The 922,746-nt window shown below is 53.1% G+C and carries 810 protein-coding genes, 9 tRNA genes, 1 pseudogene and 1 riboswitch (2 of these 821 cut by a window edge); of the genes and pseudogenes, 380 read left to right on the top strand and 440 right to left on the bottom strand.

The window, feature by feature from the left end:
- A protein-coding gene (locus tag J0A68_RS05575) for an AAA family ATPase (protein ID WP_206577177.1) crosses the window boundary here: on the top strand, positions 1 to 180 show its final stretch. 2,853 nt of this gene lie to the left of the window's left edge; only the last 180 of its 3,033 coding nucleotides appear in the window; its start codon lies beyond the left edge, outside the window; the stop codon is at positions 178 to 180.
- Positions 181 to 541: 361 nt separating this feature from the next.
- On the opposite strand, the gene J0A68_RS05570 is transcribed toward J0A68_RS05575, so the two are convergent.
- The 14 genes from J0A68_RS05570 to J0A68_RS05505 form a co-directional block, all read right to left on the bottom strand.
- A complete protein-coding gene (locus J0A68_RS05570; RefSeq protein WP_206577176.1) occupies positions 542 to 1,738 on the bottom strand; it encodes an ATP-binding protein in 1,197 nt (398 codons plus the stop codon).
- Positions 1,739 to 1,936: 198 nt separating this feature from the next.
- Entirely contained in the window at positions 1,937 to 2,548 is a 612-nt protein-coding gene (locus tag J0A68_RS05565; protein ID WP_206577175.1) for an alpha/beta hydrolase, read from the bottom strand.
- Positions 2,541 to 3,491 carry a ring-cleaving dioxygenase gene (locus J0A68_RS05560; RefSeq protein WP_206577174.1) on the bottom strand — a complete coding sequence of 317 codons (951 nt, stop codon included), beginning with the start codon at positions 3,489 to 3,491 and terminating at the stop codon, positions 2,541 to 2,543. Before J0A68_RS05560 ends, J0A68_RS05565 begins: the two co-directional genes overlap by 8 nt.
- A gap of 55 nt (positions 3,492 to 3,546) precedes the next feature.
- Positions 3,547 to 4,101: a YceI family protein gene (locus J0A68_RS05555; protein ID WP_206577173.1), complete on the bottom strand. Its 555-nt coding sequence runs from the start codon at positions 4,099 to 4,101 to the stop codon at positions 3,547 to 3,549.
- A 78-nt stretch (positions 4,102 to 4,179) separates the two neighbouring features.
- A complete protein-coding gene (locus J0A68_RS05550) occupies positions 4,180 to 4,632 on the bottom strand; it encodes a MarR family winged helix-turn-helix transcriptional regulator (protein WP_206577172.1) in 453 nt (150 codons plus the stop codon).
- A 157-nt stretch (positions 4,633 to 4,789) separates the two neighbouring features.
- On the bottom strand, positions 4,790 to 6,376 hold the full coding sequence (locus J0A68_RS05545) for an amidohydrolase family protein (RefSeq protein ID WP_206577171.1): 1,587 nt from the start codon (positions 6,374 to 6,376) through the stop codon (positions 4,790 to 4,792).
- 282 nt (positions 6,377 to 6,658) lie between these two features.
- Positions 6,659 to 7,474: an enoyl-ACP reductase FabI gene (locus J0A68_RS05540; protein WP_206577170.1), complete on the bottom strand. Its 816-nt coding sequence runs from the start codon at positions 7,472 to 7,474 to the stop codon at positions 6,659 to 6,661.
- A gap of 62 nt (positions 7,475 to 7,536) precedes the next feature.
- A complete protein-coding gene (recN, locus tag J0A68_RS05535) occupies positions 7,537 to 9,189 on the bottom strand; it encodes a DNA repair protein RecN (RefSeq protein WP_206577169.1) in 1,653 nt (550 codons plus the stop codon).
- Between the two features lie 39 nt (positions 9,190 to 9,228).
- Entirely contained in the window at positions 9,229 to 10,131 is a 903-nt protein-coding gene (porD, locus tag J0A68_RS05530) for a type IX secretion system protein PorD (protein WP_206577168.1), read from the bottom strand.
- A gap of 28 nt (positions 10,132 to 10,159) precedes the next feature.
- Entirely contained in the window at positions 10,160 to 11,368 is a 1,209-nt protein-coding gene (gene coaBC / locus J0A68_RS05525; protein WP_206577167.1) for a bifunctional phosphopantothenoylcysteine decarboxylase/phosphopantothenate--cysteine ligase CoaBC, read from the bottom strand.
- Positions 11,369 to 11,373: 5 nt separating this feature from the next.
- Complete coding sequence (locus tag J0A68_RS05520) at positions 11,374 to 11,688, bottom strand: DNA-directed RNA polymerase subunit omega (protein ID WP_206577166.1); 315 nt, start codon at positions 11,686 to 11,688, stop codon at positions 11,374 to 11,376.
- Between the two features lie 26 nt (positions 11,689 to 11,714).
- A complete protein-coding gene (locus J0A68_RS05515) occupies positions 11,715 to 12,620 on the bottom strand; it encodes an outer membrane protein assembly factor BamD (protein WP_438839564.1) in 906 nt (301 codons plus the stop codon).
- A gap of 62 nt (positions 12,621 to 12,682) precedes the next feature.
- Positions 12,683 to 13,393 carry a T9SS type A sorting domain-containing protein gene (locus J0A68_RS05510; RefSeq protein ID WP_206577164.1) on the bottom strand — a complete coding sequence of 237 codons (711 nt, stop codon included), beginning with the start codon at positions 13,391 to 13,393 and terminating at the stop codon, positions 12,683 to 12,685.
- A 134-nt stretch (positions 13,394 to 13,527) separates the two neighbouring features.
- Positions 13,528 to 15,195 carry an OstA-like protein gene (locus J0A68_RS05505; protein ID WP_206577163.1) on the bottom strand — a complete coding sequence of 556 codons (1,668 nt, stop codon included), beginning with the start codon at positions 15,193 to 15,195 and terminating at the stop codon, positions 13,528 to 13,530.
- Between the two features lie 133 nt (positions 15,196 to 15,328).
- On the opposite strand from J0A68_RS05505, the gene tilS reads away from it, so the two are divergent.
- From tilS to J0A68_RS05480, 5 genes are all read left to right on the top strand, one after another.
- Entirely contained in the window at positions 15,329 to 16,642 is a 1,314-nt protein-coding gene (tilS, locus tag J0A68_RS05500) for a tRNA lysidine(34) synthetase TilS (RefSeq protein WP_206577162.1), read from the top strand.
- A gap of 3 nt (positions 16,643 to 16,645) precedes the next feature.
- The gene (locus tag J0A68_RS05495; protein WP_206577161.1) at positions 16,646 to 17,161 is read left to right on the top strand and encodes a Crp/Fnr family transcriptional regulator; all 516 of its coding nucleotides are present in this window, start codon (positions 16,646 to 16,648) and stop codon (positions 17,159 to 17,161) included.
- Positions 17,162 to 17,303: 142 nt separating this feature from the next.
- Positions 17,304 to 18,239: a malate dehydrogenase gene (gene mdh / locus J0A68_RS05490; RefSeq protein ID WP_206577160.1), complete on the top strand. Its 936-nt coding sequence runs from the start codon at positions 17,304 to 17,306 to the stop codon at positions 18,237 to 18,239.
- A 103-nt stretch (positions 18,240 to 18,342) separates the two neighbouring features.
- On the top strand, positions 18,343 to 21,048 hold the full coding sequence (locus tag J0A68_RS05485; protein WP_206577159.1) for a hypothetical protein: 2,706 nt from the start codon (positions 18,343 to 18,345) through the stop codon (positions 21,046 to 21,048).
- A 68-nt stretch (positions 21,049 to 21,116) separates the two neighbouring features.
- A complete protein-coding gene (locus J0A68_RS05480; RefSeq protein WP_206577158.1) occupies positions 21,117 to 22,772 on the top strand; it encodes a mechanosensitive ion channel family protein in 1,656 nt (551 codons plus the stop codon).
- On the opposite strand, the gene J0A68_RS05475 is transcribed toward J0A68_RS05480, so the two are convergent.
- The 4 genes from J0A68_RS05475 to J0A68_RS05460 all read right to left on the bottom strand — a co-directional run bounded on the left by J0A68_RS05475 (position 22,769) and on the right by J0A68_RS05460 (position 29,081).
- The gene (locus J0A68_RS05475) at positions 22,769 to 24,388 is read right to left on the bottom strand and encodes a hypothetical protein (RefSeq protein ID WP_206577157.1); all 1,620 of its coding nucleotides are present in this window, start codon (positions 24,386 to 24,388) and stop codon (positions 22,769 to 22,771) included. The two genes, J0A68_RS05480 and J0A68_RS05475, sit on opposite strands and share 4 nt — an antisense overlap.
- Positions 24,381 to 25,535 (bottom strand): DUF4249 domain-containing protein, encoded by a 1,155-nt coding sequence (locus J0A68_RS05470; protein ID WP_206577156.1) that lies wholly within the window; start codon positions 25,533 to 25,535, stop codon positions 24,381 to 24,383. The genes J0A68_RS05475 and J0A68_RS05470 overlap by 8 nt, the downstream gene beginning before the upstream one ends.
- The gene (locus tag J0A68_RS05465) at positions 25,535 to 28,255 is read right to left on the bottom strand and encodes a TonB-dependent receptor (protein ID WP_206577155.1); all 2,721 of its coding nucleotides are present in this window, start codon (positions 28,253 to 28,255) and stop codon (positions 25,535 to 25,537) included. Before J0A68_RS05465 ends, J0A68_RS05470 begins: the two co-directional genes overlap by 1 nt.
- Before the next feature lie 124 nt (positions 28,256 to 28,379).
- Positions 28,380 to 29,081 (bottom strand): hypothetical protein, encoded by a 702-nt coding sequence (locus J0A68_RS05460; protein ID WP_206577154.1) that lies wholly within the window; start codon positions 29,079 to 29,081, stop codon positions 28,380 to 28,382.
- 104 nt (positions 29,082 to 29,185) lie between these two features.
- On the opposite strand from J0A68_RS05460, the gene J0A68_RS05455 reads away from it, so the two are divergent.
- A complete protein-coding gene (locus J0A68_RS05455) occupies positions 29,186 to 30,097 on the top strand; it encodes a sugar phosphate isomerase/epimerase family protein (protein WP_206577153.1) in 912 nt (303 codons plus the stop codon).
- 34 nt (positions 30,098 to 30,131) lie between these two features.
- On the opposite strand, the gene cysM is transcribed toward J0A68_RS05455, so the two are convergent.
- The 54 genes from cysM to J0A68_RS05185 form a co-directional block, all read right to left on the bottom strand.
- On the bottom strand, positions 30,132 to 31,010 hold the full coding sequence (gene cysM / locus J0A68_RS05450; RefSeq protein WP_206577152.1) for a cysteine synthase CysM: 879 nt from the start codon (positions 31,008 to 31,010) through the stop codon (positions 30,132 to 30,134).
- Positions 31,011 to 31,086: 76 nt separating this feature from the next.
- Positions 31,087 to 31,935, bottom strand: coding sequence for a serine O-acetyltransferase (locus J0A68_RS05445; protein WP_206577151.1), 849 nt, complete (start codon positions 31,933 to 31,935; stop codon positions 31,087 to 31,089).
- Positions 31,936 to 31,954: 19 nt separating this feature from the next.
- Positions 31,955 to 32,503 carry a hypothetical protein gene (locus tag J0A68_RS05440; RefSeq protein WP_206577150.1) on the bottom strand — a complete coding sequence of 183 codons (549 nt, stop codon included), beginning with the start codon at positions 32,501 to 32,503 and terminating at the stop codon, positions 31,955 to 31,957.
- Positions 32,484 to 32,771, bottom strand: a complete 288-nt coding sequence (locus J0A68_RS05435; protein WP_206577149.1) for an FtsB family cell division protein — start codon at positions 32,769 to 32,771, stop codon at positions 32,484 to 32,486. The genes J0A68_RS05440 and J0A68_RS05435 overlap by 20 nt, the downstream gene beginning before the upstream one ends.
- 95 nt (positions 32,772 to 32,866) lie before the next feature.
- Positions 32,867 to 34,150 carry a phosphopyruvate hydratase gene (gene eno, locus J0A68_RS05430; protein ID WP_206577148.1) on the bottom strand — a complete coding sequence of 428 codons (1,284 nt, stop codon included), beginning with the start codon at positions 34,148 to 34,150 and terminating at the stop codon, positions 32,867 to 32,869.
- 22 nt (positions 34,151 to 34,172) lie between these two features.
- Entirely contained in the window at positions 34,173 to 35,270 is a 1,098-nt protein-coding gene (carA, locus tag J0A68_RS05425; protein WP_206577147.1) for a glutamine-hydrolyzing carbamoyl-phosphate synthase small subunit, read from the bottom strand.
- Between the two features lie 116 nt (positions 35,271 to 35,386).
- Positions 35,387 to 35,920 carry a 50S ribosomal protein L17 gene (rplQ, locus tag J0A68_RS05420; RefSeq protein WP_206577146.1) on the bottom strand — a complete coding sequence of 178 codons (534 nt, stop codon included), beginning with the start codon at positions 35,918 to 35,920 and terminating at the stop codon, positions 35,387 to 35,389.
- A 6-nt stretch (positions 35,921 to 35,926) separates the two neighbouring features.
- Positions 35,927 to 36,916 (bottom strand): DNA-directed RNA polymerase subunit alpha, encoded by a 990-nt coding sequence (locus J0A68_RS05415; protein WP_206577145.1) that lies wholly within the window; start codon positions 36,914 to 36,916, stop codon positions 35,927 to 35,929.
- Positions 36,917 to 36,952: 36 nt separating this feature from the next.
- Positions 36,953 to 37,558, bottom strand: coding sequence for a 30S ribosomal protein S4 (gene rpsD, locus J0A68_RS05410; RefSeq protein WP_206577144.1), 606 nt, complete (start codon positions 37,556 to 37,558; stop codon positions 36,953 to 36,955).
- A gap of 18 nt (positions 37,559 to 37,576) precedes the next feature.
- Positions 37,577 to 37,975: a 30S ribosomal protein S11 gene (rpsK, locus tag J0A68_RS05405; protein WP_026953287.1), complete on the bottom strand. Its 399-nt coding sequence runs from the start codon at positions 37,973 to 37,975 to the stop codon at positions 37,577 to 37,579.
- A gap of 15 nt (positions 37,976 to 37,990) precedes the next feature.
- Positions 37,991 to 38,368, bottom strand: a complete 378-nt coding sequence (gene rpsM, locus J0A68_RS05400; RefSeq protein WP_206577143.1) for a 30S ribosomal protein S13 — start codon at positions 38,366 to 38,368, stop codon at positions 37,991 to 37,993.
- A gap of 2 nt (positions 38,369 to 38,370) precedes the next feature.
- Complete coding sequence (gene rpmJ / locus J0A68_RS05395) at positions 38,371 to 38,487, bottom strand: 50S ribosomal protein L36 (protein WP_013927415.1); 117 nt, start codon at positions 38,485 to 38,487, stop codon at positions 38,371 to 38,373.
- A gap of 6 nt (positions 38,488 to 38,493) precedes the next feature.
- Positions 38,494 to 38,712, bottom strand: coding sequence for a translation initiation factor IF-1 (infA, locus tag J0A68_RS05390; protein WP_026956468.1), 219 nt, complete (start codon positions 38,710 to 38,712; stop codon positions 38,494 to 38,496).
- Between the two features lies 1 nt (position 38,713).
- Entirely contained in the window at positions 38,714 to 39,487 is a 774-nt protein-coding gene (map, locus tag J0A68_RS05385) for a type I methionyl aminopeptidase (protein WP_206577142.1), read from the bottom strand.
- Between the two features lies 1 nt (position 39,488).
- On the bottom strand, positions 39,489 to 40,808 hold the full coding sequence (gene secY, locus J0A68_RS05380; protein ID WP_206577141.1) for a preprotein translocase subunit SecY: 1,320 nt from the start codon (positions 40,806 to 40,808) through the stop codon (positions 39,489 to 39,491).
- A 4-nt stretch (positions 40,809 to 40,812) separates the two neighbouring features.
- Complete coding sequence (rplO, locus tag J0A68_RS05375; protein WP_206577140.1) at positions 40,813 to 41,259, bottom strand: 50S ribosomal protein L15; 447 nt, start codon at positions 41,257 to 41,259, stop codon at positions 40,813 to 40,815.
- Positions 41,260 to 41,261: 2 nt separating this feature from the next.
- The gene (rpmD, locus tag J0A68_RS05370) at positions 41,262 to 41,441 is read right to left on the bottom strand and encodes a 50S ribosomal protein L30 (RefSeq protein ID WP_111392761.1); all 180 of its coding nucleotides are present in this window, start codon (positions 41,439 to 41,441) and stop codon (positions 41,262 to 41,264) included.
- A 6-nt stretch (positions 41,442 to 41,447) separates the two neighbouring features.
- The gene (rpsE, locus tag J0A68_RS05365; protein WP_206570971.1) at positions 41,448 to 41,966 is read right to left on the bottom strand and encodes a 30S ribosomal protein S5; all 519 of its coding nucleotides are present in this window, start codon (positions 41,964 to 41,966) and stop codon (positions 41,448 to 41,450) included.
- A gap of 5 nt (positions 41,967 to 41,971) precedes the next feature.
- Positions 41,972 to 42,322 (bottom strand): 50S ribosomal protein L18, encoded by a 351-nt coding sequence (rplR, locus tag J0A68_RS05360; RefSeq protein ID WP_206577139.1) that lies wholly within the window; start codon positions 42,320 to 42,322, stop codon positions 41,972 to 41,974.
- Positions 42,323 to 42,328: 6 nt separating this feature from the next.
- Positions 42,329 to 42,886 (bottom strand): 50S ribosomal protein L6, encoded by a 558-nt coding sequence (rplF, locus tag J0A68_RS05355; protein WP_206577138.1) that lies wholly within the window; start codon positions 42,884 to 42,886, stop codon positions 42,329 to 42,331.
- 9 nt (positions 42,887 to 42,895) lie between these two features.
- Entirely contained in the window at positions 42,896 to 43,291 is a 396-nt protein-coding gene (gene rpsH, locus J0A68_RS05350) for a 30S ribosomal protein S8 (RefSeq protein WP_206577137.1), read from the bottom strand.
- Positions 43,292 to 43,372: 81 nt separating this feature from the next.
- Positions 43,373 to 43,642, bottom strand: a complete 270-nt coding sequence (gene rpsN / locus J0A68_RS05345; protein WP_206570968.1) for a 30S ribosomal protein S14 — start codon at positions 43,640 to 43,642, stop codon at positions 43,373 to 43,375.
- Positions 43,643 to 43,644: 2 nt separating this feature from the next.
- Positions 43,645 to 44,205 carry a 50S ribosomal protein L5 gene (gene rplE, locus J0A68_RS05340; protein ID WP_206577136.1) on the bottom strand — a complete coding sequence of 187 codons (561 nt, stop codon included), beginning with the start codon at positions 44,203 to 44,205 and terminating at the stop codon, positions 43,645 to 43,647.
- The gene (gene rplX / locus J0A68_RS05335) at positions 44,198 to 44,539 is read right to left on the bottom strand and encodes a 50S ribosomal protein L24 (RefSeq protein ID WP_236021340.1); all 342 of its coding nucleotides are present in this window, start codon (positions 44,537 to 44,539) and stop codon (positions 44,198 to 44,200) included. The genes rplE and rplX overlap by 8 nt, the downstream gene beginning before the upstream one ends.
- A gap of 2 nt (positions 44,540 to 44,541) precedes the next feature.
- Positions 44,542 to 44,910 (bottom strand): 50S ribosomal protein L14, encoded by a 369-nt coding sequence (gene rplN, locus J0A68_RS05330; protein ID WP_026966248.1) that lies wholly within the window; start codon positions 44,908 to 44,910, stop codon positions 44,542 to 44,544.
- A 2-nt stretch (positions 44,911 to 44,912) separates the two neighbouring features.
- Positions 44,913 to 45,176: a 30S ribosomal protein S17 gene (gene rpsQ / locus J0A68_RS05325; protein WP_206577135.1), complete on the bottom strand. Its 264-nt coding sequence runs from the start codon at positions 45,174 to 45,176 to the stop codon at positions 44,913 to 44,915.
- 19 nt (positions 45,177 to 45,195) lie between these two features.
- Positions 45,196 to 45,378, bottom strand: a complete 183-nt coding sequence (gene rpmC, locus J0A68_RS05320; RefSeq protein WP_206577134.1) for a 50S ribosomal protein L29 — start codon at positions 45,376 to 45,378, stop codon at positions 45,196 to 45,198.
- A 9-nt stretch (positions 45,379 to 45,387) separates the two neighbouring features.
- Positions 45,388 to 45,807 (bottom strand): 50S ribosomal protein L16, encoded by a 420-nt coding sequence (gene rplP / locus J0A68_RS05315; RefSeq protein WP_206577133.1) that lies wholly within the window; start codon positions 45,805 to 45,807, stop codon positions 45,388 to 45,390.
- A 27-nt stretch (positions 45,808 to 45,834) separates the two neighbouring features.
- Positions 45,835 to 46,578, bottom strand: a complete 744-nt coding sequence (gene rpsC, locus J0A68_RS05310; RefSeq protein ID WP_206577132.1) for a 30S ribosomal protein S3 — start codon at positions 46,576 to 46,578, stop codon at positions 45,835 to 45,837.
- Between the two features lie 8 nt (positions 46,579 to 46,586).
- Positions 46,587 to 46,976: a 50S ribosomal protein L22 gene (gene rplV, locus J0A68_RS05305; protein WP_206577131.1), complete on the bottom strand. Its 390-nt coding sequence runs from the start codon at positions 46,974 to 46,976 to the stop codon at positions 46,587 to 46,589.
- A gap of 2 nt (positions 46,977 to 46,978) precedes the next feature.
- On the bottom strand, positions 46,979 to 47,257 hold the full coding sequence (gene rpsS, locus J0A68_RS05300) for a 30S ribosomal protein S19 (RefSeq protein WP_026966254.1): 279 nt from the start codon (positions 47,255 to 47,257) through the stop codon (positions 46,979 to 46,981).
- 2 nt (positions 47,258 to 47,259) lie between these two features.
- Positions 47,260 to 48,084, bottom strand: a complete 825-nt coding sequence (rplB, locus tag J0A68_RS05295) for a 50S ribosomal protein L2 (RefSeq protein ID WP_206577130.1) — start codon at positions 48,082 to 48,084, stop codon at positions 47,260 to 47,262.
- A gap of 13 nt (positions 48,085 to 48,097) precedes the next feature.
- Complete coding sequence (gene rplW, locus J0A68_RS05290; RefSeq protein WP_206577129.1) at positions 48,098 to 48,385, bottom strand: 50S ribosomal protein L23; 288 nt, start codon at positions 48,383 to 48,385, stop codon at positions 48,098 to 48,100.
- Between the two features lie 4 nt (positions 48,386 to 48,389).
- A complete protein-coding gene (gene rplD, locus J0A68_RS05285) occupies positions 48,390 to 49,019 on the bottom strand; it encodes a 50S ribosomal protein L4 (RefSeq protein ID WP_206577128.1) in 630 nt (209 codons plus the stop codon).
- 3 nt (positions 49,020 to 49,022) lie between these two features.
- Positions 49,023 to 49,655, bottom strand: a complete 633-nt coding sequence (gene rplC, locus J0A68_RS05280; protein ID WP_206577228.1) for a 50S ribosomal protein L3 — start codon at positions 49,653 to 49,655, stop codon at positions 49,023 to 49,025.
- 246 nt (positions 49,656 to 49,901) lie between these two features.
- On the bottom strand, positions 49,902 to 50,207 hold the full coding sequence (gene rpsJ, locus J0A68_RS05275; protein WP_024284766.1) for a 30S ribosomal protein S10: 306 nt from the start codon (positions 50,205 to 50,207) through the stop codon (positions 49,902 to 49,904).
- 11 nt (positions 50,208 to 50,218) lie between these two features.
- Positions 50,219 to 52,339 (bottom strand): elongation factor G, encoded by a 2,121-nt coding sequence (gene fusA, locus J0A68_RS05270; protein WP_206577127.1) that lies wholly within the window; start codon positions 52,337 to 52,339, stop codon positions 50,219 to 50,221.
- 5 nt (positions 52,340 to 52,344) lie between these two features.
- Positions 52,345 to 52,812 (bottom strand): 30S ribosomal protein S7, encoded by a 468-nt coding sequence (rpsG, locus tag J0A68_RS05265; RefSeq protein WP_133557823.1) that lies wholly within the window; start codon positions 52,810 to 52,812, stop codon positions 52,345 to 52,347.
- A gap of 18 nt (positions 52,813 to 52,830) precedes the next feature.
- Positions 52,831 to 53,244, bottom strand: a complete 414-nt coding sequence (gene rpsL, locus J0A68_RS05260; RefSeq protein ID WP_026953260.1) for a 30S ribosomal protein S12 — start codon at positions 53,242 to 53,244, stop codon at positions 52,831 to 52,833.
- Positions 53,245 to 53,342: 98 nt separating this feature from the next.
- Entirely contained in the window at positions 53,343 to 53,657 is a 315-nt protein-coding gene (locus tag J0A68_RS05255) for a DUF3467 domain-containing protein (protein ID WP_206577126.1), read from the bottom strand.
- Between the two features lie 63 nt (positions 53,658 to 53,720).
- The gene (rpoC, locus tag J0A68_RS05250) at positions 53,721 to 58,034 is read right to left on the bottom strand and encodes a DNA-directed RNA polymerase subunit beta' (RefSeq protein ID WP_206577125.1); all 4,314 of its coding nucleotides are present in this window, start codon (positions 58,032 to 58,034) and stop codon (positions 53,721 to 53,723) included.
- A 47-nt stretch (positions 58,035 to 58,081) separates the two neighbouring features.
- Positions 58,082 to 61,957, bottom strand: coding sequence for a DNA-directed RNA polymerase subunit beta (gene rpoB / locus J0A68_RS05245; RefSeq protein ID WP_206577124.1), 3,876 nt, complete (start codon positions 61,955 to 61,957; stop codon positions 58,082 to 58,084).
- 156 nt (positions 61,958 to 62,113) lie between these two features.
- Positions 62,114 to 62,497 (bottom strand): 50S ribosomal protein L7/L12, encoded by a 384-nt coding sequence (rplL, locus tag J0A68_RS05240; RefSeq protein WP_206577123.1) that lies wholly within the window; start codon positions 62,495 to 62,497, stop codon positions 62,114 to 62,116.
- 42 nt (positions 62,498 to 62,539) lie between these two features.
- A complete protein-coding gene (gene rplJ, locus J0A68_RS05235; RefSeq protein ID WP_206577122.1) occupies positions 62,540 to 63,082 on the bottom strand; it encodes a 50S ribosomal protein L10 in 543 nt (180 codons plus the stop codon).
- A gap of 2 nt (positions 63,083 to 63,084) precedes the next feature.
- Positions 63,085 to 63,783 (bottom strand): 50S ribosomal protein L1, encoded by a 699-nt coding sequence (rplA, locus tag J0A68_RS05230; protein WP_206577121.1) that lies wholly within the window; start codon positions 63,781 to 63,783, stop codon positions 63,085 to 63,087.
- 10 nt (positions 63,784 to 63,793) lie between these two features.
- Positions 63,794 to 64,237 (bottom strand): 50S ribosomal protein L11, encoded by a 444-nt coding sequence (gene rplK / locus J0A68_RS05225; protein WP_206577120.1) that lies wholly within the window; start codon positions 64,235 to 64,237, stop codon positions 63,794 to 63,796.
- 3 nt (positions 64,238 to 64,240) lie between these two features.
- Positions 64,241 to 64,798, bottom strand: a complete 558-nt coding sequence (gene nusG, locus J0A68_RS05220) for a transcription termination/antitermination protein NusG (protein WP_206577119.1) — start codon at positions 64,796 to 64,798, stop codon at positions 64,241 to 64,243.
- A 13-nt stretch (positions 64,799 to 64,811) separates the two neighbouring features.
- The gene (gene secE, locus J0A68_RS05215) at positions 64,812 to 65,000 is read right to left on the bottom strand and encodes a preprotein translocase subunit SecE (protein WP_206570947.1); all 189 of its coding nucleotides are present in this window, start codon (positions 64,998 to 65,000) and stop codon (positions 64,812 to 64,814) included.
- A 17-nt stretch (positions 65,001 to 65,017) separates the two neighbouring features.
- A tRNA-Trp gene (locus tag J0A68_RS05210) sits at positions 65,018 to 65,088 on the bottom strand.
- A 110-nt stretch (positions 65,089 to 65,198) separates the two neighbouring features.
- The gene (gene tuf, locus J0A68_RS05205) at positions 65,199 to 66,386 is read right to left on the bottom strand and encodes an elongation factor Tu (RefSeq protein WP_206577118.1); all 1,188 of its coding nucleotides are present in this window, start codon (positions 66,384 to 66,386) and stop codon (positions 65,199 to 65,201) included.
- A 58-nt stretch (positions 66,387 to 66,444) separates the two neighbouring features.
- Positions 66,445 to 66,516 (bottom strand) — tRNA-Thr (locus tag J0A68_RS05200).
- 30 nt (positions 66,517 to 66,546) lie between these two features.
- A tRNA-Gly gene (locus J0A68_RS05195) sits at positions 66,547 to 66,619 on the bottom strand.
- A gap of 72 nt (positions 66,620 to 66,691) precedes the next feature.
- Positions 66,692 to 66,774: transfer RNA gene (locus J0A68_RS05190), tRNA-Tyr, on the bottom strand.
- Positions 66,775 to 66,919: 145 nt separating this feature from the next.
- Positions 66,920 to 69,544, bottom strand: a complete 2,625-nt coding sequence (locus J0A68_RS05185; protein WP_206577117.1) for a M1 family metallopeptidase — start codon at positions 69,542 to 69,544, stop codon at positions 66,920 to 66,922.
- A gap of 73 nt (positions 69,545 to 69,617) precedes the next feature.
- On the opposite strand from J0A68_RS05185, the gene J0A68_RS05180 reads away from it, so the two are divergent.
- The 3 genes from J0A68_RS05180 to frr all read left to right on the top strand — a co-directional run bounded on the left by J0A68_RS05180 (position 69,618) and on the right by frr (position 71,688).
- Positions 69,618 to 70,112, top strand: a complete 495-nt coding sequence (locus J0A68_RS05180; protein ID WP_206577116.1) for an acyl-CoA carboxylase biotin carboxyl carrier protein subunit — start codon at positions 69,618 to 69,620, stop codon at positions 70,110 to 70,112.
- 293 nt (positions 70,113 to 70,405) lie between these two features.
- The gene (gene pyrH / locus J0A68_RS05175; RefSeq protein ID WP_206577115.1) at positions 70,406 to 71,113 is read left to right on the top strand and encodes a UMP kinase; all 708 of its coding nucleotides are present in this window, start codon (positions 70,406 to 70,408) and stop codon (positions 71,111 to 71,113) included.
- 14 nt (positions 71,114 to 71,127) lie between these two features.
- Positions 71,128 to 71,688 (top strand): ribosome recycling factor, encoded by a 561-nt coding sequence (frr, locus tag J0A68_RS05170; protein ID WP_206577114.1) that lies wholly within the window; start codon positions 71,128 to 71,130, stop codon positions 71,686 to 71,688.
- A 223-nt stretch (positions 71,689 to 71,911) separates the two neighbouring features.
- Here frr and J0A68_RS05165 read toward each other — a convergent pair whose 3' ends face one another.
- Complete coding sequence (locus J0A68_RS05165; protein ID WP_206577113.1) at positions 71,912 to 74,575, bottom strand: DUF5686 and carboxypeptidase regulatory-like domain-containing protein; 2,664 nt, start codon at positions 74,573 to 74,575, stop codon at positions 71,912 to 71,914.
- 512 nt (positions 74,576 to 75,087) lie between these two features.
- On the opposite strand from J0A68_RS05165, the gene J0A68_RS05160 reads away from it, so the two are divergent.
- The 7 genes from J0A68_RS05160 (at position 75,088) to J0A68_RS05130 (ending at position 91,553) form a co-directional block, all read left to right on the top strand.
- A complete protein-coding gene (locus J0A68_RS05160; RefSeq protein ID WP_206577112.1) occupies positions 75,088 to 78,081 on the top strand; it encodes a SusC/RagA family TonB-linked outer membrane protein in 2,994 nt (997 codons plus the stop codon).
- A gap of 19 nt (positions 78,082 to 78,100) precedes the next feature.
- Complete coding sequence (locus J0A68_RS05155) at positions 78,101 to 79,591, top strand: RagB/SusD family nutrient uptake outer membrane protein (RefSeq protein ID WP_206577111.1); 1,491 nt, start codon at positions 78,101 to 78,103, stop codon at positions 79,589 to 79,591.
- Between the two features lie 66 nt (positions 79,592 to 79,657).
- Positions 79,658 to 82,942, top strand: a complete 3,285-nt coding sequence (locus J0A68_RS05150) for a VCBS repeat-containing protein (RefSeq protein ID WP_206577110.1) — start codon at positions 79,658 to 79,660, stop codon at positions 82,940 to 82,942.
- Positions 82,929 to 83,495, top strand: coding sequence for a DUF4265 domain-containing protein (locus J0A68_RS05145; protein WP_236021339.1), 567 nt, complete (start codon positions 82,929 to 82,931; stop codon positions 83,493 to 83,495). The genes J0A68_RS05150 and J0A68_RS05145 overlap by 14 nt, the downstream gene beginning before the upstream one ends.
- Positions 83,492 to 86,791, top strand: a complete 3,300-nt coding sequence (locus J0A68_RS05140; RefSeq protein ID WP_206577108.1) for a VCBS repeat-containing protein — start codon at positions 83,492 to 83,494, stop codon at positions 86,789 to 86,791. Before J0A68_RS05145 ends, J0A68_RS05140 begins: the two co-directional genes overlap by 4 nt.
- Entirely contained in the window at positions 86,779 to 90,075 is a 3,297-nt protein-coding gene (locus tag J0A68_RS05135; protein WP_206577107.1) for a VCBS repeat-containing protein, read from the top strand. Before J0A68_RS05140 ends, J0A68_RS05135 begins: the two co-directional genes overlap by 13 nt.
- 128 nt (positions 90,076 to 90,203) lie before the next feature.
- A complete protein-coding gene (locus tag J0A68_RS05130; protein ID WP_206577106.1) occupies positions 90,204 to 91,553 on the top strand; it encodes a vanadium-dependent haloperoxidase in 1,350 nt (449 codons plus the stop codon).
- Positions 91,554 to 91,617: 64 nt separating this feature from the next.
- Here the strand turns inward: J0A68_RS05130 and J0A68_RS05125 are convergent, their stop codons facing one another.
- The 6 genes from J0A68_RS05125 to J0A68_RS05100 form a co-directional block, all read right to left on the bottom strand.
- Positions 91,618 to 92,151 carry a thioredoxin domain-containing protein gene (locus tag J0A68_RS05125; protein WP_206577105.1) on the bottom strand — a complete coding sequence of 178 codons (534 nt, stop codon included), beginning with the start codon at positions 92,149 to 92,151 and terminating at the stop codon, positions 91,618 to 91,620.
- Entirely contained in the window at positions 92,151 to 93,272 is a 1,122-nt protein-coding gene (locus J0A68_RS05120) for a DUF4934 domain-containing protein (protein ID WP_206577104.1), read from the bottom strand. The genes J0A68_RS05125 and J0A68_RS05120 overlap by 1 nt, the downstream gene beginning before the upstream one ends.
- 428 nt (positions 93,273 to 93,700) lie before the next feature.
- Positions 93,701 to 94,267, bottom strand: coding sequence for a nicotinate (nicotinamide) nucleotide adenylyltransferase (gene nadD, locus J0A68_RS05115; protein WP_206577103.1), 567 nt, complete (start codon positions 94,265 to 94,267; stop codon positions 93,701 to 93,703).
- A 1-nt stretch (position 94,268) separates the two neighbouring features.
- A complete protein-coding gene (gmk, locus tag J0A68_RS05110; protein ID WP_206577102.1) occupies positions 94,269 to 94,847 on the bottom strand; it encodes a guanylate kinase in 579 nt (192 codons plus the stop codon).
- Positions 94,844 to 95,116 carry a mycothiol system anti-sigma-R factor gene (locus J0A68_RS05105; protein ID WP_206577101.1) on the bottom strand — a complete coding sequence of 91 codons (273 nt, stop codon included), beginning with the start codon at positions 95,114 to 95,116 and terminating at the stop codon, positions 94,844 to 94,846. The genes gmk and J0A68_RS05105 overlap by 4 nt, the downstream gene beginning before the upstream one ends.
- An 11-nt stretch (positions 95,117 to 95,127) precedes the next feature.
- A complete protein-coding gene (locus tag J0A68_RS05100; RefSeq protein WP_026966288.1) occupies positions 95,128 to 95,727 on the bottom strand; it encodes a sigma-70 family RNA polymerase sigma factor in 600 nt (199 codons plus the stop codon).
- Positions 95,728 to 95,857: 130 nt separating this feature from the next.
- Here J0A68_RS05100 and J0A68_RS05095 point away from each other — a divergent pair, with 130 nt between their 5' ends.
- The 11 genes from J0A68_RS05095 (at position 95,858) to J0A68_RS05045 (ending at position 108,119) form a co-directional block, all read left to right on the top strand.
- Positions 95,858 to 96,694, top strand: a complete 837-nt coding sequence (locus tag J0A68_RS05095) for a lysophospholipid acyltransferase family protein (protein WP_206577100.1) — start codon at positions 95,858 to 95,860, stop codon at positions 96,692 to 96,694.
- A gap of 169 nt (positions 96,695 to 96,863) precedes the next feature.
- Positions 96,864 to 99,134 (top strand): ATP-dependent helicase, encoded by a 2,271-nt coding sequence (locus J0A68_RS05090; protein ID WP_206577099.1) that lies wholly within the window; start codon positions 96,864 to 96,866, stop codon positions 99,132 to 99,134.
- 65 nt (positions 99,135 to 99,199) lie between these two features.
- Entirely contained in the window at positions 99,200 to 99,868 is a 669-nt protein-coding gene (locus tag J0A68_RS05085) for a DUF4290 domain-containing protein (protein WP_206577098.1), read from the top strand.
- On the top strand, positions 99,868 to 101,175 hold the full coding sequence (gene murA, locus J0A68_RS05080) for a UDP-N-acetylglucosamine 1-carboxyvinyltransferase (RefSeq protein ID WP_206577097.1): 1,308 nt from the start codon (positions 99,868 to 99,870) through the stop codon (positions 101,173 to 101,175). Before J0A68_RS05085 ends, murA begins: the two co-directional genes overlap by 1 nt.
- A gap of 178 nt (positions 101,176 to 101,353) precedes the next feature.
- The gene (locus J0A68_RS05075) at positions 101,354 to 102,343 is read left to right on the top strand and encodes a glycosyltransferase family 61 protein (protein ID WP_206577096.1); all 990 of its coding nucleotides are present in this window, start codon (positions 101,354 to 101,356) and stop codon (positions 102,341 to 102,343) included.
- Positions 102,344 to 102,445: 102 nt separating this feature from the next.
- A complete protein-coding gene (locus J0A68_RS05070; protein ID WP_206577095.1) occupies positions 102,446 to 104,164 on the top strand; it encodes an IlvD/Edd family dehydratase in 1,719 nt (572 codons plus the stop codon).
- Between the two features lie 132 nt (positions 104,165 to 104,296).
- Complete coding sequence (locus J0A68_RS05065; protein WP_206577094.1) at positions 104,297 to 105,058, top strand: SDR family NAD(P)-dependent oxidoreductase; 762 nt, start codon at positions 104,297 to 104,299, stop codon at positions 105,056 to 105,058.
- Positions 105,051 to 105,731, top strand: coding sequence for a hypothetical protein (locus J0A68_RS05060; RefSeq protein WP_206577093.1), 681 nt, complete (start codon positions 105,051 to 105,053; stop codon positions 105,729 to 105,731). Before J0A68_RS05065 ends, J0A68_RS05060 begins: the two co-directional genes overlap by 8 nt.
- A 166-nt stretch (positions 105,732 to 105,897) precedes the next feature.
- The gene (locus tag J0A68_RS05055) at positions 105,898 to 106,557 is read left to right on the top strand and encodes a hypothetical protein (RefSeq protein WP_206577092.1); all 660 of its coding nucleotides are present in this window, start codon (positions 105,898 to 105,900) and stop codon (positions 106,555 to 106,557) included.
- Between the two features lie 40 nt (positions 106,558 to 106,597).
- Positions 106,598 to 107,200 carry a DUF998 domain-containing protein gene (locus tag J0A68_RS05050; protein ID WP_206577091.1) on the top strand — a complete coding sequence of 201 codons (603 nt, stop codon included), beginning with the start codon at positions 106,598 to 106,600 and terminating at the stop codon, positions 107,198 to 107,200.
- 25 nt (positions 107,201 to 107,225) lie between these two features.
- On the top strand, positions 107,226 to 108,119 hold the full coding sequence (locus J0A68_RS05045) for a Nif3-like dinuclear metal center hexameric protein (protein ID WP_206577090.1): 894 nt from the start codon (positions 107,226 to 107,228) through the stop codon (positions 108,117 to 108,119).
- Between the two features lie 85 nt (positions 108,120 to 108,204).
- On the opposite strand, the gene J0A68_RS05040 is transcribed toward J0A68_RS05045, so the two are convergent.
- The 4 genes from J0A68_RS05040 to J0A68_RS05025 form a co-directional block, all read right to left on the bottom strand.
- Positions 108,205 to 108,702 (bottom strand): Dps family protein, encoded by a 498-nt coding sequence (locus J0A68_RS05040; RefSeq protein WP_206577089.1) that lies wholly within the window; start codon positions 108,700 to 108,702, stop codon positions 108,205 to 108,207.
- A gap of 235 nt (positions 108,703 to 108,937) precedes the next feature.
- Positions 108,938 to 109,846, bottom strand: a complete 909-nt coding sequence (locus tag J0A68_RS05035) for a YihY/virulence factor BrkB family protein (RefSeq protein WP_206577088.1) — start codon at positions 109,844 to 109,846, stop codon at positions 108,938 to 108,940.
- 92 nt (positions 109,847 to 109,938) lie between these two features.
- Positions 109,939 to 110,382, bottom strand: coding sequence for a hypothetical protein (locus J0A68_RS05030; protein ID WP_206577087.1), 444 nt, complete (start codon positions 110,380 to 110,382; stop codon positions 109,939 to 109,941).
- A 39-nt stretch (positions 110,383 to 110,421) separates the two neighbouring features.
- Complete coding sequence (locus J0A68_RS05025; RefSeq protein WP_206577086.1) at positions 110,422 to 110,616, bottom strand: CsbD family protein; 195 nt, start codon at positions 110,614 to 110,616, stop codon at positions 110,422 to 110,424.
- Positions 110,617 to 110,840: 224 nt separating this feature from the next.
- Here J0A68_RS05025 and J0A68_RS05020 point away from each other — a divergent pair, with 224 nt between their 5' ends.
- The gene (locus J0A68_RS05020; protein ID WP_438839563.1) at positions 110,841 to 111,038 is read left to right on the top strand and encodes a DUF1328 family protein; all 198 of its coding nucleotides are present in this window, start codon (positions 110,841 to 110,843) and stop codon (positions 111,036 to 111,038) included.
- 168 nt (positions 111,039 to 111,206) lie between these two features.
- On the opposite strand, the gene J0A68_RS05015 is transcribed toward J0A68_RS05020, so the two are convergent.
- Genes J0A68_RS05015 through J0A68_RS04995 form a run of 5 tightly spaced genes read right to left on the bottom strand, consistent with a single transcriptional unit; the run spans position 111,207 to position 116,760 of the window.
- A complete protein-coding gene (locus tag J0A68_RS05015) occupies positions 111,207 to 112,658 on the bottom strand; it encodes an ATP-binding response regulator (RefSeq protein WP_206577085.1) in 1,452 nt (483 codons plus the stop codon).
- 3 nt (positions 112,659 to 112,661) lie between these two features.
- Entirely contained in the window at positions 112,662 to 113,108 is a 447-nt protein-coding gene (locus J0A68_RS05010) for a response regulator (RefSeq protein ID WP_206577084.1), read from the bottom strand.
- Between the two features lie 21 nt (positions 113,109 to 113,129).
- Positions 113,130 to 114,950, bottom strand: coding sequence for a sensor histidine kinase (locus J0A68_RS05005; protein WP_206577083.1), 1,821 nt, complete (start codon positions 114,948 to 114,950; stop codon positions 113,130 to 113,132).
- 45 nt (positions 114,951 to 114,995) lie between these two features.
- Positions 114,996 to 116,393 carry a sigma-54-dependent transcriptional regulator gene (locus J0A68_RS05000; RefSeq protein ID WP_206577082.1) on the bottom strand — a complete coding sequence of 466 codons (1,398 nt, stop codon included), beginning with the start codon at positions 116,391 to 116,393 and terminating at the stop codon, positions 114,996 to 114,998.
- A 22-nt stretch (positions 116,394 to 116,415) separates the two neighbouring features.
- A complete protein-coding gene (locus J0A68_RS04995; RefSeq protein WP_206577081.1) occupies positions 116,416 to 116,760 on the bottom strand; it encodes a response regulator in 345 nt (114 codons plus the stop codon).
- A 196-nt stretch (positions 116,761 to 116,956) separates the two neighbouring features.
- Between J0A68_RS04995 and J0A68_RS04990 the strand changes: the two genes are divergently transcribed.
- Positions 116,957 to 117,400, top strand: coding sequence for a DUF2059 domain-containing protein (locus tag J0A68_RS04990; RefSeq protein ID WP_206577080.1), 444 nt, complete (start codon positions 116,957 to 116,959; stop codon positions 117,398 to 117,400).
- A 69-nt stretch (positions 117,401 to 117,469) separates the two neighbouring features.
- Here the strand turns inward: J0A68_RS04990 and J0A68_RS04985 are convergent, their stop codons facing one another.
- The 4 genes from J0A68_RS04985 to J0A68_RS04970 form a co-directional block, all read right to left on the bottom strand.
- Positions 117,470 to 118,912, bottom strand: coding sequence for a sulfatase (locus J0A68_RS04985; RefSeq protein WP_206577079.1), 1,443 nt, complete (start codon positions 118,910 to 118,912; stop codon positions 117,470 to 117,472).
- 56 nt (positions 118,913 to 118,968) lie between these two features.
- Complete coding sequence (locus tag J0A68_RS04980) at positions 118,969 to 119,562, bottom strand: gluconate 2-dehydrogenase subunit 3 family protein (protein WP_206577078.1); 594 nt, start codon at positions 119,560 to 119,562, stop codon at positions 118,969 to 118,971.
- Between the two features lie 3 nt (positions 119,563 to 119,565).
- The gene (locus tag J0A68_RS04975) at positions 119,566 to 121,272 is read right to left on the bottom strand and encodes a GMC oxidoreductase (protein WP_206577077.1); all 1,707 of its coding nucleotides are present in this window, start codon (positions 121,270 to 121,272) and stop codon (positions 119,566 to 119,568) included.
- A 133-nt stretch (positions 121,273 to 121,405) separates the two neighbouring features.
- Positions 121,406 to 123,211 (bottom strand): hypothetical protein, encoded by a 1,806-nt coding sequence (locus tag J0A68_RS04970; protein WP_206577076.1) that lies wholly within the window; start codon positions 123,209 to 123,211, stop codon positions 121,406 to 121,408.
- Positions 123,212 to 123,547: 336 nt separating this feature from the next.
- On the opposite strand from J0A68_RS04970, the gene J0A68_RS04965 reads away from it, so the two are divergent.
- From J0A68_RS04965 to J0A68_RS04935, 7 genes are all read left to right on the top strand, one after another.
- Positions 123,548 to 124,603: a glycoside hydrolase family protein gene (locus tag J0A68_RS04965; RefSeq protein WP_236021338.1), complete on the top strand. Its 1,056-nt coding sequence runs from the start codon at positions 123,548 to 123,550 to the stop codon at positions 124,601 to 124,603.
- Positions 124,604 to 124,715: 112 nt separating this feature from the next.
- Positions 124,716 to 125,081, top strand: coding sequence for a DUF805 domain-containing protein (locus J0A68_RS04960; RefSeq protein ID WP_206577075.1), 366 nt, complete (start codon positions 124,716 to 124,718; stop codon positions 125,079 to 125,081).
- 178 nt (positions 125,082 to 125,259) lie between these two features.
- Positions 125,260 to 126,549, top strand: a complete 1,290-nt coding sequence (locus J0A68_RS04955) for a M20/M25/M40 family metallo-hydrolase (RefSeq protein WP_206577074.1) — start codon at positions 125,260 to 125,262, stop codon at positions 126,547 to 126,549.
- A gap of 65 nt (positions 126,550 to 126,614) precedes the next feature.
- Entirely contained in the window at positions 126,615 to 128,396 is a 1,782-nt protein-coding gene (locus J0A68_RS04950; RefSeq protein WP_206577073.1) for an alpha-amylase family glycosyl hydrolase, read from the top strand.
- A 115-nt stretch (positions 128,397 to 128,511) separates the two neighbouring features.
- Positions 128,512 to 128,706: a type II toxin-antitoxin system HicA family toxin gene (locus J0A68_RS04945; RefSeq protein WP_206577072.1), complete on the top strand. Its 195-nt coding sequence runs from the start codon at positions 128,512 to 128,514 to the stop codon at positions 128,704 to 128,706.
- Between the two features lie 26 nt (positions 128,707 to 128,732).
- Entirely contained in the window at positions 128,733 to 129,131 is a 399-nt protein-coding gene (locus J0A68_RS04940; protein WP_206577071.1) for a type II toxin-antitoxin system HicB family antitoxin, read from the top strand.
- A gap of 35 nt (positions 129,132 to 129,166) precedes the next feature.
- The gene (locus tag J0A68_RS04935; RefSeq protein ID WP_206577070.1) at positions 129,167 to 129,745 is read left to right on the top strand and encodes an HNH endonuclease; all 579 of its coding nucleotides are present in this window, start codon (positions 129,167 to 129,169) and stop codon (positions 129,743 to 129,745) included.
- Positions 129,746 to 129,752: 7 nt separating this feature from the next.
- Here the strand turns inward: J0A68_RS04935 and J0A68_RS04930 are convergent, their stop codons facing one another.
- Together J0A68_RS04930 and J0A68_RS04925 are read right to left on the bottom strand one after the other, a co-directional pair.
- The gene (locus tag J0A68_RS04930; RefSeq protein ID WP_206577069.1) at positions 129,753 to 130,880 is read right to left on the bottom strand and encodes a Fic family protein; all 1,128 of its coding nucleotides are present in this window, start codon (positions 130,878 to 130,880) and stop codon (positions 129,753 to 129,755) included.
- 164 nt (positions 130,881 to 131,044) lie between these two features.
- Positions 131,045 to 132,142, bottom strand: coding sequence for a hypothetical protein (locus tag J0A68_RS04925; RefSeq protein ID WP_206577068.1), 1,098 nt, complete (start codon positions 132,140 to 132,142; stop codon positions 131,045 to 131,047).
- A gap of 138 nt (positions 132,143 to 132,280) precedes the next feature.
- Here J0A68_RS04925 and J0A68_RS04920 point away from each other — a divergent pair, with 138 nt between their 5' ends.
- Positions 132,281 to 133,087: a glycoside hydrolase family 25 protein gene (locus J0A68_RS04920; protein WP_206577067.1), complete on the top strand. Its 807-nt coding sequence runs from the start codon at positions 132,281 to 132,283 to the stop codon at positions 133,085 to 133,087.
- Between the two features lie 102 nt (positions 133,088 to 133,189).
- Here the strand turns inward: J0A68_RS04920 and J0A68_RS04915 are convergent, their stop codons facing one another.
- Positions 133,190 to 133,720 (bottom strand): REP-associated tyrosine transposase, encoded by a 531-nt coding sequence (locus J0A68_RS04915; RefSeq protein ID WP_206577066.1) that lies wholly within the window; start codon positions 133,718 to 133,720, stop codon positions 133,190 to 133,192.
- A 262-nt stretch (positions 133,721 to 133,982) separates the two neighbouring features.
- Here J0A68_RS04915 and J0A68_RS04910 point away from each other — a divergent pair, with 262 nt between their 5' ends.
- The 3 genes from J0A68_RS04910 (at position 133,983) to J0A68_RS04900 (ending at position 137,156) form a co-directional block, all read left to right on the top strand.
- A complete protein-coding gene (locus tag J0A68_RS04910; RefSeq protein ID WP_206577065.1) occupies positions 133,983 to 135,500 on the top strand; it encodes a sulfatase family protein in 1,518 nt (505 codons plus the stop codon).
- 66 nt (positions 135,501 to 135,566) lie between these two features.
- The gene (locus J0A68_RS04905; protein ID WP_206577064.1) at positions 135,567 to 136,187 is read left to right on the top strand and encodes a hypothetical protein; all 621 of its coding nucleotides are present in this window, start codon (positions 135,567 to 135,569) and stop codon (positions 136,185 to 136,187) included.
- 30 nt (positions 136,188 to 136,217) lie between these two features.
- Positions 136,218 to 137,156 carry an alpha/beta hydrolase gene (locus tag J0A68_RS04900; RefSeq protein WP_206577063.1) on the top strand — a complete coding sequence of 313 codons (939 nt, stop codon included), beginning with the start codon at positions 136,218 to 136,220 and terminating at the stop codon, positions 137,154 to 137,156.
- A 246-nt stretch (positions 137,157 to 137,402) separates the two neighbouring features.
- Here J0A68_RS04900 and J0A68_RS04895 read toward each other — a convergent pair whose 3' ends face one another.
- From J0A68_RS04895 to J0A68_RS04880, 4 genes are all read right to left on the bottom strand, one after another.
- The gene (locus tag J0A68_RS04895; protein WP_206577062.1) at positions 137,403 to 139,670 is read right to left on the bottom strand and encodes a ligand-binding sensor domain-containing protein; all 2,268 of its coding nucleotides are present in this window, start codon (positions 139,668 to 139,670) and stop codon (positions 137,403 to 137,405) included.
- Positions 139,671 to 139,823: 153 nt separating this feature from the next.
- Positions 139,824 to 140,786: a metallophosphoesterase family protein gene (locus J0A68_RS04890; protein WP_206577061.1), complete on the bottom strand. Its 963-nt coding sequence runs from the start codon at positions 140,784 to 140,786 to the stop codon at positions 139,824 to 139,826.
- 31 nt (positions 140,787 to 140,817) lie between these two features.
- Positions 140,818 to 141,996 carry an alpha/beta hydrolase family protein gene (locus tag J0A68_RS04885; RefSeq protein WP_206577060.1) on the bottom strand — a complete coding sequence of 393 codons (1,179 nt, stop codon included), beginning with the start codon at positions 141,994 to 141,996 and terminating at the stop codon, positions 140,818 to 140,820.
- A 228-nt stretch (positions 141,997 to 142,224) separates the two neighbouring features.
- Entirely contained in the window at positions 142,225 to 143,856 is a 1,632-nt protein-coding gene (locus tag J0A68_RS04880; RefSeq protein WP_206577059.1) for a sulfatase family protein, read from the bottom strand.
- Positions 143,857 to 144,173: 317 nt separating this feature from the next.
- On the opposite strand from J0A68_RS04880, the gene J0A68_RS04875 reads away from it, so the two are divergent.
- Positions 144,174 to 145,688, top strand: coding sequence for a Gfo/Idh/MocA family protein (locus J0A68_RS04875; protein WP_206577058.1), 1,515 nt, complete (start codon positions 144,174 to 144,176; stop codon positions 145,686 to 145,688).
- 94 nt (positions 145,689 to 145,782) lie between these two features.
- On the top strand, positions 145,783 to 146,724 hold the full coding sequence (locus J0A68_RS04870) for a TIM barrel protein (protein ID WP_206577057.1): 942 nt from the start codon (positions 145,783 to 145,785) through the stop codon (positions 146,722 to 146,724).
- A 72-nt stretch (positions 146,725 to 146,796) separates the two neighbouring features.
- Here the strand turns inward: J0A68_RS04870 and J0A68_RS04865 are convergent, their stop codons facing one another.
- Complete coding sequence (locus J0A68_RS04865) at positions 146,797 to 153,240, bottom strand: polyketide synthase (RefSeq protein WP_206577056.1); 6,444 nt, start codon at positions 153,238 to 153,240, stop codon at positions 146,797 to 146,799.
- Positions 153,241 to 153,976: 736 nt separating this feature from the next.
- Here J0A68_RS04865 and J0A68_RS04860 point away from each other — a divergent pair.
- Positions 153,977 to 154,840 carry a class I SAM-dependent methyltransferase gene (locus J0A68_RS04860; protein WP_206577055.1) on the top strand — a complete coding sequence of 288 codons (864 nt, stop codon included), beginning with the start codon at positions 153,977 to 153,979 and terminating at the stop codon, positions 154,838 to 154,840.
- 27 nt (positions 154,841 to 154,867) lie between these two features.
- Here J0A68_RS04860 and J0A68_RS04855 read toward each other — a convergent pair whose 3' ends face one another.
- Positions 154,868 to 156,016, bottom strand: coding sequence for a DUF4221 family protein (locus J0A68_RS04855; protein ID WP_206577054.1), 1,149 nt, complete (start codon positions 156,014 to 156,016; stop codon positions 154,868 to 154,870).
- Positions 156,017 to 156,082: 66 nt separating this feature from the next.
- Between J0A68_RS04855 and J0A68_RS04850 the strand changes: the two genes are divergently transcribed.
- Both J0A68_RS04850 and J0A68_RS04845 read left to right on the top strand, forming a co-directional pair.
- Positions 156,083 to 156,472 carry a VOC family protein gene (locus tag J0A68_RS04850; RefSeq protein WP_206577053.1) on the top strand — a complete coding sequence of 130 codons (390 nt, stop codon included), beginning with the start codon at positions 156,083 to 156,085 and terminating at the stop codon, positions 156,470 to 156,472.
- A 121-nt stretch (positions 156,473 to 156,593) separates the two neighbouring features.
- Positions 156,594 to 156,833 carry a VF530 family protein gene (locus tag J0A68_RS04845; protein ID WP_206577052.1) on the top strand — a complete coding sequence of 80 codons (240 nt, stop codon included), beginning with the start codon at positions 156,594 to 156,596 and terminating at the stop codon, positions 156,831 to 156,833.
- 78 nt (positions 156,834 to 156,911) lie between these two features.
- Here the strand turns inward: J0A68_RS04845 and J0A68_RS04840 are convergent, their stop codons facing one another.
- The 5 genes from J0A68_RS04840 to J0A68_RS04820 all read right to left on the bottom strand — a co-directional run bounded on the left by J0A68_RS04840 (position 156,912) and on the right by J0A68_RS04820 (position 160,957).
- Positions 156,912 to 157,574 (bottom strand): phosphatidylserine decarboxylase family protein, encoded by a 663-nt coding sequence (locus J0A68_RS04840; RefSeq protein WP_206577225.1) that lies wholly within the window; start codon positions 157,572 to 157,574, stop codon positions 156,912 to 156,914.
- A gap of 75 nt (positions 157,575 to 157,649) precedes the next feature.
- Positions 157,650 to 158,927, bottom strand: coding sequence for a Glu/Leu/Phe/Val family dehydrogenase (locus J0A68_RS04835; RefSeq protein WP_206577051.1), 1,278 nt, complete (start codon positions 158,925 to 158,927; stop codon positions 157,650 to 157,652).
- 72 nt (positions 158,928 to 158,999) lie between these two features.
- Entirely contained in the window at positions 159,000 to 159,839 is an 840-nt protein-coding gene (locus J0A68_RS04830) for a phosphatidate cytidylyltransferase (protein ID WP_206577050.1), read from the bottom strand.
- Positions 159,817 to 160,029 carry a putative signal transducing protein gene (locus J0A68_RS04825; protein WP_206577049.1) on the bottom strand — a complete coding sequence of 71 codons (213 nt, stop codon included), beginning with the start codon at positions 160,027 to 160,029 and terminating at the stop codon, positions 159,817 to 159,819. Before J0A68_RS04825 ends, J0A68_RS04830 begins: the two co-directional genes overlap by 23 nt.
- Positions 160,004 to 160,957 (bottom strand): CPBP family intramembrane glutamic endopeptidase, encoded by a 954-nt coding sequence (locus J0A68_RS04820; RefSeq protein ID WP_206577048.1) that lies wholly within the window; start codon positions 160,955 to 160,957, stop codon positions 160,004 to 160,006. Before J0A68_RS04820 ends, J0A68_RS04825 begins: the two co-directional genes overlap by 26 nt.
- Before the next feature lie 38 nt (positions 160,958 to 160,995).
- Here J0A68_RS04820 and dusB point away from each other — a divergent pair, with 38 nt between their 5' ends.
- On the top strand, positions 160,996 to 161,991 hold the full coding sequence (gene dusB, locus J0A68_RS04815; protein WP_206577047.1) for a tRNA dihydrouridine synthase DusB: 996 nt from the start codon (positions 160,996 to 160,998) through the stop codon (positions 161,989 to 161,991).
- 117 nt (positions 161,992 to 162,108) lie between these two features.
- Positions 162,109 to 163,011, top strand: coding sequence for a DMT family transporter (locus tag J0A68_RS04810; RefSeq protein ID WP_206577046.1), 903 nt, complete (start codon positions 162,109 to 162,111; stop codon positions 163,009 to 163,011).
- A 117-nt stretch (positions 163,012 to 163,128) separates the two neighbouring features.
- Here J0A68_RS04810 and J0A68_RS04805 read toward each other — a convergent pair whose 3' ends face one another.
- The 3 genes from J0A68_RS04805 to J0A68_RS04795 all read right to left on the bottom strand — a co-directional run bounded on the left by J0A68_RS04805 (position 163,129) and on the right by J0A68_RS04795 (position 165,620).
- A complete protein-coding gene (locus J0A68_RS04805) occupies positions 163,129 to 164,205 on the bottom strand; it encodes a DUF3810 domain-containing protein (protein WP_206577045.1) in 1,077 nt (358 codons plus the stop codon).
- Positions 164,206 to 164,218: 13 nt separating this feature from the next.
- Complete coding sequence (locus J0A68_RS04800; protein WP_206577044.1) at positions 164,219 to 164,800, bottom strand: NifU family protein; 582 nt, start codon at positions 164,798 to 164,800, stop codon at positions 164,219 to 164,221.
- An 85-nt stretch (positions 164,801 to 164,885) separates the two neighbouring features.
- Positions 164,886 to 165,620 (bottom strand): ThuA domain-containing protein, encoded by a 735-nt coding sequence (locus J0A68_RS04795; RefSeq protein WP_206577043.1) that lies wholly within the window; start codon positions 165,618 to 165,620, stop codon positions 164,886 to 164,888.
- Between the two features lie 284 nt (positions 165,621 to 165,904).
- Here J0A68_RS04795 and J0A68_RS04790 point away from each other — a divergent pair, with 284 nt between their 5' ends.
- Complete coding sequence (locus J0A68_RS04790; protein WP_206577042.1) at positions 165,905 to 168,292, top strand: TonB-dependent receptor; 2,388 nt, start codon at positions 165,905 to 165,907, stop codon at positions 168,290 to 168,292.
- A 73-nt stretch (positions 168,293 to 168,365) separates the two neighbouring features.
- Here the strand turns inward: J0A68_RS04790 and J0A68_RS04785 are convergent, their stop codons facing one another.
- The 3 genes from J0A68_RS04785 to J0A68_RS04775 form a co-directional block, all read right to left on the bottom strand.
- Complete coding sequence (locus J0A68_RS04785; protein ID WP_206577041.1) at positions 168,366 to 169,115, bottom strand: M15 family metallopeptidase; 750 nt, start codon at positions 169,113 to 169,115, stop codon at positions 168,366 to 168,368.
- Positions 169,112 to 169,876 carry an SDR family NAD(P)-dependent oxidoreductase gene (locus J0A68_RS04780; protein ID WP_206577040.1) on the bottom strand — a complete coding sequence of 255 codons (765 nt, stop codon included), beginning with the start codon at positions 169,874 to 169,876 and terminating at the stop codon, positions 169,112 to 169,114. Before J0A68_RS04780 ends, J0A68_RS04785 begins: the two co-directional genes overlap by 4 nt.
- Positions 169,877 to 170,064: 188 nt before the next feature.
- Complete coding sequence (locus J0A68_RS04775; protein WP_206577039.1) at positions 170,065 to 170,730, bottom strand: heme exporter protein CcmB; 666 nt, start codon at positions 170,728 to 170,730, stop codon at positions 170,065 to 170,067.
- A gap of 687 nt (positions 170,731 to 171,417) precedes the next feature.
- On the opposite strand from J0A68_RS04775, the gene J0A68_RS04770 reads away from it, so the two are divergent.
- The 5 genes from J0A68_RS04770 to J0A68_RS04750 all read left to right on the top strand — a co-directional run bounded on the left by J0A68_RS04770 (position 171,418) and on the right by J0A68_RS04750 (position 176,868).
- Positions 171,418 to 171,624 (top strand): DUF2191 domain-containing protein, encoded by a 207-nt coding sequence (locus J0A68_RS04770; protein ID WP_206577038.1) that lies wholly within the window; start codon positions 171,418 to 171,420, stop codon positions 171,622 to 171,624.
- Entirely contained in the window at positions 171,621 to 171,995 is a 375-nt protein-coding gene (locus J0A68_RS04765; protein ID WP_206577037.1) for a PIN domain-containing protein, read from the top strand. The genes J0A68_RS04770 and J0A68_RS04765 overlap by 4 nt, the downstream gene beginning before the upstream one ends.
- 604 nt (positions 171,996 to 172,599) lie before the next feature.
- Positions 172,600 to 174,714, top strand: a complete 2,115-nt coding sequence (locus tag J0A68_RS04760; RefSeq protein ID WP_206577036.1) for an outer membrane protein assembly factor BamB family protein — start codon at positions 172,600 to 172,602, stop codon at positions 174,712 to 174,714.
- An 18-nt stretch (positions 174,715 to 174,732) separates the two neighbouring features.
- Positions 174,733 to 175,608: a glycoside hydrolase family 16 protein gene (locus J0A68_RS04755; RefSeq protein WP_206577035.1), complete on the top strand. Its 876-nt coding sequence runs from the start codon at positions 174,733 to 174,735 to the stop codon at positions 175,606 to 175,608.
- A gap of 117 nt (positions 175,609 to 175,725) precedes the next feature.
- On the top strand, positions 175,726 to 176,868 hold the full coding sequence (locus J0A68_RS04750; RefSeq protein WP_206577034.1) for an acyl-CoA dehydrogenase family protein: 1,143 nt from the start codon (positions 175,726 to 175,728) through the stop codon (positions 176,866 to 176,868).
- Positions 176,869 to 176,915: 47 nt separating this feature from the next.
- Here J0A68_RS04750 and J0A68_RS04745 read toward each other — a convergent pair whose 3' ends face one another.
- The 11 genes from J0A68_RS04745 to ubiE form a co-directional block, all read right to left on the bottom strand.
- A complete protein-coding gene (locus J0A68_RS04745) occupies positions 176,916 to 177,707 on the bottom strand; it encodes a 5'-methylthioadenosine/adenosylhomocysteine nucleosidase (protein ID WP_206577033.1) in 792 nt (263 codons plus the stop codon).
- On the bottom strand, positions 177,704 to 179,008 hold the full coding sequence (locus tag J0A68_RS04740; RefSeq protein ID WP_206577032.1) for an NCS2 family permease: 1,305 nt from the start codon (positions 179,006 to 179,008) through the stop codon (positions 177,704 to 177,706). The genes J0A68_RS04745 and J0A68_RS04740 overlap by 4 nt, the downstream gene beginning before the upstream one ends.
- Positions 179,009 to 179,031: 23 nt before the next feature.
- Entirely contained in the window at positions 179,032 to 179,424 is a 393-nt protein-coding gene (locus tag J0A68_RS23120) for a PIN domain-containing protein (RefSeq protein ID WP_206577031.1), read from the bottom strand.
- A gap of 48 nt (positions 179,425 to 179,472) precedes the next feature.
- Entirely contained in the window at positions 179,473 to 179,676 is a 204-nt protein-coding gene (locus J0A68_RS04730; RefSeq protein WP_206577030.1) for a hypothetical protein, read from the bottom strand.
- A gap of 61 nt (positions 179,677 to 179,737) precedes the next feature.
- Positions 179,738 to 180,508 (bottom strand): 3-ketoacyl-ACP reductase, encoded by a 771-nt coding sequence (locus tag J0A68_RS04725; RefSeq protein WP_206577029.1) that lies wholly within the window; start codon positions 180,506 to 180,508, stop codon positions 179,738 to 179,740.
- A complete protein-coding gene (locus tag J0A68_RS04720; protein WP_206577028.1) occupies positions 180,505 to 181,947 on the bottom strand; it encodes an oxidoreductase in 1,443 nt (480 codons plus the stop codon). The genes J0A68_RS04725 and J0A68_RS04720 overlap by 4 nt, the downstream gene beginning before the upstream one ends.
- Entirely contained in the window at positions 181,944 to 183,323 is a 1,380-nt protein-coding gene (locus tag J0A68_RS04715) for a glycoside hydrolase family 88 protein (RefSeq protein ID WP_206577027.1), read from the bottom strand. The genes J0A68_RS04720 and J0A68_RS04715 overlap by 4 nt, the downstream gene beginning before the upstream one ends.
- Positions 183,313 to 184,725: a sodium:solute symporter family protein gene (locus J0A68_RS04710; RefSeq protein ID WP_206577026.1), complete on the bottom strand. Its 1,413-nt coding sequence runs from the start codon at positions 184,723 to 184,725 to the stop codon at positions 183,313 to 183,315. Before J0A68_RS04710 ends, J0A68_RS04715 begins: the two co-directional genes overlap by 11 nt.
- Positions 184,722 to 184,934, bottom strand: coding sequence for a hypothetical protein (locus tag J0A68_RS04705; protein WP_206577025.1), 213 nt, complete (start codon positions 184,932 to 184,934; stop codon positions 184,722 to 184,724). The genes J0A68_RS04710 and J0A68_RS04705 overlap by 4 nt, the downstream gene beginning before the upstream one ends.
- A gap of 167 nt (positions 184,935 to 185,101) precedes the next feature.
- Positions 185,102 to 185,902 (bottom strand): type IX secretion/gliding motility protein PorT/SprT, encoded by an 801-nt coding sequence (porT, locus tag J0A68_RS04700; protein WP_206577024.1) that lies wholly within the window; start codon positions 185,900 to 185,902, stop codon positions 185,102 to 185,104.
- Positions 185,851 to 186,573 (bottom strand): bifunctional demethylmenaquinone methyltransferase/2-methoxy-6-polyprenyl-1,4-benzoquinol methylase UbiE, encoded by a 723-nt coding sequence (gene ubiE / locus J0A68_RS04695; protein ID WP_206577023.1) that lies wholly within the window; start codon positions 186,571 to 186,573, stop codon positions 185,851 to 185,853. The genes porT and ubiE overlap by 52 nt, the downstream gene beginning before the upstream one ends.
- 122 nt (positions 186,574 to 186,695) lie before the next feature.
- On the opposite strand from ubiE, the gene yihA reads away from it, so the two are divergent.
- From yihA to J0A68_RS04680, 3 genes are read left to right on the top strand one after another with little or no spacing between them, the layout of a single operon-like run.
- Positions 186,696 to 187,307 carry a ribosome biogenesis GTP-binding protein YihA/YsxC gene (gene yihA / locus J0A68_RS04690; protein ID WP_206577022.1) on the top strand — a complete coding sequence of 204 codons (612 nt, stop codon included), beginning with the start codon at positions 186,696 to 186,698 and terminating at the stop codon, positions 187,305 to 187,307.
- Between the two features lie 41 nt (positions 187,308 to 187,348).
- The gene (locus J0A68_RS04685) at positions 187,349 to 187,771 is read left to right on the top strand and encodes a DUF5606 family protein (RefSeq protein WP_206577021.1); all 423 of its coding nucleotides are present in this window, start codon (positions 187,349 to 187,351) and stop codon (positions 187,769 to 187,771) included.
- Positions 187,772 to 187,816: 45 nt separating this feature from the next.
- Positions 187,817 to 188,122 carry a hypothetical protein gene (locus J0A68_RS04680; RefSeq protein ID WP_206577020.1) on the top strand — a complete coding sequence of 102 codons (306 nt, stop codon included), beginning with the start codon at positions 187,817 to 187,819 and terminating at the stop codon, positions 188,120 to 188,122.
- Between the two features lie 68 nt (positions 188,123 to 188,190).
- Here the strand turns inward: J0A68_RS04680 and J0A68_RS04675 are convergent, their stop codons facing one another.
- Positions 188,191 to 188,505, bottom strand: coding sequence for a GIY-YIG nuclease family protein (locus J0A68_RS04675; protein ID WP_317195089.1), 315 nt, complete (start codon positions 188,503 to 188,505; stop codon positions 188,191 to 188,193).
- 242 nt (positions 188,506 to 188,747) lie between these two features.
- Between J0A68_RS04675 and J0A68_RS04670 the strand changes: the two genes are divergently transcribed.
- Both J0A68_RS04670 and J0A68_RS04665 read left to right on the top strand, forming a co-directional pair.
- On the top strand, positions 188,748 to 189,872 hold the full coding sequence (locus J0A68_RS04670) for a sugar phosphate isomerase/epimerase family protein (protein ID WP_206577019.1): 1,125 nt from the start codon (positions 188,748 to 188,750) through the stop codon (positions 189,870 to 189,872).
- 124 nt (positions 189,873 to 189,996) lie between these two features.
- Positions 189,997 to 191,220, top strand: a complete 1,224-nt coding sequence (locus J0A68_RS04665) for an ATP-binding protein (protein WP_206577018.1) — start codon at positions 189,997 to 189,999, stop codon at positions 191,218 to 191,220.
- Between the two features lie 8 nt (positions 191,221 to 191,228).
- Here J0A68_RS04665 and rnhA read toward each other — a convergent pair whose 3' ends face one another.
- The 6 genes from rnhA to ccsA (J0A68_RS04635) form a co-directional block, all read right to left on the bottom strand.
- Positions 191,229 to 191,681 carry a ribonuclease HI gene (gene rnhA / locus J0A68_RS04660; protein ID WP_206577017.1) on the bottom strand — a complete coding sequence of 151 codons (453 nt, stop codon included), beginning with the start codon at positions 191,679 to 191,681 and terminating at the stop codon, positions 191,229 to 191,231.
- A gap of 84 nt (positions 191,682 to 191,765) precedes the next feature.
- The gene (locus J0A68_RS04655; RefSeq protein ID WP_206577016.1) at positions 191,766 to 192,347 is read right to left on the bottom strand and encodes a MarC family protein; all 582 of its coding nucleotides are present in this window, start codon (positions 192,345 to 192,347) and stop codon (positions 191,766 to 191,768) included.
- Positions 192,348 to 192,423: 76 nt separating this feature from the next.
- Entirely contained in the window at positions 192,424 to 194,943 is a 2,520-nt protein-coding gene (gene ccsA / locus J0A68_RS04650) for a cytochrome c biogenesis protein CcsA (RefSeq protein WP_206577015.1), read from the bottom strand.
- A 28-nt stretch (positions 194,944 to 194,971) separates the two neighbouring features.
- A complete protein-coding gene (locus tag J0A68_RS04645) occupies positions 194,972 to 195,388 on the bottom strand; it encodes a cytochrome c maturation protein CcmE domain-containing protein (protein ID WP_206577014.1) in 417 nt (138 codons plus the stop codon).
- 11 nt (positions 195,389 to 195,399) lie between these two features.
- The gene (locus J0A68_RS04640; RefSeq protein WP_206577013.1) at positions 195,400 to 195,642 is read right to left on the bottom strand and encodes a CcmD family protein; all 243 of its coding nucleotides are present in this window, start codon (positions 195,640 to 195,642) and stop codon (positions 195,400 to 195,402) included.
- A 93-nt stretch (positions 195,643 to 195,735) separates the two neighbouring features.
- Positions 195,736 to 196,410 carry a cytochrome c biogenesis protein CcsA gene (gene ccsA / locus J0A68_RS04635; protein WP_206577012.1) on the bottom strand — a complete coding sequence of 225 codons (675 nt, stop codon included), beginning with the start codon at positions 196,408 to 196,410 and terminating at the stop codon, positions 195,736 to 195,738.
- Between the two features lie 298 nt (positions 196,411 to 196,708).
- Between ccsA (J0A68_RS04635) and rlmN the strand changes: the two genes are divergently transcribed.
- On the top strand, positions 196,709 to 197,770 hold the full coding sequence (rlmN, locus tag J0A68_RS04630) for a dual-specificity RNA methyltransferase RlmN (RefSeq protein ID WP_206577011.1): 1,062 nt from the start codon (positions 196,709 to 196,711) through the stop codon (positions 197,768 to 197,770).
- A gap of 84 nt (positions 197,771 to 197,854) precedes the next feature.
- Positions 197,855 to 198,325 (top strand): outer membrane beta-barrel protein, encoded by a 471-nt coding sequence (locus J0A68_RS04625; RefSeq protein ID WP_206577010.1) that lies wholly within the window; start codon positions 197,855 to 197,857, stop codon positions 198,323 to 198,325.
- Between the two features lie 4 nt (positions 198,326 to 198,329).
- Here J0A68_RS04625 and J0A68_RS04620 read toward each other — a convergent pair whose 3' ends face one another.
- Genes J0A68_RS04620 through J0A68_RS04605 form a run of 4 tightly spaced genes read right to left on the bottom strand, consistent with a single transcriptional unit; the run spans position 198,330 to position 202,304 of the window.
- Positions 198,330 to 199,265, bottom strand: coding sequence for a rhomboid family intramembrane serine protease (locus J0A68_RS04620; RefSeq protein ID WP_206577009.1), 936 nt, complete (start codon positions 199,263 to 199,265; stop codon positions 198,330 to 198,332).
- A gap of 1 nt (position 199,266) precedes the next feature.
- Positions 199,267 to 200,058, bottom strand: a complete 792-nt coding sequence (locus J0A68_RS04615) for a rhomboid family intramembrane serine protease (RefSeq protein WP_206577008.1) — start codon at positions 200,056 to 200,058, stop codon at positions 199,267 to 199,269.
- Position 200,059: 1 nt separating this feature from the next.
- Complete coding sequence (gene mutL, locus J0A68_RS04610; RefSeq protein WP_206577007.1) at positions 200,060 to 201,901, bottom strand: DNA mismatch repair endonuclease MutL; 1,842 nt, start codon at positions 201,899 to 201,901, stop codon at positions 200,060 to 200,062.
- A complete protein-coding gene (locus J0A68_RS04605) occupies positions 201,894 to 202,304 on the bottom strand; it encodes a hypothetical protein (protein WP_206577006.1) in 411 nt (136 codons plus the stop codon). The genes mutL and J0A68_RS04605 overlap by 8 nt, the downstream gene beginning before the upstream one ends.
- 258 nt (positions 202,305 to 202,562) lie before the next feature.
- Between J0A68_RS04605 and J0A68_RS04600 the strand changes: the two genes are divergently transcribed.
- Positions 202,563 to 205,505, top strand: coding sequence for a serine hydrolase domain-containing protein (locus J0A68_RS04600; RefSeq protein ID WP_206577005.1), 2,943 nt, complete (start codon positions 202,563 to 202,565; stop codon positions 205,503 to 205,505).
- A gap of 163 nt (positions 205,506 to 205,668) precedes the next feature.
- On the opposite strand, the gene panB is transcribed toward J0A68_RS04600, so the two are convergent.
- Genes panB through J0A68_RS04580 form a run of 4 tightly spaced genes read right to left on the bottom strand, consistent with a single transcriptional unit; the run spans position 205,669 to position 209,208 of the window.
- Positions 205,669 to 206,490 carry a 3-methyl-2-oxobutanoate hydroxymethyltransferase gene (panB, locus tag J0A68_RS04595; protein WP_206577004.1) on the bottom strand — a complete coding sequence of 274 codons (822 nt, stop codon included), beginning with the start codon at positions 206,488 to 206,490 and terminating at the stop codon, positions 205,669 to 205,671.
- 4 nt (positions 206,491 to 206,494) lie between these two features.
- Positions 206,495 to 206,986, bottom strand: a complete 492-nt coding sequence (locus J0A68_RS04590; RefSeq protein ID WP_206577003.1) for a phosphoribosyltransferase family protein — start codon at positions 206,984 to 206,986, stop codon at positions 206,495 to 206,497.
- A gap of 54 nt (positions 206,987 to 207,040) precedes the next feature.
- A complete protein-coding gene (gene rsgA / locus J0A68_RS04585) occupies positions 207,041 to 207,964 on the bottom strand; it encodes a ribosome small subunit-dependent GTPase A (protein ID WP_206577002.1) in 924 nt (307 codons plus the stop codon).
- Positions 207,961 to 209,208, bottom strand: a complete 1,248-nt coding sequence (locus J0A68_RS04580; RefSeq protein WP_206577001.1) for a 3-deoxy-D-manno-octulosonic acid transferase — start codon at positions 209,206 to 209,208, stop codon at positions 207,961 to 207,963. The genes rsgA and J0A68_RS04580 overlap by 4 nt, the downstream gene beginning before the upstream one ends.
- A gap of 189 nt (positions 209,209 to 209,397) precedes the next feature.
- Here J0A68_RS04580 and J0A68_RS04575 point away from each other — a divergent pair, with 189 nt between their 5' ends.
- The 3 genes from J0A68_RS04575 to J0A68_RS04565 are packed head-to-tail and all read left to right on the top strand — an operon-like array spanning position 209,398 to position 211,284.
- A complete protein-coding gene (locus J0A68_RS04575) occupies positions 209,398 to 209,883 on the top strand; it encodes a low molecular weight protein-tyrosine-phosphatase (protein ID WP_206577000.1) in 486 nt (161 codons plus the stop codon).
- The gene (locus tag J0A68_RS04570; protein ID WP_206576999.1) at positions 209,876 to 210,751 is read left to right on the top strand and encodes a fructosamine kinase family protein; all 876 of its coding nucleotides are present in this window, start codon (positions 209,876 to 209,878) and stop codon (positions 210,749 to 210,751) included. The genes J0A68_RS04575 and J0A68_RS04570 overlap by 8 nt, the downstream gene beginning before the upstream one ends.
- Complete coding sequence (locus J0A68_RS04565) at positions 210,748 to 211,284, top strand: GNAT family N-acetyltransferase (protein ID WP_206576998.1); 537 nt, start codon at positions 210,748 to 210,750, stop codon at positions 211,282 to 211,284. Before J0A68_RS04570 ends, J0A68_RS04565 begins: the two co-directional genes overlap by 4 nt.
- On the opposite strand, the gene J0A68_RS04560 is transcribed toward J0A68_RS04565, so the two are convergent.
- Both J0A68_RS04560 and J0A68_RS04555 read right to left on the bottom strand, forming a co-directional pair.
- Positions 211,271 to 212,374 carry a Gfo/Idh/MocA family protein gene (locus tag J0A68_RS04560; RefSeq protein WP_206576997.1) on the bottom strand — a complete coding sequence of 368 codons (1,104 nt, stop codon included), beginning with the start codon at positions 212,372 to 212,374 and terminating at the stop codon, positions 211,271 to 211,273. The two genes, J0A68_RS04565 and J0A68_RS04560, sit on opposite strands and share 14 nt — an antisense overlap.
- Before the next feature lie 853 nt (positions 212,375 to 213,227).
- A complete protein-coding gene (locus J0A68_RS04555; protein ID WP_206576996.1) occupies positions 213,228 to 214,496 on the bottom strand; it encodes an aspartate kinase in 1,269 nt (422 codons plus the stop codon).
- 55 nt (positions 214,497 to 214,551) lie between these two features.
- Here J0A68_RS04555 and fbp point away from each other — a divergent pair, with 55 nt between their 5' ends.
- A complete protein-coding gene (gene fbp / locus J0A68_RS04550; protein ID WP_206576995.1) occupies positions 214,552 to 215,598 on the top strand; it encodes a class 1 fructose-bisphosphatase in 1,047 nt (348 codons plus the stop codon).
- A 63-nt stretch (positions 215,599 to 215,661) separates the two neighbouring features.
- Positions 215,662 to 216,822: a PQQ-dependent sugar dehydrogenase gene (locus tag J0A68_RS04545; RefSeq protein ID WP_206576994.1), complete on the top strand. Its 1,161-nt coding sequence runs from the start codon at positions 215,662 to 215,664 to the stop codon at positions 216,820 to 216,822.
- A gap of 327 nt (positions 216,823 to 217,149) precedes the next feature.
- Here J0A68_RS04545 and J0A68_RS04540 read toward each other — a convergent pair whose 3' ends face one another.
- The 3 genes from J0A68_RS04540 to J0A68_RS04530 form a co-directional block, all read right to left on the bottom strand.
- Positions 217,150 to 218,208, bottom strand: a complete 1,059-nt coding sequence (locus tag J0A68_RS04540; RefSeq protein WP_206576993.1) for an NAD(P)H-dependent glycerol-3-phosphate dehydrogenase — start codon at positions 218,206 to 218,208, stop codon at positions 217,150 to 217,152.
- Complete coding sequence (locus J0A68_RS04535) at positions 218,186 to 219,883, bottom strand: 1-acyl-sn-glycerol-3-phosphate acyltransferase (RefSeq protein ID WP_206576992.1); 1,698 nt, start codon at positions 219,881 to 219,883, stop codon at positions 218,186 to 218,188. The genes J0A68_RS04540 and J0A68_RS04535 overlap by 23 nt, the downstream gene beginning before the upstream one ends.
- Before the next feature lie 81 nt (positions 219,884 to 219,964).
- A complete protein-coding gene (locus J0A68_RS04530) occupies positions 219,965 to 220,444 on the bottom strand; it encodes a DUF4199 domain-containing protein (RefSeq protein WP_206576991.1) in 480 nt (159 codons plus the stop codon).
- Positions 220,445 to 220,603: 159 nt separating this feature from the next.
- On the opposite strand from J0A68_RS04530, the gene J0A68_RS04525 reads away from it, so the two are divergent.
- The 5 genes from J0A68_RS04525 (at position 220,604) to J0A68_RS04505 (ending at position 224,358) form a co-directional block, all read left to right on the top strand.
- Positions 220,604 to 221,578: a polyprenyl synthetase family protein gene (locus tag J0A68_RS04525; RefSeq protein WP_206576990.1), complete on the top strand. Its 975-nt coding sequence runs from the start codon at positions 220,604 to 220,606 to the stop codon at positions 221,576 to 221,578.
- 79 nt (positions 221,579 to 221,657) lie between these two features.
- Positions 221,658 to 222,590, top strand: coding sequence for an SGNH/GDSL hydrolase family protein (locus tag J0A68_RS04520; RefSeq protein WP_206576989.1), 933 nt, complete (start codon positions 221,658 to 221,660; stop codon positions 222,588 to 222,590).
- Positions 222,591 to 222,666: 76 nt separating this feature from the next.
- Positions 222,667 to 222,918 carry a DUF6364 family protein gene (locus tag J0A68_RS04515; protein WP_206576988.1) on the top strand — a complete coding sequence of 84 codons (252 nt, stop codon included), beginning with the start codon at positions 222,667 to 222,669 and terminating at the stop codon, positions 222,916 to 222,918.
- Positions 222,915 to 223,319, top strand: coding sequence for a type II toxin-antitoxin system VapC family toxin (locus J0A68_RS04510; RefSeq protein ID WP_236021336.1), 405 nt, complete (start codon positions 222,915 to 222,917; stop codon positions 223,317 to 223,319). The genes J0A68_RS04515 and J0A68_RS04510 overlap by 4 nt, the downstream gene beginning before the upstream one ends.
- A gap of 124 nt (positions 223,320 to 223,443) precedes the next feature.
- Positions 223,444 to 224,358, top strand: coding sequence for a Fic family protein (locus tag J0A68_RS04505; RefSeq protein WP_317195088.1), 915 nt, complete (start codon positions 223,444 to 223,446; stop codon positions 224,356 to 224,358).
- A gap of 18 nt (positions 224,359 to 224,376) precedes the next feature.
- Here the strand turns inward: J0A68_RS04505 and thrC are convergent, their stop codons facing one another.
- The 3 genes from thrC to thrA are packed head-to-tail and all read right to left on the bottom strand — an operon-like array spanning position 224,377 to position 229,119.
- Entirely contained in the window at positions 224,377 to 225,678 is a 1,302-nt protein-coding gene (gene thrC / locus J0A68_RS04500) for a threonine synthase (protein ID WP_206576985.1), read from the bottom strand.
- 55 nt (positions 225,679 to 225,733) lie between these two features.
- On the bottom strand, positions 225,734 to 226,669 hold the full coding sequence (locus J0A68_RS04495; protein WP_206576984.1) for a homoserine kinase: 936 nt from the start codon (positions 226,667 to 226,669) through the stop codon (positions 225,734 to 225,736).
- On the bottom strand, positions 226,669 to 229,119 hold the full coding sequence (gene thrA / locus J0A68_RS04490; protein ID WP_206576983.1) for a bifunctional aspartate kinase/homoserine dehydrogenase I: 2,451 nt from the start codon (positions 229,117 to 229,119) through the stop codon (positions 226,669 to 226,671). The genes J0A68_RS04495 and thrA overlap by 1 nt, the downstream gene beginning before the upstream one ends.
- A gap of 410 nt (positions 229,120 to 229,529) precedes the next feature.
- On the opposite strand from thrA, the gene J0A68_RS04485 reads away from it, so the two are divergent.
- On the top strand, positions 229,530 to 229,958 hold the full coding sequence (locus J0A68_RS04485; protein ID WP_206576982.1) for an META domain-containing protein: 429 nt from the start codon (positions 229,530 to 229,532) through the stop codon (positions 229,956 to 229,958).
- Between the two features lie 2 nt (positions 229,959 to 229,960).
- On the opposite strand, the gene J0A68_RS04480 is transcribed toward J0A68_RS04485, so the two are convergent.
- Genes J0A68_RS04480 through J0A68_RS04470 form a run of 3 tightly spaced genes read right to left on the bottom strand, consistent with a single transcriptional unit; the run spans position 229,961 to position 231,564 of the window.
- Positions 229,961 to 230,416, bottom strand: a complete 456-nt coding sequence (locus tag J0A68_RS04480; RefSeq protein ID WP_206576981.1) for a GreA/GreB family elongation factor — start codon at positions 230,414 to 230,416, stop codon at positions 229,961 to 229,963.
- 5 nt (positions 230,417 to 230,421) lie between these two features.
- Positions 230,422 to 230,883, bottom strand: coding sequence for a nuclear transport factor 2 family protein (locus J0A68_RS04475; protein ID WP_206576980.1), 462 nt, complete (start codon positions 230,881 to 230,883; stop codon positions 230,422 to 230,424).
- Between the two features lie 3 nt (positions 230,884 to 230,886).
- Entirely contained in the window at positions 230,887 to 231,564 is a 678-nt protein-coding gene (locus J0A68_RS04470) for an SDR family NAD(P)-dependent oxidoreductase (RefSeq protein WP_206576979.1), read from the bottom strand.
- Positions 231,565 to 231,621: 57 nt separating this feature from the next.
- Here J0A68_RS04470 and J0A68_RS04465 point away from each other — a divergent pair, with 57 nt between their 5' ends.
- Both J0A68_RS04465 and J0A68_RS04460 read left to right on the top strand, forming a co-directional pair.
- On the top strand, positions 231,622 to 232,524 hold the full coding sequence (locus J0A68_RS04465) for a mechanosensitive ion channel family protein (RefSeq protein WP_206576978.1): 903 nt from the start codon (positions 231,622 to 231,624) through the stop codon (positions 232,522 to 232,524).
- Positions 232,496 to 232,834, top strand: a complete 339-nt coding sequence (locus J0A68_RS04460) for an MGMT family protein (protein ID WP_206576977.1) — start codon at positions 232,496 to 232,498, stop codon at positions 232,832 to 232,834. Before J0A68_RS04465 ends, J0A68_RS04460 begins: the two co-directional genes overlap by 29 nt.
- On the opposite strand, the gene J0A68_RS04455 is transcribed toward J0A68_RS04460, so the two are convergent.
- Complete coding sequence (locus J0A68_RS04455) at positions 232,831 to 234,276, bottom strand: sodium:solute symporter (protein ID WP_206576976.1); 1,446 nt, start codon at positions 234,274 to 234,276, stop codon at positions 232,831 to 232,833. The two genes, J0A68_RS04460 and J0A68_RS04455, sit on opposite strands and share 4 nt — an antisense overlap.
- A gap of 51 nt (positions 234,277 to 234,327) precedes the next feature.
- Here J0A68_RS04455 and J0A68_RS04450 point away from each other — a divergent pair, with 51 nt between their 5' ends.
- From J0A68_RS04450 to J0A68_RS04425, 6 genes are all read left to right on the top strand, one after another.
- A complete protein-coding gene (locus tag J0A68_RS04450; protein WP_206576975.1) occupies positions 234,328 to 234,621 on the top strand; it encodes an ATP-dependent Clp protease adaptor ClpS in 294 nt (97 codons plus the stop codon).
- Between the two features lie 10 nt (positions 234,622 to 234,631).
- On the top strand, positions 234,632 to 235,240 hold the full coding sequence (recR, locus tag J0A68_RS04445; RefSeq protein WP_206576974.1) for a recombination mediator RecR: 609 nt from the start codon (positions 234,632 to 234,634) through the stop codon (positions 235,238 to 235,240).
- A gap of 227 nt (positions 235,241 to 235,467) precedes the next feature.
- Positions 235,468 to 235,541: transfer RNA gene (locus J0A68_RS04440), tRNA-Ala, on the top strand.
- Positions 235,542 to 235,682: 141 nt separating this feature from the next.
- The gene (locus tag J0A68_RS04435) at positions 235,683 to 236,102 is read left to right on the top strand and encodes a hypothetical protein (protein WP_206576973.1); all 420 of its coding nucleotides are present in this window, start codon (positions 235,683 to 235,685) and stop codon (positions 236,100 to 236,102) included.
- Positions 236,103 to 236,119: 17 nt separating this feature from the next.
- On the top strand, positions 236,120 to 236,392 hold the full coding sequence (locus J0A68_RS04430; RefSeq protein ID WP_206576972.1) for a hypothetical protein: 273 nt from the start codon (positions 236,120 to 236,122) through the stop codon (positions 236,390 to 236,392).
- On the top strand, positions 236,392 to 237,207 hold the full coding sequence (locus J0A68_RS04425; protein ID WP_206576971.1) for a Cof-type HAD-IIB family hydrolase: 816 nt from the start codon (positions 236,392 to 236,394) through the stop codon (positions 237,205 to 237,207). Before J0A68_RS04430 ends, J0A68_RS04425 begins: the two co-directional genes overlap by 1 nt.
- A 44-nt stretch (positions 237,208 to 237,251) precedes the next feature.
- On the opposite strand, the gene J0A68_RS04420 is transcribed toward J0A68_RS04425, so the two are convergent.
- Positions 237,252 to 237,929 (bottom strand): DUF2461 domain-containing protein, encoded by a 678-nt coding sequence (locus J0A68_RS04420; protein WP_206576970.1) that lies wholly within the window; start codon positions 237,927 to 237,929, stop codon positions 237,252 to 237,254.
- A gap of 132 nt (positions 237,930 to 238,061) precedes the next feature.
- Between J0A68_RS04420 and J0A68_RS04415 the strand changes: the two genes are divergently transcribed.
- On the top strand, positions 238,062 to 238,367 hold the full coding sequence (locus J0A68_RS04415; RefSeq protein ID WP_206576969.1) for a DUF6364 family protein: 306 nt from the start codon (positions 238,062 to 238,064) through the stop codon (positions 238,365 to 238,367).
- On the top strand, positions 238,357 to 238,776 hold the full coding sequence (locus tag J0A68_RS04410; protein ID WP_206576968.1) for a type II toxin-antitoxin system VapC family toxin: 420 nt from the start codon (positions 238,357 to 238,359) through the stop codon (positions 238,774 to 238,776). The genes J0A68_RS04415 and J0A68_RS04410 overlap by 11 nt, the downstream gene beginning before the upstream one ends.
- Here the strand turns inward: J0A68_RS04410 and J0A68_RS04405 are convergent.
- Positions 238,769 to 240,064: a UDP-N-acetylmuramoyl-tripeptide--D-alanyl-D-alanine ligase gene (locus J0A68_RS04405; protein ID WP_206576967.1), complete on the bottom strand. Its 1,296-nt coding sequence runs from the start codon at positions 240,062 to 240,064 to the stop codon at positions 238,769 to 238,771. The two genes, J0A68_RS04410 and J0A68_RS04405, sit on opposite strands and share 8 nt — an antisense overlap.
- Before the next feature lie 93 nt (positions 240,065 to 240,157).
- Here J0A68_RS04405 and J0A68_RS04400 point away from each other — a divergent pair, with 93 nt between their 5' ends.
- The 11 genes from J0A68_RS04400 (at position 240,158) to J0A68_RS04350 (ending at position 257,732) form a co-directional block, all read left to right on the top strand.
- A complete protein-coding gene (locus J0A68_RS04400) occupies positions 240,158 to 242,242 on the top strand; it encodes a T9SS type A sorting domain-containing protein (protein WP_206576966.1) in 2,085 nt (694 codons plus the stop codon).
- A gap of 324 nt (positions 242,243 to 242,566) precedes the next feature.
- Positions 242,567 to 243,463 (top strand): Abi family protein, encoded by an 897-nt coding sequence (locus J0A68_RS04395; protein ID WP_206576965.1) that lies wholly within the window; start codon positions 242,567 to 242,569, stop codon positions 243,461 to 243,463.
- A 140-nt stretch (positions 243,464 to 243,603) separates the two neighbouring features.
- On the top strand, positions 243,604 to 245,307 hold the full coding sequence (locus J0A68_RS04390) for an amidohydrolase (protein WP_206576964.1): 1,704 nt from the start codon (positions 243,604 to 243,606) through the stop codon (positions 245,305 to 245,307).
- 308 nt (positions 245,308 to 245,615) lie between these two features.
- The gene (locus J0A68_RS04385) at positions 245,616 to 246,257 is read left to right on the top strand and encodes an abortive infection system antitoxin AbiGi family protein (protein WP_206576963.1); all 642 of its coding nucleotides are present in this window, start codon (positions 245,616 to 245,618) and stop codon (positions 246,255 to 246,257) included.
- A 78-nt stretch (positions 246,258 to 246,335) separates the two neighbouring features.
- The gene (locus tag J0A68_RS04380) at positions 246,336 to 246,866 is read left to right on the top strand and encodes a hypothetical protein (protein ID WP_206576962.1); all 531 of its coding nucleotides are present in this window, start codon (positions 246,336 to 246,338) and stop codon (positions 246,864 to 246,866) included.
- The gene (locus tag J0A68_RS04375; RefSeq protein ID WP_206576961.1) at positions 246,848 to 247,978 is read left to right on the top strand and encodes a hypothetical protein; all 1,131 of its coding nucleotides are present in this window, start codon (positions 246,848 to 246,850) and stop codon (positions 247,976 to 247,978) included. The genes J0A68_RS04380 and J0A68_RS04375 overlap by 19 nt, the downstream gene beginning before the upstream one ends.
- Positions 247,979 to 248,252: 274 nt before the next feature.
- Entirely contained in the window at positions 248,253 to 251,177 is a 2,925-nt protein-coding gene (locus J0A68_RS04370; protein WP_206576960.1) for a S9 family peptidase, read from the top strand.
- A gap of 820 nt (positions 251,178 to 251,997) precedes the next feature.
- Positions 251,998 to 252,564, top strand: coding sequence for an NfeD family protein (locus J0A68_RS04365; RefSeq protein ID WP_206576959.1), 567 nt, complete (start codon positions 251,998 to 252,000; stop codon positions 252,562 to 252,564).
- Between the two features lie 16 nt (positions 252,565 to 252,580).
- A complete protein-coding gene (locus tag J0A68_RS04360; protein WP_206576958.1) occupies positions 252,581 to 254,089 on the top strand; it encodes a flotillin family protein in 1,509 nt (502 codons plus the stop codon).
- A 193-nt stretch (positions 254,090 to 254,282) separates the two neighbouring features.
- On the top strand, positions 254,283 to 255,239 hold the full coding sequence (locus J0A68_RS04355; RefSeq protein ID WP_206576957.1) for a calcium/sodium antiporter: 957 nt from the start codon (positions 254,283 to 254,285) through the stop codon (positions 255,237 to 255,239).
- A gap of 345 nt (positions 255,240 to 255,584) precedes the next feature.
- Complete coding sequence (locus J0A68_RS04350) at positions 255,585 to 257,732, top strand: cation:proton antiporter (protein ID WP_206576956.1); 2,148 nt, start codon at positions 255,585 to 255,587, stop codon at positions 257,730 to 257,732.
- A gap of 7 nt (positions 257,733 to 257,739) precedes the next feature.
- Here J0A68_RS04350 and J0A68_RS04345 read toward each other — a convergent pair whose 3' ends face one another.
- Positions 257,740 to 258,531, bottom strand: a complete 792-nt coding sequence (locus J0A68_RS04345) for a hypothetical protein (RefSeq protein WP_206576955.1) — start codon at positions 258,529 to 258,531, stop codon at positions 257,740 to 257,742.
- A gap of 313 nt (positions 258,532 to 258,844) precedes the next feature.
- Between J0A68_RS04345 and J0A68_RS04340 the strand changes: the two genes are divergently transcribed.
- Together J0A68_RS04340 and J0A68_RS04335 are read left to right on the top strand one after the other, a co-directional pair.
- Complete coding sequence (locus J0A68_RS04340) at positions 258,845 to 261,238, top strand: TonB-dependent receptor (protein WP_206576954.1); 2,394 nt, start codon at positions 258,845 to 258,847, stop codon at positions 261,236 to 261,238.
- A 51-nt stretch (positions 261,239 to 261,289) separates the two neighbouring features.
- Positions 261,290 to 263,476, top strand: a complete 2,187-nt coding sequence (locus J0A68_RS04335; RefSeq protein WP_438839562.1) for a DUF5916 domain-containing protein — start codon at positions 261,290 to 261,292, stop codon at positions 263,474 to 263,476.
- A gap of 26 nt (positions 263,477 to 263,502) precedes the next feature.
- Here J0A68_RS04335 and J0A68_RS04330 read toward each other — a convergent pair whose 3' ends face one another.
- From J0A68_RS04330 to J0A68_RS04320, 3 genes are all read right to left on the bottom strand, one after another.
- Positions 263,503 to 264,756: a DUF418 domain-containing protein gene (locus tag J0A68_RS04330; RefSeq protein ID WP_206576953.1), complete on the bottom strand. Its 1,254-nt coding sequence runs from the start codon at positions 264,754 to 264,756 to the stop codon at positions 263,503 to 263,505.
- Between the two features lie 248 nt (positions 264,757 to 265,004).
- Positions 265,005 to 266,744, bottom strand: a complete 1,740-nt coding sequence (locus J0A68_RS04325; protein WP_206577223.1) for a M14 family metallopeptidase — start codon at positions 266,742 to 266,744, stop codon at positions 265,005 to 265,007.
- A gap of 12 nt (positions 266,745 to 266,756) precedes the next feature.
- Positions 266,757 to 268,343, bottom strand: a complete 1,587-nt coding sequence (locus tag J0A68_RS04320; RefSeq protein ID WP_206576952.1) for a M14 family metallopeptidase — start codon at positions 268,341 to 268,343, stop codon at positions 266,757 to 266,759.
- 209 nt (positions 268,344 to 268,552) lie between these two features.
- On the opposite strand from J0A68_RS04320, the gene J0A68_RS04315 reads away from it, so the two are divergent.
- The 8 genes from J0A68_RS04315 (at position 268,553) to J0A68_RS04280 (ending at position 278,082) form a co-directional block, all read left to right on the top strand.
- Entirely contained in the window at positions 268,553 to 269,386 is an 834-nt protein-coding gene (locus tag J0A68_RS04315) for a universal stress protein (RefSeq protein ID WP_206576951.1), read from the top strand.
- Between the two features lie 7 nt (positions 269,387 to 269,393).
- Positions 269,394 to 270,629, top strand: a complete 1,236-nt coding sequence (locus J0A68_RS04310) for a cation:proton antiporter (protein ID WP_206576950.1) — start codon at positions 269,394 to 269,396, stop codon at positions 270,627 to 270,629.
- A gap of 100 nt (positions 270,630 to 270,729) precedes the next feature.
- A complete protein-coding gene (gene hemH / locus J0A68_RS04305; RefSeq protein WP_206576949.1) occupies positions 270,730 to 271,761 on the top strand; it encodes a ferrochelatase in 1,032 nt (343 codons plus the stop codon).
- Positions 271,762 to 271,888: 127 nt separating this feature from the next.
- Positions 271,889 to 273,052, top strand: a complete 1,164-nt coding sequence (locus tag J0A68_RS04300; protein WP_206576948.1) for a CynX/NimT family MFS transporter — start codon at positions 271,889 to 271,891, stop codon at positions 273,050 to 273,052.
- A gap of 62 nt (positions 273,053 to 273,114) precedes the next feature.
- On the top strand, positions 273,115 to 273,717 hold the full coding sequence (locus tag J0A68_RS04295; protein WP_206576947.1) for a DUF2179 domain-containing protein: 603 nt from the start codon (positions 273,115 to 273,117) through the stop codon (positions 273,715 to 273,717).
- Positions 273,717 to 274,424 carry a tRNA1(Val) (adenine(37)-N6)-methyltransferase gene (locus tag J0A68_RS04290; protein ID WP_206576946.1) on the top strand — a complete coding sequence of 236 codons (708 nt, stop codon included), beginning with the start codon at positions 273,717 to 273,719 and terminating at the stop codon, positions 274,422 to 274,424. Before J0A68_RS04295 ends, J0A68_RS04290 begins: the two co-directional genes overlap by 1 nt.
- Positions 274,425 to 274,616: 192 nt before the next feature.
- Positions 274,617 to 277,016 (top strand): TonB-dependent receptor, encoded by a 2,400-nt coding sequence (locus J0A68_RS04285; protein ID WP_206576945.1) that lies wholly within the window; start codon positions 274,617 to 274,619, stop codon positions 277,014 to 277,016.
- 4 nt (positions 277,017 to 277,020) lie between these two features.
- Positions 277,021 to 278,082 (top strand): DUF4249 domain-containing protein, encoded by a 1,062-nt coding sequence (locus J0A68_RS04280; protein ID WP_206576944.1) that lies wholly within the window; start codon positions 277,021 to 277,023, stop codon positions 278,080 to 278,082.
- A 12-nt stretch (positions 278,083 to 278,094) separates the two neighbouring features.
- On the opposite strand, the gene J0A68_RS04275 is transcribed toward J0A68_RS04280, so the two are convergent.
- Entirely contained in the window at positions 278,095 to 279,420 is a 1,326-nt protein-coding gene (locus J0A68_RS04275; protein ID WP_206576943.1) for a saccharopine dehydrogenase C-terminal domain-containing protein, read from the bottom strand.
- 120 nt (positions 279,421 to 279,540) lie between these two features.
- Here J0A68_RS04275 and J0A68_RS04270 point away from each other — a divergent pair, with 120 nt between their 5' ends.
- The 7 genes from J0A68_RS04270 to J0A68_RS04240 all read left to right on the top strand — a co-directional run bounded on the left by J0A68_RS04270 (position 279,541) and on the right by J0A68_RS04240 (position 285,693).
- On the top strand, positions 279,541 to 280,023 hold the full coding sequence (locus J0A68_RS04270) for a cytidine deaminase (protein ID WP_206576942.1): 483 nt from the start codon (positions 279,541 to 279,543) through the stop codon (positions 280,021 to 280,023).
- 122 nt (positions 280,024 to 280,145) lie between these two features.
- Entirely contained in the window at positions 280,146 to 280,445 is a 300-nt protein-coding gene (locus J0A68_RS04265; RefSeq protein WP_206576941.1) for a DUF3784 domain-containing protein, read from the top strand.
- 36 nt (positions 280,446 to 280,481) lie between these two features.
- Positions 280,482 to 281,129, top strand: coding sequence for an alpha/beta hydrolase (locus J0A68_RS04260; protein ID WP_206576940.1), 648 nt, complete (start codon positions 280,482 to 280,484; stop codon positions 281,127 to 281,129).
- Between the two features lie 91 nt (positions 281,130 to 281,220).
- Positions 281,221 to 281,658, top strand: coding sequence for a UPF0158 family protein (locus J0A68_RS04255; protein ID WP_206576939.1), 438 nt, complete (start codon positions 281,221 to 281,223; stop codon positions 281,656 to 281,658).
- A gap of 3 nt (positions 281,659 to 281,661) precedes the next feature.
- Positions 281,662 to 282,204, top strand: coding sequence for a GNAT family N-acetyltransferase (locus tag J0A68_RS04250; RefSeq protein ID WP_236021335.1), 543 nt, complete (start codon positions 281,662 to 281,664; stop codon positions 282,202 to 282,204).
- A gap of 9 nt (positions 282,205 to 282,213) precedes the next feature.
- Entirely contained in the window at positions 282,214 to 283,788 is a 1,575-nt protein-coding gene (locus J0A68_RS04245; RefSeq protein WP_206576938.1) for a M1 family metallopeptidase, read from the top strand.
- Positions 283,789 to 283,911: 123 nt separating this feature from the next.
- Complete coding sequence (locus tag J0A68_RS04240; RefSeq protein ID WP_206576937.1) at positions 283,912 to 285,693, top strand: glycoside hydrolase family 15 protein; 1,782 nt, start codon at positions 283,912 to 283,914, stop codon at positions 285,691 to 285,693.
- Positions 285,694 to 285,817: 124 nt separating this feature from the next.
- On the opposite strand, the gene J0A68_RS04235 is transcribed toward J0A68_RS04240, so the two are convergent.
- The 3 genes from J0A68_RS04235 to J0A68_RS04225 form a co-directional block, all read right to left on the bottom strand.
- A complete protein-coding gene (locus J0A68_RS04235; protein ID WP_206576936.1) occupies positions 285,818 to 287,992 on the bottom strand; it encodes a bifunctional alpha,alpha-trehalose-phosphate synthase (UDP-forming)/trehalose-phosphatase in 2,175 nt (724 codons plus the stop codon).
- 181 nt (positions 287,993 to 288,173) lie between these two features.
- The gene (metK, locus tag J0A68_RS04230; RefSeq protein WP_206576935.1) at positions 288,174 to 289,427 is read right to left on the bottom strand and encodes a methionine adenosyltransferase; all 1,254 of its coding nucleotides are present in this window, start codon (positions 289,425 to 289,427) and stop codon (positions 288,174 to 288,176) included.
- A 90-nt stretch (positions 289,428 to 289,517) separates the two neighbouring features.
- Positions 289,518 to 291,584, bottom strand: coding sequence for a helix-turn-helix domain-containing protein (locus tag J0A68_RS04225; RefSeq protein ID WP_206576934.1), 2,067 nt, complete (start codon positions 291,582 to 291,584; stop codon positions 289,518 to 289,520).
- A gap of 397 nt (positions 291,585 to 291,981) precedes the next feature.
- Here J0A68_RS04225 and J0A68_RS04220 point away from each other — a divergent pair, with 397 nt between their 5' ends.
- Positions 291,982 to 292,524, top strand: a complete 543-nt coding sequence (locus J0A68_RS04220) for an ankyrin repeat domain-containing protein (protein ID WP_236021334.1) — start codon at positions 291,982 to 291,984, stop codon at positions 292,522 to 292,524.
- A gap of 118 nt (positions 292,525 to 292,642) precedes the next feature.
- On the top strand, positions 292,643 to 293,743 hold the full coding sequence (locus tag J0A68_RS04215) for an acyltransferase family protein (protein ID WP_236021333.1): 1,101 nt from the start codon (positions 292,643 to 292,645) through the stop codon (positions 293,741 to 293,743).
- A gap of 144 nt (positions 293,744 to 293,887) precedes the next feature.
- On the opposite strand, the gene J0A68_RS04210 is transcribed toward J0A68_RS04215, so the two are convergent.
- The 9 genes from J0A68_RS04210 to J0A68_RS04170 all read right to left on the bottom strand — a co-directional run bounded on the left by J0A68_RS04210 (position 293,888) and on the right by J0A68_RS04170 (position 302,433).
- Positions 293,888 to 294,463 carry a precorrin-2 dehydrogenase/sirohydrochlorin ferrochelatase family protein gene (locus tag J0A68_RS04210; protein WP_206576932.1) on the bottom strand — a complete coding sequence of 192 codons (576 nt, stop codon included), beginning with the start codon at positions 294,461 to 294,463 and terminating at the stop codon, positions 293,888 to 293,890.
- A 266-nt stretch (positions 294,464 to 294,729) separates the two neighbouring features.
- Positions 294,730 to 295,500, bottom strand: coding sequence for a uroporphyrinogen-III C-methyltransferase (gene cobA / locus J0A68_RS04205; protein WP_206576931.1), 771 nt, complete (start codon positions 295,498 to 295,500; stop codon positions 294,730 to 294,732).
- Positions 295,497 to 297,596, bottom strand: a complete 2,100-nt coding sequence (locus J0A68_RS04200; RefSeq protein WP_206576930.1) for a ferredoxin-like domain-containing protein — start codon at positions 297,594 to 297,596, stop codon at positions 295,497 to 295,499. Before J0A68_RS04200 ends, cobA begins: the two co-directional genes overlap by 4 nt.
- A gap of 131 nt (positions 297,597 to 297,727) precedes the next feature.
- A complete protein-coding gene (locus J0A68_RS04195) occupies positions 297,728 to 298,987 on the bottom strand; it encodes a sulfate adenylyltransferase subunit 1 (RefSeq protein WP_206576929.1) in 1,260 nt (419 codons plus the stop codon).
- Between the two features lie 124 nt (positions 298,988 to 299,111).
- Positions 299,112 to 300,011, bottom strand: coding sequence for a sulfate adenylyltransferase subunit CysD (gene cysD, locus J0A68_RS04190; RefSeq protein ID WP_206576928.1), 900 nt, complete (start codon positions 300,009 to 300,011; stop codon positions 299,112 to 299,114).
- A 110-nt stretch (positions 300,012 to 300,121) separates the two neighbouring features.
- Positions 300,122 to 300,826 carry a phosphoadenylyl-sulfate reductase gene (locus tag J0A68_RS04185; protein ID WP_206576927.1) on the bottom strand — a complete coding sequence of 235 codons (705 nt, stop codon included), beginning with the start codon at positions 300,824 to 300,826 and terminating at the stop codon, positions 300,122 to 300,124.
- Positions 300,795 to 301,073 (bottom strand): DUF2061 domain-containing protein, encoded by a 279-nt coding sequence (locus J0A68_RS04180; protein WP_206576926.1) that lies wholly within the window; start codon positions 301,071 to 301,073, stop codon positions 300,795 to 300,797. Before J0A68_RS04180 ends, J0A68_RS04185 begins: the two co-directional genes overlap by 32 nt.
- Before the next feature lie 74 nt (positions 301,074 to 301,147).
- Positions 301,148 to 301,564, bottom strand: a complete 417-nt coding sequence (locus J0A68_RS04175; RefSeq protein WP_206576925.1) for an RrF2 family transcriptional regulator — start codon at positions 301,562 to 301,564, stop codon at positions 301,148 to 301,150.
- Between the two features lie 71 nt (positions 301,565 to 301,635).
- The gene (locus tag J0A68_RS04170; protein ID WP_206576924.1) at positions 301,636 to 302,433 is read right to left on the bottom strand and encodes a LytR/AlgR family response regulator transcription factor; all 798 of its coding nucleotides are present in this window, start codon (positions 302,431 to 302,433) and stop codon (positions 301,636 to 301,638) included.
- Between the two features lie 290 nt (positions 302,434 to 302,723).
- Here J0A68_RS04170 and J0A68_RS04165 point away from each other — a divergent pair, with 290 nt between their 5' ends.
- The gene (locus J0A68_RS04165) at positions 302,724 to 303,179 is read left to right on the top strand and encodes a hypothetical protein (RefSeq protein WP_206576923.1); all 456 of its coding nucleotides are present in this window, start codon (positions 302,724 to 302,726) and stop codon (positions 303,177 to 303,179) included.
- Between the two features lie 66 nt (positions 303,180 to 303,245).
- Here J0A68_RS04165 and htpG read toward each other — a convergent pair whose 3' ends face one another.
- The 4 genes from htpG to bshA form a co-directional block, all read right to left on the bottom strand.
- Positions 303,246 to 305,132 carry a molecular chaperone HtpG gene (gene htpG / locus J0A68_RS04160; protein WP_206576922.1) on the bottom strand — a complete coding sequence of 629 codons (1,887 nt, stop codon included), beginning with the start codon at positions 305,130 to 305,132 and terminating at the stop codon, positions 303,246 to 303,248.
- Between the two features lie 378 nt (positions 305,133 to 305,510).
- Entirely contained in the window at positions 305,511 to 306,353 is an 843-nt protein-coding gene (locus tag J0A68_RS04155; RefSeq protein ID WP_206576921.1) for a Rossmann-fold NAD(P)-binding domain-containing protein, read from the bottom strand.
- Between the two features lie 115 nt (positions 306,354 to 306,468).
- The gene (locus J0A68_RS04150) at positions 306,469 to 307,095 is read right to left on the bottom strand and encodes a sterol desaturase family protein (protein ID WP_206576920.1); all 627 of its coding nucleotides are present in this window, start codon (positions 307,093 to 307,095) and stop codon (positions 306,469 to 306,471) included.
- A 101-nt stretch (positions 307,096 to 307,196) separates the two neighbouring features.
- Entirely contained in the window at positions 307,197 to 308,333 is a 1,137-nt protein-coding gene (gene bshA, locus J0A68_RS04145; protein WP_206576919.1) for an N-acetyl-alpha-D-glucosaminyl L-malate synthase BshA, read from the bottom strand.
- 172 nt (positions 308,334 to 308,505) lie between these two features.
- Here bshA and J0A68_RS04140 point away from each other — a divergent pair, with 172 nt between their 5' ends.
- On the top strand, positions 308,506 to 309,840 hold the full coding sequence (locus J0A68_RS04140; protein WP_206576918.1) for a M24 family metallopeptidase: 1,335 nt from the start codon (positions 308,506 to 308,508) through the stop codon (positions 309,838 to 309,840).
- A gap of 221 nt (positions 309,841 to 310,061) precedes the next feature.
- Here J0A68_RS04140 and J0A68_RS04135 read toward each other — a convergent pair whose 3' ends face one another.
- A complete protein-coding gene (locus tag J0A68_RS04135; RefSeq protein WP_206576917.1) occupies positions 310,062 to 311,414 on the bottom strand; it encodes a DUF4403 family protein in 1,353 nt (450 codons plus the stop codon).
- A gap of 120 nt (positions 311,415 to 311,534) precedes the next feature.
- On the opposite strand from J0A68_RS04135, the gene ytxJ reads away from it, so the two are divergent.
- Together ytxJ and J0A68_RS04125 are read left to right on the top strand one after the other, a co-directional pair.
- Positions 311,535 to 311,870: a bacillithiol system redox-active protein YtxJ gene (gene ytxJ, locus J0A68_RS04130; protein ID WP_206576916.1), complete on the top strand. Its 336-nt coding sequence runs from the start codon at positions 311,535 to 311,537 to the stop codon at positions 311,868 to 311,870.
- Positions 311,871 to 311,996: 126 nt separating this feature from the next.
- Positions 311,997 to 314,873 (top strand): TonB-dependent receptor, encoded by a 2,877-nt coding sequence (locus tag J0A68_RS04125; RefSeq protein ID WP_206576915.1) that lies wholly within the window; start codon positions 311,997 to 311,999, stop codon positions 314,871 to 314,873.
- Positions 314,874 to 314,939: 66 nt separating this feature from the next.
- Here the strand turns inward: J0A68_RS04125 and J0A68_RS04120 are convergent, their stop codons facing one another.
- Positions 314,940 to 315,500 carry a fasciclin domain-containing protein gene (locus J0A68_RS04120; RefSeq protein ID WP_206576914.1) on the bottom strand — a complete coding sequence of 187 codons (561 nt, stop codon included), beginning with the start codon at positions 315,498 to 315,500 and terminating at the stop codon, positions 314,940 to 314,942.
- A gap of 182 nt (positions 315,501 to 315,682) precedes the next feature.
- Here J0A68_RS04120 and J0A68_RS04115 point away from each other — a divergent pair, with 182 nt between their 5' ends.
- Complete coding sequence (locus J0A68_RS04115) at positions 315,683 to 316,711, top strand: phenylalanine--tRNA ligase subunit alpha (RefSeq protein ID WP_206576913.1); 1,029 nt, start codon at positions 315,683 to 315,685, stop codon at positions 316,709 to 316,711.
- Between the two features lie 148 nt (positions 316,712 to 316,859).
- Here the strand turns inward: J0A68_RS04115 and J0A68_RS04110 are convergent, their stop codons facing one another.
- The 8 genes from J0A68_RS04110 to J0A68_RS04075 all read right to left on the bottom strand — a co-directional run bounded on the left by J0A68_RS04110 (position 316,860) and on the right by J0A68_RS04075 (position 324,777).
- Positions 316,860 to 317,738 carry an SMP-30/gluconolactonase/LRE family protein gene (locus J0A68_RS04110; RefSeq protein WP_206576912.1) on the bottom strand — a complete coding sequence of 293 codons (879 nt, stop codon included), beginning with the start codon at positions 317,736 to 317,738 and terminating at the stop codon, positions 316,860 to 316,862.
- A 120-nt stretch (positions 317,739 to 317,858) separates the two neighbouring features.
- Entirely contained in the window at positions 317,859 to 318,746 is an 888-nt protein-coding gene (locus J0A68_RS04105) for a sugar phosphate isomerase/epimerase family protein (protein ID WP_206576911.1), read from the bottom strand.
- 24 nt (positions 318,747 to 318,770) lie between these two features.
- Positions 318,771 to 319,562 (bottom strand): SDR family NAD(P)-dependent oxidoreductase, encoded by a 792-nt coding sequence (locus J0A68_RS04100; RefSeq protein WP_206576910.1) that lies wholly within the window; start codon positions 319,560 to 319,562, stop codon positions 318,771 to 318,773.
- A 1-nt stretch (position 319,563) separates the two neighbouring features.
- On the bottom strand, positions 319,564 to 320,607 hold the full coding sequence (locus tag J0A68_RS04095; RefSeq protein WP_206576909.1) for a zinc-binding dehydrogenase: 1,044 nt from the start codon (positions 320,605 to 320,607) through the stop codon (positions 319,564 to 319,566).
- A 5-nt stretch (positions 320,608 to 320,612) separates the two neighbouring features.
- The gene (locus J0A68_RS04090) at positions 320,613 to 321,320 is read right to left on the bottom strand and encodes an orotidine 5'-phosphate decarboxylase / HUMPS family protein (RefSeq protein WP_206576908.1); all 708 of its coding nucleotides are present in this window, start codon (positions 321,318 to 321,320) and stop codon (positions 320,613 to 320,615) included.
- 248 nt (positions 321,321 to 321,568) lie between these two features.
- Complete coding sequence (locus J0A68_RS04085; protein WP_206576907.1) at positions 321,569 to 322,900, bottom strand: hypothetical protein; 1,332 nt, start codon at positions 322,898 to 322,900, stop codon at positions 321,569 to 321,571.
- 92 nt (positions 322,901 to 322,992) lie between these two features.
- Positions 322,993 to 324,063 (bottom strand): dipeptidase, encoded by a 1,071-nt coding sequence (locus J0A68_RS04080; protein WP_206576906.1) that lies wholly within the window; start codon positions 324,061 to 324,063, stop codon positions 322,993 to 322,995.
- A 3-nt stretch (positions 324,064 to 324,066) separates the two neighbouring features.
- Positions 324,067 to 324,777: an SAM-dependent methyltransferase gene (locus tag J0A68_RS04075; protein ID WP_206576905.1), complete on the bottom strand. Its 711-nt coding sequence runs from the start codon at positions 324,775 to 324,777 to the stop codon at positions 324,067 to 324,069.
- Positions 324,778 to 324,964: 187 nt separating this feature from the next.
- On the opposite strand from J0A68_RS04075, the gene J0A68_RS04070 reads away from it, so the two are divergent.
- A complete protein-coding gene (locus tag J0A68_RS04070) occupies positions 324,965 to 325,957 on the top strand; it encodes a hypothetical protein (RefSeq protein ID WP_206576904.1) in 993 nt (330 codons plus the stop codon).
- A 3-nt stretch (positions 325,958 to 325,960) separates the two neighbouring features.
- Positions 325,961 to 326,701: a hypothetical protein gene (locus J0A68_RS04065; protein WP_206576903.1), complete on the top strand. Its 741-nt coding sequence runs from the start codon at positions 325,961 to 325,963 to the stop codon at positions 326,699 to 326,701.
- Positions 326,702 to 326,740: 39 nt separating this feature from the next.
- Here the strand turns inward: J0A68_RS04065 and J0A68_RS04060 are convergent, their stop codons facing one another.
- The 3 genes from J0A68_RS04060 to J0A68_RS04050 all read right to left on the bottom strand — a co-directional run bounded on the left by J0A68_RS04060 (position 326,741) and on the right by J0A68_RS04050 (position 328,731).
- Positions 326,741 to 327,499 carry an alpha/beta fold hydrolase gene (locus J0A68_RS04060; protein ID WP_206576902.1) on the bottom strand — a complete coding sequence of 253 codons (759 nt, stop codon included), beginning with the start codon at positions 327,497 to 327,499 and terminating at the stop codon, positions 326,741 to 326,743.
- Positions 327,500 to 327,569: 70 nt separating this feature from the next.
- Positions 327,570 to 327,920, bottom strand: coding sequence for a four helix bundle protein (locus J0A68_RS04055; RefSeq protein ID WP_206576901.1), 351 nt, complete (start codon positions 327,918 to 327,920; stop codon positions 327,570 to 327,572).
- A gap of 94 nt (positions 327,921 to 328,014) precedes the next feature.
- Positions 328,015 to 328,731, bottom strand: a complete 717-nt coding sequence (locus J0A68_RS04050) for a pyridoxine 5'-phosphate synthase (RefSeq protein ID WP_206576900.1) — start codon at positions 328,729 to 328,731, stop codon at positions 328,015 to 328,017.
- Positions 328,732 to 328,789: 58 nt separating this feature from the next.
- Between J0A68_RS04050 and J0A68_RS04045 the strand changes: the two genes are divergently transcribed.
- Genes J0A68_RS04045 through J0A68_RS04035 form a run of 3 tightly spaced genes read left to right on the top strand, consistent with a single transcriptional unit; the run spans position 328,790 to position 330,360 of the window.
- Positions 328,790 to 329,239: a GatB/YqeY domain-containing protein gene (locus tag J0A68_RS04045; RefSeq protein WP_206576899.1), complete on the top strand. Its 450-nt coding sequence runs from the start codon at positions 328,790 to 328,792 to the stop codon at positions 329,237 to 329,239.
- A 1-nt stretch (position 329,240) separates the two neighbouring features.
- Positions 329,241 to 329,786: a CvpA family protein gene (locus tag J0A68_RS04040; protein ID WP_206576898.1), complete on the top strand. Its 546-nt coding sequence runs from the start codon at positions 329,241 to 329,243 to the stop codon at positions 329,784 to 329,786.
- The gene (locus J0A68_RS04035; protein WP_206576897.1) at positions 329,770 to 330,360 is read left to right on the top strand and encodes an anthranilate synthase component II; all 591 of its coding nucleotides are present in this window, start codon (positions 329,770 to 329,772) and stop codon (positions 330,358 to 330,360) included. The genes J0A68_RS04040 and J0A68_RS04035 overlap by 17 nt, the downstream gene beginning before the upstream one ends.
- A gap of 98 nt (positions 330,361 to 330,458) precedes the next feature.
- On the opposite strand, the gene lolA1 is transcribed toward J0A68_RS04035, so the two are convergent.
- The 4 genes from lolA1 to J0A68_RS04015 all read right to left on the bottom strand — a co-directional run bounded on the left by lolA1 (position 330,459) and on the right by J0A68_RS04015 (position 335,645).
- Positions 330,459 to 331,109 carry an outer membrane lipoprotein periplasmic chaperone LolA1 gene (gene lolA1 / locus J0A68_RS04030; protein ID WP_206576896.1) on the bottom strand — a complete coding sequence of 217 codons (651 nt, stop codon included), beginning with the start codon at positions 331,107 to 331,109 and terminating at the stop codon, positions 330,459 to 330,461.
- 33 nt (positions 331,110 to 331,142) lie between these two features.
- A complete protein-coding gene (locus J0A68_RS04025; RefSeq protein ID WP_206576895.1) occupies positions 331,143 to 333,689 on the bottom strand; it encodes an FtsK/SpoIIIE family DNA translocase in 2,547 nt (848 codons plus the stop codon).
- A gap of 54 nt (positions 333,690 to 333,743) precedes the next feature.
- Complete coding sequence (locus J0A68_RS04020) at positions 333,744 to 334,784, bottom strand: quinone-dependent dihydroorotate dehydrogenase (RefSeq protein ID WP_206576894.1); 1,041 nt, start codon at positions 334,782 to 334,784, stop codon at positions 333,744 to 333,746.
- Positions 334,785 to 334,874: 90 nt separating this feature from the next.
- Positions 334,875 to 335,645: a type III pantothenate kinase gene (locus tag J0A68_RS04015; protein WP_206576893.1), complete on the bottom strand. Its 771-nt coding sequence runs from the start codon at positions 335,643 to 335,645 to the stop codon at positions 334,875 to 334,877.
- Positions 335,646 to 335,715: 70 nt separating this feature from the next.
- Here J0A68_RS04015 and J0A68_RS04010 point away from each other — a divergent pair, with 70 nt between their 5' ends.
- From J0A68_RS04010 to J0A68_RS23115, 9 genes are all read left to right on the top strand, one after another.
- Positions 335,716 to 336,195, top strand: coding sequence for a GNAT family N-acetyltransferase (locus tag J0A68_RS04010; RefSeq protein WP_206576892.1), 480 nt, complete (start codon positions 335,716 to 335,718; stop codon positions 336,193 to 336,195).
- A 70-nt stretch (positions 336,196 to 336,265) separates the two neighbouring features.
- Positions 336,266 to 337,000, top strand: a complete 735-nt coding sequence (locus J0A68_RS04005) for an RluA family pseudouridine synthase (RefSeq protein WP_206576891.1) — start codon at positions 336,266 to 336,268, stop codon at positions 336,998 to 337,000.
- 92 nt (positions 337,001 to 337,092) lie between these two features.
- Complete coding sequence (locus J0A68_RS04000; protein ID WP_206576890.1) at positions 337,093 to 337,290, top strand: hypothetical protein; 198 nt, start codon at positions 337,093 to 337,095, stop codon at positions 337,288 to 337,290.
- Between the two features lie 9 nt (positions 337,291 to 337,299).
- On the top strand, positions 337,300 to 337,797 hold the full coding sequence (locus tag J0A68_RS03995; protein WP_206576889.1) for a SixA phosphatase family protein: 498 nt from the start codon (positions 337,300 to 337,302) through the stop codon (positions 337,795 to 337,797).
- A gap of 58 nt (positions 337,798 to 337,855) precedes the next feature.
- Complete coding sequence (locus tag J0A68_RS03990) at positions 337,856 to 339,424, top strand: glycerol-3-phosphate dehydrogenase/oxidase (protein ID WP_206577220.1); 1,569 nt, start codon at positions 337,856 to 337,858, stop codon at positions 339,422 to 339,424.
- Between the two features lie 56 nt (positions 339,425 to 339,480).
- On the top strand, positions 339,481 to 340,980 hold the full coding sequence (gene glpK, locus J0A68_RS03985) for a glycerol kinase GlpK (RefSeq protein ID WP_206576888.1): 1,500 nt from the start codon (positions 339,481 to 339,483) through the stop codon (positions 340,978 to 340,980).
- A gap of 48 nt (positions 340,981 to 341,028) precedes the next feature.
- A complete protein-coding gene (locus J0A68_RS03980; RefSeq protein ID WP_206576887.1) occupies positions 341,029 to 341,763 on the top strand; it encodes an MIP/aquaporin family protein in 735 nt (244 codons plus the stop codon).
- A 26-nt stretch (positions 341,764 to 341,789) separates the two neighbouring features.
- Positions 341,790 to 342,002 (top strand): hypothetical protein, encoded by a 213-nt coding sequence (locus J0A68_RS03975; RefSeq protein WP_206576886.1) that lies wholly within the window; start codon positions 341,790 to 341,792, stop codon positions 342,000 to 342,002.
- The gene (locus J0A68_RS23115; protein WP_206576885.1) at positions 341,999 to 342,322 is read left to right on the top strand and encodes a type II toxin-antitoxin system RelE/ParE family toxin; all 324 of its coding nucleotides are present in this window, start codon (positions 341,999 to 342,001) and stop codon (positions 342,320 to 342,322) included. The genes J0A68_RS03975 and J0A68_RS23115 overlap by 4 nt, the downstream gene beginning before the upstream one ends.
- Positions 342,323 to 342,371: 49 nt before the next feature.
- Here the strand turns inward: J0A68_RS23115 and J0A68_RS03965 are convergent, their stop codons facing one another.
- A complete protein-coding gene (locus tag J0A68_RS03965) occupies positions 342,372 to 343,364 on the bottom strand; it encodes a D-alanine--D-alanine ligase (RefSeq protein ID WP_206576884.1) in 993 nt (330 codons plus the stop codon).
- A 164-nt stretch (positions 343,365 to 343,528) separates the two neighbouring features.
- Here J0A68_RS03965 and J0A68_RS03960 point away from each other — a divergent pair, with 164 nt between their 5' ends.
- The 3 genes from J0A68_RS03960 to J0A68_RS03950 all read left to right on the top strand — a co-directional run bounded on the left by J0A68_RS03960 (position 343,529) and on the right by J0A68_RS03950 (position 346,507).
- Positions 343,529 to 345,715 carry a S9 family peptidase gene (locus J0A68_RS03960; protein ID WP_206576883.1) on the top strand — a complete coding sequence of 729 codons (2,187 nt, stop codon included), beginning with the start codon at positions 343,529 to 343,531 and terminating at the stop codon, positions 345,713 to 345,715.
- A 125-nt stretch (positions 345,716 to 345,840) separates the two neighbouring features.
- Positions 345,841 to 346,065, top strand: coding sequence for a UPF0175 family protein (locus tag J0A68_RS03955; RefSeq protein WP_206576882.1), 225 nt, complete (start codon positions 345,841 to 345,843; stop codon positions 346,063 to 346,065).
- On the top strand, positions 346,004 to 346,507 hold the full coding sequence (locus J0A68_RS03950; RefSeq protein ID WP_498371313.1) for a PIN domain-containing protein: 504 nt from the start codon (positions 346,004 to 346,006) through the stop codon (positions 346,505 to 346,507). The genes J0A68_RS03955 and J0A68_RS03950 overlap by 62 nt, the downstream gene beginning before the upstream one ends.
- On the opposite strand, the gene J0A68_RS03945 is transcribed toward J0A68_RS03950, so the two are convergent.
- Positions 346,504 to 346,743: a hypothetical protein gene (locus J0A68_RS03945; RefSeq protein WP_206576880.1), complete on the bottom strand. Its 240-nt coding sequence runs from the start codon at positions 346,741 to 346,743 to the stop codon at positions 346,504 to 346,506. The genes J0A68_RS03950 and J0A68_RS03945 overlap by 4 nt on opposite strands.
- Positions 346,744 to 346,923: 180 nt before the next feature.
- Between J0A68_RS03945 and J0A68_RS03940 the strand changes: the two genes are divergently transcribed.
- Complete coding sequence (locus J0A68_RS03940; RefSeq protein ID WP_206576879.1) at positions 346,924 to 347,403, top strand: C40 family peptidase; 480 nt, start codon at positions 346,924 to 346,926, stop codon at positions 347,401 to 347,403.
- Positions 347,404 to 347,548: 145 nt separating this feature from the next.
- On the opposite strand, the gene J0A68_RS03935 is transcribed toward J0A68_RS03940, so the two are convergent.
- From J0A68_RS03935 to J0A68_RS03910, 6 genes are all read right to left on the bottom strand, one after another.
- Positions 347,549 to 348,610 carry an HmuY family protein gene (locus tag J0A68_RS03935; protein WP_206576878.1) on the bottom strand — a complete coding sequence of 354 codons (1,062 nt, stop codon included), beginning with the start codon at positions 348,608 to 348,610 and terminating at the stop codon, positions 347,549 to 347,551.
- A gap of 22 nt (positions 348,611 to 348,632) precedes the next feature.
- Positions 348,633 to 350,837, bottom strand: a complete 2,205-nt coding sequence (locus J0A68_RS03930) for a TonB-dependent receptor (protein ID WP_206576877.1) — start codon at positions 350,835 to 350,837, stop codon at positions 348,633 to 348,635.
- A gap of 216 nt (positions 350,838 to 351,053) precedes the next feature.
- Entirely contained in the window at positions 351,054 to 352,100 is a 1,047-nt protein-coding gene (locus J0A68_RS03925; protein WP_206576876.1) for a hemin-degrading factor, read from the bottom strand.
- A 1-nt stretch (position 352,101) separates the two neighbouring features.
- On the bottom strand, positions 352,102 to 352,905 hold the full coding sequence (locus J0A68_RS03920) for a heme ABC transporter ATP-binding protein (RefSeq protein WP_206576875.1): 804 nt from the start codon (positions 352,903 to 352,905) through the stop codon (positions 352,102 to 352,104).
- The gene (locus J0A68_RS03915; protein ID WP_206576874.1) at positions 352,905 to 353,963 is read right to left on the bottom strand and encodes a FecCD family ABC transporter permease; all 1,059 of its coding nucleotides are present in this window, start codon (positions 353,961 to 353,963) and stop codon (positions 352,905 to 352,907) included. The genes J0A68_RS03920 and J0A68_RS03915 overlap by 1 nt, the downstream gene beginning before the upstream one ends.
- A 26-nt stretch (positions 353,964 to 353,989) precedes the next feature.
- On the bottom strand, positions 353,990 to 354,841 hold the full coding sequence (locus J0A68_RS03910) for a heme/hemin ABC transporter substrate-binding protein (RefSeq protein WP_206576873.1): 852 nt from the start codon (positions 354,839 to 354,841) through the stop codon (positions 353,990 to 353,992).
- Between the two features lie 587 nt (positions 354,842 to 355,428).
- On the opposite strand from J0A68_RS03910, the gene atpD reads away from it, so the two are divergent.
- Together atpD and atpC are read left to right on the top strand one after the other, a co-directional pair.
- Positions 355,429 to 356,931, top strand: a complete 1,503-nt coding sequence (gene atpD, locus J0A68_RS03905; RefSeq protein ID WP_206576872.1) for a F0F1 ATP synthase subunit beta — start codon at positions 355,429 to 355,431, stop codon at positions 356,929 to 356,931.
- Between the two features lie 87 nt (positions 356,932 to 357,018).
- Positions 357,019 to 357,267 carry an ATP synthase F1 subunit epsilon gene (gene atpC / locus J0A68_RS03900; protein ID WP_206570086.1) on the top strand — a complete coding sequence of 83 codons (249 nt, stop codon included), beginning with the start codon at positions 357,019 to 357,021 and terminating at the stop codon, positions 357,265 to 357,267.
- A gap of 123 nt (positions 357,268 to 357,390) precedes the next feature.
- Here atpC and J0A68_RS03895 read toward each other — a convergent pair whose 3' ends face one another.
- The 5 genes from J0A68_RS03895 to mazG all read right to left on the bottom strand — a co-directional run bounded on the left by J0A68_RS03895 (position 357,391) and on the right by mazG (position 362,312).
- Positions 357,391 to 358,518 carry a hypothetical protein gene (locus J0A68_RS03895; RefSeq protein ID WP_206576871.1) on the bottom strand — a complete coding sequence of 376 codons (1,128 nt, stop codon included), beginning with the start codon at positions 358,516 to 358,518 and terminating at the stop codon, positions 357,391 to 357,393.
- A 258-nt stretch (positions 358,519 to 358,776) separates the two neighbouring features.
- Positions 358,777 to 360,177 carry a class II fumarate hydratase gene (fumC, locus tag J0A68_RS03890; protein WP_206576870.1) on the bottom strand — a complete coding sequence of 467 codons (1,401 nt, stop codon included), beginning with the start codon at positions 360,175 to 360,177 and terminating at the stop codon, positions 358,777 to 358,779.
- Positions 360,178 to 360,448: 271 nt separating this feature from the next.
- On the bottom strand, positions 360,449 to 360,946 hold the full coding sequence (locus J0A68_RS03885) for a hypothetical protein (protein ID WP_206576869.1): 498 nt from the start codon (positions 360,944 to 360,946) through the stop codon (positions 360,449 to 360,451).
- 6 nt (positions 360,947 to 360,952) lie between these two features.
- Positions 360,953 to 361,333 carry a RidA family protein gene (locus J0A68_RS03880; RefSeq protein WP_206576868.1) on the bottom strand — a complete coding sequence of 127 codons (381 nt, stop codon included), beginning with the start codon at positions 361,331 to 361,333 and terminating at the stop codon, positions 360,953 to 360,955.
- 178 nt (positions 361,334 to 361,511) lie between these two features.
- Positions 361,512 to 362,312: a nucleoside triphosphate pyrophosphohydrolase gene (gene mazG, locus J0A68_RS03875; RefSeq protein WP_206576867.1), complete on the bottom strand. Its 801-nt coding sequence runs from the start codon at positions 362,310 to 362,312 to the stop codon at positions 361,512 to 361,514.
- 72 nt (positions 362,313 to 362,384) lie between these two features.
- Between mazG and J0A68_RS03870 the strand changes: the two genes are divergently transcribed.
- From J0A68_RS03870 to J0A68_RS03860, 3 genes are all read left to right on the top strand, one after another.
- A complete protein-coding gene (locus tag J0A68_RS03870; RefSeq protein ID WP_206576866.1) occupies positions 362,385 to 362,615 on the top strand; it encodes a hypothetical protein in 231 nt (76 codons plus the stop codon).
- Between the two features lie 52 nt (positions 362,616 to 362,667).
- Positions 362,668 to 364,062, top strand: coding sequence for a phosphoglucosamine mutase (gene glmM / locus J0A68_RS03865; RefSeq protein WP_206576865.1), 1,395 nt, complete (start codon positions 362,668 to 362,670; stop codon positions 364,060 to 364,062).
- Between the two features lie 143 nt (positions 364,063 to 364,205).
- Complete coding sequence (locus tag J0A68_RS03860; RefSeq protein WP_206576864.1) at positions 364,206 to 365,348, top strand: cysteine desulfurase family protein; 1,143 nt, start codon at positions 364,206 to 364,208, stop codon at positions 365,346 to 365,348.
- Positions 365,349 to 365,403: 55 nt separating this feature from the next.
- On the opposite strand, the gene J0A68_RS03855 is transcribed toward J0A68_RS03860, so the two are convergent.
- Positions 365,404 to 366,147 carry a DUF4488 domain-containing protein gene (locus J0A68_RS03855; RefSeq protein WP_206576863.1) on the bottom strand — a complete coding sequence of 248 codons (744 nt, stop codon included), beginning with the start codon at positions 366,145 to 366,147 and terminating at the stop codon, positions 365,404 to 365,406.
- A gap of 104 nt (positions 366,148 to 366,251) precedes the next feature.
- Here J0A68_RS03855 and J0A68_RS03850 point away from each other — a divergent pair, with 104 nt between their 5' ends.
- The gene (locus J0A68_RS03850) at positions 366,252 to 366,575 is read left to right on the top strand and encodes a Rieske (2Fe-2S) protein (RefSeq protein WP_206576862.1); all 324 of its coding nucleotides are present in this window, start codon (positions 366,252 to 366,254) and stop codon (positions 366,573 to 366,575) included.
- Here J0A68_RS03850 and J0A68_RS03845 read toward each other — a convergent pair.
- Positions 366,572 to 366,910: a tRNA-binding protein gene (locus J0A68_RS03845; protein WP_206576861.1), complete on the bottom strand. Its 339-nt coding sequence runs from the start codon at positions 366,908 to 366,910 to the stop codon at positions 366,572 to 366,574. The two genes, J0A68_RS03850 and J0A68_RS03845, sit on opposite strands and share 4 nt — an antisense overlap.
- A gap of 75 nt (positions 366,911 to 366,985) precedes the next feature.
- Between J0A68_RS03845 and J0A68_RS03840 the strand changes: the two genes are divergently transcribed.
- Complete coding sequence (locus tag J0A68_RS03840; protein ID WP_206576860.1) at positions 366,986 to 367,354, top strand: hypothetical protein; 369 nt, start codon at positions 366,986 to 366,988, stop codon at positions 367,352 to 367,354.
- Between the two features lie 50 nt (positions 367,355 to 367,404).
- On the opposite strand, the gene J0A68_RS03835 is transcribed toward J0A68_RS03840, so the two are convergent.
- The 9 genes from J0A68_RS03835 to J0A68_RS03795 all read right to left on the bottom strand — a co-directional run bounded on the left by J0A68_RS03835 (position 367,405) and on the right by J0A68_RS03795 (position 381,937).
- Complete coding sequence (locus J0A68_RS03835; RefSeq protein WP_206576859.1) at positions 367,405 to 368,139, bottom strand: 1-(5-phosphoribosyl)-5-[(5-phosphoribosylamino)methylideneamino]imidazole-4-carboxamide isomerase; 735 nt, start codon at positions 368,137 to 368,139, stop codon at positions 367,405 to 367,407.
- Between the two features lie 169 nt (positions 368,140 to 368,308).
- Complete coding sequence (locus J0A68_RS03830) at positions 368,309 to 369,313, bottom strand: WD40/YVTN/BNR-like repeat-containing protein (protein ID WP_206576858.1); 1,005 nt, start codon at positions 369,311 to 369,313, stop codon at positions 368,309 to 368,311.
- The gene (locus tag J0A68_RS03825; RefSeq protein WP_206576857.1) at positions 369,310 to 370,233 is read right to left on the bottom strand and encodes a hydroxypyruvate isomerase family protein; all 924 of its coding nucleotides are present in this window, start codon (positions 370,231 to 370,233) and stop codon (positions 369,310 to 369,312) included. Before J0A68_RS03825 ends, J0A68_RS03830 begins: the two co-directional genes overlap by 4 nt.
- Positions 370,234 to 370,236: 3 nt before the next feature.
- The gene (locus tag J0A68_RS03820) at positions 370,237 to 371,550 is read right to left on the bottom strand and encodes a Gfo/Idh/MocA family protein (RefSeq protein ID WP_438839561.1); all 1,314 of its coding nucleotides are present in this window, start codon (positions 371,548 to 371,550) and stop codon (positions 370,237 to 370,239) included.
- 20 nt (positions 371,551 to 371,570) lie between these two features.
- On the bottom strand, positions 371,571 to 372,527 hold the full coding sequence (locus tag J0A68_RS03815) for a formylglycine-generating enzyme family protein (protein WP_206576855.1): 957 nt from the start codon (positions 372,525 to 372,527) through the stop codon (positions 371,571 to 371,573).
- 44 nt (positions 372,528 to 372,571) lie between these two features.
- Positions 372,572 to 375,781, bottom strand: coding sequence for a VCBS repeat-containing protein (locus J0A68_RS03810; protein ID WP_317195087.1), 3,210 nt, complete (start codon positions 375,779 to 375,781; stop codon positions 372,572 to 372,574).
- A gap of 201 nt (positions 375,782 to 375,982) precedes the next feature.
- On the bottom strand, positions 375,983 to 377,836 hold the full coding sequence (locus J0A68_RS03805; RefSeq protein ID WP_206576853.1) for a RagB/SusD family nutrient uptake outer membrane protein: 1,854 nt from the start codon (positions 377,834 to 377,836) through the stop codon (positions 375,983 to 375,985).
- A gap of 12 nt (positions 377,837 to 377,848) precedes the next feature.
- On the bottom strand, positions 377,849 to 381,019 hold the full coding sequence (locus J0A68_RS03800; protein ID WP_206576852.1) for a SusC/RagA family TonB-linked outer membrane protein: 3,171 nt from the start codon (positions 381,017 to 381,019) through the stop codon (positions 377,849 to 377,851).
- A gap of 267 nt (positions 381,020 to 381,286) precedes the next feature.
- A complete protein-coding gene (locus tag J0A68_RS03795) occupies positions 381,287 to 381,937 on the bottom strand; it encodes a Tll0287-like domain-containing protein (protein WP_206576851.1) in 651 nt (216 codons plus the stop codon).
- Positions 381,938 to 382,083: 146 nt separating this feature from the next.
- Between J0A68_RS03795 and J0A68_RS03790 the strand changes: the two genes are divergently transcribed.
- A complete protein-coding gene (locus J0A68_RS03790) occupies positions 382,084 to 384,897 on the top strand; it encodes a YCF48-related protein (protein ID WP_206576850.1) in 2,814 nt (937 codons plus the stop codon).
- Positions 384,898 to 384,981: 84 nt separating this feature from the next.
- Here the strand turns inward: J0A68_RS03790 and J0A68_RS03785 are convergent, their stop codons facing one another.
- Positions 384,982 to 385,506, bottom strand: coding sequence for a GNAT family N-acetyltransferase (locus J0A68_RS03785; protein ID WP_206576849.1), 525 nt, complete (start codon positions 385,504 to 385,506; stop codon positions 384,982 to 384,984).
- Between the two features lie 84 nt (positions 385,507 to 385,590).
- Positions 385,591 to 386,664 (bottom strand): peptide chain release factor 1, encoded by a 1,074-nt coding sequence (prfA, locus tag J0A68_RS03780; RefSeq protein WP_206576848.1) that lies wholly within the window; start codon positions 386,662 to 386,664, stop codon positions 385,591 to 385,593.
- Positions 386,665 to 386,777: 113 nt separating this feature from the next.
- Between prfA and J0A68_RS03775 the strand changes: the two genes are divergently transcribed.
- Positions 386,778 to 387,002 (top strand): Kazal-type serine protease inhibitor domain-containing protein, encoded by a 225-nt coding sequence (locus tag J0A68_RS03775; protein WP_206576847.1) that lies wholly within the window; start codon positions 386,778 to 386,780, stop codon positions 387,000 to 387,002.
- 34 nt (positions 387,003 to 387,036) lie between these two features.
- On the opposite strand, the gene glmS is transcribed toward J0A68_RS03775, so the two are convergent.
- The 3 genes from glmS to J0A68_RS03760 all read right to left on the bottom strand — a co-directional run bounded on the left by glmS (position 387,037) and on the right by J0A68_RS03760 (position 391,137).
- Positions 387,037 to 388,878 (bottom strand): glutamine--fructose-6-phosphate transaminase (isomerizing), encoded by a 1,842-nt coding sequence (gene glmS, locus J0A68_RS03770; RefSeq protein ID WP_206576846.1) that lies wholly within the window; start codon positions 388,876 to 388,878, stop codon positions 387,037 to 387,039.
- A 122-nt stretch (positions 388,879 to 389,000) separates the two neighbouring features.
- Positions 389,001 to 390,314: a DUF4270 family protein gene (locus J0A68_RS03765; RefSeq protein WP_206576845.1), complete on the bottom strand. Its 1,314-nt coding sequence runs from the start codon at positions 390,312 to 390,314 to the stop codon at positions 389,001 to 389,003.
- Positions 390,315 to 390,324: 10 nt separating this feature from the next.
- The gene (locus J0A68_RS03760; RefSeq protein ID WP_206570115.1) at positions 390,325 to 391,137 is read right to left on the bottom strand and encodes a glycogen/starch synthase; all 813 of its coding nucleotides are present in this window, start codon (positions 391,135 to 391,137) and stop codon (positions 390,325 to 390,327) included.
- A gap of 125 nt (positions 391,138 to 391,262) precedes the next feature.
- Between J0A68_RS03760 and panC the strand changes: the two genes are divergently transcribed.
- The 6 genes from panC (at position 391,263) to J0A68_RS03730 (ending at position 396,546) form a co-directional block, all read left to right on the top strand.
- Positions 391,263 to 392,111, top strand: a complete 849-nt coding sequence (panC, locus tag J0A68_RS03755) for a pantoate--beta-alanine ligase (protein WP_206576844.1) — start codon at positions 391,263 to 391,265, stop codon at positions 392,109 to 392,111.
- 52 nt (positions 392,112 to 392,163) lie between these two features.
- Complete coding sequence (gene panD / locus J0A68_RS03750; RefSeq protein WP_206576843.1) at positions 392,164 to 392,511, top strand: aspartate 1-decarboxylase; 348 nt, start codon at positions 392,164 to 392,166, stop codon at positions 392,509 to 392,511.
- Positions 392,511 to 393,515 carry a lysylphosphatidylglycerol synthase transmembrane domain-containing protein gene (locus tag J0A68_RS03745; protein ID WP_206576842.1) on the top strand — a complete coding sequence of 335 codons (1,005 nt, stop codon included), beginning with the start codon at positions 392,511 to 392,513 and terminating at the stop codon, positions 393,513 to 393,515. Before panD ends, J0A68_RS03745 begins: the two co-directional genes overlap by 1 nt.
- Positions 393,516 to 393,549: 34 nt before the next feature.
- Positions 393,550 to 394,236 carry a zinc metallopeptidase gene (locus J0A68_RS03740; protein ID WP_206576841.1) on the top strand — a complete coding sequence of 229 codons (687 nt, stop codon included), beginning with the start codon at positions 393,550 to 393,552 and terminating at the stop codon, positions 394,234 to 394,236.
- Between the two features lie 101 nt (positions 394,237 to 394,337).
- Positions 394,338 to 395,477 carry an acyl-CoA dehydrogenase gene (locus J0A68_RS03735; RefSeq protein WP_206576840.1) on the top strand — a complete coding sequence of 380 codons (1,140 nt, stop codon included), beginning with the start codon at positions 394,338 to 394,340 and terminating at the stop codon, positions 395,475 to 395,477.
- A gap of 139 nt (positions 395,478 to 395,616) precedes the next feature.
- Positions 395,617 to 396,546, top strand: coding sequence for an AraC family transcriptional regulator (locus tag J0A68_RS03730; protein ID WP_206576839.1), 930 nt, complete (start codon positions 395,617 to 395,619; stop codon positions 396,544 to 396,546).
- Here the strand turns inward: J0A68_RS03730 and J0A68_RS03725 are convergent.
- From J0A68_RS03725 to J0A68_RS03710, 4 genes are all read right to left on the bottom strand, one after another.
- Positions 396,533 to 397,282 carry a phosphoglycerol geranylgeranyltransferase gene (locus J0A68_RS03725; protein WP_206576838.1) on the bottom strand — a complete coding sequence of 250 codons (750 nt, stop codon included), beginning with the start codon at positions 397,280 to 397,282 and terminating at the stop codon, positions 396,533 to 396,535. The genes J0A68_RS03730 and J0A68_RS03725 overlap by 14 nt on opposite strands.
- Entirely contained in the window at positions 397,266 to 397,646 is a 381-nt protein-coding gene (locus tag J0A68_RS03720; RefSeq protein WP_206576837.1) for a hypothetical protein, read from the bottom strand. Before J0A68_RS03720 ends, J0A68_RS03725 begins: the two co-directional genes overlap by 17 nt.
- Positions 397,627 to 398,004 carry a phage holin family protein gene (locus tag J0A68_RS03715; protein WP_206576836.1) on the bottom strand — a complete coding sequence of 126 codons (378 nt, stop codon included), beginning with the start codon at positions 398,002 to 398,004 and terminating at the stop codon, positions 397,627 to 397,629. Before J0A68_RS03715 ends, J0A68_RS03720 begins: the two co-directional genes overlap by 20 nt.
- 84 nt (positions 398,005 to 398,088) lie before the next feature.
- Entirely contained in the window at positions 398,089 to 398,673 is a 585-nt protein-coding gene (locus tag J0A68_RS03710; protein ID WP_206576835.1) for a YkgJ family cysteine cluster protein, read from the bottom strand.
- Between the two features lie 162 nt (positions 398,674 to 398,835).
- Between J0A68_RS03710 and J0A68_RS03705 the strand changes: the two genes are divergently transcribed.
- The gene (locus tag J0A68_RS03705; protein ID WP_206576834.1) at positions 398,836 to 399,561 is read left to right on the top strand and encodes an LOG family protein; all 726 of its coding nucleotides are present in this window, start codon (positions 398,836 to 398,838) and stop codon (positions 399,559 to 399,561) included.
- 51 nt (positions 399,562 to 399,612) lie between these two features.
- Here the strand turns inward: J0A68_RS03705 and J0A68_RS03700 are convergent, their stop codons facing one another.
- Both J0A68_RS03700 and J0A68_RS03695 read right to left on the bottom strand, forming a co-directional pair.
- The gene (locus J0A68_RS03700; protein ID WP_206576833.1) at positions 399,613 to 400,116 is read right to left on the bottom strand and encodes a hypothetical protein; all 504 of its coding nucleotides are present in this window, start codon (positions 400,114 to 400,116) and stop codon (positions 399,613 to 399,615) included.
- A 118-nt stretch (positions 400,117 to 400,234) separates the two neighbouring features.
- The gene (locus J0A68_RS03695; RefSeq protein ID WP_206576832.1) at positions 400,235 to 400,798 is read right to left on the bottom strand and encodes an LOG family protein; all 564 of its coding nucleotides are present in this window, start codon (positions 400,796 to 400,798) and stop codon (positions 400,235 to 400,237) included.
- A gap of 131 nt (positions 400,799 to 400,929) precedes the next feature.
- Between J0A68_RS03695 and J0A68_RS03690 the strand changes: the two genes are divergently transcribed.
- The 16 genes from J0A68_RS03690 (at position 400,930) to J0A68_RS03615 (ending at position 413,993) form a co-directional block, all read left to right on the top strand.
- The gene (locus J0A68_RS03690; RefSeq protein WP_206576831.1) at positions 400,930 to 401,508 is read left to right on the top strand and encodes a non-canonical purine NTP diphosphatase; all 579 of its coding nucleotides are present in this window, start codon (positions 400,930 to 400,932) and stop codon (positions 401,506 to 401,508) included.
- A 16-nt stretch (positions 401,509 to 401,524) separates the two neighbouring features.
- Complete coding sequence (gene udk, locus J0A68_RS03685; RefSeq protein WP_206576830.1) at positions 401,525 to 402,145, top strand: uridine kinase; 621 nt, start codon at positions 401,525 to 401,527, stop codon at positions 402,143 to 402,145.
- Positions 402,146 to 402,203: 58 nt separating this feature from the next.
- Positions 402,204 to 402,548, top strand: a complete 345-nt coding sequence (locus tag J0A68_RS03680) for a hypothetical protein (protein ID WP_206576829.1) — start codon at positions 402,204 to 402,206, stop codon at positions 402,546 to 402,548.
- 91 nt (positions 402,549 to 402,639) lie between these two features.
- Positions 402,640 to 405,603, top strand: coding sequence for a protein translocase subunit SecDF (gene secDF, locus J0A68_RS03675; RefSeq protein WP_206576828.1), 2,964 nt, complete (start codon positions 402,640 to 402,642; stop codon positions 405,601 to 405,603).
- Positions 405,604 to 405,736: 133 nt separating this feature from the next.
- The gene (locus J0A68_RS03670) at positions 405,737 to 406,117 is read left to right on the top strand and encodes a molecular chaperone DnaK (RefSeq protein ID WP_206576827.1); all 381 of its coding nucleotides are present in this window, start codon (positions 405,737 to 405,739) and stop codon (positions 406,115 to 406,117) included.
- Positions 406,114 to 406,812 carry a hypothetical protein gene (locus J0A68_RS03665; RefSeq protein ID WP_206576826.1) on the top strand — a complete coding sequence of 233 codons (699 nt, stop codon included), beginning with the start codon at positions 406,114 to 406,116 and terminating at the stop codon, positions 406,810 to 406,812. Before J0A68_RS03670 ends, J0A68_RS03665 begins: the two co-directional genes overlap by 4 nt.
- The gene (locus tag J0A68_RS03660) at positions 406,805 to 407,560 is read left to right on the top strand and encodes a sensor histidine kinase (protein ID WP_206576825.1); all 756 of its coding nucleotides are present in this window, start codon (positions 406,805 to 406,807) and stop codon (positions 407,558 to 407,560) included. Before J0A68_RS03665 ends, J0A68_RS03660 begins: the two co-directional genes overlap by 8 nt.
- 160 nt (positions 407,561 to 407,720) lie before the next feature.
- Positions 407,721 to 408,125 carry a molecular chaperone DnaK gene (locus J0A68_RS03655; RefSeq protein ID WP_206576824.1) on the top strand — a complete coding sequence of 135 codons (405 nt, stop codon included), beginning with the start codon at positions 407,721 to 407,723 and terminating at the stop codon, positions 408,123 to 408,125.
- A gap of 137 nt (positions 408,126 to 408,262) precedes the next feature.
- Positions 408,263 to 408,886, top strand: a complete 624-nt coding sequence (locus tag J0A68_RS03650) for a histidine kinase (RefSeq protein ID WP_236021332.1) — start codon at positions 408,263 to 408,265, stop codon at positions 408,884 to 408,886.
- On the top strand, positions 408,855 to 409,634 hold the full coding sequence (locus J0A68_RS03645; RefSeq protein ID WP_236021331.1) for a sensor histidine kinase: 780 nt from the start codon (positions 408,855 to 408,857) through the stop codon (positions 409,632 to 409,634). The genes J0A68_RS03650 and J0A68_RS03645 overlap by 32 nt, the downstream gene beginning before the upstream one ends.
- Positions 409,635 to 409,699: 65 nt before the next feature.
- On the top strand, positions 409,700 to 410,326 hold the full coding sequence (locus J0A68_RS03640) for a response regulator (RefSeq protein ID WP_206576822.1): 627 nt from the start codon (positions 409,700 to 409,702) through the stop codon (positions 410,324 to 410,326).
- A 15-nt stretch (positions 410,327 to 410,341) separates the two neighbouring features.
- The gene (locus tag J0A68_RS03635) at positions 410,342 to 411,388 is read left to right on the top strand and encodes an oxidoreductase (protein WP_206576821.1); all 1,047 of its coding nucleotides are present in this window, start codon (positions 410,342 to 410,344) and stop codon (positions 411,386 to 411,388) included.
- 51 nt (positions 411,389 to 411,439) lie between these two features.
- On the top strand, positions 411,440 to 411,883 hold the full coding sequence (locus J0A68_RS03630) for an outer membrane insertion C- signal (RefSeq protein ID WP_206576820.1): 444 nt from the start codon (positions 411,440 to 411,442) through the stop codon (positions 411,881 to 411,883).
- Positions 411,884 to 412,081: 198 nt separating this feature from the next.
- Complete coding sequence (locus J0A68_RS03625) at positions 412,082 to 412,483, top strand: molecular chaperone DnaK (protein WP_206576819.1); 402 nt, start codon at positions 412,082 to 412,084, stop codon at positions 412,481 to 412,483.
- Between the two features lie 3 nt (positions 412,484 to 412,486).
- Positions 412,487 to 413,242 (top strand): hypothetical protein, encoded by a 756-nt coding sequence (locus J0A68_RS03620; protein WP_206576818.1) that lies wholly within the window; start codon positions 412,487 to 412,489, stop codon positions 413,240 to 413,242.
- A complete protein-coding gene (locus J0A68_RS03615; RefSeq protein ID WP_206576817.1) occupies positions 413,235 to 413,993 on the top strand; it encodes a sensor histidine kinase in 759 nt (252 codons plus the stop codon). The genes J0A68_RS03620 and J0A68_RS03615 overlap by 8 nt, the downstream gene beginning before the upstream one ends.
- A gap of 56 nt (positions 413,994 to 414,049) precedes the next feature.
- Here J0A68_RS03615 and J0A68_RS03610 read toward each other — a convergent pair whose 3' ends face one another.
- Both J0A68_RS03610 and J0A68_RS03605 read right to left on the bottom strand, forming a co-directional pair.
- On the bottom strand, positions 414,050 to 414,643 hold the full coding sequence (locus J0A68_RS03610) for a hypothetical protein (RefSeq protein ID WP_206576816.1): 594 nt from the start codon (positions 414,641 to 414,643) through the stop codon (positions 414,050 to 414,052).
- A gap of 59 nt (positions 414,644 to 414,702) precedes the next feature.
- On the bottom strand, positions 414,703 to 415,377 hold the full coding sequence (locus J0A68_RS03605; protein ID WP_206576815.1) for an outer membrane protein: 675 nt from the start codon (positions 415,375 to 415,377) through the stop codon (positions 414,703 to 414,705).
- 209 nt (positions 415,378 to 415,586) lie between these two features.
- On the opposite strand from J0A68_RS03605, the gene J0A68_RS03600 reads away from it, so the two are divergent.
- Positions 415,587 to 417,053, top strand: a complete 1,467-nt coding sequence (locus tag J0A68_RS03600; RefSeq protein WP_206576814.1) for a glycine--tRNA ligase — start codon at positions 415,587 to 415,589, stop codon at positions 417,051 to 417,053.
- A gap of 135 nt (positions 417,054 to 417,188) precedes the next feature.
- Here J0A68_RS03600 and J0A68_RS03595 read toward each other — a convergent pair whose 3' ends face one another.
- The gene (locus tag J0A68_RS03595; RefSeq protein ID WP_206576813.1) at positions 417,189 to 417,680 is read right to left on the bottom strand and encodes a DUF6702 family protein; all 492 of its coding nucleotides are present in this window, start codon (positions 417,678 to 417,680) and stop codon (positions 417,189 to 417,191) included.
- A gap of 84 nt (positions 417,681 to 417,764) precedes the next feature.
- On the opposite strand from J0A68_RS03595, the gene J0A68_RS03590 reads away from it, so the two are divergent.
- The 3 genes from J0A68_RS03590 to J0A68_RS03580 all read left to right on the top strand — a co-directional run bounded on the left by J0A68_RS03590 (position 417,765) and on the right by J0A68_RS03580 (position 421,676).
- Entirely contained in the window at positions 417,765 to 418,343 is a 579-nt protein-coding gene (locus tag J0A68_RS03590; protein ID WP_206576812.1) for a HupE/UreJ family protein, read from the top strand.
- 82 nt (positions 418,344 to 418,425) lie between these two features.
- Complete coding sequence (locus J0A68_RS03585; RefSeq protein ID WP_206577218.1) at positions 418,426 to 420,753, top strand: M1 family metallopeptidase; 2,328 nt, start codon at positions 418,426 to 418,428, stop codon at positions 420,751 to 420,753.
- A gap of 152 nt (positions 420,754 to 420,905) precedes the next feature.
- A complete protein-coding gene (locus J0A68_RS03580; RefSeq protein WP_206576811.1) occupies positions 420,906 to 421,676 on the top strand; it encodes an NIPSNAP family protein in 771 nt (256 codons plus the stop codon).
- Positions 421,677 to 421,706: 30 nt separating this feature from the next.
- Here J0A68_RS03580 and J0A68_RS03575 read toward each other — a convergent pair whose 3' ends face one another.
- The 7 genes from J0A68_RS03575 to J0A68_RS03545 form a co-directional block, all read right to left on the bottom strand.
- Complete coding sequence (locus tag J0A68_RS03575; protein ID WP_206576810.1) at positions 421,707 to 422,831, bottom strand: amidohydrolase; 1,125 nt, start codon at positions 422,829 to 422,831, stop codon at positions 421,707 to 421,709.
- A gap of 61 nt (positions 422,832 to 422,892) precedes the next feature.
- Entirely contained in the window at positions 422,893 to 424,002 is a 1,110-nt protein-coding gene (locus J0A68_RS03570; protein WP_206576809.1) for a Fic family protein, read from the bottom strand.
- A gap of 135 nt (positions 424,003 to 424,137) precedes the next feature.
- Positions 424,138 to 424,278: a hypothetical protein gene (locus J0A68_RS03565; RefSeq protein WP_206576808.1), complete on the bottom strand. Its 141-nt coding sequence runs from the start codon at positions 424,276 to 424,278 to the stop codon at positions 424,138 to 424,140.
- 74 nt (positions 424,279 to 424,352) lie between these two features.
- Positions 424,353 to 424,868 carry a 5-(carboxyamino)imidazole ribonucleotide mutase gene (gene purE / locus J0A68_RS03560; RefSeq protein ID WP_206576807.1) on the bottom strand — a complete coding sequence of 172 codons (516 nt, stop codon included), beginning with the start codon at positions 424,866 to 424,868 and terminating at the stop codon, positions 424,353 to 424,355.
- Positions 424,865 to 426,010: a 5-(carboxyamino)imidazole ribonucleotide synthase gene (locus J0A68_RS03555; RefSeq protein WP_206576806.1), complete on the bottom strand. Its 1,146-nt coding sequence runs from the start codon at positions 426,008 to 426,010 to the stop codon at positions 424,865 to 424,867. Before J0A68_RS03555 ends, purE begins: the two co-directional genes overlap by 4 nt.
- Positions 426,011 to 426,082: 72 nt before the next feature.
- On the bottom strand, positions 426,083 to 426,238 hold the full coding sequence (locus J0A68_RS03550) for a lmo0937 family membrane protein (protein ID WP_157373283.1): 156 nt from the start codon (positions 426,236 to 426,238) through the stop codon (positions 426,083 to 426,085).
- 67 nt (positions 426,239 to 426,305) lie between these two features.
- A complete protein-coding gene (locus J0A68_RS03545; protein WP_206576805.1) occupies positions 426,306 to 428,072 on the bottom strand; it encodes a MutS-related protein in 1,767 nt (588 codons plus the stop codon).
- A gap of 106 nt (positions 428,073 to 428,178) precedes the next feature.
- Between J0A68_RS03545 and J0A68_RS03540 the strand changes: the two genes are divergently transcribed.
- From J0A68_RS03540 to J0A68_RS03530, 3 genes are read left to right on the top strand one after another with little or no spacing between them, the layout of a single operon-like run.
- Positions 428,179 to 428,334, top strand: coding sequence for a hypothetical protein (locus J0A68_RS03540; protein ID WP_206576804.1), 156 nt, complete (start codon positions 428,179 to 428,181; stop codon positions 428,332 to 428,334).
- Between the two features lie 18 nt (positions 428,335 to 428,352).
- A complete protein-coding gene (locus J0A68_RS03535) occupies positions 428,353 to 429,180 on the top strand; it encodes a hypothetical protein (RefSeq protein ID WP_206576803.1) in 828 nt (275 codons plus the stop codon).
- A gap of 54 nt (positions 429,181 to 429,234) precedes the next feature.
- Complete coding sequence (locus tag J0A68_RS03530; protein ID WP_206576802.1) at positions 429,235 to 429,912, top strand: nitroreductase family protein; 678 nt, start codon at positions 429,235 to 429,237, stop codon at positions 429,910 to 429,912.
- A 56-nt stretch (positions 429,913 to 429,968) separates the two neighbouring features.
- Here the strand turns inward: J0A68_RS03530 and J0A68_RS03525 are convergent, their stop codons facing one another.
- Positions 429,969 to 430,796: a mechanosensitive ion channel family protein gene (locus J0A68_RS03525; protein ID WP_206576801.1), complete on the bottom strand. Its 828-nt coding sequence runs from the start codon at positions 430,794 to 430,796 to the stop codon at positions 429,969 to 429,971.
- A 418-nt stretch (positions 430,797 to 431,214) separates the two neighbouring features.
- Here J0A68_RS03525 and J0A68_RS03520 point away from each other — a divergent pair, with 418 nt between their 5' ends.
- Both J0A68_RS03520 and J0A68_RS03515 read left to right on the top strand, forming a co-directional pair.
- Positions 431,215 to 433,749 carry a zinc-dependent metalloprotease gene (locus tag J0A68_RS03520; protein WP_206576800.1) on the top strand — a complete coding sequence of 845 codons (2,535 nt, stop codon included), beginning with the start codon at positions 431,215 to 431,217 and terminating at the stop codon, positions 433,747 to 433,749.
- Between the two features lie 77 nt (positions 433,750 to 433,826).
- Positions 433,827 to 434,240 (top strand): Fur family transcriptional regulator, encoded by a 414-nt coding sequence (locus J0A68_RS03515; protein ID WP_206576799.1) that lies wholly within the window; start codon positions 433,827 to 433,829, stop codon positions 434,238 to 434,240.
- On the opposite strand, the gene J0A68_RS03510 is transcribed toward J0A68_RS03515, so the two are convergent.
- Entirely contained in the window at positions 434,237 to 434,467 is a 231-nt protein-coding gene (locus tag J0A68_RS03510) for a hypothetical protein (RefSeq protein WP_206576798.1), read from the bottom strand. The two genes, J0A68_RS03515 and J0A68_RS03510, sit on opposite strands and share 4 nt — an antisense overlap.
- A 151-nt stretch (positions 434,468 to 434,618) precedes the next feature.
- Between J0A68_RS03510 and J0A68_RS03505 the strand changes: the two genes are divergently transcribed.
- Positions 434,619 to 435,092 carry a YcxB family protein gene (locus J0A68_RS03505; RefSeq protein ID WP_206576797.1) on the top strand — a complete coding sequence of 158 codons (474 nt, stop codon included), beginning with the start codon at positions 434,619 to 434,621 and terminating at the stop codon, positions 435,090 to 435,092.
- An 89-nt stretch (positions 435,093 to 435,181) separates the two neighbouring features.
- On the opposite strand, the gene J0A68_RS03500 is transcribed toward J0A68_RS03505, so the two are convergent.
- Both J0A68_RS03500 and J0A68_RS03495 read right to left on the bottom strand, forming a co-directional pair.
- A complete protein-coding gene (locus J0A68_RS03500; RefSeq protein ID WP_206576796.1) occupies positions 435,182 to 436,366 on the bottom strand; it encodes a PDDEXK nuclease domain-containing protein in 1,185 nt (394 codons plus the stop codon).
- 62 nt (positions 436,367 to 436,428) lie between these two features.
- Complete coding sequence (locus J0A68_RS03495) at positions 436,429 to 439,566, bottom strand: S41 family peptidase (protein WP_206576795.1); 3,138 nt, start codon at positions 439,564 to 439,566, stop codon at positions 436,429 to 436,431.
- Positions 439,567 to 439,808: 242 nt separating this feature from the next.
- Between J0A68_RS03495 and rlmH the strand changes: the two genes are divergently transcribed.
- Together rlmH and J0A68_RS03485 are read left to right on the top strand one after the other, a co-directional pair.
- Entirely contained in the window at positions 439,809 to 440,282 is a 474-nt protein-coding gene (gene rlmH, locus J0A68_RS03490) for a 23S rRNA (pseudouridine(1915)-N(3))-methyltransferase RlmH (protein WP_206576794.1), read from the top strand.
- 248 nt (positions 440,283 to 440,530) lie between these two features.
- Positions 440,531 to 441,361 carry a hypothetical protein gene (locus J0A68_RS03485; protein WP_206576793.1) on the top strand — a complete coding sequence of 277 codons (831 nt, stop codon included), beginning with the start codon at positions 440,531 to 440,533 and terminating at the stop codon, positions 441,359 to 441,361.
- A 117-nt stretch (positions 441,362 to 441,478) separates the two neighbouring features.
- On the opposite strand, the gene J0A68_RS03480 is transcribed toward J0A68_RS03485, so the two are convergent.
- Positions 441,479 to 441,994: an FKBP-type peptidyl-prolyl cis-trans isomerase gene (locus J0A68_RS03480; RefSeq protein ID WP_206576792.1), complete on the bottom strand. Its 516-nt coding sequence runs from the start codon at positions 441,992 to 441,994 to the stop codon at positions 441,479 to 441,481.
- Between the two features lie 139 nt (positions 441,995 to 442,133).
- Here J0A68_RS03480 and J0A68_RS03475 point away from each other — a divergent pair, with 139 nt between their 5' ends.
- The gene (locus J0A68_RS03475; protein WP_206576791.1) at positions 442,134 to 442,976 is read left to right on the top strand and encodes a glycosyltransferase family 2 protein; all 843 of its coding nucleotides are present in this window, start codon (positions 442,134 to 442,136) and stop codon (positions 442,974 to 442,976) included.
- Here J0A68_RS03475 and J0A68_RS03470 read toward each other — a convergent pair.
- Both J0A68_RS03470 and J0A68_RS03465 read right to left on the bottom strand, forming a co-directional pair.
- Entirely contained in the window at positions 442,965 to 444,662 is a 1,698-nt protein-coding gene (locus J0A68_RS03470) for a capsule assembly Wzi family protein (protein WP_206576790.1), read from the bottom strand. The genes J0A68_RS03475 and J0A68_RS03470 overlap by 12 nt on opposite strands.
- A 3-nt stretch (positions 444,663 to 444,665) precedes the next feature.
- The gene (locus tag J0A68_RS03465; RefSeq protein WP_206576789.1) at positions 444,666 to 445,334 is read right to left on the bottom strand and encodes a hypothetical protein; all 669 of its coding nucleotides are present in this window, start codon (positions 445,332 to 445,334) and stop codon (positions 444,666 to 444,668) included.
- Between the two features lie 130 nt (positions 445,335 to 445,464).
- Between J0A68_RS03465 and wecB the strand changes: the two genes are divergently transcribed.
- Complete coding sequence (gene wecB / locus J0A68_RS03460; RefSeq protein ID WP_206576788.1) at positions 445,465 to 446,559, top strand: non-hydrolyzing UDP-N-acetylglucosamine 2-epimerase; 1,095 nt, start codon at positions 445,465 to 445,467, stop codon at positions 446,557 to 446,559.
- Positions 446,556 to 447,038, top strand: coding sequence for a cupin domain-containing protein (locus J0A68_RS03455; RefSeq protein WP_206576787.1), 483 nt, complete (start codon positions 446,556 to 446,558; stop codon positions 447,036 to 447,038). The genes wecB and J0A68_RS03455 overlap by 4 nt, the downstream gene beginning before the upstream one ends.
- A gap of 118 nt (positions 447,039 to 447,156) precedes the next feature.
- Here J0A68_RS03455 and J0A68_RS03450 read toward each other — a convergent pair whose 3' ends face one another.
- From J0A68_RS03450 to J0A68_RS03415, 8 genes are all read right to left on the bottom strand, one after another.
- A complete protein-coding gene (locus J0A68_RS03450) occupies positions 447,157 to 450,033 on the bottom strand; it encodes a TonB-dependent receptor (RefSeq protein WP_206576786.1) in 2,877 nt (958 codons plus the stop codon).
- 114 nt (positions 450,034 to 450,147) lie between these two features.
- The gene (locus J0A68_RS03445) at positions 450,148 to 451,383 is read right to left on the bottom strand and encodes a beta-helix domain-containing protein (protein ID WP_236021330.1); all 1,236 of its coding nucleotides are present in this window, start codon (positions 451,381 to 451,383) and stop codon (positions 450,148 to 450,150) included.
- 184 nt (positions 451,384 to 451,567) lie between these two features.
- Complete coding sequence (locus J0A68_RS03440; RefSeq protein WP_206576785.1) at positions 451,568 to 452,539, bottom strand: AAA family ATPase; 972 nt, start codon at positions 452,537 to 452,539, stop codon at positions 451,568 to 451,570.
- Between the two features lie 119 nt (positions 452,540 to 452,658).
- Positions 452,659 to 453,291: a pseudouridine synthase gene (locus J0A68_RS03435; RefSeq protein WP_206576784.1), complete on the bottom strand. Its 633-nt coding sequence runs from the start codon at positions 453,289 to 453,291 to the stop codon at positions 452,659 to 452,661.
- Between the two features lie 11 nt (positions 453,292 to 453,302).
- Positions 453,303 to 453,479: a hypothetical protein gene (locus J0A68_RS03430; protein WP_206576783.1), complete on the bottom strand. Its 177-nt coding sequence runs from the start codon at positions 453,477 to 453,479 to the stop codon at positions 453,303 to 453,305.
- A gap of 139 nt (positions 453,480 to 453,618) precedes the next feature.
- Positions 453,619 to 454,251: a low molecular weight phosphatase family protein gene (locus J0A68_RS03425; protein WP_206576782.1), complete on the bottom strand. Its 633-nt coding sequence runs from the start codon at positions 454,249 to 454,251 to the stop codon at positions 453,619 to 453,621.
- An 80-nt stretch (positions 454,252 to 454,331) separates the two neighbouring features.
- Positions 454,332 to 454,802, bottom strand: a complete 471-nt coding sequence (locus J0A68_RS03420; RefSeq protein WP_206576781.1) for a DUF6428 family protein — start codon at positions 454,800 to 454,802, stop codon at positions 454,332 to 454,334.
- 38 nt (positions 454,803 to 454,840) lie between these two features.
- Positions 454,841 to 455,173: an ArsR/SmtB family transcription factor gene (locus J0A68_RS03415; protein ID WP_206576780.1), complete on the bottom strand. Its 333-nt coding sequence runs from the start codon at positions 455,171 to 455,173 to the stop codon at positions 454,841 to 454,843.
- A 178-nt stretch (positions 455,174 to 455,351) separates the two neighbouring features.
- On the opposite strand from J0A68_RS03415, the gene J0A68_RS03410 reads away from it, so the two are divergent.
- Positions 455,352 to 456,407: a hypothetical protein gene (locus J0A68_RS03410; protein ID WP_206576779.1), complete on the top strand. Its 1,056-nt coding sequence runs from the start codon at positions 455,352 to 455,354 to the stop codon at positions 456,405 to 456,407.
- On the opposite strand, the gene J0A68_RS03405 is transcribed toward J0A68_RS03410, so the two are convergent.
- On the bottom strand, positions 456,404 to 457,033 hold the full coding sequence (locus J0A68_RS03405; RefSeq protein WP_206576778.1) for a response regulator: 630 nt from the start codon (positions 457,031 to 457,033) through the stop codon (positions 456,404 to 456,406). The genes J0A68_RS03410 and J0A68_RS03405 overlap by 4 nt on opposite strands.
- A gap of 15 nt (positions 457,034 to 457,048) precedes the next feature.
- A complete protein-coding gene (locus J0A68_RS03400; RefSeq protein ID WP_206576777.1) occupies positions 457,049 to 459,049 on the bottom strand; it encodes a tetratricopeptide repeat-containing sensor histidine kinase in 2,001 nt (666 codons plus the stop codon).
- A gap of 169 nt (positions 459,050 to 459,218) precedes the next feature.
- Between J0A68_RS03400 and J0A68_RS03395 the strand changes: the two genes are divergently transcribed.
- The 8 genes from J0A68_RS03395 (at position 459,219) to J0A68_RS03360 (ending at position 470,984) form a co-directional block, all read left to right on the top strand.
- Positions 459,219 to 459,662 carry a DUF6252 domain-containing protein gene (locus tag J0A68_RS03395; RefSeq protein ID WP_206576776.1) on the top strand — a complete coding sequence of 148 codons (444 nt, stop codon included), beginning with the start codon at positions 459,219 to 459,221 and terminating at the stop codon, positions 459,660 to 459,662.
- A 236-nt stretch (positions 459,663 to 459,898) separates the two neighbouring features.
- A complete protein-coding gene (ileS, locus tag J0A68_RS03390) occupies positions 459,899 to 463,270 on the top strand; it encodes an isoleucine--tRNA ligase (protein ID WP_206576775.1) in 3,372 nt (1,123 codons plus the stop codon).
- Between the two features lie 11 nt (positions 463,271 to 463,281).
- The gene (locus J0A68_RS03385) at positions 463,282 to 463,902 is read left to right on the top strand and encodes a lipoprotein signal peptidase (RefSeq protein ID WP_206576774.1); all 621 of its coding nucleotides are present in this window, start codon (positions 463,282 to 463,284) and stop codon (positions 463,900 to 463,902) included.
- A 201-nt stretch (positions 463,903 to 464,103) separates the two neighbouring features.
- Positions 464,104 to 467,040 (top strand): DEAD/DEAH box helicase, encoded by a 2,937-nt coding sequence (locus J0A68_RS03380; protein WP_206576773.1) that lies wholly within the window; start codon positions 464,104 to 464,106, stop codon positions 467,038 to 467,040.
- Between the two features lie 229 nt (positions 467,041 to 467,269).
- A complete protein-coding gene (locus J0A68_RS03375) occupies positions 467,270 to 468,619 on the top strand; it encodes a PhoH family protein (protein WP_206576772.1) in 1,350 nt (449 codons plus the stop codon).
- Between the two features lie 109 nt (positions 468,620 to 468,728).
- Positions 468,729 to 469,640: a helix-turn-helix domain-containing protein gene (locus tag J0A68_RS03370; protein WP_206576771.1), complete on the top strand. Its 912-nt coding sequence runs from the start codon at positions 468,729 to 468,731 to the stop codon at positions 469,638 to 469,640.
- Between the two features lie 83 nt (positions 469,641 to 469,723).
- Positions 469,724 to 470,482, top strand: a complete 759-nt coding sequence (locus J0A68_RS03365) for an SDR family NAD(P)-dependent oxidoreductase (protein ID WP_206576770.1) — start codon at positions 469,724 to 469,726, stop codon at positions 470,480 to 470,482.
- A gap of 325 nt (positions 470,483 to 470,807) precedes the next feature.
- Positions 470,808 to 470,984: a hypothetical protein gene (locus J0A68_RS03360; RefSeq protein ID WP_206576769.1), complete on the top strand. Its 177-nt coding sequence runs from the start codon at positions 470,808 to 470,810 to the stop codon at positions 470,982 to 470,984.
- 108 nt (positions 470,985 to 471,092) lie between these two features.
- Here J0A68_RS03360 and J0A68_RS03355 read toward each other — a convergent pair whose 3' ends face one another.
- From J0A68_RS03355 to tpiA, 13 genes are all read right to left on the bottom strand, one after another.
- Positions 471,093 to 471,848, bottom strand: coding sequence for a LytR/AlgR family response regulator transcription factor (locus J0A68_RS03355; RefSeq protein WP_206576768.1), 756 nt, complete (start codon positions 471,846 to 471,848; stop codon positions 471,093 to 471,095).
- 124 nt (positions 471,849 to 471,972) lie between these two features.
- Positions 471,973 to 472,704 (bottom strand): LytR/AlgR family response regulator transcription factor, encoded by a 732-nt coding sequence (locus J0A68_RS03350; protein ID WP_206576767.1) that lies wholly within the window; start codon positions 472,702 to 472,704, stop codon positions 471,973 to 471,975.
- A gap of 2 nt (positions 472,705 to 472,706) precedes the next feature.
- Complete coding sequence (locus tag J0A68_RS03345) at positions 472,707 to 473,771, bottom strand: sensor histidine kinase (RefSeq protein ID WP_206576766.1); 1,065 nt, start codon at positions 473,769 to 473,771, stop codon at positions 472,707 to 472,709.
- An 83-nt stretch (positions 473,772 to 473,854) separates the two neighbouring features.
- A complete protein-coding gene (gene uvrA / locus J0A68_RS03340; protein WP_206576765.1) occupies positions 473,855 to 476,686 on the bottom strand; it encodes an excinuclease ABC subunit UvrA in 2,832 nt (943 codons plus the stop codon).
- Positions 476,687 to 476,790: 104 nt separating this feature from the next.
- On the bottom strand, positions 476,791 to 477,933 hold the full coding sequence (locus J0A68_RS03335; protein ID WP_206576764.1) for a nitric oxide synthase oxygenase: 1,143 nt from the start codon (positions 477,931 to 477,933) through the stop codon (positions 476,791 to 476,793).
- A 164-nt stretch (positions 477,934 to 478,097) separates the two neighbouring features.
- Positions 478,098 to 479,384: a M24 family metallopeptidase gene (locus J0A68_RS03330; protein ID WP_206576763.1), complete on the bottom strand. Its 1,287-nt coding sequence runs from the start codon at positions 479,382 to 479,384 to the stop codon at positions 478,098 to 478,100.
- 114 nt (positions 479,385 to 479,498) lie between these two features.
- Positions 479,499 to 480,437 carry a lytic transglycosylase domain-containing protein gene (locus J0A68_RS03325; protein WP_206576762.1) on the bottom strand — a complete coding sequence of 313 codons (939 nt, stop codon included), beginning with the start codon at positions 480,435 to 480,437 and terminating at the stop codon, positions 479,499 to 479,501.
- Positions 480,438 to 480,569: 132 nt separating this feature from the next.
- A complete protein-coding gene (locus J0A68_RS03320) occupies positions 480,570 to 482,090 on the bottom strand; it encodes a GH3 auxin-responsive promoter family protein (protein WP_206576761.1) in 1,521 nt (506 codons plus the stop codon).
- Positions 482,090 to 482,827 carry an LPS export ABC transporter ATP-binding protein gene (lptB, locus tag J0A68_RS03315; protein WP_206576760.1) on the bottom strand — a complete coding sequence of 246 codons (738 nt, stop codon included), beginning with the start codon at positions 482,825 to 482,827 and terminating at the stop codon, positions 482,090 to 482,092. Before lptB ends, J0A68_RS03320 begins: the two co-directional genes overlap by 1 nt.
- 1 nt (position 482,828) lies before the next feature.
- Positions 482,829 to 484,553, bottom strand: coding sequence for a single-stranded-DNA-specific exonuclease RecJ (gene recJ / locus J0A68_RS03310; RefSeq protein WP_206576759.1), 1,725 nt, complete (start codon positions 484,551 to 484,553; stop codon positions 482,829 to 482,831).
- A gap of 94 nt (positions 484,554 to 484,647) precedes the next feature.
- Positions 484,648 to 484,854, bottom strand: coding sequence for a hypothetical protein (locus tag J0A68_RS03305; protein ID WP_206576758.1), 207 nt, complete (start codon positions 484,852 to 484,854; stop codon positions 484,648 to 484,650).
- A 1-nt stretch (position 484,855) separates the two neighbouring features.
- Positions 484,856 to 485,683, bottom strand: a complete 828-nt coding sequence (prmA, locus tag J0A68_RS03300) for a 50S ribosomal protein L11 methyltransferase (RefSeq protein ID WP_206576757.1) — start codon at positions 485,681 to 485,683, stop codon at positions 484,856 to 484,858.
- Positions 485,684 to 485,803: 120 nt separating this feature from the next.
- Positions 485,804 to 486,565, bottom strand: coding sequence for a triose-phosphate isomerase (gene tpiA / locus J0A68_RS03295; RefSeq protein ID WP_206576756.1), 762 nt, complete (start codon positions 486,563 to 486,565; stop codon positions 485,804 to 485,806).
- 70 nt (positions 486,566 to 486,635) lie between these two features.
- Here tpiA and J0A68_RS03290 point away from each other — a divergent pair, with 70 nt between their 5' ends.
- Positions 486,636 to 487,151, top strand: coding sequence for a regulatory protein RecX (locus J0A68_RS03290; protein WP_206576755.1), 516 nt, complete (start codon positions 486,636 to 486,638; stop codon positions 487,149 to 487,151).
- A 219-nt stretch (positions 487,152 to 487,370) separates the two neighbouring features.
- On the opposite strand, the gene crtD is transcribed toward J0A68_RS03290, so the two are convergent.
- On the bottom strand, positions 487,371 to 488,843 hold the full coding sequence (gene crtD, locus J0A68_RS03285; RefSeq protein WP_206576754.1) for a 1-hydroxycarotenoid 3,4-desaturase CrtD: 1,473 nt from the start codon (positions 488,841 to 488,843) through the stop codon (positions 487,371 to 487,373).
- Positions 488,844 to 489,164: 321 nt separating this feature from the next.
- Between crtD and J0A68_RS03280 the strand changes: the two genes are divergently transcribed.
- The 8 genes from J0A68_RS03280 to J0A68_RS03245 all read left to right on the top strand — a co-directional run bounded on the left by J0A68_RS03280 (position 489,165) and on the right by J0A68_RS03245 (position 503,966).
- Positions 489,165 to 490,358, top strand: a complete 1,194-nt coding sequence (locus tag J0A68_RS03280) for a hypothetical protein (protein ID WP_206576753.1) — start codon at positions 489,165 to 489,167, stop codon at positions 490,356 to 490,358.
- Positions 490,359 to 490,650: 292 nt separating this feature from the next.
- Positions 490,651 to 491,289, top strand: coding sequence for an RNA polymerase sigma factor (locus J0A68_RS03275; protein WP_206576752.1), 639 nt, complete (start codon positions 490,651 to 490,653; stop codon positions 491,287 to 491,289).
- A gap of 4 nt (positions 491,290 to 491,293) precedes the next feature.
- The gene (locus J0A68_RS03270) at positions 491,294 to 492,352 is read left to right on the top strand and encodes a FecR family protein (protein WP_206576751.1); all 1,059 of its coding nucleotides are present in this window, start codon (positions 491,294 to 491,296) and stop codon (positions 492,350 to 492,352) included.
- A gap of 351 nt (positions 492,353 to 492,703) precedes the next feature.
- Positions 492,704 to 496,060 carry a SusC/RagA family TonB-linked outer membrane protein gene (locus tag J0A68_RS03265; protein WP_206576750.1) on the top strand — a complete coding sequence of 1,119 codons (3,357 nt, stop codon included), beginning with the start codon at positions 492,704 to 492,706 and terminating at the stop codon, positions 496,058 to 496,060.
- A gap of 23 nt (positions 496,061 to 496,083) precedes the next feature.
- Positions 496,084 to 497,715, top strand: a complete 1,632-nt coding sequence (locus J0A68_RS03260) for a RagB/SusD family nutrient uptake outer membrane protein (protein ID WP_206576749.1) — start codon at positions 496,084 to 496,086, stop codon at positions 497,713 to 497,715.
- Between the two features lie 97 nt (positions 497,716 to 497,812).
- Complete coding sequence (locus tag J0A68_RS03255; RefSeq protein WP_206576748.1) at positions 497,813 to 500,425, top strand: alkaline phosphatase D family protein; 2,613 nt, start codon at positions 497,813 to 497,815, stop codon at positions 500,423 to 500,425.
- A gap of 26 nt (positions 500,426 to 500,451) precedes the next feature.
- On the top strand, positions 500,452 to 502,002 hold the full coding sequence (locus J0A68_RS03250) for a sulfatase family protein (protein WP_206576747.1): 1,551 nt from the start codon (positions 500,452 to 500,454) through the stop codon (positions 502,000 to 502,002).
- Between the two features lie 386 nt (positions 502,003 to 502,388).
- Positions 502,389 to 503,966, top strand: coding sequence for an arylsulfatase (locus tag J0A68_RS03245; protein ID WP_206576746.1), 1,578 nt, complete (start codon positions 502,389 to 502,391; stop codon positions 503,964 to 503,966).
- Between the two features lie 58 nt (positions 503,967 to 504,024).
- On the opposite strand, the gene J0A68_RS03240 is transcribed toward J0A68_RS03245, so the two are convergent.
- The 9 genes from J0A68_RS03240 to J0A68_RS03200 form a co-directional block, all read right to left on the bottom strand.
- Positions 504,025 to 504,666: a TetR/AcrR family transcriptional regulator gene (locus J0A68_RS03240; RefSeq protein WP_206576745.1), complete on the bottom strand. Its 642-nt coding sequence runs from the start codon at positions 504,664 to 504,666 to the stop codon at positions 504,025 to 504,027.
- A 109-nt stretch (positions 504,667 to 504,775) separates the two neighbouring features.
- A complete protein-coding gene (locus J0A68_RS03235) occupies positions 504,776 to 506,419 on the bottom strand; it encodes a RagB/SusD family nutrient uptake outer membrane protein (RefSeq protein WP_206576744.1) in 1,644 nt (547 codons plus the stop codon).
- A gap of 18 nt (positions 506,420 to 506,437) precedes the next feature.
- Entirely contained in the window at positions 506,438 to 509,701 is a 3,264-nt protein-coding gene (locus J0A68_RS03230) for a SusC/RagA family TonB-linked outer membrane protein (RefSeq protein ID WP_206576743.1), read from the bottom strand.
- Between the two features lie 277 nt (positions 509,702 to 509,978).
- Entirely contained in the window at positions 509,979 to 512,609 is a 2,631-nt protein-coding gene (locus J0A68_RS03225) for a glycoside hydrolase family 95 protein (protein WP_206576742.1), read from the bottom strand.
- 99 nt (positions 512,610 to 512,708) lie between these two features.
- Positions 512,709 to 513,941 (bottom strand): enolase C-terminal domain-like protein, encoded by a 1,233-nt coding sequence (locus J0A68_RS03220; protein WP_206576741.1) that lies wholly within the window; start codon positions 513,939 to 513,941, stop codon positions 512,709 to 512,711.
- A gap of 53 nt (positions 513,942 to 513,994) precedes the next feature.
- Positions 513,995 to 515,221, bottom strand: coding sequence for a glycoside hydrolase family protein (locus J0A68_RS03215; RefSeq protein WP_206576740.1), 1,227 nt, complete (start codon positions 515,219 to 515,221; stop codon positions 513,995 to 513,997).
- Positions 515,218 to 516,675: a sulfatase gene (locus tag J0A68_RS03210; protein ID WP_206576739.1), complete on the bottom strand. Its 1,458-nt coding sequence runs from the start codon at positions 516,673 to 516,675 to the stop codon at positions 515,218 to 515,220. Before J0A68_RS03210 ends, J0A68_RS03215 begins: the two co-directional genes overlap by 4 nt.
- A gap of 3 nt (positions 516,676 to 516,678) precedes the next feature.
- Entirely contained in the window at positions 516,679 to 517,725 is a 1,047-nt protein-coding gene (locus J0A68_RS03205; RefSeq protein ID WP_206576738.1) for a Gfo/Idh/MocA family protein, read from the bottom strand.
- An 18-nt stretch (positions 517,726 to 517,743) separates the two neighbouring features.
- On the bottom strand, positions 517,744 to 519,339 hold the full coding sequence (locus J0A68_RS03200; RefSeq protein ID WP_206576737.1) for a sodium:solute symporter family transporter: 1,596 nt from the start codon (positions 519,337 to 519,339) through the stop codon (positions 517,744 to 517,746).
- 196 nt (positions 519,340 to 519,535) lie between these two features.
- On the opposite strand from J0A68_RS03200, the gene J0A68_RS03195 reads away from it, so the two are divergent.
- The gene (locus tag J0A68_RS03195) at positions 519,536 to 521,215 is read left to right on the top strand and encodes a sulfatase family protein (RefSeq protein WP_206576736.1); all 1,680 of its coding nucleotides are present in this window, start codon (positions 519,536 to 519,538) and stop codon (positions 521,213 to 521,215) included.
- A gap of 125 nt (positions 521,216 to 521,340) precedes the next feature.
- On the opposite strand, the gene J0A68_RS03190 is transcribed toward J0A68_RS03195, so the two are convergent.
- The 4 genes from J0A68_RS03190 to J0A68_RS03175 form a co-directional block, all read right to left on the bottom strand.
- Entirely contained in the window at positions 521,341 to 522,141 is an 801-nt protein-coding gene (locus J0A68_RS03190; RefSeq protein ID WP_206576735.1) for a universal stress protein, read from the bottom strand.
- A 179-nt stretch (positions 522,142 to 522,320) separates the two neighbouring features.
- On the bottom strand, positions 522,321 to 523,853 hold the full coding sequence (locus J0A68_RS03185) for a RagB/SusD family nutrient uptake outer membrane protein (protein ID WP_206576734.1): 1,533 nt from the start codon (positions 523,851 to 523,853) through the stop codon (positions 522,321 to 522,323).
- A 27-nt stretch (positions 523,854 to 523,880) separates the two neighbouring features.
- Positions 523,881 to 526,973, bottom strand: coding sequence for a SusC/RagA family TonB-linked outer membrane protein (locus tag J0A68_RS03180; RefSeq protein ID WP_206576733.1), 3,093 nt, complete (start codon positions 526,971 to 526,973; stop codon positions 523,881 to 523,883).
- 496 nt (positions 526,974 to 527,469) lie between these two features.
- A complete protein-coding gene (locus tag J0A68_RS03175) occupies positions 527,470 to 528,018 on the bottom strand; it encodes a 2'-5' RNA ligase family protein (protein WP_206576732.1) in 549 nt (182 codons plus the stop codon).
- 208 nt (positions 528,019 to 528,226) lie between these two features.
- Between J0A68_RS03175 and J0A68_RS03170 the strand changes: the two genes are divergently transcribed.
- Both J0A68_RS03170 and J0A68_RS03165 read left to right on the top strand, forming a co-directional pair.
- Positions 528,227 to 529,141 carry a universal stress protein gene (locus J0A68_RS03170; RefSeq protein ID WP_206576731.1) on the top strand — a complete coding sequence of 305 codons (915 nt, stop codon included), beginning with the start codon at positions 528,227 to 528,229 and terminating at the stop codon, positions 529,139 to 529,141.
- Between the two features lie 313 nt (positions 529,142 to 529,454).
- Complete coding sequence (locus tag J0A68_RS03165) at positions 529,455 to 530,126, top strand: methyltransferase domain-containing protein (RefSeq protein WP_206576730.1); 672 nt, start codon at positions 529,455 to 529,457, stop codon at positions 530,124 to 530,126.
- Here J0A68_RS03165 and J0A68_RS03160 read toward each other — a convergent pair.
- From J0A68_RS03160 to J0A68_RS03150, 3 genes are all read right to left on the bottom strand, one after another.
- Positions 530,123 to 531,910, bottom strand: coding sequence for an ABC transporter ATP-binding protein (locus J0A68_RS03160; protein ID WP_206576729.1), 1,788 nt, complete (start codon positions 531,908 to 531,910; stop codon positions 530,123 to 530,125). The two genes, J0A68_RS03165 and J0A68_RS03160, sit on opposite strands and share 4 nt — an antisense overlap.
- Positions 531,911 to 531,985: 75 nt before the next feature.
- Complete coding sequence (gene solA, locus J0A68_RS03155; protein ID WP_206576728.1) at positions 531,986 to 533,116, bottom strand: N-methyl-L-tryptophan oxidase; 1,131 nt, start codon at positions 533,114 to 533,116, stop codon at positions 531,986 to 531,988.
- A gap of 197 nt (positions 533,117 to 533,313) precedes the next feature.
- Positions 533,314 to 533,901, bottom strand: a complete 588-nt coding sequence (locus J0A68_RS03150; RefSeq protein WP_206576727.1) for a hypothetical protein — start codon at positions 533,899 to 533,901, stop codon at positions 533,314 to 533,316.
- Positions 533,902 to 534,177: 276 nt separating this feature from the next.
- On the opposite strand from J0A68_RS03150, the gene J0A68_RS03145 reads away from it, so the two are divergent.
- Both J0A68_RS03145 and J0A68_RS03140 read left to right on the top strand, forming a co-directional pair.
- Positions 534,178 to 537,675 carry a hypothetical protein gene (locus tag J0A68_RS03145; RefSeq protein ID WP_206576726.1) on the top strand — a complete coding sequence of 1,166 codons (3,498 nt, stop codon included), beginning with the start codon at positions 534,178 to 534,180 and terminating at the stop codon, positions 537,673 to 537,675.
- Between the two features lie 86 nt (positions 537,676 to 537,761).
- The gene (locus J0A68_RS03140) at positions 537,762 to 538,958 is read left to right on the top strand and encodes a tetratricopeptide repeat protein (RefSeq protein ID WP_206576725.1); all 1,197 of its coding nucleotides are present in this window, start codon (positions 537,762 to 537,764) and stop codon (positions 538,956 to 538,958) included.
- Here J0A68_RS03140 and J0A68_RS03135 read toward each other — a convergent pair.
- A complete protein-coding gene (locus J0A68_RS03135; protein ID WP_236021328.1) occupies positions 538,955 to 540,181 on the bottom strand; it encodes an FtsX-like permease family protein in 1,227 nt (408 codons plus the stop codon). The genes J0A68_RS03140 and J0A68_RS03135 overlap by 4 nt on opposite strands.
- 13 nt (positions 540,182 to 540,194) lie before the next feature.
- Positions 540,195 to 540,575: a 30S ribosome-binding factor RbfA gene (gene rbfA, locus J0A68_RS03130; RefSeq protein WP_206576724.1), complete on the bottom strand. Its 381-nt coding sequence runs from the start codon at positions 540,573 to 540,575 to the stop codon at positions 540,195 to 540,197.
- Positions 540,576 to 540,658: 83 nt separating this feature from the next.
- On the opposite strand from rbfA, the gene J0A68_RS03125 reads away from it, so the two are divergent.
- The 21 genes from J0A68_RS03125 to J0A68_RS03025 all read left to right on the top strand — a co-directional run bounded on the left by J0A68_RS03125 (position 540,659) and on the right by J0A68_RS03025 (position 573,162).
- Complete coding sequence (locus J0A68_RS03125) at positions 540,659 to 542,050, top strand: hypothetical protein (RefSeq protein WP_206576723.1); 1,392 nt, start codon at positions 540,659 to 540,661, stop codon at positions 542,048 to 542,050.
- A gap of 95 nt (positions 542,051 to 542,145) precedes the next feature.
- Positions 542,146 to 543,519 carry a hypothetical protein gene (locus J0A68_RS03120; protein ID WP_206576722.1) on the top strand — a complete coding sequence of 458 codons (1,374 nt, stop codon included), beginning with the start codon at positions 542,146 to 542,148 and terminating at the stop codon, positions 543,517 to 543,519.
- 255 nt (positions 543,520 to 543,774) lie between these two features.
- Positions 543,775 to 544,383: a Pvc16 family protein gene (locus J0A68_RS03115; RefSeq protein ID WP_206576721.1), complete on the top strand. Its 609-nt coding sequence runs from the start codon at positions 543,775 to 543,777 to the stop codon at positions 544,381 to 544,383.
- Positions 544,380 to 545,510: a hypothetical protein gene (locus J0A68_RS03110; RefSeq protein ID WP_206576720.1), complete on the top strand. Its 1,131-nt coding sequence runs from the start codon at positions 544,380 to 544,382 to the stop codon at positions 545,508 to 545,510. The genes J0A68_RS03115 and J0A68_RS03110 overlap by 4 nt, the downstream gene beginning before the upstream one ends.
- Positions 545,511 to 545,521: 11 nt before the next feature.
- Positions 545,522 to 547,237: a phage tail sheath family protein gene (locus J0A68_RS03105; RefSeq protein WP_206576719.1), complete on the top strand. Its 1,716-nt coding sequence runs from the start codon at positions 545,522 to 545,524 to the stop codon at positions 547,235 to 547,237.
- 188 nt (positions 547,238 to 547,425) lie between these two features.
- A complete protein-coding gene (locus J0A68_RS03100) occupies positions 547,426 to 548,877 on the top strand; it encodes a phage tail sheath family protein (RefSeq protein ID WP_206576718.1) in 1,452 nt (483 codons plus the stop codon).
- A gap of 35 nt (positions 548,878 to 548,912) precedes the next feature.
- Positions 548,913 to 549,347: a phage tail protein gene (locus tag J0A68_RS03095; protein ID WP_206576717.1), complete on the top strand. Its 435-nt coding sequence runs from the start codon at positions 548,913 to 548,915 to the stop codon at positions 549,345 to 549,347.
- Positions 549,348 to 549,350: 3 nt separating this feature from the next.
- Positions 549,351 to 549,824: a phage tail protein gene (locus tag J0A68_RS03090; RefSeq protein ID WP_206576716.1), complete on the top strand. Its 474-nt coding sequence runs from the start codon at positions 549,351 to 549,353 to the stop codon at positions 549,822 to 549,824.
- 2 nt (positions 549,825 to 549,826) lie between these two features.
- Positions 549,827 to 549,982 (top strand): DUF5908 family protein, encoded by a 156-nt coding sequence (locus J0A68_RS03085; RefSeq protein WP_206576715.1) that lies wholly within the window; start codon positions 549,827 to 549,829, stop codon positions 549,980 to 549,982.
- 10 nt (positions 549,983 to 549,992) lie between these two features.
- Positions 549,993 to 550,784, top strand: coding sequence for a CIS tube protein (locus J0A68_RS03080; RefSeq protein WP_206576714.1), 792 nt, complete (start codon positions 549,993 to 549,995; stop codon positions 550,782 to 550,784).
- A gap of 3 nt (positions 550,785 to 550,787) precedes the next feature.
- Positions 550,788 to 552,545 carry a type VI secretion system tip protein VgrG gene (vgrG, locus tag J0A68_RS03075; RefSeq protein ID WP_206576713.1) on the top strand — a complete coding sequence of 586 codons (1,758 nt, stop codon included), beginning with the start codon at positions 550,788 to 550,790 and terminating at the stop codon, positions 552,543 to 552,545.
- A gap of 24 nt (positions 552,546 to 552,569) precedes the next feature.
- Complete coding sequence (locus tag J0A68_RS03070; RefSeq protein WP_206576712.1) at positions 552,570 to 552,983, top strand: GPW/gp25 family protein; 414 nt, start codon at positions 552,570 to 552,572, stop codon at positions 552,981 to 552,983.
- Positions 552,980 to 556,366, top strand: coding sequence for a baseplate J/gp47 family protein (locus J0A68_RS03065; protein WP_206576711.1), 3,387 nt, complete (start codon positions 552,980 to 552,982; stop codon positions 556,364 to 556,366). Before J0A68_RS03070 ends, J0A68_RS03065 begins: the two co-directional genes overlap by 4 nt.
- Positions 556,367 to 556,369: 3 nt before the next feature.
- Positions 556,370 to 560,566 (top strand): baseplate wedge protein, encoded by a 4,197-nt coding sequence (locus J0A68_RS03060; RefSeq protein ID WP_206576710.1) that lies wholly within the window; start codon positions 556,370 to 556,372, stop codon positions 560,564 to 560,566.
- A 12-nt stretch (positions 560,567 to 560,578) separates the two neighbouring features.
- On the top strand, positions 560,579 to 563,944 hold the full coding sequence (locus J0A68_RS03055) for a carboxypeptidase-like regulatory domain-containing protein (protein ID WP_206576709.1): 3,366 nt from the start codon (positions 560,579 to 560,581) through the stop codon (positions 563,942 to 563,944).
- The gene (locus J0A68_RS03050; protein WP_206576708.1) at positions 563,944 to 565,515 is read left to right on the top strand and encodes a contractile injection system tape measure protein; all 1,572 of its coding nucleotides are present in this window, start codon (positions 563,944 to 563,946) and stop codon (positions 565,513 to 565,515) included. Before J0A68_RS03055 ends, J0A68_RS03050 begins: the two co-directional genes overlap by 1 nt.
- The gene (locus tag J0A68_RS03045) at positions 565,509 to 566,858 is read left to right on the top strand and encodes an ATP-binding protein (RefSeq protein WP_206576707.1); all 1,350 of its coding nucleotides are present in this window, start codon (positions 565,509 to 565,511) and stop codon (positions 566,856 to 566,858) included. Before J0A68_RS03050 ends, J0A68_RS03045 begins: the two co-directional genes overlap by 7 nt.
- A gap of 10 nt (positions 566,859 to 566,868) precedes the next feature.
- Entirely contained in the window at positions 566,869 to 567,054 is a 186-nt protein-coding gene (locus J0A68_RS03040; protein WP_206576706.1) for a hypothetical protein, read from the top strand.
- 8 nt (positions 567,055 to 567,062) lie between these two features.
- On the top strand, positions 567,063 to 571,061 hold the full coding sequence (locus J0A68_RS22990; RefSeq protein ID WP_206576705.1) for an eCIS core domain-containing protein: 3,999 nt from the start codon (positions 567,063 to 567,065) through the stop codon (positions 571,059 to 571,061).
- A 68-nt stretch (positions 571,062 to 571,129) separates the two neighbouring features.
- The gene (locus J0A68_RS03030; protein ID WP_206576704.1) at positions 571,130 to 572,764 is read left to right on the top strand and encodes a S8 family peptidase; all 1,635 of its coding nucleotides are present in this window, start codon (positions 571,130 to 571,132) and stop codon (positions 572,762 to 572,764) included.
- A gap of 65 nt (positions 572,765 to 572,829) precedes the next feature.
- On the top strand, positions 572,830 to 573,162 hold the full coding sequence (locus tag J0A68_RS03025; RefSeq protein ID WP_206576703.1) for a hypothetical protein: 333 nt from the start codon (positions 572,830 to 572,832) through the stop codon (positions 573,160 to 573,162).
- 111 nt (positions 573,163 to 573,273) lie between these two features.
- On the opposite strand, the gene J0A68_RS03020 is transcribed toward J0A68_RS03025, so the two are convergent.
- The 5 genes from J0A68_RS03020 to glyA all read right to left on the bottom strand — a co-directional run bounded on the left by J0A68_RS03020 (position 573,274) and on the right by glyA (position 578,274).
- Positions 573,274 to 574,335: an AI-2E family transporter gene (locus J0A68_RS03020; RefSeq protein WP_206576702.1), complete on the bottom strand. Its 1,062-nt coding sequence runs from the start codon at positions 574,333 to 574,335 to the stop codon at positions 573,274 to 573,276.
- Between the two features lie 150 nt (positions 574,336 to 574,485).
- Positions 574,486 to 575,577: a serine hydrolase domain-containing protein gene (locus tag J0A68_RS03015; RefSeq protein WP_206576701.1), complete on the bottom strand. Its 1,092-nt coding sequence runs from the start codon at positions 575,575 to 575,577 to the stop codon at positions 574,486 to 574,488.
- Between the two features lie 97 nt (positions 575,578 to 575,674).
- Positions 575,675 to 576,112 (bottom strand): ribose 5-phosphate isomerase B, encoded by a 438-nt coding sequence (gene rpiB, locus J0A68_RS03010; protein ID WP_206576700.1) that lies wholly within the window; start codon positions 576,110 to 576,112, stop codon positions 575,675 to 575,677.
- A gap of 4 nt (positions 576,113 to 576,116) precedes the next feature.
- A complete protein-coding gene (gene tatC, locus J0A68_RS03005; RefSeq protein ID WP_206576699.1) occupies positions 576,117 to 576,989 on the bottom strand; it encodes a twin-arginine translocase subunit TatC in 873 nt (290 codons plus the stop codon).
- Between the two features lie 16 nt (positions 576,990 to 577,005).
- Positions 577,006 to 578,274, bottom strand: a complete 1,269-nt coding sequence (gene glyA / locus J0A68_RS03000; protein WP_206576698.1) for a serine hydroxymethyltransferase — start codon at positions 578,272 to 578,274, stop codon at positions 577,006 to 577,008.
- A gap of 325 nt (positions 578,275 to 578,599) precedes the next feature.
- Here glyA and J0A68_RS02995 point away from each other — a divergent pair, with 325 nt between their 5' ends.
- Positions 578,600 to 578,974, top strand: a complete 375-nt coding sequence (locus tag J0A68_RS02995) for a UDP-glucuronosyltransferase (protein WP_206576697.1) — start codon at positions 578,600 to 578,602, stop codon at positions 578,972 to 578,974.
- Here J0A68_RS02995 and J0A68_RS02990 read toward each other — a convergent pair.
- Complete coding sequence (locus J0A68_RS02990) at positions 578,971 to 579,198, bottom strand: hypothetical protein (protein ID WP_206576696.1); 228 nt, start codon at positions 579,196 to 579,198, stop codon at positions 578,971 to 578,973. The two genes, J0A68_RS02995 and J0A68_RS02990, sit on opposite strands and share 4 nt — an antisense overlap.
- A 105-nt stretch (positions 579,199 to 579,303) precedes the next feature.
- On the opposite strand from J0A68_RS02990, the gene J0A68_RS02985 reads away from it, so the two are divergent.
- Positions 579,304 to 580,212, top strand: a complete 909-nt coding sequence (locus J0A68_RS02985) for an AEC family transporter (protein ID WP_206576695.1) — start codon at positions 579,304 to 579,306, stop codon at positions 580,210 to 580,212.
- Here J0A68_RS02985 and J0A68_RS02980 read toward each other — a convergent pair whose 3' ends face one another.
- The 11 genes from J0A68_RS02980 to J0A68_RS02930 all read right to left on the bottom strand — a co-directional run bounded on the left by J0A68_RS02980 (position 580,213) and on the right by J0A68_RS02930 (position 590,327).
- Positions 580,213 to 581,016 (bottom strand): inositol monophosphatase family protein, encoded by an 804-nt coding sequence (locus J0A68_RS02980; protein ID WP_206576694.1) that lies wholly within the window; start codon positions 581,014 to 581,016, stop codon positions 580,213 to 580,215.
- 114 nt (positions 581,017 to 581,130) lie between these two features.
- Complete coding sequence (rsmI, locus tag J0A68_RS02975; protein WP_206576693.1) at positions 581,131 to 581,877, bottom strand: 16S rRNA (cytidine(1402)-2'-O)-methyltransferase; 747 nt, start codon at positions 581,875 to 581,877, stop codon at positions 581,131 to 581,133.
- Positions 581,874 to 582,107 carry a 4a-hydroxytetrahydrobiopterin dehydratase gene (locus J0A68_RS02970; RefSeq protein ID WP_206576692.1) on the bottom strand — a complete coding sequence of 78 codons (234 nt, stop codon included), beginning with the start codon at positions 582,105 to 582,107 and terminating at the stop codon, positions 581,874 to 581,876. Before J0A68_RS02970 ends, rsmI begins: the two co-directional genes overlap by 4 nt.
- A 164-nt stretch (positions 582,108 to 582,271) precedes the next feature.
- A complete protein-coding gene (locus tag J0A68_RS02965) occupies positions 582,272 to 582,538 on the bottom strand; it encodes a DUF493 family protein (RefSeq protein ID WP_206576691.1) in 267 nt (88 codons plus the stop codon).
- A gap of 88 nt (positions 582,539 to 582,626) precedes the next feature.
- A complete protein-coding gene (locus tag J0A68_RS02960; protein ID WP_206576690.1) occupies positions 582,627 to 584,735 on the bottom strand; it encodes a peptidylprolyl isomerase in 2,109 nt (702 codons plus the stop codon).
- Between the two features lie 85 nt (positions 584,736 to 584,820).
- Positions 584,821 to 586,104 carry a hemolysin family protein gene (locus J0A68_RS02955; protein ID WP_206576689.1) on the bottom strand — a complete coding sequence of 428 codons (1,284 nt, stop codon included), beginning with the start codon at positions 586,102 to 586,104 and terminating at the stop codon, positions 584,821 to 584,823.
- Between the two features lie 2 nt (positions 586,105 to 586,106).
- A complete protein-coding gene (locus tag J0A68_RS02950) occupies positions 586,107 to 586,322 on the bottom strand; it encodes a hypothetical protein (protein WP_206576688.1) in 216 nt (71 codons plus the stop codon).
- Positions 586,319 to 586,858 (bottom strand): LPS export ABC transporter periplasmic protein LptC, encoded by a 540-nt coding sequence (lptC, locus tag J0A68_RS02945; protein ID WP_206576687.1) that lies wholly within the window; start codon positions 586,856 to 586,858, stop codon positions 586,319 to 586,321. Before lptC ends, J0A68_RS02950 begins: the two co-directional genes overlap by 4 nt.
- 87 nt (positions 586,859 to 586,945) lie before the next feature.
- Entirely contained in the window at positions 586,946 to 588,247 is a 1,302-nt protein-coding gene (locus J0A68_RS02940; protein WP_206576686.1) for a tetratricopeptide repeat protein, read from the bottom strand.
- Positions 588,248 to 588,337: 90 nt separating this feature from the next.
- Positions 588,338 to 589,594 carry a BamG family beta-barrel-assembly machinery protein gene (gene bamG, locus J0A68_RS02935; protein WP_317195086.1) on the bottom strand — a complete coding sequence of 419 codons (1,257 nt, stop codon included), beginning with the start codon at positions 589,592 to 589,594 and terminating at the stop codon, positions 588,338 to 588,340.
- Between the two features lie 16 nt (positions 589,595 to 589,610).
- Positions 589,611 to 590,327, bottom strand: coding sequence for a type III pantothenate kinase (locus tag J0A68_RS02930; RefSeq protein ID WP_206576684.1), 717 nt, complete (start codon positions 590,325 to 590,327; stop codon positions 589,611 to 589,613).
- A gap of 91 nt (positions 590,328 to 590,418) precedes the next feature.
- Between J0A68_RS02930 and J0A68_RS02925 the strand changes: the two genes are divergently transcribed.
- The 3 genes from J0A68_RS02925 (at position 590,419) to J0A68_RS02915 (ending at position 594,485) form a co-directional block, all read left to right on the top strand.
- Entirely contained in the window at positions 590,419 to 591,492 is a 1,074-nt protein-coding gene (locus J0A68_RS02925) for an anhydro-N-acetylmuramic acid kinase (protein WP_206576683.1), read from the top strand.
- 71 nt (positions 591,493 to 591,563) lie between these two features.
- Positions 591,564 to 592,790, top strand: a complete 1,227-nt coding sequence (locus J0A68_RS02920) for a Glu/Leu/Phe/Val dehydrogenase dimerization domain-containing protein (RefSeq protein WP_206576682.1) — start codon at positions 591,564 to 591,566, stop codon at positions 592,788 to 592,790.
- Between the two features lie 180 nt (positions 592,791 to 592,970).
- On the top strand, positions 592,971 to 594,485 hold the full coding sequence (locus J0A68_RS02915) for a sodium:proton antiporter (protein WP_206576681.1): 1,515 nt from the start codon (positions 592,971 to 592,973) through the stop codon (positions 594,483 to 594,485).
- On the opposite strand, the gene J0A68_RS02910 is transcribed toward J0A68_RS02915, so the two are convergent.
- Entirely contained in the window at positions 594,482 to 595,063 is a 582-nt protein-coding gene (locus J0A68_RS02910; RefSeq protein ID WP_206576680.1) for a DNA-3-methyladenine glycosylase I, read from the bottom strand. The genes J0A68_RS02915 and J0A68_RS02910 overlap by 4 nt on opposite strands.
- 58 nt (positions 595,064 to 595,121) lie before the next feature.
- Between J0A68_RS02910 and alr the strand changes: the two genes are divergently transcribed.
- Positions 595,122 to 596,294 (top strand): alanine racemase, encoded by a 1,173-nt coding sequence (gene alr, locus J0A68_RS02905; RefSeq protein ID WP_317195085.1) that lies wholly within the window; start codon positions 595,122 to 595,124, stop codon positions 596,292 to 596,294.
- Here the strand turns inward: alr and purU are convergent.
- The 8 genes from purU to J0A68_RS02865 form a co-directional block, all read right to left on the bottom strand.
- Complete coding sequence (gene purU, locus J0A68_RS02900) at positions 596,291 to 597,145, bottom strand: formyltetrahydrofolate deformylase (RefSeq protein WP_206576679.1); 855 nt, start codon at positions 597,143 to 597,145, stop codon at positions 596,291 to 596,293. The two genes, alr and purU, sit on opposite strands and share 4 nt — an antisense overlap.
- Before the next feature lie 9 nt (positions 597,146 to 597,154).
- Complete coding sequence (locus tag J0A68_RS02895; protein WP_206576678.1) at positions 597,155 to 597,892, bottom strand: shikimate dehydrogenase family protein; 738 nt, start codon at positions 597,890 to 597,892, stop codon at positions 597,155 to 597,157.
- Complete coding sequence (locus J0A68_RS02890) at positions 597,892 to 598,824, bottom strand: DUF368 domain-containing protein (protein ID WP_206576677.1); 933 nt, start codon at positions 598,822 to 598,824, stop codon at positions 597,892 to 597,894. Before J0A68_RS02890 ends, J0A68_RS02895 begins: the two co-directional genes overlap by 1 nt.
- A gap of 122 nt (positions 598,825 to 598,946) precedes the next feature.
- Complete coding sequence (locus J0A68_RS02885) at positions 598,947 to 599,717, bottom strand: phosphosulfolactate synthase (protein ID WP_206576676.1); 771 nt, start codon at positions 599,715 to 599,717, stop codon at positions 598,947 to 598,949.
- A 109-nt stretch (positions 599,718 to 599,826) separates the two neighbouring features.
- Positions 599,827 to 601,242: a tetratricopeptide repeat protein gene (locus tag J0A68_RS02880; RefSeq protein ID WP_206576675.1), complete on the bottom strand. Its 1,416-nt coding sequence runs from the start codon at positions 601,240 to 601,242 to the stop codon at positions 599,827 to 599,829.
- A gap of 161 nt (positions 601,243 to 601,403) precedes the next feature.
- Positions 601,404 to 602,363, bottom strand: coding sequence for an NAD-dependent epimerase/dehydratase family protein (locus J0A68_RS02875; RefSeq protein ID WP_206576674.1), 960 nt, complete (start codon positions 602,361 to 602,363; stop codon positions 601,404 to 601,406).
- 10 nt (positions 602,364 to 602,373) lie between these two features.
- Positions 602,374 to 603,123, bottom strand: coding sequence for a tyrosine-protein phosphatase (locus J0A68_RS02870; RefSeq protein WP_206576673.1), 750 nt, complete (start codon positions 603,121 to 603,123; stop codon positions 602,374 to 602,376).
- Positions 603,123 to 603,314: a cupin domain-containing protein gene (locus J0A68_RS02865; protein ID WP_206576672.1), complete on the bottom strand. Its 192-nt coding sequence runs from the start codon at positions 603,312 to 603,314 to the stop codon at positions 603,123 to 603,125. Before J0A68_RS02865 ends, J0A68_RS02870 begins: the two co-directional genes overlap by 1 nt.
- A 203-nt stretch (positions 603,315 to 603,517) precedes the next feature.
- Here J0A68_RS02865 and hflX point away from each other — a divergent pair, with 203 nt between their 5' ends.
- Together hflX and J0A68_RS02855 are read left to right on the top strand one after the other, a co-directional pair.
- Positions 603,518 to 604,783, top strand: coding sequence for a GTPase HflX (hflX, locus tag J0A68_RS02860; protein WP_206576671.1), 1,266 nt, complete (start codon positions 603,518 to 603,520; stop codon positions 604,781 to 604,783).
- 141 nt (positions 604,784 to 604,924) lie between these two features.
- The gene (locus J0A68_RS02855; RefSeq protein WP_206577229.1) at positions 604,925 to 605,128 is read left to right on the top strand and encodes a hypothetical protein; all 204 of its coding nucleotides are present in this window, start codon (positions 604,925 to 604,927) and stop codon (positions 605,126 to 605,128) included.
- 87 nt (positions 605,129 to 605,215) lie between these two features.
- Here the strand turns inward: J0A68_RS02855 and dgt are convergent, their stop codons facing one another.
- Positions 605,216 to 606,562 (bottom strand): dGTP triphosphohydrolase, encoded by a 1,347-nt coding sequence (gene dgt, locus J0A68_RS02850; RefSeq protein ID WP_438839560.1) that lies wholly within the window; start codon positions 606,560 to 606,562, stop codon positions 605,216 to 605,218.
- Positions 606,563 to 606,668: 106 nt separating this feature from the next.
- On the opposite strand from dgt, the gene J0A68_RS02845 reads away from it, so the two are divergent.
- The 6 genes from J0A68_RS02845 to J0A68_RS23110 all read left to right on the top strand — a co-directional run bounded on the left by J0A68_RS02845 (position 606,669) and on the right by J0A68_RS23110 (position 610,500).
- A complete protein-coding gene (locus J0A68_RS02845) occupies positions 606,669 to 607,481 on the top strand; it encodes a DUF4382 domain-containing protein (protein ID WP_206576669.1) in 813 nt (270 codons plus the stop codon).
- Positions 607,482 to 607,568: 87 nt separating this feature from the next.
- Positions 607,569 to 608,357 (top strand): DUF4382 domain-containing protein, encoded by a 789-nt coding sequence (locus J0A68_RS02840; RefSeq protein WP_206576668.1) that lies wholly within the window; start codon positions 607,569 to 607,571, stop codon positions 608,355 to 608,357.
- Positions 608,354 to 609,382 (top strand): bifunctional diaminohydroxyphosphoribosylaminopyrimidine deaminase/5-amino-6-(5-phosphoribosylamino)uracil reductase RibD, encoded by a 1,029-nt coding sequence (ribD, locus tag J0A68_RS02835; protein ID WP_236021327.1) that lies wholly within the window; start codon positions 608,354 to 608,356, stop codon positions 609,380 to 609,382. The genes J0A68_RS02840 and ribD overlap by 4 nt, the downstream gene beginning before the upstream one ends.
- Positions 609,375 to 609,857, top strand: a complete 483-nt coding sequence (locus J0A68_RS02830; protein WP_206576667.1) for a free L-methionine (R)-S-oxide reductase MsrC — start codon at positions 609,375 to 609,377, stop codon at positions 609,855 to 609,857. Before ribD ends, J0A68_RS02830 begins: the two co-directional genes overlap by 8 nt.
- Before the next feature lie 32 nt (positions 609,858 to 609,889).
- The gene (locus J0A68_RS02825; RefSeq protein WP_206576666.1) at positions 609,890 to 610,207 is read left to right on the top strand and encodes a nucleotidyltransferase domain-containing protein; all 318 of its coding nucleotides are present in this window, start codon (positions 609,890 to 609,892) and stop codon (positions 610,205 to 610,207) included.
- A complete protein-coding gene (locus tag J0A68_RS23110; protein ID WP_206576665.1) occupies positions 610,204 to 610,500 on the top strand; it encodes a HEPN domain-containing protein in 297 nt (98 codons plus the stop codon). The genes J0A68_RS02825 and J0A68_RS23110 overlap by 4 nt, the downstream gene beginning before the upstream one ends.
- Positions 610,501 to 610,583: 83 nt before the next feature.
- On the opposite strand, the gene J0A68_RS02815 is transcribed toward J0A68_RS23110, so the two are convergent.
- Together J0A68_RS02815 and dxs are read right to left on the bottom strand one after the other, a co-directional pair.
- On the bottom strand, positions 610,584 to 611,351 hold the full coding sequence (locus J0A68_RS02815; protein WP_206576664.1) for an alpha/beta fold hydrolase: 768 nt from the start codon (positions 611,349 to 611,351) through the stop codon (positions 610,584 to 610,586).
- 10 nt (positions 611,352 to 611,361) lie between these two features.
- Positions 611,362 to 613,275, bottom strand: coding sequence for a 1-deoxy-D-xylulose-5-phosphate synthase (gene dxs, locus J0A68_RS02810; protein WP_206576663.1), 1,914 nt, complete (start codon positions 613,273 to 613,275; stop codon positions 611,362 to 611,364).
- A gap of 176 nt (positions 613,276 to 613,451) precedes the next feature.
- Between dxs and J0A68_RS02805 the strand changes: the two genes are divergently transcribed.
- From J0A68_RS02805 to J0A68_RS02790, 4 genes are read left to right on the top strand one after another with little or no spacing between them, the layout of a single operon-like run.
- Positions 613,452 to 614,198: a segregation and condensation protein A gene (locus J0A68_RS02805; protein WP_206576662.1), complete on the top strand. Its 747-nt coding sequence runs from the start codon at positions 613,452 to 613,454 to the stop codon at positions 614,196 to 614,198.
- 2 nt (positions 614,199 to 614,200) lie between these two features.
- Positions 614,201 to 615,265 (top strand): lysylphosphatidylglycerol synthase transmembrane domain-containing protein, encoded by a 1,065-nt coding sequence (locus tag J0A68_RS02800; RefSeq protein ID WP_206577214.1) that lies wholly within the window; start codon positions 614,201 to 614,203, stop codon positions 615,263 to 615,265.
- Position 615,266: 1 nt separating this feature from the next.
- Positions 615,267 to 617,735: a bifunctional UDP-N-acetylmuramoyl-tripeptide:D-alanyl-D-alanine ligase/alanine racemase gene (locus J0A68_RS02795; RefSeq protein ID WP_206576661.1), complete on the top strand. Its 2,469-nt coding sequence runs from the start codon at positions 615,267 to 615,269 to the stop codon at positions 617,733 to 617,735.
- 23 nt (positions 617,736 to 617,758) lie between these two features.
- A complete protein-coding gene (locus J0A68_RS02790; protein WP_206576660.1) occupies positions 617,759 to 618,568 on the top strand; it encodes an ion transporter in 810 nt (269 codons plus the stop codon).
- Here J0A68_RS02790 and J0A68_RS02785 read toward each other — a convergent pair.
- The 3 genes from J0A68_RS02785 to J0A68_RS02775 all read right to left on the bottom strand — a co-directional run bounded on the left by J0A68_RS02785 (position 618,565) and on the right by J0A68_RS02775 (position 622,365).
- Entirely contained in the window at positions 618,565 to 619,254 is a 690-nt protein-coding gene (locus J0A68_RS02785) for a potassium channel family protein (RefSeq protein ID WP_206576659.1), read from the bottom strand. The two genes, J0A68_RS02790 and J0A68_RS02785, sit on opposite strands and share 4 nt — an antisense overlap.
- A gap of 12 nt (positions 619,255 to 619,266) precedes the next feature.
- A complete protein-coding gene (locus J0A68_RS02780; RefSeq protein ID WP_206576658.1) occupies positions 619,267 to 621,078 on the bottom strand; it encodes a TrkH family potassium uptake protein in 1,812 nt (603 codons plus the stop codon).
- A 69-nt stretch (positions 621,079 to 621,147) separates the two neighbouring features.
- Positions 621,148 to 622,365, bottom strand: coding sequence for a voltage-gated chloride channel family protein (locus tag J0A68_RS02775; protein ID WP_317195084.1), 1,218 nt, complete (start codon positions 622,363 to 622,365; stop codon positions 621,148 to 621,150).
- Positions 622,366 to 622,516: 151 nt separating this feature from the next.
- Here J0A68_RS02775 and J0A68_RS02770 point away from each other — a divergent pair, with 151 nt between their 5' ends.
- On the top strand, positions 622,517 to 623,410 hold the full coding sequence (locus tag J0A68_RS02770) for a TIGR01777 family oxidoreductase (RefSeq protein ID WP_206576656.1): 894 nt from the start codon (positions 622,517 to 622,519) through the stop codon (positions 623,408 to 623,410).
- Here J0A68_RS02770 and J0A68_RS02765 read toward each other — a convergent pair whose 3' ends face one another.
- Positions 623,411 to 623,578, bottom strand: a complete 168-nt coding sequence (locus tag J0A68_RS02765; protein WP_206576655.1) for a PLD nuclease N-terminal domain-containing protein — start codon at positions 623,576 to 623,578, stop codon at positions 623,411 to 623,413.
- 391 nt (positions 623,579 to 623,969) lie between these two features.
- On the opposite strand from J0A68_RS02765, the gene J0A68_RS02760 reads away from it, so the two are divergent.
- The 8 genes from J0A68_RS02760 (at position 623,970) to J0A68_RS02725 (ending at position 632,649) form a co-directional block, all read left to right on the top strand.
- A complete protein-coding gene (locus tag J0A68_RS02760) occupies positions 623,970 to 626,522 on the top strand; it encodes a M14 metallopeptidase family protein (protein ID WP_206576654.1) in 2,553 nt (850 codons plus the stop codon).
- A gap of 92 nt (positions 626,523 to 626,614) precedes the next feature.
- Positions 626,615 to 627,739 (top strand): amidohydrolase family protein, encoded by a 1,125-nt coding sequence (locus tag J0A68_RS02755; RefSeq protein WP_206576653.1) that lies wholly within the window; start codon positions 626,615 to 626,617, stop codon positions 627,737 to 627,739.
- A gap of 284 nt (positions 627,740 to 628,023) precedes the next feature.
- The gene (locus tag J0A68_RS02750; protein WP_206576652.1) at positions 628,024 to 629,091 is read left to right on the top strand and encodes a Fic family protein; all 1,068 of its coding nucleotides are present in this window, start codon (positions 628,024 to 628,026) and stop codon (positions 629,089 to 629,091) included.
- A 101-nt stretch (positions 629,092 to 629,192) separates the two neighbouring features.
- Positions 629,193 to 630,020 (top strand): LytTR family DNA-binding domain-containing protein, encoded by an 828-nt coding sequence (locus J0A68_RS02745; RefSeq protein ID WP_206576651.1) that lies wholly within the window; start codon positions 629,193 to 629,195, stop codon positions 630,018 to 630,020.
- A gap of 79 nt (positions 630,021 to 630,099) precedes the next feature.
- Positions 630,100 to 630,726 (top strand): dioxygenase family protein, encoded by a 627-nt coding sequence (locus J0A68_RS02740; protein WP_206576650.1) that lies wholly within the window; start codon positions 630,100 to 630,102, stop codon positions 630,724 to 630,726.
- The gene (locus J0A68_RS02735; RefSeq protein WP_206576649.1) at positions 630,719 to 631,354 is read left to right on the top strand and encodes a YceI family protein; all 636 of its coding nucleotides are present in this window, start codon (positions 630,719 to 630,721) and stop codon (positions 631,352 to 631,354) included. The genes J0A68_RS02740 and J0A68_RS02735 overlap by 8 nt, the downstream gene beginning before the upstream one ends.
- Before the next feature lie 263 nt (positions 631,355 to 631,617).
- Positions 631,618 to 632,100 carry a hypothetical protein gene (locus J0A68_RS02730; RefSeq protein WP_206576648.1) on the top strand — a complete coding sequence of 161 codons (483 nt, stop codon included), beginning with the start codon at positions 631,618 to 631,620 and terminating at the stop codon, positions 632,098 to 632,100.
- Between the two features lie 30 nt (positions 632,101 to 632,130).
- On the top strand, positions 632,131 to 632,649 hold the full coding sequence (locus J0A68_RS02725) for a hypothetical protein (protein ID WP_206576647.1): 519 nt from the start codon (positions 632,131 to 632,133) through the stop codon (positions 632,647 to 632,649).
- Between the two features lie 41 nt (positions 632,650 to 632,690).
- Here J0A68_RS02725 and J0A68_RS02720 read toward each other — a convergent pair whose 3' ends face one another.
- Positions 632,691 to 635,084 (bottom strand): TonB-dependent receptor, encoded by a 2,394-nt coding sequence (locus J0A68_RS02720; protein WP_206576646.1) that lies wholly within the window; start codon positions 635,082 to 635,084, stop codon positions 632,691 to 632,693.
- Positions 635,085 to 635,226: 142 nt separating this feature from the next.
- Positions 635,227 to 635,323, bottom strand: a riboswitch (TPP riboswitch).
- Positions 635,324 to 635,543: 220 nt separating this feature from the next.
- Here J0A68_RS02720 and J0A68_RS02715 point away from each other — a divergent pair.
- The 5 genes from J0A68_RS02715 to J0A68_RS02695 all read left to right on the top strand — a co-directional run bounded on the left by J0A68_RS02715 (position 635,544) and on the right by J0A68_RS02695 (position 640,414).
- Positions 635,544 to 636,389: a fumarylacetoacetate hydrolase family protein gene (locus tag J0A68_RS02715; RefSeq protein ID WP_206576645.1), complete on the top strand. Its 846-nt coding sequence runs from the start codon at positions 635,544 to 635,546 to the stop codon at positions 636,387 to 636,389.
- Between the two features lie 56 nt (positions 636,390 to 636,445).
- Positions 636,446 to 636,874 carry a hypothetical protein gene (locus tag J0A68_RS02710; protein ID WP_206576644.1) on the top strand — a complete coding sequence of 143 codons (429 nt, stop codon included), beginning with the start codon at positions 636,446 to 636,448 and terminating at the stop codon, positions 636,872 to 636,874.
- Positions 636,875 to 636,909: 35 nt separating this feature from the next.
- The gene (locus tag J0A68_RS02705; protein ID WP_206576643.1) at positions 636,910 to 637,338 is read left to right on the top strand and encodes a secondary thiamine-phosphate synthase enzyme YjbQ; all 429 of its coding nucleotides are present in this window, start codon (positions 636,910 to 636,912) and stop codon (positions 637,336 to 637,338) included.
- Positions 637,339 to 637,423: 85 nt separating this feature from the next.
- Positions 637,424 to 639,637 carry a carbohydrate binding family 9 domain-containing protein gene (locus J0A68_RS02700; RefSeq protein ID WP_236021326.1) on the top strand — a complete coding sequence of 738 codons (2,214 nt, stop codon included), beginning with the start codon at positions 637,424 to 637,426 and terminating at the stop codon, positions 639,635 to 639,637.
- A 30-nt stretch (positions 639,638 to 639,667) separates the two neighbouring features.
- Positions 639,668 to 640,414, top strand: a complete 747-nt coding sequence (locus tag J0A68_RS02695) for a TdeIII family type II restriction endonuclease (RefSeq protein ID WP_317195083.1) — start codon at positions 639,668 to 639,670, stop codon at positions 640,412 to 640,414.
- On the opposite strand, the gene J0A68_RS02690 is transcribed toward J0A68_RS02695, so the two are convergent.
- From J0A68_RS02690 to J0A68_RS02675, 4 genes are all read right to left on the bottom strand, one after another.
- Positions 640,403 to 641,806, bottom strand: a complete 1,404-nt coding sequence (locus J0A68_RS02690; RefSeq protein ID WP_206576641.1) for a DNA cytosine methyltransferase — start codon at positions 641,804 to 641,806, stop codon at positions 640,403 to 640,405. The two genes, J0A68_RS02695 and J0A68_RS02690, sit on opposite strands and share 12 nt — an antisense overlap.
- Before the next feature lie 102 nt (positions 641,807 to 641,908).
- Positions 641,909 to 643,141, bottom strand: coding sequence for a serine hydrolase (locus J0A68_RS02685; protein ID WP_236021325.1), 1,233 nt, complete (start codon positions 643,139 to 643,141; stop codon positions 641,909 to 641,911).
- Entirely contained in the window at positions 643,138 to 644,196 is a 1,059-nt protein-coding gene (locus J0A68_RS02680) for an aminotransferase class I/II-fold pyridoxal phosphate-dependent enzyme (protein ID WP_206576640.1), read from the bottom strand. The genes J0A68_RS02685 and J0A68_RS02680 overlap by 4 nt, the downstream gene beginning before the upstream one ends.
- Before the next feature lie 11 nt (positions 644,197 to 644,207).
- Positions 644,208 to 644,630: a VOC family protein gene (locus J0A68_RS02675; RefSeq protein ID WP_206576639.1), complete on the bottom strand. Its 423-nt coding sequence runs from the start codon at positions 644,628 to 644,630 to the stop codon at positions 644,208 to 644,210.
- Positions 644,631 to 644,688: 58 nt separating this feature from the next.
- Between J0A68_RS02675 and J0A68_RS02670 the strand changes: the two genes are divergently transcribed.
- The 5 genes from J0A68_RS02670 (at position 644,689) to J0A68_RS02650 (ending at position 648,425) form a co-directional block, all read left to right on the top strand.
- On the top strand, positions 644,689 to 645,591 hold the full coding sequence (locus J0A68_RS02670; RefSeq protein ID WP_206576638.1) for a patatin-like phospholipase family protein: 903 nt from the start codon (positions 644,689 to 644,691) through the stop codon (positions 645,589 to 645,591).
- Positions 645,578 to 646,192 (top strand): class I SAM-dependent methyltransferase, encoded by a 615-nt coding sequence (locus J0A68_RS02665; protein WP_206576637.1) that lies wholly within the window; start codon positions 645,578 to 645,580, stop codon positions 646,190 to 646,192. The genes J0A68_RS02670 and J0A68_RS02665 overlap by 14 nt, the downstream gene beginning before the upstream one ends.
- A gap of 10 nt (positions 646,193 to 646,202) precedes the next feature.
- A complete protein-coding gene (locus tag J0A68_RS02660; RefSeq protein WP_206576636.1) occupies positions 646,203 to 646,805 on the top strand; it encodes a trimeric intracellular cation channel family protein in 603 nt (200 codons plus the stop codon).
- A 142-nt stretch (positions 646,806 to 646,947) separates the two neighbouring features.
- A complete protein-coding gene (locus tag J0A68_RS02655; protein ID WP_206576635.1) occupies positions 646,948 to 647,844 on the top strand; it encodes a YitT family protein in 897 nt (298 codons plus the stop codon).
- Complete coding sequence (locus J0A68_RS02650) at positions 647,844 to 648,425, top strand: HD domain-containing protein (RefSeq protein ID WP_206576634.1); 582 nt, start codon at positions 647,844 to 647,846, stop codon at positions 648,423 to 648,425. Before J0A68_RS02655 ends, J0A68_RS02650 begins: the two co-directional genes overlap by 1 nt.
- On the opposite strand, the gene J0A68_RS02645 is transcribed toward J0A68_RS02650, so the two are convergent.
- The 11 genes from J0A68_RS02645 to J0A68_RS02595 all read right to left on the bottom strand — a co-directional run bounded on the left by J0A68_RS02645 (position 648,422) and on the right by J0A68_RS02595 (position 661,437).
- Entirely contained in the window at positions 648,422 to 649,573 is a 1,152-nt protein-coding gene (locus J0A68_RS02645; protein WP_206576633.1) for a DUF4221 family protein, read from the bottom strand. The two genes, J0A68_RS02650 and J0A68_RS02645, sit on opposite strands and share 4 nt — an antisense overlap.
- Before the next feature lie 13 nt (positions 649,574 to 649,586).
- The gene (locus J0A68_RS02640) at positions 649,587 to 650,708 is read right to left on the bottom strand and encodes a DUF4221 family protein (RefSeq protein WP_206576632.1); all 1,122 of its coding nucleotides are present in this window, start codon (positions 650,706 to 650,708) and stop codon (positions 649,587 to 649,589) included.
- 6 nt (positions 650,709 to 650,714) lie between these two features.
- Positions 650,715 to 651,857: a DUF4221 family protein gene (locus tag J0A68_RS02635; RefSeq protein ID WP_206576631.1), complete on the bottom strand. Its 1,143-nt coding sequence runs from the start codon at positions 651,855 to 651,857 to the stop codon at positions 650,715 to 650,717.
- A gap of 16 nt (positions 651,858 to 651,873) precedes the next feature.
- On the bottom strand, positions 651,874 to 653,007 hold the full coding sequence (locus J0A68_RS02630) for a DUF4221 family protein (RefSeq protein ID WP_206576630.1): 1,134 nt from the start codon (positions 653,005 to 653,007) through the stop codon (positions 651,874 to 651,876).
- Between the two features lie 11 nt (positions 653,008 to 653,018).
- Positions 653,019 to 654,140, bottom strand: a complete 1,122-nt coding sequence (locus J0A68_RS02625; protein WP_206576629.1) for a DUF4221 family protein — start codon at positions 654,138 to 654,140, stop codon at positions 653,019 to 653,021.
- A 63-nt stretch (positions 654,141 to 654,203) separates the two neighbouring features.
- Positions 654,204 to 655,574 (bottom strand): alkaline phosphatase family protein, encoded by a 1,371-nt coding sequence (locus J0A68_RS02620; RefSeq protein ID WP_206576628.1) that lies wholly within the window; start codon positions 655,572 to 655,574, stop codon positions 654,204 to 654,206.
- Positions 655,575 to 656,190: 616 nt separating this feature from the next.
- Entirely contained in the window at positions 656,191 to 657,402 is a 1,212-nt protein-coding gene (gene eboE / locus J0A68_RS02615) for a metabolite traffic protein EboE (RefSeq protein WP_206576627.1), read from the bottom strand.
- A 17-nt stretch (positions 657,403 to 657,419) separates the two neighbouring features.
- Positions 657,420 to 658,574, bottom strand: a complete 1,155-nt coding sequence (locus tag J0A68_RS02610; protein WP_206576626.1) for a 3-dehydroquinate synthase — start codon at positions 658,572 to 658,574, stop codon at positions 657,420 to 657,422.
- Positions 658,575 to 658,649: 75 nt separating this feature from the next.
- Positions 658,650 to 659,564, bottom strand: a complete 915-nt coding sequence (eboC, locus tag J0A68_RS02605; protein ID WP_206576625.1) for a UbiA-like protein EboC — start codon at positions 659,562 to 659,564, stop codon at positions 658,650 to 658,652.
- 3 nt (positions 659,565 to 659,567) lie between these two features.
- Positions 659,568 to 660,479, bottom strand: a complete 912-nt coding sequence (locus tag J0A68_RS02600; protein ID WP_206576624.1) for a TatD family hydrolase — start codon at positions 660,477 to 660,479, stop codon at positions 659,568 to 659,570.
- 70 nt (positions 660,480 to 660,549) lie between these two features.
- Positions 660,550 to 661,437 (bottom strand): EboA domain-containing protein, encoded by an 888-nt coding sequence (locus J0A68_RS02595; RefSeq protein ID WP_206576623.1) that lies wholly within the window; start codon positions 661,435 to 661,437, stop codon positions 660,550 to 660,552.
- A 185-nt stretch (positions 661,438 to 661,622) separates the two neighbouring features.
- Here J0A68_RS02595 and J0A68_RS02590 point away from each other — a divergent pair, with 185 nt between their 5' ends.
- From J0A68_RS02590 to J0A68_RS23100, 5 genes are all read left to right on the top strand, one after another.
- The gene (locus tag J0A68_RS02590; protein ID WP_206576622.1) at positions 661,623 to 661,817 is read left to right on the top strand and encodes a type II toxin-antitoxin system VapB family antitoxin; all 195 of its coding nucleotides are present in this window, start codon (positions 661,623 to 661,625) and stop codon (positions 661,815 to 661,817) included.
- 49 nt (positions 661,818 to 661,866) lie between these two features.
- Positions 661,867 to 662,442, top strand: a complete 576-nt coding sequence (locus J0A68_RS02585; protein ID WP_206576621.1) for a sugar O-acetyltransferase — start codon at positions 661,867 to 661,869, stop codon at positions 662,440 to 662,442.
- 82 nt (positions 662,443 to 662,524) lie between these two features.
- Positions 662,525 to 664,069, top strand: a complete 1,545-nt coding sequence (locus tag J0A68_RS02580) for a M20/M25/M40 family metallo-hydrolase (protein WP_206576620.1) — start codon at positions 662,525 to 662,527, stop codon at positions 664,067 to 664,069.
- A 79-nt stretch (positions 664,070 to 664,148) separates the two neighbouring features.
- On the top strand, positions 664,149 to 664,430 hold the full coding sequence (locus J0A68_RS23105) for a nucleotidyltransferase family protein (protein WP_206576619.1): 282 nt from the start codon (positions 664,149 to 664,151) through the stop codon (positions 664,428 to 664,430).
- Positions 664,430 to 664,780, top strand: a complete 351-nt coding sequence (locus tag J0A68_RS23100) for a HepT-like ribonuclease domain-containing protein (RefSeq protein WP_206576618.1) — start codon at positions 664,430 to 664,432, stop codon at positions 664,778 to 664,780. Before J0A68_RS23105 ends, J0A68_RS23100 begins: the two co-directional genes overlap by 1 nt.
- A gap of 36 nt (positions 664,781 to 664,816) precedes the next feature.
- Here the strand turns inward: J0A68_RS23100 and J0A68_RS02565 are convergent, their stop codons facing one another.
- The 4 genes from J0A68_RS02565 to J0A68_RS02550 form a co-directional block, all read right to left on the bottom strand.
- Positions 664,817 to 666,142 carry a glucuronyl esterase domain-containing protein gene (locus tag J0A68_RS02565; RefSeq protein ID WP_206576617.1) on the bottom strand — a complete coding sequence of 442 codons (1,326 nt, stop codon included), beginning with the start codon at positions 666,140 to 666,142 and terminating at the stop codon, positions 664,817 to 664,819.
- 175 nt (positions 666,143 to 666,317) lie between these two features.
- Positions 666,318 to 667,442: an aldose epimerase family protein gene (locus J0A68_RS02560; protein WP_206576616.1), complete on the bottom strand. Its 1,125-nt coding sequence runs from the start codon at positions 667,440 to 667,442 to the stop codon at positions 666,318 to 666,320.
- A gap of 646 nt (positions 667,443 to 668,088) precedes the next feature.
- Complete coding sequence (locus tag J0A68_RS02555; protein ID WP_206576615.1) at positions 668,089 to 669,615, bottom strand: glycoside hydrolase family 43 protein; 1,527 nt, start codon at positions 669,613 to 669,615, stop codon at positions 668,089 to 668,091.
- A gap of 30 nt (positions 669,616 to 669,645) precedes the next feature.
- Positions 669,646 to 670,623 carry a family 43 glycosylhydrolase gene (locus J0A68_RS02550; protein ID WP_317195082.1) on the bottom strand — a complete coding sequence of 326 codons (978 nt, stop codon included), beginning with the start codon at positions 670,621 to 670,623 and terminating at the stop codon, positions 669,646 to 669,648.
- 194 nt (positions 670,624 to 670,817) lie between these two features.
- On the opposite strand from J0A68_RS02550, the gene J0A68_RS02545 reads away from it, so the two are divergent.
- Positions 670,818 to 671,906 carry a serine hydrolase domain-containing protein gene (locus tag J0A68_RS02545; RefSeq protein WP_206576613.1) on the top strand — a complete coding sequence of 363 codons (1,089 nt, stop codon included), beginning with the start codon at positions 670,818 to 670,820 and terminating at the stop codon, positions 671,904 to 671,906.
- Between the two features lie 25 nt (positions 671,907 to 671,931).
- Entirely contained in the window at positions 671,932 to 672,510 is a 579-nt protein-coding gene (locus tag J0A68_RS02540) for a hypothetical protein (protein ID WP_206576612.1), read from the top strand.
- Positions 672,511 to 672,518: 8 nt separating this feature from the next.
- Here the strand turns inward: J0A68_RS02540 and J0A68_RS02535 are convergent, their stop codons facing one another.
- Complete coding sequence (locus J0A68_RS02535; protein WP_206576611.1) at positions 672,519 to 673,040, bottom strand: AAA family ATPase; 522 nt, start codon at positions 673,038 to 673,040, stop codon at positions 672,519 to 672,521.
- Positions 673,027 to 673,644: a nicotinamide riboside transporter PnuC gene (gene pnuC, locus J0A68_RS02530; RefSeq protein ID WP_206576610.1), complete on the bottom strand. Its 618-nt coding sequence runs from the start codon at positions 673,642 to 673,644 to the stop codon at positions 673,027 to 673,029. The genes J0A68_RS02535 and pnuC overlap by 14 nt, the downstream gene beginning before the upstream one ends.
- A 185-nt stretch (positions 673,645 to 673,829) precedes the next feature.
- On the opposite strand from pnuC, the gene uvrA (J0A68_RS02525) reads away from it, so the two are divergent.
- From uvrA (J0A68_RS02525) to J0A68_RS02515, 3 genes are all read left to right on the top strand, one after another.
- Positions 673,830 to 676,646, top strand: a complete 2,817-nt coding sequence (gene uvrA, locus J0A68_RS02525) for an excinuclease ABC subunit UvrA (RefSeq protein WP_206576609.1) — start codon at positions 673,830 to 673,832, stop codon at positions 676,644 to 676,646.
- Positions 676,647 to 676,785: 139 nt separating this feature from the next.
- Positions 676,786 to 677,196 (top strand): nucleotidyltransferase substrate binding protein, encoded by a 411-nt coding sequence (locus tag J0A68_RS02520; protein WP_206576608.1) that lies wholly within the window; start codon positions 676,786 to 676,788, stop codon positions 677,194 to 677,196.
- On the top strand, positions 677,162 to 677,515 hold the full coding sequence (locus tag J0A68_RS02515; protein ID WP_317195081.1) for a nucleotidyltransferase domain-containing protein: 354 nt from the start codon (positions 677,162 to 677,164) through the stop codon (positions 677,513 to 677,515). Before J0A68_RS02520 ends, J0A68_RS02515 begins: the two co-directional genes overlap by 35 nt.
- Before the next feature lie 90 nt (positions 677,516 to 677,605).
- On the opposite strand, the gene J0A68_RS23095 is transcribed toward J0A68_RS02515, so the two are convergent.
- Positions 677,606 to 677,881 (bottom strand): type II toxin-antitoxin system RelE/ParE family toxin, encoded by a 276-nt coding sequence (locus J0A68_RS23095; RefSeq protein ID WP_206576606.1) that lies wholly within the window; start codon positions 677,879 to 677,881, stop codon positions 677,606 to 677,608.
- Entirely contained in the window at positions 677,878 to 678,114 is a 237-nt protein-coding gene (locus J0A68_RS02505) for a ribbon-helix-helix domain-containing protein (RefSeq protein WP_206576605.1), read from the bottom strand. Before J0A68_RS02505 ends, J0A68_RS23095 begins: the two co-directional genes overlap by 4 nt.
- A 218-nt stretch (positions 678,115 to 678,332) precedes the next feature.
- On the opposite strand from J0A68_RS02505, the gene J0A68_RS02500 reads away from it, so the two are divergent.
- Positions 678,333 to 678,407: transfer RNA gene (locus J0A68_RS02500), tRNA-Val, on the top strand.
- A gap of 76 nt (positions 678,408 to 678,483) precedes the next feature.
- A tRNA-Gly gene (locus J0A68_RS02495) sits at positions 678,484 to 678,559 on the top strand.
- Between the two features lie 40 nt (positions 678,560 to 678,599).
- Here the strand turns inward: J0A68_RS02495 and J0A68_RS02490 are convergent.
- Positions 678,600 to 679,745 carry an ATP-binding protein gene (locus J0A68_RS02490; protein WP_206576604.1) on the bottom strand — a complete coding sequence of 382 codons (1,146 nt, stop codon included), beginning with the start codon at positions 679,743 to 679,745 and terminating at the stop codon, positions 678,600 to 678,602.
- A 136-nt stretch (positions 679,746 to 679,881) separates the two neighbouring features.
- Positions 679,882 to 680,856: an NADPH:quinone oxidoreductase family protein gene (locus J0A68_RS02485; protein ID WP_206576603.1), complete on the bottom strand. Its 975-nt coding sequence runs from the start codon at positions 680,854 to 680,856 to the stop codon at positions 679,882 to 679,884.
- A 77-nt stretch (positions 680,857 to 680,933) separates the two neighbouring features.
- Here J0A68_RS02485 and J0A68_RS02480 point away from each other — a divergent pair.
- From J0A68_RS02480 to J0A68_RS02470, 3 genes and pseudogenes are all read left to right on the top strand, one after another.
- Positions 680,934 to 681,329, top strand: a pseudogene (locus tag J0A68_RS02480) (GxxExxY protein).
- A 119-nt stretch (positions 681,330 to 681,448) separates the two neighbouring features.
- Positions 681,449 to 682,837: a dipeptidase gene (locus J0A68_RS02475; RefSeq protein WP_206576602.1), complete on the top strand. Its 1,389-nt coding sequence runs from the start codon at positions 681,449 to 681,451 to the stop codon at positions 682,835 to 682,837.
- Between the two features lie 63 nt (positions 682,838 to 682,900).
- Positions 682,901 to 685,054: a protein-disulfide reductase DsbD family protein gene (locus J0A68_RS02470; RefSeq protein WP_438839565.1), complete on the top strand. Its 2,154-nt coding sequence runs from the start codon at positions 682,901 to 682,903 to the stop codon at positions 685,052 to 685,054.
- Between the two features lie 75 nt (positions 685,055 to 685,129).
- Here J0A68_RS02470 and J0A68_RS02465 read toward each other — a convergent pair whose 3' ends face one another.
- From J0A68_RS02465 to dapF, 7 genes are all read right to left on the bottom strand, one after another.
- Positions 685,130 to 685,591 (bottom strand): RES family NAD+ phosphorylase, encoded by a 462-nt coding sequence (locus J0A68_RS02465; RefSeq protein ID WP_206576601.1) that lies wholly within the window; start codon positions 685,589 to 685,591, stop codon positions 685,130 to 685,132.
- Complete coding sequence (locus J0A68_RS02460; RefSeq protein ID WP_206576600.1) at positions 685,591 to 686,091, bottom strand: Xre family toxin-antitoxin system antitoxin; 501 nt, start codon at positions 686,089 to 686,091, stop codon at positions 685,591 to 685,593. Before J0A68_RS02460 ends, J0A68_RS02465 begins: the two co-directional genes overlap by 1 nt.
- Positions 686,092 to 686,171: 80 nt before the next feature.
- Positions 686,172 to 686,945, bottom strand: coding sequence for a S1/P1 nuclease (locus J0A68_RS02455; protein WP_206576599.1), 774 nt, complete (start codon positions 686,943 to 686,945; stop codon positions 686,172 to 686,174).
- A 58-nt stretch (positions 686,946 to 687,003) separates the two neighbouring features.
- Positions 687,004 to 688,194, bottom strand: a complete 1,191-nt coding sequence (locus tag J0A68_RS02450; RefSeq protein WP_206576598.1) for a M20 metallopeptidase family protein — start codon at positions 688,192 to 688,194, stop codon at positions 687,004 to 687,006.
- Positions 688,175 to 688,720, bottom strand: a complete 546-nt coding sequence (locus tag J0A68_RS02445; protein WP_206576597.1) for a hypothetical protein — start codon at positions 688,718 to 688,720, stop codon at positions 688,175 to 688,177. The genes J0A68_RS02450 and J0A68_RS02445 overlap by 20 nt, the downstream gene beginning before the upstream one ends.
- A gap of 6 nt (positions 688,721 to 688,726) precedes the next feature.
- The gene (secA, locus tag J0A68_RS02440; RefSeq protein WP_206576596.1) at positions 688,727 to 692,107 is read right to left on the bottom strand and encodes a preprotein translocase subunit SecA; all 3,381 of its coding nucleotides are present in this window, start codon (positions 692,105 to 692,107) and stop codon (positions 688,727 to 688,729) included.
- A gap of 100 nt (positions 692,108 to 692,207) precedes the next feature.
- The gene (dapF, locus tag J0A68_RS02435; RefSeq protein ID WP_206576595.1) at positions 692,208 to 692,981 is read right to left on the bottom strand and encodes a diaminopimelate epimerase; all 774 of its coding nucleotides are present in this window, start codon (positions 692,979 to 692,981) and stop codon (positions 692,208 to 692,210) included.
- Positions 692,982 to 693,153: 172 nt separating this feature from the next.
- Here dapF and J0A68_RS02430 point away from each other — a divergent pair, with 172 nt between their 5' ends.
- Complete coding sequence (locus J0A68_RS02430; protein ID WP_206576594.1) at positions 693,154 to 693,912, top strand: superoxide dismutase; 759 nt, start codon at positions 693,154 to 693,156, stop codon at positions 693,910 to 693,912.
- An 85-nt stretch (positions 693,913 to 693,997) separates the two neighbouring features.
- Positions 693,998 to 694,465 (top strand): pyrophosphohydrolase domain-containing protein, encoded by a 468-nt coding sequence (locus J0A68_RS02425; protein ID WP_206576592.1) that lies wholly within the window; start codon positions 693,998 to 694,000, stop codon positions 694,463 to 694,465.
- A gap of 288 nt (positions 694,466 to 694,753) precedes the next feature.
- Here the strand turns inward: J0A68_RS02425 and J0A68_RS02420 are convergent.
- The 4 genes from J0A68_RS02420 to mutS form a co-directional block, all read right to left on the bottom strand.
- A tRNA-Leu gene (locus tag J0A68_RS02420) sits at positions 694,754 to 694,837 on the bottom strand.
- Positions 694,838 to 694,916: 79 nt separating this feature from the next.
- Positions 694,917 to 694,992 (bottom strand) — tRNA-Gly (locus tag J0A68_RS02415).
- A gap of 140 nt (positions 694,993 to 695,132) precedes the next feature.
- Positions 695,133 to 695,930 (bottom strand): LuxR C-terminal-related transcriptional regulator, encoded by a 798-nt coding sequence (locus J0A68_RS02410; protein WP_206576591.1) that lies wholly within the window; start codon positions 695,928 to 695,930, stop codon positions 695,133 to 695,135.
- A 57-nt stretch (positions 695,931 to 695,987) separates the two neighbouring features.
- Complete coding sequence (mutS, locus tag J0A68_RS02405) at positions 695,988 to 698,591, bottom strand: DNA mismatch repair protein MutS (RefSeq protein ID WP_206576590.1); 2,604 nt, start codon at positions 698,589 to 698,591, stop codon at positions 695,988 to 695,990.
- An 82-nt stretch (positions 698,592 to 698,673) separates the two neighbouring features.
- Between mutS and J0A68_RS02400 the strand changes: the two genes are divergently transcribed.
- Positions 698,674 to 699,207 carry an RNA methyltransferase gene (locus tag J0A68_RS02400; protein WP_236021322.1) on the top strand — a complete coding sequence of 178 codons (534 nt, stop codon included), beginning with the start codon at positions 698,674 to 698,676 and terminating at the stop codon, positions 699,205 to 699,207.
- Here J0A68_RS02400 and J0A68_RS02395 read toward each other — a convergent pair.
- The 6 genes from J0A68_RS02395 to J0A68_RS02370 form a co-directional block, all read right to left on the bottom strand.
- The gene (locus J0A68_RS02395; RefSeq protein WP_206576589.1) at positions 699,204 to 699,611 is read right to left on the bottom strand and encodes a hypothetical protein; all 408 of its coding nucleotides are present in this window, start codon (positions 699,609 to 699,611) and stop codon (positions 699,204 to 699,206) included. The genes J0A68_RS02400 and J0A68_RS02395 overlap by 4 nt on opposite strands.
- A 23-nt stretch (positions 699,612 to 699,634) precedes the next feature.
- Complete coding sequence (locus J0A68_RS02390) at positions 699,635 to 700,093, bottom strand: PaaI family thioesterase (RefSeq protein WP_206576588.1); 459 nt, start codon at positions 700,091 to 700,093, stop codon at positions 699,635 to 699,637.
- Between the two features lies 1 nt (position 700,094).
- Positions 700,095 to 700,679, bottom strand: a complete 585-nt coding sequence (locus tag J0A68_RS02385) for a hypothetical protein (RefSeq protein ID WP_206576587.1) — start codon at positions 700,677 to 700,679, stop codon at positions 700,095 to 700,097.
- A 25-nt stretch (positions 700,680 to 700,704) separates the two neighbouring features.
- Complete coding sequence (locus J0A68_RS02380) at positions 700,705 to 701,463, bottom strand: SDR family NAD(P)-dependent oxidoreductase (RefSeq protein WP_206576586.1); 759 nt, start codon at positions 701,461 to 701,463, stop codon at positions 700,705 to 700,707.
- A gap of 16 nt (positions 701,464 to 701,479) precedes the next feature.
- Complete coding sequence (locus tag J0A68_RS02375) at positions 701,480 to 702,016, bottom strand: YfiT family bacillithiol transferase (protein ID WP_206576585.1); 537 nt, start codon at positions 702,014 to 702,016, stop codon at positions 701,480 to 701,482.
- A 187-nt stretch (positions 702,017 to 702,203) separates the two neighbouring features.
- Positions 702,204 to 702,899 carry a ComF family protein gene (locus tag J0A68_RS02370; RefSeq protein ID WP_206576584.1) on the bottom strand — a complete coding sequence of 232 codons (696 nt, stop codon included), beginning with the start codon at positions 702,897 to 702,899 and terminating at the stop codon, positions 702,204 to 702,206.
- An 80-nt stretch (positions 702,900 to 702,979) separates the two neighbouring features.
- Between J0A68_RS02370 and J0A68_RS02365 the strand changes: the two genes are divergently transcribed.
- The 28 genes from J0A68_RS02365 (at position 702,980) to J0A68_RS02230 (ending at position 739,137) form a co-directional block, all read left to right on the top strand.
- The gene (locus J0A68_RS02365) at positions 702,980 to 703,321 is read left to right on the top strand and encodes a carboxymuconolactone decarboxylase family protein (protein WP_206576583.1); all 342 of its coding nucleotides are present in this window, start codon (positions 702,980 to 702,982) and stop codon (positions 703,319 to 703,321) included.
- Between the two features lie 8 nt (positions 703,322 to 703,329).
- On the top strand, positions 703,330 to 703,689 hold the full coding sequence (locus tag J0A68_RS02360) for a hypothetical protein (RefSeq protein WP_206576582.1): 360 nt from the start codon (positions 703,330 to 703,332) through the stop codon (positions 703,687 to 703,689).
- On the top strand, positions 703,690 to 704,451 hold the full coding sequence (locus J0A68_RS02355; protein ID WP_206576581.1) for an exodeoxyribonuclease III: 762 nt from the start codon (positions 703,690 to 703,692) through the stop codon (positions 704,449 to 704,451).
- A gap of 39 nt (positions 704,452 to 704,490) precedes the next feature.
- Positions 704,491 to 704,892, top strand: coding sequence for an ATP-binding protein (locus J0A68_RS02350; protein WP_206576580.1), 402 nt, complete (start codon positions 704,491 to 704,493; stop codon positions 704,890 to 704,892).
- A 2-nt stretch (positions 704,893 to 704,894) separates the two neighbouring features.
- On the top strand, positions 704,895 to 705,320 hold the full coding sequence (gene ybeY / locus J0A68_RS02345; protein WP_206576579.1) for an rRNA maturation RNase YbeY: 426 nt from the start codon (positions 704,895 to 704,897) through the stop codon (positions 705,318 to 705,320).
- A gap of 78 nt (positions 705,321 to 705,398) precedes the next feature.
- Positions 705,399 to 707,264 (top strand): tRNA uridine-5-carboxymethylaminomethyl(34) synthesis enzyme MnmG, encoded by a 1,866-nt coding sequence (gene mnmG / locus J0A68_RS02340; RefSeq protein WP_206576578.1) that lies wholly within the window; start codon positions 705,399 to 705,401, stop codon positions 707,262 to 707,264.
- A gap of 1 nt (position 707,265) precedes the next feature.
- Positions 707,266 to 708,159, top strand: coding sequence for a class I SAM-dependent methyltransferase (locus J0A68_RS02335; RefSeq protein ID WP_206576577.1), 894 nt, complete (start codon positions 707,266 to 707,268; stop codon positions 708,157 to 708,159).
- Positions 708,156 to 709,844, top strand: coding sequence for an Ig-like domain-containing domain (locus tag J0A68_RS02330; protein ID WP_206576576.1), 1,689 nt, complete (start codon positions 708,156 to 708,158; stop codon positions 709,842 to 709,844). The genes J0A68_RS02335 and J0A68_RS02330 overlap by 4 nt, the downstream gene beginning before the upstream one ends.
- Positions 709,845 to 710,291: 447 nt before the next feature.
- Entirely contained in the window at positions 710,292 to 712,040 is a 1,749-nt protein-coding gene (locus J0A68_RS02325; RefSeq protein WP_206576575.1) for an AMP-dependent synthetase/ligase, read from the top strand.
- Positions 712,041 to 712,292: 252 nt separating this feature from the next.
- The gene (locus J0A68_RS02320) at positions 712,293 to 712,754 is read left to right on the top strand and encodes a MarR family winged helix-turn-helix transcriptional regulator (RefSeq protein ID WP_206576574.1); all 462 of its coding nucleotides are present in this window, start codon (positions 712,293 to 712,295) and stop codon (positions 712,752 to 712,754) included.
- Between the two features lie 218 nt (positions 712,755 to 712,972).
- Entirely contained in the window at positions 712,973 to 715,378 is a 2,406-nt protein-coding gene (locus J0A68_RS02315; RefSeq protein ID WP_206576573.1) for a 3-hydroxyacyl-CoA dehydrogenase/enoyl-CoA hydratase family protein, read from the top strand.
- Positions 715,379 to 715,444: 66 nt separating this feature from the next.
- Positions 715,445 to 715,804 carry a four helix bundle protein gene (locus tag J0A68_RS02310; RefSeq protein ID WP_206576572.1) on the top strand — a complete coding sequence of 120 codons (360 nt, stop codon included), beginning with the start codon at positions 715,445 to 715,447 and terminating at the stop codon, positions 715,802 to 715,804.
- 42 nt (positions 715,805 to 715,846) lie between these two features.
- Positions 715,847 to 717,022, top strand: a complete 1,176-nt coding sequence (locus J0A68_RS02305) for a thiolase family protein (RefSeq protein WP_206576571.1) — start codon at positions 715,847 to 715,849, stop codon at positions 717,020 to 717,022.
- A 59-nt stretch (positions 717,023 to 717,081) separates the two neighbouring features.
- Entirely contained in the window at positions 717,082 to 717,444 is a 363-nt protein-coding gene (locus J0A68_RS02300; RefSeq protein WP_206576570.1) for a four helix bundle protein, read from the top strand.
- 67 nt (positions 717,445 to 717,511) lie between these two features.
- Positions 717,512 to 719,305 carry an acyl-CoA dehydrogenase FadE gene (locus J0A68_RS02295; protein WP_206576569.1) on the top strand — a complete coding sequence of 598 codons (1,794 nt, stop codon included), beginning with the start codon at positions 717,512 to 717,514 and terminating at the stop codon, positions 719,303 to 719,305.
- Positions 719,306 to 719,439: 134 nt separating this feature from the next.
- The gene (locus J0A68_RS02290; protein ID WP_206576568.1) at positions 719,440 to 720,576 is read left to right on the top strand and encodes a BamA/TamA family outer membrane protein; all 1,137 of its coding nucleotides are present in this window, start codon (positions 719,440 to 719,442) and stop codon (positions 720,574 to 720,576) included.
- Positions 720,577 to 720,813: 237 nt separating this feature from the next.
- Positions 720,814 to 721,809: a sugar kinase gene (locus tag J0A68_RS02285; protein WP_206576567.1), complete on the top strand. Its 996-nt coding sequence runs from the start codon at positions 720,814 to 720,816 to the stop codon at positions 721,807 to 721,809.
- 11 nt (positions 721,810 to 721,820) lie between these two features.
- The gene (locus J0A68_RS02280) at positions 721,821 to 722,483 is read left to right on the top strand and encodes a beta/alpha barrel domain-containing protein (protein ID WP_206576566.1); all 663 of its coding nucleotides are present in this window, start codon (positions 721,821 to 721,823) and stop codon (positions 722,481 to 722,483) included.
- A gap of 138 nt (positions 722,484 to 722,621) precedes the next feature.
- Positions 722,622 to 723,317 carry a FadR/GntR family transcriptional regulator gene (locus J0A68_RS02275; protein WP_206576565.1) on the top strand — a complete coding sequence of 232 codons (696 nt, stop codon included), beginning with the start codon at positions 722,622 to 722,624 and terminating at the stop codon, positions 723,315 to 723,317.
- Positions 723,318 to 723,521: 204 nt separating this feature from the next.
- Positions 723,522 to 726,674 carry a SusC/RagA family TonB-linked outer membrane protein gene (locus J0A68_RS02270; protein ID WP_206576564.1) on the top strand — a complete coding sequence of 1,051 codons (3,153 nt, stop codon included), beginning with the start codon at positions 723,522 to 723,524 and terminating at the stop codon, positions 726,672 to 726,674.
- An 11-nt stretch (positions 726,675 to 726,685) separates the two neighbouring features.
- The gene (locus J0A68_RS02265; RefSeq protein ID WP_206576563.1) at positions 726,686 to 728,134 is read left to right on the top strand and encodes a RagB/SusD family nutrient uptake outer membrane protein; all 1,449 of its coding nucleotides are present in this window, start codon (positions 726,686 to 726,688) and stop codon (positions 728,132 to 728,134) included.
- Between the two features lie 145 nt (positions 728,135 to 728,279).
- The gene (locus tag J0A68_RS02260; RefSeq protein ID WP_206576562.1) at positions 728,280 to 730,550 is read left to right on the top strand and encodes a heparinase II/III family protein; all 2,271 of its coding nucleotides are present in this window, start codon (positions 728,280 to 728,282) and stop codon (positions 730,548 to 730,550) included.
- A complete protein-coding gene (locus J0A68_RS02255) occupies positions 730,540 to 732,753 on the top strand; it encodes a polysaccharide lyase 6 family protein (RefSeq protein WP_206576561.1) in 2,214 nt (737 codons plus the stop codon). Before J0A68_RS02260 ends, J0A68_RS02255 begins: the two co-directional genes overlap by 11 nt.
- On the top strand, positions 732,750 to 734,855 hold the full coding sequence (locus tag J0A68_RS02250; RefSeq protein WP_206576560.1) for an alginate lyase family protein: 2,106 nt from the start codon (positions 732,750 to 732,752) through the stop codon (positions 734,853 to 734,855). The genes J0A68_RS02255 and J0A68_RS02250 overlap by 4 nt, the downstream gene beginning before the upstream one ends.
- Positions 734,856 to 734,884: 29 nt before the next feature.
- Positions 734,885 to 735,238, top strand: coding sequence for a cupin domain-containing protein (locus J0A68_RS02245; protein ID WP_206576559.1), 354 nt, complete (start codon positions 734,885 to 734,887; stop codon positions 735,236 to 735,238).
- A gap of 2 nt (positions 735,239 to 735,240) precedes the next feature.
- Complete coding sequence (locus J0A68_RS02240; RefSeq protein ID WP_206576558.1) at positions 735,241 to 736,527, top strand: MFS transporter; 1,287 nt, start codon at positions 735,241 to 735,243, stop codon at positions 736,525 to 736,527.
- Between the two features lie 18 nt (positions 736,528 to 736,545).
- Entirely contained in the window at positions 736,546 to 737,298 is a 753-nt protein-coding gene (locus tag J0A68_RS02235) for an SDR family NAD(P)-dependent oxidoreductase (protein ID WP_206576557.1), read from the top strand.
- A gap of 288 nt (positions 737,299 to 737,586) precedes the next feature.
- Positions 737,587 to 739,137, top strand: coding sequence for a PQQ-dependent sugar dehydrogenase (locus J0A68_RS02230; RefSeq protein WP_236021321.1), 1,551 nt, complete (start codon positions 737,587 to 737,589; stop codon positions 739,135 to 739,137).
- An 88-nt stretch (positions 739,138 to 739,225) separates the two neighbouring features.
- Here J0A68_RS02230 and glgP read toward each other — a convergent pair whose 3' ends face one another.
- From glgP to J0A68_RS02200, 6 genes are all read right to left on the bottom strand, one after another.
- Positions 739,226 to 740,881, bottom strand: a complete 1,656-nt coding sequence (gene glgP / locus J0A68_RS02225) for an alpha-glucan family phosphorylase (protein ID WP_206576555.1) — start codon at positions 740,879 to 740,881, stop codon at positions 739,226 to 739,228.
- 213 nt (positions 740,882 to 741,094) lie between these two features.
- On the bottom strand, positions 741,095 to 742,759 hold the full coding sequence (locus tag J0A68_RS02220; protein ID WP_206576554.1) for a carboxylesterase/lipase family protein: 1,665 nt from the start codon (positions 742,757 to 742,759) through the stop codon (positions 741,095 to 741,097).
- A gap of 180 nt (positions 742,760 to 742,939) precedes the next feature.
- Positions 742,940 to 743,947 (bottom strand): c-type cytochrome, encoded by a 1,008-nt coding sequence (locus tag J0A68_RS02215; protein ID WP_206576553.1) that lies wholly within the window; start codon positions 743,945 to 743,947, stop codon positions 742,940 to 742,942.
- Between the two features lie 159 nt (positions 743,948 to 744,106).
- Positions 744,107 to 744,535: a nuclear transport factor 2 family protein gene (locus tag J0A68_RS02210; RefSeq protein WP_206576552.1), complete on the bottom strand. Its 429-nt coding sequence runs from the start codon at positions 744,533 to 744,535 to the stop codon at positions 744,107 to 744,109.
- 389 nt (positions 744,536 to 744,924) lie between these two features.
- On the bottom strand, positions 744,925 to 747,063 hold the full coding sequence (locus J0A68_RS02205; protein WP_206576551.1) for a tetratricopeptide repeat protein: 2,139 nt from the start codon (positions 747,061 to 747,063) through the stop codon (positions 744,925 to 744,927).
- Between the two features lie 86 nt (positions 747,064 to 747,149).
- The gene (locus tag J0A68_RS02200; protein ID WP_206576550.1) at positions 747,150 to 753,326 is read right to left on the bottom strand and encodes a S8 family serine peptidase; all 6,177 of its coding nucleotides are present in this window, start codon (positions 753,324 to 753,326) and stop codon (positions 747,150 to 747,152) included.
- A 438-nt stretch (positions 753,327 to 753,764) separates the two neighbouring features.
- Between J0A68_RS02200 and J0A68_RS02195 the strand changes: the two genes are divergently transcribed.
- A complete protein-coding gene (locus J0A68_RS02195; protein WP_206576549.1) occupies positions 753,765 to 753,956 on the top strand; it encodes a hypothetical protein in 192 nt (63 codons plus the stop codon).
- A gap of 127 nt (positions 753,957 to 754,083) precedes the next feature.
- Here the strand turns inward: J0A68_RS02195 and ggt are convergent, their stop codons facing one another.
- From ggt to J0A68_RS02180, 3 genes are all read right to left on the bottom strand, one after another.
- Positions 754,084 to 755,772: a gamma-glutamyltransferase gene (gene ggt, locus J0A68_RS02190; protein ID WP_206576548.1), complete on the bottom strand. Its 1,689-nt coding sequence runs from the start codon at positions 755,770 to 755,772 to the stop codon at positions 754,084 to 754,086.
- A 150-nt stretch (positions 755,773 to 755,922) separates the two neighbouring features.
- A complete protein-coding gene (locus J0A68_RS02185) occupies positions 755,923 to 756,987 on the bottom strand; it encodes a DUF3500 domain-containing protein (RefSeq protein ID WP_206576547.1) in 1,065 nt (354 codons plus the stop codon).
- Positions 756,988 to 757,379: 392 nt separating this feature from the next.
- Positions 757,380 to 757,682, bottom strand: a complete 303-nt coding sequence (locus J0A68_RS02180; RefSeq protein WP_206576546.1) for a DUF4286 family protein — start codon at positions 757,680 to 757,682, stop codon at positions 757,380 to 757,382.
- 141 nt (positions 757,683 to 757,823) lie between these two features.
- Between J0A68_RS02180 and J0A68_RS02175 the strand changes: the two genes are divergently transcribed.
- From J0A68_RS02175 to J0A68_RS02165, 3 genes are all read left to right on the top strand, one after another.
- A complete protein-coding gene (locus tag J0A68_RS02175) occupies positions 757,824 to 758,444 on the top strand; it encodes a carotenoid biosynthesis protein (RefSeq protein ID WP_236021320.1) in 621 nt (206 codons plus the stop codon).
- 112 nt (positions 758,445 to 758,556) lie between these two features.
- Entirely contained in the window at positions 758,557 to 759,003 is a 447-nt protein-coding gene (locus J0A68_RS02170; protein ID WP_206576544.1) for a sterol desaturase family protein, read from the top strand.
- Entirely contained in the window at positions 759,000 to 759,896 is an 897-nt protein-coding gene (locus J0A68_RS02165; protein ID WP_206576543.1) for a MerR family transcriptional regulator, read from the top strand. Before J0A68_RS02170 ends, J0A68_RS02165 begins: the two co-directional genes overlap by 4 nt.
- Before the next feature lie 7 nt (positions 759,897 to 759,903).
- Here J0A68_RS02165 and J0A68_RS02160 read toward each other — a convergent pair whose 3' ends face one another.
- A complete protein-coding gene (locus J0A68_RS02160; RefSeq protein WP_206576542.1) occupies positions 759,904 to 760,488 on the bottom strand; it encodes an ABC transporter permease in 585 nt (194 codons plus the stop codon).
- Positions 760,489 to 760,818: 330 nt separating this feature from the next.
- Between J0A68_RS02160 and J0A68_RS02155 the strand changes: the two genes are divergently transcribed.
- From J0A68_RS02155 to J0A68_RS02125, 7 genes are all read left to right on the top strand, one after another.
- Positions 760,819 to 761,331: an RNA polymerase sigma factor gene (locus tag J0A68_RS02155; protein ID WP_206576541.1), complete on the top strand. Its 513-nt coding sequence runs from the start codon at positions 760,819 to 760,821 to the stop codon at positions 761,329 to 761,331.
- A gap of 4 nt (positions 761,332 to 761,335) precedes the next feature.
- On the top strand, positions 761,336 to 762,820 hold the full coding sequence (crtID, locus tag J0A68_RS02150) for a bifunctional phytoene desaturase/3,4-desaturase (protein WP_206576540.1): 1,485 nt from the start codon (positions 761,336 to 761,338) through the stop codon (positions 762,818 to 762,820).
- Between the two features lie 21 nt (positions 762,821 to 762,841).
- Positions 762,842 to 763,684, top strand: a complete 843-nt coding sequence (locus J0A68_RS02145) for a phytoene/squalene synthase family protein (protein ID WP_206576539.1) — start codon at positions 762,842 to 762,844, stop codon at positions 763,682 to 763,684.
- Positions 763,684 to 764,394, top strand: a complete 711-nt coding sequence (locus J0A68_RS02140) for a lycopene cyclase domain-containing protein (RefSeq protein WP_206576538.1) — start codon at positions 763,684 to 763,686, stop codon at positions 764,392 to 764,394. Before J0A68_RS02145 ends, J0A68_RS02140 begins: the two co-directional genes overlap by 1 nt.
- Positions 764,395 to 764,397: 3 nt before the next feature.
- Complete coding sequence (locus J0A68_RS02135) at positions 764,398 to 765,243, top strand: 4-hydroxy-3-methylbut-2-enyl diphosphate reductase (RefSeq protein WP_206576537.1); 846 nt, start codon at positions 764,398 to 764,400, stop codon at positions 765,241 to 765,243.
- A 5-nt stretch (positions 765,244 to 765,248) separates the two neighbouring features.
- Positions 765,249 to 765,950 carry a fatty acid desaturase gene (locus J0A68_RS02130; RefSeq protein ID WP_206576536.1) on the top strand — a complete coding sequence of 234 codons (702 nt, stop codon included), beginning with the start codon at positions 765,249 to 765,251 and terminating at the stop codon, positions 765,948 to 765,950.
- Between the two features lie 88 nt (positions 765,951 to 766,038).
- Positions 766,039 to 768,441 (top strand): TonB-dependent receptor, encoded by a 2,403-nt coding sequence (locus tag J0A68_RS02125; protein WP_206576535.1) that lies wholly within the window; start codon positions 766,039 to 766,041, stop codon positions 768,439 to 768,441.
- Here J0A68_RS02125 and J0A68_RS02120 read toward each other — a convergent pair.
- From J0A68_RS02120 to J0A68_RS02085, 8 genes are all read right to left on the bottom strand, one after another.
- Positions 768,438 to 768,899, bottom strand: coding sequence for a DUF1905 domain-containing protein (locus tag J0A68_RS02120; RefSeq protein ID WP_206576534.1), 462 nt, complete (start codon positions 768,897 to 768,899; stop codon positions 768,438 to 768,440). The genes J0A68_RS02125 and J0A68_RS02120 overlap by 4 nt on opposite strands.
- A 50-nt stretch (positions 768,900 to 768,949) precedes the next feature.
- Entirely contained in the window at positions 768,950 to 769,396 is a 447-nt protein-coding gene (locus J0A68_RS02115; RefSeq protein WP_206576533.1) for an outer membrane insertion C- signal, read from the bottom strand.
- Positions 769,397 to 769,445: 49 nt separating this feature from the next.
- Positions 769,446 to 770,129, bottom strand: a complete 684-nt coding sequence (aqpZ, locus tag J0A68_RS02110) for an aquaporin Z (RefSeq protein WP_206576532.1) — start codon at positions 770,127 to 770,129, stop codon at positions 769,446 to 769,448.
- Between the two features lie 72 nt (positions 770,130 to 770,201).
- Positions 770,202 to 771,173: a TolB family protein gene (locus J0A68_RS02105; RefSeq protein ID WP_206576531.1), complete on the bottom strand. Its 972-nt coding sequence runs from the start codon at positions 771,171 to 771,173 to the stop codon at positions 770,202 to 770,204.
- Between the two features lie 115 nt (positions 771,174 to 771,288).
- Positions 771,289 to 771,657: a DMT family protein gene (locus J0A68_RS02100; protein ID WP_206576530.1), complete on the bottom strand. Its 369-nt coding sequence runs from the start codon at positions 771,655 to 771,657 to the stop codon at positions 771,289 to 771,291.
- 67 nt (positions 771,658 to 771,724) lie between these two features.
- Positions 771,725 to 772,660, bottom strand: coding sequence for a glycosyltransferase family 2 protein (locus J0A68_RS02095; RefSeq protein ID WP_206576529.1), 936 nt, complete (start codon positions 772,658 to 772,660; stop codon positions 771,725 to 771,727).
- Positions 772,661 to 772,667: 7 nt separating this feature from the next.
- The gene (locus J0A68_RS02090; protein ID WP_206576528.1) at positions 772,668 to 773,897 is read right to left on the bottom strand and encodes an FAD-dependent oxidoreductase; all 1,230 of its coding nucleotides are present in this window, start codon (positions 773,895 to 773,897) and stop codon (positions 772,668 to 772,670) included.
- A 123-nt stretch (positions 773,898 to 774,020) separates the two neighbouring features.
- A complete protein-coding gene (locus tag J0A68_RS02085) occupies positions 774,021 to 775,352 on the bottom strand; it encodes a rhamnogalacturonidase (protein ID WP_206576527.1) in 1,332 nt (443 codons plus the stop codon).
- Between the two features lie 619 nt (positions 775,353 to 775,971).
- On the opposite strand from J0A68_RS02085, the gene J0A68_RS02080 reads away from it, so the two are divergent.
- The 5 genes from J0A68_RS02080 to J0A68_RS02060 all read left to right on the top strand — a co-directional run bounded on the left by J0A68_RS02080 (position 775,972) and on the right by J0A68_RS02060 (position 784,827).
- Complete coding sequence (locus tag J0A68_RS02080; protein ID WP_206576526.1) at positions 775,972 to 776,562, top strand: RNA polymerase sigma factor; 591 nt, start codon at positions 775,972 to 775,974, stop codon at positions 776,560 to 776,562.
- A gap of 179 nt (positions 776,563 to 776,741) precedes the next feature.
- On the top strand, positions 776,742 to 777,695 hold the full coding sequence (locus J0A68_RS02075; RefSeq protein WP_206576525.1) for a FecR family protein: 954 nt from the start codon (positions 776,742 to 776,744) through the stop codon (positions 777,693 to 777,695).
- Between the two features lie 85 nt (positions 777,696 to 777,780).
- The gene (locus tag J0A68_RS02070; protein ID WP_206576524.1) at positions 777,781 to 781,263 is read left to right on the top strand and encodes a TonB-dependent receptor; all 3,483 of its coding nucleotides are present in this window, start codon (positions 777,781 to 777,783) and stop codon (positions 781,261 to 781,263) included.
- Between the two features lie 26 nt (positions 781,264 to 781,289).
- Entirely contained in the window at positions 781,290 to 783,047 is a 1,758-nt protein-coding gene (locus tag J0A68_RS02065) for a RagB/SusD family nutrient uptake outer membrane protein (RefSeq protein WP_206576523.1), read from the top strand.
- Between the two features lie 232 nt (positions 783,048 to 783,279).
- Positions 783,280 to 784,827 carry a sulfatase family protein gene (locus J0A68_RS02060; RefSeq protein WP_206576522.1) on the top strand — a complete coding sequence of 516 codons (1,548 nt, stop codon included), beginning with the start codon at positions 783,280 to 783,282 and terminating at the stop codon, positions 784,825 to 784,827.
- A 250-nt stretch (positions 784,828 to 785,077) separates the two neighbouring features.
- On the opposite strand, the gene J0A68_RS02055 is transcribed toward J0A68_RS02060, so the two are convergent.
- The 3 genes from J0A68_RS02055 to polA all read right to left on the bottom strand — a co-directional run bounded on the left by J0A68_RS02055 (position 785,078) and on the right by polA (position 790,947).
- Positions 785,078 to 786,001 carry a type I restriction enzyme HsdR N-terminal domain-containing protein gene (locus J0A68_RS02055; RefSeq protein ID WP_206576521.1) on the bottom strand — a complete coding sequence of 308 codons (924 nt, stop codon included), beginning with the start codon at positions 785,999 to 786,001 and terminating at the stop codon, positions 785,078 to 785,080.
- 71 nt (positions 786,002 to 786,072) lie between these two features.
- Positions 786,073 to 787,446 (bottom strand): DNA repair protein RadA, encoded by a 1,374-nt coding sequence (radA, locus tag J0A68_RS02050; protein ID WP_206576520.1) that lies wholly within the window; start codon positions 787,444 to 787,446, stop codon positions 786,073 to 786,075.
- A 663-nt stretch (positions 787,447 to 788,109) separates the two neighbouring features.
- A complete protein-coding gene (gene polA, locus J0A68_RS02045) occupies positions 788,110 to 790,947 on the bottom strand; it encodes a DNA polymerase I (protein WP_206576519.1) in 2,838 nt (945 codons plus the stop codon).
- 157 nt (positions 790,948 to 791,104) lie between these two features.
- On the opposite strand from polA, the gene J0A68_RS02040 reads away from it, so the two are divergent.
- Positions 791,105 to 791,404, top strand: a complete 300-nt coding sequence (locus tag J0A68_RS02040) for a hypothetical protein (protein WP_206576518.1) — start codon at positions 791,105 to 791,107, stop codon at positions 791,402 to 791,404.
- A 10-nt stretch (positions 791,405 to 791,414) separates the two neighbouring features.
- Here the strand turns inward: J0A68_RS02040 and J0A68_RS02035 are convergent, their stop codons facing one another.
- Complete coding sequence (locus J0A68_RS02035) at positions 791,415 to 791,858, bottom strand: hypothetical protein (protein WP_206576517.1); 444 nt, start codon at positions 791,856 to 791,858, stop codon at positions 791,415 to 791,417.
- A gap of 73 nt (positions 791,859 to 791,931) precedes the next feature.
- On the opposite strand from J0A68_RS02035, the gene J0A68_RS02030 reads away from it, so the two are divergent.
- Positions 791,932 to 793,611 (top strand): amidase, encoded by a 1,680-nt coding sequence (locus J0A68_RS02030; protein ID WP_236021319.1) that lies wholly within the window; start codon positions 791,932 to 791,934, stop codon positions 793,609 to 793,611.
- 98 nt (positions 793,612 to 793,709) lie between these two features.
- On the opposite strand, the gene J0A68_RS02025 is transcribed toward J0A68_RS02030, so the two are convergent.
- On the bottom strand, positions 793,710 to 794,270 hold the full coding sequence (locus J0A68_RS02025; protein ID WP_206576516.1) for a hypothetical protein: 561 nt from the start codon (positions 794,268 to 794,270) through the stop codon (positions 793,710 to 793,712).
- Positions 794,267 to 795,790, bottom strand: coding sequence for a 2,3-bisphosphoglycerate-independent phosphoglycerate mutase (gpmI, locus tag J0A68_RS02020; protein WP_206576515.1), 1,524 nt, complete (start codon positions 795,788 to 795,790; stop codon positions 794,267 to 794,269). The genes J0A68_RS02025 and gpmI overlap by 4 nt, the downstream gene beginning before the upstream one ends.
- A 136-nt stretch (positions 795,791 to 795,926) precedes the next feature.
- On the opposite strand from gpmI, the gene J0A68_RS02015 reads away from it, so the two are divergent.
- Both J0A68_RS02015 and nadC read left to right on the top strand, forming a co-directional pair.
- Complete coding sequence (locus tag J0A68_RS02015) at positions 795,927 to 796,322, top strand: DUF4783 domain-containing protein (protein ID WP_206576514.1); 396 nt, start codon at positions 795,927 to 795,929, stop codon at positions 796,320 to 796,322.
- A 41-nt stretch (positions 796,323 to 796,363) separates the two neighbouring features.
- Entirely contained in the window at positions 796,364 to 797,221 is an 858-nt protein-coding gene (gene nadC, locus J0A68_RS02010) for a carboxylating nicotinate-nucleotide diphosphorylase (protein ID WP_206576513.1), read from the top strand.
- Positions 797,222 to 797,389: 168 nt separating this feature from the next.
- On the opposite strand, the gene J0A68_RS02005 is transcribed toward nadC, so the two are convergent.
- Positions 797,390 to 798,631, bottom strand: coding sequence for a M20/M25/M40 family metallo-hydrolase (locus tag J0A68_RS02005; RefSeq protein WP_206576512.1), 1,242 nt, complete (start codon positions 798,629 to 798,631; stop codon positions 797,390 to 797,392).
- 76 nt (positions 798,632 to 798,707) lie between these two features.
- Between J0A68_RS02005 and J0A68_RS02000 the strand changes: the two genes are divergently transcribed.
- From J0A68_RS02000 to J0A68_RS01985, 4 genes are all read left to right on the top strand, one after another.
- Positions 798,708 to 799,817 carry a TolB family protein gene (locus J0A68_RS02000; RefSeq protein WP_206576511.1) on the top strand — a complete coding sequence of 370 codons (1,110 nt, stop codon included), beginning with the start codon at positions 798,708 to 798,710 and terminating at the stop codon, positions 799,815 to 799,817.
- An 87-nt stretch (positions 799,818 to 799,904) separates the two neighbouring features.
- Positions 799,905 to 800,390, top strand: a complete 486-nt coding sequence (locus tag J0A68_RS01995) for a hypothetical protein (RefSeq protein WP_206576510.1) — start codon at positions 799,905 to 799,907, stop codon at positions 800,388 to 800,390.
- 91 nt (positions 800,391 to 800,481) lie between these two features.
- Positions 800,482 to 801,408 carry a mechanosensitive ion channel family protein gene (locus J0A68_RS01990; protein WP_206576509.1) on the top strand — a complete coding sequence of 309 codons (927 nt, stop codon included), beginning with the start codon at positions 800,482 to 800,484 and terminating at the stop codon, positions 801,406 to 801,408.
- 3 nt (positions 801,409 to 801,411) lie between these two features.
- The gene (locus tag J0A68_RS01985; RefSeq protein WP_206576508.1) at positions 801,412 to 802,488 is read left to right on the top strand and encodes a porin; all 1,077 of its coding nucleotides are present in this window, start codon (positions 801,412 to 801,414) and stop codon (positions 802,486 to 802,488) included.
- Positions 802,489 to 802,693: 205 nt separating this feature from the next.
- On the opposite strand, the gene J0A68_RS01980 is transcribed toward J0A68_RS01985, so the two are convergent.
- The 3 genes from J0A68_RS01980 to lysA form a co-directional block, all read right to left on the bottom strand.
- Positions 802,694 to 803,455 carry a T9SS type B sorting domain-containing protein gene (locus J0A68_RS01980; protein WP_206576507.1) on the bottom strand — a complete coding sequence of 254 codons (762 nt, stop codon included), beginning with the start codon at positions 803,453 to 803,455 and terminating at the stop codon, positions 802,694 to 802,696.
- Positions 803,456 to 803,820: 365 nt separating this feature from the next.
- Positions 803,821 to 804,861 carry a PorP/SprF family type IX secretion system membrane protein gene (locus J0A68_RS01975; RefSeq protein ID WP_206576506.1) on the bottom strand — a complete coding sequence of 347 codons (1,041 nt, stop codon included), beginning with the start codon at positions 804,859 to 804,861 and terminating at the stop codon, positions 803,821 to 803,823.
- 216 nt (positions 804,862 to 805,077) lie between these two features.
- Entirely contained in the window at positions 805,078 to 806,301 is a 1,224-nt protein-coding gene (lysA, locus tag J0A68_RS01970) for a diaminopimelate decarboxylase (protein WP_206576505.1), read from the bottom strand.
- Positions 806,302 to 806,520: 219 nt separating this feature from the next.
- Between lysA and J0A68_RS01965 the strand changes: the two genes are divergently transcribed.
- Entirely contained in the window at positions 806,521 to 808,230 is a 1,710-nt protein-coding gene (locus J0A68_RS01965) for a sensor histidine kinase (protein ID WP_206576504.1), read from the top strand.
- Positions 808,227 to 808,922, top strand: coding sequence for a response regulator transcription factor (locus tag J0A68_RS01960; RefSeq protein WP_206576503.1), 696 nt, complete (start codon positions 808,227 to 808,229; stop codon positions 808,920 to 808,922). The genes J0A68_RS01965 and J0A68_RS01960 overlap by 4 nt, the downstream gene beginning before the upstream one ends.
- 92 nt (positions 808,923 to 809,014) lie before the next feature.
- Here the strand turns inward: J0A68_RS01960 and J0A68_RS01955 are convergent, their stop codons facing one another.
- Positions 809,015 to 810,025 carry a dipeptide epimerase gene (locus J0A68_RS01955; RefSeq protein ID WP_206577208.1) on the bottom strand — a complete coding sequence of 337 codons (1,011 nt, stop codon included), beginning with the start codon at positions 810,023 to 810,025 and terminating at the stop codon, positions 809,015 to 809,017.
- 86 nt (positions 810,026 to 810,111) lie between these two features.
- Here J0A68_RS01955 and J0A68_RS01950 point away from each other — a divergent pair, with 86 nt between their 5' ends.
- The 5 genes from J0A68_RS01950 to rlmF are packed head-to-tail and all read left to right on the top strand — an operon-like array spanning position 810,112 to position 813,948.
- Positions 810,112 to 811,593, top strand: a complete 1,482-nt coding sequence (locus tag J0A68_RS01950; RefSeq protein WP_206576502.1) for a M14 family zinc carboxypeptidase — start codon at positions 810,112 to 810,114, stop codon at positions 811,591 to 811,593.
- Positions 811,594 to 811,649: 56 nt separating this feature from the next.
- A complete protein-coding gene (locus J0A68_RS01945; RefSeq protein WP_206576501.1) occupies positions 811,650 to 811,838 on the top strand; it encodes a type II toxin-antitoxin system HicA family toxin in 189 nt (62 codons plus the stop codon).
- Positions 811,839 to 811,844: 6 nt separating this feature from the next.
- Positions 811,845 to 812,228, top strand: coding sequence for a type II toxin-antitoxin system HicB family antitoxin (locus J0A68_RS01940; RefSeq protein ID WP_206576500.1), 384 nt, complete (start codon positions 811,845 to 811,847; stop codon positions 812,226 to 812,228).
- A gap of 25 nt (positions 812,229 to 812,253) precedes the next feature.
- The gene (locus J0A68_RS01935) at positions 812,254 to 812,985 is read left to right on the top strand and encodes an SIMPL domain-containing protein (protein WP_206576499.1); all 732 of its coding nucleotides are present in this window, start codon (positions 812,254 to 812,256) and stop codon (positions 812,983 to 812,985) included.
- A gap of 15 nt (positions 812,986 to 813,000) precedes the next feature.
- Positions 813,001 to 813,948 (top strand): 23S rRNA (adenine(1618)-N(6))-methyltransferase RlmF, encoded by a 948-nt coding sequence (gene rlmF / locus J0A68_RS01930; RefSeq protein ID WP_206576498.1) that lies wholly within the window; start codon positions 813,001 to 813,003, stop codon positions 813,946 to 813,948.
- Between the two features lie 80 nt (positions 813,949 to 814,028).
- Here the strand turns inward: rlmF and J0A68_RS01925 are convergent, their stop codons facing one another.
- The 13 genes from J0A68_RS01925 to J0A68_RS01865 all read right to left on the bottom strand — a co-directional run bounded on the left by J0A68_RS01925 (position 814,029) and on the right by J0A68_RS01865 (position 829,266).
- The gene (locus J0A68_RS01925) at positions 814,029 to 814,442 is read right to left on the bottom strand and encodes an OsmC family protein (RefSeq protein ID WP_206576497.1); all 414 of its coding nucleotides are present in this window, start codon (positions 814,440 to 814,442) and stop codon (positions 814,029 to 814,031) included.
- Positions 814,443 to 814,666: 224 nt separating this feature from the next.
- On the bottom strand, positions 814,667 to 815,842 hold the full coding sequence (locus J0A68_RS01920) for a DUF1972 domain-containing protein (protein WP_206576496.1): 1,176 nt from the start codon (positions 815,840 to 815,842) through the stop codon (positions 814,667 to 814,669).
- A complete protein-coding gene (locus J0A68_RS01915) occupies positions 815,829 to 816,977 on the bottom strand; it encodes a glycosyltransferase family 4 protein (RefSeq protein WP_206576495.1) in 1,149 nt (382 codons plus the stop codon). Before J0A68_RS01915 ends, J0A68_RS01920 begins: the two co-directional genes overlap by 14 nt.
- Complete coding sequence (locus J0A68_RS01910) at positions 816,970 to 817,866, bottom strand: class I SAM-dependent methyltransferase (RefSeq protein WP_206576494.1); 897 nt, start codon at positions 817,864 to 817,866, stop codon at positions 816,970 to 816,972. Before J0A68_RS01910 ends, J0A68_RS01915 begins: the two co-directional genes overlap by 8 nt.
- The gene (locus tag J0A68_RS01905; protein ID WP_206576493.1) at positions 817,863 to 818,993 is read right to left on the bottom strand and encodes a glycosyltransferase family 4 protein; all 1,131 of its coding nucleotides are present in this window, start codon (positions 818,991 to 818,993) and stop codon (positions 817,863 to 817,865) included. The genes J0A68_RS01910 and J0A68_RS01905 overlap by 4 nt, the downstream gene beginning before the upstream one ends.
- A 127-nt stretch (positions 818,994 to 819,120) precedes the next feature.
- Positions 819,121 to 819,927 (bottom strand): class I SAM-dependent methyltransferase, encoded by an 807-nt coding sequence (locus J0A68_RS01900; RefSeq protein ID WP_236021318.1) that lies wholly within the window; start codon positions 819,925 to 819,927, stop codon positions 819,121 to 819,123.
- Between the two features lie 76 nt (positions 819,928 to 820,003).
- Complete coding sequence (locus J0A68_RS01895) at positions 820,004 to 820,879, bottom strand: class I SAM-dependent methyltransferase (RefSeq protein ID WP_206576491.1); 876 nt, start codon at positions 820,877 to 820,879, stop codon at positions 820,004 to 820,006.
- Complete coding sequence (locus tag J0A68_RS01890) at positions 820,866 to 822,275, bottom strand: O-antigen ligase family protein (RefSeq protein WP_206576490.1); 1,410 nt, start codon at positions 822,273 to 822,275, stop codon at positions 820,866 to 820,868. The genes J0A68_RS01895 and J0A68_RS01890 overlap by 14 nt, the downstream gene beginning before the upstream one ends.
- On the bottom strand, positions 822,266 to 823,198 hold the full coding sequence (locus J0A68_RS01885) for a glycosyltransferase family 2 protein (RefSeq protein ID WP_206576489.1): 933 nt from the start codon (positions 823,196 to 823,198) through the stop codon (positions 822,266 to 822,268). The genes J0A68_RS01890 and J0A68_RS01885 overlap by 10 nt, the downstream gene beginning before the upstream one ends.
- Entirely contained in the window at positions 823,182 to 824,474 is a 1,293-nt protein-coding gene (locus tag J0A68_RS01880; protein WP_206576488.1) for an oligosaccharide flippase family protein, read from the bottom strand. Before J0A68_RS01880 ends, J0A68_RS01885 begins: the two co-directional genes overlap by 17 nt.
- A gap of 13 nt (positions 824,475 to 824,487) precedes the next feature.
- Positions 824,488 to 825,555: an exopolysaccharide biosynthesis protein gene (locus J0A68_RS01875; RefSeq protein ID WP_206576487.1), complete on the bottom strand. Its 1,068-nt coding sequence runs from the start codon at positions 825,553 to 825,555 to the stop codon at positions 824,488 to 824,490.
- Positions 825,555 to 828,143, bottom strand: a complete 2,589-nt coding sequence (locus J0A68_RS01870; RefSeq protein ID WP_206576486.1) for an SLBB domain-containing protein — start codon at positions 828,141 to 828,143, stop codon at positions 825,555 to 825,557. The genes J0A68_RS01875 and J0A68_RS01870 overlap by 1 nt, the downstream gene beginning before the upstream one ends.
- A gap of 118 nt (positions 828,144 to 828,261) precedes the next feature.
- Complete coding sequence (locus tag J0A68_RS01865; RefSeq protein WP_317195080.1) at positions 828,262 to 829,266, bottom strand: radical SAM/SPASM domain-containing protein; 1,005 nt, start codon at positions 829,264 to 829,266, stop codon at positions 828,262 to 828,264.
- Between the two features lie 129 nt (positions 829,267 to 829,395).
- Between J0A68_RS01865 and gldB the strand changes: the two genes are divergently transcribed.
- Complete coding sequence (gene gldB / locus J0A68_RS01860; RefSeq protein WP_206576485.1) at positions 829,396 to 830,400, top strand: gliding motility lipoprotein GldB; 1,005 nt, start codon at positions 829,396 to 829,398, stop codon at positions 830,398 to 830,400.
- Here gldB and J0A68_RS01855 read toward each other — a convergent pair.
- From J0A68_RS01855 to nth, 3 genes are read right to left on the bottom strand one after another with little or no spacing between them, the layout of a single operon-like run.
- Positions 830,363 to 831,583: a glycosyltransferase family 4 protein gene (locus tag J0A68_RS01855; RefSeq protein WP_206576484.1), complete on the bottom strand. Its 1,221-nt coding sequence runs from the start codon at positions 831,581 to 831,583 to the stop codon at positions 830,363 to 830,365. The two genes, gldB and J0A68_RS01855, sit on opposite strands and share 38 nt — an antisense overlap.
- Complete coding sequence (gene asnB / locus J0A68_RS01850; protein ID WP_206576483.1) at positions 831,580 to 833,355, bottom strand: asparagine synthase (glutamine-hydrolyzing); 1,776 nt, start codon at positions 833,353 to 833,355, stop codon at positions 831,580 to 831,582. The genes J0A68_RS01855 and asnB overlap by 4 nt, the downstream gene beginning before the upstream one ends.
- Positions 833,355 to 834,026: an endonuclease III gene (gene nth, locus J0A68_RS01845; RefSeq protein ID WP_206576482.1), complete on the bottom strand. Its 672-nt coding sequence runs from the start codon at positions 834,024 to 834,026 to the stop codon at positions 833,355 to 833,357. Before nth ends, asnB begins: the two co-directional genes overlap by 1 nt.
- Before the next feature lie 131 nt (positions 834,027 to 834,157).
- Here nth and J0A68_RS01840 point away from each other — a divergent pair, with 131 nt between their 5' ends.
- A complete protein-coding gene (locus tag J0A68_RS01840; RefSeq protein ID WP_206576481.1) occupies positions 834,158 to 834,409 on the top strand; it encodes a CBU_0592 family membrane protein in 252 nt (83 codons plus the stop codon).
- On the opposite strand, the gene J0A68_RS01835 is transcribed toward J0A68_RS01840, so the two are convergent.
- Positions 834,370 to 834,972 (bottom strand): TetR/AcrR family transcriptional regulator, encoded by a 603-nt coding sequence (locus J0A68_RS01835; RefSeq protein WP_206576480.1) that lies wholly within the window; start codon positions 834,970 to 834,972, stop codon positions 834,370 to 834,372. The two genes, J0A68_RS01840 and J0A68_RS01835, sit on opposite strands and share 40 nt — an antisense overlap.
- A 226-nt stretch (positions 834,973 to 835,198) precedes the next feature.
- Here J0A68_RS01835 and J0A68_RS01830 point away from each other — a divergent pair, with 226 nt between their 5' ends.
- The 7 genes from J0A68_RS01830 (at position 835,199) to J0A68_RS01800 (ending at position 847,697) form a co-directional block, all read left to right on the top strand.
- On the top strand, positions 835,199 to 836,086 hold the full coding sequence (locus tag J0A68_RS01830; protein WP_206576479.1) for a metallophosphoesterase family protein: 888 nt from the start codon (positions 835,199 to 835,201) through the stop codon (positions 836,084 to 836,086).
- A 62-nt stretch (positions 836,087 to 836,148) separates the two neighbouring features.
- On the top strand, positions 836,149 to 838,440 hold the full coding sequence (locus J0A68_RS01825) for a hypothetical protein (RefSeq protein WP_206576478.1): 2,292 nt from the start codon (positions 836,149 to 836,151) through the stop codon (positions 838,438 to 838,440).
- Positions 838,441 to 838,820: 380 nt separating this feature from the next.
- Complete coding sequence (locus tag J0A68_RS01820; RefSeq protein ID WP_206576477.1) at positions 838,821 to 842,054, top strand: SusC/RagA family TonB-linked outer membrane protein; 3,234 nt, start codon at positions 838,821 to 838,823, stop codon at positions 842,052 to 842,054.
- A gap of 18 nt (positions 842,055 to 842,072) precedes the next feature.
- Entirely contained in the window at positions 842,073 to 843,863 is a 1,791-nt protein-coding gene (locus J0A68_RS01815) for a RagB/SusD family nutrient uptake outer membrane protein (protein WP_206576476.1), read from the top strand.
- A gap of 121 nt (positions 843,864 to 843,984) precedes the next feature.
- A complete protein-coding gene (locus J0A68_RS01810; protein WP_206576475.1) occupies positions 843,985 to 845,211 on the top strand; it encodes an alkaline phosphatase family protein in 1,227 nt (408 codons plus the stop codon).
- Between the two features lie 127 nt (positions 845,212 to 845,338).
- Positions 845,339 to 846,484 carry a DmpA family aminopeptidase gene (locus J0A68_RS01805; protein ID WP_206576474.1) on the top strand — a complete coding sequence of 382 codons (1,146 nt, stop codon included), beginning with the start codon at positions 845,339 to 845,341 and terminating at the stop codon, positions 846,482 to 846,484.
- A 10-nt stretch (positions 846,485 to 846,494) separates the two neighbouring features.
- On the top strand, positions 846,495 to 847,697 hold the full coding sequence (locus tag J0A68_RS01800) for a hypothetical protein (protein ID WP_206576473.1): 1,203 nt from the start codon (positions 846,495 to 846,497) through the stop codon (positions 847,695 to 847,697).
- 201 nt (positions 847,698 to 847,898) lie between these two features.
- Here the strand turns inward: J0A68_RS01800 and J0A68_RS01795 are convergent, their stop codons facing one another.
- A complete protein-coding gene (locus J0A68_RS01795) occupies positions 847,899 to 849,275 on the bottom strand; it encodes a methyltransferase RsmF C-terminal domain-like protein (protein WP_206576472.1) in 1,377 nt (458 codons plus the stop codon).
- Between the two features lie 125 nt (positions 849,276 to 849,400).
- Between J0A68_RS01795 and J0A68_RS01790 the strand changes: the two genes are divergently transcribed.
- Both J0A68_RS01790 and J0A68_RS01785 read left to right on the top strand, forming a co-directional pair.
- Complete coding sequence (locus tag J0A68_RS01790; RefSeq protein ID WP_206576471.1) at positions 849,401 to 849,763, top strand: DUF1304 domain-containing protein; 363 nt, start codon at positions 849,401 to 849,403, stop codon at positions 849,761 to 849,763.
- Positions 849,764 to 849,858: 95 nt separating this feature from the next.
- Positions 849,859 to 851,445, top strand: coding sequence for a M61 family metallopeptidase (locus J0A68_RS01785; protein ID WP_206576470.1), 1,587 nt, complete (start codon positions 849,859 to 849,861; stop codon positions 851,443 to 851,445).
- A gap of 4 nt (positions 851,446 to 851,449) precedes the next feature.
- On the opposite strand, the gene J0A68_RS23090 is transcribed toward J0A68_RS01785, so the two are convergent.
- The 4 genes from J0A68_RS23090 to J0A68_RS01765 all read right to left on the bottom strand — a co-directional run bounded on the left by J0A68_RS23090 (position 851,450) and on the right by J0A68_RS01765 (position 854,922).
- Positions 851,450 to 851,752 (bottom strand): type II toxin-antitoxin system RelE/ParE family toxin, encoded by a 303-nt coding sequence (locus J0A68_RS23090; protein ID WP_206576469.1) that lies wholly within the window; start codon positions 851,750 to 851,752, stop codon positions 851,450 to 851,452.
- Entirely contained in the window at positions 851,749 to 851,997 is a 249-nt protein-coding gene (locus tag J0A68_RS01775; RefSeq protein WP_206576468.1) for a hypothetical protein, read from the bottom strand. Before J0A68_RS01775 ends, J0A68_RS23090 begins: the two co-directional genes overlap by 4 nt.
- A gap of 301 nt (positions 851,998 to 852,298) precedes the next feature.
- Entirely contained in the window at positions 852,299 to 853,816 is a 1,518-nt protein-coding gene (locus J0A68_RS01770) for a magnesium chelatase (protein WP_206576467.1), read from the bottom strand.
- Positions 853,817 to 853,821: 5 nt separating this feature from the next.
- Positions 853,822 to 854,922, bottom strand: a complete 1,101-nt coding sequence (locus J0A68_RS01765; RefSeq protein WP_206576466.1) for a vWA domain-containing protein — start codon at positions 854,920 to 854,922, stop codon at positions 853,822 to 853,824.
- A 151-nt stretch (positions 854,923 to 855,073) separates the two neighbouring features.
- On the opposite strand from J0A68_RS01765, the gene J0A68_RS01760 reads away from it, so the two are divergent.
- Positions 855,074 to 855,301 (top strand): hypothetical protein, encoded by a 228-nt coding sequence (locus J0A68_RS01760; protein WP_206576465.1) that lies wholly within the window; start codon positions 855,074 to 855,076, stop codon positions 855,299 to 855,301.
- 6 nt (positions 855,302 to 855,307) lie between these two features.
- On the opposite strand, the gene J0A68_RS01755 is transcribed toward J0A68_RS01760, so the two are convergent.
- Together J0A68_RS01755 and J0A68_RS01750 are read right to left on the bottom strand one after the other, a co-directional pair.
- Positions 855,308 to 855,718: a type II toxin-antitoxin system VapC family toxin gene (locus tag J0A68_RS01755; protein ID WP_206576464.1), complete on the bottom strand. Its 411-nt coding sequence runs from the start codon at positions 855,716 to 855,718 to the stop codon at positions 855,308 to 855,310.
- Entirely contained in the window at positions 855,711 to 855,968 is a 258-nt protein-coding gene (locus tag J0A68_RS01750) for a DUF6364 family protein (protein WP_206576463.1), read from the bottom strand. The genes J0A68_RS01755 and J0A68_RS01750 overlap by 8 nt, the downstream gene beginning before the upstream one ends.
- A gap of 253 nt (positions 855,969 to 856,221) precedes the next feature.
- Between J0A68_RS01750 and J0A68_RS01745 the strand changes: the two genes are divergently transcribed.
- Entirely contained in the window at positions 856,222 to 858,915 is a 2,694-nt protein-coding gene (locus J0A68_RS01745) for a DUF7133 domain-containing protein (RefSeq protein WP_206576462.1), read from the top strand.
- A 188-nt stretch (positions 858,916 to 859,103) separates the two neighbouring features.
- Here J0A68_RS01745 and J0A68_RS01740 read toward each other — a convergent pair whose 3' ends face one another.
- From J0A68_RS01740 to J0A68_RS01725, 4 genes are all read right to left on the bottom strand, one after another.
- A complete protein-coding gene (locus J0A68_RS01740; protein WP_206576461.1) occupies positions 859,104 to 859,568 on the bottom strand; it encodes a hypothetical protein in 465 nt (154 codons plus the stop codon).
- Between the two features lie 126 nt (positions 859,569 to 859,694).
- A complete protein-coding gene (locus J0A68_RS01735; RefSeq protein ID WP_206576460.1) occupies positions 859,695 to 860,186 on the bottom strand; it encodes a hypothetical protein in 492 nt (163 codons plus the stop codon).
- Positions 860,187 to 860,326: 140 nt separating this feature from the next.
- Positions 860,327 to 860,788: a hypothetical protein gene (locus J0A68_RS01730; protein ID WP_206576459.1), complete on the bottom strand. Its 462-nt coding sequence runs from the start codon at positions 860,786 to 860,788 to the stop codon at positions 860,327 to 860,329.
- 1 nt (position 860,789) lies between these two features.
- Positions 860,790 to 862,070, bottom strand: a complete 1,281-nt coding sequence (locus J0A68_RS01725; RefSeq protein ID WP_206576458.1) for a hypothetical protein — start codon at positions 862,068 to 862,070, stop codon at positions 860,790 to 860,792.
- Positions 862,071 to 862,215: 145 nt separating this feature from the next.
- Between J0A68_RS01725 and queG the strand changes: the two genes are divergently transcribed.
- Together queG and J0A68_RS01715 are read left to right on the top strand one after the other, a co-directional pair.
- A complete protein-coding gene (gene queG, locus J0A68_RS01720; protein WP_206576457.1) occupies positions 862,216 to 863,148 on the top strand; it encodes a tRNA epoxyqueuosine(34) reductase QueG in 933 nt (310 codons plus the stop codon).
- Positions 863,149 to 863,408: 260 nt separating this feature from the next.
- Positions 863,409 to 863,897 carry a hypothetical protein gene (locus J0A68_RS01715; RefSeq protein WP_206576456.1) on the top strand — a complete coding sequence of 163 codons (489 nt, stop codon included), beginning with the start codon at positions 863,409 to 863,411 and terminating at the stop codon, positions 863,895 to 863,897.
- A 195-nt stretch (positions 863,898 to 864,092) separates the two neighbouring features.
- On the opposite strand, the gene J0A68_RS01710 is transcribed toward J0A68_RS01715, so the two are convergent.
- Positions 864,093 to 865,115 carry a glycoside hydrolase family 43 protein gene (locus J0A68_RS01710; protein WP_206576455.1) on the bottom strand — a complete coding sequence of 341 codons (1,023 nt, stop codon included), beginning with the start codon at positions 865,113 to 865,115 and terminating at the stop codon, positions 864,093 to 864,095.
- 276 nt (positions 865,116 to 865,391) lie between these two features.
- Between J0A68_RS01710 and J0A68_RS01705 the strand changes: the two genes are divergently transcribed.
- Positions 865,392 to 867,098 carry a hypothetical protein gene (locus tag J0A68_RS01705; protein WP_206576454.1) on the top strand — a complete coding sequence of 569 codons (1,707 nt, stop codon included), beginning with the start codon at positions 865,392 to 865,394 and terminating at the stop codon, positions 867,096 to 867,098.
- Positions 867,099 to 867,128: 30 nt separating this feature from the next.
- The gene (locus tag J0A68_RS01700; RefSeq protein WP_206576453.1) at positions 867,129 to 869,102 is read left to right on the top strand and encodes an ATP-binding protein; all 1,974 of its coding nucleotides are present in this window, start codon (positions 867,129 to 867,131) and stop codon (positions 869,100 to 869,102) included.
- A 9-nt stretch (positions 869,103 to 869,111) separates the two neighbouring features.
- Here the strand turns inward: J0A68_RS01700 and J0A68_RS01695 are convergent, their stop codons facing one another.
- Complete coding sequence (locus J0A68_RS01695) at positions 869,112 to 871,631, bottom strand: hypothetical protein (RefSeq protein WP_206576452.1); 2,520 nt, start codon at positions 871,629 to 871,631, stop codon at positions 869,112 to 869,114.
- A gap of 405 nt (positions 871,632 to 872,036) precedes the next feature.
- Between J0A68_RS01695 and J0A68_RS01690 the strand changes: the two genes are divergently transcribed.
- The 6 genes from J0A68_RS01690 (at position 872,037) to J0A68_RS01665 (ending at position 878,770) form a co-directional block, all read left to right on the top strand.
- Positions 872,037 to 874,196 carry a TonB-dependent receptor gene (locus tag J0A68_RS01690; RefSeq protein ID WP_206576451.1) on the top strand — a complete coding sequence of 720 codons (2,160 nt, stop codon included), beginning with the start codon at positions 872,037 to 872,039 and terminating at the stop codon, positions 874,194 to 874,196.
- Positions 874,197 to 874,206: 10 nt separating this feature from the next.
- Entirely contained in the window at positions 874,207 to 874,851 is a 645-nt protein-coding gene (locus tag J0A68_RS01685) for a hypothetical protein (RefSeq protein WP_206576450.1), read from the top strand.
- 127 nt (positions 874,852 to 874,978) lie between these two features.
- On the top strand, positions 874,979 to 876,055 hold the full coding sequence (locus J0A68_RS01680) for a sensor histidine kinase (protein ID WP_206576449.1): 1,077 nt from the start codon (positions 874,979 to 874,981) through the stop codon (positions 876,053 to 876,055).
- A complete protein-coding gene (locus tag J0A68_RS01675; protein WP_206576448.1) occupies positions 876,052 to 876,804 on the top strand; it encodes a LytR/AlgR family response regulator transcription factor in 753 nt (250 codons plus the stop codon). Before J0A68_RS01680 ends, J0A68_RS01675 begins: the two co-directional genes overlap by 4 nt.
- Before the next feature lie 72 nt (positions 876,805 to 876,876).
- Entirely contained in the window at positions 876,877 to 877,689 is an 813-nt protein-coding gene (locus J0A68_RS01670) for a DUF4349 domain-containing protein (RefSeq protein WP_206576447.1), read from the top strand.
- A 172-nt stretch (positions 877,690 to 877,861) separates the two neighbouring features.
- A complete protein-coding gene (locus J0A68_RS01665; RefSeq protein ID WP_206576446.1) occupies positions 877,862 to 878,770 on the top strand; it encodes a cation diffusion facilitator family transporter in 909 nt (302 codons plus the stop codon).
- A gap of 11 nt (positions 878,771 to 878,781) precedes the next feature.
- Here J0A68_RS01665 and J0A68_RS01660 read toward each other — a convergent pair whose 3' ends face one another.
- Positions 878,782 to 879,240 carry a DUF4251 domain-containing protein gene (locus tag J0A68_RS01660; RefSeq protein WP_206576445.1) on the bottom strand — a complete coding sequence of 153 codons (459 nt, stop codon included), beginning with the start codon at positions 879,238 to 879,240 and terminating at the stop codon, positions 878,782 to 878,784.
- Between the two features lie 219 nt (positions 879,241 to 879,459).
- On the opposite strand from J0A68_RS01660, the gene J0A68_RS01655 reads away from it, so the two are divergent.
- Complete coding sequence (locus J0A68_RS01655) at positions 879,460 to 880,581, top strand: hypothetical protein (RefSeq protein WP_206576444.1); 1,122 nt, start codon at positions 879,460 to 879,462, stop codon at positions 880,579 to 880,581.
- 95 nt (positions 880,582 to 880,676) lie between these two features.
- On the opposite strand, the gene J0A68_RS01650 is transcribed toward J0A68_RS01655, so the two are convergent.
- The 7 genes from J0A68_RS01650 to J0A68_RS01620 all read right to left on the bottom strand — a co-directional run bounded on the left by J0A68_RS01650 (position 880,677) and on the right by J0A68_RS01620 (position 890,640).
- Entirely contained in the window at positions 880,677 to 884,306 is a 3,630-nt protein-coding gene (locus J0A68_RS01650; RefSeq protein WP_206576443.1) for an amidohydrolase family protein, read from the bottom strand.
- A gap of 217 nt (positions 884,307 to 884,523) precedes the next feature.
- Complete coding sequence (locus J0A68_RS01645) at positions 884,524 to 885,564, bottom strand: adenylate/guanylate cyclase domain-containing protein (protein ID WP_206576442.1); 1,041 nt, start codon at positions 885,562 to 885,564, stop codon at positions 884,524 to 884,526.
- A 1-nt stretch (position 885,565) separates the two neighbouring features.
- A complete protein-coding gene (locus J0A68_RS01640; RefSeq protein WP_206576441.1) occupies positions 885,566 to 885,946 on the bottom strand; it encodes a response regulator in 381 nt (126 codons plus the stop codon).
- A gap of 244 nt (positions 885,947 to 886,190) precedes the next feature.
- Positions 886,191 to 886,574, bottom strand: a complete 384-nt coding sequence (locus J0A68_RS01635; RefSeq protein WP_206576440.1) for a response regulator — start codon at positions 886,572 to 886,574, stop codon at positions 886,191 to 886,193.
- A 60-nt stretch (positions 886,575 to 886,634) separates the two neighbouring features.
- Positions 886,635 to 887,993 carry a sensor histidine kinase gene (locus tag J0A68_RS01630; protein ID WP_206576439.1) on the bottom strand — a complete coding sequence of 453 codons (1,359 nt, stop codon included), beginning with the start codon at positions 887,991 to 887,993 and terminating at the stop codon, positions 886,635 to 886,637.
- 69 nt (positions 887,994 to 888,062) lie between these two features.
- Positions 888,063 to 888,440, bottom strand: a complete 378-nt coding sequence (locus J0A68_RS01625; RefSeq protein ID WP_206576438.1) for a response regulator — start codon at positions 888,438 to 888,440, stop codon at positions 888,063 to 888,065.
- 19 nt (positions 888,441 to 888,459) lie between these two features.
- Complete coding sequence (locus J0A68_RS01620; protein ID WP_206576437.1) at positions 888,460 to 890,640, bottom strand: tetratricopeptide repeat-containing sensor histidine kinase; 2,181 nt, start codon at positions 890,638 to 890,640, stop codon at positions 888,460 to 888,462.
- Positions 890,641 to 890,757: 117 nt separating this feature from the next.
- Between J0A68_RS01620 and J0A68_RS01615 the strand changes: the two genes are divergently transcribed.
- From J0A68_RS01615 to J0A68_RS01600, 4 genes are all read left to right on the top strand, one after another.
- Complete coding sequence (locus J0A68_RS01615; protein WP_206576436.1) at positions 890,758 to 891,030, top strand: hypothetical protein; 273 nt, start codon at positions 890,758 to 890,760, stop codon at positions 891,028 to 891,030.
- A gap of 319 nt (positions 891,031 to 891,349) precedes the next feature.
- Positions 891,350 to 893,152 (top strand): FAD-dependent oxidoreductase, encoded by a 1,803-nt coding sequence (locus J0A68_RS01610; RefSeq protein WP_206576435.1) that lies wholly within the window; start codon positions 891,350 to 891,352, stop codon positions 893,150 to 893,152.
- A complete protein-coding gene (locus J0A68_RS01605; protein ID WP_206576434.1) occupies positions 893,149 to 894,984 on the top strand; it encodes a 2-oxoacid:acceptor oxidoreductase subunit alpha in 1,836 nt (611 codons plus the stop codon). The genes J0A68_RS01610 and J0A68_RS01605 overlap by 4 nt, the downstream gene beginning before the upstream one ends.
- On the top strand, positions 894,959 to 896,011 hold the full coding sequence (locus tag J0A68_RS01600; protein ID WP_206576433.1) for a 2-oxoacid:ferredoxin oxidoreductase subunit beta: 1,053 nt from the start codon (positions 894,959 to 894,961) through the stop codon (positions 896,009 to 896,011). The genes J0A68_RS01605 and J0A68_RS01600 overlap by 26 nt, the downstream gene beginning before the upstream one ends.
- A 228-nt stretch (positions 896,012 to 896,239) precedes the next feature.
- Here the strand turns inward: J0A68_RS01600 and J0A68_RS01595 are convergent, their stop codons facing one another.
- The 4 genes from J0A68_RS01595 to J0A68_RS01580 form a co-directional block, all read right to left on the bottom strand.
- Entirely contained in the window at positions 896,240 to 898,774 is a 2,535-nt protein-coding gene (locus tag J0A68_RS01595) for a M14 family metallopeptidase (RefSeq protein ID WP_206576432.1), read from the bottom strand.
- Positions 898,775 to 898,868: 94 nt separating this feature from the next.
- Complete coding sequence (locus J0A68_RS01590; RefSeq protein ID WP_206576431.1) at positions 898,869 to 899,306, bottom strand: MarR family winged helix-turn-helix transcriptional regulator; 438 nt, start codon at positions 899,304 to 899,306, stop codon at positions 898,869 to 898,871.
- Positions 899,307 to 899,369: 63 nt separating this feature from the next.
- Positions 899,370 to 900,581, bottom strand: a complete 1,212-nt coding sequence (locus J0A68_RS01585) for a redoxin domain-containing protein (protein ID WP_206576430.1) — start codon at positions 900,579 to 900,581, stop codon at positions 899,370 to 899,372.
- Positions 900,582 to 900,605: 24 nt separating this feature from the next.
- The gene (locus J0A68_RS01580) at positions 900,606 to 901,913 is read right to left on the bottom strand and encodes a Gfo/Idh/MocA family protein (protein ID WP_206576429.1); all 1,308 of its coding nucleotides are present in this window, start codon (positions 901,911 to 901,913) and stop codon (positions 900,606 to 900,608) included.
- Positions 901,914 to 902,101: 188 nt separating this feature from the next.
- On the opposite strand from J0A68_RS01580, the gene J0A68_RS01575 reads away from it, so the two are divergent.
- Positions 902,102 to 903,031 (top strand): hydrogen peroxide-inducible genes activator, encoded by a 930-nt coding sequence (locus tag J0A68_RS01575; protein ID WP_206576428.1) that lies wholly within the window; start codon positions 902,102 to 902,104, stop codon positions 903,029 to 903,031.
- Positions 903,032 to 903,267: 236 nt separating this feature from the next.
- Here J0A68_RS01575 and J0A68_RS01570 read toward each other — a convergent pair whose 3' ends face one another.
- The 4 genes from J0A68_RS01570 to J0A68_RS01555 form a co-directional block, all read right to left on the bottom strand.
- Positions 903,268 to 903,744: a copper resistance protein NlpE gene (locus J0A68_RS01570; protein WP_206576427.1), complete on the bottom strand. Its 477-nt coding sequence runs from the start codon at positions 903,742 to 903,744 to the stop codon at positions 903,268 to 903,270.
- 54 nt (positions 903,745 to 903,798) lie between these two features.
- The gene (locus J0A68_RS01565) at positions 903,799 to 904,452 is read right to left on the bottom strand and encodes an energy transducer TonB (RefSeq protein WP_206576426.1); all 654 of its coding nucleotides are present in this window, start codon (positions 904,450 to 904,452) and stop codon (positions 903,799 to 903,801) included.
- A 172-nt stretch (positions 904,453 to 904,624) separates the two neighbouring features.
- Positions 904,625 to 905,005 (bottom strand): VOC family protein, encoded by a 381-nt coding sequence (locus J0A68_RS01560; RefSeq protein ID WP_206576425.1) that lies wholly within the window; start codon positions 905,003 to 905,005, stop codon positions 904,625 to 904,627.
- Positions 905,002 to 905,454 (bottom strand): hypothetical protein, encoded by a 453-nt coding sequence (locus tag J0A68_RS01555; RefSeq protein ID WP_206576424.1) that lies wholly within the window; start codon positions 905,452 to 905,454, stop codon positions 905,002 to 905,004. The genes J0A68_RS01560 and J0A68_RS01555 overlap by 4 nt, the downstream gene beginning before the upstream one ends.
- Before the next feature lie 130 nt (positions 905,455 to 905,584).
- Between J0A68_RS01555 and J0A68_RS01550 the strand changes: the two genes are divergently transcribed.
- Genes J0A68_RS01550 through J0A68_RS01540 form a run of 3 tightly spaced genes read left to right on the top strand, consistent with a single transcriptional unit; the run spans position 905,585 to position 907,002 of the window.
- Positions 905,585 to 906,169, top strand: a complete 585-nt coding sequence (locus tag J0A68_RS01550) for a hypothetical protein (protein WP_206576423.1) — start codon at positions 905,585 to 905,587, stop codon at positions 906,167 to 906,169.
- Complete coding sequence (locus tag J0A68_RS01545) at positions 906,153 to 906,434, top strand: winged helix-turn-helix domain-containing protein (RefSeq protein WP_317195078.1); 282 nt, start codon at positions 906,153 to 906,155, stop codon at positions 906,432 to 906,434. The genes J0A68_RS01550 and J0A68_RS01545 overlap by 17 nt, the downstream gene beginning before the upstream one ends.
- A 43-nt stretch (positions 906,435 to 906,477) precedes the next feature.
- The gene (locus tag J0A68_RS01540; RefSeq protein WP_206576421.1) at positions 906,478 to 907,002 is read left to right on the top strand and encodes a hypothetical protein; all 525 of its coding nucleotides are present in this window, start codon (positions 906,478 to 906,480) and stop codon (positions 907,000 to 907,002) included.
- A 232-nt stretch (positions 907,003 to 907,234) separates the two neighbouring features.
- Here J0A68_RS01540 and J0A68_RS01535 read toward each other — a convergent pair whose 3' ends face one another.
- Positions 907,235 to 909,136 (bottom strand): mucoidy inhibitor MuiA family protein, encoded by a 1,902-nt coding sequence (locus J0A68_RS01535; RefSeq protein WP_206576420.1) that lies wholly within the window; start codon positions 909,134 to 909,136, stop codon positions 907,235 to 907,237.
- Positions 909,137 to 909,275: 139 nt separating this feature from the next.
- On the opposite strand from J0A68_RS01535, the gene J0A68_RS01530 reads away from it, so the two are divergent.
- Together J0A68_RS01530 and J0A68_RS01525 are read left to right on the top strand one after the other, a co-directional pair.
- Positions 909,276 to 910,058 carry an undecaprenyl-diphosphate phosphatase gene (locus tag J0A68_RS01530; protein WP_206576419.1) on the top strand — a complete coding sequence of 261 codons (783 nt, stop codon included), beginning with the start codon at positions 909,276 to 909,278 and terminating at the stop codon, positions 910,056 to 910,058.
- Between the two features lie 86 nt (positions 910,059 to 910,144).
- The gene (locus tag J0A68_RS01525) at positions 910,145 to 911,338 is read left to right on the top strand and encodes an ATP-binding protein (protein WP_206576418.1); all 1,194 of its coding nucleotides are present in this window, start codon (positions 910,145 to 910,147) and stop codon (positions 911,336 to 911,338) included.
- 43 nt (positions 911,339 to 911,381) lie between these two features.
- On the opposite strand, the gene J0A68_RS01520 is transcribed toward J0A68_RS01525, so the two are convergent.
- The 3 genes from J0A68_RS01520 to mfd form a co-directional block, all read right to left on the bottom strand.
- Positions 911,382 to 913,799 (bottom strand): prolyl oligopeptidase family serine peptidase, encoded by a 2,418-nt coding sequence (locus J0A68_RS01520; protein ID WP_206576417.1) that lies wholly within the window; start codon positions 913,797 to 913,799, stop codon positions 911,382 to 911,384.
- Positions 913,800 to 913,994: 195 nt separating this feature from the next.
- The gene (gldJ, locus tag J0A68_RS01515; RefSeq protein ID WP_206576416.1) at positions 913,995 to 915,218 is read right to left on the bottom strand and encodes a gliding motility lipoprotein GldJ; all 1,224 of its coding nucleotides are present in this window, start codon (positions 915,216 to 915,218) and stop codon (positions 913,995 to 913,997) included.
- A 176-nt stretch (positions 915,219 to 915,394) separates the two neighbouring features.
- Complete coding sequence (mfd, locus tag J0A68_RS01510; RefSeq protein ID WP_206576415.1) at positions 915,395 to 918,745, bottom strand: transcription-repair coupling factor; 3,351 nt, start codon at positions 918,743 to 918,745, stop codon at positions 915,395 to 915,397.
- Between the two features lie 120 nt (positions 918,746 to 918,865).
- On the opposite strand from mfd, the gene J0A68_RS01505 reads away from it, so the two are divergent.
- Both J0A68_RS01505 and J0A68_RS01500 read left to right on the top strand, forming a co-directional pair.
- Positions 918,866 to 919,480: a cytochrome c oxidase subunit 3 gene (locus tag J0A68_RS01505; RefSeq protein WP_206576414.1), complete on the top strand. Its 615-nt coding sequence runs from the start codon at positions 918,866 to 918,868 to the stop codon at positions 919,478 to 919,480.
- Positions 919,480 to 919,929 (top strand): SRPBCC family protein, encoded by a 450-nt coding sequence (locus J0A68_RS01500; RefSeq protein ID WP_206576413.1) that lies wholly within the window; start codon positions 919,480 to 919,482, stop codon positions 919,927 to 919,929. Before J0A68_RS01505 ends, J0A68_RS01500 begins: the two co-directional genes overlap by 1 nt.
- Here the strand turns inward: J0A68_RS01500 and J0A68_RS01495 are convergent.
- Complete coding sequence (locus J0A68_RS01495; protein WP_206576412.1) at positions 919,907 to 920,386, bottom strand: Fur family transcriptional regulator; 480 nt, start codon at positions 920,384 to 920,386, stop codon at positions 919,907 to 919,909. The genes J0A68_RS01500 and J0A68_RS01495 overlap by 23 nt on opposite strands.
- Before the next feature lie 206 nt (positions 920,387 to 920,592).
- Between J0A68_RS01495 and J0A68_RS01490 the strand changes: the two genes are divergently transcribed.
- The 3 genes from J0A68_RS01490 to J0A68_RS01480 form a co-directional block, all read left to right on the top strand.
- Positions 920,593 to 921,849, top strand: coding sequence for a pepsin/retropepsin-like aspartic protease family protein (locus J0A68_RS01490; RefSeq protein ID WP_206576411.1), 1,257 nt, complete (start codon positions 920,593 to 920,595; stop codon positions 921,847 to 921,849).
- Between the two features lie 174 nt (positions 921,850 to 922,023).
- On the top strand, positions 922,024 to 922,614 hold the full coding sequence (locus J0A68_RS01485) for a LemA family protein (protein ID WP_206576410.1): 591 nt from the start codon (positions 922,024 to 922,026) through the stop codon (positions 922,612 to 922,614).
- 2 nt (positions 922,615 to 922,616) lie between these two features.
- Positions 922,617 to 922,746, top strand: the start of a protein-coding gene (locus J0A68_RS01480; protein ID WP_206576409.1) for a TPM domain-containing protein. Its footprint extends 305 nt past the window's final position; the window shows 130 of its 435 coding nt (coding positions 1-130); its start codon is at positions 922,617 to 922,619; its stop codon lies beyond the right edge, outside the window.

Here is a 922,746-nt window from a genome sequence, read left to right as displayed (position 1 = left end):
TTTGGAGCCTTGGATCGAAGTGCGCTGCGGGTGGTCTTTGAGACGCTCAAAGCACTGCGCCACGAAAACCGCATCGTTGGCATCATCAGCCACGTGGAAGAGCTCCAGCAGGAGATCGGCGTCTTTGCCCAAATCGAACTCGACCCTGATCTCGGTTCCCAAGTCAGCTACTCGTTTTGAGGAATGGAATTTTACTCAATGTCTTGAGTAATTTTACTCAGCACATTGAGTAAAATTCCAAAACAATGCATTATCAACTGATATACTGATAGTTACAGAAATATTTTTAGGCTGAAAATCAGGAGATTTCGGGATAATTGAGTTTTTGGATATTCGCTACTTTGCCAGTGATGGCCTTAGACCAGTATTAGGAGCGGGAAACAATGTCGAAAACGCTACATCGGTCTTCGGTCATCGCCTGCCCGACGTGTCGGGGTCTTCCTGCCCAATTGAAGAAGCAAATTGGATTACTGGCAAGATTGCGGATAATCATGATTGAGTTTATTTTGGCAAAAAAAAGACAGCCGAAAACGACTGTCTTTTACGCATACAAATCCAAAATATCCATCTGCAAGAAGTCCTGCCAGGGGATCCCGTCAGTGCCGATGACGAGCGACTTCTCCGGCCGATATTGTGCGGCGAACGCATTCAAGCCTGACAGCGTCCCCACTTTGGAGGTCTTCACCTCCAGCGCGATGATCCGCTTCTTGTACTCGACTACAAAATCCACCTCGTCATTCCCCTCCCGCCAGTAGTAGATGGTTAGTTTTTTCTCCTTGAACGCCTGATTGACCAGGTGCGCTCCCACCGCAGATTCCACCCAGCGGCCCCAGGCTCGGTGATCGGCTTGGAGGGTCTCTTGGGTCTCATTGCTGATCCCGGACATGACGGCGGTATTGTGCACCATGAACTTGGGACTGGAGGAGCGTTTTCGCACGAGATTGGGGCTATACTTTTCCAAACCGGCCAACAGGCCCGCCTCGTTGAGCAGCTCCAGGTAATTGGCGAGCGTGGTGGTATTGCCCGCGTCCGAGAGCTGCCCCATCACCTTGGTATAGCTGAGCACCTGCCCGGAATAGGCCGAGCCGATCTCGAACAGCCGTCTCATCAGGGCAGGCTTGTCCACTCGGGTCAGCATGAGGATGTCCTTGGAAATACTGGTCTCCAGCAGAGCGTCGCGCACGTAGTTTTTCCAGCGATCCTCGTCGTCTCTGAGCATGATCGCACCTGGGTAGCCTCCGTGCCAGACGTACTCCTCGGCGGTCAAGCCGAAGGCGTCCTTCATCTCACGGTAAGACCAATGCCCCAAGTACATGGCCTCGAACCTTCCCGCCAGAGACTCGGTCAGTCCCTGCTGGAGCATCAGCCGAGAGGATCCGAGCAAAATCACCCGGATATCCCGTTCGTCGGCGGTGTCCCGATCCCACTCCGCCTTGACCTGCTCGCTCCAGTTGTCGATCTTCTGCACCTCGTCTATCACCAGCAAATAGGGGATTTCCGGGCTTTGGGCTTGCTTGGCCCGGGCGATCTCCCACTGTTGGGCAATCCAAACCCGATCCGTAGCGGGCACGGCATCCGCCGCCACCAGAGTATTGGGTGCGGCCATGTCCTTGATCACCTGTCGGATCAGGGTCGTCTTCCCTACTTGGCGAGGACCATAGATCACCTGTATGAACCTGCGCGGCTCATCCTGCAGGCGCTTTTGGATGACGGCTTTCTCCGCCCTTTGATAGCTCATGATTTTTTACGCGTTTTATTGAGTAAATTTACTCAATCTATTGAGTAAATTCCGAAAAACACCCCTATTTTATTTATTATCAATCCATTACAAAAATATTTTTAAGGTTTTTCGACCTCGATTTTATCGGAAAATAGCTTCAAAAAGACAAAAAAATACCCCGACAACTTGCCGGGGACTTTTTAAACTAAATAGACCTTACAAGAAAATCTTTTGGTTTACCCAGTTTATCTCTTCTGCGCGGATCGTATGATCCGGATCGTCATATAGCTGAACGGTCACGTCTGCTCCCATGGTACGGAGCAACTCAGCCGATTCGTTTATCCTTTTTGCCGGAACGTGAAAATCCCGGTCACTGCTACCGATGAAAATCGGTGTATCCCGGAAATCTCCGGAGTACTTCTCCGGCTGGAGCTTTTCCCCAACCAGCCCACCTGTGAAAGCTACTACTCCGCCGAAGCGAGTGGCATGCCTAGCGGCAAACTCCAGGCTCAGGCAAGCTCCTTGTGAAAATCCCAAAAAGAAAATCCTCTCATCCGGGATCCCCGCAGCGAGGAGCTCTTCCCTTGCCGCGGCAATCACCCCTAAAGAACGTTCCAAGGTGGTTTTATTGCCTTCGTCGGAAGCCATAAACCCAAACGGATACCAGGAATTTCCGTTTGCCTGCGGAGCGAGAATTGCATAGTCGGTCAAATTCAGATATGAACTAAGCGATAAGATACTCTCAGCGGTAGCTCCCCGACCGTGGATCAGGATGATTGCCTTTTTCGCCTGCTCCAGAGGCAATCCGCTTTTTCTTAGCTCAGACATAGCTCGAGACGTCTAGTTTGACAGGGGTAAGGCCTTTCTCTATCCGCTCCCGACTCGGCTCCGCCCACTCCGGCAGCTTGACCAACTCACCCAAATGGGCTTCGTCTTCGTCAATCGCAAAGCCGGGCTCGTCGGTAGCAACCTCGAACAGTACTCCTCCGGGCTCGCGAAAGTAGATAGATTTGAAGTAATTCCTGTCCTTCACCTCGGTGACCATATAGCCATTTTGCATCAATATTTCTTGAACGGCCAATTGCGTGGTCTCATTGGCGGTACGGAATGCTATGTGGTGGACGGTTCCGGCGCTTTGCACGCCCCGACGCCCGGCCTCGTTGACGACAATATCCACGATATCACCGGCTTTGCCCTCCGTGCCGTAGCGGAAGCGATCCCCTTCCTGCCCGATAAAGCTATAGTCCATGTGACGAGTGAGCAGCTGCTCAGTCAGCTCCTTGGACTGCAGCTGGAGCGTCGCACCAAAGAATCCGCGAATCGAATGCTCGGCGGGAATATGACCATACGTCCAGCCTGGCCTGTCGTCTTCGCCGCTTGCCACCAGCTCGATGCCCATGCCATCGTGGTCCTCAAAGCGTATCAACTCATTTCCAAAACGCTTTTGAAGATCGGACACCGGGATCCCAAACTTGCGCAGACGCTCTGTCCAGTATGCCAGCGAATCTTTGCCTACGGAAAATGCCGTGTAGGTCAATTCGCCGGTTCCTTTTGTCCCCTTCCTTGCTCCGGTAAACGGGAAGGTGGTAAAGACGGTGCCTGGCCGGCCTAGTTCATCCCCGAAATAGAAGTGGTAAACATCTGGTGCATCGAAGTTGATGGTCTTTTTGACCAAGCGAAGTCCTAGGACTCCGGTGTAGAAATCGATGTTTTGCTGGGGATTTCCGGCGATCGCTGTGATATGGTGGATGCCGGTGATCAATGGTTTCATGGTTATTCCTTTCTTTTGGGAGTTAAAAAAAGCTGCCCGAGGGCAGCTTCTTGAATTATGCTGTTGCTTCGGAAGATGCTTCCACCTGCTGTTTGACCAGCTGCACACTCAGGTGCAATCTCACCTGGTCGCTGACGACCACACTGCCCGCCTCAGTCACGGCAGACCAAGTCAATCCAAATTCTTTTCGGGAGATCTTGCCCTCGATCTCAAAACCGGCCTTGGTCTGTCCCCAAGGGTCAGCCACCACACCGCCAAAGTCCACGTCGAGCTCGACTTCTCTCTTGTTGCCGCGAATCTCGAGATCCCCGACCAGCTTGTAGTCACCGCCGACTTTTGCTACTTGTCCGGCGAAAGTCAATTTAGGATAATTCTCCGCGTCAAAGAAATCCGCAGACTTCAAGTGGGCGTCTCTGTCTTTTTGGTTGGTGTCAATGCTATCCACAGTGGCCGCGAAAGTCACCTTTGCGCCCTCAAAAGAATCGCTGTCAGACTCGGCTGCTCCTTCAAACTCCTTGAAAAAGCCCGTGACGGTAGAGATTACCAAGTGCTTCACTTTGAAAGATACCTCTGAGTGGGTAGGGTCGATACTCCATTTTGTCGTGTTCATAATCGTTTGTTTTTAAATGAATGGTTAATTAATTTGTTTTTACATTTGATGTCTATACATCTATTTGGTTAAAATTTTTTATCCTCTCAATTTGTCCAAAAGCTCATTGAGCTGCACCGCTTCTTCCTGGCTCAGGTTGACCACTCTCACGTTGCTCTCTTCCACCAGCCTTTCCAAAGTCTGGAGCAGCTCCAGCCCCTCATCGGTGATCAGGACATCTACCTGTCTTCGGTCGGAGGTACACTCTGTCCTTTTCACCCAGCCTTTTAATTTCAGCTTTTCTACCAGCCTGGAAGCATTCGACATCTTGTTGAGCATTCGGTCTTGGATAGACGACACGGTGGTCGGGTTGCCATTTTGCCCGCGGAGAATCCTCAGTACATTATATTGCTCTGGGGAAATATCGTAAGGCTTAAACAGGCCGTTTTGCGCTGTCACCAAGTAGCTATGGGTGTAAAGCAAGTTTACCACAGCCTTGTTAAACGGATCCTTGAATTCCTTCTGCTGTATGGCTTCTTCTATCTTTCCCATTTTATCTACATCTGATTTTAATGTATATACATGTAAATTTAAGGAAAGGTTTCACATTGAGCGAAAAAATTTCATTTTCTTTTTCGTCCGACCAGAAACAGCGCCAACGAAAAAGGGGAAAGCCTCAGCCTTCCCCTTTGATTTAGAACCGTATCTTTTACCAATCCAGCCCCGGCTGCTTTAGTTGGACGTTTTCGGTGGCTTTGGCCTCATCCACCATGGCCTTCACATCCTGCAGCATCTTTTTGGCATCGTACACGATTCCGTCTTTCACGGTGTATTTGACCCCACCGACCCTGACCGGCGTATTTGTATCGTCGATTCGGATCGAGCCGGTGCCATAGAGCACCTTCAGGTTTTGGAGGGGATTTTCTTCCAAAATGACAAAGTCGGCGAGCTTGCCCACTTCTACAGAACCAATCTCCTTTTCCATGCCGAGCGCCTGCGCACCATACAAGGTGGCGCTTCGAATCACTTCGAGAGGATGAAAACCCGCCTCCCGCAGCAGCTCCAGCTCGCGGATGTAGGCAAAACCGTAAAGCTGGTAGATGAACCCGGAGTCCGAGCCGGCAGTCACACGTCCGCCTCGGTTTTTGTATTCATTGATGAAGGCCATCCAAAGCCTATAATTCTCCTTCCACTGCACCTCCTCCTCGGTGGTCCAGTCAAACCAATACGATCCATGGGACTGCCGGCTCGGCGCATAAAATCTCCAAAGCGAGGGCAGCGTATACACGGCATGCCACTCCTGGGTGCGGGCGCGCATCAGATCCCGATTGGCTTCGTAGATATTGAAAGTCGGGTCGAGGGTAAAATCCAGCGCCAACAACTCGTCCATCACCTTGTTCCAATGCTCGGAATAAGGCGCTGCGGCCTGCTTCCAAAGCTTCCCGGCCTCACCGAAGCGATGTTGCTCGTTTTGGTAATTGTAGTCTAGTCTAAAATCTTGGATGGTGCGATTCTCAAACAGCGCCTCAGGCAGGCCATACCAGTGCTCCATCGAGGTCAGCCCTGCTCGGGCAGAATGCAGCACATTCCACCTGGCCACGTCCATCTGCTGATGGTGCATGATGGACCGAAGTCCGATCCGCTTGTTTTCGGCGATCGCGGCTTCCATGACCTCAGGCTTTGCTCCGAAAAACTTGATCCCGTCCGCGCCTTTGGCCTTGTTGGTATTCACCCAAGCCTTGGCCTGCTCCGCGTTGGAGATGGATCCACCGGATCCTTGGCCAAATGACGTGTAGGCAAAAATCCTCGGCGCTGTAATTTCGTTGGCCAGCGACTTTTTCTTTTGGTCCAGCACCCAGTCTATCCCATTTCCAGCGGATGGATCTTTTATAGTCGTGATGCCGTGGGCCATCCAAAGCTTGTACACATATTCCGCGGGAGTGCCTTGGCCCGTACCTCCGATATGGCCGTGGCTATCCACAAAGCCCGGCAGCAGATAGTGTCCCTCCAAGTCCAAGACCTTTGTGTTTTCATCGGCTTTGGGGCGACGGTTTTCGCTGATCGGCAATCCAGGATATCCGACGGTTTGGATCTGGGCGATGCGTTTTTTTTCCACCACGATATCGACCGGTCCGATAGGGGGCGCGCCGGTACCGTCGACGAGGATGACTCCCCGGATGATCAGTTTGGTATAGGGACCTTCCCCCTCTGCCCGAGCGGGAGCAGACGCGATCTGGCAAAAAGCCTGTACGGCCAAGGCCATGCCCATCAGGGCAGTCAGTAGCATTTTTCTCATAGGTTGGTGGCTTGTATGGATTAAAAGATAGTAAACTCTATATATACGTTTTTCTGCTGGCAACCGAATTTTCATCAACAATCGGGCAGGAAGACCGATGACCGAAGACCGATGTAGCGTCTTTCAACATGGTTTCCCGCTCCGAATACTAGTCTAAGGCTATTATTGTCAAAGTAGCGTATATCCAAATAGGATAAAATGGACAAGGAAAAAAACGAGACGAACGGATTGGCCAAAAAAAAGCCCGACTGTTTCCAATCGGGCTTGAAAGGGCAAGCGGCTTTACAAATCTTTGAAGCGCTCCATGATATCCTCGGAGATTCCGGTGAAGGAATAGCCTCCGTCGTGGAAGAGGTTTTGCATGGTGACCATTCTGGTCAGATCCGAAAACATCGTCACGATGTAGTCAGCGCAGGCTTCGGCGGAAGCATTCCCAAGCGGGGACAGCGCCTCGGCAAAGTTGTAGAAGGAATCAAAGCCGCCGATTCCGGATCCCGCGGTCGTCTTGGTCGGGGACTGGGAGATGGTGTTGACGCGAACTTTTTTCAGCTTGCCATAGCGATAGCCATATCCTCTGGCGATGCTTTCAAGCAGGGCTTTGGCATCCGCCATGTCGGTGTAGAAAGGAAACACCCGCTGGGCCGCAATGTAGGACAGCCCGACGATGGAACCCCACTCGTTCATGGCGTCGGTCTTCTCTGCCACCTGCATCATCTTGTGAAAAGAGATCGCAGACACGTCGTAGGACTTCATCGCCCAGTCGTAGTTCAGATCGCCGTATGCTTTTCCCTTGCGGATGTTGGGAGACATGCCGATGGAATGCAGGAGGAAGTCAAAGTTACCCCCCAAAAACTCCTTGGCCTCGGCATAGAGCTTCTCGATGTCCTCGACCACGGTCGCGTCAGCAGGGATGACGATGGTATCGCATGCTTCGGCAAGTTCCTTGATCGCGCCCATGCGCATCGCGATGGGGGCATTGGTGAGCACAAAGCGCCCGCCCTGTTCTTTGACCTTCAGGGCAGTTTTCCAGGCAATTGAGTTTTCATCCAGCGCACCGGTGATGATCCCCACTTTTCCTTTTAGCAAATTTTCTGGCATATAGCTTTTGGATTGATTTCAAAAATTCTGCGTAAAAATAGGGAAAATTCGCGATTCTGCCCTCAATTGAGCAAGAGCTCACGGGCACTCTCCACAGCCGAAGCGGAAGGATTGGCGCCCGCGATCATCTTGGCCAGCTCCGCAACACGGTCTTCTTCAGCCAGAAGGCGGATTTTGCTGACGGTCTTTTCGGAGGAATTGTCCTTATATACAAAGTAATGCTGCTCTCCCTTGGCTGCCACCTGCGGCAGGTGCGTGATGCAGATCACCTGGTGCCTACCGGCGATCTCCTTCATCATGCGTACCATCTGCAGGGCCACTTCTCCGGAGATCCCCGTATCGATCTCGTCAAAAATCAAGGTCGGCAGGGCCATCTTGTCGGCCATGAGGTATTTGATAGCGAAGAGAAGACGGGAAAACTCACCCCCAGAGGCCACTTTTTTCAGCGCCTGAGGCGTGCCGCCCTTGTTTGCGGAGAAAAGCAACTCCACCTCATCCAATCCGGACTGGCTAGGCGCCACGGCCTTGAGCTCGATGAGAATCCGGGCATTTTCCATACCCAGCCCGGCGAGCAAACTTTGAAGTTCCTTTTCGAAAGGAGCAAAGCAAGACTTCCGCCTTTCGGTCAGCTTGTTGCCAGCGTCCAGCATTTCGGCTTGAGTCTCTTTCAATACCTTCTCAGCAGCCAACAGACTTTCATCCAAGTTTTGGAACTGGAAGACTTTGTCTGCCAACTCGCTTTCGATTTTCATCAGCTCTTCCACGGAAGTGACCCCGTGCTTTTTCTGCAATTGGTAGATCTTGCTGAGCCGGTCTCGGATCTGGTCTAGCTTCTCAAAGTCGATCTCCACCAAGCTTTCTTCCGTGGCCAGCGAATCCACCAAGTCCTTCATCTCGATCAGGGCACTCTGGAAGCGCTCCTTCAGTTCGGAAAATTTATGTGCCAGGCGCTCCAAGCCTTGCATGCCGTGCTGGATCTGGGCCATCCCCTGCAAGACCCCGTATTGCTCTTCCTGAAAGAGCGCGAGCATTTCGTTGATCTTGAGCTTGATCTCCTCGGCGTTTTCCAACACCTCCTGCGTGGATTCCAGCTCAGGCTGCTCGCCGGCAACCAAGGCCAGTGCGCTTAGTTCATCCAATTGAAACTGGTTGAAATCCGCTTCCTTTTGCAGCTCGATGGCCTTTTGCCGTAGTTCTTCGTAAGTGGTTTTGGCTTTTCTAAACGCTCGATAGGCACGCTGATAGGCGCTGAGTTCCTTCGCCGTTTGCGCATAGGCATCGACCAGGGCGAGCTGATAGGCGCCCTCACCGAGCTGAAGGGTGTCATGCTGGGAATGTACGTCCATGAGTTTTGCTCCGAGCACTTTCAGAAAGTCCAGCAAAACCGGGGTATCGTTTACAAAGGAGCGGGATTTGCCCCCGGGGCTGATCTCCCTGCGGATGATGCAGGTATCCTCGTAGTCCAGCTCCTGCTGCTCGAATAGTCCCTTGAGGCCATACTCCCCAATCTCAAAAATCCCCTCCACCACACACTTCTTGTCTTCGTGGAGCAGGACTTTGGTATCGGATCGGTTACCCAAAAGCAGCCCCACAGCGCCCAGCATGATGGATTTACCGGCGCCGGTCTCTCCGGTGATCATGCTCAGCCCCTTGGCGGGCTGCATGTGCAATTGGTCTATCAGGGCGTAATTGGAGATGCTAAGCGATTTGAGCATGGACTGGAATGGCTTTGGGCAAAGCTAAAAAAATCAGGCTTAGCTTCTGAGCAGCTCGTTGTACTTTCTGGCGTTATTTGGGTCGACCTCCAGAAGCAGCTTTACCGCCTCGTCCCGAATTTCAAAAGGGGCTTCCTTGAGGATTTGGGAAATCTCGTCCGACTTGGCATCGACAAAGGAAATGGTAAAGATCCCGTTTGGCTGGAGTTTGTTCGCCTCTGCCACCATCCGAATGGCCTCCAGGATGTTTTTGTAAGCGGTATCCGGGTCGGTCAGTACCATGTCCATGCCTTGCCTGTGGTAGAGATAATAGGCGTCGCGGATCTGGGAATAGATTGGCGAGACAAAGATGTCATTGATCAGCCAGTAGCGGCTTCTGCGGTCGGACTGGCTTTGGGTCCAGCCCGCGCGTCCTGATTGCTGGGCATTGTTGACGATGTCGTTGGCTACCGCAAAGTGCTCATTGCCTCCACGACTCGCGAAAGAGTCATAGTCTATGCCCAGCGCGATGTGCGCATAGAATGCCAGAAGGGAACTGATGTTGTTTAGGAAAGTGAAGCGATTGAACTCCAAGGGCTGGGATTCGATGTACTCGAAGCTCCAGTTTCTGTCCGCGTAGTTGAAGACCAGCGACTCATAGTTGGTACCGTAGACCGGGCGAACCACCTGAATCTGCACGGTGGCATTGTACACGCCCACCTGGGGTACCTCGTTGATGGTGATGAGCAAGTTTCCCTTGATCCGCTCCTCCGGCCTAAACTCGTCATTGGTCCACGATCGCCCGTTGAGAAACTGCTCGAAGCTGGTCTTCATCTGGCTAAACACGTCGGTGTTCTGAATCCTAGACCGGTCACTGTTGATCGTCACCGTGAAGTTTAGCTCCTGGGCTTGCATACCCTGGACAAAAAAGAAGAACAGCAGCAGCAGCCCGAATCTAGTCATGAACCTAAAATAGCTAAATTTCCAGAGCTCAAACCCAGACTGCGGCCTTTTTGAGCTCTTCCAGAATCATCTCGGCAACTTCGGATTTCAATTTCAAGCCAGAGTCAACGATCCTTCCATCCCGATGGATCAGCTTGACCCGATTGGTGTCGTGCTGGAATCCGGCCCCCTCATCCCTTGCCGAATTCAAAACGATCAGATCGAAGTTTTTCTTGTCCAGCTTTGCCTTTGCGTGCACTTCCTCCTTCTCGGTCTCCAGCGCAAAGCCGACGTGCACCTGCCCTGGCCTCTTGGATTTGCCCAGCTCCAGGGCGATATCCACGTTCTTTTTGAGCAAAATACTCATCTCCGGATCGCTCTTCTTGATTTTTTCGGAAGCTACCTGCGCGGGAGCGTAGTCGGCTACGGCCGCTGCAAAGACACAATAGTCCATCTGCGCATGAATGCCTTTTGCCGCCTCGTACATCTCCTGGGCGGACTTCACCGAATAGACCCGGTAGCTTTGTGGATCAATGCTCAAAGCAATCGGGCCGCAGACCAGATGGACTTCTGCCCCGCGGCTGCGGAATGCTTTAGCTATGGCCAAACCCATTTTGCCGCTGGAATGATTGCTGATGAAGCGTACCGGGTCGATGGCTTCCTGGGTAGGGCCGAGTGTGATCATTACTTTTTTCCCCGAAAAATCCCCACTGATGCTAAAAAAATTTTCCACCTCGGACAGGATGTGCTCCGGCTCCATCATCCTCCCCTGTCCAGAAAGCCCGCTGGCAAGCTCCCCGCTCTCGGCATCCAAAAGCAGATTGCCAAAAGAGCCCACGCGCTGGAGATTGGCGCGAACGGAGGGATGCTGGTACATGTCCAGGTCCATGGCGGGAGCCAGCATCACTGGACAGCGGGCCGATAGATAAGTGGCTGTGAGCAGATTGTCGCAGAGCCCGTTGGCAAATTTGCCAAGCGTATTGGCGCTGAGCGGTGCGACTAGGAAAAGGTCAGCCCAAAGACCAAGCTCCACGTGGTTGTTCCATTCCCCGGTCTTTTTGTCGGAAAAATCCGAATAAACCGGCCGCTTGGAAAGCGTGGCCAAAGTCAATGGGGTAATAAAGTCAAGAGCTGAAGTGCTCATGATGATTTGCACTTCAGCTCCGGATTTGATAAGCAAGCGTGTCAGGTGGGCCGACTTGTAGGCAGCAATGCTGCCTGTCACTCCAAGTAGAATCCGCTTACCCTGCAGCTTCATGGGGACTATTCTGTGACCTCCTGCTCAGGGGATCTGAAATATACTTTCCCCTCCATAAATTCTTCCATGGCAATGGTAGAAGGCTTTGGCATACGCTCGTAAAACTTGGAGATCTCGATTTGCTCCTTGTTTTCAAAAACCTCCTCCAGGTTGTCAACGGTAGAGGCAAACTCGGAAAGCTTGTTGTTCAGCTCCTCCTTGAGGTTGGTGGAAATTTGTTTTGCACGCTGCCCCACTACATGAAGCGACTCGTAGATGTTGCCTGTTTTGTCAGCAACTTTGTCAAGATCACGCGTTACGATGGACGGATTGATAGCCATATTGGTATTGGTTATGAATTTCTAGATTATTTGTTTTCTTCGTTGGAGGCGGATTCCGCCACCACTTTGGCCTCTGCGGCCGCCAGCCTTTCGGCTTGCTCTTTTTTCAGCTTGAGGTGCGAGTCGAGCTCTTTTCTAGTCTCCTCTTCAAACTTCTTCACCTCATCCATGTACTGGCTGTTGGGATACTTTCTGTAAAATGTCCCCGCAAAGCCAATGGCATCGTTGAGTCTTTCCTCCTTTTTGGCGAAAGCCGAATTCTCGGCATAGCCATAGCCGACTTCTACCAACTTGTAAGCCAACTCCTCGTTGTGCTTGCTCTCGGGATAGTCTTTGGCGAAGTTCTGGAAATTGATGATGCAGGCCCGATAGAAATCACCCGGGAAAAGGCCGTCTTTCAGGCGATAGTACATCTGCGACTCGCTGTAGGCCTTTTGCTCAAACCTGCTCTCCAAATCCGTCAGCATCTCCATGGCGCGCTCATAGCTCGCAGAGGCTGGGAATCGGGTCACAAACTGCTGGATCGCAGCTACCGCCTCCCTACTGCTCTGCTGATCCAGATTGTAGTCCGGCGCATCGAGATAGAGCGAGTAGGCGTTCATGAACAACGCCTCTTCTGCCAAAGGGCTTCGATTGTACGTGCGATAGAAGGTGCTGAAATAGCCAGCGGCCTCGATGTACCTTTTGGTTTTGAAGTGGCAGTTGGCGTAGTTGTACTCCGCCAGTTCGGCTTTTTCGGAACCCTTGATCACCGGAAGCACCTTTTCGTAAAGGATGATGGCCTTTCCGTATTCCCCTTCTTGATAGTATTTGTTTGCGCCGTTGTAGAGCTCTTCCCAGTTGGTGCTCTTTTCGAGTTTGGAAAAGGGCCCGCAGGACATGGTCAAAAACAGAAGCGAAAGGAAAAGAAGGGTTTTGGACTGCATACTCATTTTCAAGACCGCAAATATACGGGTAAATTGTTCGTATTCAAATGTCTGAATTGGCTGGGGCTTTACTTCTTGACTTGTAGCTTTTTGGTCACTACGTTCTTGTTGTCAATGAATAGGGTGTAGAAATAGACGCCCGGCTGGAAATCCGTCACGTTGATCACCAAGGAACTCCTCTCGGGATCCAAGCTGTACTCGGCGATGGGATTGCCTATGAAGCTGTTGATCGAAATCTTGGCCTTCGCTTTGGGATTGACCAGCTCGTAGTCCAGCTGGGCCACGCGATTGCTCGGGTTGGGGTAGATTTCGCTCAGGGTGATATCCTTGTGGAGAAAGTCCGCTCCTGCTCCCGAGGCGACTTCATACCTAGCCTCAACGACGAAGTTTTCCCGGATATTTTCCGCGTTCACAAAAAACAGGTCAAAACTTCCCCGCGTCTCGGCGATTCCCATTTCAAACTCGAGGTACAAGTCAGTGACGATCTCACCGGGAGCGAGCTTTAGGGAGATCTTCGCAAGGTCTTTCTTGGGATCAAAGCACTGGTCGTTCAGACACACTTTGACTTTCTGGGAGGAGCCTACGCTACCTCTCACATTTTTGAGGAAATAGGTTTTGGTCTGGTTAGACTCGTTTTGTAGGATGACTGTCTTGCGCTGCGAGGAGCCTATGTCACCGGAAAACTCGACTACCTCACTCAACACACGCACCTGCTGAGCACCAGCCAAAAGGGGCGCAAAAAGCAACAGCCATGTCAAAAATCTGAATAAGGACTTCATGTAAAACTTCAATCAATAGAGGCCGTAAATTGGTTTGTAAGGAATTTAATATACGGACAAAATTACTTTTTTGATTACCCACACAATAAAAATGCGGGTTAATTGTTGTTAACCTCCCGAAAAAATCGAGGCACTCAAAAATCAAGCTGCCCCTTAGTGGGGACAAGCGTCTTTTTTACCGGTTTCAAGCCCGGATTTCCGAGTTTTTCCCGTATCTGCTCCTCCGTGGGCATCTCCAGCTTGACATCCGGCTCGTTGAACAAATTTTCGGCCTCAGGATCAATTTCCACGGGTTTTCGCCAGGCGTCGACCATCTCTCGATTGGGTTTTTCGTCGATCCGCCACTGGAATCCCTCCAGTCTGGACACCTTCTCGTCGATCTTCTGCACCGGGGTAAACTGCCCGTCTGGCCGAATACCGAAGTTGGCTTTCCGGATTGCGCCATCCTGAAAAGTCAGCTTGATATTCGCACTCAAAATCCGGTTGACCCCCTGCGTGAGGGTATCCGCCTCGAGCGCAAAGTAGAGGGACTCTCCGTTGCCGTCTATATCCAGGGTCTCGATTTGGCCCTCTTTGAAGTAGCCGGTCATCGTCCTGCCCTTCATCTGGTTGTGGTTCAGCAGCGTGTCGGTCATTATCGCAAAGGCCTTGTCCTTCATGTACACGCGATCCAGTTCCTCGTTTGCAATAAAGAAAACCATGGAGTCAGCCGAAATCTGGCTTTTTTGGTTCCACATCACGGGATCCTGAAAAAGCTGGATGGACGAATCCGAATAGTTGTACACGAGGGAATCCGCAATCCCGGCCAGGTCCGTCTTGGTAAGTTTGATCGACCGAAAAGCCAACAAGTACTTGGCCGTGTCGGCTTCACTGTCGTGGGAAATCAGCGTATCGGCAGTCATGAAAAGCGTATCCGTCTCAAAGTACTTCCTTACCAAAGCATTGCCGTACACCAAGCTGTACTTGCGGTCCTCCCAATATTTCCCATTGTCGCCAAAGACCTCCACCTGCCGCTCTTTGTTGAGCACCCGCACGTCCTCTTTGCCCTCGTAGTAGGCCTCGCCCTCGTCATAAAACAGCTCCATGGCCTTCACCCGGCTCTCTTCGGTCTCCACGATGCCGTCGTAAAACCGGAACTGTTTCAGCTGGGTATCATAGAAGCTCCCCTTCTGAGCGTCCAGCGTGTAGCCTTCTTTGGAAATAATATTGGTAAGCCCCTTGGTTTCGGAGGTTTTGGGCACGGTGAGATAGACCAGATTGCCGGTCTTCATGGTGTAGTCAGGGTTGACCAGCACGACGTCTTTGCGAAAGGTGATCCGCTCGAGATTCACCTCATAGACTCCCCGCTCACTGGTGAGCACGTTCGTAGAGTCCACGACTCTCCCGTCGTTGAAATAGGTAGCGATGTTGGTTTCCCGGTTATAGTCGAGGTAGTCGGTGTAGAGGGTCGTCTCCTGGTTGGTAAAGACCACGTTCCGCCTGAGCTTGGCCAGCTTGGTATTGCCGTCGTACTCGGCGTAGGAGCTGGTCGTGGTGATGGGGTCTTCGACATCCTGGATTCTGACGTTGCCAAAAAGCCTGGCCCGGTTTTCCTCCCGATAAAAATAGGCCGAGTCGCAAAAAATCAACGAACTCTGGTGCTCCATCTCCACATCTCCGAGCAAGCGCTGAAATCCCCGTCCACCTTGGAGGAGATCTGCTTTGTTGATCTTCAGCACGGAGTTGTCCTGCCCGTAGCTATTCCCAAAACCTGAAATCAGCAGCGACAAGAAGAGGAATATGCGGAAAAGACGGGTGTTCATAGATCTTCGAATGGGGGCAAAATTAGCAGAAAGCCCCGTAAAGCTAAATTCCTAAGTAAATTCCGGAAGAAACTCAGTCTCCCCTGCCGATCGACGCTGGGACAAATCCCGCGGAAAAGCCTATTTTTGGTCAATGCTTGACGTTTTCCAGACTCAAACCCAGTCTCTTTTTACCCCTGGCTCCACCTACCTTTTGGCTTGCAGCGGGGGCATGGACAGCATGTGCCTAGCCACGCTGCTGTCCCAATCCGGCATCGCCATCGAAGTCGCCCATGTCAACTTTCAGCTCCGCGGGAGCGAAAGCGACGGAGACAGCGACTTTGTCCGACACTGGGCTGAGAGCCGACAGCTCCCTTTTCACCTGCACCTCGCCGATACGGAAACCCACGCGGAGGACAAGGGAATCTCCATCCAAATGGCCGCCCGGGAGATCCGATACGGGTTTTTCGAAGAAGTGAGGGCCAGTCGGGGCCTGGCCGGCATCCTCCTAGCCCATCATCAGGACGACCAGCTGGAGACCATCTTTCTCAACCTGCTCCGCGGCACGGGCATAGAGGGTGTTTACGGAATGGCCGAGCGAAAAGGTTGGCTGATTCGGCCGATGCTTGCCTTTTCCCGTGGGGAAATCCATGCCTACATGGAGGAAAATGGGCTTCCCTGGCGAGAAGACCACAGCAACGCGAAAACAGACTACAAGCGAAACAAGCTGCGAATCGACGGGCTGCCAGCCATCTATGCGCTGGAGCCAGATGCGAGAAAAAACCTCCTCACGAGCTTTGAGCGGCTGAAGGATACCGGAAGGGCTTTCCAGGGACTGTTTGAAGATTGGAAAAAAGAAAACATCCGCGAAGCAGACGGCTGCCAAATGCTCCCCTATTCCGCCATCCTAAACCAGCCCGGTGCCGCCTCCCTGCTTTACTTCTGGCTGCGGCCCTACGGCTTCAATTCCGACCAAGCCCAATCGGTCTCGGAGGCTATCAGCCAACCCCGGACTGGAAGCGTGTTTAAAAGCCCTGGGTTTCTGCTCCATTTTGACCGGAATGAGCTGCTATTGGCCCCAGAACCCAAACCCTTTGATCCTTTGGCGCTGGAGATCGGCGACGCCAAATTCACCCTGCCGGAAGCCGAGTACCAGATCATCTGCCTGCCCTCCCCAGTCGAACTGGACCGCAACCCCATCCATGCGCAGCTAGACGCCACCAGACTCGCTTTCCCGCTGGAAATCCGAACCTGGCAGGAGGGCGACCGCTTTGTACCGCTGGGAATGGACTCTTCCAAAAAAGTCTCTGACTTCCTGATCGACATAAAAATGCCCCTGGCAAAAAAACAAAGCGTAAAAGTCTTAGTTTCAGGAGGGGAAATCGCCTGGCTCGTGGGCCTGAGAATAGCCGACTGGGCCAAGTGCACCCCCGCTACCCAACGAATCCTTTACTTCAAAAGACGCTGATCCATGCTGAACCCCTTTTCCAAGACCTACGACGAAAACCAGCTCCGGACCTTTGATTTCATGCAGGGGATCAACTTCTTTGAGCGGCTGCGCCAAAAGGAGCTGTCGAGGTTTCTCCCGGCGATGCACCACCGCAAATACGTGCGGGATGAAGTGGTCTTCTTCAGCAAGGACCCAGCGCAGGCCCTGTACCTCATCAAGAGTGGCAAGGTCAACCTGACCATCGACATCAAGGACAACTTCGAAACCATCATGGAGGTCAACCGCGGAGAGGCCTTCGGGGAAAACTCCCTGCTGGAAAATGCCAAGCGTACCTACACCGCGCTGATCGTGTCGGATGAGGCCGAGCTGATCGTCATCCCCCACTTTGCCATCCAGGAGATCTTCGAGAGCAACCCCAAGATCAAAGCCAAGATGATGACCTCCCTGGCGGAGTTTTTCAACGCCAACAACCAGCGGCTTTTCAGGTCCTACCGCGAATCCTTCGGGTTTTTCAGCCTCCGACAGATGTTTGAATAGCCCGGGCGAGTCTTTTTTTCGTTTGTCAAAAAACCTCCACCCCTCGCCAAACAATTCCCCGACGGGCTTCTATTCCTAGTTGTTGTTTAATATCTTAGCGCCGCTTTTTAACGAAGTAAACCTTATAAAAACAGATAAAATCATGAGCAAAGTAACCGTAGTCGGTGCAGGCAACGTGGGCGCGACCTGTGCCGATGTGTTGGCGTATCGCGAAGTAGCCGAAGAAATCGTACTCATCGACATCAAAGAAGGCATCGCCGAAGGCAAAGCCCTCGATATCTGGCAGAAAGCCCCTATCAACCAGTACGACAGCCGCACTGTGGGCAGCACCAATGATTACAGCAAGACTGCCAATTCAGACGTAGTCGTGATCACTTCCGGCCTGCCACGCAAGCCAGGCATGACCCGCGATGACCTGATCGAAACCAACGCCGGCATCGTGAAGTCTGTGACCGAAAACGTCGTAAAATACTCTCCAAACGCCATCATCATCGTGGTATCCAACCCACTGGACGTGATGACCTACCAAGCCCACCTCACTTCTGGCCTGAACAGAAACAAAGTGATCGGCATGGCCGGCATCCTGGACACCGCCCGATACAGAGCTTTCCTCGCAGAGGAACTGAATGTGTCCGGCAAAGAAATCCAGGCCATCCTCATGGGCGGACACGGCGACACCATGGTGCCACTGCCTCGCTACACCACCGTAGCCGGTATCCCGGTGACTGAGCTGATCGCCCAAGACAAGCTGGATGCCATCATCGAAAGAACCAAGTTCGGTGGCGGTGAGCTGGTGAAGCTGATGGGTACCTCCGCATGGTATGCCCCAGGCTCGGCTGCAGCACAGATGGTAGAGGCCATCCTGAAAAACCAGAGAAGAGTATTCCCTGTGTGCATCAAGCTGGAAGGCGAATACGGCATCGAAGACTGCTACCTCGGCGTACCGGTCATCTTGGGCAAAAACGGCGTGGAAAAAGTCATCGAACTTGACCTCAACGCAGACGAAAAAGCCCTGCTGGAGACTTCCCGCGGACACGTGAAAGAGGTGATGAACGTACTGGACAAGCTGTCCAAATAATACGTCTCCCCCAGCGTTTAGACCTAAGATTCTCCCGGCAAAAAGGGAGTTTCTTAGGTCTATTTTTTATATTAACCCGATCGAATCACCCCCTCCTAGCTCAGTGAAAATCTGGAAAAGCCTGTTAGTCCTTGTTGCGATTGTCCTATGTGTGTGGGGAGGCTATTGGGTATTCCAAAACTTTTTTTCCTCCAAAAACATCAACAGCCTGGAGCTGATCCGTACCGATGCGGTCTTCGTATTTGAGACCGAGCAGGCCGACCAAACCTGGAACGAACTGGTCAATCAGCCGGTCTGGGACATCCTCTCGCAGCTCCCGGCCTTTGCCGAGACTGCCGGGCAACTGGTCCATATCGACAGTCTCAGCGGAGGCAATGGAGAAATCTCCCGAGCCGTCCGGGGAAAGCAAGTCACCATCAGCTGCCACCCCAGTGGCGCGGACAGTTTTGACTTGCTTTTCACGGTCAATTTCGGGGCAAACTCTCCCGAGGCTTTCCTATCCGGCATCAAAAGCCGAATCCCCAAAACGATCCGGCTGCAATCCCGGCGCTACAGCGACGTGGAAATCCTCGAATTCCTCGGCACGGAGACTTCCCGAAAATGGTCTGCGACCGTGCTTGGCAATGTCCTTCTTGCTTCCTCCTCTTCCTTCATCATCGAGGAGGCCATCCGCCTGCATATCAGCGAAGACCAGATCTCCATGGCCTCGAAGCTGGACAAGCAGCTTCCCGCCAATGCGGGACTGGGCAGGCTGATCCTCTCCGCCCACGGGATCTCCAGACTCCTGGCAGGGATCAGCGCCAAGCGGGAAAACCCCATGTCTTCCGAACTGGCATTGAGAGATGCCGTGGTCGCTATGGACATGACCCTGGAGGAGGGGCGGCTGGTCTTCCAAGGCCCCCTCATCCTACAGGAAGAGATCGACTTCACCCCCTCCGTCAGAGCCAACTTTCCCGAGATCCAAAAGCTCATCTCCAACCGTACCCAGTCGCTGGCACAGATCAACCTGGACGGCATATTCGAAGCCCAGAAACTGCAAAACCGAGCCTTCACCCCCAAGTCTACGACCAGTGGCGAGATCCAAACCCGCATGACCGACAGGGGATTTCTGGACAACTTCTCCGGCGAGCTGTACTTTCTGGAGCTTGAAAACATCGGAAACCAGGCCCAAAACCAAGTTTTGCTGCTCCGCACACTCGAGCCAGCCCAGACTTTTGCCTTTCTGAAGGAATTCCGAAGCGGAAGCGATTCAGACCAGTCGGATTTTTACAGGGACTCGGAGATCCTCTTTTTCCCCGAGGAGGAGTTTCCTGCACACCTTTTCGGAGGAAAGTTTTCCGGCTTTCCCCAGACCCACATCAGCCTCTCGGGTGAGGTGCTGATCTTGGCCAACTCTGCCCAGGGAATGAAGATGGTCCTCGACGATGTCGCCATCGGCAACACCTGGGCCAAAGCCCCCGAATCGGCGGTGGAGCCCAAATCCATCAACCCCGCCTCAGGCTACTCGAAAAACTTCTACCTGAAAAAGGTCTGGGAAAAATGGGAGGGAAACAGCAACCCTTCCTGGAGCGCCTTCCTGCAAAAGTACGAGGCCGTATTCAAGGCCTTCCCCTACCTCAGCCTCAAGGTCAACCAGATCAGCGGCAAGCCCATAGCCACGCTGACGCTACCCTATGAAGGAGGCAAAAAAGCCACGGTAACAGACCAAACCGGCCTAAGCCTGAGTCCATCCGCCATCGTAGCGCTGCCCGAACGGATCACCTACGGGCCCAAAACAATCCGAAACTTCAACGACAATACGGACGACCTCGTGGTGCAGGACGCGGCGGACCAGCTCTACCTCATCAATTCGGCCGGGGAAGTCGTGTACTCCCAGCAGCTCTCCGGACCGATCGTGTCGGAAGCCTTTCAGATCGACCATTTGAAAAACGGCAAACTCCAGCTTCTCGTCGCCACGGCCGACCGAGTTTACGGCATCGACAGGCTGGGAAATCCGCTACCGGGCTTTCCCGTAGCGGTCAAAAACGAGAAATTCACGCATCTCAGCCTGGCGGATTATGACAATACCCGCGACTATCGCTACTTCCTCGCTACCCGCTCCGGCAACCTCTGGCTGCTAGACCGAGACGGCAAGGAGCTCGAAGGCTGGAATCCCCTGAAGCTGGGGGAAAAATCCATCCTTGCCCCCTGCCACATCCGCGTGCCGGGAAGGGGAGACTTCATGGTCGCCCAGTCCGACAAGGGCAAGGTCTACCTCTTCAACCGTCGGGGCGAAAAACAGTCCGGATCTCCCCTCAGTCTCGGCAGGGACTTTAGCACGCCGATCCAGATCACGGCAGGGGCGGGAGGAAACTCGCTGAAGATTTCCGCGATCTCCGACACCGGGGAACTGATCCAGGCCAGCTTCGGCGGGGAGATCACCTACAGAAACCAGCTGGTCAAAACCGACCGCGACACCAAATTCCAGCTTCTGGCGGATCCGGGTGGGCTTTCCCAGATCATTCTCTCCCGCCAATACTCCAAAACCCAAGTGATGGACGAAAGGGAGCGGACGCTCTTCACCCTGCCTCTTGCGGGAGACGACCTTTGGTTTGGCTACTTCGACTTCGGCTCGGACAGGCAGATCCTGGCAGTGTCGGATCCGGAGCAGGGATTTGGCTACCTCTACGACCTCGCGGGAAACATGCTCACCACCACACCCCTGGAGAGCGAAGGCAGCATGCAGATCAGCCATCAACCCACCAAAAACCAATACCTGATCCGTACCTTCAGCGGAAAGCGGGTTTTGGAGTACCGCATGCCGGACTGAGCAGCCTCTTGCTTGGCGCTGCCCAGCGGAATGAGTAACTTGCGGGCTTCGAGCCAACTTGATCCCAGATGCAGAAAACGCTCCTACTTCTAGTACTTTCTTTTTTCACTTTCACCCGACTTGCCTACTCCCAGCTGATCTCCGATGCGCATGAACTTTCGCAACTGGAGGAAGGCGTAAACCTGAGTTCGCCCTACCACGCCACCCTCTCCTTCTTCCACAATCTCGACCGAGACCACTACTATCCCGAGCGGGCCGCCCGCACGCTGGACAGAAAGGGAGTGGACGGAGATCCCAAAGACCTGGCTGTCAAGCTCCAGCAGATTTTCGAAGGGAAAGGCGCGATCATCCGCACCAGCGAAATCCCCAACGATCCGGAATTCGCCGATTCCGCCAGCGGCGGGGAGAAAAAATTCTACTTTGACCGCAACAAGCTGCCGGGGATCTTTCTGGAGAAGATCGGCAACCAATGGAAATTCTCCTCTTTCTCCGTTGCCCAGATCGAAGACCTCCACGAGGAAACCTATCCTTTTGGCACGGATAGGCTGCTGAATATCCTCCCGAAGATCGGCACCTCCGAGTACTTGGGGCTGCAGCTGTGGCAGCTGGTCGGCCTGGGCATCCTGATCGTGCTGACCTTCCTGGCGCACCTGGTCTTTACCTTCCTGGTCGACAAGGGGCTGATCTACCTCACCAGGCGTCTGGGATATGGCTATATCGGAGAAAACTACCTCCTGCCCATCGCCAAGATTACCAGCTTCTACCTTATCGTCGTGGTACTTTCCCTGCTCATGCGCGTCTTGCAGCTTCCGGCGGAGATCTGGTCTTGGGTGGTGATGGTGTTCAACACGCTGAAGCCCTTCTTGATCACGGTGATTTTCTACAAAATCGTCGACATCGTCGCGGCCTACTTTGGCAGTCTGGCAGCCCGCACCGAATCAAGCCTGGACGACCAGCTCGTGCCGCTGGTCCGAAAAAGCCTTAAGGCCCTAGTGATCCTTGTGGGCACGCTGTTTATCCTCCGGGACGGGCTGAACTTCGACATCATCCCCTTCCTCACCGGCCTGTCCATCGGTGGTGTAGCCATCGCCCTTGCCGCCCAGGATACGATCAAAAACTTCTTTGGCTCCATCATGATCTTCATCGACAAGCCCTTCCAGGTGGGAGACTGGGTAACCTCGGGAGACATAGACGGAACCGTCGAGGAGGTGGGGTTTCGCTCCACGCGAATCAGGACCTTCCGCAACTCGGTCATGTACGTACCCAACGGAAAGATCGCCGACTCGGTGGTGGACAACCACGGACTGAGGAAGTACAGGAGGTTTTACACCACCCTGACGGTGACCTACGACACCCCACCGGCGCTTATCGAAGAGTTTGTGAAGGGACTCCGTGCCATCGTCTTGGCCCACCCCGACACCCGAAAAGACTATTTCAACATCTATTTCAACAACCTCTCTGCTTACAGCCAAGACATTATGTTCTACGTGTTCTTTGAGGTGCCGGGATGGCCGGAGGAGCTAAACGCCCGCCATGAGCTGCTGATCCAGATCGTCAAGCTCGCCAATAGCCTGGGGGTACGCTTTGCCTTCCCGACCCAGACGCTGCACATGGAGAGTTTTCCCGAGAAAAAAGGCCTCGTCCCCGAGTACCCCGGACAGCCCTCCTATGAGGAAGGCCTGAAAAAATTCCTCGCCACGGAGCTGAATCGGAAAGCCGACTAGGGCTTTACGACAAAATAGCTCCTGCTGACCTGGGTGCGTCCAGAAGCATCCACCGACCTGATCCACACCACAAAGAGCCCGTCCAAGGCCGGAGCTTGGATCTCAGGGAGAGAGCTTCCTTTGTCCCAAAACAATATCGTCCTCCAGTCCGGATACCTTCCGTTTTCGCTTGGCTTGGCAAACTGGCTCCTGTCCATTTCGACCATGGGCTGCAAGCCGTAGTAGTCAAAAAACCTTGCGCTCGGGGCCAGGGGAAAAAGCCCAAAATTGTTTTCATAGCTGCTCCAGCTCAGCACCCCGGCATACGTTCGCTGGTTCAGGTAAAACTCCCGGTTGAGCACTTCCAGCTTCTGCATAAACTTGGGGTTGAAGGAAGCCAGTAGGTCCGAGTCGAAGACCGGCATGGCATCGACCAAAATCAGGGGATTGCTGTCAAACATTCCCTTGACCGCTTCATTGACCAGTCGAAACTCTTTTTTTCGGTCCCTGGTGCGTACCATCACGCTTGGCACATACTCCCGGAGCACCGTCTCCACGTCATCGAAGCGCGTGTAGTCGTCCAGCCCATAGCTATGGTCCGCCACAAAGCCCACGACAACCTCCATCGAATCACGCAGGTATTCCTCGGCGTAGTATCCCTCCACACGGGAGGCCTTGAGCAATCGCTCCAGCCTCGGAAGGTCAGACTCGCCGAGCTGCAGCTCGGGAAAGTGAAAATCCGCCCGAAAGCGCGTCTCGATGAGCGGCGGCACCACGGCGATCCCCGGCATCTCCGCCCCGTCCTCCAGCTGTATGATCAGGCGATCCCAGTGCTTGAGTCCTCCGATATCCACCAGTACCCGCCCATCTGCGTTGGGAATGTCGGTAAACAAGGCGCTTTTCGTCCCGTGCACCGAGAGGAAATAGGTGGCTTCAGCCTTGGGATTGGGGACATGCACTTCCACCACATGGCCAAACAGCTCTGGGATCAGGTCCTTTTTCTCCAGGTGCTCATAGGCCTGGGAGGAAGTGATCTGCTCTTGTTCATTGGGTAAAAAAGGATTGGCGATCGCTATCCCCATGGCCTGTCGCCCGGAGACGGAGGACGACGGTAGGGCTATCGGTCCGGAAGGGGCAAAAGATGGCACATCCGTAGAGATCGGGCTTTCGTTTCCCGCATCGGCAGATTGTTTTGCCGGGGGAATGGTGGGATTAATGATCGTGACAAACTGCTGGGCGATGCCGAGCTCCCTGTCCAAGTAGGGGCTGATCCGGGTATAGACGCGGAGCAGGTATTGGTCGGAGGGAATGGCGGATCCGATCAGAAAATAGTTGAACGCCTTGCCTTGGATCAAGGGAAGCTTGACGTAGGCCATGGATTTGGAGTCCCGACTGACGAGCTCCGCGTAGAGCACCTGGGAGCTCGTGGGGCTTTCCCCTAGCCAGACCTCTGCGTCGATCCAGATTTTCTCTCCGGAGAAATAGAGGGTTTTGGGGATGGAAAAGCTGACGGACTCCCTTTCGGCCGCTGCTTGCCGAGCGGTAGCGCCGCTAGCCCACAGCAGTCCCAGCATCACCATCCAGCACAGCCTCGACATTCGTCTTTTCCCTGATTTTACGTTAATACTCTTATTCATCTTCCCAAAAGTCAGGTTTGATAGGCGAGGCATATAGGGTGCAGTCCCCGCAACGCCGCGAAGTGGGAAAATATCCGATCACCATTGTCCCCCCTTCCGGGATATGGGCTCGGGCGGGAAGCACTCCACCGCTCACGAAGACCGGGTCATAAAACCGGCTCAAAACCGGCTCCTGCTCTACCACGCAGTCGTTGAATTCGGGATCCAGGTAATTCCACGGACTCACGTCCACCAAGTCTATGTAGAGGCGCTTTTGGCGCACCACTCCCAGGCTCACCTGCCCTACCACCGGCCTGTCGAGCCCGTCCACCGAGAAGATGTTGCCGCCGATCAGGGAAGGGAGGGGACTGAAGATAGAGCCTATGTCCTCGGTGTTCTTTTTGAGGATCTCCCAAAACTTCACCGCATCCTCTTCGAGGGCCTTTTGGGAGATCAGGATGCTGTAGCGCTCCATGATGCGCTCGTCTCCGCGGGGGATTTCGGTAATAGTCTGGCGAAAGACCACCTGCTCCTCAAACCTCGAACTGGTCTCCAGCAGGATGTCTGGGCTTTCCTCGTTTTTGAAACAAAGGTCGATATGCTCGCCTTCTCGCCTGTCCCTGACATTCCCAATCGCCGCATCGTAGATATAAGGCACCCGGATGCGCGGACGGTAGATCCATGTCTCGTCATAAGTCCACAGAAAATCATCCGCAAATTGGTCGCCCTGGGTAGTGATGAAGACCTCCACCCCCTCCTCATCCAAGAGGAAGTCGGCATCGATGATATCCGGCGTGACGATGGGCCGCATCTCAGTCGAGCGGTATCGCTCTCCATTTCGCAATACGATCTCCAGGTAGTAGCTCTGCTCTTCGGAGACATTCGCCTCAAAAAGATAGCTCCCGTCTTCCACTTCGTCCAAAAGATAGCTTTCCCCGGAGGCGGAGTTCAGCGTCACCGTCGCTCCGGTCTCCGCGACGAAAGGCCCCTCTGCATCCAGCGGCGCCGAACGGCTCAGTTTGAGTTTGCTGGCTTTTCCCTCCGAATCCAAATATCCCTCCACCACCAAAAAATCGCTGGCTTGCGAAGCTACCTCCGGATCAAACGGCGTCCGACAGGCCTGCAGCAGGCCTACGAGAAAGAAAACGGTCCAAAATGCTTTGCTCATCAAAATCTGAAGTTATAGCTGACAAAAGGAATAGGCTCCGCAAAAATGGACAGCTGGTACCCGCTCAGCTTGCCGCCTTCGGGAATGTAGTACACCGAGTAGGCATTGTCCCTCCCGAGGATATTATAGACCCCCAAAGACCAAGAGCCATGCGCGATCTTGTTCACTTTATGGTTGCCTTCGAGATTTACCGAGAGGTCGAGGCGGAAATAGTCCGGGATGCGGAAGGAATTCCTGTCCGCAAAATACACCCGCTCTGATCCGCCGTATTCAAACTTGGCCACCGGCAAGGTCACCGGCCTACCCGTGCTGTATTTGCCCGCCAACGTAGTGTTGACCCGGCGGCTCAGCTCATAATTAAGGACAAGATTTGCGGTATGTGGCTGGTCAAAATTGCTCGGGTACCAGTCCGAGCGGTTTACCTGCTCCTTCCTTTCGCTCGGGTCGGTCAGCATAAGGGATCGGCTATAGGTATAGGCCAGAGAGCCGTTGAGCTTTCCGGTGACTTTCTTCAGGTAGAGTTCCAGCCCGTAGGCTTTGCCCTTGGTCACCAGCACATCCTGCTCGATGCGGTCATTGAGCACCAGGGTCGCTCCGGAGCGGTAGTCCAGGAGGTTTTGCATGGAGCGGTAGTACAGCTCTGCGGAAAACTCGATGGCGTTGTTTTCCAGGTTTCGGAAGTAGCCCAGTGCGTATTGGACGCCTGTCTGGGGGCGGATGAAGGCATCGCTCAGCTTCCAGGTGTCTGTAGGGGTGATGACCGAGGAATTGCTCAGGAGATGGATACTTTGGCGCATGGTATTGACGCCGGCCTTGATGGAGGACCAGTTGTTCAGCGCATATCGTCCCGATAGGCGCAGCTCTGGCCCGAGGTAGGATTTGATCAAGTCCCCTTTCCCATAGGAAGTATCGCCGATGATGTTTTCGGGAAAGTAGGGCTCGCCGGACGCATATTCCGGCAGGGTCTGTGGACCAAAGAAACCAAACCAGTTGAGCCGGACTCCACCGCTCAGGGTGAGCTTCTCGCTGACCTCAAATTCATCTCCCAAAAAGACGGAAGCCTCCAGTCCCTTTTCCCTAGCCACTTCGTCCGGGATCACGATGCTCTCCGCGCCGTATGGATCGATTTTGCCTGGGTTCAGGTCATAGCCTATCCCGTGGATCCCATAGCTCAGCAGGTGCCGGTCTCCCTTTTCCTGACGAAATACGGCCTTGGCAAAAGTCTGGGAAATGTCAAATCCATAGAGATAGGAATTGAGTGGGTTGTCCTCGCCCCTTACGGCAAAGTCATACTTGTCCTGCCCCAGGGAAAAATCCGCCTCCAGCTCATCATTGAAATAGTGGGTCCAGGTCAGGGCATAGTTGAGGTTGGAATAGCTGTAAACCGTGTCGGGGTCAAACTGGAACTTGTCCATGCTGTAGTAGGCCGAGGCTCGGAGCTTGTCCTTTTCGCCGAGCTGCTGCTGGATGCTGGCATTGAAGTCCCCAAACTGCGCTCGCGAAGCCCCGAGGTCCGCCCTTTCCTCCAGGTAGTCCAGCAGCCAGTCCGAATACGTCAGCCTCGCGCCGACCACGAAAGTGGTGTTTTCGCCTAGGGGGCCATCCAGGCTAAGCCTGCTGGTCAACGGCCCGATCCCTCCGGATCCACCGATTTTGTCCTGCCTTCCCGTCTTCGGCGTCACCTGAAGTACCGAGGAAAGCCTGCCTCCATAGCTGGCGGGGATGCCGGCCTTGTACAGCTCCACGCCCTGTACCATGTCGGAGTTGACAGCCGAGAAGAAGCCAAAGAGGTGGGAGGGATTGTAGAGGGTATTTTGGTCGAGGAGGATCAGGTTTTGGTCGGCGGCGCCGCCGCGCACGTTGAAGCCTACGCTGGCCTCACCCGCCGTATTCACCCCCGGCATGGTGAGGATGCCCCGGATGATGTCCACCTCGCCCATCACGGCGGGAAGCTTCCGCAGCTGCTGCACGCTCAGGGACTGCACGCCCATCTCGGGACGGCTCACGTTGGTCAATGCACCGGAGCGGACCACGACCTCGCTCAGGGAAAAGATCCCCTCGCCTATCGTGATGTCCAGCGCTGCATCGCCCTGGATATCCAGCAGCCGCTGCTCGGTGTAGCCTCCGATGTTTTGGATCAGCAGGGTTTGGTTGCCTTTGGGCAGGGTGAGCTGATACCTGCCCTCCTTGTTGGTGATGGTCTGGCGCTGGCTTTCCCGCTCATAGACCACCGCTCCTTCTATGGGTTTCTGGCTTTCCAGACTGGTGATCACCCCAGACAGCGTGGCCTCCGCACCGTGGCCCGGCGTACCTACCGTATATCTCCTATTGCGCACAAACTCGTCCTGCACCAGGGAGGAAGTGCCGACGGTATTTTGCCGAAAATAATCCGGGGCAAAGGCTACCAGCATCTTTTCTCCCCGGCTGATGAAGACCTCCTGCTCGCCTGAAATGGAAAACTTGAGGTCGGTCTTGTCAAAAATCACGGCCAACACCTCCTCCAGCCTGTGCTGTCTCGCCTCCAGGTTTACCGTCAGGTCTTTGACATCCGACTCCTTCAGGTAAAAGCGGTAGGAAGTCTCCTCCTCCACCAAATCCACGAATCTCAAAAAGCTTATCCCGGGAAAAAATCCCGTGATCCGGTCTGCCTGCTGGGAAAATGCCGCATGAACGGAAAGCAGAAAAAAGAGAATCGGAAAAAACAGTACTGGTTTCCTCATTCTATTTTGGGTTCACTGTAAGTAATCTGCACGGTCCCCACCGGAATGGAGACCGCCCATCGGCTCGGGCCTAAGCCATCTCTCGCGATGTGGAAGGGGTCGAAACGCCGTTCCCAGCCTGATGCTAGCCCGGAGCCAAGGTAATGATGTACTGGAGGTAAGGTTCCGGATTGCGCTTGAAGTTCAGCCCCTTGGCCTTCAGCTGCTTCCTCACCTCTCTCTTCTCCAGCCCCAAGACGTCCAAGACCTTCCCTTCCTTGGCTACCAAGAAAAAGTCCCCCTCCTTCCACAGGAAATACTCGGTCTTTTCCACGTAGATTTCATCGTATTTGGAAAGCTCCCGCTTGGACTTGGTGGTCTTGTAGCGCTTGGCCAGCGCATAGAAGCCACTTTCGCCCAAGACCTGATAGATCCCGTTGCCTACGCGCGCATGCCCCCCATTTCCGGGGAAATAAGTGAATCGAGCGCCGTTTGCCAAGGCAAAGCCGTCTATCTTCTCGGGCTTGATGAGGATTTTCTGGTTGAATACGGGATGAAAGGTGATGACCTGGTCACGGTACACGTCGTACAAAAGCGGCACCTCGGGATAGGTGATCCCGTTGATGGTCAGGCTTCCTTTTTCGAATTGTCGGGAATAATAATAGGGATCTCCCTCGATCAGACGGGAGGGCTCTTGGTACTGTCCGCCCGTGATCAGCTCCTGGAAGTAAGGCAGCCGCTCCTTGTATTCGGGCAAAAAGGCCAGATTGCTCCCGACTACCTGTGCAAAAAGTCCTTTCCCAACAAAAAAGGAAAGCAGGAAAAAGAAAAATATTATTTTTCGCATGACTTAAATTACGATTGAAAATCCCAAGACAACGGATTTATACGGAATATGTATAAACGGCAAAATTCCAGTTTGAAAGGAATGCCAACCCAAACCTACAGCCCATGACTAGCCGAAGAAACCTGCTGAAAACCCTGGCTCTCACGCCCCTAGCCCTGACTGGCGCGCCCCTTTTGGCGCAAGCCGAAGCCAAGAAGGAAAGCACCTTCCAATTTTCGCTCAACACCAGCACCATCCGGGGGCAAAAACTCTCCCTTCCCCAGACCATCGAGCTTGCGGCCAAGGCTGGCTACGACGGATTTGAGCCCTGGATGATGGAGATCCAGGCCTACGTGGAAAGCGGCAAGACCCTGGCCTCCCTGAAAAAACTGGCTTCGGATGCAGGATTGGCCTTTTTTGACTGCATAGGTTTCCCTACCTGGATGGCTCAGGACGAGGCCAAGAGCAAAGCCGGTTTTGCCCAGATGGAAAAAGAGATGGGTATCCTCGCCGAGCTGGGCTGCCCGCGGGTCGCCGCTCCGGCCATAGGCTCGGAGGCTCCGCTGGACCTGCTACGGACTGGGGAAAAATACAAGCAGCTGCTGGAGCTGGGACGGAAAACGGGCGTCATGCCCCAGCTGGAGTTTTGGGGGGCCTTTCCCTCCTTCTACCACCTGGGCCAGGCCATGGCCGTAGCCGCAGCGGCGGACGACAAAGACGCCAAGATCCTGGCGGACATCTACCACCTCTTCCGGGGCGGATCGGGCTTCGAAGGCATGAAGATGCTGGACGGGCATGCGATCGACATCTTCCATATGAACGACTTCCCGGCCAGCATTCCCCGCACCGAGCAGCAGGACAAGGATCGCGTGATGCCCGGCGACGGCGCCGCCCCCATGCAGGAAATCGCCGACACGCTCAAGTCCAAAGGCGGACAGATCATCCTTTCCCTGGAGCTCTTCAACCCCACCTACTACGCCATGGATGCCGAAGTGGTAGTGAAGGAGGGTCTGGGGAAGATGAAAAGGTTTTTTTGATGAATTGCCGTGGGCTTAAGCCCACGGCAATTCATCACCCAAACAAATCCGAGCTGAGATATCGATCGCCTCGGTCGCAGGTGATGCAGACGATGACTCCTTCGCTCAGCTCTTTGGACAGCTCGATGGCGGCATGAAGGGCTCCCCCGCTGCTCATGCCCGCGAGTATGCCTTCTTCCTTGGCCATGCGCCGCGTCATCTGCGTCGCTTGGTCTTGGCTCACGTCGATCACGCGATCCACCCTGGAGGACTCAAAGATCTCCGGCAAAAACTCCGGCGACCAACGGCGGATCCCAGGAATACTGGAGCCATCCGTAGGCTGTGTCCCCACGATCTGGATATCCGAATTCACTTGCTTCAGGAATCTGGACACGCCCATGATGGTACCGGTGGTGCCCATGGCGGAGACGAAGTGGGTGATCGTTCCGTTGGTTTCCTTCCAGATTTCCGGGCCGGTCGTGTAGTAGTGGGCGAGGTAGTTGTCGGGGTTGGCAAACTGGTTGAGCATGTAGTAGCCCTCCTCGTCCCGCATCTTGTCCGCCAAGACGCGGGAATACTCGATGGTCTGGGCCGCGGGGGTCAGAATAACCTTGGCACCGTAGGCCTCCATGGACAGCACACGCTCTTTGGTGGAGTTGTCCGGCATGATCAGCGTCATATCCAGACCGAGGACTTTGGCCACCATGGCCAGGGCAATGCCGGTGTTGCCAGAGGTGGCCTCCACGAGCTTGTCACCGGGCTTGATATCCCCGCGGTCCAGGGCCGAGCGGATCATGTTGTAGGCCGCGCGATCCTTGACGCTTCCGCCGGGGTTTTGTCCCTCCATCTTGCAGAAGATTTTCACCTTGGGATTTTGGGGGATATGCTCGAGCTCCACGAGCGGCGTATTGCCTATCAGTTCAAAGAGTTTCATGGGTCAGGGGGAAAGTGGAAATTGACAGGAGCGGTCTGCCAGGACATGATGACCTGGCGGGAAAAGGGAACAGCCCTTATTCGCCCATTTCGTCAAAGTCGTTTTTGAAAATATAAAGATCCGTCGCTGCACCAGCCTCATGGTGCATCTGGGTTTGGTAATACACTTTGGAATTTGGCGCCACGGACTTGGTCAGCCAGACGTTGCCGCCGATGACGCTGTTTTTGCCGATGACGGTCTTTCCGCCTAGGATAGTCGCCCCGGAGTAGATCACCACATGGTCTTCGATGGTGGGATGGCGCTTGATGTCCGCGTCGGATTTCTCCACACTCAAGGCCCCCAGGGTCACGCCCTGGTAAACCTTCACCTGGTCGCCGATGACCGTGGTCTCCCCGATCACCACTCCCGTGCCGTGGTCTATGCAGAAGTGCTGGCCGATGGTGGCTCCGGGATGGATGTCCACGCCGGTCTTGCTGTGCGCATGCTCGGTGATCATCCTGGGCACTATCGCCACGCCCAGGCGATGAAGGACGTTGGCAATGCGATAGGCTGATATGGCATAGAAGCCTGGATAGCTCCTGATGATCTCGGTGCGGGACTTGGCGGCAGGGTCTCCCGCATACATCGCGTCCACGTCTTGATTGATCCAGTCAAATACGCGCTCCAAGCTGTCAAAAAAATACTGGGCAAGCTGCTCCCCGTCTCCGTCATGCAGGTGGGAGTTTCTGGAAAGTATGTGGGAAAGATTGGCCTGCAGCATCTCCAGGCTGGATTTGACATCCTCTTCCTCCCGGATCGTGTGGGCAGAAAACTCCGGAAACATCAATCCCAAGAGGTCTTCTAGAAACTGATGGATCACCTTGGGTGCCGGAAAATCGAAAGAGTGCTGGTGTGCCTGGTGAATCTTCTTGATCAAGGAATCCATGCTGCTGAATTTGGGATGCTCACATGACAAAACCGACACGAATCACATATGGTTCGGCGTAGTAGGAATTATGGTTGTCATGCAGCACGTTGTACAGAAAGGTAAAGTTGGCCCCGCCCCTGTTTCCAAAGGGGGCAAAGTAGCCCGCTCCCACGAAAAGAGCGTTGGACCAGATCCTACGGTAATCCTCGACGAAATAGTCATAGGCCTCCCAGTTGATGGACTCGTACTCTACCTGGCCAAAGATGTTGGGAAGCACATTGTATCTGCCGAATACGCGTCCGCCATAGGACGTGCCTTCGGCTCCATAAAACCTGCTGTCGTCATAGTACTGAAAGGTCGCGCCGACTCCCCCAGAGAGCCTAGGGGTGATCATGACACCCACCAGCGGAGACACGTCCACAAGCGTCACGGTGCCAAACTGGAGGCCAAGATTTCCTCCAAAATACAGGCGATCCTTGAAGGGGATAGAATCGGAATAGATCTCGCGCTGGGCCTGAGCCTGGCCTGAAAGCAAAAAAGCCCCTACAAAGGCTAGCAGGAGCAGGTTATTTTTCAACAATGACATATAGATCTTCAGTTGGCTTTTTCATCAAGTATCTCTCACGGGCAAACTTCTCCAGAAGTTGGGGGTTGCTCATCAACTCTTCCCGCTCGGCCTTGATTTTTTCCTTTTTCTCCAGGTAAAATTCCTTCTGGTCTTCCAGCTGGTTCAGCTTCTGGCTGAGGCGAAAGTGGTTCACCACATTGTTGGAGTCAATAAACAGCATCCAAAACATAAAAAACAGGATCGCCAATGCGTAAAAATTGCTGCCGTACTTCCAAAGCTTCTTCATCTCAAAATTCTATTGCCTGCTTAAGGTACAAAAATGGTGCAAAAAAAAGACAGCCTACCAAAGGCAGGCTGTCCATTTATGGGAAAGAACCCGATTTATTTCAATCGGCCCTTGAATACTGCAGATTCGCCCAATTGCTCTTCGATTCTGAGGAGCTGGTTGTACTTCGCCATACGGTCGGATCTGGATGCAGAACCGGTCTTGATCTGTCCGCAGTTGGTAGCCACAGCCAGGTCAGCGATGGTGGAGTCCTCAGTCTCGCCGGATCTGTGGGACATCACCGCGGTGAAGCCTGCCTTGTGGGCCAAGTTTACGGCGTTCAAGGTCTCGGTAAGGGTTCCGATTTGGTTTACTTTTACCAAGATGGAGTTGGCTGACTTCTCTTCGATGCCACGCTTCAGGAACTTCACATTGGTCACGAAAAGGTCATCTCCTACCAGCTGGACTTTGTCGCCGATTTTCGCCGTCAACATTGCCCATCCAGCCCAGTCTTCCTCAGCACATCCGTCTTCGATGGAGTCGATCGGGTATTTCTCGGTCAACTCGGCCAAGTAAGCCACTTGCTCTTCGCGGGATCTCACCTTGCCGCTTGGACCCTCAAACTTGGAGTAGTCGTAGTTGCCGTCCTTGTAAAACTCAGAGGATGCGCAGTCCAGCGCGATGGTCACGTCGTCACCTGGCTTGTAGCCAGCCTTGGCGATGGCATCAAGGATGCAGGCCAGTGCTTCTTCAGTGCCTCCGGAGAAGTTGGGAGCAAAACCGCCTTCGTCACCTACCGCTGTGCTGAGGTTCTTGTCATGAAGGATTTTCTTGAGGTTGTGGAAGATCTCAGCACCCATACGGATCGCTTCGGAGAAGCTGGGAGCGCCCACAGGACGAACCATGAATTCCTGGAATGCGATAGGGGCATCTGAGTGGGAGCCACCGTTGATGATGTTCAGCATCGGCACAGGAAGCGTGTTGGCGTTCACCCCGCCGATGTAGCGGTAGAGCGGCTGACCGGCTTCCATGGCTGCTGCTTTGGCTACTGCCAAAGACACGCCGAGGATGGCGTTAGCACCCAGCTTGCTTTTGGTGGAAGTACCGTCGAGATCGATCATGATCTGGTCGATGGTGTTTTGCTCGAACACATCCATGCCCACGAGCTCGGGAGCGATGATGTCATTCACGTTGGAAACGGCCTTCAACACGCCTTTCCCCAAATATTTGCTTTTGTCTCCATCACGGAGTTCGACTGCTTCATTTACCCCGGTAGAGGCACCGCTTGGTACGGCTGCGCGTCCAAAGGCACCGTTGTCGGTGAACACGTCTACTTCTACGGTCGGGTTACCTCGGGAATCAAGGATTTGTCTTGCATGAATTGATTGAATCAACGTCATAGTTTTAAAAGGTTTATGAAAATTAGTTTTGGTTAATCAGTGCGATAAACTCGTCAAAAAGGTAACGGGAATCGTGCGGGCCCGGAGAAGACTCGGGGTGATACTGTACGGAAAAGGCCGGCTTGTCTTTCAGGCGGATTCCGGCTACGGTATTGTCGTTGAGATGGACGTGGGTGATCTCTACCGCTGGGTTTTTCTCGGTATCCTCACGCACGACGTTGAACCCGTGGTTTTGGGAGGTGATTTCGCTTTTCCCGGTCAGGAGGTTTTTGATCGGGTGGTTTAGTCCACGGTGTCCATGGTGCATTTTGTAAGTCTTGATGCCTACCGCTTCTGCCAGCAGCTGGTGCCCCAGGCAGATTCCAAACACCGGCTTGCCGGTCTCAAGGATGTCTTTTACCGTATCCACCGCATACTCCATGACCGCGGGGTCACCGGGGCCGTTGGAAAGGAAGTAGGCATCCGGCGCCCAAGCCTGCATGTCGGCCAGCTTGGTCTTGGCAGGGAACACCTTGCAATAGGCGCCTCTGGAGGCCAGATTTCTGAGGATATTCTTCTTGATGCCAAAGTCCAGGCAGGCGACTTTGATCGCGGCAGCCTCGTCACCCACGAAATAGGGCTCTTGGGTACAGACGGTGGAGGAAAGTTCCAGCCCGTTCATATCCGGCACTTTGGCCAATTCGGCTTTCAAGCCTTCCAGGTTTCCTTCATACTCCGAGCTGATGATGGCGTTCATGGCGCCTTTGGATCGGAGATGCCTCACCAACATCCGGGTATCGATGTCGGCGATGCCGGTGATCCCGTAGTTTACCAAGTATTCCTGCAGTGTGCTGGAGGCGTCAAACCTGGAGTGGACATCTGAGAAGGCATTGACCACGATACCTGCTACACAAGGATGATCAGACTCGATCTCTTCCGCATGCACCCCGTAGTTGCCGATGTGTGGCGTACTGGTCACCACGATCTGGCCGGTATAGGAGGGATCGGTGTAGATCTCCTGATAGCCAGTCATACCGGTGTTGAAGCAGATTTCTCCGCCGTTAGTACCAGGTTTGCCAATGAGGGAGCCGTGGAACGCTGTTCCATCAGCCAGTAGAAGTGTTGCTTTCTGTTTAATCATTTTCTTGAAAGTTGCCCAAAGTTAACCAATTCTTGGGAAGGAGGATAAGGCAATTGGGTATAAAAAAAGGATTGAACGGGCGTCCAATCCTTTTGATATTTAAAGTGATTTTCAATTTACTTTTCTTCGTTTTCGCTTTCGGTAGAAGCCTCTGGAGCGCTAGGCTCTTCGGCTTTTGCTTCAGCGGCAGGAGCCGCAGCGACAGGCGCTTCAGTAGCCTTGGCAGCACCAGCTCCTCTACGGGATCTTCTGGTGGTCTTCTTGGCAGGCTGAGCGTCTTTCAGCATCAGTTCATTGAAATCTACCAGCTCGATGATACACATTTCAGCGTTGTCACCCAGACGGAATCCAGTCTTGATGATTCTGGTGTATCCTCCTGGACGGGTGCCTACTTTCTCGATCACCTCGCCAAAGAGAGCCTTGATGGCTTCTTTGCTCTTCAGGTAGGAGAAAGCTACACGTCTGTTGTGAGTAGTATCTTCTTTAGCTCTGGTCACCAGAGGCTCAACAAACTTCTTCAATTCTTTTGCCTTGGCAAGCGTCGTGGAGATACGCTTGTGAAGAATCAGAGAAGTTGCCATGTTAGAAAGCATCGCCTTCCTGTGCGGAGCGGTCCTTCCTAGGTGGTTAATTTTCTTACCGTGTCTCATTGTATATTATTCTTCGTCAAGTTTGTACTTAGAAATATCCATCCCAAAGGTCAGACCTTTCTCTTGGATCAGCTGCTCGAGTTCGGCCAGGGACTTCTTACCGAAGTTTCTGAACTTCATCATGTCAGAGATCTCGAGTCTGGCGAGGTCGCCGAGAGTCCTCACGTCGGCGGCCTTCAGACAGTTGAACGCGCGGACGGAAAGGTCCAGGTCGCTCAGGGAAGTCTTGAGAAGCTTGCGCATGTGGAGGAATTCCTCGTCGATAGGCTCTGGCTCGGCCACACCGGTAGAGTCAAGGACCATAGTCTGGTCAGAGAACAGCATGAAGTGCTGGATGAGGATCTTGGCTGACTCCTGAAGTGCCTTCTCAGGGTGGATAGAACCATCCGTAGATACTTCCAGGATCAGTTTTTCGAAGTCAGTCTTCTGCTCTACACGGGTGTTTTCCACGCTGTACTTCACGTTCTTGATGGGCGTGAAGATGGCGTCGATGGCGATCTGGCCAAACACCTGCTCTTTGGGCTTGGATTCTTCAGCTGGGAGATAGCCTCTGCCTTTTTCGATGGTGATCTCGATCTCGAAGTTTTTGGTCTCGTCGATGTGACAGATGACCAGGTCCGGATTGAGGATCTCAAAGGAAGAAGTGAACTTAGCAATGTCCCCTGCGGTGAAAACAGACTGGTTTTTGATCTCCACGGTGATCTTTCCGTCAAATGCTTCGTGCACTTTCTTGAATCTCACCTGCTTCAGGTTCAAAATGATATCAGTCACGTCTTCCACTACGCCTTCGATGGTTGAGAATTCGTGTACCACTCCTGGGATTTTGATAGAAGTGATGGCGTATCCTTCCAAAGAAGAAAGCAAGATTCTTCTCAGGGCGTTACCGATGGTAACTCCATAGCCTTTTTCGAGCGGTTTGAAAGTGAACAAGCCATGAAAGTCATCGGCTTTTTCCATCACCACTTTTTCGGGCATTTGAAATGCTAGTATGGACATATATCTCGTTCTGGTTTTTAGCTGAAAATAGTAAAATTACTTAGAGTAAAGTTCGACAATGAGCTGCTCCTTGATATTCTCAGGAATATCATCTCTACCAGGGACACTGACGAATTTGCCTGCCAAAGAAGCATTATCCCACTCTAACCAAGGATATCTGTTTGCTGCTTTGCCTGCAAGGCTGCTGGTGATGGCTTCCAGAGACTTAGAACGCTCTCTTACGGAAACCACATCACCTGGCTTCAAAGTATAGGAAGGAATGTTGACCACTTCTCCGTTGACCAGGACGTGCTTGTGCGATACAAGCTGTCTTGCGCCACGACGGGTAGGGGCGATTCCGAGTCTGTACACGGTGTTGTCCAGACGAGCTTCGAGAAGCTGCAGGAGGTTTTCACCGGTGATACCGGACTTTCTGGAAGCGATGTCAAACATCTTGGCAAATTGTCTTTCCAACACGCCGTAGATGTATTTTGCCTTTTGCTTCTCAGCCAGCTGAACTGCATATTCGGACTGCTTCTTTCTTCTACCGCGGCCGTGCTGGCCTGGAGGGTAGTTTTTCTTTTGAAGCGCCTTGCTATGCCCTTCGATTGCCTCTCCGAATTTACGGGAGATCTTAGCTTTAGGACCTGTATATCTTGCCATTCTTTTAGCTTTTTAAAATTAAACTCTTCTACGCTTAGGTGGACGACAACCGTTGTGCGGCATTGGAGTCACGTCGATGATCGTGGTCACATCCAATCCTACGTTTTGCAATGTTCTGATCGCAGATTCACGACCAGCACCCGGACCTTTTACGAATACTTCGATTTTTCTCAAACCCAAGTCGTATGCTACCTGACCGCAGTTTTGGGCGGCCATCTGAGCAGCGTAAGGAGTATTTTTCTTAGAACCTCTGAAGCCCATTTTACCGGCAGAAGCCCAAGAGATCACTTGACCTGCATTATTGGTAATAGAGATGATGATATTGTTGAAGGAGGCTCTGATGTGTGCCTGACCTACAGCTTCTACCTTTACTACTCTTTTTTTACCTTTTGCTTTATCGTTTCTTTTCTGAGCCATAATCTAAATCAGGTTTTATTTAGTTGCCTTCTTCTTGTTAGCAACAGTTTTACGCTTACCCTTCCTCGTTCTGGCGTTGTTTTTTGTGCCTTGACCACGTACAGGAAGTCCTTTTCTGTGTCTCAAACCTCTGTAGCATCCGATGTCCATCAGACGCTTGATGTTCAATTGGATCTCTGACTTCAATACACCCTCGGTTCTATACTCCTCGGCGATGATGTTACGGATGGTGGTAGACTCGTCGTCGTCCCACTCCCCTGCTTTTTTGTCAAAAGAGATACCGGCCTTGCTCAGGATCGCTTTGGCGGCGCTTCTTCCTATCCCGAAGATATAGGTGAGTCCGATTTCGCCGCGCTTATTGTCTGGTATGTCTACACCTGCAATTCTAGCCATGATTAACCTTGTCTTTGTTTATACTTAGGATTCTTTTTGTTGATGACGTAAAGTTTTCCTTTTCTTCTGATCACCTTACAGTCAGCACTTCTCTTCTTAATAGATGCCTTTACTTTCATGTCAGTCTATTTATATCGATATACTATTCTGCCTTTTGTCAAATCATAGGGAGACAATTCCAATTTGACTCTATCCCCAGGAAGGATCTTGATGTAGTTCATCCTCATCTTACCGGAAATGTGAGCAATCAACTGATGTCCGTTTTCCAGTTCCACTTTAAACATTGCGTTGGACAACGCTTCGATGATGGTTCCGTCTTGCTCGATTGATGTCTGTTTGGCCATTTTAGAATTTAAAATTCTCCTCTATGTATTTATGGGTCGTCAAGACCTCCGTTTTATTCTCCAATATTGCAACCGTGTGCTCGTAGTGCGCTGAAGGTTTCCGATCTGCAGTTCGGATAGTCCAGCCATCTCGCTCCTGTACGATGTTTCGCGTACCCAGATTGATCATCGGCTCTATTGCAATCACCATCCCTGCCTTCAGCAGGGGACCACTTCCCTTTTTGCCGTAGTTGGGTACTTCCGGTGCCTCGTGCAGCTTCCTTCCCAAACCATGCCCTACCAGCTCTCGGACTACGGTGTAGCCCTTGGCTTCGACAAACTTTTGGATGGAATGCCCGATATCACCGATACGATTCCCGGCTACAGCCTGCTCGATGCCTAAGTACAACGAATCTCGGGTGGCTTTTAATAATGCAATGACAGAAGGGGAAACCTCACCTACAGGGTATGTATAAGCGGAATCGCTATGAAAACCTTGGTGAAAGACTCCACAATCCACTGAGATTATATCGCCATCTTTCAATTCATAATCACTCGGAAATCCGTGTACCACTACTTCGTTCACGGAGATGCAGAGTGAGGAAGGGAAACCATTGTAGCCTTTGAAGGAAGGCACAGCCTGGTGGTCCCTAATGTACTCTTCAGCAATCTTGTCAAGAAAAGAGGTCTTTACCCCTTCTTTGACATACTTGGCGATCTCACCATGGGCGCGACCGAGTATGTCAGCACTAGTTTTAATCAACTGAACTTCTTCCGAAGTCTTGTATTGAATCATATTAGGCTACTTGGTAATTAGAAGGATTGTTCTTCATATTACCGCTTTTCATCATTCCTTCGTAGTGTCTCATCAGCAGATAGCTCTCGATCTGTCTCAAGGTATCCATGATCACACCTACCATGATCAGCAGGGAAGTACCGCCATAGAACTGGGCAAACTCACCACCCACGCCGGCGATGATCGCCAAAGCAGGAAGGATAGCTACCGCTGCCAACAGGACTGAACCTGGAAGCGTGATCTTGGAGATGATCCCATCGATAAACTCTGAAGTAGGCGCACCAGGCTTGATACCGGGAACGAAGCCACCGTTGCGCTTCATGTCTTCCGCTATCTGCTCGGGGTTAACCGTGATGGCAGTGTAGAAGAAGGTGAAGATGATGATCAGCGATGCAAACAGCAAGTTGTACTGCCAAGACGTGAAGTCAGAGAAGGTAGTACCGATGTAGTTTGCGATATCGCTCTCACCTGCCCATATCTGGGCAATCAGTGCTGGCACAAACATCAAGGACTGGGCAAAGATGATCGGCATGACACCGGAAGCGTTCACTTTGATAGGGATGTACTGGCGCTGACCGCCATATACTTTCCCGCCTACCACTTGCTTGGCATACTGTACGGGGATTCTTCTCGTAGCTTCGGTCAACGCAATCACACCCACCACTACAAAGAACAATACCACCGCTTCGATGATCAGCAGCAACATGCCGGAGGAACCTTTCTCAAGGCCTTCCGCGATGAGTGCGCCTGGAAATCTGGAGATGATACCGATCATGATCAGCATGGAAATACCGTTGCCGATTCCTTTTTCGGTGATCTTTTCCCCCAGCCACATGCAGAACATGGTACCGGCTGAAAGCAACACCAAGGAACTGAACATGAAAAGAGAGGTACTAACCATCACTGCACCGGTAGGCAGGATCGTGGCACTGACGTACCCGATACCCTGGGCCACGGTGATCGCGATGGTTAATACGCGAGTGATCTGGTTGATTCGTTTTCTACCGGACTCACCCTCCTTCTGCATTTTCTGAAAATAAGGTACTCCGACAGTCAACAGCTGCAGCACGATGGATGCTGAGATGTAGGGCATGATCCCAAGACCGAAGATGGAGGCATTGCTAAACGCGCCCCCAAGGAAGGTATCAATCAACCCAAAGATCCCCTCAGGCGTACCACCCAGCTTGGAAGGATCCACCCCCGGGAGCACGATGAATGAACCTAATCTGAAGATGATGAGAAATCCGATCGTATTGAGGATTCTGATTCTCAGATCTTCGATTGAGAAGATGTTCTTTACTGTCGAAATAAACTTTTTCATTTACTTAAATCTTGTTTACAGTACCGCCAAGTTTCTCGATGGCTTCAACTGCTGAAGCGGAAAACTGGTGGGCAGTCACGTCTAATTTGGCTTTCAGTTCACCACCTCCGAGGATTTTGATCTTGTCGTTCTTAGAAGCGATACCGTGGGAAACCAAAGCTTCCAAATTGATCGCAGAAAGACTGTGCTGCTCGGATAGGGCCTGCAATGTATCCAAATTTACCGGTTTGAACTCAACCTTGTTCAGGGATTTGAAGCCAAATTTAGGAACTCTTCTTTGAAGTGGCATCTGACCGCCTTCAAATCCGATCTTGGACTTGTATCCAGAGCGGGATTTGGCCCCTTTGTGACCTCTTGTGGAAGTCCCTCCTCTACCGGAACCGGTACCACGACCGATTCTCTTGCGGTTTTTGGTTGAGCCTTCGTTTGGAGTTAATGTATATAGTTTCATAATTAAGCTTCCTCCACTTTTACAAGGTGATTCACTTTATTTACCATTCCAGCAATCTGCGGGGTGTTTTCCACTACCACAGACTTGCTGATACGACCCAAACCCAGAGCAGTGATAGTTGCCTTCTGATCTTTTGGTCTGTCGATCGTACTTTTTACCTGTGTGATCTTGATCTTCGCCATGATTGATTATCCGTTAAAGACTTTAGCCATTTTCACACCACGTTGCTGTGACACAGCGATCGCATCTCTCAGCTGAACCAGCGCATCGATGGTAGCTTTCACCACGTTGTGTGGGTTGGAAGATCCTTTGGATTTTGCCAATACGTCTGTGACGCCGGCAGACTCCAACACCGCACGCATCGCACCACCGGCGATTACACCGGTACCCGCTGCAGCTGGCTTGATCAACACGAAACCTCCACCAAATTTGCCGATTTGCTCGTGGGGGATGGTGCCTTTCAAAACCGGTACTTTTACCAGGTTCTTCTTTGCATCCTCGATGCCCTTGGTGATCGCGTCGGTTACTTCGTTGGCTTTGCCCAATCCGTATCCTACGACACCCTGGCCATCACCTACTACTACGATTGCTGAGAAGGAGAATCTTCTACCACCTTTTACCACTTTGGCTACTCGGTTGATAGCTACTACTTTCTCTTTCAATTCTGTATCTGTAGCCCTAATGGGTTTTCTTCTTACTTGAGACATAACGATTAGAATTTAAGGCCTCCTTCTCTGGCGCCGTCGGCCAAAGCTTTTACATTACCATGATACAAGTAGCCGTTTCTGTCGAAAACTACTTCTGATACGCCATTTGCGATGGCTCTTTCAGCAAGCTTTTTGCCTACTTCTTTGGAAACGCCTACGTTGGTATTGGCTTTGGCGCCAAGCTCTTTGGAAGAGGCCTGTGCCACGGTCTGACCCTTAAGGTCGTCCACCAATTGCGCATAGATGCCAGTATTGCTCTTGAATACGGACAAACGTGGTCTGGAATCGGTACCGGAGATCTTTCTTCTGATACCCTGCTTGATTCTAAGTCTTCTGGAATTCTTATTAAATGCCATAACCTATTATTTTTTACCGGCAGTTTTACCAGCCTTACGTCTAACTTGCTCACCAACGAAGCGCACACCTTTACCTTTGTAAGGCTCAACCTTACGAAGAGATTTGATTTTAGCGGCTACTTGTCCGATCAATTCTTTATTGATTCCTTCCAGGGTAATGATTGGGTTTTTACCTTTTGGAGTTTCTGTTGTCAAAGAAATCTCCTGAGGCAAAGCCATGAAAATACTGTGAGAATAACCTAAGCTCAACTCCAGCACCTGGCCCTGATTGGAAGCCTTGTAACCTACCCCTACAAGCTCAAGATCTTTCTTGTACCCTTCAGAAACACCGATCACCATGTTGTTGATCAATGCTCTGTAAAGTCCGTGCATAGACTTGTGTCTTTTGGAATCAGTAGGTCTTGAGACAACGAGCTCGTTGCCTTCCACTTTCACCTGAATATCGGGATTCACATCCTGAGTCAGTGTACCCTTTGGACCTTTAACAGTGACAGTTCCGTGAGCTGACACGTCTACAGTAACACCGCTGGGTAGATTTATTGGTTTTTTACCTATTCTAGACATGATAGTAAATTAATATACGTAGCAAAGTACTTCGCCACCGATACCTTCGGTACGGGCTTCTTTGTCAGTCATCACACCTTTGGAGGTGGATACGATTGCGATGCCCAGACCATTGATGACTCGGGGGAGTTCATCATGCTTGGCATACTTTCTCAAACCTGGCGTACTAACTCGCTCAAGGCTCACGATCGCGTTCTGCTTGGTAACGGGGTTGAACTTCAACGCGATCTTGATGGTGCCCTGAGGACCATTCTGTTCGAATTTGTAGTTCTGGATGTACCCTTTGTCATGCAGTACTTTGGTGATTTCCTTCTTGATGTTAGAAGCAGGTATCTCAACGATTCGGTGAGAGGCCTTGATGGCGTTTCTCAACCTGGTCAGATAATCAGCTATTGGATCAGTCATGGTATATATAGTCTAGCTCCACCCGTTTTGGGCGTGCAAAGTTACGAATTGATTTCTATAATAAAAACTACTGTCGTTTTTTTACCAGCTAGACTTGGTGACTCCAGGAATCTTGCCTGCGGAGGCCATTTCCCTGAAGGTTACCCTGTTGATACCAAACTTTCTCATGTAGCCCTTGGGTCTACCGGTCAGCTTGCAACGGTTGTGAAGTCTTACGGGAGAAGCGTTCTTTGGCAATTTGTCAAGTGCTTCGTAGTCGCCGGCAGCTTTCAGCTCGGCTCTCTTCTTGGCATACTTGGCTACCAGACGCTCTCTTTTTCTCTCACGAGCTTTGATGGATTCTTTTGCCATGGTTATTCTTCTTTGTTTTTGTTTACGAAAGGCATACCGAAAGCCTTCAGCAGGGTGAAGCTCTCTTCGTCGGTTTTGGCAGAAGTCACGAAAGTGATATCCATACCGGAGATTCTGTTCACCTTCTCGATGGAGATCTCAGGGAAGATAATCTGCTCGGTCACACCCAGGGTGTAGTTGCCTCTTCCGTCAAAGCCTTTGTCGGAGATTCCTTTGAAGTCACGTACACGTGGCAGGGCCACTGTCATGAGACGATCCAGGAACTCATACATTTTCTCGCCTCTGAGGGTCACTTTGGCACCGATAGGCATGCCTTCTCTCAGCTTAAAGTTGGAGACGGCGATCTTGGACTTGGTAGCCACGGCCTTCTGGCCGGTGATCAGGGACAGTTCTTCCACACCTTGGTCTACCAACTTCTTGTCAGCTACCGCAGCTCCGATCCCCTTGTTGAGGACGATCTTGGTCAATACAGGAACCTGCATGACGGAAGAATACTGGAATTTCTCTTTCAAAGCCGGAACGATATCGTTCAGGTACTTTTCTTTCATTCTTGGATTAGCCATTGATCACCTCCCCGGTTTTCTTTGAATATCTCACTAGTTTGCCGTTTTCGCCTGCTTTGCGGCCGGTACGGGTAGCTTCGCCGGTTTTGGGATCTACCAGCATCAGGTTGCTGATGTGCAGTGCAGCTTCTTTCTTTTCGATGCCGCCTTGTGGCTTGGCAGCAGTAGGCTTCACGTGTTTGGTGATCATATTGATCCCCTCTACATAAGCTCTGCTTTTCTCGGTGTCGACAGAAAGGACTTTCCCTGTTTTTCCTTTGTCATCTCCTGAGATCACCTTCACGGTGTCTCCGGTCTTGATGTGCAGCTTTTGCTTTTTGGTCTTTCTTTCCATGATTACAGTACTTCAGGGGCCAAGGAAATGATTTTCATAAACTGCTTCTCTCTGAGCTCTCGGGCCACTGGGCCGAAGATACGGGTACCTCTTGGCTCATCGTTGTTGTTCAACAACACGGCAGCGTTATCTTCAAATCGGATGTAAGAGCCGTCCTTGCGGCGGATCTCTTTTTTGGTCCGAACGATTACCGCTTTGGAAACGGTACCTTTTTTCATGTTGCTGGAAGACAGGGCCGACTTTACAGTCACGACTACCTTATCACCGATCGAAGCGTAACGCTTCCCAGTTCCTCCCAATACGCGGATCACAAGTACTTCTTTAGCACCTGAGTTGTCTGCAACGCCTAGTCTGGATTCTTGCTGTATCATGATTACTTAGCCCTTTCAATAATTTCAACCAATCTCCAACGCTTGTTTTTGCTCAGCGGACGAGTTTCGCTGATTTTCACAATGTCGCCTGGCTGGCACTCATTGTTCTCGTCATGAACCATAAATTTGGTAGTCTTGGCAACAAACTTTCCGTAAATGGCATGCTTCACTCTACGTTCCACAGCGACGGTGACGGATTTGTCCATTTTGTTGCTTACGACCTTACCAATTCTCTCTTTGCGAAGATTTCTCTCAATCGTAGCCATTTTCTTTTCTGTTAGCTAGTTATTTGGAAGCTAATGCAGTCTTCAATCTTGCGACCAGACGCTTGGCTTCTCTGATTCTGTTAGGATTCTCAATGGGAGAAATCGAGTGGGCAAACTTCAGTTTGCTCAGATTCTCCTGCTCAGCGACAATTCGCTCGGCGATCTCACTTGCGGAAAGTGATCTGATTTCAGTATTTTTCATAGTTTCTGATTATTCTGCGTAATCTCTACGAACAACAAATCTGGTACTCACGGGTAGCTTCTGCTGCGCAAGTCTCAACGCCTCTTGAGCGGTCTCCAGGCTCACGCCTGTAGCTTCGAAAAGGATAGTACCTGGTTTGATAACGGCCACCCAGTATTCTGGAGCACCTTTACCCTTACCCATACGAACCTCTGCGGGCTTCTTGGTGATCGGCTTGTCAGGGAAAATCCTGATCCAAACCTGACCTTCTCTCTTCATAGCTCTTGTCATGGCAATACGTGCTGCCTCGATCTGGCGAGAAGTAATCCATCCTGGCTCAAGGGATTTGATGCCAAAGTTGCCAAAAGAGAGCTCAGCGCCTCTGGTAGCAAGGCCTTTGACACGGCCCTTGTGCATTTTCCTAAATTTCGTTCTTTTCGGCTGTAACATGATTTCTCACTTATTCGGTGAAAATAGTTATTTCTTATTTCTGCGTCTTGGACCGTTTTCTCTGTCACCGCGACCGCCCTTAGGGCCTGCGGAGCGCTGGCCTTTCGGCTCGTTGGCTGCTCCTTGGTTTGGAGAAAGGTCTCTCTTTCCGTACACTTCACCTTTGAAGATCCAGACTTTGATTCCGATGATTCCGTACACGGTAAGTGCTTCGGAAAGTGCGTAATCGATGTCTGCTCTCAGGGTGTGAAGGGGAATTCTTCCTTCTTTGTACATCTCGGAACGTGCCATCTCGGCTCCGCCCAGTCGACCAGAAAGTTTTACTTTGATCCCTTCCGCTCCCACTCTCATGGATGCCGCGATGGCTTGCTTCATCGCTCTTCTGAAGGAAATCCTAGCCTGAAGCTGCTGTGCGATAGACTCACCGACCAGCTTGGCATCCAGCTCCGGACGCTTGATCTCGAAGATGTTGATTTGGATGTCCTTGTTGGTGATCTTCTTAAGCTCTTCTTTCAGCTTGTCTACTTCGGCTCCGCCTTTACCAATCACTACTCCCGGACGGGCTGTGTGGATCGTCAGGGTGATTCTCTTGAGCGTACGCTCGATGATCACTTTGGCGATACCTCCCTTGGGGATTCTGGCAAGGACATATTTACGGATTTGCTGATCTTCGGCGAGCTTCTCGGCAAAGTCCTTCCCACCATACCAGTTGGAGTCCCAGCCTTTGACCACACCAAGTCTAAATCCTATTGGGTTAATCTTTTGTCCCATAGTCTCTCTTAATTTGCCTTTTCGTTTGTAACTACATCAGCGGTAACGTCTCCCGCTACGAACGCGTCGACTACGAGGGTTACATGATTGGATCTTTTACGGATTCGGTGACCACGTCCCTGGGGAGCGGGTCTCAGTCTCTTGAGGGATCTGCCTTCGTCGACCATGATGGTCTTCACGTAGAGGTCAGCATCCTCAAGCTTCGCGTCAGGATTTTTCGCCTGCCAGTTGGCTACCGCTGAAAGGAGAAGTTTCTCCAATTTGATCGCTCCGTGGTTGGGAGTGAATTTCAGGATACTCAATGCCAATCCTACTCGCTTGCCTCTCACGAGGTCAGCCACAAGGCGCATCTTGCGCGGGGATGTAGGAACGTTTTTTAATCTTGCTACTGCTTCCATGATTATCTCTTTCCTTTATCTTTTTTAGCAATGTGGCCACGGAAGTTTCTGGTAGGAGCAAATTCACCCAGCTTGTGACCTACCATGTTGTCAGTGACAAACACCGGGATAAACTTGTTGCCGTTATGCACTGCGAAGGTATGGCCTACGAAATCCGGAGAAATCATAGATTTTCTTGACCAAGTCTTGATGACAGATTTCTTGCCTGACTCGTTCATGACATCTACTTTCTTCACCAGATGGTGCTCGATATAAGGACCTTTTTTTAATGAACGTGCCATAATTATTTAGATCTTTTGCTGATGATGAACTTGTTTGAATACTTCTTAGGTGATCTGGTTTTCTTGCCTTTGGAAAGAAGACCTTTGCGAGATCGAGGATGTCCACCTGAAGAACGGCCTTCACCACCACCCATCGGGTGATCTACTGGGTTCATCGCCACACCTCTGGTACGAGGTCTTACTCCAAGCCATCTCTTACGACCTGCCTTACCTAGTACCACGTTCATGTGGTCAGCGTTGGATACGGTACCGATGGTAGCCATACATGCGCCGAGTACCAGTCTCATTTCGCCAGAAGGAAGCTTTACGGTGACATATCTAGGGTCACGGGCTACGATCTGTGCATATCCACCGGCACTTCTGGCCATGGCTCCACCCTTACCTGGCTTCAGCTCCACGTTGTGTACAATGGTACCCATCGGGATGTTGGCCATCGGCATGGCGTTGCCCACTTCTGGAGCAACCTGCTCGCCGGAAATCACTGTCTGTCCTACCGACAGACCTTCCGGGGCGATAATATAGGCCTTAGCTCCGTCAGCGTAGTATAGTAGGGCTAGACGTGCCGTTCTGTTTGGATCGTACTCGATAGCTTTCACTGTCGCAGGCACGCCAAACTTGTTTCTTTTGAAGTCTACGATTCTGAGTCTTCTCTTGTGACCACCACCGATGTAGCGTGCGGTCATCTTGCCTGTATTATTTCGTCCGCCTGACTTCTTGAGGGGTGCAAGGAGGGATTTTTCCGGCTTTGACTTGGTAATCTCGTCAAAAGCGGGAGCCACTCTGAATCTTGTCCCTGGAGTTACAGGCTTCAACTTTTTAATTGCCATGATATTGATTCAATTAAATTTCTCCGTAAAAATCAATTACCTCACCATCGGCCACTTGCACGATTGCTTTCTTGAAAGCATTGGTGAAGCCTGATACGATTTTGTTCTTGGTGTAGCGGGTCTTATGCTTCGCAGCATAGCGGATGGTACGTACTGATACCACCTTCACGCCATAGGTTTTTTCCACCGCATTTCTGATCTGGAGCTTGTCGGCGGTCTTTTCCACGATGAAACCGTAGACCCCCTTCTCGTTGCCAGCAGAAATCTTCTCTGTGATCAAAGGCTGCTTTAGAATATCCATTGTCTTATTTCGCTAAAATGGTTTCCAACTTACTTACAGATCCTTCGCACAGCACCAGATGGTCAGCATTGAGGAGTTGGTAAGTATTTACATCATTTACAGTCACCACTTTCGCCTTGGGCAGGTTTCTGCTGGACAGGAACACGTTCTTGTTGTCTTCAGGAAGCACCAGGAGGGTCTTCTTGTCAGACAGGGAAAGTCCGTTCAACAAAGCGATGTAGTTTTTGGTCTTTGGAGCGTCGAATGCGAGGTCTTCCAATACCACCAGGCTGTTTTCGATCACTTTGTAAGAAAGTGCCGACTTACGGGCCAACTGCTTTACTTTTTTATTGAGCTTGAAAGAGTAGTCTCTTGGCTTAGGGCCGAATACTCTACCACCTCCACGGAAGTTGGGAGCCTTCAAAGATCCCGCACGGGCACCACCGGTACCTTTTTGCTTCTTGATCTTCTTGGTAGATCCCGCTACTTCGTTTCTCTCTTTTGATTTGTGGGTTCCCTGTCTTTGGTTAGCCAGGTACTGCTTCACATCCAGGTAGATTGCGTTATCGTTTGGCTCGATCGCGAAGATTTCGTCAGAAAGAGTCACCTTTCTACCTGTATCTTGTCCTTTTTGATTGATTACTGCTAATTCCATGGCTTATTTCTCAAGAATTACGAAAGAGTTTTTAGGACCAGGCACTGAACCAGAAACCAACAGGAGGTTTTGCTCAGGATAGACTTTCAACACTCTCAGGTTGATCACTTTTACTCTGTCACCACCAGTTCTTCCGGCCATTCTCATGCCTTTGAATACTCTTGATGGCCAAGAACACGCACCGATGGAACCTGGGTGTCTCTGTCTGTTGTGCTGACCGTGAGTTTGTCCACCCACACCACCAAAACCGTGACGCTTCACTACACCCTGGAAGCCTTTACCTTTTGACGTACCGATCGCATCGACGAAGTCACCTTCGACGAAAACCTCACCGGCAGCCACCGTTTTTCCGAGAGCAACCTGGCCTTCAAACTCGACCCGGAAGTCACGGAACTCAACAACCTTCTGCTTTGGCGTCGTACCGGCCTTTTTAAAATGACCGATCAGAGGCTTAGGAGTGTTTTTCTCCTTGCGCTCACCGAATGCCAACTGCACTGCGTTGTACCCGTCTGTTTCAACGTTTTTTACTTGCGTCACTACGCAAGGACCAGCTTCTATTAGCGTGCATGCGACGTTACGCCCATCGGCACTGAAAATGCTAGTCATTCCTACTTTTTTACCTATAATACCAGACATCTTTGATAAGATAATTTGATAATCCACAAGGCGTTACGCACTTGGGCCCTTTTTAAGGACTGCAAAGTTACTGAAATAAAATTCGGCAACAAATCCCAACTCTAATATTTTCAAACAATTAGAAAAAATTTCATTCGGCTGAAGGCGCCTTCCCGAGCCGATTTCCAACGGAATTTTCACCCATTGCCACAAAAACAAAAGACCTGCAGTGATTGCAGGCCTTTCGATAGGGAGTCTCAGGTACCGTCAGACTTTGATTTCTACGTCCACTCCGCTTGGAAGCTCGATCTTCATCAGGGCATCCACAGTCTTGGAAGAGTTGGAGTAGATGTCTACAAGTCTCTTGTAGGTACAGAGCTGGTATTGGTCTCTGGCTTTCTTGTTTACGTGCGGGGACTTCAACACGGTAAACTTCTCCTTTTTGGTAGGCAATGGAATAGGACCAACTACTACCGCGCCAGTGGCTTTGACAGCCTTCACGATCTTCTCTGATGACTTATCCACCAGGCTATGATCGTATGATTTTAGTTTTATTCTGATTTTCTGGTTCATTTTCTTGAAGATTAGGCTTTTTCACCTTTTACTTTAGCAATTACACCTTCGGCGATGTTGCTTGGAACAGGCTCATAGTGAGAGAAGGTCAAAGACGCTGTCGCTCTACCGGAAGAGATTGTTCTCAAGTCAGTCACATAACCAAACAACTCGGACAAAGGAACTGCGGCCTTGATCACGGAGGAAGTACCCTTGGTATCCATACCTCTCATCAAACCTCTTCTTCTGTTCAAGTCACCAGTGATTGGACCTGTGTATTCGTCTGGAGTCACCACGTCTACGGACATGATCGGCTCGAGCAGCTGTGGCTTACACTTCTTGGCGGCCTCCTTGAAGCCGATACGGGCTGCCAATTCGAAGGAAAGGGCATCGGAATCGACGTCGTGGTAGGATCCGTGGAACAATCTTACTTTCATGGCCTCGATAGGATATCCTGCCAAAGGACCGTTTTTCATCGCTTCCTGGAAACCTTTCTGGATTGGGGCGATGAATTCCTTTGGAATCACACCACCGACAATTCCGTTCACAAACTCCAGTCCTGGCTTGATCTCGCCAGTCTCAGGATCAGCGTCTTTTGGCCCAAGTTCGAACACGATATCCGCGAACTTACCTTTACCACCAGTCTGCTTTTTGTAAACTTCCTTGTGCTCCACGTTGCCAAACAAGGCCTCTTTGTAAGCTACCTGAGGAGCGCCTTGGTTGATCTCAACCTTGAATTCTCTCTTCAGACGGTCGATGATGATTTCCAGGTGAAGTTCACCCATCCCTCTAAGGATAGTCTGGCCAGTTTCCTGATCCGTATTTACCTGAAGGGTTGGATCTTCTTCCACCAGTTTGGCAATCGCCATACCCAGCTTATCCACGTCGGCCTGAGTCTTAGGCTCGATCGCGTATCCGATCACTGGCTCAGGGAAGATCATGGACTCGAGCACTACCTTGCGCTTCTCGTCGCAAAGGGTATCTCCGGTCTTGATGTCCTTGAAGCCTACTACCGCTCCGATGTCGCCGGCTACCAGTCTTTCGATTTGGTTTTGCTTGTTGGCGTGCATCTGGAATACTCGGGAGATACGCTCCTTGTTGCCAGATCGGCTGTTGAAGATGTAAGATCCTGACTCAAGCACACCTGAGTAAGCTCTTACGAAGCAAAGACGACCTACGAATGGGTCAGTAGCGATCTTGAAGGCAAGGCCAGTGAATGGCTCAGTCTCATCAGGGGCGATTCTGACTTCTTTCTCTTCATCTTCACGGTCATGGGCGATGATATCGTCCTTGTCCAGTGGAGACGGAAGCAATTCCATCACCAGGTCAAGCATGGTCTGAACGCCTTTGTTTTTGAAGGAAGATCCGCAGACCATAGGCACTACCTTCATACCGATAGTGGCCTGTCTCAAAGCAGCCAAAATCTCGGCTTCAGTGATAGAGTCTGGATCTTCGAAATATTTCTCCATCAAGGTCTCGTCGAATTCGGCCACGGACTCGAGCAGGTGCTCTCTCCACTGCGCCACTTCGTCAAGCATGTCTTCAGGAATCGGAATAACCTCGTAAGTCATTCCCATGTCGTGCTCGTTCCAAGTGATCGCACGGTTGTTGATCAAATCAACTACCCCTTTGAACTTGTCTTCGGCACCGATAGGCAATTGCAAAGGAACGGCGTGGGAACCGAGCATTTCCTTCACTTGCTTGCAAACCTCTAGGAAGTTTGCACCAGCACGGTCCATTTTGTTTACGAAACCGATACGGGCTACTTTATATCCATCAGCCAATCTCCAGTTGGTCTCTGACTGCGGCTCTACGCCGTCAACAGCACTAAACAGGAAAACTAGACCATCCAGGATTCTCAGGGAACGGTTAACCTCAACAGTAAAGTCAACGTGTCCCGGAGTATCGATGATATTGACGTTGTATTTTTGATCTTTGTAGTTCCAGAATACGGTAGTCGCGGCAGAAGTGATGGTAATCCCTCTCTCCTGCTCCTGGGCCATCCAGTCCATGGTGGCTGCACCATCGTGCACCTCACCGATCTTGTGGCTCACGCCGGAATAAAAAAGGATACGCTCGGTGGTGGTGGTCTTTCCGGCATCGATGTGGGCAGCGATACCGATGTTTCTGGTGAATCTTAAATCTCTTGCCATCCTAATTAAAATCTAAAGTGAGAGAATGCTTTGTTGGCCTCAGCCATTCTGTGCGTATCATCTTTTTTCTTCACTGCGGCACCTTCGCCTTTTGCAGCTGCGATGATTTCACCGGCTAGACGGTCCATCATGGTCTTCTCACCTCTTTTTCGAGCGTAGTTGATCATCCACTTGATTCCAAGGGCCATCTTTCTTTCTGGTCTGACTTCCATTGGAACTTGGAATGTAGCACCACCAACTCTACGACTCTTCACCTCGACGGATGGAGCAATATTGTTAAGCGCTTTTTTCCAAACCTCAAGACCATTCTCGCCTACTTTGGATTCCACTTTCTCGACTGCGTCATAGAAAATGTTGTAAGCAATACTCTTCTTCCCGTCGAACATCAGACAGTTTACAAACTTGGTGACCAAAGTATCATTGAACTTTGGGTCAGGAAGAATATATCTCTTCTTTGGTTTCGCTTTTCTCATTTCTTTTGAATGTTTTTATTATTTCTTTTTGCCTGGAGCTGCTGCAGGGGCACCCTTGCCAGCCTTAGGTCTCTTAGCACCGTACTTGGAGCGACCTTGCTTACGGTCTTTTACTCCGGCAGTATCGAGTGCACCTCGGATGATGTGGTATCTCACACCTGGAAGATCCTTCACACGACCACCTCTGATCAGGACGATCGAGTGCTCTTGTAGATTGTGACCTTCACCCGGAATGTAAGCGTTCACTTCTTTTCCGTTCGTCAATCTCACCCTGGCTACCTTTCTCATAGCTGAGTTAGGCTTCTTAGGGGTCGTAGTGTATACTCTGGTACAAACTCCTCTTCGCTGTGGACAAGCGTCCAGTGCACGAGATTTCGATTTGATTTCCAGTGTATTTCTACCTTTTCTTACTAACTGTTGAATAGTAGGCATTAACTGATAAAATTTAGTTTTCCTGTAAACTGTTAAATTTTGGACTGCAAAGGTAAAGAAAGTAATAAGAGTAACAAAATTAAGCAGTTATATTTTTGTTACGCTTCCCCGGGCTTACCGAAAGAAATCGGATACGAGGGTGCGCCGCCCCCTTGGTGGATCTTTCCAAAGGCAGCCTCGTACTTTTCGATGTTGTCCTTCAGCGCAGACAGCAGTCGCTTGGCGTGGTCGGGAGTCACGATGATGCGGGACTTTACTTTTGCCTTGGGCACACCGGGCATCAGGCGGATGAAATCAATCACAAACTCCGAATTGGAGTGCGCGATCATGGCCAAGTTGGAATAGACGCCCTCTGCCACTTCCTCGGAGAGCTCGACGTTGATCTGTTGGTCTTGCTTGTTGTTGTCTTCCATGTTTTTGGATTAAAAAAGGCCTGTACATGACATACAGGCCTTTTATGTTCAAATCATAATTGATTATAGGATCGCTTCGCTGGATCTTTTGGAGGATGTCTTCTCCATATTTTCAGAAAGCTTCTCGTACTCCTCCTGGGAGCCGACGATCAGATTTTGCAGTCTTCGCTGTCCGGTACCCGCCGGGATCAGGTGTCCAACGATTACGTTTTCCTTCAGACCCAAGAGCTCGTCGCGCTTGCCTCGGATGGCAGCTTCGGAGAGTACTTTGGTAGTCTCCTGGAAGGAAGCCGCGGAGATGAAGGACTCGGTACCCAAGGATGCCGCGGTGATACCCTGCAGCGTAGGTGCGGAAACAGCCGTCTCAGCGTCTCTTACCTGTACCAGCTTCAGATCCTTACGCTTCAGGCTGGAGTTTTCGTCTCTCAGTCTTCGGGCAGAGATGATCATGCCTGGCTTCAAAGTAGAGGAGTCCCCTGCGTCCATGACCACTTTCTTGTCAAGGATGTTGTCGTTTTCCTCACGGAAAGCCCACTTGTCCACGACTTGGTTTTGGAGGAATCCGGTGTCACCAGCATCCAGGATCTCAACCTTCTGCATCATCTGGGATACGATCACCTCGATGTGCTTGTCGTTGATTTTCACACCCTGAAGTCGGTAAACTTCCTGGATCTCATTCACGAGGTATTCCTGTACCGCGGTTGGCCCTTTGATGGACAGGATGTCGTTTGGAGTGATGGCTCCGTCAGACAACGGCTCACCTGCACGGATGAAGTCGTTTTCCTGTACCAAGATGTGCTTGGATAGGGATACCATGTACTTCTTGATCACACCGTCCTTGGACTCGATGATGATCTCCCTGTTACCACGCTTGATACCACCATAGGTCACCACACCGTCGATCTCGGATACCACAGCCGGGTTAGATGGGTTACGAGCTTCGAAAAGTTCGGTTACCCGTGGAAGACCACCGGTAATATCACGGGTTTTGCCTACGGATCTTGGGATCTTCACGAGGATCTGTCCAGCTTTCACTTTCTCACCCACTTCTACAGCCAAGTGAGCGCCCACAGGAATGTTGTATCCTTTGGAGTCTTCGCCGTAGTTGATGACGATTGCCGGGTTCTTGGTTCTATCCTTGGTTTCGATGATGACTTTCTCACGGAAACCAGTCTGGTCATCAGCCACTTCTTTGTAAGTCACGCCCTCTACGATTGCTTCGAAGTCGACTTGACCGTCAAACTCGGAAAGGATGACCGCATTGTACGGATCCCAAGTACACAGGGACTGGCCTTTGGCGATCTTCTGTCCGTCTTTCACATTCAGCAAGGCACCGTAGGGCACGTGGTTGGACACCAAAGTCTTTCCGGTCTTCGCGTCGTTGATTTTGATCTCACCGGAGCGGCCCATGACGATGGTGATTGCCTCGCCATCCTTGTTGGTCGTCTCAATGAATCTCAGTTCCTCTTCGAACTCGATCACCCCGTCAAACTTCGCAGGGATGGAAGCGTCTACCGCCATGTTGGAGGCAGTACCACCGACGTGGAAGGTTCTCAGGGTAAGCTGGGTACCTGGTTCACCGATAGACTGTGCGGCGATGACACCTACAGATTCACCGGCTTGTACCATTTTGCCTGTAGCAAGGTTTCTGCCGTAGCACTTCGCGCACACTCCCCTTCGAGTCTCGCAGGTCAATACGGAGCGGATTTCCACCTCTTCGATAGCAGACTCATCTACCATCTTGGCGACTTCGTCATTGATCTCGATGCCAGCCGGCACGATCAATTCGTCAGTGACTGGATCGTACACATCGTGTACAGAAACCCGTCCGACGATACGCTCGGAAAGCGGCTCGACGATTTCGTCGTTGTCTTTCAAAGGCTGAACTACCAGGCCTCTCAAGGTACCGCAGTCTTCCTCCGTGATGATCATATCCTGTGCTACGTCCACGAGACGACGGGTCAGGTACCCCGCATCCGCAGTCTTCAATGCCGTATCGGCTAGACCTTTACGTGCACCGTGGGTAGAGATGAAGTACTCCAATACGTCCAGACCTTCTTTGAAGTTGGAAAGGATTGGGTTTTCGATGATCTCCCCTACAGAGCCTTGGAGGTTTTTCTGAGGCTTGGCCATCAGACCTCTCATACCACCCAGCTGACGGATCTGCTCTCTGGAACCACGAGCTCCGGAGTGCATCATCATGTAGATGGCGTTGAAGCCCTGCTTGTCCTCCTCCATCTTCTTCATCAGATTGTTGGTCAGATGCGAGTTGGTACGAGTCCAGATATCGATGACTTGGTTGTATCGTTCGTTGTCGGTGATCAGACCCATGAGGTAGTTGTTCCATACTTGGTCCACTTCCTCTTTCGCTTTCGCGATCATCGGCTCTTTCTCCTCAGGGATGATTACGTCGTTCAATCCCATGGAAAGACCACCTTGGTATGCCATCTGGAATCCGAGATGCTTGATGTCATCCAAGAATTGCGCAGTACGGGCGATACCGCAGACTTTCACTACCTCAGCGATGATCTGCTGAAGTTTCTTTTTGGTCAAAAGCTCGTTTACATAACCAACTTCCTCAGGCACGAACTGGTTGAAGATCAATCGACCTGCAACGGTCTCGATGATTTGCTCTTTGATCTCGCCTTCGGCAGTTCTGACATTGACCTTGCACTTGATATTGGCATGCTTGGAGATCTTGCCTTCGTTGAGGGCGATGATCACCTCTTCTTGGCTGTAGAAAGTCATTCCTTCGCCCGCTACCGGGAACTCAGGGGTCGACTTTCTGCCTTTGGTCACGTAGTACAGACCCAATACCATGTCTTGGGAAGGTACGGTGATCGGAGCGCCGTTGGCAGGGTTCAGGATGTTGTGCGCAGAAAGCATCAAGGTAGAAGCTTCCAAGATCGCCTCGTGTCCAAGTGGCACGTGTACCGCCATCTGGTCACCGTCAAAGTCGGCGTTGAATGCAGTACATACCAATGGGTGGAGCTGGATTGCCTTTCCTTCGATCAGTTTTGGCTGGAAAGCCTGGATACCCAATCGGTGAAGCGTTGGGGCACGGTTGAGGAGGACAGGGTGTCCTTTCAGCACGTTTTCCAAAATATCCCAAACCACAGGATCTTTGCGATCCACGATTTTCTTGGCAGATTTTACGGTCTTGACAATGCCCCTTTCGATCAGTTTTCTGATGATAAACGGCTTGAAAAGTTCCGCTGCCATATTTTTGGGAAGACCACACTCGTGAAGCTTCAGTTCTGGACCTACGACGATTACGGAACGGCCGGAGTAATCCACACGCTTACCGAGCAAGTTTTGACGGAATCGGCCCTGCTTACCTTTCAACATGTCGGAAAGGGATTTCAAAGCACGGTTACCATCAGATCTTACCGCATTTACTTTTCTGGAGTTGTCAAAAAGTGAATCCACAGCTTCCTGCAGCATTCGCTTCTCGTTTCTCAAGATCACCTCTGGAGCTTTAATGTCGATGAGGCGCTTCAGACGGTTGTTTCGGATGATCACCCTTCTATACAGGTCGTTCAAGTCAGAAGTAGCGAATCTACCGCCATCCAAAGGAACCAACGGACGCAATTCCGGTGGAATCACTGGAACCATGCGAACGACCATCCACTCAGGACGGTTTTCGATGCGGGTTCTCGCGTCACGGAATGCTTCGACTACTTTCAGACGCTTCAAGGCCTCGGCCTTACGCTGCTGGGAAGTATCGGTCGCAGCCTGGTGACGGAGTGCGTAAGACAGGTCGTCGAGATCCAGTCTTGCCAGCAACATCTCCAAAGCCTCCGCACCCATCTTGGCGATGAACTTGGCAGGATCTTCGTCATCCAGCATGTGGTTTTCCTTAGGCAGCTTGTCCATGATGTCCAAGTACTCGTCTTCTGTGAGGAAGTCGAGGTACTGCACACCTTCTTCGGCTTTCACCCCAGCCTGCACTACGACATAGCGCTCGTAGTACACGATCTGGTCCAACTTCTTGGTAGGAAGGCCCAGCAGGTAACCGATTTTGTTAGGAAGGGACTTGAAGTACCAGATGTGCGCTACTGGCACGACCAGCTCGATGTGTCCCATACGCTCACGACGAACTTTCTTCTCAGTCACTTCGACGCCGCAACGGTCGCAGATGATGCCTTTGTAGCGAATGCGCTTGTATTTACCACAATGACACTCCCAGTCTTTGACCGGACCAAAGATCCGCTCGCAGAACAGACCGCCCATCTCAGGCTTGTACGTTCTGTAGTTGATGGTCTCTGGCTGGGTCACCTCACCGTTGGAGCTATCCAGAATGGATTCTGGAGAGGCCAAGCTGATGGTCACTCGGGAGAAATCGTTGTTGAGTTTTTTATTTTTTCTAAACGACATAGTTTTTTGAGATATGTTCAGGGCGGTCGCCCGCCCCTTGAGCCAAATTAATCCAGGGTAATTTCAAGAGCCAAGCCTCTCAACTCGTGAACCAATACATTGAATGATTCAGGGATGTTTGGCTTAGGAAGGTTTTCACCCTTCACGATTGCTTCGTAAGCTTTCGCTCTACCGATTACGTCATCAGACTTGACAGTGAGGATCTCTTGGAGTACGTGGGATGCACCGAAAGCTTCCAGTGCCCACACTTCCATCTCTCCGAAACGCTGACCACCGAACTGTGCCTTACCACCAAGCGGCTGCTGGGTGATGAGGGAGTATGGTCCGATGGAACGGGCGTGCATCTTGTCGTCGACCAAGTGGCCCAGCTTCAGCATGTAGGCGACACCTACAGTCACAGGCTGGTCAAACTTGTTGCCGGAAAGACCATCGTAGAGGTAGGTACGTCCGTAGGCAGGTACTCCAGCCGCCTCCAGTTCGGCAGACACTTCCTCCAGGGAAGCTCCGTCGAAGATCGGAGTGGCGAATTTCTTGCCGGTCTTCTGTCCAGCCCAAGCCAACACGGTCTCGAAGATCTGTCCGATGTTCATTCGGGAAGGTACACCCAGTGGGTTCAACACGATGTCCATCGGCGTGCCGTCTTCCAAGAATGGCATGTCCTCGTCACGTACGATTCGGGCCACGATACCTTTGTTACCGTGACGACCCGCCATCTTGTCACCCACCTTCAGCTTGCGCTTCTTGGCGATGTAGACTTTGGCCAGCTTCACGATACCCGCAGGCAGCTCGTCCCCTACTTCGAGGGTGAAGCGGTCGCGCTTGAAGAGGCCGGAGATCTCGTTTCTGGAATTGGTATAGTTTTTCACCAGTTTCACGATGAGTGAGTTGGTGTGTGCGTCGTCAGTCCAGTCGTCCAGGATGATGTCGGATACCAGGTTTGCTTCCTCAGGCACATTGTAGTTAGACTCGTCTCTGTAAGGGTTCTTAGCAGGGAAGAGGTTGTTCTCAATGTTCTTTTGGCCAAACTTCACGCCTTTGCTGATGATTTCATCACCAAACTTGTGTCTCACGCCCTGAGAGGTTTTGCCATCCAGGATAGTCACCAGCTTGTTGATCATCTTGGCTCTGATGCCCAGGAGATCCTTGGAGTATTTGGCCTTCAGTTTTTCGACCTCAGCCTTGGACTTCGCTCTGTTGTCCTTGTCCTTTTTAGGTCTGGAGAAAAGCTTGGTCTCGATCACGACACCGTTCAGGGATGGGGAAGCTTTCAAAGAAGCATCCTTCACGTCACCAGCCTTGTCACCGAAGATCGCTCGGAGGAGCTTCTCTTCCGGAGTCGGATCAGTCTCGCCTTTAGGGGTGATCTTACCGATGATGATATCGCCTTCCTTCACTTCGGCACCGATACGGATGATGCCGTTTTCGTCGAGGTGCTTCACAGCCTCTTCGGATACGTTCGGGATTTCAGAAGTCAGTTCTTCTTCACCACGCTTGGTATCTCGCACTTCCAGCTGGAACTCCTCTACGTGGATGGAGGTGAAAATATCCTCACGAACGACGCGCTCGGAGATTACGATCGCATCCTCGAAGTTGTACCCTTGCCAAGGCATGTAGGCTACTTTCAGGTTTTTACCCAAAGCCAGCTCGCCTTTGTTGGTAGAGTATCCTTCTACGAGCACCTGTCCTTTTTCGATCTTCTGGCCTTTGAGTACCAAAGGAGTCAAGTTGATCGTCGTATCCTGGTTGGTTCTTCTGAACTTGATCAGGTCGTAGGTTTTGTATTCGTTGGTGAAGTTCACCAGCAGTTCGTCTGAAGTCAGATCGTACTTGATCGTGATCTTCTTGGCGTCTACAAACTCAACCACACCATTTGCCTCCGCAATGATCAGCGCTCGGGAGTCGATCGCCGCTTTGCCTTCCAGACCGGTACCCACGATTGGAGCTTCCGCCTTCAGCAATGGAACGGCCTGGCGCTGCATGTTGGATCCCATCAGGGCACGGTTGGCATCGTCATGCTCCAAGAAAGGAATCAAGGATGCCGCCACGGACACGATCTGGTTTGGTGCAACGTCCATGTAGGAAATTTCGCTAGGCTCCAACACAGGGAAGTCACCCTCAAATCTTGCTTTCACTTTCTCGTTGACAAAAGTTCCAGCTTCATCCAGCGGCGCATTTGCCTGTGCGATGTTGTGGTTGTCTTCCTCTTCGGCGGTGAGGAATACGATTTCCTCAGGCTTCATGCCCACTTTGCCGTCCTTCACTTTTCTATAAGGCGTCTCCAGGAAGCCCATAGAGTTCACTTTGGCGTGAACGCAAAGAGAGGAGATCAGACCGATGTTTGGACCTTCGGGAGTCTCGATGGTACACAGACGACCGTAATGCGTGTAGTGAACGTCTCGAACCTCGAAGCCCGCTCTTTCTCTGGAAAGACCACCTGGACCGAGGGCTGAAAGTCTTCTCTTGTGAGTCAACTCCGCCAGCGGGTTGGTCTGGTCCATGAACTGGGAAAGTTGGTTGGTACCAAAGAAGGAGTTGATCACGGAAGAAAGCGTACGGGCATTGATCAAGTCGACTGGTTTGAAGTCTTCGTTGTCACGCACGTTCATTCTTTCGCGGATGGTTCTGGCCATTCTCGCCAGACCTACTCCAAATTGGCTGTACAGCTGCTCGCCCACAGTACGCACACGTCTGTTGGACAAGTGGTCAATGTCATCGACTACCGCCTTGGAGTTGATCAGACCGATGAGGTATTTCACGATGGAAATGATGTCCTCTTTGGTCAACACAATCTTCTCGGCTTCGATGTTCAGCCCCAGTTTTTTGTTGATTCTGTATCGTCCTACTTCCCCGAGGTCATAGCGCTTGTCAGAGAAGAACAAGCTCTGGATCACCTCACGAGCGGTAGCTTCGTCAGGCGCCTCGGTATTTCGGAGTTGGCGATAGATCACCTCCACAGCTTCCTTCTCGGAGTTGGAGTTGTCTTTCTGCAGTGTATTGTAGATGATCGAGAAGTCGGCCACGTTCACATCTTCTCTGTGGAGAATGATGGACTTGGAGCCGGAGTCCAAGATCATTTCGATGTCTTCTTCTGTAAGAACCGTGTCGCGCTCAAGCAACACTTCGTTTCGGTCGATGGAGACTACCTCGCCGGTATCCTCATCCACGAAATCTTCTACCCAAGTTCTCAAAACCCTCGCGGCCAGCTTGCGTCCACCTGCCTTCTTCAGCGCAGCCTTGGTCGCAGCCACTTCCTCGGACAAACCGAACAGGTCAAGGATATCCTTATCCGAACCGTAGCCGATAGCCCTCAGCAGTGTCGTTACCGGGAATTTCTTCTTACGGTCGATGTAAGCGTACATGACATTGTTGATGTCCGTCGCAAACTCGATCCAAGAACCTTTGAAAGGAATAATTCTGGCGGAATACAGCTTCGTTCCGTTGGTGTGCTTGCTTTGGGCAAAGAACACCCCAGGAGAACGGTGCAATTGGGAGACAATCACACGCTCAGCTCCGTTGATCACAAAGGAGCCCTTCTCGGTCATGTAAGGCAAGTTGCCTAGGAACACCTCCTGCTCGATGGTCTCGAAATCCTCGTTGTCTTCATCGTGGCAAAGCAATCTCAACTTTGCTTTGAGCGGAACAGAATAAGTCAACCCTCGGTCGATGCATTCTTCCACGCTGTACTTGGGCGGGTCTACTGCATAGTCGATGAATTCCAGGGTGAAGTTCTCTCTGGAATCACTGATCGGGAAGTTTTCAGCGAAAACTTTGAACAACCCATCTGCCCGGCGCTTCTCTGCTGGGGTATCCAGCTGGAAAAAGTCCTTGAAGGACTGCAGCTGGATATCGAGAAAATCGGGATAGTCTTTGACCACCTTAATGGAGGAGAAACTTTTCCTTTCGGTTTGATTCTTGATAGCCAAGGTAGTGTATAGTTTATAGTGAAATTTAATATCGGAAAGTGACAATTATCACTCAAAATAATGCAATTTTTGTCCTGTGCATAAACAGGAAAAGACCTGACTAATTTAGTCAGGTCTCCGGGCTGATTCCGAACCTAGAGGATCGAAATTGCCAAATTACTTGATCTCTACTTCAGCACCAGCCTCTTCCAGAGACTTCTTCAAAGCTTCAGCTTCGTCCTTAGCGATACCTTCTTTCAAGGCCTTAGGAGCGCCGTCAACAAGATCTTTTGCTTCTTTCAATCCGAGACCGGTCAATTCTTTCACCAGTTTCACTACTGCAAGCTTAGAAGCACCAGCAGCTTTAAGGATTACGTCGAAAGAAGTTTTCTCCTCTTCAGCAGCGGCTTCGCCACCACCAGCAGCACCACCAGCTACCATTACAGCGCCAGCAGCAGCAGGCTCGATGCCGTACTGATCCTTAAGGATGTCTGTCAATTCTTTTACTTCTTTTACAGTCAAGTTCACCAACTGTTCTGCAAGTTGTGTAAGATCTGCCATTGTATTGATTATTTAATTTGTTTTTTGAATGATTTGATAAGATTATTTCGCTTCCCGATCAGCAAGAGTCTTAAGAACGCCAGTGATGTTGTTCTGTCCAGACTGCAATGCGGCAACGAGATTTTTGGCTGGAGACTGAAGCAATCCGATGAGATCGCCCAGCAATTCTGCCTTAGACTTGAGATTAGACAGCATTTCGAGGTTGCTCTCGCCCAGAATCACGTCTGAGTCGATACCTGCACCTTTGAATACCGGTCTGGTCTCTTTTTTACCTTGTTTCTTTCTGAAATCCAGCAATACTTTTGCCGGAAGGTTACTAGTCTCTTTTGAGAAAATAATTCCAGAGAACCCTTTCAATGCACTACCCGACAATTTGGAGTAGTCCGCGTCCAGATTTTCGAGAGCCTTGGCGATCAGGGTGTTTTTGTACACTTTGTACTCCACACCTTTCTCAAAGCAAGTTCTTCTGAATGCGTTCACCTGCGCCACAGAGAATCCGGAGGCATCAGTGATGTAGAAGAAAGGGTTTTCCTTCAGCTTCTCAGTCAGACTGTCGATTATAACTTTCTTTTCGTCTCTAGTCATGATTAAATTCCTTGAATGCTACCCTTGTCTACAGCAATACCCGGGGACATTGTGCTTGACAAATGAATACTTTTGAAATATGTACCTTTTGAAGAAGACGGCTTCAGCTTGGAGATGGTAGAGATCAACTCTTTCACGTTTTCCTGAATCTGCTCAGGAGAGAAAGACACTTTACCTACACCGGCGTGGATGATTCCAAACTTGTCGACTTTGAAGTCGATCTTACCGGCTTTCACCTCTCTTACCGCCTTGCCTACTTCCAGAGTAACGGTTCCTGATTTAGGGTTTGGCATCAAGCCGCGAGGCCCCAATACTCTACCTAACCTACCTACCTTTGCCATCACGTTAGGCATGGTGATGATGACGTCCACGTCAGTCCATCCGCCTTCGATCTTGGCAATGTAATCGTCCAAACCTACGTAGTCTGCACCTGCTTCAGTCGCTTCAGCTGCCTTGTCAGGAGTACAAAGCACCAATACCTTGATGTCTTTGCCAGTACCGTGGGGAAGTGCTACTACCCCTCTCACCATTTGATCAGCCTTACGAGGGTCGACGCCCAAACGGACATCCACGTCTACAGAAGCGTCAAACTTGGTGGTGGTGATTTCCTTAACCAGTGAAGAAGCTGCCTCCAGGGAGTACATTTGGCTTGCGTCGTACTTAGAAAGAGCTTCTTTTTGCTTTTTTGTTAACTTAGCCATTGTTTTTTATTTATACTTCCCAAGGGGCTTTACCAGATACAGTGATACCCATGCTTCGTGCAGTACCAGCTACCATTTTCATGGCAGATTCTACTTTGAAGGCATTCAGGTCAGGCATCTTCGTCTCAGCGATCACTCTTACCTGATCCCAGGTAACAGATCCCACTTTCTTTCTGTTTGGCTCAGAGGAGCCACCTTTCACTTTCGCAGCTTCCAACAGCATGTTTGCAGCTGGAGGAGTCTTCACTACGAATTCGAAAGACTTGTCAGAAAAAACCGTAATCAGCACAGGGAGCACGGTACCCATTTTGTCTTGGGTACGGGCATTGAACTGCTTACAGAACTCCATGATGTTCAAACCCTTGGAACCAAGAGCTGGACCTACTGGAGGCGACGGGTTAGCCTGGCCACCTTTCACCTGTAGTTTTACATAACCAGTGATTTCCTTAGCCATTGCTTAGTCTTGTTTTTCTACTTGTATAAAGTTTAACTCTACCGGAGTATTTCGGCCGAAGATCTTAACCATAACATTAAGCTTCTTCTTCTCCTCAAATATCTCCTCAATTGTCCCGGTAAATCCACTGAATGGGCCGTCCATTACTTTTACGGCTTCTCCGACTATAAATGGCGTGTCCTGCTTCTCGGCAAACTCGTCAATCTCCTCAACCTTACCTAAGATACGGTTGATCTCTGACTGTCGTAATGGTTCAGGGGTTTTGGAAGCTCCCCCCTGGTTTGATCCAAGAAACCCGATGACACCCGGGATACTCGTTATTACGTGATTGGCTTCCCCGTTGGAGAGATCCGCATTTACAAGGACATAGCCAGGAAAGAAGTTTCTTTCTCTGACTCGTTTTTTTCCGTTGCGCATCTCATATACCTTCTCAGAAGGGATCAGGACCTCAGGAATGTATTCACCAATCTTCTCACGCTGGATCTCATTGTCCAGGTAAGCCTTGGTCTTTTTTTCCTGCCCTGCCACTACTCTGAGTACGTACCACTTATGTTCAGCCATTCTGTAATGTCAATTAGAATAAATCATAAAACCATGTCATGATGTTCTCAAACCCCAAATCCACTGCACCGATAAACAAGGCGAAGATAAGGGAAGCGACCAACACCAATACGGCACTGTTTTGAAGAAACGAAAACTTAGGCCAAGTGACCTTATTTTTCATCTCGTCATAAGATTCCAGGACAAAGTTTTTAAGATTCATAGTCTACTTACTTGCTGCACGGGCAGAGAGATTCGAACTCCCATCAACGGTTTTGGAGACCGCTATTCTGCCATTGAACTATGCCCGTGTAAATGAACGCCCCGCAAATGGGAACGCAAAATTAGTGATAATGTCTTTAGAAACAAATGCGATCCCAAAATAATTTGGGATCGCATCGTTTTCTTATACTAAGCTTGATTAGTCAAGGATCTCGGTCACCTGTCCGGCGCCTACAGTACGGCCACCTTCACGGATCGCAAATCTCAAACCTTTCTCCAAAGCTACTGCTGACAACAGGTTCACCTCGATGGTTACGTTGTCACCTGGCATTACCATTTCCACGTTAGCTGGAAGTTTGATTTCGCCGGTTACGTCAGTAGTTCTCAGGTAGAACTGAGGTCTGTACTTGTTGAAGAATGGAGTGTGACGTCCACCTTCTTCTTTGGAAAGTACGTAAACTTCAGCTTTGAAGTGAGCGTGAGGCTTCACAGAACCTGGCTTACAGATGATCATACCACGCTTGATTTGCGCTTTTTCGATACCTCTAAGCAACAGACCTACGTTGTCACCAGCTTCACCTCTGTCGAGGATCTTACGGAACATTTCCACACCAGTAACGGTAGACTTCAAGCCTTCAGCACCCATACCGATGATCTCTACTGGATCACCAGAGTTGATCACACCTCTTTCGATACGACCAGTGGCTACAGTACCACGACCGGTGATAGAGAATACGTCTTCTACAGGCATCAAGAAGTCTTTGTCAACCAGACGCTCTGGAAGCGGGATGTAAGAGTCAACTGCTTCCATCAATTGCATCACAGTCTCAACCCACTTCTCTTCGCCGTTCAGTGCACCGAGTGCAGAACCAGCGATTACTGGGATGTTGTCACCGTCGAATTCGTAGAAAGAAAGCAATTCTCTAACTTCCATCTCTACAAGCTCAAGCAATTCTGGATCGTCAACCATGTCGACTTTGTTCAAGAAAACAACCAGCTGAGGTACACCTACCTGACGAGCCAAAAGGATGTGCTCTCTGGTTTGTGGCATAGGTCCGTCAGTCGCAGCTACTACAAGGATAGCACCGTCCATCTGGGCAGCACCAGTTACCATGTTTTTAACGTAGTCAGCGTGACCTGGACAGTCTACGTGAGCGTAGTGTCTCTTTTCAGTTTGATATTCTACGTGGGAAGTATTGATAGTGATACCTCTTTCCTTCTCTTCAGGAGCGTTGTCGATAGAAGAGAAATCTCTCAATTCAGAAAGACCTTTTTTAGCCAAAACGGTAGTGATGGCGGCAGTCAAGGTTGTTTTGCCATGGTCTACGTGTCCAATCGTACCGATGTTAACGTGCGGCTTGGAACGGTCGAAGGTTGCTTTTGCCATGCGTGAAAATCCTCAGTTTAAGTTTAAAGATATGTTTAGATAATAATTCTCTGTGTTGAGCCAACGGCGGGATTTGAACCCGCGACCCCTTCCTTACCAAGGAAGTACTCTACCCCTGAGCTACGTCGGCTTGACCATTGTGCCCTGCTTTAAAGCACAGAGCGGGAGACGAGGCTCGAACCCGCGACCTGCAGCTTGGAAGGCTGCCGCTCTACCAACTGAGCTACTCCCGCTTTTGACCGGCGTACCGGATTTTTCAAAGTCCTGCAAAATTAGAAAAAAATTTCGCATTCGGACAACTGGTGTGGGGGAAACAGGATTCGAACCTGTGAAGACATAAGTCAACGGATTTACAGTCCGTCCCAGTTGGCCGCTTTGGTATTCCCCCAACTGCGTTAAAATCTGTGAGTTTTGGGCCCTTGTGACCTTAACGGATGGCAAAATTATAGCCTTTTGTCAAAGTATCAAAGGTTGTACACCAAAATCGAAAACTTTTTCCACCTAAGCAGTTCAATCTTTTCAAAATCAACCGATTAATTTTCGCCCCGCAGCGCCTCCAGGAAGTATTCGTAGTAGTTTTTCAGCTCAAGGTCGCCCTCCTCAGAAGCTATTTGGCCTATTTTGGCCACCACGGCCTCCTCGTCAGCAAAACCCAACAAAGCCTGAAAAGCCCCCAAACGGATGAAATTCTTGGAATCCCCCTTCATCAACGCCATCAGCCGGGCCACAGCCTCCTCTTCCCCCTCTTCTGGATATCGAGAAAAGTACTCGCTGAAATAGCCCATGAAATAATACAGTCCCTCTCCTGACAAGCCCTGAAGCTGTGACAAAAACCAGCCCCCTTTGCCTGACACATTCTGCTGGATGTAGTATTCCGCCACGGGGATGACTATCCTGAAATTCCCCTCCCCCGCGAAGCGCTCGATCACGGCGGGATCGGCAGGGCTTTCCAGCCCGCCAACCAACCCCATCAAGGCTGAGCTTGCCACCAGATAGGAGGGCTCATTGGCCAACCTCAGGAATGTGGGACGGTACTTGTCAGCATCCCAAGCCGCCAGTAAGTCCAAGGCTGCCGCACGGACTGAGTTTCTGGGATCTTTCTCCGCCAAACCATAAACCTGCTCCTCCAGGCCGGCGATGCGCTCTCTCCAGGCTGGGTCGCCCTGCAGGTGTCCTAGGGCACTCTCCCGTATCGACCAAAAGGGATCCGTCAACGCCGCCGGCAATACCTCCATCAGCTGGTCAACCGACTCTCTGGCGGCCAGGCTATCCAGCGCCTCATATCGCGCCACGCCGAGTTTGGATTCCTTGAATTGCCGGGCAAACTGCTCCGCACTGAGCTCTTGGGATCTTCGGGCCAGAAGGTTTTTGCCCTCGTCGATATAGACCTGCGACAGGGGGGTACCATTTTCCAAAGCAAACTGCTGAAATCCCCGAGTCATCTGAAACGTCCTGCTCCTTCGCTCTCCTGCTTCATACCAGCTGACCTCCAAGGGCAGCTGAAACAAGGGGGAAGTTTTCAGATCCTGGATTTGGTAGGCTGATATCAGGATGTTTTCCGGCTGGGAGTAGTCCACGTCTACCAAAAGCTCCGGATGGCCTTTGTCCAAAAACCACTGGTTGAAAAACCAGTTAAGGTCCTGGCCGCTTACTTCTTCGAAAGCGATTCTCAGGTCGTGTACCTCGACCGACTGAAAAGCGTGACGCTTGAGGTAGCGGTTCAGTGCTTGGAAAAACGCCGCATCACCCACCTGCCTCCTCAGCATATGAAGGACCACACCGCCTTTGTTGTAGCTATGCGCATCAAACATGTCCTCCGAATCTGCATAGCGGAAGCGGATCAAATCTTCCTGTTTGCTTTCTGCTTCCGCAAAGTAGCCTTCCATCTCGGCGACCAACTTGAGTCCGGCCTGGTCCGCTCCATATTTATGCTCGTTCCAGAGGTATTCGCTGTAGTTGGCAAAGGCCTCGTTCAGCGTCAGGTTGGCCCAGGACTCGGTAGTCACCAAGTCGCCAAACCACTGGTGAAACAGCTCGTGGGCGATGATGTAATCCCAGTCCGAGTCGATTGCTTCCCGCTCATCCAGCCGCAGCTCCTCCATGAATATGGATGCCGTCGTATTTTCCATCGCGCCGGACACGAAGTCCCTCACGACGATCTGATCGTATTTTGGCCAAGGGAACTCCACCCCGAGCTTTTCCCCGAAAAAGCCCATCATCTCCGGCGTGTTCTGAAACACTTTCTCCGCTCCTTTTTCAAAGCCCTTTTCCACATAGTAGCCCAACGGAACATCCTCCCACTGCGCCTCCACTTTGCCGAAGTTCCCCACCGCGATAGCCGCCAAATACGGCGCCGAGGGCAGGTTGAGCTCCCAGTGGTCTTTTCGCAGTCCTCCGCCAAGAGATTCCTGCTTCACCAGCACGCCATTGCTGATGCTGACCATACTATCCGGCACGGTCAGCCGGAAGCGCTGCGTCGCCCGCTCGTTGGGCTTGTCGATCGTGGGAAACCACTTGCTGTTGTGCTCCGTCTCGCCCTGCGTCCAGATCATGGTCGGCTTGCCCGGAATGGTGTCCAGCGGATCGATAAAGTACAGCCCTTTGGTATCGGTGATGGCTTTGCTTCCATTTCCGGCGTTGCGCTCTGGAAAAGCCGTGTAGTTGATCTCGACCTCAAAAGTGTCTTTGGCAGACAGTAGGCCAGGCAAATAAATGCCCAGCTGCTTTTCATCGTATCGGTAGGAAAGCTTCGTCAACTCATCGCCCTCGACCAAATAGACCGCTCCCACTTCAAAGTCCTTCGCATCCAGTACCACTTCTTTTTGGGGATAGAAAAAGGGCTTCAGCCTCAGCCTGGCCTTCCCCAGCACCGCCTGTCGCTCCCAATCAAAAGCAAGGTCCAAATCCGTATGCAACAGGTCAAAATCACGGCGGGCGCTAGGCTTGTAGGATTCGATCTCAGCTTCCTTTTCCCTCATCAGCCTCAACAGCGCCAGACTGTCCACCCGCTCCACGGTATCCGCTTCGGCCACCGCCGTGGATTCAGGCTCGGGCTGCAGCACCTGCTTTTCGGACTTGCAGCCTGCTGAGAAAAACAAAAGGGCGGCGCTCCCCAGTGACAAGACGGTATTCGAAATTTTCTTTGGACTCGAATGCATTTGTTTGATATTTTGGAAAGCTTAAACGGGCAACCTGCCCGGTCAGCGTATATTCACAGCCAAAATAGCAGGAATGTTTTCAGTTATCCTTCAAAACAACACCCATACGGTCGAAAAAACCGACGACTCCCTCCAAGTCAACCAAAAGCCGATCGCCTGGGATCTGAAGTGGGTAGAAGACCGAAAAATCCACCTGATTCGAGGCCAAGAGTCCATAGAAGCGGAGCTGCTGTCCATCGACCGGTCGACCAAAACCCTCCAGATTCGGATCGGACACCAGACTGCCAGCCTAAAGCTCAAAGACCGCTTTGATCTCCTGCTCGAAAAAATGGGAATGAGCGCCAACGGCAACGGCAGCCTCAAAGACATCAAAGCCCCCATGCCGGGCCTGATCCTGGATCTGATGGTAAAGCCCGGGGACGAGGTCAAAAAAGGCGATGTGCTCCTCATCCTCGAAGCCATGAAAATGGAAAACATCATCAAATCCCCAGGCGATGGGGTGGTCAGAGAAGTGAAGATTTCGCTCAGGCAAAGCGTGGAAAAAAACCAGGTCTTGGTGCTGTTCTAGCCCCGCTGCTTTTGGGAAGGGAATGAAAGCCCTCCGGCTCGAAGCCAACGGGTGCCACGGTTGCGACGCTCCTTTTTCACCGCCAAACCGCCAAGCTATCAGCGCATTGACTATACCGAGGAAGCGTCCCCACTTCCATTTTTGGATTTTGGCCTAGCATTGTGAGTTGAAGAAATTATATTTGTCGGATTGTTTAGACTTTTCAGGGTCGATTCGATCAGATTTTGACCAATAAATCCAGATATCTACCGGGCTCTTGCCGACCTCAACTTTAGACATCAACAATCCAATAGATGAAATACAAACGAATTCTGCTCAAACTCAGTGGGGAAGCCTTGATGGGCGAAAAAAACTACGGCATCGACCCTACCCGCCTTCAGCAATACGCCGATGAGATCAAGAAGGTCAAAGACATGGGAGTGGAGATAGCGATAGTGATCGGAGGGGGCAACATTTTTAGAGGGGTACAGGCAGAGAAATCCGGCATCGACCGCGTACAGGGCGACTACATGGGTATGCTCGCCACCCTGATCAACGCCATGGCCCTGCAGAGTGCCCTGGAGCAAAACGGCATGTACACCCGCCTGATGTCCGGCATCAAGATCGAGAGTGTGTGTGAGCCCTTCATCCGCAGAAGAGCCATCCGCCACCTCGAAAAAGGCAGAATCGTCATCTTCGGCGCCGGGATCGGCAACCCGTACTTTACCACCGACTCCACCGCAGCGCTGCGTGCCATCGAGGTAGAATCTGACGTGGTGCTCAAGGGAACCCGCGTGGACGGGGTCTACACCGCCGATCCGGAAAAGGACAGCTCCGCGACCAAATACAACACCATCTCCTTCTCAGAAGTATATGAGAAAAACCTGAGCGTGATGGACATGACAGCCTTCACCCTCTGCCAGGAAAACAACCTGCCGATCATCGTCTTTGACATGAACAAGGCCGGCAACCTGAGCAAACTCGTCTTGGGAGACGAAATCGGAACATTGATCACTGCTTAATCCTGAACGAAATCATGGAAGAAATCGAGTTATTCTTAGACGAAGCGAAAGAGCTGATGCAAAAAGCGGTAGACCACACCGCTGCAGAACTGGTAAAGATCCGCGCCGGAAAAGCCATGCCCAACCTACTGGACGGCATCATGGTACAGTACTACGGCGCAGCCACTCCTCTCCAGCAGGTCTCCTCCGTCAACACCCCGGATGCCAGAACACTTGCCATCAAACCATTCGAGAGAAGCCTGATCTCGGAGATCGAAAAGGCCATCATCAACTCTGACTTGGGACTGGCTCCGCAAAATAACGGCGAGATCATCATCCTGACCATCCCCGCCCTGACCGAAGAGCGCCGGGTCAATCTGGTCAAGCAGGCCAAGCAGGAATGTGAAGGCGGCAAGATCTCCATCCGCAGCGTGCGCAAAGACACCAACGAGTCTTTGAGAAAGCTTCAAAAAGATGGCGCTCCAGAAGATGCCGTCAAGCGTGCAGAGGAGCAGGTACAAAAGCTCACTGACCAGTATTCCGCCAAGCTCGACGAGCTCCTGGCAAAAAAGGAAACCGATATCATGAAGGTCTGAGCGGCCTCCTTTCATCAAAAAGCCCGACAACGCGTTCGCTATGTCGGGCTTTTTGCTTTTCCCCACGACCCGTCATCTACGATTTTTGATATACGGTTTACAAGCGCTCCGGCGGAGTCCCGCTCCTTGCCACTTTCCAACCTTCCCCCCTTTACCTTTTACTACTTACTACTCAGGACTTACAAGACTCCCTCCCCCGACAAGCTCAGGAGCCACGAGCTCCCTACTCTTCAAAGTTCACATTGATAAAGGTCGCAATCCCAAACAGCGGTCCGCTCCTCAGGTATTTCCCGTTTTCAAAGGCCACTCCCAGTTCCAGCCTGAATATCCTGAACAGATTATCCAGGGAATACCCCACCTCGGTGTAATGGGGAGAGTTTTCGGTTTTCAGATAGTTGACAAAGATGTTTTCCCTCACCCCAGAGTAGCGCAGCATGGGCAGCTGGGTGAGCAGAAACTTCCTAAACTGATAATGCGCGATCCCGGAGATATACTTGGAGGTCGTGCTGTATTTGTAATAGTCCATAAAGCGGAAGTTGGACGCGGGGCCGAAGTTGGAAAAGATCGTCCTGTTACCGCCAAAGTGTTTGAAATCCTGGAAATAGACCTGTTCATTGTTCAGGAAAGTCCCCGCTACCACGTTGAAGTCCAGCTTGCCGCTCACGCCAAAGCTCACGTCATGCTTCAGCCCCAGCTCCACTTGGTCAAACTTGGAGGCCTGCGCGGAGCCTACCAGTCCCGGCATGGCTTTCTGATAGGTAAAGGTGATCAGCGGCGAGCGCTCAAAATTCGGATACTTCCGCCCATCTCGGATCGAGTAAGTGAGGCCGGGCCTCCATTCCACCGAAGCATGTAGCTTGGCAATCTGGTTGTCTTGGAAGACGGCATCGGCCGCTTCCACATTTTCCGGGCGGTTGGGTGTGTATTCCCTTTCAGGCTTGTTATAAAAGGAGTAGTTGGAATTGTTGAAAAGCTCCCGCCTTTCGGCCCAGGTGAAGTTGACGCGGTAGGTCAGGCCGTAGTCCACCCGATGGGACCAATAGACTCTGGCATAGTCCTGCTCGTAGAGCTTCATGTAGTTTCGGCGCGCCAGCAGCGAATAGACCGCATTGATCTGCTCCTGGATGGGTTCCTCGGTATTAAACTGATAGATATAGCGACCACCTTCCAGCCCCCAAGTCTGGCCAGACACGGGCTGTGTCCGAGACCAGCGGAAATTCACCTTGCCATAGAAGCGGTCGCTGGAGAAGCCATAGCGCAGCTCCGGCTCGATATTGAAGCTCTTCCTGTTTCTGTTGACGCTATCCGCCAATTTTTCCTCGGAGTACTTTCTATAGAAAAAACCCATTCCCACTTTCCAGCCTTCCACCGTGTTGAAGGAGACCTTGGTGAGGTTGGACTTGAAGCCCATCGACACTCCTTTGCCAAAAGAATAGGATCCGCCCATCAGCACGTCCACCGGCTTGAAGCCCTTTCTGGCTTTCTTTGCCACGGAGTCCACTTCGCTCATCTTGGCCACCTCGACCGTGGCCAGGCTGTCGTCACGCCGATAGCCCTCCACCTCCTTCACCGTCAGGGGCACCGGACGGATGCTGTCCCAGTAGGCCAGGTCCCGCTTTCTCGCCAAAGAGTCCACACTATAGTAGCGCTCCGAGGTCACAGGCTGTTTCTCCTCCTTCTGCTCCTCCTTCAGAGATTCCTTCTCGTAGGCATTGAGCAGCTTGCGGTATTCCTTGCGGGTCATCGGCTCCTCTGTGGCCAGCTGCTCCAGCGCGGAGATGGACTTGTCCACTTTTTGCACATCCTCCGGGACTTCCTGCACCTTTTCGTCGATGATCTCGGGGACAACGGCCAAGTCCGGATTGAGCGTCACCTCATACTCCCGAGTAGAAGCCAAATACTTAAACTCGCCCGCAAAGCCGAAAATCTTTCCCCCGAAGGTGTAGCTATGGGTGAGCGGCATCCACACATGCTCGGCCACCGGCGCATATTGCTGCTTGGCGGTGATCTGGAAGCCCAGCAGCGAGGTCTTCAGGTCTAGGCTGTGGATGGCCCAGAGGTCTTCGATGATATAGATGTATCCCTCAAATACCTTCTCCCCCCTAGATCTAGGCGTCACCCGGATCTTGCTCACCATCACTTCCTGATCAAAGAAGCTGCCCTCGTATCTGAACTGATAATACTGGAAGGCATAGCGGGAGAGCGGGGACACGATCCCGTTGATCTGGTCTTGGTAGAAGGAGGTCTGGATGTAGGGCGCAGGGGAAGTGCCCTGGTTGTCGCCGTTGGTGCGGATGGAGATGACTTTCTCCTCCACCTTGTCGGGCAACGTGAAAGTGATGCGCGACACCGACTCGGAGGTATAGGCCTCATTGAGCTTCAAGCCTTCTTCCTCCAGGGTCTTTTTCATAAAAAAGGGCGCGTCGGTGAGTTGCCCCGTTCCCTTTAGGTACACCGTGGTCGAATAGCTCTGGAGCTGTAGGCGGTGATACTTGGCTTTGGAAATGGCCTTTCGCATGATGGTCAAGGCAGGGTCTTCGGCTCCCGCGCGCACCTCCACCTCGCTGAGGTTGTACACTTGGGGTTCGAGGGAAAAGTCCATTTCCACCCATCCATCCCGCACCTCTACCGTCTCCAGCTGGGACTTGTAGCCGAGGAACTGGACGATGACATCGTAGTAGCCGGGCTTGAGCCTAAACTCGTACTGTCCGTTTTCATTGGTCGGGACACCGTCCTCCAGATTGCGGATGTACACCGAAGCAAAGGGCAAGGGCTCCCCGTCGGAGGAGCTTACCTTTCCCCTGATCCCCTGGGCAGCTGTAAAAAACTGGATTCCAAAAAGCAACACCGCCGCCAAACGCATCGAGAGCTTCACCTCCTGTGTCATAAATTTGGTTTTTCTTTAGTATAAAGATATAGATGTAAAAACCCGCCCGGAGGTTGTATCGCCAGGTTTAAGATGATTTAGGAATTACGGGAACGGAAGCATGGGTAAGCCAGTGGAAAAAGACAGCCCGAAGCCTGACATGTAAGCTATATAAGAGGCTCTTTTATTACTAAAAAGTTTATGCTTATAGATACACTTATTTAATTTTTTTCAAGAAGGTTTTTTAGCGCTTAGATACACCATTACCCGATTTCCAAAATTTTGATTTCTGTAAAAAAAAATGACTTTTTTGATTTCGTTTAAATGGAAAACGTTTTCCGTTAGCTCATTTTCAACAAAACTCAGCTTTCTCTATTTTTTATACAAGCAATACAATCTTCTGTTAAGGATCGGTTTTTTGGGGACGAAAGCAGGCAATTGTTAAAAATTGCAAAACCGAAATTTAACCATCACTTTAGGTTCGGAATAAGAGTACTCATGCCTATTTCGATTTTTATCAAACAAAAAACCCTATGACAAATTATTTACCCAATCTCAAGTCGTTGGCGTTGGTTTTTGCACTCACCCTAGGTGCAATGCTGGCAGTCAACGCCCAAACACGCTCCATCTCGGGAACCGTCCTGGATGCGAGCTTTGGAGACCCTGTCCCCGGAGCCACGGTTCTGGTCAAAGGTACCACGCGTGGTACTGCCACTGACGTGGATGGAAAGTTTACCCTCCCGCTTCAAGTCGGAGACCAAGTCCTGGTCGTTTCTTTTGTCGGCTACCTGACCCAAGAGGTAGAGATCGGCAACCAGAGCACCATCACCATCAGCCTGGAAGAAGACATCCAGAGCCTGGAGGAAGCGGTAGTCATCGGCTACGGATCTCAGGACAAAAAGGAAATCACCTCGGCAGTAGTCGGTGTGAAGCCTGAGGATTTCAACCGTGGCAACGTGACCAACCCAGCCCAGTTGCTGCAAGGAAAAGTCGCTGGTCTATCCATCACCAGACCTGGAGGCAACCCAAACAACGGCTTCAATGTAAGACTTAGAGGTCTATCGACCTTCGGAGCCAACTCTTCCCCACTGATCGTATTGGACGGCGTGATCGGCGCTTCCCTGGACAACGTCGACCCGAATGACATCCAGTCCATCGACGTACTGAAGGATGGATCCGCAGCGGCGATCTACGGTGCCCGAGGCTCATCCGGTGTGATCCTGATCACCACCACCAAGCAAGGCAAGAAAGACGGAACCACCAACGTGACTGTCAACTCCTTTGCCACCCTGGACCAAGCTACCAATTTGATCCCTATCCTTTCGGCAGACGAGTTTGTAGCCAGAGGGGGCACGGACTTCGGCAGCGACACCGACTGGAGAAATGAGCTCATCGACGATGCCATGTCTTTCACTACCAACGCTTCCATCTCCGGCAGCTTTGGCAACTCCAACTACATGGCGGCGGTGAACTATCGTGACAACAACGGCATAGTCAACGGTGTAGGCAACGAAAGATTGAACACCAGACTGAACCTCTCCCAAGGCGCCCTGAACAACAGGCTGCGATTCAATGTCAATCTCTCCTTCACCAACGTGGCCAGAGAGTCTATCAACGATGCGGCATTCCGATACGCCACCATCTACAACCCAACCGCTCCGATCTACGAAAACACCGAAGACGCTATCCAGCGCTTTGGAGGCTATTTCCAGCGGGACCTCTTTGACTTTTACAATCCTGTGGCACTCGCTAACCAGCAGAAATTCGTCGGCGAGGTCAAATCAAACCTGCTTTCCTACAGAGCGGAATTTGACATCCTCACCAATCTGACCGTCACGGCACAGTATTCCCAGGATAGAAGAAACGAACTGGAAGGCAACTTCTGGTCCATGCAGGACTATCAAGTAGGTCTCGGTGCTACCGGATCTGCCCAGAGAATCACCAGAGATAGATCTCAGCGAATCTTCGAATCTACCCTCCGCTACGAAACCGACCTGACTGATAAACTTAACATGACATTGTTGGGTGGTGCAGGCATGCAGTTCACCAAAAACCAAGGATTCAACGCAAGGGTACGCCAGTACCTCTTCGACTTGGGCTGGGACAACCTGGGTGCCGGCGCAATCCGCGTGGGCAACAACACCGAAGTATCCTCCTACGCCAATGAAGACCAGCTCAACTCCCTCTTCGGCAGAGCCAACTTCAACTGGGACAATACCTTCTTTGTCTCCGCATCCGTGAGAGCTGAGACCTACTCCGGATTTGGCGAAAACAACCAAACCGGTGTCTTCCCTGCTTTCTCCGTGGGCTCCGACTTCACGCAGATCTTCGACATGGGCGTGTTCTCCCAGTTCAAACCCAGAGTTTCCTACGGTGTGACCGGAAACCTGCCCCCATCCCCTACCTTGGCTTTGGGTGTGTATGGCAACGGCAACAGAATCGACTTGGATGGTGACCCGCTGACCCAGAATGACATCTTTGTGGGGATTGTGCAAAACTCCAACCCCAACAAAGACCTGAAGTGGGAGACCAAAAAGGAATTCAACGTCGGGGTGGATTTTGGAATGCTCAACAACAAAATCACCGGTAGCGTAGACTACTACACCAGAAACATCTCCGACCTGCTCTTCAACGTGCCGGTGGCGACTGGAGCTCCAAACCCATTTGATCCGGGAAGATTCAACACCGCATCCTCCACCTGGATCAACCTCGCAGACTTGAGAGCAGCTGGTTTCGAATTTGCCGCTTCCGTCAACGAAATCGGCAAAGGAATGCTAAAATGGACTCCTACCCTCAACTTCACCATCTATGACAAGACCACCATCGAAAGCTTGTCTGCCGGTGACTTGGGTTTTGAGGAACTCAGATTTGCGACCCCAGGATCTCCGGGACAAAACAACAACCCAATCATCTACAACAGAGTAGGCGAAAACCTGGGCGACATCTACGGACCAAGGCTGCTTGGCTATACCGAAGACGGGCAATATATCCTGTCCACCACGAGCCCGGATGAATATGAAAAACTGGGCAACGGTCTTCCAAAAGGGGAATTCGGCTTCACCAACAGCTTCAGATGGAACCAATGGAGCCTAAACTTCTTCCTGAGAGGAGCTTGGGGACATGACCTTTACAACTCCTACAGAGGCTTCTATGAAAACGCCGACCCTGCATCCAACACCTGGAACTCCGTCATCACGGACAATACCCCCACCAATCCACTGGTGGTGTCCACTCCGACATTCAACAGCTCCTACGTCGAAGACGCAGCCTTCATCCGCTTGGACAATGCCGAGCTGGGCTACAACGTGAAGACCAACTCTCCAAATCTCAGCTCCCTGAGAGTCTACTTTGCGGCGCAAAACCTCTTCACCATCACCAATTACACCGGTGTGGACCCAGAGGTAAGGACCAACGACTCGGAAAACAACGATGCGTTCACCTCCGCGCTTTCTCCAGGTATCGAGCGTAGAAACACCTACTTCCAGACCCGTTCATTCACCTTGGGAGTAACCGTAAACTTTAAATAACCGATCAAATCCTACAGACATGTCAAAATCACTAAGAAAAATCTGTTTAATGCTCCCCTTGGCCTTCGGCTTGGGCGCATGCTGGGAGTTGGATCAAGAAGTATTGGATGGGGTGACTGCCGATGACATCACAAACAGCACCAACCCCAATTTGATAAACGTCCTCAAAGCTTCGGCCTACTCCCGAATCGTCGGATCCTGGGGTGGACACAACAGCATCTGGTCTATCCACGAAGTCTCTTCCGACGAGATGGCGATCCCGCAAAAAGGCGCCGACTGGGAAGATGGTGGACAGTGGATCCGCATGCACCGCCATCAGTGGGACGCCAAAGAGGAATCGTTCAACAACACTTGGAACTATTGCTTCACCGCCATCGGTGAGATCAACAACCTCCTCATCCAATATCCGGATGTGGAAGCGCTGACAGCCGAGCTCAGGGTATTGAGAGCCTTGTCCTACCTCTGGCTGATCGACACCTTCGGCAATGTGCCGATCGTAGACGAAAATACCACTGGAGGCAACCCTTCCAACAAGTCAAGAGCCGAAGTGTTTGCTTTCATCGAAAGCTCCATCAAAGACAACATGGATCTGCTGGTAAAGGAAAACACCAAGACTACGATCAACTACTACACGGCTCAAGCCATGCTCGCCAAGCTCTACATCAATGCCCAGATCTATACAGGTACGGCACGATGGGCTGAGGCAGAAGCTGCAGCCGAAGAGGTGATCAACAGCGGCAAGTATTCCCTGTCCTCCAATTTCTTCGCAAACTTTTCGGAGCGAAACGGCGGATCCACGGAAAACATCCTGACGCTACCATACGACCAGAACAACGCCCAAGGCTTCAACTTGCCTCAGATGACTTTGCACTACCTGAGCCAAAACACCTACAACCTGCAGGAGCAGCCTTGGAATGGATACGCCTCTTTGGAGGAGTTTTACAACAACTTCGAGGACGATGATGTGAGAAAAAACTCCTTCCTCGAAGGCCCCCAGTTTTCCTCCGATGGAACTAGACTCAACGATATCTCTGCCGAAGCGGGCGATCCCGACGGCCAGCCGTTGACCTTTACTCCCAACATCAACATGCTAACGCCGAATGCCTTCAGACAGGCTGGTGTACGTGTGGGCAAGTTTGAATTTGCCTCCGGAGCTGCTTCCAGCTTGAACAATGACTACCCGCTGATCCGTCTCGGGGACATCATTCTGATCAAGGCTGAGGCGGAGTTTCGTCAAGGAAAAACAGGCGACGCCCTCACTTCCGTCAACATGATCCGTGAAAGAGCCGGTGTCGATCCCCATGCGGCACTCACGCTGGACCTGATCTTCGAAGAGCGCGGATTTGAGATGTTTGCCGAGGCTAGCCGTCGTACCGACATGATCCGCTTTGGCAAGTGGAATCAGCCTTGGTGGGAAAAACCACAGTCTGAAGCCTTCAGAGGCCTGTTCCCTATCCCTCAGCAAGCCATCAATGCCAACCCGAACCTGACCCAAAACCCAGGTTACTGATCAACCCAGAATTAATCTTGAAGGGAAGTGTACTCCGGTACACTTCCTTTTTTTTACCGGAATCCCATGAAGTGCAAGAACCTTCTTGTCCTCCTGTTTCTCGCCCTGTTTTCCTGCAAAAAGGAAACCCAATCTGAAGCCCTTTTCCGCCTCCTATCCGCATCGGAGTCCGGCATCGATTTCAGAAACGACCTCACCTACACCGAAAAAATCAACCCCTACACCTTCCGCAATTTCTACAACGGAGCAGGGGTAGCCCTAGGAGACCTTGACAACGACGGTCTGGTGGACATTTTCCTAGCCGGAAACCAAACTTCCAACAAGCTCTACCTCAACCAGGGCCAGCTTAATTTCAAAGACATTACCGAAGCCGCCGGACTCGACTCCGAGGGCTACTGGACCACTGGCGTGAGCATGGCGGATGTCAACGGAGACGGACTGCTTGACATCTACGTCTGCAAGTCCGGGCCTCCAGGCGGCGAGCGACGCCACAACGAACTCTTCATCAACCAAGGAAACCTGACTTTTTCCGAAAAAGCCAAGGAATACGGCATCGCCGAAGAAGGCCTGAGCCAGCATGCCGTTTTCTTTGACATGGACAAAGACGGAGACCTCGACCTGTATCTGCTCAGCAACTCAGGCAGATCCGTAGGCATATTTGACCTGCGCCAAGGCCAGCGTGAAATCCGCGACCCGGAAGGAGGCAACAAGCTTTTCAGAAATGACGGAGACCGTTTTACCGACGTGTCTGAGGCTGCCGGCATCTACGGAAGCGCAATTGGCTATGGCCTCGGAGTCACCGTCGCCGACCTCAACGGCGACCACTGGCCTGACCTCTACGTCTCCAACGACTTTTTTGAACGGGACTACCTCTACCTAAACAACCAAGACGGGACCTTCACCGAATCCCTCCCCACGCTACTCCCAGAGATCAGCATGGGCAGCATGGGAGCAGACATCGCCGACCTTGACAACGACTCCCGCCCCGACATCTTTGTGACCGAGATGCTTCCCCGGGAGCTGGCAAGGGTAAAAACCAAAACCCCCTTTGAGGACTGGGACAAGCATCAGGCTAGTGCCAAGGCAGGCTATCACCACCAGTTTACGCGAAACACCCTGCAGCGCAATCTCGGATTCCAACCCGGAAGTGACCGCCCACTGTTTGCGGAAGTCGGCCGCATGGCTGGCGTGGAAGCCACGGACTGGAGCTGGGGAGCACTCATCTTCGACATGGACAACGACGGCCTGAAGGACATCTTTGTCGCCAACGGCATCGTCAAGGACCTGACCGACTTTGACTTTGTCGACTTCTATGTCAACAACCAAGAGAAAGTCAAAGGCTATCGCGAGGACTCCGTCCTGCTGACCAAAATGATCGATGCATTCCCCTCTACTCCCCAAGCCAACTTTGTTTTCAAAAACAAGGGGAATTGGGTCTTTGAAAACCAGGCCGAGCAAATGGGAATGCCGCAGGCCACCTTTAGCAGCGGCTCCGCATACGGAGACCTGGACAATGACGGCGATCTGGACCTCGTCGTCAACAACCTGAACGAGCGGGCTTTTGTATTCCAAAATACCAGCTCCGAAACCAACCAAGGCCACTACCTCAACCTAGACCTAGGCAACGCCTTCGGGGCAAAAGTCACTGCCTACTCCGCAGGCAGACAATTCTACCAAGAGTATCAGCCGGTCAAAGGCTACCTCTCCTCGGTCGATCCCCGCCTACACTTTGGGCTTGGTGCCTTGGAAAAAATCGACTCGCTCCGCGTCCTTTGGCCGGGCGGGCAAGTCACTCGATTGGTAGATCTGCCAAGCAACCAGTTCCTGCAGCTTTCCCCGGAGACAGAGATTATCCCGGCGCTTTCCTCCAAGAGCCATTTTCCGACGGTCTTTTCACCTAGCCTATCAAACATCCCCTTTCGGCATCAGGAGAGCGATTTTATCGACTTTGACCGGGACAGGCTTCGGTTTTGGATGATCAGCAACGAAGGCCCGAAGGCTGCCAAAGCCGATGTCAACGGTGACGGTCGGGAGGATATTTTTATCCCCGGGGCGAAAGGAAAAAGTTCCGCGCTGCTGCTGCAGAGTTCACCGGGGGAATTTACCCCAAGCCAGACAGCGCTCTTCGCAGGGGATTCTCTGGCAGAGGATGTGACGGCCCACTTCTTTGACGCCAACGGTGACGGCCATACCGACCTGATCGTCGGCAGCGGAGGGATAGAGTTTGGCGACTTTTCCGCAGCCTATGCCGACCGTCTCTACCTCAACGATGGGCAGGGAAAGCTCCAAAGATCCGCGCAAAGCTTCTCCTCCAGTCCTACGGCATTCATCCTGTCCCATGATCTGGACGGCGATGGCGATGAGGACCTCTTGGTAGGTACCCGCGCAGTTCCTTTTTCCTACGGCATTCCCGCAGGACTTCAAGTGTGGGAAAACGACGGCAAGGGAAGCTTTTCCGAGATTAGCCAGCGCCTCAATCCCGCTCTCGCCAAGCTCGGCATGCTCACCGCCGGAGCCCTCGCAGATCTGGATGGGGACGGCATCACGGAGCTCATCCTAGCTGGAGAGTGGATGCCCATCCGGATTTTTGCTTTCTCCGGAGGAAAACTCGAGGAAGTCAGCGACAGATTTGGGATGGCCGATACCGAGGGGCTCTGGAACTGCCTCTTGGTACAGGATCTCAACGGAGACGGCAAGCCGGACATCTTGGCGGGTAACCACGGACTCAACTCACGGCTCCGGACCTCGGCGGAGTCCCAGCTTCGCATGGTCGTCAACGACTTCGACCAAAATGGCGCCCTCGACCAGATCCTCTCCCAATACGAGGACCAGAAGACCATCCCCTGGGTACTCAAGCCCTCGCTGCTTCGCCAGATCCCCTCGCTCCGCAAGCAGCTGCTGACCTACGAATCCTATCAAAACAAGACGCTGGAGGAGCTTTTCCCCGAAGCGGTCTGGGCTAAATCCCTAACTTTACATGCACGGATTTTGGAGACGACACTTTGGCTCAATACGGACTCGGGAGTGATGGCTCCGACGGCTTTGCCACGCGAGATCCAGTCCGCCCCAGTCTTTGCCTTGGCCGCGATCGCTTCTGACCAGCCAATGCCCTACCTGGTCTTTGGCGGCAACCAGCGTGCGGTAAAGCCCGAACTGGGCTCCCAAATGGGGAGCTATGGCTGGGTGCTGAAGCCACTGGAAAAAAACGAATGGCAAGCCCTACTCCCGGAGCAGAGCGGCTTGTATGTACCGGGGGAAATCCGCCACTTGCTCCAAGTCAACATCGAAAACAAACCAAACCTTCTCGTACTGCGCAACAATGACACACCGCTGCTTTTTGACATACGCTAGAGTCCTGGCCCTCTGCCTCCTGCTCTTTTCCTGCAAATCAGAGTACCAAAAGCTGGAGGAAAAAGAGCTGGCCTCGGGCAAAGAGGTAAACGAGCTGTTTCTCGGCCTGGAGCTGGGGATGCCCAAGCGCGACTTCTTCGAGGCTTGCTGGCAGCTCAACAAGCAAGGCAAACTGACCAATGGCCCAACCGAGCTTTCGGTCGAATACAGTGCGTCTATGCCGTCCGGCTTTCCGGCCAAAATGCGCTTTTATCCCCAGTTTGACCAGGAGAAAATATACCTCATGCCCATCGAGTTTACCTACGAAGGCTGGGCCCCGTGGAATGAGGAACTCAGTGCCGAAAAGCTCCGCGAAGACGTGGTGAAGCTTTTCGAGTCCTGGTACGGACCGGGATTCATCGAGGTCCGAAGTGAAGACAAGTCCCAGGTCGTCTATGTCAAGATGGACGGCAACCGCAGGATCAGGATCTTCAAAAAACACATCTCGGCAGTGAGGGCGGAGATTTCCGACCTTCCCGTGGAGAAAAAACTGAAAGGAAATACCAATTCATGAGAGTAGCAATTCCGAGTCTTCTTATCGCATCCCTATTGTTTTCTTGCAGGCAAGAAGCGGAAAAACAGCCGACCCTTTTCCAGGAGGTTTCCGCCGAATCCTCGGGGGTGGGCTTTCGCAACGACCTGCATTTCGACGAGGAGTTCAACGTCTTCACCTATCGAAACTACTACAACGGAGGTGGGGTGGCCATAGGCGACGTGAACAACGACGGACTCGCCGACCTGTACTTCACCGCCAACCTGGGTCCAAACAAACTCTACCTCAACAAGGGGGACTTCAAGTTTGAGGACGTGACCGAAAAATCCGGTACAGCCGGCACCCGCGCCTGGAGCACCGGCGTGGCCATGGCCGACGTCAACGGCGACGGCTGGCTGGACATCTACGTCTGCAACTCCGGCGACATCTCCGGCGACAACAAGCAAAACGAGCTTTTCATCAACCAGGGCGACGGGACGTTTTTGGAGCAGGCTGAGGCCTATGGCCTTGCTGACCAAGGCTTCTCTACCCACGCCGTTTTTTTCGACTACGATAAGGACGGAGACCTGGACGTCTATCTGCTCAACAACTCCTACCAAGCGATCGGAAGCTTCAACAAGATGCAAAACGAGCGGATCAAACGGGACGCCGTGGGAGGAGACAAACTCTTCAGAAACGACGACGGGAAGTTTGTCGATGTGAGCGAGGCCGCGGGAATCTACGGTTCCATCATCGGATTTGGCCTGGGCATCACCATCGGCGACGTCAACCAGGACACCTGGCCGGATATCTTCATCTCCAACGACTTTTTTGAAAAAGACTACCTCTACATCAACAACCAGGACGGCACCTTCACCGAATCGCTGGAGACCTCCATGCGCTCCATCAGCGCCGCTTCCATGGGAGCCGACATTGCAGACATCAACGGGGATGGCCTTCTGGACATCTTTGTGACCGACATGCTGCCGGAGCCTCTATCAAGGCTGAAGCAGGTGACGACGTTTGAAAACTGGGACAAATTCCAGTTTAACAAGACCCACAGCTACCACTACCAGTTTTCCAGAAACATGCTGCATGTCAACAACGGCGACGGCACCTTCAGCGAAATGGGCCGCTTGGCCAACATGGAAGCGACAGACTGGAGCTGGGGCGCGCTGATCTTTGACATGGACAATGACGGCATGCGCGACCTCTTCGTCGCAAACGGCATCTATCAGGACATCACGGATCTGGACTACCTGAATTTCATCGACGACGAGGAGACCAAAATCAAGATCATCTCCCAAGAAGGTGTGGACTACAAGGCCCTGATCGACCCTATCCCCATCAATCCAGTCTCGAACTACGCATTCAGAAATCTAGGCGATCTGAAGTTTGAAAATGTCGCAGCAGACTGGGGCTTGGGCACTCCTATCCATTCCAACGGGGCAGCATACGGCGACTTGGACAATGACGGCACCCTGGATCTGGTCGTGAGCAACGTCAACAAGCCGGCACAGATTTTCAAAAACCAGGGAAAATCCCTCCATCCAGAAAATCATTCGCTTCAGCTCAACCTGATCGGAAAAGGCAAAAACACCCAGGCGATTGGCGCCCAGATCCGCGTAAAAGCCGGCGACCAGCTCTTCTACGTCGAGCAAATGCCCAATCGAGGCTTCCAGTCCTCCGTCGACCCCAAGATCACCGTCGGCTTGGGGGGCATCTCCAAAGTGGACAAGATCGAGGTCTATTGGCCGGATGGGAAGTACAGCGCAGTGGAAAACCAAGCCGCCGACCAACTGGTCTCGCTGAAATGGGAAGAAGCCGGTGACATCCCCACTGGTGTTTTCTTCTTTCCGGAAACCAAAGTCCGTCCATATTCAAAAGACCCAAATCCGGGTTTGGACTTCGTCCATACCGAAAATCCCTTCGTGGATTTCGACCGGGATCGACTGACGTACTTCATGTACTCCACCGAGGGCCCGGCCTTTGCCAAGGCCGATGTGAACGGCGACGGGCTGGACGACCTCTTCTTTGGCGGAGCAAAGACCTTCCCCGGCAAGCTGTATTTGGCGCAATCCTCGGGAAAATACCGGGAAACACCACAACAAGCCTTTGCCGATGACGCCCTTTCCGAAGACACGGATGCCCTGTTTTTTGACGCGGACGGGGATGGAGACCTGGATCTTTTCGTCACCTCCGGGGGAAATGAGTCCGGCATCGCCATGCCTGACCTCGCAGACCGGCTGTATCTCAACGACGGCAAGGGAAACTTCACCCGAAATCCGCAAGCCGGATTCTCAGCCGTCCTGGGCAGCAGTGGCACGGTAAGCGCCCTCGACATCAATGGGGACGGGGCGACGGACCTGTTCGTAGGGGGAAGGCTGGTGCCCTTCACCTACGGAGCTCCAGCCAGCAGCCAGCTGTGGATCAACGACGGCAAGGGAAACTTCAGCGAGGAGTCCGCCTCCCTCGCCCCATCCCTGAAAAACCTCGGGATGGTCACAGCCTCCCAGGCGCTCGACTGGGATGGGGATGGAAGCATCGACCTCGTGCTCGCGGGCGAATGGATGGCGCCGACGTTTTTCAAAAATACCGGCGGCAAGCTCGAAAAAACCGAAACACCTGGCTTGGAGGGACTCAAAGGCTGGTATCGCAGCCTGGAGGTAGGCGACTTTGACGGCAACGGCCTGCCGGATTTGGCTCTCGGAAACCACGGTCTAAACACCCGATTCAAAGCTTCTGCCGCCTCCCCGATCAGCCTTTTTCTGAATGATTTTGACCAAAACGGCTCCATCGAGCAGATCTATACCCAAAAATCGGGAGAGCTGCAGATCCCCTACACCCTCAAGCATGAGCTGGAGCGCCAAGTCCCGGGGATCAAGAAAAAATACATCCGCTACTCCGACTACAACAACAAGGCGCTGGGAGACATTTTTTCCCAGGAAATTGTCGACAAGTCCATCATCCAGGAAGTCAACCACCTGGAGTCGGGAGTTTTGCTAAACCAAGGCAACGGCAACTTTGAGTGGAAAGCCTTCCCCAGGATGGCGCAGCGCTCTTGGGTTTTTGCCATCCAAGTCCTAGACCTCAACGATGACGGCAACCTCGACCTCATCCTCGGCGGCAATCTGGCCCAGATCAAGCCGGAAGTCGGCAAGATCGATGCGAGCTATGGGGAAGTCCTGATCGGCAACGGCGACGGCACCTTCTCCTACCTGCCCAACAGAAGCAGCGGGCTACGGCTGGAGGGCGATATCCGGGCTTTTTCCCTGTTGGGAGACAAAAACCTTTTGGTAGTGAAAAACAGCGCAGCCGCTGAGATATGGACGCATTGATGGGCAGGGGAGCAGCAAGACATACCTGGCTTTTGGCGGCGGGCTTGGCCTTTTTCTCCTGCAAAAAAGAGGAAGTCCAGACCGAGACCAATGGCTTCGCCCTCCTTTCCGCGGAGCGGACCGGCATCACTTTCCAAAACCAGCTGAATGACAGCCTCGGGATCGACATCCTGGAATACCTGTACTACTACAACGGCGGCGGAGTAGCTGCCGGCGACATCGACGGAGATGGGCTGGTGGACCTCTATTTCACCGGAAACCAAGTCCCCAACAGGCTCTACCGCAACCGCGGCGACTTCAGCTTTGAGGACATCACCGAGTCCGCCGGAGTGGACGGAGACGGGGCCTGGTCTACCGGCGCCACCATGGCCGACGTGAACGGGGACGGCCTGCTGGACATCTACGTCTCCCAAGTCGCCGGACTGCCGGGCCTGAGTGGGCAAAACAAACTTTACCTGAATCTGGGCGGGGGAAAGTTTCGAGAGGCGGCCGCGGAATTTGGGATTGACTTTCGGGGCTTTGGCACCCATGCAGTATTCTTCGACTACGACCGCGACGGCGACCTGGACCTCTACCTGCTCAACCACAACATCAAGTCTCCCGAGGTATTTGTGAAGTCTGAGGCGCGCGGCAAAGCGAGCCCGCTCGGGGACCGCCTGCTCAAAAATCTGGCAATGGAAGGCCAGGACCGATTTCTGGACGTGACGGAGGCGGCGGGAATCTATTCCAGCATTCTGGGCTTTGGACTCGGAGTGAGTGTGGAGGACTTTGACGGGGATGGCTGGCTGGACCTCTACGTGTCCAATGACTTTACCGAAAACGACTACCTCTACCTCAACCAGCAAGACGGGACGTTTAGGGAAGCCTTGGGAGAACTTATCCCTTCCACCAGCCGCTACAGCATGGGCAATGACGCCTCGGATCTCAACGGAGACGGCATGCCCGATATCTTCACCACGGACATGCTGCCCGAAGACCCCTCGATCTGGATGAAGTCCGTGGGGGAGGACAAGGCAGAAGTCTATCAGATCAAGGAGCAGTTTGGCTACCAGGACCAATATGTGCGAAACCACCTCCTTCTCAACCAAGGCGGAAAGGGCTTTGCCGAGATCGCGCTCGCTGCGGGGGTATCCGCCTCCGACTGGAGCTGGTCGCCGCTGATCTTTGACATGGACAACGACGGCCTCCCCGACATCCACGTCACCAACGGCATCGTCAAGCGTCCCAATAACTTGGATTTCATCCAATACAGCCAGTCTCCCGAACCGGGCCTTTCGCCCGAGGAGCTGCGCAAAAAGCAAATCGACATGCTCCCCAGCGTGAAGCTTTCCAACTTCGCCTGGAAAAACCAAGGCGATCTCAGCTTCAAAAACGAGGCGAGCCTCCTCGGTCTGGACCAAGAAAGCTACTCCAACGGCTCCACCTACGCCGACCTGGACAACGACGGAGACCTCGACCTGATCGTCAACAATCTCAACCAGCCGGCTTTCGTCTATCAAAACCACGCCGAAAAGACGGGAAACCAATACTTGCGCATCGACCTACAGACCGGAAATAAGAACCCTCAGGGTATCGGAGCCCAGGTACGGCTCTTCTCTGGGCAGCAAAGCTGGGCTCAGCGGCTGAGTACCAGCCGGGGCTTTCAGTCCGGCCCATCCACGACTTTGGTCTTTGGCTTGGGAAAAACCAGTTCTCTGGACTCCATCCTGGTCAGCTGGCCAGATGGGCAGGCTGAAATTTTCCCCAAAACCGAAGCAAACCAAAGCTTGCAGCTGATCCAAGGAACAGGAAATCCCTACTACCCAGCGCCGAAAGGGGACGTTGCCGACCTCCCTTCCTTTCCCATCAGCTGGAGCCATCACGAAAGGAACGCCACCGACTTTGTGAAGCGGGAGTACCTCGCCCCAAGGAGCTTTTCCAGGATGGGGCCCGCGATGGCAGTCGCCGATGTCAACGGGGACGGGCTGGACGACATATATCTGGGGGGAGCGATGGATCAGCCAGGGGCTTTTTTCCTTCAGAAAGAAAACGGGGACTTCGAGCAAATTCCCAATCCCATGTTTGAGCTATTGGCCAAAGCCGAGGACGTCGTGGCCCAGTTTGCCGACCTCAACGGAGATGGACATCTGGACCTGTTTGTAGGCAGCGGGGGAAACGAACACGCTTCGGGCGAGCTGTACAACTTTGACCGGGTGTTTTTCGGGAATGGCAGGGGGCAGTTTGCCTTTGCCATGAGGGCCTTGCCACCCATTGGTGAAAACACCTCCTGTGTCGCGATCTACGACCTGGACGGAGACGGGGATTTGGACCTCTTCGTCGGCTCCTCGGTGACCACGGGGGACTACGGAGCCAGCCCGAAAAGCAGCATTCTGATCAATGGGGGCAAAGGACAGTTTGCAGACGAAACCACCGCCTGGCTTCAGCCCGAGACAGCGCTGGGAATGGTCAACACCGCAAAATGGGCCGACCTGGACGGGGACGGAACCAAAGAGCTCCTGCTCAGCGGAGACTGGCAGGGGCTGCGGGTTTTCGGGATTTCTCCGGAGAAAAAGCTGGTGGAGCGCCGACCAAAAGGACTGGAGTTTTCCGCAGGATGGATTCAATCCCTCGAAGTGGCCGACCTCGACGGCAACGGCAAGCCGGACATCCTAGTCGGAAACCTGGGAACGAACAGCAAGCTCAAAGCCTCGACGCAAAAGCCTGTCTGGCTGTACCACCATGATTTTGACGGCAACGGACAGGCGGATCCGCTGATCTTCCACTACCTTGGCGACAAGCTGGTGCCCTTTGCCACTCGGGACGACCTGATCCGGCAGCTCCCGGGGATCAAGCGAAAGCACAGCTCCTATGCGGACTACTCGCAAATCTCCCGACCGGAGGATTTGTTTTCCCCGGAGGAGCTTGAGGGCGTGCGCAAGCTCCCGGCGTATGAGTTTCGGTCGGGCGCGTACCTCCAGCAGGAGGATGGCTCGTTTGCCTTTGTCCCTTTTCCGGAAGAAGCGCAGCGAAGCCCGATTTTCGCCATCGCCGTGGATGAAGAGACGGGGACACTCTACCTCGGCGGCAACTCCTCTGACTTCCGCGTCGACCTGGGAAAATCCAGGAACCTGGGAGTCCAAGCCTACCGCTGGAGCCAAGGCTCCTGGCAGTCGATGGACGGCTCGGCGCATGTCCTCCCGGGGCTCTTCGGCGCGGAGATCCGAGGCCTCAAAATCCTCCGGACTGCGAAAGGAAATTCTGTCTTGGGTGCCCAAAACAACGGCCCACTGCGCCAAATACGCTGAAAAACTTGAAGAAAATCATTTGGGATTGAGTCCCATATACTTAGCTTTGAGGTCTCATGTAAGTTGATAAAACCCAATCGACCCCGTCAGGGGAAATCCATCGTCAACTTAAAAATGAAAAACCCACTATGAGTACCTCTCGATTTACCCTAGTAGTTCTGGTCTTGATCAGTGCCTTGACGGCTTGTCAAAAACCGGCAGATTATTCCCAGGTCATCAGCGATGGACACTACTTCCATCGGGCCCAGACCCGCATCACCGAGGTGATCATCCACGACATCTTCTCGCCACCGGTAGCGGCCAGGATCTACTCCTACGCCTCCCTTGCGGCCTATGAGGTGGCGGCGGCGAGCGATCCCGCAAACTATTCCCCGCTATTGGGCCAGCTGAACGGCTCGGAACCTTTGAACCTTGCCGTACCCGAAAACGTCTACCCTCCCCTGGCAGCCCTGGCAGCCTACTATCACATGGGGACGGCGCTGATCTTTTCGGAGGACATGATGCACACCCAGCGCGACAAGGACTTTGCCGAGCTGATGGACAGAGGCATCCCGGAGGACGTGTTTGAGGCTTCGGTGAAGTTTGGCCAGGAGGTGGCCGAAAAGGTGAAAGACTACTCCAAAAAGGACAACTACCACCAAAGCCGCTCCTTTCCGAAGTACACCGTGGTCAATGAGCCCAACACCTGGCAGCCCACGCCTCCCGCTTACATGGAGGCCGTAGAGCCACACTGGAACAAAATCCGGACGTTCGTCCTGGACTCCGCAGCGCAGTTTAAGGCGGGTGTGCCACCGGTGTTTTCCTCAGAACCAACCTCTGAATTCTACAAAGTCGCCAAGGAGGTCTATGACGCCAAAAACAACATCACCGACGCCCAGAAGGACATCGCCATGTTTTGGGACTGCAATCCCTACAAGATGAATGTGAAGGGCCATGTGATGTTTGCCGAGAAAAAGATCACTCCCGGAGGGCACTGGATGAGCATCGCCTCCATCGCCAGCAAAGCTGCCGATCGCGACTGGAAAGGCACTGTCGAGGCCTATGCGCTTACGGCCGTGTCGCTCAACGAGGCCTTTATCTCCTGCTGGGACGAGAAATACCGCTCCAAGCTCATCCGTCCGGAGACCTATATCAACCAGTACATCGACGAAGAGTGGGTTCCGATCCTGCAGACCCCGCCCTTCCCAGAGCATACCAGCGGACACAGCGTGGCCTCCACCGCTGCGGCCTATACCCTCACCCAACTTTTCGGAGACGAGATGCACATCGTTGACAGCTCCGAGGTGGCTTATGGATTGCCAATCCGGGAGTTTGACGGCTTTACCAAGATGTATGAGGAGGCTGCGATCAGCAGATTCTACGGAGGCATCCACTACATGCCCGCGATCACAGAGGGGATCGTGCAGGGCAAGCAGGTAGGCGAACTGATCTGGAAAAAGATCTCGACCAAGCCCAAGCAGGTCGCGATGAAAGACTAACAAAAAAATCCCCGAGACAAGTCTCGGGGATTTTTTTGTTAGTCTCACTTACGTTGACACATGGTCAGTTCGATCCAAAATGTTCGTTTATATTTTGGGCAAACAGTTCGGGAATCCCAAACTCGGACCTTCCTAAAACCTTTCCATCCAGTACCATATAGCTCTGGATTGCCTTCCACTTGTAGGGTATCTTCTCAAGCTCATTTAGCTCATAAAACTCATTCTCCTTGTCGTAGTAAACTTGATAGGGAAAGGATATTTCATGCAGATAGCTTTCTATAGATTCCTTAGTCCTTCCCTTTTCCTTATTTTCTCCATACGAATACAAAATCACTGAAATTTCAGGATGCTCCTCAGCCAAGTCAATCCAAAGCTCTTGGCTCATTTTCAGAAAATAAAACGACGATAAAGTCATGTCGTGATAGAGTACTATCTTCTTCTCGCAACTATGACATATTTCCTTTGTGCCTTGTCTTTGGTTTATCAATTCCAAGCCCTCAGGTAATTGAAGAGTTTGTGGATGCTCTTTTGAATTACATGCGCTAGCCGCCAAAAGCAGAGAAAAAATTAAAAACCTATTTAAATGTCTTGAATTCATCAAAAGGAAACCTTGGTTTTGATCAGCACAGGATAGTCAAATTCCTGTTCCCCCATTTTCTCCATCAGAGTATCCGGAATCTGTTCCTTGGACTTCTTTTTGATAACAGAGTGATAGGTTAGAAATAGTAGATAGTCATTTTCAAAACCTATGGGACTGTCAAAGAGACCTTCCTCGTAGCCCACAGTATCGAAGAACGCAGATCGGCCATCTTGCATGTTCACAAGCAGAACCTTCTTTTCTGAGCCATTCTTACTTTGAAGGTGAATTTTGGCTACATAGTGTTTTTCATTGCGAAAGACAGATTGAAATGTCGCAAAGCCATTTTCCTGCAACAATTCAAAACCTTGCATCAAATCCAGCTCCCAGAATTCCTTTGGAATGGCATACTTCCCAAAATCTATTTTTACTTTTGGACTAAGCCTATCGTCCGAAAACTCGTAGATTTGGTGATTAAACACCTCTGTGACTAACGTCCCTTGCCCATACTCAAAGAAATTCCTTTCTGTCATTGGCAACATCTCGTTGGTATAGTCATTGGGAAGAAAAGACGCCAATTGATTCCCGGCAGAATCCGTTTTGATCATGCGGTTTTTGACAAAAGGCATATTGTATCCACCGTAGAAAAGATAGTCACCGCCTTCCAGAACTGTAAACGAACTAGCTAAATATTGCGGGGAAAAGCGCTTTTGAACCGTTCCGGAATCTGACACCACCAATAAATTACTTTCATCTCCCAGAGTCGAAAGAATTTTAAGCTCTCCACCTAAACCAGGCTGAAAGTCCTGTAGACCCCTAACTTGATTTGGCCCTTCCCCAACAGTGACTGCTTCTCCTTGATACTTGCCATTTTTTCTAAATAAATGAACGGCATCTCTCGTCGCGATGTCCATCACATAGTACCCAATCGAGTTCCATCTCACTCGAAGATCATTTCCCATCAAATTCTGAGAGTTGGTCTCTAAAGCAAGCAAATCGACAATCTCGATATTTGACCTTTCCAATTGGCCTGCATCTTTCACCCTAACCTCTAAGACGCTCTTCAACCCTTCTCTTTCCCGAGGGTTATGACAGGCAAGACACAAAATCGAGAGCGCAAAAAAAACACTTTTGTGATCCATTTCTTTTTTTGTCTAAAAACAAATGGGCTGTTAATAGACAGCCCCCAAATACACATTTCAGTCGCATGCCAAACACGCTTCGTAAGCCTTGGAACATGCGGTTCCATTCTGGTATGTTTCACAATTATATGCTTCTACCCTGTCCCCGCACCAGTACATTCTTTGGTAGCAGGGTATATTCCCTACTGCGTCATTAATTGGACTGACCCCGAGAAATACGTAGTCTAACACTCCGATGGCTACAAATAATGTTTTCAAAGAATTAAAGATTTCTAAAAAATCTTCGGCCAAAAACTGCTTCGCTCTGAAGCCATGACTAATCTATTCTGGTAGTTTCATTGCGCCCAGTCAAAAAGTGCGGGACGCGCTATACCTTGTCAAGCGGAAGTTTTTTTTTTGTGAACGGAAAAAAGGGCTTTTGATTTGGCCTAATGGTAGAGCTTCCTGTCCAAAATATACTCCTCCACTTTGTCGGGAAGCAGGTATTTCACAGAAAAACCTTCTTGGATGGACTTGCGGATAAAAGTCGCTGAGATATCTAGCAGGGGCGCGTCGATTGTTTTGACTCGGGGATGCTCAAAGACTTTGGCCTCTCCCGGTCGGGGATAGACAAAGATCTCGTAGTTGTCCAGGATAGCCTGGTGGTTTTTCCACTTATGGAAATGGGCCAGATTGTCCGAACCCAAAAAAAGACAAAACTGGTGCTGGGGATATTGCTCACCCAGGTAGGTGAGCGTATCAATGGTGTAGCTAGGCTTGGGCATGCGAAACTCCACGTCGCTCGCCCGAAAGTGGAAATGGTCTCCGATCGCCAGCTCCACCATTCGCAGCCGATCAAACTCATGGACCAAGGACTGCTGTTTTTTGAAGGGGTTTTGGGGACTGACCACAAACCATACCTCATCCAGATCAGTCCTGTCGTAGAGGGTATTGGCGATGATCAGATGCCCGACATGGATGGGATTGAAGCTCCCAAAGTACAGCCCGACCTTCATGCTACACGGCCAAAAACTCGGCAACGCGGCTGACGGCCTCGGCGGAAGCTCGCCCAAAGTCGTCATTAAGGATGCTCACGTCAAACTGGGGCTCGAAGGTCATCTCAAACTTTGCCTTGTAGATTCTACGGGAGAGTGATTCGGGAGTCTCGGTGCCCCGGTCGTGCAGTCTGGACTCGAGTACTTCCATGGAGGGCACTTTGACAAAAATCGCCAAAGCCTGCGGTCCGAAATATTTTTTGAGGGCTAGTCCGCCCTTGACGTCCACGTCAAAAATGACCGCTTTGCCATTGTCCCAGATGCGCTGGACTTCTTCCTTCAAGGTGCCGTAAAAATTCCCCTCATAGACCTCTTCCCACTCCACAAAGGCATTCTCGTCGATTTTCCGCTTAAACTCATCTATGCTCAAAAAGTAATAATCCCTGCCGTGGACTTCATGCCGTCCTCTCTTGTCCCGGGTACAGGCCGAGATGGAGAATCCCAAGTTGGGGACATGCTGGATGAGGTGCTTGACCAGGGAAGTCTTCCCTGAGCCGGAGGGCGCGGAGAAGATAATGGCTTTTCCTTGGGTTTGGCTCATTTGCTTTCCTTTATCATCTGGCGGATGGAGTCGGCCAGTTCGTTGGGGACGGGCTGCTTGGTGCACTTGGTTTTCAGCACATCGCGGATGGCCTGCTCGAGGTGATAGTGCTCAAAGCAAGGCTGGCATTTGGCCAGTTTTTCCTTCAGGACTTCCTTGCCAGTCTCGCCCAGCTCTCCGTCCAGGATGCTCTCCAGCAATTGAAAGCACCTGTTCACATCATCGCATTGCAGCTTGCGCTCCCCAGATGCTTGATCGTTAATTTCCATGGGTAATGTTTTTAGTCCTCCTCTTCTTCATCAGTGTTGTAGCCCATAGACTGGGCATATCCTTTCAATTGGTCTTTCAAAAGATTCCGGGCTCGGTGAAGCCTGGATCTCACAGTCCCGATAGGGATATCGAGAATCTTCGCCATCTCTTCGTAGGTAAAGCCCTCCAGGTCGGCCAGAATGATCACCGTACGGAAATCCACCGCCAGTGCATTCAGCGCGTTGGAGATCTCGTCGCCCAGCATATCCTTGACGGACTCGGCACGGAGATCGGTAGTACTTTGGTAGTCAACATCATCAGAGTTGTAGAAAGTTTCAACTTCCTGGTAATCTACCTTGGCAGGCTGCTTGCTCTTCTTGCGATACTCGTTGATAAAGCTGTTTTTCAGGATCCGAAAAAGCCAGGCCTTCGCGTTGGTCCCCTGCTCAAAGGAGTTGATAAAGCGGAAGGCCTTCATGTAGGTATCCTGCACGAGGTCTTTGGCATCGTCCTCGTCAAAGGTGAGCCTAAAGGCAAAATTGTACATGGAATCTATGTGCGGCATAAATTCCCCATCGAAGATGGCCGTCTTCTCTTCCTGAGAATATTTCCTGCGCTGTACTTCAGACATAAGGTTCAAAAGTAGCAATTGGCTCAATTTATAACCAGCAATTGGCCCGAAAGTCCGCTTAATTAATTTATTTTGTTGCTGATATGGCTCCGTATACGGGGCAAAGCTCCCCCAACTACAGGTAATTGCTATGTTTTTCTTTAGGCTCTTGTCCTATCTGCCCCTGCCGGTTTTGTATCTCCTGTCCGACCTGCTCTACCTGGTCGCGCGGTATGGGATCGGCTACCGCAAAAAGGTCATCGACGAAAACCTGAAGTTTGCCTTCCCGGACAAAAGCCCCGAGGAACGCAAGAAAATCAGAAACCGTTTCTACAGAAACTTCACCGATGCCTTCTTTGCCGAGACCATCAAGATGCTGACCATTTCGGAAAAAGAGCTCCGCAAAAGGTTTCATGTGGTCAATCAGGAGCTCATCGACCGGGAAGTGCTCCAGGGCAAGACGGCCATCATGATGGCAGGACACGTCTTCAACTGGGAGATGGCCATCCTCGGCGTGGCGCTCAATACCCAGGTGGAAGCCGAGACCGTGTACCTCAAACTGAACAATGGCTTTTTCAACAGCCTGATGTATCAGATGAGGACGCACTTTGGTGGCACCATGACCGAGATCAGCGAGTTTCGCCGAAGCATGATCACCCTGCGCAGTCGTCCCCGCATCCTGCACCTGGCAGCAGACCAGCGGCCTACGGGCAAGGACAAGTACCAGCGGGAGTTTCTCCATCGCCCGGCCAACTTCTACGAGGGCGGCGAGATGTTTGCCAAAAAGATGGAGCTTCCGGTGTTCTTTGGCACCATTACCAAGCTGAAGCGCGGACATTACCGCTTTGAGTACGAAAAGATGGCCGAGCCGCCCTACGAGGGACACCCGCCGCACAGCGTGACGGATGAGTTTTGCCGCAGGCTGGAAAACAACATCCGCAACCAACCGGACCTCTACCTTTGGAGCCACAAGCGGTGGAAGATTTGAAATTCGAGATTTGAAATTTGAAATTCGAATCTCAAATCTCAAATCTCGAATTCCCTCTTCTTGATACTTGATACTAGCTACTTAATACTAAAATCTTGATTCTTGGCTCTTGATTCTTGACTCTAGTATCCCAATTCTTGATACTGGCTACTAATTACTAGACACCAACATGGATTACCTCAAGGAACTGAATCCCCCACAGCTACAGGCCGTACAGCATACCGACGGCCCGGTGATGATCATTGCCGGTGCAGGTTCGGGCAAAACCCGCGTGCTGACCTATAGAATCGCGCACTTGATCTACGCCAAGGGCATCGATCCTTTCAACATCCTCTCGCTGACCTTTACCAACAAGGCCGCCGCGGAGATGAAGCACCGGATCGAAAGCCTGGTGGGTCTGGAAGCGAGAAACACCTGGATGGGGACATTCCACTCCATTTTTGCAAAAATCCTGCGGGTAGAGTCCGAGCGAATCGGCTACCCGTCCAACTTCACCATCTACGACAACGACGACTCCAAGTCCCTCATCCGCACCCTGGTCAAGGAAATGCGCCTCGACGACAAAGTCTACAAACCCGGTGTCGTCCTGTCCAGAATCTCCGGGGCCAAAAACCGCCTGATCTCCTGGCAGGCCTATCAAGCGGATCCTTACGTGAAAGCAGACGACGAGTCCGCAATGAAACCCCGAATGGGCGAATTGTATCAAAAGTATCAGGATCGCTTGTTCAAAGCTGGTGCGATGGACTTTGACGACCTGCTATTCAATACCAACGTGCTCTTCCGAGACCATCTCGACGTGCTCAACAAGTACCAGCAGCGCTTCAAGTACGTGATGGTGGACGAGTTTCAGGACACCAACATTTCCCAATACCTCATCACCAAAAAGCTCTCCGCCGTCCACCAAAACATCTGCGTGGTAGGTGACGACGCCCAGAGTATCTATGCCTTTCGCGGAGCGGACATCCAAAACATCCTCAACTTCGAAAAGGACTATCCCGACCTCTTTGTGGTGAAGCTGGAGCAAAACTACCGCTCTACCAAGACCATCGTGGAGGCTGCCAACTCCATCATCGACAAGAACAAAGCCCAGCTGAAAAAGCTCGTCTGGACCTCCAATCCCGACGGGGAGCTGATCGAGCTGGTCAAGGCCGCCTCGGACAACGAGGAAGGACGCATCGTGGCCAACATCATCTTTGAAGAAAAGAACAACAAGAAGCTCAACAACGCCGACTTTGCCATCCTCTACCGCACCAACTCCCAATCCCGGGCGATGGAAGAGGCCCTGCGCAAGATGAGCCTTACGTACAAAATCGTCGGTGGTCTTTCCTTCTACCAACGGAAGGAAATCAAGGACCTCATGGCCTACCTCCGCTTCACGGTCAATCCCGTGGACGAGGAGGCCTTCAAGCGTGTGATCAACTACCCCAAGCGGGGCATCGGGGATACTTCCGTGGAAAAAATCCTCGTCTCCGCCTACGAGCACGACATGCCACTCTGGGAAGTAGTCCAAAACGCCCACAGCTTCCTCTCCGGCAGGGCTGGGGGTGCAGTCGATGACTTTGCCACCACGATCAAAGCCTTCCAGATCGAGGCCGAGCGAAAAGACGCCTACGAGGCCGCCAACTTCATCGCCAAGCAAAGCGGACTGCTTCGCGAGCTCTACGAGGACAAAACCATCGAGGGACTCAACCGCTACGAAAACGTCCAGGAATTGCTCAACGCGATCAAGGAATACGTGGACAATCCCGAAAACGAGGACAAAAGCCTCGGGTCTTTTCTCCAAGAAATCGCCCTTCTCACGGACAACGACCAGGACAAGGACAAAACCGACGCGATCACGCTGATGACCATCCACGCTTCCAAAGGCTTGGAGTTTAAACAAGTCTTCGTCGTGGGGATGGAAGAGGACCTTTTTCCCTCCCAGATGATGATGCAGAGCCGGGATGACCTGGAGGAAGAGCGAAGGCTATTCTACGTCGCAGCGACACGAGCCATGGAAAAACTATATTTGAGCTACGCCTTGTCGCGTTATCGTTTTGGCCGGTTGCTGAATTGTGAGCCGAGCCGCTTCCTCGAGGAAGTGGATCCCATGCGGATCAAGGTCAACAAGCGCGTCGCCTCGAAGGAAATGCCTGGAGCGCTTCGCAGGGAAGGTCTGCCGGGCAGCACCGGTGCCAGCAAGGGATTTGTGGGACTGAAGCGCCAGCCCGAGTCCCGCCAGCCCATCCAGCTGAAGATCCACACGCCTTCGCCGGACTTTAAGCCCAGCAACACCAACAATCTCCAACCGGAGCAGCTGGTAGAGCATCCGAAATTCGGCTATGGAAAAGTACAAAAAATTGAAACCGAAGGACTTAACAAAAAGGCAACCATCCAATTTGAGCATTTTGGCGAGAAAACATTATTGCTTAGCTTTGCCAAGCTCAGAATCATAGACTAATCACCTGCTTCCCTGCCCTTTGGTGATTTTTTGTTACCTTATCCTGGCAATAAACGGGAAGCAACATGGAGCACACCGAACCTGAAAAACAACAGCTTATCTTGAAAGAATACGGCAAAAACATTCAACGCCTGGTCGCGCACGTCACCGGCATTGAAGACCGTGACAAGCGCACCCAGAGTGCCTACACCGTCATTGAAATCATCAAACAGCTCAATCCCCAACTCAAGCAGGAAAACGACCAGAAGCTCTGGGACGACATCTACATCATGTCCGACTTCCAGCTCGACGTGGACGGGCCTTTTCCCATGCCGGAAAAAGAGCTACTTGGCAAAAAACCCCTAGCGGTGGGCTACCCCAAAGGCGAAGTGAAGTTTAAGCACTACGGCCGAAACATCGAAAAGCTGATCGAAAAGGCCATCGAAATCGAAAACGACGAAGAGCAGGAAGCGGCCATCATCTACATCGGTCAGCTCATGCGCAGCTTCCACTCCACCTGGAACAGGGACAATTTCGACGACGGCATCATCCTGGACGACATCAAGACCCTCTCCAAAGGCAAGCTTCACATCGACCTGGAGAAAGTGCGCGAAAATGCCCTTTTCGAATCCAACACCCGCAGGGACTTCAAAATCCCCCACGCAGAGGAAGAGCACGGCCAAAAAAACAAGCGCCAAAACCAACACAAAAAAAATCACCGGAACAACGGCCACAATAAAAAACGCAGAAATTAATGGCATCTTTTCGTGTCACCGGGGGCACCCAACTCAAAGGCGAAATCATCCCTCAGGGAGCAAAAAACGAAGCACTCCAAATCCTCTGCGCGGTGCTTCTCACGCCTGAAAAGGTTGACATCCACAAAATCCCCAACATCCGCGACGTCAACAAGCTCATCGAGTTGTTAGCCGATATGGGGGTAAAAACGCAAAAACTCGGCCCCGAGTCCTACTCTTTCCAGGCGGATGAGGTAAACATGGACTACCTCGAGACGGAAGACTTTCTCCAGAAAGCCTCCGCACTGAGAGGGTCCGTGATGATCTTGGGCCCGCTTTTGGCCAGGTTTGGCAAGGGCAAACTCTCCAAGCCGGGCGGGGATAAGATCGGCCGCCGCCGCATGGATACGCACTTTTTTGGCTTCCAAAAGCTGGGGGCGGAGTTCCACTACGACGCGAAAAACGAGATCTTCCACATCGACGGCAAAAACCTCAAGGGCACCTACATGCTCCTCGACGAGGCCTCGGTGACCGGCACCGCCAACATCGTCATGGCGGCAGTTTTGGCAGAAGGCACCACCACCATCTACAACGCTGCCTGCGAGCCCTATCTCCAGCAGCTCTGTGACATGCTCAACCGAATGGGGGCCAAGATCACGGGAGTGGGCTCCAACCTACTGACCATCGAAGGAGTCAAACACCTCGGGGGCACAGCGCACACCATGCTGCCCGACATGATCGAGATCGGCTCCTTCATCGGCATGGCGGCCATGACAGGCTCTGAGATCACGATCAAAGACTGCCAGATCCACCGATTGGGCATCATCCCGGAGACTTTCCGCAGGATGGGCATCAAGCTGGAGTTTCGTGGCGACGACATCCACATCCCCGCGCAAAAACACTATGAGATCGAGACCTTCATCGACGGATCGATCCTCACCGTGGCCGACCAGATCTGGCCCGGCTTTACGCCGGACCTGCTTTCCATCATCCTGGTAACCGCCACTCAAGCCAAAGGCACTGTTTTGGTACACCAGAAGATGTTTGAATCCCGACTGTTCTTCGTGGACAAGCTGATCGACATGGGCGCTCAGATCATCCTCTGCGATCCGCACCGCGCGACAGTGATCGGACTGGACAGAAAGTATCCACTCCGCGGCATCAAAATGACTTCTCCTGACATCCGTGCGGGGGTCGCTCTTTTGATCGCAGCGATGTCGGCCACCGGGACTTCCGTCATCGACAATATCGAGCAGATCGACCGCGGCTACCAAAACATCGACGAGAGACTCAATGCCTTGGGGGCCAAGATTGAGCGTCTGCCATAGTTCAAAGAAGCTGCCCCAAAAGGACGCGATTTGTCAGCCTGAGCGCTGTCGAAGGCTTAATGAAGCGAAATAATCGACATGCCACCTTCCTATCTACCATGCAGGAAGGTGCTCCGTGTGACAACGTGCAATTCTGAGGCAGCTTCTTTCTTTTTTACCCAACCAACCTTTTTCCACTTTGCGACAAGAGATCACCGTCAAGCGGACTTTGCCTGTCAACCTCGCAACTGAGGATTTGCCTCTTTTTGAGCGGTCGCTCCAAGTCACCTTTGAGCGGCAGCACCCCGTGCACCTAAAAAATGCCTGGGTGCTCCAGGATGCCGTTTTTTCGCCGGGGGAAATCAAATTTTACTCCTCCCACACCCACATCGCCGACCTCGGCCCCCTGCAGTTTGCCAAGCGGGCGGTGTACTGTGCGCCCAAGTCCTGGAAAAAAATCCCACTGGGCATGTGGATTCTGGACGAATGGAGCGCCAACTACTTCCACTGGATGACCGACTGCCTGCCCCGCCTTTGGGAAGGAATGGAGCGGGAGCCCGGCTGCCCGGTGATTTTGCCGGATTCGTTCAGAAGCCTGCCCTATGTCATGCAGTCCCTGGAGCTAGCGGGAGCACGTGCTGTCTTTTTCAGGGCCAGCCAAAACCTGCACGTCGGCAAGCTCATCCTGACGGCGAGGACGGCCACTTTTCCCAATTTTCTCCCCGACTTGGCAAAAAAAACAAGAGGCAAACTCAGCCTGAAGCCTCAGGCCAAGCCTTGGCGAAAAGTGTACATCAGTCGCAAGCTTGCCCCAAAACGCAAGGCCCACAACGAAGCCGATGTCGAGCTTCTGTTGCAGAAAAAGGGCTTTGAGATCGTGTATGCCGAAAAACTGAGCCTCGGCCAGCAGATCCAGCTCATGTCGGAGACCGCTCTTTTGGTCGCCCTGCACGGCGCCGCCCTAACCAACATGCTCTTTTTGCCTGCGGGGGCAAAGGTGCTCGAGTTTAGAAACCTGGGGGACTCGGTGACCCAGTGCTATTTTAACCTGGCCTCGGCACTCGAGCTGCCCTACTACTACACGCTCAACCAAGGCGACGGCAAGGAGTCCATCATCACGGACTTCACCATCGATCTGGCCGCGCTGGAGCGGGCGCTCGTGCAAATCGAGCAAGACGGCTTGGTCTAGGTGCTTTTCTGAGGGAATGGGGAGGCCTTTCTCCCTTTTGGCTTTGAGCTAGTTCGCGTTTTTTGCTATCTTTTTAGCCAATTAGCTCAACCCATTATACCCATGACCAAGAAAAAACTCCGTAGCCAAGAATGGTACGGACGAACCGGAAAAGACGGATTCATCTACCGATCCTGGATGAAAAACCAGGGACTTCCCCACCACCTTTTTGAGGGCGAAAAGCCCGTGATCGGAATCTGCAACACCTGGTCAGAACTCACCCCCTGCAATGCCCACTTCCGCGATCTGGCAGAAGCCCTAAAGAAGGGCATCTGGGAAGCCGGCGGTTTTCCGCTGGAATTCCCCGTGATGTCCCTCGGCGAGTGCTCCATCAAGCCTACTGCGATGCTCTTCCGCAACCTGGCCTCCATGGACGTGGAGGAGAGCATCCGCGCCAACCCTATGGACGGCGTGGTGCTGATGTGCGGCTGTGACAAGACCACCCCTTCCCTTGTAATGGGCGCGGCTTCGGTAGACTTACCCGCTTTGGTGCTGTCGGGAGGACCGATGCTCGTAGGTAGGTTCAAGGGGAAACGGATCGGCACCTCGGACATTTGGAGATTTGCGGAAGACTTCAAGATGGGAAGGCTTTCCCAGGAGGAATTCATCGAGGCCGAAGCCGCCATGTCCCGCTCGGCTGGACACTGCGCACCCATGGGGACTGCCTCCACCATGGCGGCCATGGTCGAAGCGCTCGGCCTTGCCCTGCCTGACAATGCGACCATCCCTGCCGTGGACTCCAGGAGAAAAGTGCTGGCCCACCTCACCGGCATGCGCATCGTGGAGATGGTGCGGGAAGACATGAAGATGAGCACCATCCTCACCCGCAAAGCTTTCGAAAATGCAATCATGGTCAATGCCGCAGTGGGCGGATCCACCAACTTCATCCTCCACCTGACGGCCATCGCCAAGCGTATAGGAGCCGAGCTGGACTTGACTGACTTCGACTATTTCTCCTCAAAAATCCCCCTCATCGCCAACGTACAGCCATCCGGAGAGCACTGGGTAGAGGACCTCTTCTACGCCGGAGGACTGCCGGCCGTGATGCGGGAGATCGAAAAACACCTCCACACCGACGCCCTCACCGTCAATGGAAAAACCATAGGCGAAAACATCTCCAAAGCGGAATGCTGGGACAGAAACCTCATCGGCACGCTCGAAAAACCCATCAAACCCGACTCTGGCATCGCCGTGCTCAAGGGGAATCTTTGCCCCAACGGAGCTGTGCTCAAGCCCTCCGCGGCGAGCCCCGAGCTGCTTGTACACACAGGTAGGGCGGTGGTGTTCGAAAATATCGACGACTACAAGGCCAAGGTGGACGATCCCAACCTTGACATCGACGAGACCTGCGTGATGGTGATGAAAAACGTAGGGCCCAAAGGCTACCCCGGCATGCCTGAGGTCGGCAATATGGGCTTGCCGAAAAAAGTACTCGAAAAGGGCTTCAAAGACATGATCCGCATCTCCGACGGTAGAATGAGCGGGACTGGTTTTGGTACCGTAGTGCTCCACGTCTCGCCTGAGTCGGCCATCGGAGGCCCCTTGGCTTTTGTGCAAAATGGAGACATGATCGCCCTCGACGTACCCAATCGCAGCCTGAATCTCCTGATCTCCGACGAGGAGTTTGAAAGGAGAAGAAAAGAGTTTGTACCCACCCAGCTCCCCTATGAGCGGGGCTATGTCAACCTTTTTCTCGACAAGGTCAACCAAGCCCACGAAGGGGTGGACTTCGACTTCCTACAGGGGAGCTCGGGGTCTGAGGTAAAGCGGGATTCGCATTGATCGATAAACTGTCAGACTAAACCCTCCAAGGGTCATGACCGCAAACCTTCATGGGTCTTGAGCGCAAACCCTCCAAGGGTTCCGAACCCTTGGAGGGTTAGGTGAGGTGAGGCTAGGTTAAACTACGAATTTATGAAAAATCAAAAAGTCGCCCTGATCACCGGAGCAGGGCAGGGAATAGGACTCGAAATCGCCCGTAAACTAGTCGATTCTGGCTCGCACGTCATTCTAAACGACCTGGAAAAAGGCCTGACGGAAGAAGCCGTGGCGTCGCTCAGCCAAAGCGGAAAAGCCTCCGTCTTGGGTTGCTCTGGCGACTCTTCCTCCGAGGAGGTCATTTCCGAAATGGTGGAGCTGGCCATGCACCACTTTGGCCATATCGACCAGGTAGTGGCCAATGCGGGAATCACGCTTTTCGGCAGCTTCCTCGACTATTCTAGGGATGACTTTTTCGAAGTCGCGCGGATCAACCAGGCCGGGACCTTCTTTCTGACCCAAGCCGCAGCACGAGTCATGAAAAGCCAACCCGATGGCGGAGCCATTTTGCTCACCTCCTCAGTGACCGCCCATCAGAGCCACGAAAACCTCGCTGCCTACGCCATGAGCAAGGCTGCGGTGGAAATGCTTGCCAGAAACCTGGTCATCGAGCTGGCGCCCTTTGGGATAAGAATCAACACCATTGCACCGGGTGCCACCATGACCGAGCGCACGGTGGCCGACCCGGACTACGTCAACACTTGGTCCAAGCTGACCCCCCTGGGACGGCCAGCCAACACCACCGACATCGCGGCAGCAGCTTCCTTTTTGCTCTCCGATGCCGCACGCCACATCACCGGCCAGACCCTCATCATAGATGGGGGATGGACCTCCATCAGCCCCTCGCCCTATGCTTGAACCCCGATCCCTGCTGCTGGACAAGAAGTTTGTGCTGAAAAGCCCAGCCCCTTGGAAACTCGAGGGGGATGGCATCATGCTGATCTTTAAGTTCAAAAAGGATTGGGTAGAGCGCGATGCCCTGCTGCCGAAACCGCTGAGGGGAAAATTCGGCGGCGGGCTGGGAATGCTCCTGCTCACAACCCACCCAGAAAGTCCCGTAGGCGCCTTTCGACAGTTGCTTTTTGTCCCGGGGAGGTTTCGCAAAAAGCGCAAACAAGCCGCCAGCCACTGCTTTGCCGATACGGAGGCCAGCGTCCAAAACCTACGTGCGAATTGGGGATTTCCGGCAAAGCCCACTCCTATCGCCTGGAAAAGCTCGCCAAAACGTGATTGGGTAAGCATCAGCCAAAACGATGAAACCATCTTCTCGGCGGAATTTGAAACCAGAGGCTTTTCCTTTCCTTTTTCCACGGCTCTATTCCCGCTGAGGCTCTGTCAAACCTGGAACAAGCTGAAATTCTTTACCCGGCTTTCGGGCTCGGGATGGGGAAAATTGGCCACGGTCAACAAGCTGGATCTCAACCCGAAGTTTTTCCCGGACATCCGAGGCATAGCGCCACTGCTGGCGATCAGGCTATCCGGATTTCGACTTGCGCTGCCGGAAAGCACCTTCAGGGATGAATTTGTGTAGCCCCCCATTTTTCTGTACCTCGATGCCTGTGGGATTGGACAGGGCAACGCTCCGCATTCCTCTTCCCAGCCTGATTTCCAGCAAAGTATTTCCTATATTTATTTGAGACCAAAAATCCAGCGACCCTAAAAATCGCCAACCTCAGCTCAGCTAAACATCCCAATCCATGAAAAACTTTCTTTTTCTCCTCGCCTTTGTCGGATGCTGCGTCGCCTGCCAGCAAAAGGAAACCATGCCCGACACACTGCCCTTCCAAGTCGCCAAGGCCTATGGCTTCGAAAATTTTGACCAGGTGAAGTCCATCGCCTACACCTGGAACGTGCAGCGCGACTCCGTCAACGTGCTCTCCAGAAAATGGAAATGGAACATCCAAGACAGCACCGTAGCCTATTCCGGACCGGACACCACCTTCACCTACAGCCTCACCGCGGACTCCCTGCCCAAGCAGGACGGCGGATTCATCAACGACAAATACTGGGCAATGATGCCTTTCCAGCTGGCCTGGGACAAAGGCTACACCTTTGAGACCGCAGAAAACGTGACCTCCCCGATCAAAGGCACCCCAGCTACCAAACTGACCATCCTCTACCAGTCCGGCGAACCCAAATCCCCTGGGATGGGCTACACCCCTGGCGACGCCTATGACCTGTACCTGGACGAAAATCTCATGATCGTAGAGTGGGTATTCAGAAGAGGAAATGGCCCCGAGGGCCGTCCCGTGACTTGGGAAACCGTCGAGAGCCATGGGCCATTGAAATTCGCCACCGAGCACTACAACGCCGAAGGAAAGCGTACACTCTGGATCTCCGACATCAAAGTGGACTAGATCGTGCAACCGATGTGTAAAGCAGCTAAAAGTCCGACTGATGAGCATCGACAGTAGGACTGCCGCTGGCGTCCTGGGCTTGCTCGCCGTCGCCATTTTCTTGGCCGCACTGCTGGTCTATGGCTTTGCCAACCCTGATTTTAACCTTTGGGATGACTTTGTCAGCAGCCTCGGTGCCAAGGGAGCTCCCCATGCCTTGGCTTGGAACCTCATAGGATTTGCGCTAGTAGGTGTTCTCCTGTTTGCCTTCGGGCTCTCCTACGGCCTGCTTTTGGGAGACCGACCGCTGGCAATATTCCTGTCTCTTTTCGGTTTGGGCTTTGCCTTTATCGCGAGTCCCATGGACTTTGCTGATGCGGAGGTTTCCAAAGCGCATATCCTCGCCGTCTGCCTAGGCTTGGCCTGTTGGATGTTTGGGCTGTCGCGCATGGGCTCCAATCGGACGCTCGCCCAAAAGGTGAGAACCCGGGCAAACATCACGGCATGCCTGATTCTCGGATCCATGCTGGGCTTTGTGCTGGGAATTTGGTCCATGCCGCTCACCCATCGGTTGGTTTTCGGGATCGTGTTTGGATGGACGGCGATCACCTCGCTGGAGCTACTCCTCTCCACTCCCAGCCCAGAACAAAAAAGACCACAATAAAAACAACACCGAACCCCTATGACCTATGAAGACACCCAATCCCCGACGGGAATTCCTCCTCAAATCGGCCACACTGGCTGGAGCCGGACTGGTCTATAATCCTTTTTCCTCCCTCGCCCAGCCGAGGCAAAGAGCCTGGACGGTAGGCCAAATCATCGATGCCTTCGTCGCTGAGGTGCCCAATGCGCCTTTTGCCCAGACAGTAGACACCATCAAAGTAGGCTCGCGGGACACGGTAGTGACTGGGGTGGTGACGACCATGTTCACTACCATGGAGATCATCCATCGGGCGATCGAGCTCAAGGCAAACCTGATCATTCCCCATGAACCTACCTTTTTCTCAGGCCAAGATGAGACGGACTACCTGCAGGAAGACCCTGTCTTCCGCGCCAAGTATGACCTGATGGAAAAACATGGCATCACGCTCTGGCGAAACCACGACTACGTACACCGAATGCAGGACGATGGCGTAAGGATAGGCGTGGTGGGCGATTTGGGATGGGACGCGTACTATGTCCCAAAGAGCCCGATCCTCAACCTTCCCAAAACACGCCTTCGCGACCTGATCAACCACATCAAGTCCCGATTGGGTGTGCCGGCTATGCGCTACGTGGGAGACTTGGACCAGCATTGTTCCAAAGTACTCCTGCTCCCGGGAGCGGTGGGCGGCCGCATGCAGATCACGCGAATCATGGAACACCGCCCGGACGTGCTGGTCTGCGGGGAATCCAACGAGTGGGAAACCCCCGAGTACGTCCGTGTGGCAAACGAGATCGGAATGAAGCTGTCGATGATCGAGATTGGCCACTCCGCCAGCGAGGAAGGCGGCTCTGAATTCGTCAAAAACTGGCTCATCGAGCACATGCCCGGACTGCCGGTGCATCACATCCCTTCGGGAAATTCGCTTCAGGTATTCTAGCTGTCCAAGCGCTAAGGCGCCGGGCAAAACTCCACCAACAAAAAATGGCGACCCGAGGGTCGCCATTTTCGCTTGGTCGTGGCAGTTATTTTCTATACATCGTAAACATCCACATGCGTTTCTCCAGATCGCCGACAAACTTGGTCAGCAAATCTGCCGTGGCGATGTCTCCGGCCTCTTCGGCGGTCTCCGCGGTCTTGCGATGGGAGGACACCAGAATACCCAGACCGTTGATGACGTGGTTGACGCATTCGTCACCGTCTTTCACGTCCGTGATTTCTTTATGGATGGTATTTTTCAGGTAGTCCGAATACACGTGGGCAGGTCGGTAGCCGATCATCAGGATGCGCTCGGCCAGCTCGTCGATTGACTGATACAGCTGCGTGTACAGTTCTTCGAATTTCTCATGGAGAATGAAAAAGTCGTTTCCCTTTACGTTCCAGTGAAAGCCTCTGACGTTTTGGTAAAAGACATGGTAATCCGCCAAAAGGTCATTGAGTTGTCCGTTCAGCTTTTTCATCTGTTTTTCGTCCAAGTTCAGATGGTTGGACAAAGTTGCTTTTTGATTGGTTGCGGTTGTCATAGCTAATTTATTTTGGTTTCCTCATATCATTCAATATCAAGACCATTTGGAGATTTTTGTCTTCTATTCTCATTCCTCCTGTTTTTTGGAAATTAAATTCCGCAAGACTGCGGCAAAGCAAAAAAATCTTCCAAAGTGTAGAGGTACCCTCGCAAAATGAAGTCTGTCAAAGTCCACAAAGTGGGTAAAAACAGAGCTGCCTGCCTAGACAATGTCTGGTTTTTTCTCCCAAACGCTATTCGGACGGCGTCTCGATCTTGACGTTTTGCACTTCCACGGCGGTGTCGTAGGTATCTATCCCCTCCCCATGGCGCTTGGTGTAGATGTAGGTGATCTTTGCCCCAAAGAGGAAAATGAATGAGGCGTAATAGGTCCACACCAGCATGACTACCAAGGAGCCGCTCGCTCCATAGGCATCCGTAAAGGAACTTGCGCCCAGATACACGCCGATCAATAGCTTTCCTCCTATGAAGAGCGCGGCCGTGATCAATCCCCCCACCCAAACGTCCTTCCATTTGAGTTTGGCATCAGGGAGGATCTTATACATCATCGAAAAGATCACCATGATGATCCCAAAGGAGACCACCTCCGAGCCGACTTTCATCAAGATGACCGACAGCTCCTCTTGGAATCCCTGCACAAACTTCTTGAACAGCGCCAGGAGTGCTTCCACCACGAGGGAAACCATCAGGATAAAGCCTATCCCGATGACCATGGCCAAGGAAAGCAGCCGGTTGAGCAGGTATTTGACAAAGCCTTTCTCCGGCTTGGCTTCGATGTTCCAGATTTTGTTGATCGCCGTCTGTAGGGAGAAAAAGACCGTCGTGGAGCTGAATACCAGCGTGCCTATGCCCACCGTGCGGGCGAGCAGGGTGCTTTGCTGCTCGATGGAAGCTTTGGCAAGAATCTGCTCGATCTGACCCGCCGTGGATGGGCCGATGAGCCTGGAGATCTGGTCGATCAGCTCCTGCTGTATCCTATTTTCCTCATACAGCGTGGCTCCGATCGACACCACGATCAGCAGCACCGCCGGCAAGGAAAGCATGGTGTAAAATGAAATCGCCGCCGAATAGGTAAAGGCGTCTTCTTCCATAAAGGAAGTGACCGACTTCTTGAGAATTTGCCAGGCTTGCAGCAGCTTCATTGATATTGTTCTGTTTAAATTCTTTTAGGCTTAGTCAAAACAAAAGGGCTGATTAAAAACCAGCCCCTTTTCCTACTCCATCACCCATTTACTTACTTATTGTCTTTTTCGAAGGTATCCTTGACATCGGATTTGAACTCTTTCCAAGTATCCTCGATGTCGCGGGTCGTGTTGTTGACCGAAGTCTTCACGTCTTCCCAAGTGTTTTCGGTGGCTCTTTCGAGGTCATCGATGGCTTGGCCCACTTCGGTTTTCTCCCGCTTGAGCTCCACTTCCATCTCTTCGATTTCGGCTTTCATTTTCGCATCGGCTTTCTCCTTTTTCGCCTCGAGCTCCATCATCTTCTTGTCGATGTCGGTTTCGAGTTCTCTAAGGTCTTCACGCAGCTCGGCGCGCTCTTTTTCGAAGTCCTTTTGGGCCCCCATCATCTCTTGGTTGGCTTTTTCTGCCTGCCTTTCGGCTCTATTTTCTCCACAGGACATGGCAGTGAATCCCAATGCCGCAAGTCCCAGTATTGCTATTGCTTTCGATTTCATGATTTTCTTGGTTTAGTTGTGTGAACAATCCAAGGCGATTTACAGCCCGTTGATCTCTTCTTTCACTTCTTCCATAGTCATACCCAGCTTGCGCTGAAGTCTCCCGATCAGCTCTTCGTCTTTGCCCTCTTCATAGAGCAAATCATCGTCGGTCAGATCTGCATACTTTTGTTTGAGTTTTCCTTTGAGTTCTTTCCAAGAACCCTGGATCTTGAATTTGGTGTCCGTTTTCATTGTGATTGTGGTTTAGTGTACAAAATGTTTGTACTCCCAGATAGTCAAGCCTGGTGCCAAGCGCAAAAAATGGCTCAAAAGCCCAAAAAAGGCCTTTTTGAAAAATCAGAATGGGGAATTTGTTGTGGCGGTGGGGAAAGGCTTCCCCATCCCCCGACCCCAAAACCGGAAAAACCGGCCTTTGGAGCGCCCAATTGGGCTTGGCATCCATTTTTCTCTAAGGGATGGAAAAAAACATTCACCAAAATCACACGACTATGTTACGTTGGGCTTTAGGATTCTTTATTGTTGCGATCATCGCGGCAATATTCGGATTTGGTGGAATCGCAGCGGGAGCTGCTTCCATCGCAAAGGTATTGTTCTTCCTTTTTATCGTCTTGTTTCTACTCACGCTCATCTTTGGAGCCCGTGTATTCAAGTAGGATCGATAAGCTGGAACGAACAAGGGCAGTCTCACTCACCAGAGACTGCCTTTTTTTGTGGCCAAAGAATTCCAAGTGGGTAAAAAATCAAGCTCTTCCCAACAATTGCCAGCTGCGGCTTGCGATTTTTTCTTCTAAACAAGCCCGGAAAGTGTCAAAGGCAGGCTGTCAATGTCCGGGAAGGGGAAACTCGATCTCGAAGCGGGTGCCCACTCCCACGGTACTGTTGACCTGGATGCCGGCATTGTGGCTGGAAAGGATATTGAGCGTGGAGGTGAGGCCAAGGCCGGTGCCTTCGGACTTGCTGGTATAGAAGGGGTCGAAGATTTTTTTGAGGTCCTCTTTGGCAATCCCCTGCCCGTTGTCTTCGATGATCAGGAAGATGGAATTGCCACGAAGCTCGGTCTGCACCGTAAGCACCCCTTCTGCATGCTCGATCGCCTCGATGCCGTTGAGCAGGATGTTTACCAGGGCGATGGAGAGCTTCTCCCGATCCACAAAGATCCTCGGCAGCTCCTCCTCCAGCTCCTCGGCAATCCGGATTCCCCTCAGCTTGGCGCGGTCTCTGACCAGCTCCAGGACGTCGTCCAGGATGCGGTGCAGGGAGCTGAGCTCGAGCTGCAGTTCTTTGGGTTTGGAGGAGTTGAGCAAGTCGCCGATGAGGGTTTCGATACGGTTGGAGCTGCGCTGGATGATCTCCGTGTACAGGATGGAGCCTTCCTCCCCTTCGGAGATTTCCTCCTTGAGGTTGTCCAGGGCGAGGTTTAGGTTGGTGAGGGGATTGCGTATCTCGTGTGCGATGGTGCGGGCGAGCTTGCCCGTCATGGAGAGCTTTTCGGCGACCATCATTTCGCGTTCGGCTTTTTTCCAGAACGTGAGATCCCGGATGATTCCCTGATAGCAACAGAAGTCATCCGCTTGGTCGGGGATAAAGACGCAGTTGAACAGGCAGACCTTGGGCTCGCGATCCTTTGTCAACAGCACCACTTCGAAGTCCTTGACGACCTCTTGGGTCTTGAGCTGCTCCACACAGAACTCGAAATCCTCCTCGTTTGCAAAGATTTCCCTCAGGTGGAGATTGGCGTTTTCCAAGGGCTCGTATCCAAAAAAGTCCAGAAAGGAATCGTTGAGCTCGAGCATCGCGTACTCGCTGTTGGCGAGGAAAATACAGTCCAGCGAGCGCTCAAACAGGGATCTGTACTTCTTTTCCTTCTCGTCCAGCTCACGGATGATGCGGCCCTGCTTGATGGAGTAGCGGATGGAGCGCTCCAGGATGTCTGGGCGCAGATCCCCTTTGACCAAATAGTCAAAGGCTCCGGCCATGCTGGCATCCACATCGATCTGGGCGTCGTTTCGCCCGGTGAGCAGGATGGCAGGTGTGAGGATCCGGTTTTTGTGGATAAAGTCTATGATCGACAGCCCGGTGGACTTGCCCAGGTAGAAGTCGATCAGAAACAGGTCATACTTACCGTTTAGAATTTTGCTTTTGCCGCGCTCAGGATTGGGTTCCCAGTCCAGCACGCAGCTGAAGTTTTTCACATCGGATAGGTACTCCCTTACCAAGAAAGCATCATCCTCATCATCTTCAATCAGAAGGATTTTGATTTCCTCTATTACCATGTTTTATTTTGATTCGGGCAGGGTCACGGTGCCCAGCCAGTAGTTGCTGATTTCCCGGGTGACTTCGACCAGTTCGGCAAAGTTTACCGGTTTGCTGATGAAGGAGTTGACTCCCAAGTCATAGCATTCCAGGATATCCGAGTCCGCTCGTGAGGTAGTCAGGACTACGATGGGGATTTTTTTCAGTATGCTGTCAGCCTTGAGCAGCTTGAGTGCCTGTCTGCCGTCCATTTTGGGCATATTCAGATCCAGTAGGATCAGTCCGGGAGTACAGTCCACCCCTTCAAACTTTCCCCTTTTGTTCAGAAAATCGATCAGCTCTTCACCGTTTTCGACAAAATGAATGGAGTTGGGGATGTTGTTTTCCTTCAGGGCTTCCTGAAGGAGCAGCTGGTCATCGGCATCGTCGTCCGCCATGAGGATCGTGACCTTATTATTGAGCTTATTCATAGGGACAATTGACATATTAGATTAGTTTAATGAAGGTAATATAACAATAAAATCAGAGCCCGTTCCTTCTATACTTTTGGCGGCGATAATCCCCCCATGATGGGTCACAATCTTCTTACAGATGGCGAGGCCGATCCCTGTACCTTCAAATTCGTTTTTCCCGTGCAGGCGCTGAAATACGTTGAAGATCTGCTCTGCGTACTTTTCGTCAAAGCCGATCCCATTGTCAGAAACGGTGATCTTCACGTAATTCTTGTACCGCGGGGTAAATGAAAAATCCTTTGTCACGTCCAGTGCACTCAGTTTTTCTCCCGAAATCTTGATCAGCGGGCGTTCCTCCGCCTTTCTGAACTTCATCGCATTGCTGATCAGATTCTGGAAAAGCCGCTGAATCTGTCCCTTCACGCCCAACACGGGCGGCACTTTATGAAATTCCAGCACGGCATCTTCCCGGTTGACCTGGTCGGAAAGGTCCTCTGAAATCTCCTCAAACAATTTTTTCATGTCCACCTTGCCGGGGAGCTCACTGCTGCGGGTGATCCGGGAAAAGGCCAGCAAATCCTCGATCAGGTTTTGCATACGCCCCGAGGCCACCTGCATGCGCTCGATGTAGTCTTTGCCCATGTCGTCCAGCTTGTCGTGGTACTTGGTGACCAGCCTGTCGCCAAAGGAGCGGATCTTGCGCAGCGGCTCCTGCAAGTCATGGGAGGCCACGTAGGCAAACTGCTCCAAATCCTCGTTGGAGCGCATGAGCTCCTGGGTATAGTTGCGGAGCTGAAGCTCGACTTCCTTTTCCTTGGTGATATCGGAGAAAGTAAACACCAAGCCGTCGTTGAACTTAGCCGCCAGGATCTTGACCCAGACCGTGTTTCCGCCGAGTTCTACCTCTATTTCCCTTCGGAAATCCACTCCCGAATCCACTACCGCGGCGTACTCGGCGAGCAGTTGCTCGTGGTTTTTGGGAAAAACCTCCGAGAAGGTCTTGGCCATCATCTTAGTCTGGTTTTGGTTCCCCATCTCCGCAGCAGCATCATTTACCAGCAAAAACTCAAAATCTATGATTTGCCCGGATTCGTCCCTCAGTGCGGTGGCAGCCATGATTCCGTCCCGGGAATTGTCGAGGACACTTCTGAGCAGGTTACTGGCATGCATCCGCTTTTGCGTTTCCTCTTTCAGATCCAGGAGCGCCTTTTCGAGGTTTTGGGATTTTTTGTCACGCTCCTCCAGCAGCATCACCGCGCGGGTAAACAGCAACAGAATGCCTCCGAAAGCGATCAGGGCGATTACCAGCAAATTGATCGGCGTGAGGGTCTTGAAGCCCCCCTCGTCTTCCAAGGCTTCGAGAACTATCTTACGCGTGGTCTGCGTGATCGTGTCCGCTACCCGGCGGATTTCGTCCATGTTTTTTTTCCCCTCACCCAGCAGCCTCACTTCCTCCTCCTGCAGGGTGGAATTCTTCCAATTGGTAGCCTGTAGAATCTGCTCAATGATGGCCAACTGCCTGTCCACCAAGATTCTCAGCTCATCGGCTGGAACCTTGATCTCCGGGGTAAACTCCGAGAGGCTGTCCAGCTTGGCCAGCTCTGCGGGGATGTCAATCTTGGCCCGATAGTACGGCTTCAGGTATTCCTCGTCCTCGGTCAGCTGGTAGCCGCGGTGGCCGGTCTCGGCATCCTTGATCAGCGACATGACCATGGTGGTCGTCTGGGTGGTGATGTTCACCGTTCGGATATCTCCGACCGTCCGCACATAGCTACTGAGGTTCCAGTAGGTCCATATACACAACAGGATCAACAGCCCCATGACAAGAGAGAAGAGCAGACGTAGTCTTTTATGGTTCATGGGGAGTAATTTTCTTCCAAAAATCCAGCAGGTTTCAGTGATGGTTTAATAGTCCTGGATTTTGTAAAGTTTAAGCTTGTTGTAGAGGGTTTTTCTGTCTATTCGCAGCAGGTCAGCTGCCTTGGACTTGTTGTAGCGACTGGCTTCCAGCGCATTGATGATAGCCTGTTTTTCGGCCTCTCCGGACACGGAGCGCAGGGTGTGGCTGTCTTCCTCCGGCTCGGCATTGTCCTTGGCGGCAAATGCCCTAGGCCGGGAAATCTCGTCAGGAAGGGCATCAGGCTGCACTTTTTCCCCTTTGGTCAGGAGGACGGCCCGCTTCACCACGTTGTTGAGCTCACGGAGATTGCCATACCACTGGTAGTTCATGAAGTGCTGGATGACCTCTTCCGAAAAGCCCTTGACCTCCTTGTTGAGCGACTGGTTGGCATGTTTCAAAAACAGCTCCGCAAAAGTGAGTATGTCTTCCTTGCGCTCACGGAGCGGGAGGAGATCGATTTTGAATTCGTTGATTCGGTGATACAGATCCTCGCGGAACCTGCCGTCGCGGATCGCTTGGGTCAGATTTTCGTTGGTCGCGGCGATGATGCGAACGTCGATGCTGATGTCTTTTTGGCCTCCAATTCGTCGGATTTTCCGCTCCTGGATCACCCTGAGGAGCTTCACTTGGTTTTCGTAGCTCAGGTTTCCTATCTCGTCGAGAAATACCGTCCCCCCGTTGGCCGTCTCGAAGCTGCCGGGCTTGTCGGCAATGGCGCCGGTGAAGGATCCCTTCATGTGGCCAAAAAGCTCGCTTCCGGCCAGTTCTTTGGGCAAGGCACCGCAGTCTATGGCAACGAAGGGCTTGTCCGAGCGATTGCTTTGCTTATGGATGGAATTGGAGACAAACTCCTTTCCGGTGCCTGTTTCCCCGATGATCAGCACGGACATATCCGTGGGACCGATCAGGTCCACATACTGCTGCACGGACTTGGAAGCCTCACTGCGCCCAAAGATGAATTTGGGCTGGCTTTCGGAGCCCTTTTCTTCCTTCTTTGGCTTTGGAGCCGGCTTGCCGCTTCGGGCCTCGTTTCGCTCCTGGTTCTTCTGGATGGTTTCCTTCACGGTCACCAGCAACTCGTCCGGATAGAGAGGCTTGGTGACGTAGTCATTGGCGCCGTAGCGGAAAGTCTCCACCGCCGTGCGCACATCGCTGTAGCCGGTGATGATGATCACGGCCACGTCTGGACTGAGTACTTTGATCTTTTGCAAAGCCTCCACCCCGGTCATGTCGGGCAGCTTGTAATCGCACAAAACGAGATCGTAGGACTTGGAGCGCAGATACTCTAGGGCCTCTCCAGCCTTGTAGGCCACGTCCACCTCATAGTTTGATTTTTTCAAAAAGTTGGACAGAACCCTGCACAGGTCCTGATCATCGTCTATTACTAAGATTTGGTTGCTCATGGGGGATGATTGGTATTTAAAGTTAGATCGAGTCGATGATTTGTGCTACCTTTTTCTTGGTAAACGGTTTGGGCAGAAAAAAGTCCGCCCCGTGATCCAGCGCCTTGTTGCGCTCATTGTCATAGGCGCTGATGACGATGACCCGCTGGCGCTTCGGAAAACCGCTGATAAACTCCAACATGTCATAGCCGGTACCGTCCTTTAGGTTCAAGTCGAGAAACACGATTCCAAAGCGATTGTTTTTAAACTTCTCCTTCGCCTCGGTGATGGAATTGACGTATTCATTGGCAATACCCAAGGATCTCAACTGCATCGAGAGGAGCATACACAAATCAACTTCGTCGTCGATTATCAAAGCTTTTTTCATGTATGGGTCTTCTTGCATTGCCCAGTGCTGGGACAATTTCGTGCCACAAAAAAACCGCCCCAAAGACAGCCGAATCCGCTCCGTTGCGGAATAATTTCCACAAAAAAATGTAGAAATTATTCCACAACACTACTTGGCCCCACCTCCTTTGTGAGGGAATTAGACTATATATTTACGCAACTTAAATCCATATTTTATGAAACGCGTACTTCTCGCCTTCGCACTCTGCCTATTTGCCTTTTTGTCCCAAGCCCAGCAAACCCAGAAAGAACCGGCCTACCGACTGATGGAGGCCATGCAGCTCAATGAGTCCATTTCCAAAATGATCGACGTCATGGCCCAAATGCCCGGTATAGCCTCCGCCAATGTTCCCTCGGAGGTCTGGGAGGAGTTTAAGAAAGAATTCACCTCCGAAAGCATGATGGACGAGATCGCTCCGATCTACGCCAAGTACTACACGGAAGCGGAACTATTGGCGCTGATAGACTTTTACAATTCTCCCATCGGAAAGAAAACCCTGGAGGTCACCCCTGCGATCACCCAGGAATCCATGGTCGTCGGGCAGAAAAAAGGCCAGGAAGTCATGGGAAGAATCATCGAAAAGCTCCAAAAAATGGGTTACACCCAGTCTTCGCTCTGAGTCAAGAAAAGTGGCAACGCCAGCGTCACAACCGCGAGAAAGCTCCTCAAGACTGGGGAGCTTTCTTTTTTAATGGCCCTCCATGGACCGCTTGCTTAGTCTTTGCACTTCCGCGGGATCATAGCTCGGATTTAGCTCGGTCGGCACGGGGGCTCGGGTAGATCGCCGCCAAGCGTCGAGCTTTTTGATCAGCTCTTGCGCTTTTTCGGGATGGGAGTCCAACAGATTGCTCCGCTCGCCCAGATCCTCCGCCAGATGGTATAGCTCGTACTCGTCCTCCTCAAAGTAATGGTGCAGCTTCCAGTCTCCAGAGCGGATCACCGAGCCTGGACGGGTCCGGAACAAGGGGTCCCGTGATTGATCTTCCCTAGGATCGTAGGCCTCGAGGTAGATGGGAAAGTGCCAAAAAAGCTCCCTGGGCTCGGGCTCTTCCCCATCCAAAAGACCCAGGATGGATATTCCGTCGACCTCAAGCTCCGTTTCGGCTTTCAAGAGCTGGCGAATGGTCGGAAAAAAGTCCATCTGCAGCACCGGACTCCCCACTCGATCCGCTTGGAATCTTCCCGGCCAGCGCACAAACAAGGGAACCCGGATACCGCCTTCGTAGTAGCTCCCTTTTCCCGCCCTCAGCGGATCCTGATGGCTGGTCGCACGGACGCCCCCGTTGTCAGAGGTGAAGATCAGGATGGTATTTTCATCCAAACCGAGGGAATCGATCGCCGCCATCAGCCTCCCCACATTCTCGTCCATGGAGTAGATCATCGCCGCATAGGTGGCATTGTCACGACCGGGCTCTCCCGGCTTTCGGTCAAACTTGGCCTTTAGCTCTTCCTTCGCCATCAGGGGCGAGTGGACGGTGTAGAAGGGCAGGTATAGAAAAAAGGGGTTGTCCCGATTTTCCTCCGCGAAACTGATCGCCTCCGCCGTCAACCGATCCGTCAAGTATTCCCCCGCTCCGGAGGATGGGATGCCCACCTTGTAGGGGCTGAAATAGCCCTTTTGGCCGGGATTGCCCTGCGGCCCACCGCCCACGTTCACATCAAACCCAAAGTCCCTGGGGTCTCGCGACACATGCCACTTTCCAAATATCCCCGTGACATAGCCCTGGTCTTTGAAGAGCTGGGCAAGGGTATAGCTATCGGCGGGAATGTGGTCGGAATTGGGAGTGGGGATCAGCTTTCGAGTTGCGGCATTGCCCCGATCCGAGGGGCTGACGGTGTACACTCCGTGGGTCATCGGATACCTGCCTGTGAGCATCGTCGCCCTGCTCGGCGCGCAGTTGGAGGCACCGGCGTAGGCTTGGGTGAACACTACGCTCTGGGAAGCCAGCCTGTCGAGGTTTGGCGTCTCGTAGTAGCTACCGCCCATGAAGCCCACATCCCTCCAGCCTAGGTCATCGACATTGACCAGGATGACGTTGGGTTTGCCAGTATCTTGCGCATGGAGCGTGCTGCCATTCGTGCAAACAAGAATGGCAAAAATGAGAAGGAAAAGCGATGTTTTGATTTTCATGGCATAAAAAAACTCTCCCCTCGGACATCGAAGGGAGAGTCAATATTAAATCAAAATCACAAACTCCAGGTATTTCCCACATCCGAAAGTGGAATGCATCCCTGATAGGGGCCTGGAATAGGGTCGTAGGTCAGGACATTTTTACCAATCTCCTCCGAGCTGAAATAGGCCCAGAGCGCCATGGATTTCAAGCCCCGGTAAAAGCCCACCGGCTGGCTTGGCCCCACGGAGGTTCCCCAGACGTTTTTGGCGAATTTGGGGGAATTGGCTTCGTGCTCACGGAAACAGGCCGCTTTGTCCTCAGCGCTCAGCTCCGCAAAGACGGCTCCGTAGGTTGCCTTGCAGTCTTCATTGAACTTGGCGATCTCCTCGACGGTGTTTTTCTGTCCGCCTTCGTCGTAGGCCTTGGCATACATCAAGTCCATGAAGATGTCCGCCTTCACGTCCAGGCCGCCCGGTGTATCGGTCTTTGGCAGCAGGAAATCCACAAAAGAGGAAATAAACCTCGCCTGATCCTCGGCCAGAAACTGCGGTGTCCAAGTCAGTCTATCCTGCTGGGCGCAGGCTTGCAGCAAGCTCAGTAAAGTAGGAGTGCCCACCGCAGCGCCGAGCCCGAGGGCTGATTTTCTAAGTGCTTCTCGTCTATTCATGGCTTAGAGGTTTTGCTTTTTGAGTTCGGAAATCGCGTGGCTGGCGGCTCTCGCGGTGAGTGCCATATAGGTCAGGGAAGGATTCACACAGGAGGAGGAGGTCATGCAGGCCCCGTCGGTGACGAATACGTTTTCGCAGCCATGCACTTGGTTGGTAGCATTGAGCACGGAGGTTTTGGGGTCTTTGCCCATGCGGGCAGTGCCCATCTCGTGGATGCCATAGCCCATCTCGTGCTCTTTGTCAAAGTCCATGATGTCCTTGACCCCCGCGCGCTCCAGCATCTCGCGCGCATCGATGCGGATCTGCTTGTTGAGCTCCAGCTCATTGGCACCCCACTGGGCATCGATGCTGAGCGTAGGCTGGCCCCACTTGTCGAGGACGTCGGTGTTGAGCGACACCTTGTTTTCATGATACGGCAGGCACTCCGCAAAGCCTGTGATGAAAAACTCCCAAGGCCCGGGCTTCATCAGTCCGTCCTTGAAGCTGCCGCCAAAATCCTCTTGGTTGCTGCCCGCTCCCCATCCGGCGCGTCCGCCACCGCCTTGGAATCCATAGCCTCGGACAAACTTGTCACTTTGAGGTCCATCTTTCAAGTTGACATAGCGGGGAATGTAGATGCCGTTTGGACGTCGGCCTTTGTAGTATTGGTCTTCGAACCCCTCCACGGTGCCCATCGCGCCGATGCGGTAGGTGTGGTCCATGAGATTGTGACCGAGTTCGCCGGAGTCATTTCCCAGCCCGTTTGGAAAGCGGCTGGAGGTAGAGTTGAGCAGGATCTGGGTCGTGCTCAGGGCAGAGGCATTGACAAAGACGATCTTGGCTTTGTACACGATGTCTTCGCCGGTCTCCGCATCGATGATGCGCACGCCGCTGGCTTTGCCTTTTTGCTCGTCATACACCACCGACTGCACGATGGAGTAAGGGCGGATGGTCAAGTTGCCGGTCGCGTTTGCCGCGGGCAGGGTCACGGCATTGGAACTAAAGTAAGCGCCGTAGGGACAGCCGCGATCGCAGCGATTGCGGGACTGGCACTGCCCGCGTCCGTTGTGCGGCTGGGTCAGGTGCGCCACGCGGCCGATGATCATGTTTCGGCCCTTGAATTCCTTTTCGATGCGCTCTTTGATCTGCTTTTCCACACAGTTGAGCTCCATGGGCGGGAGAAAGTGCGAGTCCGGCAGCTGAGGCAAGCCCAAAGCTTCCCCGCTGATCCCGGCGAATTTCTCTACATGCGTGTACCAAGGCTCGATGTCCTTGTATCGGATCGGCCAGTCGACTCCATGGCCGTCCTTGGCATTGGCCTCAAAGTCCAGGTCCGACCAGCGGTAGGTCTGTTTGCCCCAGAGCAGGGAGCGGCCTCCCATCTGGTGGGCACGCACCCACAGGAAAGGCTTGACCTCGGTGTAGGGATTTTCCACGTCGTTGGCATGGAAGTGCTCGTTCATCGAGCCGATGAATCCCGACCTGCCGCCCTTGGGATGTCGGGCTTTTTGCTCCGGTGTGAGGCTGCCTCGGAGCTCCACTTCCCAAGGGTCGTAGTTCATGGTCGGATAGTCCACCACGTGCTCCACTATTCTTCCCCGCTCCAGGACGAGGGTTTTGAGACCGGCTTCGCAAAGTTCTTTTGCCGCCCAGCCTCCGCTGATCCCCGAGCCGATGACGATGGCATCGTAGGTCAGATTCTTGTCTGCGTCTATGTTAAAGTTGGCCATATTTTGAGTTTACTTGGGGGCATAAGTTAGCCAAATCCCCGAAATCCGCTTGGGTATAAAATCGAAACAAATGGGGGATCATTTGTTTCGAACACAGCGCCTTCCAGGGAGCGAGGAGGGAAAAACCGCCTTTTTACGACTTGGAGTAGGAAACGCTGAGCTTGTTGCCAGACAGGGTGAAGTGCGGAGAGGCCCCATCCAGATCATTGGCTGCAAACTGGCCCACATTGAAGCAGGAGAGATTTGGCGCGGTCAAGACCTCGTAGTCCTGACCAAAATCAAACCCCGAGGACTCGCTCCCAAAAAACCGGAAACTCAACGTCCCCGAGTGGAGGATCAGCTGACTGCCGAGCTCCAGCCCAAAGCCTTTTGAACCCAATGCCATCGCGACTATGCCTCCGGCTGTTTCCAGCAGGCCTATGCTCAGCTTTTGGCTCATCCAGCCGAGATCCAGCTCCCCGTTGCCATAGAGGCAAACATGGCAAGTGCCACCGCTGGCCCAGTCTGCAAAGACCACTTTGCCACCCTGCCCCCCATTCATTCCTCCGTGGGCGACCAGGCGGGAATTACCCGCAGAAGACACGCCGGAGAAGGAGGTAAAGCCTCCGGCAGCACCCGGCACGCTCCCACCTTCGTTGATCACCAAGGCCTCCCCGGCAGTCGGCACCTGATCTTTGGGCTGGCTTTGCAGGGGATCCGTGCCGGATGGTGGAGGGGAAGGATTTGTCGAATTCTTCTCCGAGTCCGCATACATCGCAAAGGAAGTATTACCAGGTGCTGCGTCGGCATTCAGTGCGGGCAGGTTTCTGATCACCGCATTTCCCGCCGTGGGAAAGTGCTGGGTGGGAAGGCTGATCGAAAAGATGGTGTGACCCGCGGTGGACTTGCCGGGAATCGCGCTCCCGTAGTTGATGATCGTGGCCTTTGCGGCGGTGGGACAGCCGTATTTTGCGGTGAACTCCGTATGGCCTCCACCTCCCCGATGGGCGCCCGTTGCGCCGTAGTTATGGTAAGTGGCCTCCCCGGCCGAAGCTCCCTCCGTGCCCATGTCGGGCCAGTTGTTGTTGAAGCTGGTGACGCCGCCATTTCCCCCATCCACCGTGGCCGGATAGTTCAGAAAGTGCCCATGCGCTCCACTGGCCGTCCCGTCAAACGCCACATCTCCGCCGTTTGCCTTGTAAAATGTCCCTCCAAGGTTGATGAAAACCCCGTGTGCGGCAGTCGAGGAATCGTAAAATTGGGTGTTGCCTCCGTCTCCGCCCGCGACCGTCCCGCCAATGTTGGTAAATCTGCCATGAGCAGCCGTAGCATGGTCATGGAAGACGGTATTGCCAAAGGTATCCCCGTCTATCCCCAGGCTGCCGTAGATCGTAAACTCCGCCCGCTCGGCTGTGGAATAATCACAAAAGGCCACTTCTCCGCCGACCGTGCTTCGTTCCGTCTTGGGAGGCGCCAGCTTTCCTGTCCTCACCACGAAGCGGGCCGTACCGGCAGTCGCCTGGTCAAAAAAAGAGATGATGCCGCCTCCGTAGCCATCCTCCAGGGACTCCGGCCCCGAGTAATAGGACATCTCCTCCCCTCCGGCCGTGGCCTTATTGGAAAAGCGAAGCTGGGGCGTGCGGAAATTAGCCGCCGTCGCAGCCACCACAAAACTCTGGCTATGCCCCGACTTGTTCCGGATACCAACGCCGTGGATATCCAGCGCCGGTTTGTTTGGGCTGGAGCCAAAGCGAAAGGAAAAGGATGGTGCCCCTGGCTCAAAATCCAGCTGTCCCACCCTGGCACAGTCCAAGGTGGAAAAAGTAATCACGGTCTTGTCGGATTGGGAAAAGACCGCAGACTCGTCGGGCATTTCACCATCTTCCCAGTTTCGGGCGTCATTCCATTCCTCGTTTTCGGGATGGGCTTTCCAGGTGGCTTTTTTGGTTTTTTCTTCCATGGGTTTAGGAGTTTGGCTGTCAAAAAAAAGAAGAGAGCCACCGTTTGCGCTATCCCCATCCTTGCCGGCAGGAAGCTTTTTCTCCCCAAAAAGCGGGAATCGAGGTAGTCCAAATTTTGGTGAGGGACGTTTTCGATTTAGCTTTTGCTAGCTACCAACAACAACGGACACAGACAGCAGCTCTGTTTTAGTGTATTTAATATACAAAGTATTGTATAGCAAACACTTCCAAACGAGTCTTTATGCTGTTGCAAATCTGGCCCGCTGCCCAAAGTCGGCTTCGAACCGTTGTTTGTCGGCGGCAAGGCCCATATCTTCATCTTTTCGCTTTTTTCCATGAAAATCCACTTCCTATTCCTTTTCATCGGCCTCGCATCCTGCACTCCCCAAGCCAAAAAGCTTCCCCAAAACGTCTCCCAAGAGGCCATGGAGGAAGTGTATGGGGAGATTAAGACCCCTTTCAAATATGGGATCGTGTTTCAACACCCGGACAGCACCAAGATGATCGACTCCCCGACGATCTTCCGTGAGGGAGGGCTTTGGCACATGACTTACATCGTCTTTGACGGGCAGGGATACGAGACCTGGCTTGCGCAAAGTGAGGATCTGCTCCACTGGGAGTCCCAGGGGAAGATTCTCTCCTTCACCGAAGGCACCTGGGACGCCAACCAAAAGGCCGGCTATCCCGCGCTGGTGGACACGGAGTGGGGAGGAGACTATGGTGTGGAAAAATTCCAAGACCGCTACTGGATGACCTACCTGGGCGGAAGCAGCAGCGGTTACGAAGCGGGAACCCTCAAAGTGGGAATGGCAAGTTCAAGCGCACTTACCGAAATCAGGGCATGGGAAACCTCTCGCGAGCCACTTTTGTCCCCGGAGGACGAGGGGGCGCGCTGGTTTGAGGACAAAACGATCTACAAAAGCCATGTAATCCGGGATACGGAGCTGCATACCGGCTATCCTTTTGTGATGTACTACAATGCTAAAGGGGACACCGCGGACTACGAAAGCATTGGCATGGCCGTATCGGAAGACCTGAAGACCTGGAAGCGTTTTGGGGAAAACCCCGTTATCACGAGGCATCAGGGAATTTGCGGGGATGCGCAGATCGTCAAGATGGGCGATCTCTACGTCATGTTCTATTTTGGCGCCTTCTGGAGGCCGGGTGCGTTTGAGCGCTTTGCCGCTTCCTATGATCTTGTCCACTGGACAGATTGGGAAGGAGCTGACCTGATCGCCCCCTCGGACCCCTATGACCGGCAATACGCCCACAAACCTTGGGTAATCAAGTGGAATGGCGTGGTGTACCACTTTTACAATGCCGTAGGCGACCAAGGTAGGGTGATCGCCTTGGCTACTTCTGAGGAGCTGGCTCGCAAAGAAAACGACTAAAAATACCCTGTACAGGGTATTTTTAGGTATGATGAAATCCAACATATTGCTCCGCGATGACCACAGGTCTCTTCGCAAAACAAATTCCATCACCCTAACCCCAATTACCCTTATGGATTGGTATCTCAAAGTATGGCAGCAGTATGCGGATTTCGACGGCAGAGCGAGACGCAAAGAATACTGGATGTTTCACCTGTTTCACGTTTTGGCCCTCATTGCGGCCGTCCTCTTGGACAATTTACTCGACATGGCCTTCTTCGATGGCTTTTTTGGCCCCATCTACCTGGTTTATGTTCTTGCATCGGTGATCCCCAGTTTGGCGGTCACGGTGCGTAGGCTTCATGATGTGGACAAAAGCGGCGGAATGATCTTTATTTCCATGATTCCGATAGTTGGACCGATCTGGCTGCTTGTTCTCCAATGTACCAAAGGAGACCAAGGGAGAAACCGATACGGCAGGGATCCCAAGGAAGCTTAAGCCAAGCGCCGACCCGAAATCGCTCGGGTCGGCTCTTTTTTATAGCTCCTAGTCTTAAAAAAGACCGTGGAGAACACCCTTATTTGCCTGGGCTCGATCGAGCGCCATCCCACAGGCCAAGATACCGCCGTGGGAAGATCCTCTTGCCAGCCTAGCATTTTTCGGTTAGCTTCCTCCTATGAAAAAGACCTTGCAGCTCTTGGCCTTGTGCCTGATGCCTTCCTTGCTTTTTGCGCAGCAAAACCTTACCGAGGATGAGCAAAAACTCACCAGACTGATCGACCAAAACTACCAGGAAACCCTCGCCCTACTCGAGGAGGTCATCAACATCAATTCCGGTTCGCTCAATTCAGAGGGGGTGCGGCAGGTCAGCAGGGTCTTTGAGCGGGAGTTTCAAAAAATCGGCTTCGAGACCGAATGGCTGGAGCTCCCTGCCGAAGTCAAGCGCTCGGGCCACTTCATCGCCACCCGCAAGGGCAGCAAGGGCAAAAAGCTCTTTCTGATCGGACATCTCGACACCGTCTTCGAAAAGGACATGCCCTTCACACCCTTCACCTGGCTCAACGACAGCACCGCCACCGGCCAGGGTGCCAATGACATGAAAGGCGGCGATGTCCTGATTTTGGCCAGCCTCAAAGCCCTCGATGAGCTGGGCATGCTGGTGGACAGGACGATTACCGTCTATTTTACCGGAGACGAGGAGAGTTCTGGTAATGTGACTGTCTCCCGGAGGGACTTCATCGAGCGGGCCCGGCAGCATGAGATCGCACTGGCTTATGAGACGGCGCAGGGCTTTGGCAGCGTGACCGTCGCTAGAAGGGGCGCGAGCACCTGGACGCTGAAGACCGGCGGGAAGCAAAGCCACTCCAGCGGTGTATTCCGGGAGTCTGTGGGCTACGGGGCCATCTATGAAGCCGCAAGGATTCTCACCGAGTTTCAGGAGACATTGGCCGGAGAGCAATATCTGACTTTTAATCCAGGCCAATTTGTCGGCGGTTCGGATGTCAGTCTCGATCCGGTGACGGGAAAGGGCGAAGCGTTGGGCAAGACCAACATCGTAGCCCGAGAGGCCCTAGTCACGGGAGATTTGAGGTTTTTGGGCGAAGCCCAAAAGGAATCCGCCAGAGCCAAGATGACCGAAATCGTGGCCCAACACCTCCATCTGACCGATGCGGAGATTGCGTTCAAAGACGGGCTGCCCTCCATGGAGCCAAGCGAGGGCAACTATGCTTTGGCAAAAATCCTCAACCAAGTGAGCCTCGATATGGGTTTTGGAGAGGTGAAACCCGGCGATCCCGGCAGCCGAGGCGCTGGGGACATCTCCTTCGTGGCGGAATTCATGGACTGTCTGGATGGATTGGGCGCCTCAGGAAGCGGAGCCCACGCTCCGGGCGAGACGATAAACATGAAGCAATATCCCGATTTGATCAAAAGAAATACGATCTTACTGTACCGATTGACCCGATAACCTGATGAACTCGTGTTTGGCCGCCGAGCCTTCCGCCGCGGCAGCTTTTTCCAAAACCATCAGCAATGAAGCCCCCGAAGATTGTCCTCTATCACGTTTTCACCCGTCTTTTTGGCAACAAAAACACCCGCAACAAGCCCTGGGGAACCCGGGAGGAAAATGGGGTGGGAAAGTTTGCCGACTTCACGGACCTGGCTCTGGAGGAGATCAGAAAGCTGGGGGTGACCCACATCTGGTACACGGGGGTGCTGCACCATGCCATGGTCGGCGACTTCCCGGAGATAGGGCTCCAGTCTGACCATCCTGCGGTCGTGAAGGGCCGGGCAGGCTCGCCCTACGCCATCCGGGACTATTATCAGGTCAATCCCGACTTGGTGACGAATCCAAGCCGTCGCCTGGAGGAGTTTGAGGAGCTCATCGCCCGCACGCACCGGCATGGTATGAAGGTCATCATAGACCTCGTGCCCAACCACGTCTCCCGCCACTATGAGGGCCGAAACAATCCCGCTGGCACCAGTGACTTCGGTGCCGAAGACGACACTTCGGTAGCATACGCCCGGGACAACAACTTCTACTACATCCCTGGAAAGGCTTTCGAGATCCCCGATCCCAAAAACGGCTACCAGCCCCTGGGAGGCGAGGCCCATTCCCTGCTGGGGGAAGCTTATCGCGAATTTCCCGCCAAATGGACAGGCAACGGCTCGAGGAACGCAAAGCCCGACTTCTACGACTGGTACGAGACAGCCAAGATCAACTATGGCCTGCGCCCAGATGGAAGCAAAGATTTTCCAGAACTACCAATCGAAGCAATCAAGTGGGATTGGACAAAGCATTTGGCTTTTTGGAAGGAAAAAGAAGTGCCCGATACTTGGAGGAAATTCCGGGACATCGCCTTCTTTTGGCTGGAAAAAAACGTGGACGGCTTTCGCTACGACATGGCCGAGATGGTGCCGGTGGAGTTTTGGTCCTACCTCAATTCGCACATCAAGTCCCGTAAAGAGGATGCTTTTCTCGTAGCCGAAGTCTACAATCCCGGCTTGTACCGGGACTTTATCTTCAAGGGAAAAGTGGACTACCTCTACGACAAAGTCGGCCTCTACGACGCGCTGAAGGAAATCGTCCAAGGCCATGGCTCCACGGACAAACTCGTCCATATCCAGCAAGGGCTGAAAGACATCGAGCATCACATGCTCCATTTTCTGGAAAATCACGACGAAGTGCGCATTGCCAGTCCCGAGTTTGCGGTAAACCCATGGAAAGCCATGCCTGCGATGGTCGTTTCGGCCTTGATCGGCACTTCACCAACGATGATCTATTTCGGCCAGGAGGTAGGCGAGCCAGCGAGGGAATGGGCCGGTTTTGGGCATCCCAACCGCACCTCCATCTTTGACTACATCGGCGTACCCCAGCACCAGAAGTGGATGAACGGGGGCAAGTTTGACGGGGGACAGCTCACGGACAATGAAAAAGCCCTGCGCAACTACCACTCGGAAGTACTGAATTTCTCAGTTCAGAGTCCTGCACTAAGAGGGGAATACCGAGAACTTCACACCCTAAATCGGCACCACCACTCGGGTTATGGATCAAAGCAATTTGCTTTCGCCCGCTGGGGCGGCGGCCAACAACTGCTCGTCGTCTGCAACTTTGACGAGCACCATGGCTTCATGGCCCGGCTGAAAATCCCGAAAGAGCTCGTTGCGCTATGGCATCTCGCTCCGGGAACAAGGGAGGTTTCGGAAGTGATGTTTGGCAAAAAGAAAACCCTGCTTCGCGTCCACGAGCAGGAGGCATTCTTGGAACTGGACTTCGGCCCACTGGAATCGGCGGTGTTTGAAGTGGGGAGGTAGGGAAGTCGGGAGGTTCGGAGGCGGGATGGTGGACAGAATTTACCAAAATCGAACCCTAGCCGCAGATAGAAACGTAGTATTAATACTATATTTGAAAAATCTATTCTGAAACTATGTGGAGAAATTCAAAGTAAAGGATGTCCTTAGGCTACTTTCCGAGGACGGCTGGTATCTGCGGGAGCAAAGAGGAAGTCATCGACAGTTTAAGCATCCCGTAAAAAAAGGCCGAGTCACCCTAAACGGTAAACCTTCGGACACCCTAAGCCAAGAACTTCTCAACAGTATCTGGAAGCAGGCAGGATGGAAATGAAAGCCCCCGAAAAAATTCAATTGCCCATGCCCACTATCATCGTCGACATCACTTGGGAAGACAACTACGGAGCCCTTGCCGACATAGTCCCAGGATGTGTAGCTACACACAAAACGCTCAACGGGGTGAAGGAAGCGTATGCCACTGCCCTGCAAATGCACCTCACAGGAATGGCTGAAGACGGAGAGCCTATTCCCCCAGCACTCCGGTCGGAGTATGAATTGGAATATCGCCTGAGCACCCAAGCCATTCTCAAGTCCCTAGACGGGAAAATCTCCCGTGCGGCTATTGCCCGTGCCTCTGGCATCAACGAGCGTCAACTCGGGCACTACATCACCGGGAGGGTTTCGCCTAGGTCTGTCAACCGCAAAAAAGTCGTGGAGGGCCTTCACCAAATCGCGCAGGATCTCCTGAAGGTCGTCTGAGACATTACAGTTTGAGTTTGTAGCTACTTCCATCTATGCCCAAAAAGCCTCTAGAAACCGTCCAAGAAAAGATTTTCTATTCCTACGCCAACTTGGCAATGGCGCATTCCGCTGTAGAAAAGGGACATGCCAACTATGGGACTTTCAACTACGTCATCAGAGCCAAATTATTCAAAGGGTTGATGACTGGCTCCATGAACATGAGGTCGATTTTTGATGATGAAAAAATAAAACTGCAGTCTGGTCAGGTATGCAACTATTGCGGATCCAACGAGCGACTTGCCTTAGACCACATTTTCCCCCAAAAGTATGGGGGACTAGACGATGCCGAAAATCTCATTTTCGCCTGTAAAAGCTGCAATAGCTCGAAAGGAAAAAAGGATTTGATGGAGTGGATGGCCTATCGAGGAACGTTCCTACCATTGATGATAATCCGCAGGTATCTGAAATTAACTTTTCAATACTGTAAAAAGCATGATCTCCTTGACAGGAAAATTGAGGAACTGAGCTCCATGGAGCTGCCCTTTAAGGTTGATCTTCTCCCTACGTCTTTTCCCAAGCCCGACGTTCTTGTGCTGGTAGTATCTGCCAAAGAGAAGCCAGATCAAAGTTAAACACATCTCAACTCCCCAAAATCCTATACAGCTCCAAGTTCAGGTAATAGTGGTTACCGCTGATTTTGCGCTTTTCGCAGATGCCCAGCTCCACGAGCTGGTTTAGGTAGAGGCGGGCGGTGTTTTCGGCATAGAGCTTTTTGTCCACCAGGTGTTTGACTTTGGTAAAGGGCTGGGTAAAAATCGCCTCCAACAGGGACTCCGGCCGGGCTATGCGGGTCTCCTTTTCCAACAGCCTGAGCATGGCATCCTTGGCGCTGAGGATGTCGGTGATCTTTTGGAACGTATCCTCGGAAGTCAGTTCGATCCCCCGGAAAATGAAAAGGAGCCAGTCCTTCCAAGCCCCACGCTGGGTGACTCCGGCCAGGTGGGCATAGTAGTCTTCCTTGTGCTGTAGGATGTACTTGCTGAGAAAAAGGATGGGCAGATCCAGTAGGCCGCTGTTTACGAGATAGTGGATGTTGAAGATCCGGCCCGTGCGGCCATTGCCGTCCCGGAAAGGGTGGATCGCCTCAAACTGCAGGTGGGCGATTGCGATCTTGATCAATGGATCGAGGGGAGGATTTTCCGCCTCATTGACAAACTGGATCAGGTTGTCCATCAAGTCCTCCAGCAGGCCTTCTCCCCGAGGCGGGGTGTAGATCGGCTTACCGGCATTCGGTCCCGATCCCCCTTGCCGGATGTAGGTCTGTGCGAAAGGTTTTCGCAGCCCATCGGCATACTCCGTGGTGGTACGATATACCGTCTCAAAGTACTCCAGGTCAAACTTTCCTTTTATCTCCAGATATTCATGCCCCGCCCAGATCGACTCGCGGTAGCGCAGCACTTCCTTGGCAGGGCCATTGACCGGCGGCTCATCATCGCTAAAGGCCCGATACAGCTCATCGTCCGTGGTGAAGATGTGCTCGATTTCGCTAGAAGCTTTGGCCTCCTGCAAGCTGATCGTATTGACCAAGATGCCCTGGTTGGGAATGGCGATACTGCGGCCTTGGAGTTTTCCGAGAGCGGCCTTGGCCTTGCCCAATCCTTCGTATACATCCAGATCCCGGTAGATCGCCGGATCTATAGGCAACTTGGGCAGTCCGTTCCAAGGAACAGTTCGGTCGGGGTTGATTCTGTACAGCTGATCTCGCATCAAAATACCTATTTTTTGATGTAAGGTAAGAAAGCTGGCCTTAAATGCAATGGACTCAACCCCATCTGACATCAATTTTTCTAATTTTTAATGTTAGGATAAAATCCAACCTCAACAGAAAGGGGAGAACAAGCAACTGACATCAAATACTGACAATTTTGATGTTAGCCCGATTCTTTGACCTTAAGGAGAAAGATAAAATACGACTCGTCGTAAGTATCCGACAGCCTATGCTTGAAAGATTCCGGGAGTCTATCGATGTTTTCTTGGATCTGCTCGCCGGAAAGCCCAAAATACAGGATTCCGTCTTTGGAGAATTGAGGTATACCAAGATCCACCCCGGACACGGAATTGTCTACAATGCCCGGATAGATGGTTAACTCTCGGCTGGAAAAATCCATCATTGCCAGCTTTCGCCGAGATTCATCTTGCAGCTGAATCATGATCCTCTGGCTGTCCAATCCAAAGACCTCTCCATACAAATAGCTGTATTCAGGTGAGTTGATCACTTTTGCGAAATCGGGAGGATAGGTGACTCCATAGAGCTTCTCTCGGGGAAAGGCCCGACCTCCTAGATCAATATGAAGCAATGGACGAAACTCACCGCCCTCCCAGAGATAGATGGTATCATTGAAGGCTCGGGAAAACAGCACCCCTTCTCTCCATTGGGAAAACTGGGAATAGGTGAGGTTGTAAAAACCATAAGCTTCCCGGTCCACAGGCAAAGCGCGTGAGCGCACGACAGAATCATAGGTCAAAATCTCCCAGTCACCGTCCGCAATCCGATTGGTGAATGCGATGTTGCCAACTTCTCCCTGAAAATGGAACTTGGCCTTTACGGGTAAGAACTCTTCACCGACTTCTTCGAGAGTCTCGCTGAGCCAAGTCACCCGGTCGCCGGAAAGAATGATCCCGATCTGATCGCCCCTCAGCATCACTTGGGTAATGTATCCAGCGGGTAGCCTGCCGTCCTCTTCAAATTCCAGACTACGCAGCACCTTACCCCGCAGGTCCAGCTGGTATAAGGTCGTGACCATGTCGGTCTCAAAGAGGTAGAGATGCCGCTCGGATCTCAGTATCGTGGGCGTCCCAGAGATGGGATAGCGAGTCTGTACTTCCAGCACCTCCAGACTTTCGCCCAAATCAGTCACACGCAGCGACTTGTCCGAACGAACAGGCTGGTAAGAAAAAGTCTGGTCACCGGGATTTTGGCAGGAAAACAGTGCGAAGAGCAAACAGAAAAATAGGCGTCCAAAAGTCATTCGCTGAGTTGGAGAAAAAGAAAAAAACGTCCGAAACTATTCCAATTTATAGAAAACCAAATGATTACAAAAACATAGTTTGAAATCCGGCGCTTTGCTTGGCTGTGCATTTGTATTTTATCCAACTTTACCGTTTCTATGCCCCGCAAGAAAAAAAACGTCTCCACCTGGCTTCCTGTATTTCTCGTCCTTTTTTTGGCTACGCTGGGATCGGTGGTTTTGGTCTTTGTCTTTCGGGCAGAGTTGAAAGACAGCCTTCGCTTTTTCACCCAAAACTCCCCTCCCCGTAACGAGGAACTCAAGATCGAGCATATCTTCCGCAACTATCCCGAAGGAAGCCTCGGCATAGACGTGTCCGAATACCAGGGCAAAATCGACTTTCCGGAACTCCAACTCCAGCTGGAAAACCACCCGATCGAATTTGTCTTCGTCCGCGCTACCATGGGCGACGATGGGGTGGACAAGCAGTTCCGCAGAAACTGGGAAGGCTTTGGCAACATGCCCGTACTCCTCGGAGCCTACCACTACTACCGGCCCAATGAAAACAGCTCCAAACAGGCGGAAAACTTCATCAAAACAGCAAAACTGAAACCTGGCAACCTGATCCCGGTCCTCGACATAGAAAAGCACAGCACCATCCAGTCCCGGGAAAAGCTTCGCGAAGGGCTGAAAAACTGGTTGCGGATCGTGGAGGAGCACTACGGCGTCAAACCCATGATCTACACTGGCGACCGCTTTTTTTGGGACGTGCTCCATGGACACGGCTTTGACGGATATCCAATCTGGGTGGCCAACTATAACCTCATCGTCGAGCCGGAGACCGAGGACTGGGAGATCTGGCAGTTTTCCGAAAAGGGCCGTCTTCCCGGCATCCGCGAACGCATAGACCTGAATGTGTTTCAAGATGGGAGCGAATACCTGCAGTCGCTGGTGATTCCCGGGTGAGTCTCCGCTTGCGCAGAAGTGGGATTCGGCTTACTTTAAGGAATCCGCTTCTCGAGGTTTGTAACCTCGAGAACTTATCAAAGGATTTGCAATCCAGCATACTTACCCAAAAAAAACCAAGTCCAGGGCTCCTGCCCTAACTCCGAAAAAGTCCCCTGCACTGCTTAATAGATACTCTTCAGGTTTTTCCACAATACCCGCTCGAACTGGATTTTCATGGATGTAATTGACTTTCGTTTCAAAAAAAGACCTTGAATAAATCTCCTCTCCGTGGTATCCTTTTTCCCAAAACCAAATTTGATTCTCAAAAGTAAGAGTCATTTCCAGCCACTTTTTTCGGCTTTCTTGTGGGTTTTCTTGAATAGCTTTGAAGATTTTTTTAGCGGTGAATTTCCTGAAATCGCGAATAACATCTGGTAGATTTTCATCTTTTGCCCTGAGGATCAAATGGCAGTGGTTACTCATGATTACCCAAGCAAAGATTTCCAACCCCTTGTTTTTTTGACAATAGCGGAGGCTTTCCAAAAATACTTCAACATACGCTTTTCGGGTAAATACATCTACCCACTGATGAACCGTGAAGGTAACAAAGTGAACCGCCCCCCGGTCTTTGGCTGCATATTCCTTCCCCATAAAAAAACCGTCTAAAAAATCAGATTAAAGATCTAGTGATATGTCCTCGAAATTGCAAATTTCGAGGAGCCACAGACCCAAGACTGGGAGATTTGGCAGTTTTCCGAAAAGGGCCGTCTTCCCGGCATACGCGAACGCATAGACTTGAATGTGTTTCAAGATGGGAGCGAATACCTGCAGTCGCTGGTGATTCCTGGATAGTTCCTTCCTTGCGCAGAAGTCGGATTCCCCTTACTTTAAGGGACATTGACAAAAACCCGCTATGATCCTCACACCTTTTTTGTTACTGCTTTTTAGCCTTTTCAGCACAACTCCCTCCGAATCTCCCCAAGAAACCCCGCCCAACATCCTCTTTCTGATCGCCGACGACTGGTCTTATTCCCATGCTGGCGTGTACGGCGACCCTGTGGTGAGGACTCCGACGTTTGACCGTCTGGCGCGGGAAGGGGCGCTTTTCCACAAGGCCTTCACCTCCTCCCCGTCCTGCTCCCCCTCGCGGGCATCCATCCTCACCGGTCGCTACCCGCATGAGATCGAGAGCGGCGGCAACCTCTGGCCCGAGTGGCCCTCCCAATACCCAACCTACGTCAGCCTCCTCGGCGAAGCGGGCTACTTCACCGGCTCCTCCCGCAAAGGCTGGGGGCCGGGCGACTTCAAAGTCTCCGGCCTAGAGCATAATCCCGCTGGAAAAAGCTATCCCGACTTCAAGGCTTTTCTGGCCGAAAGGCCCGAGGGAAAGCCCTTTGTCTTTTGGTTTGGCAGCACCGATCCGCACCGGGACTATGTGCCCAATACCGGAATCCACACGGGCATGAAGCTGGAAGACGTGCCGGTTCCTGGATTTTTCCCCGACAATGACTGCGTGAGAAACGACATCCTGGACTACTACTTCGAGGTGGAGCGCTTTGACCGGGAAAGCGGGCAGCTGATCCGCATGCTGGAGGAAATGGGCGAACTGGACAACACCATCATTGTCATGACCAGCGACAACGGCATGCCTTTCCCCCGCGCCAAGGCAAACCTCTACGACTTCGGAGCAAGGCTCCCACTGGCTATCCGCTGGCCAAAAAAGGTCAAAGCCGGAACGGTGGTCGAGGACTTTGTCAACTTCGCAGACTTCGCCCCGAGCTTCCTCGAAGCTGCCAACCTAACCCCGCAGGGGATGAGCGGACAGTCGCTTTGGAAGCTCCTTGCTGGGGAAAAGCAGGATAGAAAACAGGTTTATCTCGAGCGGGAGCGCCATGCAAATGTGCGAAAGGGCGACCTGAGCTATCCCATGCGTGCGGTGAGAAACGAGCGCTTCCTCTACATCTGGAATACCATGCCGGAGCGAAATCCCGCAGGTGACCCCAGCGTCCACCAGTCCGTCGGACAGTACGGGGACGTCGACCACTCCATCACGAAGTTTCTGATCATGGAGCTGGAGGGAAAAGCAGCCGCCAACCAACCGGATTACTTTTCGTTGGCCTTTGGCACCCGACCCGAGGAAGAACTCTACGACGTGGTCGCCGACCCTTACCAGCTCAAAAACCTAGCGGGCAACCCGGCTTTCGCAGAGACAAAAAGCCAGCTCAGGCAGCAGCTGCTCGCCTGGATGGAAAAAACCGGCGACCGACGTTTTGAGGATCCCCGCTCTACCTACTGGGACGAGTTGCGCTACACGCCGGACTATCAGATGAAAGACGCTGACGTTGAAAAGGCGATTGAGGAATATCGGATCAAGCCGCATTTTGGGCCAGATGCGAGGGAAGGAATCCCTTGCTTGCCTGAGGAGCATTGAGTTTCAGAAATCATTTTAGTGAACATAAAAAAACACCCTCAATTGCGGCTATAGCACGATTCCAAAATGAAAACAGTTCTTTTTATACTATTGAGCTTCATATCGACTACTTCGTTTGGTCAACTGAGTGAACGAGATAGCGAAAAAGCCGATTTTCTCATCGAAAACTTTCGAAATCACACAGACTCTAGCCGTCAATTAACCAATAGCGCTTCGATTGATTATATCAGCGACTCATTGTTTAAAGCTATAATTTTGACTTTAGGGAATGGTGATAAAATTGTACTTGACATAAGATATAAAGACAATTCACAAGGTTATACCGAACTGGGAGCTGATTTCGTCAACTACGTTCTTATAAAACATCGCGGCCAAGGATCAGAAAACCCTGAACAGCTTCGAGTAATCAACAAAAAAAATGGAGACGATAAATGGCTCGGAGATTATCCTTTTTATCTCGACACAAAGAATGAAATAGGTGTTTATGAAACACTCATAAATTCATTCTCAAAAATTGTGATTCACAATTTTTCTACAGATAAAACAGAATTTTATCCAACTCCAGACACCATATGCTCGTGCTGTGATTGTTTTGAAATTATAGAATTTAACGATAAGTTTTTTACAGTAAGATATTCTGATCTCGAGAACAATACGACGGAACAGAGAATAGAAAGAAAAGAATAGAAATTCACCATTTAACGAGATCACTACATAGTGAAGGCCCTTAACGCCCTTTTATTCCTGCTGTTACTTTGCGCCACCTCTTTCGCCCAGCAAGCCATCCACACCAAGGACGGAGCGGCCATCGGCGGGATCAACCAGTATATCGAGGTAGACACCAAAGACTCCTCCAAGCCGATTTTGTTGTTTCTGCACGGTGGGCCGGGGTTTAGTTCCAGGCCTTACCTGAAATCTGTCGTAAGCAAACTTCAGGATGACTTCCTCGTCGTGCAATGGGATCAGCGGGAAACCGGAAATACGTTGGCTTGGAATCCCTCGCCTGTACCGTTGACACCTGAATTGTTTCATCGGGACACGGAAGAGGTCGTAGACTACTTGCTTGAAAAGTTTGGACGAAAGAAACTCCTGCTCGTTGGGTTTTCCTGGGGTGGGTATTTGGGCCTGGAATATGCCAAAAACCATCCGGAAAAGCTCTTGGCCTATGTCCACGTTTCAGGAATCGTAGCCCCGGCACTTTCGGAAAGACTCACGTTGGACACGATCCGGGAACTGGCCGAGAAGGAGCAAAATACCCTCGCCATCCAAGAGCTCGCCGACATAGAAATTCCTTTTCGCAATTGGAAAGAACTCTACTACCAACGGAAATGGACGGCACATTTCAGCGGGGTCAAAGTCACTCCGAAGACCTATCCCATGCACCTTTTCGAAACTTGGGACAAAACCTGGTTTGACCTCTTCATGAAAGCCTCCGAGGTGAACTTCATCGAAAGCGCCCCGGAACTGAAGTGCCCAGCCTATTTTTTTATAGCCAGAAAGGACCTCGTTTCAAATTCCAAGGTGACGGGCATCTACTACGAGCAGCTGAAAGCTCCGGTGAAGGAGCTGGTCTGGTTTGACAAATCAACCCACGAGATACCCAGCCAAGAACCCAAGGAGTTTGCCTGGGAACTGCTACAAATCCCCATTCGCTGAAGGCTCAACGCCAAAAGACTGGCAATCAATTTCCGACCGGAATCGAAGGCGAAACTAGTTACGTAGAGTGTTATCTGTGGTATGAAGAAGGTCTCGACTCCGCTCGACCTGACAATCCGGTGTCACTTTGGACACCCTGAATGACGGGCGTCACGAAGTTGAGAGGTCATTTAGGAGATAACATAACGCTAGAGTTCAAAACTTCAGAGACGTATCAGCTATGGACCATAGACTATCTACTATGGACTACTCAATCATCTCCAGATACCTCGCCATCCAGTAGGGCCAAAGCCAGAAAACAGGTTCCCGCACCTGCGTGGGATTACCCTGGATGGCCGCCCAGGGATTTTTGTCCCAGCGGACGGTAGCGCGGATCGCGGGAGGCGGCAGCTCGGAGATCTGCATTTCTTCCAAAATAGGCGCATGGACCAGCTGCACGTCCTCGCGCTTGCTGTGGTCGATCCGCCAATCCACCAAGTCCAGCGGGGTCTCCCTCAGGAAAGAAACGGTCTGGGGCACGTTGACCTTCTTTCCGGTAGCTAGGGAATAGCTCAGGTTGTTGATCAGGTTTTCGCCCTCAGTCTGGATGCCGATCCATTCGTCCGCGAGGTGCCGATAGACTTTGCGGATCTCCGCATCCTGCTCGTATTTCAGGAGGATGGGAAATAAGTACCCCTCCATGGTCAGGTCAAAGTAGATCTTCCAAGCGGGATTCTTGTGGTTGAGCTGAGCCGCATTTTCCAAGTACCCTTCTTCTTCGATCAGCCTGCGGTATTCTTTTTCATATTTTTCATCGCCCGTGATCGCCGCTGCAAACTTCAGGTAAGCCAGCATTTCGAAGGAATTGATCGCCTTTTCGGAAGCCCAATCCGGATCACCGTTCAGTTGATCCGGCGACCACACGGCCCAGCGGGTGTGCTTGCCATCCGTATCGATCAGGTTGTAGTTGTTGCGGATCACCGCGTCCATGAGCTTGGAGACATGGGCGCGAATCGCTTCCTTGTCCTCTTCCGTCGCGGCAAACTCATAGAAATAAAAGTAGCTCATGAAATGCCCAGTCATCTCGTCGCTGCTGGTATCGCCTTTCCACAGCCACTTTTTGTCCGCAGAGACTCTCCATCGCTCCTCCACGGGCTTGTAGCGTGGATCTTCGACTAGCCGCTCGGCCAATTCCCTTTCTGTGTAGGTCCGGTTAGGATCGTGGAGATAAGTCCAATCGGTCGGCACGATGGTTCTGGCGAAAAGCCCATCCGTACCGGTCACCTCGTAGAGCAGCCTCAGAAATCCGAAAGCCTTTCGGGCTTTGTCCAGCGCATCGGGGTCTTGGGTGACCGCATAGCGAAAACTTTCCATCGCCAGGTAGCCGCCGGTATATTCCCCGTCGTTGTCGTCATCGGAGTGTTCCCAAGTAGAGGTATCGCCAGGCACTTCCAGGCGCAGCACTCCGCAGATCCAGGGATCGCGCATGTGTTTGGCCATGAGTTCGGAGTAAAAATGACGCTGCTTCTCGGCCAAGGTCATGGAATACTTTCGGATGTGGCTGACTCCATTTTGCGTCGCAACCCAAGCATCACCAGCCTGGTCAAAGGCCACCTGATTCACCTGATCGTCCGTCAGCCAGCGACGGCTGAAAAGCAAAGAATGGCTCCCATCCGGAAAATACCGGACTACTCCTTCCTCCGTGCCTACCCACATCACGCCCTCGGGAGATCGGGATACGGACCGGACATGAATCGAGGGCAAGCCCTCCTTGCTGGTCAGGTTATGGCTCAATTTATTCGACTCCCTCACCGACACGCCCCCCATCGCTCCCACCCATAGCTCGTCTTCCGACCCAAAAGCAAGTGCCTTGGCGTAACAGCTGATCAGTTCCTCGGTGTTTTGGAAAAGTGTGGCGGAGTCTTCGGAGCAGAGGTACAACCCCGCATCTGTCGCCACCCATAGATTACCCTTTTCGTCGGCAAGGGCATCCCGTACCGATCGGGCGATTGCGTAAGACTGCTTTTCCCAAGCCTCTCCTTTCCTCTGCCAAATGCCCATAGGTCCCAGCGCATAGAGCACGGAACCAGCCACGGCCAACTGGGAGATCGGCCCTTCCAAGCCCTCGGCTTTTGCCGTCTTTCCGCTTGTAAAACTATAGAGCCCATCCCAAGTCCCCAGCCAAAGCCTACCGTCTGAATCCTGCTCCACGGCGTAGGCTGGCCCGCGGCTTTCCCCTTCAAGGACGGGTTTCCATTCTGCGGAGCCTTTCGCCTTGACAAAAATCCCTCCCGCCGTCGCGATCCAAACCTGGTCGTCTGTATCCACAAAGATGTCCCTGACCTCATTGTCTTCGGGGTTTTCGCCGATAGAGAAGGCCTCGTGGACTTCTTGGACAAAGGCTTCGTCTGGGACTTTTTCGGCAACAGAAAGTACCGTGGCTTCGGAGGACTCCCGCTTGCAGGATAGAAAAAGGGAGGCAGTAAAAAGACCCAAGACTAAGCTAAGGGCTACAAATTCGGGTCTGAGGTTCATTTTTCCGGATTTGGAGGTGATGAAATCGAAAGAAATGGAGCGACCATCTCCACATGGAAAACCCATGAGCCGACGGAACGGACTATCCCCTCCGTAGTATTTTGCCTCCAAAGCTTTTGGCCTGAGCTATCCATAGCCCTACGCCAAAGCGGCTCAAAACCTTAGTTTCTTCTTTTTGATCTCCGGATGTACATAGGGCTTGAGGTTTTCCGGGAAACCCAATTCAAAGGGAGAGGGGCCCACCCACTCGGTCTTCTTTCCTGCGATCTTGATCCTGCCCTTGGAGGAGACGGTCACCGTGGTGAAAAGCGGCTCCTTGAAAGGTGCCGTGTACTTGATCCAGCGGTAGTTTTTGTCCACTTCCTCGCTGTACCGCAGGTGCTCGTAGTCCTCTCCCAGCCAGTGATAGGCCATGGAAGTGGTGGAGATGTACCAGATCCCGTCGATGTTTTCGGCGTAGTCGGTATGCGTATGGCCATTGAAGGAGGCGATGACTTTCCGCTCCGGATGGAGTCGGTTGTGCGCCTGTAGCAAAGCCTGGACTTCGGCGTAGTTTTCCACTCCGTAGGTTTCCTGATGGCTTTGGTAGATGGAGAGCCCTTGGTGGGAAAAAAGGATCACAGGGTATTGGGATTTTTCCAGATCCGCTTTGAGCCAGGCCAATTGAGCCGGGCCGATCAGTTGTTGGTATCCTTTTCTGTCGGGATCGATTTTGTCATTGCCATCGAGGACGACGAAGTGAAAGCCGTTTTTGTCAAAGGAATAGTAGCCGGCATCCATGCCCCGATACGCCAAGGCCTGCGCATGGGAAGTGCCCCCATCCATCTCATGGTTGCCGATCACATGGTGTTTTTCCCCGGGAAAGGAATTCCAGATGTCATAAGCCTTCTGGTACTCGGGTTTTGGAATGCTAAAATCGCCCAGCTCGATGATGAAGTCCGGGTTTTGCTTTTTCATGGCCTCGATAAACACCGTCATGCGCTCCTCCGAGTCGTGCATGGTGGGGATGTGTACGTCGGTGCAGAGGCCAAAGGTGACGGTGTTGTTTTTTTGGGCAAAAGCGGAACCGGCGACCAACAGGGCGGATGTCAGCAGCGCACAATGGGGGAATCTCATCGATTGGAAAAGGAAAGGGGTTTAGCGTAGATCAGGGTTTTAGTCCAAGAAAGTCAACGACCGCCTGGTCACCTTTCAACGCATTGGCAGGAACGGGATTTTTTTCATTGAAAACCATCAAGTCCTCTTTGGGCAAAAGCGTGACAAAGCCCTCGTCAAACTGGTTTTTCACCAAGATCTTCCCAGCGCTCAGCCCGAGGTAGTTTGCCAGGAAGTTGTACGCGGCAAAACGCTTGCTGGGTCCATAGTCGTGGCGCTCGGCAGGCAGGTGGACGTTGTCTATCTTGCTTTCCGCATCGTAGAGCGAATAGACTTTCTGGACGTAGGGCATCTCGACCCTCGGGGTATTTTGGGTCCAGTCGCCGCCATCCGAGATCAGCAGCATGGGACGGGGAACCGCCAGCGCGGCGATTTCCACATTGTTGGTTTGGTGATGGGCGCTCTTGTGGATCGGCATGCCGCTTTCGCAGGTGCAGCCTCCAAAGAAATAGGCCGAGACCATCACCACCGGCACGGAGACTTTGATCCGAGGGTCAAGGGCCGTGATCAGGATCGTCTGTGTGCCGCCTCCTGACTCGCCCGTCACGCCAATCCGATCGGGATCCACATCGGGCCTGGAGACGAGGTAGTCGATCACCCGTTGGGAATTGTAGGTTTGGATCGTCAGCGCGATGGGCATCTTGTGCTCCACCTGCTTGGAATCCCCATAGCCGATCATGTCATAGGCGAAGACGACGGCGCCCATCCTGGCAAAGGCCGCGCTGCGTTTTTGCACGCTCTCACCAAAGCGCGGATCGGTGCCGTGTCCGTGCACGGAGAGGATGGCGGGGCTTTTTTGAAAAGGCTCCTTGGACAAAGGGCGATATAGATTTCCCGTGATGTAGAAGCCCGGAAAACTTTCGATGGCGATGTTTTCGACGATGTAGCCGTCCATCTCCCGAGTGCTGTGGATGATTGTGTTGAAGGGACTATCCCGCTTGGGCATCTGGTCCAGCATCATGCCCTTGACGAGTCCCTCGCGGATGGTTTGGCTTCGCTTTTCCCAGTCAGCCTGGGTCGTCCATTCGGTTGCCCACTGCTTCATGTGGACGTTGGCTTCGTCCTCGGTCCAGTAGGCACCTTGGCAAAGCATGTTTTCCTGTGCCTGGGCGAAGTGGACTTGGAGAAGGAGTGCTAGCGCAAAGGCAAAGATTCCGGTTTGGGTTTTCATGGATTAAGGTGTTGTATGTAAAACTTTTGAATGCTGGAAAAGGACTAGTTTTGTCCACAGTCGACGGACGACAGTCCACCGATACTGGAGCCCAGCTTCTGAAGAAGCGGGACAACGACAGGTATAGTCCTTTGCGTCTTCGCGGCTCTCACGAGAAAGTGAACTGCTCGCGAATGCGCTGACGCGCTATATTTTCTCCCTTTTCTCAGTGGCCTCTGTGGTAAATCCCTACTTCAAAACCACCGCCACCCCACTCGGCTCAAAGCCGATCCGATGCGCATTGACGTAGAGCGAGTCCCCTTCCGCAGCGTCGAAGTGCTTAGAATACAGATTCCAACCGGCACTGCTCGACTTTCGGTAGGAAAGGATCGCTGACGGAGTCGCCGAGCTCAGACTTACTTTTCCGGCTTGAAAATCTACTTCAGGTGTTTCCGTCACTGGCGGTGAATCCTGCCCGTTCCACCAGGCCCTGACCATCTCCATCTCATCCAGCGCGCCGAGGTCACCATAGGCCAAGAGCCATTCTTCATGAGCCATCCGCATCTCCGCGAGTTTGTCGGCGTGCATGGGATCCTCCGCCAGGTTGACAAACTCCCAAGGGTCGCTCTGGGTATCGTAGAGCTCTTCCTGCGGCTTGGATTGGGCAAACCAGCGATCCTGGTTTTCGTCCAAAACACCCTTTTGGTGCAAGTCCAACAGGTGTCCCATCAGAGGATTTTGGAGGCGATAGCGGATATTCTGATAGTTGGGTTTCTCGGGCATGTAGTTGCGGATGTATTTGTAGCGCCCATCCGAGACCGCGCGAACGCGGTCGTGTTCGGAGTCCATGCGATCCCGCGCGGCATAGATGTATTTTCTTGGCTCGGCTTTTTGCTTTCCGAGGAAGGCTTGCCCCTGCATGTTCTCAGGAATCTGCACCCCCGCCAGCGAAAGCAGTGTCGGCCCGAAATCCACAAAGCTGACCAGTTCATCTGTCCGCGTGCCTCCCTCCAAAAACGGAGCTTTCACCAAAAGCGGCACTTTCAGCCCCCGGTCATAGAGCTCCCGCTTGAAGTAAGGCATCCCGTCGCCATGATCGGAGTAAAAGAAGATGATGGTATTGTCGTACAGTCCGTCCTCCTTGAGCTGCGCGATGACCTCGCCCACCTGCTCGTCCATGCGCATCACGTTGGTGATGAAGCGGGCCAAAGTCCTACGGGAGATCGAGTCGTCGGGGTAAAGAGGCGGAACTTTGACATCCTTGGGATCCACCCGCAGGCTGTCTTTGCCCTCCCTCGCCCAAACCTGTGACTCATGTGTCGTCGTGAAATTGAAGATGGAGAAAAAAGGCTGCGTTGCATCTTTGCGGCTTCTCCAGTGCGCTTGGGGACTGTTTTCGTCCCACATCCCTACCGGGCTGCGAAACTGGTAGTCTTCCTTGGAATTGTTGGTCACGTAGTATCCCGCCTGACGCAGGTAGATCGGATAGGGCAGCATGCCCTCCGGCAAAAGTGTGGAGTAGCCCTTGAATCCGGGCGGATAGGCATCTCCAGCAGCAGCCGAAGGCGCCAAGGTTCGCATGTGCATCGCGCCGATGGAGGTCTGGTAAGCCCCCGTGATCAGGGCCGCGCGGCTGGGCGCACAGACTCCCGCGGTGGAATAGGCATTGCTGTACTGAAGAGACTCTGCTGCCAAGGCGTTCAGATGGGGAGTCTTACCGCCTGTCCCGCCGTAGCTCTCCAGATGCTCGGGCGACATGTCCTCGCAGACGATCCAGACGATGTTGGGCCGCTCGGGGTAGGTGATTCGGTCGGAAAGTTTTTCTTGTCTCTGGCAGGAAAAAGTGGCTGCCAGACACAACAACAGGGTAAAATATTTCATTTTCAGATCAGGTTGGCTCAAAAGGAAAAATCAGCAATTCCGCTTTTCTTGTCGAATCGGAAAGGGATTCCATAGTCTGTATATACGCTTTTCTGGCATTAAACGAATTTTCGTTGCCAATTGGGCAGGAAGACCCCGACACGTCGGGCAGGCGATGACCCAAGACCGATGTAGCGTTTTCGACATCTTTTCCCGCTCCGAACACTAGTCTAAGGTTGTTTCTGGCAAAGTAGCGTGTATCCAAATCCCTTAAATTAACAAAGATTGTTTTACTCCCCCATCCTGCCTAACTTCCTATTTGGACAGAAACTTCCGATATGCCCCGCTCAGAGAAACTCAACCGCAGGGAATTCATCTCCTCTGCAGCCACGATCGCCGCCTCCATCTCCATCGTCCCCTCCCACGTCATTGCCGGCACGGGACATGTTCCTCCCTCCGACCAGCTGGCTGTCGCCAACATCGGCTGCGGGACGCAGGGACTCCGCGAGATGGGGGAAATGCTCAAAAACCCCAAGGTGCGCGTCGTGGCCGTCTGTGATGTCAACAAGTCCTCCACCGACTACATCGACTGGTCTCCCAACGGCATCCGCGACGACATCCGCGAGACACTCGGCGACCCGAGCTGGTGGGAAGGCAAGCCCGGCATCCCCGGCGGACGGGAGATAGGCCAAGCGTATGTGGAGCAATACTACGCGAAAAACAAGCCCTCTGGCAAATACCGGGGCTGCGCCAGCTACGAGGACTTTCGGGAGCTTTTTGCAAAAGAAAAAGGAATCGATGCGGTCAAGATCATGACCCCGGACCATACCCACGCGTCCATCGCACTTGCTGCCATGGACAAAAAGATGCACGTGGTGACCCACAAGCCCATTTCCAACCGGCTTTTGGAAGGCAGAAAAGTCATCGAGAAAGCCCAATCCAGCGGGGCGATCACGCATCTCCTGGCTTGGTCGGACCGACCGGAATACCGGCAGATCAAGGCTTGGATGGATGCGGGCCTCATCGGCGAGCTGAAGGAAATCCACAACTGGTCCTACCGCCCGGTCTGGCAGCAGTGGACCAAAAGACCCGAACCGCCTATGCCCGTCCCCAACGATTTCAACTGGGAGCTCTGGCTCGGCCCGGTGCCGGACATGCCCTATCACAAAAACTACACGCACAACGTCTTCCGGGGCTGGTACGAGTTCGGCGGGGGATCGGTCGCGGACATGGGACACTACAGCCTGTTTCCGCTGTTTGAGACGCTTGGGATCAGCAAGAGTCCGACCTCTGCCAGAGCCTTTGGCACCACGACCCGCGAGGAAGTGAACCAAGTCTATCAATGGGTGAAAAACGACGTCGCCTTTCCCGCCAGCTGCACCATCAAGTGGAAGTTTCCGGCTCAGGAGAAACTTCCCGCTTTTGACCTCTTTTGGTACGACGGAGGCATGAAGCCTTTTGCCCCCGAGGAGCTCGAGATGGATGGGAAAGACACGCCGGAAGAAGGGCTCATGATCGTTGGGGCCAAAGGAAAGATACTCGGTGGCTTCCGGGGGGAAAACCCGGTCTTGCTACCCGAAAGCACGGCAATGACAGGTCGGGATACCGAGCGGATCAACTCCCGGGAAGTGGAGCGCATGACCGACTCCTGGGTGGAGGCCATGCTGGCAGGCGAGCAGACTCCCGGCAGCTTCATTCGCGCGCAGTGCATCACCGACACGATCAATCTGGGAGCAATCGCGCTCCGCTCCGGCAAAAAGGTGGACTTTGACGCAAATCTGCTCAAGATCACCAACGACGAATCCGCCAACCAGCTCCTGACCCGGACTTATCGAAAGGGTTGGGAGGTTTGATCTCTAGCCGGAAGAAACCTAGCCGAAAACCAAAGCCCTTTGAACGGGTAACTAGCAACCAGTAACTTTTAACCCATAACCTCTTTCCCTCCCCATGACAAACAGAAGAAATTTCCTCAAGACAGCCAGCCTGGCCTCCGCGGCGATAGGCCTCGGCTTGCCCCAGTTTTCCTTGGCCCGGCCAAAGGATGAACTGTTCAAGATCTCCCTGGCCGAATGGTCACTCAACAAGATGCTTTTCGGAAAAAAACTCGACCATTTGGACTTCGCCGTCGAAGCCAAAAAACACAAAATCGACGCGGTGGAGTATGTCAACCAGTTTTTCAAAGACAAGGCCCAAGACAAAGCCTACCTCCAGGAGATGAAGACCCGTGCCGATGGCGAAGGAGTGACTTCTGTCCTGATCATGATCGATGGGGAAGGACAGCTCGGTGCCGCCAGGCCTGAGGATAGACAGCAAACCGTCGAAAACCACAAAAAATGGGTGGAAGCGGCGAAGTTTCTCGGCTGCCACGCCATTCGGGTCAATGCCTATACCGCCGTCCCCTACAGCACCGATCCCAAGCTGGCCAAGGAAGCCATCGATGTGTGCAGCTCCACGCTGCGAAGGATCTGCGAATTTGCCGAGGACTTTGACATCGACGTGATCATCGAAAACCACGGAGGCTACTCCTCCAACGGCAAGTGGCTGGCCGAGCTGATCAAGGAGACCGCGCACCGCCGGGCGGGGACGCTGCCTGACTTTGGCAACTTTCGCATCCATACCGAAAACGGCGTGGTCAGCAGCTACGACTCCTATCGTGGCGTAGACGAGCTTATGCCCAAGGCAAAGGGCGTCAGCCTCAAGCCAGTCGTCTGGGACGACCATGGCAAGGAGCATCCCCTGGACTATGAGCGCATGATGAAGATCGTCCTGGCGCATGACTTCCACGGCTACGTGGGCATCGAGCATGGAGCCGAAGGGCGTGAATGGGAAAGCATCGAGGAAATCCGTGTCAATTTGGACACGATCCGCAGGACGTTGACCAACGCCTAAAATGAAGCAAGGCTGCCTCACCGGCAGCCTTGCTTCATTTTATCCACTTATTTCCGTTTAGATGCCAGACATCTATTCCCCTGACTGGAAGATCGAGGGCTTGGACTTCTCGTATTCCTCAGCAGTCACCCAGATTGGCTGGCCATTCTTGTCTAGGGAAATTTTCGCTCCTGCAAAAGGCGGCTTGTCCAGACTCATGAAGGTCTCTTCCGTCTCCTGAAGGTCTCCCGCCGCTATTTCATTTTCCACCAAGAGAATGATAGCCTCTTCCACCTGTTTCAAGGTGAAATCCACGTCGCTCTCTGTGTGGGCGTCTGTGACGTAGCAGGGGAAATTTTCCCAAATGTGAATCCCCCTTTCCCGAAGCAGTGTAAACAGCAGTTCGGAATAGGGAAAATCATCCTTGACTTGAATCTTCCACAGCGAACTGAAGCTCACGGCATAGTAGCCGACCTTGTAGCGCTCAAATATCGTATTCAAGCCTCTCACCATCTTGATGGCCAGGCCGTCAAGCCGCTTTTGGAAAGAATCCCCCTTCTCGATCAAAAAGTCCAGGACCGCATTGGTCGCCGCGAGCATCAGGGGATGCCTCACAAATGTCCCCGCGAAATAGGTCACTCCGACCTCGGGCATGGAATCGTCTCCATAGCTCCAAAAACCGCCATCAAGGGCGTCCATCCATTCAGATTTGCCGGCAATCACTCCCACGGAAAACCCTCCGCCGATGACTTTGCCATAGGTAGTGAGGTCAGCCTTGATGGAGTGCAGGGCTTGAAATCCTCCGATATGGCTTCGAAAGCCGGTAATCACTTCGTCGAAGATCAGGCAAATCCCTTTCTCAAGGGTAACCTCCCTCAGCGAGCGCAAGAATTCCAGCGGCACAAAATCAGGCCTTCTGCTCTGTACAGGCTCGACCAAGACGCCGGCGATTTCATCTGCCCGCTCGGCAATGATGCGCAAGCTCTCCTCTGACCCATATTCCAAAACCAGCGTCTGCTGCACGTTTTCTTTCAAAATCCCCGCAGCTGCCGGATGGCTTGCACCGGATTTGGTGCTGCGGACGATGACTTCGTCATTGATTCCGTGATAGCTGTTGGCAAACATCACGATCAGGTTTTTGTGCGAAATGGCCCGGGCGATACGCATCGCTCCCAAGACCGCTTCCGAACCGGTATTGCACAGCCCGACGCGATCATTGCCAGTGAGACGGCAGATCTTTTCGGACACCATCCCTGCCAGCGCTGTTTGGGGGCCGATCTCCATGCCTTTGTTGACCTGCTCCAGGATCGCGCGATTGATAAACTCGGGCTGATAGCCAAACATATTGCACCCGAAACCGCTCAGCCAGTCCAAGTAGGTATTCCCGTCCAAATCGGTCAGCTGGGACCCTTTGGAAAAATCAGTCACGATGGGGTAGGTCAGCTCTTTGGTAAACGGCTTGAAGCCGCTGACGACCCTTGGGTCCGCCGTGTGCTTCCGATTTTCCTGGACATGCTCCTTGCTGCGGGCGGTTTTGGCATTGTAGCTTCGGATCAATTTTCCGACAAAGCGCTGGGCCTTTTCCGACAACTCCACAGACTGGGTTTCTATCCTGGCCATCGCCCCAAAGGGCTTGGCGAGCGCGCTGCGTTCTTCATCATCGATCCCATAGTCTACCGGGGCAGCGACGGTCGAGACATCTTTTTTCGGCATAGCTGCTTCAGATCTGGCGGCCTTGGCAGCCAAGGCTTGTTTAGCCTTGATATGGTCGGAGTTGGCGAGGAGGTATTCGAGGAGTTTTTGTGGACTGTTCAACTCCCGATAGAGCTGGCGGAAGGAAACGTCCACTTTGAATTCCTTTTTGAGGGAAGACGCGACCTGCGTCAAGCTAAGGGAGTCCAAGCCGATCTCAAAGTAGGTCAGTTCGAATGCATCCTCCGCCACCTTTTCCCCGCAGGCTTCTTCCAAAATCGTCACGATGCTTTTTGCCAACTCCTGCTCTATCGCGGCTGCGGGCGAAATACCGTCGGCCAGCGGCAGGGATATCGCAGCGCTTTCCTCGGATCTCTCAGCGTCCTCTTTCCTGGGACTGGAGATCTTCACATCCAGCCAGCATCTTTTCTTATCAAATGCATAGGCTGGCAGCAGCATTTTCACCTGGGCTTCGGCAGGATAGACCTCATCCCAGTCGATTATCAGGCCCTTGCCTACCAAGGAATGAAGCTGCTCTTCGAAATGTCGAGGTTCTGAAAGCTCTGTCACCCTGCTAAGGCTGTTTACGACCGCAAAATCCTTGGCATCGGAGTGCTGCATCAGCAGTGTACCAAGACCATTGCCTGGCCCTACCTCCACAAATGCCGCTTCGGGCAACTCTTGAAGCAGGTTTTTCACGGCGACATTGTATCGCACCGGAAGGCGCATGTGCTGCGTCCAGTACTCTGTGGAAGTCGCCTCGGCATCTTTCATCCAATCTCCCGTCACAGTGGACATGATCGGGATTTTCGGATTGCCCAGTTTCACACTTTCCAGAAGCTGTTGGAACGGCTCCAATGCCGGCTCCATCATCTCTGAGTGGAATGCATGACTCGTGCGAAGTACTTTGGATGGAATGCCCTGCGCCTCCAAGGTCTCTGAGAAGGCTTCGATCAGTGCTGTAGGACCGGATGCTACGCATAGATTAGGCGCATTGTCTGCGGCCAACGCCAGTCCGGCAGGAAGCAGCGCTTGGATCTTTTCAGCAGAAGAACGGATCGAAAGCATCGTGCCGGGATCTAGCTCGCTAATGAGCTCTCCGCGTTTGGCCACGACCCTCACCGCATCCTCCAAGCTCATCACGCCAGAAATGCAGGCAGCGACAAACTCGCCAATGCTATGCCCAGCCAGTGCGGAGGGCTTGATGCCTTTGCTTTCCCAAAGCTTGGCCAGGGAATAGGAAATGGCAAAAATCGCCGGCTGGGTATAGCGGGTGTTGTCCAACCGGCTTTCTTCCGCCTGGCTGGTCTCTTCCGGATACAGCAGCTCCTGTATGGAGGTGCCGGTATATTTTTGGAAAAGCGCGCCACACTCGTCCAGTGTAGCCCGAAAGACCGGCTCCGTTTCGTAAAGCTCCCGACCCATGCCCACATACTGCGCCCCCTGTCCGGGAAAGAGGAACACGGGAAAACGGAAGTCTCGCTTGCGCGCCACCGGGGTTTGGCCACCTGCCGAGATGGTCTCCAGACCTGCAAGCAGCTCCTGCTTGGTGGTAAACGAGACAGATGCCCCTAATTTATACTTGGCGTTTTTCTTATTTAGGTTGTAGCCAAACTGGGCCAGGTTGATTGCCGGAGTCTCCAGCACAAACTGCCTGAGTCGCTTGGCATACTCCACGAGGCTTTTTTCGCTGTTGGCTGAAAAATAGACCGTCTGCTCCAGCGGGGAAGTTTCCGTCACCGCCTCTGAGTCAGCGATGTATTCCTCCAACACGACATGGCAGTTGGTCCCGCCAATCCCAAAGGAACTGACGCCTGCCTTTCTGGCTTTCTCGGTCTTCCATTCGCCTGTACTAGTCTGGACAAAAAACGGGGAAGACTCGAAGTTGATCGCGGGGTTGGGCTTGGAGTAGCCGACGGAGACCGGCAGCGTTTTTTCCTTGAGTGCATACACCGCCTTGATCAGTCCGGCGATGCCGGCAGCAGAGTTCAGGTGCCCCACATTTCCCTTCACGGAGCCCAGGGAGCAATATTGCTTTCCCACCTCCGGTCCAAAGGCCAATTTCAAACCTTCGATCTCAATGGGGTCTCCTATCGGCGTCGCCGTGCCATGTGCCTCCACATAGCCTATTTCCGACGGATCCACCTCTCCGTCTAGCAAGGCACTGCGGATGGCTCCGGCTTGCCCCTCTACACTTGGTGCGGAAAAACTGCTCTTGTTTGCCCCGTCATTGTTGATGCCTACCCCCTTGATCACCGCCAAAATGGGATCACCGTCCTTGACGGCCTGCTCGTAGTCCTTCAGGAGCACGACACCGGCCCCATCACTGAACATCGTCCCCGTCGCATCCGCATCGAATGGCTTGCAATGGCCGTCTCGCGTCATGATAGAGCCTTCTTCGTAGTGATGGCCGCTATTGACTGGATAGGCCACGGAGCTGGCTCCCGCGATTGCGGCAGTACACTCCCCGCTTCTGATGCTTTTCACGGCATTGGCCACCGCGACCAGCGCAGTGGAGCAAGCGGTATTGACGCTGACCGCAGGGCCTTTCAAGTCAAACAAAAATGCGACACGGGTGGCCAAATAGTCTTTTTCGTTGACAGAATTGATCTGGATGTTGCCCATAGACTCCATCAGATCCTGGTCAAAGACCAGATTGCGGCTAAAGTAATAATTGTTGCTGCAGCCAGCGAAGACGCCTACCTCATAGTCCGGTGCATTGGCGATGTAGCCTACCGAATCCAAGGCCTCATAGGCGACCTCCAAGAAAAGGCGCTGCTGGGGATCCATCACCGAGGCAAGCTTGGGGTTGAATCCAAAAAAATCGTAGTCAAAGTCCTTGACATCGTCGATGATCCCCCGAGCTGCCACATAGTTTTTGTCCTCACGGGCCTTTACCTGCTCACTGGGATCGAGCTCCTCGATGTCAAAAAACCGGATCGTCTCCTCCCCGTTTTTGACCATATTCCAAAACTCCTCACTGTTTCTCGCTCCCGGGAATCTGCTGGCAGTGGAGATGATCGCCACGTCACGGTTGCCGGCATCCTTTCCTCTCCGCTTCGCCACACGGTCTTTCAGCCCTTTTTCGGCCTCGGCCACGAAGGCCGCTTGGGCCCTTAGCTTGGGATACTGGTAGATTTTGGTCACGGTGAAGTCTTTTCCAAAGGCAGCGTTGATTTCAATGGCCATCCGCTGGGCCAAAAATGAGGTACCGCCCAATTCGAAGAAATGGTCTTCCCTCCCGACTTGGTCCAGGTTGAGGATCGTCTCCCAGATTTTGGCGAGTTTCTTTTCGGTTTCGTTTCGTGGCTTCACATAGGCCTCCTTGAAGGGGTTTTCCGAAACTACATTTTCGGAGAGGGCTTTTCGATCTATCTTGCCGTTGGACGTCTTGGAAAAGCTGTCCTTTCTGAAGCATTTTGCGGGGATCATGTAGGCAGGGAATCTGGACTTCAGAAATGCGAGCATTTCCGCTTCCTTGACCGCCGCACCAGGGCTCACATAGAAAAGCGACAGGTACTTTTGTCCATCCGTGTATTCCCCCACGATGATCGCGGCCTGCTCCACCCCCGGCAATTCGGTCGCTACGGCTTCGATTTCTCCGGTCTCGATGCGGAATCCGCTGATCTTGACTTGGTCGTCTATCCGACCGAGGAAAAAGATCTCCCCCGTCTCAGTGTAGTAGCCCAGGTCTCCCGTCTTGTACACCATCTTGCTCGTCCCGTCTTTCAGGCTGAGTGGGAAAAAGGATTTCGCCGTCAGTTCGGGCTTGTTCAGATAGCCATCTGCGAGGCAAATTCCAGAGAAGTAGATTTCACCGGACACATTGGGCTCAGTGACTGCATTCAGGTTTTCGTCCAGGATGAGGCTTTCCACGTCGGATATCGCCTTTCCGATGGTCGGCAGGTCATCCCATACGGCCGGATCTTTATCGAGTTCCAGCTGGGTGACGATACAGGTACATTCGGTGGGACCGTACTGGTTGTACAGCGTGGTGGCATCCATTTTCTTAAACAGCGCCCTGACCGCCTTGGTGGACTTCAGCTGCTCTCCGCAGGTCATGACCTCCCTCAGATGCAAGGGATATACTCCCGAACTCTCCGCTTCATTGGCGATGCCTTGGAGCGCCACAAAGGGAAGGAAAAGCCGCTGCACCTGCTGCTCGTTCATCGCCTGGATCAATGCACGGTTGTCCCGGATCACCTCGGCATCTACCACCTGCAGGGTACCTCCTGAGCATAGGGTACTGAAAATCTCCTGGACGGATATATCAAAGGTAAGCCTGGTAAACTGTAGGGTTTTCAGCCCTGGACCAGACACCGAGTTTTCGACTTGCCACTGGATCAGGTTCACCACACTCACATGGGGGACACAGACTCCCTTGGGCTTACCGGTAGATCCGGAGGTGTAGAGAATGTACGCCAGCCGCGAATAGCGGCTCGGTTCGGCTCCCTTGGTCCCTAGCGAACGGTTCAGCTCGATCTGCTGGAGATCCAAGCGGTCGTTTTCGTTGCTTTTCAGATAGAACTTGACGCCGCAATCGTCCACAATCTGCTTGATCCTCGCCTCGGGGAAGTTTGCATCGATAGGCAGGTAGGTTTTGCCTGCATGGAGGATCGCGAGAATATTGACGATGAGCTGTATTCCCCGGCTCGTCGTCAACGCGACGATCTCCTCCTCAGGCGCCACGGACAAAATCACCGCACTCAGGGCAGTCACCCTTTCTTTCAACTCACGATAAGTGACTTTTTCGACCCCGTCGTCAATCGCCACCTCATCGGGATGTTTCTCCCAGGCAAGCTTGACCAAATCGATGATGGAATTATAGGTCGGATAGGCATTCATTTCCACTTCTGTTTAATAGATTTCTTAAGAATAAACTTCTGAAAAATCCGAGATTTAGACTCTCAGCTGGGTCTCTTGTTAAAATTTTTGATATCAATAGGTCATTTCCTAAAAAACTGCGGGCGGCTACTCAGCCGCCGGAAGATTCCCAAATCCCAAAAGCTTGTCTTTTGCATTATCACGCCAAACTTCAAAAGCTTGGCTCGCTTGGGGGGAAAGTGATTATTTGGGTTTTGGACTAGGATCTATTTCAGCCTAGAAGAAAGACTTCAGGTCATCCCGAGCCCCAACTTGCCTCTCACTAATCGAAGCCCAAATCCCTCAGTACCTGAAAATATAAAATTGTTGTATTTAAAAACACCTTTCATGACCCGCTTTTTTAGGATTAAATACTCTTGCAAAATGTCCACGGGTCGACTCGGCTCATTTTGAACCAAAAAGTACGGGCAAAAAAACCGAAAAAACAATTATGAAATACGTTTTTTGATATTCGTAAACCATTTTTAATACATCATTAATATAACAGCCTTTTTTTGCCAATTTTGCTACGCTACGCCAGAGCTTATTTTTGACGAGCGGCAAGTACTGAGGATATAAATCGGACTTTCATTCATGGAGAAAGCAGCAGTCCGCGGGAAAATTCCGTTTTCCCCGCTTGGCAGCTTGCCTAGAATCGATAGGTTTGAGAAAGAAGAACCAGTTTGGCAATGCCCTTACCTGTAAACAGACTACTCCAATGCAGCCCAAAACTACGAATGAGTGGAACTTTCCGATCGTGATTCCCAGCCATCCGCTCAAACGGCAGCTTAAGAAACTGGTGGGAAGACTGGCGCTCCTGTCCAGCCCAGCCACCAAAGAGGCGCTACTGGCAGGAAAGCCCCCCGAGAACAGCAGAGAGCGCGCCGCACTCGCCGCTATCGTCATGCAGCTAAAAGAGCGCAACGAGGTCGAGAAACTCGCAGAACTCCACAGGAAGGTCTGGGCCTCAAATGCGACCCAAGGCTACTACCAGCTGACCGCCAGTAGGGTCAGGAGCATGTACGCCCTACTCAGGGAGGACATCTACCAGTCCCTTTCCAGCCTCATGCAGCGAAATGGCTACGACGCCCTGATCGAGTTGGGCTGCGGGGAAGGGGTCGTTCTGGACGACCTTTCCACCAAGTTTGGAAAGGACATTGGGCGCTTTGTGGGGATAGACATCAACAAAGCCCAAATAGAAACCAACCAGTCGGTGTATGCATCAAACCCAAAGCTGGAATTTATCGCCGGTGATCTTACTTCCGTGATCGCAAGCGTCAAGGGATCCGGCAAAATCTTCCTGACTTTTGGCGGAGTGTTGGAGTACCTGACCGAAAGAGAACTGCTTTCACTCCTGGAAGACATCGGCGCCGAGAAAAACTGCGCCCTTTTGCTCTACGAACCGATCACCGCAGGTTTTGACCCCAGGATAGCGCAGCATTCCATACTCTACGGAAGCGAGTCCAGCTTCTCACACCCCTATCATATCTTCTTGAAAAAAACCGGATTCCAAATCGAATCGGAACGCCTGGTGGAGTCTGGAGATACCAACTGGTTGTTTCTATCAGCCACTAACAGCTGAAAACCGCAGTATAAGGGAGACCTCCGATCAATTGCCCTCCAACTTAATCAGCTCAAAGGCTAGGCTGTCCTCCATGTTCCCCGGATTGTCGGGGTGGTTGATGGAGAGGTGGAGCCCCTTTTCCCCTACAAAGAAATTGCTGGGAAGGTAAGTACTTCCGTCAAACCTCCGCTCCGTCAGCACGCGCAGCTCCTCATCCAGCACCATCACCACGAAAGCATCGGGCGCTGAACGCAGCGCCATCAGCTGCTCATCGGACTCCACCTCCACCGTGGGGAAGGCAAAACGATAGTACACCTTTCGGAAAGGGTCGTAAACCAACGACTCATAGCGGGACTTGGCAAAGAAGTACTGGTTGAAGCCCCGGCCGTCCACATCCTTAGCAATGGTCGGCATAGACGCATCCAAGAAGCCGCTCGCCGCGTCCTTTGTCTCCCAATCTGGCGAGCCAGGCGAAGTGGTGAAAACCCTATGGTCCCCCATAAAGGAAGCCACTACGCTACCTTGCCGGTAGACCAGGCTGTACTCCAGCTGCTTCAGACCTTCAGAGAGGTAGTCCTTCGGAAAGCCATACGGCAACAACCTACTTGCCCCGGTCTCCAAATCGACCGCGACGAGCAGAGCGATCGTATCCAGCTTTTCCTGGGTGAAATCAGTGACCCTGCCATCGGCCCGGACTTTGACGAACAGCTCATTTCCGACGACTGCTGGGCTCGACACATAGTAGCTGTTGTGGGGAAAGATCATGGGATAGCCTTGCGGAAGCTCGATCCGAAGCCGCTTTTTGATCGTCGCCGAAGTATCGCTCAGAATGACAAAGGGACTCATCTCCGGAAAAACAAAAATGCTATCCAGGCTTTGCACGTGGAAATACCCCAGCTTCACCCCTTGATCTCCTTCGGGCTCAAATCGGATCTCCTTTTCAAGCTTTTGGTCCTTCAGGTCAAAAATCTGAAGTGAATTGGCGTTTGGGTTGACGTTAAAAAGCAAAGGTCTGTCTGCCTCAACATATTGCAGTCCGACGCTGACATTGGAAGTCTGCACGTCAATGGGAAGAACGATCCGCTCGCCTGATGGCTCCAGACTCCAGGAAGGGGAAGTCGTTGTTTCTGACTGTTTGCAGGAAAAGGCCAGCGTCAGCGCAAAAAAGATAAAGAGAGGGTTAATTTTGGACATCGTAAAAGGTTTAGCCCTAAAACTAAACCGTCCAGAACAATTGACAATACTCTTATTAGTTTATTTATGAAACAACAGCTTGGACAACTTACCCTTTTGGTCAAAGACTATGACGAGGCTATAGGATACTACACGCAGACTCTGGGCTTTGAGCTCCTCGAAGACACCAAAATGAGCGAAACCAAGCGCTGGGTGCGGGTATCGCCTCCCGGCTCCAGCTGCCACCTGCTCTTGGCAAAGGCGGCCAGCGAAGCCCAAGAAAAGCAGATCGGCCTGCAAGCGGGAGGACGCGTCTTTCTTTTTCTCTACACAGACGACTTCTACAGGGATTATAAAAACTATCGGGCAAAAGGCGTGGAATTCATGCGGGAGCCTTCCGAGGAATCCTACGGCATCGTGTCCGTCTTCAAAGATCTCTATGGAAACCTCTGGGATCTCATCCAGCCTGTTCAGTAGGCAGTGTTCAGTCTCAGTAAGCAGAATTCGTCTCTTGGTTCATGGCTCTAGGCTCAAGCTCTTGTGTCTTGATACTTGAGTCTAGATACTTTACTTTTATCATCCACAATTCGACCATCTCTTGGAATCCCAACCCAACAATCCCCTTCACGGCATCCGGCTGGACACCATTTTAAACCACCTTGTGGACACCTACGGATGGGCGGAATTGGGCGAGCGCATCCCCATCCGCTGCTTCACCCACAACCCCTCGATCAAGTCCAGCCTGACTTTTCTGAGAAAAACCCCCTGGGCCAGGGAGCGGGTCGAAGGGCTCTATCTCAAGTCGCTGCGGGATGCAAAAAAAGAAGGGAAAGACTAACTGCTCTTCAAAAGCAGAAAAGCCAGATGAATCGTTGATCCACCTGGCTTTTTTGTTCGGTTACTAACCGCTACTTGATCAGGACTTCAATCGAGCAATCGGTGTTCGAGCTCCCTTGGTCACCTGATCCATGGTACAGAGGATCTCCGCATCGAGAGGCAAAAACATATCGACTCTGGAGCCGAATTTGATAAAACCGAATTCCCCTCCCTGATCGAGTTTGGAACCGGCCTTTACATACCACTTGATCCTGCGGGCCAGGGCTCCGGCGATCTGTCTGACCATGATCTTGGTGCCTTTGGTGTCGCGGATCACCATGGAGGTACGCTCGTTTTCCGTACTGGACTTGGGGTGCCAAGCGACGAGGTATTTGCCGGGATGGTATTGGAAGTACTCTACCTCGCCCTTCACCGGGGAGCGGTTCACGTGCACGTTGATCGGAGACATGAAGATGGAAACCTGCTTGCGCTTTTCCTTGAGATACTCGTCCTCAAAAGCCTCCTCGATGACCACTACTTTGCCATCGGCTGGCGCATAGACCACCCCCTCTTCATTGGGAAGGGGAAAAATGGGATTTCTGAAAAACTGCAAGACGATCAGGTAAAGCACCACACTGGCGATCAGCGAGAGATTGATCAGCAGTCTTTGCTCGGGGAGGTAGTAGTATAGCAGGTAGTTGAGCGCCACGAGGATGATCATCATCCAAAACAACAGGGCCCTTCCTTCTTTATGAATTGTCATCATGTCGGTAAAATTCAAAAGGCGCGAGATCGATGTCCCGCGCCCCAAATGTAAAACTTTTAGCTTAATCCAGCCTTAGAAGCCTCCACGGAAGCTGTAGGTCTTGGCCACTTTGTCGATCGCCACGATGTAGGCGGCGATTCTCATTGGCACATTGTATTTGACGGAAGCCTGGTACACATTGTCAAAGGCATCCTTCATGATACGGTCTGAGCGACGGTTTACCCGGTCGGCTGTCCACTTGTAGCCCAGGCGGTTTTGCACCCACTCGAAATAGGAAACGGTCACGCCGCCCGCATTCGCGAGGATATCCGGCACGGCCATGATGCCTTTTTCGTTGATGATGGCGTCGGCTTTTGCGGACGTCGGGCCATTGGCTCCCTCCACGATCAGCTTGGCCTTGATCTTGTCCACGTTGGCAATCGTGATCACATCCTCCATGGCAGCCGGCACCAGCACATCCACCTCGAGGGTCATCAGGTCGCCTGGATTGTCCATTTTGTCGCCGCCTTTGAAGCCTTCCAAGGTGCCGTTGTTGCTGTCCTTGTGCTTGATCGCTTCCTGTATGTTGATGCCGGAGGCGTTGTAGAAGGCTCCTGTATGGTCGGAGATGGCCACGATTTTCAGGCCTCTTTCTTCCAACAGCTGGGCAGCCCATCCACCCACGTTGCCAAAGCCCTGCACGGCGCAGGTAGCAGAGAATGGATTGATTTTCAGTTTTTGCATTGCTGCCAAAGCAGACACCATGACACCACGGCCAGTGGCCTCGGTTCGGCCCAGCGAGCCACCCAGTACCAGTGGCTTGCCTGTGACGACGGCGGGGACGGTCATCCCGTGGGCTTTGGAGTATTCGTCCATCAGCCAGGCCATCTCGCGGGGGCCAGTGCCCATATCGGGAGCGGGGATATCTTTGTCGGGGCCAAAGACGTCGATCATGGCCATGGTGTAGGCTCTTACCAGACGTTCGATTTCACCCTTGGACATTTCTCGGGGATTGCAGCGCACGCCGCCCTTTCCACCTCCGTAGGGGATGTCCACCACGGCACATTTCCAGGTCATCCAGGCAGCCAAGGCACGAACTTCATCCAAGTGTACGTCGGGCGCAAAGCGGATACCTCCCTTTGCCGGGCCCAGAATGTTGGAATGGATGACCCGTATCCCTTCGAAAACCTGGATGGTACCGTTGTCCATCGTGATCGGCAGGGAGACGATTACTTGTTTGGCGGGATTCTTCAACACGTTGTAAACTTCATCGGAGAGTCCGAGTTTCTCGGCAGCGATGTTGAATCTTTCCATCATTGACTCCAAAGGATTCTCTTTATCCTTGATCGGAGCCGGTTCAATGTAAGCCATATTTGGGTTCTTAAATTGGTTTGTGAAATGCTGCACAAACTTACTTAGATTTTCAGACCGCCCGTGCTTGTATTAAAAGATTTTCAAAAAAGCGGTGATAAAGGGGGCCGAAAGTAACAATCCGTCAAAACGATCCATAAATCCCCCATGTCCAGGCAGATGGTTGCCCGAGTCCTTGATCTCGATGGAGCGCTTGAAAAGCGACTCGATCAGGTCGCCGTAGGTACCCGCGATGATGATGATCCCGGCAATCACCAGCCACTTCCAGTCCTCGATCACATGGAAATATTGGGACAGGATGAAAGCCACGGCAATGGCCGCAAACGCTCCGCCGAGGAATCCCTCCCAGGACTTTTTGGGAGACACCCGCTCAAAAAGCTTGGTCTTGCCAAACTTCGTCCCTGCGAAATAAGCGCCCGTGTCACTCGCCCAGAGTATCAGGAGGCAGCCGATCAATATTTCGTAGTGGTAGATCTTGTCCACAGAGAACACGGCCAAGTTAAGCAGGGAAAAAGGCAGTGCGACGTAGAAAATCCCCAAATAGGTATAGGCGACGCCCGTGAAGGGCTTCTTGTCGGTCTTCTTGTAGAGCTTGATGAAAAACGTCAGGGAGACGATCGGAAAGATCAAGTAGAGGTATTCATTGGGCAGGCGCTCCTTCTCGATCATGAAAGTCAGCGTGAAGATCATGACCCCGAGAAAAGTCCCGAAGCTCCTGAGCGGAAGCATGCCGTCCAGGCCCGTCAGCTTGTAAAACTCCATCTGCGCAAAGCCCAGAATCGCGGCAAAAACCACAAAATAGGTCCAGTCGGAATAGACGGCGGCAGAGACTACGATGACAGCACCCACAGCCGCAGTGATCGCACGCTGGCCTAGGTTGCTGTAGTTATTAATGTTGAAACGTGATTTCATTTTGAATCAATTGCAATGCAGCCAGCGAGTCGCTCTGGACTACCAGCACCTCGTATGTACCAAACACATGATAGACGGTTTCCTTTTTGCTCATCACCACCGCGGGGATGTTGTTTTCCTCCAAGACGGCCTTCACGATCTCCGCGCGTATCTGGTTTTGGTTCTCATATACCTTGATCCAATTCTGCATCTTTGGGTTGATTGATTTTCTTAAAATAAAAAAATCCAACCATAAGAACCAACAGACCCGTAATCGCCGCCGGGTAGGATACGGTATCGGTGGACTCCAAATCAAAGTCCACCATGCCTTGGTTGGCCATGTAGATGACCAGTACGGTCAGGGCATTGTTAAAGACGTGGGCCAGAATCGGGTAAAGCAAGCTGCCCGAATAGTGATAGAGGTAGCCAAAAAGCGCCCCGAGAAAAACCCTGGGCACAAAGCCATAAAACTGCACGTGGATGGCGGAAAAGATGATCGCGGTGAGCCAAATCCCCCAATGGGCGGAGTTGGTGTAGCTTTTCATCTTAGGCTGGAGCACGCCGCGGAAAAACATCTCCTCCCCGATACCGGCAAATACGCCGATTACCAGGATTCCGGTGAGCAGCTCCGGGATGGTCTGAAAGTCCGTCAGAAACTTCGTCAAGTCCATCAGCTGGGTCTCCATCTCCTTCATCCAGCTTTCCAGACCGGCCATGGATTCAGGCAGGTCCAACTGCGCGTTCCAATAGACCAGGAGTCCGTTGAAAAACATCGCCCCCAGCGTAATCGCCAGCGCGACCCCAAAACTTTGAGGGTTGAATCGGGAGCGCTGCACGTCCCAGTGGAGCTCGGCCTTGTCTATAAACCGGGTGATCACCCAAGCCGCGACCCAAAAGCCGATGCCGGACCCGATTCCCTGCACAAAAAGCATCGCCATCCGTCCGTTGGGCACGTCATAATTGCCCGTCATGAGGCTCAAAAGATCTTCGATGCTGATATTATAGAGGCTAGGAATCAGTGCGAGAGCAAAACCCTGGAGAAGAATCAGAACGCCAAAAGTGACTAAAACGATGACTATCAAGGACAAGAGCCAATTCTTTCGGCTCCCTATTTCGGTTCGGGTTTCGTATATCTCCATAATTTGGGGTAAATTTACGCCAAAATTAGAATTGAGAAGTGGTTAAGATTGGAAAGTTGGAGCTGGGGGACTTTCCCCTGTTGCTCGCCCCGATGGAAGATGTAAGCGATCCACCCTTTCGCGCAGTCTGCAAACAAAACGGGGCAGACCTCATGTACACCGAGTTTATCAGCTCAGAAGGCCTCATCCGCGATGCCGCCAAAAGCGTGCAGAAGCTGGATGTCTATGACTACGAGCGCCCAGTCGGGATCCAGATTTTCGGCAACGAAATCGAATCCATGCGCGAGGCCGCAGCCATCGCCGAAGCCGCCGGGCCGGATATCCTAGACATCAACTATGGCTGCCCGGTGCACAAAGTAGCCTGCAAAGGTGCCGGTGCGGGCATTCTCCTGGACATTGACAAGATGGTCTCCATGACTGCCGAGATCGTGAAGCGGGTGAATATCCCCGTCACGGTCAAAACCCGATTGGGCTGGGATCACAAGACCATCCGAATCGTGGAAGTAGCCGAGCGCCTACAGGATGTAGGCATCCATGCCATCTCCATCCATGCTCGTACCCGCCAGCAGATGTACAAGGGCGAGGCAGACTGGAGCTACCTCAATCTGGTCAAAGACAATCCCAGACTGCACATCCCAGTCTTCGGAAATGGCGACATCGACACCCCGGAGAAGGCCGCCGAGTACCGCTCCAAATACAATGTGGACGGCATGATGATCGGCCGTGCGTCCATCGGCTACCCTTGGATTTTCAACGAAATCAAGCATTACTTCGCCACAGGCGAAAAGCTGGCTGGGCCGGATCTGGCCGAGCGGCTGGCAGTGACCAAAAAACACCTGGACTTCTCCATCGAGTGGAAAGGTGAAAAGCAGGGCATCCTGGAGATGCGCCGCCACTACACCAACTATTTCCGCGGTATGCCAAACTTCAAGCCTTTCCGCACGGAGATGGTCACCGCCGACACCTACGAACAGGTCTCTGCGATCCTGGATCAAGTGGCAGAAGTGTACGCCGACTATGAGTTTCAATGCTAAAGCACGCTTTCTTTGGCAAACGGAAGACCTCAGAATTTTCATCGCTGAGGTCTTTTTTTTGATCTTTTTTACAGCCGAATTAGTTCCTTTGCTGACGCCAATCTTTTTCCCGACTAAATGAGTACCCCCACTCCGGAAAACAGCCTGAAAAACTGGGCTTTGCTCATCGTGCTCACCCTGATTTGGGGCACCTCATTTATCCTGATCAAACGTGGGCTGGAGGTCTTCAGTCCGGGCGAGGTCGGAGCCTACCGCATGGTGGCCGCCGCGACCTTGCTTTTGCCCCTCTCCATCCCAAAAATCAAAAACCTGAGCAAAACCCAGGTAAAAAACCTGATCCTGGCCGGCTTGCTCGGCAGCTTTTTTCCGGCGTTTCTTTTTCCTCTGGCGCAAACACAAATCAGCAGCTCGCTCACCGGGGTGCTGAATGCACTCACCCCCCTGTTTGTGGTCTTGGTCGGAGCCCTGTTTTTTGACACGCAGATCACCCGGAGAAATGCGCTCGGGCTGGTCATCGCCTTCGTAGGCGTGGTCATTTTGGTCGCCTACAAAGAAGGAGGAGGTTGGGCATCGTTCGCGGGGATCAATGCCTACGCGCTGTTTGTCATCGCCGCGTGCATCTGCTACAGTTTTAACCTGCACGTGATCAAAACCCGGTTTACCAAGCTGAAGTCCATCGAGATTTCCTCGATTTCACTCCTGATGATCCTGCCTTTGGCACTGATTTACCTCTTTGCCGGCACGCAGTTTTCCTACAAGCTTGTCACCCACCCCGGCGCTTGGCAGGCTTTGGGCTACATCACCGTGCTGGGCATGGTGGGCACGGCTATCGCCTTGATTTTGTTCAATATCATGGTGAAAAGCGCCAGTCCTTTTTTCGCAAGTTTGGTCACCTACACCATTCCCATCGTAGCGATCATGTGGGGGGTGCTGGATGGAGAGGTGCTGCTCATCGGGCACTACATCGGCATCGCAGGAGTGATCTTGGGCGTTTGGATCGGGAACAGACGGAAGGCATGACTTCTAAGCGTAGCGGTTTTCCTGCTAAAGTATTCCCCTTACAGAAATGAGGGGAGTTAGCCCAAAACTTGGAATTGACGAACTTTTCGGGCTTCGGTCTCCCGTCTTCCAGCTTGTTTAATTAAAAAAATTCATCCTTTGCCTCCAGGCATAAGCCAACATCGGCAGCTGCTGGTAGGAGTTGACTCCGGCTTTCACGCCTTGGCTTTTCAGGAAAATATCGTTGGACTTGCGGCTGAGCTCCAGGGAAAAGGGCTTGATCGCATCACTGACCTCCCGGATGGAATTGAGGTCGTTTTTGATGCCGACGGAGAGGTTTTTTACCCAGTCTTTGTATTCGTCCGGCGCCATGCGGTAGTAGTCCCGCATCTGGTACTGCAGGAGCCGCAGGTGGCCGGAGTAGCGCAGGAGTGGGTCTTCCGAATTGGTACAGATCACCCAGGCGATGAAGTTGGCCTCGCCCTCGTTGGTCACCCCGTAGCTGTGTGCCATCTCGTGGGCGACGGTGAAAGGCTGCTCAAGCGGGTGCAGGGAAGGGTCGATGTAGCTCTCTCCGGTGAAGGGAAAATAAATCCCGAGTATGCCCATCCTCCTCATAAAACCCGACGGAGGAAACTGCTTGGTCCTCGGCCTTCCGGTAAAGTTCAGTCCCAGGATATCCAGGTTGTCATGCATGTTTTGCCTCACCATACGCTCCAGATCGGGATAGTCCATGATCGAATGGATGGCCGAGCTGTCCAGGGTGATCCGGCTGCGATACTGGACTGCCAGCCTCCGCGTGATTTCCACCTCGGACTTGAGCTGTTCGAGATTGAGGGACTTGGGCTTGAGGGCAAGCTGCTGGAAGATCGGCGTGCGCTGGTAGTTGAATCCCCAGAGCACCAGGAAGAAAAACACCAAAGCACCCAAGCCGTTCGCCAAGGCCTTGAAGGTATAGAACGTCTTGGATTTCCAGCCACTCCGATTTTTGAAGCGGAGGGCAAAAAGCAGCAAAACCAGCAGGACGCTGGCCACAAAAAGGTAAACGCTGGGAAAAGGGAGGTTTCCCAGCGTCAGATCGATCACATTTCGGATTCCCGGAAAAAACAGCCGCGAGTAGACCTCATCGGTCGCTTCTGGATGTCTGACGGCAAAATAGCGGAGCACCAGAGCCAAAATTCCCAATAAAGCCCAGGACCAGTCCCTTTTTGCCATGAATCTGTTGCTGTTAGACGCCTTCGGCCTGCACTTCGTTCACCTCGGGAAACATCCGGGTGAGGAGATTTTGGATTCCAGCCTTGAGTGTGACGGTGCTCGAAGGACAGCCAGAGCAGGAGCCCTGCAGCAATACCTTGACCACTCCATCGTGAAAAGAGTGAAAAACAATCGCTCCACCATCCTGCTCTACCGCGGGGCGGATGTACTCGTCGAGCACTCCTTTGATTTTCTTGACGATCTCGGAGTCGTTTTCGTCGAAAAGCGGATCCTTGTCGAAACTGGCCTGCACGGCCGTCTTTCCAGACTCCAGGTATTGCTTGATGTGGTCGCGGATGATGTTTTGGATTTCCGGCCACTCTACGTCCTCGGTCTTGGTCACTGTGACAAAGTTCGCCGCAACGAACACCCTTTCCACCGCCTGAAAATTAAAAAGCTCCTTGGCCAACTGGCTGTTTTCGGCGCTTTCGGCACTGGGATAGTCGAAGCTTACCCCATCCTCCACCAACATGAAGTTGGCGACAAACTTGAGTGAATTCGGGTTGGGATTAGCCTCCATGTAGAGGTGGACCGGACGGGACTGGGCTTTAAGCATGGCAATCTGGATTTGGTTGTAAAGAAAAACCAAAAAAGGCTTCGGAAGTTCCGAAGCCTCAAATTTTTACGCTTGATCGTGGGAATTACTTGGGAAGCTTGCCCTTTGCCGCATACCAGATGCCCCCATGGACATGCTGCAGGAAAGCCTCATTTTTCCAGGCAGATTCCACGTGGCCCAAGGCGGTGTAGAATACCCGACCGCCGTCAAACTCATGGTACCAAGCCATGGGATGGTTTGGGCCATTGCCTTTTGCCGGCTCGTAGGTAGACTCGTCGGCGTTGATCAGGACTTTGATGTCGGGATTGATGTCGCGAAACTCATAGAGCTCGTCATACCACAGCCAGTTGTCCGGCAGGTGCCAAGTGGCCGGGTGGTTTTTGTCCTTCACTTCCAGTCTCAGCGTCTGCTGACGGGGATGGGTGAGAAAGTAGGCCCCGATCATCTTATTGTACCAAGGCCACTCATATTCTGTGTCGGTCGCGGAGTGGATGCCCACTACGCCTTTGCCGCTTTGGACAAACTTCTGGAAAGCGGCCTTTTGAGCCTCGTCGAAGATCGTTCCGGTGGTACTCAGCAGCACGACCACATCGTATTTGGCGAGGTTTTCGTCGGTAAACTGTCCCGCATCCTCCGTCACATAGACGCCAAAGCCCTGCTCCTGCCCGAGCTTTTTGACTGCTGCTACCCCTTCAGGGATGGACTGGTGGCGAAACCCGGCTGTTTTGGAAAGTACCAAGACCCGAAACTGCTGTGCGGAAACTTGACTGGACAGCCCGACCAGCAGGATCAGCGCCACCAAGGTAGATTTTAGGTTCATAGAAGTTCTCTTGTTAGAATTTTGAAAGCTAAGCAGGCAAGATAAGCCGCAAGGGCAAATAATCGCTGCATTCGCCCCCACTTTTTGACACTCGGCTGGTTTGCCGTACCACCTACCCCGATTTTGCAATCCGGCATACCACACCCCAGCGTATCTGGCGACTCTGCCTTGAATTAATTTGGACAAATTCTAAATAGAGCTTTGCATTGTCCGATTGCAGTCCCATCTTTGTTCCCGATTCTATCTATCTGTAATCAATCTAAATAAATATTTCTGTTTCAAGTATGAGAAAATTTTACTCCTTGATCTTGGTATTGCTCTTGGCCTCGCAGGCGCTGCTGGCCCAGAACAAAGGGAAATTGCAGGGAAACGTGCAGTCCGCGGACGGCGCCCCTGTCGAATTTGTAAGCATTTTGTTGAAAGGGACCTTTAAGGGCACCATCACCAACGCGGCGGGAAACTTTGAAATCGGGGGCTTGAATCCCGGCTCCTACACCGTCGTCGCTTCCTTCGTCGGGCTCAACACCAACGAGCAGGAAATCCTGGTCGAGGCCGGAAAAACCCAGACCCTGGACTTTGTCCTGACCGAAAACTCCGGCGACCTCCAGGAAATCCTCGTCTCCTCCTCTCGGGAAAGCTACAACGAGAGCCGCGTCTCTTCTTCCCTCAGAATCAACGCTCCCCTGATCGAAATCCCACAAAACATCCAGGTGGTCAACCGTGACATTCTCAATGACCAGCAGGTCATCAGCATGAGCGACGGGCTAGTCCGCAACGTATCTGGAGCAGTGCGCCTGGAGCACTGGGGAGATCTCTACACCAACATCAGCGCGAGAGGCTCGCAGGTGCAGGCGCTGAGAAATGGCTTCAATGTGGTCAACTCCTATTGGGGGCCACTGACCGAAGACATGAGCTTTGTGGAGCGGGTGGAATTCGTGAAAGGCCCTGCCGGATTCATGATCTCTTCCGGAGACGGCAACGGCCTGTACAACGTGGTCACCAAAAAACCCACTGGACAGACGCAGGGTGAAGTTTCTTTCACCGTGGGCAGCTTTGACCTCTACCGCACCGCTCTCGATCTGGACGGCAAGCTGAGCAAAGACGGCCGCCTGCTCTACCGGTTTAACGTGGCAGGGCAGCAGAAAAAATCCCACAGACCCAATGAGTACAACAACCGCTACAGCATCGCCCCCGTCATCTCCTACCGGGTGCAGCCAAGCACGCTGGTGACTTTTGAATACACCTACCAGCGCGCCAACATGAGCGACGTGGGTTCCTTCTATGTGTTTTCCACAGATGGCTTTGCCTCCCTCCCCAGGGACTTCACTTCCCTACCCGCCGGCATGCCTGGCACGGAGATCGACGACCACTCCTTCCTGGTCAACCTACAGCATGACATCTCCCCCAACTGGAAACTGACCGCCCAGGCCTCCCACATGATCTACCAGCAGCAAGGTTCGTCTATGTGGCCGGGAGCGGTAAACGCTGACGGTACCTGGACCCGCGCGGTGTCCAGCTGGGATGCACTGAGCAAGATGTCTATGGCGCAGGTTTTTCTCAACGGGGAATTCCACACAGGCGGAGTCCGCCACAAAATCCTCTCCGGCATCGACATGTCCAACAAGGCCTATTGGGCTGACTGGGGACAATACCATGTCTTGGATGCGGAAGACAGTCCTTTTGACTCCAGCAATCCCAGCTTGGGCTATCCCTCCAATGGCTACCCGGAGTTTGACTACAGCACCCCCATCGAAGGCAGGGCTGTGGCAGCCGGAGGCACGATCGACCAGACCTTCAGCGCATTTTATCTCCAAGACGAGCTGGCTTTCCTCCAGGACAAGCTGAGGCTGACCCTCGCGGGACGCTATACCGACCTCTCCCAAGCGGCTTGGGGCGGTGCTCCGGACCAAGACAGCAAGTTCACGCCCAGAGTCGGCGTCAGTGCCTCGCTCACCAGCAGCACTTCTGTGTACGGTCTCTACGACCAGGCTTTCACTCCCCAGTCAGGGCAGCTTTCCAATGGAGAAAAAGTACAACCAATCACGGGCAACAGCATGGAGCTGGGCTTGAAAAAGGACTTCGCCAACGGGAAGTGGAGCACTACGCTTGCCGCGTACCGAAACATCAAGAGAAACGAGCTGACCGCCGACCCGAACAGCCCTCCCAGCTCCAACCTGAGCATCGAGCTGGGCGAGAAGACCGCCGAAGGCATCGAGTTTGACTTGAAAGGCAACATCCTTCCCGGCCTCAACACCATCTTCAACTATGCCTACACCGACTCTCGGGTCACCCAAGTCACCGAGGGAATCACCGACATCGAGGAGGGCGACATCATTCCCGGCTACGCAAAGCACGTGTTCAACACCTGGCTGGGCTACACCATCCAGGAGGGCAGCCTCGAAGGACTTGGCTTCTCCGCAGGCCTGACCATCCAGGGCGGAAGGGAAACCTACTGGGATCCTTCTCCAAACCCGAATGAAGTCCTTCCTACCTACACCAAGCTGGACGCAGGCGTATTCTGGGGCAGGGGCAATTTCAAAGTCAACCTGAACGTCTTCAACCTGCTGGACGACTACCTCTACAGCGGCTCCTACTACACTTGGCTGAATGCCTACTACTGGCAAAGCGAAGCTCCGAGAAATGCGAGACTCAGCGTTTCCTATAAATTCTGACAAACTACCCCCACAATGAAAAAGGCCGACCGGAGTGATCCAGTCGGCCTTGATTTTTTATTGGGAGAAAAGACTACTCCACGATTTTAAACTTTTCCCCTGCCTCTTTTCTCGTGAACGCATTGAAATGCCACCACTCACTTCCCACGCCGTGAAAACCCGCTTCCTTCATCACCTTGCGTAGGATTTCCCGGTTGGCGACCTGGGCTGAAGTGATCTTCTTCTCTGCCAGCATCTGCTTTTCCCGATCCGGATAGGCAGGGTAGCCAAAGTAGTCGTAGCCCGTGCCCATATCCAAAGTGGAATCCGCCGCGGTATCGAAGATCGTCAGGTCCACGGCTACGCCAAAATTGTGCAGACCGCCCACCTTGGGATCGGCCACGTAGAGCGGCTTGATACTGTCGGGCTTGTCCAAGCTGTCCCATAGGATCTGCTGCACGCTGCGCGGACGCACGCCGTCGTAGATCAGCAGGGTAAGATTGGGGTGGTCTTTTTGCAAAAGTGCTTGCGCTTTTCCCACCATCTCTGCCACCTCAGGCTGGAGGTAGCAGCGCACATGCTCACCATACACATCCTTGCCGAAAAAATTGTCCGTCGTCGAGTATTTCAGCTCGATAAGAACTCCCGGCACCACCGTCTCCACGTCCACCAGGCCTTGCTCGACGAGCTTTTGCTCCAGCTCAGGCAAAGACGCCTCCAATTCCACCTCCTTCACCGGATCGAGCACTTTGCGTTGCTGCTCGGAGAAAATCTCCTGGTCGCTCTTGACCGGAGAGGAGCAAGCGGCCGCCATGACCAACAGACTTAAAAAGGAATGCTTCATTTCGTCGGATTTTTGTTGACCAAAGTAGCCGAAGCTTGTGCAGTCGGCAAGACGACGATATCCGCCAGCACCACATGGGCTGGGCGACTGACGACAAACTCCACGATCTCGGCGATATCCTGCGCGACAAGAGGCTCAAAACCCTGGTAAACCGTCTCGGCCCGCTTATCATCTCCCTTAAACCGAACCAAGGAAAACTCCGTCTCCACCAAACCGGGATGGATGCCGATCACCTTGATCCCAAAAGGATTCAGGTCAATCCGCATCCCCTTGGTGATCGCGTCCACGGCATGCTTGGAGCCGCAATAGACGTTGCCATTGGGATAAACCTCTTTGCCAGCGATGGAGCCGATATTGATGATGGTGCCGGACTTACGGGCAGTCATGCCCGGAATGATGGCCTTGGACACATAGAGCAGCCCTTTCACATTGATATCCATCATGGCATCCCAGTCGTCCAGGCTGCCCGTCTGGATGGGATCCATGCCATGGGCGTTGCCGGCATTGTTGATCAAGACATCGACGGCCGACCAGTCAGCAGGAAGATTCCCGAGGATCTCGGCGACTTTTTCCCTATCCCTGACGTCAAACACGAGGGGTAAAAAACGAGCTCCTGCTTCGAGTTCCTTTCCCAGTTCGTCCAAACGATCCGACCTTCTTCCGGTGGCGATGATGTCGAACCCCATCTTGGCCAGGGTCAACGCGCAGGCTTTTCCGATCCCGGAAGTAGCTCCGGTGATCAGGGCGATTTTGTTTTCCATGGTTTAAAGATAGAAGGATTGGAAAAAATGTCACCCTGAGCGAAGTCGAAGGGTTAAAAGATTGGGAAACTAGAGTTGGAAAGTTGTAAGGTTAGAAAGTGGCAAAGTTGCCGGCGGTCGTCATCGCATTTCCACCAAAAAGTACTTTCAGCCCTCGTATCTCGTACTTCTAAAATCGCACCTCCAAATCAGCTTTTCCACAAATACGGAAACAGAATGTAGCCCGTCGCGCCGACGATGGCGTTGATCGCCAAGAGGCTCAGTAGTTTGTCCGCACTGACGCACCAATCCAGTCCGTCCAGGGCGTTTTTGGAGATACGGATCGCCATCAAGAGAATGGGAATGATCACCGGAAAGCTCAGGATCGCCATCAGGGTAGCGTTGTTTCCGGCTTTGGAAGCGATGCCGCTCACCATGGTGAGGCTGGCGGAAAAACCGACGGCTCCGAGGACCAGGTTGAGCAGAAAAAGTGGCTGATCCTGCACGGGATTGCCCAAGATCACGGAAAAGACCGAGTACCCGAGCAAGGCCAAGATCAGGGTGAGGCCTGTGTTGTAGATGATTTTGGAAAGGATAATGGCCTCGGGCGAGGCGATCATGTAGTAGTAGAGTTGGCGGCCCTGATGCTCCTGCACGAAACTCTTGGCGACGGCATTGACCGAGGAAAAGAGGATGATTATCCAATAGATCGCGTTCCAGGTCGGGATGGACAGCGTGCCGGACTTGGCTCCCACGCTCAGGTAAGTGATGAAGACCGCCGAGACTACGTAGAGCAGGATGCCGTTGAGCGCATACTTCTGTCGCCACTCCAGGGTGACTTCCTTTCGGATCAGCACGGCGATTTCTTTCCACATGTGGCAAAGGTAAGTGACATGGCCACAAAGTCACAAAAATGGAGGCGTAAGAAAAGCTCAGAAACGAATCCCTACCTGCCCATTTTTTTTACCACGGAGTTCACAGAGGAATGGGAGAAAAACTTTGCGCCTCAGCGACTTCGCGTGATTTCTTTTCTCGCAGAGACGGAAAGCCGCAAAGTACAAAACCCAAACCCTTTCCTCTTTTTTCTCTGTGGTGAGAAATCCAATTTCCGGAGGAGCGGGCGAAGCCTCTTTGTGACCTTGAAAAGGCAGATTGAACCAAGAGGATTGCGGTCACGCAGCGGAGCCAATCCTGTCAAAATCCTTCTTCGTGAATCTTTGTGGTAGATGAAGCGCGAAGCGCATAAAATCCAGCCCAATCCTCAACCGGTTTTGGCGAGACCTCCACGACTCCATTGGCCTCTTCTCGGCCAAAACTCTCCATACTAAACCCCAAACCAGTATCCTTGGGTTTGAAAACCCAATGCTATGCACCGGCCGCCCTGATAGGGCTTTGAATCCGTTCTTTTACCATGTCGAGAAACAAAACGACTTTCGTCCCAAGCCTTGATCCCTCCTATTTCTCCCTCCCCCTGTGGTGAAAAAAAGTTGGGCAGCAGAAAATGTCCTTCAGAAACAAATTTAGATACGACAACCTATCGTATATTTGAAAAAAACAGTGAAATGAAAGTAACCGCCTTATTACCAGACCAAATGATCCGCGACGCGATGGAGCTTTCGGACACTTCTACCGTGACGGACGCACTCAAAGTGGCGCTCACACACTACATCTCCATCGAGAAGATCAAGCGGGCCTCGATGAGCATAGCCGCCGAGCCTCTTTCCTTCTACTACACCGCCGATGAGCTCCGATCCAAGAATCAATCATGAGGAATGTAATCTTCGACACCTCGATCTGGATCGAGTATTTCAAGCGAAATCCGGAGTATTTCCAGCCATGCCAAGAGCTGCTGGACTCCGGGTCGGTGTATACGCTGGAGGTGATCTTTGCCGAGCTGATGCAGGGAGCTCGCGGCCAACGGGAGCTGGAAATGATTCGGCTTTACTACGAAAACCTGCCCAAATTGGACGCTAGCAACCAGATCTTTGAGGCCGGTGTGTTTTCACAAGAAAACCAGCTGATCCACAAAGGAATCGGGCTGATCGACACCATCATCATCTTTGCGGCCATCCAAAACCGCATGAAAGTCTGGACATTGGACAAGAAAGTCCGTTCATTTTTGGCTTATCAGATTTTTTAGAAGGTTTTTGCGACAAGACGCGAAGGCACTAGAAGCTTGCTGTCACTTTCTTTTAACCACAGAGAAAAAGTAGGCAGAAACTGCCCGTCCATTTTGCACCCTTGCGCCTCCGGTGAATCCAGCGCGAAGCGCATAAAATCCAACCCAATCCTCAACCGGTTTTGGCGAGACCTCCACGACTCCATTGGCCTCTTCTCGGCCAAAACTCTCCATCCTAAACCCCAAACCAGTATACTCGGGTTGAAACCCAAGGCTATGCACCGGCCGACCCGATGGGGCTTTGAATCCGTTCTTTTACCATGTCGAGAAACAAAACGACTTTCGTCCCAAGCCTTGATCCCTCCTATTTCTCCCTCCCTCTGTGGTGAAAAAATAGTTGCCGAAGGCGCAGGCGAAGCCCCTTTGTGACCTTGAAAAAGACCAATCGAGAAAAAGAGGACAGTAGTCCCAGACAATGCCAATCCTTTCAAAACCCTTCTCCGTAGCCTTCGCGGTCACTAGCCCTGCCTCTGGAGAAGCAGGGCATCCAGAAATAGCAGAGAAGCATCTGTCTTTGCCGCCTAACAAAAAAACACCGATCTTCTGGCACCAAAACCAACCCAAAATGATCCGCAAATTCCTGTTGGCCTCCTCCTTTGCCCTGCTCCTCCTATCCTGCGAAGAAAAGAAACCCGACATCGACTACACCAACTGGTCGCACTATGGAGGCCCGGAGGACGGTTCGCGCTATACGTCCCTCTCGCAGATCAATCGGGAAAATGTCGCCCAGCTCCAAGTCGCCTGGACCTACCGTACCGGCGACGCCGCCGAGCGCAGCCAGATCCAGTGCCAGCCCATCGTGGCCAACGGCCTGCTCTACGCCACTACGCCTAAGCTGAATGTATTTGCCCTGGATGCTGCCACGGGCGCGGAAATTTGGCGCTTCGACCCATTTCAAGTCTTGGGTGGGGAAAACTCCTGGGCGGGCACCAACCGCGGTGTGAGCTATTGGGAGAGTGCAGAGGAAAAGCGTATCCTCTTCACCGCCGGCAACTGGCTGATGGCCCTGGACGCAATGACGGGGGAGCCGATTCTGGATTTTGGGGATGGGGGAAAAGTTGACCTTCGCAAAGAGCTCGACACGAACCTGGAGGACTTCCTGATCGTCTCCAACGCACCTGGGGCTATTTTCGAAGACAAAATCATCCTCGGCATGCGGCTTTCCGAAGGCCTGGATGCCGCCCCTGGACATGTTCGCGCGTACAATGTGAAAACCGGAAAAAGGGAATGGATCTTCCACGCCATTCCGCAGGAAGGCGAACCCGGGTACGAAACCTGGGATCCCAAGCACATCCGCCAAATCGGCGGGGCAAACAACTGGGCGGGCATGACCGTGGATCAGGCGCGGGGCATCGTCTATGTCCCGACCGGCTCGGCGACTTATGACTTTTGGGGCGGCTATCGGACTGGGGACAACCTCTACGCCAATTCGCTTCTGGCCTTGGATGCCAAAACAGGCCAGCGAATCTGGCACTTTCAGGCCGTACACCACGACGTTTGGGATCGAGACTTCCCCGCCAACCCCAACCTGATCCGCATCCAAAAGGACGGAAAATGGATAGACGCTGTCGCGCAGATCTCCAAGCAAGGCATGACCTATGTCTTTGACCGGGAGAGTGGCGAGCCGATTTGGCCGATCGAGGAGAAAGAAGTCTCACAATCCATCATGCCCGGGGAGATCAGTTCCAAGACCCAGCCTATTCCAAGTCTACCCGAGCCGTTTATGAACATGGTTTTCGAAGAAAAGGACATCTTAAATCTCAAACCCCAATGGAAAGCCGACATCCAATCCCAACTTTCCAACGCTATCATCGGCGATACTTGGGCGCCCCCACATCCCGAAAAGCCCATCGTGCTCTTTCCCGGTATGGACGGAGGGGGAGAATGGGGCGGGGCTTCCTTTGACCCGGAAACCCAGACACTGTACGTGAACGCCAACCAAATCCCCTGGCTGATCGAGATGACGCCAAACGCCGGCTTTGGCAACGTCGGCCTCTCCATCTACACCAACTATTGCGGCAACTGCCACGGGATGGAGCGGAAGGGCGTGACGGGTTCGGTTCCTTCCTTGCTTGGCTTGGAGAAAAAATACAGCGCCGACTCCCTCGCCAAGCTCCTGCAAACTGGGCGCGGAGCGATGCCGGCTTTTTCCCACATCTCCGCAGAGGAAAAAGGCGTGCTAATCGACTACCTCCTCGGAAAAGCCGAAACGGGCGACAAAGTGGAGCTAGAGGCCGAAAGCGCAAAGCTCTATCCACGCTACTACATGAAAGGCTACAAGAAGCTCCTGACCCAAGACGGCATCTACGGCTCCAATCCGCCCTGGGGCCTGCTCACGGCCTTGGACATGAATACTGGAAGAAAAAAATGGCAAATTCCGCTGGGCTCCATTGACTCGCTCGCAGCCCAGGGTTTTGAAAACACCGGGATAGAAAACTATGGTGGGCCAGTCGCGACGGCTGGAGGGCTGCTTTTCATCGCTGCGACCAAGGATGAAAAGATCCGCGCGTTTGACAAAGAAACGGGGGAATTGCTCTGGGAGGCCAAGCTACCGGCCGCGGGCCATGCCACGCCTGCCGTGTATGAGAAGAACGGAAAGCAATATCTGGTCATCGCCTGCGGAGGCGGCAAGGGCACCAAAAGTGGGGATGCCTATGTGGCTTTCGCGCTTCCTGAGTAGATTTGCCGGGAGTCTCTCATGAAAATCACCTTACTGTACACCCTCTTCTTAGCTCTTTTGCTCCAAAGCGACCAAAAACACCAAGAATTCCACTCCGCCTTCCGGGAGGATTTTTCCTCCGCCCAGCTGGAAAACTTCCGCTACGGCTCCACGGGCAGAAAGGCGGCTTTCAAATGGAAATCTGGCAAAAAGTCGAAATCCGAGCCCGGCACACGCGTGCTTTCTTTCAAGCTTCACCCCAAGGAAAACCCCGGGCCGGGTAAAGGGCCGGAGATCATTTCCAATAAGCTCACCCATTTTGGCAGCTATTCTACCCGTCTCAAAGTCCCGTCGGCGAAAACCCAACCTGATGTAGGTGCGGTGGTGGGCTTTTTTACCTACGAAAACGACACCGGCCAGGGCCTGAGCGAAGTGGACATGGAGTGGCTCATCGCCGATCCGCAGATTCTCTATATCGGCACCTGGACCGGAGAATCCGGGCAACTGAAGCGCGTCGGACGTACCATCAACCTATCCACCGGAGAAATCCACACCACCGAGTACCGGGAAGATCACCGCGAATTGCAAGAAAAACTCACCGGTGATCTAGCCCTACCTACGGAAATCGCCCCGATACCCGGATTTGACGCCTCGGAGGGGTTTCACACCTATGGCTTTGACTGGCATCCGGACCACATCCGCTGGTGGATGATCCATCCGGTGACTGCCGACACCGTGGTACTCTGGGACTATCGGGGAGAAAGAGGAATTCCCCAGCATCCCTCCCGCTATCGCATGAACTTCTGGCATACGGACAACTGGGCAGTGGAGACCAATCCCCATTCCCTCGAAAAACCGGAAAGCAGGGTTGAACTGGAAGTGGACTGGATGGAGTACAAGCCGCTCGAACGATAGCATCGCCTCTTCCGCCTCCAGATTTTTCTGCCTCCTCCGCTCCTATCCGCTCTTGCAGATACCAAACCAAATGTCCATTTTGGAGTTGAACCAGTATAAACCCAAATTGACATTACCATGCATTTTAACCCGAGTGAAAACCAGCGGATGATCGCCCAGATGATCCGGGATTTCGGAGCCAAAGAGATCACGCCCTTCCGCAAGGAATGGGATGATCAACAGATTTTCCCCAAATCACTTTTCAAAAAACTGGGCGAGCTCGGCCTGATGGGCGTCTTGATCCCAACCGAATACGGAGGTGCTGGCTTTGGCTACGAGGAATACGTCACCGCCATTGCCGAGCTTTCCAAGCTCGATCCCTCCGTGGGGCTTTCCATGGCTGCGCACAATTCGCTGTGCTCTGGTCACATTTTGCTTTTTGGCACAGCGGAGCAAAAGCAAAAATACCTGCCCAAGCTCGCCTCCTGCGAATGGCTGGGAGCCTGGGGACTTACCGAGCCAAATACCGGTTCCGATGCCGGCAACATGCGTACCGTCGCCCAAAAAGACGGAGACCACTACATCCTCAACGGTGCCAAAAACTTCATCACCCATGGCGTCTCCGGCGATGTCGCCGTGGTGATCGCCCGCACGGGAGCACCCGGTGAGCGGCGCGGAGCCAGCGCCTTCATCGTCGAAAAAGGCACGCCGGGATTCAAAGGCGGCAGGAAAGAGGACAAGCTCGGCATGCGGGCCTCTGAGACGGCCGAGATGATCTTCGAGGACTGCCGCGTGCACGAAAGCCAAGTCCTCGGCACCGTCGGGGAGGGATTTGTCCAGGCGATGAAAGTGCTCGATGGCGGCCGGATTTCCATTGCCGCGCTTTCGCTGGGCATCGCCGAGGGGGCATACGAGGCCTCGGTGCAGTACTCCAAAGAACGCCAGCAGTTTGGCAAGCCCATCTCCAGTTTTCAGGGTATTTCCTTCAAACTCGCGGACATGGCCACCCGGATCGAAGCCGCCCGACTCTTGATAGCCAAGGCGGCAGCTCTCAAAAACAGCGGAAAAAAAGTTACGCTCGAAGGGGCTCAGGCCAAATATTACGCATCCGAAGTGTCCGTATGGGCGGCAAACGAGGCCGTGCAGATCTTTGGGGGCTATGGCTTCACCAAGGATTATCCTGTGGAAAAATACTACCGTGATGCCAAGCTCTGCACGATAGGCGAAGGCACCTCGGAGATCCAGAAAATCGTCATTGCCAGGGAAGTGCTGAAGCAGTAGGCAGTTTTGCAGTGGGCAGTGAGCAGTCAACTGCCAACTGAGACTGATCACTGCATACTTTCCAAGATCCCCAACACGATCCGCGCGGAGTTGACCGAGGCAGGGCCAACAAACTGGTTGAAGTTGACTCGCGCGTGGTTGTTGGCATTGTCGCTGCAGCTACGGATGATGACAAAGGGAATGTCGAGACTGCGGCAAATATGGGCGATCGCGGCTCCTTCCATTTCAGTCGCGAGCGCATCAAATTCCCCAAACAGCCATTTTGCCTTTTCGTCACTGCTCACAAACACATCCCCTGTCGCAATCACTCCGGAGAAAATCCTCGGCTCCCTTCCCGAGATAGGCTCCAGCTTGGCTTCGTTGGCGGCCTGCAGGCTGCTCTCCACCAAGGCTGCGTCGGAGGAAACAAAGAGCTCCTGATGTCTTCCCCCATCCAGCTTTCGAAAAGGCCAAACCGAAAAACCCGTGGAGTCGATCTGGCCAAAATCAAACTGCACCAACTTTTCCCCTATCACAATATCCCCCGGCATAGCCTCAGGATGCAGACCGCCTGCGACTCCGGTAAAAATCAGCAGCTCGGGGCGAAAGTTTTCCGCCAAAACCGCCGTACTGTACGCGGCGTTGACCTTGCCTACTCCCGCCTTGAGCAGCACGATTTTTTGGCCTTTGAGCTTCCCCTTATAGAAGGCTATTCCGCCTCTTTCCACCTTCTTCACCGACTTCATCGAGTCGATCAACAGGGCGATTTCCTGATCCATTGCCCCCATGATGGCGATGCGTTGGGCATGGCTTTGGGAAAAAATCAAAACGGCGACAAATAGGAAAAGGGCTTTTTTCATATCCATAAAAAGAAAAGCGAAAGTACGCTGATGACGACCAGGATGGGATTGAGCTGGGCGCTTTTTCCCGTGATCAGCTTCAAAACCGTCCAGCTGATAAAGCCGAAAGAAATGCCCACAGAGAGGCTGTAGGTAAAGGGAATCAGGACAATCGTGAGAAAAGAAGGCAAAGCCTCCGCAGGGTCTTGCCAGTTGATCTTGGTCAGCGGCACCACCATGAAGGAGCCCACCAGCACCAAAGCGATGGAACTGGCTACCGAGGGGATGACCGAAAGCAGCGGCGAAAAGAACATAAAAGGCAAAAACAGCAGACCCGCGGTCACGGCCGTGAGTCCTGTTCTTCCCCCTTCCTCTATTCCCACCGCCGACTCGATGAATGCCGTGCCCGAGCTGCTCCCCACCAGCCCGGCAAAGAGCGTCGCGAGGGAGTCGGTCAGCAGGGATTTGCGCATGTTTTGGGGAGAGCCGTCGGGGTCCTTGAGTCCCGAGGCCTCGGCTAGTCCCACGAAGGTGGAAATCCCGTCAAACAGGATCGTGAACGTGAACACAAAGATGATCGGGATATGGATCAGGCGCAGGGAACCCAGAATGTCGGCTTTGCCCACCAAGCTGAAGTCCGGCCAGGCGAAGAATCCGGTGTAGTTGACCAAAGTCGGCACCCCCAGGTTGAATGCCGAGGCATCACCCCAAAAACGTCCAATGGGCCAAGCCAAAGCGGTCGTAAACAAAATCCCAAAGATCATCGCACCCGGCACCTTGCGGATCAAAAGCCCTCCGGTAAAGAGCAATCCCGCCAAAAAAGTAAGCGTCACCGGATCTTGGAAAGAAAACATCCCGACCAAAGTTGCCGGATTGTCGACGATGAAGTGGGCGTTTTGGAAGCCGATAAAACAGATGAACAGCCCGATCCCCGCCGATACGGCATGGCGGATGGCGGGAGGGATCGCACGGATGATTTTCTCCCGAGTCTGAAAAACCGACAACAGCAGAAAAATCACCCCCGACCAAAACACCGCACCCAGCGCCTCCTCAAAGCTCAGCCCGAAGCCCATCACGGCGGTGTAGGCGAAAAAGGCGTTGATGCCCATGCCGGGAGCGACCACAATGGGGTTTTTGGCATAAAGCCCCATCATCAAGCTGCCAAACACCGACACGAGAACAGTAGCGGTCAGGACTGCCGAAAAGGGCATTCCCGCTTGGGAAAGAATGGCGGGATTGACGACGATGATGTAGAAGCAGGCGAGAAAGGTGCTGATACCTGCAAGGATTTCGGTTTTGGTGGAGGAGGGCTTGGGGGTCATTAAAACAGTCGGCTTAAGCCAATTTACTCCAGACTTTGTCTAAACTCCAAAAGTTGATCTGTGTCTATGACCCATTCCTGGCTTTTTCTCAATAGCCCAGACTTCAATTTTTTATCCCCAGTCCACAAAAATCCATTCAAATGAAGGGAAAGTGCGACAAAGGGCGCGTCAAATTCGTCGACATCCTTCACTAAGTCAATTGCTTGTTTCCAAATCTCGGGTTTCAGTTCAGAAAGGTCGACAAGCTTGACTTGGCCAAGGACGGTCTTCTGGAGAAAAGCCATTTCGGAGGACTCGATTCCCGAAAGACGCAACAACTTTTGGAGATGTTTGGCCAACTCCTCCACTATAAAACCAGGAGAGTAAAAAGTGATTTTTGGAAGTAGAGTTAAAAAGTAGGTCGCTGATTTTCCCAATCGGGTTTAGCAAGGAGCTAAACACGATGTTGGTATCAACCACGACCTTCACTTCACAAAGCGCTTTTTGTTTTCCTCCCACCAAGTTGACTTGGACTCTTGCGCCAGCTCGTCAATTTCGCTATCAGAAGCGGCGCTTTTCGAGGCGATCGCTCGAAATTTAATATAGTCCAAAATCTTATCCAGCTCCGCGATATCCACGTCGGCGGGGATTCTGATGATGATTTCCTTGTCGGTTCGTTCGATTCGCATATTCCAAGATAAGGGTTTTGGCCCAATAGCCCTGTAATGCAAGCCGCTGATTTTTAGTTCCTCACAGCCTTCCCACCGTCAGTCCCCCATCCACGGCAATGACTTGGCCGGTAGTGTAGGGCAAGTCCCCCCGGAGAAGTGCCCCGACAAGCTTGCCGATATCGGCTGGATTTCCGAGTCTCGGCTCCAGCGTCAGCCCCTTAGCGATCCGCTCCTGGTAGATTTCCTTTACCTTTTCGGTCATGTCCGTCTCGATGATACCTGGTTGGATTTCAAAAACCGGAATATCGAACTCCGCCAAGCGCACCGCCAGAACCTTGGACATCATCGAGAGCCCCGCCTTGGCCATGCAGTAGGCCACGCGATTGGCCGAAGCAAGAACAGCCGATACCGAGGTGATGTTGACTATCGAAAGGGGAGTTTCCGAATCCGATTTTCGGATCTCTGTCATCCAGTTTGCGATGGATTGGGTGAGAAAAAAAGTCCCCCGGAGGTTGATGTCCATCAGATGGTCAAAGTCCTCCTCAGCCACTTCCAGCACATCGGCTCGCACTCGTGGTGCCACGCCAGCGTTGTTGACCAGGAAATTCAGGGTGCCAAACGTCTCTCTTACCCCTGAGAGGATGGACTCCCGATCGGTTTTCTCAGCGATGTTTCCGGGAAAATAGACCACCCGAACCCCGCTTTTGCGAAGCTCCTCCAAGACCTCGACTACGTCCCTTTCCGGCCGGACTCCGTTCAGGGCCAAGTCGATTCCTTCCTGCGCCAGCTTTTTGGCTATGCCCAGCCCGATCCCGCGGGTACCGCCGGTGATGAGTGCTACGCTTTTCATTCTCCTTTCAAAACTTTCAGTTGATCATACTCCGGCATGGCCTTGTACAGGGGATCGAGTGGAAAACAGCCGGAAATCATGCCGTTTCTCGGGGCTGTCGTGCAGTCGGAAAAGGTGCGGCAGATCTTTGCCCGCTTCAATCCTGTTCCCGAAATGATGTCCGCTGGCATATCCGGATAGCTGAGTACCATTCGGCCAAAGCCAATCGAATCTGCTTTTCCTGTATTTAGCACATTCTGACCCACATTGGGAAGCCACTCCTGTAGGTAGGAATAGGCCGAGCCGATCACATAAAGGCCTGGGAAAGCCTCCTTGATCTCCGCGGTCGCCTGTATCTGCCGGGCGACTCCATGCAGCGGATCTTCCGGTGGCAGGTAGCCGTCCGATGGAGGGAAAAGCGCCGGACGCTGGATATGGGGGTTGTAGTAGGGACTACCGGCCGTGGTGCAAAAAAGCTCAATTCCCAGTTTTTCCAGTTCCTGGAGAAAAAGAAAGGACTCAGCCATATCCGCTTGCGTCCCGCTTTCCTTCCCTCCAAACGCGTGGCGATAGGGAGCTTCATGGGCTGGAATGCCGGTTTCCTCCGAGCCTTTCTGAAAAGGGACCCAGTCAAACATACTCATCCGCACACCGATCTCCAACCCGGGAGCCGCGGCCCGGATTCCAGCTACGATGTCTCGGAGAAAGCGCGTTCTGTTTTCAAAACTCCCCCCGTACTTTCCTTCGCGGTCGTAGGCGCTGAGAAACTCGTGTCCCAGATAGCCATGACAGTGCTTGATATCGACGAAGTGGAAGCCCGCCTTTTGCGCCAGCACCGCTGCCCGCACATAGTCTTCTATGATCGAGTCGATCTCCCCGTCCGTCATCAGCGGATAGTCATCGGCCAGACCGAATTTTTTATTCAAGACCGGATGCGGATACAGAATCCTCGGCTCCATTTTCTTCTTATCCCGGGGCTTGCAGAAGCGCCCGGAATGCGTGAGCTGCAATCCCACCAGCAGATCAGAGGTGTCTCCAAACTGCTCCTGATGGGTATCCTGAACGAGCTGGAAAAGGCCTACAAAGTCCTGAAAGGTCTCTTCGTTCAGCATCAGCTGGTTGGGGTTGGCGCGGCCCTCGGGGCGCACGGCCACCGCCTCGCAGCCCCAGAGGAGCTTGGCACCGCTGAGCGCAAAGTGCTTCCAGCGCCGCTTAGTCAGCTCCGTCGGCCTTCCGTCCTCCGTCCCATCCCAGCCCTCCATGGGCAGGATGCACATCGCATTGCCGATCTTCTGGCCAGAGCGCAGGGTATGCGGCTTAGCAAAAGGGGAACTTTCCCCAGAAACCAACTCCGCGTCAAAGTCCAGGTTTATCCCCTCTTTTTCCAGATGCTGGCGCAAAAGCTCCGCGGTCTTCAGCTGCGCCACTCGGGGAAAAGCCGGTTTGTATTTTCCACTCATGCCGGTACACAGTTTAGGAAGGAATAATAGGGTTCGTCATTGGCAATGCGCTGGAGCAGCAATGCCAGCTCGCGGGCGTGGTAGTCGCCCCACATGCTGGACTCGCCGTGAGCGACTTTGCCCTGCTGCGGCACATAATCCCAGCCATTGGGCTGATGGTAGATCGAGTGCAGGATCAAGCCTTGGTGATCCGAAGCGGTGGACAGGTAAGGCTCGGAGAAAAGCGCCCCCGCGAGCTGGATTCCTGCCCGTCGGTATTTCTGGCCACGATCCGGATCAGATTGGCTCAGCCAGTTTCCGATGCGGATCAGACCTTGGGCGGTGATGCAAGCCGCCGAGCTGTCCACCGGCTCGTACTCGTTGTAGGGATCGGAGGGCCGAGCGAGGTAGTCGCCCAGCTTGTGGAGATTGGGTGCGCCCGTGTCCCAGTAGGGAATCCCGTCGGTCGGGGTATTGGCTAGATAAAACTCAGAGGTAGCGATTGCCGCCTCTGACAGTTCCTTGATCAAGTCGGCCTTGGAGATGATGTCGGCATAGTCGCCCTCCGGAATTTGATCCAAAATCTCCAAAGTCTCGCCCAAGCCACAAATCGCCCAAGCCAAGCCTCGCGTCCAAGTGCTGAAACCGGTGTAGCCCTGCTGGGAATTGGGACAGCGGTAAGCGCCGTCGTTGGTGTTGAAGATGATCTCGTGGGCGGTACGGCCCGGAATATCGTAGCTGTCCCGGCCTTTTCCGTAGAAAATCGAATAACGAACCGTACTCAAAATATGCTGGATCGCTCGCTGGATGAGGGAAATGCGTTTGTCATTTTCCCCCTGCAGCACATGGCCGAGCTGATGCGACACCACCAAAGCCCGACAGCTGCGGATCGTATCGACGAAGAGCGAGTGCGGGCCATTGAAGGAGTAAATGAAACCTCCACCAGGAATGCTCGTCCAGCGCGTAGCCTGCACGGCACCGGTGACTTTCAACGCCAGTTTGTAAAACTCGCGCTCCCAGTCGGAGCCTTCGATTTTGCCCTCGTTGATCAGGCGGAGCAGATTGCCGTAGGTACTCACGTTGTTGAACCCATGGTCGTGAACGCCGATATGGGTCAGGTGCGGAGCCATTTTTCCCACGGTGTTTCTTCGGCCTATCTCCAGAAACTCGGTTTCCCCTGTGGCATCAAACTGCAACACTGCGGAGCCAAACTGGAAGCCCTGCGTCCACTCCGTCCAGCCGCGGGTGACATAGATTCCTTTTTCGGTAAAAACAGGCGCCCCCTTTTGGGTGTCAAACGACTGTTCTATCATCCGGATTTTCTCTCCGGAAAGGGCCCAAAAGCGCTCCAATGGTTTTTTTAAATCGTCAATCGAATAAGTTGAATCAAGCTTCATGGGTATTTTTTTGGTTAAAATAGTGCGCCAACATGATGATAGCGGACAGGGGAATCAAAACAGCATACATGGCTGAATCCGTCGGCAAGCCGGCAAAACCAGCTGGCACAAGCTCCAGCAGAGAAAGGACAAAATAGCCCAAGGCCAGTCCAGAAACGAGCAATAAGGACTTTGGGGGATTTTTGAAAATCACCGCCGCCAGCACCACCGGCGCGATCATGGACGTCCCGGCAAAACTCACTCGGGCTAGCATCACCAGCTCGTCGCTCATGATGGTGGAAAAGCCCAGCACGATCACCGAAAACACCAAAATGGCCAGTTGGGTGATGCGCATGTTGCGCTTGTCCGAGCCGGAAAGCAGGGATCGGAGCTCTGTGCCCAGGGCGAAAATCTGCGCGTTGGTCGTGGAGAGGCAAGCCGCGAAGAGGCCGACTACAGCCAAAGCCGCCACTGGGCTCGCCTGGTCAAAGAGCAGAGCCTGGGAAAGGAAATCGGCGGTCTCCCGATCCGGATATTTCACCGCACCGTACAAGCCGATAAAGGCCGTCGGCAAGATCACGAGAATGGCGAAAATACCCACGGCATAGGCCATTTTGTGAACCGACTTGAGGCTTTTCAGCACGACCAAGCGGGTAGTAAACTGCGGTTGGGACACGGGAATAAGCACGATGGCTACCGCCGAGGCGATCAGAAAAGGGCTCGAAAACAGTCCCTTTGGCCCGGGAAGCGAGAGCAGCGCGGCATTGCTTTCTTCGACTTTGGCCAGGCCAGCTTCCAGTCCTCCCGCCATGCTCAGGCAGGTGAGCCCGATGATCCAGATCACCGCCAGCATGATCACTCCCTGGATCGCGTCACTGTACATGATGGCTTTCAGCCCCCCGATCTCCGAGTACACGAGCATGAGGACGACCAGCATCGCAGCCCAGCCCCAGTCCGGCATCAACGCCGGAAAGGCCGCACTCAGGAAGATCGAAATCCCACGGATCTGGATCGCCACGTAGGGGATCAGAAAAAGAAAGGAACTGACGAACACCAGATAGCCCGCCCCTTTGTTTCGAAAGCAGCTTTGGACAAAACCTGCGACGCCTTTGTAGCCGACTTGGGTCGCCTTTTTGCGCAGCGCATAGCCAAACCAGATCAGCATAAACACCATCAGCGCATCCGAAACCGCCAGGAAGATCCAGGCCCCCACACCATGCGTCCGGAAAAAATCCGGCATGCCCATGAAGGTAAAGGCACTGAACAAGGCTGCCGAAAAGGTCAGGAATCCGAGGATCGAGCCGATGTTTGACCCTGCGAGCATAAACTCATCCGAGCTGCGATGCTTGCTGTAAGACTTGTAGGAAGCAAAGCCCAGAGAGATCAAAAACAGGGTGAAGAAGAAAATCAGCCAGCCCGTCATGCTTTCTTGGATTCTTCATGGGGAAAAAAGAGGGAACCAAGGTAGGTGAGCACCACCAACACGATGGCCACGAGCAACCCGCTCCAGAAGACAAAGGGAACGCCGCCGAGCCTAGGTTCGACTTTGTGTTCTACAAAAAGGAAAAGAAAGGAGCCGACCGAAACAAGCAATACGGCCAAGACGATGATCGTCCAGATTTTGGATTTCATGGGTTAAGCTAGAGGTTATATGGGTAAAAATCAGTCAGCAGGGACTAAAAGCTCCCTGCCGCGTCAAAATAGCAATAAACTTCTGCTTTGCTACCCTTGCATGCCCCGTTCGGCTGGGGAAACGACTGCTTTCTACGAAATCAATTTCGTAGCCATGAAACCTTGTGTTACTGGAAGTTGAGGTAGATCGTGATCCCTTTGCGCTTGACCGAAGAGATCACGTCGCGAATCTCGGCGGGAGTCTTCTCGGCGTAGTAGATATTGTTGAGTCCATGTGAAAAACGGATCTCCGGCGCAAACTTGAAATACTTGAAATAGATCTCAAAACCCATCCCCGCCTCGATGGCGAAGTCCTGGCCCGTGGTCACGATGGGGTCGAGATTGGCCTCGTCCTGGCTTTTGGTGCGAAACTGGTAGCTCGCCCCTCCGATGAAGTACATCCGGGTATTGTTGAAGCGCTGGGAGCGATACTTGAAGAGCAGGGGGATTTCCACCATGGTCGCCTCGTTCACGACTTCCTCTGTGCGATAGCCCAGGGAATTGGACGAACTGTTGTCGTTTCCGGGCACATTGTCGGTCAGCGGCACATAGTAGTTGATGTCCGTTCGGTATTCGTAAAAGGCGATTTTCGGGGTCAGCAGTAGATTGACCTGGTCATGCAGCCTCAAAATCCCCGTAAACCCCAAAGCAAACCCGGGAGTGTATTTGGGGTAGATGGAATAGACCTGGTTGTTGGCGACGTTGGTAGGGTCTAAAAAAGCCTCCGAATACTTGATCTGGTAGGTAGCCGTGTGCCCAGCGAGAAAAAAACCGTAGGAGAGCGTCTTATTGTCCGATCCTGCGGTGCTGGTAAGGCCAAAAAGGCCCTGGGAAAAGCCCGCAACACTAAACCCAAAAAAGGCCAAAGAAAGGAGGCCTATTTTTGCCCTACATAGATGGAGCTGATTCCGAAAGTGAGAGGTTTGCATACGGTGCTGTGAAATCCGACTTTTTTCAAAACTGCCAGAAAATCCTGTCCATCCGGAAAGGCCTGGACTGACTCGGGGAGATAAGTATAAGCAGAATTGTCCTTGGATACAATCTTGCCCACTTGCGGAAGGATCGTGTTGGAATAAAAGGCGTAAGCCTGCTTCATGGGAAAGGCCCGCGGCTTGCTGAATTCCAAAATGACCGTCTTTCCTCCGGGCTTCAGCACGCGGTACATATCTGCGAGGCCCTTTTCCAGGTTTTCGAAGTTTCTGACTCCAAAGGAAACGATGACGGCATCAAACTTATTATCCTCAAAAAGCAATCCTTCCGAATCGCCAAGGTGCATTTCGATCTTGTCCTGCAGGCCGCGCTTGAGCATCTTTTTTCTTCCTTCGGCCAGCATACCTTCGGAGATATCCACGCCGATGATCTTGTCCGGATTCAGCGCAAGCGCCTCGATGGCAAAGTCCCCCGTGCCGGTGGCGATGTCCAGGATCAGCTTGGGCTGGTCTTTTTGGAGTATCTTGACGGCCTTTTTTCTCCAGATGATGTCGATCCCCATGCTCAGCACATGGTTGAGCAGATCGTACTTGCCACTGATGTTGTTAAACATCTCGGCGACTTGTTCTTTTTTGGAGTCTTGCTTGTCTTTGTAGGGTACTACAGCCATCACGGTTCTTCTTTGGTGTCGCAATATTACTACAGAAACCCGAGGAATCGAAAAATGTTGCCTTTTAAGCCTTTCGGAGCCTTCCAAAATAAAAGCGTATTTTTGCCGGGAACAAAAAAGCCATGATCCGAAAAGCACAATTTGTCGTCAGCAACACCGATCCAGCCAAATGCCCCAAGCCCGACCGGGCCGAGATCGCCTTCATCGGCCGATCCAACGTAGGCAAAAGCTCCCTGATCAACATGCTCACCGGAGTCAAAGAGCTCGCCAAGACTTCCCAAAGACCCGGAAAGACGCAGCTGATCAACCACTTCCTGATCGATGACCGTTGGTTTTTGGTCGATTTGCCAGGCTACGGCTTCGCCAAAGTCAGCAGGGACACCAAGGACAAGTGGGAGAAGATGATCAGCTCCTACCTCACCGGGAGGCCCAATCTCTGCGGGGTCTTTGTCCTGATCGACAGCCGACTGGAGCCTCAGCGGATCGACTTGGAGTTTGTGAACTGGTGCGGGGAGGAAGGCGTGCCCTTTGTGATCGTCTTTACCAAAGCCGACAAACAGTCCAAGACCCAAACCGACAAAAACGTGAAGGCTTTTCTCAAAAAAATGGAAGATATCTTCGGCGATCTCCCCGACTACTTCGTCACCTCCGCCGAAAAAGGGAGCGGGAAGGAAGAGGTCTCCGCCTTCCTCGACGAGCTGGTCTCAGAATACGAGTCCGAGCAGACAAATTGAGCGATAATTCTATATTTGCAGCCTGAAAAACAAATCAACGCATGAATTTCAAAGACATAGCCACCGTAGCCGGCAAGCCGGGTTTGTATAAAGTACTGAAGCCAACCCGCTCCGGCGTCGTGCTGGAATCCATGGATGACAAGAAGACCAAGCTCGTGGCCGGAATGGCGCAGCGTGTGTCCATCCTCAGCGACATCTCCATCTACACCCTGACCGAGGAAGGCGCTGAGCCTCTGGAGTCCGTGATGAAAAAAATCGAAGCCGAATACCAAGGCGACACCGGAGTAGACAGTAGTTCCTCTGACAGCGAGCTTCGCGCTTTCCTGAAGTCCGTCCTTCCTGACTTCGACGATGCGAGGGTTTATACCTCCGACATCAAGAAGCTGGTGGCTTGGTACAAGATCATCCGCACGGCCATCCCAGAAGTACTGGAAGAAAGTGCAGGAGAAGAAAAAGAAGCCTAATTTCACAGCCCCGACCGCAAGTCGGGGCTTTTGCTTGCCACTCCCATGTCCCAGAGCCTTCCCGAAGAAACGTATCAATTGGTCTCCAAAGACTTCCTCCTGCCTGAGGCGAAAGAAGAGTTTTCGGAGGAAAAAGCGATTCTGGCGCTCACCAAAGCCGTCAGCCAACTCATGGACCGAAATCTCGAAAAGCTCCTGCAGATCTGCTACCGCATTGACCTCTCCGAAAACCGCCTCAAGCAAATCCTCCACGAGTCCGAGCCCGAACTCGTCGCTTCCGACTTGGCCAAGGCCCTTTGGGATAGACAAAAGCTGAAAGTGGAGATCCGGAGGAGGTATTCGGGCAAGTAGCAACCCTGACTGTTGTCGTTGTCACCTTGAGCGAAGTCGAAGGGTGGAAATCAGAAATTCAATAAAAATCACATTTTTTTAGTGGAGTCGATGTCAGATTGAGCCGTGTCGGTATCAGGCTGAGCGGAGACGAAGCCTTTTTCGAAATTTTTATGTGAAGTTCCATTTCTGCACTCAGCCAGCGACTTGAGTTGGTTCCAGTCGCCATTTATCATCGCCTCCTTCTTCTTTCTACTCCAACCTTTTACCTGCTTTTCAAAAGCGATTGCTTCTTTCACTTCTCTAAAATCTTGCAGGAAAACCAATTCCAAAGGTCTACGCTTGAAAGTATAGCAAAACGGATCAGTGCCTTCGTTGTGCTCCTCTAGTCTCCTTGTCAACACTATTCGTCACACCAGTGTAATAGCTGCTATCTGAGCACTTCAATAGGTAGACGAAGTAAGTTTTCACATCGACTAGGAAAGCCATTCAACTTACAAAAAAAAGTCCTCGACTCCGCTCGGACTGACACGTCAAGCGCAAATACCAATAGTCTCGCTGGCTGAGCACTGGAGCGACCATTGCAGCGTATATCGAAGCCCAATATTTTTTCCCTATTTTCCACTTCCCAAAAACCAATTCCCCAATGGCAAATCCCATCTGGATCATGACTTCGGCATTTGACCAGCTCAGCTTGGATCAAACGGTCGAGAAAGCGATAGAAATCGGCGTGCAGGGCCTCGACCTTTGTGTGTTCAGAAAAGACGGCACCCGAGACGACTTTGTGGCCACGCATCTAGACTACGAAAACTTTGGCTCCGAAGAAGCCAAAAAGCTCATCGCCCAATTCAACGACGCCCAGCTGCGCCTCTCCATTGGCGCTTTCGAAAACCTCATCGGAGGCGATCCCGTCCACCGCATCAAAAACCAAAACCACCTCCTTCGCCTGATCCGCATCGCATATCTACTTGGCGGAGACGAAAACGACGTCAAAGTCGGCACCTTCGTTGGCTACAAACACGAACTCGGAAATCAGGAAGGCGGCTTTGAAAAGAACCTGCTGGAATACCAAAAGGTCTTTGTCCCCATCATCCGCTACGCCAACAGCCTCGGTGTCACGGTGCTCTACGAAAACTGCCCCATGGAAGGCTGGAGAAGCTCCGGGCACTTTGGCACCTTCAACAACCTGACCGGAGTGCTCGCCGCCCGCAAGCTGATGTACGAGCTCGTACCGGAGAAAAACCACGGGGAAATCTACGATCCTTCCCACGATGTGTGGCAGCATACCGACCCGGTCGAGGTGATCCGCAACACGGACATGAGCCGACTCAAGCGCATCCACGTCAAGTCCACCCGAAACAATCCCGATCCCTTCTGGGGCAACATGTATCCCATGCAGGAAATCCGGCCAGAATGGGCAGAAAAAGTGGGAATTCCCTCCAGCAAAAACCCTTGGGATCGACACCACTACGAGGCCACGCTTCCCGGATTCGGCTTGGGCGATTCCATGGACTGGAGAGCTTTTGTGAATGTGTTGAAGGAAAAAGGCTTCTCAGGCCCCTTTGAGATCGAAAACGAAGCCGTCCTCTCCAAGCAGACCGGCAAGCTGGGAGCTATCGTCCAAGGCTGCAAAGCGGCTGTGCAAAACCTAGCTCCGCTCCTCTATGAACTCGGTGAGGATGGTTGGCAGTATCCCGCCTCGGCGTACCAACCGCTGAAAGAATTAAATCGTCAGGACATCCCGCTGGTGACAATGGATTCAATCACTTAAGTCGACGGATAATCAATCTTACAATCTTTTACTTTTATAACGTAAACTATCACACTTTAATAACATAAACTTTTACACTTTTGCAAAATAAACCTTACCTTTAGGTATCTAAACACTTTAGATCATGATACTTAGGGAGGAAATAGCCGCAGCAGTCGAAAGACAGAGAAACGTAGTAGCCAAAGGCTTCGCACTCACCAAGCGCGAAGCTTCGAGCAAAATGAAGCCTTCCAGTACCCACATCGAGGTGATCACTGGGATACGCCGCTGCGGGAAAAGCACCCTGATGCGCCAGCTTATCGCTGAGACGAGCCCCTCCTTTTCCTACCTCAATTTTGAAGATCCAAGGATATTCGGCTTTGAAATAAGCGATTTCCCAAAGCTCGATGAGGTTTTTGGGGAGGAGGCTTCCGTTTATTTCTTCGATGAAATACAAAACGTCCCCGGCTGGGAAGTGTATGTCCGACAGCTGCACGACCGGGGTGAAAAGGTCTATGTCACCGGCTCCAACGCTTCCCTTCTCAGCAGCGAGCTGGGCACGAGACTGACTGGACGACACCTTTCCCACGAGATATTCCCGTTTTCCTACACAGAATTCCTAGATTACAGTCAGCTACCGGACAGCCCGGAGAGCTTCCAGGAATACCTGCTCTCAGGGGGATTTCCGGAATACCTTCGTGACCGGAATCCCGAAGTCCTACAAAACCTCCTCAAGGACATCGTCTTCCGCGACATCGCCATACGCTACGGGATCAAAAACACCAAGACGCTGATGGATATCACGCTTTTCCTGATATCCAACGTCGGCAAAACGACCAGCTTCAACAGTCTGAGAAAGACTTTTGAGGTCGGCTCCCCCACCACGGTATCGGACTACCTGTCCTGGCTGGAGGATGCCTACCTGCTCTTTTTCCTGCCTCGGTTTAGCTGGTCGGCAAAAAGCATATCCAAAAACCCCAAGAAAGTCTATTGCATAGACACCGGTTTTGCCCGGGCAAATTCCCTCAGTTTCAGCGACGATCGAGGAAGACTCTTGGAAAATCTCGTGTACATCCTACTGCGAAAAACTAAGCTCGATCTCTATTACTTCAAGGAGAGGAAAGAGTGCGATTTTGTGGTTTTCGAAGGAAACCGCTGCAAGTGGCTGATACAAGTCACGGAAAGACTCCACTCAGACAACCAAAAGCGGGAGATGGATGGACTGCTGGAAGCGATGGATTTCTTCGAAAAATCGGAAGGCTTTATCCTGACGTTAGGCCAAAGAGACCGCTTGGATCTGGGCGAAAAAACCGTCCACATCCTGCCCGTGCAGGATTTCTTGGCTAGCTATATCGTCGGGAATTTCTAAAATCCCCGCTACAAACTCGCCTCATACCCTGTATCCGGCGGCAGGTTGCTGCCTAGGGCAGCGGCGACGGCAAGCTGGTCGCAGCGCTCGTTTTCGGGATTACCCGCGTGGCCTTTGACCCAGATAAACTTCGGCTTGTACTTGAGGTGAAGGGGAATGTAGCGCAGCCAGAGGTCGGGGTTTTTCTTGTCCTTGAAGCCCTTTTTCTGCCAGCCCCAAAGCCATCCCTTCTCGATTGCGTCCACGACGTACTTGCTGTCGGAGTAGACCTGTACGGGATATTCGTCGGTGGTGAGCGCCTGCAGGCCGCGGATCACGGCGAGCAGCTCCATGCGGTTGTTGGTGGTGAGGCGAAATCCCTCGGAGAGTTCCTTGCGATGCTGCCCAAACTTCAACACTACCCCATAGCCTCCCGGGCCGGGGTTTCCTTTGGCCGCGCCATCGGTGAAAATAATTACCATGCTGCAAAGAAATGAAAAAAGACCGGCAACTGCCTTCCATTCGCCACGGTCTGTGTCTCCACAGACCGAAAAACCAAAATCGATTTAGCCAATGTTGATTGGAAAGGCATTTGACTTGAAGATCTTCACCGCAATCGAAAGCAATATGATCCCAAAAATCCTTCTCAGCACATCCAAGCCAGTTTTGCCGAGCTTGCTCTCCAGCCAGGTGGTGCTCTTCAGCACGGCATAGACAAAGATCAGGTTGAGTAGGATGCCGATCGCGATGTTGAGTTGCTGAAACTCTGCTTTCAAAGTCAAAATAGTCGTCAGCGTCCCCGCTCCGGCGATCAAAGGGAAGGCAATCGGCACGATGGACGCTCCCGAACCGGCTTCCGGGTCGGGCTTAAACAGCTCGATTCCCAGGATCATCTCAGCGCCTACCGCAAAAATGATCAGCGCCCCCGCAATGGCGAAGTCCTCCACTCCGATTCCAAACAGGTTGAGGATGGACTTTCCAGCCAGCAAAAAGGCAATCATCAATAGTCCCGCTGCAAGCGTAGCCTTTTCCGACTGGATGTGGCCGACTTTTTTGCGGAGGTTGATGATGATCGGGATAGAACCGAGGATATCGATCACCGAGAAGAGAATCAGGGAAACGGAGAGGACTTCTTTGATATCAAGCATGCCGCAAAAGTAAGGGGTTTGGAATCTCCTTTCGGCCTAGACCACAAATTTCGAATCCCAAATCTCAAATCCCGAATCACTCCATCCCTTTGTCCCGCATCTTGGCAAATTCGTCGAAGCGTCTGTAGATCGCCACGGTAAAGCCCAGCAGCATGATCAGCGTCCCGATCCAAAGGATGTTGATGTAAGGCTTCACGATCGCCTTCATCACGACGTAGTCTTTTTGATACTGGTTGACCTTGAAGACAAACTTGTTTTGCTCGGGCAGGATATTTTCGAGGCTCACTTTCAGCCCCAGCTCCGTATCGATCACCGGCAGCTTGCCAACTTGGCTGTTGCGGATGATAAAGGTAGGTTCGAGCTGCTTTTCCACGTCGTAGTCCAGCACACGAAGCTTCGCCTTCACGGCCACGTCTCCCTCTTGAAGGGTGTAGCCTTCGAGCTCCTTCAGCACCTCGGCTCCGTCGAAGTAAGTCACGAAGTCGGAAATGTGGAATTGCTCGCCCGGAGCCACTTCGTAGATTTCGTCTTCCTTCCATTCCGGATCGGCGTAGTCGTTCATCGCGGCCACGTAGGTGTAGAGATCCTTGTCCAGAAAAATTTTGGAATCTGGAGAAGAGATGAGACCACCCATTCCTTCATTAAACTGCGACATAGGGCTGAGGGAAAACTGCAGCGCCTCATTTTTCATGTAGTCGATCTTAAAATAATCGTTTTCCTCCAGAACGATACTGACTAGGTCTCCTTTTTTGAAATAGTCCTTGTAGTCCTCCAGCGCCAGGGCTTCGTTGACGTTGCCGGTGGATTCGAGGATTTTCGCGGGAACGTATTCCGGTACGCCCACCACTTTCTTCTGACGACCGCGGTAGATCACCGTGTAGTCTTTCATCTGGGTCGGCTTGTTGATCCACAGGAGCACGTGTTCCTTGTTCATCTCGTCCTCCCAGCTGTTGCTGTAGGTGAGGCCGGACATGTTGATGGAGATCACGTCGGAGTAGCCGGAGCTGAACATGATGCCGATCAGGATCATGCCCACGCCGATGTGTGCCAAAGAGCCTCCGGCAAGCTTGAAGGTGGATTTCTTGAGCAGGTTGGACAAAATAACCGCATTGGCCACGATGGTGAAGGTACCTGCCAGCACGATGACGATGTATTTCCAGTCGTACACTTTGGCCAAGACGATGATCCCGGCGGACAGTAAGACGGAAATGATGTATGGGGTGATCAGGGCATCCTTGAGCGCCTTTTTGTCCATCTTTTGCCACCAGAAAAACTGTCCCACCGCCGTCAGCAGGGCAATCACCACGGCAAACCACAGCTGGAACTTGGTGTAAAACTCGATCTGGTCAGCCGGAGGAGCCATGTTGGACATGCCACCGAAGCTCTCTACCAAAGCATTCCAGGCCGGAATGGAAGTCGGCAATATCACCTGAAAGGACATCAGCCCCAGCGTAGTCGCCCCGATGAAAATCCAGAACTCCCGGGAGTAAACCGAGGCCTCCTTTTCCGAAGTCGGGATATGCTTCCAGGCCCGTGCAGCCAAAAACACCGCTATCACCAGGAAGAACAACATGTAGATGAGCAGCTGTCCGGAAAGACCCAGATCGGTAAAGGAGTGCACCGAGGCATCACCCAGCACGCCGGATCTCACGAGGAAAGTCGCATAGAGCACGAGGATAAAGCTCAGGATCACCAAGACGATGGAGGTCTTGAGCGCAGTCGCGCTTTTCTTGAAAGTGATCATGGTGTGTATCGCCGCGACGAGGATCAGCCAAGGGACATAGACGGCGTTTTCCACCGGATCCCAGTTCCAATAGCCGCCAAAGTTCAGCGTCACATAGGCCCAGTAGGCTCCCATGATGATGCCCATCCCGAGGATCATGGCAGAGAAAATCGCCCAAGGCAAAGCTGGACGAATCCACTCGGAGTATCTTTTGGTCACCAAGCCCCCTATCAGAAAGGCGAACGGAACCAAGGTAGAGGCATAGCCCAAGAAGAGGGTTGGCGGATGGATTACCATCCAGATGTTTTGCAACAGCGGGTTCAGTCCCGTGCCGTCCTCTGGGACGAAATCGGGATTCATCTCGAAAATAGGAGCTTGAGTCGCGTCACGCAGGAGGATGAAAGGAGAGCTGCCGATCTTCAGGTCGCCGATCACCACGCCCAAAATCATGGATACCAAGAAGGCCTGCACCAGCGAGAAGACGATCATCACCGGCCCTTCCCAAAACTTGTTTGTATGGATCAAGATCACTCCCAGCACCACATTCCAAAAGGCCCAAAGGATAAAAGCCCCCTCCTGCCCTTCCCAGAAGCTGGAGATCATGTAGTGCACCGGCAGTGCCTTGGAGCTGTGGGAGTAGGCGTAGAAGTACTCGTAGCGGTGGTTGTAGATGATCTCGAAAAGCGAAAACGCAATCATCGCCACCGAGCCGGTATGGATGTAAAAGCTGACGCGGCTGAAGGTCCTCCAGCTTGCTTTTTCCAGCTCGTTTGCCTTGAAATATTGGAAGTAGGAGTAGGCCGTCACCAGTGAACTGACAAAAGCCACGATGGCCATCAAGTGGCCGAGATTACCCATGAAGGTATTGATCATGATTGTTTACTTGGGGGATTACTCAACCTCACATGCCGGCGGCCTGCACATCGGTTTCCTGGTATTTGGAAGGGCACTTCATCAGGATCTTGTCGGCTACGAAGATTTCCTTTTCGCGATAGGAACCTATGACGACCACGGACTCCGAACGCTGAAAGTCAGCCGGTACGGGTTCGTTGTAAAACACTTTCTGCTCGGTGCCCTCATTGTCCACCAGGAGAAAAGTAAAGGAAGTCTTGTCCTGCCCCACTTCCAGTCCGGTCACTTCTCCGGTGGCGTCTTTTTTCAGCTGTCCCACCACGTGGATGGCCTTGTCGTCGCCGTCTTCCTTCATCTCCCAGGCAGTGCCAAAGCTCTCGTAGGAGCTGGCATCTCCGATGGAGCTCATGATGATGACGATCGCCACCGCGATGATTCCGAGTCCGATGATATGTCCTTTTTTCATGTCAGTATGGGTTAGGAGGGGAGGCTCTTTTCGAGTTTGGAGATCCTCCGGTCAGTATTCACTACATAGACGACGATCCCTACAAAGATGATGGCAATGATGCCCACCAGCACGTAGATCTTGCCGTCTGCGCGCATTTGGTCGGCCATTTCCACGGAGGAGTTGCTGTAGTCCGCCTCGGTCACTTCGATTTTTTCCTGTGCCAGCACGTTGAGGGAAAAGAGCAGCAGGGCTATGGTCAATAATTTTTTCATGTGTTTTTGATTGATTCTATTTGGCCAAATGGAATCTCGCATGGTCTATCATCATACCCGTGACAGGTTTTTGAACATGCTCGATTTCATCAATCAGGAGTTAAGCATTCTATCTTCCAAAACCCGCTCTACCCTACGGATTCTCACCCGTACGGTTGCGATCCAGGCACCCAAAAGCGTCCATCCTATGATGGCCGGATAAAATACCATACGAAGCTTGGAATCCAAGTCGTAGGCATTGAAGCCGGGATTGCCGCCGTTGCCGGGATGAAGGCTGTCGGTGAGCCGGGGAAGCACGAAGATCAGGGGGATAAAAGCCGCAAAAGCGAAGATGTTGTACACCGCGCCGATTCGGCCGCGCTGCAGGGGGTCGGTGAGGCTGCCTCTCAAGATCAAGTAGGCAAAATACATCAGCAGGCCGATGGCCGCCGCGTTTTGCTTGGGATCCCCACTCCAATAGTCGCCCCAGGTAAACTTCGCCCACAGCATCCCGGTCACGATGCCCAAGACGCCAAAGAGGATGGCGGCATTGGTAAACTCCAGTGCAAGGTCGTCGTACTCGAGTTTGTTAGTACGCAGGAATTTGACGCTGTAGAATACTGAGGCTACCAGCATCAGAATCATTCCAAACCACATCGTCACGTGGAAATGCAGGGCACGGATAGTCTCATTGAGGATGGGAAGCCGAGGGGCATCCATCAGCAGACCGGCGACGAGGGTGTACAGCAGCAGGGCTATCGCCAGGATTTTCCACCAGGATTGGCGCATAGGAGGATTTGGGTTTTTCCGGCACAAAAGTAAGGCATAAGTTCCTAAATCCCTTCTTTTTCTGACAAAAGGCAATGGGATGCACGATTTTGGAAATACGTCCCGATAGCTATCGGGATACGAGGCATCTTGAACGGTGGACGCTTTCCCATCTTTAACCTCCAAACGTCCTTCCTCCCGACTTCCTACCTTTAGACACCCCTGGATCTTACCACTTTCCAACTTTGCCACCTGAGAACTCTTGCCCCAATTTTCCAATCTTACAATTTTTCAATTTTCCAATCCGTACCTTTGTCCCGTGGAAAATCAAAAGAAAGACGTCCGAAAACTAAGTCTGGCCCAGCTGGAAGAGTTTTTTTTGGCACATGGGGAGAAAAAATTCCGGGCCAAGCAGGTCTATGAATGGCTTTGGAACAAGTCCCTGAAAAACTTCGACGACATGAGCAACATCTCGCTTTCCACCCGCGAGCTGCTCAAAAGCCACTTTACCATCAACCACATCCAGGTTGACCTCATGCAGCACAGCAGCGACGGCACGATCAAAAACGCCGTCAAGCTCTTTGACAGCAAGATCGTGGAGTCCGTGCTCATCCCCACCACCAAGCGCATCACCGCCTGCGTCTCCTCCCAAGTGGGCTGCAGCCTGGACTGCAACTTCTGCGCGACTGCGCGTCTGAAGCGCATGCGAAACCTCAACCCCGACGAGATCTACGACCAAGTGGTCGCCATCAAGGACGAGGCCGAAACCTACTTCCAGCGCCCGCTCACCAACATCGTCTTCATGGGCATGGGCGAGCCCCTGCTCAACTACGCCAACGTGGTCGAGGCCATCGACAAGATCACCTCGCCCGAGGGACTCGGCATGGCTCCGCGTCGGATCACCCTCTCCACAGTGGGCATTCCGAAGATGATCCGAAAAATGGCCGACGACGAGGTGAAGTTTAACCTCGCGATCTCCCTCCACTCCGCGATCAACGAGACCCGCTCCCTGCTCATGCCGATCAACGACTCCAATCCCCTGGAGGACTTGGCCGACGCGCTGAAGTATTGGTACCAAAAGACCAAGCGCAAAGTCACTTACGAATATGTGATCTGGGATGGGATCAACGACGACGAGCGCCATGCCCGAGCCTTGGCCAAATTTTGCAAACACATCCCTTCCAAGGTCAACATTATCCAATACAATCCCATCGACGAGGGGGAATTTCGCCAGGCCAAGCAAGAGGCCGTGGACATGTACGTCCGCATCCTGGAGAGCCAAGGCATCATCGCCAAAGTCCGCAAGTCCCGAGGCCAGGACATCGACGCGGCCTGCGGACAGCTGGCCAACAAAAACGAGGTGACCCATCTCGCCGAGTAAGACATTTTCTAGGAGGCTGATGGCTTTGGCCAAGTTGCAAAACCGCACAAAGGCTCCTATCTTTTTCTCACCAAAGAATATCCGATGAGAAAATCCCTGTTGTTGTTTGCCATGCTGTTTGTTTTTGCGATCCAGTCCCATGGACAAGAAAAGGGAGACGCCCGCATCCATACTTTGGGGCTTTACGGGCTGGAATACAAGGATTTTGGAATCGGAGGAGGTGTGGAATATTTTTTCGCAGACCGCTTTGCGCTGATGCCTAGTTTCGCCAAGATCTACCCGGAGGTGGGCAACCTGAGCAACTTCAGTTTTGACCTGCGGTACTACGTCACTGGGGGCCCTTCACAGCTCTACTTCATGGCGGGCTACAGCCAAAACTTCCAAAATACCGCTCCCGGCCAAGCTGGAACGAGGGAGAGCTATGTGGGTGCAAACGCCGGTGTCGGAGCCTACGTCGGACTGACCGACTGGGTCGGCTTGAGCACCGAGTTCCGGATCCAAACCCAGTACCGACAAGAAGCCTCCTTCCGGATCGGCCTGGCCTTCCCGCTCTAGTTTTTTACTTTTTACTGAATTCAAACAGCTTGCGCTTTTCCTCTTTGGAGAGGGCATCGTAGCCTTTGGCGGCGATTTTGTCGAGGATTTGGTCGATTTCCTCCTGGGAAGTCTCCTTGGGCTTGGCAGCCGGAGAGGAGCTGGCCTTGGATGAAAAGCTCCCAAAACCTCCCGTGCTGGTCGTTTTGGCCTTGCGATAGCTGACTTTCACTTTGCTGCGGTTGCGGCTGAAGAGGTTTTCAAAAAACATTCCCACCTTCTGTACGGGTACGCCCCAGTCGTTCCCTTTGCGCAGCTGCATGATGTAGAGGTAGCCCAGCAGGGCTCCACCCAAGTGGGCGATCTCCCCACCCGCATTGGCACCGATGGAGTTGGCAAAAGAAAGGATCACGTAGAAAGCGGCAATGTAAACGATCTTGACCGGGCCAATCAGAATGAGGAAAAAAGTGGTGTTTGGAGTCAAAGTCGCCGCTCCCACGACTACCGCAAAAACGCCCGCGCTGGCCCCCAACATCATGGAGCTGTCCACCGAAGCGTTAAAGTACGGAGCCACATTGTAGATCAGCGCGTAAAATGCCGCTCCAAAGAGCCCACCAAGAATGTAGAGGTTTGCCAGCTTTCGGCTACCGAGATACTGGTGGATCAGCAGACCAAACCAATACAGGAAAAGCATGTTGAACAGAACATGGAATATTCCCTCGTGGAGAAACATGTAGGTGAAGACCGTCCAAGGCTGCGTCGCGAGCTTAGGCAGGGAGGCCGGCATCATCAGGTAGCTCAATCCCTCGCGGTACAGCCCTTCCAGTCCGCTGACCGTCAGCAGCACGCGGACGATCAGAAGCACAAAAAAGACCAGCACATTGATCGCAATCAGCTTGTATAGGCTGTTGTCGCTGCGCCGAAAGGCATTTCTCAGATTATCCCAAAAACTACCGTACATATCAATAGAAGCTATTTCTGTCCTTTTTCCAATTATACACCAAGATGGCCCCAATGATCAAACCGCTGAGGTGGGCAAAATGGGCTACGTTGTCCGTCGGATTGTTTAGCAAAACGTTGTAAATCGTGTAAAGTGCATAGGCCCCCACCAGATACTTGGCTTTCACCGGCATGGGCGGAAAGAGCAGGAATAGCTGGGTATTGGGGAATAGCATGGCAAAGGCCACCAAAATCCCAAACAAAGCGCCTGACGCACCGACCATGGGCTGATTGGCGTGAAGTCTCAGGATCGCATCCAAGGTCTTCTCAGCCCGCTCAATATAAACGGGATCCTGTGGATTTCTGCTGTATTGGTCTACAAAATCAAAAACTTCGGGGGAGAAATAGCCTCTGTTTTCCAAAACCAACTTGTTGAAATATTCCGGATCGGGACTGGCCTCAAAGGTCATCACCTTAGTCTCGAGGCTTTTGTACTCATACATAGTATAGCCGGAATACAGCACACCGGCACCGATCCCGCACGCCATCCAAAGCGTCAGCAGCTTTTTAGGCCCCAGAAACTGCTCCAGCAGCGGCCCAAAGATCAAGAGTCCAAACATGTTGCTGAACAAATGCCAGAAATCGGCATGCATAAACATGTAGGTCAGAAATTGGAAAGGCTTGAAATAAGGACTCTGGATGTAGTAGAGCGCAAACCATTCGTTGAGAACAGGGAAAACAAAACTGGCCACGACAAACACCGCGATGTTGATCAGCAGGAGGTTTTGTACGACTGGGGTTATATTTCTAAACATGCTATTTTCCGAAGAAGGAGTGAATGCTACTTAAATCCAATTTCACAAAAGTTTTGTTCCCCGCGGGGGAATAGTTTGGGTTTTGGCAGGCAAAAAGCTGTCCCACGAGGGTCTCCATCTCCTGGGAGTTGAGTTTTTGTTCCTTTTTGATCGATGACCTGCGGGAAAGCGAGCGGGCGAGGTTTTCCCTCTTGTCCAGGGAGAGTTCGTTTCGGAAGTTTTTAAACTGCTCCACCAAGCCCTCGAAGAGCTCCTTTTCGTTTTTCACCTGCACGTCCGCCGGCACGCCCTGGATCAGCACCGTGTCCTTGCCAAACTCCTCCACCACAAAACCCAGGCTCTGCAGCTCGGGCAGCATGTCCATCACCAGCGCAAAATCCGAGGCCCCCAGCTGCACCGTGGGCGGAAACAAACACTGCTGCGAAGCACCCTGGGCAGACTGGATCTGCCGGGAATAGCGCTCATACAAAATCCGCTCATGCGCTGCCTGCTGGTCGATAATGAGCAGGCCGGTGGACATCTGAGCCACAATATAGCTCAACTCCACCTGAAAGGTCGCACCCGTGGCGCCTTCTTCCTGTGGACGGATCATAAACCTCGTCTCGTCCACCGAGGCGCGGCTCGGGAAGGTCAGCACCTCCTGGTCTTCTTCCGGCTTGGGCAACGACTGCGATACAGGAGTCTCGTTCCCTTCAAAAAGCCGCTCCCAACCGGAAACGGACGACTTTTTAAACTCCGGCGTATTGTAGGTCTTGTAGCTGTACTCGCGGTCCACCTGCACTTTGGTCTCGGGGTTGTTGGTCCAGTTTTGCTGAAAATTCACATCCAGGGAAAAATCCAAGGAAGGGGTGACGTGGTGCGCCCCCAAGGCCTGCTTCACCGCAGACCGGATCACGGCATAGACCGTCCGCTCATCCTCAAACTTGATCTCCGTCTTGGTGGGATGCACGTTGATATCGATCTGCGCGGGGTCTATCTCCAGAAACAGGACATAAAAGGGATGCTGGTCGCTGGCGATCAGTCCTTCGAAGGCCGAATTGACGGCATGATGGAGGTAGGAGCTTTTGATGAATCGGTTGTTCACAAAGAAATACTGCTCCCCTCGGGTTTTCTTCGCGTTTTCGGGCTTGCCGATATATCCCTTCACGTTGACATGGGGGGTCACTTCCTCGCAGGGCACGAGCTGGCCTTGGTAGCTTTTGCCAAAAAGCCCCACGATGCGCTGGCTCAACTTCCCAACCGGAAGATTGAAGACCTCCATGTCCTGCTGGAAAAGCGTAAAGGCCACTTCCGGATAGGAAAGAGCCACCCGCTGGAATTCATCCACGATATGGCGCATCTCCACGGGATTGGATTTGAGGAAGTTTCTTCGGGCCGGGACGTTGAAAAAAAGGTTTTTCATCGCCACCGAGGTGCCTACGGGCAAGGCTGCTGGCTCCTGCTTTTTCACTTCCGAGCCGTCGATCTGGATCAGGGTACCCAGCTCCGCGTCGGGCTGTCGGGTCTTCAGCTCCACCTGGGCTACCGCAGCGATAGAGGCCAATGCCTCTCCCCTGAAGCCAAAAGTGCGGATGGCGAAAAGGTCTTGGGAACTTCGGATCTTGGAGGTCGCATGCCGCTCAAAACTCATCCTGGCGTCCGTGGCGGACATGCCTTTTCCGTTGTCGATGACTTGGATGAGCTGCTTGCCGGCGTCTTTCACCACCACTTGGACATGGGTGGCACCCGCGTCCACGGCATTTTCCAATAGTTCCTTGAGCGCCGAAGCGGGGCGCTGTACTACCTCTCCCGCCGCGATCTGGTTGGCAATCGCATCCGGCAGAAGCTGGATGATGTCAGTCATCTTTCCTCCCCCGCTTTAAGAATCTGGACAAATAGTAGAATCCTCCCAGCACCAAAGCCGCATAGAGCAGGTATTCGAGGATCTGGGGGCCAATATAGATGTAGCCAAAAGCGGCGATGATCATCCCAAAAAACAAAAGGGTACGGATCATGGCCGTGGAGCTGAACATGCTTTGGTTTTTGGGCTTGATCCCGCGGTATTGGGAGAAGGCGCCGCGTATGCCACCGCCATAGGAGCGGGCCTGTGCTTCGTTGCCGTCAGGGTCCAGCACCCCTTCCTCTTCCAGCTCCTTTTTGATACGGGCAGTGCGTTCCGCTATCTCTTCTTTGATGGGATCGTAGTATCTCGGCTTGATATCAAAACGCATCGGCGCGGCCGTGCGAAAGATGGAGGGGAATTTCATGAGCTGTTGTTTTGCGGCGCTTGGGTAGTTGAACGGCAAAAGGAAAATAACGGATCAGGGAAAAAGGGAAATACCGAAAATCACTTTTCTCCGTTTTTTAACCTTAAAGTCTGTTCTATGTTGCCCAATCTTTACTATATTCATTTAGTCGTCCCTTTCTCCAATGCGCTGAAGCGGCCAGGGACATCTGGAAGCGTGTACTTCCGTCGCAATCACAAATATATTTTGAAAGTTAAGGATTAAAAATTGAACTCAGTAATGAATAGAAGGCATTGGAACTGGATTTCTCTTTTGGTTTTGTTGGGATTGTTCACTTCCGGCAAGATAGACCCCTTTGTGGCAAACGAAGATCCACTCCTCGCCAAAGACCGCAGCACCCAGCAATATTGGGTCGACAGCGTCTTCAATTCCCTCAATTTTGACGAAAGACTCGGACAGCTATTCATGGTAGCTGCCTACTCCAACAAAGACCAGCGTCACGTAGATGAAATCAGCAACCTGGTCAAAACCGAAAATCTTGGAGGCTTGATTTTCTTCCAGGGAGGGCCCGACCGGCAAGCCCGCCTCACCAACTACTACCAGGCCCAAGCCAAAACGCCGCTTTTTATCGCCATGGACGCCGAGTGGGGCGTGGGCATGCGCTTGGATTCGGTGCCAAATTTCCCCAAGGCCATGACCCTGGGCGCCATCCAAAATCCTGACCTGATCTACGAAATGGGCACCGAGATCGCCCGCCAGTTTAAGGAACTCGGCATGCACATCAACTTTGCGCCCGTCGTGGATGTGAACTCCAACCCGAACAATCCGGTGATCGGCTACCGCGCCTTTGGCGAGGACAAAGAAATCGTGACCCGTCGTGCCGTCGCCTACATGAAGGGACTGCAGGACCATGGCGTCATCGCCAACGCCAAGCATTTTCCCGGACACGGCGACACCGAAACCGACAGCCACTACGCCCTTCCCGTGATCAACCATCCCGAAAAACGCATTTGGGATGTGGATCTCTATCCCTATCAGGAGCTTTTCCGCGAGGATCTCATGTCCGTCATGGTCGCCCACCTAAACGTGCCCAGTCTGGACAAAGGCTCCAATATCCCCACCAGCCTTTCCCGGCCCGTCGTCACCGACCTGCTCCAAAAGCGCATGAACTTCCAGGGCCTGGTATTCACCGACGCGCTCAACATGAAGGGCGTCGCAAACTCAAACAAACCCGGAGACGTGGACCTCCGGGCGCTCCTCGCGGGAAACGACGTACTGCTCTACTCCCAGGATGTGCCCAAAGCGAAAGCCCTGATCAAGGAGGCGGTGGCACAGGGCTCCATCGCCGAGGCCGAGATCAACCGTCGGGTCAAAAAGATACTGAAGGCAAAATACTGGGCTGGACTCAACCGCTACCGCCCCATCGACACCTACCAAATCGCCAAGCGCCTCAGTACTCCTGAGACCGAGGCAGTCATTGAGAAGCTCTACGCCGAAGCCATCACCGTCGCATCCAACAAGGGGGACTTGCTCCCCTTCAAGCAGCTGGACATGACCCGCTTTGCCAGCTTGAGCATTGGAGACGAGGGAACGGTCTTTAGCCAATACCTCAAGCGCTACACCGCCGTAGACCACTACACCGTCCAAAAGGCAGCCGGAGAATCCGCCCACTACAATCTGATGAAGCAGCTGGAAGACTACGATGTGGTCGTGGTCGGCCTGATGGGCGTAACCAACAGTCCCCAACGTGCATTTGGGATCGCACCCGGCGACGTCAAGCTGATCCGGGAGCTGGAAAAGCGACAGAAAGTCGTCACCGTGCTCTTTGGCAATGCCTATGGAGCCAAGGCTTTGGAGGGATTTGGCAATGTGGTCTTGGCCTATGAAAACTCCGATGAAACCCAAAAACTTGCCCCTCAGGTGCTCTTCGGAGGGAGGCCCGGGATGGGAATCCTTCCGGTGACGGTCAGCGGACAATACTCCCATGGCGTGGGAGGCTATCTGCCGGCTTCGCAGCGCTTGTCTTACGGCGCCCCCGAAAGCGTGGGCTTGGACAGCAAGACCTTGGAAAAGATCGACGAGGTAGCCAAGAAGATGATCCTCATCCAAGCCGCTCCGGGAGCAAATGTCTTGGTGATGAAGGATGGAAAGGTGGTTTTCGAAAAGTCCTACGGCTACTTGGACTACAAAAAGACCAAGCCGGTCACTGCCGAGACCGTCTATGACTTGGCTTCCATCACCAAAGTGCTGGCCACCACACAAGCGGCTATGTTCCTCCACAGCCGAGGCGAACTGGACCTCAACAAGACCCTAGGCGACTACCTGCCGGAGCTGAAAGGCACCAACAAAGCAAACTTGGTACTCAAAGACGTGCTCACCCACGAGGCGGGTTTGAAGGCTTTCATCCCCCACTATGTCAACACGGTGCAGTCTGGACAATGGAGGGGAGACTACTACAAGCCTACCTCCCAGCCGGGCTTTACCCGTCCCGTATCCAACGATATGTTTGCGAGGGATGGGCTCCGCGACTCGATCTGGAACTGGACCGTGAAATCCGACCTACTGCCCAGGCCTAAAAAGTATGTTTATTCCGATCTGACCATGTACTTCATGCAGGCGGTGATCGAGCGGGTGGTCAACCAGCCTCTGGACCAGTTTCTGGACCAAAACTTCTACGCTCCTTTGGGGCTCAAAACACTGACCTTCAACCCTTGGCAAAAAATGGCCTTAACCAACATAGCCCCAACGGAAGAGGACGTAGCTTTCAGAAAACGTCAAATCCAAGGCTATGTCCATGATCCGGGCGCGGCGATGTACGGCGGAGTAGCTGGACATGCGGGACTTTTTGGCACTGCCAATGATCTTGCGGTAATGATGCAGCTCATGCTCAACAAAGGCAGCTACGGCGACATCACACTGATGAAACCTGAGACGGTGGACTCCTTTACCAAGCGCCAGTCCAACATGAGCCGCCGAGGATGGGGATGGGACAAACCCGAGCCGGAATTTGGAAAAGGCGGATCAGCGAGCAAATTTGCTCCAAAAAGCACCTTTGGCCACACAGGCTTCACAGGCACCTGCGTGTGGGCTGACCCGGAGAATCAACTGGTCTATGTGTTTCTTTCCAACCGTGTCTATCCCGCGGCGGACAACAACAAACTGCTAAGCGAAGGGACTCGAACCAAAATCCACGACATCGTCTACGAAGCGCTGGAAAAGTGAGAAACAAGTTGGTAGTCGATGGTCAATAGTCCATAGTCCAAAACAGCATTTTCTAGGAATTTCATGAATTAAGGGGCGCTAAGAAAACGAGAAAGGGAAAATAAGACCCCAATGCTCCTGAATTCCCGCACCCTAACTTCCTTACCTCCAGACCTCCTACTTCCTAGTAACTCTCCGACTCGTTGGGAAAATCCTTTGCCTTCACGTCGGCCACGTAGTTTTTGACAGCGTCCTTCATCACGGACTGGAGGTCTGCATACTGGCGTAAAAATCGAGGTTTAAACTCCTGCGTGATGCCCAGCATGTCATGGACCACCAAAACCTGGCCGTCTACGCCTCCACCGGCTCCGATTCCGATGATGGGAATGGACACCGACTCAGCCACCTTCTTTGCCAAAGCGGCGGGGATTTTCTCCAGCACGATCGCATAGCAGCCACATTCCTCCAGCACCTTGGCATCTTCGAGCAGCTTTTGTGCCTCGGCTTCTTCTTTGGCCCGCACCGTGTAGGTGCCAAACTTGTAGATCGACTGCGGCGTCAAACCCAAGTGTCCCATCACGGGAACTCCCGCGCTGAGGATTCGGGTGACCGATTCTTTGATCTCGGAGCCTCCCTCGACTTTCACGGAGTGGGCGCCGGACTCCTTCATGATGCGGATCGCGGATCGCAGCGCCTCCGAGCTGTTGCCCTGATAGTTTCCAAAAGGAATGTCCACCACGACAAAAGCCCGCTTCACCGCACGGACTACAGAAGAAGCGTGATAGATCATTTGATCCAAAGTAATCGGAAGCGTGGTCTCATGCCCCGCCATCACGTTGGACGCAGAATCTCCCACGAGGATGATGTCTATGCCCGCCTCGTCGACGATCTTCGCCATGGAGTAGTCGTAGGAGGTGAGCATGGAGATTTTTTCCCCCCGATGCTTCATCTCCTGAAGCGTATGGGTGGTGACGCGCTTGATATTGGCGGAAGAGTGTACTGACATGGGCTTAGTGCAATTGCACGGAATGTTGGGAACCGGCGACATCCACACGGATGTGCTCATTGAATGTGGTGGAAAGCTCAAAGCCGGTGTAGTCCGGCCGGAGCGGAAACAGGCCATGGCTACGGTTGACCAGCACAGCGATTTCCATTTTCTGTATTTCCAGCTCCAGAAAGGGCTTCATGGCATAGACCAGCGTCCTCCCCGTATTGAGCACATCGTCCACGAGGATGATGTTTTTGTTGGTCAGATCCAGGTTTTTCGAAAGCTCGACTTCCGACTTGGACACGTCCGACTTGTCCAAAATCACCTCCAGCTCCTCGATGGAAATGGGTGAGATCCGCTTCAGTTCGTCCGCCAAAAGCTTGGCCAAGGTCGCGCCCATTCCGGTGATCCCGGCAAACACGACTCCGGTCGAATTGACATTGCGCTCGTAGATTTCGAAAGCCATGCGGGTAAGCTTCTGCCCGACCTGCTTATGATTGAGTACTTCGCTCATAGGATGATTTTGAAAAAGGAAAATTAGGCCAATTTGCCATGGATTCAAAACCGCTCAGCGGTGGCTGTCCTCGTCTTCGAGAATATTGAGGTAGCTCTGATAGCGATAGGGATGGATAAATCCCTCCTCCAGCTTCTTCAGCACCACGCATCCGGGCTCGTTGACATGCGTGCAGTTGTTGTACTTGCACTGTCCCAGATACTTTCTCATCTCGGGAAAATAATGCGAGAGCTCGTTTTCCTCGATATCCAGAATGCCAAACTCCTTGATCCCCGGCGTGTCGATGAGATCCCCGCCCTCGGGCAGGGGAAACAGCTCCGCAAAGGTCGTCGTGTGCACGCCCTTGGCACTGAAGCCGGATATCTCTTTGGTTTCTTGTCTGGCCTCGGGTATGAGGGCGTTCAGCAGCGTGGACTTGCCCACTCCCGAGTGCCCCGCGATCAGGTTGGACTTACCCTGGATGAGCGGCAAAAACTTTTCCATGAGCCCGGTTTCGGTCAAAGCCGAAATCTCCACCACCGGATAGCCCAGCGGCTCGTAGATCTCGTGGATGTCCTGCAGCCACTCCTCCTCCACTTCGCCGTCGAGCTGGTCCATCTTGTTTACCACCAAAACAGCCGGAATCCGAAAGCTCTCCGTGCTGACCAAAAAGCGGTCGATAAAACCCAGAGAAGTCCGTGGCTTCTTCATGGTAATGACCAGAATCGCCTGATCCAGGTTGCTGGCGATGATGTGGGAAAAATGCTGCTTCCGCGTGGACTTGCGGATCACGTAGTTTTCACGGGGAAGAATTTCGGAAATCACGGCCGTCGCCTGCCCCGCCTCCGTCTCCAGCTCTACCCAGTCGCCCACGGCTATGGGATTGGTCAGCTTGAGCTCGTCTTGTTTGAACTTGCCCTTGAGCCTCGCGGAAACCACTTGATCTTCGACCTGCACGATGTACCAGCTTCCGGTGGATTTGATGACTCTGCCTTTCATGATTGGGAGGTTAGTTGGGTGACTTTCGCTGTGATCCGATCCGCCGCCCCGAGGTTTGATGATACCCAATTTTGCGCAGATTTGACCGACTTATCGTAAAAATCCTCTTTTTCTAGTTTTTCGAAAGTGGCAAAAAGCTCACCTTCGTCCGACACCGAAAAGCCGCAGCCCTCCTGTTGGCTTTGCTCCGCCTCGGGGAATTTAGAGGCTTTTCTCACTTCCCCAAAAATCACCGGACAGCCAAAACCCAGCGGCTCTAGGATATTGTGCAGCCCTTTGCCGAAGGCTCCGCCTACATAGGCAATCTTGGCAAACTGATAGAGCGAGGAAAGCATGCCGATGTTATCGATAAACAAAACGGAATTCGTTTCGCCTGCATTCCAGTTGGAAAACCGGGCTGTCGGGAGCTCGATCCGCTCCGACCAGCGATCCATCGGCTCGGGACTCAGGTCATGCGGGGCGATGATCCAGCGATACTCCGGCCGGGAATTGATCAGCGGAATCAGCAGCTCCATGTCCTCATCCCAGGCGGAGCCCACGACTACCGTCGGCAGATCCCCTATCCATGTCTTGACAGCTGGCAATTCTTTTGGAGCAGAGGCGGTAGCCGCGACCCGGTCAAAGCGCGTGTCTCCTGCCAGGGAGGACCGGGTGTAGCCGATCCGCTTGAGCAGCTCAATGCTCTTTTGGTTTTGGGTGAAAATCCAATCCATGGCAAAGAGGTTTCGGCGAAAGAACGAGCCCAAAACCCCAAAGAAGGACTGGTCTTCGCGCAGGCTGGCCGCCACCAAAAAGGTGGGCACGTCCCGTTTTTTCAAAGCTTGAATATGGTGAAACCAAAGGTCGTACTTGACGAAAAAGGCAAGTTCCGGCTGGACTATCCCCACAAATTCCTCTGCCCAGCGCTTCCGGTCGAGGGGAATGTAGCTGATAAAATCCACGTGGGGCTGGGGCTTTTTGCTCACGTGGTCATAGCCAGAGGGGCTAAAAAAGCTCACCAAAACACCCAAATCGGGTCTTTTCCCTTTGAGCGAAGCGATGATCGGACGGGCCTGCTCGTACTCCCCGAGTGAGGCTACATGAAACCAAGCCAGGCTTCCGGGCTGAGAATCGCGAAATTTTCGCAACTTTGACACGCCAAACTTCCTGCCTTCCAAAAAATGCCTGAGCTTGCCTGAGAAGGGCTTAAGCAAAAACAAAATACCCGGAACCAAGAAGAAAAACAGGCGGTAGAGTAGTTTCATCCCCAAAAGTAGCCAATCGATCCCAATTCCCCTTTTTTTCTCAAAACAGGGGGACAAAAAATCCGACGGTGCAAAAAAAGTGGATAAAATTAGGATTATCGCCCGTGCAAAAAACCTGAAAAATAACTACTTTCAAAGCTATCCTTTTCTAGCAGCCAGCGTAAAAACAGCCTTTGTAGAATTCTCATCATGATTAAAGTCCTATTTGTTTGTTTGGGCAATATCTGTCGATCACCGCTTGCGGAAGCCATTTTCAACCATAAAATCCAGGCTTTGGGACTGTCGCGCAGCTTCAAATCAGACAGTGCCGGCACCTCGGACTACCACATCGGCGAGCTGCCCGACGAGCGTTCCATCCAATGCGCCCAAAGAAAAGGACTGGAGATCAACCATCGTGGCCGCCAGGTCAACCGCACCGACTTCCGGGACTTTGACTACATCATCGCCATGGACGAGAGCAACCTCCGCAATCTCCAGACAATGAAATCCAAGTACAACTACGACGACAAGGAAATCTTCCTGATGCGGGATTTTGTCACCGGCTGGGAAGGACTCCCCGTGCCGGATCCCTACTATGGGGGCGAGGAGGGATTTGACGAAATCTACCAGATCCTCGAGGTGTCGATAGACAGCTTTCTGACCAAAATCAAAGCCGAGCACCAGCTCTATGCATGAGCAACACGAGCTTTTCGCACAGGTAGTCAACCTAAGTCTGGGGCCGGTGGCCCGACTAAAATCCGCCAACCTCATCGCCGCAGGCAACCACAACCGGGGAATCCGGCTGGAAACCTCCGAAGGCATTTTTTTCCTCAAGCTCAATTTTGACCACGAGCGGGACATCCTGAGCAAAGAGGCCGAGGGACTGCAAAAGCTCCGCAAATCCACCTTTCTCAAAGTACCCAAAACCTTCGGCCAAGGCCGCATCGGCGACTACAACTACCTCCTCTCGGAATTCATCCCCTCCTCCCGCCAGCAGCTCGACTACTGGGAAAATCTCGGGCTAGGCCTGGCCCATCTCCATCTCCACCACTCCCGGCATTTTGGACTGGACACTGAAAACTACATCGCCTCGCTTCCCCAGAAAAACCACCAGCTTGACGACTGGCTCACGTTTTTCATCGAGCAGCGACTGGAGCCCATGCTGGGCAAAGCCTATTTTGACCGGCTGATTCCGCTGGATTTTTTGAAAAAATTCCAGTCTATCTATCCGAAGCTGGACTCGTTATTTCCGAAGGAAAAGCCATCACTGCTTCACGGCGATCTCTGGTCTGGCAACGTGATCTGCTACGGGGATGGCCAACCCTGCCTCATCGATCCGGCGGTGTACTACGGGCACAGGGAGATGGACATCGCCTTCTCCAAGCTTTTTGGTGGCTTTGATTCACGCTTCTACGAGGCCTATGAGTCCATCCTGCCCCTGGAGCCGGACTTCGACAGCCGCATGGGGATCTACAACCTCTATCCCCTACTCGTCCACCTGAACCTCTTTGGCACGGCCTATCTGCCGGGAATCGAAAAAATCCTCAAACACTTCCAGCCATGAACTTCCAGATCCGCAGCTACCGGGAGAGCGACGCGCCCGCCATCTTGGAGATCATCAACGACTCCATTCTCAACACCTTCCACAACTACGATTACGACCCAAAGCCCTTGGAGGACGTGCAGTCGCAGTTTTCAGAAAAACTGGCAGCGGGCTTCCCCGTCCTCATCGGCGAGGTAGCCGGCGAGCTGGCGGGCTATGCGACTTTTGGGAAATTTCGGGCAAAGCCCGGCTACAACACCACCATCGAGCACTCGATCTACCTGACTGCAAAAGCCCAAAACCAAGGTCTCGGCTCGGAACTGATGCGCCGACTGATCGCGATCGCCAAGGAACAAGGCTATCACGTGATGATCGCGGGGATGGACTCCGAAAACCTGGGCAGCTACCGCTTTCACGAAAGGCTGGGGTTCAAGGAAGTTGCCCGATTTCCAGAGGTGGCCTTCAAGTTTGGAAAGTGGCTCAATTTGGTTTTCATGCAGCTGACCTTGGAAACCATCGACCCTCAGTCGCAGGATTTTTCTACCCAAGCTTGACTTTCCCTCCATTCCGTACCGCTTCATAGATCGCATCGATGATCACCAGGTCTTTGAGACCTTCCTCCCCGTCCACGGGGATAAGGGGCTTTTTGCCATCCAAAATAATCGCCGCCATTTCGTCCATCTGGGTCGTCTGGTGGGTGATATGTTCGCGCTCGATGGGGCCTTTGTTGGTCCAGGCCTTGATCGGGCCATAGCCAGTAGAGGGCTGCATCTCGGCAAAGCCTTTGGTTCCGTTCAGAAAAAACTTGTCCAGATGGTTCAAAGCATAGGTGGAAAGACAGGAAGCCATCGCCCCGGAGGGAAAGCCCATCTGAAAGGTGATGGTTTCGTCCACCCCTTCCTTGAACTTGACAGGGTCGGTCTTGGACTCCTGCGCCGTCACCCAGACCGGCTCCTCGCCGAGCATGTAGCGGGTGCCATTGACCGAATAGATGCCGATATCCATCATCGAACCGCCGCCGGCCAGCTCCCGATCGAGCCGCCACTGCGTCGGATCTCCGATCCTAAACCCGCTCAAGCCCTGAAAAAAGAGCGTTTCCCCAAACTCTCCGGCACGCTGCTGCCGCACGACTTCCAGCGTTTTGGCCTCGAAGTGCATGCGGTAGCCCACGAGCAGATGGACTCCGGCTTTCTTACAGGCCGCCACCATTTCCCGGCCTTCGGCGGCATTGAGCGCCATGGGCTTCTCGCTGATCACATGCTTGCCTGCCGCCGCAAGTCGGAGGCAGTGGGGCTTGTGAAGGGAATTGGGCGTGGTCATATACACCACGTCTATGTCGGGATTGTCCTTGATCTGGTCAAAAGTTTCGTAGTTGTAGCAGTTTTTGGCCGGAATGCCATACTTGCTTTGCCAGTCGCTGATCTTGGAGGGCGTGCCGCTGACCACGCCGACGAGTTTGGCGCGCTTGCAGTCTTTCATGGCTTCCGCCACGCGGGTGCCGTAGCTCCCGAGCCCCATGATCGCGACCCGGAGGACTTTGTCTTCGTGTAGTGTATGCATAGCTGAAAGTGTGTTGGCGTAGGGCAGGCTCAGGGCCAAAGTGGAAATCCCGGCTTTTTTGAGAAAAATTCTTCGGTTACTCATTGGGCTGAAAATTAAGGTTTTGATTTTTTGAAGTTAGAAAAATCCGGGAGCGAATCCCATGCGGACAAAGACCCCGGCAAAAAAATTAACCGCACGAAACTTTCTCCCATTTTTCCGCGGACTCCGTGGTGAAACTTTCTTGTTGGATATTTCACCACAGAGAGCGGGAGAATCAGGAGGGATAAAGGCTCGGGCGAAAGCCACTTTTTTGTTTTTTCACCATGGTGAAATGGGGGATCCAAAGCCCCATCGGGGCGGCCGGAGCATAGTCTAGGGTTTTAACCCTAGGTTATGGGGCTGAATGCCATTTCTGACGTTTTGGCCGCGAGGAGATCAATGGAGTCGTGCAGGTCTCGCCAAAACCGGTTGAGGATTGGGCTAGATTCTATGCGCTTCGCGCTGGGTTTACCGCAAAGACGCTGAGGACGCAAAGGTTTCGCAGAGTTTTTCTCCCATTCCTCCGTGCAGTGGTAAATTTTCTTGTTGGATTTTTCACCACAGAGGGCGGGAGAATTAGGAGGGATAAAGGCCCGGGCGAAAGCCGATTTTTGTTTTTCGCCATGGTGAAATGGCGGATACAAAGCCCCATCGGGGCGACAGGTGCATAGCCTAGGGTTTTAACCCTAGGTTATGGGGTTGAATGCCATTTCTGACGTTTTGGCCGAGAGGAGATCAATGGAGTCGTTCAGATTTCGCCAAAACCGGTTGAGGATTGGGCTAGATTTTATGCGCTTCGCGCTGGGTTTACCGCAAAGACGCTGAGGACGCAAAGGTTTCGCAGAGTTTTTCTCCCATTCCTCTGCGGACTCCGTGGTAACAAAACATCGCCGAAAAGACTCCGGGTAAATTTTCATCAAGTCTTTCTCCGCACCGCCTGAAAAGTGTTTCTCGAAGCCTGCTCCAGCAGCACTTCGTATCCCTCCAGGTAAGCCTGTGCGCCATTTTCCGCAGGATGAAGAATGGTCAACAGTTCCAACCCTTCATTGTATCGGATTTCAAATTCGGGCTTCAGCCGCTCCAGCAGCTGCTCCAGTTTGAAGAGCTGCGCGTCGATGACGATGGAAATGCTGATCGCCGATAGCTGGAGCATGTTCACCCGCAGCTTTAGCGCCTGCAGCTGCTCGTACACGCGGTGGATGTGAAGCTCCTCGATGAACGTAAAATCGGTCACCTTGAAACTCACGAGGATCTGGTTGGTCTTCAGCACAATCGTCGGTACATCGTGGGGCGCGGCTTCTCCGTGGATCTTCGTTCCGGGAGCATCCGGATAGAGAAAAGACTTCACGAAAAGTGGAATACCCGCATTGGCGAGCGGCTTGATCGTCTTGGGATGGATCACCGATGCGCCAAAATAGGTCATCTCGGCCGCCTCTCGATAGCCCAACTCGTCAAACTTGCGGGTGTTGGAAAAGACCTTGGGGTCGGCATTGAGCACGCCGGGGACATCCTTCCAGATCGTGGCCGAGCCCGCTCCCAGGCTCGCTGCCAAGATCGCCGCGGTGAAGTCCGACCCTTCGCGGCCTAGGGTGGTAGGCCTACCCTTTGGATCGGAGCCGATAAAACCCTGGGTCAGGATAGGAAAACTCTCCAAGACAGGCCTCCACTGGGAAGCGCAGGATTTGGCGGTTTTTTCCCAATCGACTTTGGCAAAGCGAAAGTCCGAGTTGGTATGGACGACTTCGCGGGCGTCTTTCCACACCACCAACAGCTCTTGGAAGCAGAGGTACTCGGCGACGATGCGGGAGGAGACCAGTTCACCAAATCCGACGATCTCATCATAAAACTCGTCATAGTTGTCCCGATTGAGCTCCTGCTCCAGCTTGTTTTTCAGCTGGAGAAAGAGGTTCTCGACCTGCGCAAAGACCGCATGCCCCTTCGGAAACAGGCCTTGGCAAATCTCGACATGGAACTGCTTTAAAATTGCACTATTTTCAGAAAAATCCTCTCCGGCCAGTTTCTTTGCCAAAAGTGATTCCAGGCTGTTTGTCGTTTTTCCCATGGCCGAAACGACGATAAGGAAATTTTTACGCAATCGATTACGGATAATTTCCGACAAGTTTTTGACTGCTTCACTATCTTTGACCGAAGCACCGCCAAATTTGTAAACCAAAGTTTTTGCCATACCGATTTATTCTTAATTTTCAGGAACCAATCCCATTAATTGTATTTTTCTCAGAATGAAAACTTCCCCCTACCAACCAGACCAAACCAACCTTGCGTACTCCGTGGGAGTGACGCTAGACCGATTCATCAAGTTGAAGCAAAGCGACTTTCCCTTTGCCTCCGGAGAACTATCCCAGCTGCTGCGGGACATTGCCTTGGCAGCGAAGATAGTCAATCGCGAAACCAACCGCGCAGGGCTCTCGAACATAGGTGGGGCCTTTGGCCAAACCAACGTGCAGGGCGAGGAGCAGCAGAAACTCGACGTCATCGCCAACATCCGCTTCATGCGCGCCCTGAGCAAAGGCGGCGAAGTCTGTGCCATCGTCTCCGAAGAAGAGGACGAAGTCATAGACCTGCAAAACAACTCCGGCAAATACGTGGTCGCCATCGACCCCCTGGACGGCAGCTCCAACATCGACGTGAACATCAGCATCGGGACGATCTTTTCCATCTACCGAAGAAAGACGCCCGTCGGCAGCCCCGTCACCACCGAGGACATCATGCAGCCCGGCAACCAGCAGGTAGCCGCCGGCTATGTGCTCTACGGCTCCTCCACGATGCTGGTCTACACCACCGGCTTTGGCACCAACGGATTCACCTACGAGGCCAGCTTGGGCGAGTTTTTCCTCTCACACCCCAACATCCAAGCCCCCAAAGACGGCCTGATCTACTCCATCAACGAAGGCCTCGAGTACGAGTGGCAAGCCGGCATCAAAAGCTATGTCCGGTCCTGCAAAGAGCGAAAGTTCCAGGCCCGCTACATCGGGAGCCTTGTGGCCGACTTCCACAGAAACCTGCTCAAGGGCGGCATCTACCTCTATCCCTCCACCCAAAAAAATCCCTCGGGAAAGCTCAGACTGCTGTACGAAGCCAACGCACTGGCCTTCATCATCGAGCAGGCTGGGGGAAAAGCCAGCGATGGGCAGCGTAGAATCCTCGACATCCAGCCCGAGAGCCTCCATCAGCGAACCCCCTTGTTCATCGGCTCTACGCGCATGGTCGAAGAGGCGGAGCAGCTTATCAACATTCCCGAATCACAGATCACAGGAATCGGCCACTGAGCGAGATTTTATTCTGAATCTGAATCTTTCGGCTTAACTTACTTGCTGAAAAATTCATAACCCATGCGCTCAAACAAACATTATTTACCTCTAGCACTTTTGGCGGGAGCAGTCTCCCTGTGGGCTTCCTGCGAACCGAAAGAAGCAAGCACCGCGGCGGCAAGCGATGCCACCGTGATCGAAACCGAACGGATGAACATCCAAGTGGATACGCTGCACAGCGACTTTGAAAGTCCATGGGGTATGACCTGGCTGTCCGACGGCCGTATGCTGGTGACTGAGAGAAAAGGGGAAATCCTGATTTTCAAGGACGATCAGTTTACGGGGGAAAAAGTCCAAGGCTTGCCCGCGGTACATGCGGTAAACCAAGCTGGACTGCTCGATGTGGCAGCCCATCCCAAGCATGCCGAAAACGGCTGGATCTACATCGCCTACGCCAAGCACTTTGAGGACAGCACAGGCGCTACCACCATCATGCGGTTCAAGCTGGACGGCAATACGGCCGTGGAGCAGGAAGAGCTGATCACCGCCGGCCCATCCTGGAAAGGCGGTCGCCACTTCGGTAGCCGCATTGTATTTGACAACGAGGGCCACCTCTACTTCTCCAACGGAGACAAGGGGGACACGCCGATGAACGCCCAGACGCTGAGCAATGCCCATGGCAAAGTACACCGCATCAACGACGACGGCAGCATCCCAGCTGACAACCCATTTGTGGACTCCACCGATGCGGTGAAATCCATCTGGAGCTACGGCAACAGAAACCCGCAGGGCCTCTACTTTGACAAGGCAAACAACATCCTGTGGGAAACCGAGCACGGGCCGAAAGGCGGAGATGAGCTGAACATCATCGAAAAAGGCAAAAACTACGGCTGGCCGGTGATCACCTACGGGATCAACTACAACGGAACGATCTTGGCTGAATTCACCGAAAAAGCCGGCATGGAGCAACCTATCCACTACTGGGTGCCGTCCATCGCCACCTGCGGACTCACCGTGGTGACCTCTGACAAGTATCCAAACTGGAAAGGAAACATCCTCGTGGGAGCGCTGGCCAAGCAGCATATCGCCAGAGTGGTCTTGAAGGACAACAAGCTGTCCGCTGAGGAAAAGCTTCTGCCGGGCATCGGCCGCGTGCGTCAAGTCTCCGAAAGTCCCGACGGCTACCTCTACGCCATCACCGAGGGAACCGGACTTTTGGTCAAGATCCTACCTGCGAATTGATGGTCAACAGTCGACTGACCACAGTCGGCTCTTTTGCACCGCAAAGGGTTTACGCTAGCCAATTAAAAAATGAAAGCTCTCCGTTTTGGAGAGCTTTCATTTTTTAGTCAGAATAAAGTTGCCTTTTGTTCGCTCTTCGAAAGTGGAATGGCAGGGAAAGTCCCTCAAAATCTTTCTGCTGAGAGCCAAAAAACCCATCAGTCGGTCAGCCGGAGACAGCTGTAAAAATTCTTGCTCCCTGATTTTGTTACTTTCTTCCTTGGTCAAAAACCGAATTTCCATAGCTCCAATTTAACTTTTTCCCCCTAGAACGAAAAGCCCCCGCCCCTACACAAAATCCACATCCACGCTAAACGGATATTTCATCAAAAACTGCAGTGCATCGGAGATCGGCAGGTCCTCGAAGAGCACGCGGTGGAGATTTTCGGTGATCGGGGCGCGGATTCCCGCTGTCTTGATAAAGGCGTCCACAATCCTGACGGTATTGATCCCCTCCGCCACTTCGTCCATGGTCGCGAGGATCTCGTCCAGTCTTTCCCCTTTTGCCAGGCGAAAGCCGACGGTAAAATTTCGGGAATCCACCGAGTTGCAAGTAGTGACCAAGTCGCCGATACCTGCCAAGCCCATCACCGACTGCACACTCCCGCCCAAGGCCTTGGAAAGGTGGACCATCTCTACCATGCCCCTTGAGATCAGCAGTCCCTTTGCATTTTCACCCAAACCCAGCCCAGCCAAAGCTCCAGAGGCGATGGCGATGATATTTTTCAACACGCCGCTTAGCTCTACACCGATGATGTCCGAGTTGCCATAGACTTGGAATCGCTCGGACCTCAGGAGTTTTTGGCCCTCAAGGATCACCTCATTGTATTTACTGGCGATCACGGTCGCTGCGGGGTGGCCTGCAATGAGCTCCTTGGCGATATTGGGTCCGGCCAGGCAGCCCACGCGTACGGCGACGGTCTCTTGCAGGATCACCTCGCTCATGGTCAGAAGCTGGCTTCGTTTGATTTTTTGGACGGATTCGAGACTCTCGTCGCGACCCAGGTTGAGCGCCAGTCCTTTGGTACCATGGATGATCACATGATAGGGGTAGAGATGGGGGGCAAACCTTCTCACTACCTCTACAAAACCGGCGGATGAAATCATGAAAAACAGGATGTCGCATTGCTCACAGATCTCCGCGGGGTCCGTCGTTGCTCGGATCGCGGGGTTCAGGAGTCTTCCCGACACGGTGTGGGCGACATTGATCTCCTCCACCACATCCTCCTTTCGGGCGAAAACGACCACCTCGTTTTTCTCCGCCAGCATGTTGGCGATGGCCGTGCCAAAGCTCCCCACGCCGACTACGCCGACCTTTTTGGACTTAGAAGAGTTTTTCGAAGGCATATCCGTGCAGTCTGTTGTGATAAAAATAAAGCAAACTCATGTCCTCGGTAGTGATGTTTCCCGCCTTGTCCCGCACGATCGGACGCTTCGCATGGTACATGCCGACGTTGTCAATGCCATGGGTGATGATTTCGTCCATGCTTCGCTTGAGGTGTGGCGCGGCGTCGATTTTGCCTTGGGCCTTGAGCTCAAAGATTTTGTCCAAAACCATCTGACAGGCGTCCTTAAACTCCGAATAAGGAATCGAGATGTCCTCCTCCGGCAATCGGATCAGATCGAAAATATCCAGTTTGTTGTTCTTTTGCTTGATCAACTCAAAGGCCACAAACGCCACCAAATGGGAGCTAAACACGCGGTTGATCAGGTGAAACTCCTCCACGATGCGCTTGCCCAGCATATTGGTGTATTCCTCCTCCCGCTGCTGGTCGATGGTGACTTTTCCCTCAGAGATAAAGTAATCCCTTGTGTCGATCCTCCTGCCGCGCTTGTCCAGGCTGTCGCCATTTTCGTCCACATAGTTACCCAAGACATCCATCGCACGTCCCACCGACACGGAGATATCCGAGCCTTTGGTGAAAAACTTGAAGAGAAACTTGGAGATCTTGTAGGAGGTCGAAAACTCGTCGTTTTCCTTATAGTAGCGCTCCTGTCCGGTAGCGCTGAGGTACTCTTGGATCAGGCTGGGCGCCTCCAGTACAAAATGATAATTGATCGTCACCGGCACGATGAAAACCTTGCCGGAGATATCGTTGAGGCCATTTTGATAGTTGGCGCGCTGTGCCTCGATGGCCGTACTCAGCAGCCCAAGCTTCAGCCTAGACTCGATCATCCCGCTCCGGGAACGCGTACCGCCTGGGAAAAAGAGGCTATGGCAGCCAAACTGGATCGCTTCCTTGGAATAGGTCTTGAGCGTCTCCAGATACATCAGGTTTTTCTTCCGCCTATCCACCTTGTATGCGCCGAGCGCATTCATGAAGTAGGCGAAAATGGAGATGTTGAACAGGTTCAGCCCCGCCCCATAGATGAAGGGCGGCATGCCCAGCACCGAGATGATCCAGCCGATCAGCACCGAGTCCAGGTTGGAGAAGTGCGTCGGGACCATCACGATCGTGCCCTTGGTCGCCAGATCGCGGATCTGGTCCGTCTGCCCCGTGATCTGGATCTTGTCCTGCAGCGTGTACTGGGTGCTAAAGATGGACTTGATGCCCTTCACCCGGGCTGCATTCAGCAGGCGGGCGAAACCATAGGTCACCATGCTTCGGGTAAACTTGTAGTGCGAAGCCTTGAAGTTGGACGCAATCTCCTCGGCATAGCGCGAGGTGATCTGGTGGAGCAGCCCCTGGTAGGCCTGGAAGCGCTGTGCTTTGTCCAGCGCCATATCGGTGTTGATCTGGAGCAGGGAGTTTTTGACCTCGTTCCAAAAGGTATGCTCATCGTCCGGATCGACTGCCCAGGGGTTTTGCTTGACCCGGAGCTTCTCTCGGTAGAGCGTGGTCTCCAGTTCTTCCTTGAGGATGTCCGGATTTTTCCCGGTCAGACCGAGGATTCGGGCTTCGGCGAGCTCGGCCACCTTCTTCACAAATTCCCTGCGCTCCCTGGCCAATTTCACCACCGGCCATTCGTCCTTGCTGGGGATGATCGGATCGTAGCGGTGCTTGATATATTTCTCTTCCAAGGGGGAATGCTGGTTTTTAGAAAGGCCTCAAAGATAGAAAAAATGCCCTTCCCAACGGAAAACATTGGAAAGGCACCGGCATCAGGACTTTGAACGGACAAAAAACGCCACCACTGCAGAGGTCAACAGCCCCATCACCGCGGCAAAGATCGTGGACTGGATGATGTAGCTCTTTAGGTTGAAATATTCCTCCGCAGCCTGCTGCTCCATCTGCCCGCTGGAGACGGCATAGGCGATGACATTGCTGAAATAGTCAGGGGTGATGAAAGTGCTGGTGATGTATTGGCTCAGCGGAGAGAGTACGACGACGACCAGGGTGACCACGAGACCGGAAACGAAGCCCTGCTTGAAGTTCATTTGTCCCCGGTAGAAGTTGCGCTTCTTGTCCAGCAGCGCGAGCACATACAGCACGATGGCCACCGGGGCGAAGAGCATCGTGTAGGTCGCGTGCTTGTCGATATGCACATCATGCCAGCCCATGGCCTTTTCGAAGACCATCCAGATCAGCCCCACCAGGATAAAAAGGACTCCCCATTTGATTTCTATTTTGATGTTTTTCATGGCGCTGTGCTTGGTTTCGGGTGTGACTCGTCTGCGACATCTACAAAATACACAAAAAGCCAGAAAACGATCCTCCATTTGCCCGTATTGATTGGGCATCGGTCAGAGAATCATTTGCCCGTGAGCTAAAGGGTATTATTTTTACGCCAGCATTCTCTGATGAAACCAGACCTCAAACAAATACAAGTCCCCATCGAAGCCGAAATGGCCCAATTCGAGCATAAGTTCCGGGACTTTATGAAAAGCAAGGTCAAGCTCCTCGACCACATCACCAACTACATCGTCAAGCGCAAAGGCAAGCAGATGCGCCCGATGTTCGTCTTTTTGACCGCGGGGATCTTTGGGAAAATCAACGAGTCCACCCACCGGGGCGCCGCGCTCATTGAGCTTTTGCATACCGCCAGCCTGGTACACGACGACGTGGTGGACGACGCCAACTACCGCAGGGGATTTTTCTCCGTCAACGCGCTCTGGAAAAACAAGATCGCCGTACTCGTAGGCGACTACCTGCTTTCCCGTGGCCTGCTGCTGAGCGTGGAGTACGGGGACTTCCATCTCCTCCGCATCGTCTCCAATGCCGTCCGTGAGATGTCCGAAGGCGAACTGCTCCAGAGCTACAAAGCGCGCAAGCTGGACGTGGACGAGGAAGTGTACTACGAGATCATCCGCCAAAAGACCGCCAGCCTCATCGCCAGCTGCTGTGCGGTAGGCGCATCCAGCGTACAGGAAGACGCAGAAGTGATAGAGCGCATGCGTCTTTTTGGGGAAAAGGTCGGCTTGGCCTTCCAGATCAAGGACGACCTCTTTGACTACGGCGACGAGGAGATAGGCAAGCCGGTCGGCATCGATATCAAGGAGAAAAAAATGACCCTCCCGCTCATCTATGCCCTTCGCAACGCGGACTGGCTCACCAAGAAAAAGATCATCTACCTGATCCGCAACCGATCCGAGGACAAAAAAGCCGTCAATGAAGTGATCGCTTTTGTCAAAAAAAGCGGTGGTCTCGAGTATGCCAAGGAAAAGATGGATGGCTTTTACCAGGAAGCATTGGCCATCCTGGAGGAGTTTCCCGAATCGGTCTTCAGAAATTCGCTCAAGGACCTGGTCACGTACACGATTGACCGCAAAAAGTAGCAGCCGACCTCACTGAGGCTTGAGACTCTGCAAGAAGGATTAAATTCCTTACCTTTTGGCAGGCCTACTTTTCCCCCCAATGCAGATCTCCAAGATTTTCTGGACAGTCTTGTTCGCTGTCGGAATCCAACTTTGGGCTTTCCCCCAAGAATATCCCCTTCCCAAAGACAGCCAGCGCATCGTCTTTCTGGGCAACAGCATCACCTACCAAGGCACTTTTATCAGCTACATCGACACCTATCTCACGCTGCGCTATCCGGAAAAAGCCTACGAAATCATCAACCTCGGACTGCCCAGCGAGACGGTTTCGGGGCTTTCGGAGCCCAACCACGCCGATGGTAAATTTCCCCGTCCTGACCTCAGGGAGCGAATGGAGCGCGTGTTGGCACACACCCAGCCCGATCTGGTGATCGCCAACTACGGCATGAACGACGGGATCTACCTCCCACTGGATGACGATCGTTTCGACAAATTCAAGGAGGGCATGGACTGGATGCACCGAGCCGTAGAAAACTCCGGTGCCGATATCATACACGTCACGCCCCCGGTCTATGACGAGCGCAAAGGTGTGGCCTATGCCAATGTCCTGGACATCTATTCGGATTGGCTGGTCAGTCAGCGCTATACGAAAGAATGGAAAGTAATCGACCTCCACTGGCCGATGCGAAAGGCGCTGGAAGACCAAAGGGCGAAAGATCCCGACTTCGCCTTTGCGCAAGACGGCGTCCATCCCAATGAAGCGGGACATTTTCTCATGGCGAAAGAGGTCTTGTTGGGATTGGGAGAAAACGTTGAGAACGCAAACACCATCGAAGAACTGTTGACTGATTTTCCCGAGGGAGTGAAAGTACTTCAGCTCGTCCAGCAGCGACAAGTGATTCTAAGAGACGCATGGCTCAGGCAAACCGGGCATCAGAGACCGGGACTGGCCGAGGGAATGCCTATGGAAAAGGCTACTCAGGCCCTTGTGAAGATTGATGCTGAGATTGAAAAGTTGTTGGTCCTGAAGTGATTTCACAAAAAAAACCAACACACACGTACTCAAAATAAAATCACACGTATATTAATGGAACTAGCCCTTACTCCCAATGAAAACAAAACTGACCCTTACCATTGATCGAACCACCATCGAAAAAGCCAAGGCAATAGCGAGACAAAAGGGCAGCAGTCTCTCCGAATTGATCGAGAACCATCTCAACGAGCAAATCAAATCCGCAACCAACGAAGAATTGAACGTACCGGAGGAGTTTCGGGATCTCTTCGGTTCGGTCAATTTTCCAGCCGATCTAAATGAGAAAGAAGAAATTCGAAACATACTTTCCGAAAAATTCAGCAGATGATCTCCTATTTTTTAGACACAAACATCCTCATCGATTTCTTGGGAAACCGGGCGCCTTTTGGGGCATTTGCGCTGCGGATTTTCGAAAAGGGATTAAAAAAGGAATGGACGCCATGGATCTCAGACAACTCCATCTTGACCACCTACTATATTATCGGCAAAGAAATCGGAGAGGAAAATGCCCGAAAGAAAATCGCAAAACTCGTCGATTACCTCGAAATACAAGCCGTCCAAAAATCCGATATTCAAGCGGCGTTGGTCTCGCAATTCAAAGATCTGGAAGATGGTGTCCAGCATTTTTGCGCATCGAACATCACTGGTCTAGCAGGAATTGTCACTCGAAACAAGAAGGACTTTCTACCTAGCCAAATTCCCATTTTCGAACCTTGGGACTTGGCGTGAGTTGCCCCCTTTTAGAATGCGAACTCGGATTATCCGCGGCATTAATTTTTCTTACATTTGATAGTATCAAATGATACTATCAATGAAGCCTCCCTATGATATCACATCGTTGATTTTGGAACTCGTGAGTTCGATTTCTGAAAAAATCGGAGAGGTAAACGCCCTCTTTCTTGGCAAACAATCTCCTCAGCTGCGGAAGCAAAACAAAATCAAAACCATACACTCATCCCTACAAATAGAAGGAAATACGCTGAGCGAAGAGCAAATTACCGCCTTGGTTGAAAACAAACGGGTCATTGGCCCACAAAAAGACATCACAGAAGTACTCAATGCGGTAGCCGTCTATGACAGCATCGCATCGCTAAAACCTTCGTCTGAGAAATCCTTTCTTGCTGCCCACGCCATGCTCATGAAAGGCCTCGTTGACCAGCCTGGAAAGTATAGAACCCGAGGCGTTGGAATTGTCAAAGGATCACAGGTAGCCCATCTCGCACCTCCCGCGGAAAATGTCCCCGGCCTGATGAAAGATCTCTTCCTCTACCTGAAAAACGGCAAAGAGCTGAGTTTGATCAAAAGCTGTGTTTTTCACTACGAAATGGAATTTATCCACCCATTTCTCGATGGCAACGGCCGGATGGGCCGCCTCTGGCAAACGGTGATTTTGAAAGAGCAATATCCAGTCTTCGAATCCTTGCCCTTTGAGACCCTCATCAGCCAAACCCAAACCGAATATTATGCGGCGCTGGCGGAAAGTGACAGTCTTGGAAAATCCACGGTTTTCATCGAATACATGCTCCAAATCATCGATCAGTCTTTGGGGACTTTGCTGAACGTGAATAACCGAACGCTAAATTCCCACGAAAGGATAGCTTATTTCATTTCACTCGGACACAGAGGGTTTACCAGAAAAGATTACATGAGCGTTTTCAAAAATATTTCCACCGCCACGGCCAGTCGGGATCTGAAAAAAGCCGCGGAAAATGGAATTCTAAAAACTGAGGGTGAGGGAAATCAGATGAGGTACCACATAAGACACTGAAACAGCATCAGTCCGCAATCACGAGTCCAATCCCTCCAAAAACCCCTTAAACTCTTCAAAGCTTTTTCCCATCGGGATCACGTTTTTTTCACCTTCCAAAAAGGCCGCCAAGCGCTCAGGCAACACCAATTCCTCGTCCAGCGCGTCTTCTACCACGTCGCGGAACTTGCCCGGATGGGCGGTCTCCAAAAAGACACCCACATAGCCCGGGTTCTCTGACATGAAATCCTTCAATCCCAGGTAGCCCACCGCCCCGTGTGGATCCAGGGTGTAGCCTTTCGGCTTCACCGCTTGGATGGCTTGAACCGTCTCCTCATCGGAATAAAAATAGCCTCTCACTTTTTCCCGAAACAAGCTCTCGTCATTGCCATAAAGCGAAAGCAATCGTGGGAAATTGCTTGGATTGCCGACATCCATGCTGTTGGAAACGGTCTGTATGGAAGGCTTTGCCGCAAAAGCATCCCCTCTCAAATAGTCCGGCACCACCTTGTTGACATTGGTTGCGGCCACGAAGTGATCAATGGGCAGCCCCATTCTTTGGGCCAAAATCCCAGCGCCGATATTCCCAAAATTCCCACTTGGAACGGCAAAAACGACTTTCTTGCCGGTCTTCGGCAGCCTGGAAAAGGCATAGAAATAATACAGACACTGGGGAATCCAGCGGGCAATATTGATGGAGTTGGCGGAGGTGAGGAGTAGTTTTTCATTCAGCTCTGGGTCGAGAAACGCCTGCTTCACCAGCGTCTGGCAATCGTCAAAAACCCCATCCACTTCCAAAGCGGTAATGTTTTGGCCCAGCGTCGTGAATTGTTTTTCCTGCAAGAGGCTGACCTTTCCCTTCGGGAAAAGAATAATCACCTCCACGCCGTCCACACCCAAGAACCCGTTGGCGACGGCGCTCCCGGTGTCTCCAGAGGTCGCCACCAGCACACGCACGGTCTTTTCGTCTTTCACCTGCAGCATGCTCATCAGCTTGGAGCAAAACCTCGCCCCAAAGTCCTTGAAGGCTAAGGTCGGCCCGTGGAAAAGCTCCAAACTATAGATATCCTCTTCCACCTGCACGATCGGCGCATCGAAGGTCAGCGTATGATCGACCAATTCCTTGATTTGGCTTTTGCTGAGATCCTCGGAAAACAAGGCCCCGATCACGGCGTAACCGATCTCTTGGAAGCCTTTTTCCGAAAAACTCTCGATCAGCTCCTTCGGCAAAACCGGAATCCGCTCCGGCATATACAGCCCGTTGTCGGGTGCAAGTCCCTTGATGACGGCTTGGGAAAGGGAAACTTTGTGTTCAGGATTGTTTGTACTGAAGTACTGCATAGGACTTTATCAAGCTATGGCCATTGGCCGTCGACTGTGGACTGTCGACTATCGACTATTTTTCTTCTATCACATAAGCCCCGCGGGTGTTGACCGCGGAGTGGTACGCATCTACTCCCAAGCCTATCGCTTCGTACACCTGCTCGGCGGCCTGGATGATGGCGGGGGATTTTTCTTCTCCCTTCGAAAGGGCAAACATGGTCGGGCCCGAACCTGAAATCCCCATTCCCAAGGCCCCGGCGGATTTGAGGGCTTCCTTGGTTTCGTAAAAACCAGGAATCAGCGTCGCGCGATATGGCTCCGCGATCACGTCCCGCAGGGATCTGCCGATCAGCTCAAAGTCCTCCTGGAACAGGCCCGCGATCAGTCCGGCGACATTGCCCGACTGGATGGTCGAGTGCTTCAAGGAGACATTGTCCCGCAGGACTGAGCGGGAATCGGAGGTTTTCAGCTCAAAATGCGGGTGCAAGAGCGTGCAGTGCAATCCTTCCGGTACGTGCAATTTGATCACGTCCAAGGGATGGTAGTCGCGGATCAGGACGAATCCGCCCAGCAAACTGGGAGCGACATTGTCGGCATGACCCGCACCGCAGGCAACCTTTTCGGCAGCCATGGCAAAGGGCAAAAGCGCTTTCTTCTCAAAAGGCTCCCCCAGCAGTCGGTTGGCGGCGACGAGCGCAGCCACCGCGCTGGCGGCACTGGATCCCATACCGGATCCCAGCGGCAAGCCTTTCTTCAAATAGATCTCCATCCCCACGTCTTGTCCCAATTCATCCAACATGGCTTGAATGGCGACGGCGCAGGTATTCTTTTCCACCTCATAAGGAAGCCGGCCCTGATCGCCCTTGATGGACACGACCACGAGCCCAGGCTCGTCCTTGAGCCGCACCTCCACCTCGTCGCCCATCGCGTCGATGGCAAATCCCAGGATATCAAACCCGCAGGACACATTGGCGACGGTGGCCGGTGCAAATGCCTTGACAGACCGCATCACTCCCGAGTATAGTTACCGATTCGGATCACGTCAGCAAATACGCCCGCAGCGGTCACATCCGCTCCGGCTCCCGGCCCACGGATGATCATCGGACGGTCGTGGTAGCGGTCGGTGGTCAACAGGATCATGTTGTCAGAACCCTTCAGGCTGGAGAAGGGATGCGATTCCGGTAGAGATTTCAGCCCTACTTTGGCTTTGCCGTCTTCCAGCGTCGCCATGAATCGGAGCTTTTCGCCTTTGGCGGCAGCCTCAGTCAGAAGCTTCGCAAACTCTGCATCGTGGCCTTTCAGTTTTTCAAAAAAAGCAGGCACAGTCGCCGCATCTTGGCAGTCGGCAGGCACCATGCTCTGGATGGTGATGTCGTCAAACTCCAAGACCTGCTCGGCCTCTCTGCCCAAAATCAAAATCTTGCGCGCCACGTCCATTCCGGAGAGGTCGTCCCGTGGATCCGGCTCGGTGTAGCCCTTGTCCTTGGCGACTTTCACCACTTCGGAGAATGGAGCCCCATTTTCCAGCTCGGAGAAGATAAAGTTCATCGAGCCGCTCAGTACGGCCTCGATGCGGATGACCTTGTCACCGGAGAGCATCAAGTCCTGCAGCGTATTGATCACCGGAAGGCCGGCGGCCACGTTGGTTTCGTAGAGGAACTTGACACCGCGACGCTTGGCGATACGCTTCAGCGCGCGATACTGGTCCATGGAGCCGGAGTTGGCCTTCTTGTTAGGCGTCACGATGGCGACCTTGGCTTCCAGCACGCGGGAGTAGGCATCCGAAACCTCCTGGCTTGCGGTGCAGTCCACAAAGACCGAGTTGGAGAAGTTCATTTCCTCCATCTTCTGGATGAATTTCCCCAAATCCATGGGCTCGTCCTTGTCGCTCAGCTCGTAGGCAGGCTTCAGCCCAAATCCATCCTCGTGGAACGCCATGTAGCGACTGTTGGCCAAGCCGTGGATCTGCACATCCAGCTCGTTGTCTTTCAGGAGCTTGTTTTGCTGGGAAGCGATCATCTTCATCAGCGCCTGCCCGATCAGGCCGGTGCCTACTAGGAAGACGTGCAGCACTTTGTTTTCCGAGAGGAAAAAAGCCTCGTGCAGGGCGTTGAGGGCCTTTTGCAAATCGGGCTGGGGAATCACCGCCGAGATGTTCAGCTCGGAGCTGCCCTGGGCAATGGCCGCCACGTTGACGTTGTTTCGACCCAAAGCGCGGAACATGCGTCCGGAAGCGCCCGGGTTTTGTTTCATGTTTTCGCCCACCACCGCGATGGTCGCGAGTCCGTGGAGCAGGGACACTTCGTCCATTTCCCCGGATTTGATCTCGTAGAAAAACTCCTTTTCGATGGATTCCTTAGCGAGGAAAGCTTCGTGGGTCTTGATCGCGAGGCAGATGCTGTGTTCGGAAGAAGCCTGGGAAATCAGGACGATATTGACCTTGGCCTCTGCCAAAGCCCGAAACACACGGCTCACCGTCGCGCCGCCTTCGATGAGGCCAGCGCCCTGCACGGTGACGATGGAGATGTTGGACATGGAGCTGATCCCTTTGATCAGCGCACCATGGCTTACTTCCCCGTTGATGAGCGTGCCGGGATTTTCGGGCTCGAAGGTATTTTTGATATAGATCGGGATGCTCTTCTTCATCGCCGGCTGCATGGTCGCCGGGAAGATCACTTTGGCACCAAAGTGCGAGAGCTCCATGGCCTCGTTGTAGCTCAGCTGGGGGATGGTGAACGCGGTGTACACCAGCTTGGGATCGGAGGTGAGCACGCCGGATACGTCGGTCCAGATCTCCAGGTCCTGCGCCTCAAGGGCTCCGGCAAAGATCGCCGCGGTATAGTCCGAGCCGGAGCGTCCCAGCGTGGTGGTTTCCCCCTTGGAAGTGGACGCAATGAATCCGGTGATGACTTTGACGCCATCGTTTTTCAAAAAGTAGTCCTTGATCAGCGCATTGGTCACTTCATAGTCCACGCGGGCCTGTCCAAAGCGGTCGTTGGTGCGGATCACGTCCCGCGCATCGACAAACTGCGTCTTGATGCCCTTGCCTGCCATGGCCTCGGCCAGGATGAAAGCAGAAAGGCGCTCGCCAAAGCTAGCCACGTAGTCGAGGGTACGGGCGGAGTTTTCCTTGATGAGAAAAATCCCGTGAAAAAGGTCTTCCAGCTCCTTGAACCGCACCTTGACATAAGTCATGACGGTGGACTGGTTTTGCACCGCGATGAGCTGGCGGACGATGTCGAGGTGCTTTTCTTCCAAAGTCTGGAGCAGATCCCTGTAGGCTTGATCCCCTTCCCGCGCCAGCCGCGCGATGGTCAGGAGGCTTTCCGTGACTCCCCCAAACGCGGAAAAAACGATGGCGATTTCGTGTTGCTTGAGCTTGTCTTGCAGGATCGCAAAAACCTTTCGGATGTTTTCGGGGTTCGCTACGGATGAACCTCCAAACTTGATGATTTTCATAAAACAGGGAATGTATTATTTGGAACTTAGAATGGGCCGTTTGCTGGCCAATGGGGGCGGGTACTCAGGATCATAACGGGTCACCCCGTGATCATGGTGGTCATACCGGTGGTCGTGGTACAAAAAAAAGCAGCGGCTTTCCCCGTTGGGGAAAGTAGGTTTTCGGACAAAAATGAATCGGCTGCAAGTACCATGGGCGGATAGTTGACCTGACAAGGTTACAGCGAAAAAACGGTTTGACCAAACAAAACCACAGACTTTGTGGATTTTTATAAAATTAATTCAGCGTTGACCGCGAAAATTTAACCTTTTGGCAATGCATTCCCTCCAGAAGTGATTTTTTGGCAAAATGGCCTCCCGGCGCATTTCTCCGCAATTGGCTAACTTAAGACTATCCAAACTTCCAAGAAATGAAGACTCTCCAAGGCATCACGATGGGGCTCCTGATCCTGCTGGCCAGCAGCTGCGGAGGCACCAAGGGAATCAATCCTCTCGGCGCGCTCACCGGCAAGGGCTGGGTGCTTTCCTCGCTCGCAGGCTCGGCACCTGACCTGGCCAATTATCCGGCTGGAGTGCCGACGCTCCACTTTCTGGAAGGCGGTCGTCTGGCGGGATTTGCCGGCTGCAACAACTTTTCGGGGGAGTTTGCCCTGGAGGGCGGGCCTGGGGCGATCAGGCTGGAGCCCGGAGCCATGACCCGCAAGGCCTGCCCAGGATCGGGAGAGGATGAATTCCTCGACGCCTTCAAAAAGGCAAAAAACTTCAAAGTACAAAAAGAAAAGCTCACCCTGATGGACGGTACCACCGAACTGATGAGCTTTTCTCCTGCCAATGAATAAGGTCAAACCAACTCCTCAATCACTTGCGTTTTCCCGCGGAAATTGACCTGTTCGTTCTTTTTCTTTCCCATCAGCAGCTCGCCAAGCGGGGAATTGCGGCTCATGAGAAACACCTTGGCGTCCTCTACCTTGACCAGTCCTATGCTGACGGCGATGAGAAACCAGTCCGCCCCCAGCTTGACCAATGCCCCTTCCTGCACGGTAGAAGGCGTATCCTTGATCGTATGGAGACGATAGAGCTCTTCCAAGTCGGCCTTGCCCTGCTTGATCTGGCCCTCGATCGTATTGAGGTCCTGGGTCATCGTCTCCCGGCCGGTCTCGTATTTGTCCCCGGCACTGCTCTTTTCGTCTTCCAGGATACTCTCGATGATGTTTTTTCGCTCGGTGGCGAGAAGGGCTTCTTTTTCCTTCAGTTGGCTGATTGCGGTCTGATAGACTTTCGCTTTGAATTCATTCATAAATTTTACTCTTCACAAGGTTCTTTTCTTCTCGTATCGATGATGTAGACGATCTTCCAGCCATCGGCCATCTTCACCAGCTGGAAGGAATTCACCCCACAATGGCTGAAGTTTCCGTTGAGGTAGAAGCGGTAGGGAGTCCAAGCGGAAGCCATCGCCCCGTCCACTTTGATCTGATAGTCGAGGATACGTTCATCGAGTTGAGTTTCGGCAGGCGTCGCCCCGATCCTTTTGGCAAAGTCGGTCGCGGAATTGCTTGCCACGGTGTTGCCTTCCGGCTTGGCGGCGATGGTCTGCATGATCGCCTCGGGGGAAAAAGCTGCCGCTACCTGTTCGGCGTTTTTGGTCCGCATGCCGTCAAAAAGGCTCTTGATCACGGCTTCCACCTGCTCCTCCTCGGTCTGGGAAAAGGCGGAAAAAGCGAGAAAAAAGACAAAGAGGAGCGACAAAAAGATGTTCTTTTTCATGGCTTAAGCACCTCCGTAAAGTTTAAAGGTCATGTTTCGCAAAGAGGGGGTATTCACCGCAAAATGCATGGCATCGGCGATCTCGGCTGGGCTGACCCATTTGGAGAAATCAGCTTCGGGCATATTCTCCCGGTTGGCTGCGGTATCGATGATGCTCGGCACGAAAACGTGGGTGCGGATGTCGGTGCCTTTGCACTCCTCGGCGAGGATTTCTGACAGAGAAATCACCAGGTTTTTGCTCAGCGCATAGGCCACCGCTCCCTTGGCATCCTCCAGCTGCAATGCCGGGCGGGCGCCTACGAAAAGAAAGGTGCCCTTTTGCTGTTTTTTCACCAAAGGCAAAAAGCCCTGCGCCATCTGAAAGGCGCTGAAAAAATTCAGTTGGAACATCTTGGAGAGGTCTGCCTGCCGGGTCTCCTCGAGGCTTCCCATGGCAAACCCGCCGACCAACATGGCGATCGCGTCCAGCTCGCCGTATTGGATCTGGTATTCTTTGACAAATTCGGCCACGGAGGCCTCGTCGGTGACGTCCACTTCGTAGTTGTCGTCGGCGTCCTCCACAGCTTCGTCGGCATTGGGCCGAATCAGCGCGATGACATGATATCCCTCTCGCTTAAACTTCTCGACAACGGCCTGCCCCAGGGCTCCAGCCGCGCCAGTCACGATAATATTTCTGCTCATCTGTCCGTCTATTGAGTCCTATATTTGCTAAAATTAGCCTTTATTTTTCGATTGAACATGAATCACCTCAAAAGCAGCATACGCACCAAGGAAAACGCCAGAAGAAGAAACTTTGCCCTCAAGCTCGTCATTCTGGTCATATTGGAAGTTTTCTATGCGGGCGACACGTTTTTGAGACCCTTTCTGGAAAGATACGAGATGCTCGGGCATGTGATCCGGGCGGTGATCTTTCTGCTGAGTGCCAATCTCATCATCTCGCTGGGCCGGATCATCACCCTGAGGATCTACCTCCAACAGCGCGAGGACGCTAAGGTCCAGCCCAATTTCATGATCGGCATAGACCGGATCGCCACCCTGCTCAACGTGATCGCTGTCCTGATCTCCCTGATGCTCGCCTTTGGGATACGTCCGCTGGAGTTTCTCACCAGCATCACCATCGTGGCCGCCGCGATCGCACTGCTGACCAAGGAATACATCACCAACATCGTCAATGGCCTGATCATGATGTTTTCGGATCAGTTGGAGATCGGCGACAAGATCCAGATCGGCAAGCATACCGGATTCATCCGCGACATCACCCTGATCAACCTGGTGCTGAAAAACGACTCGGGCGAGATCATCCTCATCCCCAACTCCATGGCCTTGACCTCCGATGTGGTGAACTTTTCCAAAAACAACACCCACCAGGTGATCTTTGACGTGGAGATGTCGGCTACCAACGAAATCCACCTGGTACCGCTGGAAGAGAAGCTTGTCGACTTGCTGCAAAAGTCAAAGGAAACCGTTTTCCCGGAGGCCGCGCAGCTGAATGTGCTGGAGAGAAAAGCCGACACCGTGCTGGTGCGGTTTCAGTTCCCCATCAAGACAGGAGAAAAAGCCACGGAAATCTCCATCAAAAAAGAAATCAACCAAGCCCTGATCGACTGGAGCCATGAGCAGCGAAAAGCCCAACTACTTTGACCTGGTCTACCAGGTCGTCCGCGAAATCCCCCCGGGAAGAGTCACCAGCTACGGCACCATCGCCCACTACCTAGGGCTGAAAAGCGGCGCCCGCATGGTCGGCTATGCGATGAACGCCGCCCACACCCTACCCGACGTACCCGCCCAGCGCGTGGTCAACCGACAGGGACTGCTGACGGGAAAGGCGCATTTTGAGACACCCACCAAAATGCAGGAGCTCCTGGAGGCCGAGGGTGTGGTCGTGGAAAACGACAAGGTGAGGGACTTCGAAAAGGTGTTTTGGGATCCGGAGAAGGAGCTGGGGATCTAGTCCTTTCTGCGGAGAAGAAAAAGCCCAAGAAACATCAGCGCTCCATTGAGGATCAAAGCCTCAAAGCCAAACTTGTAGCCCCAAAACAGCTTTTCGGAATTGGACGCGATCAAAAAGGTCAGTAAGGGACTCAGCACCGCCAGATAGGGCACCATGCGATCCTTCACTTGATATTTTGTAAAAAGCCCGAAAGAATAAAGGCCAAGCAACGGCCCGTAGGTGTATCCTGCGATGATGAATACCGAATTGATCACACTCTGGTCATTGAGCCAGTAAAAGGCCAGGATCAGAAAGTAAAAGAGGCCCGTGAAGAGCAGATGGACCTTTTTGCGTACAGCCACACGCTTTTCAGGTGCATATTTTTTCTCGATTTGGAGAAAATCGATGCAAAAGGAAGTCGTAAGCGCTGTCAGGGTGGAGTCGGCGCTGGAATAAGCCGCGGCCGTGATCCCCAACACAAACACGATCCCCGCGAATGCGGAAAAATGCTCCGTCGCCAGCATGGGGAAGAGTTGGTCGGACTTGCCGGGAAGCGCGATTCCTCGGCTCTCCGCATAGAGGTAGAGCATGACCCCGAGGGACAGGAAAAGCAGATTGACGATCACCAGGATAGTGGTAAACCAAAACATGTTTTTCTGCGCCTCGCCCAGGCTTTTGCAGGTAAGGTTTTTCTGCATCATGTCCTGGTCCAAACCCGTCATGACGATGGTGATGAAGGCTCCGGAGACAAACTGCTTGAAGAAGTTGGTACCGGCTTTCCAGTCCCAGTTGAAGATCTCCGAGCGGCTGTCGGATGCGACTGAGGAGACATAATCGCCGAGGCTTTTCAGGCCCAGCTCATCCCCGATGGAGACGATCGTGATCACCACGGCCAGGAGCATAAACGCCGTCTGCAGCGTATCCGTCCACACGACGGTTTTGATCCCGCCCCGGAAGGTATAGAGCCAAATCAAGCCCACGGTGATCAAGACCGACACCCAAAAAGGGATGCCCAAGGAATCAAACAGGATCAACTGCAGCACGCTCGCGACCAGATAGAGCCGAAGCGAGGAGCCCAGCGCGCGGGAAAGCAGGAAGAAAAACGAGCCCGTCTTGTAAGACCAAAAGCCAAAACGATCCTCCAGGTAGGAATAGATCGAGATCAGATTGAGGCGATAGTAGAGCGGCAGGAGGACTTTGGCAATGGTAAAATAGCCCACCGTATAGCCCAGCACCACTTGGAAGTAATAGAAATTGGAATTGCCCACCTCTCCCGGCACGGAGATGAAAGTCACGCCCGAGAGGGAAGCCCCAATCATCCCAAAGGCAACCAAAAACCAAGGCGACTGCCTGTCGCCGGTGAAAAACGTGTCGGCGGTCACCTGCCGGGAAGTGAACCAAGAAATCAAAAAAAGCAGGAGAAAATAGGCCGAAATGACCGACAAGACTATTTGGGGATCCATAAAGAGGGCTGAGTGGGTCGCTAAGTTGTCTATTATTCTTAATTTTGCAAAATGAACCAACTAAGCGTATCCCTGCCCTACATCGAGGAATCGGAAATCCTACTGGAGGATTTGCTGGATCAGGAAGCACTTGATCTGGTGGTCTTTAACGACGACTTCAACACCTTTGAACATGTGACCGCGGTACTGATGAAAGTTTGCAAACACAGCCACGAGCAAGCCGAACAGTGCACGCTGATCATCCACTACAAAGGGAAGTGCGCCGTAAAGAAAGGCTCACAGGAAGAGCTCAAGCCCATGTGCCAGGCTATTCTTGACGCCGGGATTCAGGCCGCCATACTTTAATCCTACCCCCTTGAATTTCCCCTCCAAACTCATCGAGGATGCAGTCACCGAAATCTCCCGCCTGCCGGGGATCGGAAAAAAAACTGCCCTGCGTCTGGCCCTGCACCTGCTGAAGCAAAATGAAGCCGTGACCGAAGCGCTCTCCCTTGCACTCACCCGCATGAGGGAGGAAGTGCGCTATTGCAAAAACTGCCACAACATCTCCGACGCGGAAGAGTGCAGCATCTGCCTCAGCCACCGTAGGGACAAGTCCACCATCTGCGTAGTCGAGGACATCCGCGACGTCCTGGCCATCGAAAACACCAACCAGTACCAGGGCCTCTACCATGTGCTGGGCGGAGTGATTTCCCCCATTCAAGGCATCGGGCCAGAAGAGTTGAACTTCGCTTCCCTGCTCGAAAGGGTGTCCAAGGGGGAGGTCGCGGAGATCATCCTCGCCCTCTCGGCCACGATGGAGGGAGACACCACGTCTTTTTACCTGAGCAAGCGGCTAAAGGAGACCGGCGTGAAGGTGAGCACGATCGCGCGGGGCATTCCTGTAGGCGGCGAGCTGGAGTTTACCGACGAAGTCACGCTGGGTAGAAGCATCCTCACGAGAATAAATTATTCCCAAGAGTAAAGATTTATTTGCGGGAAAATTTTCCCGTCCTATATTTGCACTCCGTTTGGGCAGCATCGCTTCCCAAATTCACAAAACGGGGGATTAGCTCATCCCGATAGCTATCGGGAGGCTAGAACGGTTATCGGTTCAAATCCGAATAAATGTTGGGGGATTAGCTCAGTTGGCTAGAGCGTGCCGAAGGCATTCGGGAAGGTCAACGGTTCGAATCCGGAGAGAAAATAAATGGGGGATTAGCTCAGTTGGCTAGAGCGCTACACTGGCAGTGTAGAGGTCATCGGTTCGAATCCGTTATCCTCCACTTTGACAAAAAGCCTGCAGAAATGCAGGCTTTTTTCGTTTAAAAACACGGCCACCCAAAGTTTTTGTTTTAATGCGGTTCTCCCGTTTTCCGAGAGATCTACCTGAGAATGCTTAATTTTAGCGTAATCTATCTTTTGCCATGCGCTATCGACTTTGCATCTTTCTCCTCGCACTTTCCCTAAGTTCCTGCTCCTGCGATCCCGAAAGCCTCGCAAAATTTGCCGTGTCCGGTATGGAAACGATGATGGGGGAAGGCTTTATGCCTTCGGATGAGATCCGCGCCTTGGGAAACTTCCAGGGGATGAGCGTGAACCTAAGCCAATCGACCACAGACGGAGAGACCGAGTCCACCATCTTCCTGCAGCTTCAAAACGGCGATCCTGTAGCGCTCGGCAGGCAGCCTGAAGTGCTGGCCAGAAGATGTGCGGAACTTTATCTGAGGGACTACGAAAAATCGAAGGAGTACGAGAAAATCACCGTCCAGTTCCTCCAATCCGACCCTTCCAACCCCGAGAATGTGGCCATGCAGGAGTATACCTTTGATGTAAAAGACTTCTAACCAAAACCCACTTTGCCATGAACTTCCCTCCCGAATTCCAAAGACCGCCCCAAACCCTCGGTGACTGGATCATCAATGTGCTGGTGTCCAAGATTCCCTTGGTCGGATTCATCATGCTGATCGTCTGGGCCGTGGACAAAAACACCGAGCCTGACAAGGCCAATTGGGCAAAAGCCGAACTGATCGTCAAACTGATCGCCATCCTCATCGCGGTTTTGGTGGTGGGATTGCTGGGCTTTGGATTTTTCATGAACTTCGCCGACCAGGTTGACTGGGACTCTCTAGACTAATGAATTTCAAAGCCATCTGTTCCGACATCGACGGGACACTTCTGAATTCCGAGCGGGATCTTTCCCCGCGGCTCAAAACCATCATCGCACAGCTTTCCGAGCGCTATCCCTTGATTTTGGCCAGCTCCCGCATGCCGGATGCCATGCGGCACCTGCTGCGTGACCTCGGGAGAGCCTCGGAGCCGCTGATCGCCTACAACGGCGGATTTGTGCTGGACCAAGCAGGAAACGTCCTGGACTCGGTCGCCATTCCCTTGGACTTGGTCGCCAAAATCCTCGAGATGACCCGCAAAACCGAAATCCACGTCAGCCTCTACCATGGCGAAAACTGGTACGAAGCCAAAGAAGATTACTGGTCCAAGCGGGAAATCCAAAACACCAAGGTCTCTCCCACTTGGATGCAAGGAGAGGACGTGTTGAACCTTTGGGATAAAGACGGACTGGGCGCGCACAAAGTCATGGTCATGGGCGACTCCAACGAGATCAGCTGGCTCTTTGGCGAACTGCACCTCGAGCACGCGCAAGAGCTCCACCTCTACCGCTCCAAGGACACCTACATCGAGATCGCTCCGCGAAAAATATCGAAGGCGACAGCTCTGAAGCTGGTATTGGAGAGCATGTATGACTTTGGAATGGAGGAGGTGATCGCCTTCGGAGACAACTACAATGACATCGACCTGATCCAAAGTGTCGGCTGGGGAGTAGCGGTAGGCAATGCCCGACCGGAGGTAAAAGCCGTAGCCAAAGAAGTCACCCTCCACCACAAGGAAGATGGAGTCGCCGCCACACTGGAGCGCTTGGCAGCCAGTCTCTGACTAGGCTCTTGAATCTTGGCTCTCGACTCTAATATCTTGAGTCTTTAAAGTATTCCCGATCCGTCCTCCACATCTTCTATCGCCCGGGCCAAAAAGTCGTTGAAAGGCTTCATGCGCCGGAATCCATCCAAGGCAAACTGTATAAAAACGCCGGAATCAATCGCCTTGTCCGAAATAGGATGTGATACGATAAAACTTTTAAGCTTAAGGTATTCGATATAAGGATGATCGGTCTCGTAGTCCCGCGGGCTCGTTTTGAGCTTTTCCCCGTCTATCTTGGGAAACAACTGCCTGAACTCCGGATTGGCTTCAATTTGCGTGAGTTCAGCACCGCTGTAATCTATCTCTTTGCGGATCTTCTTCAGCGTATCCGAGTCCGGCATCCAAATCCCGCCGGCGAGGAAAGAATTGCCCGGCTGGATTTGCACATAGTAGCCGGGGCCGGGTGATTTTTTACCTCCCGGAGCGAAGTAGATCCCAAAATTGGTCTTGTAGGGATCTTTGTTTGCCGAGAAGCGGATGTCGCGGTTTTGTCGAAAAACGCAGTCCTTGGGTTTGAAAGCGGCGAGCTCGGGCTCCAGCTCCGTGATTTGTTTGAGCATTACCGCCACGTCTTCCAACAAGGTCTCCCTGGTTTCCAGATACCACTTCTTGTTGGCATCCATCCATTCCTTGGAGTTGTGTTCGGCCAGAGCGGAGAGAAAGTCGAGGTAGGGGCGCATGTTAATTGGTTTAGAATGTGAGAAGCCTGAAAAACTTACACTTGAAAGGCTTTGATACAAACTTTATTTAGGCAAAAATGATTGCTCCATCAACGGATATATTCCTAAATTAAAACCAATATCCCGAAAATCATGACAACGAAGCTCACTCTTGACATCAATGAAGCTTTGGTAGCAAAGGCAAGGAAATATGCGGAAGCGCAAGGCCAAAGTATATCTGATCTGATCGAATCGCTTTTGGAAGAAAACTTGCCCGCCGCTCCAAAAGAATCCCAAAAACCAAGGGTCAAAGATCCCGAACTCGTAAAACGGATTTTGGATGGGACTGAGCCCCTTTCCCAAAACCTGTTAAATCTCCGTGGCGCGTTAAAGGGTGTCTCTGAAGATGATGTGGAAAATGCTAGGTGGGAGTATTTGAAAAAGAAACATGACCTCTAGCTACTTCATTGATTCAGACATCATTCTGGACGCAATACTTGAGAGAGAACTTTTTGTAGAAAACGCAACCAAAATTTTCGAACTAGCTACGAAACGTCAAATCACCCTTTTCTGCAGTTCTATTATTATCACCAACGTGTTCTATATCGTCAGAAAATCGAAAGGGCTCGCTGATGCATTTTCGATCATTCAAGCCTTACTGGAAACCTGCAATGTTCTTTCGGTAGGTAAACAGGAAATCAAGTCCGCGATAAGCTCCAAATTTACGGACTTTGAAGATGCTATCCAGTATTATACCGCATTGACCAAGCCGGATATCAGCGGAATTATCACCAGAAATACTTCCGACTTCAAGCAATCCACGCTTCCCGTCTATTCACCAGACACCTTCCTAGCCCTTCTCAGATAAAATCCACCAAGCCTTCCAGCTTCATCCCTCGGCTGCCCTTCACCAGGATCAGGTAATCTTCCAGCTTGCTGTCCTCCAGCCAATTTCTCAGGGAAAATGGATCGGGAAAATACAGCGCCTTTGGAGCCTTCTCCAGCGCCGACACAATCAACTTCCCCGTAAAGCAAACCTTGTCGATCGCATACTCGCTGACGATCTCGCCCAGCCGGCGATGCTCGGCCTCGGCATGCTCGCCAAGCTCAAACATGTCGCCCAGGATGACCATCTTGTGCTTTTTCCCGGTCATCTGCCCAAAAGTCCGGATCGCCACCTCCATGCTTGAAGGGTTGGCATTATAGGCATCGAGGATGATCAGGTTGCTCCGCTTCTCGACCAGTTGGGAGCGCATGTTGGAGGGCTGATAGTCCACCACGGCCTGGACGGCCTGCTGCATAGCCACCCCGAAAAACTTCCCAATCGTCAAGGCATTGGCGATGTTGCCAAAGTTGTACGCGCCGATCAGCGAACTCAGCTGCTCGCCTTCGACTCCCTCAGCCCTGAACTTGACAAAAGGATTCGCCTCCACAAACTCGACCTGGCAAAAGTCGCCCTTGGCGGGATAGAGCACGGGGTTTTCGAAGCGCTTCGCCAGATTGGCCAAGATGGGGTCTTGGGAATTGATGAAAACCGTACCCCCCGTCTCGCGCAGAAACTGGAACAGCTCGGTCTTGGTGCGGAGCACGCCTTCCGGCCCGCCCATGCCTTCCAAGTGGGCCCGGCCGATATTGGTGATGAAGCCGTGCGTGGGCTCGGCGATGTCGCAGAGCTCCTTGATGTCGCCGGGCTTGTTGGCGCCCATCTCCACGATGGCGATCTCGGCATCGGTGCCAATCGAAAGCAAAGTCAGCGGCACACCGATGTGGTTGTTCAGGTTACCCACGGTGGCGACGGTCTTGAATTTCTGCTTCAAAACTGCATTCAGTAATTCTTTGGAGGTGGTTTTACCATTGGAACCGGTCAGTCCGATGACGGGAATATCGAGTTGTCGGCGATGGTGGTTGGCGAGTTTTTGCAACGTCTCCAGCGCATCCTCACAGATAAAGTAGCGCTCGTCGTCCTCCACAAAATACGCCGCCTCGTCGATCATGACTGCCGAAGCTCCCATTTCCAAGGCCTTGGCGGCAAAGTCGTTGGCATTGAAATTTGGCCCTTTCAGCGCAAAAAAGAGGTTTCCGGGATGGATCTTGCGGGTGTCGGTGCTGACCCCGGTACTTTTCTGAAAGAGCTGGTAAAGGATGTCCAAATTCATTTTTTGCCGAAAATTTCCACCCAAAATAACGCAATGATCCACATCTTTGGGACGCTTGTTTCGTTTTATTTTGGTATTTGATGCCACCCTTCCATGTCCAAAACCCTTACCTTACTTTTTGCCCTTACCCTCTCCCAAGCCTTTCCCCAGACGATAGTTGAGCTGGATCAGAGCAAAACCATCCAAGTCGGTGGCGCGCCGATCCCGATCCCTTTTTCCCTGGGAATCAATTCCGCGCAGATCCAGACCATCGACCTGACCGGCGACGGCATCGAGGAATGGGCGATCTGGGACATCAATTCCCGACAGCTTCAGGTCTTTCAAAAAACAGGCGCAGAATTCACCTACCTTCCCGAACTCAGCTATTTTTTCCCCCAGGACATCAGTGGTTTTTTTGTACTGGCGGACTTTGACCAGGATGGCAAAAAAGACCTCTTCACCTCCACGCCGCTGGGGATCAAAGCCTACCGAAACACGTCCCAGGGCACACAAGTCTCCTGGACGCTCGCGCAAAACTTCCTCAAACTGGACGGAGCCAACAATATTCCTGTCAACAATCTTGACACGCCCCTTCTCCAGGACTTGGATGGAGACGGAGATCTGGACTTGGTGATTTTCAATTTTGCCCAAGGGGATTTCCTCGAGTTTTTCAAAAATACCTCTGTAGAAAGAAAAGGCACGCCCGACATAGACGGCTTTGCCTTCCCCGTAGACTTTTGGGGCAATATGGTCTTTTGCGGCTGTGATGACATTTCTTTTGGTGTCAGGTGCGATGGACGGCCGATTGATTTTCGGATGGATTTTGACGAAAACGACCGAATCCTGCACGCCGGTGGACATAGCATCCTCTACCAGGATTTCTCTGGAGATGGAGTGCTCGACTTGGTCATCGGTAGGGATGAGTGCTCCAGTTTGTACTATCTCGTGAACCAGGGAAGCAATACTGAGCCGCTGTTTGACCAGTTTTCGCATGCCTTGCCAGACTACGGCGATCTTCCCGAATTCCCGATTTACCATGTCGGAGAGCTGATTTCCGAAGACCTCATCGTATCTCTGAATACCAGCGAAGCATCTTCTGCCTACGGAATTGACTTCGCAGCATCGATGGTAAAACTCTCCGCGGACGGTTCTGGTCCTAGGCCTGTTTTGCAAGATCAGCTTTACGATTTGGGAGAAAACACGAGGCCGCTTTTCTTGGGAAATGCCGTTTCGGGAGAGCTCTGGCTCACTTCAAATCGGAAAATCGGCTCCAGTGTGCAGAGTCAAGCCAGTCGCTTGGCGCTTTCCGGAACCAACTTCGAGCTGGCCGAAAACGACTTCCTGGGACTCTCTGCCCTGAATCTGCTCGATGTCCAGTTGCTCGACTTCACGACGGCGAGCGGCACCAAGTTCCGGCTTGTCTCCGGCGTCCGCACGACCAATGGGGTTCCAAGCCAAGCCATCTACCGAAGCGCTGGCGAAAATTGGGAGCAGTTTTCACTCTCCGGGCTGAGTCTCCGGGTCGGAGATCAACTGGCGTTTTTCACTTTTGGTGGAAAAGACCAGCTGCTCGTGGCTGCGCAAAACGGCAGTTTGACGCTTTACGACCTTGACTTTCAAAATGGCTCTGCCACCCTCAAGACTGCCAATTTCCTCGGTTTTCAGGACAATCCCGCCAACCGAAACCTGTCCGTCGCCCTGACTTCCGGCGAGAAGCCGAACCTCTACTCGGTCGATCAGACAGGACGGATCTTTCTCATTCGCGACTTTATGAACTCGGATATACGCGAGGAAGTCTTGGTCAAAATCGGCGAACAGCCCCTCCCTTTTCGCCTGGGAAGGAATACGTGGCTTACGGTCGTTAACCCCAGCTTTGGCGAAAATGTAGACCTGATCCTGGGAACCCGGGGTGGAGGCGTTGTCTATCTGAAAGCAGTCTCTGACGGAAATACAGACGAAGAAAAATTGGAAGCCAAAGTCTATCCCAATCCCAGCAAGGGCCCGATCAAAATCCTGGTCAACCAGACGGTATCCGCGCAGCTGATATCTTCTTTGGGCCAAATGATTCTCGAGCAGGACAGTATCCCGGCCTTTCGCGAAGTGACTTTGCAAACCCAGATCTACGCCCCTGGGCTCTATTTCCTAAGGTTGACCAATGAAAAGCGAGAGGTTTTGGTCAAAAAGGTGCTGATTCGCTAGTCAACGGTCAACAGTCGACAGTCCACCGCAGAGACTAAAAAAGGCACTGTATTCATACGGGACTATGCCTTGAAGAGAGAGGTATTTACCTTTTTTGAATAGCGAAACAAAAAAGATTGAAAACTCAACTAACTGGGCGAAATCTGCCGGGCTTGCAACGAAATCGTTTAGAAAGCAAACAAAAAGTTTAGAATTTTGAACAAAAAGTGCTAGAAAATCAACCAAAACGTTGCATTTGCGCAACGGATACGCCAACTTTGCAGCAACAGTACCCGTGTAGCATACCGTAAGATCTGCTCTCGGGTCATTTTTTTATATTGGGGTATGCCAAAGCCTGCCTACACCATCCAAGACCAAATCGCTCTTCTCAAGTCCCGAGGGATGAGTTTTCGAGACAAACACTCCGCCCCACACTTTCTCCAAAACATCAGCTACTACCGATTGAAAGGATATTGGTGGGACTTGCAGGCGGATCGAACCGACCATGTCTTTCAACCGGACACCTATTTTGAGGACATCGTCGACCGTTACAACTTTGACAGACATTTGAGACTCATTCTTTTTGATGCCGTCGAGCGGATCGAAATCGCCTTGCGAACTCAGCTGATCTATCAGCTATCGCTCGCCTATGGCCCATGCTGGTATCAGGATTTTAATCTTTTCACCGATCCGGTATGGCTGGCCAAGCACTTGGCTACACTTATGACCGAGTTTGAAAGAAGCCAAGAAATCTTCGTCGTAGATCATAAAAGGAGATTTCCAGACACTTATCCAGAATCTTGGAAAATCATGGAAGTGGCTTCTATGGGCACTCTTTCGAAATACTACAAAAACCTGAAACACAATCTGCCAGAGAAGGCGGCAATCGCCAAAGGCATGGGGCTGAACCTGCACAAGGAGCTCTCCAGCTGGCTTGAGGCGATAGTCTACGTCCGAAATATCCTTGCCCACCATTCGCGGCTGTGGAGCAGGGATATGGTGAAGCGTCCAATTCTTGCGCTCAGGAATCCGTCTGGCTCTTGGCTCAACCTCCCTCTCGACGAAGTCCAGCAGAAGAAGCCTTTCCTGATCATCTCCTGCATGCTCTTCCTTTCCAACAAAGTCACCCCAAACCATCAGATAAAAGCAAAAATCCTAGACCTCTTTTCTCAAAACCCAGAGATGCCAATTTACAAGCTGGGATTTTTCAACAACTGGGAAAAGCAGGATCTTTGGAGATAGGCAAATCTCCGACTTTACTTCCTAAGCTGACCAATGAAAAACGCGAGATCTTGGTCAGAAAGATCCTCATTCGCTGATTACAGGATCGGTTTTGTAGGGCTGGGCAAAATCCGGTAGCTTCGGTGAAGAAACCAAGCGCCATGAGAAAACTTTACTTCCTAGCTGTCCTCACCCTGCTTTTCGCCTGTAAAAAAGGCCCCGAAAACCCCGCCGATCAAGTCTTCATCAACGGAATCGTCTATACCGTCGATGAAACCAATCCCAAAGCCGAGGCCGTCGCCGTCAAGGACGGGATGATCCTCGCCGTGGGTACTTCGGAAGAAATCCAAACCTACGTCGGCGAAGCCACGGAAGTGATCGATCTCCAAGGCAAGACCATGACCCCAGGCCTGATCGAGTCCCACGCCCACCTCATGGGCATTGGGTACAACAAGCTGGAGCTCGATCTCATGTACGTCAAGACCTACGACGAACTGGTCGAGAAAGTCGCCGAGGCGGTCGCCAAAGCCAAACCCGGAGATTGGATCACCGGCCGCGGCTGGCATCAGGACAAATGGATCGAAAAGCCCGAGAAGCTCGTCAAAGGCTTCCAGACCAACGACCTGCTCAACGAAGTCTCTCCCGACAATCCCGTTTACCTCGCCCATGCCTCCGGCCACGCGTCTTTTGTCAACCGAAAAGCCCTGGAATTGGCCGGCATCAGCAACCTGAAAAACGAGCGTCCCGCCCAAGTCGAAGGCGGGGAGATCATCCTCGACGAACTGGGAAATCCGACGGGAATCCTTTCCGAAAAAGCCTCAGGCTTGGTCTCACGACTGATTCCAGCGGAGACCCCAGAGCGGGCGGCGGAAGCCCTGACTTTGGCGCTGAAGGAGCTGAACGAGAAAGGCATCACCAGCTTCCACGACGCAGGAGCTCCGCAAAGCACCATTGACCTGATCCAGAAATTCAAGTCCGAGGGCAAGCTCACCGTGCGCCAGTACGTAATGCTGACCGGCACGCAGCCGGCGCTTTTGGAAGAATGGTACCAAAAAGGCCCGATGATCGACACTGCCGACCACCTCCTCACCGTCCGCGGGATCAAGCTCAACTGTGACGGCGCGCTCGGCAACCGCGGCGCTTGGCTGCTGGAGGACTACTCGGATCGTCCCGGCCATCGCGGCCATGAGACCTTGCCGATGTCGGTCGTGTCAGAGGTTTCGGAAAAAGCCATTCCAGCAGGCTTCCAAGTCTGCTCCCACGCCATCGGTGACCGCGCCAACCAAGAGATTTTGGATCGCTATGAAGCGGCTTTCGCCAAGTATCCCGATGCGAAAAACCTCCGCTTCCGCATCGAGCATGCGCAGCACATCCATCCGGACGACATTCCGAGATTCGGAGAACTGGGCGTGATCGCGGCCATGCAGGCGATCCACCTGAGCTCGGATCGGCCTTGGGCGATTGACAGACTGGGAGAAAAGCGCATCATCGACGGGGCCTACGTCTGGCAAAAGCTGATCCAGTCCGGCGCAGTGGTGACCAACGGTACCGACGCTCCTGTGGAGCCGGTTGACCCGATTCCTTCCTTCTATGCTTCCGTCACCCGCAAAACCCTGCAAGGCCTGCCTGAGGGCGGCTACGAAGGCGACCAAAAGATGACTCGTGAGCAAGCGCTAAAGTCCTACACCTTGGACGGCGCCTTTGCCGAATTCGAAGAGGATTTCAAAGGCTCGATCCAAGTGGGAAAAGTGGCGGACTTCACCGTTTTCGACCAAAACATCATGGAAATCCCCGAGGAAGAGATCCTGAAAACCAAAGTGGCCATGACGGTGCTGGGCGGGAAGATTGTGTACAGCATGCCGTGAAATCTGAGGGATGAAATCAGAAGGCTGAAAAAATATCCAGGGATTTGGAAAATTTCCATAAAACTTATATTCTTAGGAGAAAACGGCTTTCGGTCTCAGCCGATCAATGTGGCAAAGCTTCATTCTTCGACCAAACTCAAACAAACGCTGAAACTAAGCTAAATAGAGCACCAAAAAAAATCCCAAGCCCGCGAGACAAGTTAGACGTGAAAATACCCGCAATGCGGGATACATCCCAAAATCGAAATATTCCGCTATAGCTGCGGGCATAACCACCTTAGCGGCAACCATACATAGACACAAAAAATATGGCAAATCAATTTAGACCAGACCAGTCAGACTTTCTTGCTCATTTCGCATCAGGTGGAGAACCAGTTGGGAAAAAGGACGCCAAAAACCCTATTAAGGATAAAGTCAGCATGACAGCTATTCAACGCCTCATTTCAATTTTGACAGAAAAGAAAATAATTGCTTCAACAATGCCTTGGACTGGTTCTCACGCGGTTTGTTTTACGGAATGCCCTTGGAGCAGCCTACTAGACCATACAAACAATTATTCTCCTTATGGAATTGGATTTTCCAAAAAATTCATATTTGCGATGAATGGCTCACCTGTTTATTATGTGAGGGCTGACCAATTCAAAAAACAACAATGGCATGATCATTTAAAAGCATTTGCGACACCTTTTTGGCCAAAGTATAGACCGAAAAGCATCAACAGTAAAGTAAAGTTTATAGACTGCGACTATTTGCATGAAAGGGAATGGAGAGTGCCGCATGATTTATCTTTTGAATACCATCAGATTGAATTTGTGATTTTAAACACCTATGAAGACATGGCGCAATTCCCAAAAGCATTGAAAGACGCAATTGGTAGAGAAAAATTTCTTTTAATGGATAATTATAAGATGATTGAAAAACTATGGCCTGTTCATAATTTGGGAATATAGACTGAAATGGCAGCAGCTAACAACACATTTGCAAACAGTTGGAAGCAAGTTTAAAACGACACCAATACGACATAGAAAATGACAATTGATCTCAAAGAAATATCTAACGGATTACCTGGACTATCAAAAGTAAGTGGACAACATCTTTTTGAGAGTTGTGTTGTTTGCCTAACTAGGCAAAGTCACAGCAATACAGGAACAACCATAGAAGTGAAAGGTGACACAACAGTAACAACTACTTTGATTTGGGACAACATTTTTGACGACCAACTGGACAGAACATGGAAAGACCAGTTTTATGCTACTGAACACGGAGCCGTTTGTATAGCCATTTTACTTGCACTTAAATTAACCGAATACACCATTATTGAAAAGTCTGCAAGAAAAAATGGATTTGATTATTGGTTAGGAGATAATGACGACATCTTATTTCAAAAGAAAGCAAGACTAGAGATTTCTGGCATTTTTCAAGGCACAGAAAAAGACGTCAAGAAGCGATATGATGTTAAAGTAAAGCAGACTCAACAATCAGACGCATTGAAAATCCCTGCTTACATTGGTATTGTTGAATTTAGTAACCCAATTGCCAATTGGGGATCGAAAAAATGACAGTCCAACGATTACATATCAAAGCTATTGAATTAGCAGACAGTGCCTTTATTCTGAAATTTAAGGACAATCTTGAAGCTGCTAAAAAGCTATTCGGCGAAGCATTTCAATTAGAAAAAAAAGCTGCTTTGTTAGCCAAAGACCAAAATATTGGCGAGCCGACTATTTCTGTTCTGTTGAAAAGTGCGGCTTCGCTTGCAATGAACGCTGACGAACTTGTAGAAGCCGAAAAATTAATTTGTTTAGCTCTATGCGGAGAGCCACCTCACGAAATAGCTGAGGAACTCAGAAACCTATTAGAAGAATTATACTTTCAACGACATCTACAATTACAAGGTATTCAACTAACTTCAGCAGAAATTCAATTGGTTATTGCAGGCCGTGGTATCGGCTATGGAATGGCCAAAACTGATTTAGTGTTTGATAAGTTATCAACTTTTGAAAAACTAACTTTTCGCACTGCTGAAAGAAAAGTAGGTAAACCCTTTAGATCCAAAGGGGATGTTCCAAAGGTTATAAAAATGAGCTTTCAAAACTATATTTCTGTGCCAAGAGCCGCAAGTTTCGCTTTTACAATTAGAGTTGGAGCACATTCAAACCAATTGAAACTTGAAGGATTTGAAAATTCTGTAGAGATAATTGAAGAACTTGTAGAAAATATAAAACTATTGAATCAAGGAGAAATTGACCAACTAAAAAATAGAATACCAGACGAAACCTATCTTAAAAACTTTATCAGCCTATCAAAAGAATTAGCACCTGACGGAGATGAGGTGAACTTAGTTGGTTTCACAATAATTAAAGCCAATGAAACAAAGGATGTTCAGTTTACTAGGTTAAGAAGCGAGATTTCTATAAGCCAATTTGAAATAGAAGAAGAAGTAGAAGACAAAGAGAAGAAAATTGAGTTAACAGGACGTCTTTCTGCTGCCGATGACGACAAAAGTAATATTAGACTGAACGTTGAAAATGATGGAAAATATTTAATTACTGTACCAGACGGTTTAAGTGACATCGTAAAAAAATATTGGGGAGAACAAGTTAAAATCAAAGGGACAAAGGTGAAACCAAGGGTAATTGAACTTTCAGACATTGACCCTATACAAACATAAGAAAACCTGCTGCTAACCGTGGCCTCAACTTTAAGACGTAAAATGAAATACACTATTTATCAATAAAGCTGAAAAGCCCAAGCCCCGCCAGGTCTTCGAAACCCGGCGGGGCTTCTGTTTTTCTACCCAAATACACAAGGCGGATACTTGTAATGCAGGACAATCGCCACCCTGTAAAGCAATGCTATTGCATTTAAAAATCGCCAGTGGCGTACTTTTTCAACTCCGACTCCAAAAAATCCCCTAATTTCCCTAGCCAATAAACTTTTATCCCATGAGAAAACTGATACCCCTGGTTTGGCTACTCTGCCTCACGCTCGGCGCGGCGATGGCCCAGGACGCCAAACCCATGTCCTGGAAGGACGTCGCCACCTGGAAATACATGCCCGGCAGCGCCTTTAAGCTTTCCCCCGACGGGCAGTGGATCGCCTACGGCATCGTCGGCCTGGAGGCGGACGGCGAGCTGATCCTACAGAAAGTCTCCGATCCAGACAGCAAAAAGTCCTTCCCCATCGGCAACACCAACTTCCCCAACTTTGAGTTCAGCCAAAACAGCCAATGGCTGGCCTTCAAGGAGTCCCCAAAATTCTCCGAAAAGCAGGCCAACGAGAAGTCTAAGGGCAAGCCGCTAAAGGAGAAGGTTCACCTGATCAAGCTGGGAACGGACGAGAAGAAAACCTTTGAAAACGCGGGCGGCTTCAGCTTCAATGCCGAGGCTTCCACCCACCTGATCATCAACCTGCCCAAGGAAGGCAATGCCGACATCAAGGGCTCCGACCTCCTGATCCATCAGCTCTCCTCCGGCAAATCCCAAAACCTCGGCAACGTCCGCGAGCACTCCGTCAACAAGGCCGGTACCCACCTCGCCTACACCGTCGATGCCGCCAACTCCCAAGGCAATGGCCTTTACCTCCTGACTTTGGCCAGCAACTCCACCCAAGTACTGGACACGGACGAGGCTGGCTACCAAAGCATCAACTGGACGGAAAAGGGCGACGCCTTTGCCGCGCTCAAGATGAAAAAGGACAAGAAGTACAAGCAGGATCGTGGGACTGTCTTGGGAGTGAAAAGCCTCTCCAGTCCACAGGTGACGCTTTACGAAGCGGCGAAGGACTCCACGGGCTTCGACCAGAAATACACCATCAGCCCCAACCGCAAGCCGGAATGGAGCGAGGACTTGACCAGACTTTTCTATGGCATCCATCCCTTGGTTTTGGCAGAAAAAGAAACACCCAAAAAAGAGCTGAACAAGGACTCCCTGGCGGCGGCAGACTCCGAAAAACTCTCCAAGATCCTAGCCGACACCACGATCAAATCCATCTCCGACCTGCAGAAGGCCATCGCAAAAGCCGACACGGCCAAGAAGGCCGATCCAAAGAAAAACGACGCAAAAAAGCCGGAAATGACCATCTGGCACTGGAACGACAGCCGCCTCCAGTCCCGGCAGCAAGTGCTGGAAAACATGGACAAAAACTACAGCTTTTGGGCCATGTACGACCTCGCTGTCAAGAAGCACATTGCCCTTCAGGACAGCAGCATGAAGGACCTCAGTATCCTCCCAAAGCAGCGCTACGCGTTGGGTTCTGACAACCAGTCCTACGAGCTCCAGGGCAACTTGGATGGCCAAGCCTACCGAGATCTGTACATCGTCGACCTGAAGACGGGAGCCAAAACCCAGCTTTTTGAGAATTTCTACCAGCCTTCCTTCGGCTCCTACCCCCGTCCCTCCACGGATGGCACCAAGTTGCTATACGGCAAGGATGGGCATTTCTACGTCTACGACATCGTTGCCAAGACCCACACCAACCTCACGGAGGGCCTTCCGGTGACCTTCGTGGACGTGGAAGACGACCACAACGTGACCGATCCCCTCGTCAGCCCTCTGGGATGGAGCAGCGACAGCAAGTATGTCTTGCTTCGGGACGACTGGGACATCTGGCAGGTGCCCGTGGGAGGAAAGGAAACCGCGCTCAACCTCACCCAAAACGGTCGCGCTGAGAAAATCCGCTATCAGTATCGCTTCATTTTGGATCGGGAGGAAAAAGGCATAGACCTGTCCAAAACCAACTACATCCGCATCTATGGCGAAAACACCAAGAAAAGCGGCATTGCTACCCTTTCTCCCGCCAAGAAAGGCGGCTTGACCCCGGGAGCGAAAGTGCTGCTGTGGGAAGATGCCATGATCTCGGGCTTGGGCAAGGCGGAGAAAGCGGAAGTGTTCACCTACACCAAGGAGAAATTCAACGAGCCGACGCAGGTTTACCTGACCGACGCATCTCTGGCGAACGGCAAAAAAGTCACCGAAAACGCCCCGGACGCGGGCAAGTTCGCCTGGTCATCCGGTGTGCAGCTCGTGGACTATGTCACCGCGAAAGGCGACTCGCTCCAAGCCGCACTTTTCCTTCCCGCCGGCTATGTGGAAGGCAAGAAGTACCCGACGGTCATCTACTACTACGAGAAGCTTTCCCAGACCCTGCACAACTGGTCCAATCCAGGCTACAGCGGCACGGGCTGGAACCCCAGCCTCTACACCAGCAATGGCTACGCAGTCCTGATCCCGGACATCGTGTACAAGATGGACGACCCCGGCATGTCCGCCGTCTGGGCTGTACTTCCCGCTGTGGACGCGGCCATCAAGACCGGCGTGATCGACGAAGCCAACATGGGCATCCACGGACACAGCTGGGGCGGTTACCAGACTTCCTTCCTGATCACCCAGACTGACCGCTTCAAGGCCGCCGCCGCCGGCGCTCCACTCACCAACATGATCTCCATGTACGACCTGATCTACTGGAACTCGGGCGGGGGAAATATGTCCATCTTCGAGGCTTCGCAGGGTAGATTCACCGGCGGCCCATGGGAAAACTGGGAAGCGTACGAGCGAAACAGCCCCATCTATCATGTGAAAAACGTGAAGACTCCGCTGCTTCTTCTGCACAATGACAAAGACGGCGCGGTGGACTTCACCCAAGGCGTGGAATACTACAACGCCCTCCGTCGTCTGAAGAAACCGGTGATCATGGTGCAATACTTGGGCGAAAACCACGGCCTCGGCAAGACCGAAAACCGCAAGGACTACGCCGTCCGCATGATGGAATTCTTTGACCATCACCTCAAAGGCCAGCCTGCCCCAGACTGGATGACCAAGGGCGTGCCTAGACTACAGCTCGGCGAGCACTTGGAGGAAAGGGCGTTTTGATGTTCGAATTTTGATTTCGGATTTCGGAAAGTGAAATCCGACTGGTGTTATGTTAAGTGTAATTTGGCGTTTCGAAGCTAGCACAACACTAGGTCTCCGTCCACCCCAAAAAAGCGAAGCTTTTAACTTTGCGCCCTTGAAATGGCTGGGTAAAGGGAACCTAGAACTGCGGTTCCTGTGGCAAATGAGACAAGATTTCTTCGTCTCTTTGTGCCCTTTGTGTTAAAAAAGATGTCCGGCAGAAGAGAAATTCTTTCGGTGGGGACACCGACAGGGGCGGAGAGCCTTCTGAATTTTTGATTTCGGATTTCGATAAGTGAAATCCAACAAGACAAGAATCCCCCGGTAGCGTATCGGGGGATTTTTTTTGAATTTATCGAGTCGTGAAAGACAATTTTTCAAGAATTGTCTTTTTTAGAAAGACAAAAACTTAAAAGGGTCGAGTGCTCTTAGCGGGATTTGTTCTTTCATTTCAGATTAGGTGTATACGGAACATTGCACGTAGGTCTCAATAGTGGATTTTGACCTTATAAAATCCCCTCCCGAAACAAGTTCGGACAGGCTCAGCCCCCTTGGAAAGAGGGAATCTGCCTATTTAGAACCTCAAATCCTCTTTTGCACGGTAACGTGCAAACAAGCAGATACACCTATTTCAGATATACTCGGCGGCGAGGACATCGATTTTGGGGTTTTGTTTTCAAGCAGAGCTTTCCAAAACTCCACAAAGAAACAGCGGTGGTTAGAAATCTAGTTTTGCAAATCTTGAAAATTAAAGATATAATGCTGCCCAATACTTCTCACCCACCCAAATTCCTTACCCATGGACTTTTTGGCCGAAATGGAACCTCCACTCAGGGCGCTTTGGTACGTTGCCCTGCCTACTTCTTTGATCTTTTTGCTACAGACCATCCTCACCTTTGTCGGATCTGACTCCGGCGACGGGATCAATGCGGACTTCGACGGAGACCTGGAGGGAGCGGAAGCGCCCTTTCAGCTTTTCACGCTGCGCAACCTCATCAACTTCCTGCTGGGTTTCAGCTGGACAGCCATCACTTTTTACCATTCCATAGCCAATTATACCTTCCTACTCCTCATTTCAGCGGCAGTGGGGCTGGCTTTCGTCTGGCTGTTTTTCTTTATCATCAAGCAGATCACCAAGCTCGCCGAGGACAACACCTTCAAACTGGAAGACGCCCTCCAAAAGTCCGGCACGGTCTATCTGTCCATCCCCGGCCACAAGGAAGGCCCCGGCAAAATCTCCATCAGCGTCAAGGGCTCCCAGAAAGAGCTCAACGCCATCTCCCTTTCCGAGCGAATCGAAACCGGCGCATCCGTCAGGGTGATCGGTATCGAGGGAGGCAACCTGTTGATCGTCGAAAAAATCTAACCTTTAAATTCCCAATATGGATCCTTTAATCCTCATCTTGGCGGGAGCATTCGTCGTTTTTGTGACGATCATCGCCCTGATCTCGCGCTACAAACGCTGTCCTTCGGACAAAATCCTCGTTGTCTATGGCAAGACCGGCGGCACCTCTGCCAAATGTATCCACGGCGGTGGCGCTTTCATCTGGCCGGTGATCCAGGACTACGCCTACCTGGACCTGAAGCCCATCTCCATAGAGGCCAACCTCACCAACGCCCTTTCCCGCCAAAACATCCGCGTGGATGTGCCCTGCCGCTTTACCATCGCCATCTCCACCGATTCCGACACGATGAATACCGCCGCCGAGCGTCTCCTCGGCTTGGCCCACGAGCAGATTCAGGAGTTGGCCAAAGACATCCTTTTTGGCCAGCTGCGTCTGGTGATCGCGACCATGACCATCGAGGAGATCAACTCCGACCGGGACAAGTTTTTGGAAAACATCTCCAAAAACGTCGATACGGAGCTGAAGAAGATCGGCCTGAAGCTCATCAACGTCAACGTGACCGACATCAAGGACGAGTCCGGCTACATCGAGGCTCTGGGAAAAGAGGCTGCCGCAAAAGCCATCAACGAAGCCAAAATCTCCGTGGCCGAGCAGGAAAAAATCGGCGAAACCGGCAAGGCGCTCGCTGATCGCGAAAAGGATGTGGCCATCGCCGACACCCAGCGGGATCGCGATGTGAAGATCGCTGTCACCCTGAAAGACCGGGAAGTGAGCATTGCCGAAGCCCAAAAGGAAGAAAGCATCGGCAAGGCCGAAGCCCAGCGAGACACCCGCGTGAAGACCTCCGAAGCCAACGCGATAGCCATCAAGGGTGAAAACGAAGCCAAGATCTCCATCGCCCAGTCGGACGCCCTGCGCCGCGAAAAAGAGGCCGAAGCGCTGAGAATTGCCTTGGCTTCCGAGAAAGTCCAGCAGGCAAAAGCCCTCGAAGAAGCCTACCTCGCCGAGCAGAAAGCCGAAACCGCCCGTGCCGAGCGGGAGCGCTCCACCCAAAATGCCAACGTGGTGATCCCCGCCGAAATCGCCAAACAGCGGGCCATCATCGAGGCCCAAGCCGACGCCGAACGCATCCGCGTTCAGGCCAAAGGGGAGGCGGACGCCATCTATGCGAAGATGGAAGCCGAGGCAAAAGGGCTCTTCGAAATCCTGACCAAACAGGCCGAAGGCTATCGTGACGTGGTCAGCGCCGCTGGCGGCGACCCTACCAAAGCCTTCCAGCTCCTCCTGATCGAAAAGCTGCCTGAACTGGTCAAAACCCAAGTCGAGGCAGTCAAAAACATCAAAATCGACAAAATCACCGTCTGGGACTCCGGGCAAAACGAAAACGGCAACGGCTCCACGGCAAACTTTGTGTCGGGCATGATGAAAACCGTCCCTCCGCTCAACGACCTCTTCAACATGGCCGGCCTCAACCTGCCGACCTACCTCAAGGGAGAGGAACCTGCCCAACCTAAAAAGCCTGAGGGCACCGACCCAAGCTCCTAAGGCTTGCAATCGTCACTTGCCAGATCCCCGGTCACCGCCGGGGATTTTTTCGTAAAAGAGGGACTGTCTACCGGAGGAGGGACAAAAAAACTCTTGCTCCTACCCGCGGGACTCGCTTGAAAGGCCAATTTTCCTCCCTAGTTTTGGGGAATTTATCCATTCAGAAGTCCCCACCTTTTAACCGATTTCCGTCATGATTCTTCAAACTGCGCTTTTGTTGATTGGTTTGGTGCTTTTGGTCAAAGGCGCAGACTGGCTGGTGGACGGAGCCTCGGTTTTGGCCAAGAAAAAAAACGTCTCCGACCTGGCCATCGGTCTTACCATCGTCGCCTTTGGCACCTCCGCCCCTGAGCTCGTGGTCAATGCCGTAGCCGCCTCAGGCAACTACCCCGACATCGTCTTTGGAAACATCATCGGGTCAAACAACTTCAACCTCTTCGTCATTCTCGGGATTGCGGGCCTGATTGTCCCGCTTTCCGTGCAGTCCACGACCGTATGGAAAGAGATCCCCTTCTCGCTGCTAGCCGCCGTCCTGCTTTTCCTCTTGGCAAACAACTTCATCTTCGGAGATTCCAAGGGTTTTTCCAGACTGGACGCTGGCATCCATCTGGTACTTTTCGCAGCGTTTCTTTACTATGTAGCCACACAGCTGAAGTCCGATCCAAGCGAGGAAAAAATCGAAATCAAAGACTACTCCACCGGTAAAATCTGGGGATTGATCTTCCTCGGGCTGGCAGGCTTGGTCGGGGGAGGAAAGCTCGTGGTCGACAACGCCGTAGCCATGGCCCAGTCCTTGGGAGTCAGCGAAAAGATCATCGGCCTGACCATAGTGGCGGCTGGCACTTCCCTGCCAGAGCTGGCTACTTCGGTGGTCGCCGCCATGCGCAAAAACGCCGACATCGCCATCGGCAACATCATCGGCTCCAATATCTTCAACATCTTCCTGATACTGGGAGTCAGCGGCTTGATCCGTCCCATGACCTACAATACGGGATTCGACACCGATCTATATATCTTGGCCGCTGGCACGATCTTTTTGTTTTTCGCCATGTTTACCGGCAAGAGGCACAAGTTGGATCGCTGGGAAGCGCTTTTACTCCTCGTTTTCTACCTGCTCTACACCGGATACCTCATCGGACTCGAGGCCTAGCCTGGGTTCCACAGCCCCTTTGGACAAGCCGAAACCCGGCTGAAGTTTTCGGAGAAACAGACGCCAATAGGGGTTGGAAGCAGCGCGATGGCAGGCAAGACCCGGAGATCGGACTGCTATTTTGTCGCCGCTCTGGACATTTTTTGAATTTCCCCCTGTCACCAATTCGGAAAATCTATACTTATCTTTGGTAGAGGACTTTGAAAGGCTAGCAACTCACAGATCCCACCTATCCACTATTAGCTTCGATACTATGGACTTTGGCTTTTCACTTTCGCATCACCTCACCCTGTCCGTCCTGATTCCGGCGGTTATTTTTCCTTTCACGCCCTAATCGCATCAGACATGAACTGGCTGGAAACCCTTGGTGAGATCGATCTGCCCATTGCCCATCAGGGCCTGAAGTTTTTTCTGATCCTGCTGATCATCCTCCTGGCCCCGTTGGTGCTCAATCGGCTGAGAATCCCCCCGCTCCTGGGGCTCATCATCGCCGGAGCCATCATCGGGCCCAAAGGCCTGCACCTGATGGAGCGGGACAGCGGCATCCTGCTTTCCGGGACGGCCGGTCTGCTCTACATCATGTTTTTGGCTGGCCTGGAGATTGATTTGGAGGACTTCAAAAAAAACAGCCAAAAAAGCCTGGTTTTCGGGATGTACACCTTCCTGATCCCCATGGTCTTGGGCACGGTAGCCAGCCTGTTCGTCTTCAAGTTTTCCATGGCCTCCTCCCTGTTGTTGGCCAGCATGTTTGCCTCCCATACGCTGATCGCCTATCCCATTGTCTCTAGGCTGGGCGTGGCTAAAAACCGCGTGGTCAACGTCACCGTGGGCGGCACGCTGATCACCGACACGCTGGCTCTTTTGGTACTCGCCATCATCGTCGGCATGGCTCACGGGGAGATTGACATGATGTTTTGGGTCAAGCTGTTTTTTTCCCTGTTGGTCTTTGCCCTGCTCATTCTGATCGTATTGCCCAGGTTTGGGCAGTGGTTTTTGAAGAAAAATGAGGATAACGTCACGCAATACATTTTCGTCCTGGCCCTGGTGTTTGCAGGTGGGCTTTTGGCGGAGCTGGCCGGGCTGGAGGGCATCATCGGCTCCTTCTTGGTAGGCTTGGCGATCAGCCCGATCATCCCACGGACTTCCGGGCTTTTCAACCGCATCGAGTTTGTCGGCAACGCGATTTTCATCCCTTTTTTCCTGATCAGCGTAGGGATGCTGGTTGACTTCCGGGTTTTCCTCCGGGATGGGGAGACGGTCTTCATTGCCGTTGCGATGACCGTGATCGCGACCGTGTCCAAATACCTGGCAGCCCTAGCTGCGCAAAAGTCCTTTGGCTATTCCCAAGCGGAGCGAAGGGTGATGTTTGGCCTGAGCAATGCCCAAGCGGCAGCCACGCTCGCCGCGGTGCTGGTAGGCTACAACACCATCGTCGGGACAGACGTCCTGGGTGAACCCATCCGCCTGCTTTCGGAGTCGGTGCTCAATGGCACCATCATCATGATCTTGGTGACCTGTACCATTGCCACGGTGGAAGCCCAGCGAGGAGCCCAAAAAATCATCCTTTCCGAGGCGACTTTCACCGAAAAAGACCGCATGGACTTTACCGAACGGTTTTTGATCCCCATACGCAGCGAAGAGACCTCCCAAGATCTCATCAACCTGGCCCTCAACCTGAAGTCGGCCGGGAAGAAAAACTCCCTCTACGGCCTCAGCATCCTCAAGCCCGGATCCCAAGACTACTCCGCGGAGGTGAAGGCCCAAAAAATCCTAAACCAAGCCAGCTCCATCACGGCAGCCACGGACAACTTCCTCATCGAGCTCCTGCGCTACGACTCGGATGTGGTGCAGGGCATCGCGAGTGTGGTCTATGAAAACAAAATCACGGATCTGATCCTCGGTCTGCACGTGCAGCAGGAAGGCAAGGACTCCTTTCTCGGCCAGGTGACCAACCGGCTTCTGGAAAAAGTCAACACCACCACCTTCATCTACAAGCCTCATCAGCCTTTTTCCTCACACCGTAGGCATCTGGTGATGATCCCGCCTCAGGCGGAGCTGGAGCTGGGCTTTCCGCTTTGGCTGGTCAAAATCTGGAACCTCGCCAAAAACACCGGCCGACGCATGATCTTCTACGTCAATGAAGACACCCGGGAGTACCTGCAAAAAATCCTGGTTTCGAACCCCATCCGGGTAGAGTTCCGGCCTTTCCCGAGCTGGGACGACCCGAGCAACCTCAACATGCTCCTGAAAAAGGACGACAACCTGATCATGGTGCTGAGCCGCAAAGGCGACCCTTCCTACCACCCCAACATGGACTTGGTACCCGATCTGGTGGCCACTTGGCTCAAGGACCACAGCTTTATCCTGATCTATCCCAACCCGCTGGACGCGAGCTCGGCGCTTTCCCACGACTTTTTGCACAGCAACCTGGCCGGGCCTAGGAGCAGGCTGGAAGTCATCGGAGCGGGCATCAACCGGTTTTTCTCCAGATAGCCTGGGGCTATTTGGGGAAAAGGAAAATCACCACGGCTCTCCAGCCCCAGTCGGCCTTTCCCCCCTCAGGGGCGGCGAGGTTAAATCTCGGACCGACCACGAATTGCGTCTTCTGCTCGCCCAGAGCGGTCACTGCACTGAGCGTGGGGTTCAGCCAGACGGTCGTCGTCGACGCCTTCCAGTTTTGGGTCACTTCCATATTGGCTCCGAGTCCGGCACCGGATTTCCAGTTGTACACCAAGAAAGGCTGCAGAAACATCTGGCTCACGTCGGGCCGGTCAGCATTGCCCGCCACAGACCAAAGCTGGTTGACCAAGGCCCCCAGCGTCCAGCCATTGGCTTGCCGCAAGGCCACCGCAGTCGGTCCCATCCCAAACTTCTTGGTGGCGAGCAAATCATTGGTGGCGATGGGCAGCAAAAATGCCGGCCCCACGCCCCAAGTCAGTTTTTCGGAGTTTTTGGGAGAGAAAAAAGCCGACATCACCGCGTCTGATAGCCCTGATTGCTTCTCTCCGACACCGGTGACGTTGTACTGGGTGACGTAGGGAGCCACGATCCGGGTGATCACGTTCCAGTCCTTGTTGAGCGAGATCGGGAGCACGGGCTGGAAATTCATCGTGTTTCGCATCCCCTGCATGTCGCCGATTCCGTAGTCGGTATTGTTTTGGAAAGGAACGGAGACCAGGGAAGCGATGGGATTGGCCAACTTCTTGGCAAGTTCGGCCGCATCATCTTGGGCATGGGAGAGCGTGGCGAAAGCAAAAAAAGCCATTACGCTCAGGGCAAAAGTTTTTTTCATGGTAGGGTTGGTTTGGATCTGGGATGTAAAAATCAAAAAGCGATTCTCCGCTTTGGCTGGCAAGCAGATGATCTAAAAATTCTCGATCAAAAAGGCAGAGCAGGAAAGTTAGGACATTTTGCCCACATATTTTTCGGATTCAGCTGAGACCCACCGCTTTTCCGCAGGGCGGCCAAGCCCCAAAAACAGCAAGGCCTCGCGCGGCGGGGTATTTTGCCATTTGTAAAAATAAGCGTGGACGGGAAGCTCATTCATTCTAAATTCCCGCCGCTGGATTCAGATTAATTTCGATTTAGCCCTATTCACCAAACCTATGAAACCCTTTTACCCAAAAAACCTACTCATTCTTTCGATGCTTACCCTTTTCTTGGGAAGCATTCCCGCCATTGCCCAGCAAAACAAAGGGAAGATCCGCGGCACCATCGTGGACAGCGGCAGCGAGGAGCCCCTTCCTTTTGCCAGCATAGCCATCTACACCGAAAAAGACAGCCTCGTGGGCGGTGGGATCTCCGACGAAAACGGCAAGTACTCCGTGGAGCTTCCCTTCGGGAAATTCTATGCCCTGGTCGAGTTTATGGGCTATGAAGCCCAAAAAACGAAGGCTTTTTCCCTCACCCGGGAAGACCAAAATCTGGAAATGGGCGAGATCGGCCTCGCCACCACAGCCTCCGATCTTGGTGAGGTGGTCGTTCAGGGCGAAAAGACCGTCATGGAGCTCTCCCTCGACAAGCGCATCTTCAACGTGGGAAAAGACCTCGCCAACGCGGGCGGCAACGCTTCCGATATCCTGATGAACCTGCCCTCTGTGGCCGTGGATCCGGAGGGAAATGTACGGCTCCGCGGCTCGTCCAACGTCCGCATCCTGATCGACGGCAAGCCCTCGGGGCTGGTCAGCTTCAAGGGCAGCTCGGGACTCCGCCAGCTTCCCGCCAACATGGTGGAGCGTGTGGAAGTCATCACCAATCCCTCCGCCCGCTACGAAGCCGAGGGCATGGCCGGAGTCATCAACATCATCCTCAAAAAGGACAGCAAGCAGGGTTTCAACGGTTCTTTTGAGGTCATCGCAGGCTATCCCCTCAACACTGGCTTCACTGCCAATCTCAACTACCGCCATAACCGCATCAACTGGTTTGTCAACTACGGCCTGACCTACCGCGAGCAACCCGGCGTCAGCCAGCTCTACCAGGAAGTGTACAACGAGGACGGCAGCACCTCCATCCTTAGCCAAAACAACTCCGCCACCGTATCCGGGCTGAACAACAACCTCCGGGGCGGGCTAGACTACTATTTCAACGAAAACAGCGTGCTCACCGCCTCCTATCTCTGGAGAAGAAGCGACGCCCGCCGCATCACCGACATCCGCTACGAGGACTACCTCAACAGCTTTGACAACTACCTAGGCTACACACTCAGAAGACAGGACGAGACCGAGGACGAGCCTAACAAGGAAGCGATCATCAACTACAAGCGGACTTTTGCCCAAAAAGGCCATGAGTTCACCGCCTCCTTCACCTACCTCAACTACTGGGAGCGATCCGACCAGCTCTATACCCAGTATGCCTTCCTGCCCGATGACACGCCCATCTCCGAAGACGACGTGGTGCAGACCTCGCTCAACGATGAGTTTGAAAACCAATACCTACTCCAGATGGACTACGTGAAGCCTTTTGCCACAAAGGGCAAGCTGGAGACCGGGCTCAGGACGAGTTTCCGCGAGATGGAAAACGACTACCTCGTACAGGAGCAAGATGAAACGGGGGACTTCGTGACCATCCCCGGACTGGACAATGTCTTCCTCTACAATGAAAACATCCTGGCCGCGTACGGCATCATCGGCAACGAAACCGGGAAATGGAGCTACCAAGGCGGACTCCGAGCCGAGCATACCGTGGTGGAGACTATCCTCGTGGAGACCAACGAAACCAACCCAAGGGAATACACCAACTTCTTCCCTTCGGCCCACCTGACCTACAACGTCACCCAGGAAAACGCCTTCCAGCTCAGCTACAGCCGTCGCATCCGTCGTCCGGTGTACAACGACCTCAGCCCCTACGTGACCTTTTCCGACCAGCGAAACTTCTTCAGCGGAAACCCCGATCTAAACCCGGAGTACACCGACGCCTTTGAGCTGGGACACATCAAGTACTTTGACAAGGCCACGCTCTTTTCCACCGTCTATTTCCGCAATACCGTGGACAAGATCGAGCGGATACGCCAAGTCAACGAGGAGGGCTTTTCGGAGACTGCCCCCTACAATCTGACCGGCGAAAAATCCTTCGGGGTGGAGTTTAGCGGGGACTATCGCGTGAAGGACTGGTGGAAGCTGGACTTCAACGCCAACTTCTTCCATGCCCGCATCGACGCCAGCAACATCGGCCAGACCGAGCTGCGCAAGACCTACTCCTGGCTCTTCCGCCAGACCTCTAGGTTTACCTTTGGCGAGGGCTGGGACATCCAAGTCCGGGCAAACTACGAAGCCAAGCAAAAGACCGCACAAGGCTACAGAAAGGGCATTTTCTTCATGGACCTCTCCGCCAGCAAGCGCATCCTCGAAGACCGCGGCACGCTCGTGCTCAACGTCACCGACATCTTCAACTCCCGCATCAACCGCTACATCTCAGAGGGCTACAACTTCCACACCGAAGGGGAGTCGCAAATGATGCGAAGACAATCCAACCTGACCTTTGCCTACCGAATCAAGCAGTAACCCATTTTGCCCCGCGGGCCAAAAAACCACGCGGACCCCAGCTACCCATCCGTGATCCCATCTATCCGATTTCTGTTTCTTTCCCTACTGGCCTTTGCCTTCGCCTCTCCCCTGCTCGCGCAAAAGATCAACGCGGGATACCGGCTCGCGATCCGGGAAGCCTCCTCTCCGGTCTTGATCGATGGCGTCATGGACGAAAAGACCTGGGAAGATGCCGAGGTGGCGACGGACTTTTTCATGATCACGCCTATGGACACCAGCTTTGCCAGGGTGAAGACCGACGTGCGCATGAGCTACGATGCGGATCACCTCTACCTCCTCGTGGTCAACCACCACGCTGTGGAAGGCCCCTATATGGTGGAATCGCTGAGGAGGGATTTCAGTTTTGGGAAAAACGACAATTTTCTCCTCTTCATGGATCCCTTTGACGACCTGACCAACGGCTTTTCCTTTGGGGCAAATGCCGCCGGCGCGCAGTGGGACGGGCAGATGTACAACGGCGGCTCCGTGGACCTCAGCTGGGACAACAAGTGGACGTCCAAAGTCAAAAACTACGAGGACAAGTGGATCTTTGAAGCGGCCATCCCCTTCAAGTCCATCCGCTACAAAAAAGGCATCACCGAGTGGGGGATCAACTTCAGCCGACTGGACTTGAAGACCACCGAAAAGTCCGGTTGGGCTCCCGTGCCCAGGCAGTTCCCCTCCGCCTCCCTGGCCTACACCGGCACACTCGTCTGGGACAATCCCCCACCCGATCCCGGGGCCAACATCTCGATCATTCCCTATGCCCTGGGCGGGGTAAGCAAAGACTTCCAAAACGAAGGCGCGACCGAAAAAAGGGGCGAGGTGGGCGTCGATGCCAAGATTGCGCTGACGTCCTCCCTAAACCTAGACCTCACCGTCAACCCGGACTTTTCGCAGGTCGAGGTCGATCGGCAGGTCACCAACTTGGACCGCTTCGAGCTGTTTTTCCCGGAGAGAAGGCAGTTTTTTCTGGAAAACGGGGATTTGTTCGCCGGATTTGGCTACACGACCATCCGCCCTTTTTTCTCTCGGAGAATCGGCCTCAACGCCCCGATCCAGTTTGGCGCCAGACTGAGCGGCAAGCTCAACAAAGACTGGAGAATCGGCGCGATGAACATGCAAACCGGGGAAGTAGAGGAAGACGCTTTGCCATCGCAGAACTTCACCGTGATGGCACTCCAGCGCCAGGTCGGCGCTCGGTCCAACATCGGGGCTATCTTCGTGAACAAGCAGAGCCTAAACTATTCTCCCGATCCCAACTCCGAAAACCCGGTCTATTCCCAATTCAACCGCAACCTGGGGCTGGAGTACAACCTCGCCTCCGCCAACAACATCTGGACCGGAAAGGCCATGCTGCTGCAAAGCTTTGCTCCGGACAATACCGGGCAGGGCCTAGTCCACGCCGCCAACCTCAAGTATGCCGCGGGAAACCTCACCTGGAGCTGGCAGCATGAGTACGTATCGGAAAACTATACCGCCGAGGTGGGCTATGTGCCCAGGCGGGGATACTACAAGGTCAATCCTTTTGTAGGCTATCGCTGGTTTCCCAAAAGCGAAAAAATCCTCAGCCATGGGCCCGACGCCAGCTCCACGCTGTTTTACAACACCAAGGGCGTCCATACCGACAACAATTCCTTCATTTCCTACAATGTCCGCTTCCGGAGCCAAAGCAACCTGTCCACCTATTTCATCTATGATTTTGTGAAGCTTCAGGCGCCCTTTGACCCGACCAACTCCGGAAATGAAAAACTGCCGGTCGGCTCAGACCACTACGCCTTCAGCTGGAGGACCGAGTACGTGTCCAAGCCCCAGAGCGTCTTTACCTACGGCTTCTCAACCCGCTTGGGCGGCTACTATGCCGACGGGGAGCTGTACACCCTGACCACAGACTTGGGCTACCGCTTTCAGCCCTACGTGAGCTTCGCGCTGAGCACGACCTACAACAAAATCGTCCTTCCCGAGCCCTGGGGCACCACGGACTACCTGCTCGTGGGACCGAGGGTGGACGTCACGATGACCAACACGCTCTTTTTCACGGCCTTTGTCCAATACAACGAGCAGCTCGACAACGTCAACCTGAACACCCGCTTCCAGTGGCGCTTCAAGCCCGCCTCAGACATCTACCTCGTTTACACGGACAACTACCTCCCCGATCCCTTCCATGTGAAAAACCGCTCCCTGGTACTGAAGTTTACTTACTGGTGGAATATCTAGCAGGAGACAAGCTTTGAAAAAACAGGCTAGCTGGCCTTTGCTTTTCGTAGGGGAAAATAGCGAAGATAGGTGCCCATCCTCCACAGCCACTCGAGTGGGCCAAACTGGAAATGCCGCATCCAGAGATTGGAAAACAACACCTGCGCGACAAAGACCAGGATAGCGATAGGCAAAAAATAAGTCGGGCCGAGCCCTCCTCCCCAGCCGAGGCCGACGCCGTAAAACAGCCCAATCCCCAGCATCGTCTGCATGAGGTAGTTGGTAAGAGCCATCCTCCCGACCGGGACCAGCCACCTGAGCCAATTGCCGCCCTGGCTTTTTTCCCAACTGAGAAAAATCCACGCTCCGTAGGCCAAGCCCAACGGCACAACCCCCAAGGCATAGCAAATCCGCTCCAGCACGCCGCTCTCATCCCCGACCTGCTCCCCAAAGACCGTCAGCAGGGCAGTCGCCAGGCTAAAGGGAATCCCCAAGACCAGTCCTAGCTTCCGGATCTTCAGCAGAATCCACCTACGATCATGCACCTGCACAAACAGCCGATTGCGCCCCAGCCAATAGCCGATCAAAAAGCAGCCAAAAACCTTGGGCAAGCGATGGCTGCTCAGCAGATAGGAAAATCGATACAGCCAGCCAGACTCGGTCCAGTGCCTCCACTCCGCCCATCCCGCGCCGGGATTGTAAAGGTATTGGCTAAAGGACTCGTCAAAGGGAATCCCGTTTTGGCTGTCCACGGCCATTCCCATCGCCTCCAGTCCCGCGCCGGGACGCAGCCCCACCAGGTGGCAGACCGTCTGGATAGCGATAGGCGACAGGATCAACACCAGCGCCGAGACCAGCAGGGCACGGTTGGACAGCTTGCGAAAGAGGGGCAAAAACAAGCCCAAAAACCCATAGAGAAACAGGATGTCCCCATCCCAAAAATACCTCAGATGGATCCAGCCGACCAGCATCAAAATAGCCAAGCGCCGGTAAAACAGCGGCAAGGGAGACAGCCCTTTTCGCAGGGTCCGCTCCAGGATGATCGCAAAACCAAGCCCAAAGAGAATGGAAAACAAGGAATAGAACTTGCCGTTGACCAGGGTCAATTCGGCAAGGGAAAGGACGGAATCCAGCGGAAAGGTAGGCAGGCTCTCCCGGGAGGCGCTCGAGAAAAACAGGTAGCCCGAAAACCCAAAGACGTTGTCCAGAAAAATCCCCAAAATCGCAAATCCTCTCAGCGCGTCGATAGCCTGAACCCGGTCGTCCGCCAATACGGGGGAAACTGCAGCAACATTGCCCATGTGAAAAAGGTTGGAAAACCCAGAGGTCTGAAGTCCGGATTTTACACTGATTTACGAAATTTCCGGCGCTATCGAAAACCCGGTTTGCAAAGCTCCGCCAGCACCCTGTCCGGCCTGGAAACCAAAACTTTCCCCGAGACAAAAAAATCCCCGGCCTTGGTTCTGAAGCGCCCCCAACCAGTCTGTCACTTATTGGGGGCTGGTTCATTCCAAGCCGGGGATCTTGATTTTCAGCTCCCTCGCCGAAGCTACTTTTTCCAGCTGGTTTTGCCTCCTTTGGCTGAGTCCACGCTGATGCTGTAGTTGGACCCGGAAGACACGATCCACTTCACCTTCACCGCGCCCATGCCGGGCACGTTTTCGACGGCGATCTTTTCCGGAGAGTGTTTTTGCTCCGCAAATTTCCTCATGTCGGCATCCTCCACCACAAATCCAGCCACCACTTTGGCACCGGAGATGCTCACGTAGTCAGGGCGTTCGATCTTGTACTTGAGGTCCTGGCTGGCGTGGGTAGGCATCATGCGCTCGTTGAAGATCGTGGCGGTGATGGCCTTCAGCCCTCCGCCCAGATCCTCCTCCTTCACGTCCAGTACCGACAGTTTTGGGGTATGGTAGGCATGGTAGATGGTGAAGGCAGCATTGCGGTGCGCATCCTGCTCCAGCAGAAATCCCGGATGGGCCCGCCCAAAGGTCTTCTTAAAGCCACCGATCTCTACCTTGCCAAACTGCGGATGCTCAAACTCCTTAAAGTTCACATACGCATCGCCAAAGGTCAACAGCTCATCCACCTTGAACTGCTCGTCTTGACTTCCCCTGCCGCCGGATTGCTGGTGAAAGTACAGGTAGGAGACCATCAGCTCATTGGAATAGGTGAAGATCCCACGGTTGCCATAGAACCAGTCCAGCTCGCCGCCAAACACCGAGTACAGATCCTTGTACACCGTCAGGTAGCGGTAGCCGGGAATCATTTCTTCGCCCTTTTTGCCGATGGCGTCGTAGATGCGGATGTCTTCACGGTTGTAGGTGTTCACATCCTCCTCCGCTCCAGGACCTCTCAGGATCATCCCGCCGGAGTTGTGGAAGCTCTGCGCACCGGCAATGTTGGGATGCTTCATGACAAACTCCATCACAGAGCGGTTTTCAGGCAGGGTAAAAGGGTACTTGAGCGCACCCCGCTGGATGTAGTCCGGCTGCCAGTTCCAGCCCCAGTCGCGGTTGGGGTCATAGTAGCCCACGCCGTCGTCGTTGACCTGGCCATCCCCGTCATTGTCGAGGCCTTCCTGACCGAGCATCTCGTAGTCACCCACCTGGTTTGGCCCCACAGCCATGAGCCTGCGGGGATCCAGCGGATCTTTGATAAACCTGCCCGTGGGCGACTTGCGGATCATCATGGTGATATGGCCGTCTCCATCCAAGTCGTCCATCATATCCTCTCCGGCAAGTCCGTCCCCGTCGTTGTCCAGCACCATCATGCCTGAGCGTGGTGTGTTGGCGTTGTTGGGTTCCTTGAAAAAGTTGTTCCGGGCGTCCGGGTTGATAGTCGGCGTGATGTAGAAGGTCTTGTCCTTCAGCAGCTGCTTCACAAACTCGTTGTCCGCATGCATCTCCGTGAGGTACCAAGCGACATAAAGGGAAAATTCCCCTCCCTGGATTTCATTGGAGTGGATATTGCCGTCTATCCACATGGCGGGCTTTTCGGTGTCTTTTCCGGTGGAAAAATCCGTGATGGTCAGCGTGAGGATATCCCGGCCTTCCACCGACTTGCCGATGGCCTCCACCTTGGCAAGATCGGGATGGGCGGCGGCGATTTTTTTCATCCAGTCCCAGAGCCCCTCGGCGCTGTAGTATCGGTTCCAGGCGATCTCTACCTTGGGTTTGTGCGGGGTGCCGATGGCGCGGAAGTAGTTTTCCTGTTGGGCATGGGAGTCGATGCTGCCCAAACTCAATGCTCCCAAAGCCAGGGCTACGATCAGATTTTTGGTTTTCATAGTGTTCATGGCTTAGAGTTTTACAGATTGGGTGACAAATCCCGCATGCGGTGCGCCTGCCTTCACAGTGACGCTGCCGCCACCGCGGACGATCCAGCTCAGCGAGGTCTTCTCAAAAGCCCCCAGGGAATCGACCAGCTTGATCTTGTCTCCTGACACCAGCTTGTCGGCCGAAGCGTCCAGGTCGATGCGTATTTTTCGAAGCCATCTGGACTTTTCTCCCATCTCCGAATGGGTCGGCAGCGGGGAATTGTTGTACAGATCCAGGCTGATCCTGGTCAAGCCATTGCCCAGCTCCTCGGTCTTGAGGTTGTGGATCTCCAGCTTGGGCTGCATCTCGGCCAGCTTGAGGATGAAGGCCGTGTGCTCTTCGGCGATCCCGCCGACTTGGTCAAAGGCTGGATTGCTCGCCGCAAAGGGCTTGATCCCGCCGACTTCCACCTTTTTGCCGGGGAAATCCGGATGCTTCACCTCCGTCCAGGGCACAAAAGCGTCCCGACCCAGGGAATCAGACCAAGCCAGGAAATTCGCATCGGCATTGGTCTTTTCCTTCCACTCCGGCGTCCAATAGCCCGGCGTGGAGAAGCTCAGCCTGGCAAAATGGAAATAGGCCCACTGGAAAAAGTCCCCGTCGGTACCTTGGTTGCTTTGTTGGAAAGCCTTTTGGCTCACGGTCTCATTATAGATGCCGGACACCATCGCGTTGATGGCCTGGTCTTTTTCCAAAATGGAGGTGATCACGCGCTTCTTGGCGTCTCCCGCGCTGTACTTCAGCGGTGTACTGAGGTTGTTTGCGGGGGAAAAAGTCACGAAGGCAAAGATGTTCCACTGCTCAAAGAGGTAATCGAGCATGGCGCGGCTTTCCTTTTGCGACACCGCAAAGTCCCCAGCCAAAGGTTCAAACACGGGGAATTTGTAAGTTAGGGACTTGTTGAAGGCGATGCCTTCCTTCAGGTCCTCGGCAAACTTCCCGTCCTGATCCTCGTCCCTGCTTTCGCGGTAGAGGCTGTATTTTCCTGCCTCTCCTTTAGCCCGGTCGGCTTTCACGAGCACGCGTTCGTCTTCTTTGGAAAGCGTCCACTCGCCCATGGGGTCTTCCACGCGCATCCAGGTGATCAGGCCGTCCCCGTTGAGATCGGAGTACCCATTTTCCCCCGCAGCCCCATCGCGGTCGTGGTCCACGGCGACGGCATTGCCTCGGCGCTCGTACTTCAGCGACGCATGGTACTGCTCATAGGCGTCGGGCGACATGTTGGGAAAGATGTAAAAGGTCGTCTGCTCCAAGGCAGCCGCATGCTCGGCCACGAGCTTCTCGGCAAACTGCAGGGCCAGCTCCACGCTGAGCACCTGGTAGCCCTCGACTCCACCGACCACAGCGATGGCAGGCTTTTGGTCTTTGGCTCCCGTGCCGACCTTGAGCACGTAGATGTCTTTGCCGCCTTCGGTTTTGGTGAGGGATTTCAGCTCCACCGAGGCGTTGCCACCCAGTTTTTGGAGTCTTTGGGTGACCTGGCTCAGCGTGGGATAGTCTGACTGGGCGAGGAGCTCGCCTCCTATCAGGCTCCCCAGCAGTAGGCCGGTGAGTAAGATTTTCTTCATAGGATCATTGTTTCGGGTTTTTATCTGAATGGATAGATCAAGAATTCTAGGGGTAGTTTAGGAAAAAATCGGCAGGTTTTTCGGCTCCGTTTTTTTTGAAAAAGGAAATCAGCCTCAAGCGGATACCGCTTTGGATGAGTGGCGGGAATGCAAAGACACATTGGTGAATTGACAAAAAATGGCTTATTTGAGAGAGTTAGCCCAACGCCATGTACAAAAAAATAGCCTTAGCCATCGCCTTTTCCCCCAGAATGGAGGCCTTGGTAGCCGAGACCAAAAGGTTGGCACTGCGCTTTGAAAGCGAGCTCGTCCTGATCCATGTGGGGGAAAAAACCGACGAGCTGACCCAAAAGCTGGAAGCCCTGGTGACCAGGCTGGACCTGGACAGAGCCAAGACCAAAATCCTGTGGAAGGAAAAAGGCAAGCCCGTGAAGAAAATCCTGGAAGCCTGTGAGGAAGAGGAAGTGGACTTGCTGGTCTCCGGCGCGCTGAAGGAAGAAGGGCTGCTGATGTACTACCTCGGCTCGGTGGGCCGCAAGATCATCCGCAAGGCCAACTGCTCCGTCTTGACCCTCATCGACCCCAAGGTCGCCACCTCGGATTTTGGCAAAGTGGTGATCAACGGCACCCAGCTGCCGATCACTCCGCTGGTGATCCGGAGAGGGCTGGAGTTTTCGAAGAAGGTAGAATCCGCCCACATATCCATCCTCAACGAGATCAAGATGTACGGGCTGATGATGGGTACCGCCGCCGAGGATTCGGAGGAGGAAGCCTCCCAGACCCGCAGACTGCTCGTGCAGGACGAGGTGAAATATGTGGAAGACATCCTCAAGGACCTCGACCACCAGGGGCTGCGGATCAACATCAAGGTGACCGGCGGGCGATGGGCGGTGGAACTGGCGCGCTATTGCGAAAAAATCGAGGCGGACCTGCTCGTGGTCGGCGATGGCCGAAAGCTCACTTTCTTTGACCGCATCTTCCCCCATGACCTGGAAGACATCCTCAGCACCCTACCCTGCAACCTATTGATCGTAAAAAACTAAAACCTCCATGGAATCTCTCAATCACAAGGAGGTCATCAACCTACTCCTCCAACTGGCCACCATGTTGATCATGGCAAGAATATTTGCCGAGATCGCCAGGAAATTCAAACAGCCCGCGGTGGTCGGCGAAATCTTGGCCGGGATCATCATCGGCCCCACCATACTCGGCACCCTGATGCCGGACTTGCAGACCTACCTCTTTGGCTCCCACGCGATGTCCAACATCGCCCTGGATGGCTTTATCCAAATATCGGTGGTGCTGCTCCTCTTCATAGCCGGCCTGGAGGTCGAGCTGCAAGTGGTGTGGAACCAGGGAAAAAACGCCCTGAAGATCGCCGTGGCCTCGATGGTGCTGCCCATCATCGCGGGATTTGTGCTGGCCTATGCCTTTCCGGAATTTCTGGGGGTGAACATCAATGACCGCATCGTCGCCTCGACTTTCTTTGGCCTGACCATCTCCCTCACCGCCCTCGCGGTGGTAGCCCGGGTGCTGATGGATCTGGGGCTCTTCAAGACCTCGACCGGCCTGCTGATCATCGCCTCGGCCATGATCGTGGACATCCTGGGCTGGTTTGTCTTCTCGGTCATCCTGTCCATGTCCGAGTCGGGCAAAGAGGGACTGGGCATCTGGCAGACCATCGGGCTGACACTGGCTTTCACCCTGATCATGCTGACCATCGGCAAGGGACTGATCAACCGGGTGCTGCCCTGGATCAACAAGAAGCTCGCTTGGCCGGGCGGACTGCTGTCCCTATCGCTGGCGATCTGTTTCCTCGCGGCATCCTTCACGGAGTTTATCGGCATCCACGCCATCTTCGGCGCCTTTATCATCGGTGTGGCCCTGGGTGACTCGGAATACCTCACCGAGAAAGCCAAGGAAATCCTCCACCAGTTCATCAACAATATTTTCGCTCCGATCTTTTTCCTGAGCATAGGACTGAAGGTAAACTTCATCGAGGCCTTTGACCTGGGGATCGTCGGCGTGGTGGTGATCGTGGGTCTCCTGACCAAATACTTCGGGGCCTACTTCGGCGGACGCTGGGCAGGGATCAATCGACAGGAATCGATGGTCGTGGGATTTGGCATCAGCACCCGAGGCAGTATGGACATCATCCTGGGACTGATCGCGCTAGATGCGGGCCTGGTCTCGGACTCGCTCTTCATCGGCCTCGTGATCCTTGCGCTCATCTCCAGCATCGCCTCCGGACCGCTGATGGGCTGGGCGGGAAAGCAGAAGTCCTAAGGGATATCTCTATGCCCCATCAAGGAATTCGATTGGGCGGTCTTAACTTTCCACCCTAATTTTGGGTTGTCATTTCTTTCGAATTCCAACTTCAGACCAAATGGACACTATTAAGTCTCGGACAGGCGTACTGCTCGTCAATCTGGGAACCCCGGACAGCACCAACACCGGAGATGTGAGGCGATACCTCAGGGAGTTTTTGATGGATGGCAGGGTGATCGACATCCCCTTCCTCTCCAGATGGATGCTCGTAAACCTGATCATCGCGCCCTTTCGTGCACCCAAGTCCGCCGCGGAATACCGCAAAGTGTGGGAGGAACGGGGCTCGCCGCTGCTTTTCCACACCGAAGACCTCAAGGCCAAGCTCATCCAAAAACTAGATCCCGAGCGCTACGTGGTGGCCATGGGTATGCGCTACCAAAATCCCAGCATAGAGAAAGGCCTGGAAGAACTCATGAACCAAAAAGTCGGCAAGATCATCGTCGTGCCGCTTTTCCCCCAATATGCCTCGGCGACCAACGGCTCCGTGACGGACAAAGTGATGGAGATCGCCCGCGGCTGGCAGATCATCCCCGAGATCACCTTCATCAGCAACTACCTGGAGCATCCGCTATTCCTGGAAGCCTGGGCAGAGCTGGGGCGCGAGGCCTTGCAGGGCAAGGACTATGACAAGTATGTCTTTTCCTACCATGGCCTGCCCGAGCGGCAGATCCACAAAGGAAGCGTGGACGGCCACTGCCAGCTGGGCTCCTGCTGCGATCGGTATGGGGAGAAAAACCAGTTCTGCTACCGGGCCCAGTGTTTTCACACCACCCGCCTGCTGGCCGAGAAACTGGGACTGCCCGAAGACAAGGTCATGACCTGCTTCCAGTCCCGACTGGGCAAAGACCCCTGGATCAAACCCTACACCGAAGACACCGTCAAGGAACTCGCCTCCACCGGCAAGAAGCGCGTCCTGGTCTTCTCTCCGGCCTTTGTGGCCGACTGCCTGGAGACGACCGTGGAAGTCGGGCAGGAGTACAAAGAACAGTTTGAAGAGCTCGGCGGTGAGCACTGGGAGCTGGTGCCCAGCCTCAACTCCCGGGATACTTGGGTGGACTGCGTGAAAGATCTGGTGGAATCGAGGAATTGATCTGAGATTTGAGATTTGAAATTCGAGATTTGAGATTCGACATTTGAGATCGGAAATACTCCTCCCAAATTGCAGGCTAGCAGTGCATGACTGTCTAGCTACTTGATACCAGCTACTTGATACTCCATTGAACAAATCCTCCCAGCCTCTCCTTCTCCTCGGGATCATCCTGGTGTCCATCAACCTGCGGACATCAATCGCCTCGGTGGGGCCGCTGATCCCCTTTATCCGGGATGACCTGGGCATTTCTAACGGATTGGCGGGGTTTCTCACCACGCTTTCCCTGTTGACATTTGCGGTTTTTTCGCTTTTCTCCCCAGCCATCGGCAAGCGTCTTGGCCACGGCAAGGCGATCTTTCTGGGCATTGTCCTGCTGACGGTCGGCGTGCTCATCCGGGTCTTGGGGGGCATTGAGCTGCTGTACCTCGGGACGGCCATGACCGGTATCGGCATCGTCATCGCCAATGTGCTGATGATCCCTTTTTTCAAAGCCCGCCTGCCGGAAAAGATCGGTCTGCTCACGGCCATCCTCACCACGGGCATGTCCCTATTTGCCGCCGTCGCCTCGGGCATCAGCGTGCCGCTGGCCGTGGATCTGGGCTGGGGCTGGAGAGGCTCGCTGGCCTCCTGGAGTATGCTGATGGTCTTGGCTCTGATCGCCTGGGTTCCCCAGCTGAAACCCCACCAATCCGCCAACCAAACGAGCCTGCTTCCCGCCAAAAACGTCTGGGCTTCGCGGCTTGCCTGGCAGGTGACGCTCTTCATGGGCGCGCAGTCCGTGATGTATTTCACCCTGATCACCTGGCTGCCGGATATGCTCATCGCCCGCGGCATGAGTCCGGTCAAGGCTGGCATCTCCCTCTCCTACATGCAGCTGATCTCGCTGATCGGCACGTTTTTCATCCCCGGACTCCTGATCAGGCTGCGGGAGCAAAGCCGAGTGATCCTTGCGGTGGGCCTAAGCTACCTCGTCGGCTATGGAGCGCTCTTTGTGCAAAATGAGTGGGTGACTTTTGCCGCGCTGACCATCATCGGGATCGGCAGCGGAGCGAGCCTGAGCATTGCCTACACGCTGATCTCCCTGCGCTCCGCCGAGGACATGACCACTGCCAAGCTCTCCGGCATGGTGCAGTCTGCCGGGTACGTCCTCGCCGCCTTGGGTCCGCTCGTATTTGGGATCTCCATGGATCTTTTTGGCGACTGGGACATCCTGATTTGGTTTTTGCTGGCGGTCACCCTGCAATACCTGGCTTTTGGGATTCCTGCCGGAAAGGACAAAAAGATAGCCTAAGCGAATTTCCTCCCAACCCTCACGGGGAAAAGCCGTATTTTTGCCCAAGCTTTTACAAACTCATGCAAGACCTGTTTCACTCTCTCGGAATCTCAGACAACCTGCTCAACTACGTCCTGATGCCCCTGCTTATCTTTGTGGCCCGCATCGGCGACGTGTCGATCAACACGCTGCGCATCATGTTTATGATGAACGGAAAAAAGGGGATCGTGCCTATCTTGGGATTTTTTGAGGCCATGATCTGGCTCCTGGCGATAGGACAGATCTTCCAAAATGTGGACAACCCCATCTCCTACATCGCCTATGCTGGCGGTTTTGCGACGGGGACTTTTGTAGGGATGTCCCTGGAGGAAAAGCTGGCCATCGGCCGCGTCCTCGTGCGGGTGATCACGCCGACGCCGCATCCCGAGTTGCTGGAGTTTATGAAGGAGAAAAACTACCGCTTCACCAACGTGGGCGGAGAGGGCCGCTACGGCAAGGTGAATCTGCTCTTCACGGTGATGAAGCGGGATTCGCTGAAGGAATTCATCGCCAAGGTGAAGGAAGTGGACGAAAAGGCCTTCTACACCATCGAGAGTGTGAAGCGCGTCTCCGAAGACGACCTCAACACGATGGAAGACCGCGCGGGATTCCGCAGCCGTTTTTTCAGCAAAGCCCGCAATTGATGGGCAATTCCTGGTTTCAGTTTCAGCAGTTTCGCGTCCATCAGGATCGCTGCGCGATGAAGATCAGCACCGATGCGGTACTGCTGGGCACGCTGGCCGGGAAAGAAAATCCCACAAGCATCCTGGATATCGGAACGGGCACGGGCGTGGTCGCCCTGATGCTGGCGCAAAGATTTCCCAAAGCTTCGGTCACCGCGATCGAGATTGATATTGACGCTGCCGAGCAAGCGGGGGAAAATTTCCGTGAAAGCCCGTTTTCCGACCGGCTCTCCCTGGTACAGGGACGAGTCCAGGATTTTGCTTCGGGTGAGAAGTTTGACCTGATCGCCAGCAATCCGCCCTTTTTTCCCGACCACCTCAAGTCCTCCGACGCCAAGCGCAACCGCGCGCTGCATACCGACGAGCTGTCCTTCCGGGAATTGGTCGAAAAAGTCTCCCATCTGCTCGCTCCCAGCGGGACGTTTTGGGTGATCTTGCCACCCCGGCAGATGCGGGACTTGGAGATCCATGCCAACCAGTTCGGACTTAACCCTTTTCACAGAAGCCAAGTGCAAGACAGAGCTGACAAAGCCGTGTACCGGGAGATCGTCGGGTTTTCATTCCTCCGCAAGGAGGAAGCGGAAAATACCGTCATTCTCAAAAACGCCGACAATAGCTATACTGGGTCATATTCAGCGCTTCTTTCTGGTTTTTTGCTAGGCTATTGACAATCCTTGGTTTCGATTTTTTGATTTTTGTATAAAAATTCTGCCATATTTTGAACGGCAGGTTGTTATTGTTTGCGTTTTTATATTTTTGGATAAGCCGACCTTCAGCTGATGCGAGTTTCCTTTAGTCCTCTCTTTTTCAATACCCCGCTCCCGACCGGGCGGTGAAGTGCCGACCCTCCCTGCCTGCCTATGAATAGAATTTTACTCTTCTTGTTTTTGCTGCTGGGACAGGCCTCTTGGGCGCAGACCAGCCCTCCACCCAAACGGGAAGTCGTCGGCCGTGATATTGGACAGCTGAAGGGCATCAAGATCTCCGGCAGGATCATGGATGAGATCACCGGAGAGGCCCTCGTGGGAGCGACCGTCACGGTACCCGAGCTCAACCTGACCCGCATCACCGATGCCAACGGCGGCTTTGAGCTCACCCTGGACCGCGCGGAATACAATCTCCAGTTTCGATACGTGGGCTATGAGAGCATCGAGCACCGGATCACCGCCGTGGGAGATGGGAGGATGTCCATCCGGATGATCCAGGAGGATTTTCAGCTGGACGATGTGGTGATCTTTGGGCGTGATCCGGAGAAAAACATCCGATCCACGGACATGGGGGCGGTCACTCTGAGCATGAACACGATGCGGGAACTGCCGCCTTTCTTGGGAGAAGTGGACATCGTGCGTTCTCTGGCTACGCTCCCCGGAGTATCGCAGGTGGGTGAGGCCTCCTCCGGGCTCAACATCCGTGGAGGTGGCGTGGACCAAAACCTGATCCAATACGGCGGAGCCCCCATCTACAATCCCTCCCACATGTTTGGCCTCTTCACCGCCTTCAATGCCGACGTGGTCAACGACGTCACGCTCTACAAGGCTGCCGTCCCCGCGCGATACGGCGGCCGAAGCTCCGCCATCCTCGACATTCAGCCCAAAGCCGGAGCCATAGACCGGTGGGGTGCCGACCTTATGCTGAGCAACTATTCCGGCAAAATCTCCGTCAACGGCCCTCTGGTGAAAGACAAGGTTTCGATACTGGGCGGCTTCAGGATTTCCTACATCAACTGGTTTCTCCACGCGATGAACAACAGCACCCTGAGAAACTCCGAGGCCAACTTCTACGACGGCAACCTGGTCATCAGCGCGCCCGTCTCCGAAAACAACGAGCTCACCTACAGCTATTACACCAGCTACGACGACTTTGCCTTCTCCTCCGACACGACGATCTCCTGGAAAAATGTGGCTCATTCTCTCCAGTGGAAAAGCAGGCTCAGCGCAAAGCTCTCCCTCGAAGCACTGGGCTACCTGACCCGCTACAACTATGGGATCTTCAACGACTCAGGCATAAACGACTTCCAGATCAATTCCGACATCGAGGATCTGGGAGGAAAGCTCTTTGTCACCTACGAGCTGGGAGCGGCCAACAAAATCAGCCTGGGCGCGCTCTACAAGCAGGTAGCGATCCAGCCCGGGGAGCTCGTGCCTACCGGACAGGAGGACATTCTTCCCAAAAAAGTCCAGGACGAGCAGGGCAGGGAGTTGGCTGCGCACTTTCAGCATGAGTTTGAGCTGGGGGAAAAGCTGGGCTTCTCCTATGGCCTGAGGTACGATCTCTACCAATACCTCGGCCCGAGGACGGTCAGGGAATATGCCGAGGGGCAGCCTATCTCAGACGGGAACGCCATCGCCGAAACGCAATATGCGGATGGAGAGGTGATCCAGGACTTCAGCGGGCTCGGTCCACGTGCCTCTGTCCGCTATTCTTTTGACAAATCTTCCTCGGTGAAACTGGGCTACAACAAGATGTACCAGTTTATCCACCTGATCTCCAATACCGCCACCATAGCCCCCTCTGACGTGTGGAAGCTGAGCGATCCCTTTCTCAAGCCGCAGATCGCAGACCAGTATTCCCTCGGCTTCTACAAAAACCTGAAAGGAAACATCTTTGAGACGTCCCTGGAAGTCTACTACAAAGACCTGCAAAACGTGGTCGAATACAAGGACGGCGCCAGCCTGATCCTGCAAGACCATATCGAGACCGAGCTGATCCCCGCCGAGGGCAAGGCCTACGGGGTAGAGCTGTATGTGAAAAAGAACTTGGGACGGCTTACTGGCTGGGTTTCCTACACCTACTCCAGGGCCCTCCGGCGCGTGATGACGGACTTTGAGGAGGAAAAAATCAACGACGGCGCCTGGTACCCGAGCAATTTTGACAAACCGCACGACCTCACCCTGATCGGCAACTACAAGGTAAGCACCAACACCTCCGTGTCGGCGACCTTCGCCTACAGCAGCGGAAGACCGGTCACGCTGCCCGCGGCCAAGTTTGACTATTCGGGCAACAGCCTGGCCTACTTCGACAGCCGCAACCAGTCCCGCATTCCCGACTTTCATCGTTTGGACCTTGCCATCAACTTCAAGTTCAACGGAGAAGGACTTTTTTTTGAAGGCAATTGGACTTTCTCCCTCCTCAATGTCTATGCGAGGAAAAACCCCTTCTCGGTGTACTTCGACGACAAAGAGATGGCTCCGCCCCAATCCTTCCGCTTGGCCCTTTTGGGCGTACCCCTACCGAGTATGAGCTATGCGATCAAATTCTGAAAAGATGCTGAAAAGACTGATCTACCTCCTGCTACTCATTCCCCTGTCCTGCATCGATCCCTATCAGGTCGAGGTGCCCGAGGGCGAGCAGCTGCTGATCGTGGAGGGGACGATCACCTCCGGGCCGGGGCCGCATGCCATCACCCTGACCCGCAGCGCTACCTATGGCAGCGACTACGAGGGCTTCATCCGCCCGGTGCAGCGTGCGATAGTGAGCCTCAGGGATGACCAAGGAGGCACAGTCCTGCTGACCGAAAGCCAGACCGCCAAAGGCTCTTACTTCACCGATGCGGCTTTCCGAGCGGAAGTGGGCCGTACCTACACCCTGCTCATCCAGACCTCCGATGGAAAACTATACTCATCTGCACCCGAAAAAGTAGCTGCCGTTCCCGAACTGAAAAACCTTGGTTTCCGGACGGTAGTGATCGAGCAGGATGGAGGAGAAAATCCAAAATCAGGCATACAGCTGATCGCGGAAGTGGACGACCCCATAGAAGAAAACAACTTCTACTACTGGAGGACTGGACCAGCCGTGTACATCTTGGAAACCCGTCCGGACCTGTATACTCCTCCGATTTCTCCTACCAATCCGAATCCCATTCCCCAGCCCAAGCCATGCTGTGTCTACTGCTTTCGCACGGAAATCTCGGACAACCGAAGCATATTCGTGGAAACCGACGACAGTTTTAACGGGCTTACCACCTATCTGCCCGCAGCTTTTGTCGCCGATGACGGGATGCGCTTTGTGAACAAATTCAGGATAGATGTCAGGCAATTGGGGATCTCCCAGGACGCCTACCGATTCCTTCGGCTGGTCCAGCAGCAGACCGAGACCAGCGGATCGATCTTTGACCCGCCGCCTGCGACGATCCGCGGCAACATGTTCAGCTTGGATGACCCCAAGGAGGTCGTCTTGGGATATTTCATCGCTGCGGGAGAGTCAACCCAGAGAATATATGTGAACAAGTCTGAACTCACATTTCAACAAAACAGGGCGATTATCCCGGATGACTGCAGGGAGGTGGAAGGAGCGAATTTTGATCCCCCCGCCGACTGGAAACCCTGATCGTCCAGCAGGCTAGCCCAAGACCTCCTCAAAGCGAATCCCCCAACGCTCCAGTTCGGAGAGGATGGGCTCATATAGCTCTGGACAGGTTGGGATATGGAGCCCTCTGAGGGCTATTTTCCCATCCAAAAACAAATCGACAGCTACTGCCAAGGGTAGGCCAACCGTCTTGGCCATGGCGGTGTGGATGGAGTCTTCTCCCACACAGACCAGGCTAGAGCTGACCTTTCTCAGACCTTGGTTACTCTCCATCTCAAAAAGGTGCTTCATCACGATCATATCCCTATCCTCCGGCTGTAGCTCCCAATCTTCCTCAAGTACGGCTTGGAGCAGCTGCGCCGGACTGCCTTTGGTCCTGGGCAGCTTGCGCTTTCCGAAAAACCCAAGCCATTGGATCTTTTCAAACGTGGGAAAATCAAGCTCGGGAATCGCTTCTCCCAGCTTCTCCTCCACACTCAGCTGCTCGTGGTAAGGCAAAAACGCGTTGAGAAATTCCTTCAGCGTGGCTCCCTCGGGCAGGCCCAGCTGCACCGAGTCGTCAGTCATGCCTAGCTGGACAAAGACATCCCAGGCCTTGCAATATCCTGCCCGTCGCAGGGTCCCCCGCAGCATAGTCTGAATGCCCTCCAGCCCATACACGCCGCGGTAGCCTAGCGAATCCCGATTGGGGTAGCCTTCAAAATCCCCCAATCCGGGAAAGACCAGGGGCTCGACGCGCCGAAAAAGCCTATGGTAAGGCACGTACTTCAGGTCACCCTGCTCGATGTAGCTGGCGGTGGCCTGTCCCGCCAGCACGACGTTTCTGGGATTCCAGGTAAACTTGTACTTCCAGGGATTGTCTTCCGACTCGGGAGCCAAAAGCCCTCCACAGTAAGACTTGAAGGAGACGATCTCCTCCCCTCTGGCTTTGGCGGCATCGATGATCTTCATGGCGGACATGTGGTCGATGCCCGGATCCAGCCCGCATTCATTGAGGAAAAAGAGCCCCTTGTCGCGGATCTCCGAAGCCAAGGCCTTCATCTCGGCGGATTCGTAGGAGGCGGAGAAAAAGTGCTTGCCCAAGCTCAGGCAATCTTTGGCCACCACGGGATGCATGGCCGCCGGAAGCATGGAGATCACGAGGTCTGCCGAGGCTACCAGCGCTCTCCGCGCGGAGTCATCGGCAGAATCCAAGCGCACCGCCCGGGTGCTCGGACGGTTTCCCAGACGGAGTCGCGCCACATCCAGATCGAGGTCTGCCAAGATCAGCTCACGCTCCTTGTCCCGGCAGCTGTCTGCCAGGTAGTCGATCAGATATGTAGAGGATTTGCCCGCGCCGAGGAGTAGGATCGTGTTCATCTTTGGAAGTTTAAAGGTCTAAATTGGGAATATTTTCCGGCCGGAAAAGGCCATTTGGCGATTATCAGCCAACAATTCCTTACTTTGATCAGTTGGACTTGCCTAACCTGTTTTAAAAAAGTGAAAAAGATAAACCTGCACTCAGAGCTTGAGGAGCTGAGTCCCGAGGAGCTCAATCCCACCGAGCGCAGTCTGCTCTCGAAAGCACAAATCGTGTCCGAGCAGGCCTATGCGCCCTACTCCAATTTTCATGTCGGAGCGGCTGTTTTGCTCGAAAACGGCGAGGTGCTCCAGTCCTCCAACCAGGAAAATGTCAGCTTCCCGGCCGGCAGCTGTGCGGAGCGCCTTCTCCTCGGCTATGCCGGAGCCAACTTTCCCGACACGGCCCCGGTGATGCTGGCCATCGTCGCCCGCCGTGCGGGGGAAGAAACCTGGGCGGAGGTCTCGCCCTGCGGGATCTGCCGCCAGACCATCAACGAATCCGAGAAGCGCTTTGGCAAGCCAGTCACCCTCCTGATCCTGAGGTCCAACGGGAATGTCCTGCGGATAAAAGGGATCTCCGAGCTGCTGCCGCTGAAGTTCAACGATTTCGATCCGGAGTGACAATGGAGCGATAGTAATCAGTTGAGTCGACAGCTATGTTTTTCTTAGTTTCATACAGGGATCTTAGTAGATAATCCACTATATTCAGGAAACTCTTTGCAACCTCCTAAAAGCCAAATTCCATGATCGCCATCGCCATTCTTTTTATCGTCTTGGGAGCCTTGGTAAAGTACGGGAAGATGCACTTCCTGATCGCCGGGTACAGCAGCCTCTCCAGTTCCGAAAAAGACCGGATCGACGTCGACTCCGTCGCCAACGTGTTCCGCAATGGTTTTTTTGGAATGGCGGCGGTCATCCTTGCAGCGGAGGTCTACGGCAGATTTACCGGTGATTTGACCATTCAAAAACCGGCATTTTTCGCGGCCATCTTCATTGGTTTGCCCTATGTGATCATCGCTTCCAATCTGAAAAAGAACAGGTAAAGCAAATTCGATTACCTTGCCTTTCTTTTGGAACAAGTGAAGCAAACGATCCGATTCGAGTACGAAGCACAGTACCATCTCTCCCAAGAACCGACCTTCGACGAAGAGGAAATCTGGCTGGTCTTGCACGGATACGGTCAATTGGCCGAGTTTTTTGTCCGGAAGTTCCATCCCTTCTTTTCCCCAAAGAGGCTCTTTGTCGCCCCGGAAGCCACTAACCACCACTATCGGCAGGGTTTCCAAGGCAGAGTCGGCGCCAACTGGATGACCAGGCATGAGCGCGAAACGGCCATCGCCAACAACCACCGCTTTCTCGACGCCCTGCTGGGGCAAATCCTGGACAAGTACCCGTCCAAGCCTACGGTCCACGTGTTGGGCTTTTCCCAAGGCGCGGCGACTGCCACCCGCTGGGCCAGCCGATGGCAGGGCAAAATTGCCACGCTGGTGCTCTGGGCAGGGGGATTTGCCTTGGACATGAGCCTGGAGTGCGCCAAAGAAGCCTTTGCCGAGACGCAACTCATCCTCGCGCTGGGAGACCGGGACGAGCTGATCACGCCAGACCAACTGCAAAAACAGGAGGACTTGATCTCAAGCCTGAATAAGGAAATCCTCCGGTATTCCTTTGCCGGCGGACATGAGCTTGACGCCGAGCTTCTGGAAAAAATCATAAACCAAAAGAAATGAGGCTATTTTTTGGCCTCGGGATTGCTATGTTTGAAACAATTTGACGAAATTTTACCTTTCGTTATTTTTCGATAACTCTTGAAACCTATACATGCTTTCGCTTACTGAAAAAGAGGTAGATATCATTGCTACCCAACTGCTCAAAGGGATGATCTGCTTCTACCAGATAGACAAGAAGAAGGTCCATCAAATGCCCGACGACGAGGATTACTTCAACTATGACCTGACCCCCGAAGAGGAGGACATCCTGGACGAAATCGACGAGGATCCGGACAATTTCGCGGAATTCACCAGAATGGAGCCCGCACAGGAGCACCAGATGATGCAGGACTTCGTCGACCGCAAGGTCAAGGAGCGCAACCTCGCCGAGGATTTGGTCAATGCGCTGAGCAAGCCCAAAGCAGCCACCGGCTTCAAGTTTTTGATAGACGGGTCCAAATACAAAAACGAATGGGTCGAATACCGGAAGGACAAGTACCTCGACTGGGTAAAGGAGCAGGTCGACGCCTTCAACTTTGCAGAAGACTAAAACATGCCGCCTGGGAAAGCCCGGGCGGCATTCATTTTTTCCCACTTTTGGAAGCTTCCCGACATGTCCCCCATTTCCATCAGAAATACGCTGAAGCCCGGTGACCTAGGCCAGGTAGCCTACCTGCACGGCAAGATCTATGCGGAGGAGCAGGGCTTTGGGCAGGACTTTGAGGCTTATGTGATGGAGAGCCTGCTGGAGTTTTACCGCCAGTACGATCCGGCCAAAGACAAGGTCTGGGTGCTGGAGAAGGAGGAAAGGATGGTGGGCTTTCTCCTCCTGATGCACCGTCCCGACCGACAGGCCCAGCTGCGCTACTTCATCCTGGAAAAGGAGTGCCGGGGCAGCGGCTTGGGAAAGAGACTGGTGCAGGAATGGATGGCCTGCTTTCGCGAAAAAGGCTACGCAGGTGCGTATCTTTATACTACCAGTGGCCTGGATTCCGCCGTGCACCTGTACGAGAGCGTGGGCTTTCGCAAGGTATCCGAAAAACAATCCGAGGAATTTGGTGTTCCCCTCAACGAAATCCTTTACCGACTCCCCTAGCCTTTGCTTATGAAAAAGCAGCTTTTGATTTTGTTTTTGACCCTTTTAGCCCAGTTTGCTTTTGCCCAGGATTGGGACTGGGGCGGCCCGATGGATCCTTTGCAGCAAAAAATCCGGATACGCCACTACCGACTGGAGCTGGAGTTTTTTCCCGAAACGCAGCGCATCCAGGGCTCCAACACGATCACCTTCTCCGCCGAGGAAAAGCTGGATACCCTGCGGCTGAATCTCATTGACGAATACGAAGTACAGCAGGTGCTCATGGATGGCAAAGAGGTGAAATTCTCCCACAAGGGGGACATCCTGGACATCATCCCGGTGGACTGCACCTGCGACCAGGTCCAGGTTTTCTACGGAGGAAAGACTCCCATCGCGCCCAACCCTCCCTGGGAGGGGGGCTTCACTTGGGAAAAAGACCAGCTGGAAAACCACTGGATGGGCCTGTCCTCCCAGGGGGAGGGTTCGCAGATCTTCATGCCTGCCCTGGATCATCCCGCCAGTGAGCCCAGCGAAGGGGTCGACCTCCTACTCACTGCGCCCAAGCCCTACTTTGTCGCCTCCAACGGGAGGCTGCGCTCGACCCTAGAGGGGGAGGACAAGCTCACCTACCACTGGGCAACGGCCTACCCGATCAATGTGTACAACATCAACTTTACGATGGGGATTTTCCACGAGGAAAAACTAGACTTCACCTCCATATCCGGAGGCACGATCCCCATGCACGTGTGGGTCTTGCAGGAAAACCGCACCAAAGCCCCGGAGCTCCTCCAGCTGCTGAAGATCAGCACGGAGACGCAGGAGAAGTATTTTGGCCCATTTCCCTTTCCCGACGACAAAATCGCCGTGGTGGAGACGCCCTATCTCGGCATGGAGCACCAGACCATCAACGCGTATGGCAACAATTTCCAGTTTGTGCCCATGGGAGCCACCCAATACGACTGGCTGCTGCACCATGAGCTGGGCCATGAGTGGTTTGGCAACAAGATCTCCGTCGCGGACTTTGCCGACCTGTGGATTCACGAGGGCCTGACCGCCTATGGGGATTTTCTCTTCTACTGGGAGCATGGCGGACCAGAGGCCTATTTCGACAAAGTACGGGGAGACGCGAAGTACATTCCCCATATCAAGCCCGTGGTCAGCCCGGCCAACTCCACCGAAAACGAGGCCTACCATGGGGAGATCTATTCCAAGGGCGCGATGGTCATCCACTCCCTTCGGGGGATCCTGGGCGACGAGGTCTTTTTTCCCATGATCAAAGCCTTTGCCTCCGACGAGCGCTTCACCTACCAAAACCGGGTCAGCACCAAAGATTTCATGGAGTTTGTCCAAAGCTACTCGGGACAGGACCTCCGGGGATTTTTTGAGCTCTACCTCTACACCACGGACATCCCGCGGCTGAAGGTGGGCAAAAAAGGCAAATCGGGCTATGCCATCGCCCTTCAGGGGATCGACTTCACCATGCCGGTGGAGGTAGAGACCTCAGAGGGCCTGGTCAGGGTAGCCCTTGGCCCCAAGCCCACGCTCGTGCGCAGCTCCTCACCACCGGTGGTGGACCCCAGGGGCTGGATCATGATGGAGAGGTAGCAAAGGCAGCCCTTATTTGGGTCGTTTCCAGAGATTCCCCAGGCTTGGCTTGGATAGTTTTGCCGCTTTTAGTTTATTGAATTTACCCTATCGCTTAGTTTTTTTCACCAAACGAAAATCCAAATGGAAAAGCACCTATACGATTCCGGCCTGATCGGAAACTGCTCTTTTATCGCCCATATCCAACGAAACACCAATGTAGCCTGGCTCTGCATGCCCCGCTTCGACTCTGACTTTTTGTTTGGGGGGATTTTGGACAAGGAAAAAGGCGGGGAATTCACCATCCTCCCCGAGTCCGAGGAATTTGAATCCAGCCAGTCCTACCTGGAAAACACGAACATCCTGGAGACCATCGTACAGAGCGGGAAAGAGCGCTACAAGGTCACCGATTTTGCCCCGCGCTTCAAAAACTACGACCGATACTACCGCCCCCTGATGCTGATCCGAAAGATCCAGCCCATCTCGGGATTTCCCCGCATCCGCATCAAGTGCCAGCCCGTGGCCGAGCGGGGAAGCATGAAGCTCAAAGGCACGCAGGGCAGCAACCACATCCAGTTTATGAACTATGACCAGGAGGTGCGGCTGACCACCAACGCCCCCCTGAGCTTTATCATAGAGGAGAAAAGCTTTGTCCTGCAGCGGCCAATCTATCTGGTGTTTACCTACGGACGCCCACTGGAGGCGCCGATCGAGTCCACGGCGGAGCGGTTTCTCCAGTCCACCACAGAGTACTGGCACAGCTGGGTGAAGTCCACGAGTATCTACAACTTCCACCAGCGGCTCGTGCTACGATCCGCTTTGCTTCTGAAAATCCACCAGTATGAGGATACCGGGGCTATCATCGCGGCCTCCACGACCTCGCTGCCAGAGTCCCCCGGCTCCACGCGAAACTGGGACTACCGCTTCTGCTGGATCAGGGACAGCTACTATACGCTCACCTGCTTCAACAGCATCGGCCACTTCGAAGAGCTGGAGAAATACTTCGAGTACATCCAAAACCTCCCCACCGTACAGGACAACCGCTATCAGCCGCTGTACTCGATCACGGGCAATTGGTTTTTGACCGAGGAAATCTGTGAGCTCGACGGCTACCTGGGCAACAAGCCCGTACGCTTTGGCAACCTGGCCTATACCCACGTGCAAAATGACCTGTATGGCCAGGTGCTGGTGTCGCTTTTACCGCTCTATTCGGACAACCGCTTTACGGCCAAAGAACGCAGCTACTCCGAACCCATGATCATGAATCTGCTGGACAAGATCGAGCATACCATGGAGGAAAAGGATGCCGGCCTGTGGGAATTCCGCAACCTGGCGCAGGAGCATTGCTACACGTTCCTCTTCCACTGGGCCGGAGCCTCGGCGGCCATCAAAATCGCCGCGAGGCTGAAAAACGAGGAGATGCACAAAAAGGCTACCGAGCTCAAAGCCGCCGCCACCAAAAAGATCGAGGCGTGCTACCTCCCCGAGCGAAAGGCCTATGCCCAGGCCATCGGCGTGACACACATGGATGCCAGCACCCTGCAGCTGATCACCATGGGATACTTCGGCAATGATATCGAGCGGGCAAACAACCACCTGAAAGCCCTGGAAAGCGAGCTCTTGGCCAAAGACTACCTCTTCTACCGCTACAAGCACCGGGACGATTTCGGCGTTCCGGAGACCACCTTCCTCATTTGCGCATTTTGGTACATCGAAGCACTGGCCTGTGTCAACCGTCTGGATGAAGCAATCGAGGGATTTGAGACGCTGACCAAGTACTGCAACCACCTGCAGCTGTTTTCGGAGGACGTGGACCAAGCCACCGGCAGCCAGTGGGGCAACTTCCCCCAGGCTTACTCGCATGTGGGCTTGATGAATGCCGCTTTCCGCATCGGCAGAAAGCTGGACAGACCCAACTTCCTATAGACACGCGGTTTACTTTCGGCCCAAACGAAAAAACACAGCCGAGATCAAAAAGTCAGAAAGGCCTGCTTCCGGAGAAGCAGGCCTTTCTATTCTTTGTATCCAAGCGGATGAGTACGACTAGCTCCTAGCCTAGCAGCGACTTGAGAAGCTGCCTGACCTGCTTGTACGATTTGATGTTGTAGGTAGCCTGGGTGTAGCTGTATCCCACCCGGATGGTAAAGGCCCCCTTTGGCATGGCCTTGAAGGTGTCTTCGTCCGTCCAGTCGTCTCCGATGGCGAGGATAAAGTCATTTTCGAGGCCTTTCATCAGGTTGAGCGCGGCGCGGCCCTTGTTGATGTCGGGACGCTTGATCTCCAAGACCATGTTCCCTTCGAGCACCTGCAGGTTGTAGCCCCTTGCCATATATTTCAGATGGCTGAAAAGCTCCCGCATACGCAGGTCTCCCAGTCCGCTTTCCACCTTGCGGTAGTGCCACACCAGGGAGTGGTGTTTTTCCTCTATCAATGCACCCGGAGTACGGAGTACGTAGTATTCCATGATTTTGCGGATATCCTCCTTCCAATGGTCATCTACCTCGGCGTAAAGCTCCCAGCTGTCGGGCGCCTCCCTTTTCCGCATCCAGACGCCGTGCTCCGCGATCAGGTCTATGGGAAAACCTTCGAACCACTTGCCGAGAGTGTCCTTGTCACGGCCGGAGATGATGACCACTTGGGCCATTTGGCTGAGAGCTCGGACCAAGTCGCGCAGCTCCTCGTCCGGCACGGCGTCTTCCGGATGGGAGGTAAAGCCCGTGAGCGTCCCGTCGTAGTCGAGGAAAAGCACCGGGTTTTGGGAGGACTGAAAAGCCTGTCGAATGTCGGAGATGACCTTCTGGTCTACGTTTTTGGACTTGAACTCCGCCTGCTTGGCTTTCACGTGGCCCAAGCGGTCCATGAATACCTCCACCCATTGGAACACGTCGTATTTCCGCAGGCTTTTCTGCATGGAGCGGATGCGCTGCTCCTGCTCTTTGGGTTCCATGGTAAGCGCCTGATAGATGGCTTCCACTACCCCCCGCTTGTCGTTGGGATTGACCAAAAGCGCCTCGCGGAGCTCCTTGGAGGCACCGGCCATTTCCGACAGGATCAATACGCCCTTTTGGTCTATCTTGCTGGCGACAAACTCCTTGCACACCAAATTCATCCCGTCACGCAGCGGCGTCACCAGGGCGATGTCCGACATGCTGTAGAAGGCGCTCAGCTCCTCAAAAGGAAATCCTCTGTAGAAATAGTGTACAGGCACCCAGTTGAGCGTGGAGAAGGCGGAATTGATCCTGCCGACCAGCAGGTCGATCTCTTCCTTCAGTTCTTTATAGGACTGCACCATATCGCGGCTGGGCACCACGATCATGATCATGGACACTTTTCCATGCAGCTCCGGATAGTCCGTAAGCAGATCTTGGAACGCGTGGAGCCGCTGGGGAATACCCTTGGAATAGTCCAGGCGATCGATGGTGATGATCAGCTTCTGGTCTCCCAGCTGCTTGCGGTATTCTTTGACCAGGCTTTGGGTCTTTTTGCTCTTGGCCTGGTTTTCAAACTTCCCGTAGTCAATTCCCATCGGAAAGGAGTCCACGTTGATGATGCGGTTTTCCGCCTGGATGGTACCGCTTTCGGAGGAAAGCCCGATGATCCTGCTGACTGCGCTCATGAAGTGCCTCATATCGTCGTAGGTATGGAAACCGATCAGGTCGGCCCCGCAAATCCCCTCCAGGATCTCGCTTCTCCAGGGAATCATCCGGATGATCTCATAGGATGGGAAAGGAATGTGCTGGAAAAAACCGATAGTGGCATCAGGCAGCGCCTCGCGCAGCATTTTGGGCAGCAGCAGCAGCTGGTAGTCATGTACCCAAATCGTGTCGTCGGGCTGCGCACGCTTCAGGATCGCTTCGCAAAAAAGCTCGTTGACCCGGTAGTAGGCCTCCCAATGCTCGGGATTGTAAGCAATGTATTGGGTGAAATAGTGAAAGGCGGGCCAGAGCGTCTCATTGCTGAAGCCCTCGTAAAACTCCTCCACGTCCCTCTGGGACAGAAAGACGGGCACCATCTTGTGCTGGTGGAGATCCAGCATGATCTCCGCTCGTTTTTCCGGCTCATCCACGACGTTGCCGGGCCAGCCTATCCAGATGTTTTCACCCTCTTTGTAGATGGATCCCAGCCCGGTGGCCAGTCCGCCAGCGGAGGGTTTGTATTCATAATGTCCGTTTTTTTGACGGAGGGAGATAGGAAGTCTATTGGATACAATAATAGTCTTTGACATGGGAATAGATTAAAAACAGTGGACGACAAGAGTCCGATTACGTTCTGGTGACAGCATTGAAGTTAATCAATTGCGGCCAAGAACTTTGAAAAAAAGGCAATTTCCCTGCCCAAACAGTGGAAATCCGAAAACAAAAAAAGCCCCAGCTTGGAAACTGGGGCTCTCTGTGATTGGGATCGGATCAAAGTCCGAAGGCGGCCTTCACCTGGTCGACGTAGTCGAGTTTTTCCCAGGTAAACAATTCCACATCCAGGGAAATTTGGTCACGGTACGGAGAGTAGAAAGTCTTGGTCACGACCTCGTTCTTTCTGCCCATGTGGCCATAGGCGGCAGTCTCTTCGTAGATCGGATTTCTGAGCTTCAGTCTCTGCTCGATGGCATAGGGGCGCATGTCAAAGATGGCCTCCACTTTCTTGGCTATCTCGCCGTCGCTCAGCCCTACCTTGGCCGTGCCGTAAGTATTGACGTAGATTCCCATGGGCTTTGCCACGCCGATCGCATAGGACACCTGTACCAGGATCTCATCTGCGACGCCGGCAGCCACCATGTTTTTGGCAATGTGACGGGTAGCATAGGCTGCGGAGCGGTCTACTTTGGAAGGATCTTTTCCGGAGAAAGCCCCCCCTCCGTGCGCGCCTTTGCCACCGTAGGTATCCACGATGATCTTCCGCCCGGTCAGGCCGGTATCGCCATGAGGCCCACCGATCACAAACTTGCCGGTTGGGTTGATGTGATAGTTGATATCGGCTGTGAAAAGCTTCTGCAACTCCGGCTTCAGCTTCGCCTTCACCCTTGGAATCAGGATATTGATGATGTCGGATTTGATCTTGGCCAGCATGGCTTCCTCCTCATCAAAGTCGTCGTGCTGGGTGGAAACCACGATCGCGTCGATGCGCTGGGGCACGTTGTCGTCGCTGTATTCGATGGTCACCTGCGACTTGGAGTCCGGTCTGAGGTAGGTGATTTCCTTGTTTTCCCTTCTCAGCTCAGCCAGCTCCCGCAGGATCATGTGGGAGAGGTCCAGAGCCAGCGGCATGTAGTTTTCGGTCTCCGCGGTCGCGTAGCCAAACATCATTCCTTGGTCGCCTGCTCCCTGCTCTTCCGGAGTTTTGCGGTCTACGCCTTGGTTGATATCGGCTGACTGCTCGTGGATAGCGGAAAGCACCCCGCAGGAGTTGCCTTCAAACATGTATTCGCTTTTGGTGTAGCCGATGCGGTTGATCACGTCGCGGGCGATCTTCTGCACGTCCAGGTAGATGTCGGATTTCACTTCCCCTGCCAAAACGACCTGTCCAGTGGTCACGAGGGTTTCACAAGCTACTTTGGAATTGGGATCGAAGGCCAAAAAATTGTCAATCAGCGCGTCGGAAATCTGGTCAGCGATTTTGTCAGGATGACCCTCAGACACTGACTCTGAGGTAAATAGATATGCCATAAAATCTGGATTAATGCTACTTTTTTGAAGCCCCAAAAATAGGGGAAGTCGGGCAGATAAAAAAGCCCGGCGAGAGCGCCAAAACCAAAATCACCAGAGCCCCTCGTATTCCAGCTGTTCCTTGATTTTGCGGTGGTTATCCCAAAATTTCTTTTCCACTCCTGCCCATATCTTCTGAAACTCCGGCAGCTTCTTAAGCTCGTCCACCATGGGGTCTTGGGGCAAAAACAGGATCACCCAAACCTGGATATTGTCCTCCTCGGCAAAGAGCCTAAGGTACTCCAGCGCCTGGTCAAAGTTTCGCTCCCGGGCATGGATCATGGCCAGGCCGAGGTTTTTGTAGATGGTCTGGTCTTTCTCGATGTACGCCCGATAGCTGTCAAAAAAACGCTTCGCCTCGGCCTTTTTGCCGACTTTTTCATAGACCTCCCCGATGAGCTGGTTTTCGTGCACGTACACGTTCAGCTGCTGCTGTTCCCGTATCTGGTTGAATTTTTCGTAGTAGGAATACGCCGACTCATAGTCCCTGAGGTAGTAGCTCACCTTGGCGATATCCTGCAGGATGTCAAACCGGGTCGTGTCCCTGGCAAACTCCTCGATCAGCATCTCCTTGGTTTTCCCCAAGTCCTTGGTCTTGGCATAGTGCACAAAGGCCCGCACGTATCGGGAATAGGCGTTGCCGGAGAAATACTCCAAGGACAAGTCCAAGTTTTCCATGGCCTCATCGACAAATCCCGTCTGGATCAACGCATTGCCGAGGCGAAGGTAGAAATAGCTCGTAGCCACCGAGTCCGCCGGGGTGGACTCCAGCTTCATGCCCTTGAGGGCGTACTCCAGATACTTGCCCGTATTGGGGAGATGGTTGGCATAGAAGTCCGCCAGCAAGCCGATGACTTGGGAAGAGTTGGGCTTGTATTCCAGCGCTTTTTCCAAAAAGGGAAGTGCCTGGCTGTACTGCTTTTTGAGCAAATAGTACATGGCCTTGGCGATATGGCTCTCGGCGGAGGTGGGGTCGTGGAGCATGGCCTTGTCGGAGTAGGCCCCCAGCTGATCGAGGTATTCCTTTTCCGCCCGAAAAAGGTCATGGTAGTAAAATGCCATCCCGGCACAGGCATAGGCCAAGGCAAAACCCTCGTCCTGTCGGATGGCTTCGTCGAAATACACCACCGATTCGAGGAGGTCGTTGTCCGGCCCGGCATTGAGCAGGTCTAGCCCCTGGAGGAAGGAGTCATAGGCCTTGAGGTTTTCGGTAGGGATTTTCTCGATCCGGGACTTTTCCTCCGGGGTGATCACCGCCTGGATCTCGTGGGCGATGTCGCGGGAGATCTCCTGCTGCAGGGCAAAAATATCGCTTGCCTCCCTCCGGTATTGCTTGCTCCAGAGGTGGCGGTCCGTCGCCCCTTCTATCAGCTGGATATTGAGCACGATGCGTTCGCCCATTTTTTGTCCACTCCCCTCCACGAAATAGCTCACATCGAGCTCTTCGGCCATCTCTGGAATGGACTTGTGGCTATCCCGGTATTTCTCTGCGGAAGTGCGGCTGAGCACGCGGAGGTCTTTGATCTTTTGGAGGTTGTTTAGCGTAGCCTCCATCAGCCCGTTGATCAGGTAGAGGTTGGTGGAGTCGGCACTGTCATTTTTGAAGGGCAGGACCACGATGGATTTTTCGCGGGAAAGCTTTTCTTCCAAAGCCCCTCCGCCTGACAAAAACCATCCCGCTGCGAGCAATACGAGTAGCAGCACGCCGCCAATCACAAACACTTTCGGACTGGAGGGCCGCCGGGCGGATTCCTCCTTTTCCAGACTGGGGCTGGGTTCTGGATGCTTGCCTGCCTCCCCGGGAGGATAGCCGTAGTGCTCGCGAAAACACTTGATAAAGTAGGAAGGGCTGTTGAAGCCTACCTGATGGGACACCTCCGAGACGTTCATCGTGCCGGTAAGCAGGAGCTGCATCGCCCGCTCCAGACGGGTTTGGTTGATGAGCTGGGAGACGGAGAGGCTGGTCACCTTTTTCACCTTTCGGAGCAGGTTGGACCGGCTCATGTGCATGGCCTCCGCCAAACCAGAAACCCCAAAATCCTCCTCGCCCATGTGCGCATTGATCTTGTCGATCAGCTGATCCAAAAATTCCTTGTCTTGGGGGGAGGTGGCGGCCATGGGGTAAAACTAGGAGAAAAATGGGGAAGTTGGGAGGCAGGGAGGTCCCGAAGCTTGGAAGTTAGTTCCAGTGAGGTGCGGAGGTCTTCGGGATTGGATGCCTATCGATTGGAAAATTGAAAAATTGCAAGATTGGAAAATTGGTTCGACCTCCCCTAGACCTCGTAGATCGCAAATCAAAAGTCGCAAATTCCAGCTCGACGAGGCATACAGCACAAAGAGCCAAATCAACGTCCTTGAGCTTGTTTGCGTGATTTTTTATATCCCTGCGCCATAGTTTATATCGGCTTGCACAAGCCTTATGCTTTTGTGAGCAAGGCTGTTTAGTGTGGCGCAGGGCCCTGCGCTTACTTTGTCAGCATCATCACAAACCAAAAAAACTATGAAAACACCTGTCATGAAATCCCGCCTCATCACCTCCCTTTTCCTCTTCTTTATGGTCCTCTTGGCCGCGTGCAACACCTCGGCGCAGAAGAAAACCAAGGCACCGGAGGTCGATCTCCATACCGCCGTGATCACGGGCAACGTGGATGCGGTGAAGCAGCACATCGCCGCCGGCAGCAACCTCAATGAAAAGGATCCCTTTGGCGGCTCCAGCCCCCTCATCTCCTCCGCGCTTTTTGACCAAAAGGAAATCGCCACGCTGCTGCTCGACGCCGGAGCCGACATCAACTTCCAAAACAACGATGGCTCCACGGCGCTGATCACTGCAGCCTTCTTTGGAAGACCCGAAGTCGTCCAGCTCCTGCTCGACCGAAAGGCCGACAAAACCATCAAGAACAAATACGGCACCACTGCCTATGAAAATGTCGCGGCACCTTTTGACCAAGTGAAGGAAGTCTATGACATGATGGGAGGTATGCTGGCCCCCATGGGACTGAAGCTGGACTATGCCTATCTGGAAAAAGTCCGCCCACAGATCGCGGAGATGCTGAAATGAATGCTCCGGAACTAACCTTAACTCAGCGATTGGCCTCAAACCTTCTTCTGGCTGGACGGAAGACCGAAGACCGCAGACGGAAGAAAGCCAAGGCTTGTGGAAATTCTGACTTACAATCATGGAAACTCAAATAAAAGACCATCGACGCTACGACATCGACTGGCTGCGGGTGATTGCGATCGGCCTGCTGCTGATCTACCACGTGGCCATCGGTGTGCAGCCTTGGGGCCGGATGATCGGCTTCATCACTTCTGAAGATTCCTGGAGCACCCTTTGGATCCCGATGACGATGCTGAATGTATGGAGGATACCGCTGCTCTTCTTCGTGTCGGGCATGGGCGTGTACTTCGCCATGCGGAAAAGAAGCTGGAAATCGCTGATCGTCGAGCGCGGTCAGCGTATCCTGCTTCCCTATGTCTTTGGGATGTTTGCCATCGTGCCCATCCACCTCTGGCTGCTGCGGCACTACTACGGCATGAGCCAATCGTACACTTGGTCGCCGGGCCATCTCTGGTTTTTGGGAAATATCTTCTGCTACGTCTTATTGCTTTCGCCGCTGCTTTTTTACCTCAAGCAAAACGAAACCACCAAGCTGGCGACCTGGATCAAAAAGACTCTTAGCCAACCTTGGGGACTGCTGTTCGTCTTGGCAGCCTTCGTGGCTGAGGTCATGCTGCTCGACCCGGTTCCCTTTGAGCTCTATGCGCTTAACTGGCATGGCTTCGTCTTGGGCCTGTTGGCTTTCTTCTTTGGGTTTTGCTTCGTGCTCAGCGGCGAGCTTTTTTGGAAGATGATCCAAAAGTGGCGCTGGGCTTTCTTGGCAATCGCTGGCTTGCTCTATGGTTTTCGGATCGCCCAATATGGCAGCTCGATTCCCGGATATTTGCTGGCTGTAGAATCGCTCGCCTGGATCTTTGCTGTGCTGGCCTTTGGCAGCAAGCACCTGAACAAGCCCGGCAAAGCCCTGAACTACCTCAGTGAGGCTGCCTATCCGGTGTACATTCTGCATATGGCATTTCTGTATTTGGGGTCGGCATGGCTGTTTCCGCTGGCTATTCCAGTTCAGTTGCAGTTCTTCGGCGTGCTGGGGATCACCTTGGGTGGAAGTTTTGGGACTTTCGAGATTATTCGAAGGGTGGGATTTCTCAGGCCTTTGTTTGGACTGAAGCCCGTGAAGCGAAGCCCGGAGTCTCTGGTCCTCGCGAAGACCGCTAGCTAAAACGAAAGGCTGCCCAGATAGGGACAGCCTTTTCACAGATTATGTTCCGATTATGTGAAAAAAATCACGAAATCGGCAGATAAGATGTGATTTTGCAAATTGATTGTGCTGCTTCTGTAGAAGCAGCATAGCTGCGAGATAAGCCTATCCCTTCCTCACCAATCCCTCCGTGAGCTCGTTCATGGCTTTTACCTTTTGCTCAAAATCCCCTTTGAGCGTGTCGCGGTAAGCGTGGAGATTCTGGAGCAGGTCGTCGATTTCTTCTGGAAGTACATCTTCGAGCAGCTGGCGCAATCGCTTGGCTGTGGTGGGGGATTTTCCGTTGGTGCTGATGGCGATTTTTAGGTTGCCTTTGGTCACAATGCCACCCAGGTAAAAGTCACAGAGATCCGGCGTGTCGGCCACATTGACGAGGAGAAAGCGTTCCTTGGCCTCGTCCCGGATCTGGCGGTTGACCGCTTTGTCATCCGTGGCGGCGATCACGATGTGCTTTCCGCCAAGGTATTTCTCATCATAGGCATCCTCGATCATCGTGACCGTTTCGCTCCTGCCCGCTACTTCGAGAAAGCTTGGGCTAAACGCTTTGGCGACCGCCGTGACCTGCGCCCGAGGACTGGACTTGAGCAAAAATTCCAGCTTTTCCGTACCCACATTTCCCCCGCCGACCAAGAGGACGTTGAGTTCATGCACTTTGAGGAAGATGGGATAGAGCTGGTTCATTTTGTTTTAGTATCAAGAAGCTAGTATAAAGTATCAAGACGTTAGTAGCAAGATGGTAGATTCAAGAGTTAGAAAGTGGTAAGGTGGCAAAGTTGTAAAGTTAGCCCCATTCCTGGAGCTTACCACTCAAACTAACAAAAGCGCCGACTCCATGCCTACCGTCAGGCGTTTAGCCTGATGGAACCTTCATCTGAGCGACGGGAGTCGCAAAGTCGAAAGGGTTTCCACTGCTACTGCAAACTGCCCACTGCAAACTGAACAACTGCTTACTGCAGACTGCCCACCGCGATCCGATAGACCTCCGCCAGCTTTTGGCTTTCGCGCACGACCTCGCCAATGATGATGATCGCCGGAGCTTCCATATTGGAATCAAAAGCCTTTTGCTCGATATCTCCGACAAAGCCCGCCACAATGCGCTCCTCCCTGGTCGTCCCACTTTGGATGATGGCGATGGGGAGTTCGGACTTACCGCAGGCTTGGTAGACGCTTACAATTTCGCCAAGCTTCCTCGTGCCCATCAAGACCACTACGGTCGCAGTGGACTGCGCAGCCAACCCCAAATCCCGGGAAAGTTCACCGCTGCTCGTGGTACCGGTCACCACCCAGAAACTTTCGGAAGTTCCCCTTTTGGTCACTGGAATCCCAGCAGAAGCCGGAACCGCTATCGCTGAAGTGATGCCAGGCACCAGCTCCGTCGCAATCCCAAAGGACTCGATGTACTCGATCTCCTCCGCTCCCCGACCAAAGACAAAGGGGTCGCCGCCTTTCAGCCGAACCACATGGCCATGCTTTTTGGCGAGGCTGACACAAAGCTGGTTTGTATCCTCCTGAGCCGTGGAATGCTTGCCTACACGCTTTCCTACGAAAATCTTCAGAGCCGTCTCCGGGGCATGCTTCAGCAGCACCGGGTCGATCAGCGCATCATACAGCACCACGTCGGCTTTGTTGAGCGCCAAAACGGCCTTAAGCGTGATCAGCTCCGGATCCCCGGGCCCAGCACCTACGAGGGTGACTTTTGGATAGATGGGCGCTCTCATGCTTCCACCTCCGCCTCACGGTAAGACTTCAACAGGTTGTACACCTCCATGGCCTGGGCGGCGTAGGCATGTGCAAAAGCCTCGCTAGGTTCATGCTGGTTGATCTGGTAAACCTTGTCCGCAAATGAGCCTCCAAGGTTGATTTTGCCAGTCTCGACGTATTTCTCGTCAAAGAGGGAAATGATGTTTGCGTAGCTGTTGGTGCTGGTGTCGTCGCTGAGCAGAAGTGCCTTGGCGGCGTTGATCAGACCCGCATAGTGGTGGTAGATGCTGTCTGACCAGCGGCCTTCCTCCAGTGCAGTGCGACCAAGCTCCAGCTTTTCCAAAGCCTCCAAAAGCAAAGTCGCCACGAGGTCGATGACCACACCCGCGCATTCGCCCACACCCACAGCGACCTCATAGGCCTCTTGGTTGCCCCAATCGATGGCGTCCGCCTCGGAGGTGGTCGACGCATCGCTGAGTTCCTTGAGCAGCTCGTAGAAATAGATCTGCCCCTGCTGATCGTAGTAGCTGAGAAAGTCCTGACCGGCGGCATTTTTCTCAAAATCCTCCAGCAAAATACGCAAAGCCTGAGGACCTCTTCGGCTGGGGACTTTGGTCACCTTGTCGGCAAACCTTCCGCTGCCATCTCCCAAATTTCCCCCGCCTAGTAGGACCTGCAAGGCTGGAATGACTCTTTTGCCCGCCTTCATGGACATGCCCTGAAAGCCGATGTGGGCCATGTTGTGCTGCCCGCAGGCATTCATACATCCGGAGATCTTGATCACCAGATCTTTGTTTTGCAAGTATTGCGGATACTCGTCGAGGATCACTTTTTCCAGCTCGGCCGCGATACCGGTGGAGCTGGCGATGCCCAGATTACAGGTATCGGTGCCGGGGCATGCCGTGATGTCGCCGAGTGTATTGTAGCCGCGGTCGGCGAGTCGGATCTTTTTCAATTCTTGATAAAAGAAAGGAACCAAATCCTCCCGCACGTCACGGATCAGGATGTTTTGTCTCAAAGTAAAGCGAACCTCACCGGCCGCGTAGGTCTCCACCAAATCAGCCAAAGGTCGGGCTTGATCCAGATAGAAGTCCCCGAGAGAGACCTTGACCCCGATGGACACGTAGCCGTCCTGCTTTTGCGGAAGCACGTTGGTCAGCTTCCAAAGCTCAAAGTCCAGTCCCAGCTCCCCGTCCAGCGCAGGGCTGGGAGGATTTGGCAGGATTCTGCCAGCCTCGTAGTCTTCGAAGTCCAGCGGGAAAGTCTGGAACCTCAGCGCTTTACGCTCTTTTTCCACCAGTTCCAAAAAGGCCTCGATGCCCAAGTCCTTCACCAGAAACTTCATTCTGGCCTTGTTTCTCCGGGCTCTCTCTCCATGACGGTCAAAGATCCGAAGCACTGCCTCGATGAAAGGAATGATCTGGTCAGTCTCCACAAACTCGGAGATCACGTCGGCATGGCGCGGCTGGGAACCCAGACCTCCACCGAGAAGCACCTTAAAGCCTCTGACGGACTTGCCGTCGATTTCTTTGACCTTGGCGATAAAGCCCAAGTCGTGCAGGTAGCTCAGCGCATTGTCCTCGTCGGACGAGGAAAAGGACATCTTGAACTTCCGGCCCATCTCCTGGCAAACCGGGTTTCTGAGGAAATATCGGAACGTCGCATCCGCATAGGGAGTCACATCAAAAGGCTCCTTGGGATCGATACCGGCCGTCTCGGAAGCGGTGACGTTTCTGACCGTGTTGCCGCAGGCCTCACGCAGCGTCACATCATCCCGCTCCAGCTCCGCCCACAGCTCCGGCGTGCGGTCCAGACTCACAAAGTGGATCTGGATATCCTGGCGGGTCGTGATGTGCAGACGGCCGATGGAATACTCCTCGGACACCGCGCAGATCCTGCGCAGCTGGGCTGAGGTCGCCCGGCCATAGGGAAGCTTGATGCGGACCATCTGCACGCCCGGCTGGCGCTGGCCATAGACCCCACGCGCGAGGCGCAGGCTGCGGAATTTTTCCTCGTCTATCTTTCCCTCCCGAAAGAGGGCGATTTTGCGCTCCAACTCAAGAATATCTTTGGCTACAATCGGATTTTCAAGTTCGGTTCGAAAGCTTTGCATGGCTGTAATAGGTTTTTCCCAGAAAGGGGACTATGTTTTAAAGATTTCTTGAAAATCCCCCTTGCCCCCTTTGCAAGGGGGAGTGGGTCTCGGGATTTTCAATTGTCAATTCGGTTGCTTAGCGCAATTTTTCAATTTATGAAACCCACACTCACCGTATCATAGGTGCCCTCGTCGATGAGGATAAAGGCCCCGTTGGATTTGCTGGTCTCGTAGGAATCAAAATGGATAGGCTTGCTGAGGCGGAAATGCACCCGGCCGATGTCATTCAGTCGCAGTTGGTCCGCCTCTTCTCCTCCGCTGAAGTCCGTGTGGATGCGGGACTCGATCTGATCCACTTTGGCCAAGACACGGTTGACGCCGTGCTGGAGAATGTACTTTCCTCCTACCTTAAGCGCCTTGCTGTTGACTTGGCAAAGGGTGGCGGAGATGGCCTTTTCGCTCTTTGGCTCCTCGCCGGCCCGCACGATCATGTCGCCGCGGCTGCAGTCCACCTCGTCCTCGAGGGTGATCGTCACCGAGGCTCCAGCGGCTACCCATTCCAGTTTTTGGTCAAAAAACTCGATGCTCTTGATCTTGGATTTGTTTCCAGACGGAAGGACGGTCACTTCGTCGCCTACCTTCAGGCTGTGTCCGTGGAGCTTGCCGGAAAATCCGCGGAAGTCGTGGTAAGCTTCGGTCTTTGGACGGATCACGTACTGCACGGGGAATCTCGCCACCGAGCGTTCTTGGAGGTCTTCCGGCTCTAGGATCTCCAAATGATCCAAAAGCGTGTTGCCCACATACCAAGGCATGTGTTCAGACTTACGGGTCACATTTTCCCCCTTCAAGGCAGAGACAGGGATGAAGGTGATCTGGTCTTCGTGGAAGTTGCTTTTCTCCACCAGCGCATCGAAGTCGCTCTTGATTTTCAGGAACACATCCTCGCTGTAGTCCACGAGATCCATCTTGTTGATGGCAACTACCACGTGGGAGATGCGGAGGAGGTTGCTGATGAAAAAATGGCGATAGGTCTGCTCGATCACGCCTTTGCGGGCATCGATCAGGATCACCGCCACTTGGGAAGTGGAGGCTCCTGTGACCATGTTTCGGGTATATTCCACGTGGCCCGGAGTATCGGCTACGATGAAATTGGTCTTGTCGGTATTGAAATAGATGTGCGCCACATCGATGGTGATGCCCTGCTCGCGCTCAGCCACCAGTCCGTCGGTGGCGAGGGAAAAGTCCAGGTAGTCGTAGCCTCGCTGCTTAGAGTTGCGTTCGATGGCCTCTATCTTGTCCGTGGTCAGGGAGTTGGTGTCGTACAGCAAACGACCGATCAGGGTGCTTTTGCCGTCATCCACGGAACCTGCTGTGGCGATCTTGATGAGTTTTCTGCCTTGTATATCCATTGTTTGTTAAGTCGATAGTTGATGGACGATAGTCCATGGATGGTTTTAAAAGCTTTTTCGCTTGTTGCGCAGCTTCTGGAGAAGCGGCACAGCTTCTTGATACTAGCTACTTGTATCTTGATACTTAGAAGTATCCCACTTTCTTTCTCGTCTCCATTGCCGCCTCGGAGCGCTTGTCGTCGATACGGGCACCTCGCTCGGAGATGGTAGAAAGTCTGATTTCGGAAACCACGTCGTCCAGGGAGACCGCTTCGGAAAGTACCGCCGCAGTACAGGTCATGTCGCCCACGGTGCGGAAGCGGACCATTTTCTCCACCACTTCCTCATGTGCCTCGCGGAACACGTGTTCGTTGGCAGTCCAGATCATGCCGTCGCGGAAGAATACCTCCCGCTTGTGCGCGAAGTAGATGCTGGGGATGGCGATGTTTTCGGTGCGGATGTATTCCCACACGTCCAGCTCAGTCCAGTTGGAGATCGGAAAGCAGCGTACGTTTTGACCCACGTGGATCTTGCCATTGAGCATGTCAAAAAGCTCCGGACGCTGGTTTTTTTCATCCCACTGTCCAAAGTCGTCACGAACGGAAAACACGCGCTCTTTGGCCCGGGCCTTCTCCTCGTCCCTTCTCGCTCCCCCGATACAAGCGTCAAACTTGAACTCCTCAATGGCGTCGAGCAAAGTCGTCGTCTGCAGCGTGTTTCGGCTCGCATAGCGGCCGCGCTCCTCACGCACCTTGCCTTGGTCGATGGAGTCCTGCACGTTGCGCACGATCAGCTCCAGGCCAAGCTCTTTCACCAGGTTGTCACGAAACTCGATGGTCTCAGGGAAGTTGTGCCCTGTGTCCACGTGAAGGAGTGGGAAGGGGATTTTCGCAGGGAAAAAGGCCTTTTGAGCCAATCTGACCAAGGTGATCGAGTCTTTTCCTCCGGAAAAAAGCAGGACGGGTCGCTCAAACTGCGCCGCCACTTCCCTTAGGATTTGGATCGACTCTGCTTCTTTGGGGTTAGGTATGAATAGGTTCTCCATTTGCGATTTTGATTTAGGATTTACGAAGTACGATTTACGAGGCAAAAAGGACTTCTATCCGATTATTCTTATGTCTAGCGTCTTGTGTCTTGTATCTAGCCTCTCGCCTCTCACTTGGCATGCAGCCCACACTCCTTCTTGGAATCTTCCCACCACCAGCGGCCAGCGCGGGCATCTTCTCCGGGGAAAATCGCCCGCGTACAAGGAGCGCAGCCTATGCTGACGAAGCCTTGGTCGTGGAGCGGGTTGTAGGGGATTTTGTGCTCGTTGATATAGGCGATCATCTGGTCAAAAGTCCAGTCCAAAAGCGGATTGTATTTGAGGATTTGATTGGCCTCGTCCCATTCCACCCGCTTCATCCCGCCACGATTGGCACTCTGCTCCGCACGAAGGCCAGTGATCCAGACCTCGTTGCCGGCAAGAGCCCGCTTGAGCGGTTCCACCTTGCGGACATAGCAGCAGGACTTGCGGTTTTCGACCGACTCGTAGAAGCCGTTGATCCCGATCTCGCCCACCAGCTTTTCCACCGAGGAAGTTTCGGGATAGTAAACCTTTATTCGGGTTTTGTATTTGCTCTCGGTACGGGCCAGCAGCTCCAGTGTCTCCGGAAAAAGCCTTCCCGTGTCCAGGGAAAAGATCTGCACCGGCAGGTTTTGCGTAGCGATCAGCTGGGTGATGACCTGGTCTTCCTGGCCAAGAGAGGTGGAGAAGACCACCTTACCAGGGAACAGCTCGGCGATCAAGGCCAAGCCCTCTCCCGCACTCAGCGATTCGAGTCTCGACTCAAGATCGGATGTATTCAGGCTTTGGCTCATCGATTTTGTTTTTGGTTGCGTTTTCCCATACGCGCTCATGGAAATAGTAGAGGATGATCTTGGAGAAAACCTCCACCGATCCGATCGACACCGCCATGACCAGCTGTCCGGTGATAAAGTAGGATATCACGATGGTATCCAGCGTCCCCACGATCCTCCAAGAGATAGACTTTAGCAGGCTTTTGGCATTGCTGTCTTTTCCCGACTTGGGGGAAAAGAACTTCTTTGCTATTTGATCTAGTATCATGGCTTTCTTTACGGATGGGAAAAACAAAAGTATATAATCCCTATAAATTTTATAGAGTTTATGGATAAAAAATTTTATTCCCCGTCCAGAATATCCTGCAAAGACTTGTTTTCCAATATCTTAAGCGTCTCATCCCGCACCTGCACCATCACTTTATTGATCCCGCATTGGACCTCGCTTTTGCATTCTGCGCAGGGTTCATAGTAGTTGAGGCTGACGCAGGGGAGCAGGGCAATGGGGCCGTCGAGCAGTCTGATGATGCGGGAAAGGGGGATTTCTTTGGGCTCCTTGATGAGGTAGTAGCCTCCGCCTTTTCCCTTTTTGCTGCCGAGGTAGCCCGCCTTTCTCAGCTCGAGGAGGATGTTTTCCAAAAACTTGTGGGAAATCCCATGCTCCTCGGCGATATCCTGGATGAGGACGGTCTTGTTTTCCCGGTGCTTGCCGAGGTAGGTCAGGGCGTGGAGGGCGTATTTGGTCTTTTTGGAAAGCATGATCAAAAATACGATAAAAAGACGAATAGCCTAGTGCCGAAGTGGGGTATCGCTTTTGGAAAGATAAAGGATCAGGAAGGTACCAAATGCTGAAAAAGCTCCTTTTTATACGACCTCCCGATAGGGATGGAATGCTGGTCCAAGATGATCTGGTTTCCCTCGATGGTCTTGATCCTATCCAACGCCACAAGGTAGGATTTGTGGACACGCACCAGTTTTTTTAACCCCAGCAGCTGCTCAGCACTTTTCAGCGAGCCCTTCACGATGACCTGATCATCTTCAGTATAGACGATGGAGTAGTCCTTGAGGCCCTTGACATGGGTGACCGAGTCGAGGTCGACCCTGACCTGCTTGGTGCCGCTTTTCAGCATCACCTGCCTATCCACAGAATGGAGGCCAGCGGATAGCTCCACGTCCTGGCTTGTTTTTCCCTTTTCTCCATAGCGATCCAAGCTCAACTTCAGTCCCGCGGTGAGCGCCAGATACCACAGCGTGGTAAAAAAGTTGTAGGGAAAGGCGCTCCAAAAGTCCCTGCTCCGCACATCCCCGATCACAAATCCATAGAGGTAGATGTCATAGGCATTTTGCAGGCTGACGTAGATCCCGAGCGAAAGCAAGAGCAGCGGGGTGTACAATCCGTATTTCCGGGTTTGGAAATAACGCGGCACGAGCACATTCAGATGAAAATACACCAGCGAAATCAAGAGTCCCATCCTCACGACCACACAGGCAATGAAGTGCTCCGGCAGGCGAAACTTCATGATCAGGTATCGCCTGTCGTAAATAAAAATCAGCGTGATCACCGTCCAAAACAGCAGGTGAAGGAGCTGGGTGCGGGACAAAAGTTTGGAGCGAAAGGTTGCTGACATAGGCAGTGGAGGTCTAAGCATCAATTACGCACAAATCCGGCTTCCGATCCTAGGGAATAGACCAAAGGCGCATATAGTCGACCAACGAACCACCTATCCTCGCCTATCCTAAGTCTAGTATCCGAGCCGTTGGTCTACTTTCCGGGCTAGGCATTTTACCTTTTTTGAGGATCGGCGTAAGCTTACCCAAGGGCTTTCCCTCCGTCCTTTTTCAACCGGCTCTGAATGAGGGGATGGGAAGGCTTCTACACAAGTTAAAAAAACACAAACTCACTTCAACGAATCACACCATGAAAACTCTAAATGCAAAAACCACTCTCGCCAGCCTGCTGGCGGCACTCCTGATCGGCCTGACGACGATGGCCTTTTCTCCCAAGCTCGGCCTGGACAGCTATGAGATCTACCTGAACGACAAGCTGATCCTAAAGCAGTACATCAACCAACCCCTGAATCTACGCACGCTGCAACTGGACAAAGCTGCTCCCCAAGACCTGCTTTGGGTCAAGTACAACCACTGCACCGTCAAGTCCGGCTCGGGCAGCGAGCGCGTGATTGTACTGAAAGATGCCCAAGGCCATGAGCTCAAGCAGTGGAGCTTTGCCAACAGTCCCAGCGAAAACAAGCCTATGAAAGTTTCGGTAGCGGAGCTACGACAGCTCGAAAAAGCGCACGCAGACCACCAGATCAGCCTGTACTATAAGTCCAAGGAACTGGCTGATGCGGAGCTGCTGGCCTATTTGAGATAAGGTATCGAAAAGAAAAAACCCTCCAAGGACGAGCCTTTGGAGGGTTTCATTTGAGTCAGGAGAAACTTACAGCATCTCCACGCTTCTTCTTACGAATGCAGTCAATTCCTTGCCGGTCAGCAAGCCTTGGGAAAGCAAAGCCAAGTCAAAAGCCTGTTTGGCCAGTTTGGTTTGGGCTTCTTCTCCGTCCGCTTTGAGGATCTTGTCCACCACGGGATGGTTGCCGTTGATGGCGACTTTGTAGCTGTCAGGAAGGTTGCCGTAGAAGCTCATCGGACCGCCTCCGGTCTGCGCCATGTCCTTCATCCTGCGCATCCACTCTTCCATGGTGATGGTCACCGGAAGTTCCTCTGGGCTGAGGCCTTCCACCTCCACGGTGTAGGACTTGTTGTTGATCGCTTTTTCGAAAAGCTCCTTCACGGACTTGCTTTGCTCCTCTGTCAGGAGATTGGCGTAGCTGTCGTCTTTCTGGATCAGCTTCTCGGCCACGTCCGCGTCCACACGCTTGAGCTGGGTTTTCTCGAGCTTGGTTTCGATATGCTGGATGAAGTGGCTGTCGATCGGAGAGTCGAGCACGAGGACATCGTAGTCCTTCTTGTTGGCCGACTCGATGAAGCTGTCCTGCTTGTTGAGGTCAGTGGAGTAAAGGAAAACAGTCGTGTCGTTTTTGTCGGTTTGAATGGCTTTCACCTTCTCGCGGTACTCGTCCAAGGTGAAGTATTCGCCCTTGGTGTTTTTCAGCAACGTAAAGTCCTTGCCTTTCTCGTAGAATTTCTCCTCTGAGATCATGCCGTACTTCACAAAGAGACCGATGTCGTTCCACTTTTCTTCGTAGGCTTTTCTGTCTTTTTTATAAAGTTCAGCCAACTTGTCCGCCACCTTTTTGGTGATGTAGTTGTTGATTTTCTTTACGTTTCCATCCGCCTGCAAGAAGCTTCTTGATACGTTCAAAGGAATATCTGGAGAGTCGATCACGCCGTGGAGCAGCATGAGGAACTCAGGGACGATATCCTTCACTTCGTCGGTGATAAAGACTTGGCGGCTGAAAAGCTTGATCTTGTTACGCTGAAGCTCAAACTCGTTTTTCACTTTCGGGAAATAGAGCACCCCGGTCAAATTGAACGGGTAGTCCACGTTCAGGTGAATCCAGAACAGCGGATCCTCGCTCATCGGATAGAGCTCCTTGTAGAACTTCAGGTAATCCTCGTCAGTCAGCTCGCTTGGAGACTTGGTCCAGATCGGAGCGGTGGTGTTGATGATGTTGTCAACCTCAACGGACTTCCACTTTTTCTCGCCTTTGTCATCCACGCCGTCTTCTACAGACTCGGACTTGGTGCCAAACTTGATCGGAACTGGAAGGAATTTGGCGTATTTGTCCAAGATTCCTTGCAGCTTCCACTTATCGAGAAATTCCTCAGACTCCTCGTTGACATGGAGGATGATGTCCGTGCCACGGGTCTTTTTCTTGCCTTTTTTGATCTCAAACTCAGTGCTGCCGTCGCACACCCAAATGGCTGGCTCCGCTCCGTCTTGGTAAGAAAGGGTGTGGATTTCCACGTTTTTGGCCACCATAAAGGCGGAATAGAAGCCCAAACCAAACTTACCGATGATCTCATTGGCGTCTTTGGCGTCCTTGAACTTCTCCACAAACTCGGTTGCGCCGGAGAAAGCAATCTGGTTGATGTACTTTTTGATCTCCTCGGCGGTCATCCCGAGCCCTTTGTCGGAGATGGTGATGGTCTTCTTTTTCTCGTCAAAAGAAACCTCCACGGTCAGATCGCCCAGTTCGCCCTTGTACTGTCCCAAAGTCGCCAGACGCTTGATCTTCTGCGTCGCGTCGACTGCGTTGGATACGAGCTCGCGAAGGAAGATCTCGTGGTCAGAGTAAAGGAATTTCTTGATGATCGGGAAAATATTCTCGGTATGGATCGAGATGGTACCTTTTTCCTGCATGGTTATGAATCAGTTTAAATGGTTACAAAATTTTTACAAAAGGGGATTATCAATGCCCGTTCCACTTGAAAAAATGTGACAAGATGGCATTTATCAGCTGGCAGTGGGCAGTCTCAGTTGGCAGTACCGAAAAGTCAGAAGGTTAAAATCTGAAAGCTGAAGCGTGCGGCGTCCCTTTTTGGAATAACTCAATAACCATTTCCCAATAACTCTTATTTTGCCACAAAGGCACGAAGACGCGAATAAAGTTTACCAAAAAAAAACAACCCTTTGCGGCTTTCCGTCTCTGCGAGCCTTCGCTCCTTTTTCTCGCAAAGGCGCAGAGTTTCGCTGTCCTCCGTTTGAAAAAGAATTCATAATACCTTGGTGCCTTAGTGGCTAAACTACATAGGTAAAATCCAAAGGGTCCGGAAAATCAAACTCAAAACCTGTCGCCAAGATCTTTTCAGAGGAAATCAGTCGGTCATTGCCTTCGGGTTCGTTTTGGTAGCTGGCGGGAGGAGCCATGCCGGTCTCCCGGGACAGCTTTTCATAGATTTCGCGTCTCAGGGGATGCCGTGGTGCGACCCCGTTGAAGGTTTGGTTCCAAAGGCCTTTTTCCACGATCCAAGCGAGCATGCGCGCTGCATCTTGGCGATGGATAAAGTTCACTCGGGTATGTCCTGCCACATTTTCCTTCCCGGTGAAATACCGCAACGGAATCCTGTCGTCTCCCAGCAAACCTCCGAATCTGACGATGGTCAAATCGTAGTTTCGCTCGCCTGTGCTGAGCGTAGCCGAAGCTTCCAGTAGCTGCTCTGCACGAAAGATGGTATCGTGCCCCGTGTTTTCCAGACTGAGCGGAAAGTCTTCAGCATATTTCCCTTCGAGGTTTTCACTGGGATAGACTCCCGTGCTGGACACGAAGAGCACCTTTTTGACCGCTGAGTTGGCCAAAAGACTCTTCAGGTACTTCAGCTGCTCTAGGTGGAAAGTCCCATCGCCCGTGCGGGTCCGAGGTGGGATGTTGACGATAAGGATTTCGGATTGGAAAAGTGCGTTGAAGCCTAGGCCCTCCGGGTGGGGGCTCAGGGAAAAGCGGACAGCCTTGATTACTTCGGAGGCAAGTTTGGCTTGCTTTTCGGAACTGGTGGTGGAGCCTATCACTTGGCAGGAATCCTTTAGCAGGTGTGCCGTCGGCGTACCGATCCAGCCTAGGCCGATGATGGAGACAGTATTCATGTTGGATTTTGGTTTGCCACAATGGCACGAAGAAACTGATTACTGGGAATAGAACATGAAAAAACCCTCCAAGTTTTCCAACTTCTTGGAGGGCTGCAAAGACTGGATGGGATCGTCAATCTTTCTTTGGCATGGTACCCAGCAGGATATCCCAGAGCGGAGAGCTCACGCCAAAGGATACGTCCGGATCCTTGTAGTGGTGCACGGCATGGTTTACCCACAGCACCTTCAGGAAGTTTTTCGGAGGATTGAGGGCATGTACGAGGTAATGTACGCCGAGATAGGCCGCATATCCGATCAGAAATCCTGGCAGGAAATAGAGGGAATAAGCCCCCATAATCAGCTTGAACACCAGGTAAAATATCGCCGCATAGGCCGCACTCACGAAGGGAGGCATTGCCAAGCGGTCTTTGTCCTTGGGATAGTCATGGTGCACGCCATGCACGGTGTACTGCAGCTTGTCCTTGATCGGCGTGTCCGGCTCCATGTGGAAGAAGTGCTTGTGCATCATGTACTCCACAAACGTGAACACGAACAGCCCCGCAAACAGCACTGCAATCCCCACTCCCAGCCCGATCTCCGTGGTGGTCACCGCATAGTAAAACGACACCGCCGAGATGGCAAAAAACATGATGATCGGCACGAGGATGTTGGTCCTGGAGATTTTCTCCAAAAATGGATTAGAAAACATCTTGGCAGAACCGAAATTGTCTGGTTTGTCCAATCTCCCAATCTTTTTCATAAGTAGTATGGTGTAAGCTTAATTTACTGGCAAGTCAACTCCGCAAAGTTAAGGCTTTTGGCCTTTTGGGAGTCTTCACAGACAAATGATTTAGATCATTTTTAGACCGCGCTGAGGGCCTCGGCAATGGTTTTTTCGTAAAACGCCTCGTATTTGGGCATGATTTGATGTATGTCAAATTGCTTGGCGCGAGCCAAGGCCCGCTCCTTGAAGCCTGGCAGATTCTCCTCGGAAAGGATGTACTTGGCTTTTTCGGTCATTTCGCCCACATCGCCCACTTGGCAGGCAAAGCCCGTCACCCCGTCCAGGTTTAGCTCGGGGATCCCGCCTGCATTGGAGGACAGGACCGGCACTTCGCAGGCCATGGCTTCGAGCGCGGCGAGGCCAAAGCTCTCTTTTTCCGAAGGCATCAAAAACAAGTCCGCCACAGAAAGCACCTCTTCGACCGCTTCGAGTTTCCCCAGGAAACGCACGTCATCACAGGTGCCCAGCGTACGGCAGAGCCGTTCCATTTTGTCACGCTCCGGCCCATCGCCTACCAGCAGCAGCTTGGCGGGGATGGTTTTTCGCACTTCGTAAAAAACCTGGATCACATCCTCTACCCGCTTCACTTTTCTGAAGTTGGAAGTGTGGACCAGCAGTTTCTCGTCGTTTGGACAGATCGCCATCTTGAAATGCTCCTTGCGCTGCTTCTTGAAGCGCTCCAGATCGATGAAATTGGGAATGACCTCGATGTCCCGCTTGATGTCAAAATATTGGAAGGTCTCCTTTCTCAAGTCCTCGGACACCGCCGTGACCCCGTCGGACTGGTTGATGGAGAACGTGACCACCGGCTCGTAGCTCGGATCCTTGCCCACCAGGGTAATGTCCGTGCCGTGCAGCGTGGTGACTACCGGAATCTGTATGCCCTGAGTCCGGAGGATCTGCTTGGCCATGTAGGCCGAGGAGGCGTGGGGAATCGCATAGTGCACATGGAGCAGATCGAGGTTTTCGTACTTCACGACGCTCACCATTTTGCTGGCCAGAGCCAGCTCATAGGGCGCAAACTCAAACAAGGGATAGCTCTTGATGTCCACCTCGTGGTAGAAGAGGTTTTCGCTGAAAAAATCCAGCCTCATGGGCTGCTTGTACGTGATGAAGTGTACCTCGTGGCCCACTTTCGCCAAACCTTTTCCTAATTCGGTGGCCACCACGCCACTACCACCAAAGGTGGGATAACAGACGATTCCTATCTTCATTGGATGCCCAGCAGGGCCTTTTTGGATTTGCTTTTAAACACGCTATGAATGCGAATTTGTTCAAAATATAAGGTTTTTATCACTTTAAGATTGATATCCAATGAATTGCGTTGATGTAAAAACCTTTTTACCTCCGGAAAGTCGTGCTTAAATTCCGCCTTTACACCACCTTATGAGAAAACACCTCTGGATCTACCCCATCTTTGCCGTTTTGCTCGGCTGCCAGCCTTCCCAGCCCTCTTCCCAGCCCGCTGAAGCTACCCGTCCTGAGAATCTTTGGAGCGAAAATCCCTGGCCCGAAATCCGCAAAAAGCGGATCAACCAACTACTTCCCGACGCCCTCAAAAACGCGGGGGTAGACTGCTGGCTGGTCGTGTGCCGGGAAAACTACAATGATCCCATCGCTACCCATGTGGGGGGAGAAAACGCCAGCGGCACTGCGGCCTTTCTCTTTTTCAACGACGCCACCGGATTCCATTCCCTCGTCTTTTCCCCCGACGGAGAAGCCACCGCACTGGACGAACTCGACATCCATGAGAAAGTGGAGCGAGTGCCAAGAGGAGAATCATCCCTGGCCAAGGCGGTCGGGTTCATCAAAGAAAAAGGCTTCAAATCCATCGCCATCAACAGCTCCGAATCCAATGAAATGGCGGATGGCTTGACGCACAGCCAATACTCGGAACTGGCAAAACTCCTCGGAAGCGACGCATCCAAACTGGTGTCCTCCGAGGAACTGGTCTATGAATGGCTCTCGATCAAGCTTCCCGAAGAGATCGAAATCCTGACCCAGGCGGCCCAGTTGGCGGCGGACTTCCAGGCCGAGGCCTACGCCATGATCGAGCCCGGCAAGACCACTGATGCGGAAGTCGCCAAATTCCTCAAAGCCAAAATGGTCGAATACGGCGTCACCGACGCTTGGCATCCCGACCAAAACCCAAATGTCAACTCCGGCCCGGACCGCGGGCATTCCCATGCCACGGACAAAATCATCATGCCCGGAGATGTGATCCAGACGGATTTCGGTGTGAAGCTCTATGGGATCTGGGTGAGCGACATCCAGCGTTTCGCCTATGTACTCAAAGAAGGAGAAACGGCAGCACCTGCTGACATCCAAGGCTATTGGGAAAACGGAAAAGCGGGAAGCCGTGCCGCTCTCGCGGCCATGAAACCCGGTGTAAAAGGAGAAGACGTGGACCGCGCACAGCGGGACCTCATGGATGCAGCGGGCTCGCTTTATGTTCCATGGAGTACAGGCCACCCCGTCGGCTACGTGGCCCATGACGTGGGGCCCAATCTGGGCGGAGCAAGACTTCCCTCACCCAGACCGGCTGCGCAAAAGCTCCTGAAAGCGGGGATGGTCTTCGCTTTCGACGGCTTTCACTGCTGGAAGCAAGCGGACGGCACCGAAAAGACCATCTCCGTGGAAGAGATGGCAGTGGTCTCGGACTCAGGGGCCCACTACCTGATCACACCCCAGGAGGATTTGATCTTGGTGGGGAAAAAGTAGGAAGTGGATAAATGCCGGAAAAGCAAGGCACTTGTTTCGACTGAGCCTCGGTTTGAAAGTCCCTTGTAACGAAAAGCCCAGAAACTGCCTGCTGGCATGCTGCGGAGCAACCCCGGTACTGTGCAAACTGCAGCAGCAAAGCTGCCTTTAGTTGGCCTTGCAGGCGCTGGTGCTTTATTTGCGGAGCTTGCGGCGATTCCGGTCGGATTTTGACGAAGGATTTACCTCCACTCCACCTCCACCTGCCCGGTTGCTTTCAACTGGATTTCCAGACCGGCGGCAGAGGGGTAAAACCCATCTGGGACAATCTCCAAACCGACTACCCTCAGATCGCCATAGGGAGTCTGCAGAGCGAGGCGTTCCCGGATTCCGCTGAGGCTCTCCTCCAGCACCTCTCCCATTTCGAAGCGGAGCTTTTTGTCCAGTTGCCGGATGATTTTGCCCTTTTTGAGGGATGCAGCCATTTTTGCCTTTCGGCTGTCACTGTCCAGGTGAAAGTTGACTTGGTCAAAAATCAGCACGCGTTCCCTCGGATCGAACTTCGGAGAGCCCACCAAAAAAAGCTTTCCGTCGATTTCTTTGCCGTCTGTCTGAACCGCATGAAAGTCCATCCAAATCCCCAGCTGCTCACCGTAGGCCTGAGAGCGGAAGTTGCTCGGTCGAAAGACCGTGGTCTTGTTGACGCGGATTGCTTGGTTTTCAAAATTTTCGCTGAGCAGCTGATCGATCTCAGCGTAGCTCAAGCGCAGCGGGATGAGGATTTCGAGAAAGTTCTCTTCGCTGTGGTTTTCGGTCAGCTTGGGAAGGGGAAAAGGCCGGCTGGGCGCGGCATCCACAGGATGTGCATTTACTTTCCCCGACAGGCCCAAGCTGAGGTCATAGCTCTGGCCTGGGGTGAACTTTTCCGAAAGCTTGACCGAATCCGGCTGGATGGAAAAAGCCATCCTTTTTCCCTCAAACTCCACAAACACGGGCCGTCCCACCTGATTCCAAGCCTGATCGACGATGGGCTTGAGTCTCAAAAGGTCCGGTTTCGCAGTCAGGTTTTTGTCCGCATAGCGCTGGATTTCCTGCCGGATCATCTGGGTCAGATCCAGCTCCATCCCCAAGACGCTGAGACTCATCTTTCCCCCGAGATCCAACACTTCAAAATCCGAAATTCCCAAGGCCCAATTGGGGTTGATCTGGGGATCAAAGACCACTACTGGAGCGAAAGCCTGGTCAATCGGGACTTTGGACTGGAAAAGATTGCGCAGGCCGCCGGGCTTCAGGCCGAGTTCTCCCCTGACCCGGATGGGCAAGATGAGCTGCATCCGATGCTCGTCCAAAGCGGCTACGTTTACCATGCCGTTTCTGGCAAAATTCAAATCGCCAATGATGCCGTTGCCCATCTCCATGCCCTGCTCCTCGAAGAGCACAGGAGGGACACGCTGATTGACCAGGTTTTCCAAAGTCTGGACAGGGATCTCCAAGGGCAGATTCACTTTCGAATAGGCCTCGGGGATTCGCGCTAGTGGAGGTGTCGCTGCGGGGTTGAGGCTTTTGCAGGCAGTGATGGCACAAAAAATGATCAAACACAGATAGTCCAAAGGAACTAATCGGCTTTTGTTGGTTATTTTCATAGCAATACTAGGAAGGTCTAACGGAACTGAATCCCCTCGCAACAATTGCCCCAAAAGTAAGCAATCACCAAAATGAACTGGAAAAAACTCACCGAAGCTACCCAAATCGCTGAAATCAAAGAACTGAGCAATACCAAGCCCGTCTTGATCTTCAAGCACAGTACCCGCTGCTCGGTCAGCAGCATGTCGCTGGACCGACTCCTGCGAAACTGGAAAACAGAAGATGGGGAGAAAGTCATTCCCTACTTTTTGGACCTGATCTCCTTCCGCAACCTCTCCAACCAAATCGAAGCGGAGTTTGGCGTACCCCACGAGTCACCCCAGGTCATCATCGTGCGAGACGGACAGGCGGTGTACGACAACAGCCACTTTGGAATCTCCTATCCGGAGATCATGGCGCAGGTTTGATCGGCTTGGATTTTAAAAGGACATTTAGACCATCCATCCCCTAAAATGTCCATTCTAATTTTTCGGTCTGCCCGGATTAAACCGCCGGCTTAGTCTTTCGGTCAAAGGTGTGAACTTTAGATTTCTATGAGAAAGACATACCTTTTTATTGTACTGATTTTAAGCCTTTTGACCTCATTTTCGGCACAGGCCCAGCGACCGGGAGGACAAGCCCGTCCCGAGCGGAAATTTACCGGAAAGGTCACGGATGGGACTTCCAAACTGCCCATGATCGGTGCCAATGTGACCATCAAAACGGTCACCGATTCCCTGCTGAGGGGCACTGTCACCGGTGCAAACGGTGAATTTGAGATCGTCCGGCCGATGATTCCCGAGGTAAAATTGGAGATCTCTTTTTTGGGCTACGGCACCGTCACCAAGATCCACAGCTTCAGGGATCCGGTGGAATTGGGTGAAATTTTCATCTTGGAGGACACCAAGGTACTCGGGGAAGTGGTCATCGAAGGACAGGCACCAGTCGGCGAGCAGCGCGGTGACACGACTTCCTACAATGCGAACGCTTTCAAAACCCAGGCTAATGCCCAAGCCGAAGACCTGATCCGCAAAATGCCCGGAATGACCATGAGCGGGGGACAGCTCCAGGCGCAAGGCGAAAATGTGCAGAAAATCCTCGTGGATGGGCGGGAGTTTTTCGGAAGTGACCCCAGTATCGCGCTGAGAAACCTGCCTGCCGACGCCATCGATCGGGTAGAAGTGCTCGACCAGCGCTCGGATCAGAGCAGACTCACAGGCTTTGATGACGGCACCTATACCAAGACCATCAACATCATCCTGCGCGAAGACCGCAAAAACGGCTCCTTTGGAAGGGCTTATGGAGGGTTCGGTACCGATGAGCGCTACTCGGCTGGCGGCAGCATCAACATGTTCAAGGGCGACCAGCGGGTTTCGATCTTGGGACTTTTCAACAACATCAACCAGCAAAACTTTTCCAGCCAAGACCTCGCCGGTGTCTCAGCCAACTCCTCCGGCGGAGGCAGGGGCTTTGGCGGAGGCGGTGGCCGGTGGGGCGGCGGTGGCAACAACTTCTACGTTGGTAACTCCGGAGGCATCGTCACCACCAACGCACTGGGGCTAAACTATTCGGACAAGTGGGGAAAGAAGGTAAACTTCACCGGAAGCTACTTTTTCAACAACACGACCAACACGCTGCAGCAGATCACCAACCGTGAGACCGTGGTCAACGAAAATCTGAGACAATACTATCAGGAAAACCTCATCAACACGGTGGACAACTACAACCACCGGGCAAATGCGAGAATCGAGGCGGATTTGAATGAAAGGAACTCCATCATCCTGACGCCGAACATCTCTTTCCAAACCAACAAGACCTTCAGCGACCGTGACGCCTTGACCTCGGCCAGCACCGGAGACTCGCTCTCGGCGCTGAGATCCATCACCGATGCCGAAACCCAAGCCTACAACATCGCCAACAACCTGACCTATCGCTACAAGTTTGAGAAAAAAGGCAGGACACTCTCGACCGATATTTACACGGTATGGAACAACCGCGACCAAACCTCCGACCTGCTCGCCGCAAGCCGGGACTTTGGCAGAAGCCTGATAGACACCACGCTGCAGGAGACCGATGCGCTAAACGAGGGATTCAACTATCGCGTCAATGCGACCTTTACCGAGCCGGTGGGAAAAAACTCCATCGCCACTTTGGGCTATCAGATCGGCAACAACAAAACCGTAGCCGACCAAAAAACCTACATTCTGGACGCTGAGCGAAGACCCGTGCTGGACACGGCCCTTTCCAACGAGTTTGACAACAAGTTCATCACCCAACGCCTGCGGTCCGGCTATGCCTACAACAAGGAAGGCTACAGCATCAACCTGAACTTGGACTACCAGTTTGCGACGCTGGACAACGAGGCCTTTTTCCCGACTGAGGGAGTCTTCAACAGGGACTTTAGCAATGTCCTCCCCGGAGCGAGCATCAACTACCGCAACCGGCAGTCGGGCTTCAGCTGGAGATTCCGCTACAGGACAGACACTGACGAGCCAAGTGTATCCCAGCTGCAAAACGTGGTCAACAACCAAAACCCGCTCAACATGAGTGTGGGTAATCCCAGCCTAGCCCAGAGCTACAACCACAACATCTTTGCAAACATCAGCAAGGTGAACCTGGAAAAATCCCGCACGCTGTTTATGTTTATGAACTATTCGGCCACCAACAACTACATAGGCAACAATACCTTCATCACCGCCCAAGACACCCTGATCAATGGGGAAATCCTGCTCCGCTCCGGCGGTCAGATCTCCCAGCCGGTCAACTTGGACGGAAACTGGAGAACCAGCCTCTTCCTCACCTACGGCGCGCCGATCAAAAAGATCAAGACCCAGTTCAACACCAACAGCCGGGCAAGCTTCAACCGGACTCCGGGCATGATCAACGGGGACAGAAACCTCAACGACAACCTCGCCCTGAGCCAAGGTTTGACTTTCAGCTCCAACATCAGCCAAAACGTGGACTTCTCCATCCAGACCACCGGAACATATAATATCGTCAACTCCAGTCTCCAGCAGGACCTGGACAACAACTACTACCAGCAGGAGTCCACCATGCGCCTGTTCCTTTCTTCCAAAAACGGCAAAGTCTTCGTCGGAAACAATGTCGCACACACCCTCTACCGAGGACTTTCGGAGGGATTTGACCAGAACTTCTGGCTGTGGAATATCGAGGGGGGGTACCGCTTCGCAAAAAACAACAAGGCCGAGCTGAAAGTGGTCATCTTTGACCTGCTCAACCAAAACAACAGCATCAGCCGCACCATCTCCGACGTCTCCGTCACCGACACCTACACCAACGTCCTCACCCGCTACGGCATGCTGACCTTCACCTACATCATCGGCAACTTCAAGAAAGAAGAAGAACCGAGAGGTCCGAGCGGAATGCCGTTCAGGCCAGGGGGGCCACCTCCCGGAGGCAGAACCTGGTAGGCACAACAAACGAAAAAGCCGTCTGGATTCATTCCAGACGGCTTTTTCGTTACGAGGCATTTCTGTTTACATCTTTGGCAGCACCACCGTGTCCACAGAATGGATCACGCCATTGGACTGCCAAACATCGGCGATGGTGACTTTGGACTGGCCGCCGTTTTCATCTGTGATGTAAAGCTCCTTTCCCTTCATCCAAGCGGTCAACTTCCCGCCCTGGACTGTTGTGAGGGTTGCTTTTCCGCTGCCTTTCTTGATGGCAGCGGCGATTTCCTTGGATCCCATTTTCCCCGCTACCACGTGGTAGGTCAGGACAGCGACCAGCTGCGGCTTGTTTTCAGGCTTGAGCAAAGTTTCCACGGTGCCTTTTGGCAGCTTTTCAAAAGCCGCATTGTCTGGGGCAAAGACGGTGAAAGGCCCAGCTCCCTGCAAGGTCTCGACGAGGCCAGCAGCCTTCACTGCCGCGACCAGCGTCGTGTGGTCTGCGGAATTTACCGCGTTTTCCACAATGTTTTTGGAGGGGTACATGGGTGCGCCGCCCACTTCCACGGTTTTTTCCATTTGCGCGTAGGCCAGATTGGCTGACAAAAATACGAAGGCTGCAAAAGCCAGTTTCATTAATTTGTTCATGGTTTTGGTTGTTTAGGATTTCTGATTGATAGATGACAGCACTTACGAGGAGGGCCTTGGGCTTGGATTGGGGGCCGCAAAAAAAAACGGGAATACGCAAATGGACTCGGACTTCCTCTCCCTGCTTTTGCCCAAAAAACCCCAAAAATGGTAGCTTTGTGGCCGGATTAAATCCCAACCCCATGTACCAGGAGAAAATCGAAGCGATCAAGGCGGCCATAGCCGCGGCCGATGCCACCACCCCAGAGCAGCTGGAGAGCTACAGAATGGAGTTTATTTCCAAAAAGAGCGTCGTCGGTGAGCTTTTTGCCGCTATGGGCAAGATCCCCAATGAGGAAAAACGCGCCTATGGACAGGTCGTCAACAGCGTGAAGCAGCTGGCTGAGGAGAAATTCCAAGAGCTGATCGACAAGGTCAATTCGGCCAACAAGAAGTCCAAAGCGGCCGCCATAGACCTGACTTTGCCTCCTTCCAACTACCCGCTGGGAGGGATTCATCCGCTGACGGCTACTCGTCAACGCATCGTGGAGATCTTCGAGCGCATCGGATTCAACCTCTCCGAAGGGCCGGAGATCGAAGACGACTGGCACAACTTCACCGCGCTCAACTTTCCGGAAAACCATCCGGCGCGGGAAATGCAGGACACCTTTTTCATCGAGAAAAATCCCGATATCGCCCTCCGCACCCACACTTCCTCCGTGCAGGTGCGTGTGATGGAAAACCAAAAGCCGCCTATCCGTACGCTTTCTCCAGGACGCGTGTACCGAAACGAGGCGATCTCTGCACGCGCGCACTGCATCTTCCACCAAGTGGAGGGCTTGTACGTGGATGAAAACGTGGGCTTTGCGGATTTGAAAAACACGCTTTACCACTTCGCCAAGGAAATGTTTGGCAAGGAGACCAAGGTGAGGTTTAGACCCTCCTTTTTCCCTTTCACCGAGCCTAGCGCAGAGATAGACATCTCCTGCCTGATCTGCGGCGGCAAGGGCTGCAACGTCTGCAAAGGCAGCGGCTGGGTGGAGATCGGCGGCTCCGGCATGGTCGATCCAAACGTGCTGGAAAACTGTGGAATCGACTCCAAAAAATACACGGGCTTCGCCTTCGGGATGGGCATCGAGCGCATCGCGATGCTGAAATACCAAATCAAGGACCTGCGCCTCTTTACCGAAAATGACGTCCGGTTCCTGAGGCAGTTTAGGCCGATGCTATAGTATAAAAGGAAAGGCTGATCGGAAGATTGGCCTTTTTTGTTCCCCACAGATCAACACAGAAAAGATCACGGATTTTTCACAGAGAAAGTGGAAATTGAAAGATCTGTGCTGCTCTGTGAATTAATCCGTGAGCATCTGTGGGAAAAAATTAAAAGCAAGCTAGGCTAGACCGAAATCCTCTGACACCCAACTTCACCAAAAAAACATCCCCGCTTTGTGGGTATTTTTTCAGCTGTTCGGGAGAGAGGTTTTCTTGAGCCGTGGTGATCAAAAGTGTGTCCAGGTTTTCTCCTCCAAAGCAGCAGGAAGTGACGTGAGGGACGGGCAGGGTAATCTTGTCGACTAGTTCGCCGTTTTTTGGATTCCAGCGAAAAACCCCTGATCCGCCGTAATGCGCTACCCAGAGCATGCCTTCCTGGTCTATGCACATCCCATCGGGAAAGCCCAAGTCCTCTGGCACCTCCACAGCGACCCTGCGAAAGCGGATCTCGCCCGATTCCAGGTCGAAATCAAATTCCCGAATCTGCCGGGTTGGCGTATCAATAAAATAGAAAGTCCGATCGTCTTCAGTCCAGGCCATGCCATTGCTGATCGTCAGGTTTGGCAACTGAACGACCGGTTTCAAATCCTGCCTAACACGATATAGACTCCCTGCGCCTTCGGTAAATTTGGTACTGAGCGTGCCGATCCAGATCCGACCCGCAGGATCGACCTTTCCGTCGTTGAAGCGATGTAGTGGAAGGTTTTCCTCCACCCCACAGAGCCATTCCAGCTCTTCGGTTTCCAGGTCGAAGCGGGCCAGCTGCCTATCCAGACCCAAGATCAGTTTGCCGTCCTTCCCTTCCAATACCACCGCCAGGCGATGGGGAAAATGCCGCGTCCTCGTGACAGAGGTAGCGAGGTGGTGTTCAAAGAGGTTGCCCTTTTCGATGTCCACCCAGAAAAAACTCTGCCGCCCAGTGTGCCAGAGTGGGCCTTCACCGAGGAAGCATTGGGAGGGGATGGTGGGAATGTTGGAAGGTTGCAAAGTGCTCAGAATTGAAAGATTTTAAAATTGGAAAATTGAAAGATTGAAAAGACGTCAAACCTCTTGATTAGGCATAGCTTAAATCAAGGGCGCCGCAATTCGTCCATCGTATCTCGTAAATCAATTCTGCCAGTACTGCGCGATCTTTTTCTTCAAAAAAGCCACACTGCGCTCCAGCTGGTCCATGCCATCAACCCCATCTTCGATACTGATCCAGGAGTCAAAACCGACCCGCTTCAGTTCTGCGAAAATCGCATCGTAGTCGTTCATTCCTTTGCCGATTTCTCCGTGGCTCAGGCGCTTGGCGTAGCCTACCGCTCCGCCCTCTTCTTTCCGAAGATCTTCGATGGTGCCATACTTCAGAAAGCGGTCGCTCGCATGCATGGTCACCACCCGCTCGGATACGTCGTAGAGCAAGTCCAGGGGATCTTCCCCGGCGAGGAAAGTATTGCTCGGATCGTAGTTCACCCCGAAGAAAGGATGGTGGATGCTGTCCACCAGCTTGGTGAAGATGGCCCGCTTCTGTGCAAACTCAGGGTATTCCCAAAAGTCGTCCTTGTAGTGGTTTTCGATGATCAGCGTGATCCCCAGGGATTGCGCATAGGGCAGGCAAGCCTCGATGCTGTCCTTGGCGAGCTTGATGCCCTCATCGATTGACAGCTCGGGACGGTATTGGCCCGAGAGCACTCGGCAATACTTCCCGCCCAGCACGTCGGTCATCTCGATCCAGCGCTTTTGCTTTTCGATTTCCTTTTCCCGGAAGGCCTTGTCCCGATGGGTAAAATCCGGCGAGCAGCACATCATGGGGATGACCATGCCGGCATCGGCCACCATTCGGCGAAACTGAGGCCAGTTTTTCTCGTTTTCCATCTCCAAAAAACCCGCATACCACTCCAGCCCGTCGATATCCAACGGTGCTGCCAACTTGATCCAGTCGGCGATCTTCATACTTCCGTCCTTGCAAAGGGCCTGCATAAAGGCCTTTGGAAACGCTGCTAATTTTGGCATGTTGAGTTTGGGGTTTTTGAGGGGTTATTTGATTGTGCTGGTGTCTTTGGGGGCATTCCTGCCGATCATGGGATATTGCTCGAGGTCGACGACTTGCCCGCTGATGGGGCCACTTTCGTCAGAAAGCCAGTAGATGGCTGCGGCGGCGATTTCCTCCGGCCAAAGAATGCGGCCCGCGGGAGCATAGATGGAGGGTAAGCCTTCGTACCAAGACTCGGAGAGGCCGTGTTCCTTTTTGCGCTCCCGTTCCCGCTCGGTCAAGACCCAGCCGGGATTGATCTGGTTGACGCGGACGCCAAAGTCGCGGATGAGAACATCGCCCAGGTTGCGGGTCATGGTCATCAGCCCGCCTTTGGACATGGAATAGGCCAAGAGGTTAGGCTCCCCGCTCCAGGCGTTGACCGAACCGATATTGAGCACACAGCCCTTGTTTTTTGCCAGTTCTGGTAGCGCTTCCTGGATGAGGAGAAAAGGCGAGATGGTGTTGACGTCTAGGATTTTTTGGAGAAAAGCCCGGTCCGTATTGTTCACGTTGGAGGTGACGACCCAGGCGGCATTGTTGACCACGGCATCCAGTCGGCCGAAAGCCTCCAAAGCCAGCCGGACCAGCGCTCTAGGGCAAGTCTCCGCCGAGATGTCTTCACAGTGAAACAGGGCGTTTTTCCCTCCAATCTCATCAAGAACCTCCCGGCCAAGCTCGTCCTCCAATCCATGAAGAACCACTTTGGCGCCCTCCTCCACACAGCGCTTGGCGATGGCTTTGCCTATCCCGGTGGTGCTGCCGGTGACGATGATGACTTTTCCTTTGAGACGCATGTCAGACAGGTTTCAGGACGGACTTGACGACTTGGCCGCTGTGCATTTTTTCAAAAGCCTCATGCCATTCCGTGATGGGCCATACGCCGCCGATGATGGGCTTCACGTTCAACGCGCCACTTGCCAAAAGTGCAATCACACGCTCCCAGATGGGCCAGTTGTGGCTGAAACTGCCCTGGAGACGGATGTTTTTCTGCACGATGGGATCGATGGAGAAGTTGAGCGGCTGAGGGCCCCAGCCCACTTTGGTGATTTGCCCGTTGGGTCGGACGATTTTCATGGCGATTTTCAGCGTGATGCTGTGCCCCGCCGCGTCGATGATCAGATCGGCGCCGAGGCCGTCGCGCTTTTTCGCCCAGGCTTCGGCGGCTTCCTCGCCGACAAGCGGCTCGCAGCCATAGGCTTGTTTGGCGATTTCCAGCCTTGCGCGATCCCCTTCCAGACCCAACACGCCCACTTCCGCTCCGCAGAGTCTCGCCATGGCTGCACAAAGTATCCCAATCGTCCCAGGGCCAATGACGATCACCCGGTCGCCCGGTTTGATGTTGGAATTGCCGACGACGGAATTGTAAGCCACGCAACAGGGTTCGGTGAGGCAGGCCTCTTCGAAAGAAAGGTTTGCAGGGACGTTGTGTAGGCACCTTGCCGGCACCCTGACGAAGCGGGTCATCGCTCCGTTGACCCCGTAGCCAAAGCCTTTCCGGGTGGGATCCAGGTTATAGAGTCCGACCTTGCTCATGGGATTTTGCTGGTCGATCACGGCGGCAGTCTCCGAGACCACGCGGTCGCCGACTTTCCAACCTGCGACTCTCGCTCCGAGGGCGGCGATTTTTCCCCCAAACTCATGCCCCAAGACGACCGGATAATTCACCGGCCAGCTGTGGTCGGAAGTCCACTGGTGGAGGTCGCTACCGCAGACCCCCACATTTTCCACTTCGAGGAGGATATCTTCCTCACCGATCTCAGGCACGGGGATTTCACGGATTTCGACGGAGTATTTTTGTTCGGAGTAGTTGACTACTGCCGCATTTTTGGTGCTGGACATGGGTTTTAGGCTTTTTGGGGTACGACAGTTTCTTGGGCGTGGATCGCTTGGCAGATCATCCGAAGTGAGTTCTCCAGGTTACCGTCGGCGGTTTTAAAAGAATCCGCATCGATCGTAAGCGGAGCTCCAAGTACGACGAGCGGGGCGCCGTATTGCGGACATTGGATGGCCTGCTCCAGGGAGAGGCCGCCTACTGCCTGCACGGGGATATCCACCGCCGAGACGACTTCGCGCAGCTGGTCGAGAGGGCTTGGCATGCGATGGCCTGCGGCGGCAATTCCACGGCGTTCGTCATAGCCGATGTGGTGGATGACGTAGTCGCAGCCCAGGTCTTCCAAAAACTTCGCGCCCTGGATCATATCGGGACAGATCATATTGTCGCCCATCACTTTGACGCCAAAGTCCCGCCCTGCCTTTACCACGCATTTGATCGTTTCGGCATGTGCGCGGGCCATCACCACCACGTGGGTGGCGCCAGCTTTGGCCATCATCTCTGCCTCGAGGTAGCCGCCATCCATGGTCTTGAGGTCAGCCACGATGGGCACGCCCGGAAAGGCCTCCCGAAGCTTCCTCACGCCATGAAGGCCTTCTGCCAAGATAAGCGGAGTGCCAGCCTCCAGCCAGTCCACGCCTGCCCTCATAGCAAGGGCGGCGGTTTCCAGCGCCTCGTCGATATTCGTCAGATCCAGGGAAATCTGTACTATAGGTTTCATGTTGTTTTTGGGTTTTGATTGAAAAATGGGCGGAAGTCAATTTATACATTATTCCTTCAGATAATACCCCGGTCTGTAGGGAAAGGACTAATGCCAAGGGCTCACACCGGCTGTTTTTCCGCAGCTTTTCCCCAGTAAAAAAAAGACGGCTGTCCCGAATGCTACCGACTTGGCCCCATCCAAAAAAGAAAAACCCCCAGCAGGAAACTGCCGGGGGTCATTGAGAGGGAGGGCCGTAGGGCCTTCCTTTAGTTTTGCAAGCGAGCCTGGATCTCTTGGATTAGGCCGTCGTATTTCTTCAGAATTCTCGCCCAATCTTGGAAGCGCTCGTCGTCTTTGACGGTCACTTGGTTTTTCCCATCCAGATACGCCTCCTGGCTGATGAGCTTCACTGCGTAGGCCAGCTGGTCGGAGTTGCCTCCGCTGGAGACGATCACGCGGGTACGGATGATGCTGGACTGGAAGTTTTGCACCTGCCAGGAAGTGGTCAGGTAGCCGGTATTGTAGTCCACCGTCTCCAAGATATCAAAGTAGCCGGTAATGATGGAGCTGAGGATTTTCCAGGCAGCCTCAGGAGAATGGGCGGTATTTACCGGGACGGTGATCCGTACGTTGGCCAAGTCGGAGGAGACGGAGGATGTATAGGCTTCGTCCACCACCATTTCCAGGAAGTCAGAAGCGGGCGGCTCCTGCATGTTGGCTTGGTTGCAGTAGTTTTTCACATAGCGGATGAAACCGTCTTTGCTCACGCGGATCTCCACGCAGGAGTTTTTGGCGACCTTCAGGTCATAGGAGCCATTGCCTACACGCTTGCCGCCGATCTCGATTGCCGCGTCATTTGGCGCTGTGGTGATCTTCACCAATCTGTCTTCCAATACCGCCTTGTCACGGACAGGAGGCTCTGGGTCGCCCTCTTTGTTGCAGAGTACTTTTTCGTAGTTCACAAAACCTTCTTTGGTCACGGTAACTGTCACGCAGTCCCCAAAAGGAACTCTGATATCTTGGTTCCCTTTGCCGAGGGTGATTCCGTTTGCGGACACGTTGGCGTCGGCAGGAAAAACCTCCAAACGAACCTGACGATCCTTCAGGACAAAGTGGTCTTTAAAAGGAGGCGTTTCCTTGTCCGGCTGGTTGTAGTAAACCTTGGTCACGGGCATGTAGCCTGGCTTTTTGACTTCAAGGGTGAGGAATCGATCCTTTTGGACGTAGAGGTAGATGGCCTTGCTGCCGATCACACGTCCATCCACGAGGATCTCCGCGTCAAAGGGCTCGGCGGTGATGTCCACCTGACGGGTAGTCAGGGCAATACGCTGCTCTTTGTCCCACTTGAGGTCTTTGTTGTACTCTTTGATCACGGCCTGGTAGCCGGGCTTGACGATTTTCACGCGGTTTTTGCTGTCTTTTTCCAGCTTCAGCTCCACGGTTCCGGTGCCCAGTTCCATCTTGTCGGAGTCGTCATAGTCGTTCAGCAAGATGAATTTTGCGTCGGATTGATCCGCGGTAAGCATTAGTTTTTGTGAAAAAGAAGTGAAAGCAATCAGGGTGAAAACAAAGAAAAGGAGTAGATTTTTTAAATTCATGGGTGGGGGGTTGGTGATACTAATGCGCAAATAATTCAATTAGAATTATTTATGCAAACGATAAGCAACGATACCACTCATTTATTTATTGCCTACACCCAAGCTCTTTTTAAAAAGCGTAGCCAGTTGCCGTGCATGACTTTTTCCACGTCCGACTCAGCGTAGCCTCTTTGACGAAGCAGGTCGGGGATTTTTTGCAAATCGGCGATGGTCTCCAAGTCGGCGGGACTTTGCTCCGTACCGAAGGCCCCATCGAGGTCTGAGCCGATGCCGATATGGTTGGCATTGCCGGCGATCTGGCAGATATGGTCGAGGTGATCCAAGACAGTAGAGATGGTGACGTTACGCTCTTTGGGAGTCGATTTTCCCCTGACCCAGCCGGGGCTGAGCATCCAGGCATCAAAGGCGCCACCTATCACCGCGCCGCGATCCACCAAGGCCTTGATCATCTCGTCGGAAAACTGCCGGTTGTGATCGACCAAAGCCCGAACGTTGTTGTGGCTGGCCCAGACCGGCCCCTGGTAGATCTCCAGCGCATCCCAAAAGGCCAAATCGCAGAGATGCGTTGCGTCCAGAATGATGCCGAGCTCATCCATTTTTTTGACCAACTCCTTTCCTTGCTGGCTTAGCGGAGCCGAGGCATCCGTGCCAAAGGCATACCGACCCGGTCCGTAGTGTGCCGGGCCCAAGGCCCGGAGGCCACTTTCGTAGGCTTTTTCCAGATAGTCCAGGTTCACGATCGAATCCGCTCCCTCGAGGGAAAGGATGAAGCCGACGGGTTTCGACCTGTTTTCATTTCCGTCATTCCAAAAAGCAACGTGCCTTTCCAGCTCCGCCAAATTGCGAATCTGGGTCATTTCGCCCTTTTCCACCATAGCCTGATACCAAGCGAGCTGCCCTTGCGTCTGCGCCCAAGCCTGTTCCGGGGAATGCCATCCCGGAAGTGGATTGTCGAGCGCGACGTAGCGTCCGATCTGGGTGGAGACGACCAAGCCGATGTTTCCTTTGCGCAGCTCGGGGAGGGACACCGTCGCTTTGCCACGATCCGGCTTGTCATTCAGCCCTTTCTCCCGGGCATTGATCTCGGCGACAGGTCTGGAAAGATCCCTGTTCCACTCGAGGGCATTCATACTCAGGTCAAGGTGGGCATCAAAGGTCAGCATGGCTTAGAAGCTTTGGAGGACAAAAACAGTGGGGATTTTATGCAGGTCGACAGGATGGTTTTTCCAATCGGCGATGGTTTTGGTTTGGATAAATTCGTCAGCCGCCGTGAGGTTTTTGGCGATGCACAGCTTGGTCTGCGGAGCGAGGTGGGCAAGGAGGTCTTCCAGCAGTTGGTTATTGCGGAAAGGGGTTTCCATGAAAATCTGGCTTCGTCTTTCCTTCAGAGATTCGGCTTCCAGTTTCTTTAGGGCCAAGGCTCTTTCCTTTTTGTCAATGGGCAGATAGCCATGAAAAGCAAAGGACTGCCCGGAAAATCCCGAGCCCATCAGCGCCAGAAACATGGAGCTGGGCCCCGAGATCGGTACGACTTGAATGCCTTTTTGGTGGGCGTAGTCCACGGCCAAAGCACCCGGATCGGCGATGCCAGGGCAACCCGCCTCAGAGATCACGCCTATGTCGGCCCCGTTCATCAGGGGCTGCATGAGTCGGTTGATGTATTCGGGCGGAGTCCCCTTGTCCAGGATTTCCATGTGAACCTCCTCGAGATTCACGCCCAGTTTGAGGCTGGAGATGTAGCGACGGGCGGAGCGGGGGTTTTCGACCAGGAAGATCTTGGTATGGGCGATGACTTCCTGTACTTGGGGTGAAATGACCCAATGGGCCGTGTTGTCGGCCAGAACATTGGGAATCAAGAAAAGCTTTCCTTTGGGCATGAGGCAAAATTCGTAAGAAAAATGGCATTGGGCAGGCCTACTATACTTCATTCGCTATAAAAAAAATTAAACAACTGAATATCAGGATGTTGAGAAATATATTCGGAAGTAAATTAGGTGATCTATTGCTTAGTTAAGTTTTTTTTTTTTTTTTTTTAGCTCAAACTATTTAATCTCACATACTTTTATGAAAACACAAATTTTAAAATTCAGCGGCTTTTTGCTGACTGCGGCAATTGTTGGGAGCTGTATTTCTGATCCCAGTGAATCCTTGTCCGATCACTCGACTGTAAACAAGTTAAAGATCAGGGACAATACCTTAAACTTTGCGGACTTCGAAGCGTATGAAGGCGCTATCCAGAATCCTAAGCAAATCACTGAGCTGGACTTCAGGTCAATTTCTAAGCTAGTACATAGTAGAGAAGCGACCGCAAATGCGAGAGTACTTTCTGACGATGAAGCAAATGCGCTAAAAGAGTACGAAGGCTCGCTAATCCTTGATATTCTAGACGAGGAAAAGACAGTTGTCATCGGTGAGCGATTGTTTTACTTGGATTTTGCTAGAAAACTGGTAGCAGTGACCGAGGATTTCTCTTTAAGAACCTCTTTGATTGAAGGTGACTATGACTCGGAGTTAGTCTATCTTTTTTCCTTCGAGGACGACGTAATCGGAATGTTGGAAGAGGGCTCGACTGGAACCATTCTTTCAAAGAAAAAAGCGGATTTAGAGAATAGAAGAATTGCGGCCGTGGGAACCAATTGCGACTGGGATGAATGCAGGTATGATAGTAATACTCCTGGTGACAATGGATACGAATATCGGGTTGAAGCCAAACATGTGTATCAGTCCGCAGGAGTCTATTTCAAGTTGTTCTCCCAAGCAAAACACATGAAGAGAAACTCCCCGCCTCTATATAGCGGAGAGCCCACGGACATTCAGATATCTTGGAACTATTGGTTCAAAAGCAAGAAAAACAGCATTGGTACTCAATCAGACATTGACAGTGACTCAAAATGGAGCGACGTTTATGAAGAGACTCATTATACTTCCTCAAGGGGCTTGGAATCCTATAGGCTAGATAGTCACTTTTATGTAGAAGTTGGAGGTAACCATGGTGATGGAGCTGGAGGATTTTCGTACTGGGATTTTGATTTATACAGAATTGACAAAGGGTTTTAACGTATGATTAAAACTATCGCTGTAGCCCTCTTTGTGTTTCTGGCAGTCCCCACCGGAGTATTTGCGCAGAAAGCGCTTAGCCTCTCTTTTGGTTTTCCGAGTATCACTTGGGACTATAGCGGCAACCTAGATGGATTGAGAACAGTGAATACCAGCGGATGGTCTATCACTGCTTCGGGGTTAACGATCAAGGACAATGGCTTGATCTACGGCATCGACCTCGGGGTAAATCGGTATGGAAACGGCTTTCAATTTGGTGTTGGTCGACATGGAATTGGGGAAATTCATCATTTCTCGATTTTACCCCTAATTGGCTATAACCACAATCCGAATGCCGCCAAGTTCTCTGTTCGAGCTAATTTGGCATTTGGAATTGGCTTCATGCCAAGCGACAATCTCACTTACGAAAATTCTAAATCATTTCAAACCATGCGAAATGACAAGAAGAATCCTGATGGAACCACCTCCAGTGTTCCGCTTTATGACCTCACATTTTCTGGATCGCAAATCGTGGAAAACCGTGTTTTCCCATTGGTGAAACCAAATGTTGAGCTTCACTATGCGGTAGGCGAAAAATCCACTATCTACTTGAAAGGCAGCCTTGGTGTCACACTCATGGACGCGGTGGTTGCACGCGATTTCCCTGAGGTCATCCTTGACGGGGAGCAATACCATGTAACCCATTCGACCAACCTGAATTTCTGGGCCTTGGAGTTGGGGTACTCCCTGAAGCTGAAAAACTAACAAGGGATTTAAAAGGGGGATTCACCAGTCCCCCTTTTTCTATTTCAAAAACTTCCGCATCTCCTCCACCACGGCGTGGGGCTGCTCGGCGTGAAGCCAGTGGCCCGCATTGGCGACGAATTCCAGCTGGTAATTCGGGAAGTGCTTTTCCAGGTCAGGCAAGTCCTTTTGCTGGATGTAGTTGGAATTGCCGCCCGCGAGGAAGAGGGTGGGCCCGTCAAACTGGCTTCCCTCGGCAAGTGCTTCGCCGACATTTTCGATGTTTTGGGTGATCACGGGTAGATTGATCTTCCAGGCAAAGCCTTCTCCGCCGCGAGTGAGGCTTTTGAGCAGAAACTGCCGCGTGCCGAGCTCCGGCACATATACGGCCAGCTGCTCGTCGGCCTCTTTTCTCGACTGGATGGCTTTCAGATCGAGTGAATTCAGGCCTTCCAAGATGGTCTGGTGATGGGGAGCGTAGTAGCGGGGAGCTATGTCGGCCACGATGAGCTTTTCGATGTACTCGGGATACTTCGCGGCAAAGTTCATCACCGTCTTCCCTCCCATGGAATGCCCCATGAGATAGATCTTATCCAGGCCCTCTGCATCCAGTAGCTCCTTCAGGTCCTCCACCATCACGTCGTAGTTCCAAGCATCCGCATGGGGGGAGTCGCCGTGGTTTCGCTGATCGACCAGGTAGAGGGTGTAGTGCTCCGTCAACTCCTTGGCGATGGAAAACCAATTGTCCAGCGAGCCAAAGAGCCCGTGCAGGATGACGAGGGGATGGCCAGAGCCGGTTTTTTTAAAGTTGAGTTTCATTGTTTTTGTCAACGGTCGACTGTCGACGGACGACAGCCGATTCCTGGTGAAATTAAGATTCGACTCGGTTCTAAAATGAGTTCTTCAGTGCTTGAATTTTTATAATCAATCCTTCAAAGGAAGCGTACAAACGCGTAAAGCCGTCCTCTGTGATGACGTTTCGTTTTCTACCCAAATGCAAACAGCTGACCACTTCAATGGCTGATCGATTGGCATATCCAAGAAACTTCTTGAATTCTGCATTTGACTGGCCCGTGGAGCCTTCGGCAATGTTCAGAGCGACAGAATCCGCCGCGCGCTGCATTTGCGTACTCAGCACAAATCGCTCTTCGGCTGGAAAGGTCTTGACCAACTTGCTTACTTCGGCCGACAGATCAATCGCCAACTCCCACACTCTTAAGTTCTCAAATTTGAATGCCATTTGAATGCCATTTGAATGCCATACGCTTTAGAGTTTCTTTTAGGGAGTGAAGTTCTTCAAAACAGGCGGTCGACCGTCGTCCGTCGACCGTTGACTAGATCTCCAACTGCCTCCTATACATCTGGATCGTGTTTTCCAGGCCATAGTAGAGCGCGTCGCAGACCAAGGCATGGCCGATGGAGACTTCCTCCAGATGGGGGATACTTTGCGCGAGGTAAGCCAGATTGTGCAAGTCCAAGTCGTGGCCGGCATTCAGGCCAAGGCCAAGTTCTTTGGCCAGCTGGGCTACTTCCACGTAGGGCTTCACGGCATTTTCCCTATCCTTCGGAAAAAGCGAGGCATAAGGCTCCGTGTAGAGCTCCACCCGATCCGTACCGGTCAGCTTGGCGGGCTCGAAGTATTTTGCCTCCGGATTGATGAAAATGGACACGCGGCAGCCATAAGACCGGAGCTCGGCGACGATGTCACGAAGCTGGCTCTGGTGCGCGATCGTGTCCCAACCGGTATTGGAAGTGATGGCATCCGGGGGATCTGGGACAAGCGTGGCCTGGGCAGGCTTCACCTCCCGGCACAGTTGCATATAGCGCTGATCGGGGTAGCCCTCGATGTTGAACTCTGTGGTCACGACCTGCGCGAGGTCCAGCACATCCTGGTAGCGGATGTGCCGCTCATCCGGACGGGGGTGTACTGTAATCCCCTGGGAACCAAATCGCTCACAGTCCAAAGCCACCTTTACCACGTCTGGATTGTTGCCCCCCCGGGCATTGCGCAGGGTGGCGATCTTGTTGATATTTACACTCAGCTTAGTCATATCTGCTGGGAAAAAGGGTATTTTTACCCAAAATTTTTGAAACACAAACTTAGGACTAATGGCTCTAAAGCAGAAAGTAGAAGGGGAAATTAAATCGGCAATGATCGCAAAAGACAAGGTGCGCCTCACCGCACTGCGTGCCATCAAATCCATGATCCTTTTGGAAGAAACCAAGGAAGGATTCAAAGGCGAGCTCACCGAGGACGAGGAAATGAAGCTGCTGACCAAAGCTGCCAAACAACGAAAAGACTCCGCCGACATCTACCAGCAGCAGGGCAGAGCCGATCTGCTGGACGTGGAAATGGCCGAGCTGGCCGTGATCCAGGAGTTTCTGCCAAAAGCGCTGACCGAAGAAGAACTGAAAGCCGAGGTCCAAGCCATCATCGCCGAAGTGGGTGCCGCTGGCCCCAAAGACATGGGCAAAGTGATGGGCGCTACCAAAAGACTGGCAGGAAAAGCCGACGGCAAGGCTATCGCAGACATGGTCAAAGCACTGCTAAACAACTGATTTGGCAACGGTCGACATCATACTGTTGATTTTGATTGGCCTGGGAGCTTTCGAAGGCTACAGGAAAGGATTGCTTCTCACCGTGATGGGACTCGTGGGCTTTGTCTTGGCGATCATTCTAGGTGTCTATTTTATGGAGCCAGTGAGTAAGTACCTCGCCGGCCATCTCAAGGAGCTGAACTTTGCCTTCCCGGTCATTTCCTTCCTGATTGTTTTCGGCATCACCATGGCCATCGTCGGGATCGCCGGATGGATGATGAAAAAGATGGTGAATATGGTCATGCTCGGCGGGCTGGACAGCGTGGGCGGCGCGATTCTCGGCATCGTCAAGAGCGCTTTTTTCATCAGTCTCTTTCTCTGGCTGGCCAATCTTTTTGACCTCCAGATGCCCAAGGACTGGAGTGCCAAAAGCGAGTATCTCGGCTACGTGGAGCCTCTGGCGCCAGCTGTGATCTGGGTGCTGGAGCCCATCGTGCCCAAGATTGGGGACTTGCAAAAGACGGTCGAAGAAATCGTGGACGGATTCCGGGATGCTGCTGCTGATTGACAATTTCGATTCCTTCAGTCATATTCTCGCGGATCTGATCCGCCAAAGCGGCGAGGAGCTGCTGATCCTCAGAAATGACATCAACCCCTCGGAGCTCGAAAAACTGGACTTCCGAGGCTTGATCCTTTCCCCCGGTCCCGGCATCCCCAGTCATTCAGGCCACCTGATGGCGATTTTGGAAAAATACCATGACCGAGTTCCTGTGCTAGGGGTTTGCCTAGGGCATCAGGCCATCGGGGAGTTTTTTGGGGCGGAGCTGGTGAAAAATGCCGTTCCGGTACATGGCAAAGTTCACGAGGTGCGGAAGACCAAGCCCCACTTTTTCACCGAAAGTCTTCCAGAGAAATTCAGCGTCACGCGCTATCACTCACTCCAGCTCAAAAACCTACCCGCCTGTCTCGAATCCATACTTGAAACTGAATCGGGAGAAATCATGGGAATGGCCCATCGGACACTTCCGATCTTGGGAATCCAATACCATCCAGAGGCCTATTTGACAGAGTATGGTTTGGAGCTGGTGAAGGGGTGGCTGAAAGGATTTGAAGACACCAAAATTACAAAGTTGAAAATTTGATTTTTTTTTGAGTTGGAGTCCGCTTCTGCGATCCAAAAAAAGAGCCCTTACTAAAGCTCTTCGTTAGCCAATATCCCAGTCTAAGGGCAAACCCGAAATTACCTCAAATCAATCACCTCGATTCCCGGATATTTTTTGGCATCAAAGACAAAGTAATCGGCTGGGAGGCTGGGTGCGGCTTTGAGATTTTTGAAGGAGTAGGCAAACATCCCGCCTTGTCCGTCAAACATCTCCCAACCCAACAAATCCTTGGTGCTTTTGTCCACCATGAGCTTCACTTCCTTGAAGGGCGCATTAGGCTTCTGGGCGATCAGCTCCACCACATGCACGGACTTGCCCTGGTAGGTTTTGTCCGCCAAGAGACGGTAGTTGAATCCGGATTGGTACATCTTATACACGTTGGACGGGGTCAGCTCGCCCTCCATCTGTGAGGCTTCATTGATCGTGACCTCCTTGTAGGTGGCCGTTTGGATAAAAGTCCAGACGGTCTTGCCGTCGTTGTAGATTTCCTGGTCGGGCAGCTTGAGTCGGTACTTTTCCCCACTGACCGCGATCTCGCCCGACTGGCGATCTCCGGTACCGGCGGCATCCTGATAGGTATAGTCGAAGCCCGCCGTGAAGCCCTTCATGCTTTGGTACTTCTTGCTCATGTCGTCGAGGACGGCCTTGGCTTTCGGGTCTTTTTGGGCAAAAGCCGTGATGGCACAAAAAAGAAAAATCAGAATCAGGGAAAGGGAACGAGACTTCATTGAATTTGGGCTGGTTGTACTGTGAAACAGCGATTACAGGCTGTTCAATAACCGTTCCAAACTAACCTCATCCTGTATCAGTACCTCTCTGGCTTTGGAACCCTCAAACGGGCCCACGACCCCAGCCGCTTCCAGCTGGTCCACGATCCTGCCGGCGCGGTTGTAGCCCAGCTTCAGCTTGCGCTGGATGAGCGAGGTGCTGCCCTGCTGGTGCAATACGATCAGCCGCGCCGCCTCGTCAAAAAGTGGATCCCGATCATCCAGATCCACTCCCGCGACGGAGCTTTCCCCGTCTTCCCCTACAAACTCAGGCAGAAGGTAGGCATCGGAGTAGCCCTTTTGCTCCCCGATCCAGTCGCAGATCGCGTCCACCTCCGGCGTATCCAGGAAGGCGCACTGGATTCGCGTCATCTCGGAGCCCAAGGACAGCAGCATATCTCCCATGCCGATCAGCTGATCCGCACCTCCTGCATCGAGGATGGTACGGGAGTCGATTTTGGAAGTCACGCGGAAGGAAAGACGAGCGGGGAAGTTCGCTTTAATGATACCCGTGATCACGTTGACGGAAGGCCTTTGCGTAGCTACCACCAAGTGGATGCCGATGGCTCGGGCCAGCTGGGCAAGACGGGCAATCGGTGCCTCGATCTCCTTGCCCGCAGTCATCATCAAGTCCGCCAACTCGTCGATTACCAACACGATGTAAGGCATGAAATAGTGGCCCTTTTCCGGGTTGAGCTTGCGGGCGATGAACTTGGCGTTGTATTCTTTCAGGTTTCTACATCCGGCATCCTTCAGGAGATTGTACCGATTGTCCATCTCGATACAGAGGGAATTGAGCGTGTAGATGACCTTCTTGGTGTCGGTGATGATGGCCTCTTCGGCTCCCGGCAGCTTGGCCAGAAAGTGGCGCTCGATCTTGTTGAAGAGCGTGAGTTCCACCTTTTTTGGATCGACGAGGACAAACTTCAGCTGGGAAGGGTGCTTCTTGTAGATCAGCGAGGCGAGGATCATGTTGAGCCCGACGGACTTTCCCTGTCCCGTCGCGCCCGCCATCAGCAGGTGGGGCATCTTGGCTAGATCCGCGACAAAAACCTCGTTGGAGATGGTTTTCCCCAAGGCTACCGGCAGATCCTTGTCTGACTTCAGGAACTTCTCAGTCCCCAAAACAGCCCTTGCCGGCACCAGCTCGCGGTTTTTGTTCGGTACTTCGATACCGATCGTACCTTTGCCGGGAATCGGTGCTATGATACGTATCCCCAGAGCCGCCAAGCTCAGGGCAATGTCATCCTCGAGGTTTTTGATCTTCGAGATCTTCACGCCAGGGTTTGGCACGATCTCATAGAGCGTCACAGTAGGCCCGATAGTGGCTTGGATTCCCTGGATTCCGATCTGGAAGTTTTCCAAAGTCGTGACGATCTTGTCCTTGTTCTCCTGCAATTCCTGCATCGAGACCGTGACCTTCTTGATGTCATACTCATTCATCAAGTCCAGTGTCGGATACTTGTACCTCGGCAGATCCAGGGTAGGGTCGTAGGGATCGAGGTTTTCGACTTCCTCGGCAGTCTTCTCTTCCTCGACGGCCTTGTTGATGGAGAAATTGCCGTCCCGGATCGGGCTGGTTTTCCCTGCCCCCTCTTCCAAGAGGTTCACCTGAGGCACGTCAAAAATATCTTCTTCCTCCTCCTGCAGTTCCTCCTCTTCAAAGCCGGGAATGTCAAAAGGAATCTCCGGTTGCTTCGGCGCTGGAGCTGGTGTAGGAGCCGCTGCCGCCACTGGCGCCGCCGTACTTTTCACCTCCCAGGTACTGCCATCGTCCTCAATGTCGTCCAGCGAGTCGGAGAATTCCTTCCCGCTGTCATCCGCGTCGAGGAAAGGATTGGATCGGGTGCTTTTTCCATCCATTTCGGCGAGCTGATCTTCGGCGGAAGCTGTCTTGGGAGAAAACCAATTCAACTGCTCCAAGCCAAAGAACAGTACCACGAAGATCAAAAAGGCTCCAACGATCAGGATGAATGTCCCCATCCCCAAGAAGTCGCTGGAGAGCTTGGCCAGCTCGTATCCAAATCCCCCCGAAAGAAAACTCCAATAGGAATAGCCCTCGACCAAGATCACGATGTAGCCCATCAGCAGTCCGAGCCAAGCGGTGAAAAAGAGCGCAAAAACGGAGTATCGCGTCAGGGATACCAATGAAAACTTGAACGTCCAGCGGAAGCCGAGCAAAAACAGGAAGGGTGGCAGCAAAAACGCCGCGATGCCAAACCAACGGTAAATCAGCCAATGCGAAGCTTGAGCACCTAGGTAGCCTACCCAGTTTTGTGACTCTCGGGCGGAGTCGCGAATGGCCTGGTCGGGATTGTTCATGACCAAGCTCTGGTCTGCGGGCCCGTTGATCAGGTAGCTGACAAAGGCGATAAAAAGAAAGACAGAGGCAGAGATAAGGACGATTCCCAGCGTCAGGCTCAGTTGCTTAAACTGGACCTTAGGAAGCGAAAAACCAGGCCCACTCGGTTTCTGAGGGGTCTTTTTGGTGTTTTCTGATTTCTTGCGAAAGGTATTTTTGCCGGGGGATGCTGATGCCATTTAAGCTTGAAAGTACAATTTTAATTTTAGCCTACTGGCTACTACAAAGACAACTTACCGGGAAAAATATGCCAGAAGTCCCTTTTTGATTTTTTTGATCAAGCTAGGGCCCTCATAAATCATGCCCGAGTACACCTGGACCAGACTCGCGCCGGCTTCCAGCTTTTCGATGGCATCCTCAGGGGAGAAGATGCCCCCTACTCCTACGATGGGAAACTCGCCCCCAGACTTCTGGTGCAGGTATCGGATGACCTCGGTACTCCGTTTTGCCAAGACTTTTCCGCTGACTCCTCCGGCTCCGATGGCTTCCACCTCCCCTTTCGGAGTGGTCAAAACCGAACGGTCTATGGTCGTATTGGTCGCGATCACCCCCGCGATGCCCGTCTCCCGCACGATCTCCACGATGTCGTCCAGCTGCCCATCGGTCAGGTCTGGAGCGATTTTCAGGAGGATGGGCTTGGGTTTTGCCTTCTGGTCGTTGGCTGACTTGACGGCGCTGAGAAGCTGCTTGAGCGGTTCCTTTTCCTGCAGGTCGCGCAGGTTGGGTGTATTGGGCGAGCTCACGTTGACCACGAAATAGTCCACATAGGGATGCAGCGCTTCCAGGCAGTAGAGGTAGTCATCCACCGCATTTTCGTTGGGCGTGACCTTGTTTTTGCCGATGTTGCCGCCCACGATCACGTCGGACTTGCGCTTTTTCAGTCGCTCCACAGCCGCGAGTACGCCGCCGTTGTTGAAGCCCATACGGTTGATCAGGGATTTGTCTTGCGGCAAGCGGAACAGGCGAGGAAGGGGATTGCCTTCCTGCGGTTTTGGGGTCAACGTCCCGATCTCGATAAAGCCGAAGCCCAGCATCGCCAGCTCGTCAATCAGCTTGGCATCCTTGTCCAATCCCGCGGCCAAGCCCACCGGGTTTTTGAATTTAAGCCCGAAAACTTCCCGCTCCAGCTTCGGATCATCCAGTGCAAAAGTCGACCTGACGATCGAACTGGCGACCGGCAGGTTGAAAGTCAGGTGGATCAGGTCGAAGGTGGTATGGTGTGCGCTTTCTGGGTTTTTGAGAAAAAGAAGCGGCTTGATCAGGGACTTGTACACGGCGGGTTGGGGGGATTTTGGTGGCCAAAGTTAGGAAATGCTGGGAGAAAAGCGGGAACGGAAGGCAAGATGACCCCGGTTTTTCCCCAATCAGGAATTGGCCTCCGTGATCAGCCGCAGTCCTTCCAGCGTCAGGTTGGGGTTCACCTCGTCAAAAGTCGTCTCCAGATTGGTCAGAATCGAAGCCAAGCCGCCAGTCGCGACGACTTTGAATTTCAGTTTTGCCTCAGCTCCCATCGTCTCGACCATGCCCTTCACCAGTCCGGTGTAACCGTAGAGCACTCCGGCCTGGATGGCGTGGATGGTATTTTGTCCCAAAGCCGACACCGGGAGCTTCAGCTCCACCTCGGGCAGCTTGGCGGTGTTGGCAAAAAGCGCCTTGATGGCCGTTCGGAGACCGGGAACGATGTTTACCCCCAGGATTTTCCCCTCGGCATCCACCGCAGTAAAAGTAAGCGCGGTGCCAAAGTCCACCACGATCACGGGACTTTGGAACTTGGAGTAGGCCGCCATCACGTTGCACATCAGATCCGAACCGATCTCGCTGGGGCGCAGTGATTTGACGGGAAGCTTTGCGTAGCTTTTCGCAGAAATCAGATAGGGAGAAAGCCCAAAATAGCTCTGGCAAAACTGCCCGATGATAGCATTGATCTCCGGGACGACGGAGCTGAAGCCGATTTTTTCGATCTGGGAAGGTTGGATTCCATGTTCCAGAAAGTACAGCGGCACCTTCTTGCCCAGCTGGGAGATCAGCCTCGGCGTGTGGGTTTCCAGCCGAAACTGGTTCGTCCACCTGTCCGCTTTATGGTCATAGAGTGCAAATACCACATTGGAATTGCCCGCATCGATGGCTAAAAACATTCTTTCTCAGGTTTTGACTAATTTAGGCCTTCACAAAAGTAATAACCAAATCTCTCCCCCCTTTCTGCTTATGTATTCCCTACGCGAAGGCAAAGTCGAAGACCTCCCCCGAGTCCTCGAACTGATCAAAGAACTGGCTCTCTACGAAAAAGCCCCCGAGCAGGTCACCAACACGCTCGAACTGATGAAAGAAGACGGCTTTGGCACCAATCCGGTCTATGGACTCTTTGTCTGCGAAAAGCAAAGCAGCGGAGAAATCATCGGGATCGCCATCTACTACTACCGCTACAGCACCTGGAAGGGAAAAAGGCTTTACCTCGAGGACATCGTGGTGACCGAGTCCGAGCGGGGCAATGGAGCGGGCAAGCTGCTTTTCGACCGCGTGATGGCCAAGTGCCTCGAAGCCAACTGCACCGGTATGATGTGGCAGGTGCTGGACTGGAACGAGCCGGCAATCAATTTTTACAAAAAATACGGCGCTGCACTCGAAGCCGGCTGGCTCAACGCGCATTTGCAGGATTACGAGATCAAAAAGCTGCTGGGTGCCTGAAGTCAGATGACCGATGCTTCCGACATCGGACATCGGGCATCCGACATATTCCCTACCTTTGTGATTCACTATGAGAAAGAAGCCATTCACCGTTGTCTATGAAGACAACCACCTCCTGATCGTCAACAAAGCGGCCGGCATCCTCGTGCAGGGCGACAAGACCGGGGACAAGACGCTCACCGACTACTGCAAGGACTACATCGCCGAGAAATACAACAAGCCTGGAGACGTTTTTCTCCATCCCGTACACCGCCTGGATCGCCCGGTGAGTGGACTGGTGGCCTTTGCCCGTACTTCCAAGGGCTTGGAGCGGATGATGGAGCTCTTCCGCAAGCGTGACATCCACAAGGTCTATTGGGCGATCGTGAAGCGTAAGCCAAGAGAAGAACAAGGCAAGCTCACCCACTACCTGGTCAAGGACGAAGTACGGAACGTCGTCACCGCCCATGACCGCGAAGTGCCCGGCTCGCAAAAGGCCGAACTGAACTACAAGACCCTGGGCTACATGAACGACCACTGGCTGCTGGAAGTCCGTCCGATCTCCGGCCGACCGCACCAGATTCGGGTGCAATTGGCCTCCATGGGTTGCCCGATCCGCGGCGACATCAAGTACGGCTTTGCCAAGCCAAATCCAGACGCCAGCATCAACCTGCACGCCTTCCACTTGATCTTTGTCCATCCGGTACGGAAGGAAAAGCTCTACATGCGTGCCGCCCTGCCCGAATCGGAGTTTTGGGAGCAATTCCTGGAGTTTGAGGAAGTCCGAGCCAAAGACCAGCATCTGGACAATACTTACTCCGGATAAAGGCATTGCCGGCGGCGGTCAGGGATTTTGGACAAGTTTGACCATTCTTGAAATGCAACCAATTGAGTACATTGGGGTATAAACAAGAAAGCATGAAAACTATTTCCGTTAAAATCAAGCAAAACGACCTCTCAAGATACGGACTGAGCGACGCAACCACCGTGGAATTCAGTGAATTGGTGGACAAGATCACGCGGGATTTTGCAATCCAAGCTCTCAAAAACACACAGGCCGCCGCAAAATCTGCCGGCCTGTCTAGCCTAACTAACCAGCAGATCAAAGGGGTATAATTTAACACCATGAAAAGCCTTTTTCTCCTTCTCTCTCTCGCGCTACTTTTTGCCTCCTGCACTTCCCAAAACAAGCCCAAGACGATCTACATCGTCCGCCATGCCGAAAAGCAGCTGGAGGGAAATGACCCGGAACTGCTCTACGTGGGTGGGGTGAGGGCGCAAAAGCTCGCCCAGATCGTCCAAGACCAAGAGATCAAACATGTATTCTCCACGGACTACAAGCGTACCCGCCTCACCGTGGAGCCCACAGCCAAGCAGGCCGGAGTCCCTATTCAATCCTACGATCCGAAAAACCACGACGCCCTGGTGGAGCAACTGAGAAACCTGGATGGCAATATTTTGGTAGTCGGCCACAGCAATACCGTCAGCCAATTGGCCAACTACTTTGTCGGAGACGGTGAAAAGTACGCCGACCTTACCGATTTGGAATATGAGTACATCTACATCGTCACGCTAGAGCCAAACGCCGCTTCGGTGATCCGAAAAGTTTACAAGGATTTTTAGCCTATCATTCCTTTGATGATCCAATTCTTCTATCTTGAAAAGACATTCTGATGGAAAAATGGATCGAAACGAAAACCTGAAGCAACTCGAAGATTCCGAAAAAGTATGGGACGTGGCCGTGATCGGGGGAGGAGCTTCGGGATTGGGAGTCGCTCTGGACGCCGTATCGAGGGGACTTTCCGTAGCACTTTTTGAAAAAGCAGATTTCGCCAAAGGCACCTCCAGCCGCAGCACCAAACTCCTCCACGGGGGCGTCCGCTACCTGGCCCAGGGAGATGTCTTTCTGGTGCTGGAAGCGCTGCGTGAGCGGGGCCGTCTGCTCAAAAACGCCCCCCACCTGACCGGAAACCAAGCTTTCATCATTCCAGTGTACACCCTTTGGGATCGGGTGCAGTTCAGCGCCGGTCTCAAGATGTACGACTACATGGCCGCCAACCTCAGCCTAGGGCCCTCGCGGCACATCTCGAAGGAAGAGACGCTAAAACGCATGCCCGGTATCGAGCCCAATGGACTCTTTGGCGGCATAGTCTATCACGACGGACAGTTTGACGACGCCCGCCTGGCGCTCTCCATCGCCCAGACTGCCGACCATGCCGGCGGCTGCATCCTCAACTACACCAAGGTCACCGCCCTCCAAAAAGACAAAGCCGGAAAAATCTCGGGCTTGGTCGTCCACGATCTTTTGTCCCAAAATACACATCAGGTCAAAGCCCGCATGGTCGTCAACGCTACGGGCGTCTTTGCCGACAAAATCCTACAAATGGACGATCCCGAAGCCCCTAAAACCATCCAGCCGAGCCAGGGCATCCACCTGGTTTTGGACAAGGAGTTTTTGGGAGGCAAAGACGCGCTCATGATTCCAAAAACCAAGGATGGGAGGGTGCTTTTTGCCGTGCCCTGGCATGGAAAGCTGGTCGTGGGCACGACCGATACCCTTCGCGAAAAAGCCAAGCTAGAACCGGAAGCCTTGCAAAAGGAAATCGACTTTGTGCTGGAAACCGCTGCGGGCTACCTCACGCGAAAGCCTACCCGAGCCGATGTGAAGGCGGTCTTTGCAGGCCTGCGCCCCCTAGCCCGCCCCAAGGAAGGCAGCACCAAAACCAAGGAAATCTCCCGTTCGCACAAAGTCATCGTCTCCGACAGCGGCCTAGTATCCCTCACCGGCGGCAAGTGGACGACCTTTCGCAAAATGGGCGAAGACACCATCGACTACTATCCCAAGGTCACCGGCCAAAAACTGTCCCCCTCGACTTCCAAGGACATTTTGTTGCACGGATTCACCAAGGCTATCCCGGAGGGGCACTGGTCGGTCTATGGCTCCAACGCAAAATTGATCCAGGATTTGGCCAAGGCTGACTCCAGCCTTTCGGAGAAAATCCATCCGGACTTTCCCCATATCCTGGCTGAGGTCGTCTGGGCCATCCGCCATGAGATGGCCGTGAAAATCGAGGACGTCCTCTCCCGACGCATCCGCATGCTGATCTTGGATGCCCAGGCGGCCCTCGATTCTGCCCCAAAAGTCGCCCAACTGATGGCCAAAGAGCTGGAAAAGGACCAGGTCTGGCTGGAAAAAGAGCTGGCGGACTTTCAGCTTACCGGAAAAAAATACCTGATCAAGCCCAGCTAAAAACGGCGCTGCCCCCAAGTACGCCACACTTCAAACATCTCAATAAACCCACAGTAATGACCCAAACGAAACCTTACCTCATGGCTCTCGACCAAGGGACGACCAGCTCCCGGGCCATCATTTTTGACAAAAAGGGACAAATCGTCTCCGTGGCGCAAAAGGAGTTCAAACAATTTTTCCCCAAACAAGGCTGGGTAGAACATGACGCCAACGAAATCTGGACCAGCCAATCCTCCGTGATGATAGAGGCTCTCGTCAACCAAGAAATCCGAGCCGACCAAATCGCCGCCATCGGCATCACCAACCAGCGGGAAACGACCATTGTCTGGAACCGCAAGACCGGAAAACCCATCCACAAAGCCATCGTCTGGCAGGATAGGCGCACGGCTGCTTTTTGCAACGAGCTGAAGGAAAAAGGCCTTGCGGAACAGGTAGCCGCAAAGACAGGCCTGATCATCGACGCCTACTTTTCAGCCACGAAGATCCGCTGGATTCTCGAAAATGTAAAGGGTGCCCGGGCCCAGGCCGAGGCGGGGGAACTGGCCTTTGGCACAGTGGACTCCTGGCTCATCTGGAAGCTCAGCTCCGGACGCGAGCACCTCACCGACATCACCAATGCCAGCCGCACCATGCTTTTCAACATCCACACCCAGGAGTGGGACGAGGAGCTGTTGGAGCTGTTTGGGGTTCCGAAGTCCATGCTCCCAGCCGTCAAATCCTGCAGCGAGCTCTTTTGCGAGACGACCGGGGATGTCTTGAGCGTAAAGATCCCGATTGCCGGAGTGGCCGGGGACCAGCAGGCGGCGCTCTTTGGGCAGCTCTGCACCGAGCCAGGCATGGCCAAGACGACTTACGGCACTGGCTGCTTTCTGGTGATGAACACCGGCAAAGAGGCCGTACGTTCGCAAAACCAGCTGCTGACGACCGTGGCATGGAAAGTCGGAGAGGAAATCAACTATGCGCTGGAAGGCTCCGTCTTCATCGGCGGCGCGGCCGTGCAGTGGCTTCGTGACGGACTGGAGCTGTTCAAGAAAGCCTCCGAAACTGAGAAACTCGCCACCAGCCTGGAAGACAACGACAAGGTGTACTTTGTGCCAGCCCTCTCTGGGATGGGCGCTCCCCACTGGGACGAGAATGCCCGGGGAGCCTTTTTTGGCATCACCCGGGGCACGACCATCGCCCACATGACGCGGGCGGCGCTGGAGGCCATCGCCTACCAGGTCTACGATGTGCTCAAGGCCATGGAAAAAGACAGCGGCAAGCCAACCCAGGAGCTTCGTGTGGACGGTGGAGCCACCGCAAACAATTTCCTGATGCAATTCCAGGCCGACCTGCTGGGCTGCGAGATCAAGCGGCCGAAGATCATAGAGACCACCGCGATCGGTGCGGCTTTTTTGGCAGGACTGGCGGTGGGTTTTTGGGAAAGCCGGGAAGAGCTGCAGGCGCTGTGGGCGGCTGACCGAAGCTTCCAGCCGGAAATGACCGAGGAAAAAAGAAAGGAGCTGATCCACTTTTGGCACAAAGCCGTGGAGCGCTCCAAAGACTGGGCGGAGTAAATCCTTTCGCCTAAAGACCACACTTCAACAACCCCAGAAAAACCATACATGAACCCATATATCGCAGAATTCATCGGAACCGGCGTCTTGCTCCTTTTGGGCTCCGGCGTGGTAGCCAACGTCATTTTACCCCAAACCAAAGGAAATGGAGGAGGCCTGATCGCCATCACCACGGCCTGGGCGCTCGCGGTCTTCTGCGGCGTGGTCGTCGCTGGCCCCTACAGCGGCGCCCATCTGAATCCGGCCGTGACCGTTGGGCTCGGGATTGCGGGAAAATTTGATTGGGCACTGGCTCCGGGCTATATCCTCGCACAAATCGGCGGAGCGATGCTCGGCTCGGCTTTGGCTTGGGTGATGTACCGCGACCACTTCGACTTGGCGACAGATCCTGGCCTGAAGCGGGCGCCTTTCTGTACCGATCCCGCTATCAGAAACTTCAGCACCAGCGTGATCTCCGAAGTGTTGGGCACCTTTGTTCTGATCTTTGTGATCCTATACATCGCTCCCGGCAAGATGGAAGACGCTACCGGCACCCCCATCGGTTTGGGTTCGGTCGGTGCGCTACCGGTGGCATTTTTGGTTTGGGTGATTGGATTGGCACTTGGAGGTACTACAGGCTATGCGATCAATCCAGCCCGGGATCTCGGCCCTCGGATCATGCACCAACTTTTACCGATCAAAGGTAAGGGAAGCTCCGACTGGGGCTATTCCTGGGTACCCATCGTCGGCCCGATCATCGGCTGCGCCTTGGCGGCGGGATTGTATTTGGTGGTAGGGAATTAGTGTTTATTTGTTTGTAAATTAGCCTCATGGAACTCGAGAAAAGAAAAGTAAGTCTAATCGCTTGGATCACCCAGCTCGAAAATGAGAAGGTGCTGGAAAAATTGGAACGGCTCAAAACGGATTCGATTGAAGAGAATGTTCCTGATGAGATTTTGGATCTCCTGAAGCTTTCTGAACAGTGTCCCGAAGACCGCCTTGTCAGACACACCCAAACGAAAGATTTGCTCTCAAGAAAATGATCCGTCCATCGATCTTTTGGACACCCAGTGCAATTCGATCACTTGAAGAGACCTCCAGCTTTCTTTTTAGAGTCTGGAATGATCGGATAGTAGATGAGTTTCTGTCTCTGGTAGACAGAAAAATCGAGCTGATTATCGAAAATCCTGAAATAGGTGTCAAGCTCAGGAAAACCAACTATCGAAAGATCCTGATCCATCGGAACGTCTCACTTTTTTATAAACATGTCCCCGAAAAATCCATGATCCAAATACTGCTACTTTGGGATAACCGCATGGATCCATCGCAGCTAAAGAAGCACTTTGAAAACGACGAAAAGTGAATATTCGAGGATTCCTCGCTTCTCGTCTCCAAATTCTTGATTCTAAAATCTATTTCTCCCCCAACATCTCCTCAATCAACTGGGTGTAAAACTCCTTCACCTCCATCCCAATCGCCCGCACCTGCTGAGAGATGAGGCTGGTTTCGGTTTGGCCCGGCACCGTGTTGATCTCGATGAAAAAGAACTTGCCGGTTTCGTGTTGTAGGAAATAGTCGATCCGAACTGCGCCTTTGCAGTTGAGCTTTTCATAGACCTTCGTGACGATGCGACCTACACGATCAACCTCCTCTTCGTTCATTCTACCGGGAGTGATCTCTTCTGTCACCCCAGGCACATACTTGGCCTCGTAATCGAAAAATTCCTTGCTGCTCACGATCTCCGTGGCAGGCAGGACGGTGATCTGCCCTTTTCCCTTGAACACGCCAATCGAAAACTCACGCCCGGACACAAACTCCTCCACGAGCACCTGGCTGTCCTCGGCAAAGGCATTTTCCAAAGCCTCCGCAAGCTCCTCCCAAGTCTTCACCTTGCTCATGCCGATGGAGCTGCCTCCATTGTTGGGTTTGATGAAGAGCGGCAAAGTCAATTCCTGCTGGATTCTGGCGGCATTTTCCGCACTGTTTTCGAAAAGCTGGATGGACTTGGCCACGTTCAGCTCTGGAATGTCCTGCACGATGGCTTTGGTGTAGCCCTTGTTCATGGTGATCGCCGAGGTCAGCTGATCGCAGGTGGTATAGGGGATGCCCAGCATATCAAAGTAGCCTGCCAGCTTGCCATCCTCGCCAGGCGAACCGTGGAGAATGTTGAACACGCCGTCGAAGGTGATCTTTTCGTCGCCCAGATTGATGCTGAAGTCGTTCAGGTTGACCGGAATCTTTTCTCCCCCAGCATTCAGATAGTGCCAATCCCCCGGATAGACGAAGATCTTGTACACCTCGTATTTCTCGCGGTCTATGGTCTTTTCGACCACGGCGGCGCTTTTGAGTGAGATCACGGACTCTCCGGTAAAACCGCCGGTGACCAGGGCAATGGTTTTCTTCATGGCTGGGAAAATTTGTACTGCGAAATAGGCTATTTTCTTCTAACCCTCCAAGGGTTCTGAACCCTTGGAGGGCTTTCTCCCAAGGTTTTTCCCTTGGAGGGTTCGCTGGCGGATTCCTATATTCGCTTCCTGAAATCCATGGTTTTACCCAAATAGACAACCCTATGATTAAAAGTTGGAAGGCGATCGGTCTCGGCTTGCTCTGCGCCGTCGGCCTGTCGCTGGCATCCCAGGCCCAAGCCCTGAAAAAAGTCACCGCAGAGGACGTGTTCAAACTCGGAACCTTCAGCCCCAAAACCGTCTCCGGGATCAACTGGATGAAAGACGGGCAATACTACAGCTCTCAGCTCGTCCGAAACGGTGCCCCGGTGGTGGTGAAAATGAACTTGGCAACTGGCGAAGAGGCAGGAGTCTTGCTGGACGGCCGCGCGCTTGGCGTGGACTTTTCCTCCTACTCCTTCAATGCGGACGAGTCCAAAGCGCTCATCGCCACCGACGTCGAGTCTATCTACCGCAGGTCTTCCAAAGGCATTTTCTATGTCGTGGACTTAGCCACTGGCCAAAAGCAGCAGCTGATGAACGGGGAAAAGATCTCTTATGCGACCCTTTCTCCGGACAACCACAAGGTCGCTTTTGTGCAGAGCAACAACCTTTTCCTCGTGGACTTGGCCAGCAATCAGCAAACCCAAATCACCACCGACGGGGAGTGGAACAAGATCATCAACGGCTCCGCGGACTGGGTGTACGAGGAGGAATTTTCCATGGCCCAGGCCTTCAAATGGTCGCCTGACGGCAAAAAGATCGCCTTTATCCGCTTTGACGAAAGTGAAGTCCCCGAGTTTAACATGCAGCTTTGGGGCGCTCTTTATCCAAAAGACTACAAGTTTAAATACCCAAAAGCTGGCGAAAAGAACTCCTTGGTCAGCATCCATGTCTATGACTTGGCCTCCGGCAAAACGCAGAAAATCGACGCAGGAAGCGAAACAGACATCTATCTCCCACGGATCTACTGGACGAGAGATGCCAACACCTTGGCTTTTCTCCGACTCAACCGACTGCAAAACAAGCTCGACCTTTTCCACGCCGATGCCAGCACGGGAGCCAGCAAGCTGATCCTCTCCGAGACCTCCAAAACCTACGTGGACCTGGACTACAACGACGACCTACAATACCTCAGCGACGGCAAGACCTTCATCCGCACCTCGGAGCAGGACGGATACAAGCACATCTACCACCACAACCTGGACGGCAGCCTGATCCGGCAGATCACCTCGGGCGATTGGGAAGTGACTGCGATGGTGGGCTTGGATGAGAAGGCCAAAAAGCTCTACTTCCTCTCTACCGAGGCTTCGCCGCTGGAGCGCAATTTCTACGTGATCGGTCTGGACGGGAAAGGCAAAAAAGCCCTTACCCCAGCCAAAGGCACCCACACGATCAACATGAGCCCAGACAGCAAATTCTACATCGACTACCACTCCACCGCCGATACGCCGGTGAAAGTCACGCTAAACGAAGCCTCCGGCAAAGAAGTCAAAGTCCTCGAAGACAATCAGGCGCTGAAGGAAAAGCTCAAGGGCTATGCCTTGGCAAAAAAGGAATTCTTCAGCTTCCCGACGGTGGACGGCACGGCACTGAACGGCTACCTGGTCAAGCCGGCCGACTTTGACCCCAACAAAAAATACCCTGTCCTCATGTATGTGTACGGCGGCCCTGGCTCCCAAAACGTGCTCAACGCCTGGGGTGGCCTGCGCGACTTTTGGCACCAGCAGCTCGCCGCTGAGGGCTTTGTCGTCGCCTGTATCGACAATCGCGGCACAGGAGGCCGAGGCCGCGACTTCAAGCACTCGACCTATGCCAACCTCGGCAAACTGGAAGTCATTGACCAGATCGAGGGAGCGAAGCACTTTGCCAAGATGCCTTTCGTAGATCCGAGCCGAATCGGCATCTGGGGCTGGTCCTATGGCGGCTACATGTCTTCCCTGTCCCTGATGATCGGCCATGACGTCTTCAAAACCGCTATCGCCGTGGCTCCCGTGACGACCTGGAGATATTACGACACGGTCTATACCGAGCGCTACCTACAGACTCCCCAGCTCAATGCCGCGGGCTATGATGACAACAGCCCGATCACGCATGTGAACAAGCTGAAGGGCAACTTCCTCCTCATTCACGGCACCGGCGATGACAACGTCCACTTCCAAAACTCCGTGGACCTAGTCAATGCCCTGATCACCGCCGACAAGCAGTTTGACAGCTTCTATTATCCCAACAAGGCCCACAGCATCTCCGGCGGCAACGCGACATGGCATATCTACACGCAGATGACAAACTACCTGAAGGAAAAGCTCTGAGAAGGGAAAATCCAAAACCATTGAAAAAGCCGCAGGATTGATTTTCTGCGGCTTTCTGCTTTTTGATATTTTTAATCGTCACCGCTTCGGGGATAATTTTCGTAATTTTCTAAAAAAGCTATGCCATGAAAGTGATCCTCGAACTACCGGAGAAACCTGAACTAAAAAACATGAATGTCACCGAGTATCTAGCGGCAAAGATGTATCAGGACGCATTGCTGTCGGCCGGTCAGGCTGCGCAGCTTTTGGGAATTCCTCAAGAGCAGTTTATCGATCTTCTCGGAGATTATGGTGTCTCGGTTTTCAGTGATGAAGTCGAGGATATTCGGAGAGATATCGACAATGCCTAAGGCGATCCCAGACACCAGCTGCTTGATTCTTTTGGGCAAAATTGATGCCTTGGAACTGTTAAATACTGCATACGAACAGGTTATTGTCACTGACATCGTCAGAGAAGAATTCAAAAAACAACTTCCGAAATTTCTGCTATCCGCAAAATGCTCAAAAGCGGATTTCTACGCCTCACTGTGTGGGGAAATAGATCCAGGAGAAGCTTCGGTAATTTGTCTGGGCAAGGAAATTAGCGATTCGATCTTGATACTGGACGACCTAAAGGCACGAAAAATCGCTGCGAGACTAGGAATGAAATTCACAGGAACATTGGGAGTTCTGGTAAAGGCTAAAAAGCAAGGCCTTGTCCCGGAAATCGGGCCGTACGTTAAAAAGCTACTGGAAGCCGGGATTAGAATTTCCCCGAAAATACTTGCAGAAATCCAAAAAGACTACCCTTAGCCTATCTTGATCTGATCGAGGTAAAATTTCATCCGGCTGTGGTCGCGGGGCAAAAAGTCGATCTTGTCGATGCGGTCCTCCTTATGGTTGTAAAAGACCTCCACGTAGTCATTTTCCAGCAAATACAGATTGATCTTATGCCGATAGTAGCGGATAGCCACCACAAAAGTCCCCTCGATGTAGAGGGTTTTGATCTTTTGGTGAAGGGGTAAACTGTGGAAATCCTCCCTGCTCATACGCTATTTTTTTCTCTGAAAAGCTGAATTTAAGGAAATAGGGCTGTAAACGTCAACCAGAACTCCAGAAAGGCAATCGGGCGCTTCGCCCCAACCCCGGAAAATTCACCAACGCATGGCCAAAACAATTGGTTTCCTGAGGCCCGCAGCGTAAACTTGGAAAACCAATCCTGTGTAGTCTTGGGCAAAAAAATCAGAATCCCATTTTTATTCCTGCTCATCCTCCTGGCTTTTGCCCCGGGGTGCAAGTCCAAAAAGAAAGTCGCCAAGGAATCCCCCGCCTTCACCGTGATCGAGACCGCGAGAACTTATCGTGGCACTCCCTACAAGTACGGCGGCACCACCCGTGCGGGCATGGACTGCTCCGCCTTGGTTTTCCACTCCTACTATTCCGTAGGCATCAACCTTCCGCGGATGTCGGCGGATCAAAGCAAAGTGGGGCAAAAGGTCAAGCTCGACCAGGTAGAGCCGGGCGACCTGCTCTTCTTTGCCACCGGCAAGCGCAAAAACCAAGTGACCCACTCCGGTATCGTGACCGAGGTCGAGCGCGACGATATCCGCTTTATCCACGCCTCCTCCTCCCTCGGCGTCACCGAGGACTTCATGAGCAACAATTATTGGAAAAAGGCATTCCTCTTTGCCACTCGACTTCTCGAGTAGATCACGGTGATGCTGCTTCTCGAGAAGCAGCATAGCGAGAAGCATAACAAAAACACCTGTTAGGTTTTGAAAACCTGACAGGTGTTTAGGTCATAAAAAAAGAGCGCTTCGGCGCTCTTTTCTGTTTTTGGGACAAAGTCCGGAATTAGTTTCCAGCCTCTACCAGTTCATATTCGAAGCTCGGCTTGCCTCTTTCTCCGTCTTTGGTCAAAGAAAGGAAGCGAACTTTGTACACGTTGGCGTTGGCATCCTTCACGACATAGTACACGTCGGTCTTCACGGCAGGCGCGCTAGTCGGACCGCCTCCACCTCTCCAGTTGGAGCCAATGGTCAGTCTATTGTCAGAGTTGAAAGTCAAGGTAGGCAGGTCCGTTTCGTCAAAGTCGTCGTAGGGAATAGTCGCTTCAGCCACTTGCACGGCCGAAGAACCGCCGTAGATATTGTGGTAAACTAGGTCTTGGTAGAAATAAGCCAAAGTCCCGTTGGAAGCTTGTGGATAGGGAGTGGAGGAAGTTCCGGCGGTCCAGGCGATATCCCACTCCTCTTTGGCAGGCTCCACGTCCACCACGCCATTCTCAAAACTTACATAGACAAAGTTGTCGTCAGTGTTTTTGGAGATGTTCAAAGAGCTGAAGGTCGTCGCGTCAGCGTCAGCATGCTGCAGGGTATAGCCCTGACCATTGCGGATCACGCGGATTTTTTTCCAAGGCTTGGCATCTACGCCGCTTGCCCCTCTTGACAACAGGTACACCATGTTGCTTGCCTCAGTAGCGCTTACGGCAGCAATTACAGGCTTACTCAGTGGATTAGCGGGGTCGTCCACGTGCTCGATACCCGCCAAATTGGTAAAGCTCAGGACAAGCTCCCCGCTCGCTTCGGCAGCTGCGATCTCGGCAGCGCCTACGGCATTGATATCCGTCTCAGTCGTAGCGGTAGCCATAGCGCCAGTCGTACCGTTGATCAGGACTTTGAAGTCAGACCCTGTAGAAAAGGCCAAATCCCAGGTGGTTCGGGCTACGGAAGTCTGCACGCCAGATCTGAGGGAGACGAAAACGGAATTGGGGTAAGTCGCTCCGCCGCCGTTGACTTCGATCAGGCCAGACTCATTGGGTGGCACTACGACCGGATCTGGGTCGTCGGAGCAGGAGGAAAATACGGATGCTGCAGCCAACAGGGCAGTCATTGGGAGGAAACGTAGCTGTTTCATACTAGTTTGGTTTGGTAAAATGTTATTTGTTGAGTTGATAGGTCAATCCGAGAAAGTAGGAGCGGCCATAGCCAATCGGTCGGCTCGAGCCTCCGCCATGTGCGTCTCCACCGGTCGCGGTTGAGTTGATCTGGGTCACGTTCAGCAGGTTTTTGATGCCCAGGTTGAGGTTAAGATTTGGAATCAGCTCCTTGCCCAACGTCAGATCCATCCAGTGATAGGCATCGGTTCTCACCTCTTGGGCGGTCACGTTTTCCCCATCGACCACGGTCTGATAGGCAGGAAGCTCGCCAGTGTACTTGTAGAAAAGGCTGACCGAAGCGTCCCATTTCTCGATTTCATAGATCGTATTCGCAGTGACCTCGGGCGTCCAGACCATCTGCGGCGTGTCCTCGATCTCCTCAGAGATCAGGTTGTAGCGACCGATGTAGGAAAATCCCAGGTTGGTTTCGAGTCCTTTGTAGCGGAAAGTCTGGCTGAGCGTTCCCCCGGTAGTCTTGTAGTTTTCCACATTGAAAAGCGTGGTAATCTGGATGTTTTCCGGGTCTTGGCCATAGGCGATCCGGTCTTCTACATCATTGTAAAAGAAGCCCAAGACCGAACTCGTCTTCAGCTCTCCTTTTGCCTTTGGCGACCAATTGAAAGAGCCGTTGAAGCTATCAGAGGTTTCGGCTTTCAGGTTAGGATTGCCCTGGATGGAGTGGCTGGCATCGAAGAAGTCAAAGTACAGCTCACGGATGGATGGGGCGCGAAAGCCCTTTGCGTAAGCCAAGCGCAGATCCAGCGATTTAGCCAAGCGGAATTTCGTATTGAGCGAAGGGATAACCCCCGGTGCGTCGTAGAGCGAGTTGTAGGCTTTTCTCAAACCCGGACGGATCTGAATCCAAGAGTTTGGCGTCCACTCCCCCGTCAAGAAGACCGCGTAGTCTTGCATGCCTTCGTTGTCTGTGATGCGCTCACCACTGCCGTTTTCCAAGTTCAGATCGACTCCCGGCTGGATTTTCAGTTTGGGGCCAAGCGTCCAGTTACCAATCGTCCTCCAGCTGAAGCCTTCGTACTTGATGGTCGCTTGGGCTCCCGGGGCGCTAGAGGGGTAGTGCTCGCCGGTGCGGACATTGCTCACCCAGGTCTCGCTGTCACGGGTATAGCTGGTGAGACCACCCTGCCAGTTCAGCGCAAACTTGGAAGAAAGATCCCACTGTCCCAGCAGGCGATGCATCCAGCGGTCGGTCACGAAGTGCTGGTCCAGCATTTCCAGCCGTGTCTCCGGCCCGTAGGAGAAGATCGTTTCGTGGAGAAAGTCCAGCTGATAGTCGAGGGAAATCGCGTCTTTTCCCCAGCCGATTCGCACGTTGGCAAAGTCCTGGTTTCGTGGCAGCCATTGGTATTGACGGCCGGTATAGTCCCCCTTCCATCCGCCAAAGCGGTTTTGGGAGTAGCCTAGCCCAAAGTCCCAGTTGTTGACCTTGCCTGTGCCAGAGATCCCGCGCTGGTGGTTGCCATCTCCGGTGAAAGGAGAATAAGAGCTTCCCACGCTTTCCTCCTGCACCCGAGCGCTCAGTCCCCAGGTATTGTCAGCGCTTTTCTTGGTGATGATATTGATCACGCCAGCCAAGGCGTCCGCGCCATAAACCACAGACATCGGGCCCTCGACGATCTCGACGTGCTCGATCTGGTTGACATCGATCTGGTTGATGTTGATTTCGTTGGAAGTCCCTTGTCTGCCGACCATCGGGACTCCATCTATCAGGATCTTCACGTTTTGGCCAGACATGCCGAGGAGTTCCATATTGCTCGCGCCGACGGCATTGTCTTGTGAAAAGCGGATCCCCACTTGGGTATTCAACACATCCTGGAGGATCATCGGCGCGCGCTTGCTGATCTCCGTCTCTCCGATGGTCCGCACCTGATAGACGGAGCTTCGCGCTGTCTGAGGCTCAAAGCTGCCCGTAACCACGACCTGCTCCAGATCCGAGGTGGACTGGGAAAGCGCGAAAACGCCCTCACTTTGCCCTGCTGGCCACTCGGTCAGGAGTGTCTCAAAGCCCACGGCGGAGATTTTCAGCTTGGCTCCCTTCGGCAGCTCCGCCAATTCGAAGCGCCCGCTTTCATCTGCTACTTTTCCTTTGGCATCAGCCAGCCACACCGTCGCATGGGCGATGGCTTCTCCACTTTCGGAGACGACCTTGCCTCGCAGTACCGCTTGGGCAAAGCCTTCCGAGGACATTCCCAGGACAACAAGGAATACCGGAAGGAGAAGCTTATTAAGACTAAATCTACGCTCTTGCATAAAATTTTTTGGAATGGAGGCTGCCTTGAAAGCGTCATTGCGACGAGGTACGAGGAAGCAATCTTTCTGTCGAATATCTCTCTGGACAGATTGCCGCGCGGCCTGAAAAAGGCCGCTCGCAATGACGTTTGTTCAAGACAGCCGCTAAGTACTTTAGAGGCTATCCACGAGGGTTTTCCACTCGGCTTTCTGAGGCAAGCCTGGCTTTCTCAAGCCAAAGAACTGCGCGACCATCTCGCCTTCTTTGTCGAAAAGCTCCACGGCAGACACGAGACCGTCTTCGGTGTTTTTGTGCACGACGAAGGCCTTGTCCACCACGTTTTCGTTCAGGTGCATATTGAAGTCCGGGTCAAGAACATTCAGCCAGTCGCCCATCTGACGCACGGTCTGGATCTTGCCTTGGTGGATCTGGATGTTTCCTTTGTTGCCCGCGAAAATCATGATCGGAAGCTTGGTCGCCGCGGCCACTTCGACGATTTTCCTTGCAGAAAGACGATCCACTTCATATGCCCAATTCTCATCGATCCACTTCACGGCATCGAGACGGTTGAGCTTGTATTTGCGCAGCATGCCAAAGAAATCGTGGGTATCCTTCATGTTTTCCCAGTCTTGGGTGAAAGCTGCGAAGTCCAGGTTTTCCTTGGACGTGTATTCCGGCTTCGGAAATGCTTCCAGTTCGAGCTGTGCATTTTGGTCTTCTGCGGTATTTTTGGCTACCAGCTCTTCGTACACCGACTCATTGGACTGCTCCTGAAGGTAGACCTTCATCACGGCCTCGCCTTCTTTGTCAAAGTACTGCAGGCTCTTCATGGTGCCTCTCGGAGTCTCGGTGGTCACCGCAAATCCGAATTTCCAACCCGCGAAAAATACGCGCTGCTCGATGGGACCGATCACGGTAGCGATCTTGTGAGGCCCCGCTTGATGCATCTCGATCTTTTGGAAGGGGCCCTTGTGCTCCAGCACGCAGCCTTCGCTACGGGTGAGGGACATCACACGACCCAGCTTCGGGAATTCGGTGAGCTGCTCCTCAAAGTTGTCCGTGAGTCGGATCACGTTCGCGCCGATTCCTGTGGCCAGGAGTTCGGCTTCGGACACGCCGAGTTTAGCGGCGGCGTCACGGATTCGGAGTGTAGGCTCGGATACTTTGAGGGCATCCCAGGCTTGCTTGAGGGATTGTACGGATTCTTGTAGCGTTTCCATATTAAGCTTGTTTAAATGTATGGGTCGGTATAGGTTGGCTGGCCAAAGAGGAGATGAATACCCCTCCGGTAGCCGGATTGGAGATCAATTGGATGGGATGGTCAAAGACCTGGGCGAGGATCCCTTCATCGAGGACTTCCTCCACCGTGCCGGCTTTGGCGACCATGCCGTTTTTCAGCAGGGCGATTTTGTCGGCATATTGGGCGGCAAGGTTTAGCTCGTGAAGGATCACCAGGATGCCGATATTGCGGGATTTTAGCGTTTTGAGAATCTTCAGGACCGCGTGCTGCTGGGCGATGTCAAGGCTCGACGTAGGCTCATCGAGCAAGAGATAGCGGGGAAAAGGCTTGGCCTCCCAGATCTGCACCAGCACTCGGGCGAGCTGCACGCGTTGTTTTTCACCTCCGGAAAGCGTGTTAAACACCTGTCCGCTCAAGTGAAGCGTATGGGTAGCTTCCAGCACTTCACGTATGAGCTTGGCGGGATCTTTGGCCCGGGTACTGATCAGCCCCAGCTCCACGACTTCCTGCACGGTAAAGGGGAAATTGACCTGCGTATGCTGCGGCATCACGGCGCGAACTTCGGCTAGCTCACGGCTTTTGAGTTTATGGATATCGTGGCCGTTGTAGCCGATGGCTCCGTGCTTGCATCGCACTTCGCCAGAAAGGATCTTGAAGAAAGTCGACTTACCAGCCCCGTTTGGCCCCAGGATCGCGAGGATCTCACCGGGATTGAGCTCTAGGCTGACCTCATCCACGATCGGACGTTGACGAATGCAGAAGTGTACGTTGGTGGCTTTCAGCATTAGTTTTTGGATTTATTCAGATTAAAGATCAGCCAGATGAAGAAGGGCGCGCCGATCAGCGCCGTGATCACCCCGATGGGCATCTCCGCCGGGATCACGATCACCCGGGCGATCAGGTCGGCGAAGTTGAGCAACAAGGCTCCCAGCAAAAAGGAACCGGGAAGCACCAATCTATGGTCAGCGCCGAACAGGATTCGGATCAAGTGAGGTACCACGAGGCCGACAAAGCCGATCATTCCCACCATGGAAACTCCCGCCCCTAAGATCAGTGCACTGAATACGAGCAATTGCAGCTTGACGCGCTGCACATTCACGCCCATGTGAAAGGCTTCCTGCTCGCCCAGCGCGAGTGCGTTGAGGTTGCGGTAGTTGAAGAGGAGCATGAGGGATGGAAAGGCGATCAAAACCAAGCTCACGGGGATTTTGGCCCAAGTCGCTCCCGCCAGGTCGCCGAGGCTCCAGAAAGTGAAGCTGCGCAAAGCCGAATCGTCCGCGAAGAACAACACCAAACCGATCAAGGCTCCGGCAAGCGCGTTGATCGCCACACCGGCGAGGATCAGGGTAGCCGCGTCGGTTTTTCCCTGGGATTTGGAAAGTCGATACACCGCCAAGACGGCGATCAGGCCGCCGGCGAAAGCGAAGATGGGCAGACCTATCGGCCGAATCCATCCCAAGGCCGGGGTCATCGGCACCAAGACCATAAAGATCACCGCGAAAAGCGCACTTCCGCTGCTCACGCCGATCAGTCCCGGCTCCACCAAGGGATTGCGAAACATGCCCTGGAGCGCAGCTCCGGCGATGCCGAGTCCTCCGCCCACCAAGACTCCCATCAGCACCCGCGGCATGCGGATCTGCAGGAGGACATTGGCCTGCTGCACTTCGAAAGCGCCCACTTGCAGCCCGATCTGATCCAACAGGATCGCGAGCGTCTGCGGCAATGGGATACGATAGGCACCCATGGATAGGGAGACGACGAGCACCAGTGCGAGCATCAAGCCAAAGCCCAGAAGGATCTGGTTTTGCGTTTTGATCTTCGTATGTGCCACGGCGGTACTCATTGTTCCTTGTCTGTTGTCTCTTCCGATTAAGGTCTTGTGGCTTTTGCCAAGTCTAGAGCGGCTTTGCCTACTCTCGGGCCGAAACCAGAAAGGTACTGCCCGTCGAGGGCGACGATCTGGCCGTTTTTGAAAGCGTCGGTCTCTTCAATCCCTTGGATTTTGGTCAGGCCTTCCTTTCCGCCCAGGCTTTGGATACCCGACTCAAAAAAGACGAGGAATTCCGGATTCATCTGAACCAGCGACTCTGGAGTCAGCGGCGCAAACTCATCGAATCCCGTCGCGGTAGTTTCCAGACTTGCCATCTTGAAGATCTCGGTGGCGAAGGTCTTGTCTCCCGCCACGAATACCGTCTCTGGCCCGCGAGCCATGACGAAGATGGCCTTTGGCTTGGACGTTTTGCCTTCTAGAAAAGAGGCCAGCTCGGCCATGTCCGCATCGATGGCCTTGTTTATCTCAGCGCCTTTCTCAGACACTTCGAAGAAAGCCGCGAGCTCAGTCACCAGCGTTTTCGTTCCGTCCACTGTCAGGGGCTTTTTGAAAAGGTGGATATTCACTTGGGCGGCCTTGAGCTGCTCCACTACGTCCGGGGAGAGGTAGCCCTCCTCGATCAAGACCAAGTCGGGGCCCAGCGCCAAGATGCCCTCGGCCTTGATTTGGTTTCTATAGCCTATAGAAGGCAGGGACTTCATCGACTCTGGATAAGTGGACGTGATGTCCGTGGCGATGATTTGACCGCTGAAGCCGAGCGCGTCCATCACTTCGGTGATTGTCCCTCCGGCAGTGATGATTTTTCGGGATTGCTTCTCCGTGCTGTCTGTCGTGGCTTTGCCACAGGCGAAGAATAGGAGCAGGATCAGAGGCAAAAAACGTGTTGCCATTATTTAGATTAAGTTTAAATACAAGGCAAATGTAATCATATTAAGATTGAATCCAAATAAAGAAAGTCAGGAAAATGACGGAAGGCGGGAAGTGGGGAGGTATGGAAATTGGGGTGTCCGGTGAACCGTTCCGATGTTGAGGGCATTTCTCTTTGTCTAGATTGAAAAATTGTAAGATTGGAAAATTGAAAAATTCGTATCACCAAACTATGTCGAAAGGAAGAAGCGGCACGGTTGGAAAACGACAACATTATTAAAGTGTCCATCAACTTGGAGTTTTCTCCACATGGTCGTGGAGCTCTTAACCAGACTTAGGATTAAGCGCCGAGTGCTATAGGAGGGAAGCCTATGCAGCAATCCAGTAAATCTTAGAATCAAAAATCCAAAATGGGCACTTTCACCCCAAGCTTCCCTAGCCAGGCGTATTCCGTACGTGGTATCTCCCACCTACGCTCACGTAGCTATGTTTTTCACAAACAGAAATTTTGCTGGGATTTATTTTCCAAAGATCCTTTGGTATTAGGCTTTAATGCCTAATTTTGCGCTCGAATTAAAAAAGCGTATCCTTTTTACATTTCATTCTACAAATGGCAAATATTGGAAAGATAACACAGGTAATCGGCCCGGTTGTGGACGTTTCCTTCGAAGGCGGAAAACTGCCGAACATCCTTGACGCGCTGGAAGTGACCAAAGAAGACGGCCAGGTGGTCGTCATGGAGGTACAGCAGCACCTAGGCGAAGACAGAGTTCGTACCATCGCAATGGACGCTTCCGAAGGGATGGTCCGAGGCATGGAAGTGCGTGACTTGGGTCAGCCTATCTCTGTTCCTACCGGCGAAGCGATCAAGGGTCGTCTTTTCAATGTGGTAGGTGAGGCAATCGACGGACTTCCCCAAGTACCGGCCGGAAAAAGACTCCCTATCCACAGAGGTGCTCCCAAATTTGAAGATCTTTCTACCTCTACCGAAGTACTCTACACCGGTATCAAGGTCATCGACTTGGTCGAACCTTATGCAAAAGGTGGTAAGATCGGTCTTTTCGGTGGTGCCGGTGTAGGCAAGACCGTATTGATCCAGGAGCTGATCAACAACATCGCCAAGGCTTATTCCGGTTTGTCCGTATTTGCTGGTGTAGGTGAAAGAACCCGTGAAGGAAACGACCTTTTGAGAGAAATGATCGAGTCTGGCATCGTGACCTACGGTGAAGACTTCATCCATAGCCTGGAAGAAGAAGGCGGATGGGATCTATCCAAAGTAGACCTCAAGAAGCTGGAAGACTCCAAGGCAACCTTTGTGTTTGGTCAGATGAACGAACCTCCCGGAGCACGTGCTCGTGTGGCTTTGACCGGTTTGACTTTGGCAGAATACTACCGTGACGGTGACGGATCAGGACAGGGTAAAGACATCCTTTTCTTCATCGACAACATCTTCCGATTCACCCAGGCAGGTTCCGAAGTGTCCGCACTTCTCGGCCGTATGCCTTCCGCAGTAGGTTACCAGCCAACTCTGGCAACAGAAATGGGTACCATGCAAGAGCGAATCACCTCTACCAAAAACGGTTCAATTACCTCCGTACAGGCCGTTTACGTACCTGCGGATGACTTGACTGACCCGGCTCCTGCGACGACCTTCGCGCACTTGGATGCCACTACCGTACTTTCCCGTAAGATCGCCGAGCTGGGTATCTACCCTGCGGTGGATCCTCTGGACTCTACTTCCCGTATCCTCTCTCCAGACATCCTGGGTGATGCACACTACGGCTGTGCCCAGCGCGTGAAAGAGATCCTGCAGCGCTACAAAGAACTCCAGGATATCATCGCCATCCTCGGTATGGAAGAGCTTTCTGAAGAAGATAAGCAAGTCGTACACAGAGCCCGTCGTGTACAGCGTTTCCTTTCCCAGCCTTTCCACGTAGCCGAGCAATTCACCGGCTTGAAGGGTGTGCTGGTAGACATCAAGGATACCATCAAAGGCTTCAACATGATCATGGACGGTGAGCTGGATCACCTGCCTGAGGGAGCTTTCAACTTGGTAGGTAGCATCGAAGATGCCATCGCCAAGGGTGAGAAAATGCTTGCTGAGGTAAAATAAGGAAATTAGTTAGTGGTGATTGGTTATTGAAAGAACCTCATACGGCCAACCCAATAACTTTTAACCACTAACCTAATAACTAAAAATATGCAATTAGAAATCGTCACACCGGAGAAAAAAGTGTTTCAGGGAGAAGTCTCCGAGGCGAGCTTTCCCGGCGCATCCGGCTCATTTCAGGTATTGAACAACCACGCCCCTATCGTGTCCGCTCTGGCGAAGGGCACGGTGTCTTTCACAACCAAGGAAGGCGCTAAGCAGTCCCTGACCGTGGACGGCGGCGTGGTCGAAGTCAAAGACAACGTAATCGTGGTCTTGGCCGAAAAAGTGATCGGCTAATTCCTACGCAAACCTTATAGAAAAGGCCTCCTGTGCAAATGGGAGGCCTTTTTCGGTTTTTTCCGAGGGCTGAGCTTTTCCAAAGTTCCGAACTTTGGAAAAGTTGGACGGCAAGTCTCGGGACTACTCTTCAATCGGTCGGAGGACGGCTCGCTTGATGTACTTCTCGTCGTGCTTCATCAGACTGCCCTCATAGAAGTAAAGCGTGTCATTGACCACACCAGCCAGCATGCCGATGTCGACGACATTTCTGGGACTTATTGTTTCAGACCATTTTTTGGTGGCTTTGTCATAGATCAGGAGATGGGAATAGGTGGCGTAGTCTTTCCCTTCCTGATTGTTGGGCATCCAAGTCTCCAATAGGATCAGGTCACCACTACCCTGGATGGAATTGAAGTAGTGGCTGGTCGGAACATATACTTTGGATCCCTCACCTGATTTGAACATTTCATTGAAATCAACGATCTGATCGGCACCTCGAAGCGTGTAGTCGAAAAAGCGACTCTCAGGTAAGGCTACCGAATCGATTACCTGCCCCGCAGTGGAGTAAAAAGTCAGCTTTTTGCTGTGCGGAAGCGACAATGCGATCTCCTTCCCAAAGTCCCCGAGGATCAGATACGATACCGCCTTCAGCGACCCGGACACGGCCTTGTACTCATCCGAGTATTCAAACATGGAGCTTCGGACCATCCCGTCGGCTCCAAAAAAGTAAATCTGATCTCCCGATTTCCCATAAAAGTCCGGATGGAAGGTATCATACACCGAACTGATCAGTTCCACCAAAAACCCATCTTCCAATTTCTTAAATGCAGCACCTAAAAAACGGATATCCTTACCCTCTGGCAATTGAAGTTTAATTTTCGCGACCAACTCATTCGTTTCCACATTGAACACCAACACAGATTCACTCCGCTTGTCCAAAATATAGACGAGAGGATACTCAGAAATATCGAATGAAGCAGGTGAAAATGTACCAATCGGAAAGTCACCCGGGGCGATCTTGACCACCTGCTGGCCTTCCAGCGTCATGATGGCCACCATGGGAGAGCGATAAGAAGAAACGGCCAACAGGCTATCACCGATCAGCTTCACCTCAGCTTGGCTATTCAGGAAGAATTTGTCCTCCCTCACCAGAACCGAATCCACCACAGAAAGCTCCCAAAAATCAGGACTGGCTTCATTTTCCTTTCCGGCAGTACATGCAATAAAAGCAGAAAAGAATGCGATCAAAATCAACCAGCGGTGTTTCATAGAATGAGAGAGAAAAAGATATAGTTTTTTTTACAAATAAGGAGAATTACTGCGGAAATTCAATCGCGTACCTATATATATAATTTTCACACTAGCAATGTTGCTAATAATTTATTTTTTCGAAACGGAAATGGTGACGGCTACTCATTTACGGTCTGCAGTCGTTCGGACATTTGTTGATTTGCTACACAGATTATGGCGTACAAAAAAGTCCAAGCCTTTCGACTTGGACTTTCACCTTTCAGCCTAAGCTAAAAGCTATTTCAAGCTTCCGATCATATCCTCCGGCTTCACCCACTCGTCAAACTGCTCGGAAGTCAACAGACCCAAAGCGATAGCGGCTTCTCTGAGGCTGGTGCCTTCCTTGTGCGCTTTCTTGGCGATGGCGGCCGCATTTTCATAGCCGATATAGGGGTTGAGCGCCGTCACCAGCATCAGGGAGTTTTCCAGGTGTCGCTGGATCATCGGCGTGTTGGGCTCGATGCCGATGGCGCAGTTGTCGTTGAAGGACACGCAAGCATCACCGATCAGTCGGGCAGACTGCAGGAAGTTTGCTGCGATCAGGGGCTTGAACACGTTCAATTCGAAGTGACCGTTTGACCCACCGATGGAGATCGCCACGTCATTGCCCATGACCTGCGCGGCTACCATGGTCATGGCTTCCACTTGGGTTGGGTTGACTTTGCCCGGCATGATGGAGGAGCCGGGCTCATTTTCCGGGATGAGGATCTCGCCGATTCCCGATCTTGGGCCTGAGGAGAGCATGCGGATGTCGTTGGCGATCTTCATCAGGGAGACGGCCAACTGCTTCAGCGCTCCGTGCGCTTCCACCATGCCGTCGTGGGCTGCCAATGCCTCGAATTTGTTTGGCGCAGTCACAAAAGGATGACCGGAAAGCTCGGCGATCTTTTGCGCCACCAGCTCGGAATAACCCTGCGGCGTATTCAGGCCAGTTCCTACCGCCGTACCGCCGAGGGCAAGCTCAGAAATGTGGGAAAGCGTGTTTTTCAAAGCTCTCAATCCGTGATCCAGCTGGGCTACATAGCCACTGAATTCCTGTCCGAGGGTAAGCGGAGTCGCATCCATAAAGTGGGTACGGCCAATCTTCACCACGCTTTTGAAAGCTTCGGCTTTCGCAGCCAACGTGTCACGCAACTTCTGTACGCCGGGAATCGTCGTCTCCACGACCATCTGGTAAGCTGCCACGTGCATGGCAGTCGGGTAGGTATCGTTGGAGGACTGGGACTTGTTTACGTCATCGTTGGGGTGGATTTTCTTCTTGGCATCTTCCAGCGAACCTCCCAAAAGTACGTGGGCGCGGTAGGCGATCACCTCGTTGGAGTTCATGTTGGATTGGGTGCCGGAGCCGGTCTGCCACACCACGAGCGGGAACTGGTCGTCGTGCTGCCCGGCGAGGATCTCATCGCAGACGGTGGCGATGATGTCGGCCTTGGCCTGATCCAAGACGCCCAACTCGGCGTTGGTCAGCGCAGCGGCTTTCTTCAGGATGGCAAAAGCGCGGATGATCTCGATTGGCATGCGGTTTTTCTCGCCGCCGATCTTGAAGTTGTTGATGGAGCGCTGGGTCTGCGCACCCCAGTATTTGTCAGCAGGAACCTCCACCGGCCCCATGGTGTCTTTTTCGATACGGATTGACATGGTGTATTGCTAAATGGGTTTGATTTCGAGCCCAAATGTAAGACCTGAGCGTCTTTTTGCCTAAGATGTAGGATGATAGTTGTATGCTTTGGGTCAACGGTCGACGGCAAAGTATCAAGAAGCTAGTATCAAGAATCAAGAGCCTAGAATCAAGAATTTAGGATTTTTGAATTACGCCACTGCTCACTGCTCACTGCCTACTGCTATCTGCGCTGGACTGTAGAGGACTTATTCAAACCTTCGAGGTTTTTGAAACCTCAAAGGTTTCTGCCTACTGAAATCTCCCAACAGGGCCCTCCAAGTTGATCAGTTCGTGAAAGACCTGGCGGGAGAGCTTAACCTGACGCTGAAAGAGAAAGAGGCTCAGCGCGTAGTTTCCCACGGCCAAGGCCAAGCAAATGCAGCCGTAGCTGATGTTTTGCTGCGCAAAAAAGTAAAACGCGGAAAAAGCCAGCAGTACGATGCTCCAAAAGACCCAGAAGAAAACCGTGGCGGAAAACAGGCGATAGTTCAGAAAAATAATCGACCCACGGGCGGTCGACTCCACCTGCCCAGTAATTAGGGGAAGAAAGGAGTCACCCCGCTTGATCACCCGGGAAATCCTAAACCCCTTTTGCCCAACCATCCCGTTAAACCGGATCTGTGGATCGCGCTGCGTGCGTGCATCCATGAAGTTGACCTCCCGTGTCACCCGGATCAAATGCCCCAGCACCTCCTCCTTGGAGAGGATGCTGACGAGGGTTTCACTATGGACAGGCAGGAGGTTCAAAATCTTTTATTTCACGGCAATACAGGAAATTTCCACATTCACATTTTTGGGAAGCTTACTTACTTCTACGGTTTCTCGGGCCGGGGGATTTGACTTAAAGTACTGCCCATAGGCTTCGTTGATCGTTCCAAACTGCCCCATATCCCGGATGAAGATGGTACATTTCACCACGTCGGAAAAGGCAAAACCAGCGCTGCGCAGCACCGCTTCCAGGTTTTTCATCACGGCATGGGTCTCTTCGGTGATGTTCTCATTGACCAGCTCGCCGGTATCCGCATCCAAGGCGATCTGTCCGGAGATGTAAAGCGTACTTCCAGCAAGCACTGCCTGAGAATAAGGGCCAATCGGCGCCGGTGCTTCTGGGGTGAAAATGATTTGGTTGGGCATTGGAGGAAAGGAGTTGGTTATTGGTTATTGGTTATTGAAACTGATCATTGATCATTGGCAATTGCTTATTTGGTTGATAGTCCATAGTCCATGGAAGGCGATCGGATTTAGTGGTCATTGGTTATTGAAAATTGATCATTGTCTATTGACCATTGCATATTGAAAATTGAGCATTTACCTACTGCTTTTTCGCCTCGTTCCAGTACACATCCATCTCCGCCAAGGTCATTTCACTGAGGTTCTTACCGGCAGTTTTCGCGGCATTTTCCAAATATTGAAAACGCTTGATAAACTTCAAATTCGTCCGCTCCAGCGCCTCTTCGGGATCGATCTCGATGAAGCGGGCGTAATTGATCAGGGAAAACAGCATATCCCCAAACTCCGCTGTGGCCTTCTCCCGGTCGATGTCCTCGTTTTCGGCCACGTTGAATTCCGCCTTGAATTCCTGCATTTCCTCTTCGACTTTCTCCCAGACCTGGCTTTTTTCCTCCCAGTCAAACCCTACGCCTCGGGCTTTTTCCTGAATCCGCATGGCCTTGATCACGGCCGGAAGCGAGCGTGGCACACCGCCTAGGACGGACACATTGCCTTTTTCTTTCAGCTTGATCTTTTCCCAGTTTTGGCTCACCGTCTCGGCATCGTTGGCCTCGGTGTCCCCATAGATGTGGGGGTGGCGACGGATGAGTTTTTCGCAGAGGGAATTGATCATCGTGGTCACGTCGAAAGTGCCCTCTTCGGAGCCGATCTTGGCGTAGAAAACGATATGGAGCAGGAGATCGCCGAGTTCCTTTTTGACCTCGTCTGGATTGCCATCGAGGATGGCATCGGACAGCTCAAACGTCTCCTCAATCGTTAAGTGTCTGAGGCTCTCCGTGGTCTGTTTTTTGTCCCAAGGACACTGGGCACGGAGCTCGTCCATGATGGTCAACAAGCGGTCAAAAGCAGCCAACTGATCGGCACGGGTACTCAAATTAGACATGTGCAGGGAAACTAACCTAAAGGTGTGGACGTTTTCGAAGTAAAGCTTTAAATTTGCGCAAATTTATCCGTTATGACAACTGTATTGATTACCGTAGGATTCGTGGCATTGTTCTTCACTCTGATGTCGGTACGTCTCATCTTCCTCAAAAACGGTGAATTCAAAGGTACCTGTGCTTCGCAAAGCCCTTTTCTCAACAAGGAAGGCGTGACCTGCAGCCTCTGTGGCAAAACGGTGGATGCAGACAGCAGCTGTGCCAATCCCGACAACGAGGTGGACAAGGTGATGGCCAAGTTCAAGTAATCCCCTGTTACGGGTAATTTTTTATATTTTCTCTTATTAAACCAGTTTGTACGTGTCGCTTATCAAATCTATTTCCGGGATAAGAGGGACCATCGGAGGCAAATCCGGCGAAGGTCTTACTCCTATTGACATCGTGAAATTTACCGCAGCTTATGGCTCTTGGGTCCTCGAGACCACCCACAACCCCAAAGTAGTCATCGGGAGAGACGCCCGCCTGTCCGGCAAGATGATCTCAGGCCTGGTGTCGGCTACGCTGCAGGGCTTGGGCATACACGTGATCGACTTGGGCTTGAGCACCACTCCCACAGTGGAGCTGGCCGTGCCTGCCGAAGGCGCCGGGGGGGGAATCATCCTCACCGCCAGCCACAACCCCATCCAGTGGAATGCCCTAAAGCTGCTCAACTCGGTAGGTGAATTCATCTCTGACGCAGAGGGAAAAGCCATTTTGGAAAAGGCTGAAAAAGAAGCCTTCTCTTTTGCAGAAGTAAAAAAACTGGGCAAGTACACCCAGATCGACGACTACATTGACCGCCATATCGAGCACGTGCTCGGCCTGGACCTAGTGGATGTGGAAGCCATCAAGGCCCGAAACTTCAAGGTCGTGGTGGACGCGGTCAACTCCACTGGAGGGATTGCCATTCCAAAGCTACTTCGCGCGCTGGGCGTCACCGAGATCGAGGAGATGTACTGCACGCCAGACGGGCTGTTCCCCCACAATCCCGAGCCGCTTCCGGAAAACCTCCGGGACATTTCCAAAAAGCTCGAAAAAGGCAGCTTTGACTTGGGAATCGTGGTCGATCCAGACGTGGACCGACTCGCCTTCGTGAATGAAGACGGCTCCATGTTCGGAGAGGAATATACCTTGGTCGCCGTGGCAGACTATGTGCTGGCCAATACCCCTGGCAATACCGTATCCAACCTTTCCTCTACCCGCGCACTACGCGATGTGACGGAGAAAAGGGGCGGAAAATACACCGCAGCAGCGGTAGGCGAAGTCAACGTAGTCCAGCAGATCAAGGCCGTGGATGCCGTGATCGGTGGCGAAGGCAATGGGGGCATCATCTACCCCGCCTCCCACAACGGTCGCGACGCCCTCGTGGGCATCGGGCTTTTCCTGACCCACTTGGCAAAGTATGGCAAGTCCATCTCCAAGCTCCGCGCCAGCTATCCCAACTACTACATTTCCAAAAACAAGATCGAACTCACGCCAGAAATCAACGTGGACAAGATCCTGTTGGAAATCAAAAACAAGTACCAAAAACACCCGATCAACGACATCGATGGGGTGAAGATCGAGTTTGAAAAGGAGTGGGTGCACCTGAGAAAATCAAACACCGAACCCATCATCCGGATCTATTCCGAGTCGGATTCCGAGGCTACGGCCGAGCATTTGGCAAAGAAAATCATACAGGACATCAAGGAAGTGGTCAGCGCCTCCCTGATCTGATCCAGCAGTACGAGTACCCAAACCCAAATCGGATGGAATCAGGTATTTCATCCAGCAAACTAGAGATTAACAAGTGCCATGCGAAATCCCGCCTGCCTGAGGCAGACAGCTGTGGCCTTTGAAAAAATTAAACCTACACCCAGATGAAAGTTTACTTTGACAATGCCGCCACTACAGCGATGGACGATCGGGTGATCGACGCTATGCTGCCCTATATGAGAACCCACTTTGGCAACCCTTCCTCCGTACATAGCCATGGTCGTGAGGTACGTACAGCCATCGAACGCTCTAGAAAAAAAGTGGCGGAATTGCTCAATGCAAGCCCCTCGGAGATCTTTTTTACCTCGGGCGGCACGGAAGCGGACAATACCGCGCTGGTTTGCGGCATCGAAAGCCACGGCATACAGCACGCCATCACGTCCCCCCTGGAGCACCACGCCGTACTCCATACCCTGGAAGTGTTGGAGAAAAAGGGAAAGGTGAAACTCAGCATCCTGGATGTAAACGAGCAAGGCGAAATCGACCTCTTCCAAGTGGAGGATCTGCTCAAGGCTAATCCCAAAAGCCTGGTGTCTCTTATGCACGCCAACAACGAGATCGGAAACCTCAATGACCTCAACCAGATCGGAGAACTGGCCAAAAGCTATGAGGCCTTTTTCCACTCTGACACGGTGCAGACCATGGGCCACTACGTGCATGACCTGAAAACCCTCCCCATTGATGCCATCGTGGCTGGTGGGCACAAGTTTCACGGACCGAAGGGCTCGGGCTTCCTTTATGTGAGAAAGGACAAGAAAATCCATCCTTTCATCCATGGCGGTGCCCAGGAGCGCAACATGCGCGGCGGAACTGAAAACGTCATCGGGATCATCGGGATTGCAAAAGCGTTGGAATTGGCCTATGAGGACATGGCAGGTCATCAAGCGCACGTCGAAAAGATCAAAAAACACTTTATCGAAAAGCTGGTGCAGGACATACCCGGTGTCGAGTTCAACGGACTTTCCGCGGAGATGGACAAAAGCCTCTACACGGTTCTGAACGTAAGCCTCCCTCCTTCCCCAGCCAACCGCGGCATGCTGCTCTTTAATCTGGACATCGAAGGTATCTCCGCCTCCGGGGGCTCAGCCTGCAGCTCCGGAGCGACCGTCGGCTCTCACGTTTTGAGAGCCCTGAACCACAACCCAGAGCGGGATTCGGTTCGCTTCTCCTTCAGCAGGTTCAATACCCTGGAGGAAGTAGACTATGCGATAGACAAACTGAAAGAACTCTACCTCGTAGAGGCATAAAACAAAAGAGGAGCCTGATGAGGCTCCTCTTTTGTTTTACAGGCCATCTGGCGACCTATTTTACAGGCTTATACCCAATCGCATAGGGCGTCCAGATCTCATAGATGGGATTCCCTGTAGAGCTCAGGCCGCTGTGATGCCACTCCCCGTCGATCACCTCAAAGCCAAATCCAAGACTGGCTCCCACGCGGCTGTTGTCCCGGGAGAAGAAGGTGATGTTTTCGGTGTACTTCCCATCGACAGCGGTGTAGGTACCGCCTCCCGTGCCGGAAAATTCCTTGGTCTCCGAGTTGAAGGCCACCCATTGGAATCTGCCGCCGCTAAGGATCTTGATGGTTCGCCGGGCACCGGGTGTGGATCTGGAGATCTCCCCCTCGCGCTTGCGCCCCGTGATCACCCAATTGCCCGTGAGGGCATCCTCCGAGTCGGAGATTTTCTCCCAAGTCTCGACGAGCATGCCATCGTTGGTGTTTGCGGAGAGCGTCAGACGGTTTCCTTTTAGCTCAGCCTTGAAGGGAGTGGTCGTCCCCACTTGGAGGGGATTGAGGGTAAAAAAATCCAGCGTCTCCGAATACTTCCCATCGGCAAACACATACGGGCCTCCCCCTGCACCGATGAAGGCATTGTCAGCGGCATTTTTCACCCCAAAGGCAAAGTAGTCGTCCTGATAAATCTTGACATATTCCTGGTCGGTGACGGGTTTCCCATTTTGGAGGACCATCTTCCAGGCTCCATCCAGGCTCTGGGCTCCAGCCCAGCTCGCCAAAAAAAGAAGGGGTAAAAACAGGTATTTTCTCATGGTTCGTTCAGGTTAATTGTAGCTTTTGGGAATTTGGACAGGAATCCCCAAAAAAACAACGGCCTCTGGGTTAGTTGGTTAATTTGCGTTTCAAACGTGATTTGATGAAAGAATACAGCCTTGGCAGCAGCAAAGAACAGGTTTTGGGCTTTTTCCCCGAAAAGGTGATCAAGAAAATCCAGCTGGGTGACAAGCTACTCGGCGGAGTGAGAATTGGCAAGCGCATCTTCGTCTTTGCGGCTTCCTGTCCGCACCGGGGCGCAGCACTCACACAGGGGACGATCAATGGCCTGGGAGAGATCATCTGTCCCCTGCACGAGTACCGCTTTGACCTGGCCACGGGAGCGCTGCGGGCGGGCTCCTGCGGAGACTTGGAAGTCTATCCTGCCCGTATCGAGGACAGCGGACTGAAGATCACCCTGCCTTAGTGGAGCTTCTGGCCGTTTGGAACTGTCCTCTCGGCGGTAGCCAAGACGATCCCGCCATTCTCTGCGGTAAATCCCGTTACCAAGACTTCCGACATAAAATCGGCAATCTGTCGGGGCTTGAAATTGCAGACACAGAGCACCTGCATCCCGAGCAGCTGCTGCGGATCATAGAAGGAAGTCACCTGGGCGGAAGACTTTTTCACACCCAAGTCCGGGCCGAGGTCTATCCAAATTTTGTATGCCGGTTTGCGCGCTTTTTCAAACACTTCCGCCTGAATAATTGTACCTATCCTCAGGTCTATTTTGGTAAAATCTTCAATATCGATCGTTTGCATAGTGGATTTTTTTTCTAATTTTAGGAACCTATTGCCCTGACCCCAGTTATATAACTAGCCATCCGAAACTAAGCCATGTTGAAATTCTCAGGATTTCATTTCAAAAAACCAGTCCTACTCAGCGCAGCTGTATTGGGTTTGGCCTTGATTGCAGTGGATGCTTCGGCTCAGTCAGAGACCGAAAAGGTGGAGGAAAACAATCCCAAAGGCAATGATCGGGTGATTTTGGAGGACAATTCCCTACTTCAGGACAATATTTCTTCCCACATCAACGCCTCCAAAACTGCCAACACGGTAAAGGCCATCAATACCAATCCTGTCGTAAAGAGAGACTTGCCAGCCGGAGGAGTCGTAGTAGATAAAGATCCAAAGAAGATCGAGTCTCCGTCCACGCTTTCCTTCAACATTTTCCTCTACATCGTGGACAAGTTCAAAGCTGATTAATCCAACCTTATCATAAAAGAGAAAAGAGGCCTTCACGCCTCTTTTTTGTTTTAGTTCTCCGCCACAAATTTCTCCAACTCGCTGAGGCTGATCTTCCCTTCGTAGTAAGCCCGGCCAAAAACCGCCGCTTTCAGCCCCAAATCCCTCAGCTGCTTGAAGTCGTCCACTCCACGCACGCCGCCGGAGGCCGCCAGATGGATCGAAGGATATCGTTCCATTATCTGGGAGTAAAGCTCAAAATTAGGCCCCTCCATCACCCCATCGCGGGTGACATCAGAGCACTTGAGGTACTTCAATCCGCGCTCGTAGAAAAACTCGATATGGTCAAAGAGATCCGTCTCGGTCTTCTTCAGCCATCCCCGGATCTTGATCTTGTAGTCTTCAGGATTGGTGTCCGCGGCGAGGTTGATCTTTTCCCTGCCATAGGAGAGGATAAACTGGGCAAAACGCTCCGGAAAGTTGGCTGCTGCCGAGGCTACGGTAACGGTCTTCGCCCCAAATTCAAAACACTTGATCACGTCTCCGTCGGTAGACACGCCACCGGTAAAATCGACTTTGAGCTCCGTGTAGCCTGCAATCGCCTCGAGGATGTGGTAGTTTTTGGGCTCCCCTCTCCTAGCGCCGTCCAGATCCACCAAATGGAGCCTGCGGATACCGATGCCTTCAAAGGCCTGTGCTATTTCCAGCGGATTGGTTGAAATCACCTCCTGGGTCGCAAAATCGCCTCTCTTGAGACGGACACACTTACCATCAATAATCCAAATGGAGGGGATAATTTCAAACATGGGTCTTGGGTCTAGATTCGTATGGATAGGAATGGAATTCGGAAGAATTCCCTGCTTAAATATACTACGGACGGACTGGATAAAAAGGCTGACCAATCCAAAACTTGGTTTTTTCGGACAGCCCGCTGGGTAATTCCCTGCATTTGAGGCAAAAAATGTATCCTTGCCCTCAATAGGTTAAAATCCCAAGCCTTCCCCCGCTGCCACTTGCCCAAAGGGCCTTTCCGTCTCCCGAGACTTTCACCGCATGATAGCCCACTGGGGAAAAAGCCGCCCAATTCTCCCCCCCATCCAGTGAACAATCCGAGCCGGATGGGCCTACGGCGACTAATAGCTTCTTTTTCTTCCAAAAAGCAATCCCCGAGCGATAGCCGAAAGGAGCCGACACCGGAATGCCAAACGCGTCATTTTCGTAAAGCAAAGCATGCTTCTCCCGCTGCTCCAGCTTGGTATAGTCGCCGCCGACACCGACGATCTTTTTCCCTACCTGGACGATTGCAAAAATCCCTTCCGAAGGCTGCCCTTGGATCATCGGGGTCTTCTTTTTGCTCCATGACTGGGTGGCAAAATCGTAAAAATGCAGGTTCGATACCGAGCCTCCCGTCCCGAAGACCAAACCGTCTTTGGTCACTACGAGCGAAGACGCGCTGGCCGCAAAGGCCGCTTCCCCTGCCTCTGCATCGGGCAAAGCGTCCATGGACTTCCAAGTCGCCCCTCCATCCATGGTCTCCAAGATCATCCACTTTCCTACCACCGGATCACCGATCACGTAGCCCTTCTTCCTTCCTGAGAAGGCTATCCCGTCAAAAAATGCCTCCGGGGCACTTTCATGATGCACTTTTTCCCAAGAGCTCCCTCCGTCTCGCGTGAGATAGATCACAGCAGGCTGCCCGGCAGAAGCGACTACGGCCGTCTCGGCGTCAAAAGCCTGAATGGAGCGGAAATCCACCGTATCTAGACCCGCAATCACACCATGCGCCCAAGTCAGGCCTCCGTCCAGGGTCTTCAGCCAAGTCCCCCCGCTGCCGCTGGCCCAACAGACCTGGCCCGAAACGGGTGAAAGCCCCCTGATGGAGGCTTTCACTGGTGTATTGATCTCTTTCCACTGGGGATTTTGCGCTTGCGCGAGACAAGCCCAAAGCAGCCCGCAGGCCAAAAAAATCACTTTCTTCATTCCAAATCTACTTTTCTGTACGCTTCGATCAGGGCTTTTTCCCCCTCTACGCCCGGCAAGGCATTGCCGTGCTCCATGCCCATCACGCCTGTGAATCCCTTCGAAGCAATGTATTTGAAAACATTCTTGTAGTTGATCTCGCCGGTTCCGGGTTCCTTTCGGCCGGGGTTGTCTCCGATTTGGACATAGGCGATCTCGCTCCAGGTCTTCTCCATGGTAGCGATGAGGTTGCCCTCGTTGCGCTGCATGTGGTAGATATCATAGAGGATCTTGCAGCTGGGACTTCCCACGGCCTTGCAGATCATGTAGGTCTGGTCGGCATGGCGGAGAAAGAGGTCCGGATTGTCGCTGAGCGGCTCCAAGACCATGGTCAGACCAGCTGGCTCGAGGATCTCTGCACCACGCTTCAAGGCCTCGATCACATTGCCCGTCTGCACGCCCATGGGCAGGTTTCTTTCGAAATATCCTGGCACGACCGTCGCCCATTTGGCTCCCACGCGCTTGGCTACTTCTACCGACTCGCGGCAAGTCTTGAGGAAAACGTCAAGAAACTCCTGTTTTCCGGTGGTCAGGGACACTTTCCAGTTGTCGCCCCCATCGATCACAAAGACCCCCATACGCATGCCCAGATCGCTGAGCGTCTTGCCGATCAGCTCCTGGTCGGCCACAGACCGCTTCAGCATTCCATTGTCTTCCAGCGATCGGAAGCCCTGGTCAGCCATGAATTTCAGCTCATCGACAAAGCCCCCCGGGGCGGAATTTTTGAACATCCCAAAGTGCGGGGCAAAATCCATCTTGAAAGTGGGTGCCGCTGCGGAGCTTGTCTTTTCCGCTCCGAAAGCGGGCAAACTCATCGCTCCCGCCGTACCCAAAACCGCAGAGCCTAGGCCCATGCGCTTGATAAAACCTCTTCTTTCCATAGTTTAGATGACTTTGGTTTTGCCTGGAATCGCATGAGGATAGTAGCCGTCGGCACCAGGGAGGATCTTTGGCATCGCGTCCCAAGCCAGGGTCTCTGGGAAGAGATCGACGGTTCCGTTTAATGCTTCGTCCCAAGTCAGCACCTTGCCGGAATAGGTCGCATAACGGCCCATGATGGCGGTCATCGTGGACTTGGCCGCATTTTCCGCATCGGCAAATTTGTATTCTCCTTTGAACAGGGTCGCCCAAAGCTCATCGTGCTCGGTTTGGTAGGGGTTCGGCTGGTTTTCGCGATCATGCGTGTAGATCGGATTTCCCTTCCAGTCGGTCATCACGCCATGGTTGCCTGCGCTGAGGAAGACCTTTCCTTTGGTTCCTTGGAAAGTCTCATCCACGCGGTTAGCGGCTCCGGGGAAGTGACGGCACTCGGAGTGGATCACGGTACCGTCGTCGTAGGTGAAGGTCAGCACGTGGTGGTCAAAGATTTCTCCATTGTCCTTGCCAGTTCTCACCATTCTGCCTCCGGTACCTTCGGCTTTGACAGGATAGGAGTTTTTGGCCCAGTTGGCAATGTCGATGTTGTGCACGTGCTGCTCCACGATGTGGTCGCCGCAGAGCCAGTTGAAATAGTACCAGTTTCTCATTTGGTACTCCATCTCGGTCTGCTCCGGCTTGCGCTCGCGTACCCAGACGCCGCCGTCGTTCCAGTACACCTGGCCACCGACGATCTCGCCGAGGTCGCCGTTGTGGATGCGCTTCATCACCTCGCGGTAGTTGTTTTGGTAGTGGCGCTGCAGGCCCACCACCACGTTGAGTTTTTTGGCTTTGGCCACTTCGGCTGCCGCCAAAACCTTACGGATACCCGCCGCGTCGGTAGCCACGGGCTTTTCCATGAAAATCTGCTTGCCTTGGTTTACCGCTTCCTCAAAGTGGGAAGGGCGGAAGCCTGGAGGTGTGGCCAAGATCACCACGTCCGCCTCGGCGATGGCCTTCTTGTAGCCATCAAAGCCGACAAACTTCTTCTCCGCAGGGACGTCCACCTTGTCCTTGCCATACTTGTCAAAAATCGCCTTATAGCTATTGTCCAGACGGTCTTGGAAGGCGTCTGCCATTGCCACCAGCTTGATGGGATGGCCGGTTTCGAAAGCCTGGAATACCGCACCGGTACCGCGGCCACCGCAGCCGATGACAGCCAGCTTCAGTTCATTCGCAGGAGCAGCATAGGCTCCCGGCACCAAAAAAGACGGCGCCATCATCCCCCCGGTCACCAGGGCGGAAGTCTTGAGAAAGTCTCTTCTCGAATTTAGATTTTTCATAGACATGGGGTTATTTAGGTTCAATAATCAGCAATGGGTGCCTGCTCATAGTAGGCTTTGATCTCCTCAGGAGACGGAGGATTCAGCGGTCTCACCAGTCTCAGCCCGATAAAGGGCGCCTCGGGAAACCACCACTGGCTCTTTGGGATCTGGGGATCGATGCGCTTCCAGGCGGGGTCGGAGACACTGCGCACGGCAGAGCCGATTTGGTCCGCAGGAGTCTTGAAGCTTCCTCCACGCACCACGTGGGGATACAGCTTTTCCGCCGGATTGACCGGGTTTTCCTTGCCCGAGCGCTTGTAGAAATCGGCCTCATAGAGGTCTATCGTCCACTCCTGCACATTTCCATAGATATCGTACAGCCCCCAGGGATTCGCTTTCTTTTTGCCCACCGGGTGGGTTCCTCCCTCACTGTTGGCGGCAGTCCAGGCATAGTCGGCCAGCTGGGCCTCTTCGTTTCCGAAGAAAAAGCGGTCGCCAGATCCCGCGCGAGCGGCGTATTCCCATTCGGCTTCGGTAGGAATGCGGTAGAAAATGCCGGTTTTAAGATACAGCCAGTGGCAAAACTGCAAGGCTCCGTACTGGGTCATCCCCACGGCGGGCCGGCCTTCTTTTCCCATCCCAAAAGTCATATCCAGGTAGGGCAGGCTGGGACGGGTCAAGCCATCCACGCGCTCTGGCACGCCACCTTCGGTGACCGACTGCTCGTATTGCTTGTCGAGGAAAAGCTCAAAAGCATCCCAAGTCACCTCGTGGGTGCCCATCCAAAAGGCATCGATCTTCACTTCATGCACGGGCCCCTGGTCGGGAAATTTGGAGTCGTTCGAACCCATTTTAAAGGTTCCGGCTGGAATCGGCGCCAGGTCAAAGGTCACCTCCGTGCCGGGGATTTTTTGGGTATAGGCCTCAAAGACATCGCTTTCGTTCAGCTGAAAGCTCATGAGGATCAGGCCGGATACCGCTAGGTACTTTTTCATCTTATTCTGGGTAATTGGAAATTTTAAATTACGATAACGGTTTACTATTGACTTTCATCTTTTGATAAATGGTAGGTATAAAGCTGGATTCCATCGTCTTTGGTGTAAAAAAGAAGGCTATTTCCCAGCGCTTCCACCTTCCGGACTTCCCCTCGCAGCGAAATGCCGGAAACCGCGGAAGTCAGCGCCTGAAATCCTCCCTTGCCGTCTCCCAAAAACACCGAACCGTGGCTGGCATCGTAGCGGCCAAACTTCAGCTTGGTATCGAAGAGGTTCCCGCCAAAGACCAGGTCCAGATTCCCGTCTCCATCCACATCCGCAGATGCCGCCGCGAAGACAGGGGCAACCTGCGCCTGGATCGGAAGCGATTTTCTCTGGAACTTGCCGTCCGGACCGAGGGCAAAATAGCTTGTCTCCAAGGTATTTATCTGGATGGTCTTGGAGTCTTTTCGCTCTTCGGGAGTGAAGAGTTCGTCCATTTTCACTTCGGAAAAACTCTTGAAATCCAGGTATCTTTTCTTGAGAAAAAGCACCTGGCCCAATATCTCGTCGCGGCTGGAGGAAGGATATTTTTCTCCCTGTATGTAATAGCCCAAAATCGCATCGGTAGAACCGTTGGAGTCAAAATCCTTGTAGAGCAGCTCCAGAGGCTCGCTGTCGCTGGCATAAAGCTGGGAATTGCGCCCGTGGTTTCCGACAAAAAGCTCCGGCTTGCCGTCTCCATCCCAGTCGCTGATCAGCATATCCGACCAAAATCCGACTTGGGATTTGTCAAAGTGGGTGGAAGTCACCTCCTGCCAAGTATTGCCAGATTTGCCGAAAACCGTGATCGGCATGGCATCACCCACGACGATGAGTTCCGCCTGGCCGTCGCCGTTCAGGTCTGCCAAGCCGGAATCGGTCACCATACCCAGACTCTTGAAAGCCGGAGCTATTGCATCCGTCTGATCGGTGAAGTTTCCTTTGCCATCACCGATCCAGATCCGAGATCCCGGCGAGGTCGGATATTGGCCTGGGACGATACGCCCACCGGCGAAAACATCTGCGTAGCCATCGCCATTGAAATCCAGCGAAAGCAGGGAGCCGATGGCAAAACCCTCCTTAGGTAAGGCATCGGGAGAGAGCGTAAACTTGCCCTTGCCATCATTGAGGTAAAGTCTTGGAAATAGTCCCGAATCGCCCGGATTAAACTGGTACATGCCTCCACTGGCGACCAACAGGTCGGCGAAGCCATCTCCATTGGCGTCCAAGGCTAAGGCATCGGTATCCGCGCTCGCTGCCGCGGACGCAAAGGCGGTAGAGTCTGGCTTTCCAAACTGCCCGTTGGGCTGCGCAAAATAGACCCGGCCACTCGCTCCGGCATTTCCACCTACAAAAAGATCAGCCTTTCCATCCCCGTTGAAGTCTTCTACGACCATGGCTTTGCCGTTGCCGGAAATCTCAAAGTTCAGCAGGGGTTGGCGCTTGAAGTCGTTTACCTCCTGGCCTTTTGGCAAAGGCAGCTTTCCAGCCTGACTCAGCAAAACGGGCGCTTTCCCAGACTTTGGAGTAGGCAGCTTTCCAGCTTCCGCTTGCGAGACTGCATGGGATTGGTTTGCCGCCAACTCGGTCAATTTGGACACTTTTCCTCCCGGCCAGTTTACCTGCACCGAGTCGGCTTTGGAGCTTTCTCCCAAGCCAAAAACCAAGACCGGAGATACCGAGGACTGAAATCCACGGTAAAGATTTTGCTCCTGCACCTGCATTTTCCCTCCGGAATAGACCTTCACCAGCGCACCTTGGCCCAGGGTATTTTGCCCCTCGCCCTTCAGCTCGACTTTCAGGAAATTGCCTTTTGCTTTTTGCACCGCGAGATTTTCATAGATAAATGCCGGCGCGTTGATGTTGTTGATCACCAGATCGAGGTCACCGTCGTTGTCGAGGTCGGAGTAGGCCGCGCCGTTGGAGTTGCCGTTTTCTGCGATACCCCAGCTGGTGCCGATATTTTCAAAAGTCAAATCGCCGCGATTGCGGTAGGTATAGTTTCGCAGGTTGGACGAACTCATGGACTTCACCAGGTTGAGCAGGTCCTCGCGCTTCAGTTGACCTCCGGCGGTACGGACGTAGTTGTCCATATACTTCAGAAAGTCCTGGTTGTTGTAGTCGCGCAGGTAGCCGTTGGTGACGAAGAGGTCTTTCCAGCCATCGAGATCCAAGTCCGAGAAGAGCGCGGCCCAGCTCCAGTCGGTGTTGGAGATGCCCGAGATTTGCCCCAGCTCCTGAAATCGCCCGTCTCCGGCATTCACATGGAGCATATTTCGCATGTATTGGTAGTAGAATCCCCGATCGAGATTCAGCTGGAAGAGCTCAAAATTGTCCGGTGAGAGCAGGAGCTTCTGTCTCAGGTTATCCTCCGGCAGCATGTCCAGCGTGAGGATGTCCAGCAGGCCGTCGTTGTTGATGTCGGCGATGTCATTGCCCATGGAAAAGTGGGAGACGTGATCCAGCATGGATTGGATTTCGTCTTTGAACTTGCCGTTTTTCTGGTTGATGTACAGGTAGTCTGGCATGGAGTAGTCGTTGCCGACGTAGATGTCCGGCCAGCCGTCCCCGTTGATATCCGCCACCGATACGCCCAAGCCATAGGAAAGGCTGGAGCTGGAGATGCCCGCCTTCTCGGTGACTTCGACAAACTTGCCGTTTTGGTTTTCAAAAAGCTGGGAACCCGCCTCGTGCTTGTCCTTCATCAGCGCCCGGGTCACCGCAGGATCGTGGTTTTGGATGGACTTGGTGTTGTGGTTGAGGAGAAAAAGATCCAAGTCCCCGTCGAGGTCAAAGTCAAAAAAAGCCGCGGAAGTAGTGGTCGATTCCGAGGCGATGCCGTATTCCTCCGCCATTTCCGTGAACTGCGGGATGCCGTCCGCATTGTTTCCCTGATTGACGAAAAGCTCGTTTTTCCGCTTCTCCAGCATCAGGGCACCCGAGTGGCAGAGGTAGATGTCCAGCTTGCCGTCGCCGTTGATATCGACGAGGACGACGCCGGTTTTCCAAGGCCCAGGACGGCCAGTGGCCCCAGAGGCTTGGGTAATGTCTTTGAATTTGAGGTTGCCCTCGTTGAGGTAAAGTTGGTTTTGGCCTACGTTGGCCGAAAAGTAGATGTCGTCCAGCCCGTCTTGGTTGAGATCGCCAAGGGCTACCCCTCCACCATTGTAGAGGTATTCATACATCAGGACGTTCAGGTTTAGATTTTCCTCTATGGGATTCAAAAAAGTCACTCCACTGGAGTCTGGGGAGACCAGCCTAAAGATCGGGTCTGCAGCCGGGGTGGCTTCAGCGGACTGTTCTTGGGCGGCTCGGTCGCATGAAAAAAAAAGCCAGCAAACGCTAACTAGGCTAATGGGTAATCGGAATCGTCTCATATAAATAAAATCTGAGCTACCCCCAGAGGGGATAGCTCAGACAAGTTAATCAGGATTTTATTGGGTATACCCAGGATTCTGAACCAGTTCTGAATTTCGGTTCATTTCGTCGCGGTGGATAGGCAGATAGTACATTTTGTCCAGCCACTTGCGGTTTTCCTTACCCGGATCCATATCGATCACTTTGTAGACGTAATTGTAGATCGTAGGATCATAGCGGTACACGCTCAGCGACTTACCCGGCTTGAAGGTACCAGTGATGCTGATTCCGTTTGCCTGTCTGTTGAATGCCACCGGGGCAATCATCCATCGGCGCACGTCATGGTAGCGCTGCTCTTCGTAGGCCATCTCGATTCTTCGCTCATTTCTATACCGCTGCTTCAGTGCATCGCCAGTCTCGGTGATGGCAGGCAAGCCCACACGATATCTGATCTGGTTGAGCCAAGCTTTTGCCTCGGCTTCCTGACCCAACTCGATGGATGCTTCCACATAGTTCAGCACTGCCTCGGTGTATCTCAGGACAGGCCAAGGCACTTGCTGCCAGGTGTTCTGATCCACGATGGCCGGGTTGGCATCGATAAACTTGCGGAAATAGTATCCGGTGTAGGAACCGTTCCAGTCTTCGATCGGGCTGTTTCGGGTATCCAATCCGAAGTGGGTACCGGTACCACCGGTGATCTCATAGGTTCCGGTCTGGATCTGGCCCAGTGGATCTCTTGGCTGGTTGGCGCTGGATCTCGGCTTCCACTGCGCTCCGTCATAGAGGACGGAAGCGTAGAATCGGGCTTCTCTATTGACATAAGGAGCCGAGGAATGCGCCGGATTGCTCCAAGAAAACTTGGTACCGTCCATCATCTCATAGTCATCGATCAGAGACTGTACCGGAGTGTTTCCAGCCCAGTTGTTGTATCCGTTTGGACCGTTGAAGAGGCCTTGGCGACCACCGTTTTCCTGCTTCAGGTTGATGAAATATCTGCCCAAAAGAATCTCAGCTTCTCCGCCGTTTCGGGCCATGGAGTTGTTGATGTAGTTTTGGACACCTGTGGCATGATCAACGGGAGCGGTCAGCCCCATTTGGTTTCCGGTGTGGGCGTCCAGTACCGCTTTGGCAGCAGCCTGGGCCTTCTGCCATCTTTCGGTTCTGTTGCCTGATGGGTAGGCCAAAAGATCCAAGTTGCCATAGGCAGCCAGATCAGCAGATTTGGCTTTTGCAGTAGGACCGTCGTGGAGGTCACTAGCCGCGTAGAGCAGCACTCTGGACTTTAGGGCCAGGGCAGACGTCTTTGTCGCACGTCCACGGATCGCAGACTGACCTGTGAGCAGGGTAGCCGCTTCATCCAGATCCTTCACGATGAAGTTCACGCACTCCTCGAAGGTATTTCTCGGAGCCAAGAAGGTCTCCGCATCCAAGGTGTAGGCATAGTCGATGATCGGGAAACCGCCATAGTACCGCAGTACTTGGTGGTAGTAATAGGCTCTCATAAACTTAGCCTCGCCGATCAGGCGATCAGTGCTGGCACCGGTGTGGGGAAACTTCTCGTCGGTCAGCTTCTCAATGGCGATGTTGGTCGCACGGATGCGGGAATACATGGAACTCCAAGCGAGTGTGCCATTGACCCAGCCGATGTCGGCCGGGTTAGAGCGGGCCTCGGTGATGGTGGTAATCCCTCTACCCGGGTGGGTAAACATGGACTCATCGGTCAGGGAAGCGAGCATCTGCTCGTCAAATCCCCCGTTTCCGAGTCCTTGGTAGATTCCTACTACAAATGCCTCTGCCAAGGCGATGTCTGTCCAGACACTGCTTTCATCCACCTCGCCCAGAGGCTTGGTGTTCAGAAAGTCGTCGTTACATGCGGTAAACGTGAAGCATGCAGCGAACAGAATAGCAAAATATTTATTGATTCTTTTCATGTTTCACAAGTTTTAGAAAGTGACGTTAAGTCCTGTGCTGATGATTCTAGCCTGAGGATAGTACTGGCCGGTAGAGTTGTCGGATTCCGGATCATACACCTTCAGCTTATCCCAAGTGAAGAGGTTGATCCCGTTGAAATACAGTCTCAGGTTTCTCACGCCCACCTTTTCGGTCAGGTGCGCAGGGAAGTTGTAACCCAGTTCGAAGTTTTTCAAGCGGATATAGTCGGACTTTCTAAACCAGTACGTGTTGCCGTTGGAGTAGTACTGGTCGCTTCTGTTGGCAATTCTTGGGTGTACGCTGCTCGGATTGTCGATGGTCCATCGGTTCTCGTAGATATCCAGGAGATAGTTACCGATGTTTCCGGATTCGCCCGCACTTACATACTGTCTTGCACCGGCAGCTCCTTGGAACAACACCGCCAAGTCAAAGTTTTTCCAAGCCATATTGAGGTTGATACCACCTTGGAACAACGGAATGTTGTTGTTGTCCATTCTCACTCGGTCTTCCGGAGTGATCTTGCCGTCACCGTTGTAGTCTTGGTACTTCATGTCACCAGGACGCAGGTTGTTGGTGATCGCGGAGTAGTCCAGCGTCTCGGAGTCGATATCTTCCTGGGTCGCAAATACGCCGTCGTATTGGTACACCAAGAACGTGTTCATCGGTCTGCCGGTGGACATCTGCCACTCGGGTGCTCCTGGCGCCTCATCCCAGAAAAGGATGGAGTTTTTGGCATAGCCCCCGTTGACGGAAGCGGAGAAAGTCACATCCCCGATGTTACCTCGGTAGCCTACATTCAAGTCGAAGCCTTTGTTTTCCACTTCCCCGATGTTTTCGGCTGGAAGGATCAAACCTGTAGTCTGCGGCACTGATGCGTTTTTCTGCCAAAGGATGTTTGTCCGCTTGTTGTAGAACAGGTCAAACTCGAAGAAAACCTTGCCCTGAAGGAACTGTCCTTCGAAACCCAAGTTGGAATTGTTGGCCACCTCCCAAGTAATGCGGGTGTTTGGCACACGGGTTTCGTACAGGGTTTTCACCTCTTGGCCATTGATGATGTAAGAGCTGAATCCGTAGGTGGAAAGGAACTGGTATTCCTGTAGGACACCGCCGAAATAGATCTGGTCGTTACCCAGCTGGCCCCAAGAACCTCTCACTTTGAAGAAATCAAAGGTTTTGCCCAGGGAGTTTTGCCAGAAATTTTCGTCAGACACGACCCATCCCAGCATGATGCCCGGGAAGAAGCCCCATCGGGTATCCTCAGGGAAGATGTACGAACCGTCATATCTCCAGAGGAACTCGGCCAGATACTTTTCCTTGTAGTTGTAGGAAGCACGGCCGAAATAGTTCAGACGGGCACGCTCGTAAGCTCCACCCCCGTTGTTTTTCTCCAAGTCACCCCCGGCAAACATCTGGTCAATGGCGGTAGAGAGAAAGTATCTTCTAAACGCATTGAAGTTGTTGCCTTGCTCGGTCTCCTTGTTGAAGCCCGCCAGGATGTTGATGGTGTGGTCTTCGCCGATCACTTTGTCATAGGATGCCACTGCACCCACCAGGATGTTCAGCTTGTTGGCATTTGCCTCTGAAAGACGTGGATCCGCAGGACCTCGACGAGAAGGAACGAGTTTAGGTGTCACACCGTCATCCTCGAAGCCAGTACCCATTTGGTACAAAGTCCAGGGGGTTTCCCATCTTTTGTTGAACTGCATGGTCTTATCCACTGCGGCAGTACCGGTCACTTTCAGGCCTTCTACACCTGGGATTTTGATCTCCAAGGTACCGTTGGTCTGGAAGTAGTCGCGGGTATCGCGGTCGTAGCCAGTAGCGTTGGTCGTGATCACGACAGGGTTTTCCCCGTTTTCGATGTCAGGTCCCGGAAGTCCGTTTGGCCAGTAGGCTGGCTGGTTTGGCTTTCCACGCATCTGCATACGGAAGATGGCCCCTGCACCGCGGGTAGGGTAGAATCTGCGCTCCTCACGGCCGAGGATACCCACGCCTACCTTGATGTACTTGTTGATGTTGGCATCCAAGTTCAGACGGATGTCATACTGCTTAAATCCGGTTGCGGAGTTTTTGTAGTATGCATCCTGATCCTGGAAGCCGATGGAAGTCATGTACTTGACGTTTTCGGTACCGCCCTGTAGCTGGGCATTGATTCGGGTCTGTGGAGACCAGTTTTTCAGCGTGGCATCGTACCAGTCGGTATTCGGATAGTTCCAAGGATCCGATCCGTTGCGGTACAGCTCCAGCTCGTCGGGGGAGTAGGGCGCAGTACGGACTTGTCCATTGGGACGGGTGTATTCGCCGGTAGATTTGTAGGCTTGGTTGGCAGCATCCCACTCGCTGACCGGAAGTGCATAGATATCCAGGTCATTGAGCATGGTCGCATACTGCTGTGCGTTGGCCAAATCAGGGATGACCGTAGGCTGGGCCCAGCCTTGATTGACTTGGAAAGTCAGCTCGGGCACGCCGCTTTTACCACGCTTGGTGGTCACCAGGATTACCCCGTTTGCAGCACGGGAACCGTAGATAGCCGCAGAGGCATCTTTCAGTACGGAGATGCTCTCGATGTCGTTGGGGTTGAGTCGATCGATACCACCCGAACGGGCAGGGATACCGTCGATTACGATGAGTGCATCGTTGTTACCCAAGGTATTGGATCCACGGATACGGATAGAAGATCCGTCATAGCCAGGCTCGCCGCTTCTGTTGACCGCTACCACACCTGGCATACGGCCAGCGATGGAGTTGGACAGGTTGACGGAGGGAGACTTGGCCAGCTCACCACCTTTGACGGTGGCTACGGAACCAGTGATGGTTTCCTTTTTCTGCTCGCCATAACCCACCACGATCACTTCCTCGAGAGACTTGGTATCAGGGGCGAGTCTGACGTCGAGCACGCTCTGTGCGCCGACGACCACCTCTTGGGTAGTAAAGCCGATAAAGGAGAATACCAGTACGGACTGGTCGGATTCTACACCGATTCGGAATTTACCATCCACGTCGGTGACCGTACCTGAAGTGGAGCCCTTGAGGAGAATGGAAACTCCCGGAAGTGGCAAATTATCCTCGCCGGATATAACAACTCCAGACACCTCCCGGGTCTGGGCCTGTGCAGTGCCCAAAAATAGAAGGCACATCATGAATGACAGGCAAAATAGCCTGGCATGAGTAGAGATTTTCATAGGCAGTTTTTGGGTTAATGAAAATTAAACCACAATGTCCCCCATTTTTTGCCTTATTCTCTAACTGTTTGTCGCCAAAAACCGACTGTTTTATGCTGTTTGTACAAACGGGCTTCGTATTCCCTGTCAATAATTGAGGAAGTTCAAAAAAAAACCATCCTCTCTAGGTCAAATCCTACATTGGGCAAAAGCCATTTGAAGCCAAATTCCCTTCGTTAGGTACCAGCAAAAACCGGAATTTTCACATTCCAGCCCGATTTGTCCGATCTAAAGCCTTTTTACGACTTCTTTTTTAGGAATCCTCAGCGACCACATTCCCCTCAGGTCTCCGACCTTGTGGTTTTTGGCCTTATCCTCCGGGTAGAGCTCGGCCAGTTTCTCGAGGGTAGGCGCATCGATTTCGGTGCCCGGCTCCCCATGGCAGCTGAGGCAGAAATTACCGGGGATGACGATGGGTTTGGTGTACAGAAATACCGTCCCGTTTTCCAGCTTTTGGATATTGGGATCACTCTTGCCGCCGGTCTCCGCATTGTATTCGTAGGCCTCCAGTAGGGGAGCCTCGTCGTCGTCAGGTCGATCCAGGGGATTGCGGCTGCGATTGGACACCCGGCGGATGCCTACCTGGTGCGCTTCCCCCACCGCCGCGAGCAAGGGCAAAGCCTGAACATTGCAAAACTCCAAGGCTCCGACCGTCCCCCCTTCGGCTATGGCCTGCTGGAGACTAGCCAGTAGCTGGCTTTGCGCCTCGGCCGTCAGCGAGTCCCCCCAGACCATGGCTTCTTCGAGGATTTCCGCTTCGGTCAGCCGCTTGATCTCCATGGATTCGTTCACCTGGTCAAGAGTCTCCTTGGATACTCTCTCCCGAGGGCCACAGGCCAGCAGGGTCAAGAGCGCGATAGAAAGGGTCGTATTTTTCATGGCAAAGTCATTAAACCATAAATTTACCAGCCTGATTAAGATTTCGGGTAAAAGCATTTGTTTATCTTAACGCTGTATCTAGTTTTATCGGGATCCCTGCTTGATATCACAAGCCAAAGATTCACCTGACTTTGTTTTCATCGAGCATGAGAAGACTCCTACCCATTTTCCTCTTCCTTACCCTGGTTGCATTGGAGGCAAGCAGCCAGACCATGACCCGAATGCAGGGCTGGGGGCTCGACCTTCATTCTTCACACTGGAGCAGCGCCCAGCAGGGAGTGGCAGTGGGAGAAAAGCTGATCATCCGAACCGAGGACGGTGGCACCACCTGGGAAGAGGTGCTTCAGCGCTTTGACCTGCGGTTTTACGATGTGCTTTTTCTGGATTCCAGCAGAGGTCTCGCCGTGGGCGAGGGCGGGGCGATTTTCCTCAGTACGGATGCGGGTAAGACTTGGCAGCAAAAGGAAGCCGGAACCGTCAATGATCTTTTTGCCTTAGCGCAAATCCCCGGCGGCCCGATAGTCGCCGCGGGAGAAAAGGGGGAGCTCATCCAGTCCCTGGATGGAGGAGAAACATGGAAGAAACTAGTCAGCGGTACGGCGCTAGACCTCTATGACGTGTATTTTGTGGGTGAAAGCACGGGCTTCATCGTCGCCTCGGACGGGAAAATCCTAAAATCCCAAGACAAGGGAAATACTTGGACGCTTGGCAGCGCTCCATCCAGCGCCGACCTCTATGGGGTCGCCTTCTCCAGTGAACTGATAGGCTACGCGGTAGGAGAAAACGGCACCTTTCTGAAAACCATCGATGGAGGAGCCTCCTGGAACGCGCTCAGCCCCGGTACCAGCAGCACACTCCGGGAGGTGGCCATCAGCCCCTTGGATGCGCGGATCGTGGTTGCCGTCGGCGACATGGCCACGGTCGTGCGGACAGCCAACTCGGGAACTACCTTTGCCAAGCCCAGCCTCGGAACGGGGAATGTCAGAAACCTTCATTCCATTGCCTTCAAGCCCACCAGTAACCTGGCCACCACTGTCGGTCAGGACGGCTACCTGATCAACTCCTCCAACTCCGGCGCCAGCTGGAGCCAAAAATTCGCGGGCATCAGGAATGATTTTACCGCAGCAGACTTCAAAGACCAAAACACGGGATTCATTGCTGGGCAAGACGGTGCATTCTTTGTCACCACCAATGGCGCCACCTCCCTTGTAAGCCGCCCCCTGCCGGAGCCTGTCACCATCAAAAGCCTTGCTTTTTGGAATACGGCTTTCGGGTATTCCGGATCTGACCAAGGCAAGATCTACCGCAGCTCCAATTCGGGAAGCAGCTGGGTTCCCGTCTTCACCGCCGCAGACCGCACCATCACGGGCTTCTATCTCTTTGCCCCCTCCGTCATTTACCTTAGCGGATCGCAAGGATACATTTCCAGGTCATTCGATTCGGGAGTGACCTGGGATCAGACCGTCTCATCCAATACTTTGGAAAACCTCAATGGGCTGATCTTTTTCGACTTTGGCTACGGGGTGGCGATTGGAGAAAAAGGGCAGATCAGCAGGACTTTCGGAGGGTCTATTTGGGAGACGGTGCCCAAGGTCACCGAGCAAAACCTGAACGCCCTGGCAAAGATTGACACCACCCGCGCCGTGGTGGTCGGGGACGGAGGCATTATCCTCAAAACAGAAGACAAGGCCAGTACCTGGAAAATAATCGCATCCGGCACGACCAAAAACCTCAAATCCATAGACTTCTTTGGGATGGAATACGGTTTTATCTCCGGTGAGGAGGGACTGGCCCTCGTCACCTCTGACGGGGGAGAGACTTGGAGAGAATTTGCCACCGGCACCCTCAGAGACCTCAACGCCGTCAGCGCCGGGACAGACCTTCGGGCCTACTTTGCCGGTGATGATGGCACCGTCCTTTCCTTTAGCTGCGTCCCTCCTACGGGTAACGTAGGCGAAATCTCCGGAGGCTTCCAGGCTTGCCTCGGCACTGCCAGCTACTCGATCTCGGCCGCGCCCCAGCTGGGGTCCGAAATCCTGTGGCGTGTGGACGGAGGAGAGATCCTCTCCGGGCAGGGTACTCCGCAAATCGAAGTAAGGTGGACCGAGACAGGCCGAAATGCAGTTCTGGTCAGCAGAACCAACTTCTGCGGAAGCGGGGAGACCTCCGCGCTCGAAGTATCGGTAGCCGCCAGCCCTCCCAGCACCCAGGCTATCGCCGGTGAGGGTGCCGTGTGCAGCGGAGCGAGCTACTCCTACTCCCTCCCCAGCCAAAACGGAATAAGCTACACTTGGGCAGTGACCGGAGGGGAAATCAAAAGCGGACAAGGCTCCCATCAAGTCGAAGTCGTCTGGGCCCAGCAAGGGGAGCAGCGCATCAGCGTCATCCAGGAAAACTACTGCGGGCCATCTCCTTCCCTCCAAAAAACCATCAGCGTTGCCTCCACTCCCTCGTCTCCATCCAGTATCGCGGGGGCGACGATGACCAGTCTAGTGGCGGAGATCTATAGCATAGACCCCATTCCTGGTCTCAACTATCGATGGAGTGTCAGCGGAGGCGGGGGAAAGATCCTTTCCGGGCAGGGCAGCGCCAGCGTGACGGTGGTGTGGGAAAAAGAAGGCGACTTTGAGCTGGCCGTCGAAGCACAAAATGCCTGCGGATACAGCACCAAAAGGATTCTATCCGTCAATGTGAACCTGATCACCGCGCTGGAGCCAACAGCCGATACAGACCTTAAACTCTACCCCAACCCCAGCCAAGGAACCGTCACCCTTACCTCCGACAGCCTCGACTCCTGGTCTAGCCTGACCGTCACCAATTCTCTCGGCCAGCCCCTTCTTGAGCTCAGGATATCGTCGGGACAGCGGGAAGTGTATTTGGAGAGCTTGCCCAAAGGACTTCTCCTCCTGCAGCTCAAAGGGAAAGACGGGCTAGTCACCAAAAAGCTGCTCGTGCGATGAGTGCGGAAAAAGCAGAAACCATCTGCCCCCCAAAACCCGGCAGTCAGCAAACCGACAAAAGGGTTCATACAAAAAAGACGAAGATTACTCCTCGTCTCTGATCATCACATATTGGAAAACATCCCCGATGATGCCCCGCTTGATGTAGGCCTTTTTCAGGATAGCCTCGGGTATGAAGCCGGCCTTTTCCAGCACATTCATGGATTCCCCATTGAAGTCATACACTTGGGCAAAGAGCCTTTGGATGTCGAATTTCTCGAAAATGTATTTGGTGTACAGCTTCACCGCCTCGGTGGCTACACCTTTTCCCCAGAAAGGCTCCCCTACCCAAAACCCCAATTCCATGTTGGTGCGGAGCTCGTCTTTTCCCCGGTCACAGCCTATGGAGCCCGCCAGCTTCCCCTCAAATTCGATGGCGAAGTTTTGCGGTGGGTTGAATTTTTGGTTGTGCTCGATCCAGTGGCGGGCATCGTGTATGGTATAGGGCTGGGGATAGCTATCCCGCAGGTTCATTGCGATCTTTGGGTTGTTGGCAAGGGGATAGAGTTGGTGAAAATGGGACTCACTCCATGTGACCAGATTGATTTCTCTTTCTCCTGCTATGATCATAAAAATGCGTGGGTTATTACTCCTCCTGGGCTTTTTGTTTGTTCAATATACCTTCTTAATTCAATCTTGCAAAGCCTGTTCCACTTACTCAATGCCTCCTGCTTGCATTTTTTCGAGGTTTTCGGCCAGACGCAGCGCGGATATGAATTCCTCTATATATCCGTTCATCACATCGGGGAGATTGTAGACGGTTTTGTTGATCCGATGGTCCGTCACCCGGGACTGGGGGTAGTTGTAGGTACGGATCTTGTCCGATCGGTCTCCGCTGCCTACCATGGATTTACGCTGAGCGCCAACGGCTTCGTTGTGCTTGGCCAGCTCGATCTCGTAGAGTCGGGAGCGCAGTACCTTCAGGGCTTTCTCGAAGTTTTTGATCTGGGACTTTTCATCCTGACAGGTCACCACCAAGCCGGTGGGATTGTGGGTAAGGCGCACCGCCGAGTAGGTGGTGTTGACCGACTGCCCGCCCGGACCGGAGGAGCAGTAGGTGTCTTTCCGGATGTCGTTCATGTCCAAATGCACCTCAACTTCGTCCATTTCGGGTAATACCGCCACAGAAGCAGCGGAGGTGTGGACACGGCCTTGGGACTCTGTCGCAGGTACGCGCTGGACGCGATGGACTCCGGACTCGTATTTGAGCATGCCGTAGACATCCGCTCCCGAGACGGTCGCGATGATTTCCTTGTAGCCACCTGCCGACCCAAAAGTCAAATCCAGCACGGTGAGCTTCCAATTTTGCATTTCGCAAAAGCGCTCATACATCCGGAATAGGTCGCCTGCAAAAATCGAGGCCTCATCGCCACCAGCTCCTCCACGGATTTCCAAGATACAGTCTTTGGAGTCGTTCGGGTCTTTGGGGATGAGTAGCTGCTTCAGTTCCTCCTCGAGGATTTCCTTTCGCTCTCGCAAATCGTCGAGCTCGAGCTTGGCCATCTCCCTGAACTCGGGATCTTTCTCCTTGTCCAGGATTTCTTTGGAACTGTCAATATTCTGTAGGACAAGGCTATATTCGTCGTAGGCAGAGACGATTTTCTCCAAGTCCTTGTACTCTTTGGTGAGCTTGGCGTACTTGCTCATGTCGGACATGGAGTCCGGCAAGATGATGAGTTGCCCTACTTCTTCGAATCGATCTTTGAGTGCCTGTAGTTTATCCAGCATGGTTTTTCCTTCGCTGCGCAAAAGTAGGGAATTTATCGGCAGGCAATGCGGAATCGCAGACTATAAAACCGGAAGCCGGTAGCGTTTTGATGGCGAATGCCGTTTCTATAGACATGAAGAAAACAGCTTTTTATCTTTTCGCACTCTTGGCATTTTCCCTACTCGGCTGTGAGGAAGAAGTGCCAAGGGCAGACTGCTTCGATCCGGAAAGGGTCAGAAACGGCGCCTGCACGTTGGACTACAGGCCTGTTTGCGGATGCGATGGCAAAACCTACGGCAATGCCTGCGCAGCCGACCTGGCCGGACTCAAATCCTGGACCGCCGGGGCTTGCAACTAAAAAGAGGCGGTCATATCTGACCGCCTCTTTTTGCTTATTCCACAGTGACCGATTTTGCGAGATTTCGGGGCTGATCCACATTACATCCCCTCATCACGGCGATATGGTACGACAGCAGCTGTAGCGGTACTACCGCCACCAGCGGCACAAAGGCCTCATGTAGTGCCGGAATCTCAATCACGTGATCCGCCATGGCCTTCACTTGGGTGTCGCCCTCCGTCACCACGGCAATGACTTTTCCTTTTCTGGCTTTCACCTCCTGGATATTGCTCACGACCTTCTCGTAGGAGCTGTCCTGCGTCGCGATGAAGACTACGGGCATCTCTTCGTCGATCAGGGCGATAGGCCCATGCTTCATCTCTGCGGCCGGATAGCCCTCGGCATGGATGTAGGAGATCTCCTTCAGCTTCAGTGCCCCCTCCAGCGCCACTGGGAAATTGTAGCCCCTGCCGAGATAGAGGGCGTTTCTTACGTCCTTGTATTCGGAGGAAATGTACTTGACAAGCTCGTTGGTTTCGAGTGCCTTTTCTACCTTGGCGGGCACCGCCGCCAGCTCATGCAGCAGCTGCACGTACTTGCTCTCCGGCAACGTACCCCTTTGGTAGCCCAGCTTCAGCGCCATCATCGCCAATACGGAGATCTGGGCGGTAAAGGCCTTGGTGGACGCTACGCCGATTTCCGGGCCGGCGTGGGTGTAGGATCCCGCATGCGTTGCCCTGGGGATGGATGAACCTACCACGTTGCAGACGCCGAAGATGGTCGCCCCCTTGGACTTTGCAAGCTCGATGGCCGCAAGGGTATCAGCCGTCTCACCTGACTGGGAGATCGCTATGACAAAGTCCTTCTCGTTGATGACCGGGTTGCGATACCGAAATTCGGAGGCATATTCTACCTCCACTGGGACTCTGGCAAATTCCTCAAACAGGTACTCCGCGACCAAACCGGCATGCCAAGACGTCCCGCAGGCGGTGATGATGATCCGCTCCGCATTTTGGAATTTGTTCATGTAGTCACGCAGACCGCCCAGCACCAAGCGTCCTGACTTGGCGTCGAGCCTTCCTCTGAGGCAGTCGGCGATGGACTTGGGCTGCTCGTAGATCTCTTTGAGCATGAAGTGCTCGTAGCCGCCTTTCTCTATGGCCTCGAGCTCCATTTCCAGCTGATTGATGTACGGGTGCGTCTCGACGTTTTCGATGGTCTTCACCTGTAGCTTGCCGTCGCGGATCACGGCTATTTCGTAGTCGTCGAGGTACACGACCTTGTTGGTGTACTCGATGATGGGGGTGGCGTCCGAGGCGAGGAAATATTCGTCCTCACCTACTCCTATTACCAGTGGAGAGCCTTTTCTCGCTGCGATGAGGGTATCAGGCTCCTCTTTGTTGATCAGCACGATGGCGTATGCACCCACGACTTTGTGCAAAGCCAAACGAAGTGCCTCCTCTAGGGTGCACTTGTTGTTGACGAAAATATCCTCGATAAACTTGACAAAGACCTCCGTGTCGGTATCGCTCTGGAACTTGTAGCCCTTCTGGAGCAGGTCTTTTTTCAGCACCTCGTAGTTTTCGATGATCCCGTTGTGGATCATTGCAAATTTCTCCGAAGACGAATAATGCGGGTGGGCGTTTACGTCATTGGGCTCGCCATGGGTAGCCCAGCGCGTATGGCCAATACCGATCCTGGACTCGATGGTTCCATTGGAACTGAGGTGTTTCTCCAGCTCAGAGACTTTCCCTTTCTTCTTATAGATACTCAGGCCCTGACTGTCCAAGACAGCCACTCCAGCCGAGTCGTAGCCCCGGTACTCTAGCCTCCGAAGCCCTTTGAGAATGATGGGAAGCGCCTCCTGCTGCCCCACGTATGCGACAATTCCACACATAATTAAAAATTATTAAAGTTGGTTTGAACTTCTACAAAGAAACACCTTTCCCTTAAAAAAAAACAATCCACTTCCCTAAAAACGGGAAGTGGATCGCTGAGACTTTCAGAAAACCGACAGGGCTACCTGGTCTTCGAATAGATGATTTGGATCTTTATTTTGTTTTTGTCCACCTTATATTGGCGGAGGGAGCGCTTGAAATCATCACCCGTTTGTGGCGTTGAAGCATACAGCAGCCAATTTTGGCGCAGGATGTCCCCTCTATAGATCGCGTTGATATGTGAGGTAATCCCTGCCAAGTAGAGCTCATCATCTGAGTCGTATGAAAGGATTGCCGAGGAAGAGTACGTATTGTTGGGCACCTTGTCCCCGTTGGAATCCAAAATGACCTGCGGCTGATTATCCCCCTGCACATACAGCGGGACGTTGTTGATGGTGCTCTTGATGGGCTCGTTTTCGTTGTCCACAAAGATCATGACCATTCCAGTGATGGGGTTGTTGTCTTCATCCTGGCTTTCGATCTCACCCATGGAGAAACTTACCTGGTTGAAAGTCACTCCGGAAAGGGTATCCAGAAACGCATCCAAGGGGCTGGTATCGATGCGCATAGCCATCGCCACGGTGGACTTCATCCCCACCTGCGGCCCCACATCGTAGGATTTGCCATATTCGGTGACGGATTCGGTCGGCGTACCGCTGCGATCGGCCTCGATTCCGTTGAAGTTTCTTGATGAAGAGGTGTTGATCTCATAGAGAAGCGGGATCGTATCTCCGGTATTGTGGTAGTACACTGCGATTCCCGTGTTTGCACCCAAGGCCACGCCGATGGTGGTATTGTCCCCCTCTCGGGCCCGCAAGGCTACTCCCTGTATGTATTTTCGGAAATTGATCAGATTGGAAAACTCGCTTCCTTCCTGAATCTTGCCGAAAAGCTCCTGTTGGAAAGCCTCGTTTACCGTAAGCTGCATGACCGTGTCCTTGACGTCGCCAAAAGTGATGTCGATGGAAGCAAAGGGATCAGCCTGATAGGAAAGCTTGTCAAAGTTGTAGTACAGGGTATCCAGGATAGGCTCGGTCAACTGGTGAACCGAGTACCTCTTGGGAGAATCCAAATTCGAGCCGTTTACGCTGACCACATCCACGTTGAAAAACATGGAATCCAACACCGCGGCGCCATCTGGTCTGGTATCGGTAGCATCGATGAAGAGACGGGAATAGCCCGTCGCCTGCGTTTTGCCAAAGAAAGCATCCGCCTCGTTGCCCACCACCAACACACCGGAATTGACGGTATTGAAGGAATCGAGCAACACCACTTGGGCATCGAGGGTCAACTCCTGGTAAAACACCCCGATCTGGTTGTTGCCGGGGGCCAATTCGATCCCGACGGTAGCGGGGTCACTGCAAGAACTAAGGAAAAGGATTGAAAGGGCGGCCAATCCGGCCAATTTAGCCCGCGAGGCTGTTGTATATTCCAAAAAGCTCGTCATGAGCTTGCTGTTCTTCTTGAATACTGATTTCAAACTTTTTGTCTTTTGAGAAATCCTCGATGAGTTGGTTTAATTCTGGGGAGACTGCCGAGCCTTTTACCACGAGGTCGGCGTATTCCATACCCATCTTGATAAAACCGGTGAAGTCTTTGGTCTTCAAAGGTGCTAAAATAGTGTCATCGATATCCACCATCTTAACCTTGTTTAACAAATCGTCGCCAAAGGTATGCGAAAATCCATTGTTATAGATCGCAAATACGGTTTTCGTGTCTTTAAAAAGCGGCTCGTTTTTGTAGGTAGTCTTGAGGTACATTGGGATGAGTGAGGTCATCCAGTCGTTGCAATGTACGATATCCGGAGCCCAGCCGAGCTTCTTCACGGTCTCGATCACGCCTTTGCAAAAGAAAATCGCGCGCTCGTCATTGTCTTCGTAAAACTTCTGCTGCTTGTCATGGAAGACGTGCTTTCGCTGGAAATAGTCCTCGTTGTCAATGAAATAAACCTGCAGCTTGGCGTTGGGGATAGAGGCCACCTTGATGATCAGGGGCTTCTCCTCGTCCCCTACCGCGATATTGATCCCGGAAAGACGGACTACCTCGTGGAGTCTGTTTTTCCGCTCATTGATCAGCCCAAATCTCGGCACCAAAATACGGATCTCCATGCCACGCTCTTGCATAGCTTGAGGCAGGGATCTTAGGAAATTGGCTACTTCGGATGTTTGTAGAAAAGGGTTGATTTCACTTGCAACGTAGAGGATACGCAGTTTGGACATGCTATAGGGATTTTAATGAACGTGATAAACAACGGGCACAAAGATAAATAAAAAAAGCCTAAAAGCATTGTAATTCTGGATATTAATCTACTTTTGCCCCAATTTAGCCGAAATACTACCCTGGCGTGAAGCTAATTCGTACCCTAGCCGAGTGGAACCCCCTCTGGCTCAATCACCTTCAAAACAAGCAGCAAATCGGTCTGGTCCCCACCATGGGAGCCCTTCATGAGGGCCACCTGGATTTGGTCAGAGCGTCCAAGCGACAAGCCGACCTCACGGTCGTCTCCATCTTTGTCAACCCCACGCAGTTCAACAACCCTGAGGACTTCGCCAAGTATCCCAGCACGCTGGATGCCGATTTGGAAAAATTGGATCGGGAGGGAGTGGACTACGTGTTTGTCCCGGAGGTGTCCGAGATGTATCCCCGGCCGACGGAGCTCAAATTTGACTTTGGCGACTTGGAGCGGGTCTTGGAAGGCAAATTTCGCCCCGGCCATTTCAATGGTGTCGGCGTCGTAGTCTCCAAGCTGTTCCACATCATCAAGCCGCAGGTCGCCTTTTTTGGACAGAAAGACCTACAGCAAGTAGCCATCGTACGCCGCCTGGTCTCCGACCTGAGCATTGACTTGAAGCTGGAAATCGTCCCAACCCGTAGGGAACCAAATGGCCTCGCAATGTCTTCTAGAAACGCCCGGCTCAATCCGGAGGAAAAAGAAAAGGCCCTGATCCTCTATCGAAGCTTGATCCACGCAAAATCCAGACTGGAACAGGGAGATTCATGGAACGATATCCAACAGGCCGTCGCACAGGTATTCCGTGAGGAACCAAGCGCCGAGCTGGAGTACTTCGAGCTGGTAGATCCGGAGACATTCCAAGTGTATTCGGAGTTTGACAAAACCCAAAAGACCTCAATCTGCGTTGCCTCCTACCTAGGAGACATCAGGCTGATTGACAACTTGGTGATTGTTTTCTAACTTAGTACCAATCACCATTTTTATACCCCCTAGAATAAATACAAATTTTGTCATGCAAATCCAACTATTAAAATCCAAAATACACAGAGTAAAAGTCACGCAAGCAGAACTTCACTATGTAGGGTCAATTACTATAGATGAAGATTTAATGGATGCGGCCAATCTCATCGAAAATGAAAAAGTACAGATCGTAAATATCAACAACGGAGAACGACTGGAAACCTATGTCATTAAGGGTGAGCGAGGTAGCGGCATGATCTGCCTCAATGGCCCGGCCTCCAGAAAGGTTGCCGTTGGGGATATTATTATAATAATAGCTTATGTAGGGATGGAGTTTGAAGAGGCAAAAAAATTCAAACCTGTTTTGATATTTCCTGATGAAAGGAACAAACTAAGCTAATGTTAAACATAAAATTTAAACAAGGCATCCAGATAGTAATATCACTAATTATTGCTATCTGGATTTTTTGGTTTTTATATAAAGACATAGAGCTGGCCAGCTTGATATCCCAAGTCCGATCGTCCCGGTGGACTTGGATTGTCTTTTCCCTTGCCATCTCGCTTTTTGGCTATTGGCTACGGGGCTGGAGATGGGCGTTGCTTATGAACTTCGAGGAGGGGGAAAAGGTCAGCCCTGGACGAGCCTATCACGCCGTGATGGTGGGCTACGTGGCCAATCTCCTCGTGCCGCGTGCCGGAGAAGTCGCCCGCTGTGGCGTGCTGGCCAGAACCAACGGCATCTCGGTGGGCCGCTTGCTGGGCACGGTCATCGTCGAGCGGAGCATTGACCTGCTCTTCTTGGTAGGCATTATTTTTCTCGCTTTTTTGGTGGAAAACCAGCTTTTTCTGGCCTTGGCCGGAGAAATGGTCGACCTGCAAGGCCTCGGCTCCAAACTGGCGGCAAACCTTCCGCTCTTGCTCGGAGGGGCGGCGGTTTTCGCCCTGTTTCTATACCTCCTCGGCAGGATGTTTCGCAACAGCGGCCTGATCAAAAAAGCCCAGGGCTTTGGTCGCCAGCTCCTCTCCGGCCTCCAAAGCATCTCAAACCTCAAGAACCCCATGGGCTTTTGGCTCAGCTCCGTCGTGATCTGGATAATCTATTTTTTCACCATGTACACCGTCTCGCTCGCCATCCAGAGCACTGCCAACTTGACACCCGGAGAGGTCTTGCTGGTAATGGTGATGGGCACTATTGGCATGGTAGCGCCGGTGCAGGGCGGCATTGGCACCTTCCACGCCCTCGTGGCGTATATTTTGATACAGTTTGGAATATCAGAGTCCGACGGGAAAATTTTCGCAGCCATCATCCACGGTACCCAATTGATCTTGGTACTGGTGGGAGGCTTGATCAGCTGGCTGGTCATGGTGAGGATCCCCGCTTGGAATAAACCTGACAAGGTCTAACTTCGTATTCACACCCAGCTAAACAATTTAAAAAATGATTATCGTAATCGTTGTCGTATTTGCAATCCTTGGATTTGCGGTCAGTAGCAGACTGAAGAGCAAATTCAGAAAATACTCCCAGACTGCCCTGCAGGCCAACCTCTCCGGCGCCGACATCGCCAAACTGATGCTGGCCGACCATAATATCCACGATGTACAAGTGGTATGCGTGGAAGGCCAACTCACCGACCACTACAACCCGATGAACAGAACCGTCAACCTGTCCCCGGATGTATACTACGGCCGCAATGCCGCCGCCACCGCCGTCGCAGCACACGAATGCGGCCACGCAGTGCAGCACGCCACTTCTTACACTTGGCTCAAGCTCCGATCCGCCATGGTGCCTGTCCAAAACGTGTCCGGCAAAATCCTCAACTTCGTCCTCATCGCTTCCCTTTTCGGGGGCCTGGCACTTGGGATGCCGGTACCCATGATGGGATACATCGTCGTGGGAGCGTACGGGGTGATGACCCTGTTTACGTTGGTCACCCTTCCTGTGGAATTTGACGCATCCAACAGAGCCTTAGCTTGGGTGCAAAATCGCAACATCGTGACCAAACCTGAATATGAAATGTCCAAAGACGCCCTGCACTGGGCTGCAATGACCTATGTGGTTGCGGCGCTGGCCTCTCTGGCCACGCTGGCTTACTACATCATGGTGTTCTTCGGCAACCGGGATTGATACAGGTCAAAATTTAGATTGAAAAGGGACAGGCAGCTGTCCCTTTTCTTTTTTTTGGGGTATATTTTCGGCAAGAAATCAAACCCAAAATATAATTCCCCATGCATTTTGAACTATCAGAGGAGCAGCTTGCCGTGCAGGAAGCCGCCAGAGAATTTGCCCAATCCGAACTGCTTCCCGGCGTCATCGAGCGCGACTCGCAAGCCATTTTCCCCAGAGAGCAAGTAAAAAAAATGGGGGAACTGGGTTTTCTCGGAATGATGGTTGACCCCAAGTACAATGGTGGCGGAATGGATACGGTGTCCTACACGATCGCCATGGAGGAACTTTCGAAAGTGGACGCCTCCGCCTCCGTCGCCATGTCGGTCAACAACTCCCTGGTCTGCTGGGGATTGGAAAAATACGGCACGGAGGAGCAAAAGCAGAAATACCTCACACGCTTGGCAAGCGGAGAAGTCTTGGGGGCGTTTTGCCTCTCGGAACCTGAGGCTGGCTCTGACGCCACCTCGCAGCGCACCACCGCCGAAAAAAACGGGGACCACTACCTGATCAACGGCGTCAAGAATTGGATCACCAATGGCTCCTCCGCCTCCATCTACCTGGTTTTTGCCCAGACAGATCCCGAAAAAGCACATAAAGGCATCTCTGTCTTTCTGGTTGAAAAAGGATGGAAAGGCTTTGTAGTCGGAAAAAAGGAAGACAAGCTCGGCATCCGGGGTTCTGACACGCATTCCCTGATCTTCACAGACGTCCAAGTCCCCGCCGAAAACCGCATCGGCGAGGAGGGGTTTGGATTCACCTTTGCCATGGAAACCCTCAACGGCGGCAGGATCGGCATCGCCTCCCAGGCGCTTGGCATCGCCGCCGGCGCCTACGAACTGGCCCTGGCCTATTCCAAGGAAAGAAAAACCTTCGGCAAGCCGATCAGCCAACACCAGGCAATCCAGTTTAAGCTCGCCGATATGGCCACCCAGATCGAAGCCGCCCGGCTTTTGGTCCGAAAAGCCGCCTGGCTCAAGGACCAGGGGGAAGACTACACCCAGGCTTCCGCGATGGCCAAAGTCTACGCTTCCGAGGTCGCGATGAATGTCACCATCGAGGCCGTGCAGATCCACGGGGGCTATGGCTACGTGAAGGAATACCATGTCGAAAGGCTGATGCGCGACGCCAAGATCACCCAGATCTACGAGGGCACCTCCGAAATCCAGCGCATCGTGATCTCCCGCGGAATACTCCGTTAGTTCAGCTCCATTCTTTCAAAAGGGTATAATTGCAAATTTTTATACCCGTTTTTTTATTTACCTCACAAATTTTAAAGAATATTCCTCTTTTGGCTTAGGAAAAATCATATTTTTGCGAATTAACTTTTACTCCGTTTTCATGGATTATTACAATAAAGTCATCGAATCAGTCCACGTCCGATTTTTGAAAGGCAACAACTTCAAGATTGAAAAGCCGGTAAGTGTAACGGGTTACGAGGAAAGCGAAAACAGCCTGATTCTGCTCCACCATGGCACCCTGAAATTTGGCGAGGACCAGGAGTTGGTCAATGAAGGGGAAGTTCTCTTTGTGCCAAAGGGCCAAAAGATCCAAATCACTTTCGGCACTGGCGCCAAGCGAAACGAGCTGGACATGGAGCAGTTTGGTGACAACAGAAGGAAATACCTCCAAAGCATCAGCTTCAAAGACATCAAAACCAGCGAAGACGACTGCATTTCCCTCGTCCAGTTTGAGTCCAAGGTTTTTGACGTCGTCAACTTCTTCAACTCCCTGGACATCCCCCCCTTCATCATTCGCTTCAACGACCGCATTGCCACGCTGGTCGAGGACGTCATCAAGGAGCTGGAGGCTGCCAATGTCGGCAAAGAACGGTCCCTCAAGGCCCAGACGGAAGTCTTGGTGATCGAGCTCCTGCGCCACATCCTGAAAAACCGACTCTTCACCGAAGAGCTCTCCACCAACTCGACCTATTTCAAAGACCCAAGGCTGATTGACCTGTTCAATTTCATCAAGGCCAATATCGGAGGCGACCTCTCCAACAAGGTTTTGGCCAAGGTCGCCAATGTATCGGAAGACTACGTGGGGCAGTACTTCAAAATGCTCACCGGGATCAACCCCCAAGACTACATCGAGTACCAGCGCATGGAGGCTGCCGTCGAGCTCCTGCGTACCACCAAAAAATCAATCCGCGACATCGGCAAGGAGGTCGGATACAAGGACACCGCCTACTTCTGCCGCCGCTTCAAGATGATGTACGGCGTACCGGCCGGCAAAATGCGCCGCAGGGAGTCCCTGATCAATATTCAATAAGATTGTAGGATTGCTTGATATCCAAGACCTCGGCCAAAAAGTCGGGGTCTTTTTCTGCCGCATTGCCGATGACGACCAGGTCGGCACCCGCTTCGAAGGCATTTTTTACCTTATCCCCGGAGCTAAGTCCCCCGCCGACGATCAGTGGGGAGGCTACCGCATCCTTCACCACCTCGATCACCTTGGCGCTCACCGGCGCAGCGGCACCGCTTCCCGCATCGAGGTAGAAAAATCTCATCCCCAGAAACTTGCCCGCCAAGGCCGTAGCACGAACCAGCTCAAGGTCATCGTTTGACAGGGGCAGGGTCTGACTCACGGCATGCACGCTGAGCAGCTCTCCCTGGTTCACCAGGAGATAGGCCGTGGGCAATACTTCAAGGTTCATCCGGGCCACTTCCGGGGCGGCAAGTACCTGATGGGAAATCAAAAATTCGGGATTGCGCCCAGAAATGAGGCTCATAAACAAGATCGCATCTGCTGAGTCGGATAGCTGGAGACCGGAACCTGGGAAAATGCAGACCGGGATATCGCCGGCCACCTTCTTGAGCTGCAAAACGGTATCCTCAAAAGCAGGGGAAGCAGAGACACTCCCCCCTACCAAAATCAGGTCCAAGCCCGACTTCGCCACCCAGGCAAACTGGCTGATGTCATCTACTTTCTCGGGATCCACCAGCCAAGCGACTCCCTTCCGGCGCTTTTTGGCGAGGCCCTTGAGCAGCCTACTGACCCTTTTCACTTTCCTTTGCTTCGGAAGGAGAGGAAAAAATATCGTTCATAAACCTGTCCTTGGCCAATGCGAGACCTAGGATAAACAGCTTTTGACTCAGACTGGGCCAAAAAGTAGTACGCTTCGGTTTGGTCAGGCGCTTTTTGATGTCCTCATTGAGGAGCCCTTCCCTTTCCAAGACTTCCAGTGCCTTGTCGGTAGGTTTTGTTTTTTTCTTTCGTGTAGCCTTTACGATGCCGTAGGTCAGGAGAGCTCCCACAGCCACCACGGCCCCCACTTTGATCCATTCCTCTGACTCCTTCTTCAATACTTCGAGCTGCTTGGCGAGTGTCTGCTCCAGTTCTTCCGGCGTCTTATCCAATTTCTTGCTCATTTTCTTCCTGCTCACGCTTTAGTTTGACCTTGAAAATAAAATTTTTGAGCATGCGCTCCACGCGCTGCTGGGTGCGGAGTGAGTCGCGGGTCACGATCATCGCCAAGACCACCAGGAAATACAGCAATGCCACGATCAGAAAGCCCATGTAGGGGCTCTTGGTGACCTGGCTGAGAAAAAACGCAAGCGACAGGGATAGAAACAGGAACACCAGCATCAGCATGCTGCCGATGACGACCAGCAAGATCAGGCGGGACAAAATCCCGACAAACTCGTCTTGGATTTCCTGCTTGACTATTCCGATACGGGCCTCGATGATCCCTTTTACTGTTTGGACGATTTCGCCGATTTTTAACATAATCCGGTTTTTATGGCTGCTTTTCCCCTAACATTTTCCGAATATACTGGAAAACGAAGGAGCAAAAAAATTGCCACAGCGGTCTTAGCCCGCCTCCTCGTAAAACTTAAACCTCAAAACCAGCTCCAGGGCTATCAAAATGGCCTGGTTGATCGGGTACTGGGTGGTGAGGGATTCGTCCACATCGTGGAGCCGAGTGTAGAACGCAGTCGCCATCGGCACGTCCAAGTCGGCATTGATCCGGGCATTGGCGGCAGCAAAGGCCTCCGGATCATCTTTCTTGAGAATCCTGCAGGTGATGAGTTCCTTTTGGCCGTATTTGGTCTTGCGGGCAGAGGCTCCAAACAGCCTGCAGATCAGGCCTCTTCCGGCATAGCTTCCGCAAAAGCCTTTGGTATGGTCCTCCGCCTTGGGGCGATAGACGATGCAGTTTTCGAGCTGGTCCTGGAGGGCAAGCTGGTTGGCGATATCCTCCGCAATGCCTTTTTCGTGCAGGTCAAAGGCCAGGGGCAAAAACTCCAAAGGCGAGGCGGGAATCTTGGGATTGGCGCAGCAATACCCACAGCCCGACAGGCAAGAGAGCCCACCCTCGGTCTGAAATTGGCTGGACTCGGATTCGAGCTGGCGAAAGACCTCCTTCACCGCTTCGGACTTCTCAAATAGATTCATTTCCTGAAATAAGGATGCAAAAGTAGAGCAAGAACAGCCCAAAAAAATTCGGTGACTCACCATTTTTTTTTCACTGATATTCAGAACTTTAATTTTTCACCCCTCCCAAAGGCCACCTATTGAGGCTGAGAATCGTTTTTTTGGGAGACTAAAGAGAGCACTATGAGCGATTTGGATGACAAAAAAGCCGAAGAACGTATTCGGAGAGCCTTCAAGGAAAGAGACTGGAGCGAGATACGCAGCGAAGATTCCTGGGCGATTTTTAAGGTAATGTCGGAGTTTGTCGAGGGCTACGAGAAGCTCGCCAAGATCGGGCCCTGCGTCTCGATCTTTGGCTCGGCACGTACACCCAGAGACCACGAATACTACCTGATGGCCGAGGAGATCGCCGCAAAACTGGTAAGACATGGCTATGGCGTCATCACCGGCGGTGGGCCCGGCATCATGGAGGCAGGCAACAAGGGGGCTTATTCCGAAGGGGGAAAGTCCGTCGGCCTGAATATCATGTTGCCTTTTGAGCAGTTTAACAACATCTACATCGACCGGGACAAGCTCATGAACTTCGACTACTTCTTTGTCCGCAAGGTCATGTTTATCCGCTATTCCCAGGGATTTGTCGTCCTCCCCGGAGGCTTTGGCACCCTGGACGAGTTTTTTGAGGCACTCACGCTGATCCAGACCAACAAAATCGGCCGCTTCCCCATCGTCTTGGTGGGTAAGTCCTATTGGGAGGGCTTGGTGGACTGGATCAAAAACACGCTGCTGTCCAGGCTAAACTACATCCTCGAGGACGATCTGGAGCTATTCACCGTCGTGGACAACGCCACCGATGCGGTGAAGGTCATCGACGACTTCTACAGCAAGTACCTGCTGAGCCCAAACTTCTGATCTGGAAACGGAAAAACTTGCCGAAAAAGGCGAAGGCTTTGGTCTGGGTGCTCAGGCGAGCTTCAGCTTGAGCTCCCCGTGCCGCTTCACCACCTTCAGGTCAAAATACTGGTTGATAAACGCCTTGCAGTGGTTTTCGGCCCAGTCTGCCCTCGTCTCGGTATCGTAGAGCAGGGTCATACGGAGCATGGTCTTCACATACTGCTCGTGCTGTCCCAGTTCTTGCAGCCAAGCGACCAGGGCATCCTCCCATTCTTCCTTGAACTTTTCGAAATGGGTGCGCCCGTCAAAAAGCAACTCCAGCTGGTTGTCACGGTTTTTGAAACGGTAGATCCCGCACAGCTGCCGATAGATCATCCGAAGCCTATCCACCGGAAACTCATAGGTATCCAGAATTTTGGCGTAGGTCTGGTCCATGAGCCGAAGGGGATTGTACAGGCAGGTGTAGGAACGCTTCAGCTCGCACACCATCTGATCCATCAATTGCTCCTCCAGGGCAAATTGGGCCTGTCGGAGGATGTAATTTTTGTCCAGCGGAAAAAGCTTGTCGATCATGCAGCGTAGGGATTCCGGCAAAAATACGATTAATCTTCTTTAAACCATTCCCCCAAACAACGAAAAGCGGTATCCGAACGACAAAGTCACCGGCCTTTCGCCATTTTTTCCGCCATGCCTACCAATCTGCCGGCCGCCGGGCCTGGTATGCGGCCATCCTGTCCAGCAGCTCCACGGGATCGTCTGAGATGATGAGCAGTTCCTCCTGCTCAGGATAGAGAAAGCCCGATTCCATCGCATGGTTAAGAAACTCGATCAGCTTATCGTAGTACCCGTTGACGTTGAAAAGTGCGAGCGGCTTTTGGATGTATTGCAGCTGGTTGAGCGTCATGATCTCAAAGAGCTCCTCCAGCGTGCCTATCCCGCCCGGCAAGGCGATGAAGCCGTCTCCCCGCTCGGCCATGAGCCACTTCCGGTCGCGCATCGTCTCCACGATGACCAGCTCGGTGCAGCCCTGATGGGCTACTTCCCGGTCGACCAGCTTTTGGGGAATGATCCCGAGGACTTCTTTGCCCGCGGCCAGCATCTCATCGGCAATGACGCCCATGAGGCCTACCCGGCCCGCACCATAGACCAGGGAAAGGTCCCGCTTGATCATCTCCTGGACCAAGGCCCTAGCCCCGGCCTCAAAAACGCCGCTGTTGCCCTTTCTCGAACCGCAGTAAATCGTGATCTTTTTCATACCCCCGAAAATAAGCCCTGGAAGCCAGTGTAGAAAACCCAAAGGCCGCAAATCCCATTTCTGCCCGTCGATTCCAATTCTCCGCGTCCTTTGCACTACCTTTGGCAGTCCCAACCCGAAAAACACCATCCATGAAAATCTGCTTTGCCACCAACAACCAGAAGAAAATAGAGGAGGTAAAGGCCGCGCTGTCGCCCGATTTTGAGATTGTCTCCCTACAGCAGATAGGCTGTCACGAGGAGCTGCCGGAGACCGGCGACACGCTGGAGCACAATGCCTTCCAAAAAGCCCGGTATGTCAAGGAGCATTACGGCATCGACTGCTTTGCCGATGACACGGGGCTGGAGGTCGCCGCCTTGGACGGTGCCCCCGGGGTGTATTCGGGCAGATTTGCCGGAGAGCCCCGCAGCGATGCGCGCAACATCGCCCTGCTGCTGGAGAAGATGGAGGGCAAGGCCGAGCGACAAGCCCGGTTTCGCACTGTCATTGCCCTGATCTGGCAGGGGGAAGAGTTTTCCTTTGAGGGCATCGCCGAGGGGGAAATCCTCCGGGAAAAAGTGGGACAGGGAGGCTTTGGCTACGATCCGGTCTTCCGACCGAGCGGCTTTGACAAGACCTTTGCGGAGTTGACTTTGGCCGAAAAAAACGCCATCAGCCACCGAGGGCAGGCCGTGCAGGCCCTGATTGCCTTTCTCCAAAGCCTCAAATGACTTACCTTTGTCAGCGATGAAAAAACCGTTTATTGTGGGAATCACCGGCGGATCGGCCTCGGGAAAAACCCTTTTTCTGGAGCGCCTGCTGAGCAGCTTTGAGCCCGGCGAGGTATGCCTCATCTCCCAGGACAACTACTACAAGCCCCGGCACCAGCAGCCCATAGACGGGCAGGGCGTCCACAATTTCGACACGCCGCACAGCATAGACTTCGAGCAATACGTCGAGGACATCCGCAAAATCCAGGACGGCGAGACCGTCCAGCGCGAGGAATACACCTTCAACAACGCCTCCAAAAAACCGAAAATGCTAACTTTTGCCCCGGCTCCGGTCGTCGTGGTGGAGGGGATTTTTGTGTTGTTTTATCCCGAGCTGGCGGAGCTCCTGGACCTGAAGGTATTCATCGACGCCAAAGACCACATCAAGCTCAAGCGCCGCATCATCCGAGACAAAGTGGAGCGGGGCTACGACCTGGACGACGTGCTCTACCGCTACGAGATGCACGTGATGCCCACCTATGAGAAGTACATCAAGCCCTTCAAGAACGAGGCCGACCTCATCATCCCCAACAATTCCAGCTTTGACATGGCACTGGATGTGATCCGTACCTACCTGAGAACCAAGTCGGCACGCTGACCTCAAAAAAAAGGAGTCAAAAAGCGTGTATTTCAAATAATGCCTATATTTGCGGCGCATGAAAACCCGGGAAACCCATAGCAGTCTATTCCAGCAGCGCTTTACGCTGTTGATGGCCTTGTTGCTATGCCTGTTTGTGTCCGGGGTGGAATACCTGCCCCAAGAGGGCAGAGTCGACCAGACCGAGCAATCCTCCGAAAACCCCGACCAGACCTTCCTCAACGTGGCGGTGGACGCCGTGGTGCCGTTTGTACTGCACGTCTCGCATACGGTCATGCATCTGATCTACCAGATTTTCAGCTTTGAAGTCAAGCTGCCAGCCACTCCGGTGATAGCGGCTTCTGCCCCCAATGAACTCATAGAGATACTTTTTGAGCGGATTATTTCGCCTCAGGGGCCCTGATTTCCGTTTTTTCCCGCCACCAACACCCGCTGGACCGCACTCGGCCCGGCCATTTCCCTGTATTTCTTAAACAATTAAATATCCAACCCTTATGCAAAACAAAGGTGTCATTGTGTTTTTGACAGTGATCATTACGGCGCTCTGCCTGTACTACCTGTCATTCACATTCGTCTCCAGCGGCATCCAGCAGAAAGCGGAAGCTTATGCCACCGATGCCTCCGGCAATATCGACTTTGCCAAAAGAAGAGCTTACCTGGATTCCATCTGGCGTGAGCCGGTTTACAACTTCCTGGGTGCCGACTTTACCTATCAGGAAATCAAAGAAACCGAACTTGGACTGGGCCTTGACCTCCAGGGCGGTATGCACGTGACCCTGGCCGTCTCCCCCGTGGAGATCGTCAAAGGCCTGGCTGGCAATCCCAAAGACGAAGGCTTCAACAAATCCATCGAGGAAGCCAGAGAGCAGGCCAAAACCTCGGACTCCAAGTATGTGGACCTCTTCTACGCTTCTTGGCAGAAAAACAACCCGGGCAAAAAGCTGAGCACCATCTTCGCCACCGCTGCCAACAGAGGAAGAATCTCCCTGGAATCTTCGGACGGCGAGATCCTCGACCTGATCAATACGGAAGTGGAAAACGCCATCGAGCGCTCCTTCAACATCCTGAGAACCCGTATCGACCGATTCGGTACTTCCCAGCCCAACATCCAGCGCATCGCCGGTTCCGGTAGAATCCAGATCGAGCTTCCGGGCGTGGACAACCAAGAGCGTGTGCGAAACATGCTGCAAGGTGTGGCCAAGCTGCAGTTTTGGGAAGTATTGGAGCTGAACGAGTACGGTGGATCCATCGAAACCATCAACTCTACCTGGGTAGCTGACCAAAAAGCCACCTCCACTCCAGCGGACACTGTCGCGGCCGAGCTGTCCTCCGAAGACTCCCTGAAGAATGCCCTGGAAAAACAGCTGGAGCAGATCGACCCGATGGGCAACACCACGGACGTATCTCCTCTGATCAGCGCCTTGAAGGCAAGCTACGGGCTGGTGTACGACGTGAAAGACACCGTCGCCATCAACCGTATCATCAAAAACGAGCGCTACAAGTCCTTCCTGCCTAGAGACCTCAAGCTCCTCTGGGGTGTGAAGCCTACCGTGGCCGAAGACGGCAGCGAGCTGCTGGAGCTCTACGCGATCAAGACGACCAGAGGCTCTGACCAGGCTCCTCTCGAAGGTGACGTGGTGACTGACGCCCGTCAGGCCCTTGACCAGACTTCCCGTCCGGCAGTCTCCATGCAGATGAATGCTGAGGGAGCCCGCAAGTGGAGAACCCTCACCTCCGAAAACGTAGGCAGAAGAATCGCCGTCGTACTCGATGACTATGTGTACACCGCCCCTGTGGTCAACGGAGAAATCCCCAACGGCCAATCAGAAATCTCCGGCAACTTCACCCTGGTGGAAGCCCAAGATTTGGCCAACATCCTGAAGTCAGGCTCCCTGCCTGCCCCTACCCAGATCGTAGAGGAAAGCATCATCGGCCCAACCCTGGGTAAAGAAGCCCAAAACCAAGGCGTGTTCTCCATGATCGCCGGTCTGTCGCTGGTGGTACTCTTCATGGTAGCCTACTATGCCAAAGGTGGTCTGGTGGCCATCGCCGCCCTGGTGTTCAACATCTTCTTTATCCTCGGCATCCTGGCCCAGCTGGGCACTGCCCTGACCCTGCCTGGCATCGCCGGTATAGTATTGACCATCGGTATGTCCATCGATGCCAACGTATTGATCTTTGAGCGTATCAAAGAAGAACTGCGCAACGGCGTAGGCCTCATGACCGCGATCAACGCCGGCTACAGCAAGGCCTTCTCCGCGATCCTTGACGGCAACGTCACCACCTTCCTAACCGGTGCCATCCTCTTCGCCCTGGGTCAAGGCCCTGTGAAAGGCTTCGCCATCGTCTTGATGATCGGTATCGCCTGCTCCTTCTTCTCTTCCGTATTCATCACCCGCGTGATCGTATCCTGGATGACCAAGAAAGGCGACAAGAGCAGCATCAACTTCACCGCTCCTTTTGCCAAAAACGCACTCAGCGGTCTCAACGTCGACTTCATGAGCAAGCGCAAGTTTGCCTACCTCATCTCCACCTCCATCATCGTGATCGGACTGGGCATCGCTGCGGTCAACGGCCTGAAATTCGGCGTGGACTTCACCGGTGGTCGCTCCTACATCGTGGCCTTCGAGGAGGCGGTAGTTCCTTCCGACCTGAAAGTCGGTCTCGACGGGGAATTTGACGGCTCCGTGGAGGTGAAAACCTACGGGTCAAACAACGTCCTGAAGGTGACGACCTCCTACCTGATCAACGAAGACGACGACGCTTCCAACAAAGAAGTGGAAGCCAAGGTCAAAGAAGGCATCGCCAACGTGACCGGATTCACCTTTGTGGAAAATGCCGAGCAAGTCTCTGCGGGACAGTTCTCCATCACCGGATCTTCCAAAGTAGGCGCTACCGTCGCAGACGACATCAAGGCTTCCTCTGCGGAAGCGATGATCGTGGCCCTGATCGCCATCTTCCTTTACATCTTGCTGAGATTCCGCAAGTGGCAGTTCTCCCTGGCTTCGATCGTGGCCTTGGTGCACGATACCCTTTTCGTGATCGCGGCATTCGCCATCGGCAGCGCCTTTGGAGCCACCTTTGAGATCGACCAGGTATTCATAGCGGCGGTACTGACCGTGATCGGTTACTCGATCAACGATACCGTGATCATCTTTGACCGTATCCGTGAAAACATCGACAGCCGCGGTACCCACAAGCTGGTGAAAGTCTTCAACGACTCCATCAACCAGACCCTGGGCAGAACGCTCATCACCTCCTTCACCACCCTGATCGTGGTGATCATCCTGCTGTTGTTTGGCGGGGAAGTATTGAGAGGATTCTCCTTCGCGCTTTTTGTGGGTATCATCGTGGGTACCTACTCCTCCATCTACATCGCCACTCCTATCGTGGTGGACTTGATGAAGAAAGAGCTCGAAAACGAGAACACTCCGAAAGAAGTCAAGAAAACGGCCTAAGGCCTAGGCTACTTTCCAAAAAATCAGGAGCGGGATACTTTCCCGCTCCTTTTTCTTTTATCGGGCTGGGATAAAACCTATATTTTCGGATTCTAATCGATTTTAGACAACTATCCTCTCAAACCGCAGCCGCATGAAAATAGAAAAGAAGGATTTCGAGAAAATGAGGGCCAAATACGCCCGGGAAATCGGATCCGGAAAACCCGCCACCAACAAAAAGGGCAAAATCAAAAAGCAAACGGACTGGATCTTTTTTGACCGCAAATCCCTCGAAGCCATCCTCGCGGAGACCGATCCGGAAAAAGGCGGCATCCGCTTCTACTTCACCGAGTACACCAGCCGAACCGCCAAAAAATACCATCCCAAGCAAGGAGAGCTATACAATGGCCTGATGACCCTGGTCTACGAAGCCGCTTCTTGTGAAGCTCTGGCAGAAGAACCCGGAGAAGACTTCGAAAACGTGGGCCATTCCTGTCCTCCTACCTGTCAAACTCCCGAGAAGAAAAGAAAGTGAAGCTCTTTCTTGATAGGATCAGCTACTACCTCATCTCAATCGACCTCATGTTTTTGGTGGGGTCGATCACTTTTTTCTTGCTGGATCGCCAGGATCGGGAAAAACCCCTTTACCGGCTTCTTTGGATAGCCCTGTCCCTGGTTTTTGTGTATGAAAACATCGCCTTCTACCTCGCAGTCAAAAAAACTTTCAATGCCTGGGTCTACAACATATTTTTCAGGCACTTCGCCACTTGGGTTAATCTGCTGATCATCCGAGCATTTGCCCTGACAGCCGGGTTCAAGAAAGCCATCCACGGCTTCATGATTTCCCTTTTGCTGTTTTCGGGGATTCCCTACCTCTTTGGCTTTATACCTTTCAATGATGCCGGAGAATACACTTCCCTGCTGAGCGGCTCATTCATCATCATCGCCTGCGGCCTGTTCTATTGCGAGCTGCTTTCCCACGATCGCTACCTCGAGACCGACCCCCTGAGGTTTCCGGGATTTTGGATCTGCACCTTGTTGCTGTTTTTCTATTCGGCATCCTTCATGATCCTGATTTCCTACGCCTACTTGATCCAGCGTCCCAACATCTACTACGCAGTCATCAAGATCGCGCAGCACTCCGCTTTGGCGCTGTACTTCGTGTTTCTGCTTACCCTGGTCCAACGGAAATTTTTCCCACAGACCTCATCCCTTCCTCGCCATGACTGAGACCGAAAGCCAGGTTTTGCTGATCCTGTTTGGCGGTATATTCTTCGCCATTCTGATGACGCTCTTTGTCGTGGGCGTGGTACTGATCCATCGCCAGCGCCAGGCCAAAAACCGCCAAAAGATAGCCCAATTGCAGGCCGAGTTTGAGAAAACCATACTCAATGTCGAAAACGAAATCCAGCAGGAAACCCTCGCCCAAGTCGGCCGCGAGCTCCACGACAACATCGGGCAGCTCCTCTCCCTGACCAAGCTCAACCTCAACTCCTCCAAACCCGAAAAACAGCAGGAGGCCAAGGGCTATGTCAACCAGGTCATCAAGGAAGTCCGCGCACTCTCCAAAACCCTCAACCTGGACTGGGTCGAGTCCCTCAGCCTGGACGAGTTCATCACCCAGCAGCTGGAGCGCGTCCAGGCCACGGGATTTTGCGAGACCTCCCTGCAGTCCGACCAGTCCTTTGCGGAGCTGAAAAAAGAGGAAAAACTGGTGCTCATCCGGGTGATCCAAGAATCCCTGAACAACGCCATCAAACACGCCGAGCCCAACCATATCCAGGTCCGCATCCACCGGCAGGGCCCTTCCCGCATCCTGGAGATCGCCGACGACGGACTGGGCTTTGACAGCTCCCAAAAGTCCTCCGGCAGCGGAATGCACAACCTCCACAAACGCATGGAAACCATCGGCGGCAAGTGCAGTGTCTCTTCCAGCCCAGGCGAGGGCACTTCCATCCGGATCGAACTGCCTGTTTAGCCCGGATTTAGCCCGCCTCGTGGCCAAACAGGGGTCGTTGGCATTCGGAAAAAACAGGAACGAACGGAGCGAGTTTTCGGGCCAAAACGCAAAATCGTAGCCCCAAATCCCAGAAATTCCTCCTAATTTGGTTGAAATTTAACCTATTCCAGATCCAAGCATGAAAATCACCAAGGGGGACTTTGAGTCCATGAGGGAGAAGTATGACAAAGAAGTAAAAAAAGGCAAGCCCGCCAAAGGCAAAAACGGCAAGGACAAAACCAACCAGACCAACTGGATTTTTTTGGATAGGGAAACGCTGGAAGGCCTACTGGCCAAAGCCGACCAAAATCCCAAAGTGGGAGGGGTTCAGTTTTATTTTACCGAATACACCGAAGAAACCGCGAAAGAACGCTATGCCGATGAAGCAGACAAATATGTCGGCCAGATGACCCTGGTCATGCGCGCGGCTAATCTCAAGGAAAACAAGCTTCATTCGGTCAGTCTCGGAGGGCTGGAAGACGAGTACCAATGCGACGGAACGGAGTGCCCCCATGTTTGTGAGCCGGAACCTACGGATACCTAACCATGGACAGTAGATTCTGGAGTGCCTTCGGGAATTGGCAAACGATTGTTTTAGACCTCGCCCTACTCCTAGGCACCTGTTTATTCTTAAAATTACCCAAGGAAAAAAAAGGCGATAGTGCCTACTGGCTTCCTTTTTTGATTTTATCGTACATTGCGATCTACCAAAATTTCGGTGCCTACACCAATTACAATTACGAGTTTAAAAAGGCCGTCAACGCTTATCTCGGAAATACGGAAAACCCCAAATTCAACCTGTGGCTTTTCAATATTGCAGAAAGGCAAATACTGGCCATCCTGTATCTGCTCTTGATCAAATCCTGGCTGGGGCCTTCCATGAAAAAATACGTCGATTGGATGATCATGATTTTTGTCGCGGTCGCCCTCACGCTACAGATCAGCGGAATTGAACTGATGTACACCGAGCAACCCATTATCTTTGCGATTGGTGCCAATATGATCCTGGTCGCCTGCGGCCTGTATTTTATCGGATTGATTACCAACGAAAACTACCTTCAGTCACAGCCTACCCGCCTGCTGTCATTTTGGGGCACCACCGTTCTGTTGTTCTACTTTTCGTTGACCTACATCTATGCCGTGACCTTGCTTTATCTCTACAGAGAAAACCTCACTTTGGGAAAAAGCCTGGCGAACATCAAGTATGTCATGCAGGTCATCAAACTCTGCATGTTGCTACTGCTGATCGCAGCCCCATTTCTTACCAAATTCTTTGACAGAGAGCCTCTCCATGATCCCGCCTGACAACCAAATTTACATCATCATATTCAGCACGATCTTTTTGGGAGGTTTGATGTCCACCTTCGTCGTGGCGATGGTCTTCATCCATCGCCAGCGCCAGGCCCAAAGCCGCCAAAAGATGGACCAGATGCAAGTGGAGTTTGAAAAGACCCTGCGCCATGTCGAAAACGAGATCCACCAAGAGACGCTGACCCAGATCGGCCGGGACCTCCATGACAACATCGGCCAGCTCCTCTCCCTGACCAAGCTCAACCTGAACTCCTCCAAGCCCGAAAAGCACCTGGAGGCCCGGGAATGCGTCAACGAAGCCATCAAGGAGGTCAGGGCCCTCTCCAAGACGCTGAACCTGGACTGGGTGGAGTCCCTGAGCCTGGACGAATACATTGCCCAGCAGCTCCAGCGCATCCAAGCCACCGGATTTTGCGAGACCTCGCTGCAGTCTGACCGGTCTTTTGCGGAGCTGAAAAAAGAGGAAAAGCTGGTGCTCATCCGCGTGGTGCAGGAATGCCTGAACAATGCCATCAAGCACGCCCAGCCAGACCGCATCGCCATCCGCATCTCCAAAAACGGCCGGGCGAGGCACATCGAAATCGAAGACAACGGGCAGGGCTTTGACACCTCGAAGCAATCCAACGGCAGCGGAATGTACAACCTGTCCAAGCGCATGGAGACCATCGGGGGCAAGTTTAGCCTGTCATCTGCCGTCGGAAAGGGCACGCTTGTCAATTTGGAGTTGCCTTTTTCGGTTTAGAATCCTAATTTCAGGCACTTTACGCTTCCTACCCTACTTTTCTTCCTACACACCCCAAACCAGAAATGATCCGGATCGCCCTGGCTGACGACCACAAACTATTTGCAAAAGGCATCGAAGGGCTCATCGAAGAGCACGAGGATTTGTTGGTGATCGGCCTGTTCCCCAACGGTAAAGAGCTGCTGGAGTTTGTAGATCGGGAGGAAGTGGACATCGTGCTCACCGACCTGAACATGCCCGTCCTCGACGGCTTTGGGGTCCTGAAGCACTGCAAGCTCCATCATCCCGAGGTGAAGGTCATCGTGCTGTCCATGTACGATGAGGAAAAGATCTTCAAGGAATGCATGATGCTGGATGCCGACGCCTTTATCCTCAAGGATGCCGATCCGGACGAGCTCATCTTCACGATCATCGAGGTGCACGAGGGCCGCTACGTGAAGGATTTCAAGCGGGTGATCCAGCAGGCAGACCTCGCCCCTTTCTTCGATGCTTTCCGCGAAAAATACCGCCTTTCCCGAAGGGAAACCCAAATCCTCAAACTCATCAGCGACGGTATGCTCAACCGGGACATTGCCGACGAGCTGAGCCTGAGCATACAGACCATCGAGACCCACCGCAAAAACATCCACCAAAAACTGCAGGTCTCTTCCCGCGTGGAGCTGATCAAAAAAGTCAGCGAAATGCACCTCTAACCCCTCCCCAAAACCATGACCCACCCTCTTCGCACGGCCCTGATCGGCTATGGATCGGTAGCCGAAAAGATGCACGCCCCCCTCATCGAAGCCTGCCCCGACCTGGATCTGGTGGCCGTAGTGGAACGGAACGGCAACAAGTGCGAGAAAAAATTCCCGAAGGTGCAGACCTTCCGGAGCCTGGAGGAGCTGCTCGCCGCAGACGCCGCAGACCTCATCTGCATCACCACGCCCAACGAGCACCACTTCCCCATGGCCAAGCAATGCCTCCTGGCCGGCAAGCACGTGGTGGTGGACAAGCCCGTGACCATCCACTCCCAGGAGGCCGAGGAGCTGGAGCGCATAGCCGGGGAAAGGGGATTGCTGTGCAGCGTATTCCAAAACCGGCGCTATGACGGGGACTTCCGCACTCTTCAAAAGCTCGTGGAGGAAGGGACGCTGGGAAGGCTGGTGTACCTCGAGTCGCACTTTGACCGCTACAGACCGGCTGTGTCGGAAAACTGGCGGGAAGCCGAAGTACCCGGAAACGGCATCACCTACGACCTCGGCTCCCACCTGATCGACCAGGTGGTCCTTCTTTTTGGCAAGCCCCAGGCGATCTTTGCCGACATCCAAAAACAGCGCAGCGGCGCTGTGGCCGACGACTATTTTGACATCGTCCTATACTATGGGGACTTCAAGGCCCGGGTCACCGCAGGCATGCTGGCTTTGGCCCCGAGTCCGAAGTTTCTGCTGCTGGGCGAAAAAGGCAGCTACGAGAAGTACCACCTCGACGTACAGGAGCAGGCCTTCAAGGACGGAATCAAGCCCGGCTCCCCAGGTTGGGGTGTGGATCCGCCAGAGAGATGGGGGAAAATTTTCCTCAACGAGGGGACAAGTCCCCTACAGACCGTGGATGGAGACTACAGGATTTTTTACCAAAATATAGCCGACGCCATCCTGCAGGGCAGCGCCCCGAAAGTGACTTTGGCACAGGCGATTTTGGTGCTGAAGCTGATCGAAGCGGCCTTTGTCTCCGCCCGTGAAGGGAGAAAACTCGCCCAAGAGGAAGGCAACTGGTAATTTGCTTGGCCTATGTTTTGCCAAGGGCAAAGCATACCAACGTTTATTGCCATGAAAAAATTGTTTTTCCTTTCGTTCGCCCTCTTTGGACTCATCTCGGTCGCCCAAGCCCAGGTGAGTGTGGGGATCAACTTCCAAACTTCCGACACCTTCATCACCGTGGGCACAGATGCCGACAAGGAGTTTTTCGGGGAAGCCCGACTGGGCATCGCCCACGACCTAGGCCTAGAGCTGATGGGTGGATACAACTTTGTGAGAAAGTCTGAGGTGAATGCCTACGTAGGCGCTGGGCTCGGACTGCTGGGAGACCATCACCACCACCACCATCACGACGACCACGATGACATCTATGTGGCTATTCCTGTAGGCATCCTGGTGAAGCCTTTCAGCAACACCCGCAATCTGGGCTTCCTTGTCGAAGCAGCCCCGGTGTTTTCCGGTCATGACCACAACTACCTCCGAGGAGGAATAGGGGTCAAGTATACTTTTAGATAGTAGTACCGGAAGCGACTGGGATACAGACCGGGAATGAAACCCGTCTTTCAAACAATTTTAGTCGCAGATAATTGCATCTGACACCGAGAAAAGAGCAGCGAAAGCTTGCTCTTTTCTGGTTTTATAGGTCGAACAAAACGCCTTTTCTCAATTAATCCGACTATTTTAGGCATTCTGTTAACCAAGCGCACCTATTTCATGAAAATTTCCAAAGAAGACTTCCAGCAGATGCGCGCCAAGTACACTGCCGAAGTCCGTCAGGGCAAACCTGCCCAAACGATGACTGGCGAAAACACCAACCAAACCAGCTGGCTTTTTTTCAACCGGGAAACGCTCGAAGGACTGCTGGCCCAAGTGGACAAAGATCCCAAAATCGGCGGAGTCCAGATTTTTCTCTCCGAATACACCGAAGAAGTAGCCAAAAAACTCTATCCCAAATCCTATGAGCAAGTCGTCGGCTCGCTGACACTGGTACTCTGCCCCGCCAATCTCAACGAGAGTAAGCTGACCCGCGTGGAACTGGAAGAGGGAGGCACCACCTACGAAAACCACGGGGAAATCTGCCCTCCTCATTGTCAACCTGACCCCACCGACGTCTAGTCCATGCGCACCGAGCTTCTTCCTTTTATGTTCAGGGATTGGATATCCGTATCCAATTATGTCTTTTTGGTTCTGCTCTGTATCGTCTTTTTCCGACTTCCTTCTGCTTTGCGAAAAAGGAGCGATTACCTACTGCCCTTTATCTATATCTTCATCTTTGTGACGATTGATCCGGTGGGCTTTGGGTTCCGTCTTTTCCAAAATGTCAACGGCCCGATCAATGAGTTCTTTGGGAACCATGAAAAGCCCTTCTACAATGCGTGGCTATATAACATTGTCCTGAAGATGGCAATGCCCGTAGTGGCCCTTTTGCTGGTCAAAAACTACCTGCCTGCCAAGCAACAAGTAAGCGTAAAATGGATACTGATCGCCTTTGTTTCGTTTGCCATCGTTTACCAGGCGCTACAGCTGGAGCCCATTTACCTTAACCAAGGAATCTTGTTTGCGGTAGGGGCACTCTGCATGCTATCCGCCTGCTTTATCTATTACCATGCCCTGATGACCCGGGAGGAATATGTGTTCACGAACATCCTGCTTTTGCCATCCTTTTGGCAAGTCACGTTCATCATGTTCTATACCTCGCTCACCTATTTCAACAATATTTCCGCAAACTTCCTTACCGAAAACCACAGTGCCTTTCTTGTTTCAATGTACAAAGTGAGTCGATTTACCGGTGTGGCCCAATCTCTGGTGTATTTCCTCTGCCTGGCTGCCCCACTACTGAAGCTCAAGGTGGAAAACCAGCCCAACTATGCTTGACCAAGAAAGCCAGGTCATCGCCATTGTCCTTTCGGGACTGTTCTTCGCTGGACTGATGTCGGTCTTTGTGGTGGCGATGGTATTCATCCACCGTCAACGTCAGGATCTCGCCAGACAAAAACTCAATCAGGTACAGGCTGAGCATGAGAAAACCCTGCTCAGCATCGAGAACGAAATCCAACAGGAGACCCTCGCACAGGTCGGAAGGGAACTCCATGACAACATCGGCCAGCTCCTTTCCCTCACGAAGCTCAACCTCAATTCTTCCAAGCCGGAAAAACAGGCCGAAGGCCGCAGCATGCTCGGCCAGGTCATCAAAGAGGTCAGAAGCCTCTCCAAAATACTAAACCTCGACTGGGTAGAATCTTTGACTTTGGAAGACTTTCTTGCCCAGCAGCTGGAAAAGATCCAGTCCACCGGCTTCTGCCAGACCGACTTGCGAAGCGATCAGAGCCTTCCGGAACTGCCGAAGGAAACAAAAATCGTCCTGTTTCGGGTCATCCAAGAATGCCTCAACAACGCCCTCAAGCATGCCGAACCGAAACAGATCTCAGTGCGCATATCGCTTCCATCTGTCGAAAAAGTCCTACTCGTGATCCAAGATGACGGCCTGGGTTTTGATTCATCCATTCCTTCCCAAGGCAGTGGCATGACCAATCTTGCGAATCGCATGAAGACCATTGGAGGATCTTTCCTATTGAACTCCAAGCCTGGCGCGGGCACAAAAATCATCTTGGATTTCCCGATCTGAGCCGCAAAAGCCAAAAGCATCCCAAGAATCCAGGCTCTCGGGATGCTTTGTTTTTTTCAGAAAAAGAAAGAAGCGCCGATCTGGAAGGAGGAGAAGAGCCCTCCATTCAATTCAGATCGCCTTTGCGTGTTTTCGTAACTTACGCCGGTCAATTTATAGAAATCGTACGCGATCAGGGTGCTTTGCAAATTAACCCCGAGAAAATCAGCCACCAAGTACTGCAGCCCGACGGATGCACTGGCATCGATCCCCTTCCGTTTGGAATGAACGGTACGCTCTGAGGTATCCAGGTCGATTGTACCTGAATTGCCCAAGTACCCTCCTACCCGAATATCTCCATAGAACGCCAGTTTATCAGAAACAGGACTATACCTTCTTGTAAAAACACCCAAGCCATAGCCCCGATAGTTGCCTTTGGCTATTACTTCGTCGTTTCTATCCAGGGACTTTCCGTTGACAATTTGGAAGTTCCCAGATAAGCCTAAGGCCCAATTCTCCTTTAGAAAGTAACCCACGCCCGGCTGAAGGTAAAAGTTTGCCCCTCGGTGTTGATCATATCCGGTACTGCCAAGTGAAGAACTCCGGCTTTCTTCGAGCATACTACGAGTGATCCCAGCCTGCCCGTCGAGCATCCAAGAGCCTTTTTGCATCTGGGCTTGGGTCGTTGACACAAAAGCCCAAACCAAAGAAAGAGTAAAAAACAGTCGCCTCATTTCTTGGCCAGGAAAAAGTTGACGCCCAAGGTGACCGCCGAGGTATCGATCCCAAAGCTAAAATTGCTGCTGTCTCCTTCGGGGTTCTCGGCGTAGCCAAAGTCCTCCCAAGACGTGCTGGTGTAGCTGAGCGGAGATACCGAAAGATTGATGCCAAGCCAAGTCTTTGGAAAATACGAGAGCCCCAGAGACGCCACCGCAGTGACGCCATTGACATCCTTGCCAGAGGCGGCGTCATCGTTTCCATTAGGGATGACTGTGGATGATGTCTGCGAATACCCGACTTGCACTTGCCCAAATGCGCTGATCTTTTCTCCGAATGGAAAATATCCCCTCACAAACGGAGCCACTCCCCAAGACGAGTTTTTGGACTCACTGGAGAGTTCTGTCGCTCCAGGCGAAGACAGCGAGCGGGAAGTTACGGTACTCCAAGTGAGAGGGAGGCTAATACCGATAACCCAATTGTCTTTAAAAAAGAAACCAGCGTCAGGACTGAAGTTGAAATTGCTGTTTTTCATTTCTGCGTAGAAAGCTCCCGCTTCGGACGATGAACTTGATGAGCCGAATCCCACTCCGCCTCCAAGGAGGATGGTTCCTTTTTCCAGCTGCGCAAAGGCCGTATAGGATAGCAGGAGCATCATAGGCAGCACTGCCAAAAATCGTTTTTTCATAAGGGTTTGGTTAGGTAAGGTTTGGATGTTTGGACGGATTTCTGAAAGATTAGTTTTTCGCCTTAAGCGAAATAGAACGCTTGGATTTTTATTTATTTGGTTTAAAACCACTTGCGTTTCTGTAAGCTTTCGGAAAAAGTGCGGAATCCCTCCTGGAAGGCATGCCTTGACTTTACCCAAATCAATTTGTTTCCCTATTTTTGCGGCCTATGGCAAAAACTGAAACTCCGGGCGAAAACGCCCAACTGAAAGATATCATCTCCCACGCCAAAGAGTACGGCTTTGTGTACCCCAGTTCCGAGATCTACGACGGCCTGCAGGCGGTCTACGACTACGGAGCCTATGGCGTGGAACTGAAAAACAACCTCAAGCGCCTGTGGTGGGAGACCATGACCCGAGTGCAGGAAAACATCGTCGGCATCGACGCGGCGATCTTCATGCACCCGACCACCTGGAAAGCTTCCGGCCACGTGGACAGCTTCAACGATCCCATGATCGACAACAAGGACAGCAAGAAGCGCTACCGTGCCGACGTGCTCGTGGAAGAGCATGCGGCGACCTTTGAGCGGGCTGGAGATATCGAGAAAGCAAACTCCCTCACCGGAGCCCTAGCCAGACTGCTGGAAGCCGAGGATCTCGCAGGAGTCCGCGACCTGATCGTCAATGAAGGCATCAAGTGTCCGATCAGCGGCACTAGCAACTGGACTGACGTGCGCCAGTTTAACCTGATGTTTTCCACCCAGGTGGGTTCGGTAGCCGAAGACGCTTCCACCATCTACCTGCGTCCGGAGACGGCTCAGGGGATTTTTGTCAACTTCCTCAATGTGCAGAAGACTGCGCGCATGAAGGTGCCTTTTGGGATCGCCCAGATCGGAAAAGCCTTCCGAAACGAGATCGTCGCCCGTCAGTTTATCTTCCGTATGCGGGAATTTGAGCAGATGGAGATGCAGTTTTTTGTGCGTCCTGGCACCGAGCTGGACTGGTACCAAAAGTGGGCTGAGACCCGCATGAAGTGGCATTTGGCGCTGGGCACTCCCGCGGCTAAGCTCCGCAAGCACGACCACGAAAAGCTGGCCCACTATGCCAATGCCGCCATGGACATCGAGTTTGAATTCCCGTTCGGCTTCAAAGAAGTGGAAGGCATCCACTCCAGAACCGATTTTGACCTCAAGTCCCACCAGGAATACTCCAAGAAAAAGCAGCAGTACTTCGATCCGGAGATCAACCAAAACTACATCCCCTATGTGATCGAGACCTCCATCGGGGCGGATCGCTTGTTCCTCTTGACCCTCTGCAATGCCTACACCGAGGAGAAGTCCGAGGAAAAGAGCCGAACCTACCTGAAGTTTCACCCGGCCATCGCTCCGGTGAAAGCCGCCATCCTTCCTTTGACCAAAAAGGACGGCTTGCCCGAAAAGGCCCAGGAGATCGTGGACTTGCTCAAGTACGACTTCAACATCATCTATGAAGATGCGGCGTCGATTGGCAAGCGTTATGCCCGCCAGGATTTGATCGGAACTCCTTTCTGTATTGCCGTGGATCACCAGACGCTGGAGGACAATACCGTCACCATCCGTCACCGCGACAGCACCGAGCAGGAGCGCGTGGCCATCTCCGAGCTTCATGGCCGAATCGCCGAGGCGACCAGCTTCAGAAGGATTTTTGAGAAAATGTAAGAAGTAGGAGGTTGGAAGTCGGATGTCCATTGTCAGACTGAGCGGAGTCGAAGTCTAAAATCTGAAGTCAAAAGTCTCAAACCATAAAAAAGCCGCTGGAATTAGCTTTCCAGCGGCTTTTCTTTTGTCTAACGTCTAAAACTCCACTTTCCCTTTTTCTTGGCCCTTCCCCAGCAGCATGCTCCGGGGTGACTTGCTCTGGAAATAGACATGGACGATGTTTTGCTGGCCGTCAAAATCCCCCAGCAAAATCGTTGTCTTCACCTCCACCGTCTCGGGAATATCGGCTGCCGCGGACTCCAGATAAAACCAGGCCGCATCTTCCTCCACTTCATAGCCCAGATAGTTCAGAGCCACGGGCTTTCCGTTGACCCAGAGCTGGTTGTGCCGGAGAAGGTAGGCCTTGAGCTGCTGGTCGAGCTTGGCTTGGTCCTTGGGATTGAGAAAATCCACTGACTGTCCAAACTCCTTTCCCAAAGAGACCTCTAGGTCATCCCAAAAGATCTTCTGGGCCACTTCCATCTTCTTCGAGTTGGGATTGTATCTCATCTCGGTCAGGCTGATGAAGAAAGGATGGGCCCAAATCATCCACAGGGAGGCCAAAACAGACAACAGCGGTAGCTTCATTTAGTGACGAGGGGTTCAGTTCTTAGCAAACAATGCCGTATTATTGCCTGCAAGTTAGCCCATTCATCAGCTTTTCTCCCAAGTATGTCCTCCTTTCAACTTTATTTCAAACTCGGACTCCAGCACATCCTAGACCTCAATGGCTTTGACCACATCCTCTTCGTCCTGGCGCTCTGTGCGGTATATGTGGCCCGGGATTGGAAAAGAATCCTCATTCTCGTCACCGCTTTTACCATTGGCCACTCCCTTACCTTGGCCTTGGCTACCTTCAACATCGTCCAGTTTCGCTCCGAGTTCATCGAATTTCTGATCCCGGTGACCATCGCCATCACGGCCTTGGTCAACCTGTTCAAAAACAGGCCTTCCAACGGAAAAGGCCTCAACCTAAACTACTTCTTTGCGGGATTCTTTGGACTGATCCACGGGCTGGGCTTCTCCAATTATCTGAAGGAGCTCCTGGGCCGGGAAGCCAGCATCTGGCAGCCGCTGTTGGCCTTCAACCTGGGTCTGGAAGTAGGACAGATAGTGATCGTCGCCGCATTTCTGCTTTTGACCTCCCTGCTCCACCTGGCAGGCGTCAACCGCAAGGATTGGACGCTGATCGTCTCGGCATTTGTCCTCGGAGTCGACTGCATGCTGCTCCTGGAAACCAAATTTTGGTAAAAATCTACCGCCAAAAACAGAATTCTTTTCTGTTTGACAATCAATCTATTTATTCGCATACCAATACCCAACTACCCCTATGATGAAAAGACTTATCGCCTTGGCGAGCTTTGGGCTAGCCACGGTCCTTCCCAGCTTTGCCCAGCATACCGAACAAAACCACGGCTACCGTTTTGAGCAATTGGGCACCATGCTCCGCACGCCCAACGTCTATCGTACCGCCTCCGGTGCTCCGGGACACATGTACTGGCAGCAGCAGGCCAACTACGTGATCGACGTCGAGCTCAATGACGACAACCAATCCATCAAAGGCTCCGAGACGGTCACCTACATCAACAACTCCCCCGACCAGCTGACCTACCTGTGGCTCCAGCTGGACCAAAACAACCGGAGCAAGGATTCGGACACGCCAAAAGTGACCGAATCGAGCATAGGCCCAAGAATGTCCATGCGCGCCCTTGAGGGGATTCTCTGGCACTCGGATGACCACGACGTGAAAATCCACAGCATCAAAGACGCCAGCGGAAACCCGCTGCACGTCGCCATCAACAAGACCATGATGCGGGTGGACCTTCCCCAGCCGCTGAAGGCTGGCGAAACCTTCACTTTTTCCATCGATTGGAGCTTCAACATCACCGACCGCGTAGGCTTCATCGGCGGCCGCCCGGGCTATGAGCTTTTTCCCAAAGACGGAAACTACCTCTACACCATGTCCGAGTGGTTCCCAAGAATGGCCGTCTACTCCGACTTCGAAGGCTGGCAAAACAAGCAATTCCTGGGTTCGGGGGAATTTGCACTTACTTTTGGCAACTACGAAGTGAGAATCACCGTGCCGGCAGACCACATGGTCGGTGCTACAGGAGAGCTCCAAAACCCGGAGGAGGTCCTCTCATCCACCGAGCTGGAAAGATGGAAAAAAGCCACCCAGACCTACGACAATCCTGTCATCATCCGCACCCAAGCTGAAGCAGAAGCTCTGGAGAAGAAGAAAGCCAGTGGCAAAAAAACCTGGATCTACAAAGCGGAAAATGTCCGCGACTTCGCCTGGACCTCTTCCAGAAAGTTCATTTGGGATGCGATGGCGGTGAAACTGGGCGGCAAAGACGTCATGGCGATGTCTTACTACGCCAAGGAAGCCAACCCGCTTTGGGAGCAATATTCTACCCGAGTGGTGGCGCATACCCTGAAGTCCTACTCCGCACACACCTTTGATTATCCCTATCCGGTTGCCATCTCCGTAGAGGCAGCCAACGGCATGGAATACCCGATGATCTGCTTCAACTACGGCAGACCGGACGCGGACGGCACCTACTCCGAAGCGATCAAAAATGGCATGATCGGCGTGATCATCCATGAAGTGGGCCACAACTTCTTCCCCATGATCGTCAATTCCGACGAGCGCCAGTGGACATGGATGGACGAGGGCTTGAATACCTTCATGCAGTTCATGGCGGAGCAGGAGTGGGACCGAAACTTCCCCTCACGCAGAGGCCCTGCGCATGCCATTGTCCCCTACATGAGGAGCGAAAAGAAATACTTGGAGCCGATCATGACCAATTCGGAAAACATCATCCAGTTTGGCCCCAACGCCTACGCCAAACCGGCAACCGCCCTGAATATCCTACGGGAGACGGTGATGGGGAGAGAGCTGTTTGACTATGCCTTCAAGGAATATTCCAGAAGATGGATGTTTAAGCACCCGACCCCCGATGATTTGTTCAGAACCTTGGAAGATGCTTCCGCAGTGGACCTGGACTGGTTCTGGAGAGGCTGGTTTTACGGCACCGAGCCGGTGGATATTTCCATCGAAAACGTCAGCTGGTACAAGCTGGACAACCGCACTCCAAAGGAGAAAAAAGCCGCGGCCCAGGCAGAAGCAGAACGGGATGAAACCTACGTCAGCAAGGAGTACAACAAAAAAGACGTACCACAGACCGTGATCGAAGCCGATCCAGCCACCCGCGACTTCTATACCACCTACAATCCTTTCACGGTGACCCCGGAGGACGAGGAAGCCTACAAGAAATTCATGGCGAGCCTTTCCGACAAGGAAAAAGCAATCCTAAACAAAGACCTGAACTTCTACGAAATGACTTTCGAAAACGTGGGAGGCCTGGTCATGCCGTTGATCATCGAGTTCCAGTATGCGGATGGCACGTCCGAAGTCGAGCGCATACCGGCTGAGATCTGGAGAAAAAGCGAATCCCAGGTCACCAAGGTGTTTGTGAAGGAAAAAGAAGTGGTTCGCTTTGTATTGGATCCAAAGCGCGAAACCGCCGACATCGACGAAAGCAGCAACTACTGGCCGAGGCAGTACCAGCCGACCCGCTTCGAACTGTTCAAAGGCGCCGGCGGAGTACGGGGAGCCTCCACAGGAGACAACCCGATGAAAAAAGCGCAGAAAAAGTAGGCAATAGCCGTTACAGAATTTTAGACTTACAGCCCCGAGGCAATGTCCTTTGGGGCTTTTTTATGGCCTAACCGGAAGCTACAGGATGAAGGCTAACCGATAAAGCCTAAATTATCGCCCAATACCCATCAATAAACCTTCAGCCTATCATCATGAAAAACAAGATTTTCCTGCCTATCCTCTTTTTTGCCTTTCTCGCCATCCAGGCCTTTGCGCAAAAACGGGACTTCTATGAATTGAGGATCTACCACATCGAAAATGCCGATCAGGAAAGTCAAATCGACACCTACCTGGAGAAAGCCCTCCTCCCGGCACTACATCGAAATGGAATACCCAAGGCTGGAGTCTTCAAACCCATCGCATCCCAAGCCGATGCGGGCAAAAAAATCTACCTACTCATTCCTTATTCGTCTATGAAAGCCTATTCGGAATTGGAAAGCAAGCTGGCTAAAGATCAAAGCTATCAAATGGCTGGAACTGCCTACATCAACGCGCCATTTGAAAACCCTCCATACACTCGAATCGAGACAGCCTTTCTTCAAGCCTTCACCGGACATCCGAGATTTGCAGAATCCAAGGTCACTGGACCAAAAAAAGACCGCGTGTACGAATTGAGGAGCTATGAAAGCCCCACCGAGAAGCTTTACAAGCAGAAAGTGAAAATGTTCAACGAAGGAGAAATGGACATTTTCACAAAATTGGAATTCAATCCGATATTCTATGGGGAAGTGATCGCGGGAGCCAATATGCCGAACCTGATGTACATGACGACCTTTTCGGATATCGAGTCCAGAGATGCACATTGGAAGGCCTTCGGCGCTGATCCCGATTGGAATCGGATGAAAGTATTGCCGGAATATCAAAACATCATGACTAAAAACGACCAGCGGCTTCTTTATCCCACAGATTACTCTGACTTCTAAACAGCTAAAAGCCGACTTCCGTCGGCTTTTTCAGTCCTTGGATAAAATCAGTTCCGATAATTCTTCAAAAACCCCCACGCCAGTCCCAATCAACTCATCCGGAAAATCATAGGCTCCTTCATGCAGTTGGGGGCAGTTTTCCCCCGCACCCAGGCCAAACAAAAAGGCCGGGCAAATCTGGGAAAAAAGCCCAAAATCCTCTGACCATCGGAAGGGATCGGGCTTTTCCACGACGGAAAGCCCGAGATTATTGGCGGCCTGCTCCACCATGGGATAGAGGTCGGGATCGTTTTTGGAAACTGCAAAGCTTTCGACAAAGTGAAAGTCCAGCTTCAGGCCTGCCTTTTCGGCCTCAATCTTGGCCTCCCTTTTCACCAAAGCGATCAAGCGCTCCAATTCAGCCTGGTCAAAAGCGCGCAGGGTCATGCTTAGGCCTGCCTTTCCGGCACTCGTGCCAAAGGCCAGACTTCCCAACTCAGCATGGATCAGGGTGAGCAGCGCATAGCCGGGCAAGTCCTGTGGCAGCCGCGGAAGCCTCTGGATCAAGTTGGCGAGTGCCTGGGCAGGGTTGATTCCGGCTTCAGGATGGGCGGAGTGGGAAGTTTTTCCCGTCAGCGAGACCGTCATCCCGGTACTGCCTGCCGCGAAAGTCCCCGCTCTCATGACGATCTGATGAAGGGGATATCCCGGCAGATTATGCAGCGCAAAGGCCGCATCGGGACGGATCTCGGCAAACCGGGGATCATCCAAAATGGCCTTCGCTCCATCCCCTGTTTCTTCGGCAGGCTGAAAAAGCAAGACTACTTCCCCCGATTCGGGTCGGCTTTTGGAAAGGGTTTCCCCCAAGCCACAGACTATCGCCATATGCCCATCGTGTCCGCAGAGATGGCCCTTCCCGGGGATTTGGCTTTGGTGATCGCTGGGCTTCAGGTCCTCGATGGGCAAGGCGTCCAATTCGCAACGGAAGAGCAGCCGCTTTCCGGGCTTTTTGCCTCTAAACACAAAGGCCAATCCTGTACCTCCCAGGCCTTTGATCGTCCGGTCTGCTCCGAGCGGGGCAAAAAAATCCAGAATCCGCCTGGCAGTCTTCCCCTCCTCCAAGGCGATCTCGGGAAACTGATGAAGGGTATGTCTGAGCTGGATGAGATGGTTCATGGCTGGGGCGTTGGACTTTTCCTAAGCCTCGAACTTTGGAAAAGTTCGCCTCAAAAGCTAATCAGATCAGGTTTATCTCGTACCGCACACTTCTCCCACCTCCCCCGGCGATCAAAATCCCCAAATCACGCAAACGCTGCAAGTCCCGGGTCGCCGTGGCCTTGGAAGCCCCCGTGATCGACATGTACTTCTTGGCATTCATACCGCCTTCAAAGCCGTCTGGGCCTTCGTCCAGCATCCGGCTGAGCGCTTTCAGTTCCCGTTCATTCAGCTGGGCACGATAGGTATCGAAAAGCCGTGTTTTCTTCAGTGAAAACTCGATCAATTCCTCCACCTTTTCCTGGGCCTTGAGCACCACTTCCCCAAAGTACGTCAGCCAACGGTCTATCTGAAGGCTGCTTTGGGCTTCTTTCAGCTTTTCGTAATAAAGATTGCGATCTGCCTCGATCACCTGGGAGAGACTGATCAAAATCGGGTGCTCCACACCTTGGTGCAGGGCTTTTTCCGCCAAAGCACGGCCAATCCGGCCATTTCCATCCTCAAAGGGGTGGATACTCTCAAAGTAAATATGGATCCACGCGGATCGCAACACCGGGTTCAAAATCGCCTGCTTTCCTCCTGGCGCCGTGGCATTAAACCAAGCGATAAAGCGCACCATCTCCTGCGGAACCTGATCGGAAGGAGGCGCCTCGAAATGCACCACTTCCTTTCCCATCGCTCCCGAGACCACCTGCATGGGCTCCGTCCCCGCTCTCCATTTTCCGGCCTGGATGAAGCGATTGCCCTCCATGAGCATCTCATGCCAGGAAAAGAGCATCGCATCGCTCAGCGGCTCCTGCCAAGACTGCCGCACGGCCACCATCAGCTTGGCAATGCCTTTGGCTCGATGGTCCTTGACCAATCGGGGCCGCTCCTCATGGATGCCAAGGCACTTTTTGAGGGAAGACATCACATCGACTCGGCTGAGAAACTCCCCCTCGATGGCGGAGGTCTTGATCGCCTCGGACAACAGGATATCTACGAGAAGCTGGTCTTTCTTCTCGGGGGAAATGCCGGAATATTGCCCGTTGGATTTTCCGGACTTCAGCAGAAATTTCAGCTGAAAATCGTCCAGCAAACCCGGGGAAAACTGAAACTCCGGCCAGCCAGCTAGTTGCCAATTATACGTCATGAGCCAATTGTGGATCCTATTCGGCTCAAATATACTCAATATCTGAGCCGATTAATCAATTTATTCGGCTCATAATTTCAAAAAAAATGAGCCGATTAGCTTCTCTAATCGGCTCAAGGCATTCTTAAGTCCGTTTTATGATCCAAACTGAAACCCCATCCAAGCCCCCAGCCCCATCAAGGCCAAGGTAATGGCGATCAGCATGATCAGAACGTTCAGGGGCATTTCCCAGTCCTCCGAACCGATCTTGAATTTGATGGGCTTTTTCCAATCCATGGGGGAGAATTTGAAATTACAGGTTTGAGATTTGAAATTTTGGTCGACCCGAATTTCGAATCCCAAATTTCAAATCATTTCTTCAGTACCGCTTTCCAGCCTTTTTCCTCCAGCTGTGCGGCGGAATCTTCGACTTTCTGGCGAAGGCCGGCCTTGAATGAGTCCATCTTGTTCCCGACTTCCGCATCGTAGGCTCCGACGATGGAAGCTGCCAAAATACCGGCGTTTTTGCCTCCGTTCAGCGCCACAGTAGCGACGGGAATCCCGCTCGGCATCTGCAGAATGGACAAAATACTATCCCAGCCATCGATGGAATTGGAGCTCAGCACGGGTACGCCGATCACGGGCAGGCTAGTTAGTGACGCGACCATTCCTGGCAAATGCGCCGCTCCGCCAGCTCCCGCCACGATCACTTTGATCCCACGCTCACGGGCAGAGCCCGCATAGTCGATCATGCGCTGAGGCGTGCGGTGCGCGGATACGACGGTCAGCTCATAGGCGATTCCGAGTTCTTCCAGAAACTGGGCGGCTTCCGCCATGATAGGAAGGTCCGACTGACTTCCCATGATGATTCCTACCTGTGGGTTCATGCGTTGGATTTGATTTTGATGAGTTCTTTGATTCGGTTGGCCTTGGCCTTGAGGCTGGAGACACTTTCGTCCAGCAGGGTCACGTGGCCCATTTTTCGGAAAGGCTTCGTGAGTTTTTTGCCGTAAAGATGGATATACACGCCCTTTTCGGCCATGGCTTCTTCTTTTCCCTCCACTATCGCCTCTCCGCTGTAGCCGTCTTCGCCCAGCAGGTTGATCATGGCGGCGGGACAGCGCAGGCTGGGGTCACCCAGCGGCCAGTTCATCACCGCACGCAGATGCTGCTCAAACTGGGAGGTAAAATTGGCTTCGATGGTATGGTGTCCGCTGTTGTGGGGACGGGGCGCGATCTCGTTGACGAGCACTTCGCCGGACTTGGTGACAAATAGCTCCACGGCCAGGATGCCGACCATGTCCAGTTTCAGGATCACGTCTTTGGCGATTTCCTGGGCTTTGGCTTCTATTTCGGGTGAGATTTCCGCTGGCGCAAAAAGAAACTCCACCAGATTGGCGGTGGGGTGGAAGGCGCACTCGACGGCAGGATAGGCGATCAGCTCCCCCTTTTCGTTGCGGGCTACGGTGACGGCTATTTCCTTGTCAAAATCGATGAGTTTTTCGAGCAAACCCGGTGCGTCAAAAGCTTGCTCCAGATCGGCTTCGCTGCGCAGGATCTGCACCCCGCGTCCGTCGTAGCCTTCCTTGCCGAGTTTGTTGACGGCAGGCAAAAAATCCTTTTTTGAGACGACATCCGCCTTGTCGGCCGTCAGCACAAAGTCAGCGGTGGGAATCCCATGCTGCTGGTAAAACTGCTTTTGCTCCCGCTTGTCCTGGATGAGCTTGAGGATGTGGGGTTGGGGAAAAACCTTTTTCCCCTCGTCCGCCAGCTTCTGCAGCGCTTCGGTGTTGACCGCTTCGATCTCCACCGTGATCACGTCGCATTTTTTCCCAAACGCCAGGACCGTGTCAAAGTCCTTGAGAGACCCCACCTCGAACGCCTGAGCAATGTCCTTGCAGGGAGCATTGGCATCAGGGTCGAGAATGTGGATATCTTGATTGTAATTGATGGCGGCTTGGATCACCATTCGTCCAAGCTGCCCTCCTCCGAGAATTCCGAGAATCTGGTTTTGTGCAGGATTAGTCATAAGCACGCCAAAATTAACAGATTCTCAGAGAATAGGCGTAGAAATAAAAGTCGGATCCGATCCTCTGCCTTCTCAGACGGCCCTACCGCCACCGATTAGGCGGAGCAAGATGGCAACAACAGCCAACACCAACAGGATGTGGATCAATCCTCCCACACTATAAACGAACACTCCCAACAGCCACCCAATGATCAACACCAACGCGATAAGATACAATAAAGAGCTCATGATAAATTTGGTTTAGGTAAACAATTCATTTTCGAATCACCCTACCCAATCCAAGTGCCACATGCGCTCAGCCCTCGAAGCGGATCCCCATCAATTCCATCAATTTATGTGCGTTGAAACTCGGGCAAGGCCCTTTTTTGATCTTGTAGTCGAAGTCGATGGAGCGGTCCAGGATCTCCGAGTGGAAGGAATAATTGTGAATATTTTCCACAGTCTGTGCCAGTGAAGACAGCTCAATGTCGTGTGTACTGATGATCCCAAAGCCCCGGAGGCGGAGCGTTTGCCTGATCAGTGCCTCCGAGCCAGAGATTCTATCTTGGGTATTGGTACCTTTTAATATTTCGTCCAAAAGAAAAAACAGCTCCTCGCCTGCCTCCAGCCGCTCGATCAGGGTATGGATGCGCTTGAGCTCGGCGTAGAAAGAGCTGACGCTTTCCCCCAGGTTGTCGGAATTGCGCATGCTGGTGTAGAGCTGGAAATCCCCCATGACCAGGCTCTTGCCAAAAGGGCTCAGGCCCAGGTTGGCCAGGACGCAGTTGATCCCAAGGGTGCGCATGAAGGTCGTCTTGCCGCTCATGTTGGCACCAGTGAGCAGCGCCAGTCTATGGCTGGAGTCAAACTGGATGGAATTTGGCACCGCCTTCCCCGGCAAGATCATCGGATGGGAGACCTCTGTGGCGATCAGCTGGCTGTCATCCGTCCAGCGAAACTCCCCGCAGCCCTCCATCTCCGCCTCAAAGGCTCCGAGAGAAGCCCACACTTCCCATCTTTCAAGATTTTCAGGCAAATGGCTGAGGGACTGGCCGACCCTGTTTTTCCAGGAGACCAGCTGGGTAAAAAGCAGAAAATCCGTCCAAAACAGGAGGTTGATCGGCAAGTAGAGCAGGTTGAGGCGGTTTTGCACCCAAAGGCCCAGCCTATCCAAGTCCCGCAGCAAGGCCGACGGAGACGCGCCATCGGGACAGAGGGCTTTTTGCGCAGCGAGCAGCTGGGCGGAAGCAAAGACCTCTTTCTCGATTTGCTCGGCTCTGACCCGGTAGGACTTGAGCGTGGAGGCAAAGGGAATGGACTCATCGGCCTTCTTCAGGGGCTGAAAGACCGTCCCCAAAACAGCCACGCCGATCAAGACCCAAACCCCAAGCAAGGCAGGGGGAATAATTCCCACATAGATCAAGGCCAGCATCGTGATGCCCCCCAAGGGGCCGACAATGGCCAGAATCCTGGCAAAGACCGAAAGCTTCTCCGCCGATCCCAGCCAAGCGATCCACTTTGCATCCTCTTTGCCTTCCTTTTTGAGGGCAAGTCCGGCAGCTTCCAGAGCCTGAAGCAGGAGACGCTTGGAGCCCAGCTCCACCACCGCCTCTGCCCTCTCTTCAGATTCTTTTCTGGAAAAACTACTTTTCATCAAGGCGGCCAGCCGTGCCTTCCCGCCCGGGGAGACCGTATGATTGAGCAGCTGGAATAGGCTATGCTCGCCAAACAGATCCAGATCGTTGCAAAAGGGATGGGCTTTGTCCAAAAAATCCGTCCCCGGATCAAATCCCGCCAACTGCCGCTGGCTCCGCTTTTCCTTTCGAGCAGCCATCTGCTCCAGGGCAAGGTAGATGGCTTCTTGGTCTTTTTGGAAATTGTAGGACGCCACCGACCGAACAAAGAGATAGGCTACGACCAACGCCGGAATCAGAAATATCGGGTGCTCTGCTAGGCCGAGGACGAACAGCGTGCCGATTGCAAAAAACAAGACCAGGCGCAGAAGGGAAAGCTGGGAGGCCTTCTTTCGCACCGATCCCAACTTGCCCTCCAGACCCTCCTGCCGAAAATCAAAAATATCCATCTCCAAATATAGAGATAGCCTACCTCGTTCATAAGAAAATCAAGCGGCTAGTCTGATATCCCGTCAAAAAAGGCGATTTTAGCTATCCGTCACCAGCACCTAGGCCATGAAAAAGAAAAAAGAGGAGAATACTGCCGCCGAATGGGATCTCAGCCAAGGCATGGGGATCCTGCCAGATGACATTTCCTTCACTCAGAATATCGGCTGTGTGGGAGGCAAAGCTGCCAAGCCCGAAAAGCCGGAAGACAAAAAGAAAAAATAAGCCAAATCGTCCTTCAAAATGAAATCCTATTCCCTAAACCTGATCAAGTTTGCGCTGTCAGCGCTCCCAGTCCTGTTGTTTTCCTGCGGTGAGGACGGCGACCCCGTCGATCCAGAGCCGAAGCTAGCCGTGGTGGAGGAGCAGTTTGAGGTCAATGCGACCTACGAAGACACAGACCTACTGACCTTGGACATCCTACAGTCCAGCGGATTGGGGCTGCGCACCCAGACGAATGCCGACATCTGCGCCAACACGGTCGTCAGCCACAACGAATCCGGCAAAAAGATCACCGTTGACTTTGGCACAGGATGCACCAGCCCGAGTGGCAGACAAAGAAAAGGAAAGCTCATCCTGACCTATTCCAGCAAGAATTTTCTGCTCCCCACCACCTCCGTCGTCACCACCTTTGAGGGCTATGAAGTGGACGGCATCAAGATCGAAGGCACCCGCACCCTCACCAATGCCGGCGTCAACCTCAGCACGAGCAGCATCACCCTGAGCGTGAAAGTCGAAAATGGTAAGCTCACCTGGCCGGACAACTCCTCTGCCACCTATACCAGCACGCAGAGTCGGGTGCTGACCCTCGGCTCCAGCGGCTACAAGATCGCCGTCACCGGCACCTCTGCGGGAAAAAGCCGGGAAGGCGTAGACTACACCGCCCTAGTGACCGATGCCCTGATCATCAACCAGGAATGCGTGAGAACCGGAGTCTATATGCCAAGTGCCGGCAAGTTGGACTTCGTAGTCCAGGGAATCACCATCTCCGCCGACCTTGGTCAAGGGGCTTGCGACAAAAACGCCACCTTGACCTACCCCGGTGGCTCCAAGGAAATCACGCTGGACTAAGGGATATCCACTACTCTTTCAAAAACGGTTAACTTTCGGGCTAACCGTTTTTTTATGGACAAAAAACTGATCAGTGGCTTTGAGCACATCGCCTACAGCCGCCCCGAGCTCAGCCTGGAACAACTGGAAGACAACGCGCGGGCCTTCTACGAATCCATGGCCCAGCGGCGGACGGTGAGGGAGTTTGACACCCGGCCCATCCCCAGGGAGGTGATAGACCATATCGTCCTCACGGCCGGGACGGCACCCTCTGGAGCCCACAAGCAGCCTTGGACCTTTTGCGTGGTAGAAAATCCGGAAATCAAGCGGCAGATCCGGCTAGCGGCCGAGGAGGAGGAAAAGATAAGCTACGGCTCACGGATGCCCGACGGCTGGAAAGAGGATCTGAAGCCTCTTGGCACGGACTGGCGAAAGCCGTTTCTGGAAGAAGCACCCTACCTCATCGTGGTCTTCAAGCAGTCCTACGGGATGAAGGAAGGAGAGAAAACCCAACACTACTACGTCTCCGAGTCCGTGGGTATCGCCTGCGGCTTTCTCATCGCGGCCATACACCAGGCAGGTCTGGCCACGGTCACCCATACGCCGAGTCCAATGAATTTTCTCAGTGAAATCCTCGCTCGGCCTGCCCACGAAAAGCCTTTTCTCCTGCTGCCGGTAGGCTTCGCCAAGGCAGAGACCTTTGTGCCTGCGATCACCAGAAAGCCCCTCGACGAAATTCTCATCCGCTACTAACAAAAATCCCCCAATCGGCAGCCTGCCAATTGGGGGATCTAGGGCATCAGAGCGATTTAGTCGTTTTTGGTATAGACGACCCGCTGCGGGAATGGGATCTCGATCTCATTCGCGTCGAAGGCCAACTTGATTTTTTCCATGGTCTCGAAGTACACCGGCCAAAGGTCGCCACTGTCGGTCCAGGCCCGGACGATCAGATCCAGAGAGCTGTCCCCAAAGTTTTGTAGGAAGACTACCGGAGCTGGTTCGGCATGCACGCGCTCGTCCTTTTTCAGGATATCAAGAATGACTTCCCTCGCCCGGTTTACATCGGTGGTGTAGGATACCCCCACCTTGATTTCGGTCCGGCGAGTTGGCTGGGAGCTGTAGTTGATCACCTCGGAGTTGGCCAGGTTGCCATTGGGGATCACGACTTCCTTGTTGTCAAAAGTATGGAGGTGGGTGTAGAGGATGTCGATCTTGGTCACCGTACCGGTATTGCCTTGGCCCTCGATCACGTCGCCGACTTTGAAGGGTTTGAAAAGCAGGATCAGTACCCCGCCTGCAAAATTGGACAGGGAACCCTGCAGCGCCAGGCCTATGGCCAAGCCCGCAGCACCCAGTATGGCCAAAAACGAGGACATCGGCACCCCGAGGATCGTGGCAATCCCGATGAATAGGGAGACATAGAGCAGGGCCTTTACCAAGCCGACCAGAAAGGTGTTCAGCGAGGGATTGGCTTCACGGGCGTTGAGGACTTTTCTGAACCCATTGACCAGCTTGTTGACAATAAACCGCCCAACGATGTAAAAAAGCAGGGCATAGATCAGCGAAGGCACGATCCGGTAGAGCAAGGCAACACCCTGGTTTAAAAGTGATTCGATAGTTTCCGGAGAAAGTTCCATAGTAAAATATTAGGTTGGTTGATGAAAATATGGGCACTGCCAGTCGGCAGCGCAAAATATGCTTGGCAAAGGCCTGATTGAAAATGACAATTTACGGGGAATAGCCCATTAATCCTGTCCAGACAGGCGATCCAACATGGAAATAATCCTACTTGCCGTATGCGAAGCCCACGGAGGGGGCTTGGGATTTTTTCGCGAAAGGGCATCACGCTACATGCCAGATGGAGCGCGACAAGGCCAAGCTACTAACCCTCCCTTTCGGCAAATTGTTCCGCCCACGCGATATTGGGCCACGTTGGGCTCCCGAGTCGCGCCTTTTTGCCATGGGTTTTAGCCGCTTATCAAAAAAAGCCCCTGCCAGCCTCGCCATCCCGTCGTTTGGAGGTTATTTTAATTCCAAATTCCAACTTTACCTAAAATGAACAGAACACTACCCAAATTGCTGAGGAGAACTGCTTTTGTTTTGGCCGTAATGGGGTCTCTGTTTTCCGCAGAGGACTCTTTTGCCCAGAAGAAAAAGAAAAAAGAAAAGGAGCAGCCCGCCCCGACGGCGCCTGCGAGGCCTCAGCCCAGTGCTCCCAGCAATGGACCCAAACCCTACAAAGAGGTCATCACGGCCAAGGCCAAGACCAAAGAAGGGCTCTTCAACGTCCATCAGATCGATGACAAATACTACTATGAAATCCCCGATTCCCTCCTAGGCAGAGACATGCTGATGGTGGTGAGGGTGGCCAAGACCGCCGACGGCATCGGGTATGGCGGAGAAAACACCAACAACCTGATGGTACGCTGGGACAAAAACGGCGACGACATCCTGCTGAAGGTCGTCTCTGTCAACAACTACGCGGCCGATTCGCTGCCTATCTCCCTGGCGGTGAAAGCCTCCAACCTGGAGCCTATCCTCCAAAAGTTTTCCGTGAAGTCCCGAGCGACCGACTCCACCGGCACGGTGATCGAGGTGACCGACTTGTTTAACAAGGACACCCCGGCTCTGGGCCTCCAGCGCAACAGGAGAACCCAATACAAGGTGACCCGTCTGGACACCGACCGCACCTACATCTCGCACATCAATTCCTACCCGATCAACATCGAGTCGCGCTATGTGCTGACCTATTCCGCCTCTGAGCCGCCGTCAAACAGCTCCACCGGACTGATCACCTTGGAGATGAACGCCTCCATGATCCTCCTGCCCAAGGAGCCTATGAAGCAGCGACTGGCTGACCGCCGTGTGGGCTGGTTTGCCAGATCCTACGTGGACTACGGTTCCGACCAGCAAAAAGCCGCCTCCCGTCGCTACCTGGATCGCTGGAGACTGGAAGTGAAGCCAGAAGACATGGAAAAATTCAAGCGTGGCGAACTCGTGGAGCCGGTGAAACCGATCGTGTTCTACATCGATCCGGCTACTCCAAAGCAGTGGGTGCCCTACCTGATCGCCGGTGTGGAAGACTGGCAGGTAGCCTTTGAAGAGGCTGGTTTCAAAAATGCCATCTTGGCCAAGGAAGCCCCAAGCCCCGAGGAAGATCCCACCTGGAGTGCCGAAGATGCCCGATTCTCCGTGATCCGCTATTTTGCCTCCGACATCCAAAACGCCTACGGGCCACACGTATCTGACCCGAGATCCGGAGAAATCCTGGAATCCCACATCGGCTGGTACCACAACGTCATGAACCTGCTGAGAAACTGGTTTTTCATCCAGACCGCTGCCATCAATCCAGATGCGAGAGGGGTCAACTTCTCCGAGGAAACCATGGGTCGCTTGATCCGATTCGTCTCCTCCCACGAAGTAGGCCACACCCTGGGCTTGCCACACAACTTTGCCTCATCCGTAGCCTATCCGGTGGAAAAGCTTCGCGACGCGGCGTTTACGCAGGAATTTGGCACTGCGCCATCCATCATGGACTACGCACGCTTCAACTATATTGCGCAGCCTGAGGACAAGGGCGTGAGCCTGATGCCAAACGTCGGCCCTTATGACAAGTATGCCGTGATGTGGGGCTACCGACCTATCCCGGATGCCAAGACTCCCGAGGACGAGCAGGCCACGCTGAACGAGTGGATTGTGGCGAAAAATGGCGATCCTATCTACCGCTATGGCCGACAAGGCAACAGCTATGACCCGACCACCCAGTCCGAAGACTTGGGAGACAACGCCGTGAAAGCCTCCGAATACGGCATCCAAAACCTCAAGCGCATCATGCCTAACCTGCGTGAATGGACCGCTGAGGAAAACAAGCCTTTCAAAGACTACTCCGACCTGGAAGAAATGTACGGTCAGGTCATCACCCAGTTTAACCGCTACATGGGCCACGTCCGCACCAACGTCGGCGGCGTGGAGGAAGTGTACAAATCCTCCGGAGAGGGCACACCTGTGTACACACACACGTCCAAGGCTATGCAAAAGTCGGCCGTGGACTTCCTCAACAAGCAGCTGTTTGCCACTCCTACCTGGATGATGGATGATGAGATCATTTCCCGAATCGGTGATTTCGGCGCATTGGAGAGAATCAGAGGGATCCAAGTGACCTCCCTCAACGGCTTGCTCGACTGGGGTCGTCTGGGCCGCGTGATCGAAAACGAAGCACTCAACGGTGCCGACGCCTATAAGATCACCGAGCTTTTTGACGATCTGAGAAAGGGCATCTGGACCGAACTCGCCTCCGGCAAAACCATCGACGTGCACCGCAGAGCCCTGCAGCGTGCGCACATCGAAAAGCTGGAAGAGCTGCTCACCGAGAGCCCAAGCCCTGTCCCGGCACAGTTTCGCCAGTATGTAGGCCCGCAGATCAATGCTTCCCAGTCGGACATCCGTCCTATGGCGAGGGGAGAATTGAAGACACTCCTGGCACAGATCAAGTCTGCTGCCGGACGCACTTCGGACCGAATGTCCAAGCTGCACCTCGAAGATGCCCAGGCGCGGATCGAAAAGATCCTCGCCGAGGAATCGGGAAAGTAAACGACAAATGGCGCCGAAATCGGCGCCATTTTTTTAACCTCCTTTTTTTGAGTTAATTTGACCATCAAAGCTGACTCATGCCAAGCCCCACATCCATACTACAGTCCCACAAGCTCAGGATCACCGACTGCCGGCTGGAGATCATCCAGGAGTTTTTGGACAAGAACATCGCCCTGTCGCACTCGGATCTCGAAGACACGCTCAACCAGCAGTTTGACCGGGTGACGATCTACCGCACGCTCAAGACTTTCCTGGACAAAGACCTCATCCACAAAGTCCTAGACGACAGCGGAGCGACCAAGTATGCACTCTGCGCGCATGGAGAAGTGGAGCACGACCACAGCCACGAGCATGTACACTTCAAGTGTGAAAATTGCGGGGAGACGACTTGCCTGGAGGATATTGTCTTGCCGCAGGTCAAGCTTCCGCAGGGCTTTGAAAAAAAGGAAATGAGCCTATTGGTGCAGGGAATCTGCGAAAAGTGCCACTAGAAGTCGGCAGGCTCGGGTGTCTTGGATTTTTTGGGCACATCCGAAGGCCAGATCACGCCGGGAGGAAGGTCGATCTTGGGAGGGGTGAGGTTTTCGACTCCCCCGTCTCCATCGTCGTTGTTGCTGTTGCCCCGCTTGAGGGAGTTTTTAGTCATGGTGGCCACAAAATAGATCAAGATGACGTAAGCCACACCGCACATAAAGAGATCGATCACGAGACTGTTCATGGCCAAAAATTTTCAGATAAGATAGTCGAATGCCCCTTCTAAATCAATTGAATAGTCCATTTGTTTTCACCCCCTTGCGGGATTTATGATTTTTTTCGGCTTGCTAAATCAATCGGATAGGCGGATATTTGCGCTCGCTAATACCTGACCGATGATTATCAAAACCAAAAAATACCAGCTCGAAACCGGCACCTACATCAAAATGGGACTCATCTCCATCCTCAAGGAGCAGTGGTGGGTGATCCTGATCGCCCTGGCGATCTGCTGCGGCTACTTCTGGATCGCGTCCATCTGGTGGATCATTGGCGCCCTGATCGCCTACGCGCTGTACGTGTTGTTTTGGGCTATCCAGTTCACCGGCATTACGCAGATGGAGCAAAACAAAGCCATCTTCCAAAAAATGGCCTACGAGATCGACAGCCGCCAGATCCTGATGAAGCTCAACGCCCGCGAAGGCATGCCAGTGCAGTGGAACATGATCAAGCGCGTGGAGCTCACTAAGGACGCCTTCGTGCTGTACATGTCCAAGGCGCAGTTTATCCACCTGCCCTTCCGGATCTTCAATACCGAAAACGAAAAGAAGTTCATGGAGACGATCCTGAAACGCAAGGAGCTGATCAAGTAAATTCCAAAGGCAAAAAGCGAAAGCCACCCCAAAAATGGGGTGGCTTTCGCTTTTCTACAGACCGAGATAGCATTTGGATTTTCCCAGGCTTACAACTCCTTAAACCCGTCCTCAATCTCTTCTATTTGAGGAAGTTCAGACTTCAACTCGTCGGGTATTGCTCGGGAAATCTGGTAGTCTGTCACTCCCATCGCATTGGAAAATCCCTTTAGACTGTATTCTGCAACCATTTCATTTTTCCCCTTACACAGTAAAAGTCCGATAGTTTCATTATCCCCTTCCGACTTCAGTTTATCGTTGGCAAGATTGACATAAAAATTAAGCTGGCTGGCATCGCCTGGCCGAAATTCCCTTGCCTTCAATTCGACGATGACATAGCATTTCAATTTGATGTGATAAAAGACCAAGTCCGCATAAAAGCTGTCTCCTCCCACCTCGAATGGCATTTGCCTAGCTACAAAGGCAAAGCCTTTTCCAAGTTCAAGCAGAAATTTAGTCACGTGGCTAGCCAGCTGGGCTTCGACATTTCGTTCATCTGCGGCCTCTTTGGCTTGGACAAAATCAAATATGTAGGGGTCTTTTATCAGATAGGTTGCGAAATCCGATCGTTGAGGAGGTAGAACACGGCTAAAATTGGCAACCTTCTTTGCTACCACCTGCCTTTCAAACAGGCTGCTTTCGATTTGCATGGCGAGTATATTTCTGCTGATACCAAACTCAATGGCGTGATGCATGTACCACAATCGTTTGCCCATATGGGGGACTTTGTCCAAAAGAATGACATGATGTGACCAAGAAACCCCTCCCAAGACGGAGTGGTAGAACTCTTGCTGATCCAATTGTGCAACAGGCTGTTGCACAATTGGGAATGTCCTTCTTTCCTGATCTTCTGTCTGTGCATCCACCTGTTGCACAATTTCTGAAACTATCTTTTGCACCGTTGCCTGGGAAGTATCCTGTCGAAGAATTTCCTCGGAGGCTTGGTTGAGCCTCCGGATGGTCAGGAGCGGATACTCCAAGGCAAATTTCCGCATGTATTTCAGGTTCCGAACCGAAAACCCTTTTTGTCCCGGCAACTCTTTTTTCAAGTCTCTACTCAACAGGTCGATTACCTTCGCTCCCCAGCCTTTGGCGGACTGATGCGCGAGCAGCATTTGGCCCAGCGTCCAATAGAGCAATAGCATTTCTTTGTTGGCAGCGCTTACCGCTTTCACCTGAGCCGTACCGATCTGCTCCTTTACCATTGAAAGAAAGCTCTTGTAGTCGATATCCATGAGTCGCCAAAAGATCGAAATTATACCAAAATCGCAGTTTCCACTGAAACAAGTAGGCAGACCTACCTCAACTTCTCCAAGATCACCTCGATGGCCTTGTCCAGCTGCTTTTGCTCCCCTTCCAGCCGGTCGACAAATCCCTCATCCATGCGGATATCCGGCTCGACGCCGTCCTTCTCCAGGTTGCGTCCGTCCAAGGTATAGCAACCCCATGCAGGCAGACGATAGAAGGAACCGTCCACCAGGCCCTGTCCCGAAGTAAAGATGATCCAGCGGTAAGTCTCCGTCCCGATGATCGTACCCAGCCCCAGATGCATAAAACCCTGCGCGGTCATCTCGGCGTCGGAGAGGGACTGCTCGTTGATCAGCAGGACGATCGGCTTGTCGGCCGGGGCGAAATTAGGCTGCTTGGTCAGCTGGCCGTCCCGGTATTTCCACTGGAGGTAGCTTCGCTGGCTGAGAAACTGCAACACCGGGTCATGGACGTTGCCACCGGTATTGTAGCGAAGGTCGAGGATAAGGGCTTCGCGGTCGGCCTTGTTGGACACCATGTACTCTAGGAAGTGCTGCAGCTCGCCCCCGCCCATGTTTTTCATGTGGACGTAGGAGATTCGGTTGTCGGACTTTTCGTCCACATAGGCTTCGTTTTCGTCCATCCACTCGTCATAGAGCCAGTTTTTCAGCTGTCCGCTGGAAGCCGGATGCACTTTGAGGGTGACTTCCTTTCCTTTTCTGTCAAAGGTCAGGTGCAGCTCCTCGGCCATGGTGGGGGCGGCAAAGTACAGCTCCCGGTTTTTGGCTGAGTCCACCTTCGCGCCATTGACGGCGACCAGGCGGTCTCCTGGCTGCACCGGAGCAGGCTCGAGATCCGCAGGGCTGTGCTTGAGAACGCGGTCGACCAGGAAGGGATTTTCCTCGTCAAAGACAATCCCGGCATTCATGGATCGGGTGCCAAAGTAGCCCTCCTCCTCCTCGCCATAGGAGCTAAAGCCAAAATGCGAGGTGTTCAGCTCACCCAGCATGTCGTTGAAGATCGTGCGGAGATGCTCGCGGCTGTGCACGTAGGGCAAAAAATTGGCGTAGCGGTCGCGCAATTCCTGCCAGCTCTCGCCATGAAAGTCCCCGTCGTAGAAGTTTTGCTCCATGCCCGCCCAAGCCTCGTAGTACATCTGCTCGAACTCATCCCGGAGGTTTTTGCTGAAAGCCTGCGAAATCTTGACCTCTTCGGTTTTGTTTCCAGCCGGATCGAGTGTGTGGACCTTGCCTCCCGCCAGCAGATAAACTTTGTCCTTGGCCTGTACCAACTCAAAGCCGCCGACCCTCTCGTCGCCCACCTTCTCGGTTTTGGTCTTCTCAAAATCCTCAAAAGTGGTCTTCCACAGCTTGGGCGTGCCCTGGTCGTGGTTGGAGACGTAAAACACCCAAGTCTTCCCGTTCTTCTGCAACACGACCGGACTGTCCTGCTCGCCAAAGGACGGCCCGACCAGCTCCAGCCTGTCCATCAGGTCGCCGGGCGTGATTTTGACGGTCACGGGGGATTTTTCCTCCTTCGGCTCCTTTTTATCCTTGTCTTCCTTAGGCTCTTCCTTGAAAAGCTCCGCGACTTTGTCCGACTCGAAAAGCTCCGCAAACTTGTCCAGCTTCATGCGGTACACATGCGCGTCCGTGGTGCCGTAAGGATAGCTCGCGTGCGTGCGGTCGGAGGAAAAGTAGAGGTACTTCCCATCAGGAGACCAATAAGGCGAGGTTTCCGTGACCAAGGTCTCGGTCAGGTTGAGCGTCTTTTGGCTGGGGCGGTGGTACAGCATCACCTCCCGCTCGAAATTGCGGATCGGGCTAAACACCACGTAGGCATCATCCGGCGAGAAGTAGGGCTGGGGCGTATAAAGCCCCCAAAACTCGTCTTCCGCGAGGGTTTTGCTTTGCAACGTCTTCAGGTCAATCTCCCGCAGGAGGTTTCTGCCCCCGATGTACACTCCCAGCGTGCGATCCTTGTTCAGCGACAGGAGCCGGTTTTTGAACAGGTCGTTGGTCAGCTGCTTTTCCTCGCCGGGATTCTGTGCGGAGATGGTAAACCAGTTGTGATAGCCCTTCACGGTGCGGGAATAGATCAGGGTTTTGTTGTCCGCCAGCCACTTCACTTCCTCCACGGCTTCCTTGGGATCGGTGGGGATTTGCTTGACGAATTTCCCCTTCACGTCAGAGATGAAAAGGATGCCCCGGCTCACAAAGGCCATCTTCGTACCGTCAGGCGACACATCGAGCTGGCGTATGCTCCCCGCCACGTTGCGGTTGATCTCCCGCTCTAGGGTCTGGTTTTGAAAAAGGGAAATGCTGGGCTGCGTGGTCTGTCCGGAGGCCACGTCGTAGACGAAGACCTGGTAATCCTTGCGGAAAACGATCTTTTCTCCGTTTGCGCTCACCTTGGGCCACATGATCGAGGAGGCAAAGTCAGTGAGTTGTGTCTTTGCGCCAGCCTTAAGCGTGTAGAGGTTGTACTCTCCGTTGGCTTCGTCGGATTGGAAAAAGACGTTTCCGCTTTGGTCTATCGTCGCGCCAAAGTCCTTGCCCTCGTAGTCGGTGTACTGGGTGAATTTCTTCGTAGCCGGATTATAGGACTGGATGTCGGGATTGTACTCGCCCTTGTAGCGCTTGCGGTGGGCGAAGGTCTTGCTTTCCCAGGTCTCGTTGAAAAAAATCTCGCCGGTCTTGGGCTGCACCACAGCTCCGTGGATGGTATTGAAGTAGTGGTCAAAGAGCCGCTTGGGCGTAGCCCCGCTGAGACCTACTTCATAGGCCGCAAAGCGGTTGTAGCGGTCGGAGGTGAAATACACCTTGTCGCTCTCCCAGCTCCACGACTCCACCTCGTCGGCACCTTCGTGGAAGGTCAGCTGTCGGATTTCCCCTCCAGCCATCGGCATGAGGAAAATGTCTTTGTTGCCATATTGCTCGGCTGTGAAGGCCAGCCACTTTCCATCTGGCGAGACGGCGGGGCGGCTTTCGATCCCTTCCATGGCCGTGAGTCGCAGTGCGGCTCCACCGGCCGTGGGCACTTTCCACAGGTCTCCGTCATAGCTGAAGACGATCTCCCCCGCATCGGGAGTCAGCGTGGGATCGAGGACAAAATAGGGAGCCGTAGACTGGGCAAACGCGAGGTTTGCGGCGCAAAAAAATCCGAGGGCAGCGAGTGTCTTTCTCATACGTCTGGGTTCTGGAAGTTATGAGAAGGAAAGTAAGTTTATTCCCCGAGTTTGGAAAGGGAAAAGGGTCGAGTGGAACTTCTACCCTGACAGGGATCAGTCCCGCTTGTTTCACAGGCGGTGGACTGTCGTCTGTCGACCCTGCCTACCACAGGCAGGCGTGGACAGGTGTCTGCAACAATTTCCGATATAGGAAATACGCTAGACATTATAGCGGATACCGATATTTCCTAGATTTGTGCATGACCATCAAGCTCATCGCCATCGGCAAGACAGACCACAAAGCCATCATCGCCCTGATCGAGGAGTACAGCAAGCGTCTGAATTTTTATATCAAGTTTGAGCTGGAGATCATCCCCGACCTGAAAAACACCAAGTCCCTCTCCGAAGTCCTCCAGAAGGAAAAGGAGGGCGAGCTGATCCTGAAAAACGTCCTTTCCTCCGACGATCTCGTGCTCCTGGACGAGCGGGGCAAAAGCTACACTTCGGTGGACTTTTCGGACTATCTCCAGAATAAGATGAATTCCGGCCTGAAGCAGTTGATCTTCGTGATCGGCGGTCCGTATGGCTTTTCCGAGCAGGTCTACAGCCGTGCCAATGGGAAAATCTCCATTTCCAAGATGACTTTTTCGCATCAGATGATCCGGCCTTTTTTCATCGAGCAGCTTTACCGGGCCATGACCATCCTCCGCAACGAGCCCTACCATCATCAGTAGGCTTTTTCTCAGGGGGCAGCTAGCAGTCGCAGTTGGCAGCATTCAGTATGCCAAGGCAGCGTTTTTTCACGAAGGGTTGGCCAAACCACCATTCGACTGATTTCAAAGCCCTTGCTGATCACCGAGACCGCCTACTGCCACTCTGCCTCCTGGCCATTGGGCTCCAATGTTAAGTTTTCGATTATATTTTTTCCAATGTTAACAAATTGTTAACTTTGAGTTAATCGATTAACATTGGCTTCATATCCATGAAAAAAGTGCTATTCATACTCTTGATCTTGGCTGGACTGGTCCCTGTGACCTTGTCCCAGACGAGTCTTGCTACGTATGAGACGCTGACTTTTGACTCAGAAATGGAGAAGGACATCTGGAATCGAGGCAAGGACAGCCCCTTCCTGCTGTTTCGTGCGGTACAGGCAGAGACCTCAGGACCGGAGGACACTTGGGCAAGCCTGGTAAGCGAGCTGGACTCCAAGGCAGCAAAAAACAACGCCGACCTCAACCTGCTTCGGCAGATTTTCCAGAAATCATCGCAGCGTCTTTTCAAGAAATACGAACAACACTCCACCTTCAACACGATGCTCTCCGAGGGCCGCTTTGACTGCGTGAGCGGATCGGCTGCACTCGGCATGCTCCTCGAGCGATATGGCTACTCTTACGATATTGTCGAGACGGACTACCATGTGTTCATCGTGGTGGGCTTGGACGGAAAGGAAATCGTCCTGGAAAGCACCTTGCCGGTGGGCGGTATGATCACTACGCCCTCGGAAGTCGAAAAGTACCTCGACGCCTACAAGCCATCCGAGTTTGTGTCGGCAAAGGCCGTGGGCCAACGACTCGCCGGGCCGGATATCGACTACAGCGACAATTCCATCTTTAGAAAAGTAAGTCTCACGCAGCTGGCGGGACTTCAATACTACAACGATGCCATCGTGCATTTCAACGCGCAGGCCTTCGGCCAGGCAGTTGAGCAGCTATCCAAAGCGTATTTGCTGTACCCTTCGGATCGGATTTTGGGCCTTCGTGAGCTGAGCATTGACTTGGCTTACAAGAATTATGGCTACGAACTGAAAAAGTGAACAAGGGCTTCTGAAATTCAGAAGCCCATTTTTTTCCTTCCACTACTCCCTAAAATCAAAAAGCCCTCTTCAGTATGAAAAGGGCTTTGCTTAGACTAGTCCGGAAGTACTGAGCTCCTAGTGATGGTGGTGTCCATCCGGCCCATGTACATGTCCATGTTCGATCTCCACAGGCTGCGCTTCACGGATGGCGATGATCTTTCCCTCAAAAAACAGGTCATAGCCCGCCAAGGGAGGATTGAAATCCATGTGGACGCCGCGGTAGTCCACTTTGGTGATTTCCCCGCGCATCTGGTTTCCCTTGTCGTCCTGCATCGGGATCACGTTGCCGACCTTGAGCAGGTCTCTGTTTTTCTTGCCGTCTTCCTTGAAGTTCGCTTTCGGGATGATGGTCTTTTTGGCATCGTCGTAGTCTCCGTAGGCATTTTCGAAGTCTATCGACACGGAGAAAGTCTCTCCTGCCGCCTTTCCGGCGATGGCTTCCTCAAACTTGGGCAACACGTTTTGGTGCCCAAAAAGGAAATAAAACGGCGAGTCCTCGCCCACGGTCTCGTATAGCTCTTGGCCGCTTTCCCCATCATCCACTTTGAGGATGTAGGCTACCGCGACGACTTTGTCTTTTTCGGCTTTCATTGCTGTCTTTTACTTTCAGGTTGAGCTTCAAAGATCGGGCTTTTCCCCATCCCCGCCTCAAAAAAACAAAGGAAGAAGCCGGAATTGTTGAACATTTGAAGTTCTCCTTGCTATCTTCTGACCCAAGATTTTCGCCCAAATGAATACCTATCCCAAAGTCGTCGGTTTTGTCCCAGCCTATCGCGCCGAAAAGTTCATCCTCAAAACACTCGAGGCTCTCGCAGGGCAGGATTACCCCAACTTCGAGATCATCGTCTGTGACGACTGCTCGCCGGATCGCACCGCCGCGGTCTGCGAGGACTTCTGCAAGCGGGATCCCAGGTTTCGCTTTGTGAAAAACGATCGAAATCTGGGCTGGGCAAAGACCACCGAACTGCTTTGGCTGCAAGCCGCCCAAGACAGCGCCTATTGCTTTACCAACTCCCACGACGACCAGCGCTATCCGGAATACATTTCGACCTTGGTGCCCCTCCTGGAAGCTCGTCCGCATGCGTGCCTTGCCATCCCCGGAATGGAAAACTCCTACGTGGACAGGAGCCTGAGCTCCTTCTACCGCGAGGCGTCCGATATCACCGACCCCGTGGAGCGCTGTTTCCATATCGCAAAAAAAGACAAAGACCACTGGTGGGCGGGGTACCAAGGCCTACACCGAAGCGAGGCGGTACGGAAGGTTTTTCCAATAAAAAGGTTGCCGTTTGGCGAAAGGGAATTTTCCCTTGACCTGATCCTAATGCTCAAAATGGCCTTCCATGGCTCATTTGTCACTTCTGACCGGGTGCTTTTCAAGAAAGTGTACCTGCAGTCCTCCGTATCCAGTGGCTGGAAGCATGGTGCCAAAAACCGTGCGGCGCTCTGGGCGGCCATCTTCAGGGAAATCAGAAACGCTCCCCTGACCAAGGCTCAGAGACGCACCCTACAAACCAAACTTCTTTCGCTTCTATTTGCCAGACTGAGCCGCAGGATCACGCCCCTATCTAAATAGGTATGTCAAGCCGAGTTGCCCGACGAAGTTTTGCCGATCCCAACCCGGCACAAAATACTGCCCGCTCGGGTCGTTTTCGAGGTACCACTTATAGTTGAGCGTACTCACATACTGGAACTTGCCGGAAAGCAGCAGATCCCCAAACTGCCATTCTGGTGCCAGGGTAAAGACCAGATCGACGTACTTGTTTCTCCAGTCCTTGGAGGCTTCGTATCGGTAGTAGTAAAAGTCCGTGTTGTACTCGATCCGCTCAAACTGGAGCCCGATTTTCTTCAGACCCTCCACCCAGGCCGCGCCGACGAACAGCTGGTTGGAAGCAGGGCCATTGCCTACGCCCAGGACTTCGCCCTGGTGGGTATAGCCGTGTCGGACATGGTCGTGGATGTACCAAGTGCGGAGCTGGCGGATCTCTTCCCGTACGGTCTGGCCAGAGAGGGTCATCTCCGAGCTGAGCTCCAGGTACCTGCCCTGCTTCTTAAGATTCATGAGGTGGGCAAAACCCAATACCACCGCCCGTCCTGTCTCGGGGCTAGTGGCAAATTCCTCAAATTTCCGGCTGTTTCCGCGGGTGCCATACTCCCCATAAAACTCGAATCGGCCCGCCGGAGCCAGCCATCGGAAAAAGCCCGAGCTAAACTGCTGGCGCTTGTCCCGCACGGGATCAAAGACGTTGGAAGGACCCTTCCTGCCGTTGAAGATCGGGAGCAGGTCGCTGAAGGTCGACACATCCTCGCGATACATGTGGTTGACCGAGCCATAGCCCAAAAACAAGCCCGGAACCCACTTGGGCTGATAGGTCAGCACCAAGCCCGACATATAGCGATTTCCGTTTGCCGGCTTGGGGATATAGACTGGGTTTTGCTGGATGGTATAGTCCGGCCATGGAGGCAAAAACTCGGTGGACTTCAGAAAACCGGCAATCGCCTGCCCCTCTACCGAACCGATGGGCGTGCTTACCGGCTTGCGTGTATTGAGCGTAAAATGGAGAAATCCGGGGGCATTGTTGCCCATCAGCAGGGAACTTCTCCTGCCGGGTCCCCACCAGAGATTTTCGGTAGAAATCCCCAAGGAATACTCCGCGAGGTTAAATCTGAAGCTCGACTGTCCGAGATAGACGCGATTGTATGCCTTTTCGCCAAAGCGCTCCGGCATATCGATCCGATTCATAAACTCATAGTAGAACAGTATCGTCGCTTGATGCTCGATGGGAAATCCTTCATAGTCCTTGTTTTGCGCCAGCAAAAGCTCCGGCTGCAGCTGCAGGCTGAAATTGCCGTACTCCGCGTAGATTCCCGGGCTGAATACCTGCTGAATGCCCCTGTTGGGTATGAAGGCGCCCTCGTTGGACTCCGAGGCGTAGGTGGAGTTGTACTTCGCCTTGTACACTCCGGGCATCATCAGAAACTTGCCCTTGGTGCCGATCCTGCTGTGAAGTTCCGAATTGTCCAGATCGACCAGAGAGCTGTCCAGGTCAAAGCCATGCTCCACTCCAAAGGCCTCGGCAGGATAGATCGGCCGGATCATCCAGGAGGACGCGGAATCCACCTGCCCCAAAAGCTGCATCCTTCTCAGATACTCGTCCAAAACAGGTGTGCCAACCGGAATAGTCTGGGAAAAGGCCAAAGGCTTGACTGCCATCAACAAACAAACCAAGGCGGCTTTTAGAAGTTTTATCTTTTTTCTCATTCCTTAGTTTGTTTGAATGGCTACCACTTCCACTTTGGCAAGTGACCAAGATTCGTCACAGATGGGGCTCGGCGCATTGACCGCAGTGAGGTCTCCTCCCATGTACACTTTCACGCTGGGGTTGGAGTGCTCGATCAATTTCGAAATGCTATACCGAGTGGTATAGTTTGGGGCTGTGGGTCCAAAAATGCAAAGCCCTGGCAGGTTGGTCTGGATGGCACCTGACTTGGGGACGTTTTGCCTGAAATAGTCGTTGGGATAGGACTGGTAAAGGCAGTACGTGGACGCACAGGGCGTGTTGGAAAAGGTGGTCCGAAAGACCTCAATCCCATCGTATCCCATGTACCAGTAGTCCGGGCCGCCCAGGCCATCGTCGGAGTTGCCGTCCCAGCTATCGTGGACCAGTATCTCGAGGGTTACCTTCAGGTAATTGTGGGACGGGAGGTCTTTGATGTTGACCGCCACTTCATCGTTGTGGTAGATGCCCACCACCGTGTCGTTGTTGTAGACGTAGAGCTTGGCATTTTCAAAACCGGCGAGATCCAAATCCGAGAAATCATTGGAATAGGCTACCTGTTCGTTTTCCACCGTAGGCAGACAGGAAGTGATCAAAAAAGCCAGCCCCAAAAACAGGCAAAGTCCCGGGCCAGTCCACCAACTAAGTTTTCTCATTTATTCTCGATTATCCCAAAAAACACGGGCAAAGAAACAAAAATCTAACCAAACCCTTGGCATGAATATGACGAAAGCCCCGCCCTTCTGGAGGGATTGCCTATTTTTGTCCAAACTATCCGAATCGTCCATGCCCACGTTTACCATTGTCGCCGGTGCCAGGCCCAACTTCATGAAAATCGCCCCTATCATCCACGCTTTTCAGCAGTGCCAAAAAGAAGGCGTCGACGTGGGATACCGGCTGGTGCATACGGGGCAGCACTACGACAAAAAGATGTCCGGGGACTTTTTTGACCAACTCAACATCCCCGAGCCGGATGCCAACCTCGGCGGAGGCGGTGGCACCCAAGCCGAGCAGACGGCAGCGATCATGGTGGCTTTCGAAAAGGAACTCATGGAAAACCGTCCGGACTTGGTCATCGTCGTAGGAGACGTGACCAGCACCCTGGCCTGCTCCATCGCCGCAAAAAAGCTCCAGATCGACGTGGCCCATGTGGAAGGAGGCATTCGCTCCGGTGACCTCTCCATGCCCGAGGAGATCAACCGCATGGTGACGGATTCGATCACGGACCATTTTTTCACCACCTCGGAGATCGCCAATACGAACCTCCGCAAGGCTGGGGTCGCGGAGGAGAAAATCCACTTTGTGGGCAATACCATGATCGACACGCTGATGGCTCAGCTCCCCAATTTCAAAAAGCCCGAGGGAGAAGTCTTTGACAGCCTCAGCGCCGGAAACTACTTCGTGATGACCATGCACCGGCCCGCAAACGTGGACCAGGAGCAGTCGCTCAAGGCGATGATCGATGCCATACTAGAGGGTACCGGCGGTCTGCCCATCGTCTTCCCGGTGCATCCCCGCACCGCCAAAAACCTCCAAAACCTCGGCATAGACGCCACGAATCTCCTGCTCTGCGAGCCTTTGGGCTACTTGGAGTTTAACTATCTGGTGAAAAATGCCAAGGGCGTGATCACCGACTCCGGAGGCGTGACCGAGGAAACTTCCGTGATGGACGTGCCCTGCATCACCCTGCGTGACAATACGGAAAGGCCCGAAACCATCCATCTCGGCACCAACGAGCTGGTGGGCACCGATCCCAAAAAGCTCCGTCCCTACCTGGACAAAATCATGAAAGGGGAGTGGAAGCACTACCAGGGCATCCCGCATTGGGATGGAAAGACTGCCGAAAGAATCGTGGCCATCTTGATCCAGGCCTATTCATGACAACGGGACGTATCCAAGAGCTGGTAGAAAAACTGAATCTGCAGCCCCACCCCGAGGGAGGCTTCTACTCGGAAACCTATCGCGCTGAGGAAAACCTGGACACCAGACAGGGCGAAAGAAGCCTGGCAACCTCGATTTTTTTCCTCCTTCGCTCCGAGGACGTGTCCCATTTTCACCGGATCAAGAGCGACGAGCTGTGGTTTTGGCATGAGGGAAGTCCGCTCACGGTTCATGTTCTTGGGGAAAGCGGCCATCAGATCCTCAAGCTAGGGCCTGCGGATGCGTCCGGCACGTCCCCGCAGCAAGTGGTCAAGGCAAATTCGATTTTTGGAAGCACGGTAGACCAGCCCGACAGCTTTGCGCTGGTATCCTGCGTGGTGGCTCCCGGTTTTGACTTCCGGGATTTTGAGCTTTTCACAGCAGGCGACTTGCTTCCTCGCTATCCCGACTCCGCGGCAATCATCCACAGACTGACCTAAAACAAGCCGACGCGGCTTTGGCGCTCGCTGCTCGCAAGCGCTTTTCCCAAATACCCCAAAAACGAAAAAGGCTGCCCCGATTGGGACAGCCTTTGGTTTTATGGTAAGCGGTAGTTGTTTAGAATGAAAATCCTACGTTGAAGCTGATCTTGGTGCCTGGGGCCAGGCTGGTGAAGATCTGATCTTGGGCTTCGAAAGATTTGAAGACCATCTCACGCTTTTGGTTGAGGATGTTTTGCACGCCCAGGCCAGCCTGGATTCTCTCGTCTGCACCGAAAGACTTGTTCAGGTTGAAGTTCAGCGAGTGGAAAGGCACGGAGAAGGTGTCGGTTCTGTTGCCAAAGCCCACATAGGTAAGGGTAGGGCCCTGTACGTTGTAGAACAAACCTGCTTCCAATCCTGTAGCGAAGTTGTTGAAGGACAAGCCGGTATTGATGATGAATGGCGCTTGACCAGCCATCTCACGGGTATCCTTGATCACTTCTCCCTCTTTGGCAGAGTTGGTTCTGGATCTCAGTTCAGACTCGGACATTTTGATCTGGGACTCAGTCAGGGTCACGTTGGTATTCCAAGCGAAGCTCTCCAGAGAAGGCGAGATAAACTTCAGGGACTTTCTGAATTCAAATTCCAAACCGGCTACGGAACCATTGCCCACGTTTCTAGGCTGGAAAGTACCTGGATCGGAAAGGAACTGTACCATTTCGATCGGTCTGTCAAAGCTCTTGTAGAAGGCGCTCACGGAGAACATCTCACCCCGCTGCTGGAACAGCTCCCATCTCAAGTCAAAGTTGTTGATGCGGGTAGAGGTCAAGTTGCCATCCCACAGTACCTCGGTGCCACCGTTGGTCGTCTCCTGATAGAGTCCACCGATGAAGGTACGGCCGGAGATCGGGTCAAGAATTTCCGCGTAGGAAAGCTCCTTGAAAGAAGGTCTAGCGGTGGTTCTGGTCGCGGAAAGTCTCAGGTTTTGGTTTTCCTTCAGGTTGTAGATCAAGTTGACGGTAGGGAAGAAATCCAGGTCATCCAGCATCTCCACCAAGTCATAGACGATGTCGCCAGTCTGGTTGGTACCGGTGTAGAACTGGTTAAACTGCTCCACTCTCAAGCCCACTACCGCTTTCAGCCTGTCTGCAGGGTTCATCTCCATGGAAGCGTATCCACCCATGGTCGTGGCATAAGCCTCGTATTCGTTGGGGTTGGTCGGGATAAAGTCCGGGTTGTAACGAACGCCGTTTCTGTTGTCCGCGGAGAAGAGGTTCTCCTCGTTCAGGATCTGGTTTGGATCGCCAGTCAGCTCGGTGTCGCCTGTTGGGAACTGGAAGCTTTGGATGTTGAACAGTCTGTGCTTGAACGAGTAGCTTCCACCGAACTTCAGCTTGGCATCTCTCTGGAACAGGGACATGTTTCTGGTAATGTCACCCTTACCGTTGATGTTTTCCTCCTGCAGTGATCTCCAGATACGGGCTGGAAGACCTACCTCAGTAGATATATTGTTGGTAGGCAGTCTGAATCTGGTAAATCTGATATCCGGATCGTCGATGGTGGAGAGGGTAGGAGCCACTTTCCAGCTCAGTTCCCAGTCACGTCCATTAAAGAAGTGTGTACCGGACAGCAGGACGCTGGTCAGCGCTCTCTGGCTGTATTCCAGGTTGTACTGCTTGGCTTCGAAGTTTGCACCCAGGTTGGTGTTGACAAAGTCGAAGATACCGGCTTTGGATTCCCCGTTTTGGAGATGGAGAATGTTGAGTTTGTATTTGGAAGCGTTGGTCTTCAGCGCGATTCCGGCCATACCGCCGAGCAGGACGTTGTTGACGCCATAGTCGCCACGCTGTCTTTCCAGGGGCTCCAGCTCAGTCTCGGTCTCGCCGATCGGCTTACCGTACAGGTTGAATTCCGCGCCTTGGTAGTATTCTGTTTCGTTTTTGTAAGTCACCGCGGCATTGTAGCCCCAGGTTACTTTTGGTCTTGCGATCTGGTTGCCGAGGGAGAAGGACAGTCCAAAGTCCATCAAGCTGTTTTGGCGATGTCCGCCGAGGGTCTTGTTGAAGTCACCTAGGATCTGCTGGTATTCCAGTCCGGCTGGGCTGTTGGGGTTGCCCACCACTTGTCCATACTGGGGGATGTCGGTACGGCCGCCAGTCGGAATGGCACGGGTACCATCGTCAAATCCCAACCAGTCGGTCTTGCCACCTTCGTAGGTGACGTAGTTTTTGTTGAAGTGCATGGAAGGGTTCACACCGCCTGAGATACCCAGCTTCATGGTTTTCTCTTCAGGAAAATCTTTGGTTTCGATATCCACCACACCTCCGGTGAAATCTGCAGGCAGATCAGAGGTGAAAGACTTGGATACGATGATGTTGTCGATCACATTGGTAGGAAAGATATCCATCTGGATCGTGTTGCGGTCTGGATCCAGACCAGGTACGTCCATGCCGTTGAGGACGGTTTTGGTATAGCGGTCACCCAGACCACGTACGTAGACGTATTTGCCTCCTTCGATGGAGACACCCGTCACGCGCTTCACTGCGGAAGCAGCGTCACCGTCGCCGATCTGGCGGAAGGTGCTGGCGGAGATTCCGTCCAGAAGGTTGGGAGCGCCTCTTTTCACAGACATCAGCGCGGATTCCGTGGTTCGGATTACCGATGCCTGCACAGTTACGGTTTCCAGTTCGGAAGCCTCTTCTTTCATCAGGATATCCTGGAGTACATTGACCTGACCAGCCTCCACAGCCACAGAAGTGAGCTCGAAGGTCGTGTAGGAAAGGTAGGAAACCTGGATGGTATAGGTGCCAGGGGCCACCTGAACCTCAAACTTGCCGTCAAAGTCGGTGACGGCACCGGTAGACAATTCCTTGACCAGTACAGAGACACCGAACAGTGGCTCTCCGGTGGCTTCTTCGAAGACTGCTCCTCGAATAGTCCCGTTTTGGGCAAAGGCGAATCCTGTGAGCAGCTGGAAGAGCACTACGAGTACAATCGCTACTGAGGTTTTCATGAGGGTTTTGGATGCTTTGGTTTTCATACAGCAATAGAAATAGTATCAGCAAGGGGGGAATCCTGAAAAGAAGGGTCCTTGCAAGACCTTCTTTTCAGGATATCCCGTTTTTTGTTATTTGAAGTCAGCCAGTGCGTTGGCAGCGGCAGCCCAAGTCCAGTTGGCAAATGCAGCCTTGTCAGCACCTACGGTGTTGGCTTTGGCAGCCACAGTGCTGGCGTGGGCGGAAGTACCGTTTCTGAAGGCCTGATCCAAGGTCACACCCGCAGCAAGGGTAGCTTCCAGTTTGGAGAAGGTCAGGACGCCGTTGGCAAAGTTTGCGATGGTAGCGTCGCCGCTAAGGGACAAGTCGCCTTTACCAGCGTTGTTGTTGTCAGATGGAGCGGGGAAGTTGAAGAAGTAGATGTTGGAGAATGCACCTCTAGCACCTGCTCTGAAGTCGCCAAACTCGGAGTTTGGATGACCTTTGACAGAGCCGTTTTTCACGGTGTGGCCAGCGTTGTAAGAACCTTCCGGACCGTCGATTTCCAGTGCGTGGTCCGTATTGACACCGCAGATCACGATGAAATTGTCCAAGGTACCTGCCCAAGCCTGGTCAGTGTCCAGAGCATCATCGCCAGAGTTCCAGATCAAGGCATTTTTCACGGATACAGTACCGCCAAACCACTCGATTCCATCGTCTTGGTTAGCGACTACCTCAACGTTTTCGATCACAGTACCGGAACCTACACCACCCAGGGTCAGGCCGTTGATTTCGTTGCCTTCGCCGATGTTGGCACCACCGTGACGGATGGAGATGTATTTCAATACGCCTGAGTTGTCAGCATCGTCGTTGCCGCCATACAGACCGTTGATGTCAGAGGCAGGGATGCCTTCGATCTGGGTTTCGGTGATATCGCCGGCAAAAGATCCCTTTGCCTTGCCCAAAACAATCAGACCTCCCCAAAGACCTTCCAGCGTAGGATCCATGTTTGGAGAAGCTACCTGTCCTGGCATGATTTCGTCAGCTACGGAAGTGAAGATGATAGGCTGGGAGGAAGTACCTTCTGCCATGATTTTAGCACCTCGGGCGATGATGAGTGCCGTAGCGTTAGCTCCGGAACCTACTTCGCCTTTCACGACTACACCTGGCTGGATGGTCAAAGTGACACCAGAAGTCACCGCGATTCTGCCACCGAGAACGTAAGTCTTTCCAGTTTCCCAAGTGGTGTTGGTAGTGATGTTGGAAGTGATCTTGACGCTGGAGTTGTCATCACCGCCGTCACCTGGTTTGTCGTTTCCTTCAATACAGCTGGTCAGGCCCAAAAGGGAAGCTGTGATGAGTGCTAACAGGTAGTTGTACTTTTTCATTTGGTATAAATTGAATTATGGTTCTGCGTTTTACCGATGCAAAACTGCCTTCAATTTTCCCCGCAAGAGAATTTTGCTGTTTATCCTTTTTTTAAAAAACCAGACAGAATTTAATATTGGATTAACAGTGAAAACAAAAAAAAAGGCTTTCCACTTGGAAAGCCTCTGCGTGCCTAATTCTATGTTACTTCAATGTTACCGACTTGTTAATCGGCACTTTTTCCAAAAGGGTTCTCACAAGGCTTCGGGTGCTGACATTGTCCGCTTCTGCCTCATAATTAAGCAAAATCCTGTGGTTCAGCACGTCCTCGGCGATGTCCTTGATGTCCTCTGGAAGCACGTAGTCGCGCCCATCCATGAAGGCCACGGCCTTGGCGGCCAGGTTGAGATTGATGCTCGCCCGCGGTGATACGCCAAACATGATGTATTTCGCCTCGTCCCGCAGGCCATACTGCTGCGGGAATCTGGTGGCAAAGACCAGCTCGATGATGTAGTGCTCCAGGGGCTCGGCCATGTTGACCGCATTGATCTGGTTTCGGATGTCGAAGATATCCTGCTTGGAGAGGATAGGCCGTACTTCGGAGGAGTACTGCATGTTGGACATGCGGCGCATGACCTCCATTTCGTCGGCTTTGCTCGGATAGTCGATGTGGACCTTCATCATGAATCGGTCCACCTGCGCCTCCGGCAGCGGGTAGGTACCCTCTTGGTCGACGGGGTTTTGGGTAGCCAAAACCAGAAAAGGACGATCCAGTGAGAAAGTCGTCTCCCCGATGGTCACCTGCTTCTCCTGCATGGCCTCCAGCAGGGCCGACTGCACCTTGGCCGGGGAGCGGTTCACCTCATCCGCGAGGATCACGTTGGAAAAGATCGGCCCCTTCTTCACCTCAAAGCTGGAGGTCTGCTGGTTGTAGATCATCGTACCGATGAGGTCGGAGGGAAGGAGATCCGGGGTAAACTGGATTCGGTTGAAGTCCAGGTGGAGGACCTTGGCCAGGGTGTTTACCGTGAGGGTCTTTGCCAGACCCGGCACGCCCTCTAGCAGGATATGTCCGTTGGTGAAGAGTCCGATCAAGAGGCGGTTGACCATCTTGTCCTGTCCCACTACTACCTTTTTTACTTCCTGGATTACTTCGGCGATTTTTTCCTGATGCATGAACTATATGGTATTAGATGCCTGATATGGCCGGGCTAAAATAGGGGAAATTGTCCCAAAGGACAATCTTAAAACGGATAAGTGGAAATGTCTCGGCGCCTCGGGGATTTTAGGAAAATTTAAGACCTCCGCGGCTTACCCTTGCCCTGAGTGGCTCCGGTTTTTGCGAAGCCCGTCAATCCCAACTGATGGTAAACGGTCTTCTCGTCCAGCTCCAGGACCTCTCCCACCTCCATACCGGCGATGTTGATTTTCTCCATGGAAAAACGCACCAGCCGGAGCGTGGGAAATCCTACCGCGGCGGTCATCTTCCTCACCTGGCGGTTTTTGCCCTCGATCAGCGTCAATTCGATCCAGGTATCGGGGATGGAAGCGCGATAGCGGATGGGGGGATTCCGCTCGGGAAGCTGGGGCGCGGGTTCCAGGATTTTCGCCAGGGCAGGCTTGGTGTGGTAGTCTTTGCCATCCACATTGATGGTGACTCCGGCACGCAGCTGCTTCAGGGCCTCGGGAGTCGGGATGCCCTCCACCTGGGCGTAGTAGGTACGCTGGTGGCCAAAGCGCGGATTGAGCAGGTGGTGGTTGAGCCACTTGTCGTCCGTGATGAGCAGGAGCCCCTCGCTGTCCTTGTCCAAGCGGCCCACGGGATAGACCTCCCGGGGAAAAGCACCGAGAGAGGCCAGCGTGGGCCCCTCTCCGGTGAATTGCGTCAGTACCCCAAAGGGCTTGTAAATGATAAAGTATCTGGCCAAAACGGAACGGGTTAGCTTCCGCAGCCGATGCAGTCAAAATGCGAGTCCATAGGCTTCACACCTTTCAGCTGCATCTCCAGGTTGTGGATCTCGTCACGGGTTTCCATGTCGGCAAACATGTCGCCGGTCAGTTTGCCTTTCAGTGCCGCAATGGCCTCTTCGAGCGCTTGTTTTTGTTGTTCGGTCATAAAAGTGCTTGGATTAAGTGATGATTGAGAGGAATGAAAATAGCCAAATCGGTGAAATTGATTCCTGCCGACTATGTATTTTTTTGGCTCAAAAATAAAGCCAAGCCCCTCAGACCCGCTAAACCCTTGGCTTCTAATTTCATTCGTGCTTTAAGCTGTCAAAAACATAAAGCATCTCCGAGGCGATCTGCAGGGATCGCTCATCGTACTTTTCGGACTCCAGCTCCGTGTCGTCAAAGGCCTTTGGATCCTCGTAGCGCACCGCGATGCGCTGCTCCGTGCCGGGGATGAAGGGGCAGTTTTCGTCCGCATGGCCGCAGGTCATCACCGCGGCAAACTGCGAGGCTTTGTTTGCCGGGTCGTCAAACAGCTTGGAAAAAGCCACGATGGGATCGGCGGTATCCGAGTGAAAAAGGAAGTAGGTCGGGTTTGACCCGTTTTCTTTGGAACTGACCCGAAAGCCGCTCCGCTTCAGGGACTCCAGCGCTCTGGAATTGAAGGCCGTCACCTCCACGCCGCCGGAGTAGCTGTTGATGGCAAGTCCATGGAACTCGGCGGCAGTCTTGGCCCACACTTGGGAAAACTGGCTGCGGCGGGAGTTGTGTGTGCAGATGAAGTTCAGGTTGATCTCCTGCCCTTGGTCGATCTTCTCTTGGATGTATTGGATCAAAGGACCCAAAACAGTCTTTCTTTCCTCGGAAATAGGCAATAGCTGGGCTTTGCGGAGCGTCTCTGCAAGCTGGGGAGTGCAGGTCTGGAATTGGTCTAGCATGGTAATACTGGCGTGGGATTGAGAGTAAAAAGCAGTGAGACCGGTCAGGTATCTAAACCTGGCCGGTCTGGCTTGATTGCCTAGTTGCAGCAGCCGGAGCCGGGGGCACAGCTGGATTGGGCATTGAGCTGGGAAAGGCGGATTTTCGGCTTCTCCGCGGGAATCCCGCATTGGTCCTTGGCCAGGCAGTCGGTCATCTTGGTGGTCAGGAGGAAGGCGCTGCCATCATGGCCCAGGCCATATTTGCCGATGGTGTCTCCCTGATACTCCACCTCGATCTCCAGATCGGGGATATTCAGCACGCGCTCGGAGAGCTCGATGATGTGTACCAGCTTCTCGGGATGGAGGCGGTGGTCGTAGTCATCCGCATTCCAAAGTTGGAAATTGACCTTTTGCTCTTTGCGGACCGTACCTCCGCAGTCGATGAAGTGTTTGTCCACCAGCCCGATCTCGGTCACGTGGAAGTGGGAGGGCACGAGTTGGCCATTGGGAAGCTGAAAGGAAATCGTTTCGGCTCCGGCCAGGATTTGTTTTGCTTCGGATAGCTTCATGATTTATTGCTTTATTACGATGAATGGGTTCAAATTTTTTAGCAGGAAGAGTCGCAGCAGGCGCTATAGCTCTCAAAGAAGTTTTGAAACAGGCTTTTGAGCTCGTTCCACTTTTCGGGATGGATGCAGTAGTTGATTTTGGTTCCCTCGATGGTCCCCTGGATGATCCCCACCTCCTTCAGCTCCCGGAGGTGCTGGCTGATCGTCGCCTGCGCCAACCCGATCTCGGACACCAGATCCCCATTGATGCAGGACTTGGTCTTGATCAGGTGCTGGATGATGGCAATGCGCGCCGGGTGGGCGATGGCTTTGGCGATCAGGGCCAGCTGGTTTTGATCCTCGGTGAAAAGATGCGATTGGGTTACTCCCATGGTCAGATTTATTTATTGCAATATTACGATACAAAGATCCAAATTTCCAAACCGATCCCGAAATTTTAGGGAACAAGCGCCTCAATACGTACTACCACGGATAGCAATTGCCCGAAAATGGGTATTTCACCAGGCCTGGAAATGCAGGAATTTTATCCTCAACTAACCAGACTGAATTATGAAAAGCATACTTCTAGTATTTCTTCTCCTGTTTTTGGAGATGGCACCCGGCACCGTGTTGACTGAGAAGGACATGAAAGTCACCAGCTACAACAAAAAGAACCAAGGCTCAAAAGCACCCAAAAAAGTCTTCATCAAAAGCTTCAACGCCTACTTCGAAGTCTATGAGGAAGCTTCCGCCAAAACTTCGAGCTCAAAATCCGAACGCGCCAACCGCACCACTTTCACCTCCGGCACCATGACCAAAATGGGCGTTCAGATCCAAGGCGTGGACGTACCGGACTTCCAAAAGATGATCGACGAGGCCTACCAGTCGTTTGTGAGCCAAATCACCAGCCAAGGCTTTGAGATCATGAGCCCGGACGAAGCGGCCAAGTTCGAGTACTTCCAGGACTGGACCAAAGTAAAGGGAGGAGCCTCTTCCGATGAGCAGGCCCAGGGTTTTGTGATGGTGACGCCGACAGGCTATGACTACCTCGTGAAGTCCATCACCAAAAGCGGCAAGCAAAAAATGGGCGGCGGATTGGTAGATCCGACTCCAAAAATCTCCAAGGAAATGGACAATGTCTTCATCGCCGACGTCACCTTCGTGTTCCCGTTTGTCAACCTGGACGCTGACGCCTCCGCCTTCACCAACAGCACTTCGGTCAAGGCAGACATCAACTACCGCATCGATCCCAACTTTGACGCAAGCGAAAACAACAGAAACCTGGCCAGTTTCGGAGCTGCCATCATCCCTACCCGCGTGCAGTTTATCTCAGGCTTGGACATAGGAGGAAGCCCACTGTTTCATGCCAAGGCAGAACCCAAGAAAGCGGTTTCTTTTGAGGGGGTTTTCAAGGACAAAAAACTCAGGGAGACGACCGCTGCCCAGTCGGACATGTTTTCCAAAACAGGCTACACCCAGCTCGTGATGACTTCTGGAGATCAGGTGACCGTGGCGTCGCACTTTGCGGAATGCGACCATGATGCCTACGTGAGCGCTGCCTCCGGTGCCATGAAAGACCTCATCGATACCGGAGTGGCCAACTTCGTCGAACTGTCCAAGGACTAGTTGAGTCCAGACACCAGATTATTTTCCAAGGCAAACTTCAAAAGACCAACCAGCGAGTTGGTCTTTGTTTTTTGGTAGATATTCTTCCGATGGGTCTCCACCGTGCGCTCGGAGATGTGCAGTTGCTCGCCGATCTCCCTGTTGGAAAGCTCCTCAAAAATCAGGTTTAGGACTTCCTTTTCCCGCTGGCTCAGGATTTTTTCATCTTCGGGAAAGCGCAGGCGCTGCACGAGTATCTTGTGGATTTCATTGCTGAAATAAAGCGCACCTCCCATCACTTCCTTCACGGCTTTGAGCAGCTCCTCGTGGGCTGACTTTTTCAGCACGTAGCCTTCCGCTCCCGTGGCAAGGGCCTCCCGCACCAGGTGGGGCTGCTCGTGCATGCTGAGGAAGATCACCTTGATCAGGGGATAGTGCTCCCTCACCTGCTTGGCAAAGGCAATGCCTCCTACCTTTGGCACAGAGATATCCGAGATGACCAATTCCGGCGGGTCTTTGCGCAGCATATCCCAAGCCTCCTCCACGGAGCTGGCCGTGCTTACCTCGGCTTCTTCCTCCCCGGACTGGAGCAAAAACCGCAGCCCATCCAACAGAATCCTATGATCGTCTACTAGCAAAATCTTCATCTACCGAAAAATTGGTCAATTGACGCGATAAACATAAGGAAATCGCACAAAAAGTTCGGTGCCTCGCCTACCCTTCTCGGTGTGCAGGCTGAGCTCGGCACTGAGCAGTCCCGCCCGGGTGTTGATGTTTTTCCAGCCGTTTCGCTTGCTGTGGACAAACACCGACTGGTCAAACCCGAGTCCGTCATCCTTTATTCCCAAGGTGACCCGCCCGGACTCCTCGCTGAGTGAGAGGAGGATATGCGTCGCACCGGAGTATTTCAGGACATTGTTGACCCACTCCTGGCAGATGCGAAAGAGGTTGATCTCCACCAGCTCGTCCATCCTGCCCAGCGTCTTCCCAAAGTCCAGCTCCAAGTGGACTTTTTGCCCGGCATTGATGCGATGGGCAAGATCCTCCAGGGCGCTCTTCAGCCCAAAGCGGATCAGCGTGGCCGGCATGAGGTCGTAGACCACGTTGCTGATTTCCCTGGACATCTCATCCAGCACCGAGTCGGTACGGCTGACCAGCTCGGACTTCAGTTCTTCCTTGGCTTTTCCGCTCTTCAGCTGGGTGACGTACATCCTCAGGGCGGAGATGTACTGCCCAAACCCATCGTGCAGATCCTGGGCCATCCTACGGCGCTCCTGTTCTTGGGATTCGAGGGAAGCCTGGATATAGGCCTCTTTCACCTTGAGCTCACGGTCCTTGACCAGCAGCTCTTGCTTTCGTTTTGCACGGTTTTGATAGTAGACAAAGGTACCCAGACCCAAAAGAAAGAGCAGGCCCAGTGCCGCAAAGGCAAAGTAGTTCCGCTGTAGGATGGCATTCTTCTCCTGCAGCTCGGCATTTTGGAGGGCAATCTGGCTTTCCTTTTTCTCCAGATCGTACTTCACCTGCAGGTCCGTCAGCAGCTCGGCGTTTTCCTCGTTGAATACCAGCTTGCTGACGTCCTGATATTTCTCCAGGTAGGCGTTTCCTTTGTCAAAATCGCCTTTTCTGAAATGGATTTTGGCAAGGGAGTTTGTGAGCGTCAGGGAATAGTTGACCAAGTGGGGGTAGTCTTGGAGGATCTTTTCACCCCGGTTTGCGAAGCCCAGGGCCTCATCCACACGTCCTATCGCCACCAGGGCCGCGGCTGAATTGCTCACGATGCTCAATTCCATCTTGGGATCCATCACAAAGCCGTCCGAGGTATCCAGCGCGATCTTCAGCATCTCCAGACCTTTGGCGTATTCGTTCATCCCGATGTACAGGCTGCCGAGGTTGTCATGCACCCGATGGTAGAGCACCTTGTTGCCGGCGAGCTGGGCGTGGTGGATCGCCTTTTGGAAATAGGCAATAGCCTGGGACTCTTCCTGCATGAGGTTGTAGCAGATTCCCAGATTGGCGCAGGAGATGGCAATGCCATTGGAGTCGGCGCTGCGCTCGCGTATCGCCAGCGCCTCCAGATGGTACTTGATGGCTTGGTCGTAGAGCAGGAGCTCCTGATTGGCCAGACCGAGGTTAGAGAGGTAGTTGACCCAGTCCGTCTCCTTGGCTGCCGGGTTTTTCCGGGCGAGGGACAGGGCCTCCGAGAAGTATTCGATGGCGTTTCTATAGTCGGAGGAGTTGAGACTGCTCATGCCGAGGTTGTTGTTGGAGCGCTGCTCCATCGCCCGCCAGCCTTTCTCCCGGCTTTTTTCCAAAATCTCCGAAAAGATGGTAAAGGAGCTGTCTGTCTGCTGGTTGACATCATAGTAGATCCCCAGGTTTTGGTAGAGCTCCCAGTAGGACTTGGAGTCCGGGGCCTCCTTTTGCGCCTGCCCCATCGCTTTCAAAATCAAGGATTTGGCCCTAGGCCCGTCGGAAAAAATCAGGGAAAAGCTCAGCTCCTGGGCCGCCTTGTACCGGATGGAATCCGGCCGGGCCATATCCCGGTACACCGCATCCAGGCTGTCCAGCCGGTCTTGGCCATACGCCGGCCCTCCCAGCGCCTGGGCGAGCAGCACAAAAAGCATGGAAATGACGGCAATCTTGGGCAAGGGGGTGATCATTAATCGCTCAAAATAAAGTCAATAGTCGGCTTTTCAAACCTCCCCGCCTTGCGGATTGCTTTTTTTCATCCGCTTTTTTGGATAAAAAATACCCACCAGCACGGATATCATTTACCAAAAGCAGGGGATCGCGCATATGGAGGAGAAGGGAGAACTTGCCAAGAAAAACATGAAAATCAAATCTCTACTTTTGGCTCTTTTGGCCTTTGTCTTTTTCGCCTGTCCGGACAAGGAGGATGAAATCCCCGCTGGCTCCCTGAATGTAGAAGCTAGCGTGGACGGAAAAGCCTGGCAAGGCTCGGGCAACAGCCAGCTTACCAAGGTGGCGGGCTTTACCGTCTGGGCAATCGGAGCCGGAGCCACCGACCGCTCCAACATGGCTTTGACGCTGGACGCCGAACGTACCGGCAACTTTGACCTCAAGGGGAATGCCATCTGGACCACTGCGGACCAAGTCGTCCACAGCGCCACTTCCGGCACCTTGGTCATCACCAAACTGGACGGCAACAAGGCCTCGGGCACCTTTTCGTTCAAGGCGAAACCCATGAGCGGCTCCGGTCCGGAGGTCAGTATCACCAACGGCACCTTTACCGACGTCAACATCGCCCGCTAAGGGCAACTATCCAGAAAAGGGATTTTTTGATTGGATATCCTCTGCTGGATGCTAGGGAGCGGCGAAAACCGCTCCCATTTTTCGTCCGCAAAATTCCCCGCTGCCAATCTTCCCGGCTGTGTTTGCAAATTCCTTCCCCAGAAACCCAAATCTGCTATCTTTGTGGCTTGTTTTGAGCGGGATGGCAGTACTGCCCTCCCCTTTTCTTCACCTACTTGCCCTTAAGAAAGGAAATTGTGAAAACGTACCAGGAATTTAAACAGGTGGATTATCCCCAAATCGGAGAATCCGTCCTTCAGTATTGGAAAGAAAACCAGATTTTCGAAAAGTCCATCGCCAACCGCGACGGCGCCGAAACCTTCACCTTTTTTGAAGGCCCGCCTTCGGCCAACGGTACCCCAGGCATTCACCACGTGATGGCCCGGGCGCTGAAGGACATTTTCTGCCGATACAAGACCCTGAGAGGTTTTCAGGTGAAGCGAAAAGGCGGCTGGGATACCCACGGACTTCCTGTGGAGCTTCAGGTGGAAAAGGAGCTCGGCATCACCAAGGAGGACATCGGCAAAAAAATCACCGTCGAGGAATACAACCGCAAGTGCCGAGAGACGGTCATGCGCTTCAAAAACGAGTGGGATGACCTGACTGAAAAAATCGGCTACTGGGTCGATCTGGACGATCCCTATATCACCTTTGACTCCAAGTACATCGAGACGCTTTGGAATCTGCTCAAGCAGCTTTACGACAAAGATCTCTTATACAAAGGCTACACCATACAGCCTTATTCTCCGGCGGCTGGTACGGGCCTCTCTTCCCACGAGCTCAACCAGCCTGGTACCTATAAAGATGTCAAGGATACTTCCATCACGGCCCAGTTTAAGCTGAAGGGGGAGAAAAACACCTACATCCTGGCTTGGACAACGACGCCATGGACTTTGCCTTCCAACTCGGCCCTGGCCATCGGCGAGAACCTGGACTATGTGAAAGTGAAGACTTTCAACCCCTATACCCACGAGCCGGTGACGGTAGTCTTGGCCAAAGCCAGAATGTCCGCCTACCTCAATGCCAAAGCGGCCGAACTGAAGCTGGAAGACTACAAAGCGGGTGACAAGCTCATCCCCTACGAGGTCATCGAGGAGTTCAAAGGCAAAGCGATGCTGGGCTGGGAGTACGAGCAATTGTTCCCGATCGATGCCTTGGCATTGCCAAATCCAGCCTTCACCGTCGTATCCGGAGACTACGTGACCACCGAAGACGGTACCGGAATCGTGCACCTGGCCAAAGCCTTTGGTGCGGATGACTTTCGGACTTTGGTGCAAAACAACGTTCCTGGAGTATTTGTCAAAGACGAGCTGGGCAACGACATCCCGGTAGTGGACAAGCGCGGAAAATTTCTGCCAGTAGTCGGAGAATACCTCGCTGCCAAAATGCAGGAGCATGGCATCACCGCGCATAAAGAGTACGGCGTGGATGATTTCTATGTAAAAAACTACACCGAGGACGATGAATCCGCGGCGGACTACAAAAACACCGACGTAATCATCTCCATCATCCTGAAAAATGAAAACAAGGCCTTCAAGGTCGAAAAATACGAGCACACTTATCCACACTGCTGGAGAACGGACAAGCCGGTGCTCTACTATCCGCTGGAAAGCTGGTTTATCAAAACCACCGCTTACAAGGACCGCATGGTGGAGCTCAACAAAACCATCAACTGGAAGCCTGAGGCGACCGGCACGGGCCGCTTTGGCAACTGGCTGGAAAACCTCGTGGACTGGAACCTCAGCCGCTCCAGATTCTGGGGTACGCCGCTTCCTATCTGGAGAACTTCGGACGGGACAGAAGAAAAATGCATAGGCTCCATCGCTGAGCTGAACGCAGAGATCGAAAAATCCATCGCCGCGGGCTTTATGGAAAAATCACCTTACGAAGGCAAGGAACTGGACCTACACAGACCTTATGTGGACGACGTGGTGTTGGTGTCGGACAAGGGCGAAAAAATGTTCCGCGAGCCGGATCTGATCGACGTTTGGTTTGACTCCGGAGCCATGCCCTATGCGCAGTGGCATTTTCCTTTCGAAAACGAGGACATCTTCAAAGCCAACTATCCAGCCGACTACATCGCCGAGGGCGTGGATCAGACCCGTGGCTGGTTCTTTACCCTGCATGCCATCGCCGTGATGCTCTTTGACAGCGTGGCTTTCAAAAACGTCATCGCCAACGGCCTCGTGCTGGACAAAAACGGCAACAAGATGTCCAAGCGATTGGGCAACGCCGTCGATCCTTTCAAAACCCTGAAAGAATACGGCCCAGACGCCCTGCGCTGGTACATGCTCAGCAATGCCAATCCTTGGGACAACCTGAAATTCAACCTGGACGGAGTCACCGAAGTGCAGCGTCGCTTCTTTGGCACCCTTCAAAACACCTATAACTTCTTCGCGCTCTACGCCAACCTGGATGCCTTTGTCTATGACAAATCCAAGTCCGTACCGGTGAGCGAGCGTGCAGAGCTCGATCAGTGGATCATCTCCAAGCTGCAGTCCCTCATCGCCGAGGTGGAAGCCGCCATGGACAATTACGACGGCACCAAGGCCACTCGCGCCATCATGAACTTCACCGTGGACCAGCTGTCCAACTGGTACGTGCGTCTGGCCAGAAAGCGATTCTGGAGAGGCGACATGAACCCGGACAAGCAGGCCGCCTACGAGACGCTCTTCGAGTGCCTAATGACACTGAGCCAGCTGATGTCTTCCTTTGCGCCGTTCTACGCGGACTGGATGTACAAAAACCTGAACGAAGCCAGCGACGCCGGCAAGGAATCCGTCCACCTGACCGACTGGGTCTCTGCCGACTCCGCCCTGATCAATACCGACCTGGAAGAAAGCATGGATCTGGCACAGAACATTTCTTCTTTGGTACACTCGCTGCGAAAGAAAGAAAAGCTGAAAGTACGCCAGCCGCTCCAGCGTATCCTGATCCCGGTGCTTTCCGCCAAAACCAAAGCCCAGATCGAGCACGTGGCCGAGCTGATCAAGTCCGAAGTGAACATCAAGACCATCGAGTTTTTGGACGATGCATCGGGTATTTTGGTGAAAAACGTAAAGCCCAACCTGCCTCTTTTGGGCAAAAAGCTGGGGCCGAAAATGCGCTTCGTAGTTGCCGCGATCAATGCCTGGAGCCAGGAGGAAATCGCCCAGATCGAGCGCGAAGGCAAGATCGCCGTACAGCTCGAAGGGGAATCCATCGAACTGCTGCTGGAAGAGGTGCTCATCACCTCCCAGGACATCCCGGGCTGGTCTGTCGCTACCGACGCGGGCGTGACCGTGGCGCTGGACGTGACCCTCACCGAGGAGCTGAAGCAGGAGGGCATCGCCCGCGATCTGGTCAACCGCATCCAGAATCTGCGAAAAGAAATGGGATTGGAAGTACAGGATAAGATCAACATCTTGGTGTCCGAGGACAACGAACTGGTAAATGCCGCCGTTTCGGCCTTTGGCCCCTACATCCAGTCGGAGACGCAAGCCTTGGCCTTGAGCCTGGCCGAAGTCGCCGAGGGGACCTTGTTGGACATGGATGAGTTTGAGTTGGCCGTAAAAGTAGAAAAGGCCTAAGCCTGTAGCAGATGAATAAATACGTGAAATATTTCGGCATCGCCCTGCTGGTGATCGCTATCGACCAAGTGGTGAAGATGCTGGTACACTTCCAGATGGATTTTGGCACGCCGGGCCAGATCCCGATCTTCGGAGACTGGTTTAAGCTCCACTACACCACCAATCCCGGGATGGCCTTTGGCATGGAGCTGGGGTCGGAGTACGGCAAGATGATCCTGACCTCCTTTCGCCTCGTGGCGATGGTCGGGATAGGATACTATCTGGCCCACATCATCGAAAAGAAAAACCATCCAGTCTACATCCTCTGCATAGCCATGATCCTGGGCGGCGCGATCGGCAACTTGGTCGACTCGATCTTCTACGGAGTGTGGCTGGACAATGCCCCCTACAACGCCCCCACGGCCTGGTTTCATGGACAGGTGGTGGACATGTTCTATTTTGATATTTGGGAAGGATATGTGCCGGAGTGGATTCCGCTTTGGGGCGGTAGCTACACCGCGCTGTGGCCTATCTTCAACGTAGCCGACGCTTCCATCTTCATCGGAGTGGCTATCATCCTGATCTTCCAAAACCGTTTTTTCCCCGACAAGAAGGAAGAACACAGTCCCGAGGAAGTGGAAACCCTCAAGTAGAAATCAAAAATAATCCAATTGAAGGTCCGAATTTTTAAATTTCGGGCCTTTTTCATGGTATTTTTTCAAAAAACGAGGCTACTTTTTCAAATCAAAGCTCATTTTGAGTAATTTTCAATTTGTATATCCATACACCAACCTTAATCCCCTGATATGTCGCAGTAGGTATTTGGCTATTGCTATATATTATAATACCCTGTTATGATAGTTCATTCTGATCAACCTTTTCAGATAGTATATTCCATTTTCAGTCATGAGTATTTGGGTTTACTGTTCGAATCTTTCGCTATTCAACTAGACGAAAAAGGCAGGCTCTCATTGGCCTATCAAAACATCAGTTCTGCCAATGCGGCGGACTTTGACGCGGGAATGAACAAGGCAGACTATGACCTGATCAAGCTCATGGACTCCATGCAGCCTGAAGTGGTCATCAAGCCTTACATGAAAAAGGGGAACATCCGACCCAAGGATTTTTTGCAGAAGGTCTTTGATTCCAAGACCACCGACAAGACGATACAGGAGCTCCTCTTCAAAAACCTGGAGATCAAGCGGGCCAAGATCCTGCCGTTGCTGATCGGCAAGCGCCTGTTTGAGATGGGCTCCGACGGCAATCCCACCTGGAAGGAGATCACCGTCAATGCCGAGCCGGCTACGGTCATTTTCCACTTCGAAAAAGGCGAATACAATACACAATACTATCCCAAGGTACGATTCCAGGGCAGCCAGCTAGACTGGCAGCACCAGGGCGGCTATCTGATCTGCAAGGATCCGGCCTGGCTGATCGTCAACCAAAACCTCTACCACTTCAAAAATGACGTGGATGGCAAAAAACTGCAGCCATTTCTCGCCAAGAGCCGCATCATGGTCGAGCGCAAGTTTGAGCTGGAATACTACCGGAAGTTTGTCGCGGCGCTGATCACGCAGTTTGACGTGGTCGCCAAGGGATTTGAAATCCACACCGAGCAGGGCAGTCCCGAGACCCTGCTTACTTTCAACGAGCTGCCGGGCGGCTCGGGCGCGGACCTCTTTGGGGGAGAAACCGAAAACCTCAACGAAGACATCATCGTCTTCCAACTCCGCTTCAAGTATGGGGATTTTGACTTTGGCATCATGGCCAAGGACAAGGAAGGCAGCGGAAACTCCTGTCGATTTGAGGAGCATGAGGGGAACTTCACCTTCTGGAAAACCGTCCGCGCCGAGCAGGTGGAAAAGAAGTTTGAGACCATCCTGAAGAAAAAACAGATGGTGTTCTCCCACGGCAAGTTTGCCCTGCCCAAGACCAAGGCCTTTGAGTGGCTGGGCAACAACGAGGACTACCTGCGGGAAAACAAGATCAAGATCGAGCAGCGCGGCAGCCTGAGCGGCAAAACCTTCCATATCGGCCGGGCACAGATCTCCATCGAGGTCAATGAAAACATCGACTGGTTTGACGTCAAAGCGCAAATCAAGTTTGGCGTTTACCTCGTGCCCTTTGCAAAAATCCGCAAGCTGATCATCCAGGGCAAAACCGAATTTGAGCTGCCCAACGGCGAGACCGCAGTGATTCCGTCCTCTTGGTTTGTCAACTACTCGGAGCTCTTCAATTTCATCGAAGAGCGCTCCACCGAAGAATTGGTGCTGCGAAAGCACCATCTGGCCTTTGCGCGCGAGCTGCAAAATGGCGAACTCATCCGACTCAACCTCAGCCTGAAGCTGGAGCGCCTGCGCAATTTCGACTCCATCGACGACTACGACTTGCCGGAAAACTTCGACGGCATCCTGCGCCCCTACCAGCACGCGGGCTACAATTGGCTCCGTTTCCTCAACGAATACCAGTTTGGCGGCTGCCTGGCTGACGACATGGGTCTGGGTAAGACCGTGCAGACTTTGGCACTCCTGGCCCACGAAAAGATGGAAAACCCGGGCTTCACCTCCTTGCTGGTCATGCCTACCTCCCTGATCTACAACTGGGAACTGGAAGCAAGAAAATTCACACCAGACCTGAAAATCCTCGTCTACTCCGGCACGCAGCGACTGAAAGATCCCTGGAAGTTTCGCGGCTACGACATCGTGCTGACCTCCTATGGGATTGTGAGGCTGGACGTGGACATCCTCAAGGACTTTTATTTCAACTACGTCATCCTGGACGAGTCCCAGGCGATCAAAAACCCGACCTCCAACATCGCCATGGCGGTAAACAAGCTGAAAAGCAAGCGCCGTCTCATCCTCACGGGCACGCCTGTGGAGAACGGCACCATGGATCTCTGGTCCCAGATGAACTTTGTCAATCCGGGACTTTTGGGCAACCAAAACCTGTTCAAAAAGCAGTACCTGCAGCCTATCGAGAAGCAAAACGACAAGGACAAGGCCAGCCGCCTCCATGCGATGATCAAGCCCTTCATCCTGCGTCGACTCAAGTCCCAGGTGGCCAAAGACCTGCCGGAAAAAGTCACCAACGTGAAGTACTCGGACATGACCGCCGAGCAGGAAAAGGTCTATGAGGAGGTAAAAAGCTATTACCGCGAGAAAATCATCGGCGAGCTGGCCGGAGGCGGACGAGGCTCCCAGCAGTTTACCCTGCTGCGCGGCCTGACGCAGCTCAGGCAAATCGCCAACCACCCCAAGCTAGTCCGCGAGGACTACCAAGACGAATCCGGCAAGCTGGAGGACATCACCTACATGCTCCAGGAGACCATCTCCGAAAACCACAAGGTGCTTGTCTTTAGCCAATTCGTGCGGCATCTGAGCATCGTCCGCGAGTACCTCGATGAGCAGGGCATCCCCTACGCCTACCTGGACGGCGCGACCAAAGACCGTCAGGCGCAAGTAGAGCGATTCCAGACGGATGAAAACGTGAAGGTCTTCCTCATCTCCCTCAAGGCGGGTGGCGTCGGGCTCAACCTCACCAAAGCGGAGTATGTCTTTCTCCTCGATCCCTGGTGGAATCCCGCCGTCGAGGCGCAAGCCATCGACCGGGCACACCGCATCGGACAGGAAAACAAGGTCATCATCTACAAATTCATCACCCGCGGATCTGTGGAGGAAAAGATCATGGCCCTGCAGGATCGGAAGCTGGCCCTCGCCGGCGAGCTCATCAGCAACGAGGAAAGCTTCATGAAGAGCCTGGACAACGACGACATCCGGGCGCTTCTGGATTAAGGTAAAAAAGTGCTAAGGTGGCAAGGTGGTAAAGTCGAGATCAATCGTGAATCACTTTGCCACATTGCAACCTTCACACTTTCCAACTTGTCATTTTTATCCTTATGATTGTCAACGGACTACCGGCTACTTGACAATTCTTAACCATAATTTTTCCCGGCATAGTGGCTTTTCACGGAGATAATTCTTTAAATTATTTCAACACATTACCACTACAATTTTCCTGCGCATGCCTAGAGCCAAGTCCGATAAAGATCGGAAAATCTTTGTGCTGGATACTTCCGTGATCCTGTACGCACACAACTCCATCATGAATTTTGCCGAGCACGACGTGGTGATCCCCATTACGGTGCTGGAGGAACTGGACCAGTTCAAAAAGGGCAATGACACCAAAAACTTCGAGGCGCGTGAGTTTATCCGATTGCTAGACAAGCTCTCCGCCGACCACATGATCCACGAGTGGACCCCGCTCAACGGGAAGACCAAGGGCAACTTCAAGGTGATGATGCACCATCCCAAAAACGAGCGCAACGCCGTGGAGATCTTTGGCGAGGACAAAAACGACAACAAAATCCTCAATGTCGCCGTCCACCTCATGGAAACCGAGAAGACCCGCCGGGTCATCCTCGTATCCAAGGACATCAACCTGCGCCTCAAGGCCAAATCCCTCAACGTGAACGCTGAGGACTATGAGACCGGTAAAATCAAAAACATCACCGAGCTCGAAAACACGGGCAAATACGTGATGGACGAGGTGGATCCCGAGGCGATCAACAAGCTCTATGAGCAGGGCTACATCGAGGCCAAAACTGTCTTGGGTACCAGAAAGCGAAAGTCAAACGCCTACTACATCCTCAAAAGCGAGAAAAACTCCGTCTTGGCCTTCTACAACTCGGAGGAAAACGTCCTGGAAAGAGTGGATAAGCGCCTAGCTTACAACATCAAACCGAAAAACGCCGAGCAGACTTTTGCACTGCACGCGATCACCAACCCCGCCATCAAGCTGGTATCCATACAGGGTGTGGCAGGCACGGGCAAAACCCTGCTTGCACTCGCAGGAGCACTGGAGCAAAGACGGGAGTACAAGCAGATCTTCCTTGCCCGGCCGATCGTGCCCCTGTCCAACAAGGACATCGGCTACCTGCCCGGCGACATCAAGTCCAAGCTAAATCCCTACATGGAGCCGCTTTGGGACAACCTGAAGTTTATCCAAAACCAATACAAGGAGACCGACAAGGAGTTCCAAAAGATCACCGAGCTGGTCAACCAGGAAAAACTGGTCATCCAGCCCCTGGCCTACATTCGGGGCAGGTCGCTTTCCAACATCTTCTTCATCGTGGACGAGGCGCAAAACCTTACGCCACACGAGATCAAGACCATCATCTCCCGGGCCGGCGAAAACACCAAGATCATCTTCACCGGGGACGTCTTCCAAATCGATACGCCCTACCTGGACTCCCAGTCCAACGGCCTGTCCTATCTGATCGACCGGGTCAAAGACCACCCGCTCTATGCCCACATCAAGCTGGAGAAAGGCGAAAGATCCGAGCTGGCCAACCTGGCAAACGAACTGCTCTGACACGCCATCCCGTAAAGAAAAAGCTGCCCGATTGGGCAGCTTTTTTTATGCCGGGGAATCTATCTGGAGCATTGGCTGTTTTTGAACTTTGAATTTTACAACTGGAAAGATGCGAGATCTGAGCGAGTTCTACAGGGAGATCAACCAAGAGCCACCCACAGCGCTGCAAAAGAACGTGGGCCATTTCAATATTTTTGACGTGAGCGAGCTCTATCGGCAGGCCAAAGGCAAACCTCCCATGTCCTACAATCGGCGGACTTACCATAAAATCAGCCTGATCCACGGAAAAAACAAAGTGGAATACGCCGATGAGGTAATCGAGGTGCAGGAATACGCTTTGCTTTTCTCCACCCCCAGAGTGCCCTACCACTACCTTCCGCAAGACTTGGATCAGGAAGGTTTTTTCTGTGTATTTACCGACAGCTTTCTCCCCAGAAACGGCGATGGAAGTGGCTTTGACGAGCTCCCTCTCTTTCACTCTGACTTCCATCCGGTGTTTTTGCTGGACGGAAAGCAGTATGGGCAGCTGCGCGCGCACTTTGAAAAAATGAACGCCGAGCTCAACTCGGACTACCCTTTCAAATACGATCTGATCAAAAACTACGTCATGGAGCTGATCCATTTTGGACAAAAACTCCAGCCTGTCCCGAGCCAGCACAGCCCACAAAATGCCTCCAAGAGGATCACCGCGCTGTTTTTGGAGTTGCTGGAAAGGCAGTTTACGCTGGAGAGTCCCGAGCAGAAGATCCGGCTACGCTCGCCCAGGGACTTTGCGGATAGACTCTCTCTGCATGTCAACTACCTGAACAAGGCCCTAAAAGAGTCCACCGAGCTGACCACCTCCTCGATTATCAACGGGAGGATCGCCAAGGAGGCACAGTACCTGCTCAAGGAGACGCCTTGGAACATCTCGGAGATCTCCGCCAGCTTGGGCTTCGAGGAGACCGCCCACTTTTCCAATTTTTTCAAAAAACACACGGGCTCTTCGCCTCTCCAATACCGCAGCCGAGTCCTGATTTGATTTTCGCAAAAATTGGATTGATCCCCGCAAACAGCCATGCCTCGGAAAACCCCAGTTTTGTACCGATCAAAAGACAAGCTACTATGAAAAAGAAAATTGCGCTGGTGACGGGCGGAAGCCGAGGCCTGGGAAAAGACATGACTTTGAGATTGGCTGAAAAAGGACTCGATGTGATCCTTACCTATCAAAGCAACCAAGGCTTGGCCGACGCTACCGTACAAGAAATCGAGGCACTTGGAGGAAAGGCCCGAGCGATTCCGCTGGACCTAAGCCATCTGAGCGGATTGGATGAATTTGCAAAAAGACTACAAACGGTGCTCGCGGCGGAATTTGACGCTTCCGGGATTGACTTCCTCATACACAATGCGGGAATGGGCGGCACGATTCCCTTCGAGCAGGCGACGGAAGAGCAGTTTGACCTCTTTATGAATGCCCACTATAAAGGTGTGTTCTTCCTTACCCAAAAGCTCCTTCCAAGCCTCAACAACGACGGAGGGATAGTCACCATCTCAAGCGGCACCACCCGCTTCGTCAACCCCGGCTATTCCATCTACGCCTCCATGAAAGGAGCCATCGAAACGCTCACCAAGTACCTGGCCAAGGAGCTCGGCTCCCGGGGCATCCGGGCAAACGTGGTCGCACCAGGCCCGATCGAGACCGACTTCAACAATGCCGCTATCCGAAGCAATCCCCAGCTCAAAGAAAGGCTCAGCAGCCTCTCTCCTCTCGGCAGGGTCGGCAACGCCGAGGATATAGGAGGGGTAGTCGCCTTCCTCTGCAGCGAAGACGCCAGATGGATCAGCGGTCAGAGGATCGAAGTCAGCGGCGGAATCAACATCTGACAGCCCCGACAAAAAATAAGCTGCCCCATGGCAGCTTATTCTCATTTTGGACAGATCGTCCCCGATGAAGACAATTTTTTGGTCAAATCATACAATGGCCAGATACCGAATTTTGTTCGGTTTTTTGTCCGTACTTGGCGAAACAGTGTACGCAGGCGAACAGGCCAAAAACCCCAAAAGGCCAAATGCAGCCAAACAAGCCATTTTTTAAAGTTTGGTCGCCTTTTGGCATTAAGGCTATCACGAAAACAAACCAACATTATTTACTGCCATGACTACTGCAATCTTTTCTCAAAAAAACGTCTGTGCGGCCCTGGGATTTGCAATGGCAATCACCATCGTCGTCAAAGCCAAGGTTGAAACCAACCTCGAAAGACAAACTGCCCGATTTGAAACAACTAAACCAACTACACAAATCGGATTGGAAACTGACAAAAACCCTGAACTCCATCAGGTCAGCATCTACAAAATCGAAAAATCCCGATCACTCGGGATTTCCTGAAAAACATACTCGTAAGGGTTAATTTGGTTGATTGTTTGGTTAATCTAAAGAGGCGGGTTTTGCCCGCCTTTTTGTTTGCCCTCTGTCGAAAAACCCTCCAGGGGTCTATTAACTTTCAGTGATGGTATTGAGCTTGGCCAGGAAGCTGTTGTAGTACTGGCGACCGACCTGGATCACGCTGTTTTGCTTGAGCGTGATCTCTTTGGTATTGAAGCTCTCGATCTGCCCCAGGTGTACGATGTAGGATTTCTGCACGCGTAGGAAGAGGTGGGACGGCAGGATGTCCTCGATCTCCTTCATGGATTTCCGTATGCTGTAGTCCCTGTTTTTGGTGAAAATGGTGACCATGTTGCCATTGGCCTCCACGTAGTAGATGTCGTCGTACTGCACGCGCTCAAAGGCATTGTCGGCCTTGATGAAGACAGCGTCATTGACCAGAAATGGACTCTCGTTGCCAGACTTGACCACTGCGGCCTCTGGAGCGGGCTTTGTACGCTTGTTGTAGAGCACGATCTCTACGATCGCATGGATATCGTTGGTATTGAAAGGCTTCACGATAAAACCCGCGGGGGCGATACGCTTGGCCCGCTCGATGATGGTCGGGTCACTGTAGGAAGTGACGAAGACCAAAGGGGCGTCCACCATCTGCTTTACAATCTCCCCGAGCTCGATTCCGTCCTTGTCGCCCTTCAGCTTGATATCCATGAATATCAAGTCCGGTCTGTATTTTTTGATGACCTTGATGCACTGGTTGGCCGAATTGGCGATGTCGATATTCACATAGCCCAAGAGTTCAAGTATCTCCTGGATGTTCTCGGCGATACTCAAGTCGTCTTCGACTATCAGGATACGTTCTTCTTTCATAACGGGAGCGATTGAGTGGTTTTAAGTGTGAAAAATCTTCTTTTGATGTACTCTTACCAAATAAGTCCCCTAATGTCAAATTTTTCTTCCGGAAATCAAATGCTTTTTTTTGCCTATGAAAAAATCAAAGGCTCATCATCTCCTTGAATCTGGCAGCCTGTCTGCGGCTGACCTCGATACGATCGCCGCCTTTGAGCGTCACGACCAGGCCGCCGTTAAACCAAGGCTCGATGGCCTCCACCCAGCCTAGGTTGATGATGTGCTTGCGGCTGGCGCGAAAGAACGACTTCTCGTCCAAGCGCTCGTCCAAGGCATTCAGCGACTTGTGGATCATGGGCTTGAAGTTGTCAAAATACACCTTGATGTAGTTGCCGTCGGACTCAAAAAGACGCACATTGGACAGTCTCACAAACCAGCATCTGTCGCCGTCCTTCACAAACACCTGGTCTTCCAAGGTCAGCTTCTTTTGGTTGGAGGCGTGCTCTTCCTCTTTTTTGGACACCTCGTCGATCTTGCCCAGCAGCTTGTTGATGGAGTCTTCCAGCCTCTTGGGCTCGATGGGCTTCAGCAGGTAGTCGAGGGCATTCACTTGGAATGCCTTGAGTGCGTATTCGTCGTAGGCGGTGGTAAAAATGACATGGGGCACGTGGTCCAGCTCCTCCAGCAGGTCAAAGCCTGTCTTTTCCGGCATCTGGATGTCGAGGAAAATCACATCGGGCTGAAGTTGGTCTATTTTCTCTTTTGCATCATCCACATTGACTGCCTCTCCAACGACCTCCACCGTCTCCAATTGATTGAGAAGGTTGATCAGTTCCTTGCGTGCAAGCCTTTCGTCATCTATTACAATGGCTCTCATATTTATTGGGTTTGATATTCTAAAGTAACTCTTTGTTTCGGAATTTTGATTTCGGTGATTACGAATTGGCTTCCCGAGTTGAAAATCCGGAAGCTGGCCTGGTCTCCGTAGAGCAGCTTGAGGCGCTGCCGGGTGTTTTCCAAACCATGCCCCCCGTCTTCCTTGCGGCTTTTGGAGGAGTTGGGATTGAGGTAGCCGCTGTTTTTCACCTGGATATACAGTTCGTTTTCCAGCCCCTCGCGGCATTTGATCTCGATGAGGCCTCCTTTGACCAGATTGGAGATCCCATGCTTGATGGCATTCTCCACGATAGTCTGCAGCATCATTGGGGGGATTTTGTAGCTAAACGACTCGTCCTCTATCTGGTACACCACCTCCAGCCGCTCCTCAAAACGGATCGACTCCAAGGCGAGGTAGTCCTTCACCGTGGCTAGCTCGTCGGCAAAGTCGATGACCTGCTTTTTGTCCATCATCAGCGAAAAGCGCAGCATGTTGGATATGCGGGTGATGGCGGACTTGGCCTTGTCTGGGTCTTCGTCCACCAGCGCGCGGACGGAGTTGAGCGCGTTGAAGATGAAGTGTGGGTTCAGCTGGCTTTTGAGGTGGTTGAGTCGGATCTCGTTGATCTTGGCCTCATACCGGAGGCTGCTGTTGTAGTTGTCCAGGAAATGGAAAAGAAAATACAGCAGAAACCAAAAGGCGTAGTAGAGGAAGCTGACGAACAGGTTGACCGTGATGACCAGCGAGCGAAAGTCCTCCTCGGGCTTCAGGGTGCCAAATGCCAGGTTGATCAGGATCTGCGCCAGCACGTTGGCCACAGCCAGCGCCAGCAGCGCGAGAATCGTCTGGATCAAAAGCCTGAAAATCCCCAGCCTAAACCAGCCGTAAGCCTTGACCACATGGCGAAGCGCATGGGTAGAGAGGAGGTAAAACGCCGCCAGCACCACAAAGGCCCAGAGCTGCACAGCCGTGATTCCGCGGGAGAGGGAGGCAAAAAAGATGTTGACAAAGGCGAAACTCCCCCATCCCAAAATTTGCAAAATCCAATAAAGCCTAACTCTGTTCATAACCGACCCAAAGTTAGCCACAGTCGAGGAATGCGGACTTTTATTTTGATGGAAGGGCGATGCGCTTGATTTTCGTATCAATTTCAGGAGTTTAGCTCGGCCTTCAGGAATCGTCCCGTATGGCTTTTGGGATGCGCCGCTACCTCCTCAGGCGTACCTTGGACGACGATGGTTCCCCCTTTGTTTCCGCCTTCGGGCCCGAGGTCTATCACCCGATCGGCGACTTTGATCACGTCCAGGTTGTGCTCGATGATCAGCACGGTATTCCCCTTGTCCACCAGCTTTTGCAATACGCCCATCAGCAAGTCTATGTCTTGGAAATGGAGGCCCGTAGTCGGCTCGTCGAGGATGTAGAAGGTCTTGCCGGTGTCTTTTTTGGACAGCTCCGTGGCCAGCTTCACCCGCTGTGCCTCGCCGCCAGAGAGGGTAGTCGCGTGCTGTCCCAGGGTGATGTAGCCCAGGCCAACCTCGTTGAGGGTTTTGATTTTCCGGAGGATCTTTGGCTGAAACTCAAAGAACTCCACCGCCTGCTCCACGGTCATGTCCAGTACGTCGGAGATGGATTTCCCTTTGAACCGTACTTCCAACGTCTCCCTGTTGTAGCGCTTGCCCTTGCAGGTCTCGCAGGGGATGTGCACATCGGGAAGAAAGTCCATCTCGATCAGCTTCATGCCCGCACCCTCGCAGTCTTCACAGCGACCGCCTTTGACGTTGAAAGAGAAGCGGCCGGGCTTGTATCCCCGGATTTTTGCTTCCGGCAGCTCGGTGAAGAGCGTGCGGATGTCGGAGAACACGCCCGTATAGGTTGCCGGATTGGACCGCGGCGTACGCCCGATGGGCGACTGATCCACTTCGATCACCTTGTCCAGCTCCTTGAGTCCATCGATGCTTTCGAAAGGCATCGGCTCCTTTTTGGAGTTGTAAAATTCCCGGTTCAAAATCGGATACAGCGTCTCGTGGATCAGCGTACTTTTTCCGCTTCCAGACACGCCCGTGATCAGGATCAAGGTACCCAAAGGCAGCTCCAGAGTCACGTTTTTGAGGTTGTTGCCCGTCGCGCCCTTTAGAATCAGGCTCTTGCCTTTCCCTTTTCTCCGCTCGGCGGGAATCGGCAGGCCGATCTTTCCGCTCAGGTACTTTGCCGTCACCGAGCCATTGTTGAAGATTTCTTGGGGCTTGCCAGCCGCCACGACCTGTCCGCCATGCCTTCCGGCCCCCGGCCCCATGTCCAAGACAAAGTCCGAGGCCAGCATCATGTCCTTGTCATGCTCCACTACCAGCACCGAGTTGCCAAGGTCGCGGAGACTCTGGAGCGCCTTGATGAGCTTTTCGTTGTCGCGCTGGTGCAGCCCGATGCTCGGCTCGTCGAGGATGTAAAGCACGCCCACGAGCTGTGTACCAATTTGTGTTGCCAAACGGATTCGCTGGGCTTCCCCTCCGGAAAGCGTCCGCAGCGGTCTGTTGAGCGAAAGGTAGTCCAGCCCGATGTCCACGAGGAAGCCAATCCGCTTGCGGATTTCTTTCAGGACTTCCGCTCCGATGATATTCTGCTTTTCGGTGATGCGCTCTTCCAAGCCTTCAAACCAATCGGATAGACTTCTGATGTCCATCACGGCCAGCTCGCCGATGTGCCGCTCGGCAATCTTGAAGTGCAAGGCCTCCTTTTTCAATCTGTAGCCCTCGCAGTCCGGACAGGTCTGCGTGACCGTAAACTCGCTCACCCAGTCCTGGATCTTGTCGGAGGAGCCCTCTTGGTATTTTTGGAGGAAATTGACGATTCCCTCAAAGGTCGTATTCCACTGTGTGCCGGGGTATTTCACCGAGTCCACGGCCACTTCGATTTTGTCCCCAAAGAGCAAAACCTCCACCACCTCTTCCGGCAGATCCTTGATCGGGGTGCTGATGCTGCATTTGTAGTGCTTGAGGATGGCTTGGATTTTTTTGAAAATCCAGATGTCGCGATATTCTCCCAGCGGGGCGATCCCCCCTCGGGTGATGCTCAGACTCGGATCGGGAATGATGCTTTCCCGGGTAATCTCCTCCGTGATGCCCAAGCCATTGCAAGTCGGGCAAGCGCCATAGGGGGAATTGAAGGAGAAGAGATTCGGGGCAGGCTCGTCGTAGGAAAGGCCTGTCTCCGGATCCATCAGGTACTTGGAGAAGTGGTGGATTTCGCCGCTTTCCTCCCGCACCATGATCACGCCCTTGCCGTGCTGGAGGCCAGACTTGAGGGATTGCGTGATGCGGAAGCGGTCCGACTCGTCCGCCACGATGCGGTCGATTACGATCTCGATGTCGTGGATCTTGTATCGGTCGAGCTGCATCTTGGGCACGATCTCCATGACCACATTGTCCACGCGGACTTTGGAAAAGCCCATCTTGCGGATCTGCTCAAAGAGCTCCCGGTAGTGTCCTTTTCTCCCCCGCACCACCGGAGCGAGGAGGTAGAGTTTTTTGTCCTGAAATCTAGAAAACAGCTGCTCGATGATCTGGTCCTCCGTCTGTCGGATCATCTTGTTGCCCGTCAGATAGGAATAGGCCTCTCCGGCGCGGGCATAGAGCAGACGCATGAAATCGTAGATCTCCGTCACCGTGCCGACCGTGGATCGGGGGTTTTTGGAAGTGGTCTTTTGCTCGATGGCGATCACCGGCGAGAGCCCGTTGATCTTGTCCACATCGGGACGCTCCATGCCGCCGAGGAAGGACCTCGCATAGGCCGAAAAGCTCTCCATGTAGCGGCGCTGCCCCTCGGCATAGATGGTGTCAAAGGCAAGGGAACTCTTGCCGCTGCCCGAAAGTCCCGTCACCACCACCAGCTGGTTGCGTGGGATCTTGATGTCCAGATTCTTCAGGTTGTGCTCTCTGGCACCAAAAATTTCAATAAATTCTTCCTGTGAAGCAGGGGATTGACTCATCGGAGGGGGAATTTGACTAAGCAGCGAAGGTACAATATTTTAAGCGGAAGGGTAAGCCAATCGCAAAGATTACTCCCGCAATGGACAGGGCTTTTGCATGTACGTCAGATCAGTGACTTTTCCCCGACCGCGTGAAATGGGCAGCCCGATGCCTTTGCAGGATATTCGGTGTCCAAGGCTTTCCAAGCCGGATCAGCGTAGAAGAAATTGGGTTCAAGGACCTCATTTTTCCATTCCCGGTGAAAAACCCCCGTCGTCGATCCGGCTGTCGGCGGCACGATCCATGTCCAGTCCGCCTGGACTTCGCGGCCTTTTTCCGCTTCGATTCTACAAAACTCGAGAAACTGCTCCGAAGCCTCATGATGGTCCACCAGCGTCACTCCCGCAGTTTCGAAGGAATGCAGCACCGCTTCCTGCAGCACCAGCAGCGCCCTGTCTTTCCAAAGCGCCCTTTTAGAACCGGTATCCAAGCCCAATCGCTCAGCGACTACCGGAAGGAGATCGTACCTGAACGAGTCCGCAAGATTCCTCGCCGCGATCTCGGTCAGCATGTACCAGCCGTTAAAAGGGGCGCAGGAATACACCACCCCTCCTATCTCCAAAACCATGTCCGAAATCACCGGCACCGCATACCACTGCAAGCCCAGCTCATCCAGGCAATCACTGGCCGGATGGCTGATCGGGACGATCTTCACCTTGTCCTTTGGGATCTCAAACCATTCCGGCCTCTGATTCCCGACCTGTATGACGATGGGCAACACGTCGAAAGCCGTGTTCTTTCCCTCCCAACCCAGCGACTCGCACAGCTCGGTGAATGCGACACTTTCCGGATCTCCCAGTATCTTTCCGTCGTATTGTCGGTACGCGGCAAAGCGTATCAACTGCTTATTCCAAATCCGCACAGTCTGCGTTGGCTCTGTGCTGGGCGAAAAGACCGTGAGGACAGGGCGGATTTTCCCGTCGTTGGTGGCAAAGTCAAGATGCTCCATCAGGTCTTCAAAAATGGCAGAGGGATCGGATAGCTCCCTGCGGTCTCGGACTTTCAAGCTCTTCCAAAAAAGCCTCCCGATACACCGATTGCTGTTTCGCCAAGCGACTTTGGCTCCATAGCTGAGCTCATCCGGCCTGTGATCGTAGGTTCCTCGGTCCAAAATCTGCTTTTCGACTTCCTCCAATCGATCGGACACGCCCTCCAATTGACTCTCTTGGTAATATTGCCTGATAAAGGCTTCAGCCTTTTCCCTCATAGTAGAATAAATCTTGAGCAAAACCCTTTCTCCCTTGCCATCTGCACATGCGCGCAAAAAAAGGATGGATTTCACGGAAAACCGAAAATCCATCCTTGAAGTTCAGACGATTGGCAACCTTGCTCGCATAGGTTGGTCAGCGACTCGGACCGACTTAGTTCATACTAAGCAAAAGGCTGGGAAATCGAGGGGCTGGGCTGGGAAAACCACACGGGCCCCTCGGCAGTCATGTACACGCAGTCTTCATGCCGCACGCCAAACTCGCCCACGATGGAAATGTTTGGTTCGATGCTGAAGCACATGCCGGGTTCGAGGAGCTGCTTGTTGCCACGCACGGCATTGCCCCACTCGTGTCCGTCCATGCCGATGCCATGTCCGGTACGATGCGGCAGGCCCGGCAGCTTGTAGTCCGGCCCAAAACCCGCATCGGTAAGCACTTTTCGCGCCGCGGCATCGACTGCCTCCAGCGGAGCTCCGAGCTGTGCGGCCTTGTAGCCCGCAGCTTGGGCTTCTTTTTCCAGATTCCAAATGTCCAGCTGGCGCTGCGTCGGCTCCGCACCAAAGACGATGGTACGGCTGATGTCGGAGTTGTAGCCTTGTACCAAAGCCCCGCAGTCCACTAGCACCACGTCCCCTTTCTTCAGGATTTGGGGCTGGGAGCTGCCGTGTGGAAAAGCCGAGGCCGGGCCGGAGTTCGCCAGCGCAAAGGCATGGCGCGCACCCATCTTTTGGTGGGCTTGGGCCACGGCCGAAGAAAAGAGGGAAGGAGCCTCGCCTTCCTTGAGCGCGGCAAAACCCAGCTTCATCGCTTCGATCGTGATATCCGTCGCTCGCTGCATCAATGCGATTTCCGCCGGGGACTTGATGATCCGACAAGGGATCGTGATCGGATCGGCACTCACGACTTCGAAACTAGAAGACACTTTTCTTACGCCATCCGCGATGAAAAAGCGGACCCGCTCCTCCATCCCGATCTTGCCGGATGTCACTCCAGAATCCAAAATCGCCTTTTTCACCTGCTCGTAGGGGCTTTCGTCCTCCTCCCAAGGATAGATCTTGTCGCCGAGCTTCGTGCCTGAGGCGAGCATCTCTTCGAGCCGGCCTTGCTCAAATTTGGGACAGACAAAGCTCACCTCGCCTTTGGCGGGGATCACCGCCACCATGGGACGCTCGCTTTGGCCCCAAGTCATGGCCGTGAAGTAGTTCATGGTCGTGCCCGAGTCGAGGACGATGGCGGCAAAGCCGTTTTTGGCCATCAAGTCCTGGGCTTTGGCTACACGGGCTTTCCGCTCCTCCATGGAGATGGGCACTACGTCCGCGACTCGGGAGGCCAGTTGTTCGAGTTTGGTTTCGATGGGGTCGGACTTGCTGGCGCCAAAGGCTGAGCCGGCAGCCAAAAGGGAGCTTCCTGCGCCGAGTGCTGACATATGGATAAAATTTCTTCGTTTCATGGGTTAAAAGGATGCTGTATTGGAATAGAAATAGTCGGTTCTGACAAGGTTTGAAGTCCTGATTGCGCCACTCCCCCTTTTCAAAAGGGACTGGGGGATTCTATGGATAATTCCCTATTCAGGCAAAAGGATATCGTAGGACTTACCGCGGCGCACGTTGAGGTTGCGATCGCGAAGCCATGGATTGTAGAGTTTGAGGTCTTTGTAGTTGCTGCCGTTGTTTTTGGCCCATTGGGGCAGGTTCTTGATGTCCTCATCCACCCGGATCGTCCTGAGGCTGGGATTTTTGTAGTAGTCCCCTTCCCTGAGGTAGAAGCCATAGGCGCCGGGATTTTCGAATATCACCTTGAAAGCGAGGATACGAAAGAGGTAGCGACTGGTCTCGTCGTTGAGGTAGAGCTCGTAGTAGTTGCTGTTGAGCTGCTCGTCCTGTCGGCGGCTGAAGCCGCTCTGGCCCATATTGTAGCTGGCCGCTACGGCCGTCCAGTCACCAAACCGGGCATGGGCCTTTTTGAGATATTTGGCAGCAGCCCTGGTGGACTTTTCAAAATGATAGCGCTCGTCCACGTCCTTATTGATCTCCAGGCCATACTCCTTGCCCGTGGATTCCATGATCTGCCAAAATCCCCTGGCTCCGGCCGGCGAACCCACGTTCATCAAAGCGCTCTCGGCAATGGCCAAATACTTGAAATCGTCGGGGATGCCCTCTTCCTTCAGCATGCGCTCGATGTCCGGCAGGTATTTCGCGGAGCGCTTGAGCAACAAAATCATGTTGGACTCCCAGTAGGCATTCACGTAGATCTCCCGCTCCAGTCGCTCGAGGATGTCACCCCGCTCCAGCGGGACTTTTTCCCCGGCAAAATCCAGCGCTTTGGGCAAATCAAACAGGCGGATGGAGTCCCGGAAGGAAATCTGCGGGGGAAGGTTTAGCGGCTCCGCAGCAAGGTAATCGGTGCTCACGGCCATGGCAGGTGTCTTCCAATAGGCCAAAGCGGCCAGGGTAAGGCATGCCAGCAGGAGGAAATAAATCAGGAAAAGATGGATTTTGGGCATTCGGATGACTCAATTCTGAATTTGGAACCCCTCAAAGTACGGCTAAACCCAAAAACATCCGAACGGATTTCCCCAAATGGTAAGGAAGTGGCTAAATCCCACAATCCTGGTCTATGGACTGATCGCTACCACCTACCCCATCATCCCAAAAATCTCATCGATGTATTCCCGGGTGTTGGACAGTCTCGGCACTTTGTGCTGTCCGCCAAGCTTGCCTTTTTTGCGAAGCCAAGACTCAAAAAGACCCTGGGGAGCCTGATGGACTATGGGAAGCTTCAGGGCGATGTCCTTGTGGCGCTTGGCGTCGTAGTCGGAGTTGACCTCGCGGAGCTTTTGGTCCAAAAGCCGGGTAAACTGCGCCAAATCGCCCGGGGCAGTCTGGAATTCGACGATCCACTCGTGAGCGCCATTTGACCCATTCCCCTCAAAATAGAGCGGCGCAGCGGTGAAGTTGGCGATGGTAGCACCGGTCTGCTCAGCGGCAAACTGGATGGCTGTCTCGGCGTTTTCCACGATCACCTCCTCGCCAAAGGCATTGATAAAGTGCTTCGTGCGGCCGGAAATGCGGAAACGGTAGGGCAGTGTCGAGGTAAACTTGACCGTGTCGCCGATCTTATACCTCCACAGGCCACCGTTGGTAGAGATGACCATGGCGTAGTTTTTCCCTGCCTCCACTTCCCGAAGCGGGATGACCTTGGGCTTTTCGCTTTCCCACTCTTCCATCGGGATAAACTCGTAGAAAATCCCGTAGTCGAGCAGGAGCAAAAGTTCGTCGGAATGCGGCCGGTCTTGGATGCCAAAAAAGCCTTCGGAGGCATTGTAGGTCTCCATGTAGTGCATCTTTTCGGAGGGAATCAGTTCCTTGAACAGGCTGCGGTAGGGGCCAAAAGCCACGGCTCCATGGAAAAACACCTCCAGATTGGGCCAGACTTCGAGGATGTGTTTTGCTTTTTTCAATTCGAGGATGCGGCGGAGCAAGACCACCGTCCAGGTAGGGACGCCTGCGATGCTGGTGACGTTTTCGTTCATGGTCTCGCGGGCCATCTTCTCGATCTTGGCCTCCCAGTCGCCCATAAGCGCCGTCTCCAAGGCTGGCGTGCGGGCAAACTGCGCCCAGATCGGGAGGTTTTGCATGATGACTGCGGAGACGTCGCCGGCTTTGGCCGTGCCCTCTGGATTCAGGGGATTTTTCTCCAAAGTCCCTCCTATGGAAAGGCTCTTGCCGGTAAAAAGCTTGGACTCGGGATAGGTGGACACGTAGAGGGACACCATGTCCTTGCCGCCCTTGTAGTGGCATTCCTCGAGGCTCTCCTCGGACACCGGAATGTACTTGCTGCGGCTGCCGGTGGTGCCGGAGGACTTGGCAAACCACTCGATCTCGGTATTCCAGATCACCTCCTGCTCGCCCTGCATGGTCTTTTCGATATACGGCTTGAAAGACTCATAGTCAAAGACCGGTACCTTGGCCGCGAAATCCGCATAGGCCCTGATCTCCCCAAAACCATGCTCCCGGCCAAATTCCGTCCACTTTCCCGCCTCGATCAATTCCCAAAAGGTGGCTTCCTGAACGATGATGGGGTTTTTCTTGAAATTTTCGATCTGGCCCAGACGGTTCTTGAAGATCCAGGACAAAAAACTGTTGATCACTTCCACTAGTTAAAAACTTTGCGTTTGAGCTCAAATTGGCTTCCGAGATAGACCTTCCTCACCTGTTCGTCGGCGGCGAGCTCTTCGGCACTGCCGGCTTTGAGGAGCTTTCCCTCAAACATCAGATAAGCGCGGTCGGTGATGGAAAGCGTCTCGTTGACATTGTGATCGGTGATCAGAATGCCGATATTTTTGGTTTTGAGTTTGGCGACGATGGTCTGGATCTCCTCAACGGCGATGGGATCCACGCCGGCAAAGGGCTCATCCAGCAGGACAAATTTGGGATCTACCGCCAAGGCACGGGCGATCTCGGTGCGCCGTCTTTCCCCTCCGGAGAGTACCATCCCGAGGTTTTTGCGCACGTGGGTAAGGCTGAATTCCTCCAGCAGGCCTTCCATTTTCTCCTTTTGCTGGGCTTTGGAGAGCTTGGTCATCTCCAGGACGGCGAGGATATTTTCCTCTACGGAAAGCTTTCTGAATACCGAAGCCTCCTGTGCCAGGTAGCCGATCCCGAGCTGTGCGCGCTTGTACATGGGCAGCGCTGTGATGTCTTCGTCCTCCAGGAAGATCTTGCCCTCATTGGGCTGGATCAGGCCAACGGTCATGTAAAAGGAGGTGGTCTTTCCGGCACCGTTTGGCCCCAAAAGCCCCACGATCTCGCCCTGCTCCACCTGCACGGAGATGTCGTTGACCACGCGGCGGCCTTTGTAGATTTTGACGAGGTGTTCGGCTCTGAGCATCATATCAGTCAAATTTGATGTCTTTCACGTAGAGTTGCAAGCTGCTTTTGTCGCGGAAAAAATTCTCCCGCATCTCGGCCACGATGTCGAAGCGCATCTTGCCGCGCAGCATGTTCACGGTGGTGAGGTCGGGATCCTTCGCGCGGTCAGCCATCCCAAAACCCAGGCAAACCGGTGTGGTCACCTGACCGTCCTGCACGATCTTAAAGCGCAAATGCTTGTCTTTCAGCACGGTCACTTCGTCCGCATAGACGTTGGAAATCCGGAAGATCGGCTCGGTATTGCCCGGTCCAAAAGGCGCCATCTGCTTCAGGATGCTGTGAAACTTATAGTTGATCTGATCCAGCAGCAGCACATCGTCGATCTCGATCACCGGCTTGCGGTGTACCTCCTCGATGCGGTGGCGTACCACTTGCTCAAACTTGGCCTGAAATGCCGGGACGTTTTCCACCGAGAGGGTCAGCCCCGCGGCGTATTTGTGTCCACCAAACTGGTCCAAAAGATCCGCGCACTCGGCGATGGCTTCGTAGATGTCAAAGTCCACCACGGAGCGGGCGCTGCCGGTAGCCTTACCGTTGGACTCGGTGAGGATGATGGTGGGGCGGTAATATTTTTCAATGCATCGGCTGGCCACGATCCCGATCACGCCCTTGTGCCAGTCTTCCTTGAAGAGCACGGTGGAGTTCCATTCGGTCTCCTCTTCCATCAGGGCTAGCATTTCGAAGGCTTCCTTGGTGATGTTTTCGTCAAAATTGCGCCGTGTCGCATTCACCTCATCCACGAGCTTGGCGCGCTCGATGGCCTCGTCTAGATTGGAGGAGATGAGCAGCTCCACGGAGGCCTTGGCGTGCTCCAGACGTCCGGAGGCGTTGATGCGAGGGCCGATCTTGAAGACGATGTCCGAGATCTGGATTTCCTTTTCGACTTTGGCCTGGAGGATCAGGGCTTTGAGTCCCGCCCGGGGGTTGTTGTTGATGCGGTCGAGGCCGTAAAAGGCCAGGAGACGATTTTCCCCCGTGATCGGCACGATATCCGCCGCGATGCTGACCACCACCAGGTCGAGATAGCCGTAGAGGCTGGACTCCTCGATCCCATGGGTTTTGGCGAAAGCCTGGATCAGCTTGAAGCCCACCCCACAGCCGCTGAGCTCCTTGTAGGGATAGTTGCAGTCGTCGCGCTTGGAGTCGAGCACGGCCACGGCGGCAGGCAGGCGATCGCCCGGAGTATGGTGGTCGCAGATGATGAAGTCCACGCCCAGCTGGGAAGCCAGGGCGACCTTGTCGATGGCTTTGATGCCGCAGTCCAGCGCGATGATGAGGGTGAAGCCGTTTTCGGCGGCAAAGCGCACCCCCCGCTCGGAGATACCGTAGCCCTCCTTGTATCGGTCAGGGATGTAAAAGTCAACCTCTGGGTAGAAGCCCTTCAGAAAGCTGTACATCAAGGCTACCGCCGTGGTGCCGTCTACGTCGTAGTCGCCATAGACGAGGATGCGCTCTCCGCTGCGAACCGCCTGGTCTATCCTGCGGACGGCAGCCTCCATATCCTGCATGAGAAAGGGGTCGTGGAGCTGGCTGAGGCTGGGACGGAAATAGTCCTTGGCTTGCTCAAAGCTCTCTACGCCCCGGTTGATCAGCATGTTGGCCAGGGTAGGATTCACGTTGATTTCCTTGCCGAGCTTCTCGATGGTGGCTTGTGAGGCTTTGGGTTTTTGCTTCCAGACGTACTCCATGGGTTGGTTTTATGAAAGAAGAGAGGATCAAAAAATCCCCTCGTAATATAGCTTGGGTAAACTCCTATTAGCGGAGCTTTTAGCCAAAAGGTTTTTAAAGCTGCGGATTTCTGCGCTTTTTTTCCTGCTTGTAATAGTACCAAAATAGCGCAGGAGAGATCAAGGCTCTGAGTCTCCAGGAGTTTTTCTCCTTGATGGAGAGGCCCGTATCGGCATTGACTGCCCGGTACATCAGCACTCCGGCGAGGCAATGCCCGAGGATCGAGACAAACAATATCGCGTAAATCCAGAGCTCTGTCATGTCAGTTCTTTTGTAGTATCAAGGCCGCCCAGTTGTCCTTGGACGATTTTTTGACCAGCTCCAGGCCAAAAGGCTTAGCCGCGTCCAGCAGGTCGGGGATGTCCTCGGTGTAGAAGCCACTGAGGAGCAGAAATCCTTTGGCAGGCAAGAGTCCGGCATAGATCTCCATCTCGTCCAGCAGCACGTTTTTGTTGATGTTGGCCAGGACGATGTCAAAAGGGCCCTGAGGATTCACCTCTCGGATGGTTCCCAGGCCCATGCGGGTGCTGAGTCCGTTTAGGTCAAAATTCTCGTTGCCGTTGTCCACGCACCAGTCGTCGATGTCAAAGGCTTCCACGGACTTTGCGCCCAGCAGGTGGGCCATGATGGCCAAAATGCCGGTGCCCGAGCCCACGTCGAGGACTCTCTTCCCCGCATGATCCAAGTCCCCCTGATGCCGCAGCATCTGAAAGGTCGTTGCATGATGCCCCGTGCCAAAGGACATTTTGGGATTGATCACGATCTCGTACTTGAAATCCGGCTGGGGCTGGTGAAAGGAGGCCCGCACGTAGACCAGCTGATCTACCGCGATGGGATCGTAGTTTTTCTCCCACTCCTCATTCCAGTTGACCCGAGGCATGACTCCCTCGGTTAGGGAAATCTGCGCCTCTTCTTGGTAGGAGGCGATGAGCTCGTCAAACTTCGCACGGTCAAACTCTGACTCGGCTGCATAGGCATCGATTCCGTCCTCGGTCTCGAGAAAAGAATCGAAGCCGATTTCCGCCAGTTCGGCGATGAGGATTTCCCGGAATTCTTCCAGGCACTTGATCTTAAACTCCAGGTAATCCATGGCTTTCACTAAGATAATTTGGTAAAGAAGAGGTCTGTGATGACACAGACCTCTTGGGAATTTCCCTCACCCTGAGCGGGAGGGTGAAGTGGTGAATCCGCTAAAAAACTTTCAGCGATCTCAGAATGACTTGATGATGTCGATGAAGTCCCTGGACTTGAGGGAAGCTCCACCGATCAGTCCGCCGTCCACATCAGGCTTGGAGAAGAGCTCCTTGGCGTTGCCGGGATTGGCGCTGCCGCCGTAGAGGATAGAAGTCTCGGAGGCGATTTCTTTCCCGTACTTGGAGGCGATGTGTCTTCTCAGTGCCGCGTGCATTTCCTGCGCCTGGTCAGCGGTGGCGGTTTTGCCGGTGCCGATAGCCCAGATGGGCTCGTAGGCGATCACGACTTTGGAGAAGTCCTCGGGGCTGAGGCCGAAAAGGCTCTCGGTCAACTGGAATTTCACATTGGGCTCATGGGTACCTGCGGTACGGATTTCCAGCGACTCACCGCAGCAGAAGATGGGAGTCAGGCCGTTGGCCAGCGCCTGCTTCACCTTCTCGGCCAGCAATTCGTTATTTTCCTTGAAATATTCCCGGCGCTCGGAGTGTCCGAGGATGACGTACTGCACGCCAAAGGAAGCCAAGATCTTGGCCGACACCTCGCCCGTGTAGGCACCGGCATCCTTGTCAGAGCAGTTTTGGGAGCCCAGGGCAATCCCTTCGGTAGCGCCGATCAGTTTTTTTACCGGGAAAATATGCGGAAATGGGGGATTCAGCACTGCGATGACGTCTTTGACCGCCTCGTCTTTGTACATGTTTACGATCTCGGAAGTCAGCTTCTGGCCTTCGTCGAAGGTCATATTCATCTTCCAGTTACCGGCAACTATTTTCTTTCTCATTGGGGAATTAAAATTTGAGGTGTTTGAAAAAAAGATTAAGCAAGGGTATTTTGGCTTAAAATTACCAAAAATGTCCAGCTGGGGAAAAAATAACCCGGATCATGCTCCAAAAAAGTACTGGTCTCTCGGGGAGGCCAAAGGAAAACTGGAGACCTATTGTGCTTATCAAGAGCGCTGTCAGTGGGAGGTCCGCCGCAAGCTCCACGAAAAAGGCATCTACGGCGAGCAGGCCGAAGCGCTGATCGCAGAGCTGATCGCGCACAATTTTTTGAACGAGGAACGCTTCGCCAGGTCCTTTGCCCGGGGCAAGTTTCGCCTGCGCCACTGGGGCAAAAGCCGCATCACCCGCGAGCTCAAGCTTCGACAGATCAGCCCACGCTGCATCCAATACGGCCTCTCGGAGATCGACCCGGAGGAATACTGGGACACGCTCCTCAGCCAAGCCGAAAAGAAGTGGGAAAAAACCAGCGAAAAGGATTCCTTCAAGAAAAACTACAAGGTCATCAGCTACCTGATCGGAAGGGGCTTTGAGCAAGACCTGGTGCAGGAGGCGGTGGCTTCAGTGAGCAGTCGGCAGTCGCAGTAGGCAGTTGTTGGTCAACAGTCCACAGTCGACAGCTTGTACCGTGATCGTCTCTTGCCTCTTGATTCTCGGCTCTGGTGTCTTGATACTAGCTACTTGATACTCCTTAGTCCACCATTCCACGCACAATCCTCAAGGAATTCAGTGTCCAGTCTCTTGCCTCTTGATTCTTGGCTCTAGCGTCTTGATACTTGATACTTGATACTAGCTACTCACTACTCTCTACTTGCTACTCTCTACCATTCCACACGCGATCTTCGCCGACAGCAGTGACAGTGGAATCCCACCTCCGGGATGCACCGAGCCACCACAGAAGTACAGGTTTTTGATTTCCGAAGAAAAGTTGGCGTGGCGGAGAAAGGCCGCAAAGCGGTTGTTGGAGCTGTTGCCGTACAGCGCGCCCTGGGCAGAGGACGTGCGGGATTCGATCGTCCTCGGATCGAGGACTTGCTCCAATTCGATCAGCGGCTCCAGGTCGGTTTTCAGGATGCGGTGGATTTTCGCCAGGATGTTTTTCCGCGCCTCCGTGATCAGCGCATCCCAGTTCTGTCCCTGGTTGTTGGGGACGTTGATCATGGTAAACCAGTTCATGCAGCCCGCCGGAGCGTCGTCCGGCTTCATGACCGAGGTGATGTTGATGTAGACGGTCGGATCGTGGTGGATGGTTCCTTTTTTGAAAATATGCCCAAACTCCTCCCGATAGTCCTCCGAAAAGAGGATGTTGTGCAGGTCCAGCTCGGGAAAGACTTTTTTCACTCCCCAATAGAAAATCAGCGCCGAACTGGACTTGGGCTGGCTGAGCAGGCGCTTGGGCTGCTTTTGCTTTCGCAGGAGCGTCCGGTAGGCATTGACCATGTCCATGTTGTTCACGACGAGCTCGGCGGGAAACTTCTTTCCTCCACTCACCAAGCCCACGGCCTGGCCTTTTTCCACCAAAATCTCCTCCACCCGAGAGTCAAAATGAAAAACCACCCCCAGCGACTTGGCCAGTTCAACTAGGCTGAGCGTGATGTCGTGCATGCCCTTTTCCGGAAAATAGGCACCTCGGCCAAACTCGAGATGGGGAATGATATTCAGTGTAGCCGGAGTCTGATAGGGATCAGAGCCGTTGTAGGTCGCGTAGCGGTTGAAAAGCTGGATGAGTTTGGGGCTGTCGAAGCGCTGCTCGTTTGCCTGGCTCATGGTGGAAAAAAGCCCTAGCTGGCCCATCTTGAGATAGGTTCGCAGCGCCTTTGAACTGGTCCAGGTGGAAAGCCGATGAAGCGAGCGCTCCAAGAAAAGCGGCGCAAGATGCTTGTAGATAAAGGCCGAGCCTTTCAGCGCCTCGCGGACTTTGCCTGCGGGTTCGCCGAGCTTGGTTTCCACTTCCTCTGCAAACCTGTCCACATCAGACCAAGCGCTGAGCCGCTTTCCGTCCTCCCAAAAATACCGGCAGACCGTGTCCAGCTTTTGGTAGCGGAAGAAGTCCCCCGGATTCTTTCCCGCCAGGCTAAAGAGCTCCTCCACCAGCTGTGGCTCGGTGAAGAGGGATGGCCCTGCATCAAAACGGTAGCCGAATGCCTCGATCTGGGAAAGCTTGCCGCCGGGGTAGGCATTCGCCTCGAAGACGGCCACCTCGTAGCCTTTCACCGCCAAGCGGATGGAAGCGGCGAGCCCCGCGATCCCCGAACCAATGATCAGTGCTTTTTTACCCATAGTACAAGCCTCCTCAAAATACCGATTTCGCCGGAAATTGTTTAAGGCTTGGAATTCAAAACACCTCTTATTTGCACCTTGGTGATCCGGCAAAAGCACATACCAGAAGCAAACATCTGACTGGCTACCAACCACTTCATATCGGATGGCAGATGAATTTTGCGTGATTTTTTTTTGCAAAAATACTAAAGGCTCAAACCGGCGAATTTTTTAGTAAAAACTAATAAACAAACTGCGTTTTATAAGAGTCAAACAGCGTTTTACTGGCATTAAATCGCTTCTGTTTTTCTAATTTCATTTTACCAGAATAACCGAAGTTTTATGCAACCCAAACTAACAGCCAGGAACCTCATCGGGTTATGGGGACTGGCAATTGTACTTTTGGTATCAAGCTGTACGCAGTTTGAAGGTATCGATCCTTCACAGGATGAAAGTGAGGATCTGTTGGCTGTAAATGCCGATGGCAATTTGATCAATGCGATGGTCGGCGGACCGGTGGTGAACCCCATCCTGTGGACGGCAGAAGAGCACGGCAATGGAGGCAATGCGACTTGCGCAGACGTATGTGAGTATGACCAAAGCTCCGGAAGAAACAACTTCGAGTACGGAGCCTTTGCCAACAGCTGGCCGGAAGGCCTCGAAGTGATGGTATCGCCGGACGGAAAATACATCACTTGGTCCTTCACTCCTCCGGAAGGCAAGTGTCTGGAAGGAATGGCCGTGATCGTCAAGGGAAGCAACGCCTCCCACATCTACGTCTATCCCCAAGGAGTGAACGGCGACTCGGGGCTGCACTCGCCCTATACCGGCGGGAAAAAGCCGAATATTGCGCAGCTGAGCAACCTGACGTTCTGCTACAGCCTGTCCGACGCTCCCGAAGCACCCGAGGCAGAGGATAAGTTTGCCGAATACTGCGAGGGCGATGCCATCGCTCCGCTATGCGCAGAAGCCACCGCTCCAGAAGGATCGATGGTAGTGTGGTACACCTCTGAGACGGGTGACGAGCTCGCAACAGAAACCTGCCTCACTGACTTCGGCTCTTTGGAACTATGGGCCGCCTCCGTGAAATATGCCGGCTGCGAAAGTGCCGAGAGAACCAAAGTATCCCTTCTCATCGACAAAAAAGGGGACTGCGGAACCGTCTATGAAGAAGAAATGTGCTACAAGACCGAAACTGCTTGGGGAGGAAACAGCAGTGGAGGAGGTAAAGCCTGGTGGTTCTACTTTGACGCAGAAGCCGGTCCAGCCACGCAAACCATCTACGCTGGGCAAAAAGCCACCGATGGTACTGTCACCTATGACGGCAGCAAGATCACCATCAACTTGGGATCATGGTCACTCCAAAATGACAGCGAAGCGGTGAAGATCCAAGGCTACAATGAGATTCCAAGTACCAGACCCGCAGCAGGCCCATTCACTACCTACAAAGGCACGGCGCTCGAGATCCAAGTCAGTGGATTCAGATACTATGCCATCCATTTGGACGTGAAGCAGGCGGTAGCCTGCGGGCAATAGTAGCAAAAGCTTAAGCAAAGCCCCTGTTCGGCAGTCGGACAGGGGCTTATTTTTTTTGGGAAGTCCAGCAGTGGCGAAACGGAAGGTCCAAGACTCCAGAGACGCGCATCACACAATAAAACTGCTCCCGCCGCCGACCTTGGAAAGACCGCTGGGATAACCGCCAAGAATGGGGATTTTTACACAAAGTGGCGGTTCTTCAATTTTTTCCGAAAATAAAATAAATTTTATGGGGTCATCCGGGGCACTTCCTGACTCTATTAATTGAATACCCGCGGAATTCGGAATTTTAATGAACAAAAACCCAAAATCATCTGCCGAAAAGACTGTAGTCCCCCTGAGGCATTTCGAGACCATCAAGATCTACGAGGACAAATCGGATCAGGAAATCTGGAAATCCTTCAATCTGGGCGATGAGACGGCTTTCAACTACATCTATAGAACCTATGTCAAGGATCTGTATCGGTACGGTTGGCAGTATTCCAAAGACGGGGATTTGGTAAAAGACTGCATCCAAAACCTCTTCATCTACCTGAGACGAAAGCGGGGCGAACTCTCCGAGGTCGCCAATATCCGCGCCTACCTCTACCGCTGCATTCAGGCCGAAATCTCGAAAAACCGCAAAAACGAGGCGCGGTTTCGCCACGCGGAAGCCGACTACCACGAGGGAACTTTTGCCATGGAAGTGTCGCCGGAGACAAGCCTCATCGACAGCGAATCCGCCCTGAGCCGCCACGAGCTCCTGGCCAAGTCGCTCAACCAGCTCACCCCCAAGCAGCGAAAAGCCCTGTTGCTCTTCTACGAAGACGGCCTGAGCTACCGGGAGATCTCCGCGCTGATGGAATTTTCCGAAGTAAAAACGGCCCGCAAGCTCATCTACCGCGCCATCGCAAGCCTCAAAGACCTACTCAAACCAACGACCAACAGGTAACCACATGTCCAGTAAGGAAAATATCAAACGATTTGAAGACTACGAAATCGAGGAATTTCTCTCGGATGAGTTCTTTGTCCAATGGGTGAAAAACCCGGACGAAAACACGACGCACTTTTGGGAAAAGTGGCTCGTCGCCAATCCTGGGAAACGTCCTCTGGTCACCGAAGCGGCGGCAGTGGTCCGCTCCATCCGGTACAGTCCCGAATCGGCCCTGAGCGACGAGGATTATGTGGAGCTGTTCGAAAACATCATCCGCGCCGAAGAAGGCCTGCGTGAAGAGCCCGGAAACAGGGGAGAAAAAGAGGGGAAGTGGTACTCTTTTTTTTCCGTGCGCCGAGCCGCGGCTTTTTTCCTGCTTGGCTTGGCTGCCTGGGCGATCTATGCCTCCTGGCCCAGGTCTGAGACTGTCCAGCCGGAAGTGCGCTGGATCACCAAAGTCAATCCCAAGGGACAAAAGACCAGCGTGCGACTCAAAGACGGAACCCTGATCCACCTCAACTCCAAGACCATTTTAGCCTACCCGGAGGACTTCTCCGAGACCCAGCGCGAGGTCAGGCTCCTGTCCGGAGAGGCTTTCTTTGACGTGGAAAAAGAATCCAGGCCCTTCAAGGTCTTACTCCCCAGCGCGGAAGTGGAAGTATTGGGCACCGACTTCAACGTGAAGCAAAACGGCGACAGGCAGCTCTCCGTCGCGCTGGTCGAAGGCTCGGTCAAGGTCAAGGACACGCTTGGCAACCAAGTCATGCTCGTACCCTCCGAAATGCTGCAAATCGACGAAAACGGAAACCTGAACAAATCCAACTTTGACGTTCGGGAGATCACTGGCTGGAAGGACAAATACCTGGTCTTCAAAAACGACGACTTCGCCGCTGTGGTGCAGAAGCTGGAAAACTGGTACGGGGTAGACATCCGATTCGAGGGGGAGCTGCCCAAGGGCTGGGCCTACTCGGGGATCTATTTTGACGAAAGCCTTGCCAACACACTGGAAGGCATCAGCCAGACTTCCCAGATCAAATACTCCATCCAGGAAAAACAGGTGAAAATCACCGGAAAAAAATAATATCATACTTTATTGGTATGATTTACATGATATCTGATTGTTGACCTTTATATTCACACAATAACCCCAAAACGATTTTTATGAAAACCCTCAAAGAAAGTCCTTAGCCAGCCTGAAGCAGTCCCCTGTAGAGACGGGAGTCCACCGTCTCCCCCGTTTTTGGTATTGCGGTGCCGAGGTTTTTTCCCTCCGCCATCCGCAATAAAAAAGCAGCAGCAGTTCGGCCAGGAACATGCTGCTGCCAGTACTCTCGCCTTTGAGCCCTAATGCTTTCAAAGGCGAGCCGATTAAGTATTTGCACACATTAATCTTCACAATTGTATGAAAAAACCAATACTTGGACAATTGCTTATGCTGTCTAAAAGAATACTGTACGCCTTTGCTCTCCAGCTGTTCTTTGTGACTTTCCTGCTCGCCAACGAGGGGAATGCCCAGAGAAAAACCGTGGAGCAGGTGGCCGTCACCGTACAGCTCACCGACGCGGAACTCACGTCGGTATTTTCGGCGATCGAAAAACAGACAAACTTCAAGTTTACCTACAATACCGGAAAAGTGGACCTGTCCCAAAAGGTCTCCCTAGACCGCAGGAAAACCATCCTTTATGAGGTTTTGACCGACCTGATCAAGCAGACGGGACTTTCTTTTATCCAGATCAACGAAAACATCCACGTCCGCCCCGGGACCTCGGGCATCCCCGCAGGCATCAGCATAGCAAAGCCCGAAGCAAAGGAAATATCGGGTACGGTGACCGACCCAAGCGGCTTTGGCCTCCCCGGAGTGACCATCATCGTCGAGGGTACCACCAAAGGCACCGTGACTGATGTGGACGGGAAATTTTCTCTTGATGTAGAGCCAGGCGAGGTACTGGTGTTCTCTTTTATCGGCTACAAAAGCCAAAAAGTGACGGTACAAAGCCAGTCCACCGTCGATGTGGTCATGGCTGAGGACGAAAAAGCCCTGGACGAAATCGTCGTGGTAGGCTACGGTGAGCAAAAGAAGGCAGACGTGATCGGCGCGGTATCGCAGCTTTCGGCGGACAACATCGACAACCGCCAGGTCACCAACGTCTCCAACATCCTGACCGGCCAAATCCCGGGCGTCACTGTGATCCAACGAGGCGGAAGACCCGGCGCAAGTGGTGGTCAGATCAGCATCAGGGGCGTGGGCTCCTTTGGCGCGGGCACCAATCCCCTCATCCTGGTGGACGGCATTCCCACCAACGCCTTCAATGAAATCGACCCCAACGACATCGAATCCATCTCCGTGCTCAAAGACGCCTCTTCCGCCGCCATCTACGGAGCAAGGGCTGCCAACGGCGTGATCCTCGTGACCACCAAAACCGGCTCCAGCGAGCAGGTGAAGGTGAGCTACAGCGGCTACGTGGGCTTCCAGCAAGCAACCGAATATCCGGAATTTGTGAACTCTTGGGAATTTGCCGAGCTCTTCAACGAGGCGGACGGAAGCGAGGTCTACACCGCCGAAGACATCCAGAAATACCGGGACGGAACGGATCGGGACAACTATCCAAATTCCGACTTCATCGGCCAGGTTTTGACCAAGAAGCCGGTTCAGACACAAAGCAACCTGACCATCAATGGAGGCTCCAAAACCAGCAAATACAACCTCTCCTTTGGCTACCTCTTCCAGGACGGTCTGGTCATCAAAAACAACTATTCCCGCTACAACGTCCGCCTCAACCTGGAAAACGACCTGAATTCCAAGCTTAAGCTGACCACGAGATTGGCGCTGATCAACTCGGTGACCAACGAGCCCTCCGCCCCGGCAACGCTGGACTTCACGGACATGCTCGGGATCATCGGCCAGTCCGTCCGCTTTCCGGCGATCTACGTGGACAGGTATTCCAACGGTGACTACGGTCTCGGCGTGGTCGGCAAAGGAACGCCCGTCTCCTACCTGAACAATGACTCCTTCTTCAAATCAAAGGGGCTGGATCTCAACTCCAACCTCAAGCTGGACTACCAGCTTACCAAAGACCTGAAACTGTCGCTCATCGGCGCATTCAACCAGTCTTTCTTGGACGAAAAAAGACTCCTCGCCACCCAGGTACTGAATCCTAACATCACCCTCGGACCAAACGAACTGAGGCTGAACGACGAGCAAAACACCTACAAGACCTTCCAGGCGGTAGCCAACTACTCCAAGATCCTCGGGATGCACAAACTGGACATACTCGGCGGCTATTCCTTTGAGGACAACCTGTACGAGTTTACGACCGCCTCTAGGGACAAGCTGGCCAACAACGACCTTACCCAACTGAACGTCGGCGCACCGGACAACCAAAAAAACTCCGGCAGCGCGGAGGAATGGGCCCTGATGTCCTTCTTTGGCAGGGTCAAGTACGACTATCTGGAAAAGTACCTCTTCGAGACCACCATGCGCTACGACGGCTCGTCCCGCTTCCCGACAGACGAGAAGTTTGCCTTTTTCCCTTCCGCCGCCGTGGGCTGGAGAATCTCCGAGGAGCCGTTTTTGAAGGACAAAACCAACTGGCTGGATGACCTGAAAGTGAAAGCTTCCTACGGTATCCTAGGCAACCAAAATATTGGCAACTATCCCTACCAAAACACGCTCAACCTCGGCCAAAACTATTCCTTTGGAGGAAACATCAGCACCGGACTCACCCGCAACGTGATCACGGACTCCACCCTGCACTGGGAAAGCACCCGCACGATGGACATCGGCATGGATGTGAGTTTGCTTCAAGGCAAAATCAACTTTGGCGCGACCTACTTCAACCGATTCACCTATGACATCCTCAACAGCCCAGCCTCCAGCGTATCCACCATCGTGGGCTTTGGCCTTTCCCAGCAAAACTCCGGCGAGCTGAGAAACTCGGGCGTCGAACTGGTCATGGACTACCGCCACACCGGCCAGGCATTCAATTTCCGCGCTGGCGGCAATCTGACCATCATCAACAACGAGGTGCTGGATCTGGGCGTCGGCAATGTACAGCAGCCCAATGGCATGGTCGGCAACGGCAGCAGCTTGTTCATCGGCTATCCCATGAACATCTACTTCGGCTATGAAGCGGACGGGCTTTTTGTGGATCAGGAGGATGTGAACAGCTGGCCGACCATGACGGCCATCAATCCAAATCCCAAGCCTGGGGACATCCGCTACAAGGACATCAGCGGCCCGGACGGCGTGCCCGACGGAAAGGTAGATCCTACCTATGACCGGGTGGTGCTGGGCAGCCAGATCCCCAAGTTCAATTTTGGCCTCAATCTCGGAGCCGACTACAAAGGTTTTGACTTCAGCATGCTCATCCAGGGCGTAGCGGGGGTAAAAGGCAACCTTACCGGCGACGCGGGTTTCGCATTCAACAACCAAGGCGGGGTGCAGAGATGGCAAATGGAAGAGCGATGGACTCCCGAAAACCCCGACCGAAACGCCGGCTACCCCCGATTGGAGTTCATCTCCAACTCCGGCACGCCCAATACCCTGACTTCCTCCTTCTGGACGCTCGATGGCTCCTATGTGAAGCTCCGCAATGTCCAGCTGGGCTACAGTCTCTCTCCGGCAGCACTTGAAAAGCTGAAAGTGGCCCGGCTGAGAATGTATGTAAGTGCCGAAAACATCGCGACTTGGAGCAACTACCGCCAAGGCTGGGATCCTGAGGTCAACACCGCAAGGGCCTACTACCCCATCCTCGGGAACTACACCTTCGGTGTCAACCTCCAGTTTTAATTCACTCCCCAACCATGACTAGAATGAATAAGCTATATAAATTCCTAAGCGCCGCACTCTTGTCCACCACGTTGCTTTCCTGTGTGGACCAACTCGACAAATCGCCCTTGGACAGCTTTGACAACGCCACCTTCTGGAGCAGCGAGGGCAACGCCCAGCTGGCTCTCACCGGCGTGTACCGGGGTGGCATCATCCAAAACGGCACCACCGTCAACCCCTCCAACTGGTGGGCTTACGACGGCCTGCTGTTTCTCGAATTTGCCTCGGACAATGCCTACGATCGCCGCGGCGACAATTCGGCCTTCCACCGGCTATCCAACGGCACCTTGACGCCGAGCATCAACATCCTCGGCTCCTACTGGTCTTCTTCCTACAAGAACATCGCAAACGCGAACTTCTTCCTGGAAAACATCGACAAGGTCACCATGGACGAGTCCCGAAAAGCGCGGATGAAATCCGAAGTGCGATTCCTTCGCGCCGCGCAGTACTTCTACATGTCCCAGTTTTGGGGCAGCGTTCCATTGGTTCTCCGCACGCTCAGCCCTGAGGAGGCAAACGTGGTGACCAAAGCCTCGAAAGAGGAGATCGTGTCCTTTCTCCTGAGCGAGTTTGACGAAATCGTGGATTTTCTTCCAAGCCACAAAAGCCTGCCCAATACCGAGCGGGGTCGGGTGACGAAACAAACCGTACTGGCCTTCAAGGGTCGCCTGCTGCTTTCGGAGAAAAAGTGGGCAGACGCCGAAAGCACCTATGCGGAGATCATCGCCATGGGCGAAAACATCATCGATCCGGACTACGCGGGCCTTTTCCTGAAATCCAACGAAAACAGCAACGAGATCATCTTCAGTACTCAATACATCGACAACCTGGGCGCAAATGGGATGCTGCAGCATTTCTTCCCGGCTTTGGCGGGAGGATGGCACATCTTCAATCCGCTGGGAAGCCTGGTGGAGTCCTATGATTTCACGGACGGCAGCGCCTTCAGCTATGACAGCCCGCTGTATGATCCCAAAGACTTGGGAAAAAACCGCGATCCGAGACTGAAGGCCACCATCCTCTACAATGGATCAACCTTCAAAGGCACCTACATCACGCATCCCGATTCCGCATCCTCTCCGGACCAGCTTGGCGCCGGCAAGCAGACCACGCAAAGCGGTTTTGGCCTCAAGAAGTTTGTGGACGAAACCTTCTCCGGCAACCTCACCAACTATGGCGGCAACACCCCGGTCATCCGCTACGCCGAAGTATTGCTCAGCTACCTGGAGGCAAAGCTGGAGGCCGGAAAACCCATCTCCCAAGCCGATCTGGACGCGACCATCAACCTCGTCCGCGGTAGGGCCTCCGTGGGCATGCCTCCGATCACCACCACCTCTTCGACCGAGCTGCGGCAGATTTTGAGAAAAGAGCGTCGGGTAGAGATGGCCTGCGAGGGAACGAGGTATTGGGATATCCTGCGCTGGGGGATCGCCAAGGACGTGCTCAATGCCGATTTCTATGGGGCCTCTTTCCCAGGCGCAGTCAAAAAACGACTGAAAAACGGGCAGCCTGACCCCTATAGCCGATGGTATGTCACCTCCAGAAAATTCCGCGAGGGCACGGACAACTACTGGCCAGTGCCCCAAAGCGAAGTGAACATTAACCCTGGCCTACAATAACCAGTAATCATTTTGCTTTTTCTCCTTCCTCCAGTCCGGCCTATATTGGTCCGGCTGGAGGAAATACCTCCCTTACCCACCTTTTGAATTGCACATTATGAAGCGACGATCGGCCGTCAAGGCCATGGCCTTGGGCTCTTTTTCCACTCCTTTTCTCTTTAGCCAGGGCTTCACCGGCATCCGCGAACTCTTTGCCAGCCCTGCGCCGGCCTACCAAAGTACCTGGGAATACTGGCCCGACCTCCACTGGATCGGCCCGGAATACTGGGGAAACAGACTCCAGGACTGGGAAATCCAAGACGGCAAGGCCGCTTGTGTAATCTCTGCCCCCAACCGTGCCCTGCACATTCTCACCCATCAGCTGCAGGATGGCAAGCAGGATTTTGAGCAGTCGATCACGCTACACTGGAAAAACGCCAGCCTGAAAGGAAAGCCCGAGGCCTATGCAGGTTTCCGTATCGGAGCCAAGGGGAAGTTTGCCGACTACCGCTCCGCAGCGGTCTTCGGCAAAGGACTGGACTTGGGAATCAACGGCGCGGGCCAGCTTCTGATCGGGGAAAAAACCTCCAACACCACCCTCAACCTCGATCAACCCATCCACCTGCGCATGCAGGCGAAGTCGAGCGGCGGCTCCTATTCGCTCACGCTTTCGGGCTCAAATGACCCCGGATTTGCAAAGCCGATCCAGCTGCAGTCCGAAGGCATCGAGGCCAAAGACCTCGTCGGAAACCTGGCCATCGTAGCCCATGCCACCAAGGAAAACCAAAGCGACTCGCCTTTGGTGGCTTTCGCCGACTGGAAATTTTCCGGTGAAAAGATCGCCGTTGACAGCAAGCAGATTTTTGGGCCCATCGTCTTTGCGCAGTACACCCTGCACAGAAATACGCTCAAGCTCACTGCCCAGCTCGCTCCGGTGGAAAAAGTGCCCGGCCTCCAAGTCCAGCTTCAGATCCTGGAGGGTGCCCAATGGAAAACCATCGCAACTTCGGCCGTCGATCCGGAAGGCAGGTACGCCCACTTTCGGGTGGAAAACTGGGACAAAAAAGCTATGGTGCCATATCGTGTTTTCCTCGACTTCCCGCTCAAAAGCGGCAAGCAGGACTTTTTCTACACCGGCCAAATCGCCAGGCAGCCCGATTCCCATGAAAACCTCAAGGTGGCCGTCTTCAGCTGCAATGCGGACTACGGCTTTCCCGACCAGGAAGTCAGCGACCATGTCAACCTCCACAAACCGGACGTAGCCCTTTTCCTCGGGGACCAGTTTTACGAGGGCACCGGGGGCTTTGGCATACAGACCAGCCCGATGGAAAAAGCCTACCTCGACTACCTCCACAAGTGGTACATGTTTGGCTGGTCTTACCGGGATATTTTCCGCAACATTCCCGCCGCGATCATCCCCGACGACCACGACGTCTATCACGGCAACGTCTGGGGCGAAGGCGGGGAGCATGCTCCTACCGACGAAGGCTGGGGCTACGTGGCCCAGGACCAAGGCGGCTACAAGATGCCCGCCCAGTGGGTCAACATGATCCAACGCACGCAGACCTGCCACCTTCCCGATGCCTACGACCCCACTCCGGTGAAGCAGGGGATCAACGTGTACTACACCGACTGGGTGTACGGAGGGGTGAGTTTTGCGATTTTGGAAGACCGAAAATTCAAGACCGCACCAAAAAACGTCCTGCCCGAAGAAGCCAAAGTCACCAACGGCTTCATCCAAAACCTGGATTTTGACATCAAGAAATACTACGACATCGAGGCTGACCTATTGGGAAAGCGGCAGATGGACTTTCTGGAAGACTGGATCCAAGACTGGGATGCCGACATCCAGATGAAGTCCGTCCTTTCCCAGACCAATTTCTGCACTGTCGCCACCTTGCCCGAAGGCAGCATCATCGACAGCATGGTGCCGAGCCTGCCCATTCCCAAGCTCGGCGAGTACGTGAGCGGCGACGCGCCGACCACCGACATGGACTCCAACGGCTGGCCGCAAAAAGGCCGTGACCAGGCCGTTCGGGTGATCCGAAAATCCTTTGCCCTCCACATCGCTGGAGATCAGCATTTGCCGAGCACCGTGCAGTACGGGGTGGAGGAATTTGGCGACTCGGGCTTCGCCTTTGCAGGTCCGGCGCTCAACAATCTTTTCCCCCGCCGATGGTGGCCCAAAGTGCCGGAAGGCCATCAGCCCATCCCTGGAAAAACTCCGAATACCGGAAACTATCACGACGGCTTTGGCAACAAAATGACCATCCACGCAGTCGGCAATCCCCATCAAACCGGCGTGGCCCCCGCCCTCATCCATGACCGCAGCACGGGCTACGGCATCATTACTTTTGACAAAAGCAAGAAGTCTATGGAGATCGCATGCTGGCCGAGGTATGTCAATCCGGTTGAAAACCCGGCCGGACAGTTTGCCGGCTGGCCCATCCAGATCACCGAGGCGGACAACTACGGCAGGAAAGCAACTGCCTACCTGGACAAGTTCAGGTTTCAGGGGGTGGAAAGCCCCTTGGTATCGGTGTTTGAAGAGGCCAGCGGGGAACTGCAGTACAATCTCCGGCCTGTGGGCGGGCTGTTTCAGCCCAAGGTCTTCTCCAGCGCCACCCATCGCGTGGAGGTCAAAAACCTGCAAACGGGGGAAACCAAAACCTTTCCCAAGCTAACCCCCAACCCAAAAAACGAAAAGGAAATCCTGGTGATTTTCTCCTAGACCAAATCAGAAATTATCCAAATCCCATGCATACCAGAATTCTCAGCCTTGCCCTCGCAGCCTGCCTCGCCTGGGCCTGCAGCTCGCCCAAATCGGAACAAGAGCAGGCCTCCGCATCGTCCAAGCCAAATATCGTGATCATCTACCTCGACGACCTCGGGTACGGCGACATGAGCGCCTACGGTGCCAGCCAGCTCTCCACCCCCCACATGGATCGGCTCGCCAACGAGGGCATCCGCTTCACCAGCGGCTACGCCACCTCGGCCACCTGCACGCCGAGCCGCTACGCCCTACTCACCGGCGTGTATCCCTGGAGAAACAAGGACGCCAAAATCCTCCCCGGCACGGCTCCACTCCTGATCGACACCGCCCAGATGACCGTACCCAAGATGCTCAAAGCACAGGGCTACCACACCGGCATCGTCGGCAAGTGGCACCTCGGCCTGGGCGACGGAGAGACCGACTGGAATGCCAGCATCAGCCCCGGGCCAAACCAGGTTGGCTTTGACTACAGCTACATCCTGGCGGCGACCCAAGACCGTGTCCCCACCGTCTACATCCACAACGACCGCGTGGACAAGCTCGACCCCGCTGATCCCATCCAGGTGGACTACCAAAAAAACTTCGAGGGCGAGCCTACCGGCAAAGACAACCCCGAACTCACCACGATGAAGTGGCATCACGGCCACAACAACAGCATCGTCAACGGCATCCCCAGAATCGGATATATGAAAGGCGGAAAGGCTGCCCTCTGGAACGATACCACCATGGCGGATCACTTCCTGGCCAAGGCACAGGCCTTTGTGAAGGAAAACAGGGAAAAGCCTTTTTTCCTCTACTACGCCCTGCAGCAGCCCCATGTACCCCGCACGCCCAATCCTAGGTTTGTCGGCAAATCCGGGCTGGGCCCCCGGGGCGACGTGATCCTGGAGGCGGACTGGGCGATTGGGGAGTTTATGAAAACCCTGGAGGAGGAAGGCATCCTGGAAAATACCCTGGTGATCTTCAGCAGTGACAACGGACCGGTGCTGAACGACGGCTATTACGACGACGCAGTAGAGAAAAACGGCTCCCACACGCCTGCAGGCCCACTGCGGGGAGGCAAATACAGCCTGCTGGAAGCTGGGACGCGCGTGCCTTTTATGGTTTATTGGAAAGGGACGGTGCAGCCCCAAGTCTCCGATGCCCTGGTCTGCCAGGTGGACTTTTTGAGTTCGCTTGCCGCGCTGACCGGCAGCAGCATCCAAGGCCAAGACAGCGAAAACATCCTGGACGCCTTCCTCGGCAAAAGCCAGACTGGACGGGAAAGCCTCATCTTGGAAGCCACCGGCCGTACGGCCCTGCGCAAGGGCGACTGGGTGATGATCCCGCCGCACAAGGGCGCCCCGGTGCTCCAGGCTGTCAACATCGAAACCGGCAACCTTCCGGAATACCAGCTTTACCATCTAGCGGAGGACCTCTCCCAGGCGAAAAACCTCGCCGGAGACCAACCCGAAAAGCTGGAGGAAATGGTTCGGTTTTACGAAGGAATCGTGGGAAACAAAGTCCCGGAGACCGGCGAGATCGAGTTGAAGTGAGGGAGACGCTAGACGTAAGTATCAAAAAGCTAGACGCAGCTTCAATGAAGTTAGACCGAGTCCCAATAATTCAAGAATTTACAAAAAAGTAGCCGACAGCTTTGAATAGAAGACCGTCAAAGTGTGATTTCACATTAGAATTCCGTCCGCCTAGCACCCAATATAGTTCGGATAGGTGCGGTGGGAGGATTTGCCAGCGAGCCAGCGTTTGGCCTAGTGCGGTGGGAGCTTTGGCAAATCTTGACCTTTTGGTTCTTTTGGGTCAAGCCAAAAGAACAAAGAAGCAGCATGCCAAATGAGTGCCCACACCCACTCATCCTATTTCTTGACCAAAAAATCTGTAAGTGACAACACTCATAGGTACTAAAAATATCTACAGACAACCAATGAAAACACTACCCCTCAATGCTTTTCTGCTAGTCCTGGCTTTCGCCTGCAAGCCTGCCGAGACCACCAGCACCGCAGCAAACCCTCAAAAACCCAACATCATCTACATCCTCGCCGATGACCTGGGCTATGGCGATCTGGGCGCTTTTGGCAGCACCAAGATCGAGACCCCCAACATCGACGCGCTGGCCAGAGGCGGCATGATCTTTACCCAACACTACTCTGGAGCACCGGTCTGCGCCCCGGCCAGATACATGCTCATGACCGGGCAGCACTCCGGCCATGCCTACATCCGGGGCAATGACGAGTGGCGTGAGCGGGATTCCCCCTCGGGTGGAGACGTCTGGAACTTTGCCGATATGGAAGCCGACTCCACGCTCGAAGGCCAGCGTCCACTCCCAGAAGGCACCGTGCTTTTCCCCAAAAGACTGCAATCCGTCGGCTACAAGACCGGGAGCGTAGGAAAATGGGGCCTGGGTGCGCCGCAGACCCAGTCCATCCCGACGAAGATGGGCTTTGACTTCTTCTACGGGTACAACTGCCAGCGTCAGGCCCATACCTACTACCCCGTCCACCTCTACAAAAACGAAAACCGCGTCCCCCTCCGCAACAAGCTCGTGGCTCCCAGCACCAAGCTGGCCGAAGGGGCCGATCCCAAGCGGGCAGAGAGCTATGCGGACTTCAACCAGGTGGACTACGCCCCAGACCTCATGTTTGCCGAGATGGTGAACTTCATCTCCGAAAACAAAAACCAGCCTTTCTACTTCTACTGGGCCACGCCGATCCCCCACGTGGCGCTACAGGCTCCGCAGCGCTGGGTGGATTATTACGAGAAAAAGTTTGGAAACGAAACTCCCTACTTGGGCAACAAGGGCTATTTCCCGCATAAAAACCCCCGAGCCGCCTACGCCGCCATGGTCTCTTACCTGGACGAAAACGTCGGCAAGCTCGTCGAGCACCTGAAAAGCGAAGGACTGTACGAAAACACGCTGATCATCTTCACCTCCGACAACGGGCCGACCTTCAATGGAGGCACCGACTCGGAGTGGTTTAACTCCGCCGGGCCCTTCACCGAAGACCCTGCCAAAATCAAGGGCCATGTACACGAAGGGGGCATACGCGTGCCGATGATCGCCAGCTGGCCTGGCAAAATCGCCGCCGGGACAAAATCCGACCTGCTCTCCTCCCACATCGACATGATGGCGACGTTCGGGGAAATCGCCGGTTTCGATGTCCCTGCAAACGACGGCCTGAGTATCCTGCCCACTTTGCTTGGCAAGGGAGAACAGAAGCAGCACGAATACCTGTACTGGGAGTTTCCGGAGTATGGGGGGCAGGTGGCCATACGATTTGGAGACTGGAAGCTGATCCGCCAGCACCTCAGCGACAAGCAAGCTCCTACGCTGGAGCTGTACCAACTCGCCACTGATCCTACCGAAACGACCAATGTGGCCTCCGTTCATCCCGAGATTTTGGCCCAGGCCGAGGCCATCTTCAAGCAAGCCCACCAGCCTTCTGAGTTGGAAAAGTTTAGGATTCCGCTTTTGGAAAAGGGATTGCTGGCGGGGAAGGACTAACCCAACAAAAAACCCGCGGTTTGGATGTCGCGGGTTTTCTTGTCTTTTGGGATTCCTTTTAGTTTGTCAGCTCCGAGGGGGCGGACTCTTGGATGCGGTCGTATTCTTCCTTGCCCGCTGGCGTGAGGTAGGGCAGGATGGTATTCCAGACCAGCCGCACCATCTCTCCCTTTTGCCTAAACTTGTATGGAGAGATCACCTCTAGCTGGGACAGCCAAAAGGTGATCACAATGCGGATCGTATGCTGTATGCGCTCCATCACGTCCTCGTCGGGAAAGCTCACATAGCCATCTTTCAAAAACTCCTCAAAGAGCTGCTGCGCCTGCTGCTTGCGGAGAATCAGCGTTTCCTGGATTTTTTTGTTCACCTCCGGGAAAGACCGGCTGATCTCCAGGACGTCCAGATTGAAAAAGCGGTACCGGTACTGAAACTCCTCCAACCCAGCGACCATGCGCTGGAAGTGCATCAGCGAGGAAATATTGGACTCCCTGATGGTGTACGCCTCAGAGGCCTCAGCCCGCATCTTGTCGTAGATCGCCAGGAGGAGGTCTTCCTTGGTGTGGTAGTGATAGTCGAGATTTCCGTGGCTGATGCCCATCTCTGCCGCGATATGCCGAGAGGTAACCCCCTGGATTCCAGACTCATTAAACATGCGGATCGCTACGGAGAGGATTTTGTCTTTGGTCTTGATTTTAGCCATGTTTTTCTAGTCTCTGTCCTGTCGGAAAAATTGATTTGGAAAATTAAACGCTTGAAAATGAAAAAGGGGGATTTTGGCCCCCTTTTTTTAACCGGCTCTCGTCCTGGCGCTACTCCCAGCCTGGGGTTTGGTTCAGGTTTGGATTGAGCGAAAGCTCATTGAGAGGCACCGGGAAGTAATAGTTTTTGCTCTCGTCGAAAGCATAGCTGTTCGGTGACAAGATGTAGCCGTTTTCATCCAGCTGGATATGCTGGCCAATCACGAATTTGCTCGCATTGGTGATGTCGTCGGCATTGAATTTCAGGCCAATCACCGGCTCGGAGAGCTGGGCTCCTTCTTTCCATCGGATCAGATCGTCGTAGCGGAAGCCTTCGAAAGCCAACTCCACCCTGCGCTCCCGGCGTACCTCCTGCAGCAGGGAAGCATGGGTCGCTGCCAACGGAGCCACTCCGGCTTTCTTTCTCAGGACGTTGATCGTCAGGTCCAGGTCCGCCTGGGTCAAGGTATTGAGTTCGGCCTTGGCTTCTGCGAGGATCAGGAGGATTTCCGCATAGCGGATCAACGGCGCATCGGCAAAGGCTCGGTCCCAAGCCTGGTTGTCCTGGGAGGCGTTGAAGTACTTGGCAATCTGGTACCCGGAAGGCGTAGCGGTCACTGCGAACCCGCCCGGAACGGAATTGAGATTGATCTTGCCGGTGACAAAATAGGTTCCTGGCTTGGCAAAAGTCTCCGCCAAACGCTTGTCACGGTTGGTAAACTCGTTGGTGATGTTGTCATCCCCTTTGTAAAGCGGGCTTTCGTCGATAGGAAGACCGTCCACGCAGAGGTAGTCCTGCACGAGGTCTTTGGTGCCGCCCATGATCGCTCCGTTGACGTGGGTGATCAGGTTGCTCAGGTTGTGGTACAGCTGCAGGGCATCGTCATAGTCGCGGTAGAAGATCACTTCTTTGTTGCCCGACAGGTTCAGCTGGGAAAACAGCGCACCATAGGCCCCCGTGACATTGATCGCATACTTGCCGGAGTTCATCACTTCCTGCGCAGACTTTACGGCTTCCTGTAGGAAAGTCGTCTCGTTGCCCAGGCCGTGGTATTTTCTGAAAGTACCCTCGTGGAGCAAAATCCTGGCGCGGTAGGACTGCGCGATCATCTTGTCAAAGCGGTTGGCTTCAGCCGTGCTGACCATGTTTGCGACAGCAAAATCCAGGTCTGAAAGGATAAACGCCATCACCTCGTCGCGGCTGGACTGTGGGGCGTAGAGCAGCTCGTCATCCACCTCCAAAACGCGGTCTACGATAGGCAGCTGCCCGTAGAGCTTCAGCTTGTCGTAGTAGTCCAAGGCACGGATCAGGCGGGCCTCAGCCATGTATTGGTTTTTGATGCTCTGCTCGATAGGGGATGCCTCCGCTTTTTCCAACATCAGGTTGATGTTTCTCACCAAGCTCCAGCTCCAGTTGCTCAGGCCGGGGGAGTTGGAGGTGTTGATCCCCATCCGTACTGCGGAAGGGGTCTCGGAAAAGGCGTTGTCGCTCAGCATATCATCGGTGTACATGCCTGCGGTAAACCCGCCCCGACCGTAGCCCAGCCCATTCAGATAGACCGAATAGAGCTGGTTGTTGTAGATCTTCAGATCGGACGGCGACTTCCAAAAGGTTGCGTCGTTGATCTGGGTGGTGGGTTCTGTATCTAGAAACTCGTCGTTGCAGGACATCAACAGTCCCGAAAGCGCGAAAAGGTAATATTTCAAATTTTTCATAATCGGATCGTTTGGGGATTAGAAGCCTACGGATACACCGAAAGAAACTCTCTTCGACAGCGGATAGAGCTTACCGGACTGGCCTCCACCGTTGGAGAAGCTGGTACCGCCCAGGTTGTCCTGGCCTGGATCCAACACTTCAGGGTCAAAGTTTGGATTGAGCTTGGTGAAGGTGACGAGGTTTTCGCCAGAGACAAACACCCTTGCGGACGTGAGGTTGATCTTGCTCAGGAGCTCATTGGAGAAGGTATATCCCACGGTCAGGTTTTTCAGTCGCAGATAGCTCGCATCCTGCAGGTATCGCGTCTGCACCAGGGTGTTTCGGTCCACTACGGAAGTCTGGCTCGGTCTGAAGTAGTAGGCGTCGGTGTTGACCGGCAGTCCATCAGACCCATCGCTCCAGACATTGTCATAGAGGTAGTTGGTGACGATCATGTTGCCGATACCGCCGTCTCCACCAAACATGATTGGCCCGTCAATCCAGAAGTCGCGCTTGGCTACTCCTTGGAAGAATACGCTCAGGTCAAAGCCTTTGTAGCCCACTCCCCCGCGGATACCATAGGTGTATCTTGGGGAGGCGTTTCCGATGACTCTTCTGTCTCCCGGATCTTCCAAGGTGTTCTTTCCGTTGTTGATGACGCCGTCGCCATTGAGGTCGGCATAGCGCACATCGCCTGGACGGATCAGGTTGCCACCGCTCAGGGTACCGTGGTTGGGTGCGTCGTTGATTTCCTCTTGGGATTGGAAAAGACCCACCGTCTCAAAGCCCCAGATCTCCCCGATGGTTTTGCCAGTGTAGTAGGCTACCGCAAGGGAATTGTTGGGGTTGTCGTATTTGGTGATCTCGCCTTTGCTGTCAGCAAGGACCAGGTTCACGTTGTATCGCAAGCCAGAGCTGAACTCGTCCATCCAGCCAATCGCGGTCTCCCAGCCATTCACCCGGAGGTCGGCTGCGTTTGCTTGGGGAGCCGGTGCGCCGAAGATTCCCGGCAGCGCCTGTCCCGGCACGAGCATGCCTTTGGTATCACGTCTGTACACGTCGAAGGTCAGGTCCATCCTGCCCTTGAAGAACATCATGTCCGCACCGAAGTTGACGGAGGAAACGGTCTCCCAAGTTCTGCTGGCAGAGATGGGGTTTTGTGGACTGAGGCCGATAGGACGGGTGCCATTGGTGATCCAGTTGGTCTGCAGCGTGGTGTTGTATCCCACAAATGGATAGAGGAAAGCGGAGTTTTGGTTGCCCAGGTCACCGTAGGAGCCTCTTACTTTCAGGAGGTTGATCCAGGTGGCATCTTTCAAAAATGCCTCATCGGACACTTTCCAGCCTGCCGATACAGACGGGAAGAAGCCGTAGCGGCTGTCCTTGGCAAATCGGGAAGAGCCGTCATAGCGCCCGTTGAACTCGAGCAGATATTTTTCTTTGTAGTTGTAGTTCACACGGGCAAACACGCTGCGCAAAGCCCACTCGTCGTGGTCATCAGACACCAGCGGAGTACCCAAGGTATTGGATAGGGAGGGCACGTCGTCGCTGATCAGCAGGGTGTTGTAGCCACGCTCGTAGGTGCTGATCATATTCTCTTGGTTGAAGCCCAAGGTAGCCTGTACCTGGTGGACTTCGGCGAAGGTCTTGGCGTATTTCCCATAGATATCAAAGGCATAGTAATAGCTATTGTTGTGGGTACGCTCGATGTAGGAAGCCTCACTTTCAGGGCTTACAGTCAGGTTGTTCCAAGGCTGGATGGAATAGAACTGCTTGTGGTTACGCTGTCCCTCTCTGAAGATGGGGTTGAAAGTGTAGTTGGAAAACACCTGGAAGTCTTCGAAGGTCATTTCTACACCAGCCTTGGTATTCAGGTTGTAAGTCTTGTCGAGATCCCGTCCGCCCTTCTCAATGGTAGCGAGGGGATTCAGTCGGCTGAAGGTCTGATAAGGCACACCATCGACGTCGTAGTAGGGAGTCCATGTCGGTCTCGCTCTCCAGATGACGTGGAAGATGGATGGACCAAAGTTGCCGCCGGGGAGGTTGTGGAGGTCGGTCTCCGCAGAGGTAAAGTTGACCTGGGCTTTTGCCACCAGCCACTTCCGCACCTCGGTGCTCATGTTGGTGTTGAAGTTGTAGCGCTCGTACTTGTCGTTGCCCACCTTCACGATGCCACCGTCTTTTGCGTAGGCGAAAGAGGCGCGATAGGTGGTTTTTTCGGTACCGCCAGAGACGGACAGGTTATGGTTTTGTCCCACAGCTGCATCATCGTACATCAGGTCTTCCCACTTGGTGTTGGCATGCTCGTAGTAGGAGGTGCCATTGGCCTTCAGCGTATAGTCGTTGGTGATCACGCCATCTACCCGGTCTTTGATCAGGGCCAGATGCTCGTCGTTGAAGTACTTCGCGGAGTTGGTGCTGGTCAGCATGCTGTTGGCGTACAAGGCATACTTGTAGCTATCCACCTTGTCAGGGATGATCGTAGGACTTGCGGAGTAGAAATTACCCGAGTAGCTGATCTGCGGCTTGGTGTTTCTTGCACCTTTCTTGGTCGTGATCAGAATCACACCAAAGGCGGCCCGAGAACCGTAGATCGCAGCGGATGCCGCATCCTTCAGCACCGTGACGCTTTCGACATCCTGTGGGTTGATGTTGTTGATGTTCATCTGGGTACCGTCTACCAAGACCAAAGGCTGGCCACCGTTGATGCTGGTAGCGCCTCGGATGTTGATGCTGGGATTTTGGCCTGGCGTACCGCTGTTGCTGGCGATGTTGAGGCCAGGCACGGCTCCTTGGAGTCCTTGGGTCAGGTTGGTGATCGGCCGGTCAGCCACCACGGCCATGTCGGCATTTGCTACCGAGCCGGTCAGGTTGGCTTTCTTTTGGGTACCATATCCCACCACGACCACCTCATCAAGTGAGGAGACATCCTGCCCCATGGTGACGTTGATCTGGGTTTGGTTGCCCACCAGGATTTCCTGGGTGGCGTAGCCGATGTAGCTAAAGACCAAGGTGGAGCTGGTGGAAGGAACACGAATGGAATACTTTCCATTGGCATCGGTGACAGTACCTGTGGTGGTACCTTTTACCATGACGGTCAGACCTGGCAGCGGAAGCTGCGCCTCCTGGTCTATCACCGTACCGGAAACTGAAAGAGCCTCTTGTGCTCGTGCTTGCTGTCCCATCATCAGGAAAAGCAGCGCCACGCAGCAGGTGAAGAGCCTCCAAGGTGGAGAGATGATTCCGGCCGCTTTCGTGGATTTTGGCCGGGTCACAATCGTAGAGTCAATCATACGAAACATGAGGTTAGGGATGGATTATGAAAAGCCGGATCTCCATTCAGCTACAGTCTGGAACTGAATATTCTGAATATCCGAAGGGAAGGTATCCATAATAGGGCAAAAGCCCTATTGATCGGTTAAAAAAATTGGCCTATTGCCCTAATAAAAAATATAACCGGCTGATTTTTAGCAATAAATAAATTTAGCCTCGGCTTCCTATTGTCTCAAAATCAGGCTGGATGGAGAACAAAACCGAGACGAATTCCAGTCTGACTCCCTGATTTTTTAAGGATTCCCATCACCTCCCGCTAAACACAAGCACCTCACCTGCTTGGGTTTGGATGAAATACTCGTAAGACCGCTCGGAGTCCTCGACGTCAAGCTTCTCAGGATGGTGGACGAGGGGAGCACCGGGATCGATGGGCTGCAGCAAGGAGTTTTCCCCGCCCTTTACCAGACGGACTTCTTTTCCAAACCTCAGCGGAGTCTTTGACCGGATAGGCAGCAGCCCGCCCTTCTGCGAGAGGATTTGGCCTTGCTTCAGCTTCCCTTTTTCCCACTCCATATCCACTTCGAAGCCTCCTCTGGCCTTGAGTCCGGTGATTTTTCCCTCCGCCCATGCCTCGGGCAATGCAGGAAGGAGCTCGACCTTGCCGGCATGGCTCTGCAAAAGCATCTCTGCCACGCCTGCCGTAGCACCAAAGTTCCCGTCGATCTGGAAGGGTGGATGCGCGTCAAAAAGATTGGTGTAGGTACCGCTCCTGCTGGTGCCAGCCTCACCTTCCCTGACCAGATGCAGGAGGTCGGTCAGCAGCTTCAGCGCCCGGTCTCCGTCGTGGAGCCTAGCCCAGACGTTCACCTTCCAGCCCATAGACCAGCCGGTCGCCTGGTCAGTCCGCCGCTCCATGCTTTGCCTCACTGCGGCGCTCAGCGCTGGATTTTGCTCCAAATTGATCTGGTTGCCGGGATGAAAGCCATAGAGATGGGAAATATGCCGATGCTCAGGATCCTGCTCGTCAAAGTCAAACTGCCACTCCTGCAGCTGTCCATGCTTGCCGATCTGATAGGGCAGGAGTCTTTCCAGCTTCTCGGCAATTTCTGCAGTCAATCCGGTCTCATACCCCAAAAGCCTGCTGGCATCCAAATAACGCGCAAATGACTCCCGAATGATGGCCATATCCATGGTGGGTCCGGGGCTTTGGGTGGAAGTCTCTTTTTCTCGGAAGACAAACTGGTTTTCGGGACTGTGGCCTACGGGCGTCACGAGGTAACCCGAGTCATTGGCCACCAGCCAATCTTTGTAAAACATCACCGCGCCCTCCAAAAGTGGGAAAAGTTCCGCACGCAAAAACTCCACGTCCCCGGTGAAAAGATAGTGCTCCCAGAGGTGACTGGTGAGCCAGCCCGCCACCATGGGCCAAAAGGAACAGGCGCAAAAATCCACCGGCTCGGTCTGCCTCCAGATGGACATGTTGTGGTTGCCTGTCCAGCCTTGGCTGCCAAACATGTCCTTGGCCGTGGCCTTCCCATTGACCGCCAGCTCTTTGATTGCGGCAAAAAGCGGCTCGTGGCACTCGGAGAGGTTGGTCACTTCCGCCGGCCAATAGTTCATCTCCAGATTGATGTTCATGGTGTAGGCACTGGCCCAGGGCGGGATGACCTGCTCGTTCCAGATTCCCTGCAGGTTGAGCGGCTGCCCTCCGGGACGGGAACCCGCGATCATCAGGTACCGCCCAAACTGGAAGTACAGGCCGACCAAGGATGGATCTTTGCCGTTTTCGAAGAATTTCACCCGCTGGTCGGTAGGGAGCGCCGACTGGCTGGACTTTTTCGCCAGGCTGATTTTCACTCGACCGAATAGGTTTTGATAGTCCTCCACGTGGCTTTGGCGCAGGTTTTCATAGCTCTTGGAGTGCGCTTGCCCCAGCAAAGCTTTTACTTTGGCCTCCTCATCCACTCCCTCGAAAGCCGGAGATTTGTCAAATCCATTGAAGCTGGTCGCAGCTGAGAGAATAAAAACCACCTCATCTGCCCGGCTCACCGAGACGGAAGCTTCGCCATACTCGAGCTTTCCTCCCTGTACTCGTGTCTCCACACGCGTGTCGAATGCCATGCCAAGGCCAAAGACCTGGTCGTCGTACATCACTTCGCTGGCTCCGGGCCTGACGCTCCCGTCCAGGTCAAAAATCTCCGGATACTTGTACTGATCCCCTCTCGCCATCACCGACTTGAGGTCACGCCTCAGCGCGATCCCGGGGGCCTTTCCCTTTAGCACAAGCTGTTCTTTTTCTACAAATGTCTTTTCCGTGGGCTCATGGGGCGTGGAGAGACTCAGCTTGCAATCGACTTGGCCGGGACGGTCCGCGCTGACCCGCACAGCGATCAGACGATCGGGATAGCTGGCAAAATACTCCCGGGTATAGGTGACCTCGCCCACTTTGTAGCTGACCTTTACCACGGCCGTCTCCAGATCGAGGCTTCTTTTGTATTCTTTCACCGTAGCCTCTTCGTGCCCAAAATCCATCCACAAATCACCCAAAGGCTGAAAGCACTCCTGTGCCCGTCCCAGCCAATCGGCCTGGATGACATCCTGCGCCTGTTTGTATTCCCCAGCCTCCAGCAGCGCCATCACTTCGGGATACTGCTTGCGCACATTCATCCCCTTGTAGGTGTAATCCGGGTCGCCGGAGTACAGCGTGCCCTCATTGAGCTGGATGCGTTCTCTTCCTATCCCGCCAAACACCATGGCACCCATGTAGCCATTGCCGATGGGGATGGCTTCCGTCCAGGCCTCCGCAGGCCGGTCGTACCAGACCTGCGTGTCCAGTTCTTTGGGAGCTACTGCTACTTTGTCCTGCGCCAGGGAGGGGGTGTAGCCTAGCAGCAGGCAGAGGCTGGCTAGAAGGTAAAGCGTATGGTTCTTGTGCATGGTATCCTGAAAAATGGGTTGGGCGGGGGCTCTCCTCCGCATAGCCTTTGGTTCTTTCTTCTTTGGGAAAATAGCCAAGCTTTTTGGCTTTGGCCCCAATCAGATCAAATCCGCGCTCATGCCCGGCTGCTGGGGCGTGATGTATTTGCCGTCCACGATGGTGACCGGAAACTTGAAATAGTCCCTCAAATGGGGAATATGCTCCAGCAGGAGCGCCGGGTGCCCCACGGAGATATGGTTAAACAACACCAAATGCTGGTGGATCTGTCCCATGTCGCCCACATGGGGTACGACCGGCACGTTCATTTTCTTCGAAAGCAGGCTGATCAGGATAAACTCCGATACGCCGCCTACCCGCACGGCATCGACTTGGTTAAACGACATGCAGCCCGACTGGAGGAAGTTTTTGAAAATGATCTTGTTGGGCACATGCTCGCCCAGCGCCAAAGGCACTTTCACCGTCTCGGCCAGCCTAACATGGGCCAGCACGTCGTCGGGATGGGTCGGCTCCTCGATCCAAAAGGGGTTGAGCTCCTTCAGCTGCCTACAGATCTCTATAGCCTGGGGCAGATTCCACTGCTGGTTGGCGTCAAACATGATCGTCGCATCCTCACCCGCAGCTTTCCGCACGATCCGCGCCCTCCGGATGTCCCGCTCGGCGCTCTTGGAGCCGACTTTCAGCTTCATGGCGGTGAAGCCCTGCTCCATGGCCTCCTGTACGTTGCGCAGCACCTGCTCATCGGAGTAGTTAAACCAACCCACGGAGGTGTCGTAGCCGGGATAGCCGGTCTCCACGATCAGCTCCCGTTCGAGCCGGGTTTCCTTTTGGCTCTGGAGTAGCTGCATGGCTTCGGCTCGGGTCAGGATGTCTTCGTAGTAGGAAAAGTCCAGCGTGTTGACCAGCGCCTCGGGGCTCAGGTCGGTGAGCAACTTCCAGAGCGGCACTTCTTCGGCTTTCGCCCAGAGGTCATAGCAAGCGTTCACCACGGCGGCAAGCGCGAGCTGCACGACCCCTTTGTGCGGGCCAAGCCAGCGGAAATTGGGGTCGTCGGCCATCTTCTTGTACACCGTACCAAAGTCCGCCATCAGCTCGTGGATTTCCCTTCCCTCGATATGCTTGACGAGGTAGTCGATGGCATCGCACACGATTCGGTTGCCCGCGCCGAGGGTGAAGGCCAGCCCTATTCCCTCGATGGGGCTGTCGGTCTGTAGCTTGCACACCGCGTAGGCATAGACTGGATTGACATGAACCGCATCGGAGCCGGCACCGTTTTTCAGGTCAAAACGCATGTCGCTCGATAGTCCCCTTTTGATTACCAGTGTTTTTTTCATTTAGGTTAATAGGCTAGGTATGCGGGATCGATGCCCGCATTTTGGTTGATTGCTTAGTTGATTTTCAGGGGAATGTGGACGTTGAAGGAGCTTCCGTCCTTCTTGCCGTTGACATTGTCCACCGCCGCGGCGGCGTAGAGGTAGCGGGGGATGCCCTTCTTGTCCAGCAAAAGCTGGGGGCGCTCTAGGCGGCTCAGCTTCTGCAGCGACCCATCGGCCAAAGTGATCTCCGGCTTGAGAAACTGGGGATATTCGCCCAGCTTCCAGTCTATCCCATCTTGGGACTCCAGGATCGCCAAATCCTTGGGATTGCCTCCGGAAATCCTCCCGGTGAAGTCCTTGACCACGGCAAAAAAGCGGCCATAGGCCTTGGAGTACCAGACATAGGGATCCTCCGCGCTGGCAAAGGAGCCGTCCGGCATCTTCACGTCAAAGATGAAGTTGTCCTTGGGAACGAAAGGCCCCGTGGGGCTCTTGCTCGTGGCCACGCCATGCACCCCTTTCCAGTGCGGCTCGTAGATGTTGCCTTTGAAAAACAGCATGTACTCGCCGGTATTCGGATTGTAGTCCACGGAGGGATTCACCACGATGAGGTTGTCCGGCTTCACTTCCGTGCCGGGAGCTGAGGGCAGCAGGACTTGGTCTGCTTTGACACGGGTGCGTGGACTGAGCAGCGGCTCGGTAGGCCGTTCAAATTTTCCCGCCAGCAAATCCTCAAAGGAGGAAAATTCGATCACGCCGATCTGGAGGCTCTGCTGCACACGGGATCTCCGGTCGAGGTCGGGAGCGACTTCTTCCCCAGCATCCCTGCCTCCGATATAGTAGAGGTAGTATTTGTCCCCAAACTGGCGCAGGTGGGGATTGTGGACGGTCTGCGCATCCCAGGATGCTTGGTCTCCATCGTGGAGAGCGCCCGTCAGGATGATTTTTTGAAACTTGAAATCCCGGTCAGGATAGTCCGACACCGCATAGCCCAGCTTGCTCTCCAGCACCCAGCTGTTGTTGAAGACATCCCGCTCGGGGCCGCTTTCCCAGAGGGAAAAAACCATGTGGTACTTCCCGTCTCTGCCTTGCAGGACACTTGCCCCCCAGACAAAATAGCCATCAAGCTTCAGCACCGCGGGGCCTTCGAGGTATTGGCTTTCGCCTTTCGCCAGGGAGGCAGCCACGGGCTTTGACTCCACACGAAGTTGTTTTTTAGGCGTGCTCGCTCCTAAACATCCCAGCAAAAGGACAGTCAGAAGGAATTGAAAGGGCTTGATGGAAAAGGAAAACTTCATTTCGCGCTGCGATAGGTTTTGTTCAGGTCATTGTCTCGTACTTCGGCGAGCTTGTCGCGCAGGCGCTGCTGCATCTCGGCAAGCGTGTCGGCGTATTCAGGCAGACCGGCAAGGTTGGTAAACTGCTTCGGATCTTGATACATGTCAAAGAGCTCCATGCCGGACTTGGCGTCTTCGTCGTATTGGATGTAGGCCCAACGATCGGTGCGAACCAGGTAAGTGTTCCCGTTTTGGGTCACGGAGAAAGCCATATCCCGCACTTGGGCTTGGGTATCTTTCAGCACCGGCACCAGGCTTTTGCCTTGGATGTTGCCGGGGATTTTTCCTCCCACGAGATCCACGAGTGTGGGATAGAGGTCTACCAGCTCTGTAAATGACAGGGAAGTACCGGCCTTCATTCCCGGTGCCTTGATCAGGAAAGGCACCTGCACCGACTCCTCGTGAAGGCTCACCTTCATCCAGAAGTCATGCTCGCCCAGATGGAAGCCATGGTCAGAGGCAAAGACGACGATGGTATTCTCCTCCAATCCCTCTTCCTTCAGCGTTTGCAGAATCTTGCCGACCTGCGCGTCCATGAAGGACACCGAGGCGTAGTAGCCCGCAATGGCCTTTTGCTTTTGGGCATAGGACATCTGCCCGTTTTTGGTAGTCACATAGTTGATCCCGCGCTCCGGAATGTCCGCCCAGTCATTTTCCACCACGGGCGGAGGCACGATCTGCTGCCAGGGATAGGGGATAAAATACTTCTCCGGCGCGACGAAGGGCACATGGGGGCGCACCAGGCCTACCGCTAAAAAGAAAGGCTCCTTCTTGTGCTGGCGGATCAGCTCGGTGGCTTTGGCCGCGGCCATTCCATCGGCATGGTCCAGCTCGCTGTCCGAAGCCTGCACGATGGTCATCACGTTGCCACCCTTGCGGGCTGTGCTGCCATCGGGATTGCCCTGGACTAGCTCGGCCTTGCCGGGAGCTTGCCACTCGGGCGCTTTTACGTTGAACTTTTCCGTCCAGGAGGCGGCATCGTCTGCCCCATCTACCCCTTTCTCGATATCCCCAGGCACACCCATGTGATAGATCTTGCTGACCCGCGCGGTATAGTAGCCTTGGTTTTTAAACCATTGCGCGAGCGAAAGGCGATCCGGGCCCACCTGCTCCCTGCCACTCACGTAGCCATAGGTCTCCGTGGCGCTGGGGTAATAGCCAAACATCATGGATGCCCTCGACGGACCACAAACCGGAAACTGCGCATAGGCCCGGTCAAACTGGACCGATTCAGCCGCCAATTGATCCAGGTAGGGAGTCTGCACGACTTGGTTGCCATAGCTGCCCAGGGCAGTGGTCGTCAGGTCGTCTGACAGGATGAGCAAGACGTTGGGCTTGGATTTTTTCCCCTGGGAAAAAGAAAAAAGCGGACTCAGGGCGAGCAAAAGGATGAGGATATATCGGATCTGTCTCATAGGCTAAAATGTGGAACTCAGGTACACCCGCTCGACCAGCTCCATGGTCTGAAGCGCGTCTGCTACCGAGTGGATCAGTGGAAAATCAGGGTCTTGAAGGTGGTTTTGGAGTACGGCCATGCTGCCGACGAAGGCCTCGGGAAACCAATCCCCCTGCAGTGGAATCTCCTGCCAACCGGCGTCGGAGCCGCTTTGGAAATACTCCATGGAAGAGGGCCGACCCTTTGGATAGTCGAGGGAAAGGCCAAGAAGGATAAAGACCGCCCCTTCGGTTCCTTCCACTTTGAGGTAGGATTGCTGGTGTTTTCCTCCAAAGGAATGGCCGTGGTTGGTGAGAATGCGGGCTTGCTTTGCGCCCTCATACTCCAGCAGGATGCTGCTGCGGGCATCCGCCAGCTCCGGTGTCTTGGGATGCCGCGCGAGGGAAGCGCTTACCCGGGTTGGGTTGCCGGCCAGGGCGCGGACGAGGTCCAGGTAGTGGATGCTGTGGTAGAGCACCTCCATTCTGGGTTTGGTTTTGAGAAAATCCCAAAGCTCCCATGGCGTGTGCACACAGACTTTCAGCTCAATGTCATAGACCTCACCCAGCGCGCCCCGCTCCATCAAGTCCTGAAGGGCGAGCATGTAGGGGGCAAATTTCAGCTGGAAGTTCACGGCTGCGACCAGTTGCTTTTCCTCGCACAGGGCCTGGATCTGCCGGGCTTCTTCGAGGGTCTCGCCCATGGGCTTTTGGATCAAAACAGCCGAACGCTCGGGGATTTTATCCAAAACGGCAAGGATCTGATCCGCCGGGACTGCCAAGTCAAAGATGGCCGAGGAAGCCACCGCCGTCTCGATGAGCTCGTCTAGGCTGCTGCAGGCTTTTTCCACCAGGGGAAAAGCTGCTTTCGCTGCCGATGCTCTGTCCAGACTCCGGTCGTAGATCCCGACTACCCGCCATCCCGCCTGCCTGTAGGCCGGCAGGTGGGCATCGCATACGATCCCGCCCGCGCCGATGATCGCGATCGGTTTGGGGTTTGGAAGGGGGGAAATGGATTGGCGGAGGTGCATGAGGCTGGGCTTTTACGATCAGTAGAAGATGAAATAAACGAGCGCCATACAGGCCATCAGCAAGACGCTGAGGACGATGACCAGTGGAGAACTGCCCGAAAGGCTCAGGCTGGACACCGCCGGATTGGCGGCGGGCTTGGACCCAGCAAGGCTCGTGGCCCAATAGATGGCCGTGGAGACGAGGAAGAAGTACACCGTCTGGCTCATCCAGTTGATGCCAAGTCCATCGGGAGAGGAAATGAAGTTTTGGACGCCGCCTATCGTGAGGTATTTCTCGGTCAAAAAGACGCCCGCGGCTATTCCGCTTCCCAAGAGCAGGGTGAGGAAAGAAGCCTGGGAGGTACCTCTTTTGGAAAGTATCCCGAAAAGAAAAACCACGACAATGGAAGGGGCGAAGATGGAAAACATCTGGTTGATCAGCTCGAAGATGGCGCCGAGGTTTCCCAAAAACGGGGACCAAAGCACCGCCAGCACCAGCACCAGCCCGGCGGTGATGCGGCCGATTTGGATCTTTTTCCCATCGCTGAGGCCAGGCTTCAGCCGGTCAAATACGTCATAGACCACAAGCGTAGAGCAGCTGGTGAGGGCCGCAGCCACACTGCTCATCACCGCTGCCAGGAGGGCAGCCACCATCAGCCCCTTCAGGCCTACGGGCAGCAGCTGCATGATCAGGACGGGCAGCACGCTTTTGGTATCCTCTCCGATCTCGCTGCGAAACAGGGCAAAGGCCAAGACTCCGGGCAGGATCATGATAAAAGGAGGGAGTATCTTCAGAAATCCCGCGAAGACCGCGCCGAGACGGGCTTGGTTTTCGTCCTTGGCACCGAGGATACGCTGCACGATGGTCTGGTCGGTACACCAGTACCAAATCCCCAAAATCAAATGGCTAAAGAGCATGTCCCGAAAGGAAAAGCCCTTGGCTTGCGCATCGAAATCTACCGCGCTCAGGCGATCCGGAGTCACGGCAGCCTTCAGGTCAGCCAGAGAATGGATGCCGATCTCCGGCAGGGCAAAAATCGCCAGCAGGGTGATCAGCAGTGAACCGAGAATCAGGATCACCGTCTGGATGGACTCGGTCAAGACCACGGAAGAGAGCCCACCGATGATGGTATAGACCCCGGTCGCCACGGCGATGAGGCAGACGGAAAACCAAATGTTCCAGCCGAAGATGGCCTCAAATACCACCGCCCCGGCAAAGAAGCTGATCCCGATGTGCATAAACAAGGCCGCCAGAATGCTGAACAGCGCCAAGATCATCCTGGAGCGGGAGTCGTACCTTTTTTCCAAAAATTCCGGCAGCGTGACCACCTTGCTTTTGAGAAAAAAGGGAACGAAGACAAAGGCCAAGATCAGGAGCTCGACCGTGGAAAACCACTCAAAATTTCCCCAAAGCATCCCGTCCTTGAAGCCGGACTCCGCCAGCCCCACCAGATGCACCGTGGAGATGTTGGAGGCGAAGAGGGAGGCCCCGATGACCTTCCAGTCCAGGGACTTTCCCGCCAGGAAATAGCCTTCACTCGTCGCCCGCTTCTTCCGCGCATAGGCAATCCCCACCCAGACTATGCCGATGAGGTAGGTAAAAATGGCGACGGCGTCGAGTAAATGCAGGTTCATAGGGTCTTTAAAGCTAGCCAAAATTGACTTTGCTGGAGCCAAATTAAAATTATTAGGGCAAAAGCACTAAATTAGTGGCAAATTATTTTTGCCCGCTTGCCAGTTTGGGTAGATCTCCGGCCTTTTGGCGGAAATCTCTCGCAAAGGAAGCGGCAAAAGCCTAATTTCAGCCGAGCATACCCTAACCCGATTTACCATGCCAAAGATTTTTGCCTTCGTCTTGATCTGCCTCTGCAGCGCCCAGCTGGGATTTTCCCAGGGAAGCAAGCAGGCCTCCAAGCGACCCAACATCATCTTCATCATGTCCGATGACCACGCCTACCAGGCGATCTCGGCCTACGACGACCGTCTCATCGAGACGCCCAACATCGACCGCATCGCCGACATGGGGATTCTTTTCACCCAGGCCAGCGTGACCAACTCCATCTGCGCGCCCTCCCGGGCCACCATCCTGACCGGCAAACACTCCCATCTCAACGGCAAGGTGGACAACCATTTCGCCTTTGACACCACCAACGTGACCTTCCCACAGCTTCTGCAGGACGCAGGCTATCAGACGGCCATGTTTGGCAAGCTGCACTTTGGCAACAACCCGAAGGGATTTGACGAATTCAAGATCCTCCCGGGACAAGGCTCCTATTACAATCCGGAGTTTATCACCAAAAAGGAGGGAAATATCAAGGTGGAAGGCTACGTGACCGACATCGTGACCGACATGACCCTGGACTGGCTGGAGAAAGACCGGGAAGAGGAAAAGCCCTTTATGCTCATGTACCTGCACAAGTCTCCGCATCGCCCTTGGCTGATGGCCGAGCGCCACATGGAGGAATATACCAACAAGACCTTCCCGGAGCCCAAGACGCTTTTTGACGACTACGCCGAGCGCCCTGCCGCCGCGGAGGCCGAGATGAATATCCTGGAACACATGAGCTGGGCGGGAGACAACAAGCTTTTCCCCGAAACCATGGACGAACTGGGCCTGTCCGAGATCGGTCCGGACAAAGGCCGATTCAAAAACGAACTGGCGCGATTTACCCCCTCGCAGCGGGAGACTTTCCTGAAGTACTACACGAAAGTAAACGAGGACTTCAAAAAGCGATACCCCTCCATGTCCGAAGAGGACATCATGAAGTGGAAATACCAGCGCTACATGCAGGACTACCTGGGCACCATCAAGGCCGTGGACGAAAACGTGGGCCGACTGCTGGACTACCTGGAAGCCAATGACCTGATGGAAAACACCATCATCGTCTATACCTCGGACCAGGGCTTTTACCTAGGCGAGCATGGCTGGTACGACAAGCGCTTCGTGTACGACGAGTCCTTCAAGACTCCCCTCCTCATGGCTTGGCCTGGCCGCACCCAAGGCGGTGCTACTTCCGACGCGCTGGTACAAAACCTCGACTTTGCGCAGACCTTCCTCGACGCTGCGGGCGTGAAGGCACCAAAGGACATGCAGGGAGAAAGCATGGTGCCACTGCTGACCGGAAACGAAAAGAAATGGACGCGCGAGGAGGTCTACTACCACTACTATGAGTATCCTGCCGAGCACATGGTGCAGCGCCACTACGCCATCATCACCCAAGAGTACAAGCTCGTCCACTTCTACTTCCCCGAAGGCAGATGGGAGCTCATCGACCGCAAAAAAGACCCGCTGGAGCTTCACAACTACTACGACGATCCAGCCTATGCCCAAATCCGAAAAGAGCTGCACGCCCAGCTGGACAAGCTGCGCAAAAAGTACAAGGACAGCGCGGAGATCAGCCAAGGCTATATCGACCGCCTGATCGAGGATGCCGAAAACGGAAAAGTCTATGGAGCCTCCAAGGCAAAAGTGGACGCGGTCATCCAGCGCAGCCGTGAGAACAAACAGTAGGGGAGCCTTCTCTATTTAAGCGCAAAGACCTGCCAAGTTTTGAAACCTGGCAGGTCTTTTTTTGCGCCTTGGCCGGGAGGAAAAACAAACTTCCCGCAAACCGGCCTAGGCGAATCCAGATCGCGCTACCCGTGCATGACCAAAAGGGGATATTCGGTGATGGACGCCATCTCATGGGTGAAATGGCGCTGAAACAGGCCTCCTGTATCCCTGGCGACCATAGCCAGCAGGCCGGTGTCATCATGCTTGTGCAGATAAAACTTGATCCCGTCCATCACGTTGCTGTCAAACACCGTGATGCGCTCCGTTTCGATGTTTTCTCGGAATCGGGTCAGCAGGGCTGAGCGCTCCATTGCCTGCTCAAAACCCAAACTAGTGTTTTTAGGCCTTACGTTGAGTATTCGGAGCTTGGGCTCGATCATCAGGGAGGTGATCTCCGCCAGTACATCCAGCGCTTGGTCTTCTCCCACTTCCATCAGGTCAGTCGCCAGCACGACACGGCTTTTACCCGTCCGGTTGAAGGCCTCGAACCTGGCTGTCTCAGGCACGACCAAAACCGGGGACTTGAGGTGGGCAAGGACTTTGACGGTATTGCTGCCGATGAAAATCCGCTTCAGGCCCGTCGCTCCTTTGGTCCCCATCACGACCAGATCAGCGTTTTGGCTTTTCACCTGGGATTCCAATGCCGGGATCAAGCCGTCCCGCAGCAGCAGGGAGGAACATTGAAGCTCCGACCCAAAGGAATCTTTGAGCCTGCGTTCCAAAGCTTCGAGCTGGCTCAGGGCTGCCGCCTCGCTGTCTTCATCAGACAGGACATGGAGGATACTCAGACGGCCGTCCGTCCTTTTGCACAGCTCCGCTGCAAAAAGCAAGGCATTGCCAGCCTCGTCAGAAAAGTCCACAGGGACAATAATAGTCTTTAGCATAAAAATGATTTGGTTAGGTGGAGTCTCAAGATATGCATTTTAGCCCATGGTCTAAAGTTGGCCGCCTGAGGCACACAAAATTTCCCGCGGAAAAACCCAGCGGCTTTCCGAGAACTCAGCTAAACAAAAAAAGTCCGACTCTCACGAGTCGGACTTTTGAAAATAGTGCTACCAGAGAATCAATAACCTGGGTTCTGCGCGATTGGAGCAGATGTGTTGTTTTGGATTTCATCCAAAGGGATTGGCCAGATGAAGCGGTAGTCGTCGTATGGAAGGTCGTGGCTAGTCACGATCGCACGGCTAGTGGTATAGAAATCCACGTTGTTCACGGATCTGGACTGGGCTTTCAAAGGAATGCCGTTCATGACACCAGCACCAGAGAGTCTGTGGATATCAGCCCATCTGCGGCCTTCAGCCAAGAATTCGATTCTACGCTCCTGATAGATAGCTGTCAAAACGCCAGCCTGCCCTCCCAGACCTGCAGCTGTGAAAGCTGGAATGGATGCAGGAAGTGCACGGCTTCTTACGGTGTTCAACAGGGCTACAGCAGCATCCAAGTTGCCCAGCTGTGCGTTTGCCTCAGCCGCGTTCAATACTACCTCTGAGAATCTCAGGATCACGTTTGGATCCGTACGGGTTACGGGATCGATATATTTGGCGCTGTAGATACCCGCAGCGTTTCTGCTGGTCAGGTCTACACGGCGGGTATCTTCGGCAAGCCAGAAGGAAGATCTCCAGATCAGTGGAGAAATCTTCACCAGACCACGGCCACCGTTGGCTGGGTTGCCATACATTGCTGGCAAAGCGCCGTTTACAGTACCGTTGGAAGCATCTGAGTTGAGGAAAGAGAAGATGTTGTCAGAGCTGGTTCCGCCTCTGAAAGGAGTGGCGGGGTTAGGAGTCACTGCGTACAGAGACTTGATTTTCTCATACTCTGCCAATACACCAGCCCAATCTTCTTTGTGAAGAAGGACACGGGTCTTGAGGGCGACTACCGCTCCGTAGCTTACTCTGGATACAGTGCCTTTGCCTGAACCCAAGGCAGTAGCGGCAGCATCCAAGTCAGCCAAAAGCTGGGTATAGTCTTCCCCAACTGTACCACGGGGAACTGCCTCTCCGTCTGGAACTTTAGGCACATCGTTGATGGCGAAAGTTCTGTAAGGAACGCCAGCGGTCTCGGGATCGTCAGAATAAGGTCTGGCGAAGTGGATCAGGAGCTCATGATGAGCCAAAGCTCTCATGAACAGCATTTCACCTTTGTACGCATTGGCTTTCTCAGCAGTCAGCACACCGCTTGCTACAGCAGGATCGATGTTTTCAAGGATGATGTTCGCCCGGTTGATCAATCGATACAGGGAGATCCACATTCCGTTGTTGTTTGCAGACTGCGGGTTGTAGGAGTTGTTGTAGGTGATTTCGTAGAAGGCCTGGTCATTGTACATGTCCTCGCCTCTCATGTCACCCTGCTCCACGTTGGCAGCTCCGAAAGGATAGCCACGACCGTTGGTCACGGAACCGTTGTAGTACCCGCGCTGTGCGGATTCGTACACGCCCAGTACCGCAGACTCGATTCGAGCGGCAGTAGCAAATGCTTCCTGATCTGGGATCAAGTTGGCAGGGGTCAGTTCAGTTACCTCGCAGGCACTGACCACTCCCATCATAGCCGCACCGGCTAGGATAAGCTTGAAGTTTTTTATCGAAAATTTTGTCATTGTAATGCTTCGTTTAGGAGTTTGAAATTAGAACCCTACGTTCAGACCCAAAGTGTAAGTGCGGATCACAGGAGCTACGTTCCAGTCCACACCAAACGACTGCTGGCCAGAATACTGGTTGGACTCAGGATCAAGACCGCTGTATCCGGTAAAAGTGAACGGATTCTGTACCTGAGCAAAGAATCTTGCGTTGGTGATCGCACCGTTGAACGCTGAAGTCAAAGCAGCAGCAGGAACGGTATAACCCACTACGATATTCTGGATTCTTACGAAGTCGCCTTTCTCAACGAATCTGCTGTTGGAAGCAGAGTTTTGCCAAGTGTTTTGATCCTGTCCGGAGTACAGCTTAGGCACGTCGGTCACTTGACCGCTTTCAGTCCATCTGTTCAGGATAGAAGCGTGGTTGTTGGAGAATCCAAGACCCATCAGGCCTCTTACAGATTCGTTCATGATGTAGTTGCCACCGGAGAATCTGGTGAAGATCTCAGCATCCCAGTTGCCAAATTTGAAGCTGTTGCTCCATCCACCTTGCCACTTTGGAAGGGTGTTGCCAAGGAAGCTCTGAGTAGGAGCTGCACCGTTGACAGACACGTCTGCAGGATTGTTGGCATCGTAAGCTTTGAATCTCAGACCGCCTTGGCCACTAGGACGCAGGTCGTACTGCACGATGTTTTCGCCGCTGTAGTACATCGGGTTACCGTTAGCTGGGTTGACACCAGCCCAAGTGAATCCATACAACTGGGCGATAGGACCGCCAACCGCAGTTCTGTTGTAGGTACCGGTCAAGGTCTGAACCAGTTCAGTCACTTCGTTTTCGATGAACGTGATGTTGAAGTCGGTGTTCCAGGAGAATTTGCCTCTGTTGATCACGTTTGCAAAAGCTCTCAGTTCCAGACCGGAGTTTACCATCGCACCTACGTTTTGGCTGATGCTGTTGCCCGGTACACCCAAAGATGGAGCAGTAGGAGCGTCAAGGATCAAACCATCCACGTCGTTGTTGAAGTAGTCAGCAGAGAAAGTCACTTTGCCGATAGTCATGTCCAAACCAATGTTAAACTTCTTGGAAGTTTCCCACTGGAGGCCACCGTTTGCTACCTGAGAGTAGCCGATACCTGCACCGGCACCACCCAATACTGGGGAATAGCCACCGAATGCGGCAAATGCACCGATTCCGGTGTTACCTACTTCAGCATAAGATGCTCTGAATTTCAGGTCGGAGATCAGCTCAGAGTTGAAGAAGGCCTCGTCAGAAACTCTCCATCCCACAGATCCACCGAAGAAGGTACCGCGCTTGTTGTCACCGATCAGGTCAGAGATACCGTCATTTCTTACGGTGAAGGAAGCCAAGTATCTGCCTTTGAAGCTGTAGTTGAATCTACCGAAGTAAGAGTCAAAGCCACGCTCGGAGTATCCACCACCAGAGAACTGGTTGTTGTAAGAACCAGAGATCAGGTTCTGCAATCTGTAGAAGTTGTCAGAGATGTCGGTACCCTGAGCGTTGAAGTTGTAATAGTTGGTCATCTGATACTCCAGACCACCGGTTACGTTGATGTTATGGTCATCAGCGATCACGGTCTGGTAGTTCAGGGTGTTCTGCCAGTTCCAACGGTACGCTGGGTTGTAAGCCATGTACACGGAACCGTTAGAGCTACGGCCGTCACCGTGTCTTGGGTCCAAAGACTGGAAGTCGTCAGCCAAGGTCAAGTCGATACCGATTTGGGTTCTTGCAGTCAAGCCGGTGATGATGTCCACTTCTGCATAGGCAGAGCCCAACAGTCTGTGTGCACGGCTTCTGTAGATGTTGTTGTCCAGTACAAAGCCGATGTTCGGGATGTTGTTGTCAGGACCGGCAAGGTTGTTGCCCCATCCAGTAGTAGAGCCGTCAGGCTGTACGTTGTATCCGTCAAATGCAGTGTTGGCCGGATCGTAGATCGCCACGTTTGGAAGCGCACGGGTAGCGTTGTAGATCGCACCGGACAGGGAGTTTGCTCCGTTGTTTAGACCGTTGATCTCAGTCATGGAGTAGGAAAGGGAGTTTCCGATTCTCACGGCCTTGGAGATGCTGTGGTCTACGTTTGCTCTGAAAGAGTAACGCTTCAGGTCGTTGGCCACGATAGGGGACTCCTGGTCGGTGAAGCCCAGGGAGAAGAAGTACTTGGTAGCCTCAGATCCACCAGAGATGGACAGGTTGTGCTGCTGGGTAAAACCGTTTCTGAACACGATGTCCTGCCAGTCGTTGTTTTCGCCTGGTCTGGCGTTACCGGTAGCATTTGGGTTGGTGTTGGTTACTTTCTCGTTTGCGATGGTCACAAACTCGTCACCAGTCAACAGGTCGAATCTGTCCACTTCCTCGTTGACACCCATAGCCATGCTGTAGTTCACTTTAGCCTTGCCGGTGGAGCCTCTCTTGGTGGTGATCAGGATCACACCGTTGGCAGCTCTGGAACCGTAGATCGCCGTAGCAGAACCGTCCTTCAATACTTCGTAAGACTGGATGTCAGCAGGGTTGATGTTGGCAAGCGGGTTGGAAGCGTTGACGGCAGATCTGTCGTCGTCCACTACAGGCACCCCGTCGATGATGATCAGTGGGCTGGCACTGGAGCTGATGGAGTTCACACCGCGGATACGGATGATAGGTCTAGAACCCAATACCCCACTAGGAGTGGTCACCTGTACACCAGGAGCACGGCCAGCAAGCTGGGACTCAAAGGAAGGAGCCACCAGGTTTTCGATATCGGCAGAGTTGATGGAAGTCACCGAGCCGGTGATCTCTCTTCTCTCCTGGGTACCGTAGCCAGTTACTACTACCTCATTGAGGACCTTCACGTCGGTATCCATCACCACGTTGATCACGGAGCTGGATCCGATAGGCATTTCTTTGGTCAGGTAGCCAACGAAGCTGAACACGAGTGTTGCAGCATTGTCCGGAACGGAGATCGAGTAGGATCCGTCCAGATCGGTGATCGTACCTTGGGTGGTGCCTTTTACCACCACACTGGCTCCTGGTACGCCTTCTGGCTCTTCAGCCGAAGTAACCCGCCCAGTGATCGTTTTGGACTGCGCGAGTACTGACACGATGGTCAGAAAACTCAATGCAAAGCCTAATAAAACTTTCTTCATAGGTGTTTGATTTGGTGTTTTTTACATTCAGGGCGCTAATATGACATCTTCTAATGCTTGTAAACAAATTCAAAAAAACACTACCATTCCCCGTATCCCGACATTTTATTTTGCAAATACACTGTTTTAACAAATATTAATAATTTAAAAAAGCAGTCAAACCAGACCAAGCCTCAAAACAATGCCTTTGGAAGAAAAGGGAAGAATAAAATTTCTCCTTTAAATCCATAGTATTATTTAAATTCTGACTATTCAAAAAGTCCAATTTTTATGCTCAGAACCTTTCAAATTAATGTTAAAATAATATTTGGATAATATCCTGTTTTATCGCTCCAAACAGTTTATTCTTCTGAATAGGTAAAAGTGAAGGTCGCGAATATCGAAATGTTTATGACAGGAACGTGAATTTCCCCAAATTTCCTGAAACTTGATTTTTTTTGAAAAATCTTCATTTTTCTAGTGTGATCGGCGGTAAAAAATAGGATATTCCTAAAAATCAGCCTCCAAACGGCACCCGTCGATGCGGAAACCAGGCCCCGTCAATTCGCTTGAGCAGGGTGAGTTCTCCAGTAGAATATTCTGTATCGGCCGCCAGCTCCTTCACCCTATCCAAGACTTCGTAAAAATGGCCTTCCTTGAGGTCCTTGAAAGCGACCGTCATGTGGGGATGGAAGTTGCGGTCGCTCAGCTCGTCGACCAGGTGGAGCTCCCGCTTGCAAAACACCTTGAGCCGCTCCTGCAAAAGCAGCAGGGGCTCCGAGCGCCCCACCGAGAGGAAGATCACCCGCTTGCCAAACGTGTCCACTCCGGTGAGCTTGAGATCAAAAGGCCGCTGCTCCTGCATCTGCTCCGCCAGCCGCTCCAGCAGCAGCGTTTCCTTGGCCTGGTTGTAGCTGAAGGGCATTTTCAGCGTGATGTGAGCAGGTGACTTCAGCGCGTACTTGATGCCAAACTCCTCGCGCAGCTGCAGCTTGATCCCCTGGACTCGGTCGAGGATCTCGGGAGGAGGGACGAGGGCCAGGAAATATTTCTGCAGTACTTTCATGAGCTGATTGCTAGTTTGGAAAGCCACACTTGCCTAACCTTGGACAGGTGGAGTCTCTTGGGCTTGAAAACGGTCACACGTTGGCTCCACCGGCCCGATTTTATCCCCGCAAATCTACCCCCAAAAGACTCTCTTTTCCCCATTCTAAAAATTCTGTTCGATTTACTCAATCTATCTTTTAACTTAAGGCTGAATAAACCCCCAAACTATGAAATTCTTTTCCAAAGCCATGATTGGTCTGGACCTCACCGAGATGGACGACAACCTGATCAAGAAGACGGCAGTTTTTATCAAGTTTTTAGGAATAGAAAAATGCTATTTTCTCCATGTCTCCAAAAACCTGGAGATTCCTGGAGAAATCCTCGACAAATACCCCAACTTGGTGGCTCCTACCGACGAGTCCGTCGAAAAACTCATCAGTGACAAGCTGAAAGAATACAATTTTCCCGAGGAGATCGAGACAGAAGTTTTCGTGGAGGAGGGCAGCCATCCCCTGGACACCTTCCTGCGCTGGGCTAAGCTCAAGGATGTGGACTTGGTGATCATGGGCCGCAAGGACACCCTCCCCGGCAATGGCGTCTTGGCAGATGGCGTGGCCAAAAAAGCCCCCTGCTCCGTGCTGCTGATTCAGGAAAGACGGCCGATCAAGTTTCCAAAGAAGATCCTCATCCCGACCGACTTCTCCTCGCACAACCATATGATCTATGAGTTTGGTGAGCGAATCGCCGAAAAGCTGGATGCGGAGCTCGTTCCCCTGCACCTGTACGAAGTGCCCCACGGCTACTCCAAGACCGGAAAGTCCTTTGAGGAGTTTTCGGAGATCATGAAGGAAAACGCACAAGCGGACTTCAAAAAATTCGTCAGCAAACACAACCACAGCGAGCTGGAGTGTGAACTGGTGCTCAGCGACGGCAAGAATCCCGGCGCTCTGATCCTGGAATTTGCGCAGCAGATCGACGCCGACATGATCCTCCTCGGCTCCAGGGGACGCACGCGATCCGCCGCCATCTTGCTCGGCAGCACCGCCGAAAAACTCATCCATGTCAACAAATTCCTTCCTATGCTGATCTTCAAAAAGAAAGGCGAAACGATGGGTTTCTTCGACGCGCTGTTCAGAATCTGATCCCTCTCCAGCCCAGCAAATCCCCAAAAGGCCCTTCCCATACAGGAGAGGGCTTTTTACTTCGTGTCGGCCATGGCCTCCGATTTTCAAACTGCCAGCAGGAGATACGACTCGCCAAATCCAAAAAACCGGGAAAAACCGGCGGCCAACTTCCAAGTCTCCAGAAAATTTCTGCCTAAATGCTCCCTTTGCTCAACTAAATCGGGCAACTTTGGGCTTCGCTTAAAGTTTTGCGGCTTAAAAACAAGAAAGAAATCCTGTGGGCTGATTACTTTTGGATTTATTTGTACCCCCAACTGCCTCAAGGCTTCTAATGAGTATTCTAAACGATCTCTTTGCACCGTCGGACAATCCCAAGTCAATCGGTGCCAAATTCAGAGCAAGACGACTTAAAAGATTTGAAAAACTTTTTTTCAGAAATTTCAATCCAGAAAAGACCATTGAAATTCTCGATGTAGGCGGAACGGACTACTTCTGGAAATGCAGCCAAGTACCCAATATCCCGGGCGTCACCATCACCCTGCTCAACCTCCACCGCGAAAAAACCACCCATCCCCACATCCAAGCCGTGGTCGGCGACGCTACCTCCATGCCGGAATTTGCCGACAAAAAATTTGACCTGGTCTTTTCCAACTCAGTCATCGAGCACGTGTACACCTATGACAATCAGGTAAAAATGGCCGATGAGATCCAGCGGGTGGGCAAGCGCTTTTTTATCCAAACGCCCAACAAGTACTTCCCGGTGGAAGCCCACTATGCCATCCCTTTCGCGCAATACATGCCCAAAGGCCTGCTGTTTTTCCTGCTTACCAAGACCCGCCTCAGTCGGATGACCAAGTGGAAAAAGTCCGACGCCCAGCAATACCTGGACGAAATCCGCCTGCTCAACGAAAAAGAAATGAAAAGGCTGTTTCCGGGCGCGAAAATCCTAAAGGAAAAGACACTGGGGATGGTCAAGTCCCTCACCGCCCACAACCTGCGCTAGTCCGCAAACTGTAACCTTACCAGGTTGGCGTAGAATCCTCCCTCGTTTTCCACGAGTTCTTTGTGGCTGCCCTGCTCCACGATCCTGCCATCGCTCAGCGCATAGATGCGGTCCACCTTGCGGATCGTGGCCAGTCGATGCGCGATGATGAGCGTGGTTCGCCCCTTCATCAGCTCGTCCAGAGCCTGCTGCACCAGAGACTCCGATTCTGCATCGAGAGAGGACGTAGCCTCGTCGAGGATCAAGATCGCAGGATCCTTGAGGATTGCCCGGGCGATGGCGACTCGCTGGCGCTGCCCTCCGGAGAGCTTCACACCCCGCTCGCCGACAAGGGTATCCAAGCCCTCCGGAAACTGGGAAATAAACTGCCAGGCGTTGGCCTTCTTAGCTGCCAAAATGATTTCTTCCTCAGTGGCATCAGGCTTGGCGTAGGCGATGTTTTCACGGATAGAGCCGCCGAAAAGCAAAACTTCTTGGGGCACGATGCCCACCTTGCTCCGCAAAGCACGAAGATCCCAGTCCTTCACGTCACGTCCATCCACCAGGATGTTTCCCTTTTGGGTTTCGTAAAACCGGAGCAAAAGCTGGATGACGGTGGACTTGCCCGCACCGGAGTGCCCCGCCAGGGCGACTTTTTCCCCAGGCTGTATCTGGAAAGAAACCTGCTTTAGCACTTCCACCTCAGGACGGGTGGGATAGCTAAACCCGACTTGGTCAAATTCGATCTTGCCCAAAAACTTGTCAGCCTGTGTGCCAGAGGCAGATTCCGCCTCCTCGTCCAAAATCTCCAACACCCGCTCCGAGCTGCCTATGGCCTTTTGTACTTGGGAGTAGATGTCGCCCAGCCCGGCGATCGAGCCCCCGATGAAAGTCGTGTACAACACGAAGGACACCAGTTCGCCTACGCTCATGCTACCCTCCGCGACCAGACTGGCCCCGTACCACATCACTGCGACGATCCCGCCAAAAAGCGCAAAAATGATAAAGGAGATGAAGGCACCCCGGTATTTGGCGGTCGTCAGCGCGACACCAACCACCGAATGAAGCCCCTTGCCATATCTGGCGGACTCATAGGCCTCACCCACAAAGGACTTCACCGTGCTGATGGACTGGAGGGTCTCCTCCACGATCACGTTGGCCGCGGCGAGCTCGTCTTGGGTTTTCTTCGAGAGATTTCTGATAAACCTGCCAAACACCATCGCGATCAAGACCAGCACGGGAAAGGTACCCAGCATGAACAGGGTCAGCTTTGGTGTATTATATAGGAGAAAGCCTATCCCCGCCACCAGCGTCACCACCTGCCTGAAGAGCTCCGCCAAGGTCGTAGAAAAGGTGTCCTGCAGCTGGCTGACGTCCGAGGTGATCCGGCTGATGAGCTCTCCCGTACGGCGCTTGTCAAAAAAGGACATGGGCAGACGCACCAGCTTGGAATACACGGCGAGGCGGATATCCCGCATCGACCGCTCTGACACCAGCGCAAAGAGCCAGACCCGGAAGAAGGAAAAGATGCTCTGGACTGCCAAAATACCGATCAAAATCCAGGCGATGGAGTTCACGTCGCCTACGATCCAGCCCGTGCCCTGTGCCGTATCGATCAGCTTGCCGGCCACGTAGGGGAAGGTCAGCAAAGTCAGGGAGGAAAACAGCAAAAACACCAAGCCGGAGAAAAAGGCCCACTTGTACGGAAGCAGAAACCTGAAAATCCCGCCGAGCTTGCCCAGGTTTTGCTTGTTCAACTTTCTTTTTTCTTCCGGATCCAGGGCGCTGCCTCTTTTCTTGGCCATGATGGTTTTTTGGTAATCAGTCGGCAAAAGTAGGCGTTTAGCAAGAAAAATGACAGGAAAAAGAATAGACTTCGCCTATCGCCCCTGGAGCAGTTGCTTGGCAATCCGCTCGCCCAATGCCGCCGAATGCTTAAATCCATGCCCCGAACAGGCCGAGACCAAAAGCACATTCTCCATGCCCTCCATCGCCTTCGTCACAAATCTCGCATCGGAGGTCACGGTATAAAAACAGACCTCCGAGCGTGCGAACACCGGCCTTAAGCCCGCGATCCTTCCTTCCACCTTTTCCTTCCAAAAAAGTTTTTGCTCGGCCTCCGTCACCTCCCGGATTAAGGCGTCGGGATGCCCGGCGTCGACAAAGGACTCCGTGGCCATCTTGACCGTCCTGCCATCCAGAGAGGGAAAGCCGTAGAGAAAATCCTCCGGCCTCGGTCCGAATCCCCACATCCAAACAGGGTATCGAGTCCACTCCCCAGCACCTTCGCCGATTTCCAGCCAATGCAGTACTTGACGGCAGATCTTATAGTTCTTCTTCTCCGACGCAGGCAAAAAGTCTCCGATCCAGCCCCCTGCACTCAGCAGCACCCGATCCGCCAAAAATCGCCCTCCATCCGTGGCGACATTGATCGACTCCCCTTCGCTGCGAACTTGCAAAACAGGGCAATTGCGGCGAATCTCCGCTCCGTTTTGGGCAGCCAGCTCCAGCTGGCTTTGGATGCACAGCTCCGGGCGTAGGTATCCGGCCTCGTGCTCAAGGTACACCTTGCCGGACCGCTCCAGCATGAACGCAGGATATCGGTCTCTAAGATCGCGTGGATCAAGCAGCTCATGGCCAATCCCATGACCCTCGGCAAAGGAGACGGTCTGCTGCCAAAAACCGGCCGTCCCGTGCTTTTCCCAGGCCTGCACCCCCGAATCCAGCAGGATACCGGAGGTTCTGGTCAGCAGGGTACGGCCCGACTCTGCTTCTATTTCCCGCCAGATCTCGTGGGAGCGCTTTGCCAAGGCAATGTAGTCCTCGCCTTCCCCCACCGCGAGGCGCGTGATCCGGGACTCCCCATGGCTGGAGCCCATGCCGTGCGGGGGATCATAGCGGTCTATTCCCAGCGCCCTGATGCCGGGTGCTTTGCTCAGTTGAAAAAGGGCAGCACTTCCCACGGCTCCCAAGCCGATCACCACCACATCGTATTTTTTTGGCTGATCCACGCACGCAAGATAGGCCTACCAAAAGAGACTTGGAAGGCTTGGGAAAATTTGAAAGGCTGGCAAAGGGGGATGATTTCAGTCTTTTGAAAGCCACAGGATGGATAATGCAAATCCACCCGCTGGCGAGTAATTGGGAATTGTCTTTCCTTTCAGAAAAAAAGCCGAAGAAGATCTCCGGCCCAAGTAGTGTTTTTTGCTCAGCTTCTGCCCATCTGGGCATCTATCAGCTCGCGCTTGAGCTTTCGCTCCCGGTCCAGGGTGTTTTTCCGATGCTGGTCAAACTCCTCCTGCATTTCCACAAAATCCCGCTCGGCCTTTTTGATCCTGCCAAAGCTCTTGAAGTACTGCACGGCAAAAAACGCCAAAGCGGCGGAGAGAATCGCCACCAGTGTCCACATGAGCGAGGAGTAGACGGTTTTCTGGATTCCCATTCCCAGAAAGTTGAAATTGTCCCGGTCGGCGATGGCCTGGTTCTTTTCCTCCATCTCGGCCGAGAGGCGCTGCTTCACGGTCACCACGGAGTCGTCAAGGCTGGCCATTTGGGTATTCAGGTCGGATACCTTTTTGGAGAGGGTTCTCACGGAATCCAGCACATTCGACTTCAACTGCTCCAAATGGGCTTTTTTGACCACCTCGTATTCCTGAAATCCATTGGAAACGCGGTAGATGTAGTCAAACTGGCTGGTGATGGTGCCGGAGCGGAGGGAATTTTGGGCACTGTCCTGGGCAAAAGCCAGGGAAAGTCCGGAAAAAAGGAAAAATACAAAAAGGGTATACTCTTTCATCGGCGGTGTTTTTGGTTTCGCTTGCTTTCAATAAACGTGCCTTAAATCAACAGAATATAATTTTTTCCGCAAAAAACCCCCGCAAAGACAAAATCTTATTCTGATTGATTATCAATCGATTAATATTATATTTAATAGCTGTCCAGACAGAATTTTCTCTTGGCTTTTGCCGACCCCACTTGGCCCAAGAGCCTTCAGCCCCCAGGTTTTTGGCTTGACCTCCACCGGTCATAGCGGCACGTAGGGCTCCCTGGCAATTCTAGCCTTTTTTTGACTATGAAACTTCGGACTTTTAAAATATGGCTCTTTCTCCTGCCCATCGTGGCCATCATCGGTGTGATGCTTTTTGTCCAATCCACCAACAACCAGGAAGAACTGGAACAACAGCATATCCGGAGTATCGCGAGCCTGAGCAAGGATATCCAAACCGCCCTGCCGGACTACCTCAAGCGGGTGGATGCCTACCTGCACCGTACTGGATACGTCGGCTCGGGCATACAGCCGCTGGATGGCTACGCCGCCGAAATCCAGGAACTGCTCAAAGGATTCCAACCCCGGGTGAGCAACGTCCGGTACGAGCGGTCAGACGAAGCACCCGAGCTCCAACTGACACTGGACAGCACCATCATCCAGATCAAAAACCAGCCGGTAGACATCCCCGCGCCCTACGAGCGGACCTTCCGGCGGGCGGTGGCAACCAATCCCCGCTTCCCCGGCCCGAAAACCGGAAACTCGGTGCTGCTGATGGACATCGACATCCCGATCCGGGATCTCTTCGAAAAGCTCCTGGCCAACGATTTTATCTTCGAAAAATTCTACCTGACCAACGAATCCGGCACCGTGCTGTATCCGGAAGAATCGGTCGGCAACCGCCTCTTTGAGCCCGATCCGCTCAGGCAAGACTCCGTCGGGCTGACCCATGCCGGAATCACCTTTTCCCGCATCGTCCTGGACGAAAACGAATACCATGCCTATGCAAACCCCATCTACCTGGGATCCAACCGCCTGTACTTTGTCGGGCTATACGACTCGGACTATTTCCTGAAAGTCGGCCTCCGCATCAACTACAACCTACTGAGTACCCTATTGCTGATCCTGACCCTGCTGATCGCCTCCATTCCGATCCTCGGAGTGGTGAAGATGGGAAGGGGGGACAACATGACCCAAAGCCGGATCATCCAGGTCGGCGTCTCGCTGATGACCATCGCCGTGGTCGTCGGGTTTTCGCTCTCTTTTTCCAAAAACAGACCCGTCCCCACCGAGCTGCTGAACGAAGACATCAACGCCTCAGGCCAGATCCTCGCCTCCAATCTGGAGCGCTTCGAGACCCTGCTGAAAAACTGGGTAGACCGCGAGGGCAGCGCTATCCCCGATGACGCCAACGAGCTACTCCAGGTCAACTCCCAGACCGGCTACGTCAAGGAGATCATTTTCAACCAAAAGGGCGACAAACCCCCACTCACCTTTGCTTTCGCATACGACACCTCCTTCATCAGCCTTGAGAGCCGACCCTACATCCGCTACTTTGCCCGCAGGCAAAAAAATCCGACCTTCCTCGGCTCCCACTACAGCCGTAGCACCGGTGAGCTGGAGAGCGTGATTTCTTTCCAAGACCCCGTATCGCCCAACAGCAGTATCAGTGCGGTGACTTTTTCACTGGAGCTGGATGAGCCATACAGCAAAAACTACCGCATCCTCCTGATCAAGGAGGATGGCAAGGTGATCTTCAAAAGCAAAAAGGTGGAATCCTCCATCTCCAACCTCAGCGAATCCATCAGCTCCGACAAATGGAAAGAGGTCTCCAGCCTGCTCAAAAACAACCGGGACATCGACCGCTCCATCCCGCTGCATGTCCCGCTATACCTCAACGGACACCAATACCTGGCCCTGTTTCAGAGAGTCGGCGCCACCGGCTATGACTCCGAGCTATGGCAGGTTTTTCTGGTCAACACCAATATCTATCACGCATTCTCTGCCCTGACTTCCTTTGAGGGTATGATCCTGCTGGGGATCTATTTCGGCTTCCTGATAGCGACGCTTTTTGGCCAATGGGCCACACGCACAGGATCCAACACCAAGGGGTTCAAGTCCTTCCTCTTCGAATGGCTGGTTCCCAACGAGAAAAACCAAGCCCGGCTCAACTACCTGATTGCCGGGTACCTGTTCTTTTCCCTGGTGCTGATGACCATCCTATGGGCGAGCTCTCTCAACCCCTTTTCCAACCTGGCTCTGCTTACTTTTTCCTCCCTGTGCATCTCCGCGATCAACCTGGGAAGTGCGCAGATAGGCGCGGTCAGCGAGGGAAAAAAGCTTACCACGGAGTCGCTGGTACTGGGGGGAATCCTGATGGCCACCGGACTGGTGATCTCCGTAGCGCTGCCGAGGCTGATCCCCGCCCTAGTCGGGCTCTTCCTCGTCAGCCTGCTGATCGTCTACGGCTGGTACAGACTCCGTCCCAAGAAGAAGGTCCTCCCCGCGCTGAAGTACATCAGCTCCTCCAAAAACACGCTCAGCGCTTACCTGGTATTCTGGTTTTTTCTGATCGGGTTTTTGCCGGGCTACCTGATCCAGTCCAAGACCCAGCAGTTTGAGTCGAAGATCTGGGAAAAAGCTTCCCAGGCCCAAGCCCCCGGAGACGCTGCGGAAGTCAGTCCGCTGATCTTTGAGTTTGAAAAAGTGCGGCGAAACGTCATGTCCACCGTCGGCGACTCCTTTGACTCCAAGATCCAGGACTTCATCGCTCCCAGCTACCGGACACTGGCCGAAGCCTGGCGAGGCTCAGAGACCCACTTCAGCACCAAGCCCAGCCTCTATCTGGGATTTGGGCTGCTCATCCTTGCGACCTTTCTGGTCATCAGATGGATCCAAGACAGTGTCTTTTTTGACCTACACCCCGCGGCAGAGACCTTCACGGAATCCGATCTGGCGCCCAACTTCATCTGCTGCGTCAACTCCAACCAGATACCCGATCCCGAGGAAGAGACGGAGACCATCGACCTGAAATATCGCGGCTTCCCCGAGGATTTTGTCCCCAGGGCGAAGTCTTACCGCCTGATCAACTTCCACTGTGTCGACAACCCGATGACGCTCGTGGGACCCATTTCCCTGATCAAAAACTCCCCCAGTCGCCTCACCATCTATTCGGGAGCGCTGTGGAAAAGCATCTTCAAGGAACTCAAGTCCGATCTGGACAAAAACATCTTTTCGGAGCTGTTTTCCGACTTCAAGTTTAGCGTGATCAAGATAGAGGATATTGTGAAGGGCCCCTTCCGAAACGAAGACGAGGTCCTGGCCCGCCTGAAAAGAAACAAGGCATTCTACACCAACATCTGGTCTGACCTCAGCTTTGAGGAAAAGCTCGTCTGCCACTCCTACGCCAAAGAGGGGTTTTACAATCCCGCCAGGAGGGATACCATGCTGGACCTCGCCCAAAAGGGCATCATCGTCCCCAAGGCCTACTCCGAGACCAGCGACAGCTGGATAGAATGGAGGCTTTTCAGCTCGGTGTTCAGGCGCTACGTCCTGTCGGACTCCTCCGAAGAGGAGGCGGCCAGCTTTGGCGCCTACGAAAAAAAACACGGAAACGTCCGGACCATACAGACGGCCGTCATCAGCTTTGTCCTGATCTGCGTAGCCCTGGTGGGCATCTTCGACAAAACCTTCTTCAATGAAGCCTACGCCTACCTCACGGGCGGCCTGGGCGTCTTGGGCACGCTCTATTCTTTTCTCAACCAAGGCTTTGCCGGACTTCGGGGCTCCAAAAAAGAAGGCTAGTCCAACTAGTCAACCCGGCCCTCTGACAAACCGACTAAATCCATAAATTTGGAAACCTATTTCCCGCTGACGTCATCCCCGCCACCTTGAAAACACTCCGTGTACTCCTCATCCTGCTTTGCATTGGTTTCGACGCTTTTTCCCAACAGGCTGAGCCCAGCCCTTTTCAGCTCGCGCAAGAGGCCTTTGGGCAGCAGCGCTGGGAGGAGGCCCTGCCTCTGCTGGATCTCTGGATACAGGGCCACCCCACCGACCAGGAGGCCTACTGGATGCGCGGCCAAGCCCACCAAAACGAATCCAAGCTGGAAGAGGCGCTGGGGGACTTCAGCAGCCTGCTGACGCTGAACCCACAGTTTGCCGAGGCCTACTTCGAGCGGGGTAGAGTGCGCTACCAGCTCGGACACTACGAGCCGGCAATAGAAGACTTCGAAAACTTCCTCAAAACCCCGCCAGGAGAAACCAACCGCGTCCTCTACAAAGTCACCCCCGGCTCCAAGGGCGTCTCGGAAGTCACCACGCTCCAGACCGTCAGCGCGGAGCAGGCCTATTACCATCTGGGTCTGTGCAGCATCGAGCTGGGAGAGTATGATTTCGCCATCCTTTACCTGGACGAGGCCATCGCCCTCGATCCCGAAGAGCCGGACTTCTATGCGGAAAAAGGCCGGGCACTTGCCAGGCTGGGGGACAATGTACCGGCCATAGAAGCTTACGAACTCGCCTTGTCTTTAAATCCCGACCACCTTCCCGCCAAGCAAGGCCTGGCCCTGGTGAAAACCGGGGGAGATGAGGTGCTGCTGGGCCAGCTGGATCAGGTGGTCGCCGAGGGCTCGGGCAATGCCCAGACCTACAAGCAACGCGGATTCTACCGGATGAGCCACGACCAAGACCAGGGGGCCATATCGGATTTTGGCTTGGCCATCAGCCTGGATCCGGACGATTCCGAGTCCTATTTCTACCGGGGCAAAACCTACTCCCGCCAGAAAAAATGGAAAGAGGCCGAAGCCGACTATTCCGCGGCGATCTCCCTGGAGCCCGAAAATCCCGAATACCTTCTGGCACGGGGCCAGTCCAGGTATGTCAGCGGGCAACTTGAGGAGGCATTGGCGGATTTTACCCAAACGGTCGTGCTCGATCCGGACTTCGCCTCCGGCTATTATCACCGGGGCATCACCTATCAGCGCATGAACCGCAAGCCCGAAGCCTGCAGGGAGCTGCAAAAAGCAATCGATCTGGGAATGGAAGCGGCTGTGGGTGTTTGGGAAAAAGTGTGCAAGCAGGACTAAAGCTCCCGGACCGTCTCCACCTGCGAGGCGATGATCGCAGGCCTCCACGAAGCCAGCAGGGTGATCGAAATCACCGCCACACTGATCCAGGCAAAGTCAGACCACACGATACGCACCGGATAGGCATCGACCACTGCCGAGGAAATCCCCAGGGACACCAAACCAAAAGTGTCCTGCGCCAAAACCGTCAAATACCCCAACACCAAACCAATCACCGCTCCGCTCAGCGCAATCAGCGCGCCTTGCTTCAAAAATATCCTCCTGATCATGCTGTCCCGTGCACCCATGGCCTTGAGCACGGCGATGTCCTTTTTCTTTTCTATGGCCAGCATGCTCAGCGAGAAAAAGATATTGAACGAGGCGATAGCCAGGATAAAGGTAAGCGTGAGGAAAACGAACAGCTTTTCCAGCTTCACGGTACGGATCAGGCCTGCATGCTGCTCATCTGCGTTTTTCACCAAAAAATCCTGTCCCAAATGCGCCTTCAGCCGCTTTTGCACGTCGGCAACGGAAGCGCCCTCCTTCACCTTGATTTCCAGCGCGGTGCGCTTTTCCCCATAGTTGAGCAGGTCGCGGGTGAAATGCAGCGGGGCGATGACGTACTCGTCGTCAAACTGCTGCTCTATGCTGAAAAACGCCCGGGGTTCCAGCTGTGCGCTGTTGTAGAGCTGGGTAGGGTCTATGCTTCCCGCCGAGCGTGGGGCTTTGGGATAGAAAACCTTGAGGCTGGAGTTGGGCTCGTTCAGATGGATGGAAAGGAAAAAACCGACTCCCCTACCGAGGATGGCCCCGGGGCGCAGCTCGGTTCCCAGCGTGGTGTCTCCCCAAAAGTAGCCGTTGGCGAATCTGCCCTGATCCAGGAAATTGTCCGAAACGCCCTTGATCTTGGCCACCAGCTGGTTGTCGTCATGCTCGTAGAGGACATTGTCCTCGATGACCTCGGTCAGCACCTCCACGCCTTCGATGTCCCGGATCTCCGCCAGCCAGGCTTCGGGTGCCAAGAAGCTCTTGCCCTTGGCAGGCTCTATCTTCAGCTCTGCATCGAAGCTCGCAAACAGGCTCCGGATCAGGTCCTCCAGCCCGTTGAACACCGACATGACGACCACCAACGCAATCGTCCCCACGGCTACTCCCACCATGGAGATGATGGAGAGCACCGTGATGAAATTCCGCTTTTTCTTGCTGCGAAAGTACCTGCCGGCAATGAAGGAGCTGGTATTCAAGGGAATGGGTGGATTAGTCTTCTTCCTCCTCGTCCTCTTCAGGAGCAGGGGGGATGTTGAGGTCAGAGATCACTTTGTCCATGTGCTGGGCGTAGGTCGCCGAGTCGTCGGGGAAGAAGGCGATTTCGGGGATGACCCGCACGGACTTGCCTATCCTTTTGGAGAGGTGATGGCGGATTTCCTTTTTGTGCTCGTTGATCAGCTCGTAGGTGGCCTTTGGATCGGTGAGCAAAAAACTCACATACACCTTGGCAAAGCCCAGGTCGGGACTCACGCCCACCCGGGTGATGGTGATCATCGACTTGCCGACCAGATGCTTTGCTTCCTTCTGAAAAATATCCCCAAGCTCTTTCTGGAGCAGCTTGGCGTGTTTTTGTTGTCTTTTGCTTTCCATGTGAAGTATTTGTGGTACAAATTTAGCGAAATACTTGGGCAAGCTTTAATTTCGGCCCAATCCAACCCAATCCCTCCTGCGCCTTGCTCAGTTTTTTCAAAGTAAACGACCCCTTTCGCCTTATTGGGATAGCAATATATCTGATTCTTCTGGCTGTGGTCATGCTTGTGGTGTTCTCATTTCCACTCACGGAGCCGAGGCTGGTATGGATGGTTTTGGGAGAGCGGCTGAGTGACGGATACTTCCTGTATCAGGACGTGATCGACGATACGGGGCCGCTGTCGGCGGGTTTCTTCACCTTTATCCACACGCTTTTTGGCAGGAGCGAACTGGCCTATGAGCTCCTCGGGCGGGTTTTGGTGCTCTTCCAGATCGTCTATTGGAACACCGTCCTGATCCGGTACCGTGTGTTTGAGGAAAACACCTACCTCCCGGCCATCGTCATGGCGGCGCTTTTCCACCTCTCATTTGACATGGTCGGCCTGTCGCCTGCCCTGCTCGGAAGTACCTTTCTGGTGCTGGCCCTTGGCCAGCTTTTCTCCCAAACCGTCCTGCAAAAGGAAACCAGCGAATCCACACTTTTGATCGGGATCTATGGCGGTATCGCCACTGGCTTTCATCTGAATTTCGCCATTTTCCTCCCCTACATGATCTTTGCCGGCATCGCCGTCAGCGGGTTTTCCTTCCGGCAGTTGGTCTTGTCCCTGGTGGGATTTTTCCTTCCCATCCTGCTTTTGCTGATGTTCTACTTCTGGAACAACGGGCTCATGGAGACCCTGGAGGTCTGGCCTTTGGTCTTTACCTACGAAAAGTACCGCTACCAATCCCTGCTGGTTTGGGCGATTCTGGGCGCATTCCCGGTGATTCTCGGACTGGTGGGCTATTTCTACAGCGCCGTGCTGAGAGGCTCCACGATCAACCAGCAAAAGCAGCGTCAGCTGATCCAGGTTTGGCTGCTGTTTTCCCTGTTGGAGTTTATGCTCATCAAAAGACAGGCGACCTACCAGCTGCTGATCTTCATCCCGGGGCTCACGTTTCTGATCACGCAGTTTTTCCTCAACACGGGAAAAGGCATAGTCGGCAAACTGGCCTTCTTGCTCTTGCTTTTTGGGCTGCCGGCCGCAGGCTGGTGGTATTGGCAAGACCAGGCAAGGGAAGGATCTCCCTACTTCGTCAGCCAATCCCACAGTGGCAGCTTTGGGCCCGGGGAAAAAATCATGGTCTTGGCAGAAGACTCCTCGCCCTATCTGGAGAATCCGCTCGGGGGCCCGTTTCTCAACTTCCACCTGACCAAGGCCTACCTGGAAACCGAAAAAACCCTGGAGCAAAAAGCCAAGATCTACCAAAACCTCCACACCCAAAAGCCCGGCGTGGTGGTGGATCCGGAGGGTATATTCCGCCAGCTCCTCCAGGAACTGCCCGCTCTGAAAAACCTCTACTCCGAGACTGAGCCGGGAGTCTTCCGGCTGAAATAATCGCCCCAACTTTTTGACTTTGAGACGGGTAGGCTTACCTTTAAAAAGCTATAATGTCCACTAGTGGATGATTTTTGGCTTTTACCCCATTTTTTATGAACCCGATTTTTCAGATTCTATCCGCCTGCACCGCGGGCGAAAAAAACCAGCTGCTGGAGTTCTGCGCCACGCGCCACTCGAGCAGCTCAAAAAAGTACAGGCTTCTCAAACTGTTTGTGGAAAAACCCGGCCTGCAGGACCGGGAGTTTAGCCGCCTCGTGTACGGATCGGGCGACAGCGCGGCCTATTTTCAGCTCAAAAAGAGAGTGAAGGAGGAGCTGGAAGAGCTCTTGCCCTTGCTGAGGTCCAGCGCCTTCCCCGAAGAGGTGCGGACGAGGATACTCTGCAGCGAGCTCCTGCTCCAAAGCCAGGTCATGCTGGCGCGAGGCCTGCAGGCGGAGGGCGCCAAGCTCCTGGAGAAAAGCCTAAAGAAAGCCATCGAGGGCGAATTCCCAGACCTGATCCTCTCGATCTTCGACATCTCCCAGCGCTTTGGAGTCAATGAGGTCATCCGAAAAGAAGACCTGCCGGAGCTGGAGCTCGTCATCAAAAGCCACCTGCAAATCCTGGTCAACCAGCATCATCCCAATCCCGAGGAGCAGCCCAAGTGCGAAAAAAACGCCTACCTCGGTCGCATCCTGCGCCAGCTCAACTCCGAGCGCAAAGACTGGGGGCTGGTCGCCAACATCCGCCAGTCCCTCGCCGAGCAGAACTTTGAAGAGGCCAAAAGCCTCATCTCCGAGTCCGAACAGAGCTTTTCCAAGCAGGGTGAGGACAGGGAGGTGTACGAGGAGTTTTTGCTCACCAAGCAGAAGTTTCTCCTCCAAACGGGGCAATACAAGGAAGTCATCCAAAACTGCAAACAGCAGGATTTCACGCTGATGCAGTCCAAGGAAAACAACCTAGAGCTGGCCCAATACCAATGGTATGCGCTGTTTCATCAAGACCGGATAGAGGAGGCGACTGCTTTGCTCAAGAAAAACCTGATGCGCAACTGTCCCGAGCTGGCCCCAAAATGGAAGTATTGGGAAGCCTTTCTCTTGTTTAGGCAAAAGTCCTTCAAGGGCTCCCTCAGGCTGGTCCACGAGTGCCAGCTGGAGCTGAAATCCCTGCCCAACTACTACCTCGGCTCCAAGATGCTGGAGCTGATGATCCTCTTTGACCAAAATGAGGCCGACTGGCTGGACTACAAGGTGGAAAACCTCCGCAAGCTGCTCCGGCGCTGGAGGGGAAAATTCAACGCCCGCATAGACAGTGCCTTTCATATCCTGCGGAGCATCCAAACCAAAGTGCCCGTCAATTTCATGGAGGACTTGGGGGAAAACGAACACCTGCAGAAGCTCCGCGACGGCAAGGGCGCCTACAACTGGAACCCGATCGATTTTGAACTGATCCGCTACGATGGCTGGATTGCCGGCCGACTCAACTAGCGAGGGCCACAACGGGCTTTTTTAGCGGCCTTTCGTCGGCAAAAATGTCCAGTTTCGGACTGTCTGAGGGCTGAAGTTCCTGTCAAAGAGACGATCTTATTTTTGGCTTAAAACACTATTTTTCATGGAGTTAATCAGATTAAAGCTCTAGGAAAAAGGTCATAGTACGTTATTTTTTCCTGTCATTCCGTGGAGGGCTTCGATAATTTATAAGCCCAGAAAATCTGAATTTTTAATTGACCACGACTTTTCAACATGATCCATTCCGCATTGGAATTTTTGACCCAGGAGCTCAACGGGTTTATCAAGCTCAAAGTGGGCGATCCGCTCACGACCAGGATTTTTTTGTCTGGTGTGACCAATGAGCAGGGCATCGCGATCCCCGACCAAAGTCTGGGCATCTCGCTGATCAACATCGAAGAAGAACGGACCAACAAGGAGCAGCAAAGCCGCTTCATCAACGCCGTAGGCAAGATGGAAAAACGAAACCCCGAGATCCAGCTCAACCTCTACGTGCTGATCACGGCCAATTTCCAAAACAAGCAGGCTAACAACTCCTCCGACGACTATGTGGAGGGACTCAAGCAGCTGAGCTATGCCATCGCTTTTTTCCAAAGCAAAAGCGTCTTCACACCCGAAAACAGCCCTGCGCTCTCGGGTTTTGACCCGAATCTGAGCAAGATCGTGGTGGAGCTGTACAGCTATTCCTTTGAGCAGCTGTACAACTTCTGGTCGGTGGTAGGCGCCAAGTATCTGCCCAGTGTGCTGTATAAGGTGAAGACGCTCCGAATCCAGGAAAATGCCATCCAGGAAAGCGGCGAACCGATCGAGCAGATTTTTCTTACCTCCAAGCACAAGTCATGAACCTCATCTACTCCCGGCTGCTCGAAGTGAGCGTACTCCACGACTATTTCCGCAACGGCATCGCCCGGGACATCAAGCTCATCCCGACACGGGAAACCCAGGAAAAGCTGAAAAGAGGGCGCATGCTCTGGAGAGAGACACCACAGGGCATCGTCCTGCTCTACCGAGCCGAAGACGACCTGAGCACGCCTGAGGTAGCGCTCAGTCCGCCCATAGACCTTTGCTTTTTCTTCCAAAGCAACAATCCCACGGAGTTTTTCACGGTCACCGAACTGAAAAAAGGAAGCAGAAGCTATCAGGCGGGCGATATCCTGGCGTTCCAAAACATTCCCGCAAACGCCTCCTCCGATCCCTTAAATCCCGAGAAACTGGCGGTGGACATCTGGGACGGAGCTAGGCCCAAGACTTTCAGCGAGCGGGTCAAGCTCAATCCTATACCATCCAAGGTAATCCTCCAAGTGCGGGACGCCTCGGGCAACAAAATCGCCCCGGGCTTGGACGATAATGGAAATCCCCTGCCTTTGGACTTGCCGCTCAGCCCGGACGACACGGGAGCTTTTCTGCTCAAGCTCGATCTGAAGGGGAAAGCAGAGGGCAATTACTCCTTCGTACTGAGAAACGAGGCGGACACACAGGACCTCTGGACCAGGACTTACTTCCTGACCCAAGACTCCGAGGTAAACAAGTCCTTGGGCATCCTGAGCCTGGGCTATCGCGCATCGCCAGCGCGGCTGTATGGAGACAGGGAGTACTTTGCCATCGACCTGAAGCGGAAAGCCACCAAGTGGACCTACATCATCGTCAGCCAAAACAACAAGGTCGATCTGGCCGCTGCCCAGCTGTCGATCCTGGACAAGGGTAACCCTCCCGGCTCTCCCTATGCCACCTACACCTTTCAGCAGCAGGGCGCAGCTCCCCACGCCGACATCCGGATCAACAATGCCGAGACGGTCATCTTCAAATCACAGGTACCGATTCCCTTCTTCGAAAATCCCAAGCTCAACCTGGAGCTCAGGAGAAAGCCGGGCAATCGGGTTCTTTTTGGTCATCTACCCAATCCCAGCCGATCCGGGGCAGTCAAGGTCAGCCCCGGTGAAGAAATCTCAGAAATCTATGTATTCATCTAATCCCAACTGATATGGCAGAATTCAAAACCCCGGGGGTGTACATCCAGGAAATCTCCACCCTTCCCGCATCGATCGTACCGGTGGCCACTGCCATCCCGGCCTTTGTGGGCTACACCGCCCAGCGAATCCGCAACGGAGAAGCCTTCGACATCAACATCCCCACCCGGGTCACTTCCTTCCTTGAGTACAAGGAGATCTTCGGGGAGTCCTTTGCCGAGAGCTATACGATCACGATCACCGACGGCCCGACTGTGGCCATCGCCGATCCGGCCAACTTTTCCCAGTACCTGATGACCTATCAGGTGTACATGTACTTCTCCAATGGGGGCGGCCCCTGCTGGATCGTCTCCGTGGGGGACTACGTAGCCGCCCCCACAGGCGACGACATAGACATCGACGAGCTCCTCGCCGGCCTCAAGGTGCTGGAGGAGGAAGACGAGCCTACGCTGCTGGTGGTACCCGAGGCCGCCAAGCTCAGCGACGTCAACCGCAAGACCCTCCACGATCAGATGCTTGCCCAATGCGCCAAGCTCCAGGATCGCTTTGCGCTCATGGACGCCCTGCACTATCCCAACCAAACGGTGGCGGAGGACGGGGCCGACTTCCGCGCCGAAGTGGGCAACTCCGACCTCAAGTACGGAGCGGCCTACTATCCAGGACTGAAGACCATCCTGTATCGAAATTTCAACCCCGCCGTATTGACTGTGCTGGACAACCGCGGCGGCGTGGGGCTGGGGCCTTTCAATGGCCTCACCATCGCCCAGATCACCGGAGGGCAGACCTTTGCCAGTGCGACGATCCGGATCACGACCAATGCAAACATCGCGGGGGACGCCTTCACCATCGGCGGGGATACCTTCACCGAGGGGGCTGAGTTTGCCGCCGGTGCCGGAAACGCCACCACTGCGCAAAATCTCCTCACCGCCATCCAAGCCGCAGCCAACCCGGCATACAATGCAAGCCGTCAGGGAGAGACCATCACCCTGGTGTCCACCACGCCGGGGGAAGCCGGAGCGGCCACCGTGCTGACCTACGATGGGGGCGGAAATGGCGGGGCGGTGGTCTCAGGCACCGGCACCTTTTCTTGGGCACTTCCCGACAAAACCCTCTACAACACCATCATCGCCGCCCTCCAGTCCAAGCTCCTCGAGCTCTACCCTGCCGCGGCCATGGCGGGCGTCTATGCCCGGGTGGACAGCCAGAGAGGGGTGTGGAAAGCGCCGGCCAATGTGGACATCCGGTCCATGCTCCATCCTACCGTGACGGTCAGCCATGACGAACAGGCCCTCCTGAATGTGGACGCGACCTCCGGAAAGTCCATCAATGCGATCCGCTTCTTCCAGGGAAAAGGAAACCTCGTCTGGGGTGCCCGCACCCTCGCCGGCAACGACAACGAATGGCGCTACGTGCCTGTCCGACGCCTGTACATCTTCATCGAGGAGTCGGTGAAAAAAGCCACTGAATTCGTCGTCTTCGAACCCAACGATGCCAAGACCTGGCTCCGGGTGAAGACCATGATCGAAAACTTCCTCAGCAATCTCTGGCGGGAGGGAGCCCTGGCAGGAGCCAAAGCCGAAGACGCCTTTTTTGTAAGGGTGGGGCTGGGGCAAACCATGACCGCCCTGGATATTCTGGAGGGCAGGATGAACGTAGAAATCGGACTGGCGGCAGTGAGACCGGCAGAATTTATCATCCTGAAGTTTTCCCACAAGCTCCAGGAGTCCTAATCTCTTTTATGATTATCCGCTTTTATGCCAGTAGGCAGCTGCGACAATCCAAAAGAACCCTAAAAATTGGGGCTTTGCCCTAATTCGGTCTTCGGTCATCGGTCTTCCTACCCGATTGAAGAAGCAACTTCGCTTACTGGCAAGATTGCCGATAGTCATGATCACTTTTAACCCAAAACGCTATTCCTATGTCAACTTACGCCACACCGGGAGTCTACATCAAAGAAATCTCCACGCTGCCAGCATCCATCGCGGCGGTGGAGACCGCGATACCCGCATTCATCGGGCATACCAACTTGGCCACCAAAAACGGAGAATCCGTCCGGGGCATTCCCACTCGCATCACCTCCATGCTGGAGTATGAGTCCATTTTTGGCTTTGCGCAGCCCGAAGCCATCGCCGTCGCGATCCAAGACACCTATACCGGGGAAAATGGCCAGCCCGCCAAGCTCAGCGCCCGGGTCGTCAAAGCAACCCCTCCCGCCACGCCCAGCGTCTACAAGATGTACTACAGCCTGCGACTCTTCTTCGACAATGGCGGCGGCCCCTGCTACATCGTCTCGGTCAACGACTTTGGCACCGCGCCTACCGTCGGTGACAGCACCACGGCGACCAGCTTGCTCGGCGGATTGGCTGCGGTGGAAAAAGTGGATGAACCCACGCTGATTCTTTTTCCGGACGACCTTTCACTCGCCAATGGAAAGTCAGTCTACGAGGCTGCTTTGGCACAATGCGAAAAACTGAAAGACCGATTCGTCATCCTTGACGTCAAGGCCAACACCACCGATCCCTTTGCCGACGCGGAAAATTTCAGGAATACCGGCATCGGCTCGGGTGACCTCAAGTACGGAGCGGTCTACTATCCCAACCTCAGGAGCGCCCTGAACTTTGGCTACGACTCCGCCTCCGTCACCATCACCCAGACCAGCAACTACATCGGTGCCGGTGCGCCCAATCCAGCCATCGTCAACGCGGCAAACGGCTCCAACCTCAACGCGCTGTTGGCCGCAGATCCTTCTTTGCACCGCGCCATCCTGTCGGAGATCAGCAAGCTCTACATCACCGTGCCGCCTTCGGGAGCAATAGCCGGGGTGTACGCCCGGGTGGACAGCCAGCGGGGCGTATGGAAAGCCCCCGCAAACGTGGACATCCGATCCATCATCGGCCCGGCCGTGAAGGTTTCCCACGAGCAGCAGGCCTCGCTCAACGTGGACGCCTCCTCCGGCAAGTCCATCAACGTGATCCGGGCTTTCACCGGAAAAGGAACCCTGGTCTGGGGTGCCCGCACCCTGGCCGGCAACGACAACGAGTGGCGCTACGTGCCGGTCCGTCGCCTGTACATCTTCATCGAGGAGTCGGTGAAAAAAGCCACCGAATTTGTGGTCTTCGAGCCAAACGACGCCAATACCTGGCTCCGGGTAAAAACCATGATCGAAAACTTCCTCTCCAAGCTCTGGCGGGACGGAGCCCTAGCGGGAGCCAAGCCCGAGGAGGCCTTTTTCGTCAAGGTCGGCCTCGGGGTCACTATGACCTCCCAAGACATACTCGAAGGCAGGATGAACGTGGAAATCGGCCTCGCCGCCGTCCGTCCGGCAGAATTCATCATCCTGAAGTTTTCCCACAAGCTCCAGGAATCCTAATCAACCCATCCGCAAACTTTTAAATCCTACATACCATGGCAGTAGCATATCCAGTATCCGTCTTTCATTTTCAGGTAGAATGGGGCGGCACACGCATCGGTTTCACCGAGGTATCCGGCCTCACCATCGAGCTCCAGTCCATAGACTATCGGGAAGGCAGCTCCCTGGAGTACCACGTCACCAAGATGCCCGGCATACCGCAGTTTAGCAACATCGTCCTCAAAAGAGGCGTTTTCCGCGCCGACAACGAGTTTTTTCAATGGCTCAACACCGTAAAGAAAAACAACATCGAGCGCCGTGACCTCACCATCAGCCTGCTCAATGAGGAGCACGAGCCAGTGATGGTCTGGAAGGTCAAAGAGGCCTGGCCCTGCAAAGTGGAAGGCCCCACGCTCAACTCCACCGGCAACGAAGTGGCCATCGAGACCATCGAGCTCTGCCACGAAGGACTGGCTATAGAAACCCCGTAATCCATGGCTTTTCTCTATCCTCCCACGGGTTTTCACTTTCTGGTCAGGTTTGAAGGGCTGCTGCTGAAATATCCCGGCCTGCCGGACATCGGCTTCCAGGAAGTCGGCGGACTCAGCGTCGAGATCGGAGTGGAGGAGTATGCCGAAGGGGGAGAAAACCGCTACAAGCATCGCATGCCGGGACCGGTCTCCTATCCAAACCTGACCATGAAGCGTGGCATGCTGATCGGCTCCCAGGCTTCCAAGTGGTTTAAGGACGCCGTCGAAGGCTTTCAGTTTGAAGCCAATGACATCACCGTCATCCTGCTCAACGAGCAACACCTGCCCTTGCAGGCCTGGAATTTCATCAATGCCTGGCCCGTGAAGTGGAGCATGGAGGGGCTCAACGCGATGGAAAACAGCCTCATGATCGAGTCCATCGAGTTTGCCTACCAGTATTTCCGAAGGATTTCACCTGACGACCTCATCCCTGTCTGACTATGCCTATAGAGATCAAAGAACTCATTATCCGCACCACCGTGGACACCGCCGAGGAAAAGCCCACCGGAAAGTCCAAACCCCAGCCCGGCACGGAGTCCCTGCTGCAGGGCATGCGGGAGCTGGCCCGGATGATCAAGGAAAAAAACGAACGCTAAACCTGAAGCCATGGCCCTGAAAGACATTTTTTCTCCCTTGGGAGGCTTGGAAAAACTGAAGATAACCGCCTTCTCGGATGACACCTACGAGACATCCAAGGAGACCTACGTGGTGATGTACAATCCCACGGCCTTCAGCCAGGAGTTTAAGTCCAAGTGGATTCCCGAGGAAGGCCTCACCGACGGCAAGCAGTACCAATTCCGCACCTTGGAGTCCGATAGCGTGTCCTTCGAGTTTCTCTTTGATGCCACGGCCGCTTCGCCTCCGGGCAAAGACGTACCCGGCGACATCAACCTGGACTACCTCGGCAGCAACAAGCCCAACCTGGATCGGATCAGCGGCTCCAAAGTCTCCGCCATCGACCTGATCAACGAGGACAAACATGTGGACAGGGCCATCCGCAAGTTTCTCGACATCACGCAAAACATCCAGTCCGACTCCCACAAGCCCAACTACCTCCAGATCAACTGGGGCGCCTTTCAGTTTCGGGGTGTGCTGGGCAGCGCGACGGTGAACTACAAGCTCTTCAACTCGGCGGGCTTGCCCATTCGGGCGACGGTCACCGCAAACTTTGACCAGTCCCTGTCCCGACAGGAGCAAGCCGCCGAAACGGGCCGAAACTCCCCTGACCTCACCCACATCCGGGTGGTCAACGCGGGAGATACCCTTCCCCTGATGTGCAAGCGGATCTACGGATCCACCGCCTTCTACCTGGAGGTCGCCCGCGTCAACAGCCTGAAAAACTTCCGCAAACTGGAGGTCGGCCAAGAACTCTTTTTTCCACCCCTAGCCAAAGCCTAAGCCATGCCCCTCGTACCCGTCAGCACCGAAGACAACCAAAGCCTCGCTACCTACAAGATCCTGTCGGACGGCACCGAGCTGCCCGCATCCGTGGGCGTGGCGATGATTGCGATCCAAAAGGCGGTCAACAAGGTGCCGGCAGCCCGGCTCGTCCTCTACGATGGGGACGTGGCCGCGGGGGACTTCTCCCTGAGCGGAGGGGAGCTTTTTGTGCCGGGAAAAGAAATCGAAATCCAAGCCGGCTACAACAGCCAAGAGGAAAGCATCTTCAAAGGAATCATCATCCGGCATGGTCTGGACGTCTCCGAAAAGGCCTCCAAACTCATCCTGGAGCTCAAAGATCCGGTCGTGAAAATGACCGTGGGGAGAAAGAACAAGTACTTCTTTGAGTCCAAGGACTCGGACATCATCGAGGAGGTGATCGGTGCCTACAGCGGACTGACTGCCGATGTGGAGGCCACCACCGCCACCCATCCCGAGATGGTGCAGTACTACGTCACCGACTGGGACTTCGTCCTCACCCGCGCCGAGGTCAACGGCAAGCTGGCCCTCGTGGAGGATGGAAAAGTGAGCATTCTCAAGCCAGCGACCAGTGCCGAAGCCAAGGCCGAACTGCAATGCGGCACCAACGTGGTCGAATTCCAGGCAGAGATGGACGCCCGCACCCAGTACTCCGCCAGCAAAAGCACCAGCTGGGACTTGGCCAACCAAGAGCTCAAAGAAGTCGAGGCCAGCGATCCCGGCATGGACTTCCAGAGCAACCTGAGCGGCTCCGAGCTCGCTGACGTGATCGGGCTCAGCGACTACCGACTGCAGCATAGCGGGGGGCTGGACGATCAGGAGCTCCAGGCTTGGGCCGATGCCAAGCTGATGCGCAGCCGCCTCTCCAAGATACAGGGCCAAGTCAAGATCCTCGGCGACCCCGCCATCAAGCCCGGAGACATGGTCTCCCTGCTGGGTTTTGGGGACAGGTTCAATGGAAAAGCCTTTGTCTCCTCGGTGTACCACGAGATCTCGCCCAACAGCAAGTGGTTTACGCATTTGGGACTGGGGCTGGACTCACGCTTCATTTCCAGTCTCTACGATGACTTTCTGGATGTGCCCGCGGCTGGCCTCCTTCCTGCCATCCGGGGTCTCCACGTGGGAGTCGTCACGAGCCTGGACGACCCGCTGGGCGAGCATCGGGTGAGGATCTATATTCCGGTGATCGATCCGGGATCGGAGGGCACTTGGGCGAGAATGGCCTCTCCGGATGCCGGGGAGGGTGAGGCCGCCCGGGGTATTTTCTTCCTTCCGGAGGTGGGAGACGAAGTCATCGTCGGCTATATCAATGAAAACCCCAGAGACCCGGTCATCCTCGGCAAGCTCTACAGCTCCGCAAAGCCCGCGCCGTTTGCCCAGGACGAGGACAATTTCCAGAAGGGAATCGTCACCAAAACCCAGCTCAAACTGGTCTTTGACGACGACAAAAAGTCCATCTCCATCGAGACGCCAAACGGAAACAAAATCGTCCTCAGCGACGACGAGGGAAGCATACTCCTGGAGGACGAAAACGGCAACAAAGCCACCCTCAACTCGGACGGGATCACCTTGGAATCCGCCAAAGACATCATCCTCAAGGCCTCCGGGGATGTCAAGATCGAAGGGACCAACGTCGAGGCCAAAGCCTCCGCCCAGCTGACTGCGGACGGCAGCGCCGGGGCGGAATTCACCTCCTCTGGCAGCACCACGGTCAAAGGTTCCATAGTCCAAATCAACTGATCATGAACGCAAACCCTGAACATAATGGCTGAGAAAAATACCTTTCTGGGACGTGGATGGGCTTTTCCGGTGACTTTCCTTCCGGAAGCAAGCCAGGTCAACCTCGTGGAAAACGAGGAGGACATCCGCCAGAGCCTGATCATCCTGCTCAATACCACCATCGGTGAGCGGGTGCTTCGTCCGGACTACGGCGCCAACATGGAGGATTTGCTTTTCGAAGCACTCAACGTGACCACTGCCACCATGATCACCAACCGGATCAAGCGGGCCATCCTCTTCCACGAGCCCAGGGTAAAAGTGGAGGAAATAGACATGAGGCCGGACTTCCAGGAGGGCAGGGTCGAGGTGCTCATCAGCTATTTTATCATCTCCACCAACAACCGCCAAAATCTCGTCTATCCCTACCTCTTCATCGAAGCCACTGACGTATCCAAATGAGCACCGACAGCTGCCATAGCACCCAAGTTCCCGGAAGCGGCACCAACCGCGCCAACAGACTACTGGAAAGTCTGCTGCCCGACTATGTGGCAGTGGATGGCCGGCAGCTGGAGGAGCTGAAGGCCTATGCCAAGGGGATCGCCGCCCAGCTCAGATTCCGAAGTTCTGCCGATACCTGGGACGGGGATTGGGCTGCTTTTTTTGAGAAAGAAATCGCCGCCGACCAGCGTACCGATCCCCACTACGCGCTTTTTCTCGCTTTCCTACAAAACTTCCTCCTCGCCCAAGACGACCTGAACGGCCTGACCAAAAAGCATCTGGACTTTTTCTACCGGGATATCCTGAGGCTGAAGGAAAAGCCTGCGGAAGCCGACCAGGCCTATCTCATCCTCCAGCTCGCCAAGCATGTAGGCGAGCATCTCCTGCCAAAAAACTCGGGCTTCAAAGCCGGAAAAGACGACCTGGGCAAGGAAGTGATCTTCAAAAACGGGGCTGACCAAGCCTTCAACAAAGCCGAAGTGGCCGCGCTCAAGTCCCTCTACCGGGATGCCAATGGAAGGTTTTACGCTTCTCCCGTCGCCAACTCGGCCGATGGAAAGGGCGCTGAAATCCTCCACCCGGACGGACGCTGGAAGCCCTTTGGCACGCCAAAGACACTCTTTCCCGAGGCCGACCGCAGCGCCGCGGTACTGGGCTTTGCGATTGGCTCTCCTGCTTTGGCTCTGGGCGAGGGGCTCCGCAAAATCACCCTTACGCTGCTGCTCAAGCCCCAGGCAGGCCTTTTGGAAAAGCTCAAATCCCTCCACCTGAACGCTACCTTTCGCTTTCTGCTGAGTGGGGAAAAAGAGTGGATCGAAGCCGCCGTGGGATTTCCCAACTCGGAGGAAGAAGTGCTGGATCAGGTGCTCACCTTTCTCAACGACGCCAAAACCTGGCAGGACATCGCGGGGGTGGAGCCCCAGGCCGGGCCGGTTTTTGACAACCCCGAGCTGGGCGTTCACCGCCCATTTCGGGGCTATGACATCGGCGAGGTCACCGCCAAAAACATCCTGGCGGCACGGGATGCCATCCTACCGGGCAAAAAATTCACTTCCCTGGCCCAAGTCGATGCCGTGAGAGGCATGGGGCCGGACAAGATCGCAGACCTGATTTTCAGTTTCCAAACCCAAAAACATGAGTTAAAAGACCTCGGCGCGGCAGGTGTCGAGCTGATCCTCCACTGCCACCTCATCCCCGACCAGGATGCGGTGATAGGCTATGACGGGGAAGTCCTTTTGCAAAAATTCCTCACCGACCAGCCGCTCATCAAGGTGGAGCTGGCGGATACAGTCCAGAGCTACGCCTACCCCGTCTTGCAGGGGATGGAGCTCAGCTCGGTCAAAATCCACGTGGATGTGGAGGGGGTGGAGAACCTGGTTTTGCAAAATGACCAAAGCACCCTGCCCGTAGGCAAAAACATCCATCCTTTCGGCTTTAGGCCGGTGCTGGGATCCAATTTCTATGTCGGCAACCGGGAGGTTTTCAGCAAAGGCCTGGAAAGCCTGAAGATCCATTTGGAATGGCATGGGCTTCCCACAGTCGATTTTTCCAGCCACTACAGCGGCTACACTCCAGCCCGATCCAATGCCACCTTTCAGGCCAAGGCCTACTTCCTCGACGACCGTACTTGGGGGGATGCCAAAAAGACCCTTTCCCTCTTCAACACCTCCGGCACACCGACCACGCTCCAGAGCTACACTTTGGAAAGCGGTGAGCTGGATACGATCCAGCCGGAACCCGAGCTGGGTGACTTCATCTCCTGGACACCGGCTTCCAAGCGGGGTTTTCTGAAGCTTTCCCTCGCCGGCACCGATTTCGGGCATACCGGTTTCCCCAAACTTTTTGCGGACAAAGCCATCCTGAAAGCCACAGCGACCGATCCCAACTCGGTCACGCTGCCCAATGAGCCCTATCTTCCGGAGGTAAAAAGCGTCAAGCTCGACTACGAGGCCAGCGATTCCTTTGTCCCCGGCCAGAGCAAGTGGAACTCGTTTTTCCACATCGGGGCTTTTGGCGAGGCAAAAAAAGAAACCAACCCCAGCCTACTCCTGCCCGACTATCCGGACGAAGGCCATCTCCTGATCGGCCTGAAAAACCACCTCCCCGGACAGTCCCTGCAACTGCTGATCCATGTCTTGGACGGCAGCGCAAATCCGGACAAGGTCGTGCCTACGGTGGTCTGGAAGTATCTCGCCGGAAACGACTGGAAAACCTTTGACAAGCTGGATCTGGTCCTGGACGAAACCAATGGCCTGATCCAAACCGGCTTGGTGGGATTTACTATGCCGAGGGCGGCAAACAACGCCCATACCCTGCTGGACGATGGGCTGACCTGGCTCATGGCCACGGTCGCCGAAAACAGCGATGCGATTCCGGATTTCACCCAGATCATCGCGCAGGCGATCCGGGTGACCTTTGACGACCAGGACAACGACCCCAATCGCCTGGCCGCCGCACTTCCCGCCAAGACCATCGCCAAGCTGAAGATTTCCCAGGCCCAGGTCAGCAAGATCGACCAGCCCTTTGCCTCCTTTGGGGGAAAAACGGCAGAGGCTTCCGAGGACTTTTACACCCGGATATCCGAGCGACTACGCCACAAGCAGCGGGCGGTCACCCGCTGGGACTATGAGCATCTGGTGCTGGGACAGTTTCCCGAGATCTACCAGGTCAAAGTCCAAAACCACACCGAGTTTGACGGCAACCTGGAAAATTACCGGGCTTTGGCACCCCGCCACGTCACCGTGGTGCTGGTCGCCAACGTGCAAAACAAGAATGCCATTGACCCGCTTCGCCCCAAGGCCAGCGTCGCACTGATCGCCCAAGTGAAGGCATTTCTTGCCGACATCACTTCCGCCGGCGTCTTTCTCCACGTGGTCAATCCGGTCTATGAGGAGCTTCAGGTCAAAACCAACGTGCGCTTCCTGGCTGGCGTGGATCGCTCCCTTTTTGCAAAAAAACTGGAAGACGACCTCAAGGCTTTCCTTTCCCCCTGGGCATTCCAGAGCCCGGAGGCCTTCACCTTTACCGGGGAAATCCACAGCTCCGTAGTCCTCCACTTCGTCGAAAAGCTGCCCTACGTGGACTACGTGACCTGTTTTGAACTCTATCACCTCATCAAAAATCCGGTGGATGGGGAGATCCTCTCCCGCAGCCGCGTGGAGGAAGCCAAGGGAAGCACGGGCGTATCGCTGCTGGGCTCGGTCGGCACAGTGGACAGCTATGGGGATCACCTGATCACGATTTTGGAGACGGAGGACTGTGAATGTGCCGACAACGAAGTCCCTGCGATCATCTCCATCGCCTCCACGGAAAGTTCGGACATGGATGAAGCTTTTGAAACCTAAGACATGCAGGACACCATCACCATATCGAAAGCAAAACCAGAGCGTCCCGCCATGGATTTTGAGCTGCTCCGCAAAGAGGCCATCGCCTACATCCAGCGGATCTCCGGCAAAATCTGGACGGACTACAACGCGCACGACCCTGGCATCACCATCCTGGAGGTGCTTTGCTATGCGATCACCGACCTGAGCTATCGCGCCAACAAACCCATCCAAGACCTCTTGGCCCTGGATACAGGTTCGCTGGCGGGGCAGTTTTTCAAGGCTTCGCAAATCCTTCCCGGCAAGGCGCTCACCCTGGAAGACTATCGCAAACTGCTGATGGACGTGGAAGTGGTCGAGGAGGGCGGCATCGCCGATTTTGCAGGGGTGAAAAATGCCTGGCTCACCCTGCGGGAAAGCAACGAGATCGCCATTTTCCCAGACAGAAAGGCCAATAAACTGGCCTATCTGCCTTTTCCAAAAACCGAAAAAGCACTGCAGCTGGGCATCCTGTACGACGTGCTGCTGGAGTTTGACACGACCGAGGAGCTGGGCGATCTCAACGAAAACAAGCTCAGCATGGAAATCTCCATCGATGAGCATCCCGATCTGGCTGGCGTGGTGGTGGACGTACAGGTGGAGTTCCCCAGATGGGACGAGGCCATTGACTGGGAGGACAAAAGCGCCATCCGAAAAGCTATTCAGGGCATTTCCATCCAGTTTCAAAACATGCCCTCTGGCTTCGAGCTGACGTTTGAGCTTTCGCCCAGCAACTACATCGAGCTAAGCGGCACAGAGCTCACCCCCAGCGGACTGGAGGAAATCGAAGGAATCGCCGAGCTGAACACCCTGGTCAACGACTTTGTCTTCAACGACCCTGACGGCATCCTGTCCTTTTACCTAGTCAAGATCTCCAAAGTCGCCGAGATCCTGGCGGAGGTCAAGCGAACCCTCCATGCCAACCGCAACCTCTGCGAGGACTTTGTGGAGTTTCACGCGCTGCGGGTGGAGGAGATCTTGGTCTGCGCCGACATCGAGCTCAGCCAGGAAGCTGACGTGGAGCTGACCGAGGCGCGCATCTTATCTGCCATTGGGGATTTTCTCTCCCCCCAAGTCAACTTTTACTCCCTGGACGAGATGCTCCACCGCTGCAAGTCCGGCACCCTACCCATGACGCGCATCCAGCAAAACCCGGCCAAAATCTGGATGGAGCTGGCCCCAGACGCCTTTCCGAAGGCTGGCTCTACCCTGAGCATCATCGGCTCCGGCAACAACGCCGGCACCTACGAAATCCTGGAAATCAAGGTCGCCCCCAAGGAACCCGGCCTGGCGGAGATCCTCGTCTCGCCCAATTTCACCAGCCCCCTGATCCGGGAGGATGACCGGATATATTTCGGCGATTGGGATGCGGAGCAATGCCTGCCCACCGAGGAGATCTTCGAAGGGCCCCTGCTGAAGCATGGCTTCATCGACGAGTCCGAGCTGGCCAAGGCCGACCGCAAGGCCAAGCTCCATGTCTCCGACCTGATCCACCTGATCATGGACATCGAGGGCGTTTTGGCTGTGAAAAGCATCCAAATCGCCAACCTGCCCCAAGACGACCCAGAGGGAAAAATCCCTTCTAAAAGCGTTCGCTGGTGCCTGGACTTGGCCTTTGCGCAAAACTACGTGCCCCGCCTGAACTCCGAGCGGAGCAAGCTCATCTACTACAAGGAGGGGCTGCCCTTCAAAGCCGACCGGGAGGAAGTGGAGGACTTGCTGGAAGAGATCCAAGAGGCTAAGCGTCCCCAAAAAATCCGATATCCCCAGCTGGATTTTGACGAGATCACCGGGGAGTTTACGGACTCGGGCGACTACTATTCTATCCAAAACGACTTCCCGCTGGTGTATGGAGTGGGGGAAGAGGGCATGCTGCCGAGGGGAGAAAGCCGTCCCGAGGCCTACCAGGTGAAGCAGCTGAAGGCCTACCTGCTCGTCTTTGAGCAGTTTTTGGGCAACTACCTCAACCAGCTCTCCCACGTGCGAGACCTTTTCTCCATTTCCTTGGAAAAAGACGCCTTTGGCAACCCGAAGATCACCCAGACCTTTTTCTCCCAAAACCTCGAAACCCTCGTGCCTGACGCATCGGACATCTGGAAAGACCTGGTGGGCTTGCAGGAAATCCTCGATTCCCTGGCAGAGCCCAAGGAAGTCTACCTCGAGCGGAGAAACCAATTCCTAAACCATCTCCTCGCGCGATTTGCCGAGCAGCTGACGGACTACGCCCTGCTGACCGTCCGCATCAGCCCGGACAAAGGCAAGGAGCGCCTCATCGAGGACAAGCTCCAATTCCTGAACCGCTATCCCCAGCTGAGTGCCGAGCGGGGACAGGGTTTTGACTACGCGATCGCGAATGGATTTTACCATATCGACAATCTCTCCGGTCTGGAAAACCGGGTGGCTGGCCTGTACGGCATTCGGCACAAGGAAGCCGATTGGCTGGTTTTCCGCCCGCGGTTTGAGTTTGCCGAGAGCGGGGGAAGCTGGGCGATCACGGTGCTGGACAGCGCAGATCAGCCCCTGTTTGAGATTTTCGAGGCATTTGCAAGTCTGGAAGCGGCAAAATTGGCTTTGGAAAAAATCCTGCTGATCGCCTCAGACCCCAGCAATTGGGGCATTTCGGGCTCGCCCGGAAGCCTGGTGTTGGAGCTGGTCTTCGAAGAAGAAATCCTCGGGGAAAGCGTCAAAAAAGACTTCGCCTCCCTGGCAGCGGGTGGCGACGCTGCACTTGCCTTGGAGGAGATCCAAGGGATTTTCCGACAGGAATTCCTCGACAACCCCCGCGCCAACCGCAAAAACCTCAGCCTGGGCTTGGGCGACTGGTACGAATACAGCATCTCTACCGCGATGGCTCCCGCGCCTCCGAAATACGAAATCGAGTTTGAGTTCTTTGACGCTCCCTTCGGCCTTGGCAGCCCAATTTTGTCCGGCAAAATCGAGCAGGAAGTACCCGATGCCGTTTCCGAGGCAGAGCTTTTGGACTTGGCCGAAGCGCGGATCAAAGAACATATCTGGGAAATGATCGCCGCGGCGTCCCGAGCCAGCGGATACCAAGCCGATCCGGACACGGAGACGCCTTATCAGTTTTCGGTGATTGACCCGATCCGCGGGGGACTGTTGGCAAAAAGCGTGGAAACCAACTTCAACGCAGCGCTTGCCGCCCAGCTGCTGGACGGCACCTGGGGCGACTGCTGGCTGGCGCAAAGCGGCTTTGCCCCGCTGCCCCTTACTTTGGCTACCTCGGTAGCCCAAGGCTCCAAGATCAAGCTTACCGCCGACCAAAATCCCACCAAAGGAGACCTGATCCACTTCGAGCAGTCCTTGGAGATCCTCGACCTCGATGCGGACAGCCATCAGCTGACCGTCGCCGACGACCACTTGGCTGTCCTTTCCAAAGCCTCGGAAATCACGGTCAGCACGGTGCTGAACGGGGAAGATTTTCTCGTTTCCTACCCGATTTTCAAACTGGAACTGGTAGATGGAGACACCGTCATCACCACCCAAACCCGGCCGAGGGAAGACCTGATCGGCGGGGAGATCCTGCTTTCGCGCAGCTTTGAGGTACTTTCCGTCAGCGGGAGCGAGTTTCTGATCGCGGGGGGCGAGGAAGTCAAAGCCATGGAAAAGATGCAAGCCTTCGTCTTGCAGGCCTTTTTCAGCCACGAAGGCAGCCACCTGCTGGAGCACATTCTGCTGCGGCCGAGGCACAGCGGAAAATTCAAATTTGCGGATGAATCAGGTGTGCCAGTCACCGAGCTGCTCGAAGACCGGCTACTCGATCCGCACTTCCAGGAGGAGTGCCAATGCACGCTGGACGATCCCTATACCAGCATCGCGCACGTCTTGCTGCCGTTTTGGCCGGGCAGGTTTATCAACCGGGATTTCCGCAAATTCCTGGAAAACAAGCTAAAAACCGAGGCTCCTTCGCAGGTCTTTCTGACGATCTGCTGGATCAGCCCCGAGCACATGGAGGAGCTGGAGCGCGCCTGGAAGTCCTGGCTGCTCGAATCGCTCACAAACCCACAGCATCCAAAAAAACTATCTACAGCACTTTCCCAGCTGATCGAGGTTTTGGAAAAAGTCCGCAACGTCTATCCCTCCGGCTCCCTGCACGACTGCGCCGAGGACGACAGCCTGGCCAATGCCATCATCCTCAATTTTTCGTCATTGGGAGAATTTTAAACCCACAGTCCTATGAGCCAGATCATTCCATCCTATCCACTCTTCGAAGGCAGCCAGGTCCTCACCAGTGACCAGCTCAACCAGCTGGGCGCCTATCTGGATCAGCAAAACCGGCTCACCCGATCCAAGCTGATCGGCATCGGGATAGTCTGTGGCCTGCAGATCCAGCCCCTGACCGCCGGGCTGAAAGTCACCAAGGGCCTCGGCATCACCTCTGAGGGCTTTTTGATCCAGATCGGCACAGACTTCAATGCCACCCACTACCGCCCCTACAGCCTGCCGGTGGGTGTGAGCTACAAGCCATTCGGATTTCCCGAGCAGGATGCCACGCTCTGGGAGATGCTCTCCGAAAAGCCCGAGGATGATGCAGACGTCAAGAAACTGAACGATCCGGCCAGCTTCCTCAACGAAAAATTCGTCCTGCTTTTCATCGAGATCTTTGACCGGGATCTGAAGTCCTGCCTGGGCAATGCCTGCGACGACAAGGGCAAAGACCGGATCTTTTCCCTGCGAAGGCTGCTGGTGGGCAAGGCTGACCTCGACCTGATCCTCACCCGCTCGTCCAACGTCCCCAACCCTTTTCCCAGCGCTCCCGACCTGAAGCATTTCGCCCTCAGAAAGCCCCTGTTCAAACCCGCAGCCCCCGAGTCCAACCAAATCGGGGCATTCATCAACCACTACCAAAAAACCATCCAAGCGACGGTCGATGCGTCTTTCTGGGAAAACCTAAAAGCGGGCTACAACACTTTCGAGCCGCTTTTGGCCAAAAGCTTTGAGTTCAAAAATCCCTTTGACCAGGCCGCCCTGACTGCCAAAATCACCCAGATCAACCAAAGCCTGAGCGATGCCCCCGCCACGGTGAGGGGCGCGCAGTACCTCTACGACTTCTTCAAGGAGCTTAACCTGGCCTGGGAGGAGTTTCTCGAAAGCGGCCTCGCGCTCTGGTACTCCTGCCCGACCGACCCCTCGCTTTTTCCGCTCCATTTGCTTTTGGGAAAAGCGATGCCTTCCAGCGAGTCGGCTGAGGAATTTTACAAATACCGCCATGGCTTGATCCAGCCGCCGATCTTCAACGGGCAAAGGCTCCAGAAGGAGACGCTCGCCCAGCGCTACCGCAGGCTGGTACTGATGATCGAGACCTTTGAGCTGGACCTTCTGAGAAACCCCAAGCCGGATCAATTCCCTATCAAAATCACCCCCAGCAAGGAAAAATACGGCCGGCTCGGGCAGCGCAGCCTGCCTTACTACTACAGCATCAAGTCCAAAGGCGGCCTGGGCAACTGGTTTTCCCTGGAAAAAAACTGGGCCGATCCCGAGCAGCAGCAGCTTTGGTCCTCGGCTCGGGGAAGCGTGCTGGGCTACGACAACCAGCCCGATACCCCGGTCGCCAATCCGGACTTTCTGCAGTCCCCGCTTTCCTACGACTGGGAGGCCTACCCGTTTTTGAGGATAGAGGGGCATCTGGATCAGGATATCGCAAAAGCAAAGGATGCCATCCTGAAGCTCATCAGCGACTTCAACCTCCCCGTCCACCTGGAAGCGCTTCACCTGGATGCAGCTGGGGTAGCCGAGGACAAAAACTGCGGCTGGAACGACCTGCAAGAGGAATACATGCACCATCGCCTGCTGCTCGTCGGCCTGATCCGTGACCTTCGGGAGATCCTGGATTTCCTTCGAAAGTTCAACGAAGAGCATGGCAGCGAAGAAGAGCTCTTCGACGACGATGCCGAAAAACAGGTGCTCAAGGCATTTGAGCTCTTCGAAAACTGGGTGGAGGCCCTAGCGGAGTGCATGGAGGATCTGGACTGGGACAAGTTTCAGGAGTCTTACAAAAAGATCCTACAGACGCTCCTCGACTTCCTACTGATCCAAATGAAGCTCCTGGACCAGATCGACATCGACGAAAAAGAACAGGATATGCGGCTGGAGCTGTACAACGGACTGATGGCTAGGGTCTCTCCTTTGGTCTACCGCATCCTCGACCTTTTCTATTTCACCAAGATCCAGCGCCTCTACCTCAGCTACCTGCAGCGCAAGGCCAAGCTGCACAATTCCAGGAAGTTTTCGGAGTACCTCATCCAAAATCCAGGCCTGACCCACGAAGCCGGCGTGTACAAAGGGGGCACCTTTATCCTGCTGTACATGCAGAGTTCGGGCAAGGTCATCGGCGACTTCAGCCTGCCGGGCGCGGCCTGTGACTGTCTTTGTCTGGATGCCTGCGAAGGAGAGGACTGGGGACTGCTGCCACCCTTTGCGCGGCCTGACTTTGCGATCACCCTGCAAAACAAGGGCATCCGCATCGAAATCATGGTCAACGACCGCCTGGCCGTGGACAGAAAATACACCGTCAAACCCATACAGGACGGCAGCGAAAAGGGCGGCACCGTCAAGCAGGATGGGGAAAGCCCCGCATTCCTGTACGAACCTCCGAAGGACTTCACCGGTGACGATGCCTTCTCCTACCAGCTGCTGGACGAGGAGAGCGGCCTCTCCGATGTAGGCAGGGTCACGATCTGGGTGAAAGGGCCTAAGCATACCGGCTGCTACACCGTGGAAATTCTGACCTGTTGGGGTGAAAAATTCGTGCGTGCGGCGCTCTCCGCCCGAGATCTTCCCCAGGAAAACAGCCTGGAACAGGCCGTGCAATCCCTCCTCAACAGTCTTCAGGAAACCAAAGGCTTTACGCCGGAGGAGATCGAATTCAGCATCCTGGAAGGAGAAGATGAAAGAACCCAGCTTGTAACTTGCCTGGGGCTACTCCAAGACGGTATGGACTATGACGCACTGGGCCAGGCCATCTTGGACTACCAGGCCGAAAACTGCGGCGCGCAAAATCCGCCTCCACCCCAATGCACCTCCACCAAGGTAGTGGGTACGCTGATGGGGCCTACGGGAGGATCGATCACCGGGGCGAAAATCTCCGTTGAGGGCACCAACATCACCACTACGACGGACGACAAAGGCAATTTCTCCGTCGAATTCCCCAATCCGGGACAGACCCTGATCTTTGAGGCGCCGCGATTCATCCGAACTTCCCGTGCGATCTGCAATGAAACCGTCATCACGGTAGTCATGACTCCGCAGACCCTCGGCGAGGTGGTGGTCCCAGGACTCACCATCGGCATCAACACACTTGCGGACGACGATCTCATCCGCGTAGCCTCCTTCCGAGGCTTGCTTGCCGCGGAGAATCCCACCAAGGACAGAAATGAACTGATCAAACTGGTCGAAAACGACAAGCAGGAGGTGGTGCTCGATACCGAAGAGCTGGGTATGCTGAAAAACGACACGCTCAAAACCATCGCCGACGAGCGGGACCTGAAGTATCGCAGCAATACCACCAAAGCGGCGCTGGTGAAACTGATCGGAGGTAAATAATGGGACGACACCTGATCCATAGCCAAACTCTCGACCTGCGCTACGGCGACGAGCGGCAGGCCAAAGCCGACATGGATCAGTGGGGATCCTGGTATCAGCGGGAGCTGCTGCCGGTGATCGCCAGCGTGCTGGACGAGGTGGAGATCCCCGGGAAAACCATCCGTCTGGAAAGGTTGGAGATAGACCTGGGCCACATCGCCGGCAAGCCCGATCCGGATAGTCTCCGGAGAAAGCTCCGCGAAATGCTCAAAACCCAGATTTTGCGCCAAAGCCCAGAACTGCTACATCCCCGTCCAAAACCCGTCACTGGCCCACAGAAAACGAATGTGACAGCCAGACCAAAACCCAGCCCGGAGCTGGAGCAGCTGATCTTTTTGCTGGAAAAAGGACGCGCAGCCTGGTGGTCGTCAGCCACTGCAAAAACCGGAATCCGTCGCCTGCTCAAAACCCTCTTTTGGGAGGAGAAAAACCCAGCACTTCAGGCCTGGCTGTCCGAGCAGCCGCTTTCGCCACAGGCGGTCCAAAGACTAGTCCATCACCTCGACTATTCCCAGCTCCTGGAATTGGCTAAGTGGGTCTCTCCGAAAGGCGCAAAGGCTTGGGAGCAACTGGACTTCAGTCTGAAAAAAGTATGGGTGCCGTCTTTTTTCTCCTCTCCAGAGCTGGAGAAAAGGCTTGCGCCTGTCCTGGTCGAGGTCTTTTTCGCAAAAGAAGCGGCTGGGCTATCGGCTGTGGGGCTGGAGCTGAGGGCTGTTTTCTTTGCTGCGCAAAAAGCCAAGATCAGCGACGAAAGGATATTCATGCCCTTGCTCGGGCTTTTTCCCGAGGAGAAAATCAAAGGACTAAAGCGGTCGGGAGCATTGGAGGAATTGAGGGAAAAATGGCTTCAAAGCAGTTTTGTGCGCGCCAATTTCGAAGGCGACCCAGAGAAACCCAAAGCCGGGCATCGACGCTTGCCCAGCCAAATCCTCCAACAGCCGGTCGAAAAAAGTCCAGCAAAAGGGACGGCGAAATCCGACCGGCAAGCCCAGGTCCAGGACAGAAAAAAGACACCGCCTGGCCTGGACAAAGACGAAACCGTCCTGATCGCCAATGCCGGCTTGGTGTTGACCGCGCCTTTTTTGCCCTATTTTTTCCGCGGGCTCGGGCTGGTGGACAAAACCGCTTTTGTCTCCACCGCAGCCCAGCATCGGGCCGCCCTGCTGATCCAGGCACTGCTGGACGAAAGCCACGAGTACGAAGAGTCGGACCTTTTGCTCAACAAGATCCTCTGCGGCATAGCTCCCGAGGAAGCCATCCCGGTGGCCTTTGCTGCCTCGGCTCTGGAAAAAGAGGAAATCCCCAACCTGCTCGACGCGATGGCCGCGCAATGGACCGTCCTGAAGTGCACCTCGGGGCAAGCGATGGCCCAGGGCTTTTTCCCCAGAGAGGGAAGTCTAAGGCAAACTGACAAAGGCTACCTGCTCCACATTCCCAGGACCTCGATCGACATCCTGCTCAATCGCCTGCCCTGGACCCTCAGCATCATCAAACTTCCCTGGATGAACGAAACCCTTTTTGTAGAATGGTAAGCAAAGCACACGATAACGCCCAAACCATACAGCTCGAGCTGGACTGGCTGCAGCAGATCCTCAAGGCCCGCTCCGCACTCAACGGCAATCCGGCATCAGGCCCCTCCGACCTGCTCCAAATCCCCGCACCCGAGCTCCAAGGCCTGGATTCCGCCTATTCGGACTTGGTGCGAAAACTGCGCCTCGGGCCGGAAGAGCGCTTCCTGCTCATCTTGGCCGCGGTGCCCCACATCCGACCCCAGCTGCTGGACATGTTCATGAGCCGCAACCAGCTCACCCAGCAGATTTACACCGAGTTTGGGGGGAGAAAGGGGAAAAGCCACAACGGCTTCATCCCCACAGGCGAAACCGTGCTCTTCATACTTGCCGGAAACGACCTGAAAAAGCGCTTCCAGTACCAGAACCTCCTCGACTCCACGGGGGTCTTGTTTCGCGAAAACCTACTCAGGCTGGGCGAAGTAGAGCCGGAAGAGTCTTTCCTCAACGGTACGCTGACCATCTCACGGGAAGTCCTGGACCAGATCACCACGGGCAAAGTCCAAAAACCCGCCTTCAACTCCGAATTTCCCGCACAGCGCCTCCAGACTCCCCTGAGCTGGGAGGACCTGGTGCTGCCCGAGGAAACATGGATGCAGCTGCGGGAGCTGGAGGTCTGGCTGAAGCACAAGGACTTTCTGATGAAAGAATGGAAGATGTCCCGAATCCTGAAGCCCGGCTACAAGGCCTTGTTTTTTGGCCCTCCAGGAACCGGCAAGACCCTGACCGCCGCCCTCCTCGGAAAAAAAATGGGCGTGGACGTGTACCGCATAGACCTGTCCAGACTGGTGTCCAAGTACATCGGCGAGACGGAAAAAAACCTCTCCAAGGTCTTTGACCGGGCGGAGCGTCAGGGCTGGATTCTGTTTTTTGACGAAGCGGACGCACTATTTGGGAAGCGGACTTCCGTGAGCGACGCCCACGACCGCTACGCCAACCAGGAGGTCTCCTACCTGCTCCAGCGCATCGAGGACTACGACGGCCTGGTGATCCTCGCCACCAATTTGAAAAACAACTTGGACGATGCCTTTATGCGCCGATTCCAGGCGAGCATCTTTTTCCCCATGCCCCAGTCAGAAGAGCGCCTGATTCTCTGGGAGAAGGGTTTTCCGGAACAGGCCAAGCTCGAACCCAAAATAGACCTGCCAACCATCGCTGCCTCCCACGAGCTCAGCGGGGGCGGCATCGTCAACGTGATCCAGCACAGCCTGCTGATGGCTTTGGAAAATGAGGACAAGGTCATCCGGCTCGAAGATATCCGGGAGGGAATCCGACGGGAGTACCAGAAAGTAGGCAGAACCATCTAACAGCGCAGCCATGAAGAAGAAAGTCAGAAAAAAGCCCGAACAGGAGGAAGAAACCGAACCCGTCGTAGTGGTGGTGGACAAGGAGAAAGCCGCCGATTCGAAGAAAAAGGAGGAAAAAATGAGCCCTGTGGAACAGGAACGCCACGGCATGAAGACCCTGGAGCCTGGTGAAGTCATGAGTCCGATCAAAGCCTAGACCGAAGTATGGGAGCCGCAGCAGAAAAGATCGCCCCGCCCAAAGCCCGGATGCCCCGGCCAGGGACAGCTGTGGTCCAGCCTGCGCTCAAAGTCGGCAAGCCAAACGACAAATACGAAAAAGAAGCCGAGTCTGTCGCCGACCGGGTGATGATGTCCCCAGCCCCGGCGGTGCCCCTGATGCAGGCGAGTGCCGGAGGGCTACAAATGCTGCCCGCAGAAGAGGAGGAAATCCAGATGCACCCCCTGTCGGAGGGGATTTCCATGATCCAAAGGAGCGAGGAGGAAGAAGAACAACTCCAGCTCAGCGTGGATGAAGAAGCCTCCGAAGTACAGCTTTTTGCGGAGCCAAACCCAAGGCTGCAGCGGAGCGAGGAAGAGGAGGAAGTACAGCTCAGCACCGAAACAGGGGGTTCACTTCAGCTGTTTGGGGAAAATGGAGGAGCCGTATCCCCCCAGCTTTCCACCCAAATCCAGCAGAGCAGCGGCTCGGGGACGGCTTTGCCTCCTCCCGTGCAGCAGGACATGGGACATCGGATAGGAGCGGACTTTTCGGGTGTGAAGGTACATACCGGGCCCCAAGCAGCGTCCATGAGCTCCGCGCTGGGCGCACAGGCTTTCACCCATGGCAGCGACATCTACTTCAACGAGGGAAAGTACCAGCCCGAAACCGCCGAGGGCAAGCATCTCCTGGCCCATGAGCTGACCCACACCGTGCAGCAGGGCGCAGGGGTGAAGCGCTCCCCCGATCCGCAGATCTCCTCCGCCCAGCCCCAAGTCCAGCGCCTTCCCTGGGCGATACGCGAAGGACTGGCGGAGTTTGCCAGCTACATCCCCGGATACAGCCTGCTCTGCGTGATCATCGGCTACAATCCCCTCCTGGGCGAGGCCGTCGAGCGCAACGCCACCAATCTCATCGGCGGGCTTCTCGGCCTGATTCCGGTCTTTGGCACCCTGCTCTTCAACAAGCTCAACGAGCTGGGCATCATCGAATCCGCACTGACTTGGGTGGAGTCGGAGATGGCCGCGCTGAATCTCTCCACCCAACGCTTGGAGAGCACCCTGGAGCAGGCTTGGGATGAGGTGAGTCTGCTGTCGGGCTGGGACGCAAATATGGCCGTATTGGACCGGACCTTTGGACAGCTGTACCGGGATGTGGTCACCTTTGCCGGAAGGGTGAAGGACAAGGTCTTTGAGCTGATCAAGGAGGCGCTGATGACCGCCCTGAAAGCGCTGGCGGATGCCTTTCCCGGCTACCCGCTCCTGACCAAGCTGCTCGGCCATGATCCACTGACGGGCGAGGAAGTCGTCTCCACCACGGCGGAAAAAATCGAAGCTTTCCTCCTGCTGATCGGCAAGGAGCAGGAGCTGGAGCGCATGCAGGCGGAGGGCACCATCCAAGAGACCGCTGACTGGATTGATGGGGAGCTGGCGGCCCTAAACTTCAGCTTTGCGGAAGTCCGTGGCTTGTTTGAGGAGGCCTGGAATGCCTTCTCCCTGGAAGACCTGAGAAACCCCGTCGCGGCCTTTCAGAGGACAGTGGCCATTTTCACCCCCTTCACCACCCGAGTCTTCACCTTCGCGGCCAATGTGGCGATCAAGGTCTTGGAATTCATCAAAAACGCCCTTTTGGCGCAGCTATCGGCCTACGCCAGGGAGCAGCAGGGATTCCATCTGGTGACGGTGATCCTAGGCAAAGACCCCTTCACCGGAGAGGAAGTACCACGCAGCACGGAAAACATCATCCGGGGCTTCATGGGGCTCCTGCCCGGCGGAGAGGAGCAGTTTCAGCAGATGAAGGAGACCGGGGCCATCGAGCAGACCGTGGCAAGGATAGACGCGGCCGTGGCTACGCTGAATTTCACCTGGGCCTTTATCACGGGATTGTTCCTCGACCTCTGGAACAGCTTCAGCATCGCCGATGTGTTTCATCCCCTGGATGCCTTTGTGAGGATAGTGCAGACCTTGGCCGAGCCCATACAGCGGCTTTTCGCTTTCGTAGTCACCATCGTCCGAATCATCGTGGAGGTGCTGCTGGTGGTGATGAATTTCCCTATCGACACGGTAAACCAGATCATCGCCAACGCCCGCTCGGCCTTCGAGGACATCAAGCGCGACCCCATCGGCTTCCTCAAAAACCTGCTTTCGGCAGTCAAGCAGGGGTTTGTCCAGTTTTTTGACAACATCGTCACCCACCTCCTGGGAGGCCTGCGGGACTGGCTCTTTGGAGAGCTCGCCTCTGCGGGCATCAGTCCTCCGGCAGATCTGAGCTTCCAATCCATACTCGGATTCGTCCTCGATGTGCTTGGATTGACCATTGACAACGTGTGGGAAAGGCTGGCCCTCAAGATCGGCCCCGAGCGGGTGGCGCAGATCCGTGCGGCGATCGACACGCTTTCCGGCATCTGGACCTTCATCAAGGACGTGTGGGAGCGGGGCCCCATCGCCATCTGGGAGTATGTGCAGGAGCAGCTGAGCAACCTCTGGACAATGGTGCTGGAGCAGGTGCAAAACTGGATCATGACCCGCATCGTGCAGCAGGTGACCGTGAAACTCCTTTCCATGCTCGATCCCACTGGCATCATGGCCGTGGTCAACAGCTTCATAGCCTTCTACCGTGCGGTGCAGTCTTTTATAGAAAAGCTGCGCGAGATGCTGGAAATCGTCAATTCCTTCGTCGCTGGCGTGGCCAACATCGCCCGGGGAAGCATCGCCGATGCGGCCAACTTCCTGGAGGCAGCCCTGGCGCGGGCCGTGCCAGTGGCTATCGGATTCTTGGCAAACCAAGTGGGGCTGCGGGGCCTGGGCACGCGCATCGCTGAGATGATCGGGGGATTGAGGGAAAAAGTAAACGCCGCCATAGACTGGCTGATCGACAAAGCGATGGCCGTGGGCGGAGCGATACTCAATGCCGGACGCAGCGCGGTCAATACCGTGATGGGATGGCTGGGATTCAGAAAGCCTTTCACCCTTCCCAACGGCGAGAGACACGAGGCCTATTTCGAAGACTCCAGCCCTCAAGCCAAGCTCATCATCGCCAGCGGAGATCCCAAAACCATCAACCAGATCATCACCGCCAAGTCTTGGAACGGAAAAGACATTCCCGACGACAAGGTCGCCGAGCTGCAGACCTCCGCGTCCAAGATCGACGCAAACCGTGAAGGACAGGGAGTGGAAAAAGGCCAGATCATCATGGAGGAGTTTGAAAAGATCGTGGCCATCCTCAACGCCATCGGAGGCCCACCCATCCCCAGTACCACCATCACCCGACAGGACAAAGTCACCGGCGCGGGCATGGAAATGGGGAAACACCTCGTCGTCTCTCCCCTGAGTCTAGACCCCGGAGGGCTGGCGGGAAGCCAACCCACCTACACCACCGGGCTGGGCGCACTTCTGAAGCTCAACTATCCCGACTACATCGTGGAGGGGCACCTGCTCAACCACAAGCTCCACGGGCCCGGCAACGTCTCCTGGAACCTTACCCCCATTGCGAAGCAAACCAACTCCGACATGAACGCCAAGTTTGAGCGCTTCGCAAAGCAGCACATTCTCGACGGGGGAAAAGTGGTCAAATACGAAGTGGAAGTGGAATATGGAAAAAACCTGGACGCCGGCATCTACTCCGACCCCGATGCCTACGTGGCGGAAAACCTCAATTTTTCCCTGACAGAGCTGGAGTACAAAGACAACAAATGGGACACCGCCACCTCTCAGCCCAGCAACTGGGACATTCCAGCCTCTCTGCCCCACGCAAAAACCTCCATTCCGGGATTCGGTACCGGCAGGCTAAACTTCATGGTCAACCTCAATACAGCCGACGTCAGGGCTATCCAACGGATCAAAGGGGTAGGGCCGACCAAAGCCCAAGCCATCATCGACTACAGGGAGGACAAAAAATCGGAAAAAGGAACGCAGATCGGCAGCTACGCCGAGCTGGAGGCAGCTCCCGGCGTGGGACCTTCCACGGTCGAGCTGCTGAAAGCGGAGCCCATGGTCCGGATCAGGTGAGAAGCACTTCACCATTTTTAACAGGGATTAATGGCTTCTTGTATTAATTTGATCGTTATTTTGGCTCTATGAATAAATCCCTTTTCAATTCGCTGGCAAGTCTGAGTCTCGGACTGCTGGTCATGGGTTGCAGCTCCTCCGCTGTGATTACCGCTCCCCCGATCTCCTACGGCAATACTTCCCCGAGAGTCTCGGAGCTCTCCGACTCCCAGGCAATGCACTGGGGCCATCTGGATTTGGCCAAAGACACCGTGCCCGGCATGAGCGTGGATCGTGCCTACGAGGAGCTTTTGAAAAAGAAAAAAGGCCAGCCCGTGATCGTCGCGGTGGTAGACTCGGGCATCGACCTGGACCATGAGGACATCAAAGACGTCCTCTGGGTCAACAAAGGCGAGACTCCCGGCGATGGCATCGACAACGACGGCAACGGCTACGTGGACGATGTGCACGGCTACAATTTCCTCGGCGAATCCTACCACGAGCAGATGGAACTGGCCCGGATCATTCGCCTGAAGCTGGGCGATGAAGCCCTTCAAACCGAAGCCCAGGCAGCTTTGCAAGAGGAGCTCCCCGAAGCCAAGGAAACCCTCCCCCAGCTGGAGCAGATCGAGCAGTTTGTGAAAATGGCCCACGAAAACATCCAAAAAGAGCTGGGAAAAGAATACTACTCCCTGGCAGATCTGGAGAAATATCAGCCAAAATCCCCGCAGCAGGAGCAGTTTGTGGGTCTACTGAAGCAGGTCATGGGCATGGGCCAGGATATACCCACGGCCCTCAAAGACCTCAACGACGGCATCACTTATTACAAAGGCCAGTTGGAATACCACCTCAATGTCAACTTTGACGGCCGAACCGCTGTCGGAGACGACCCCTATGACTACAGCGACCAAAAGTACGGCAACGGCAATCCTGATATCCGTGACCCGGAGGAAAGCCACGGCACACACGTGGCAGGCATCATCGCTGCCGCCCGTGGCAACAAGAAAGGCGTAGATGGGGTGGCCAAAAACGTCTCTATCATGAGCGTCCGCACCGTGCCTGACGGAGATGAATACGACAAAGACGTCGCCCTGGCCATCCGCTATGCGGTGGACAACGGCGCCAAGGTCATCAACGCCAGCTTTGGTAAAGCTTTCTCTCCAAACGCAGAATGGGTTTACGAGGCCTTGGAATACGCCGCCTCCAAAGACGTGCTCTTTGTGCAGGCAGCCGGCAACGACGGGAAGGACCTCGACGATCCGGAAAACAAGAATTTCCCAAATGACAACAAGCTAAACACGGTGCCGGAATTTGTCGACAATGTCATCACCATCGGGGCACTCACCTCAAACTTCGACTCCGGCATGATCGCTTCTTTTTCCAACTATGGAAAGAAAAACGTGGACATCTTCGCACCAGGGGACAAAATCTACTCCACCATGCCCAATGACGGCTACGAGTTTCAGGGAGGCACGTCCATGGCGGCTCCGGCGGTGGCGGGTATCGCTGCGATGATCCGATCTTACTATCCCGAGCTTTCCGCGGCACAGGTGAAGCAGATCATCATGCAGTCCGGCATCGCCCCACAGATCAAGGTAAACGTGGGCGGAATAGAAGGCGATGAAAAAGCCCTTTCCGAAATCTCCAAGACCGGAAAAATCGCCAACCTCTACAATGCGATCATCTTGGCAGACCAGGTAGCCAAAGGCCGTGTAAGCCTCTAAATCAGGAAAAAACGGGCAACTATCCGATCAAGGTCTTAACTTGTCCACGTCAAAAACCTTCCGCTATGAAAAAGATCCTCCTCCCCGCACTGCTGATGGGCCTATTGTTTTCGCTCGACGGCTGCTCCATCGAGACCACCAAAAAGAAGGATGGCATCAAGATCGAGATTACCACCAGCGATGACCTGATCATCAACGGGGAAAAGATCAACGACAAAAAGCTGGACAGGGAGATCAAAAGACTGATCCGGGATTTGGAAAAAGAAGGCCTGAGCAAGGATGAGATCAGAAAGTCCATCAGCGAGGGAAAGAGCTCCGTGAGCGAGGCCCTCGAGGAACTGAAGCAGGAACTCGAGGAACTCAAGTCCCATTCCAAGCAACGTAAGGAACTGAACTAAGACAAAAGCCAGGATGTTCGTCCTGGCTTTTGTCTTGTATAGCCTTTGGCAGGCTCAGCCGATCCGGCCGCCCATGGGCTTTCGGCAAGAAAAAGGCTGGCCGACGCTTTTCTACTTGGTGGAGTTTAGCCAGGCAGCGCCAAACTTGTATCCTACCGTCAGCACAATTGCACCGGTAAACAAGCCGATAAAACCAGAGTAGAGAAAGCCCCCAATTGCCCCCAGAAAGACCACCAGCATTGGCACGGAGGCCCCTTTTCCCAAGAAGATCGGCTTCAGCACATTGTCGATGAGGCCCACGAGCAGCATCCAGATGGTCAGCGCGACGGCAATGGCTCCGCCGTCCGTACTCCAGATGTAGATGATCACCCCGATGGAGATGGGAAGGATACCGATCTGTATGATCGCTAGGATGAGGGAAAGAATGATCCAAAGCCCCGCAAAGGGGATTCCCGCTACGACCAGGCCTATGCCGACCAGCGTAGTCTGGATCGCCGCTACCCCGAGGATGCCCTTCACCACGTTTTGGACGGTCTGCTTGGCCACTCCGGCCAGCTGCTCGCCCTCTCGACCGCCGAGCTTTCCAAACAGCCGTCTGGCAAAGTGGCTCTCTTCCTTTTCGTAAGCCAGCATCACCCCGCTGATGATGATCGACAGCATCAGCAGGAGAATGCCGGAGGCCGTATTTCTCAAAAGGCCCACCAGCCGCAGCAGGATAGGCTTCAGCTGTTCGGAGTGCTCCTGCAGGGTCAGGGTAAGATTGCTGGAGGCATGCGCCCAAAAATCAAACAGTCGCTCGCCCACCAGCGGCCAATCCTTGATTTTTTCATTGGGAGAGGGAATCTCCAGCTCATGGTCCCGGACATTTTGAAACAGCTCCTTGAGCTCCCCAGCTCCCGCGATGATAAAAAACACCGCCGGCACGATCATCACCATGAGCGCCGCCACGGTGATGGCCGTCGCCGAGAGCCCGTTTTTCCATCCGTATTTTCCAGTGAGCTTTTCATGGATGGGGAAAAAAGAGGAGGCAAAGACCGCCGCCCAAATCAGCGGGATCAGAAAGGGCTCCAGGATATTAAAACACCAAACCAACAAAACGGCCAAGGCCAACAACTGCAAAGCGTAGTGGATTACTTGGTTGGAGGCGGGGGCAGGACTGGGATTTGGATTCATGGGTGTGTGGGTTGCTCCGCAAAATTTACGGCATAATTCCTAGCTATGCATTGGCTAAAACCCTGATAAAAGTCAGGAAAAGCCATGCCGCCCTATTCCCATGCAGCCCACTATTTCCCTGAAAAAAGGACTGTTCAATGCAGCCTAGCCTCAATATTCCAAGGCAAGTTCCGCCATCAGCCGGACAAGCGCGGTGGGAGAATTGCAGTCACAGTTGCTCAACCCAACCACGTAGATGTCCGCCTCCGGAAGGTAAACCCCCATGGACTTGAAGCCAAAGATACTTCCTCCATGCTCGTAGCTCAGCTGCTTCCCGACTTTCGAAATATGCCAGCCGTAGCCATAGTCGATGTTTTCCCCGGTATCCAGCGCGTAGTTTTGAAAAAGCTTGGCCCTGCCCTCGGCCGAAATCAGCTGGTCGCTGTGCAGCGCCCCATTCCACCGCAGCATGTCGTCGACCGTGGACATCAGCGATCCCGAGGCATAGGGAAGACTGGTACTGACGAAGGTTTTGTTGACATACTCTTCCTTTTGATGATAGCCATAGGCCCGGTGGGGAATGAGCTCTGAATGGCTGGCGTATCGGGACGCGTGCATCCCCAGCTTTTGGAAAATATGGGTCTGGACAAAATCCGCATAGCTCTGGCCGGAAACCTGCTCGATAAGGTAGCCGAGGATCACATAGCCAGAATTGTTGTATTTGAATTGCGCTCCCGGATCAAAATCCATGGGCTCGTCCTTGAAAAAATCAAGCAGCTCGCTCGATGAGAGATCCTGCCGCTCGATTGTCCGAAGCGACTTCATGCTGGTAAAGCTTTTGATGCCCGAGGTATGCGTGAGCAGGTGATGGACCGTGATGGTTTTGCCCTGCACGGGATAATCGGGAATGTACTTGGTGATGGACTCATCCAGGCTGAGCTTTCCCTGCTCCTCCAGCAGCAGCACGGCCATGGCGGTAAACTGCTTGGTCATCGAGCCGATTTCAAAGACCATCTCCGTATCCATCGGGACTTGAAGTTCCAAGTTGGCCATGCCGAAGGCTTTCCGGTATACTGGCTCCCCGGCTTTGGCCACCAAAAACACAGCGCCCGGCCCCTCGTCTGTGAAGGTGCCTTCCAATAGCGAATCCAGTCGGTTCTCCAGCGATTGGGGAAAGGCAGCTTGGGAAAAGAGTAGGGTCAGGAAGATCGCTACCAGCAAGGCAGCTCTGTGGGAATGGGGCAAGTTCATGTTGCGAAGCATATTCCCCTAGGATGCCCCACTTCCCAAAAAGGTTACAGCGGGATCAGTTAGCAAAAAAAAAGCCCCGGAAAACTCCGAGGCTTTGGATGTGTAGCTTTTAGCTGCAAGCTATCTTGTTGACCCGATTTTGGTGTCTTCCCCCTTCAAAGTCTGTGGTCAGGAAGATCTCGGTGAGTCGCTCCGCTGCCTCATAGGAGATGAAGCGGGCGGGAAGGGCGATGACGTTGGCGTTGTTGTGCTGGCGGGCCAGCGCTGCCAAGTCCTCGTTCCAGCACAGCGCCGCACGGATGCCTTGGTGTTTGTTTGCCGTGATGGCTACCCCGTTGCCGCTGCCGCAGATCACGATACCCAGCTCGTACTCGCCAGCTTCGATGGCGCTGCACAGCGGATGGACGTAGTCCGGATAGTCAACGGAAGCCGTGGAAAAAGGACCGAAATCCTTTACCTCATAGCCAAGGCCCGCGAGTTTCTCGATCAGCTTGCCTTTGTATTCAAACCCGGCGTGATCTCCGCCGATTGCGATTTTCTTTGCCATAGTCTCAGTCTTCAAATTCTGCCCTTCTTTGGTCTTCTTTCTCTTCCTCGGCCCGCTTCAGCGCACGCTTCTTTTCCAGTCGCTTGGCGATGCCGATCCCCACTTCATACAGCACTAAGATAGGCATTGCGATCAACAACTGGCTGATCACATCCGGCGGAGTGATGATGGCAGAGAGTACCAAAATCACCACCACGGAGTGCCTTCTGTAGTCCTTCAGCATCTTGGAGGTCACCAGACCAGACATGGACAGAAAGTACACGACCACCGGCAGCTGGAACATGATCGCAGAGGCGAGCACCAGCATGGTCAGCGTGGTCACATAGGAGGTGATGTCAAACTCGTTGAGGATCGAGGGATCCAGCTGGTAGTTTGCCAGGAAGTTGATCGACAGTGGAGACAGCACATAGTAGCCAAACGCCGCTCCCAAAAGAAACAGCAAGCTCACGAATGCCACGGCGCCTTGGGCGGCATTTTTCTCCTTGTCATACAGCCCCGGGCTGATGAATCTCCAGATTTCCCAGAAAACGTAAGGGAAAGCCGCGATGAAGCCCACCACGATACTGGAGGTCATGTGCATGGTAAACTGCCCGGTCATCTGCCGGCTCTGGATCGTAAAGGGCAGCTCGTCGATGCAGAGGGCGGATATCCCCATCGAGTTACCCAGCTTGCACAGCATGCGGTAAGTGAAGAAGTCCACCTTGGACGGGCCGAGAATGATCTCGCCGAATACGATACTTTTAGCCAGGAAGGCGATGACGGACAGGATCAGGATCGCCGCAATGGATCGGAGCAAGTGGAAGCGCAAGGCCTCCAAATGGTCCAAAAACGACATTCCCTCTTCTTCTTCCTCGTCTTGATATTGGTCTAGGGCCACTTTGGGAAATCAGTAATTAGTACAAAGGAAATTGAACCATCCATTCGTTGACCTCGGCCTTGATCTTGGCGAGCTCAGCCTCGTCGGAATGGTGCGTCAGGGCGCGGTCGATCAGGGCGACGATCTTTTTCATATCATCTTCCTTCAGACCACGGGTGGTGACGGCTGCGGTACCCACGCGCATACCGGAAGTCACAAAAGGCGACTTGGTATCGAAAGGCACCATGTTTTTGTTGATGGTGATGTCCACTTTTCCGAGGGTTTCTTCGGCAAGCTTTCCGGTCAGCTCTTTGTTTCTCAGGTCGATCAGCATCAGGTGGTTGTCAGTGCCTCCAGAGATAATCTGGTATCCACGACTTACGAACTCTTCTGCCATTATGGATGCATTCTTTTTCACCTGAAGCACATATTCCATGTATTCGTCGGAGAGGGCTTCTTCGAAAGCTACTGCCTTAGCGGCGATGATGTGCTCCAAAGGTCCACCTTGGGTGCCTGGGAATACGCCCATATCGAGCAGGGAGGACATTTTTCTGACCTCGCCTTTTGGAGTGGTCAAGCCCCAAGGGTTGTCAAAGTCTTCTCTCATCACGATCAAGCCACCTCTTGGACCTCTCAAGGTCTTGTGCGTGGTGGTGGTCACGATATGGCAATGCTCCAGCGGATCGTTCAGCAATCCTCGGGCAATCAGTCCGGATGGGTGGGAAATGTCGGCCAACAAGATTGCGCCTACTTCGTCGGCGATCTCTCTCAGTCTTTCGTAGTCCCAGTCTCTGGAGTAGGCAGAGGCTCCGCAGATGATCATCTTGGGCTTCACTTCCAACGCTTTCTCTTCCACCTTGTCGTAGTCGATCATGCCAGTCTCCTCTTCCACGCCGTAGAAATGCGGCTGGTAAAGCTTACCGGAGAAGTTTACCGGAGACCCGTGGGTGAGGTGTCCACCGTGGGAAAGGTCAAAACCCAGGATGGGGTCGCCGGCCTTCAGGCAAGCCAGCATCACCGCGGCATTGGCCTGCGCACCGGAGTGCGGCTGCACGTTGGCCCAAGTGGCGCCAAAAAGCTCCTTGGCACGATCGATGGCGATTTGCTCGATATCGTCCACCACCTCGCAGCCTCCGTAATAGCGCTTGCCGGGGAGACCCTCAGCGTATTTGTTGGTCAGGACGCTGCCTGCAGCCTCCATCACTTGCTTGCTAGTGAAGTTTTCGGAAGCGATCAGCTCGATGCCTCTCTTTTGTCTGTCTTCTTCTTTGGCGATTAGGTCGAAAACAAGCGAATCTCTTTTCATGATCAGGGGTTTGAAAGCAAAGAAATATTCCCGGAGCAATTCCGGCCGTTTTGAAAACGAGCCCAAAAATAGCCTTAAAGTCCTTATTATCCAATGTGAAAAAGTGCAGGAAATGGGCTTGCCGGTCAAACTTGCCAAGACCTGCCTCCCCTGCTTTTGGGAGAGAGGAAAAGAAGCTCGCCTCTAGGCCCAACCGCAACTCTTTTTTGCCAAAACAGGGCAGGCCTTCGTCTCACTTCCGCCAAAAAACGGATCAAGGGCTCCTTTCTCTCCAAAAAAACAAAGGATTGCTGCGAATCGACCCGGCACTTCCTAACTTTGGACTATGCCCGACTTCAAGTTTCAGCCGGAAAGCTATTTTGCCGGGGAGGCCACTTCCGCACTTTTGGTGCGCCTGCATTTCCCCGAAAGCACCTGGGGAGAGCAGATCAGTATCTATGCGCACCAGATCGAGGGCAAGATCCAGTTTGAGGCCGTGGACTTCTATGGCAACGAGTACCTGCTCTATCCCGGCAGCGCGTGGGAGCCGCTGTCTTTCGAAGACCTCGTGTACCTGATCGAGGGGATGCAGGTCAACCAAGACAGTCTGGAGGGAAATATCGAATTGGTGCTGGACGGCATACCGCAGGCCGAGAGCGAGTTTTACCCGGAGCTGACGGACTATTTTGCGGAGAAAAGAAAGAGCTTTGGGCTGGACTAAAAATCCAGCATCGCCTCAGCCTGGCTGGGGATCTGCTGGCTTTTGAACCAGTACTCGTAGGTGTCAAAGTCCAGGCAATCGCTGAGCTCTATCCCTTGGAAAAATATTTTCTTCAGGCTCACAAACGGCAAATAGGACTTGAGCGAGCGGGCTTGGTCCAACGAGAGCTGTGAAAGTTGGATCCATTTTTTACCCTCAATAGAAATCGGTATCAGTTTCGTCATGGGAAAATCCTTGGTTCTGCACAAAAGTATCCTGATATTCAAAGCCATACAAGGCCGCGAAATTATATTTATGTTATCTAAAAATAAGTTTGAACATATTCGGGAATGACCGGAGCCATCATCGCCACCTGCTTTCTTTTTTTGGGCCTGATCTTTCAGAAAATCCCCGGCTTCCCGATCGCAAGGCTGACAAAATGGGTGCAGGCTTACCTGATCCAGATCGTCCTTCCGGCCCTTGCCCTTCTCTACATCCCGGAGATCAAGCCGACTTGGGGACTGCTGATCCCGATCTCATCGGCCTGGCTGACTTTCCTGCTTTCTTGGCTGCTATTCGGATGGCTGGGCAAAAAATTCGACTGGGGCAAAAACACCACCGGCTGCCTGATCATCGTCTCCGGCTTGGCCAATACGTCTTTTCTGGGATTTCCCGTGATCGAAGGGCTCTATGGCAAGGCAGGCTTGCCCACCGCGCTGCTGATCGACCAAGGCGGGTCTTTCCTGATCGTCTCCTCACTCTCCATCCTGGTGGGATCCCTCTACGGCAACCACAGCGAGAGCCTGGCCAAGGTGCCGATGAAGATCCTCAAATTCCCTCCCTTCGGCTTTTTGGTCGGCACGCTGCTCATGAGCCTCTTCGAGCTGAAGACTCCCGAGTTTCTCATTCCCCTGCTACAGCTGGTCGGCAAGACCATGCCGCCGATGGCCTTGCTGGCCATAGGATTGAAGTTTTCGGTGGACATGGACTCCCTGGCTTCCCGTTTTTTTTGGTACGGTCTGGGCTACCGGCTCATCCTGGCTCCGGCGGTGGTGTGGCTGATCTATAGAAACTGGCTCCCTGCCGACTCACTGGATCTCAAAGTGACCGTGCTGGAAAGCGGCATGGCTCCAATGATCACCGGCTCAATCGTCGCCATGCAGTTTGGTCTTAATCCAAAACTGGCCTCCCTGCTGTCTGGGCTGGGAATGCCCATCTCGGCGGGGAGTCTGGTCGTGTGGTATTACCTCTTGGGCTGATTACTTCCAAAACTCGTCCAAGATCGACAGGAAGTCCCCGTGGATTTTTCCGTTGCTGGCGACGATTCTTCGCCCGAAGACAAAGTCATTGCCCCCCGCAAAATCGGTGACTGCACCGCCCGCCTCCAGCACGATCAAGGCTCCGGCGGCGACGTCATAGGAATTGAGGTTGTATTCAAAAAATCCCTCGGTACGCCCAGAGGCCACATAGCAGAGATCCACTGCCGCAGAACCCATCCTCCGTAGGCCATGCGTCTTCTGCATGAGCATCTTCATCGAATTGAGGTAGCGGTCGATCAGGTCAAAGTTGTAGTAGGGAAAACCGGTGGAAACCAGCGAAGCGGACAGATCGGGCGCCGCGCTTACCTTGATCCTGGTATCGTTGCAAAAAGCCCCACCGCCTTTCTTCGCATAAAAACATTCGTGGCGGTTGACCTCATAGACGACCCCAAGGACGAGTTCGTCCTTTTCCATCAGGGCGATGCTCACGGCAAAAACCGGGATTCCATGGACAAAATTGGTCGTGCCATCCAAGGGATCGATCACCCAGTTGTACACCTCGCCCTTGGTCGAGCGGGTGCCCTCCTCAGTGATGAAGCCCGCCTCCGGCAAAATCTGGCTCAGACTATCCACGATCTGGCGCTCCGCCTCCTTGTCCACATAGGAAACCAGATCATTGAACCCCTTGTGCTCCACTCTCCCGACATCAAAATGCTGTCTTTCCTTGCGGATAAACGCGCCTACTCTTTTTGCGACTTCCTGGGTCGCCTCCAAGACCGTACTGAGTTGTTCTGTCGAAAGCATGAAATGGTTAATGGTTAATGGTTAATGGTTAATGGTTAATGGTTAATGGTTAATGGTTAATGGTTAATGGTTAATAAAAATCTAAAACTGAAGATCGGGAAAGCAAAATCGTTTTTAATCCCCAGAGTTCCACTTTTGTTTTTTCAAAGCCTGCCTTTCTTCGCGAGTCTCCCGCTTTTCGGGCTTGCCGGCGACTACCAGGACGATCTCGCCCTTGAGCGGATTGGTCTCGTAGTACTCGATCAGCTCTGTCAGGGTACCTCGCACATTCTCCTCGTGCAGCTTGGTCAATTCCCTGGATACGCAAGCCTGCCGATCCGCGCCAAAGACTTCGGCCAACTGCTCCAAGGTCTTGATCAGGCGGTGGGGGGACTCGTAGAAAAGGATGGTTCGGGTCTCCTCTGCCAGCGCGTCGATACGGGTCTTCCGGCCCTTTTTGTGCGGCAAAAACCCCTCAAAAACGAAGCGGTCATTGGGCAGGCCGCTATTGACCAGGGCGGGTACAAAAGCCGTGGGGCCAGGCAGGCACTGCACCTCCAGCCCGGCGGCGATCACTTCCCTGACTAGCAAAAACCCGGGATCCGAGATGGCCGGCGTTCCCGCATCGCTCACGAGGGCAAAAGCTTCGCCTTTGTGCATGCGCTCGACGAGCTTCTCCACCGCTTTGTGCTCATTGAAAATATGATAGCTCTGGAGCGGACGTGTGATCTCCAGGTGCTTCAGCAGTGTGCCGCTCGTGCGGGTATCCTCGGCGAGGATGACGTCCACGGTCTTGAGCACCTCCACCGCACGGAGGGTGATGTCCTTCAGATTGCCGATAGGCGTGGGTACCAGAAAAAGGCTGACGCGGGTTTCGCTCATTGGAGGATTTTGTCGATTGCCTGGGCCAGCTTATGGTCCTTCTCGGTCACGATATCGCCCGCATCGTGGGTATTCAGTTCGATCTCCACGGTGTTGTACACGTTCGACCAGTTGGGATGGTGGTTTTGTTTTTCCGCCAAAAAGGCCACCCGGGTCATAAAGGCAAAGGCTTCCTGAAAATCGGAAAATTCAAAAGTCTTTTTCAGTCGGTTGTTTTCTTCCTTCCACATAGTTTGTTGGGTTTAGATCATATTCGCTTTTGCGCCGGTAGCTGAGCAAGTCTATTCGAAGCAATGGCAAACTCTTGTTTGATGTCCCTTCGGCTTTTCGCCTTTGCTGTTCCGCTCCGTCTGATCGGAAGTCGCTCCACCGGCGTGATTGCGGATCGACTCGCCTACATAGAGATCACTCCTTCGATCTCAGCCGCCTTCTCATAGATATCGATGATCTGATCGGCACTGTCCATCATGGCCTGGATCGTGGTACTGACGTATTTCCCGCCGGAACTTGGCTTGAGAACCATCTCGTTTTTGGGAAAAAGCACGCCTACCTCGTTTTCCCGGCCCATCGGCACTATAAACTTGAACATGTAGAGCATGGGAAACTGTCCGACAGCCTCCAGCTTCTCTTTAAACGCAGCTTTGTCAAACTTCTTTTCCATCAGGTAAACTTACTCCTTTCTCCCCAGAGTTTAAACCAAAAAAACCCATGCCTTAGACATGGGTTTCTCTGGTCCAAAAGGTTTTGGATTAATAGTACTTGTATCTGAAGTCCTTCACGTCAGCCAGATCCTGAAGCGCCATCATGATGGTGTAGGTCATTCTTTGGCCACCGGCCATAGTCAGCTGGGACTGGTAAGCGGTATAGTCTCCCACCTCGGCCGCTGGGGTCAGGGTGTTGAGTCTTCCGACCACTACGCCAATATCTTCCTGGATAGGCTTGGTGATCTGCCCAGAAGCGCCCAGTCCGAAGATGGATCCGATCGCTTTTGGTGCAAAGCCGATTCCGGCGATCACGGAAGAGTTCAGCTTCAGGTCCGGAATCTCGTTGATAGCCGCGTCGGTAAATACCGCCTTCATCTCTTCCAGCGTAGTCTTACCAGCCAGCTTTTCAGCGATCATGGCGGCTTTCTTGTCGTTGCGAACCTGCTGCTCTACCTGCTCTCTGACATCGTCCAGCTTGGCTTCGCCTTCTTCCTTCTTGCTGACCAAAGTAGCCACCACGTAGGAGTTGTTCAGTTCATATACCTCGGACACCTCTCCTTGGGATGCCTCGCTGAAGGCCCAGATGATCACCTCGCGGGCATTTTGCAGGTTGTTCAGGTTTCGGGAAGTCGCGTCCACGTTGTTGGCCTGCAGGATTCTGTAGCCGTTGTCGGTCGCATTCTCGGTAAACTCGTTTCTGTTTCCGCTCTCGGCGGCAAAGGAATCGGCATTTCTGAAGGCCTCGTTGCGGGTAGCGTCAGAAGCCACCAGCTCCAGCTCTAGCGTAGCGAGCTTGGTGTAGGTAGACTTGGGAAGCTCGGTCACTTCGATGATGTGATAGCCGTAGTCGGTCTCCACCAATCCTGGCAGCAAGCCGGTAGATTTTGCCGCATAGGTAGCATTGGCAAATGGCTCCACGAAGTCTTCCTTGGCAAACCAGCCCAGGTCGCCGCCATTCTGCGCGGTACCGTCCTGTCCGTACTGTCTTGCCGCCATGGCAAAGTTGCCGTTGGCTTTGATGTCCGCCAAGACTGTCTCTGCCTGGGCTTTCACGGAAGCCTTGCCAGTCTCATCCATTCCTTCGGTGCTGAAGAGGATGTGGGAAGCTCTCATTCGAGGAGTGCCTTCGTACTGGTCAGAGACTTTGTAGGTGACGTAGGTGGAGTTGACGGTGACATAAGGGCCATAAGTCTGTCCCTCTACGATCTCGCCGGCATTGCCAGTGAGGCTAGCGGGAAGCTGGTCACCCGGTCTGTAGGTCACAAATGGATTTTGAACCTCGGAGTTGCGGCTCACCAAAGCAGAGTCGTTTTCGGAAGTCCTGAGTTCCTCGGTCAGCTCGTTGATTCTGGAGATCACGGTAGCAGAGTCTTGGCCGCTTGGCAAGATGCTGAACGACACGTATTCCAGATTGGCGGTGTTGCCGACTTTGTATTTCTCCTTGTTTTTGTTCAGATAGGCGGTCAGTTCACTTTCTTCCACCTTGACGTCACCGTCAGGGATCACGTAGTAGGGAACAAAAAGGACAGAGGCGTCCGCGATGGTATTGGCGGCTTTGTACTCCATCTTAGCCTCGGCAGTAGTTGCATACTCGGAGGTAGCCAGGAGGTTGTCGTATTTGATGCGGAGTCTGGACTGCGCAAAAAGCTTCTCCTGCTGCGCCCAAGCGGCCTGCTGTGCAGGATCGGCAGTTTCCAGGGTCTGGAGGAAAGTGATCAGTTGGTTTTTGTCAAACTGTCCAGTCTGCGGATTCACCAGCTGGGCTCTGAGCTCAGGCACGATGTTTTTGCCCTGCACCATATCCACCAGCTCAGCGCTGGAGACGGTAAGTCCGAGCTTCTCGTACTCTTCGTCAAAAACCTGCTCGACGATCATCGCCTGCCAAGCCTGTTCTCTCACAGACACCATCTCGGCCTCGGAAGGCACGCGGCCGGTCCGCTGCTGAAACATGGACTTGAACTCCTCCACTCTCATGGAATATTCTTCCAGCGTGATTTCCTCACCTGCGATCTCACCCACGATGTTTTTGTTGGAATTGAGAAGGGAGGAATTTGGACTCAAAAGGTCCCCGCCGAGAAGGAATAAAATCAACCCGCCGGCGATTACACCGATTGCGAGACCTGTCCGCTGTCTTATTTGCTTAATTAACGCCATTATTGATACTACGCTTTTTTAGAAGTGTCGCAAAATAATAGCATTGGTGGCGAAATTCAAAATTTCCCCAAGAACAAAGTCTGGACTAGAAATTCCCTGATTCGCTGATTTTCAGCCGGACAGTTTCGATGCGGTGCGCCTGCTTGGTCACCACGGTGAAGGTATATTTGCCAAAAGTCACGTTTTCCCCCTTGCTCGGCAGATTCTCGGTCAGCGAGAGGATCAGCCCAGACAGGGTCTCAAAGTCCCCACAAGGCAGATCCCAGCCGTACTTGTCGTTGAGGTAGTCGATCTCGTGCCTCGCACTGAGGAGGTATTCGTCCGCATCCACCTTTTGCTCGATCAGGTCGTCCTGGTCGTACTCATCGTCGATCTCCCCAAAAATCTCCTCTATGATATCCTCCATGGACACGATCCCGCTCGTGCCGCCAAACTCGTCCACCACCAAGGCCAGGCTTTTTCTCTCCTGGATAAACTGGATCAGGAGCTCATTGGCCAGCGCGGACTCGGGGGCGATGATGATCGGTGTCAGGATCTCGCCGATGGTTTTGGGCTTCTTGAACAGCTCCAGCTGGTGGCAATAGCCGATCACCTCGTCGATGGTCTCGCGATACACGATCACCTTGGAGTGCCCGCTCTCCTCAAAGACCGTCCTGATATCCTCAATGGTGTCGTCCACCTCTACCGCGACGATGTCGGTACGGGGGATCATGCACTCCCGGATCCGCACGGACTTAAACTCGATCGCGTTGTCAAAAATCTTCGAATCGATCTCCATCTTTTTGTTGCTGGAGCTGGCCTGGCGAAAATGCTCCTTGATGAAGGAATTGAGATCCGTGATCGTGAAAGCCGGCTTTTCCTCGTTGTATTCCAGCCGGAGCACCTTGGTGATAAACAGCTTGGACAGCCCAACGATCAGCCAAACAATGGGATACATGAGGTAGTAGATCGCAAAAAAAGGCAGGGCGAAAAAAGTCATCATGCTGTTGGGATTCAGCATGAAAAAGCTTTTGGGCAGGAACTCGCCGGTGATGAGGACGATGATCGTAGAGAGCACAGTCTGGGTTACCAAGATCACCGCATCGTTGTTGAAAGGCTCGGGAAGGATATTCTCCAGGGGCTTTTCCAGCAAAAAGGCCATGAAGGTACCGTAGAGCACGAGCATGATGGTATTGCCGATGAGGGTAGTGCCGATAAACTGCCCCGGCTTCTGGACAAACTGGCTCAAAATCCTGCCGCTGAGCTGTCCCTGTTTGTTTTGCAGTTCAATCTGGAGCTTGTTGGCAGAGATGTAGGCGATCTCCATTCCGGAGAAAAACGCCGAAAAAACCAGGGTTACGATGACGTAAAAAAGATAGGTCGTCTCCATGTTCAGTTTTTCTTTTTCCTCCTTGGCTTTTGCGGAGCCTCGTCTTTTTCCTCAGGCTGGGCGGCCTTGTTTCGTCTCAGCTGAAACCAAAACAGCAGTCCCACCGCAAACATAAAGATCGGATAGGATGCCCCTATCCCTGCAGTGAGGCTCTGGTGGATACCTATGATGACCAAGGCCAAAGCCAAGGAAAGAATCAGCACATCTCCTAGTTTCATATTCCTTCGCCGGGCAGCTCGGTCTGTCCCTTTGGTGATTTGAGTTTGTAGTCGGAAAAGCTGTCGTCAGACTCCAGGCCTGTGCCGCTGAACAGCGTCCCCTTGTCCTGGATCGTCACAAACTTCTCGGTGTAGATCTTCTTTTGCGCCTGGTTCCAGAATATCTCCTCGGACTTCAGGCTCTGGTCTTTGATCAGATTTTTGATCTGCACGTTGCCCTCACCCCGGTAGAGGTTTTCGTTTTTCATAAAATAGCCCCGGTCCGCCACCATCGTGGTCTCCAGCTCCCCGTCCACCGTGTAAAACTTGATGTCTATCCCCTCTGGGAACTCCTGGTTGCCGTTTTGAAACTCCAGCTGCTTGGCCGCCCGGATTTCCGTCCGCACTACCGCAGAGTCGCTGTGTACCATAAAGATGTTGGTCGCCGAATTGATCGGCCCGTCGTAAACCTTCAGCTCACTGGGGTCCACACTCTCCCTGCAGGCGCCGAAAAAGGGGAGGACCAGAAGCAAAACATACAAAAACCTACTCTTCATTGGGGTCAAAGATAAGCGAATCCTCCTAAATCAGCCCAACGAAAAAAGGCAGCCTTACCGACTGCCTTTCTTCTATAGGGGCTCAAATTAGTCTCTGGTCGCCAGGGTCACAGTCTCCCCAACCCAGCACCCTGTGCTGATGGAGGAGCCCACCTGAAGGCCTTCGGTAAAAAGCTCTTCCTTGGATGGGAATCTCGCTCTCGCGTTGCCCATTCCTTTGGAATCGCCCGCTTTCTGATATGCACCATAGGCAGCGATAAAGATGGAGTAATCTTTTGCTCGGCTCTCTCCGCTTTTGCAGTCGTTGAACGCAGACATGTACAAGTCGCCGATCAAGCCATAGGCAGATGCAGTCAACTCAGCGTCCATAGCAGCAGCTTCTTTCGCAGAAGTTCTAGCTTGGGACTTTCTGCCAGCTTGAGCATGCACCTTGGCCAGTTCCATGTGGATTTCACCTTTTTGCTTGTTGTTTTCTGCAAGCGTCAAGGCCTTCTCCAACACCGGCTGGGCTTTGTCGAAGTCCCCGGAAGCCATGTAGCGCATCGCTCTCACCTGGGAGGTAGCGAAAGTAGGCTTTTTGGAGTCGATCAGTTCCAATGCGCTCAGGAAGGAATTGGAAGAGAAGCACTTGTACTGTACAGAATACTTGAAGATCTGGTTTGCCAATTCTTCGTTGGTCGGATCTGCCGCCAGCTTAGGCCCCATGGTGTTTTCGATGAAATCGCAATCGATCAGCTCCATGTTGACCAAAACCTGCTCCAGGAGATTTCTTGAGCTAGTGACATCCTTACCTTCTGCTTCTGATTTGTTCAAAAGCCCATTTGCCATTTCGTATTTCGCCAATACCTGCTCACCCGTGTAGGCTTTGTTGTAGGCGTTGTTTCTGTAGATGAGGTCGAAATAAGCTCCCACCAGCTGATGGTTGATGTTTCCGTTCATCTCGATGGCTTTTTCGAAATCTTCGATGGCTCCAGGAATCTTGTCCTTGTCGGACTTGTAAAACAGGTATCCGTAATAGGCCTTGTTTTCGATCCATTTCGCTTCGTTGTCGTATAGCTCACCTCTCTTCACATAGACAGACATCACGCTATCCTGATACACTCCTTTTTTCGCTTCGTCTGTGGTCTTATCCGCGGCACCTTTATAGACGGTCACGCCATTGATATAGATCGATTCGTTAAGCTCGGGGGTATTCACCAAAAGCCAGTTCAAAGGCTTGGTAGCCTCCACAAATTGCTCGGACTTCATGTAGTCCACGTAGGCGGCGTTGAGCTCTCTCGCCTTTGCTTCCTGTGCAGGGTCAGCTGGCCAATTCCAGCCATCCTGCGCCTGAACCAACCCGGAAAGTAGCAATGCCCCCAATCCCAGAAGTGTTGATTTGATTTTCATATTCAGTAAGGTTTATTTCGATATTTGGTTTGATCTAGTTTTGTCAATGCAAGATTTGGGCCTCGCTTTTCTGCGATTTCTTAATTTTTGTTATTCGAATACTCTTTTGTAGAACCAGCTGTTGTCATTCAGGGAGAAGCCTAGGGTAAAGTTAACATAGTTTTCTCGAATGAGCCCGTTGTCCAAGGTTCCGCGGCGACCGGCTTTGAAGGCCAAGTTGACCAATGACAGCTGGTTGACCGGAATCGACGCACCCAGCGTAAGGCCGATGTCGTCGATGTTGGTCTGGTTGAGGTAGTAGGGTGTCTGCATCCACTCCAGCCCCACCCGGTAGGTCGCCCTCATCAGCAGATTGTCAAAGGACAGATAGTTTGGCACTATCTGAAATCCCAAAGCCACTTTTTTGGTTTCTTGGAGATCCAGCTCTTCGCCAAAGAAGTTTTGGTATTGCGCAAAATCCTGAAACTGACCTTCAAGAGCGAGCGCAAATTTATTCATTTTCTCATACGTCACTCCGAATCCATAGCGATTGGGGATATAAATGCTTCCCTTCACGTCGTTGGCGATCAGGTCTCCGTCCGTATCCGGGTCGCTAGCTTGGCCAATCGCGGCAAGTTTTGCAAATCCAGTTCCATTAACGTCCCCTAATTTCTGATAAATGGCACCGAAATGCAGATTTCCCTTCTCAGAAACCTTGAGCTGGTAGTGTCCCCCCACTTTGAATCCCACGTCGGACACGGTCAGTCGCTCGTAGTATTCCGATGGGCTGCCGACGGTCACGCCGTTTTCGTTGGTCACGATCAGCTGGTTAGACCGGATGGTGGAGCCAAAGAGGTAAGAACCGTGAAAACCTATGCTCAGGTTTTTGGCCAGGAGGTAGCCAAAGTTGACGTAGGCCTCAGAGATCCCCCCGTCACCACGCAGAAAATTGTTGGCGGTGAAGTCGGAGTTGGTCACCTGGCTTTCGACCCTCAGGCGATAGTTGACGCTGGTGATCTGCCCCAGTCCCAGGCCTGAGGTGAACTTGCCGGACTTGATCGGCAGGGAGATGGCGATGTAGGAGAGACCTCCACCGTCCACCTTGGAGGCTTCCGTCCCGTTGTCCACGTTGATGCTCTTGTAGTTCAGGGCAGCCTGAAAGTTGAAGATAGTGTTCTTGGTGGTGATGGCGGGGTTCACGTTGTTGGCTTGCCAGCCGGTACCGTAGCTGATGCCCATGCCGCCCATGCCTTGGTTTTGGGTGAGGCCGGAGTAGTTGAATTCCCCGATGCCCAAGGCACTGTAGGTGGAGGAGCTGGTCTGCGCTCCTACCTTTGTGATAAATAAAAGGGTGCATAGGACACCCATCGATTTCAACCAGTTTTTACTCGACATTGTGGTTTAGAATACAATTCAGTCCGTGCAGGACCAAATTTGGGACTACAAATATGTGGTCTTTTGCCAATGATTCAAAAGATTGAGAATCACCGCCGCAGATATAAACCTTTATTTCGGGATTTTTAAGACGGTAGGATTCGATTTGGCCGACCAATTCAAATTCCACTCCGTACCAGATGCCAGCCTGCATGCAGGTGACCGTGGAGTTCCCGAGGGGCTGATCGGGTTTTTGGCCCAGGTCCACCAGGGGAAGCCTCGCAGTAAAGGAATGCATGGCGCTCGCCCGCATCTTCAGTCCGGGACTGATCGCCCCGCCCCGATATACCGCCAGCTCGTCCACAAACTCAAAGGTAATGCAACTGCCCATATCGATGGCCAGCACCGATTGCCTGCCCGCAAGGTGCCAGGCACCCACCGCCGCGGCCATGCGGTCCAGGCCCAGGGTACGTGGTGTCGCGTAGCCGTTGACAAGAGGCAGGGGGGAATGGGCGCTGAGGAAATGGAAAGGAAAGGCGATCCTTGCCCCCAGCTCCTCTTCGCCATACTTCACCGAGCTGACCAGACAGGAGTCAAAGGCCATGCTGCCCCAAAAGGACAGCGCTTCCTCCAGCTCCCCAAAACTGTGGTCGCCCAGCAGGCGGTCGCCTTCGAAAAGCGCCGACTTGACCCGGGTGTTGCCGATGTCTATGACCAGATTCCTCATTGCTCCGGCAAATTAGACATTATTAAAAAATGGACTTTTCAACCACTAAAATTATCTTTGGACTGAGACCCTACTTAACAATCTTTAACCCATGAGCCTGGAAAAATACAGTTTGATAGGTCTGATGTCCGGCACCTCGGGCGACGGACTGGATCTCGCCTACGTCCATTTTGAGCGGCAGCAGTCCTGGAGCTTTGAGATCGAGCAGGCCAGAACCTGTCCCTTTCCAGGGGACTTGGGCAAAAACCTGTCCCGTGCCCACTCCCTCACAGGCCTGGAGCTGGCGCAGCTGGACGTGGACTTTGGGCGATGGATGGGTGAGCAGGTGCTGGACTTCTGCAGAGAGTTTCAGGTCAAGCCCCTGGCGGTCGCCTCCCACGGCCACACGGTCTTTCACCAGCCGGGAATAGGCCTGACCCTCCAGATCGGCAACGGCTGGGCACTCCACCAAGCCTCCGGAGAGCGGGTGATCAACGATTTCCGCATGCTCGACGTGCAGCTCGGCGGCCAAGGAGCTCCCTTGGTGCCCATCGGGGACAAGCTGCTGTTTCCCCAAGTGGACTTTTGTCTGAACCTCGGGGGAATCGCCAATATCTCCATGGAACGGGAAGGCCAGCGCCTCGCCTTCGATTGCTGTCCTTTTAACCTGCTGCTGAATGCCGAAGCGAACAAACTCGGCAAGGCCTACGATTCGGAAGGGAAAACCGCCCGGACAGGCGAGATCAGCCTGACTCTTTTTGAGGAGCTAAACCGGCTGCCTTTCTATGCGGCCAAGTCGGCCAAGTCCCTAGGCAGGGAGGAAATGGGAGCCGACTTTCTCCCGCTCATCGGACGCTTTGGATTGAGTCCGGCGGATGCCATGCGTACACTGGTGGAGCATTATGCCTTCCAGATCGCATCGGTGGTCCGCTCCCATTCCGACAAGGAATCCCCCCTGGTCCTGATCACGGGCGGTGGGGCGTATCATGCCTTTTTCATCGAGCGTCTCGATCACCATCTGGGCAAGCGATGGAAGCAGTTTGACGCCCACCCCCAACTGGTCGAATTCAAAGAGGCGTTGATATTCGCATTTTTGGGAGTCTTGCGCCTCCGTGGCGAAGCGAACTGTCTGGCCTCGGTCACCGGTGCCTCGATGGACAGCAGCGGGGGCACGATCTACGGCTGACCGGCCATACCAAGTCCCTTGTTGGCGGATCGGTAATTTTTCTATTTTTGGGCGAATATAAACCCAAGGAAATGCAGGATCTGCTTCAAAAATTTGAGAATAAAAAGCCGGAGATCGTCTTTGAGTGGAGTGACTCCGAGACCGAAGCCAAAGGCTGGGTAGTGATCAATTCCCTCCGGGGCGGAGCGGCAGGCGGGGGGACCCGGATGCGCAAAGGCCTGGACAAGCGGGAGGTCGAATCCCTCGCCAAAACCATGGAGGTGAAGTTTACCGTGTCCGGCCCGGCTATCGGCGGCGCCAAGTCCGGAATCAACTTTGACCCCGCTGACCCCAGAAAGCATGGAGTGCTGGAGCGCTGGTACAAGGCTGTCATGCCCCTGCTGAAAAACTACTACGGCACCGGAGGCGACCTCAATGTAGACGAAATCCACGAGGTCATTCCCATCACGGAAGCGTACGGGCTTTGGCACCCGCAGGAAGGCATCGTCAATGGGCACTTCCACGCCAACGAACCCCAAAAAATCCGAAAACTAGGACAGCTCCGCCAGGGCGTCTCCAAGGTGCTGGAGGATCCGCATTTCACACCAAACGGACCAAAGAAATACACCGTCGCCGACATGATCACCGGCTACGGCGTGGCCGAAGCCGTGGCGCACTACTATGCCATCTGGGGAGGGGACATCAGCTCCAAGCGGGCCATCATCCAAGGCTGGGGAAACGTCGGCGCCGCTGCGGCCTGCTTCTTGGCAGTGTCCGGGGTGAAAGTCGTCGGAATCATCGACCGTGAGGGTGGGCTGATCAAGGAGGAGGGCTTTGGCCTGGACGAGATCCGCGAGCTTTTCCTCAAGCGTACCGGCAACAAGCTGGTCTCCGGCGAGCTCATTCCCTTTGACGAGGTCGACGCAAAGATCTGGGATATGCCCCATGAGATCTTCATCCCCGCCGCCGCCTCCAGGCTGGTCACCCAAAACCAGGTATCCCGTATGGTCAACGCTGGGCTGGAGGTCATCTCCTGCGGAGCCAATGTGCCCTTTGCCGATCCGGAGATCTTCTTTGGGCCGACGGGACTATGGGCTGACGAAAAAATCGCCGTGATCCCGGATTTCATCGCCAATTGCGGCATGGCACGCGTATTTGCCTACCTGATGAGCGAGAACGCCGAAGTCACCGACCAGGCGATTTTCGCGGATGTATCCCGCACCATACAGACAGCCTTGCAGAAGACATTTTCCGAAAATCCCGGAAAAACCAAACTGGCCCAAATCTCCTTTAAAATAGCATTGACACAACTCGTGTAAAACCGCACAGGAAGATTCGGACCCAGAGTTAATTTTTGATGAAATCCTGTTCCGGCCCTTTTAGTAGTTGGACAGTTTCCATCAAAATCAGTAGTTTAGCGACGGGCTAATCCGAAAAAAAGCCGACAATAATTTGCCCAAACTTCCGAAAAGTAAGCCCAATACCATCAAATCGACCAAATGAAGAAATATCTTATAAGTTTATCCATACTTTTCGGAATATTGTTTTTTGGCCTTCTTGAACCAGCGGATTCCTATGCCTTTTCGGTAGAAAATACTGCGGAATTGCTGGCCCAGGCGGACGCTTCCCATGCCGAAATGGACGCTGCCGGAGACCATGGAAGCGCCGAAGCCCATCATTCCGCGCCTACTTGGCTGGTCATTCCCTTTGTCACGCTGCTGCTGATGATAGCCACAGGTCCGCTCTTTTACGAGCACTTTTGGCACCACAACTACCCCAAGGTCGCCATCGGCTTTTCGATAGTGGTAGTGCTCTACTACCTGTTTGTCCTCGACAATGTCCACGCTCCCGTCCACGCACTGGCGGAGTACATCCAGTTTATCGCACTCCTGGCCTCGCTCTTTGTGGCCTCTGGCGGCATCCTGATAGAGATTGACAAGAAGGCCACGCCTTTGGCCAACGTGTCCCTGCTGCTGATCGGCGCGGTAGTGTCCAACCTGATCGGTACCACAGGGGCTTCCATGCTCTTGATCCGTCCCTTTATCCGACTCAACAAAGGCAATATCCAGCCTTACCACATTGTGTTCTTCATCCTGATGGTGAGCAACGTGGGAGGGTCTTTGACTCCAATCGGTGACCCGCCTTTGTTTTTGGGTTTCCTGAAAGGCGTGCCGTTCTTCTGGACCATCGAGCATAACTGGCCAGCTTGGGCCATGGCTTTGGCTCTGCTTGCAGGGATCTTCTACCTCGTAGACCGCAAGTTTGGCAAGGCAAACGAGGATGAATATGCGGAGGAAATCACCTACACCAACAAGTTTACGCTGATCGGTGCCAAAAACTTCGGCTGGCTTCTCATCGTCATCTGCGCCGTTTTCCTGGATCCCAACGTGATCGACGGCGTGCCTGCGATCGTCTATGATGGGCAAAAATTCTCCTTCTTGAGGGAAATCATCATGCTCTCGGTAGCCTTCTTTTCGTACAGATTTGCCGACCAAAGAGCCCTCAAGGGCAACGAGTTCAACTTTGAACCGATCCGGGAAGTGGCGTTCATTTTCGTGGGAATCTTTGGCACCATGATGCCGGCATTGGAGCTGGTGGGCAACTTTGCCAAATCGCCTGAAGGTGCCGCGCTCATCACCCCAAACACCCTCTATTGGGGTACGGGCACGCTCTCGGCCGTCTTGGACAATGCGCCGACCTATCTCAACTTCCTCGCTGCCGCCATGGCCTCCGAGGGATCGGACATCGGCAACATCGCCCAGGTAAGGGAGTTTGCAGCCAACACGATGAACGACAGCGACACCACTTTCCAGCTGCTGGCGATCTCGATTGCCTCCGTGTTCTTTGGTGCCATGACCTACATCGGCAATGGCCCCAACTTCATGGTGAAATCCATCGCCGAGCAAAGTGGGATCAAGATGCCTTCCTTCTTCGGCTACATCATCCGATTCACGATCCCGATCCTGCTGCCTATCCTATTCCTGGTGTGGCTGGTCTTTATCGCCTTCGTCTAGGACTTCACTTCCTCGTACCTGAAGCAATCCACCAGGTGATCATTCACCAATCCGGTCGCCTGCATGTGGGCGTAGATAGTCGTACTGCCTAGGAACTTAAAGCCGCGCTTCTTGAGGTCTTTGGCCAGCAGGTCTGACTCCGGCGTGGTAGCTTTTGCATCCTTGGTGGATTCGAGGCTGTTTTGGATGGGCTTTCCCCCGACAAATCCCCAGATGTAGTTGGAAAAGGAGCCAAACTCCTGCTGCACTTCCATGAAACGTCGGGCATTGTTGATCGCAGCGCGGATCTTCAGCTTGTTGCGGATGATCCCGGGATCCTGCATCAGCTCGTCCACGTAGCTCTCGGGAAACTCCGCGACGACTTGGTAGTCAAAGTCTGCAAACGCCTTGCGGTAGCCTTCCCGCTTCTTCAGGATCGTCGCCCAGCTCAGCCCGGCTTGGGCGCTCTCCAGCACCAAAAATTCAAAATGGACACGGTCGTCAAAGACCGGAACTCCCCACTCGGTGTCATGATAGGTCACATACTCCGGAAAGCCCAGACACCAGGGGCAACGGGATTTTTGTTCGTTGGCATTCATCGTATTAAAAATAGGCAAGAACTGGGAAAAGAGTCCGCCAGGCTTTAAATTTTGCGTTTTGACCCTATCCGATTCCATGCACCACACCTCCCGTCTGGAGATCAGCGCAGCCGCCTATCGCCAAAACATCACCTTCATCCGCAGCCTGATCGGCCCAAAGCCGACGATCTCCGCCGTCGTCAAGGGCAACGCCTACGGCCACGGCATCGCCCAGCTGGTTCCTATAGCCGAAAAATCCGGCGTCAACCACTTCAGCACCTTCAGCTCTGACGAAGCCCGCGAAGTATTGGCCAGCAGCTCTGGAAAGGCCGAAGTCATGATCATGGGCATGCTTCATCTCGAGGAAATCCCCGACCTGATCCGACTGGGCATCCAGTTTTATGTCTTTGACCTGGAGCGGCTGGAGGCTGCCATCCAGGCGGCGAAAGCAGTCGGAATCCAAGCACAAATCCACATCGAGGTGGAGACAGGCTTTCACCGCACGGGCTTTGACTGGGAGGAAAGGCAGCGCGTGCTGGAGCTGCTGCGCAAAAATGCCCCATTTTTGGAGCTGAAAGGTCTTTGCACCCATTTTGCCGGCGCGGAAAGCGCACAAAACCATCCCAGAATCCGGCAGCAGATCCTGCGCTTCGGGGATTTTGCGGACTTTTTCAGGGAAAATGGACTGACCTTCGAGCGAAGTCATGCCGCCTGCTCTGCCGCAACACTGCTTTTTCCCGAAACCCAACTCGACCTGGTGCGAATCGGGATCGCGGGCTATGGCTTTTGGCCCACCCGGGAGACCTTTCAGATGATGAAGTCCAGGCTTTCGCCAGACAACCCCAACCCCTTGCGCCGCCTCCTCACCTGGAAAACCCAGATCATGAGTTTCAAAAAAATCGGGCAAGGCGACTTCGTCGGCTATGGCAAGGGCTTCGAGGCTCCGGAGGAGATGAGCCTGGCTATCATTCCAGTTGGCTACTCCCATGGCTATGGGCGCAACCTGAGCAATATCGGCAAAGTGTTGATCTCCGGAGCGTTCTGCCCCGTGGTCGGCATCGTCAATATGAATGCGATCGCGGTCGACGTCAGCCACCTTGCTGATCCCAAGCAGGGCGACGAGGTGATCCTCATCGGCAACCAAGGCGACAACGAGATCACCGTGGGGTCCTTTGCGGAGACTTCCGACCTGATCAACTACGAGATGCTCACCCGTCTGCCGTCCCAGATTCCGCGTCTTATCGTGGACTAATAGAAGATGACGGTTTTGTTTTTGAAGGCCAGTACCTTGCGCTCCACATGGTATTTGATCGCCTTGGACAGCGTGACTTTTTCCACATCCTGCCCGATCTGCACCAGCTCGGCGATGGTATTGTGATGGCGGACGCGCGCCACTTCCTGCTCGATGATCGGTCCCGCATCCAGCTCCTCGGTGACATAGTGCGCGGTCGCCCCGATGATCTTTACCCCCCGCTCAAACGCCGCATGATAGGGTCTAGCCCCCACAAAGGCCGGCAAAAAGGAGTGGTGAATGTTGATGATTCGGTTGGGAAAATGGCGGATAAAGTCTCCTGACAGGATCTGCATGTAGCGGGCCAGGACGATGAAGTCCACCTGATGCTCGGCCAAGAGGTCCAATTGTCGGGCTTCCGCGGATTCCTTGTTGGCGGCGCTGAGGGGAATGTGGAAAAAAGGAATGCCAAAGGCCTCCACGATGCCCTGAAGATCGGAATGGTTGGACACCACCATCGGGATCTCCACATCCAGCTGCCCAGCATGGTGCCTGCCCAGAATGTCAAACAGGCAATGGGAAAGCTTGCTCACAAAGATGGCCATCCGAGGCTTTGGATCGCTAAAGTGCAGCTTGGTCTCCATGCTGAACCTTTCACCTACCTCTGCCTCAAAGCGGGGGAGGATCTCTTCTTTTCCCAGGGAAAAAGTGTCCAACTCCCAGGCCGCCCGCATGAAAAACATGCCCATCTCCACATCCACGTGCTGGTCAACCTCGAGGATGTTGCCATGGTAGGAGTACAAAAAGCGCGAGACTTCCGCGACGATTCCCTTCTGGTCAGGGCATTGAACGATCAAAATGGCCTTTTTCATAGCGTTTCGTTAGGAGTTCCAGATCACCCAGTTGGCTTCCGCCTGTAGGGCCAGCATATCCATCCCGTTTTTGGCCTTGCCGCCCTTGGACAGACAAGCCTTCATCAGCATGGTCTCGGCCGGATTGTACACGAGGTCATAGACCAGACTTGCTTCGCTCAGCTGCTCCACAGGGATGGCGGGCATGGCCTCCGTTTTGGGATAGGTGCCAAGGGGAGTGGTGTTGATGATCAGGGGAAAATCGCGAAGGTATTCGGGTTTGCTAGCCAGGTCTTCGTAGGTGATTTGGCCGTTGCCAGTGGATCGGGATACCGAAAGGAAAGCAATTCCCAGGTCCCGCAAAGCCACTTTCACCGCCTTGGAAGCGCCACCGGTGCCCAAGACCAGTGTCTGCGGCCGTGCCTTTCCGAGCCAGCTTTCCAGCGAATGCTTAAAGCCTAGGTAGTCGGTGTTGAAGCCCTTTCGCTTTCCTCCGCGGATCTGGATGCAGTTGACCGCGCCGATTTCGCGGCAGGCAGGATCCAGCTCGTCCAAAAAGGGCATCACCTGCTCCTTGTAGGGGATCGTCACTGCCATGCCTTCCAGCTCGGGATTTTCTCCCAAAACCTGCTCAAAATCCCCGATTCGGGGGATTTCATAGGAGTCAAACTGGCAACCTTGGATGCCTTCCTTTTCAAACTTCTCCGTGAAGTATTTCTTGGAGAACGAGTGCGTGAGCGGATAGCCTATCAGTCCAAATTTTCTCATCAATCCAAAAGTTTAGCCGCCAGCCACTCGATCAGCAGCACGAGGACAATCCCAAAGGCAAAAGCGGCAACCGCTGCCATGAGCTGGGGCTCTTTCCCCACCAGTTCCATATAGTTTCCCGGGAGGACATTCTCATCCAAAAAGGGCTTCTGCTCTCCCGAGGAGCTCGTCCTCCAGGCGGTGACCAGCTTCCAAGGCCAGAGTTCATTGACGGAACCCAGCATAAAGCCCGAAAGCAGGCCGATGGTGGCGGAGTGGTATTTTTTCAAAAGCCAAGAAACCACCCGGCTGAAGGTGAGTATCCCCACGGCGCATCCCGCGGCAAATACCGCCAGCTTGAAGATGTTGCGGTCTTTGACTGCCTCCAAGATCGGCTCGTATTGTCCCAGGATCAGGAGGATAAAGCTGCCGCTGATGCCCGGCAGGATCATCGCGCAGATGGCGATGGAGCCGGAGAGAAAGGTAAACCAGATCGCGTTTGGCGTAGTGGTCGGAGGGAGATTGGTCACCCACCAGGCGATCGCCGCACCGACGATGACAGCGGGCACCACGCCCAGATGCCAGCGCTTGATGTCTTTCAATATCAGGAATGCACTCACGAGGATCAACCCTGAGAAAAAAGACCAAAGCGGGATGGGATGCTCGCGCATGAGAAAGGTGATCACGCTCGACAGCGCAAAGACACTGGTCAGGATTCCCAAGAAGAGACTGAGCAAAAACTTCCCGTTGACAGCCTTGAAAAACCGCGCAAACTCAAAGCGGGTCAAGAGCTTGACATTGTCCAGGGTGAAGGAATTGATGCTGTTTAGCAGCTCTTGGTAGATGCCTGCAATCAGGGCGATCGAGCCTCCGGATACTCCGGGGACGATGTCTGCGGCTCCCATGGCCATTCCCTTAAAATAGGTGAGGGCGTATTTTTTTGTCGATCTCATGTGCTTAAAATCTGACTTCGCAAGGTGTAACGCTTGAGTCTTGCCTGTCTGCCTCAGGCAGGCTCGATCTCATAGAAAAAAGGCTGACCGATGAATCGATCAGCCTGATGGGAAAGTGTCTGTCAAAGTTTGATTTCACCGAGGAAGTGGTCGAAGGTATCGCCTCTCAGCCCCAGTCGGATGGTCTCCAAAGGAATCACTTCGGAAGGGCTGATGTTGCCCAGGTTCACGTTGGCGCCGAGGAGCTTGATAAACCAGACCTGCTGGGACTTTTGGGGAGCTTCCCAAATGATCCTTTCCTCCGGCACTTGGGTCAAAATCTCCTCCACGAGGCCTTGGCGCACTTCGCCCGAGTCGCGGAACAAGCCGACGTTGCCACCCTCGCGGGCTTCGCCGATCACCTTCCAGGCACCGGCGCTGAGCTCGGTCTGCATCTGCTCGATCCACTTATAAGGAGGGATGATTTTGGCGGCGTCTTTGGAACCGACCTCGGAGAGTACGGTCACCTGCTGGGAAAGCGTGGAGATGAACTCGCACTTTTTGTCATGGTTGAGGGAAATGGAGCCGTCGGATACTTCGGCAAACTCCAGCTCGTACTTGTCGAGCACCCTTCTGTAGTCTTCAAACTGCCCTCTGACGATGAAGGCTTCAAAAAGTGTCCCCCCAAAATAGACGGGGATGCCGGCGGCTTTGTAGACCGCGATTTTCTCGGTGAGATGCTTGGTGACAAAGGAAGTAGCCCATCCCAATTTGACTATATCCACGTAATCTGAGCAGCTGTCTACAAAATCTTCGGTTTCCCGAAGGCTAAGACCCTTGTCCATAGCCATAGTGAATCCCGTGGTACGTGGCTTCTCAGTCCGTACAGGAATATTCTTCAGCACATAATTCATGTGTTTTTTGTTTGATTTTTAATGGCCACCTGGAATCTCGCATGAGGGATACTCATCACAGTGTGTGACTTTACTATCATGCTCGATTTCATTGGCTAGGTTTTAAAGTTTAGAGCTGGGACTGGTCATCCCGATACTGGGCGATGATCTTGTAGATGGCCTGTTGTTGCTTCAGCTCCGGCATCAATTCGTACAAGATGGTATGCCTGTCAAAGTCCAAAGTTAACGCATTTTCCAAATATGAAAACGCTTCCTTGTATTTGCCCATCTTGATGAGGTAAACGACCATGCGATAGTACAGCTCCGGCTCTTCGGGAGCTTCCTCGATTCCTTCCTTGACCACGTCGATGGCTTCCTCGAAGCGGTTTTGCTCAAAATAGATCACAGAGAGGTTCACATAGGTCTCCATGATCCCTGGCTCTAAGTTGATTGCCTCCTCATACGCTTCCGAGCTGGCCTGCATGTTTCCGAGGTTAAATTCGGCGTCGGCAAGGCCTACCCAGTAGTTGGGATTGTCCTTGTTGAGGTTCAGCGCTTTTTTGAAATAGTGGATCGCCTCGAAAAACTTTTCGTTTTTCAGCATGCACATCCCCAGCCCAAACCAAGCGTCGTCATACTCTTCGTCCAGCTTGGCCGATTTCTTAAAATACTTGAAGGCCTCGTCGATCTTACCCAGCTTTTCATAGGCAGCGCCCATGTAGCAGCAGTTTTCGGCATTGGCGCCTTCACAGTTGATGGTATTTTGGTAGGCCTCCAGCGCCGCCTCGTAGTTTTGGGTGTTCATCAGGGAGTTGCCCATGTTGAAATAGGCCGAGGCAAAAGAGTCGTCGATGATCAGCGCATACTCGTAGGCCGAGATGGCGTCTTCGAAGCGACCGAGGCGATTGTACACCACGCCGAGGTTGTACCAGGCTCCGGCGGAGTAGGGATCTTGGTCGATAAATTCCTGATAAAACTGGAGGATCTCGTCAAAGGAACCTTCCTCCTCGGTGATCATGGCCAGCTGAAAGAGCGCGTCCTCGTGGTTGATGCGGTTTTTGACCGCCTCCTTGAAGTAGTCGCTCGCTTTGGTATTGTCACCTTTGGCGCGGTAGAGATTGCCCAGGGAATAAAACACCTCTGCCTTATCCTCCGCCATAGGCAAATAGTTTTCCAGCAGCTCTATGCCTTCCTGATGGTTGCCCGCCAGGATCTGCGCATTGGCCAAGGCCAAGACGATGTCCTCGTTGTTTGGGGACAGGTTGTTGAGGTTCTCGAGGATGCTCAGCCCTTCGTCCAGCTCATCGTTGAAGATGAGACACTGGGCTTTGAGCAGACGGATTTCCACTGAAAAAGGAAACTTTTCCAGGGAGTACTCGGAGGCTCTAAGTGCTTTGAGGAATTTCTGTTGGTCAAAGTAAAACCGGATGATGTCTTCCAGCTCTTCTTCTTCGAAATAGAGGTCGAGGTTTGATTTCAGGGAATTCTCAAAACGCTCCACGAGCTTTTTATCCTCTTCCCAGTCGTGATCGTGATCTCCGGTCATTCGATGGTGTTATGGTTTATTTAAGATACCAATAAAACAGGGATCTCAAAATTCGCTTTTGTTAAATTTTCCGATCCGGGATAGATTTCCTCGGCCTTGAAAAACGGGTGATTTTTGGGCTTATGAATGGGTAAACGCATGCGTCAAAAAATAAGTTTGCTTCAGGGTATCTTGGCCCAGTCCAGGCTTTCCCTCAAGGTGTAGTAGCGGTAGTCCAGAAAACGCTGGACCTTGGCATTGTCAAAACGGATACGTTGCTGGGAGAGCATTGCGCTTTTTTTGTTGAGGGGGATGTTTTTCATTCCGAAAAGCTGAAGGACGGATACGAGGGAGGAAAAGAGCGACACCTGCCAGGTACTCAGCGGAATCGTCGGGGCTTTCTTCCCAAACACGGCGGCGATCTCGGCAAAGAACTGACGAAAGGGTATAGCCTCACGGTTGAGCACAAAGCGCTCACCCCAGGCTTTCCTTTCCACGAGCTGTCGGGTGATCTTGGCGGCGTCCCGCACGTCGATGTAGTTTAGGTCGCCCTTCGGGAAAAACCTGTTTTCATCCAGCACATAGGAATAGATGCTGGTGCTGCTTCTCCCGGAGCTGGCCTTCCCCAGCAGCACGGATGGGTTTACTACGATCAGGTCTATCCCCTCCTGCTCTCCCCTCCAGGCTTCCAGCTCAGCCCAGTATTTTGAGACGGCGTATTCTGTGTTCAAATCTGACTCCACCCATTTGGACTTTTCGTCGACCTCCCGGACTTCGGGACTTCGGCCGAGCGCCGCCACCGAACTCACATGCACCAGCTTGCCCACTCCAGCGGTCAGCATGGCATTCACCAGATTGGCAGTGCCCTGCGCGTTGACTTCGTAGAGCCGCTCTTTGTCTTTGGACAAAAAGGAAACCAAGCCCGCCGAGTGGATCACCAGGTCTATGCCCTGCATGGCTTCCACCAGCGACTCAAAATCCGACAGCTCGCCCTGATGCCACTGGATCGGAAAATCGAAACCCGCCAGAAGCTCGATGCTGGAGTCCTTTTTCTTCAGTCCGTGGATGCTTCCGAGCTGACTAAACTCCCTGGCCAGCTGACTGCCAAACAGTCCCGTAATCCCTGTGATCAGAATATTCATGCTCCGGGAATTATAGTCTTGTGTTGATTAGGTCTAGGGCTTGGATTTTCTCATAGGTCTTTTGGTGGCGGGGCAGGGTCTCCAGCATGTCCAGGTAGCGGGCATTGTGGCAGTCCGTGCCCAGCAGGGAGACCACGCCCCTGTCCACGAGCATTTCCGCAAAGTCCTTGACCTGCTTGGAATAAAAGCCGGTGAGGGACAGCAGGTTTACCTGAAAGAGCAGCTTTCGCTCGATGAGCTCTTCCTGGAGCTTCTTGTCCGCAATCAGGTACTGGTAGCGCTCGGGGTGGGCGAGAATAGGCTTGTAGCCGGCCATTTCCAGATTGAAGATGATGTCCAGCAGCATTTGGGGCTTGTTGATAAAGCCCGTCTCGACCAAAATATAGTTGTCTCCAAAGGTGAGCATGGGCTCTTCGGCCTTCACCTTTTCGAGGAAAATCTCATCCATGTAATACTCCGCGGCAGCTTCCAGCTGAAGGCTGATTCCTTCGGCCTTTGCGGCTTTCCGCAGGTCTTCCAGCCCCATGCCGATGATCTCGGGCGTGTTGCGGTAGTATTCCGACATGATGTGGGGCGTGGTGATGACCTTTTTCAAGCCAAAGCCCTCCAACCTCCTGAGCAGTTCGAGCGACTCCTCCATGGACTTGCTGCCGTCGTCTATGCCTGGGATCAGGTGGGAATGCATGTCAGCCCCCAGCCAGCCGAGATCAAGAGGGGGAATTTCCTCCGGTTTCCTTCTAAACAGATCAAGCCATCCCATTACAAACCTCCTCCACTCTGTTGATAAAATTCCCCAAGACATGGACATTGTTCGTCTCTCTCCGAAATGATCCCCTCGGCAACTTGCCAATCCTGGCGAAAAGATTCGAAGAAATAGCCGCTGCTGTCAGGAAATAGTTTGGGAAAAATCTCAAGAAGACCCGAAATCGGCGTGCGTAGCAGTTCTGGCATTTTGGGGATGATTTCTAATACTTGAAGTAGTAAAATAACCACTCCGCCAGAGACTATCCTAATCTATTCTAAGGAATTATGCCCAAATTTGCTTTCCAAATACTCCAGTCTGAGCCCGCGACTGACTTGGCTGCACTGCCATTTTCCGAAATACGGAACAAAATTCGCCCAATTGCGCTTAGACTACCCGAATAGAACCCGATATGAACAAATTTTCAAGGAAGCTCCAAAAACTACACGATACCGCACCCAAGCAGGAAACGGCCGTCCTGGTCACCCTGATCCGGCAGCATCAGAGCGAGCAGTCCGTGGAGGAGCACTTGGACGAGTTGGCTTTCCTCGCCGAGACGCTTGGCGCCAAGACCGTCTACCGATTCACGCAGCGAATGGAAAAGCCGGACATCCGGACCTTTGTCGGCTCGGGTAAGCTGGAGGAGATCAGAGCCTACGTCGAGCATTTTGAGGTGGACATGGTGATCTTTGACGACGACCTCACCCCCTCCCAGATGCGCAACCTGGAAAACGAGATCAAGGTAAAGATCTATGACCGCTCCCTGCTGATCCTGGATATCTTTCTGAAAAGAGCGCAAACCGCCCAGGCCAAAACCCAGGTGGAGCTGGCCCGCTTCCAATACCTCCTTCCCCGCCTGACCAACATGTGGACCCACTTGGAGCGGCAGCGCGGGGGAACCGGAACCCGGGGTGGTGCCGGTGAAAAAGAGATCGAAACGGATAAGCGGGACATCCGAGCCAAGATCAGCCTGCTGAAAGACAAGCTGCTGGAGATAGACAAACAGGGCATTACCCAGCGCAAAGGACGAAAAGGAATCGTCAGGGTGGCGCTGGTCGGCTATACCAACGTGGGCAAGTCCACGCTGATGAACCTGATCACCAAAACCGATATCCTGGCGGAAAACAAACTCTTTGCGACGGTGGACTCCACCGTGAGGAAGGTCGTCTTGGACACCATCCCCTTCCTCCTGTCCGATACGGTAGGCTTTATCCGCAAGCTGCCCACCCACCTGATCGAGTCCTTCAAGTCCACCCTCGATGAGATCCGCGAGGCAGACCTGCTCGTCCATGTGGTGGATATTTCCCACCATGCCTTTGAGGACCACATCGCCGTGGTCACCCAGACCCTGAATGAGATCAAAGCAGGCGACAAACCTGTCCTGCTGGTCTTCAACAAGATAGACCTCGTCCAGCAGATGCCCTCCGAGGAAGAATCCCAGCACATCAGCGAGCATGAACTGCAGGAGACCCGCTACGTGGACTTCAAGGCGCTCAGCGATGCCTACGAAAAGAAAAACGGCATCAAGCCGGTTTTCATGGCAGCGGCCTCGGCCGAGAACGTGGAGGAGTTTCGCGATTCGCTTTTGGCAGAGGTGAAAAAGCAGCACAGAAAGATCTATCCCCACTACCTGGAAGACGAAGTCATCGACTGGACGGAAAAGGGCGACCAAGACTAACGCCGGTTTTGTAGAAAACCCATTCTTTCAAAAAAGATGGCAATGGATTGAAAATATGTTTGTTTTCAATCCATTTTTTTTAATTTTAACTAGAGTTTTGCCCATTTGGGTAGAAATATTTCAACCAAACCACCTTTCACCATGATCACAAAAACATTAAAAACAGTATCCCTGATGGTATTTGCTGTAGGTTTTACTGTGGCAACCTTGGCTTCTTGCGGATCCAAAAAAGAAGAAGTCGTCGAAGAGGAAACGATTGAAGAAGTAGTGCCGCCTGTAGAAGAGATGCCGGCAGACACTACGATGATGGACTCCACGGTCGTGGACAGCGTCGCAACCAACTAAGCGAAGAAACTGAAAAACGAAGCCGGTGCAGGGGACTCTGCACCGGCTTTTCTGTTTATATCCGGATCGGCATCCCAGCGAAGCAGGCTAGATTCCCGGAAAAGAGATCCCGTTGACCTTGCGGTAGAGGTTCAGTGCATATTTGTCCGTCATGCCCGAGATGTGGTCCACCAGTGCCCGCAGCATGGGGTAGGGATTCACTTCGGATCCCCAGCCCTTCATGGGAAAGTCCTCGGGGAGGAGTCGAAGCACGCTTTTGTCCTGACCGGAAAAGGAATCCGGCTGGTAGAAGTGGTGGTAGAGCGCCCGAGAGAAGATGGACAGGAGTCCTTCCAAGACCTGGAAGCCCGCCGCTTCCTTTTCCAGGACGACCTTGCTTCGGTAGATTCTTTGGATGGACACCGCCGAGATCTCCGCCAGGGCTTTCGCAGAAGGAATGATGTCGGTCAGCGCCTTGTCAAAGTTTCCTTTGCGCATGTTCTCCTCATATTGCCCAAAAACCCCCACAGTCTCCTGAATGAGCTGCCCGATGGCCATTGCCCGGAGCGCGCCGAGATTCTGGGCGTTGGTGCGGTTCTTTAGTTTTTCGGGATCAAACTTCCCTTTCAAAATAGGCTTCAACAACTCCAGCGTCTCCTCAAAGCTCACCAGGCCCAGCGTACAGCCATCCTCCAGGTCGATGATGCTGTAGCAGATGTCGTCGGCAGCCTCCACCAAAAAGGCCAAAGGATGCCGCACCCAGCAGTCCGAGCTGCACTTCTCTATTCCCAGCACGCTGCACATCTGCTCAAAGTCCGTCAGCTGGTTGATGAAGAAGCCGAACTTCTTCTGGCTCTTGCGGGCGATGTCCCGCTGTACGATCAGGCTTGGTCTGGGATATTTGGTAAAAGCCGCCAGCGTGGCATAGGTGAGCTTTAGCCCAAACTGCTTGGAAACCAGCATGCGAAAGCCCTGCGCATTTCCTTCAAAATTCACCAAATCGGCCCACTGGTCGATTCTGACGTGTTTTTCCCACAGTCTTCCGTCCGGATGCAGCCGGAAAAAATCCGAGATTGCCTCCTCCCCGGCATGGCCAAAGGGCGGGTTGCCGATGTCGTGAGTCAGGGCTGCCGCAGCCACGATGGATCCCACGGCCGAGGCGGTGATGCCCTGACTGCGCAGGTTGGGAAACTTGTCCAGCAGAAATTCACCGGCACCCTTGCCCAGGGATCTGCCTACACTGGACACCTCCAGGCTGTGCGTAAGACGGGTGTGGACAAAAGCCTGGTCGGGGAGGGGAAAAACCTGGGTCTTGTCCTGCAGATTCCGGAAAGGCGCCGAAAAAATGACCCGATCATAGTCAATTTCAAATTCGCTTCTGGCCGTGTCCGAGCTCAAGGCCCTCCTGTTTTCTCCAAATCTTCCGTCTGCCAGAAGTGTTTCCCATTTCATCATCCCCAAAATTATAAATCTCCCCAGAATTTCTCCCGCGAAAGTTCAGGCTTATCGCTTGGCATGGTTGTGGAATGCCTCCTTACGACACCTAAATAAAAATAACCCGATGAAGACCCTCTCCACTATTTTTGGCCTTTTTGCCATTCTCCTGCTCGCAGCCAGCTGCGACGCTTTCGACGACAGCCCTTCCTCTTCCGAAGCAAAGGTCAACTTCCACCTGGTCGATGCGCCGGGTGACTATGACGAAGTCTGGATAGAAGTATTGGCACTGCGGGTGAAAGTCGACTACGATGGCGGAGAAATGGACGAGGATGAAGAAAGCTGGGAAGAGATCACCTACGAAGGTCCCCAAATGGTAAACCTGCTGGATCTGACCGGTGGCCACTCGATTTTGCTGGGCTCAGAGGACTTTCCGGAAGGGGAAATAGACCAGATCCGATTGATCTTGGGTGACAACAACTACCTCGTCCAAGACGGAAAAGAAATCGACCTGAAAACCCCAAGTGCGCAGCAAAGCGGATTGAAAATCAAAGTGGACCAAGAAATCCACGGAGGGGAGACCTATGATCTGGTCATTGACTTTGATGTGGCAAAGTCCATCGTCACCGCCGGAAATTCCGGAAACGTAATCCTCAAGCCTGTTTTGAGGGCTTATCTGGATGAGACCCAAGGTATCCAAGGACAGGTATTTCCGCTGGAAGCTCAGCCGGTGCAGGTCACCGTCTCCGCTCAGGGAGTCGAAATCAGCACTTTCGCAGACGCATCGGGCAACTACGCTGTGATGGGTCTGGCTCCGGGGAGCTATTCGGTCTCTTTTACACCCCAAGCCCCCTATACTGCGGAAAGTGTGAGCGGTGTCGTAGTGATAGATGACGAAGTCACGACGCCAGAAGTGATCACTTTGGAAGCCAAACCTTAAGCTAGATTGCCGGTAAATCCGGCAATTTTTGTTTCCTCCTGCCTCGAAGTGGACAGGCTATGAAAAGTTTTGGGCTAAATTTAGGCCGTGAAGCGACTTTATTTTCTCCTCTCTTTTGTTCTACTCCTCCTGATTGCCTCCTGCAAGGGCTTTGACGACAGCCCAAAAGCACTGGTCAATGTCCTGCTCATCGATGCTCCGGCCGAGTGGGATTCGGTGATTGTGGAGATCCGGGGTGTGGAGCTGGACTTTGTCCCGGATGCCCGAGAAGGCACGGTGGAAAAGATCTTTCTTCCCTACGAGCCTGGGGACAAGGAAGTGGACATCTCCCAGCTGGTAGGCGGCACGGCCCTGCCTGTGGCCCGCTCGGAGATGCACATGGGACAAATCTCGGGCATCACTTTGCGTCTCGGTACCAAGAATGCCCTCTATCTCGATGAGGACCGCTACCCGCTCGACCTCCCCGGGGGGAATACCGACTACGCCCTGCCGCTCAGTCTCGACTTGGAGCAGGGTATTTCCTATGACCTGATTTTGGATTTTGACCTGGAAAAATCCATCCAGGTCGTCAACTCCAGTCCCTTGGAATTGGACTTTAACCCCACGCTCAGCGCCTTTTCCGGTGTGGGCAGAGGGGATATCTCCGGGACTACCAGCCCCACGAGCATCAAACCGGCGATCTACGCCATCCAAGCCGACGACTCGACCAGCACCCATACCAACAGCTCCGGCACCTTTCTTTTTCGCTTGGAAGCAGGTACCTACAAGGTCTATCTCGATCCCAAAAACAGCAGCTACAAGGACACCCTGCTCAACGTCGAAGTCAAGGCCGGAACGACCACTACCCTAGACCGCATCACCTTTTCCAAAAAATGACCACGCTAGACCCTTCCTTCATGCGACGTGCCCTCGAGCTTGCAGCCTTGGGAATAGGGAGGGTCAGTCCCAATCCCATGGTGGGATGTGTGATCGTACACGAGGGAAAAATCATCGGTGAGGGCTACCATCAGGCCTATGGCGGCCCCCACGCAGAGGTCCATGCGGTCGATGCCGTGGCGGATCAGCGACTGCTGAAGGAGGCCACTGCCTACGTCACCCTGGAGCCCTGCGCGCACTGGGGCAAGACACCGCCCTGTGCAAATCTCTTGGTCGAAAAAGGCCTAAAAAAAGTGGTCATCGCCGCCGTCGACTCCAATCCCCTAGTCGGTGGCAAAGGCATAGCGATACTGCGAGATGCCGGCATTGAAGTGGTAACCGGCCTTTTGGAGAGAGAAGCCCGCTGGCAAAACCGCCGTTTTTTCACCCAAATCGAAAAGAAAAGACCCTACGTGATCTTGAAATGGGCGCAGACTCAGGATGGCTTTGTGGCCCGTAAGGACTTCAGCTCCAAGTGGATCTCAGGCTCCCTCAGCCGCCAGCTGGTGCACAAGTGGCGGACAGAAGAGGATTCGATTTTTGTCGGAAAAAACACGGCGCTCTATGATAATCCGCAATTGGATGCCAGAGACTGGGTGGGCAAAAATCCCCTCCGGATCGTGCTGGACTCCCGGCTCGAACTGCCGGAAACGCTAAACCTCTTTGACCGGTCCGCCCCGACGCTGTGCTTCAACAGCAAAAAGTCCCATGTCGAAGACAACCTGGAACTGGTGGAGGTGGAGCACGAATTTACCGTGGCTGTACTTCTGAAGGAGCTGCAATCCCGAAAGATCCAAAGCCTGATCGTAGAGGGCGGCAGCCACGTCTTGGGCCAGTTTATTTCCTCAGGACTATGGGACGAGGCTCGGGTGTTTACCAGCCAAACCAAATTTGGGGATGGTATTCCCGCCCCGCATCTGAACCAAAATCCTGACGAAACGCTTACCATCGGCGAAAACCTCCTGAATATCTACTACCATGGCTGAATCACTCTACATCCCCCACACCGCTACCAAGTCAGAAAAGTACGAGGCCGTAGTCCCGCAGATAGAAGCATTGATCACGGGGGAGCCGGACCTCTACGCCAACCTGTCCAACATCGCCGCGGCTTTGCGGGAAGCGTTTGGGTTCTTCTGGGTGGGATTTTATCTGGTGAAAGGCGAACAGCTGGTACTCGGCCCCTTCCAAGGACCGATCGCCTGTACACGGATCAATTTTGGGAAAGGCGTCTGCGGCACCGCCTGGAAAGAAGCCAAGACCCAGCTCGTGCCGGATGTGGACGCGTTTCCCGGTCACATCGCCTGCAGCTCCGCCTCCAAGTCTGAGATCGTGGTTCCGGTACTCAAGGGAGAGGAAGTGGCGATGGTCTTGGATGTGGACAGCGATCAGCTGGCCGACTTTGACGAAACGGATCAGAGATACCTGGAAGAGTTGATGGCGATTTTGGCAAAGACGCTTTAAGAAACGCCTGTTGGAATTTCTTATATTTAACCATGAGGAAATCTGCAATCCTAGACGAAATAACCAACTTGGCCGCTGAAAAGTATCCCAATGCAGAACTTGTTTTGTTTGGTTCACACGCTACTGGTGCTGCTAGACCCGACTCAGATTGGGATATCCTGCTTCTCCTGGACCAGGAGACGGTCGATCCTGAGACCGAAAAGTCCATCATGAATGATTTCTATGAGTTGGAGCTGGCGACAGGAGCGGTGATTTCCCCTTTGATCTACAGCAAGCGACTCTGGAACCAAAGTCGTCCCGTCACCCCGCTTTTCAAGTCCATCCGGAAAGAGGGCATTCTACTTCGATGAGCACCTCGAAAAAGGACCTCGTTTCATATCGGGTTCAGCGAGCGTTTGGTACTCTTGATGACGCCAAGCTTTTGATAGAAAACAAGAAGTGGAACTCTGCGATCAATCGGCTCTACTATTCCGTCTTCTATGCGGCATCTGCGTTGATTCTATTGGAAGACCAGGCCGCTTTCACCCACAACGGCGTGAAAACGTCTTTTTCCGAAAAGTTTGTGAAAACAGGTAAAATGGACCTTTCCGAAGGCAAACTATACTCACAACTTTTTTTCCTGGAGACAAAAGGGAGACTATGATGACCTTTTTGATTTTGATGAGGCGACAGTCGCCCCCTACATTGAACCTGTAGAAAAATTCATCCAAAAAGTCGCGCTGCTTGTCAAAGCTGGGCTCGAGCAAACTCCCGGATCAAATTGATCGTCTCCTCCTTTTTCTCCACCATTCCCATATGTCCCACGCCTTCCAGCTCGACATAGTGGGTGAAAGCGTCTTTTTGGGCGCGACTGGCCTCGATCTTCACAGCCCCGTCTTCGGTGCCGGCGATGAGAAGTTTTGGCCCTGAAAAGTTTTTGAGGACATCAATTCGCTCTTTCCTGTCCCGCATCGCACCGGTAAAGGCCACCAGCCCGTCCAAGCTGGAGCGCTTTCCGTCCTCGATGGCCCGCTCGATTTCGGCTTTCAGTTCCTCGCTTTTGTCTTCGGGAAAAAGCGGCGGCACAAAGGAGGTCACAAACTTATCCACACCATGTTTTTTCAGAAAAACTATGGCGCGGTTGCGGGTTTCTTTCTTGTCGGCAGCATCCGCAAATGCGGAGGAGTGGAAAAGTCCCACGGCCTTGAGCCTGCTTCCCATGAGCTCCAGCAGCGCCAGCGTGACATAGCCACCCAGCGAATGACCAACGACTATGGGATTTTTGATTTGGTTTTCGTCCATCCATTCTTCCAGACTGACGGCTACCTCTTCCAGGGAAATCTGGTCACCGGCGATAGGCGAGTCGCCGATTCCGGGCAAATCCGGGCAAATGACGCGGAAGTCAGTGGACAGCTCTTCGGCAAAATCCGTCCACATCCTCGAAGTCTCACAAAAACCATGGATCAGCACCAGTGGTTGGCCTTTTCCTTTTTCAAAAAAATGTATCGCGGACATGGAGGACAGTTTAGACGGTTCGGGCTACCTCGGAGAGACTTCTGACGGTGGCGGCAATGCCCTCGGGGTCAAAGCCGCACTCGCGGTGCAGCTCGATCTGCTCACCATGCTCGATGACTTCGTCCGGGATGCCAAGGCGCTTGACCTGAGCGGTATAGCCTTGATCCATCATCCACTCCAGCACAGCCGAGCCAAATCCGCCCATCAGGCAGCCGTCCTCTACGGTCACCACCTTTTTGAACTTGCCAAAAACCTCGTGCAGCAGCTCTTCATCCAGCGGCTTCACGAAGCGCATGTCGTAGTGGGCGGGATTCAGGCCCTCTTTGGCCAGCACCTCACAAGCCTCCACGGCATAGTTGCCGATGTGGCCGATGGTGAGGATAGCGACTTCCTCGCCCTCTCGGACGATGCGGCCTTGGCCGACAGGAATCTCACGGAATGGAGTCTTCCACTCCGGCATCACGCCCGCTCCGCGTGGATAGCGGATAGAGAAGGGGCCATTGTAGATGCTGCCGGTGTACATCAGGTTTCGCAGCTCCTCTTCATTCATCGGAGCCGATACGACCAGATTGGGTACGCAGCGGAAATAGGCAATGTCATACGCGCCATGGTGGGTAGGCCCATCTGCTCCCGCAAATCCCGCTCTATCCATGCATAGGACTACGGGCAGATTTTGCAGGCAAACGTCGTGGACCACTTGGTCATAGGCGCGCTGCATAAAAGTCGAGTAGATATTGCAAAAGGGAACCAGTCCCTGAGTAGCCAATCCCGCTGAGAAAGTCACCGCATGCTGCTCGGCGATCCCCACGTCAAAAGCCCGGTCCGGCATGGCTTTCATCATGATGTTCATCGAAGAGCCGGAAGGCATGGCCGGCGTCACACCCATGATGCGGCTGTCCTTCTCGGCCAGCTCGACCAAGGTATGCCCAAAGACATCCTGGTACTTTGGAGCTTGGGGAGTGCTGGGGACTTTTTTGAAAATCTCCCCGGTGACCTTGTCAAAGGTACCCGGCGCATGCCAGGTGGTTTTGTTGCCTTTTTCGGCAGGCTCGTAGCCTTTGCCCTTCACCGTGATGCAGTGGAGGATTTTGGGACCTGGGATATCCTTGAGATCTCGGAGGATCTCCACGAGATGGTCTACGTCGTGGCCGTCCACGGGTCCGAAATAGCGGAGGTTGAGCGACTCAAAAAGATTGCTTTGCTTCAGCACCGCAGACTTGATCGCGCCTTCCACTTTGGAGATCACCTCCTGTGCGCTGGAGCCAAACTTGCTCAGTTTGCCCAGCATTTTCCACACTTCGTCCTTCACCTTGTTGTAGGTGTGGGAGGTGGTGATGTCGGTGAGGTAGTCCTTCAGCGCCCCTACGTTGGGGTCGATGGACATGCAGTTGTCGTTGAGGATAATCAGCAGGTTGGAGTCGCTGACCCCGGCGTGGTTCATGGCTTCGAAAGCCATCCCACCGGTCATCGACCCATCGCCGATCACGGCGACATGCTGGATATTGGAGCCTTTGTATTTGGAGGCTACGGCCATTCCCAAAGCCGCCGAGATCGACGTACTGGAGTGGCCTACGCCAAAGGTGTCGTATTCGCTTTCCTTTCTTTTGGGAAAACCGGAAATGCCCCCATAAACCCGGTTGGTGTGGAATCGGCCTTTTCTCCCGGTCAGGATTTTGTGCCCATAGGCTTGGTGACCCACATCCCACACGAGCTGGTCAGTAGGCGTATTGAGCACGTAGTGCAAAGCAACTGTCAGCTCCACCACACCCAGGCTTGCCCCGAAGTGCCCCCCATAAACGGAGACGTTGTCCACGATAAACTGCCTCAACTCCTCGCAGACCTGAACCAGCTTGTCTTTGGAAAATTTCTTGAGATCCTCGGGAGTATCTATCTGGGCTAGGAGCGGTCCGGGAGTAATTTGCATTTTCTGAAATGTTGGTGTCAAAGTAGAATAACTCAAAGCGAATCAGTTTGTTTACTCATGCCAGAAGCAAGCCAATTTCACGCTTTTGCTTTATTTCCATCCATTCTAATTAATTTGCTTAATTGAATATCTTTGGCTACGAAAAGGCAAAGTTAACCAATAAATTCTGCTATCCGGTGAGTTTCGAGATCAAATTACCATTGTTCGAAGGCCCCTTTGATCTGATGTTGTTTTTCATCGAGCGGGACGAGCTGGACATCTACGACATTCCCATCTCCAAGATTACCAACGACTTCCTCGACTACATCCATCAGCTCGAAAAAATGGAGATCGAGGTGGCCAGCGACTTCATCCTCTTTGTGGCCACCCTGATGAAGATCAAGTCGCGCATGCTGCTACCCCGTCCAGAGCTCAACGAAAAAGGGGAGGAAATCGACCCCCGAGAGGAGCTCGTGCGCAATCTTTTGGAGTACAAAAAATACAAATCCGTGGTCGAAGAACTGGCCCAAATGGAAGGGGAGCGGCTTTCGAAGGAAAAAAGGGGCAACCTCGCCAAGGAGCTCGTCGAACTTAGCAAAGCTGAGGACGTAGATGCAGAGATGCAGCACGTAGACCTCTACAAGCTGCTCAGGGTATTCCAACGATGCATGGGCAAGATGGCCGCCAGATCGGAGGAGACCAAGCACACCGTAATCCAATATCCCTACACCATCGAGCAGCAAAAAGACTTCGTGCTGGAAAAGATAAGCTTCAAAAAACAAGTACCTTTCACCGATTTCATCGAGTACAAACCAGATAAAATTTTCGTGATTTACACCTTTTTGGCAATTTTAGAACTTCTTCAGCTCTCACAGGTGACTATCCTGATCGGTGAGGGATACAACAATTTTTGGGTAGAAAAGACGGAGCCAATCGCCGCCTGACGATGAAGCTGGACAACAAAAAAATCTTCCAAACCCTCAATCCCAACAAGGTTTGGGTGCCAATCCTGATCGGGCTGGGCATCATCCTCGCCATGTTTTACATGGATCCCAATGTCTCGATCGAAAACCTGAAAGTCGCTTCCGACGCCTCCATTCCCTGGCTCTTTTTCGCCGTCCTCGTTCTTTTTTTCCGCGATTTTGGATATGTCTATCGTATCCGGGAGCTGACCGACCAGCACCTCAGCTGGACGCGCGCGATCTATGTGATCATCCTATGGGAGTTTGCCTCCGCGGTCACGCCCTCCGTCGTCGGCGGCACGGCTGTGGCGATGTTTATCCTCAACAAGGAGGGCATGAAAATGGGCAAAGCCATCGCCATCGTGATGGTCACCGCCATCATGGACAACCTGTTCTTTGTGATCGGGGCGCCGGTGATCCTCTTCCTGGCCAAAGGCAACATTTTTCCGGACAGCAAACTGCTGGAGAGCCAGCTCGAAAACAGCCTACAGGCGATCTTTTGGATCAGCTACAGCCTCTATGCCACCTACAGTCTGGTCATGGCCTTGGCGCTTTTTTACCGCCCAAGGGTCTTCAAGTGGATTTTGATCAAGATCTGCTCCATCAAGTTTTTGCGAAAGTGGAAACACAACGCGCAGGAGTTTGGCGACCAGATCATCGTCGCGTCCAGGCAACTTTCGGGCAAGAGCTTTTCCTTTTGGCTGAAGATCGTCTCGGTCACGATCTTCATCTGGACCTCCCGATATCTCATGCTCAATGCGCTTGTGTCGGCATTTGTCCCGCTGAATCTGGAGGAGGAGATCATCGTCTTTGCCCGGCAAGTGATCATGTGGATCGTGATGATGCTGTCTCCGACCCCTGGCAGCAGTGGGACAGCCGAGTTTTTCTACGGGCAGTTTTTCGCGCAGTTTCTGGGCCAATACACCTTTGTCACCAGCATTATCTGGAGGCTGTTCTCTTACTACCCATACCTGTTTTTGGGAGCGATATTCCTTCCGCGATGGATCAAGCAGGTCTTTTTCAAAAAGAAACAGCTAGCGGAAGAGTAAGATGCTAAGCCCGTTGACCATAGCCCGGCTTTTGGAAATCACCGGTGGGAAAGTCCAAGGCAGGGATTTCTCCGGACAGATTTCCCATGTAGGCATTGACTCCCGCCAGGTGATCCAGCCAGACCAGACGCTCTTTGTGGCACTTCGTGGTGCCAAAGCCGACGGAGCCGCCTACATCCCCGTCTTGGTGGAGGAGGGCGTGACCTGCTTTTTGGTACATTGGGATTGGAAAATACCTGCGGAACTGGAGAGAGAAGCTACCTTCATCCAGGTAGAAGATACCCGGGCGGCTTTGCAGGCGATTGCGGCATACGAGCGCAGCCTTTTTGCAAAACCCCTCGTCGGCATCACCGGCAGCAACGGCAAAACCATCGTGAAGGAATGGCTCGGCCAGGTGCTCAGCCAAAGCTACACGGTCGCCAAAAGCCCCAAAAGCTACAATTCCCAAGTGGGCGTGCCGCTCTCCATCTTTGGCATCCAGCCCTACCACCAAGTGGCTTTGCTGGAAGCCGGCATCTCCAAAACCGGGGAAATGGCCAAGCTGGAGCAGATGACCCACCCCGACCTGGGCATCTTCACCAACATCGGCAGCGCGCATGAAGAGGGCTTTGCCAGTAGGGAGGAAAAAATACGGGAAAAGCTCCTGCTCTTCGCCCACTCCAAACTGCTGATCTACTGCCGCGACCAAGAGCCCGTGCGGGAGCAGGTCGAAAGCCAATTTGACCGCGAGCGGCTGATCTCCTGGTCTGCGAGGCCGGCTGCGGATTTTTCCATCTCTGTGAAAAAGCAGGAATCGCTTTCTAAGCTCATGCTGATGAAAAGCGACCTGAGCACGTTCACCTTTCAGGTTCCCTTTACCGACACGGCTTCCCTGGAAAACATCACCCATGTGATCATCGCGGCACTGACGCTGGGGCAGGACTTTCCCGCCATCCAGGCGGGCCTCGACCAGCTCAAGCCGGTGGACATGCGGCTTACGCTCAAGCCGGGGCTAAGCGACTCCCTGCTCATAGACGACACCTACAACAACGACCTCGCCGGGCTGAAGGTCGCGCTAGAATTTATGAGCCAGCAGCGGCCCAAGCGGTCCAAAGTCCTGATTCTCTCCGACCTGCTCCAGCAGGGCCTGCCGGAAAAGATCTACACCGAAGTAGCCGAGCTGATCCGCTCCTACGGCCTAGACCAGATCATCGGCGTGGGCAAGGAGGTGAAGCGATTGGAATACTATTTCCCAGACCGCTTCGAAAACTATCCCTCCACGGAGCTGCTGCTCGCGGCCTTGGATCCCGATGCATTTCAAAATGACCTGATCCTGGTCACCGGAGCACGGCCCTTTGCATTCGAACGGGTGGTGAATCGCCTCCAGCAGCGCATCCACGGCACTACGCTGGAGATCAACCTCAACGCACTGACGCACAACTTCAACTTCTACAAGCGCCAGCTCAAGCCGGAGACCAAGATGATGGTGATGGTGAAGGCCTTTGCCTATGGCGGCGGGGCGGCCGAGATCGCCAACCACCTCCAGACCATGGGTGCGGACTACCTCGCGGTGGCTTTTTCCGACGAGGGCGTGTCGCTGCGAAAGCAGGGCATCCGCCTCCCTATCCTGGTGCTCAACCCCGTCGAGGAATCCTTTGACCTGCTCCGAGAGTATCAGCTGGAGCCCGTCGTCTTCAGTCCGGAGTTTTTCAAAAAGCTCGGCAGCTACGCCCAAAACCACGACTTGCAGCTGTCCATCCACTTGGACTTGGACACAGGTATGCACCGCTTGGGCTTCGAGCAGAGCCATCTCGACGAACTAAAAGACTTGATCGTCACCTTTCCGGAATTGAAAATTGCCAGCCTCTACACGCATCTGGTCGGTGCCGATGAAGAAGAGCACGAGGAATTTTCAAGATTCCAGCTTCGGGAATTCATGGAAATGAAGACCAAAATCGAGGCTATCCTTCCCTACAAGCCGCTGGTCCACGCGCTGAATTCCGCCGGGATCGTCCGCTACCCCGAGTTTCAGCTGGACATGGTGCGCTTGGGCATAGGCCTGTATGGGGTGGAGGTGACTGGAAAATACGATGCCGCACTCAAGCCGGTCAGCACGCTGAAGACTTCCATTTCTCAAGTGAAAACCTTGGCTCCAGGCGCGACGGTCGGCTACTCCAGAAAGGGGCAGCTTCCCGAGGGCGGCAAGATCGCCACTTTGGCCATAGGCTATGCGGACGGCTATGACCGGCGCTTTTCGCAGGGAAAAGGCTACGTGCTAATCCAAGGCCAGAAAGCCCCCGTCATCGGCAACGTCTGCATGGATATGGTGATGGTGGATGTCAGCGGGATCGAGGCCAGAGCCGGGGACGAAGCCGTCATCTATGGGGAGGGCATTTCGCTCAAGGAGCTGGCCGATCGGATCGGTACCATTCCCTACGAGCTGCTGACCAACATCAGCGCGCGGGTGAAGCGCGTTTACTACTTGGATTAAGGTATTTTTCTTTAAATTCCTGCATGTTTCTTTCCAAAAAAAGACTGGCCCATATTGTCTTTGAGTCTGATGACCGGGCTTCCAAGACCTTTGATCTCGTCCTCCTTTTATTGATTTTCGGTTCTATCATCGTCGCCATCCTGGACTCCGTCGCAGAGCTGAAGATCAAGTATGGAGACTTGTTTTTTTTCCTCGAGCTGGCCTTCACCTTTCTTTTTACCCTGGAATATTTCCTCCGCGTGTGGCTTACCAGCAAGACCTGGAAATACGTCTCCAGCTTCTACGGCATCGTGGATCTGCTGGCCATCTTGCCGGTCTATCTCAGCTTCTTCATCGCCAACACCCACCTTCTCTCGGTGGTGCGCGCCCTGAGGCTCTTGCGGGTGATCCGCATCCTGAAGCTAGGCCGCTACCTTGCCGAGGCCGATTTCCTCAGAGAGTCCCTGAAGGCCAGTGCCGCCAAAATCCAGATTTTCCTTTTTTCCGTGCTCACCATCGTACTGATCATGGGCACGCTCATGTTTGTGGTGGAGGGCCCGGAGCATGGATTTACCAGCATTCCGGTAGGCATGTATTGGGCTATCGTGACCTTGACCACGGTGGGTTTCGGAGACATCACTCCGGCTACGGCGCTGGGACAGCTGCTGGCGTCCCTGATCATGCTCATGGGCTATGCGATCATCGCGGTGCCCACCGGGATCGTGACTTCGGAAATGGCCAAACGGCGGAAACCGGAAAGCTTCGAGTCACACAAGTCCTGCACCCATTGCGGATTTGACGCCTTGGATCCGGGAGACCACTTTTGCCGAAAATGCGGCAGCCGCACGGACTAGCTGTCGAGGTTGAGGAACTCCTGGATGTTTTTTATCCTTCCAAAAATGAGGAGAATGTCGTCCTCTTCGAAGACATAATCCGCCGAGATCACGCCGGCGACTTCGCGGTGTGGTAGCTTGAGCCCGAGCAGGTTGGTCTTTTCCTTCTCCCGGATGGTCGTCATGATGTTTAGGGAAAATTCCCTCCTGATGTTGGCCTCTGCCACCGTCATTCCCAAGTAGCGCTTGGGGACTTTCACTTCCACGATGTTGTAGTCATCGGAGATTTCCAGGGAGTCGATCACTCCCTTGAGCTGCAGGCGCTTGGCCAGTCGCTCAGCGGTCTCCTCCTCTGGATGGATGATCTCGTCCACACCGATCGCCCGGATCACGGTCTCGTGCAGGGCATTGATGGCGCGGCCGATGATTCGCTTGGCTTTCAACTGTTTGAAAATCGCCGTGGCAAGGATCGAAGCCCCCACGTCCTCACCTATCGCGATCACGATCACATCCGAATCTTTCATGGGCAGGGTGTTCACCGCATGCTGGTCGGTCGCATTGAGCATCACGGCGTAGGTCACGTGGTCCTTGATCTGGTCGATTTTGGTTTCACTGTTGTCCACCCCCACGACCTCGTGCCCCAGGTCGGTCAGCCGCTTGGCCAAGTAGGAGCCGAAATTGCCCATTCCCACGATGATGTATTTCATAGCTAGTGTTTTTTAAGTGATGAAGACGGTTTCTTCCGGGTATTTGTAGCGCAGTTCGGCGGTTTTTCTGGTGATCGCCACCAGGATAGTCAGCGTCCCCACCCTGCCGAGGAACATGACCACGGCCACCACCAGTTTGCTCCCCGTGGTCAAGCTGGAAGTGATGCCAAGGCTCAGCCCCACGGTGGAGAAGGCCGAGAAAATCTCAAAGGCTACGTCGATCAGCGCAAGCTCGGGATTGAAAAGGGTCACCAAAAACACGCCCATCCCAATGGTCAGGAAAGAAAGCGCGATGACGGCAAAAGCCTTCCGGAGCGTCTCGGCAGTGATCTGCCTGCCAAAAACCTCCACCCGCATCTTGCCCGTGGCCACGCTCCAGGTGTTGAGCAGCGCGACCGCAAAGGTGGTGGTCTTCAGCCCTCCGCCCGTAGATCCGGGCGAGGCTCCGATCCACATCAATATGAGGTAGATCAGGATCGTGGGCATCGACATCGCCGTCATGTCCACCGAATTGAATCCCGCGGTCCGCGGGGTCACCGAACCGAAAAACGCCGTCACCAGCTTGCCGTAGGGACTGAGTCCGCTCAGGGTGTGGTTTCTCTCAAAGTACCAATAGCATACAAAGCCCACCAGCAGCAGCGCTCCGGTCGTGTACAGCGCGAGTCGGGTGTTGATATTGGACACCCTGGGGGTATGCCTGTATTTTTCCCCGTAGATCGCAGAGCGCACAGCTCCGCGGAGTACGCGATAGGCGTAGTTGTAATAGTTGATAAACACAGGAAAGCCGATGCCGCCCAAGATGATCGTCACCGCCACGACCAGATGCATGTGATAGAGGTAGCGGAATCCCGGCTCGTACAGGCCCGAGCTGAGCGTGGAAAAGCCCGCGTTGCAAAAGGCCGAAACGGCATGGAATGCCGCAAAAAACCATCTGCCGCTGTCATTGGCAAAAAGCGCCGGCTCTGTCCAGACAAAGATCAAAACTGCGGCGACCAGCTCCACCAAAACGGTGAAGATGATGATCTTGATCAGCGTCGAGGTGATTTCCCCCACGTTGTTTTCGTTGATGTAGTCCCGGAGAAAAAGGCTGTTTTCTATCGAAAGACTCCCTTTGAAAAAAAATCCAAAGAAGGTCGTAAAGGTCATGATGCCCAAGCCGCCGACCTGAAACAGCGTCATGATGATCACTTGCCCAAAATGAGTGAAGGCTACCGAGGTATCCACCACGATCAGTCCGGTGACGCAGACGGCAGACGTAGCGGTGAAGAACGCGTCGATCAGACTGATGCCCGAAGTGGTGGCCAAAGGCAGATAAAGGAGTGCCGTACCGATAAAGATCAGGATGGAAAAACTGAGGATAAAGACCAGGGAAGGGCTGAGCTTCAGACGGTTGACCAAGAGGCTGAATTTTCCCAGCTCCTGCACAAAGATCAGAAAAACCAGTGCGTTTAGGATAAAGTACTTTCGGGTAAAAAGCAGCGCGTCCTCCGAAAAATCCCCGAAGACCTTCCATCTCAGCAGTGCGGAAAAAATCAGGAATATAGCCACCAGCAGCTCAAAAACGAGCTTTTTGTACCGCTGTGCAGGATTGGAAAAGAGGTTCTTCACCAGAATCACCCAGCCCAGCAGGAATACCATGACTTCAAAAAGCCTGGAGGTGAGGAGGACTTTGGCCGGATCGGTGGTGTAGCCCATCTGGTAGATGAGCACCGCAAACGTCCCAAAACTCAGATAGCGCATCGTCCGCCCGAGGATCAAAACCAGCCTTTTGATGAACTGGAGGTTTTGGTCGGGATTGGAAAAAAACTGGAAGTTAAACCTCATATTTTGCCCTTAGATCTGGATCAAAATGATTAGTGAATGGCTCCAAAACAGCCCGAAAGGTACTCCATTTTACCATCGCCAAAGATATTTTGCCTCTAAATTTTGAGAAGCGTAGATGCTGCCCCGTCCGCTGAAAAAATACGCCACCAGACAGGCTATGCCCAGAAAAACCCCAGCCTCATAGCCGAAAAGCTCCATCCCCATCACGGTGCAGGCCAGGGGTGTATTGGTGGCTCCCGAAAACACGCCAACGAAGCCCATTCCGGCCAGCAGGGCCAGGGGAAGCGGAATCCAAGCCGAAAGCGCATTGCCTAGTGTCGCACCGGTAAAGAACAGCGGGGTCACCTCGCCGCCCTTGAAGCCTGAGCCCAGGGTCAGACCGGTGAGGCCGGTCTTTGCCAGCCAATCATACCAGGGCAGCGGCGTCTCAAATGCCTCCACGATCCTGGGCACCCCCAGTCCGATATAGGTAGTGGTTCCGGAAAAGTATACCAGCAACGCGATGATCACCCCTCCCACAAAAGGCCGCAGGGGAGGGTAGGCAAGAGCCTTCTTGAAGACCGCCGAGACCGCATGCCCCGTCTCGGCAAAAAGCCTGGCGGACAGCCCAAAGGCAATTCCGGCCGGGATCACCCAAGCCAAATTGGCCAGCGAATGGACGGGAACTTCAGGGATAGAGTAGCCCGTATGCCCCACGCCCCAAGCCAATTCGCAAACCCAGTCCGCGACAAAGGCCGCAAAGAAAGCCGGGACGAAGGACCCCCAGCGAATCTTTCGCACCAGCATCCACTCCAGGGAAAACACCGCTCCGGCAAGGGGAGTCCCAAATACCGACGCAAAGCCTCCCGCGACTCCACAGATAATGATGATTCTTCGGTCGGCTTTGTGGAGGGAAAACCACTTCGTCAGCTGGTCAGCCAGCGAGCCGCCCATCTGCACCGCGGTGCCCTCCCTTCCAGCCGAGCCTCCAAAAAGATGGGTAAAAATCGTCCCAAACAGCACCAAGGGAGTCATTCTCAGCGGAATGGGTTCCTTCCCATGATACAGTGCATCCAGCAGAAGATTGTTGCCTTGGGAGGATTTGGCCCCAAAATGGTGATATACATAGCCGATGCCAAAGCCAGCGAGCGGCAGCAGTGCAATCAGCCAAAGGTTTGCTTCCCTCAGCTCGGTGGCCAGGTCGAGGGATAGGAGAAAAACCGCCGAAGCGGAGCCCGACAAGAGGCCCACCAATGCGGCCAAAAAGAGCCATCGGATGGTATTCGAAGCTATTTCTCTTAGATTCACGATCAGGGTTTGAAGCAAAACTAAGCCGATACCCGATAAAATAAATTGTCGGCTGGATAAATTAAGCGAAACAAATTGCTCGGTCGACTGTCTTGAAAGCGTACATTTCGGCCAATCGCGAGCGAAGATCAGCGTATAGAAATTAGCACCCATGCACAATATTTTAATCACAGGTGGATCAGGATTGATAGGTCAGCGGATCACTGGGCTATTGGAAAAGAAGGGCTATGAGGTCGCCTGGCTGAGTAGAAGCTCGCAGTCCGGGCGAAAAACTTTTCTCTGGGACATAGAAAGGCAGCAGCTCGACCCAGAGGCGATGGAGTGGGCGGATGCCGTCATCCACCTCGCGGGGGCTGGCGTGGCGGAAAAGCGCTGGACGCCCGAGCGCAAAAAGCTCATCCTCGAGTCCCGAACGAAAAGCACACAACTTCTTTTTTCAGCTTTGGAAACGGCCGAAAATCGTCCCAGCACCTTTATCTCCGCCTCCGCAGTGGGCTTTTACGGCTTTGACACGGGCACAGCGCTGGTAGACGAGGGCAGCCCCGCCGGAAGCGACTTCCTCGCAGAAGTGGTGCTGGCCTGGGAAAACGAAGTCAAAAACATCGAAAGCCTCCACCTGCGCACGGTCATCTTCCGTACGGGTATCGTCTTGGATGCGGATGGAGGAGCTCTGGACGAAATGCTCAAACCCCCGGTAGCCGCTCCCCTCGGCTCGGGCGACCAGTGGATGAGCTGGATCCATCTGGACGACCTTGCAAGGATGTATGCCTACGCCTTGGAAAAAACCACGCTGCAGGGGATTTTCAACGCAGTCGGCCCCAACCCAGCTACCAATCAGCAACTGACACGGGAAGCGGCCAGGGCGAAAGGGAAGCCCTTCGTCAATATCGGCGTACCGGGATTTGTCCTCCGGTTGGTTCTAGGCGAAATGGCCGCCATGGTACTGGGAGGTAATCGCGTCTCCAGCCAAAAAATCCAGAAAGCAGGCTTTCAGTTTGAGTTTGAGGAGCTGCCGGCGGCATTGAAGAACATCTATCATAGGTAACTAAAGCCGCTTTTCCCTCCCGACCAAAAACCACAGCAGGGTTCCCAAGAAGGGCAGCAGCACGACCACGATGATCCAGATCAACTTGTCGTTTTGGTTGGCAAAGCGGCTAGTCACCACATCGTAGATCGTGAAGGCGTAAACGGCAAGTCCGAGGAGTTTCAGCATGGCCGATGGATTTTTCTTGATGGAAAGGTTAAGACAAAAAATCGTCATTTCTGCCGACATAGACAAAAATGCTGATGGATCTTCTCTTTTTTTGACTCCTACCACACTGAAGTTCAATCCTTTTCAAATTTTCCCCAAGACTTCCCTTCCCAAACACAAAAAAGGCCTAAAACTTGATTATAGGTGAGGCCGCGTGAAACTTTCCCGTTTCGCTTCACTACTCCACTAATTTGACCATCTGTCCAAAATTGCTTTTTTTGATTGCTCAAAACCGGAATTTCGTCGAAAATATTACCTCCCAATCTACCAAATCATGCATGAGCCACGAGTCACAGAGGGACTGGTCGGACGTGCGGGATTTTCCATGGCCTAAAAAACAAGCTACAATCCTATGAAAAAGTACACGCTTGCAGTGCTTTTAGCTCTTTTCACCACGCTCACGTTTGCCCAAGACCTGAGTTACTACCTTCCCAAAGGCTATACCTACAACCCCGCCGTTCCGACTCCCAAGCAGGTCTTGGGCTATGAGGTGGGGGAATGGCACGTGACCCACGATCAGTTGGTCATGTACATGAAAGCCGTGGCGGAAGCCTCCGACCGCGTGATTTTCGAAGAAACCGGTAGATCCTACGAGAAGCGCCCTCAAACGCTCTTGACCATCACCTCGCCCGCTAACCTCGGCAAGCTCGACCAGATCAAAGCCGAGCGACACAAGCTCCGCACTCCCGGAGCCTCGGTCAACATCCAAAATATGCCCGTAGTCATGTACATGGGCTACTCCGTCCATGGCAATGAGCCCAGCGGTGCCAATGCCTCGCTGATCGCCGCCTACCATTTTGCGGCAGCAAACGAAATTGCGGCTGACCTTGAAAACATCGTGCTTTTGCTCGATCCTGCTATCAATCCCGATGGCTTGAACCGGTTTGCCTCCTGGGTCAACTCCCACAAGGCCTACATCCTAAACGGCGATCCCGCCCAGCGCGAGCTCAATGAAGCTTGGCCGCGTGGACGAACCAACCACTACTGGTTTGACCTCAACCGGGACTGGCTGCCTGTGCAGCATCCTGAGTCCCGCAACCGCGTGAAGGTCTTCCAGGCTTGGCTGCCAAATATCCACCTGGACTTCCACGAGATGGGCACCAACAGCACTTTCTTTTTCCAGCCCGGCGTGCCGGCTCGTATGCACCCGCTCACCCCAGCCAAAAACTTTGAGCTGACCGCAAAAATCGGCACCTACCACGCCAAAGCCCTTGACCAGATCGGCTCGCTCTACTACAACCAGGAAAACTACGACGACTTCTACTACGGCAAAGGCTCGACCTATCCGGATGTGCAGGGATCGATCGGGATTCTCTTCGAGCAGGCGAGCTCCAGAGGACACCTACAGGAAAGCGCCAACGGCATGCTGAGCTTTCCTTTCACGATCAGAAACCAGTTTACCGCCAACCTTTCTTCCTTCCAAGCGGCCAAAGAGATGCGCGTGGAGCTCAACCAGTGGATGAAGGATTTTTACACCGAAATCAAAAACGAAACCACCGCCGATGTCAACAAGGCCTACATCTTTGGAGCCAAAGACGACGACGCGAAAAGCTTCCACCTGGCGGATTTGATCCTGCAGCACGACATCAAGGTCTTTTCTCTGAACGAAGACATCACCGTCAATGGCCAGCAGTTCAAAAAGGAATCCTCCTACATCGTGCCCGCCGATCAGCCGCAATACCGCCTGATCAAGGCCATGTTTGAGACGAGGACGACCTTCCAGGACAGCTTGTTCTACGACATTTCGGCCTGGACTTACCCGATGGCTTTCCATCTGGACTTCATGGCGCTGAACAGCAAGATCCTGAATCTCGCCAGCGTCAGCGAGGTGGACAAGACGAACTTTGCCCTCGCTCCCGGCCAAGTGATCGGCAGTGCAGGCGCCTATCAGTATGCGCTGGAGTGGTCTGACTACTATGCTCCCAAAGCCGCCTATCAATTGCTGAAGGCTGGATTTTTGGTTCGGGTGTCCAATGCGGAGTTTTCTACACCGGAAGGAAAGACCTTCAAGCGAGGCACGATCCTGATCGACAAGGGCGAGTCCGGATTGGACAACGCGGCCTTTTTCTCCAAACTCCAAGAAATCGCCTCTACAGCCCATGTGGATATCCACGCGATCAGCACAGGCTACACCGGTGGAGCGAATATGGGCTCGACCTTTATGGTTCCGCTGAAAACGCCACAAATCGCCCTTTTGGTTGACGGAGGTGTGGACAGCGGCGAGGCGGGTGAGATCTGGCACCTGCTCGACCAGCGCATGCAAATGCCGGTGACCCTGCTGCCTGTCAGCTCTGTGGGCATGGCAAACCTGGATCGCTACAACGTCATCCTCATGGCTGACGGCAACTACGGTTCGCTGGGCAAGTCTGGGGCAGAGAAAATCAAGGAATGGACGTCCAAAGGGGGTACGCTGGTAGCCAAAGGCGGGGCAATCCGCTGGCTGGCGCAAAATGAGATCGGCAACTTCTCCTTCCGCTCCGTGGACAACGCAGAAAAAGGCGTGCAAAAAAGCTATGCCAACTATGACAATGCCACAGGCGCGAAGGGGACTTTCGGTGCCATCTTCAAAGCCAACCTCGACATCACGCATCCCATCGGCTATGGCTATGCCGAAAAGGAAATCTACACCTTCCGAAACGACAATTTCTTCCTGGAAGTATCGCCAAATCCCTATGCGAATCCGCTGGTTTACACCGCTGATCCGCTTGCCTCGGGCTATTTGCACCCAAGCAATCTGCCGGGCATCCAAAATGGCAGCGTGATTCGTGTCTCCGGAGTGGGACGGGGAAGGATCATCGGCTTTGCCGACAACCCCAACTTCCGCGCGTTCTGGTTTGGCACCAACAAGCTCTACATGAACTCCATCTTCTTCGGTCAAGTCATCGACGGAGGCACAGCCAGATAGCACCTTTGAATCCCGATTTTCCATCGGGATTTCTTTTTTTCCGCCCAAGTAAAAACCAAACCCATCATACCGACAATCCAGTTTAATCGCTCATGAAGAAACTTCTACTCCACATCCCCCTTTCCGTACTTGCTTTGGGCCTGGCCATGGTCCATTCGGTAGCTCAGGAGATGAGCTTTGAAAATTACAATCCCCCCTCTACGCTGAAGGTACCCGAGCATCCGGTCACCCGGGCCAAGTTTCCCTTCATCGATATCCACAGCCACCAGGGCGGGGTAAACAAGGAGAAAATCGACCAGCTCACCTCCGAGATGGACGAGATCAACATGGGCATCATGATCAACCTGAGTGGCCGGGGCTTTGGCCAAGGCAACAGCAACGCCCAGCAGGAGTACATCAAGGGCATGATGAACGAGTTTAAAACCCATGCGCCGGGCAGGTTTATGGTGTTCACCAACCTCAACTTCAACGGATTTGGCGATCCCAGCTGGACGGCGTTGGCGGTAAAGGAACTTGAAGAGGACGTACAGGCGGGAGCGGTAGGATTAAAAATCTACAAAAGCCTTGGGCTCAATAGCAAAGACAAAGACGGAAACCGAATCCCCGTGGATCATCCCGATTTGGATCCGATTTGGGCCAAAGCCGGGGAGCTAGGCATTCCCGTCCTGATCCACTCCGCCGACCCGGCGCAGTTTTGGCAGCCCATGGACTCCACCAACGAGCGCTGGCTGGAGCTGAAACTCAACCCCAACCGCAAGCGGTCGGACACGGACCCGGCACCGTTTGAGCAGATCATCGCCGAGCAACATCACGTTTTTGCGAAGCATCCCAAGACCACCTTCATCAATGCCCACCTCGGCTGGATGGCCAACGATCTGGATGCCGCCGGAGCCCATCTAGACAAATATCCCAATGTCAATTACGAGATTGGCGCCATCATCGCGGAGCTGGGCCGTCAGCCACGCCGCGCCAGGGAGTTTTTCACCCAATACCAAGACCGGATTCTTTTTGGGAAAGATGCCTACCACAAGGAGGAGTTTTACACCTACTTCCGCGTACTGGAGACCGATGACGAGTATTTTCCCTACTACAAAAAGTACCACGCATTCTGGTCCATGTACGGCCTCGGTCTGCCTGACGAGGTGCTGAAAAAGGTGTACTACAAAAACGCGCTGCGCATCGTGCCGGGACTGGACAAGACGCTTTTTCCGGATTGATTTTCTTATTTCCCACAGATTACCACAGAAAAGGCCACAGAAACTCCGTGAAAATCTGTGCTTTTTATCCGTGGGGATCTGTGGGAAAGAACTAGGGGTAAATAAAAGTACAGTGCTTCAAAGTATGATTTCGACTTCGCTAGGTAAAGCCGCTTTACATAAGTCACCAGGTATGTAAAGAAAACTCGATTTTCTTTACATATAGCCTTTGATCTGTAAAGCAAATGTTTGTTTTCTTTACATAGTCATTTACCTTTGTAAAGAAAACTTAGAAATCTTTACATATGGTCTGGAAGCTGATCCCTTTGCCTTACGATGTGGAGCTGGAGACTCGGACGATTCTCAAGCAGCTTCCAGCGGCCCATGCGGCACTCGCAGAGCTGAAGGGCTTGGCTTATTCCATTCCCAACCATGAGATCCTGCTCAACACCCTTGCAATCCAGGAGGCCAAGGACAGCTCGGCCGTGGAGAACATCATCACCACGCATGACGAGCTCTTCAAGTCCGACCTGGAATTTGAGACGCTCTCACCAGCGATCAAAGAGGTGCAAAACTACGTGGCGGCCATGAAGCGGGGATTTGCCCTGCTGGAGGAGCGAGGCATGGTGACCAACAAGACCATCCTGGAAATCCAGGCCACCCTCGAGGGCAACAATGCGGGCTTTCGAAAACTTCCCGGCACGGCGCTGAAAAACGCCCAAACCGGCGAAACCGTCTATCTCCCGCCCCAAGACGCCAACGAGATCCTCGCGCTGATGGGCAATCTGGAAGAATTCATCAACCGACCCGAGCTCAGCGACTACGATCCGCTGGTGAAGATGGCGCTGATCCACTTCCAGTTTGAGAGCATACACCCCTTCTACGACGGCAACGGCCGGACGGGACGGATTCTGAACATCCTCTACCTCATCCAGCACGGGCTGCTAAAGCTGCCCATCCTGTACCTGAGCAGCCACATCATCCAAAACAAGGCGGATTACTATCGTTTGCTGCAAGGAGTGAGGGAAAATGGGGACTGGGAAAACTGGATCTCCTACATGATCCGAGGCGTGGAGAATACCGCCCGGGAGACCATCGTCCTGATCGAAAACCTGAAGGTCTTGCTGGCAGACATGAAAAACCTCCTGCGGGACAACTACAAGTTCTACTCCCAAGAGCTGCTGAACAACCTCTTCAAGCATCCCTACACGAAGATCGAGTTTGTGGTGCGGGACCTGGGCGTGTCACGCATCACCGCGGCCAACTATCTGAACAAGCTGGCGGATGACGGCGTGCTGCGCAAGGAAAAGCTAGGCACGGGCAACTACTATGTGAACGAGCGGCTATTTTCCCTGCTTTCCCAAAAAGGCTAGCGTATGAAAAGACCCGAATTAAGGCCGCGAGAAATAGCTGGCGGTCTATTTTCGAACCAGCCTAAGCCCCTTCTTCCTTCGATTCTGCGTAACTTATCCGGATGCCACCCCAAGTAGATCCAAAGAGAAATCTTGCCCAACAACGGCTGGGAAAAACCAAGCAGGCGAAGCCTTTGATATGGATTTTGCTGGCTGTGCTGGCCATCACAATCCTGCAAGACTGGCTCAAGTCAAGCCTCCAATCCCAGTCTTTCTATCTTTCTGAGTCGTTTTTATTCAGCCTGTATTGGGTGTTGATTCCTCCGATTGCATTTGGACTCAAGTATGCTTTTGACAAGCTGGGCCTGCCCAAATCGAGTCAGGGCGTATGGGCGAGAAGGATCTATTTTGTACTTGCGGCGATGGCCCTGCAAATTCTTCTTTTCCCCTTGCTGGTATGGCTGATCTCTGCGCTTTTCTATGGGCACACTTTCGCCTATTCCCAGACCTTGTTCTATTCCATATCAGAGGATTTGTACAAGTTTTTGCTCGTCTATGCGGTCATCTCTCTCTTGGTTTTTCCCAGGAAAAACCCAAAGCCTCCAAAGTCAAGCGGGCAGCTTCTGATCCAATCCGGCCGGAAAACCCAGATCTTGTCCCTAGCGGAGATCCTCTGTGTGGTCTCCGCCACGCCCTATGTGGAGATTCACACGGCGACAAAAAAGTACCTCCATCAGGAATCCTTGAAGTCTTTTGCCGAAAAGCTGGATCCTGCTTTTTTCCAAAGAACCCACAAATCCTCGCTCGTCAATCTCAAGGCCGTGCAAGAAATGAAATCCCGCCTCAATGGGGATTATGATTTGACCCTGAGCAATGGGATGCAGGTGCGTCTTTCCAGAAACTTCGCCGCAGCCTTCAAGCAGGCGATGGATGTCACCTCCTCAGCTTAGGACGAAAACTCCTCCACTTGCCTCATTCGATTTTTTTGGCAGCTTTCGCTTGGCCAGTTTTGGAAAAAATCCCACAACTATGCCCCGATTCCTTCTTTGCTCCTTTCTTTATTTATCCATCACCATCAGCGCCTGTCAGTCCCAAACCAACACCGACTCCCAGGTAGGGGGTGCCTGTGAAGGATGCGAGGCGCTCTATGAATACGGCGACAAAGTCCTCTCCCCGGTGGATACCCTGCCCTTGTTTGCCAGCTCCGAACCGAAACTGAAGCTATGGGGAAAAGTCTACCAAAAAGACGGCGAAACTCCCGCGGCGGGCGTCATCCTGTACATCTATCACACCGACCGAACGGGCATCTATGCCACACGTGGGGGCGAAAAAGGCTGGGGTAAGCGTCATGGATTTATCCGCGGCTGGGTGAAAACCGACGACAGGGGAGACTATGCGTTCTACACCTTTAGGCCCTCCGCCTATCCCGATGGGACTGAGCCGGAGCACATCCATCTGACGGTAAAGGAACCCAATACCAATGCCTATTATCTGGATAATTTTGTGTTTGAAGATGATCCGATTCTGGATCAAAAGAAACGGTCCGTCCTCAGCAATCGAGGTGGGTCGGGACTTGCTTTGCCTGTCTTGAAGAATGGAATACTGGAGGTAAACCGGGACATCATTTTGGGGCTTAACATTCCAGATTATGACTAGAATGATGCTCTTTGCGCTTCTGCTAGCCGTTGCCTGCCGGGAAAAGCAGCCGGACTTTGCTCCGCAAACCGAACCTATCCACAGTCCTATTCTTTTGGCAAATGGCGTCACGGACACCCTCGGGATCGATCTGGCGCAAAGTAAAATCTTTTGGAAAGGGACCAAGATGCGCGGCCTGGGCAAGCATGAAGGGGAAGTCCCAATCAAAAAGGGCTTTATCCTCGAAAACCAAGGACGATGGCTAGGTGGCTATTTCGAAATCGACATGGAAAAAATCCAGGTGACCGACATTCCCGAATCGGACCCCATCCCACGTAGGAATCTGACCAATCACCTCAAAAACGAAGACTTCTTCGATGTGGACAAGTATCCCGTGTCCAAGTTTACCCTTTTGGAGATCAACAGAGTCAGTCCTACCAAACTCCTGCTGCGAGGCAATCTCGAAATCAAAGGAATCACCAAAGAGATCAGCTTTGAGGGAAGCCAACACCGCGACCAGGTCTTGGCTAAGTTTTCCATCGACCGTTTTGACTGGGACATCGCCTTTGAGGGATCTTGGGCCGACCGGACGCTGGTAGACCGCGATATCGAATTTCAAGTCGATCTGCTACTCCAAGGTGTCGATTGAAAAAAGCTCACTCGGCATGCCCCTAGGCAATTGCCAGCGCTTTTTGTCCATGACATGCACAGCCAAATCTATCTTACCAGCTAAGCCGTCAGTAGTGTTAACTATTCCTTTTGAAATGATGGATGGGTGAAAAAATTTAGGCTGTTCCTAGCCTACCTTGCCTCGGAGCTCCTGTACCAGTATCTTATGGTCTATTCGGTGGTAGCCGGGATGCTGGCAAAAAAGAAAAAAGGCAGACTTTGGCTCCCAATGAAAGACAAGCCATGAACGTTTTCATCCATAAAAACAGGACACTTTGGGAAGGTTTTCACCTAATGGGGATGATCCTGATCGCCGTCGCCGTAGCGCTCCTGCTTTTCTACTTGTTCTCGGATTTCCCTACCGACCAAGATACTCTGGCGACTTTGGTAGGGGCCTTGCTACTCTTTGGGCTTATCGCCGTTTCATCCTATTCGGGGACTGTCCTTGATTTCGAACATCACCGCTACAAGTCTTTTCAAAGCCTCCTTTGGATCAAGCTCGGCTCATGGAAAACCCTACCGGAAATCGACCACGCCGAGATGATCATCCACACATTTCGCAGCGAAAACTTCCGCAACGGAATTACTCCCACGCTTTCCAGTGAGACTACGGTTTACAAATGTGTGCTGCTCTCAGGCGGGACGAAATTTCTTGCTTTTGACTTTGCGAAAGAGAAAGACGCCATCCGCGCGCTGCTGGAGATAAAAAAGAGGTTGGGTTTCTAGTAAAAAGTATAGTTTTGCCAAAATTCAAACATGGAAAAGTTACTCCGACTTCCCGCTTGGGCTATTTTCATTTACCTTCTCACTTCGTTGTTGCTGGTCGAGATTAATCTAACCGATGACGCGTTCATTAACTCATTGGTGAAAGTCTTCGGCCTACTGTTGTTCGGGCTATATCCGCTGAGTTTGGGCTATATTCTTCCAGACTATCTCCCAAAGAAAATCTCAATCGGTACTACCTTTTTCCTAGTAAATTGGATCGTATGGATTGGGGTCATGATTATCATGTTTATTCTTTTTGGAGGCATGACAGTAAACCTTACTGGTTTATATGCACTACCAGGTTTCTATCTGTTTTTTGCAGTATTTCATGTTTTCGCTTTCCCCATAAAAGTGCTAAAATCGATACAAACTAGACAAGAAAGAAGCCTTTCGGAAAGTATGGGGAAAGGACTTCTTCTTTTGTTTTGGCCAATAGGAGTGTGGATCATCCAACCCGAGATAAAGAGAATATTTGATACTCAAGTACCCACTGCCGAACTCCCTGCATAAAAAATGCCGCTCCAAGCGAAGCGGCATTTTAAAATCAAGCGTCAGAACTTCAAACTCAGGCCAAGCAGGAAGTTGGTTCCGGCTTGTGGGTAGTAGAAGTTTTCTGTCACCAAGTCCTTTCCGGAAGCACCCTCGCCTGGCACGAAGTAGCTGAAGGTGTAGCCATTCGGCTCGTACATCTGATTGAAGATGTTGTTCACCATCAGGTTTAGCTCAAGGCCTTTGAAGAATCGCGGCTGCGCGGCGTAGCTGATGCGGAAGTCGCTGGTGAAGAAGGCATCCAGCGCACGACCGTCGTTTGCGGTATTGTCCAGATACTGCTTGCCCACATACTTGTTGAGCAGGTTTAGAGAAAGGCTTTTTACCGGCTTCCACTCGATGATCGCCGAGCCCACGACATTCGGAGAAAAGGCGATGTCCGTATCCGTGTAGGTGAAGGCCTCCTGCTGGAATTCCTCTGTACTGTAGTCATCCACATACTCGGTGAATTCCTTAATCTTGTTTTGGCTCAGGGCGATATTTCCCCCCAAAGTCCAAGCTTTGTTCAGCTGAAAAGCCGCGTCCAGCTCGATTCCCGCACGGTAAGAGGAGGCGACATTTTCACGGATATAGGCTCCCACATCGTTGATCTGCCCGGTGAGGATCAGTTGGTCTTTGTAGTCCATGTAGTAGAAGTTGGCATTGTAGCTCAGGCGACCGGCGCGTGCGCGGAGCCCGGCTTCGATATTGTTCAGGCGCTCGGGACGAGGCACTTCCGTGATCGGATTGTCAGTGAAGTCCGAGCGGGTAGGCTCACGGTTGGCCACGGCATAGCTCGCATACCAGGTGTTGCCGCCCGATTCGTAGGAGAAGCCAAACTTGGGGTTGAAAAAGGTGTAGCTCTCCTGACCGTCCACGATGCGCTGGTCGTCATTTACCCCGGCAAAAGAGTAGTCGATGCCGCGCACCTGCAGGTCGCCAAAGAGATTCAAGCCCGGCTTCACCTCGTAAGTGGCTTTGGCGTAGATATTCCGGTCGTCTTTGACGGCATTGTTGTCATAGTATCGGTCGCGGATCTCGGTGTCACCGGCGATCCTCGCCCAGATGATTTCCCCAAAATGATCTCCATCGTATCGGTTAGCCCCACCGCCGAGGACCAGATCGAGCTGCCCATTGTCAGAGAGATAATTCACCGAGCCGACGAATCCAAAGAAGTCATTGTCCAGCCAGCGACGGCGGATGATGTCCGTGCTCTCGATGGTTTCGTCCCCGATCGTCACCGGAGGCAGACCATAGCTCGCGAAGTCATCGTCTTCGCGATACTGCTCGTAGTAGCCGCGCCCGTAGGTGTAGTGCAGCGCGAGATTGGTTTTCCAGTTCGTGCCGACTTTGCCGGTATAGATAAACTGGTAGTGGTCTTGCTGGTAATTGTCCGTCTCGTTGTCGTACGTGTAGTAGTTCCAGGTGCGGTCGTCTTCCAGTTTGGACTCAGGCAGGCCCCACCAGCTTTGGTAGGTTTGTTCTTTTCCGGAGAAAGCAATGAGCTTGATCACGCTGTTTTCCCCATAGTAGCCACCGGAGACAAACCAGCTGCTGAGGTCAGAAAATGCCCGATCCACATAGCCGTCGGAGGTGATTTTGGAAAGCCGGGCATCCACCGCAAAGCGCTCATTTAGCAATCCCGTTCCGGCCTTGACAGTATGTCTCCAGGTATTGAAGGAACCAAAACTGTTGTCGATCTGTGCGTAGGGATCGTCTTGGCGGGTGTCGGTCTGGAAGTTGAGGCTGGCGCCAAAAGTCGCCGCACCGTTGGTCGAGGTGCCGACTCCGCGCTGGATCTGCACGTTGTCCACGGATGAGGCAAAGTCCGGCATATTCACCCAAAAGACGCCATGCGACTCGGCATCGTTCATCGGAATCCCGTTCACTGTCGCGTTGATCCGCGTTTGGTCCGAGCCTCGGATCCGCAAACCGGTATAGCCCACGCCAGCTCCAGCGTCGGAGTAGCTGACCACCGAGGGGGTGTATTGCAGGAGGATGGGAATGTCCTGTCCCAAATTTCGTTTGGCGATTTCGGACTTATCCACATTCGTGAAAGTCGTCGGCGTATGGGAGGAAGCCCGTGTCGCCGACACAACAAACTCTTCGGAAAGGAATTCTTTGGCGACTAATTTGAATATCAAATCACCGCTGTACGGCAACGAGACCGTTTGGTTGACAGTTTCGAAACCGAGGAAGGAGACGCTCAGCTCGACCAAACCGGACGGGAGTTTCGTCAGGGTAAATTCCCCCTGGGCATCGGTGACGGTGCCGCGGCCCACTTTCGCAGTCCAAACCGACGCGCCTACCAAAGCCTCTCCCGTGGAGGCATCGACGACTTTGCCGCTCAGGCTCTGCTGCGCCCAGGCGGAGATGCTGGCCAGGCACAAAGCGAGGCCAAATACTAACTTTTTCATGTTTGTGTGTGACCCTCTCGGGTCGTTGAGTGAAACATAAGAAAACCCAGGGGAGGTTTTCTGTGACAGTTTACCCGCTTTGCAAAACGAAATGCCAACAATGGCCCGAAGGGTACCGCTTCGGAAGTTTACTGTACAGCTACGTTTTACTTTCTCATTTCCCTTCGCCGGCATTACCCGGATCAGGTCTTATGGGTATGATCTCAGCCCGTTTTGTTAAGGCACCCCTTATGATCTACCACAAAGGTAGGAGCGAAAAATTGGTTTCAAATGATTCCAGGCAAAATTAAACGCGTCAACTAGCCCGATTCAGAGCCTTGGGAGTAGGTTTATGGACAGGCCGACCTAGCTTCCGGGCATTTCGGGATTTTGACAATTTCTTGATGTCCAATCCATCTCCTCTTAGGGCGGCTGGAATATTTCCATAAATTCACCAAGGCAAAAAGACCCACGAAACCTATGAAACTCTACAAACTGACCGCTGCTACGCTTCTGGAATCCGACAATGGTATTTTTTTGGGCCCCGAGCTTGACTGGGACCAACTCCTAGGCCGGGAGCACCTGCCGCAGCTGCTCAAGTCCGAATCTTCCCACTGGGAAAAGATCGATGCCGAAAAAGCCGAAGAACTGAAGGCGGAGGGACTGCTCTCGCCCATGGGAAACCAGGAAATCTGGGCGGCGGGTGTCACCTACTACCGCAGCCGCACCGCCAGGATGGAAGAGTCCCAGGATGCCGGTGGCGCCGACTTCTACGACAAAGTCTACGGAGCCGACCGCCCCGAGCTCTTTTTCAAAGCCACCGCCAGTCGCGTCTCCAACCCCGGCGAGACGGTCAACATCCGCAAGGACTCCACCTGGGATGTGCCGGAGCCCGAGCTGACGCTTTTGATCTGCCCTTCGGGAAAAGTGCAGGGATTCACCGTAGGCAATGACATGAGCAGCCGGAGCATCGAGGGGGAAAACCCGCTCTATTTGCCGCAGGCGAAAGTCTATCAAGGCTGTGCTTCCATCGGCCCCTGCATCCTCGTACAGGAAGAGCCCCTCTCGGACGATACCAAAATCTCTTTGGAAATCGTCAGAGCAGGCAAAATCGAGGCTTCTGGCGAAACTTCCCTCGCCCAAATGAAACGCAAGCCCCAGGAGCTGGCCGACTGGCTTTTCCGCGCCAATACCTTTCCGATCGGCTGCTTTATGATGACAGGCACGGGCATTGTCCCGGACGACTTCACCCTGGCCAAGGGCGACGTGGTGAAGATCAGCATTGACGGGATCGGGACTTTGGAAAACAAGGTGGGAAAAATATAAAGGCTGTAGCGGTAGACTCAAAACTTACGTTTTGACAAAAAACCAAATTTATCCCAATGAAACGCACGCTATGCATTCTTTTCCTATCGCTCGTTTTCTTTTCATGTAAAGAAACTGAAACCCCAGATATCTTGGAAATGCCCCAAGAATGGCATTTGATCGGATACAAGGGAGGCTGGATTCCCCAAGAAGATATTACTCCCATCGAGGACTCCACCTACCACTACCGACTCGAAGCCGACGGGTCTTTTGTAAAAACAATCGGCCAATACCAGTTGGCGGGGACTTACAATTTTGAAGACTTCGAGGGTAAAACGTATGTAACGCTTAACTTCGACGAAACCTCGATTCAACTGGACGCAGAAAAGAATTTAATCCATTATTGCGGCCAGGACTATGAATACTTCACGGTGAAGGACGCCAAGACTATAGCCGGCAACTGGAGTGAATGTGACGGGCCAAACTTATATTTTGAAAGGAGATAGAGAGAAGCCTTCGGGCTTCTTTTTATTTTTACCCCATGTCACTTTTCTTCCAAAAGCAACTCCGGCTACAAAGCTTCCCCCAAGGCTACCACTTGGTCACTTCGGAGATCGAGCGGGCCATCCCCGATATACGGCAGATCCGCATCGGTTTTTTACAGGTCTTTCTCCAGCATACTTCCGCCGGGCTGTGTATCAACGAAAACGCCGATCCGACGGTGAGAAAAGACTTTCAAACCTTTGTAAACGAATTGGTTTCCGAGGATTATCCACGGTTTATCCACACTTACGAAGGCCCAGATGATATGCCTGCGCACATTAAAAGCGCTTTTTTCGGTTGCAGCCTCCAAATCCCCATTTCCGGTGGAAAACTCGCGCTTGGAATCTGGCAAGGAATTTACCTCTGCGAATTCCGCCGAAGCGGCGGCAGAAGGAGCCTGATTCTTACCGCTTTTGGCACGGAATGATGACCTCCAAAATCCCATCTTGCCTTTGATAAAATTCTGTTTCTGATAAAGTCAGTGTCTTTTACATTTGTGACAACGACCTTACATGAAACTTCGCTTACTCCTCCCGGCAGTCTTTTGCCTTGCACTGCCAGTTTTGGTATTTGCCCAGTCGGGTTTGGAAACCAATGCCTTTGCTTTCAAGCTCAAAGAACCCCTAGTGCTCGACGGTGAGCTCGACGATGCCATCTGGATGGACCCCGAGGGCTGGAACGGCAACTTTCGCCAATATTTCCCCTCAGACACCTCCGAATCCAGAGTCCGCACGCGGGTAAAGATTGCCTTTGACGAGCAAAACCTCTACATCGCCGCCGTGATGGAAAACCTCGGCCCCCGCAAGTACGTGTCCACCTCGCTGCGGCGGGATTTCAGGGGCGAGCAAAACGATGCCATCGTCTTTGTCCTGGACACCTTCAACGACAAGACCAACGCCTTTTCCTTTGGCATCAATCCCTATGGCGTACAGCGCGAGGGACTGATCTCCAATGGAGGCTCACGCTCCGAGGACCTCAGCCTGGCCTGGGACAACAAGTGGTTTTCGGAAGCCAAAATCTACGAAAACCACTGGCAAGCCGAGCTGGTCATCCCGCTCTCCACGATCCGATTCAGCGAAGGGGCGCAAAACTGGAACGTCAACTTCTACCGCATCGACAGCGAGTATGGGGAGCGAAGCACTTGGACGCCGATCCCGAGAAACTTCTCCCTCCTGACCCTGGCCTACAGCCGAAAGCTCATCTTTGAGGAGCCGCTGGAAAAGAACTCCGCCAACATATCGCTCATTCCCTACGCCGCCGCCCGCACGTCCAAAAACTTCCTCGAAGGGACTGAAGAAAGCCTGACACCCTCATTTGGCGGAGACGCCAAGATCGGGATAGGGCCCGCGCTCAACCTCGACCTGACCTTCAATCCGGACTTTTCCCAAGTGGAAGTGGACCAGCAGGTGACCAACTTGGATCGTTTTGAGATCTTTTTTCCGGAGCGGAGACAGTTTTTCCTGGAAAATGCCGATCTCTTTGACAGCTTTGGGCAGACGCGCTCCCGGCCTTTTTTCTCCCGAAGGATAGGCGTGGACATCGACTCGGCCACCGGACAAAATGTGCAGAGCAAAATCATCTACGGTGCGAGGCTGAGCGGCAAAATCACCGAAGATTGGCGGGTGGGTCTGATGAACATGCAGACGGCAACGGACGAAGAGGCGGGCATTTCCGGCAAAAATTTCACGGTGATGGCCTTGCAGAAGAAGATTTTCACCCGGTCCAATGTCGGTCTGATCTTCGTAGACCGCGAGTCCCTTGCCGTGGACGAGTACCAGCAGCTTTTTGACCCGACGGCCTACAACCGCCTGATCGGCTTGGACTACAACCTCAACTCCGCGGATGGCAAGTGGACCGGAAAGGTCTTCTACCACCGAACTTTCGAGTCCCGCGAGACGGTGTCTCCCTATTCCTTCAACGCCTACATGCTCTACAGCGACATCCACTGGTCCTGGAGCGTCAGCTACCAAGACATCGGGCAAGACTTCAACCCGGTCGTCGGCTTCGTGCCGAGGGTGAACTTCAAGCGGCTCAACCCGGATCTGGCCTACCTTTTCTACCCAAAATCCAACCTCATCAACCGACACGGGCCCAAGGTTGAGTTTGAAGGCTACTGGAACGAAGACATCGGACAGACCGACCGGGACATCAACCTGGGCTACCTGATCCGCTTCAATTCCTTTGCGGAGCTGGAGATTACCCAGAAAAACCGCTACCTCTACCTCTTTCAGGACTTCGATCCCACCCGCACCGGCGGAGTGCCCCTCCCGGCGGGAACGGACTATTACAATAAAACCGTGCAGCTGGAGTACAAAAGCAATCCGCGGAATCCAGTCAATCTCGAACTGGACGCCGAAGCCGGCCAATACTACACGGGGAATTTCCAACGGGTCACCGGACAGATGGGCCTCCGCATGGGCTACCTGGCCAATGTCTCCATGAATTTCAACTACGCGAGGATACGGCTGCCCGAGCTCCAAAGCGATGCCGACCTGATCCTGGTGGGGCCTAGGATAGACCTCACGTTTACCAAAAAGCTGTTTTGGACGACTTTCATCCAGTACAACAACCAGATCGACAACATCAATATCAACACCCGCTTCCAATGGCGATACGCCCCGGTCTCCGACTTTTTCCTGGTGTACACGGACAACTACTTCCCCGGCGACTTTGCACCCAAACAGCGCTCCCTGGTACTGAAGCTGAACTACTGGCTAAATATTTAAGAAAAATGGCTTTATTGGTTCAAGTTTTTGATGCCTATGAAAACGGAAACCATTGCCTTGATTGAGGCAATACTTGAAAAATGCGTTAGGGGAGCGCTTATAAGGACTAGATCGAATAAGACTTCCCGGCCCTTTCACGAAGCGCTGCTCACCAAAGAAATGGTGAACGCTTCAAGTTTTGAAAGGTCTTTTTCCACTTCTTTTGGGCAAGGGCCTGTGGAGGAGATTTCCAGAATTGTCGCAATCGATGCTGGATTTACCGTTACCCGTCAGCGCCAAACACTCGTCAATGTTTTTAAGGGGGCAATCGACGAGATTGAGCGAATTTCGAGTGGACTTCGTAGCGGAGAGCTTAAGCCCAATTGGGAGCGGGAAATCGCCAATATCCTCGCTTTCCAAAAAGGCGATACCGTCGTGAGAAGGGTGCTTTCTGATTTGCATTTGGAGAAGGACGGAAAAGAAATCTTTATATCGATCAAAACCGTAAAGCCCAACTTGGACCAAACGGAAAAGGCGAAAAAAGACCTTTTGCTACTGAAGGCACATGATCCCAACTTCGAAACCTACTTTGGCCTGTACTACAATCCGGGAGGCCCGCGAAAGGCAGACTACAATTGGTCACTGCCCTCCAAGATTTTTGATATGAGGCATGATCCGGTCGTTCTGATCGGCGACGAATATTGGGACAAGTTGGGCGGACCGGACACGTACACCAAGCTTCTGGAGATATTTGCAAGAGTCGGAGAAAAGACCCGAAATGAAATTCTAAGCCTCTAGCATCAGCTTTTCCAGTCGGCCCAAAAACTCCCGCTCCCAACTCACTTCGTCCGTGTTGGAATATCTCGAATACCGAAATCCGGGATAGCTGCGAATCTCCTCCCCCTTGATCACTTTGAGCAGGTGCCGGCCCACAGCGAGACCTAAACCCACCGGGACGGCGTTGCCAATCTGCTTGTATTTCTCCAGCAACGTCCCCGTGATCTCCCAGTCGTCGGGAAACTGCTGCACCCGCTTGTATTCCTGTACGCTGAGGGGTCTGTTTTGCTCGGGATGACAGAGGTCTGTCGCTGGCATCGCAGGATGGGTAACCAACGTAGGACTGGGCTCGTCCCAGTTGATTCTTCGTAGAAACCCGGTCTTTCCCCCACCTGAATAGTAGGAGGCACCCATCGCTTCCTTTTGCAGCTCGGTGGGCAGATTTCTCCAGTTTTGTCCCGCAGACAATCTTCGATAGTATCTTAGCCGTTTTTCTGGAAAATTCAAATGCTCCTGCTCTTCCTCCCGAAGGTCGCTGACCGCCGCCCTGAAAGTATTCCAAGCCTCGAGTCCGGCTTCCGCATCCTCCGAATGCGTTGGCTCCAAGTAGGGCAACTTCTCAGTATCTCTGGAACATAGGATTATTACACGCTCCCGCTTTTGGGGAGTGCCAAAATTAGCGGCATTGTAAAGGTTGAAATTCAGGGAATAGCCAGCGGATTTCAGCTTGTCGATGGCAAACTTGAGCGCTCCCCCAGCGAGATTTCGTTCATCGAAAAAAAGACTTTCCGCATTCCGGTCTTTGTGGGGAATGTGGGTCAGCGGAGCCGAAAGCAGTCCCCGCACGTTTTCGATGACCGCAAAGCGGGGATTGAGGCCAATTACCATGTCGATAAAAGTGAGGAAGACATTGCCTCTCTCGTCCTCAAAGCCCTTTCTTTTTCCCGCTGTGCTGAATGCCTGGCAAGGAGGTCCGCCTACCACAAGATCTATTTCTTCCTTGGGATCCAGACCGGCTACAAAGCGGATTTGCGAAGGTGAGTAATTGCTGATATCGCCCACCAAGGCGATGTTGGGCCGGTTTTTTAAAATAGTCTTACGGCAGGCCTTGTCTATCTCAGAAGCGAGCAAAGTCTGAAAACCAGCCTTCTCCAGCCCGATGTCCAACCCCATCGCTCCACTGAAAAAACTCAAGGCAATGGGCTTTCCTTTTTCTCGGGGCTGAAAGCCATAAAAGGCCCTGTCCTCTGCCACGCCGCAATTGGAATTGTCGATAAACTTCTCCAATGATTTCTCGTCGATGATCCAAGTCGAGCCGATCTTCTCGGACTTCACTTTGCCGTCCCGGCACAGGTTTCTTACCTGCTGGACACTTAGGTTCAACTTTAGCGCTGCCTCTGAAACACTTAGCATAGGTACTTTCGGGATTTTCTTAGAGGAAAATTTTTAAAGTACCAAAATAGATAAAATCCCGGCAATAATCCACTGCGCAGTACTTCAAAATATTTCTCTGTCTTACCTGAAATCCACCGCAGTCAAATCCGCCGGAATTTGCTTTTCGCGCTTGAGTTCCAGCTGGTAAAGGTAGTCCCCAAGCTCGGCAAAAAAGGGCTTGGCGATCTCCTCCGTTTCGTAGTTCCCGTCATTCATTGTCTGGTTTTCGTTGGTGTACACGACTGCCGAGACGAAAAACTCGACTCCATTCTCAAAATCCACAAAGTAGCTCCCGTCGATCAGGTAGCCATAGGACCAGCCGGTCTTGTTGAAGATCCGGAATTGCTTTGGAATGGGATCCTTGCTGGACCCAAACTTGAAAAACTTGGAATAGCCATCGTAAAACTCCGTGGTGTCATAGGTTGGATACGCGCTTTCCCCAGGTAGCATGCCCATATACTTCAAGACAAAGTCCCGATGCTCCGCCGAAAGATTGAAGCGTTGGCTTTCGAAAAAAGCCTGGGGAAAGATCGTCCGCTGCAACACACCGTGAAGATCCGAGAGAGCAAACTTGTTTTTGAAGGAAAAGTCCATCCCGCCTTGAAACAGGCTGTCGTTTCGGTAGAAAGCCTTGCCAAGCTTTGGGCTTCCGGGCACCACATAGATGCTGTCGGTATGCCTTGCAGGTAGCTCCAGCAGGGTTTTGCCTTCCTTATCCACAAATCGGATAGGATTAAATTGCCGGTTTTCCTCCGGGGAAATGGGAAAGCTCAGCCGCTGCGTGATCACGGTATGGTCTAGGCCTTTCTCCTTCAGCTTGCCGTTGATGTAATCCAAGCCAAGCAGCTCGTAGAGGCGATTGGCCGCGTCATTGTCGGAGACGAGCAGGATCTTTTTGATGTAGTGGCCGATGCTGGGAAGGCCGTTTTGCGAAGTCGAATCCAAGTAGGCAGGAATCTGTGAGGGCCTGACCGAATCGGTCAGCATGGTCGTCTCCAGCGTCAAGCCTTCCACGTCCTGCTCTTCCAGCCACTCCAGCGCCAGCAGGGCTATGGGCAGCTTCACCGTGGAAGCCGGATAGAAATAGCGTTCGTCATCGAGGTGAAAAGCAAAATCCGTGAAGAGGGGATTGCCGTGTTCGTTGCGGTCGATGCGTGTGTACAGGATCTGCACCTGATACTTATCCACATTTCCAAAAACCTCCCTCAAAGTCGGATAATCCGCAAAATCTGCTTCAAAAGGCCCTTTTTGCGTCTGCTGACATGCGGAAAGAAAACCGGAGAAAAACAAAATCAGCGCAAAATATCTCATCATTTAAGCAGGTTGTGGATAATGTCATTCAGGTACATGAGGTCCTCCAGCTCATGGAAACCCGAAATTACAATCCGGTTGACACGGGGACTTCTCGGGGTGGGATAGGGGAAGGAGGAGGTGATGATGCCCGCTTTTTCAAACTCCCTGAGCCAAGCATCTTCCGTGTACCGGAATACAGGAAAATTCCGGCTTCCCTTGATTTGCTTGACTTCTGCGGTGGCTTGGGCAAAAATCCCACAGGCATCCTCCAGCCAGCTTTTTTTTTCGAGGTAGCGATCCTCCATCTGCAAAAAGGTACAAAGATGCGCAGGCGAACCCGGGGAGGCCCCTCCAAAAAGCGGAGTTTCCTTGATCCGGCTCAGCTGCGTTTCACTTCCCAGCACGATTCCGGCGGGCAAGCCGAGGCCCTTGCCCAGCGACCCCGTCACCAAAAGGTTGACGATAGGGGACTTCCATTGCTGATAGGTTCCATAGAGGCCATTCCCCACTGTCCCAAAGGCATGGCTGTCGTCAACCAATTGGCTTACGTGGTGCTTTTCAGCGATGTCCCGAACCCAGGTATAGTCATGGATCTCTCCTGAAAGCGAATCGAGCGCATTGCCGATGATCAAAACTCTCCGGGCAGAAAGCTCCTCAGCACGCTCCAGACAATGTTTTTTCCATTGTATAAAATTAAATTTAATCGGAGGAGTCTTGCCGTCGGGGATGATGGCTGGATGGGCATCGGGTGCGATCCATACTTCATCAGCTTCGTCGACGAGGGACTTCCAAGCCGCAATCCCGGCGAGGTAACCCGAGCTGAAAACCGCCGCCTGCTCAGCGCCGGCAGACTCGGCAAAGGTCTCCTCAAAATCGTCAAAGACGTGCAGGCGCGTGTTGTTGATCCTGCTTTGCCCGTGGCTAGCGCCAAACTCGAAGAGATTGTTGGCCAAGAGCTCCAAAAAGTCCCTGTCCTGGGCGATCCCCAGGTAGGAGGTACCGCTGAAGTACAGATAGTCCTTTCCTTCTATCTGGACCATGCGGCCAACTCCAGAATCCAAATAGTGCGCTTTCACGGCCTTAGGATTTACTTTGCGAAAATCTGGCTGGGATCCTGGAAGGATTTAAACTCGAGGGCGTTGCCGCACGGGTCCAGGAAAAACATCGTGGCCTGCTCGCCCACCTCTCCCTTGAAGCGGATGTATGGCTCGATGACGAATTCAATTCCGTGCCCTTTGAGCTTATCGGCGAGTGCATGCCACTCATCCCAGTCCAAGATGGCTCCAAAGTGCCTCACCGGCACGTTTTTCCCATCGACCGCATTGGTCTTGGCGTTTGCCAGCTCCTCCGGCTTGATATGGGCCGAGAGTTGGTGCCCAAAGAAGTTGAAATCTATCCACTTGTCAGTGCTGCGACCGATGCCACAGCCGAGAAGCTCTCCATAGAAGGCGCGTGTTTCCTCGATATCGCGAATCGGAAATGCCAGGTGAAAAGGCTTAAATTGGCTCATATTGCTTAATTTCGTCGGTGATGTAGATCGAATAAATCCTCTTGGTATCCCTAAAGATATGTCAAAAAAGAAAACAGTTTCATTGGTTTTGAGCAGCGGCGGAGCAAGGGGATTGGCGCATGTGGGAGTGATCGAAGAGCTGGAACGCCGCGGCTATGAAATCGCGGAAATCGCCGGCTGCTCCATCGGAGCCCTCGTCGGCGGCATGTATGCAGCGGGGAAAATGCCCGAGTTCAAGGACTGGATCTGCAACCTCGACCGGGTGGACGTCTTCTCGCTGATGGATTTCACCTTTTCCAGCAGGGGATTTATCAAAGGCGACAAGGTGTACAACTCCCTCAAAAACGTGGTCAAAGACTGCCAGATCGAGGATTTGCAGATTCCGTTTTCCTGCAACGCAGTAGATTACCGCAGCGGCAAGGAGTATGTGTTTCGCGAAGGGAGTCTCTACTCCGCCATCCGGGCCTCAGGCAGCATCCCCACGGTCTTTCAGCCCGCACAGCATCCAAGCTTTGAATTCATCGACGGCGGAGTCTTGAATCCCGTCCCCATTTCCTTGATCACCAACCACGAAGACCGGCTTTTGGTAGTCGTGGAGGTCAATGGCCCCCAGCACCTCTACCTCGCCCCTCCAAAGCGCGACCAAAAGGGCCGCAGTCTGATCTCCATCCCCAAATGGCTGCAGGACTACCGAAGAAAGATGACGCACTACTTTCCCGAGGAAGTGAAGGAGGACAAACCCAGCTCCCTAAGCGCCTTCAGCCTGATCACGAGGTCGTTTGACCTCTTGCAGGACAAGTTTTGCGAGCTACTGATCGAAAAATATCCGGTAGATGTGACGGTGAGGATATCCAGAAAGCAAGCCGGCACGCTGGAGTTTCACCGTGCGGCCGAGCTGATAGAAATCGGCCGAAAAAAGGCCGTCGAAGCCCTTGACCTCTTGGAAAATGGAGATCACTGAGCTCAACCGACTCCTAGGCAATGTGGACATCTACCTGCTGGACCAGATCCTGAAGGGCAGATTCAGCAGGGACATGAAAATCCTCGATGCGGGCTGCGGAGAGGGAAGAAATGCCGTCTATTTTATCCAAAAAGACTACCAGCTCTTTGGGATCGACCCCAATGAAACCGCCATCCAATACTGTCGCTATCTTGCGAAAAGCCTAAACCCCAACTACGACAGCCATCGCTTCCAAACCGGCCGACTGGAGGAAATTCCCTTCCACGCGGAGGCCTTTGACGCGGTCATCTGCTCGGCGGTCCTGCACTTTGCCAAAAATGTGGACAACTTCATGGAAATGGCGCGGGAAATCCATCGTGTGCTGCGGCCAGGAGGGATTTTCTGGTTTCGCGCCTGCACCGCTTTTGGAGGCATTTTGGCCCAAAGCGAAGCGCTAGGCGGTGGAAGATACTTCCTTCCCGACGGCTCGGAGCGCTTTCTGATCCAAGCCAAGGATGTGGATAACTTGGAAAAAATCGGCTTCCGATTCCTGGAAGACCCCAAAACCGTCCTGGTCTTGGGACAGCGGGAGATGGGTGTTTTTTTGATGGAAAAAGTCTAATATCGCTGGAATGGATCTTCAATATGCTTTTGAACTTATAGGCACCTTTGTCTTTGCGATCTCCGGAGCGCTGGCTATCCGGGAAAAGGAACACGACCTCTTCGGCGCGGGCTTTACCGGGTTCATCACCGCCATCGGAGGCGGTACCTTGCGCGACATACTCCTAGACGCCTATCCGCTGGTCTGGATCGGCGACATCCATGTGCTCTATGCCATCCTGGCCGGTATTCTGGCAGCCTTTGTCTTTCCCAACCTGCTGAGCAAACTCAGACGCACTTTCTTCCTCTTCGACACGATAGGGATAGGCTTTTTCACCGTGCTGGGCGTGGAAAAGGCGCTCAGTCTGGGCGTCCGACCGGAAATCGCCGCCATCATGGGAATGTTTTCGGCCGTGATGGGCGGAGTGATCCGCGATACGCTGACCAATGAAATCCCCATTCTTTTCCGCAAGGAAATCTATGCCTCCGCCTGCCTCGTCGGCGCGATCTTCTACGCTACCATGGAGTACCTGGGCCTAGAGCGCAACTACAACCTGCTCATCTCCATGTCCCTGATCATCGCCATCCGACTGATTGCCATGAAGTACAAGCTGAGCCTTCCCCGTCTGGACTGAAGGGTGAAGCCTCGCCCACAAATGCCTTCGCAAACTGCTTTTCTTGACCAATTCTCGGATCCATGCTTGGGCGGCTTGGCTTTTTGTTTAAATTTTAAAGAAATTATCTTCCCACTAAGATTTCGGTTTTAAGAGTTCCTGAATGAGCAGTTTCAAACAAAAGATTGACTGGCGGGCAGTCGTCGATCCCATTTCCATTTTTTACCTGGTCGCCGGAGTCTTCTGCGCTGCGCTCTCGCTGAAGTATTTCCTGCTTCCCAATGCCTTCCTCGACGGAGGCGTGACGGGCATTGCCATCATCGTCAACCTCCACTTTGGCATCAACCTCAACCTGCTCCTCGTGGTGATCAACATGCCCTTTCTGATCTTGGGCTGGCAAAAAATAGGGAAGACCTTTGCGGTACAGTCCACCTTTTCGATCTTTTTGCTGGTGGTCGTGCTGGAGCTCTTGCCCCTGCGCGATGCCGTGACCAAGGATTTGGTCTTGACGGCCGTCTTTGGAGGCATACTCATGGGCGTGGGGATTGGCCTGATTATCCGGGGCGGGGGGTTGATCGACGGATTTGAAGTGATCACGGAGTTTGTGCAGAAAAACTCCCCCCTGTCCGCCGGAGAGATCACCGTCTTTCTCAATTCGCTCATCTTCCTGTTTGCGGCGGTCTTTTTTGGCATAGAACCTGCCATGTATTCCATCCTGACCTACTATACGGCGATCAAGATGACCGACTACGTGGTGGAGGGCTTTGAGGAATACACCGCGCTGACGGTGATTTCCCGCGAGGAGGAGAAGGTGAAAGAGCTGATCGTGAAGGAATTTGGCAAGGCGATCTCTGTATATAAGGGCGAAAGGGGCTATCTTCCCGATACGTTCCACATCAAGCATCCCTGCGACATCATCATGACGGTGGTCACCAGGCTGGAAGTACACCGAATGAAAGAGGCAATCCAACACATAGACCCTAAGGCCTTCTTTTACGTGCAGACGATCAAGGAAGTGAAGGGAGGGGTAATCAAGAGGGTCGGTAAAAAGCACAGCTGATGGTTTTTGAAGAAATCCAACACACGGTCTATCGGGACATCCTGGCAAAACTGCCGCAGCACCTCACCTACCACAATCTGGGACACACCGCCTACGTATTGGACCAGGCGATCTTTCTGGCCATGCAGTCCGAGGTCGGGGAAAAAGACCTGGAGCTCCTGAAACTCGCTGCGCTTTTCCACGACACGGGATTCATAGACAATCCCAAGGACCATGAGGAAAAGGGCTGCAAAATCGCCGAATCCTATCTTTCCCAAGACTACAGTGCCGACAAGCTGGACAAGATCTACGGCATGATCCTAGCCACCAAGATCCCCCAAAGCCCCAAAACCCATCTGGAAAATATCCTGGCGGACGCCGACCTGGAGTACTTGGGCACCGAACTTTTTGACCAGATCGGACACACGCTCTTCCAAGAGCTGAAGCACTTCAACCCGGACTTTACCGAGCAGGCTTGGGATGAGCTGCAGCTGGTCTTTATGCAAAAGCACCACTACCACACCGAATACTGTCGCATCCACCGCGAACCCAAAAAACAGGAAAACCTGCTCAAGGTGAAGAAACGACTGGGGCTGGCCTAAGAACCAAACTCCGGGATAATCCGCACAAAGGCCACTTCATCCTCTTCATTCAAAAAGGTATAGATCATCCCATTTCGGACGAAATATTTGGAGGGAAGGACAAAGTCTTCCGAAAGCAGCTTTTCCGACAGTTGGTTGAAGTCGGGATCAAAAGCCGTCAAGACAGTCTTATACACCTCCGAGTCCCCGGTCATTCGATCCATCTCCTTGGCAAAGCGCCAGTAAACTTGGTTTTGCTCGTCGAAAAAGAAGCGGCCGTAGGTCACGTCCTGGTTGGTTTTTTTGAGCAGTTGCTCGTACTCCTGATCGGTCTCCACCCGATTGCTGGCGTTTGGAGTAGCTTCCGAGCTGGTGTATTGACTCGAAAAGCGCTTTTTGGAAAGCGAGTCGGCCTTCAAATCATAAAATCCGACCTCGTTTTTGGCACTGTTCGAGAATATCAGGCTGTCGTTTTTCAACATTAATCTGATCGCGGCAAACTTTCCACCCACTGCCATCCCATCACGATAGATACTGACCCGGTAGGGATCCAATTCCCTGAAAACATCCAGTGGCGTATAAGTGAACTGTCGCTTTTCAAGATCAAACACAGCCACTCCGAAGGGAGACTTCTCCAAAGCCTGATCGCCGTAGAGGGTGACTAGGGTCTCTCCGTCGGACGAAAGGGTCTCTTGGAGTGTAATCCGCATGTCTGCAGGCAGCTTTTCCCCCTCAAAATCATGCTCGGCATAGCTTAGCGCAAAGAGTTTGGTACCCGCCTGGTCAAAAAGGCAAAGCTCATAGCCATCAGACAGAAAGAAGTTCCCGTCATCCTGCGGATAAACCTGACTTATGTAGGGCGAACGGATGCGATTTGGCCCATCGAGGGAGATGGGAATGACCTTTTCCAACTTGCCACTTTCCAGATTGATGAGTTCCAGTGCAGGTTCGCTGGCACCGGTGCGGAAGTTGTAGAGGTACCGGCCGTCCGAGGTGAGATCCGACGCCATTAGGTTCCAATTGACATGGATGAAGTCCTCACCGGCATCAATCCTGACGGTATCCAGGGAGAAAGAAAAGTCCCGAGTTTGGCTAGCTCCATCAGACTGCTTTTTGGAACCGCAAGCGGCGACGGCTAGGACAATGGAGAAAATCAGTAGCTTATTCATAGAAGAAATGGTTTTAAAAATCAAAGTCGATGACAGCAAAGCCCAGCTCGTCGTCCACATTCACATAGCTCCAGAGCTTGCCGTCTTTGAAAAAATAGTCCCTTGGCGGAGTCAAAAGCTCTGGAATCAACGCCTCCCCGATCAAATCAAAATCCCCATCATAGGCATACATAAATACTTCACTTGAAACTATTTGGAAAGGCCCAGCTATGGAAATCGGTTTTCTGCCTAGGCGAAAATAAACGGAGCGGGTTTCATCCCACATGAGTGGGCCGAAACTTATCCCCATCGTGTAGCGTCTTAGTTCTTCTCGATACTCTTCGTCAGATTCTACTATATTTTTCAGCTTCACATCATTAACTATCGGGCTGAGCTCATGAGTGAAGGAATGATAGGTCAGGGAATCTGTCTCCAAATCATAGCGATAAAATGCACTGCTGGGAGGAGACAAAACCAAAACTTGTCCATTGAGCTCCCTTAGATACATGTATTCGTCAAAGACAGGGTGGGTAGATGTGCCCACCTTCAAATCGAGAATCCAATCCATCTCCTTGATCGGAAAATTGGCAATTTCATGAGTTTGCAAATCGATCTTTGCTAGCGTACGGGGTTCGAAATTCCGAACACCAGGAAGAGAAAAGAGGCTAGTCTGATCCTTGGTAAGGATAAGACCATAATCCAGCTCTTCCGACTCTGACGTAATGGGAAGGGAGCCGATAGAATAATCTTTCAGCTTCACTCCCTTCTCATCAAAAACACCCATTTTTCGATAGGAAGTGATCAGGAATTTTCCTCCTCCGAGGGCTTGGGTATTTGAAACAGCGTCTCCCGTACCGTCTGGTCCTTCTACCTCAAAGTCGATGTTCCTTTCCCATTCCAGCTTATCCAAATTGATCTGCTGTATCTGATTGAATTTCGAATTGTATAGGAAAAGATAACGACCGTCCTCAGAAACCGAAGAGGAGCGAGGACCCCAGCTTAATTCAAAAAGGCTCTCTTTGGAGTCCACCATCACCGTATCCACTGAGAAAGTAAGGCCGTCAAGGATATTTTTAGATCCTGCCTTTTCTGAATTGCCTGTTTCGCCACAAGCAGCCAAAAGCAGTAGGCTCAAGGCGGGGAGCATTTTTTTCATTAATTCTCAAAAATCAAGAGTCATCACCGCGAAGCCCAACTCGTCCTCCACATTCACGTAGCTCCAGAGCTTGCCGTCTTTGAAAAAGCTATACCAAAGCGAGTGTTCTACCCCTTCCAGTTTGGTCTCTCCCACCACATTGAAATCCCTATCGTAGGCAAACAAGTAATACTCCACCGAGGGCGGACCGGGCTGCTCCGGCATGGTCGCTGTGATTCCCATCCGAAAATAAAGCTGCCGAGTATCGTCCCAGAGCAGCTCCATATAGTTGATATGCTCCCATATTTTCTTCTGGATTTCAAACATCTCCTCCGGTCCACTCGGATTTTGGATGATGTCGATATCCATCGAGTTGGGAAAATTTTGGTGTTGGATGTCAATAAATTCCAGCTTTTCGGTCTGGAGATCCAGTCGATAAAAGCCGCTCATCGCTCCCGTCGATAGGATCACCTCTCCAGGAAGCAAGGTGATGTCACTCCCCACGCTGTAGAAAGACATGTTCGTCCCACTCTCGCTTTCAAAAGACTGCGTTTTGCTGTAGTCATCCACGATTTTCATCTTGGGAACCGGCAGGGAAGTGGCGGACCGCGTCTCCGGATCCAAGATCAGCAAAACATACTCGCCAGCATCGGTGAAATTGGGATGGGCATAGATTTTTCGGGTGCCAAAGTCGAAGACGGATTTGTCAAAAAGGGCATAGCTGTCTCGCGCCAAACTGGAGTCTATCCCCGAGGGGACAAACCTCATATTTTGAAGCAGTTTGCTGTTTGGCCCAAAAAGCCCAACCGTCCTGTTGCTTTTCAAATACAGTTCTCCCTGTGCTCCTATTTTCAGATCCGAGATACCACTCCCAACTCCATCTGGCCCTTCCTCCTCAAACCCGGTCTTTTTCAAAACCTTCAACTGATCCAAGTCTACATAAACCAGTTTGAGGGGCTCCCTTTCAAAAAACCAAAGTTGGCTTTTGTCCTCATTCAGACCGTAGGGCCAAATCGGCATGAATAGATTTACAAAATCCCCACCAGCATCCACGACCACTGTATCCACCGTGAAGCTGAGATTTTCGAGGATGTTGGTATTGGCCTTTTCCTCCTTTGCGGAGCAGGAAAACAGGGCGGAGGCCGCTAGAGCCAAGATCAGTTTTTTCATATAGGCTGTTTCGGGTTTAAAAATCAAGAGTCATCACCGTAAAGCCCGGAACTTCTTCCCACAGCACGGAACCATACAGTTTTCCCCCGCTGAAAAAGGGATCGATCGGGAACCCCACGATACCCTCAATCTGACGCTCGCCAATCAGTCGTAAATCCGAGTCATACACTAAAAGCCAAACTTCGTCACTTCGTTTATTCCCGTTAACGTCATGTGCTGCATTCTGAGTAGCGAGTCGAAAATACTGCTGCCGAGAAGGATCAAACAGTAGCTCCCGATAGTTGACCATCTTACCCAGCCTTTTGGAAACCTCCCTCCACTCCGCCTCTGATCCTAGGTTGTTGGGGATCGAGCCTGTTTTGGTTTTCGGAAGGGATCGGGCTTCATTTTCCACCAACAGCAGCGAATCCGTCTTCCAGTCAAAACAATAAAAGTCGGCTGTAGAGCTGCTCCCGAGGATCAGCTGGTCATTCATCAAAAACCCACTCACAAAGTCTCCCCCTTGATACTGCACCCCGTTTTCCTCCCAGCGTACTTGGTAGCCTTTCGTCATTTCCAAGGCGGGCAATTCCAGTATCTTCCCGGTTTTGGCAGGCAAGTCGACCACCACCAGTCTCAAAAACCATCCATCATGCTTGTAGGGGATGGCCATCAGCTTAGTTCCGTCGGGACTGAGCCAGACTTTAGGGAAATAGCCAATCCCTTCCAAGGTCTCCAGTTCCGGAAGTTCGGCAAGACGGGTGGAGATGGATTGCTCCTTTTTTCCATCCAAACCATAGATTCCGGCGATACCTTGGGAAAAAAGAAAAAACCGATCATTAGGCAACCACTGAAATGCCGTTCCAAACCTTGGCACGCGATCCGGCCCGTCTTCGGCCAAACCATGGCGCTGAATCAAACGCATATCCTTTAGGTTGATCTCGTGAATTTCGGGCTTGGAACCCTCCGACTCAAAAAAGATTCGCGTACCGTCCCTACTCAGCGTTCGTTTCTTGTAGGATGCCGGATCAAACAGCTCTTCTCCAACATCTACGCTTACGGTATCCATTGTGATCCGAAGATTTTCGAGGATGTTGGTATTGGCCGTTTCCTCCTTTGCGGAGCAGGAAAACTGGGCGAGAACCAGAAGAATAAGCGAAAGGTTTTTCATACGTAAGTTGCTCAAAACTGGAATTCTGGTTTAATCCTCACGAAATACAGTTCATCGTTTAGATTGATGGGATGATGGAGGTAGCCTTGGTGGAAGAAAGCACTGGACCTGGTTCTTGGAAAATCCTTCTGCTCTAAAACCACTTGAAAATCAGGATCTGCTATGGTCACATAGACCTGAAATTCGGGCGGGTCAAAGCCCGATTGATACTGACTGATCCGAAAATAGTGCTGGCTGCTCGCGTCCCAAATCCACGGCCCGAAGCTGACTTCTTTCGCTTTGTCTAAGAGAGATGCCTTCATTTGATCAAGTGAGGTGACCTTTTTCTCAAAGTTTCCGGGTTTTTTGTCGGGTAAAAGTTCAGATGAAAAATCAACCTGATAGAGAGAGTCTTTACAGATATCATAGACTGCCAATGAATTATGGGCCTCAGTACTGATCAAAATTTTTTCATTCTCCAGCTGAAGAAAAAAGCTTTCAAGGCTGATCGTTTTGACTTCTCCGTCCAGTTCGATCCTATAGTCGGCCAGTGATTTGAGCAAGGGGATTTCCTTGGTTTGGATTGCCCGGTTTGGAATATCCAAAATCCCCAAGCCATCTCCATTGCTATTTCCCCCTCTTTCTCTCCCATAGATGCCATAGAATATGTTTCCTGTCGGGTCATACTCGCCGTCAAAACTCAGGATAGTTCCTTGGGGTATTTGACCGGATTGGTAGTTTAGGCTTTCCCAATTGTAGCTGTCTATTTTATTGCCCAATGAGTCCATTTTGCGGATGGCATCAAATGAGGCGATGATGATCTCGCCCCCCTCGGTGATTTCAAATCCGTAAGGGGAAATGCCTCCGACTCCATTAGGCCCGTCTGAGCTGAAAGAAATCGACCGATTGATCTGATAAGAATTCAAGTCAATCAAGTCCAGCCTTTTTTCGGAAGTATTGTAAAAGTAGAGTGTTTGGCCATCGGGTGAGATTGCCATCCGGTTGAGCCCTCCTTGGACATTGAGAAGCAGCTCGTGGCTTTCTACCTTGACCGTGTCTATGGAATAGGAAAAATGTGCCTCTGAGACTGTGCCGGCTTGGTCTGCACAGGAAAAAATCAGTGGAATCAAAAGCATATTTACCGCTTTCTTCATAAAAATTCATTTTTCTATGAAAAAAGCAGATTTTAACTAAACAACAAAGCTTGTTGACTTATTTTAACCTTGTACTGCCTTGACGATAAGATCAAAAACGGCCGTTGGCTGGATCCTTTCAGCGGGGTTGATATCGGTCTTTGACACGAAAAGTGGCTTGTCCAAGTCAGATTCGGGGATTCGACCATGCGCACCCTTGACCAAGGTGGCATCCAAGGGAATCACGTCCATGAGGTAGCGGAAGCCCAGTTTTTTCTTAAGGACTTTGGAGCCGACGGTGAGCAACGGAACTTTGATTTCAGGATTCAGAAAGAGCTCGACCGGATCGTAGCCAGGCTTGCGGTGGATATCCACGCAGCGGGCATAGTCCGGAGCCTTGGCATCGTCCAGCCAAAAATAGTAGGTAAACCAAGCATCGGCCTCCGCGATCACCACCAGATCTCCTGCGCGCTCGTGGCCAATGTGGTACTCCTTTTTGCCGGTTTCGTCCAGGACTTTTTCCACGCCGGGAGTCTTTTCCAGCAAGGCTTTGATCTCGGAAAGCTTCGACTTGTCGTTCACGTGCACATGGGCGACCTGGTGGTCTGCTATCGCAAAGGCCGCCGAAGTGCCCGCGTCCAAGGTTTCTAGTCCACGTTCATCTTTCACCTGAATCCAGCCTTTTTCGCGAAAAACCCGGTTGAGGTGCACCGGCTTGCTCACGGAAGTGATACCGTACTCGGAGAGAAGGAGGACTTGGGCTCCCTGCTTTTCGAAATAGGTGATCAGGTCCTCCGCCAGGGCATCGACCTCGCGGAGATCCTTGCCGATCTTTTCGAAGTCAATCCCATACTTCTGCAAGCCATAGTCGAGGTGGGGGATGTAGATCAGGTTCAGCGTGGGATTGTGCCATTCGTCGACCTTTTTGGAGGCCTCGGCGATCCACTTGCTGGAAGCGATGCTCGTATTTGGCCCCCAAAAGGAAAAGAGGGGAAACTGTCCGAGTTCTTTTTGCAGCCGGTCCCGCAGCTCCATGGGCTGGGAGTGGCAGTCCGGCTCCTTGCGCCCGTCTTGCAGATACAGCGGTCGCGGAGTCACCGCATAGTCTGCGCTGGAGTACATATTATACCACCAAAACATGTTGGCGACGGTGAAGCCGGGATTGTCTCGGCGCAGCACTTCCCATACTTTTTCGGCCTGCACCAGCTTGTTGGATTGACGCCAAAGCTTGATTTCGCATTCGTCCTGGAAGTACCAACCGTTGCCCACAATGCCATGATCAGATGGCCACTTTCCGGTCAGATAGACGGATTGGGCCGAGCAGGTCACGGCTGGAAGTACCGGCTCCACCACCGCTCGCTGGTTCTCTTCAATCCATTTTTTTAGAAAAGGGGTATGCTCACCGATCACCCGGGGAGAAAGTGCAACGATATTGAGGACTACTGTTTTTTTCATTTGTGTTCATTTTTTGCGGACCAACAGACCAAATTTCAGGACTGTCGATCAACAAGCGGATCGACGCGATTCCCCCTTCTTAAGGGGATTAGGGGGATTTTCTAAAACTGATACAAATCCCCCCGGCCCCCTTTGCAAGGGGGAGTTCGCCCTTGGGGACTTCAATCCTTGTGACTAGCATTTGAGCAGATAACTATCAAGGGTCAACCGATTGATCCAGCCTTTGGCCAATTTCAAATTTCAAACCTGCTATAACGAATCATCTTTCACCCCTACAGGGTTCTGGTTTTGCACGGCAGCAATCGCTACCAAGCTGTCGCCCCGCTGGGGCTGGGGCCTCCTACTTCCATACCTCCCGACATCCTACTCTATAACGACTTACTTCTCACCGCTCACAACTTCCCTCCCCGGCCAATCTCAAATTTCAAACCTGCAATCACAAATTATCTTTCACACTTACAGGGTTCTGGTTGTGCACGGCAGCAATCGCTACCAAGCTGTCGCCCCGCTGGGGCTGGTGCCTCCTACTTCCATACCTCCCGACCCCTTTATCTTAAAACCACTTACTACTAACCACTTAGAGAAACTTACCCTCCAACCTACATCAAACCTCAAATCACACCATCTTTCCCCTCACCCAAGCAAGCTCCCGGGCAATGGACTCGCCGAGGCTTTGACGGGTGTCCTCGGGAAGCACTTCCCAAGTATAGGTCTCGACTTCCAGATGCTGCGTGATATCCGGATTGGATAAAATTTCCTTGAGTACAATCGAAATGGTCTCCTGGGTCGAAGAGAACGAGCCGTAGTTTTCCAGAAAAACCGGCACGTGAAAGTGGATGCGCCATTCTTTTTCCTTGGTCGCAGGAAGTGTCTCTAGAGCCTCCGGCAGGTCGGAATAGGATTTCAGCGTCCCGTCGTCCAATCGTGCCACTACCTGATGGAGATAGGTCGACTCCGCAAAGGCTTGGAGCTTTTTGCCCAAGCTGAATTTGCCATTGGCGGTCTCGGGAATCAGCGCCTTCAGCGCCGCAGAGATCTGGATCTTGCCCACACGCAGTCCGGCTGCCTCGAATTTGGCAAAAGTCTCCGCCGGCTCCTCATACACGATGGCAAAGTGGCAGACGTCGTAACAGACTTGGATATGGGTCTTGATCAGTTCCTCGGCCTCAGCCTCCGAGAGGCCAAGTTTTTGGGAAAGAAGCGGTATGCCTTTTGGCAAAAGCCAATCGGTAAAGAGCCAAATCATCTCGTCGGAGTTTTCGAGGATCCCGTCCGGCTCCGGTTCTATGTCCAGATGAAGCAGCTTCCCGCTTTTCTTGTGGATTTTTGCAAGCTCCTCCACGACCTCCAGGAGGTGGGCGGTGGCAGTCTCCATCCCCGATTTCAGGGCAGCATCGGTTTTAAACCAATGGCGGTAGGAAATCGGCGAGGTGGAGATCCCGCCCTGCATTCCCGGAGGCAGGAGCTGGGAGAGGATCTGAAAGGAGCGCAGCGTGTAGTCCTTCCGCTCGGTCGTGGTCCAGTCCGGAAAATGGACTTTCTCCTTCACTATCTGGCGGTGAAAATCCCCGTAGGGAAAGCCGTTGAGCGTGAAAACGTAGGCATTGGCCTGACGAAGCCAAACCTGGAATTCCTTAAGTTTCTCGGGCTTTTCCAACATCAAGGAAGCCTGATTGGAAAGCCTCAAGCCAATCCCAAAAGGCCCTTCAACCTTGAGTCGCTGCCGTACTTCGGGAATGTATATTTTGAGGTTTTGGAAAGTAGCATCCCAACTTTCACCGGGATGTATATTGCTGCAATAGCTGAGATGAAAGCCCTTGACGTCCATAGTGCGGGGTTAAAAAATCAGGAAGTGATAAGGTCGGATTTTTCCTGAAAAGATCGCAGCAAATCTACGGATTGGTGGATCAAATCCTCGTCCATCTCATGCACTTCGACACCCTTTCCGAGTTTTTCCAAAAGCATGATCGTGAGCTGTCCGCCCAGATGCTCCTGAAATTCCCTGAGTCCCTGGATCAGGCTATCCCCCTGTAGCTCCGGCGCAAACAAGTCAAACCCCAGCGTCTTCATCACTTGGATGATCCGCGCGAGATCCTCCTCCGTGATCCTCCCCTGAAGGAAAGAATAGGCCGAATCTAGCGCAATGCCTATCCCAACGGCCTCCCCATGGCGAATGCGAAATTCCGTGAGCTTCTCCAGCTTGTGTGCCGCCCAGTGTCCAAAGTCCAGCGGCCTAGATGAGCCAAACTCAAAGGGATCCCGCCCGGCGATGTGGGCCATGTGCATCTGGGCACTGCGGATGATATGGGCCTTCATCGGCTCCATCTCCCGCTTGGCCAAGGCTTCGGCATTTTCTTCCAGCCACTCGAAGAAGCTCAAATCCTTGATCAGCGCCACTTTGATGGCCTCCGAGATTCCGGCTCGCCAGTCCCGGTCATCGAGGGTTTTCAGGAACTCAAAATCGTTGAGGACCGCATTCGGCGGGGTGAAGGTGCCGAGGTAGTTCTTTTTGCCGTAGGCGTTGATGCTGTTTTTGACACCCACGGCGGAGTCGTTTTGGGACAAAACGGTCGTCGGAATGCGGATCAGCCGAATACCCCGATGGGAGATCGCTGCCGCAAAACCCACCATATCCAGCACCGCGCCGCCACCTATCACGGCGATGTAGGAGTGCCGGTCGATCCCATAGAGATGCGTGGCTTCGACCACTTTTTGATATAGCTCGGGATCGTTTTTGCAGGCCTCGCCGCCCACTACGATCATGGGCTCAGCCGCCATGGTGAATACGTCACTGTATCGGGCAGCGTAGGCTTTCAGTCCATCCACTAGCGCTGGATGGCTGTCCGCGACTCCACTGTCCAGCACAAAGAGTACTTTGGGAACCCGCTCGCCCCGCAGGACATCCGCCAGCATGGGGTTTTTGGGATCAAATAGACCCTCGGTGAAGCACACCGGATATCGGAAAGGGACTGAAAAGGTCTGTTCGAGAATCGTATTCATGGGTATTCGTAAAGGATAATTCGGGCAATTGCCGTCTTGAAGACAATTTTGGGAAGAAATTGGTTTATTGCCGCCTCAGGTTACGGCAAATTTTTTGGCTAACCAAAGGGAAACCGGAAGAAGGGTCATTACCATGGCACCAAAGATCCAGCCAAGCGCCGCAGCTGCGAGAGAAGCATTCACGATGATCAGAGATAAGACAGCAGCTTTTACGGATTTGCCTATGTATTTAGGTTCTTGGGTACGTATGGCTTTTACCAAAGGCGGGAAAATCATCAACCCCAACAAAACCAAAAAGGGAACCACTTGCCAATTGGGGTCTCTTCCGATGAAGGAAAAACACATGATAGCTACGAAAATGGATGCATACATGGCGGCACCCGCATAGAGTGCATTCCGGTTTTTGCCATGCACTTCCCCCCGGCTGATCATGGTGATCGCAGCGACATAAATCAGTGGCAGCAAGCCAATCGGCCAATAATCCCCCAGCACTCCCGGCACTGCACTGATTCCCAAAAGCAAGTTTAAAGCACGACAGAGCCCCATATTGATAGGCCCAAGGATCTGTTGGTGCTTGCCCCAGTAGTCATACCCCACCGCACAAACTCCGATTCCGATGGCCAAAATCCCGGAGATCCAATTAACCATGAATGCGAATAAAATGCCGATTGCCAGGAGAGCTACGGCCATGAAAGTCGCTGTTGACTTAGAGGCTCTGCCACTGGGAATGGGTCTTTCGGGACGCTCGATGGCATCCAGCTCAGCATCCGCCACGTCATTGAAGGCTACTCCTCCCGCATACAATCCGATTGTACTCAATGAAATAAACAGAAACTTCAGCCATGGATAGTCAGCGCCAGTGTCCTGGACAATCGAATAGTAAATCCAGCCACCTCCTATGGTAAAACCGGCCCAGATATCCGCAACCGCCGTGACTACATTGGCAGGGCGGGTCAGTTGCAGGTAAGCGAAAACTCGGCTCTTTCCCATGAATCAGTTTTCAACACGGTCGGCAGGGCCTTCCACTCGGGGCACCTGTCCGCCACGCAACACGGAGTTTCCTCCCAATTTCTTGGTCTGGTCGATAGGAGCGGCATTCAGCCAGTCATTCTCGTCCATTTGGCCGCTCAGACCGAAAACGGTGAGGGCGTTTTGATAGGTGGTCAGGCGCACGTGCTCCTCTGGGATGCCCATTTTGCGCATGAGATTCGCGGTCTTTGGCACTGCAATGGGATCGGAAATCCCCCAGTCCGCGGCGGAATTGACAATGATGCGCTCCGGGCCGTATTGCTTCACGATCTCCACCATGCGCTCTGAGCCCATCTTGGTATGCGGATAGATGGTAAACGCCGCCCAGTAGCCGCGATCCAGCACTTCCTTGACCGTCTCTTCGTTGTTGTGGTCCACGACCACCCATCCCGGATCCATGCCATGCTCATCGGCCACATCCATGGAGCGGGTTGTGCCCTTCTTTTTATCGCGGTGCGGCGTGTGGATAAGTACTGGCAGCTCCACGTCTTTGGCGAGTTCCAATTGCAATCTGTAGAATCGGTCTTCGGCCTCCGTCTGGTCATCGTAGCCGATCTCACCGATGGCCACCACGCCTTCTTTTCCTGCATAAAGCGGCAACAGCTCCATCACCTGCTCTGCCAAAGCCACGTTGTTAGCCTCCTTGGAGTTCAAACCCATGGTGCAATAATGCACAATGCCAAACTGGCTGGCGCGGAATCGCTCCCAACCAACCAGGGTGCTGAAGTAATCTTTGAAGGAACCCACTTCGGTACGGGGCTGGCCCAGCCAAAAGGCCGGCTCAATGGTCGCCACGATGCCCGCTTTGCGCATCGCCTCGTAATCGTCCGTGGTGCGGGACACCAAGTGGATATGGGGATCTATGTACATTTCCATTTTCTCAGAATTTAGAATTTACAAAGTTAAGGGATTTGCCAAGACAGCTATGCTAGCCTGTCCTGTGGTGCTACGCGCGCTTTTCCTGAAAGTCTGCGCCAAGCTTTTCCCAGGTGATCTCTCCGTACTCGATGGCCATCACTTCCTCGGAGCGGGACTGGAGCAGCTGTTTGGCAGCTTCGGATTGGCACTGATAGAGCGCCAAAATCCCGGCCTCCACTTCCATTTGGTCGTCAGATTTCAGCACTTTCTTGAGGTCTGCGAAAAAGCGGTCGTTGAGATAGGGGACGACCAGTCGCCAAAGTTCCGGCATGACCGGCCTGCCGGCAGCCCATCGCTCGTGGGCAAAGTCCGAGGCGATGTCCGCCAAGGCGGGATTGCGGCGCTCATCCAGCTTTTGGATGCGGTAGAGCGGGCGCTGCATGAAGATGGACTTCAGCACGAGCTGGTTCCAGTTGGCTTCGGGGAAATAGCGGGGAGGAAAAGGATTGTTTAGCGCGATGGCGTCAAAGATCAGGGTCATGTTGGTCCGACAGCCGTCAATCGCCCTTGCGAGCAAATCCTCCGGGAAAGGCATCAGGGGCAGGGCAGCGTACAAGGCCTGCTGCTCGTACATATCGCCGGTCTCAAAAAGCTGATTGACTACCTCCAGCCACTTTGCTTTTTCCTGTGGGTAGCTTAGCAACAGCACCGTGCGGGCAGCTTGTAACTCGTTCCAAAAGGCCGGTTCAAAGCCCTCCACGAGCGAGGCGGCTTTGGCTTTGTCAGCATCGCTGAGTGCCAAAGCTTCCTTTTTGAAATGTCGGGAAGCCTGGGAAAAAGCCAGGAAAAACTTGGCTGGAACGGGCTCTGTCGCCAGCTTTTCCATTTGGCCTTGCAGCCAAGATAGGGATTTTTGCGCAGCGCTGCGTCCCAATACTTCCAGCAAAAACGCCTTGGATTCCATTTGTACACTCATGTCTCTACTACTTTCCATACTGGCATTAAAGTAAATCCAAAACTCCCACAAAAGCCAAGGGCAATTGGACTGACTGGTGCAAAACGGCCTTTTCCTGAGCAAAATCAGGGTTGGGCTTGGAGGGAGGGTTGGTTTTTCTGTTAAGGTCTGGAATATGTACCTTTTGTTATCTAAAACAAAAAGCTATGAGAACCACGATTGATATTCCTGAGGTGTTACTTTCCGAGGTCATTAAAATCACAGGTGCTGAGACGAAAAGAAAGGCTGTCATTCTTGCGCTCGAAAATTTGGTTGCCGCTACCAAGCGAAAAAGACTCATTACGATGAAGGGCACGATTGATCTGGGTCTCGATTTGGACTCTTTGAGAAAAAGAAAGTAAAAAGCCATTAGCCCTCAATTTTCCCAATGCCTTAATGGTTGAAAAAAGAATGAAAACCAACCTCGAAAAAATGCTCGCCGGGGAAATCTACGACACCCGCGATCCCGAACTTTTGAAACTTTACCACCAAGCCCGTCGGCTGACCCAAGAATACAACAGTTCCGACAGCAGCGACCGTGAAAACCGCGAGCGGATTATGACAGAACTTCTGGGCAAAAAAGGAGCCGGCGTGTGGATCGAATCGCCGTTCTTCTGCGACTTTGGCAAAAACATCGAGATCGGCGAAAACACCTTTGTCAACATCAACTGCATGTTTTTGGATGACAACCTGATCCGAATCGGTCGGGATGGCCTCATCGCTCCTTACGTGCAGATCTACACGGCCGTTCATCCGCTGAAGGCTTCCGAGCGCATCTACCACGACGGCAACACCACCCGCTTTCACACCTCCTCCAAGCCCGTCATCATCGGCGACAACGTTTGGATCGGCGGCAACGCAGTCATCTGCCCCGGCGTGACGATTGGCAACAACGTCACCATCGGCGCGGGATCTGTCGTCACCAAGGACATCCCAGACGACGTGCTGGCCTTTGGCAATCCCTGCAAGGTGATCAAGGCCATTTGAAAGGCGGAATGCCCCATTTCTCCACCAGCGGTTACGGATTTGGTCGCGACTGTCCTAATTTTATCTTTCAAACTGAACTACTATGAAAAAAATCTTACTCTATGGCTCGGCGCTCATGCTTTTGCTTGCCGGCAGAGTCCAGGCCCAAAATGAGGTAATCGACGCCATCATCAAAGAAGCCAACGACAATTCCCAACTGGAGACTTTGGCCCACGAACTACTGGACGGCATCGGCCCGAGACTGGTCGGCTCTCCCCAAATGCAAAAGGCCCACGACTGGGCTGTGCAGCAGTACGGCACCTGGGGCATCGAGGCGCACAACGAAAAGTGGGGCGAATGGAGAGGCTGGGAGCGTGGCATCACCCACATCGACATGGTCGCTCCTTGGACTCGCTCGCTTTCCGGCATGCAGCTGGCTTGGAGCCCGGCTTCGCCAAAAGGCGGCGTGACCGGCGAAGTGGTCGTCCTTCCTGAGTTTTCGGACTCTTTGGCTTTCCAAAAATGGCTTCCTTCCGTGAAGGGCAAGTATGTCATGATCTCCGCTCCCCAGCTGACTGGCCGTCCTGACTACAACTGGGAAAAATGGGCCACCGAATCTTCTTTCGAAGCGATGAAAGAAGAACGCACCGCACTGGAAAGAGCCTGGATGGAAAGGACCCAAAAGACGGGCAAAAACCGCAGCTCTCTCCCGGTAGCACTCGAAAATGCCGGTGCGGCCGGTGTGATCACTTCCTACTGGTCCAGAGCTTTTGGGGCAAACAAAATCTTCTCCGCAGCGACCAAGAAAGTCCCTACCATCGACCTGTCCCTAGAGGACTATGGCATGCTTTTCCGCTTGGCGGAAAGTGGCAAAAAGCCGCAAATCCACCTGAACGCGCAGTCCAAAGAGACTGGCGTACAACCTACCCAAAACACCATCGCTCAGATCAAAGGCACCGAAAAACCTGAGGAATACGTGATGCTTTCTGCCCACTTTGACTCTTGGGACGGCGGCACCGGCGCGACTGACAACGGTACCGGTACCATCCTCATGATGGAAGTGATGCGCATCCTGAAGAAGGTGTATCCAAACCCAAAAAGAACCATCCTCGTCGGCCACTGGGGCTCTGAGGAGCAAGGTCTGAACGGTTCCCGTGCTTTCGTGGAAGACCATCCCGAAATGATGGAGAAAATCCAAGTGCTTTTCAATCAAGACAACGGCACCGGCCGCGTAGCCAACCTGTCCGGTCAGGGCTTTGTGGACAGCTACGAGTACCTCGGTCGCTGGATGAACAAAGTACCTCGTGAAATCACCAAAGACATCGAGACTTCCTTCCCAGGCAATCCCGGCGGCGGAGGTTCTGACTATGCTTCCTTCGTGGCAGCTGGCGTACCGGCCTTCAACCTAAGCTCCCTGAGCTGGGACTACGGCACCCAGACTTGGCACACCAACATGGACACCTACGACAAGGTGGTATTCGAGGACGTGAAAAACAACGCCATCTTAGCTGCAATCATGGTCTACATGGCTTGCGAGGAGGAAAACTTGGTATCCCGCGAAGTACGGGTGCCGCTTGACTTCCGCAGCGGCGAGCCAACCTCTTGGCCAACACCCCGCTCTCCAAACAGAAAGGGCGGCTTGGACTAAGCCAATCTCCATTCGCAATATTGAAAAGTCCCGCCGAAGCGGGACTTTTTCGTTTTGGAATAGTTGGTTAACTTTCAGTATGCTTTCGATTTCTGAAAAGAACATCATTCTCAAAACACTAAGGCCTTATAAGTTGCGAAGCTTGGGGGTTTTTGGATCCTATTCCAGGAATGAGGAGAAGGCTGCCAGTGATATAGATTTGTTAATCGAATTTGAGGAAAGTCCGAACCTTTTAGAGCTGATCGGTATAGAACAGGATCTATCGGATTCTCTGAATCGCAAAGTAGAGCTGATTACCACAAAGTCTCTTTCTCCATTGATAGGTGGCTTTGTGCAAAAGGATTTGATATCGCTGATCTGATGGAAAAGCAGCCTCGCATTTTTCTTCTGCATATCCTAAATTCTATCGACAGAATCCACTCCTATCTTGAGACAATTGAAAATGAGAATAGTTTCAACAACAATTTCTTGGTTCAGGATGCAGTCATAAGAAATCTTCAAATTATTGGTGAAGCGACGAAGAAGCTAGATCAGAACTTCAGATCTAGACATCCGCACATCGAGTGGCGGAAAATCGCAGGAATGAGAGATAAGCTCGTACATGACTATTTTGGAATTGATCTACTGTCCGTATGGAAAGTGTGCAAGGACATCCTTCCTTTTTTGAAAAAAGATCTAATTCAAATTTTGAAAAAAGAAGGCTTGCTGTGAAAGATAAACTCACTTCCGGAATTTTCTGTAACTGTCCTAGTCCAGATACCGATTCGCCCACTCGATGAAATAAGGCCAATTTGGGCCAACGGTATGACCGCCTTCGTGCTGACGAAACGCCAAATCCCCCTCCACCAAAGTTTGGATAGGCGGAAACTCGGTGACAGACAGCGGCTTTTTGCCCAACAAGTCATAAACCGGCCCAGCCAGCACAGCCGCGTCAAACATCCCCTTGCCGTCAATCCACTGCCCCTCCACGGTGGGAGAACCCACGGAAATAAACATCGGCCTAGGCGCACAGAGCGCGATCAGCTCATGCGCATCCACAGGCAGGTCGTCCTGATCCAGCGGCCCGGCATAGTTGATGAAGTTTGGAGCAAACCAATGGTACTCCCCGGAGGAAGCGAGGTTTTCGATCTGCTCCCCAAAAACCCGGTGCAGCAGCTTGGCCCCACCGGCACCGGATGAACCGATCAGCCCCACGGCAAAGCGCGGATCATAGGCGAGCGTCACCAAAGCGGCCTTTCCATATCGGGACAAGCCCTCGATCACGACCTTCTTCGCATCGACTTTGGGGTCCTTTTCCAGCAAATCCAAAGCCCGGCTGGCTCCCCAGCCCCAAGCCTTCAGCGTACCCCAGTCGTCCAGTTTTCTCGGCTCGCCCTGGTTGACCAGCCCGATGATTCCCGAGCGCAAGCCTGCACCGTTGTCTGCTTGATAGCTCGTGGGGATGATCACGCCAAATCCCCAACCGGCGGCAAGTACCTGTTCCTGCCAAGTAGGCTCCGGAGGAGTAGACGGTCTTTGCATTCCTGCCGGCCAGATCCAGCCAAACTCCATCACCACTGGAACGGACTTATCCACATTTTTGGGAACGGCGTAGTCGAAGTCAATCGCGACGGAAATGCGCGGAAACGAAGAGTTATCCACAATTCCTTTCATCTTTTTGTAGGTGGCCAAGACTCCGCCAATCAGGCTGTCTTTCTCCCAAACCAGCTCCCATTTCACGGATGGAAGGTTTTCTGGAGTTCTCCCGTACATTTCTTCGTCAAAAAGCTCGAACAGCTCCCTCTTCCGCTTCTCCCAATCCTTCGCATTTTTGACGGGTTTTCCACTTTCAAAAACCAACGGTTCGGGCATGTTTTCCAGCCGCACTTTGCTCTCGTCTGCATTGGCGGCATTGGGCGCCTGGGGGTTGCCGGAGGGGCCGGCGCGAAGGGCATCGATGCCCAATCTCTCCAGCATCAGCTGGTGGTCGGCTTGGGTGAGTGTATTGAGGCTATCCCTTTGCTGTTGCGACATCTGAGACTTGGCGGGAAAAGCAAGAAACAGGCTCAAAAAAAGAAAAATCGTAGGTTTCATAGTTTTGGGTTTCCCAAAATATAAACATTTGATTTCCAGAAACCCACAGTTCCCTGGAAAACAGAAAAGACGAAATCCTGGAGCCACTTATCCACAATAAACGGTTTGGCTGAAATAATAGAGACCTGCCAGGTATTGAAAGCCTGGCAGGTCTTAGAACTGTCATTTTGAACGCCTATTTCACCAAAAACTTGTAAACACAGGTTTGGGTATATTTCTCTCCAGGCTGCAAAATAGTCGACGGGAAAGCTGGTTGGTTCGGGGAGTCAGGAAAATGCTGCGTTTCCAGGCAAAAAGCAGCACGGTGGTTATATGGTTTCCCACCCTTTCCCTTGATAGATCCATCGAGGAAATTGCCCGAGTAAAACTGAATCCCCGGTTCGGTCGTCCAGACTTCCATTCCTATGCCTGTCTGTGGAGCGAAAACCGTCGCAGCAAGCTCCAACTCACCCTCCTTTTTTTTGTCCAACACCCAGTTGTGGTCATATCCGCCTCCGAACTTTAATTGCTCTGTAACTTGGGAGATATCCCGACCAATAGCTTTGGCAGACTTGAAATCCATCGGTGTGCCAGCCACCGGATCGTTCGTTCCTAAAGGAATCAAGGTGCTATCCACGGGAGTGAATTTGCTTGCGACGAGCTGAAGCTCGTGATCTAGGACATCGCCCACTCCCTCGCCATTCAGGTTGAAAAAGGAGTGATGGGTCAGATTCACCGGCGTGGCCTGATCCGTCTCGGCCTCATAGGTGATTTTGAATTCATTTTCCGCGGTCAGGAAATAGGTCATTATCACCGACAGATTTCCCGGAAAGCCCTCTTCTCCGTCTTTGGAGACGTACTGGAAGACAATGTGTGAATCGTCGGACTCCACGACCGTCCAGTTGACATTGTGAAAGCCGCCCGGGCCTCCATGCAATGTGTTTTGGCCGTTGTTGATCGGCAGGGAATAGGTCTTGCCATTCAGGTCAAATTTCCCTTTGGCAATCCGGTTGCCGTATCTCCCGATGGCAGTGCCGAAAAACGGCTCCGCGGAAGCCAGGTATTCCTCCGGCGTGTCAAAACCCAGGACGACGTCCAGTGAATTGCCAGCCTTATCCGGCACCCAAAGGTTCATCACGCGCGCCCCGAGCGAGGTCACTTGGATTTTCATGCCGTTGGCATTGGACAAGGCGAGGGTCTTATAGGGGCTTTGAAGCGCTGGGATCAGTTCGGGTTCGGCCTTTTCTTGGCTCTTTTGTGTACAGGCCCCTGCAACTAACAGCGCTGAAAAGGCCAGGGCAGGAAGGATTCTTTTGGTCATGATGAATAGGTTTGGTGAAGGAAAGCAGCAGTTTTTGGCGCTAGTTTTCGATTTATGAGTTTGCTAACTCAGAATAGTTGTCAGAATCCAGATAGACTCCGCAACTAACTGTACGAGATAATTTCTATTAAATGATCCCTATAATCATCATTCAAAATCACTACCACTTGGTACAGATATATGAAACTGTAGATGATCCAACTTGATATAAAAGCCATGGAGTTTTTTATTTTGTCAACTCTAACTGCAGACTCGCTTGTTTGTCCAAACAAAGCTTTAAGAGCAAAGATATTTAACCTCATCATTTGCTTAAGCAATAGTGGAGCTGCACTGAACTGAATCAAATCCCACATCAACGCCATTGGAAAAAGTCCAAGCGAGGAAGAAGACATCGAATGGACGACCAACACCGTAGACACTATCGCTACTGCTACAAGCACCGTCTGAAATGAATAGCCGCCTCGCTCTGAATTCAACCTGAATACAAAAGCATTAAGGCAGAAAAAAAGCAAAATGTAAACTATCTTCATTTCCTGATTGAGAATAAGTTCGCAATAGACAAAAGGCAAACCATTTTTGGCCAAATCTAGCCACTTACTTTTTATCCTTCATTTCAGACTTCGAAAATGGAGTACTAAATCCCGCTTCAATAGTTGATCTTGACGGATTGGAAATGGCCAAACGAGCCGGCGGGGCCTTTTGAGACCAGTCCCAGCCGGAACCCCATGCCCCAAGGCACCAAGTGCCGCACGTCCTGCTCGCCGCCGATATCTTCCAGCTTTCCGCCAATCTCCGCTTTTGCCTGCAGACGGTAGCCGTCCTTGATCTCCAAGATCAGACCGATGGCCTCAGCGGGGATTTCTTTGCTGGCGATTTCCCGGCGCTGACGGTTGCTGCTTTCCCAGAGCACGAGTTGGTTTCCTTTGACCGAAACTCCCATCCCCGCCACCGGAGCGCCAAAACCATTGTTTGCGCCACCGATCAGCGCGAGACCGGCTTCGGCCTGCGCGTCGGGAACTACCACGACCTCGTAGCGATAGTCGAGAGACTTGGTTCCCTGCACAAGCAAGGTGCCCAGCTCCTCATTTTCCTCGGAAGCCTGAAGATGCAATCCCTTTTCATCGGTGCTGTAGGCTATCTTTTGCGTCACACGCCATTGCCAGATGGGATCTAGTCCTTTGCTAAAGTCGTCCTGAAAATCCAAGCTACTCATCTTCCGGTCATAGGCTGCCTCATCTGGCAGAATCGGCCAGAGATCGGCTGTCCAATGCATCTTTTCCAGCACGCCCTGCCGCCCGACGTACACACTGCCCTCGGTATTGTAGGCATGATAGAGCAGGTAAAAGTCGCCGTCCTGCTCGATCACCGTCCCGTGGCCGGGACATTTCCAGCTGGCATTGTCCACCTGGATGGGATTTTGGTCAAACTTTTCCCAAGGCCCCAGCAGGCTTTTGCTTCGCGCCACTCCCGTCACATAGTCGCAGTCGATCTCGCAGCAGCCCCGCGCGGAGTAGGTCGCGTAGAAGTAGCCGTTTTTCCGAAAAATGGCCACTCCCTCCACCAGCCCCCCTTCCCATGGCTGGTCATTTTCAAAAAGTTTGGTCTTTTCCCCGATCAGCCCACTGCGATCCTCTTTGATCTCTTGGGCCCAGATCGGCGTCTTTTGCCCTCGGGAATTGCCGTCTTCCTTCCACAGCAGGTAGAGCTTTCCGTTTTCATCCCGGGTCTCAAAGGCATCGATGGAACCGAGCTCCTGAGCGACAAGGGGGCCATGGTCGCGGAATTTCCCCGTCGGCGAATCGGCGCTCGCCACGGCCACACTCAGACGATTGCTGCTTTTGTCGCGGGCGGTATAGTAGGCGTAGAGCCTGCCCTGCTTTTCATCATAAGACAGCTCCGGCGCCCAAAAGTTGTTTTTTGCCCAGGTCGGAGCCCCGTCAGGAAAGACATAGTTGACCACCTCCCAGTTGACCATATCGCGGGAGCGGAAGATGGGAAAAAGGGGCGCCCACTCGTTGGAAGTGGCGGATGCGTAGTAGTAATCGCCCACTTTGATCAGGGTCGGGTCGGGCCGATCACCAGCAAGGACAGGGTTGAGGATGGTTTGCTGGGCGAGCAGCGGAGCTTGGAACAAAAGCAGCAAAAGCGCAAGCAGCGAGGCAAATCGGGTCATGGGGATTATTGTTAAGGTGTTGGGGTCAATTTATTTCTGAAAGACGGGTGCCGGGCTTTCTCCCTTTCCCGGAACTTGGCCAGCGACCGAGGGCCAACCCTCGATCCATAGCAGCGGGTCCAGAAGCAGTGCCCGCCGATTGGTACCGTTGGCGAGCTTGGGCTTTGCCAGGTACATGCCGTGGTACAGCAGCCAGTCCTGCCCTTGCTCATCGCGGATGATTTCCGCGTTGTGGCCAGGACCCGCCACCCCCTCGGCGCCAGAGCTTCCTTTCAGTACCAATTCGCCAGATTTTCCGTCCAGCAGTTCATTTCCAGACTTATCCACATAGGGGCCAGCTAGGTTTTTGGATCTTCCCACCAGCACACGATAGGTGGAGTTGGCTCCCTCGCAGCAGGTACCAGCCGAACCGAAGAGATAGTAAAATCCGTCTTTTTGGTGAATGTAGGCCGCTTCGAGATGGTTGCCCGCGAGTTGGATTTTGTCGCCTACGGCTTTTTTACCATCTGCGGAAAGCTCCGTCAGAAACAATCCATGAAAACTTCCCCAAGCCAGGTATTTCTTGTCCTGCTCTTCGAGAAAGAATGGATCGATGGAGTTCTTTACCCCGATTTCTTCAGAGAAAAAGACCGCTCCCTGATCGACAAAAGGCCCCTCGGGAGCCTTGGCGATGGCGAGACCGATTCCAGGGTTGGGATCGCCCCAAGTGGAAAAGGAATAATACATCCAAAACTCGTCCCCGACCTGCGTCACATCCGGCGCCCAAATACCGCCCTTGGGCTTCCAATTGGGCTTCCGGTCAAAGGCATCCCGCTGATACTCCCAGTGTACGAGGTCGTCGGACTTCAGCACCGACACGAGGTGATAGCCACCTTCCTCGCCCCAATTGTCCTCCGTACCGTAGGCATAAAAACTCTCGCCCACTTGGATCACCGAGGGATCAGCGAGGACGGGTTCGAAAACGGGATTTTGGTAGAAAGTCGTGTCCGAAGCGACGGGAATTTCCACTGGCGAAGGACTTGTTTTTGTAAAAAAGAGGGCAAAAATCCAGGGGATAAGCCAAGCAAAAAGATACATTTCCGAGGGTTTACGTTAACTGTGGCGCGTTGCAAATCGCAGTAATTTATAAAAACCGAGGGGACTTTTTCGGAATAGCCAGGCAACAATGGTATCTTTTTGTACTCAACCCTGTGGTCTGTCCCATGAAAACTTACCGGCCTTTTGTTCTTTCGCTCGCGGCGTGTTTGGTAGCGCTGTCGGCCTTTTGCCAGGAAAAAATCCTCCAAAACGCACTCAGCCAAGCCGAGGCTAATGGCTTCTCCGGAGTCATCTTGGTGGCGGAAAACGGGGAAATCCTGCTTGAAAAGGCGATGGGCTACCGCTCTTTTGAGGAAAAAGTCCCGCTGAAAACCGACGACATTTTCGAGTTGGCTTCCGTTTCCAAGCAGTTTACCGCCATGGTCATCATGATCTGCAAGGAAAAAGGAATGCTGGACTTTGACGATCCGGTGGAAAAATACCTGGACATTCCCTACACCGGCATCACGATCCGCCACCTGCTGACGCACACCAGCGGCCTGCCTGACTATCAGGCGATCATGGACGCACATTGGGACAAAAGCAAAGTCGCCGGCAATCCCGAAATCCTAGAGTATCTCAACCAATACGCTCCGCCCAAGCTCTTCGAACCTGGAGAGAAATACCAATACAGCAACACGGGCTATGTTCTGCTGGGAAGTATCGCGGAGAAAGCCAGCGGAAAAGACTTTGTAGAGCTGGCACAGGACTGGATATTCAAGCCTCTGAAAATGAAATCCACCGACATCCGAAGCCTGAGGGCGAAGGTATCGGTCATCAACTTTGCCGCAGGCCATCTTAGAGACAGCCTCGGAAACTACGTCAACGCCAATAAATTCCACGACTCGGACTACACTGTCTGGCTGGGAAACCGGAAAGGCCCGGGCCGGGTGAGCAGCAATGCCGGAGACCTGCTGAAGTGGGATCAGGCGCTGTATTCGGAGAAATTGGTCAAGCAGGCCACACTGGATGAGGCTTTTGCCCCCTATATCCTGAACGACGGGACGCGCAGCTACTACGGTTTTGGCTGGGAGATCGAGCCCAAGAGCCCTTTTGGAAAAATGGTCATGCACACCGGAGACAACCCAGGCTACAAGACCATCATCGTCCGATTCATCGAAGACCGCAAGACCATCATCCTGCTCAACAACAATTACCATCCCGATCAGATGCGGATCGTGGAAGCTGCGACGCTTGCGCTGGGGAAATGGTGAGGAAAAACTAAGATCTGATAATGAAATGAAACTATTCTACCTCTTATCATTAGCTATTTCATCTATTATATATTCTTGTAAAAATGGCGGAGAAAAGAAACATCCAGATCTTACAGAGACAATTGAAGTTATAAAAGCGGTTATACTGGAAGATTCTCTTCAGGAAGATTTTGTTGATCTTGAGATTTACCCCGTTTTAACTAAATATGTTTCACGTGCCAAAAAAGAACAGTTTACATTAGGGCCTCCACCAGGATCAGCTCGGCTTTTTCCTAAAATTGAGGAAATTTTGAAATCTGATTTACCCGAAATTACGATTTCAGTAGAAGATTCACTCTTTTTTAAAGAACAAGAGGAAAATAGCTCGGAGATTTGGCTGAACCAACTAAACTTCCCAGAATACAGGCTAAGCAAAAAAACCAGTCCTTTTCCTAAAGCCTACATATATTTTAGCTCTCCTATTTTTACCGATACTAAAAATATAGCTTTTGTAGAGGTTGGGTTCTTTTGTGGAGGAGAGTGCGGTTGGGGCGGCTACAGGATTTTGAAAAAATTCGAGAATAAATGGAGAGTTGTAAAAGAAAAAACATATTGGGTTAGTTGATCAACTCATTAAAGTCCATTTACTATCTTAATTGCGATCTTTTTTCTAGCTCGCCTATTTCCAGAAATAACCAGAAACGGCACTCCGCTTTCCTGAGCCAGATTCAGGTATTTGTCGAAAAAATACTGGCGCATCTCCAGCTCCGGATATTCCCGCAAAGGATCGGGAGCCCAGGGCAAATCGGTATCGGTGAGCAGAATCAAATCGTAGCTTCTTTGCGCCAGCTGCTCCATCACCCAGGGGTCTGTCTTCCCAAACCGATGCTCCGACCAGATGTGAATCACTCTCAAATCGGTATCGACAAAAAGGAACTTTTCAGCCTGCTCAGCAAGCAATTCCTCCGAAGCCACCTGTCCCTTTCCGATCTCCAACAGATCCTCGTAGCGATACGGCCGGTCGATCTGCTCCAAATACTCCCTTGCAAACTCGGGTACCCAGGGTTCGCCAAAGTGGCTGGCCAGATCCTCTGCCAGCGTGCTCTTGCCGGTGGACTCGGGGCCGAGGATGAGGATTCGCTTAGGCTTGGACATGGCTTCGGGAGGATTTGACCCAGGCGATCAGGCCCATGGTCGCAAGAACGGTAAACACCAGGTATTGGAAAGAAGTGAGCACAAGTCCCTTGTAGAAGTACAGCGGCATGGAAACCAGGTCGGTGAGTAGCCAAAAGTACCAGTTTTCCACCTTTTTCTTTGCCATCAGCCACATGCCCACAAAGGCCGATGCCGTCGTAAACGAATCCCAATAGGGCACGTCGCTATCGGTGAAACGAGCCAAAACCTGGGAAAGTACGGCATAGGAAGCGGCAAAGAGAAGCGCTGAATAGCCCCAACCCTTGCCGGAAAGCCAGGTCACGGGCAAGACCGGTTGGTCTTCCCTAGGATGCGTCCAGACGTACCAGCCGTAGATCGACATGCCAAAATAGTAGGCGTTGATCCCCATGTCCGCGTAGAGCTTGTATTCAAAACAGATCCACACGTAGATCGAAGTGGAAATCAAGCCGGTCGGATACACCCAGATATGCTCCCGCATGGAGTAAAAAACCGAGGCTATCCCGAAAAAAACGGCAATTCCCTCCAACCAGGTCATGTTGCGCAGCCCCTCGGCCAATCCGTCCAGGAGAAATTGGAGATCCATGTTGCGAATAAAAGTTGTAAAGTGGGAAGGAGCAAAAGTCGCAAAGTTTTTTGTAGTTAGAGTCCTAGCTAGCTTCTTGGGTCTTGACTCTCGCATCTTGATACTTGCTACTAGCGTCTGACATTTCCTGACTAGATTCCAACTTTTCTCCCAGAAGCGGTGTTTGATCCTTAACTTTGCCAGCTATGACTTTGAGCACTTTACCAGCCCTGCAGGACATCGATTCCCTGGATCCCAAAGAATTCATCATCATCAAAAATGCCCGCGTCAACAACCTCAAGAGCCTGAGCGTGGCAATTCCCAGAAATCAGTTTGTCGTGGTGACCGGGCTCTCGGGTTCTGGAAAGTCCTCTCTCGCCTTTGATACGCTTTTTGCCGAAGGCCAGCGCATGTACGTGGAGAGCTTGAGCTCCTACGCGCGCCAATTCCTCGGCCGGATGGAAAAGCCCGACGTGGAATACATCAAAGGCGTGGCTCCGGCCATCGCCATCCAGCAGAAAGTCAGCACCAAAAACCCCCGCTCCACCGTCGGCACCACCACGGAGATCTACGACTACCTGAAGCTGCTCTTTGCCCGGGTGGGAAAGACCTTTTCGCCCATCTCCGGCAAGGAGGTGAAGCATCACACGGTCACCGATATCGTGGATTACATCCTTTCCTTTGACGAGGGCACCAAAGTCATGATCTCCTGCCCGCTCCAAGTGGCTCGGGGGAGAAAAGTCGAGCAGGAACTGGAACTCTTGCTTCAAAAAGGCTACACCCGCATCCTGATCGATGGGGAAGTATTCTTCGTCGAGGAGCTTTTGGGTGAAAAGAAAGTCAAAAAAGGCGACTACGAAATCCTGATCGACCGCGCCTCGGTGATCAAGGACGACGAAGACAACCAGTTTCGCATCGCGGACTCCGTGCAGACGGCGCTTTTCGAAGGTCACGGCGACTGCAAAATCACCGTGCCGGACGTGGAGACGCGCGCATTTTCCGACCGCTTTGAGCTGGACGGCATGACCTTCGAGCTGCCTTCGGTCAACTTTTTCTCCTTCAACAATCCCTATGGAGCTTGCAAGCGCTGCGAGGGTTTTGGCAATGTGCTGGGCATCGACCGAGACTTGGTCATCCCTGACAAAGACCTCTCCGTCTACGAAGGCGCAATCGCTCCCTGGCGGGGAGAAAGCGGCAAAAACTGGCTGGAGCCGCTGTTGAAAAAAGGCATCGAATTCGACTTTCCAATCCATAGATCTTACAGCGAGTTGACCGAAAAGCAGCAAGAGCTTCTCTGGACGGGCAACAAGTACTTCAAAGGCTTGGATGCCTTTTTCGAAGACCTCGAAAGCAAGACCTACAAAATCCAGTACCGCGTCATGCTTTCCCGCTTCCGCGGCCGCACGGTTTGTCCGGACTGCCGGGGCACTCGACTGCGAAAAGACGCTTCCTACGTCAAAATCGCCGGAAAATCCATCACCGACCTGGTGCTGATGCCGATAGACGAGGCTTTGGTTTTCTTCCAAAAACTCGACCTGCCCGATCACGAAGCCAAAGTCGCCAACCGACTCCTCAAGGAAATCACCAGCCGATTGGAATTTATGGATCAGGTGGGCTTGGGCTATCTGACGCTGAACCGACTGAGTTCCACTCTTTCCGGTGGAGAATACCAGCGCATCAGGCTGGCCACCTCACTGGGATCTGCACTCGTGGGATCTATGTACATCCTCGACGAACCCAGCATCGGCCTCCATCCCCGCGACACCGACCGTCTGGTAGGCGTGCTCAAAACCCTCAAAAACCTCGGCAACACGGTCATCGTCGTGGAGCACGAGGAGAAAGTGATGAAAGCCTCCGACCAGATCATCGACATCGGGCCGGATGCGGGCGTGCATGGGGGAGAGCTGCTTTTCCAGGGGAAAATCGAAGACCTCATCACCTCAGCCAAGACCTATACCGCCAAGTATCTGCGCGGGGAGGAGAAGATTTTTGAAAAGTCCGGCAACCGCAAATGGAAGGACAGCATCACGGTGAAGGGAGCTCGGGAAAACAACCTGAAAAATCTCACCGTCCAGTTCCCACTCAACACGCTCACTTGCGTCACGGGTGTATCGGGCTCTGGAAAGTCAACCTTGATCAAAAAAGTCCTTTATCCGGCCTTGGGCAAAATGCTCGGCACGGTGATCGACGAAGGCGGCAAATACGACCGGATCGAGGGCGACTACAAGCGTATCACCCAGGTGGAATTTGTCGACCAAGATCCCATCGGCAAGTCCTCCCGTTCCAATCCGGTGACCTATGTAAAGGCCTATGACGCGATCCGAAACCTATTTTCCGAGCAATCGCTCAGCAAGCAGCGCGGCTACAAACCGGCCTTTTTCTCCTTCAACGTGGACGGCGGACGCTGCGAAGCCTGCCAGGGCGAGGGCACGACGACGGTGGAGATGCAGTTTATGGCGGATATCCACCTGACTTGCGAATCCTGCAAAGGAAAACGCTTCAAGAATGAGATCCTGGAGGTCAAATACAAGGAAAAGGACATCTCCGAAGTCTTGGACATGACGATAGACGAGGCGCTGGAGTTTTTCAAGGGAAAAACCCAGATCATCAACCGCCTCCAGCCCCTGCAGGAAGTAGGTCTCGGCTACATCGGGATGGGCCAAAGCTCCAACACGCTCTCAGGCGGGGAAGCCCAGCGGGTGAAGCTGGCTTCTTTTCTCGGAAAAGGTGGAACAAAATCAGGAGACCACATCCTCTTTATTTTCGACGAACCGACTACAGGATTGCATTTCCATGACATCAGCAAGCTCCTCCACAGCATCAACGCACTGATCGACCAAGGCCACTCCGTGATCATCATCGAGCACAATACCGAGGTGATCAAGTCCGCCGACTGGGTCATTGACTTGGGGCCTGAGGGGGGAAACAAAGGCGGTCACCTGACCTTTGCCGGGACACCGGAGGACATGGCCAAGGAGGAAGAGAACTACACGGCGAAGTACCTGCGGGAAAGTTTTCTTTGATCTGCGCAAACCCTCCAAGGGTTTATGAACCCTTGGAGGGTTTGAAGGCGGCCAATCAAGGCTAGTTCAGTTTTGGGGGTCAAGCATAACTGAAAATAAAGCGTTATTTTAGCTTAAACCCGAAAGAGATCAGGATCAAATGTTTGACGATGACATACGCTGGATTCAACGCTTTGACAACTTCAGCAAAGCGATAGGCCATTTGGAAAACGCACTCCACATTCCAAGCCCTGACCTCGTACAGAAAGCTGGAATCATCCAGTTCTTTGAAATGAGTTTTGAATTGGCCTGGAACATGCTGAAAGACTATCTTGAGGAGCAGGGTTTTGTGGATATCAAATCACCCAGAAGCGCGATTAAGAAAGCATTCGAAATGAACATTCTGGAAGATGGACATGACTGGATGGACTTGTTACAGGATAGGAACCTGACCGCGCATACCTATGATGAGCAAAAAGCTACCGAGATGGAGCTATTGATTAGGGACAAATACTTCCCCGTTATGAAGGCGCTGCATGACAGCTTTAGAGACAGACGAGATGGAAAATAGATTTGGACTTTCGGATGCGGATCTTGAAGAAATCCTGGACATTTTGAGCAAAGAGGCTCAGGTGGAGCAGGCTTTTATTTTTGGAAGCCGGGCCAAAGGCAATTTTAAGACAGGGAGTGACGTGGATATAGCGCTTAAAGGAGAGGCTTTGGATTTTGACACCCTTAGTCAAATCAGTTACCTGTTGAACGAAGAAACCAATATGCCCTACAAATTTGACGTGCTGAACTATCATACGATCAAGGAGCCTGCGTTGCTTGCACATATTGACCGAGTAGGAGTTCAGGTCTTTCAACGAACCAAGGTCGGGGTAGGCTAGTCAGAGCAATCCTGCGAAAGTTTTCTTTGAGTTGCGCCAACCCTCCAAGGGTTTTTGAACCCTTGGAGGGTTTGAAGCTTTCAATCGCTGTCAGAATTCCTCTCGCCCAATAATTCGGACAATCTCGCAACCTATATTGGGGATCATCCTGAAGTAAATAGTATGGGATAGATACACGCTGTATCTATAGCCCTCCCTCACATGAGCAGCAGAGGGAAATTGGAGAGGGCTTTGGGAGATTCTCTCAAATGAATCATACAATCCGTCGAAATAGTGGTCGGCCTGCGTCTCTCCAAAATTGAAATATCCATAGCGGTAAATACGCGAGAGATCCTCGATGGCCTCTTGACTGAGCACGAAGCTCATTTCAGGCCCGCCTTGATTTGAGCCAACACTTGTTCCTTGGTTTTGCTGGAGTGGCCGCTTTCTTCGCCTTTGATCAATTCCCCGCGTAATGCTTCCAACTGGTCTGCACGCCTCCTCTCCTGACGGATCAGGTCGTTTACCAATTCGCTCTTGCTGCTGTATTCCTTACTGGCAACTTTTTCTTGCAGCCATTTGTCGTTGGGTTCGGTCAGGGAAATACTCTGTCTAGTCATTCCTCTCAGGATCAAGGTGGTGTAAATTTACATCAATTATACGAAAGATTTTCACGACAGACCACAAGTCATTCTCATCTCGACGATTGCAAAAGAACTCGTTCTGCTACAATTTCAGATTTTGAAACTTGCTTCCTTTGCCTATATTCGCAACCACAAACCGGGATCTCGGCTCATCCGCGATAGCTATCGGGAGGTTTTAGAGTACTGGTCATATTGGGATCTTAGCTCAGTTGGTTTAGAGCGCTGCTTTGACAGAGCAGAGGTCATGGGTTCGAATCCCTTAGATCCCACACCGTTAGCTGAAAAAGGCGCAATTTCTAAATAGATCTTGCGCCTTTTTGGTAAACCGGTAAATTTGATACAAAAGCGGGTGTAGCTCAGTTGGTAGAGCGTCAGCTTCCCAAGCTGAAGGCCGTGAGTTCGAGACTCATTACCCGCTCCATGTAACAGGAAGGCGCAAAATGGCACTGCCTTGCGCCTTTTTACTTTCTTCCCAAAAACTCCCGCAAGCCGACCGCTTTTACTTTTTCCGACAGGGGAAAACCCTGATCAACCCTACAAACCACAAAACCTTCTTCGGCCCCCGTGTCCTCCATGCTGATCTGCATGCCTTTGCTCAGCTTGGGAGACAGCGTGTTTTTGATTTCGATGGCCGTCTTGACCACCCCGTTTTTCACCAAAAGCAAGTCACATTCCGCGCCCTGATGCGTTCGGTAGAAGAAGTACTCATAAGCCTCACCGTAGGTAGCCGCAATCTGCTCGATCACAAAGCCCTCCCAAGAGGCACCGATCAGCAGCAGATTTTGCAAAGCCGCCATCGAATCGACTCCGGTCAGCGCATGCAATAGTCCCGTGTCCCGGATGAAAACCTTGGGGGATTTGACCAGCCGCTTTTTGATGTTGTGGTGATAGGGAACCAGCACACGCACCATGAAGGAACCTTCCAGATACTCCAGGTAGCGGTTGACCGTAGGCCGTGTGATGCCCAGCGCCTTGGCAAAGCTCTCCGCGTTCCACAGCCCCCCTTGAGCATTGGCCAGCATCATCCAGAATCGCTCCACCAGCCTCGGATCGGTACTCAGACCGATCTGGGCGAGATCCCGCTCCAGGTAGGTCTTGATGAAGTTTTGCCTCCAGAGCTGGCTTTCCCGTTCGGTTCTTGCCAAAAAGGACAAAGGAAAACCGCCTCGAATCCAGAGTTTCTCGGTTTCGTCCGGCTCGACTTCCCCGAGGAAAAAGGGGGTTAGTTCCAAATAGCCTATCCTGCCAGCCAGCGAATCCGCGCTCTTTCGGATCAAATCCGGCGAGGCCGATCCCAAAAGAATAAACCTTCCCGGCTGCCGCAGCTCGTCGATCAGGCTACGCAGCTCGGCAAACAATTCCGGCATGAGTTGGATCTCATCGAGGATTACGGTCTTGTCCGTGTGGCTTTTGAGGAAAAGCTCGGGATCGACGAGCTTGGCTCGGTCAGAGGCTTTTTCCAGATCGATGTAAAGGCTCTCCCTATCCAGTTTCAGGTTTTTGACCAGCGTAGTTTTCCCCACCTGTCGAGGCCCTAAAAGCCCTACCGCCGGAAAAATCGAGAGATATTCCTGAATCAGGGGAAATATAAGCCTATCCTTTACCATGAAAATCGAAAGTATAATTTACGTATTTCATGGTAAAATAAATCAGATATCTACTCAAAGTCAAGAAGATAGTAGAAAAATACCGCAATATTCACCATGAAAATCGAAAGTTTCATATTCGATTTTCATGGTAAAATCAGATCAGCACCACTCCCTTTCCGACAGCTTCCCGATCCAAAATTGCCTGCAAAGCAGCTGGCGTCTCTTCCAATGAATAGGTCTTGCCCGCGGCGGGAGCCAGCTTTCCCTCCTCGATCCAATCCATGAGTTGCTGGAGATTGGCTTGGTTGGCGGCTTTTTCCATGCGGGAAAAATTCCCCCAAAAAACGCCCACAATTGAGCAGCCCTTGAGCAAAGGAAGATTCATCGGAATCTGCGGAACTGTCCCATTGGCAAAGCCAACGACCAAGTACCGCCCCTTCCAAGCCATACCCCGAATCGCAGTTTCGGTGTAATCGCCACCTACCGGATCAAAGACGACGTCCACGCCTTTGCCGTCAGTCAGTTCCTTGATTCGCGACTTGAGATCCTCTTCAGAATAGTTGATCGCCAGATCGGCACCTTTTTGCTTGCACAGCTCCAGCTTTTCCGCTGAGGATGCCGCAGCGATGACGGTGGCTCCCATGACTTTTCCCAACTCGACAGCCGCCAAACCCACGCCGCCGGCAGCTCCAAGAACTAGGAGAGTTTCTCCGGCTTGGAGATTGGCTCGATCCTTCAGCGCATGAAAAGAAGTGCTGTACGTGTACAGGCTCGCTGCGGCGAGCTGGGCGGAAATTCCATCCGGCAAAGCGAAAACCCGATCCGCGTCCACAGCCACCTTTTCCGCAAAGCCTCCCCATCCGCAAAGCGCCAGCACGCGCTGCCCAACTTGGAATCCTCCCACCTCCGCGCCGAGAGCGATGATTTTTCCAGCCACTTCCCCACCGGGAGAAAAGGGCAATTCGGGCTTGAACTGATACTTGTTTTGGATGAGCAGCAGGTCGGGAAAATTAACCCCACAGGCCTCCACGGCCATCAACACCTGGTCGGGAAGAGGAATAGGATCTGGCGTCTCTTCAAAAACCAAGCACTCCGGAAGTCCGTACGATTTGCAAATAATAGCCTTCATTTTCTAATTGCCACTAAGACCCTAAGGCACAAAGATTTTTTTAAATTATTGGTTTCATTGTCAACGCAAACTATACGATGAACTACGGAAAACCCTCAGATTTCGAAGAAGAAATCGGAAAAGCTGTCGTACATGCGGCTTTCAGAATTCACAAAGAGTTGGGCCCTGGACTTTTGGAACGTGTTTACGAGGTCTGCATGGAGCATGAGCTCAAAAAAGCCGGGTTTGAGGTAGAAAGGCAAGTTGATATCCCAATTCGCTACGATGGTCTATGGTTTCATGAAGGCCTTCGGCTGGACTTGTTGGTAAATGATCGTGTCATCATATAACTCAAAGCCGTGGATACCGTCAATCCAGTTTGGCAAGCCCAAATCATCAGCCACCTTAAGCTCACTAGTTTAAATCTCGGCTACCTGATCAACTTCAACGTACCACTGATTAAAAACGGAATTCAACGCTTCGTCAGCACTTAACCTGATTCAAATTTTTCTTTGTGCCTTCGCGTCTTTGTAGCCTTATTGACAGAAACGCTAGGCAAATCCTTCTGAAAGGGATAATTTTGAGGCCTTTAGAATCATCAAAACACCCAAATATGTCTGCAGCTGCCTTTATCGAAAAAAACAAAGACCGTTTCCTCAACGAACTCCTGGACTTGCTCCGGATTCCCTCCGTGAGTGCCGACCCGAAGTTTAAAAACGACGTCTTTGCCGCAGCCAATTTTGTCAAAGAATCCCTGGAAAAAGCCGGAGCCGATGTCGCCGAGATCTGCGAGACGGCGGGCTATCCTATCGTGTACGGGGAAAAAATCATCGATCCCAGCCTCCCGACCGTTTTGGTGTACGGGCACTACGACGTGCAGCCAGCCGATCCCTATGAGCTTTGGGATTCGCCGCCCTTTGAGCCGGTGATCAAAAAGACCGCCGCCCATCCCGAGGGAGCGATTTTTGCCCGCGGATCGGCAGACGACAAAGGACAGTTTTACATGCACGTGAAAGCTTTCGAAGCTATGATGGCTACCGGCGAACTCACCTGCAACGTCAAGTTTATGATCGAGGGCGAAGAAGAAGTCGGCTCCGACAACTTGGACGCTTTCGTCATCGCCAACAAGGAGCGACTGAAGGCGGACGTGATCCTGATCTCCGACACCCACATGATCAGCATGCAGGATCCTTCGATCACCGTCGGTCTTCGTGGGATGGCCTATATGGAAGTGGAAGTGACGGGTGCCAACAGAGACCTTCACTCCGGCACCTACGGCGGCGCGGTCGCCAATCCGATCAACGTACTCTGCAAAATGATCGCTTCCCTCAAGGATGAAAATGAACATATCACCATTCCGGGCTTTTATGACAAAGTCCAAGAGCTGGCCGAGGAGCAGAGGAAACGTCTCAACGAGGCACCCTTTGAGCTGAAGGAATACCAAGACAAACTCGACATCGAGTCCGTGCATGGAGAAAAGGACTATACGACCATCGAACGCGTGGGCATCCGGCCTACCTTGGATGTAAACGGCATTTGGGGAGGGTATACCGGCGAAGGAGCGAAGACCGTGCTCCCTTCCAAGGCTTTTGCAAAGATCTCCATGAGGCTGGTTCCCGACCAGGATTGGCATGAAATCGCGAAGCTTTTCGAGGACCATTTCAAGTCCATCGCTCCGAAATCCGTGAAAGTAAAGGTGAAAAAGCACCACGGCGGCGCACCAGCGGTCGTGTCTGACAGCTCTGTCGGCTACCGTGCGGCGGAAGCTGCCATGGAGGAGACTTTTGGAAAAAGACCGATCCCGACCCGCGAAGGTGGCTCGATCCCCATCGTGGCTTTGTTCCAAAAGGAACTCGGATCCGACCCGATTTTGTTTGGCTTTGGACTGGATACTGACGCGCTGCACTCGCCAAACGAGCACTATGGGGTGAAAAACTACTTCATCGGCATCGAGACCATCGCGGCTTTCTTCAGACACTTCCGAAACCTCAACCAGCAGTAAGCCATTTTCTTTTGGCAGTCCAAAGAAACCGCTTATCCTTCGACCACTAGAGCTTTGACCGCAATTACCCGATTTTATTCCCCGAGTATCAAGACCGGAGGCCTTTGGCTTCTGGTTTTTCTGTTGAATGCATTTGCCGCCCAGGCCCAGCTCGTCAAGCCGCCGAAGTGGACCTTTACGCTAGAGCCAAAAGCGCTACAAGTAGGCGAGCCCGCCACGCTGATCCTGGAAGCGGAGATCCCCATGGGCTGGTACGTCTATTCCAATGACTTCGACAAAGATCTGGGACCTCTGCTGACGGAGTTCGTACCCGAGGTGTCGGAGGATTTTGCCCTTGCCGGAAAGCTGAAAGCGATCAATCCGAAAAAGAAGTACGAAGATGTGTGGGAGGGGGATGTGACCTATTTCATGGGAAAAGGGCGTTTTGAGCAGCCCGTAACTGTAAAAACCACCAAAGGAACGATCAAGGCAAGCTTGGAATACCAGATGTGCTCTGACCTTACGGGCCAGTGTATCAACTACCAAGAAGACGTAGAGATCGCGTTTACCGCAAGCCCGGCAAAAGTAACTGCCGTCGTTTCTGAGCCTGCCGCTTCTGGATCAGCCACAGAAACTAGTCCAGCTGCTGGAGAAGCAGGACAACAGGAAACGAACACTGACTCGCCCTTTGCCTTGGCAGAGGTATCGGAGGATTCTCTAAGCCAAAGTGTTGACAAATCAGCAATAGATCAAGCAAAGCCTACTTCTTCTGAAAAAACGGACACCGGAGAAGACTTCACAGCCGATGGCGAAAACGAGTCCCTTTGGGGTTTTATGGTCTTGGCCTTCCTGGCAGGATTGGCGGCATTGCTGACACCCTGCGTGTTTCCGATGATCCCGATGACAGTGAGCTTCTTCACGGGTCGGGCCAAATCCAAGGCTCAAGGAATCCGACAAGCAGTCCTCTATGGCGTCTCCATCATCGGAATTTACACCATCGCCGGCACCGCAGTGGCTGCCATCCAAGGCCCCGAGTTCGCCAACTGGCTGGCCACCCACTGGCTACCCAACCTCTTTTTCTTCGGAATCTTCATCTTCTTCGCCTTGGCATTTCTCGGCATGTTTGAGCTGAACCTGCCGTCTAGCTTTGTGAACAAGATCGATGCAAAAGCAGAAAAAGGTGGCTTGGCTGGTGTCTTCTTCATGGCCTTTACGTTGGTTTTGATTTCATTTTCCTGCACAGGCCCCATAGTAGGATCGATCCTCATTTCCTCGGCAGGAGGGGAGCTGGTCAAGCCGGTCTTGGGCATGTTTGCCTTCGGCTTCGCCTTCGCGATCCCGTTCACGCTCTTTGCCATCTTCCCCGAGTGGATGAACCGACTGCCTAAGTCCGGCGGCTGGCTCAACTCAGTAAAGGTCGTTTTGGGCTTCTTGGAGCTCGCATTGGCTTTCAAATTCCTCTCCATCGCTGATCTAGTCTATCACTGGGGTATCCTGGATCGGGACGTTTTCCTCGTGATTTGGATCGTGATTTTTGCGGGCTTGGGACTCTATCTTTTGGGAAAAATCCGCCTGCCGCACGACAGCCCGCTGGAGAGTATCGGTGTTCCCAGGCTGCTTTTGGCCCTGCTCACGTTCATGTTTGTGGTGTACATGATTCCCGGCCTCTTTGGAGCGCCGCTCAAGTACCTCAGCGGATATCTGCCTCCTTTGACCACCCAGCAGTTTAAGATCGGCGAGAGCAGCGCAGATGCGTCTGTGAGCACGAAACCAGTAAAATACGGAGACCTCCTCCACATTCCTTTTGGCATCGAAGGTTACTTTGACTACGAGGAGGCTTTGGCTGCCGCCAAAAAAGAAGGCAAACCCCTCCTGATCGACTTCACCGGACACGGCTGTGTCAACTGCCGCAAGATGGAGGAAAACGTCTGGTCAGATCCTCAAGTGTTGGCGCGATTGAAAAATGATTTCGTCATGGTCGCCCTCTACATCGACGAGCGTCTGGAACTCCCGGAGAGCGAATGGTACACCTCCAGCTACGACGGCAAAGTCAAAAAGACCCTCGGCAAGCAAAACGCCGACTTCCAGATCACCCGCTTCAACAACAACGCCCAGCCGTACTATGTGATCCTCGACCATGAGGAAAAGCTCTTGGCCAAGCCCAGAGGCTACGATGCGAATATTGCGGAGTTTGTCGAGTTTTTGGACGGAGCTAAGAAAGTTTTCAATAACCAATGATCAATTCTCAATGCTCAAGGACCTCATTAGTCGATGAACATTGAGATTTGTATTTGGACATTTAAAGACTAGTACTCACTTTCCAAAAATCCTGGTGTCAAAAGGAAAGTCCACTTGATCTACAATCCTAATCTGCGAAAAGTGCGGATGCTGTGGGTTGATGAGGTAATTGAAATCACCCGGTACGACTGCCGAAGGGACTTTCAGCAGCGCTGACTTTTGCTCCAGGACAAAGACATCACCGATCTTCTGGGTATCGGCAAGGTGTGGAAAGCTGTTCCACCCTCGAGGCAGCCTATCTTTTTCCATTTCGGAAACCGAAACACCTGCAGGGACGTCAATCTCCAGCATTACAAAGTCATTGGGCAGCGTAGCCAGAGAGAGATGCACCACGACCTCAGCCATCGCCAAGGCCCGGCTTTCGGCGCAATAGATGACCTCTGTACCTTTTGAATTCCAGCGGTTGCCAGACATGGCCGCACCCTTACCACTCAGCTCAATGGGATACCTCTTGCGAGCAAGCCGAAAAATCCGCATCAGACAAAAACCCCCTGATCGATGCGATGAAGCTCACTGAGGACGATCTCCTTGCCATAGGAATCACGCAGCAGCTCCAGTGGCTTCATGCCTCCCAGCGCATGGCTAGGCGTGGCCAGCCAAGTAGCAAACTGGTCTTTGGAATCAAAGACATCCATACCCACCGAGGTCACCTCAGCCAGCTCGATGATCTTTTCGGAGTGGATAGTCTTGAAGACATGCTCGGTATCCGCCTTGTAGCGCTGCAGGGACTTGAGGGAAATGTCCAAAAAATCCGACCAGTCTTGGTCCGAAAAAGGCGTGATATCCTTCAAAGACATAAAAAGTGCCTGCGGAATCCCTCTGCGGATGACATTGACGAGAAGCATCTTGTCAGAGAAGAAGTCCCGCCCAGAAAGCTCCCGAGGCATCCTATCCTTGACGAAATATTTGGGAAGACCGACTATGTACTCCGCCATAGCCTCCTCTACCACCATTGTCTTGTCGTCACCTGTCAGCATTTCTCAGAAATTTGTCCTTTAATTTACGACAATTTTCCAAAAACAGTTCATCGTTATCTATTCTTTTTCGCTCAAATCCCTCAATAAATTTCTTCCAAGATTTGTGCTAGCCTCACGCTTGCCGCCAACAGTCGCTCCTCCACGGCATCCCGGGTATCATAGCCGTAGTTGTAGGATAGTTTCTTGTTTTCGGGAAGCTTGTACACCAAAGTGCGCAAGTCCACGGCTTCCTTCAGCCAATCGTCGATAGTCGCATCCTGATAGGCAGCGATCATCGCCGGAGTCAGCCGACGAGACAGCTCGTCCCCGATCTCCGTGTAGCTCATATTCCAGCCCTCGATCATCTCGGTATCCCACACGGAATGAAGATTGGAGTTCCTCCCGAAATACTCCACCCTGACTTCATTACCACCCTTGTCTGTACCCGTGCCCACATGCAGGGGCTGATGGACATCCTCCACGATATGGATGAGCATCTTCAGCTTCTTGGACTCTTCCTCGGCGCTCATATTTCCCTCCTTTAGCTCGGCCTTCAGCTGATTGATCGCCTCATAGGCATTTCCCCCTTTTTCCTGGATAGCGGCATTATATTCCCCGTGCTCACTTGTCAGGTAGTGCCAGGAATACAGGTGGTCGTAGGCTCGATCTGACTTGATCTCGTCCATCCAGGTCCCGCTTCGGCCGAGAGACATAGGACCTAGCACTTGGTTCACCCGCTTCAGCGTGGATCTTTTAAGCTGCTTTTGGGCCATATAGCCGACCACATAGTGGCCTAGCTGACCCCAGGCAAATACACTTTGGGAAAAGGAAAGACCCAGAACCAGGGCAAGGGCGAGCGTGACGGTTTTTTTCATATCGGAAAATAAAAAAGCGAAGATAAATCTCCGCTGTCAGTTACGAGTTAAGGCTAGGTTACGCTTTGGAGAGTTCCGACACGGCGAGCCAAGCCATCAGTCCGCAGCCAATCTCCAGGGCATCCTCTTCGATGTCGAAGGTCGGGGTATGGACTCCGGACACGATCCCCTTGGCTTCGTTTCGGGTGCCTAGGCGATAGAAGCAACCATCGATCTCTTGGGAATAAAAGGCGAAATCTTCCGCCGCCATCCAGATATCCAGATCGAGGACATTTTCCTCACCCAGGTATTCCTTGGCCGCTTCCATGGACCGAGCCGTCAATTCGGGATCGTTCTTGAGAAAAGGATAACCTTTGCGAATCTCAAAGTCCAGCTCGCCTCCCATACCCTCCACTATTCCGTGCGCGATTTGGAGCATCTTCTCATGGGCCTTGGCTCTCCAGGGTTCATCCAAGGTTCGGAAGGTCCCCTGGATCTTCACCTCGTTTGGGATCACGTTCGTAGCGCCCAGAGCCTCAACCCGTCCAAAAGACAGAACCGAAGGGATCTTGGGATTGGCCACGCGGCTCACGATCTGCTGTAAAGCGACGATCATGTGGGATGCGATCAGCACTGGATCTATAAAAGTCTCTGGCATGGCGCCATGGCCACCCTTTCCCTTGACGGTGATATAGAGCTCATCGGTGCTCGCCATGTAGATGCCGGGGCGAAATCCCACTTTTCCCGCAGGGATAAAAGGCATCACATGCTGGCCGATGATACTTGCTGGTCGCGGGTTTTCGAGGACTTTGTCCTTGATCATCAGCGACGCCCCACCCGGCACGAGCTCTTCCCCGGGTTGGAAAATAAGCTTGATCGTCCCTTCAAAGTCGTCTCTCACTTCATTCAAAATCTTGGCTGCCCCCAGCAAAGACGCCGTGTGTGCGTCATGTCCGCAGGCATGCATCACCCCTGGATTTTGGGACTTATAGGGCACTTCGTTTGCCTCGATGATAGGCAGCGCATCCATGTCTGCCCGGAGTGCGATGACTTTTTTGTCGGGATTTTTTCCCTTGATCAAAGCCGCCCATCCCGTCGTCGCCTTCTTCTCGATTTCGGTGATCCCGACTTCCTTCAGCTTTGACTCGACAAATTCGGCGGTCTTAAACTCCTGAAAGGAAAGCTCCGGATTGGCGTGGATATGCCGCCGGTTGGCGATGACTTCTTCTTTGTAGGCGTTGGCGAGGGACTTAATTTTGGATAGGAGCATTGGGGTCTGTGGTAGGGGCGACGTATTCTTTTCGCTGAAATCTATCTTGGATGATTCGGGCGGAGGGAAACTGGCCTTTGATCTGCGAAAAAACCTTCTGCGCCTCGATCTTATAGGTGTATTGGCCGATTTTCACCAGGTAGCGGGGCTGATGGTACTGCATTTCCGGATTAAGCTCCGGAAAATACATCTTTAGATCATCTTGCGTTTTGAATGCCTGGTTCCTGTCGATTCCCGAAAAAACCAACACAGTGTAGCCGCTGAAATAGGGCTCGGAGAGGTTTTTCTCGGTCAGCCTGCGCTGCACTTCGTCCAGCTGTCCATCCACTGCCTGCACGGAGCTGACGTTCGTCTGGGCGGGGCCTTCTTCCTGTCGGGCGTTGAAATCGGGATACTGGGGCAGAGAACCACTGAGATCCTCCTGATAGGTAGAATAGGCAGCGCCGCCACCATCCGATGAGGAGCGCACCAGGCTTTTACAAGAGAAGACTGCCAACAACACCCCAAGTACCCAGCTGTTTTTCATTGCTTTTTAGTTATCGATTACCACACATTTCCCCTCTGCCAGATCCTGCTCCACACTCTTGAACTTGACGTCGGACTTGGTAGTACCGTCAGTATATTGTACGGTGACTTTGTCATTTCTTCCAAAAGTCTTCTCCACCTTTCTCGGTGCCACCGGCTGAGGGGCTGGTCTGCCGGCGCTGGCTGCGGCGACTGCCGCGCGTCCCGCTCCTGGGTTCAAAGAGCTTGCCACTTCCTCCTTGGAGGTCTGGACTTTGGGCTCCGCGGGACGCTGGGTCTGCGCCTGCTGCACCTGACCCGGATCCTGCCTTGGCAGATCGGCTCTGGAAAGGAAGGTGATCATGTCCTCGTTGAGCTTGCCTATGAAGCGCTTGAACATCTCAAATGCCTCAAACTTGTAGATCAAAAGCGGATCCTTCTGTTCGTAAACGGCGTTTTGCACCGACTGCTTCAGGTCGTCCATGTCGCGGAGATGCTCTTTCCAGTTTTGGTCGATGATCGCCAGCGAAACGTTCTTTTCGATGGACCTGATCAGTTCTCGGCCTTCTGAGCTGATGGTCGTCTCCAAATTGGTGACGACTCCGATCTGCTTCACTCCATCAGAGATCGGCACCATGATATCCTTGACGGTAGCTCCGCGCTCCTCCTGCACCCGCTTGAAAATCGGAAGTGCGGTAGAGGCTATGAGTTCGTTCTTTTTCACATAGTTTTCAAAAGTCACCGCATACAGCTCTTGCGTCAGCTTGGCTGCATCTTTGGACTTCAGGTCACCGTCTGAGATGTGGTAGTCCACACCCAAAGTGGTGAAGATGTTCATACGCAGGTCCTCCGCATTGTCGGTGGATTTGCCCATTTCGATGAGGCTTTCGCAGACATCGTAGAGGATATTGAGGATATCCAGCTCGAGTCGGTCGCCTTTGAGCGCGTTGCGGCGGCGCTTGTAGACCACCTCCCGCTGGGAGTTCATCACGTCATCGTACTCCAGCAGTCGCTTACGGGTGCCAAAGTTGTTTTCCTCCACCTTGCGCTGCGCGCGCTCGATAGACTTCGTGATCATGCTGTGCTGGATCACTTCGCCCTCTTCCAGACCCATGCGGTCCATCAGCTTGGCAATACGGTCTGAACCAAAGAGACGCATCAAGCTGTCCTCCAAGGAAACAAAGAACTGGGAAGAACCCACGTCCCCCTGACGACCGGAACGGCCCCTAAGCTGTCTATCCACACGACGGGACTCGTGGCGCTCGGTACCGATGATCGCCAGACCGCCGGCCTTTCTGGACTCTGCGGTCAGCTTGATATCCGTACCCCGACCCGCCATGTTGGTAGCGATGGTCACGGTGCCAGGCTTACCAGCCTCGGCGACGATCTCGGCCTCGCGGGCGTGTTGCTTCGCGTTGAGAACCTGATGCGGGATTCTTTTCAGCGTCAGCATACGGCTGAGTACTTCGGAGATTTCTACCGAAGTAGTACCCACCAACACTGGTCTGCCTGCGGCCACGAGTTCGTTGATCTCGTCGGTCACGGCGTTGAATTTCTCACGGACGGTCTTATAGACCTTGTCCTCTCGGTCAGCTCGGATGATTGGCTTGTTTGTAGGAATGACTACTACGTCAAGCTTATAAATTTCCCAGAATTCACCCGCCTCAGTTTCCGCTGTACCGGTCATACCAGCCAGCTTGTGGTACATTCTGAAGTAGTTTTGCAGGGTAATCGTCGCGTAGGTCTGGGTAGCGTCCTCCACTTTGACGTTTTCCTTGGCTTCGATCGCCTGGTGCAAACCGTCGGAATAGCGGCGACCTTCCATCACACGGCCGGTCTGCTCGTCGACGATCTTCACTTTGCCATCCACGATGATGTATTCCGTATCGCGCTCAAACATGCAATAAGCTTTGAGCAGCTGGTTGACGGTGTGGATACGCTGGGCTTTCACCCCGTAGTCTTTGATGACTTCCTCCTTGCGGACGAGTTTCTCTTTGTCGTCGATTTCGGTGCTTTTTTCCAACTCGGCAATCTCCACGCCGATATCCGGCAGGATGAAGAAGCTCGGATCCTCGTTTTTGGAAGTCATGGTCTCGATGCCGCGGTCGGTGAGATCCACCACGTTGGTCTTCTCATCGATGGTGAACAGCAGCGGCTCGTCTGCCTCCGGCATGTTGCGCTTGTTGTCCTGGAGGTAAAAGTTTTCCGTTTTTTGCAGAATCACGCGGATGCCCGGCTCGGAAAGGTACTTGATCAAAGGCTTGTACTTAGGCATCCCGCGATAAGCGCGGAAGAGCGCCAAGCCTCCATCTTTGTCGTTTCCGTCGGCGATTTGCTTTTTAGCCGTGGCCAAAAAGCCCTGGATCAGCTTACGCTGCTCATCGACCAAGGTCGCCACTCGCGGCTTCATCTGGTCAAACTCATGCACGTCGCCTCTCGGCACTGGGCCGGAGATGATCAGTGGGGTCCTTGCGTCATCGATCAACACGGAGTCCACCTCATCGACCATGGCGAAATGGTGCTTGCCCTGCACGAGGTCTCCCGCGTCACGGGCCATGTTGTCTCGGAGGTAGTCAAAGCCAAACTCGTTGTTGGTGCCATACACGATGTCGGAGGCGTAGGCTTTCTTTCTGCCAAAAGAATTAGGCTGGTACTTGTCGATGCAATCCACCGTCAAGCCGTGGAATTCAAAAAGTGGGGCATTCCACTCGGAGTCACGCTTGGCGAGGTAGTCGTTGACCGTCACCACGTGGACGCCACGGCCGGCGAGCGCATTCAGGAAAGCGGGTAGGGTAGAGACCAAGGTCTTACCTTCACCGGTCGCCATTTCGGCAATTTTCCCTTTGTGGAGCACCATACCACCGATCAGCTGCACATCGTAGTGAACCATATCCCACACGACTTCAGTCCCCGCGGCCATCCACTTGTTGTGCCAGATGGCTTGTTCGCCGTCTATTTCGACGTTTGGCTTGGTGGCCGAAAGCTCCCGGTCACGCATGGTCGCAGTGACGACCAGCTTGCCGTTTTCCTTGAAGCGACGGGCGGTCTCTTTTACCACTGCAAAAGCCTGGGGCATCACCTCCTCCAGCACCTTCTCCAGCTCGGTGTCCCTATCCTTCTCCAGCTTGTCGATTTCGTTGAAAAGCTGGTCTTTTTCATGGATGGACTGGGCTGGAAGCGCCTCGATTTTTGCGCGAAGCTCGGTGATATTTTCGTCGATGGACTTCAGCCGAGCGTTGATCACGTCTTTGATCTCGTAGGTCTTAGCCCGCAGACCGTCATCGTCAAGGCTTTTCAGGTTTTGAAAAGCCTGGTTGATTTCGGTCACTTTCGGAAGGAGCTCTTTGATATCTCTGTCGGACTTGGTGCCAAAAACCTTGGCCAATCCTTTTGCAATAAAATCTAGCATGTCTGTATATGGATTCCCGATTAGGGGGCTTAAAAGTAAGCCGTTTTTGTTAGAATTGGTAATGGATTCCCCTCCGGCAAGCTTGCCGAAAAGGGAGAATTCAGATCGTTATTTTCCCGGAGAAAACCTGCTCAGCTGGCCCTATGAGCCAAATTTTGCTGAAACTGCCATCGGGATTGGAGGCAAATTTCACGGACAGGTCACCGCCGAGTGTGTTGATTTTCACCCTACTTTGCCCCTGCCGCAGGCCGAATACCAGCGCTGCCGCCGTGACTCCAGTGCCGCAGGAAAGGGTCTCGTTTTCCACCCCACGCTCATAGGTGCGGACAAATATCCTGTCGTCTGCCTGGGCCTGGACAAAATTCACGTTGGTGCCGCCGGGAGCGTAGCCTGCGTCGTAGCGGATGGCTTTTCCCTCGTCAAAGACCGGATACTCCGCCACCTGCTCCACAAAGCGGACATGGTGCGGCGAGCCCGTGTTGACGAAAAAGTCGCCGGACTTCTCCTCGATACCGGCCACGTCGCCCATCAGCAGCTCCACCTGGCCTCCCGACAAAATCGCCTCATGCGGCCCATCGATCGCCAGAAAGTGGGTCTTGCCCTCGATGATTCCCAGAAAAGCCGAAAAGGCAACCGCGCATCTCGCACCGTTGCCACACATGCTCTGACTTCCGTCAGCATTGAAATAAACCATCTCAAAGTCGTAATCCCGATGGTTTTGGATCGCGATCAGTCCATCCGACCCGACGCCAAACTTGCGGTCGCAGAGTCTCCTGACCAAATCCAGGTTGCTCAGATCAAGGCTTCGGTCACGGTTGTCCACCATCACAAAGTCATTGCCCGTACCCTGGTATTTATAGAAATTGATTTCCATTCCCAACTATTTTCCCTTCTCTTGGCAAAAACTTCTCCAAGAGCCGATTGAACTGCAAACATAACCAAGTTGTCAGGAATTCGGACGGAATGTCTGATTATCAATTTTTAATCCGAGTCGGATTGGCTAATTTCAAAAATTGAACGGAAACGTAAACCAAAGAACCAACACCATGAAAAGTCTTGAAAACGGATTATCAAGAAGGGAATTTTTATCCAACACCTCCAAGGCGAGCCTGGCAGTAGGCTTGGTCGGCACGGGCATTTTAAGCGCCTGCTCCGGCGAGGTGAAAGGCGACGAGAAAGCCATTTTGGCCACCAGCTTTACCCAAACTCCACTCGCTTTTGATTTCGCAGCTCTGGAGCCGCACATCGATGCGCAGACCATGGAGATCCACTACACCAAGCATGCCGCAGGCTACGCCAAAAACCTGGGCGACGCGATCAGCGAAGAGACCGTAGACACCAACAAACCCCTCGAAGACGTGCTCGCCGAGGTATCCAAATACTCCACCAAAATGAGAAACAACGGCGGGGGACACTACAATCACGAACTGTTTTGGAAAGTGATGGGACCAAACGCTGGAGGCAAGCCTACGGGCGAGCTCGCAGCCGCCATCGATTCCTCTTTCGGAAGCTTCGAGGAGTTCGTCAGCAAGTTTGACGAGGCCGCAAAGACCCGGTTTGGCTCGGGCTGGGCTTGGCTGGTAGTCGGTGCCGACAAAAAGCTGGCCGTCGGCTCTACGCCAAACCAGGACAACCCGCTGATGGATATTTCCGAATTCAAGGGAACCCCACTGCTCGGACTGGACGTGTGGGAGCACGCCTACTACCTGCACTACCAAAACCGCCGTCCTGAGTACGTGACCGCCTTCTGGAATGTGGTCAATTGGAACACCGTCTCAGAGCGCTACGCTGCGGCATTGGTCTAAGCACCCTTTCAAATCAACCCACAAAAGGCCGGAGATTCCGGTCTTTTTGGTTTATTTTCGGCCCAAAATCAGAATTTCTTTTCCCATGCAAGATCCCAAGTCCCTTACTTCCGTCGCCTTGTTTCACGAGACGTTTAAGCATCCCGTTCTGCCTGAGCCGACCATCCCCTCCGAAAGCAGGTGCAATCTCCGCGTTTCGCTTTTGGCCGAGGAGCTGAAAGAACTCGAGGAAGGGATCAAAAACAAGGACATCGTGGAAATCGCCGATGCGCTCTGCGACCTGCAGTACGTGCTTTCGGGAGCCATTTTGGAATTTGGGCTGGGGGAAAAGTTCAAAGCCCTCTTTGACGAAGTGCAGCGCTCCAACATGAGCAAAGCCTGCGAGACCGAAGAGGAAGCCAAAGCCACCGTGGCCCACTATCAGGCCAAAGGCACGGCCTGTTTTTACGAAAAAGAAGGCGAGCTATTTCTGGTATTCCGGGAGGGCGACCGCAAGACCCTGAAGTCCGTCAACTACTCGCCCGCCGATCTGAAGGGGATAGTGGAAAAATAAGCTATTACGTCCATACGCAATCTTGCAAGTGAGCGAATCTGCTACTTCATCCGGGCTAGCCTGCTCAGGCAGGAGGGGATACCGATGACGGAAGACCGAAGCAGGGCAAAGCCTAAAGTTTAGCGTTCTTTCGGATAGGCTAGGCCACCTATTGGCGCAAAAGCAGATAATCCTATAAGCTATTTCTATAATTTGAATGAAAACCCGCTGCATACAGCGGGTTTTTTATTGGAAAAGGCAGAAAAGCAAAAAAGCCCCGCCCCGATGGCTATCGAGGCGAGGCTTCTGTACCAGGAACGGGAATCGAACCCGTACGGGGTTTCCCCCACAAGATTTTAAGTCTTGCGTGTCTACCTATTCCACCATCCCGGCTTACTCTACCTCCGTAGAGCCCTGCATCCCAAAATAGGATTGACCGGAAAATAAAAAAGCCCTTTTGCAAGGGCTTTTTTGGAGCGAGAGACGAGATTCGAACTCGCGACCCCGACCTTGGCAAGGTCGTGCTCTACCAACTGAGCTACTCTCGCTTATTTTGATTCTCCAGACGTGTTCTGGGCGAATTGTGGATGCAAAGGTAAGCCCCAAATGTAATTTTACAAGCCTCACCCAAATAAATTTTTCAACACTTTCGTCGAAAAACACCCTACAGACTGATTTTCAGAACTTTTCAAAAATCGTAGGATGCGAGGATTTTGACCATCTCCACCACATTTCTCGCCCCTAGCTTTCTCAGGATGTTCTTTCGGTGGGTCGCCACGGTATTGATCGAGATCGCCAGGATCTCGCCGATCTCCTTGGATTCCTTGCCTTCCAGCATGTATTCCACGATTTGCCGCTCCTTGCTGGTCAGCTTGACTGCGCGGTCGACGGGGGAGTTTTTGCTGACGAAGATTTTGGCTCCTCCGTCACTTGTAAAGGTATAGTTCCAGTCATAACCCTTGGACTTGGGCGGAGCGGACAGCTGCACGATTATATGCAGGTCCATGATGAAATTGCCCGCTTCGTCGATCACATAGGGCCGCACTTTGGAAGTCATCCAGATTATCTCCTTGGTGCTGCGGTGCACCCAGCGGGTCGTGTAGGAAAACTCAAAGGTGTGGCGCTCGGGTAGGGAAAGATTGTGAAACACCTCAAATACGATCTGCTGAAAGCGAAAAAGCTCAGGCCTGTCGTCAGGATGGATCATTGCCATGGAAGTCTCCATCCCCTGATTGCGAAACATCGCCTCCGGGTAGCCGGTCAATTCTTCCACGTTTCCCGTGAAAAAAGCCAGGTTCAGATTCCGATAGTCGAAACAGGCCAAAACCAGGCCTTCCTTCATCCCTATGGATTTTCCAAGAGCTTCCAGCTCCATCTTGAGCTTCTGCTCGTCGATGTGACCCTGGAACTCCTGCTCCTTCCACTGCTTAAAAAACTTGGTATACTTATCCTGCTTCTTCAGGTCCCTGAGTAATACCCTATCCATGTAAAAACAACGCCCTAGTTTTAACTAAATCGTAGTTAAGATAGGAGAAACACCGAATCAATCCAATTTCTTTTTTATCTCGTGAAGTTTTAATAGCGCCTCGATCGGTGAGATGGAGTTGATATCGATCTGGTCCAAAAGCTCTTTGGCTTGGGTAAATTTCGGATCCATCTCAAACAGACTGAGTTGGAAATTGTTTTTGGGGATGGATTTCATGCTTTCCTTCTTCTCAGTCACTGCCTTGTCTTTTTCCAGATGTCCCATGATCTCCGCAGCACGCAAGACGACCGGATTGGGCATGCCCGCCATCTGGGCGACGTGGATACCAAAGCTGTGCTCGCTGCCGCCTTCTTTTAGCTTGCGCATGAAGATCACCTTGTTGCCGACTTCTTTGACGGCCACGTTGAAGTTTTTGATGCGGGGAAAATCCTCCGCGAGCTGATTGAGCTCATGATAGTGGGTGGCAAAAAGCGTCTTGGCCTTGAAGGTCGGATGGCTGTGCAAAAACTCCACGATGGACCAGGCTATCGAGATCCCGTCATAGGTCGAGGTACCGCGCCCGATCTCGTCCATCAGCACGAGGCTTCGATCCGAGAGATTGTTGAGGATGCTGGCCGTCTCGGTCATCTCCACCATGAAGGTGGATTCGCCCTTGGACAGGTTGTCCGAAGCGCCCACGCGGGTGAACACTTTGTCGATGATCCCTACCCGGGCAAAAGACGCCGGCACAAAGCTGCCCATTTGGGCCATCAGCACGATCAGCGCCGTCTGCCGCAGCAACGCCGACTTACCGGCCATGTTGGGCCCGGTGATGATGATGATCTGCTGGCTGTCGTGGTCGAGGTAGATGTCATTCGGCACGTAGTGCTCCCCGGGAGGGAGCTGTTTCTCGATCACCGGATGGCGCCCATCTTTGATTTCCAAGGTTTCCGTTTCGGAGACTTTTGGACGGCAGTAGCCATTGCTCAGTGCCACTTGGGCAAAGGAGATCAAGGCATCCAGCGTCCCGAGTACACGGGCATTTTGCTGGATCTGAGTGACGAACTGTGCTGCCTCCTGCACCAAGGCGATGAAATACTTTTGCTCCAAGGCTATCATGCGCTCCTCGGCATGGAGGATTTTTTCCTCGTAGTCCTTGAGCTCTGGCGTGATGTAGCGCTCGGCATTCACGAGCGTCTGCTTGCGGATCCATTCCTGGGGCACCTTGTCCTTGTGGGCATGGGTGACTTCCAAGTAGTAGCCGAAGACCTTGTTGTAGGAGATTTTCAGCGAGGAGATTCCCGTTTGCTGGATTTCACGCTGCTGAATCTGCACGAGGAAATCCTTGCCCTTATTGGCCAGGCCTCGGTATTCGTCCAGCTCAGGATCCACTCCGTCCTTGATCACGCCCCCTTGGTGCACCAGCATGGGCGCATCTTCCTGTAGCTCGTTTTCGATCTTTTCGAGCAAAAACTCGCAGGGATGGATCTGGTCAGACAGGCGCTTGAGCGTGGGATTTTTCTGTTCTTTGAGGAGTTCCTTGATCGGCAAGGTGGCTTTCAGCGCCCGCTTGATCTGGTTCATCTCACGGGGATTGGCGCGGCCCACCACGACTTTGGAAATGAGTCGCTCCAAGTCCCCAACGTGCCGCAATTGGGGAAGTATTTGATCCAAGAGGGCGGAGTTTTGGAAGAAAAACTCGACCACATTTTGCCGCTCCTCGATGGGCTGCTTTTCCTTCAGGGGCAGCACCATCCACTTTTTCATCATTCTGGAGCCCATCGGTGTCACAGTCTGATCCAAAATCTGGATCAGGGGCACGCCACCCTCGTGCTGGGGAAAAACCAGCTCCAGGTTTCGGATGGTAAACTTGTCCAGCCAAACGTATTTCTCCTCGGCAATCCTCGAAATCGCCGCAATGTGCTGGACTTCCCTGTGCTCGGTTTCCTCCAGATAGTATAGAATCGCCCCAGCTGCGACGATACCAGCGGGAAGATCTTCGATGCCAAAACCCTTGAGGTTGGCTGTGCCAAAGTGGTTTTTCAGCTTTTCGTAAGTGAAATCGTACTGGAAAACCCAATCCTCGCAATGGAAGGTGATGAAGTCGTTTTTGATCAGCTCAGCGGCGGTGCTTTTGGCGGCTTTGGAAAAGATGATTTCCGAAGGGGCAAAGCTTTGCAAAAGCTTGTCCAGGTAGGCCGCATTGCCCTCCGCACACATAAATTCCCCCGTAGACACGTCCAAAAAGGCGATTCCGTGCTTTTCCTTGCCAAAATGGATAGCCGCCAAAAAGTTGTTTTTTCGGGTGTCCAGCACCTGGTCGTTGTAGGAGAGACCGGGTGTCACCAGCTCGGTGACGCCGCGCTTGACGATGCCTTTGACCGATTTGGGGTCTTCCAGCTGGTCGCAGATGGCCACGCGGTTTCCCGCCCGAACGAGCTTCGGAAGGTAGTTGTCCAGGGAATGGTGGGGAAAACCCGCCAACTCGATGTGCGAAGCGGATCCGTTGGCGCGCTTGGTGAGCACGATGTCCAGCACCTTGCTCGCCACGACGGCATCCTCGCCAAAAGTCTCGTAAAAATCCCCCACGCGAAAGAGCAACAAAGCTCCGGGATGCTTGGCCTTGATGGCATTGTATTGCTTCATCAGGGGCGTTTCCTGACCATCTTTGGATCTACTCATGGGGTGAAAAAGGGATTTGTGTTACTTTTGGACTTCAAAATCAGGCCTGAAAATAGGCGATTAGCCAAGGAGATCAAAAACGATGAAGAAATTAAGCATGGAGGAATTGGACCGGATTTCGGTCGGGGAATTCAAGGAAACCGAGAAATCCCCCATCGTCCTGGTCCTGGACAACGTACGAAGCCTAAACAATGTCGGCTCGGCTTTTCGTACCGCGGATGCCTTTCGCATAGCCAAAATCTACCTCTGCGGCATCACCGGCACGCCTCCCCATCGCGACATCCAAAAAACCGCCCTCGGTGCCACCGAATCCGTGGAATGGGAATACTGTCTCAATACCGGCATTGCAGTCGAAAAACTCAAATCCAGTGGCTATCGGCTTTGCGCACTGGAGCAGGTCGAAAACTCCACCATGCTCAATGAATTTACCCCGGAAAAAGGGGGAAAATATGCCCTGATCTTCGGAAACGAGGTTTTCGGAGTGGAAGAGGACGTGCTCAAAGCCTGCGACCAAGTCCTGGAAATCCCCCAACTGGGAACCAAGCATTCGCTCAATATCTCCGTGTCGCTGGGGATCGCCGTGTGGGACCTGATGGTGAAGCTGGAGCAGTTTTAGTCTTTGCTAAAACGGTACCTAATGCCAAATGAGCCTCGCAGAATACTGGATTCTCCAACTATTCCAGCTGCTTCCATTTGGAAACCGAAGTCTTTTTGCTCAAAGGGATAAATATTTAAACCGACAGGAACCACTACGCCAGAGAAATTTCCAACACGCCCTCCCACACCAGCATAAAACTCATACCGATCTGTTCTTTTCAACATATAGTTTGCAGCAATTTCGGCAGACAAATCTTCAAAATACTGATCTGTTCCTATCCTCAATTCAGGAATAAACTTTTCGCCGAACTGATGATTGACTCCGACAAAAGGCAGGTTGCTTTGGTGAAAAGCTACAGTAGTCTGTGAATAGGCAGCTATAGAAAATAGCGCAAAACAAGCAATCAAAAGGTGATTTCTCATTTTGCGAATTTACCATACTTTAATTAAAAACCTAATTCACTAAGCTTGACATGGGTCTTGATCAGGTTGGAGCTGGCTTTGGCGACGATTTTTCCCGAGTCCTTTCGGATGACTGCTTCCCAGTGATTCAGGTTTGACCCCGAGCGGACGAGCTTCGCGCCGACTTCCAGGGTTTCTCCGATTTGCGCAGCGGAGAGGAAATCCACATTCAGGTTGATGCTGGTCATCAGATATTCCGATCCAGCGATAAAATTGCCCAACCCGATCACCTCGTCCAGCATCAGGGAGGCCACGCCTCCATGGAGGATTCGACCAGGATTGCACATATCGGCCCTCACGACATAGGAAACCTGGATATGATGGCTATCCACGTGGAGCAGTTTGCCTCCAAGCCAATTGCCTGCTGCCGAGGGAGTCTTGTTGAGTGTTTTTCCGATCTGACTCTTAAATAGTTCCAATAGTTGGTTTGCAGTGTTTTCCATGTTAGTTGGTTTTCGCCAAAAGCCGAAGATAGTCTTCGGCGATGGTTTTCAGAGCCTCTTTTTCTTCCTCACCCGCCCAAAGCGGAAAAGATTTTTCCCCTACGATGAGTTTAAATTCCGCATCTCCCTTTATGGCCGGTAGCAACTTTTTGAACAGCTCCAAGTGCGCGTGGTTGTTGCCATTGGCAAAATCAAAAATCTCTTGGTTTCCGGACAGGCTCGTTTGGATCCGAACCGGCCAATCGGCATTTGCAAGCTCAAAATAAACGTAGGCTTCGTCTTTGCTCGGGTTTAGGAGAATCACCAGGTCCAGCGTGGGTCTGGTGTCCGTTTCCAGCCGGTTTCGATGGCGAAAGAGCGTCATACCGGCATCCCGCCTGATTTCCCGCTCGTAGTTGATCGCCCGCACATTCTGAAAATAGATGCGATCTGAGTCGGCGACTTTGAAACTGCGGTCTTCACCGGTATTGTCAGCACGATACTCATTGAAAAATGAAAGGACCAAAACCAACGCCAAGGCCGAAAAAATGAAGATTTTGAGGACCTTGACCAGTTCCGGAGTCAGTATGGAATCACGTCCTGCCATTTATTTTTGATCAAAGTGCTAGACTTTACCTCACATAGGAGCCCGCATTCATATCTATGGAAGTGCCCGTCGCATGATCCGCCAGACCCGAGCAGAGCAGCGTCACCATGGGAGCAATGTCCTCTGGGCGCGTCAGCTCGTTGAGTGCGATATCCTTCAGCGCGAAATCCTCCCCGTATTCTGCCAAAATCTCGTTTGCCATGTCCGTGCGGGTAAACCCGGGAGCGATGAGGAAAGCCTTGATACCCTGCTTGCCGTAGTGTCGGGCAATAGATCGAGTCAGGCTGACCAGCGCCCCTTTGGAGGCGGCGTAGGCCAAATAATCGGGCGTATCTCCACGAAATGCCGCCCGCGAAGAGATCGTCACAATCCTCCCGTTTTCTTGGCTTTTCGCTTGCTCGATAAACTCCTTGGACAAAATCCCAACTGCCGTCGCGTTTACCGCCATGGTTTTCTCCCAAACCTGAAGCCATTCCGTCGAAAGCATCGAATCCGGCGCGGAAAGGGCGATTCCGGCATTGTTGACCAAGCCTGTCAGCGGGCCGTATTTTTCCACCAGTCCTGGGACAAAGCCGATCACTTGTTCAGGATGGGAGAGGTCGCAGGATTCCAAATGGGCGGTGTTTTTCAGCTCACTCAGCAAGCTTTCGGCCTCGGCCTTGTTGGAATTGAAGTGGATGATCACCTCTGCGCCCGAGTCAGAGAGCTGTCTGGCGATCGCCCTCCCAATGCCCCGGGAGGCGCCTGTGACCAAAATCCTCTGGTTTTTTAGCGAGATATTCATAGAAAAGGGAGTCTTCTCACCACTTTTCCCTTAAGACCAAAGACTGGACGTGGGACAGGTGATGGGTGGAGTGCCAGGCATACATGAGCGTGATTTCGCCCAGATCCTGGCTTCGCTGCTTCTCGGGATGGAAATAGGTTTTGTCAAAGTCCTCCTTTCCCATAGCGTCCAGGACTACGCCCCACTTCAGGTGGGTGGCTTTGAGTATAGCCAGCGAAGGCTCAATGGGAAGCTGGGAGTCAGCCAGTTTTGCCCATTCCGCTTCTTCGTAGGGCTTGATGGTAGGATTTTGCTCGGTCAGCGCCAGCTTGAAGCGGACAAAGGCATTCATGTGGCTATCGGCGCAGTGATGGACCAGCTGACGGACAGTCCAGCCACCAGGTCGGTAGGGGGTGTCCAGCTGGGCGAGGGACAAGGGGCTGACCGCGGTGAAAAGATGGGCAGGAAAGGCCTTGATCGTGGCGACAGCCTCTTGGATCAAGCTTTCAGTGATGTTTTCCGGCGCTTTAAATTTGCCGATGGGGTACTTCAGCAGTTCGATATCTATATCCATGGTAAAAGTCTATTTTTGATATACGCTACTTTGCCAGTAATAACCTTAGACTAGTATTAGAAGCGGGAAACCATGTCGAAAACGCTACATCGGTCTTCGCCTGCCCGACGGGTCGGGGTCATCGGTCTTCCAGCCCGATTGTTATTGAAAATTCGCTGACTGGCAGAAAAGCGTATATACAGTAAATCTATTGGCCACCGGCGGCGATGGTAGCCAAATCTACATGTTTTGCCCCACAGTCCAAAAGCACATTGGCGCAGGCGCAGAGCGTCGCTCCGGTCGTAATCACGTCATCCACGAGCAGGATCCTGAGTCCCTGGATTGCTTCTCCCTTTTTCAGCTCAAAGACTTCTTCCACATTCTCCAGACGCTGAAGCCTACTCTTTTTGGTCTGGGTTTCGGTGAACTTTCTTCGATCCAAAAGACTGTTCATACTGATATCCAGTGATTTAGCCAGTCCTTTGGCGAATTCCTCACTTTGGTTGAATCCCCTTCGCTTCTGCTTCAGCGGATGTAGGGGTACAGGCACGATCACATCCCACTCGGATCTAAAACCCTCTTTGTCAAGAGACTGGCCAAAAAGCCGGCCCATTTCAACGCCTATTTCCGGCATGTGACGATACTTGAGCTGGTGGAGCAGCTTTTGGCTTTTTCCCTTTTTGGTAAACCTCAGAAAAGCCATAGCTCTGTGAACTGGCATCAGACCTCGGATCTTGGAGGTCAGCTCATTGTCAAAAGGCCTGAGGTGAAAATTGGCCACAGGGAGCGTTCCCTGGCATACCGTGCAGAGGCAGGGCTCAAAGTCAAACAGTGCACGTCCACACTGGGGACAGTTTCTGGGAAAAATGAGATCCAAAAAATCTTGCAGAAAAAGTAAACGCATCAGTAAAAAGTTCTGTTGTTAGCCCTCAGGGTCGAATATGCCGTATATTTGCCTTTTATAAAGTATTAATCCTTAAGTTAATGAATCTGATAGAGGAATTCAACGCCTACAGAGCCAAGATGAACGAAAAAATCCTGGCTGAGGACAACAAGGTCATCAAGCGGTTTTTCAACTTGGACACCAACACTTACGCTGAAGGCGAGTTGGATATCAAGACCAAGGAAATGATCGGCTTGGCCTGCTCCATGGTACTGCGCTGCGACGACTGCATCAAGTACCACTTGGGGAAAAGCCATGAGGCGGGACTGAAAAAGGAGGAAATCTTTGAGGTGTTTTCGATTGCCATGGTGATCGGCGGTTCTATTGTGATCCCCCACCTCCGTAGAGCCGTGGAATACTGGGAAGAACTTGAAAATCAGTAAGTTAAGATATGTTTAAGCGAGATCTAGACCTGGAAAAGCGCTGGTCCAAACTGCTGGACGGCCTGAAGGAGACCATTGGCAAAAAACCAAACGACCTGAATGGCGTTCTCTTTCTAATAGGCGTGCAGGAGCTCGGCAAAGGAACCCGTGCGTTCTCCAAGGAGCAAAAGCAAGATCTCATGCATATTGCCATCTGCAAGGTGCTCAGCTATGCGGGCTTTTATGAGTTGGATTTCGTAGACCAAGACGGATGGCCGCACTGGAATCTGGTGAAAGAATTGCCGCATTTTGACCTTCTTGCTCAGGAAAAACTCCTTAAACTCCATGTATTGGAGTATTTTGAAAAAGAATACGAAATAGAAATCTGAATGAAACTGATCTCCTATAACGTCAACGGAATTCGGGCAGCCATCAACAAAGGCTTTGTGCAATGGCTGAAAGACGAAAACCCTGATGTCATCGGCCTTCAGGAAATCAAGGCTCAGGAAAAGGACGTGGATGCGTCCATTTTCCAGGATCTGGGCTATCATCTGTATTGGTACCCAGCCGTCAAAAAGGGCTACAGCGGTGTGGCTATTTTCTCCAAAGTCAAACCGAAATCCGTCAAATATGGGATGGGCCTAGATCGGTATGACGACGAGGGGAGAATGATCCAGGCAGATTTTGGGGATTTTTCCTTCATCTCTTCCTACTTTCCATCGGGTACGACCGGGGACATCCGCCAAAAATTCAAGTACGGTTTTCTCGATGACATCTTTGGCTACATGCAGGATATGAGAAGGGAAAACCAAAACCTCATCCTGAGCGGAGACTACAACATCTGCCATAAGGCTATAGACATCCACAATCCCGTCGCCAACAAAAACACTTCGGGATTCTTGCCTGAGGAGCGAGCCTGGATGGACAAGTTTACGGAGTCTGGATTTATAGACAGCTTTCGCCACTTCAATCCCGATCCGCACCACTACAGCTGGTGGAGCTACCGAGCCAATTCGAGGGCCAAAAATCTCGGCTGGCGCATAGATTATCACATGGCTACCAATGAATTGCAAAACAGACTGAAAAGTGCCGTAATTTTGCCAGACGTTATCCATTCCGACCATTGCCCCATCAAGCTGGAAATCGCGTAAGAAAAATCAACAAGAACTGAATCATAGAATATTTCCCAGATGAAGTCCATTAAAATTTCAATCCCTTCCCTGATAGAGAACATCAAGGTCATCGAAAGCTTTATCGACAACGCAAAAGATAAATTTGAGATTAACGATGACATCTATGGGAATATCATGATCTCCGTGACTGAGTGCATCAGCAATGCCATTCTTCACGGAAACAGAAGCGACAAAAACAAACTCGTCCACCTAGAGCTGATGATGGAAGAAGACCAGCTCAAGTTCATCATTGAGGACGAAGGCGAGGGTTTCGACCTGCAGGAGCTTCAAGATCCGACGGCGCCTGAAAACATCGAAAAACCGGGAGGAAGGGGAATTTTCCTTATCCGCCATCTCAGCGACGATGTAAAGTTTGAAGAGGGCGGAAAGAAAACAGTCCTTTCTTTTTACATGGAATAGGCATGGCGATCAATTTCTTTTCCGAAGCGATCAAATTCAGTCTGCCGGAGAAAAACCGAAGAAAAGCCTGGCTAAAACAACTAGCCAAGTCCGAGGATTTCAAGATAGGGGAGCTCAATTACATCTTTTGCTCCGATGAATACCTATACGACATCAACGTCGAGTACTTGGATCACGACACCTACACGGACATCATCACCTTTGACAATTCAGAGGAGGAAAAGCAACTAGAAGGGGACATCTTCATCAGCATTGACCGTGTAAGGGAAAACGCAACGAAGCATGGACAAGATGAAGCCTCAGAACTCAGCAGAGTGATCAGTCACGGACTCTTCCACCTGATGGGCTATAAAGACAAATCCAAGGAACAGTCTGCCGCAATGAGATCCCAAGAGGAACTCGCCATCAAATTATACGAGAATATTTAACTGTTCCACGTGGAACATGAGCAACGACACTAGCACCCGCTCAGTAACTGTTTCACGTGGAACACAACACCAATTACCATGTTTCCAACGTACGACGTCATTGTAGTAGGAGCGGGGCACGCAGGCTGCGAAGCCGCTCATGCCGCCGCCACAATGGGATCCAAAGTCCTCTTGTGTACCATGAACATGAATACCATCGCCCAGATGTCCTGCAATCCGGCAATGGGCGGGGTAGCAAAGGGACAGATCGTCCGCGAAATCGACGCACTGGGAGGGATGTCAGGGATCATCTCTGACAAGTCGATGATCCAATTCCGGATGCTTAACCGCTCCAAAGGCCCGGCCATGTGGTCACCACGCACCCAAAACGACCGGATGCGGTTCGCCGAAGAGTGGCGGCTTGCATTGGAAAATACACCCAACGTCGATTTCTGGCAGGAAATGATTTCCGGCCTCCTGGTCAAAGATGGACGTGTATGCGGTGTAAAAACCGGTATTGGAATAGAAATCCCATCAAAAGCAGTCGTCCTTACCAACGGAACCTTCCTGAACGGCGTAATCCATATCGGTGAAAAGCAATTTGGCGGAGGTAGGACAGGAGAGTCGGCGGCAAAAGGAATTACAGAGCAATTGGTTCAACTCGGCTTTGAAGCTGGCAGGATGAAAACCGGTACGCCACCAAGGGTGGACGGAAGAAGCTTGGACTATTCCAAAATGGAGGAGCAGTTTGGCGATGAAAAGCCTGAAAAATTCTCCTACATGGATTCCACAGCACCCTTGGAAACCCAAAGAAGCTGCTGGATCACCTATACCAACAAGGAAGTACACCAGTCTTTGGAGACCGGTTTTGACCGCTCGCCCATGTTCAATGGACGCATTCAAGGCCTAGGGCCAAGGTATTGTCCAAGTATAGAGGACAAAATCAACCGTTTCGCCGAGCGGGAAAGGCACCAAATCTTTGTAGAACCGGAAGGATGGAACACCGTGGAAATCTACGTAAACGGATTTTCTACCTCGCTACCGGAAGATGTGCAGTACAAGGCATTGAGACTGATTCCTGGCTTTGAAAATGCCAAAATGTTCCGTCCTGGCTATGCCATTGAATACGACTTTTTCCCGCCGACCCAGCTCAAACTGACCCTTGAAACGCATCTGATTGAAAACCTCTTTTTCGCAGGACAGATCAACGGTACCACCGGATATGAAGAAGCTGCCTCGCAAGGTCTGATTGCGGGAATGAATGCGAGCCTCAAAGTCCAGGAAAAAGACCCGTTCGTACTGAAGAGATCCGATGCCTACATAGGCGTATTGGTTGATGACCTGATCAACAAAGGCACCGAGGAACCCTACCGCATGTTTACCTCCAGAGCGGAGTTCCGATTGTTGCTTCGTCAAGACAACGCCGACCTCCGTCTGACCAAACTCGGCCATGATGTAGGGCTAGCATCTGACGAGCGATACCAGAAAATGCTCGACAAAAAGTCTGCTACAGCCGGACTGATCAACGAGCTAAAGCAAAAAAAAGTAAGCCCAGAGGCAATCAATGAAGGCTTACAGGCCATCGGCACAGCGACTATCCAGGAAAAAACCAATGCCGAAAAACTGCTCAAGCGACCACAGATCGGCGTAGCGGAACTGATGGCCATAGATCCAGATCTCAGCCAAACCCTGGCAAAATATCCGAAAGAAGTCCAAGAGCAAGCCGAGATCCAGATCAAGTATGACAGCTACATCGAAAAAGAGCAACAAATGGTGGAAAAGCTTTCCAACATGGAAAACTTCAAGATCCCTGTCCGCTTCGACTACCTGTCCATTACCGCACTCTCCAATGAGGGACGTCAAAAGCTGAACAAAATCCGACCGGAAACGCTCGGCCAAGCTTCACGCATCAGCGGTGTTTCACCAGCCGATTTGTCTATCTTAACGGTCTATTTGGGACGATAACATGATAGAACGACTCAGTAAATGCCCACTCTGCAAAAGTGGGCTTTTTCTTAACCATACAGAGATCACAGACCATGCGGTCAGCCGGGAGTCCTTCATTCTCTGCAAATGCTCCAATTGCCAACTTCTCTTTACCAATCCACGGCCAACCCAAGAGACCATCGGGCCTTACTACAATTTTCCTGAGTACTACTCTCACGAAGACAAGGCGAAGAACATTACCCAGTGGATCTACCAAAAAGTCCGAAACTACAACATCTCCAAAAAGGTAACCTCCATAGAGCAGTTAGTTTCTAAAGGAAGCCTACTGGACTATGGCTGCGGTACCGGCGAGTTCCTAAACACTGCCAAACAGCATGGCTGGAAGGTCGCTGGCGTAGAACCCAATGAAAAAGCAAGGACACTGGCGAGTGAAAAGCTCAACAAAAAGATCAAGCCCTCCATTGACGAATTGAAGAAAAGCGCCCGTTTCGACGTCATTACGCTTTACCATGTGCTAGAGCATATTCACGATCTGAGAAAAACGGTAAAAAAGATCATAAAACACTTAAATTCAGAAGGTTATATAGTAATAGCTGTACCAAACCACCAAAGCTGGGATGGGCGAAAATATGGCAAATTCTGGGCGGGATGGGATGTGCCCAGACACCTATACCATTTCAGCCAGGAATCGATGCAAAAGTTCCAAGAAGAGTTTGGTTTGGAATTGCAAGAAACCAAACCCATGAAGTTTGACAGCTTCTATGTCTCCTTGCTTTCAGAAGGGTATATGGACAAAAACTCAGGCCTGCTTTCGAAATACACCAAAGCACTCCGAGCGGGCCTCCTTTCCAACCGGGCTGCAAAAACACCTGGTCAATTTTCCAGCAACATTTTCGTTTTCCAAAAGAAGTGAAAAAACTAAGACTACTGTTTTACGGGCTTTCCATTATACTACTGGCATCCTGTGCCAAGCAAAGTACCCCTACCGGTGGACCAAGGGACGAGGATCCACCCATACTCCAACAAGCCAATCCGACCGATCAAAGCCTAAACACCAAGCCAGAGACCATCACACTGACTTTTGACGAGTACGTCAAACTGGAAAACCCATCCAAGGGAATCGTGATCACGCCGAGGATCAACAAAGACGAGGTCGAATTCACCGCGCTAAAAAACGTCGTCACCGTGAAGCTCAACCAAGAGCTGGAGGACAGCACCACGTATGTCTTTGACTTTCAAAAATCAGTAGTCGATATTTCCGAAGAAAATCCAGCAGAGAACCTTAAAATCGTCTTTTCCACAGGAAACTCCATCGACAGTCTAAGCCTCTCCGGTAAGGTAAACTTCTACTTTCCTGCCTCGAAAACCGACTTCAAAGACGTATTGGTAGGCATCTATCCAGTCGGCGATACCACGGACGTACTCACCGCACAGCCCTACTACCTCAGCCAAGTGGACACTGCGGGAAACTTCACCATCACCAACATCAAAAACGGCAAATACATGGCTTATGCCTGGAAGGATGCCAACGGGACGCTAAAAGCAGAGCACAAATCGGAAGACTATGACTTCGTCCTGGATACACTTCACCTCAACGAAAACATCCCCGGCCTAACATTCAATTTGTCCAAGGCAGACATCACACCGATCCGCATTCTGCGCTCAGCCACCTTCGGCCAAAACTATGACATCGTCCTCAGCAGGCCAGCTGTCAGTACCAAACTGGAAAACGAACAGCTCGGTAACAGGTATTTCTACACCAGCAACGACACCCGCATCCGAATATACTCCGACGAAGCTCAAAGTGACAGCATCCCCTTCCAAGTGACGCTGTCGGATTCTGTCGGTTTCAGCAAAGACTCTTTGATCTGGGCTAAGTTTCCCGAGTCCGAACGAACACCGGAAAAGCTTACTGTCTCTGCCAACTCAGGCAAGAACTTCTTCCAAAACCTCGAAGCCGAGCTCAAATTCAACAAACCTCTTAAATCCGTCAATACGGATTCGCTCTACATCGCTTACGATACGGCCTCTGTTATCCCCATTACTAGAGAAATGATGTCGCTACCCGACTCCTCGCGCCGGGACATTCTCCATATTCGGTTCTCCGTACCAGACTCGCTGAGCCAGGAAATATTCACCGTTAAAGCCGCAGACTCCACCTTCACGGACGTGGAAAACCAAATCAATGAGACCTCGCTGACCGCCAATTACCGAAAACTAAAACGGGAAGGCCTCGCAGACGAGATCTCCGGGGCGATCACCGGTGCACAGCCACCCTTTATAGTACAGCTGGTGAACTCCAAAAATGAGCTCGCTCATGAACAATTCTTGGACAGCTCAACTACCTTTTCCTTCAAAATGGTCGAGCCAGGCACATTCAAGATACGCGTGATAGAAGACCTAAACGGCAACAAGCGCTGGGATCCTTCCAACTTTACCGAGCGAAGACTGGCAGAACGGGTCTTTTATTTCTCCAACGCCGAGGGCCAGCCCAACCTAGTCATCCGCAGCGGCTGGTCGCTACAGGATCAAAATATCCAAGCTTCTCCACCCACTGGCCTCCCGAAAACCGAAAATTCGGCTGTGGAAAAGCCCTGAATAGCTGTAGATAACTTCCCGAACAACTTTGGATAAAATCATAGAAATCAACAAAGCGGAGAAATTCCATCCCCGAAAAAAAACTGCCGGGGAAAACTGCCCCGATATCCACACAGCGTTTCAAAGGTTTCCACAGGCAATTTAGCCACATCGATGTCAACGCAAGTAATCCACCAAAAACAGCCTTTCCGGATAAGTCACAGACTCCCAGTAGCAAGCAAGTGGACAAACGGTTGATAACATGTCAAGACAGTTGCTTTTCGGGTATAGAGGATGTGGCCAACATTTCCGCAGGGGATTATCAACAAATCCACAGCCTTAATAACCTTAATAGTTTTTATTTAAATAAATAAGATAATAGAGTTATTACCCGGTGGATTCTGTGGATAGCTTTTGTGATTCAGTTTTGGATTGGGTAATATTAAAATAGTGAAACCCAAATGACCAATGGATCTCGACCGGCTCTTTGACCTGATTCCCTACCAGATTTCCCATTACAACAAAGAAGTGGCTTTCGCCAAAAAAGAGAATGGAAGCTGGAAAACCTACTCTTCCAAAGACCTAAAGGAAATAGTCGACAACCTGAGCTTGGGACTTTTGGCTTCTGGGATTTCCGCTGGGGACAAGGTGGCCATCGTTTCGGAAAACCGGCCTGAATGGAATTTCGTCGATTTTGCACTGCAACAGATTGGTGCGGTCTCCGTGCCGATGTATCCGACCATTACCACGGAGGACTACGCCTATATTTTCGACCATGCCGAAGTGAAGCTGATTTTTGTCGGCGATCAGACCATTTATGCGAAGGCCGCCGAAGTGGCCGGCGATCGGAAGATTTTTTCCTTTGACGACTTGGTCGGGGTAGAAAGCTGGCAAACCTTAGCCCAACTGGGAGAATCGGGCGATCTTGCCAAGTTGGAAGAAAGCAAAGCCAAAATCAAGGCAGGCGACCTATTCACGATCATCTACACTTCCGGCACTACCGGCCGACCAAAAGGCGTGATGCTCACCCATGCCAACATCCTGTCCAACGTGCTGGCCGTAGCCGATCGCATGACGCCGCCTGCGGGAGTTTCCACGGCACTGAGCTTTTTGCCACTCTGCCACATCTATGAGCGCACAGGTTCCTTTTGCTTTATCTACCTCGGATTTTCGGTGTACTATGCGGAGAGCATGGAGAAGATCGGTGAAAATCTCAAGGAGGTACAGCCGCACGTCTTCAACACGGTTCCGCGCCTGTTGGAAAAAGTCTACGACAAGATCGTGGCGAAGGGCTACGAACTGAGCGGACTGAAGAAAAGCCTGTTCTTTTGGGCCCTGAATCTGGGCTTGGCCTACGATCCCTCCCGGGATATGGGCAAATGGTACGATTTTCAGCTGAAGATCGCCAACAAACTCATCTTTTCGAAGTGGAGAGAGGCTCTCGGTGGCAACATCATGCAGATCAACTCAGGCGCTTCGGCGCTGCAGCCACGCTTGGCGCGCGTCTTTTGGGCGGCCGGCATCCGCGTCTGCGAAGGCTATGGCCTGACGGAGACTTCGCCGGTGGTGTCGGCATCCATCGGAAGCCTCGATGGCATCCGCATCGGCTATGTCGGTAAGGTGATGAAGGACGTGCAGGTCAAAATCGCCTCAGACGGCGAGATCCTCGTCAAAGGTCCCAATGTGATGTCAGGATACTACAGAGACCCCGAAAGGACGGCAGAGGTACTCCAAAACGGCTGGTTTCACACCGGAGACATCGGGGAGCTGGAGGGAGATTACCTCCGGATCACCGACCGCAAAAAGGAAATGTTCAAAACCTCGGGCGGGAAGTACATCGCTCCGCAGGTCATGGAAAACAAATTCAAGGAGTCTCCCCTGATCGAGCAGCTGATGGTCGTGGGAGATGGGAAAAACTATCCGGCGGCCTTGGTAGTACCCAACTTCGAAGGTCTGCGTGACTACTGCCGCCGCAAGGAAATCCCCTATTCCAGTGATGAAGAGATGGTGCAAAAGCCGGAAATCGTCGACAAATACCAGTCCGAGATCGATCAGCTCAACAAATATTTTGCGCGCTGGGAGCAGGTGAAGCGCTTCAGACTTTTGGATCGCCCTTGGGGAATCGAGTCAGGCGAGCTCACTCCTACCATGAAGCTGAAGCGAAAAGTGATTTCAGGCAAGTTTTCCAAGGAGATCGAAGGCATCTACCAAGGCTAAGTCCCTGCCTTTTTGTGCTTTTGATTTGTTGACAAAAGGATAATCTCAGAATTAGTTATTGGAATATTGATTTTTTGACTGTTTTTATTCTGATTATACGTGGGAGAAGATAGTTTTTCGGCTTTTTATTTTATCAACCTGCGAAATCACAGTCGATAATTTGTGATGCATGCATAACTTTTTTGAAAATAGTATGCATGCATACAAAATATATCCTAAATTAGGTCTGCCCAAATTCAGCTTTTTGTACCCATGAAAAGAGAAGAGACCGTTGACTACCACATCAAGAGTGCCTGGCATGCCATCTCCCGCATGTACAACCAGCAGGCAGCAGAAGAGGGCTTCACCACCGCCATCGGCTTTGTCCTGATCAATATCCACTCCAAGGATGGCACTCCGGCGACCAAAATCGCCCCCCTGATCGGCCTGGAGACCCGCAGCCTCACCCGCATGCTGAAGACTATGGAGGAAAAAGGCCTAATCTACAAGAAGGCCGACCCCCAAGACAAGCGCTCCGTGAGGATTTTTCTCACCGAAGAGGGCAAGGAAAAAAAGGAACGCTCGGTGAAAACCATCATGGACTTCAACGAGCAGATCCGAGAGGTTGTCAGTGAAAAGGAACTGGAGACCTTTTTTGGCGTATTTGAAAAGATCCAACTGGTCATCGACCAGGTCAACGGCAACGAGATCAACAAACCGGTATTCGAATTATAAACAATATGATTATCCACTCTTATGCCATTAGGCAGCCGCGACAATCCGAAAGAACGCTAAAATTGGGGCTTTGCCCTACTTCGGTCTTCGGTCATCGCCTGCCCGACGTGTCGGGGTCTTCCGACCAGATTGAAGAAGCAAATTCGCTTACTGGTAAGATTGCGTATAATGATGTAAAACAATAGCCCTCAGGCTCCGGCCTGACAAAACATAACACAATGAACAGAACCATTAAGAAAGTAGCCATTTTGGGTTCAGGGGTGATGGGTTCGCGCATTGCCTGCCACTTCGCCAACATCGGCGTGCAGGTACTTTTGCTGGACATTGTCCCTTTTGAGCTCTCGGAAGAGGAGCAGAAAAAAGGACTGACCAAAGAGCATCCCGCCGTGCGCAACCGGGTGGTGAACACCGCCCTGCAAAGTACCCTCAAGTCCAACCCGTCCCCGATCTACGACAAGGCTTTTGCAAGCCAGATCACCACGGGAAATTTTGACGACGACCTGCCCAAGATCAAAGACTACGACTGGGTGATGGAGGTCGTGGTGGAGCGGCTCGACATCAAGCAGTCGCTTTATGAAAAAGTGGAAAAGTACCGAAAGCCAGGTACGCTGATCACGTCCAATACCTCCGGCATTCCCATGCACATGATGTGCGAAGGCCGCAGCGAGGACTTTCAGGCCAACTTTGCCGGGACGCACTTTTTCAACCCGCCCAGATATCTCAGATTGCTAGAGATCATCCCCGGGCCGAAGACCAAGCCTGAGATCATCGACTTCCTGATGGAATACGGCGACCGCTTTCTCGGAAAGGAAACCGTGCTCTGCAAAGACACTCCGGCTTTCATCGCCAATAGAATCGGCGTCTATGCCATCATCTCGGGCATGCATGCCATCGAGAAAATGGGGCTGAGCGTCTCCGAAGTGGATAAGCTCACCGGCCCGGTGATCGGACGCGCCAAGTCGGCGACCTTCCGTACCATGGACGTGGTCGGACTCGACACCACTGTCAATGTGGCCAACAACCTCTACAAAGCCCTTCCCCACGACGAATCCCGGGACAAGTTCAAGCTTCCGCATATCGTCGAGGTGCTTTACAACAACAAATGGTTTGGTGACAAGACCGGCCAAGGCTACTTCAAGATGATCCGCCACAAGGACGGGACGAAAGAGCTGAAGGAGCTAGACCTGAAGACGTTTGAATACAAAGACGTAGAAAAGCCCAAATTCAAAGCTTTGGAGGCTTCCAAGGACATCGAAGACCTGAAGAAGCGCATCAAGTTTCTGGTCAACTTTGACGACCGGGCGGGTGAGTTTTACCGCGCGTCGTTCTACGATCTATTCCGCTACTGTTCCAATCGGATTCCCGAGATCTCCGACGAGCTCTATCGCATCGACCAGGCGGTCTGTGCGGGCTTCGGTTGGGAGCTGGGGCCATTTGAGACCTGGGATGTGCTGGGCGTGAAAGAGACTCTGGAGAAAATGGAAGCCGCTGGCGAGGCTCCGGCAGCTTGGGTAAGGGAAATGCTCGATGCCGGAAACGAGTCCTTCTACAAGGTCGAGAATGGCAAGAAGCTTTTCTACGACATTCCGAGCAAGAGCTATCAGGAAATCCCCGGAACGAAGGATTTTATCATCCTGGACACGCTGAAGTCCGCAGGCAAAAAAGTCTGGGGCAATGCCGGTTCCACGGTCTACGACTTGGGTGACGACGTGATTGGCTTGGAATTCCACACCAAGATGAATTCCATGGGTGCGGAGGTCATCGAGGGCATCAATACGGCCATCGGCATGGCGGAAAAGTCCTACAAAGGGCTGGTGATCGGCAACGAAGGGGCCAATTTCTCCGCAGGAGCCAATTTGGCCATGCTCTTCATGTTTGCCGGTGATCAGGATTTTGACGAGATCAACCTGATGATTGCGCAGTTCCAAAACACCATGATGCGGGCGCGCTACTCTTCTATCCCGGTGGTCCTTGCACCCCACAACATGGCCTTGGGTGGCGGTTGCGAGCTTTCGCTCCACTCCGACCATATCCAGGCGCATGCGGAGCTCTACATGGGCTTGGTGGAAGTAGGCGTCGGACTGATCCCGGCTGGTGGCGGCACCAAGGAGATGACGCTGCGATTCTCCAACGCCATCCACAGCGGAGACGTGGAGCTGAACCGACTGCAGGAATATTTCATGAACATCGCCACTGCCAAAGTCTCCACTTCCGCCGAGGAAGCTCGGGGATTGGGCTATCTGAGAAAGAGCGACGGCATTTCCCTCAACCGCAAGCGCCAATTGGCCGATGCCAAGGGGAAAGTATTGAGCCTGAGCGATGCCGGATATACCCAGCCTGTGCAGCAGACCGATATCAAGGTGCAGGGCAAAGCCTCTCTGGCACTCTTCGAAGCGGGGATCACCGGCATGCAGTACGGTGCCTATATCTCCGAGCATGACGCGAAGATCGCCCGCAAGCTGGCCTGGGTGATGTCTGGAGGTGATCTTTCCTCCCCTACCGAGGTGAGCGAACAGTACCTTTTGGACTTGGAGCGCGAGGCGTTTTTGAGCTTGACTGGGGAGAAAAAGACCCTAGAGCGGATCCACAGCATACTGTTTAAGGGAAAACCGCTAAGAAATTAAAAGTATAAAGTACACAGTATCAAGTAGCTAGTACGAAGTATCAAGAGATCTTAAACCCATCTAATCATGCACAACTTCAAAGAACTCAAAGTATGGCAGAAAGCTGTCGACTTCGCAGTGAAGATCTATTCTGTGACCAAGCTTTTTCCCAATGAGGAGAAGTTCGGCTTGGTTTCGCAGATGAGAAGAGCTGGAGTCTCGATTCCCTCCAATATTGCCGAGGGCTGTGCCAAAACTTCCGGAAAGTCGCTTGTAAACTCATTGGAGATCAGTCTGGGAGAAAGTTTTGAACTGGAGACACAGATGATCATCTCAGAGCGAGTCGGGATATTGGATTCTGAAACTGCAAGAGAAATGGAATCGGATCTAACTGAAGTGCAGCGAATGATCATGGGTTTAAAGACCTCAATTGAGGCAAAGTCTTGATACCAGCTACTCGATACTAGATACTCTCAACTAAAAACAACCATGGAAGCATACATAATCAACGGATATAGATCAGCGGTAGGAAAGGCAAAAAAAGGCGGGTTTAGGTTTTACCGCCCGGATGACTTGGCCGCAGACGTGATCAAACACCTGGTGGCCAATACACCCGGTTTGGAAACCAAAATGGTCGACGACCTCATCGTCGGCAACGCCGTCCCCGAGGCCGAGCAAGGCATGCAGATGGGCCGGATGATCTCCCTTTTGGCGCTGGGAATCGAGAATCCCGGCTTTATCATCAACCGATACTGCGGATCTGGTCTGGAGGCGATTGCCCTGGCTGTAGGCAAAATCAAAGCGGGAATGGCCGACTGCATCATCGCGGGCGGCACGGAATCCATGTCTTTGGTACCCATGATGGGCTACAAGACCGTGCTCAACTACAAGATCGCCACCGAGCACCCCTCCTACTACATCAGCATGGGCTTGACTGCCGAGGAGCTGGCCAAGGAATACAGCATCACCCGCGAGGAGTCGGATGCCTTCTCCGTCCGATCCCATGAGAAAGCCTTGGCGGCCATCGCTGCGGGCAAGTTCAAGGACGAAATCGTCCCCGTGGAAGTCGAGGAAACCTACCTCGACGAGAAGGGGAAAAAGAAAACCCGAAAGTTCGTCGTGGATACCGATGAGGGGCCACGAGCGGGTACCACGCAGGAGGTGTTGGCTGGATTGAAGCCTGCCTTCAAAAACGGCGGCCAAGTGACCGCCGGCAACTCCTCCCAGACCTCTGACGGAGCGGCCTTCGTGGTCGTGATGTCCGAGCGGCTGATGAAATCGCTGGGCTTGGATCCCGTAGCGAGACTGGCTTCCTATTCCGTAGCCGGCGTAGATCCCCGAATCATGGGTATTGGCCCGAGGGAGGCAGTTCCGAAGGCTTTGAAGCAGGCAGGCCTCACGCTAAACGACATCGACTTGGTCGAGTTGAATGAAGCTTTCGCCGCCCAAGGCCTTGCCGTGATGAAGTCACTGGACATGAATCCGGACATCGTCAACGTCAACGGTGGAGCGGTGGCACTCGGTCACCCGCTGGGATGTACCGGAGCGAAGCTTTCCGTACAGATCTTCAATGAATTGAGGAGACAAAACAAGAAATATGGCCTCGTCACTGCCTGCGTTGGTGGCGGACAGGGCGTCGCCGGAGTGTATGAGTTGCTGAAATAGTAAGAAGTAAGACGCTAGACGCTAGAAATAAGACCAAATCCATTTCAAATTTATCTCCTATGCACAACTACAAAGAATTGATTGTTTGGAAGCGGGCCATAAAACTTTGCGCTCAGGTGTATAAGTTGACGGCTAATTTTCCAAGTGAGGAAAGGTTTGGATTGATATCGCAAATGAGGCGGGCGTCGGTCTCTGTTCCTTCCAACATTGCAGAGGGTGGCGGAAGAAGGACAGACAGGGAGTTTGCACACTTCCTGGGAATTGCCCATGGATCAATTTGTGAACTGGAGACCCAAATCTATGTCTGCGTCGAACTTGAAATTACTGACTTTGAAAAAACCGATTTCATTACCTCTGAAATCACCGAAATACAAAAAATGCTTTACGCGCTAATTCTGAAAATTGAATCTAAAAACCACTAGGTCTTAAGTCTTGCGTCTAATGTCTCAAGTCTAGAGTAATGTGTCACGTCTAAAATCTCAAAAACATATGTCCACAGTAACCAAATCAATACAAGGAGGCGAATTCCTGATCAGGGAAACCTCCGCACAGGATATCTTCATTCCCGAGGAGTTCAGCGAAGAGCAAAAAATGATGGTACAGGCCTGCCAGGATTTCATCGATACGGAGATCACGCCGCGGATCGAGGAGATCGACAGCATGAAGCACCCGGAGCTGGTGCCGGAGATCCTGAGAAAGGCCGGCGAGCTGGGCCTCCTTGGCGTTTCCATCCCCGAGGAGTATGGGGGGCTCGGTATGAGCGTGAACACCGCCATGCTGATCGCCGACATTATTGGCGCGGCCGGTTCCTTCTCCACCACCTACGGAGCCCATACAGGCATCGGCACACTGCCCATCCTCTACTATGGTACTGCGGAGCAAAAGCAAAAATACCTGCCCAAGCTCGCCACCGGCGAGTGGGCATCCTGCTATTGCCTGACCGAGCCGGACGCAGGCTCTGATGCGAATAGCGGCAAGACCAAGGCGGTGCTTTCCGCCGATGGCAGCCACTACCTCATCACCGGTCAGAAGATGTGGATCTCCAATGCCGGATTTGCCGATTTGTTCATCGTTTTCGCCAAGATAGAAGATGACAAAAACCTGACGGCCTTCATCGTGGAGAAGACCTTCGGTGGGATCACGATGAACGAGGAGGAGAAAAAGATGGGCATCAAGGGTTCGTCCACCCGCCAGGTCTTTTTCAACGACTGCCCCGTCCCGGTGGAAAATATGCTTTCCGAACGCCAAAACGGCTTCAAGATCGCCGTCAACGTGCTCAACATCGGCCGAATCAAATTGGGTTCTGGGGTATTGGGTGGGGTGCGCACCGTCATCAGCCGCTGCATCGCCTACTCCACGGAGCGCAAGCAATTTGGCGTCAGCATCAACACCTTTGGAGCCATCAAGTCCAAACTGGCAGAGATGGCGATCCGAACCTATGTTTCCGAGTCGCTCTGCTATCGTGCCGGTCAGGACATCGACGACCGCATCGATGCGCTGGTCGCCGAGGGGATGAGCGATGCCGAGGCCAAGCTGAAAGGCGTCGAGGCTTTTGCCATCGAGTGCGCCATCGCCAAGATCCACGGCTCCGAAGTCCTCGACTATGCGGTGGACCAAGGCGTGCAGATCTACGGTGGAATGGGCTATTCCGCGGAGGCTCCTATGGAGCGCGCCTACAGGGATGCCCGCATCGCCCGCATCTATGAGGGTACCAACGAGATCAACCGAATGCTGATGGTGGGAATGGTGCTGAAAAGAGCCATGAAGGGAGAAATCAACCTTTTCGAACCGGCCATGGCCGTGTCCGCGGAGTTGACTTCCGTTCCTTCTTTTGAGACCATCGATACCTCGGAGCTTTTCGCGGCGGAAAAAGAAGTCCTCAAAAAGCTCAAGAAGGTATTCCTCATGGTCGGTGGCAAAGCTGCGATGGCCCTGCAGGACAAGATCGAAGACGAGCAGGAGATCATGATGAACCTGGCCGATGTGATGATCGAGATCTATGCCGCCGAGTCGGCTATCCTTCGGGCTGAAAAACTGGCCAATCAAAACGGGCAGGAGGCGAGCGCGCACCAGATTGCGATGGCACAAGTCTATCTTTCCGAAGCCGTGGACAGGATCAATTCCGCAGCGAAAGAGGCCATCGGATCTTTCACCAAAGGCGACGAGCAAAAGGTGATGCTGATGGGCCTGAAGCGTTTTACCAAGTCCGATCTGGTCAACACCAAAGAGCTGAGAAGACAAATAGCCGATCACATGATCGCCGAAGGAAAGTATCCCTTCTGATTTTATTGGCAAATAGACCTCAAGCCTCCGGTAGGAATTCCTCCGGAGGCTTGTTATTTTTCACCTGACAAACCTTATTTTCCGCAGGGCCCATGCCGGTTTCCCTGTTCTCCTACCTCAAATCGCCGATTTTTATGAGAAAGAAAATACTGCTTTTTTTAGCGCTGTTCGTTTTTTCGACTTTCGCCTTTGCCCAGAGACAGAAAGTGTCCTTCAAGGATTCCCTAGACCAAAAGCTGGATCTCAGTGACTGGGTTTTGACCGCAAACGGCTTTATTCCGTTTCCCTCGATCATTACCGAGCCAGCCTTGGGCGGTTTTGGGGGAGCGCTTTTTGGCGTGTTTGTCGATCCGAATCCCCCCTATCGGGACAGCGTGGATGGCAAGGAAGTGCTCACCCGGGTCAAGCCAAACATCTACGGTGGCGGCGCAGCCATGACCGTCAATGGGACTTGGGTGGTCGGGGCGGCTGCGATTGGCGTCATCAAAAAGTGGCGCTCCAACTATCGCCTGGCCACCGGCTATGCCGATGTCAATCTGGAGTTTTACCGGACTTTCCCGCTGGTCGGGGAAAAGAAATTTGAATTCAACATACGCACCATCCCCATCACGGGCCAGCTGACCAAGCAGATCGGAAAGAGCGACTGGTACGCAGGCCTGAATTACCTCTTTTTGAAGACCGACCTCGGCCTAGCCAACTACGAGTTTCATGACGAAAAGGCCGTCAATACCATCATCAGCCGGCCCAGTATCCTAGTCGAGTACGACGGGCGGGACAATATCTTCTCCCCCGACCGCGGCTTGCATTGGATCAACCTGATCGGTACTTCCGCCGAGTGGCTGGGCAGCGACTATTCTTATGGCTTGGTGAGTACCACGGCATTTTATTGGTTGCCTGTGACTCCGTCGCTGATCTCGGGATTCCGGGCGGAAGTACAGCATCTCTGGGGAGATGCGCCCTTTTACATGTTGCCCTTTGTCAACCTTCGGGGGATACCGGTGGCGCGCTATCAGGGCAATATGGTCGCCACGGCCGAGACGGAGTGGCGGTGGGATTTCAGCCCCCGCTTTAGCGTGGTGGGATTTGTAGGCTCGGGCAAGGCGGTGATGGCAGAGGACTCTTGGGGCGATGAGTCCTGGAAGACTTCCGGAGGTGCCGGCGGACGCTACCTGATCGCCCGCAAGCTCAAGCTGAGGATGGGCCTAGACATCGCCCGAGGTCCGGAGGAATGGGCCTACTACTTTGTCTTTGGGACTTCCTGGAGAAAGTGACGCAAACCAGCCGCAAGGAATGACCTTTCTTTCGAAAGGATTTTGCCAAATCACCCCGGCTAGCTGAGAGACAGGGGAAGCTACAATCGAGCCCGGCCGTCATTATTTCCCAAATCTTGTTTGGGTTTCGACTTTTCCTCCTAATTTTGGCCAGGACCTTAGCGCACATCCTGGCTAATAATTTTTTCTCGACAATCCCGCATTTCTTTCTTCACGCTAATCAAAACGTTCATTTTGATGAAAAAACGTATCATTACGCTTGGCGAGGTCATGTTGAGACTTTCCACGCCAGGCCATCAGCGCTTTGTCACCGCCACCGGATTTGAGGCAGTCTATGGAGGCGCCGAGGCCAATGTAGGTGTATCCCTGGCCAATTGGGGATGTTCCGTCGCCCATGTCACCGCACTGCCCAGCCACGAGATCGGCCAAGCTGCAAAAAATTCCCTTCAATTTGCCGGATTGGACACCAGCCACATCCAAACCGCCCCGGGCAGGATGGGAAGCTACTTTGTGGAGCATGGCGCGATGCAGCGCAGCTCCCGTATTATCTACGACCGTTTCGACTCGGTTTTCGCGGGTTTTGACTTCTCGGACTTGGATTGGGAAGAGATCTTTGACGGTGCGGACTGGTTTCACTGGACGGGCATCACGCCGGCCATCTCCGCCTCGGCTGCTAGAGTCTGTCAAGAAGCCGTTGATGCCGCCGCAAAGCTCGGGGTCAAAATCAGCGCTGACATCAACTATCGCAGGAATCTCTGGCAGTATGGCAAGCAGCCCCTGGAAATCATGCCAGAGCTTATCCGTCCCTCGCACCTGATCGTCGCGGGATTGACTGACTTCGAAAACTGCCTGGGAATCAAAGCAAGTCGCTATTCGGAGGCTTGCGAAGAGGCGAAATCCTTTTGCCCTAATCTCGCCTACGTCGCCACGACCACTAGGAAATCCATTAGCGCCTCGGAAAACCGACTCAAGGGCAAACTCTGGAATACCCAGACCCTCCTCAAGTCAAAATCCTATCCCATGACCCATATCGTGGACAGAATCGGCGGTGGGGATGCGTTCATGGCGGGCTTGATCTACGGACTCCTGCATAGAGGAGACCAAGAGGCGCTCGACTTTGCAGTGGCGGCTTCAGTACTGAAGCACAGCGTGCCCGGAGATGCCAACTTTGTCTCCTTGGAGGAAGTGGACTTCCTGCTCGATGGAGAAAACGTCGGAAAATTATTGCGGTAACCTACCTTATCATGAAAGACATCAAGACAGCTTTACTCCAAGCCATGGAGTCTACCGGAATGATTCCGGTGTTTAACCATTCCGATACCGAGGTGGCCAAGTCGGTACTCGCAGCCTGCTATGCCGCGGGCGTTCGGGTGTTTGAGTTTACCAACCGAAATGCCAACTCCCTGGAGGTTTTCATGGACTTGAAGGCCTATGCGGCGTCCTTTCCCGGCTTGTATTTGGGAATAGGCACCATTTTCACCCAAGTGCAGGCCGAGCGCTTTGTAGCGGTAGGAGCGGACTTTATCGTGTCTCCGGCTCTCATTCCCGAGGTGGCAGCGCTGTGCAAGGCCAAAGGGGTCTTTTGGGTACCGGGCTGCGGGACGATCACGGAGATCAACGAAGCCCGAAAACTCGGAGCAACTTTGGTAAAGGCTTTTCCGGGAAATGTCCTCGGACCGGAGTTTATCGCGGCGGCGAAGTCCGTGATACCGGAGCTTCGATACATGCCCACGGGCGGGGTGGAGCCCTCCCGAGAAAACCTGAAAAAATGGTTTGACTCAGGCGTGACCTGTGTGGGAATGGGCTCGCAACTGTTCAGAAAACAGTGGATCAACGACCGCAAGTTTGGAAAAATAGAATATGCTGTGGCTGAAGCCCTTGCGGTGATCAAAAATTTTATCGACTAAAAACCGCTTCTATTTGCAGCTCAGGGCAGTTTCTTCGGGAGCTGCCCAATTTTTTTGAGATCAATTACCAAAAAAGTTTGGAGTGAAAAATTTTTTTCCTAAAATTGGTCAACCAAAAATTGGTCAACCAATTTAAATATGGAAACCCTCAATAACTTCAAAGAGATAAAAATCGAGAATCCCGTAGATCGCATCATCGGGCAGATCCGGGACTTGATCATTTCCGGAGAACTGGTGGCCGGGGACAAGCTGCCCCCGGAGCGCAAGCTTTCCGAGAAGCTCGGCATCAGCCGCACCTACGTGAGGGAAGCGATCAAGAAGCTGGAATTTTACGGCATCGTGAAAACACATCCCCAAAGCGGCACCGTGATCGCCGGGCTGGGAGTCACCGCGCTGGAGGGCCTGATCACAGACGTGCTCAAGATGGAGGGAAGCGATTTTCACTCCCTGATCGAGACAAGACTGATCCTGGAGGCACAGACGGCCAAGCTGGCCGCGATGCGACGTACGGACGAAGACATCGCTGCCCTGGAGGAAGCATTGGAGCTCTATGAGGCCAAGGTCAAGGTAGGCGAACAGGCGATAGACGAGGACTTGCTGTTTCACATCAAGATCGCCGAATCCAGCAAAAACAACGTCCTGAAGTCACTCATGCTGGTCGTGACTCCGGACATTCTTACCCATTTCACCAAGCACAATGTATGTGGGGGAGGCAAGCCATTTGGTGCCCTCATCGAGCATAAAGAGATCCTGGCTCACATCAAAAACCAAGATCCTGCCCAAGCAGAGGCAGCCATGATCAATCATCTATCGGACATCATCAATAAAAAGTGACCTGCCTATGCCAAAAAAAAATGGTGGATAGAATCCACCAAATTCAACATCAGGATTTAAATACTACCCATTCAAGATTGTCGAGGTCCTTTTTGTGTAGCCGCCCAATGTCTCCTCAAAATTAGGAAATTTTTTGGAGCCGTTGAAGCCCGTTTATCTCCCTGATCCCTTTTCTCAACTTCAACTTTAACAACATTACCCAAAATGAAGCAACTATTACCAAACCAATTTTGGCTTGGGGTGGTGGATTATGCCAAAGTAATTTCGCTATGCATCTGCCTTTTGCTAGGCAATGCCGCCCAAGTTTCAGCATTTCAGGGAGAGACGGCCTCGGTCATTGAGGGGCAGGTTTTAGACAACCAGGGCCTAGAGATCCCCGGCGTCAACATACTCGTAAAGGGAACCGTCAACGCTACTGTCTCAGACATCGATGGCAAATTCAAGATATCGGCCAAGCCTACCGACACGCTGATCTTTTCCTTCATCGGCTACACTACCCAAGAGATCCTCGTGGGCAATCAGAAAATCCTATCCATTACCATGGGTGAGGATCTGACCCAGCTGGACGAAGTGGTCGTGGTAGGCTACGGCACGCAGAAGAAATCCCACCTGACCGGAGCGGTGTCCAAGTTTGAAAACAGCAATCTAGGAGATCTGCCCACCGTCCGTGCCGACCAGGCACTGCAAGGCAAAATCGCCGGGGTGCAGATCCAAAACACCACCTCCGAAGCAGGCGTGTCTCCATCCATCCGAATCCGTGGAAACAGCTCCATCGGTGCCAACAACGAGCCACTGGTGGTAGTCGACGGCTTTCCGACACCGGACGGGCTATCTTTTATCAACCCCAATGACATCGAATCCATCGAGGTCCTGAAGGATGCCGCCTCAGCCGCCATCTATGGCTCCAGAGGCGCCAACGGCGTGATCATCGTGACCACCAAAAACGGCATCCCTGATAAGCCTACTTTCACGTTCAAGATGTTTTCGGGGCTAAACAACCCCTACAAAGTCCACGACATGCTGACCTCCCAAGAATATGCGGAGATGCTCTGGGAAGAGCAGACGCGCGGAGGAGCCGGACCTACGATCCATGAGCAGGCAGCCTGGTCTGTGGACAATGTCACCGATTGGCAGGAGGAAGGACTTCGCACTGGCGTCATCAGCAGCTACCAGCTGGGTGTATCCGGGGGCAAAAAAGACCTGACCTACCTGATCTCTGCCGGATACAACGACGAAAAGGGCATGCTGATCAACAACGATTTCCAGCGCTTTAACTTCCGCGCCAAGCTCGATGCCAAGCTGGGCAAAATGCTCAAAGTGGGCGTCAACTTCAACCCCTCCTACACCAAGAAAGTACTGCCAGCCGCCAACTTTACGGACTACTTCCGCACCCCATCATTCATGCCGGTGAAGCACACCGAGGAGACTTCAGCCCTGACGGGCATCCCCGTGGGCGAGTGGGCACACGGACGCCACTTCAGCAATGTGCTCTATGAGTTCACCACACCTGCCGGTACACCTGTATCCACGACTTCGGCGAGACCTTGGAGCACTTCCAACAATAACCCCAAGTTTATCAGCGACAACGACCACCGGGTGGACAACCAATACCGCATGTTGGCATCGACCTACTTCCAGGTCGACCTGAGCAAAAACCTCTTCCTCAAGTTTTCGCAGGGAGCCTACTTCACCAACCGCGTGCAGGAGGAATACCGCAACACCAACACCAACCGCGAAGGAGATCCCAACCGGGGTTCCTATGCCAACAACCTGCGGGTAGATCTACTTTCGGAGAATATCATCAGCTACAGCAAGTCCTTTGAGGACCACGACATCTCCGCGGTGGGTGGATTTACCGCCCAAAAGGTCACCAACAGCTACGCCAACATCGTGGGGACCAACTTTCCGACGGACTATGTACCTACGCTCAACGGCGCGACGGTGATCGATCTGGAAGGCACCAACACGCTGAAAGACGAAACCCTGCTCCTGTCTTACTTGGCAAGGGTGAGCTATGCCTACCGCAACAAGTACCTGTTTTCTGCAAGTGCGAGGACAGACGGCAGCTCGCTCTTTGGCCCGGAAAACAAGTGGGGATGGTTCCCTTCCGTGTCTGCGGGCTGGGTGATGTCTGAAGAGGAATTTATGAAGGGAAGCCGCGTGGTGGATATGCTGAAACTGAGAGCCAGCTACGGTGTGACAGGAAACAACGATATCGAAAACTACGCCTACGTCAACCGACTTTATCCCGAAAACTACCCCCTAGGCGCTGGCACAGGCACTTTGACCCCTGGCCTCGCTCAGTCTGGCACCACCTTGGCCAACAAGGCAATCGCCTGGGAGCGTACCTTTTCTGGCAACGTGGGTGTCGATATCGGATTTTTGGAAAACCGGATCAACCTTTCCCTGGAAGCCTATCGCTCAGAGACCGACCAGCTGCTGCTGAGACAGCCCACCTTGGCCATCACGGGCTTTACCGAATACTGGAACAACATCGGCAAAATCCAAAACAAGGGTTTTGAGATGGAGCTGCACTCCAACAACATCAACAAGACGAAGTTTCAATGGACTACCTCCCTCAACCTTTCTACGGTCAGAAACAAGCTCGTGGAATTCAGTGGAGAGGAACGCGTCCTGTCCTATGGGGAAAGAAGCGAAATCTACCTCGCTGAGGTAGGACAGCCCTACATCCAGTTCTTCGGATACAAGGCCATCGGCGTGTGGAATACCCAAGAGGAAATCAACAACAACCCAAGCAACAGCCTTGACCGTCCAGGAGGACTGCGCCTGATGGATGCCAACAACGACGGCCAGATCGACGACGACGACCGCGTGGTGTTGGGCAATCCCTTCCCAGACTTCACCTGGGGTATTACCAACAACTTCACCTTTGGCAACTTTGACCTCAGCATCCTCCTGCAGGGAGTACAGGGCATCGATGTGTTCAACGGCGACGGGCACTATAACGAGACCAAGCGTACCAACCGCAAGTATGTGGAAAACCGCTGGGTGTCGCCTGAGTCTCCGGGTGACGGCATGACTCCCTACAGTACCAACGGCATGGGCTGGCAGTTTACCGACTACATGATCGAGGACGGCTCCTATGTCTCGGTGCGCGACATCGTGCTGGGCTACAATCTCCCCGCGGCACTCTGTGAGCGGATCAAGACCAAGAGCCTCCGGGTGTATGGTTCCGCGCAAAATGCCTTCTACTTCATGTCCAAAGACTATCGGGGCATCAACCCAGAAGCCAGATCTACTTCTAGCCAGTACGCGTCTCCGCTGATCACTGGATACCAGCGAGGTGCCTTCCCTGTGCCAAGAGCCTTTGTATTCGGTGTGGACGTAAGCTTTTAAACCCAAAAACCATGAAAAAACTAAGCAGAAACATACTTGCCGGACTGCTGTCCCTCGGGCTGCTGACCGGCTGCGAACTGGACCTTCAGCCTATTTCGGAGATTGGCGAGGGTACATTCTACCAAAGCGATGCGGACTTCAACACTGCGATCATCGCCGCCTACTCTGGTCTCCAGGCGCCCATTCTCAACGAGTGGGCACTCACGGAGCTGAGATCGGACAATACCCGACTGCACAACTCCCAGACGGCGAGCAATATCTATATCCCACTGCGTGAGCTGGACCTCATGACCTACACTGCCGAGCAGGCCAATATCTACACCTATTGGGCGGATACCTATCACAATATCTCCCGGGTAAACACCGTCATGGACAGGCTGGATGACATCCAGAGCCAAGCGCTGCGCGACCAGATCGAGGGTGAGGGAGCCTTCATCCGAGCCTACCACTATTTCAATTTGGTGCGTCTGTTTGAAGAGGTGTTTTTGATAGACCGTCGCATCAGTGCCGCAGAGGCAGAGGCGATGTCTCCGGCATCTACGGAGGAGCTTTACCAGTTCATCGTCTCTGACTTGACGATTGCTGCTGCCCAGCTGCCAAAAGTCTACCCAGTGGCGAGCACCGGAAGGGCTACGTCTTGGGCTGCCAAAGCCCTGCTGGCCAAAGTCTACCGCACCCAACGCAAGTACACGGAAGCGGAGGCACTCTTGGCAGAGATCGTCACTGGCAGTGGAGCTACGCTGCTGACGGGGACCACCGGCTACCAGCAGGTATTCTCCATCAACAATGAGATGAACAAGGAAATCCTCTTTGCGGTAAGGTTCAAGGCCGGAGGATTGGGACTGGGATCACCTTTGGCCAACTACTTTGCTCCGCAAAACAGCGGCGCCTACGTGGTCAACGGGGACGGCAACCACTTCAACAAGCCTACCGATGAGCTGGTCAACCTGTACGCTGCCAAAGATCTGCGCCAAACGACTGCCTTCCGTACCGGATACATCGGTGCCGGGGGAAAATTCGTGCCGGACAACTACGTCTACAAGTTCTACTCCAATCCTGCCATCAGCCAAGATTCCGAAAACGACTTTCCTATCATCAGGTATGCGGATGTCCTGCTGCTCTACGCCGAGGCGCTCAACGAAAACGGCAAAACCGCCACAGCCCTCACCTACCTCAACCAAGTGAGACAGCGGGCTGGACTGGATGCCTACACCATGAACGACGTGGCCACCAAGCAAGAGTTTGTGGACAAACTCCTGCTGGAGAGAAGACTGGAGCTGGCGTTTGAAAACCAGCGTTGGTTTGACCTGGTGCACTTTGGGCTGGTGAAAGAGACTCTAGACCGGCAGTTTGAGACCGAGCTGTTCTACCAAGAGTACACCTTCGGCGTGGAGCCGGTGTCGCCCGACAAGATCCTGATCCCAATCCCGCAGCGGGAAGTGGACATTTTCAATCAATAAAGACAACCAAACCTAATTGTAGATAGAGTGGGTGGGGGCGATCAAGCAGGTTTTTGGGTTTAACCAGATCGCCCCCTATTCCCTCTTAGATATCCCCAAAGCCATTTTGGACTGGGGTGCTGCTGGCCAAATGGCGAATAATTTTATGCGTAGATTCAGAGACTTTCTGGTTTTCATTCTTTTCACGGTTTGCACGGGTGCCCTGGCCCAAAGCGAGACTGGGCTGTATCCCCTGTCGGAGGAAAAGGATTTTTTTGCGCAGCTGCCCCAGAGCATCCCCCATGTGGACAGGATCAAGGCGAACTATGCCCAGGGAAATACCGCAGAAGCACGCCGGGAATTGGCGGCTTACTTCCGGGAAAAAGCCAAAAACAGATTTTATTTTAACTGGGAAAACATTCCCGTAAGGCTCAAAGAATACCAGCAGCTCTATCCCAACGCAGCCAAAAACCATCTCAAAGACGCTGATTCGCACACGGAGCTGTACCACGCGGAGACGGACTGGAAGCTTCCCTTCACCAACAAGCAGGGAAAGGAGGTCACCGCCTACGAGATCCGCCACCTCTTTCGCCAGCACAAGGCCGGAGATTTTGCCTTCAGCTATTTCCTTTTGGACAAAAAAGAACTGCTGCCCTACTTCACTTCCCAGGCCAAGAGCCTGAATCAAGCCTATCAAAACGGAGCCGTCGAGTTGATTGCTGACGGAAATGGGGCTTATGAAAGCTTCCGCGGAGGCAACCGCATGGAAAACTGGGTGCTCACCCACCACCTCTTTCTGGCTTCTCCCGAGTATAGCGACGAGGACCAGATCACGTTGCTCCGCACTTTTCTCCACCACGCGGAAGTGCTCTACCAGACCAACCAGAAATTCCAGTTTGGCAACCACCAGACCAAAGGCATGGTCGCCCTGGCCGTGATCGCCATGATGTATCCGGAATTTGAGGCGACCAAAACATACTACGACTTCGCCCTCGCAAACCTTGGACAGCACTTGGACCTCGAGGTCAATGCAGACGGTTTCCAGTTTGAGCGCTCGTTCCACTACCATGTCGGCGATATCGACAACTATTTCCGGGTTTTCAAATTGGCCCAAATCACGGGCAATCCTATCCCCAAAGCGTGGGAGGGAAAGCTCCGGGGCATGTTTGAGGCGATGGTGACTCTGGCCCTGCCAAACAAGATGGCGCCGGTGATCCAAGACGATACCGACCAGCCCATGGCTACCATGAACCAGCTGGATGAGGTCATGGCCTTGGGATATGCGCTTTTTTCCGACCCTGAGTTTGGATTTTTCGCAAGCTCCAACCCTTCCGAGGAATACTACTGGCTGCTTTCCCAAGTCGATTTGGGCAGGCTTCGCGCAAAGACGGAGACCAAGCCGACTGGGAAATCCACTGCACTGGAGGCCACAGGATATTACGTTTTCCGTGAAGGCTGGAAGGAAAGCGACCAATACCTCCTCATCAGCACCGGGGTGTCCAAGGAAAAGCCCGACCACCAGCACGGGGACGTGTTGGGGCTTCAGCTTTTCGCAAACGGGGAAATGCTCGTGCCCAACTATCAGGTGCGCTACCCTGAGCCTGAGTTTCCCTTTTTCAAAAACTCCTGGGCCAAAAACGTCGCCTTGGTGGACTCCATTCCCCAAGGTCAGGAATGGACCGGCAATCAAGGGGGAAGCGGTTTTGGGAAATTTGGCAAGCTGCCGAAAGCCGAGGTGTTGCTCTGGGAGCCAAAGGGAAAAATCCAGGCCTTCCGGGGCACCCATGACGGATACCAAGATCTTGGCGTCGGCTACGAGCGAAGCGTTTACTTCTTCCCCGGCGAGTTTTGGCTGGTACGGGACCGCTTTTCCGGTGATCAAAACCACGTGTATTATCAAAACTTCCAAGGCAACTATTCCCTGGAGTCTGGGCCGATTTTGGCCAGATCCAGTCAGGCGGACGGCTCAGGCATGGACCTGATCCAATTGGGATCCCAGCTAGCTGGGGCCGACGTCGCCGGAATAAACGGGAAAAACCGGGTGACTTTCCGTTCCGAGCCCACGCCGTCCTTGGACTTTGTGACCCTACTCAGGCCTTATGATTCCTTTCAGGACAGGACTTCCGCGGTGGACGCTGCCGCAAAAATCCTCCTTGGGGACTGGGAAGTCCATCGCCAAAGTCTGGAGCTGAAGGGCTCCAAGTTCCTGGCAGACCAGATCCTGAGAAAGGGAGACCTCCTGCTTCTCCTGGGCATGCGTGGCATCCAGTCCGAAAACCTGAGCCTTCAATCCTCCAAGCCGGTAGATATCCAAGTGGTCTTAGGCGAAAAGGGAATGGAGCTAAAATCCTTTGAGCCAAACCCGATCCCGCTGGAAAGCAGCACCGGAACGCTGACGCTGAGTACCCAACCGACCCAAATTAACCATGAAAACTAAAGCCACACATTTGTTTTTCCCCCTACTGATCCTACTGTTTCTGGTCAGTGGTGGAGCTTTTGCCGGGGAAAAACCCGTCCTAGTTCGAACTCTCGAAGAGTACCACCAAGCCCTGAAAAGTCTCCAGCCGGGCGACACGCTGATGCTGGCCAACGGCATTTGGAAGGACGCTGAGTTGGTTTTCAAGGGAAAGGGAACGCAAGAGGCTCCCATCGTGCTGATCGCCGAGACTCCGGGAAAGGTCTTTTTGGAAGGCAGGTCCAACCTGCGAATCGGGGGCGAATACCTGGTGGTGAAAGGCTTGGTTTTCCAGAATGGCTGGACTCCCTCTTCTGAGGTGATTTCCTTCAGCATCGACAGCAAAACCCTCGCTTACAATTCCAGGGTGACCGAGTGCGTCATCGACAACTTCAACAATCCCGACAGAAATGCCCAAGATTCTTGGGTGATGATGTTTGGGAAAAACAACCGCTTTGACCACAATCATATCGAAGGCAAGAGAAACGTGGGCGTGACCATGGCGGTGAGGCTGAATTCCGAAGAAAGCCAAGACAACCGCCATCAAATCGACCACAACTACTTCGGCCCCCGTCCTGTCCTCGGCTCCAATGGAGGAGAGACGCTCCGCGTGGGCACGAGCACCTACTCCCTGACCAATTCCAATACGGTCATCGAAAACAACTTCTTCGACAAGTGTAATGGAGAGACGGAAATTATCTCGATCAAGTCCGGAGGAAATATCATCCGAGGCAATGTCTTCTTTGAATCCAAAGGCTCCCTCACCCTCCGCCATGGCAACGGAAACGTGGTGGAAAGGAACGTCTTCTTGGGAAATGGCAAGTCCGAAACCGGAGGCGTACGCGTGATCAATGCCGACCAAAAGATCGTCGGCAACTATTTTCAGGAGCTGCGCGGAGAGGAGTTTAGGGCTGGGATCGCCGTCATGAACGGGGTGCCCAATTCCTCCATCAACCGATACCACCAGGTCAAAAACGCCCAAATCTCCCACAACACCTTGGTGAACGTGGCGAAGATCGAGCTGGCAGTCGGAAGCGACGCAGAAAGGACTGCCGTACCTGTCGAGAGCTCCTTTGCCGACAATCTGCTTTATTCCGCGGACGGAGTAGACCTTTTCAAAGTTTACGACCAAATCGACGGGATCAGCTTTCAGGGAAACCTGGCCAACTTCAAGGCCTCCGCGGGGGGAAAGGGTGTAGTCACCCAAAAAATCAAGATGGAAAAGGGCTCTAATGGCCTGCTCTATCCAAGCGACCTCAGCATCCAAGCCGGAGCGCCAAGGGACTTGAAGGTCTTGGCTATTTCCGAGACCGGCCCGACGTGGTATCCTAAGTCATCCAAGGAGGTCGTGTTTGGCACGGGGAAAAGTATTCCGGTCGCTCCAGGCCTGAACACGCTCTCCGAAGCGCTGAATTCGGCCAAAGCTGGAGACGTGATCCTCTTGGACGAAGGCGTTTTCGAGCAGACCAAGGTCTTGGACATCACGTTTCCGATCAGCTTTCGCTCGGAGAAAAAGGTAGAGATCAGCTTCGTGGGAACCCATCTTTTCGAACTCTACGACGGGGGCTCCCTGAGCTTGGAAGGCATCGAAGTCACAGGGGAAAAATCTGCCGATGCCGCCGGGAATGCCGTCATCAAAATCAACCGCTCCGGCACCCTGCACAACTACAAGCTGAAAGTCCTCAACTCCAGATTCAGCGAGATGAACGTCAACCATTCCTTCAACTTTCTGGAAGCGTCTCCGGCGAGCTTCGCCGACACCGTCGAAATCAGGAATTCGGAGTTCCGACAGTTTACCGGCTCGGTACTTTCCCTGCGCAAGGAGATCGAGGACCTCGGCAAATACAACGCGGAGTATGTGATCCTCACCGGCAATCAGTTTGAAGATGTCGGGGGCATGGTCGCGGATGTCTATCGCGGCGGAACGGACGAAAGCACCTTTGGACCCTACTTCATCGCCGAAAACAACGCGGTGAAAAACTCTGGAAAGAGCAGCCGAAACAAGGAATCCGCCTCCTTTAGCCTGGTCGGCGTGCAGTGGTTGGTCTTTTCCAAAAACAACCTAGCCGCCTCTGCTCCGGTCAAAGTCACCGAGCTGGTGGGCAAGCCTTTTACCTGCTTTTCAGAAAACAACTACCAGGATACTCCTGCCCTCATCCATGCCAAAAAACAGAACCAGAAATGAATAGCCTACGAATCATAGCCTTGGTTTTTTGGATGGGAATGGGCGCTGCCTTTGCCCAGCAAGTGACACCCACTTCCCAGAGCAATCTCCTGCTGACTGACAAGGGGGTGAAGGACTACACCCGCCTGCTGGCCGAAAAACCAACCTCTGTGCAGGAAATCGCACAGATCAAGCAGAAAATCGACGCCGAACTCGGGCAGCCTATCCAGGTGCCGATGCCCAAGGATGCCGGTGGAGGCTACACGCACGAGCAGCACAAGGCCAACCAGCTTTCCATCTTTTACGGAGGGATTCTTTACCAGCTGACTGACGACAGCAAGTACGCCGAGCACGCCAAAAACCTGCTTTTTGCCTATGCCAAGATCTACAGGACTCTGCCGCTCCACCCCGAGAAAAAGGAACAGACTCCCGGCAAGCTCTTCTGGCAAAGCCTGAACGAGGCCGTTTGGCTGGTGTACAGCATCCAGGGATTCGATGCCATCAAGCCCTACCTCAGCGAGGAGGATAGGAGATACCTCAAGGCGGACCTGTTCCAGCCCTACGTGGACTTCCTCAGCGTGGACGGAGCCGAGACCTTCAACAAAATCCACAACCACGGTACCTGGGCGGTAGCCGCCGTGGGCATGGCCGGCTATAGTCTGGAGGATGAAAATTGGGTGAAAATGGCCCTCTACGGTACTGCCAAAGATCAATCCGGAGGCTTTATCAAGCAGTTGGACCAGCTCTTTTCCCCGGATGGATACTACTCCGAGGGTCCCTATTACCAGCGCTATGCCTTGCTTCCCTTCGTGGTTTTCGCGCAGGCAGTGGCGATCAACAATCCTGAGTTGAAAATCTTTGATTATCGGGATTCCATCCTGATCAAGGCCATCTACGCGGCCATTGACCTGACGTATGGGGGATTCTTTTTCCCCATCAATGATGCGCTGAAGGAGAAAAACCTCAAGACCTCTGAAATGGTCTTTGGGGTGGACATCGCCTATAGCATCACCCAAGATCCCCGCCTGCTCTCCTTCGCCAAGTACCAGGGGAATTTTGCTCCGATAGATGCCGGATTTGAGGTGGCCCAGGCTTTAAGCGAGGGAAAGGAAAAGCCCTTTGCATTCCAGTCCAAGCGGTTTCGTGACGGGGAAAAAGGAGATCAGGGCGGCTTGGCCATTTTCCGTGCGGAGTCCGAAAAAAGCAATTCTGCCTTGGTCTACAAATACACCGCCCAAGGCATGGGACATGGGCACTACGATAAGTTGACCTGGCTGTTCTACGACAATGGGGAAGAGGTGATCCGGGACTATGGGGCTGCGCGCTTTTTGAACATTGAGGCGAAGTATGGCGGGCACTACCTGCCGGAAAACAACTCCTGGGCCAAGCAGTCCATCGCCCACAACACGGTGGTCGTGGACGAGAAATCGCACTTCAACGGCAAGTATTCCATTGCGGAAAACGCCTTTCCGACGGAGTTGAGTTTTGACATTTCCAATCCGGATTTCCAGTGGGCCAGTGCAGTGCTCAAGGAGGTCTATCCGGGGGTGGCCTTCAAGCGAACGATGTTTCAGATCCAAGATCCGGCCTTTGAGTACCCGCTGATCCTAGACCTTTTCGAAGTCCAAAGCGAAGAGCAGCACCAATACGACCTGCCTTTGCACTTCAATGGCCAGATCATCTACCTCAACACGCCCTTGGCTGCAAACAAGAGCCAGTTGCTCCCTCTGGGAAAAAGCAACGGCTACGAGCACCTTTGGAATCTGGCCCAAGGCAAGGCCCATGAAAAACTCAGCCAATTTACCTGGCTTCTAAAAGACCGCTTTTACACCTGGAGCACCAAGACCAGCGCTTCGGACGAGCTGATCATGGTGGAGCTGGGAGCCAATGATCCTGATTTCAACCTGCGATCTGAGCGGGCTTTGATCCTCAGGAGCCAAGGCAGAGGCAATCACTATTTCCTGTCTGCCCTAGAGACCCACGGGTCATTTGACTCCAAAAACGAGCTGACGGTAAACGCCTCCAACCAAATCCAAAGCCTCGAACTCATCGAGAAAGGCGGCAAAAAATACATCGAAATTACCACCAAGGACGCTGGCAGCAGATCCTATCCGGTGGAGTAAGCAAATCATTAATCCTAAAAAACGAGCAGATGAAATTTCAAAGTGAGGTATTCCAGAACGGGGAAGAAATCCAATGGGAAGTCGTGGGCGAGGGGGTCAAAAGACAGATCCTGGGCCATGATGACCACATTTTAATCGTAAAAGTGTCCTTCGAAAAAGGCAGTATCGGACCTATACACGACCATTTTCACAGCCAGGCGACCTATGTGGAGTCGGGGGCTTTTGAAGTCCAAGTCAATGGAGTCAAAAAAGTCCTCAAGGCGGGTGATGGATTTTACATCCCTCCCCACGCTCCCCACGGGGCGGTTTGCCTGGAGCCGGGCGTATTGATCGATGTGTTCAGTCCTATCCGCGAGGACTTCTTTGCTACAGAAAAGAAGTGAGTATGAAAAAGGTAAAAGGACTTCGGTGGCTGGTCGTCAGCTTGGTCGGCTTGGCCACCGTCATCAACTACATTGACAGAAATGCCCTGGCGGTCATGTGGCCGGGCATAGCCGAGGACTTGGGCATGGGCAAGGAAGACTACGCCCTGATCCTCTCCTTCTTCATGATCGCCTATGCGATCGGGCAGACTGCCTTCGGCAAAATCTTCGACCAGGTGGGTACCCGCGTGGGCTTTCTCCTGTCGATCTTGATCTGGTCAGCCTCGATTGCCTTGCATGCGGTGGCCAAATCGGTGCTTTCCTTCGGGATCTTCCGCTTCACCTTGGGTTTTGGCGAAGCCGGCAACTGGCCCGGTGCCACCAAAAGCAACGCGGAGTGGTTTCCGGTGAAAGAACGGGCGTTGGCACAGGGGATCTTCAACTCAGGCGCTTCTTTGGGCGCGGTGATTTCTGCGCCGATCATCGCTTGGCTGTATGTGAGCATTGGTTGGCAGGCCACCTTTGTCCTCGTAGCGGCCTTGGGTCTGATCTGGATTATTCCTTGGCTGATCGTGTACAAATCTTCCCCGGACACCCACCCATGGATCACCGAGGAGGAGCGTGCCTATATTCTCAAAGGGCAAAAGCCGGAACAGGAAGCGAGCGTTTCGGCCAAGGACGACTATGCCCCCAGCCTTTCCCAATTGCTAAAGCATAGGCAGAGCTGGGCCGTCATCCTGATGCGCTTTTTCATCGATCCGGTCTGGTGGCTTTTTGTGTCTTGGCTGCCGATCTATCTGGCAGACCAGTTTGGCTTTGACGTGAAGCAGATCGGTTTGTTTGCCTGGGTGCCTTACGTGGGTGCCGCCATGGGCAGCCTCTTTGGAGGATGGCTGGTGGGAGTCTGGCTGCGCAAAGGCTGGTCGGTCAACAAAGCCCGAAAGTCCATCATCTACCTCGGCTGTCTGATCATGCTACCTCCTTTGGTGATGACGGCCTATGCGGCGACGCCTTTGATAGCCGTGCTGCTGATTGCCGTGATCCTGTTTGGGTTTCAGGTCGCCATCGGCAATATCCAGACGCTTCCCAGTGACTATTTCTCGGGAAAATCCGTCGGCTCGCTTGCCGGTGTCAGCGGCTCTGCGGCAGTGCTCGGCGTATTGATCACCACCTGGATTGTACCGGTGATCACGGTCACCTCCTATGTACCATTCTTTGTTTTGGGAGCCGCTTTGGTTCCTATGGCCTTGCTTTCCTTGGGATTGCTGGGCGGAAAAATTACCCCAATCAAAAAATCAGTTTCTCAATAATATTAAATCTAGTTAGTTATGAACCTATCAGGAAAAGTAGCAATCGTAACCGGTGGCGGAAGAGACATCGGCAAAGAAGTATCTAAAAAATTGGCCGCTCTCGGAGCGAAAGTCGTCATCAATTACTTTGACAACGCAGACCAAGCAGAGGAAACCCTCGAAGAGGTCAAGTCGGCCGGTGGCGATGCCATCCTCGTGCAGGGAGACATGACCAGCGAGGCGGCGGTGGCAAATCTCGTGGCTAAGGCCAAAGAAGCCTACGGAGAGGAAGTCCATATTTTGGTAAACGTGGCCGGAGGCCTAGTTGCCCGCAAAACCCTGGAAGAAATGGATCTGGACTTTTTCAACTTCCTGATCAAGCTAAACCTGACTTCCAACTTCCTGGTGACCAAGGCGGTAGTTCCTTTGATGAAAAGCGGAGCGTCCATCGTCAACTTTGCCTCCCAGGCGGGTAGAGACGGTGGAGGACCTGGCGCATCCGCCTATTCTACTGCCAAGGGCGGCGTGATTACCTTCACCCGAGCGATGGCCAAGGAGTTGGGACCGAAAAACATCCGCGTGAATTCCCTTTGTCCGGGTATGATCGCCACGACTTTCCACGACACCTTCACCAAGGACGAGGTAAGGGAAAAAGTAGCCATGGGCACGCCGCTGCGCAGAGAAGGCAAAGCCTATGAAGTCGCGGACTTGGTCGCCTACCTGGCATCGTCGGAGTCGTCTTTCCTCACCGGAACCAACATCGACATCAACGGGGGACTGTTGTTTTCATAAATCCACGGGCAGACTTGGCCGGATAGCATCTCTTTTGCTATTCGGCTGTTTGCTGCCGATTTTCGAGGGGAAGAGGCAAGTTTCGGGTGATTTGTTTCGTATGCTTCGCATTTAGAGTAAGTATTTGCATATTGGGAGCCAAATTTTAGCGCATCCTTTGCAGCGATTTCCCTTGATATGATCTCCAAATACGCCCTTGTCCCACTTTTTTGTGGGCTTATCCTAGCCTGCTCAGCCCCAGAAAAAGAATTCGGAAAAGATATTTCCACCTCTCCCGACCAGATTCGTTTGGGAAAGGAGCTTTTCAAGCAACAATGCAGTAACTGCCACAACTTTGAGCAAGACGGCATCGGGCCCAATCTGAGTGGGCTCACGCGCACGGTGGAGACCGAATGGATCGTCGAGTTTATCAACAATCCCCAGGCGAAAATCGACGCCAAGGATCCCCGGGCCCTCGCGCTGCTGGAGAAATTCAAGGTAGCCATGCCTCCCTTCCATGCCTTGGGGGAGGAAAAGATCAACTCGCTCCTCAGCTATCTCCACACTTATGAGACCGTGCAGGCAGGCGAGCCGGATTCGGTGGTCAACCTGATCGAAGCGGGGATACCGGATTCGGGAATCAGGCTGGAACTGGAGCTTTTTGCGCAGCTGCCGGCATCCGACTCCGTGCCTCCCATGGCCAAAATGACCAAGATGGAGCCCATTCCCGGCACGGATCGCCTGATGATCAATGACCAGCGGGTGGGCATCTACCAGCTAGTCAACCAAAAGCCGGAGCTTTATCTCAACCTGGCCGAGCAAAGACCGGACCTGGTCAGCAAACCGGGCTGGGCGACCGGCTTGGGAAGTTTTGTCTTTCATCCTGACTTTGTGGAAAACGGGCTTTTCTACACCGCCCATACCGAGCCGGGAGGCACGCGTCCCTCCGATATCGGCTACACGGACAGTCTGGACGTGTTTATGCAGTGGATTTTGACCGAGTGGCAAGCCAAAGATCCGGCGAGTCTGAAGTTTGAGGGAAGCAGCAGGGAAATGCTCCGCATCGACAATCCCTCCCAAGCACACGGCATGCAGGAGCTGGCCTTCAATCCCAATTCCAAAAAAGGGGATGAAGACTACGGCCTGCTGTACATCGGCTATGGGGACGGGGCGTCTGTGGAGCGGGGTTTTCCGGCCATTTCGCACAATGACGCCCAAGAGGTCTATTCCAGTATCCTGAGAATCGACCCCGCCGGGCGAAACAGCCGAAATGGGAAGTACGGCATTCCGGCCTCCAACCCTTTTGCCAATACCCCAGGCAAGGCTGGAGAAGTCTATGCGAACGGCTTCCGAAATCCGAACCGGATTTTTTGGGACGAGCAGGGCAACTTCTACGCCACCGACATCGGCCAACATACCATCGAGGAGCTTAACCGCGTGGAAGCGGGGAAATTCTACGGCTGGCCAATCCGTGAGGGGGCATTTGTGATCAATCCCTACGGCAGGCTGCGCAGACTGTTTCCTTTGCCCGCCGACGACGAAAAGTACGGCATCACCTATCCGCTCATCCAGCTCGAGCACGACGAATTGGCGGCGATATTCGCAGGCTACATCATGGGCTACGGGGAGCTGAAAGGCAAGTTCCTGTTTGGAGACATCCTGTCCGGCAGGCTGTTCGTGTCGGATCTTTCGGCTGGGCCATCTCCGAAGGTGGAGAGCCTCCTGGTGGTCTATGAGGGGAAAGAGATGACGCTCGAAGAGCTGGTCGGCGGTCGGGTGGACCTCAAGTTTGGCATCGATGCCGACAAGCGGGTATTCATCATGAGCAAAAACGAAGGGAAGGTCTTCTTGATCAAATAGCCCTCGGTCGATAGGCCGGATGGTCGCGAAAAAGCCCCAAGAGATCATTCTCTTGGGGCTTTTTGCATTGCCATGGGATGCTTCTCTATCAGGTATAGAGCAGCTTATAGTACTCATCCGCCATCCTGTTGCTGTCAAACTCGTGGCGTACGTCGTGCATCCCGGCCTGGACGATGTCCCGCCATTTGCGCTTGTTGCCGTAGTAGGTGGGCAGGATTTCGTTTTGGAGAATTTCGAAGAGATGGTCGAGGTCTTGGTTGTCCTGATCCTGGATGCTGAGATTGTGGTAGTCGGCTTGGGGGACGATGAAGCAGTTTTCCCCATGCTTGGCAAACTCGCAGATCCAGCCGTCAAAGGTGCTGAAGTTGACCGAGCCGTTCATCGCGGCGCTCATACCGCTGGTGCCGGAAGCTTCGCGCGGCACGCGGGGATTGTTGAGCCAGAGGTCGGAGGCCTGCTTGAGGCGCTTGCTGAGGGACAGCTCGTAGTCCACGCACACGGCCACATTGTGAAAGCGCTTGCTGAGGTGCACCAGGGAGTTGAAGACGCTGATCGCCCCATAGTCCATGGGATAGGGCTTGCCTGCCCAGATGATCTGTACGGGATGTTCGGTGTTTTCCATCAGCGCCTGGAATCGGGCGAGGTCCTGCGTGATCAGATCCGCGCGCTTGTAGGCGGCGAAGCGACGAGCCCAGACGATGGTAAGCACCTCAGGGTCAAAGAGCTTCCCGGTCTGGTCGGCCACGATCTCAAAAGCCCGTTTTTTCAGGAAACGCTTGCGGTCGTCGAAGGACTCGTTGTCCGCGTCTTCCATGTAGCGGTAGAGCTGCTTGTCCGCCCAGTATTTCCAGTTTTGGGCGTTGGTGATGGATTGGATCTCGGGGATGTTGGGGTAGTGTCCCCACATTTTTCGGCTCACCTCTCCATGGAGCTTGCTCACGCCGTTGGACGCACGGGCAAACCGCAGCGCAGCCAGGCTGTGGTTGTACACACTGCCGTCCATCTCGGTCAGTGACTGGACTTCGGAGATCGAGTGTCCGTAGAAGAAGCTCATCTTGTTTAGCAGGTAGTAGTCGTGCTTCTCGTTTCCGGCTTCTTCCGGCGTATGGGTAGTGAAGACCAGGTGTTTTTTTACTTCCTCTTTGCTGCCAAACTTCTTCATCAGGTAGTAGACGCTGCTGCCCGCATGGGCTTCGTTGAGGTGGTAGAGCTCGGGATTGAAGTTGAGCTGGTCGATGAGCATCGCCCCGCCAATGCCCAAGATCATCATTTGGGCGATCTTGGCCGCGGTGTCGGCGTCATAGAGCTTATGCGTAATGGTTTGGCTGAGGTAGTCGTTTTCCGGCAGGTCGGTACTGAGGAGAAAAAGCGGTGCGCTTTCGAAGGTCTCCGGGGGAAGGTACCAGGCTTTGACCCAAACAGGCTGGTTGTGTACCGGCACCTGGATCTTGATGCCCGTGTCCACGAGGAAGCTGTAGGTTTTTTCGTACCATTCGGCCTTCAGGGTCTGGTCTTGGTTTCGGCCTTGGTCATAGTAGCCATACTTCCAGAGGATGCCGATGCCGATCAGGTTTTGCTTGAGCTCATAGGCGCTTCTCAGGTGCGAGCCTGACAGGAAGCCCAGCCCACCACTATAGATTTTCAGCGGTTGGTGGACGGCAAATTCCATGGAGAAATAGGCTACCGCTTTGGAATATTCGGGTGCAAGTTCGTAGGGAACTTTGTAGCTTTTAAAGTCGGTCATGGAGAACGTGGTTAAAATCAGGAAAGAAATCTAAAAACGGGGGGTTACTTGGGTGGCAGAAAACTGTTCTGTAGAAAAATACTTCTTTCCGATAAGGTAAAAAATGGCTTGGCCCAAAAAAAGGGATACGTATTTTTTTTGGGTTAAATGTCAAAAAAAGGGTTTCGAAGGAAGAACCTCCGAAACCCTGGAAAAGCGTGCTGAAAGTATGCCTTAGGACTGCGGAAGCGTCATTCGTGCTGCGCGATCCGGATCGTTTTTCACCTCGCTTATGTCGTTGAGCACCATGGTTTCCCCGTTTTGGGCCGTGAACTTGGGCCATTCGGGAAGGGCTCCCGCATTGGGATTGCCTGTCTTCATGAAGGCCAGCAGGGAGGCGGACATTTTTTCGGAAAGCATGCGCGGCCGCCTGCCCCCGCCGGTGTGGGTGTACATGCGGTCGGTATTGTCATACCAAAAGCAGATGTCTATGCAGTGGAAGGCCCGCATCCGACCGTCGTAGAGCTTGGGCTCCCAGCCGAACCAAGCCATGTACACGGGTGCTTTTTGACTGGCTTTCGCGTTGCCGCAGTTGACCGCAGCCTGTCGGCTCGAGGACACCAGTGCCCAGATCTCAGCAGGCTTCTTGCCGGGGAAGGCGCTGTTGTAGGCATTCACGATCTCGGCCGTTTTGTCGCCAAACCTGGGGCTGAGGCGCTCTATGACACCGTTGAGGTCTATTTGGTCGAGCTGGGCATCGGTCCTGGTGGCGTTCCATTCGTGGAAGGTCGTGCAGATCAGGAGAGGCATGTCGGCGGTGTGGTCGTTTGGATTGCTGAAAAACTGTCCCTTGGGCACGTTGACCCCATCGGCCACCGGACCAAAACCACCCCTGAATCCTGGCTGGGGGTTTTCCTTGCGCATGCGATCCAGGGCCTTGTTGGCCAGATCGATGTATTCCCTCCAGGGAATCTCCTGCAGTTGGTCGAGCGTTTGGGGACTGAGCCCCGCCTCCTCCATCACGTATTGTCCGAGTTTTTGGCTGTAATCTTGGGAGTTGGCGGTGAGCATGGACCCACTCAGGGCGACGCCCTTGTGCACCAGGCCCTTGGAAGCAGGCATGGCCATGGTGCAGGTGACTTTGGCCCCGCCTCCAGATTGGCCCATGATGGTGACGTTGCCGGGATCACCGCCAAAGCCGGCGATGTTGTCCCTCACCCATTCCAGCGCAGCGATGATGTCCAGCTGGCTTGCGTTGCCAGAACCGGCATACTTTGCTCCCCCTACTCCCGAGAGATCGGTGAAGCCGATGGGGCCGAGACGATGGTTGATCGACACGAAAACGACGTCGCCTTTTCGGGAGAAGTTTTCCCCGTGATAGCCGTCCTGCTCGATGCCATTGCCGTTGGTGAAGCCACCTCCGTGCAGCCAGACCATCACCGGGCGCTTTTTGCCATCGGCAATCGCGGGCGTCCAGACGTTGAGCCGGAGACAGTCTTCACTCACGTCGTCATAGTTCCAGTGGTCGGCAAAGGAGTAGTGCACGTTGGCGTAGCGACGGTCCATGATCTGGGGCGCGGTATTGCCCCACCAGATGGTCTCTTTGACTCCGTCCCATTTTTCGGGCTTTTGGGGAGGCATGAAGCGGTTTTTGCCGGAGGTGTCCGCACCGTAGGGCACGCCAAGGAAAGTGAATATCCCGTGCAGTTTGTAGCCCCGGATTTTGCCGTAGGCGGTATTGGCCACCGCGATGTCATCACCGATCTGGAGATACTGCTCGTCTTCTGCATCGTGCGCTTCGACGCTGCTACTGTGGGCGTGGCCTGCGAAAGGAACCGCCGCGATGCCGGCAGTCCCCAGTCCGATTTTTTGCAAAAAATCTCGCCGGTTGTTTTTCATGGGAATTGGGTTTATGGTCAATTTCTATTGTCTCAATTTGTGTATATAGAGACAAAAATCAAAACCGCCCATCCGGTTTTTTCCCTGAAAGTCAATACTGTAAGATTGATGGAAGTAGGCTGGAAGGAAAGGAGAAAACGGGGCTCTGGCCCAGGCTCCCGTTTTCGAACAGACTAAAATTCATTCGTTTTTCTTGTACATGAGCGGCCCAACGTCCTTTTCCACCGGATCCAGGCTGTGGAGGTACAGGTAGAGTGCCTCCAGGTCTTCATCGGAAAGTCGGGAGAACGGACCCCAGTGCATGGGCGAGATATTGATCTGCCGACCTTGCCTGAATCGGGCCTTCCACTCGTCCAGGTTCTTGAATTTGGAAAGGGCGCTCTGGGGATGGGGAGTGATGTTGGGCGTACGCATCCATAGATCGGGATCTTCTCCCGCAGCGATATTCAGCTCTGGGTAGGGCTCAAACTCCATTCCCCCGGCATACTCCGCATCGATGGCTTCGAAAGTCATGGGATCACGCTCGGTATGGCATCCGACACAGTTGGCGACGTACCGGGCGAGGTACTCTCCCCTCTCAATGGTCGGAGCCATAGGTGGAGCGGATTTGGCGGGAGTGGGGTTTTGGATGGGATGAAACGAAGGGACAAACACCCGCACTGCCTTGCCTAAAAAAGACCATTCGGCAGCAGGAACGTTATTTTCGATCGGCTCCATACTTCTGAGGTAGGAGACGACGGCAATTAGATCTTCATCGGCCATATTCCAGAAAGGCATTAAAAGGGAAATGGATGCAATTCCGCTCGGCCTCACGGCATGCCGCATCATCCGGAAGATCTGCTGGTCAGAGTAGCGCCCTATGCCCGTAGTCGGATCTGGAGTCAGGTTGGGCACGTAGAGCACGCCCAAGGGCCCCATCGGAAAGGGTGCGCCGCCCTTGAGCGGAACAGCCTCGCCAGCATCTGCGGCGATCATATCCGGAATGCTGGACACATGGCAGTTGGAGCAATGGGCCGGCCCATGGACCAGATACTTTCCCCTAGCGATGGTCGCCGAGTCGGTACTGGTCTGCAGTGCAGGGTAAGGAATATCATACTGCTTGTCCCAGTTGACCTGCACATAGAAATAGATTCCCAATCCTGCTACGAGCAGCAGGGAAAGGAACAGCAAAAGAAGTCTCTTGAGCATTTTTTCGGTGTTTTGGGTTTTTGGAAAAAGAAAGGGACGATTGACGCCCTCATCTATTTCTGCTCCGGTCTAGTCTGGGATAGAGTCGGAGGCGCTCTGCTGGCTGGCCTGGTAGTCCATGAATGCCCGTACGAGAGGCGCATTGTCCCAGTAGCCAAATTACTTCACGACCTTTCCGTCGACAAACTGCAGCGTTTCATGGATAGGGATGACAAATTTTTGGCCTGTGGCTTTCATGGTGCCGTGCCATTCACCCCAGAAGTTGACCCAGGTCTCGCCCTTGTCGGTGACGACCATCTCGATGCCGTCGTCATCGAACGTGATGGAAAAGTCAGAAAACTCGGCCATTTCCTCGGCCTGTTTGGCCAGGATCTCATCCAAGGTGGAGGGCTCGGACTCGGGCGCATTGTAGAAAATCTGGGCGTTTTCGGCATAGAAAGGCCGCTGGGATTCCAGAACGCCAGATTCGTAGGCGGCAAATAGGGATTTGACGGCCTCTATCTCCGCGGATTGCTGGGTGTACCTCTTGCTTTCTTGGCAGGCAGTGAAGGCCAGGGCCAAAAAGAAGGCTAGCATAGATCTTTTCATGGTGTATTTGGGTTTTTGGATTGGGGATACGCGTGGAGGATTTTTGCGGGAAGGCGAAAGCCATGCTTCCGTCGTGGATTGCCACAGGGGACAATTCCCTACCAACTGGCGAAAGTCCATGGCAGGGCATCGAGGCAATGAACCCGAGAGCAAATACGCGGGAAGAAGGGGCTCGGGTCGGGAAGCTAAAAATAGGTGGCTGTACTAGGCCTGCACTCAGATCGCTGGACAGGCTATCTTAAATTTCCGACAATATCAGGATCAATTCAAATCGAATTTTTGCACAAACTGCTGATAGCGCCGGGACTCCCGATCCGCCCCAAAGGCCCAAAAAAAATCAGCGCAGCTGAAAACCGGAGTCCCCGGCATCAGCTTTCGCAAATTCAAAGTCATGAAAAGGGAATCCTGAGGTAAAAGGTGGAGCCTTTCCCTTTTTCCGAATCCACCAGCAGCTCGCCCCCATGGGCTTTGACGATGTCATAGCTCAGTGAGAGACCCAGACCAGTACCGGATCCGGTAGGTTTGGTGGTGAAGAAAGGTTGGAAGATTTTGTCCTTGATCGAGTCGGGAATGCCCGTGCCGTTGTCCTGGATGGAAATCTCCACGCCGGAGCCGACTCTCCTGCTGCCGATCCTCACTTCCGGTCTGAAGCCCTCACTTCCGGATTTAGCTTTTTCATTGACCGCGTAAAAAGCGTTGTTCACCAGATTGAGGATTACCCTGCCCAGATCCCCGGCTACGACCTCGGCTTTTGGCAAAGCTGGATCTAGATCCAGCTTGAAATCGGCGTTGAAGGATTTGTCCTTGGCCCTCAGCCCGTGGTAGGAAAGACGCACAAACTCCTCGACCAGGCCATTGATATCGGTGGGAGTTTTGTCACTTTGGTTTGTTCTGCTGTGTTCCAGCATGCCCTTGACGATGGCATCGGCCCGCTTGCCGTGAAGCATGATCCTGGTCAGGTTTTGCTTCAGTTCGTCCCCCAGGGCTTTCGCCTCGTCATAGGCGCCTTTTTCCAATTCCTCCTTCATCTCATCGACCAGCTCCTCGCTGACTTCCGAAAAGTTCTTCACGAAGTTGAGCGGGTTTTGGATCTCGTGGGCGATACCGGCGGTGAGTTCTCCGAGTGAAGCCATTTTTTCGGCTTGGATCAGCTGCGCCTGGGTGGATTTCAATTGGTCGTAGGCATTGACCACATTTTCCCTCTGGGTTCGGATTTCCTCTTTTTGGATTTGCAGGAGGCGGTTTGCCTTTTGCTTGCTGAGGTTGTTTCGAAAAAGGGAAATACTGATGACCACAAACATCGCCAAGCCTCCCAAAGAGGCGAAAATGATGATCCGTTGGTTGAAGACGGCTGCGTTTTTCAGCTCGGTGTCTTTCTGGAGAAGCTCGATCTCCGCCTCTTTTTTGTCCAGTTCATATTCAAACTGGATTTGCTGGATTCGCTGTTCGGTGCTTGATTTTGCGATTTCCTCCTTGACGGATTTTGCGCTGATTTCATTTTCATACGCAGCCTTGTAGTTTCCGATTTGGGCCTGCGTTTCGGCCAGGTTTTGGTACACATCCACGAGCTCGCTTTTCGCATCAAGGGAGATCGCCAGCAGCTTGGCCTGATCAAAACTTCGAATGGCGCCTCCAAAGTCTTTTTGTTTGATCTGGGTTTTTGCCAAGCCGATCAGACTTTGCGTCAGTTCAAACTTCGCGTCCGAGTCCTCAGAGATCTTCAGGGCCCGTTCGTGATAGCCGTGCGCCTCCCGAAACTTGCCCAGTTCGGAGTTGATCTCCCCCAGCTGGGTCAGGGGAAAGGTGGCGTCGAGCGTTCCATCGCATAGCTCCAGCGCCAGTTGATGGAAATAGATGGCCGAGTCGTAGTTGGAGTCCAGAAAATAGACCTCTCCGATATTCATGGCTGCGATGGCCTCTCCGGATTCCAAACCGATATTCTGAAAGACGGCCAAAGACCGTTTGAAATAGGTCAGGGCCTCTTTGCTGGTGCTGCGGTTTTTGCTGTAGACGGTGCCGATGTTGTTGTAGGAGGTGCCGATCCGCAGCTTGTTGTCCACCTGTTCGGAGATCTTCAGAGACTCAAAGTGCAGCTCCAGGGCTTTGCTGTTGTTGCCCAGCAGGTAGTAGATCGAGCCGAGATTGCTGAGGATATTGGCCTCGCCGGTTTTGTCCCCGGTTTCCCGAAAGAAGACCAGTGCTTCCTGGAAGGAGAGAATTGCTTCGTGAAAATCCCCTTGCTGGGCATAAGTCCTTCCCTTTGCATTGTGGGCTTTGGCCAAGCCTTCCTTGTGTCCAAGCTTGGTTCCCAAATCGATGGCTTGGTCTAAGTACCCTAGGGCTGACGCGACATCAGACCCCATCAGCTCAAGCCCCAAATCCACGTAGGTGCTGACCTTCGCAGTGTCTTCCTCTAGGCTGCTCAAGACTTTGGACAGGCTGTCAGCCTTTGTGCTTTGCGCCAAGCTGGTATTCAGCAGGGGAAAAGACCACAGAAGTGCAATGAACAGGAATTTTTTAACAATCATAAGTGAGTCCTAAGGCCTTGATTTTCATGCGAAGAGCTTTGTCCATCAATTTGACGATTTTTCGGCTATTTGAAATCAATTCATGGTCAAGGATTTTTGATTATATGGATGGTTTTGACCCCTTTGAGGGTGTTGATGTTGATGACGTAGAAGCCGCCGTGCATGCGGGAGAAGTCCAGTTCCAGTCGGCTCTCAGCTCCATACCAGGTTTTGGGCAATTGATGGATTCGTCCCATAGCGTCCAAGACCACCAGCTCGTGCTCGCTTGGCGCGGCATTTACCAGCCCTTTCAGACTCAGACTTAGGATGTCCCTCACTGGGTTAGGGTAGGCGACTAGCTCGCTCTCACTTGCTTCTTGTTCCTGTGCGCTCGAAGCGTCGGAAACAGCCATTTCATCGAACGATTCATTTGAAATAGTTCTTGCATTGACGGACTCCTCGCCGGGAGCGATTGGGCGTATCGCGATTGCCTGGGCAACCCACTGCTCGCTCAGGTTTGCTTTGGCGCTGAGGTCACCGGTTTCCCCGGCTTCACTTTGCACAAAATAGGACATCATGTTTGAAGTGAGGCCTTGTTGCAGATTTGGCTCGTCATATACCTCAATGGTGCCGGACGGAGGAGTCCAAGTAGCCTTGGTCTTGTTGGTATAGAAGAGCATCACCATGGAATTGCACGCCGAAGTGGTCAATGAAGGCGCTGTGGCGGTGAAGCTTTGGCTGCCTGAAGCACCGCTGGAGGTGACGATTGGTCCATCGGGATGGTGGATATCCGCGCCGGTTACCCTGGTGATTCCCATAGTCCACTTCGGAGCCTGCTTGATGGAAAACTCGTAGGTATTTGGCTCGTTTGCACTTTGCACCACCTTGTAGTAAGTGAGCATGGCGACTTGGTTTCGCTGGTTGACACGACGGATGAGTTGCCAGCCTTTGTCCAGAGGGGTGACGACCGGACCGTCCCCTTTCTCGATCATCAGCGCCACGATCAGCAAGTCACCGATTTGGGTGTTTGCCGGTTTCAAGATCCTCGCGGGGTTGGTGTTGTTGCCAGCACCCATTGCGGTCTGAAATCCGCCGATTTCCGGAGCTTCGTTGGCACAACCCACGATCAGCAGAGAGCCGTATTCCGAAGTGGCAGGGAGGTAGTTCCCATTCCCCAGGAAAGTGGCTTTGACGCGATAGGTGCCGGGATACGTTGGAGGCGTGCCCGTCGGACCGTAGCTGGTCTCGCCTACTCCCTGGTACTCGAGAGTGATAAGCCCCTGATCCAACATGTCATCGATTCCTCCTATGCCGTAGGCAAATGCCGTGGCTTCTTTTGGTTCGCCGTCGTATTCAAACCTGCCTCCTGTGACGGACACCGTTGGGATGGCTTTGCCCACGGTCAAGGCACCCCTTGTGATCGTGCCGAGCTCGTAGTTTGAGGGTTCAAACAAAGTGATAGTCGGGTTGATTTCGTAGGTGCCGGCAGGGATGATACCCATGCTCGGGAAGGCAGTCTGGTCTCTCAGCAGCGAGTAGGAGATGGATGCTACCACCGACTCTGCGTCCTCGTCCAGCGTGACTTGGTGCCCTTCCGGATCCAGGAAGTTGGTGCTTATTTTAAACCCATCAAACTCGGTCACATAGGCCGGTGCGGTGCCGCCATAGACCACAAGCTCGGGGCTGGCGGAAGTTTCTGCGGAGAGCTTGGCTGGGGTGATGGTGAGGTCTGCCGGGAGGTAGGAAGAGATGAAGTTACGGGATTCGAAAGTCCCTGGGATGATGAGGTGTTGGCCTACATCCGTTCCGGTGACCATGTTGATGGAGAAAAACTCCAGATTGAAGTCTTCCCCATTTTCATCGATTTCTTCCCCGAAGTCATAGTATTTGCCCACGTCCGCATTTTCGCCTACTGTGGCCAGCTCCAGGTCTTTTTCCCCAAAAATCACCAAACTATTGTCTTCAGCCGATTCCCCACTTCCCCCGGTGCTGTTGATGATCGTTCGGGAATTGATGATCACGCGGCCATTGATCAGGGTTCGGGCATTGATGATCGTGCGCCCGTTGATGATGATGCGTCCGTTGACGATGGTGCGCGCATTGATCATGGTTCTTGCATTGATCATCGGCCTGCCATTGATGCTTACTGTTTTGAGTTCCTGATTTTCTGGATCGTTTAGGTAGTCGAGAAACGAGGCTTCTGGCACGTCAAAGGCGGAATTGACAATCGGCCGTCCGTTGATGATGGTTCGTCCGTTGATCATTGTTCTCGCATTGATCATCGTGCGGGCACTGACCATGAAGCTTTTGTTTATAAAATTGTCCTTGTTGATGATGGTTCGCCCGTTGAAGATTCCCAGAGGAAGGCTGGTGTCGTCGGGTCGTTTGGCCAGCTGAAGGTCAAGCATGTATTGGGCTAGAATGCCGTTTTTCAACGCTTGTACGTCGGCGATTTTCACCACTCCCTCCAGCTCGACGAATTCCTCCGGTATGGTCACTTCAAACGCCAGCGCGTCTCCGATGGACTCTCCATACTCCACCGCATTTTGGCCGCTCAGGTCTTGAGGCTTGATGGTGATCGGCAATGCCTCCACCCGGATGATACCAGGGCCGTAATTTCCAAAGACATCGCTTGTCCCGTCATAGTAGATGCTCTCATCCTCCTGGGTCAGTCCTATGTAGTTGAAAAAATCAGAGAAAGCAAAGGTGGTCTGAGGATGGGAAGCGGTGATGATGTAGGTGCCCACGTCAGCCAAATCGCCTGGGATCGTGCTGTTCAGCGAAAGCCGCTTCAGCGCGGGATTTTGGCTTTCAGGATCCAAGGTCAGGCCGACATCCTCCAGCGTGAGCCCGCTGGCGACCCAGCTGTTGTCGATTCTCTCCAATACCCTCGCGGTGAAAGGCTCGATGACCTGGGCGTATTTCTTGAACACATCGTCAGCTCTGATGGCAATGGTTCTCTTGACCACGTCAAAGAAGTGTACGGGCCCTGCGGCGCCTCCATCCTGGCCACTGTCGGAGATCGAGTTGTTGACTACAGTGATGCCGGGATTTCCCTCGAAAGGCGGCACGGTCACTTCCAGATAGCCAAATCCCAGTTCATCTATCCCATAGATGGCGTTCAGTTGCTCTTCCCTCAGGTAGACATTTGAGCCCTCATAGAGATTCGTTCCCCTGATGACCAGCCTGAAATCGGCCTCTCCAGGGTTCACTTCCTCGTCGTACACCAATTCGATATTGTCAGGATTGGGCGTGGCGAGGGAAAGCAAAGCACGATCCGCCCGGATGAGACCAGCTCCGGATTTGAAGTCCTCGCCTGGCTCGTGCATGTCCTGCGCGGTAGTTTTGAGCGTCCTGCGGATGTCTTCCGGCAAGCTCGCGCCGATTCCTCCCAGCCAGCCATCGGGATTGGATTCGGGGTAGTATTTGATGCGGGCCTGCTTGATCAGAGCTGCCACGGCCGCCGCGTGGGGAGCGGCGGCGGAGGTGCCATAGAAGTTCGGGAAATCGTCCCCTTCCAAGTTTGGCGCGCCAAAGCTCACGGTGGTGTTTGCGCCATTTGGAGCGGTAAAGTCCGGCTTGGCCCTGATCTCGCCGTTGGTCTGCGTTCCGCCTCTTGACGAAAATGAGGCCACGGTAAATGGTTCCGTTCCGCTTGGTACCAAGGCCGGATCAAAGCCAAAAACGGAAGTGTTGGCATACAGCACCGCTCCCACCGTCATGGCCCCATCCGAATTGGCGTGTCCTACGATGGTGGAGGCGTTGATGCCGTTTTGGTCGCCCGGATCTAGCTCACCTCGGAATACCACGTATTTGAAATTGATGCCCGTATTGCTGTCCAGATCGGTACACGTTTCGCATTCCCTGGCGATGACAAGCTCGATGGTCGTCTCCTCGGTGACGGTGAACGAAAGAATCTCCAGGGGGTCTCCATTGGCGTTGTCGCGATTGAACCCAAACAGTGGCACGCCAAAATCTTTCAGGTAAATATCCAAGTCATACAGGCTGCCTACCTGATCAACAGAGTAAAGCGGGTCATCCCACTGGAGCGCGATCATGTACACCGCGGGGCCGTTTTGACCGGGGAAGACCCGGATGGACTGGGTGGTGTTGCCATTGGCAAATCGATGCACGCGGCCGAGTCCGTCCCATGCGCCTTGATTCAGGGGAAGCTCGATTGCCGGATCGACAGTTGGAGTGAATGTGCCCTCAAAGGACTTGCTGCCAAAGTTCCCCGCTGATGTGAAGTACGCCACGCCGTTTTCGGTGACCTCGTTGATTGCCTTGGCTACTTTTCCGTCGCTGAATGAGGGTTCGGTCACGTAGGTGATGTCATCTACCAAGATGTCGCTTCCCGCCGCAGCCAGGTCACGGATTCCTTGGGCGAAATCCCCCGCTGTGACGATGCCTGTGCGGAAGGCAAGCTCGGCCCCGGGAGCGACATCGTGCAGGATCTGCATCATCGCGCGGCCTTCATCCGTGCCTGTGCCAAACCGGCTCGGGAGATCCCTCAAAAAGTAGGTACTCGCGGGCAAGTCGCCATTGGCTATATCCGCTTCCAGGGTGTTGACCCCTGAGTCTGACCGTCGGGCATAGCTGTCGGAAAGTACTCCGATCTTGATTCCGGTCCCGTCGATGGGCTGATCCCCTTCGAAGTGGGAGTATCCCGCCCTCACCAAGTTTGACCGCATCACCCGATCCCCTTGGGAAGTCGTAGCGCCCTTGTTGGCAACTGGAGGAATTGCTGGCCTAACGTGGTTCAGGACTTCTGGATAGAGGTTTAGCTCCGTTAGTCTCTCGATGGGGAAAAAACCCGCGATAATCAGTGAATTGGGGTCTTGCTTAAGCTCTTCCTCATTGGGAGTCACGAATCCCAGATTTTCCAAAATGGCTTTGGCTTCGGCAAACCTGTCCTTCATGTAAACCACTTCAATGAGCACCTCGTCCCCATCGATGTAGAAGATTTCGTTGGATTCGACCGTCTGACCGCGGCTGAAGATTTCCTGCAAGGCGAGCAGCTCAGACCCGATGAGGTCATACACTTTGCCCTGTGCACAAATGCCAAAAATCTGCCGATCGTTGACCGTCACCTTCATCGTCTGCGTAGTGGCACAGGTTCCCGTGGTGGAGACTTCTATTTGGTCGCCGTTGGTGACGAGGATGGATTCCGGAGTGGTGATTGTTTGGCCGTTTCGGACAAAAACCAGCTCCCCGCTATCCGTGGAGGCAAAGTCAAAGAGGTTGGCGATGGCGGTGGTGCCCCCGTTTTCGCGGCTGCACAGGACCGCATCGACTACGTAGAGGCTGGGTGCCGAGTAGAGTGTGACGTCTAGGCTACACTCGCTTGGGCTACAGGAGTTCCCGTTTTCTGTCTTCAGAGAAACCTTTCCGGCAGCGGTCCACACTACCGTGATCGAATGTGTTCCCTGACCCGAAGTGATTTTTCCCCCTTCCGTCACGGTCCAGATATAAGAGAGCGCACCTAGGGGGGCAGTATAAATAGTGGACGAACCCGCACACACATCGGCATCACCATCGATGTGGCAGCCTAGGTTTTCGTCTATCACCTCAGAGGCAGCCTGCACAGAAGTGCTTTGGCTTCCCAAGGACTTTCCGTCCAGGGACACCAGACGGGTGTGGTAGGGAGATCCGTTGATATGCGAGGCCGAGTTGCCTTCGCCCCAGTCCTGTGCGTTGGCTATGTGGCCCCCCCAGGCGATCACCACAGTGTTGTTGCCGCCCTTGCTGCCGATAGCGGTGAAGGAAATGCTGAGTCGTGTGGCGGAGTTTTTTGCCGAAGAATTTCCCTGAAATACATATTGGATCTTGTCTATCGTGCCTCCATAGATTGCGATTTTCCGCTCTGCGGCAGGAAGTTGACCGAAACTGGCAGAGGGTTGGGGATTTCCGCTTGGTGCAGGGATCAGACCGAAATTTGGGCTGCCGGCAGCGGGAGTTACTGTCTCGCAGATTCTGTCAAAACTTGTGATGTAGTCGATTGCGTTCTTGCCGTCTTTTTGGGTGTCCCACTCTATTTCGAGGGTGTGGCTTCCGGTCTGGAGCTTGGAGATCGTGACGCGATACGGGATGGACTGCCCCTCAAAAAAATGGCTGTTGGCCGAGTTGGAATTGCCCTTGCTCCAGGCGACGGGGTTTGTAGGAGTTTTGCCCACTCCGCCGTTTTGCCCTTGTTCTAGTTTGGCATTTTGGGCTTGCGAAAAATTCGATGCAGTCAACAGGACAAGCACCAGCAGTCCCCAGTAGCGTGTAAGTACTTTTTGCATAACAAAACCTTAGGTTGAAGAGTCTATTTAATCTGAACTGAAAAAGGCGGCTGGTCAAGCCATCAAAAAATAGAAAGCGCAAATATGTAGTGTTAAAATACAAAGTAAATCATGCAAAACGCATCTAACGCTTCGAAAAAAGTTTATTAAAACACTATAAACCAGCAGTTTATTCGGGCTTTTCGGTGTGTGGTAGCCCGAGAAACAAGACTTATCCACTAAAAAATTTAACTATTCTGTATTTAATTTCAATTTTTAGAAAAATATCGGTAAAGAGATTTTTCTTCTCTCCTGATACCCGCGGTGTGGATACCAATATGCATTCTCAGAACTTGCTGTAACCCAGATGACACAAGGAGAAAAGAATCAAGTGTGGATGGCAAGGCCTTTTTCGAATTTTTAAGCAATCGAAGCTTCCGTAAATCACGGAGGCATCCCATGAAATGCCAGGCCTGGTTTTTTAAGGAGCTGCATCAATCCGGTGAGATTAGACGCGAGAAACAGCCTGATGCCCGAGGAGTCCATGATTTCCGCGATGTTGGCGGGCAAGACAAAAAGATTCCAGCAAAGAAGATAGGTTTGGCAATGTTGGCAAAAAGGCTCCAAATGCCGATTTCCATTTTTAACTGACTTTCATTTCCTACAGGTATTTGTTTATGATTTTAGGACAAAACTCGTTTTCCCATGTCAAGGAGGGCTTCAAGTGGTCCTCACCCCGGTTTGTATTGAACACTGAGGCAGTACACTGATTACTGAATTAATATGCTCTCGCAGCTCCGTCTTCGCTCGAGGAATCTGCCGCTCCTACATAGACTCCCAAAGCAGCGTCATAGGTGATTCCCATCAGGACACCCAGGTTGGTAGTCGGCCTCAAGGTATGGCCCATTTGTTCCAGGGCTTTCCTGGTATCGGGGGACAAAAGATTCCTTTCGTAGGTGATTTGATCCGGGAGCCATTGGTGGTGGATTTTCATCGCCTCGATCGCCCGGTCGATACGCATGTCATAGACCAATACATTGAGTACCGTCTGGAAAACCGTGTTGATGATGGTTCTGCCTCCAGGGCTTCCGATGACCAGATAGGGCTTGCCATCTTTGGCTACGATGGTGGGAGTCATGCTGGAAAGCATGCGTTTTTCCGGAGCGACCAAGTTGGGATCAGAGCCGATCAAACCCGTGGAAGTGGTGACTCCGGGAATCGGGTTAAAGTCGCCCATTTCATTGTTGAAAATGAAGCCCAGTTTGGAAGAGCCCATTTTCACTCCATAGGAATTTTCCAGCGTGTAGGTCATGGAGATGGCATTGCCATCCTTGTCAACCACAGAAAAATGCGTGGTATGGTCTCCTCCATAAAGCTGTCCGTAGCGGGAAGAGTCACTTTTGGAAGCTTTGGTCAAATCCAGAGTTTTGAATCGCGCTTTCGCAAATTCTTTGGAAATCAGTTTATCCACGGGCATTTCGGGGTTGAAGTCAGGATCTCCCAAAAACTCCGCCCGATCGGCAAAAGCTCTTCGCATCGCCTCGGCTACCAAATGCACGTAGGCGGTGGAGTTGAATTCTACTTTCGAAATATCCGCGGCCTCCATCAGATTCATCATCTCGATCAGCGCTACTCCCCCGGAGCTGGGTGGAGGCATGGAGAAAATCTCAAAATCATTGAAAGTGGATTTGACAGGCCTTCGCTCCACCGCCTCATACCTCTCCAAGTCGGCTTTGGTGATAATGCCCCCATTGGCTTTCATGTAGGACTCGATTTCCTCGGCGACTTTTCCTTTGTAAAATCCATCCCGGCCATGATCCCGGATTTCTTGCAATGTCTTTGCAAGGGCTGCCTGTTTCCAGAGCTCTCCCGGTGCGACGATTTCTCCGTCAGCCCCCCTGAAATAGTCTCTCATGATGTCCCAAGACTCGTTTCCGCCAGCCAGTCGAGTTGCGGCGCGATAGAGTCCCCAAGACATTGGGAAGCCTTTTTTTGCCAGTTTGATGGCCGGATTGACCAAGTCTTTCCAAGGAAGCTTCCCGTATTTTTGGTGGGCTTGGTATAGTCCCGCCACGGTGCCAGGGACTCCTACAGACAGTAGTCCTGAGTGATTGGAGTTGTCCTTGATTTTTCCGTTTTCATCCAAAAACATGCTTGGACTCGCTCCCAAGGGAGCTTTTTCCCGGAAATCAAAGGTGGTGACCTCCCCGTCCGATTTCATCAACACGATGAAGCCGCCCCCGCCGATATTGCCGGCTTCGGGATGCGTGACCGCCAGGGCAAAGGCCGTCGCTACCGTCGCGTCGACAGCATTACCACCTTTTTTCAAAATCTCCACACCGACCTCGGATGCCAAATAGTGATCCGAGACGACCATTCCGTTTTTACCGTAGGTTTGGCTAAAAGACGGATTTTGAAACCCAATGCTGATTAAAAGGAAAGCAAGAAGGTAGTTGGTAAATTTCATGAATTGGAAGGGTTGATTCTATGGATTAAAAAGGAGCTTAAAATTTGATAGTGAGGTTATTCGGGCCCTTCTGTAAGAATTTAAAGTTGTGAGATTGCTTTCTGCAAGCATAAAAACGGTATCGGTGGCAGGTATCGGAGTTCGCGTGGGTTAATTGTGGCTATGCTCCATGCGGTGCTTTTTCAAAATGTCCTCACCGAAATTGTTTCCTTTTTCCCTCCAAATCGTGTGGATATGGTTGGCGTTGTCCAAGAACCCGACATTGTCGTATTCGATCAGAAAATCGGGAGAGTGAATGACATAGTAGTGGGGCTTCATCGGTTCATAGCTCCCAATCCACGCAAAATAAACCTCACCCATCCCCCTTGCGTGAAGCTTGGCCAGATATTCCTCCGCTTTGGAGGGATGTAGATTGCCGATGTATTCTTCGATCAGGTAGTGGAGGATTTTCTGTTGGCCCTCGTCGAGTTCGGCGCCTTTGATGCCCTGGAATTCTTCCAGCCATTGCGGACGCTCTGGGCTGGTGATAATGTCCCCAGGGACTTTTCCCTCCAAAGTTGCCTTCGCCTTTTGTCCTTCGTCTAGCGCGTGGATCAGCCAAAAGCCGTAGTCTTCCTCTTTGCTCAAAGGGCGTAGTCCGGCATATTGGGTATCCTCTACCACGGCAGGATCCGAGCCCAGGAAAAAGGGAGTCATGGTGAATTCATCTCCTGCGCCGGTCAAGTTTATCGAGATGTGGTGACCTTCAAATTTCAATCCCCATTCGCCCTCGGGATTTCCGGCAAGCGCGATATAGTAGTTTCCATAGTCCCAATTGAGGCCTCGGATCATTTTGATGGAGTTTTCATTGATCTGTCCCCGCTGGAATTGGATCTCAAAGAGCTCATGGAGTATGTCGTCCACCTGCATGATGGCAAAGGTCTTCAAATAGCCCTGGGAGCTGAGCAGGGCACTCAAGACTTGGTGAAAGGCGATTTTGCTTTTCTCCGAAAGATCGCCGTACCTCACTCCGACCCGAGGAGCCAGGCCCAAAGGCAAGTTGGTCCATTCCGTCCGAGAGCTGTCGTCCATGGCTAGGTGAATTTGACTTTGTTGCTCTTCCTCTAGAGACTGGAGAAAAGTGAGGGTTTTTGCCCTGACTTGGTCAAGGGACTGAGCCTGGACTGGTGCCATGCAGACAAAAAGAACCAGGGAAGACAGGAAAAGGGATTTCATGGAGCGTTGCGTTAATCGGAACTGGGCTAAAACAAAGCTTCCGGCGGGATAGTCGGCGACAGAATTGCAGCAAGGGGCCGGAACTAACGGTAATCGTACTTGTTTCAGGCTCCGGGAGCTTAGGCTTTGACAAAGTGAAGCAACGGCCTCGTGGTCCTGAACAACGAAAGGCAAGTCTTGGCGACACTGCCTTTGTGAAAAATAGGAAAAAAACAGGAAGTTACAACTGAATCAGGGGGCCAAACCGGGTAAGATGAGTTGGTATATTTCGAAAAAGGGCTTGATTTTGCTCAGTTGGCCTAGCGTAAAAAAACTTGGGCCTCGGAGAAGAGGGGCTGTTTGGGAGCGCAAAAAAGGATAGGGAGCCGCATCCCCGCAGCTCCCGGTGAATGTCAAATCGACTCCAAGAGGGTTCGGAAGGCCACGGCCTTGTCCCGATATCTTTCCTGGGTCTTCGCTCTCAGCAGCGCGGCATGCTTCTTCTCATACTCCATCATCTGCTCCATGCTGTTGGTGAAATACTGGATGCAGTAGTTGGTAGATCCGTCTTCGGACTCATGGAGGAGGCGGAAAAACTTGTGCTCGGAGAAGATGCCGGTGCTGAGGACCTCGGGAATGTGCGTGTCCCTCATCCAGGAAATAAAGTCCTCTTCGATGTCGGGGGTGACGTTTATGGTGATATTGTACAGAATCATAAGGGAGAAAAGGGGTTTTGGTTACTTTTGTTGCCAACAAAAACCGGCACCCAAAGTTAAGCATCCCTAGACGAAACTTTGGCTTTCGATCCCATTATGCACAAATATGTCCCATCGCGGGGGGAACCCCGAGTTTCCAGATTGTTGATCGGCAAAATCGTAGTGGTTGCGCTCTACCTCGTCGGAGTGGTGGGCTTGAGTCTCCCGGAGTACAGGGAGCTGTTTCTGAGCCTCACGCCGGCGCAGCTGTTGGCGACGCTGTTTCTGGTGCTGTTTTACCACAAGGGATGGAACGACGCCTTCCCCATCTATGCCGCGGCGGCATTCTGGCTGGGATTTGGCTCCGAGCTGGTCGGCATCCATACGGGCTACCTCTACGGAGACTATGTGTATGGGCAGACACTGGGGCCAAAGCTTTGGGAGGTGCCCATCGTCATCGGAGTCAACTGGTTTGTCCTCAGCTACCTCACGGGTACCGTTTTCCACAAAATCCCGAATGACTACTATGCGGCATTCCTGGGCGCTTTGGCCATGACCTCCCTGGACTACATCATCGAGCCCGTGGCCGTGGCCTTGGACTTCTGGGTGTGGAAGTTTGACATCATCCCTCCGGGCAACTACGCGGGCTGGTTTGGGGTGTCGTTTCTGATCCACCTGATCTACCGCAAGGCGAATTTTGAGAAATCCAACCCGCTGGCGGTGTGGCTGCTGATGGCGATGATTCTTTTCTTTACGATATTGAATTTCACGCTGGAGGTCTGATCTCCGGATCCATTTCGGCTTGTGGGCGGGAGCCCAACCCTCCAGGACGCATCCGGGAAACAATTCTCGATGGGACTTCTAACAAATCGCCGGGATTCTGGTTGTTTCGATAATGGTCAACGCGATACTGTTCATAGCGATAGGATTTGCCGCAATGGAACTTGCGGGCTGGTGGATACACAAGTACCTCATGCATGGGCCACTGTGGATGATCCACAAGACGCACCATCAGCCCTCGAAGTCTTTCTTTGAGCTGAATGACCTGTTTTCCCTGCTTTTTGGGAGCGTAGCGGTAGTGCTCATCCTTTTGGGGGTAGAGGCTCTGGACTATAGGTTTTGGATCGGAATCGGGATCAGCGTGTACGGACTATTGTATTTTGTCCTTCATGATGTCTGGGTTCATCGGCGTCTGAAGTGGTTTGGAAAACCGCGGAATCCCTTCATGCGGGGGATTTTCAAAGCCCATCAGGCACATCACCGCAGCAACCAAAAGGACGATGCGGTTTCGTTTGGACTGTTTTTGGTCCCCAGGAAATACTTTAAAAGAGACGAGGAGTGAGCAACTATTCGATCAAGGATCTGGAACAGCTGTCAGGCATCAAGGCCCATACCCTGCGGATATGGGAGCAGCGCTACAATCTGCTCAATCCAAAGCGGACTGAGACCAATATCCGGTATTACGACGATGGGGACTTGAAGCTGATTTTGAATGTGGCCTTTCTCAACGAAAACGGCTTTAAGATCAGCAAGATCGTGGCTATGTCGCGCGAGGAGATACGCACGGTGGTGCTGGATATGGCCGAGGCCTCCATGGCCCAGCATGACATGATCCATGGCTTGACCTTTTGCATGATAGACATGGATGAGGAGGGCTTCGAAAGGTTCCTCTCCACGAGCATCCAAAAGCTTGGGTTTGAGCAGACGATGTTTGATGTCATCTATCCCTTCATGGCCAAGATCGGAATCCTGTGGCAGACAGGCGCGATCACGCCGGCGCAGGAGCACTTCATTTCCAATCTGGTCCGCCAAAAGCTGATTGTCGCCATTGACTGTGTCAATTGGTCCCACGGAGGAAAGAAGTTTTTGCTCTTTCTCCCAGAGGGCGAGCTGCACGAGATTTCACTGCTTTTTTCCAGCTACCTGATCAAGGTCAACGGACACAGGGTCATCTACTTGGGTCAAAGCACCCCTTTTGGAGACCTGCTTTCGGTGTATAGGCTGCATCAGCCCGATTATCTGCTGACTGTACTGACCTCCCAGCCCGCCAATGACGAGGCGCAAGCCTACCTCGATTCCCTTTCGAAGCAGTTTCCCGAGGCACAGATCCTTACCTCCGGATACCAGGTCATCGACAAGGGGCTGACCATTCCCTCCAATGTCCGCCTGATGAAGGATTTCGGGGACTTCAAGGAGATCCTCGGAGAGATCAGCCCGGTGATGCAGGAAAAGTAATCCGGTATCAGTCGTTTTTTAGGCTTTTTACGGGGTCGGTAAGCGCAGCCTTGATCGTCTGGGTGCCGATCGTACCTAGGGCGACGGCCAATACCGCGATCCCAATTCCCACATAGAACCACCATTCCAACAGGACGTGATAGGCAAATCCTTCCAGCCACGCCTCGGTAAACCAATACCCCAGGGGTATGGACAGCACGATGGCCAGCACCACAATCAGCGTGAAGTCAGCCGAGAGCAGCCTGACGACATGGAACGCACTCGCGCCAAGTGTCTTCCGGATTCCGATTTCCTTCGTCCTCCGCTCCGCAGTGAATGCGGCCATCCCGATCAGTCCCAAGCAAGAAATGAAGATCGCCACGGCTGCGAAGTACTTGGACAGGAGCGCCACTTTCAGCTCGGCGGTGTAGAGCGACTCATACGCATCGTCGACGAAGTCAATCTCAAAAGGGATGTCTGGATTGTGCTTTTGGAAGAGATTTTCCAACCGTTCTATCGTAGCCGATTCCACGCCTGACTGCAGCCTGATCAGCACATTGTCGGTATGGGGTGGATTGAGTAGGATAAACAACGGGCGGATCTTCTGGTGCATGCGTGGACCGAAATGGGCGGTGGAGGACGATTCTGATTTGGAGCTCCGGAGTTTTGGTTTGGACCCCTCTCGTCCGGTATCCCAGCTATTTCTGAAAGGCGGAGAAATTTTTTTTGGGATACATCCCTCTTGGAATCAAAGCTTCGAGAAGGTCAGAAAAGTGCCTCTGGAAGCTTTCAGGGCATAAAATCACGCTTTTTTCCACCCGAAAGTATTGATAGTCAAGGAAACAAGCTGCTTGGAATCCCGCCAGTCCAATCCATTTTTTCCGGAAAAGTTTGTCTTTTTGTTTAACGTTTACTACATTTCGTTAAACAAAACAATGCCACAATGACCACTTTAGAATTTAGCTACTCACTTGACAAGGCATCGGGCTCTCTGAAGCCCTTTGCCTTGCGATTGACCAAGGACGTAGACGACGCCAAGGACCTGCTGCAGGACACCATCCTGAAGGCTTTTTCCAACAAGGAGAAGTTTGCCGAAGGCACCAACCTCAAAGCCTGGCTCTACACAATCATGCGGAATACCTTCATCACCAACTACCAACGGGCGGCTCGGAGAGGGACTTTCGTGGACACCACCGAAAACCACTTCTACCTCAACTCGGGAAAGGAGACCATAGAAAACGGCGCCTTCGGTTCCTTTGCGCTGCGAGATATCCGCATTGCCATCGATAGGCTGGACGATTCGCACAAGGTTCCTTTTGAGATGTTTTTCAGGGGTTTTAAGTATCACGAGATCGCCGAGGAGCTCCAAATCCCCATAGGAACTGTAAAAAATAGAATCCATATTGCCCGTAAGCAGCTCAAGGAGTCCCTCGAGGTGTATATGCATAAAAACTGATCCAATGCCCCAGAAACACGTGGTGGTGATCGGGTCTGGCTTTGCCGGGCTCTCAGCAGCTACACACCTCGCCCACAGCGGAGGGTGTAGCGTCACCTTGCTGGAAAAAAACGATTCCCCTGGCGGAAGAGCCCGAAAATTTGAGGCGGAAGGATTTACCTTCGACATGGGGCCCAGCTGGTATTGGATGCCAGACGTCTTTGAGCGGTATTTTGCCGCCTTTGGCAAGAAAGTCTCCGACTACTACGACCTCATCCGCCTGGATCCTTCCTACGCCGTGGTTTTCGGAGAAAAGGATACCCTGGATATTCCGGCCGACCTGGGCCAGTTCAAGGCGATGCTGGAAAAGCTGGAGCCCGGGGCAGGAGACCAGCTGGATAGCTTTCTAGCCCAAGCCAGATACAAATACCAAGTCGGAATCCACGATTTGGTGCAAAGACCCAGCCGATCCATTCTGGAGTTTGCCTCTCCCGGCCTCCTGCTCGACGTCCTGCGGCTGGACATCTTCCAGTCCATGGCCAAGCATGTGCGGAAGTTTTTTTCCAACGAGAAAATCATCCGCCTGATGGAATTCCCGGTGCTCTTTCTCGGCGAAACCGCCGAAAATATCCCCGCCCTGTACAGTCTGATGAACTATGCCGACATCGCTTTGGGCACTTGGTATCCCAAAAAAGGCATGCACGAGATCATCCGTGCGATGGTCAGCTTGGCAGAGGAAAAAGGCGTGAAGATGCGCTATTCCGCCGAAGTGGAGGAAATCGAAGTAGCCGACGGGAAGGTCAAGCAGCTGCGTCTGGTGAGTGGAGAGCGGATAGCCGCCGATGTGGTCATAGCCGGAGCAGACTACCACCATGTGGACCGACAGCTGCTGAACCCAAACTACAGCAACTACTCCGAGGAGAATTGGGACAAGCGCGTCTTGGCCCCGTCTTGCTTGCTTTTCTATCTGGGAGTGGACAAGAGGCTGACAGGCCTCCGCCATCACAACCTGTTTTTTGACGAGCCGCTGGGGCCGCATGCGGATGCGATCTATACCCACCCGAGATGGCCGGAGCGCCCGCTTTTCTATGCTTCTGTCCCCTCTGTCACCGACCCGACGGTCGCGCCCGACGGAATGGAAAACCTCTTTCTCCTCATTCCCTTGGCTCCGGGCTTGGAAGATTCGGAGGAGCTGCGCGAAAAATACTACCACCTCATCCTCGATAGACTGGAGCGCATCACCGGTCAGGAGGTGAGATCGCACGTGATTTTCAAGAGATCCTATGCCCACAGCGATTTCCAGGCCGACTACCATGCCTACAAGGGCAATGCATACGGATTGGCGAATACGTTGAGGCAGACAGCCCTGCTGAAGCCCAGCCTGAAAAACAAAAGGCTTAAAAATTTGTATTACACTGGACAGCTGACCGTGCCGGGGCCTGGAGTACCTCCCTCACTCATATCAGGAGAGGTGGTCGCCCGGGAGGTAGTCAAGGATCATCATTTATAGATAATTAAGTATATTGAAACTATGGACTCTGTAGCGCTTTTTGACCAGACTTCCCTTGAGTGCGCCCGCTTGATCACCCATCGGTACAGCACCAGCTTCACGCTTGGCATCAAGACCATGGACCGGAAGTTCCACATGCCGATCTACGCCATCTATGGCTTTGTGAGGTATGCGGACGAGATTGTCGATACGTTTCACGACAAAAACAAGAAAGAACTCTTGGCCCGGTTTAAAACTGACACTTACCATGCCATAGAGAGTGGGGTATCGCTCAATCCGGTACTCCACGCCTTTCAGCTCATCGTAAACCAGTACCAGATAGACCTTGGTCTGATCGATGCTTTTCTCCATAGCATGGAAATGGACCTGGACTTCCAGATCTACGACGACTCAAAGTACAACGAGTACATCTATGGCTCAGCCGAAGTGGTGGGTCTGATGTGCCTGAAGGTCTTCTGCGAAGGGGATGAGGAGCAATACGAGCGTCTGCGGGTGCCTGCTTGCAAGCTGGGATCGGCTTTCCAAAAAGTCAACTTCCTACGCGACATCAAGAGTGACTACGAAGAGCGTGGTCGGGTATATTTTCCCGGTGTGGACTACCGGATCTTTGACAACGCGATGAAAGCCGAGATCGAAGAGGATATCCGTCGGGATTTTGCTGCCTCGCTCATCGGCATAGAGCAGCTGCCCTCCGGGGCCAAGCTGGGCGTGCGCATCGCATACCTTTATTATCAAAAGCTGTTTGAGAAAATCAAGGGCATGCCCGCCGAGACGATTACCGAAAAGCGCGTCCGCATCCCCAATTCCCAAAAGCTTTCCCTGCTGCTGGGAACCTATTTTGAGACCAAACTCGGCATGCTCTGATGGAAAACTACCTGTATGCAGGTTTGTTGCTGTTTGCCATTTCCTATCCCCTGGCGCAGTCTTTTGAGCATCGGATCCGTTACTCTTCCCAGTGGTATGCGTTGTTTCCGGCTCTGCTGGTGTCGGCGCTGGTGTTTTTGGTATGGGACTGGTGGTTTACCGAAGTGGGCGTGTGGGAGTTTAACCCCCGATATGTCTTGGGCATTTTCATCTTTGGCCTTCCGCTGGAGGAAGTCCTGTTCTTTTTCGTGATTCCATTTGCCTGCGTTTTCATCTACGAGGTGCTCATCTATTTTTTCCCAAAGGATTTCCTGCAACCATTGGCCAAGCCCTTGGTCTATGTCATGGTGCCTGTCCTCTTGGGTTTTGGATTCCTTCATCTGGACAAGCTCTACACCTCGGTCAATTTTCTTTTTGGCGCAGCCGTCCTGTTGATCCACTTTCTGGTCTTTGGTGACCGATACCTTGGGCGCTTTCTGTTTGCCTATGCGGTCCATCTCATGCCTTTTCTCCTCTGCAATGGCATCCTCACTGGGGGATTGACCGAGGAGCCAGTAGTGATCTACAACGATGCGGAGAATCTGGGCATCCGGATTTGGACTGTCCCCGTGGAGGATACCATCTACTCCATGTCGCTCTTTCTGCTGAATATCAGCCTGTTCGAAAAGATTCGAAGCCAAAAAACAATTGCCAAACTCGGGAGTTTATAAGATATGAAAGATCTCCAGGTACAAATAGACACGCATTCGGGATTCTGCTTTGGAGTAGTCTATGCAGTCGAGATGGCCGAAGAGATCCTCGACGAGCAGGGCTATCTCTATTGCCTGGGCGACATCGTGCACAACGACGAAGAAGTGGCCCGACTCAGCCGAAAGGGACTGAAGATCATCGACCATGGAGACCTGTATGGGCTTCGGGACGAAAAAGTCCTGATCCGTGCCCATGGCGAGCCGCCCGCTACCTATGAGCTCGCACTGCGCAACAATCTCACGCTGATCGATGCGAGCTGCCCTGTAGTGCTGAAGCTGCAAAACCGCATCAAAAACTCCTTTGACAAAGGCGAACCCATCTACATCTATGGCAAACACGGCCATGCGGAAGTCGTCGGTCTGCTCGGCCAGACCAACAACCAGGCGGTGGTGTTTCAGGATATTTCGGAGTTGGAGCTTTCCAAATTGCCCAAAAACTTGACGCTGTACAGCCAGACTACGAAGAGCACGGACAAATTTTATGAAATCAACCAGACGCTCAGCGAGGCGGGCATCACGGTGAGCACCAACGATACCATCTGCCGCCAAGTGTCCAACCGGGACAAGGAGCTGAGGGACTTCGCCAGAAAGTTTGACAAGGTCGTGTTCGTAGCGGGATCCAAATCCTCCAATGGCAAGGTGCTCTTCAAAGCCTGCACCGAGAGCAATCCCCATACGTTTTTCGTATCCAATCCTGAGCAGGTCGAGCAGGACTGGTTTGGCCAAAACGAGTCCGTGGGAATCTGCGGCGCCACCTCCACGCCCATGTGGCTGATGGAGCAGGTGCGCGAGCGGATTTTGACCTTTTGAGCCCCATGCAAAGTGCATCTACCCATAGTACCTCCGCCTCCGATCCCAAGGGTCTCCTGATCGGCTGGTCGATCATTTTGCTATGGGTTTTGTCACTTGCTTTTCTGCTCAGCTATCCGATTTCTTGGACTAATCCACTGGTGTATTTGGCGGTGCTGGTACAGATGCACTTGTACACCGGCCTCTTTATCACGGCACACGACGCAATGCACGGAGGCGTTTCGGCCAATAAGACACTCAACCATCTCACCGGCTGGGTGGCGGCAATCCTCTTCTCATTCAATTTCTACTGGAGGCTTTTTCCCCGGCATCATGCCCATCATCGGCACGTCGCTACGGAGGAGGATCCGGACTATCACCTTTCGGGAAAGTTTTGGATTTGGTACCTGAGCTTCATCCGCCAGTATGTGACCTGGTTGCAGATTTTGCTGATGGCGGTGGCATTCAATATCCTGAAGCTGTTTTTTCCGGTGGAAAACCTCATTCTTTTTTGGATGCTGCCGGCGGTCCTGTCCACCTTTCAGCTCTTTTACTTTGGCACCTACCTACCGCATCAGGGAGAAATCGAAAACAAACATCATTCGCACACACAGCGCAAAAACCACATTTGGGCCTTCTTCAGCTGTTATTTTTTTGGATACCACTACGAGCACCACGACTCCCCGGGCACGCCTTGGTGGAGACTTTGGCGGCTAAAGGAAAAATAGGACCGACTTTTCCCTGTCTTGGATCAAAAAAGGCGAGCTTCCTAAACAATCCTCGACTAATATTGCTTTACTGGAAAACACCAACCCCGTGAACTTTAGAATTACCCTCCTGCTACTTTTCATCTTCCCCGTTCAGCTTTTTGCACAAGGCATCTTGAAAGGAAGAATTTTCAACCCCGTAAACAACGAGCCTGTCCCCTTTGCCAACGTGCTGATCCTGGACACGGAGCTGGGCGGCATCTCTGACGAGGACGGCAACTATGAAATCTCCGGCATCCCCCCGGGGCTGTACAACGTCCGCGCGAGCTTTGTCGGCTTCAAACCCGTCACCCAATATGAGGTGCAGGTCACGCTGGCCCGCTCGGTGCAGCTCGATTTTGCACTGCAAGAGGAGGCATCGGAGCTGGGAGAGGTCGTGGTGAGTTCGGAGTTTGTCCGCTCGGAGGAGACGCCGATCTCCGCACGCAAGCTCAATACCAACGAGATCGAGCGCTATCCCGGTGGCAACCGGGACATCTCCAAGGTCATCCAGTCCCTGCCAGGGGTGGCTTCCACGGCGAGCTTCCGAAACGACATCATCATCCGAGGCGGCGCACCCAACGAAAACAAGTTCTACGTGGACGAGATCGAGGTGCCCGTGATCAACCACTTTGCCACGCAGGGTTCCTCCGGGGGCCCGGTGGGTATCCTGAATGTAAACCTCATCAAGGATGTGGAGGTGGTGACTGGAGGATTTCCGGCGGACCGCATGGACGCGATGAGTTCGTTTTTTGAGTTTCAGCTGAAGGATGGGCGAAGGGATCGCATGGCTACCCAGCTCACGCTCGGCGCCTCCGAGCTGACCCTGTCCAACGAAGGGCCGCTGGGCGAAAAGACCACCTACCTGCTTTCGGCAAGAAGATCCTACCTCCAAGGGCTCTTCAAGCTGCTCCAGTTGCCGTTTTTGCCGACTTTCAACGACTTCCAGCTCAAGACTACGACCAAGCTCAACGACAAGACCGAGCTGACCTTCATCGGCGTGGGCGCGATCGACAAGTTTGTGCTCAACGAGGAGATTCCTGATGGGGAATCGGAGGAGGAGCTGGAGAACAGACTTTATCTCCTGGATGTGCTTCCTGTCCAAAACCAATGGAACTACGCCACGGGTGTCAAGCTGAAGCGCTTCCGGGAAAACGGCTTTTGGACGTTTGTCCTCAGCCGAAACATGCTGAACAACCAGTCCTACAAGTACTCCGGCAACGACGAAAGCGCTGCGGAAAACCTGCTGTTTGACTACGCTTCCCAGGAGTCGGAGAATAAATTCCGCGCCGAAAACAGCATCTTTGGAAACGGCTTTACGGTCAAGTATGGCGTCAATTACCAATATTCCCGCTATTTCATCAGCAACTACGACCGATCCACGCTGGCCTCCAGCGGCGAGGTGATCGACGTGGAGTCCACGGCCTTTTTCAACCAATATGGAGCCTTTATCTCCGGCAGCAAAAACCTGCTAGACGACCGGCTTTTGGTGAGTGGGGGCATTCGCATGGACGGGGCAGACTTTGGCGAGACGGCCTCCAATCCCCTGAACCAGCTCAGTCCCCGCATTACGTTTTCCTACCAGCTCAAGCCCAATCTATTTGCCACTGCCAATGCGGGGATCTACTACCAGAAGCCTCCCTACACCGTACTGGGCTATCGAAATACTGCCGGAGAGCTGGAAAACCAGGACAACGACGTGCGCTTCATCCGCAACTCCCAGCTCATCGCGGGCCTGGAGTGGATGCTGCCCGACAAAAACCGGAGATTTACCCTCGAGGCCTTTTACAAAAAGTACCAAAACTACCCTTCCTCGGTTCGCAATGGGATTTCCCTGGCCAATCTCGGCGCAGACTTTGGCACCATAGGCAACGAGCCGGTGCTGTCAAATTCAGATGGTCGGGCGTATGGACTGGAGTTTTTGGCGCAGCAGCGCCTGTTCAACGACTTTTACGGCATCGCTTCACTCACGCTGGTCAGAAGTGAATTTACCAATCCCAACACCGAGGGATACGCCCCTTCCTCCTGGGACAACCGCTTCATCGTGAGCCTGACGGCAGGCAAGCGCTTCGGCAAAAACTGGGAAGCCGGTGCTCGCTGGAGGTTCCTTGGCGGGACGCCATACACGCCCTACGACCTGGAGGAGTCTAGCCTGATCTCCAATTGGGATCTCAGAAACGCCGGCATTCTGGACTACTCCCAGATCAATGCGGTTCGTCTGTCTCCCTTTCACCAGCTGGATATCCGGATTGACAAAAAGTACTACTTCCAACGCTGGAATCTGAACTGGTACGTGGACATCCAAAACCTGTACAACTTCCAGGCGGAGCAGCCGCCGGTCCTGGTGCCGATCCGGGACGATGCGGGAAACATCCTCATCGATCCCAGCGACCCCAGCCGCTACCTGCTGAAGCTGCTGGAAAATCCCGCAGGCAATGTGCTGCCGACGGTGGGGATCATCGTGGAATTTTAGGAGATAGGCTTGAGCTCGGTGAGCAGCTTGACGATGCGGTCTGCTTTGGTCTGCTCGCTGTCGGTGCTGTAGATGAACTCGATCCAGTGCTTTTGCTCGGACTCGGATAGCTGCTGGAAAAGTGGCAGCGTGCCGGGATCGTCCTCCAGGCAAGCGATGAGCTCCGCCGGGATGGAGTCGGGAATGTCTTTGCGAAAGAGCCTCAGCCGTACCACATCGCCCTCCTCTTTTTTGATTTGGCTGCGGATGGGCTTGGAGACGGGGAGAAAAAGTATGCCTTTCTTCATGGGCATGAGGTGTTTGCCGACAAACTCAACCTCATCGATGGAACCGTCAAGCTTGACCATGCCGAAAGCTTTTCCCCCGGAAAGGGAAGTGACCGGCACGCGGACAAAAGTCCACCCGCCCTTACCGGGAAACCTTTCCAAAAGAAAATCGCCTTCGAGTATCAGTTCCATCGCAAAAAAAAGGAGCGGGTCTCCCCGCTCCGGTCATCAGTGGTAAGTAATCAGGGAAATCTCCAGCGAATGTTGAGGCCAAAACCTCCCGCATCAAAGCTGGTGTCTTCGACAATGATAAAGTAAGGTCTCCAGTCCAAACCAACCGTGATGGGCACGTCCGCAAAGGGGTATTCTGCACCGATCTCCCCGGCGACTCCAAACTTGAAGTTGTCCGACAGGAAGAGTGAAGGGCCAAAGCCGGCGTACCACTTGAAATCCGAGGTGGAAATGTCGTCATAGATAGGGTTCCAGAGTGCGTCAATGCCGACTCCGTCATTGCCAAAGCTGACATCGGCGTGTACCCTGCTGAAATCGCCCAAGGCAAACACCCCGTCCACTGCGACGTTGTTGCCGTTGACGTTGCCAAATCGGATACCGAGTTCCTGGGCTTGGGATTCCAAAGAGGCGAAAAGTCCCAAGAAAAGGACAAGGGAGAGAACTTTTAAAAGTTTCATGGACAAATAAGTTTGTATTGTGATGTGTTGGTTTGCAAAAAAGCCTCCCCTAGTCCGCAGGGGAGAGATTTTTGTAAACCACCCCAGCCAAAATTGCGCCAATTATCGGGGCAATCCAGAAAAGCCAGAGCTGTTGCAGGTAAATTCCCCCGGCAAAAATCGCCTGGGAGGTGCTTCGTGCAGGGTTTACCGAAGTATTGGTCACTGGGATGCTGATCAAGTGGATCAAAACCAGACAAAGTCCTATGGCCAAGCCGCCGAATCCCACGGGGGCTTTGGGATGGGTAGCGCCCAAGATCACAAACAAGAATATGAAGGTCATGACCACCTCTGTGAGGAAAGCCGCGGTCATGGAGTAGCCTCCTGGCGATGCCTCCGCAAAACCGTTGGAAGCAAATCCCCCAAGTTCAAAGCCTGCCTTACCCGTCGCAATGACATATAGGATAGCAGCTCCGCAGATTCCTCCCAAAACCTGGGCGACGATGTAAGGAAGTAGCTCTTTGGTCTCAAATCTCCCTCCGATCCACAAACCCACCGACACCGCGGGATTCAGATGGCAACCCGATATGTGGCCAATCCCATAGGCCATGGTGACTACCGTCAGTCCAAAAGCCAGCGATACCCCGACAAAACCGATCCCAAGTTCTGGAAAACCCGCCGCCAAAACGGCGCTACCGCATCCACCCAGGACCAGCCATAATGTCCCGACAAACTCTGCTACAAATTTTTTCATGGTAAAAGTATTAAGGTTGTTTAAAAATTGATTCGTCAAAAATGAAATCGAAAACCGCTAATCCACCGATGATCAGTCTTGGATTTTGTCCACGAAAACCGGTGCAAGCTGGGTCCGGATCAGCGTGTCTGTCAATATCCTCGTCTCTTTGCTCTTCCAGTCCATCAGTACGATATGGTACTGATGGCTCACCGTGTCCTGGTACTGGTCAAAGGCCAACCACCGTCCGTCGGGGCTCCAGTCATGGTACACTTCATCTTTTCCACTCTGGGAGATCTGCCGGTTTCCGCTGCCGTCAGGATTCACCGCGAATATGAAGGTGTGGTCTCCACGGGAGCTGGCGTAAGAGATGAAGTTTTCCGTGGGATGCCATCTCAGTGCACCTGCCTTGTAGCCGTGGCTGAGCGCCGCGGGGTCGTCTGCCGGGAAATAGGTCAGGCGCTTTTCGCCGCTGCCATCCCGATTGACCAAGAAAACATCGGGAAAGATACCTTCGGTCTTGGCTGTCGGACTTTTGACAAAGGCTATCTGCGAGCCATCCGGAGAGAATACAGGATCCTGGTAGCGATAGGCCGTGTCGGCCAGCAAAGGCTTGAAGCTGCCGTCCTGTAGATCAATGAGAAAGAGCTGATGGCGGACGTTGGGCTCGGGGCGCGCCGAGACGATCATCTCCTGGGTATTGGGGTCTAGGTCCATCCAGCTGTCCTCCAGCCGGAGCCCGCTGAGCTTTCTTACGCCGGAGCCGTCTCCGTCCATTTCATAGAGGAAAAAATTGCGGTAGGCAGTGTCCCGGTCGCTGATGAAGTAGATCTTGTCCTTATGGGCGAGGTAGGTCCAGGCGACATCGGGATGCTTGGTCAGGTTGGTGGAGGAGCTGCTGGAGTCTTGGCCCATGATCCTGATTTCCCAATTGTCCTCCGCAAGGGAATCCGGCTCAAAGGTGTTGTAAGCGATCAGACAGCTTTTTTCCGGGATGGACTCGGACTTTGGAGTACAGGCAAAAACCCAAAAAAATGCTGCCAAAGGATAGGGAAACGATCTCATTGGAATCGGTTTTCGGAATTTAGGCATTTTCACCGATCAATCTAGCTGGAAACCAGTATTTTCAGGTTGGTTGCCCAAAAAATGCAGCTGATACCTAGCCTATCTCTAGAGAAGCCTATTTTTTGAAAATAAAATAGACCGCGAGTACCAAGAATACCGCCCCCAGGGCATGGTTCCAGCGCAGGGTCTCATTTTTGAAAGCGATCAGCGTAAAAGCCATAAACACGATCAGCGTGATGACCTCCTGCAAGACTTTGAGCTGCACGAGCGTGAAGGGGCCTCCATTGCCGGCAAAACCGATCTTGTTGGCGGGAACCTGAAAGCAGTACTCGAAGAGCGCAATTCCCCAGCTGATCAGGATGACCGAGACCAGTCCCAGTTTGCCAAACCATTTCCACTCGGCAAACTTCAGGTGGCCGTACCAGGCCAAAGTCATAAAGGTGTTGGAGAGGACGAGTAGTCCAACGGTGAGGAGCGCTTTCATGGTGGCCTGGATTTTCAGCGAAAGTGCGAAAAAAATAGGGCGGTACGTCTCGGCTGCGCTGGAAAAACTAACCCAAGCCGGTGTCTTTTCGGATCTTTTTGATCAGTCCACCCTTGCCTCCCCAGCCCCTCAGGTAGCGCAGCGACGAAGGGTGGATGCCCAGGCGCTTCAGCACCCAGTCGAGCGGAAGCCCCATCACTCTCCTGACGAGCGTTTTGGGCTCGAAAAACAGCAGCGACTGGTTTCGCTTGTAGGCATAGATGGCGGCTTTTTCCAGCAGCTGGGCCTTCAGCTCGGCATCTTGCAGGTGGGTGGAAAAATACTCGTGCTCAAAGCTGTGCTTGGTCTTGTACGAGTTTTTGCGCTCTCCGCTGAGGATGATCAGCACACCGACGCGGGATGGAAAATGGAAGGTCAGCCCCAGCTGGGACGCACGAAAAAGCCACTCTTGGGAGGGAGTGACGTACAGGTCTTTTTCCATCTTCCATGGTCCGAGCCTGTCTGCGGAGCTTTTCTTCAAAAACCAGGTGGAGGCGACGCTGAATACATTGCTGGAGTAGTGGCCATCCGGATGTACGCTCCAGAGCTGGACGCCATAGTTTCCCCGCTCAAAATCCTCGCGCTTGGAGCTCAGCACGTTGATACCCGGGATCACCATGAAGTCTGCCCGGGAGGCTTCCAGCTCGGAGAGGCAGCGACCGAGGTGGTCGGGATAGTAGAAGTCGTCTTGGTTGAGAAAGGCGATGTACTTGCCCCGGGCTTTGCCAAGGCCGAAGTTGTTGGGCGTGGCCTGTTGGCCGCTGTTTTTCTCCAGGTTGTAAAACGAGATCCTGGCATCGCCAAACCCCAATACCGTCGCCTCGGTGTCGTCTGTACAGCAGTCCCCTACCACGATCAGCTCCCAATCCTGAAAGTCGGAGTCGATCACGGACCGGATGGCGTGCTTGAGCAGATGGCTGCTGTTGTAGGTGGCGGTGATGATGGAGACGGTAGGATTGGTCATACTTGGCTCAGGATATGCCCTCCAGCCTATCGGCGGTTTTCACGGCGAGATAGGGGATCAGGGTGTATTTGCCGGTATTGACCGTGTGATATCCGTCAAAGGACCGGATGCCCACCTCATGTCGGGTGTGGAGCTTGCTGTCTGCATCTTCCACGTCGGTATTGCCGAGGGCAAAGATCACCCCGCCGGCCGGGTCGACACTTTCCGCGGGGAAACTCAGGCTTCTCAGTGCCGGGACTCGGTGCCGCAGCTGCTCAAAGCTCGCCTGGAAAATCTCCTCCCGGTATTCGGGGGAATAGGTCCCGTCCCAATCTGGCGGAAGCCTCTCCTCCGACCAGCCGGTGCGACCTATGGGATACCAGGAGAAAAAGCCCCCCCTGTCGCGGAAGTTTACCGAGTCGCCAAAAGGCCCCTGCACCATGGTGCAGGAGGGAAAGTCCGATGCCTCAAAGGGGATCAGGATCTTGTTGCCAAACTTGTATCGGAAGGACCAGGAGCCGTGGAGGGGTTCGATACCCAGCGTCTGGTCTATGGCCAGCAGGCTGTTCCAGGTGCAGTTGACCACCTCGTCAAAAGAGTCGCGGTGCTCCAGCCCGTTTTGGTCAAAACGGACTTCCAATCTTCCCTCCCTGCGCACTACGGCCTTCACCCATGCTCCGGTGAGCAGCTGGATGGCGGCCTCCTGTCCGAGGGACTTTCTGAGCTGCTCGGCCACTGCCCTAGGCTCCACGGCGTACTCGGAAGTCAGAAACACATCCTCGAAATACTCGGGGTTGACGATGGTTTCGATCTTTGATTTGGGCAGTCGCTCGGTATAGACCTTGTCAAAAAGCCCCAGGTATTTTTTGTCAAAACGTCGACTGACCTCGCCGAAAACCTGTGCACACTGCGCATAGTGGGGTTCTAGCTGGTCTCCCGACGCCAGCGATCCTTTGTGGATGCAGTAGTGAAAGGGGGTGGAGATGACCTCCTCGGCTTCGATGGAAATCCAGCGCTTCAGATAGTCCATGAAGTGGACCGCGCCAATGATCATCTGCTGGGAGGTATGAAAGTCGCGATCCATGGCGTAGATGAATCCGAGATGGATCTTGCCTTCGTTGACAAAGCTCGCTTTGCGCACAGCCTCCGAGTGGGCTTCAAAAAGTGTCACTTGGTAGCCTCTCTGGGCTAGCTCCAGAGCCAGACAGGCCCCCAGTCCGCCTGCTCCCAGGACGGCAATTCGTTTGTTTTTTGGCATTGGTTTGCGGAAATAGGAGGGTTAAAAATAAGGGCTATCCCGAAACCCCCAAGCCCGTACATCATTCTCCTTGCCGGGCTTGGCGATTTTTTGGATAGCCGTGGGAAAGTCCAGCAGGGGGGCTCAGTCGAGCTTTTCCCCATTGACGACCACGTTGCTCACCGAGAAGCCGTCCACGACCTGGGGGTTGAAGGTTGGCTTTGCGGCCTGGATTTTCAGGTTTTCAAAGGCAAAATCCGACAGGCGGTCGTGCTCGGTGATCGCCACGTCAAAGAAAATCTCGCAGTCCAAGTCGATGTTTTTCATGGTGATGTGGCGCGACTCGGAGATGGGGACGTCTTTTCTGCCTTTCAGGTCAAAAAACTGCGTCCAGGGCTTCACATAGATAAAGCTGCGCGCCTGTCCGCTGATGTTTTCCACGGAGATGTGCTCGTAGAGCTGGGGCGTGTCGGGACGCATCTTCAGCCAAAGCAGCCGGACCGCATCCTGCACTTTGATGTTGCGCATGACCACGTTTTTGTTGTGGATGGCTTCGCTGCCGCAGGTGAGTGCGGCATGGCAAAAGCCAAACTCGCTGTCCTCGATCAGGATATTGGTGTTTTCCCCGTTGTTGGGGTCTTGGTCGGCCCAAGGGCCTTTGCCGCCCTTCAGTGCGATGGCATCGTCGTTGACTGCCAGGTAGCAGCCCTTGATCAGGACATTGTTTACCACGTCCAGGTCGATGGCATCCGTGCTCGGCGCCTTGACCGGGGCGTGGGGAGAGGTGATGGTGAGGTCGAGGATTTTGACGTTTTCGCATTGGTAGTAGTGGCTGCTCCAGAAGCCCGCGTTGATGAGCTTCACGTCTTGGAGCTGTACGTCCTTGCTATTCCAGACAAAGACCAAGCGGGGTCGTGACACTTCCAGATTGGTACAGTTCGGATCCTCCGCTCTTCGCTGCCAAAACGCCTCCCAAAACTTCAGCCCGTTGCCGTCTATCGTGCCAGTCCCGCTGATGGTAAACCCGTCCACGCCGTAGGCATTGACCAAGGCGGCGTAGTAGTCGAGGTTTTGGCCCTCCATGCGGGAAGGGAGCAGCGGGTAGTGGGCAATGTCGTCGGAGCCCTTGAGCACGGCTCCTTCCTCCAGGTGGAGGTGGGTTTTGGGTTTGAAAAAAAGCGCGCCGCTCAAAAAAGTGCCTTTTGGAACCACGATCACGCCGCCGCCGAAGTCCGCTGCGTGGTTGATGACTGCCTGGATCCGCTCCGTCTGGAGGACGCTGGAGTCATTCTTGACCCCATGCGCTGTCAGTCTATAGACCTTGCCGAGGTCTTGTAGTTTGACCTTGCTGTAGTCGCGAAACCAGTCCGACATGGGGCTGCCATCCGGCCAGGTATCGTTTTGCGCTTGGGCAAGATTGCCGAGGGCAAAGGCTAGCAAAAAGACGGTGGCGAGGGGCAGAAGGTATTTTTTCATGGAATTGCGGTCTGGTCAATGGGCTTGAACCGCTAAATATAAGCAGATAGGCGACTTTGGCCCGTCAAGCACTGTCCTGTTTGGAAGCGCATGGCCGAAGACCGGACTGATGAGCCAAGGAAAAGCTTGGGGCTCTGCCTTTGGCTGGACTAGAGGGAGGAGGCTGCTTGCTTCTTCTTGAAGATTTTTCGCAACCGTTTCCAGTTGGTGAATAGAGCGGCGAAAAGACTTTCCAAAAGTATGGCTTCCATGGTTTGCTGGCAGGCTTGTGAAGAGGGAAGATACAAAAGCTAAAACTTTAATACCTAGCACATTCCTGACTTGATCAGGGGAAAGTGATCTCGCTTCGACTAAAGGCATCTCTATCCCATGCTGCAGAGGGCGAGCTTATTTTAGGCCAATTGGCCGAATATAATTTTGAGATTTTTAAAAAAATAGATGAATTGCTAGTATTTAATCGAAAAATCTGTAAAAGTGGTTTTGTTCCAAACAAAAAATAATATTATTGGGCAGGGCTTTGTGTAAAGTTGTCCTTGCGGCAGCCCAAAAGAGGCCTTCGCAAAGCCGCGTTTTTTGGCGCAAAAGCACATTTTAAATCGAGTCTTGTAGTTTAGTTGATATGGCAAGTGCATATGCAAAACAATCTGATAGGCAACTAATCTCCTCTATACAGCAGGGGGAGCTTAGGGCTTTTGATGAATTGTATGGAAGATATGCGAGGAAAGTGCTGGCCTATGCCAAGACTTTTTTTTGGGACAAGGCCGAGGCCGAGGAAGTCGTGCAGGAGGTCTTTGTGAAAGTGTGGGAAACCCGCGCCAAACTCGACCCCGAGCTGAATTTCAGCGCTTTTCTCTACACCTGCGTCAAAAACAAGATCTACAACAAGCTCAAAGCCCAGAAAAAGAGGGTTTTCGTCCCCGACACGGAGCTCGAGACGCTCGCCGACGAGGCTGCGGAAGAGGAGCAGGGCTATAGGGAAAGCCGCAGACAGGTGGCGTTTCAGCTCTTGGGCCTCCTGCCGCCGGTGCAGCAAAACATTTTTACGCTGAGCAAGCTGGAAGGCCGCTCCCATCAGGAGATCGCCGACATGCTCAACATCTCGATCCGCACGGTGGAGCATCACATCTATTTGGCCAAGAAGCAGCTGAAAACCCAGCTTTTGGAGCAGAGTCCCTACGCGCTCGTGGTGGGATTGTCGCTGCTGGCCTAAGTTTCTGATCTTTTTCTCCAAAAAAAAGTACCTCTCAAGTTGCTGGTACATTGGTGATTACATCGATTGCCCAAAAAAATCCGACTTTTTTTCACCAAACCATTAAGTACTTGGAGCTGTCGCGCTGTACTACCTGAAAAGGACAGCCAACAGTGGATAAGAAGACGCTCATCAAATTTTTGAACGAAGCTTGCACGCCGGAAGAGCACGCGCAGGTCAAGAAGTGGCTGGATCTCCCCGGATCCCGGGAGGAGCTGGATCAGATCCTCCTCGAAAGCTGGGAGGCCAGTCCCGACGATTCGGAAGACGAAGCGGTGGACCGGATGCTGGACAATATCCACCGGGAAATCAGACCGAGCCACAAAATCAGACCCTGGAAGCCCAGCGCGGGCCTGCTCAAGATCGCCGCCTCCTTCATCCTTCTCGGGCTGGTCTCCCTGGGCCTGTTTAGATACAGCCAGCAAGAGGAACCGGTCGTCGAGGAGACCCTGACGGTCTACACCAAAGAAACCCGCGTGGGGGAAAAGCTGCGGATCAGGCTCCCTGACCAGACTTACGTGGTGCTCAACGCCAACTCCAAAATCGAGTTTGACTCCGACTACGGCAAGGCCAAGCGCATGATCAAGGTGTCGGGAGAGGCCTTTTTCGACGTCGCTTCCAATGAGAAAGTCCCCTTCATCGTGGACTCAGGCGAGCTGCAGACCACTGCTTTGGGGACGGAGTTCAATGTTTTCTCCCGCGATGGCTTGGAAAAGATAGCCCTGACCGAAGGCAAGGTGAAAGTGGAAATCGAAGACCTTCCCGCCGCCGAGACCAAATTTTTGGAACCGGGACAGATGGCCACGCTCAAGGAAAATGCTGGGGAAATCAGCGCTGCGTCCTTTGATCCCCTCATCCTGACTGCCTGGAAGGAAGGCCGCATCCGATTCAAGAGAAGCAGCCTAAAGGACATCGTCGCCAATCTCCAAACCTGGTACGGGGTGGAGATCCAGGTACAAAAGTCCATCAACCTCAACCGCAAAGTCTCTGGGGAATTCAACAACGAAAGCCTGGAAAACATACTCGAAGGACTCTCATTCTCCATGGGTTTCCAGTTTGAGATCAACGAAAACCAAGTGTCCATCACCAATTAAAAACCCAAATGCCAAAAAACTACCCAGTCTCCATGCCCTGGCAGCTGGAGGCTTTTTCAAGTGATTCTACCAACCCTACAACGCTATGAAACAAAAACTACTGTACCTGGGCAAGGCCTTGTCTAAGAATGTCCTCATGGGGATCTTCATTCAGTGCCTCTGCCTGACCACGCTGATGGCCGGCGAAAGCACGGCCCAGATCAAGCCCATAGACAAGGCGACGATCCAAGTCGAGAAAAAGTCCTGGAGGGCAACGGAGCTTTTTGACTACATCGAGTCCAATACCGAGTACCTCTTTGTCTATCCGGAGGACGTGGTGGCAAACCTGCCCTCCGTCGAGCTCACTGGCCAGCACAAGACCGTGGAGGATGTCCTGAAGCTTTTTGCACAAGGGACGGGATTGAAATTCAAGCAGGTAAACAACAGCATCTACGTAGGCGGTAGCCAAAGACAGGACGTGGTGATCGAGACGGCTGTGGCCGACATCGCCGTGTCTGGAGTAGTCATGGACGACACCGACTTTCCCATGCCGGGGGTGACGGTGATCGAGAAGGGCACTACCAACGGTACGGTCACCGACGTGGATGGCAAGTACGCGCTGACGGTGAAAGAAGGAGCGGACTTGGTGTTCTCCTTTGTGGGGTACCTCGCCCAGACCGTTCCGGTACAAGGCAGATCCCTGATCGACGTGGTCTTGCTGGAAGACATCGGCCAGCTGGAGGAAGTAGTCGTGGTAGGCTACGGTACGCAGAAGAAGAGCAACCTCACCGGTGCGGTAACGGACCTCAAGGCCGACAAACTGGTGCAGACGCCCGTGACCAATGTCAAGGGACTATTGATCGGGCAGATCCCTGGCTTGATCTCCAACCAAAACCCAGGCTTGCCAGGTGAGGACAACGCGACTCTGAGCATCCGCGGCTTCGGTGCGCCACTCGTGATCGTGGACGGCATCGAGTCCTATCTGGACCGAATCGACCCCAATGACATCGAGACCGTGACGGTGCTGAAGGATGCCTCTGCGGCGATCTACGGCGCAAGAGCGGGTAACGGGGTGATTTTGGTGACTACCAAGCGGGGTAAAGAAGGCACCATGGCGGTCAATTACCATGGCTACGTCGCTACCCAGAAGAGACTGACTTTTGCCAACCAAGTGGATGCGGCAGGCTTTATCAAGCTGGGACGGGACGCGGTCTTCAACACCCAGTTTGACCCTCTGAATCCAGACGGGGATATCAGCTACGGGACGCTTTTCACCGAGGAAAATCTCCAAAAGTACCAATCCGGCGAGGAGCCAAGCTACGACTGGGTGGATGCCGTGCTGAAGGATACCGGATCTCCGCTGATGAACCACAACCTGAGCATTCGGGGCGGTACGGAAAAAATCCGATACTACTCCTCCGTGGGCTACAGCAGCCAGTCGGGTATTTTCAAAGGTGACTACAAATACAAAAAGCTCACCCTGACCAACAACCTGGACATCGACCTCGGCAAAAACCTCGCCCTGACCCTCAATGGCCAGTACATCAACGAAACCAAGGACTACTCCATCGTGGAGCCTTCCCAGATCTGGAACGATCTCCAGACTTCGCAGCCTATCTACAATCCAAACCTGCCCGATCCGGACAAGGCCCCCTACTCGGGCTTCAACGAGCGCTCCCCTGTGGCTAGGATCAACCAGCGCTTCTCCGGATACAGCAAGACCTACATGCACACGCTCACCGGATCGGCCGAGCTGAAGTACACCGTGCCCTTCGTCAAAGGCCTGGCCATTGGCGGCAAGGTTAACGTGCGGGCTAGAAACCTGCAAAATGCCTCTCTCTCCACCCCATACGATGTGTGGACCTACGATCCGGATGCGGTCACCGCGGATTTTGACGGATATACACTCCAGGGCTCCATCCTCGGAAATTCCTTCACCCGATCCTATTTCTACGGCGGGGCGGATGATCCCAACAGTCGGGTGCTGTCCAGAGCCTATGCTTCCTACGACAAGCAGATCGACAAGCATGAGTTTGGCTTTTTGGCCTTCGGCGAAATAGAAAACAATGTCTATCGCTCCCTGACCGTGAGAAGAAGAGACCTTCTTTCTACGGAGGTTCCGCAGATCGGCGGCACCGATGAGCTGACCCGCTCCTCCGGTACCGGCAGGGATATCCAATATACCCGCGTGAGTTTCGCCGGGCGATTCAACTATGCCTACGACACCAAGTACCTCCTGGAGGCTACGCTCCGAGCGGATGCCAGCTCCAAGTTTGGTTCAAACGCCTGGGGCTACTTCCCGTCCATCTCCGTGGGCTGGAACATCGCCCGGGAGGAGTTTCTCGCCAATTCCTCCGTCCTGGATCAGCTGAAGCTGAGACTTTCCTACAGCCAGACCGGTGTGGATAGCAACGTGGGCAATACCTCCTTCGAGTTCCTTTCCGGATACGAGGAGGCGGTAGGCTCCGTGTATTACTTGGACGGAGCTGCCAATCCCATCATCGCCACCACTGGCCTTGCCAACCCAAACATCACTTGGGAAGAGACCACGCTCTACAACGCCGGTATCGACCTCACCATGCTGAGCGGAAAGCTGTATGCGACCTTGGACGGATTCTACCGATACCGGGACGGACTGCTGAGAATCCCGCTGGAAGCCTTGCCAAGCACTTTTGGAGCTACTTTGCCCCAGGTCAACCTGGATTCCCGAAGCAACCGCGGATTTGAGCTTTCCATAGGAAACCAAGGAACCGTCGGCGACTTCAAGTATGACATCAGCGCCGGTGTGGCCTATGCCAGAGAGCGCTACGAAAGCTACCAGGAAGACATCAACGAAGAGGATCCTATCCAGGTCCAGTTTGACCAGCGCAGCGGAAGATGGGTAAACGTCACCTTTGGATACAAGGCTGATGGATTGTTTAACACCCAAGCCGAAGTGGACCAATACCTGGAGACCTACACCATCGAGGACATCAATACCCGACCTAAGCCGGGCGATATCCGCTACGTGGACCTGAACGGCGACGGCGTCATCAACCGAGCCGACCGCTACCAGATCGGCTACGGCAACAACCCGGACATCACCTATTCCCTGTCCCCACGGGTGTCCTACAAAAACTTCAGCCTGGCGATGCTGTGGCAGGGAGGTACCCGCTTCAACGTGAACATTACCGGTGCCTTCAGAGGCGCGTTTAACAACGAGCAGGTACCCCTCGAACTGCACGAGCAGTACACCTGGACCCAAGACCCGGCCAATCCCGGCATCGGCTCCAACCCGAACGCCCAGTTGCCAGCCTTCGAAAGAAGCGGCACCCGGCCTTGGAACAACATCCAGTCCGACTTTTGGATGTACAACGGCACCTACCTCCGTCTGAAGACCGCGACATTGACCTATGCGGTACCGGCAGCTTTTCTGACCAAGATAAAGATGAACAGTGCCAACGTGTACGTGTCTGGCGACAACCTGCTGTCCTTTAACAACATGGGGATCTTCAAGGACGCCGTCGATCCGGAAGAGGCCACCAGTGCCAATGCCTACAAGTTGCCGCTCCTGCGGACGATTTCCTTCGGTGTGCAGCTTGGATTCTAATGGGGAAAACTAAAAACAAGAACGTCATGAAATCAAAAATAATAGCAGCAATACTCGGCCTTTCCGTTTTGGCTTCCTGCGAAAGCCAGCTGACCAAAACACCCGATTTTATCTCCGAAGAGGTGGTCTTTGAGGACAAAAACCTCACGGAGGCCTACCTGTCCAATATCTACCAGGACATGCTTTTCATCCATACCACGGGGGAGGGCAACCTGGACATGGGAATGATCCCAGCAGCCGGAGCAGAGCACATCAACTTTGCCGACTGGCAGACGCCCAACACCACCTACCGCAGGGCCTACACCGCGGCTTCCGGCCCAGGCCCGCTGAACTACTGGGGGTACAATTCCATCCGGGACATCAATTTCCTGCTGGAAAACATCGGCTCCAGCCAGTCCCTGGACGAGGACTACATCCTCCAAAAGACCAACGAGGCGAGATTCCTGAGAGCCTATGCCTACTTCCAGATGGTGATCCGCTTTGGCGGCGTGCCGCTGATCACGCGGGTGCAAAACATCGACGACCCAGAAGAAGAGCTCTACCCGGCGCGAGCCACGGAGCAGGAGATTTACGAGTTTATCCAGTCTGAGCTGGAAGATATCCTCCTCACCATGCCGGACAAGAAAACCGGCGCCGCAGGACGTGTGGACAAGTACACCGCCCTGTCCCTGCTGTCCCGCGCTTCCCTCTATGCGGCTAGCATCGGCAAGTTTGGCCAGGTGCAGGCAGATGGCCTGGTGGGCATCGCTCCGGGAGAAGTCCAGGACTACTACCAGACCTCCTACAATGCCTCCAAGGAAATCATGGACTCCGGGCTTTTCTCCCTGTACAACAAGCATCAGGACAAGGTGACCAACTTCACCCAGCTTTTTCTCGACGAGGGCAATAGCGAGGTGATTTTCGCGGAGGTCTTTGAGCCGGTCATCAAGGGCCACTCCTTGGACAACCTCGGTACTCCGGCGGGCTTTTTGGCCACTTGGAACTCCAACTATCCCGTGCTTTACGACATGGTGGAGCTTTTTGACTTTGTGGATGGACGAAAGGGTACCGACATCTCCCGCAGCGACCTGGTGGCTTCCAAGTCTTGGGACATCGATGATTTCTTCGGAAAAAGAGATCCCCGTTTCCGCGCTTCCGTCTTCTACCCAGAGTCTGAGTGGCAGGGAGGGCAGGTATATTTCCATACCAGCACCACCTACACCAACAGCTCCGGCAAGCGGGTGACCGCTACCAGCGGGACTCTGAGCAGAAACGGTGAAAGCTGGCCTGCTGCCTGCCCGGCCAGAAATGCCCGAAACACCGCCCTGCTCCTGCGCAAGAAACTGGACGAGTCCAACACCGAGCCGATCTCGGGACGCTCCGGCCAAGACTTCTACGTCTTCAGATATGCCGAGACCCTGCTCAACTTTGCCGAGGCGGCCTTCTACCTGGGCAAAACCGGTGAGGCGCTGGATGCGCTGAACCAGCTCCGGGATCGCGCCGGTATGCCCTTGCTGACCGAAGCCACCCAGGACAACATCCGGCAGGAGCGCCAGGTGGAGTTGGCCTTCGAAAGCCAGCGCTTCTGGGACCTCATCCGCTGGAGAATCGCTCCGCAATACCTGGACAAGGTGCGTACCAAGGGGCTCGTGTTCAACTATGACCTGGACGCTGACCGCTACGTGATCACGCTGAAAAACGCCGAGAGCCAGGAGCGGACCTTCGGACCGGAGCGCTTCTACCTGCCTATCTCTCTGGACCTGATCGCCGATAACCCCAACTTGGCCCAGAACCCAGGCTATTAAAAAAACATGATTATCCGGAATCTTACCAGTAAGCGATTTTGATTCTTCAATCGGGCTGGAAGACCGATGACCGAAGACCGAAGTAGGGCAAAGCCCCAATTTTAGCGTTCTTTCGGATTGTCACGGCTACCTTCTGGCATAAAACCGGATAATCATATAAAAAATGTTTTCATAAGGTGTGTTGAGGGGCCGGAGTGATCTGGCCCTTTGACTTAACTGCTAGTTTTTAGATATGCTTCACTTTTCAAAAATCGCCCTCGGCGGCATCGCCTGCCTGGCCCTTTCCCTGCTGGCTTCCTGCCAGTCGGGATCCTCGCAGCAGATCCCCGCCACCAAGCCCAATATCGTCCTCATCTACACCGACGACGTGGGCTACGGGGACATCTCCGCCTATGGAGGCAAGATTCCCACACCCAACATCGACCGCATTGCCGAGAATGGCCTGCGCTTTACCAATGCCTATGCCACTGCGGCTACCTGCACCCCTTCACGCTATTCCCTGCTCACGGGGGAATACGCCTGGCGGGCCAAGGGCCGGGGCGTAGCGCCGGGTGACGCTTCGGCACTGATCCGTCCGGGAGTGGAGACGCTGCCGCTGGTCTTGCAGCGCAGCGGCTACCGCACGGCGGTGGTGGGCAAGTGGCACCTCGGCCTCGGGGGAGACGAGGGGCCCGATTGGAACGGGGTGCTGAAGCCGGGACCACTGGAGATCGGCTTTGACTATTCCTTCATCATTCCCGCCACCGGGGATCGCGTGCCGACGGTTTTTGTGGAAAACCACCGCGTCGTCGGCCTCGACCCCAGCGACCCCATCGAGGTGAGCTACCGCAAAAAGGTGGGCGACCGGCCTACGGGCAAGGACAATCCCGAGCAGCTCCAGATGATGTGGTCCCATGGCCACGACCAGACCATCGTCAACGGCGTGAGCCGGATTGGCTACATGGCCGGAGGCGAAGCGGCGCTGTGGAGGGACGAGGACTTTGCCCAGACCTTTGTGAACAAGGCCACCGAGTTCGTCACGGCGGAGTCGGAGCAGCCCTTTTTCCTCTATTTTTCCACCCATGACATCCATGTGCCCCGCATCGCGCACGAGCAGTTTCAGGGAGCGACCGAGTTTGGGCCGAGGGGGGATGTGATCGTGCAGCTGGACTGGACGGTGGGCGAGCTGATGAAGCTGCTCAAGGAGAAAGGACTGGAGGAAAACACCATCGTGATCTTCACCAGCGACAACGGCCCGGTCTGGGACGACGGCTACGTGGACCAGGCCAAGGAACTGATCGGCACGCACGATGCGGCGGGAGGCCTGCGTGGAGGCAAATACAGCGGATTTGAGGCGGGGACGCGCGTGCCCTTCATCGTCCACTGGCCGGGCTCTATCCGGGAAGGCGCCAATCAGGCGGCACTCTTCAGCCAAGTGGACTTGCTGGGTTCCTTCGCCGCGGCCAACCAGGTGTCCTATGACAGCACCCAGGCCATAGACAGCCAAAACCAATGGGCGGCCTTGATCGGCAAGTCGGAGCAGGGCCGACATAGCCTCGTGCAGGAGGCCCTCTTCAGCAACCTCGCCTATGTGCGTGCGGATGGCTACAAGCTGATCCCGGGCAACGAAGGCCCACAGATCGTGCCTTGGGGCACGGAGATAGAGACGGGGTTTGATAAAAAAGACCAACTTTTCGACCTCAACACCGACCCCCGGGAAAAAAGCGATATCTCCGCCTCCAAACCGGAAATCCTCCAGGAAATGAAGGACGAGCTGATCGGGATTATGATCAAGAAATAAAGAATCAACTGCCTAAGACAGGATTAAAAATGCAAAATCCACCGTGTCGCAGCAGAAAGCGTTGACGGTGGATTTTGGATTTTATTTCAAATGGAAGGTAACGGACAGCTATGATGAGTTGGGATTAGAATGCACTAATCTCCCGTTTCGCACATAGCCACGTCTTCATTTAATCTAATACGCTTGGAGGAATTTCCAACCTCCACAAAACTACATTGTTCGATGAAATCCCATTAATTCATGGCATGTGTTAGCGAAAGTCATTTACTTTCTGCTTGAGTTGTTCGTCAGATAAAAAGTTCTTAACCCACATTGGCAAGAAAATTTCCTTGTCATTTTCCTCAAGTTTATCGCCGATGACAGATTCTATGTTGACTAGAAAAGCTTGATTGGCAAAGCTAACGGCTTGCCTAAATTGATTGTTCCTCACACTAAGTTTGCTAACAGCTTCTTCGGGAATAAACGGGATTAATTTGTTAAATGCGTCTTGCCCGAAATCAAATGATGCAACATAAGATTCTCCATTGTCTTTTACCGAACCTGCTAATGTGAATAGGTTGTGGTCTAGTTGGCCAATTTGTGTTATCGGCACATTTGGAAAAAATAAGCTTTCGAATTGGTCAAACCCTAGTCTTTTTAAGTGTAATCCAAAATCTTTCTTGAATATCAATTGGCTTTGGTCAAATACTGTTGAAGGAGAAAGTAGCCTTCTTAAATCACCCATGTAAAGTGGCAAAGCTTCAATTTCAAATTGTATAACTGGCTCTATTTGTTCAATGTTGTAAAGGACAAATTCTTTACCGTTACAAAGAGCGAAGAACTTTACCCTTACTTCTGGGTGAATTGCATATGAATAAGCTTGTTCTACGTGCTTCGATTTGGTAATTGTCTCGCCGGGAGATTTTGCGTCAAGTATCCAAGCGGGTTTGGCCTCGATCTCAAACAGATAATCTGGAACTATATAAATTTCCTTTCGCTTAGAGCCAATTGAAACATACGGATGTAGTAAGTTTCGACTTCTAATTATTTGATGAGGTTTCTGAGCTGAATATCCTAGTTCTTTAATTATTGGCAGAATGATTTCTTCACGTACTGAGTCTTCTTTGAATTCAGGGTTGTCAAGAAGTTCGAAATCAAAGCCTTCAAGAGGATTTTGTAGATTATACGATTTCATATTGTTCTCTCGTCTAAGGAGTTTCCACGCTAACACGAGATAATAAAAATTAGGCAATTTAAAACACCCTCCTAAAAAATCAGCTGGTACATCTCCTCCAGCTTGGTGACTTGGATGATTTCGATCTTGAATTTCTTGAGGTCTATGCCCTTCACGGCGTATTTGGAGACGACGATCTTTTTGAAGCCCAGCTTCTCGGCCTCGGCGATGCGGTTTTCGATGCGGGACACGGCGCGAATCTCTCCGCCCAAGCCCACCTCTCCGGCAAAGGAAATCTGCTCGGACACCGGCGTGTCCTCGTAGCTGGAGATCAGGCTGGCGCATACCGCCAAGTCCAATCCCGGATCGTCCACGCGCAGGCCTCCTGCTACGTTCAGGAATACATCTTGCTGTCCGAGCCGCATGCCGCCACGCTTTTCCAGTACAGCCAAAAGCATATTGAGTCGCTTGGCGTCGTGCCCGGTGCTGCTGCGCTGGGGCGTACCATAGGTCGCCGGGCTGACGAGCGATTGGATCTCGATGAGCAAGGGGCGGTTGCCCTCCATCATCGCACCGATGGCGACACCGTTGAGCACTTCTTCGCGTTGGGTCAGCAGGATCTCCGAAGGATTGGACACCGCGCGTAGGCCCTCGGCGCGCATCTCGTAGATGCCCAGCTCGTGGGTAGAGCCAAAGCGGTTTTTGGAAGTCCGGAGGATGCGGTAGGTCAGGTGCCGGTCGCCCTCAAACTGCAAGACCGTATCCACCATGTGCTCCAGGACTTTGGGACCGGCGATGGAGCCGTCCTTGGTGATATGTCCGATGAGAAACACCGGCGTGCCGGTCTCCTTGGCAAACTTCATCAGCTCGGCGGTACACTCCCGCACCTGGGAAACCGAGCCTGCTGCCGACTCCACATGCTGGCTGCTGAGCGTCTGGATGGAGTCGATGATCAGGAAGTCCGGTTTGAGGATTTCGATCTGCTGAAAAATCTGCTGCGTGTTCGTCTCGGAGAGTACGTAGCAGTCTGGGTTTTTGGCTTCCATGCGGTCTGCCCGCATCTTGATCTGGGCTTCGCTCTCTTCGCCGGAAACGTAGAGGATGGTTTTTCCTTTCAATATCAAAGCAATCTGCAGCATCAGCGTGGACTTGCCGATGCCCGGTTCGCCCCCGATCAGCACTAGGGAACCCGGCACGATCCCGCCTCCCAGCACACGATCCAGCTCCGGGTCGCCGGTGATCCAGCGCGCTTGTTCCTCGTACTTGACCTCCCCGATTTTCTGCGGTGTGCTGGCCTTTTTCAGTCCCGAACCGCTGGGTTTCCAGCTGCCTTTTCCGCTTTCCTCCTTTTGGATGATCTCTTCCACGTAGGTGTTCCACTCCCCGCAGGCGGGGCATCGACCGATCCACTTGGGGCTTTGCGCGCCGCAGTTTTGGCAGAAAAAGGAGGTTTTGGTTTTAGCCATTTGGATTTGGGATTTATGAGGTACGATTTACGGGGCGAAGACTAGTCTAAAGGCAAAGTGCATTTTTGGCCACTAATGTCGGTGTCGGACTGAGCGGAGTCGAAGTCCACATCTTCCCATTCCCCGATTTTTCAATAAAGAAGAAAGACTGCTTCCCCGATAAAAATCGGGGCTGGCTGTGCCTCGCAGTGACGCAACTACTGTCAGGCTGAGTATTAAATATTCTGGTAACATACAAAGAGGAAATGACTGTGACTTGATTTCAAAGCAGGGTACTGTCACCTTGAGCGGAGTCGAAAGGTCCTCGACTCCGCTCGGACTGACACAATTTTGCTGCCTTATTGTGAAATCCGTCATTGGTAGCGGAGTCGAAGTCCACATTTTCCCATTCCCCCGATTTTCAAATTCTTGCACTGAGCTTGTCGAAGTGTTTCAATCTTCCAATTTTTCAAAATGTAAGAAAGACTGCTTCCCCGATAGAAATCGGGGCTGGCTGTGCCTCGCAGTGGCGCAGCTACTGTCAGGCTGAGCGGAGTCGAAGCCTTCTTGCCTGAGATTCCGAAACATCACCCTTCTACTTCGCGACTCTCGTCGCTCAGGTGCTCAGGGTGACACGAGTATCTCGTGTCTTGATACTAAAATCTAACTACTTGATACTCCATATCAGTGCGCCTGCAGCCAATCCGTCCCCACGCCGACTTCGACCTCGATGGGTACGTTGAGTTTGATGGCATTGGACATCAGGGCGGGGATATGTTTTTTGAGCAGCTCGACCTCGTCCTTGTGCGCGTCAAAGACCAATTCATCGTGAACCTGCAGGATCATCTTGGAACGTAGCTTTTCCTTTTTCATCCACTCGTGCACATGGATCATGGCGACCTTGATCAGGTCGGCAGCCGAACCCTGAAGCGGGGCGTTGATCGCGTTGCGCTCGGCAAAGCCCCGAGTGGTGATGTTGCGGCTGTTGATGTCGCGGAGGTAGCGGCGACGACCGAGTACCGTCTCGACAAACTCGGTCTGCTGAGCCTTCTGGATGGCGCCATCCATGTAGTCCTTTACCGCCGGGAACTCCATAAAATAGGCGTCGATGATCTCCTTGGCCTCAGTTCTTGGGATGGACAGGCGCTGCGAAAGTCCAAAGGCCGAAATCCCGTAAATAATCCCAAAATTGGCCGTTTTTGCTTTTCTTCTCATGTCCGAAGTCACCTCCTCCAAGGGAACTTTGAAGATCTTGGCAGCGGTGGTGGAGTGGATGTCGCGGCCGTTTTTGAAGGCATCCAGCATGGACTCGTCTCCGGAAAACTCAGCCATCAGGCGCAACTCGATCTGGGAATAATCCGCTGAGAGCAAGAGGTGGTTTTCGTCGCGCGGTACAAAGGCCTTGCGGATCTCGCGGCCTCGGGCGGTGCGGATGGGGATGTTTTGCAGGTTGGGATTGATGGAGGAAAGCCGGCCGGTTGCGGCCACAAACTGGTTGTAGGTCGTGTGGATACGGCCGGTTTTCGGGTTGATCATGGTCGGAAGCGCATCCACATAGGTGGACTTCAGCTTCACCATCTGGCGGAAATCGAGGATGGCCTCGGCAATCGGATGCTCGTTGGCCAGCCTGCTGAGGATCTCCTCTCCCGTAGCATATTGGCCGGTTTTGGTCTTTTTTGCTTTGGGATCGAGTTTCATTTTTTCGAAAAGCACGTCGCCCAGCTGCTTGGGAGAAGCAAGGTTGAAGCGCACGCCGGCAAGCTCATAGACCTGCTTTTCGATCTCCTTGCTTTCTGTCTCCAGGGAAAGGGAAAGCTCCGCCAGGCTCTCCGTGTCGATACGAACGCCCTCAAACTCCATGGCGGTCAGCACCTCGATGAGCGGGTTTTCCACCTCGTCAAAGAGCTTGGTCAGGTTGTTTGTGGTCAGGATCGGGTCGAATTTCTCCTTTAGCTGCAAGGTAATATCCGCATCCTCGGAGGCGTAGGCGGTGACTTCGTCCTCATCCACGTCCCGCATGTTGCCTTGGGCTTTGCCCTTCTTCCCGATCAGCTCAGTGATGGACACGGGCTTGTAGTGGAGGTACTGCTGGGCCAGCCAGTCCATGCCGTGCTTGCCATCAGGATCGATGAGGTAGTGGGCGAGCATGGTGTCGTAGATCTTGCCCTTGACGTCGATTCCGTAGTTTTTCAGCACCAGCAGGTCGTATTTGATGTTTTGGCCGATCTTCAGGATGGCTTCGTTTTCGAAGAAAGGCCGAAGCAGTTCGAGGACTTCCTGCACCTCTTTTTGGTCTTCGGAGACGGGAATATAATAAGCTTCGCCGGGGACGTAGGCAAAGGATAGCCCGACCAGCTCCGCCCGCATAGGGTCGAGGTCGGTGGTCTCGGTGTCAAAGCAGACTTCCGTTTGCAGCATCAGGTAGGCGACCAGTTCCTGGATTTGCTCGGTTCCTTTGATTTTATGGTAATGGTGGACATTGCCCCAAATGTTGCCCAAAACCGGCGGAGGGCCGATTTCCAGGGTAGTGTCGGCAGCCTCGCCATCGCTCTCCACGACGACGGTCGCGACCGGAGCTGCCGGAGCGCCAAAGAGATCCATCTGGGCGGGTGCATTGATGGCCGCTTTTTTGGAGCTGGGTTCTTTGAAAATCCTCGCGGCTAGCGTGCGAAACTCCAGCTCGGTGAAGATCGCCCGGACTTTTTCCTCATCAAATCCCTCATACCGCAGGTCCGCCTCGTCGAAATCTATCGGCACGTCAATCTTGATCGTGGCGAGCTCCTTGGAGAGCAGGCCTTGCTGGGCAAAGTTTTCCACGTTTTCCTTTTGCTTGCCCTTCAGCTTGTCCACGTTGGCGATGAGGCCCTCGACTGTACCATATTCCTTGAGGAGCTTGACGGCGGTCTTTTCCCCGATGCCCGGAATGCCGGGAATGTTGTCCACCGCGTCGCCCATGAGGCCGAGGATGTCGCGCACCTTGTCCACATCGTCGATGTCCCACTTGGCGCAGACTTGCTTGGGCCCCATCACGTCCACGCCGCCACCGAGGAAGGCGGGCTTGTAGAGGAAAATATGCTCGTCCACCAGCTGCCCGTAGTCCTTGTCGGGGGTCATCATGTACACGGTAAACTGCTCGCGCTCGGCTTTTTTGGCCAGGGTGCCGATCACGTCGTCGGCTTCAAAGCCGTCCAGCTCGAGAATGGGAATCTTAAAAGCCTTCACGATCTCTTTCACCCAGGGGATCGCCGTGGTGATGTCCTCGGGCTGCTCCTGGCGGTTTGCCTTGTAGGCTTCAAACTGCACGTGGCGAAAAGTTGGGGCTTTGGTATCAAAGGCGACCCCAATGTGTGTAGGTTTTTCCTTATCCAATACCTCCAGCATGGTGTTGGTAAAGCCCAACATGACCCCGGTGTTCAGGCCTTTGGAGTTGATTCGCGGATTTTTGCTGAAGGCAAAATGGGCCCGGTAGATCAGGGCCATGGCATCTAGTAAAAATAGCTTACAGGCTTGTTTTTGGGACATTTTCGGGCTGGATTTTAAGATTTGGAAAGGCCGGATTGAGGGGTCTAAGTTACGATTTTTCCGACACCGGCTGCCCGGGCATCGGTTTTCGGACAGGAGATGGCGGAGCCTTGGAATCGATTTTGATTCAGTGCCATCACACTACCAAATAATCAACATGAAAAACTTTATTCTTTTGCTCGCACTTTTCTTCACCGTCAACGCCACCGAGGCAAGACCTGAGAATAAACCAAACAAGGAACTCACCGAAGCCCAGCAGATCCGAAAGGCCGAGATGGAGGCACGCCTAGCCGAGATCAAAGCGATGGACTTCAAGTCTATGAGCAAGTCCGAGATCAAGGAGATCAAAGAAGAGATGAAAATGATGAAAGAAGAGGCGAGAGCCACTGGAGGCGGAATTTACCTCTCTGTAGGAGCCATCATTATCATCATTTTGTTGCTGATTTTGCTGCTGTAAGAAAAGGCGCTTATTCCGAAGCTTCGGTCTCGTTGAGGTAGTTTTTCACCTGGAGGGCTCGGAGAAAAGTCAGGATCAAGGGGATCTGCCAAAGCAGTTCGTTAAACGCCAAGTGGAAGATGCTGCGCTTGTTCCAGCCGAGATCCGGCGCAAACCCGAGTGTAAACCAAATGGCGGAGATCAGCTTGCCGGTGATGCCCGCCAGGATCAGCCATACCCAGCTGACCGGGTAGAATGCGGAGGCAAAGATCACCAGGCCGATGACTATCCCCAGACTGCCAAAATAGTTGCTCGGTAGGGAGACGAACTCGGGACTGCCCATCGCCATCCACTTCAGCAGCTCCGGCCCAAACCATTTGTAAAAAGCCGACCAGGCAATCGTGTAGATGCCCGCCAAAAGCAGCAGGCCACGGAAATGCATGGGGAAAATGGGAAAGGGGGATTTTTGATCCATGGGTTATTTGATTTGTTGGGCGATTTCGAGACCTTAAAGCAGTTGATTTTTGGTATCGTTACAAAACTATCCAATGAAACTTAAAAACCGCCTGCGATCCCGCGCTTTTATGGGTTTGGCCGCCTTGGCCTTTGTGGCCTTGGGATTTACCCTCGGAAGAAACAGCGGCGAGATCACCCCCGCGACCATCGACTCCGCCGCTGAGCTGATCGGATTGTCTTTTTCCGCACAGGAAAAAGACAGCATGGTCAACACCCTAAATACCCAGCGAAACAACTTTGAAATCCTGAGGAAAACCAAGCTGGACAACTCCGTTGGCCCGGCCTTGGTTTTCAATCCCCTGCCGCAGGGCTTTTTCCCAGACCAAAGCCAGCAAGCCCATGACTGGGGCCTGCCCAAATCCGTGATCCTGCCGGAAAAGGAAAGCGACATCGCCTACCTGCCGGTACACGAGCTTGCCGTCCTGATCAAGAACAAGCAGCTCAGTTCGGAGCGTCTCACGAGGATCTACCTGGATCGAATCAAGACTTATGCGGACACGCTACAGTGCCTGATCACGCGGCTGGAGGAGCCTGCGCTGGAAAAGGCGCGGGCGATGGATACGGAGCTGGCAGCCGGAAAATACCGCGGCCCGCTGCACGGGATCCCCTATGGAATCAAGGATCTCCTGGCCGTCAAAGGCACCAAGACCACTTGGGGAGCCAATCCCTACAAGGATCAAGCGATAGACGAGACCGCCACGGTCGTGCAAAAGCTGGACGAGGCCGGCGGGGTGTTGGTAGGAAAGTTTACCCTCGGGGCCTTGGCTATGGGTGACGTGTGGTATGGCGGGGTGACCAAAAATCCCTGGAATCTCAAGCAGGGCTCCAGCGGTTCTTCCGCGGGGTCGGCCTCGGCGGTCAGCGCGGGCTTGGTTCCGTTTGCGATCGGGACCGAGACGCTCGGCTCGATTGTTTCCCCCTCCACCCGGAATGGGGTGACGGGCCTCAGACCTACTTTTGGAAGGGTGAGCCGGCATGGAGCCATGGCGCTGAGCTGGTCTATGGACAAGATCGGGCCCATCTCCAGATCCGCCTTGGACAATGCCATCGTATTGGCCGTCATCAATGGAATGGACGACAAAGATCCCTCGACCATTCCCGCGGCTTTCAACTATTCCGCGAGAAAGGAGACAAAACAGCTCAAAGTCGCCTACTTCAAGTCCTTTTTCGAAGGGGATAGGGCAAACATCAAAAACGACCAAGCCGTACTCGAAGTGCTCCGGGCGCAGGGAATCGAGCTCCACCCGCTCGAGCTAAAGCCCAGCGTCAATCCCGGTCCCATTGTAAACATGCTGCTGGTAGAAGGGGCCGCGGCTTTTGATGAGTTGACAAGATTGAACCTGGACGATCAGCTGGTGGCCCAGCATCGCAATGCCTGGCCTAACATTTTCCGCTCGGCGCGCTTTATCCCCGCCGTGGAATATGTGCAGATGAGCCGACAGCGAACGGTTTTGATCCAGGAGATGCATGCGCTGATGAAGGACTATGATGTGATCGTCACGCCGTCCTTTGCCGGACAGCAGCTACAGATCACCAATCTCACGGGACATCCGGCCCTTTGCCTTCCCAACGGGTTTGGCGAAAACGGCAGCCCCACGTCCATCACCTTGCTGGCCAATCTTTTTGAGGAGGAAAAACTCATTATGCTGGGCCGGCTGATCCAGGAAAATACCGACTGGCAGGCTCAGCGTCCTGCGATGTTTGACCGGTAAAAGCTTGATCCGGTCTAGCTTTCGACAGAAGGGACTGGAACAAAAAAGATCCGCCAAACCATCTGGCGGATCTTTTTTGTCTCTTCAAATCGGTAGCCTTACTTGACCGCTCCGGAGATCTTGATGTGGGTAGGCTCCAGAAACCAGACCTTTTGGGAGGTCTCTATGGAGTAGTGGTCTATCTTTTCGGTGGCCAGGTTCATGTAAAACTCCGCCAGGGTAGAGCTGGAGAAAAAGAGGTTCTTTTCGGTCATCCGGACGCTGATCGAGTTGGGGTACTCCTTGAGGTATTTGATTTTGATCTCCTTCACCTTCCCCTTAGCCTCTGGCAAAAGCCTGTGGATGAGGTATTCGCCCTCGGTCTCCGTGGAATAGGAAGCCGCCAGAGCAGGAGAGTTGATGTCCGCGCTGTAAAACGCCTCAAATTCTTCCTTCCATTCCTGGAGGCTGTAGGCCTTTTCGGAGTTGCTTTCCTCCCCGTTGACCTCGGAGATTTTGGTGACCTTGGTGCCGTCCAGCTTAGCGAGCTCCAAGTCCAAAAAGCCGCTCAGGTTGAAGTAGGGCAGCTTTTCCATCTTTTTGTCGGCTTGGCCGGATGTACAGGAAAAGGCTGCCCAGATGAGCAGCCCGAATAGCAAATAGTTTTTCAATGTCATCATTTCAGGAGGATGTCTCCGGTCATTTCTTCCGGGATGGCGACACCCATCAATTTGAGGATAGTAGGCGCCAAGTCTCCCAGCTTTCCATCTTTCACTGCCAGCTGATCCTGGTCATCGACCATGATCACGGGGACGAGATTGGTGGTGTGGGCAGTGTTTGGTGTGCCGTCTTCGTTGATCATCATGTCGGAGTTGCCGTGGTCGGCGATCACGATGGTGGTGTAGCCATTGGCCAGCGCGTTGGTGATCACGCTTTGGGCGCATTCGTCGACCGCTTCGCAGGCTTTGACCGCCGCGTCGAAGTCACCGGTATGGCCTACCATGTCGGCGTTCGCAAAGTTGAGGCAGATGAAGTCCGCGCTTTTCTTTTTCAGCTCGGTATTGATCTTGGACGCGATCTCAAAGGCGCTCATCTCAGGCTTGAGGTCGTAGGTCGCCACTTTCGGGGATGGGCAGAGGATTCGGCTTTCCCCGTCAAACTCGGTCTCGCGTCCTCCTGAGAAAAAGAAGGTCACGTGCGGATATTTCTCGGTTTCGGCGATGCGGATCTGCTTTTTGGCAGCTTTTTCCAGCACTTCCCCGAGGGTGTTGTTGAGGTTGTCTTTTTCGAAAAGCACCTGTACTCCCTGGAAGGTATCGTCGTAGTTGGTGAAGGTGACGTAGTCCAGGTTGAGTTTTTTCATGTTGTAGTCCTCAAAGTCCCTTTGGGTGAGGACTTGGGTGATTTCTCTGCCGCGGTCGGTTCGGAAGTTGAAGCAGATCACCAGGTCGCCCTCCTCGATGGTGGCGAGGGGCTTGTTGTTTGGGCCCACGTGTATGATGGGTCGGATGAATTCGTCGGTGACGTTGTTGTCATAGGACTTTTTGATCGCCACCAGGATGTCTTTGGACTTTTCGCCTTCGCCTTTGACCAGGGCATCGTAGGCAAGTTTCACGCGCTCCCATCGGTTGTCGCGGTCCATGGCATAGTATCTGCCGACCACGGAGGCGATTTGGCCGGTGGAGTTTTGAAGATGATCCTGGAGGTCTGCCAAATACTTGATACCTCCTTTTGGATCGGTGTCGCGTCCATCGGTAAAGGCATGGATGAAGACATTTTCCATGTCATGGAATTTGGCGGCATCGCAGAGTCCCTTCAGGTGGTCGATGTGGGCATGCACGCCGCCGTCGGACACCAGGCCGATGAAATGGGCTTTTTTGCCCGCAGCTTTGGCTTTGGCAAATGCCGCGGCCAGGACGGGATGGCTGTTGAGTTCGCCGTTAGCTACGGCCAGGTTGATTTTGACCAGGTCCTGAAAAACAATCCTGCCTGCACCGATGTTCATGTGGCCTACTTCGGAATTGCCCATCTGTCCTTCGGGCAGACCCACCGCCAGCCCGGAGGCTTCCAGCTTGGCGTGCGGATATTTGGTGTAAAGGCTGTCCACAAATGGTGTTTTGGCTTTGTCAATTGCAGAAACCGCCGGGTTGGTGGCAATGCCCCAACCATCCAAAATCATCAATAAAACTTTCTTGTCCATGCGGCAAATATATTACTTTTCAATCCAAACTTCCCCCAGAAATCACTTGCCGGAGCCCATATCCTGGTTTCTTTTCCCCTGAGGAAATAAGATCTGCCTCGGATTTTTTTGGCTTGGAATTTGCCAACTAAGGCTGATGCAAGTGCTAAGTCTTATTTTATCGGTTTTCCTCTGGATCGCCATCCCTGGTCCGGTGGCCAACCCAGACGCCAACATAGAGCCGGTGGTCTCGGCCATAGAAAGCGGCTCCAGCAGCGATTTGGCGCGTTTTTTTGACTCCAGCATCTCCATGAACGTCAACGGGCAGCAAGGCGAATACTCCAAAAACCAAGCGGAGATCGTCCTCCGGGACTTTTTCAAGAAAAACCCTTCCCGTGGATTTGTCCTGGTATTCCAAAACGAAAACCCCGGCAGCCTCAGTACCTACATCGGAGAATATTCCAGTAATCAGGGGAAATTCCAGGTTTTTATCAAGGTCTCCCAAAACAGCAACGCCTTTCGCATTTACAGCCTCGATTTCGTAAAAAGCTAATTTGGAACCCTCAAGCCGATAGTTTTGGCTATTTTTGCGGCATGAAGCCAAGCTACCTGACTCCCGAAGCGATCCAGAATTTTATCCAAACCGCACTTTTGGAAGATATCGGACCGGGAGATTACTCTTCTTTGGCTTCGATTCCCGCGGATAAATTTGGCAAAGCCCAACTCCTCATCAAGGACGAGGGGATCCTGGCCGGGATGGAGCTGGCCGGGGAAATCTTCAAAGCCGTGGATCCCAGGCTTGAAGTGGATTTTTTGAAAAAGGACGGAGAGGAGATCCAGGTCGGCGATGTGGGATTGACGGTGACGGGCCCCTCTGCCTCCATTCTCTCAGCGGAGCGGCTGGTCCTCAATTGCATGCAGCGTATGAGCGGCATTGCCACCAAAACCCACCGACTCACCCAGCTGATTTCCCATACCAAAGCGCGCCTGATGGACACCCGCAAGACCACGCCCAACTTCCGCATGATGGAAAAGTGGGCCGTGTATATCGGTGGAGGCGTCAACCATCGCTTTGCGCTCTACGATATGGTCATGCTCAAGGATAACCACGTGGATTTTGCCGGAGGAATCCGCCAGGCTATAGAAGGAACGCGTAGCTATCTGGCGGCCAAAAAGCTGGATCTCAAGATCGAGATCGAGACCCGCAATCTGGACGAGGTGCGGCAGGTGCTGGAGGTCGGCGGCATAGACTATATCATGCTGGACAACATGGACTATGCGACCATGCGCGAAGCGGTGCGGATGATCGATGGGCGATATCCTACCGAGGCTTCGGGCGGCATTACCGAAGAGACACTCGCTCCGGTGGCTGAATGCGGCGTGGACTACATCTCCATGGGTGCCTTGACCTACTCAGTCACGGCTCTGGACATGAGCCTGAAGGCGGTGTGAGAAAAATACCAGAGACAGAAGTAGGGGTAAAGCGGATATTGCCCTACCTATATCCTGCTTGCGCAGAAGCTGGGCTTACATGCTCTATGCACCGACTGGTTGGGTAAAAAACCAAAACTGCCCCGAAGGTCATCCGGGGCAGTTTGTCATGATTTTTTTTATCAGACCCTAGAACTTGATCTTCGCTTCCACTTTCTGGCCCTCCCTTTCGACGGTCACCTGGGTGGAATCGCCTTTTTGGAACACACTCAAAGCACGCATGTAGCTCATCATGTCAGTGACGGTCGAGTCTCCCAGCTGCACGACCACGTCGCCTTTTTGCAAGCCTGCAGCCTGGGCGGGCTTGTCTTCGGACACGCCATCGATGCGCATGCCTTTGCCGTCAAACATATAGTCCGGCACCACGCCCATGGAAACGGTAAATCTTGGATTGTCGCTGGAGTCCTTGGTCTTAGTGAAGGCCAGCTTCTCCTCGGGATTCAAGGCCAAAACCACTCTCGAAATGTAGCGCACCACCTTCACCAAGCCTTCGTAGTTGATCAGCTCGGAGTCGTCGCTGGGCTTGTGGTAGTCCTCGTGCTGTCCGGTGAAGAAATGCAGCACAGGAAGGTCCTGGAGGTAAAATGAGGTATGATCCGATGGGCCGGTACCCGACTCGGAAGTCACCAGCTTCAGGCTGTCGGCATTGATGGTGTCAAAAACAGGGGGAAAGCTAGGGCTGGTTCCCACCCCGTTGATTGCGAGGGATTTGTCCTCCTTGAGTCTGCCGACCATGTCCATGTTGATCATATAGTTGACGGTCTTCAGGTCGATGGTCGGGTTTTTCACATAGTAGTTGGAGCCCCAGAGGCCATTTTCCTCCCCTGAGAAGGCGATGAAAAGGACGTTGCTCTGCAGCTCCTCGTGCTTCAGGATCTTGGCCAAAGCCAGCAATGCAGCAGTGCCCGAAGCATTGTCATCGGCGCCGTTGTGGATGGCGGAATCTCCACGGTGGAGTGATCCTTGGCCTCCCATGCCGAGGTGGTCAAAGTGCGCTCCGATTACGATAGTCTTGTCGGATTTTTTGTCCAAAAAACCCACCACGTTGCGGCCCGTCACGCCCTCTCCATCCGTGCCGATCACGGCTTCCTCGTGCGGATTGCTGGGTTTGGAAACGGTGAAAGGCTGGAAATATCCCTCGGTTCCCTTTGGCTCCAAGCCGATTTTTTCGAATTCCTTGGCCAAATACTCGGAAGCCTTCTGCTCTCCCTCGGTACCGATAGCCCTTCCCCCAAGCTCATCGGCCGCCAAAAAAGTGACGTCCGTCTTCAATCCCGCAAGCAGGGACTCGTCGGTCGGAGCGGTAGTACAGCTGGAGGAAAGCACCCCGGCCACGGCCAGAATCGCATAGTATTTCAAGTGGTTTCTCATGACTAAGTTTAAATTCGGCCCAAAGATAATAATTGGTATCTTCGTCCTGCAATTTATACCCATTCTAAAGAAACAAATGAGATCATTGCTTGCCATCGCCCTGCTTGCCGCTTTTGCGTGCAGCCCAAAGAGCGAAACCTCCGAAGCAGCGGCACCCGAAGCCCACTCCGCGTCCGATTCCCTGCTCCTCCATCCCGAGGAAATGAAGTACCTCAAAAACATCAAGCAGATCACGTTTGGAGGCAACAATGCGGAGGCTTATTGGTCTTTTGACGACTCCATGCTGGTCTTCCAGTCAGACTTTGCCGGCTGGGGCAATGAGTGCGACCAGATGTTTTATGTGAATTGGCAATCGGATGATCTGAAAGCCAACGCTCCGAAGAAGATCAGCACCGGCCTGGGCCGAACCACCTGCTCTTACTTTCTCCCGGGAGACAAGACCTTCGTCTATGCTTCCACCCACTTGGCGGGCGAGTCTTGTCCTCCAGTGCCCGAGCGACGCGCCGACGGCAAGTACGTGTGGCCGATCTACGACAGCTTTGACATCTTCACCGCCGACCTGGACGGAAATCTCCTCTCCCAGCTGACCACCGAGCCGGGCTACGACGCCGAGGCGACCGTCTCTCCAAAAGGCGACAAGATCGTCTTCACCTCCATGCGAACCGGCGATCTGGAACTCTACACCATGAACATCGACGGCACGGACGTCAAGCAGATCACTTCCGACCTGGGCTACGACGGCGGGGCATTTTTCTCCCCTGACGGAAGCAAACTCGTGTGGAGAGCCTCCCGACCGCAGACCGAGGAGGAGATCAAGGAATACCAAGACCTGCTCAAAGAAGGCCTGGTGAAGCCTACCGACATGGAGCTCTATGTCGCCAATGCCGACGGCACGGACATCAAAAAAATCACTAGCCTCGGAAAAGCCAACTGGGCGCCATTTTTCCACCCTTCTGGAGAAAAGCTGATCTTCGCTTCCAATCACCAGACTGAGCGCGGCTTTCCTTTCAATCTGTTCATGATCAACTTGGACGGATCGGGCTTGACGCGAATCACCCATGACGGCACTTTCGATGCCTTCCCGGTTTTCTCCAACGACGGCAAACACCTCGTTTTTGCCTCCAACCGCAACAATGGCGGCACCCGCGACACCAACCTGTTTGTCGCCGAGTGGATCGGGGACTGATAGAGGGACTCGCGAACACCGACTTCCAAAAGCCGCCTCTTTGGCGGTTTTTTTGTACCCTATATGCTGTAACCAACTGAATTAGCCATGAAAGCATCCTATCTACTGGTTGCGGCGATTCTAGCCGCAGCAGCCTGCAAGGGGCCAAAAGAAGATTCCCCAATTGATGTCCATTTTTCCCCAGACAGCGTGGCCACAGCGGAGATCCGCGAGGGCTGTTTCCAATATGTCAATGGAAAAGACACCGTCCGACTCAGAATCCAGCCGGATGAGGTCAACGTCACCGGTGAGCTGGCCTATCTTTTCCATGAAAAAGACAAGAGCTGGGGGCAGATCAACGGGACGCTGAAGGACTCCCTCTTGGTCGCGGAGTACACGTTTTTGGCGGAGGGCGATACCAGCACACGTCAAGTCGTGTTCAAGCGCTTCGAAGACGGATGGCGAGAGGGCTATGGGGAAATCCAAGAGGCCGACGGCGTAGCGGTATACCAAAACATCGACTCTCTGGACTACGGAATGGGGGTAAATCTGGTGCCGATTCCCTGCGACCAATTCCAGTCCAAGCTTGACTAAGTGGCGGCTAATGCCTACTTTCTCATCCCATGCCCAAAATCAGCCGACGATAGCCATCGGTGTGCCCGATGATTTTTGACCCTGCCATCCGATGTATCGAAAAAAATATACGCGACTGATTCTTCCCCTCTTGGCGACCCTGCTGCTCGCCTCCGCCAAAATCTACTTTCACGAGGACGCCAAGTCCTGGGAGGGGGTGTTTTCTTGGCTGCCACACATCAATACCGTGCTGATCATCTCCGGATTTACCTGGTGTCTCCTGGTCATCTCGGGTATTGCCAAGCGCACCATCCTGCGCCAGTTTGACATCAGTCAGGAAGACAATCTCCGGGCGAGAAAGTTCTACACCCAGCTCAACATCCTCCAAAAGATCGTCAACTTCGTGATCGTGCTGCTCGGCATCGGCCTGATCTTGGTCTCTTTTGAATCGATTCGGCAGATCGGTCTTGGGGTCTTTGCCTCCGCTGGGGTAGCTGGGGTGATCTTGGGTTTTTCGGCCCAGAAGGCACTCGGCACTCTGATCGCCGGGATACAGATCGCCTTTGCGCAACCCTTCAGGCTGGAGGACGCCGTGGTCGTGGAGGGAGAGTGGGGCTGGATCGAGGAGATCAACCTGACCTACGTCGTGGTGCGGATCTGGGACCAAAGACGGCTGGTGTTGCCCACGACCTACTTTCTGGACAAACCCTTCCAAAACTGGACCCGCACCTCGGCGGACATCATCGGATCGGTGTTTCTCTACACGGACTATGCGGTGCCATTTGACGAGCTGCGCAAAGAGCTGGATAGAGTGCTGTCCGAGACTGAGCTTTGGGACAAAAAGGTCAAAGTCCTCCAAGTCACCAACGCCACGGAAAAAACCGTCGAAAGCCGCATCCTTGTTTCCGCCAAAAACTCGCCCACGGCTTGGGATCTGCGCGTGCACGTGAGGGAAAAGATGGTGGAATTCCTTCAGAAGAACTACCCGCAAAGCCTGCCGAAAATGAGGGTGACGCTGGATCAGACCCCAGAATCCTAGCCAATGAAAAGATGGGCTTGGACACTGGTAGCCCTTTGGCTTCCGCTTCTCTCCTTTGGCCAGGAGGAGGAAAACCAGTCCGAAAAATTCACGTTTTCCGGCTTTCTGGACCTCTACTACGGCTACGATTTCAACGAACCCACATCGGAAAAGCGCTTCGACTTCCTTTACAACCACACCCGGCACAACAAGCCCTCGGTCAATCTAGCCCTCGTCTCGGCCTCCTACCAGTCGGATCGCTTCAGGGCAAATCTTGGCCTCCAGCAAGGCAGCTACGTGCAGGACAACTATGCCGCCGAGCCAAAAGCCCTTCGCTGGATCAATGAGGCGAACTTGGGACTGGCTCTCGATACGGAGGGAAAAGTATGGCTGGACGCCGGAGTACTGCCTTCCCACATCGGCTTTGAAAGCGCCGTCTCCAAAGACAACCTCACGCTCTCCCGCTCACTGATTGCCGAAAACAGCCCCTACTTTGAGACCGGCATTCGGCTCGGCTGGGAAAAAAGCGAGCAGTGGTATTTTGCCCTGCTCTACCTGAATGGATGGCAACGCATCCAAGCTATTCCGGGGAAAAACAAACCTTCCTTTGGCACCCAGGCCACCTTCTCCCCAACTGAAAACACGACACTGAACTGGAGTACCTTTCTAGGCACAGACCAGAGCATCGAAGCCCAAACCTCGATCTACTTCAGCAATATGTACGGGACCTTTTCGCTGGGAGAGCGATGGAAAGTCATCGGCGGGCTGGATGTCGGAAAAAGAGTGACGGAGGGCACTTCCGACCGAAACTGGTGGGGAATAGCCCTCATCGCGCAGTACAGGCTTTCCGAGCGGCTCTTCTCCGGGATACGGTATGAATATTTTGACGACCCATTTCAGGGCATCAGCGTCGCAACTTTCGATGGAGGCTTGGAAGCGGGCGGCTTTTCCTTGAATCTCGACCACCGCTTTGGCGATTGGGGATGGCTGAGGCTAGAGGGCAGATGGCTGGATTCACAAGTCCCGATCCATCAGGGCACCACTCCTGCCAAGGCAGAAGACTTTTTCCTCCTCGCCTCGCTGGCAGTATCGCTCGACTAAAAACCGTCTACAAACCAGCCCACTTTTCCCGACAAGGGCACAAAGAAGGCTTGATTGTAGCGGCTGGTTTGGTTTGCGGAGCAGATATCAAAAAAATAGGAGAGGCAAAGCTGTGGTATTGAACATCCTGAGCCCAGCGGCTCAGGAATGCTCAATACAGGGTGATAAACAGCAGGGTGACAAACTCGTACTTTGCTCTTTTGGACTATCTGACCAGGGCGATCCCTCCTTTTCGACTGACCGTCTGTCCATCGGGAGTGGTATAGGTGACTTGATATAGAAAATTGCCGGCAGGCAGCAATTGGCCCTTGTAAGTACCATCCCAGCCCTCGTTTTCCAGGCTGGAGGTATGGAAAAGCACCTCTCCCCAAGCGTCGACTACCTCCATACTATAGGAGGAGATCCCTAGGAGTTTTGGCTTGAAAGTATCGTTGAACTGATCGCCGTTTGGAGAAAAGGCAGCGGGAATCACCACCAGCTCGGCGGCATCGACTTCGTCGCCCATCGATAGCTTGCGGTAGTCAAAATCCGTCCAGCACTCCCCGTCTCCCTTGATGAGGCCTTGCCCATACTCCGCGGGTATTCCTTTTTTGGCCGGATCAAGCAGGGGGGAAAAGGGCGGCTGAATCTCCACACGCTGCGTGAATTCCAATCCCTCTGAATCGGTGATCAATACCGTATAGGTGCCTGCATTGAGATTGGTTCGGTCTTTACTGGTCTCGCCGCTGCTCCACCTGAACGAGTAGGGTGGGACACCACCGGCCACATCCAATAAAATGCTTCCCTTGTCGCTTGAGGAATTGAGTGCAAGCTTTCCTCCCACTTTCACGTAGATCGCAGAGTAGCTCTCCACAGGCTCATTTTCCCGGCTGGGGATGTTGAAGGCAAACTGCGCCCATGCCGAACCTTGGACCAGCAGGCCGACGCTCAGCAGGAGGATCTTTAGATGGGACGCTTTGTTTTCCATTTCTTCACCGAATCCTATTGTCTCGCCATTTAGGCTATAGGTTTTTGCTTTACAAAAAGAATTTTCTGCGGCTCGTTATTGAGAATATTATTTCTTGCACTACGAATGCAGCAAAATGATATTCTATCCAGCAGGCTACTTTTCGAAAATAGCGTTCAATAATTCTATTTTCCAAGCAGGGTGTTCTGAGTTGTAAACAAAATGCAGAACTTGGAAAAGTCTAATTTTTCTTCAAATTGTCTTATAATTAAAAAAACTGTCGGGGTGATGCTTTTTTCAGGATATAAAATGAAACCAGCCCATCTGAAGGGGAGCAAAAAAAAAATCCGGATTTTTTTTTCTGTGGAGGAATACTGGCCCCAGAATCAATACCTAAAGCAGGGAATCACCCTAGAGCGCTGATTTCTGGATCGGGGGTCGCCCCACAAAAACGTGTACCGGATGGAGATCTCATGGGCTCCGCCGCTGTTTTTCTGGCCTAGCTTGGACGTGGTCACGTCATACGAGTAGCCGATGTCCAGCCCACTGTCGAGGGCCATCCCGACGAGCGCGATGACCGCCTCGTTGTTGGGGAGGTTGTTTTTGGTGGGGAGTCCGCGGTACCAAAGACCCAAAACCAACGGCTGCACAAATAGCTGTGCTCCCACATCCAGCTGGTTGAAGGGGTCTTGCTGCTTGTAGTTGAAGGCAAAAGAGACCGACCGCTCTTGGTAGGCATGGGTGAAATAGTCTCGCCGGCCCGGGGCAAGATCGACCTTATATCCGCCCTGGAGGGAAACTTTCATTGGCAAGACACTGGTCTGGTCATCTACGAAGGAGATGTTGGGTTCGGTGAGGTGGTGGGCAGAGGCGCCAAGCCAAAACTTGTCATTGTAAAACATTCCCCCTACCGCATAGTCCACGAAAGAGTGTCGGCTGTCCAGCGGCACGCCGTTGAGCTCGTCGGTGATGCTCCCCACGCTCCCATTGACGATATCGATCATGGAGCCAAATACCAGGTCCGAAAAGAAGGCGTCGCGCTGCATGTAGCTGACTTGGCCACCAACGCGAAAGAAAAACTGTTCGCCCAACCGCAGCCGATACGAATAGCTCAGGCCGATTTCGTTGGTGGACAGGTTGGCCATGCTTTCCTGGTTGCCATTGAAAATAAGGCCGATGCCACTGTTGTAGTCAAAAATGTAATGGTCGATGTAGGCCGAGTAGGAATTGAAGCTATGGTCCAGCCCCGGCCATTGGTTTCGGTAGTTGACGCCGATGCGGGTGAGCTCAGAAGCGCCGGTCAGTGCGGGATTGAGATAGAGTGGGGCGGCGTAGAATTGGGAGTACTGCACGTCCTGGGCACTCAGCTGGGTAGTACCCAAGAGCCCGATCAACAATACCCATATCCCTACGATTCTATTTGGCATAGACCAATCCTCAATCCGGGAACAAAGTTATAATCAATACTTTATACCCGACTTGATTTTTATTAAATAAGAAGATGAAACTACCAGGGCTTAGGATTGGGGCTAGCAATCAACGGTTTCATTTCCAGTCTCAACGAAAAAGTTCGATTTTTCGCTACTCGATGCAGACCAAAACTCAATAATTATACCAAAGGCGCCTTGGTGGGCGCCTCTGTATCAAAATTCAAGTATTTCTTGGTTTCGGATCAAGTCCTCAAAACTTTCTCTTTTTCGGATCAGCTGGGCCTTTCCATCCCATACCAGCACTTCGGCCGGTCTCAGCCGTGAATTGTAGTTGGAAGCCATGCTGAAGCCATAGGCTCCGGCATTTTTGATCACCAACAAGTCTCCGGCATTCACCTCGCTCAGCTCTCGATGGGACGCGATTGTATCCGTCTCGCAGATGTAGCCCACGATGTTGTATTTGGCCTTTTTCCCCTCGGGATTGCTCAGATTGTAAAGGCTGTGGTATGCATCGTACATCATCGGGCGGATGAGGTGGTTGAGCCCGGTATCCACGCCGACAAAGGTCACCGCGGGAGATTCCTTCACGACGTTAGCCTTGACAAGCAGGTAGCCAGCCTCGCTGACAAGAAACTTGCCCGGCTCCAGCCAAAGCTCCAGCTGTCTGCCATAGCGCCCACAGAAAGCCTGGAATGCTTCGCCAACCTTTTTGCCCACTTCCATCACATCCGTCGCGATGTCATTGGGCTTGTAGGCTACTTTGAATCCACCTCCGAAGTCCAAGAATTTCAGATCCGGAAACTGGATCGCAGCCTCAAACAGCACATTTCCTCCCCTCAAAAACACCTCCGCATCCAGGATGTCCGATCCCGTATGGATATGTAGCCCGACGATCTGCAGCTGGTATTTTTTCACCACCTCCAGGATCTGCGGAAGCTGCTCGATGGAGATTCCAAACTTGCTTTCCTTGTGTCCCACGGAGATTTTCAGGTTTCCGCCGGCCATGATGTGGGGATTGATGCGGATGCACGCCGGCACGCTGCCGCCGTAAGTCTGCCCAAACTGCTCCATCAGGGGCAGGCTGTCCAGGTTGATCATGATCCCCAGCTCCACGGCCTCCTGGATTTCCTCAAATGCCACACCGCTCGGCGTGTACATGATCTCCGCCGCAGTGTAGCCCGCCATCATTCCGAGCTTTACCTCTTCGATGGACACGGCGTCCACACCTGCTCCGGCTTTTCGGATCAGCTTGAGGACGTTGATGTTGGAGAGCGCCTTGGTCGCATATTTGATTTTCAGGGGAACGGCCGAAAAAGCCTCCTGAAGGGTCTTGACCTGAGAGGTGATCTTCTCCCCATCGTAGATGTAGAGCGGGGTTCCGAATTCATCGGCAAGCGAGGCGATCGACACGCCTTGGATGTGCGTAGGATTGGGCACGGCAAATAGGTTTTTGAATTTGAGGGCGCAAGTTACCTATTCAATAAAAAAGGGAAGCAAGAAGCCTCCCTTTTTTTGGATATAGTGTAATTAAGAAAACTAGTAACTCTACCACAAGAATACGCTGATTGTTTGGATTTTACCCCAGGGCTAATGAGGGCCTGAGTTAAAACATGTTAAGCAATGCGCCTGCCCTCCGAATCGCCCTAAATTTGTACCATGACCAAAGGAAGTATCACCCTGATCGTAGTCCTGATGTCCCTGGCGAGCTTTGGCTTGATGGCTTTCCAATCCTACTGGATCACCAATGCCATCCGGATCAACCAGGAGCGCTTTGACCAAAACGTCCTGCAGGCCCTGTCCGGTACCATTGCGGAGCTGGAAAAGGGTGAAACCAGCGACCTGGTGCTCAGCAAGCTCATCCAGGACTCCGCGCTGCAGGAGACGGTTTTCAAAAAAATCGATCCCATCGAGCTCACCATCGAGCCGGTGACTTCCTTTACGCGGCCGTCCCTGGTCGACACCATGCTCTCCGACCCGAGGCCCCAGGTCAGCCCCACGTTTCGCAGGATACTCCAGTCCAGGGGCTTGGACACTTCCATCCTTTCGGAGCTGGAGACCTTCTTCGCCTACATGACTCCGGAGATTGCCTCGACGATGTTTACCCCAGACGAGATGCAGATCCTGCTGGAGGAGAAGGAGCGGCTGCTGGCCTATATGAGCCGGCCAGAGCGAGCGTCGCAGCGTAGCTATCCGACCCAGGCCAATATCGGTGTCTTGGCAGAAGTGAACATCAGCGACGATGCATTGGACAAGATCCTCAAGACCAACCTGAAGATCGAGCTTTGGAACCAAGCCTTTGCGGAGCTCGCAGAGGGACAGCAGGCGATTTTGGACCGACTGGACACCGGATATGTGAAGAAGCTTTTGAAAAAACAACTGATCGAGAAAGGCATCTCCCAGGATTTCGAGCTGGGTCTGCTCAATGACAAGGAGGAGGTCCTGCCCATTGGAAAAGTCGCCGACCCCGTTCGGCTCAAAAGCCAGGGCGTGCAGGCAAAGCTTTTTCCCAACGACATCCTTGGCAAGGAAAACTTCCTGTTCGTCTTTTTCCCGGACAAAAACAGTCACGTCATACGCCAAGTCTGGCTGCCCATCTCGAGCTCCATCGTTTTCATCCTGGTCATCATAGCCTGCTTCATCTATGCCATCCAGGTCATCCTCCGGCAAAAAGCGCTCTCGGATACCAAAAACGACTTTATCAACAACATGACCCACGAGTTTAAAACTCCGCTCGCGACGGTCAGTCTGGCGGTGGAGGCACTGCAGGATCCGGAGCTATCCGCCCAGGACAGATTCCGGGCCCGCTACCTGGGCATCATCAAAGACGAAAACAAGAGGCTCGTGACCCAGGTGGAAAAAGTCCTGCAGGCCGCAGCCTTGGACAAAAAAGACTTTAACCTCAAGCTGGAGCCCATCAACCTCACCGAACTGCTGGAGAGCACCGTGGACCACATCAGCCTGCAGATCGAGAAGCGCGGGGGCAAGATCGACTTCATCAACAAGCTGCGAAACCCGCAGATTGAGGGAGACTCCTTCCACCTCACCCACATCTTCAACAACCTGATGGACAACGCCAACAAGTACTCCCGGGAAAATCCGCTCATCCGCGTGGAAGCCTGGGATGACGCTGACCAGGTCGTGGTGACGATCCAAGATCAGGGCATCGGCATGAGCAAGGACGCGATCAAGAAAATTTTCGATAAATTCTACCGTGTGCCGACGGGCAACGTGCACGACGTGAAAGGCTTTGGACTGGGGCTATCCTATGTGAAAACCATGCTGGAAGCCCACAAAGGCGAGATTCACGTGCAATCAGAACTGGGAAAAGGAAGTACCTTTACCATCAACCTACCCAAAAAACAATGAGCAAGGCAAGACTACTAGTCGTAGAAGACGACCCCAACCTAGGCGATATCCTGAAAGAATACCTGGAAATGAAGGGCTACGAACCTACCCTCTGCCGGGATGGAGAAGAGGGCTGGAACAAATTCAAAAAGGACAAATACGACCTCTGCCTGCTGGACATCATGATGCCGAAAAAAGACGGCTTCACCCTCGCCAGGGAGATCAAAAAGGTACAGGAAGACCTTCCTGTCCTGTTTTTGACTGCGAAAAACCAAAAGGACGACATCATCGAAGGACTCAAGATCGGCGCGGACGACTACCTTACCAAGCCCTTCAGCATGGAGGAGCTGCTGCTCCGCATCACCGCAATCCTGCGACGCACCCAAAAGTCCTCCGAAGTCAGCGCGCTGAAAACCTACACGTTCGGTGACTTTGTCCTGCACTACGACGAGCAGTTTATCGAAGGCCCCGAGGGAAAGCATAAACTCACCTCCAAGGAAAACGAGCTGATCCGACTCCTCGCCTCAGAGATCAACAAGCTGGTGAACCGCAGCCATGCCCTGAAGCAAATTTGGGGAGACGACAGCTACTTCAACGCCCGCTCTATGGACGTCTATCTCAGTAAAATCCGCAAAATCCTCAAGGACGACCCCAAAGTGCAGATCATCACCGTGCACGGAGAAGGATTCAAGCTGATCGTGGGAGAAGGATGATTGAAGTAGCTAGTAGCTAGACACAAGTATCAAGATGCTAGACCAAAGATTTTTGAAAGTCCTGCGGCAAGAATGTCGCGGGATTTTTTTTGTCACACCAGCTCCGCTCCGATGCCGTTTCCCTCGGGAAAGGTCACCTTCTCCGGCGTGATCACTACTCCCTTTGCGGGGTCTTTAGCCAAAAGCATGGCTCCATCCATATCCACATAGTCCAGGAGCGGCGCGATGTGCGCGATAGCCGTGATGCCGACGGAGGACTCCGTCATGCAGCCCACCATGGTTTTCATGCCCAATGATTTGGCCTCCTTGATCATGCGGAGCCCCGGGGTGATGCCTCCCGCCTTGACCAGCTTCACGTTGATGGCATGGAAGAGCCCCAGGCATTTTTTGACATCGTTTTCCACGATGCAGCTTTCATCAGCCATCACCGGCAGCTTAGAGTGCTTGTACACTTCCTTCATTCCTTCCAGGTCGTCTTTGCCCAAGGGCTGCTCCATAAATTCCACCCCAAGCTTGACCAACTCCTCGGAGTTGCGGATGGCCTGCTCGGCAGTCCAGGCGCAGTTGGCATCGATACGGAAGACCGCATCCGTGTACTTTCTCAGCTCCCGCACGATGGCCAGGTCGTCCTCCGTACCCAGCTTGATCTTGTAGATCGGCCAGTGTACCTCCTTCATTTTGGACACCATCTTTTCCACACGGTCTATGCCAATGGTGAAGTTGGTGGTCGGGATGTCCCTCGGATCGAGGTTCAGGTATTCGTAGAGTTTCTGTCCTTTTCGCTTCGCAAACCAATCCCAAGCGGCCATATCCAAAGCACACTGCGCAAAGGGATTTTCCCGAAAGACCTCCCTGCCCAGCTCCCAAAGCTCTTCCGGGCTTTTCCAAGTCCCGCGCTCCACGACCGGCCGGATTTGCTCCAGGCATGCCGTCATGTTGTCGATAGTCATGCCGTAAAAAGGATTCGTCGTGGACTCCCCCAAGCCATAGCAGCCATCCCCTTCCAGACGGACGACGAGCGTATCCTGCACGTCACGGCTTTGGTGGGCGATGGTGAAGGTATGCTTGAGTGGCAGGTCGAAAACGTGATAGCTGAGGTTCATGGCATGATTTTTCAAGGATTGTCAAAAATACAACCATTCATTTCTATCGAATGCCTAGTTTTAATACAATTTGACTGAATTGCCCTATGAATCTTTCCCTTCTGAACAAACGCATTGCCCAGATTTTTCTCCTTCTCGCGCTCAGCACAAGCGCGCTCTTTGCCCAAAACGGCTATACCAAAATGCCGCTTGACCAGCTGGAGTCGGCTTTTGAGCAATACAAAGAGCCCGCGCTGACCCATCGCCGCTTCAAGCATGCGGACCTGCAGCCACTGATCCAGAGGCACGCTTCGGCCTTTGAAGTCGAGAAACTCGGCGAGTCTGTAGACCGCCGCAGCATCTCGGCGATGGACTGGGGAAAAGGAAAAACCAAGGTGATGCTGTGGTCCCAGATGCATGGCAACGAGAGCACCGCGACCATGGCGCTCTTTGACCTGTTCAACTTCCTGGAGGGAAAAGGCGACGGCTTTGACGAGCTGAGAAATCTCCTGAACTCCGAGTTGAGCCTGAAGTTTATCCCCATGATCAACCCGGATGGAGCGGAGGCTTTCAAGCGGAGAAACTCCCTGGACATAGACCTAAACCGCGATGCCATCTCTCAGATCTCGCCGGAGGCGGTGATTTTGAAAAAAGCCAGGGACGACTTTGAGCCGGAATTTGGCTTCAATCTCCACGACCAGCAGACCTACTACAACGTGGTCAACACGCCCAAGCAGGCGACCATTTCGCTTTTGGCACCTGCCTACAACTACGAGACCGACATCAACGAGGTGAGGGGCCGCGCCATGAAGACCATCGCGGGCATGAACGAGCTGCTGCAGCAGGTGATTCCCGGAGGCGTGGGCAAGTACGACGATGCCTTTGAGCCGCGGGCCTTTGGCGACAACATTCAAAAATGGGGTACCAGCACCATCCTGATCGAGTCCGGCGGCTATCCCAACGATCCGGAAAAGCAGGAAATCCGCAAGATCAACTTCATGATCATCCTCAACGCCCTGCACCAAATCGCCACCAAGGGATACGAAAACTACACGACCGAGCAATACTTTGCTATCCCGGACAACGGTCTCCAGCTGGTCGATCTGATGATCAACGAGATGCAGGTCAAAGTCAACGGAAAGAACTATCCTGTCGATCTGGTGATCCGGAGACGGGAATCCGAGGCTGCTGAGGGCTACTATGTCTCCGGCGCGATCGACGATCTGGGCGACATGCAGGTGTATTTTGGATTTGAGACCCTGGACGCCACGGGCCTGGAGTTCACCTTGGGGAAAGTCTATCCCGAGGCATTCGAGAGCGTGGAAAGCATCTCCGAAGAGAAAGCCCTGGAGCTGCTCAAAGAGGGCTTTTTGGCAGTCAAAGTCAAAAATGGCACTGCCCGTCAGCTCCACGGACTGCCCGTCCAAGTCCTGAAAAGCACCGAGAAAATCTCAGGCGGCTGGATGACGGGTTCGTCTCCCAATTTCTTCCTCGCCAAAGAAGGCCAGCTGAAATATGCCATCGTCAATGGCTACCTGATCGATCTTGCGAATCCGAAGAAACAGGAGTTTAAGAACAGGATCTTGTAAGAAGGTAAATTTTTATTTACCTTCTTGAATTATTTTTCTATCTATTCCTGTTTCAAATGAAGTGTTCAGAACTTTTGCGAATGCTGACTCGTGATGGGTGGATAATGATCTCCCAATCCGGCTCGCACCTGAAGCTCAAGCACCCTGTGAAGCCTGGGACAATCATATTTCCCAACCATGGAAGCAAGGAAATGGGCAAGGGATTGGAAAACAAAATTCTGAAGGATGCCGGAATCAAACCGTAAGAAGCCATGAAGAAATATCGAATGATTTTGGAGAAAACGGATACGGGCTTTTCGGCCTATTCTCCCGACTTTCCGGTGTTCACCACAGGGGACAACATGAATGAGGTGCTGGAAAACTCGCTCGAAGCGTTCCAATTGCATTTTGAAGATAGCCAAACCTCCATCAATGCTGGGCAAATCAAACTTGAGCTGGATTTTCAGCAATTTTTCCAGTACTACAGCGTAATCAATTCTCGGGTATTGGCCGAAAAGATCGGTATGAATCCCACCCTGCTCTCGCAGTATGTCAGCGGAAAAAAGAAGCCCTCCGAGGCGCAGTGCCAACGCATCGTCTCCGGCATCAACCAAATCGGAAGAGAACTTTCCGAGCTGAAACTTACTTTGAATTGACCGATCTCCTAAATTTTTCTACCCAATGAAGACAAACCTCTCCTCCATTCTTTTTTCCATCGCCATCGTCGTTGCGGCCTTCGTGCTCGGCAATGCCGTCATCCACCGCAACCGCCCCCAAGGCACCGTCAACGTCACCGGCCTGGGTGAGCAAAACTTCACGTCCGACCTGATCGTGTGGGAGGGCAACTTCTCCAGGGAAAGCAAAGACCTCAAATCGGCCTATGCAGATCTGGAGCGGGATCGCTCGGCGGTCACCCAATACCTCCAGTCTAAGGGCATCCCGGCAGACCAGCTGGTCTTCAACGCCGTGACGACCCTCCCCATATACCAGCAAAACTACACCGCCTCCGGAAACTACGCCGGTCAGACCTTTACCGGATACCAGCTCAGCCAGACCCTGGTCATAGAATCCAAAGAGGTGGAAAAGGTCGAGAAAGTCAGCCGTGAAATCACCGAGTTGCTCAACCAAGGCATCACCTTCTACTCCCAGCCTCCCCGCTACTACTACACCCAGCTGGAGTCGCTGAAGCTCGAGATGGTCGCCAAGGCCACCGAGGACGGCCGCATCCGTGCCGAGCGCATCGCCGAAAACTCCAAAGCCAAGCTAGGCGACCTCATCACGGCCAACATGGGCATCTTCCAGATCACCGGGCAAAACTCCGGCGAAGACTACTCCTGGGGCGGCACTTTCAATACCTCCGCCAAGAACAAAACCGCCTCCATTACCATGAAGCTGGTGTTTGAAGTGGATTGATTGGTAACTTTGGGGATGAAGAAGCCGGAAAAAGCAGGACTCCATCCCCGCAATCCCCACCAGGGCCGCTATGATCTGGATGCGCTCATGCAATCAAGCCCCGAGCTCCGCGCTTTTGTTTTCGAAAATGAATTCGGTGGCCAGACGGTGGACTTTGCCGATCCAGCCGCGGTCAAAGCCTTGAACCGCGCTTTGCTAAAGCATCACTACCACATCGATTTTTGGGATATTCCAGCGGGGTTTCTATGTCCGCCTATCCCCGGACGGGCGGACTATATCCACCATCTTGCCGATGTTTTGGCAGGATCCAATTTGGGTAAAATCCCTTCGGGGGAAAAAATCCACGTGCTGGACATCGGCACAGGTGCCAATCTGATTTACCCGATTCTGGGAAATGCCAGCTATGGATGGCATTTCGTCGGTTCGGAATTGAATCCGAAAGCCTTGGATTCAGCCAGGCTTATCTTGGAGAAAAATCCACATTTGTCCGAAAAAATCGAGCTTCGGCATCAGAACCAGGCGGATTCGATTTTTCCGGGAATCGTCCAGAAAGAGGAGTTGTATGACCTGACGCTCTGCAATCCGCCCTTTCACGAATCAGCCGAAGCCGCCGCGGCGGGCAGCAGGCGCAAGATCCAAAACCTGACCGGAAAGGCCGTTTCAAAAGCAAAACTGAACTTTGGGGGGCAAGCGGCGGAGCTCTGGACAGCTGGCGGCGAGCTGGAGTTTATCCGAAAAATGATCCTGGAAAGCAGCCGGTTCAAGGGGCAGGTGTTTTGGTTTACGACCTTGGTGTCCAAGTCCGAAAACCTCAAGGCCATCGAAGGCTTGCTTCGCTCCGTGGGAGTCGTCGCCCAAAAAACCATCTCCATGGCCCAAGGCAACAAACATAGCCGCTTCGTGGCCTGGACTTTTCTCAGTCCCAAGCAGCAGGAGGCCTGGCAAAACTATCGGTGGAAATAAAAACTCTCCAAGGGTTCAAAACCCTTGGAGAGTTGGATACTAGCCGCGGTCGGTGGAGACACGGACCGGAAAGCTTGAGACTATGCGTTCAGCGTATATTCGGTGCTGATTTCCATATTGAGCGCTTTGGATATCGGGCAGTTTTCCTCGGCATCCTTCACCAGCTCGGCAAATTTTTCCTCGGTGATGCCCTCTACGGAGGCCTTGAGCACGAGGTGGGATTTTTTCAGGGTGCCGTCTTCGAAGGTGATGTTGGAAGTCACTTCAAGTTCCTTCGGGGGAAAATTGGCTCCGGAGAGGTTGAAGCTGAGCTTCATGGCAAAGCAGCCGGCGTGCGCTGCTGCCACCAATTCCTCGGGATTGGTGCCCACGCCATCCTCAAATCGGGTGTTGAAGGAATACTGGGTTTTGTTGAGAACCGTACTGGCGGTGGTGAGGTGGCCTTTGCCTTCTTTGCCGCTACCGTTCCATACGGCGGTTGCTTTTCTGATCATGTGATTAAAGAGTTTAGAGGTTAAAAGATAAGGTTTAAAGTCTATTTCGGGGATTAAGGTTTCGGTTCCCAAGATGAAATTAAGACTCTACGCTTCAATAAAAAAGCATTTTGCCAAGTCGGACTTCCGCCGACTCCAGTTTGGGGACTGATCTAGGCGCAGAGTGGGCCTGTTGCAAACCGAAAAAGAAAGGGTGATGTACACTTAGCCTCGGCGATGGCGATTCAGGGAAGCATTTTTTCCACCTTGCCCTCTTCGGCAGACGGCGCTTCCACTTTGAATCCCGCCAAATCCTGAAATACCTCCAGGTATTGCTCGGTGACGTAGTCCCAGTTGTATTTTTTCACCAAGCCGCTGCGCGCAGTAGACCGGAAATAATCCATCCGCTTTGGGGTGCTCTCTGCCGCCTCGGTGATATCCTTCACGGACTGGGCATCCTTCTGGAAATACCAGCCATGCTTGCCGTTTTGAAGCATCTCCTGATTGAAAGGGGTATCCAAGGCCAAGATGGCACATCCATAGCCCAGCGCCTTGAGCATGGCGGGGTTGGTCCCGCCAAATTCATGCCCGTGGAAATAGGCGTAGCAGTGGGAGTACCAGGCTGCCAGTTCGTTTCCATCGGTGATATAGCCCAAGAACAGCAGGCGGTCATCGTCGATGTTTTTCAGAAGGGTCGCATAGTCGTCCAGGTAGGGCACGTCGCCCACGATGACCAGCTTTCTTTTGGAGTCTGACTGGAGAAATCCCCGGATGATGATGTCGGCATTGTTGTCCGGTATGAGGCGCCCTACGATCAGGAAGTATTCCTGGGAACTGATTCCCCATTTTTCTATGTAGGACGGATCCGCGTCCTCCACGGGGTTGGCGCCATAGGCGATGACCTTGGACTGGGCGTTGAAGAGCTCCTTGTACACCCGCTCCATTTCTACCGAATCATTGATGACTTGGTCGTAAAACCTGGTTGCCATGCGCGAAGCCCAGAAAAAGTACCGGGATCCGAATCCCCGCCATTTGGGCCGGAGCCACTCCAAGCCGTCCACGTTGATCAGCGTCGGCTTTCTAAAAAAGCGGGAGATCATCCCAAAGGGGCCATTGGCACTGTTCACCACAAAAATGACATCCACGTCCGACAGGCAGGCATGGATCATCGAGAAGAAGGTATGGGAAAGCTGGGTCAGGTATTTGGACTCGATGGCGGGCGTATAGATGCATTCTATCCCGTTGACATATCTGGGTTTTTGGGGAAAAAGCGCCCGGTGGTTGTAGACTCTGACATGCACTCCCTTGTGCACCAGCCGCTCTCCCAACTCCCTGACCATGGTATCATATCCTCCATACACATAGGGATAGCCCTTAGCACCCATGATGGCTACTTTCAGTTTCTTCTTAGATTTCGCCATAGACGGATTTTATTTTTTCCTCGAAAGCCTCCAAACTGTATTCCAAAAAAACCCTAGCTCTTCCGGCTTCGCCAAGTTCCCTTCGCAATTCGGGACTTACTATCAGTTTCTCAAGGGTGTCAACGCCTCTTTCTATATTTCCCACAGGTATCAAAAATCCGGTTTGTCCATCTACCACCATTTCCGCGGCCCCTCCTGAAAATGTCGCCACTACGGGTTTGGCAGAGGCCATCGCCTCCAAAATTACGGTAGGAAATGAATCTGGCAAAACCGAAGGTAAAACAAAGATATCGAGCGCCTTCAATATCCGGGGAATATCGCTGCGAAAACCCAAATAAGTCACCCGCCGCGAAAGTCCTTTTTCGTCGATCTTGCTCTGAATCTCCTCCAAAATGGGCTCGTACCCCGGAAAGGGATCGCCCACCAGCACAAAATGGCTGTTCGGAAATTTCTGGGCAATGCGCTCCGCCATTTCCAGAAAGAAGAGCTGCCCCTTTCCCGGATTGATCCGGCCCACCATCCCGATCACCACCTGGTCCCCTGGAAGGCCCAGCTTCGCTTTGGCCTCGGGATGCTCCTCCAGAAACTCCCCATAGGGAATCCCGTTGTGGATGACTTGGATTTTGGATTTTTTCAAAAGCGGCTGCCAATGGCGGGCTACGGCCTCGGAGACCGCGATGGGCTTTGGCGTGGTATGGTCGAGCATGCTGGCAAGCATCTTCACCAGAGGGGCGGGCCCGGGCAGGATTTCATGGATGTGCCATTGGTGGGGCAGCTGGTTTCGCTTGGCCCAATACGCGCCCACGATGACCGCCAGGGTATTGGAGTACACCGACCTGAAGCGGTACTTTTCGTGCAGCCCACTCAGAAAGCGGTAGGCCTTGAGGTTTTTGTTGAGCCGGTTGATCAGGCCAGAGGGGTTGACATACCTTCTTCGCAGGATACCGAGATTTTGGATGTACACGGGAAAGCCCTCGGCACGAAGAAGCTCCTCCAGGGCCCCCGGGCCGGTCAGCACGACGACGGGATGGTACCCTTCGCGCCGATACAGCCTCAAAACCTGCAGAATGATCTTGCCCGAGCCATAGAGCTCGGAGGAGCTCTGCAAAAAAAGTACGTTGCCTCCTTTAGCCATTTCTTTTCAGATAAATCCCGACCACACCAGACCTAGCGACCAACGAAGAAAGTCCCTCAAGCGTTGCCGCGAGCGGCAGCACCAAGGCCAGGGACAGCATCAACCCAAGCGACTTTTTCTGCTTTAGCCTCAGGATGAGATTCTGCCGGTATCCCAGCTTTGAGAGCAAAGCCTGAACCATCCCCAAGACACCCAAATGAACCGAAACGCTACGGAATCCTACCGGGTGATAGCCCATTTTGGAAAATTCCCTGACAAGGTCGGGCTGCGTCCAGTGGGTCAGGTGCTTGGGGATGTCCCAATGCATCCAGTTTTTCCCAGCCAGCGAGGCCTGCCAAGAGTCGGCGCGGGGCACTTCGATATAGACCAATCCCGCCGGCGAAAGGTTTTTCCCCAAGAGTTCGCCCATGAAGGCCATGGGATCCGGCAGATGCTCCAGCACATGGTTGAGGCTGATGAAGTCAAAGTCGCCCGCTTTGATCACGCCGCCCTGGTAGTATTCGTCCAGGACGTCCACCCGATACTTCTCCCGGGCAAAATCACTTCGTTCCCTTGCCGTCTCGACTCCCAGCCCAACCCAGTCCAGCCCCTTGGCCACGGCCAGAAACTGCCCTTTTCCCGAACCAAAGTCGAGAAGCTTTCTGGCTGACGGGCTGATTTTGCGGGCTTGGCGCAGGACTTTTTTGGCTTCGGAAAAGATGATCCGCTCAAAGAGGCTCTTCCTGTTGTCCACCACGGCATAGACTTCATCCGAATAGAGCGCTGCGGCATCCACATCCTGCGGCAGGTAAGTCCAGCGGAGCCCGCAGGAATCACAACGGCAAATGGACTGGGGTTCCGGATGGTTTTCGGGGGAAGTCCTACAAACGGGACAGGTAATTTGCCTCATGAAGCGAGTGGCGAGCGGAGGATAAGCTCCTGAAAAGCTGTGATAAATTTCTTTGTTGAAAAGTCTTGGGATCGGGCATGGCCAGCGTGGACTAGACTGGCTACCCTGTCTTTTTCACGCTCCAAAAGTACCATTTTTTCCGTCAAGTCGGACTGGACCCCAGCGGAGAAGGATAGTCCCGCCCCACCGGCTACCTCCATCAGCGCTGGCTGGTCGGAGTGGATCACGGGTAGGCCACTGGCCATTGCCTCCAAGATGGGAATGCCAAAACCCTCGTTTTCGGAAGGGAAAACATAGGCAAAAGCGCCCTCGTAGAGCGCCTTGACCTCTTCGTCGGAGAGATATCCCGGGAGGAGTATGCGATCTTCCATCCCCATCTCCCGGATCATCTCCTCCACGATAGGCAGGTCGTTCATCACTTTGCTCTGGCCGGGGCCACCTGCCAGTACCAGCTTTTTCCCCGACGGGCTCTTTGCCATATAATCCGCATAGGCCCTGACGAGCAAAGGCAGGTTTTTCCGCTTGTCAAATGTGCCGATATGGAGGAAGTAATCTCTTTTTTCCAAGTGGTTTTGGGCCAGGAAGTCGGGAGAAAAGCTCCCGTTCAGATGCTTGGGAGCTTGATAGACCACGGATATGGGGTTTGTGGAGCCCAGATGCTGGAGGAGTGAATTTTTGGAGTATTCGGTAGTGGTGACGATCTCGGTATCTTCTTTTAGGCCTTTGCGGATGAGGCTAAGGAAGTATTTTCTCCACCATTTGGGATAGTTTTGGGGCATCTGCCAAAAGAAGGCGTCGTGGATCACCGTCAGGCGCCTACAGGACAGGCTTGCCGCAGGAGACACAAAATCCGGGCAGACCAGCACATCCGGCTGGTGCTTTTTTACGAGGTCGGGCAGCTGAAACTCCTTCCACCGAAAATAATCCAGGTGGTAGTTCAGCTTTTGGATTTTGCTCTGGGGGCCTTTGTAGGTCTGGTCTTTGGCCTGCTCCTCGGGCTGATGGGTAAAAATCCACTCGATCTCCGGATGGGGGTAATCCCTCACTCCCTGGGCTAGCTCCAGCATGTAGGTTTTGATCCCTGTGGTGGCAACGTTGAGGTATTGGAGGTCGAGTAAAACTTTCAAACCGGTGGATTTTGGCCAAAGATACGGAGATTCAACCAAAGACATTGCCAGTCTATTCCAGCGTCAAATTACAGGCTTCCTAGCACAGGATTGTGGCTTTGTCCTTCAAAATTTCTCCTAGTCGCCGTCAATACTCCGGCTCCTGGATAGCCCACTGGGATTTTTGGGCGAGCCGCACGACCACTTCCAGATCGTCGGCAAAGGTCTTGGTGGTATTGCCTATCCGAGACAAAAGCTTGAACATCAGATAGGGCGATTTCAGTTCGTGGTTTTTGTAGTGATAGGGGTGGATCTCCACCTCAAAATCCGGGGAAAGCGCCTGGAAATAGCCACGGATCTCCTTGGCTGAGTATTCCTTCCAGTGGTGGCCATAGGTCACCTTGGAAAGGATATCGTCCACGGTAATCCCAATAGATCTCATCAGAATCGCATTTTTGAGATTGCGTATATAGTTGGGCAGGGCAAAGGCGTTGGGCGTGGAGATATAGATCATCCCCCCCGGCTTCAGGAGCTGGTAGATCCGCTTCCAGAAGACAATGGGATTGAATGTAATGTGCTCCATGATCTCGGTAAAGACCACCAAATCGTATCTATCCACAACCTCGGCAAATCGCTCTAGCTTGGAAAGCTCATTGTTGACAATAGGATTCAGGCCAAACTTTTCCCCCCTTGCCTTGACAAAGGGCAGATCCCAAAATTCAGCGACATCCATCGCATCGACTTGAAAGCCACGGGATGCCAACAATATCGACGTATGCAGGTAGTGGCTACCGATCTCCAGCACGCGACGGTCGGTGCCCGCTGCAACATTCCCTTCCAAAAATCTGTCGAAACGTCTAAAGCGCTCTCGATGAAAGTCGAAATAGGCTTTCTCGTTGGCACCGGACTCTGGAGTGCTGTCGATCTCCGCCTCCAATTTTTTTATCGCATCCATTGGTTTAATACTCATCTCGGCGGGCTCAGCCCGGCCTTTTGGTTTTACTAGTTAGCATGGTCGCCGGAGTGGGCGACTACTTTTTACACACAATCCATTGATTTACCTGGAAAAAATTCTGGACCAGCCGGTTTACCTTTTTGCCCAGAGGCATGTCATAGCGGATCAGGTTGCCCAGTTTTTCCCCCAAGGAATGGGTGAAATGGTCTACAACTACCAATCCTTCCTCCTCGCAAAGCGATTTCAAGACAGCTTTTGGAAAAATAAACGTATGCTCCAATCCGTCGATCACGTCTGGCACGTTCATCCGGACCAGCTTTGCCCACCTGTGAAACCGATACAAGTTGCTGGAAATATCGGGAGTACCTATGGCTATCAAGCCTCCGGGCTTAACGATACGTCGCATTTCTTTGACATAAGCCCGAGGATCGAGGACATGTTCGATCACATGCGAAATATGTACAAAGTCGAAGAAATCATCCGGAAAGGCTGCCGACCATACGTCCCCCCGAAAGGTGTTTACCTCGAAATGCTCCGAAACGAAATCAAGAGCGCCCTGGTCAAACTCGGTAGCATACAGCTCGCAACCCAGCCGATTTGCGTAGGCCAAGCCTAAACCTAGGCCACAGCCCACGTCCAAAAATTTCATCCCACCAGCCAAGCCATCCAGGTACCTTGCTTCCCTTTTTATTGTTTCGGGGGAAATAGTCTTGATCCTGGCAAAGTGCTCCAGCATAAGCGCCTTGTAGCTCATGGCCTCATAGTGGTCCTTCTCGTAGTAGTCGGTATAGTAGGACGCAAGCTCTGCCTCATCTGCCATAGGATTGGCAAACACCAACTTGCAGGCATTGCACTGTACTCTGGAGATGTGGGGGCCCTTGCGTATGGTGTCTATCGCATAGCCACGCAGACTTTCCGAATGGCATATCGGACATTTTCTATGAAGGATCATCTAGTTTGTTTTCCGTTTTCTTTAGAAGAGAATATTCATTCACCGCGACCCCGATCATCCACCAAGAGATCCAAGACACGTAGGTATATATTTCCACATTGGCCGTGAAAAGGGGCAAAAGCAACCCTACTTTGACCACTGCTCCGGTAAAGGCAATTCTGGCGACGCCGAGTTTTTCCGTATCGTGAAACACGCTGACGGAGTTTTTCACACCGGATGCCAAGAGAAAAATATAGAGCAACATGCCCAGCCAGCCCAACTGCACCCCATAGATCAAAAATTGATTTTCGCCGCCTACCCGCAGCTCGTCGGACACGCTTCCAAAATTACCGCTCATGGCCAGACCTATGCCCAAGGGGTTGGCAAACATTGAGTCAAGGGCCAGCAGCCACTCGACCACGTGTCCCGCGCTGGAGTCGCTCTCGAAGGTCAGCGTGTCCAAGACAAAGTAGTAAAAATCTTCCGACGCAAACAGCAGCACATACCCCACAAAAGCCAGCAACACGGCAAAACCCAAGCCGATCAGCTTGTAGAGCCGGAAGACCAGTGCCACAAAAAAAAGCATGATGAAAAATGCCCCAAAAGCAGCGCGGGAAGATGAAAATACCAAACTGCCCAGCGAGCAGCCCATCACCAATAGATAGGGCCAGCCATACTCTCGCTTTGAGGTCAAAAACCATATCAGTCCCGCTGCAAAACCCATCAGCACGGAGCTGGCCAGCTCCAGAGGGTCGGAGAAAAACCCAGCCAAACGCTTGGTCACCGCCTGGGTCTCAAAGGTCCACGTCAGTCCAAAATGCCCCGAAGGCTCGATGTCATTGATCACCTGATTGTAAAGTGCGTAGCCGCTGAACTGCTGCAAATGGGCACCGAGGACAAAGTGCTCGATGCAGTTGACCACAAAAGCACCGATTGCCACCAAGAAAACAATCCTGAAAAACCAGCCCACCTCTTCCTCGTCAAACTGTGTATTCCTTCCCAAAAAATAAACCAAGCCGGGGATCAGCATAGCCTTGAAATAAAGTGCCTTGCCTATGAAGGACGTCTCTCCCAAAGGCAGTAGAAGGTACAAAAATGCCAAAGCCAGCAAAGCCAGCATGAGCCAGTCCGTGGACTGAAGGCGGAGAGGGTAGTCAAAAATCTTCCTTTGGTAGAAAATGAACACCAAGACGGCCACCAAGACCACGACTTCCTTTAGCACCTGGAAGATCCCCAATACCTCCGGAGATCCAGTGGCCAAAAAAACAACGCTGAGGCTTGTGATATAGAATGGCAGGAAGGCTGCGAGGAAAAACACAAACCAAGACCACCTTCTCTTAAAGACCATCTCCTGCATGACCCACAGAAATCCTATACCCACTGTCAGGGCAATCGCTATGAAGAAAATCAGGGCCATTTGGGTGCGGATTTTAGAGGTTCGGTCAGCCCGTCGACCATTCCCTTGGCTACGGACTTCATTTTCTCAAATCTGCCACGGGCCAAAAAATAGCCCAGCCAGAGTACAAACCGAAGGCTGTGGTAAGCGAAGCCTACCGGAACATAGATCCCTTTGAGGCTTTTCCTCAGGAGGAAAAATTGATTTCTGACGTGCAGGTAAAAAACCCTCGGACTCAAAACTCCTTCAGCATGTTTTTTCTTGGATGCAGCACCTGCTTCATGATAGATCACCGCCCGCTCCGCCAGACCTAAGAAGAAGCCCGCCGCCCGGAAACGCAGCGACCATTCCACGTCCTCAAAGTAGGCGAAATACTGCTCGTTGAGCAGCCCAACCTCCAGCAAGGCCTCTCTCGAGATCAGCATACAGCAGCCCGTAGCCCAATCCAGATCCTTCGCAAACCTGAATCCGGCGAGGGGCTCTCTGTCCCCCAGCGTCACGGCGCGCCCCAGTGAAGGAATCCATTTGCCTCCGGCACTCCATATCTTCTTTTTTTCTCCCAGAAAAAGGATCAATGGCTGTACCAGTCCCAGCCGAGGCTGCTGACGGATGCGCAGCATCATCTCCCCCAAAAAGTCCGGCTCTACTTCGGTATCATTGTTCAAAAGGAGCACATGGCTAAATCCTTGGACCAGGGCAGCCCGAATGCCCATATTATTTCCCCCGGCGAAACCGAGGTTTTCTTCGTTTTGGATCAGCTCCAGCTCAGGAAAGAGGCTTTTCAGTTTTTGCCCCTCCTGGTTTTGGGAGGCGTTGTCGACCAGAAAGATCTTGTAGCTTGGGAAGTCCACCTGCCTCAGCGAGGAAAGACAGGCTTTGGTAAAGTCCAAGCCATTCCAATTGACCAAAATGATCGCGACCGATGCCTCAGGAATAAAAACCATGGAAAAGGCTACGCTTATACCGGTACAGCAGCACCAGGCAGATTAAAAACACCACGATCTCGGTAGAGATGATCCCTATGCACAGACCAATGCCCCCCATCAGGGAGGTCAGTAGTGCCGTGACACCCAGCATATATACGCACATCATCCAGCTTGCTTTGAAGAGCAGCTCCTTCAAGTCAGAGACCAGCATGATGGTCACATTACCGATGTTTAGGCAAGCTAGAAACGGAACTGCCGAGAGCATCTGCAGGTAGGTGACCGACTCCTGCAGCTCCGATTTGGAAAGCACGCTGATGATGAACGGTGCCGCCAAGTAAGTACCGCCGGCAATCAGGGCCCCTGAGAGCAGCACACGCAGATACACCCCCCGCAGAAAGAGGAAGAACTTGCGCTCGTCTTCCTTATACAGTTTGGACGCATTGGGAAAAATCGCCTGCACCACCATCGCCGGAAAAAGGCGAAGGACCATAACCACCCGCTCGGCCAGGCTGTACATTCCCAGCGTCGCGGCCGTGGAAAAGAAACTCAAAATAATCAGCCCTCCGTTGATCGACAGGTGGCTGGCTAGACTGCTGAAAAACAACAGCACATTGTCCTTTAGGCTTTTCCATATCGCAGCAAACTCAGGCCGAAAGAACTTGATCCCCAAAAAGGAATGGATGTAGCCCAGCAATAGCAGATTGACTCCCAAACCCAGAAAGCCCATCATGAAATTGACCCATTTGCTCTGCTCGGGATCGTGGATAAACAGGACGATACCCATCAGAAAAAGAAGCTTGGAAAAGACATTGGCCACGGAGACCAGTTTCATCTTTTCCATCCCCTGAAAAAACCACAGTGGCAAGGCGGCCTCCGAAAACAACAGCAACAACGAAAATACGAGGATGGTGCCGTACTCGCTGAAGAGCCCCAAGCCAAAGACTCCTATCAAAATAACCAGCGATGCCATGCTGGCCAACAAAAACTTGGCGGAAAATACGTTGGAAACGATGTGGGATAGGGCCGTCTTGTCCTCGCTGTTCAGCGCCACTTCCCGGGGAGCGGCCAGATTGTAGCCAAAGACCACCAGGATATTCAGCAGCACGATCACCGACAGGGCCAGGTTGACCAGTCCAAACTGATCCACGCCTATGCTCTGGATCAGCAGGGGCATGGAGATGATGGAGATCAGGACGTTGGAGGACTGGATAAAGGACAGGAAGAGGAAATTCTGGATGGACTTGTTCCGGATGAAATTTCCAAGGGGGATGAGGAGGTTTAGCTTTTCCAACATGGCAGCTCAGGGCTTAGCTTTCCTGCACATGCTTGTGGTACAGTCTTCGAAAATACAATCCAAAAAACACCAGCAAGCCCGCTATCACCGCTCCCAGCACCATCCCTTTCACCAGCCGGATCTCGGAGCGCTCCAGCGGAAGCCTCGGGGAATCGATGATCTGGATGAGGGGGGAGTTGTTGCGGTGGTTGACCTTGGCGATTTCCAGGTTTTTGACGATCTCCTGATACACCGCTCCGGTGGCCTGCACGTCGATCTGCCGCTTCCTGCTCTCCACCGTCGCCGAACTCAACAGCGGGTTGGCGTTGGGCACCCGGTCGGTTGCGCTGGCATAGGCTCCGATGCTTTCGTCGAGGATCGCCCTCACGCTGTCCGCTTGGGTTTGGAGTATGGCCAGGTTTTCGCCGGTCTTCTTGGTCTTGGTCTCAAAGTAAAAGGTGTTCACCTTCTCCACCAGCTTTTCATTAAAGGCCTTGGCAAAGAGCTCATCCTTCGAGGAGATGCTCACTTGGATGATGCTCAGCTTGCGGTCGGGTTTGGCCACGTTGAGCTGGTTTTCGCGGATCAGCTTAGCGACCTCCTTGACCACGGAGTCTTGAGTCACGGTGAAGTCCTCCCTCGGAATGCCAAAGTCCAAGCCCGCAAAATCCACCTTGGAGGCCCACTTTTGATCCAGCTTCTGAAAGGCCACATAGCGGTCGATCAACAGCTGCCCCTCGCCAAAGGGACTCAGCAAGGTCTCGCCCAGCATGCGGTCGGAGCGGTAGAGCTCCATGATGTTGTCCCCTTGGAATAGGCCACTGGTGCTTCCCAGAGACCCGAGGTTTACGCCGACGAGCGAAGCAAGTCCTGACATTTGGCTGATTCCCCCGCTGTCGCCCTCTTCGAGCACAAAAGACGTTTCTGCATGGAACACGGGCTTTTTGAAAACCGAAACGACCGCTCCCAAGCCAAGGCCCACCAATGCTGCCAAAAGAAGTATTTTCCATTGGGAAAGGAAAAAAGCCAACCACTCCCGCAGGTTTTGGATCACCTCGCTGAGCGTAAACTGACTGTCGGAAAAGTGCTTGGATCCTGCCATTACTCCCAGTTGATTTGTGAAATGACCAAAGCCAAAGTGGCCAAGCCGGTGGTGATGCCCACGATTTCCCCGAGTCTCAGGGGAACTTTAGGACCTTTGGTCGGTACGATAACTTCGGCTCCCGGCTCTACAGGAGGGAAGTTTTTGATGCCAAAAAGTCCCTTGGTGCGTTTGACGGCACCATTTGCATAGACCACGTAGGTTTGCTTTCTGTTGGCCCGGCGCTCAAATCCTCCGGCACCGTTGATGTAGTGCTTCAGGCTGCGGCCGCCTTCGTAGCGCAGGGTAGTCGGATAGACCACGTCCCCGCGCATCCTCACGGTCTGCAGCAGCTTGGGTACGGAGAGGATGTCGCCCTCTTCCAAAATCAAATCCTCGTCCGACCCGGGATTCTGGATGATCTTGGCCAAGTCTATTGCGACCGCTTCGGCTTCCTTGAGCTTCACGGCGACTCCTGGCGTACCGGCGGCGATCTGGTCCAGCGATTCTTTCTTCGCATTGGCCAAAAGGGTATCGACCGGGTTTACTTTCTCCCTTGGAAGATCCCTGAACAGTCGCTGCAGCAGCTCTTCTTGGGCTTCGGAATTGTTGGGATCCTCCATCAGGCGCATTTTCAGGCCCTCCAGGTTGCGCTGTCGGCGGATCTGCTCAGACTCGGTATTGAAAAACTCCGTTCGGCGGATCAAGGTCGCCCCCTTTGCATAGGCAAACTGGTTGAGTCCGCCTGCTCTTTTCACCAAGTCGGAGATGCGCTCCACACTGTTTTGGATGGCAAAGATCCCAGGGGCATTCACCTGGCCTTCCACTGCCACGAGACGCTGCATGGTGAAATTGGCCCTTTTCCGCACGATCACCTGATCAAAAGGCTGGAGGGAAGGCGATCCGGCGCTGATCGAGAGGTCAGCATTGACCTGGCTAGGGATGATATCCGAAAGCGTCCCCAGATCTGAATCCTCCAACCTTCTGGCAATTTCTATGTCCTGGGGGTTGGCCGACTCCTGAAAGCCGCCCGCCAAGATGATCAGCTCCTCGATCTTCATGGATTCCGAGTAGGGGTAAGTCCCCGGCTTTTTCACCTCCCCGAGGATCTGGACGTAGCGCTCGTTTTGGATGTCGTAGATGCTGGAGATGCGCACGACGTCCTCGCGCTTGAGCACGATGTCGGGCGCGGTACCGGCGAGGACGTCCCGAAGGTTGACCTCGATCATCTCGGTGCTGAGGTCGGCTTTGGTACGCAGGATGCTGGCCCGCTCGGTATAGGCATCGCCTCGTAGTCCCTCGGCGTTTTTGACCAGCTGGGAAAGTGTCAGTCCCTCGCTGAGCGCAAAAACACCCTGGCGGTACACGGCTCCCTTGATCTGCACGCGGTTGCTGTAGCGATCAAGGATACGGCTGACGGTGATCTCATCCCCGCCTTTGAGGATAAACATGCCGAATTGGTTTTGGTACACATCCGACACCGAGCGCTGGTTGCCGGTGATGCGGGAGATGGCGATGCGGTCCTGAAAAGCCAGATCGGTAAATCCCCCCGCGTAGCCCAGCAGGTCTTCGAAAGTGTCGTCTTTTCCGATCTCAAACGTCATAGGGCGCTTCACCTCTCCTTTGACTTTCACCCTGGAAAGGAAAGGCGAGACCAACACCACATCCTGGTCCTGAAGCTGCAGGTCGAGATTTGCCGTGCCTTTGACCAAGAGGTCGTAGAGGTCGATTTCCGCGATGGTCTTTTTGTCCCGCACCAACTTGATCGCCCGCATCGTCCCGTTTTCGCTGGGACCTCCGGCGGCATAGAGCGCGTTGAAAACCGTGGAAAAGGCGCTGAGCGTAAACGTGCCCGGCAGTCTCACTTCCCCGAGGATGTGGACTTTGATGGTGCGCACATTTCCCAAAGTCACCTGGAGAAAGGTACTGGGATTGCTGCCCGAAAGCCCAGGATAAAACCTGCCCACGCGGTTTTTGATGATGTCGGTAGCGGCTTCTATGCTTTTGCCGGACACCGAGATCGGGCCGATGTTGTCCAAGAGGATAAAGCCGTCCGGGTTGACCGTGGCCTCGTAGTACTGCTCCGACTGCCCATAGATATCCACAAACACCACATCACCCGGGCCGAGAATGTAGCCTTTGGGAGTGGCTTGGTTGAGACTCGGCTCAAAGCTGAGGCGGCGGTTTTTTTGGTAAAACAAGGAAGTACCAAAGATCTCTCCCGCTCCGTCGCCTGGAAGGATTTCGGCTTGGGGCTGGTAGATGCCTCGGGTGATTTCGTTGATGTCGAGCTGCTGCCGGGGATCTCTACGGGACGCGTTGGTGCTGCGCTTGGCCGAGCCGCCCATATCCAAGTCCTCGATGCGGTTTCGGAGCTTTTCGACCTCGGAGGAAGGCATGCCACGGAGCTGGGCCATCTGGAGAAAGTCGTCGACGCCCAAACCCGCCTCATTGGCACGCTTCACGAGCTCGGAGACCTGCTCATCGGAGAGCTCGTCCACTTTGATGGTCGTCAGGTCGGTGTTTTGCTGGGCGATCGTCTGGGGAACTGAGGCGATCAGCAAGATCACCAAGGCAAAAAAATACCAGATTCTTGAGTATAAAATCATGTTATAAAAGACTGTTCCGGGTGAATATCGGGCAATTTGGGAGTTAAAAATCCGTGAATTTCTTAATTCTACCAAATATAGCTCCAAAATCTAGGCTTTGCCTCGGTTAGCCGACCAGCTATTCACTGCAGTTCCTACAGATCTCAATCTCGCTTCGGTCACCCAGCAGCTGCTTTCGAAAAGCGAAATAAACGTCTGATTTCCAGATGGAATCCATACTGCTTTGCTTCAGCTCGCCCATCACATGGCTGGCGTCTTTGTCAAAGCAACAGGGGACGACCTTGCCGTCCCAAGTCACCACGGCCCCCTGCCACATGCGCCAGCACTTGTTTTCGGGCTTTTTTTTCAACTTCCACTTTCCCTCTCCAGCCGGGATGTAGCGGGAAAAAGCCAGATCCGAAGGGATCAGCTCCGAGCCGTTTTCATAGTCGTAGATCTGGGTGGTCTTGAGCTGGAGCTCGTCCACGCCGACTTCTTTGGCCCAGGTTTTCAGCGCGGGAACTTGCTGTTCGTTTTGCCCGGTGACCAGGAATTGTAGGACGATCCTCGGGAAATGCTGACGAGACTTTTTTCGCTCCGCCACCAAGAGCTGGAGTCCCTCCTGCACTTTGGCCAGCTTTCCCCCGACGCGATAGCTTTCATAGACCTCTTGGGTGATGCCGTCCATCGAGACGATGAGCTGCTTCAGGCCGCTGGCGAGGATGCCTTTTACCTGTTTTTCTCCTAGAAAGTGAGCATTCGTAGAAGTAGAGGTGAAGATGCCCCGGCGGTCGGCGTAGCTGACCATGTCCAGGAAGCGTGGGTTGAGAAAAGGCTCGCCCTGGAAATACAGATGGAGCCAGGTCAGGTGGCCTTTGACCTGGTCGATCACCTGCTCGAAAAGCCTGTCCTGAAGCATGCCTGTAGGCCGGGTGAAGGAGCGAAGTCCGGATGGGCACTCCGGACAGCGCAGATTGCAGCTGGTCGTGGGCTCGATGCTCAGGGTGGTGGGCCGACCCCACATGAGGGGACGAGCGAGGATTTGGCTGAGGTGAAAGGAACTTCGCAAAAGCGCATAGTTGACCACTTTCGCCAAAGTCAATTGCCGCAAAAAAGCCCATCCGGTGATCCATTGGTTTTTCACGGGGGGAAAATACAGATTATGTGGTTGGATAGTGTGATTTCTTTCGACATCGGGACTTTGACCCTTCCCTGCCTCCTGACTTCCCACATCCTTCCTTTTTCCTTACTTTTGAGCCCAAACCCTGAACCCATGAGGCTTCGACCACTAGCTTTTTTGATTCCCGTGTTGCTCTTTGCTTTTGCCTGCGGCAAAAAGGACGAGACCTGCGAGCTCGATCCTGAGATCTTGGCCCAGGATTTGGACTTTGGCATCACCCGGCTGGAGGACGAGTTTTTCGCAGCCAAGACCACCGAAGATTTCGGCTTTCTCTTGGAAAAATACCCGGATTTCGCAGAAGTCTATCTGGAGAAAAACACCTATCCCTCTGCCGATTCCCTGGCCTCCAGCCTGCTGGCCATTCACCAGGACTCGGCGATGCGTGTGCTCTATGACTCGGTCAAGGTGGAATATCCTGACATTTCGGACATAGAAAAAGATCTCGAAAACGCCTTCAAATACATCAAGCATTTTTTCCCTGAGTTTAAAGTTCCGAAGGTCTACACCTTTGTCTCCGGTCTCAATTCTGACCTCGTCGTCACCGAGGAGATGATCGTCATTGGCTTGGACTATTTTCTTCCAGCCGACCATGCCTTCCAGCCGGATATCGCCCGTTACATGGCAGAGCGCTATGAGAAACCCTACCTCGTCCCGATGATCGTGCTGGCGATCTCTTCCCAATTCAATACGGTAAACCCGAAGGACAACACGCTCCTGTCCGAGATGATCTACTATGGCAAGGCCTACCACTTTGTGAAGGCCATCCTGCCCTGCACCTCTGACCAATACATCATCGGCTACAGCCCTGCTGAGATCGCCGAGTGCTATGACAACGAGGAGTTTATCTGGTCGCACTTCGTGGAAAACGAGCTGCTCTACGAGACGAATCCATTCGAGATCCGCAAGTACATCGGCGAGGCGCCCTTTACAGATGCGATCTCCACCAAGGCACCCGGAAGGCTCGGAAGATGGCTGGGCTGGAACATCGTGGACGATTATCAAGTCAATCGTGCCGTGACGCTACCCGAGCTGATGAAGGAGTCTGATGCCGAGACCATCTTCAGGCAGTCCGGATATCGGCCTCGCCGCCCGGAGTAGGCCTGGATTCGGGGGCGATGACCTCCAAAAGCCGACTCACCGCCAGCTCCTTTGAAAAATAGGTTTCGGCCAGTTTCCTGGAGTTTTGCGCCATTTGGCGGAATTTGCTTGGGTTTTGTTCCAGCTGTTCCAGATTTGAAAAAGCCCTCTCCATCTTGCCGGGTAGGCAGGAGATTCCCAGTTCGTGGGTTTTCACCAGCTCATAGACCCAGCCCTTATGGTTGACCAAAATGGCCTTTCCGGCGGCCAAAGCGTCAAAAAACTTGTTGGGGCTGTTGGTCTTCAAGACCGGCAGATGGGCGAAGGAAATCCAAGCCAAATCGGCAAGACCCAACACGTCGTTGACTTGTTCTTTGGGGCCAAAGGGGATAAAGTGCAGGTTTCTGAGCTGTCTTTCCTCGACGGACTTTTTCAGCTTTTCGGCATGGCTGCCAGCTCCCATGATGAGGAAATTCCAGTTCTTTCCCTGCTTTTTCGCCATTTCCGCCAAGTCCAGGAGCTCCTCCACCGCATTCACCTTCCCCAAAGCGCCCGTGTAGGCGATGGTCAGGCCTGCGCTAAGCCCGAGTCTGTCGGCGAGTTTTTGGTTTCTCTCTTTTGGGAAGAAAGTCTCCAAGTCCGAAAAGTTGGGAATCAGTGCGACGGATTGGTCTGGGCTGGTCTTTTGCAAGTGGGCTGCAATACCGGGAGAAAGGGCGACCAGGCTCAGGGCTTGGTCATAGATCTTCCTTTCCAGCGCGTAAAGCCACTTTTTCAACATGGGATTTCGGATCGCTCCAACTTGGATCGGCGCTTCTGGCCAGAGGTCCCGCACTTCGAAAACGTAGGGCAGAGCTAGTTCTTTTTTTGCCCAAAGCCCAATCCATCCCGTAGTCAGCGGCGTGGAGGTGATGTATAGCAAATCTGGCCTTCGAAGCTTAGGAAGCAGTTTTTTTGCTTTGGCCACAAAGCTCCAAAAAGCCAAAATCCGCCTTACGAACCCGAAATCCTGCTCGTAGGGCACGGGCAGGTAGTGCACGCGAATCCCGTCCACCCAGCGCTGGTCGTAGCCCCTGCCGTCATGGGCCGTGATCAGGTCCACCTGGATACCGGCCTGCACCAAGCCCCTGCCCAAATGGTAGGACCTGACCGCCCCGCCCTGCTCGGGGGTGCGAAAGTACTGATGCACATAGACTATCCTCATAGACGGTGCAATTTCACCCATTCTGCGAGAAGAAACAGATTGTAGAGAGCCAAAAAGTTGGTCTTGGCCTGCTGCTCGGGTTTTTTCAGGGTTTGCCTGATGAGCTGTGAAAAATGATCCCCGTGGCTTTGGTCAAAACTTCGAAGGGAATCAAAGACCCGGGTGGAAAAAGTGTTTTTCCCCGCCAGCCACTCTTTCAGCGGCAAGCCAAAGCCGAATTTCCTGCGGTCTGCCACCCAGGCGAGGCCGTTTTCCCGAAGCATATTCTTGATCCAGGGCTTGCCGCTCAGCAAGGCCGGATCCTCCACCCTATGCCACAGGCCGAGAAGGGAAGCATCCAGATAGGGCGAGCGTCCCTCGACACCATGCGCCATAAGGGCGTTGTCGTGGATTTTTAGCACGTCCTGCACGAGATATACCTGCCGGTCAAAATCCAACATGCGCTTGTACTCCGGCAGTTTGGGGTTGAAAATCCGAGAATAGTCGGCCCGCATATCCGCCGGGGGATTTTGCAGGGCGGAAAAGTTGAGAAAGGTCTGGTTGGGGTCTGGGGCTATCCCGCCCATGTATTTTTTCCAAGCCCTGCCAAAAGGGAATCTGCCTAGAAGTCCCGCCCACTTGCCCCAAAAGGCCTGCTGCTCCATGTACCTGCCAAAGGCTGCGTGGCGCTGATAGCCTCCCCAAAGCTCGTCTGCGCCCGCACCGGAGATCAAGACCCGGGTTTCGGCTTTTGCCGTTTTCCCGATCATCCAGGTCAGGAAGCCTGCGGAATCGCCGATCGGGAGATCCACGCTTCGCAGGTAGTCTTCCCAGTTGTCAAAAAAAACGCCTTGGTCCACATACACCAGACGGTGGTCTGCCGGAACCTGCTTGGTCAATCGGATGGCGGCGTCTGCGTCGGCGTATTTTGCCCGGTATTTCGGCTCCAGCTGTATGGTGTAGGCGGGGAGCTGGGTTCCTGTTTTTTGGTACCAAAGTGAATAAAGCAGGGAGCTGTCCGCACCTCCGCTGAGCAGCATGCCTACCGGCACGTCTGCCCTGAACTGCCGGAGCACCGCATCCTCCAGCAAATCCCGAAAGACTGCCTGCGAAGGCATGCCCTCAGGGCCTTTTGGCAGGGGCAGGGTGTCCCATCGGAATGTATGGTGGCTGAAGATGAGGCTGTGGCGGCCGGGTTTCCAAGCACGGATGCCCCGGAACAGGCTCTTTCCCGGCAGGACCGTCCTGAAGTAAAAGTAATGCTTTACCTGCTCCCAGTCTGGCGTGAAGTCATGAAGTCCCGCAATTCCGCGAAGCTCCGAGGAAATCATCAGCGTATCCTGGCTCTGTGCATAGTACAGCGGTTTTTCCCCGTTTCTGTCCATGGCCACCAGCACAGACTTGGCGATCAGATCGATATAGATGAGGGCAAACATGCCTTCCAGCTTTTTCAAGCCTTCCTGTCCAAAATGCCTGAGGTAGTGCAGCAGCACTTCGGTGTCGGAACCGGTACTGAATTCCACCCCCATTTTGCGAAGCAAGCTGCGCAGGCGCTCAAAATTGTAGATCTCCCCATTGAAGATAAGTAGGCTCTTGCCATCCGGAGCCCAAAAAGGCTGGCTGGCGTCCACACCGGGATGCAACACTTCCAGCCTGTTGACCCCTATCCACAGTCCCGTCCAGGGAGAATAGATGGCCGACTGGTCTGGGCCACGATGATGGGATGCATCGACGAGACGCTGCACCGCCGCTCGGTTGGCTCCCTTACCCCAAATCAGATGGATTCCGCACATCAGAGCTCGCTTTCGTCTAGGATAGCCTTGCCTTGGTTCTTCTCAAAGTACTTGCAGAAGTGGGTGATCGTACATTCCTCGCACTTGGGCCGGCGTGCCAGACAGACGTAGCGTCCGTGCAGGATCAGCCAGTGGTGGGCGACGTGGATATACTGCTTGGGGATGTGCTTGACGAGCTGCTTTTCGACTTCGAGCGGGGTCTTGGCAGTCATCGGGACGAGGCCGAGCCGCCTGGAAACGCGAAAAACGTGGGTATCCACCGCCATATTGGGCTGATTCCAGACTACGGAAGTGATGACATTGGCGGTCTTGCGGCCCACGCCGGGCAGCTTGATCAGCTCGTTGACCGTGTCGGGGATCTCGCTGGCAAAGTCCTCCACCAGCATTTTCCCCAAACCCAACAGGTGCTTGGTCTTGTTGCTGGGGTAGGAGACCGACTTGATGTAGGGATAGAGTTCGTCGAAATGCGAGGCCGCCAAATGCTCCGGAGTCGGGAAATCCCTAAAAAGCGCCGGCGTGACCATGTTGATCCGCTTGTCGGTACACTGGGCAGAGAGCACCACGGCGACGAGGAGTTGAAAAGGGTTTTCGTAGTGCAGCTCCGTCTCGGCGGCGGGCATAGCGGATGAAAAATGGGAAATAAAGGCCTCGAAGCGCTGTTTTTTGAGCATGCGTGGGGTTGGTATTTGGAAGGGAAAGTTAAGGAGAAAGGGCTTGTGGGGCAAAAAGTTTCCCAACTCGACTATATTTACCGCTAAGCACAAGCTAGAGGACTGTCCTCTGCAAAAAAACCACTAAAACTATGCTATTCGAACTAATGGGCTGGCTGGGTGCCGTACTGTATATTATCTCCTACTTCCTATTGGCCAGGGGCATATGGAAGCAGAATCAGGCCAGATACCACGCGATGAACCTATCGGGTGCGGCCTGCCTGATCATCCACGCCATCTACCTTCATGATATGGCCAATATTTTGGTCAATGCGGTATGGGCAGGGATCGCACTGGTGTCGATCTACAACTTTTCCACTTCACTGCTGCGCAGTAAGGCATAAACCTGATTTTTGAAATAAGCCACCTTGGTGTCGTAGTCAGCCGGGTCATCTACCATGGAGAGGTAGAAATAGGCGCCCTCCACGACTACAAACACCTGCTCGGCCAGCATGGCCGTGTCTTTCCCTTCCATCTCGGGACTCCCGTCCAAAATATCCTTCAATGACTCTCGAAGCTTGTAGTGCAAAATCCGATATTCGGTTTTGATCTTTTCGTTTCGGAATATGAGCGCAAAGCAGCTGTAGTACACCCCGTCGTCAAAGAGCAGGTTCCAATTTCGGGAGAAAAGCGTCTCCACGATCACCGTGAGATCGACTTGGCCCAGCTCTTCCAGCTGCTTGGTAATCGGCTGATAGATCAGCAGGTATTTCTCCAAAATGTAATCGATCAGATTGGAAATCAGGATCTCCCGCGTGGGAAAGTAGTGCATGATCAGGCTCGGCGGCATGTCCAGATGTTTGCCGATCTTGGCAATGGACGTGTTTTCCAGACCGTTGATGACCGACAGTTGATAGAAGCCTTCGATGATTTCCTTTTTCCTAGACGTAGAGATTTTCTCTTTCATGGATTTCAATTTGTTAATGCAAGAATAATCCTGATTTCTTGTTTTTCTAAGTTTAGCGACCTTATATTTCGAAATATAATATTGAATGAATGTTCAATATAAAGTACAAACGCCGCTTCTCACGCCCGCGGACAAATGTTTCTCAACATTAATCTCTGAGTAACAGCACATCGTGCCCGTAAGCGGTGGGAGCAAAAAAGGATTCACTCTCGCACCACCAAAAAACATGAAAAGAAGAGCATTTTTCGGAAAAGCCGGCCTCGCCGCCGGTACACTTTTGACCAGCGGAGCGGCCTATGCCGAGACAGAAGGCAAGAAGGCCTCGCTGAAAGTCGCCCACATCACCGACGTACACATCCGCCCCGAGGAGAATGTCCCCCAGCGCGCCATCGCTTGGCTGGAAAAAGTAAAAGCACACCAGCCCGACTTTTTCCTCAACGGCGGCGACACCATCAATGACGCCTCCTACGACGGTGTGAGCCGTGAGCGAACGCTGGAGCAATGGGAAGCTTGGGACGAGTTTCGCAGCAAGATTTCCGACTACAAGGTCTATAGCTGCATCGGCAATCACGACTCTTGGTGGGATGTGGAAGACAAAGCCGATGAGATGTACGGCAAGCCCTATGTGGTCAGGCGGCTCGACATCCCATCCACCTACTATAGCTTTGACAAGGGCAATTGGCACTTCATCATCCTCGATGGGAACCATGAGGGGATCAGCTTGGGCGAAGAACAGATGACCTGGCTCAAGGCCGATCTGAAGGCTTTGGCACCGAATACACCGACGCTGATCATGTCCCACTTCCCCATCACCTCGGTCACTGACGCGCTCGTGGGAGGACAGCACAAGGATCACCGGGAGCTCAAGGCGCTATTTTACAAGCACCGGGACAAAGTGAAAGTCTGCCTCAGCGGACACCAGCACATGCTGGATCGCGCTTGGTACAATGGCGTACACTATTTCTGCAACGGCTCCCTGAGCGGTTTCTGGTGGGGAGAGGGCGATGAGCAGTCCGCGGGCAAGCAGTATTATCTGGAGACCCCTCCAGGTTATGCGATTTTGGAACTGTTTGACGATGGTGAAGTGAAAAACACCTACTATCCTTTGGCGTAGTCCATTTTTTTGGACAAAATTCCCGGCGATTACCAGCGATTAGTGTGATGTTTTTTGGAAAAATGAAGAAAGATAGCCTAAGCCTCTACCTGACAGGATCAGTGTGGTTTGTTTGCATCAGCTTGCTCGGAGCCTGCTCATCAAAGCAGGGGCTGGAGCTGAGCACCGAATACTTCAAAATCAAGGTGGATGGGCGTGGCTACATCACTTCCATGCAAAACATCACCGTATCGCCAGCTCGGGAATTCAGTCCGGAGGAAAAGCCCTCGCCTCTTCTGAGGCTGTATGACGAAGAGGAAGGAAAGTACTTTGAGCCAATCAAAGCAGAGTTTGGTCAGGAAGACTCCCAGCTCAAGCTAAGCTATGGGAATGGTGCGGTAGCGACGGTCTTGGTCGAGGAAAAGGAAAAATACCTCAAAATGACACTCAACGCTCTCGCCGGCGGCGAAGAGATAGACGACGTCCAATGGGGCAGCTATCACACCTCGATCACCAATTTGATGGGCGAGATCATCGGGGTAGCTAGGGACACCAGCGAAATGGTGAACTATGCCATCGGAATGCTCGCACTAGACGATAATACCTTGGGGGGCTTGTCCAAGACTGTAGGTGACGCGGCTCCTTTCCAATACATCATCCATTCCCCTGATTCGGCGAGCTATCCGCTGCCAGACCATCTGCACGAAGGCCAAGTCTTCACGCTCGGCGGCGATGGAGTCAATGATGTCGCCTTCTACGCGCACAAGGAGCCCTACTACCGGATCATGTATGGCAATGCCGCCCAGGTGGACGACCAGGGAAGGATTTCGATTGCCTACCATTCCCGAAATCGGGATAGAGCGCGGGAAGTCCTGTTTTCCCTCATTCCCAACATGGAAGCCAATATCCCCAACCACCTGGAAGTGCAGCCCGTGCCTGGAGTAGGATTTATCGGTTCGTCGGTGGCGCTATGGGGAAGTCCCGACGATCTGGCCTTGATGGAAGTGATTCAGAGCATCGTGCTCGACGAAGGGCTGCCTTATCCGACTTTTGAGGGAAAATGGGTAAAAGACCCCACGGCTTTCAGGCCGGATGCCTGGGCTGATGGGGGCGTGTACGACAGCTTGATTTCCTACACGGAGCGCCTGGGCTTCAAGACGATCAGCCTCTACGACCAGGGCTTTTTGAAGCCGGATCGGGGAAATGATGGATATCTCGATGGAAAGGACTTTGGCAACAAGCCGATTAAGCTGAAATCCGGAAATCTTTCACATAAAGAATATGCGGATTTAGCTGCACAATCTGGCATTTCCATTGGCAGAACCAGCATCACCACTTCTTTGGCGCAGGGTACAAAAGACGCCAGTCCCATCCCCAGCGACAGCATCTGGTATCAGCAGAAGCGACTGCTGGCGAAGGCTGTCACCGCGGATGACTCCTTGATCTTTGTCGATGACCCCACCTATCTGGACGAAATCGGCAGCTGGGAAGGGCACACCAAAGAGCTGAATATCATAAAGATCGGGAAGGAACTGATCCACTACTTGGGTGTGTCTGAGACTGCTCCCTATCGCTTGCTGAATGTCACGCGTGGGTATTGGGACACCGAAAAAGCCAATCACGCCCAAAACGACACGATCTACAAGCTACAGGTGACCGTGGGATGGGGATACGCTGGGCTGGTGCCCAATCTCCAGCTCCAGGATGAGATCGCCAAGCACTATGCGGATATCTGCGCGGTCAACGGGCTGGGCTACTATGATTTTGACGGACAGGAGTTTTTGTTTCACAACGGGCACGGGTATTATTCGGCCAAGCGCTTTTTCCGGGGGATGTTTGAGCAGGCCAAAAAGCATGGACTTCCGCATATCCGCTTCACCGGAGCGACCCTTTCGGAGGGATCTTGGCACTACCAAAGCATCTGGAATGTCGGCGGAGGCACCAACCTCTACGATGCCAAGACGCGAGAGTGGGGCAGCAGCACCAGCCAGGGCAAAGACCTCCGGGACGTGACCTACGCCAACTTCTTCCCCGTGGGGATGGGCGTCAATTTTAGGATTCAGAAAGATTCCAAAGTCGAGGAGTACGAGCACATCCAGGCCGTCTCCGTAGGCATCGGCTCTACCTATAGCCTAATCCTCAACCAAAAAGACGTGGAAAGCTGCCCCCAGAAGGAAGCGATTTTTAGGGTAATCCGGACTTGGGAAAACGCCCGCTCGGCGGATGCTTTTCCTAGCGAAGTCAAAAAAATGCTGGTCGATCCCCAAAGGAGCTGGCGACTGGTGGAAAAGGATAAGGACCATTGGGAACTGCTGGAACTCGTCGGAAGCGAATGGATTCTAAAACAGGCTTTGGCGCGGAAGCAAAAAGGCTGATCAAGTTCTTGGCAGATCAACAAGCCTAAGAACGCCCTTTTCCCTCACCCCAACCTATTTTTTCTCCAGGCAAATGATGTCTGGAATTGAACGCTGTTTCCCTCAAATCCCATCGGGGGAAAAAGTGCGCCCCATAGACATCCCCCACCTTATGTTTTCCAAAATCGACGATTTGAAGCGCAGCTTTATTTTTTCATGAAGATTTGAAAACGAATTTTATTCAAAAATTACCGAAGTATTATCCTAATAATATGCACAAAAATTTTTTTGTATAATCAAATCCTGTTATTTAATATTGAATGAATGTTCAATAAACAAATTTTTCCGCCTTTTGCTTTTTGAAATCGAAAAGACGAAGAAAAACCATAACCCAAACCATCATGAAACAAAATGTACAAAGACAAAGGCCATGGCTTACTGGGCTCAGGGAGCTGGGACTGCTGCTGTTGCTATCCTTGCTGCTGGCCCTTCCGTCTCTGGCGCAGTCCGTGATCAAAGGCGTGGTCACCGATCCCTCTGGGCTGGGCATGCCGGGCGTATCGGTCTTGGAAAAAGGCACGCAAAACGGAACCATCACCGATTTGAACGGGGAGTTTACCCTCCGGGCTTATTCGGCTGATGCGGCGCTTGTATTCTCCTTCATCGGATACCAGACCACTGAGCTGCTCTTGGACGGTCGCACTACGGTGAGCGTACAGCTGGAGGAAGAGGACACCCTGCTGGAGCAGGTGGTCGTAGTCGGCTACGGAACCCAGAAAAAAATCAACGTGACGGGAGCCGTGGACCAGATCTCCGGTGACCAGCTGATCGACCGGCCCATCGCCAACGTGGTGCAAGGCCTGCAGGGGGCCAGTCCGGGATTGAACATCACGTATCTGGGCGGCAAGCCGGGTACCGTGCCGAATATCAACATCCGCGGCTTCACCTCCATCAACGGCGGCGGCCCGCTGATCGTGATCGATGGGGTCGCAGGTAGCAACGACGACCTGCTGCGTCTCAATCCCTCCGATATCGAGTCCTACTCCGTACTTCGGGATGCGGCATCTGCGGCCATCTATGGCGCGAGGGCTGCTTTTGGTGTGATTCTGATTACCACCAAAAAAGGACAGGAAGGCAAGCAAAAGATCAGCTACAACAACTATTTCGCCTGGGGAAGACCCACGCTGCTTCCTGAGCCGGTGACCGACCCGTACATTTTCTCCCGGGTATTAGAGACGTCTACCAATAATACCCCTTGGGACTATGTGAACTATTCCGACGCGCACTACCAGTGGGCGAAAGAGCGCTCCGAGAATCCCTCAGTGGAAGACACCCGTCTCGACCCAAACAACCCCAACCTCTGGGCCTACATGGGCAGTAACGACTGGTACGGTTATTTTTTCAACGACGCCTCCTTCTCCATGAACCACAGCCTCTCCATCAGCGGGAGCAGTGGTGGCAAGGCCCCGGTCGGCTACTACATCTCCGGTGACTATACCAACGAAAACGGGATGAACAAGCTCGCGGAGGACTACTGGGATCGCTACTCCATGCGGGCCAGAATCACCGTAAACCCGCTCAAGTGGCTCAATGTGGACAACAACCTCAACGTCTATCAAACCGAGCGTGCCGATCCCGCTGCCAGCTTGACCGATATCTACTACCTCAAGCCTACGGATGTAGCGGTAAACCCAGACGGAACCTGGGCAAATACCGGTGCGGGGCGACTCGCCGGGCGACTGACCGATGGGGGCAAAAACAAGGAGGTCATGTTTGGCTTCCAAAATATCCTGAGAAACACCGCCACCTTCCTCAATGGCGACCTGAGCTTCCACGCCAACGCCAGCTTCAAGCGCGAGCAGTGGAAATACCACTGGGATCGAACCAAATTTGAAATTGGCTACGGACCGGAAGACATCCGAATAGAAGGCGGAGACGGCTCCGTCACCGAGCGAAACGGAGACCTCTCTGACATCATCTTCGACCTCTATGGCCGCTATGGCAAGACCATCGGTGACCACAGCTTTGGCATACTCGGTGGATATAACCAGCAGAGCTATGTGTACAGCTCCATCCAAGCAGAGCGAAGAGTCCTGATCTCTTCTTCCCTTCCGTACATCGGACTGACCACTGGTGATGCCTACATCACGCCAACCTATAGCACCTACGCGACCCGCAGTGTCTTTGGCCGCGCTAACTATACCTTCAAAAACCGCTACATCTTTGAGCTAAACGGCAGATACGACGGTTCGTCCCGCTTCCCATCCGACTCCCGCTGGGGCTTTTTCCCTTCCGTGTCGGGCTCCTGGCTGATGATGGACGAGGAGTTTTTCTCCGGCCTCACCCATGTCGTCTCCACCTTCAAGCTCCGAGCTTCCTACGGTGCGCTGGGTAACCAAAACGTAAGCGACTTTGGCTACCTCCAATCGCTGCCTACCGGGCTTTCCAGCTACCTGATCAACGGAGACCGACAGACCGTCATCACTTCCTCTCCTTCGCTCGCGGTAGATCCCAACTTCTACACATGGGAAGAAGTCGTGACCAGCAACTTCGGCTTGGACTTTGGTCTGGCCAATGACAAAATCATCGGTGCTGTCGACTACTTCATCCGCGACACGAAAGGTATGCTGACCGACCCGGTCGAGCTACCCGGCGTGTTGGGCACCAGCCCGCCCAAGCAAAATGCCGCCGATCTTCGCACCAAAGGCTTTGAGCTCTCGCTGGAGTATCGGGATAATTTTGGAAGCACTTCCAATCCGATCAACTTCGGCGCGAAAGTCATCCTGTCCGACTCCAGATCGCAGATTACCAAATTCCAAAACGAGCAGAATCTCTTCTCCAACTATCGCGTAGGCCAGTACACGGGTGACCTGTGGGGCTTGGTGAGTGACGGGCTTTTCCAAAACGAAGACGAAATCGCCGCCCTCGACCAGTCGGCCATCGTGCCTTGGGGAGCATTGGACATCGTGCCTGGCTGGCCGAAATACGTAGATCTCAACGGTGACGGCAAGATCGAAAGAGGCCTCTCAGAAGATGACCCTAAAGACCTACAGCGCATCGGAAATACCACGGCGAGATACCGCTATGGCGCCAATTTCGACGTGTCTTGGAAAGGAATCGACCTGTCTCTCTTCCTGCAGGGCGTGGGCAAAAGAGACTACTATCCGAAGCACTACCTCTTCTGGGGCCCGTATCAGCAGCCTTATGCCAACGTCTATCCTTGGAACCTCGACTTCTACCGAGCCGAAGCTGACGACGCAGTGCTGATGGCACAGCACTCCCAGTCCTACATTGACGCGGGCTTGGCCGATGCCAATCTCGATTCCTCCTTCCCGGTGCTTCAGTCTTGGCTGGCCGATGCCAACTACGGCGGTGGTCTCGACATCCCGCAGACCGGCTACCTGCTCAACGGTGCCTACCTGCGGATCAAAAACGTAACGCTCGGCTATACTTTCCCGGAAGCGATGGTCAACAAGATCAATGTGCAGCGTGTACGGGTGTTTTTCTCCGGTGAAAACCTGTTTGAGTTTTCCTCTATCAAGAAGTTCGTGGATCCAGAGGCAATCAACGACGGCTATGGCTGGGCTTATCCCTTCCAGCGCAAATTTTCCTTTGGGGTAAATATTGATCTCTAAATCTAAGACGACACTAACATGAAAAAATATATTGCAATCATCGGAGCAGTTCTCGCGCTCTCATCTTGCCAAGAGGACTTCATGGATAGATATCCACAGACCTCCATCGCACCTGAGGCATTCTTCAAGACGGAGGAAGATCTCGAACTCTACGTAAACGGCCTCATCTCCATGTCCGGAATGGGAAGCTACCTAGGCGACCAAAGCAGCGACAACATGGCAACAACAGCGGCGGTCGAGATCAAAAATATCATGACTGGCTCGCCATCTTCGCAAACCCTTACTTCGGGCTGGGACTGGGCACGATTGAGAAACATCAACTATTTTCTCGACAACTACGGGAAAGCCAATGCAGGCGAAGAAGCAGTGGCTCACTACGTCGGACTTGCGAGATACTATCGCGCACAGTTCTATTTTGGCATGGTCAAGCGCTACTCCAATGTGCCTTGGTACGAGACTACACTCAACCCCGGCGATGAAGACCTGTACAAAACCCAGGACTCCCGCGAGATGGTCATGGGCAAAGTCATGGAAGATCTCGAGTATGCAGCCGAGCATGTGCGCGAAAACGTGCCCCAAGGCACTCCAAACGTCTGGGCGGTGAAGGCTTTCTACTCCCGGCTCGCACTCTACGAAGGAACTTACCGAAAATACCACACCGAGCTCGGACTCCAAAGTAGCGTGAATGAGTGGCTGCAAAAGGCAGTGGGGCAGGCCAACGACTTGATCAATTCAGGGAAATTTTCCATCCACTCTACCGGAAACCCGTCACGAGACTACGCCTCACTCTTTGACAACACCAATCTCGCCGGCAACCCAGAAGTGATTTTGGTAAACGCCTACGACGTGAACAAAGACCGTGGCAGCGACAACAACACCGGCATCTTTGGCGACTACGAGCAGTCTCCCTCCCGGGATATGATCATGACCTACCTGATGGCCGACGGCACGTCCTATACTGACCAGGCGAACTACAAAGCCAAGGGCTTCGTGGAGGAGTTTGAGGATCGGGATCCCCGTCTGATGCAGACGATGGCGTATCCGGGCTGGATCAGGGAGCCAAATGCGACTCCATACGTCCAGTCACTCAACAAAAACTTCACGGGCTACCATCAGATCAAAGGCTACAAAAACACCACAAACAACATCGACCGAGCCAGCGTGGACTTTCCGGTTTACCGCTATGCGGAGGTGTTGCTGACTTTGGCGGAAGCCAAGGCGGAACTGGGAGAATTGAGCCAAGGCGACTTGGATGCGACGATCAACCTCCTGAGGGCAAGAGCCGGGATGCCGTCTCTCGTTATGGCGGAGGCCAATGCCAATCCGGACGAATTTCAAGCGGCGAAATACAGCAATCTCGGCGGAGCAAACCTCGGAGTTTTGCTCGAAATCAGAAGAGAGCGAAGAGTGGAGCTGGCCATGGAAGGCTATCGCTACGATGACCTGATGCGCTGGCATGCCGGCAAGCTGCTCGAAGAGGTTCCCCAAGGAATGTACTTCTCCGGCTTGGGCAAATACGACCTGACTGGCGATGGTGTCGAGGACATTATCTTGGTGGACAAAGATACCTCTATTCCCGTAGGCGATGCCAAGGAAAAAAACAGCCTGGGCATGGCGCTCATCTACTACAAAGCCGGATTGATCACGGACAACGTCGATGTCTTCTTGGAAAATGGCGCAAACGGCGGCAATATGGTCACCGAAACCAAAGCCCGCGACTTTCAGGAACCCAAATATTACTACCGCCCCGTGCCGATGCAGCAGATGGTGCTGAATCCAAACTTGGTGCAGGTTTTTGGCTGGCAATAGGCAAAGCAGCTAAATTCAGGCCGGCGGTCTTGTCCTAGACAGGCCCGCCGGTTTTGATTTTTCACTTAATCTACCGAACAACCCGTCATCTCCCATTAGGGATTTCTTTTCAAAAACAGTCATGAAAAAAACAATACTTGCCCTGCTTCTGGGGTGCATTCTTTTCCCAGCGCTGGCGCAGCAAAAAACCAAAAAGGCCATTTTGATCATCGTGGACGGTATTCCCGCCGATGTGATTGATTCCGTCCCCACCCCTTTCATCGACCAGATCAGCAAGGTCGGCGGATTTACCAAAGCCATCATGGGCGGCGATCCGGGCACTTACAGCCAGACTCCCACCATCTCGGCGGTGGGCTACAACTCGATGTTGACCGGAGTCTGGGCCAACAAGCACAATGTCTGGGGAAACGGCATCGAGGATCCGAACTACCACTACTGGACAATCTTTCGTGCTTTCAAAGAAGCCAATCCAGCGCGCAAAACCGCCATTTTCTCTACCTGGCTGGATAACCGTACCAAGCTGCTGGGAGACAACTTACCCCAAACCAGCCACTTCCAGCCGGATTACTTTTTTGACGGGTTTGAGCTGGACACGGTGAATCTTCCCCATGGAAAAGACCGCCTTTTCATTCATCAAATCGACGAACTGGTCTCCAAGGAAGCGGCCCGCTATCTCAGCGAATCGGCGCCAGACCTGTCCTGGATGTACCTCGAATATTCTGATGACATGGGCCACACCTTTGGCAACAGCCCACAAATGGTCGATGGGGTGAAGAAAGCCGACGCGCAGATCGGACGCGTCTGGGAAGCCATCCAGCATCGGGAGAAAAACTTCAACGAGGACTGGCTGATCGTCATCACCACCGACCACGGCCGCACCGCCAACGGTTTTGGACACGGCGGCCACAGCGAGCGCGAGCGTACGATCTGGATCGCCACTAACTCCAATGACCTGAATCCGCATTTCAAAGACTCCCCCGAGATGGTGGATATCTTTCCAAGCGTGGCCACTCACCTAGGTTTGGCAATTCCCAAATCCAATGCCCTGGAGTTGGACGGTAGCTCCTTCATCGGCGTGGTGGACGCCGCCGACTTCAAGGCGGAGCTGGCTGGTGAAAACTTCCAACTGACCTGGAAAGCCTACTCAAAAGGGAAAAAAGGACGGGTCTGGATCAGCACGACGAACGAGTTCAAGACCGGCGGCTTGGACAACTATTGGCTCATAGGCGAGGTGGATCTGGAGAGCGGGAGTGCGACTCTTCCCACCAAAGACATCCAGTCCGATATACTCAAAGTGGTGCTGGAGACGCCTAGTGGCTATCTCAACTATTGGATTGTAAAGGAATAGGCCCAAAAGCGGCTTATACAAAAAAGCGGCGAAAGCATTCGGCCGGATAAAATTTTGCGCAAATTGCCAGTCTCGAAGACTGGCTTTTGTTTTTTGTGAAAGGCCTTAAAGCACGAAATCGAATTATATGGTTTTTTATCCCGCAGACGCTTCTAGACGGCTTTTCCTTTTTTGTTTTTTGACGCTGATTACCCTTGGCATCGGCATCGCCCAGTCAAGGCCCAGAGAATTGGGAGTTCCTTTTGGCGTCCTGCCCACCGGTCCGCTCAATGCGATCACGGATGTGGCAGGGCTGAAAGTCGGGCATTTTACCAAGATCGAAGGGGAAAACATCCGAACCGGCGTGACGGCCATCCTTCCGCATGGCGGCAACCTTTTCCAGGAAAAAGTCCCCGGTGCCATCTTCGTCGGCAACGGCTTTGGCAAGCTGGCAGGCGTCACCCAAGTGCAGGAGCTGGGAACTATCGAGTCGCCCATCATCCTCACCAACACGCTAAGCGTGGCGGCGGGCATCGAGGGAGCGGCTCGCTATTCTTTGTCCCAGCCTGGAAATGAAAGCGTCCAATCCGTCAATGCGCTCGTCGGAGAAACCAACGACGGCTACCTGAATGACATCCGGGGCATGCACATTTCTCCCGCCGAGGTGATCCAAGCCATAGCCTCCGCCAAATTAGGGGCTGTCGCCGAGGGAAATGTAGGAGCAGGCACGGGCACGGTTTGCTTTGGCTGGAAAGGCGGGATCGGCACTTCTTCCCGCAAGCTTCCCGAGGCGCTGGGCGGCTACACGGTGGGCGTGCTGGTGCAAACGAATTTCGGAGGCAATCTCCAGATCGCCGGGGTGCCAGTCGGCGAAAAGCTCGGGAAATATCCCTTCAAAGACGCGCTGGAAAAGTCCGACGGCAGCTGCATGATCGTGGTAGCGACGGACGCGCCAGTGCTTGAGCGCAATCTGGAACGCATGGCCCAGCGGGCGATGATGGGCTTGGCCAAGACAGGCGGCATCGCATCCAACGGTTCGGGCGATTACGTCATCGCTTTTTCCACCCATGAAAAACTTAGAATCCCTTATTCCAATCCCTCCCAAAAACTGCTAACTGCTGAATATTTGGCCAATGACGACATGACCGCACTTTTCCTAGCAGTCATCGAAGCTACTGAGGAGGCGATTGTCAATTCACTTTTCGCAGCGGAAAGCCTGACCGGCAAAGACGGCCACCGCATCGAAGCCCTGCCCAAGGAGCAAGTGCTCGAATGGATCAAAGACAATAATTAATTCCCAATTGATGGAAGATTCCCCTATCAAAAAGCAGCAGGACATGACCTGGCTGGAAAACCTGCAGAAAAACAGCTGGGAACCCGAAGTGATCATCTCGGGTATTTCCCTGGCCTTTCTGTTTGTGATTCCCTCCCGATTGTTCGATTTCTCCGTGATCCTGATCCAAGACTATGGGCTGGAGCAGATTCCAGCCAGTTTGGTGCTGGTGTATTTTTCGGTGATCATTTCCGTGTTCAAGATCTTTTTGGTCACACATCTGCTGATGCGGTTTGTCTGGGCAGGGATGTTGGGAATCACCTATGCTTTCCCGGATGGGATTGTGAAAGAAAAACTGTTTAAGATGTCCCAATCGGTGGACTATCATCCGCCGCAATACTACCTGCTCAAGCTCGAGCGCTGGTGCAGCATGCTTTACGGGGCGCCACTCATGGTTGCCATTCCTATCTTCACCTTTACAGCTTACCTCATCGGACTGATTGGGATCTACCTGGCCTTCAACCTTGATTTCGAGATCATCTATGTGATTTTCATGGCGACTCTGATTGGCTTTTCAATCGCGACGCTGGTGTGGAGCAAGACCAAGACTATGGTGGGAAAAAGTATGAGTGGGACGGTCGGGGCGGTCTATCAGAGCAATCTTGGGAAATGGTTCTTCGTATCGTTTTCCCTGGCATTGCTCGTGCTGGCTATGCCTTTTATCGCTCAAGACCTCAAAGGGTTTTCTTCCTATTATGCAAATATCAATACCGGCGATTCAGACTACGAATGGCCGGATGATCGCAGGTATTTTGAGGAGTACAATCCAGACGGCAAGCGCTTTGCAAGGATGTGGACACCGCACAAGCGGGTCTCCAGCGAGGTTTTGGATCTATACCTCGCCCGCTATGAGCGGGAAGAAAATTCGATTCCGCAGATGAACGCCCTGTTGCCGGAGAGCGACTCCATCCAGTGGAAAAAGGTGGAATCTCTGGCGGATCAGTACCGGGTCTACCTCAACGATTCCCTGGTCAATGCCGAAAAATGGGTGAAGGTGAAAGCCGGACTTGCCGGCCAAAAGGCCTTGCTGGGTCAGATCCCCATCGACCATCTCCCGTCCGGAATTCACGAAGTCCGCCTGGAAAAGCTGACCTATTTACCTCCGTTTTTGGGAGGGGGGAATGAACTCCGGCATCGCAAGAAATGGGCGAGGTTTGAGTTTGTGAAGGAGTAGGAAGAAAGGAAGTAGGAGGTCGGGAAGTAGGAGGTATCTTCACTCATGCGTTGAGAGTTTCCCAATATTTGAGCGACACGAAAGCGTTATTTTCCCCACAGATCAACACAGATTGTTACACTGATACCCACTGATCGTTTCTGTGCTATTCTGTGTGTTTTTCTGTGAGAATCTGTGGGAAAAGAAAACGCAGGTATCTGTCTAAATCCTAATCCTCCACTCTTTCGGATAGTAATTGTTCAGGCGGTTGCCGAGGTTTTTGACCCAGCCGAGAGACAGGTCTTGGTAAGTCATCAGCACCCAGCCGACGGGTAATCCTTCGAGCTCCAGCTCATTTTTCCGCAGGAAATCCAAGGCTTGTGCTAGGCTGAGTTCCTGGCTGGGAAATTGGTTTTTTGGCAAAAGGGAAAGCGCCCACTCGTGGGAAGGAATCCAGTCCTTTTTCTGCTTTTTGCCCAGCTCCACGCCAAAGTAGCGCAGGCTAAGGACTTGGCTGAGCTTCTCGAAGTGACGGAAATAATCTCGGTTGATGCGGAAATAGGAATCGTTGAGCGTGTAGTATTTCCCGCTGCCGTCCAGGCCGAGCTCGGATTCCAGCGCTTCGGATTCCCTTTCGGAAACCGCCTTGAGCACGGGGTGTTTGAAGTCCTTGATCTTGCCGGGCCCCTGGGTGGAAGCCGAGTCTGGCCGCTTCAGCACGGTGACAAAAAAGCCCTCACCCTGCACCCGATGCGGGAAAAAGCGGTAGCCAAAGAAGGTACCCTCCTCGGTTTCCACAGCGCTCTCGACGATGTTCCAGTCCGGATCTAGCGGAATCCGTACGGGCTCAAAGGCAAACTCCTCGGTGAGGAAACGGATCATGTCCTCGTTTTCAGACTCGTTGAAGGTGCAGGTGGAGTAGACCAGGTAGCCGCCGCCTTTGACGAGGGCGCCGGCCTTGTCCATGATGCGCTTTTGGCGGGCGGAGCAGAGCTGCACATTGTCTGGCGACCACTCTTCACGGGCTTGCGGATCCTTGCGAAACATGCCCTCGCCGGAGCAGGGCGCATCGACGAGCACCAGGTCAAAGAATCCCTCCAGCGGCTCAAAGTGATCCGGATCGTTGTTGGTGACTACGGCATTGCCGAGGCCCCATTTTACGAGGTTTTCCTTCAGGATCTGCGCGCGGGCTTGGATGACTTCATTGGCGACCAGAAGGCCTTCAGCGCCCAAATAGCTGGAAAGAAGGGTGCTTTTTCCCCCCGGAGCTGCGGATAGATCTAGAAAAAGACCTTTGGGAACCCGCAGGGAATTCAGGATCTGTTCGATAAAAATCGAGGAGGCCTCCTGCACGTAGTAGGCTCCGGCGTGGATGGCGGGATCGAGGGTGAAGCTGGGTCTTTCTTCCAGAAAAAATCCTTGCGTAGTCCAGGGAATCGGGCTTTTTGCCCAGGGAGATGAAAAAGGCTTGGCGGGATTGAGGCGGATCGAGGTGCGCGAGGGCTGGTCGATTGCATTTTTGAATTGCTCAAATTCGGCATCGCCGAGTAGCTTGAGCATCTGGGACTCAAAGGCCGGAGGAAGCTGGATGTCTGGCATGGGGCAAATATAAGTGATCAGAAGGCAGTCTCAGTTGGCGGAAACAGGCTGCGCGCTCAAATCTCTGACGACTGAGACTGAACACTGACTACTAATTCTTATCTTTTTTTCTCAAAACCCCACACATGAGCCTACTCGCTGACATCTTAATCGGCGCGATCGCCGCGCTGCATCTGTACTTTCTCTACTTCGAAATGTTTGCCTGGGACACCATCGGGCGAAAGACCTTCAAGCAAATTCCGCCGGAGGTTTTTCCCAAAACCAAAATCCTGGCAGCCAACCAGGGACTTTACAACGGCTTTTTGGCGGCGGGTCTGATTTGGGCTCTGTTGATCGAGGATCACCACTGGTCGTTTTACGTAGCGGTATTCTTCCTGACCTGCGTGCTGATCGCCGGTCTCTATGGAGCGTTGACAGCGAGCAAAAAGATCTTTTTCGTCCAAGGACTTCCGGCGCTGATAGCCTTGATCTTGCTGCACATCAGATAATTCCAAACAATTTTTCTACCCCTTCGCGGAAAAAAGGCTGATTCCGCCTTTCTATCGGTTTACCTTGGCGCGAAAGCCTCCAGCCTATTTCGATCATGAACCTATTTGCCAAGCCAAACCCTTTTGCCCTTGTCTTTAGCTTTTGCCTGCTTTTGGCATTCTTCCCAGGCAAGCTTTCTGCCCAATCCGAGACGGCAAGCATGCACTATGAAGTCGGGCCAAAAGATGCCGCCAGCCACCTCTTCGCGGTGAGTCTCCACACGGAGGGCTGGGATCGGGACACGTTGGACTTCAAGCTGCCCAACTGGACACCGGGCTACTACCAGCTGATGAATTATTCCGAGAAAGTCAGTGGGTTTAAAGTGGTCGATGCTGCGGGCAAGGCTATTCCTTTCTCAAAGCCGACTGCCAATACCTGGCGGGTGATCGCGCCTCGGGGCAGCGAGATCCGGATCGAGTATGCGGTCTTGGCCGACCGGAAGTTTGTCGCTACGAGCTTCTTGGACGAGACGCACATGTACATCGTTCCCGCGGCTCTCTTTCTGTACGTGGACGGAGCGATTGACCAGCCGGTCTCTTTGAGGGTGGACAAAGGCAAATGGCGGGACATCGCCACCAGTTTGGAAGCGGTGGCGGGAAGAGCGGATACCTTCGAGGCTTCGGATTTCGACCTTTTCTACGACAGCCCCCTACTCGTCGGGGACTTGGAGACGTTGGAACCCTTCAGGGTTGGAGGCGCAAATCACCGATTCATTGGCTATGGGTTTTCGGATTTTGACAGAAAAACCTTCATGGCCAATCTCAAAAAGGTGGTCGAAGAGTCGGTGAAGATCATCGGCGATGTGCCTTTTTCGGAGTACACGTTCATCGGCATTGGCCCGGGTAGAGGTGGCATCGAGCACCTGAACAACACCACGGTGAGCTTTGACGGAAAAGGCCTGGACACGCCCGAAGGCATGAACACGACGCTGAACTTCCTGGCGCACGAATACTTTCACCACTACAACGTGAAGCGGATTCGACCGTTCGAGCTCGGGCCATTTGACTACGACAAGGGCACCAAAACCAACCTGCTCTGGGTGAGCGAAGGGCTCACTGTGTACTACGAATACCTGATCTTGCAGCGTGGAGGACTTGCGGACGAAGAAATGACGCTGAAGAATCTGGCGAAAAATATCCGAGCTACCGAAAACAATCCCGGCCGACTGCACCAGAGTTTGGCCCAAGCGAGCTTTGCCACTTGGAAGGACGGGCCTTTTGGCACGGACGGAACCGAGCCTGGCAAAGCGATCTCCTACTACGACAAAGGCCCGGTGGTCGGCCTCCTTTTGGACTTTGCGATCCGCCAAGCCACCGCAAACGCCAAGTCCCTCGACGACGTGATGCGCAAGCTATACTGGGAGTATTACAAAAATCGGAATCGTGGCTTCACCGACGCGGAGTTTCAGCAGATTTGCGAAGAGACGGCCGGAAAAGCGCTGACGGAAGTCTTTGAATATGTCTCTACGACAAAAGAACTGGACTACGACAAGTACTTGGAGTATGCAGGTTTGGAACTGGTGCGGAATACGACCACCAATGCCGAGGGCACGGAAAGTGTGGCTTTTGAGCTTAAGCGAAAAGCGAATATGACTGCTGAGCAAAAGGAGATCCTGGAGTCTTGGTTGGGGAAAAAAGACTGACTGTTCAGATGGTCTTCTTTTTTGGATCCATTCTAGTATCAAAGACCCTTGCTACCAAAATCGTTGTTTGATCTATGATACGATAGATGATCTTGTAATTTCCTTCGATTAAAGAACGGTACTCAAAGGGGAGCTCTATGCCCCAACTCTCCGCAATTCCTACTTCTGGATAGGAAGTCAAGATCCTCACTCGATTGAGAATCTTACCTGTCAGTTTCTGGGCGACATCCGTCGAGGCAATCAATGAGTAGAATTGAAAAATGTCATCGAGGTCGACAAGTGCTCGGTTAGACCATACGATTTTCATAAAACCCTGCCGGCCTTGATCCGCTGCTCCAACTCATCTTGGCTGAGAAATCTTCCTTGGGCATAGTCCCGTTCGGCTTCGGATAGGCTATCTCGAAACTCGCCCAAACTCATGGGTTTAAGGGAATTCTCATACCGTTGTTTCAAGAATTCCTCCTTGATTTCGGCCACCTGGCTCAGCGTCGCTGGATCTTCCAATCTGGAAAGCCAAGAGATCAAATCCAGCTTTTTTTCAGCAATATCCATAACCACGAGTTTTAAGTCCTTTCTAATTTACCGAAAAAATATAGACCAAATGAAGAAAACCAAGGAGTCCAAACTCCCACGGCTCTCTTCACTCTAGTTGTACGATTTGCGCCAGTTCATCCGGCGTAGATCGTATATCCTAATTCCAAAATATGAATGTCCGCTTTGTACCAGTAGTCAACGGTGACTATCCAAAGTAAGGCTAAACTCTAGGCTTTGCCCTACTTCGGTCTTCCCGCCCGAGTGAAGAAGCAAATTCGCATACTGGCAAAATTGCGGATATACATGTTCCAAAATCAACTCACAAATCGTCCTCCTCCAATTCCTCGTCTCCGCCCATATCAAACATCGAGCTGAACAAGTCCTTGAACAGCAAGCCTGTGTCCAACAGCTTCTTGCTGAGCTGGGAGTACTCGGCTAGGCCATGGAGGGCAAATTCCATAAAGAACTCTTTCTCCTTTTCCGGCAGGTTTTTCACCAATTGGGTCACCACTTCCTCCAAACCCGGAACGGAGTGAAGCAGGCTTTTGTACTCCTTGTCTGACTGGGAAGCTAAAATATCCAGGGCATTTCCCTCGCCAAACCAGGCCAGCGGGATCACATAAGGATTGCCGTTTTTGTCCTTTTTCTTTTGCTCCGGCGAAGGGAAATAATTCACAAACTGCGTGCGGATGGCTTTTCCGATCAAATTGTACGCAACCAAACCAGCACCTTCCTGCTCGCCTTCGTAAACGAGCTCCACCTTACCGGTGATCGCCGGAATCACGCCGATCAGGTCGGCAATGCGTACGATGGTGTTCGGTTCCCCGTTGAGATAAAGACGTCTTTCCGCAGCGGAAATCAGGTTTTCGTAAGCGGAAATAGTCAATCGGGCCGACACACCGCTTTTTTCGTCCACATACTCCGAGCCTCTCGCTTCGATGGCAATCTGCTCGATGAGGTCTTTCATCAGCTCAGGCACATGGATATTTTCCACGGGTTTGCCGGCAAGATTGGCCTCCTGCGCAGTGATGCGGCGGCCGATCTCGATGGATTTCGGATAGTGGGTGATGATCTGGCTTTCGATCCTGTCCTTCAGCGGAGTCACGATACTGCCGCGGTTGGTGTAGTCCTCGGGATTGGCGGTGAAGACAAACTGGATGTCCAGCGGAAGACGGAGCTTGAAGCCGCGGATCTGGATATCGCCCTCCTGCAGGATGTTGAACAGTGCCACCTGAATCCTGGCCTGCAAGTCGGGAAGCTCGTTGATCACGAAGATGCAGCGGTTGGAGCGGGGCACGAGCCCGTAGTGGATCACGCGCTCGTCGTTGTAGCTGAGCTTCATGGTTGCGGCCTTGATGGGATCCACGTCGCCGATCAGATCGGCCACGGATACGTCGGGCGTGGCGAGCTTTTCCGCGTAGCGTTCCTCCCGATGCATCCAGGTGATTGCTGTGTCATCGCCTTTTTCCTCGATGAGATTCTTTGCAAAAGAGGAAAGCGGATGCATGGGGTCATCGTTCAGCTCCGAACCGAAAACCACCGGTACGTATTCGTCCAAAAGTTGGGTCATCATCCGCGCAATGCGGGTTTTGGCCTGGCCGCGAAGACCCAGGAGGTTGATATTGTGCCGGGAAAGGATCGCCCGCTCGATGTCGGGAATGACCGTGTCCTCATAGCCCCAGATTCCTTCGAAGACGTTTTCCTTCCGCTTGATCTTCAGGATCAGGTTGTCGCGAAGCTCTTCTTTGATGGATTTGGGTTGGTAGCCGGAGGCCTTGAGTTGGCCCAGGGTTTTGATGTGGGTAAGTTCTTTTCCGCTCAGTCTTTGGTAGTCCATGTGGGTTAGAAGCGTTTGGTTCGGTTTCGTCTATAGTCTTCGAAAATCAGGTCGCCAAGCCCCTTGAGGCTGCTGTAGTAGGCGTTTCCGTTGTTCACTTTGGTAAATTCTTTCACAAATTCCTTCAGATAGGGATCCGAGGCGATCATGAACGTCGTCACGGGAATCTTGAGTTTGCGGCATTGGGCAGCAAGCTTCAGCGTCTCGCCGAGGATCTTGCTGTCTATGCCAAAGGCGTTTTTGTAGTATTTGATGCCGACTTTCAGGCAGGTAGGTTTGCCGTCGGTGATCATGAAGATCTGCTTGTTTGGGTTTTTCCTCCTGCGGAGCAAATCCATCGCCAGCTCGAGTCCGGCGACCGTATTGGTGTGGTAGGGGCCGACTTGGAGGTAAGGCAAGTCCTTGATCTCGATCTGCCAGGCATCGTTGCCGAAGACGATCACGTCCAGCGTGTCCTTGGGATAGCGGGTCTTGATCAGCTCGGCCAGCGCCATGGCGACTTTCTTCGCAGGAGTGATTCGATCCTCGCCGTAAAGGATCATGGAGTGGGAGATGTCGATCATCAGCACGGTAGAGGTCTGGGAGCGCTGCTCGTTTTCCATCACCTCCAGATCATCTTCGGTCAGCAGGTAGTCTCCGGAGAAGCCGTGGTTAGCCTGGGCGTTTCTCAGTGAATCCGTCAATGCGATCTGATCCAGATTGTCCCCGAACTCAAAAGCCCTTCGATCCGTCCCACGCTCGTCTCCAATGCCGGAATGGGTGGTTTTGTGTTGGCCGGATTTGCCGCGCTTGAGCTTGCCAAAGATCTCTTCGAGTGCTGATTTTCTGATGGTCTGCTCGGACTTGCCGGTGATCTTAAACTCGCCCTTTTGGTTTTCTTCCGTGAGATAGCCCTTGGTCTTGAGGTCTTCGATGAAGTCGCCGATGCCGTAGTTGGGGTTGGTGAGGCCGTAGCGGTTGTCCAGATTGGTCAGCCAGCTGAGTGCCTCGGCCACGTCGCCACCGGTCATCGTCACCAGCTGAAGGAAAATGTTCAGTAGGTTTTCGAAGGTGTTTTTCTCCGGATCTTGGGGCGGGACGTATTGGGTGAAGCGGAAGCCTTTCATGGGTAGATTTTAGACGCAAGATTCAAGACACAAGACTTTGGCAGCTTTCCGAAAGTCTATTGTCTCAGTCACCGACCGTTGTCTTGTCAATGAGGGAATAACAAGCCGATGCTGTTTGGAGTTTAATATAACAGAGAAAAACTCCGAAAAGATGAAGAACTATCTGACATCGGTGGGGATCGTGACGGGAATTTTGATCGTCTTTGTCACGCTGATCCAGCTCCATGTGGCGCAGGTGCTGGTTTGGGGGATTTTTTTGGCCAGCCCGATTCTGCTGATCTGGATGGTCTGGAGCGTGCTCACCGCCCCAGTGGATATCCCGGAGACTTTTGACGAGCAGTGGTATCAGGACAGGCCGGATTTGAAGCGGAAAGCCTAAGTGATGCTAGGATGAGAAAAATTCCTGGGGTGTCATCACCGGAATATGGACAGCATGCTTGAAGTCTTTTTTGTCTCGGGTGATTATAAAATCGGACTTGTTGGCCAAAGCGGTATAGTATTGCAAGGCGTCTTCTTTGTCTTTAAAGTTTGAGCTTAACGAACTATAAATCACCTGCTTTCCTCCCGAAAGAATCTCGCAGGCCTTAATGAACTCACCTAGTGCGAACTCGGCATAGGGAAGCTTGTAGACATTGAAGGCCAGATAGTAGAGATTACCCAGACTGCATTCCGCGATTTGAAGCCTCGCCAGTCCGTTGGAGTGGAGGCCCAAAAACAATTTGGCATCCGCGTAAAAAGGCTGTCTTTTTGCCAAGAGGTCCAAGACCACATTGGTGTCCAAAAAAATCCTAACCATATTTTTCCTTCAAGTATCTGGTTAAGGCGACTTTGTCGGATTCTTCGGGTGCCTGAGTGGACTCCATTTCCTCCAATCTTTGCAATAGCCTTCTGGCGGCGAATTGTGATTCTGAAGTTTGGAGATCGGTATCATCTTTTTCAAAAATCTCCTCAATCAGCCGAGAAAGTGAGATTCCCTGGTTGGCGGCTTTTCGTTTGGCCTTTTCTACAATTTCCTTTTTTACGGTAAGGGTTAGCTTCGTTTTCATGGGTACACGTGTTTCAAATAAAGGTACGTGTAAATTTAGAAGAGGGGTTCCCTCTTGGCATCCTTTTGCAATAGTTTTTACTCAGAAAAGCAAATAGGTTGGCCCTTTCCCCAAGGAAAGCTCTCGATCAGGTAGCCCGAAAAATTACTTTTGCGGTAAGTACTTCAGGGCAAAAAGGGCTATTTTGGCGCCTTTCAAAAATCCGAAAGACCAGAACAGCAAATCTTTCGCCTAGTACCTGACCCCATTGTAGATGCATTTGTCCAAAAAACTCCTCGCGCTCTCCTGTGCTTCCCTGGCCGCTCTTGCCAGCTGCACACCCGAGCGATCCCCCTTTGACGTCTCTCCTGCCGAAAGCATGGACCCCAAACGTGCCGAAGCCCCTTACCCAGCCATCGAAATCCCTGCCGATGCGGACATGGAATCGCCCCGTTGGAAAGGAATCGACCTCACGCCAGCTCCTCCGGTGATCCCGGTCTCCGCCAACGAGGAGGCGAAGTCTTTTGTGCTAAAGCCTGGCTACAAGATGGAATCCATCCTCTCCGAGCCGCAAATCCGCGAACCGGCGGCCATCCAGTTTGACGGCAATGGGCGCATGTACGTGCTGGAGCTGCGAAGCTACATGCAGGATATCGACGCCAATGGGGAGCTTTTTGCCACCTCACGCATCTCCCGCTGGGAAGACGAGGACAATGACGGCGTGTACGAAACCGGCGTTGTCTTCTTGGATAGCTTGGTGTTTCCGAGATTTGTTGTGCCTTTTGGCCCGAATACCATCCTTTCCATGGAGTCCAACGAGGATCACGTGTACAAATACACCGACACGGATGGTGATGGAAAGGCGGACAAAAAGGAGCTTTTCGCCACCGGCCTAGGTCGCTCCGGCAATGTGGAGCACCAGACCTCCTTTCTCACCTGGACTATGGACAACTGGATGTACAGCACCTACAACTCCCGACGCATCCGCTGGACTCCCGACGGAGTCATCCAGGAGCCGACGGGAAATCCCTGGGGACAGTGGGGCGTGACGCAAGACAACTACGGCCAGATGTGGTTCCAAGACGGGGCCGGCGGCGTGCCGCAAAGCTTCCAGTTCCCGCTGGTCTATGGCAACTTCCGCGTGGAAGGCCAGTTCCAAGAGGGCTTCCGCGTTCCCTACAGCTTGGTGAAGCTGGCCGACTTCGAGCCGGGCATGCGCGAAACCAAACCTGACGGCTCGCTCAACAATGTGACCGGTTCGGCTGGAAACGACGTCTTCCGTGGAGACAAGCTGCCCAAAGAACTGATCGGGCAATACTTCTATGGAGAGCCTGTAGGCCGCATCGTCCGCCAAGTACGATCCGACAAGAAAGAAGGCCTCACCTACATCCAAAACCAATACAAGGACTCCGAATCGGAATTTATCCAATCCACCGATCCGCTCTTCCGCCCCGTGGACATGGCCACCGCGCCGGATGGCACGATGTACATCGTCGATATGTACCGCGGCATCATCCAGCAGGGCAACTGGACGCAGGACGGCAGCTACCTCCGCACCAAGATCCAACAATACCAGATGGATGACGTGGTCGGCAACGGTCGTATCTGGAGATTGACTTATGACGGCATGCCGCGAAGCACCGAAAAGCCGCGCATGTACGACGAGACGACCGCGGAGCTGGTGAAGCACCTCGAGCATCCCAACGGATGGTGGAGAGACCAGGCCCAGCAAAACATCATCCTCCGTCAGGACAAGTCGGTAGCCGCTGAATTGGAAAAAATGGCCAACTCCTCCAGCAATGAACTGGCGAGAATCCACGCGCTTTGGACGCTGGAAGGGCTCGGGGTACTGAAAGTGGACTTGGTCAGAAAACTGATGGGCGACGCGAGCCCCGCGATCCGCATCCAAGCGATCCGCGCCAGCGAAACGCTTTACAAATACGGGGAGAAGTCCCTCGCCGCCGACTATCGCAAGCTGGCGACGGACTCGGATGTCGATGTGGCTGTGCAGGCTACCCTTAGCGCTGACTTACTGAAAATCGAAGATGTGGAAAAGCTGCTGCAATCCACCCTGAAAAGCAATCCCGCAAAAGGCATCCAAACGGTGGCCTCCCAGCTGCTGGAGCGGGCCGAAGAGGCCAAAAAAGCTGCCGCCACCAAGTACAGCCCTCAGGAGCAGGCACTTTTCGCCCAAGGCAAGTCCATCTTTGACAGCTATTGCGCTACCTGCCACGGGCCAAAAGGCCTCGGCACCCCGACCGGCGGAGGCGAACTGATCGCACCGGCGTTTTCGGGTTCGCCCCGCGTGATGGGACACCCAGAGTACGCGGTGAAAACCCTCCTCCATGGACTCACCGGAGCCATCGAAGGCAAGGAATACGAGGGCGTGATGATCGCGATGAGCAGCAACGACGACCAGTGGATCGCCTCGGTGGTGTCTTATATCCGCAATGAATTTGGCAACAAAGGCAGTTTCGTGGACGCAGACTACGTGGCACAGATCCGCAAGGAGACCGCCAGCCGGGAGTCCAACTATGGCTACGACGAGCTGGTAGGTGAGATTCCAAAGGCGCTTTTTCCCCAAGACAACTGGAAAGTGACCGCAAGCAGCACGGCACTTCAGGGCGTAGGCTCGACCAAAGATCCGTCCTACGTCTTCAGCTTCAAGGGCTGGGAGACGGAGACCGCACAGGAGCCGGGCAACTGGTTCCAAGTGGAAGTGCCCCAGGATCAGCTCTTCGCAGAAGTGGAATTTGAGGTGCCTGGGGAGAAGCTTCCCAAGAAATACACCGTCTCGGTATCCGCCGACGGCAAGAGCTGGACGGAAGTCGGCAGCGCAGCTGGCGTAAAAGGCTTCAACACCCTCCGACTCCACGCACAGGCAAAAGGCCGATTCCTCAAAATCCAAACCACGGAAAAAGGTGATCAGCCTTGGGCAATGAAACAGCTGAAAATCTACGCGAGGTAAGTCTCTGCCCCAGTCTGTGTCCCCACAGACTGGATTGGATACTCCCTAAAAAAAAGAGCCCGAGAACTCACGTCTCGGGCTCCTTTGCTTTACTTGGTGGCTATTCAAGTCTCAATAAAACTCAGCCTCCTTAACAATTGCAGAAACAGACCTCAACAAAATTGAGATTTCTTCCCTCCACATCTTAGCTATCGCTTAGGAGGATAAATCTTGACGAGCATAGGCTGATGAACAATTACCCTTTCTTCGCCAACATCATCTGAATCCGGAATGGTCTTTTTTAATTCAGGTTCCAAGTTGTTTTGAAGTTCCATTTTGGGTATTGGAACCATCTCGCAGACAATTGGAAAAACATGAAGTCCATCTTGTAAGCCGGCTAGACCGTTTTTGGTAATGGAAGAGTTGATTTTTGACAACAACTCACCATTGTTCTCAACAACTTTCGGCGGAGTGTCGTCTGAAAAATCAAGACCAGCCACTCTTCCATGCTCAAAATTCAGTTGGATATAGTATCCTAGATAGGAATTTTTGTTTTGACTCCATTCCAGTGAGGTCATCGGGAACCAAAGTGTTTCCCTCAATAAGACTTCGTTAATTGTTGCCTCAGTGTTGCTGTTTTGTGAATAACCGCCTAAGAGAAAGAGGCTACACATCATATATAGGTTTATTATGCTATGTATCATAATTGTTACTTAGTTACATTTTACTCCTTTGTTACCTGATCTATACAAACTAGCATCAACATCATCCCACATGCAAGTAGCGTGTTCCGCCAACCTCTAAATCCAATCAACTTCATACAAGACGCATTCATTTTTTCGCTTCAAGACTAAATTGATTTTCAATACCATGTGCCTAATCGGAGGAACTGGGCGGAATCCTTTTTCTTCCTCGACCTTGTCCAGCTGCTTTTTGATTTCAATCTCCTCCATTCGATAAAGCTCGGTAATGCTCGTGCACACTGTTTTTGGGAGCTCAACACAATCAGCTCGTCTACCGTCGAATATACTTTTGAAAGAGTTGCCTTTGTAGTTGAAAAGCTTTTCGCTCCCTTCTTCGATGATTTGTACAGAGTCCGCATCCAGAAAGAGAAAGGTCTCTTTTTGCTGAATCGAATTCCCTCCTTTGTACAGAACATACCTGCCTCCAGGACTTTGTCCTGAGGCAATACCGACTGTGAAAAACATGAGCGAAATGAACAGACTGAGCCGGAAAAATTCCTTTACTCGTTCTTTTCTAATGACTGAGTCTATTTCTCTGATGTTCGCCATAAATCCTTAAAGTCCAACCACCAAAATCAAGTCTCAACAAAACTTAGCTTTTCAAGCTTCCAGCCTTCTCCCGATCGCAGAAACCAAGCATCGACCAAAAGCTTGTAATCTTTCATAGAAGCAAACTGAAAAGCCTTACTTTACTCTCGTCTGGTTCTTAGCATAAAGTGGAGTTGTGCAAACTTTCCCTCTGGAACCGAACAAAACTTCGTAGATACCTTACCTTGTTCCGAATATATACTATCGATTTTTCCTATAAGAGATAGTATCTTACATGGATTTTGGGTTGTAGTAAAATCAATTTGTTCAACGCCTCCTAAGCTATTGATAACAATATTTATATTAACTCGATATTCAGTCATCAATGCAATTTCTTGATCCGAAAAAAGGTGAGAAAAATTTTCTTCAAACTTGAAATTTCTGTTCATTTCACTGCCGCATAGTTCATCTATGAATACAGTGTTTGAATTCGTTAACTCAATATTGGATCGTCTATGAGTCTTATAAAGACGATCAAAATCTGGATCTTTACTTATAATATATTCCTGCTCTTGAGAAATCGAAAAAGCTAGAAACAAAAATATGTAGTTTGAAATAGTCATGTCAATTGCAGCTTGAATTGTGGAACAAATTAAATGCATTTATCGGATCTAACTGAGGGTCGGTAGGATAATTGTACAAAGGAAATTCGCTCTTAAAAATTTCAAGGTAGTAATAATATTGATTTCTAATTTGAGAGATTGAAACAGGAAAACTAGTTCCATCATTTGTTATTTCCAGTAGCCAGTAATAGTAGGCGTTCCCCTCAGCACCTTGTATTGTAAGACAACATCCTTGATCGCTTTTCACATATAGAATGTCTCTATAAAACTTGGATTCAAATTCGATATTTGACCTTCCGTAGTTATTATCATTCAGTATTGAATTTAGCTTATTATTGTTTGATTTGTCCTGATATCCATGAAATAGTTCTTCTTGAAGAACTTGCGTGGTTATATTGTCAATTCCATCGAACGTGATAACACCTGTCAATGGATTGTATCCTCCTGGATTCGTTGAGGAAACATTTGAGCTAAAACCAAATTTAATGTTGTTAGATTTGAAATAGTTGTACATTTGCTCGTTCGTACAATCTTGCCTGAATTGAGCAAAAACATTTACCAAAATCTCCTTTTCTGCATTTGTTAAGTCCAAAAAGGTGGCGATTTCATTTAGCGCTTGGTTATTCACGTAGTTTGTATGATAGCTGCTACCACCACCACCTCCTCCTCCGTTACAGACTTCATATGAATCCATTAACTCCCATGCAGTACACCCTACTAGGCTCGAGCCATTGTAGTAACAAGTTCTTTCATAATAGTACATTGTTGTACAATTCCCTTCGTCCATTTTCATGTTCTGGTTTCCATAGGTATTGAATTTGTGAAAGCCAAGGCTATTGTATTCTTTGTCCAACTCTATCCAAGCGATAATTCTGTTTCTACCGTTTTCCGACATAATCTCTTTAAAACCAACACTTTGCAAATCAAAGTTCGCCTCCAAACTTACAAAAGTATATTTCTCTGGAGATTCTCTTGGAATAATAAGTCTTGATTCAAAACTTAATGATTGTAATTTAAACGCGACAATAGGAGTTACCAGGGGCACTTCTATAAAGTGTTCTCCTGAGTACGCTCGATCCCAATCTAATTCTATGGGTATATTTTCAAAAGTCGTCTTATTAGCTAACTCTTTTCCAAAATACGATTGAAGAGTTGCTATCTGGCTGATCCCAGGAAGATTCTGTTCTTCCGTACAGGATATCGACAATAATGCGAAAAAAAATATTCCAAGAAGATTCCCCCCTTTTTTCCATTTCAGAAAATTGTAATTAGGGGGGGGCAAAATTGTTTTTCATAAAATATTAGGTAAGTGTGGTTGATAATTTTTTGAGTCTAATGATTTCGGAATAAAAACACAAACTTAGGCATTACTTTTCCTCCGATTTTCTTTCAATTGACAGAGAAGCCAAGTCCTCTATCTTTGTCCCGTGAGCTCTGCCGAAAAACACGCCGCTATTCTCAAGTCCACCGCCAAGCGGCTGGGGTTTGACTTTTGCGGGATCGCTAAGGCGGAATTTTTGGAGTCAGAGGCCCCCCGTTTGGAAAATTGGCTCAGCCAAAACTACCAGGGCAAGATGGGCTACCTCGCCAACCACTTTGACAAGCGACTCGACCCCACCCTGCTTGTCGAAGGCGCCAAGACCGTCGTCTCCCTGATATACAATTACTATCCAGGCCACAAGCTTTCCGAAGGAAAATCCGACATCAAGCTGGCCAAGTATGCCTACGGCGAGGACTATCATCTCGTGATCCGGGAGAAATTGACCGAATTTCTCGAAAATCTCCGAGAGGAAATCGGGGAGATCAATGGGCGCTCCTTCGTCGACTCCGCGCCGGTCATGGAGCGGCAGTGGGCCCAGAAAGCAGGTTTGGGTTGGCTGGGAAAAAACAGCTTGCTGCTTAACCGGGAAATGGGCAGCTTTTTCTTTCTCGCGGAGCTGATCATCGATCTGGAAGCTACGCCCGATACCCCCCTGGCCAAGGACTACTGCGGCACCTGCACGGCCTGTATCGACGCCTGCCCGACCGATGCCATCGTAAATCCCGGTACAGTGGACGGCTCACGCTGCATCTCCTACCTGACCATCGAGCTGAAGGATGCCATCCCCGAGGAGTTCAAGGGGAAAATGGAAAACTGGGCCTTTGGCTGTGACATCTGTCAGGACGTGTGTCCTTGGAATCGTTTTTCCCGACCACACCAAGAGCCTCGATTCCAGCCCGATCCCGAACTGCTGGACTTTTCACAGAACGAATGGGTAGAAATGACCGAAGAAACCTTCAAGCGGGTCTTTGCCAAGTCCGCCGTGAAGCGGGCAAAATATGCCGGACTAAAGCGAAATGTGGATTTTCTTGAAAGGTAGGACGCTTCGCTTTTTCTTTTGCACCGCAGAGGCTCGGAGGGCTGGGAGATTAGCTTCGCGCCTTTGCGAGAGAATTAGTATTGCTAAATAGGAGAACTTTTCTGTCCGCGCTCTTTGCGATAAAAAAGACAGGCTTCAAGAGCCGCAGTAGCCGTTCCAGTCGGTGGAGACACCGATCGGGGCGGGAGAGGTTTTTTCTTTGTAGCGCATGGCAGCGCTTTCCCGTTTCGATAATATCTTTTGACCAAAAACCTGTTCTTATGAATCGTGTGTGCTGCTTCCTAGTTTTTGCCATTTTTTTGATCACTTCCTGCAGAGAGGATGAATCTCCCCAAAGCTATCTGAACGGAACCTATGAAAATACCGGAACCAATGCCGAGACTGGAATTTCCTATGTGAGTCAGTACATTTTCAAAGGGGATGGGACATTTGAGCGGATTGGTCTGATTAGAGAGGAAGGACAGCTGCTCGGGTATAATTTCTATTCCAAAGGCACCTACTCGCTTCGCGGGGAGGAGTTCACCATAAGCGACGGGCAGATGGCCGGCGTGAACTATGGGGACTATCCGGAGGGATATGTCGCGAGCCTGGAGCTGCTGGAGGACTATGCTATCGAGCCCCTGGAGTCAAAAGGCACGTTGCGGCAGCTCGACGGTGGCGATAGGATAGGGATTCTGCTCGAATGCAATGACATGATCGGCTATGCCGCCATGTGTATGGGCGAGCAGATCTACGAAATGGTGGATTGACTTGGTCAAAAAGACAACAGGTAAGCCCCGTGGTTTCCTGTTGTTTTATTTTTTGAGCAAAAAGTAAAATAGCAGAAATCTTATTTTACTTTCCTACCTCTGAACTTGCACAAGACGGCTTACTACTTACCACTAGCCTAATCTCCTGTACTTTCCCCCGAGCTTCCTACTTCCTACTTCCAACTTCCCGACTTCTTACTTCACTGGATTTGCCGCCACGCCCTCAAAGGTCATCTGGACAGGCTTGATGGTCCCGTCTTCATTGAACTCCATCACGTCGATGCAGGTCACCCGGTGGTCGCGTCCTTCGTTTGGAATCGGGCGACGGTGATAGACCATGTACCATTCGTCGGTGCCGGGTTTTTGGATCACCGAGTTGTGGCCAGCTCCGGTGGCGATGGTGGTGTCGGCCTCCAGGATGGTGCCGATGCGGCGGTAGGGGCCTGTAGCTTTTTCGGCCATGGCATAGGCGACTTTGTAGCTGTCATTGGTCCAGCCACCCTCTGACCACATGAGGTAGTAGGTGCCGTTTCTCAAAAACATAAAAGGTCCCTCTACATAGCCTTCTGGAGTGATTTCGTGGAAAAGCTGGCCATCTTCCCAAGGCTCGAAACCCGTGAAATCGGCATTCAGCTTGCCGATGTTGCAATGGCTCCAGCCTCCATAGAAGAAGTAGTGCGTGCCGTCTGTATCCCTAAACACAAACTGGTCGATAGGCTGGGCGCCGTTGTGGAAATCCGAAAGCAGGGGTTTGCCGAGGTAGTCCTTGAAAGGCCCTCCCGGGCTATCCGCCACAGCCACGCCAATACCGCCAAAATGGTTGATGTCGTTGTCCGGATCGTAACCGGGACGCTCTGGCGTGAGCGGATCGTTGGCTGCGAAAAAGAGGTAGTATTTGCCGTCTTTTTCGATGGCGGCCGGAGCCCACATGGCCTGTCTCGCCCACTTGACCGCTGATGAGTCCAGGATGCGCTCGTGCTTTTGCCAAGTCACCAAGTCTTTGGAGGAAAAGGCATCAAAGTGCATCTGCTCTTCAAATGCAGCCGAAAAGGTCGGATAGACCCAATATTCATCCCCGAAGACTATCCCCTCCGGATCGGCATACCAGCCTTCAAAGATGGGGTTGCCAGAGAGTGGGGCATCTTGCGAGCTCTCGGTCTTGGGAGAGCTGCAGGCAAAAGACAGGGCTAGGAGTGGGGCTAGGAAATTGATTTTCATGCGGGGATCGTTTGCTTCCAAAAAAAGACAGCCTAAAGAAATGCAATCTTTCCCAATAGATTGGCCAAATGGGCCTCTATTTCCAGAAGCGGCGCCCTGTCGCCTCGCGCCTGGCTCGGCGGGACTAATGTTCGCCTTTGTTTTTTTAATAGGCGAAGAATCAATAACTTCTAAAGTAGATGTGTCTAAGATTGGCTGGGACGGATTCCATGTGTATCCGGGGGTGTTGGCAAGAGGGGTGGAATCGTCCGATTGACCTGTACTCCCTGTTTGCCTATGAAAACGATCCGGATTTTTATTGCTTCTTCTTCAGAGCTGAAAGAGGATAGGGATCAGTTTAGGCTGTTTATCAGCACAGAAAACGACCGGTTGCACAAAAAAGGGCTGTATCTCGAGCTGGTGCAATGGGAGTATTTCTTGGATGCGATCTCGGACACCCGACTGCAAAGCGAATACAATGCGGCGATCAGAAGCTGTGACATCGTCCTTTGCCTGTTTTTTACCAAAGTCGGAAAGTACACCGCCGAGGAGTTTGATACCGCCTACGAGATTTTCAAGGACCAGGGCAAACCACGCATCTGGACATACTTCAAGAATGCCCAGATCAACACCGGCGCCATCACCGAGGAGATCAATACCCTGCTGGCGTTTAAGAAAAAGATCGGCGATTTGGGCCATTTCCATACGGAGTATTCCAACATCGACAATCTCATCAACAAATATCGGAGCCAGCTGGACTTGCTTTTGCCAAGCTTTGAGGCCGAGGCGACTGCCGGCACGCTGGATACCAAGCCGGCAGACAACGGAGGAGAGGCTACAGCTCCTCCCGCCAACCACTTCAACGAGCTGCTGACTTCCCGGCTACTGCTGGCCATACGTCCCCACCATCGCAAGGCGGAGGATTTTTTGGCATACAATGGCGACTGGGCAGAAAATGATACCCTGGTCCGCACGGCCAAACAGATCATCATCAACGCCTACGTGGGTGTGGTGGGCGTGCAGATCCGCAAGCTGATGTCCATCGGGGAAGAGGATTTCTCCAGAAGCAAGATGGAGCGCTACCTCGAAAACTGCCATATCACGGCAAAAAGAAGCATTCAGCTGCTCTGCTATGCGCTGCTGTCCAAGCTCTGGGATCATCAGGTGCTCAGCAAAATCGACTTCTCTCGGGCACAGTCGGAGGGATTGACCAAGTTTTTCAGAAACGCCGCCGAAGAGGATCTGCTTGGCTTTTTGGATTTGCTCCGGCTGCTCCTGGACATTTTCTCCGGCAAAAAGCTGGATATACTTCTTTCCGAATCTCTGGCCCTTTTGCCAAAGCTCAGCGAAGGGAGTCAGCTCTTCGGCGCCTGCGCAAAGCTCGCCGAAATTCCCCAGCTTCTGGAGAGCCGAAGCTACGGCCCGGCAGATTGCCTGGAGGCGGAGACCAACCTGGCGACCGTCTTGGAGGAGCTGGCATTTTTGGCGGAGTATCGGATGATTTCCATCAACGAGATAGATTTCAACCAACAGCGAAACGATCAGCAAGGCCTCTACCTGCACAATTACACCCTGCTGGTAGGCGAGAGCCAGGCCAAAAACGGCAGCCAAAACAAAGTCCGGAGGGAGTCTTCGCCCGTGATATCCCATGCGGTGATCTTGTTCAAGGACAACTATCGGGACAACATCAACCTGGACCCTTTTATCATCGACTTCAATGGCCTCGCCCTCTCTGGAGGCTCCAAAATCTGCTTTTATTCCCATTGCAATACCTTCGGCAACCTCGATTTGAACTTCAGCTTCATCGAAGACAACAGTCTGGAGTCTATCCGAAAATCAAACAATCCGAAACCGGACGAGGCCAACCTAAACTCCCTGAATGCCTGGCTTTCCAAAAGGGAAAATCGGCGGGACATGAACTTCGACAAGGTCTATAGCTTGTTTTTCGAAGCGAAAAGAGCGCTCACGGGAGTAGAGGAGGAAGTTGACGACGATTCCTTTTAAAGTATCGACCATCCGATAAAGACCAACCCTATGAAAACGTATCCCTTCAAATTTTTGGACTCGTACGAGCGCAAGGACAGGAAGGTGTTTTTCGGGAGAGACGAGGAGATACGCAGCTTGTATGAGATGGTGTTCCAGTCTTCGGTGGTGTTGGTGTACGGCGCGTCGGGTACGGGCAAGACCAGCCTGATCAACTGTGGCTTGGCGGGCGAGTTTCAGCCCCATGATTGGCTGGCGCTCATGGTCAGGCGGGGGAGCGACATCAACAGATCCCTCGAGGCGGCACTGGAGCAGGCAGGCGGCAAAGTCGATCCCGATGCCGTCGAGTCCAAGTGGCTGGATGAATGGGAGGAGGAGCCGAGCGCGCCCTCTGTCGCACTGACGTCCATCGCCAAGTCCATCAAGGCGGTGTACCGCAAGTCTTTCCGACCGGTCTATTTGATTTTTGACCAGTTTGAGGAGCTTTTCATCCTTGGCACGGCCGCTGAGCAACAGGAATTCATCGAGACGCTGAAGGGGATTTTGCAGTCAGGTTTGCCGGTGAAAGTCCTTCTTTCGATCCGGGAGGAATACCTCGGCCATTTGTTTGAGTTTGAGCGGGCTATTCCCCAGCTCCTTCGGAAAAAGCTGCGCGTGGAGCCGATGAACCTGGCCAAGGTGAAAGATGTCGTCACTGGCGTCGCAGCCCATGAAGACTCCAATGTCAGCATCAAAGCGGGAGAAGAGGATGCCGTCGCGGAGGCTATTTTCCAAAAAATCAAAGGGGACAAAAAGTCCCTGACCATCCAGTTGCCTTTTTTGCAGGTCTTTTTGGACAAGCTCTACCTGAACATCACCGGAGACCGGAGTCGGGAAGCGGCGGCGGAGTTTTCCTTGGAAAAGGTGCGGGAAATGGGCCAGATCGGCGACATTCTGAGCAACTTTTTGGAAGAGCAGGTGGCTGAGATTTCCAGCGGCTTGAAGCAGCAACATCCCCAGCTCCACCCAGAGCTCACTTGGAAAATCCTCTCGCCCTTTGCCACCCTGGAGGGTACCAAAGACCCGATTACCAAAAAGGAATTGCTGGATCGCCTGCCAAATCTGGATCCCAGCATGGTGGAGGACGTGGTGGATGCTTTTTCCAACAGCCGCCTTCTGAGGTTTAACGAGAATACCGGCACCTACGAGATCTCCCATGACTCCCTGGCAAAGCCCATCGCCGAAAAGCGCAGCGTGGAAGAAACCGCCCTGCTGGAGGTGAAGCGCCTGATCAAAAGCCAGATCGGAGTGAAGAAGGAAGCGCGGGAATATTTTTCCGAAAAGCAGCTGGTGTACATCGAGCCCTACTTGGACAAATTCAAGCAGACGGAAGAGGAGCGGGACTGGATCGAAAGGAGCCGGGAGTTTTTGCGGGCGGAGAAGCAGCGGGAAGCCAAGCAGAAATACGATGACCTGGTCAAAAGCAAAAAGTCCATGTTTTTGAAAATAGCGGTGGGTGTTTTCGTGGTTTTGGCGGGACTGTTCATTTTTATCGCTTTTCGCGCGCAGCGGAATGCCCTGGCGGCACAGCAAGCGGCGATCAGTGCCGAGAGCGCCAATGCTACCTCCACCGAATTGCTGAATGAGGTGCTGGGCAGCTCTGGGGAGAAATACGAAAACCTGACCAACGAAGAAATCCAGGCCATCATCCATCGGGAAAAGACCTATCCCCTGGACAGCCTGATCGAGGTGAGAGCCTCCGTCAGCCCTTCCAACGCCGGGGGAAACAACCGGAACTACACCATGTGGCTGGACTTTCCGCTCCTCAGAAAAGACGAAATCAAAGAAGTCCACTACAATTTCTGCGAAGGCTTTATCGACCAAAAGCGTATTTCAAACGACCCCAGCTCTTCCTTTTCCATAGGCTACTTGGGCTATGGCTATTGCCCGGAGATGAAGATCGATATTGTCCGCTTTCAGGGAGACACCATCCATCGCTACTTTTCCTTTGAAGACTATTTCCGCGAAAATCCCCCAACTGACTGAGCCCTTTTCCTATTGGATGATGCCGATCAGTCCGGCCTTGCGTAGATACTCCTGCGCCGAGATCTCCCCGGAAAGATCCAGCTCCACAGTGCCGCTGCCCAGGTTGAGATGGAAATGGTAGACGAAAACGGACAGCGTTTTGTCGCTTAGGGTTTTGTTTTGGAGGTCAGTCGGGAGCTGGTCGTAGCTGTTTGCTATGAGATTCTCTGCAAACTGGGGCGTCATGCCGTTGCGGCTCATGACCGTGGCCTTGGATGACACGACCAGCGCAAACATGCGGTAGTCGAATTCCAGGTCGAAAAACATGGATTTGAAAATCTCATAGTAGGAGAGCTTCTGTTCTCCGGCAAGGCTTTTCACGAAGCGCTTGTCAGCCGCCACCGCTGATCCGTCCAGGTTAAACTTTTCCAGACTGGTCGTCATCGCATAGCCGTCTGAGGCATAGTAGTAGTGGAGCTGCTGCCCGTAGCCGGCGGCGAGGAATTTGCTCCGAAGGAAGCCATCCACCTGCCCAAGCGTACGCAGCTCAGGCTTGAAGTTCCTTTTAATCAAGCTTGCCGAAGCCAGTGGGGCCAGCTCTGGGAAAAAGAGAGCACTACGTACGGGCGCGGCCTGCATATTTTCCAAGAAATCAACAACTCCGTCACTTTCAGATTCCGAGAGTACCAATTCTCTCGAAAAAGGAAACGGAAATTTTTCCTGCAGTTGCGAAAACAGAACCTCGATCGCTTCCGGATTGAGCTCTCTCATGACAAACGCGTCGTTTTCTTGACCGAGAGAAAAGAGGAAATCGTCGTAGCTGTCGTAAAGCTGCTTCACGTCAAATCCTGTAGGGATAGAGAATTGGTCGGAGGCGAGGTATTTGAACTGGATAAACTTCGAAACCAGATCCAGCTTTGGAAGCATTTCATAGGTCTGAGTGATTTTGTCAAATTCCCAGTTTGGCGGTTCGGGCCCTCGATTCTCCAATACCGACAAGTCCAAGCGGATGGAATAGAGCTCGGAAAGTCTTTTAAGTCCCTCGAAATCATATTCTCCGGCGTTTTTTGCTTTGTAGAATATGCGCTGAAAATCTGGGTAAATATCCTCGTTGAAGTAGGGCGTGAATGCCGACTTCAGACCGTTGATCCTGCTGTCCAGCACATGGATGTCCTCGGAATCGAACTGGATAAGCTCGTGGAAATGGCGCTTTTCTTCGCTCCAGCCGCTATCTGTTTGGGAAAGGTTGAAGTGGTCGATGCCCTTTTCCAGCGCCTCTTTCCATTCGACCAGTGTTTGTCGGAGGATGTTTTTTCGCGATCGGTAGAGGAGGCGGCTTAGGTTTTCGTACAGCAAGGCCTGGGTGAAATGGCTGAGCTCGGGATTTTGCTCCGCAAAGTCCGAATTCCAGCTTTCCCTGAGTTCTTTCTCGTGAAACTCAAGCACGGAGGCAATCTGGCTGTTGCTTTGGCTTTCAAAATTCGCCTGAATGATGGACAGGTTGATATAGGCCTGGGCGGTGGCGTAGGACGCATAGGGGAATTTTGCCCTAAGGTCCGCATAGACTCGATCTAGCTCCTCCTGGTCGAGCTCCCCGGCGAGGAAGGCGTCGCTGTCGTCGGTGAGCTGGTCGAGGAAAAGCCTGTCCTCGATATCATCTCTGAAGATGTGAAAGGAGTTGTAGAGCCTGTAGCTCTGAAACGGGGAAAGCGCGTCGGCGTGGCTCGTCGAAGCGAGGCGTTTCAGCTGGACATAGCGGGAGATCAGGTCCAGCCTATCGTCGAGGAGATAGCTCGTCCCGACGGGGTTTTCGTAGGCGGAGTAGTCATAGTTGCGCTCGGCATGGCTGTAGCGCGAAGGGATGGGAAGGGTGTTCGGTCCAAAATCGTAGCTGTATTCGCTGTAGTCATTTTCGACGATGGACGAGTTGAATTCTATCGAGAAAATGGCCGCCAGATAGGCTAGGGAGTCGATTTCGAAGCTGTCCGAGTTTTTTGCCTTCAAGAATATCCGCTTGAAATCCGGGTAGATGTCCTCGTTGAAGTAGGGTGTAAACAGGCTTTTCAGCTCAAACAACTCCCGATGCAAGATCGAATAGGACGCCTCCTCAAACTTGATCAGTTCAAAAAAGGGGTTTTGCTCAAAGTCCGGTAACCTGGACTTGGAGCGGTTGAAATAGTCGATGGACTTTTCCAGGCTTTCCTTCCATGTCAAGAGCCTGTCTCGGCTGATCTCGGACTTCGTACGGAAGAAAAACTTGGCCTGGACGTAGTACAGGAGGGAATACGAAAAATTGTACAAGGCGGCATTGTCGTCCAAAAAGGCCGGATCGGTGATCGAGCCCAACTCCTCCATCTCAAAGGCCAGAATCCGGTTGATACGCTCTTCGGGCATTCCCTCAAAAAACTCCTTGGTGAGCGTCAGGTTGATGTAGGCCTGCGCCAAGACGATGGAATCGTTTTTTACCGGCGGAGGGGATTCTTGGGAAAAAGCCCCTCCCGTCGACAGTGCGAACCAAAGGAAGAAAAGAATGCCTTTAAAAGGTCTCATTTCATAGCATTGCGAAAAGTTCAGGTGGAATAAACGATGGCAAAATGCCGATTCCATTTCTTAATATATGGCTAATTGTTCTTTTTGGCTTTATAAAATCGGCATTATTCTGCATTTAGTCTATGAAAAAATGGACTTATGGTTTTTTCGGGAATTGGGGTACGCGGCCATTTTTGGAGAAAAAACCGGCGACTTCCCATTTTTCATCCGGAGGCTTTGAAAGCAGGGAAGTCAAAAAAAGCTTCCATTTTGGCTGATCTGGGGTGGATAGGCCTAGAAAGTGTTTCGCAGAGGAAATGTTCAGTCAGCGGAGCCTGCATTTCAGTCCCACTTTATGACACTTCAGTCACCTTCGGTTTTTAGACTGGGCTAGCTTGGGCAGGTTTGGTTCAAATACGAACCGAAATGAAAATCCGACTGATACTTTTCCTCTACTTTTTCCTCAGCCAAACCTTTGTTTTTGCCCAGTCCATTCTTTCCGGAGCCGTGCTGGACGAAAAATCCAAGCCTCTTCCCGGAGTCAATGTGTATATTAAAGGAAGCTTTGACGGGGGCAGCTCAGACAGCAACGGCGCTTTCCGCTTCGAAACCAGCGAATCCGGCAAGCAGATGCTGATCTTCAGCATGCTGGGGTTTGAGTCCCAAGAGCTGGAAGTCGAGCTCAGCGGATCAGAGCTGAAGCTGCCAAGCCTGCAGCTGCGGGAAGAATTCAACGAGCTCAACACCGTGACCATCTCCGCAGGGGCCATGGAGGCATCGGATGAGAAAAAGTCCGTGATCCTTCGCCCCCTCGACATCGTGACCACGCCCTCTGCCAATGGCGATATCATCGGAGCCTTCCAGACCTTGCCGGGTACCAGCACTGTGGGAAACGACGGACGCCTTTTTGTGAGGGGTGGCGATGCCAGTGAGGTGGGGATCTACATCGACGGCCTGAAGGTCGCCAACTCCTACGGCACCACCGCCGCCAACGTCCCCACCCGCAATCGCTTCAACCCAAATCTTTTCAAGGGAACCTTCTTCTCCACCGGCGGCTATTCGGCCGAGTATGGCCAGGCCCTTTCCTCCGCTTTGGCGATGAATACCAAGGATGTCGCCGCCCGGAGCCAAGGCGATCTTTCGGTGCTTTCCGTGGGCGCGGGCTATTCCCACACCCTGGCCAGCGACAAGCAGAGCATCTCCCTGAGCGGGAATATCCTCGACCTGGCTCCTTACCAGTCCTTGGTCAAGCAGAATTTTGAGTGGGAGCGGGCACCGCATGGCTGGGATCTGGAGCTTGCCGCCCAGAGCAAGCTGAAAAAGGGCGGCCTGCTGAAAGTCCTCGCGCGCACCGAGGCCGGCGCGATGGAACTCTGGCAGGCCATGCCGGGAATCGACGGAAAAGGCGTCTTGGTCAACCTGAAAAACAGCTATTCCTACGCCCAGACCAACTGGAGAAAGGCCTACGAGCAGGGTTGGACGCTATTTGCGGGCGCATCCTATTCCCACAATAGAGACCAGGTAAGCTATGACTCGGTAGCCGTGGATCGAAGAAACGACCTCAGCCATTTCAAATTCACCGCCGTCAAGGACTTTTCCGGTCGGCTTTCCGCCAAAAGCGGGGCAGAGCTTTTCGCCCACTCCTACTCTGAAAAGCTGGTCCGATCCGAACTCAGCCGGAGTTTTGACGACAGGGAAAGCTACCTCTTCACCGAGTGGGATTGGTACCTGAGCCGGAAGTTTGTCCTTCGTGGCGGACTGCGTGGCGGCTATTCTTCCCTGGCGGAAAAGAGCTGGCTCGATCCCCGGGCTTCCTTGGCCTACCAGGTTTCGGAAAACGGGACGCTCTCGCTTGCGGCCGGTAGCTTCCACCAATTGCCTGTGGATAACTTCCGTGTTTTGAATCCGAATCTGCAAAACTCCCAGGCCAAGCACCTGATATTGAACTACCTGCTGCAAGCTGAGGGCATCACCTTTCGTGCCGAGACCTTTTATAAATCTTATGAGGATCTGGTTCTTTTCGAGGGAAATCCACAAAGTCCCAGCCTGCTGCAAAATGGCGGCGAGGGCTATGCGAAGGGTTTTGATGTCTTTTTTCGTGACCGAAAAAGCCTGAAAAACACCGACTACTGGATCACCTACAGCTTTGTGGACAGCAAACGCAGCTACCACCAATACGTGACCCAGGTCCAGCCGGACTTTGCGCCCAAGCACAACTTCTCGGTGGTGGTGAAGCACTTCGTCTCCTCGCTGAAGTCCCAGATCGGTGCCTCCTTTTCCTTCAATGACGGCTATGCCTACACCAACCCCAATCTGTCCGGTGAGATGAACTCCAAGACACAAGCCTACCAAAACCTCAGCCTCAGCTGGAGCTACCTTCCCAAGCCCAACCTGATCATCCACGGCGCAGTCACCAATGTGCTCGGTGCCGACAATATTTTCGGATACACCTACACGGCACGACCCGACGAGGTCGGACACTACGCTTCCCTGCCTATCCAGCAGTCCGCACCGCGCTTCATCGTGCTCGGTGTATTCCTGACCCTCTCCAAAGACAAAAACGCAAACATGCTAAACAACCTCTAATCTCCATACCATGAAAAAGTTATCCACAACCCTCGCCTTGGCTTTTGCCTTCATCTTCTCCGCTTTCTGCTCCGATCCGGCCTATGAAAACGCCATGAAAAAACAGGTCAATGCCATGAAAACCATCCGCACGCTGGAGGAGTCCCAGGCCGTGACCAACGCCTTTCTCCGCATCGCCGAGGCCAAGCCCGAAGAGTGGCTGCCACTCTACTACGCCGCCTATTTGCAGACTACGGCTGCTTTCCGATTTGATGTCAGCAAAGACCAATACCTCGACCAGGCAATGGCTTTGGTAGAAAAAGCCGAGAAAATCGCTGTGGATAATTCCGAAATCACCGCCATGAAAGGCTACGTGGTCATGGGAAAAATTTCGATCGACCCAGCCTCCCGCGGCCAGAGCATGAGTCCCCAAGCGATGCAGCTTTTCGGCAAAGCCATCAACCTGGATCGGGAAAATCCCCGTGCCCTGATGCTCATGTCGCAGATGGAGCAGGGCATGGCCCGCTTCTTTGGCTCTGGGCCGGAGAAAGCCTGCGGCCTGGCAAGAAATGCCCTCGATCTCTATGCCAAGGAAGAGACCAAGGTAGGCGAAGACTACATCCTTCCTACCTGGGGCAAAGGCCAAGCCGAGCAGGTGGCCGGTGCCTGCAAGTGATTGCTTCAGCTCACTAGGCCAACTCCAGTCTCCTGCACCGGCCTGGGACTGGAGTTGTTGTCTAATCCGTGGACAGTGGTCTGTCGACCGTTGACAATTTTGAAAACCCTTTTTCCTATCTTCCGACATGACTGCAACGACCGTTGACCCAGCCTGCCGAGGGCAGAGCGATTTCTGGTACGATACCAAGAAGTTTATCCTGATCAACCTCGGCATCGCCCTCAGCCTCCAATTGGTGTTCTGTGCTCCCTGCTTCTTGTCTTGGGAAGGTATCAAGGGAATGGTTCCCGACTTCCTGTTTTCATTCACCATCTCTTCCCTGTTGAGCTTTGGCGGCAGCCGGGTAGAGCATTTTCTGGATGCCAGGATGTCTTGGGTGCACAGTCCGGTGAGGCGTCTCTTGCTCACCACTGGCTTGTACCTAGCCTATGCTTTTGCCGTCAGCTTTGTGGTGGTCTTTGTCTACTACTGGCTGCTCACGAGATTTTCCCTAGACCAGATCCCCTGGGACTACCTCTTGCGATTTAGTCTCACGCCCATGTACATCGCGTTGGTGTTTATGGCGATCTTCACCAGCAGGTCTTGGCTTTTGGAGTGGAGAAAGTCCGCCATCGAGGCAGAGCAGCTGCGCTCCGAAAAGCTCGCCAGCCAAAACCAAAGCCTCAAAGACCAGCTCAATCCGCATTTTCTCTTCAATTCCCTGAACACGCTTTCCAATCTCGTCTATGAGGACGCCGACCGCTCGGCGGCTTTTATCCAAAAACTCTCCCGCATCTACCGCTATGTGCTGGAGGTGCAGCAGGAGGAGCTGGTCAGCTTGGATAGGGAGCTGGACTTCGCGCGCAACTTTCTGGAGCTTCAGAAAATCCGTTTTGGCGAAAACCTGAACTTCGCCATCAAGGTACCTTCGCCGCAGGGCTTCTTTTTGCCGCCGCTCTCCCTGCAGCTTTTGCTCGAAAACGCCATCAAGCATAACATCGCCTCGACCGACAATCCGCTCTTTATCCACATCCTCCAAAAAGAAGGGGAGCTGTGGATAAGCAACACGTTCCAGCCCAAATCCAGCCAGAGTGAGCCCTCGACCGGCGTCGGGCTGAACAATATCCGCTCACGCTACCTCCTTCTCAGCAAGGCCCAGCCGGAGGTGATCCAGGCCGAACACGAGTACCTCGTCAAACTGCCCCTACTCATCCTACAGCAATGAAGATCCTGATCATCGAAGACGAAAAACCAGCCGCGACCCGATTGGAAAGGCTGCTCGCCGGCCATTTTCCGGAGGTGCATTTTGGGGAAAACCTCGACACGGTCACCAAGGCTTTGCGCTGGTTTGGGGAAAATGCCGCGCCCGACCTCATCTTTTGCGACATACAGCTCGCGGATGGGATCAGCTTCGAGATTTTTGAGAAAGTGAACGTTTCGGCTCCGGTGATCTTCACCACCGCCTATGACCAATACGCGATCCGGGCCTTCCAAGTCAACGCCATCGACTACCTGCTCAAGCCCATCGATCCCGTCGACTTGGAACGGGCTGTGGATAAGTTTAAGTCCCGGCAGGTGAAGCCGGTGCTGGATTTGGACTTGCTAAAGGGACTGCTCCAGCCGGAGAGGAAGGTGTTCAAAAACCGCTTTCTGGTGCGCTTCGGCGAAAAGATCCAAAGCGTCCCGGTGGAGGAGGTGGCTTTCTTCCACAGCGAGGAGCGGGTGACTTTTTTGCAGACTTTTGCCGGGAAAAAATACGTCCTAGACTCCACGCTGGAGCAGGTCGAGAGCCAGGTGGACCCTGCGCTTTTCTTCCGTCTCAACCGAAAGTACCTCGCCAAAGTCGATGCCGTCGAGGAAGTCCTGACCTACTCCAACAGCCGCCTGAAGGTCAAGCTCAGCAACTGTGCAGACCATGACATCCTGGTCAGCCGCGAGAAGGTGGGTGATCTGAAAGGGTGGCTGGATCGGTGACCCGTTAAATTTTATCTCCTTCTCGTCACAAACCCCCGTCTTTGGCGTTTTACTTTTTTATAGATTCCGGCTATGAAACTCCTTTTGCTCAAGCTACCCATCCTTTTCGGATTTATTGTCGCTGCGTGCGGCACGCAAAACAGCACCGATCTAGCGGTGGAATCGGTTGCTTCTTTTGAAGAGGTGGCAGATCCGGCCCAGTCAGGTCAGTCTGGTGAAGAGATGCCGCTCGCGGAGCGGAAGGTGATCAGGGAAGGGGAGATCTACTTTGAGTGCAGCGATATCCAAGAGACGAGCACTTTTCTTCGAAACGAGGTGTCCGCATCCAAAGGCTATATCTCAAACGAGTCATCCGACAGCTACGGGGAGCGAACCGAACGGCGCATGAGCGTGCGTATTCCCTCCGATCAGCTCGATGGACTGCTGCAAAAGATCCAGTCCCACGCAGTCCACATAGAGAGTATGAACATCCGTAGCGAAGACGTGACGGAGCAGTACATCGATGTGGAAGCCCGGCTGAAGACCAAAAAAGAGCTGGAAACCCGGTACATGGAGCTGCTGAAGCAGGCTCGCAACGTGGAGGAGATCCTTGGCCTGGAGCGTGAGCTGGCCAATGTGCGAGGGGAAGTCGAATCCATGCAGGGACGGCTCAACTACCTGGGAGATCGGGTGGCGCTCAGTACGCTCACCGTTTCGTTTTATGTGGAGGAAGCTAGGGAGTTTGGCTTTCTGAAAAAGGCAACCGAGGGAATCGGAGCCGGCTGGGAAAACCTGCAATGGTTTGTGGTGTTTCTGATCAATCTCTGGCCCTTTGTGCTCTTTTTTGGGGTCTTGCTTTTTTGGCTCTTGAGGAGAAAAAAGACCCCGCCGCCTCCTATGCGGTAGATTTTGCCGCTGGTATTTTGAGTATTCGGAAAAAACCAACGCTCCAAGAAGTCATCAGCGATAACCCTCCAAGGGTTCGAAACCCTTGGAGGGTTCTTCGTAAGTTAAACCCTCCTTCTGCAATGCGGGTGCAGAAATCGGCTGGTTTTGAAAAGGCGCTATCTTTAGAATCATGTCGCATGACCATCACCACCATCATCACCACGATTCGGGAAAGAGCCTGAAGACGGCCTTCTTTCTCAATCTGGCCTTTACCATCATCGAACTGGTAGGGGGCTGGTATGTGAACAGTGTCTCCATCGTATCCGACGCGGTGCATGACCTGGGGGACTCGCTCTCGCTGGGCACATCTTGGTACCTGGATCGTCTCTCTAAGAAAAAGGCCACCGATTCCTATTCCTTTGGCTACCGCCGGTTTTCCCTGTTGGGTGCGCTGATCAACGCGATCGTGCTGATTTTGGGGTCGGTCTTTGTGATCAGGGAAGCCATTTTGAGAATACTGAGCCCCGAAGAATCCGATGCGCAGGGGATGCTCTACTTCGCCATCCTCGGCGTGGCGGTCAATGGCTACGCGGCTTGGAAGCTGAGCAAGGGCAAGACGCTGAACGAGCGGGTGATCTCTTGGCATTTGGTCGAGGACGTGCTGGGCTGGGTGGCTGTGTTGATCGTGTCAGTCGTGCTGCTTTTTTACCCCAGCCCCTACCTTGACCCGGCGCTTTCGCTGCTGATCTCGGTCTATATCCTCTGGAATGTGGCCAAAAGGCTGCAGGAGACGGTTTTTCTTTTCCTCCAAGGCCAGCCTACAGATGTGGATAAGTCAGGCATCGAAGCCGAAATCCGCCAGATCCCCCATGTGGGATCGACCCATCACACGCACATCTGGTCACTGGACGGAGAGCATCATGTCTTCACCACCCACGTGAAGCTGAAACCGATTGCCTCCTTGGATGACTTGCTGGAGGTGAAAAACGAACTCAAGCGGATCATGAAAAAGCATCCTTTCGAGCACTACACCATCGAGACGGAAATCGACCGGGAAGACTGCGTCCTGCTCAAGGGAGAGCACCACACCCACCACTGAGGCGAAGGGCCTTATTTGATGAACCCGGTGTAGGACATGGGCTCCTTGCTGTTGCTGGTCACCCTGAGGGAAGCGTTGCCTTTGGACTGGATGGTGAGGAAGACGGAGCGTACGTCGCTGGACTCCTTGGGCTCGATGGTGATGTCCCAGCCTCCCTTTTTTCGCGGTTTTACACTGTAGTCAAATTCGGAAAAATCAAACTTCAGGCCGATGTCCGTACTTCCGGGAGTGCCTTGATAGGACCTGCCAAAGAAGGGCAGGTTTCCGGTCACTTTTTCCGGGCTCACCTCCAGCGTATAGCCCGGGTCGAGCTGGATCATCCTTCCCCGCACGCCCGACGCTTGCCGTCCCTCAAATACGAAGGTTTTGGTGTCTACTGCCTGCTGTAGCTTTTCGGGGTCGGTCTGCTGTGCGCTGGCAGCAGCCATGATGCTGAGGCAAAAAAGGAAGAGGAATGCTGGCTTTTTCATACATCGGGGAAGTTTGATGGTAGCTTTAAGTTAAAGAGATTTTGTCAAAATCGGTTTTTGCCCTGCCCAGTCCAAAGGCTCAAAAGGCGGTCAGAAAGCCAAAATTTCATCGATTTCACAGATTTCAAAAATGACTTTCGTCATGAATTATGGCAACGAGCCGATATACCTTTGGTTTGGTCTATATTGTTTACTGCCAACTAAATCTACACACCGCTTATGAGACGAATACTTTTACTCGGATTTGTTCTTGCATTTTTCTTGGGCAGCGCCCGGGCTCAGGTTTTTTCCAACAGGGAGGTTGGGGAGAAAAAGGAAAGAATCATAGACAGCGTCAAGATGGCCGAGTACCCCTACGCCCTGCCTATTCTGGGGGACAAGGCTGCCGGCTTGGGCTTTGAGTTGCCCTACTCCGCAGGGGTCAGCATGCAGGTTTTTTGGCAGGAATCCGACCTGATCATTGACAACATGTCCATAGGCTTCAACGGAAGCCAGATGGTAAACGTGGACGAGATCGTGCGTTTTGACGTGGCCAGGGCTAGGGCGAGCTCGGTCACCGTGCGTCCGGATGTGTGGCTTTTCCCTTTCCTCAACGTGTACGGCATCCTCGGCAAATCCCAGGCATCCACCGAAGTTGGCTTTGGGGTTTATCTGCCGGATGCTGAAAATAACTTCAATGAAGTCCTCTCGGCGAACACCCTGATCGAGTTCAACGCAACCAGTTTTGGCTTGGGAATGACCCCGACGATTGGTATTGGCGGGGGATTTATGGCTTTGGATATGAACGTGGCTTGGACCGACGTGCCCCAGCTGAACAAGCCCGCCAAGACTTTTGTCTTCGGGCCGAGATTTGGAAAGCGCTTTAACCTGAAAAAGCCAGAGCAGAACATCGCGGTTTGGGTGGGTGGATTCCGTGTGAAGCTCAATTCCGAAACCGTCGGATCAATTGCCTTGGATGAGGTGTTTGACACCTCGGGCTGGGGTAGCCGAGTGGAGAGTGGCATGGAAAAGGTGGAGACCGCCCAAGGAAACGTGGATGCGTGGTGGAACGGCCTCAGCGATGCCCAGCAAAACAACCCGATCAACAAGGCCAAATACAACAAGGCCAACCAAGTCCTGGGAACTGCCAGCGAGTTTTTGGTCGCCGCGGACGGTGCGCTCAGCAACGTTGCCAACTCTACCGTGCAGTATTCCATGGACAAGCGGCCTGCCGATATGTGGAACTTCATCGTCGGAAGCCAGTATCAGCTCAATAAGCATTTTATGCTGCGTGCCGAATATGGCTTTCTCGCTTCGCGCGTCCAGTTCATCGGAGGGTTGCAGTATAGATTTGGACTGTAGGTTCCCCCTGACAGAGTCGTCTCTTGCCTTCCAAATAGAAAGAGGCTGCCCCAGATCGGGGCAGCCTCTATTTTTTGCATTTGGCTAGCTCGGGATCAATCCATCACAGCGGTATTGACCGTTGGGGCTTCTTTCGTCCAGGAGCTCACATCCAGCTTGCGGGGAGTGGGCAGGATTTCATCCAGGGTATTTCCGTCATACACCCGGCCGTTTTTCACGACATGGGTGATGGAGTTGGTATTTCGGATATTTTCCAGCGGGTTTCTTTCCATGATCACGAGGTCGGCGAGTTTCCCCGCTTCGATGCTGCCCAGCTCCTGATCCAGTCCCAAGGCTTCCGCTCCGAGAATGGTAGCGGTCTTGATCGCGTCCAGGTTGCTCATGCCGCCGCTGGCCACAGACCAAAGTTCCCAGTGATAGCCCAGTCCCTGTAGCTGTCCATGGGAGCCCACTCCAGCCAGTCCTCCTTGGGATACGACGGAATTGACACCTTTCGCATGCTTTTGGAAGACATGGTCCTCGGGTGCAAACCAGCCGCCTAGGCTTCCTGCGCGACGTCGGGCTTTGGAGTTCATCTCGTTGTAGGGAGTGAAGCGGTTCAGCTTGGGATCGTGGAGTGGACTTTCGGTGGTGTAGTAGAAGTTTTCGGCCCATGGGCCGCCGTAGGCTACCAGCAGGGTCGGGGTGTAGGCCATCTTGCTTTCCGCAATGGTCTGGGTCACGTCGCTGTACAGCGGGTAGATGGGGATGGCATGCTCATGGCCAGGATAGCCGTCAAAGAGCTGGGTCATATTCAGCTTGTAATCCAATCCACCTTCTGTCGTAGGCATGAGTTCTTGCTCCTTGGCAGCCATGATGACCCACTGGCGATGCTGGCGGTTGCCGACCAGGTACATTTTGATGTACTGGGTGTTGTAATACTTGCTGTACTGCTTGAGGACATTTTTGGTCTGGTCGAGCGACTTCATGTTGTACATCCAGTAGCCTACACCGGGACCGGTGGAGTAGACACGTGGGCCGGGTACCATGCCAGCCTCGACCATGTCGCCATAGGTCAGGACATCGGTAGTGGCAGTCTGCGGATCACGGGTGGTGGTCACGCCGTAGGCTAGGTTGGCTGCATAGATCCACACGGTGTTCTTGTGCAGACCCCAGGTCGGCCACATGTGTGCATGGGTATCGATGAAGCCTGGGGTGATCGTCTTGCCGGAAGCGTCGATGACCTTGGCATTGCCCGCGTCTAGGGAGCCGGTGGCACCGACTGCCTTGATTCGGTTGTTTTCGATGAGGATGTCGCCATTCTCTATGACTTCCGCCCCCTTCATGGTGACGATTCGGGCGTTTTTCAGCAAGATGCTCCCCGCAGGGGTGTCTTTGGCAAAGTACACTTTGACCTGCTTTTCATCGGGCTTGTAGCTTTCCTTTTCCTTCAGCTTGGCCTTGTGAATGCTGTCGGCCTTGAATTTTTCCTTGTCCGCTTTGAAGAGGGAGTCAATGCGCTTTTTATCCGCTTTGGCCAGCGAGTCAGCGAGCTTTACCGCATCCTCTCCCTTGGCTTTCAAAGTCGCCACACTGTCTGCGTCGGCAAGGGTCTTGGCTTTTTTCGCAGCCTTCACAGAGTCTTCGATGTACTGTGCCCGGTCGATGTCATAGACCCAGTGTCCATTTCCCAGTGACCAGTGGACTTTTTTTCCATCTGCCTCCCAAGCTGGCCATTCTCCTCCGATCTCGGTGAGCTGGCGGGAAGGGAAATTGCTGCTGGAGGGATCGGCGACGTTGATGGTCGGTACTTTGCCGGCGACCGGGATGGTCACTACGTAGACGTTGTTGTTGACTTGGGCCAAAGCCTTGTTGCCGACTGGGGCCATGTAGATGGTGCTGGCGCTTGCCGGCATCATTTGGGGCTCTTGGGCACCGGCGCTTTGCGGCAGCATGCAATAGTTCACCGCGTCTGCATTGGAGATCGGCTTGCCCATCACGTAGCGGACGGTGGAAAACTCTTCTGCGTTCGCATGGTCATGGCCTGCATGGGGATCGGCGACCGAGCCAAAGGGCGTGATGCCGGTGATTTTGGCGTAGACCTTCTCGTCCGTGCCGTCCCACTTCACACTCAGCAGGGCACCGCCTGGGCCGTTTAGGAAAATTCTGCTGGAGTCGTTGGTGAAATGCGGATTGCCGTAGTTGCCTGCGTCCATGACTTTTCTGAAAGAACCTCCCGAGGCCGGGATCCAAGCCAAAATGGCTTCCGCTCCACTTATACCAGGCCCCTCAGCCTCTTGCAGCAGCCGGTTTGAACCCTTGTAAACCAGGATTCTGTTGTTTGGCCCCCAGATCGGAGAGTAGTACAGGGAAGACTCGTTGGTCAATCGGCTGACCGAGCCTCTGCCCGCAAGCGAGGCCTTGTAGAGATGCCCGCCGTTTTTTTCCTCCCAGGTGGTGAAGACCAGCTGGGTGCCGTCAGGACTCCAGGATGGCATCGCCTCGGTAAATTCGTTGGTGGTGACACGCTTGGGGGCACCGTCTGGATAGTCCATCACGTAAAGCCTGTTAAGCGCGGTGAAGGCCAGTTTTTTCCCGTCAGGAGAAGGGACAGCGTCACGGATCTGCGTGGCCAGCCTGGCAGTGGTGTCTTTGATCTCGTAGTTGAAGTAGAGTCGCGGGCCCATGGCCAGCTTGACGTCGGCTTCGAAGGGGATCTCGGCTGGCGCTGTTCCGTCCACGGAGAGTTTCCAGATTTTGCCCCCGTAGGAGGCGATGATGTTTTTGCTGTCGGGTGTGAAAGCCATCGCGGGAAGCACGCCTTGGGGGGCGATGGATTCCTGCTCGTCACGCTGGACGGGATAGGCCAGCCATTTTTCCTCGCCGGTTTTCAGGTTTCTGAGCACCAGGCCGGTCTTGTCTTCCCAGCGGGTGCCATAGACCATCCATTGTCCGTCTTTGCTCAGCGTAGGGGTGAAAGCCGAGCCATAGCGGGAGGTGATGGTCGAGAGCTCTCCTTTTTCAAAATCATAGGTGCCGATCTGATACTGGGGCAAGAGGGCATTGTAGTTCCAGGAGCCGTTTCGCTGCGAAAAGTAGATTTTCTTTCCATCCGGACTCACGAAAGGATCGATGGTCTTCATCGAGCTCGGGTTTTCGTTGAGCTGGATCCCGCCGCCGCCGTCCTTGTGGTACATCCAGAGCTTGGTGATTCGTCTGCCTTTTGCGACGATGATGTACTCGCCGTCAGGAGTCCAGTGGGCTCCGGGCACGTCGCCGTTTTTGTCCTTGGTGACCTGGACGGTGTCCTTTTTTGCCTGGTCTATGTACCAGAGGTTGTCGCTGCCGGCGCGGTCGGAGGTGAAGAGGATCTTGTCTCCGTCAGGTGAAAATCTGGGATGCGTTTCATAGGCGATTCCCGTCGTGATCGGTGTGGCTTTGCCGCCCTCGATGGGGATGGTGTAGATGTCGCCCATGAGGTCAAAGGCCAGCGTCTTGCCGTCGGGACTCACGTCGATGCTCATCCAGGTGCCTTCTTTGGCCGTAAACTTCACCTCCCGCTCCGGCTTGAGGGGAAGGTCTTTGAATTTGGGATAGTTGAGGCTGTCTTTTTTTAGGGTATCAGCAAGCGGAATGGCTTTGCGGGAGAGGGGGAGCAGCTCTTCTCCGTCCTTGGGCACCATCGCCGCAAAACTGACCGAGACACCTAGCGCTACCAAAAGTGCGGGTTGGGTTAGTTTTCTCATATGAGTTGGGTTTGGGCAATTAATCTACTCGGAATCTTTGGTTTTATGCAAGCGCTGGGACGCGGCGCATGAAAATAGATCGGATTCGGACAATTTTCGAAATTATATTCGCTATCGGGAGCTTGCCCGATGCGTAAAAACGGATCTGCCTTGTGGCTGAATCTTTGGCTTTAATCCGGTCTCGAAAAAAAATGATTCTTAGCCTCAGCAATGCTGCCTAGCCCAATACCTCAAACACCTTGACGGCATTTGCTTTGTTTTTTAGCCTCATCTCCCCGACTGGCTGCACGTCGAAGGTTTCTCTTATCTTTTCCGCACAGCGGTCCAGCATGAGGATCTGGCTGGGGCTGGCGGCGCTTTGCAGGCGGGAGGCGATGTTGACCGCATCGCCGATGACGGTGTAGTCCAATCGTTTGAGCGACTTGGAGCCGATGTTGCCGGATACCATTTCACCGGCATTGATCCCGATCGATACCTGGGGCTTGAAGTGGGATTTTTCGGAATATTCGGGGATAGCGTCCATTTTGTTGCGGATGGCCAGACAGGCCTTGACCGCTCTGGAGAGGTGGTCGGGCCCTTGGAATACTGCCATCACGGCATCGCCGATGAATTTGTCCACACTTCCCTTTTGGTCGATGATCTCCCGCACCATGAGGTCAAAGTACTCGTTGAGCAGGCCCACGACGACGTTTGGCTCTTCGTTTTCGGAGATTTTGGTAAAACCCACCAGATCGATAAAGGCCACTGAGGCTTCGATGGTGTCGTTTTCCATCAAGGCGGTTTCGATTTCTTTTCCCCCCATGAAGCTCAGCACCGTCTCGTCCACATACATTTTGAGGATGTTGTTTTCACGCATGGCCTGGAGCGTGCCCTTGATTTGGTTGATGTAGCCGAGGGTTTTTTCGATGGTGATCTCCAAGTCCTGGAAGTCCACCGGCTTGGTCACAAAGTCGAAGGCGCCCAGGTTCATCGCCTTGCGGATGTTTTCCATGTCCCCGTAGGCGGAGATGATGATGGTCTTGACCAGGGGGTTTTTCTCCTTGGTATTGGACAGGAGCGTGAGTCCGTCCATCACGGGCATGTTGATGTCGCTCAGGATCATGTCCACGTCGGGATGATCCCTGAGCGTTTCCATTGCCAGTTGGCCATTGAGCGCAAACAGCATTTCGTACTCTCCGGCCCGGATTTTCTGGCGATACTTCTGGCGGAAAAGCATCTCCAAATCTTCCTCGTCATCGACTACCAGTATTTTCGCCATATCATTGGTTGGTTAGCAATTCAGCGATTTCGATTTTCAGGGAGTCAAAATCCACCGGTTTGGTAAAAAATCCCTTTGCGCCGGAGCTGATCGCCCTGTTGTAGTTGTCCCTGTCTCCATACGCCGAAATCATGCTTACTAATATATGGGGAAATCTGCTTTTGATGGCGGACAAAAGTTCCAGGCCGCTCATCCCGGGCATATTGATGTCGGAAAATACGTACACGACGTCCGGAGAGCCCGAGTTGCCGAGCATGGCCAAGGCCTGTTCGCCGGAGAAGGCAAAGGATACCTCCAGTCGCTTGCTTTTGATCTCCTTTCGGAATTTTTGGAGAAACATGATTTCTACATCCTGTTCGTCGTCTACGATTAATATTTTCATTGCAAAAAAGTTGGTTGTGGGCTCGTAAATCCTTCAATCCATTCCTTTGTCGGCCAGGATCCGCAGGGGTGGCGATGGCAAAAGCTTCTTCCGTCTGGCTGGCTCTATCGCTTTCCCCGATCGTTTCTCCCAAGACACTAAGTTAGCTTTTTGTTCCGATCCTGCATCTGGTTTTTTGACGTGTGTATCGCCAAAAGTGCTTTACAGCGAGGTGGTTGCCTTTTCTCCGGTACGGCTTGTCCACTCAGTCCCGGTCTTCGATCAGGCTGGAGATTTCCTTTTTCAGGCTGTCAAAATCCACCGGCTTGGTAAAAAATCCCTTTGCGCCGGAGCTCATGGCTTTGTCGTAGTTTTCCTGGTCGCCATAGGCGGAGATCATGCTTACTTGGATGAGGGGAAAGCGGCTTTTGATCTCTTCCAAAAGCTCGAGTCCGCTCATCCCAGGCATATTGATGTCGGAGAAGACATAGACGAATTTGGGGGGATTGTCGGTGCTGAGGAGCTCCAGGGCCTCCTGTCCCGAAAAGGCGAAGGCCAGCTCCAGCTTGCCGCTTCGGATCTCCTTTCTGAATTTCTGGCGAAAGAGGTCTTCCACGTCCCGCTCGTCGTCAACAAATAGAATTTTCATAGGTCAGTTAAGTTTTCCAAAAATAGAATGCTGTCCGCGTCGTCCCTTTTGCTTTGCGGGTCAGCGTTTGGGCAGCAGAATGGTAAAGCGGGTAAATTTCCCTTCCTCGGTGCTGATCTCGAGCGTACCCTCGTGGGAATTGACGATGTCGTGGGTGATGCTGAGTCCCAAGCCGGTACCCTCAGTTCCCTTTTTGGTAGTAAAAAACGGCATCAACAGCTTGTCTTTGATGTGGTCGGGTACTCCGGGGCCATTGTCTTCCACTTCCACCAGTACCTTGTCGCCCAGGTCCTGTGTGCGGACTTCCACTCGGGCCTTGTAGTCTGAGCCGGCCGTGGCGAGCTTGTCCCTCATGGCGTCAAAGGCATTTTTGAGCAGGTTGAGGATCACGCGGCTGAAGTCTTCCGCATTGAGCTTGACCTTAGGCAGGGTTTCGTCAAGGGAGAGTTGGATGTCGACATTGATGGGATTGGGATTGGCCCGCATGCCGTGAAAGGCGAGGTTGGAATACTCCCGGATGAGCGCGTTGAGATCCGTCGGATCCATCGTGCCGGAGCCGCCCCGGGAATGCATGAGCATGGACCGGACGATGCTGTCCGCACGGGAGCCGTGGTGCCGGATTTTGCCAAGGTTGGACTTGACGTTTTCGAGCAGGTCGAGGATGTTTTCCTTTTCCGGACTGTCCGGGATTTTGGGCATTTCCTCGCTGATTTCCTGGAGAAAGTCCACGCTGAGCTCCGAGAAGTTGTTGACGAAGTTGAGGGGATTTTTGATCTCGTGGGCGATGCCGGCGGTGAGCTGGCCGAGGGAGGCGAGTTTTTCCTGCTGGATGAGCTGCTCTTGGGTAGAGCGGAGGTGGTCCAGGGCATACTGCAGCTCCTCTTTTTGGCTGAGAATTTCCTTGGTCCTCTCCGCCACCAGCGTCTCGAGTTGGTTCTTTTGCTCTTCGGTGGTGCGGAGCTGTCTTTCTTGTTCCTTGGTGATGATGCGCTCGATCTCGATCTCCTTCATCTGCTTGCGGTGGTTGAGCCACATGGTCACCGCCCAGATGAAGGCAAACACCCCGGCTGCGTCCAGGTAATTTTCTACGATGTCAAAGATCGCCGGGCTGAGGGTCTTGATGACATACTCCAGGAGCCTGACCCCGATGATGGGGAGAGGCGTGATGGCTAGAGTCTTCAGGTAGCTGAGCTCGGGGGTGTTCAGCATCAGGTAGACCACTGCCCCGACCAGTACAAAAGACAGCAGTTCGAAGAGGATCTCCGGCGGGGCGTGGACGATTCCCAAGGCAATGAGCACCCCGGCGGCGATCATGCCATACTTGAAGTACCGGTGCAGATGCTCGGGAAACTCCCGCGCGCCGGAGCTTTTCTTCAGGTAGTAGAGTAAGGAAAGCGAGATCAGGTTGATCAGAATCATAAGGCTCGGTGGCTTTGCTTAAGGTTAGCTTGGGGTGGTCTGGAGATAAAAGTCGGATCCAAAATAAGCCTAGCTTTTTGAGATATCCCTGATTTCTTTTTTCAGCGAATCAAAATCCACCGGCTTGGCGAAAAAGCCCTTGGCGCCGGAATTCATGGCCTTTTGGTAATTGTCGGCGTCGCCATAGGCGGAGATCATGCTCACTTGGAGCTTGGGAAATCGGTCTTTGATGATGCCCAGCATCTCCAGCCCGCTCATGCCGGGCATGTTGATGTCGGAAAAGACGGTCGCTACCTGTGGGGGGCGGTTTTTCTCGAGGATTTCCAGGGCCTCTTTTCCGGAAAAAGCAAAGAGCAGCTCCAAGCCCTCGTTTCGGATTTCTTTGCGGAATTTCTGACGAAAGAGATCCTCCACATCCCGTTCGTCATCTACAACAAGGATTTTCATAGGCTAAAAGTTAGGTTTTTTACACCGGTAAAAAAACGGTGAATGTCGTAAACTCTCCCGGCACGGACTGGACGGTGAGCTCGCCACCGTGGGCTTTGGCGATGTCGTAGCTCAGCGAGAGTCCCAAGCCCGTGCCATGGCCGGTGGGCTTGGTGGTGAAAAAGGGCTGGAAGATCTTGTCGATGATCTCCGGGGGAATGCCCGGTCCGTTGTCGGTGACACTGATCTTGAGCCGGGCTTTGGGGCTGCCTTTGGCGATGCAGGAAGCCGAGACGGTGACCAGTGGCTTGAGGTCTGGATTTTCCTTTCGAAAGTCCGCATTGGCACAGGCGTAGAAGGCATTGTTGAGCAGGTTGAGCAGCAGTCGGGAGATGTCCTGAGGTACCAGCTGCGCCTGGGGAAGATCTGGCTCCACCTCCGTGCTAAAGTCGGCGGAAAAGGACTTGTCCCGAGCCCTCAGCCCATGGAAAGAGAGACGAAGGCATTCATTGATCAAGCTTTTGATATCGGTTTGGACTTTTTCTCCGGTGCTGGCGCGGCTGTGCTCCAGCATGCCTTTGACTATGGAGTCGGCCCGTTTTCCGTGCTGGTTGATCTTGCCGAGGTTGAGCTGGAGGTCTGAGAGGATTTCGTCCAGAAGGTCTGGGTCTTGTTCCTCGGGTTTTTTGGCACGCTCCTCGGACAGCTCTTGGATCAGCTCGGCGCTGAGTTGGGAAAAGTTGGTGACGAAGTTGAGCGGATTCTGGATCTCGTGCGCAATGCCTGCGGTGAGCTCTCCGAGAGAGGCCATTTTTTCGGCTTGGATCAGCTGGGCTTGGGCGGCCTTGAGCTGGCTGAGCGCTTTCTCCAAGGCTTCGTTTTTGGAAGCGATCTCATTGTTCTTATCCTGGAGGCTGTGATAGGCCTTGTCGAGGTTCTTTTTGTTTCTATACTCCACAAACAGGATGATCAGGAACGCAAGCAGGCCGGCGCAGGCAGAGAAGATGATCCAGCGCTGCCGCGAGCTGGCCCGCTCGTATTCCATTTCCTTTTTGGAAAACTCATACTCCGCCTCCAAGGTGGCGGTGAGGCGCTGGGAATGGGAGGTGTTGATGCTGTCATTGTAAAACTTGAACAGCTGGAAGCTTCGCAGTGCTGCTTGGAAGTCGCCCTGGTCTTCGTAGATCCGGGAGAGGAGTTCGTTGGCGTTTCGCATCTGCATGGGCTGGGCCATGGTTTCGGCCTGCGCGAGCCCTTCTTTTGCGAGATCCGTAGCCTGCTGGAGTTCTCCCTTTTGGTAGTAGAGCTCCGCCAACCCGATGAGGGAGTGGGCATAGGGGACGCCGTAGCCGTTTTCCCGGGACAGGGCGATGGATTGCAGGTATAGCTCCTCGGCCCGATCCGCGCTGTCCAGTGCGGCGTAGATGTCCGCCAGGGTCCGGGACGTCATCTCGACAAATTCGGGGCTGTTGAGCTCGGTGGCCGACTGGTAGGCCACTTGGAGGTTTTTCAGCGCCTCCAGAGGCTTGTTTTGCTTGAGCTCCACGTCTCCGATGTTGTTGTAGGCGAGGATGACCCTGCCTTTGTTGCCGGTTTCCTGGTAGATGGCGAGCATCTCCCGGTACTTTTCCTTGGCCTCTTCGAGCTTGTCCTGTTCGAAATAGATCAGCGCCACGTTGTTGAGCGCCGCGGCTTTGACATTGGCGTCTTTGGTGAGGTCTGCTCCCTTGATGGCCTCGTAGAAGCTGTTGAGGGCTTCGGCGTAGTTGCCGAGGTTGTAGTTGACCAGACCGATGTTGTTGAGGATGCCTGGGACGAGTTTTTCACCGTCCAGACGCTTGGCGATTTCCAAAGCCTCGCTGTAGTAGGAGATGGAGCCACGGAAGTCCCCTTTGTTTTGGAGTGCGTTGCCATAGATCTTCAGCGCTTCGGCTTCTCCTTTTTCATAGCGGGCCTCCCGACAGCGCTGCAGCTGTAGGTCCAGATAGCTCACCGCGCTGTCGGGACTGCTCTCAGCGAGGATAAATCCCAGTTCATTTGCGAGATTGAGGTAGGCGGTGTCTGTGGCAAAACCGGCTCCTGCTTCCATCCTTTTCATCTCGGCTTGTAGCTGCTCGGCGGTCTGGGCAGAGGCGGAAAGCAAAACCAGGAAATACAGGCATGCACCCCAAAAGGCGGCTGAGGGTGCTGATGGTCTGTGATTTCCGATACGAGCTGCCATGGTGGAGAATGGAGGGCTGGTTGTGTTGTGATAAGGTGGCGACAGCCCAATTAAAAAGCAATATAATTTGGATTTATATGCATAAAAATTATATTTAGCATATAAAATTTGCATTTTATGTACACTAGCAGTCCGATTTCCCAACAAAAGAGCCTGTTCTCCCCTATCTTATTCCTTGCCTTGGCGGCCAAAGCCTCAAGGCCTGACCCTGAGGAATCAGAAGATGCCCGGGAAGAGTCCGCGGCAGATGAGGAAAACCAGCAGGAAGAGGAGGATTCCGAAAACCAGACCCGAGGGGGCGGTGATTCTTCGTCTTTCTCGGTTGATCCGGCCAGGACAGACCTCGTCGATCCGGCCCGTACACGCGGAGTAGATCCTGCACGTACCTAAGAATAGGCGTTTGATTTTCATCTTTTTCTAAGCCACTTGTTTGGCTGGGGTGATTCCTATGCGGAAAAAGGGGATTCTGCTCGCCCCGATTATCGGTATTGGATTTTGCTTGTTTGGCGCATTTTTTACCCGCGCTATTTTTTCAAGGCTCAGCTCTGTAGCAATGTTTTCTCCCAAGCGCACTTTTTGACCATCGAAATAGGGCAGGTTGTCCCAAAGTCTGTCAGCAATCTTTTTTGCAGAATTATGGATTATTTTAAAGGTGATATACCTATATTATATTCTGAGTTTTTTAGGATTAAAGTAGCCCAAGATAACTATGAAACCCACCGATGTCCGGAACCCGGAATATTATCACAAAGTCGTGGACTGCCAATACGCCTGTCCCGCCCACACTCCGGTGCCGGAGTACATCCGCCTGATCGCCGCAGAGAAATACACGGAAGCCTACATGATCAACTGGGAGTCCAACGTGTTTCCGGGTATCCTCGGTCGTACCTGCGATCGCCCCTGCGAACCCGCCTGCCGGCGGGTGCGGGTCGAGGAGGAGCCTGTGGCGATCTGCAGACTGAAGCGCGTCGCAGCCGACCAAAAGGGAGAGGTGAAGCAGCTGATGCCTCAGGCCCCTTTTCCCCAAAACGGAAAGAAAATCGCCCTCATCGGCGGAGGCCCTGCCTCGCTCACGGTGGCGCGGGACTTGGCTCCGCTGGGGTACGAGGTGCATCTCTTTGACGAGCAGATCGCCGGTGGGGGGATGATGCGCAGCCAAATCCCATCTTTTCGCCTGCCGGAGACGGTTTTGAACGAGGAGGTGGACTACATCCTCGACCTCGGGATCCACACGCAGTTTCTGACCTACGTGGAGAGCCTGCGGGAGGTGCTGTCGAGGGGCTACGATGCCGTGTTTGTCGGTACGGGCGCTCCCCGGGGAAAAGACTTGCCCAAGCTGCCCGGCCGGCAGGAAGGGGCGGCGTCCATCCACATCGGGATCGAATGGCTCGCGAGTGTAGCCTTTGAGCATACCAAGTCCATTTCCAAGAAGGTCATCGTCTTGGGCGGCGGCAATACGGCCATGGACTGCTGCCGGACCGCCCGAAGGCTGGGGGGAAAGGAAGTGAAGGTGGTCGTACGGAGCCCCTTTGCCGAGATGAAGGCGTCCCCATGGGAAAAGGAGGATGCCATGCACGAGGATATCGAGATTTTTGACAACCATGTGCCGGTGAGCTTTGAGCTGGAGGATGGGCGACTGATAGGGATGAAATTCCAAAAGGTACGCGCTGTGTACGACGAGAAGGGGAAAAGACAGCTGCTGCCGATCGGTGAGCCGGACGTGTTTATCGAGGCGGATGAGGTGCTGATGGCGATAGGCCAGCAAAACAGTTTCCCTTGGATCGAGCGGGATTTGGGGCTGGAGTTTGACGAGTGGGACATGCCCGTGGTGGATCGCAAGACCTTTCAGTCCACGCTGTCCAATGTGTTTTTCGGAGGCGATGCGGCCTTCGGACCGGAAAATGTCATCACCGCCGTCGCACACGGACACCAGGCTGCCGTCTCCATCCACTTGTTTTGCCAAGGCAAGGATCTGCAGGATAGACCCGATCCGTACACCAACCTGGTCAGCCAGAAGATGGGCATCCACGAGTGGAGCTACGACAGCCAGATCGCAGCAGACCATCGCTACATCGTGCCCCAAGCCAAGAAGTCCCTCACGCTTAACGACAGAAAACAGGAGGTAGAGTTGGGGTTTGACATACAGGTCGCCCACAAGGAAACCCAGCGCTGCCTCAACTGTGATGTGCAGACGGTCTTCACCGAGGATCGCTGCATCGAGTGCGATGCTTGCATGGACGTGTGTCCGACCTCGTGCATCACTTTCACCGCCAACGAGGATGAGCCGGAGCTGAGAAAAAACCTTCTCGTGCCCGCAGAGAACACTTCCCAAGATCTTCTGGTGTCCGACACGCTGAAGACCGGGCGTGTGATGGTCAAGGACGAGGACGTCTGCCTCCATTGCGGACTTTGCGCAGAGCGCTGCCCCACCTCGGCCTGGGACATGCAGCGCTACTTCTATAGCGTCACCAAAGCCTATCAAGTCCCCGCCCCTTTTCCCGCCCTGAAATGAACCCAAGAATCAACGACTTCATCGTCCGGTTCGCCAATGTGAACGGGACAGGCTCCGCAAGCGCCAACTACCTCTTTGCCAAGACTGTCTTCCGCATGGGAGTCCCGGTGACGCCAAAGAACATTTTCCCCTCCAATATCCAAGGACTGCCCACCTGGTACGAGGTTCGCGTGAGTGAGAGGGGCTATCTCGGCCGTAGGGAAGGGATCGATCTGATGGTCAGTGTCAATCCCCAGAGTATGGCCAAAGACGTGCTCAATGTAAAAGCGGGGGGCTACTTCATCTACGACAGTACCAAAAAGCTCAATCCCGACTACCTCCGCGAGGATATCCACTACCTCGGCATTCCCATGATGGAAATGGCGAACGGGGCTTTTGAGGATCCGCGCAAAAGACAGCTTCTGAAAAACATCATCTACGTCGGCGCGCTAGCCAGGCTGCTGGCCATGGACGAGGCGGTGGTCCGGACACTGATCGAGGAGCAGTTTCATGGAAAAAAATCACTCGTGGAGGCCAATTACAAAGCGCTGGATCTGGGTATGGACTATGTGGAAAAGCACTATTCCTATCCGCTCGACTTCCGACTGGAAAAGCGGGATCTCCTGAAGGGCAAAATCTTGGTGGACGGAAATACCGCCTGCGGCCTTGGAGCCGTGTACGGTGGAGCCACGGTCATGGCCTGGTACCCCATCACTCCCTCTACCTCGGTGGCCGAGGCTTTTGAGGGCTTCTGCAAGCAATACCGAAAGGGCGAAGGAGGGGAAAACAACTACGCCATCGTGCAGGCAGAGGACGAGCTCGCGGCGATGGGCATGGTCATCGGCGCCAATTGGAACGGGGCGAGGGGATTTACTGCCACTTCCGGGCCGGGGGTCTCGCTGATGAGTGAGTTTTTGGGACTGGCGTACTTCGCGGAGGTGCCTGCCGTACTGATTGATGTGCAGCGCGCGGGGCCTAGCACCGGGATGCCCACTAGGACCCAGCAGTCGGATCTTTTGGCGGCGGCTTTTGCCTCGCATGGGGATACCAAGCATGTCCTGCTTTTTCCCGCCACGCCCAAGGAATGCTTCGAGATGACGGCGGAGAGTTTTGACCTGGCCGAGCAGCTGCAGACTCCGGTCATTCTCCTCACCGATTTGGACTTGGGAATGAATGACCATGTGAGCGATCCTTTTTACTGGGATGTCAAGCGGAAGTACAAAAGGGGCAAGGTGCTGACTGCGGAGGAGCTGGAAGGGATAGGCAAGTTTGGGCGCTATCTGGACTCGGATGGGGATGGCATTCCCTATCGAACCTATCCCGGCACACACCCGACCAAAGGTTCTTTTTTCACCCGGGGGACTTCCAAAGACGAGTATGCAGCCTATACGGAGGACGGCGCAGCCTACAAGCGGAATATGGACCGCCTGACCCGAAAATGGGACACTGCCAAGGGCATGGTGCCTGCGGCAGAGGTCAACCTCTCTTCCCAATCAGGAGCGGTGGGAATGCTGTATTTTGGCACTTCTACTTTTTCTTCCGAGGAAGCCAAAGACTTGCTGGAAGGAGATGGCGTCGCCGTAGACTCGATCCGGATCAAGGCCTTCCCCTTCGGGAAAGAAGTGGTGGATTTTGTCGAAAGCCACGAAAAGCTCTTTGTCATCGAGCAAAACCGGGACGCACAGATGCGCAAAATGCTGATCATGGAGCTGGACTGCCCTCCCAAAAAGCTCGTGCCTGTGCTCAACTATGACGGCATGCCCATCACCGCAGACTCGATCCGCCAGCAGATCATCCAATCCTTAGACCCCAAAAAAACCTCGAATCATGAGCTATCTAAAACCGCTGTTTAGCCACCCCAAGCTCCCCAAAAACAAACTGGGATACACGCTCAAAGAATACGAAGGAAGCCTGTCCACCCTCTGTGCCGGCTGCGGCCATGACAGCATCAGCGCGGCGATCGCCAGAGCCTGCTTTGAGCTGTCCATCGAGCCTCATCTGGTTGCCAAGATCTCCGGGATAGGCTGCTCCTCCAAGACGCCTACCTACTTTTTGGGCAACTCCCATGGCTTCAACTCGGTGCATGGACGCATGCCCTCCGTGGCGACGGGCGCCAACATGGCCAACCGTGACTTGGTCTATTTTGGGGTTTCCGGAGATGGGGATTCGGCATCGATAGGCATGGGGCAGTTTGTGCACGTGATCAGAAGAAATCTCAACATGGTCTATGTCGTCATGAACAATGGCTGCTACGGGCTGACGAAGGGACAGGATTCCGCCACGGCCGACCAAGGCTCAAAGAACAAGTCGGGATCGATTAATCCCTTTCAGGCCATTGACCTGGCCAGCATGGCCATAGAGCTCGGAGCTTCCTTCGTTGCCCAGAGCTTCAGTGGAGACAAGCAGCAGCTTATCCCCTTGCTCAAAGCGGCGATTAAGCACCCAGGTTTCGCCTTTCTCAACGTGATCTCTCCCTGCGTCACGTTCAACAACAACCCCGGCTCCACCAAGTCCTACGACTACGTGCGGGAGCATATCGAGGCCACCTCCGCCAGGGATTTGGTGCCAGGCAAAGAGGAGATCAACGTGAGCTATGATGCGGGCAAGTCCACCCACGTAGAGCTGCACGACGGCTCGGAGATCCAGCTGAACAAGCTGGCCTTGGACTGGGATCCCGAAGACCGGAATTCCGCCGTCAATGCCCTCCAAAAAGCCAGGGCGAAAGAGGAGATATTGACGGGTTTGCTCTATGTCAACACCGATTGGAAGGATCTCCATCGGACGCTGAATACCACCAAAACTCCCCTCAACCAGCTGAAAGAAAACACGCTCTGCCCCGGCGTCAAGACGCTCGGACAAATCAATGAGGGATTCAGATAAGTCCGGGCGCTGTCTGCTTGGATAACCCTCCGTTCTCCTGTCCATCGGGATGAGGAGAAATCATTTCGTGTCGCGCTCGCTTAACCAGCATGGCGGTTTTTGGCCATCAAGCAAGAGATTGGATGTTGCGACGAATGGGTGTCTCGTGGCTCGGAACTTGGATGCAGAAGAAACGAAAAGGCCGACCTCGCAAAACGTGGTCGGCCTTTGATTGGATGTGGAAAGTTTTTACTGCCCCGCCAGAAATATTGCGTTGCTCAGCACGAGTTTTCCGCTCTCCCAGAATCCCCGGAAGATGGGGTTGTCCACAAAGTAGATGAGCTGCCCTCTACCCTGTGACTCCACGCCGATAGCCAGAGATTGGCCCATCTTGGACTTGATCTTGTAGCCGATGTATCCGGTGCGATAGGAGTCGTTTGCGGCGATGATGCCCGCATTTGCCCCGCCGGACAGGTAGGCAAAGTGATTGGAGTTGTTTTTCAGCGTATAAAATTTCCCGCCTGTGCCATAACCCAGCGGGTGGGTCTGGTCCATCTTCACTTCGTAGATCGCGCCAGCCGTACCCGCAGAGATCTCCAGTCGTTCGCCGTCCATGTAGGGCTCCAGTCTTTCTTTCTTGCTGAGTTCGGTAGCCGCTTTCTCGGCCGCCTTTTTTTCCTCCTCGGAGTCAAAAGTCTTTAGCGCAAAACCCTCTTTGTTGGCAAAGAGGTTGAGCGCCGCGTCTAGGGCGATCAGCTTTCCTCCAGCTTTGACCCAATCGGTGATTTTTTGCTGTGAATTGGCGTTGAGGGCCGATCCGTAAACGGATGGTAGGATGATCACGTCGTATTTGGCCAGGTCGTAGCCGCCCATAGCGCTGGCGTCCAGGGTGACAAGCGGGTAGTTGAGATCCTTTTCGAAGAAGTGCCAGATCTCTCCAAAGCTTAATGAAGAGGTGCCGTTGCCTCCGACCAGGGCTACCTTGGGAGATTTGATCGCCTTGATGTTTGGGGAGCCAAAGTCCTTGCCCTTGTCCATGTAGCCGGTCTGGGTGGTAGCCAGTTTCACCCCAAATTTGTTGGCCGCGTCTGTGACTTTTTTGTCAAAGTCATGCACATATTCATTGCCCCCCTTGGTGATGATCAGGGAGCCTGCCGGGAAGCTTTTACCCTCCACCTCAAAGGCATACTCGGCATACTTCACGCGTACTTTGGCATTGAGCAGGGCCGCCAAGAAAGCGACATCCCGGGTGCCCTGCCACTGGGCGAGGTAAGCGACCGGCGTTTTGCCGACCGGGTTGGAGGCTGGGGCGGGCTTCTCGTAGGCTCCGGCGGCATCCAGCCTTGTCTCCATCGCATAGGCGCTCAGGCCGTAGGCATAGGGCAGTGCCCAGCTGGTGATGTCGTAGGTGATGGAGTCGTTGAGGACGGGATTTGGTTCAAAGAATACCTGCGCCAAGACAGATTTGGGCTGGTAGGCGTTGACGACGATGTCGTTTTCGGAGGTCGAAAAGGAAATCCCGGCTTTGCCGCTTTGGTACTCGAAGCCTTTTAGGCCGGATTTGGCTCCTGCTTTCCCGTATTTGATTCCGTTTTTGTCCAAAAGCTCGAGCAGCTTGGCGACTTGGGCGGGGTTGCTGTCGCCCTTGATTACAAAGCTCTTGTATTTCGCTTTGGGGCTGGAGGAGTTTGACTTGAAGTAGGCGGCAAATTCATCCACCAGTTTTTTCGCGTTTTGGCTGGTCACTTCGGCGGCGGACATGGCAGCCGTGTAGTGTCCCGCAATGCGGCTGCTCAGGGTGACGGTATCGCCCAGGGAGTTGTAGCCACCGATGCCGACCCGGCCGCCTCCGCCCTGCTCGATGGTCATACCGATCGCGCCGTTGTACATGGGATAGGTGTCGCCGTAGGAGGGGTAGAGCAGGTCAAAACGCTCCTTGGTGAAGTAGAACCGGCCCATCTCGTCAAAGTACCGGGCGGTGTTTCTTCCGAAGATGTCCTGAAATTCATGCTGGAATGGGGTCAGTTGCTCGTGTAGTGGTTCGGCCGCCGGAGCCATGTAGAATGGCTGGTCGATTCCCTGCTCGTGGAAGTCCAGGTGCAGCTGCGGCATCCACTCTTGGTAGATTTTCAAGCGCTGCTGGGACTCCACCTGTACCTGCCAAGCCCAGTCCCTGTTTAGGTCAAAAAGGTAATGGTTGGCGCGGCCGCCTGGCCAAGGCTCGCTGTGCTCCATGGACTGCAGGTCTGGCTGCAGGGTGGTGTTCATTTTCTGGTTGTACCAGTTGGAGTAGCGGTCACGGCCGTCCGGGTTGATGCAGGGGTCGAGGATGACCACTTGGTTTTTCAGCCATTCTTGGGATTTGGCATTTTCGGGGTTGGCGAGCGTGTAGAAGGAGGAAATAGCCGCCTCCATACCCACGGACTCGTTGCCATGGACGTTGAAAGACATCCAGTTGATCGGAATCTCGGTGCCCGGCGTGCCTTCCATCATGCCAGCACGCTTCAGGTTGTCGGTACGGATCTGCTCCAGCTTGGCCATGTTTTCGGGGCTGGAGAGGATGGCGACGATCAGCGGGCGCTTCTCGTTGGTCTCTCCGTATTGGATCAGTTTGACGTTGGGATTTTGCGCGGCGACATGCTCAAAGTAGTCCACCATGCGATGATGCGGTGTGAAGCGATCACCCGGCTTGTAACCCAAAAACTGCTCAGGAGTCTGGATTTGGGCGAAAGCCGCCCAGATAAAGGACGTAGCTAAGGCAAATGAGAGTAGAATTTTCTTCATAGGGGTAAGTTGGATTCCAATGGGAAGATAAAAGCTTTTTGGGCTTGGTGCCTCACCGGTCGGGGAAAAACGTTTTTTCGAAGGTGGAAAGCCGCTAGTCCAGCGTCTGTAGCTTTTCCAAAAATGCTTCGGAAAGGGCGTTGAGCTGGTTGAGGTTAGTTCCCAGCTCGACTTCCAGCTCCTGCTCCAGCTGAAGAACAGCGTCCATGACCTTGTTTTGGAGAGATTTTCCAGGATAGCTGAGATGTATGAATACGGTTCGCTCGTCCGTTTCGCCCCGCTTGCGTCGGAGCAGGTTTTGGCTTTCCAGCTTTTTCAAAAGAGGGGTCAAGGTCCCAGAGTCCAAATCCAGCTGCTTGCCCAGCTCATATACTTTTAGGCCGTCCTCTTTCCATAAAATGCGGAGGACGAGAAATTGTGGATAAGTCAGATTAAACTCGTTGAGCGCCTTTTGGATCCGCTGGATGAGCAGCCGTGAAGACGAGTAAAGCATCTGCGAAAGCCGCAGCAAGGGAAAGTCAGAATCAGCCATTGCATAAAAAAAGGATTGGATACAATCTACTTGTTTCCAATCCCAAAGTCAAGAAAGCCTTGCTCAATAGTACCTTCCTATCATGGGATGGTCCACGATGGCCTTTTTCAATGCCAAGGCGTCTATCGTTCCCGGGGCTTTGTAGGCGATTTTTCCGCCGGGCTCTATGAGCAAAGTAATGGGCAGGCTGCCGTCCCAGTCTTCGCCCACGACCTGGATCACCTCATACTTGTCTTCGGTATCCATCAGGTAGTTGGGAAGCGCAGAGGCCTTGCCGTCCAGGAATTTCAGGGCTTTGTCAAACTGCTCCGGTGTGTCCATGCTCACCGAGACAAACTGGAAATCCCGCTCGCCATACATGCGCTGCATGGTGACAAACTCCGGATATTCGATGATGCAAGGGCCGCACCAGGTCGCCCAGAAATTGACCAAAAGCAGTTCGTCCGTATTGTTTTGGAGCAATTCCGCCAGTCCCGCCGGGGACAGCTTTTCCAAGGTGACTGCTTTTTCCTCCCAGGCCTTGTTGGTCTTGATGGTGTACTCGTTTTTCCAGGCCCACTTCATCGAGCAGCCAAAAGCAGGAGTCTGCGCGGATTCGGCGGGAAGGGCCTCTCCCCTGAGCGTGGCTTCGATGGCATTTCGCAGGTCTTCCGCATTGCCGGTTCCCGGTTTCTCCTTCGCATCGATGCGGCCGGAGTAGGCCAGCTTTCTGTCCTTGTCAAAAACAAAGACGTGCGGCGTGGCCGTCGGACCATATGCAAGCGAAAATTCATGCGTGTCGCCATCGTAGAGGTAGGGGAAATTGTAGGACTTATCCACAGCGCGGATTTTCATCTCCTCGTAGTAGTCGCCCAGATCGGTGTAGCCCAGCTCTTCGGGCAGAACGGCAATGGGACTGTTGGTGGAGATGGCGAGGAAGGCCACGGATTTGCCCTCGTATTCATCCACCAGGCTGATAAAGCGATCCTCGTAGGCCTGGGCAGTCGGACAGTGGTTGCAGGTAAAGTTCACCACCAAGACCTCAGAGTCCGCATAGTCCTCGAGGCTATGGTATTTCCCATCCAAATCCGGGAGCCGGAAAGGCGGTGCCGCATCGCCTATCGCCAGCTTGGCGATAGGCTGCTCGGCGACGACCTGCGGATTTGGGATGAACTGCTCCGTGGATAGGGGCTGCTCGGCGGTGGAGCTTTCCGTGCTTTTGCCGCACTGGAAAAATAGACAGGCTGTGGATAAGTACAGCAGACCTAGCTTGGTATTTTTCGGGACAGTGTGCATCGGCAGTGTGGATAAGTCTGGATTTTAGATCAGGGAATACCCGTTTTGATAGGCGTAGTGGAGCTTGGTGTTGGCATCCGGGTCGGAAAATTCCTGGGCGATGGGATCCCATTTCAGCGGTCGGTTCATCTCATGGGCGATGTTGCCAATGGTACAGACCGTACAGGTACTGTGGCCGACTTCCACTGGGACGATGGGGTCTTTCCTTTTTCTCACACAGTCGATAAAATCCACATGATGCGCTCCAAACGTGAAGTTTTCCGGCTCTTTGCCGATCTGGAGCTCTTGGATCGAGGTGTCGTAGTTGCCTCTGGATACGTTGATCCAGCCCTTTTCCCCGACAAACTTGACTCCCGCCCTGGCCTCATCGTACTTGGTGAGCAGCATCTCGGTGCCATTGGCGTACTTGTAGGTGAGCGGGGCAGTTCCCGATGCCGGGATTACCTCTATCGGGCCGTTTCTATCCATCCCGAGTCCCCACTGGGCGATGTCAAACATGTGTGCACCCCAGTCTGTCATCAATCCTCCGCCGGTTTCCTTGTACCAGCGCCAGGCTCCCCAGGCCGCCTCGTTTTTTTCCGGATCGAGCGTGATGCCCGGATTGAGCAGGTCGTTGAAGTGAAGCTTTGGCAGCGGACCGAGCCAAGCCTGCCAATCCAGCCCCGCCGGAAGTGCCTCCTGAGCGAGATCGTAGGGCTTCGGATGGGGATTTTCCCCGACATACACCAAGACTTGGTTGATCTCGCCCAGACGGCCTTTTTGCACATGCAGGGCGGCGGTTTGGAAATTGACCGCGGCGCGCTGCATGCTGCCCACCGCGAGGACTACACCATTGGCACGGACAGACTTGACCAGCTCTTGGCCTTCCTTGATGGTAAAAGTCAGGGGCTTTTCCAGGTAGATGTCCTTTTTGGCGCGACAGGCATCGATGGCCATCAGTGCATGCCAATGGTCGGGCGAGGCAATGACGACCGCGTCCACTTCGGGATTGGCCAGCAGCTCCCGATAGTCTGCATAGAGTTTGGGCGCGACATTGGGCTTACCGGCTTCGCTTTGGTTTTTTTTCACCCGCAGCGCAAAGCGGTCACGCTTCACCGCATAGACGTCGGCACCGGCCACGACCTCGACTCCGGGGATTTTCATGAAATTGTTCAGCAAGCCCATGGCCTGTCTGCCGACCCCGATGAAGCCCAGGCGTACGCGCTCGTGGGCGGTCTGGAAAAGAGGCTGGGCAGAGGATGCGAAGCCCAGCTGGGGAAGTAGGCTCATGCCAGCACCGGTGAGCAGGCTGGCGCCCAGAAATTTTCTTCTGGAAAAAGAGGATTTACTCATTTGGAAGGTTTTTGGGTTTTGATCAAATAGTGGGAATAAATTAGCTTTTTTGGGTTCGGAAAGGAAATTTCGAGATCGCTAATTGTCAGATTTCCTTGCTGTAGCGGGATTTTGGGGCAAAAATCCCGAGGGGAGCGGAACTCATCTTTCTATTTCAATGCTTAGTTTCATAGATTATCTCTATTGCTATGACCATCCAACAACTCGAGTACCTCATCGCCGTCGACAAACAACGGCACTTTGGAAATGCGGCAGAGTCCTGCTATGTCACCCAACCTACGCTCAGCGCGCAGCTCGGTAAGCTGGAAAAAGAGCTGGGCGTGATCCTCTTTGACCGAAGCAAGATGCCGGTGATCCCGACGGAGATTGGCGTGCAGATCATCGCCCAGGCAAAGAAGGTGGTATCCGAAAGTAAAGGCATCCTGGAGCTGGTGGCTCAGCTCAAGGGCGACATCTCCGGCACGATCAAGCTGGCCATCATTCCCACGCTCGCGCCCTATCTGCTGCACTTGTTTGTCAGGAAGTTTTTGGAGAAATACCCCAACGTGAAGCTCGAGGTACAGGAAATGGTCACCGAGGAGATCGTCCGTAGGCTGAAAAACGACGAGCTGGATCTGGGCATCATTGTGACTCCTCTTGCTGAACCGGGAGTGGTGGAAAAGCCGATGTTTTACGAGAAATTTTATGCCTATCTCTCCCAGAACCATCCGCTGCTGCGGGAGCGGGAGATCAAAGTCGGCGATGTGAAAGCCGAGGACCTGTGGATTCTCCAGCAGGGACACTGCTTTCGGGATCAGGTGCTCAACTTTTGCGACCAGACGAGCTCAGGCCACAAAAACTTCCACTACGAAAGCGGCTCGCTGGAGGGGTTGAAAAATATGGTCAACCGCTATCAGGGCATGACCCTGCTGCCGGAGCTGGCGACGCATGACCTTTCTCCGGAGGAAAAGACCCGGCTCAGGCCTTTTGTAGGGGCGCCCACGCGCGAGGTGAGCATCATCCTGAACCGCAGCTTTCTCAAGCAAAAGCTCGTAGAACTGCTCTACAAGGAAATCACCGAGGCGATCCCCGAGGAAATGACCTCCAAGGCGCACGGGAAGATTGTGAGGTTTAAATAAGCTTTTTGGTCAACAGTCTACAGTCGACAGTCCACCGCAGTTCCATCGTCTGGCCAGAGATCAATTTAGTACTTACCCAGGCTATCCAAACTAACGGCAGACTCTAGCTTTGCCAAAACTTCGGTCTTCCGTCATCGCCTGCCCGACGTGTCGGGGTCTTCCAGCCCGCCTGAGCAGACAGGCCCAAATGAAGTGGCAAATTCGCTCACTGGCAAGATTGTGGGCATCCCTCAAAATCAATACTGCTTGACCAAAATGTAGCGATCAGCGAGGTCGCCCTCGATTTTGTTTCCGTTTTTGTCCAAGTGCCAGATGCGGTTTTCGCCCACCTTGTATTTACCTGGGGCGGAGCCGATCAGCCCGTGAAAGGTCACCATGGAGCCACTTTCGTCCCAGGTAAACTTGCCCGTAAAAATCTCCTCGAGGTCGTCATTGAGGCCCATGTGGTGGGTTTTCAGCACAAAGGTGCCGTCCTGGTTTAGCGTCACCCAAGTCTCGATGCCTTCACAGCTCGCGCAAGGCAGGGTGGCAAAGTAGGTGCCGGGCCAATCAAGCGCGTTTTGCGAATTGTCGCCGGTCGGGAGGGATTGCACGATTTCCTGGTCCAGGCTGAGTTCTGCAGTGGTGTCCTCGAGCTCCAGCGTTTCGGCCGGCTTGGAGCAAGAAGAGAGAAGGGCGATAAACAGGGATAGCAGTAGGGTACTTTTAGTCATAGAGGTACTGTTGGACTGGCCGGATGGAACAATGCTACGCTTTCGGCCGGTCGGTTACAAATGCAGGGACGTCTCCACGCGGCGGGTGACTTGCCCATAGACCACCACGTCAAACTCCGACAGCACTTTCTTTTTGGTCAGGCGGGAGTTCATGTAGTCCTTCTGGGCAAGTTCCGTGTTTCCCAGCTGGCGATGGGTTTCGGATCGTAGTTCGTAGTTTTTGTAGCTGTAGGGTTGCTTTTCGATCAGTTGGTCAAGGATCTTCAGGGCTTTTTCCGGCTTTCCTTTTTCGATGTAGTCCTTGGCCATTTTCTGCCGGTTCGCAGGCGGCCCATTTGTCCCACCAAATTCGAAATTGAAGCAGATCAGGTATCGTGCGTCGGCTGGGCGACTTTCAAGAATAGCCTTGTTCCAAAGTGAGGTGCCAAGCGAGAAAACCTCCATCACGTGGTCTTGGAAATACTCCGGCGCATCTTCCACCAAAAACAGACTGTCCAGGTTTCCTTCTGGGCCGATTTTGACCGAGAGGACGATCCTGGCACTCTCCTGAGCCCTGATAGCCTCGGCTGGGTATCGCAGGTTTTTTGCAAAAAACTCTTCCCATATTTTGCGTTCGGTGAGGATGGAATCCTCCAGACTTGGGTTGGCCGCAAAAAGGGGCGGAAGAAAGGTCAAAAAGGCAAGTACGGTGATCGAGAGCAATCGCATAGGCCTGGCGGTTGATATTTGCTAAGCTAAAACCCGCTCCCTGTTTTTCAAAATCGGAATAGGAAAGTCCGCCCTTCGCCAACTGTGGTTTGGGGGTAGAGGTGTCAGGGATTGGCTTGGAGCAGGCAGTAGGGGAAAAGGGCGTTTTTCCAGCTTCTGGGCAAGAAAGGATCTACCCGACGCTTTCTTTGTTAAAGGTCCCGATATGCCAGAGCACCCCGGCAGGCTCGATGATGAAAAACTCGGCTCCCCAGATTTGCTGCTTGATGGGCATGATTTTCACGCCGGGAAACTTCCCGGGAAGGTCAAGCTCGATGATTTTGTCAAAATAGGCCGGAAGATCCTCTACCTCGAGGAAGAGCATGGAGTTTTCGCACCAATCCTTCACGTAGTAATCCTGCAGGTAAAAGCCAATCTCGGGAGAGATGGACACATAGGCAAAGCCTTTTCCATGGTGGTGTAGCTCAAACTCCAGGGTTTCATAGAAGCGGCAACTCTCCTCGAAGTCCTTGGAACCTACGAAGGTTCGGATGGATTTTCCTGCCTGTATCATACACCAAACTGGGTCAGGTGATGGTCAAGATGCTTGTAGAAGAGGTTGTTCCACTCCTGGGCGGTCATTTTTCCGAAGGAAAGGGACTCTTTGCCCTCAAAATGGTCCCTTCCCAAAGACAGGGTATGCTCGAGGTACTTGACCAGCTTGTCTTTTTCCTCCTCAAAATTCCGGCGGTCTGCGATGATGAAGGCAGGAGCCGTTCGGATGTTTTTGGGATAGGGCACCTCGTTGACCACGCCCTTTTTGACAAAAGCCTTCAGCAGGAAGCGCATCAGCGCATTGGGCTTGGGGTGCTTTTTGGTGTAGGCCATTTCGTAGGCCACCGAGCAGTGGGCAAGCATCTGGTCGACGGCCATTTTGCCCCAGAGGCCGGGACTGTCGGGTTTCAGCTGTCCGATTCTGGTGATCAGTTCTTTGGTGACGAGGGGATCAAAGATGTCTTTCATGGGCTTGGGCTTCAGGATGATCCAAGGTAAGGATCATTTTTCCGCAGGAATAAAAAAATCTGATATAAAATGGTTTATAATGTAAACCTATTTATATTTGATTCGTTCTGGAAAGAAAACAGATATGACTATGGAAAAAGAACTGAGTAACAAGGAGTCCTTGGCGCTGATCACGGAGATGATCAACAGGGCAAAGCGGGAGACGGCGGGGGACGGCGGCTTTCAGATGCGGCTGTGGGGCTGGGTGATCGCGATCTGCAATTTTGGACACTTCACCCTGTACCAGCTGGGGTATGAGCATCCCTACTATGTGTGGATTCTGGTGGCTCCGGCGGCGGCGGTGAGCTTTTGGAAAGGCTTCCAAATCGCCAAAAAGGCCCGCGTCAAGTCCCACGTAAGCCAAGTGATCAACCAGGTGTGGATCATGGTGTTTGCCGGGATAGTGATCACGCTGGCCTTCATGCCGGTGATCGGCTACAACCAAAACCCGATCATCCTCATTTTGGCGGGGATAGGCATGTGGACGACCGGCTCGCTGATCCGGGTGAATTTGGTTCGTGGAGGTGGAGTGTTACTTTTGCTCGCCGCCGTGATCGGCTTTATGCTGCCAGTACCTGCGCAGTACCTCCTTTCTGGCGTGGCCATGGTGCTGGGCTACCTGATGCCAGGATATTATCTCAATAAAAACTATCGTGAGCGTGTTCAAGCCTCTTGATCCCCTATTGCACTCCCAACTCCGCCTGGCGGTGATGTCGCTGCTGATCAGCGTGGAGGAAGCGGAGTTTACCTTTCTCAAGGAAAAGACCGAATCCACCGCAGGCAATCTCAGCGTGCAGCTGGACAAGCTGGAGAAGGCGGGCTATATCGGGATCGAAAAGTCCTTCAAGGGAAAGCGTCCGCTCACCACCTGCAAGATCACGCAGGTGGGGGTGAAAGCCTTTGAGGCCTATGTGGAAAACCTCAGAAACTACATCGAGTAAAAAATTTTGAATTTTAAGTTTATAACATAAACCAATTTACACTATGAAAAATCTAATCCAATTTCTGCTCGTCCTGATCCTCTTTGCCGGATCTCCTGTGCTGGCGCTGGCCCAGCCCTCCTATGACCTGAATGAAGCCGCCCAAAAGAAGCTGTCCGCGCTTTCCTTTTTGGAAGGGAAGTGGAAAGGCAGCGGCTGGATGATGGGGCAAGACCGCGTCCGCTCGACCTTTGAGCAGGAGGAAAATGTGCAATTCAAACTCAGTGGAACTCTGATGGAAGTGGAAGGGATCGGGAAGTCCGAGGGCAAAGTCGTCCATCATGCGCTGGCCATCATCAGCGTCGGGGAAGGCGAGGGGAAGTTTGACTTTACGTCTTTTCTCCAAAGTGGGGAAAAAGGAACCTATCCCGCTGAGCTGATCGACGGCAAGCTCTACTGGTATCCGGTGAAGGAGGTGCGCTACTTGATCGAGATCAACGCGCAGGGGCAGTGGTTTGAGGTGGGCGAATACAACGCCGGGAACGCATGGTATAAGTTTTTTGAGATGACGCTGGAGAAGCAGAATTAGTCAACAGTCCACACCTGCCTGCCGGTAGGCAGGGACGACGGTCAACAGCCTCATCAAAGCAAATAGGTCTACCTCAAGAGGATGCCATTTGTCACATTGAGCGGAGTCGAAATGTGTTATTTCCAAATCGCCTTCGACTCCGCTCAGGCTGACAAACAACTCGTTTTCACCACAGTCCCTCGTTAGTTTGTCGAAATGATGGACTGTCGACCGTGGACCGTGGACCAACAACTCAATCCAATATTACCCGTTCGTTTTTGGGGTATTTGACCTCGTACTGCAGGGAGAGTTTCTTTTGCTCGCCGGGAGCCAAGGTGATTTCCCAGGTGACTTTGCCGGTCTGGGGATCGAGGGAACCGCTGGAAAGCTGGATTGGACTCACGGAGATGGATGAATTCACCGAGACGGGGATCTGGTCTTCGACTTTGAGCGTGACGGGCTGGGATTTGTTGTTGCGAAGGCTGATCTCGTAGCCCCGGCTTTCGGTGATGTTGGAGCCGATGCTTCGCTTCTTGGAGTATTCTTCGATCTTTTCCCGCTGAATCGCTATAGAGCGGTCACGTCCCATGGACACCAGCAGCGTGTCTTCCAGGGCGGAGGCGTTTAGGATGGATCGGCCGACAAATCCGTCTTCGAAATAGAGGTTGCTTTCCCCCTCCAGCAGGCTGTATTGGCTCCAGTCGGCGATCTCGGCGATGAGGAAGGCATCGCTGTCCAGCTTGGGTATGACGGCATAGCGGTAGACAGCCGGTACGCCATAGGCCTTGAGGTCAACCAGCGTCTTCTCCCCGTTCGACTTGATGCTGTACGGCTCGGTGACCTCGATCTCGACCGTGGTTTGGTTTTCGATGACCTCGGTGGCGATAGCGCTAGCAACCATTACAGTCTCTGCCGGGCTATTCATTCTCCGTTCCCTTCCCGATATATTAATACCAGCTACTTTACCTTGTAGCGCTCTTTCCAATTCAACGTCATATCCAACTACAACCTCGTCAGACACGGCGATTAGGTTTTCATTTAAGGAAATGTTGATAGTGGAGGAATTGATCGGCATCGTTCTCGTCTGATAGCCGATGAAGGACGCTACCAATTGGTTTGCTCCGCCGGGAAGCGTGAGCGAATAGTTTCCATTCGTATCCGTCACGGTGCCGATGGTGGTACCCTCTACCATGACGGTAGCACCAGGAAGAGGAGAGCCATCGAACGAACTGGTCAAGCGGCCTGCTACCGAGCCGAAGACTTGTGTTCGGGGATTGAAAGTCGTGAGTCTCGCATAGTTCAGCTCCCACTTCTCGAGCTGGGGAGCCTGCCCGCTTTGGTTTGGATTGGCATTGGAAAATCGCAGTTTGACGTTTTTCCAGTCGACTCCGGTGTTTTGGTAGACTTCGGCCTTGTAGTTTAGGGCAAGTGGGGAGCTGACGTTTTTCACCCGCACGTCGTACTTCGGATACCAACCGGCATTGGCCACGAGGTAGTTGAGCTCAAAGCTGGCCGTGCCCGCGGCTGGAGCCTTCACGCGGATGCGGATCTCAGAGGTGGATTTGTTTTCGCTCTCCAGCATGGCGCGGATCTGGTTCTGCAGGCGGATGATTTCCTCGTTCTCTTTTTGCAGACTGGCGTTGATTTGCGCGCGCTCGGTGGAGATTTTCGTCAGTTCGGTTTCGTAAAAATCCATTGCCGCGCGTAGCTCCGCCACGTTGGTGCCGGCTTGGGTGCCACCGAGGTTTTTGTTGGCGTCGAGCAGACTGGCCTTTTCCGCCAGGATCTCCAGCCGCGTGTTTTCCTTGGTCTGGTTGGTCTGGATCGCCTTGATCTGGTCTTCGAGCGCTTTGACCTTGGTGTTGACTTCCTTTTCGCTCAGGAAGTCCAGCCGCTTGTTGACCGCCTGGATGGTGAAGTTTCCGCTTCCCTTGGCTTGGATGCTCTTCTCGTCCAGGTAGGGGGAAAGTCCCTTGATGAGGATGAGCGACTCGCCTGCGGGGATGCTGCCTTGGGCTTTTTCAAAAACCTGCGCACCGGAGAGGAAAAGCGTCACTTCTTGGATACTGCTGGTGAAGGTGGTTTCCGTGAGGTCCTGGGCGAGGACGAGGCCTGAAAAAAACAGACAGGCGAGGGCAATGATAGCGGTTTTCATTTCGTAAGGATTTAGGTGAATAAAGGGAAAATGGACAGCATGTCAAAGCGGCATGTTAAAATCTCTTTGTCATTGACGGACGGAGGCTTGCCTTCCGCTACGGAATGTTAGTTTTGCAGCAGTTAAAAAAACCTTATCCATGACCCTTTTTCAGAGTATCATTATTGCGATTATCGAAGGCCTTACCGAGTTTTTGCCGATTTCTTCCACAGGACACATGATCTTGGCCTCCGCGGCGATGGGCATACATGAGGATGAGTTTGTGAAGACCTTCGAAGTTTTTATCCAATTGGGGGCGATCTTGGCGATCGCATTGATGTACATCAAGCGTTTTTTCCGTGGGCTCAACATCTACTTCAAGCTTTTTGCGGCTTTCCTGCCGACCGCTGTCGTGGGCCTCTTGGCCTACGACTACATCAAAGCCTACCTCTTCAATCCGGTCGTGGTGTCGGTGTCGCTGATTCTGGGTGGGATCGTGTTGATTTTCATTGACAAAAAAGTCATCAACCAGGAGACGACTCTCGCCGACGTGGAGGACATTTCCTACAAAAACGCCTTTTTCATCGGCCTCTGCCAGTGTCTCTCCATGGTGCCGGGCACTTCCCGTGCCGCGGCCACGATCATCGGCGGCGTGTTCAACGGGCTGGACAAAAAGCAGGCGACCGAGTTTTCCTTCCTCTTGGCTGTGCCGACGATGATGGCAGCGGGTGGCTATGACCTGATCAAGTCGGATCTGGTATTTGACCAAGCGCAACTGATCATGCTGGCGGTAGGCTTTGTGGTGGCCTTCATCTCCGCCTGGATCGCGGTGAAGCTGTTCCTGAAATACGTCTCCAGTAACGGATTCACGGCTTTCGGCTGGTATCGGATCGTGTTGGGAATCCTGTTTTTGGTCTTTATGTGGGGAGCGGATCTTGCCTGATTGTAAAATAGGTTTTACATTTTGTTATCTTTTTTGTTAAATACATTTTACATATATTCGTTTGGAATGTAAAATGTGTTTAACAAATGGAGAAGCTTTTGCTCAATTCCCAGGCCAAGATCCAGCGGGTACCAGTGGCGTTCCGTCGATTTCTTTTGCAAAAAATCGACTGGGGCCAGCGTCTGATCGCGATCAACGGAGCCAGAGGCTCGGGCAAAACCACCCTGTTGCTCCAATACGCCAAAACACAGCTTGTGGCTGATGGCACGAGCCTGTATATCTCCCTGGATGACTTGTACTTTTCGGAGCATTCTATGCGCGATCTAGCGGAGGAGTTCTACCTCGGTGGAGGAAAAGTGCTGCTGCTCGACGAGATCCATAAGTACCCCAATTGGTCTAGGGAACTGAAGCTGATCTACGATGACTTTCCGGATTTGCGGGTGGTCTTCACCTCTTCCTCGATCTTGGAAATCTATAAGGGTGAATCTGATCTGAGCCGACGCGCCGTCAGCTACCTTCTGCCTGAGTTGTCCTTTCGGGAGTTTGTGGAGCTGGAGACGGGTAGTTTACTTCCTGTTTTGACTTTGGAAGAGATTCTGAAAGGCCACGTGGAGATTGCCTCGGATTTGCTCGGATTGATCCAACCGGTCGCGCTGTTCCACCAATATGTGAAATGGGGCAGTTATCCCTTTTTCAAAGAAGGCAAGGAAGCCTATCTGGAAAAGCTCCGAAAGACCGTACAACTGATCTTGGAGGTCGACTTGATGGCTGTGGAAAACATGGACTACGAGATGATCTTCAAGCTGAAAAAACTGATCCGGTTGATCGCTACCTCGGTTCCTTTCACGCCAAATGTCAGCGAACTCTCCCAGAAATCGGGAATTTCGAGACCAAGTCTGCTCCGCGCGATAGAACTTCTCGATCGGGCACGTATCCTCCAGATACTACATAAGCCTAACTCGGGAGTTGGCGCGCTTACCAAACCCGAAAAGCTCTACCTCGGCAACCCAAACCTGCTTTTAGCGCTAGCCGAGGAAAACGCCAATGCCGGGACGATCCGGGAAACCTTCTTTTCCAACCAGCTCAAGGCGGTAGCCCAAACCAACCTGGCGGTAAAGGGCGATTTTTTGGTCAATGAAAAATGGGTTTTCGAAGTAGGAGGAAGAAGCAAAACCTCCAGCCAAATCAAGGACATCCCGAATTCTTTTGTGGCAAAAGACGACATCGAGATTGGGGTGAAAAATACGATCCCCCTTTGGATGTTTGGATTGCTGTATTGAAAAAGAGCTCTGCCGATCCGATGACGACAGAGCTCCTTTGAGGCTATTTCCTATTCTTCACATATTTTTCCAGCCAAGTATCCATCTCCCAGAGGGTATGCAGGATGGACTCTTTGGCAGCGTAGCCGTGGCTTTCGCTAGGAAGAAAAACCAATCGCGTGGTCGCTCCGTGGCCTTTCAGCGCGTTGTAGTAGCGCTCGGACTGGATGGGGAAAGTGCCGGAGTTGTTGTCCGCCTCTCCATGGATCAAAAGGATCGGAGTTTTCACCTGGTCGGCAAAGGAAAACGGAGACATGTTGAAGTACACCTCTGGCGCCTCCCAATAGGTGCGCTGCTCGTATTGGAAGCCAAATGGAGTCAGGGTACGGTTGTAGGCCCCACTTCTCGCAATGCCTGCGGCAAAGAGATTGGTGTGGGAAAGCAGGTTGGCGGTCATAAATGCCCCATAGGAATGGCCTCCGACGCCGACACGGTTTCTATCGCCTATGCCCATCTCCACGATGTGGTCGATGGCAGCTTCCGCATTGGCAACCAATTGCTCGATAAAGAAGTCATTGGGTTCCTTGTCCCCTTCGCCCACGATGGGCATCTCGGTCTGGTCCATGATGGCATAGCCTCTCGTCACCCAGTAAATAGGCGATCCCCAGCTGATGCGGGTAAAGGTGTACTTGGATCCCCTCACCTGCGCAGCGTCTGCGGCGGACTTATACTCGCGGGGATAGGCCCACATCAGGACTGGCAGCCTTCCGTCTTTGGCTGGATCGTATCCTTCCGGAGTGTAGACGACAGCCGAAAGGTTGAGGCCGTCTTTCCGCTTGTAAGTGACTAGCTCCTTTTTGATGCCTTTGATGGATTCGTAAGGATGGGCAAAATTGGTCAGCTGAAGCGGTGCGATGCGCTTTTTGGTGTTGACTAGCCAGTAGTTGGGCTGGATGTCGGTACTTTCTTTGAGTGTGACAAACTCGCTCGCATCCGCGTTCAGGACTTTGGCTACGCGCTCGTAGTAGGGTGCCTGTGACCTCCAGAGTATTTTTTGCTCCTTGGTTTTTGTGTTGAAAGTCGAAAGGAAAGGCATGCTGCCTTCCGCGCTGCCACCCTCGGAGCGCATGAAGATCAGGTCTCCCTTGCGAAGGAGCACGTTTCTGCCAAATTGGTTTTCCGTCATCACAGGATCTCCGGGATCGTTGTAAAGGTCGTCCGAGGATCGCTCGATGATGACGCGGGGAGCCTGGGAAGAACTTGCAGGATTGATGACCGATCGCTTTTCCGTTCTGCTGGCAAACCAGCGCTCGTTGAGGATGGCAAAGGAATCATCCGACCAGTCTATTCCGCCAAAACGCAGGGAAGTCGAAGCCAGCTTGCTTTTTTCCCCTGAAAACGGAGCCGAAAGCGTATAGACAATGTCCCGCTCCGCTACTTCGGTGCGCGGATTTCCTCCATCCATGGCTTCCGCCCAATACAGTGTCGCAGGCTGGTCGGCTCGCCAGTTGATGTTTCTTGGGCCGGTGACCGTGGCGTCAAAGCCAGTAGGGCGTACCTCGTCCAGGGGGATTTCGGCCAGTGTTTTGACTTTTTCTCCAGAAGACTTCCAGATCTCGACATCGTAGGGGAAGCGGCTGCCTGGCACCAGATAGGAAAAGGGCTTTTTGATGGTTTCGATCAGCAGGTAGGCGCCGTCAGGGCTTAGGTCCATGGACTTGATCATGCCGGGCTGGCCCACTGCAGTCTTGCTGCCATCGAGGGAGAACTTCATCAGCTGGGAATCCATGAAATAGGCGAAGAGCGCCTCGTCGTAGGGATTGCTCAGCAGATCTTGGTAGGTGCGGCTGGGAGCGGCATTGCCCGAGGTCTCTTGTATCACGGGACCAGCGGGAGCTGCCGGAGCTTTGGGCATGGCGCCCCGAGCCGGATTGGCGGTCTTTACCAAGAGGCTGTTGTCCGGCATCCAAACTACCGAGTTGCCAAAAACCTGGTTTACGACGGCATCACTTAGTTTTTTGGCTTCGAAAGTGGTGAGATCGGCTATCCACAGACTGATGCCGTTGCTTTCGGTGTGGGTGAAGGCTAGGAACTTCTCATCTGGGGAAAATGCAAATCCATTCAGCTTTGGCTGTGCAGGAAGACCTTTGATCTGGAACTCTTCGCCCGATCTGGTTTTTTTCAGTTTCACGTTGTGAAAGCTGCCTGCCCGGCTTTGGCCGGAAATGGCCGGGTTGATGCGGATGCCGGCAATGCGCAGCTCGGGCTGGGAGAGATCCTCGATGGAGGGAGCTCCCGCCCGCTCCAACACGAGCATGAGGCCGCCGTCCTTGCTGAAAGAGACGCTTGGCGTGGGGTCGGCATTGAACAGGTCTGCGATGGACTGGGGGGGGCTTTGGTAGCCAGTCTGTGCGAGCGAGGCCTCTCCCGCAGACAGAAGCAGGCCGAGCAAGACGATTTTAAACTTGTTTTTCAGGTTCATATTCTTGGGATTGAAAGGGGAAATTTAGCCAGAGGGCAGCCAAATTCCCCGAAAATCTCAATGAACGGTCAAAGTGATAGACCAATCAAGCATTCCTCTGTCGGAGTACAGCCTTATTCACTTTCCTCCCAAAAAGTGAAACCAAAAAAAAGCCCGACAGAACTGTCGGGCTTATGATATCATGCGATTCGCTTATTACTTTCCTTTTTCTCCAATGGAGATCATCGCGCAGCGGAAACCGATGTTGTTGGTTGCCGAGTCCTGATGCATAAATCTTCTGGTACCTGGAGCGAGCCAGTAGGCTACGTCTTTCCAAGAGCCGCCTTTGTACACCCGGATCTCGTCGGTAAACATGGAGGTCTCATAGTTTTCCTCCTCGTCGTAGATGCCGTCTTTTCTCATCGGGTTCAGGTCATCCGCATCTTGGAAAGTCAGAGGACGGTAGATGTCATACACCCACTCGTTCATGTTTCCAGCCATGTGGTAGAGTCCAAAATCGTTGGGTGCCATGTCGTACACGTTGGTAGGAAGGATGTCGCCATCATTTCTCTGGTTTCCGGAGATACCGGCGTAGTCACCTCGGCCTCTTTTGAAGTTAGCCAAGAAATCGCCCTGCTTGCCTTTTCTCTTGACGTTGTAGGGGTTACGCACGCCGCGGCCATCCCATGGATAGATTCGGCCATATTCTTGGTTTTCATCCAGGTACTGGGTACCGATCATCGCTTTGGCTGCGTATTCCCACTCCGCTTCGTTTGGAAGTCGGAAATCAGCCATGGCCACGCCACGCTCGATCAGCTGGTTTTTGGTAAAGGAGGAATCGAGTCCGCGCTCTTCCCGCACGAGCTCCTGCACAAAATCAGTTCTCCATTTTGCATAGACACTTGCCTGAGTCCAAGAGACGCCAGCGACCGGATAGAAGTTGAAGCCTGGGAATCTGAAGTAGTAGGACTGATAGAGGTCGTTGAAGGACATGGCGCCAGACCATACGTTTTCGGAAGGCTCCAGCTTCAAAAGCGAGTCTGCGCTCACTTTTTTCTTCATGTCAAAAAGGAATTCTCGGTAATCGTTGTTGGTGATTTCCGTCTCATCCATGTAGAAGTTGGCGATGGATACGGTTCTTTCCAGGTTGTCCCGGAAGGCCATCACGTCTTCTTCCTGAGATCCGAGGACGGTACGCCCACCTTGGATAAATTTCAGGTTTGGTCCTGGAATCTGCTCAGCACGCTTGGAAACAAAGAAATTGGTAGAATCCTGCTCATCGAAGGAAAACTCAGCGCCGGTGGTGGCACTTCTTTTCCCGGGATTGTTCGCCGTGCGGCGGCCGTAGCCGGGAGTTTTGTTACAAGAGGACAAAACAGAGGCAGAGGCCAGCAAAATCGCCGTTGCCCACAATCCCCAAGATTTGTTGTTCAGACTCATATGGTAATGTTTTAGTCTATTTCAGAGTGCTAATATAGATGCATTGGAATGCACTTCCAATGAAATTCAATTTTCCGGGATTTCCAAAATGGCCCCAAATCACGCTATTGGGCCAAATTATGCAAAACCGGTTATCGAAAACGCAATTTTTATGCCAGTTAAATTTCAGAAAAACCTCAGGAATTCATCTCCAAAAGCACCTTTTGCGCCTTGCGGACGGTCGGCACTCCCTCGATTGTAAGTATCAAACGATTCTTGTGTTCTTTTATTTTACACTCCTTGGGATGTGTCTGGGCATACCTCATGATTTGCCCAAAAACCGCCGATGAATAGAAGTCTTCCCGATTGGCGGGCAAAAGATAGCACTTCATTTGCCTTCCTTTCAAGACAAGCTTCTCTATTCCAAGCTTTTCTGCCAACCAACGTAAACGAACGGTCTCCATCAAGTCGCCGACTGCCTTGGGCAGCGGGCCAAACCGGTCCTGAAGCATCTTGGAGAATTTCCCCAGTTCTTCCTCGTTTTTGATCGCGTCGAGCTTGGAGTAAAGGCCGAGGCGCTCGCTGATGTTGCTGACGTATTCCTCCGGAATCAGGAGTTCCAGATCCGTCTCTATCGTACAGTCCTGGACGAGCACTTTGACTTTTTCGGCCAGGTCGGTTTCGAAGAGCGCCGCAAACTCGTTTTCCTTCAGTTCCTGAACCGCCTCGTCGAGGATCTTGTGGTACATCTCAAAGCCCAAGTCGGTGATGAAGCCGCTTTGCTCGGCGCCCAGAAGATTGCCGGCTCCGCGGATATCGAGGTCTTTCATTGCCACCTTGAAGCCGTCGCCTAAGTCGGAAAACTCCTCCAAAGTCTGCAGGCGCTTTCTCGCCTCGGCAGTCAGGCCGGACATGGGACTGGTCAGCAGGTAGCAAAAGGCCTTTTTGTTGCTTCTGCCCACCCGGCCGCGCATCTGGTGCAGGTCACTCAGGCCAAACATGTGGGCTCGGTTGATCAGAATCGTGTTGGCGTTGGGGATGTCCAGGCCTGACTCGATGATGTTGGTGGAGACCAGGACGTCGTACTCATGGTTGATGAAATCCACCATGATTTTCTCCAGCTTTTTGCCGTCCATCTGTCCGTGGGCACCGATGACCCGGGCATCAGGTACCAGCTTCATGATCAGGTTGGCGATGCTGTCGATCTCGCCGACGCGGTTGTGGACAAAAAACGCCTGACCGCCACGTCGCAGTTCGTAGGAGATGGCATCGCGGATGACTTCCTCCTGGAAAGTCTGTACCTCAGTCGTCACTGGCTGCCGGTTGGGTGGAGGCGTGGCGATCACCGAGAGGTCGCGGGCACCCATAAGGGAAAAGTGCAGCGTCCTCGGAATCGGCGTGGCGGTCAGCGTCAGCACGTCCACGTTCACCCGCAGGTTTTTGAGCTGGTCTTTGACCTTGACTCCAAACTTCTGCTCCTCGTCTATGATCAGGAGCCCGAGGTCTTTGAAGGCGATGTCCTTGTTCACGATCTTGTGCGTGCCGACGAGGATGTCGATTTCTCCGGTCTTGACTTGGGCGACGATTTCCTTGATTTCCTTTGCAGTGCGAAAGCGGTTGATGTAGTCAACTTTTACCGGGAAGTTTTCCAGACGCTCGCTGAAAGTCTGGTAGTGCTGCATGGCCAGGATGGTCGTAGGCACGAGGACGGCGACTTGCTTGCGGTCGTTCACCGCCTTGAAGGCCGCCCGGATGGCCACTTCGGTTTTCCCAAAGCCCACATCCCCGCAGACGAGGCGGTCCATGGGATAGGACTTTTCCATATCAGACTTCACATCGGAGGTGGCGAGGGCCTGGTCTGGCGTGTCCTCGTAGATAAAGGACGATTCCAGCTCCACCTGCAGTACCGAGTCTCTGGTAAAGGAAAAACCTGGGGCATTTCGGCGCTTCGCATAGAGGTTGATCAGGTCCTTGGCGATGTCCTTGACCTGCTTTTTTACGCGGGATTTCTTGTTGTCCCAGTCTGGAGAGCCCAGCTTGGACATGGAGGGAAGCTGGCCTTCCTGCCCGGAATATTTGGAGATCTTGTGCAGGGAGTGGATGTTGACATACAGGAGGTCGTCGTCCCGGAAGACCAGCCGGATGGCTTCCTGCATTTTGCCGTTGATGTCGACTTTTTCCAAGCCAGCAAAGCGGCCCACGCCGTAGTCTACGTGCACGATGTAGTCTCCGGGGTGAAGCGCCTTGAGTTCCTTGATCGTCAGCGCTTTGGATTTGCTGGCTTTTGCCCGTGACTTGTATCTGTGGTAGCGCTCAAAAAGCTGGTGGTCGGTGTAGCAGACCAGTTTGGCCTGCTTGTCCACAAAGCCCTCCCGCAGTCCCAGGAGCATGCTCTGCACATGAAGGGTGGGATCCAGCTCTTGGAAAATGCCCAGCAGGCGGTCGATCTGCTTCTCGTTTTCGGCCGTGATCAGGTTAGTGAATCCCAGCTTTTCGTTGTCTGAGAGGTTGGTGACCAGCAGGTCGAAGTTTTTGTTGAAAGAAGGCTGGGGCTGGCTTTCCCAGGTGATCTTTTGGTCGGTCTTGAGGTAAAACTGCCTTCCAAACTCGATGGTGGAAAAGCCCGAGATGTGCTCCGAAAAGTCCTTGCCCTTGTCAAAGAGGTCCGACGGCTTGAGCAGTAGCTTTTCGGTCTGGCTTTGGGCCACGATCTGGGTGAAGGCCTGTTCGGCTTTGTGAAAAGACTCGTCCATCACGTCCACGGTTAGCTGGTAGTCCTTGATCCAAATAGTCGTCCCTTCGGGCAGAAAACCGAGAAAGGACTGCCTTTGCTCCTGGAGCAGCTTGGTCTGTACGTTTGGGATCAGGGAGATCAGCTCGACGTTGGCGATGGAGAGCTGGCTCTCAGGGTCAAAAGTCCGGATGCTCTCGATCTCCTTGCCAAAAAGCTCCAGACGATAGGGGTGCTCGTTGCTGAAGGAAAACACGTCCAAAATACCTCCGCGGATGGCAAACTGTCCCGGCTCATAGACGAAGTCCGTCCTTTCGAAATCGTAGCTGGTGAGCACTTCGGTGACAAACTCCATGTCCACCGACTCTCCGACGCGCGCCGTGAAGGTGTTGTCCACGAGGGAGCGCTTGTTGATGACCTTTTCGTACAGGGCCTCGGGATAGGTGATCACGATGCGTGATTCGCCCTTGGATTCCAGGATGCGGTTGAGGATTTCGGCTCGGGTGAGGACGTTGGCGTTGTCCACCTCGTCGTATTGGTAGGGGCGCTTGAAGCTTCCGGGAAAGATGAGGTAGTCTTCAGTGCCGAGGAGGTTTTGAAGGTCGGAGTTGAGGTAGGCGGCCTCTTCCTTGTCCTGGGCGACGATCAGGTGAAAGCCGCCTTTTTTTTCGAAGTAGGAAGCAAAAAGCACCATATCCAAGCTCCCGGAGAGGCCCCGGAGCTGGAGCCGGAATTTTTCCTTGGAGGCCAGCTGCAGCGCCAGCGTCTGAAAAATCGGGTCGGACTGGTAGATGGTAAGGAAGGACGGTCGATCCAAAACAGAGTGGTTAGGAGAAACAGGAAAGGCCAAATTTAGGTTTTTTTGGCCTTTACGAAGCTCAAATTCGAGTAATTGGTATTTTTCTGAACCCTTGCCCTGCCAAAATGTTTTGGAACTATGCACCCTACGAAGGAACACAAAACCTGGCTTCAGCGACTTGAGAGCCTGCATCCCTACGAGACCCTGCTCTATCTCGGGATGATCGGGAGTGGGCTGATCTTTGTTTTCATGGTCGTCGCGTTTCTCTATTCCGGCATGGATCAGCTGGCCGGGGCGGGTCACCGCGTGCCCGTGGCCTTTTTGGTGTCCACGCTGATGCTCATCCTGTCCGGCTACACCGCCACGCAGATGCGCCTCCATTTCCAAGAGGAGGACATTCCGAGGCTGGAGGCCTCCCTTCGCAACACCTTCATGTTGGGGGTGGTGTTCACGGTACTTCAGTTTGCCGGATGGCAGGAGCTGGCTGCGATGGGGATCAGCTTCACCGGACTGCCCAGCGGGAGCTTCCTGTACGTGCTCTCCGGCATCCATCTTTTCCACCTGTTGGGTGCATTGGTCTTTGCGCTGATCCTGCTGCTGCAGCTGCGCAGGACCCAGGGGGATGGCGTGCGGAAGCTCGTCCTCGTGACCAATCCCTACGAAAAAATGCGGATCAGGCTTTTTACCGTCTATTGGCACTTTATGGACCTGATCTGGCTGGTGTTGTTTCTTCTATTTGTACTCAGCTTCTGATGAAAATAGCCATCGAAACCCGTGTAGAACAGGGCTACCTGGACGTGAAGGCAGGCTTTGACGAGTCGCTGTTCCTGCGGCTGAATCCTCCCTTTCCCCCCGTGAAGCTCCTGCGCTTTGATGGCTGCGAAAAGGGTGACGTGGTGAGCTTGGAGCTGGATTTTTTGGCTTTCAGGCAAAAATGGACGAGCGTGATCACCGATTCGCTGACGACCGAGCTGGAGTTTTCCTTTGTAGATGAAGGGGAGGAGCTGCCTTTTTTCCTGAAAAAATGGAAACACCGGCATCGCGTGATCTCTCTGGGCATAGGCTCCAAGATCCGGGACGAGATCGAGTTCCACTCGCCTTTTGTCCTCCTGGACTACCTGTTGTTGCCGGTGCTTTGGCTGCAGTTTGCCTATCGAAAGCCTGTTTACCAGAAGGTGTTCAGAAGAGCTGCTGGCCGATGAGGCTTTCGCAGTTTTCGATCTGGCAGTCTCCGTAGAGCACGAGGGAATGGCTGGTGATGGCCGATTGGAAGGTTTTCCCCATGGCTTCCTTGATCTCGTTGATCTTGGGGTCGGAAAACTCCCGGATCTTGCGGCACTGGTTGCAGACGTGGTGGTCGTGGTGCTTGTAGGTCAGTGCCTGCTCGTAGAGGGCGACTTTGTCCTTGAATTGGTGCTTGACGGCCAACCCGCTCTCTACCAGGAGGTCGAGGGTATTGTAGATCGTAGCGCGGCTGATGGTGTAGCCCTTGTTTCGCATCTTTAGAAACAGGCCCTCGACATCAATGTGCTCGTCTTCGGGTAGGAGATACAGCTCGTCGATGACGGAAAACCGCTCGGGCGTTTTTCTGCTTCCTTGTTTGACGAGGAAATTTTCAAAAATCTTTTTCGCTTTCTCTATCAGGGCCGTATCTGCCATGCGCTTCACATGATTAGAAAATAAAGATGAAGCATTCCGTTTTTTTTGGCAAACCAGCAAAGGCGGGAGGGGGTAATTTGGGTTTAATCTAAATTATAACTCAAGGTTTTGGCGGTGCAATTCAGCCTTTTGAAGTAGATTTTGAGTTAAAGAAAGGAGAAGCTATGATAATTCTGTTTAACTTTTAAAAGAACGACCCAGCTCAGATGACTTATAAAAAGGCGCTACTCCTTTTATTATATACCCTGTTCTCCGCTGCCACCTGTTGGGCACAAGTTCCGGGCTTTTTCATGAAAGAGGAAGCCCGAAAAGTGAGGCTGCCCTTCTACTCTTCCAACAGCCTGATCATCCTTCCCGTCTCTATCAACGGCTCCGAGGCCATCAATTTTTTGGTGGACACCGGCGTGCGCTCCAATATCCTGTTTAGCAAAACCCTGGGCGATGCGCTGGGTCTGGAATATACCCGTAGGCTGAGTATCGCGGGAGCGGATGGATCTACGGTGATCATGGCCCAGGTCTCGCCGGTGAACACGCTGGACATGGGTCCCGTGCAGGGGGAGCTGCAAAGCCTGCTGGTGCTGGAGGAGGATTTTTTCGAACTGGAATCCGTCATCGGCGTCCCCGTCTATGGGATCATCGGCTATGAGTTTTTCAAGTTTAATCCCGTCAAGATCAACTATGACGAGGGCTTTCTGGATTTTTACAGGGAGGGAGGGCTGAAGTGGAAACCTCCTTTTTACCGCAAATTTGAGCTGAACATCGAGGATAGCAAAGCCTATATTTCCGCCAAGGTCAACCAGAAAAACGGGCCGAAGCTCGACGCTAAGCTGCTGATCGACACCGGGGCAAACCATGGCCTGCTGCTCAACCAAGAGACGACCGAGGACATCAAGATGCCGATGGTCTTTATCGAATCCCAGCTCGGGCAGTCGCTGGGCGGGATTTTGTACGGGTTCATTGGCCGCGTGAATTCGCTTAATCTCAACGGGATCGTCTTGAAAGAGGTGCTTACTTCCTATCCGGACAAAAACACCTTCAGCGACCTGATCGTCGCCACAGGTCGCCATGGGAGCTTGGGTTCCGAGGTCTTGGGGAGGACGCGCTTGATCCTCGACTATCCGCGGAAGCGGGCCATGATCCGCAAGGGAGAGAATTTTTATGCCCCTTTTGAATTTGACATGAGCGGGTTGATTGTCAAGAAAGTACCGATAGACGAGACCAGGTACTACGTGAGCGAGGTGAGGGAAGACTCGCCTGCTTACCGCACGGGCATCTTGCCCTTTGACGAGATCCTTTCCATCAACCGCGTCCCCACCTTCATGTGGGAGCTCTCGGAGATCTTCAAGCTGCTGCGCTCGGAAGAGGGGCGGGAGATCGAGTTTGAGATGCGGCGATACATAGGCGATGACCTCAGCCAATACTCCGACTACAAGGTGAGCATCTATCTGAAAAAGCAGATTTGACGCGCCACAAAGTGGACGTCCGGCACCTCTCCCAAATGCCGAAAAAGGCGCCGCAGACAATCAATCCGGATATTTCCCCCTCCAAGCGATTATTTGGATAACTTTGGGCTGCCATCTAAACACCAACGGTGGAATTTCGTGTAAAAAGTCGTTTTTAAACACAACCAACACACTATGAAAAAATTTCTCATCCCCATTGCCATTGTAGCTGTATTAGGCATTTACCTCTATACCAAAGCCGTGGGCAGCTACAACCAGTTTGTCCAGACGGAGGAGCAAGTCAATGGACAATGGGCCGAAGTGGAAACTCAGTACCAGCGCCGCGCGGACCTGATTCCAAACCTGGTCAACACGGTCAAAGGCTATGCGGAATTTGAGCAGGAGACCCTCACCGGCGTGGTGGAGGCCAGAGCCAAAGCCACTTCCATGACGATAGATCCTACCAATCTGACTCCCGAGAGCCTGCAGCAGTTTCAGCAGGCCCAAGACCAGCTCTCCGGTGCCCTGAGCCGACTGCTTGTGACCGTGGAGAAATATCCCGATCTGAAGGCCAACCAAAACTTCCTGGAACTCCAGGCCCAGCTGGAAGGCACGGAAAACCGCATCGCCGTGGCCCGAAGAAACTTCAACGAGTCGGTGGTATCCTACAATTCCAACATCCGGACCTTCCCAAACAATATCTTTGCGGGCTGGTATGGATTTGAGACCAAAGGCACCTTCCAGGCTTCCGAGGGAGCCGAAAACGCCCCAACCGTACAGTTTTAACCATGGCTGATAAATTATTTTCCCCGGAGGAAAAGGCCCAGATCACCGCTGCGATCCAGTCGGCTGAGACCCGTACCTCCGGGGAGATCCAGGTTCATATCGAAAACCACTGCCGAGGCGACGTCCTCGACC

It is taken from the genome of Algoriphagus oliviformis (assembly GCF_017254915.1).
Lineage (GTDB): Bacteria > Bacteroidota > Bacteroidia > Cytophagales > Cyclobacteriaceae > Algoriphagus > Algoriphagus oliviformis.
Note: the sequence above shows the minus strand (reverse complement) of the source record. Positions and strands in the feature narration are given on the sequence as shown.

Excerpts from the sequence above, each read along its gene's own strand:
- J0A68_RS05570 (WP_206577176.1), bottom strand. The coding sequence starts at position 1,738 with ATGAGCTATCAAAGGGCGGAGAAAGCCGTCATCCAAAAGCGCCTGCAG.
- J0A68_RS05565 (WP_206577175.1), bottom strand. The coding sequence starts at position 2,548 with ATGTCTGAGCTAAGAAAAAGCGGATTGCCTCTGGAGCAGGCGAAAAAG.
- J0A68_RS05560 (WP_206577174.1), bottom strand. The coding sequence starts at position 3,491 with ATGAAACCATTGATCACCGGCATCCACCATATCACAGCGATCGCCGGA.
- J0A68_RS05555 (WP_206577173.1), bottom strand. The coding sequence starts at position 4,101 with ATGAACACGACAAAATGGAGTATCGACCCTACCCACTCAGAGGTATCT.
- J0A68_RS05550 (WP_206577172.1), bottom strand. The coding sequence starts at position 4,632 with ATGGGAAAGATAGAAGAAGCCATACAGCAGAAGGAATTCAAGGATCCG.
- J0A68_RS05545 (WP_206577171.1), bottom strand. The coding sequence starts at position 6,376 with ATGAGAAAAATGCTACTGACTGCCCTGATGGGCATGGCCTTGGCCGTA.
- J0A68_RS05540 (WP_206577170.1), bottom strand. The coding sequence starts at position 7,474 with ATGCCAGAAAATTTGCTAAAAGGAAAAGTGGGGATCATCACCGGTGCG.
- recN (WP_206577169.1), bottom strand. The coding sequence starts at position 9,189 with ATGCTCAAATCGCTTAGCATCTCCAATTACGCCCTGATAGACCAATTG.
- porD (WP_206577168.1), bottom strand. The coding sequence starts at position 10,131 with ATGACTAGATTCGGGCTGCTGCTGCTGTTCTTCTTTTTTGTCCAGGGT.
- coaBC (WP_206577167.1), bottom strand. The coding sequence starts at position 11,368 with ATGAAGCTGCAGGGTAAGCGGATTCTACTTGGAGTGACAGGCAGCATT.
- J0A68_RS05520 (WP_206577166.1), bottom strand. The coding sequence starts at position 11,688 with ATGGCTATCAATCCGTCCATCGTAACGCGTGATCTTGACAAAGTTGCT.
- J0A68_RS05515 (WP_438839564.1), bottom strand. The coding sequence starts at position 12,620 with ATGAGTATGCAGTCCAAAACCCTTCTTTTCCTTTCGCTTCTGTTTTTG.
- J0A68_RS05510 (WP_206577164.1), bottom strand. The coding sequence starts at position 13,393 with ATGAAGTCCTTATTCAGATTTTTGACATGGCTGTTGCTTTTTGCGCCC.
- J0A68_RS05505 (WP_206577163.1), bottom strand. The coding sequence starts at position 15,195 with ATGAACACCCGTCTTTTCCGCATATTCCTCTTCTTGTCGCTGCTGATT.
- tilS (WP_206577162.1), top strand. The coding sequence starts at position 15,329 with ATGCTTGACGTTTTCCAGACTCAAACCCAGTCTCTTTTTACCCCTGGC.
- J0A68_RS05495 (WP_206577161.1), top strand. The coding sequence starts at position 16,646 with ATGCTGAACCCCTTTTCCAAGACCTACGACGAAAACCAGCTCCGGACC.
- mdh (WP_206577160.1), top strand. The coding sequence starts at position 17,304 with ATGAGCAAAGTAACCGTAGTCGGTGCAGGCAACGTGGGCGCGACCTGT.
- J0A68_RS05480 (WP_206577158.1), top strand. The coding sequence starts at position 21,117 with ATGCAGAAAACGCTCCTACTTCTAGTACTTTCTTTTTTCACTTTCACC.
- J0A68_RS05475 (WP_206577157.1), bottom strand. The coding sequence starts at position 24,388 with ATGAATAAGAGTATTAACGTAAAATCAGGGAAAAGACGAATGTCGAGG.
- J0A68_RS05470 (WP_206577156.1), bottom strand. The coding sequence starts at position 25,535 with ATGAGCAAAGCATTTTGGACCGTTTTCTTTCTCGTAGGCCTGCTGCAG.
- J0A68_RS05465 (WP_206577155.1), bottom strand. The coding sequence starts at position 28,255 with ATGAGGAAACCAGTACTGTTTTTTCCGATTCTCTTTTTTCTGCTTTCC.
- J0A68_RS05460 (WP_206577154.1), bottom strand. The coding sequence starts at position 29,081 with ATGCGAAAAATAATATTTTTCTTTTTCCTGCTTTCCTTTTTTGTTGGG.
- J0A68_RS05455 (WP_206577153.1), top strand. The coding sequence starts at position 29,186 with ATGACTAGCCGAAGAAACCTGCTGAAAACCCTGGCTCTCACGCCCCTA.
- cysM (WP_206577152.1), bottom strand. The coding sequence starts at position 31,010 with ATGAAACTCTTTGAACTGATAGGCAATACGCCGCTCGTGGAGCTCGAG.
- J0A68_RS05445 (WP_206577151.1), bottom strand. The coding sequence starts at position 31,935 with ATGGATTCCTTGATCAAGAAGATTCACCAGGCACACCAGCACTCTTTC.
- J0A68_RS05440 (WP_206577150.1), bottom strand. The coding sequence starts at position 32,503 with ATGTCATTGTTGAAAAATAACCTGCTCCTGCTAGCCTTTGTAGGGGCT.
- J0A68_RS05435 (WP_206577149.1), bottom strand. The coding sequence starts at position 32,771 with ATGAAGAAGCTTTGGAAGTACGGCAGCAATTTTTACGCATTGGCGATC.
- eno (WP_206577148.1), bottom strand. The coding sequence starts at position 34,150 with ATGACGTTGATTCAATCAATTCATGCAAGACAAATCCTTGATTCCCGA.
- carA (WP_206577147.1), bottom strand. The coding sequence starts at position 35,270 with ATGATTAAACAGAAAGCAACACTTCTACTGGCTGATGGAACAGCGTTC.
- rplQ (WP_206577146.1), bottom strand. The coding sequence starts at position 35,920 with ATGAGACACGGTAAGAAAATTAACCACCTAGGAAGGACCGCTCCGCAC.
- J0A68_RS05415 (WP_206577145.1), bottom strand. The coding sequence starts at position 36,916 with ATGTCCATACTAGCATTTCAAATGCCCGAAAAAGTGGTGATGGAAAAA.
- rpsD (WP_206577144.1), bottom strand. The coding sequence starts at position 37,558 with ATGGCAAGATATACAGGTCCTAAAGCTAAGATCTCCCGTAAATTCGGA.
- rpsK (WP_026953287.1), bottom strand. The coding sequence starts at position 37,975 with ATGGCTCAGAAAAGAAACGATAAAGCAAAAGGTAAAAAAAGAGTAGTA.
- rpsM (WP_206577143.1), bottom strand. The coding sequence starts at position 38,368 with ATGGCTAGAATTGCAGGTGTAGACATACCAGACAATAAGCGCGGCGAA.
- rpmJ (WP_013927415.1), bottom strand. The coding sequence starts at position 38,487 with ATGAAAGTAAAGGCATCTATTAAGAAGAGAAGTGCTGACTGTAAGGTG.
- infA (WP_026956468.1), bottom strand. The coding sequence starts at position 38,712 with ATGGCCAAACAGACATCAATCGAGCAAGACGGAACCATCATCGAAGCG.
- map (WP_206577142.1), bottom strand. The coding sequence starts at position 39,487 with ATGATTCAATACAAGACTTCGGAAGAAGTTCAGTTGATTAAAACTAGT.
- secY (WP_206577141.1), bottom strand. The coding sequence starts at position 40,808 with ATGAAAAAGTTTATTTCGACAGTAAAGAACATCTTCTCAATCGAAGAT.
- rplO (WP_206577140.1), bottom strand. The coding sequence starts at position 41,259 with ATGAAACTATATACATTAACTCCAAACGAAGGCTCAACCAAAAACCGC.
- rpmD (WP_111392761.1), bottom strand. The coding sequence starts at position 41,441 with ATGGCGAAGATCAAGATCACACAGGTAAAAAGTACGATCGACAGACCA.
- rpsE (WP_206570971.1), bottom strand. The coding sequence starts at position 41,966 with ATGTCTCAAGTAAGAAGAAAACCCATTAGGGCTACAGATACAGAATTG.
- rplR (WP_206577139.1), bottom strand. The coding sequence starts at position 42,322 with ATGGCATTTAATAAGAATTCCAGAAGACTTAGAATCAAGCAGGGTATC.
- rplF (WP_206577138.1), bottom strand. The coding sequence starts at position 42,886 with ATGTCTAGAATAGGTAAAAAACCAATAAATCTACCCAGCGGTGTTACT.
- rpsH (WP_206577137.1), bottom strand. The coding sequence starts at position 43,291 with ATGACTGATCCAATAGCTGATTATCTGACCAGGTTGAGAAACGCCATC.
- rpsN (WP_206570968.1), bottom strand. The coding sequence starts at position 43,642 with ATGGCAAAAGAATCCATCAAAGCTCGTGAGAGAAAAAGAGAGCGTCTG.
- rplE (WP_206577136.1), bottom strand. The coding sequence starts at position 44,205 with ATGGCTAATCCAAGAATGAAAGAAAAGTACCTGAACGATATCGTTCCG.
- rplX (WP_236021340.1), bottom strand. The coding sequence starts at position 44,539 with ATGGAAAGAAAGACCAAAAAGCAAAAGCTGCACATCAAGACCGGAGAC.
- rplN (WP_026966248.1), bottom strand. The coding sequence starts at position 44,910 with ATGATACAGCAAGAATCCAGACTAGGCGTTGCAGACAACTCAGGTGCT.
- rpsQ (WP_206577135.1), bottom strand. The coding sequence starts at position 45,176 with ATGGCTACGATTGAGAGAAATCTTCGCAAAGAGAGAATTGGTAAGGTC.
- rpmC (WP_206577134.1), bottom strand. The coding sequence starts at position 45,378 with ATGAAAAATACTGAAATCAGATCACTTTCCGCAAGTGAGATCGCCGAG.
- rplP (WP_206577133.1), bottom strand. The coding sequence starts at position 45,807 with ATGTTACAGCCGAAAAGAACGAAATTTAGGAAAATGCACAAGGGCCGT.
- rpsC (WP_206577132.1), bottom strand. The coding sequence starts at position 46,578 with ATGGGACAAAAGATTAACCCAATAGGATTTAGACTTGGTGTGGTCAAA.
- rplV (WP_206577131.1), bottom strand. The coding sequence starts at position 46,976 with ATGGAAGCAGTAGCAAGATTAAAAAACGTTCCTACATCCCCGCGCAAG.
- rpsS (WP_026966254.1), bottom strand. The coding sequence starts at position 47,257 with ATGGCACGTTCATTAAAAAAAGGTCCTTATATCGAGCACCATCTGGTG.
- rplB (WP_206577130.1), bottom strand. The coding sequence starts at position 48,084 with ATGGCAATTAAAAAGTTGAAGCCTGTAACTCCAGGGACAAGATTCAGA.
- rplW (WP_206577129.1), bottom strand. The coding sequence starts at position 48,385 with ATGGATATTCTAAAGCAGCCTTTGATCACAGAGAAGATTTCTGCTGGC.
- rplD (WP_206577128.1), bottom strand. The coding sequence starts at position 49,019 with ATGGAATTAGCAGTAATCAATCAAAAAGGACAAGATACAGGTAGAAAG.
- rplC (WP_206577228.1), bottom strand. The coding sequence starts at position 49,655 with ATGTCTGGTATTATAGGTAAAAAAGTAGGAATGACTAGCATTTTCAGT.
- rpsJ (WP_024284766.1), bottom strand. The coding sequence starts at position 50,207 with ATGAACCAGAAAATCAGAATAAAACTAAAATCATACGATCATAGCCTG.
- fusA (WP_206577127.1), bottom strand. The coding sequence starts at position 52,339 with ATGGCAAGAGATTTAAGATTCACCAGAAACATCGGTATCGCTGCCCAC.
- rpsG (WP_133557823.1), bottom strand. The coding sequence starts at position 52,812 with ATGAGAAAAGCGAAACCAAAGAAGAGATATATTCTTCCTGACCCAAAG.
- rpsL (WP_026953260.1), bottom strand. The coding sequence starts at position 53,244 with ATGCCTACTATTCAACAGTTAGTAAGAAAAGGTAGAAATACACTGGAA.
- J0A68_RS05255 (WP_206577126.1), bottom strand. The coding sequence starts at position 53,657 with ATGGAAGACAACAACAAGCAAGACCAACAGATCAACGTCGAGCTCTCC.
- rpoC (WP_206577125.1), bottom strand. The coding sequence starts at position 58,034 with ATGTCGTTTAGAAAAAATAAAAAACTCAACAACGATTTCTCCCGAGTG.
- rplL (WP_206577123.1), bottom strand. The coding sequence starts at position 62,497 with ATGGCAGATCTTACACAACTTGCAGAACAGTTGGTGAACTTGACTGTA.
- rplJ (WP_206577122.1), bottom strand. The coding sequence starts at position 63,082 with ATGACTAGAGACGAAAAGAAAGTTATAATCGACAGTCTGACTGAGAAG.
- rplA (WP_206577121.1), bottom strand. The coding sequence starts at position 63,783 with ATGGCTAAGTTAACAAAAAAGCAAAAAGAAGCTCTTTCTAAGTACGAC.
- rplK (WP_206577120.1), bottom strand. The coding sequence starts at position 64,237 with ATGGCTAAGGAAATCACTGGTTATGTAAAACTACAGGTGAAAGGTGGC.
- nusG (WP_206577119.1), bottom strand. The coding sequence starts at position 64,798 with ATGGCTGAACATAAGTGGTACGTACTCAGAGTAGTGGCAGGGCAGGAA.
- secE (WP_206570947.1), bottom strand. The coding sequence starts at position 65,000 with ATGAATCTTAAAAACTTTGTCCTGGAATCTTATGACGAGATGAAAAAT.
- tuf (WP_206577118.1), bottom strand. The coding sequence starts at position 66,386 with ATGGCAAAAGCAACCTTCGACCGTTCCAAGCCGCACGTTAACATCGGT.
- J0A68_RS05185 (WP_206577117.1), bottom strand. The coding sequence starts at position 69,544 with ATGCATTCGAGTCCAAAGAAAATTTCGAATACCGTCTTGTCACTGGGG.
- J0A68_RS05180 (WP_206577116.1), top strand. The coding sequence starts at position 69,618 with ATGTTTTCAGTTATCCTTCAAAACAACACCCATACGGTCGAAAAAACC.
- pyrH (WP_206577115.1), top strand. The coding sequence starts at position 70,406 with ATGAAATACAAACGAATTCTGCTCAAACTCAGTGGGGAAGCCTTGATG.
- frr (WP_206577114.1), top strand. The coding sequence starts at position 71,128 with ATGGAAGAAATCGAGTTATTCTTAGACGAAGCGAAAGAGCTGATGCAA.
- J0A68_RS05165 (WP_206577113.1), bottom strand. The coding sequence starts at position 74,575 with ATGACACAGGAGGTGAAGCTCTCGATGCGTTTGGCGGCGGTGTTGCTT.
- J0A68_RS05160 (WP_206577112.1), top strand. The coding sequence starts at position 75,088 with ATGACAAATTATTTACCCAATCTCAAGTCGTTGGCGTTGGTTTTTGCA.
- J0A68_RS05155 (WP_206577111.1), top strand. The coding sequence starts at position 78,101 with ATGTCAAAATCACTAAGAAAAATCTGTTTAATGCTCCCCTTGGCCTTC.
- J0A68_RS05150 (WP_206577110.1), top strand. The coding sequence starts at position 79,658 with ATGAAGTGCAAGAACCTTCTTGTCCTCCTGTTTCTCGCCCTGTTTTCC.
- J0A68_RS05140 (WP_206577108.1), top strand. The coding sequence starts at position 83,492 with ATGAGAGTAGCAATTCCGAGTCTTCTTATCGCATCCCTATTGTTTTCT.
- J0A68_RS05135 (WP_206577107.1), top strand. The coding sequence starts at position 86,779 with ATGGACGCATTGATGGGCAGGGGAGCAGCAAGACATACCTGGCTTTTG.
- J0A68_RS05130 (WP_206577106.1), top strand. The coding sequence starts at position 90,204 with ATGAGTACCTCTCGATTTACCCTAGTAGTTCTGGTCTTGATCAGTGCC.
- J0A68_RS05125 (WP_206577105.1), bottom strand. The coding sequence starts at position 92,151 with ATGAATTCAAGACATTTAAATAGGTTTTTAATTTTTTCTCTGCTTTTG.
- J0A68_RS05120 (WP_206577104.1), bottom strand. The coding sequence starts at position 93,272 with ATGGATCACAAAAGTGTTTTTTTTGCGCTCTCGATTTTGTGTCTTGCC.
- nadD (WP_206577103.1), bottom strand. The coding sequence starts at position 94,267 with ATGAAGGTCGGGCTGTACTTTGGGAGCTTCAATCCCATCCATGTCGGG.
- gmk (WP_206577102.1), bottom strand. The coding sequence starts at position 94,847 with ATGAGCCAAACCCAAGGAAAAGCCATTATCTTCTCCGCGCCCTCCGGC.
- J0A68_RS05105 (WP_206577101.1), bottom strand. The coding sequence starts at position 95,116 with ATGGAAATTAACGATCAAGCATCTGGGGAGCGCAAGCTGCAATGCGAT.
- J0A68_RS05100 (WP_026966288.1), bottom strand. The coding sequence starts at position 95,727 with ATGTCTGAAGTACAGCGCAGGAAATATTCTCAGGAAGAGAAGACGGCC.
- J0A68_RS05095 (WP_206577100.1), top strand. The coding sequence starts at position 95,858 with ATGTTTTTCTTTAGGCTCTTGTCCTATCTGCCCCTGCCGGTTTTGTAT.
- J0A68_RS05090 (WP_206577099.1), top strand. The coding sequence starts at position 96,864 with ATGGATTACCTCAAGGAACTGAATCCCCCACAGCTACAGGCCGTACAG.
- J0A68_RS05085 (WP_206577098.1), top strand. The coding sequence starts at position 99,200 with ATGGAGCACACCGAACCTGAAAAACAACAGCTTATCTTGAAAGAATAC.
- murA (WP_206577097.1), top strand. The coding sequence starts at position 99,868 with ATGGCATCTTTTCGTGTCACCGGGGGCACCCAACTCAAAGGCGAAATC.
- J0A68_RS05070 (WP_206577095.1), top strand. The coding sequence starts at position 102,446 with ATGACCAAGAAAAAACTCCGTAGCCAAGAATGGTACGGACGAACCGGA.
- J0A68_RS05065 (WP_206577094.1), top strand. The coding sequence starts at position 104,297 with ATGAAAAATCAAAAAGTCGCCCTGATCACCGGAGCAGGGCAGGGAATA.
- J0A68_RS05060 (WP_206577093.1), top strand. The coding sequence starts at position 105,051 with ATGCTTGAACCCCGATCCCTGCTGCTGGACAAGAAGTTTGTGCTGAAA.
- J0A68_RS05055 (WP_206577092.1), top strand. The coding sequence starts at position 105,898 with ATGAAAAACTTTCTTTTTCTCCTCGCCTTTGTCGGATGCTGCGTCGCC.
- J0A68_RS05050 (WP_206577091.1), top strand. The coding sequence starts at position 106,598 with ATGAGCATCGACAGTAGGACTGCCGCTGGCGTCCTGGGCTTGCTCGCC.
- J0A68_RS05045 (WP_206577090.1), top strand. The coding sequence starts at position 107,226 with ATGAAGACACCCAATCCCCGACGGGAATTCCTCCTCAAATCGGCCACA.
- J0A68_RS05040 (WP_206577089.1), bottom strand. The coding sequence starts at position 108,702 with ATGACAACCGCAACCAATCAAAAAGCAACTTTGTCCAACCATCTGAAC.
- J0A68_RS05035 (WP_206577088.1), bottom strand. The coding sequence starts at position 109,846 with ATGAAGCTGCTGCAAGCCTGGCAAATTCTCAAGAAGTCGGTCACTTCC.
- J0A68_RS05030 (WP_206577087.1), bottom strand. The coding sequence starts at position 110,382 with ATGAAATCGAAAGCAATAGCAATACTGGGACTTGCGGCATTGGGATTC.
- J0A68_RS05025 (WP_206577086.1), bottom strand. The coding sequence starts at position 110,616 with ATGAAAACGGACACCAAATTCAAGATCCAGGGTTCTTGGAAAGAACTC.
- J0A68_RS05020 (WP_438839563.1), top strand. The coding sequence starts at position 110,841 with ATGGAAAAAAACATTCACCAAAATCACACGACTATGTTACGTTGGGCT.
- J0A68_RS05015 (WP_206577085.1), bottom strand. The coding sequence starts at position 112,658 with ATGGTAATAGAGGAAATCAAAATCCTTCTGATTGAAGATGATGAGGAT.
- J0A68_RS05010 (WP_206577084.1), bottom strand. The coding sequence starts at position 113,108 with ATGAATAAGCTCAATAATAAGGTCACGATCCTCATGGCGGACGACGAT.
- J0A68_RS05005 (WP_206577083.1), bottom strand. The coding sequence starts at position 114,950 with ATGAACCATAAAAGACTACGTCTGCTCTTCTCTCTTGTCATGGGGCTG.
- J0A68_RS05000 (WP_206577082.1), bottom strand. The coding sequence starts at position 116,393 with ATGAGCAACCAAATCTTAGTAATAGACGATGATCAGGACCTGTGCAGG.
- J0A68_RS04995 (WP_206577081.1), bottom strand. The coding sequence starts at position 116,760 with ATGAAAAAAGCTTTGATAATCGACGACGAAGTTGATTTGTGTATGCTC.
- J0A68_RS04990 (WP_206577080.1), top strand. The coding sequence starts at position 116,957 with ATGAAACGCGTACTTCTCGCCTTCGCACTCTGCCTATTTGCCTTTTTG.
- J0A68_RS04985 (WP_206577079.1), bottom strand. The coding sequence starts at position 118,912 with ATGAAAATCAAAACATCGCTTTTCCTTCTCATTTTTGCCATTCTTGTT.
- J0A68_RS04980 (WP_206577078.1), bottom strand. The coding sequence starts at position 119,562 with ATGAATAGACGAGAAGCACTTAGAAAATCAGCCCTCGGGCTCGGCGCT.
- J0A68_RS04975 (WP_206577077.1), bottom strand. The coding sequence starts at position 121,272 with ATGGCCAACTTTAACATAGACGCAGACAAGAATCTGACCTACGATGCC.
- J0A68_RS04970 (WP_206577076.1), bottom strand. The coding sequence starts at position 123,211 with ATGGAAGAAAAAACCAAAAAAGCCACCTGGAAAGCCCATCCCGAAAAC.
- J0A68_RS04965 (WP_236021338.1), top strand. The coding sequence starts at position 123,548 with ATGAAAATCCACTTCCTATTCCTTTTCATCGGCCTCGCATCCTGCACT.
- J0A68_RS04960 (WP_206577075.1), top strand. The coding sequence starts at position 124,716 with ATGGATTGGTATCTCAAAGTATGGCAGCAGTATGCGGATTTCGACGGC.
- J0A68_RS04955 (WP_206577074.1), top strand. The coding sequence starts at position 125,260 with ATGAAAAAGACCTTGCAGCTCTTGGCCTTGTGCCTGATGCCTTCCTTG.
- J0A68_RS04950 (WP_206577073.1), top strand. The coding sequence starts at position 126,615 with ATGAAGCCCCCGAAGATTGTCCTCTATCACGTTTTCACCCGTCTTTTT.
- J0A68_RS04940 (WP_206577071.1), top strand. The coding sequence starts at position 128,733 with ATGCCCACTATCATCGTCGACATCACTTGGGAAGACAACTACGGAGCC.
- J0A68_RS04935 (WP_206577070.1), top strand. The coding sequence starts at position 129,167 with ATGCCCAAAAAGCCTCTAGAAACCGTCCAAGAAAAGATTTTCTATTCC.
- J0A68_RS04930 (WP_206577069.1), bottom strand. The coding sequence starts at position 130,880 with ATGCGAGATCAGCTGTACAGAATCAACCCCGACCGAACTGTTCCTTGG.
- J0A68_RS04925 (WP_206577068.1), bottom strand. The coding sequence starts at position 132,142 with ATGACTTTTGGACGCCTATTTTTCTGTTTGCTCTTCGCACTGTTTTCC.
- J0A68_RS04920 (WP_206577067.1), top strand. The coding sequence starts at position 132,281 with ATGCCCCGCAAGAAAAAAAACGTCTCCACCTGGCTTCCTGTATTTCTC.
- J0A68_RS04915 (WP_206577066.1), bottom strand. The coding sequence starts at position 133,720 with ATGGGGAAGGAATATGCAGCCAAAGACCGGGGGGCGGTTCACTTTGTT.
- J0A68_RS04910 (WP_206577065.1), top strand. The coding sequence starts at position 133,983 with ATGATCCTCACACCTTTTTTGTTACTGCTTTTTAGCCTTTTCAGCACA.
- J0A68_RS04905 (WP_206577064.1), top strand. The coding sequence starts at position 135,567 with ATGAAAACAGTTCTTTTTATACTATTGAGCTTCATATCGACTACTTCG.
- J0A68_RS04895 (WP_206577062.1), bottom strand. The coding sequence starts at position 139,670 with ATGAACCTCAGACCCGAATTTGTAGCCCTTAGCTTAGTCTTGGGTCTT.
- J0A68_RS04890 (WP_206577061.1), bottom strand. The coding sequence starts at position 140,786 with ATGAGATTCCCCCATTGTGCGCTGCTGACATCCGCCCTGTTGGTCGCC.
- J0A68_RS04885 (WP_206577060.1), bottom strand. The coding sequence starts at position 141,996 with ATGAAAACCCAAACCGGAATCTTTGCCTTTGCGCTAGCACTCCTTCTC.
- J0A68_RS04880 (WP_206577059.1), bottom strand. The coding sequence starts at position 143,856 with ATGAAATATTTTACCCTGTTGTTGTGTCTGGCAGCCACTTTTTCCTGC.
- J0A68_RS04875 (WP_206577058.1), top strand. The coding sequence starts at position 144,174 with ATGCCCCGCTCAGAGAAACTCAACCGCAGGGAATTCATCTCCTCTGCA.
- J0A68_RS04870 (WP_206577057.1), top strand. The coding sequence starts at position 145,783 with ATGACAAACAGAAGAAATTTCCTCAAGACAGCCAGCCTGGCCTCCGCG.
- J0A68_RS04865 (WP_206577056.1), bottom strand. The coding sequence starts at position 153,240 with ATGAATGCCTATCCGACCTATAATTCCATCATCGATTTGGTCAAGCTT.
- J0A68_RS04860 (WP_206577055.1), top strand. The coding sequence starts at position 153,977 with ATGCAGCCCAAAACTACGAATGAGTGGAACTTTCCGATCGTGATTCCC.
- J0A68_RS04855 (WP_206577054.1), bottom strand. The coding sequence starts at position 156,016 with ATGTCCAAAATTAACCCTCTCTTTATCTTTTTTGCGCTGACGCTGGCC.
- J0A68_RS04850 (WP_206577053.1), top strand. The coding sequence starts at position 156,083 with ATGAAACAACAGCTTGGACAACTTACCCTTTTGGTCAAAGACTATGAC.
- J0A68_RS04840 (WP_206577225.1), bottom strand. The coding sequence starts at position 157,574 with ATGACAATTCATAAAGAAGGAAGGGCCCTGTTGTTTTGGATGATGATC.
- J0A68_RS04835 (WP_206577051.1), bottom strand. The coding sequence starts at position 158,927 with ATGGCTTACATTGAACCGGCTCCGATCAAGGATAAAGAGAATCCTTTG.
- J0A68_RS04830 (WP_206577050.1), bottom strand. The coding sequence starts at position 159,839 with ATGAAATCACGTTTCAACATTAATAACTACAGCAACCTAGGCCAGCGT.
- J0A68_RS04825 (WP_206577049.1), bottom strand. The coding sequence starts at position 160,029 with ATGCAGAATTGGATCAAGGTATATGAGAACCAAAACCAGATACGCGCG.
- J0A68_RS04820 (WP_206577048.1), bottom strand. The coding sequence starts at position 160,957 with ATGGAGATATACGAAACCCGAACCGAAATAGGGAGCCGAAAGAATTGG.
- J0A68_RS04810 (WP_206577046.1), top strand. The coding sequence starts at position 162,109 with ATGAGTACCCCCACTCCGGAAAACAGCCTGAAAAACTGGGCTTTGCTC.
- J0A68_RS04805 (WP_206577045.1), bottom strand. The coding sequence starts at position 164,205 with ATGGCAAAAAGGGACTGGTCCTGGGCTTTATTGGGAATTTTGGCTCTG.
- J0A68_RS04800 (WP_206577044.1), bottom strand. The coding sequence starts at position 164,800 with ATGCTTAAAGCCCAGTCCCGTCCGGTCCACCTCTACATGGAGGCTAAT.
- J0A68_RS04795 (WP_206577043.1), bottom strand. The coding sequence starts at position 165,620 with ATGAACCTAAAATCTACCTTGGTGGCGCTGATCCTGCTGGTCGGGCTG.
- J0A68_RS04790 (WP_206577042.1), top strand. The coding sequence starts at position 165,905 with ATGAGAAAATTTTACTCCTTGATCTTGGTATTGCTCTTGGCCTCGCAG.
- J0A68_RS04785 (WP_206577041.1), bottom strand. The coding sequence starts at position 169,115 with ATGAAGCATTCCTTTTTAAGTCTGTTGGTCATGGCGGCCGCTTGCTCC.
- J0A68_RS04780 (WP_206577040.1), bottom strand. The coding sequence starts at position 169,876 with ATGGAAAACAAAATCGCCCTGATCACCGGAGCTACTTCCGGGATCGGA.
- J0A68_RS04775 (WP_206577039.1), bottom strand. The coding sequence starts at position 170,730 with ATGTGGAAAGAAATCGCCGTGCTGATCCGAAAGGAAGTCACCCTGGAG.
- J0A68_RS04770 (WP_206577038.1), top strand. The coding sequence starts at position 171,418 with ATGAAAGTAACCGCCTTATTACCAGACCAAATGATCCGCGACGCGATG.
- J0A68_RS04765 (WP_206577037.1), top strand. The coding sequence starts at position 171,621 with ATGAGGAATGTAATCTTCGACACCTCGATCTGGATCGAGTATTTCAAG.
- J0A68_RS04760 (WP_206577036.1), top strand. The coding sequence starts at position 172,600 with ATGATCCGCAAATTCCTGTTGGCCTCCTCCTTTGCCCTGCTCCTCCTA.
- J0A68_RS04755 (WP_206577035.1), top strand. The coding sequence starts at position 174,733 with ATGAAAATCACCTTACTGTACACCCTCTTCTTAGCTCTTTTGCTCCAA.
- J0A68_RS04750 (WP_206577034.1), top strand. The coding sequence starts at position 175,726 with ATGCATTTTAACCCGAGTGAAAACCAGCGGATGATCGCCCAGATGATC.
- J0A68_RS04745 (WP_206577033.1), bottom strand. The coding sequence starts at position 177,707 with ATGAAAAAAGCCCTTTTCCTATTTGTCGCCGTTTTGATTTTTTCCCAA.
- J0A68_RS04740 (WP_206577032.1), bottom strand. The coding sequence starts at position 179,008 with ATGACCCCCAAGCCCTCCTCCACCAAAACCGAAATCCTTGCAGGTATC.
- J0A68_RS04730 (WP_206577030.1), bottom strand. The coding sequence starts at position 179,676 with ATGCGAATCGAACGAACCGACAAGGAAATCATCATCAGAATCCCCGCC.
- J0A68_RS04725 (WP_206577029.1), bottom strand. The coding sequence starts at position 180,508 with ATGAAAAGCGTAGCACTCATCACCGGCGGTACCCGCGGGATCGGGCTG.
- J0A68_RS04720 (WP_206577028.1), bottom strand. The coding sequence starts at position 181,947 with ATGAGTGGAAAATACAAACCGGCTTTTCCCCGAGTGGCGCAGCTGAAG.
- J0A68_RS04715 (WP_206577027.1), bottom strand. The coding sequence starts at position 183,323 with ATGAAGCTTGATTCAACTTATTCGATTGACGATTTAAAAAAACCATTG.
- J0A68_RS04710 (WP_206577026.1), bottom strand. The coding sequence starts at position 184,725 with ATGACGGGCTGGCTGATTTTCTTCTTCACCCTGTTTTTGATCTCTCTG.
- J0A68_RS04705 (WP_206577025.1), bottom strand. The coding sequence starts at position 184,934 with ATGAAATCCAAAATCTGGACGATCATCGTCTTGGCCGTATTGCTTGTT.
- porT (WP_206577024.1), bottom strand. The coding sequence starts at position 185,902 with ATGCAAACCTCTCACTTTCGGAATCAGCTCCATCTATGTAGGGCAAAA.
- ubiE (WP_206577023.1), bottom strand. The coding sequence starts at position 186,573 with ATGGCTGTAGTACCCTACAAAGACAAGCAAGACTCCAAAAAAGAACAA.
- yihA (WP_206577022.1), top strand. The coding sequence starts at position 186,696 with ATGATCCGAAAAGCACAATTTGTCGTCAGCAACACCGATCCAGCCAAA.
- J0A68_RS04685 (WP_206577021.1), top strand. The coding sequence starts at position 187,349 with ATGAATTTCAAAGACATAGCCACCGTAGCCGGCAAGCCGGGTTTGTAT.
- J0A68_RS04680 (WP_206577020.1), top strand. The coding sequence starts at position 187,817 with ATGTCCCAGAGCCTTCCCGAAGAAACGTATCAATTGGTCTCCAAAGAC.
- J0A68_RS04670 (WP_206577019.1), top strand. The coding sequence starts at position 188,748 with ATGGCAAATCCCATCTGGATCATGACTTCGGCATTTGACCAGCTCAGC.
- J0A68_RS04665 (WP_206577018.1), top strand. The coding sequence starts at position 189,997 with ATGATACTTAGGGAGGAAATAGCCGCAGCAGTCGAAAGACAGAGAAAC.
- rnhA (WP_206577017.1), bottom strand. The coding sequence starts at position 191,681 with ATGGTAATTATTTTCACCGATGGCGCGGCCAAAGGAAACCCCGGCCCG.
- J0A68_RS04655 (WP_206577016.1), bottom strand. The coding sequence starts at position 192,347 with ATGCTTGATATCAAAGAAGTCCTCTCCGTTTCCCTGATTCTCTTCTCG.
- ccsA (WP_206577015.1), bottom strand. The coding sequence starts at position 194,943 with ATGATCAATACCTTCATGGGTAATCTCGGCCACTTGATGGCCATCGTG.
- J0A68_RS04645 (WP_206577014.1), bottom strand. The coding sequence starts at position 195,388 with ATGAAAAAAGGACATATCATCGGACTCGGAATCATCGCGGTGGCGATC.
- J0A68_RS04640 (WP_206577013.1), bottom strand. The coding sequence starts at position 195,642 with ATGAAAAAATTATTGACCATAGCCCTGCTGCTCTTTTCCCTCAACGTG.
- ccsA (WP_206577012.1), bottom strand. The coding sequence starts at position 196,410 with ATGCGCCAATCCTGGTGGAAAATCCTGGCGATAGCCCTGCTGCTGTAC.
- J0A68_RS04625 (WP_206577010.1), top strand. The coding sequence starts at position 197,855 with ATGAGAAAATCCCTGTTGTTGTTTGCCATGCTGTTTGTTTTTGCGATC.
- J0A68_RS04620 (WP_206577009.1), bottom strand. The coding sequence starts at position 199,265 with ATGTACGGTAGTTTTTGGGATAATCTGAGAAATGCCTTTCGGCGCAGC.
- J0A68_RS04615 (WP_206577008.1), bottom strand. The coding sequence starts at position 200,058 with ATGTTTAGAAATATAACCCCAGTCGTACAAAACCTCCTGCTGATCAAC.
- mutL (WP_206577007.1), bottom strand. The coding sequence starts at position 201,901 with ATGACTGACATCATCCAGCTTCTGCCGGATGCGATTGCCAACCAGATC.
- J0A68_RS04605 (WP_206577006.1), bottom strand. The coding sequence starts at position 202,304 with ATGAAATTCCCCTCCATCTTTCGCACGGCCGCGCCGATGCGTTTTGAT.
- J0A68_RS04600 (WP_206577005.1), top strand. The coding sequence starts at position 202,563 with ATGAATAGAAGGCATTGGAACTGGATTTCTCTTTTGGTTTTGTTGGGA.
- panB (WP_206577004.1), bottom strand. The coding sequence starts at position 206,490 with ATGTCAGTACACTCTTCCGCCAATATCAAGCGCGTCACCACCCATACG.
- J0A68_RS04590 (WP_206577003.1), bottom strand. The coding sequence starts at position 206,986 with ATGAGCGAAGTACTCAATCATAAGCAGGTCGGGCAGAAGCTTACCCGC.
- rsgA (WP_206577002.1), bottom strand. The coding sequence starts at position 207,964 with ATGAAAGGCAGAGTCATCAAATCCACCGGAAGCTGGTACATCGTGCAG.
- J0A68_RS04580 (WP_206577001.1), bottom strand. The coding sequence starts at position 209,208 with ATGAAACTACTCTACCGCCTGTTTTTCTTCTTGGTTCCGGGTATTTTG.
- J0A68_RS04575 (WP_206577000.1), top strand. The coding sequence starts at position 209,398 with ATGATTAAAGTCCTATTTGTTTGTTTGGGCAATATCTGTCGATCACCG.
- J0A68_RS04570 (WP_206576999.1), top strand. The coding sequence starts at position 209,876 with ATGCATGAGCAACACGAGCTTTTCGCACAGGTAGTCAACCTAAGTCTG.
- J0A68_RS04565 (WP_206576998.1), top strand. The coding sequence starts at position 210,748 with ATGAACTTCCAGATCCGCAGCTACCGGGAGAGCGACGCGCCCGCCATC.
- J0A68_RS04560 (WP_206576997.1), bottom strand. The coding sequence starts at position 212,374 with ATGAGTAACCGAAGAATTTTTCTCAAAAAAGCCGGGATTTCCACTTTG.
- J0A68_RS04555 (WP_206576996.1), bottom strand. The coding sequence starts at position 214,496 with ATGGCAAAAACTTTGGTTTACAAATTTGGCGGTGCTTCGGTCAAAGAT.
- fbp (WP_206576995.1), top strand. The coding sequence starts at position 214,552 with ATGAAAACTTCCCCCTACCAACCAGACCAAACCAACCTTGCGTACTCC.
- J0A68_RS04545 (WP_206576994.1), top strand. The coding sequence starts at position 215,662 with ATGCGCTCAAACAAACATTATTTACCTCTAGCACTTTTGGCGGGAGCA.
- J0A68_RS04540 (WP_206576993.1), bottom strand. The coding sequence starts at position 218,208 with ATGCCTTCGAAAAACTCTTCTAAGTCCAAAAAGGTCGGCGTAGTCGGC.
- J0A68_RS04530 (WP_206576991.1), bottom strand. The coding sequence starts at position 220,444 with ATGAAAAACATCAAAATAGAAATCAAATGGGGAGTCCTTTTTATCCTG.
- J0A68_RS04525 (WP_206576990.1), top strand. The coding sequence starts at position 220,604 with ATGAAACCAGACCTCAAACAAATACAAGTCCCCATCGAAGCCGAAATG.
- J0A68_RS04520 (WP_206576989.1), top strand. The coding sequence starts at position 221,658 with ATGCAGATCTCCAAGATTTTCTGGACAGTCTTGTTCGCTGTCGGAATC.
- J0A68_RS04515 (WP_206576988.1), top strand. The coding sequence starts at position 222,667 with ATGAAAACAAAACTGACCCTTACCATTGATCGAACCACCATCGAAAAA.
- J0A68_RS04510 (WP_236021336.1), top strand. The coding sequence starts at position 222,915 with ATGATCTCCTATTTTTTAGACACAAACATCCTCATCGATTTCTTGGGA.
- thrC (WP_206576985.1), bottom strand. The coding sequence starts at position 225,678 with ATGCAGTACTTCAGTACAAACAATCCTGAACACAAAGTTTCCCTTTCC.
- J0A68_RS04495 (WP_206576984.1), bottom strand. The coding sequence starts at position 226,669 with ATGCGGTCTGTCAAGGCATTTGCACCGGCCACCGTCGCCAATGTGTCC.
- thrA (WP_206576983.1), bottom strand. The coding sequence starts at position 229,119 with ATGAAAATCATCAAGTTTGGAGGTTCATCCGTAGCGAACCCCGAAAAC.
- J0A68_RS04485 (WP_206576982.1), top strand. The coding sequence starts at position 229,530 with ATGAAGACTCTCCAAGGCATCACGATGGGGCTCCTGATCCTGCTGGCC.
- J0A68_RS04480 (WP_206576981.1), bottom strand. The coding sequence starts at position 230,416 with ATGAATGAATTCAAAGCGAAAGTCTATCAGACCGCAATCAGCCAACTG.
- J0A68_RS04475 (WP_206576980.1), bottom strand. The coding sequence starts at position 230,883 with ATGAAAAAGAACATCTTTTTGTCGCTCCTCTTTGTCTTTTTTCTCGCT.
- J0A68_RS04470 (WP_206576979.1), bottom strand. The coding sequence starts at position 231,564 with ATGAGCAGAAATATTATCGTGACTGGCGCGGCTGGAGCCCTGGGGCAG.
- J0A68_RS04465 (WP_206576978.1), top strand. The coding sequence starts at position 231,622 with ATGAATCACCTCAAAAGCAGCATACGCACCAAGGAAAACGCCAGAAGA.
- J0A68_RS04460 (WP_206576977.1), top strand. The coding sequence starts at position 232,496 with ATGAGCAGCGAAAAGCCCAACTACTTTGACCTGGTCTACCAGGTCGTC.
- J0A68_RS04455 (WP_206576976.1), bottom strand. The coding sequence starts at position 234,276 with ATGGATCCCCAAATAGTCTTGTCGGTCATTTCGGCCTATTTTCTCCTG.
- J0A68_RS04450 (WP_206576975.1), top strand. The coding sequence starts at position 234,328 with ATGAACCAACTAAGCGTATCCCTGCCCTACATCGAGGAATCGGAAATC.
- J0A68_RS04435 (WP_206576973.1), top strand. The coding sequence starts at position 235,683 with ATGCGCTATCGACTTTGCATCTTTCTCCTCGCACTTTCCCTAAGTTCC.
- J0A68_RS04430 (WP_206576972.1), top strand. The coding sequence starts at position 236,120 with ATGAACTTCCCTCCCGAATTCCAAAGACCGCCCCAAACCCTCGGTGAC.
- J0A68_RS04425 (WP_206576971.1), top strand. The coding sequence starts at position 236,392 with ATGAATTTCAAAGCCATCTGTTCCGACATCGACGGGACACTTCTGAAT.
- J0A68_RS04420 (WP_206576970.1), bottom strand. The coding sequence starts at position 237,929 with ATGCGCCCCTACCTCGACTTTCTCTCCGCTCTGGCCGAACACAACTCC.
- J0A68_RS04415 (WP_206576969.1), top strand. The coding sequence starts at position 238,062 with ATGACAACGAAGCTCACTCTTGACATCAATGAAGCTTTGGTAGCAAAG.
- J0A68_RS04410 (WP_206576968.1), top strand. The coding sequence starts at position 238,357 with ATGACCTCTAGCTACTTCATTGATTCAGACATCATTCTGGACGCAATA.
- J0A68_RS04405 (WP_206576967.1), bottom strand. The coding sequence starts at position 240,064 with ATGAATTTGGACATCCTTTACCAGCTCTTTCAGAAAAGTACCGGGGTC.
- J0A68_RS04400 (WP_206576966.1), top strand. The coding sequence starts at position 240,158 with ATGTCCAAAACCCTTACCTTACTTTTTGCCCTTACCCTCTCCCAAGCC.
- J0A68_RS04395 (WP_206576965.1), top strand. The coding sequence starts at position 242,567 with ATGCCAAAGCCTGCCTACACCATCCAAGACCAAATCGCTCTTCTCAAG.
- J0A68_RS04390 (WP_206576964.1), top strand. The coding sequence starts at position 243,604 with ATGAGAAAACTTTACTTCCTAGCTGTCCTCACCCTGCTTTTCGCCTGT.
- J0A68_RS04385 (WP_206576963.1), top strand. The coding sequence starts at position 245,616 with ATGGCAAATCAATTTAGACCAGACCAGTCAGACTTTCTTGCTCATTTC.
- J0A68_RS04380 (WP_206576962.1), top strand. The coding sequence starts at position 246,336 with ATGACAATTGATCTCAAAGAAATATCTAACGGATTACCTGGACTATCA.
- J0A68_RS04370 (WP_206576960.1), top strand. The coding sequence starts at position 248,253 with ATGAGAAAACTGATACCCCTGGTTTGGCTACTCTGCCTCACGCTCGGC.
- J0A68_RS04365 (WP_206576959.1), top strand. The coding sequence starts at position 251,998 with ATGGACTTTTTGGCCGAAATGGAACCTCCACTCAGGGCGCTTTGGTAC.
- J0A68_RS04360 (WP_206576958.1), top strand. The coding sequence starts at position 252,581 with ATGGATCCTTTAATCCTCATCTTGGCGGGAGCATTCGTCGTTTTTGTG.
- J0A68_RS04355 (WP_206576957.1), top strand. The coding sequence starts at position 254,283 with ATGATTCTTCAAACTGCGCTTTTGTTGATTGGTTTGGTGCTTTTGGTC.
- J0A68_RS04350 (WP_206576956.1), top strand. The coding sequence starts at position 255,585 with ATGAACTGGCTGGAAACCCTTGGTGAGATCGATCTGCCCATTGCCCAT.
- J0A68_RS04345 (WP_206576955.1), bottom strand. The coding sequence starts at position 258,531 with ATGAAAAAAACTTTTGCCCTGAGCGTAATGGCTTTTTTTGCTTTCGCC.
- J0A68_RS04340 (WP_206576954.1), top strand. The coding sequence starts at position 258,845 with ATGAAACCCTTTTACCCAAAAAACCTACTCATTCTTTCGATGCTTACC.
- J0A68_RS04330 (WP_206576953.1), bottom strand. The coding sequence starts at position 264,756 with ATGGGCAATGTTGCTGCAGTTTCCCCCGTATTGGCGGACGACCGGGTT.
- J0A68_RS04325 (WP_206577223.1), bottom strand. The coding sequence starts at position 266,744 with ATGAAAACCAAAAATCTGATCGTAGCCCTGGCTTTGGGAGCATTGAGT.
- J0A68_RS04320 (WP_206576952.1), bottom strand. The coding sequence starts at position 268,343 with ATGAAGAAAATCTTACTCACCGGCCTACTGCTGGGGAGCCTGATAGGA.
- J0A68_RS04315 (WP_206576951.1), top strand. The coding sequence starts at position 268,553 with ATGTACAAAAAAATAGCCTTAGCCATCGCCTTTTCCCCCAGAATGGAG.
- J0A68_RS04310 (WP_206576950.1), top strand. The coding sequence starts at position 269,394 with ATGGAATCTCTCAATCACAAGGAGGTCATCAACCTACTCCTCCAACTG.
- hemH (WP_206576949.1), top strand. The coding sequence starts at position 270,730 with ATGGACACTATTAAGTCTCGGACAGGCGTACTGCTCGTCAATCTGGGA.
- J0A68_RS04295 (WP_206576947.1), top strand. The coding sequence starts at position 273,115 with ATGCAAGACCTGTTTCACTCTCTCGGAATCTCAGACAACCTGCTCAAC.
- J0A68_RS04290 (WP_206576946.1), top strand. The coding sequence starts at position 273,717 with ATGGGCAATTCCTGGTTTCAGTTTCAGCAGTTTCGCGTCCATCAGGAT.
- J0A68_RS04285 (WP_206576945.1), top strand. The coding sequence starts at position 274,617 with ATGAATAGAATTTTACTCTTCTTGTTTTTGCTGCTGGGACAGGCCTCT.
- J0A68_RS04280 (WP_206576944.1), top strand. The coding sequence starts at position 277,021 with ATGCTGAAAAGACTGATCTACCTCCTGCTACTCATTCCCCTGTCCTGC.
- J0A68_RS04275 (WP_206576943.1), bottom strand. The coding sequence starts at position 279,420 with ATGAACACGATCCTACTCCTCGGCGCGGGCAAATCCTCTACATATCTG.
- J0A68_RS04265 (WP_206576941.1), top strand. The coding sequence starts at position 280,146 with ATGATCGCCATCGCCATTCTTTTTATCGTCTTGGGAGCCTTGGTAAAG.
- J0A68_RS04255 (WP_206576939.1), top strand. The coding sequence starts at position 281,221 with ATGCTTTCGCTTACTGAAAAAGAGGTAGATATCATTGCTACCCAACTG.
- J0A68_RS04250 (WP_236021335.1), top strand. The coding sequence starts at position 281,662 with ATGCCGCCTGGGAAAGCCCGGGCGGCATTCATTTTTTCCCACTTTTGG.
- J0A68_RS04245 (WP_206576938.1), top strand. The coding sequence starts at position 282,214 with ATGAAAAAGCAGCTTTTGATTTTGTTTTTGACCCTTTTAGCCCAGTTT.
- J0A68_RS04240 (WP_206576937.1), top strand. The coding sequence starts at position 283,912 with ATGGAAAAGCACCTATACGATTCCGGCCTGATCGGAAACTGCTCTTTT.
- J0A68_RS04235 (WP_206576936.1), bottom strand. The coding sequence starts at position 287,992 with ATGTCAAAGACTATTATTGTATCCAATAGACTTCCTATCTCCCTCCGT.
- metK (WP_206576935.1), bottom strand. The coding sequence starts at position 289,427 with ATGGCATATCTATTTACCTCAGAGTCAGTGTCTGAGGGTCATCCTGAC.
- J0A68_RS04225 (WP_206576934.1), bottom strand. The coding sequence starts at position 291,584 with ATGGCCGCCACCTCCCCCCAAGACAAGGAATTTTTGGATCAGCTGATC.
- J0A68_RS04220 (WP_236021334.1), top strand. The coding sequence starts at position 291,982 with ATGAAATCCCGCCTCATCACCTCCCTTTTCCTCTTCTTTATGGTCCTC.
- J0A68_RS04215 (WP_236021333.1), top strand. The coding sequence starts at position 292,643 with ATGGAAACTCAAATAAAAGACCATCGACGCTACGACATCGACTGGCTG.
- J0A68_RS04210 (WP_206576932.1), bottom strand. The coding sequence starts at position 294,463 with ATGAACCAGCTCTATCCCATCTTCCTCAAAGTGCATGAACTCAACGTC.
- cobA (WP_206576931.1), bottom strand. The coding sequence starts at position 295,500 with ATGAGAGCGCCCATCTATCCAAAAGTCACCCTCGTAGGTGCTGGGCCC.
- J0A68_RS04200 (WP_206576930.1), bottom strand. The coding sequence starts at position 297,596 with ATGCAAAGCTTTCGAACCGAACTTGAAAATCCGATTGTAGCCAAAGAT.
- J0A68_RS04195 (WP_206576929.1), bottom strand. The coding sequence starts at position 298,987 with ATGGATATACAAGGCAGAAAACTCATCAAGATCGCCACAGCAGGTTCC.
- cysD (WP_206576928.1), bottom strand. The coding sequence starts at position 300,011 with ATGGAGAACCTATTCATACCTAACCCCAAAGAAGCAGAGTCGATCCAA.
- J0A68_RS04185 (WP_206576927.1), bottom strand. The coding sequence starts at position 300,826 with ATGAGCCAAAGCCTGAATACATCCGATCTTGAGTCGAGACTCGAATCG.
- J0A68_RS04180 (WP_206576926.1), bottom strand. The coding sequence starts at position 301,073 with ATGATACTAGATCAAATAGCAAAGAAGTTCTTTTCCCCCAAGTCGGGA.
- J0A68_RS04175 (WP_206576925.1), bottom strand. The coding sequence starts at position 301,564 with ATGCTTTCCAAAAAGACCAAATACGCCCTCCACGCCCTGACCTACCTC.
- J0A68_RS04170 (WP_206576924.1), bottom strand. The coding sequence starts at position 302,433 with ATGTCAGCAACCTTTCGCTCCAAACTTTTGTCCCGCACCCAGCTCCTT.
- J0A68_RS04165 (WP_206576923.1), top strand. The coding sequence starts at position 302,724 with ATGAAAACTCTAAATGCAAAAACCACTCTCGCCAGCCTGCTGGCGGCA.
- htpG (WP_206576922.1), bottom strand. The coding sequence starts at position 305,132 with ATGCAGGAAAAAGGTACCATCTCGATCCATACCGAGAATATTTTCCCG.
- J0A68_RS04155 (WP_206576921.1), bottom strand. The coding sequence starts at position 306,353 with ATGAATACTGTCTCCATCATCGGCCTAGGCTGGATCGGTACGCCGACG.
- J0A68_RS04150 (WP_206576920.1), bottom strand. The coding sequence starts at position 307,095 with ATGAAAAAGATTGGGAGATTGGACAAACCAGACAATTTCGGTTCTGCC.
- bshA (WP_206576919.1), bottom strand. The coding sequence starts at position 308,333 with ATGAAGATAGGAATCGTCTGTTATCCCACCTTTGGTGGTAGTGGCGTG.
- J0A68_RS04140 (WP_206576918.1), top strand. The coding sequence starts at position 308,506 with ATGAGAAAACACCTCTGGATCTACCCCATCTTTGCCGTTTTGCTCGGC.
- ytxJ (WP_206576916.1), top strand. The coding sequence starts at position 311,535 with ATGAACTGGAAAAAACTCACCGAAGCTACCCAAATCGCTGAAATCAAA.
- J0A68_RS04125 (WP_206576915.1), top strand. The coding sequence starts at position 311,997 with ATGAGAAAGACATACCTTTTTATTGTACTGATTTTAAGCCTTTTGACC.
- J0A68_RS04120 (WP_206576914.1), bottom strand. The coding sequence starts at position 315,500 with ATGAACAAATTAATGAAACTGGCTTTTGCAGCCTTCGTATTTTTGTCA.
- J0A68_RS04115 (WP_206576913.1), top strand. The coding sequence starts at position 315,683 with ATGTACCAGGAGAAAATCGAAGCGATCAAGGCGGCCATAGCCGCGGCC.
- J0A68_RS04105 (WP_206576911.1), bottom strand. The coding sequence starts at position 318,746 with ATGCCAAAATTAGCAGCGTTTCCAAAGGCCTTTATGCAGGCCCTTTGC.
- J0A68_RS04100 (WP_206576910.1), bottom strand. The coding sequence starts at position 319,562 with ATGCGTCTCAAAGGAAAAGTCATCATCGTCACCGGCAGCACCACCGGG.
- J0A68_RS04095 (WP_206576909.1), bottom strand. The coding sequence starts at position 320,607 with ATGTCCAGCACCAAAAATGCGGCAGTAGTCAACTACTCCGAACAAAAA.
- J0A68_RS04090 (WP_206576908.1), bottom strand. The coding sequence starts at position 321,320 with ATGAAACCTATAGTACAGATTTCCCTGGATCTGACGAATATCGACGAG.
- J0A68_RS04085 (WP_206576907.1), bottom strand. The coding sequence starts at position 322,900 with ATGAATTTAAAAAATCTACTCCTTTTCTTTGTTTTCACCCTGATTGCT.
- J0A68_RS04080 (WP_206576906.1), bottom strand. The coding sequence starts at position 324,063 with ATGCTGACCTTTGATGCCCACCTTGACCTGAGTATGAATGCCCTCGAG.
- J0A68_RS04075 (WP_206576905.1), bottom strand. The coding sequence starts at position 324,777 with ATGCCCAAAGGAAAGCTTTTCTTGATTCCCAATGTTCTGGCCGACAAC.
- J0A68_RS04070 (WP_206576904.1), top strand. The coding sequence starts at position 324,965 with ATGAAAACACAAATTTTAAAATTCAGCGGCTTTTTGCTGACTGCGGCA.
- J0A68_RS04065 (WP_206576903.1), top strand. The coding sequence starts at position 325,961 with ATGATTAAAACTATCGCTGTAGCCCTCTTTGTGTTTCTGGCAGTCCCC.
- J0A68_RS04060 (WP_206576902.1), bottom strand. The coding sequence starts at position 327,499 with ATGAAACTCAACTTTAAAAAAACCGGCTCTGGCCATCCCCTCGTCATC.
- J0A68_RS04055 (WP_206576901.1), bottom strand. The coding sequence starts at position 327,920 with ATGGCATTCAAATTTGAGAACTTAAGAGTGTGGGAGTTGGCGATTGAT.
- J0A68_RS04050 (WP_206576900.1), bottom strand. The coding sequence starts at position 328,731 with ATGACTAAGCTGAGTGTAAATATCAACAAGATCGCCACCCTGCGCAAT.
- J0A68_RS04045 (WP_206576899.1), top strand. The coding sequence starts at position 328,790 with ATGGCTCTAAAGCAGAAAGTAGAAGGGGAAATTAAATCGGCAATGATC.
- J0A68_RS04035 (WP_206576897.1), top strand. The coding sequence starts at position 329,770 with ATGCTGCTGCTGATTGACAATTTCGATTCCTTCAGTCATATTCTCGCG.
- lolA1 (WP_206576896.1), bottom strand. The coding sequence starts at position 331,109 with ATGAAGTCTCGTTCCCTTTCCCTGATTCTGATTTTTCTTTTTTGTGCC.
- J0A68_RS04025 (WP_206576895.1), bottom strand. The coding sequence starts at position 333,689 with ATGGCATCAGCATCCCCCGGCAAAAATACCTTTCGCAAGAAATCAGAA.
- J0A68_RS04015 (WP_206576893.1), bottom strand. The coding sequence starts at position 335,645 with ATGTTTTTAGCCATCGATGCGGGCAATTCCAATGTGGTATTTGCACTC.
- J0A68_RS04010 (WP_206576892.1), top strand. The coding sequence starts at position 335,716 with ATGTATTCCCTACGCGAAGGCAAAGTCGAAGACCTCCCCCGAGTCCTC.
- J0A68_RS04005 (WP_206576891.1), top strand. The coding sequence starts at position 336,266 with ATGAGAAAGAAGCCATTCACCGTTGTCTATGAAGACAACCACCTCCTG.
- J0A68_RS04000 (WP_206576890.1), top strand. The coding sequence starts at position 337,093 with ATGAAAACTATTTCCGTTAAAATCAAGCAAAACGACCTCTCAAGATAC.
- J0A68_RS03995 (WP_206576889.1), top strand. The coding sequence starts at position 337,300 with ATGAAAAGCCTTTTTCTCCTTCTCTCTCTCGCGCTACTTTTTGCCTCC.
- J0A68_RS03990 (WP_206577220.1), top strand. The coding sequence starts at position 337,856 with ATGGATCGAAACGAAAACCTGAAGCAACTCGAAGATTCCGAAAAAGTA.
- glpK (WP_206576888.1), top strand. The coding sequence starts at position 339,481 with ATGACCCAAACGAAACCTTACCTCATGGCTCTCGACCAAGGGACGACC.
- J0A68_RS03980 (WP_206576887.1), top strand. The coding sequence starts at position 341,029 with ATGAACCCATATATCGCAGAATTCATCGGAACCGGCGTCTTGCTCCTT.
- J0A68_RS03975 (WP_206576886.1), top strand. The coding sequence starts at position 341,790 with ATGGAACTCGAGAAAAGAAAAGTAAGTCTAATCGCTTGGATCACCCAG.
- J0A68_RS23115 (WP_206576885.1), top strand. The coding sequence starts at position 341,999 with ATGATCCGTCCATCGATCTTTTGGACACCCAGTGCAATTCGATCACTT.
- J0A68_RS03965 (WP_206576884.1), bottom strand. The coding sequence starts at position 343,364 with ATGAAGAAAACCATTGCCCTGGTCACCGGCGGTTTTACCGGAGAGTCC.
- J0A68_RS03960 (WP_206576883.1), top strand. The coding sequence starts at position 343,529 with ATGATTAAAAGTTGGAAGGCGATCGGTCTCGGCTTGCTCTGCGCCGTC.
- J0A68_RS03955 (WP_206576882.1), top strand. The coding sequence starts at position 345,841 with ATGAAAGTGATCCTCGAACTACCGGAGAAACCTGAACTAAAAAACATG.
- J0A68_RS03950 (WP_498371313.1), top strand. The coding sequence starts at position 346,004 with ATGGTGTCTCGGTTTTCAGTGATGAAGTCGAGGATATTCGGAGAGATA.
- J0A68_RS03945 (WP_206576880.1), bottom strand. The coding sequence starts at position 346,743 with ATGAGCAGGGAGGATTTCCACAGTTTACCCCTTCACCAAAAGATCAAA.
- J0A68_RS03935 (WP_206576878.1), bottom strand. The coding sequence starts at position 348,610 with ATGAAACAGCTACGTTTCCTCCCAATGACTGCCCTGTTGGCTGCAGCA.
- J0A68_RS03930 (WP_206576877.1), bottom strand. The coding sequence starts at position 350,837 with ATGTCCTCGGAAGGCTTTGCCCAAGCGGTACTGCGAGGCAAGGTCGTC.
- J0A68_RS03925 (WP_206576876.1), bottom strand. The coding sequence starts at position 352,100 with ATGGAAACGCTACAAGAATCCGTACAATCCCTCAAGCAAGCCTGGGAT.
- J0A68_RS03920 (WP_206576875.1), bottom strand. The coding sequence starts at position 352,905 with ATGCTGAAAGCCACCAACGTACACTTCTGCATTCGTCAACGTCCGATC.
- J0A68_RS03915 (WP_206576874.1), bottom strand. The coding sequence starts at position 353,963 with ATGAGTACCGCCGTGGCACATACGAAGATCAAAACGCAAAACCAGATC.
- J0A68_RS03910 (WP_206576873.1), bottom strand. The coding sequence starts at position 354,841 with ATGGCAACACGTTTTTTGCCTCTGATCCTGCTCCTATTCTTCGCCTGT.
- atpD (WP_206576872.1), top strand. The coding sequence starts at position 355,429 with ATGGCAAATATTGGAAAGATAACACAGGTAATCGGCCCGGTTGTGGAC.
- atpC (WP_206570086.1), top strand. The coding sequence starts at position 357,019 with ATGCAATTAGAAATCGTCACACCGGAGAAAAAAGTGTTTCAGGGAGAA.
- J0A68_RS03895 (WP_206576871.1), bottom strand. The coding sequence starts at position 358,518 with ATGAAACACCGCTGGTTGATTTTGATCGCATTCTTTTCTGCTTTTATT.
- fumC (WP_206576870.1), bottom strand. The coding sequence starts at position 360,177 with ATGTCAATCCGTATCGAAAAAGACACCATGGGGCCGGTGGAGGTTCCT.
- J0A68_RS03880 (WP_206576868.1), bottom strand. The coding sequence starts at position 361,333 with ATGCCCAACCAAATCATTTTCACCCCAGAAGCACCGGCGCCGATTGGC.
- mazG (WP_206576867.1), bottom strand. The coding sequence starts at position 362,312 with ATGTCTAATTTGAGTACCCGTGCCGATCAGTTGGCTGCTTTTGACCGC.
- J0A68_RS03870 (WP_206576866.1), top strand. The coding sequence starts at position 362,385 with ATGACAACTGTATTGATTACCGTAGGATTCGTGGCATTGTTCTTCACT.
- J0A68_RS03860 (WP_206576864.1), top strand. The coding sequence starts at position 364,206 with ATGAAAGTTTACTTTGACAATGCCGCCACTACAGCGATGGACGATCGG.
- J0A68_RS03855 (WP_206576863.1), bottom strand. The coding sequence starts at position 366,147 with ATGAGAAAATACCTGTTTTTACCCCTTCTTTTTTTGGCGAGCTGGGCT.
- J0A68_RS03850 (WP_206576862.1), top strand. The coding sequence starts at position 366,252 with ATGAAAGAATACAGCCTTGGCAGCAGCAAAGAACAGGTTTTGGGCTTT.
- J0A68_RS03845 (WP_206576861.1), bottom strand. The coding sequence starts at position 366,910 with ATGCAAACGATCGATATTGAAGATTTTACCAAAATAGACCTGAGGATA.
- J0A68_RS03840 (WP_206576860.1), top strand. The coding sequence starts at position 366,986 with ATGTTGAAATTCTCAGGATTTCATTTCAAAAAACCAGTCCTACTCAGC.
- J0A68_RS03835 (WP_206576859.1), bottom strand. The coding sequence starts at position 368,139 with ATGTTTGAAATTATCCCCTCCATTTGGATTATTGATGGTAAGTGTGTC.
- J0A68_RS03830 (WP_206576858.1), bottom strand. The coding sequence starts at position 369,313 with ATGAAGAAAGTGATTTTTTTGGCCTGCGGGCTGCTTTGGGCTTGTCTC.
- J0A68_RS03825 (WP_206576857.1), bottom strand. The coding sequence starts at position 370,233 with ATGGAAAGAAGAGGTTTTATCAAGCGCATGGGCCTAGGCTCTGCGGTT.
- J0A68_RS03820 (WP_438839561.1), bottom strand. The coding sequence starts at position 371,550 with ATGAAAAATCTAAATTCGAGAAGAGACTTTCTCAAGACTTCCGCCCTG.
- J0A68_RS03815 (WP_206576855.1), bottom strand. The coding sequence starts at position 372,527 with ATGAAAAAGTACCTAGCGGTATCCGGCCTGATCCTCATGAGCTTTCAG.
- J0A68_RS03805 (WP_206576853.1), bottom strand. The coding sequence starts at position 377,836 with ATGAAAAGAATCAATAAATATTTTGCTATTCTGTTCGCTGCATGCTTC.
- J0A68_RS03800 (WP_206576852.1), bottom strand. The coding sequence starts at position 381,019 with ATGAAAATCTCTACTCATGCCAGGCTATTTTGCCTGTCATTCATGATG.
- J0A68_RS03795 (WP_206576851.1), bottom strand. The coding sequence starts at position 381,937 with ATGAAAAATACGACCCTTTCTATCGCGCTCTTGACCCTGCTGGCCTGT.
- J0A68_RS03790 (WP_206576850.1), top strand. The coding sequence starts at position 382,084 with ATGAGAAGACTCCTACCCATTTTCCTCTTCCTTACCCTGGTTGCATTG.
- J0A68_RS03785 (WP_206576849.1), bottom strand. The coding sequence starts at position 385,506 with ATGATCATAGCAGGAGAAAGAGAAATCAATCTGGTCACATGGAGTGAG.
- prfA (WP_206576848.1), bottom strand. The coding sequence starts at position 386,664 with ATGCTGGATAAACTACAGGCACTCAAAGATCGATTCGAAGAAGTAGGG.
- J0A68_RS03775 (WP_206576847.1), top strand. The coding sequence starts at position 386,778 with ATGAAGAAAACAGCTTTTTATCTTTTCGCACTCTTGGCATTTTCCCTA.
- glmS (WP_206576846.1), bottom strand. The coding sequence starts at position 388,878 with ATGTGTGGAATTGTCGCATACGTGGGGCAGCAGGAGGCGCTTCCCATC.
- J0A68_RS03760 (WP_206570115.1), bottom strand. The coding sequence starts at position 391,137 with ATGTCCAAACTGCGTATCCTCTACGTTGCAAGTGAAATCAACCCTTTT.
- panD (WP_206576843.1), top strand. The coding sequence starts at position 392,164 with ATGCAAATCCAACTATTAAAATCCAAAATACACAGAGTAAAAGTCACG.
- J0A68_RS03745 (WP_206576842.1), top strand. The coding sequence starts at position 392,511 with ATGTTAAACATAAAATTTAAACAAGGCATCCAGATAGTAATATCACTA.
- J0A68_RS03740 (WP_206576841.1), top strand. The coding sequence starts at position 393,550 with ATGATTATCGTAATCGTTGTCGTATTTGCAATCCTTGGATTTGCGGTC.
- J0A68_RS03735 (WP_206576840.1), top strand. The coding sequence starts at position 394,338 with ATGCATTTTGAACTATCAGAGGAGCAGCTTGCCGTGCAGGAAGCCGCC.
- J0A68_RS03730 (WP_206576839.1), top strand. The coding sequence starts at position 395,617 with ATGGATTATTACAATAAAGTCATCGAATCAGTCCACGTCCGATTTTTG.
- J0A68_RS03720 (WP_206576837.1), bottom strand. The coding sequence starts at position 397,646 with ATGAGCAAGAAATTGGATAAGACGCCGGAAGAACTGGAGCAGACACTC.
- J0A68_RS03715 (WP_206576836.1), bottom strand. The coding sequence starts at position 398,004 with ATGTTAAAAATCGGCGAAATCGTCCAAACAGTAAAAGGGATCATCGAG.
- J0A68_RS03710 (WP_206576835.1), bottom strand. The coding sequence starts at position 398,673 with ATGAATCTATTTGAGAAGTCCGAAGCGGTGAAGGAGGTCTTTCGCCAG.
- J0A68_RS03705 (WP_206576834.1), top strand. The coding sequence starts at position 398,836 with ATGAGCGATTTGGATGACAAAAAAGCCGAAGAACGTATTCGGAGAGCC.
- J0A68_RS03700 (WP_206576833.1), bottom strand. The coding sequence starts at position 400,116 with ATGATCGACAAGCTTTTTCCGCTGGACAAAAATTACATCCTCCGACAG.
- J0A68_RS03695 (WP_206576832.1), bottom strand. The coding sequence starts at position 400,798 with ATGAAAAAGATCACGATTTACTGCGGTTCGAGAAAGGGCAACAGCGGC.
- J0A68_RS03690 (WP_206576831.1), top strand. The coding sequence starts at position 400,930 with ATGAAAATCTGCTTTGCCACCAACAACCAGAAGAAAATAGAGGAGGTA.
- udk (WP_206576830.1), top strand. The coding sequence starts at position 401,525 with ATGAAAAAACCGTTTATTGTGGGAATCACCGGCGGATCGGCCTCGGGA.
- J0A68_RS03680 (WP_206576829.1), top strand. The coding sequence starts at position 402,204 with ATGAAAACCCGGGAAACCCATAGCAGTCTATTCCAGCAGCGCTTTACG.
- secDF (WP_206576828.1), top strand. The coding sequence starts at position 402,640 with ATGCAAAACAAAGGTGTCATTGTGTTTTTGACAGTGATCATTACGGCG.
- J0A68_RS03670 (WP_206576827.1), top strand. The coding sequence starts at position 405,737 with ATGAAAATAGAAAAGAAGGATTTCGAGAAAATGAGGGCCAAATACGCC.
- J0A68_RS03660 (WP_206576825.1), top strand. The coding sequence starts at position 406,805 with ATGACTGAGACCGAAAGCCAGGTTTTGCTGATCCTGTTTGGCGGTATA.
- J0A68_RS03655 (WP_206576824.1), top strand. The coding sequence starts at position 407,721 with ATGAAAATCACCAAGGGGGACTTTGAGTCCATGAGGGAGAAGTATGAC.
- J0A68_RS03640 (WP_206576822.1), top strand. The coding sequence starts at position 409,700 with ATGATCCGGATCGCCCTGGCTGACGACCACAAACTATTTGCAAAAGGC.
- J0A68_RS03635 (WP_206576821.1), top strand. The coding sequence starts at position 410,342 with ATGACCCACCCTCTTCGCACGGCCCTGATCGGCTATGGATCGGTAGCC.
- J0A68_RS03630 (WP_206576820.1), top strand. The coding sequence starts at position 411,440 with ATGAAAAAATTGTTTTTCCTTTCGTTCGCCCTCTTTGGACTCATCTCG.
- J0A68_RS03625 (WP_206576819.1), top strand. The coding sequence starts at position 412,082 with ATGAAAATTTCCAAAGAAGACTTCCAGCAGATGCGCGCCAAGTACACT.
- J0A68_RS03620 (WP_206576818.1), top strand. The coding sequence starts at position 412,487 with ATGCGCACCGAGCTTCTTCCTTTTATGTTCAGGGATTGGATATCCGTA.
- J0A68_RS03615 (WP_206576817.1), top strand. The coding sequence starts at position 413,235 with ATGCTTGACCAAGAAAGCCAGGTCATCGCCATTGTCCTTTCGGGACTG.
- J0A68_RS03610 (WP_206576816.1), bottom strand. The coding sequence starts at position 414,643 with ATGCAAAAAGGCTCTTGGATGCTCGACGGGCAGGCTGGGATCACTCGT.
- J0A68_RS03605 (WP_206576815.1), bottom strand. The coding sequence starts at position 415,377 with ATGAAAAAACGATTTTTGGCAGTGCTGCCTATGATGCTCCTGCTATCC.
- J0A68_RS03600 (WP_206576814.1), top strand. The coding sequence starts at position 415,587 with ATGGCAAAAACTGAAACTCCGGGCGAAAACGCCCAACTGAAAGATATC.
- J0A68_RS03595 (WP_206576813.1), bottom strand. The coding sequence starts at position 417,680 with ATGAAGCTACCGCTGTTGTCTGTTTTGGCCTCCCTGTGGATGATTTGG.
- J0A68_RS03590 (WP_206576812.1), top strand. The coding sequence starts at position 417,765 with ATGTCCTCCTTTCAACTTTATTTCAAACTCGGACTCCAGCACATCCTA.
- J0A68_RS03585 (WP_206577218.1), top strand. The coding sequence starts at position 418,426 with ATGAAAAGACTTATCGCCTTGGCGAGCTTTGGGCTAGCCACGGTCCTT.
- J0A68_RS03580 (WP_206576811.1), top strand. The coding sequence starts at position 420,906 with ATGAAAAACAAGATTTTCCTGCCTATCCTCTTTTTTGCCTTTCTCGCC.
- J0A68_RS03575 (WP_206576810.1), bottom strand. The coding sequence starts at position 422,831 with ATGAACCATCTCATCCAGCTCAGACATACCCTTCATCAGTTTCCCGAG.
- J0A68_RS03570 (WP_206576809.1), bottom strand. The coding sequence starts at position 424,002 with ATGACGTATAATTGGCAACTAGCTGGCTGGCCGGAGTTTCAGTTTTCC.
- J0A68_RS03565 (WP_206576808.1), bottom strand. The coding sequence starts at position 424,278 with ATGGATTGGAAAAAGCCCATCAAATTCAAGATCGGTTCGGAGGACTGG.
- purE (WP_206576807.1), bottom strand. The coding sequence starts at position 424,868 with ATGAACCCACAGGTAGGAATCATCATGGGAAGTCAGTCGGACCTTCCT.
- J0A68_RS03555 (WP_206576806.1), bottom strand. The coding sequence starts at position 426,010 with ATGACTAATCCTGCACAAAACCAGATTCTCGGAATTCTCGGAGGAGGG.
- J0A68_RS03550 (WP_157373283.1), bottom strand. The coding sequence starts at position 426,238 with ATGAGCTCTTTATTGTATCTTATCGCGTTGGTGTTGATCATTGGGTGG.
- J0A68_RS03545 (WP_206576805.1), bottom strand. The coding sequence starts at position 428,072 with ATGGATATTTTTGATTTTCGGCAGGAGGGTCTGGAGGGCAAGTTGGGA.
- J0A68_RS03540 (WP_206576804.1), top strand. The coding sequence starts at position 428,179 with ATGAAAAAGAAAAAAGAGGAGAATACTGCCGCCGAATGGGATCTCAGC.
- J0A68_RS03535 (WP_206576803.1), top strand. The coding sequence starts at position 428,353 with ATGAAATCCTATTCCCTAAACCTGATCAAGTTTGCGCTGTCAGCGCTC.
- J0A68_RS03530 (WP_206576802.1), top strand. The coding sequence starts at position 429,235 with ATGGACAAAAAACTGATCAGTGGCTTTGAGCACATCGCCTACAGCCGC.
- J0A68_RS03525 (WP_206576801.1), bottom strand. The coding sequence starts at position 430,796 with ATGGAACTTTCTCCGGAAACTATCGAATCACTTTTAAACCAGGGTGTT.
- J0A68_RS03520 (WP_206576800.1), top strand. The coding sequence starts at position 431,215 with ATGAACAGAACACTACCCAAATTGCTGAGGAGAACTGCTTTTGTTTTG.
- J0A68_RS03515 (WP_206576799.1), top strand. The coding sequence starts at position 433,827 with ATGCCAAGCCCCACATCCATACTACAGTCCCACAAGCTCAGGATCACC.
- J0A68_RS03510 (WP_206576798.1), bottom strand. The coding sequence starts at position 434,467 with ATGAACAGTCTCGTGATCGATCTCTTTATGTGCGGTGTGGCTTACGTC.
- J0A68_RS03505 (WP_206576797.1), top strand. The coding sequence starts at position 434,619 with ATGATTATCAAAACCAAAAAATACCAGCTCGAAACCGGCACCTACATC.
- J0A68_RS03500 (WP_206576796.1), bottom strand. The coding sequence starts at position 436,366 with ATGGATATCGACTACAAGAGCTTTCTTTCAATGGTAAAGGAGCAGATC.
- J0A68_RS03495 (WP_206576795.1), bottom strand. The coding sequence starts at position 439,566 with ATGAGAAAGACACTCGCTGCCCTCGGATTTTTTTGCGCCGCAAACCTC.
- rlmH (WP_206576794.1), top strand. The coding sequence starts at position 439,809 with ATGACCATCAAGCTCATCGCCATCGGCAAGACAGACCACAAAGCCATC.
- J0A68_RS03485 (WP_206576793.1), top strand. The coding sequence starts at position 440,531 with ATGAAAAAAGTGCTATTCATACTCTTGATCTTGGCTGGACTGGTCCCT.
- J0A68_RS03480 (WP_206576792.1), bottom strand. The coding sequence starts at position 441,994 with ATGAAAGCCGAAAAAGACAAAGTCGTCGCGGTAGCCTACATCCTCAAA.
- J0A68_RS03475 (WP_206576791.1), top strand. The coding sequence starts at position 442,134 with ATGAATACCTATCCCAAAGTCGTCGGTTTTGTCCCAGCCTATCGCGCC.
- J0A68_RS03470 (WP_206576790.1), bottom strand. The coding sequence starts at position 444,662 with ATGAGAAAAAAGATAAAACTTCTAAAAGCCGCCTTGGTTTGTTTGTTG.
- J0A68_RS03465 (WP_206576789.1), bottom strand. The coding sequence starts at position 445,334 with ATGAGAAAACTTAGTTGGTGGACTGGCCCGGGACTTTGCCTGTTTTTG.
- wecB (WP_206576788.1), top strand. The coding sequence starts at position 445,465 with ATGCCCACGTTTACCATTGTCGCCGGTGCCAGGCCCAACTTCATGAAA.
- J0A68_RS03455 (WP_206576787.1), top strand. The coding sequence starts at position 446,556 with ATGACAACGGGACGTATCCAAGAGCTGGTAGAAAAACTGAATCTGCAG.
- J0A68_RS03450 (WP_206576786.1), bottom strand. The coding sequence starts at position 450,033 with ATGAAAACCTCAGTAGCGATTGTACTCGTAGTGCTCTTCCAGCTGCTC.
- J0A68_RS03445 (WP_236021330.1), bottom strand. The coding sequence starts at position 451,383 with ATGAAAAAGTACAACTACCTGTTAGCACTCATCACAGCTTCCCTTTTG.
- J0A68_RS03440 (WP_206576785.1), bottom strand. The coding sequence starts at position 452,539 with ATGCATCAGGAAAAAATCGCCGAAGTAATCCAGGAAGTAAAAAAGGTA.
- J0A68_RS03430 (WP_206576783.1), bottom strand. The coding sequence starts at position 453,479 with ATGACCGAACAACAAAAACAAGCGCTCGAAGAGGCCATTGCGGCACTG.
- J0A68_RS03425 (WP_206576782.1), bottom strand. The coding sequence starts at position 454,251 with ATGCTAGACCAATTCCAGACCTGCACTCCCCAGCTTGCAGAGACGCTC.
- J0A68_RS03420 (WP_206576781.1), bottom strand. The coding sequence starts at position 454,802 with ATGAAGCTATCCGAAGCAAAACAAATCCTGGCCGGAGCCGAAACGATT.
- J0A68_RS03415 (WP_206576780.1), bottom strand. The coding sequence starts at position 455,173 with ATGGGAGTAACCCAATCGCATCTTTTCACCGAGGATCAAAACCAGCTG.
- J0A68_RS03410 (WP_206576779.1), top strand. The coding sequence starts at position 455,352 with ATGAAAAGCATACTTCTAGTATTTCTTCTCCTGTTTTTGGAGATGGCA.
- J0A68_RS03405 (WP_206576778.1), bottom strand. The coding sequence starts at position 457,033 with ATGAAGATTTTGCTAGTAGACGATCATAGGATTCTGTTGGATGGGCTG.
- J0A68_RS03400 (WP_206576777.1), bottom strand. The coding sequence starts at position 459,049 with ATGATCACCCCCTTGCCCAAGATTGCCGTCATTTCCATGCTTTTTGTG.
- J0A68_RS03395 (WP_206576776.1), top strand. The coding sequence starts at position 459,219 with ATGAAAATCAAATCTCTACTTTTGGCTCTTTTGGCCTTTGTCTTTTTC.
- J0A68_RS03385 (WP_206576774.1), top strand. The coding sequence starts at position 463,282 with ATGAATAAATACGTGAAATATTTCGGCATCGCCCTGCTGGTGATCGCT.
- J0A68_RS03380 (WP_206576773.1), top strand. The coding sequence starts at position 464,104 with ATGATAGTTCATTCTGATCAACCTTTTCAGATAGTATATTCCATTTTC.
- J0A68_RS03375 (WP_206576772.1), top strand. The coding sequence starts at position 467,270 with ATGCCTAGAGCCAAGTCCGATAAAGATCGGAAAATCTTTGTGCTGGAT.
- J0A68_RS03370 (WP_206576771.1), top strand. The coding sequence starts at position 468,729 with ATGCGAGATCTGAGCGAGTTCTACAGGGAGATCAACCAAGAGCCACCC.
- J0A68_RS03365 (WP_206576770.1), top strand. The coding sequence starts at position 469,724 with ATGAAAAAGAAAATTGCGCTGGTGACGGGCGGAAGCCGAGGCCTGGGA.
- J0A68_RS03360 (WP_206576769.1), top strand. The coding sequence starts at position 470,808 with ATGGCAATCACCATCGTCGTCAAAGCCAAGGTTGAAACCAACCTCGAA.
- J0A68_RS03355 (WP_206576768.1), bottom strand. The coding sequence starts at position 471,848 with ATGAAAGAAGAACGTATCCTGATAGTCGAAGACGACTTGAGTATCGCC.
- J0A68_RS03350 (WP_206576767.1), bottom strand. The coding sequence starts at position 472,704 with ATGAGAGCCATTGTAATAGATGACGAAAGGCTTGCACGCAAGGAACTG.
- J0A68_RS03345 (WP_206576766.1), bottom strand. The coding sequence starts at position 473,771 with ATGAACAGAGTTAGGCTTTATTGGATTTTGCAAATTTTGGGATGGGGG.
- uvrA (WP_206576765.1), bottom strand. The coding sequence starts at position 476,686 with ATGAGTCAATCCCCTGCTTCACAGGAAGAATTTATTGAAATTTTTGGT.
- J0A68_RS03335 (WP_206576764.1), bottom strand. The coding sequence starts at position 477,933 with ATGAGGGAAAAGGCTGAAGCCTTTATCAGGCAATATTACCAAGAGAGT.
- J0A68_RS03330 (WP_206576763.1), bottom strand. The coding sequence starts at position 479,384 with ATGAAACGAAGAAATTTTATCCATATGTCAGCACTCGGCGCAGGAAGC.
- J0A68_RS03325 (WP_206576762.1), bottom strand. The coding sequence starts at position 480,437 with ATGCCCAAAATCCATCTTTTCCTGATTTATTTCCTCCTGCTGGCATGC.
- lptB (WP_206576760.1), bottom strand. The coding sequence starts at position 482,827 with ATGATGCTCAGAGCCGAACACCTCGTCAAAATCTACAAAGGCCGCCGC.
- recJ (WP_206576759.1), bottom strand. The coding sequence starts at position 484,553 with ATGGAGTACGTCTGGAAGCAAAAACCCAAAGCCTCACAAGCCACCATC.
- J0A68_RS03305 (WP_206576758.1), bottom strand. The coding sequence starts at position 484,854 with ATGACAGAGCTCTGGATTTACGCGATATTGTTTGTCTCGATCCTCGGG.
- prmA (WP_206576757.1), bottom strand. The coding sequence starts at position 485,683 with ATGGATTACCTGGAGTTTAAGATCAAGTGCCTGGAAGAATTCCGGGAA.
- tpiA (WP_206576756.1), bottom strand. The coding sequence starts at position 486,565 with ATGAGAAAGAAAATAGTTGCCGGTAACTGGAAGATGAATATGACCTTC.
- J0A68_RS03290 (WP_206576755.1), top strand. The coding sequence starts at position 486,636 with ATGTCCAGCTGGGGAAAAAATAACCCGGATCATGCTCCAAAAAAGTAC.
- crtD (WP_206576754.1), bottom strand. The coding sequence starts at position 488,843 with ATGGGTAAAAAAGCACTGATCATTGGTTCGGGGATCGCGGGGCTCGCC.
- J0A68_RS03280 (WP_206576753.1), top strand. The coding sequence starts at position 489,165 with ATGCAACCCAAACTAACAGCCAGGAACCTCATCGGGTTATGGGGACTG.
- J0A68_RS03275 (WP_206576752.1), top strand. The coding sequence starts at position 490,651 with ATGAACAAAAACCCAAAATCATCTGCCGAAAAGACTGTAGTCCCCCTG.
- J0A68_RS03270 (WP_206576751.1), top strand. The coding sequence starts at position 491,294 with ATGTCCAGTAAGGAAAATATCAAACGATTTGAAGACTACGAAATCGAG.
- J0A68_RS03265 (WP_206576750.1), top strand. The coding sequence starts at position 492,704 with ATGCTGTCTAAAAGAATACTGTACGCCTTTGCTCTCCAGCTGTTCTTT.
- J0A68_RS03260 (WP_206576749.1), top strand. The coding sequence starts at position 496,084 with ATGAATAAGCTATATAAATTCCTAAGCGCCGCACTCTTGTCCACCACG.
- J0A68_RS03255 (WP_206576748.1), top strand. The coding sequence starts at position 497,813 with ATGAAGCGACGATCGGCCGTCAAGGCCATGGCCTTGGGCTCTTTTTCC.
- J0A68_RS03250 (WP_206576747.1), top strand. The coding sequence starts at position 500,452 with ATGCATACCAGAATTCTCAGCCTTGCCCTCGCAGCCTGCCTCGCCTGG.
- J0A68_RS03245 (WP_206576746.1), top strand. The coding sequence starts at position 502,389 with ATGAAAACACTACCCCTCAATGCTTTTCTGCTAGTCCTGGCTTTCGCC.
- J0A68_RS03240 (WP_206576745.1), bottom strand. The coding sequence starts at position 504,666 with ATGGCTAAAATCAAGACCAAAGACAAAATCCTCTCCGTAGCGATCCGC.
- J0A68_RS03235 (WP_206576744.1), bottom strand. The coding sequence starts at position 506,419 with ATGAAAAATTTGAAATATTACCTTTTCGCGCTTTCGGGACTGTTGATG.
- J0A68_RS03230 (WP_206576743.1), bottom strand. The coding sequence starts at position 509,701 with ATGTTTCGTATGATTGACTCTACGATTGTGACCCGGCCAAAATCCACG.
- J0A68_RS03225 (WP_206576742.1), bottom strand. The coding sequence starts at position 512,609 with ATGCACAAGAACCATACGCTTTACCTTCTAGCCAGCCTCTGCCTGCTG.
- J0A68_RS03220 (WP_206576741.1), bottom strand. The coding sequence starts at position 513,941 with ATGAAAAAAACACTGGTAATCAAAAGGGGACTATCGAGCGACATGCGT.
- J0A68_RS03215 (WP_206576740.1), bottom strand. The coding sequence starts at position 515,221 with ATGAAGTTTTCCTTTTCCATCAAGCCCTTTCAATTCCTTCTGACTGTC.
- J0A68_RS03210 (WP_206576739.1), bottom strand. The coding sequence starts at position 516,675 with ATGAGACAGATCCGATATATCCTCATCCTTTTGCTCGCCCTGAGTCCG.
- J0A68_RS03205 (WP_206576738.1), bottom strand. The coding sequence starts at position 517,725 with ATGCACCTCCGCCAATCCATTTCCCCCCTTCCAAACCCCAAACCGATC.
- J0A68_RS03200 (WP_206576737.1), bottom strand. The coding sequence starts at position 519,339 with ATGAACCTGCATTTACTCGACGCCGTCGCCATTTTTACCTACCTCATC.
- J0A68_RS03195 (WP_206576736.1), top strand. The coding sequence starts at position 519,536 with ATGCCAAAGATTTTTGCCTTCGTCTTGATCTGCCTCTGCAGCGCCCAG.
- J0A68_RS03190 (WP_206576735.1), bottom strand. The coding sequence starts at position 522,141 with ATGCTAAAGACTATTATTGTCCCTGTGGACTTTTCTGACGAGGCTGGC.
- J0A68_RS03185 (WP_206576734.1), bottom strand. The coding sequence starts at position 523,853 with ATGACAAAATTTTCGATAAAAAACTTCAAGCTTATCCTAGCCGGTGCG.
- J0A68_RS03180 (WP_206576733.1), bottom strand. The coding sequence starts at position 526,973 with ATGAAGAAAGTTTTATTAGGCTTTGCATTGAGTTTTCTGACCATCGTG.
- J0A68_RS03175 (WP_206576732.1), bottom strand. The coding sequence starts at position 528,018 with ATGAAAGTACTGCAGAAATATTTCCTGGCCCTCGTCCCTCCTCCCGAG.
- J0A68_RS03170 (WP_206576731.1), top strand. The coding sequence starts at position 528,227 with ATGAAATTCTTTTCCAAAGCCATGATTGGTCTGGACCTCACCGAGATG.
- J0A68_RS03165 (WP_206576730.1), top strand. The coding sequence starts at position 529,455 with ATGAGTATTCTAAACGATCTCTTTGCACCGTCGGACAATCCCAAGTCA.
- J0A68_RS03160 (WP_206576729.1), bottom strand. The coding sequence starts at position 531,910 with ATGGCCAAGAAAAGAGGCAGCGCCCTGGATCCGGAAGAAAAAAGAAAG.
- J0A68_RS03150 (WP_206576727.1), bottom strand. The coding sequence starts at position 533,901 with ATGAAAGAGTATACCCTTTTTGTATTTTTCCTTTTTTCCGGACTTTCC.
- J0A68_RS03145 (WP_206576726.1), top strand. The coding sequence starts at position 534,178 with ATGAAACTTCGGACTTTTAAAATATGGCTCTTTCTCCTGCCCATCGTG.
- rbfA (WP_206576724.1), bottom strand. The coding sequence starts at position 540,575 with ATGGAAAGCAAAAGACAACAAAAACACGCCAAGCTGCTCCAGAAAGAG.
- J0A68_RS03120 (WP_206576722.1), top strand. The coding sequence starts at position 542,146 with ATGAACCCGATTTTTCAGATTCTATCCGCCTGCACCGCGGGCGAAAAA.
- J0A68_RS03115 (WP_206576721.1), top strand. The coding sequence starts at position 543,775 with ATGATCCATTCCGCATTGGAATTTTTGACCCAGGAGCTCAACGGGTTT.
- J0A68_RS03110 (WP_206576720.1), top strand. The coding sequence starts at position 544,380 with ATGAACCTCATCTACTCCCGGCTGCTCGAAGTGAGCGTACTCCACGAC.
- J0A68_RS03105 (WP_206576719.1), top strand. The coding sequence starts at position 545,522 with ATGGCAGAATTCAAAACCCCGGGGGTGTACATCCAGGAAATCTCCACC.
- J0A68_RS03100 (WP_206576718.1), top strand. The coding sequence starts at position 547,426 with ATGTCAACTTACGCCACACCGGGAGTCTACATCAAAGAAATCTCCACG.
- J0A68_RS03095 (WP_206576717.1), top strand. The coding sequence starts at position 548,913 with ATGGCAGTAGCATATCCAGTATCCGTCTTTCATTTTCAGGTAGAATGG.
- J0A68_RS03090 (WP_206576716.1), top strand. The coding sequence starts at position 549,351 with ATGGCTTTTCTCTATCCTCCCACGGGTTTTCACTTTCTGGTCAGGTTT.
- J0A68_RS03085 (WP_206576715.1), top strand. The coding sequence starts at position 549,827 with ATGCCTATAGAGATCAAAGAACTCATTATCCGCACCACCGTGGACACC.
- J0A68_RS03080 (WP_206576714.1), top strand. The coding sequence starts at position 549,993 with ATGGCCCTGAAAGACATTTTTTCTCCCTTGGGAGGCTTGGAAAAACTG.
- vgrG (WP_206576713.1), top strand. The coding sequence starts at position 550,788 with ATGCCCCTCGTACCCGTCAGCACCGAAGACAACCAAAGCCTCGCTACC.
- J0A68_RS03070 (WP_206576712.1), top strand. The coding sequence starts at position 552,570 with ATGGCTGAGAAAAATACCTTTCTGGGACGTGGATGGGCTTTTCCGGTG.
- J0A68_RS03065 (WP_206576711.1), top strand. The coding sequence starts at position 552,980 with ATGAGCACCGACAGCTGCCATAGCACCCAAGTTCCCGGAAGCGGCACC.
- J0A68_RS03060 (WP_206576710.1), top strand. The coding sequence starts at position 556,370 with ATGCAGGACACCATCACCATATCGAAAGCAAAACCAGAGCGTCCCGCC.
- J0A68_RS03055 (WP_206576709.1), top strand. The coding sequence starts at position 560,579 with ATGAGCCAGATCATTCCATCCTATCCACTCTTCGAAGGCAGCCAGGTC.
- J0A68_RS03050 (WP_206576708.1), top strand. The coding sequence starts at position 563,944 with ATGGGACGACACCTGATCCATAGCCAAACTCTCGACCTGCGCTACGGC.
- J0A68_RS03045 (WP_206576707.1), top strand. The coding sequence starts at position 565,509 with ATGGTAAGCAAAGCACACGATAACGCCCAAACCATACAGCTCGAGCTG.
- J0A68_RS03040 (WP_206576706.1), top strand. The coding sequence starts at position 566,869 with ATGAAGAAGAAAGTCAGAAAAAAGCCCGAACAGGAGGAAGAAACCGAA.
- J0A68_RS22990 (WP_206576705.1), top strand. The coding sequence starts at position 567,063 with ATGGGAGCCGCAGCAGAAAAGATCGCCCCGCCCAAAGCCCGGATGCCC.
- J0A68_RS03030 (WP_206576704.1), top strand. The coding sequence starts at position 571,130 with ATGAATAAATCCCTTTTCAATTCGCTGGCAAGTCTGAGTCTCGGACTG.
- J0A68_RS03025 (WP_206576703.1), top strand. The coding sequence starts at position 572,830 with ATGAAAAAGATCCTCCTCCCCGCACTGCTGATGGGCCTATTGTTTTCG.
- J0A68_RS03020 (WP_206576702.1), bottom strand. The coding sequence starts at position 574,335 with ATGAATCCAAATCCCAGTCCTGCCCCCGCCTCCAACCAAGTAATCCAC.
- J0A68_RS03015 (WP_206576701.1), bottom strand. The coding sequence starts at position 575,577 with ATGCTTCGCAACATGAACTTGCCCCATTCCCACAGAGCTGCCTTGCTG.
- rpiB (WP_206576700.1), bottom strand. The coding sequence starts at position 576,112 with ATGGCAAAGAAAATCGCAATCGGCGGAGATCACGCCGGGTTTGAATAC.
- glyA (WP_206576698.1), bottom strand. The coding sequence starts at position 578,274 with ATGAAAAGAGATTCGCTTGTTTTCGACCTAATCGCCAAAGAAGAAGAC.
- J0A68_RS02995 (WP_206576697.1), top strand. The coding sequence starts at position 578,600 with ATGCCCGACTTCAAGTTTCAGCCGGAAAGCTATTTTGCCGGGGAGGCC.
- J0A68_RS02990 (WP_206576696.1), bottom strand. The coding sequence starts at position 579,198 with ATGACGAAACTGATACCGATTTCTATTGAGGGTAAAAAATGGATCCAA.
- J0A68_RS02985 (WP_206576695.1), top strand. The coding sequence starts at position 579,304 with ATGACCGGAGCCATCATCGCCACCTGCTTTCTTTTTTTGGGCCTGATC.
- J0A68_RS02980 (WP_206576694.1), bottom strand. The coding sequence starts at position 581,016 with ATGCTTTCGACAGAACAACTCAGTACGGTCTTGGAGGCGACCCAGGAA.
- rsmI (WP_206576693.1), bottom strand. The coding sequence starts at position 581,877 with ATGAGCGAAACCCGCGTCAGCCTTTTTCTGGTACCCACGCCTATCGGC.
- J0A68_RS02970 (WP_206576692.1), bottom strand. The coding sequence starts at position 582,107 with ATGTGGAAGGAAGAAAACAACCGACTGAAAAAGACTTTTGAATTTTCC.
- J0A68_RS02965 (WP_206576691.1), bottom strand. The coding sequence starts at position 582,538 with ATGGAAAAGAAGTTTGACAAAGCTGCGTTTAAAGAGAAGCTGGAGGCT.
- J0A68_RS02960 (WP_206576690.1), bottom strand. The coding sequence starts at position 584,735 with ATGGCGTTAATTAAGCAAATAAGACAGCGGACAGGTCTCGCAATCGGT.
- J0A68_RS02955 (WP_206576689.1), bottom strand. The coding sequence starts at position 586,104 with ATGGAGACGACCTATCTTTTTTACGTCATCGTAACCCTGGTTTTTTCG.
- J0A68_RS02950 (WP_206576688.1), bottom strand. The coding sequence starts at position 586,322 with ATGAAACTAGGAGATGTGCTGATTCTTTCCTTGGCTTTGGCCTTGGTC.
- lptC (WP_206576687.1), bottom strand. The coding sequence starts at position 586,858 with ATGAAGAGTAGGTTTTTGTATGTTTTGCTTCTGGTCCTCCCCTTTTTC.
- J0A68_RS02940 (WP_206576686.1), bottom strand. The coding sequence starts at position 588,247 with ATGAAAATCAAATCAACACTTCTGGGATTGGGGGCATTGCTACTTTCC.
- bamG (WP_317195086.1), bottom strand. The coding sequence starts at position 589,594 with ATGGGTGTCCTATGCACCCTTTTATTTATCACAAAGGTAGGAGCGCAG.
- J0A68_RS02930 (WP_206576684.1), bottom strand. The coding sequence starts at position 590,327 with ATGAGGAATCTGGTCATAGACATCGGCAACACCCGGGTCAAGTCGGCG.
- J0A68_RS02925 (WP_206576683.1), top strand. The coding sequence starts at position 590,419 with ATGAGCCTGGAAAAATACAGTTTGATAGGTCTGATGTCCGGCACCTCG.
- J0A68_RS02920 (WP_206576682.1), top strand. The coding sequence starts at position 591,564 with ATGCAGGATCTGCTTCAAAAATTTGAGAATAAAAAGCCGGAGATCGTC.
- J0A68_RS02915 (WP_206576681.1), top strand. The coding sequence starts at position 592,971 with ATGAAGAAATATCTTATAAGTTTATCCATACTTTTCGGAATATTGTTT.
- J0A68_RS02910 (WP_206576680.1), bottom strand. The coding sequence starts at position 595,063 with ATGAATGCCAACGAACAAAAATCCCGTTGCCCCTGGTGTCTGGGCTTT.
- purU (WP_206576679.1), bottom strand. The coding sequence starts at position 597,145 with ATGAAAAAGGCCATTTTGATCGTTCAATGCCCTGACCAGAAGGGAATC.
- J0A68_RS02895 (WP_206576678.1), bottom strand. The coding sequence starts at position 597,892 with ATGAGAAAATTTGGACTGATAGGCTATCCGCTCACGCACTCGTTCTCC.
- J0A68_RS02890 (WP_206576677.1), bottom strand. The coding sequence starts at position 598,824 with ATGAGATCGACAAAAAAATACGCCCTCACCTATTTTAAGGGAATGGCC.
- J0A68_RS02885 (WP_206576676.1), bottom strand. The coding sequence starts at position 599,717 with ATGAATTATGTGCTGAAGAATATTCCTGTACGGACTGAGAAGCCACGT.
- J0A68_RS02880 (WP_206576675.1), bottom strand. The coding sequence starts at position 601,242 with ATGACCGGAGATCACGATCACGACTGGGAAGAGGATAAAAAGCTCGTG.
- J0A68_RS02875 (WP_206576674.1), bottom strand. The coding sequence starts at position 602,363 with ATGAATATTCTGATCACAGGGATTACGGGACTGTTTGGCAGTCAGCTG.
- J0A68_RS02870 (WP_206576673.1), bottom strand. The coding sequence starts at position 603,123 with ATGGGATGGCTTGATCTGTTTAGAAGGAAACCGGAGGAAATTCCCCCT.
- J0A68_RS02865 (WP_206576672.1), bottom strand. The coding sequence starts at position 603,314 with ATGCCAGAACTGCTACGCACGCCGATTTCGGGTCTTCTTGAGATTTTT.
- hflX (WP_206576671.1), top strand. The coding sequence starts at position 603,518 with ATGAACAAATTTTCAAGGAAGCTCCAAAAACTACACGATACCGCACCC.
- J0A68_RS02855 (WP_206577229.1), top strand. The coding sequence starts at position 604,925 with ATGATCACAAAAACATTAAAAACAGTATCCCTGATGGTATTTGCTGTA.
- dgt (WP_438839560.1), bottom strand. The coding sequence starts at position 606,562 with ATGATGAAATGGGAAACACTTCTGGCAGACGGAAGATTTGGAGAAAAC.
- J0A68_RS02845 (WP_206576669.1), top strand. The coding sequence starts at position 606,669 with ATGAAGACCCTCTCCACTATTTTTGGCCTTTTTGCCATTCTCCTGCTC.
- ribD (WP_236021327.1), top strand. The coding sequence starts at position 608,354 with ATGACCACGCTAGACCCTTCCTTCATGCGACGTGCCCTCGAGCTTGCA.
- J0A68_RS02830 (WP_206576667.1), top strand. The coding sequence starts at position 609,375 with ATGGCTGAATCACTCTACATCCCCCACACCGCTACCAAGTCAGAAAAG.
- J0A68_RS02825 (WP_206576666.1), top strand. The coding sequence starts at position 609,890 with ATGAGGAAATCTGCAATCCTAGACGAAATAACCAACTTGGCCGCTGAA.
- J0A68_RS23110 (WP_206576665.1), top strand. The coding sequence starts at position 610,204 with ATGAGCACCTCGAAAAAGGACCTCGTTTCATATCGGGTTCAGCGAGCG.
- J0A68_RS02815 (WP_206576664.1), bottom strand. The coding sequence starts at position 611,351 with ATGTCCGCGATACATTTTTTTGAAAAAGGAAAAGGCCAACCACTGGTG.
- dxs (WP_206576663.1), bottom strand. The coding sequence starts at position 613,275 with ATGCAAATTACTCCCGGACCGCTCCTAGCCCAGATAGATACTCCCGAG.
- J0A68_RS02800 (WP_206577214.1), top strand. The coding sequence starts at position 614,201 with ATGAAGCTGGACAACAAAAAAATCTTCCAAACCCTCAATCCCAACAAG.
- J0A68_RS02795 (WP_206576661.1), top strand. The coding sequence starts at position 615,267 with ATGCTAAGCCCGTTGACCATAGCCCGGCTTTTGGAAATCACCGGTGGG.
- J0A68_RS02790 (WP_206576660.1), top strand. The coding sequence starts at position 617,759 with ATGTTTCTTTCCAAAAAAAGACTGGCCCATATTGTCTTTGAGTCTGAT.
- J0A68_RS02785 (WP_206576659.1), bottom strand. The coding sequence starts at position 619,254 with ATGAAATACATCATCGTGGGAATGGGCAATTTCGGCTCCTACTTGGCC.
- J0A68_RS02780 (WP_206576658.1), bottom strand. The coding sequence starts at position 621,078 with ATGAGGTTTAACTTCCAGTTTTTTTCCAATCCCGACCAAAACCTCCAG.
- J0A68_RS02770 (WP_206576656.1), top strand. The coding sequence starts at position 622,517 with ATGCACAATATTTTAATCACAGGTGGATCAGGATTGATAGGTCAGCGG.
- J0A68_RS02765 (WP_206576655.1), bottom strand. The coding sequence starts at position 623,578 with ATGCTGAAACTCCTCGGACTTGCCGTTTACGCCTTCACGATCTACGAT.
- J0A68_RS02760 (WP_206576654.1), top strand. The coding sequence starts at position 623,970 with ATGAAAAAGTACACGCTTGCAGTGCTTTTAGCTCTTTTCACCACGCTC.
- J0A68_RS02755 (WP_206576653.1), top strand. The coding sequence starts at position 626,615 with ATGAAGAAACTTCTACTCCACATCCCCCTTTCCGTACTTGCTTTGGGC.
- J0A68_RS02750 (WP_206576652.1), top strand. The coding sequence starts at position 628,024 with ATGGTCTGGAAGCTGATCCCTTTGCCTTACGATGTGGAGCTGGAGACT.
- J0A68_RS02745 (WP_206576651.1), top strand. The coding sequence starts at position 629,193 with ATGCCACCCCAAGTAGATCCAAAGAGAAATCTTGCCCAACAACGGCTG.
- J0A68_RS02740 (WP_206576650.1), top strand. The coding sequence starts at position 630,100 with ATGCCCCGATTCCTTCTTTGCTCCTTTCTTTATTTATCCATCACCATC.
- J0A68_RS02735 (WP_206576649.1), top strand. The coding sequence starts at position 630,719 with ATGACTAGAATGATGCTCTTTGCGCTTCTGCTAGCCGTTGCCTGCCGG.
- J0A68_RS02730 (WP_206576648.1), top strand. The coding sequence starts at position 631,618 with ATGAACGTTTTCATCCATAAAAACAGGACACTTTGGGAAGGTTTTCAC.
- J0A68_RS02725 (WP_206576647.1), top strand. The coding sequence starts at position 632,131 with ATGGAAAAGTTACTCCGACTTCCCGCTTGGGCTATTTTCATTTACCTT.
- J0A68_RS02720 (WP_206576646.1), bottom strand. The coding sequence starts at position 635,084 with ATGAAAAAGTTAGTATTTGGCCTCGCTTTGTGCCTGGCCAGCATCTCC.
- J0A68_RS02715 (WP_206576645.1), top strand. The coding sequence starts at position 635,544 with ATGAAACTCTACAAACTGACCGCTGCTACGCTTCTGGAATCCGACAAT.
- J0A68_RS02710 (WP_206576644.1), top strand. The coding sequence starts at position 636,446 with ATGAAACGCACGCTATGCATTCTTTTCCTATCGCTCGTTTTCTTTTCA.
- J0A68_RS02705 (WP_206576643.1), top strand. The coding sequence starts at position 636,910 with ATGTCACTTTTCTTCCAAAAGCAACTCCGGCTACAAAGCTTCCCCCAA.
- J0A68_RS02700 (WP_236021326.1), top strand. The coding sequence starts at position 637,424 with ATGAAACTTCGCTTACTCCTCCCGGCAGTCTTTTGCCTTGCACTGCCA.
- J0A68_RS02695 (WP_317195083.1), top strand. The coding sequence starts at position 639,668 with ATGCCTATGAAAACGGAAACCATTGCCTTGATTGAGGCAATACTTGAA.
- J0A68_RS02690 (WP_206576641.1), bottom strand. The coding sequence starts at position 641,806 with ATGCTAAGTGTTTCAGAGGCAGCGCTAAAGTTGAACCTAAGTGTCCAG.
- J0A68_RS02685 (WP_236021325.1), bottom strand. The coding sequence starts at position 643,141 with ATGATGAGATATTTTGCGCTGATTTTGTTTTTCTCCGGTTTTCTTTCC.
- J0A68_RS02675 (WP_206576639.1), bottom strand. The coding sequence starts at position 644,630 with ATGAGCCAATTTAAGCCTTTTCACCTGGCATTTCCGATTCGCGATATC.
- J0A68_RS02670 (WP_206576638.1), top strand. The coding sequence starts at position 644,689 with ATGTCAAAAAAGAAAACAGTTTCATTGGTTTTGAGCAGCGGCGGAGCA.
- J0A68_RS02665 (WP_206576637.1), top strand. The coding sequence starts at position 645,578 with ATGGAGATCACTGAGCTCAACCGACTCCTAGGCAATGTGGACATCTAC.
- J0A68_RS02660 (WP_206576636.1), top strand. The coding sequence starts at position 646,203 with ATGGATCTTCAATATGCTTTTGAACTTATAGGCACCTTTGTCTTTGCG.
- J0A68_RS02655 (WP_206576635.1), top strand. The coding sequence starts at position 646,948 with ATGAGCAGTTTCAAACAAAAGATTGACTGGCGGGCAGTCGTCGATCCC.
- J0A68_RS02650 (WP_206576634.1), top strand. The coding sequence starts at position 647,844 with ATGGTTTTTGAAGAAATCCAACACACGGTCTATCGGGACATCCTGGCA.
- J0A68_RS02645 (WP_206576633.1), bottom strand. The coding sequence starts at position 649,573 with ATGAATAAGCTACTGATTTTCTCCATTGTCCTAGCCGTCGCCGCTTGC.
- J0A68_RS02640 (WP_206576632.1), bottom strand. The coding sequence starts at position 650,708 with ATGAAAAAAATGCTCCCCGCCTTGAGCCTACTGCTTTTGGCTGCTTGT.
- J0A68_RS02635 (WP_206576631.1), bottom strand. The coding sequence starts at position 651,857 with ATGAAAAAACTGATCTTGGCTCTAGCGGCCTCCGCCCTGTTTTCCTGC.
- J0A68_RS02630 (WP_206576630.1), bottom strand. The coding sequence starts at position 653,007 with ATGAAAAACCTTTCGCTTATTCTTCTGGTTCTCGCCCAGTTTTCCTGC.
- J0A68_RS02625 (WP_206576629.1), bottom strand. The coding sequence starts at position 654,140 with ATGAAGAAAGCGGTAAATATGCTTTTGATTCCACTGATTTTTTCCTGT.
- J0A68_RS02620 (WP_206576628.1), bottom strand. The coding sequence starts at position 655,574 with ATGAAAAAAACAGTAGTCCTCAATATCGTTGCACTTTCTCCCCGGGTG.
- eboE (WP_206576627.1), bottom strand. The coding sequence starts at position 657,402 with ATGGACGTCAAGGGCTTTCATCTCAGCTATTGCAGCAATATACATCCC.
- J0A68_RS02610 (WP_206576626.1), bottom strand. The coding sequence starts at position 658,574 with ATGAATACGATTCTCGAACAGACCTTTTCAGTCCCTTTCCGATATCCG.
- eboC (WP_206576625.1), bottom strand. The coding sequence starts at position 659,564 with ATGGGAAAGAGCCGAGTTTTCGCTTACCTGCAACTGACCCGCCCTGCC.
- J0A68_RS02600 (WP_206576624.1), bottom strand. The coding sequence starts at position 660,479 with ATGGAAATGTACATAGATCCCCATATCCACTTGGTGTCCCGCACCACG.
- J0A68_RS02595 (WP_206576623.1), bottom strand. The coding sequence starts at position 661,437 with ATGAGTGTACAAATGGAATCCAAGGCGTTTTTGCTGGAAGTATTGGGA.
- J0A68_RS02590 (WP_206576622.1), top strand. The coding sequence starts at position 661,623 with ATGAGAACCACGATTGATATTCCTGAGGTGTTACTTTCCGAGGTCATT.
- J0A68_RS02585 (WP_206576621.1), top strand. The coding sequence starts at position 661,867 with ATGAAAACCAACCTCGAAAAAATGCTCGCCGGGGAAATCTACGACACC.
- J0A68_RS02580 (WP_206576620.1), top strand. The coding sequence starts at position 662,525 with ATGAAAAAAATCTTACTCTATGGCTCGGCGCTCATGCTTTTGCTTGCC.
- J0A68_RS23105 (WP_206576619.1), top strand. The coding sequence starts at position 664,149 with ATGCTTTCGATTTCTGAAAAGAACATCATTCTCAAAACACTAAGGCCT.
- J0A68_RS23100 (WP_206576618.1), top strand. The coding sequence starts at position 664,430 with ATGGAAAAGCAGCCTCGCATTTTTCTTCTGCATATCCTAAATTCTATC.
- J0A68_RS02565 (WP_206576617.1), bottom strand. The coding sequence starts at position 666,142 with ATGAAACCTACGATTTTTCTTTTTTTGAGCCTGTTTCTTGCTTTTCCC.
- J0A68_RS02560 (WP_206576616.1), bottom strand. The coding sequence starts at position 667,442 with ATGACCAAAAGAATCCTTCCTGCCCTGGCCTTTTCAGCGCTGTTAGTT.
- J0A68_RS02555 (WP_206576615.1), bottom strand. The coding sequence starts at position 669,615 with ATGACCCGATTTGCCTCGCTGCTTGCGCTTTTGCTGCTTTTGTTCCAA.
- J0A68_RS02545 (WP_206576613.1), top strand. The coding sequence starts at position 670,818 with ATGAAAACTTACCGGCCTTTTGTTCTTTCGCTCGCGGCGTGTTTGGTA.
- J0A68_RS02540 (WP_206576612.1), top strand. The coding sequence starts at position 671,932 with ATGAAACTATTCTACCTCTTATCATTAGCTATTTCATCTATTATATAT.
- J0A68_RS02535 (WP_206576611.1), bottom strand. The coding sequence starts at position 673,040 with ATGTCCAAGCCTAAGCGAATCCTCATCCTCGGCCCCGAGTCCACCGGC.
- pnuC (WP_206576610.1), bottom strand. The coding sequence starts at position 673,644 with ATGGATCTCCAATTTCTCCTGGACGGATTGGCCGAGGGGCTGCGCAAC.
- uvrA (WP_206576609.1), top strand. The coding sequence starts at position 673,830 with ATGACTTTGAGCACTTTACCAGCCCTGCAGGACATCGATTCCCTGGAT.
- J0A68_RS02520 (WP_206576608.1), top strand. The coding sequence starts at position 676,786 with ATGTTTGACGATGACATACGCTGGATTCAACGCTTTGACAACTTCAGC.
- J0A68_RS02515 (WP_317195081.1), top strand. The coding sequence starts at position 677,162 with ATGACAGCTTTAGAGACAGACGAGATGGAAAATAGATTTGGACTTTCG.
- J0A68_RS23095 (WP_206576606.1), bottom strand. The coding sequence starts at position 677,881 with ATGAGCTTCGTGCTCAGTCAAGAGGCCATCGAGGATCTCTCGCGTATT.
- J0A68_RS02505 (WP_206576605.1), bottom strand. The coding sequence starts at position 678,114 with ATGACTAGACAGAGTATTTCCCTGACCGAACCCAACGACAAATGGCTG.
- J0A68_RS02490 (WP_206576604.1), bottom strand. The coding sequence starts at position 679,745 with ATGGTAAAGGATAGGCTTATATTTCCCCTGATTCAGGAATATCTCTCG.
- J0A68_RS02485 (WP_206576603.1), bottom strand. The coding sequence starts at position 680,856 with ATGAAGGCTATTATTTGCAAATCGTACGGACTTCCGGAGTGCTTGGTT.
- J0A68_RS02475 (WP_206576602.1), top strand. The coding sequence starts at position 681,449 with ATGTCTGCAGCTGCCTTTATCGAAAAAAACAAAGACCGTTTCCTCAAC.
- J0A68_RS02465 (WP_206576601.1), bottom strand. The coding sequence starts at position 685,591 with ATGCGGATTTTTCGGCTTGCTCGCAAGAGGTATCCCATTGAGCTGAGT.
- J0A68_RS02460 (WP_206576600.1), bottom strand. The coding sequence starts at position 686,091 with ATGCTGACAGGTGACGACAAGACAATGGTGGTAGAGGAGGCTATGGCG.
- J0A68_RS02455 (WP_206576599.1), bottom strand. The coding sequence starts at position 686,945 with ATGAAAAAAACCGTCACGCTCGCCCTTGCCCTGGTTCTGGGTCTTTCC.
- J0A68_RS02450 (WP_206576598.1), bottom strand. The coding sequence starts at position 688,194 with ATGCTCCTATCCAAAATTAAGTCCCTCGCCAACGCCTACAAAGAAGAA.
- J0A68_RS02445 (WP_206576597.1), bottom strand. The coding sequence starts at position 688,720 with ATGAAAAACAGCTGGGTACTTGGGGTGTTGTTGGCAGTCTTCTCTTGT.
- secA (WP_206576596.1), bottom strand. The coding sequence starts at position 692,107 with ATGCTAGATTTTATTGCAAAAGGATTGGCCAAGGTTTTTGGCACCAAG.
- dapF (WP_206576595.1), bottom strand. The coding sequence starts at position 692,981 with ATGGAAATCAATTTCTATAAATACCAGGGTACGGGCAATGACTTTGTG.
- J0A68_RS02430 (WP_206576594.1), top strand. The coding sequence starts at position 693,154 with ATGAAAAGTCTTGAAAACGGATTATCAAGAAGGGAATTTTTATCCAAC.
- J0A68_RS02425 (WP_206576592.1), top strand. The coding sequence starts at position 693,998 with ATGCAAGATCCCAAGTCCCTTACTTCCGTCGCCTTGTTTCACGAGACG.
- J0A68_RS02410 (WP_206576591.1), bottom strand. The coding sequence starts at position 695,930 with ATGGATAGGGTATTACTCAGGGACCTGAAGAAGCAGGATAAGTATACC.
- mutS (WP_206576590.1), bottom strand. The coding sequence starts at position 698,591 with ATGAGTAGATCCAAAGATGGTCAGGAAACGCCCCTGATGAAGCAATAC.
- J0A68_RS02400 (WP_236021322.1), top strand. The coding sequence starts at position 698,674 with ATGAAGAAATTAAGCATGGAGGAATTGGACCGGATTTCGGTCGGGGAA.
- J0A68_RS02395 (WP_206576589.1), bottom strand. The coding sequence starts at position 699,611 with ATGAGAAATCACCTTTTGATTGCTTGTTTTGCGCTATTTTCTATAGCT.
- J0A68_RS02390 (WP_206576588.1), bottom strand. The coding sequence starts at position 700,093 with ATGGAAAACACTGCAAACCAACTATTGGAACTATTTAAGAGTCAGATC.
- J0A68_RS02385 (WP_206576587.1), bottom strand. The coding sequence starts at position 700,679 with ATGGCAGGACGTGATTCCATACTGACTCCGGAACTGGTCAAGGTCCTC.
- J0A68_RS02380 (WP_206576586.1), bottom strand. The coding sequence starts at position 701,463 with ATGAATATCTCGCTAAAAAACCAGAGGATTTTGGTCACAGGCGCCTCC.
- J0A68_RS02375 (WP_206576585.1), bottom strand. The coding sequence starts at position 702,016 with ATGGATATAGATATCGAACTGCTGAAGTACCCCATCGGCAAATTTAAA.
- J0A68_RS02370 (WP_206576584.1), bottom strand. The coding sequence starts at position 702,899 with ATGCGTTTACTTTTTCTGCAAGATTTTTTGGATCTCATTTTTCCCAGA.
- J0A68_RS02365 (WP_206576583.1), top strand. The coding sequence starts at position 702,980 with ATGAATCTGATAGAGGAATTCAACGCCTACAGAGCCAAGATGAACGAA.
- J0A68_RS02360 (WP_206576582.1), top strand. The coding sequence starts at position 703,330 with ATGTTTAAGCGAGATCTAGACCTGGAAAAGCGCTGGTCCAAACTGCTG.
- J0A68_RS02355 (WP_206576581.1), top strand. The coding sequence starts at position 703,690 with ATGAAACTGATCTCCTATAACGTCAACGGAATTCGGGCAGCCATCAAC.
- J0A68_RS02350 (WP_206576580.1), top strand. The coding sequence starts at position 704,491 with ATGAAGTCCATTAAAATTTCAATCCCTTCCCTGATAGAGAACATCAAG.
- ybeY (WP_206576579.1), top strand. The coding sequence starts at position 704,895 with ATGGCGATCAATTTCTTTTCCGAAGCGATCAAATTCAGTCTGCCGGAG.
- mnmG (WP_206576578.1), top strand. The coding sequence starts at position 705,399 with ATGTTTCCAACGTACGACGTCATTGTAGTAGGAGCGGGGCACGCAGGC.
- J0A68_RS02335 (WP_206576577.1), top strand. The coding sequence starts at position 707,266 with ATGATAGAACGACTCAGTAAATGCCCACTCTGCAAAAGTGGGCTTTTT.
- J0A68_RS02325 (WP_206576575.1), top strand. The coding sequence starts at position 710,292 with ATGGATCTCGACCGGCTCTTTGACCTGATTCCCTACCAGATTTCCCAT.
- J0A68_RS02320 (WP_206576574.1), top strand. The coding sequence starts at position 712,293 with ATGAAAAGAGAAGAGACCGTTGACTACCACATCAAGAGTGCCTGGCAT.
- J0A68_RS02315 (WP_206576573.1), top strand. The coding sequence starts at position 712,973 with ATGAACAGAACCATTAAGAAAGTAGCCATTTTGGGTTCAGGGGTGATG.
- J0A68_RS02310 (WP_206576572.1), top strand. The coding sequence starts at position 715,445 with ATGCACAACTTCAAAGAACTCAAAGTATGGCAGAAAGCTGTCGACTTC.
- J0A68_RS02305 (WP_206576571.1), top strand. The coding sequence starts at position 715,847 with ATGGAAGCATACATAATCAACGGATATAGATCAGCGGTAGGAAAGGCA.
- J0A68_RS02300 (WP_206576570.1), top strand. The coding sequence starts at position 717,082 with ATGCACAACTACAAAGAATTGATTGTTTGGAAGCGGGCCATAAAACTT.
- J0A68_RS02295 (WP_206576569.1), top strand. The coding sequence starts at position 717,512 with ATGTCCACAGTAACCAAATCAATACAAGGAGGCGAATTCCTGATCAGG.
- J0A68_RS02290 (WP_206576568.1), top strand. The coding sequence starts at position 719,440 with ATGAGAAAGAAAATACTGCTTTTTTTAGCGCTGTTCGTTTTTTCGACT.
- J0A68_RS02285 (WP_206576567.1), top strand. The coding sequence starts at position 720,814 with ATGAAAAAACGTATCATTACGCTTGGCGAGGTCATGTTGAGACTTTCC.
- J0A68_RS02280 (WP_206576566.1), top strand. The coding sequence starts at position 721,821 with ATGAAAGACATCAAGACAGCTTTACTCCAAGCCATGGAGTCTACCGGA.
- J0A68_RS02275 (WP_206576565.1), top strand. The coding sequence starts at position 722,622 with ATGGAAACCCTCAATAACTTCAAAGAGATAAAAATCGAGAATCCCGTA.
- J0A68_RS02270 (WP_206576564.1), top strand. The coding sequence starts at position 723,522 with ATGAAGCAACTATTACCAAACCAATTTTGGCTTGGGGTGGTGGATTAT.
- J0A68_RS02265 (WP_206576563.1), top strand. The coding sequence starts at position 726,686 with ATGAAAAAACTAAGCAGAAACATACTTGCCGGACTGCTGTCCCTCGGG.
- J0A68_RS02260 (WP_206576562.1), top strand. The coding sequence starts at position 728,280 with ATGCGTAGATTCAGAGACTTTCTGGTTTTCATTCTTTTCACGGTTTGC.
- J0A68_RS02255 (WP_206576561.1), top strand. The coding sequence starts at position 730,540 with ATGAAAACTAAAGCCACACATTTGTTTTTCCCCCTACTGATCCTACTG.
- J0A68_RS02250 (WP_206576560.1), top strand. The coding sequence starts at position 732,750 with ATGAATAGCCTACGAATCATAGCCTTGGTTTTTTGGATGGGAATGGGC.
- J0A68_RS02245 (WP_206576559.1), top strand. The coding sequence starts at position 734,885 with ATGAAATTTCAAAGTGAGGTATTCCAGAACGGGGAAGAAATCCAATGG.
- J0A68_RS02240 (WP_206576558.1), top strand. The coding sequence starts at position 735,241 with ATGAAAAAGGTAAAAGGACTTCGGTGGCTGGTCGTCAGCTTGGTCGGC.
- J0A68_RS02235 (WP_206576557.1), top strand. The coding sequence starts at position 736,546 with ATGAACCTATCAGGAAAAGTAGCAATCGTAACCGGTGGCGGAAGAGAC.
- glgP (WP_206576555.1), bottom strand. The coding sequence starts at position 740,881 with ATGACCGACTTTAAAAGCTACAAAGTTCCCTACGAACTTGCACCCGAA.
- J0A68_RS02220 (WP_206576554.1), bottom strand. The coding sequence starts at position 742,759 with ATGAAAAACAACCGGCGAGATTTTTTGCAAAAAATCGGACTGGGGACT.
- J0A68_RS02215 (WP_206576553.1), bottom strand. The coding sequence starts at position 743,947 with ATGCTCAAGAGACTTCTTTTGCTGTTCCTTTCCCTGCTGCTCGTAGCA.
- J0A68_RS02210 (WP_206576552.1), bottom strand. The coding sequence starts at position 744,535 with ATGAAAAGATCTATGCTAGCCTTCTTTTTGGCCCTGGCCTTCACTGCC.
- J0A68_RS02205 (WP_206576551.1), bottom strand. The coding sequence starts at position 747,063 with ATGATTGTTAAAAAATTCCTGTTCATTGCACTTCTGTGGTCTTTTCCC.
- J0A68_RS02200 (WP_206576550.1), bottom strand. The coding sequence starts at position 753,326 with ATGCAAAAAGTACTTACACGCTACTGGGGACTGCTGGTGCTTGTCCTG.
- J0A68_RS02195 (WP_206576549.1), top strand. The coding sequence starts at position 753,765 with ATGAAATGCCAGGCCTGGTTTTTTAAGGAGCTGCATCAATCCGGTGAG.
- ggt (WP_206576548.1), bottom strand. The coding sequence starts at position 755,772 with ATGAAATTTACCAACTACCTTCTTGCTTTCCTTTTAATCAGCATTGGG.
- J0A68_RS02185 (WP_206576547.1), bottom strand. The coding sequence starts at position 756,987 with ATGAAATCCCTTTTCCTGTCTTCCCTGGTTCTTTTTGTCTGCATGGCA.
- J0A68_RS02180 (WP_206576546.1), bottom strand. The coding sequence starts at position 757,682 with ATGATTCTGTACAATATCACCATAAACGTCACCCCCGACATCGAAGAG.
- J0A68_RS02170 (WP_206576544.1), top strand. The coding sequence starts at position 758,557 with ATGGTCAACGCGATACTGTTCATAGCGATAGGATTTGCCGCAATGGAA.
- J0A68_RS02160 (WP_206576542.1), bottom strand. The coding sequence starts at position 760,488 with ATGCACCAGAAGATCCGCCCGTTGTTTATCCTACTCAATCCACCCCAT.
- J0A68_RS02155 (WP_206576541.1), top strand. The coding sequence starts at position 760,819 with ATGACCACTTTAGAATTTAGCTACTCACTTGACAAGGCATCGGGCTCT.
- crtID (WP_206576540.1), top strand. The coding sequence starts at position 761,336 with ATGCCCCAGAAACACGTGGTGGTGATCGGGTCTGGCTTTGCCGGGCTC.
- J0A68_RS02145 (WP_206576539.1), top strand. The coding sequence starts at position 762,842 with ATGGACTCTGTAGCGCTTTTTGACCAGACTTCCCTTGAGTGCGCCCGC.
- J0A68_RS02140 (WP_206576538.1), top strand. The coding sequence starts at position 763,684 with ATGGAAAACTACCTGTATGCAGGTTTGTTGCTGTTTGCCATTTCCTAT.
- J0A68_RS02135 (WP_206576537.1), top strand. The coding sequence starts at position 764,398 with ATGAAAGATCTCCAGGTACAAATAGACACGCATTCGGGATTCTGCTTT.
- J0A68_RS02130 (WP_206576536.1), top strand. The coding sequence starts at position 765,249 with ATGCAAAGTGCATCTACCCATAGTACCTCCGCCTCCGATCCCAAGGGT.
- J0A68_RS02120 (WP_206576534.1), bottom strand. The coding sequence starts at position 768,899 with ATGGAACTGATACTCGAAGGCGATTTTCTTTTGGAAAGGTTTCCCGGT.
- J0A68_RS02115 (WP_206576533.1), bottom strand. The coding sequence starts at position 769,396 with ATGAAACTTTTAAAAGTTCTCTCCCTTGTCCTTTTCTTGGGACTTTTC.
- aqpZ (WP_206576532.1), bottom strand. The coding sequence starts at position 770,129 with ATGAAAAAATTTGTAGCAGAGTTTGTCGGGACATTATGGCTGGTCCTG.
- J0A68_RS02105 (WP_206576531.1), bottom strand. The coding sequence starts at position 771,173 with ATGAGATCGTTTCCCTATCCTTTGGCAGCATTTTTTTGGGTTTTTGCC.
- J0A68_RS02100 (WP_206576530.1), bottom strand. The coding sequence starts at position 771,657 with ATGAAAGCGCTCCTCACCGTTGGACTACTCGTCCTCTCCAACACCTTT.
- J0A68_RS02095 (WP_206576529.1), bottom strand. The coding sequence starts at position 772,660 with ATGACCAATCCTACCGTCTCCATCATCACCGCCACCTACAACAGCAGC.
- J0A68_RS02090 (WP_206576528.1), bottom strand. The coding sequence starts at position 773,897 with ATGCCAAAAAACAAACGAATTGCCGTCCTGGGAGCAGGCGGACTGGGG.
- J0A68_RS02085 (WP_206576527.1), bottom strand. The coding sequence starts at position 775,352 with ATGAAAAAATACCTTCTGCCCCTCGCCACCGTCTTTTTGCTAGCCTTT.
- J0A68_RS02080 (WP_206576526.1), top strand. The coding sequence starts at position 775,972 with ATGGCAAGTGCATATGCAAAACAATCTGATAGGCAACTAATCTCCTCT.
- J0A68_RS02070 (WP_206576524.1), top strand. The coding sequence starts at position 777,781 with ATGAAACAAAAACTACTGTACCTGGGCAAGGCCTTGTCTAAGAATGTC.
- J0A68_RS02065 (WP_206576523.1), top strand. The coding sequence starts at position 781,290 with ATGAAATCAAAAATAATAGCAGCAATACTCGGCCTTTCCGTTTTGGCT.
- J0A68_RS02060 (WP_206576522.1), top strand. The coding sequence starts at position 783,280 with ATGCTTCACTTTTCAAAAATCGCCCTCGGCGGCATCGCCTGCCTGGCC.
- J0A68_RS02055 (WP_206576521.1), bottom strand. The coding sequence starts at position 786,001 with ATGAAATCGTATAATCTACAAAATCCTCTTGAAGGCTTTGATTTCGAA.
- radA (WP_206576520.1), bottom strand. The coding sequence starts at position 787,446 with ATGGCTAAAACCAAAACCTCCTTTTTCTGCCAAAACTGCGGCGCGCAA.
- polA (WP_206576519.1), bottom strand. The coding sequence starts at position 790,947 with ATGTCCCAAAAACAAGCCTGTAAGCTATTTTTACTAGATGCCATGGCC.
- J0A68_RS02040 (WP_206576518.1), top strand. The coding sequence starts at position 791,105 with ATGAAAAACTTTATTCTTTTGCTCGCACTTTTCTTCACCGTCAACGCC.
- J0A68_RS02035 (WP_206576517.1), bottom strand. The coding sequence starts at position 791,858 with ATGGATCAAAAATCCCCCTTTCCCATTTTCCCCATGCATTTCCGTGGC.
- J0A68_RS02030 (WP_236021319.1), top strand. The coding sequence starts at position 791,932 with ATGAAACTTAAAAACCGCCTGCGATCCCGCGCTTTTATGGGTTTGGCC.
- J0A68_RS02025 (WP_206576516.1), bottom strand. The coding sequence starts at position 794,270 with ATGATGACATTGAAAAACTATTTGCTATTCGGGCTGCTCATCTGGGCA.
- gpmI (WP_206576515.1), bottom strand. The coding sequence starts at position 795,790 with ATGGACAAGAAAGTTTTATTGATGATTTTGGATGGTTGGGGCATTGCC.
- J0A68_RS02015 (WP_206576514.1), top strand. The coding sequence starts at position 795,927 with ATGCAAGTGCTAAGTCTTATTTTATCGGTTTTCCTCTGGATCGCCATC.
- nadC (WP_206576513.1), top strand. The coding sequence starts at position 796,364 with ATGAAGCCAAGCTACCTGACTCCCGAAGCGATCCAGAATTTTATCCAA.
- J0A68_RS02005 (WP_206576512.1), bottom strand. The coding sequence starts at position 798,631 with ATGAGAAACCACTTGAAATACTATGCGATTCTGGCCGTGGCCGGGGTG.
- J0A68_RS02000 (WP_206576511.1), top strand. The coding sequence starts at position 798,708 with ATGAGATCATTGCTTGCCATCGCCCTGCTTGCCGCTTTTGCGTGCAGC.
- J0A68_RS01995 (WP_206576510.1), top strand. The coding sequence starts at position 799,905 with ATGAAAGCATCCTATCTACTGGTTGCGGCGATTCTAGCCGCAGCAGCC.
- J0A68_RS01990 (WP_206576509.1), top strand. The coding sequence starts at position 800,482 with ATGTATCGAAAAAAATATACGCGACTGATTCTTCCCCTCTTGGCGACC.
- J0A68_RS01985 (WP_206576508.1), top strand. The coding sequence starts at position 801,412 with ATGAAAAGATGGGCTTGGACACTGGTAGCCCTTTGGCTTCCGCTTCTC.
- J0A68_RS01980 (WP_206576507.1), bottom strand. The coding sequence starts at position 803,455 with ATGGAAAACAAAGCGTCCCATCTAAAGATCCTCCTGCTGAGCGTCGGC.
- J0A68_RS01975 (WP_206576506.1), bottom strand. The coding sequence starts at position 804,861 with ATGCCAAATAGAATCGTAGGGATATGGGTATTGTTGATCGGGCTCTTG.
- J0A68_RS01965 (WP_206576504.1), top strand. The coding sequence starts at position 806,521 with ATGACCAAAGGAAGTATCACCCTGATCGTAGTCCTGATGTCCCTGGCG.
- J0A68_RS01960 (WP_206576503.1), top strand. The coding sequence starts at position 808,227 with ATGAGCAAGGCAAGACTACTAGTCGTAGAAGACGACCCCAACCTAGGC.
- J0A68_RS01955 (WP_206577208.1), bottom strand. The coding sequence starts at position 810,025 with ATGAACCTCAGCTATCACGTTTTCGACCTGCCACTCAAGCATACCTTC.
- J0A68_RS01950 (WP_206576502.1), top strand. The coding sequence starts at position 810,112 with ATGAATCTTTCCCTTCTGAACAAACGCATTGCCCAGATTTTTCTCCTT.
- J0A68_RS01945 (WP_206576501.1), top strand. The coding sequence starts at position 811,650 with ATGAAGTGTTCAGAACTTTTGCGAATGCTGACTCGTGATGGGTGGATA.
- J0A68_RS01940 (WP_206576500.1), top strand. The coding sequence starts at position 811,845 with ATGAAGAAATATCGAATGATTTTGGAGAAAACGGATACGGGCTTTTCG.
- J0A68_RS01935 (WP_206576499.1), top strand. The coding sequence starts at position 812,254 with ATGAAGACAAACCTCTCCTCCATTCTTTTTTCCATCGCCATCGTCGTT.
- rlmF (WP_206576498.1), top strand. The coding sequence starts at position 813,001 with ATGAAGAAGCCGGAAAAAGCAGGACTCCATCCCCGCAATCCCCACCAG.
- J0A68_RS01925 (WP_206576497.1), bottom strand. The coding sequence starts at position 814,442 with ATGATCAGAAAAGCAACCGCCGTATGGAACGGTAGCGGCAAAGAAGGC.
- J0A68_RS01920 (WP_206576496.1), bottom strand. The coding sequence starts at position 815,842 with ATGGCGAAATCTAAGAAGAAACTGAAAGTAGCCATCATGGGTGCTAAG.
- J0A68_RS01915 (WP_206576495.1), bottom strand. The coding sequence starts at position 816,977 with ATGGCTAAAGGAGGCAACGTACTTTTTTTGCAGAGCTCCTCCGAGCTC.
- J0A68_RS01910 (WP_206576494.1), bottom strand. The coding sequence starts at position 817,866 with ATGAGGCAAATTACCTGTCCCGTTTGTAGGACTTCCCCCGAAAACCAT.
- J0A68_RS01900 (WP_236021318.1), bottom strand. The coding sequence starts at position 819,927 with ATGGATGCGATAAAAAAATTGGAGGCGGAGATCGACAGCACTCCAGAG.
- J0A68_RS01895 (WP_206576491.1), bottom strand. The coding sequence starts at position 820,879 with ATGATCCTTCATAGAAAATGTCCGATATGCCATTCGGAAAGTCTGCGT.
- J0A68_RS01890 (WP_206576490.1), bottom strand. The coding sequence starts at position 822,275 with ATGGCCCTGATTTTCTTCATAGCGATTGCCCTGACAGTGGGTATAGGA.
- J0A68_RS01885 (WP_206576489.1), bottom strand. The coding sequence starts at position 823,198 with ATGGTTTTTATTCCTGAGGCATCGGTCGCGATCATTTTGGTCAATTGG.
- J0A68_RS01880 (WP_206576488.1), bottom strand. The coding sequence starts at position 824,474 with ATGTTGGAAAAGCTAAACCTCCTCATCCCCCTTGGAAATTTCATCCGG.
- J0A68_RS01875 (WP_206576487.1), bottom strand. The coding sequence starts at position 825,555 with ATGGCAGGATCCAAGCACTTTTCCGACAGTCAGTTTACGCTCAGCGAG.
- J0A68_RS01870 (WP_206576486.1), bottom strand. The coding sequence starts at position 828,143 with ATGATTTTATACTCAAGAATCTGGTATTTTTTTGCCTTGGTGATCTTG.
- gldB (WP_206576485.1), top strand. The coding sequence starts at position 829,396 with ATGAGGCTTCGACCACTAGCTTTTTTGATTCCCGTGTTGCTCTTTGCT.
- J0A68_RS01855 (WP_206576484.1), bottom strand. The coding sequence starts at position 831,583 with ATGAGGATAGTCTATGTGCATCAGTACTTTCGCACCCCCGAGCAGGGC.
- asnB (WP_206576483.1), bottom strand. The coding sequence starts at position 833,355 with ATGTGCGGAATCCATCTGATTTGGGGTAAGGGAGCCAACCGAGCGGCG.
- nth (WP_206576482.1), bottom strand. The coding sequence starts at position 834,026 with ATGCTCAAAAAACAGCGCTTCGAGGCCTTTATTTCCCATTTTTCATCC.
- J0A68_RS01840 (WP_206576481.1), top strand. The coding sequence starts at position 834,158 with ATGCTATTCGAACTAATGGGCTGGCTGGGTGCCGTACTGTATATTATC.
- J0A68_RS01835 (WP_206576480.1), bottom strand. The coding sequence starts at position 834,972 with ATGAAAGAGAAAATCTCTACGTCTAGGAAAAAGGAAATCATCGAAGGC.
- J0A68_RS01830 (WP_206576479.1), top strand. The coding sequence starts at position 835,199 with ATGAAAAGAAGAGCATTTTTCGGAAAAGCCGGCCTCGCCGCCGGTACA.
- J0A68_RS01825 (WP_206576478.1), top strand. The coding sequence starts at position 836,149 with ATGAAGAAAGATAGCCTAAGCCTCTACCTGACAGGATCAGTGTGGTTT.
- J0A68_RS01820 (WP_206576477.1), top strand. The coding sequence starts at position 838,821 with ATGAAACAAAATGTACAAAGACAAAGGCCATGGCTTACTGGGCTCAGG.
- J0A68_RS01815 (WP_206576476.1), top strand. The coding sequence starts at position 842,073 with ATGAAAAAATATATTGCAATCATCGGAGCAGTTCTCGCGCTCTCATCT.
- J0A68_RS01810 (WP_206576475.1), top strand. The coding sequence starts at position 843,985 with ATGAAAAAAACAATACTTGCCCTGCTTCTGGGGTGCATTCTTTTCCCA.
- J0A68_RS01805 (WP_206576474.1), top strand. The coding sequence starts at position 845,339 with ATGGTTTTTTATCCCGCAGACGCTTCTAGACGGCTTTTCCTTTTTTGT.
- J0A68_RS01800 (WP_206576473.1), top strand. The coding sequence starts at position 846,495 with ATGGAAGATTCCCCTATCAAAAAGCAGCAGGACATGACCTGGCTGGAA.
- J0A68_RS01795 (WP_206576472.1), bottom strand. The coding sequence starts at position 849,275 with ATGCCAGACATCCAGCTTCCTCCGGCCTTTGAGTCCCAGATGCTCAAG.
- J0A68_RS01790 (WP_206576471.1), top strand. The coding sequence starts at position 849,401 with ATGAGCCTACTCGCTGACATCTTAATCGGCGCGATCGCCGCGCTGCAT.
- J0A68_RS01785 (WP_206576470.1), top strand. The coding sequence starts at position 849,859 with ATGAACCTATTTGCCAAGCCAAACCCTTTTGCCCTTGTCTTTAGCTTT.
- J0A68_RS23090 (WP_206576469.1), bottom strand. The coding sequence starts at position 851,752 with ATGAAAATCGTATGGTCTAACCGAGCACTTGTCGACCTCGATGACATT.
- J0A68_RS01775 (WP_206576468.1), bottom strand. The coding sequence starts at position 851,997 with ATGGATATTGCTGAAAAAAAGCTGGATTTGATCTCTTGGCTTTCCAGA.
- J0A68_RS01770 (WP_206576467.1), bottom strand. The coding sequence starts at position 853,816 with ATGGACTACCAAAGACTGAGCGGAAAAGAACTTACCCACATCAAAACC.
- J0A68_RS01765 (WP_206576466.1), bottom strand. The coding sequence starts at position 854,922 with ATGAAAGGCTTCCGCTTCACCCAATACGTCCCGCCCCAAGATCCGGAG.
- J0A68_RS01760 (WP_206576465.1), top strand. The coding sequence starts at position 855,074 with ATGAAGAACTATCTGACATCGGTGGGGATCGTGACGGGAATTTTGATC.
- J0A68_RS01755 (WP_206576464.1), bottom strand. The coding sequence starts at position 855,718 with ATGGTTAGGATTTTTTTGGACACCAATGTGGTCTTGGACCTCTTGGCA.
- J0A68_RS01750 (WP_206576463.1), bottom strand. The coding sequence starts at position 855,968 with ATGAAAACGAAGCTAACCCTTACCGTAAAAAAGGAAATTGTAGAAAAG.
- J0A68_RS01745 (WP_206576462.1), top strand. The coding sequence starts at position 856,222 with ATGCATTTGTCCAAAAAACTCCTCGCGCTCTCCTGTGCTTCCCTGGCC.
- J0A68_RS01740 (WP_206576461.1), bottom strand. The coding sequence starts at position 859,568 with ATGTGTAGCCTCTTTCTCTTAGGCGGTTATTCACAAAACAGCAACACT.
- J0A68_RS01735 (WP_206576460.1), bottom strand. The coding sequence starts at position 860,186 with ATGGCGAACATCAGAGAAATAGACTCAGTCATTAGAAAAGAACGAGTA.
- J0A68_RS01730 (WP_206576459.1), bottom strand. The coding sequence starts at position 860,788 with ATGACTATTTCAAACTACATATTTTTGTTTCTAGCTTTTTCGATTTCT.
- J0A68_RS01715 (WP_206576456.1), top strand. The coding sequence starts at position 863,409 with ATGAATCGTGTGTGCTGCTTCCTAGTTTTTGCCATTTTTTTGATCACT.
- J0A68_RS01710 (WP_206576455.1), bottom strand. The coding sequence starts at position 865,115 with ATGAAAATCAATTTCCTAGCCCCACTCCTAGCCCTGTCTTTTGCCTGC.
- J0A68_RS01705 (WP_206576454.1), top strand. The coding sequence starts at position 865,392 with ATGAAAACGATCCGGATTTTTATTGCTTCTTCTTCAGAGCTGAAAGAG.
- J0A68_RS01700 (WP_206576453.1), top strand. The coding sequence starts at position 867,129 with ATGAAAACGTATCCCTTCAAATTTTTGGACTCGTACGAGCGCAAGGAC.
- J0A68_RS01695 (WP_206576452.1), bottom strand. The coding sequence starts at position 871,631 with ATGAGACCTTTTAAAGGCATTCTTTTCTTCCTTTGGTTCGCACTGTCG.
- J0A68_RS01690 (WP_206576451.1), top strand. The coding sequence starts at position 872,037 with ATGAAAATCCGACTGATACTTTTCCTCTACTTTTTCCTCAGCCAAACC.
- J0A68_RS01685 (WP_206576450.1), top strand. The coding sequence starts at position 874,207 with ATGAAAAAGTTATCCACAACCCTCGCCTTGGCTTTTGCCTTCATCTTC.
- J0A68_RS01680 (WP_206576449.1), top strand. The coding sequence starts at position 874,979 with ATGACTGCAACGACCGTTGACCCAGCCTGCCGAGGGCAGAGCGATTTC.
- J0A68_RS01675 (WP_206576448.1), top strand. The coding sequence starts at position 876,052 with ATGAAGATCCTGATCATCGAAGACGAAAAACCAGCCGCGACCCGATTG.
- J0A68_RS01670 (WP_206576447.1), top strand. The coding sequence starts at position 876,877 with ATGAAACTCCTTTTGCTCAAGCTACCCATCCTTTTCGGATTTATTGTC.
- J0A68_RS01665 (WP_206576446.1), top strand. The coding sequence starts at position 877,862 with ATGTCGCATGACCATCACCACCATCATCACCACGATTCGGGAAAGAGC.
- J0A68_RS01660 (WP_206576445.1), bottom strand. The coding sequence starts at position 879,240 with ATGAAAAAGCCAGCATTCCTCTTCCTTTTTTGCCTCAGCATCATGGCT.
- J0A68_RS01655 (WP_206576444.1), top strand. The coding sequence starts at position 879,460 with ATGAGACGAATACTTTTACTCGGATTTGTTCTTGCATTTTTCTTGGGC.
- J0A68_RS01650 (WP_206576443.1), bottom strand. The coding sequence starts at position 884,306 with ATGAGAAAACTAACCCAACCCGCACTTTTGGTAGCGCTAGGTGTCTCG.
- J0A68_RS01645 (WP_206576442.1), bottom strand. The coding sequence starts at position 885,564 with ATGGCGAAAATACTGGTAGTCGATGACGAGGAAGATTTGGAGATGCTT.
- J0A68_RS01640 (WP_206576441.1), bottom strand. The coding sequence starts at position 885,946 with ATGAAAATATTAATCGTAGACGACGAACAGGATGTAGAAATCATGTTT.
- J0A68_RS01635 (WP_206576440.1), bottom strand. The coding sequence starts at position 886,574 with ATGAAAATTCTATTTGTTGACGACGAGCGGGACGTGGAAGACCTCTTT.
- J0A68_RS01630 (WP_206576439.1), bottom strand. The coding sequence starts at position 887,993 with ATGATTCTGATCAACCTGATCTCGCTTTCCTTACTCTACTACCTGAAG.
- J0A68_RS01625 (WP_206576438.1), bottom strand. The coding sequence starts at position 888,440 with ATGAAAATCCTTGTTGTAGATGACGAACGGGATGTGGAGGATCTCTTT.
- J0A68_RS01620 (WP_206576437.1), bottom strand. The coding sequence starts at position 890,640 with ATGGCAGCTCGTATCGGAAATCACAGACCATCAGCACCCTCAGCCGCC.
- J0A68_RS01615 (WP_206576436.1), top strand. The coding sequence starts at position 890,758 with ATGTACACTAGCAGTCCGATTTCCCAACAAAAGAGCCTGTTCTCCCCT.
- J0A68_RS01610 (WP_206576435.1), top strand. The coding sequence starts at position 891,350 with ATGAAACCCACCGATGTCCGGAACCCGGAATATTATCACAAAGTCGTG.
- J0A68_RS01605 (WP_206576434.1), top strand. The coding sequence starts at position 893,149 with ATGAACCCAAGAATCAACGACTTCATCGTCCGGTTCGCCAATGTGAAC.
- J0A68_RS01600 (WP_206576433.1), top strand. The coding sequence starts at position 894,959 with ATGAGCTATCTAAAACCGCTGTTTAGCCACCCCAAGCTCCCCAAAAAC.
- J0A68_RS01595 (WP_206576432.1), bottom strand. The coding sequence starts at position 898,774 with ATGAAGAAAATTCTACTCTCATTTGCCTTAGCTACGTCCTTTATCTGG.
- J0A68_RS01590 (WP_206576431.1), bottom strand. The coding sequence starts at position 899,306 with ATGGCTGATTCTGACTTTCCCTTGCTGCGGCTTTCGCAGATGCTTTAC.
- J0A68_RS01585 (WP_206576430.1), bottom strand. The coding sequence starts at position 900,581 with ATGCACACTGTCCCGAAAAATACCAAGCTAGGTCTGCTGTACTTATCC.
- J0A68_RS01580 (WP_206576429.1), bottom strand. The coding sequence starts at position 901,913 with ATGAGTAAATCCTCTTTTTCCAGAAGAAAATTTCTGGGCGCCAGCCTG.
- J0A68_RS01575 (WP_206576428.1), top strand. The coding sequence starts at position 902,102 with ATGACCATCCAACAACTCGAGTACCTCATCGCCGTCGACAAACAACGG.
- J0A68_RS01570 (WP_206576427.1), bottom strand. The coding sequence starts at position 903,744 with ATGACTAAAAGTACCCTACTGCTATCCCTGTTTATCGCCCTTCTCTCT.
- J0A68_RS01565 (WP_206576426.1), bottom strand. The coding sequence starts at position 904,452 with ATGCGATTGCTCTCGATCACCGTACTTGCCTTTTTGACCTTTCTTCCG.
- J0A68_RS01560 (WP_206576425.1), bottom strand. The coding sequence starts at position 905,005 with ATGATACAGGCAGGAAAATCCATCCGAACCTTCGTAGGTTCCAAGGAC.
- J0A68_RS01555 (WP_206576424.1), bottom strand. The coding sequence starts at position 905,454 with ATGAAAGACATCTTTGATCCCCTCGTCACCAAAGAACTGATCACCAGA.
- J0A68_RS01550 (WP_206576423.1), top strand. The coding sequence starts at position 905,585 with ATGGAAAAAGAACTGAGTAACAAGGAGTCCTTGGCGCTGATCACGGAG.
- J0A68_RS01540 (WP_206576421.1), top strand. The coding sequence starts at position 906,478 with ATGAAAAATCTAATCCAATTTCTGCTCGTCCTGATCCTCTTTGCCGGA.
- J0A68_RS01535 (WP_206576420.1), bottom strand. The coding sequence starts at position 909,136 with ATGAAAACCGCTATCATTGCCCTCGCCTGTCTGTTTTTTTCAGGCCTC.
- J0A68_RS01530 (WP_206576419.1), top strand. The coding sequence starts at position 909,276 with ATGACCCTTTTTCAGAGTATCATTATTGCGATTATCGAAGGCCTTACC.
- J0A68_RS01525 (WP_206576418.1), top strand. The coding sequence starts at position 910,145 with ATGGAGAAGCTTTTGCTCAATTCCCAGGCCAAGATCCAGCGGGTACCA.
- J0A68_RS01520 (WP_206576417.1), bottom strand. The coding sequence starts at position 913,799 with ATGAACCTGAAAAACAAGTTTAAAATCGTCTTGCTCGGCCTGCTTCTG.
- gldJ (WP_206576416.1), bottom strand. The coding sequence starts at position 915,218 with ATGAGTCTGAACAACAAATCTTGGGGATTGTGGGCAACGGCGATTTTG.
- J0A68_RS01505 (WP_206576414.1), top strand. The coding sequence starts at position 918,866 with ATGCACCCTACGAAGGAACACAAAACCTGGCTTCAGCGACTTGAGAGC.
- J0A68_RS01500 (WP_206576413.1), top strand. The coding sequence starts at position 919,480 with ATGAAAATAGCCATCGAAACCCGTGTAGAACAGGGCTACCTGGACGTG.
- J0A68_RS01495 (WP_206576412.1), bottom strand. The coding sequence starts at position 920,386 with ATGGCAGATACGGCCCTGATAGAGAAAGCGAAAAAGATTTTTGAAAAT.
- J0A68_RS01490 (WP_206576411.1), top strand. The coding sequence starts at position 920,593 with ATGACTTATAAAAAGGCGCTACTCCTTTTATTATATACCCTGTTCTCC.
- J0A68_RS01485 (WP_206576410.1), top strand. The coding sequence starts at position 922,024 with ATGAAAAAATTTCTCATCCCCATTGCCATTGTAGCTGTATTAGGCATT.